The organism is Rhodococcus sp. 077-4 (assembly GCF_047782425.1).
Lineage (GTDB): Bacteria > Actinomycetota > Actinomycetes > Mycobacteriales > Mycobacteriaceae > Rhodococcoides.
The window spans coordinates 114,656-829,609 of sequence record NZ_JAJPWC010000003.1; the positions used below are offsets into that span (position 1 = coordinate 114,656).

Sequence of the window (714,954 nt, forward strand, 5' to 3'; positions counted from 1 at the left end):
GTCGGGGTGGGGTTGATCGCGACGTCGGCGGGCGGGATCACCGACGACGGACTCGGCAGTTGCCTCGCGCATCCGGCCGTAGCGGCGTTCCAAGCAGCTGTTCGACGCGCCCCTCGGCTGATGTCGGGTGCCAAGAGACTCAGTCGCGGCGTGTGCGCACCCATCGTCAGGACGGCGGGATGCGGCTCCCGAAAAGTCAGCCCGCGGGTGGTGACATTGGCGACGGCGATGCTCGGTGAGACGTCCATCGTGACGATGGCCGGATTTCTCGGGGCGTTTCGCGGCCTCGACGAGGTGGCCGGCCTGGCCGCCCTGGCGGCGATTCCTACGTTGGTGCTGTGCGGCTCGGACGATCTGATGACACCGATGCGGCACTCGGAAACCCTTGCCGCTCATCTGCCCGACGCCCGCTTGGTGCGCGTCGCGCAGGCCGGACACATGGTGATCCTCGAACGAGCGCACGAGGTGGCCGAGGCCATCGTCGATCTCGTGGCGACAGCTCGACGCGCACACGTGGCAGATCTGGCATTGGCGCGCTAGCAGCAAGAACCTGCCGACGACTGTGGCCCGCACCGGAAATCCGATGCGGGCCACAGCACTGCTACTGCTGCAAGAAATTACTTCTTGACGGCGGGAGGAGCGTTGAGGAGCTGGACGAAGGGTGCAGCGTTGCTGGCGATGGCACTGAGTCCACCGATGGCCGTGCCTGCGAGCGAAGCGGTCGAGCCGAGGAGCAACGCTCCACCGATGCAGCCCGCAACCGTTCCCGGTCCGAACAGCACAACCGTCGGAGCCGAAACGACGCCCATCGCGAGTGCGCCGAGTACGCAGCCGCCCACGAGACCGGTTGCAGCACCGAGGAATCCGCCGACCGAAGCCGACAGTGCGAGATTGTCCTTGACGCCTGCCACTGCGGCCGGCAGGTCGACCTGCTGGATGCCGGGGAGGGTGGTGGAGAGCGGGGTTGCCGCCGCAGGCGAGACATCGGCGGTCAACGTAGCGCGGTTTCCGTCGATGACAGCGGCGACGGGGTGCGAGAATCCGTCGGCTGCGATAGCCAGCGGCACCGAGTCGACCAGCACGCCGTTGGCGTCGCGGACGACGAGGTGGTTGTCCTCGTTGCTCAGGGTTCCGGCCGTCGTGTCGACCAGGACCTGGTTGCCGGCCTGGGTGACATTCCAGCCGACGGCAGGGGCCGGAGCCGGAGCCGGATCGGCATAGGCGGTGCCCACGGCGGTCGTCATCGCTGCAATGACCAATGCGGACGTTGCCGCGAATCGAGTCAGCTTCATGTTCCTCTGTCTTTCGTCGTGTCCATCGCTCGATGCCGAGCAGCGAAAAGCTATGGGACCGACAAGCTGGTCAGGAGAACCGAAGATGAACGAACAGAGTCGAACCGAACAACGATCGATCGCATCAACCCGAAAGGGACAGAACGGCTTTCAGCGACCGATCGGTTCGTAAAGGGCACACACGGGTTGTCTCTACTTACCGAAAAGACCCGGCTTGTTGCTGCCGCGGTGGCCCACCCCGAAGTCGTAGGCGGACTCGGCGTGCTCGTGCTCGTCGAGGCCGTCGGCCTCGTGCTGCGCGTCGGCGCGCACACCCATGACCGCTCTGATGGCGAACGCGATGCCGGTGGTGACGACTGCGGTGTACGCGAATACCGCCGCCACCGCGATCGCCTGCAGCCACAGCTGATGTACGCCGCCGCCGTAGAACAGTCCGTCGACGCCTGCCGGCATCTGCGCGCTGGCAACGAGCCCGATCATCAGTGTGCCGACGATGCCGCCGACGAGGTGCACGCCGACGACGTCGAGTGAATCGTCGTAGCCGAAGCGATATTTGAGACCGATGGCAAGAGCGCACAATGCACCCGAGACGATGCCGATCGCTGCGGCACCGATGGGGGTCACGGCCGCACACGACGGTGTGATGGCCACCAATCCGGCGACCACGCCCGAGGCCGCGCCGAACGATGTCGCGTGCCCGTCCCGCCACTTCTCGACGAAGAGCCAGGCCGCCATGGACAGGGCTCCAGCGCCCATCGTGTTCACCAGAGCCACCGCGGCGACGCCGTCGGCGGCGAGGGACGACCCGGCATTGAACCCGAACCAACCGAACCACAGCAATCCGGCTCCGAGCATGACGGCCGGAAGGTTGTGCGGGCGCATGGGATCTCGCGGCCATCCGCTTCGTTTGCCCACCACCAGTGCCAGTACCAGGCCTGCGACGCCCGCGTTGATCTCCACCGCGGTGCCACCGGCGAAGTCGATCGCGCCCAGCCGGTTGGTGATCCACCCGCCGAATTCACTGGTGAGCCCGTCGAGCGAGAACACCCAGTGCGCAATCGGGAAATACACCAGGGTGGACCACAATGCCGCGAACACAACCCAGGGGACGAACCGCATACGGTCTGCGACGGCCCCGGAGATCAACGCCACCGTCACCATCGCGAAACCGGCCTGGAACGCCGCGAAGACCAGCGCGGGAACGGTTCCCACCAACGGGATCGACACCGCTCCGCCGGCCGAGGTGTACACCCCACCCAGCAAGCCCTCGAAACCGGCGTACTGCAACGGATTTCCGATCCAACCGCCGATCACGTTGTCGCCGAACACCATCGAGAAACCGAACAGCAACCACAGCAGCCACACCACCGCGATGGCCGACAGACTCATCATCATCATGTTCAGCACGCTCTTCGAACGCACCATGCCGCCGTAGAAGAAGGCCAGGCCTGGCGTCATCAGCAGCACCAACGCGGTACTGGCCAACAGCCATGCGGTGTCGCCCGCGTCGGGCGCGCCGTTGATCACCGGCCCAGAAACTTCGGCTTGCGCTTCTCTGCTCGTGCGCGACGCGCTTCCTTCATGTCCTCGCTGCTCCACGCGGCCTCGAACGCTGCCGACTGCTCCGGCGTCGGATCATCGTGCGTCCCATTGTCGTTGAACACCAGCTTGAGGTGCTTCAACGCCAACGGAGCGAGCTCGGTGATCGACTGCGCCCACTGCGTCGCGACGTCGAGGTCGCCCAGCTTGTTGGCCAACCCGCACGTGAAGGCCTGCTCGGAATACACCCGCTCCCCGCCGAGCAGGATGGTGCGCGCCACTCCCCCACCTGCCAGCGAGGCCAACCGGTTGATCGTCCAGTTGCTCACGGCAATACCGAGTCGGGTCGAGGGAATCTCGAAGAAGGCCTCCGGCGCGACGACCCGCAGATCGCAGGCAATGGCCAATTGCGTACCTGCCCCGACTGCGGGCCCGTTGATCGCGGCCACGACCGGAACGGACGCCCGCTCGATCGATGCGAGCATCCCTTCGAGCGTCTCGCCGAACGCGTCGGGAAAAGCGTCGCCGGTCAGATCGGCACCGGCGCAGAAGCTACTGCCCTGGCCGGTGATGACCACGATCCGCGCGCCGTCGGCATCCGCCTGCTCGACCCCGTTCCGTACCGCTGTGCAGAGCTCTGTGCTCAGCGCGTTGCGTCGATCCGGGCGCTGCAGTTCGAGGATGACGACATCGCCGTCACGTCTGTATCCGATCACGAGAGCAGAGGTTACCGAGCGGTACGAGAGGGTCCGGTCCGGGGCCTGATCTACTGATCACCGTGATCGACACTCGGGTTGCTGTCATCGGTGCGGGCCAGGCGGGCCTCTCGGCCGGCTATCACCTGCACCGAACCGGACTCACCGCCGGTGAAGGCTTCGTGATGCTGGACCGCTCCCCCGGCCCGGGCGGCGCATGGCAGTTCCGCTGGCCCTCGCTGACGCTGAGCACCGTCAACGGCGTGCACGACCTGCCCGGTATGACGTTCGCCGAGACACTGGGCGACGAGCCTGCCGACACCATTGCGGCCGCAGACGCCGTCCCCCGCTACTACCGCGCCTACGAGGAACGCTTCGAACTGCATGTTCGACGCCCCGTCACCGTGACCGTCGTGTGCGACCGTGAACCCCGATTCCGGGTCGAGGCCGGCGAGACCGTCGTGATGGCCGAGGGCCTGATCAACGCGACCGGGACGTGGGAGAAGCCGTTCGTTCCGCACTACGACGGTGCCGAGACGTTCACCGGCAGGCAACTGCACACCAAGGACTACCGGACGGCGGACGAGTTCGCAGGCAAGCACGTCGTCGTGGTCGGTGGCGGAATCTCGGCCGTCCAACTGCTCGACGAGATCTCGCAGGTGACCACCACGACGTGGGTGACGCGCCGACCACCGGTGTTCCGGGACAGCCAGTTCGATCACGATGCCGGACGCAAGGCCGTCGCGATGGTCGAAGAGCGAGTACGGGCCGGCCTGCCACCCGGATCGGTGGTCTCGGTGACCGGACTGCTGTTGACTCCGTCGTTGGCGGCCGCCCAGGAACGCGGTGCCCTCGAGCGCAAGCCGATGTTCTCCTCGATCACCGCCGATTCGGTGGTGTGGCAGGACGGCTCGAGCCAGCACGCCGACGTGATCCTGTGGGCCACCGGTTTCCGCAGCGCCCTCGACCACCTCGCGCCACTGCGCCTGCGCGGGCACGGAGGAGGAATCGTCATGGACGGCCGCCTCACCACCCGAGTGGCCGCGAACCATCGCGTCCACCTGCTCGGTTACGGACCATCCGCCAGCACCATCGGAGCCAACCGCGCCGGACGAGCCGCAGTGTCGGAACTGCTGGAGACCCTCGGTTAGGCGAGCTGCTCGATCACGAATTTCGCCAGCGCGCCCAATCGCGCCCGGCTCGGCATCGAGGTAGGAACACCCAACGCGTCCAACGGCGCCGACGTCACCGGCCCGACGCAGATCGCGGCGACGGGGCCACGAAGCGCGTCGAGGAACGCGTCGAGCAGGCCGTTGTCCTTCGCTGTCGACAGCAGGGACGACACCGCGGGAGCGCTGGTGAAGGTGACCGCGTCGACCCGACGCTCGATGATCTGTGTCAACAGCTCGACGAGCGGAGCCTGATCCACGGGGCGGATCCACCGATACACCGGAACCGGTCGGACATGCGCCCCGAGTTCGGTCAACGCATCCCCGAGATGGATCGTCGGTTCCCACTCGGTGATCACACCATGCAACTGGACCGCTATATCCGCACCGGAAATGCCCTCGGCAGCAAGGTGATCCGCGACTTCCTGCGAGGCCTCGGTGGCAGGCGACCACTCGTCTCGCAGACCGGATCCACGAATTGCGCCGCGCGCCTTGGGTCCTCGCGCAATGATCCGTGAACGGCCGAGCGCAGCAAGGAGTTCGTCGCGAGTGCCCCAGTCGGCGGCCGCGTCGAGCCAACCGCGGAAACCGATGCCGGTACTGATCACCACGATCTGCGGGGGACGCTCGATGATGCCCTCGGTGGTCGACTTCAACTCCGAATCGTCGATCAGGGGCAGAACGTGAATCGCCGCGGCGTGAACGATGTTCGCGCCGCGGCGTTCGAGCATGGTGGCCAATTCGTCTGCCCGCCGCTCGGCAGTGAGAGCAACGGTCTTGCCGTCGAGCGGTTCGGACATGGGTACAGACTAGGCCCCCGATGTGCAGATCGGATCAGCTGCTGAACTTGTCCGGATCAGGACCGGTGCGGCCGTCTGCGGAGTCCAGCGCATTGATCTGCTGAATTTCGTCGTTGCTGAGCTCGAAGCCGAAGACATCGAAGTTGCTCGCAATGCGCTCGGGCGTCACCGACTTGGGGATCACGACGTTGCCGAGCTGGATGTGCCAGCGCAGGATCACCTGGGCCGGGGTGACTCCGTGCGCGTCGCCGATGGTCGCGAAGACCGGCTCGTCGAGGATGGTGCCCGAGCCGAGCGGACTCCAGGCCTCGGTGGCGATGCCCTTCGAGGTGTGGAAGGCGCGCAGCTCTTCCTGGATCAGTCGTGGATGCAGCTCGATCTGGTTGACCGACGGCACCTCGCCCACAGCGTCGATCAGCTTCTCCAGGGTGGGGATGGTGAAGTTGGAGACGCCGATGGAGCCGATGCGGCCGTCTGCCTTGAGCTTCTGGAATGCCTTGAACGTGTCGATGTACTTGTCGCGGTCGAGCTGCTGCCAATGAATGAGGTACAGGTCGAGGTACTCGAGTCCGAGGCGATCCATGCTGGCGTCGAATGCCTTCAGGGTGGAGTCGTAACCCTGGTCGTCGTTCCACAGCTTGGTGGTGACGAACAGCTCGTCACGGGCGATGCCGGACTCTGCGATGGCCCGGCCGGTGCCGGTCTCGTTCTCGTACACCTTGGCGGTGTCGATGCTGCGGTATCCGACCTTCAACGCCTCGGTCACTGCGGCCTGGGCACCGTCGTCAGGAACCTGCCACACACCGAACCCCAACTGGGGAATGGACGTGCCGTCGTTGAGCACGATGGTCGGGACAGTACTGGTCTCGGCTGAATACGTCATACGAATTCCAACGGTGGTTGGGGTGGTGTTGTTCCCGGGCAGGAGTGGAGCCTGCGGAACGACCAGACAGCGCAGGAGTGGAGCCTGCGGAACGACCAGACAGCGCAGGAGTGGAGCCTGCGGAACGACCAGAATGTACGGCATAAGGTTTCGGTGTGACCGCAACGCTTCGTATCGATGATCTCGCCGCTTTTCACGGCGACCGAACTCTGTTCTCGGGCCTCGATCTGACGGTGGCCGAGGGTGATGTGATCGGGCTCGTCGGGGCGAACGGCGCAGGTAAATCGACATTGTTGACGTTGCTCGCGGGAGTGGGGACGGCTGATCACGAAGGTGAGATCTACACCAGCCCGCCCGACGCGACCGTCGGCTATCTGGCGCAGGAGCCCGAGCGAATTGCCGGCGAGACGGTCCTGGACTTTCTCGGTCGGCGCACCGGAGTCACGGCGGCCGAAGCTTCCATGAACGCGGCTGCCGAGGGATTGGGTAGCCGCGACTCCGGTCACTCCGCAGGCTCCGCTCCTGCCGACAAGGACCTGTACACCCCAGCGTTGGAGCGGTGGCTGGCGCTCGGCGGCGCGGATCTGGCGGAGCGAACGGCGAAGGTGTTGGCGGATCTGGGCCTCGAGGTCGACGGCAGCGCGTTCATGACGGATCTGTCGGGTGGGCAGGCTGCCCGCGCCGGCCTCGCCGCGATTCTGCTCGCCCGCTACGACATCCTTCTGCTCGACGAGCCCACCAACGATCTCGACCTTGCTGGCCTCGAACAGCTCGAGCAGTTCGTCGTCGCCACGCGAGCCGCGATAGTCGTCGTCAGTCACGATCGCGAGTTCCTTGCGCGGACGGTGACGGGCGTCGTCGAACTCGATCGAGCGCAGCATCGCATCGATGTGTACGACGGCAGCTACCAGTCGTATCTGGCGGAGCGGGAGATCGCGCGCCAGCATGCACGGGAGAAGTACGACGAGTTCGCAGACACCAAGTCCGCGTTGGAGTCTCGCGCGCAAATGCAGCGGAACTGGATGGAGTCGGGGGTGCGCAATGCACGACGCAAGGCGACCGACAACGACAAGATCGCCCGCAAGACCCGCGCCGAGTCGACCGAGAAGCAGGCCGCTAAAGCTCGTCAGACACAACGGCGCATCGAGCGACTCGAGGTGGTCGAGGAACCCCGCAAGGAGTGGGAACTGCGCATGGAGATCGCGGCGGCTCCCCGTAGCGGCACCGTCGTCTCGGTCCTGAGCGGTGCGCTCGTGCGCCGCTCCGGGTTCACGTTCGGGCCGGTGACGACGCAGATCGAGTGGGGCGATCGCATTCTGATCACTGGGCCCAACGGCTCCGGCAAGACCACGTTGCTCTCGGTACTGCTGGGCCGGCTGGCCCCGGACGAGGGGACGGCGTCGTTGGGTTCGGGCGTGGCGATCGGCGAAATCGACCAGGCACGAGCCTATTTCGTCGGCGACGGAACCGTGTCCTACGCGCTGAGCGCAGCAGTTCCCGAATGGCCGGATGCCGAGGTGCGCACGTTGTTGGCCAAGTTCGGTCTGCGCGGCGATGACGCGCTTCGGCCGGCGTCGTCACTGTCGCCCGGTGAGCGAACCCGTGCCGCGCTCGCGCTGTTACAGGCCCGAGGCGTGAATCTGTTGGTGCTCGACGAGCCGACCAACCACCTCGACCTGCCCGCCATCGAACAACTCGAACGCGCGATGGAGAACTTCGAGGGCACCCTGCTGCTGGTGACGCACGATCGCCGAATGCTCGACACGGTCCGCAGCACGAGACACTGGACAATGGCCGACGGGCAGCTGTCGGAACTGTAAGTCGCAGTGAAATCGGGTGCAGCTGACCGCGGTGAGCGCGGTCAGCTGCACCCGATTCGCTGTTCAGCTCAGCAGAAGCCGGTTCACCTCGGCGGCAGGGTGCATCGGTAATCCGTGGTGCGTGGCATCCGGGAGGATCACCGTCCGCGCTGCCGGTAGAACGGCGTGCACTGCCGATTCGATGCGAGCAGCGTTGTGCACCTTCCCCTTTCCGGCCAGGACCACAGTGGTCGCCACACCGAAGTTCTCGAACGCAGCGGGCTTCGGCCTCTTCGGAACGATGGTCTTCGCCGTCGGAAAATCTGCGGCACCGAGCGCGAGCACGTCGAGCCAGTCGGAATCCAACAGCAGGCCATCGGTCTCCCAGCGGACGAAACGTCGCTGCCGTTCCTCGTTGGGCGAGAGCAAGATCGGAATGGCATGCAGCAAGTAGCGCGGACGCATGGAGCCGAAGCAGGCATTGGGATCGAGGAGCGTGAGCGCGTCGACACGACCTGGCTTTCGAAGCGCATAGGCCAAGGCGATCATCGCGCCGTAGGAGTGTCCGCAGACTGCCGCGGTTGGCAGGTTCAACTCGTCCAGCACGGCCGTCAACCAGTTCAGCAACTCGTCCACCGAATCGATGGACCGTCCACCTCCAACGCTGCGGCCCACGTCGCCCATGAGGTCGACCGCGTACACCCGATAGTGCTGCGAGAGCGACGAAACGTTGGCAAACCACACGGTCGACGTCGCACCAGCTCCAGGCAACAACACCAGCGGTGGGGCATCGACGGGTCCGCAGGCGTTGATGCGCGTCGTACCGTGCACGGTGCGCACGTCGATGCTCTGGGTATCTGCCGGCCACTTCTGCAGCACCCGGTCGTATGCGGAGTAGAACTCGTCCACTGACACGGCAACCCTCCATTCTCTCGATGATCGAGATAGTAGACAATGGAGACACTTCTCGTCCAGCATCGCCCGAGGGATCAGCACATGACCGAACCTGTCTCCACCGAACTCGCTGCCGTGCACCGACTGCGCGCGCTGACCGTCGAGCTCGATCTGCTCGGCGCAGACTTCGCCCAGAAGCACTCACTTCACCCCACCGACATCCGCGCGCTGATCTGCCTGCTGGACGCCGATCGAGCCGGCACACGCGCCACACCTGGCTGGCTCGGGGGGCAGCTGGGCCTGGAATCCGCGTCGGTCACCGCCCTGATAGATCGAATGGTCAAGCGAGAATTGGTTTTACGCGAACCCGACCCCTCCGATCGCCGTCGAGTACTGCTCCGCGTCACCACACGCGCCGCCGAACTCGGCACCACGTTCTTCGGCCCCGTCATCGGTCGAGCCGTCGACGAGCTCGCGCGTTTCACACCCGAGCAGCGCGCCACGATCGATGAATTCCTGAGCGTCATGCATGCGGTGGTCGTGGCGGCTCGCGAACAGCAGAGCTCGTAGGCACACCGACATATTTGTTATTAACGGTTGACACATCGTTGGGTTTATACAACACTTCATTGTCATGAGCCCCGTCAAGCGCGGTACCGCGCTCCCGATCTACAACAGGGTGGGTGTTCTGCGGGCAGAACGAAAGATGAGCCGCGCACAACTGGCCGAACTCGTCGAAGTGAATCCCCAGACGGTGGGCGCCCTCGAACGAGGCGACCACTACCCGAGCCTCGACCTCGCGATGCGTATCTGCGATGTCTTCGATCTGCCGATCGAAGCAGTGTTCTCACGCACCGAACTCGGGCCACTCTCGGCCGAACTCTTCCGAAGGGAGAAGGATCGATGAACAAGCCCGAGCAGAGCATCTTCTCGCGCTACCAAGAGGCTCGAACGAAATCGTTTCTGGAGAACGACACCGAACTGGCACGCAGACTTCCGGCACTGCGCCCTCTGAAACGGCGACGGGCGTTCGTCCTCGCGATGGTGGTGGCACTCGTCGTCGCCACCGCGTTCGCATTGTTGGAGCCCGTAATCGACTGGGCAATTGCGTTGTGGGCACTGTGCTATATCGTCTTCGCCTTTGCTGCGATCACACTCGGCATCATCTCCGATCGTCGCGCCGAAGCACCTGACGAAGCACTGGACGAATTAGAGATCCAGCGCCGTAACGAAGCCCGATCCACAGGACTGAGAGTTACCCAATGGCTGGGCACCGCGGCGGCGGGGTACTTGTTCATCGGATCGGTATTCGTATCGACCAACCTCGGAATCTCCGGCGGCGCGTTGGTGCTTATCGCGCTGCTGGCCGGCAACACAACTCCCGCAATGCTTCTCGCCTGGACCACTCCCGACCCCGACCCCGAGGACGGCTTGAAATGAGCGAGCGACCCGACATCCTCACCCGCTATCAGGCCTATCGCACCCGGCGATTCCTCGAGAACGACGCCAGAACACGTCATTGGCTACCCGCATGGCGGACACAGCATCGGCGCCGAATCCTCGTTGTCGCTGTGGCTGTCATGCTTTTCATGTTGTTCGTCGTCAGTATTTCCAGCCTGTTCACCAAGTGGGCGGCACTGGCCTGGATACCAGCAGTCCTGGTGTTCATTCCGGTGTGGACCGCGCTGCAGACGGTCTCCGGCAGGCACAGTGACGCGCCCGTCGGCGCACTCGACGAATGGGAAGTACAGCAGCGCAACGAGGCTCGCTCCATCGGCCTCACCGTCACGCAGACCCTGGTGATGGCGGCCGCGTTCGCGTCCATCTTCCTGTCGACGGCGAACGAGGACATGCCGCGCCTCGCCTACGCAGGCGGCGGGTGGACGATCGCGGCGCTGATGGCCGGCATCTGCTCCCCCGCAATGATTCTCGCGTGGATCACCCCCGACCCCGAACCTGAAGACACCGAAGATTTCGATCCGAAGTAACGACCGAAAGGGCACCATGAGCACCCTCACGATCGACTCCATCTCCAAAAGATACGGCGACAAGATCGCCCTCGACGACCTCAGTTTCGACGTTCGACCGGGCGAGCTGTTCGGATTCGTCGGCAGCAACGGCGCAGGAAAGACCACCACGATGCGCATCGCATTGGGCGTCCTGTCCGCCGATTCCGGGCAGGTTCTGTTGGGCGGCAAGCCCGTCGACCTCGACGTCCGACGCACCATCGGCTACATGCCCGAGGAACGCGGCCTCTACCCCAAGATGAAGGTGGGCCCGCAGCTGGCGTACATGGCCGAGCTGCACGGGTTGTCGTCGAAGGACGCCAAGGCCGCGGTCGTCCGCTGGACCGAACGCCTCGGGATCGACGAGCGCGTCGACGACACCGTCGACGCACTGAGCCTGGGCAACCAGCAGCGCGTGCAGTTGGCGGCCGCACTGGTGCACGACCCGGCCGTCCTCGTGCTGGACGAACCGTTCTCCGGCCTCGACCCGATCGCCGTCGACGTCATGAGCGAGGTTCTTCGCGAGAAGGCCGCTGCCGGAGTCCCGGTGGTGTTCTCGAGCCACCAACTAGATCTGGTGCAGCGCCTGTGCGACCGCGTGGGAATCATCGCCGCCGGGTCCATGAAGGCCGTCGGCACCGTCGACGAACTGCGCGGCTCGGGAGATTCACAACTGCACGTCCATGCACCGAACGCCGCCCCCGGATGGGCGTCGGGCATCGCCGGAGTGAGCACGCTCGAACACACTGACGGCGTCACCGTGCTGGGCTTGGCACCCGGCACCGACGATCAGGAAATCCTTCGGGCGGCCCTGTCCACCGGACCGGTACACGAATTCTCCATTCAGAAACCTTCCCTGAGCGACCTGTTCCGAGAGGCGGTAGTGGCATGAGCTCCCAGCTGAATTCCATGAAAGCAGTTTCGCTGATAGCCAAGCGCGAGTTCACCGTTCAGGTGATGAAGAAGAGCTTCGTCATCAGCAACGTCATCATCCTGGCCGTCATCGTCGGCGGCATCATCGCCTACTCGATCTTCTCCGGCAGCGGAGACGAGGAACGTGACGTCATCGGCATTTCCGGTGATCAGTCCATTGCGGCGGTCATCGAAGCGACCGGCGACGCCGTCGGGTCTCCGGTCGAGGTTCGCGAGATCGCCGACGCGGCAGCAGCACGTAGCGGCGTCGAATCCGGGGATCTCGATGTGGCGCTGGTTCCCGACGGCACTGCGGGCGCGTACACGGCGGTCACCGAGTCCGAACTGACCGGCACGTTGCGTGCCGTCGTCGAAGGCAGTGTCGCCACGCAGGCAACGAATGCCGCACTGGCGCAACAGGGTATCGACCAGAACGAACTCGCGGCGAGGACGAACGCCGCCACGGTCACCGTCGACGCGATCGATCCGCCGGACCCCGAGGCCGGTCAACGAACTGCTCTTGCGCTGTCCGCGGTGTTCCTGCTCTACGCCCAGATCATCGGCTTCGGCATGTACGTCGCAATGGGCGTCGTCGAAGAAAAGTCCTCGCGTGTGGTCGAACTGCTGCTCTCCACCGTCCGCCCGCTCCAGCTACTGTGGGGCAAGATCCTCGGCATCGGTGCTGTCGGCATCCTGCAGCTCGCGCTCTACGGAATTGCCGGTGTAGGAGCAGGATTGGCTACCGGCGTGCTCACGGTGACCGGTGCAGCGATCAGTGTTTTCGCGGCCACCCTCGCCTGGTTCATCCTCGGCTTCGCCTTCTTCGCAGTGCTCTACGCGGCGGGCGGCTCGATGGTCTCCCGGCAGGAGGACGTCAATTCGACCACCATGCCGCTCCTGATTCTGATCATGGCCATGTTCTTCGCGGCCTTCTACTCCGTCAGCGACCCGGAGAGCACGCTCGCGAACACACTGAGCTGGATCCCGCCGTTCTCCGCGATCATGATGCCGCTGCGCATCGCCGCGGGAGTAACCGGCCCGGTACAGATCATCGGCTCGGCTGTTCTGATGATCATCACCACCGCGATTCTCGCCATGGGCGCGGCGAAGATCTATCAGCGCTCCATTCTTCGGATCGGCAAAACCGTCTCGTGGAAGGAAGCGTTCGCTCGATAGAGTTCAGGCCATGAGCCCACGGACATCCGCCGCCGAGATTCTCGACTCCGTTCTCGACGGCGGATCGTTCGTGTCCTGGGACAGCGCGCCTGTGGATGTTCATCCCAACGACTCCTACTTGCGGGACCTCGCGAAGGCTCGGGAGAAGAGCGGCGTCGACGAGTCGGTGTTGACCGGCGAGGGCACCATCGACGGTCGACGCGTGGCCATCATCGCGTGCGAGTTCGCCTTTCTCGCCGGATCCATCGGGGTCGCGGCGGCCGAGCGCATCACCTCCGCCGTCGAACGCGCGACGAGCGACGGGCTCCCATTGATCGCCTCCCCCACATCCGGTGGAACTCGAATGCAGGAGGGCACACTCGCCTTCGTGCAGATGGTCAAGATCGCCGCCGCCGTCACCGCGCACAAGGCGGCGCACCTGCCGTATCTGGTGTACCTGCGTAATCCGACGACCGGCGGCGTGTTCGCATCCTGGGGATCGTTGGCGCACGTCACCGTGGCCGAACCTGAGGCACTCATCGGCTTCCTCGGTCCTCGCGTCTATCAGGCGTTGTACGACAAGCCATTTCCCGAGGGCGTCCAGACGGCCGAGAACCTCTACCAGCACGGGGTGATCGACGGTGTCGTGCCGGTCGATCAATTGCGCAACTTGCTGATCCGCGCCCTCCGAGTAATCGTCGACGCCACCGAGTGGCCCGAGGATGCCGGCGAGGAACCTACAGAACTCACGGAACACTCGGCCTGGCATTCGGTGCAGTCGTCGCGGCGACCCGACCGACCCGGCATTCGCCAGATAATCGAACACGCTGCCAGCGAACAGGTTCCACTCAGCGGCACCGGTCAGGGCGAGGCCGACACGTCGATTCTGCTGTCGCTGTGCCGAATTCGCGGCATCTCGTGCGTCCTGTTCGGCAACGACCGAAGCAGCATCACCGCCGATGCCACGATGGGACCAGCCGCTCTGCGCGAGGCTCGGCGGGGAATGCGTCTGGCCGAGGAACTTCGCCTCCCACTCGTGCTGGTGATCGACACCTTCGGTGCGGCGCTGTCCAAAGAAGCCGAGGAAGGTGGACTGGCACCGGAGATCGCTCGCTCCATCTCCGACCTCGTTACCGTCGATACGTCGACCGTGTCGATCCTGCTCGGCCAGGGCACCGGCGGCGGAGCGCTCGCGCTTCTTCCTGCCGACCGCGTACTGTGCGCTCAGAATGCCTGGCTCGCACCGCTTCCGCCCGAGGGAGCCAGTGCCATCGTGCATCGCGACACCGCACACGCACCGGACATGGCCGAGGCGCAGGGCATCCGCTCGGTCGACCTACTGCGCGACGGCATCGTCGACGCCATCGTCCCCGAAGTCCCCGACGCCGCCGACGAGCCGGCTGCGTTCTCCGGCCGCGTCGCCGATGCCATCGCCCGAGAACTCCGCGACTTGTCGACCCTCGACTCCGCCACCCGCACGCGGCTCAGACTCGGCCGCTACCGCAATCTCGGATGAGCGGCTTCGCCGCACGTGAGCGAGGTGCCTTCGGGTCAGGCTCCGCCGTGCACCTGCGAGGTCACGAACGCCAGCACATCGCCGGCACGAAGATCGGCGGGTAGCTCCACCGGACTGACGCACCGACGACCCGGACCGTGTACATCCACCTTGAGCACGCGCCCCGTTGAATGTCGGTTGACCACCACGGCTTGGCGCAGATCACCGAATTCGGCGTCGACGCCCACCTCGCCCGCGATCACCGAACGCACCCGCGTCACCAGAATCGTGCCCCACTGCACCGGGGTGCCCTGCGCGTCGGCCACGTCCTCCAACGCGACGCCGTCGACCGTGATCCGGCCGCAGACACAGTGCGTATCGGCCGGCCAGAGCGCTGGATCGCACCGCGGAACATACGCGGCACCGAGGGACGGAAGCATGTCGAGAAGTGTCATGAGAGAAAGTCTTGCGCCGCGCGGTGGCGTCGAACAGGGGTGTTGACGCAATCTTGACGGCTGGGCCGCGAATCTTGACGAAGTGGGTCGGAGTGCGCACTACGACCGCCTCTCGACGGGAATCCGGCCGTACAGCGCAGTAGCGTGCAACCTCACCCGCTGGGGAGGGCTGACGGCCTAGGCTCGGCGACATGAGTGGTGAGTATCGGCAGGCGTTCGAGGACAGTATCGACAACCGCGAGGAATTCTGGCTCGACGCCGCAGCGGGAGTCGATTGGGATACCCCGCCTACCAACGCGTTCGACGGCTCGCGTTGGTTCCCCGGGGCCACACTGAACACCTGCTTCAATGCCCTGGATCGGCACGTCGCCGCCGGAAACGGGACACGAACCGCGCTGATCTACGACTCGGCGATGCTCGGACTCACCCGCAGCTACACCTACGCCGAACTCCTCGATCACGTCTCGCGATTCGCCGGGGTGCTGCGCGATCAGGGCGTGCGCCCGGGCGACCGCGTGGTGATCTACCTGCCGATGATTCCCGAGTCCGTCATAGCGATGCTCGCGTGCGCCCGCCTCGGCGCCGTGCACTCGGTGGTGTTCGGCGGCTTCGCGGCCAAGGAACTCGCGGCACGGATCGACGACGCCGAGCCGGTGCTGCTGATCACTGCCAGCGGCGGGTTCGAGCCGGGTCGAGTCATCGAGTACCTCCCACTCGTCCAGCGGGCTCTGACGCTGACGACGGCGAACGCACCCGCAGTGATCGTCAAGTCGCGCGACGGAATCGACGGCCACCACGATTGGCTGGACTGGGACACCCTCATCGCCGACGCCTCGGCCGCCCAACCGGTTTCGGTGCAGGCCACGGATCCGCTGTACATCCTCTACACCTCGGGCACGACGGGCAAGCCCAAGGGTGTGGTGCGCGACAACGGCGGCCATGCCGTCGCGTTGACGTGGTCGATGCGCAACATCTACGACGTGGGTACCGGGCAGGTGATGTGGACGGCGTCCGATGTCGGCTGGGTGGTGGGGCACTCGTACATCGTCTACGGGCCGCTGTTCGCCGGTGCCACAACGGTTCTCTACGAGGGCAAGCCTGTCGGAACTCCCGACGCGGGTGCGTTCTGGCGGGTGGTCCAGGACCACGGCGTCCGCGCGCTGTTCACCGCGCCGACGGCACTGCGCGCAATTCGCAAGGTGGACCCGCACGCCGCCGAGCTCGAGAAGTACGACATGTCCACTCTCGAAACCCTGTTCGTCGCCGGTGAGCGGCTCGATCCCGATACCTACGAGTGGATTTCGCGCACCCTGAACCGTCCCGTCGTCGATCACTGGTGGCAGACCGAAACCGGCTGGGCCATCTGTGCCAATCTTCGCGGCCTCGAACCACTTCCGATCGAACCCGGGTCGCCGACTGTGCCGGTGCCGGGATTCCAGGTCGAAATACTCGACGCGGCAGGCGGACCCGTGGGCGCAGGTACCGAGGGCAACATCGTCGTCAAGCTGCCACTGCCACCGGGCGCGCTGGTGGGACTGTGGAACGACGAATCACGCTTCGAGCGTTCGTATCTGGACACGTTTCCCGGGTACTACCTCACGGGCGATTCCGGCTACATCGACGCCAACGGCTACGTCTACGTTCTGGGCCGCAGCGACGATGTCATCAACGTTGCCGGGCACCGCCTCTCCACCGGATCGATGGAGGCAGTACTGGCCGGACACCCCGCGGTTGCCGAATGCGCCGTCATCGGAATCCACGACGACCTCAAGGGTCAGCGTCCCAGCGGCTACGTGGTGCTCAAGGCCGGGGAGACCATCACCGAGGAGCAACTGCGCTCGGAGTTGGTGGCCATGGTGCGAGACCAGATCGGCGCGCTCGCCACCTTCCGCGACGTGACGATCGTCGGCGCGCTGCCCAAGACCCGCTCCGGCAAGATCCTGCGGAAAACCATGCGACAGATCGTCGCCGGTGAGGACTACGGCGTGCCGTCGACCATCGAGGATCCGGCGGTACTCGACGCGCTGGAGAAGCTGCTCGGCCGCTGACCCGCCGTGCGCGTTTTGCGTGTGTCCAAGTACGCAAAACGCGCACGACAGGTGGGGATGCCGCCGACGCTAATTCGAGCAACGATGGCCGAAATCCGCGCGCCAGGACGCGCTCGCGCGCGATAGCGTCGTGGCCATGACAGATCTCGACACACGTCCCGCCGTCGATTGGCTCGCCCTGGGCGCAGTCGCCATCACGGTGGTGTCGTGGGCCTCGGCCTTCGTTGCCATCCGCGGCGTCGGCGAATCGTTCGGTGCAGGCCCGCTCGCGTTGGGCCGGTTGCTCATCGGATCGGTCGCACTCGGCATGATCGTGTTGATCAGGAGACAATGGGTCAAGCCGAATCGCACGCAGTGGTTGCAGATAGCGAGCATCGGCGTCTTCTGGTTCGGCATCTACAACGTCGCCCTCAACGCCGCCGAGCAACGCGTCGACGCCGGAACGACGTCCATGATCATTCAGATCGGGCCGATTCTGGTCGCTCTGTTCGCGGGTCTGCTTCTGGGCGAGGGCTTTCCGAGGTGGCTGGTGATCGGTGCAGGCATCGCATTCGCTGGGGCAGTCATGGTCGGTGTCGTCACCGCCGTCACCACGACAGCGACGACCAAGACAGACGCCGATTTCCTCGGTATCGCATTGTGTCTGGTGTCCGCGGTGACCTACGCCATCGGCGTGCTCAGCCAGAAGCCCGTACTACGCACCATCCCCGGCCTTCAGGTCACGTGGATGGCATGCACCATAGGCGCGGTCTGCACGCTTCCCTTCGCACCTGCCCTGCTCGACGACCTCGGGTCCGCATCTGCCGGTGCCACAGGCGGATTGGTCTATCTGGGCCTGGTTCCGACAGCACTGGCGTTCAGCACCTGGGCCTACGCACTGACACGAATGAACGCAGGCAAGCTCGGCATCACCACGTACGCTGTTCCGCCGATCACCATCACCCTGGCCTGGCTGCTACTGGGCGAGGTTCCGCACATTCTCGCCGTGGTCGGCGGAGTGATCTGCCTCGTGGGAGTCGGGTTGTCCCGCAAACGTTAAAGTGCCTTGAAGCGGGCGATCGCCACCTCACGCTCGTGCTTGTGGTCGACGATGGGCCCGGGGTACTCCTTGGGCCGCCCGAACTTCAACGTGTGCACGGCTTTTCCTTCTTCGCCGCGCAGCTCCGGCACCCAGCGTCGGACGTACTCTCCGGTGGGATCGAACTTCTCGCCCTGAGTGATCGGATTGAACACTCGGAAGTACGGAGATGCGTCGGTGCCCGTCCCGGCAGTCCATTGCCAGCCGTGTTGGTTGTTGGCCAGATCGCCGTCGACGAGGTGTTGCATGAAGTATCGCGCTCCCCGCCACCACGGCAGGTGCAGGTCCTTCACCAGGAACGACGCGACGATCATCCGCACCCGATTGTGCATCCACTTCTCCGAGTTCAGCTGCCGCATACCGGCATCGACGATAGGAAAGCCGGTCTCGCCTTTGCACCAGGCGTCGAAGAGTTCGTCGGCATGCTTGCCCGAGTCCAGTTCGATCGCGTCGAACTTCTTGACGTAGTTCTCGCGAGCACTGTCGGGCCGCTGAAAGAGGATGTCGGCGTAGAAGTCCCGCCAGCAGATCTGTCGACGGTACGACGACGCTCCCTCATTGCGTAGTCGACCGAGATCGGCGAGCATCGTCCGCGGATGGATGGTTCCGTATTTCAGGTGTACCGACATCCGGCTCGTCGAGTCGAGGTCGGGACGGTTGCGTTCGTCGTCGTACGCGGAGACTTCCTCGAGAAATTCCTTCCACTGCTCGGACGCGGCCTGCTCGCCGGCTGCGGCGTCGGATGCGTCCTTTTCGGTCGGAATTGTCGCTCGCCGAACGCCTTTCACCTCATTCGGGTCGATCCACTTCACCGTCTTCGCGGACGTGTCCGCAGGAGCGCGCCAGCCGTGTTCCATCCACTGCCGCGAGTACGGAGTGAACACCTTGTACGGCTCGCCGTCGTTCTTTGCGATTCGGCCGGGAGCGACCGCATAGGGGGAGCCGGTGTCCACCAAGGTCACCTTCTCGGCGACCCGTGCGTCTCTCTCGCGCCCGTACGGCCCGTAGTCGGCGCTGATGTGCACTTCCTCGGTGCCGATCGCCTTCGCCAGTTTCGGAACCACCGTCTCGGGGTCGCCGTGCACCACCATCAGCCGTCCATCGAGCTGCTCGTCGAGGGCCGCGAGCGACCGGAACAGAAAGTCCTTGCGCGGACCGCCCGACGGCTTCAGCAGACGGTCGTCGAGCACGAAGAGCCCGAGAACCGACTCTCCCGATTCGGCAGCGGCGGCGAGGGTGGGTAGATCCCCCAGACGGAGATCACGGCGAAACCAGACGATCGACATGAAGGCAGTGTTACCCACCCCGGCCGCGAGCAATCCCGCCTGGGCCCGCCGATTCTCAGAGAATCGCCAACGACGGCTCACCAAGGCCGCAACAACGGCCTCTACCTTGGGAAATACCGAAGAGCAAAGGAGAACATCATGACGAACATTCGACCCTTCCCCGGTGCCCTCTCCCTGATCGACAGCACCTGCACCTTCGAGAAGTACTACGAGCAGCTCTATGCCAAGGCACCCGCGCTCGCCTGGACACTCGATGCCGACACCGGCCGCCGCAGTGCCCTCGAGGACTTCTTCGCCAAGACACCCGAGGAACGCCGCACCACCGTCGACAGCTGGGTTGCCTAGCATTGGACCGGTGACCGAATCGCCGAGCACCCCCGCCACCGTCCTCGTCGTCGACGACGACGCCGATGTGCTGTCGTCGCTGCAACGCGGACTGCGCCTGTCCGGGTTCACCGTCATCACCGCATCCGACGGCGCAGAGGCGCTCGGCGTGGTCTCCAGATCCACGCCCGACGCCATCGTGCTCGACATCAACATGCCGGTGCTCGACGGTGCCAGTGTGGTGACCGCGTTGCGCGCCATGGGAAACGACATTCCGATCTGCGTTCTCAGCGCCCGCAGCTCGGTGGACGATCGCATCGCCGGACTCGAATCCGGTGCCGACGACTACCTCACCAAACCGTTCGTGTTGGCCGAACTCGTGGCTCGCATTCGCGCCATGTTGCGACGACGCGGCACCAGTCCTGTTGCGCCAGTGGCAGATCCAGCCGCACCGAACTCGGCCGTCGCCATCGGAACCCTGGTGGTCGACATCCCCGGCTATCGCGTCCACCGCGGCGGAGCCGACATAGATCTGACGAAGCGTGAATTCGAGTTGTTGGCAATTCTGGCGCGCAACAAGGGCGTCGTCCTGACTCGCGAGCGCCTGCTCGAACTGGTCTGGGGCTACGACTTCGTCGCCGACACCAACGTCGTCGACGTCTTCGTCGGTTATCTGCGACGCAAACTCGAGGCCGACGGGTCGCCGCGCATCCTGCACACGGTCCGCGGCGTCGGCTTCGTCGTTCGGGACGCCGCATGAGCTTCTCGCTACGCGCCCGGGTGGCCGCAGCCACGGCTCTGGGGGCCACCCTCGTGGTCGCCGCCCTCGCGGTGGTCACCTCGGTCGCCATCTCCCGCAACAACGTCAATCAACTCGACGAGCGACTGACGACGGCATCGCAGGTGCTGGTTCCGAACTCGTCGACGTTGGAGGCCTTCATAGACCAACTCTCCGGCGCCTTTGCCGTGACCATTCGCAGTGGCGACATCGTCGTCGCGTCCACGCAGACGCGGCTGCCCGCGTTGGACACCGGATCGCAGACCGTCGACGTGGACGGTCAACGGTTTCGCGTCTACACCGCGACCTCGACCGTGGTGTCGTCCATCTCGATTTCGATCGGTGTGCCCGCCATCGAAGCGCAGCAGGTGACCGACGAGCAGCAGAAGCAGGTGCTCCTGCTGGGACTGGCCGCGATCGCTGTCTCCACCGGCCTCGGCTGGCTCTTCGGCGGCCGAGCCGTCAGGCCGCTGGTGACGCTGACTCGACAGGTCAGCGCGCAACCGCCGACCGCCCCCGAAACCCGCACGGGCGTCACCGAGGCCGATGCCCTCGCAACCGCGATCGGGGGCATGCTCACCAGGCTGAACGAGGCACAGGACCGCACCAATGCCGCACTCGACACCGCACGCGACTTCGCGGCAGTCTCGGCGCACGAACTGCGAACCCCGTTGACTGCCATGCGCACCGACATCGAGGTGCTCAGAACACTCGACCTCGATTTCGCGCAGCAACACGAAATTCTCGGTGACCTCGAACGGACGCAAGGTCGGGTCGAGACGACGCTGACCGCCCTGGAGCGACTGGCGTCGGGCGAATTGTCCAGTGAGGGCGACAGAGTCGACACCGACATCATCGACATCTGCGACGTCGCAGCCCAGGATGCGCAACGATTGCACCCTGGCCTCGACATACGCGTGGAGTCCGCGGCCGAGACGGAGATCTCGATGCGGGCGCTGCCGACCGGCCTGAGACTCGCCGTGGACAATGCGATCGGCAACGCGGTTCGGCACGGCGGGGCCACGTCCATCGTGATCACCGCCCGACGCGAATCCGCGGGGGTGTCAGTACTGGTGGACGACAACGGATCCGGCGTGCCCGAGTCCGAACGCGAGACGGTGTTCGGCCGGTTCGAGCGCGGCACCGGGGCAGCCAAGGGAGGCTCCGGTCTCGGCCTTGCGCTGGTGGCTCAGCAGGCCGAATTACACGGCGGCCGAGCGTATCTCACCGACAGTCCACTCGGCGGCGCACGCCTGGTGCTGGAGCTGCGGGACCGCTGAACGCCGGCCCCGCAGTCTCGTGACCTACTGCTATTTCACATCGAGCAGGTCGATGACGAACACGAGCGTCTTGCCGGACAAGCGGTGCCCTGCACCGGCGGGGCCGTACGCGAGCTCGGGCGGAATGGTGAGCTGGCGCCGTCCGCCGACCTTCATGCCGGGAATGCCGTCCTGCCAGCCCTGAATCAGTCCGCGCAACGGGAACTGGATGGATTCGCCGCGGTTCCACGACGAGTCGAACTCCTCGCCGGAGTCGAATTCGACGCCGACGTAGTGCACCTCGACGTTGCCTCCGGCCACTGCTTCTGCGCCGTCACCCTCGACGAGGTCGACCGTCACCAGATCCACGGGTGGGGGTCCGGCCTGAAATTCGATTACTGGCTTCGTCACTGAAGTCTCCTGCGGTTGCGCCGGCCCACCGACGCCGGCTGTGGTGCTCTGAATGGATATTGTGTGGACGTCGAGCAGTTCGACTCTACGTCGTAGAGGGGTGCCGACGGGCGCTGGCACCCGAAAACGCCGCGTATCCGCTGGTCAGAGACCTATGCAGTCCGGGGCATACGATGTAGGGCATGAGCGACACGATCCGCGTCAGTCTCGCCCAGATCACCAGTGGCGAACACCCCGCCGAGAACCTCGAACTCATCGACACCCACACCCGTGCTGCCGCGCACGCAGGTTCGGACCTCGTGGTGTTTCCCGAGGCGACGATGCGGTGTTTCGGCGGGCCGATCCGCACGTTCGCGCAGCCTCTCGACGGCGAATGGGCCAACTCGGTGCGCGGCATCGCGTCCGACAACGGCATCACCGTCGTCGCCGGAATGTTCACCCCCGCCGCCGAGGACAAGGTGACGAACACACTGCTCGTCACCGGCCCCGGCATCGACGCGAGCTACGACAAGATCCACCTCTTCGACGCGTTCGGATTTGCCGAATCCGACACCGTCGCATCGGGTTCGGATCCACTCGTGGTGGAGATCGCCGGAGTTCGGGTGGGCTTTGCGACCTGCTACGACATTCGTTTCCCTGCGCTGTTCCAGAAACTCGGCGACCTCGGCGCGGAACTCGTCGTGGTTCCGGCGTCCTGGGGATCGGGCGACGGAAAGATCGATCAGTGGACCCTTCTCGCGCGGGCGCGCGCACTGGATTCGACGACGTTCGTGGCGGCGTGCGATCAGGCCGAACCCGCTGACGCCACCGGAAATGCCCCGCTGGGCGTCGGCCACAGTGTCGTCTGCTCACCCACCGGTGTTATCCTCGGTCAACTCGACGCGACGCCTGGCATGTTGACGATCGACATCCACACCGAGCTGGTCGATGCCGTGCGCACGACATTGCCGGTGCTGAAGAACCGCAGGCACTTCGACGCCTGACGCCGGCCTCACAATTCGCTGGTGACGGCGCCGAGGGTCGCGCAGTACGACGCCACCATGTGTCCGGCCGCCTCCACCGGCTCGGTCGAGCGGACTGTTCGTGCCAACACGAAAGAACCTTCCAGCGCCGCAATCATCGCCAGCGTGCACCGACGCGCGGCCTCGGCGCTCAGCCCGTACGCCTGCACGCTGCGCACACCGTGCTCCGTCCAGGACTCGAAGATCTCGGCAAGCACCCGCCTCAATTCGAGTTCACACGACGCCACCTCACCCGCAACAGTGGACACCGGGCACATGTTGAGCCAACCGGATTCCTTCATGTAGGACGCCGCGGCAGCGAAGACCGACTCGACCGCGTCGGCGAGCGATCGGTGGTCGGCGAGCAGTCCGGTCAGCAATTCCTCGTACGCCTGCCCCATTCGGCGCAGTGAGTAGCCGGCGACATCCCGCTTGCCGCCGACGAAATGGTGGTAGAGCGAGCCGTTCGGTGCCCCTGCCTCCGCGAGGACCCCGGTGATACCGGATGCGGAGTAGCCGCGCACCCGCATCGACTCACCCATAGCCGTGGCAATCCGGTCTTTGGTGTGCATCTTCCCATTATAGAGAGATCCCTCTAGAGTGATCACTCCAGAGCCGATTCACGACGAGGAGTCCGATGGAAACCGAGCGAAGCCAGATAGCTCTACCGGCCGGCACCGTCGAATACCTCGACGAAGGGAACGGCCCGGCAGTGGTCCTGCTCCACGGACTGTTCATGGACGACACCTTGTGGGACGACGTGATGACGCATCTTCCTCGCGGGTTCCGCTACATCCGCCCGATCCTCCCCCTCGGCGCGCACCGAATCCCGATGAAGCCCGACGCCGACCTGTCCATGAAAGGAATGGCGGGGCTGGTTGCCGATTTCCTGGCGGCACTCGACCTCGTCGATGTCACTCTCGTGCACACCGATTGGGGCGGCGCCCTCTTCTTGACCGCCATGGGCCGCGACGATCGAGTCGGCTCCCTGATCGTCCTGCCCTGCGAAGCATTCGACAACTTCCCGCCGGGCATTCCAGGGCGGCTCGCGACGATGGCCGCCCGTGTGCCCGGTGGAATCATGCTTGCCGTCCGGCAACTGCGCATTCGCCGGCTTCGGAACCTACCGTTCGTATTCGGTTGGATGACAGTGCGGCCGATCTCCGATTCGCTGGCACGCCGATGGACACAGTCTGCATTCGAGAGCTCCGACATTCGCCGAGACGTCGCCGAGTATGCCTCCACACGTGTGGACTCGACCGAAACGATCGCGGACACACAAGCTTTGGCCGAGTTCAGCGGTCCGTCGATGGTCCTGTGGTCGGCCCACAACCGAATCATGCCCGCCCAACACGGACGACGCCTGGCGGCACTGCTGCCCGATTGCCGGTACGTGGAACTGGCCGACACCGCAGTGCTCGTCACCCTCGACCGTCCCGACGCCGTCGCGCACGAAATCGGCATCTTCCTACGAGAGGTGGCCGAGATGCGGTGATCGAGCACGCACCCAGCACACGTCAGAGGCGACGGCGGCCGGTATCGGTTGCCGCAGCCTTCCAGAACTCCTCGACCACATCGGCCAATTGTTCGGGCTGTTCCAACGCCGGTATCACTCGCGCACCACGAACCCTCGCCTCGCGCGCATCGGCCATCGTGGCCACAACGGCGCGCGCCTCCTCCGGCGTCCACTCGCCTCGGTCGTCGGTGGTGACGAACAGCGTCGGGCACGTCAAAGCCCGTGCAGCCCAATTCAAGTCCGTCCGATTCAGAATCGCCGTCTCGATGGCCGATATCGTCGCTCGTCGACCCGCCCGCCCGATCGCATCGCGCAGCAACTGCACGGCCTCGCGGTCGTGAGCTCGGGTGTGATCGGTGAAGATCGTTTCCTCGATGGCCGATCGCACCGGGCCACGAGGGCCGAAGAGGCGGTACAGCGGAAGCAGCATTCGGACCTTACGACGCACTGCCGCATCGATGGGGTGCGTCGGCGCGCTGATTGCCACCAGGGTCGAGATCAGATCCGGCCGTCGAGCAGCGACGTCCATTCCGACGTGGCCGCCCCAGGCGTTTCCGAGCCAGTCGACGGTGTCGTATCCCCATTGTCGCTGCATGTCTTCGAGTAGGTCGACGGCAGCATCGGCGCACGCCGAGATATCGGTGGCTTCGCGCAGCGGGTCGCTCGAACCACAGGATGGGGCGTCGACCAGATGCAGGGTCCGAGTGGCGGTCAGCATCGGCAGGACGCGATCCCAGCTGGAGGAATCGACGAACATGCTGTGCCACAACACAACCGGTGGTCCGGTGCCCGTCACCCGAACATGCAACCGACCGAGACGCGTGGGAATGTCGCATTCGTTCATAATTGACATTACACAGCGTAATCTCAATTTTGTCTAGACTGCATTCATGGCCAGGACATACTCGTCGGACCTGCGTACCGAGCGTGCGCGACTCAATCGCGCAGCCGTGATCCACGCTGCGCACACGATGTTTCTGAGCCGCGGTTGGGTTGCGACCACTATGGCGGACGTTGCGTCGACGGCGGGACTGACCCGGCAGACCGTCTACCAACAGTTCGACGGAAAGCTCGCACTGTTGGACGGCTGCATCGACAGAGCGCTCTCGGACGGTGCGGACTCCCCCGTCCGAGAGATGCCGGACTACGAGAAGATGGGCACCGGAACCTTCGAGGAACGACTCGCCGCGGGCGCGGCCTGGCTGCGCGGGGCACACGAGCGGTCCGCGGCGATCCAACACGTCCTCGACGAGGCCGCAGTGGTGGATTCCGTTGCCGCGCAGCGACTCGCCGATCGAGAGCGGACTCGCTGGGACGAGAACCGTTGGGCAGCAGGACTCATCCTCGGGAGCCCACCACCCGACACCGTCGTGGACGCCATGTGGTTGCTCACCGCTCGTTCGGTGTGGCTCAGATTGACCCGTGAGCGCGGATGGACCGCCGAGCAATGGGAGCGGTGGTTCATCACGCACGCTCGGACGGAACTGCAGCCGCGAACTCGAAGTTAGGGACGGATCCGAGCCGAAAACCGTCCACAACTTCGAGTTCGCCGGGACACCAGGCCCCGTCACGCACCGAGGTCGCAGTTATGTAGCAAAAAATGGCCGTATCGCCTGCGTAACTGCGAACTCGGCACTCGGCACTCGGCACAGACGACAACGCCGCCGACTCCTGATGGGAGTCGGCGGCGTTGTGTAGAGCAGAGGCTAGCGGGAGCTGACGTCCTGGTAGTCGCGCTCGGTGTAGCCGGTGTAGATCTGGCGCGGACGGCCGATCTTGCCGGTAGTGTCCTCGTTCTGCTCGCGCCAGTGCGCGATCCAGCCCGGGAGGCGACCCATCGCGAAGAGCACCGTGAACATGCGCGGCGGGAAGCCCATCGCGCGGTAGATCAGGCCGGTGTAGAAGTCGACGTTGGGGTACAGCTTGCGCTCGACGAAGTAATCGTCGGTGAGCGCAGTTTCCTCGAGCTTGAGGGCGATCTCGAGGAGTTCGTCGCCGTTGCCCAGCTTGCCGAGGATCGTGTGTGCGGTTTCCTTGACCAGCGTCGCGCGCGGGTCGAAGTTCTTGTACACACGGTGTCCGAAGCCCATGAGCTTGACGCCGTCTTCTTTGTTCTTGACGCGGCGCAGGAACTCCGAGGCGTCGCCGCCCTCTGCCTTGATCTTGTCCAGCATCTCCAGCACTGCCTGGTTGGCACCGCCGTGCAGCGGGCCCCACAGCGCGTTGATGCCGCCGGAGATCGAGGTGAACAGGTTGGCCTGCGAGGATCCGACGAGCCGCACCGTCGAGGTGGAGCAGTTCTGCTCGTGGTCGGCATGGAGGATGAGCAGCATGTCGAGTGCCTTGACGATCTCGGGATCGACCTCGTAGGGCTCGGCCGGGAAGCCGAACGTGAGGCGCAGGAAGTTCTCGACCAGGCTCTTCGAGTTGTCCGGGTACAGGAACGGCTGACCGACGGACTTCTTGTAGGCGTACGCCGCGATGGTCGGCAGCTTGGCCAGCAAACGGATGGTCGACAGTTCGACCTGTGCCGGATCGTTGGGATCCAGCGAATCCTGGTAGTACGCCGACAGCGCATTGACGGCGCTCGAGAGCACCGGCATCGGGTGCGCGTTGCGCGGGAAGCCGTCGAAGAACCGCTTGAGGTCCTCGTGCAGCAGCGTGTGTCGACGGATCTTGTCGGTGAACGTCTCGAGCTGATCCGCGGACGGCAGCTCTCCGTAGATCAGCAGGTAGCTGACCTCGATGAACGACGACTTGCCCGCGAGCTGTTCGATCGGGTACCCGCGGTAGCGCAGGATGCCTGCGTCACCGTCGATGTAGGTGATGGCCGACTTGGTCGATGCGGTGTTGACGAACCCGCCGTCCAATGTCGTGTAGCCGGTGGTGGCCAGCAACTTTCCCAGCTCGATGCCGTTGTTGCCTTCGGTGGCCTCGGCAATCGACATGGAGTATTCGCCACCGGGGTATGTGAGGGTGGCTTTGGCGTCATTCTCAGCGGGCACGAATGGTCCCTCTCGAACTCGTGTAACGGGCACGTACTTAAAACGGACAGTTCTAACGTCGATAGTGAAACTAGCCTCTCGACGCCTCGGACGCCCAGGGAGGGTCGGCACCGGGTCGTGAAACCGTGATCGCCGCTGCCTTCGCAGCGAACTCGAGCGCGTGTTGCCAATCTTGCTCGGTCATCTCTTTCACCGCGTTCGATGTGATAATGCTCTCCTTCTCCAGGAAGCTGAGCAGTGCCCCGTGCACGGTGTCACCAGCGCCGATCGTATCGACGACGTCGACGGCGACACCTGGCACCGAGACCTCGCCGTCCGCTGTGAACACCGAGATTCCGTTGCCACCGCGGGTCATGACCACCGCGGTGACCCCTGCCGCGAGCCAGTCGTCGACGGTGGTTCCCTGCGTTCCGAGCCCCAACCAGTACGAGTCGTCCTCGGACACCTTGAGAATGTCGATGCTGGGCAACCACGAACGGAATCGGTCGCGAAACCCGTCGGCGGTGATGTCTCCGCTCGTGCTGTCGATGGCGGCAGGCCGAATGTTGGGATCGAGCATCGTCAGCTTGCCCGCAGCCCGCGCCCGGTGCAGCAGGCCCGCGTACATCGACGCCCCGGGCTCGTAGAGCAGAGACAACGTGCCGAACGAGAGCACGCTGATCTCGTTCGGCAATTCACCGGGATCGGCCACCAGGCGGTCGGCCGTGCCGTCGGCGTAGAAGGAGTACTCGGCGCTGCCGTCCTCGGCGAGCGTGGTCATCGCCAACGTCGTCGGCTCGTCACCGCGCTGCACCCACGTGACGTCCACTCCCGCGTCGCGCAGACTCGCCAGGATCTGCTCACCGAACGGATCGCGAGAGATTCGCGACAGATACGCGACGGGCGAGCCCAGCCGGCCGATCGCCACGGCGACGTTGAACGGTCCACCGCCCAGTTTCGGCGAGAGCAGCGGCCCCTCGTGTACCGGAACCAGATCGACCAACGCCTCACCGCACACCAGAATCGTCACTTCTCGTACCTCATTCCCCAGGTGCCGGACCAGGTTTGCCCCGTGTCGAGCACGATCAGATCGATGTCGGAATTCAGCGCATCGGGCGGACACGTCATCGGCTCGATCGCCAAGGCACGCCCCCGATCGGGATACGCCTGATCGTTGGCCGGATCGGCGGTGAACACCTGAACCCAACCGAAACTGCTGTCGGTCCACAACACTGTCGCGGTGCCGTCGGGTCCACGCAGAACATGCCTGGCACGGCCGTCGGCCTCGGGCAGCGACGCACTGAACGGGGTGTCCAGCTGCACGCCCTCCAGTGTGCGCGGCTCGCGAAAGTCGTACTCGGTATCGGCCGTCGGCACCGAATTGCCCACGGGCAGATTGCGAACCGGGTCGAGCGGCAACCGCGTTCCGGCCGACAGCTCGAGCGTGCACTCGTCGAGCGGCACGTCGCCCACCCGAACGAACGTGTGAAATCCCATCCCGTACGGCGCAGCCGAGTCACCGGTGTTCTTCGCCGACGCGGTCACCGTCAGACCGTCGGCCGACAACTCGTGCGCCACGGTCACCGTCACCGAGAACGGCCAGCCCTGATGCGTTCCGACCTCCACACTCTGCTCGACGCGAGAGTCGGTGTGCTCGTTCAGCGTCCACCCGACCCGCCGGACGAATCCGTGACTGGCGTTGTTCCGGGCCGGCTCGGTGATCTCCAACCGATGCTCGACGCCTTCGAACGTGAACGTGCCGTCGGCAGTTCGATTGGGCCACGGGGCCAACACCAGTCCCGCCGACAGCGGCGGTTTCGAGCCCGCCTCCCATGTTTCGGTCAGCGGTGCGCCGTCGTACTCCAGTACCCGAAGGCCCGCTCCGACGGCAGCGATCTCTGCCCGATACTTACCGCTCGTCAACGAGTAGGTCTGCGCGTGCGCCATGGGAGTCATTCTCTACCACCTTCTCTGCCGATGACTGCTCCGACTCGGTAGCGGATGAACGCCGGAAGTGCCAACGCGGCGATCGAGACGCCGATGACCACCAGCACCCCGCCACCCGCTGCGGCGGCGGCAGTGCCGACGGACGCGGCCGCTGCGCCGTGCAGCACGTCACCGACTCGAGGTCCTCCGGCGACCACGACGATGAAGACCCCCTGCAGGCGGCCACGCATCTCGTCGGTGGCGACCTGCTGCAGCATCGTGCCGCGGAATGCTGCCGAGATCATGTCGGCTCCGCCGCCGAGGGCCAGGAACGCCAGCGCGAACCACAGCGCGACGGCGGTGGCCCCGTCGGTGGCCATACCGACGGCAACCCCGAATCCGATCATCGCCACGCCCCACACGACGATGCAGATCAGTACCGCCAGGCCTTGCCTGCGCACCCGCAGCAGCCAACCGGAGAACACGCCGCCCACCACGGCGCCCGCGGACATCGCCGCGAACAGCATGCCCAGCACCGGCCCGCCCGATGCCGGATCACCGAAGCTCTCGTGCGCGATCTGTGGGAACAGCGCCCGTGGCATGCCGAACACCATGGCGATGATATCGACGACGAACGAGGCCAGCAGTACCTTCTGCGTGGCGAGGTACGCGAAACCGTCGAACACAGAACGTAATCCGGCACGCTGACCCGACTTCGCCGGCGGAATTCCCGGCAACCGGATCACGGCCCACAGCGTGGCGAACAGGGCGATGGTGTCGATCAGATAGAGGGTCTCGAGCCCGATGTAATAGATCAGGATGCCTGCGCTGAGCGGTCCGGCGATGGCACCGAAGTTCATCACCGTCATGTTCAGGGAGTTCGCGGCCGGCAATTGCTCGGCAGGCAGGATTCGCGGGAGAATCGCGCTGCGAGTGGGCTGATTCACCGCGAAGAAGGCCTGCTGAATCGCCAACAGCACCAGGATGATCCACACGTTGTTCAGCTCGAGGAAGGCCTGCAGCCAGAACAGCGCCGACGTTCCGATCAAGCCGCACGTGGTGATCATCAGCAGGGTGCGGCGGTCCATCACATCGGCGAGCGCCCCGCCCCACAGGCCGAACACGATCAGTGGCACCAGCGCGAAGACACCGGTCAGACCCACGTAGGCCGAGCTGAGGGTGATCTGGAAAACCTGTTGCGGCACAGCGACGATGGACAACTGCGCACCGATGACGGTGACGATGTTCGCAAGCCACAACCGCTGGTAGGCCGGAGTCTTCAGCGGCGTCGTATCGGCAAGAATGCCGCGCAATCCGCTCACGGCTGCAGACGCTCGATCACACCGCTTGCCACCGTCAGGCGAATTCGGTTGTGCAGACGACTCGTTCGGCCCTGCCAGAACTCGACTGTCTCCGGCTCGACGCGGAAGCCACCCCAGTTCGGCGGCACCGGCACCTCGATTCCGTCGAACGTCGCGGTCACCTCGGCCAAGCGCGCAGCCAGATCCTCCCGCGAGCCGATGGGTCGCGACTGATCCGACGCCCACGCCCCCAACCGAGAGCCGCGAGGACGTGTGCGCCAATACGATTCGGTGGTCTCGGCGTCGACCTTGACGACCGGGCCGCGAACGGTGAGCTGGCGAGCGATTCCGATCCACGGGAAGGTGACGGACGCGTACGGCGTCGCGGTGAGCGCACGGCCCTTGTCAGAGTCGTAGTTGGTGTAGAACACCACACCATCGGCGTCGAGGCCCTTGCACAACACGGTGCGCGTGGCCGGTCTCCCCGCCTCGTCGACCGTCCCCAACACCAGGGCATTCGGCTCGGGCAGATCCGCCGCAATCGCGTCGGACAGCCACTGCTGCGCGAGCGGCAGCCAGCCGCCTGCCACCGCGTCGACATCGAGGTCTTCGGGCTCTCCGTAATCCACCCGCATGGTCGCCAAGTGTTGTTCGTCTGCAGACACAAGCCCAGACGCTACCCGCGTGTACAACCCGCTATGGTTCTGACAAGTACGCCCGGATGCGGCGCAGTGCCGGGCGCAATCGCGACGAGGGAGTCCACAGGCCATGGCTGTTCAACACGTTCCCGAGGATTTCGTATCCGGTCTCGAAGGTGTCGTCGCGTTCACCTCCGACATCGCCGAGCCCGACAAGGACGGCGGCGCACTGCGCTACCGGGGCGTCGACATCGAAGAACTCGTTTCACAGAATGTCACCTTCGGCGATGTCTGGGCCCTGCTCGTCGACGGCAAATTCGGCCACGGACTGCCGCCCGCAGAGCCCTTCCCTCTGCCCATCCACACCGGCGACGTTCGCGTCGACGTCCAAGCAGGCCTGGCGATGCTGGCCCCCATCTGGGGCTACCGGCCACTGCTCGACATCGACGACACCACCGCTCGCGACAACCTCGCCCGCGCCTCGGTGATGGCGCTGTCGTACGTCGCGCAGTCCGCCCGCGGTATCTACCAACCCGCCGTCCCGCAGACCCGCATCGACCAGGCCGCCACTGTCACCGAACGGTTCATGGTTCGCTGGAAAGGCGAACCCGACCCCGCCCACGTCGCCGCCATCGACGCCTACTGGGTCTCCGCCGCCGAGCACGGCATGAACGCCTCGACATTCACCGCCCGCGTCATCGCCTCCACCGGAGCAGACGTCGCTGCCAGCCTCTCCGGTGCCATCGGCGCGATGTCGGGTCCCCTGCACGGCGGCGCGCCGGCCCGCGTCCTGCCCATGATCGAAGAGGTCGAGCGGACCGGTGACGCACGCGCCCTGATCACCGGCATCCTCGACCGCAAGGAAAAGCTCATGGGCTTCGGACACCGCGTCTACCGCGCCGAAGATCCCCGCGCCCGCGTGCTGCGCGCAACCGCGAAGAGACTGAACGCGCCGCGTTACGAGGTTGCTGCCGCACTCGAGCAGGCTGCCCTGACCGAACTGCGCGAACGTCGCCCCGACCGGGCCATCGAGACCAACGTCGAGTTCTGGGCCGCGGTGATCCTCGACTTCGCCGAGGTTCCCGCCCACATGATGCCTGCGATGTTCACCTGTGGACGCACCGCAGGCTGGTGCGCGCACATCCTGGAACAGAAACGACTGGGCAAACTCGTCCGACCTGCTGCCCTCTACACCGGCCCCGAACCGCGGACCCCGGAGTCCGTCGAAGGCTGGGATCTGATCCGGTAGCGCACGGCGGCGTCGGCGGCGTCGTGGCACCCGACTACCCTGTGGGTGCCATATTCCATCGACGCTAGGACGCGCTACTCCATGGCCGATTTGCCGATCATTCCCGCCGATCTCCTTCCCGCCGACGGACGCTTCGGTTGCGGCCCGTCCAAGGTTCGCCCCGAGCAGCTGCAATCCCTGGTCGACGTCGGTGCATCGGTGTTCGGCACCAGCCACCGGCAGAAGCCCGTCAAGGACGTCGTCGGGCGCGTACGCAGTGGCCTGAAGGATCTGTTCTCGCTCCCCGAGGGCTACGAGGTCGTGCTCGGCAACGGCGGCACCACCGCATTCTGGGACGCTGCTGCATTCGGCCTGATTCGCGAGAAGTCACTGCACCTGACCAACGGCGAGTTCAGCTCCAAGTTCGCCTCGGTGGCCAAGAACAACCCGTTCATCGGTGATCCGATCGTCGTCAAGGCCGAGCCCGGCAGCGCGCCCGAGCCCACCTCCGACCCGTCCGTCGACCTCATCGGCTGGGCGCACAACGAGACGTCGACGGGCGTGGCCATCCCGGTCAGCCGTCCGGCCGGCTCCGAGAACGCCCTCATCGCAATCGACGCCACCTCGGGTGCAGGCGGTCTGCCGGTGAACGTCGCCGACTCGGACGTCTACTACTTCGCTCCGCAGAAGTGCTTCGCCGCCGACGGTGGCCTGTGGGTGGCGCTGATGAGCCCGGCCGCACTCGAGCGCGTCAGCGAGATCGCTGCCACGGATCGTTGGGTCCCGGACTTCCTGTCGCTGCCGATCGCCGTCGACAACAGCAGCAAGAACCAGACGTACAACACCCCCGCCGTGGCGACGCTGCTGCTGTTCGCCGATCAGATCGAGTGGCTCAACTCGCAGGGTGGCCTCGATTGGGCCACCAAGCGGACCGCCGATTCGTCCTCACGCCTGTACGACTGGGCCGAGAAGAGCGAATTCGCAACGCCGTTCGTGACGAACCCGGATCACCGCAGCCAGGTCGTCGGAACCATCGACTTCGACGAGAAGGTCGACGCGGCCCAGGTTGCGAAGATCCTGCGCGCCAACGGCGTCGTCGACACCGAGCCGTACCGCAAGCTCGGCCGCAACCAGTTGCGAGTCGGTATGTTCCCCGCCATCGAGCCGGACGACATCACCGCACTGACCAAGAGCATCGACTGGGTCGTCTCCACCCTGAGCTGATTCCCAGCAAGCTCGCAGCTATGGCGCTCCCTTCGAGGCCTACACTTGCATTGAAGTACGCAAGCGTAACGACCTCGGAGGGAGCGCTCGTATGTGCAGGCTCCTGAGATTCGCGCTGCGGATCCGCGTGACGCTGGTGTATTGCGCCCTCGCGGCGGCAGGCACGGTAGCGCTCGGCCAGATCGGCGCACGCGATCGCTGGCACGTACTGCACGCGGCGAGCACCAATCTGCACAATCTCACCGACGGCCATCTCGCCACGCTCGTCACGAGCGTCTTTCTCACCGAAGGTCGGGTGAACTGGTTGTGGTTGGCGGCGGTCGCACTCTTGTTCGCTGTCGCCGAATGGATGTCGGGTTGGCGACGCTTTCTCCTGACCTCGAGCGCCGGCCATGTCGGTGCCACGGCACTCGTTGCCGTCGGCCTGCTCATCGGCATCCACAACGACTGGCTCGCCGACTCATTGGCGATGGCCGTCGACGTGGGAGTCAGCTACGCAGCGGCCGCCGTGGCCGGGTCGATGATTCGATTTCTGACGATGCCGTGGCGTGCGGGTTGGGCCGCGGTGTGGATCGGCTTCGTCGCCGTCAGCGGCGTATCGGACCCGTCGTTCACCGCCGTCGGACACGCCATCGCCCTGACCATCGGCCTCGGGCTGGGCGCGCTCTACCTTCGCAGAGACGCATCGGCGTTGTCTCACACAGTAATTGACGCAACATCGACCGAATGGGTGCAGCCGAGCCCGCAGCTGTCTACTCTCTGATGGAGAAACGATCGCCGGCGGAAGCGATGCGTGTCGAACACCCGCCGAATACGGCAGGTGAACTAGGCTCGAACTCGACGGTATCGCGAGCCGGCGCGATGAGGAGGTCAAGGTGCGAGACTTACGTGTGGTGGGTCTCGAGACCGACGGAAAGTTCGTCGTGTGCGCAGATCCCAAGACCGGCGACAGATTCCGGCTTCCAGCCGACGACAAGCTCCGCGCGGCCTCACGCGGTGACATCGCTCGACTAGGACAGATTGAGATCGAAATGGACAGCTTGCTTCGGCCGAAGGAAATCCAGGCTCGTATCCGCAGCGGAGCAACCATCGAACAGGTTGCCGCCGACTCCGGGATGGCCATCAGTCGCGTCGAGGTGTTCGCTCACCCCGTGCTGCTCGAGCGTTCTCAGGCTGCGTCGATGGCTCAGGCCGGTCACCCCCTCCGGCACGACGGCCCGGCCGTGCAGACCCTGCTCGAGATCGTCACGCTCGCCTTCCGCGCCCGCGGCCACAACCTCGACGACGCGGCGTGGGACGCCTGGCGCGACGAGGACAACAAGTGGGTCGCGCAGCTGAAGTGGCAGGCGGGCCGCACCACCAACAAGGCGCACTGGCAGTTCCTGCCCGACGGGCACGGCGGCACCATCGCTCCCCTCGACGACACCGCACACGAATTGATCGATCCCGACTTCGGACGCCAGCTGCGCGGCCTGGCCCCGGTGCGCGCACTCGAGTCTGCCGAGGACTACGACGACGAAGCGTCGCAGCAGAGCTTCGACGAGTACTACGGCACCACCGCAGACAGCGAAATGACCCCCGAGACCATCGAGGTCGAGGTGGACGACGCACCGGCTCCAGAGCCCGAACAGCCGCGCGAACCGGCCGCCAGGGACCCCAGGCCGGCACCCAAGCCTGCCGCCGGTCACACCAGCGGCAAGGACAAGCGCGGCAAGCCGGCCATGCCGTCGTGGGAGGACGTCCTGCTGGGCGTTCGTAGTAGCGGTCACAACTGAGCTCGAACGTGACAGATGTGCCGCGCGGTGACGAACCACCGACGCTCACACCGTAGGCTTCCCAGGAGGTAACGGAGAGAGAGGTGCCGGTAGTGGGGGCCAAAGCATCAACGATCTGGTACGTGGACGCGCCCGATCCCGTTTCTGTACTCCGAGAGGCCACCACCTCGGACTGGAATGCTGCGACCGCTCTCGTCGGACGTCTCTACCCCCACCTGACGGCAGTACCCCTCGGACAGGGCCCGATATCGACCTCGGCAGGCGTGAACGACGATCACGTCTTCATCGGTTGCTACCCCGGCGTCACCGTCGTCTGCGGATCCAATCTCTCGGTGCCCACGCCGTCGACGCTGCCCGAATCCTTCACTCGCCCTCTGGCATCGGAGCACACCTACCTCGTTGCCTCGGATCCGGAGCACGCATGGGGCGCGTTCGCGTACTGGGAGCGCGGTGAATTTCGCCGATCCTTCAGCGCCACTCCGGTGTACATCTACGAGGACACGGGCCTGCCACTGGTGTGGGAGCGGTCGTTCTGGGCCGGCGAGCATCCGCTGGTCTATCCCCCCGGAGTGATGCCGGATCCGCAGTCGTTGCCGTTCCACCCGCAGGAATTCGCCGAGGCCGCCAACGCCGAATGGCTCGGATTTCGCTACACGGGCGCACCGCACGCGGACGAGCTGGATCCGAACACCATTCCGGTCTGCGGCTTCACAATGTACGTTCCGGGTCAGGAGCCACCGCCCCCGAACCAGCAGAATCGAAGCTCGAACGGTGGTGGCGCTCGAGAACCGATGCCCGACGCCACCGCCGAGCAGGCACCACGACCGAAGAAGCGTTGGTTCTCGCGTAAGTAGAGCCGTGCCCGCTCCACAGGGGCACAGGGTGGGCGCCGTTGCACGCAACAACCGCTTGTCTACGGGTTTCCGCCGATTGTCGCCGGTAGTGCGCAACCCTGCCCGTACCGGGTGCCCGGCGAACTACACCAGGGCACAGCCTCAGCCCTCTGCCCTCAGCCGACACCGATCTCAGAACGCCAGCGCTGCCAGTGCTACGAAGCTCAGTACGGCACCGACACCCGCGCCGTACACGGCCCAGCGCCACACCGGAATCACAAGCCACCGCATGACCGTCGGTGCCGCACCGGCGACGACCACCGTGTTCAGCCCCAGGGCGAGCAAGCCGCTGATCCGGGCAAGCTCCAGACCGAACGCCGTCAGCGCCACACTCACCAGTGCCGCCGAGATCACGGCGATGGGTATCCCGGTCCATCGGACGCTCGGGTCGTGGTCGTTCACGTCAAACGCACGCGTTCGTAGAACCCCATGGCCGCAGCCGTCGCCACATTGAGTGAATCGGTGCCGGGAGCCATCGGAATGCGCGCGCGAATGTCCGTGGCGCGCATGGCGTGTTCGGTCAGACCAGGCCCCTCTGCGCCCAGCAACAACGCGACCTTGTCCCCCGTCATCGCCGACGCCAGAGACACTGCCTCGGGATTAGGCGTCAACGAAATCAGTTGAAAGCCATGTGCCCGAACACGATCGAGGCCGCGAGGCCACTCGGGCACTTTCGCGAACGGCACCCGCAGCACATGCCCCATGGACACCCGCACCGAGCGTCGATAGAGCGGATCGGCACACGCGGCACCGAACAGCACTGCGTCCACCCCGAGGCCCGCCGCATTACGGAACATCGACCCGAGATTCTCGTGATCGTTGACGCCCTCGAGAATCGCGACCGTTCTCGCGTCCGCCAGCACCTCGTCGAGATCGAGCGCGGGAGGCCTGTTCGCCGCCGCCAACACCCCGCGGTTGAGGTGGAAGCCGACGACCTCCGCCATCACCTCCGCCGACGTCCGATAGAACGGAACATCCGAATCGGCCAGATCGTCACGCAAGGCGTCGAGCCGTCGATCCACGCCGAGCAGACTGATCATCGGAAAGCGCGAGGTCAGCAGTCGCTGAGCAACCAACACCCCCTCAGCGATCACCAACCCTTTGCCCTCGGGCAGGTCCGGTCGCCGATCGGAGGAGTTCAAGTCGCGGAAATCGTCCAGTCGGGGGTCCGATGGGTCGTCGATATCGATTACATGCACCACGTGCTCATCTTGTCACCTGGCAGTTTTCGGCACTCTGTCGACGAAGCCCCGTGTGAGTGTGGGAAAATCGTGAGCGATGACTACCGACGAATCGATCACCATCCGCACCGCCACCGACGACGACTGGAATGCTGTCGCACTGCTCGACGCCCATGCATTCGGCGAACACCAGAACGCCGAGGACCTCGCCGAGACGCAGATCCTGACCCAGTCCGAGCACGTCTACCTGGCGTGGGACGGCGAGACCCCGGTGGGTGTGGCCATGCACTTCCCGATGTCGGTCACCGTTCCCGGTGGTGCGCAGGTCGAGGCATCGGGAGTTTCCTGGGTGTCGGTTGCCCCGACTCATCGTCGACGCGGCATCCTACGGTCGATGTTCACGCAGCAGCACCGCGCCCTGCACGATGCAGGCGCTCCGCTCTCCCTGCTCACGGCCAGCGAAGCGACGATCTACGGACGCTTCGGATACGGGCCGGTGACCGAGGAGATCAGCGTCTCGATCGACCGACGCTTCGCGCAGTTCCGCAAGGACGCTCCCCCGGCGACCGGTGTGCGCCTCATCGAATCGGCCGAGGCCGCCGAACTGCTCCCCGACATCTACCACCGGTGGCAGCAGCAGACCGCAGGCGCGCAGCCCAAACCTCCGATCCGCTGGGAGAGGTTCTTCGCCGATCGCGAGAACCGACGCGAGGGGCTGACGGCTCTGTTCTTCATCGTCCATGCCGACGGGTACGTCGCCTACCGGCGTGGCCGGAACCCGAGCCGAGTGGTGGTGCAGGAATTCATCGCGGTGACCGACGACGCCTACGCCGCGCTGTGGCAGATCCTCGTCGGCGTCGACCTGGTCGACACCATCGAGGTACAGCAGTCACGCGACGAAGCCCTGCCGTTCCTGCTCACCAACAACCGGCTGCCGAAGGTGACCGGACACCACGACGCCTTGTGGGGCCGCATCATGCATGTCGAGGCAGCGCTCGAGGCACGCACGTACGCCCTCGACACCTCACTGATCATCGCCGTGCGAGACCCCTTCCTCGATGCGGGCGGCACCTATTCGCTGACCGTCACCGACGGACGAGCCACCTGCACCCGGGTGGAATCCGAACCGGACATCGAACTCGACATCGACGTGCTCGCGAGCATCTACTTCGGCACCCACCGGGCTCGTTTGTTCGCCGCGGCCAACCGCCTCACCGCACGCAACGACGCGTCGCTGCACGCACTCGATCTGACCTTCGGTACAGAGCGCCCGGCCGTCATGGGTTGGGGCTTCTAGCGCGACGGCTGCGCCAAGCCGTGAGTGAAGGCGAAGTGCACGGCCTGCGCCCGATCACGCAACTGCGCCTTGGCGAACAGATGGTTGATGTGAGTCTTGACCGTCGCCTCGCTGACGAACATCTGCTGAGCGATCTCTCGGTTCGACAGGCCGGCGGCGACAGCGCGCAACACTTCCACCTCACGTGGCGTCAAACCGGCCGGAATCTCCAGCGTCCGTGGCTTTTCGACGGCACGCAGCAACCTGGCTTGCACCTCCGGGTTCAGCACGGCCTGCCCGGCCGCTGCCGCCCGTAACGCCGCCGCGATCTCGAGTCGTCCGGCATCCTTGGTGAGATAGCCGCGAGCCCCGGCTCCGAGAGCGTCGAGGATGGATCGCTCGTCGGAGAACGTCGTCAACACCACCACGGGCAGATCGGGGAAGCGGCCCTTCAGGATTCGCGTCGCCTCGATCCCGTCGGTGCCCGGCATCCGTAGATCCATGAGCACCACATCGAGGTGATCGTCCTTCATTGCGGTGGTCACTTCTGCAACGGCGCTCTGCCCGTCGGCGGCGGTGGCGACGACGGTGATGTCCTCGATCAGGTCCAACATCGTGGCCAGCGCCTCGCGTACCGACGCCTGATCGTCGGCGATCACCATGCGAATGCTCATGCTCTAGAATCCATCTCTCGTTCAGTGGGGTTGTTGCAGAGGAACTTCGGCGCGCACGGTCCAACCCCGGCCGTCCGGACCGGCCGTGACCGACCCACCGACGAGCGCTGCGCGCTCGCGCATACCGACCAAACCCATTCCGGTGCTCTCGACCGGTTCGGGCGCCGACGAGGCCGGACCGTTGGTTATCGAGAGTTCGACCGATTCGGCACCGAACCGAAGCACCACGTCGACAGCAGCTCCGGGAGCATGATGGCGAGCGTTGGTCATTGCCTCCTGGGCGCAGCGAACCAGGAATTGCGCTTGCGGAGTATCGAGTTCTCGAACCGTGCCGTGCGTTTCGAAGCTCGCCTCGTCTCCCACCAGAGCGTGCAGCGTCGAGACGAGTGGCAGTGCGTCCTGACGGAGAGTCTGCACGGCCCGACGTGTTTCCGTAAGTCCTTCTCGAACGAGACTCTGCGCCTTGCCTACTGCAGCTCGGGCATCGTCGGGACGACCGGCATCGAGCAACGCATCGGCAACCTCGAGTTGCATGTTCACACCCGAGAGCGAATGCGCGAGGACGTCGTGGATGTCTCTGGCGATACGGGCCCGCTCGGCAAGGGCGTGTTCGCGAAGTTCGGCGTCGGTGGCGCGACGCGCATTACGCAGTGCGTCCAACCGACTGCGCCGCGAATATCCGATCAGTACCGGCCAACCAGCGAACAGCCCTGCAGCCCATGGCCATCCGTCGACGCCGTTGCGCTCGGCGATCCACAGCGCGGTTGCGCACGCCACGCTGAGCGAGATCGCGAACGGGAACGAGATCGACGGTTTGAATCGCCACCCTGCATGTCCCGCAACCAGAAAGGGGAACATGGTTGCCACAGTGGAGCCCCCGAGCGGGAGGATTGCCGCACACGCGAACAGGGCGACACCTGCTCCGGCCATGGACAGGCGCGGGCCGATGAACCGCCGCGGAAGTGCCGATGCCGACAACACGACACTGTTGATCACCAGCAGGACGAGCAGAAGCGCATTGTGCAGGTCCGACGTTGCGAACGCTCCCACGATCACGATGGCCGCGACATACGGCCGGCTCGACAGCCTGAGGCTGTCGAGCTTGGGCAACCGTACGTCGGAGTTGGGTGCCGATGTCACCGAATCTTCGACCCTCCGCCGCGAACCCGATTGTGCATGTCGGCCAGCGTAGGCGAGATCGTGTGGTGACCGGACTTGTCGGCGCGCCAGACGATGGTGGCGTCGGAGTGCATGGCGCGGTAGAGAACGGCGATCGACTCGGCGAGGAATCCGATGCCCACGGCGAGCATGGTGGCCTGACCGGCGGCGGATGCAGCCGAGGGATCGATGGCGTTCTCCACCGGAATCAGCAGGATACGGACAGCAATGGCGGCGATCCACAGCCCGATCGACGCAACCGAGTACCGCATCCAGGCCATTCCGTCCCGCTCGGTGATTGCGACGGTGTATCCGCGAATCACTCCGAGGACGATTCCGACAACGCACCCGAGGAGAAGAAAGGCAATCGCCATGGGCGAGAGGTCCGTCGAGCTCAGCGATGCCAACCCGATGAACGCGAGGAGTGCGGGCAGCATCAGCATGCGCCGGGCTTCCATGAGTTGGCCGACCATGCGCCGCACCAGCAGGTATCCGACCAGAAGAATTACGAGAGCAATCATTGCGAGGTTCATGGCAGCAACGCTACGAAGATCGCGATGGTGACGAATCGACCCACGGGTGGAGATCGGGTGGAGAAGGCAGGAGTGCACAACATGACTTTTGTCATGGGTGATCGGTGACGGTGTCACTTCAGGTCATGATGCGCTGCACTGTTTTCGGTGGTTCCGACGCAGCAGGATCGTAGTCATGAAGCAACCAGACGAAGGAAACCTGTTCACCGATCTGATGGAGCTCGGGCCGGCTCCGACGTTGGCACGCGAGATCGTCGTCATCGTCATCAGCATTGCCATTGTCGCCGTGCTGTTCGCGGTTGTCGGCCCGTCGCTTCCCGCGTTCGCCGCACTCGGCGTCATCGTCGCCTTCATGGGCGTGCGATTCGTAATCGGACTCCGCCACTGGGAGAAGCGCTCATGACCATCATCGAAGTCGACGGAATGACGCGCCGCTACGGTTCGGGCAAGAACGCCTTCGAGGCCGTCAAAGCCCTCGATCTGAAGGTTGCCGAGGGTGAGCTGTTCGGATTGCTGGGCACCAACGGAGCGGGCAAGACGTCCACTCTCGAAGTGATTCAGGGGCTTTCGCGACCGAGCCAGGGCACGGTGCGAATCCTCGGTATGGATCCGGTGTCCGATCGACGCAAGGTTCGACCCTCTCTGGGCATCATGCTGCAGAAGGGCGGCTTGCCTCAGGACCTGACCACCGCCGAGAGTCTGCGGATGTGGGCTGGCACCTGCAGCAACCCACTGCCTGCCGCAGAAGTGCTCGAACGCGTCGATCTGGCCGACCGCGCCGAGACCCGGGTGAAGTTCCTCTCGGGCGGCGAGCAGCGCAGGCTCGATCTCGCGTGTGCCATCATCAGCCGTCCGCGAGTTCTCTTCCTGGACGAACCGACCACCGGCCTCGATCCCGAAAGTCGCCGCAACACATGGCGTTTGATCCAGGAGCTGAAGAACTCCGGGGTCACGATCATGCTGACGACGCACTACCTGGACGAGGCCGAGTCACTGTGCGATCGATTGGCGATCATGCACCGCGGCAGGGTCGTTCGTAGCGGAACGGTGGACGAGGTGGTCGCCGACCACCCCGCGAAGATCGAGCTGAAGGCTCCTGGCACTGCGCTTCCGACGCTGCCCGGCACCTCGATGGACGTCTCGGGAGACACCGTCTCGATCGAGACGTCCTCGGTTCAGGAGACGTTGACGGACCTGCTGCTGTGGGCTCGCACCAATGGCGTCACCCTGCACGGACTCGACGCCCGGGCAGCATCGCTGGAGAGCGTATTTCTCTCCATTGCAGACCAATTCGACAATCCAGATCTGAACAACAAGAAGGTGATGAGCGCATGAGCACGATGACCGCCCTGTCGCGAGCAGAGTTCACACTGCTCGGACGCAACCGAGTACTGCTGTTCAACGCGGTCGTCATGCCGTTGATCTTCCCCATCGCGTTGCTGATCGTCGGCAGCCGGGGCGACGAAGGGCTGAAAGACGCAGGCGTCGCCAGTGCGTTGGAGATCTTCGCACTGTTCCTGCTGGTGTTCATGGTCTACTACAACATGCTCTCGGTCTACGCCACGCGTCGAGACGAGTTGGTACTCAAACGACTTCGCACCGGGGAGAGTTCGGACCTTCAGATCCTGCTCGGGCCCGCAATCCCGTCGCTGATCCTCACCGTTGTTCTCGGCGTGATCGTCGGAGCGGTAGTCGTGGCGTTCGGCGGACCCGTTCCCACCAACGTCCTGCTCGTCGCCGTCGCACTCATGGGTGGTGCTGCACTCTTCGCCGCCCTGGCTCTGATCACGTCGGCGTTCACCCGCAACGCAGAGGCAGCGCAGATCACCAGCTTGCCGGTGATCCTGGTCGCGATGGCCGGCTCCTCACTGCTCCGCGACGCCCTTCCGGAATCGTTCAGCAGGGTCGTCGAGCTGACCCCGATGGCCGCGGTGACGGACCTGCTGAACCTGGGTTGGTTCGGCACCACCACTCCTGGCGACGCGTCCATCGGATTCGCTGCCACCTTCGCCGAGGCCGGAATGCCGCTGGTGGTGATGCTCGCTTGGATCGTCGGCAGCCTCCTGATTGCCCGCACGCACTTCCGTTGGGAACCGCGATCCTAGATCGCACCGCCGTCGACCGTCTGCAAGGCTGGAGACCATGAAGTTGTACGAGTACCTCAATCCACTGCACGGCTGGAACGACAGCAGTGCGGTGGAGAAGGTGCGCGTCTACACCCGCCAGTCGTTCCTGCTGATTGCCGTCGGTGTCGCCGTCGCCGCGATGATGACATCACTGCCGTACGACGACTACGTGACAATGGCCGCGGTGGCGGTGTGCGCCGCAGCCGCTTTCGCGATCGTGCAGCGCACTCCCGCTCTCGGTGGTGAGTCGACGGCAAGCCCTCGGGTCCCGCTGGTGATCTTGGCCGTCGCTGCGGTCGTACTCGTTGTCGGCGGAGAAACGAACAACATGCTCTGGGTCGCCCTACTCGTCACGATCGCGGTGGGGGCCCTGATTCCGCTGCGGTGGTGCCTGGTGGCCGCGGTGGCGGCGGCCGGCCTTGCCGCCGCATTCGGATCCCCGGCGCTCGAAGTCGTCGTGCTCGGCCTGTTCATCGGGTTCATGGCCTTCACCGTTCAACTGTCGGCGTGGCTGCTACGCATCGTCACCGAACTCGACGCCACTCGCGACGCCGCCGCTGCGCTCTCGGTCGCCGAGGAGCGCCTGCGGTTCTCCCGAGATCTGCACGACGTCGTCGGCCGCGCACTCTCGGCCATAGCCGTCAAGAGCGAACTCGCCGCCGCACTCGCGCGGAGGGGCGACGATCGTGCGGCGGACCAGATGGACGAGGTTCGCCAACTCGCCCAGGAATCGATGACCGACGCCCGGAAGTTGGTGCGCGGGTATCGATCGGTCGATGTGGCCTCGGAACTCGACGGCGCTCGATCGCTGTTGTCCGCGGCAGGCATCTCCACCGAGCTGGTCGGCGAAACAGCCGACCTGACCGAGCGCGCGGCCGAGGCCGCCGCCTGGGTGGTACGTGAGGGTGTGACGAACATTCTGCGCCACTCCACGGCCACCTACTGCCGGATCGAATTGACTGCCGACAGCATTCGCTTGACCAACGATCACCCGAGCGCACCGACCGGCCGCGACGGCACAGGCCTGAGCGGACTACGGGAACGGTTGGTTGCCGTAGGAGGCACCCTGATTACGGACAGGACCACCGAGGAATTCGTACTCGCGGCCGGGTTACCGATCGAAAATACAAGGGCGGCATCATGATCCGTGTTCTACTGGCCGACGACGAGAATCTCATTCGTACCGCGCTGGCGACCATGCTGGATCTGGAGGACGACATCGAGATCGTCGGTCAGGCCGACTCCGGCGAAAAGGCGTTGACGGTGGCCGCCGCACTCACACCCGATGTGGCAGTGCTGGATCTGCAGATGGGCGGGATGGACGGCATCGAGACAGCTCAGAAGATCGCCGAGTCGCTGCCCGCCTGCGCGTCGATCATCGTCACCAGCCACGGCCGACCTGGCTACCTCAAGAAGGCGCTCGAAGCAGGTGTCCGTGGATTCCTGCCCAAGACCACCTCGGCTGCCACCCTGGCCGAGGTGGTGCGCACCGTGCACGGCGGCGGGCGCTACGTCGACCCGACACTGGCCGCCGAGGCCATCGGAGCCGGGGACTCACCCCTCACCCCACGCGAGGCCGATGTGCTCGAGTTCGCCGCCGACGGTGCGTCGATCGCGGAGATCGCACGGCGAGCACACCTTTCGCCAGGAACCACGCGCAACTACCTGTCCGCGGCGGCCGCGAAACTCGGTGCGGCCAACCGACACGAGGCCTGCGCACTCGCTCGACGCCACGGCTGGATCTGACCTTCGTCACACCTTGGTGGAAGCGGCCACCGTGTCGAGGGTCGGGAGTCGGTGACCGTCCGCCGGTGGCACCAGGGTGATACGTAAGTTGTTGTGGCGCAGAAGGTACACGGCAGCGAAAAGTCCCGTCGCCAGCGAGATGACGCCGCCGAACACGAGCGGTGCGCGCGGATCGAGAGCGTCGGCGAGCCAACCGAGAACCGGGCTACCCAGCGGTGTGCCGCCCAGGAAGCACAGCATGTAGATGCCCATCACGCGTCCGCGCATGTCGGACGGCACCGACATCTGCAGAATGTTCATCGCCGACGTCGTGAAGGTCAGCGTCAAAGCACCCGTGGGTACCAACAGGATTGCCACCAGAACGTAGTTGGGCATCAATCCCACGATCAGCTCGAACAGCCCGAACGCGATGACGGCACCGACGAACAGCCGCAGGCGCGGCGCGCTCGTCCGCCGCGCAGCCAGCGTCGCTCCCGCCAGCGTGCCGACGGCCAGAGTGGTCGACAGCAGACCGTAGGCATCGGCTCCGCTACCGAAGGTGTTGCGCGCCAACACCGACAGACTGAGCGGGAAGTTGAGTCCGAACGTCGAGACCACGACGACCGTTGCGAGCAGCACGCGTAGATCACCGCGCCCCCAGACGTACCGAAAGCCCTCTCGCACCTGTCCTTTGGCCCTCGGTGCCGGCTCGACACGGAAGAGCTGACCGACATTCATCGCCACGAGGGCACCGAACACCGCCGCGAAGGACACGGCATTGATGAGAAACACCCAGCCGGTGCCGACCAGGGTGATGAGAACTCCGGACACCGCAGGCCCGACGATGCGCGCCAGGTTGAACGTCATGGAGTTCAACGCGATCGCATTGGCGAGGGCGTCCTTTCCGACCATCTCGATGGTGAAGGATTGCCGCACCGGCGCGTCGATAGCGGACGAGCAACCGAGGATGAAGGCAATGACGTAGACGTGCCACAGCTCGACCATTCCCCCGACGTCGAGGACACCGAGCACCAGACCGCAGACCGCAGCGAAGACCTGGGTGATCATGAGGAGCTTGCGCTTGTCGTACCGGTCTGCCAGTACTCCGCCCCAGACCGAGAGAAACAGCGTCGGCCCGAATTGCAGGGCCATGACGATGCCGACGGCGAAGCCGTTGCCGCCGGACAGCGTCAGAACGAGCCAGTCCTGGGCAACCCGCTGCATCCAGGTGCCGACCAGCGAGACGATCTGCCCCGAAGCCCACAGTCGGTAGTTGTGAGTCTTCAGGGCAGCGAACATCGACGAGCCGGACGTTCGGGAAGCAGGGGCCACCGTTCAGATAATAAACCTAGGTAACTACTCGGAGTCGCTCACCAGTGCACCGATGATGTTCACGGCATCACGGAGAATATCGAGCTGCTCGGGTGTGAGACCCGCGAGCTGCGCGGTCATCCACGCCTCACGCGCGCTGGCCTCGTCGGCGATCAGCTCACGACCGGCCGGCGAGAGCGAGACGATCACTTGTCGTCCGTCGGTGGGATGCGGCGTGCGCACCACCAGCCCGAGTTCGGCCAAAGAGGCGATCACCCGCGTCATCGACGGCGGCTGCACTCTTTCTCGTGCCGCCAACGCACCGGGTGTCATGTCGCCCTCCCGGCTCAGCGTGGCCAAAGCCGACAGCTGCGTCAGTGACACTTGCGAGTCCACTCGCCTACCCCGAAGGTGGCGGGTCAGCCGCACCACCGCAAGCGACAGATCGCTTGCCAATTCCCGATTGTCTTTCACACTGTTTCCCGACGTCACAGCGCAGAGGATACGCCTTGGTACCGACCACGCGTCATGTAACCGCCTCCGTGATGGGTCCGACAGCGAAATATGCAACGAACAACAACGCGACGATCCACAACAGGGGATGCACCGACTTCGCCCGTCCGGAACCGACAGCGAGTACGACCCAGGTGATGAAACCGACGCCGATCCCGTTGGCGATGGAGTACGTGAAGGGCATCACCACGATGGTCAGGAACGCAGGCAGCGCGTAGTCGAAGCGTCGGAAGTCGATGTCGAGTACCTGCCCGATCATCAGTGCACCCACCACGACCAGCGCCGGAGCAGCAGCTTCGATCGGAACCACCGCCGTGAGCGGAGTGAAGAACATGGCCAGCAGGAAGAGCAATCCGGTGACGACGTTGGCCAGGCCGGTGCGGGCACCCTCGGCGATGCCGGACGCCGATTCCACGAACACGGTGTTCGACGACGCCGACGCACCGCCTCCCGCGATCGCCCCTGCTCCCTCGACGACCAGCGCCTTGCCGATGTTCGGAAGTTTTCCGTCCTTGTCCAGATTCGCTTCCTTACCCAGACCTGTCATCGTGCCCATCGCGTCGAAGAAGTTGGCGAGTACGAGCGTGAACACCAGCAGACTCGCAGCCAGCACACCGATGCGGGTGAACGCTCCGAAGAGATCGACATTGCCCACCAGCGACAGGTCAGGAGACTGAACCAACTCGGTCGGCAGCTGCGGAACCGACAGATTCCAGCCCTTGGGGTCGACACCGTTGGATGGACCCACGTCGGTGACGGCCTCGACGATCGCCGCCAGAATTGTCGTGACCACGATGCCGATCAGCAGACCGCCGCGCACCTTGCGCACCACCAGCACACCCATCAGCAACAACCCGAACACGAAGATCACCGTCGGCCACGACGCGATGGACCCGTCGATGCCGAGCCCGACGGGAACCGTCGTGCCTGCGGCGTCTGGGATGCGCCGCACGAACCCGGAGTCGACCAGTCCGATGAATGCGATGAACGCTCCGATTCCGGCCGCGATCGCGGCCTTGAGCTCGGCCGGGATCGCATTGAACACCGCCGTGCGGAATCCGGTCACCGCCAACAACACGATGATGATGCCGTCGATCACCACCAGGCCCATCGCCTCGGGCCACGTCACCTGCGGGGCAATGGTCACGGCGAGCAGGGTGTTGATGCCGAGTCCTGCCGCGATCCCGAAGGGGTAGTTGGCGATGATGCCGAACGCGATGCTCATGAACCCGGCCACCAGCGCTGTGACGGCGGCAACCTGGGCGACCGGCAGGATGTTGCCGAGCACGTCGGTTTTGGCCGCAGCATCATCGGCAGAGAAGCTGCCCAGGATCAGGGGGTTGAGTACGACGATGTAGGCCATCGCCACGAACGTGACCACGCCTCCCCGTACCTCGGATCCGACGGTCGAGCCACGTTCGGTGATCTTGAAGTAGTTGTCGAGTAACCGCGACGACAAAGGCATGAGCGAACGATAAAGCACACCGAAGCACTTGGGTAACTCCAGTGGCACCCCGGACAGGTTCGGTGGCGTAGCTTGAATTTCGTGGCCGACCTCCCCCAGATTCCGCGCAGCCTCACCGATCCGGTGCCGGTGTTGGCGATGGGCATCCTCGGCTGGATCGTCGCACTGGTCGTGTTGACCGCCACCGGAGACCCCAGCGGCGACGCGCTCGCGACGTGCTGGTGCGGAGTCGCGGTGGGTGCCGTAGGGTTCGGGATCTTCCTGATGCAGAGAGCGGCGTCACGTCGCGGGAGCAAAACCGCCCAGCGCGGGCTCGATTGAGACCAGCATCACGTTAGCGCGATCACCATAGGGCCCCTGACGTGGGCAAACTAACCTCTCAGCCGGTTGAGTAACACAAAGTTAACGTGGACCATGGGTTATGTCAGTCAAACAACCTTTTGATCCACGAAAGCCAGGCCATGAAGCTCGTCTCTCAGTACCGCAACCGTCGCAACCACGTCCGCTCGCTCCGCGCCCTTTACGCACGCGCCAACGCTGTCTCCAGCCCGGCCATGCGCGACGAGCTGCTCGTCATCGCCCAGCGCTCGGACTTCTCCCGCTGATCGCTTTTTCGGCACAGATCCAAGCCAGCCCCCACAGGGCACCGAACACCCAGCCGGCCAGTACGTCCGTGGTCCAATGCGCACCCAGGTAGATCCGAGAGAATCCGATCAGCAGGGCCGCGACCACCGGTAGTACAAGCAGCACCGGCCGATGCAGCCACGGATGCGGCGATCGCACCATCACCGCGATCGCCACCGTGGCAAGCAACATCGACATCATCGCGTGGCCCGACGGAAACGAATGGCTCGAAATCTCCACCAGCCGTTCGGGAATCGGCGGACGCTCCCGCGCGAACGCAAATTTCAGCGCATTCATCACGCCCCACCCGGTCAGCATCGACCCCGCGATCACGAGGGCATCGACCCTCCTCCCGACGCGGAGCAACGCAACGACGGCAACCGCGGACAACAGGAACATCGACACCGTGTTGCCCACCGTCGTGACGATCCAGAACACCGCGGTGAGCCAGTCGACGCGATGCTCGACCATCCAGTCCAGGATCACACTGTCAAACCCCACGCGGCCGCACCCAGCTCTCCTCGCAATGGACGACTCCATCTGCGGTCACCCACCACGGGACTGCTCGATCTCCGCTCACGTCACCGGTCAGCCGCACCATCAACTCGCGATGGACCACCACGCCTCCGGTCGGAAGCGCCGATCCAAGCGCGGCGCAGGCCAGCACGGCTCCCGGTTCGCGATCCCAGGAGCTGACGCGACCGACTCCGAGCACCTCTCCGCTGATCGCCTCGGACGCCGGCCTGATGTCGAGAACGTCGGCGAGCGCTGCGGCCGTGGCGATGTCCGACAGCACGGCAACGTCCAGCGGTACGACACTCGCCAGCCACGGGGCATCGATCACGAGCGCCTCCGATGCATCGACAACTGCGCCGCCGAGCGTGCGGACGCGATCCGGCGGCTCGATGTCCGAGAGGTCGACGCGTCGCTCGGCTACTGCGGTAGCGATGAGCGTGTGGGTACGCGCGATCACCGCGGGGGTCGGATTCCGCCGAGGATCCGACAGTGCCCGCAGCAGTACGCCGGCGGCATCGGCGCTCTCGCAGATCGATGCGCTGAGCACCGCCTGCAGCTCGTCGGCACGCGGGTGATCGAGTGGATCGAGCACACCGGCAAACGTCTCGTCGGACGGGGCGCGGAACGCAACAGGACGCGAACCATGCACTCGCGCATGGCGTCTCAACCACCACGCGGTGTACCCGTCACGATCGGTCAGCGCGGCGTGCGTACTCGAATCGTCGAGCAGAACGGTCAGCGCCTCGGGCCAGGCATCGGCTCGTACGAGGTCGAGATCCCTCACAGCGAGCAGAGTCTCCGGCTCGGCGGACAGGCTCGACCACCACGCCGACTCGTCGTCGAGATCGTGATCCGGCCCGGTCGGCAGTTCGTCGCGCACCACCGAGAACCCCCACCCGGCGCCCACCGCCCTCAGCGCCCGCTCACCGAACCTCGCCACCACCGCAGGCGCGAGAACACCGAACGGCGAATCCCGCACCAGCAGATCGGCCAACGGCGCTGCGGGAAGCAACAATTCGTCGGCGCTGCGCAATTCGCCCTCGTCGTCCTCTAGCGGCAAGCCACCGAGCCAACCCGGTAGCTCGTCCGCCTCCCCCGCCAGCGTCAGTACCGCAGAGACCAGACCGTCGACCGCCTCGTCGTCGTCCCAATCGAGATCGTCCAGCGCAGCCTCGAGCGCCGGATCGGTGAGCAATTGAGTCGCAGTCGCCTCGCGAGCGCCCAACCGTGTCAGCAGGGGACTCACCGCATCCGGATGCACCAACCGGACCCAGGTCACCGCAGCCGACGCGTCGGAGCCGATCACCGTCGTCCGTGGCCCCGTCACCGTACGGCCGTCGGCGAGCGGAACAGGCAGAGCCGCAAGCTCTTCCGCAGCCACACCGTCGACCACCAGCGGTGCCAACGCGTCGAACAGACGCCGCCACCAACTCGGCTCGCGATCGAGCCCACCGACCATCTCCGCCAGCCTTGCCAATCCGATCCGATGCACACCCACTGCCGCGAGCGCCGACGCATGCCGCGCACCCGACAGCGACGCGTCGGCCAGATCGGGTACGACGCCTACCAGTACCGAGGCGAGTTCCTCGGTGGCGTCCGCCACAACGTTCGCCCGCTCGGGCACGAGGTCGCGTCCGTCGGCACCGGGAAGCCACGGCGCACAGGACAATCGACGAAATATCAGCTCTCGTAGCTCGCCGTCCACCGCACTGCGCGCGAACCCGACCTCGGGCACGAACGACACCCTGGACTCCACAGGTAGCGAGGCCACGAAATCGGCATAGCCGTGCGCCACCGCGTCCAACGAGACCCCCGGCAGCACGCGTCGCCGGTCGGGTTGCATCGGTACATCGGCAATGACCAATGCGGGCAACGACAACAGCTCGTCCGAGCGAGTCGGAGCACGCAACACATCGGGCGACGCGGGAACGGGCGCACCGTCGACGACCGGGGCGAGCCACCGCGCAGCCGGGGTGGTGAACTGTCGCCACGTTCGCGAGCCGATGGCGATCTCGGCACCGATATCGAGTTCTGTTCTGATGCACTCGATTACGGTGCCGTCGATTTCGATGGAGTTCAATGCGTCCAGTTCGAGCAACAGGTCGACGGCCTCGTCGGCGAAACCGGCCGCGAATGATTGCGCCGCCACATCGGGTCGCAACGTCAACACGATCTCGGTATCGAACCCGGCAGCGGGCGCAGTGGACGTCGGCCACGCCAACCGCAGCACCGGCACCCCCGATTCGGGTGCGGACATGCCGTTCTCGCGCAATGCATCCACAGTTCGCTGGGCACCGAAGACCACACCACCGTCACGCGAGCGCACCTCGATCTCGTCGGACACCGATCGCACGGCGGTGAAACCGACACCGAATTGCCCCACCCCGGCATCTGCGGCCTTTTTGCCGGACGCCCTCAGCGCGGTCAGTGCATGCACTCCGGAAACATCCAGTGCTGCACCGGTATTGGCGAAATGCACTGCGCCGGCATCATCCGTCCACACCGCCAGCCGACCGGGAACACCCGCGCGGGCAGCGGCATCGGCAGCGTTCTGAGCGAGCTCGGTCAGCAAACGATCGCGATATCCGCCTCGCACCAGATCGGACTCGGACGCCGAATCCTCACGAAGCCGAGTGGGCGAGGAACCCCACGCCGCGAGAATCGACTCCCGCAGCGAACCGGTACCGAACGGATCGATCAGCTCGGAGATGCCGAATCCTCGTGCTGCGCAGCATCATCGGTAGCGCTCGCCGCATCGTCGGTAGCAGGCGCATCGTCGGTAGCAGGCGCATCGTCGGCAACGGGCGCATCGTCGGCAACGGGCGCATCGGCGATCGCCGGTGCATCCTCGTCGACTACGACGACCTCGGGGGCCGTCGCGACCTCGGGGGCGGACGATTCCTGCGGGGCAACCTCGTCCGGCACTGAGGCCTCGTCCACTGCCGCTTCCAACACTGTCGCTTCCAACACTGCCTCGTCCGGAGCAGTCGCCTCGGGTGCTTCAGCGATCTCCACCGGCGGGGTCGGCGATGCGGTGACGTCGAGTGCAGCGTCGTCGTACGGCTCGAACTGCGGTGATCCTGCTCCGGTGGGGAGTTCGGTGTCGGAGTGCGCTCCGCAGCCGTACCCGGCGTGCACCACGCGACCGTCGGCGGCGAATTCGTTGCCGCACACCCCGAATGCGGCGGACAGCGACCCGGCGATAGGCAGGTAGAAACCACACAGCCCGCAGGTCGACGGCGCGGCCTTGGCCATCTCGGTATCCGGGCCGAAATCGCCGTCGTGCCAACGCTGAGCGGCGTCCAGGCGTCCTTCGAGGCTGGTGACCTTGGTTCGGCCCAAACCGATCTCACCGGCGACCTCGTCGATGGCGGGGTCACCGGACTCGACGTATCCCGGCACGAGTCGCGGATCGTCCTGACGCGGAGACAACAGATCTCCCGGTCCCAGATCGCCGGGTCGGATGCGCTCGTCCCACGGAACCCAGGACGGCGCAACGAGAGCATCGGGGCCCGGCAGCAGAACCAACTCACTGACCGTGGCGTGATCCGCGTCGTCGGGAGCGGCGACAACAACAGCCCACTGCCATCCGCGGTACCCCTCGAGATCGCTCGCGAACCGGTGGGTGGCCGCGCTGGCGTCCTCGACGGTGACGCCGAGGTACTCGCCGACTCCCCCCTCTCCCAGGTCGAGCAGAGCCGCTCGCGCGAGGTCCACGGCATCGGCCAAGACGGGGCGGATGGAATCGAGCTCTGGAGAAGATACGAAACTCACACATTCAGTTTGCCGCATCGACTCGGTGACGCCCAGTTCGGGCTGCCATCATGGATGCAATGACCGCCCGCGCTCGCACCTTCGCTGCCCTCCTGACATCGGCTCTGGCGGTCGCCGCCTGCTCGTGCACGTCGGGATCGAGCACCCCAATCCCGGCCACCTCCGATTCGGTCCCGACGCTGACGACCGAGATCGTGCGTGAATACGACCGCGGTGACGACGCCTTCACCCAGGGATTCGAGATCGACGGCGACGTGCTCTACGAGGGCACCGGGCTCGAAGGTTCGTCGTTCGTTCGGCGCACATCGCTGGGGAGCATGACCGAACTCGAACGCGTGGATCTGCCGTCCGACCTGTTCGGCGAAGGCATCACCGTCGACGGCGACACGCTGTGGCAGATCACCTGGCAGAACGGGGTAGCAATCGCCCGCGACCGAGACACCCTCGCCGAGCAGCGTCGAGTGAACTACGACGGCGAAGGCTGGGGACTGTGCTCGCAAGCGCCCGATGACCGCCTCGTCATGAGCGACGGCTCGTCCACCCTCACCTTCCGCGACCCCACATCGTTCGACGCGCAGGGCACCGTGGACGTCACGCTCGACGGCAATCCCGTGGAGCGACTCAACGAGCTCGAATGCGCCGACGACGGATCGGTGTACGCCAACGTGTGGCAAACCTTCGACATCATGAGGATCGCCCCCGAAACCGGCAACGTCACAGCGGTCATCGACGGCACGCCGCTCTGGGATTCGATGCCTGCCTCCGAACGCAGCGGAGCCGACGTGTTCAACGGCATCGCACAGATACCCGGAACCGACCGATTCCTGGTGACCGGCAAATACTGGCCCAAAATCTTCGAGGTGCGATTCACCGATACCGCGCCCGTAGGACAGAATTGACACGTGACCGATCCCCGTCTTCCCCGCACACCACCGGGTCCGGACGACTCCCAGCCGAACGACCCGAACGGTCACCCCGCAGGCTCCGCTCCTGCACCCACGGGTCACTCCGCAGGCTCCGCTCCTGACAGCCTGGAGCACCCCGGCCTGGCGAATTACCCGCCCGCTGCCCCCGTCGGGTCCGCGCATGTTCCCAGTCGGCGTCAGCCGCTGCCTCCGTTGCACCCGGCGCGCACCGAGCAGCTCACTTCCGCGCGCAGCAAGGCCGGTGCCCGCAAGCCACCGCCGATGCCGAAGAAGCTGACCGTCACCCGCGTCGCCGCCATGCGCGGACGCGAACTGACCGGCAAGGGAATCGCATCGTTTCAGCGCGCCGCCAAAGCCGACGGTGCCGACAAGTCCGGCCTGACGGCCCTCACGTACGCGACCATGGCGAACTTCGCGTCCGATGCTGCGCTGGCGATCGCCTTGGCCAACACACTCTTCTTCTCCGCCGCCACCGGCGAGGACAAGACCAAAGTCGCGCTGTATCTCGTCATCACCATCGCCCCGTTCGCGTTGATCGCCCCGCTGATCGGACCGTTGCTGGACCGGCTGCAGCACGGCCGACGTATCGCGCTTGCCACGTCGTTCGGGTTACGCACCGTGCTGGCGATGGTTCTGGTGTTCAACTTCGACAGCTGGGTGTTGTATCCGGCCGCGCTCGGCATGCTCGTCCTCAGCAAATCCTTCGCGGTCCTCAAGAGTGCGGTGACTCCACGCGTACTACCGCCGGAAATCGACCTCGTTCGTGTCAACTCCCGTCTGACGGTGTTCGGTCTGCTCGGCGGCACCATCGCGGCAGGCGCGGTCGCCGGCGGTATCGCGTTCTTCGCGGGCTCGCCGGGAGCGCTGTGGTTCGTCGCCGCGATCACCGTGTTCGGTGCCTACCTGAGCATGCGCATTCCGTCGTGGGTGGAGATCACCGAGGGCGAGGTGCCCGCAACCCTGAGCTACCACGCCGATCAGCACCACTCCGATCGGCACGGTGGCAACGACTACCCGGGCAACGGCGCACCGACGGAGAATCTCAGGCGGACGCCACCGCCGAGCGAAACCACCAAGAACCGCAGACAGCCGTTGGGCCGGGCGGTGATCGTCGGATTGTGGGGCAACGGCACCATCCGAATTCTCACCGGATTCCTGACGCTGTACATCGCCTTCGTTGCCAAATCCCGCACCGAACACGAGCCTCTTCAACAGGCCGCGATGCTCGGACTCGTCGGAGCCGCGGCCGGTCTCGGCAACTTCTCGGGCAACGCACTCGGTGCCAGGATCAAGCTCGGCCGACCATCGCTCGTGGTCCTGCGCTGCACCGTCGCCGTCACGGTGGTCGCCGCCGTGGCCGCGGTCACCGACAGCCTGCTGACCGCAGCCGTGGCCGCGCTCGTCGCGTCGAGCGCCAGCGCGCTCGCCAAGGTCTCCCTCGACGCGTCCCTGCAGGCCGATCTACCGCCGGAATCGATCGCGTCGGGCTTCGGCCGATCGGAAACCGTCATGCAGCTGTGCTGGGTCCTCGGCGGCACGCTCGGCGTCCTGCTGCCCACCGAATACTGGCTCGGTTTCACCGTGGTGTCGGTGTTGCTTACGATCGGCCTCGTGCAGACATTCCTCACCCACCGCGGCAGATCGCTCCTGCCCGGCTTCGGCGGCAACCGCCCCGACCACGTCGGACAAGAAGTGTCCGACGGCTCCTTCGGCGAAAACGTGACCAAGTGAATCTCGCTCCCCGCACCAAGAAGATCGCCGCGATTCTCGCCGCAGGTCTGCTCGTCATCGCCGTCGCGTTCGTCGCGGTACTGGCCATCCTCGTCGGCAATGCGCCGGACAAGGAGCCGACCGTGACCGCGTACACCAACGGCCGAGCCGTCGAGGTGGAGCCGTACTTGTACTGCGCCGTCAGCGATCCACTGTGCACCAATGTGGGCGAGACGACCGAACTACCGGTCGGCAAGTCCCGAACGGTGCAGCTCTCGCTACCCGAGGCCGTCTATTCGGCACCGTGGGTACTGGCCCTCGTCTACGGCGACGACAGCGGAAACGTGGTCGAGACCGGCGAATTCAACGAGCCCGGAACTCGATTCGGTGTGACGGTGCCGACGACGGACGACAGCAACCGCACTCTGCTGGGAATCGAAGTGCGCTTGCCCACCGGCATCATCGACACCGACACCAATCAGGAGGGCTTCGTCAGCCACGCCATCTGGTCGATCGGAACGCGTCCGTAGTTTCGACGCCGAGGTCAGCTGTCGAGTTCGCGAGCGACGGCCCGGACAACCTCGGAGATGCGCTGCGCGATCTTGCGGTCCGGGTACTTGCCCTTGCGGAGCTCGGGCTGCACGGTCGCTTCGAGCAACGTGATCATGTCCTCGACCATCCCGTGCAGCTCGTCGGGGGTGTGCTTGCGTTCGACGGGCTCGCGGCGAGTGCTGCCGGTGTTCTGACGCACCGACGGAGCCGGCTCGAGCACCTTCAAACTCAGCGCCTGCGGTCCACGACGGCCCGCTGCCATACCGAATTCGACGCGCTGACCGGCTTTGAGGCCCTCGACGCCCTCGGGCAACGCGGACGAACGCACGTACACGTCCTCGCCTTCCTCCTGAGAGAGGAATCCGAATCCCTTGTCGACGTCGTACCACTTCACCTTGCCGGTCGGCACTGATCTCACCCGTTCATCTGTTGCTGTTGTCGATTGCTTGTTCGCGAGCCCGGCGTCGGGCCTGCGGTATGCACGAATATCGCGCCCCACGAGAACGTAGGACGCGAATACGTCAGTCTAGCGCGGCGAGCCCGGTCGAAGCATTCGAGTTGTTCCCCACACCGCACTCCTCACAGCACCGCGCTTCGCACTACCGTGGTGCACGTGGACACACCGACCCGTCGGAGCAGCACCGTTCTGCTGCGCATCGCACTGGCCCTGTTCGCGATCGGCCTCGTCGCCGTCGTCGCGATCCTCATGTTTCCCGTCTTTTCCGACGCGAAGCCTCCACTCGAGCTGTACCTGACGGCCATGTTCGCCGCGCCGGCCGGCTTCGTATTGGCGATCGTGTACGCGCTGGCGTCCGGACGACGGGCGCGTTGACCGTGCGACTGATCCTGAACGTCATCTGGCTGGTCTTCGGCGGACTGTGGCTGGCCCTCGGCTACTTCTTTGCCGGGCTTCTGCTGTGCATTCTCATCGTCACCATCCCGTTCGGCATCGCGTCGTTCCGTATCGGCGTCTACGCGCTGTGGCCGTTCGGGTCGACGATCGTCGACAAGCCGGGGGCTGGATCGGGCGCACTGATCGGGAACGTGCTCTGGCTGATCCTCGCCGGTTGGTGGCTGGCACTGACCCACGTGGTCACGGCGTTCGCAATGGCAATCACCATCATCGGCATCCCGCTCGCAATCGCGAACCTGAAGATGATTCCCGTGTCGTTGATGCCCCTCGGCAAAGACATCGTGGCCATTCGGTGATGCTCGGAACCGGTCGCAGCTCATGTGACTTCCATCACATCACGCTTCGATAACGGGAAGGCAACGGACAGGGGTTCAATGCCTCGCACGCCCACTAGCTGGGCAGACTCGCGAGACCCGAATGAGGTACAAAATGTGCTCTCGGCGACGCCCCGAAATCGACAGTTACCAAATAGTGACGTAAGGCGGGAATTTCAGTACGGTCAGCAGCGGCCGGAAAGTTCGGCCGAATTCCGGCCCGCAGCGCCAAACCTCGTCCCGCGGAAACCGGAACACCCTCGACGATCACCCAGGGGACGAGGACGGGGGACCCACGTCCTCCACGGACAACCGGGAAGTTGTAGCGACTCACGAAGCCGCCCCCACTTCCCTTGGGGTGAAGCCCAATTGCCCACTCGCAGGAGTGAGCGAAAGGGCCGGGCTACCTCTCAGCCCGAACCCGACAGCTGACCTCGCAGGCGCGTGTGGAGAGGATTTCAACTCGTATGAGCGGACGTCATCGTAAGCCGAGCACCACAGGCAAGACCGTCGCCAAGGTCGCCGTCACCGGAGCCATCATGGGCACCGCAGGCATCGCCTTCACCGGCACCGCGAACGCGGCGCCGGATTCCGACTGGGATCGCCTGGCACAGTGCGAAGCCGGCGGCAACTGGGGCATCAACACCGGCAACGGCTTCCAGGGCGGGTTGCAGTTCTCCCCCAGCACCTGGAACGCGCACGGCGGCCAGCAGTACGCGGCCACGGCCAACCAGGCCAGCCGCGAAGAGCAGATCGCAGTCGCAGAGAAGGTCCTCGACTCGCAGGGCTGGGGCGCATGGCCCTCCTGCTCCTCGAGCCTCGGCCTGAGCAGCGCACCGACCGAGCGCAGCGTGCCGGTCACGCCCAAGGCACCGGCTGCTCCCTCGCTCCCCGATCTCACGTCGATCCCGTCGGTGGACACCTCCGCCGAGGTCGTCAACGGCATCGTCACCGCCGTCCAGAACATCACCAACGACCCGCAGATCGCTTCGTTCGTGCAGAACGCGGCCCAGGGCATCCAGCTCGATCCGCAGGTCGTCAACTTCTACCAGGCCAACAAGGCGTTCCTGCCCCAGTAGAGGCGCTTCTCATACGAGAAAAGCCCCCGACATCGTTTCGATGTCGGGGGCTTTCTCGTGCTCGAAGGCCGTAGCTAGCGATTGACCACGGTCACCGGGTGGGCGTAGGGCAGGTCTTCGACGGGCAGCGGGAACTCGGTGTCTTCGCCGAAGGGCGACAAGCCACCCGATCGAGCGGACGAGAGTTCGGTCACCGCATGGTCACCGCGAGCGGTTTCCGGCCAGCCTGGATCGACATAGGGCTTCTTCGACTTGTTCACCATGCGCCCATTTTGACACCTGCCCTGCGGCAAGCACCAGCCCAGGTCTCTAATCTGATAGACGATGACCGACACGACTGCGTCCCGACACACCGACACGCCCCCGGATCTGCCCGCGTGGATCGCATCTCGCACCGATGCCGAGCTGATCAGGGCCATGTCGCTGCGTCCGGATCTGACCGCGCCGCCGCCCGCCTCGCTGGCAGTGCTGGCGGGCAGGGCCGAGCAGCGCCGGTCGATTCTGCACACTGCAGACACCCTGGACACCCTCGCTCTGACGGTGCTCGAGATCCTCGCCATCGAGGAGGCATACGAGCGGCCCGTCACCCGCGCAGCACTACTTGCCGTCATCGCCAAGCGCGCACCGGCCAAAAGCGTCGACAAGGCACTGGCCCAGCTGCGCGAACGGTTGCTGGTGTGGGGCGACGCAGCCGGGTTCCGGATCGGTGCAGCCGCGGCGGACGCCGTGCCGTGGCGAATCGGCCGCGCGCTCGACCCCACCGACAATCTCACCGAATCACACATCACCGCAGCGCTCGCCGAACTCGGCGACGGCGAACGCAGCCTCCTCGACACCCTCGCGAGATCGTCGCCGACCGGCCGTACCAGGGACGCCGCACCCGGCACCCCCTCTGATCGGCCCGTCCAGAAGCTGCTCGCCGCGGGACTACTGATCTGGTTGGACGAGCAGACCGTCGAGCTTCCCGTCCAGGTGGGGCAAATTCTGCGCGGCGAGCCGATGTCCGACCCGCGCTCGCTCGCCGAGCCCAAGCTCGCCACCAGCACCTATTCACTCACCGATGTCGATGCCGCAGCCGCAGGCGAGGCGCTCGAACTGGGCCGGCACTGCGTCGCAGTGATCGAGGCACTGTCCGCTTCACCCGCCCCGGCCCTCAAAGCAGGCGGCCTGGGCGTGCGCGAGCTCCGCAAGATCACCAAGGCAACCGGCCTCGACGACGATCGAGTGAGCATCCTCGTCGAGCTGCTGGCCGCAGCCCATCTCATCTCGAGCGGCACACCCGACCCGGTTCCCGCATCCGACAACGGCGACGACTACTGGGCACCCACACCGGCCGTCGACGCCTGGCTCACCGCCGCCCCGGCTGCTCGCTGGCACACCCTCGCCTCCGCCTGGCTCGAAGTGCCGCGGGCACCGTGGGTCATCGGGATGCGTGACCCCAACGACAAACCCATCGCTGCACTGTCCGAGGAAGTCCGCTCCCCGGCCGCACCGCGAGACCGACGCATGATCCTCGAACTGCTCGCCGAGCTCGGCAGCGGACACGCTGCACAGCCCGCCGACCTCGCCCGCACCCTGGCGTGGCGTCGGCCTCGGTGGTCCGGACGCTTCGGTGTCACTCCCGTCGGGCATGTCGTCGCCGAAGCGACGGCGCTCGGCATCATCGCCCGGGGGGCGATGTCGACCCCGGGTCGCTCACTGCTGCACGACGGCAACGCCGAGGCCGACATGCGCGCGGCCCTGCCCGAGCCCATCGACTACGTCCTGGTGCAAGCCGACCTCACACTGGTGGCACCCGGCCCGCTCGAGCCGGAACTACAGGACCGAATCGAACTGGTCGCCGATGTGGAATCCGCCGGCGCGGCCACGATGTACCGCATCAGCGACACGAGCCTGCGCCGCGCCCTCGACGTCGGATTGTCCGCGTCGGAACTGCACGCGTTGTTCGCCACCCATTCGAGAACACCGGTCCCGCAGGCCTTGACCTACCTGATCGACGACGTGGCGCGTCGACACGGCCGGTTGCGAGCGGGCGTCGCCGCATCGTTCGTCCGCTGCGAGGATCCGGCGTTGCTGGCCGAGGTCATGGCGTCCCCCGCAGCCGAATCGTTGGCGCTCCGCGCTTTGGCCCCGACCGTCGCGATCTCGCAGGCCCCCCTCGCCGAGGTGCTCTCGGTCCTGGCCGGAGCGGGCTTCGCGCCTGCAGGTGAGGACTCGTCCGGCACCATCGTCGATCTGCGTGCCCGCGGATCGCGAGTATCGGCGAGGCGACCGCGCCAGGCGTTCCGTACTCCTGCCGTCCCCACCGAAGAGCAGCTGGGTTCGTTGGTGCGCGGGATGCGCGCTGCCGACCGAGCGGCGGGCAACGGCGGCGCGGTGGTGCGCGCCGATGGATCTCGGGCCAGCAGCACCGCGACGATGACGCTGTTGCAGACCGCGGCGAAGGTCAAACGGAGCGTGAGCATCGGCTACGTCGACGCCCAAGGTGTCGCGACTCACCGCATCGTCGATCCGATCAGCATCGGCGGCGGTCAACTCGACGCGTTCGACCCCGCCACCGGCGGTGTGCGGCGCTTCACTCTGCATCGCATCACCTCGGTCGCTCTGGTCGAGTAGACCGCGCTCACGTGCACTCGCGCCCCTACCTGTGGACAATGGAGAAGTTGCGCTCTTTCGGGCGCAGCAGATGTCTCTAGGAGGAACCGTGACCGACGGCCCGCTGATCGTCCAGTCCGACAAAACACTGTTGCTCGAGATCGATCACGAACTCGCGGGCGCAGCGCGGGCGGCCATCGCACCGTTCGCGGAGCTCGAACGTGCCCCCGAGCACGTGCACACCTATCGCATCACCCCGCTGGCACTGTGGAACGCACGTGCGGCAGGCCACGACGCCGAGCAGGTGGTCGATGCGCTGGTGAATTTCTCGCGTTATGCGGTACCCCAGCCGCTGTTGGTCGACATCGTCGACACCATGGCGCGGTACGGCCGACTGCAGTTGGTCAAGAGCCCGGTCCACGGGCTGGTGCTCATCAGCCTCGACCGTGCCGTGCTCACGGAGGTGATGCGGCACAAGAAGATTGCGCCCATGCTCGGCGCGATGGTCGACGAGGACACCGTCGTCGTCCACCCCAGCGAGCGCGGCCACGTGAAGCAGATGTTGCTCAAGATCGGCTGGCCTGCCGAGGACCTCGCCGGCTATGTCGACGGCGAAGCCCACCCCATCGAGCTCGATACCGAGGGCGGCAAGTGGACACTGCGCGATTACCAGGAGATGGCGGCCGATTCGTTCTGGGCCGGCGGCTCCGGCGTCGTCGTCCTGCCGTGTGGCGCGGGCAAGACGATGGTGGGTGCGGCCGCGATGGCCAGAGCCAAGGCGACCACGCTGATTCTGGTCACCAACACTGTCGCCGGTCGGCAGTGGAAGCGCGAACTCATCGCCCGCACTTCGCTCACCGAGGAAGAAATCGGTGAGTATTCGGGAGAGCGCAAAGAGATTCGACCTGTGACAATCGCCACGTACCAGGTGATCACGCGTCGCACCAAGGGTGAGTACAAGCACCTCGAACTCTTCGATTCCCGCGACTGGGGACTGGTGATCTACGACGAGGTGCATCTACTGCCCGCGCCGGTGTTCCGGATGACCGCCGATCTGCAATCGCGTCGACGTCTGGGCCTGACGGCAACGCTCGTGCGCGAGGACGGTCGTGAGGGAGACGTGTTCTCACTGATCGGACCCAAGCGCTACGACGCGCCGTGGAAGGACATCGAGGCGCAGGGCTGGATCGCCCCGGCCGAATGCATCGAAGTGCGGGTAACCCTCACCGACGCCGAGCGCATGTCGTACGCCGTCGCCGAGCCCGAGGAGCGCTACAAGCTGTGCTCGACGGCGCACACCAAGATCGCCGTCGTGAAGTCCATCCTGGCGAAACACCAGGACGCTCCGACGTTGGTCATCGGCGCGTACCTCGATCAGTTGAACGAACTCGGCGAGGCACTGAACGCTCCGGTCATTCAGGGCTCGACCAAGAACAAGGAACGTGAAGTGCTCTTCGACGCGTTCCGCAGGGGCGAGATCAGGACGCTCGTGGTCAGCAAGGTGGCGAACTTCTCGATCGACCTTCCGGAAGCGTCCGTCGCAGTGCAGGTTTCGGGAACGTTCGGATCCAGGCAGGAGGAGGCGCAGCGCCTCGGCCGTCTGCTCCGTCCGAAGCACGACGGCGGTCAGGCGCACTTCTACTCGGTGGTCTCCCGCGACACCCTCGACGCCGAATACGCCGCGCACCGTCAACGTTTCCTCGCCGAGCAGGGCTACGCGTACCGCATCACCGATGCAGACGACTTGCTCGGTCCGGCGATCTGACGCTGTCGCCGGTATCTCCCGTCGTGCTAGGAATAGCGGTGTGCGCCGATTCCAGTTTTCCGTAGACGTAGCCCACGCGAAGTCGGTCAACGAGACGTTCACCGAGCTGCGCAGGCTGCGGGCCTCCGCGGCGCTCACCGCGGTGTTCCTCATCGCTCTCGGTGCATGGTTCATCTGGATCGCGACCCCGTGGTCGTACATCCTCGGCGCGGTGTTCGCGATCGGCGCGGCGACGTCACTGTGGGTGATGCTGTGGGCACCGAAGAAGATGGGATCCATCGAATCGCAGTATGCCGAAGGCGATCTGGTGCCCGCGGTGGTGGCCGAGACGCTGCCTGTCGGAGCATTGCTGCTGGCCCTGGTCGACATCGCGAAGCCGGGGGTGGACGAACCGCACTACGTGTTGACCACCCGCGTCGTGCGGGCACTTCCCGGCCACGCCGTCGAGCGAGGTGCCAAGGTGCCCGCGGTGTCGGTTCTGGCGGACCGTGGCAGAAACACCGGCGGGAGAACGTGGCAGTTGGTCTCGGCGATGCCCATCGCGTGGGGTACCGCCGATCCGGTGGTGATCGCACGCGCCACCGACCAGATCACCGAGGGCGAGTGGGCGTTGCTGCACGCCAACATCGGCTTGTCGGAGAAGGTCCGCAAGGCCAAGAACCAGCAGTTGCTCGTCGACCCGGCGGATCTTCCCGACGACCTACGCTGACGTCAGGGATCTGCAATCGGAATGCGTCGGGCGGCGCACCTCTCAAAGCCTCAGCGTCGAGACAGCGGTGACTGAATACCTGTCGACAACTGACCTCAGGTCGCACAATTCGAAGGCTCCGACGGAATGCCGTGTGATCGTGCGAATTGTGGGCGGTGAGGTCAGTAGTGCCGACCGACCGCGGAGCCGACCGTCGCGATGCTCGCCGAGCTCTACTTCAGTTCGGCTATCACTTCACGTTCGAAGAGTTCGATGGCGGAGCGATCGTAGGCAGCCTCGGGGAAGTAGAAGATGCCGTACGTCATCCCCTGTTCCTGCAGCGCGGTCAGGTTTTCGACGATCTGCTCCGGGGTCCCGACTGCCGGCATGCCTCGGTATGCGTCCAAGGCACCGTGAGCTCTCTCGGCCCCCACGTATTCCGCGAGCCGGCTCTCGAGCGCGCGGAGCTTGTCCTCCACCTCGGACTCGGTCGCAGCGATGACGACGTTGTAGTTCGCCGAGCGGACGATCGCGTCGAAGTCGGTGCCCACGGTCGCGCAGTGCTCGCGTAGCAGGGCCGACTTGTGGGCGAAGGCCGTGGGAGTTCCGTCGAAGTTGGTGTAGTCGGCGTACTTCGCCGCAATCTTCAGCGTCACCTTCTCACCACCGCCTGCGATCCACAGAGGGATGCCGCCCTCCTGCAGCGGCAGAGGCCGAACCACGGCACCGTCGATCTCGTAGTACTTGCCGTCGAGGAACACTTCGCCGGTGGTCCATGCCTGTTTGAAGATCTGTACGCCCTCGTCGAGCCGGCCCAATCGTTCTCCGGCAGAGGGAAACCCGTAACCGTAGGCGCGGAATTCGTGCTCGTGCCAACCGCCACCGATGCCCATCTCGACGCGGCCGCCGGAGATGATGTCCACTGTGGCAGCAACTTTGGCGAGGTAGGCCGGGTTGCGGTACGCCATCGCCGTGCACATCTGGCCGAGCCTGATCCGGGACGTGGTCGCAGCCAACGCGGACATCAGCGACCAGGCCTCGTGCGTCGCCTCGTCGGTCGCGGTGGGAACGGTGTGGAAGTGGTCGTAGACCCACAAAGATTCCCACGGACCGGCCTCGGCGGCGAGCGCGTGGTCACGCATCGCGCCCCAGTGCCGGGCAGGGTCGATACCGACCAGATCGAGACGCCAACCCTGTGGAACGAACAAACCGAATCGCATGACAGGCACAGTACAGACGCAGGGCGAACGACCGCTTTCCGTCTGTGAACTAAGCTGCACGAATGTCCGAGATGTTGCCCTCGCGCACAGTGGCACGGTTGCGCCCGTTCGCATCGACGATCTTCGCCGAGATGACTGCTCTGGCCGTCACCAAGAATGCCGTCAATCTCGGGCAGGGCTTTCCGGACACCGACGGGCCTGCTGCCATGCTCGAGGCTGCGCGCGAGGCCATCGCCAACGGGCTCAATCAATACTCCCCCGGCCCTGGCATGCCGGTACTGCGCACCGCCATCGCCGACGACAGGGCGGCCCGATTCGGTCTGCGCTACGACCCCGACTCGCAGGTACTCGTCACCGTCGGTGCCACCGAGGCGATCTCGGCGGCACTGCTGGGCTTGATCGAGCCGGGCGACGACGTGCTGCTGATCGAACCGTTCTACGACTCCTACGCGGCCGCCATCGCCCTCGCCGGTGCCACCCGCACCGCCGTACCTCTGGTCTCCGAAGGCAACGGGTGGACCGTCGACACCGACGCTCTCGAACGCGCCGTCGGCCCCCGAACACGCATGCTGATCGTCAATTCGCCGCACAACCCCACCGGCACGGTCTTCGACCGCGCCGCCATGATCCGCATCGCCGACATCGCGATCGCCCACGATCTGTTGGTCCTCACCGACGAGGTCTACGAGCACCTGACCTTCGACGGCCGTGTGCACACGCCGATAGCGACACTGCCGGGGATGTTCGAGCGCACCGTGACCGTCTCGAGCGCCGCAAAAACGTTCAATGCCACGGGGTGGAAGACGGGTTGGGCGCTGGGGCCGGCCGAATTGATCGACGCCGTCCGCGCCGCCAAACAGTTCATGAGCTTCGTCGGCGGAACTCCGTTTCAACCGGCGGTCGCCTACGCGTTGGGGCACGAGCAGGCCTGGATCGGGTCCATGCGCGACGGTTTGCAGCGCAAACGGGACATGCTTTCGGCAGCACTCGCCGCCGCCGGAGCGGATGTGAAGTACAGCGCAGGAACATATTTCGTCTGCGCCGACATCGCGCCGATCGGACGCGGGGACGCATACGAATTCTGCCGCTCCCTACCGGACCTGGTAGGCGTCGCCGCGGTTCCGGTCACTGCGTTCGTCGACGAACCTGCGCCATGGAAGTCGTTGGTGCGCTTCGCTTTCTGCAAGCAGGACGAGGTGCTCGCCGACGCGGCCGAGAGGCTACGGAGATTGTGACTCCGCAGCCGACGATTCCGGCGTACTTCGTCAGACAGGCCGTCGACCTCGCGGTGAAGAGCGGGGTGGACTTGACCTACCCGTTGTCGATGGCCGGAATCGGTTCCACCATTCTCGGCAACCCGGCGGAGCGTCTGACCACCCGGCAGGTGACCGCGTTCACCCAGGCGGTCTGGGCGATGACCGGTGACGAACTGTTCGGTCTCGCCGCAGTACCGGTGCGGCGCGGCAGTTTTCGGGTGGTGTGCCAGACTCTGATTCACACCGAGAACCTGTGGGCCGCACTGGTACGGATGTCCGAGACCATGCGGGTGTTGATTCCGGTTCGCCCCATGACGTTGGATCGAAACGACGAATCCACCGTGTTGACGGTGCACGTCACTCCCACCACTCACCTGAGCCCGGAAGCCAACGAACTCGCCGAGCGTCTGCTGACGGACTTCCTGTTGATTCTGCTGCACCGATTCGCGGCGTGGCTCATCGGCAACCGGGTCAAACTTCTGTCGGCGCAGTTGCCCTACGCGCTACCGGGACCCGAAGCAGGCAAGATGTACGACGCCATCTTCGGAACCCACGTCGAATTCGGAACCGACAGGGCCACACTGGAATTCGACAGTGCCGTGATGCGAGCACCGATAGTGCAGACCGAGGCGACTCTGGCCGAGTATCTGGCGGAATCACCCAATCTGCTGTTCTCGTCCCGAGACTACGACAGCACTGCCTCGAGTCAGGTTCGCCGCGCGCTCGAAACCGGATTCAAAGGTGGCGCACCGGGGACCGAGGACATCGCGACGATGCTGAACATCAGCCCTCCGCACCTGCGCCGCATCCTTCGACAGGAGGGCACCTCGATCAACCAACTGCGAGAAGAAGTGCTACGCGATGCGGCGATCTCCGGGCTCAGCCGAGGCGACAGCGTCGACGACATCTCGAGCCGGTTGGGCTTCTCCGAGCCCAGTGCATTTCGCCGAGCCTTCAAACGGTGGACCGGCCAGACCCCCGGCTCGTACCGTCTCGGCTGACCACCGACTCAGCTGACGCAGAACTCGTTGCCCTCGGGATCGGTCATGGTGATCCAGATGCTGCGCCCTTGATTTCCCCGATGAAGCACCGACGCACCCCGTTCCTCGAGCTGCGAGACCACCGTTTCGCGCTCGTCGCCGACCCTGATGTCCAGGTGCAGCCGGTTCTTCACCGACTTGGGTTCGGGCACCGATTGAAACAACACCCGCGGCGTTCCGGGTGACTCGGGATCGACGATGGCCGCACCGGCCTGCCATACGAGTACGCCCTCGAAGGTGGTCGTGTCCTCCTCGCGGGCGTGCCCCGCGGCGACCATCTCACGAATGAAGTCCTCGTTGCTGGGTTCGGTCTGCCAACCCAGCGTGTGCGCCCACCATTTCGCCAGCGCATGAGGGTTGGCACTGTCCACCACGACCTGAAATCGGTATCCCATGACGGCACGATACCGCCGTTCGCTGGATATGGGAACACACGTTCGATACAGTGACGGTCATGTCGCTTGCCACGCAGGGCTCGTTGTTCGGTGACGCCGACGGACGCGTCGGTTCGCTGGAATCCGTCACCCGTCGCGAACTCACACTGGGGGCATGGGTGGACGTACGCCCGGGCTGGTTGTCCGATACCCACCTGTTCGATTCACTGGTGGACGCCGTCGACTGGCGCGCCGAGCGCAGGCAGATGTACGACCGCGTGGTCGATGTGCCGCGCCTGGTTCGGTTCTACGCCGAACGCGAGCGTTGGCCCGACGCAGCACTGTACGACGCGCGCGATGCCCTCGACGATCATTACCGCGCCGAACTCGGCGAATCCTTCGCCACCGCAGGCCTGTGCTACTACCGCGACGGATCCGACAGCGTCGCCTGGCACGGCGACAACATCGGCCGCAGTGCCACCGAAGACACGATGGTCGCGATCGTGTCGCTCGGTGCGTCGAGACAACTCATGCTCCGGCCCCGCGGCGGCGGAACGTCGCTGAAATTCACCCTCGGGCACGGGGACCTGGTGGTGATGGGCGGCTCGTGTCAACGAACATGGGAACATGCCGTCCCCAAGTCCACCCGCGCGACCGGCCCACGTATCAGCGTGCAATTCCGACCGCGCGGGGTCCGTTAACGCGTGGTTCTCGCGCTACGGCGGCCCTCGACTGCTGCAGCCAACACGTCCAATTGCGTTGCCGTGGTGTCCCAATCGAGGCACGCATCCGTGATGGACTGTCCGTACACGAGATCCTCACGGTGGCCGAGTTCGAGATCCTGGCGCCCCGCAACCAGGAAGCTCTCGAGCATCAGTCCGACGATGCCGTGTTCGCCCGCCGCGACTCTGGCTGCCACGTCGGTGACCACGTCGACCTGCTTGTTGTGGTCCTTGCGGCTGTTGCCGTGACTGGCGTCGATGACGACACGCTCGGGCAGACCCGACTTGCGCAGTCGCGCAACGGTATCGGCGACGGACTCGGCGTCGTAGTTCGGCCCGTCGACGCCGCCGCGAAGAATGACGTGGCAGTCGGGGTTTCCGACCGTGCGGATCAGAGCCGCTTGGCCGTCGAGATCGGTACCCGGGAAGACATGGCTCGCGGCGGCGGCACGGGTGCCGTCGACAGCAACCTGGATGTCGCCCTCGGTGGAGTTCTTGATCCCCACCGGCATGGACAACGCACTGCACAGCTGGCGATGCACCTGGCTGGCCGCAGTCCGCGCACCGATGGCACCGTAGGTCACCAGATCTGCGATGTACTGCGGCGTGATCGGGTCGAGGAATTCGCAACCGACCGGTAGACCGAGCGCGGAAATGTCCAGCAGCAGTTGGCGTCCCACTCGCAGGCCGGAATTGATGTCGAAGCTGCCGTCCAGGTGCGGATCGTTGATCAGACCCTTCCAGCCGAGCGTCGTCCGCGGCTTCTCGAAGTAGACGCGCATGACGATGTGCAGGCGATCGCCCAGTTCCGATGCCTTGACTGCGAGACGTCCGGCGTAATCGAGGGCGGCCGCGGTGTCGTGAACCGAACATGGGCCGACGACGACGATCAGGCGATCGTCACGGCCGTCGAGAACATCGACGACGCCGGCCCGTCCGGTACGAACGGTCGACGAGATCGCGTCGTCCACAGCATGTTCGCGGCGCAGCACCGACGGCGCAACCAGCGGACTGATGCTGATGGTGCGCTGATCGTCGAGTGACGGGGTATCGAGGGAGAGCGTCATGAGAGGGTTTCCTGTTCCCAGGCCGACTCTGCATGCTCCACGCGCACTTCGAGCCGGTCTGATTCCGGCTCGTTGGGGTGGGGGTCAGCGCATGGCGTCGCTGGCTGACCCACCCGGGGCCGGCCTGCTAAACCAGAAATACGTGCGCTGCATGAAGAGCACCGTAACAGATACGTGGATCGTGGCAATCAGCTCACCCTGGTTTAGCCTAGGGTTACCTACCTATGCCCGATCTGCGAAAGAGAACGAAGTGAACCGTCTGCTCGTCGCCACTGCCATCGTCGCAGTCGCTGCCCTGACCACCGTCGCGTGCGGCGACAGCGCCGAGCAGACGACGAGCACCTCCACCCCTCCCGCCTCCAGCAGCGCCGACGCGGCATCGGGCGCACCGGGACCCACCGGCATTCCCGACGGAATGGGTTCGGGTGTCGCCGACGGCGAGTTTCCGCGCACCGTCGGCCATTTCGGCGGCTCCACCGACATCCCTGCGGAGCCGAAGAAGGTCGTGGTGATCGCCACCGGTCAGCTCGACGCGGCGCTGACGCTGGGGGTGATCCCCACAGGTGCCGCTTACGGTGACGGTGCCGACCTGGTGCCCGACTACATCGGCTTCTCGTTTCCCCAGTACGCGGACCAGCTGACACAACTGGTGGACGTGGGCAACCGTCAGGAGGTCGACATCGAAGCCATCGCGGCCATACAACCCGACCTCATCCTGGCGAACGAGACCGGCTCGGGCGACATCTACCCGACGCTGTCGGCCATCGCGCCGACCGTACTGACCGAGGGCACCGGAGTGAACTGGAAGCAGGACTTCCTGCTGCTCGCGGACGCACTGGGACGCACCGAGCAGGCGCAGGGATTCCTGGACACATTCACGAACGACGCTGCAGCGCTGGGTGATTCGGTGGCCGGCAGCACTCCGACCGTCTCCTTCGTCCGCTTCACCGCCGATCGGGCACGCGTGTTCGGCGTCGCATCGTTCGCGGGATACATCGCCTGGGACGCGGGGCTCGCTCGGCCGGAAAGTCAGCAGTTCGAGAAGACCTCGCAGGACTTCAGCGAGGAGGAGATTCAGCTGGCGAACGCCGACTGGGTGTTCGTCTCCAGCCAGGACGCCGAAGCCGATTCGAGCGCCGCGTCGTACACCACCAACCCGCTGTGGACCGGCATGAGCGCGGCAACGCAGAACCGTATCGTTCGCGTCGACGACGACCCGTGGTATCTCAACGCGGGTCCGACGGCAGCAACCATCGTGCTCGAGGGCCTGAAGAGCGCTCTGCAGAGCTGACCCCTCGCCGTGCGCGTTTTGCGCGCTCAGGAGTACGCAAAACGCGCACGACGCGGTTATAGGTTGCGCACAACTTAACCGTGCACTACTGTTAATCAGGTGACCAACGAACTCGCCCTCGATCGTCAGGTGTGCTTCGCGCTGTACTCCGCCTCGCGGGCTACCACCGCGGTGTACCGCCCGATGCTCGACAAGCTCGGCGTCACGTACCCGCAGTACCTCGTGCTGCTGGTGCTGTGGGAACAGGACGGGCGCGGCGTCAAGGACATCTGCGCCGAACTCGATCTGGACACCGGCACGCTCTCGCCGTTGCTCAAGCGACTCGAAGGCCTCGGACTCATCGAGCGCCGACGCCTGAGCACCGACGAGCGTCGCGTCGAGATCCACCTCACCGACACCGGAAGTGCCCTGCGCGCACACGCACTCGACATTCCGCGCCAGCTGGCCGAGAAGACCGGCATGAACGTCGACGACCTGGTCAGGCTGAAAGAGTCCCTCGACGCATTGACCAACGCCTTGCATCACACCGATTCGACAACGACAGAAGGAGCATCATGAAGACCATCTACACCGCCGAAGCGCTCGCCACCGGCGAAGGCCGCAACGGCCACGCCCGCACCTCCGACGGACGTCTCGACCTCGATCTCGCTATCCCGGAGGCCATGGGCGGCAGCGGAAACGGCACCAACCCCGAGCAGCTCTTCGCCGCCGGTTACGCCGCATGCTTCCACTCCGCACTGCAGATGGTGGCCCGTCAGGACAAGGCCGACGTCACCGATTCGGCCGTCGGCGCACGTGTCGACATCGGCCCGAACGACGCAGGCGGCTTCCAGCTCGCCGTCACCCTCGAGGTGACGCTGCCGAACCTGAGCCGCGAGAACGCCCAGGCCTTGGCCGACAAGGCCCATCAGGTCTGCCCGTACTCCAACGCCACCCGCGGCAACATCGACGTCACCGTCACTGTCACCGAAGACGAGTAGAGGAAACATCTTGAAGGCACACGAAATTCACCTCGCGTCCCGCCCAGAAGGCTGGCCGACCGAAGACAACTTTCGCGCGGAGGTCGTCGACCTCCCCGAACTCGCAGACGGGCAGATCCTCGTCCGCAACATCGTGATGTCGGTCGATCCGTACATGCGCGGCCGGATGAACGACGTGAAGTCGTACGTCCCGCCGTTCCAGATCGACGCACCGCTCGACGGCGGTGCCGTCGGCGAGATCATCGAATCCAAGGCCGAAGGTTTCTCGGTCGGCGACGCTGTCGTACACGGCAAGGGGTGGCGCGATCTCGCCATCGTCCCCGCGAAGGGTGCCAGCAAGGTCGACCTCGGTGCAGCGGAGGCCTCGGCATACCTCAGCGCGCTCGGAATGACCGGAACCACAGCGTATGCGGGCCTGACCGATGTGGCGTCGTTCAAGGAGGGTGACGTCGTGTTCGTCTCCGGCGCAGCCGGAGCCGTCGGGTCACTCGTCGGCCAGATCGCCAAGGCGCTCGGCGCATCTCGCGTCATCGGCAGCGCGGGTTCCCCCGCCAAGGTGGCCCGCTTGCTCGAGCTCGGCTTCGACGCGGCATTCGACTACCACGACGGGCCTGTCGCCGAGCAGCTGCGACAGGCGGCACCGGACGGCATCGACGTGTACTTCGACAACGTCGGCGGCGACCATCTCGAAGCCGCCATCGGATCGCTGAACAAGCACGGTCGAATTGCCATGTGCGGAGCGATCGCTCAATACAACTCCACCGAGCCGACGCCCGCACCGCGCAATCTCGCTCTCGCCATCGGCAAGGAGCTGACGCTCAAGGGGTTCATCGTCGGTTCGTATGCGCACCTCACCGAGGAATTCCGCACGAAGATGACGCAGTGGCTCGCCAGCGGCGCAATCGAATTCGACGAAACGGTCGTCGACGGACTCGACAACGCTCCCTCGGCTTTCATCGGACTGATGAAGGGCGAGAACACCGGCAAGATGGTCGTCACCATCTAGGTCCGGTCCGAACGGTTTCACCACAGTGCACACCCCGGTCGGGATTCCGACCGGGGTGTTTCCATGCTGGGACCGATTACAGTCGGTGCATGCCTGCCGCCCCGCTCCCGCTGCGCGACGGCCTCGACCCCACCCGGGTGCGGATGCCCGACGTCGCGACCGGAGCTACGGTGCTCGAGTACCTCTGCGCACGCTTCCCTCAGGACTCGGCCAGGTTGATCGAGAAGGTTACCGACGGTGAGATCGTCGACGCGGCAGGCGTACCCGTCGACGCGACTACGGTCGCGTCGGCGCGAGCGGACATCTACCTCTACCGCGACCCGCCGGTGGAGCCGACGGTACCGTTCTCGCTCGATGTGCTTCACCGCGACGAGAACCTGCTCGTGGTGGACAAACCGCATTTTCTCGCCACCACCCCACGGGGCGCGTACGTCGCCCGATCGGCGTTGGTTCTGCTTCGCCGCAGATGCGACCTACCCGAGCTGAGCCCGGCGCATCGCCTCGACCGGCTCACCGCGGGGGTCCTGGTGTTCACCGTCAGACAGCAGGCCCGTCGGCCATACCAAGAGTTGTTCGCTCAACGCGCGATCACCAAGCAGTACGACGCCATCGCCCCACTCGCGCCCGATCTCCTCTTTCCGTTGACAGTGCGCAGCCGAATCATCAAGGAGCGCGGCGTTCTTCAGGCCCGTGAGGTACCGGGCGAGCCCAATGCCGAGACGCGTGTCGAACTGGTCGACACACCGGGAGCCCACGGCCTGTACCGACTGCAACCACGAACCGGAAAGACGCATCAACTGCGAGTTCATCTGTGCTCGTTGGGGATTCCGATCGTCGGAGACAACTTCTACCCGACGTTCCGCGATGTCGCCGACGACGACTACTCCGATCCGCTCCGTCTGCTGGCGCGCTCGATCGAATTTGTCGATCCGCTCAGCGGCCTGGTCCGACGGTTCGAGAGCAATAGGACTCTCGAACCGCCCGCGGACCACGCGCCACATTCCCGACCTTGACAAATTCGCTTGCCGAAACTGCAATGGAGGGATGAAAGCACCGGTCGCCAGCCTGGACGAGGTCATCGCGAGCCTCGGTCCCCGCCTCAAACGCATCAGGATGGAAAAGAACACCACCCTCGCTTCGCTGTCCGAGACGACCGGAATCTCGATCAGTACGCTTTCGCGGCTCGAATCCGGTGATCGCAAACCCAGCCTGGAACTGTTGTGGCCGATTGCGCGGGCCCATCAGATGGCTCTGGACGACCTGGTGACTGCACCTCCGGTCGCCGACCCTCGAGTGCGCACCACGGCCACCGTTCGCGAACACGTGACGATCCTTCCCCTGACGCTGCGTCCGGGCGGCCTCCAGGCGTACAAGCTTCTGGTCCGCCCCGAGGACTCGGAACCGCGCCCGCGAACCCACGAAGGGTACGAGTGGCTCTACGTGTTGGACGGCACGCTACGACTGATTCTCGGCGAGCACGATCTGACGATGAAGCCCGGTGAGGCCGCCGAGTTCGACACCCGGGTACCGCACTGGTTCGGTGCCGTGGGGAACCGACCGGTCGAGCTTTTGAGCTTGTTCGGACCCCAGGGCGAGAGGATGCATGTGCGGGCAAAACCGACGGTATGAAATGTCATGTCCGTATGAGACAGTGAAGCCGCTCGACGCCAGAGTCCGCTTCGGTCATCCGCACCGACCACAACATCTCGAGGAAAAAGATGACCGACAGACTGCCCGATTCGCCTGCATCTCGCACCCATGTGGACATCGCAACCGGAGTGCTCATCGGCATCCACGGCGGATCCGTCACAGACGCAATCGACGAGCTGTTCACGACCGCGAGGAATCACCGGGTCAGTCTGTTCGAGCTCTCGCGCACACTCATCACGGTCGCGGAGGGCCGCGACATCGAGCGATCCTCTGCCACCGATGCCGTGTATCAGGTGTGGGGCTCAGCGCTGGGTCGCCGGGGCGCAGAGGCGACGTTCGGCTTGGTCACCGATTCTGCAGCGCTCTGATCGAGCCGAGTAGCTAGCCGCGCACCGACGGATCGGTGCGCAGCTCCGGGAACCGGGCTGTCATCGCGTCGATATGTCGGTACATCTCGTAGAGCTCGGTCCGCAGCGTCGACGCCTCGGACTCGAACGCCCGCGCACGAGCTTCGGCGCGATCCGCACGAGCTCGAAACGCCTTGGACTGCGCCTGTTCGATGGATGCCGAACACGTCTCGATATGTTCGGCCAGTCCTCTCGCGAACACCCTCGCCTGGGCGAGGTTGACGGCGTAGTTGTCGTCCCGCGGAGCCGGTGACGCTGCGCCGTGTGGTGTGCCCATCAAAACTCGTCACCCTCGATCGTCGACCAGAAATTCTTTCGCGACTCTACGCTCAGCCTCGAGCGGTTCGTCCCGGAACCGGCGTCACCCGAAGACGAGCGCCAGGACCACCGACGCCGAGGTGGCCGCGATGGCGATCACGATGGTCGCCGCGATCGCACGCTGACGCAACGAGCGGTGATTCGGCCCGGAGCGAGCACCCTCGAAGTCGGCTTCGTCCGAATCGGCATCCGAGTGATAGAAGTCGTCGGAGTTCAGCCCGTCCTCGTCGAAGTAGACGACGTCTCGCGGCGGCACCCAGTGCTGCCCGTTGGCTTCGATCGTCGCCACGAGCCGCTCGAGCCGAATCCGAGCGCGGGTGGGGTACCAGTCGGAGGGCGCGCGGATCGGCAGTGCCGCCGCCAGCGTCAACGGCGATCTCGATTGCTTCTCCAGTGCAGCGAATGCAGCGGACGCCGTCGGATCGTCGTCGGACTTGTCGGTGAGGAACCACGCCGCTCCGGCAGCAGCCCGATCGCCGAGTACCAGATGGGTGTACGCGAGCAAGTCGAGGATGCCGGGCGAGGCCGGGTTCCGACGCAATGCGCGAACGAGCCGGTCACGCGCAGCGACGGTGTCTCCGCGCGCCAGATCCTCTTGTGCTCGATCGATCACGTCCACGTCTCCGACCATAACGCGTGAACGAGAAAAGCCCCTCCCGGAGAACCGGAAGGGGCTTTCATCATGTAGGTCGATCCGACGCTTGACGTTCCAACATCGTGGTGGCCAGGGCCGGGATCGAACCGGCGACCTTCCGCTTTTCAGGCGGACGCTCGTACCAACTGAGCTACCTGGCCGGGCGGCACCGGTGAAACAATGCCATCGCAATGTCGGCACTTTCATACCGATGTTGCGACCCTGACGGGACTCGAACCCGCGACCTCCGCCGTGACAGGGCGGCGCGCTAACCAACTGCGCCACAGGGCCTTGCTGTTGTTGCCGCGCTATTTCTAGCGCAGTAACTCTCCGAACTGCAAATCCGCATCTCGCGAAGAGCGAGACGAAGAATGCTGCACTGCAGACCGGATTGTCAATCCGATCTTTTCCTGCGTACCCCCTACGGGATTCGAACCCGCGCTACCGCCTTGAAAGGGCGGCGTCCTAGGCCGCTAGACGAAGGGGGCCCGCCGAACTGCTTCGACGTTACCCTCAACGGCGTTCCGTTGGGAGCTGGGATAGCTTAGGACACTTTGGTTGCAAATCTCAAACCGGCAGCTCAGAGGTGGTTTTTACGCATTTTTCACCGTACTGCTCCCAGCCGTGCAGCTTGAATTCGGCAAGCCACCGATCCGACGCCATCGCCAGCAGCACGACCTCGACGGACTCCGCGAACCGATCCCGCAGATCTGCGTTGTCGGCCACGAGGTCCGACATGTAACGCTGGCCCGCCATCGACGCGGCGAGCACTCGGACGAATTTCGCAGCATCGAACTCCGGCTTGAGGTCACCCATCGCCAACGCACGCTCGGCCTGCGCCATCCCCTGTGCACCCCAGACTCGTCCGCCGCCCGAATGAACTTCCGCATAGAACTCCGGCTCGACGATCAACCGGAATTCGGCACGCACGATCACGTCGTTCTGGAAGTTCTGGGCAATGTCGTCGACGATCCCCCGGATCACGTAGAACGGATGCGCAGTGGTGTCGGCCCATTTCTCCATGATGGCGACGTACCGGTCCAGCCCGGCCCCGAGCACAGCTCGGGCCAGATCTTCCTTGGATTGGAAGTGAAAGTACATCGCCCCCTTGGTGGCATTGGAGCCCTCCAAGATGGTGTTGACGGATGCCGCTGCATATCCGCGCTTGGCGAACTCCGCCGCCGCTGCCTCTACGATCGCCGCCCGGGTCCGCCGTGCGCGCTCTTGTTGTGCCATTTGATCCGTGCCTCCGAGCCCCAAGCGCCCTGCGTATCCGCAGGTAGTACAGAGAGAGAGTACTTCACCCGAACGACACGCGAGTCGACTCACCTACGGTTCGGTTCGACACATGCAGCCGACACAAAAATCGGTTAGGCAAGTGAAACAAGCCGGATGGTATGATCTGCGCGGCTCGAGTGCGCTGCAGGGGGTGCGCACTCGAGCCGTTCTCGTTCGGTCGCCAACCTCGCCCGTGAACAACCCCGACCTCGTCGAAGCCGACGTCGAGCGCATCCGCACCGATCCGCGTCCGCCTCTCCGCCGGGAGCTGTCGAGACTTCCTGCACCGAGCACATCGAATCGCCCGCACTGCATCGATCAGTGCCACTCACATTCGATTGAAAATCGAATTACATTTCGCTGTAACGGATCTCGAGTGCCGGCTACTTCGCCATGCTCGTTAGCTTTTCAAAACTGTTGCTCATCAACTGATTACATTCGATCATGCGCCTGACGCCGGTCAAATCCGTTGCTGGATAAACGATGTGAGACCACCCGCTCGGTAACGTTTTCGACACGTTCCCAGCGTCACCCCGGGTTCGCCTGGGCGATACCCTACTGTGAAATACGCCACATCGGCAGTTCCGCCAATCGGAGACGAGTGAATGCCATGAAGGTAGCGATCCGCGTATGTCGTTCCGTTGCAGCGATGTTCGCGGTGTCGATCCTCACCCTGACGACGGCAGGCACTTCGGCTGCAGACCCCATAGGCAACTTCGTGGACCCCGTCGCCGATCCTGCCCTCTACCTCCCCACCCCACTGGGCGAGCCCTGGTTCGATCCACCCGCCGACTACGAACAACAACCTCCCGGGTCGGTCCTGGCAACCCGGAAAGTGACCGTCGGCCCGCTCATCACGCCGGTCACCTCGACTCAGATCCTGTTCCGCACCAACGATTCCAAAGACCGGCCCGTCGCAGCCGCTACCACCGTGATCGTGCCGATCGCCCCGTGGACCGGGGCCGGCAGCCGGCCCGTCGTGGCCTACAACATGGCCATCAACTCCCTCGGCAACACGTGCGCGCCGTCCTGGATGCTCCCGCGGGGGCTCGCCAGGGAAATCCCGGCGGTGCAGGCGTTCCTGGCCAAGAACTACGCCGTGGTCGTCACCGATCACGAAGGACCACGACAGGCTTACGCCGCCGGACGCATGGCTGCGCACGCAGTGCTGGACGCCCTCCGTGCGATGGTCCGGCTACCCGAGCTCGGCTTACCCGCATCGTCTCCGATCGCGATGACGGGGTATTCGGGTGGGGCAATCGCCACCGGATGGGCGGCGCAGATGGCCCCCACCTATGCGCCCGAGGTCAATCTGGTCGGCGCGGCGTTCGGTGGCCCGCCGACCGACTACCGGATTCTGCTGACGTCGATGAACGGAACCGTCGCATCGACGCTCTTCTTGTCCGCCGCGCTCGGAGTGGCCCGCGAGTACCCCGAACTCTTCACGCTGATGAACGACAACGGACTGCGCCTGGCCACGGTCGCCAGAGACCTGTGCGTGGGCCTGCTCGCCCCGGGCGGAGTGGTGGCCCCGATCCCGGCACAGGCACTTTCGGACATTCCGGGCGTCGATCATACCGCCATCGCCGAGAGCGTCATTGCCGCGACCCGCCTCGGCGGTAACCTCGCACCCACCATCCCGACCATGATCTACCAGGGACAACAGGAGTTCTGGATTCCTCGGCACGGAGCCGAAACCCTGTACGACGAGTGGTGCGCCCAAGGTGCGGACGTCCGACTCGAGGAGTATCTCGGTGAGCACCTGGTGGTCGCGCTGAGCGGGATTCCGGGTGCGTACGCCTGGATCGACGACCGACTGGCCGGCATTCCTGCTCCGAGCGGCTGCAGCAGCTTCGGACGCTGACCGGGCCGAACCACTGCCGGGGGTACATGCCCGTCGGTGCTGCGCGGCCCATTACACTTTCGAGCCGCGCCCCTATAGCTCAGTTGGTAGAGCTACGGACTTTTAATCCGCAGGTCGTAGGTTCGAGTCCTACTGGGGGCACCACACCGATCGAGTAACAGTGATCACAGCTGTTCGGAACGTACACTCGGACGTAACGATCGGTCGATATCGAGCGACGTGCAGGGGGACTGCAGCGGTCGTGAATTCGCTTGGGCCGGCCGGGAGATCGGCGCTCGGGATATTCACGTCGATCGACGTCGAACATCACGACCGCCGGAACAGTAAGTGAACAGGCACGACACGGTTCACACCGAACCTACGGTGCCGTAGGCTGGACCGGTCGTACGCAATCTATGGAGGCGATCTAATGGCGAGGGATCTGACACAGCTCGAGCTTCTGCAAGAGCTGGTGCCCACTGCCGAGGACAATGTGAACCGTCACATATCGATGGCGCGGGAGTGGCATCCACACGACTACGTGCCGTGGGACGAAGGCCGCAACTTCGCCGCACTCGGCGGCAAGGACTACGACCCCGAGCAGTCCAAGCTCTCCGACGTCGCCCAGGCAGCGATGATCACCAACCTGCTCACCGAGGACAACCTGCCGTCCTACCACCGTGAGATCGCCGAGAACTTCTCCCGCGACGGTGCCTGGGGAACCTGGGTCGGCCGCTGGACCGCCGAAGAGAACCGACACGGCATCGTCATGCGCGACTACCTCGTCGTCACCCGCGGCGTCGATCCCGTCGCTCTCGAAGAAGCCCGCATGATCCACATGACGAACGGCTACGCCTCACCCGCCGGCACGCAGGTCGGTCTGCTGCATTCGGTCGCGTACGTGACGTTCCAGGAACTCGCCACCCGCGTCTCGCACCGCAACACCGGCAAGGTCTGCGACGACCCGATCGCCGACCGGATGCTGCAGCGCATCGCCGCCGACGAGAACCTGCACATGATCTTCTACCGCAACATCACCGGCGCGGCGATGGACATCTCCCCCGATCAGACGCTGCAGGCCGTCTCGGACATCGTGACGAACTTCGTCATGCCCGGTGCCGGGATGCCGAACTTCCGACGCAACGGCGTGTTGATGGCCAAGCACGGCATCTACGACCTGCGTCAGCACCTCGAGGACGTCGTCTGGCCGGTACTGCGCAAATGGAACGTCTTCGAGCGCAACGACTTCACCGCACGCGGTGAGAACAAGCGTGAGGAACTCGCCGCGTTCCTCGAAGACCTCGAACGTCAGGCCACCAAGTTCGAGGAAATGCGAGACCGCTCCCTCGCCCGCGAACGCGCCAAGGCCGAAGCCCGCGCGTCGTAAGCACCGAACTGCTGGTGTGCCCGGTACCGACCTTCGGTGCCGGGCACCACTGTTTTCTCCCGCAAGTTCTCCCTCCGTTCCGAAGGCTCTTCTCATGACACTGCAGATCGGCTCACTCGAGTTGCGCAGCCCCGTCGTCCTCGCACCGATGGCAGGCGTCACCAATGTGGCGTTCCGCACCCTCTGCCGCGAGCAGGAGTTGGAGCGGGCCGGCAGCACTTCGGGTCTGTACGTCTGCGAGATGGTCACGGCGCGGGCGCTGGTCGAACGGCAGCCGGCCACGATGCACATGACGACCTTCGGGCCCACCGAAACCCCACGGTCGCTGCAGCTCTACACCGTCGACCCGGATACCACGTACGCCGCAGCGAAGATGATCGTCGACGACGACCTGGCCGACCACATCGACATGAACTTCGGCTGCCCGGTTCCCAAGGTCACCCGAAAGGGCGGCGGCGCTGCGCTGCCCTACAAACGGAACCTGTTCGGCCGCATCGTCGCGGCTGCCGTCAAGGCGACCGAGGGCACCGACATCCCCGTCACCGTCAAGTTCCGTGTCGGTATCGACGAGAACCACCACACTCATCTCGACGCAGGCCGAATCGCCGCCGACGAGGGTGCAGCCGCAGTGGCATTGCACGCCAGAACCGCCTCTCAGCGTTACTCCGGCACCGCGGACTGGAACGAGATCGCTCGACTCAAGGAGCACGTCACCGGTATCCCGGTACTGGGTAACGGCGATATCTTCTCTGCATCCGACGCGGTCCGCATGATGGCGGAGACCGGTTGTGACGGCGTCGTCGTCGGGCGGGGTTGCCTCGGGCGGCCGTGGCTGTTCGCCGAACTCAGCGCTCGTCTGAACGGTCGACCCGAGCCCACGCCTCCCACCCTGGGCGAGGTGGCCACGATCATCGCTCGCCATGCCGAGTTGCTGGCTCAGCACCACGGTGAGAACAAGGGTCTACGCGAGCTCCGCAAGCACGTGTCGTGGTACCTCCGCGGGTTCCCCGCAGGATCGGACCTTCGAGTCTCGATGGCGTTGGTGTCCACGCTCGCCGAACTGGACGATCTTCTGGCCCAACTCGATCCGAAAATTCCGTTTCCCAAGGACGCCGAGGGCCCCCGCGGCCGGCAGGGCTCGCCGGGTGCGGTCTCGCTGCCCGACGGTTGGCTCGACGATCCCGAGGACGTGTGCGTCCCCGCCGGTGCAGACCTGATGCATTCCGGCGGCTGATTCCTCTCCCCACCGGCCCTCACCTCGCACGAAGTGGACCATGCCGCTCGAGTCAGTACTATGGCTTGGATTGCCGAGTAGGCGGCGCGTGCGTGTGATGGAAGGCCAGGTTCGGAATTCGTGGGAGACGATCGAGAGTCGGGCCCGTCTGTGCCCGAGGGTCGCGCCCCATGGGAGCGCCCGATTTCCGCAATCGGACGAACCGGCGCAGACGGACGATCCGGACAACGCCCATCTCGGTCGGAGCGGCCTTCCACACCCGACTCCGAGACGCCTCCGCAGCCTGGTGACAGCGGCAGGCTCGGCAAACGCTCACCCCGCAATGCAGACACTGTCTCGGTTGCCGAGTTGGTGGACAAGATGTCGCGCTCGGGATCGATGCGGAAGGTGCCGGCCGAACGCCCCGATGTCGAGGAGCCGACCGAGGTCATCGCCCCGATCACCGACTCCACTCCCTCTCCGGCCCGAGCAGTACCGTCGCCTCCGCATGCAGCACCGGTTCCGGTCGGCGCGCCCGCCACGGATCGCCCGGCGCTGACGCGGTTGGCAATGAGCCGGGTGCGTCGACGCCGTCGGGTGCGGATGATCGGTCGAAGCCTGGTCTCCCTGATCGCGATACTGTCGGTGGCCCTGACCGGAGTGGTGTGGGGATATCTCCGCAATACCGACCAAGGATTTCTCCAGGTCGCCGCTCTCGATCCCGATTCGACCGACGTCGTCGACGCGGCAGGCCAGTACGGCGACGAGACCTACCTGATCGTGGGCACCGACACCCGCGCCGGGGCCAGCGGTGAGGTGGGCGCGGGTACCGTCGCCGATGCCGAGGGATCTCGCTCGGACACAGTCATGCTGGTCAACATCCCGGCCGATCGCAGTCGCGTCGTCGCCGTCTCGTTTCCCCGGGATCTCGACGTGACGCGTCCGGAGTGCGAGGCGTTCGACAACGTCACCAACACCTACACCGGGGAGATGTTCCCCGAGGCCTACGGCGACAAGCTCAACGCCACCTATGCCCTCGGCGGCCCCAAGTGCCTGGTCAAGACCATCCAGAAGATCTCGGGTCTGCGCATCGGACATTTCGTCGGGATGGACTTCGCCGGGTTCGAATCCATGGTCGACGAGGTCGGCGGTGTCGAGGTCTGTACTCCGCAGCCGCTCGTCGACTACGAACTGGGAGACGTACTTCCCAACGCGGGCACACAGCGCATCGACGGCCGCACCGCTCTGAACTACGTGCGGGCGCGCAACGTCGAATCGGAGGGCAACGGCGACTACGGCCGCATCAAACGGCAGCAGCGTTTCCTTTCCTCGCTGCTGCGGTCTGCACTGTCGAACAAGGTGTTGCTCGATCCGGGCAAACTCAACGGGTTCGTCAATGCATTCACCTCGGACACGTTCGTGGAGAACGTCAAGACTCAGGACCTGGTGACGCTGGGACGCTCACTGCAGAACGTGGATGCGGGTGCGGTCACCTTCCTGACCATCCCCACCACCGGCACCAACGACTACGGCAACGAGATCCCCAACGAGGACGCCATCGGTGCCATCTTCCAGGCGATCATCGACGACGCACCGTTGCCCGGGGAGGAACGCGCAGAGCCGGTGGCACCGGAATCGCCCGCACCGGCCGCCGTTCCCGACGCCCCGCTGTTGGCGGTCGAACCGGGAACCGTGTCCCTGCAGGTGTCCAACGCGTCCGACATTCCAGGGATGGCTCAGACCGCATCCGACGAGCTCGCGGTCTACGGATTCCAGATCCTGACGGTCGGCAACTTCTCGGGTACCGCCGCCCAGACCGTGGTGCGCTACTCCCAGGATCAAGAGGCGGCTGCGGCGACGGTCGCGTCGGCAATCCCCGGTGCCGCCATCGAGCTGGCGCCGAGCCTGAACAATGTCGTCGAGGTCGTGCTGGGCTCGAACTATCCTGGCTCGACCCAGTATCCGACGCCCTTCGGCACCCGAATCGATCCCACTCAGGTGGAAGGCACAACCGAGAGTGCTCCCCTTCCGGCGGATCTTTCGTACACCAATGCCGCCGACGACACGTGCGCCTGACTCCATTCATGCCCCGTTAACCCTCGCGACAGAGAACTGGTCGATGTGACCTACTAAACTTCGCTCATGCGCGTCGCCTACAACGAACAGATGAACGAGCTTGCCGATCTCCTCGGAGAGATGGCGAGCCTGGCTGGTACGGCCATGGAAAAGGCCACTCAGTCCCTCCTTCAAGCAGACCTGGTGCTCGCAGAGCAGGTCATTTCCGAACACGACAGGATCACCGAGCTCAGCGCGGTGTGCGAGGAGAAGGCCTTCACGCTTCTCGCCCTGCAGGCTCCGGTCGCAGGCGATCTCCGTTCGGTGGTGGCCGGCATTCAGATCGTTGCCGACATCGACCGCATGGGTGCACTCGCACTGCACGTCGCCAAGATCACCCGTCGCCGGCACCCGAACCACGCCCTCCCCGAGGTCGTCAACGGTTACTTCGCCGAGATGGGCCGCCTCGCAGTCCAGATCGGTGCTTCGGCACGTGAGGTCCTCGAGACCCGCGATCCCGAGCGCGCCGCGAAGCTGCAGGAGGAGGACGAGGCAATGGACGATCTGCACCGTCACCTCTTCACGGTGCTGATGGACCGCGAGTGGAGCCACGGCGTCGCTGCTGCAGTGGACGTGACCTTGCTGGGTCGCTTCTACGAGCGTTTCGCCGATCACGCCGTCGAGGTCGGACGTCGAGTGATCTTCCTGGTGACGGGTGAGCTGCCCATCGACCTGAGCCACAACAACATCCCCACCTCGTAGGACCTGTCCACCTCGAGGCCGAGTAGCGCTGCCCCGGCAGTCGCTACTCGGTTCTCGCGTCGGAGCAGCGAGCGCAGCCACACACCAACCGAAAGAACCCCCGCCGAGCTTTCGCTCTGCGGGGGTTCTTCGTCGATGTGGGTGTTTATCCGAAGCGGCCGGAGATGTAGTCCTCGGTGGCCTTCTGCGTCGGGTTGGAGAAGATCTTCTCGGTGTCGTCGATCTCGATGAGCTTGCCGGGCTTGCCGGTCGCCTCGAGGTTGAAGAAGCCGGTCTGATCGCTCACACGCGCGGCCTGCTGCATGTTGTGCGTGACGATCACGATGGTGAAGTCCTGCTTGAGTTCCTGGATCAGGTCCTCGATGGCGAGGGTGGAGATCGGGTCGAGGGCCGAGCACGGCTCGTCCATCAGCAGAACGTCGGGCGAGACTGCGATCGCGCGAGCGATGCACAGGCGCTGCTGCTGGCCACCGGAGAGGCCGCCACCGGGCTTGTCGAGGCGGTCCTTGACCTCGTTCCAGAGGTTGGCTCCCTTGAGCGAGCGCTCGGCGATCTCGTCGAGTTCCTTCTTGCCGCGGCCACCCTGCAGCTTCAGCCCCGCAACGACGTTGTCCTTGATCGACATCGTCGGGAAGGGGTTGGGGCGCTGGAAGACCATGCCGATGGTGCGACGCACGCCGACGGGATCGACGCCGCTGCCGTAGATGTCTTCGCCGTCGAGCAGCACCGAACCTTCGACGCGGGCACCCGGGGTGACCTCGTGCATGCGGTTGAGCGAACGCAGGACGGTCGACTTACCGCAGCCGGAGGGTCCGATGAACGCGGTGACGCTGCGCGGCGGCACGGCCAGAGTGACGTCGGAGACGGCGTGGAATTTGCCGTAGTAGATGTTGACGTCTTTGAGATCGAGACGCTTTGCCATGTTCTTCGTTCCTTAGGATTCGCTGGAGTCGGGTGGGTCAGAAGCTCTTGGGCGAGAAGAACTTCGAGACCAACTTCGCGCCGATGTTGAGTATTGCGACGATCAGGATCAGCGTCAGGGCTGCTCCCCACATGCGCTCAGCGGTGAGCACGCCGGTTCCTGCTTTCTGCAGGTCGACCATCATGAGCGGCAGAGACGTCTGCGGCCCCTCGAAGATGTTGAAGTTGATGGCGGTCGCGGATCCCACCAGGATCAGCACCGGTGCCGTCTCTCCCATGACTCGGGCCAGGGCGAGCATGATTCCGGTGACGATGCCGGACAGCGCGGTGGGGATGACGATCTTGGCGATGGTCTTCCACTTCGGCACACCCAGCGCGTAGGACGCCTCGCGCAGGTCCTGGGGGACGATGCGGAGCATCTCCTCGGCGGAGCGCACGATCACGGGGATCATCAGGAGCACGAGTGCGAAAGCGACGGCCACACCGGAGCGCTGGAATCCGAAGGTAGCGATCCAGAGTGCGTAGATGAACAGCGCCGCGACGATCGACGGAACGCCGGTCAGGATGTCGACCATGAAGGTCGTCACTCGTGCCAGTCGTGTGCCGACCCCGTACTCGACGAGGTAGATGGCGACGAAGATGCCGATCGGGATGGAGATGACGGCGCAGAACAGTCCTTGCAGGAGCGTGCCGATGATGGCGTGGTACGCACCGCCACCTGCGATGAACTGGGTGACGCCTGCCTGCGAGTTCTGCCACCAGGTGGGTGAGACCACGGCGGAGAGGCCGCGGGAGATCACCGTGTAGAGAACCCAGATCAGCGGCACGAGTGCGACGAGAACCGAGAGGCTGACGAGGATCGTCGCCGAGAGGTTGGATGCCTTGCGCCGAGCGCTGACGCCCTGGAACGTGGGTTCCTTGACGGGCTTGTCCATGGTTGCGGTCATGGGTCAGTCCTTCTTTCCGGCGATGGCGGCGCGGGCACCGGCGTTGACGACAAAGGTCAGGATGAAGAGCACCAGACCCGCGGCGATGTAGGCACCGGCTTGAAGCGGGTTGTTGAACTCGCCTGCGGCCAGCGCGATCTTCGTTGCAAACGTGGAACCGCCGTCGAACAACGTTCCGCCGAATGTCGCCTGGGTACTGCGAATGATGATGTAGAGGGCGATGGTCTCACCGAGTGCGCGACCGAGGCCGAGCATCGAACCGGAGACGAAGCCGGACTTGCCGAACGGAATGACCGTGGTACGCACGACCTCCCAGCGAGTGGCTCCGAGTGCGAGGGCTGCCTCGACCTGACCCTTCGGCGTCTGGATGAACACCTCGCGGGTGACCGCGGCGATGATCGGCAGGATCATGACCGCGAGCACGATGCCACCGGTGAAGATGGTGCCGCCGCCTGCGATCGAGACCGAGCCGGTGCTGAAGAGCGGGAACCAGCCCAGGGACGAGTTGAGCCACTCTGCGAACGGGCTGATGGCGGGCGCGAGGACGTACAGGCCCCAAAGACCGAAGACGATCGACGGGACTGCGGCCAGCAGGTCGATGACGTAGCCGAGCGGTCCGGCGACACGCTTGGGTGCGTAGTTCGTCAGGTAGATGGCGATGCCGAGTGCGACGGGCATCGCGAGGATCAGCGCGAACAGAGACACGGTGACGGTGACCAGGAAGAGGTCGAGTACACCGAACACCATCGCGGAGGTGTTGGAGGTTTCCCAAGCGCCGTTGTAGGTCAGGAAGTTGACCGTGTTGTTCGACAGTGAGGGGATCGCGCGCCAGAGCAGGAAGAGACCCACGGCTGCGATCAAGGCGATGATGAAAATGCCCGCGCCTGTGGCCAGGCCGGAGAATATCCGGTCACCGGGCCGGGTAACGGTCCCCGATGCTTTCGTGTCTGACAATTGTGGTTCTTCCGGTTTGTGCGCGGCACCCGCGGAGGGCACGGTAGCCGCAGAGGGGACGCCGGTCATCGAGTGGGTGTCGCTCATACCGCTCACTGTCTCGTGTGGAGGTCGAGGACGGTCCTGCTTCGGCTCGCGTTGCCGCGAGCCGAAGCAGGATCACGTCTCATTGGATCAGGCGATCGCTTCGATAGCGGTGACCAGGCGCGACTTGAACGCATCGGGGAGCGGCACGTAACCGGCTTCCTCGAGGCCCTGCTGTCCTTCGTTGGCTGCACTGAGCAGGAACGACTTGACTGCTGCCGTGGTCTCGGCGTCGTAGCCCTTCGAGCACACGATCTCGTAGGTCGCGAGGACCAGCGGGTACGTGTCGGCTTCGGTGCTGGCGTAGAGGCCGTCGATGTCGATGACGAGGTCGTTGCCCTCACCCTTGAACTTCGCGGCGTCGATGGCCTTGCCTGCGGTCTCGCTGCTCAGCTCGACCGGTCCGTTGCCGAAGTCGACGGCTGCCTTGCCGAGGCTCTCCTGATCGGCGAAGCCCTTCTCGACGTAGGTGATCGAGCCGGGGGTAGCGGCAACGGCCTGGGCGACGCCCGAGGATCCGTTGGCACCTTCGCCGACGCCACCGGCCCAGTCGGAGCTGTGATCGAGGGTCCACGCCTCGGGAGCCGAAGCGGCGAGGAAGCGCTGGAAGTTGTCGCTGGTGCCCGAGGAATCGGAGCGGTAGACCGGGGTGACCGGGGTCGACGGCAGCGTTGCGCCCTCGTTGAGTGCGGCGATGGCCGGGTCGTTCCAGGTGGTGATCTTGCCGGTGAAGATCTGTGCGATGACGTCCGGGTTGAGCACCAGGTTGTCGACACCCTCGACGTTGTAGGCCACTGCGACCGGTCCGAAGACGAGCGGCAGGTTCCACGCCGGGTTGTTGGCGCAACGAACGGCGGCCTGAGCAGCCTGGTCGTCCTTGATGGACGAGTCGGAGCCCGCGAAGTCGACGAGACCTGCGACGAACTGTGTGCGGCCGTTGCCCGAGCCGCTGGTGGTGTACTCGACGGCCTTGCCGGCGCACACGCCGGAGTAGATCGAGGTGAAGTTGGACATCGCGTTCTGCTGAGCGGAGGAGCCCTCACCGGTCAGCGGAGACTTGCCTTCGCATGTAGCCGAAGATTCGGATGCGCCGCCCGGGGTCTCGACGTTCGCGTCGCTACCGCATGCGGTCAGCAACATGGCACTGATGGCCACTGCACTCATGAGAGCACCGTTGCGCTTGAGGTTCACCTGTTTCCTCCGAGGAATCTTGGGCCGTGTCCACGGCACGGACCTGATCGGCCGCGCTGTGACTGTGTGGGTGCCGGCTCGTCAAGAGAACCTCGCACCAGGCGGCGTAGGTTGCCGCCCATGGAGAAAGGTAAGGGCAGGTGGTAGACGTTTACCCCCGCGTGGGTGAACGGAAGATGAACACCACAGTGGAAATGTCCGTTTACGCGCTGCGCGCGTACGCGGCGTCCACATGGTAATTCTCGAAGCCGAGCTTGGTGTACGTGTGCACTGCAGCGGTGTTGTCGGCCTCGACGTACAGCATGATCTGGCCCAGTTCGCGGTTGCGGAGGTAATGGAGGCCGGCCAGCGTCAGGACTCGACCCAGACCACGCCCCTGCGACTGCGGATCTATGCCGACCACGTACACCTCGCCGATGGCCGGCTCCGCGCCTGCAGCCGGATGGACCTTGGTCCAGTGGAATCCCAGGAGGCGGTCGCCGCCCTCCTCGAAGGCCAGGAACAGACCTGCCGGGTCGAACCACGATTCGTCTCGACGTGAAGAGATGTCGCGGTCGGTCCAGCCACCCTGTTCGGGATGCCAGGAGAAGGCCGCGTTGTTCACGCGCAGAAGCTCGGCGTCGTCCTGATGTCCACGATAGGTTCGCAGCGAAATACCGTCCGGCACAACGACATCCGGGAGTTCCGGATGCGCGGACGCTCGGCGCATCTGCAACAGCTCTCGAACCACGGTGAGCCCGAGCCGCGCCGCAACGGACTGCGCGGCAGGCAAATTTCCGTGCGCCCACACTCGGGTGTCGGTCCCGATTTCGAGTGCGCGAAAAACCAATTCGCGTCCGACGCCGCGGCCGCGAGACGACGGATCGACGACCGCCTCGGCCATCCCGTCGGCGATACCGACGTACCCGACGACGCGATCACCCTCGGTGGAAACGAAACGAACGACCTTCTCACCCTCGTCGACAGCCTTGACGGCCTGCTCCGACAGTGGCGCTGTGCCGTCCACTTCCGTTGCACGGGAAAGGATCTGGTGGATCTCGTAGGAAACGCGCGAAGACGGTGCGTCGCCGTCGATGGGATGGACGCCGAACGCAGTATCCGAACTCATCTACGAGAGAGTACTCTCTTGCTCGAACTCGCAATCCGCATCGCCCGAGTCGCCGCCGGCAGCATCCACGGTCGCCTGGCCGCCCTTCGCGTTGCGCGAGGGCCGAACGGCCTTGTACCCCACGTTGCGTACCGTTCCGATCAGTGACTCGTATTCGGTACCCAGCTTGGCGCGCAGGCGTCGTACATGGACGTCGACGGTGCGCGTGCCGCCGAAGAAGTCGTAACCCCATACTTCCTGCAGAAGTTGGGCGCGCGTGAACACCCGACCCGCATGCTGAGCCAAGTACTTGAGCAGCTCGAATTCCTTGTAGGTCAGATCGAGTGGACGACCCCGCAACCGTGCGGTGTAGGTGCCCTCGTCGATGACCAGTTCGCCGAGCGTGATCTTGCCCGAGGCCTCCGGGCTGGCAACGCCGCCGCTGCGACCGACCAGCAACCGCAGTCGGGCGTCGAGTTCTGCTGGACCGGTGCCGGGAAGCAGGATGTCGTCGAGGCCCCAATCGGAGTTCACCGCGACGAGCCCGCCTTCGGTGAGGACTGCGACGACGGGGATTGCCGATCCGGTACTTCCCAACAGGCGACACAGACCACGAGCGGCAGCAAGGTCGGTACGAGCATCGACCAGGGCGATGTCCGCCGAACCGGCTTCGAGGAGCGAGGACACCTCGGTGGGGACCGGCCGTATGTTGTGCGCGAGAAGGGCAAGAGACGGCAGAACGCCCTCAGGATTGGGATCCGAGGTCAGTAGTAGGAGCTCCACCGCGTCTCCATTCTTACTGCTTGCCGGTCCAGCCCGGGCTGGATTGGAGTGATCGTCAAGGACACAGACTAGCTTGTCCATACAACTGGCCGAAGAGGGCAGTGCGCGATTCGTCGGTCACAATGGACCCGTGCGCACACTTCTCATCGGACTCGCCAGCCTGCTGGCCCTCGCGCTCGTGGTGGATTTCGGCGCTGCGGCCTACTCGGAATATCGAGTCTCTCGCGCGATTCGCGCCGGTGGCGAGCTCACCTCGGACCCTCAGGTGATCGTGCACGGCTTCCCGTTTCTCACCCAGGCGGCGGACGGCCGCTACCAGAACATCGAGATCCGAGCCCAGGACGTACCGACCGAATACGTCGGCTCGACGACCATCGAGGCCAATCTTCGCGGCGTGCACATCGAGCTGTCCGACTTGATCGACAACAACGTGCGGGCGATCCCGGTCGACGAACTCGACGGCCGCGTCCGTATCGAGGCGACCGACCTCGGCCGGTTCCTCGGCATCGTCGACCTGCAGGTTTCCGCCCCTCCGGCCGACAAGTCCGACGGCACGGGCGGCTCGGGCGGCTCCGGCAAGACCACCACCGGTGGCGTCGTGCTGACCGGAACGGTTCCGGTGGGGCCACTACAGACGACGGTGAGCGTGCAGGCCGACCTACTGCTGCAGGGGGACGGTGTCGCCATCGTGGCGTCGGACTTCTACTTCGGACCGGAGGGTCAGGCCGACTTCACGATTCCCGACTTCGCCAAGCCCACGGTGCTCGGTTTGTTCACCAAGACCATCGAGCGGCAGAGCTTGCCGTTCGGTCTCCTTCCGACCGACGTCTACGCGGAAGGCTCGCAGATCGTCGTCGAGGGTTCGGGCGACAACGTGACGATCGACCTCAACGAGATCGAGAAGCCGTGACAGGGATCACAGTCCTGATCGTCGTGGCGATCCTCGCCGTCGGCACCGGGCTGTTTCTTCGCAGCCGGTCCGGGGCCGTCCGAGCAGTGCGAAACAGCGACTCCGAGACCGACGCTCTGCGTCCGCTCCTGCTCGACGCGGGCGTCACGACCGCCACCGCGACCGTCCTGCACTTCTCCGCGGACTGGTGCGGACCGTGCGCGGCCGTGCGCCGCGTCGTCCAGCAGGTGCTCGACGACCGGAGCGGTGTCCGCGAAGTCGAACTCGACATCGACGAACACCCGATCCTCGCCCGCGAACTCGGAGTGCTGTCTTTGCCCACGACGTTCGTACTCGACACCGAACTGCGTCGACGCTCCAGAATCGCAGGCGTGCCGTCTGCGGCTGCCCTGCGGTCCGCGCTCGACGCCCTGTGACCGGACCCGTTCGCACCAGCGGTAGGACGCCCCGCTGGTAGAGGGTACGATGCTCTTCGTGTTCTCCCGCCGCGAGCTGATGCTCACCAGTCGACGCACAGTTGATCTGTGTCGACTGGGCGGTTGTTGCTGTCGCTGCTGCTGATTTCCTTCTGCCGCCACGCCCATGCGTGATGTACGGCCCGACGATCGAAATCCACGTCCGAGCACTGCCGATGCGGCGTGCCCCGGCCTCGCACAGGAGTACCTCTCGATGTCGACACCCGACACCAGGACCACCAACCCAACCACCACGATCGACCAGGTCGACGTTCGCGGTCCACGCTTCGCAGCATGGATCACCACCGCCGTCCTGGTCGTCGTTCTTCTCCTGACCACGTTCTCGGTCCCCGCGGCGGCAATCCTGCTCGGGCTACAGGCGATCGTGTTCGGGATCGGAGCCGTCCGCGGACCCAAGCGCAGTCCGTACGGCACGATCTACGCGACGTTCGTCGCACCGAGGCTCTCCCCCACCAGCGAACGCGAGCCGGTGGCTCCGCTCAAGTTCGCGCAGCTGGTGGGCTTCGTCTTCGCCGCTGTGGGAGTACTCGGCTTCGCGCTCGGCGCTCCCGTCGTCGGCACCGTAGCGGCCGGCCTCGCCTTGTTCGCAGCGTTTCTCAACGCCGCGTTCGCGGTCTGCCTCGGCTGCATGATCTACCCCCTCGCGGCTCGGCTGCGCGGAACCTCGCACTCAGCTGCGTAACCTTCACCGATCCATCAAGAAAGACCGAAAGGAACACCATGGCTCGCTCCGACGTCCTGGTCTCTGCCGACTGGGCCGAGCAGAACCTGAACGCACCGAAGACCGTCTTCGTCGAGGTCGACGAAGACGCAAGCGCCTACGACGGCGGACACCTCGACGGTGCGGTCAAGCTCGACTGGCGCAAGGACCTGCAGGACCCGGTTCGCCGCGACTTCCTGAACCAGGAGCAGTTCTCGGATCTGTTGTCCGCCAAGGGCATCAGCAACGACGACACCATCGTCCTGTACGGCGGAAACAACAACTGGTTCGCCGCCTACGCCTACTGGTACTTCAAGCTGTACGGACACAAGGACGTCAAGCTGATCGACGGCGGCCGCAAGAAGTGGGAACTCGACGGCCGGGCGCTGTCGAAGGACGTCGTGAGCCGCGAGACCACGCAGTACCGTGCCGAGGCTCCCGACCTGTCGATCCGTGCATTCCGCGACGAGGTCATCGACGCCATCGGCAACAAGAACCTCATCGACGTGCGTTCGCCCGACGAGTTCTCGGGCAAGATTCTCGCTCCGGCGCACCTGCCGCAGGAACAGGCTCAGCAGCGTGGCCACGTGCCGTCCGCGATCAACATCCCGTGGAGCACCACCGCCAACGAGGACGGCACGTTCAAGTCCGACGAAGCCCTCGAAGAGCTGTACAAGACCAAGGGCTACGACGACGACAAGGCCACCATCGCTTACTGCCGCATCGGTGAGCGTTCGAGCCACACTTGGTTCGTCCTCAAGGAGCTCCTCGGCAAGGAAGACGTCAAGAACTACGACGGCAGCTGGGTCGAATACGGCTCCCTCGTCGGAGCACCCATCGAGTTGGAGGTTCACTGATATGTGTGGAGCACCCGTACAAGGTCAGACCATCCCCGCAGGCGTCGACGTCGAGAAGGAAACGGTCATCACCGGCCGTGTCCTCGCGGGCGACGGTGAGCCCGTGGCCGGCGCGTTCGTGCGTCTGCTCGACGGCACCGGCGAGTTCACCGCAGAGGTCGTCGCGTCGGGCACCGGAGACTTCCGGTTCTTCGCAGCTCCCGGACAGTGGACGCTGCGTGCGCTGTCGGCATCGGGCAACGGCGACACCGTCATCACTCCCGAGGGCGCAGGCGTGCACTCGGCGAACGTCACCGTCGGAGTCTGATTCGACCCGCTCGTACAGAACGAAAGAACCCCGCACCTGCGCTCAGGTGCGGGGTTCTTCAGTTCTGCTCGAGGGCCGTCAGCTGGGGACGGGCGCGGCAGTGCTCGGCTGCGGAACCGTCGAGTACTGGGGCGGGAACATCCCTTCCGGTACCGGAATGCCCTGGGACTCGAGGAATGCACCGAGATCGCTGACTCTGGTCTGTGTCCCGGGAACCGGCAGCAGGTGCGGTTCGGGGGCGGGCTCGGTCGGAGCCACCGGTGCGGAGGGTTCCGGCGCGTTGTTCTTTTCGCGTTCGGTGCGGGCGAGATCGGTGACCCAGGCGACGATCTTCTCGCTCTCCCACTCGTAACCGTCGTTGGGGTCGTTGTACCAGTACGACAGATGCTGGAGGAATCCGATCAACAGGTAGGGCCCGAGCACCACGTCGACGATGCCCTTGTTGTTCTCCACCAGCCCCTCGCCCTCGGCGCGCAGCTTGGCCTTCACCGTCTCGGCACCGGGCCCGAGCGCCCAATTGAGATCAGCGAGCAACTGGTCCGGTGTGAGAGCGTCGGCCGCCTGCTTGTCGTCGACCGTGTAGTCCACATCCGCCACCTTCACCAGGACTTGCAGAAGGGTCTCGTCCGACTCGAACCAGGACTTGTTCGTTGCGATGTCGACGATCGCGCGAGTGGCAATGGTCGTCACTGCACGCGCGAAGTCGGCCACGGTCTGCACCGGGTTGAGCAGCGTCATCCGCATCTGCGAAATGATCTCCAGCGCCAGCTGCAGGAACTCGATGTTGTCCGGAGCGTCGCAGGCCAGATCGTACGGTCGGCAGGACCAGGTGACCTTGTCGGTCAGCAATCCGTAATCCCGAGGCGACTGGTCCATGAATCCGCCGAGCGACTGACCCGGCTCGTCCTCGAAGTTCGGCACACCGGCCGGGCGGTAGGGCGAACCGATCATCATCACGCCCGCTATGTCGTCGGCGGTGACCAATGCATTGGGGTCGCGATGACCGACCTCGACGGCGATCCGGTCGAGTACCTCGCCGCCGACGCTGTAGCCGACGAGAACGAACTTGGTCTTGTCCCCGCACTTGAGCTTGTACTCGTCCATCAATCGATTGGTCGACGTGACGCCGTCGACGATGCTCTGCTGATACGTCAGCACGTCGTCCAGCACACCGACGCCATAGGTCGATGCGTAGGGGACGTAGAGCCAACCGACCGTGCCGGGGCTGTCCGCGTTCACCTGGCCGGTCGGAAGCGTGACGTTTCCTACCCAGTTCGAGTCGATCGCGGGTGGCTCCTCGTTCAGGGGATCACGGCCCGCGTCCGAGTCGGTGGCCCCGGACACCGCCAACATCAAGACGTCGGGGCAGTCCTGCGCGTAGTTGTTGGGGTCGATGTTCGGGCCCTGCGAGGACCCGGATCCCGATCCGGTGTCGGCGGACCCGGAATCCGCAGATCCCGAGTCGGGTGCAGCGAGCGCAACTGCGGGAGCGGCGAGAGCCAACGCAAGGGTTACCACCGCCGACCTGACCAGCACGGAGCCGAACGACGTTGTCAGAGCCCGTTTACGACGCAGCATTGTTGCGCAGACCTCCCCAGCCTTCATGAGACAGAACACAGTGAAAAACATCGGAAATGCGCGTTCACGCGCCGACGCCCCCCGAAGAAGGTACCTGTTCGCAGGGATTACTCCAGCAATACGAGTGATCCAGCGCACCGATGGCCCCAAATTTCGGTATATGTCACCAAGGACACAGGCACGATTCGGGCCGCCGTTCTCGGCGCGGATCGACGCGGGTTAAACTCGCTCTCGTGGTCATCTTCTTCGAGTTGTTGCTGGTGCTTGCGGCAATAGCCATCATCGCGTTCTCGCTGTACGTCGTCTACCGACTGGTCAACGACGAGTCGTGACAGAACCGGCAGCGGGGCAACCCGGCAGTGCTGACGACGGACTCGACACCCCCATCACCAGTGGTGACGAAGCGATCGCGGCTGCCGAAGAGAAGTTCGCCGAGGCGTCGGCGCGGAACGTTCCGGTACTGCCGGACATCCCGCACCCCGACGACACGGCCAACCTCCGCCTCGGCCCGGATCTGCACCCATCGATGCTCGCGCTACTGCCGCTGGTCGGTGTGTGGCGCGGCGAAGGCGAAGGACACGACCCCGAGTCGGGTAACGACTACCCCTTCGGTCAGCAGATCGTCGTCACTCACGACGGCGGCAGCTACCTGAGCTGGGAATCGCGCTCCTGGCGACTCGACTCCGACGGCAACTTCGCACACCCCGACCTCCGCGAAACCGGATTCTGGCGCGTGAGCGGGGGCGACGGCGTCAAGGGTTCCGACAACGAAGAAGTCGTCGAATTGCTGCTGACACACAGCACCGGCGTCGTCGAGCTGTATTACGGACACGCGCTCACCCAGTCGTCCTGGGAGCTCGCCACCGACGTCGTCATCCGGAGCACCTCGGGTGCGCTGGTCGGCGGGGCCCGCAGGCTCTACGGCATCGTCGACGGCGGAGATCTCGCGTACGTCGAGGAACGCGTCGTCGCCGACGGCCCGCTCGCACCGCGATTGTCCGCGCGCCTGACGCGCTACATCGGCTGAAACTCTCTCACTACCCACTGCACGCGAACGGCCCCCGAGCCATACCTGCTTTCAGGTCCCGACCGGACAGGTCGGGGGCTCGGGGGCCGGGTAGCTGCCTGGGATTCGCCTGCCGCTCGCGCGGTCTTCACAGTGAATCCGTCAGCGAATGCGGCTAGCTGACAGCCACCTCACGCGTCCTAGAGTTCATCAACTTCAGACCACCTCCTCTCTCGTGTACTTCACAAAGTACGCCCGAGAATCGGAGTCGGCAAAGTGTTTTTTCGCATGTTCTCGGCCCAGGTCGATCACCTGGTCCGCGTCGGTGTTCTCCGGCAGTTGGTGGGTGACGACCACCACGGATCGATCGGATCCGAACAGTCCGCCTTCGGTGGTGAGCAGTGCGCGCAGTATCGATTCGCCGGAGATCCGATCGAGATGTTCGGTCGGCTCGTCCAGCAGCACGATCGGTGCGGTGCTCAGGAGAGCGCGGGCCAGCAGCAGTCTGCGTCGCTCTCCCCCCGATACCGCCTGGGCTCCGCCGACCAGCGTGGTGTGCACGCCCAGCGGTAGCGCATCGAGCCATGGGCCCAGGCCGACCTTTCGCAGCGCCTCCGACGCCTGTTCTTCGTCGACGTCGCCGCGCACCACACGCAGGTTTTCCAGAATCGAAGTGTCGAACAGATGCGCGTCCTCGGCGAACAGTGCTGCGTCGCCGCCGTATTCCTCGGCCAGTGCGCGCAACACAGTGGTCTTGCCCGATCCGCTCGGCCCGATGATTGCGCTCCGCGCAGTGGTGCGGTCGAGTGCCACCTGGGGCACATAACCGCGCCACTGCGGCGGAGCCGCATCCACCATCGCCATGATTCGGGTCGCCGCGATTCGTCCTCGCATCAGCGCGATTGCTGCTCCGGGCAGTGCGGCGGTTGCTTCGAAAGCGGCCAGCGGAACCAGCACGATGATGGCCAGCGCCATCGGCGTCATGCCGCCCGTTTCGCCTCCGGTCGGTCCGTAGAGTCCGATGCCGACGAGCAACGACCCGATCACCGCCGCACCGATCGAGAGCGGCTGTGCTGCATCGGCCAGAGCCGACGGCCGTGCCGCACGATCACGAGCGATCACCGAACTCGTTGCAGCACTGCGTGCTTCACCCAGTATGGAGTCGAGTCGCCCGGCGACTCGCAGTTCTGCGGCATGGTCGAGAGCACGGACGGCTGTTTCGGCGAACCGCGCGTCGGCGTCTGCACCGGCTTCTTCGGCGATCTTCGCCGAGCGGGCGGCCAGTATCGGTGCGCCGACCCCGGCGATCAGCAGCGCCACCGCAAGGATCGACGCGGCGGCCGGAGCGATACCTGCAAGCAGACCGACGGCGGCGAGCATCATCACGACGCTCACGCAGATGGGGACCACTGCCCGTACGACGACGTCGCCGAGCACATCCACGTCCGCCCCGGTGCGCGCCAGCACGTCTCCGCGCCGTAGAGCGATCGCGCCGTGCCCGACGGCCAGGCGCTCGTAGATCCTCGTGCGTGCTGCCGTCGTACCGCGCAGCGCCGCGTCGTGCGTGGTGAGTCGTTCGAGATAGCGAAACACTCCGCGTGAAATACCCAGCGCCCGAACGGCTACCACTGCGACGGTCAGGTCGAGCACCGGAGGCATCTGCCAGGCTCGGGTGATCAACCACGCAGACAGCGCAGCGAGGGCAAGCGCACTGCCCAATGTGGCAACTCCGGCCGCGACGGCCAATGCCACCCTCCGCGGGGACAGTTCCAACAGGGCCAGTGCTCGTCTCAGGTCAGACATGATCGAACTCCCGCGCCACCGACGAACTACTGCGCACCTCGACGACGCGGTCTGCGGCCCGCAGTACCGAACGTCGGTGACCGACCATCAACACGGTGACACCACGATCGGCTGCGTCTCGAATTGCGTGCAGCACAGTCTGTTCACTCGCCGTATCCAAATGCGCAGTCGGCTCGTCCAACACCATCACCGGGGCGTCGGAAACGAATGTTCGCGTCAGGGCCAAGCGCTGCAGTTCGCCCAGAGAGAGCCCTACCCCTCCCTGTCCGACGCGAGTGTTCCAGCCGTCCGGGTGCTGTCGCAGCACAGCGTCGAAACCCGAAGCGCGACAAGCCGCGTCCAACGCATCGGACTCGGGAATCCCGTGCAGGGTGACGTTCTCGTACAGTGTGCCGGGGAGCAACACCGGCCGCTGCGGGAGCCAGGCGACCTGCGCCCACCATCGATCGAGATCGAGATCGGGCACGGCCACACCGCCGACGCGCACGGTGCCGCTCGACGGCGTCGTCAGGCCCAGAACGGCCTGCAGCGCAGTCGATTTGCCGGAGCCGTTGGGACCGGTGAGTACGGTGACGCTGCCCGCGCGGCACAACGCACTCAGTCCTGCCGGCGCGTCGCCGTCTCGGCTCGCGACGGTGAGCCCGTCGAATTCGATGTCCGCAGCCGTGGCGTCGACGGTTCGGCCCCCGCCCGGCTGTGTCGTTCGCCGATCCAGGACGCGGAACGCTCGGTCTGCGGCCTCGACGCCGTCCTCGGCCGCGTGGAACTGGGTACCGACCGCGCGCAACGGGAAGTACACCTCGGGCGCGAGGATCAATGCGATGAGTCCTGCTTCGAGTGTCATCTCCCCGAACACCAGCCGCAGTCCGATGCCGACTGCCACCAAAGCCACGCACAGGGTCGCGAGCAATTCGAGCACCATCGACGAGAGGAAGGCAACCTTCAACGCACGCATCGTCGTTCGTCTGTGGGCGTCGCCCAATGCGCGGATGCGGGCCGCCGGTCCGTGTTCGCGGCGCAACGCGCGCAGGGTCGGCAAGCCGGCCAACAGATCGAGTAACTGCGCGGACAACCGGGTCATCGTGGCGAGTGTCGCTGCGGCGCGACCCTTGGTCAGCAATCCGATCAGAATCATGAAGATCGGAATGAGCGGCAACGTCACCGCGATGACGACCGCCGACGTCACGTCCTGGGTGAAGACGACGACCAGCACCAGCGGGGTGACGATGACGGCCGACACCAGCGCCGGCAGGTAGCCGGTCAGGTACGCCCGCAGTCCCCCGATGGCTCGGGTCACGACGACGGCCGCCTCCTCGCGTTCGGCGTCGAGCTCCCGGGGCTCGAATCGAGTTGCTGTCGTGAGTACTTCGAGTTGCAGCTCGGCCACCACCCGCGAAGCGGACCGGTGCGCGTAGCGAGACTGGGCTGCCGTGGCGAGCACGCGAACCGCAATCACACTCGCCAGAATCGCCAGTTCCGTTGTCCAGACGGACAGCGTTCTGGCCGTCGGGTCGGTGATGACGCCGGCCAGGACGCGTCCGATGATCATCGCGCTCACGATGATGCAAAGGGTGACGATGGTCGACAGCGCAACCGTGACGATCATGTAGCCGCGAGCGGAGCGCGAGTACTTCCACAGTCTGGGATCGACCGGCCCCCGCGAGCGAGCGGGTGCGGTCACGACTTCACCGTCAGTCCGATCGAGTCCGGGATCTGGGCACTCGAAATGCGTTGGCGGAAGACCCAGTACGTCCAGGCCTGGTATCCGATGACGACGGGTGCAGCGAAGGCCGCGGCCCAGGACATGACCTTCAGCGTGTACGGACTGGACGACGCGTTCTCGATGGTCAGTCCGAAGGCGACGTCGGTTGTGGACGGCATGACGTTGGGGAAGAGGGATGCGAAGAGCAGCACCACGACGGCGATCACGGCAATGGTGGTGCACAGGAACGCCCAGCCTTCCCGCGCTCGGGCGGTGAGTGCGACGACGGTCAGCAGAGCTACCGCTGCGGCTCCGACGAGCAACCACGTCCAGGTCTTGCCGTACGCGAGCTGCGTCCACAGGGCGAATGCGCCGCCGACGACGACGGCCGGAACAGACAGTCGTGCAGCGAGTTTCGCGGCATCGACGTGTACGTCGCCGGTGGTCTTGAGAGCCACGAAGACCGCACCGTGCAGGGCGAACACCAGTGCCATCGTGACGCCGCCGAGCAGCGCGTACGGATTGAGCAGGTCGAAGAACCCCGCTGTGACCTTCTTGTTCTCGTCTATCGCGACCCCACGCACGATATTCGCGAACGCCACGCCCCACAGCACCGCCGGAACCCACGACCCGATGCCGATACCGATGTCGCAGCGTCGGCGCCACACCGGGTCGTCGATCTTTCCGCGCCATTCGATGGCGCAGATCCGCAGGATCAGGGCCACCAGGATGAGCAGTAGCGGTAGGTAGAAGCCGGAGAACAGGGTGGCGTACCACTCGGGGAAGGCGGCGAAGAGCGCTCCGCCCGCGGTGATGAGCCACACCTCGTTGCCGTCCCAGACGGGTCCGATGGTGTTGAGCACGGCGCGTCGACGCTTCTCGCCCGTGGCCGGGTCGGGGTGTCGGCCCAGTACGGGCATGAGCATTCCGACGCCGAAATCGAAGCCTTCGAGGACGAAGTATCCGGTGAACAGGAATGCGATGGCTACGAACCAGAATTCGGGTAACGACATTGCCTACCCCCTAGTATGCGAACGAGAGCTGTTTCGGCTCATCGTCTTCCGAGTCCGGTGGGTCGACCTGCGGGTGCGCGTCGTGTTCGAGAGGTCCTTCGATGACGTACCGGCGGAGCAGGTAGAACCACACTGCGCCCAGTACCGCGTAGAGCAGGGTGAACGTCACCAGGGAGGCGAGTACGAGGCCGACCGGGTGATCCGAGACGCCCTGGTCGACGGTGAGCCGAATCCGGTCGACGCCGGACAGGTTGGGTGCGACGACCCATGGCTGCCTGCCCATTTCGGTGAAGATCCAACCGGCACTGTTGGCCAGGAACGGTGTCGGGATCGCCGCGAGGCTCAGCCACGAGAACCACTTCTGGTCGGGTACTCGGCCTCCTCGGGTGACCCACAGTCCGGCCAGGGCCAGCAGGGCCGAGCCTGCGGCGAGTCCGATCATCATCCGGAATGCCCAGTAGGTGACGAAGAGGTTCGGCCTGTAGTTGCCCGGCCCGAACTGCTGCTCGTACTGCTCCTGCAGCTGGTTGACACCCTGCACAGTGGCACCGAAGTCGTTCTCCGCCAGGAACGAGGTGAGGCCGGGAATCGAGATGAGGTGCACCACGGATTCGCAGTTGTTGTGGGTTCCGACGGTCAGCAGCGAGAAGCTGGCTCCGGTTTCCGTGTCGCACAGCGATTCTGCCGAGGCCATCTTCATCGGCTGCTGCTCGAACATGAGCTTGCCCTGGATGTCGCCGGTGATGGCCAGCGCACCGCCTGCGGCGATCATGATGACGAAGGACATGCGGGCCGCAGGACGAAACATGCTGCGCGAGTTCACATCCTTCTTCTTGCGGGCCTCACGAACCATCCACCAACCGGAGATTCCGGCGACGAAGGTGGCGGCGGTGAGGAAGGCTCCGGCCACGGCGTGTGGAAATGCCGCCAGCGCCGTGTTGTTGGTGAGCAGAGCCCAGATGTCGGTCAGTTCGGCGCGTCCGGTCTCTTCGTTGTAGATCGCGCCCACAGGATGCTGCATCCAGGAATTGGCCGCGATGATGAAGTATGCCGAGGCGTTGACGCCGATTGCCACGAGCCAGATCGTGGCCAGGTGAACGAGTTTGGGGAGTCTGCTCCAGCCGAAGATCCACAGGCCGAGGAACGTGGACTCGAGGAAGAAGGCGACGAGACCTTCGAGTGCGAGGGGCGCGCCGAACACGTCGCCGACGAAGCGGGAGTACTCGCTCCAATTCATCCCGAACTGGAACTCCTGGACGATTCCGGTGGCGACGCCGAGGGCGAAGTTGATGAGGAACAGCTTGCCGAAGAACTTGGTCAGGCGATACCAGGAGTCGTTGCCGGTGATCACCCACATCGTCTGCATGGCGGCCACCATCGGAGCGAGACCGATCGTGAGCGGAACGAGTATGAAGTGGTAGACGGTGGTGATGCCGAACTGCCACCTCGAGACATCCAATGCATCCATGGCTTCTCCGAACTGTTCACCCGAGCTGTGACGGGTAACACCGCAGGTCAGGGCTCTGACTGCGACAAGTTCGAGACTACTACTACAAGTAGTAGTAATGGAACGCTTCTACTGGATTCCCCCTGTCGCGACGGCCACATCCACCATCGAGCGAACCTCGTCGCCGACCGTCGGTACACCGAGCGGGACGCCGTTCATCGTGGTCACCCGCGCCGCGAGAGTGACACTGGACACCAGCCAAACACCATCTGCTGCAATGAGATCCGCCGGGTACAACTGTCCGTGTTCGCAGGCCCAACCGGCGGCCTCGGCCACGGTGAACAGCCCGGCGACCGTGGTTCCGGCCAGTATGCCCTGTTCCACCGACGGTGTGACGAGAGTCTTACCGCGTGCGAGCACCACCGTCGAACGCGGACCTTCGAGCACCCGCCCCTCGGTGCTGAGGTAGATCACATCGTCGGCACCCTGCGCGGCGGCGTGCCGTAGCGCGGCCATGTTGGTCGCATACGACAGCGTCTTGGCCCCCGCGAGTTGCCACGGCGCACCCGAGGAGAAGGTCACCGAGTAACCGCGGTCGAGCGTGATCACCGACACTCCGTCCGCGCGCGCAGCCGACACCCGCTCGGGAAGCGGCCCCACCGTCACATACGCCGTCGGGTCCCCACCGCCCTCGCGTCCTCGGCTGAGGACCAACCGAAGTACCGCCTCGTCCTGGGACCCCTGCGCCCACAGTCCGACCGACTGGTCGACGACGGCACGCCACTGGTCGACATCGGGTAGGGGTAGGTCGAGCGCCGTCGCCGACGCCACCAGCCGGGCCAGATGCAGCTCGACCGCACAGGCTGCGCCGCCGCGCACGAGCAGCGTCTCGAACACCCCGTCGCCGCGCACGGCAGCCAGATCGTCGGCGAACAGCAACGGCCGATTCGCGTCGTGAACTCGGCCGTCCAACGTCACCACTACCGACTCCGACATGGCCGTCACTGTAGAGCAGCGGGGTCAGTCGGCCCGATCTGCTCGGTCCATGACCTCGCTGTACTCGTCGAGATCGATCTCCTCGGCGACGACGACCTTGGTGCCGTTGTAGACATCGCGGTCGATCTCGCCGTCGGCGTCGGCTACGAGCATCGCGACGAACGTGTCGCCGTTCACGTTGAGGAAGGTACGGAAGATCCCGGCGAACCAGTCCACGGCGATGAGCAGTCCGACGGCCTCGAAGGGAAGGTCCAGCGAGGTCGCGAGGAACATGGCGACGACCGGGAACCCGCCGGGCACGGTGATGGTGCCCATGTTGAGCAGAACCGCCAGGCCCATGCCCAGCACGATCTGCCCGAGACTCAGGTCGATGTTGCCTGCCTGAGCGAGGAACATGACCACGATCATGTAGTTGAGCACGGCACCGTAGGAGCCCATCGTCAACCCGATCGACAGCGTGAAGTTCGCGACCTTCTGACTGACTCCGACCTTCTCGACGGTGTTGCGTAGCACCGTCGGGAAGGTGACCGCCGAACTCGTGGTCGTCACCGCGACGGCCGTCTGTTCGGTGAGCTTGCTCGGCAGCTTCCACGGGCTCAATCGGGTTCGCATCGTCACGACCACGACGAAGAGCGCGAACAGAATCAACACCCCGAGCAGCGTCGTACCGAGGTAGCTCAGCGCGGTGGACACCACGGAGAAACCGACATCCCCTGCGAGTGCGGCGAGCAGGCAGAACACACCGACCGGGGCGATGACCATCACGAGGCGGATCATCGTCAGGACGATCTGCTGAATCTGGTCCATGAACGAGAGCACCTGGGTGTTCCCGGTCTTGGTGATGTGACTGCGCAGCGCGATGCCGAAGAGCAGCGAGAACACGATGATGGGCACCATCGTCGCGGTCGACATCGCACTGAAGACGTTCGTCGAGACGAAGTTGAGCAGCGTGTCCTGCCAACCGAGTGCCTTGCTCGCCGATTCCTCGAGCGACGGATCGAGCTGCTGGGTGAACACCATGCCCGCGCCCGGCTGGAGGATGCTGCTCAGCACCCAGGCCAACACCGCAGCGACTACCGAGAAGCCGATCATCCACTTGAACGTGCGGAACGCGATCTTGCCGGTGCCCGCACCGGCCATCGACCCGGTGGCCACGATGACCGACGCCATCACCAGCGGCACGATCGACATCTGGATCAAGCGGATGAACAGATCGCCGATGAACTTCAGATCGGCGGCCCACTCGCCGACCACCGACCCGAATACGATGCCGCCGATCGCGGCGAGGCCGATCTGCGCGGCCGGGTGCGCCAGTTTCTTCATGAGTCGAGACGGTAGGTCGGCATCGTCGCAGCGCCGTGTCGTCACCGTTTCGGGAGCGTAAAAGGGACCGGTCATCGCATTGCCGAGCCGACGGGCTCCTACTATGGAAGACGTGTCCGACACAGTCACGATCAGCCCGAGCCCACTTCTGACACTCCCCGGCGCAGTGCCCTCCCCCGACGACAGCGTCGATGCCGGGGTGGCCTGGCACTACGGCAATCCGTTCGGCGAGCAACGCGACGCGGTCAGCGGCGCCGCCGTCATCGATCGGTCCCACCGTTTCGTGCTCGCCATCAGCGGAGACGAGCGGCTGAGCTGGCTGAACACTATTTCGAGCCAATTCGTGACCGACTTGGCCGACGGCAGCTCGGCCGAGAACCTGAGCCTGGACGTCAACGGCCGCATCGAGCATCACTTCGTGCAGACCGACCTCGCAGGCGTCACGTACATCGACACCGAGCGAGCAGCCGGACCGGATCTGCTCTCGTTCCTGAAGAAGATGGTGTTCTGGGCCAAGGCCGAGCCCCGTGAGGCCGACGAACTCGCCGTTCTCACCGTCCTCGGATCCGTCGCGGTCGCCGTACTCGAGAAGGCAGGCCTGCCGGCCCCTGGCGAGATCTACGGGGCGTCGGCGATCGATGGTGGCGGTTTCGTTCGTCGGATGCCGTGGCCGGGCCAGAATTCGTACGACGTGGTGATCCCCCGCGCGAACCTGAGCGACTGGTTCCTGCGACTGCGCGACGCCGGGGCCGCCCCGGCCGGAACCTGGGCGTTCGACGCGTTGCGGGTGGAATCGTTGCGTCCGCGCGTGGGCGTCGACACCGACGAGAAGACCATCCCGCACGAGGTTCGTTGGATCGGCAGCGCCGCGGAGTTCGGCGCGGTGCATCTGGAGAAGGGTTGCTACCGCGGGCAGGAGACGGTCTCGCGCGTCCACAACCTCGGTCGTCCGCCGCGGCATCTGGTGCTGCTGCATCTCGACGGATCCGCCGACGGTCGCCCGAGCACGGGCGATCCGGTCACCGCGGGTGGACGTGCAGTGGGACGCCTGGGCACCGTGATCGATCACTTCGAGCTCGGGCCGATAGCGTTGGCACTTCTCAAGCGGACCATCCCGGTCGACACTGCTCTCGATGCCGGTCCGTGTGCCGCGTCGATCGATCCCGATTCCATTCCGTCCTACGACGACGTCCAGGCCGGCCGCGCTGCCGTCGACCGCCTGCGCGGCCGGTGACCGGGACCCTCCTCGCAGTCTGCGTCGTGCACGCCGATGTTCCGTTCGGACGCCGCACGGTGATCGACAGCGGCATCGACAAGCGGCCCGTCGACGGGCCGGTGGACGTACACGAGCTCGGGATCGGTGGAGACCACTGCCGGGACACCAAGTTCCACGGCGGACTCGATCAGGCCGTCTACGCCTACGACGAGGACGAGGCGAGCTACTGGGCCGATCAGCTCGGGTCGCCCGTTCCTGCGGGACGATTCGGGGAGAACCTCCGCACCACCGGCGTACCGGTGACCGACGCGGTGATCGGTTCGCGGTGGCGGGTCGGCACCGTGACCATGGAAGTGACGATCGCCCGCAAACCCTGTGGGACGTTCGCGCGGTGGATGGGTGAGTCCGGGTGGATCCGCCGATTCACGGCGCGCGGGGATGTGGGTGCCTACCTCCGCGTCCTCGAACCGGGGGTCTTCGGCAGCGGTGACGCGGTGACGGTGGAGTCGGTTCCCGAGCACGGGGTGACGGTGCGGACGCTCTTCGAGGGGAGGGATACAGCCGCGATGCAGACTCTGCTGGACGCGCCGGGATTGGCACCGAAGGTGTACCGCGATGCGGCGGCAGCACTGAAATCTTCTCGGAGGCCATGACGCGCAGCACGTCGGTTGTCGTGTCGCAGGACGAAGTTAGTTTGCCTGTGCACGGATATGTGCAGGTACGGGCAGCGCCGACCCCTTCCCCGGGCGTGTCGCGTTCACGTGACTGCCACCAACACGTGGTGCCGTATGCGCATCGCGGCGATTCGCGCGCTAGAGTGTGTGCCAGGAAGAAATACCAACTCTAACGGGGCCGCCAAATTTCCCCAGGCCGCCCCGCAAGTCCGCGAGGGGGCACCGCCATGGGCCGAGGCAGGGCTAAGGCAAAGCAGACAAAGGTCGCTCGTGAGCTCAAGTACAGCTCGCCGACAACGGACTTGGAGAGTCTGCAGAAGGAACTCTCCGGTGGTTCGTCCAACTCCCATCGTGGCATCCACTCTGACTCGGATGTGCATTCCCGAGTCGAGGAAGACGAGTACGAGGACTGGCGACGCTAGTACTGTGCACTGAACGACTGAGGGGGAGCCGCGATGCGGCTCCCCCTCACTTGTTCGATCACCGCCCGGGCGATCAGAACCCTGCCGTTCAGAACCGCGGGTGGTTACCCAGCAGCAGCGCACGCTCGTCTGCGACGTCCTTGCCGTTGGCCTTCTTGACCGTGCCCAGAGTCCAGCAATCGATGTGGCGTGCGGTCAGCACGGCCAGCGCGCGGTCGACGTCCTCGGGAGCCACGATGGCCACCATGCCGACGCCCATGTTGAACGTCTGCTCCATCTCGGCTCGCTCGACGCGTCCGCGCTGAGCGATCAAGGAGAAGATCGGAGCCGGGCTCCAGGTGGTGCGGTCGAGTTCGGCCACGAGACCCTCGGGCATGACGCGCGAGAGGTTGTTGGCCAGTCCGCCGCCGGTGACGTGGCAGAACGTGCGCACGTCGGTTTCGGCTGCGAGCGCGAGGCAGTCCTTGGCGTAGATCTTGGTCGGTTCGAGCAGTTCCTCGCCGAGAGTGCGGCCGAACTCCTCGACGTGTCCGCCGAGGTCCATGTGGTTGATCTCGAGCAGCACCTTGCGAGCCAGCGAGTAGCCGTTGGAGTGCAGGCCCGACGATCCCATGCCGATGACGACGTCACCGGGACGTACCCGCTCGGGTCCGAGGATCGAATCGGCCTCGACGACGCCGATGCCGGTGGCCGAGAGGTCGTAATCGCCGTCGGCCATCAGGCCCGGGTGTTCTGCCGTCTCGCCACCGAGCAGTGCGCAGCCGGCGATGATGCAGCCTTCTGCGATGCCCTTGACCAGCTCCGCCACCTGTTCGGGGACGACGCGGCCCACGGCGATGTAGTCCTGCAGAAACAGTGGCTCGGCACCGCAGACGACGAGATCGTCGACGACCATCGCGACCAGGTCGAGGCCGAGGGTGTCGTGCTTGCCGAGGGCCTGCGCCACGGCCACCTTGGTGCCGACGCCGTCGGTCGAGGCGGCCAGGACGGGCTCGCGGTAGTCGCCCTTGAGCGCGAAGAGACCGGCGAAACCACCGAGACCGCCCATCACCTCGGGCCTGCTGGCCTTCTTGGCCAGCGGCGCAAACAGTTGCACTGCTCGGTCTCCAGCGGCGATGTCGACTCCGGCCGCCGCGTAGGAGGCACCGGCCGAGTGAGTTGCGCTCGTGGGTTGGGATTCCTCGGTCATTCGGCTCCAGCCTGTGTACTCGTTCATGTCAGCGCCCGTGAGGGACGCAGATAGCGCCCTAACGGTACCGGAGTGCCCGGTCACGAGAAGAACTCACGTGTGCAGCCGCTTGCCGGGAATCGCCGCCAGCAGCTTCTTGGTGTAGTCCGCCTCCGGGGATCGCAGAATCTTCCACGGCGTTCCCTCTTCGACGATTCCCCCGTTGCGCAGCACCACCACACGGTGCGCAACGCGGTCGACCACCGCGAGGTCGTGGCTGATGAACAGGCACGCGAAGCCGAATTCCTGCTGCAGCGCCTCGAACAGGTCCAACACCGCAGCCTGCACCGAGACGTCGAGTGCGCTGGTCGGTTCGTCCGCGACCACCAGATCGGGGCCGAGCACCAGTGCCCGCGCGAGACTCACTCGTTGTCGCTGCCCACCGGAGAGCTCGTGTGGGTAGCGCTTGTCGGTGCCCGACGGCAGTTGCACGGCATCGAGCAGTTCGGTCGTCCGTGCGGCGATGGCGTCCTTGGAGCCGTACTTGTGCACGATCATCGGCTCGGCAACGCACTGCCCGACGGTCAGGCGTGGGTTCAGTGACGCCGACGGGTCCTGGAAGACGAACCCGAATCGCTTGCGCAGTGGCTTGAGCTTGCGTTCGCTCACGCCGGCGATGTTCTGTCCCATCACCGTCACGCTGCCGCTGGTCGGCTTCTGCAGTGCCGCAACACATCTGCCGATCGTCGACTTACCCGAGCCGGATTCGCCCACCAGCCCGAGGGTTTCGCCGCGGTGAATGGTGAGCGAGACGTCGTCGACCGCCCGGAAAGCAGGCGAGCCGACGCCACCGGAGAACTGCACCACCAGATGCGAGACGTCGAGTACCGGTTCACCCGAGGTGTCGACGGTCTTGTCGGACTCCACCGCGGCGAGAGTGGGCACCGCGGCCAACAGCTTCTTGGTGTAGTCGTCCGCGGGTGCATCGAAGAGCTGCGCCACCGGAGCTTCCTCGACGACGCGACCGTTCTGCATCACCACCACGCGGTCGGCCAGATCCGAGACGACGCCCATGCTGTGGGTGATGAGCACGATGGCGCAGCCGAGCCGGTCCTTCAGATCGCGCAGCAGTTCGAGGATTTCGGCCTGCACCGTGACGTCGAGGGCAGTGGTCGGCTCGTCGGCGATGATGACCTTCGCCTCGCACGAGATGGCGATCGCGATCATGACGCGTTGCTTCTGGCCACCCGAGAGCTCGTGCGGAAAGTACGAGAAGCGTTGTTCGGGACTGGGCAAGCCCACCATCGTCAACAATTCGATGGCCCGCGCCTTGGCGTCCTTGGCCGACATCCGTTTACCGTCAGCGCGTGTGTGCGCTCGCAGCGCCTCGACGATCTGATACCCGATGGTGAACAGCGGGTCCAGTGCGCTGCCGGGCTCCTGGAACACCATCGAGATCTTGTTGCCGCGCAACGACGCCCACGCTTTGTTGCTCAGCGTTGTCACATCCTGACCGCCGAGCACCACGTGTCCTTCGACGCGTGCGGTGTCGGGTAGCAGTCCGATGGCGGATCGGACGCTGACGGACTTACCCGATCCGGACTCTCCCACTACGGCGAGCACCTCGCCGGGGAACACCTCGAAGGAGACCTCGGTGACGGCGTCGACTCGGCCGGCGTCGGTGAGAAACGTAACGGACAGCGATTGCACAGACAGCGCAGACGCTTTCGCCGTGTTCTCTCTCGAAAGAGACATACTCGACGTCATACCTTCACCGCTTTCTTGAATTTCTTGCGGGTACGCAGCAGCGGATTGAGTGTCTCGCTTGCACTTTCGCCGACCATGGTCAAGCCGAGCACCACCAGCACGATGCCCAGACCGGGGAACACCGACGTCCACCAGATGCCGTTGGAGATGTCGGGCAGCGCCTTGTTGATGTCGTATCCCCACTCCGAGGCCGAGGTGGGCTCGATGCCGAAGCCGAGGAATCCCAGCCCGGCGAGGGTCAGGATGGCCTCGGCACCGTTGAGGGTGATGATGACCGGAAGCGTCTGCACCACGTTGGCGAGGATGTGGCGGAACAGGATTCGCGGAGTTCCGGCCCCGGTGACCCGGGCGGCATCGACATACGGTTCGGTCTTGACCGCAACCGTGGCGTTGCGTACCACGCGGAAGTACTGCGGCACGAAGATCGCTGTGATGGCGATGGCCGCGGACGCGATACCGCCGAAGCTCGACGACTGTCCACCCGCCACGACGATCGAGATGACCACGGCGAGAAGCAGGGACGGGAATGCGTACATCGCGTCCATGAACAGCACGAGCACGCGGTCGAACCAGCGGCCGATGTAGCCCGAGGCGAGCCCCAGCGGAACACCGATGATCAGCGACAGAATCAGCGACGACGCGATCACCATCAATGCTGTTCTCGCGCCGTAGATCACGCGAGAGAAGACGTCCTCGCCGCGTACGGAGGTACCGAACCAGTGCTCCGCGGACGGAGCTGCCTGGCGCGCGAAATCCGTGCCGGCGTCGCTGGTCTGGGAGAACCCGTACGGCGCGAGGATCGGCGCGAACACTGCGGCGAGGACGAACCCCACCATCAGCGCCAATCCGAGAATCAGCGTCACACGCTGCAGTCCCGAGGTGGACTTCACGAAGGCAACGCCGGGAAATCCTCGACGGTGTGGACGGGTGGGAGGGACGTCGGACAGCACGACTTCGGTGCTCATCAGAACCTCACTCTCGGGTCGATGAGGGCCACGATGGCGTCGGTCACGAAGCTGACGACGGCGACCACCACGGCCAGGAACGTCACGATGCCCTGCACCGCAACGAAATCGCGAGCCTGCAGATAGCGAGCGAGCTCGTAGCCCAGCCCCTGCCACTCGAAGGTCGTCTCGGTCAGTACCGCGCCGCCGAGCAGCACGGCGATCTGCAGGCCGATGACGGTGACGATAGGAATCATCGCGTTGCGGAACGCATGCCGCCGCGTCACCGTGCCCTCGCTCAGACCGCGAGCACGAGCGGCATCGACGAACGGTGCCTGCAGTGTCTGAATCAGGTTGACGCGCACCAGTCTCAGGAACACCCCGGCCGTCAGCAGACCCAGCGCAAGGGCCGGCAGCACAGCATGTTCGAGCACGTCGACTGTGTAGCTCGACTCTCCGTACAGGAACGAATCGACGATCAGAATGTTGGTCTTGGGCGAGACGTTCTGCAGTGCCAGTTCCACATTGGTACTGGCTCGCCCGGCCACCGGTAGCCAGCCGAGCTTGACGGCGAACAGCAACTTGAGCAACATGCCGACGAAGAACACCGGAGCTGCATACGCCAGGATCGCGAAGATCCGCAGCGAGGCGTCACCGAACCGATCACGGTGGGTCGCGGCGAAGAAGCCGAGCGGGATGCCGACCGCGAATGCGACCAGCAGTGCCCAGAACGCCAATTCCAGGGTGGCAGCGCCGTTGACGAGCAATACGTCGCTGATCGCTCGGTTGTCGGTCGCAGAGCGGCCGAAGTCGCCCCGCAACAAGCCGGTCAGGTACTCCCAGTACTGCGTCAGGATCGGCCGGTCGTACCCGGCCTCGGCCTTGCGCTGGGCAATCTGTTCGGCGGGTAGGCGCCCGCCGAGGGCAGCGGTGATCGGATCGCCGATCACGCGCATGAGAAAGAAGACGACGGTGACGAGAATCCAGGCAGTCGGGATGATCAGCAAGAACCTGACCCCGAGATAGCGGGCGAGCGCACCGTACCGTGACGGCGCGCTCGCCTGCTGCGCTGGCTTCTCCCCTACCGGCGTCTGCGCGGTAGCGGACACTGGTCAGCTCTTGGCGAGAGTGACGAAGCGGAACTTGAACGAGGCGTCGAGGGTCTCGTCCACACCGCTGATCGAGTCGGTGGCGACAGCGATCTGCTTGCCTTCCAACAACGGAAGCGTCGGCAGGTAATTCGTCGCGAGCTCGGTCTGGATCTGCTCGATGATCTGCATCCGGGCGCCCTCGTCGGCCGTCGTACGTTCGCGATCGAGAAGCGCCGTGATCTCCGGGCTCTCGAAATGCGACTGCAGGAAATTGTCCGGGGCGAAGAAGGGGGTCAGGTAGTTGTCGGCATCGGGGTAGTCCGGGAACCAACCCAGCTGATACACCGGGTACGCGTCGGCGACACGTTCCTTGGTGTAGGTGCTCCACTCGGTGGACTGCAGGTTCACGTTGAACAGGCCCGTCGCGTCGAGCTGGCTCTTGATCGCGGCGTATTCCTCGCTCGAGCTCGAACCGTAGTGGTCCGGGTTGTACTGCAGGTTCAGCTGCACCGGGGTGGCCATGCCTGCGGCAGAGAGGAATCCGGCTGCCTCGTCCCGGTTCGGCGACTCACCGTAGACATCGGAGAACGCCGTGTTGGAGCCCTCCAGACCGGTGGGGACCACGGAGTACAGCGGGGTGTACGTGCCCTTGTAGACACCGTCGGAGAGCGCCTTGCGATCGACCGAGGCCGCAATTGCCTTGCGTACGGCCAACTTCTGCTCAGGAGTGTTGCCGGGCATCGTGTTCATGTTGAAGACCATGTAGCGCGATTCACCGCCGGGTCCCTCGTGCACCGTCAGACCGTCGACGGTTCCCAACGACTCGACATCGGTCGGCGTCAACGAACGCCAGGCCACGTCGATGGCCTTGTTCTGCACATCGAGCTTGAGGTTGTCCGAGCTGGTGTAGTACTTCACGTTGATCGACGACGTCTTCGGGGTGCCGAGGATGCCGTTGTAGTCACCGTTGGCGGCAAAGCTGACGAGCGAGTTCTTGGCGTAGCTCGAGATGGAGTACGGGCCTGCGAACGGCTTGCCCGCCACCACGGCGTCGTCATCGAGAACCTTGTCCGCCGGGAACACCGTCTGGTCGACGATCGGCCCTGCCGGAGTGGCCAGAATCTGCGGGAACGTCTGATCGTTGGCCGCTTTGAGGGTGAATTCGACCGTCTTCTCGTCCGGTGTCGCGATGCTGTCGAGGTTGGTGAGCAGCGACGCGGGCCCGTTCGGATCGTTGATCGCGACGATGCGATCGAACGAGAACTTGACGCTCTCGCTCGTCAGCGGATTGCCGTTCGCGAACTTCAGGTCGTCCTTCAACGTGCACTTGTAGACGGTCGGCTCGGCGAAATCGCAGCTCTGCGCCGCATCGGGCTCGAGGTCGGAGCTACCGGGTGCGAAGTTCATCAGGAAGGGGTACGTCTGGTTCATCACCATGAACGAGCCGTTGTCGTACGAACCGGCCGGGTCGAGCGAGGTGACCTGGTCGGTGGTGCCGACCGTGATGGTCTCGCCGCCGCCGTCGCCGGATCCTCCGGCGTCGGTGCGTCCCGAGCCGCAGGCCGCGGCGGTCAGCGCGAGTACCGACAGTGCGGCTACTGCGGCGGTCTTCTTACCGTGCTTGCGTACGGCTGTTCTGGATGCGGCGCTGTAGCGCTGCATGCGTCCGTCGTCGGGCGACAGGGTCATCTGAGCCTCTATCCAATTCGGTGTGTCCTATGTAACTAAAGGACAGTACCGACGGACTGTTTCCAATATGTGGCATTCAGAAAACCCTGCTGTTCCCACGAGCAAAAGACCAGGTCAAGGGCGGCTGAGAGCGCTCACATTCGCGTCGTTGTCCACCGGCTGCCCGGCAGCCGACGCCAACAGACCCTCGAGAACGTGCTTACCGAGCGCATTGTCGGCCGGCAGATCGATCGGGTACTTGCCGGTGAAACATGCTGCGCACAAACGTGATTCGGGCTGCTCGGAGGCCGCGATCATGCCGTCGATGGAGATGTACCCCAACGAATCGGCACCGATGGCCTGGCGGACGCCTTCGAGAATCCCGTCCTCCGAGTCGACGCCGTTGGCGATCAGCTCTGCGGGAGAAGCGAAGTCGATGCCGTAGAAGCAGGGCCACCGCACCGGCGGGGAGGCAATGCGCACGTGGATCTCGAGCGCACCGGCCTCGCGCAGCATCCTGATCAGAGCGCGCTGGGTGTTGCCGCGAACGATCGAATCGTCCACCACCACCAGCCTTTTGCCCCGAATGACCTCTTTGAGAGGGTTGAGCTTGAGGCGGATACCTAGCTGACGAATGGTCTGCGACGGCTGAATGAATGTGCGGCCCACGTAGGCGTTCTTCATCAACCCCTGGCCGTAAGGAATACCGGAGCCCTGGGCAAAGCCGATTGCCGCCGGCGTACCGGACTCGGGCACCGGAATCACCAGATCGCCCTCGGCCGGATGCTCCTTCGCGAGGCGTCGTCCGATTTCGACCCGGGTGGAGTTGACCGATCGGCCACCGATCACGCTGTCGGGCCGAGCGAGGTACACGTACTCGAACACGCAGCCCTTGGGCTCGGGGGCGGCGAACCGCGATGACCGAACACCGTCGGCGTCGATCGCGAGCAATTCACCGGGCTCGATGTCGCGGACGAACGCGGCTCCGACGATGTCGAGTGCCGCTGTCTCGCTGGCAACGACCCAACCGCGATCGAGGCGGCCGAGGCACAACGGGCGAACCCCGTGCGGATCGCGCGCCGCGTACAGAGTGTGCTCGTCCATGAAGGTCAGACAGAACGCACCTTTGAGCAACGGCAGCAACTCCATCGCGGCCTGCTCGATGGTGCAGTCGGCAGCTTTGTGGGCCAGCAACGCGGTGACCACGTCGGAGTCGGAAGTGCCGTTGCCCTGCAACCGGTCGCTGATCAGGCCTGCCTCGCGCGCCTTGGTGGCGAGTTCCGCGAAATTCACGAGATTTCCGTTGTGTCCGAGCGCAATCCCGGTTCCGGCGGTGGTGGTGCGGAAGATCGGCTGCGCGTTCTCCCACGTGACCGAACCACTGGTGGAGTAACGGCAGTGCCCGATGGCGACGTGCCCGGGCATCGCGCCGAGCGTCTGCTCGTCGAACACCTGGCTGACGAGACCGAGATCCTTGAACACCAACACCTGGGAGCCGTCGGACACTGCGATGCCCGCGGCCTCCTGCCCTCGGTGCTGCAGCGCATAGAGGCCGTAGTAAGAGAGCTTGGCCACATCCTCGCCCGGTGCCCATACTCCGAACACTCCGCACTCTTCGCGCGGCTCGTTCTCCGGTTCGTCGATGGGCGGTCCTGCTGAAGAACTCGGTCCTAGCAGAAGATTCGGACTGTCGACCGACAAATCGGCGTTGGTCACGGGCATTGCTCCCTTGGGGGTCCGGGGCGGGGGGCCGTACCCAAGTCTACGGGCACATGGCCCCAGTCAACGCATCGTGTGTACGGGAGATTCCCAGCACCTGAACGGGTGCCGGAATACGTACCGGTCACCTGATGGACAACAGCGGTAGCCAGCGGCCCACTTCGGCCGCTCGGCTGCCGGACGCATCGATCGAACCGTCGGCGAGAGCGTCGTCGAAATCGCGGATTCCCGTGACCACCTGCAACCACGTCAACGCATCGGTTTCGACGACGTTGGGCGGAGTTCCCCGAGTGTGGCGTGGCCCCACGATGCACTGCACCGCGACGAACGGCGGCACCCGCACCTCCACCGAGGACCCCGGCGCATTCTGGCCGAGAGTTCTGGCGGTGGTGCGCACCGCTGCGGCGATCTGCGCCCGCGCAGGCTTGTCCGCCTCACCCTTGATCCAGTCCTCGACGGCCAAGACGGCGTCGCGAACCTCGGCGGGGCCGACTTCCTTGTGTGGTGGCACTGCTACCGACTCCTGTCGTCCGCAGCGAGATGCGCCAGCACAGCGCCGCTCGCGTTGAGGAAATAGTGCAGCAGCGCCGGGGCGAGCATACTGCCGCTGCGGGACCGCAGCCACGAGAACACCACGCCTGCCGCGGCTGTCGCGACCACCGTTCCGATCACGGTGTCGCCTGCAGCGCGCGCCGGATTAATGTGCCAGAGCCCGAAGAAGATCGGCGACAGGACGGGCGACGCGGAATCGAGCACACCACGGAAAAGCAGCTCCTCGGTGAGCACCGTCCCCACCGGAATTCGAAACAGCACCCATTCGGCGAGATCGTCCTCGGCAGGCCTGAGGCGTCGACGCAATGTGGGTACGGCAGCAACGACTGCGGACCCGAGGACGGGAAGTGCCGCTGCGGCCGCGCCCCATTTCAGCCCGGCAGCGGCGTTGCGTAGGCCCAGCTGCTCGGCACTTCGTCCCGAGAAAGCAGCGACCCCGGCCGCGAACGACGCATCGACCACCGCCCGGCCGCGGGGATCGAGGCCGAGCGCTGGTAGGAGACAGGTACTCCACGCCGTCGTCGCAAGACCGGTTGTCAGAGCGGTTCTCACTTCTCCGGACCGTCGCGGCCGGCGAACTGTTCCATGACACCGCGAACTCGTTCGGTGTCGCGGTCGGTCCAGCCCTCGGGTGCGGCGACGGCGACCCAGCCGTCGAGCACGAGGGTTCCGTAATTGTGGCCGTGTCCGTCGGGGACGCCCGCGGCGTTGGTCAGGTCGGCAGCCACCTGCCAGAAGGTGACGACCGGGAACCATCGCATACTCGGCAACCGGTCCGGCCCCGGCGGCTCGGACAACCAGTCGGGACGCTCGAAGAGTAGGTCGGGTGACCACCAGACCACCGGATCCGACGCGTGCTGGACGTAGAGGATTCGCGGTGCGTACCACGGTTGATCCTCGGGCGGAATGCCCGACGAGTTGTCGGCGAATCGGACCGTCAGACCCTCCGAGTAGACCGGACGAACCTCGGGACTTCCCGGGTCGCGCCTGCTGACGAACTGACTCCAGATGCGGTTGTTGTTCGGTGGACCCACCCACAGGACGCCGTCGGCGGTGGCCCTGATGTCGGCCAGACCACTGAATGCGCCCTCTCCTGCCTGCGTCCCCAGGCTCTCGCCGTAGACGTAGAACTTGGGCCGGGTGGCCTCCGGTTCCTGCAGCCAGCGGTCGTGCACCTTGTCGATCAGGGCTTTGCCTGCCTGCGCTGCCTTGTCTCCCTCGGCGATGAACGAAATCCAGCTCGGTAGATACGAGTACTGGGATGCGACGGTGGCGACGTCGCCGTCGAACATGAGCTCTTCGGCTTCGATGGCCGTGGGATTGACCCATCCGGTTCCGGTGGTCGGGACGACGACGAGAGCCGAGCGTTGGAATGCGCCGGTGCGTTCGAGTTCGGTGACGACGATGTCCAGTCGCTCGTCCTGGGTCTCTGCAGTTTCCAGGCCCGCGTAGGCCCTGATCGGCTCGAGGCTGGGGCGGCCGGTTGCCCGCTCCATCTCGTCGGCGCTCAGACCGCTGGAGACGAAGTTGCGGCCCTCGAATCCGAGGGTGTCCCACGGTGCCAACGAATCCGGGCTGCCGGATCGCTCGTCGGCGACGGGTTGCTCTGCGCCGTCGCGGGTTTCGTCGTTCTGCAGACTGAACACGGAGTTGGTGACCTCGGAGACCGCGCGCAGCAGCACACCCTGAACCAGCGCGACGACGAGCACGACGAGGACGACGACCCCGAGCGCGTTGGCTACTTCGCGCGGCATCTTGACGATGCGGTTGATCTGGCGGGCGAGCAGGCGAACGAAGTCCCGCAACACGCGCCACACCGAGATGAGCAGTGCCGCAATGGCAAGACTGAGCGCTCCGGTGCGGAAGTACCCGGTGGTGGTGGTGCCCTCCGCGTCCATCAAGGCGGCGAGCTCACGCTGCCATTCCGCCGAAATCGCCAGCATGATCATCGACGCCGCGATCGCTACGACGGGCACAGAGACCTTCAGGGCGAGTTCCACCTTGCGGGGCAACGGCCACCACGATCGTGAGGCCAGCCACCACCGCGTCACCGCCCAGCCGACCGCGACACCGAATGCGTACCCGATGGCCGAGTTGATCCCACCGATGATGCCCTGGAACAGCCATCCGCGAGGGAGCAGAGACGGAGTCAACGACCAGCAGAAGAACAACGCGCTGAACGCGATTCCGGTGAAGTCCAAGCGCAGCAGACCCCAGGCCCACATGACGAAGGGATGCTTCTCCGGTGAGGGGACCGAGAACTCGACCGCCGGCAGGTGGTATCGGTGGTGCTGGTCCTGCTCGAGCGGTGCGTCGGGCTCGAGCAGGCGCTGCCCCGTTGCGTTCTCACCGACGGATGTGTGTCCCCCCACCTCGGTCAGCCGAAGAGTCTGGGAAGGGTGCTCTCGAACGTCTCGCGCAGTTCCGCCATCGGCACGGAGAACTGCCCTTGAATTTCGATCGAATCCGAACCCTCGTCGACGACGCCGACGCGCGCCCATGGCAGGCCGCGGGCGGTGCACATACCGGTGAAGCGAGTTTCTTCGGTGCGCGGCACGGCCACCAACACGCGGCCGGAGGACTCGGAGAACAATGTCACGAACGGATCGGCACCCTCGGGAAGGATGATGCGGCAACCGGTTTCGCCCGCCAGCGCAGCTTCGACGACGGCCTGCGCCAGGCCACCCTCGGACAGGTCGTGCGCCGCCGAGACCAGCCCGTCCCGCGAGGACGAGAGCAAGATGTCTGCCAGCAGTTGTTCGCGGGCGAGATCGACCTTGGGCGGTACACCGCCGAGGTGATCGTGCTCGACCTGCGCCCAGATGGACCCGTCGAACTCGTCGTAGGTGTCGCCGAGCAGGATCAGCGTCTCACCGGGTTCGAGACCGAGGCCGGTGGGGATGCGGCGATGAACGTCGTCGATGACGCCGAGAACGCCCACGACGGGTGTCGGCAAAATGGGTTCGGCGCCGGTCTGGTTGTAGAAGCTGACGTTGCCGCCGGTCACGGGGATGCCGAGGGTGACGCATCCGTCCGCCAGTCCGCGCACGGCCTGCTGGAACTGCCACATGACGCCGGGGTCCTCGGGCGAGCCGAAGTTGAGGCAGTTGGTGACGGCTTTGGGCGTCGAGCCGGTGACGGCGACATTGCGGAACGCCTCGGCCAACGCGAGCTGCGCGCCCCGATACGGGTCGAGTGCGGTGTAGCGACCCGACGCGTCGGTGGCCAAAGCGATTCCGCGACCGGTCTTCTCGTCGATGCGGATCACTCCGGCGTCGGCGTTCTCGGCGAGAACGGTGTTGCCGCGGACGTAGCGGTCGTATTGCTCGGTGATGAATTTGCGGCTGCACAGCTGCGGCGAGCCGATCATCTTCAGCAGAGTCGCCTTCAGCTCGTCCGGGTTTTCCGGACGCTTCAGTGATGCCGTGGTGTTCGCGACCAGATCGTCCTGGGTGGCGGGACGCTGGACGGGACGGTTGTACACCGGCCCCTCGTGCGCGACCGTCTTCGGCGGAACGTCGACGACCGTGTCGCCGTGCCAGGTGATCTGCAGATTGTCGCCGTCGGTGACCTCACCGATGACGGTTGCGAGCACATCCCACTTGCGGCAGACGGCCATGAACGCGTCGACGTTCTCGGGCGTCACCACCGCGCACATGCGCTCCTGGGATTCGCTCGAGAGCACCTCGGCAGGCGTCATGCCGGTGGCACGCATCGGCACCTTCTCGAGCTCGATGTGCATGCCGCCACTGCCCGCAGACGCGAGTTCCGAAGTGGCGCAGGACAACCCGGCACCGCCGAGATCCTGGATGCCGACGACCAGCTTGTTGGAGTAGAGCTCGAGGCAGGCCTCGATGAGCACCTTCTCGGTGAACGGATCGCCCACCTGAACGGCGGGGAGCTTCTTCCTGCCGCCGCCGGTCTCATCACCGTCGAAGGTCTCCGAGGCCAGCACGGAGACGCCGCCGATGCCGTCGAGACCGGTTCGAGCGCCGAACAGAATGATCTTGTTGCCCAGACCCGACGCGAAGGCCAGGTGCATGTCCTCGACCCGCATGAGACCTGCACACAGCGCGTTGAGCAGGGGGTTACCGGCGTAGGAGGCGTCGAACACTGTTTCGCCACCGACGTTCGGCAGGCCGAGGGAGTTTCCGTATCCGCCGACACCCGCGACAATGCCGCTCAGGACACGGCGCGTGTCGGGTGCATCCGCAGCACCGAATCGCAGCTGGTCCATGACGGCGATCGGGCGAGCGCCCATGGCCATGATGTCGCGGACGATGCCGCCGACGCCGGTCGCCGCACCCTGATAGGGCTCGACGTACGACGGGTGATTGTGGCTCTCGACCTTGAACGTGACAGCCCAGCCGTCACCGACGTCGACGACGCCCGCGTTCTCACCGATACCAGCGAGCATCGGCTTGCGCATCTCGTCGGTGGTGGTCTCGCCGAAGTACTTCAGGTGCACCTTCGAGGACTTGTACGAGCAGTGCTCGCTCCACATGACGGAGTACATCGCCAATTCGGCGTCGGTGGGCCGACGGCCGAGGATTTCCTTGATGCGGACGTATTCGTCGTCCTTGAGTCCGAGTTCTTTGTACGGCTGCGCAACGTCGGGGGTGGCGACGGCGTTGGACACGGTGTCTGTGGGTACAGAGCTAGCGGACACGAGGAATAGGTCCCTTCGATGGTGCGAAATGCCAGGGCGAGTCTATCGGGACCCACGGACATGTACGGCATCGGTCGTGCGGGGTCCTCGCTTCGGTCGTGCGAACATCACCTGATGGACATCGCACTGACCGAGGACGATCTGGACGAAACGGGCGTCATCGACCCGTCGATGGTGGCCAAGGGAGTCGACGTCCCGCCGAAAGCCGTCGTCTGCTTCTTCGCCGAGGTCATCGAGAGCATCTGCGCGAAAGGCGATGCCAGAGTCGTCTCGGTGATGCGCTCCGAGCACGGCGAACACCCCGTCTACGAGATCGAGCGGAACGGGGAGAAGCTCGCCGTCTTCCATCCGGGTGTCGGCGCTCCGCTGGCTGCGCTGTTCCTCGAAGAAGCCATCGCCATGGGATGCACGCAGTTCGTGGCCGTCGGCGGCGCGGGAGCATTGTCGGACGACCTGGGTATGGGACACGTCATGGTCGTCGACAGCGCCGTCCGCGACGAGGGCACCTCGTTCCACTACCTACCGCCGGGCCGAGTGGTCGACGCCGATCCGGCAGGTGTGGCCGTGCTGCAGTCGGTGCTCACCGACGCCGGAGTGGACTTCGTCACCGGTCGCTCCTGGACGACTGATGCGCTCTACCGCGAGACCCGTGGCCGCGTTTCCCGCCGCGTCGAAGAAGGCTGCCGAACGGTCGACATGGAAGCCTCTGCCTTCTGCGCCGTGGCCCGATTCCGCGGAGTGCGATTCGCGCAACTGCTGTACGCCGGCGACTCCCTGGCCGCCGACTGGGACCACCGCGGCTGGACCAAGGCAACGACGGTGCGCGAGCAATTGTTCTGGCTCGCAGCCGACGCATGCCTGCAATTGAGCCCGGTCTAGTTCTTCGGGGGGTCGGGTCGCTCGCTCACCCCTGCCCCCCGCAAACGCGCGCGCGTTTGCCAGACGCGCGCGGACTGGTGCCCCGACTCGGCACGAATCCGCGCGCACATGACGAATGCGCGCGCGTTTGCGGCTGCCCACCGGTTCATCTCGCGCGCCGTGGCCCCAGGTTCACCTCGATTCGACGTTCACCCCCGAACCTCGCAAACGCGCGCGCGTTTGCCATACGCGCGCGGAATAGACCCCGAACGGGTCACCAGTCCGCGCGCACCTGACGAATGCGCGCGCGTTTGCCGGTCGCCGATCGAGCTCAGGCAGGGGCGAGGAATGCCGCGAGCGCGTCGGCGTAGGCCTTCACGTCCGCGGCTCCCATCAGCTCTCGCGAGGAGTGCATGGCCAGCTGGGCTGCGCCGACGTCCACCGTCGACAGGCCGGTGCGCGACGCGGTGATGGGTCCGATGGTCGATCCGCACGGCAGATCGGCGCGATGCACGTAGCGCTGCAAGGGGACTCCGGCCTGATCGCAGGCGAGCGCGAAGGCACCCGCACCCGCGGAATCCGTTGCGTAACGCAGGTTCTGGTTGACCTTGAGCACCGGTCCCCCGCCGAGTTCGATGCGGTGCGCGGGCTCGTGTCGATCCGGGTAGTTGGGATGCGTCGCGTGCGCCATATCGCCTGAGGCACAGACAGATCCGGCCATCGTACGCAGGAACTCCTCACGGCCGCCGCCTCGTCCGAGCACGATGCGCTCGAGTACGGTGTTGAGCAGATCCGAGAACGCACCGCGGTCGGACATGCTGCCGACCTCTTCGTGATCGAACAGCGCCAGCACCGGAGTGACGCCGGTCGGATTGTCCACTGCGGCAAGCAAAGCCTGAGTTCCGGCGTAGCAGGTACCTTGATTGTCCAGACGCGGCGCGCTGACCAGCTCGGACTCCACACCGACGACGGCGCTGGGTGCCAGGTCGTGCGTCATCAGTTCCCAGCCGAGAACCGAATGCGGGTCGACGCCTTCTCGTTCGGCAACGTATGCGATGAAAGACTGCGGTGAATTGCCCACGCCCCAAATGGCATTGACGTGTCGCTGCGGATCGAGGGTGACGCCCTTGCGATCCTCGGAGAGGTGGATCGCCAGCTGCGGAACTCGCAGAATGGGCTCGTCCACCTTCACCAGCACCTCGCGTACCGTGCTGCCGTCGCGCACGCTCAGCCGGCCGGAGATGCCCAGATCGCGATCGAGCCACGAGTTCAGCCAGGCACCGCCGTACGGTTCGAGACCCACCATCTGCCAGCCCGCCGATTCGAGATCGGGATGCTGCTTCACGCGGAGGTTCGGGCTGTCGGTGTGTCCACCGACGATACGGAAGGGGCCGTCACTCTCGGTGCTCCACGCGACGAGTGATCCGCCGCGGATCAGGTAGTAGCGGCCCGCTTCCGTCGGCCAGGCGGCGGTTTCGTCGAGACGCACGAAACCGGCTTCCTCGAGTTGCACCGACACCGTCCGGCACACGTGGAACGGGGACGGCGAGACGTCGACGAAGTTGCAGAGACCGGTTGCAGAAGCGTTGGACGGCATGGGAACCATTGTGGCAGCCCCTGCGTCGAACGCACCGAGAGCACACACCGACCCGAGCGAACTTCATGACATTTCAGTCGTCGCTACGCCAACGAGCAGGTCACGCAACCACACTGGCAATCATCCGAATGAAGGTGATCGAGGCGTTGCGGGCATCCCCTGCTCAGTGCGACCCGGACACGCAGAACGAGTTGCCGTCGGGATCGGTCAGGGTCACCCAGCGGAAATCGCCCATGGTGTGTTGCGCGACTTGGGTCGCACCGGCCTCGATCAGACGAGCGACCTCACCGTCGAGATTCTCGGTGGTCATGTCGAGGTGGACGCGATTCTTGCCGGGCGTCGGGTCGTCGATTTTCTGAAAGGCCATTCGATACGGCGCGGCGGCGAGTTCGATGACGTAGAACCAGCCGTCGTTCTCCTCCACGATCGTCCCGTCAGCCTGCGCCGCCCACCAGCGAGCGAGCGGCCCCGGATCGGTGCTGTCGAATGTGATCATGCCCAAGGTCAGTGTCATGACGGCACAGTAACCGCGACCACCGACAGGTTTCGGTCAGGCGTTGACGATTGCGTCCAGTGCCGAATAGAAGATGCCCAAGCCGTCGTCGCTCGGTCCGGTCAGCGGCTCGGTGGCGTGTTCGGGGTGCGGCATCAGACCGACGACCCGACCGTTCGCCGAGGAGATGCCGGCGATCCCGCGCTGCGATCCGTTCGGGTTGGTTCCGCTGTAGCGGAACACCACGCGGCCTTCGCCTTCGAGTTCGTCGAGCACGTTCTCCGAAGCCTGGAACCGGCCCTCGGCGTTCTTGACCGGGATCAGGATCTCGGCACCGGTTTCGTATCGCGACGACCATGCGGTGTCGGAATTCTCCACCTTCAGCCACTGGTCGCGGCAGACGAAGTGCAGACCCTCGTTGCGGGTCAACGCGCCGGGCAACAGGCCCACCTCGCAGAGCACCTGGAAGCCGTTGCAAATACCCAGGATCGGCATGCCACCTTCGGCGGCCTTCACCACGGACTCCATCACGGGGGCGAATCGCGCGATAGCGCCGGCCCGGAGGTAGTCGCCGTACGAGAATCCGCCGGGAACGACGATGGCGTCGACGTTCTTCAGATCGGCGTCGGCATGCCACAGGCTGACGGCCTCGCCACCGGCGAGGGTGACGGCGCGGGAAGCGTCGACGTCGTCGAGAGTTCCGGGGAAGGTGATGACCCCTACGCGTGCAATCATGAGATACGGGTCACTTTCCAGTCCTCGATCACCGTGTTGGCGAGCAGGGATTCTGCGATCTTCTCCAGCTCTGCGTCGTCGACAGAGTCGTCGACCTCGAGCTCGAAACGCTTGCCCTGGCGGACGTCGGACACGCCGGAGATGCCCAGACGGCCGAGCGCTCCTGCGATCGCCTGACCCTGCGGATCGAGAATCTCGGCCTTGGGCATGACATCGACAACGACTCGGGCCACGAAAGCGCTCCTTGAAATACGTACAGCAAGACTGTTACCGGCAGGTGGGAGTCTACGCAGCCCTGGCGGGAGGCGCGAAACCGCGCTTACTGTGGAGTCCATGCGGCTGACTCACTTCGGACATTCCTGCGTTCTCGTCGAACTCAACGGCACCACCGTGTTGTTCGATCCCGGCACGTTCTCCCACGGGTTCGAGGGGATCACCGGACTCGACGCCATCCTCGTCACTCATCAGCACCCCGATCACGTTGATCTGCAACGACTTCCCGCTCTCGTCGAGGCGAATCCGCGAGCGGCACTGCACGCCGATCCGATGACCGCGGGCCAACTCGGCGGCCAGTGGACGGCGGCTCCGGCGGGTAAGGCCTTCGCCGTCGGCGGCATCACGGTCACCGGAGTGGGCGGCACCCATGCCGTCATCCATCCCGAATTGCCGGAGATCGACAACACCGGCTACCTGCTCGGCACTCCGGAGAATCCAGGCCAGCTGTTTCACCCCGGCGACTCGCTGTTCGTCCCAGAACAGCAGGTCGAGGTGCTTGCGCTTCCCGCGGCCGCGCCGTGGTCGAAACTGTCCGAAACCGTCGAATTCTTGCGCGCAGTGGCCCCGAGGATGGCATTCCCCATCCATCAGGCCGTCGTCGCGGAACAGGCCAGGGGCATCTACTACGGCCGCTTCAAAGACATGTCCGACGCCGAAATCCGTGAGCTTCCCGAGGAATCGTCCGTCTCGATCTAGCGTGCCGTATCGAGCGCCGGCGCCTGACGGGCGTCGTACATCTCCCGCGCACGATCGACTTCGTGCACGTGAGCCTCGGCCCACAATCGCAGCACGTTCAGAGGGTCTCGCAGGGTACGTCCCAGCTCGGTGAGCTCGTATTCCACCCGAGGTGGGATCTCGTCGTGGACGTGCCTGGCGACGATTCCGTCACGTTCGAGGTCGCGAAGGGTCTCGGACAGGACCTTGCCGCTGATGCCGCCCACTTCCGACTGCAACTTGCCGAAGCGTAAACGACCGTCTCCCAGCGCAATCACGATCATGGCCGTCCACTTGTTCGCGATTCGCGCCAGCGACTTGCGCGACGGGCACGATTCGATCATGACGTTCCACACCGGTGAAGTCATCGTTCCCCCAGCTCAGCGACAGTTACGTTGAGGTAACAGGTTATCGGGTGCCACTGTCGCCACGTTGATGTTCCCGGCACAGGAGATGACCGACGATGACGAATACCACCCCACTGGATGTAGCCACCCGATACTTCGATGCCCTCGGACGTGGTGATGTACCGACGATGATGGGCATGCTCGACGCCGAGGTGACGTGGTACCAGCCGGGACGCAATCAGTTCTCCGGAACCCATCGAGGTGTCGACGGTGTCGGCCGCCTCCTGGGCGCGATGATGACGGTCAGCGAAGGAACCTTCGGTCTGACCGTGGAGGGCCCGATGATGGTCAACGGAGACCAGGTCGCCGTACCGGTGCGTTTCGCCGGTCGCCGAGACGACGCGACGATGGACATGTCCGGCATCGACCTGCTCAGCATCGTCGAAGGGAAAATTGTTGCTGTACAACTGTTTTCCGCCGACGGTGACGCCGAGGACGTGTTCTGGGGCCCGTCCGAGGATTCTCGCTAGCCCGTGACCTCGGGAGGCAGGGTGCCGATCATGGTCACCTGTGTGCCGTCCCACCGGTAGTCGATGACAACCGGACCGCCGGTGGGGTCGGCGAAGGCATCGTCCCCCACCGGCCAGCGGTACTCGACGGTGACGGTGTCGGCAGTCTGTCCCACCACCGAGGTGAACGCGGTGGGTTCGAGAGTCGCGGTGCCGAGGTAGTCGTAGTTGTGACCTGCGAAGAAGAGGATGTGGGTCGGTGACGACGCAGTGCCCCCGGTGTCGGCTCGTACCCAGGTGAACGGTGCACAATCGTCACCGATCTCGGTAGCGATCCACGGCTCGCCGGGGAAGTACTCCGGCAGCGACGCGACCGCATCGACCACCCTCGTGGAGTCCAGCCCCAGACAGATGGGGTACTCCGAACCAGGCGCATGTTGCTCACCCGCGTCGGGAATGGAGTTGTTCTCGGGAAGCTCCTCGGTGTTCCAGTCGATCGGGCCGTTGGGCTCTGTGGCCTCTGCGTCGACGGTGGGTCGAGCAGCATTCTGTGGCGGTGCTGCCTCGGCCTGGGCGTTCGTGGTGGGCGCAGCAGTGGGCGTGGTTGCCGTCGCTGCGACCGGTTCGTCCGAGTTGCCGCACGCAACGAGGCTGAGCACAGTGATGGTGACGAGAACGAGTCGCTTCATAAGACCACCTGGTTCGATTTGCAGGACGCCAGGTATGTCCGCTCGCAAACATGTTCCGTTACATCACATTTCGATCAAGGGGCCGTTACCTCTGCCGGAACAGGCAATTTTTGCTCCACTGCCCGCCTGCTTCGCGATACCTCAGCGGATGTCGCTGCAAAATGGAGCGCCCGTTGCAACCGTCAGTCGAGCCGAACCAGTTCACGTAGTGCCGACTCGTCCACCGCGTCCAGCCCATCGAGGAACGCAACGGCGAAGGACCCTGGCCGCGACGTCGACCGGGCGGCAATCTCCGACGCGACCGCAACGTGGGCGTGCGCGGCAACGGCACCGACCAGAGCATTCGGAGCGACGGAGCAGTACGCCGCCGTCAGCGCACCCAACGCACACCCGGTAGCCGTAACTCGTTGCAGCAGTGCGCTTCCACCACCGACCTTGATCATGCCGTCCGGGCCGAGAATATGGTCGGTCTCCCCCGACGCGGCCACGATCTCGGCTCGGTCCAGCAACGAACGCGCCGCATCGACCGAATCCGCCGCTTGCGCAGACGAATCGACCCCTCGTGAACCACCTTCGGCGCCCGCCAGTCCCATGACCTCGGACGCGTTCGCGCGAATGACACTGGGGCGGTTGGCAAGTAGCTCGACGGCCACCTGAGTGCGCCACGGTAGCCCGCCCGCTCCCACGGGATCGAGTACCCAGGGCTTGCCCGCGGCTCTCGCGGCCGCCGACGCCAAGCGAGCACTTTCCACCTGCGCGGCCGTCGGGGTTCCGAGATTGACCAGGACCGCGTCGGCGATCTCGGCGAAGCCCGCCGCCTCCTCCGGATTGTCCACCATCGCCGGAGCCGCCCCGGCAGCGAGCAAGGCATTGGCGACGAACTGCACCGACACGGTGTTCGTCAGACACTGGACCAGCGGATGGCCATCGCGCAGAAGACGATGTGCGGCAACAATGTCGTCCAGGGTCACACTCGAAGCGCTCATCGGACCGAGTCTACGACCGCCCTCACCCCGTTCGCGTCAATGGACCACTGCACACGTCTGAACGCTGCAATGCGCCATTCACGCAGCTACGGGACGTGCGTGAATGGCGCATTGCATACGTCTGGGCCGTGCAAGGGTCCATTGACGCGAGAGCGAGCGAAGCGAGCGGACTGCTACGCCACGCGAGCTTTGGTTCGCGGGATCCATTCGTACACGCCGGCCTCGGCTCCGTGGTGCAGGGAGAGGTCGATGGCGTCCAGGATGGCCTGACGCGGTCCTGGCCGTCCGAGTTGCTTGGCGCTGATGGCCAGGCGTACCACTCCCTCGCGTCGGGCGGTGCGTCCTGCGCCGAGTACCAGGGCCTTGAACCACCAGGGTTCGGCTTTGAATCCTTCGCCGATTCCCCACACTCGGGAGCGGATGACGCCGTCGCGGTCGAGGTCGTGAATGCCGTTGAGAGCGGCCAGCATTCGGAATCCGGCGTCGGGCAGGGCTTCGACGGCACCGGGTGAAGCGATCCAGCGCGGAGCGGCGAACACTCGGGTGCGCAGGCCGGTCTGTTCCATGACGCGATCGGCCGCCATCAATCGCAGTCGGGCCTCGTGACGCGGCAGTGCGGCAAATTCGGAGCGTCGACGCTTGGTCGCGGCCTGGTCGTAGCCGTGCAGAACGATGGCATCGCCGCCGTCACGTCGTGCCCGCAGCCATTCCTGGGTTGGGATGTCCGCGGCGAGCCGGTACTTGTCTTTCAGTCGCGGTGCGACGAGCAACGACAGTGGAACGCCTCGCCCGTCGAGGATTCGCGCGAATTCGGCGGCATGTTCGTAGGTGTCGTTCTTGATACCGCTCACCGACACGATCAGGCGTCCAGACATGACTCGAGCCTCGCACACCAGCGTGAACGAGGCTCGAAGTCGATGCAGACAGAAGCTAAACGGCGATCGTTTCCTTCGGCAGGATCTTGTCGATCGCAGCGAGTACTTCCGGTGCGTCCGGCTCGGTGCGCGGGCGGAAGCGGTTGGTGACGACGCCCTCCGGTGAGATCAGGAACTTCTCGAAGTTCCACTGAACGTCTCCGGCCTTGCCGTCGGCGTCCTCGGCCTTGGTGAGCTCGGCGTACAGCGGGTGCCGGTTGTCACCGTTGACGTCGACCTTCTCGGTCATCGCAAAGGTGATGCCGTAGGTGGTGGAGCAGAATGTCTCGATCTCTTCGGCGGTGCCGGGTTCCTGGCCACCGAACTGGTTGCAGGGCACTCCGACGACCGACAGTCCCCGTGACGAGTACTCGTTGGCGAGCTTCTCTAGCTTTTCGTACTGCGGGGTCAGTCCGCATTTGGAGGCGACATTGACCACGAGGACGGCTCTTCCGGCGTACTCGTCGAGCGAGGTGGGCGCACCGCCCAGCGTGTTGATGCCGATGTTCTGCACTTCAGTCATGACCCGAACTTACCTGTGAGTACCCGGAGAACGAGAACCGACGTGGAAAACAAGAACGACCCCGCTGGTGGCGGGGTCGTTCTCGATTTTCTTCCGAACCGGGCGACGGGGGGATGCGCGTCGCCCGGCAGGTCTTACGCCTTGGCGGCGTGCTTTTCGATGATGACCTGCTTGTCGGCGGGTGCGTCGTCTTCGGGGTAATGGTCGTCGACCATGGTCTCCTCGTCGAACGGCAGGTTACCGTCGAGCACCGTGTTGACTCGTTCCTTGTCCAGCGTCTTGGTCCAGGTACCGACCAGCAGGGTGGCAACGGCGTTACCCGAGAAGTTCGTGACTGCGCGGGCTTCGGACATGAAGCGATCGATTCCGACGATGATCGGGACGCCGTCCAGGAGCTGGGGAGCGTGACTTTCCAGGCCGCCGGCCAGCGTGGCGAGGCCTGCACCGGATACGCCGGCTGCGCCCTTGGAAGCGATGATCATGAACAGCAGCAGCGAGAACTGCTCGGGGATCGACAGCGGCAGGTTCATGGCGTCGGCGATGAAGATCGAGGCCATCGTCAGGTAGATCGCGGTGCCGTCGAGGTTGAAGGAGTAGCCGGTGGGGACGACGATTCCGACGGTGGTGCGCTCGACTCCGACGTGCTCCATCTTGGCGATCAGACGCGGTAGGGCCGACTCGGAGGACGACGTGGCGACGATCAGCAGGTACTCCCGGGCCAAGTACTTGACCAGCTTGAAGATCGAGAACCCGGAGACGAACTTCAGGATCAGTCCAAGGAAGAAGAAGACGAAGATGAAGCAGGTGACGTAGAAGGCCAGCATCAGAGTGCCGAGCTGGACGACGGCGTCGAATCCGGTCTTGCCGACGACACCGGCGATGGCACCGAAGGCACCGATCGGGGCGAGCCACAGGATCATGGTCAAGATTCGGAAGACGAGCTTCTGTACCGCACCGATGCCCTTGAGGATTCCTTCGCCGCTCTTGCCCATGGCCTGCAGCGCGAAGCCGACGAGGATGGCGACGAACAACGTCTGCAGTACCGAGCCTTCGGTGAGCGAGGACAACAGCGACGTCGGAATGATGCCGGCGATGAAGTCCATCGTGCCGCCCGCGGCTTCGGCGGTCTTGACGAGGTCATCGGCTCCGCCGCTGGGTGGAATGTCCAGACCGTCACCGGGCTGGATCAAGTTGCCGACGACCATGCCGATACCGAGCGCGATGGTCGACATACTGAGGAAGTAAGCCAGGGCGAGACCGCCGACTCGACCGACACTGGCGGCTGCACGAACCGACCCGATGCCGAGCACAATGGTGCAGAAGATGACCGGGCTGATCATCATCTTGATCAAGCTGACGAACAGGGTGCCGAGCACGGCCAGCGATACGCCGAAGTCCTTCCACATCAATCCGACGATGACGCCGGCGATGACGGCGATGATCACGGCAATGTAGAGCCAGTGCGTCTTGTCGCGCTTCTTCTTGGGCTCGGTGGGCGGGTTGTCGAACCGCTCAGCATCGGTGCTGATAGTCATGAAGGTTCCTTCTTGTTTCTGGTGAAGCGCGAGTGTGGACTGCTGACTTCTGGAGTGGAGTGAGGTGGATCACCCCTGCTGAGAGATGATGTTGCTGGACGTGGTGACTGGAGTCACCTATACGTTCATTTCGTTCACACCGAATGTTCTTGCGCGAAAGGAATGCGTTGTCCTCCAAGCGTCCGCTGAGCGTCGCCGGCCAGGTGCTCGTGCTTCAGCTCGTCGTCATGGCCGTCATCGTGTTCGCCGGCGGGATCCTGACGGTGCTCAACGAACGGTCCAACAGCGACGACGCGACCCGACGCGAAGTCACGGCGATCGCCGTCAGCATCGCCAACGAACCGTCGACGCCTCTTGCGATCGAATCCGACGACCCGACGTCACGATTGCAGCCGGAAACCGAGAAGATTCGTCAGGTCACCGGCGTCGACTTCATCGTCGTCATGGCACCGGATCGCACCCGCTTCACTCACACCACCGTCGACCTGATCGGTAAACCGTTCAGCGGCAACATCGATCGTGCGCTGCAGGGCGAAACGTTCACCGAGACGTACGTGGGTTCACTCGGGCCGTCGATCCGCGCGGTCACTCCGGTCACCGACTCGTCCGGCGAGATCGTCGGTCTCGTCTCGGCGGGAGTCACCAGGGCCAAGATCAGCGACCAGTTCCTGCAGGGCCTCCCGCTGATCATCGGAGTCGTGCTCGCTGCCTTCGTCGTCGCCGCAGCGGGATCGACGTTGCTCAGCCGCCGACTCCGGCGTCAGACACTCGGAATGGCACCTGCGGAACTGCGCACCATGTACGAGCATCACGACGCCGTGCTGCACTCGATCGGTGAGGGACTGTTGGTGTTCGGCCGCGGGGACGAGGCGGAGCTGGTCAACGACGAGGCTCGACGCCTGCTCGATCTGCCGGAAGGGCCGGTCCTGCTCACCTCGTTGCCGGAGTCGATGCAGCAGATGGACACCGGCATCGTGCGCGGTGAGTTGCATCTGACGAAGGACCGCGTGCTCGTCGTCAATCAGGATCCGGTGATGTGGGAGGGCAAGCGCCTGGGCAATGTGCTGACGATTCGCGATCAGACCGAATTACGTTCACTGATGGGTGAATTGGACTCTGTGCGAAGTTTCGCGGAATCGCTGCGATCACAGGCTCACGAGTCGGCGAACAGGCTGCACACCGTCATCACGATGGTCGAGCTCGGGCGGCCGGAGGAAGCCGTCGAGTTCGCGACGGCCGATCTCGAGCTCTCGCAAACTCTCATCGACCGTCTGATGAACGCGGTGGGTGAACCTGCGCTCGCTGCACTGCTACTCGGCAAGGTCAGCCAGGCTGCCGAGCAGGGTGTGGAGCTGACCATCACCGACGACACGGCGATGGAACACGAGGGTGTGCTCACTGCACGTGAATTGGTCACGCTGGTGGGCAATCTGATAGACAATGCCATCGATGCCTCGAAAGAATCCGACCAGCCGTGGGTCGAAGTGACGGTCCGCGACGCCGATGGTGAGCTCGTCGTACGGGTGGCCGACAGCGGTCCCGGGATGCCGCCGGAGACGCTCAAAGCTGCTCTGCGGCGCGGCTACTCGACCAAGTCCGGATCACGTGGCCTCGGTTTGGCCCTGGTAACTCAAGTGATCGGACGCCATCGCGGCACCTTGACCTCCGAAGTGACGTACGGTTCGGTCCTGATTGCCACCATTCCGGGATCGCCGTCGTGATCCGGGTGTTGATCGTCGACGACGAACCCTTGATCGCCGAGGCGCACAAGACCTACGTCGAGCGCACCCCTGGCTTCGAGGTGGCAGGCGTCGCACACACCGGTGCTGCGGCCATGCGGTTCGCCAGCACCGAGGCCGTCGATCTGGTGTTGCTGGACATCGGCCTACCCGACGCGAGCGGCATCGACGTCGCGGCTGCGCTCGGCGGTCTGCGGCCGAGCCCCGACGTCATCGCTATCACCTCCGAACGAGACCTGTCGGTGGTGCGTTCGGCAGTCGCGCACGGCATCGTGCTGTATCTGCTCAAGCCCTTCACGTTCGCCGCGTTCCGCGACAAGCTCGAGCGCTATCGCGAATTCCACGATGCGCTACCCGCCGGGGAGAACGCGTCGAGTCAGCGCGACATCGACCGCGCCATGGCGCATCTGCGCACGGCCGACGAACGCGTGTCCACCCCCAAAGGCATTGCCCCGCAGACAATGGACGGCATCACCGCCAGCGTCAAGGAAGCGGCCGACGGACTCAATGCATCCGAGGCCGCCAAGGTCGTGGGAGTGTCCCGCGTGACGGCGTGGCGTTATCTCGAACGCCTCGCCGACGACGGCCTGGTCACCCGGCACACCGAATACGGTAAGGCCGGGCGACCGCAGGTTCGTTACATGTGGCGCTGACGCTCCAGTGGTGCGGATAAGTGCCCCTCGGGCGCGCCAGGAGTGAAGCCTGCGGAACGACCCGGGGGGTCAGTCACTCCACTGCGGCGCCAGCCGCTCTCACGATCCACGCGTATTCGAAGGCCGCTTCTTTCCATTTCTCGTAGCGACCGCTCACCCCGCCGTGTCCGGCGCTCATTTCTGTCTTGAGCAGCAGATTCGAGTCACCGGTCTTGGTTGCGCGCAGGGCCGCAACCCATTTGGCGGGCTCGACGTACAACACTCGGGTGTCGTTGATCGACGTGATCGCCAGGATCGACGGGTAGTCCTTGGCCTCGACGTTCTCGTAGGGGCTGTACGACTTCATGTACTCGTACACTTCCTTGTCCGCCAACGGGTTTCCCCACTCGTCCCATTCGATGACCGTGAGTGGAAGCGACGGGTCGAGGATGGAGGTGAGCGGATCGACGAAGGGCACGTTTGCCAGGATCCCGTTGAACAGCTCCGGCGCGAGGTTCGCCACCGCGCCCATCAGCAGTCCGCCCGCACTGCCGCCGTCGGCGACCAGATGCTTCGGTGAGGTGCGTCCGGTGTCGATGAGATGCTGCGCCGCAGCGATGAAGTCGGTGAACGTGTTCTTCTTCTTCAGCGTCTTGCCGTTGTCGTACCAGTGCCGACCCATCTCACCGCCACCGCGAACGTGTGCGACGACGAAGACGATGCCGCGGTCGAGCAACGACAGCCTCGCAACGGAGAACGACGGGTCCATCGAGGCCTCGTACGATCCGTAGCCGTAGAGGAGCGTCGGCGCGGGGCCCTCGGGCACGTCCTTGCGTCGGATGACCGACAGCGGAACCTGCGTCCCGTCCGGTGCGGTGGCCCATTCGCGATGCTGCACGTAGTCACCGGCGTCGAACTCACCCAGAACGGGCTGCGATTTGCGGAGCAGCAGTTCGCCGCTGGCGACGTCGAGGTCGTAGACCTGCCCGGGGGTGATGAACGAGGTGTACACCATCCGCAGCAGGGGCTGATCCCACTCGGGGTTCGAGCCCGCGCCGACGGAGTAGAGCTCCTCGTCGAATTCGAGCTCGCGGTACTCGCCGTATCCCTCGTCGGTCAGCGGCCAGATCGCCATGCGGGTCAACGCTTCTCGCCGGTAGGTAAAGATCAAGTGGCCGGCGAAGGCATCGATGTCCTCGACGCGAACGTCGTCGCGATGTGGAACCAGAATGCGCTGATCGAGCGGGTTCGAGACCGGGGCCTCGGCGAGCAGGAAGTTCTCGGCCTTCTCCCCCTCGGTGCCCCAGCCGTTCACCGAGCCGTTGTGGGTGATGAGGAATCGATCCTCACCGGCCACGACGGCATGTTCGATGCTGTATTCGACGCCGTCCGTGCGTGGGAGCACGACGCGGAACTCACCCTCGGGATCGGTGGATTCCAGGACCAGGCACTCGGAGGTGATCTTGGAGCCGACCCAGATCATCAGGTACTTCTCGCTGCGAGTGGAACCGAATCCGACCCAGTAGCTTTCGTCTGGCTCGTGGAAGACCTTGACGTCCTCGGCTTTTCCGAGGGTGTGTCGCCAGACGGTGTCGGGACGCCAGGATTCGTCGACCGTCAGGTAGAAAACGTGGGTGGCGTCGGCGGTCCAGGTGGCTCCGGGGGCGACGTTCTCGATGGTGTCGGCGAGCAACTCGCCGGTGTCGAGGTTCCTGAAGCGCAGTGTGTAGCGCTCGTCGCCCTCGGTGTCGGTGGAGTAGGCCAACAGCGTTCCGTCGAGGCTGATCGAGAACGCTCCGAGGGAGAAGAAGTCGTGACCCTCGGCTTCGACATTTGCGTCGAGCAGGATCTGCTCGCCTGGTACGTCCACGTCGGAAGAGAGCGTGGGAGGAGTCCAGTCGTCGGGAGAGTCGACGGGGCAACGGCATTGGAGGCCGTACGACTTACCCTCGACGGTGCGCGAGTAGTACCACCATTGGCCCATGCGCGTCGGCACGGACAGATCGGTCTCCTGGGTGCGCGACTTGATCTCGTCGAAGATCTTGCCGCGCAACGACTCGAGGCCTGCCGTCTGTTGCTCGGTGTACGCGTTCTCGGATTCGAGGTAGGCGATCACCTCGGGATCTTCCTTGGCGCGCAACCATTCGTAGTTGTCGATGAAGGTGTCGCCGTGGTGGGTGCGCTCGTGCGGCACCTTCTTGGCTACGGGTGGGGTGATCGTCATGGTGTGACCCAATCGTCGAAGTTCAGGCCCGAGATACGCTCGTAGGCCTCGATGTAGCGGCTGCGGGTGGCGGCGACGATGTCGTCGGGCAACGGTGGCGGCGGGGTGTCGGAACTACGGTCCCAGCCCGATTCGCCGGTCAACCAGTCACGAACGAACTGCTTGTCGAAGCTGGGCTGGACGCGACCTTCCTGATACGAATCGGCCGGCCAGTACCGTGAGGAATCGGGGGTGAGAACCTCGTCGGCGAGGACGAGGTTGCCGTCGGCGTCGGTTCCGAACTCAAACTTCGTGTCCGCGAGAATGATTCCGCGCTCGAGCGCGAAGTTGGCTGCGCGTGAGTAGATCTCGATGGTGTCTTCACGCAACTTGAACGCGAGCTCGGCACCGACCAGCTCGACGGCCCGGTCGAAGGTGATGTTCTCGTCGTGGTCGCCGAGTTCGGCCTTGGATGCGGGCGTGAAGATGACCTCGTCGAGCTTGCTGGATTCGATCAATCCGGGCGGCAACTGGACTCCGCAGACGGCTCCGGTCGCGTTGTAGTCCGCCAACCCGGATCCGGTGAGGTAGCCGCGCGCGACGCATTCGATCGGCACCATGTTCAGTTTCTCCACCACCAGGGCGCGGCCGAGCAGTTCGGCGGGGATACGTTCGTCGAGGGGGTCGCCGGCCAGATGGTTGACGCCGCCGAGCTCTTCGAAGAAGAACACACTCATTGCCGTCAACACACGTCCCTTGTCCGGGATCGGGGTGTCGAGAATGTGGTCGTACGCCGAGATTCGGTCGCTCGCGACGAGCAGCAGATGCGCGTCGTCGATGGTGTAGAGATCGCGGACCTTGCCGCCGGCCAGATGCTCGTAGCTACTCAGTGATGGTCGCACGGTGTTCAACACTATCTGGGCCGGTGGCGGTGGGGGTGCCGGTAGGCATCAGACTGGTAGCCGTGGCAACGAAAAACACGACGTCGGATGTCGGATTCCGCTCCGAACGCGGACCGATCCTGGTCGCGCTGATGCTCAGCACGTCTCTGGTCGCGCTCGACTCGACCATCATCGCCACGGCGGTCCTGTCCATCGTCGACGACCTGGGCGGGTTCACCCAGTTCCCGTGGCTGTTCTCCATCTACCTTCTGGCCCAGGCTGTATCGGTTCCGCTGTACGGAAAACTGGCCGACCTGTTCGGCCGCAAGAAGATCATGCTGTTCGGTATAGCGGTGTTTCTGCTCGGCTCGATCCTGTGCGGCCTGGCCTGGAGCATGCCCGCTCTGATCGCATTCCGGGCGGTCCAGGGTCTCGGCGCGGGTGCCGTGCAACCGATGGCCGTCACCATCGCCGGAGATATCTACACCCTGGCCGAGCGCGCCAAGGTGCAGGGCTACCTCGCCAGCGTGTGGGCGATGTCCTCGGTGATCGGCCCGGCGCTCGGCGGCATCTTCTCCGAGTTCCTGACGTGGCGCTGGATTTTCTTCGTCAACATCCCGCTGTGCGCGCTGGCCGCGGTGATGTTGTGGCGCAAGTTCGACGAGGGAGCCGTGGAGCGCACCAAGCCCAAGATCGACTACCTCGGTGCCGCGCTGTTGACGGTCGGCGCGGCCATGGTGCTGCTCGGTCTGCTCGAGGGCGGACAGTCCTGGGCATGGAACTCCCCAGTCAGCATCGCCATCTTCGCCGCCGGCATCTCGATGCTCGCCGCCTTCGCAGTCGTTCAGACCAAGGTCGAGGAGCCGATCCTGCCGCTGTGGGTGTTCACGCGTCGGGTCCTGGTGGTCAGCAGCCTCATCTCGCTGCTCGTCGGTGCGTTGATCCTCGGCCTGACGTCCTACGTGCCGACATTCGTGCAGGGCGTGCTCGGCACCGGTGCCATCGTCGCCGGGTTCGCGCTGTCCACTCTCACGCTCGGATGGCCCATCGCGGCGTCTCTCTCCGGGCGGGTGTATCTGCGATTCGGATTCCGCACCACGGCCCTCATCGGTGCATCCATCGCGGTGGTGGGCGCGGCGTTCGCCACCGGTCTGGGTGCGGGCTCGCACGTGTGGCAGGTGGGCGCGGTGTGCTTCGTGATCGGCCTCGGTATGGGCCTGATCGCCAGCCCCACCCTCATCGCCGCCCAGTCGAGCGTCGACTGGGCCGAGCGCGGCGTCGCCACCTCCACCAACATGTTCGCCCGCTCCATCGGCAGCGCCGTCGGGGTCGCGGTGTTCGGTGCCATCGTCAACTCACGCATCTCCGGTGACCCGAGCCCAGAGCAACTGTCCGACGCCATCCATCCCGTCTTTCTCGGTGTCTTGGCTGCGGCCGTGGTGATGGCCGTCGCGGCACTGTTCATGCCCAAGCGTGCTGCAGAACCGACCCGGTAGCTTTTCTCCATGGCCCTCATTCATCGCGCGACGCTCGTCCCCTCGAAACTCGACGCCATCGCGGCGTGGATTCCGTCTCAACCCTGGTGGGATGGATCGGGGGCCGACGAACTGGACGCTGCGGCTGCGTACCGCTTCGACGATCCCGACGGCGAGGTGGGGATCGAGACACATCTGCTGCGGACGGCGTCGGGCACGGTGTTTCAGGTACCACTCACCTACCGCAGCGCACCGCTGGACGGGGCGGACGCGTATCTCGTTGCCACGATGGATCATTCGGTGCTGGGCCCGCGTTGGGTGTACGACGGCGTCGGCGATCCGGTGTACGTGGCGGTGACCGCCACGGCCATCGCCGAGGGCGCACATCAGGCCGAGTTGGTGGTGCAATCAGAAGACGGTTCCCGTTCGGTCCGCGAATCCACCACGCAGGTGTGGGGTACCGGTGGGCCTGCGCCGACGGCACCGCGCCTGTCGGTCCGTCGGGTGATCGATGCCGCGCCGACCGAGCTGCCGCATCTGATCGGTACCTGGCCGGGCCAGGCCGAGCCAGTCGTGCTGGTGGAGTTGCGGGGTTAGAGCTCCGAGCCCGGAAAGAAGTGCACCGGGGATGCCACCGAGACATCGACGGCGGTGCCGGGCGCGAATCGCTCGGAGATACGGGCGATCGCACGAAGCGGTAGTCCGGTGTCATTGTGCCGCAGCGTGACCGAGGATTCCGGTCCGGTGAACAGCTCGTGTTCGACGACGAATGCGCCGTCCTTGCGTTCGGTGATCATCAGCTGTTCGGGCCGAAGCAACGCTTGCCCGTCGCCGGTCGCGCCGGTGGTGGTGCCCAGGCGGCCGAGCACCGTCTCGACGTACCCTCCGCGGCCGACGCCGTCGACGAGATACGCGTCGCCGACGAAGCGAGCCACAGCGGGTGTGGACGGTCGCTCGTACACCTCTCGCGGCGTATCGACCTGGGCGCAGCGTCCGCCGAGCAGTACGGCCACCCGATCGGCAGTTCCGAGCGCCTCGGCCCGGTCATGGGTGACGAGGATCGATGCAGTCTTGCTGGCCTGCAACAACTCTCGCACGTCCTGCCGAATCGAGGTACGCAGACCGGCATCGAGAGCAGCGAAGGGCTCGTCCATCAACACCACCGACGGAGCCGGAGCGAGCGCGCGCGCCAACGCGATGCGTTGCTGCTGACCACCCGAGAGTTCGCTGGGCCTGACCGCACCGGCATCGGGCAACCCAACGAGCTCGAGCATCTCGTCGACGCGTCGTGCGCGCTCGGCGCGGCCGGCGAGGTACGGCCGCACAAACCCTGCACGCAAACCGAATTCGATGTTCCTCCGCACCGTCAAGTGTGGAAACAGTCCACCTTCCTGCGGCATCAGGCCTATCCCCCGCTTCTCCGGCGGCACCTGTAGCTGCCCCGCCACCGAAATGTCCCGCCCGTCGGTCGTGATCCGGCCTGCATCGATGCGGTGCAGTCCCGCGATGGACCGCAACAGGGTCGTCTTGCCACAGCCCGAAGGGCCGAGAACAGCAAGCATCTCACCGTCGCCGAGATCGAGATCGATCCCGTGCAGCACCGCTGTATTGCCGTACGAGGCAACGAGACCGGCGATCACCATGCTCATGATTGTGCTGCTCGCTTCCGCGTCGTGCGTCCGAGCGCCCGCGTCAGAACGACCGTCGGGACCACGGAGATCAGGATCAGGGCCAGTGCGTACGGCGCGGCCTCGCCGTATCTGAACGCCTCGGTGGTGGACCACAGCGTGGTCGCGAGCGTATCCACTCCACGAGGTCGAAGCATCAGCGTCGCCGGCAGTTCCTTGGCGACGGTGAGAAAGACCAACGCGGACCCGGCAGCGATGCCGGGTAGCGCGATCGGAATCGTCACCCGCAGATCGGTAAGCACTCGGCCCGCACCGAGTGTCCGTGAAACATCCCCGAGGACAACCGGAGTGGCGTCGACGACAGCTCTGGTGCTGCCGACGGCCAAGGGCAGGAACAGCACCACGTACGCCAGCACCAACAACACCGCGGTCTGATAGAACGACGGCAGAAACCGGATTCCGAGAAACACCGTGGCGAGCCCGACGGTGATACCAGGGAGACCGTGCGCGATGTAGGTGGACAACTCGGCAGTGCGGGCGGCCTTCGACGTGGATCGGGCCGCGAACAGCGCGACCGGCAACGCGAGCACCGCCACCACCACCGCAGCGGTCGCGGAATATTGAACCGTCTTGGCGGTGACGGCCAGCACGTCCGCCCAGTCGACGGTGAACCGCAGCGATCGACTCAACCACCGCGCCAGAGCCAGGATCGGTACCAGAACCGAGAGCGTCAGCGCCGCAACGACAACGGCCAGAGCCGGGATACGCCACCGGCCGAGGACGATCGGCTCGGCCGTCCGGTCGGTTCCCGATCCCACCCGCGCCGTGGCCCCGCGTCGGGCACGCCGTTCCAGCAGCGTCAGCACCAACGCACCCACCACCAGGACCAGCCCCAGGACGGCGGCCGCAGTGCGATCGAGTCCCCCGCGGTACGCGCTGTAGATACCCAGTGTGAAGGCGTCGTACCGCATCAGAGCCACCGCCCCGAAGTCACTGATGGTGTACAGCGCGACCAGAAGAGCGCCTGCTGCAGCAGCCGGGACGACGCGGCGGCACTCGACGGTCAGCGCGGTGCGCACAGCCCCTCGGCCCAGAGTTCGAGAGACCTCCGCCAACGATGGATCTGCAGTGGCGAACGCCGCGGATACCGGCAGCATCACCAACGGGAAGCAGGAGAGCGTGAGCACGAGGGCCGCACCGGAAAAGCCTGCCAACGAAGGAAATTCGGCAATCCACAGGTATCCGGACACATAGGACGGGATGGCGAGCGGTGCGGCGAGGATCATCGCGAAGAAGCGTCGGCCGGGCAGATCGGTGCGAACGGTGAGCCACGCCAGCAGAGTCCCGACCACGACCGACGCGACCAGCACGGCGAGAGTCAGTGTTGCCGTGCGAAGTGCGAGATCGAGCGTGCGTTGCCGCAGGAGCAGTCCAAGGACTTTCTCGGTGCCGCCGTCGAACGCTCGCACGAACAGGTACACCAGCGGTGTCAGCGTCAGCGCTCCGACACACAACGCGGCCGCCCCGAGTACGGGACGACCGTCGACGTGGTGCCGCCGACGCGGCCGGAGTGCAGACGCGAGCACCGACTAGATGATTCCGACGTCGGTGAGCAGGGTTTGGGTGGCTTCGAGGGACGAGAGCTTGCCCAGATCGAGGTCGGTCGAACCCAACTCGGACAGTGGCGGCAAATCGTACTCGGACGTGACGCCGTCGATGACGGGGTATTCGGCGGTCTCGTTCGCGAAGTACGTCTGCGATTCGGTCGAGAGCAACTCGCGCACGAAGTCGAAGGCGGCGTCCTGATTGTCGGAGGCGGCCAGCACACCGGCACCGGCGACGTTGATCAGTGCGCCGGGATCACCGGGCTCGAAGTAGTGCAGCTCGACCGGAGCGTCGGCACCGTTCTCGTCCTTGAACGGGTACCAGTAGTAGTGGTTGATCAGGCCGGTGGCCACCTGGCCGTCGTTGACAGCCGTCAGCAGCGGGCCGTTGCCCTCGAATGCGACGGGCTCGTTGGCGACGAATCCTTCGAGCCAGGTGCGGGCACCGTCCTCGCCGCGCTGGACACGCAGAGCGGTGACGAAGGCCTGGAACGACGCGTTGGTCGGTGCGTAGCCGATCTGTCCGCGCCAGCGCGGGTCGAGCAGGCCGTCGATGCCGGTGGGCAGGTCTGCGGCCTGCACCGAGTCGGAGTTGTACGCCAGGACACGGGCCCGTGCGGAGGTGGCGACCCAGGTGCCGTCGGCACCGCGGTACTGCTCGGGGACGAGCGAGAGGATGTCCTCGGGCAGCGGCGCGAGTGCGCCTTGCTCGTCGAGGGCACCGAGTGCGCCTGCGTCCTGACCGTAGAAGACGTCCGCCGGGGTTGCGTCGCCCTCTTCGAGAATCTTCGCGGCCTGGGCGTTGGTGTTGCCCGAGTAGTCGACCTCGATGCCGCCGCCGATGCGCTGGATCAACGGGTCGACGAGTTCTTCACCACGGCCGGAGTACACGACGAGTGCATTCTCCGAAGTGGATGCGCCGTCCTCGGAAGAGCCATCCGAGCTGCAGGCAGCGAGACCGAGGGCAAGGGTTGCGCTGAGCGAGAGCAGCGCCAGACGACGAACGGTGAACACGGTTCTCCTGACGAAAACGGGTCATTCGAGACAATTCGATGAAAGTACACCGCAAAGGTGAGGCTCAGCTATTTCGCTTCCCCATGTGCACGGGACTTCGTAGCAGGGGTCGAAATTCCGCTCACGTCGAGAAGTGATTCGATCCCGCCCGGCCGGGGCACTCCGGTAGCCATGACCTCTCGTGTACTCGTCACCGGTGCCAGCATCGCCGGACCGACCGTGGCGTTCTGGCTCGACAAGGCGGGCTACGAGGTCACCGTTCTCGAACGATCTCCGCAGCTCAGGCTCGGTGGCCAGAACATCGATGTTCGTGGGTCCGGCCGCGAGGTGCTGCGACGGATGGGCCTGGACGCGACCCTCCTCGCCAACGGCACCACCGAGAAGGGCACCCGATTCGTCGACGACGCCGACGCCACCATCGCTGCCTTCCCGGCCGGCGACGGAACCCACGACGGGCCGACAGCGGAGTTGGAAATTCTGCGCGGCGAGTTCGCGCGGATTCTGGTCGACTCGGCTGGTCCGCGAACCGAGTATCGGTACGGCGATCGTGTCGTCGGCGTGGCTCAGGATGCCGACGGCGTCGATGTCTCTTTCGCGTCCGAGCAGAACGAGCGATTCGATCTGGTCCTCTTTGCAGACGGAATCCGCTCCAGCAGCAGGGAACTGGCGTTTCCTGGAGAAGCCGAGACCACACCCGTCGGCCTGTACACGGCCTACGGCGTACTGCCGAAGGGCCCGAGCGACGACGGCTGGTGGCGCTGGTACAACGCCACCGGATCCAGAGTGGCCGGCCTGCGTCCGGACAACCTCGGCACGACGCGATTCAGCCTGTCGTGGGTGTCCGACGCCGGCGGATACGAGGGTGCGTCCAACGAGCAGGTCGTTGCTGCATTGCGGGCGCAGTTCGACGACGTCGGCTGGGAAGTGCCCCGAATCCTGAACTCACTCGGACCGGACTCGGAACTCTACGTCGACTACTTGGCGCAGGTGAAGGCCCCGCGCTGGTCCAACGGCAGGATCGGCATGCTCGGCGATGCCGCCTGGTGCGCAACGCCGTTGAGCGGCATGGGCACCACGTTGTCGGTCACCGGTGCCTACGTTCTCGCCGGCGAACTCGCCCGGGCCGGCGGTCATCGCGCCGGGTTCGAGGCCTTCGAGGCGCGCATGCGTCCGTTCGTCGAGCAGGCTCAGAAACTGCCGCCGGGCGTGCCTCGCGTCGCTCATCCCAAGACCGCGGTGGGGGTCGCGGCCTTCCGCGGCGTCCTACGCCTGGCCGGATCGAAGCCCGTGCAGGCCATGACCAGCAAGTTCCTCGGGCCCGACGCGGCAACGCTCGAATTGCCGAACTACACGTTCCAGGGTTAGAGCCCCACCCGCTCGAGCAAAGCGTCGAACGCCTCGCTGGCTTCCTGCTCGGAGCGGCCCGATTCGATGACGCCGTTGTACACCGCCAGCGCCTCCTGCTGGTACTGCTTGTATTTCTCGAGCCACTTCTCGGAGTCTGCCCGCCAGTACCCGATGATGTCGAAATACGCTATGTCGTAACCCAATTCCTTGCGAAAGTGCTTACGCACCCGGCGCGAGGACGACGCCTCGCCGGCGAACCACACGTAGCCGCGTCCCTCGGGTAGTGGGTAGGCCAGAGCAGCATCGTCGAGAACGCTTGCGCTGTCGCCGTTTCCGGAACCGATACGCCAATCGAACGTGACGTCTGCTGGGGTATCGAAGGATTGGATGTCGCCGCGTTCGAGCACCTCGACGATCGCGTGTGCCCGCATCCCCGCAGGTAGTTGCTCGATCAGTCGGCCGAGCGCAGGCAACCCGGTCATGTCGGCCACCAGCAGCAGCCATTCCACATCGGCGGGCGGTGAATACCAGGATCGCGGACGGGTGAACAGCACGGTCTGCCCAGGGGCGGCCTGCCGCGCCCAGGTGGCCGCGACGCCACCCTCGTGTGCGAAGAAGTCGATGGTCAGCTCACCGCGCTCCGGATCGACGCGACGGATGGTGTAGTTGCGGCCCTCGGGGGCATCGTCGAGACCGTGGAACCACCAGAGCCCGTCGACCTCGGTCATCGGCGGCGGCTTCGTTTCGCCTGCTCGCGGGAAGTAGACGCCGACGCATTCGTCGGGCACACCGAGTGTGCGATATTCGGCAACATGCTCGCCGCCGAACGTCACGCGCACCATATGCACCGTGAGCCGTTCCACCGCAACGACATCGGCGTAGTAGAAGCCTCGCGGTTGTTCACTCATCGTCGTCCTCGTCGGATTCTCGTCGGTTCGCACTGATGTCGGTGTATCTCCAGGCTAACCCGCACCTCGACGCCGCCTGCCCGACGGCTTCACCAGCGGAATCACCAACGGAGTGTGCGATTCGGGATCGTCGATGATGCGGCACGGCAGCCCGAACACTGCCTCGACCAACTCGGCGGTGACGACGTCGGCGGGTGAGCCCTCGGTGACCACCGCGCCGTCCTTCATCGCGATGATGTGGTCGGCGTACCGGCAGGCGTGGTTGAGGTCGTGCAGCACCGCAACGAGCGTTCGGCCGCCCTCGCGATTCAGGGTCGTCAGCAGGTCGAGAAGGTCGATCTGGTGGGCGATGTCCAGGAAGGTCGTCGGCTCGTCCAGCAGTAGCAGCGGTGTCTGCTGCGCCAGAACCATTGCCACCCATACTCGTTGTTGCTGTCCGCCGGACAGTTCGTCCACCGGCCGAGCCGACAGCGAGGTCACTCCGGTGGCCTCCATGGCCTGGACCACCGCGGCCTCGTCCGCAGTCGACCACTGCCGGATCAACTTCTGATGCGGATAGCGCCCTCGCGCAACGAGATCGGCCACCGAGATACCGTCGGGTGCGATGGAGGTCTGCGGGAGCAGGCCGAGGCGTCGGGCAACGTCTTTCGCCGGGTACGACGAGATCGCCTTCCCGTCCAGCACAACGGTTCCGTGCGAGGGCTTCAGCAGCCGCGAGAGTGCTCGCAGCAGAGTCGATTTGCCGCAGGCGTTCGGCCCGACGATGACGGTGAACTTGCCGTCGGGAATCTCGACGGTCAAGTTCTCACTGATGACGCTCCTGTCGTATCCGACCGTGATGTCGTCTGCGTGCAACCGAGGCTTTGTCACTGCTTCCTGCCTTCCCGCGCCAACAACCACACGAAATATGCGCCGCCGACGGATACCGTCACCACACCGACCGGCAGCTGAGTCGGAGCGAACATGCGCTGTGCAGCAACGTCACCGACCACGAGTAGAAGCGCCCCCATGCAGGCGGAGGGCAGCATGGCCACGCCCGAGGTGCCGGTGAGCCGTCGCGCCAATTGCGGCGCGGCGAGCGCGACGAACGAGATGGGTCCTGCGGCCGCAGTGACCAGCGCGATCAGCGCAACTCCCAACAGCACCAGCATCAGACGGGTCGGCTCGGCCCGCACCCCGAGCGCCCGCGCCGCGTCGTCCCCCATCTCCAACATCGGCATCCGCCGCGAGAGCACCGCCAAGCACGGGGCGATGACCACCAGCACCACCAGCACGGGCCCCACCTGCGACCACCCCAGCCCGTTGAGTGTGCCCGCACCCCACACGGCGGCCGCGATCGCGTCGGCGAGGTCGGCTCGGATGACGAGCCAGGTGTTGATCGAGGCCAGCACCGCGCTCACGGCGATACCGACGATGATCAACCGAAAGCCCTGCACTCCGCGTCGGTACGCGAGCAGGTAGACCACGGCGGCCGTCGCCAGTCCGCCGACGAGCGCGCCCACTCCGATCCGGTAGTAGCCACCACCGAGGGTGAGGATGACAACGAGTGCACCGGTGTACGAGCCGGTGGCGAAGCCGATGATGTCCGGACTGCCCAACGGATTTCGCGTCAGGGATTGAAAGACGGCGCCCGAGACGCCGAGAGCGGCTCCGAACAGGAACGCCAGCGCCACTCGGGGGAATCGCCATTCCATCACCACGATCTCGGTCACGCGCGGCGCATCGCCGAGCACCGCCTCGAGTACCTCGTTCGGCGGAATGTAGAGGTCGCCGGTGCCGACCGCCACAACGCAGACCACCATCGTCACGAGAAGCAGTGCCGTGCAGACACCGACCGTCCGGACATCGATTCGAGCGTCGACGCGATCTCGGAATCGGACGATTCGCAGTCTTCGGCCGAAATCGATGCCGCCGCTGGATTGTTCGCGAGTCACAGTCCACTCGCCTTCGTGCGGCGAACCAACACGATCAGCACCGGAGCGCCCAAAAACGCGGTCACGATGCCGACCGGCAGCTCCCCAGGTCTGAGCACGATGCGTCCGACCACATCCGAGAGCAGCAACAAGCCCGGTGCCGCGAACACCGAGTAGAGCAGAATCCAGCGCTGGTCCGGTCCGACGAACCACCGCACCATGTGCGGAATCATCAGTCCGAGAAATCCGATCGGCCCCACTGCCGCGGTGGCCGCACCGGCCAGCACCGTCACCGCTACGACACCGATGATCCGAGTACGCAGAACGTGTGCCCCCAACGACTGGGCGAGATCGTCGCCGAGTGCGATCGCGTTGAGTGGACGTGCGACGAGGGCGGCCAGTAGCAGTCCGAGTGCGATGAACGGGGTGATCTCGGATGCGATGTCCAGGCCACGACCGGCCAACGAACCTGCACTCCAGTACCGCATCCTGTCGAAAGCATCCGGATCGAGCAGCAGCATGCCCGAGGTGACGCCACCGAGCACCGCACCGAGCGCGATACCGGAGAGCGTCAAGCGAATCGGGGTCGCACCCGCTCGCCCCAGCGAGCCCAGCGCGTACACCGCGACCGTGGCCAGCACTGCCCCGGCGAAGGCGAACCAGATGTAGGAGCCGATTGCGGTGAAGCCCAGCACGCCGACGGCGATCGCGACGAAGAACGCGGCACCGGCGTTGACACCGAGAATTCCGGGGTCGGCCAGAGGATTTCGCGTCATCGCCTGAATCAGTGCACCGGCCACCCCCAATGCGATTCCCACGAGCAGGCCGAGAGCGGTTCGCGGAAGCCGTAATTCGCGGACGATCACGGAATCGGTTGAGCCGTCGGGGTGCAGCAGGACGTGCCACACCTCACCGATCGGGATGTACTCGGTTCCCACCGCGATGCTCACCAGGCAGAGCGCGGTAAGGACACCGACGACGACGAACAACCCCGCTGCCCGACGCGCATCGGTGCGAGCGAGACCACCCACGAAGCCCGGAACGTCTCGCTGTTCCGGCTTGTCGCCCGCGCCCGTCCGCACCCGATTCACACCACCGATCGCACCCTCGCGTTCACGGCGGACTTCACGATCTCACCGCTGCGCACAGCGATGTTGGACAGCAACGACGAGGTCAGACCATGCGTGTGCTCGGTGCCGCCCTGCAGATAGATCGATCCAACGCTCGGTTCACGCGTGACGAGCCGGTAGTCCCGCGTCACGCGAGGACCCCGAGAATCGAATTCGACGTCGTCGAGCAACGGACCGAGGATCTCGGGCAGATCGAGGGACGTGAAGCCGGTGGCATAGACGACAGCGTCGCACAGTATGTCCTCGGCCAGCCCGGTCGGGCCGTGCTCGACGGACGCACGAACACCCGACGGCTCCTCGGTTGCCTCGACCAACCGTGATGCTCCGTGGACGAACAAGCGGCGCTGACCGCTCACTCGCTCGGCATACTCGCGCGCGTACAGCTCTTCGATCAGAGGCAGATCGACGGCGGAATAGTTGGTGCCACGGTGATACTGCAACAGCTGATCGCGCAAATTGTGCGAGGACGAATAGAAGTCGTCGACGGCGGTCGGATCGAAGATGCGATTGGCGTACGGGCTGTCGTCCGCCGGGCTGTACCCGTACTTGCGCAGCACCGCGTGTACCGACGCGTCGCGGTAGGTCGAGTGTAGATAGTCGACCACCTCGGCGGCGCTCTGCCCCGCACCGACGACGACGAATGTGCGATGCGTCCGCGACGGCAACCGGTCGAGTTCGTCGAGAAGGCCATGGTTGTGGAACTGCCGCACCGACGCGCTGATCCCGTCGGGCAGGGTGGCGGTCAAGCCGCCGGCGAGCACGATGTTGCGGCCCCGCACTGTCCCGGTCCGCCGGCCCTCGGTGCGGACGCCGTAGCCGTCACCGGTGTCGACGATGTCGACCGCACGGGTGCCGTAGTGCACTCGTGCGTTCACCTTGCCTGCGGCCCAGGCCAGGTAGTCGTGGAACTCGAGCCGGCTCGGGAAGAAGGTCTGCAGGTTGATGAAATGATTGAGCCGACCCTGCTCCGACAGGTAGGCGAGAAATGTGTACTCGCTGCTGGCATTGCGCTGGGTCGCCAGGTCTTTGAGGAACGAGATCTGCATCGACGTGCCCGGCAACAGCATTCCGGGGTGCCAGGCGAATTCGTCCTTGGACTCGACGAAACGTGCCGTCAATCGCTCTGCCGCAGAGCAGGTTCGGTTGTGCTCCTCGATCGCGATGGCCAATCCCAGATTGGACGGCCCGAATCCGACTCCGACGATGTCGTACTCGCCGTCTTCCGAAAGATCGTATTCTCGCGAGTTGTCGACAGTCATCGTGCAAGCGCTCCTGACAGTATGTGGGTCCATGACCGCGTTTCTGCGCGCAGCGAAAGTGCTTGGGCATCCGCGCACGCCTTCGGTAGGCAACGCTAACCTAACCACCTCGGTGGCACAACGGCTTCGACGGTGTCGGGGCACACGTTCGGAGATCGAGCACGGTGATCCCCCAACCGACGAGAGTCGACGCCGTGATCGAAAGGCCGGCATCGGCTGCCACGGAGGCGAACTCGGTCTTCGTACGCACACCACTACCGTGCATGCAGAGCATCAGCAGGTCGAATTCGGACTGATCCTCGTCGAAGAAATCGTCGGCCGGCACTCGCTCGACCACGACCAATCTGCCGTTGTCGGCCAATCCCTTTGCCGCATTGCGCAACAGCAGCGCGAGGTCGTCGTCTCGATAGTGTCCGGTGACCTCGAGCAACAGGTACGCGTCGTATCCGCCCGCAGGGACCTCGTGCGGTTCGGACATCACACTCTGCGGGCACTCCGTGACCCGCCCGTCGATTCCCGACCAGTTGCGTAGGTCGCGTCGAACCAGTTCCAGCTCACTGGGCAACCCGACAACGCCGGCCGACACACCGTCGTAGCGCGCGAGGATGGAACCGAGCACCACCCCGGATGCCGCTCCGGTCACCAACAGGTTCGAGACCCCGTCGAGTGAATAGTCCTGGACCAGAGCAGGACCCAGGAACGCCGCCTCGTCGGCGATGTGGTTGTGGTGCAGTTCGGCCAGCCTGGGTGAGTCGGCGAGGTCCTGGCTCAACGTGTTGCCGGTCGACATGCTGGCGCTGGCAGTTCCGGTCCGCAGACTCTCGACGAGCCCGGTGATCGACAACTCCACCCGCGCCTCGATTCCGTCGAAGTCGAGCCAGTGCGAGATCCAATCGTCACCGAGCATCGCTTCGCCGACATCGGCGAGAATCAATCCGCCGTCGGTATCCTCGGTGAGCACCTCGACGGCACACAGATATCGGACGAATTTCGCCAATGCGCCTCTGTCGGTGCTGGTTACCGACGCCAGTGCGTCGACGGTACGCACCCCGCGAGAGACGTGCAGCGGGATCCGAAGGGTGTTGGCGGCCCTGATTGCGAAGGGCGAGAAAATCTCTGCTTGTTCGACGAGCTTGTCGAAAGGCTCGGAATCGGCGACGCTCAGATCCGGCACCTCAGGATCGTCTGCGCGGGTCGCAACCTCTGCGCGACGCCAATAGCCGGTGACATCGACCATCTCGGGAGGAAGTGCGCGATCCTCGCGCAGATACCGCCGAATACCCTTGAGGGCTGTCGATTCGCCTGCGACCCATGCGAATACCGTTCCGTCCCACCATGCCGATGCGCGGACCGCAGATTCGAGCAGATCACCGTTGCCGGCGGCCGCGCCGTCGCGGTGCACCCAGGTGACCTCCGCGGCGGCGGCCGTCGGCAGAGGGAGTTGCCGCTCGGCATCGGCCACTTCGACGAAGACCCGGATTCGGTCACCGGGGGAAGCCTCGTGGAGGTAGCGGGCGATGGCGGGCAACGCAGTCTCGTCACCGACGAGCAACACCCAGTCCACGCCGGACGGCGCGTGCCCCGATCGCACCGGACCGAGCAGCGCAATGGAATCACCCGGTGCGCAGCGACGCCCCCACGTCGAGGCGATTCCGGTGGCGTGGGTGACGAAATCGACGGTCAGTTGCGCGGTTTCGGAATCGATGCTGCGGACGGTGTAGTTGCGGGTCACCGGACGAGGGTCTTGTGGCCACTTCACCGTGCGTTCGCGTTGGACCGGCAACGCCATCGTGCCGTTGTCGTCGACTGGAAAGAACAGTCGAACGAAGTCGTCGAATCCTTCGCTGCGCAGCGCCGGAAAGTCGAACCCGTCACGCGAGAACTCTCGCAGCTGCGGCCCACCCAGCACGATCCTGCGCATTCCCGAACTCAGTTGCTGCGTGTCGATCACGGTGGCGCTGCGGATGACTTCGGGAAAGACGACCTGACGCCGATGGGACCTCGCCACGATGGATTACGCTCCTGTCGGCGGTCGGATCAGCCCTGGACGTTCTCGGCGGCGGTGTTCAGCGCCGATGCCACGTCGTCGAGGATGTACGGAATGGTCAGCACCGTCAGGCCACCGAACGCGAAGTTCTTGTCGGCACTGAGGCTTTCGGTGGATGCGGTGCGACCCTGCGCCAGCACGGGCTGCGAAGCCACGGCCGGTTCCACGAGGAAGGCACCGAGGGATTCCTTGTCATAGGCGACGACGAACAGCACATCCGACTTCAGCAGCGACGCCTGCTCGAGGCTGAGCTCGAAGTACACGGCATCCGGGTCCCCCGCCGGGTCGGCCTTTTGGATGGTGGGTTCGTTGACCAGACCGAGCTCCTCGAGGAACTCCACACGCACGTCGTTGTCCTTGCTCACAGCAAAGGTGCCGGGAGCGTTGGGGAGAGCGATGGTGACCGTCTTGCTCTGCAGCGCTGGGTATTTCGCGGCCGCGTCGGCGATGGAACCTTCGACACCGGCGACGAGACCTGCGGCCTCCTTCTCCTTACCGAGGGCCTTGCCCGCGATGGTGAGCTGGTCTTCCCACGAGGTCGTCCACGCCTTCTCCGGGAACGCGACGACCGGTGCGATATCGGAGAGCTTGTCGAATTCCTCCTGCGTCAGCCCTGAGTAGGGCGCGAAGATCAGATCCGGTGCGGCAGCGGCGAACTGCTCTACCGGGACCGCTCCGGTTCCGTCACCCGTGAGCAGTGTCGGTGTTTCACCGCCGAGGTCGGCGAGCGCTTCCGCGTCCCACTTCAGGATGCCGCGTTCATCTGCCCCGTACTGGGCGCCGTCGAAGGTCGGCATGGCGACGGGCACGACGCCGAGAGCCAGGATGGCGTCCTGGTTGGACCAGCCCCAGGTGGCGATGCGCTCGGGGGCCTCGGGGATCTTTGCGGATCCGAGAGCGGAGTCGATCGTGACCGGGAACGCCGATTCCTGCGCCGACGTGGTGGATTCGGGTGCCGGTGCCTCCTCGGTGCTGCAACCGGCTGCGAGAGCGACGGTGAGCCCTCCGGCGAGCGCAACCGCCGCGGCGCTCCTCATCCACTTCGTACGAACCTTCATCGTTGCTCGAACCCTCTCTCCCGACGTACCACCCGAACTGGGGTCGCACTGAAGATAGCACCGAAGTAGGTCAGGCTTACCTCAGGTGCCGGGCACGCTGCCCAGCGCATCGGGCTCACATCAGAGCGGCCGCGATCTCCGCAGCTTGCCGATCGAGTTCGTGCCGATGCGGCGACGACGGCCGTGCCCGCAGGCCGAAACCGTCGCCGATCATGCGTGGAATGACGTGTAGGTGCACGTGAAAGATCTCCTGACCCGCGACCGTGCCGTCGGCGAGAAAGAGGTTGATTCCGGCGACACGCGGATTGCTCGCGCGCACTGCGGCTGCCACCTTCTGCCCGACGACGAACAGATGAGCCCCGACCTCCGGCGGCAACTCCGCCAGCGTTCGGAACTGCTGCCGGGGCACCACCAACACATGCCCACTGGTGAGCGGCCTGATGTCCATGAACGCAATCGCAGTCTCGTCCTCGTGGACCCGAGACGCCTCGGCCGTTCCGGCAATGATCTCGGCAAAAATTGTGTAGGGATTCACAGCCACCGAGCCTAGGCGCTGGTCCTCTGAGGCTGCGGGGCCCGGACCCGGCGACTACTGTTTGCCGATGAGCATCGGCGGGGTTCTCTTCGACATCGACGGCGTCCTTGTCACGTCATGGCAGGCGGTACCGGGGGCGGCCGCCACGTTGAAGTACTTGGACAGCAACGACATTGCTCGCGCGTTTCTGACCAACACGACATCGAAGACGCGTGAGCAGATCGCCGCCGCGCTGCGCGACGTCGGACTGGACGTCCATTCCGACGAGATCGTCACGGCCGCGTCGCTCACCGCCGATCATCTGCGCGAGAACTATCCGGATGCGCGGGTGGTGCTGATCAACAACGGTGAGATCGCGGGCGACATGCCGGGCATCGAGTTCGTCGACGAGTCGTCCGAGGATCCCGATGTCGTGGTCGTCGGCGGTGCAGGCCCGGAGTTCACGCACGAGCGCCTCAGCCGCGTCTACGACTGGCTGTGCCGCGGCATACCCGTCGTCGCAATGCATCGATCGTTGATGTGGAGCACCGGAGCCGGACTGCGCATCGACACGGGCATGTACCTCGGAGGGATGGAGCAGGCGTCGGGACATACCGCGAAGGCCATCGGTAAGCCGGCACCACTGGGTTTCCGGACGGCGTCCGAGCGGATGGGCGTCGACCCGGACGACGTCGTGATGGTCGGGGACGACCTCGACAACGACGTCCTCGCCGCCCAGGTCGTCGGAATGACGGGGGTGTTGGTCAGGACCGGGAAGTTTCGTCAGGACGTGCTCGATCGACGCATCACCGACGAATTCGCGATGGAACCCGATCACGTGATCGACTCCGTCGCCGACCTCCCCGGGGTCCTGACCTGAACAGAACCCGGTCTGATCAAAGAATGGGCGACGGCGTGTACGACGCCCCGGCCGGGAACTTCGCGATCAACCGCTCCACTGCTGCGACAACAGCACTGACCTGGGCGTCTGCCGCACCGACGAAGGCCGTCTTGTCGGCCAGCGCAGCGTCGAGGGCGGCGCGATCGAGTGGGAGACGATCGTCGGCGGCCAGGCGGTCGAGCAGGTCGGGCTCGAGTCCCTGCTCGCGCATGGCCAGTGCCACGGCAACAGCATGTTCCTTGATCGCCTCGTGCGCAGTTTCGCGTCCGACGCCCGCGCGCACGGCTGCCATGAGCACCTTGGTCGTCGCGAGGAACGGCAGGTAGCGGTCGAGTTCCTTGGCGATGACGGCCGGGTACGCGCCGAATTCGTCGAGCACGGTCAGGAAGGTCTCGATGAGACCGTCGATGGCGAAGAAGGCGTCGGGCAGCGCGACTCGGCGCACCACGGAACAGAAGACGTCGCCCTCGTTCCACTGCGCGCCGGCGAGCTCGGCGGCCATCGAGCCGTAGCCGCGCAGCACCACCTGCAGGCCGTTGACGCGTTCGCACGAGCGGGTGTTCATCTTGTGCGGCATCGCCGACGAGCCCACCTGGCCGGGCTGGAAGCCCTCGGTGACGAGTTCGTGGCCTGCCATCAGGCGAACGGTGTGCGCAAACGAGGACGGTCCGGCACCGACCTGGACCAGCGCGGACACGACCTCGTGGTCGAGTGAGCGGGGGTAGACCTGGCCGACGCTGGTGAGGGTGTGCCGAAAGCCGAGGTGGTCGGCGACGATGCGTTCGAGGGCGACGAGCTTGGCGGAGTCGCCGCCGAACAGGTCCAGCATGTCCTGGGAGGTGCCCATCGGCCCCTTGATCCCGCGCAGTGGGTAGCGAGCGATCAGTTCCTGCACCCTGGAGAGCGCCAACAGCAGCTCGTCGGCGGCCGACGCGAAGCGCTTGCCCAGCGTGGTGGCCTGAGCTGCGACGTTGTGGCTACGGCCGGCCATGACCAGCGAGGAGTATTCGGCAGCGCGCTCGGCCAACCGCTTCGCGACGGCGACACCGTGCGCGTGGACGTGTTCGAGGGAGCGCAAGATCTGCAGCTGCTCGACGTTCTCGGTGAGGTCGCGGCTGGTGAGGCCCTTGTGAATGTGCTCGTGGCCGGCGAGGGCGTTGAACTCCTCGATCCGGGCCTTGACGTCATGCCGGGTGACGCGTTCACGCTCGGCGATCGACGCGAGGTCCACCTGATCGACGACGGCCTCGTAGTCGGCGATCGCGGCGTTGGGAACGTCGACACCGAGAGAGGACTGCGCGCGCAACACAGCGATCCACAGTTGACGCTCGAGGGAGATCTTGTGCTCCGGAGACCACAGCTCCACCAGTTCGGGACTCGCGTAACGGGTGGCCAGGACATTCGGGATGCTCACGAGCGTCCAGCTTACGTGGCGCAGTTGTCAGTTCGAGAAGACGACTGCACTGTTTCAGAAGTGGCTGCTCACCCGGCCGGCCGCGGCGGCTGCGGCACTGGCGTCGCGGGCTCGTGCTCGGATGCGGAACGACGCGAGTTCGGGCATCGAGACCATGGCCGTCGCGTGGAATAACCGCGGCGCATTCCGATGTTGCAGCCGCCGTGAGCCGAACAGTGAAGGTCGACATCTGGTCCGACATCGCATGCCCGTGGTGCTTCGTCGGAAAGCGCCGTTTCGAGGCAGGCGCTGCGCAGTTCACCGCCGGTGGCGGGACGCTCGAGGTGGAGTTCCACTCGTTCGAGCTGGCACCCGACACACCGGTCGATTTCGACGGCAGCGAGGTCGACTTTCTCGTCTCCCACAAAGGTATGCCGGCCGCCCAGGTCACGCAGATGTTGGCGCAGATGACCGAGCTGGCCGCAGGCGAGGGGCTCGCGTACGACTTCGACGCCTTGCAGCACACCAACACCGTCAAGGCACACGAGCTTCTGCACTTCGCCAAGTCGAAGGGCAAGCAGGTGGAGATGAAGGAACGGCTCCTGGCGGCCTACTTCGAGGAGGGCCGCCACGTCGGCCGCGCCGATGACCTCGCCGACCTGGCCGCGGAGGTCGGCCTCGACCATGACGAGGCGCTCGCGGCGCTGAAGTCCGAGGAGTTCCTGCCAGCAGTGCACGCGGACAAGGAGCAGGCCATCGCCTACGGGATCAGTGGTGTGCCGTTCTTCGTGATCGACGGACGGCTCGGTGTGTCCGGCGCGCAGGAGCCGTCGGTGTTCGCCGACGTTCTGCAGAAGGCCGCAACCGGCTCATGAGCGGTCCATTGGAGATGGTCGGCGACGACCACGGCCCTGTCTGCGAGGACGGTGTGTGCGAGGTGCCAGCGATCCACGACGCGGACTCCGGCGAGACCGACTAGAACGAGTGGGGCCGAACGCCTCGGCCCGGGAGCAGTCAATCGGCCGGCACCTGTTCCGCCGGTGCCACGATGTCGATGACGGCGAGCAGCATGCTTCGCGCCATTTCGCGAGGATCGGGATCCACTTCGCTGAGTGCGCCGACGACGGCCCCGTCGACCACTGCCACGAGTCTGCGAAGCTGCTCCTCCTGCACGGTTCGACCCGATCTGCGTAGGACGTCGGTGAGCAGGTCGTCGATTTGGGCGCGGAGCCGCAGTTGCACCTCCCGCAGTTCCGGATGGCGAGCGGAGGCGATGAACCGCTCGTATCGCGCGATCAACTGCTCGTGCCCGTCCTGTGGCCCGATGAGCAGGTCGACGATGAGGTCCACCGTCGATTCCATTTCGTTGGAGCATGTGCCCTCGACGTCGATGCGCCCCCGCATGACGTCGATCTCGCGGGTCCCGACCACATCGACCGCCGCGGCCACCAGGTCTCCGAGGGACTCGAAATAGTAGGTGGTCGACGCAAGCGGCAACCCGGCTCGTGCAGCCACCGATCGGTGCCGCACCGCGTCGAATCCGCCCTCGACGAGTAGGTCCGCTGCGGCCGACGCCAATGCCTGGCGGCGGCGCACCCCCTTCGGAGTCGCACCCGACACCTTGTGCTGCGACTCGGTCGGACCTGCGGACATTCAAGTCATCGTGCCAGCTCGAGGCCGTTCGTCGGACTGCTTTCGCGCTATGGAATTGTCAGTGTTCGTGGCACATCCAACGATCGACCTACGCTCGGACACCATCACCCGACCCGATTCGGTCATGCGAAAAGCAATGGCGGACGCCGAGGTGGGCGACGACGTCCTCGATCACGACCCGACGATGGCAGCCCTGGAAGAAGCTGTGGCAGGCATGCTCGGATTCGAGTCGGCACTGTGGGTCCCGTCGGGTTCGATGGGCAACATCATCGCGCTCATGCTGCATCTGCAGCGCGGCGATCGATTCCTGGCACCCGAGCATGCACACGTACTGGGATCCGAGCTCGGTACTGCCGCCTGGCTGGCAGGCGGGATGCCCGACGCGCTCCCCCACGACGGCGGCCCCGGCCGTCCCCTCGCGTCGACGGTGCGCGCAAAAGCCGGCGGTGCCGGTCCGTATTTCGCCTTACGGACGACGCTGCTCTCGCTCGAGAACACCCACAACTTCGCCGGCGGTAGCGTGTTCGGTCCGGACGAGTGGTCGGAATTGGTTGCGGCAGGACGTGACTCGGGGTTGAAGATCCATCTCGACGGTGCGCGGTTGTGGAATGCCGCTGTCGCGCTCGGTGTTCCGATCGCTTCGTTGGCCGTCGGTGCCGACACGGTGCAGGTGTGCCTGAGCAAGGGCCTCGGCGCACCCGTCGGTTCGATGCTGGTCTCCGATGCCGCACGAATTCACGAGGCCCGACGTGTCCGAAAGATGTTGGGCGGCGGCGTCCGTCAAGGTGGCGTCCTCGCTGCCGCCGGGCTCGTGGCGTTGGATCGCATCGGTGATCTGGCCGCCGATCACGCCAACGCGTCGACCCTCGCCCGTGGACTGCGTGAGCAGGGCTGGGAGGTCGCAGAACCGCACACGAACATCGTGCTCGCCGCTGTCGCCGATCCCGTACGGACAGTGACCGAGCTGGCCGATCTGGGCATCGCTGCCGTCACCGTCGCCGGCAAGGTGCGCTTCGTGACGCATCGCGACGTGTCCGCCGCCGACATCAACGAGGTACTGGAGCGGCTGCGCCGCACGTGAACGCAGCGCCTTCGTGTCGTTCCGCAGGCTCCACTCCTGCCTCGTAGCCTGCTACGAAGAAACACTCACCTGCGACGTAGTCGCTCCAACGCTTCTTCGACGTCGGACGTGGTGCCCGCGAACGAAAATCGCACGGTGTGATTGCCGCGCACAGTGTCGAAGTCGACACCCGGTGCCAATGCAACTCCGGTCTCGGAAAGCACTCGCGCACACCAACTCCGCGAGTCGTCCGTCAGGTGCGCGATGTCGGCGTACACGTAGAAGGCACCGTCGGCCGGTGCGAGATCGGTGATACCCATGGCCGGCAGACCGTCGAGCAGAATGCGGCGATTGACGGCGTAGCGCTCGACGTGTGAGTCCAGCTCTCGGCGCGATAGTTCGCTGAACGCCGCGATGGCCGCCACCTGCGAAATTGCAGGCGGACAGACGGTCATGTTCGAGGCCAATCGTTCGACGGCTCTGCGCAATCGAGCGGGCAGCAGCATCCAGCCCAACCGCCATCCTGTCATCGAGAAGTACTTCGACACCGATCCGATGGCGACCGATTCCTTCGACGTTTCCCAGGCGCTCGACGTGCGCGCGTCTCCGTAGGCGATGCCGTGGTAGATCTCGTCCGAGATCAGCAGAGTTCCGTGCTCGTCGCACCAGCGCGCAATGGCGGCCAGCTCGTCGGGGTCGATGATCGTTCCGGTGGGGTTGGCGGGGCTCGCGATGATGAGCCCGGCGGGCGGCTCGGGCAGTTCCTCGAGCATGGCAACGGTCGGCTGAAACCGCGTGCTCTCCAGACAATCGAGTTCGACGACGCGGCAGCCCAACGCCGCCAACGTGTTTCGATACGCCGGATATCCAGGCCTCGCCATGACGACGGTATCCCCGGCGTCGAACGCAGCGAGGAACAGCAACGTGAACGCGCCCGACGATCCGGTGGTGATCACCACGTCGTCGGCTCCGACCGTAATGCCGTATCGCGCGCTGTGATACTCGGCAATCGTCTGCCGCAGCGGGAGAATCCCCAACGTCTCGGTGTATCCCAGCAGATGCGCATCCAAGGCCTCGCGGGTTGCACGCAACACGGGCTCGGGCGCACGGGTGGACGGCTGACCGGCAGCGAGAGAAAGCACGTCACCGTGAGTGCGTGCCCGCTCGGCCGCCGCAGCGAACACATCCATCACATGAAACGGCTCGACCTTCGATCGCTGCGATTCACTGTGCATTGGCTCGACACTACTGACCTCACCGCCCACAATTCGCACTACCACACGGCATACCGTCGGAGCCTTCGCAAAGTGTGACCTGAGGTCGGTTATCCACAGGAATCAAGGCTATCCACAATTCGCGAATCTCTCTCCCGCGGCGAATATTTCGACGCAAGGCTGTGCGAATGACCGTATACACGCAACAACAACTACTCGATTCGGGACTGACCAGAGGAGCTATCACCTACCGCACCAAGACCGGAAAGTTGACGCGGATACTGCCTGCCATCTACTGCACCGGCGAGCCCGATTTCCGCGACCGGTGCGCCGCGGTCACGTTGTGGCAACCGAAAGCCGTGCTCAGTCACCTGACGGCTGCGTGGTGGTGGACCCTGCTCGACCACGAACCGGAGCAGGTTCATTTCACGATCGCTCGCTCGACGAAACGGGCTGGCCCGCCGTGGGTTCGCCAATACCGCCGAACCCTGATCGAGTCCAGCTACGTCGATCTGCTTCCCGTTGTGACGATCGAACAGTGCATCATCGACGCTGCAGCCATGTTGCCCAGGACTGCACTGGAGCGATTCTTCGACGCCGCACTCACGCACAAGGTCAGCTGGCGGGCGGTTGCGCTGCAGTGTGAGAAGTCTGCGGGGATGGCCGGGATTGCAGCGGTGAGAAAACAACTACGCGTGTGTTGTCCACGCACCTTGTCCGAGCCGGAGCGAATAGTGGCGCGCGCACTCACGGCGCGGGGCTACCACTTGGAAATCAACGCCGAGGTGGGCCGGTACTTTGCAGACCTGATGGACCGGAGATCACGGGTGATCGTGGAGATCGACGGCCGCGAGTTCCACACAGAGTCCAACGTGTTCACCAACGATCGAGTTCGGCAGAACTCTCTGCAGCTCGACGGTTGGTTGGTTCTGCGTTATTCGGCAGCGATGGTGATGAGCAACCTCGCGTACGTGGTGGACCAGATCATCGATACGGTGCGTCGACGCCGGAAGGCACTGACCTGAGCGCCCACAATTCGCTGCCACAATCGGGAAAAGGTGTTTCAGCACGAATAGTGGGCGCTGAGGTCACCTACAGTGAGATACGACCCTCCACTGCCGCCAAACCGATGTCGGTGCGGAAATGGCTGCCCGGCAATCGGATTCCCGCGATACGGGAGTAGGCGTCGTCGCGGGCGGCGGTGAGGTCGAATCCGGTGCCGACCACGCTCAGTACGCGTCCGCCCGCAGACACGACCACTCCACCCTTGACCGCAGTGCCTGCGTGCAGAACGCCTGCGCCCTCGGAGCCGATGATCTCGTCGCCGGTGCGCGGGCGACCGGGGTAGTTCTCGGCGGCGATGACGACGGTGACCGCCGCGCCGTCCTTCCAGCGCAGCGGCGGCAGTGACGCCAATGTGCCGGTGGCCGTCGCGTTCAGGACCGCACCGATTGGGGTGTCGAGCAGCGCCAGCACCGCCTGGGTCTCGGGATCGCCGAAGCGACAGTTGAATTCGACCACGGCAGGACCGTCTGCACCCATCGCGAGACCGGCGTACAGCAAGCCGGAGAACGGCACGCCGCGCTTCACCATCTCGGCGGCAACGGGTTCCACGACGTCGCGGACGATCTCCTCGACTGCGCCCTCGGGCAGCCACGGCAGCGGGGTGTACGCACCCATGCCGCCGGTGTTGGGTCCGGTGTCTCCGTCGCCGACGCGTTTGTGGTCCTGGGCGGGCAGCAGCGGCACCACGGTCTCGCCGTCGACGAGGCAGAAGAGGGAGACTTCGGGGCCGTCGAGGAATGATTCGAGCAGCACCGGGTGGCCGTTCTCGAGGAGTTCGGCGGCGTGATCGCGGGCGACGAGGCGGTCGGTGGTGACGACGACGCCCTTACCTGCGGCCAGACCGTCGTCCTTGACCACCCAGTTGGGGCCGAAACGGTCGAGGGCTGCGTCGAGCAGGGCGGGCGAGTCGACGATCTCACTGTGCGCGGTCCGCACTCCGGCCGCTGCCATGACGTCCTTGGCGAACGCCTTGGACCCTTCGATACGCGCGGCGTCGGCGGACGGGCCGAACGTGGCGATCCCCGCCTCGCGGAGTGCGTCGGCCACGCCGAGGACCAGCGGCACCTCGGGTCCGATGACGACCAGATCGGCGTCGACCTTCTTCGCGAGCGCGGTCACCGCCTCACCGGAGGCCACGTCGACAGCGTGCTGCTCGGCGATCTTCGCGGTGCCTGCGTTGCCGGGAGCAACGTAGAGCTGCTCGACCGACGGATCGGCATTCAACGCAAGTAGAAGGGCGTGCTCACGAGCACCGGAACCTATGACGAGTACGCGCACAGTGGATCAGACTATCTGCTCGACGCGAAAGCGCCCCGCACCTGTCACGATGCGGGGCTCTTTCGTGGTGGTCGTCTACCGGGTGAGGTCGTAGAACGTCACGTTGTCGACGGTGGTCGCGGTGAAGTTCTCGGCAACCCAGTCCGAAATCTCGGACGAGGTACCCGACTCCCGGCCCGGCATGCCGCCGCCTCCGATGAAGTAGTGGATCTGCCCGTCGGCGACGTACTGCTGGAATTCGGCGAGGGTCGGCGACGGATCGGTGCCGTTGAACCCGCCGATGGGCATGACGGGGTCCTCGGTGGCCAATTGGTAGCCCGCCGCGGTGTTGGCTCCGATGGCCGCTGCCACCCAGGTGTACGAGTCGGCGTTCTGCTCGAGCATCTCGGTGATCGCGGCGGTCGGCGTGCTGCCTTCGAGCAGACCACCCATACCCCCGCCCATCTCGGTGCCGGGAGCCCCGTCCTGACCCGGGAACCCTGCCGGTATCTGCATCCCGGCAGGCATCTGGACACCGGCCGGCAATTGCATCCCACCCGGCATCCCGCCCGGCATCCCGCCTTGACCTCGTCGGCCCTCACCCATGCCGCCGAATCCGCGCATCCCGGTATTGGGCCCGGCCGAGACGATGGATCCGGTGTGCGGGGTATCGATCGTGTCGACCGCGTAGGCCGTCGGGCCGGCCAGTCCGGCGAACATCACCACCAGGATCGACGCTGCCGCCAGCCGACCGCGAGTCAGCGCCGGGATCAGCAGCGCGACGACCGCGAGAACTCCGACGACGAGAATCGCCCACTTCAGCCACGGCACGAAACTCTCACTGCGGCGCAGCAACACCCACGACATCGCCACGGTCGACGCCACCGCGAGAGCCATGGCAATGCGCACCCAGTACCTCTCGCGTCGACGCCACAGCACCACGCTGCCGATCCCGACGAGAGCAGCCACCGCAGGTGAGAGCGCAACGGTGTAGTACGAGTGGAAGATTCCCGCCATGAAGCTGAACGTCAGACCGGTGACGAGCAGCCACAGACCCCACACGATCAACGACGCGCGCTGCACGTCGACCCGAGGAGCCCTGCCGCGCAACACGAGTCCGACCACGAGCAGGATCAGCGCAGCCGGGATGAGCCAGGCGATCTGGCCGCCCTGGGACGCGTCGAACATGCGGAGAATGCCGGTCTCTCCCCAGATGCCGCCGGGCATACCACCCGCGACGTCCCCACCCATACCCCGTCCGGGGGTGACGCTTCCGGTCTCGTCACCGCTGAGCCGGCCCAATCCGTTGTAGCCGAGCGTGAGTTCGAGGATCGAATTGTTCTGCGAACCACCGACCCACGGCCGCGAGGATGCCGGCCAGAATTCGACGATCAGCAGCCACCATCCGGCCGAGACGATCATCGCGCCCAGTGCTCCGAACAGCTGCCATAGTCGGGTGAGAAACTTCGGCGGCCCGGCGATCAGATAGGTCAGCGCCAGGGGCGGTACGACGAGCATCACCTGAAGTTGCTTGGTGAGGAAGCCGAATCCGACGAACATGCCGGTGATCAACAGCCACTTGGTCTTTCCGGTCTCGACGCCTCGCAGCAAAGCCCACACCGATGCGATCATCAGCAGCACGAGCAACGCGTCGGGATTGTTGAACCGGAACATCAGTGCGGCAACGGGAGTCAGAGCCAGTATCAGTCCGGCGAGCAGACCGGCCGCACCACCGAAGCGGCGCTTGACGGTGGCGCGCAGCAGGGCCACCGAGGCCACGCCGAGCAGAGCCTGGGGCACGAGCATCGCCCAGGTATCGAGTCCGAAGATGCGCACCGACAACGACATCAGCCACAGCGACATCGGGGGCTTGTCGACGGTGATCGAGTTGGCGGCATCGGAGGAACCGAAGAAGAAGGCCTTCCACGACACCGAACCCGCCTGTATCGCAGCGGAATAGAACGAGTTGGCCCAGCCGGACGCGCCGAGTCCCCAGATGTAGGCGACGCCGGTGCCGACCAGCAGAACGACCAATCCGATCCACTCCAACCGCGGGGAGGTCTCAGGGGTGGACGGCGCGTCCGCGGCGGGGCGTTCGATCAGGGCGGTCACCGCGCCTGCTCCGCACTACGGAAGACCCACCGCAGTGCGACGAATCGGCACACGGTGGCAACGAGATTGGCGACGATGAGGACGGCCAGCTCGACGTGTCGAGACACGTCGGGCACCCAGGCATGCAGCACGGCAAGAGATCCGCTGGTGACGAGCAGAGCGAAACCGAAGATCGCCAATCCCTGCAGTTGATGCTTGCCCGCTCCCTCCGATCCTCGGACGCCGAAGGTGAAGGCGCGGTTGGCGGCAGTGTTGAGCACTGCGGTGATCAACAGTCCGAAGAAGTTGGCGGCCTGCGCACCGATCAACGAGTGCAGAACGAGGTACAGCAGCGCGTAGGCGACGGTACTGGCGATGCCGATGATGCCGAATCGCACCATCTGGCTGATCATTCCGTGCGGCACACCGGGCACGAGCGGCTCCCGCCCCAAGCTTCGACGCAGTTCGGCGACCGGCAGCACACCGGTGGCCAGGGCCCGGCCGACGCGCCAGCACCCCTGCAGGTCCTTGACGGCGGTATCGACGATGTTGACGCTGCTGTTGGGGTCGTCGACCCAGTCGACGGGTACCTCGTGGATACGCAGGCCGACTTTCTCTGCGATTACGAGCAATTCGGTGTCGAAGAACCATCCGGTGTCCTCGACCAGCGGCAGCAGTTGCCGGGCGACGTCGGTACGCATTGCCTTGAAGCCACACTGTGCATCGGAGAAACGTGCACGCAGTGAGGTACGCAGGATGAGATTGTAACTGCGCGAGATGAATTCACGTTTCGCACCGCGGACCACCCGAGACGATCGGCTCAGTCGAGATCCGATGGCGAGGTCCGAGTGACCGGACATCAGCGGTGCGATCAGCGGCATCAGGGCATTGAGGTCGGTGGAGAGATCGACGTCCATGTAGGCCACCACATCGGCGTCGGACGCGAGCCACACCGCTTTGAGCGCGCGCCCGCGACCCTTCTCGTCCAGGTGATGGACCTGCACTCCGTCGATCTCGTCCGCGAGCCGTTGCGCGACGGCGAGGGTGCCGTCGGTACTGGCGTTGTCGGCGATCGTGATTCGCGACGGAAATGGGATCCGGTGCTCGAGATGCTCGTGGAGACGACGAATGCACTGTTCGAGGTCTGCCTCTTCGTTGTAGACCGGGATGACCACCTCGAGCGTGGCCGTGGCGTTCGAGCCGGGCCGCTGGCCTGCTGCTCGTGCGAGGGAATTCGTTGTCATGGGGACAAGAGTCGGCCCTGGACCTGCGCCCAGCCTGGGACCAGTCTGGCAATGTGCTGGGAGGACAGGAGCGGAGCCTGCGGAGTGACCACGGGGCCGGCCGGTAGGGCATCCTGTTCCCATGGCTTCCATTTTCAGCAAGATCATCGCCGGCGAGATTCCGGGACGGTTCGTCTGGCAGGACGACGACGTGGTCGCATTTCTGACGATCGCACCGGTCACGCAGGGGCACACGCTGGTGGTTCCGCGCGAGGAAATCGACCAGTGGCAGGACGTCGACGGTGCCGCGTTCGGCAAGGTCACGGCCGTCGCGCGCGTGATCGGCCAGGCCGTCCGGACTGCATTCGATGCGCCTCGCGCCGGACTGCTGATTGCCGGGCTCGAGGTGCCGCACCTTCATCTGCACGTGTTCCCGGCCTACGATATGGGCAACTTCGACATCTCCGGTGCCGATCCAAATCCCTCCGCGGAGTCCCAGGACGAGGCCGCGGCGAAGCTGCGGACGGCGTTGCGCAATCTCGGATACGAGGCATACGTGCCGAACTGACGGCGCTCAGCGCAGCGGCGTCAACAGTCGTCGACGCGTTCGCAGGTGCATCGACACCTCGTCGGATCGGGTGTGGGGGTCGTAGCCCGGGCCGATGTCGGTGTCGATGTCGTGCGGCCCTGGCGCAACGCCGCATTCGGGGCACATCCCCAGTGGTCCGAGGTCGGTTCCACAGGGCGCGTGCAGGAATTTTCGACGCTTCCCTGCGGGTTTCGCGGTCTGTTCCTCACCCCAGTAACTCAGGGCGAAGACCGCGGGCCACAGCCCTTCGAGGGCGGCCGTCGGAACATAGTCGTCGTGCCCGCCCTCGAAGGCCCGGGCTCGTCGTTCGAGCAGCCCGGCGTCGACCAGCGCGCCGAGTCGTTGAGCCAAGACCGCTTTGGAGATGTCGAGGTGGACCTGGAAGTCGCCGAATCGCCGGACGCCGAAGAAGCAGTCGCGAACGATGAGCATGGTCCACCGCTCCCCGACGAGTTCGAGGGCACGGGCCAAGGAGCAATCCTGGCGGGCGTAGTCGGTTCCGAGTGCCATGGCGCGATAGTACAGTCTGTTGACCGAACCAAGTTGCGCGTTTACAGTTCGATCACCAGACCACAAGGACGACGATGACCGACACTGCACCCTCGACCACCAGCACCACGAACAGCACCCGCGCATTGACCATCGCAGCGCTCGGCACTCTGCTGACCCTGATGGCGTTCACCGCACCGCTCGCGACGATCAACAGCACCGCGGCCGATCTGATGTCGGATACAGCGGGCCGCACCTGGATTCTCAGCTCGATGAGCATCGGACTCGCCGCAGCCCTGCTCACCACCGGCACCGTGGCCGACGACTTCGGACGCCGCCGCACCTTCGCACTCGGGGCCGCAGTGCTCGCCGTCGGCGCGATCGTCTGCGCTGTCTCCCCGAACACGCTGATCTTCGTGCTGGCGCGCATTCTGCAAGGACTCGGCGGCGCGGCCGTCATCGCATCGAGCCTGGGCATCATCGCGCACACCCACCCGGCCGGCCCTGTGCGCGCCAAGGCCAGCGGAGTCTGGGGTGCGAGCGTGGGAGCCGGCATTGCCCTCGGCCCACTGTTGGCCGCTGCGCTGGATCGCGTGGCGAGTTGGCGTGAGGCGTACGTAGTTCTCGCCGTCGCCACGGTGGCTCTGGCCGTCGCCGCGCACCGGCTCGTCGAAGAATCCAGGTCCGACGCCCCGCGCGGCCTCGATCCGATCGGTGCCCTGCTGTTGGCGACGGGGATCGGCGCACTGCTGGCCGCGTTGGTCGAGGGCAGGCAGGGCTGGACGGCCGTTACCCCGATCGTTCTCTTCGTTCTGGCGGTCCTGTTGTTGGCTGCGTTCGTGATCCTCGAATTGCGCAGTGCAACAGCGATGCTCGATCTCACGCTCTTCCGGCACCCACCGTTTCTCGCCGCCACGGTTGCCGCGCTGGCCACCGGTGGCGGGATCATCGCGTTGATGTCGTACATGCCGGGGTTTGTCGGAACCGTACTCGGAATCGACGCGCTCGGTGCCGCGCTACTGCTGTTCGGGTGGTCCGCCACTTCCGTTGTCACGGCATTGCTGGCACGCCGACTCCCCGCGTCCGTGAGCGGTAGGACGCAACTCGCCATCGGTCTGGTGGGCGTCGCGATCGGCATGTTGATGCTCACGGGATTGTCCGAGACCGCATCCTGGCCGCGCCTGCTGCCCGGGCTGCTCGTGGCAGGAATTGCCAGCGGGGTGCTCAACGCCGCTCTCGGACGCGAGGCCGTGGCCAGCGTGCCCGCCGGTCGCGGCGGCATGGGCAGCGGGGCCAACAACACCGCGCGCTACGTGGGATCCGCAGTGGGTGTCACCGTCGTTGCTGTGGTCGCCGTACCGGCAAGCGATCACGGTGCGACGGCGTTGACGGCGGGTTGGAACACTGCAGCTCTGGTCACCGCGGCGATATCCGTGATCGGAGCCGTTGTCGTGGCCGCCTCACGCTCCCGGCGGTAGCGAGTACTCCTGCTCCGGTCTTCCGGTCGACCCGTAGCGCAGCTGCATACGAAGCCGCCCCTTCGACACCAGGGTTGCCAGGTAGCGCTGCGCCGTCGCTCTCGAAATCCCTATGGCAGCGGCAACTTCACCCGCAGACATCGGCTCGGCCGTGGTGCGCACCGCGTCGAGCACCAGATCGCGGGTGACGGACTGCGAGGACGGCAGCGGTGCCGCAGCGCGCGGGCGCAACGCGTCGAGTCCGCTGTCGATGTCGACCTGGCTCAGCTCGTCCGTACGGTCCAGAGCGCCGCGGTACGTCAGGTATCCGGTGAGCCGGTCGATCAGTGCCGAACGGGGAAACGGCTTGATCAGATACGTCCAGGCACCCGCGGCGATCGCCGAACGCACCGTGTGTTGATCCGCCGCGGCAGAGAGCACCACTGCGTCGCAGTGCAATTCGCGTACCAGGTCGATTCCCGAGCCGTCGGGCAGATAGACATCGACCAGCGCCAGATCGAACGACTGCGTCGACGCCAATTCGCGAGCCTGGGCGATGCTGGTCGCCACGGCGGCAACCTCGTACCGATCGAGCGAATTCACCAGCACCGCATGCAGATCCGCGACCCTGAAGTCGTCGTCCACGACGAGAACCCTCATTGCGTCAACTCCTGAATCAGTAGTGCGTCGGGAATGGAGGCGATGAACACCGCGCCTCCGCGTTCGTTGTCCACCGTGACTTGCCCACCTACATCGGCCAACGTCACGTCACCGCCGTGAGTACGCGCGATCTGCCGACTCAGCGCCAATCCCACTCCTCGTCCTCCGGGCGCGTCTGCCGTCGACTTGGTCGAGACCCCCTCCACGAAGACCTGCTCGGGTGCCAACTCGACGCCGTCGCCCGAATCGACGACCACGATGTGCAAGGTCGAATTCTCCTGCACCAGTTCCACTTCCACCTCGGCGGGTCGGCGCGCCCCGACCCGAGCCGCGTCGATCGCATTGTCTACGAGGTTGCCCAGCACGGTGGTGACGTCCACCGGTCCGGCCAGTTCACCACCGACCCAGGTGTTCTCCCCCAGCACCAGGCGCACGCCACTTTCGCGGGCGTGCGCGGCCTTGGCGGCGAGAAAGGAGCGCAGGTAGGCGTCGGACACTGCGTCCATCCCTTCGACCGATTCCGATCTCGGTCCCACGCCCAGAATTTCGTCGATGTACTGCGACGCTCGATCGGGGTGACCCTCGTGCAGCAATCCGCTGACCAGATGCATTCGGTTGGCGAACTCGTGCCGCTGGGCGCGCAACACCGCAGACATCGATCGAACCGCATCGAGCTGACGGGTCAGTGTCTCCACGTCCGTTCGATCGCGCACGGTCAGCACCGTACCCAGATCGAGATTGTCGCGCAGCACTTTTCGGGCCGACGCGATCACGACGACGTCGTCCACGGTCGCGAGCACCGGATCGGCCGTGGCGGATCGGACGACCTCGAGCAGCCGTGGAGTCAGACCGATGTTCTCCACGCGCATCCCCGGCTTGCCGTCGATCGAGAGCAACGCACGCGCCTCGTCGTTGACGACCGTGACGACGCCGTCCGGGTCGGTGGCGACCACTCCCTCGCCGATACCGTGCAACACGGCCTCCTGCTCACGGACCAGTTCGGCGAGTTCCTCCGGTTCGAGCCCCAGCGTCAGTCGCTTCCACCTGCGCGCCAACAGGGTCGAGCCGGCCAGTCCGAGCAACAACACGGCACCGGTCACCAACCCGCCGTTGACAAGATCCTTCACCAGCTCGCCGCGCACCGCCGTCGTCGAAATGCCGACACTCACTTCGCCGACCACCACATCGGTCGAACCGAGAGCCAGCACAGGCACTTTCGCGCGAACCGAGTCCCCGAGCGTGCCGCGTTCCTGCTCGACCACCTCGTTGCCCGCCAACGCGCCCGACGGATCGGTACTCACTCGCTGCCCCAGCACTGTCGGATCGGGGTGCGCCAGCCGCAGACCCCGATCGTCGGTGATGACGACGAACAACGCATCGGTGCGATCTCGGGCACCCTCACCCGCACGCTGCAGAGCGCCACCCGCCAACACTCCGGCAGGCGCGGCATCGGTGCCCGCGGTGTCTGCTGCGGAGAACTGCTCGACGAGCGAGCGCACCTCCGGATCCGACGCCACCGTCCGCGCGATGGCGAGCGCACGCTCGCCGTACTCCTCGCTGGCCTGCCTGCCACTACTGATCGCGAACACCCCGAACGCCACTGCCAGGGCCACCGCGACCAGCGCTGCCTGCAACAACAGCACCTGGGTCCTCAATCGCATCCAACAAGGCTATGCGCGGGGCAGGCTCGAGCACAATGCGCAAAAGGCTCTTTACGTTGCTTGCGCGGGTAGTGCGCACAACAGCGATCATGTGACGCCGGTTACGTAACTTCAGTCACAACACGTGGTCCAACCGGACCCACCTCACACATTTCGAGAAGGAGTGCACGATGTTGGTGATACTCGGCTTCCTCATGGTAGCCGCCTTCATGTTCTTGATCCTGACCAAGAGAGCCACGCCCGTCGTCGCACTCACCCTCGTACCCGTCATCTTCGGCCTGCTGGCCGGCGCGGGGCTCGGCATCGGTGACATGATCACCGACGGCATCAAGTCGCTGGCCCCCACCGCAGCTCTGCTGTTCTTCGCCATCATCTTCTTCGGAATCATGATCGACGTCGGACTGTTCGATCCACTGGTGCGAGGCATTCTGCGCCTGGTGCGCAACGACCCGATGAAACTGGTTGTCGGAACTGCCATTCTGGCCATGGTCGTTTCACTCGACGGCGACGGCTCGACGACGTTCATCATCGTCACGTCCGCACTGCTGCCGCTCTACCTCAAACTCGGTGTCAGCCCGGTGATTCTGACGGTCGTCGCCGGTCTCGCCAACGGCACGATGAACATCATCCCGTGGGGCGGCCCGACGGTTCGCGCCGCATCTGCTCTCGGAATCTCTCCGTCCGACGTCTTCGTTCCGATGGTTCCCTCGATGATCGTCGGTCTGATCATCGTGCTGCTCTTCGCTGTTCACCTCGGCATCATGGAGCGTCGACGCATCGGCAAGCTGATCTACGAGCCCGAGCTGGTGGCGTCCGGCGGCGGCGGAAGTATCCGTAAGGGCGGCAAGGGTTCCGGCGGATCGGGCACCGGCGGATCGGACGAGGGAGAATCGGGTCAGTTCTTCGACGGCCTGGACCCCAATCGAGACACGCTGCGCCCCAAGCTGCTGTGGTTCAACGCTGCGCTGACGATCGTCCTCCTCGTCATCCTCGTCATGGACATCCTGCCCATCCCGGTGCTGTTCATGATCGCTGCCTCCATCGCACTGACGGTCAACTTCCCCAAGGTCAAGGAGCAGGGCGACGCGATCGCACGGCACTCGTCCTCCATCGTCTCCGTGGTCGCCATGGTGCTCGCCGCTGCAATTCTGACGGGTGTCTTCCAGGGCACCGGCATGGTCGAGGCCATGGCCGAGTGGCTGCTCAACGTCATCCCGCCCGGCATGGGCCCGTACCTGGCCGTCATCACCGGCATCCTGAGCATTCCGCTGACGTTCTTCATGACCAACGACGCGTTCTACTTCGGCATCCTCCCGGTGCTCACCGAGACCGCCGAGAAGTACGGCATCGACCCGGTCGAGATGGCCCGCGCCTCGATCACCGGTCAGCCCGTCCACCTGCAGAGCCCATTGGTTCCGGCCATCCTGCTCTTGGTCACGCTCGCCGGTGTGTCGTTGGCCGATCACCACAAGAAGGTGCTGTGGCGCGCGGTGGTCGTCTCCCTCGCGATGCTGGCCGTCGGCATCGTCCTCGGCCAGATCCCGTTCGGCTGATCCCCCACCCACACCTCGCGTAGGAGTAACTGTCATGACTGTTGGCGTACTGCACAACAATTCACCCGAGGGCCGCGCAGCATTGGCGGCCGCGGTTCGAGAATCTCGCATCCGCGAGACGGATCTCGTCGTCCTGCACGCACTCTCGGGATCGGCCGAGCCCTCCGCCGAAGCAGCCGAGACGCAGGCCGTGTCCACGTCGGTGGACACCGCTCTGGCCGACATCGAGCACGCCGACTCCATCTCCTGGACCGTGGCGGTGGGCAGGCCCGATCCCGATGCCGTCAACACCCTGCTGACGTTGGTCGAGGAGCAGAAGTCCGAGATCCTGGTCGTCGGCTCGCGTCACCGCTCGGCCGTCGGTAAATTCCTGATGGGACAGACCATTCAGCGTTTGCTGCTCGAGATCCCCGTCCCCGTTCTGCTGGTCAAGTCCGGAGCGTGAGAGCTTCGAACCGCATGACCCTGGTGGCGGGGCACAGCCTCCGATGGATCGGCCTCGCGGCCGTATCCGTCGGGGGCTGGGCCCTTTTCGAATCCCTCGGTCTGACGGCACCATCGTTGTTCGCCGCTCTCGTCGTTGCCGTCGTCTTCGCACTGACAGGCCTCGGCCCCGCGGCCGTCCCCCGCCCGGCATCGATGGCGGCGCAGGGAACGCTGGCGGTGACGATCGGGCTGATGCTCGACACCGAAACGCTCGGCGCATTGGGCGAGAATTGGATCCCCGCCGTTCTCGTCGGCGTGGCGACGCTGATCGTCAGCGCCGGCTGCGGCGCACTGCTCGCTCTGCATCGCGACGTCGATCCGGTGACCGGCGCGCTGTCCCTGATTGCCGGCGGTGCAACGGGTCTGGTGTCCATCGCTCGCGAACTCGGCGGTGACGAGCGAATCGTCGCAGTGGTGCAATACCTGCGCGTCGCACTCGTGGTGGTCACGATGCCGTTGATCGTCACCTTCGCCTTCCATACCGACACCGGCGGTGGAGCTGCAACAGAAGAATTGTCGACGACGCCGTGGTTCGTCGGCACCGCATTCCTTCTCGGAGCAATTGTCGCCGGAATCGTGCTCGCTCGCCTGATCAGACTGCCGGCACCGGCCACACTCGGACCACTGATCGTCGCGGGCGCATGCGAGCTGCTCGGCTGGCCCGTCGACATCTCCGTCCCGGAGGTACTGCTGCCGTTGGCGTTCATCGTCATCGGATGGCAAGCGGGACTTGCCTTCACGATTGCCAGCCTCCGGGCCATCGGACGAATCTTCCCATGGGCGGCACTGCTGGTTCTCTCGATCGGACTGATCTGCGCCGGGTTCGGTTGGGCACTCTCGGCCATCACCGGGGTCAGCATGCTCACCGGTTACCTCGCGACCACGCCCGGCGGACTGGCGGCTGTGCTCGCGGTGTCTGCGACGACGGGATCCGACGTCACCTTCGTCGCCTGCGTTCAGGTGATCCGACTGGTGTCGATGCTCGTCGCCGCGCCGCTGGCCGCCGCCGCGTACACCAAGCTCGCCGAACGCAAGAGGATCAGGGCGGAACGCGAATCAACCGTCGGCGCGGGGTAATTCGACTCGAAAGGTTGCGCCCTTCCCCGGCGTACTCCGCACGTCGACGGTTCCCTTGTGAGCGGCCACCAGGGCCGCAACGATCGACAGGCCGAGCCCGCTGCCGCCGCTCTCCCTGGTCCGGGAGGAGTCGGCTCGATAGAAGCGCTCGAAGACGTGCGCCGATTCCTCCACGCTGAGCCCAGGACCGGTGTCCTGCACTTCGAGTAGCACCGAAGACTCTGTCGTCCCGACGCACACGGTGATCGCCGCGGATTCGGGTGTGTGCCGAACCGCGTTTCCGACGAGGTTCGCGAGCACCTGACGCAGCCGAGCGTCGTCACCGTCGACCTCGGGAATTCCCGGTCCTGCCAACACTTTCAGCGAGATGTCGCGCCGGGGTGAGACCGCTTTGGCGTCGTGCACGGCGTCGGCGGCGATGGTGAGCAGGTCGACGCGGCGCACCTCGAGTGGCCGTTGAGCGTCGAGGCGGGCGAGCATGAGCAGATCTTCGACGAGCAGGCCCATGCGCGCCGACTCGCCCTCGATACGGTTCATCAGCAGAGCGATGTCACTCATCGCGCCCTGTCGGTACAGCTCGGCGAACCCGCGGATCGTCGTCAGCGGCGTCCGCAATTCGTGACTGGCGTCGGCGACGAAGCGGCGCATCCGATCCTCGGACGCTCGCGCCGCCTCCTCCGAGGCCGCGGTTGCGGCGAAGGCGCGCTGAATCTGCGAGAGCATTCCGTTGAGGGCCGCCGACAATCGGCCGACTTCGGTCTTCTCACTCCATTCGGGAACCCGGCGGTGCAGATCCCCGGCAGCGATGGCGGCAGCCGTCGTCTCCACCTCGCGTAGTGGACGCAGACTGCGCCGAACCACGAAGTAGGCCATCACGCCCAGAGCCAGCAATACGGCTGCGCCGATGTAGAACTGGAGAACCACGAGCCTGTTGACGGTCTGCTGATTGGGACCGAGCGGCATCCCGACCGTGGTGGATCCTTCACTGTTGGTCACCGTCATCACGCGCCACTGCGTCGCCGGGTCGCCCTCGGAACCGACGGTCTCGGGAATCGCGGACGGTGGACTCGACAGGTCCGGAACGCTCTCGGCCACATCGTTGATCGGGCCACGGACGGTCCCGTCGACGGCGACAGATCGCACGTAGAAGTTGGACGGCGGACGACCGGGATTGGGTTCGTCGATGGGTGGGAACGGTCGATCGCCGCCTGGCTTCGCCCACCCCTGGGATGCTTCGATCAGTTGACTGTCCAGGCGCCGCATCAGCGACGTCTCGAGGGACGAGGTCACTGCCACTCCCGACGCAAACAGGCCGAGCCCGACCAGAAGCAGCAGCGCCGCGACCAGGGTGAAACGCAGTGGCAGACTCCGAAGCCGAGCTCGAACGGCCGTCACCGTGGCTGTCGCATGACGTAACCGACGCCCCGCAGTGTGTGGATCAAGCGCGTGTCACCGGTATCGACCTTGCGCCGCAGATACGACACGTACGACTCCACCACTCCTACTTCTCCGCCGAAGTCGTAGTGCCACACGTGGTCCAAAATTCTCGGCTTGCTCAGTACCGTTCCGGCGTTGACCATGAAGTATCGCAACAGCGTGAACTCGGTGGGCGAGAGCGAGACCGGCTCACCCGCCTTCCATACCTCGTGGGTGTCGTCGTCGAGTTCGATGTCCGCGAACGCAACTCGGGACGGCTGTGTGTCCTCGCTCTTGCCCGACCGGCGCAGGATCACCCGGAGCCGGGCCACCACCTCTTCGAGGGAGAACGGCTTGGTGACGTAGTCGTCGGCACCGAGTGTCAGGCCGGTCACCTTGTCCTCCACCGAATCTCGTGCGGTCAGGAACAGAGCGGGCGCATCGACTCCGTCGGCGCGCAGCCGACGCAGCAGACCGAAACCGTCCATGCCGGGCATCATCACGTCGAGTATCAGAGCCTCGGGTCTGAAGTTGCGCGCTTTGTCGAGCGCCTCCGGGCCGGACGCCGCCGTCGCCACCTCGAATCCCTGAAATCTGAGGCTGACCGACAGCAACTCGACGATCGTCGGTTCGTCGTCGACGATCAGGACTCTGGCCTCGGGTGTGTTGCTCACGGTATTCATCATCGCGCGAACAGCTGCTCGTCCGCTGCGATCTCGCTGTGAGGTTGCTGTGAGCCACCCTGGAAGGGGCATGATGGCAGCGATGCTCGACGCGAAGGCCGATTCCCCGAACAGGACTCGGCCTGCGGTGTCATCCATGCACGTATTCGCAACTCTGCTCGTGTTGGGCATCGGGTTCGGCCCCGAATTGGCCGAGTGGGTCGGCGGCTCTCCCGCGTTGCGGACCGGGGCCACGGTGTTCACCGGAATTTTCGTCCAGGCGACGCCGTTTCTGGTGCTCGGCATGCTCGTGAGCGGGAGCATCGCCGCGTTCGTCTCACCCACGCTGCTGCAGAAGGTGGTGCCGAGAAACGCTACCGCCGCTGTCGGGGTGAGCGGACTCGCGGGCATGGCGCTGCCCGGTTGCGAGTGCGGCGCAGTGCCCGTCTCGCGTCGGCTGATGGATCAGGGGGTGCCGACGTCTGCGGCATTGGCATTTCTGCTGTCGGCACCGGCGATCAACCCCGTCGTCCTCGTCTCCACCGCGGTTGCCTTTCCCGGCGAGCCGGCGATGGTGCTCGCCCGGTTCTTCGGCTCGCTCGGCACGGCCTTGGTGATGGGCTGGTTGTGGACTCGATTCGGCAAGGCCGAATGGATCACCGCGCGACTCACCGATCGTCCACACGACCACGGCACCTCGAGGTGGGAGACGTTCCGCGAGTCGGCGCGTGCCGATCTGCTGCAGGCCGGAGCCTTCCTCGTGTTCGGGGCAGCGGCGGCCGCGATGCTGCACCTGGTGGTTCCCGACTGGGTGTTCGCCCACCTCGCCGGGCAGCTGCTGCTCTCGATCCTGGTGATGGCCGTCCTGGCAGTGATCCTGGCGTTGTGCTCGGAGGCCGACGCATTCGTCGCGGCAAGCATGTCGATGCTGCCCCTGCTGCCGCGTCTGGTCTTCCTGGTGGTGGGGCCCGCCGTCGACGTGAAGTTGATGGCGATGCAGGCGGGCAGCTTCGGGCGCGGATTCGTCGCCCGCTTCGCACCGCTGACGTTCGTCGTGGCGATCGTGTGCGCGTGCGTGAGCGGCTACCTCTTCGTGGGAGCGCGATGAAGCGTGAAGTGCAGAACCTGCTGCTGGTGCTCCTCGGTGGATCGATGGTCAAGATCTCGCTGGACGGTAGCTTCGTCCGCTACGTCAAACCCTCGCTGCATCCATATCTGCTGGCCGCCGGGGTGTTGATCGTTGCCTTGGCGGCGGCGTCGATCGTTGCCGACATCCGTCGCGGTGGGGCGGGCGAGGGCGACGGGCACGCTCACGATTCGCGTCCGTACTGGCTGCTCTTGATCCCGGTCGCGGTCATCCTGTTCATCGCGCCGCCCGCGCTCGGAGTCTCCGCCGTCGGCGATCGACCCGTCACGGCCGTATCCGCCGAGCAGAAGACGGCATTCCCGACGCTTCCCGACGAGCCCGTTCCCGAAGTACCCCTGCTCGACGTCGTGCAACGCGCGGTTCGTGATTCGGAAGGCAGCCTGGACGGCCGGGAGATCAGTGTCACCGGATTCGCTGTTGCCACTGCACACGGAGGCTCGCCGCGCGCCGACGGCTCGACGAGCGGCCTCGATCTCGCCCGCGTTCTGATCATCTGCTGCGCGGCCGACGCGCGGTCCATCCGCATCCACCTCGACGCAGGTAGCGCAGCTCTCGACGAGATTCCGGACGGCACCTGGCTGCGGATATCGGGAACCGTCGACTCTGCAACGGCGACCGAGAAGACCGCGTTCACACCCACGATGACGGTCTCCTCGGTCGAGAGAATCGAGGCGCCGGCGAACACCTACGCCTATTGACGGCGTCCCGCCCGACCGACAATTGGTACGATCGTGCAAGTCACTTCCGACGATCGGACGAGGGGCACCGTACCCGCTTAGAAAAGACGGTGCTGGAGGAGTGATTTCTCATGGCATGGCTCATTCTCGTCGTCTCCGGCGTTCTCGAAGCCGTGTGGGCGACCGCGCTGGGCAAGTCCGAGGGCTTCACCAAACTCGGACCGTCCATCGTCTTCGGCGTTGCGGTGGTGCTCAGCATGATCGGCCTCGCGATTGCGATGCGATCGCTGCCCACCGGCACGGCCTATGCAGTCTGGGTGGGCATCGGCGCGACCCTCACTGTCACCTATGCCATGGTCACCGGGACCGAATCGGCGTCGCTGCTCAAAATTGCCCTGTTGCTCGGGATCGTCGGCTGCGTCGTGGGTCTGAAGTTTCTTCACTGATTTTCCGGGCTACGAGCAGTTACAGTAAAACCATGAACTGGGTGTCAGCGATCACACTGCCCGCGCGTGCCGGAATTGCCATCGCCGAGCAGGCGATCGGCGTCGCGGAGGTCGCGTTGGCAACCACCAGGATGGCACTGGCCACCGGGGCGTCGGGCACCGCGGGAGTCGCCTCGCTCGCCAACCCGCGCGGCGGAACGATGCAACTGCTTGCCCAGCTCGGCCAGCTCACCTCCGACGACCGCGCCCTGGGAAATGCACTCAAGGAAGGCGGACCGCTCGATCGCCTTCTCGCCCAGGGTGGCGTCGTCGATCGCCTCACGTCCGAGGACGGCACCCTCGAACGGCTGCTGTCCCCGGGCGGGCCGGTCGAGCGAATCCTGGCTCCCGGCGGGCCTTTGGACCGGCTGCTCGCCGAGGACGGACCACTCGAACGATTGCTCGCCGAGGGCGGTCTGCTCGATCGGATCACCGCCACCAACGGACCACTCGAACGACTGACGGCCAAGGACGGCCCGCTGGAAGTGCTGACGCGTCAGGACGGCCTCATCGAGCGAGCTATCGCCGAGGAAGGCATCCTCGAGACGCTTCTCGCCGAGGACGGTGCCATCGAGAGACTGACGGCGAAGGGCGGGCCGCTCGATCAACTCGTCAAGCTGTCGGAGACGCTGACCTCGGTGGCCCCGAACATCGAGCGAATGAGTATCTCGATCGACATCCTGCAGGATTCCGTGGAGATTCTCTCGGCCGCCGTGCATCCTCTGGGCGAGTTGGTGGGCCGACTCCCGGGCCGCTGGCTCAAGAGTGGCAAGCAGTCGGTGCACGAGCTGCACTGACCGTCGCACACGACGATCGAGGTACTCCGGCGCGGCGGCATGTTAGCGCTCACACTGCTCAGCGGGCCTGTGGAAAGAAAACTTTGACATTGCCGATGTTATCGCTCACACTTTCGTTTTGATGTGATGCGAAGCACACAGGACCCACCGACCGGCCACCTCCGCGGTCTCATTTCACTACGCAGGGAGAAACGATGAAGTTTCGACACCTATCCATGGCCGCGGCCGCGGTGGCACTCACCCTCACGCTCGGCGCGTGCGGGTCGAGTACCAAGACCGCAGACGAGGCTCCCGCCGAAGGCGGCAGCACGGCCGGCGCTCTGATCGGCGTCACGATGCCGACGAAGTCCTCGGCTCGATGGATCGCCGATGGCGACAACCTCAAGAGCGCGCTCGAAGGCCAGGGCTACAAGGTCGATCTGCAGTACGCAGAGAACGACATCCCCACCCAGGTCAACCAGATCGAGAACCAGATCACCCAGGGCGCAAAGCTTCTCATCGTGGCTTCCGTGGACGGCACTGCCATCACCACGCAGTTGCAGGAAGCCAAGGACAACGGCATCGGCGTCATCGCGTACGACCGCCTCATCCGCAACTCCCCGAACGTCGATTACTACGCGACGTTCGACAACTACAAGGTCGGCGTCGACCAGGCCACGTCGTTGCTCGTCGGCCTCGGACTGAAGAATCAGGACGGCACCGACAAGGCCGACGCTCCAGCGGGCCCGCTCAATATCGAGGTCTTCGGAGGTTCGCCCGACGACAACAACGCCACCTTCTTCTTCGACGGTGCAATGGAGACTCTGAAGCCGTACCTGGACAAGGGAACTCTGAAGATCGGCAGCGGCGAATCGGACTTCGAGACGGCCGCGACCCTGCGTTGGGATCCGGCGACCGCGCAGAAGCGCATGGAGGATCTGCTCACCAAGACCTACTCCTCGGGCCAGAAGGTCCAGGGCGTGCTCTCGCCGTACGACGGCATCTCGATCGGAATCCTCTCCGCACTCAAGAGCAACGGTTACGGAACTGCCGGCCAGCCTTACCCGATCGTCACCGGGCAGGACGCCGAGGTCCCGTCGGTCAAGTCCATCATCGCCGGTGAGCAGTACTCCACCATCTACAAGGACACGCGCCAGCTGGCCGAAGTCACGATCCAGATGGCTCAGGCGATGCTCAACGGTCAGACTCCCGAGACCAACAACACCACCGATTACGACAACGGCGAGAAGGTCGTTCCCGCGTACCTGCTGCAGCCCGCGATCGTCTACAAGGACAACTACGAGAAGCTGCTCGTCGAGGGTGGCTACTACACCGAGGATCAGTTGAAGTGAGTTCGACGATGACGAGCCCGATCTTGGAGATGCGCGGAATCACCAAGACATTCCCCGGCGTCAAGGCGCTACAGGGTGTCAATCTCTGGGTGAACCGCGGCGAAATTCACGCGATCTGCGGCGAGAACGGCGCAGGCAAATCGACGCTCATGAAGGTGTTGTCGGGTGTGTACCCACACGACACCTTCGACGGGGACATCGTGTTCGACGGTCAGTCGTGCAAGTTCTCCGACATCCGGAGCAGCGAATCCAAGGGCATCGTCATCATCCATCAGGAACTCGCGCTGAGTCCGCATCTGTCGATCGCCGAGAACATCTTTCTCGGTAACGAGCGATCCAAGCGCGGGTTCATCGACTGGAACCGAACCAACTCCGAGGCCGCAGCCCTACTGAAGAGAGTAGGGCTGCGGGAAAACCCCGTCAGTGTGGTGAGCGACCTCGGCGTCGGTAAGCAGCAGCTCGTCGAGATCGCCAAGGCATTGTCCAAGGACGTGACCCTGCTGATTCTCGACGAACCCACTGCGGCACTGAACGATTCGGACTCGGCTCATCTTTTGGACCTACTGCGAGGTCTACGGGACGAGGGCATCACGTGTGTGATCATCTCGCACAAGCTCAACGAGATCGAGGCCGTTGCGGATCGGACCACGATCATTCGCGATGGCACGTGCATCCAGACGTTGGACATGCGAGACCCCGATGTCACCGAGGATCGCATCATCTCGCTCATGGTCGGCCGCGATCTCGAGCACCGGTTTCCGCCCCACGAATCCACTGTGGGAGAGAAGGTTTTGCGCATCGAGGACTGGACCGTGCACAGTCCCACCCAGCAGGGACGAACCGTCGTCGACAAGGCGAATCTCACGCTGCGACGCGGTGAGATCGTCGGTCTGGCCGGATTGATGGGTGCCGGACGTACCGAGTTGGCCATGAGCGTCTTCGGCCGCAGCTACGGTATCGACATCTCGGGCCGTCTCTACAAGTACGGCAAGGAAATTCGCGTCAAGTCCGTCAACGATGCCATCCATCACGGCATCGCCTACGCCACCGAGGACCGGAAACGGTACGGGCTGAACCTGATCGACGACATCAAGCGCAACATCTCCGCCGCTGCGCTGGACAAACTGGTGACGGGAGGCTTCGTCGACGAAAACCAGGAATACAAAGTCGCCGAGGGCTTCCGCAAGAGCATGAACATCAAGGCACCGAACGTCTCCGCGGTGGTCGGCAAACTTTCCGGTGGCAATCAGCAGAAGGTCGTGCTGAGCAAATGGATCTTCAGCGATCCCGATGTGCTGATCCTCGACGAACCGACGCGAGGAATCGACGTCGGCGCGAAATTCGAGATCTACTCGATCATCAACCAACTCGCCGACGCCGGAAAGGCCGTGCTGGTGATCTCGTCCGAACTTCCGGAACTTCTCGGTCTGTGCGACCGGATCTACGCGCTGTCCGCCGGCCGGATCACCGGCGAGGTCGACCGCGAGGACGCAACCCAGGAATCTCTCATGCATCTCATGACCCGTGGAACAGGAGTACTTCGATGAACCAGCTGTCGACAGTTCGGGGGCTGCTCACGCGAAACCTCCGACAGAGCGGAATCTTCATCGCCTTCGCGCTGATCATCGTGCTCTTCACCGCGCTGACCGGCGGTCAGCTTCTGGTGCCGCAGAACATCAGCAACATGGTGATACAGAACTCGTACATTCTCATTCTGGCCATCGGCATGGTCGTCATCATCATCGCCGGCCATATCGACCTGTCCGTCGGATCGGTCGTGGCGGCTACCGGAGCCATTGCCGGTGTCCTCATGGTTCAACAGAACGTGCCGTGGCCACTCGCGGTGCTGATCACGCTGATCGTCGGCGGCCTGATCGGTGCCTGGCAGGGCTACTGGGTTGCGTACTTCGGCATTCCGGCGTTCATCGTGACCCTGGCCGGCATGCTCATCTTCCGAGCAGTCACGCTCATCGTCCTCGGCAACCAGGGCATCGGACCGTTCCCCGGGCCCGTACGAACCGTCTCCAACGGGTTCCTCCCGGGCTTCATGGGCAATGTCGCCCTCGGGCCTCTGGGCGGCGCAGATATCTTCACCTTGCTCGTCGCCGTCCTCGCCGTTGCCGCAATCGTGTTCACCCAGTGGCGTTCTCGAACAGGACGGCAGAAGTACGGGCAAGCCGTCGATGCGATGCCACTGTTTCTGATCAAGATGGCGTTCGCCGGTGGACTCCTGCTGGCCATCGCAATCCAGTTGGCTCGCTTCAAGAACCTGCCGTACGTGCTCATCCTGCTGGCCGTACTGGTCATGGGCTACTCCGCACTCGCAGGCAAGACGGTGTTCGGCCGGCACGTCTACGCCATCGGCGGCAACATCCACGCCGCGTCGCTGTCCGGCATCAAGGTCAAGCCCGTCACCTTCTGGATCTTCGTGAACATGGGCGTGCTCTCGGCCCTCGCCGGAATCATCTTCGCCGGCCGACTCAACCAGGCAGGCCCCACCGCGGGCAACGGCTTCGAGCTCGACGCAATCGCGGCGGCCTTCATCGGCGGCGCGGCAGTGCAGGGCGGCGTCGGACGCATCGTCGGTGCCCTCACCGGCGGACTCATCATCGCCGTGATCAACAGCGGAATGTCGCTCATCGGATCACCCAGCGAGAGAGTGCAACTGGTCAAGGGCCTGGTGCTGCTCGCGGCGGTCGCCTTCGATATCTGGACCAAGCGTCGAGCAGCGAGCGGAAAGGGCAGCAAGGGTGACAAAGCGGCATCTCCGAGCAGCTATCTGGGCGTGCCTGTGCCCGCCGAGATGTTCTCCGGTGCCGAGCCGGGTAAGCCTGCGCCCACCACGACCGGATCGGTGACCACACCCACGTGATCGGCTCGGTCACGGGCATCGCAGGCCCGGACATGCTGTGATTGTCCTCGACCACTGGAAGGGAGCGACGCGATGACGCCGACACGCGGACCGGCCATGACCGATGTAGCCCGGCTGGCAGGCGTGTCTCATCAGACAGTCTCCCGCGTCATCAACGGTCATCCCAACGTGACCGAAGCGACGAGAACGAAGGTGGACCAGGCGATCTCGGAACTGGGGTATCGGCCGAACACTGCCGCTCGCGCTCTGGTCACCGGTCGCAGCAAGACCATCGGAATCGTGGGAACCGGTAACGCTCTGTACGGTCCGGTGTCGACGCTCTACAGCGTCGAGTACGCCGCCCGCCAAGCCGGTTACTCCGTCGTGGTCGCCGTCCCCACCTCGTTCGACGAGTTGGCGATCATCACGTGTGTCCGCCGGTTGCAGAAGCAGGGGGTCGACGGTGTCGTCGTCATCGCGCCCCTGCGAACCGACGGCGGCGACATTGCCGATCTGGCCGGGGAGCTCCCGCTCGTCGCCGTCGAGGGATCACCTGCAGGCGATCTGGCCGTGGTCTCGGTCGACCAGATCGCCGGAGCGCGGGCCGCAACCGCGCATCTGCTCTCCCTCGGGCACAGCGCGGTGTGGCACGTTGCAGGGCCCCTCGGGTGGTACGAGGCCGCAGACCGCGTCACCGGGTGGCGGATGGCCCACGAGGATGCCGGCATCGATCCGCCGGCAACACTCAGCGGCGATTGGACCGCGAAATCGGGGTTCCTGGCCGGCAGTGAACTGGCCCGAATCGACGCAGTCACAGCAGTATTCGCGGGTAACGATTCGATGGCACTCGGGGTGCTCCGGGCGCTCGATGTTCACGGCAAACGAGTACCGCAGGACGTCAGCGTGGTCGGTTTCGACGACGTTCCCGACGCGGAGTTCTTCTCCCCGCCCCTGACCACCATTCGCCAGGAATTCACCGACGTCGGCGTCCGAAGCGTCGAAATCCTGCTCGACCAGATCGATACCGGAAACAGAAGCACCAGACGCTCGCTCATCGAACCGAGCCTGGTGATCCGATCCAGCACCGGTCAACCGAATACGTCTCCTGATCAATAGCTTTCGTCGATGCCTGCCTCCGATCGGCGATCTAGACCGAGTGTCGCCAGGAGGTCTTCGTGAAGCTCGAACCAGACCTTGTGGCACGAGTCGATATCGATGCCGTCGACCCAACTATGTTCTCCGGCTCGAGCGAGTTCCGATGCCGCACCGAATCGGGTGTCGTAACCGGCGAACCGCGCGAGAGCTGAACTCAGTTGGTGGACAAGCGGGCTCAGTGCCACGCCTATGGACGCCAACTCGTCGAGAATTCGCTGGTCCCATCCCTGGTCGCTGTGGTCGTTGACGGTCAGCCTGTTCGTGTCGCTCGGCCGCAGTTGCCAATCGGTGCACGCTCGCAGCAGCCGCTTGTTGAGCGGCAGGAATTCCCGATAGACGGTCCACACCGAGTCGGTCCGGCCCGTCGCCTCTCGCTCTTCGCGAAGTTGTCGTTCGTCGACGGTCCGCCCCAATTCCGTGAGCGACCACCCGGAAAGGTCTGCGAATCCGGTGCGTTGGATCCATCCGGACGCCTGAGCATCGAGGAGGATCTCGCCTGCCAGCCGGGTGTCGACGCCGTAACGGCGAGCGATCACAGCGGTGTCGGCAAACCCGAGAATGCGAACAGCGTGAAGGACAACAAGCTCGGGCGAGGAAACGGCGGTCATGATCGAGCGGCGTCATGTGCGGTGAGTCGAGAGTAGTACTGCTGACACGCTTGCTTCGAGTTGAATCCCATCGCTTCTGCGATGTGTGCCCAGGTCAGGTCAGCGCTGCGAGCGGTGAACAGCAGGCCCGATTCGAGACCTTCGACCTCCGCTCGGGCGGCGGGCAGCAGTGTCAGAGCGCTGATGATCGCGTCCGGAGCCAGCTCGGCCGAACGCCAGAGAGCGAATGCCGCCAGGTCGACCGCAGACGGCGGAGCAGGCGCACGGCGCCAAGGGCGAGCGTCGAGATCCCGCGCACCGAGACCCAGAAGATGCTTCGTTGCCTGCTGTTCTCGCTCGGCGTCCAGGTGCGCTCGACCCGTCGATGACCCGACCTCGCCCTTGTGTTCCATCGCCGAAGCCTGCAGTATCGACCCAAAGTTGTCAACATTTTGTTGAAGGGTCGTAGAGATGCTTGTAAATCTCAGGGACGCAGCACTATCGCGTTGCGGAGGGAAAGCGCATGCGCTCGGAATGCTCCTTCGGTCGAATCTTCCTGTGCCGGAGGGCATTGTCGCTCCGTTCGCTACATACTGGGCAGCGAAGAGCGATCGAACCGGTGCGACGGAGGCGTTACGCACCGCAATCGCCGATTGGCTCGAAGCATTCGGTGATACTCCTCTGGCGGTGCGCTCGTCGGCCGACAGCGAGGACGGTTCGGCAGCATCGGCTGCAGGCCAACACGAGAGCATCTTGGGCGTACAGGGCATCGACGCGATCATGAGCGCGATGCAGTCCTGTTGGGCGTCATTGCATTCCGAACGTGCCGTGAGCTACCGCGACAATCTGTCGGGGAATCGGTCCACCTCGCCCCGACACGGCGCAATGGCGGTGATCATCCAGCGTCTCGTCGATGCCGACATCTCGGGGGTCATGTTCACCCCATCGACACCGGGCGACGTCACCGAGATCGAAGCAGCGTGGGGACTCGGGGTTTCAGTGGTCGGCGGAACCGTCACCCCCGACCGGTACCGCATCGGAGACGACGGGACCGCCACCTCGATCATTGCCGACAAGCGGATTCGAACGGATCGCCGCGGGACACAGTTGGTCACCAGCGACGTCGTATCGTCGGATCGCCACAGCGCGACACTCGACGACTCGACTGCGATGCGGCTCGCTCAGCTCGGACGCGAGATCGCCACCTTGTTCGGTGGACCTCGCGACATCGAATGGGCTATCGCCGACGGTCGAATCTCGATCTTGCAAGCCCGGCCGATCACAGCCGCGCTGCCACTTCACAGCAGTACGGCCGATACCGGCACCATCGGCAGACATTTCGATTCCCCCACGATTCTCACCGGTACACCGGGTAGCGCCGGACGTGCGACAGGATCAGCTCGAATCATTCGTGGTCCCAGCGATTTCGCCCGGGTTCGACGTGGCGACATTCTGGTGTGCCCTCATACCGACCCCGCCTGGACTCCTCTGCTGCGCGCAGCACAAGGGGTCGTGACCGAAACCGGAGGCGTACTGTCCCACGCCGCGATTGTCGCCCGCGAGCTGCGAATCCCGGCGGTTCTGGCAGTCGCGAACGCCACGGATCTACTGCGCGACAACGACATCATCGCTATCGACGGTGACGAAGGAACGATCACCACATGACAATTCGATACGCGTACATAGCCCGTCACGGAGACGCCGACGCCTTCGGTGATCTCACCGACGCCGGTCGCGAACAAGTCGGCCTACTCGGTGAACGCCTCGAACACATCCCGCTCGACGTCATCTGGCATTCTCCTCTGCCACGGGCTGTGGACTCAGCACACGAGATCGCCCGTCACCGCCGGTCTCGCACATCCGTCATCGAGTCCGAAGAACTCGTCGACAACGTCCCCTACGTGCCGGCACCGAGCGAGACACCGCCATCCTGGATCCCGTTCTTCGACGGCTGGGACACCGGCGACGCAACGAGCGGTGGCGAAGTGGCGGAAGCAATGATCGAGCGCTTCGCCACGACGCCCGATTCAGCGAAGTCCCCCAACAACACTCACGAACTTCTGATCACCCACGCATATCCGATCGCATGGTTCGTCCGTCACGCCCTCGGCGCACCACCCGTTCGGTGGCTCGGCATCGACAGCGCGAACACCGCGCTCACCGTTATCGAATATCGGACAGGGCTCCCGCCGAGCCTCGTCATGTTCAACGACATGAGCCACCTCCCAAAGCAACTGCAGTGGACTGGATTCCCGGTTTCCATCCGTCCATGAGTCGAACTGGTTGCCTTCGCCCGCCGCGGAACCGGCTGTTCGGTGCCCCTCGGGCGATGAATTCCCACCCCGCTCACATGCGCAGCTGAATCTCCACCAGTAGGCGCGCATCGGAATCGGTCAGATCGAGATCCAGAATCTGTTCGACGCGGCGAATGCGGTAACGCAGGGTGTTCGGGTGAATGTGCAGGCGCTCGGCTGCCGCTCGAACGTCGCCGAAGCACGACAGGTAGGTCACCAGGCTCTCGCGCATTCTGGAGTCGTTGGTCTCGTCGTAGCGGTCGAGGGCAGCGACACGAGGGTCTCGCAACTGGTCGTGATTGGCGATCAGTTCGAGTATTTCCCCCAGCAGCACAGAGGTTCTCGACTGCTCGAGCGTCGTGACACGCACCTCGCCGGTGGTGCCGTCGAGTACCCGATCGACTTCGAATCTGGCCACGGCCACCCCGTCGAGGTCTGCGATCGGTGCGGCGACCGCAGCGCGCAGTGCCAGCGAGGTACGCATCTCGATCCGTGCCACGGCGTCGGCGGTCCACGCCGCAATCCCCGTGCCCGACGCCACCCCGGGAAACAGCGCGTAAATTCTCTCACCGATGGTGGTGACCAGGGAGTCTCGCCGAAAGGCGCTGGCGTGCAATCGGATCGCGGGTGCCTGTGCGGTGATCTCGAACTCTCCGCAGGCAGCGAATCCGACGACCGCCGCCGATCCCGAGGTGGGTATCGACAGCGCCGAGGCCAACGACGGAACGTCCACGCCGCCTCCCCTCGCCCCGAGCAACCGCTGAATCTGCAGGGCCTCGTTGGTCGGTGCGTTCGCGATGCGGGTGATCAGGCGGGCCGCGACGGCGGAGGCACCACGCAGTACCGCATCGGCATCGGCGGCGAGCGGAGCGGCACCCTCCTGCACCCAGATCGTGCCGAGAGTCGTTGAGCTGACCGATACTCGGCGGATTCCAACGGCGAGGCGTCGGCGAATACCCAGTTCGGTGTCGGCCGGTACGTCGATCACGTCTTCGGTGCGGCGGAGTCGCTCGAACACGCCCTGCTCGTGCAGTCTGCGCAGATAGTCGGCAGGCCCCTCTCGGCCGAGGATCGACAGGGTACGTAGTTCGTCGGCAGCGTCGTCGGATGCGGAGTAGGCCAACACATGTGAGCGCTCGTCCTCGATGCTCACCATGCCCTTCGTCAGGGAGGCCACCGTCTGCGCGAGTTCGTACAGGTCGGTGTCGGCTCCGAACGGTGCGTCGTCCGGGCTCTGGGCACGTACCTGGTCGAGGACTCCGCGCATCGTCGACAGCAACAGTTCCCACCGTGTCTGTCGGTGCACGGCGATCAGTGCGATTCCGGTCTCGCGCGCGCCGTGGTTCAGCGCAGCCGACGCGGCGACCTTGGTCAGCACCGCGCGCGGTCGGTCTGCGACCGGACGCAATGCGAGATCGTCGAACCACCGCACCACGTCGGCCTCGGTCACGCCCACCAGCAGCGTCAGATCGGCGGATGTCTCCAGGGGTAGTCGCAGGTCGTCGGCATCGAGCAGCGCCACGGACTCGACGGCCATGTTCGTTCCCGTCGGCGCGAGAACGAGTTCGACGACGGCACTGTGCAGCGATGCCAGCAGCGATCGCAGGGACACAGTATTGGCCATACGGACAAGTAGATCACGAAATCTTTGGCCGATGAGCTGATTGATCGAGCGTGCCGTCGGACTTGAATGAGCACCACACACCGACGACGAGGAGCAGCCATGGACGCCGTCACATCCGTCCCAACACCCATCAACGAGCCGGTCAACAACTACGCCCCCGGTAGCCCGGAACGGGCTCGCCTGCGGACCCGCTTGAGCGAGCTCCGCACATCGCCCGTCGAGATCCGCCAGGTCATCGCCGGAGTACACCGACAGGCCAGCGGTCCGGTGCAGAACGTCGTCGAGCCGCACCGCCACTCGTCGATCATCGGCAGCTTCACCGGGGCCACTCACCAGGATGTGCGCGACGCCATCGACGCCGCGACGGCAGCAGCCCCCACGTGGCGCGATCTTCCCTTCGACGAGCGGGCCGCGGTGTTCCTGCGCGCCGCCGATCTGCTGTGCGGCCCGTGGCGCGAAAGAATCGCTGCTGCAACGATGCTCGGTCAGTCCAAGTCGGCCTACCAGGCGGAGATCGATGCACCCTGCGAGCTGAGCGACTTCTGGCGGTTCAACGTCGCGTTCGCTCGACAGATTCTCGCCGAGCAGCCGGTATCGGCACCGGGAGTGTGGAACCGCGTCGAATATCGTCCGCTCGAGGGATTCGTCTACGCCATAACCCCGTTCAACTTCACCGCCATCGCAGGCAACCTGCCCACCGCGCCTGCGCTGATGGGAAACACCGTGCTGTGGAAGCCGTCACCGACTCAGGCCGTCGCCGCGTATCTGACGTTGCAGTTGCTCGAAGCGGCAGGTCTGCCACCGGGAGTGATCAACCTGGTTCTCGGCGACGGGCCGACGGTCTCCGAAGTGGCCCTGGCCGATCCGCGTCTGGCCGGCATCCACTTCACCGGATCGACCGCGACATTCCAGACGCTGTGGCGCGAGGTGGGCAACAACATCTCGAACTACCACTCGTATCCACGGCTCGTGGGCGAGACCGGCGGCAAGGACTTCATCGTCGCGCACAGCTCCGCCGATCCGGATGTGCTGACCACGGCCATGATTCGCGGCGCATTCGACTTCCAGGGCCAGAAATGCTCGGCAGCGTCCAGGGCCTTCGTACCGAAATCGTTGTGGGCTTCGATGGGCGAGACGTTCATCGAGCAGGTCGCGGCGCTGAAGTACGGCGACGTGACCGACCTGTCCAACTACGGCGGTGCCGTCATCGACCGAAAGGCGTTCGACCGCAACGCAGCTGCCCTCGATCGAGCGAAATCCGTATCCAGCCTGACCATCGCTGCCGGCGGCACCTGCGACGACTCCGAAGGGTATTTCGTCTCCCCCACCGTGCTCCTCGGCGACGACCCCACCGACGAGGCCTTCACCACCGAGTACTTCGGGCCGATCCTGGCCGTGCACGTCTACGACGACAGCAAGCCCGACGCCTACGCCGACACACTGCGCACCGTCGACACCGGATCGACGTACGCCCTGACCGGAGCCGTCATCGCCACCGATCGCACAGCCGTCGAACAAGCCCACACCGCACTACGTTTCGCGGCCGGAAACTTCTACGTCAACGACAAGCCGACCGGCGCGGTGGTGGGACAGCAACCGTTCGGTGGAGCTCGTGCGTCGGGAACCAACGACAAGGCGGGCTCACCGCAGAACCTGTTGCGCTGGACCTCGGCCCGCACCGTGAAGGAGACATTCGTCCCGCCGACCACCCACGGCTACCCGCATCAGGAAGGCGAGGGCACACGATGACCACTCTGCTGAGCAATCCGCTGCGGCCGGCATTGCTGGCGGCAGCGCGTTCACCGAAACTGCAGGCGACGGTGACGCGTCTGCGCGCCACCCGATCGCTCGTCGACCGCTTCGTGGCGGGCGAATCGGAGCCCGCGGTTGTCGGCGCCGTCGACGCCTTGCTGGCATCGGGTCGGTTCGTCTCCGTCGACTACCTCGGCGAGGACACCACCGACCGGAAGCAGGCGCAGGTGACCGTGGACGCGTATCTGTCTCTGATACAACGCTTCTCGCACCGAAGGTCCACGATCGACGCGCTGGAGATCTCGCTCAAGCTGTCCGCGCTCGGCCAAGGAATCGATCGAAGCCTGGCGCTGGAGAATGCACGGACGATTTGCACTGCGGCCACCGCGGCCGGGGTGTGGGTGACGGTGGATGCCGAGGACCACACCACCACCGATTCGACCCTGTCGATCGTCCGCGAACTTCGTGAGGACTTCCCCGATCTGGGCACGGTGCTGCAGGCCTACCTACGGCGCACCGAGGCCGACTGCCACGACCTGTCGAGGCCGAAATCTCGTATCCGACTGTGCAAGGGCGCGTACAACGAGCCGTCGTCCGTGGCGTTTCAGAGTGCGCAGGAGGTATCCGACTCCTATCTCCGGTGCCTGCAGGTGTTGATGAACGGCCGCGGGTATCCCATGGTGGCCTCGCACGACCCGGAGATGATCGAGGCGGCAGATCGGCTCGCGTCGGCTACTGGACGATCGTCCGAGGATTTCGAGTTCCAGATGCTCTACGGAATCCGAGACCTGGAACAGCGGCGTCTCGTGGAGGCCGGTCGGCACGTTCGCGTGTACGTCCCGTACGGGTCGCAGTGGTACGGGTACTTCATGCGCAGACTGGCCGAGCGCCCCGCCAATCTGCTGTTCTTCGCGCGATCGGTGCTTTCGCGCACGTAGCGGGTGCACCACACAACCCGGTCGCCGCAAACGCGCGCGCGTTTGTCATCCGCGCGCAGAATCGCGTCGTTTCCGAGGCGGTTTCGCGCGCATTCGACGAATGCGCGCGCGTTTGCGGATTCCAGGAGTCGACCGCCGCGTTCCCGCGTGGATTAGGTTCTGCGACATCGGGGCACCCTGGCTGCATGGCAAATTACAGAGTTATCGATCCGCATGGAACCGTCGTCGAGACCAAGGACATTTCGAGTTCCGAGGACGCGCATGCGTGGTTCAAGGACAGCCGCGCCGACAACGAAGAGTTGGGCTGGCGACTCGAGGTCGAGCACGACGGGGAGTGGGCGTTCTTCAGCGATTCCGAGGGTACGAAAGACTAGTTCGTTTGCGTCGGAACATTATCGGACGATCCCGCCGGCCGGCTGTACGGCGCGGGATCGTTCGATTCTCCTGTGTACAGGACGAACAGTGGGCAGCCCCTTTACCGGAGCTGCCCACCTCTTGTCGCGGCGATGATCGCCGGAGTTCTACTGGTCGCTGGACGGACGAGTCGTCGGGATGGACGACTCGAGGTCGGCGGCCCTGAGCAATCGTGAGACCGAGCGTCCTGCGACGATCGACCAGGATGCGCCGATGCCGGCCGTGTAGTCACGAACTGCATCGAAGACGGTGAGACCTGCGATGCCGAAGAATTCGACATTGGACAGGTCGAGGGTGACGTGCCGTTTGCTGGACACGCGGCTGCGGACGAAATCGGAGAACATCGGCGCGCTGCGCATGTCGATGTCGCCGTGGACGGCGACGACGAGCGAGCCGTCGGGGCCGTCGTGCGCGGTGAAGATTGCTCCGGTTGCTGCGACGGACACGGACTTCTCCGCGACGGTCACCGGGGTGGTGCGAACTTTGTTGCCTGAAGATTCAACACTCATGGCAGATCCCATCGATCGGTCGAACTGAGGGGGAAACCGATAGACGCAGCGGGAGCAGAATATTTGCCTGACCCGGACGCCGACTTCGCTGCGTTTCCCCGTGACCGGCTGTTAGCTCAACCAGGTGCAACCCTACGGCACCGGCGTGCGTTACGTCCAGCATCGATTCGGAACCATCCCCCCAGCAGCGGGTTCGAACATCCGGCGGCGCACATACGCGCCGGTGCGACTACGCGCGTGGAGTGTTGCCCAGGTCAGCGTGATGTTCGCGCATGGCTCCGATGAGCGCTTCGAACACCCGGTGCGCCGCTGCGAGATCGGCATCGGGCAGCTCTGCCAACGCGGAGCTGGTGCGCGAGCCGAGGGGACCGAAGAACCCCCGAGCGACCTCCATCCCGTGTTCGTCGTAGCGCAGAATGACTTTTCGTCGATCGGATGCGTCGGATTCGCGGCGAATGTGACCGGAGGCGATCATGCGCTCCACGAGGTAGGTCATCGCCGCCGACGACAGTCCCAGCATCGTGCCCAGCTCCCCCGCCGTCAGGGGTGCACCCTCGACGTCGGCAACCATGACATGCAACAGTGCTCGAAAATCGTTGGGACGCAGGCTGTGTAGCGCACCGAACACTTGGCCGATCTGTTCGGAGACCGACGACAGCGCTCGAAGATCCGCGGAAATAGCGGATTCGAGGTGGTTTCGGTCGGCCATGTCGGTGGTAACTCCTTCGCTGCGGTCAACGTCAGACTACTGCCCGCAAAAGATTCAGTTGCTTAATATCTAAGTAAATGAGATTGTTTTGACGTGGACAGCACTCGAACCGAGAACACCGCCGCCTGGGACCGCGTCGCCGCAGCCGTGACGCACCGTCGATCGTGGGCTGTTGCGCTGGCGATCCTCGTTCTGTCCGTCGTCGTGATGGGCCTCGTCGGCAGCAACGACTCCGCCGGTCGATCACCGAATTCACTGCCGACCTCCGCCGAGTCCTACCAGGTGGACCAGCTACTCTCCCAGTTCCCGGACTCCGACACCGCACCCGTGATTCTGGTTCTGAGCCGCGCCGATGGCGGTGACCTCACACCGTCCGACATCGAGGGCGCAGCCGCAGCGCAGGGCCGGCTGATCGCCGTGGCTCGCTCGGTACCGGACGAGCCCGGCCCGCCCCCGATCGTCGCACCCGACGGCAAAGCCGCGATTGCGCTGGTCCAGGTCGATTCCGAACTGTCGGGCTTCACGCTCGACGAACTGATCACCGAACTGCGGTCCGCTGCGACCGACGGCCTGTCGCCCGATCTGACTGCTCAGGTCACCGGCGGACCTGCCTTCGGAGCCGACATCGCGAACTCGTTCTCCGGTGCCAACTTCACCCTTCTCGCCGTCACTGCACTCGTGGTGGCCGTCCTCCTCATCGTTACCTACCGATCACCCATCCTGTGGTTGGTGCCGTTGGCCGTCATCGGTTTCGCCGACCGCTTCGCCACCACCGTCGGCACCGCCCTGGCCGAGGTCACCGGCCTGTCCTTCGACGGCTCGACCTCCGGAATCACCAGCGTGCTGGTCTTCGGAGCAGGCACGAACTACGCGCTGCTGTTGATCTCCCGATACCGCGAGGAACTGCGGCGCGAATCCGACCATCGCCTCGCCCTGCGCCACGCCGTTCGCCACGCCGGGCCGGCCATCCTCGCCAGCAATGCAACCGTCGTACTGGCGTTGCTCACACTGCTGCTCGCGATCCTGCCGAGCACCCGCAGCCTCGGAGCCCTGGCCGCCGCAGGCCTCGTCGTCGCAGCGGTCTTCGTCCTGCTCGTACTGCCTCCGCTACTCGCGTTGTGCGGCCCGAAGTTGTTCTGGCCCTTCGTACCCAAGGCCTCGGACAGGGACACCACAACGGAGGGCGTCTGGCATTCGATCGCCGCAGGCGTTGCCCGACGCCCCATGGCGACCGCCTCGGTCACCATCGTGGCGCTACTGGCCTGCTGTGCCGCACTGTTCGGGACCCAGATCGGACTCTCGCAAACCGAGCAGTTCCGCGTCACCGCCGAGTCCGTCGAAGGCTTCGATACTCTCTCCCAGCATTTCCCGGCCGGATCCGCCGATCCGACGACGGTCCTCGCACCCACCGCGGACATCGATGGGGTCATCAGCACCGTGGAGGGCATCGACGGGGTCGTCTCCGTCGAACGCGTCGCAGATTCCGACACCGGACTCACCCGACTCTCAGTCGTCACCGACGCGGCCCCCGCATCCGACGAATCGTTCACCGTCGTCGAGAAGATCCGCTTCGCACTGAACGACGTAGACCGCGCGCAAGTCGGCGGCAGCGACGCCAAGGCACTCGACACCACCGACGCCGCGGCTCGGGATCGGGTCGTGGTGATTCCCGCGATCCTCGCGGTGGTGCTCGCCGTGCTCCTGGTACTGCTGCGCGCCCTCGTCGCACCCCTGATCTTGGTTGCCACAACGGTATTGAGCGCAGTGGCCGCGATCGGAATCGGCAGCTGGGTAAGCCTGCACGTCTTCGGATTCCCCGCCCTCGACGACAACACTCCACTGTTCGCGTTCCTGTTCCTGGTCGCGCTGGGCGTGGATTACACCATCTTCCTGGTCACTCGCACCCGCGAGGAGACGCCTCGGCACGGCACCAGATCTGCCATCGTGCGAGCCGTGTCGGCCACCGGAGGTGTCATCACGAGCGCGGGAATCGTTCTGGCAGCCGTCTTCTGCGTGCTCGGCGTCCTACCGCTGATCACCCTGACCCAACTCGGAATCATCGTCGGACTCGGCATTCTGCTCGATACCTTCGTGGTACGAACCGTCGTGATTCCCGCCCTGTTCACCCTCATCGGCCCGGGGATCTGGTGGCCGAACAGGATCGACTCGAACACGAGCACAACCGCAACCCAAGGAGCGAATTCATGAAGATCCGCAACGCATTCGGCCGCACCGCACTCGTCGGTGCCCTCGCCGCAGGCGCACTGCTGACCGCGGCCCCGGCTCAGGCGCAGCCGGTCGGCCCCCTGGGATCGGTCGGCCTCGAGCCACTGGCTCCGATCCAGTCACTCGATGTCGAGCGTTACCTGGGCACCTGGAACCAGGTCGCTGCTGTGCCGCAACCGTTCAACCTGATCTGTGCCCGAGACACCCAGGCGAATTACCAGATGATCGACGAATCCAACATTCGAGTCGAGAACACCTGCACCACCTGGACCGGTGGCGAGAACCGCATCGTCGGCAACGCACGGGTCAACGACACCGTCACCAAAGCCCAACTGCACGTGAGCTTCCCGGGAGTTCCCACCCAGGAGAGCCAGGAAGGGCCGACCAACTACATCGTGGCCTACATCGCCGACGACTACTCGTGGGCGTTCGTCGGAAGCCCCACCCGCACGTCCGGTTTCGTGCTCAAGCGCACGCCCGACGTGAGCGTCGATCAGTTCCGCGAGATCCGCCGCGTCGCCGAATCGCTTGGTTACGACTCGAACTTCATCACCACGACACCCACCCCGGGTGGCGCGAATACGATTCAGCAGCTTTCGACGGTGTAAGTGCGGCGGAGCCGCAGTGGTGCGGTTATGTGCCGCAGAGGGCACATAACCACGCCACTGCCGGAGGCACTCAGCTCGCGGACAGAATCGAGATCGCGAAGATCAAACTGTCGCCCGGTTCGATTCCGGCCGCCGGATTTCCGCTCGCGTATCCGTCGGCCGAGGTGACCGCAACGGCAACGGTCGAGCCGACGGTCTGCCCGGCGATGGCCTTCTGGAAGCCTGCGACAACTCGGTCGAGCGGAAACTCGACCGGTCGGCCACGCTCGTAGCTGCTGTCGAACGTCGACCCGTCGCGGCCGTTGACGCCCATGTAGCAGACGGAGACACTGGCATCGGCAGCAACGACCGGGCCGTCACCCGGCTTCAGCGTCTTCACCTGCGTTTCGGCGACGCTGAACGGAGCCCCGACCGTGACCGACGGTGCGGTTGTGTCCGTGGATCCGACGACGGCGATGCTGCCGGTGTCACCGTCGAGCGTCCACTCGGGGGTGGCAGACGCCTCGACCGGTGCCGTGGGGCACGTGCTCGCGCCGGCGGCCGTTGCAGCGGAGGACGTCGAAGCCGAGGAAGAGGTCGTCGCCGGTGACGAGGTGTCCGAATCCGAGCTGCAGGCACCCGTCGACAAGACGAGCGATGCGGAGGCGGCCAGGAACAGAGTGCGGGTGCGGGTGTGATTCACCGCGCCCACGCTACAAGTACCGCCTCCGCCTCCCGTCACACTGCGGCCCGGAGCACCTGTGCAGCAGGAGTGGATGCTCGCCCGATCAGCGCCTGCAGATCGCCGGAGTCGGTGTCGAGCTCGCCTCGCGAGATGCCTGCGTCCGCGCTGGCCAACATGGCGGCCACGAAGTCGGGCAGTCCCGCGCCCTGGAGAATTGCGGCGTACTCGGACTCGGCGAGGTCCTTGTAGACGATCGACTTGCCGGAGATCTCGCTGATGACGTCCGCGAGCTCGCCATAGGTCAGCCGCTCGCTGCCGCCGAGCTCGTAGACCTTTCCGCCTTGGCCATCGAGGGTCAGCACGGCTGCGGCCGCTTCGGCGAAGTCGGCGCGCGAGGCGGCCGCAAGCTTGCCGTTGCCTGCCGCACCGAGCAGCACTCCGCTCTCGATCGTCTGAGCGAGCGAGCCGAGATAGTTCTCCCAGTACCAGCCGTTGCGCAGAAAGACGGCGGGGATCGACGAGGCCGTCAGGCGCTCTTCTGTCGCCTTGTGCTCGGGCGCAAGGCTGATGCCGGAGGTGTCGGCGGCGAGCAGGCTGGTGTACGCGATCAGGCTGACCCCAGCCGCCTCGGCAGCGTCGATCACGTTGTTGTGCTGCGCAATTCGCTGACCGACCTCCGAACCCGAGACCAGTAGCAGCTTGTCGACGCCCGCGAGGGCAGACGTCAGAGCGGCAGTGTCGCTGTAATCGGCAACCCGAATCACAACTCCGCGGTCGGCCAGAGCCGAGGCCTTGTCCGCATTGCGTACAACGGCGACGATCTCGGCGGGTGCGACGCCACGCTCGATGAGTGCGTCGACGACGAGTCCGCCGAGATTGCCCGTTGCTCCGGTCACTGCAGTGGTCATGAAGAACTCCTGGGGTTGAGGTTTCAAGTTCCACACCACTATGCACTTACTTTTCGTGCAGTGCAACCCTCGAAATAATTGCTTACGTCTGCGCACGCGCTAGCATGGAGGTATGCCCGAAATCGCACCGTCACTCGAAGCCTCCGTCTTCGCACGGGATTGCGCGTCGAGGCAGACGTTGCAGAACGCCACCAGCAGGTGGGGCGTGCTGGCACTGGCCGCTCTCACCGAGGGTGACTATCGATTCAATGCACTGCGTCGACGCGTCGACGGCGTCAGCGAACGCATGCTCTCGCAGACGTTGCAGACCCTCGAGCGCGACGGCCTCGTGGTTCGGACCGTACTCGAGACCATCCCACCGAAGGTCGAGTACAGCCTCACTCCGCTGGGCCGGGACGTCGGCACTCGGTTGAGCGATCTCATCGAACTCATCGAGGGCTCCATGCCCGCCGTTCTCGAATCGCGCGCCGAGCACGACGCGCGCTGAGGCTGCCCGTCACGCCGGCGGGGTCACCAGACACCACTCGTTGCCCTCGGGGTCGAGGAGCACCTGAAAAGATCCCGCAGAGTCGGAGTGCCGGTCGCCGTGCACCCTCGCGCCCAGCGCCACGGCCAGGCCGACGGCACGGTCGATATCCGGTACGTCGACGTCGAGATGGAGTCGATTCTTGCCCGACTTTCCTTCCGGGACTCGTTGAAACGCCAGCCGAGAGAAGCCGGGGACGTCGACGTAATGCCATGAGTCGTCGCGCATCATCGGCTCTCCACCGAGCACCCCGGCCCAAAATTTCGCCAGCAACGCCGGCTCCGCGCAATCGAAAACCACTTCGTCCATCCGTCCGATCATCAGGCGATCCTAGGGGCCCCGAGCACCCACCGGTCCGTTACGCCAGCGTGATACTACCGAGATGTTTCCGTGATGATGCCGAACCCGTGCCGCGTTCGGACACGTCGAGACTCGGAGCGGGACGCAAGGGTCGTACACAGCAATGACCCAGCGACCGGACACGCTCGGCACACCGGTGCCGGCGCACTGATCTCGGGAGGCATTCACCATGTTCCACACCAAGAGAATCGTCGGCGGAGCCGCGGCATTCGGATTTGCCTGTGCGTTCGCGGCACTGGTACCCGGCACGGCATCGGCAGCACCGGTCGCCTGCACCACCGGACCCGGAGGAGCAGATCTCGCCGCACTCGTCGGAGGATCGCAGTGCGACAGTTCCGCCGACGTCGCAAGCGCCGCAGCAGGACTGGGCCTCGAGGGCTGGGGCTCGGCCGAGGCGATGAACAACGCAGCTGCCCTGGCACTCGGATTGAACGGCGGAACTGCCGTCAGCAACGGCAGCTTCGGGGGCGCGCCCGCAGCGATCGCCTTCGGTCCGGGTGCCGTCGCACAGAACACCGCAGCAGGCCTCGGGCTCTCCATCGCGGTGGCCGCACCGGGCTCGACCGTCACCCTCACACCGGCAGGCGCGGTGTGCAACGGAACCGGAATCGCAGGCAGCTTCACCACACTGCAGGGCTGCATCGGCTGACATCCGCCACGGCGGGGGGACGCGAGTGAGCCATATGGATGCCCCCGATGACTGCGTGATCTACAGTCTGATTGACCTACAGTCTCGGTCAACCACAGTCTCGGTATGCGAGTCGGCAACGACCCGCTGAACAAGGAGTTCGACGGCAATGATGTCTTACCTGCTCTACGACGTTCTGCTCCCCCAGCTCGGCCACGACGTCGCGTCGTACTGGGCACACCTGCTGGTCATCGCCCCGGTCTGATACACCGGACGCATCGCTCGAACGTTCATCCCCGCTCGGCCACGGTGCCGGGCGGGGATGAACGCGTTCGACATGCGCCGGTATCAGACGGGTTCGGGCAGCAATCGGGTCAGCACATCGGAGAGCGTCACCACGCCGACCGTGCGTGAGCTCTCGCCCACTCCTGCCGACGCATCCACCACCAACGCCAAATGGTGCCGGGTCTCCCGCATCGACGCCAACGCGACGTAGACCGGGGTGCTCGAATCCAACGAGTACGCCGGACGCATGATCTCCGCGAGGCTTTCGGGCTCGGTCAGCGTGTCGCGAACGTGCACAACACCTTTCACCACCTCGTCGTCGCTGACGAGGATTCGTAGATGCCCGCTGGTGCGCGACGCTTCCCGCACGTCGTCGATCGTCGCCGACGACGGTACCGAAACGAGCGTTGCGCTCCGGGCCACCAGATCGCCGACCGTGAGGTCCTGCAACTCCAGGGCACCCGAGATCTGCGCCTGGTAACTCGCATCGAGCGCGCCGACGTTGACCGAGTGCTCCACGAGGTGACGCAAGTCGTCCGCGTTCTGTCCCGAGGCCACCTGATCTGCCGGTTCCACTCCGACCTTGCGCAGGCACCAGTTGGCCATGTTGTTCAGGAGCGCGAGCAGCGGACGCGTGAGGAACATGAACGCTCGCATCGGTAGTGCGAGCATCGTCGCCGACTTCTCCGGATGTGCGATGGCCCAGGACTTCGGAGCCATCTCGCCGACGACCAAGTGCAGGAACGTGACGATCACGAGCGCCAGCACGAATCCGAGCACATCGGCGAACCAGAACGGCAGTCCTGCGCTCTCGAACAACGGTGTGAGCCAGTAGTGCACAGCGGGTTTGGTCGTCGCGCCGAGGGCGAGGGTGCAGACGGTGATGCCGAGCTGCGATCCGGCGAGCAGCACAGTCAACTCCGAGGAGCTGCGCAACGCGGCCCGGGCGGCCCGTGAATTCGGCGCGGCGTCCTCGAGGCGATGCCGTTTTGCAGCAAGCAGAGCGAACTCGACTGCGACGAAGAAGGCGCTCGCTGCGATGAGTCCGATCGTCACGGCCAGGAAGACCCAGAGGTTGCTCATCGGTGTGCTCCTGCAGTGTCGGACTCGGCCGAATTCTCGTCGCGCTCGGTGGGCCGCTCATCGATGGTGAGGGTGAGTAGTGACGGCACGTGACTGTCGATCTCCTGAACCTCGATCCCGACGAAACGGATGGGTGCCTCCTCGTCGTTGGCCAGATCGGCGTTGTCGGGCGGCAGGTCCACTTCGATGCGTGTACCGACCTCCGGCAACGAACCGTGGTGTGCGATGGCGAATCCGGCAATGGTCTCGTAGTCGCCCTCGGGCAGATCGACGCCGATTGCGCGCTCGACCTCGTCGACGTGGACCTCGCCGGCCATCGTCCAGCTGCCGTCGTCGGCGCTCACCGGGCTCGGATCGAGCGCTCCGTCGTCGTGCTCGTCGGTGATTTCACCGACCAGCTCCTCGGCCAGGTCCTCGATGGTGATGACCCCCGTGAGGCCGCCGTATTCGTCTATGACACAGGCCAATTGGTTACGCGTGGCCCGCAGCTCGCGCATCGCGTCGGGCAGGCTCTGCATCTCGGGCAGAATCAGAGCATCGCGGGTGAGACCGGAGATCGGCGTCGAGTCGGGCTCGAAAGAGCCCAAAACGTCCTGCAGATGCACCACACCCACGATGCCGTCGCCCTCGTCGAGCACCGGGTATCGGGAATGTTCCTGGCCCATCAACGCTTTCACCGCACCGAGCGTGTCGGTGTCACGCACCGTGGCAGCCCGCGAACGCGGGATCATGGCGTGTTCGACGTTGCGCGTAGGGAAGTCGAGAATGCGATCGAGCAGGGTCGAGAGCTCGTCGGGCAGATCACCCGTTTCGCGTGAATCCGAGACGATGTGCTCGAGGTCGCGCGGACTGGCCGAATGCTCGACGTCGTGCACGGGCTCGATCTTCAGCGCCCTGAGAAGCAGGTTCGACGACTGATCGAAGATGGTGATCAACCAGCCGAAGAGCCTGAGGTAGATGGTCGTCGAGAGCGACAACCAGCGAGCCACCGGCTCTGGGCGGGCGATGGCGAAGTTCTTGGGGAACAGTTCGCCGAAGAGCATCTGCACGAACGTTGCGAACGTGATTGCCAGAACGGCACCCAGCCCTACGCCGACCGCGGTCGGAACACCGACGCCGCCCAGTATCGCGCTGAACGACCGACCGATCAGTGGTTCGGCGACGTAGCCGACCAGTAGACCAGTGACAGTGATGCCCAATTGCGCACCCGAGAGCATGAACGACGTGCGCTTGGTGACGGTCAAGGTGCGAGCCGCGACGGCGTCACCGGCCTCGGCTCGCGCCTCGAGCCGAGACCGGTCGACGGTCATGTACGCGAATTCCTGAGCTACGAAGTAGCCGGTGGCGACGGTGATGAGAAAAACGACGAGCAGGCCGAGCAGAAGAGTGAGCACTACGCTCATTCGCCGGACACCGCCTCGCACGTAGTAGTCGTAGTGCGGGGAGCCGTGTCCGGCCCGGGTCTATCGCTGTCCATGATTCCTCAGGGTTGGGTGGCGTACGTTTTGTCCGATACTACCGAGTGCGCTCAGCGCAGTGGACTCAGTGCTGCAACGCCGGGTAATCCGTGTAGCCCTTCGCGCCCTCGGAATAGAAGGTGCTCGGATCCGGCTCGTTCAACGGCAGATCCTCACGCCAGCGGTAGGCGAGATCCGGGTTGGCGATTGCCGGACGTCCGACGACAACCGCGTCACCGATGCCGTCGTCCAACAGCGAGATCGCTTCGTCTCGGCTGGTGATCTCACCGAAGCCGCTGTTGACGAGCACTGCGCCACCGAAGGCCTGCCGCAGGTCCTGAACCAGCTCACCCGCCGGTCCTTGTGCAGCACACTGAGATAGGCCAGTCCGAGGGGCGCGATCCGCTCGATCAACGCACGGTAGGTGGCGCGCACGTCGTCGGCGTCGGTTTCGAGCGCGTCCTGGATGTTGTGCTCGGGCGAGATGCGAATGCCCACCTTGCCTGCGCCGAGGGCGGCTACCACCGCTTCGACCAACTCGGCGACGAATCGAGCGCGGTTCTCCGGCGAGCCACCGTACGCGTCCTCCCGCTGATTCGAGGCGGGTGAGAGGAACTCGTGCAACAGGTAGCCGTTGGCCCCGTGAATCTCGACGCCGTCCATCCCCGCCGCGATCGCATTCTTCGACGCCTGCACGAAATCTGCAATCACCGTGGGTAGTTCGTCCTCACGCAGAGCACGCGGGGTGGGGTACGGCTTCTTGCCGTCGTACGTGCGGGTCTCGCCTTCGATCGCGATGGCGCTCGGCCCGACGACCTCGTGCCCACCCGTCGTCGCCTCGTGCGTCACCCGACCGGCATGCATCACCTGCGCGAAGATCAGTCCACCGTCGGCATGCACCGCATCGGCGACATTCCTCCAGCCGGCGATCTGCTCGTCCGTCACCAGGCCGGGCTGGCCGGGAAAGCCCTGACCGGCGTGGCTCGGGTAGGTACCTTCGCTGACGATCAGCCCCAGGGAAGCTCGTTGCTGGTAGTGCTCGACCACCAGCGGGCCCGGAACGCCGTCGCGCCCCGACCGCACGCGCGTCAGCGGTGCCATCACCAACCGGTTGTCCAGCTTCAGGTCACCGAGCGTCAATGGGGAAAACAACTTCATGGATCTCTCCTCACGAGTGCGTGCACAGTCTTTGCTACTGCTCACTCGAAACGAACGAGATCGACGGACCTATTCCGCCTCGAGACAATGCTCACGCAGTGGTGCGCGGAGCCTGCGGGTCGTTCCGCAGGCTCCACTCCTGTGTGCCGCCTGGGGCACTCATCCACACCACTGCTTATCTGGTCGTTCCGCAGGCTCCACTCCTGCGCGCAGGCACTACAGGATGTACAGCATCTCCTGGTACGTCGGCAGCGGCCAGAGATCGTCGGCCACCATGGCCTCGAGGGTGTCCGCTGCAGATCGGGCTGCCGCCATCGCGGGCAGCAGTTCGTCCTTGGCGTGCGTGGCCTCGGCGAGGGCCTCGCCTCCCGGATCTGCTTCGAGGGCGGCCTTCAGAGTCGCCAGTGCTGCCCGTAGATCGGCCAGCGGTGTCGATACCGCCTGCAGCGCAGACATATCCGGCTCCACGCCTGCAGCCTTCAGCGCACTGACGTTCTGGGCCAACTCGGTCTGGTATCGCACCGCGGCAGGCAGGATGGATGTCTGCCCCATTTCGAGCGTCAGGCGCGCTTCGACGAACACCGTCAGTGCGTACTGCTCGAGCCCGATCTCGTAGCGCGAGTGCATCTCTCGGTGGTTGAACACCTTGTACTTCTCGAACAGTTCCATCGCCGAGTCCGAGATCAGCTCCGGCAACGCGTCGAGCGTCGTACGCAAATTCGGTAGGCCGCGTGCCTCCGCCTCGATCTGCCAGTTGTCGGAGTAGCCGTCTCCGTTGAACACCACCGCGCCGTGCTCGGTGATGATCTCGGTCAGCAGATTCTGCACGGCGGTGTCGAAGTCGGTGCCGTCGGCGACGGCCGTTTCGAGGTTGGTCGCCATGTAGTCGAGTGCCTCGGCCATGATCGTGTTGATCGTGACCATCGGGCCGTTGACGGTCTGCATCGAACCGGGAGCGCGGAACTCGAACCTGTTGCCGGTGAACGCAAACGGCGATGTTCGGTTGCGGTCACCGGGATCGGTCGGCAGCACGGGAAGGGTGTCGGCGCCGATCATCATGGTGCCCTTGCCCTTCGAGGACGTGGCCGCACCCTTGGCGATCTGGTCGAACACGTCGGCCAGCTGATCACCGAGGAAGATCGAGATGATCGCAGGCGGAGCCTCGTTCGCTCCGAGGCGGTGATCGTTGGTCGCCGACGCCACCGAGGCGCGCAGCAGTCCGCCGTACTTGTGCACCGCGCGGATGACGGCGGCACAGAAGACGAGGAACTGCGCGTTGTCGTGCGGATTGTCTCCTGGTACCAGCAGCGATCCGAGGTCGGAGTTGCCGAGCGAGAAGTTGACGTGCTTACCGGATCCGTTGACGCCCTCGAACGGCTTCTCGTGGAACAGACACTCCATGCCGTGCTTCTTGGCGATGGTCTTGAATGTCGTCATCAGCAGCTGCTGGTGATCGGCGGCGATGTTGCCGCGCTCGAACATCGGGGCGATCTCGAACTGTCCGGGGGCAACCTCGTTGTGCCTGGTCTTGGCCGGGATGCCGAGTTTGAACAACTCGCGCTCGGTGTCCATCATGAATCCCAGAACCCGCTCGGGGATGGCACCGAAGTAATGGTCGTCGAACTCCTGACCCTTGGGCGGCTTCGAGCCGAACAGGGTGCGACCGGCGTTGAGCAGATCGGGCCGGGCAAGGAAGAAGTGCCGGTCGACCAGGAAGTACTCCTGCTCCGGTCCACAGAACGAGACGATGTTCTCGATGTTCTCGTGGCCGAAGAGCTTCAGGATCCGCTCGGCATGCCCACCCATCGCCTGCTGGCTGCGAAGCAGCGGGGTCTTGTGGTCGAGTGCCTCACCTGTCATCGAGACGAACACCGTCGGGATGCACAGGGTGTTGCCGTTCGGGTTCTCGAGCACGTACGCCGGGCTGGTGACGTCCCAGCCCGTGTAGCCGCGAGCCTCGAACGTGTTGCGTAGGCCGCCGTTGGGGAAGCTCGACGCGTCGGGCTCGCCCTGGATCAGCGTCTTGCCTGCGAACTCCGCGAGCGCGCTGCCGTCACCGACGGGATCGAAGAAGCTGTCGTGTTTCTCTGCCGTCAACCCGGTCAGGGGGTAGAAGACGTGCGCGTAGTGCGTCGCGCCTTTCTCGAGAGCCCAGTCCTTCATCGCCGACGCAACCGCGTCGGCGACCATCGGATCGAGCTTCTTGCCCTTGTCGATCGTTGCCATCACCGACTTGAAAACCGATTTGGGCAGACGCTTCTGCATGACGACCTTGCTGAAGACGTTCTCGCCGAAGATCTCGCCCGGCTTCTCGTCTCCGACGAAGCTCACTGCAGGCGGTACATACGCCTCGACGTCTTTGATCGCCTGCAGGCGGACGGTATTTCCACTCATGGCTACCCCTTGACACGGTGCTGCTCCGCGCCTGGATTGTGCGGAGTCCGACTCGGCGACTGTACGAACGCGAAGTGCCGGTCGTGTTTCGTCGTTGTGTCCACTGCGAGGCAAAAACCGCCGAAGCAGTGTTCTTCACGGGCGACCCGGCTCTGGCTTCGAACACCGTCCACCGGGCATCATCGAAACATGACAACTTCGTACGATGCGTGGCCCCAGCTCGAGGTGGACAGTTGGGTGGATACTCGCGACACGGTGCACCTGTGGACCCAGATGGTCGGTAAGACGCGAATGGCACTATCGCCCTCGGTCAATCACTGGTGGGGCGTCTCGTTGTACGTGGACGCGTCCGGCCTCACGACCTCGCTGATGCCGGTCGGCGATCGGGGGCTCGAGATCCGCTTCGATTTTCTTTCCCACCAGCTGATCCTGGCTACCACCGATGGTGAGCGCCGGACCATGAAGCTCGAACCGCGCACCGTCGCAGATTTCTACACCGAATACCTCGAGCTGCTCTCGCAACTGGGCGTCGACGCGCCCATCATGGGCGTACCCGTCGAACTTCCGCACGCCACGCCGTTCGCCGAGGATGTCGCGCACGCCTCGTACCACGCAGTCGCGATCGAGAAGTTCTGGCGCTCGCTCGTGAGCGCACATCGGGTGTTCTCGGGATTTCGGGCAGACTTTCGCGGGAAGTCCAGTCCGGTGCACTTCTTCTGGGGCGCTTTCGATCTCGCAGTCACCCGTTTCTCCGGCCGACCCGCGCCGCAGCATCCCGGCGGTATTCCCAACTGCCCGGATTGGGTGATGCACGAGGCGTACAGCGACGAGGTCTCCAGTGCAGGCTTCTGGCCCGGTGGGGCCGCAGAGGGCGTGTTCTACGCCTACGCGTATCCCAATCCCGAAGGCTACGACAGCCATTCGGCCGTCACAGCCCCCGCTTACTTCGATCGCGATCTCGGTGAGTACGTCCTGCCCTATCGCTCGGTCCGTACCGCGGAAAATCCCGACGCCATGTTGCGAGCCTTCCTGGAGCAGACCCACAGAGCAGCCGTGGAGACCGCCCACTGGGAGTAGGCCTCCTCCGATCCCCCCATTCGGGGGTATTCGCAGGGTGACTCGGGTCACTACCGTTCGTCGCATTCGGTATCGAACATTCATCCGATACCCGACAAAACGGAGGAACCATGACCACTGTCTCACCCGATGACCCGGGTGTGTCCGCATCGACGTCACCTGCGGTGCAGACCAAGACCAGTGTTCGCCGCGTCGCTGTCGCCAGCGGCATCGGCACGACGATCGAGTTCTACGACTTCTTCATCTACGGCACCGCTGCCGCGTTGGTCTTCCCGAAAATCTTCTTCCCTGCTCTCGGCTCCACGGCCGGCACCGTGGCGTCGTTCGCAACGTTCGCGGTCGCATTCATCGCCAGGCCGGTCGGAGCAGTGCTGTTCGGACACTTCGGCGACCGCATCGGTCGCAAGAAGACCCTGATCTCGACGCTGTTGCTGATGGGGGTGTCCACGTTCGCCATCGGTCTACTCCCCGGCGCAGAAACCATCGGAGTGGCCGCCCCGATCATCCTGGTACTGCTCAGGTTCGGGCAAGGGTTCGCGGTCGGTGGGGAATGGGCGGGCGCGACCCTGCTCACTGCCGAGTACGCCCCTGCCGGCAAACGTGGCTTCTACGCGATGTTCCCGCAACTGGGGCCGTCGGCTGCGTTCATCTTCTCCAGCGCTACGTTCCTTGCGACCGGACTCCTGCTCGGCGATACCAACGAGACGTTCCTGAACTACGGCTGGCGAATCCCGTTCCTGCTCAGCGCCGTTCTGGTACTCATCGGCCTGTACATGCGGTTGGCCATCGAGGAGACACCCGTCTTCCGTGCCAACAAGCTCGCCGAGGAGCAGGCACCGGCGAATGCTGCCCCGACGAAACTGCCGATCTTCGACGCCTGGCGCATCCAGAAGCGGGAAATCATCACCGCTGCAGGCGCATTGGCGTCACTGTTCGCCTTCTTCTACATGGGCACCGCGTATCTGACGAGCTACGGCACCAAGACACTCGGGTTCGAGCGTCCCTTCGTGTTGATCACCGGAATCGGTGCCGCAGTGATCTTCGGAATCGCCATCGCCGTCTCGGCGACCTACTCCGATCGCGTCGGACGGCGCCGAGTGATCATGGGAGCGTGCATCATCGCGATACCCTGGTCGATTGCGCTGTTCCCCATTCTCGACACCGGTTCACCAGCCGCGTTCGTCATCGGCATGTGCGTCACGCTCGCCATCTTCGGAGTTGCCTACGGACCGACCGGAGCTCTGCTCCCCGAGCTGTTCCAGACCCGATTCCGTTACACCGGAGCAGGTTTGGGCTACAACCTCGCCGGAGTTCTCGGCGGCGCGATTCCGCCGATGCTCGCCGCACCGCTCACGGCGGCATTCGGCAGCATCTCGATCGGCGTCATGCTGGCTCTGCTGTCGGTGCTGAGCCTGGTGTGCACCAAGCGATTGATCGAGACCAAGGACGTCGACATGACCTGACTTACGCACAACGAAAAACCGCGGCCACCCATGTACGGGTGGCCGCGGTATTTCTCAGTTGTGTGCGGGGTGAAACTCAGTCGTTGCCGCGGGGCGGCGGCTGGACGTCGACGCCACCGGAGTTGTGCTCCGGTCCAGCCGCAGGGTGCCCGGCGGGAACGCGACCACGCGTCTTGGCGGCCTCGCTGTCCTTGGTGGCACCCTCGGCGAACTTACGACGCCAGCTCTCCTCGGGACGGTAGGGGCCCGGCTTCGGCCGCATCTTGCCGCCGGGGAACGCCAGCCGTGCGATGGTCCGCTGGACCATGCCCCACTGCTGAAAGAACGGTCCGGTGTTGTACGGCAATTCGTAGCGCTCGCAGATGTCCTTGATCTTCGGCGCGACGTCCGAGTACCGAGTGCTGGGCATATCCGGGTACAGGTGATGTTCCACCTGGTAGCTCAGGTTGCCGCTCATAAGGTGGAACAGTGGTCCGCCGTCGATATTGGCGGCACCGACGAGCTGACGGACGTACCAGCCGCCGCGAGTCTCGTTCTCCACCTCTTCCTGACTGAAGGTGTATGCCTGATCCGGGAAGTGGCCGCAGAAGATGATGGCATTCGACCAGACGTTACGAATGATGTTGGCGGTGAAGTTCGCCGCCACCGTCGACAGGAACGTGCTCTCGACACCGCTGAGCCGGCTGTCCAACAGTGCCGCCGTCCTGCGGTTCTTGCCGAACCGCGCGGAGCCCCGCAGCTTGGACGCGAGCCGCGACCGCTTGCTTTCGGGCAACCGGCCACCCGAGGCCAGCTGAGCCAGCGCGAACGCGCCCGCGCTGATGATCGGCCAGCCCACGTAATCCTTGACGAACTGCTTGCGTGCCTTGACGCCGATGCCCTTGAGGTCCTCGACGAGATCCTTGACGGGCTTCTCGCCGCGTCGGATGGCTTCGATGTCGAGGTCGTGCAGTGCCACGCCCCACTCGAAGAACGCCATCAGCAGAACGTTGTAGAACGGCTGGGCCAAGTACGCGGGGTGCCATTTCTGCCGCGGATCGATACGCATGATCTCGTAGCCGAGATCCTTGTCCTTGCCGCGAATGTTGGTGTACGTGTGATGCACGTAGTTGTGCGAGTGCTTCCACGAATTCGCGGTGGAGGCGGTGTCCCAATCCCACACGGACGAGTGGATCTCCGGATCGTTCATCCAGTCCCACTGGCCGTGCATGACGTTGTGGCCGATCTCCATGTTCTCGAGGATCTTCGCGATCCCGAGGCATGCGGTGCCTGCCAGCCACGCCGGCTTGCTGGTGGACCCGAGCAGCAGTACTCGTCCCGCGACCAGCAACTGACGCTGAGCGGCAATGACCGAGGTGATGTACTTGCGGTCCTTGTCACCGAGGCTGGCGTACACCTCGTCATGAATGGCGTCGAACTCCTTGGCGAGTTCGGCAATGGTCTCGTCGCTCAGGTGTGCCAGCGGGTTCACCGGCTCACCGGTGTTCCTAGCGAGCCTGGTGGTTTCGTCGATAGACATACATTCCCCTGTTCGATTTGAAGATCAGAGTTCGATTTCGATGTCGCCCTCAGCAGTGTTGACACAGATCCGAACTGCCTGCCCCGTAGGTTCTGAGATATCCCCGTTACGTAGGTCACGTAAACGCCCCTTCTTCAGGGTACCTACGCAGGTGTGGCAGATGCCGATGCGGCAACCGAATGTCAGATCCAGTCCTGCATCCTCACCTGCGGCGAGAATTGTTGTCCCACCGTCACATTCGACATCCTTCTTGCTGTTGATGAATCGAACGGTACCGCCCTCACCTGCTTCGTCTCCGCCGCCGATGACCGGCTGGAAACTTTCGTGGTGGAACTTGCCGTAGTCGCCCTGGTCCTTCCAGTACGAGCGCAGATCGTCCAGATGTTCACCCGGACCGGAGCAGAATGCTTCCCGGTCACGCCAATCGGGGACCAGTTCGTCCAATTCGGATGCCTTCATCCGGCCTTCGTCACTGGTGATCCGAAGCTTGACGGTCAGCCCGTCGTGCTTGGCTTCGAGTTTTTCGAGCGTCTCGGCGAACATCAACTGCTGTCGATCGTGAACCGAGTGCACCACGACGACGTCGCGCACCTGATCGTGGTGATCGAGCGCGCGCAACATGCTGATGATCGGGGTGATTCCACTGCCGGCGCTGATGAAGACCATCTTGTCCGGGATCGGGCTCGGCAGAGTGAACTCACCCTCCACCTCGCTGAGCCGAACGATGTCACCCGTTCTGATGGTTCCCACCAGGTACGGCGAGACCGTTCCCGACGGCACCAGCTTGGGACTGACGCTGACCAACCCGTCCTCCGGGTCGGGATCGGACGTCAAGGAATACGCCCGCCAGTGATAGCGGCCGTCGATCAGCACCCCGAGCCGCACATACTGCCCCGGTGTGTGGCCCTGCCACTCGAAACCGGGACGAATGTAGACCGAGACGGCCTCCGAACCCTCCGGAGTCACCCGCTCTACCTTCCCCCGAAGCTCGCGGGTGGTCCACAACGGATTGATCATCGACAGGTAGTCGTCAGGCCGGAGCGGATTGAACAACGATCGGACTGCGCGCAGCATCGTCCGTCTTACAAAAGAAACCTGGGGCTTGGCCCCCCGTTCAGCCATACTCAACGGTAACCCCGTGCAGCCTGCTGCGCGTCCGAATCGCTCAGACTCGAATGAGACTGCTACACAAGGTGAACAGAACCGGCCGTAACAGACCGGTCAGCGTGCTCTCGAGACGCGGTCGCCCAGGGCCGCGCTCACTTTTCCGTACCAACCCACCGGCCGCGAGGAGCCGCGCGTCGGCACATCCGCCAGCAACGCCTCGGCCGTTTCCTCCGCGTCGATCTTGTTGTCGCCGATACCGCCCGTGGCGCCTCGCTTGGCCCATCCGACGACGTAGCACCCGGGAACCGCAGTGCCGTCGGCGGTGACGATGCGACCGCCGTGGTTGCGAATGGTGCCGGTGATGTCGTCGAACGGAACTCCCGGTGACGGTGTTCCGCGGTACCCGATCGCGAGCAGCACCAGCTCGGTCTCCACCTCGGTGGCATTGTCGCCGACGCCGACCTCGATGGACTCCACCGACCTGCTGCCGTGCAGGGCGGACGGTGCCCGACCGAACGCGAAAACGATACGACGGCCGTCGTTCGTTCCGGGTCGTTCCGCAGGCCCCACTCCTGCACGGGAGCCCAGCTCGACGCGTGTCGCTCCGGCCAGAGCCGACGCGGGAGCGGACAACGGCAGTCGATCGATAGCGTCGACGATTCCGTCCGGTCCTGCCACGACGACCTCGACGTCCGCGCGATCGACGAGCGCTTTGCATTCGGAGCGAGTGAAGGCCGCGAACTCCGGGCCACGACGGGCGAGAACGACGACCTCGCGCACTCGGTTCCGGCGCAGCTCCGCCAGAGCGTGCGGAGCGATCTCGGTTCCGTCGAGCCGGTCCGGATCAGCGGTGAGGATGCGGGCCGCGTCGAGTGCGACGTTGCCGTTTCCGATGATGGTGACTCGCTCGACGCCGCTGAGGTCGATCGCGTCGGCGGGGACGTCGGGGTGGCCGGTGTACCAGCCCACCAGGGTGCGCGCGCTGACGGAGCCGTCGAGGTCGATGCCGGGGATCTCGAGCGCTCGATCCTTGTCTGCACCGACCGCATAGACGACCGAATCGAACTTCCGGGCCAGTTCGACGTGGTCGACATCCTTACCGACCTCCACGCCGAGCTTCATCGTCACGCGTGGATGAACGAAGATCCCACGGAAGTGCTCGCTGATGCGTCGAGTACCGAGGTGATCGGGAGCGACGCCGTAGCGGGCGAGACCGCCTGCGGTGGGCAGACGGTCGTAGAACGTGACCGTAGTGCCGGGCACGCGCAGCAGCGCCTGGGCCGTGTAGCACGCAGCTGGTCCGGTGCCGACGATGGCGATGCTGATCGGCGGCAGCTCGTTGACCGTCACCACCGGGAACCGTGGCTCGCCCCACTCCGCGACGGCAGGCTTGTCGCGGTAGTACTCGGCGTTGATGTCGGCGTAGATCTGCTGGTCCGGCGTCAATCGCGAAACGCGCGTGATCGCGTCCACCGGGCACGCGTCGGCGCAAGCTCCACAGTCGATGCACGAGCGCGGATCGATGTAGAGCAGTTCGGTCTTGCCGAAATCCGGCTCGTCCGGCGTCGGATGTATGCAGTTGACGGGGCACACCGACAGGCAGGATGCGTCGTTGCAACAGTTCTGCGTGATCGCGAACGGCATTGTTCTCGGATGTCCTTCACGGCCTCGAAAAGAGTGGTCAGAGCATGTGCAGACGACGGTAGATCATCTCGGCCGGCTTGGTGATCAAACCGCAATCGAGAAGAAACGCCATCAGATGTTCGCTCGAGGTGCGCATCATCGTGTGGTGGTGAGCGTTGTTCTTCGCTTCCTTCATCGCGCGGTCGACGTCGAGGCCCGCAGCTGCGTAGACCTCCTTGTTGACCATGTTGGACACGATCAGACGTGCGGCGATGGCGACCACGAGGGCGCTGGCCTTGCGTCGAGCCGGGCTCTTTCCGGCAATGTCCTCACGCATCTGCGCACGGGCGAAGGTCATGTGTCGCGATTCCTCGACGACGTGGATCTTGCTGGTGGTACGCACGAGGGGCAGCACGTTCTCGCCGCGCATCCAGTCGCGCTGCATGACATCGAGTACCTCTTCGGCGACGAGGATGCCGCCGTAGGCCACCTCGGCGGACGCGAGCGCCTTGAACCCGCGGCCGAGTTCGATGCTCGATCGACGCGGCAGGTACGCCTTGATACCCATCTTCTGGCAGGCGCGGGCGAACATGATCGAGTGGCGGCACTCGTCGGCGATCTCGGTGAGCGCGAACTGGAAGTCCGATCCCGAGGAATCCTTGCAGTACTGATCGCGCAGAACCATCTGCTGCAGGATCATCTCGAACCAGATGCCGGTGCTCATGATCGAGCACACCTCGTGGCGAGTGAGCGTGATTCGCTGCTCCTCGGTCATCTCGTCCCACAGCTTGGTGCCGTAGAGGGTGCTCCACTCGGGGTTGAGTCCGTAGAGGGAGGGATCGAGATCGGCTTCCCAGTCGACCTCCTCGGACGGGTCGTACGACAGCTGGGCGGCGGAATCGAGCAAACGAGCGGAAACGTCCTCGGGCTCGAGAACGTCGTTCCTGGAGAGTGTGCTGGTCATCGCCGTGGTTCCTTCCATCGTCGAAAATCTGTAGGTAACTGTTACGGAGATTACCAGGTACTCGGCGACACAGGTAGTCGCTCGGGCAAATCTCCTGGAATCTTTTCTCCGGACCCATAGAGTTCGGGCGAGCAGAGAACGGAGATCACCGGTGATCGCAGCTGTACGGTCCGCCCTCACCCGCACCCCGATGCGCCTCTACGCGGCGGGGATGGTGTCGGCCAACGCCATCGGTGCCGTCATCGTCTTCGCGTTGGCGCGTTTCATCCTGCCGCTACCCGCCGGCTCGGAAGAGATTCTCTCGGACCGCAATTACGTGGCGTTCTTCGTCTACCTACCGGTCGCGATCGGCATCGGCATCGCGCTGGGGCTTCGGGTTGCCGCCCCGCTTGTGCGGTGGCTGTACACCGGCGGCACACCCTCGGACGAGACCGCGATCGCCATCGTCAGACTGCCCCTGCGCCAACTCGGCGTCCACGTTCTGCTCTGGACACTCGGTGTCGCAGTGTTCGTCGCGGTCAATGCGTCCGCCGGAGCGGCGCTGTCGATCATCGTCGCCATCGCCGTCAGCTTCGGCGGCTTGGCCACCTGCTCCCTGGGCTACCTCGTCGCCGAGCGAACTCTGCGACCCATCACCGCAGCGGTGATGGAAGTCAGCGCCGTCACCGACGCGGCAGCACTCGGCGTGAAGCTTCGGGTCGTCCTGATCTGGGTGCTGAGCACTGCCATCCCCATTCTCGGCCTCGGGCTCATCGGACTCGGCAGACTGATCGACACCGTCATCCCACCCGATGCGGACCTGTCCCCCGCGATGGTCTCGCTCTCCGCGATCGCCCTGGTCGTCGGATTCGGCGGCATGTTCCTCGTCGGACGGTCCGTATCCGACCCTCTGCAGCAGGTCAGCTCCGCGATGCAACGCGTCGAGGGCGGGGCGACAGACACCCGAGTCGACGTCTACGACGCGTCCGAGATCGGCCGACTGCAGAACGGGTTCAACAAGATGGTGGTCGGCCTGGACGAGCGCGAGCGTCTCCGATCACTGTTCGGCCGCCACGTCGGGCACGACGTCGCGCAACGGGCGTTGGCCAGCGCGCCCCGCCTCGGCGGCGAGAACCGAACCGTGGCCGTTCTCTTCATCGACCTCGTCGGCTCGACCGCACTGGCCGAACGGGAATCCGCCGAGGCTGTGGTGGACCTGCTCAATCGCTTCTTCGCGGTCGTCGTCGAACACGGTGAACGCAACGGCGGTTTCGTCAACAAGTTCGAGGGCGACGCCGCGCTGCTGATCTTCGGCGCTCCGGTCGATCATCCAGACCCGGCCACCGCGGCACTGCGCACCGCGCGCACCCTCGCCGTCGCACTCGCCGCCGACGTCGAGATAGGTATCGGCGTCACGTACGGACCGGTCATCGCAGGCAACATAGGAGCCGAATCCCGTTTCGAGTACACCGTCATCGGCGACACCGTGAATCAGGCGGCCCGGCTGACCGACCTGGCGAAGGACGACTCGACCACCGATGTTCTCACCTCGTCGATCGTGCTCGATCACGCAACCGCGGACGAGAAGGCGCACTGGGAGACGCGCGAGACGGTCACCCTGCGCGGCCGCTCGGCACCGACAACGCTGGCCGCGCCGGTCCTGCGCAGCTGACATTCGACAGCACCGAAGAAAAAAATATTCGAAGGTTTCCAATTCGGCGCCGATGGGGCATACCCCCCGAACCAACTCACCCATCGCGCATGCACGAGACGTTGACTGGTACAACGTCTCTCGCTCCGAAAGGCAACCATGCCCGCAATTCTGTTCGGTTCCATCAGCACTCTCGTCGACACGTCCGAACTGCAACGCCGCGCGTTCAACGAGGCCTTCGCCGCACACGACCTGAACTGGAACTGGTCGCGGGACGATTACCGAGCGATGCTCGGATCGAACGGCGGTGCCGACCGCATCACCGAGTACGCCTCCGACACGGGCACCGAGGTGGACGCAGCCGCAGTGCACGCCACGAAGTCCGAGATCTTCCAGCGACTGATCGGCGAGTCCGACGTGAAGACGCGACCGGGCGTGGCCGACACCATCGATTCCGCGAAGGCGAACGGACTGAAGGTGGGCTTCGTGACCACGACGTCGAGGGAGAACATCGACGCCCTGTTGGCTGCCCTCACTCCCGAATTGACCGCCGATTCGTTCGACGTCATCGTCGACGCCTCGTCCGTCGATGCCGGCAAGCCCGACCCCGCCTCGTACGAATTCGCCTTGAAGACGTTGGGCGAGAACGCTTCCGACAGCGTTGCCATCGAGGACAACGCGGGCGGAGTCCAGGCGGCGGCTGCCGCAGGCATCACCTGCGTTGCATTCCCCAACGAGAACACCGCGGGCACCGAGTTCGACTCGGCCACCGACACCGTCGACGCGCTCGACCCCGAACGCGTCAGAGCTCTGCTTTCCGCCTGAGCGCAGCCTGCGGAGTGAGCATTCTGCCTGCGCAGCCTGCGGAGTGAGCATTCTGCTTGACCCTTCACCCACCCCAGGAGTAAATGTGAGCAATCTTCAGGCCCAGGTCGTCGCCGGGGACAGGTCGTTTCGCGTCGAGGGATACGAGCGCATCGAATACGACTTGATCTACGTCGACGGAGTCTTCGCCCTCGAGAACACCGAACTGGCCGACAGTTACCGTCCCTACGGACGCGCACTGATGGTCGTCGACGAGTCGGTTCACGAGATCTACGGCGACCGGATCCACGCGTACTTCGATCATCACGACATCGCGTTGACGGTAGTCCCGGTACAGATCAGAGAGACTGCGAAGTCGCTGGAGACGTTCGAGCGCATCGTCGGAGAGTTCGACCGGTTCGGCCTGGTCCGTACCGAGCCCGTGTTGGTGGTGGGTGGTGGATTGACCACCGACGTAGCAGGTTTCGCGTGCGCCAGCTACCGACGCAACACCCCGTACATTCGCATCCCCACCACTCTGATCGGCTTGATCGACGCCAGTGTGTCCATCAAAGTGGCCGTCAACTACGGCAAGCACAAGAACCGACTCGGTGCGTACCATGCGTCGCAGAAGGTGCTGCTGGACTTCTCGTTCCTCGGCACGTTGCCGGAGGACCAGGTGCGCAACGGCATGGCCGAGTTGATCAAGATCTCCGTCGTCGGCAACCTCGAAATCTTCGAGATGCTCGAACAGTACGGTCCGGAACTCTTGCGCACGCGATTCGGACACCTCGACGGCACCGCCGAATTGCGTTCGGTCGCAGACAGACTGACCTACTCGGCCATTGCGACGATGCTCGAGCTCGAGGCCCCCAACCTGCACGAGATCGATCTCGATCGGGTCATCGCCTTCGGACACACGTGGAGCCCGACGCTGGAGCTGACCCCGCCGGCCCCGTTCTTCCACGGTCACGCCATCAACATCGACATGGCCCTGTCGACAACGGTCGCCGAACAACGCGGACACCTGTCCACGGCCGATCGAGACCGCGTGTTGGGCGTCATGTCCAGCATCGGCCTGGCCCTGGACAGTCCCTACCTGACTCCGGAATTGCTTTCCGAGGCAACGGCATCGATCCTCAAGACCCGCGACGGCATCCTGCGCGCGGCGGTGCCCGACCCGATCGGCACGTGCCGCTTCCTCAACGACCTCGACGCAAGCGAGCTCGCGGACGTGCTGACCTTGCACAAGAAGATCTGCCTGGACTTTCCCCGGGCAGGCGAGGGCCTCGACATGTTCACCGCACCGACGCCGTGACGGCAGAACCGCGACCGGTCACCCCGACGACCATCCTGGCGCGCGAGCTGGGCGAGATAGCCGCGCTGCTCGACGCCGACGCCGGGGTGACCGACGAGCTGACCACCCGTGTTCATCGGGCCCGCGATCTCGCCGCGGGACTCGACCCGTACCTCGACACCTGCACCACCTCCGAATCCGCGGCACTGGCCACGTTGGCGTCGCGGACCCGCTCTGCGGACTGGAGATCACGTGACGTGGTCTCCGGTTCCGGGCCCCTGGAGATGGAAATGCTCTCCGGCCATGTGGAGGGACGCTTCCTGGCGTTTCTCGTTCACATGACCGGGGCGACGCGGGTGCTCGAGATCGGCATGTTCACCGGTTATTCGGCGCTGGCGATGGCCGAGGCGCTGCCCGCAGGCGGCGAGGTCGTCGCCTGCGAGGTGGATCCGTACGTGGCCGAGTTCGCGCAGTCCTGCTTCGCGGAATCGGCTGCAGGATCTGCCATCTCGGTGCAGGTGGGGCCCGCCCTCGACACTCTGCGCCGGCTCGACGGAGAGTTCGACCTGGTGTTCATCGACGCCGACAAGACCGGATATCGCGGATACGTGGAGTATCTGCTCGAGAGCGATCTGCTCTCCGACGGTGCCGTGATTGCCGTCGACAACACTCTCTTGCAGGGTCAGCCCTACGCGCCTCAACCGAGCGATAACGGCCGGGCCATCGCCGAATTCAACGACTACGTCGCCAACGAGCCTCGGGTGCAACAGGTTCTGATTCCTCTGCGCGACGGCGTGACGCTGATCCGGCGCACATGATCCGCACCGTCGCAGCTCTCGTCGCACTTGCGGCGACCCTCCCCGTCGACCTCCTGGCGGCGGGGGTGGCTGCCGTACGCGGCAGCCGCCCTGCCACGCGCCGAACCGACTCGCCCAGGACGGTCTTGATCAGCGGCGGGAAGATGACCAAGGCCCTGCAGCTGGCGCGGTCGTTCCACCTCGCCGGCCATCGCGTCGTATTGGTGGAATCGACCAAATACAGGTTCACCGGCCACCGTTTCTCGCGTGCGGTCGACCGCTTTCAGTGCGTACCCGAGCCGACCGAATCCGGCTACGCCGAAGCGCTTCTCGATGTGGTGCAGCGCGAAGGCGTCGACGTCTTCGTCCCGGTCGCCAGCCCCGCTGCCAGCATTCACGACGCCGACGCACGTGCGCTCCTGGATCCGCACTGCGAGGTGATTCACGGCGACGGCGATTCGGTTCGTATGCTCGACGACAAGTCGCGGTTCTCCGAACGCGCTGCAGCACTGGGATTGCGCGTTCCCGATTGGCGGCGAATCACCGACGTACGGCAGATCGAGGAGTTCGATTTCCCACCGGGCCGCGAGTACATCCTCAAGAGGATCTCCTACAACCCGGTCGGACGGATGGACCTGACGCGGTTGACCCGCGACACACCTGTGGAAAATCTGCGATTCGCACGCGGCCTCGGGATCTCCGAGGACGATCCCTGGATCCTGCAACAGTTCATCGCCGGTCGGGAGTACTGCACCCACGGAACCGTCCGCGGCGGGCGGCTGCAGGTGTACGGCTGCTGTGAATCCTCGGCGTTCCAAGTGAACTACGAGATGGTCGACAAGCCCGAGATACGCACCTGGGTCGAGAAATTCGTCGGCCACCTCGGAGTCACCGGACAGCTGTCGTTCGATTTCATCGAGGATGCACACGGTGTCGTGTACGCCATCGAGTGCAACCCGCGGACCCACTCGGCGATCACCATGTTCTACGACCATCCCGACGTAGCGGCGGCATATCTCGACGACGGACACCCCGAGATCGTGCCGCTTTCCTCGGCTCGGCCGACCTACTGGATCTACCACGAACTGTGGCGACTGATCACCGAGGCCGGCCGGGAAGACCGACTGCGCAGCATCTTTCGCGGCACCGATGCGATACTCGCCGGCTGGGATCCACTGCCGTTCCTGCTGGTTCACCATCTCCAGATTCCGTCCCTGCTGGTGCGCAATCTGCTGGCGCGAACCGGATGGTCTCGCATCGACTTCAACATCGGCAAGCTCGTGGAGAACGGAGGCGACTGATGACCCTGTCGGTCCTGGTACTGGTCGGATCCTCGGTGGACGAGTTCCACTGTGATCTTTCCAGGGTGTACGCGGGCGGCTTCCTCGAAGCGCTCGGTGGAGATCCCGCCTACCGATTCGAGGTGGCATTCGTTTCTCCCGGCGGGCTCTGGAGCTTTCCCGGTGGCATCGACGCCGCCAGTGTGGCTGCAGCACAACAAATGTCACTGGCACAGGCCGTGGAGGTCCTGTCGTCGTGGCACTTCGACGTCATGGTGCCCCAGATGTTCTGCCTACCCGGCATGACGACATACCGCAGCCTGTTCGACCTGCTGGGTGTGCCGTATGTGGGCAACGCCCCTGACGTGATGGCGATGACGGCGGACAAAGCTCGCGCGCGAGCCGTCGTTGCGGCCGCCGGGGTCGCAGTCCCTGCGGGTATCGTCGTGCGGTGCGGCGACGACGTCGAAGTCGACCTGCCGGTCGTCGTCAAGCCCGTGGATTCGGACAACTCGATGGGCGTCACACTCGTACACGAACCCGAAGCCCTGGCAACAGCCGTACGCGAGGCTCTCACGTACTCGTCTGCGGCACTGGTGGAGTCGTACGTCCCGCTCGGCCGCGAGGTCCGCTGCGGCGTCATCTCGCGGGGCGGTGAGCTGATCTGCCTTCCCCTCGAGGAGTACGCCGTCGATTCGATTCGCACCAGCGCCGACAAGTTGAATCGCACCGCGGACGGGGACCTGTACCTGGTCGCGAAGGAGCAGACCAAGGCGTGGACGGTGGACGTATCGGACCCGGTCACCGAAAAGGTCTGGGCGGCAGCACGATTGTGCTATCGGTCTCTTGGGTGCCGACACTACGGACTCTTCGACTTTCGTATCGACGCGGACGGCGAACCCTGGTTCCTCGAAGCCGGCCTCTACTGCTCGTACTCACCGTCGAGTGTGCTCGCGGTGATGGCCTCCGCGGCAGGAATCGCCGTCGACGAACTGTTCGCACGCTCGCTCGACGAGCTGTCGGTGAAGGAGTTGTCCTCGTGACGCTGGGAATCGAAGTTCGGGATCTCGACCTGCGCTCATCCGCCGTCGAAGAACTGCGAAAGCTGTTGGCCGAACACGGCGTACTGATTCTGCGGGAGCAACCTCTCGACGACAATCGCTTCCTCGCGTTTCTCCGCCGGTTCGGCGACATGATGTTCACGGAGGGCGAGACGCCGGTGCCGGGCTTCCCGGACTTGAACGTCATCAGCAACGTCGGCCGCACGACGCCGCCCAAGTCCACGTTCCATGTCGACACCACGTACGTGCCGAATCCGCCGGCGTACACCGCGTTACGCGCGGTGGAGGTACCCGAGGCCGGCGGCAGTACGTTGTTCAGCGACCAGTACGCGGCGTACGAGACCTTGCCCGCGGACCGCAGGGCATACCTGGCCGGGCGTACGGTGACGCACCGAGTGACCGGGGTGGCGTCGGACACCGTCTCCTCTGCCGAACATCCCCTCTTCGCAATACATCCCGTATCCGGGCGTACCGCATTGGCGCTGTCTGCACCCGGGCGGTGCATCGCGATCAGTGGAATGTCGTCCGACGAGGCAGACGAGACCGTTCGGTACCTGTTCGAGCACTCCACTCGCGAGGACAACGTGCTGCGACACGCATGGGCACCCGACGATCTGGTGATGTGGGACAACCGATGTGTGATGCATCGAGCCGACCACAGCGGCGTGATCGGAAACAGGGTGATGCATCGCGGAATGGTGGTGGATGTGGAATCGGTGTCGGTTATGTGACCGACAACTCAAAGATTTGCCGGTTCGCGTCAGGCCCGGAGAATCGAGTCATGACTTCCCCCTTGGCGATCAGCCGCGAAACAGCAGTCGGAGCCGAAGCTCGTCTGTCTTGGATTCTGTCGGGACTTGCCGGGATGGTGGGTGCCGTCGCGTTCCTGCATTCTGCTGGTTACTTCGTGACCTTCATGACCGGCAACACCGAACGTGCCGTCGTCGGCCACTTCGGGCATCCCGAGGGCAAGGAGGTCACCCCCGGGGCCTCACCGTTCGCTGCACTGTCGCTCATGGGCTCCTTCTTGGCCGGTGTGGTGGTCTCGTCGATCTGCCGTCGTCGCTACTGGTCGAATCACCCACACGGAGCGACGGTGCTGACCACGATTGCGCTCGCAGGAGCGGGGTTGATCGATATCGCCATCTCGGGATGGTCTTCGGCCAACGTGAACTTCTACCCGATTCTGTTGGTCGCCTTCGCGCTCGGTGCGCTGAACACTGCGTTCACGAAGAAGGAAGAGACCTACATTCCGCTCAGCTACGTCACCGGCACGATGGTCAAGCTCGGCCAAGGAATCGAGCGGCACATGTTCGGCGGTGGGACCTACTACGACTGGCTCTGCTACACAGCCCTTCTCGGATCCTTCGCGTTGGGCGGGGCGATCGGAGCATTCATCGGCGTCGTCATCACCGGCCCCCAGGTACTGCTCCTCACCGCACTGATCAGCTTCGGCGCGACGATCTTCACGTTCACCCACACCGAGCGTCGAACGCTGTTGGGCTGACGGCACCGCCCGCAGTCAGTCTGCGATCAGCGGCGAGGAAACAACGATCTTGCGGAGCATCTTCTCGATGAAGGGCGCGGACAGACGCGAGCCGATCAGCACTTGTCGCTGAACCAGACCTTCGATCATCACCACGAGGGTTTCGGCGTCGGACGGTGGATCATGGGAGTCCAGCGAGGCGACGATCCACTGCGTATAAGTGACGAAGGCACCGCGCTGACTGTCGAAGAGCTCGCGTATTTCGTCGTCGTGCTGTGCCTCGCCGAGCATGATGTGGCGAGCGATCACCCGCTTGACCCCGTCCCCGGTCGTCATTGCCTCGATGAAGTCGATGATCCGGGCCACGACGACGTCGACGGTGAGCGGTTTGACGTCGACGAGACTGCCGAACGTCGCTCCGGCCACCTCGAAATCGCGAACGAACAGTTGACCGAGGGCCAGGTGAAGCAGCCGACTTCGGGTGGGCGCGTGGTAATTCACCGAACCGGGGCCGAGTCCTGCCGCAGCGTCGACTGCACGATGGGTCAAGCCGCGCAGACCCTGGGTGGCGAGCACCTCGATCGCTGCGGTGGCGATCTCGTCGCGCCGACGCACTCTCGATTCTTCGTCCCTGGGGTGTGCCGGACTCATACCGCGCAGTGTAATGCCAGGCCATTGACACCTTCCGCGCACGAGTCCTATCCTCAACAGATGTTGAGTAGGGTGGAGCCATGAGCCGGGGACCGACACGCCGCCAGGTCATGGTGGGAGCGGCGGTGGCGGCGACGGTGGCGGTCGTGGGCCCGGCAACCAAGGCGATAGCGGCTCCCGCGACCGGCTCGGGTGACGAATGCGGTGAGCGCTACCAGGGTTATCGCGATGCCGACCGAGATCGGCCGTATGCCCGGTACATGGCGGACCGAACGAGTCCGACGCCGGTGGTGGTCGCCGACGCCCACGCAGGACCTGCTCTCGCAGTCGACTCGGTGCCCGGATTCGATTCCATCACAACGGATCTCGCGCCCACCGGCTACTCCGCGATCGAGACCGGCTACGGTAGGCGAGCCGACGGGACGACGTTCGTGGCAGTTCGCACCGTGATGCCGCGGGTGACGGCGGCGATGTGGGACTGGTGGTTCGGCTGGCATTCCACCGAGGCTGCGCGCTACAAGCTGTGGCACCCCGATGCCCACCTCTACGCCGACCTCGCCGAGGATCGGACCGCACTCGACATACCCGACAAGGCCAAGTACGTCGGCAACACGACGTTCGTGGACGAATACGTCGGGCCGAAGCTGCAGCAATTGAGCATCGGCTTTCGTGATCCGATCGCGCACGGGTTCGTCGTTCCTCCGGAGCAGACCATCGTCCTCGGCCGAGTCGGCAGCTCCATTGCGCCGGTGGACCTGGGTTGGTTGGCCCACCAGGTTCGGCCCGTCGACGGCGGTGCCGAGATGCGTAGCCGCTTCTACCTGAATCTGCGTGGGCTGCACGTACCGGACGTCAAGCAGGCTGCATGCGCCGTGCGACGCGGGGCGTCGGTGGATCCGACCGATCTCGTACTCGGACTCGATCTCGCCCGAGATCTGATGCTGCACTGCGGGCAGGAGATGAACCACCTCGCCGGTTTCCTACCGGAACTGTACGACGAGTTCGGGAGCTAGTGGCCGAGAAAGACCTTGGCGAGGACGATGAGCGCAGCCACCGCAGCGGTCGCCAGCCCACCCAGAAAGGCGCGAAAAGTCAACGGATTGCCTCGAATTCGCTGCGTGACGATCTGTATTGTGGCGATGCGCACCACGATGACTCCGCCGGCGAGCAGCTCCGACCACTGCGCCGGGAGCACGGACAGCCAGCCGAGGGCAAGCATCAGCGCGGGAATGGTGCCGGAACTGAGGATGGGTACGGCGTCTCGGAGTTCCTCGATGGCCTTGAACTTGCGCTGTTCGTCGGTTGCATCACCGTGCGCTTCGGGAATCTGGCTGCCAGCAACGAAATCCGCGAACACGTGCGCCAGAAATGTCGTCACCGCGGTGGCCAGAACCAGCACCGCTGCCGTTCCGTGTTCGATCGACGCGGGTGTCGACGCCGCGACCGCGGCGAGGATCAGGATGTTTCCGTAGACGTAGGCAGAGAGCCTCGTGGCCGCCCGCGCGGGCTCGAGCGGACCGCCCGAGCGGGTGACCAACCGGCGATAGAGCCGGGTCTTTCGGATGCGGGGCTCTGCGTCGCTCATGCAGAAGATCGTTGCACGGACCGGCCGCTCAGCCCTGCCGGTCCGCGAGCCATTGTCGGATCTCGTCCGTCACCGGCTCGACGATGTCGTCGTACTCCCGATGCTTTCCGACGTACGCCGCGACCAACACACAGATCGGAACGATCCGCTTGGCCTCGGTGCGGGTGGCATCGAGGGCTTGCCGCACCAATATCGTAGCCAGGCCGCGCCCGCCGTAAGCCGCGTCCACCTCGGTGTGAAAGAAGATGCGCCTGCCTTGTTCGTCGTCGACGAACTCGGTGAAACCGACCTGCGCGCCTTCCACCGAGACGGTGAAACGATCCGCCTGCTGCGTGATCTCGACCTCGGCACCGGTTTTGTCGACGGTCATGGGGCTCCTCCCTCGAAAGACGCTCACCCGCACCTACTTGCGGGTGAGCGATGCGATCAGCCTACCCAGCTGTACACCGAAACCCAGTCGAGCAGCAGATGTCCGTTGCTCTTTCCCGTGCCGTTGGTCTCGGTCTGCAGTTCCCAGCGCATCGGGCCCGACGGGACCCACTTGGTGCTGTCCAGCACCACGGTGTTGTCGAGGATGTATCGCACTCGACCAGGGGACCACTCGATCGTGTACGTGTGCCAGTCGGTGAAGTTCGCCCCTATGTTCCGCGCGACGTCCTGACATCCACCGACGCACGACCCGGCACCCGAGTAGTGATGGAACCCGCCGACCTGGCCCGCGAGGCTGCCCTCGGGGAAGTCCATTTCTCCGTCGGTGGGCCATCTTTCGGACTGCGGCCACAGCAGCCACGCCACGTAGTACTCGGCCAACGTCGCCGAGTCGATCTTGAAGCGTGCCGTGTATCGACCGTAGGTCTGATTCTGATTCGACCCGTTGATGACCGGTGACACGCTGGCACCGGCCGGAACTCCGTCCACGTTGTGCAATCCGTAATCGAGTACACCGTCGTGGGTGGAGAGCACCGCATCGGCTCGATACGGCCGTTTCTGATACGTGTCCTTGTAGCACTTGGGATAGGTCCGCCAATTCTGCCCTTGCGCACCGGTATACACGATCTTGGTTGGGTCACAGTCGTTCGCCCACGATCCGACGGCGGACGGTTTGGTGAAATCGTCGACGAAGATCTGCTTCCAACCCGGAAGATTGCCCACCGGTGCGGCCACACCGCTCGGATTCGTACCGGTCGTCGGGGGTGGTGTCGTCGGAGGCGGTGTCGTGGGAGGCGTGGTCGGGAACGGGGTGGTCGCGGTGACCCACTTCTGTGCGGCCGACCCGTTGCAGGTCGCCAATGTAGGCCGGCTTCCGTTCGCTTCCTTCGGATTCTGCATGCACAGGCTGGTCTTCTGCAGCAGCGAGATGGAACCGTCCCCGCGAATGGACCATTGCTGGGCAGGCTTGCCAGTGCAGGTGGACGTGGTCAGTTTGTTGCCGGCACCCATGTACCCCGCCGTCGGCGACAAACACCTGCCCTGCACCCTGATCGTCGCGTCCTCGGTGCCACTCCACGTCTGCGCTCCGGTGCCGTTGCAATCCCAGATCTGAACCGGATTGCCCTCGGTGAGCAAGCCGCCTTTGTTGTCCAGACAGAAACCGGCGGATGTCTTGATGGGACCGACAGTCGCCGCTTCGGCTCTGGGTACGTGAACGACGAATGCCGAAAGTAGTACGGCCGAACCGAGGACGACAAGCGAGCGCCTCAGAACAGAGCGGTACGAAACAGTCATGGGTTCATCCCTCTATGCGACTGAACTTCACGATGGGTGTGTGGCAATTCGCTCGAAACTATTGCCGGCGAATCAGATCATATGTACCGCCATCGGATTTAGGTAGGAAAATCGTTATTGGTCCATTTCGGCTGGTAGCGGCTAGGATTCAAACAAATACGACCGGTACGATAAATTAATTCAAAGTTAAATCAATTGCTAATTTCAATCATTTGAAGCACACATTCGGAATTCGCCCGCTCGAACATTGTAAGAGATTGTTTTCGTGCCGATTGCACTCTTTCGGTATGCAAAGGGCATCGAAACATCCTCGGATGACCTCACGATCCGCCTCGTTCGAGGACTACGACCACCGTCGACCACCTCCGCGAGCGCCGGGCCCGTAAAACGACGGAGGATGCCCTCTGTACGGTGGAACGAAGGACCTCGACCGTGAATCATCAAGGGGAAGGAACTTCATGGCTCAGCCAGAGCGGCTGGAGAAAGACCCGAACAAAGGCTTCGTAGCACTGTTGGGCTGGAGTTTGGCCGCAGTGGAAGCACTGGACAAGTTCGATCGACGGTACGTCGTCGTCGCCCCGGAATGGGCCGAGGCGTACTGCACCGAGCACGACATTCCCTACCTCCCGTGGAACTTCGAGCGACTCAACGATCGGTCGCTCGAGATCGCCGAAACGCTGCAGGACAATGGCGTGGATGTCGCGATACCGCTCTACGAGGAGACGGTCGAATGGGCCGGAGCCATCAATTCGGTACTACTGGGCAACCCACGACTGTTCGGCCAGGCGATGCTGTTGCGCGACAAAGCCTTGATGAAGCGTCGCGCCCAGCTGGGCGGCATTCGCGTCGGCATCTTCGAGGAAGCCCACGACCGCGAGGACGTCATTCGATTCCTGCGTCGGGTCAACCAGACGCTCCTCAAACTCGACGGTGACCCGAACGACCCGATCCACCTCAAGGCGTTCGACAAGGCTGGATGCCTGGGCCATCGCGTCATTCGCACGCCCGACGAAGTCGACTCCATCCCGGACGAGGAGTTTCCGGTGCTGATGGAATCGCACCTCGACGGGTGGGAGTTCGCCGTCGAAGCGTGGATTCACAACGGCAAGATCAAGTTCCTCAACATCTCCGAGTACGTCACGCTCGGATACTCGGTGTTCGTGCCTGCCACACCCGAGCTGGAGAAGTACCGCGAGCAGATCACGGTGCAGATCGAGAAGCTGATCAAGGCCTTCGACATCGAGTTCGGCTTCATCCATCCCGAATACTTCGTCACCAGCGACGGCGAGATGTACTTCGGTGAGGTTGCCTACCGCCCACCAGGTTTCAAGGTGTTCGAGCTGCTCGAGCGGGCCTACGGGTTCAACGCGTACCAGGGCCTCGCATTGGCGTTCGACCCGAAGACCACCGAGGAAGAGATCGACGCCTTCTTCCCGAAGGAAGTGGTGGACGCCACCGGTCACGCCGGATGCTTCGGCGTCTACCCGCGTCGACGCGTCGTCAGCGATCTCGTCATCCCCGAGGTCACCGCGGACGACGACTACTACGAGACCAACGACCTGTCGGCTCCGGTGGAGGAAACCGTCACCAAGAGAACGGCATTCGGTACCCACTGGGGCCTGCTGTACTTCTTCGGCGACGATCCGTACCGGATGCGCGATCTGCTCAAGCAACAGGAAGAACTGGACTTCTACGTGTGAAGCAGCAACTCGGCAACGACCGACAACCCACGACGCAGACGATGAACGACTCGCCACCGGTCGACAAGGCGCTGGTGTCGAGGCTGGCGCAGCTCGACCACGCGACGCAGGCACTGGCCGACGCACCCGAGTTCAGCAAGAGCACCAAGGTGCGACGGGTACTCGACGGTCTGCATCGAGTGTTGTTGCAGCCCGGTGGTTGTGACGCAGTACGCGAACGTGCGGCGCTGCTCGAGGACGCAGGGTTGTTCGCGGGTTCGGACTGGGCCACGCCGGACATTCTCGTCCCGGGCTTCGTGGGACCGAGCCTGCGCAGCGGCAACGACGACACCGTGGTGCTCGAGGCGACCAGCGAGCTCCGCATGGTCGCAATCGTCGCCGGCGAATATCACCACCCCGCCGTGACCGCCGAGGACGCGCGGAGATTCCTCTCGCAGGTGCTCGCGTTGAACCTCGACGTACTGTTCACTCCGCCGTCGGAGTCGGAACGAGTCCGCCTGGGCCGCACCGCACATCTTATCCGCGATCTGTTCGGGTACGTCGCACAGCAGATCGGGTACGACAGCGTGCTCGACGAGTTGGTCGAGGAGATCTGGCGAATTCTGCGTCAGCGCCCGATTCAGGTGGACACCATCAAGTCCATGGTCACGCGAATCGCAATCTATCGCGACGACCCGACCGTCGACCTCGGTACGTCCGGGCAGGGCTTGGATCGCTTGATCACGGCCCTGTTCGGCACCACGGACGCCTGCCGAGAGGACCCGGGCGTCGAGGTGTACCGGTCTCGCCTCGAGGCCATGGACGTCGAGGCTCTGCAGTTCGAGGCTCGCGGATTCGCTCGGGCTATGCACGACACCGGTCTCGTCTCGCCGTACCACGCGACGCTGACTCAGTATCTCGTCGATCACCACTCGTACGTGCTGCCCGAGGCGCTCGGCCTGTCCGATACCGGGCGCACCTGCCTGACGCGGTACCCCGAATTGGTCCATCGTCTCATCGAGGAGACGGTGTATCCCGAAACAGCGCAGTGCCTCTATGGATTGGCGCTGCTGCTCGATCGGGGGATTCTCCATCAACCGCCGATCGTCCCGTCACTCTGGCGGCAGATCTCGCTGAAACTTGCTCCTGCGGTGCGGGAACGACTGATCACCACGTTCGGACCGGTCCCCGCGCCGGAGTCACGGCTGCTCGGCGGACTCTTGGCGATGCTCGGGCAACCCCTCGGGGTCGGCCAGGGCGACAATCCGACATGCCAGTCGGCGCGGGCGCTGTCCATGTGGGCGTACAACGATCCCGACTACCTCCTGCAGATGGTGGTGTGGGCGGCGCGTGACGAGGAGATCGTCATGCACTTCGAAGGCCGACCGCTCTCGTCCACCGAGAGCGAAAGTGGCGTCGCCAGTTCGGATCCGGTGGACCTGGACCCGGTGTCGCTGCTGTTGGTCCCGCACCTCGATCGCATCTACGCCGAGATGGTCCGGCGATGCGCAGACCGTCCTGGCGACCCGCACCGCTGGGTCAATCCCGAGTTCCACGGATGGTGGTCCGCACGCGAATTCCACATCGACGTCGACGTCGCCACCGGGAATCTCGTGGACTTGGACGCATTTCTCCGACAGTTTCATGCGGCGTACCACCCGGAGTACAACGGACATCAACCGCTTATTCACCCTCAGCCCGCTGGTGTTGCCGTAACCGACAGTGCCGCACGCTATGTGGGGTGGCATGCGATCACCATCCTGCGCGTGGCTCCCGACCCGGACGGGATCATGCGTGTGTATTTCTTCAACCCGAACAACGACAGCGGGCAGGACTGGGGCGACGGGGTCGTCGTCGGAACTGCGGGCAACGGCGAACGCGCAGGCGAGGGCTCGCTACCGTTCGACCAGTTCGCTTCGCGGGTCTACATTTTTCATACCGATCCACTCGAGCACGGCGAGCCCGAGAAGATCCCTGCGGACGATATCGAACGGATCGTAGGTTTCATCGAACGAAGTTGGGGCACAGAACGATCGGTTCGGGCGGCGTATCACCCCGTCCAGGAGTAGACGGACACCCAGTCGAGAATCAGATTGCCTTGGCTGTCTCCGTCGCCCTTGGTCTCGGTCTGCAATTCCCAGCGCATGGGCGTCGACGGGACGTGGTCGGTGGAGTCGAGAACAACAGTGTCGTCGAGGATGTAGCGAATTCTGCCGGGCGACCACTCCATGGTGTAGGTGTGCCAGTCGGTGAACTTCGCGCCGATGTCGGTAGCAGGTTCCTTGCACCCGTCCGCGCACGACCCATCGCCCGAGAAGTGGTGGAATCCTCCGACATTGCCCGACAACGATCCCTCCGGAAAATCGAATTCGCCGTCGTACGGCCAATTCTCGGACCGCGGCCAGAGCAACCACGCGGCGTAGTACTCCGAGAGGTCCGGCGAATCGACTCTGAACCGGGCAGTGTATCGACCGTACGTCTGGTACTGACCTTCGCCACCGATCACCGGGGAAATGCTCGCGCCGGCCGGCATCCCGTCGACCTGTCCGAGATGATATTCCAGCGCACCGTTGTCGGTGGACAGAACTGCGTCGGGTCGGTACGGACGCTTGTCGTACGTGTCCGGATAGCACGACGGGTAGGTACGCCATTGCTGGCCTTCGCTCCCGGTGTAGACGATCTTCGCTGGATCACAGCTGTTGGCCCAACTGCCGGTGGCTGACGGTGTGGTGAACTCGTCGACGAAGATCTGCTTCCATCCCGGCAGATCACCGGTGGGCGCAGCGATCCCGCCCGGGTTGTCGGCGTTCGGAACCGCGGCGGCCACCGGTTTCCACGTCTGCGAAGAAGAGCCATCGCACTCTGCGAGCGCCACCGGCGGCGGCTTCTGCGCGCCACCGCCTGCGGTCTTGCTCGCCAGACACAGAGTCGTTCCGGTGAGGGTTATCGATCCCGAATCACCGGCGGTCCACTCTCGAACCGACTCCTCGGCGCAGCTGTCGAGGACAACCCCGGTGTCGGCTGCGGGGTCGGCGTTGTCCGGAGTCAAGCACTGCGACTGTGTACGAACGGTGCCGTCACTTTCGGCAACCCATTGCTGCTCCTGCGTACCGTTGCATGCCGCGAGTTGCACCGACCGACCCTCCTCGGCGGGATCACCTTCGAGGCAGTACCGGTCGGCCGATTCGACCTGACCGGTGAAGGTGGCCACGGACGGCTGGGTCGGGGTTGAGTCGCCGGTGAACAGTCCACATCCGGTCACGAGAGCCATGACGACCGCCGCCGACACGAACCCGGTACGAAGCCGCCTCGTTCGCGATATACCAACTCTCGACCGACGAGCACGCGATCTTCCGCGCCGAATTCGCATCGGGGTCGTCCCCATCTCTGCCTCCAAAAGTGACGATCCGTACTTTCGAGCGTACAGATAGTCGGCAGGCAACCCGTTTACAGCACAGAAACCTGGCTCAGTCCTTCTTTTCCAGCGCGTCGGGCTTGTGCACTGCGTCCTTTCCGGACTTGTCACTCTCCACTCGGTACTGCGGCTCGTCCTTGGACGCCTTCACGGTCCGACCGGCTGCCTCGGTCTCCGAGGTGATCTTCTCCACTACGGTTCCCTCGGTCTTCGTTCCGTGGGTCTTCCATTCGACCTTGTCGCCCTTGTGCAGTTCGTCCTTCGACATGTTCGGGTGGTCCTTTCCAACGGTGCTGCGCGGTTGCATCTCGAACGCGCTTACCCAGGGACCGCTCGACCAACCCCTTCAGCTGGTTCCGAGAGCCGGTGCCAGAGTGGTGTACCAGGCCTCGCGCAGCTGATCCTCGAACAGCGGCCAGGTGTGCGCGCCCTCTTCACGCATGGACACCGTCGCAGGCACGTCGGCGCGGCGTAGAGCGTCGACGAAGATCGATGTGCAGTAGTTCACCATCGCTTCGACCGCCATCCCGCCGAACGGCGGTACGGCGCCTTCGGGGATACGGTCGACCGGTCCGGGGAGCCCGCGGGACGAGCTGACGTACACCGCAGTCCCCCGCAACCGTTCGACGTTGAGCGATGGGTCGTGGTCACGCCAACCCTGACTCCCCGGCAGCCCCCACATGTTGAACGGGTTGTTGAGACCACCGGCGATCATCGCCGAAATACCAGCGGTGGCAAGCGGATTCGACGGAGCGGGGCACCCGCTGAACGACGCGGCCGCGTCGAACACATCCGGAGCCTGGATCGCCAGGTCCAATGCAGGACCGCCACTCATCGACAGCCCTGCCACACCGCGTTTGCCGGTCGATCCGTAGGCGGCATCGACGGCGGCGGGCAGTTCGCGGCTGAGGTAGGTCTGCCACATGTTGCTGCCGAGCACCGGATCCGTTGTCTGCCAATCGGTGTAGAAGCTGAAGCGGCCGCCGATCGGTGCGACGACCGTGACGTTCTTGTCGAGAAAGAAGCGTTCGACTCCCGAGTTGTTGAGCCACCCGACACCGTCCTCGTTGCCGAGGGCTCCGTTGAGCAGAACGAGAGTGGGTGCGGGGCCACCGCCCGGCGAGTGCAGTACCTCGTTGGAGACGACGCGATTCATGGACGGGGAGAACACGTTCAATACAGCGCGGGTCGCAGACACCTGATGAATGCCGACTGCTCCCGCTGCGACGTCGGCCGATCCCGAGCCGGGCAACGCATGCGCTTGCGTTGCGGTCAGCAGCATCGACGCCACCGCGGCAGCCGTCGCGACCACAGCGGACCAAGTTCGGATCCTTCTCTTCTGCCCCACACGTAACTTCAGCACCATACGAGGGTTGCACGGATTCAGCTTTCGATCGCTAACGATCGGATTACGAAACCGATCGGTCCGTTCGCGTGCTCGGACGGGTCTACGTGGCTCGGATCCGCGCGGCCTGCATTGTCAGATGGTGCCGCTCGGGGATCGACGACGCCTTCTCCGCCGCCTCCGCGTACAACTCGGCGGCAACCAGCAGATCACCGGCCCTCTCGTGCAGATACGCGGCCGCCGCAGTGTGTCGCGGAACGGCCGGATCGACCTCGGCCAATGCTGCGAGCCCCGCCACCGGGCCGTCGGCCTCGCCGATCGCCACCGCTCGATTCAGTCGTACGACGGCACTGTCGGTGAGAGCGAGCAGCTCGTCGTACCACTCGACGATCTGCACCCAGTCGGTCTCCTCCACCCGCGTCGCGTCGGCGTGCAGGGCGGCGATGGCCGCCTGAGCTTGGAACTCGCCCAACCGATCTCGGGCAAGTGCGGCCTGCAGAATCCGCACCCCCTCCGCAATCAGCGTTGTGTCCCAACGAGATCGGTCCTGCTCGGCCAGAGGAATCAGCTGCCCGTCGGTTCCCGTTCTCGCCGAGCGACGCGCGTGATGCAGCAGCATCAGCGCCAAGAGTCCGGCCGTTTCCTCGTCGTTCGACAGCGTGGCCAGCTGCCGGGTCAATCGAATCGCCTCGGCCGCCAGATCGACGTCGCCGGTGTACCCCTCGTTGAAGACCAGGTACAACACTCGGCGCACCGTCCGAACATCACCGGGCGCGTCGAAACGCACGTCGCGCACCGTCCGCTTGGCGCGGCTGATGCGTTGCGCCATGGTCTTTTCCGGCACCAGGTACGCCTCCGCGATCTGCCGCGTACTCAATCCCCCGACGGCACGCAGCGTGAGCGCCACCGCTGCCGCCGGACCGAGCGAGGGGTGCGCGCACAGGAAGAACAACTGCAGAGTGTCGTCGACGCCGACGACGGTGTCGGGCTCCGGTTGCGCGGCGAATCGGTCCTCGCGGTCCCGGCGCGCCTTCTCTGCACGGTGCGCGTCGAGAAACTTGCGCCACGCGACGGTGACGAGCCACCCTTTCGGATCGGCAGGCGCACCCTCGGCCCATGTCGTGGCAGCCTGCACCGACGCCTCCTGCACGGCGTCCTCGGCCGACGCGAAATCTGCTCCGCGATGGACGAGGACGCCGATGACTGCCGGCGTCAGTGCCCGCAGCGCCGCAACATCCATGCCGGTTCTCAGTCGGCCGTCGTGTCGGGAGCCTCCATGAACGGACGCAACTCGAGCCACTCGTTGATCGGCTTTCCACCTGCGCCCGGCGCTGCCGACAGCGCTCCGGCGAGCTCGAGCGCGCGCTCGTAGGTGTCGACGTCGATGATCATCCAGCCTGCGATGAGATCCTTGGTCTCGGCGAACGGCCCGTCGGTGACCGGCGGCTTTCCTTCTCCATCCGATCGCACCCACGTGCCCTCGGGAGAAAGTCCCTGGGCGTCGACGAACTCGCCGGACTTCTCGAGCTCGGCGGCGAAGTCCCGCATGAACTGAATATGATCGTGCACTTCACCCGGGGTCCACCGGTCCATCGGGATCCAGTCGGCGGGCTCGGGGGCCCCGCGATAATGCTTGAGCATGAGGTACTTCGCCATGGTGTCTCCTGACGTTCGATGCGGCCATTCTTGCCGCATTCGACCCTGGGACGAAACCGATACGCGAATTTCGACACACTGACGGAAAAACTTCTCAGCGCATCGTGCGTCCGGCCGAACCGAGCATCTGCGTAGCCTCGACGACGCGCGCCGCCATGGCCGTCTCGGCCGGCTTGCCCCACGATCTGGGGTCGTACGCCTTCTTGTTTCCGTACTCACCGTCGACCTTGAGCACCTGGTCGTATTTGCTCAGCATGTGCCCTGCGATGGACCTGGTGAAGGCGTACTGGGTGTCGGTGTCGATGTTCATCTTGATCACCCCGCTGGCGACTGCGGAGGCGATGTCCGCGCCGCTCGATCCCGAGCCGCCGTGGAACACCAGATCGAACGGCTTGTCCTGCCCGATCTCGGCACCGACGACGGACTGGATCTCGTCGAGAATCTCCGGTCGTAGATGCACCGAGTCGGGGTTGTAGACGCCGTGCACATTGCCGAACGTCAACGCCGTCATGTACCGACCGCGCTCCCCCGCACCCAACGCAGCGATGGTGGCGCGGGCATCGTCGACGGTCGAGTACAGCTGTTCGTTGATCTCGTGCGATACCCCGTCTTCCTCACCGCCGATCACGCCGACCTCGATCTCCAGGATCGTGTTCGCCTCCACCGACAGGTCGAGCAGTTCGCGTGCGATACGCAGGTTCTCGTCGAGCGGCACTGCCGATCCGTCCCACATGTGCGACTGATACAGCGGTTCCAAGCCACGGCCGCGTCGTTCGATCGCGTCGTCGAGCAACGGCCGCACCCAATCGTCCAGGTTGTCGGCGGGGCAGTGATCGGTGTGCAGAGCCACCGAGATCGAATAGTGTTGCGCAACTTCGTGGGCATACTGAGCGAGGGCCTTGGATCCGGCGAAACGGTTCTGCACCGCATTGCCGGACAGATAGAGCGCGGTGCCGACCGACACCTGAATGATGCCGTCGCTCTCGGCTTCGGCGAATCCCTGCAACGCCGCGTTGAGCGTCTGCGAGCCGGTGACGTTGATGGACGGGTACGCGAACCCGCCTTCCTTGGCTCGATCCAGCATCGCGGCATACTGGTCCGGACTGGCAATCGGCATGAGCTGTCCTATCTTTCGGGTGCGGTCGGCATGTCGGCTGGTGTTGCAGTGCAGCCGCAGGAATTTCGATGGTTGAAGGTGGTCGGTACTCGAATCGATCGGGGCGCATCCTCGCGCCCCTCGATGCGGCCGAGGAGCAGGTCCGCTGCGGTTCGGCCGATCGTCTGCACGTCCTGCGCCGCCGCTGTGAGCCGGGGCTCGAACAGATCAGACCACTCGAAGTCGTCGTAGCATACGAAGGCGAGGTCCTCGGGGATCGACAAACCAAGGCTACGAACAGCTTTGAGAGAACCGATGGTCATCGAGTTGTTCATCGAGACCAGAGCCGTCGGTCGATCGGGTCCGGCCATGAGCTCACGCACCCGAGACTCCGCCACCTCGACGTTGGACCGACCGTCGAGAACCAGACGGGGGTCGAGCTCGATTCCTCGATCCGCCAGTGCGCGGGCATAGCCGTCGAATCGCTCGGCCGTGGACGAAATTCCCTCGATGCCTCGCACGATTGCGACGCGTCGATGGCCGGCGTCGAGCAGGTGGGTGGTGAGCTCGTACGCCGACGCGTCGTTCTCCGGGCCCACCTGGTCGCAGGGAATATCGAGCATCCGGTCGATCAACACCAGAGGCGTTCCGCTGCGGACGATCTCGGGAATCGTCGAAAACTCCGAGCCCGCTGCAGGCGCGAGAATCATGCCGTCGACCTGACGGTCCAGCAACGAGTCCGTCACCCTGCGCTCGGACCGGGGCTCGTCGTGCGAATCACCGAGAATCAACACGTAGCCGGCTTCGGACAACCGCCGTTCGACGGCGTGGACCAGGCTGCCGAAATACGGGTTGGTCAACGCGGCGATCGACAGTCCCACAGTGTGGGTTCGACCTGCCGCGAGCGACCGAGCGACGACGTTGCGCCGGTAGCCGATCTCGAGTATCGCCGCGTCGACGCGTTGCCGCGTGGCGGGATTGACGTTGCGGGTGCCGTTGAGCACATGCGAGACAGTCGATACCGAGACCCCGGCGATACGCGCGACATCGTCCATCGTGGGCATGTCAGTGGGCCCGGGGCTGTCGTGAACGGGCCTGCGGCACCGTCATGTCAGGCGCACGATTCGATCGGCACGGCCCGCAGTCGATCCGATCAGTTCTGCGTTGCGTTCGTCCGAGCCCAGTGCCCAGAACTCTGCGTCCTCGTGCGACTTACCGTATGCCTCGTGCCTGGCCACGAGCCGCTCGTGCCGAATTCTCGTGTGCGGAGCCAGAAACCAGACCTCGTCGATCCTCGCGCGCGCAGCGGGCCAGGCATCGGACTCCATCAACAGGTAGTTGCCCTCGGTGACCACGAGCGGAACGTTCGAGGGAACAGGAACAGCCGACCCGATCGACTCTTCGATCTCGCGCCGAAACCGCGGCGCATACACGAGGGGATCGCCGGGCTGCTGGTCGTGGATCGCTTGGATCAAACGCGCGTAGCCACCGTCGTCGAAAGTGTCGTGGGCACCCTTGCGATCGAGGCGACCCAGGTCGATCAACACCTCGTTGGCGAGATGAAATCCGTCCATCGGCACCAACACTGCGAGCTCCGGCCCCAAGGCGTCGACCAGTTGTTGCGCCACAGTGGACTTTCCGGCACCGGGCGCACCCGTCAGCCCGAGTATGCGCCGTTCACCGACAACGGCCAGCTTTCGAGCCAGCTCCACCAGTTCGGGGAGGGTGGCTTCGTGTACGTCCTGGTCAGTGCTCACCGTTGTCGCTTTCGAGTCCGTTGGTTGACAGTGCGCGTAACCACGCTCTGGGGCCGATCATCGAGCAACGCAGTGCCGCAACACGAGCCGACCTGTCGATGCGCTCCGGAAGGGAGCATTCCTGCGTCGAGTAGTACGCATACGCGCCGTGGAAGGCATCCCCGGCGCCCACTGTATCGACCACTGCGACCGGCGGGACATCGACCGATCCCGACGAACCCGCGGACCACCATTCGACGGGCTCGCCGCCGTGGGTGGTGACGACGGTGCGTATGCCGGACCCGACGAGGACCGCGGCAGTGGCGGCCGTGTCCGAGGTGCCGGGAGTGCGAAAGTCCGCCGAGCACACCATGTCCGTAGCGCGGGGCATCAGCTCGCTCATCACCGGTTTCCAGCGACCGGCGTCCACGACCAACGTGGTAACCCGCGCCGCCGCATGTTCCGCGGCGGCGCAGGCGATCAGGGGGTGGTGCCCGTCGACGAGAACGACGTCGGCACCGGCAACGACTGCCGCGAGACCTTCCGGCGGCGAGGCTTCGGAGTTCACGGCGTCGGCCGAGACGACCGATCGGTCACCCGTCGACTCGATCACCGTTACCGCCGAGACGGGCACCGACCTGGGGTCACCCTCGGCCGCGTCGATCACGAGCACACCGAACGCAGCCAGGTCGGCCTTCACCAGCGCGGCCACCGGGTCGTCGCCGAGTGCGGTGACGAGCACGGCCGTGCCGCCCAGCGCGGCGAACGTCACGGCCGCGTTGGCAGCAGGACCTCCCGCCGCGACGAACTGTGCACTCGAGGTGATCTTCTGGTTCGCGGCCGGGGCCGCCGACACTCGATGAATGACATCGAGTGTCGCCAGCCCGACGAAAACCCCTACCGGAGGTGCAGTGTCAGAGGCCGGCGCGTTCATCGTCGGTCGGCTCCTCGGCACCGGTCATGAGTGCGACGACCTCGGACATCGTGCGATTCTTCGGGTCCACCACACCCGCGCGCTTACCGAGGCGGTGGATGTGAATCCGATCGGCGACCTCGAAGACGTGCGGCATGTCGTGGCTGATGAGCACCACCGGTATGCCCCGGTCGCGGATCGTGCGGATCAGATCGATCACCATGCCCGATTCGCGCACGCCCAGTGCGGCGGTCGGCTCGTCCATGATGATCACCCCGCGTCCGAATGCCGCTGCTCGCGCAACGGCTACGCCCTGACGCTGCCCACCGGACAGGGTCTCGACGGCCTGATTGACCGACTTGATACCGATCTTCAAGTCCTGCAGATGCTTCGAGGACTCCTCGCGCATCCTCGGCATGTCCAACCGCCGAAAGAGGCTGCCGCTGATGCCTTTGCGCTTGATCTCACGGCCGAGGTAGACGTTCGACGCGATGTCCAGGGCGGGGATGACGGCCAGGTCCTGATAGACCGTCTCGATGCCTGCCGCCCGCGCGTCGCGCGTGTTCTTGAACGACACCGGTGATCCGTTCATCAGGATCTCACCCGAATCCGGAATGACAGCTCCGGCCAAAGCCTTGATGAGACTGGACTTTCCGGCACCGTTGTCGCCGATCACCGCCAGTACCTCACCGGCCCGCAGCTCGAAATCTGCACCGTTGATAGCCGTCACGCTGCCGTAGGTCTTGACCAGACCGCGCGCTTCCAGTGCGAGGGTGGCACTCACTGTGACCTCCTACGAGCGAATTGATCGACGGCCACCGCGACGATGACGAGGATTCCGGTCGCGACGTTCTGATACAGGCTGTCGACGCCGGCCTGGGTGAGCCCGTTGCGCAGCACCCCGACGATCAGAGTTCCGATGAGAGTCCCGATGACGGTGCCGCGGCCACCGAACAGGCTGGTTCCACCGATGACGACCGCGGTGATCGTTTCGAGGTTGGCGTTCTGATACGCATTCGGGTCGGCGTTGGGGATCCGACCGAGCGCTGCCCATGCCGCGATCGCTGCGATCACACCGGTGACGATGTAGACCGAGAACAGCACCCGACCGGATTTGATGCCGGAGCGGTCCGAGGCCTGCGGGCTACCGCCCACCGCGTATATGTGCCTGCCCCAGGATGTTTGGGACAACGCGTACCACATCACGGCGTACACCAGCAGCATCACCACCACGCCGTACGTCGTGGAGAAGCTACCGATCTTGAACGAGGTACCCAGCAGCGTGAGCGGTCCGCTCGGCACCTGGTACGTCTCGGAGCCGGCCAGCAATCTGGTGGCCGCCTGGATGGCGGTGAACGTGCCGAGAGTGACGATGAACGGCGGCAATCGCAGAACCGTCACCAACCCGCCGTTGATCGCGCCGAACGCCACACAGACTGCAAGCGTCGAACCCAGCGCCACCACAGGGCCGTTCGCCCCGGCCGACTGCGCCATCACGATGGTGCCCATCACCGCTACCGCGCCGATGGACAGATCGATACCGGAGGTGAGAATGATCAGGGTCTGGCCGACGGCGAGAATGCCGACGACCACAGACTGCTGCAGAATCAGAGAAACGTTCTGCGGGTTGAGGAACGAGCTCGAAATCGAGCTGAAGACGATGATGGCAATGACGAGCGCGGCCAGGGGCCCGAGCAACGGTTCACGCAGGATGGTCCCCACGTTGAACCGGCTCGATGCTTTGGGAGGCGCGACGGTATCTGTACTCACGAATCAATCCCTCGTGCTCGACGGTGTTTCGCGATCAGCCCCAGCAATTCGCTTCGCCCCATGCGGTGTCCTTGGAATCGATTCCGGCAACGGGCTTGTCGGTGACGAGCTGCGAGCCAGTGTCGTTGAAACCGCTGGGCTTGGTGCCGTCCTTGGCGAATTTGACCACTGCGTCGACGCCCTGCTCGGCCATCTTCGCCGGGAACTGAAGCACCGTCGCGCCGATGATGCCGGACTTGACGTTCGCGATGCCGGTGCAGCTACCGTCGATCGAGCCGATGGTGATCTGATCGGTGCGGCCCGCGGACTGGATCGCCTGGTACGCACCCGCTGCTGCGGGCTCGTTGATCGTGTACAGCGCATTGACGCCCGGTGCACGCTGCAGCAGGTTCTCCATGGCGGTCTGCGCCTTGGTCTGATCGCCGTTGGTGTTCTCCTGGCCGACGATCTCCGACGAGCCGTCGGTCAGGCCCATGCCCTCGAGGAACCCGTCGTGACGGAAGGTGTCGACCGTGCCGCCCGCGGTGCCGTCGAGCATGATGACCTGGGGTGCAGTGGTTCCCAACGTGCCCTTGACCCATTCGCCCTGGCTCACGCCTGCCGCCATGTTGTCGGTGGCGAACGTGGCGTCGACCGCGTCCTCGGGGTCCGTGGCGGTGTCGAGGGCGATGACGACGACGCCGGCGTCACGGGCCTTCTTGATCGCGTCCAGCACGCCGGTGGACGAGTTCGGGGTGATCAGGATGCCCTTGACGCCCTGCCCCACCAGGTTCTCGATGGCTGCGACCTGGCCTTCGTTGTCACCGTCGAACGCACCGGCCAGAGCCACCAGCTCGGCACCGCTGGAGTCCGCCTTCGCCTGCGCTGCCTCGCGCAGCTTCACGAAGTACGGATTGGAATCCGTCTTGGTGATGAGGCCGACCTTGACGCTGTCCGAGTCCGAACTGCTGCAGCCGGTGAGGCCACCGAGTACGAGCGAACCGGCCATGATCGCGGTTCCGATCGTCAGTACGGACTTCCGACGGTGATTGAACATGTGGACTCCCTTGTCCCCTAGCCACGCGGTCGCGTCGCTCGATTGCAGGAGCCTAAAGCGCGTACAAGCGCTTGCGCATGCGCTTTCGCGAAAACAAACCAGGATTCTTTTTCGGCCGACCGGGCAGCCGGTTCGTGACGGGGGTCACTCGATGCCACGGCCCATGCCTCCGCTAGTCTTCGGCGCCCCAGTCCCCGCAAACGCGCGCGCACTTGCCATCCGCGCGCAAAATAGTGACCAGTCCACTGGCGATTTCACGCGCACCTGACGAATGCGCGCGCGTTTGCCCCGCCCCGATCAACCAGCGAACCCACCGGGCCCCAACTCGTCACCTGTTCGATCACCGATTCGCGGCGGACGCACCCCAGCCCTCGCCGCACCGCCAGTCTCCGCAAACGCGCGCGCACTTGCCATCCGCGCGCAAAATAGTGCCCGCCCCACTGGCGATTTCACGCGCACCTGACGAGCGCGCGCGCGTTTGCCCCGCCCCGATAAACCAGCGAACCCACCGAACTCCAGTTCAGGTCACGTACTCGGCGAGCCCTCCCCCGTCACCGAGTCCGGTTCGTCGTACGTGACGGTGATGTCCTGAAACCCCTTGTTGCGCTGCGCTTCTGCCTGGCCGGTGTAGGAATTCTTGTCACCTTCGGTGAGTTCGACGTTGTCGGTGAACGGCGTCAGCAGCGCACGTGGGTGCAGGTGGTCGACTCGGACGGCGTTGATTTCGATGCACAGCACGATCAGAACCGACGAGACGTACAGGAAGCCGAGCAGGCCGAGGACGATAGCGAAGATCCCGTTGCTGGCGCTGGCGTTGCCGACGACGTAGCGAATGTAGATTCCGCCGAACGATTGCAACGCCTGCCAGATCACCGCGGCGATGGCAGCACCGGGTAGAACCTCGCGCACACTCAGAGCGCGCGCGGTCCCGATTCGGAACGCAGCGATGAAGACCACGGCATTCACCACGACCGCCCCGACGAGTGCCAGTGCACCGCCGGCGAAGCCGAACACGCCGGAGGACGCGACTCCGTTGAGGACCGTCAGACCGATGATGGCGGTGCCGACGGTACTGAGCAGCACCAGCCCGCGCAGGCGACCCTTGATCGGATCCGGTTGCTCGTTTCGCGGCACCGACCATGCGGTGTTCATCGCGTACTGCGCGGCCAGCGACACTCCGAGTCCGCCGTACAGCGATCCCACCACGCCGATGACGATGGCGGTCGTTCCGCCGCTGAGGCGGTCAGGCTGGCCGAGTTGATCGCCGATGACGGGAATCTGACTCATCGCCGAATCGATGATGCGGGTCTGCAGTTCCGGGTCGCCTGCCAGCACGATGCCCAGCACCGTGGTGAACAGCAACAGCAGCGGAAACAGCGACAGAAACGAGTAGTACGCGATGAGGGCCGCGAGATACCCACCTCGATCGTCGAGAAACTTGTACAGAACCGCGAGCGGGAAACCCGCCGACGGGTGTCTGCGCTGAAAGCTGTCCACCTTGCCGACCATCATCGATCGAATGTATCCACCGCAGCCCCACCGGAAACGTCACCGGGGCACGCACGATGCGTGACCCAGATCTCACTGACTGCGCGTGCGCTTTTCGGTTCGGGCTTCGACCAACTATCGAACTGACCGAAACGAGAGAGGAACTCACATGAGCTTCATCGACAAGGCCAAGAACGCAGCAGAAGACGCCATCGGCAAGGCCAAGGAAGTTGTCGGCGACGCCACGAACAACAAGGACCTCGAGGCCGAAGGCAAGAAGGACCAGGGTTCGGCCGGTGTGAAGAAGGTCGGCGAGAACATCAAGGACACCTTCAAGTAGTCCACGCCCGCGGGGGCCGTCGATCGCGAGATCGGCGGCCCCCGCGGCGTTCCCAGGCACCACTGCTGGTGCTGAAGGTTCTATGTACAACCTTTCGCCCGATCCGTATAGCATCACCGAAGTCGGCTCAGCCGGCCGATGAGGGGCGTCCAGCAGAAGGCGCATGATCGTGGATCTCTCCGACAACAGGGCGGCAGGGGTCCCATGCGAGAGGACCGTGCATGCCGCACCCTTCTGTCGGAGCCGACACAACCGCATCCGCGGACGTCACCGACCTGGCCGAATTCGCCCGCTCGCTGCGCGACACTCGACGCTCGATGTCGCAGACGCTGCACGAGATTCTGCGCACGGCCACCACCATGATTCCGGGCGCCATCACCGGATGCATCACGACGGTGAACAAGGGCGTGCGGACAGTGGTCGCCTCGACCGATCCGCTCGCAGAGAAGCTGTGCCGCCTGCAGTACGAGATGCAGGAAGGCCCCATTCCTACCGAGGTTCACCACTTCGACGTCGTCGTCGCCGACGATCTGACCGACGAGGATCGCTGGCCTCGGTTCGCTGCCAGCGCCGTCGAAGAGGGGTTCAAGTCTCTCGCCGCGTTTCAGCTCTTCAGTAATGCCGACGACATCGGTGCGCTCGTGCTCTACAGCGCCGCGACCGGTGCCTTCGATGCCGAAGCGGTCACCATCGGCGAAGCGCTCTCGGCCCACGCGGCCATCGCGATGCTCAGCGCCCGCGACAACGAACAGTTCCGAACCGGCCTCGCCAGCCGAGACATCATCGGCCAGGCCAAGGGCATGATCATGGAGCGCTACGACCTCGACGCGGTGCAGGCGTTCGACCTCTTGGCGGAATTGTCCCAACAGCAGAATCTCCCTCTGCACCGCGTGGCAAGAGAACTGGTGGACACCGATCACCCGACGAACTCGACCTTCTGAGCTCGGACGGGTTTCGATTCGCTGCTTTCGAGGAATGGCTGTCGGTGGTACCGCACGAGCAACACGCGTTACCCGCGGGCGGTTATGTCGTTGAGACAACAGCGATCGACCGCTCGTCGCTAGCGCTCCGGTTGGCAGTGCGGACACCACCATGTTCGACGCTTGTCCGGGTCACCGGGGATCTCCGCGACCACCCGGACGGTCGTTCCGCACCGCAGGCACGGTTTCCCGGCTCGGCCGGCGACCCAATGCGTACGGCCCCGTCGAGTGTCCCCGGTCGTCACCTGCATCGCGCCCGGAACTGTGGCCGAATGACGCATCGTTCGCTCGAGCAGCGCCACCAGCTTCTGTGCGTCGACATCACCCGACGGAGTCCACGGCCACAGCCCTCGAAGGAAGCAGAGCTCGTTGGCCCACAGATTTCCCGGGCCCGCGATGACCCGCTGATCGAGCAGCGTCGAGATGATCGGCCGGTCCTTCTGAGCGAGGACGTTGGAAGCTCCGCGATCGGCGTCGAACACCGGATGCAGTGGGTCCGGCCCCAGATGCGAGATCAGCTCGTTCATCTGCCGGGTGTATCCGTAATCGACCACCGGCAGCAGCATCCCGTACGCGGTGGGCCCGTCCACCACGGCCAGCCGGACGCGCACGTCGGGTCGCACGCGCTGCGGAATCGAACGGCCTGCCCGCACCACCGTCCACGAACCGCTCATGCGCAGATGCGTGTGCAGCGTCGTGTCGTCGTCGAAATCGGTGAGCAGATGCTTGCCGTGGGTCCGATGCGCGACGACGGTGCGCCCGGCCAAGTTCTCCACCGCATGGGCGGGCACCTCGAGCCGTCCGGCCCGCAAGGTTGCGCCGTCCAATGCTCGACGCAACCTTGCTGCAAGTGCGTACACGGTGTCGCCTTCGGGCATGGACCTCGTGTATCCCGCTCGAACGAACCGCAATCACGCACGGAACGCGGCGACGACCGTGAACGCTCGGACGCGCCGTCTCGGTCACCCGAACAAGCTCTGCCCCAGATATTTCCCGTCGGCCACCCCTGGCAGTATCGCGAACACAGCGGAGCCGATCGGCGTCGTCCACTCGTTGAGCGCGTCGAACTCGGCGAGGCGCTGCTGAATGGGCAGGAACTGGCCGATCACATCCCGCTGGTAGCTCGCGAACAGCAGACCCGAGTTCGAGAGCGATCCGGGCACCGGTGGATCGTCGTAGTTGTACGCCCGCCTGAAGATTCGCTCACCATCGTGAGTGTGCCGTGCCCGCGCAATGTGCGAGGACGGCGGAATGACCGGTATCCCGAAGCGATCCGTTGCCTCGAAATCTGCGACGTCGAACTCGGATTTCCCGGTCAACGGTGCACCGGTGTCCAACTTTCGCCCTACCGACAACTCTCGGCCCGATCGGTCCAGTTCGTCCCAGGTGTCCATCTCGATTCGGATGCGGCGCAACACCATCGACGTACCGTGCTGCATCCACGGTTGCTCGCTGCCGTCGTCCCAGACCAGTGTGTCGAAGTCCGTGGTTCCGGCCGAGGGATTGACCGTACCGTCGACCTGACCCATCAGGTTTCGCATCGTGGTGCCGGACTCCTCGGTGCCCCTCGATCGACGGAACCCACGCTGGGTCCAGGCCACGGTCACCAGCGAGCGAACGTTCTTGGTGAGCACCCGTACTGCATGGGCAACGGTGACCGGGTCGTCCGAACACACCTGCAGCAGCAGATCTCCGCCGGTGAATCCTGTTTCCAGACGGTCGATTCCGAATGCGGGCAGCGGTGCCAGCCACGACGGCCGCCGATCGGGCAAGTCGATCGCATCGAACGCTCCAGGGCCGAGGCCTACCGTGATCGTCAGACGAGCGGGCCGAAGCGCCAATTCCGGTTCGGTGTCGGCCAGCGCAGGAACACCGACAGTCAACCGACCGATGTCCTCGGTCCAGACCTTCAGGATTCCGATCACCTGGTCTCGCCTGACGCTGTCCTGCAGGTTCAGCCCGACGAACGCCGAATGCGATTGGGGTGGAACGGTATCGACACCCGCCTGATGCAGGCCGTTCCACGGCACCGTGTCGCCGCCGGAAATTGTCGTATCGGTCGGGTTGTCGACCATTCCGTAGCCGCTCACCGCTCCGACGCCCGCGACGCCCAACGCGGCGACGCCTCCACCGAGGAGGCGTCGCCGGTTGATCGCGCGCGATGAGCGGCCTTCGACCTCAGCCACCGTTGGCCGGCGCTGGGGTCGCCGACCCGTTCATCGACATCCCGCCGGGCTGGTAGTTCTCCTGGGCACCGGAGAAGTCGCGGACCTGCGCAGTGAACGTCGTCGTCGACGCATCCTCGAACTCGAGCGTGAACTCCGCGTCGGATCCAGGGGTGAGCGGCGACGTGACGTCCATCAACATCAGGTGATCACCGCCCGCGGCCAGCACGTGCGTGCCACCCGCAGGGATGACGAAACCGCCGTCCTTGGGCCGCATCACCATGGCCCCGTCGGCCCCGGTTGCCATCTCGTGCAGCTCCATTCGGCTCGAGGACGGAGACGATGCCCCGACCACGTGCACGTCGGAGTCGCCGGTGTTCTGCAGTTCGGCAAAGGCCGCGGTCATACCCGAGTCGGCAGCTTTGACCCACTGCTCGCGGACGACGAGAGAGTCGGACTCCGGTGCCGTGGTTGCAGGTTCGTTGCTCGAACAACCGGAGAGGATCAGAGCGGTGGCCGACACTGCGGCCGTCAACGTCGAGGTGCGTCGGGAGAATTTCATGCGAGTTCGCTTTCGTGTCGGGAGGTAACAGGCTCGGAGACAACGGTATTCGCCACTCTGGCTCGTGCTCTGCGCACGAAACCGATGGCGACGTCGACCGCGAGGAAGGCAACGAGGCTCAGGCCGAGGAGCGGGACGAACCAGCCCACTGCGACCGCGACGACGGTCAGTATCGCGACCGAGATCGGTGAGATGCGCCGGATTCCGCCACGCAGGGGCGGTCTCCCGGCGGTGAGACCGGTCGACCGGGTCGGCCGCCGCTTCCACCACATCAGGTAGCCGCGAACGATCACCGACGCCAGCGCGACTGCAAGAGCAAGCAGCGCAAGCTGATTGGCCACGCCGAAGAGCGTTCCCATGTGCAGTTGAATTCCCCAGGCCGCCAGCTTCGCGGCAAGGGGCCAGTCGGAGAAGTACAGCGTGTCGATCACCGCTCCGGTGCTGCCGTCGATCGAGATGGAGTTGTTGGACATCACCCAGGGCTGACGAGTCTGGGCGACGACGAACGCCACTCGGTCCGACGCCGGAACCGATGCCTCCACCGCACCGCCGATACCGTTCGCCCGTGCGATGTCCAGCACCGAGTCGATGCGAGCGACATTGCCGTCGGTGCTCGCGGCGGTGGCGGGCATGTCCATCGAATGACCGCCGTGCCCTGCATGGTCTCCCATGGCCGCCGCGTCGACAGATCCGATGGTCGAGGTGATGGCGGGGGTAGTCCAACTCAGAGCCGTACGCAGATCGGTCACGTTCTCGCCTGCGTAGGTGGACCACGTCAGTCCGGTAGCAGAGAGAAAGATCAGCCCCACTGCGATCCAGATTCCGACCACCCCATGCCAATTCAGTGTCCTGTTGCGCCCCGTGGACTTGCGATCGAATGTCAGTGGTCTGGCTCTCCGTCGAGAGCGCTCGACCCACAGGTAGAGACCACCGAGCGCGATCACCCACAGCCAGGACGCGGCGAGTTCGCTGTAGAGCCGTCCGGGCTCCCCCAGATGCAAGTGCCGATGCAGCTCGGATATCCAGGTGCGTATCGGCAAGGCGCTCGACGACCCGTAGACCGCCAGCTCACCGACGGGCGTTGCGGTGGCGGGGTCGACGAAAACGGCGAGCCGCTCGGATTCTCCCGAGCTCGGGTCGGTGAACAACACCCTCGTGGTGTCGCCGGCCTCGGCGGCGGGGCGGACGGCGGCGACGGTGAGATCCGGGCGCTCGGCCTGAGCCGCCCGAATCTGTTGTGCAACGGGGACGGCCGGTCCGGTCGAATCCACGTGAAGGTAGTCGCGGTAGACCAGTTGTTCGATGGTCGGTGCGACGGCATAGAGGCCGCCGCTGATGGTGGCGATCAGGATGAAGGGTGCAATCAGGATGCCCGCGTAGAAGTGCAACCGCAGGATCAGCGGACGCCAACTGCGGCGACTGTGATGATGGGTGGGCGGGGATGGATCGGCGACGCGTTCCATTTCGGGTGTGGACATGAGGGCTCGTTTCACGAGGGTACGAATGGGCGCGCGAGTAGGCGCGAGACAGCGCGGATCGCGCGAGGTGTGGTCCGTCGACAGGACAGCGACAGCTCGCACCCGATGCCTACGTTGCAGGGCGGGTGAGAGTGAGAGTTGCGGTCAGGCTCGACGCGGAGGCGGTCCGCGGTTTCCGCAGCCCGAGAGGTCCAGCAGTCGCGGCGATCCCGGTGTTCGGTATACCGGGAGCTCAGGAGCGATGCGAGATTCGTCGACCACGACGAGTGCTGCGAGCAGGGGCAGGGTCTTGCGCAGCGAGGTCACCGCGCGTCGGATGCCGCGCTCGGCTCCGCGGATTGCCAGTGCGCCGACCAGTACCGCAACCGCATGGGCAGCGAGCATCTGATGAGTGATGATCGGACCGTGATGGTGACCGTCGACGACCGTGAGCAACAGGTGACCGATCGACTGCGCAGCAGCCAGGACCACCAGCAGCTGTGCGCGCGGCGCGAACAGAATCGGTGCCGCAGCGGTTGCATATCCGATTGCCGCGCATACGAGTGCCAACAGCACCAGGGCCGCCTCGGAGGGAAACATCCCGCCACCGAAAGTGTGGGCTGCGGCAGTGACCACGGCAGACAGGCCGCCCACGGATGCCCCGCGCAGGGGCGCGAATCCATCCGTGGTTGCAGACATGACGGGAAGCCTACTATCGACTACTTCGCGTAGTAGTCGGAAGCTGTGAGCGTCGACGAAAAATCGGCAAGCCGGTCCGACGGTCTTTTTGGTATTGGCTATCCTGATCTTCGGTATTCAAATCATCAATGGCCGAACCTCGAGATCGAGAGTGGACGCACATGGCAGAAAGTTCGGACGCCGCCCAGGCGCGGGTGTTCGCCGACATGTTGACTGCTGAGATCGCAGCCGCGTCGAGTCGCGTCGAGGAGTCCGAAAACCTCGCCCGCAAGGCGTTGCGGGTCGGCGATTCTCGTAGCCATGTATGGCACAGCGACGAAGCTCAGACGCAGAAGCAGGCGCTCTACGAGTTGCATCGACAACTCGACGCCCTGCACAGCCGCTTCCTCCTGACGACGGGGCAACGCCAGAGCGCCAGGTGACGCCGCCCTATCCCCGGGCGTCGGTCGGCCGCATCGGATGCGCGGTCCTCGAATTACGTCGGGCGAGTCGGTCGAATGCGTGAACCAATTCGATGGGGCCGAGGACGTCCACGTCGGTGTCGAATCCGTTGAGCCACGCCGCAAGAGCCGTCCATGACCACGATCCGCCTTCGAGCCTGCACCGATCGGGGCCGATGTCCTCGACAACGCCGTCGCCTGCGAAGGGCACAACCTCTGCCGCAGGCCGGTGCAGGACAACACTTCCGCGGCAGGGCCATCGATCGACCTCGGCGGAACCTTTGAACCGTGCCGATACGAACGCCGCGACATCATCACCGGGGACAATCCGGGGATCGAATCGTGGACCGTGCGGCATTCGAAGAGCCATGCGGTCGACCCTGAATACTCGCCAATCGTGGCTGTCGCGGCTCCACCCGACCAGGTACCACCTCCCGCGGGACGTGACCAGGTGGTGCGGCTCCACCGAGCGCGGGGGCATCGGATCGGGGTCGGAAGCGTTGCGTGAGCCACCCGCGTAGTGGAAGCGAACAGCCGTACGAGACCTGATCGCGGTCGACAACTCCACGAGCACCTCGGCCGACACCGAATTCTTCGGCCCGTCTCCCGAACGGTCGGCAAGCGGCGTGAATTCGAGATCGTCCAGGCGATGCCGCAGCCGGGACGGCAACACCTGACGCACGGTGGTCAGAGCACGCTGTGCCGCTTCGTCCAGGCCTGCATCGACGAGCGCCGCAGACCGTAGCGCGACAGCCAACGCCACAACCTGATCGTCGTCGAACAACAACGGCGGCAATCGATTTCCAGCATCGAGGCGGTATCCCCCGTCGGGCCCCATTGCGGCAGCGATGGTGTAACCGAGCTCGCGCAGGCGGTCGACGTCACGCCGAACCGTTCGTTGACTGACGTCGAGGCGTTCTGCCAACACACTCCCCGGCCAATCCCGACTTGCCTGCAGCAACGACAACAACGTCAGCAGCCGAGAAGTAGTCGCGCTCATGTTCCGATCGTAAGCGCAGTGGAGGACCGAAACTGTCCTATACAGGTGCCACGGTATCCAGAAGCGGGGAACGAGCCCCGTCGACGCACTCAGCAGGAGCAGACGATGACGATCGAAACCACTACGCACTTGAACTTCCGCGGCGACGCTCGGGCGGCACTCGAGTTCTATCGATCGGTGTTCGGGGGCGAGACTGTGATGTCGACCTACGGCGATGTCGGCATGCCCCAGGGCCTTCCGGACTCCGACAATGTCGTGTTCGGTCGGGTGGAAAACGAGAGCGGATTCCGCATCATGGCCTACGACATTCCCGGGCACACTGCGGCGGCTGCCACCGGCGCTACCTATCGAGAAAACGGCACCACTGTCACCGATCAGCCCTTCTTCGTATCGGTCCGCGCCCAGACCATCGAGGAACTGCAGGGCTACTGGGACGCGCTCTCGTCAGGAGGAAAGATCGTCGAGCCCCTCGCCGCGTCGGCATGGAGCCCGGGTTTCGGCATGCTCACCGACCGTTATGGCGTGACCTGGTCTCTCGACGTGGCCACGTCCAACGACGCCGACTGACCGAACCTGCGAACCCGGTACGGAAACGAGCTACTCGCCTCCTCGTCGCACTAGTCTCGACTGATGACGACAGGTGACGACGAGGACCACCTCGAGTGGAACAGCAGGGCGCGCAACGAAACTCCGACTCAACGACTGGACCGAAACTGGTCTGCGCTGCTACAGGAGCTCCGAGTTGTGCAGACCGGGGTGCAGCTGTTGACCGGTTTCTTGCTCACCTTGCCGTTCCAGGCCCGTTTCGACGACTTGTCGACGGCCGGACACCTGGTCTATCTGGTGACGGTGTCGGCATCGATCATTGCGACGATTCTGCTCGTGGCTCCGGTCAGCATGCACCGATTGTTGTTTCGCCAGCGCGCAATCGACGTCATTGTGCGCGTCGGCAACACCTTGGCGATCTGCGGTCTCGCCATGCTGGGTGTGACGCTGGTCGGCGCGGCGGCGTTGACGTTCGAGATAGTGCTCGGGGTCCGCGCCGCTGCGCCCGCAGCGGCCGTCGTGGCCTTGTCTGCGATCGCAGGCTGGCTCGTGCTGCCCCGCATGTACCGCAATCGCTGACAGCAGAACCGCAACGATCACGCGTCGCGAACACGCGTCACTGTCGACGCGCGAGTGTCACGCTCTATCGACGACCGCGACGATCAAGTCCGTCAATTCGCCGGTTGCCTGCGCAGGCGTGAGCACCTCGGACACGGCGGCGTGTGACAACGCTTCTGCAGCACCGAATATGGCGGTGAGGGAGGGCGCAGACAGTCCGGCTCGGCCACTGAACGGCTGCAGGATCTCGCGGCACCGTTCCGAGTATGCATGTTCAGCGGTGCGTTTGACCTGTTCGAGTTCGGGTGAGCCTTCCAATGCCGCAAGCACACCCGTCAGCTCACGCCCCTGCGCCAACGCGCAACCCACATACGAGTCGGCGATGGCGCGTGCACGCCCGTCCAACGTCGCGGGTGCCGCGTCGAGGGATTCCTCGAGCATCGACGCCTGTCGGTCGTCGAATTCGGTGAACAGCGCGGCCAGGAGTTCGGCACGTGAGGCGAAGTGGCTGTACACCACCGGTTTCGCCACGCCGGCATGTTCGGCAAGTCGGCCGAGCGTCAGGGCGTCGGCCCCCTCCGCGCGTACGAGAGCCCAGGAGACCTCGACCAATTGGTCGTATCGGTCGGATCGTGACAGACGCGTTCGTGTCATCGCCAGCCCTCCTTGCGCTATATACGAATAGTAACCTACTCTTGGTACATAGCCGCCTCATCCTACCGAAGGAACCAGCCATGACCGCACTCGTCGTAGTCTCCCACTCCGATCCCGACTCGTTGACCCACCACGTCGCGCGGTCCGTTTCCGACGCGATCCGCGCTGCGGGCGACACCGTCGAGACCGCCGATCTAGCGGCGGAGAACTTCGACCCACGATTCTCCATGGCCGACCTGGATCTGTTCCGTGGCAACGGAACCACGCCCGCGGACGTGATCGCCGAGCAGGTGAGAATCGACCGTGCCGATCATCTGGTTCTCGTCTTCCCGATGTACTGGTGGTCCATGCCCGCACTGCTCAAAGGATGGATCGATCGGGTCTTCGTCAGCGGATGGGCCTACGACATGACTGCGGACACCGGCTTCGTCAAGAAGCTGGATCGACTCACCGTGCACCTGGTCCCCATTGCCGGCGACGACGCCGACAGTTTCGATCGCCACGGGATCGACGCCGCATTCCGAACGCAAATCGAGCGTGGAATCGTCGAATACTGCGGGGCAACAGTAGGATCGACGATGGTAGTTCATGAATCCGACACGAAGAGTCGTGACATTCTCGCCGCGGAAGTGGCAGATCTCGGTAGCGCCATCGCTGCCAGGGTGACCGGCCGACAGCAGGCCCTCACCCACTGACAACCCCGGCACGTCACTGCTCGAAGTTCAGGCCAGGAGTTGCCCGATCAACCAGTCCACGGTCGATTTGCGAACTGCGGCAGCATGATCGGTGAACAACTCGAAGTGCGATTCGGGGTATGACACGTACTCGACATTGTCGACGTCAGCGAGGGCCTTGCGCACTCGCGCGGGCGGAGTGATGGTGTCGGATTCGGCGAGGATCGCTAGAACGGGCACGGTGAGACGGGCCGCGGCCTTGCGCGTCGACCACCGCAACATGGGTGGTAGCGAGGCGACGGTCACCTCGTTGCGGTAGCTCTCCGCTCCGTGGGCCATTTCCTGCGCCCACTCGTAGGCACCGTCCGAATTCATCGCGGCCACCTCGCCGGGCCGTGCTGCCGCGGGGATGGTCAGCCCCGGTCTGTGAAACAGTCGACGCAGTGCGTCCCGAACGATGACCGGTGCGAGCTCGAGATTGCCGAAGGGAGTGAGGCGGATGAACGGGATGATTGCGGCCACCGCCTTTACTCGTGGGTCTGCGGCGGCTACAGCTATTGCGTGTCCTCCGGACATGCTTGTGCCCCACACCGCAATTCGCTCGGAATCGATCCGAGGATCGGCGGCCAATGCGTCCAGAGCGGCATGGAAAGACCGCAACTGCTGAGGCAGATCGATGTGCTGGCGTACGTCACCGCCGCTCGCGCCGAACCCCGGGTAGTCGAATGCCAGTGACGCGACCCCACGGTCGGCGAGCTCACTGCTGTATTCCGGAATCAGCATTTCCTTGACTCCGGCGAACCCCGGAGCAGTGAAGACCGCCGGGTAGGGCACGGCATCCCTGCCCTCGGGCAGAGTCAACACGGCGGACACTTCGATACCGTCCACCGCAAAAGTCATCTGTTCACCGCTCATCGCGCCCCCTCGGTCCCGATCCCCCCGTCCACTTTCTCATGCCAATCGCATCAAGGCTGCTTCGGTCGACTCGAATCCACACGCTGCGGTGTAGAACTCGGTGAGATGCGGCGCGTAGTCGACATGAAGCCACTCGATCCCAGACGCCTTCAGGTCGGACACGATAGTAGATACCAGCGTGGTGCCGACACCGCGGCGCTGCATCCCCGGACCGACTGCCGTATCGAGCAAGAAGGCATGCCGACCGCCATCCCATACCGCGTGAACGAATCCACACAGCACGTCGCCGTCGAATGCGCCCACCCACGATTTGCTGCGCTGCTCCAGTTGCGCTCGCCATGGCCGGAGTTCGTATTTCCCGCCGAAGGCAGCGTGATGGAGCCTCGATACTTCCGCATCCAGCACTGGGAAACGAACCCTGAAGTCGACCTCAGCAGACATGCATGAATTCTAACGAGGCGGCACGTGGTGCAGTCACAGATCGTCAGCACCTTACGACCGTTGCATCAGCTATCTGCTCTGGCCGACTCGATCACGTCGCGTGATTCGAGGTCGGTCGGAGGGATTGATGTGCGCGATACCGTGCCAATCCCAGTAGATTCGGTGTCTGGAGATGAGGGGGCCGTCGAGTTCCACGACCTCGACCAGATCGAGCTTGTCACCGTTCAGTGTCTGGCGAGGGTATTCCCAGGTCAGGCTGTGCCCGTCGAACGTGAAGATGTCCGTGTTCTGCGGCGACGGTGATGCGTTCTCGTCGGATCGCTTGCGCGTCGTTTCCTGCAGGAAGCTGTCGAGTGCAATTCTCCCCTCGACAATTCCGGAGCTCAGATCGAACAGCACTGGAACCAGCGGACTTTCGAGAACTGCGTCCGCCGCATAGAGCTCGGACAACGCAGACGCATCACGTGTCTCGATGCGTCTGCGCCATTCACGGAAGACATAGGAGGCTTGCTCCAGGGTTGCGGCCACGTCGAATCCTTCTGCGCTGCAATGATCCCGAAAGAACCAGATTTCGGGTCGGCCCGATATGTGCGGTGATTTACCGAACAGTGACGATGGTCGACGCCTGTTGCACAGTGTGCGATGTCCAGGGGGTCTGGGCCAAGAAACCCTCGAGACCCTCGTAGTCCGAAATCCACACCGTCGTGGTGTCTCCCTCGGTCAGACCACACGAGGCCAGGACGACGTAGGTGCCTGCCGGCACGTCGGTGACCACCTGGGTGCTGGTGACACCTGCCGGCACCTCCCCGCTCTCGTACAGGGACTGTCCGTTCCCGATCACCTCACCCACCGGGGGCAGTACGCCGTCAGGTGCCGGTGCGAGCGACGTCGTGCAGGTGATCACGTTGCCCGAGTCGTTCGTGATCGTGTTCTCGATGCTCGAACCAACAGCAGTGAAAGAGTAGGTGACGTCCCCGGGTTCGGCGGCCAGTGCGGACGCGGGTGACACCAGGAGCACAAGGGCCGCTGCTGCAGCAACACCGGTGGTTCGCGCAAAGATTCGCATATCTCGTCCCCGTCGTCGAGTAGTGCCGTTCGAGGAGCATTGTGCCCCAACAAATACCGTTTGGCACCTTTCGGTCCGGAGGTCGTGAACCGATATCCGAAACCCACCAAACCACGGTTATCGCGATCGACTCGGGCACTTCCGACGTTGCGCAGCAGCGGATCTGCTCCACGACGGTATGTCGGGCACCGACGTCGCGGACTCCGGCGCCACTCGTATCGGGTTGTTCACCCGAACGTCGACAAGATTTCGGCAACCATAATTGTTCTCCGATCGGAGTGGGTCGAGCAACGGATATTGCTAGAAAGTACGGATCAGGACGCCGATCCGTCTCGTCGACCCGACTCATCGGCAATCAAGAGATGCTCGATACTCGACGGCATCAACGAGTCCGGGCGACTGCAGAAGTACGTCTGTCGCAGATCTTCTGGTGACACATGCTCCACGCTGCCGAAGCCGCACTTTGTGGCCAGTGCTACCAGGTCCTCCGGGCGGTAGGCCGATTGCCACGGCGATCCACCCTGTTGCGCCCCGCGCTTGACCGACTGATGTGTGTGCCTCTCGCTCGGTTCGACCATGTCGGACGGCACTTGAAACGAGACCACGAACGCAGAATTACTTCCCGAGCCGATGTACTCGAAGGTCTTCGAGTTCGCCTGAGCGGTGAGATACATGCTCACGCCCAACGAGACGAATACTGCGCCTCGCCGCGGATCGAAGCCCGACTCTTCGAGTTTCGTCCACCAGTTCTCCCCATGGTCGAAGTCGACGGGCACGAAAGTCTGTTCAGTGGAATCGAGACCGAGTTCGGCCAATCGGCTTCGCTTCCAGCGCTGCGTATCCGGCCTGTCCACCTCGAATACTGTGAGTGTCTTCGTGAGATCCGTGCGACGCTGGGCGAAGGTGTCCAACCCTGCACCGAGAACGACGTACTGTTCGATTCCGTCCCGTGACTTCGCCTCGACGATGTCTTCTGCCAGTCGTGCCCGGGCTACGATCGAAGCCCGGGCACGCGCCGTCGCGGGCCCCATATCACCTCTGTTGCGCCACGTGGGCTCCGGATTTGCCAGCTCGAGCGCGACGTGATCGTCGAAAACCAAAGGTGGCTCGTCTGTTTCGCGGTGCAACGCCCGCCACAGAGCAACCCTCGTCGCAGTTGCATCAGCGGTCGGTGCAGTCGTTGTCACAGCAGAATTCCATTCCGCATCGCACGATCGCATACCATGTCAGCGCGCGCCGTCAGGCTGAGACTGCAGGCTCCAGATGCGACCGTCCGGGTCACGCACGGTCATTTCCCTTGTCCCGTAGTGGGTGTCCTCGAACGGTGCAACGACCTCGACATCGGGACCGATGTCGAGGGCCGCTTCGTCGTCGACTCTCAGAACGAGGACCGTGCGCGGGTCACGATCAGCAGGAATCTCCGCGACGAATACGGGGAGCCCGGCCCCGTTGCGGAGCTGCCCTGATCCGTGTCCAGTCTCGAATTCGAGGGCAAAACCCAAGTTCTGCAAAAACTTTGCAGACTTCCCCCAGTTGCGTGTCTCCAGAATGATCGAGTCGATTCCGTCGGTTGTCACTGCTCTACCCCTGTCCTTGGTCCGATCGATTGTCTTCGTGCCCATCGAGGTACTGACGAAGCGCTTCTGCGGCAATTGCCGACAACGACAGCCCAGAGTCGATCGAGTGAAACTTGACCCGCTTGATCAACCCGAGCGGGAGGTACACGTTGAACTGCTTCACCTCGTCGTCGTTCACGACTAGGAAGCTAGCTTGCTAGCATCAATGAGTCAACAGGTAGCGGCACGGTTCGATGTCGGAACACCGATGTACTCACACCTGACTGTCGTCGTGCTCCAATGCCCACGACGCAAGGAGTCGCAATCGCTCCGCGCTGGGGGAACCCGGCTCGGCGGTGTAGATCATCAGAATCGATCCGGGGTCGGCGGTGACGGCCAGTTCTTCGTAGGCGAGAGTCACCTCGCCCACCACCGGGTGCTGGAATCTCTTGGTTCCCGTGCCATGGGTCCGAACATCGTGCGCTCCCCACAGGGTGCGGAAAGTGTGGCTCCGCGTTGATAATTCGCCGACCAGGTCCTGCAGACCCTTGTCGTGCGGATCGCGGCCCGCCTCGGCTCGCATGATCGACACACACATCTCGGCGAAGCGGTCCCAGTCGGGATAGAACTCCCGTGACGCCGGATCCAGGAATTGGAACCTCGCCAGATTCGGGGTGCGTCCACCATCGCCTATCACCGGCGCGTAGAACGCTCGACCCAAGGCGTTGGTGGCCACGACATCCTGGTGTTGATCACGCACGAACGCAACGCCGTCGGTGATGGTGTTCAGCACCCAGGACAGACTCGGTCGTTGCACGGACGCAGTCGTCGTCCGGCGTCGAGATCGGCCGGAGGTGGGAATTCCATCCGCCGCCCGCGCCAGATCGAACAGATGCGCGCGCTCGGTACCGTCCAACTGCAGGGCGGTGGCAAGAGCATCCAGGACCGAAGCAGACGCTCCGCCGATCGCTCCGCGCTCCAACTTCGCGTAGTACTCCACACTCACACCCGCAAGCATGGCGACCTCACTACGTCGAAGTCCGGCGACCCGGCGACCCGTACCTGCCGGCAGGCCCGCGGCATCCGGGCCGATCTTCGCCCGGCGCGAGGTGAGGAATTGCCGAACCTCGGCGCGATTGTCCATGGAAACCAGCGTAGATCCAGTTGCGACGACGAGCGATGCCCTGGCGGTACACCCCTCGTCAGGGACTCCCCCGACCCCGCGACCGGTGGTTGATTGGCAACACGAGCACTTGCCATTCGATCGAAGGAGAACCCGTGCGCGCAGTCGTGATGAACAAGCCCGGAGACGTTCGCGTCGTGCAGCGACCCGACCCGACAATCATCGAGCCCACCGATGCCGTCATCCGATTGGCCGCGACGTGTGTGTGCGGCTCCGACCTGTGGCCGTACCGCGGTGCCGACCACGCGGACCGCACGCCGATGGGTCACGAGTACGTCGGCACCGTCACCGAAATCGGGAGCGCCGTAACCACGATCGAGGTGGGCGACTTCGTCGTCGGGTCCTTTTTCGCCTCGGACAACACCTGCGAGATCTGCCGGGCCGGATATCAGTCCCGCTGCGTCCACGCGCAGATCATGGGCGAGATCGGCACCCAGGCCGAGTTCGCCCGGATTCCACTCGCGGACGGCACCCTCGTGGCCACCCCCGGCGTCCCCGACGACGACCTGATTCCGTCACTGCTCGCCGCGTCGGACGTGCTGGGAACCGGCTGGTTCGCGGCCGTTGCCGCCGAGGTGGGCCCGGGCAAGACCGTGGCAGTGGTCGGGGACGGCGCGGTGGGACTGCTCGGAGTGCTCGCCGCGAACCGACTCGGTGCCGATCGCATCATCGCAATGAGCCGACACCGCGACCGGCAGAAGCTTGCCCGCGAGTTCGGTGCCACCGACATCGTCGAGGAGCGCGGTGCCGACGGCGTCGCGCGAATCAAGGCACTGACAGGCGGACTCGGCGCACACAGTGTGATCGAGGCCGTGGGCACCCAGGAATCGATGATGCAGGCCATTCGATCGACCCGACCCGGGGGTCACGTCGGATATGTCGGCGTCGCACACGATGTTTCGCTGCCGGGCGACGAGTTGTTCTTCTCCGGCGTTCACCTGCACGGCGGCCCCGCACCCGTACGTCGGTTCCTTCCCGAGCTGATCGACCTGATCTGGAGCCGCTCCATCGACCCCGGCAAAGTTTTCGACCTCATGCTTCCCCTGGACCGCGCAGCCGAAGCCTACGACGCGATGGACCAGCGCCGCGCAACCAAGGTCCTACTCACCCTCTGACGTCGATTCCTCTCGACCACAACAGAATTGGAGCCGAACAAATGGACATCGTTCGTAGCAGCATCAGCACCGTCGAGGGCCCCTCGGCCTGGTTCACCGGTGACGTGTACATCGACGCGGTAGCCGCCGCGCCGGAGCCGTCGCGAGTGTCGGCCAATCTCGTTCATTTCATGCCGGGGGCACGCACACACTGGCATCGTCATCCGCTTTCACAGACCGTGTTCGTCACCGAGGGTGTTGGCCTGTGTCAGCGTCGCGGTGGTCCCGTCGAAGTCATTCGCCCGGGCGACCGAGTGTTGTTCGATGCCGACGAAGAGCATTGGCACGGTGCCGCTCCCGACCGTCTGATGGTGCATCTGGCGATCAACGAAAGCGACGATGCGCACGATGTCGTGCAGTGGCTCGAGCCCGTGACGAACGAAGAATACTCCGAAGCGCCGACAGCAGAACATGACTGACGGGCGGAGCCGGACGATCGCAGGCCTGTCCGCCTCGGTACTGCTCCTCACATCATGCTCTTCGACCACCGAAGAGGCTGCAACACAGACGCTTACGACGGCCGCCGGTCCCGTGACCTCCGCTCCCGAAGCCGGGAACGTTGCCGGCACGGTGGTGCGATTCCGGAACGACCGACACACGGTCGACGTGGTCATCGACAACGACACCGCCGCGACGAGGGATCTGGTGGCCATGCTGCCCCTCACACTGACGGTCGACGACCACGCAGGCAGCGAGAAGATCGCTTACCTGCCCCGAGCGTTGACGCACACCGGGGTGCCCGGATCGGATCCGGACAACGGCGACTTCGTCTACTACGCCCCGTGGGGAAACCTCGTGTTCTACTACGACGCAACGGGAATCGAATTCTCCGACGACACAGTCCACCTGGGCACCTTCGATGCGACGGCCGAACAATTGGCCGGTCTCGAAACCGGCTCCGTCACAGCGGAGGTGACATCGTGAACAAGTCACAGGTGATCCCCGAAAGCCTGACCGAACGCGCACCGACGAGGCCACCGGGCGTCACCTACGTGCTGGCTGCCGGCATCTTTCTGATGGGGACCACCGAGTTCATGATCGCGGGGCTGCTGCCCGATGTAGCTGCCGACCTCGATGTCGACGTCGCCAGGGCAGGCCTGCTGATCACTGCGTTCGCCGTCGGCATGATCGTGGGTCCACCGGTGATGGCGCTGGTGACCATGCGTTTGCCTCCGCGAACCACGTTGGTGGTGTCACTGTTGGTATTCGCGATCGGTCACGTTGTGGGGGCAACGAGCACCTCGTTCCACGTCGTCACCGCCTCGCGTGTCCTCACCGCGCTCGCAACCGGAACGTTCTGGGCCGTCGCGGCAGTCATGGCGCTACGCCTCGCGAGCCCTGGAACCGGCGCGCGGGCGATGGCCGTCTTGTCCTCGGGACTCGGTCTCGCCGTGGTTGCCGGGGTTCCGCTGGGAACTTTCGCCGGTCAGATCACCGGCTGGCGTGGGCCGTTCTGGATTTTGGCGGTGCTGGCAACGATCGCCGCATTCGTCGTGCGCCGGGTGGCACCGAACGATGCGATCCGGACAGACATCTCGGTCGCTGTTGCGGTGTCGACTGTCCGTCGATGGAGGATGTGGGTGGTGTTGGCCGCCATCGTGCTCGCGCAAGCCGGCTTCCTGGGTGCGTACAGCTACATCACTCCGTTGCTCACGGACCGCTCCGGCATCGCCCCGGCCCTGGTGCCCCTGATTCTCGTGGGCTTCGGTATCGGCGGACTGCTCGGGAACGCGGTTGCCGGAAGGACCGGTGGCAGGTATCCGATCGCGACCATCGCGATCGCCGTTGCCGTGACCTCGATAGGGCTTGCAGCCCTTGCTTTTTGGGCCGGCCACCCCACGATCGCCGCAGCGTTGATCGTCGTGCTCGGCGCGTCGGGACTCGGCGCGAATCCCGTGCTCATCGCCGAGACGATGCGTCATGCCGACGGTGATTCGCCTCTGGCCTCGGCGCTGGCCACCGCGGCCTTCAATCTCGGCACGGCCGGCGGATCCGCCGTCGCCGGCCTGACTTTGTCCACATCACTGTCGACGTCGGGTCCAGCCGTGATGGGTGCAGTGGTCACCGTCACGGCACTGGTTCCGATCGCCGTGCTGACCGTCGAGAATCGCCGCGCCAGTGCCCGGCGTGACTCCCCGACCGGATGACCCAGCCCGGAAAACGTCAATCGTCGAACGACATCGAATTTCCGCCCGCCCGCTTGGCGGCATACATCGCAACGTCCGCTCTGCTCCAGGCCTGCCCGAAGTCGCAGGTAACGGAGGTGGCAGGAAGGTGAGCACCACCGACGCTCACGGTGACTCCCACCTCCGAATCGGCTGCCAACCGATTCTGCAGACCGGTGACCTGGTCGGTCGCCGAGACAGTGTCGACGTAGGTGAGGATCACGAATTCCTCGCCTCCGGTACGCGCGGTGATCGCCGGTGCTGGGAAGGCGGCGTCGATCGCGGAGGCCGTCGCGCGGAGCACGACATCGCCGTGCGCGTGGCCGAAACGATCGTTCACCTGCTTGAACCCATCGAGATCCACGACGAGGACCGCAGCGGTGCGGTCGATAACCGGGACGTCACCTCGCTGAGTGATCGCCGCGTCCAATCCCCGCCTGTTCCGCAGGCCGGTCAGTGGATCGTAGAAGGCTGTGGCCGCGTCGCTGCGCAACAGCAACAGCAGTGCCTGGGTCAGGATGGGCGCAGAGAACAAGATCAGTGTCAACAGAATGACGTACCCGCAGGCGAGCACCACATCGGCGTCCGGTTCTGCGACCGCCCGCACCAGCAGAGCGCCGACCACCGCCATGGTCAGACTCTGATGAGCCATGAACAACTTCGGGCTGTGAAACGCAGCGATGTAGCTGCCGATGATTCCCAGCGCTGCCGCGCCGGGGAGCGCCACGAATGGATCGGCCACCAAAAACAACATCGCGACGATCGTGACCTCGATGTAAGCAACGAACAGCCGAGACACCCTCTCCGACGGAAACGGTCCGCGAACCCACGCTGCTCCGACGAGCATGTTCGCCACGGCAATCGCATAGCCGGCTGTCTCGGCGGCACCGGACTCGAAGCCGGCAGGAGTGTGCGCGGCGGCGAGGCACACAACCGCGAAGAACCCGCACCAGACGCCGACCGCGACGTGAACGCGGCTCAGTAGCGGACTCGAGCGATGGTAGGCCGCCGACCAGGCGAAATTCGCAGGAAAAGACCACCATCGTCGAAGCAGATGCATGCGAGTTCGGCCTTAGAGTACGAGGGAAACGCCGCCACGACCCGACGCTCGTGCACCGAGCCGACCCCGAGTCCCGTGGCGACGCCGCCATTCTGCCAGGGCACAACGCTTGTCGAAACCGGAACGACGGGACTGCCCCGTGCGTTACCTCGACCACCCTCGACGCCGGAATGGTTTACCGACCGTGGCCTCGGGGGATGCACCGTCCGGGGCAACAGGAAACGGACACACGTGACGAATACAGGCAGACCCGTCGGGCATTGCATCGGATTTGATCTCCATCGCTAGCGGCGCGATCCATCGCGGCCGTTTCGTTCTCTTCGCCGGGCTCGGAATGATCGGGGTGACGATCATCGGCGGCGGGATCGCGACCGGCCAACTTCCGATGAATCTGGCACTGTCCGGGCAGACGTTCACCGGGACGGTCTCCGCTGTCGGGGCCCAGGGCATCACTGTCTATCCACGCGCGGTGAGCACTGCGGCAGGCGAGATGCCGAGCATCGCCGTGAAGATCGACCAGGCACAACTGTCGGACGTCTGCCTGTCCACGGTGGCACGCGGACTGCCGTTTCTCGGCGACGTCACCTTGTTCGCTCGGGTTCCCGGCGACAGCACCACTGCCGAAAGCCTCGTCGTCGACGTCGCGTCCGTCGGCGGATCGCTCACCGTTGCCGATGTGCGGCTCGGTCTCGACGCCAACGCGTTGGGTGAGGTGACCGGCTCACAGACCTCGGCTGTGCAAGTGGGCGAGTCATGGGCATCGACGACCACGATCGACATCATCTCGCTCACCGCAACGGGGGCATCGCTGCAAGGTCTCGCGGTGACGGTCGAGGGTCGCGACGCGTCGTGTTGACGCCATCGGAAACACCGGGCCGTCGAGCACGATTTCGCTCGTGGCGGTCTTCGCGGCCGTTCCGGGGCGGCGCACTTCTGGCGATATCCGGGTTGTGTCTACTGATACCGACGTTCTCGACGTTTCGCGTCGGCGATCTGCTGATCTCGATCAGCACCATTGCCGGGGTGTCGACGTTGTTGCTCGGTGCGTTGATGCTCGTGTGCGCGTGCACGGTTCTGTTACAGCCTGCAGGACGTGTTCCAGCGGGAGTCGCGGCCATGCTGCTGGCACTGGTGGCGCTTCCTGCGGCCAATTTCGGTGGCTTCGTCGTGGGCACCGTCCTGGGTGTCTTCGGGTCGGCCGCCGCACTTGCGTGGCGTCCAGTCGAGCCTAAGGTGTAGGGCCGCAACACTTTCCGCGATGCACGACGGTCAGGCAGGAGACAGACGGAAAATCGGGAACCGGCGACCCTCGGCCGTCTCGAGGTACTTCGCGAAACCCTCCGAGGCATCGAGGAACTTCTGCCAACTGCCGGCCCACTCTCCATCGGGGACTTCCGAGACGGTCACTGCGATGGTCTGCACCGCGCCGTCCACAGGAACCTCGATGTCGATGGCAGGATGAGCGCGCAGATTGTGCACCCAGGCAGGGTCTTTGGGTGAGCCGGCAGCCGAGCCGACGACCAACCAGCTGCCCTCCTCGGGAATGGCCATGAGCGGATTCAGTCGAATCTCCCCACTCTTGGCACCGATCGTGTGCAGAACGACGAGGGAGTCGCCGAAACCTGCCGTGGACACATGTCCGCCGTTGCTACGGAACTCGTCGATGATCATCTGGTTGAAGTCGGCCACTCGCTGATTATGCCGCGCGAGGCGTCGTGGCGGGCCGGTTCTCCCGGGTAGCCGAACCGGGACGATTTCCATCGCCGCCGGTCAAAGGTTAGCCTGTGCTCACGCGCACCTCGGGTGTGCTGCGCCGTCGGGCAATCCCCGGCGGCTCGTTGCTGCCTGAAACCGAAGGACACCGCTGTGCTCAACGTTCGTCGCCGTGCCGGAACCCTCGCCGCCGCGGTCGCCCTGGTCGGATCACTCGTCGCCTGCGGCGCGTCCGAGGAGGTACCCGATGCCGCAGCAGAGGCCACCGACGGAGGAACGTCCTATCCCCTGACGATCGAGAACTGCGGAGAGTCGGTGACCTTCGCCTCCGCCCCACAGCGAGTGGTATCACTCGACCAGAACTCCACCGAAATTCTGCTCTCGCTCGGCCTGCAGGATCGCATGGTGGGCACCGCCTCCTGGACGGATCCGGTCCGCGAGAACCTCGCCGAGGCCAACGCGACGGTTCCACGTTTGGCCGACAACGCCCCCACCTACGAGGTCGTGGTCGACACCGAACCCGATCTCGTCACCGCGTCGTTCGGACGCCACTTCGAGCAGGGCGGCGTCGCCGAGCGGTCACGTTTCACGGAAACCGGTGCTGCAACCTATCTTTCGCCCACCGACTGCGATGCCGGCCGCAGCGTCAACGGCGGTAACACCAGAACGACACCCCTCACGATGGATTCGCTGTACCAGGAGATCACCGAACTCGCGGCAATTTTCGACGTGAACGCCCGCGGTGCCGAGTTCGTGGACGAGCTGAAGGCCCGTATGGCCGACGCCACCGCGACAACCGCGAAATCGGATGTCTCCGTGGCATTCTGGTTCGCGGACACCAAGAGCCCGTACATCGCAGGCGGGCGCGGCTCGGCCGACCTGCTCGCGAGGACGGTCGGTATGTCGAACGTCTTCGCAGATATCGACGACGACTGGCCTGCCGTCGGCTGGGAGACCATGGTCGAACGCGATCCGACCGTCCTCGTCCTTGGCGACCTGGCGCGCAACCGTTTTCCCGGTGACCTGCTCGCCGACAAGATCGCATTCCTCGAGTCCGACCCCGTCACCAGCACGATGGCCGCCGTCCGGGACAAGCGCTACATCTCGCTGCACGGGGCGGAGATGAACCCGTCGATCAGGGCCGTCGACGGAGTCGAGAAGGTGTCGGCCGGGCTGCGCGACCTGGGGCTGTCGTCCTGACCGCGACCATCGGCACCCGGACCACCGCCCAGCGATCGTCGAACTCCCGCCATCTGTGGCGTTGGGTGTTGGCCCTGGCGGGCGGTGTCGTCCTGTGCCTGGTGTCGATCCTCGTCGCCATCACACTCGGCCCGGCGAACATCTCACTGGTCAACGTCCGTGATGTGGTGCTCAATCATCTCGGCGTCACCGACGTTCCTGTGAAAGTGTCCAAGAACGCGATCGTCTGGGAGGAACGGCTCCCCCGGGCGCTGGTTGCCGCCGCAAGCGGCGTCGGCCTCGGTATCTGCGGCGTCATCATGCAGTCGCTGCTGCGCAATCCACTGGCGGACCCGTTCGTTCTCGGAGTGTCCTCGGGTGCCTCGACGGGAGCCGTCGTGGTCGGAGTGCTCGGTGTCGGCGGTGCCGCACTCGGACTGTCCGGGGGCGCCTTCATCGGTGCGCTCGTCGCATTCGGGCTGGTGCTCTTCCTCGCCCGGATGTCCGGCAGCGGAAACGATCGCGTCATCCTCGCCGGAGTTGCGACCACCCAATTGTTCTCGGCCCTCACCTCTTTCGTGATTTTCGCATTCGCAGACTCCGACGAAACCCGCGGTGTCATGTTCTGGCTACTCGGATCGTTCGAGGGAGTGCGATGGAACGACGTGGTGCTGTGCGTGACGGTGGCGGCTGTCGGCGCGGTGGTGTGTTGCTACTACGCCTACGTGCTCGACGCCTTCGCGTTCGGCAACTCGGTCGCATCCTCGCTGGGCTTCGACGTCAAGAAGGTGCGCCTGGCTCTGCTCGTCGGCACTGCATTGATCACCGCGACGTTGGTCAGCGTCGCCGGTGCCATCGGTTTCGTCGGCCTCATTCTTCCGCATGCCGCGCGATTGCTGGTGGGGCCCAACCACAGCCGTCTCGTGCCGACCACCGCAATCATCGGCGCGATCTTCATGGTGTGGGTCGACGCCGTATCCCGAGTGGCGTTCGCGCCCACCCCACTTCCGGTCGGCGTCGGAACCGCTCTGGTCGGTGTACCTGCCTTCATCGCGATCATGGCTCGCAAGAGAGGAATTCGATGACTCTGCACGCGTCGAACGTCTCCTGGAAGCGGGGCGGGGCTCTGGTGGTCGACGGAGTGACGCTGCACCCCGCACCCGGCCGCATGGTGGGACTGTTGGGGCCCAACGGTTCCGGTAAGTCCTCGCTGCTGCACCTGATGGCCGGGGCTGCGTCACCGACCTCGGGCGTCGTCGAACTCGATGGCGCAGCGCTCGGTTCGCTCAAACGCAAACACGTCGCCCGCGCCGTCGCCGTCGTCGGTCAACACGCCCATACGGACATGGATGTGACAGTTCGGGACGTGGTGAGGCTCGGCCGCATTCCGCACCGCGGAGCCTTCGGCGGCACCGACGCCGACGAGGACGCAGTGGACGACGCCCTCGCGCAGACCGGGCTCACCGACAAGGCGGATCGGTTGTGGCGCATCCTCTCCGGAGGTGAGCAGCAGCGGGCGCACATCGCTCGCGCTCTCGCCCAGCAGCCCCGCGAGATGCTGCTCGACGAACCCACCAACCACCTCGACATCCATCACCAGCTCGAACTGCTGGCCCTCGTCGCCCGCCTGCCGATCACCAGCGTCGTCGCGCTCCACGACCTGAACCTGGCTGCAATGTTCTGCGATGAGGTGCTGATCCTGAAGAACGGATCGGTAGTCGCCGGCGGAACACCCGCGGACGTGCTCACCGAAGAACTCATCGCCGAGGTGTACGAGGTGCGGGCGCGCGTGTCCGTGGACGGCGACAACGGACGAGTGCACATTCGATTCGACGCGGCGGCCGGCTCCGTCGAGGAGAAGCGGGACTCCGGCGTATCGGCACTCTCACGTCCCTGATCGGCCCGGGGAATCGAGTTCTCTACTGACCGACGGATCGCAACGACACGGGCGTACTGGCCAGTTGCGTCAGACGCCGGAAGTTCGACATAGCCGGCGATTCCGATGAATCTGCGCGTCGAACGAACATCGTCTCTGCGCGCGCCTGATCCGGCGGCAGGTGGTACATCCTCAGCCGAGAGGCAGCAGGTGAGGAGGCGACCACGGGGACCGGAAGCAGCGTACTGCCCATTCCCGCCGCGACACAGCCGAGAATGCCTTCCAGACTGCCGAATTCGAGGATCTGGGGGTGCGCGACATCGTTGTCGGCGAATATCTGCTCGAGGCGGGCGCGATAGGCGCACCCGCTGCGAAGTACCAGGATTCTCTGCGGTTCTGCGAAAGCTTCGCGGACGTCGGCCGTCCGTTGAGTCGTGACGAGTGCGAGTTCCTCGACGAACGCAAGTTCGGCGACGAGATCTGGGTGATCGACCGGTCCGCAGACGAACGCGCCATCGAGGTGATGTTCGATCACCATGTCGATGAGATCGGCGGACGTTCCGGTTCGCAACGTGAGGTCGACGTGCGGACACTCCGATGTGTACGACGCCAGGATATCGGGCAACCGCAGCCCCGCCGTGGTCTCCATCGATCCGATGGCCAGTGTGCCGGTGGGGTCGGCCTCGTTGCCGACGACGTGCGCCGCTTCGCGCATCAGGGCGGTGGCACGTTCGGCGAAAGGTAGAAACGCTTGGCCTGCATTGGTCAGCGATACCCCGCGCGCGTGCCGGCGGAAGAGTTCTACGCCGAGTTCTTCTTCCAGTGCGCGGATTCGAGTGCTGATGTTCGACTGAACGGTATGCAACTTCGTCGAGGCGCGGGAGATGCCACCTGATTCTGCTACGGCGAGAAAGAAGTTCAGGTCCGTGATTTCCATTGTGGTAGCTCCACTTCGCGCAACGAAGAGACGTAGCACCGCTGCCTGAACCGGCGGGCGGTGATGGTGCTGGGTGGTCGGCTTCGAGCATGCAACGCTTGATGGAGGCCGGATGCCGAGACCGATCCTACGGCCCGGCACCGGCCTCCCCAGGACTTTCGAGACGAGTGAATCAGCTTCCGGCGCGCGACGGGATTTCGAGCTCGCCGGTGATGTACTGAGCCGCACCGAATCCGAAGGACCAATCCGACGGTGAATTTTCCGAGACAGCGATGAACAGGTCCTCCTCGCCGACTCCGACGTCGACGAGCGCTTCCGACACCGCGATGAACAGGTGTTGCTTGGTCTGCGTGGATCGGCCGGTCTGGGTGAAGATGTGCACGATCACCACCGCGGGGGAACGATCGAAACCGAGGCCTGCATCATCGGCGATGATGTCTTCTGCCTGGTGAGCGGTGATGATCTGGAACCGGTCCTTCATGGGGATGCCCAGCACCTCCACCAACGAACTGTGTATCGCGTCTGCAATTGCACGGCGCTGCTGGGGTGGTCGGTCGGCGGTCAGGTCGATACGTACGAGCGGCATGGCTGATCTCGTTTCGGGTGGTCAGTGCGTGGTGCTGAGGTCGTGGTCGTTCATTGGCACCGGCTTGGCAACGTGGTCCCAGGCCCGACGTACTACGGGACTCGACGTCCCGTGGCGGAGCAGGATCACGAATGCCACTGCCGAGAGTGCAGTGATGGCAATCGGGTAGATGACGCCGGCGAGTTGATTTCCGGTTGCTGTGACCACACCCAGGGCGATCAGCGGAGTGAATCCACCGAACACGCCCGTTCCGACGTGGTAGGCCAGGGATAGGCCGGTGTAGCGGATCTGTGGTGGAAAAAGTTCGGACAGGAAGGCTGCCGTCGGTCCGTACACCATGGCGACGAAGATGACTTGAATGGTGAGCGCCACCACCAGCTGCACGTTCCGACCGCTCACTGCCGCTTCCCGTATCCAGGCGAACAGCGGCAGGTAGCTGACGGCCGAGAGCACGAGACCTCCGACGATGAACCGCGGACGCCCATACGTATCGGAGAGGCGGCCGAAGATGACGAAGAACGGCGTGGCGATGACCAACGCAATACCGATGCAGAGGTTGGCGGTGAGGAAATCGATCTTCAACACCGTCTGCAAGAAATAGAGGGTGTAGAACTGGCTGGTGTACCACGCGACCCCTAGTCCGGCGGTGACCGCAACAAGGACGGTCATCAGCAGAGACAGGCTCGGACGGTTCGTCACTGCGTCCTTGATCGGGGACTTCGACAGACTTCCACTGCGACGCATTTCCTCGAACACGGGCGACTCGTGCATCTTCATCCGGATCTTGAGGGAGAACAACACCAGCACGGCGGAGAGGAGGAATGGGATACGCCAACCCCACGACTCGAATGCGTCGTCGCCGAGAGCAAGACGACACACCACGATGACACCGATCGAGAGCAGCAGTCCGCCGGTGGCGGTGGTCTGAAGCACGCTGGTGAACAGTCCGCGTTTGGCTGCGGGTGAGTTCTCCGCGATGTAGACCACGGCGCCGCCGTATTCTCCACCGATGGCCAGGCCCTGCAACAGACGCAGAACCACCAGGAGGATGGGTGCGGCGATGCCGATGTGGTCGTATGTGGGCATCAAACCGAGCATCGTCGTGGCACCACCCATGAGCAACAGGGTGGTCATGAACGTTTTCTTCCGTCCAACTCGGTCGCCCATCCGACCGAAGACGACGGCACCGATGGGACGGACGACGAAGCCGGTGCCGAAGGCCGCAATGGTAACCAGAAGCGCTGCAGTGGAATTGCCACCGGGGAAGAACATGCCCGAGAACACCACCGCCAAACTGCCGTAAATGTAGAAGTCGTACCACTCGATCAGGGTTCCGACACTCGATGCAGCGATGATCTTACGAATCTTGTTGGGTGGCAATGTTTCCGATAGTGCGTCGGCATCTATCTTGCCGGAAGTGGGTGTGCTCATGAGGTGTCCCGTTCGTTTGCGGATCAATGAATGAGGTGTGCGGGCACGTGGCGCATCACGGCCGCGCGCGGGTGACAACGGTCAGTTGGTCGGGGCAAGAGCCGGAGCACGGCGAGTGAGAATCGCTTCGGCGTCTCCGGACATGTCGGCGATGATCTCGGCCGCGCTCTGCACGCTCGTGATCTGCCCGATGCCCTCCCCGACAATCATGTTGGCGGTGTCGTAGTCTTCGGCGTCGACTGCTGCGTGAAAGCGCTCTCGTGTCTCTGCGATGTTCTCGCGCAGCGCCGATTCGCTACCGTTCCACCGACGGACGAAGTCGTTGTGCAGCACGCGACCGGTGTACTGCGCCGGCCAGTTCTTTCCTCGGACCACGTCGTAGACGCGTTGTCTGATCGTGTGGTCGCCGCTCAGCTCGAGAGCCTTCCGCTGCGCGGCACGCGGAATGGCAGCCTCGTGAGCAGCCCAGAACCGCGTGCCGACGAGAACCCCGTCGGCACCGAGGGCGAGGGCGGCGGCAAGCCCCCGGCCGTCGCTCACACCGCCCGCTGCCAACAGCAAGACCTCGGAAGCCCTCTCGTGCAACAGATCCGCGACTTCGGGAACCAAGGTGAAGGTGGATCGAGTACCCAGACCGTGTCCGCCCGCTTCGCCGCCCTGCGCGGCGACAACGTTTGCGCCGCAGTCGATTGCCCGACGCGCCTGTTCGAGGTTGTGTACTTGGCAGATCAATGGAATGCCGGCGGCTCGAATTGCCGGTGCGTATGGCGCGGGGTCCGCAAAGGACAGGAAAATCGCTGCCGGACGGCGTTCGAGGACTTGGTCGAGAACATGCTCGTTGCCTTTCAGCGTCCAGGTGATGAACCCGCACCCGACGGACTTCGAGGTGACGGCGTCGAACTGCGACCGTATCCATGCTTCGTCGACGTAGCCGCCCCCCAATAGCCCGAGACCGCCGGCAGCGGCGACGGCGCCGGCAAGACGTGCGTCGGAGACGTAGTCCATCGGTGCCAGAACGATGGGATGTTCGATTCCGAAAGTGTGGGTCAACCGGGTTGCCAAGCTCATGAATAACTCCTGCACGGGTGTGATGCGCGACACTGAATTGCCAGAACGATAGGACCGTCCGAGTGCCGCGGTCCAACAGTTTGTAGCGATAGGAGCGTTCTCGAAAACAGAACACTCGAACGCGACACCGTCGATCGGCAGATGGCTCCACCCCACAGGGACAAGCTCGAGATTTCCGGATATCTATACGCGTCGCGTATGGATTTGGGACATCGGCGCATTTCACAGCTGTGCGCCAGACTCCTACCCTCGCAGTATGACTTCGAGCGCGAGTGTGGCGGCAGAACACAATCCGGCAGTCGATGCGCCGCGTCCGATGGTGGCCTCGGCGACGTCGGGCCTTGCGGCAGCGATGGGAATCGGGCGGTTCGTGTACACGCCGATACTGCCGGTGATGGCCGAAGCAGTCGGTGTCAGCGCGGGTGAGAGTGCGCTGGTAGCGACGTCGAACTATGCGGGCTATCTACTGGCGGCGATCGTATTGTCCCTTCGCCCGCGGTGGCGAGGGCGCGCGATGATTCGCACCCTGACAGCCTCGCTGGTGGCAAGCGAAGCAGCAATGGCCGCCACTACCGACGTCGAAATATGGGCCACTCTGCGATTCATCGCAGGCGCGTCCAGCGCTGGTCTGTTCATTTCGTGCGTCGCAACGGTCACCGCGCTGGTCGCATCGAAAACCGTCTCACCCGTCATGGCTTCGGTGGCATTTTCGGGCGTGGGTGTGGGGGTCGGATTGACCGGCCTGTTGGCGTTGGCGACCGAAGACAATGCCACCTGGCAACAAATGTGGCTCGGTTCCTCCGCGCTGACCGCCCTACTTCTACTTCCGCTGTGGTTCTCCGCACAGCCGCGTTCGGTCGAAAAGACATCTCTGGCAACAGGTATCGTCTCGACCACAACAAGTAGGCTCCCTCGATCCAAGATCGCGATCGCTTTGATGGCGACCTACTTTCTCGAAGGGCTCGGCTACATCGTCGTCGGGACTTTCCTCGTGGCTGCAGTAGGAGACGCGAAAAACTCGACCGGCCCGATGGTGTGGGCAATCGTGGGTATCGCTGCCGTCCCGGCCACCCTGTTGTGGGCAGCTCTTGCTCGCCGAGTGGGCTGGCCGATCGCCCTGGCTGTCGCGCTGGGGGTTCAAACTCTGGGAACGATTCTGCCCGTACTCGACGGTTCCAGCACGACCGCGATAGTTACCGCCGCACTGTTCGGCGCCACCTTCATGGGAATCTGCATGCTCACCATGGAATGTGGACGATCACTGATCGGGCCGAACTCCGCGGCACCCCTGACCGCCGTCTACGGCTTGGGGCAGATGCTCGGGCCGCTCATGGTCGCGCCGGTCATCGGTGACGGCTACGGCGTGGCGTTCACCATTGCGTTCGTCGTACTCGCCTGCGCTACAGCAGTATCCGCGCTCATCGCACGGAAAACATCTCGCCGGAGGTGAGACTGCGAGCCTGAAAGGCACCATGCCCTTATTCGAGGCCGCGACATTGCCGTGGTGACCGAGTCATTCCCGTTCGTTCGATACCGCAGCGGATCGAACCTCGGTCGATGAGATACACGAACTGCACGCGCGAGTCGACGATCTCACGCTTCGGGTCGGTCGGTGAAAGCGACATCGAGGAACCACTGAACTGCCCGCGCAGGCACAGGTCGGTCGCGCCACGCCAACCGCACCTGTGTAGGGGGCGCGTCCGGAATCGGTAGAAAACGAACACCGGGGTGAGATATTCGGCGCGCAGCCAATTCCGGAACGATACCGATACCGCCTCCGGCAGCGACGATTTCGAGCCATTCTTCGAAGTTTCGGCAGGTGATCACTGCTCGTGCTTCAGTGTTTTCGGTGGCCGGGATCGAGTCCGCAGCCGTTGAACCGGACAGCGTGTTGACCACCAGTGGGCCGGCAGGTAGAGAACCCCACCGCACCTCGGTTGCATTGCCGAGCGCAGGATTCGACCGGCTGGCCGCGAGAACCCGTCGTTCCACCCCTACCCGTCGAGTCACCATCCCGACAGACAATTGGTGCGGACGGTTCCGATACAGCGCTACGTCCACTTCGCCCGCGTCCAAGGCCGCAAGAGGGTCGTCGACGCGGCGCACGTCCACGTTCACACCGTGCCGACGCGCCAGAGAGGCACGCGTGGCCGCGAACCACTTGTCCGGTAACAGCCACGCAAAGCCCAGCCGCACAACTGGATGCGCGTCGAGATCGGCAATCAGTGCATCGAGTTCCCCCACAATTCGGCGTGCACGCCCCAGCACGACCAATCCATCCTCTGTCAGATCGGCAGTACGGGACTCGATCAATCGACGCCCGCAACGCTCTTCGAGTTGGTGAACCGAACGCGTCAGTGTCGGTTGCGAAACTCGCAGTTCAGCGGCGGCAGCAGTGTGCGTGCCACAGTCTGCAAGAGCGATCAACGCACGCAGGTGTCTCAGCTCGACCTCCATACGTCCAGCGTATATCCAACGGCGCTCCACGTATTGGCGTGCCGCGGCACTGGTCTTCTACCCTCGAACTCGACCGCCCATACCCTTCTCGAGGAGTGTCGATGTTCCGTTACGAGTCGTTGCAGGTGCCTGTCGTCGGTGCGCCGATGGCGGGAGGCCCGTCGACACCAGGGCTGGTTACGGCGGTAGTGAACGCAGGTGGTCTCGGGTTCCTCGCCGCCGGGTACCTCACTCCGGACAAGTTGACCGCGGACATCGCTGCCGTTCGCGGTGCCGGGACGGAAACGTTCGGGGTGAATCTGTTCGTTCCCGAGGACGGACAGGTAATCGACACCGAGGACATCGCGCGGTACCGCGCACTGCTCCAGCCCTACGCCGACGAACTGGGCGTCGAGTTACCCTCCGACAGCGCACTTGTGGAGAACACAGACGACTTCTGGAGCGACAAGCTCGACATTGTTGCGGCCGCGGCAGTCCCCGTCGTCTCGTTCACCTTCGGTTGTCCGGATGCAGAGACCATCGCCCGCCTCCACGACGCCGGCAGCGCTGTCACTGTCACCGTCACAAATGAGGAGGACGCCCGCGCAGCGGTCGATGCCGGTGCCGACTCACTGTGCGTGCAAGGCCCCGATGCAGGCGGGCACCGCTCGACCTTCCGCATCGACGCCGAGAGTTCGGAGATTTCGCTCGACGAGTTGATTCCCTCGATACGACGAGCAGTGTCGGTTCCCATCGTGGCAGCAGGCGGAATCACCACCGCGTCCGACGTCCGTCGAGTCCTCGGCTACGGGGCTGTCGCAGCTCAAGTCGGGACAGCCTTGTTGCGCTCACCGGAAGCCGGAACCAAGCCCGCCCACGCCGCCGCTCTGGTCGATCCTCGATTCACCGAAACAATGGTCACGCGCGCCTTCAGCGGCCGTCCGGCACGAGCCCTGCGCAACAAGTTCGTCGATCGGTTCGACACCGGATCCTCACGCCAGTACCCAGCGATCAACACCCTGACCGGCGGCATCCGCAAAGCCTCGGCAGACGACCCGCACGGCATCAACCTGTGGGCCGGTGCCGGGTACCGCAGCGCCTCTGCCGAACCGGCAGCACGCATCATCGAAGAATTGGCCTCGACGTTGTGACAGGAAAGCCCAGGTGTAAAAACCGCACGAATCGTGGTGTTTGAACCCACGTCCCAAAAACTCGCAGCGTGCCTGCGGGATTAGTACCGTCGTAGACATGCAACTGACTCGCTTCAGCGATCTGGCCCTGCGGGCGATGATGTTGCTGGCTGCCGTCGGCCCCGACGGTCCTCGAATGACGACCGGAGCGATCGCAGCGCGAGTGAACGCGTCCGAACATCATGTGGCCAAAGCGATTACACGCTTGGTCGGCTTGGGCTGCGTCCGTGCCCAGCGCGGCCGCACCGGCGGTCTGTTTCTCACCGACAAGGGCCGCTCGATACCGGTGGGCCACCTGATCCGGCAACTCGAAGGCGATCGTGAAGTCATCGAGTGTGTAGGAGACCGGCCCTGTCCACTTCTTGCGGCCTGCCGACTGCGGCATGCCCTGGCCGTCGCCAAAGAAGCGTTCTATGGCGAACTCGACCGATTCACGATCGACGATCTTGCCGCGTCGCCCACCATCCCCCTCGCGATGGTCGCTTTCCCCTCACCCTGACCTGCCATTTTCGGTTTCGGCAGTCTTCCGAAAGGAACATCTATGTCCACCTTCGGCCCACTCACCGTCGATCACGAGCTCCAACCCGCCCATGCCGAGGTGATCCGAGCGACGCTGCCTCTGGTCGGTGCCAACATCGACACCATCACGCAGACCTTCTATGCGCGCATGTTCGCCGCCCGACCGGAACTTCTGCGAAATCTGTTCAACCGCGGGAACCAGGCACAGGGGGCGCAGCAACGAGCACTGGCCGCGTCGATCGCGACTTATGCCACTCATCTGGTGGACCCAGCGCTACCGCACCCGGACGAGTTGCTGTCCCGGATCGGACACAAGCACGCATCTCTCGGAATCACGGCCGATCAGTACTCGATCGTGTACGAGCACCTCTTCGCAGCCATCGTCGAGGTACTCGGAGCCGAGGCCGTCACGACAGAGGTCGCCGAAGCCTGGGACCGGGTCTACTGGATGATGGCCCACACTCTCATCGATCTCGAGAACCGGCTCTACGAAAGCGCGGGAGTCGTTGCCGGACAGGTCTTTCATCGCGGCATCGTCACCACACGCACCGATGATCCGTCCGGGGCCGTGGTGCTCGGAGTGACCGGTGACTGGCCCGATCTGCGACATCAGCGTCCGGGTGGGTACGTCTCGGTCGGCGTGACTCTGCCCGACGGCGCGCGCCAGATCCGCCAGTACAGCCTCATCTCCCTTACTGACGCAGGCGAAGTGACTTTCGCGGTGAAGCCTGTCGTCGCCAGCGCCGGCTGCCCCGCCGGTGAAGTGTCGAACTGGATCGCAACAAGTCTCCGACTCGGGGATGTCGTCGATATCAGCATCCCGTTCGGTGATCTACCGACAGCCGACATCGCTGCGGGACCCGCCGTGTTGATCTCGGCCGGCATCGGCATCACGCCCATGAACGGGATTCTCGAACACCTGACCCTGTCGGGTGCGCAATCCGAGGTGGTGGTTGTTCACGCAGATCGCAACCCCGCCGGCCATCCACTCCGGGCGCGCCAGCGACAACTGGTCGACGCCTTACCGAATGCCGTCCTGGAACTCTGGTACGAGGAACCCGGCGATTTCGCCGGCGCGCACCGAGGTCGATTGGATCTCACACTTGTCGATCTTCCTGAGGGTGCATCGTTCTACGTCTGCGGAAACAGTGGTTTCGTGCAGGCCGTCAAGTCGCAACTCGTCGACAGTGGGGTGGACCGGTCGCGTGTCCATTGCGAACTCTTCGCCCCGGACGAGTGGTTGCTCGGCTGAAACGTCGGCCGGCAGCCCCGCAGGCGTCCAGGTCGCGGAATCCGAATGGAACGCACATGTCGACTGCGATGACCGATTTCGTCGAGCGAAAGCCCCGCCCCAGCACGTAGCTGGGGCGGGGCTTTTCGGAACCTACCGATCGATACCTCGTCAGCTCAGTCGTTTTCAGGGCTCAGTCGTTTTCAGGGCTCAGTCGTTTTCAGGGCTCAGTTGTTTTCAGGGAAGCCGAGGTTGATGCCACCATGGCTGGGATCGAGCCAACGACTGGTGACGGCCTTACCGCGGGTGAAGAAGTGGACACCATCCATACCGTGGGCATGGGTGTCACCGAACAGGCTGTTCTTCCACCCACCGAAACTGAAGTACGCCATAGGAACCGGGATCGGAACGTTGATACCGACCATCCCGACCTCGACCTCGTTCTGGAACCGCCGCGCCGCACCACCGTCGTTGGTGAAGATCGCAGTGCCGTTCCCGTACTGATTCGAGTTGATCAGATCGAGCGCCTCATCGTAGGTGTCCACACGCACAACCGAGAGGACCGGCCCGAAAATCTCGTCGGTGTAGATGGACATGTCGGTGGTGACGTTGTCGATCAACGTCGGGCCCAACCAGAAACCATCAGCACCCCCGTCGGCCTCGACCGTGCGGCCGTCGACGACGATCGTCGCTCCGGCTGCTTCACCGGCATCGACGTACGAGGCCACCTTGTCGCGGTGCGCCTTGGTGACCAGCGGTCCCATGTCGACACCCTTGGTTCCGTCGCCGGTGACCAGTGGGGTGGTGCGTTCGACGATCTTCGCGACCAGCTCGTCGGCGATGTTCCCGACGGCGACCACTGCGGAGATGGCCATGCATCGCTCACCGGCAGAACCGAACCCGGCGTTGACCATCGCATCGGCCGCCAAGTCCAGATCGGCATCCGGCAGGACGATGGCGTGGTTCTTCGCTCCGCCGAGCGCCTGAACTCGTTTACCGTGCGAGGTGCCGGTGGAGTAGACGTATTGCGCGATCGGGGTCGAACCGACGAAGCTGATCGCCTTGATGGCCTTGTTCTCGAGCAACTCGTCCACGGCGAGCTTGTCGCCCTGCAGAACATTGAACACCCCAGGAGGCAAGCCCGCTTCCTCCCAGAGCTTGGCCATCCACAGCGACGCGGTCGGATCCTTCTCACTGGGCTTGAGAACAACGGTATTACCGGCAGCAATCGCGACGGGGAAGAACCACATCGGCACCATCGCCGGAAAATTGAACGGAGAAATGATACCGACAGGCCCGACCGGCTGACGGATCGAATACACATCGACCTTCGTCGACGCGTTCTCGGTGAACCCACCCTTGAGCAGATGCGGAATGCCGCAGGCGAATTCGACGACCTCCTGGCCACGGGAGATCTCACCGAGCGCATCGGAAAGGACCTTGCCGTGCTCGGCGGTGATGATCTCCGCGAGCTCACCCTTCTTCGCGTTCAACAATTCGCGGAATGCGAACAGCACCGCCGTGCGCTTCGCCAACGACGTATCGCGCCACGCCGGGAACGCCGCGGCCGCGGAATCGATCACCGCGCGCGCATCCTCCACAGTAGCCAGGGCCACCTGCCCGGTCACCTGACCGGTCGCTGGGTTGGTCACTGGCGCAGTGCGGTCGGACGTACCACCGAATGGCTTGCCGTCCAACCAATGTGCAATCACGTTCTCGGTCATGTCGCTACTTTCGCTCGGGAATGTCATCCCAGCATCGACGGCATACTTGCCGTTGTCAAAGCCCAATCGAGCACTGTGGAGTGCATAAATGCACGCCGCGGACTATCTTCGAGCTATGTTCACCGCGGACCACTTACGGTTCTTTCTCGAGGTCTCTCGGCACGGTCGGCTCAATGAGGCGTCCCGCGCTCTCGGCGTCGATCACACGACGGTCGGCCGCCGGATCACAAGCTTGGAAAAGGCTGCAGGACAACGCCTGTTCGATCGCACCCCGGCAGGCTGGCGGCTGACGGAGGCCGGGCGTCGGCTCGTCGCCTACGCCGAAACCGTCGAATCGGCGCTCGTTGCCGCATTCGAGGATCAGAGGTCCGCCGTCGGCTCGTTGACAGGGTCGGTACGCATCGCCGCGCCCGATGGTTTCGGCGCCTTCGTATTGGCACCCAACCTGATCGGTCTGCGCCGAACTCACCCGGATCTCGATGTCGAACTGGTCACCGCCACGGAGCACAATTCGCTCAACACTCGTGAATTCGACGTGGCGGTGACGTTGGAGCAGCCTTCGCCGAGGCTCGTTTCATACCGCAAGCTTGCAACGTACTCGCTGCATCTGTACGCGACGCCCGAGTACTTGAGCCTCGCGCCGGCCATTACGCAGCTCGACGATCTAAGAGAACACACCGTCATCTGGTACGTCAGCGCTCTACTCGACGTTGCGCCTCTGCGGGTCCTCGATACGATCCTCGCCGACGGCCGCGCCCAGATACAAACCAACAACATCACCGGGCATTGGCTCGCGGCCCGGAGCAGCTTGGGAATCGCACCACTGCCCAATTACATCGGCGACCCGGACGACACCCTTGTCCGTGTTGCAGCCGAGCACTTCGCAATCGAACGAACATACTGGGTCGCGATACCACGGGAATTGACCAGCCTCGCGCGGGTGAACGCCGTGAACGACTTCCTCGATGACACCGTCGCGGACAGTCCCCACCTCGAGCAGATTCATACTTGACAACGCCGTCGACGCTTCATCGCCTCGAAAGGATCGAAAGAACGGGACGCCCTCGGCTGGGGCGTTCGACAATAGTCACCCTCACTCCAGATCAGCGAACGAACCTCCGGCCTCTTTCGTACGCGGTGGGCGAGACTGGAGTAGCGGTAGCGCAGCCAGGGATTGGGGACCTGTGATTCGTGGTATCCCTTGACGATGAGCGAATCCACGAGGCCGGCAGTTCCGACCACGAACCTGCCCGCATTCGGGTTCGAGAGGACGTTTGCCGACCAGGTTCCCGGCGTCACATTGCCGTGGCAGGGCACCCACGCTCCCGACCCTCGAGTGCTGACACTGAACGACGCCCTGGCTCGGTCGCTCGCGCTCGACCCAGCGTCTCTGCGCACTGTCGAGGGTGCAGGCGTGCTGTCCGGATCCGTTCCTCCGGCCGATACCGTCACGGTGGCGATGGCTTATGCGGGCCATCAATTCGGCAACTTCCAGCCACTGCTGGGCGACGGCCGCGCACTGCTGCTGGGCGAGCTTCGTGACGATCACGGCCGTCGAGTCGATCTGCATCTCAAAGGGTCCGGCGCTACCCCGTTCTCGCGTGGCGGTGACGGGCGCGCGGTGGTGGCAGCCATGCTGCGCGAGTATCTGATCAGCGAAGCGATGCACGCCCTCGACATCCCCACCACGCGCTCACTCGCCGTCGTCACGACCGGCGAACAGGTTGTACGCGAGGGCGGTCCGCAGCCCGGCGCGGTACTCGCCAGGGTCGCGTCGAGCCATCTGCGGGTGGGCACGTTCGAGTTCGCCGCCCGCAGAGAAGGACTCGTGCAGAGCCTTGCGGACTACGCGATCGCCCGGCACTACCCTGCATTTCTCGAGCTTCCTGCCGGAGATCGCTACCTCGCGTTCTTCGAGGCCGTCGTCGATGCCCAGGCGTCCCTTGTCGCGCAATGGATGTCGGTCGGATTCGTGCACGGAGTCATGAACACCGACAACACGACGATCTCCGGCGAAACCATCGACTACGGTCCGTGTGCCTTCCTGGACGCCTACGATCCCGCAACGGTGTTCAGCTCCATCGACCACGGCGGACGCTATGCCTACGGCAACCAACCCGCAGTGCTCGGTTGGAACCTGGCCCGATTCGGCGAAACACTTCTGCCGCTGGTGAATTCGGTGCCCGACGATGCAATTTCGGCCCTGACTGCGGTTCTCGATACGTACGGGGATCGATACCGCAAGCACTACTCGACGGCGATGGCCGCCAAGCTCGGCCTCGAGGCAGCTGCGGTGGACGCGGAGCTCGTCGACGGCCTGCTTCGACTGCTCACAGACCATCGCGCCGACTGGACCCAGACCTTCCGGGCCCTCGCCGAGAACCTGCGCGGGAACTCGGCACCGATCGACTCCCTCGTCCCGCCCGACGCGTCCACCAGTTGGCTCGAGCGTTGGCGGGTTGCGATATCCGCTCGGGGCCTTGACCTTTCATCGGTCGCCGACGAGATGGATCGCGTCAACCCGGTGTACATCCCCCGCAATCACCTGGTCGACGCCGCATTACAGGCTGCAACCGAGGGCGATCTGGAGCTTTTCGAGCGCCTGCTCGAGGTCGTCACGTCACCGTTCGATCGGCGCGACGAGTGGTCCGACTACGCCCTCCCTGCGCCCGAGAACTTCAGCGCGGGTTTTCAGACGTTCTGCGGTACATGACTTCCCGAGTGAACCGGGCTTCTCGTCACTGTGGAGGCTCCATGAATTCGATGGTCTTGCCATCCGGGCCTACTGCGTACATCACTCGGGTGCCCATCTTGGCACCGCCGGCAATCGTTTGTGGAGTTCCTTGCGCCGTCCAACCGAAGTCCGCGATGCGACTCAGGACCGCATCGATGTTGTCGACTTCGAATGCAAGATGCGCGAAACCTGGATCGTAGGGTCGAGACGACCCCCGCTCTCCATTCACGTTGCGGTATTCCAGCAGCTCGATCGTCTGACCCGCGACGGAAACCACCGCCATCCGGACTGCCGCGCCGTGCGCTCCGGTGACCTCTCCGAGAAACTCTTCACCCATCTCACCGGTGCGTTCCAGGGTCGCGCCGAGACCGTCGATCCAGAACAGAAGGGCGTCATCGAGGGAACTCACGGAGAAGCCCACATGGTCGGAGCGAAGGATTCGGAAGGACATGTCAAGAGAGCCTTTGCCTGATGCGTTCACGAGTTCCGTTTCTGTTCGGCCCTGACAAGGCCACCGCCGACGATCAACCGCTGGATTTCGCTCGTGCCCTCGTACAGCCGGAGCAGTCGCACATCTCGGTAGATGCGTTCGACCGGAACCTCGCGCATGTACCCGGCACCACCATGGATCTGAACGGCCATATCCGCAACCTTACCGACCATTTCGGTGCAGAAGAGTTTCACAGCGGACGGAGCGATGCGCCGATCGGTGTTCTCCACCCATGCCCGAGCCGCCTCACGCACCATCGCTCGACCCGCCATGACACCGACCTGCTGGTCAGCGATCATGGCTTGAACGAGCTGGAAGTTGCCGATCGGCTCCCCGCCCTGAGTGGACGCCGCGGCATACGAGACCGACTCGTCCAACGCACGCTGCGCCTGACCGACGGCCAACGCTGCGATGTGCACCCGCCCCCGCGCCAGCGACGTCATAGCCGCCTTGTACCCGATGTCGAGAATGGGTCGTTCCGCAGGCTCCACTCCGGCGTCGCCGTTCCCGCCGACCAACGCGTCCGCCTCGACCCGCACGCCGGTGAAGTTCACGTCGGCCGTGCCGGAGCCCTGCTGGCCCATCTTGGCGTCCTTGGCACCGACCTCGATCCCCGCGGTGTCGGCTGGGACCAAGAACACTGCGATCCCGTTGCCGCTCTCCGGTTTCGGGTCGAGTTTCGCGAAGACGACGAACATGTTCGCGATCGGAGCATTGGTGATGTATCGCTTGCTGCCGTCGATGATCCAGCCGCTGCCGTCGACCGTCGCGGTGGTCTTCAGCCCCGCCGGGTTCGATCCTGCTCCGTCCTCGGTCAATGCGAAGGAGGCGACGATATCGCCGGTTGCCATGCCCGGCAACCACTTCGCCTTCTGCCCCTCGGTACCGAACCCCACCAGAACCTGCCCGGCGATCCCGTTGTTGGTGCCGAACATCGACCGCAACGCCAGCGAGGTGTAGCCGAGCTCCATCGCGAACTCGACGTCCTGCATCAAGTTCAGGCCGAGACCACCCCACTCCTGCGGAAGCGCGTAACCGAACAGTCCCATCTCCGCAGCCTGCGTACGCAGATCCTCCGGAATCGAATCGGTGTTCATGATCTCGAGTTCACGCGGAACCACCCGTGACCGAACGAAATGCGAGACCTGCTTCAGCACGTCCGCGAAGACGTCGTCGGGTACGTCGGAATTCATGGTGTGCACAACCCCACTATCGTGGCACGGATTGCGGTCGGTCAAATGTCGGATCGGGCTGCCCTCCGCATCGGGCCGAACCATTGCGTCAGCCCGGTGAGTATCTGTGCACGACGCCTACGAGCGGGTCGATTTCCTGACAATTCTCGATACCGAGTCCGGGTCGTCCCAGGTAGGTACATGGCCCAGGTGCCGCTCGTATACGACTGTCGTGGAGTCGGGTAGTAGTCCGAGATCGCTCTCGCGAACGCGGATCAGAGGATCCCGACCACCGAATACCACTGTGACAGGGACTGTGATCTCCAGGCCTCCCTCGAATCGGGCACCGTCGAGAGCAGACATGGTCCGAGCGAAATCACAGGTACGCAAATTCTCCGCATCACCGATCGCTTCGTCTGCGGGAATACGCCACGGACTGCCGAACAATCCGAACAACACCGGGTGCGTAGCGCTGGATTGCGAATCAGCGAACCTGCCATCGGTAGCCGTGTTCCGTTGGTCCACAACGCAAAGAGCGCTTTTCGTCGCAGGTGACCCACACCTCCGGTCGAGCGCCACATACCTGCGGGCATGAGGGCGCACACCGAGCTCGCGCGACCACGACGGGCGAGCTCCAACGAGATCCACGCACCGAGCGAATTTCCTGCGAGATGGGCTGTCTTCCAACCCAACCCGTCGAGCACTGTTTCGAGGTGGTCGGCGAGGCGTTGGGGGGTCGGGGTATCCCCGTCCGGCAGGGGCGGACTGTTTCCGAAGCCCGGAAGGTCGACCGACACCGTGTCGAACTCAGCGCTCAGGCGCGCGACGACGGGGTCCCACATCTGACGCCTGTGTCCGATCCCGTGAATCAAGAGCATCGGGACTCCCGCACCCGTTCTGCGGTAGTCGATTTTCACAGAGCCATTCGATGTGTCATCCCCCATGAGCGGAGCCTATCCGGGCAAGGACCAATGAGGCCAGCGCCCGTCAACGATGCCGTTCTTACCTCGAATCGGGCCCTCGGTTCTGAATCCCGGACTCCGATCTGCGTCTGGCATCCACGAGCGAGGGGCCGATCCGGTGGCTCCGACAATGGACGCACGACCAGTTCGAGTGATTGCCATGGGTGACGGTGTGCGACATGGCGGCGATGGGCTCCCGCATCGCCGCGTCGGGTGAATCCGCGACCGGCTTCACAGGGTTGAACTCGTCACGCATCGTCAGCCGGTGTGAGTCGGGTAATCGGTGTAACCCGTCGCACCGCCCTGGTAGAACGTCGCAGGGTCGGGGGCGTTGAGCGGTGCATCCGCGCGGAGGCGTTCGACAAGATCGGGGTTGGCCAGGGCCAGGCTCCCGACCGAGATGAGATCAGCGGTACCGTTGTCGAGATCTGCTGTCCGAGAGCTGAGTTCGGTACCTGCGCGGTTGAGGATGAGCGTCGCCGGCCACAGTTCGCGGATGGTGGCGAGCAGAGCGTCGTCGCCGAAATGCATGATGTGCAGGTACGCGAGATTCAGCGGGGCCAGTGCGCGAACCAGAGCCGAATACAGCTGGTGGGTGTCGGACTCCGCGATGTCGTTCATCGTGTTTCCTGGCGAGATGCGCAGCCCGGTGCGGTCTGCGCCGATCTCCTCGGCCACGGCGGTCGCGACCTCGACGGCGAAGCGAATCCGGTTGTCGATGGAGCCGCCGTAGCCGTCGGTGCGCTTGTTGGAATTGTCGGACAGGAACTGATGAATCAGGTACCCGTTGGCGGCGTGGATCTCCACTCCGTCGGCTCCGGCAGCGATGGCGGCCGCAGCCGCCGTACGAAAGTCCTCGACCGTCCCTGATATCTCGTCGGTCGAGAGCGCTCGCGGGGTCGGGATCTCCTGCATTCCGGACGCGGTGAACATCGAGGCTTTGGGTTGCACCTCGGACGGGGCGACGGGCCGACGCCCGTGTGGAGTGTTGTCCGGGTGCGAGGCGCGCCCAACGTGCATGAGCTGGATGAAGATTCGGCCACCGGCGGCGTGAACGGCGTCGGTGACCAGCCGCCATCCGGCGATCTGTTCGTCGTTGTGGATGCCCGGCGTCAGCAGGTAGCCCTGCCCATCTTCGGACGGTTGCGTGCCTTCGGTGACGATCAGACCGGTCGACGCGCGCTGGGCGTAGTACTCGGCGTTCAATTCTGTCGGAACGCCCTCAGGTGTGGAGCGGTCTCGGGTCATCGGTGCCATGACGAGTCGGTTGGGAGCAGAAACGGCACCGACAGTGGCCGGTGTGAAAAGTGAGTTCGACATGAGAATCCTTGTGGAAGAGATCGGTGAGTGGAGGTGATCAGGCGACGGTGAGCACGAGCTTGCCGCGCGAATGTCCGGCGTCACTGTCTTGTTGAGCAGCAGCGGCCTGATCCAGCGGGTAGGTGGTCACCGGGATGACGAGAGCGCCCGAGGCGGCGAGTTGTGCCTGCGCAGCCAAGGCCGCGGCCGAGCGTTCTCTGGGACTGGAAGAAAAGGTGACACCGAGCCGGCTTGCGGCGAAGTCGGCGATCGTGACGATGCGGTCGGTCCCGCCGCGGAGAACGATCGAGTCCGGCAGAGCGCCCTTGCCTGCGACGTCGAACACTGCATCGATGCCGTCCGGGGCGAGTGCTCGCACTCGCTCGACCAGGCCGTCGCCGTACGTGGTCGCGGTGGCTCCGAGGGACGAAAGGTAGTCCTGGTTCGCCGAGCCTGCGGTACCGATCACCCGCGCTCCGCGGGCGAGAGCGAGTTGAACCGCGACCGTACCGACAGCTCCGGTCGCGCCGTGGATGAGCACGGTCTCCCCTTCACGGACCTCGAGCAAATCCAACACACGCTCGGCCGTTGCGCCTGCGATCGGAAGCGCGGCCGCGTGCTGCCACGAGAGATCGGCCGGTTTCATCGCGACGGTCGAAGCAAGTGCGTACTGCGCGTACGCGCCCGTATCGGCCCAGCCCACAACCTCATCGCCCGGCTTCACATCGTCGACACCCTCGCCGACGGCGTCGACGACACCCGCGAGCTCGTAACCGGGGACCGAAGGCAGTGCGGTCGAAAATGCCGCCTGCATCGCGCCCGACCGAACCTTCCCATCCAGCGGGTTCACCCCCGCCGCCTCGACCTTGACGCGAACCTGCCCGCGACCGGGTTGCGGAACATCGATCTCGGTCAGGTGCAACACCTCGGGTCCACCGAACCGATCGAACTGAATGGCCTTCATGACTACTCCCTCGTGACGAGCCAACCAATTAGGTGGCTAGCCACATTAATACCAGAATACCCGATACTTGGCTAGCCACTGACTTTTTGAGCCGGTTGGCACCGCCGCCTCGACCGGATTTCGATCGGTGATGCACGAGGGTCGAGAATGTGGATATGCCCGATCCATCAGCACCGACCTCGGCCACCCCCTTCGACGACGGAAAAGTCAGTTACGCCATCTTCGAGCTCGCCCGCGCGCATCGGGGGTTCGCCTCGACTTTGCTTCGGCAGCTGAGCCTTCACCCGGGGCAGGAACTGATTTTGATGCACCTTCACCAGCGGGACGGACAAACCCAATCCGAACTGGTCGAGAGCGTGGGGGTCGATCATTCGACAATGTCGAAAGCACTGCGCCGCATGCAAGTGACCGGTCTTCTCACCCGCGAACCCGCCGCGCACGACCGACGAGTGTCGATCAATCGCCTCACGGCAAAGGGTGACGCCATGCGCGAACCCATCGCCGCGATGTGGCGAGAACTCGAGGAGGTCACCACCCGCAACCTGACGCCCGAAGCGGCGACATCACTGCTGCGTTCGGCGCGGACGATCATCGACTCGATCAACACTCGCGACGAATCGGCCAATTCCTCGGACAGTGACCGGTGAAGGAGGCCGTGCAGCGACATCGGCGTGAACGCGCGCTCATCGGCGATCGGCACGAGTAGCAATAGCGATTTCAGTGGACACACGTACACTGGAAAAAATGGGGAAGACATCGCGGAGCACGCAGGAGTGGGGCGAACTCGGTGAACTCGCACTTCGCGAGTTGGCGTCGGCCACGGGGGGCGTGCGCGCAGTGCACACGGCAATCGCACGACGCACGTTCGCTGCCGTACGACTCGGCGTCGGACCGGCCGCGCTGCCGACACAGCTCATGCACGACGCGATCGCCGGCGGTACCTACGCGAGCATCGTGGCCGCCTGCACCGGCGCAGCCAAGGCGGTCGGTGTTCTGACCGGCGGCGACGAACCCACCGAGGATGACGCTCGACGGTCGCCGTCGCACACGACCCACGGCGCGCAGACCATCGCGATCCTGCACGGTCTCATCGGCGACGACATGGAGCGAACTGCCCGAGTCCTCGCCTATCCGATGGCGATCCGCGTCGACGGCCGCCCTGTACCTCCGAAGTACCAAACCCTGACCGCGGCGTTTCCCAACGCGGGAGCGCACCTCGTGGTGTTCGTTCACGGGCTCGTCGAGACCGAATCGGCGTGGCGGTTGGGCGGACGGCCCACATACGGTGAGCGCCTGGACTCCGAAGCCGACACCACCTCGATCTTCCTGCGCTACAACACCGGACGTCGCATTGCCGCAAACGGTGCCGACCTGTCGACCATGCTCGAACAGCTTGTCGTGGCATGGCCCGTTCGGGTTCACCGAATCACATTGGTCGGCCATTCCATGGGCGGCCTGGTGTCGCGAAGCGCAGCTCACCGAGCCGCCGAGAGCGGCAGTCGGTGGGTTGACCTGTTGACGGACGTGTTCACTCTCGGTACGCCGCACCTCGGCGCGCCGCTTGCGCACGGCGTCCATCTCGCCGTTGCGGCGTTGGCGATGGCACCCGAGACCCGGCCGTTCGCACACCTGCTGGCGCGTCGAAGCGCCGGAATCCGCGACCTGATCCACGGATCCATCACCGAAGAAGACGGCCACGCCCGCTACGCCGACAGCTTCGACGTCGGTGCGGCGATGGATATCTCGGTTCCGGAGGGCGTCCGGCATCATCACGCATCTGCGGTCGTCACCGGAAACCCACGACATCCGATCGGGATATTCGTGGGCGACGGACTGGTCCGCACCGACAGCGCAGGAGGCCGAAACAAGTTGCGCAACATAGGCCTTCGCCCGGATGACGGTCTGGCGATAAACAGCGCGCACCACTTCACCCTCCTCAACGACGAAAGGGTGTACGGCTGGATGCGGCGCGCACTGGTCGGTGACGAAATGACCAACGCCTCGGCTCCGGGCTCCGCAACGGAACGGTCGGTGCCGCCGGCACCCGCGGAACAACCCCCTGCAATCGGGCCGCGCTGACACAAATCACGGCGGAGGCAAGAGAGCTCCGACGATCGCATCTCCCACCGCTGCGGTAGTCGCGTCCCCGCCCATGTCGGGTGTGAGCGAGCCGCTCCCCCTGGCCAGAACGGTTTCCACCGCGCTCAGCACTGCCGCAGCGGCCTCGTTCTCCCCGAGATGTTCGAGCATCATCGATGCACTCCAGATCTGACCGATCGGATTGGCGATGCCGCGTCCGGTGATGTCCGGCGCAGAGCCGTGAACCGGCTCGAACAAACTCGGAAACCGGCGTTCAGGATTGATGTTGCCACTGGGGGCGATACCTATGGTGCCGGTGCAGGCCGGGCCGAGATCGGAGAGGATGTCGCCGAACAGGTTACTGCCGACAACGACATCGAACCAATCAGGATGCAGCACGAAATTCGCTGCGAGAATGTCGATGTGGTACTTGTCGACGCGCACATCGTCGTAACCACCTGCCATGGCCTCTACTCGCTTGTCCCAGTACGGCATCGAGATGGAGATCCCGTTGCTCTTGGTGGCTGAGGTGAGGTGCTTCTTGGGCCGGGACTGGGCAAGATCGAAGGCGTACTTCAGAATTCGGTCCACACCGGTGCGCGTCATGACGGTTTCCTGCAGCACTGTCTCGCGGTCGGTTCCTTCGAATATCATGCCGCCGACGCTGGAGTACTCGCCCTCGGTGTTCTCGCGCACGACGTAGAAGTCGATGTCGCCGGGTTCACGTCCGGCGAGGGGGCTGCTGACGCCGGGCAGAAGTTTCACCGGGCGCAGACTGACGTACTGGTCGAAGTGCCGCCTGAATTGAAGCAAGCTGCCCCACAGGGAGATGTGGTCGGGAACCACGTCCGGCCAGCCGACGGCGCCGAAGAAGATCGAGTCGAAGCCGACGAGCTGGTCGAACCATCCGTCGGGCAGCATCTTGCCGTGCTGCGTGTAGTAGTCGGCGCTGGCGTAGTCGAAGATTTCGAGGTCAAGACCGAAGTCGAAGGCCTTGGCTGCGGCCCCGAGAACTTTGACTCCCTCGGGGACTACTTCCTTACCGATACCGTCGCCGGGGATGACGGCGATGCGATGAGTGGTGCCCATGTGCGGGTGTCTCTTTCAGTTGGGTCGGTGGGGGTCAAGCAGGATCTCGACGCGAAGTGAGCTCATCGCCTTCCAGTGCGTCGATGGCCGCGGCGGTCAGACTGCCTTGGATGTGGCGACGGGTCAGATCTGCGGCTGCGACGTCGTCGCCGGCGACGACGAGCTCGAGAATCTCGAAGTGTTGCTCGAAGTCGGTCGTGCGGGGTTCGGCACCGGGGGGCAATTCGAGTCCAACCCGACGGTAGCGGTCGGATTTGTCCCACAGGTCCTCGAGGAGATGAATCAGGACGTCGTTGTGGGACGCGAGGTAGAGGGTGCGGTGGAACTCCCGGTGCGCGGTCAGCCCCTCCTCACCCCAGTCCTGCGTCACGGGAACCAATGCCTTTGCCGCAGAACGCATCTCGAAGATGTCCCGATCCGTGCGCCGCTGCGCAGCCAACGCCACGGCAGCGGGATCGAGAGAGAGTCGCACCTCGAAGAGTTGGCGAGCCTCGGTTGCCGACATCGATGCGATCCGCACGTTCTTGTGACTGTCGAGTTCCATCAGGCCCTCGCTGCTCAATCGCCGAATGGCCTCGCGTAGCGGGGTGATGCTCATGTCCAGACGTTCGGCCAATTCGTACTGCGCCAGGCGTGAGCCGGCGGGCAAGGTCCCCAACAGGATCCAGTTCCGCAACTGAGCGTAGGCGACGTCTCCCTTGCTGGAGAACACGTTCGGTGCGATGGCCACGGGATCCACCTTTCGATATTGGGGGTTGTGCGCTGGGTCACGATGAGTATACCTTTGATACATCTTATAAGACTTACAAGATACAAGAGAGGACCACATGAAGATCATCTCCGTCCACGAAGGCACCGTCCCGATCAGCTCGTCGATTCGCAACGCCTGGATCGATTTCTCGAAGATGGACTGCTCGATCGTCGCGATCGTCAGCGACGTGATGCGCGACGGCGAACCTGTCGTCGGGTACGGCTTCAACTCCAACGGCCGCTACAGCGCCGGCGAAATCCTGCGCCGCCGAATCATTCCGCGCCTTCTCGACGCGTCGCCGGACTCGATGCTCGACGCCGACGGCGAACTCGACCCCACCCTGGCGTGGAACTTCATGATGAACAACGAGAAGCCCGGCGGCCACGGTGAGCGGTCGGTGGCGGTGGGCGTCGTCGACATGGCGCTGTTCGACCTGGCGTCCAAGATTGCCGAGAAGCCGCTGTATCGGTGGCTCTCGGACAAGCACGGCGACGGACAACCGGACGATTCGGTATTCGTCTACGCCGCCGGCGGCTATTACGCACCCGGGAAAACACTCGGCGACCTCCAGGACGAGATGCGCGGATTCCTCGACCAGGGGTATCACGTGGTGAAGATGAAGATCGGCGGCGCTGATCTCGCCGAGGACCTTCGCCGAATCGAGGCCGTTCTCGAAGTCCTCGACGGCGACGGCTCGCGGCTCGCTGTGGACGTCAACGGTCGCTTCGACCTCGCGACCGCCCTCGAATACGGCAAGGCCATCGAGCAGTACAACCTGTTCTGGTACGAGGAGGTCGGCGATCCACTCGACTATCGCCTCAATGCTGTTCTCTCGGAGAACTATTCGGGGGGAATTGCAACCGGCGAGAATCTGTTCTCACTACAGGACGCCCGAAATCTCATTCGCTACGGCGGGATGCGACCGGACCGCGACATTCTCCAGTTCGATCCGGCGTTGAGTTACGGACTCACCGAGTACCTGCGCATCCAGAAGATGCTGCGAGACCACGGCTGGTCCTCGCGCCAATGCATCCCCCATGGCGGACATCAGTTCTCACTGCACATCGCGGCCGCACTCAAACTCGGCGGCAACGAGTCCTACCCCGGCGAATTCCAACCCACCGGAGGCTTCGCCGACGGCGCCGTCGTCGAACGCAGCCGGGTCGGCCTGACCGAAACCCCCGGCATCGGCTTCGAACAGAAAGCCGCGTTCTACAAGGTGCTGCGCGAACTGCACTGATCTCCCGCTGATCCACTCGTCCACAGGGCTACGCCGGACGCCGCACCTCCGGCGTAGCCCTGTTCGGTGCTGCGCGAAGGAAATCGCCGCGCGGCGCACCCGACGGTCCGACGCGAAGCCGGGCCACCTCATGAGTCGCTTCCTGCCGCACGAAGGAGCACGACCAGCATGGCCAACACCACCGCCGACACCCACGACGACCCTCGCACCCCCGCGCCACAGCGGTCCCGATTCGCTCGCCTCATCCGTGAACTCTGGTTTCAAGTCGTAGTCGGTGCCGTCGCAGGCATCGCCGTCGGAATCTTCCTGCCCGACCTCGGATCCGCCCTGAGCCCACTCAACGACTGGTTCATCTCCCTGGTGAAGATGATCGTCGTCCCGGTGGTGTTCTGCGTCGTCTCGCTCAGCATCGCGTCCATGGACAATCTACGTAAAGCCGGCCGTATCGGCGTCAAGGCGATCGGTTACTTTCTGGTCCTGTCCTTGGTCTCGATGCTGTTCGGACTGCTGGTCGCCAACATCTTTCGGCCCGGTGACGGCATGAACATCGACCCGTCCGCACTCGACCCCTCCGCAGTCCCGGAATCCGCCACCGGTTCCGTTTCCGCAATCGAGTTCGTCGACAACATCATTCCCGAATCCTTGTTCGGCGCACTGACCGGACACACGATCCTCGCCGCATTGCTCGTCTCGATCGTTTTCGGGGCCGCCCTCAACGTCAGCGGTGACGCCGGGCTTCCCATCACCCGCGGCATCAACGCACTCTCGACCGTCGTGTTCAAGATCGTCTCCTGGGTGATGCGATTGGCCCCCATCGGCACCTTCGGCGCACTCGCCTCCGTCGTTGCCAACTACGGCGCTTCCACCCTGCAACAGCTCGGTTACCTCATCCTGCTGTTCACCGGCACCTGCATCGTCTACATCATCGTCATTCTCGGCGGAATCGCACGAGCGTGCGGGCTGAGACTGTGGCCGCTCATGAAATACCTCAAGGCCGAGCTACTCGTCGCACTCAGCACCTGTTCGAGCGAAGCCATCCTGCCGCAGCTGATCGAGAAGCTCGAACACCTCGGCGTCGGCAAACCCGTCGTCGGCATCGTGATCCCCTCCGGATTCTCCTTCAACCTCGACGGATCAGCGGTCTATCTCACCATGGCCTCACTCTTCCTCGCCCAAGCCGTCGGCGTCGACTTGTCCTGGCAGCAGCAATTGATCATGGTCGGCATCATGATGCTGACCAGCAAAGGGACAGCTGGTATAGCCGGCGGGGCGTTCATCGTCCTCGCCAGCACCATCACCGCAGTCGGACACATACCCCTCGCCGCCCTCGCGCTCATCGTGGGAATCGACCGCATCCTCAACGAGGGACGGGTGTTCATCAACGTCCTCGGCAACGCCATGGCCGCCATCGTGATCGGCAAGTGGGAGAACGACTTCGACGGCAACCGGGCGCGGAAAGTACTCGGCGGAGAAGGTGACGTGCCCCCACTCGACTCGGCCGCCTCGGACACCACGCAGAAGGCGGTGTCCCCCGAACGCGCCACCGCCTCCGCCTGAACGTTCCGAACCGCCATCGGTGCTCGACCCTTCGGTCGGGCACCGATGGCCGACCGTCGCTACAACACGAGACCCGACTCGACAGGAGACGAAACAATGGCCACCATCTTGATCACCACCGACTACCTCCACCCGGGGGACGACGTCGACGCCCTGCTTCGCGTGCGGGGCCACACCACTGTGCACTCCCCCGCCTCGGGAACACGACCGGCAGGCGAGATGGCGGCACTGTTGTCCGCCAGCGACGCGGCGATCATTGCAAGCGAACCGGTCACTGCAGAGATGCTGGACGCAGCCCCGTCGCTCCGCGTGATCGCCCGCAGCGGAGTCGGATACGACTCCATCGACGTCGACGCCGCTACCAGGCGAGGCATTCTCGTCTGCAACACCCCCGGAGCCAACCGGCACGCCGTCGCCGAGATGACCATGGCGCTACTCCTGATGTGCGCGAGGCGAATCGAGGAGACCACCGACGGAGTCCGCAACGGACAATGGCCTCGACACGACACCCGCCAACTCCGCGGTGCCACCCTGGGCATCATCGGCCTCGGGCCCAGCGCCCGCGCAGTGATCGACCTCGCACGAGCCTTCGGAATGACCATCCTCGTGACGACCGGGCACCCCGATCCGGGCCTGCCCGTCACCTATGCCGACAAGCACGAGTTACTCCACGACGCCGACTTCGTCAGCCTGCACTCTCGCGCAACCACATCCGGCGCGCCCATCATCGACGCAGACGCACTCTCCGCAATGAAGCCCACCGCCTACCTGGTCAATACCGCACGGGGATCACTCGTCGACGAAAAGGCTCTTGCCGACGCGTTACGCACTGGAGTAATCGCAGGCGCAGCCCTCGACGTGTTCGCCACCGAGCCTCCGAACCCTCGGAACCCGTTGCTGTGCATACCCACCGTCATAGCCACCTCGCACCTCGCGGGCCAGACGCGTGAGGCTCGCAGAGAAGCAAGTGTGGCCGCGGCGAACTCGGTGATTGCCGCACTGGCCGATAAAGCGGCCGGAGGAACGATCAACCCCGAGGCCCTGACGAACAGAGCTCACTGACCGGGTCGGACGTGTCGATGCCTCGGAAACCGCGGCAGACCGCTACCTCGTTTCGGTCGGATCTGCTGTCGGCACATGTGTTTTCGAAGCCTCGGCCTCGGCAGGATCGACATCGGGCGCGGTGGGGTGAGCGGGCAGGTAGATCAAGGTGAGGACTGCAGCAACCGCCGTCACCGCACCGGCGACCATGCAACCGATTGCCAGACCGTCGATGAAACTCGCCTGTGCGGCGTCGGCCAATCGTGCACCCGCCTGGGCCCCCGCGCTGCCGAACAACTCCCCCGCCCTCTGGGCCGCCGTCAACGCTGCACCCAGCGACTCGCGAGCGGGTTCGCGTAGCGGCTCGGGCATGGCATCGAAGTCCAGATGGTCTCGGTAGACCGACAGGGCAACCGACCCGATCACAGCGACACCCAGAGTTCCGCCCAGCTCACGAGTTGCGTCGTTGACGGCCGACCCCATGCCCGCCTTGTCCGGCGACACCACACCCATGATTGCTTCGGTCGCGGGTGTGCTGGTCAGTCCGATGCCTGCACCCAGCAGCACCATCTGACCGGCGATGGTCCAGTAGCTGATGCCGTCGGAGAGAGTGGACGCCCAGCCGAACGCGGCGGTCAGTGACAGCAGTCCCAGTGCGACAACCACTTTCGAGCCGATTGCTACGGCCAGTCGTGCTCCGACGAGGGCAGCCACTGCAATGGAACCTGCAACGGGCAACATTCGTAGCCCGGTCTCCAACGCGCCGTACCCGCGGACAAACTGAAAGTACTGCGTCACAAGGAAGATGAAGCCGAACAGAGCGAAGAATGCACTGGTGACCGCACCACTCGCGGCGGTGAATCGCATGTTGGCAAACAGTCTCACGTCGAGCATCGGGTGCTCGACGCGGATCTCGTGGAGCACGAACAGGGTCATCAGCACCCCGGCGACAGCGAAACTGACCAACGTGGTGCCCGAGCCCCAACCGCGATCGGGTGCCTCGATGATCGAGTAGACGAGAGTGCCGAGCGCGGCAATCGAGAGACCGAGCCCCGGGTAATCGAGTGGCGGGGTCGCGGGATCGCGGGAATTCGGCACGTACCGCGCGGCGAACAAGAAGGCCACCGCAGCGGCTGCCCCGTTGAAGACGAGAATCGAACCCCACCAGAACGATTCGAGCAGTGCCCCACCGACAACCGGGCCGGTGGCCACCGCCACTCCCGTTGCCGCACCCCAGAGCCCCAGCGCCTTCACCCGCTCCGACCGCTCGGTGAACACATTGGCGAGTATCGACAGCGTCACCGGGTAGACCACGGCCGCAGCGACTCCGGCCAGTGCGCGCCAGGCGGTCAGCGAGTTGGGACCGCTGCTGAACGCGCCGCCGACTGAGGCCACGACGAAGATCACCAGACCCAACAGCATCAGGGGCCGGCGCCCGAATCGATCGCTCAGAGAACCGCCTGCGAGAACCAGCGCCGCGAACGCCAGATTGAACGCGTCGACGATCCACAACAGATCCCTCGTCGACGCGCCGAGTTCGGTCACCAGCGTCGGCAGCGCGATGTTCACGATCGTCGTGGACACGTTGACCACGAACACCGCCAAACACAGTGTCGCGAGCACCGCAGCTTTGTTGACGGGGGCATCGAGGACTCGACCAAGACTCGGCATAATGAAGTTATACCACGCGCGCAGAGTATTTCGGTGCTCGCTCGAAGACTTCGTTCGGCTTCCCAGACAGCAACACCCGATGTGGGATCATGGCAAGATGCCGCCTGCACACGCTCCTGACGTCGCCCAGATCGACGACGAGCCGGTGCCGGAGCGACTGATACGTGCCGCCATCGAGCTACTGGCCGAATCCGGGCCGTCGGAACTGAAGGTGCGGCGCATCACCGACGGGGCAGGCGTCTCCACCATCGCCGTCTACCACCACTTCGGCGGATTACAGGAGTTGCTGCAGGCGGTGGTGATCCGGGGATATGCTGCGCTCCGCACGGCTCTGGTGGACGCGTCGGAGGCCGACCTCGATGTGGGCGCTCAGTTGTTCGCGATGGCGCTGTCCACTCGCGAGATGGCGCAGCAGAACGCGCACCTCTACGACATGATGTTCGGTCTGTCGACCCGCGGGACGTATCGCTATGTCGCCTCGGCGGACCGCATCTCGGCCGAAGGCTTCGGACCTGCCTACGCGGTCCTCGCCGCGACCTGCGAGAGGCTCGCGCGCATCAGCGACGGCGCAACACCGCTCACGGGCGAGCAAATTGCCGCCGAATTATGGAGTCTCGTACACGGTTTCGTCACACTGGAAGCAAGTGGACACTTTGTGCAGCTCACCGATCCGGTGTCGGAGGTGCTGCAACCGATGGCGGTCAACCACTTCGTGGGGATGGGGTTTGCACGCGATCTCGCCGAACACAGTGCAGAGCAGGCCAAGCAGTGGTGGGCTCGATCACGTTCGATACAGCACTGATTCGGTGAGGGTGAGCACGTCAGGCGCTTTGCTACCGAACGCCGCGTAGAGACTCGGAGGTTTGATGCCGATACCTGCATACAACTCGCTGACCGACGTCCCCTCGTAGCCATGTTGCCAGAACATGTCCATCGCCGATTCGAGGGCGCGCTGCTTGTCGAAGCTCTGATAACGGTCCCTCGCAGCGCCTTTCGTCACCGATCCAAGCTCCGGCCCAGTACACGCGTTACGGATCAGCGTGGCAGCGCACTCAGCCTCCGCTGCCGGCGGCCCCGATGCACGAAACTGTTGCCGTGTAAGACCATCACATCTGCACGAGGGACGGCACCGACCACAGTCACAGGTCAGGGCCGTCTCGTGGAGCCTCATCACGGGATCGAGCCGTTGATCGCTCGCTTTCACGTACGTTGGGAGACAACCACATACAGCCGACGATCCGCGGGGATACCTTGCACGCCGATCATCGTTCCAGGCCGGACTTCGGCACTGCCGTCGTCTACTTTTCCGCGAGACCTGTTGCCACGGAGAGGTATTCACGCGCGTCTCGAAAGGTCTGCGCCACGCCGCGGCCCGCGATGGCCTTGTACCGACCGAGCTGATCGTCATCGAGAAGGTCGAGCACCGTGCTGGAATCGGCATGCATCCAACCGCCGTCTCGCACCAGGTCGTGAGCCCGTTTGCCCTGCAAGGCTGCAATCCCTTCGACCCTGATTCCGTGTGGATCGGTCGACACTGCGATGTAGTAGGCCTTCTTGCCCGAGTATCCGGCTTTGACCTTCGAGCGCAGCCGCAAAACGGCATCGACCGCGTCGTCGACGGCAGACGAATGCTCGTCCGAGCCCGATTCAGCAGCAGAGACTCGCGCGATCCCAGCATCCAGTCCGGCAAGCAAAGTGGCGAGGTACTCGAGATCACTCATGAGCTCATGATGCCCTACGCCAGCGAACTCGTGAACCAGCACCCGACGGCATTCACAATCGAGCTCCAGCCAGGTCAGCACCTCATCTGTTCGCGGAGGCAAGATCGACCGGGGCGTTCAGGGGGACCACCGCTTCGGCGAGCGGTGTCCCATGCACTGCTCCCCCGAGCAGCAGCCCTACCCGACCGATGTCAGCTGAGGCCGCTTCGCCGTACGACTGTGGCCCGAGGAGCGTCTACGGACTCGGCGAGCCAACCACGGCGCGAGGAACATTCCAGCCCAGGTCAGGTCGGCACGAACTCGCGAGAAGGGGTTCGGGCGCGTCAGCGGTGCCAGGGGGCGATTCCATGCGTCGGTTGCACCGGGTAGACCGAGTGCGTACGCGGCTGCGGCGGCAAGCCGCGCATGTCCTGTCTCGTTGAGATGCAGACGATCCCAGCTCCACAGCCGCGGGTCCGAGGCCACATCATGCTGCTCGAGGTCGATCACTGCGACACCGAATTCCTCTGCGACTCTGCGGATCTCGGCGTTCAGTTCGGTCATACGCCTCGCAATGACCGCCTTACCCGGGACCGGGTGAGCAAGACGGGGAAACGTCATCGTGATGACGGCAGCGTCGGCCGACCGCAACGCAGCGAACATTGCGCCCAGCTCATCGGCCACGGTCCGCGCATCGAAATGCGGACGCAAAATGTCGTTGACGCCGGCAGCGACGGACGCGATCGTCGGCCTCAACGCCAGAGCGGCGGGCAACTGCTCCGCCCTGACCTCCGCGGCCTTGCGACCACGCACCGCGAGATTGGCGTAGACGGCTCCGCCTTCGCCCTCGGCCATGTGCTCGGCGAGCCGATCGGCCCATCCACGAAAGCCTGTTTCCTGGTCACCATCGTTCAGCCCCTCCGTCTGGCTGTCGCCGAGGGCTACGTAACGCACCGGTTCTTTTTGCTTCACCATGTCTACTGCTCCTTCATAAGACGCTGTCAATATACAACAAATTGACTACGGCCAGACATCGAGCAGCGTGGTCGACGGGTACTGTGCCGAATCATGTCGCTACGTGATGCCGTGCTCGCTGCGCTGGTCGACGGGGAGAAGTCGGGTTACGACCTGTCCAAGGCGTTCGATGCCACCGTCGCCAACTTCTGGACCGCCACTCCCCAGCAGCTCTACCGAGAGCTCGATCGAATGGATCGAGACGAAGTGATCTCGGCTCGACTGGTGGAGCAGGACGGCCGACCCAACAAACGGCTGTTCAGCCTGACCGACAAGGGCCGGGCAGCGCTGCGCCAGGTCAGTCACAGACGATCGAAACTTCCTGCGATCCGCGACGAGCATCTGGTCGCAATCCACGCTTTGGAGGCCGGCGACCTCGAGCCGATGACGGCCGCGATCCGAGACCGGATGCAGCTCTCGCGCGACAAGCTGGCCCGGTACGACCGGATGGCGCACCGCCTGCTCGACGGACGCACCGAGACGGACTTCCTGGCGACCGCAGATCGCATCGGCCCGTACCTCACACTGATGCGGGGGCGGATGTTCGAGGAAGAATCGCTACGCTGGGGTGCCCGCGTGCTCGAAGTACTCGACGCTCGCGCCGGTCACACATGAGAGCGGCAGAGCCTTTCGCAAATCCGAGTCCATAGTCGCAAAGTTGTGTAAGGTCCGCGGAGAGAACCCCATCATGGGACCACCCCGGCCCGGCCTCACTCAGGAGATGCCACGTGCAACAGTTCCGACAAGCCGTCGAGGCAAACGACCACGACGCCATGGCTTCGACACTGGCTGAGAACGTTGCCTTCAGCTCACCCGTCGCCTTCAAGCCCTATCGTGGCAAGCAGACGACCGCGGCGATCCTGCGCGCTGTCACACGAGTTTTCAGCGACCTCCACTACGTCCGAACCGTCGAAGACGTCGGCGGCCGCGATCACGTCCTGTTCTTCGAGGCCCGCATCGACGATGTGACCGTCCACGGCTGCGACATCCTCCACCTCGATTCCGATGGCCTGATCGACGACTTCACCGTGATGGTGCGTCCGCTGTCGGCGGCACAGGCACTGTCCACAAGAATGGCCACCGAATTCGCCGTCGAGATGGCCCCGATCGCTCCCCAGGACAAGACCGACTGACGGGCAGCAACTCGACCACATCGATGCCATCCGCGACTTCGCGCCCTCTTCGTGCAACGAAAGCACCAGAAACGTTGCGCAGCAACCAATCAGGCCTTCTCCGACCGGGCGGGCTGCCCCACACGCTCGATTGCAGCCAGCCAGGCGGTAGAAGGTTGTCGCTACCGCACCGCCAACGACGCAGTTGCGGACAGTTTGCGCTAGCTGCGGTTGTTGCGGGCGAGGTAGCGCGGCATCGCGAGGAACAGAATACCCACCACGAGCAGCGCTATAGCGACGCCGACGCTGCCCCCGATCAGGCTCGCCACGGCTGCGATGATGAACAAGACCCCACCGACGATCCACAGTCTCTTGTCATTCATGGGCCGAGTCTAGAACCCAGCCATGGCCCTTGTCGCGTAGTCCCGCCAGCGAACTCGGGCGAAAACCACTCGGATCCACGCCCTTCGCCGTAATCGACGCCCCGCGCACCGGGCGTGAATTCTCGCGGCAAGGGTCGATGTGGCCCACGGCCTCGAATCGGCTCCTCCGCTTCGGATACCCGACCCCGATCGGCGTCGGATCTACGAAATCGAGGAACTGATCCACAGAGGCGCGAGAAAAACTCCGACCCCCAGCAGCGGGATCGGAGCGATGGAGCCTCCTAACGGGATTGAACCGTTGACCGCTCGCTTACAAGGCGAGTGCTCTACCGCTGAGCTAAGGAGGCAGTGAAGCGAGCCCAGCATATCCGTTCATCGGACGCTCAGTGTCAACAGGTACCTTGTCCGTGGATCACCCCAGCAACGTGTAAAGACGGTCATGACTTTCCTGCAAGACCTGACGGCTTCGTTGAGCCGTCTCACCGGTGAGCGTCGGGCCACCATCGATACGCCGACCGCAGCGCCGTCGCCCCTTCGTCCGATCGATCTGACTGACGATGCGTCGGTCGCCGAGGTCCTGGAACTGGCGGTTCGTGTCGGCGAGGTGTTGTTGGCGTCGGGCACCTCTGCTGTGGACACGGCGACGCAGGTGCAGTTCATCGCGGCGACGTACGGCCTCGCGCGATGCGATGTCGATGTCACCTACAACTCGATCACTCTGAGCGCACACCGTGGTCCGACGCGTCCTCCGGCGTCGACGATGCGCATCGTGCATTACCGCTCGATGGACTTCACGCGTCTGTCCGCGGTCGACCGCTTGATCCGCTCGGTGCGCGTCAAGGTGGTGCCGCCGAGCATCGCGCGTGATCGCCTCGACGAGATCACCTCGGCCCCACACCCGTACAACCGGTGGATCGCGACCTTCGCGTGGGCAGGAATGGCGGCAGCGATCGGTGTGCTGCTCGGCGGCGGCGCGTTGGTGGCCGTCGTGAGCTTCCTGACGACGATGGTGATCGACCGAATCGGCCGCATCCTCAACCGCGCCGGCCTGCCGTTCTTCTTTCAGCAGGTGGTGGGCGGATTCGTGGCGGCAACCCCCGCGATCACTCTGTACAACTTCCAAGAGCAACTCAACATCAGCATTTCTCCGTCGGTGATCATCGGTGCCGGGGTGACGGTGCTGTTGTCTGGGCTCTCTCTCGTCGGCTCGGTGCAGGATGCGATCACCGGAGCACCGATCACGGCGTCGGCCAGATTCTTCGAAGTGTTGATGATGACGGGCGGAATCATCGCGGGCGTGGCCACGTCACTACGGCTGGCAGCATTGATCGGAAGCGACCTGCCGCAGATCAGCAACCTGCCTCCCCCCGAACTCATACAGGTGCCCACCAAGGTTCTCGCCGGCGCTGTGGCGTCGCTCTTCTACGCGCTGGCCTGCTACGCCGAACAGCGCGCTCTGACTGCTGCGTTCATGGGCGGTTTCGCGGGCGCGCTGGTCTACCTGATGTCGCAGACGCTGGCCGTGGGCCCGATCATCGCGTCGGCCATCGCGGCCACCGTCGTCGGATTCGCCGGCGGGCTGCTCGCGCGTCGAGCGCTAATTCCGCCGCTCATCGTCGCCGTCGCAGGCATCACGCCGTTGCTCCCCGGACTGTCGCTCTACCGGGGTCTCTACGCGATTCTCAACGACCAGTTGCTGCTCGGCATCAGCTCGCTGTTCGCCGCGTTCGGCATCGGCTGCGGTCTGGCGGCGGGCGTCACACTGGGTGAGTGGGGCGCACGAACACTGCGTCGACCCCGGATCCTGGCGCGCACCGAGGAACTACTGCGCCCGACGCTTCGCCGCAAAGAAGAACCGCGCCGACCGACGGTTCGTCGGCGGCGCGGTACGAGTCCTTCGTAGAAGGCGGAACTCAAGCCTCGGTGCTGGGGGTTCCCTCAGCGGATGCGCGTGCAGCAGCGTCGGCCTCCATGGCCTCACGCAGGCTGCGCGGACGCATGTCGGTCCAGTTCTTCTCGACGTATTCCAAGCACGCGGCGCGGGTGTCTTCACCGAAGACGACACGCCATCCCTGAGGGACCTCGGAGAACGTCGGCCACAGCGAATGCTGGTCTTCGTCGTTGACCAGCACGAAGAAGCGTCCGTCTTCGTCATCGAACGGGTTGGTACTCATCTCGCCTCACTCGTCGCGAACGTTTGGTTGGTAAGTCTGCACCGTGAGGTGCCACACGACCCTAGCAACGCAGGTCGGGCTGTGGTGCCGTCAGGCCTTCAAGAAGTCGAGCAACTGCGCATTGACGGCCTCGGGTCGTTCCAGATATCCGTAGTGCCCAGCGTCCGCGATCTCCACGTACCGAGCCCCCGGAATCGCGTCGGCCAGCTCCTTTCCCAGGTAGGCGGGGATCATCCGATCGTCGGCGAACCCCACCGACAAGCACGGCACGCTCACGCGGCGGTACGCCGCAGTTCGATCGAAATCGTCCTCCATACCCAGCTGAGCGCGCACCCCAGCGGACGGTGACGATGCCGAGAATTCGAACAGGTCGAGCCAGTCGCGCGCTGCGCGGGCATCTCGCAACGTCGCAGGCGACAGGTTCATCACCGCCGTCACCGCGGCCGAGTACGTGCCCGGGAGCTCGACGCGCTTGTCGTACAGGGCTCGTTCCCCGTGCGCGAGGGTCTTCTGAAACTCGTCGACCCGGGCGTGACCGGCGAGGAACACGGCTTTGCGGACCAGGTCGGGCCGGCTCAGAGCAAGTTCCTGCGCGACGCGTGAGCCCATCGACGTCCCGACGACATAAGCCTTCTCGTCGCCGTTGCGGACGAGCTCGATCAGACCGGCGGTGTCGGCGACCATGGCCTCGATGGTGATGCCGTTGGTGCTCTCCGACGACGGAGCGATGCCTCGATTGTCGAACGTGCACACTCGATAGCCCGCTGCTGTGAGAGCGGGCACTTGATGCAGTTCCCACACTCGGCCGGGGCTACCGGTACCCATGATGAGAACTACCAGGTCGCCGATGCCCTTGACCTGGTAGTTCACGTCGATACCGTTGATCTTGGCGATAGGCATACGTCTCCTCACAGCTGATTCGTCCGTCGGCGATCGTATCGTTCGGTGCCGACATGGGGTTACTCGAACGGCCAGTGGGTACCTGGTGTTACATGACTGACGAGAACGTAGCTGGCGAAGCACGCAAGGGATTGCTCGACGGAATCAAGGGCAAGGCCAAAGAGGTCGTGGGTGCTGTGACCGGCAACGACTCGTTGACAGCCGAGGGCCAGTTGCAGGCCGCTCAGGCCCGCGAACACAAGGAAGCCAACGCCACGGAGCGCGTGGCCGAGGCACAAGCCACCGAAGCCGCCGAAGAATTGGCCGATGTGCGCACCGCCGCGGAGAGCCGCCGTGAGGCCGCGGAGGACAATGCCGCAGTCACCGAGGCGCAGGCAGATCGGGTGAGGCAAACGCAGGTAGCCGCGGCCGAGCAGAACAAGCGTGAAGCCGTCGCGCAGGAACGCGCAGCCGCGGAGGTCGACGCGACCGCCGAGCAGATCGAAGCCGCGGAAGAGCGACGCATCGAGCAAGCTGCTGCGGACTCCGACGAGATGGTGGCCGCGCAGAAGCATCAGGAAGCACTTCGTCAGGCCGAAGCCGATCGCAAGAAGGCCGAAGAGCTTCGTAACCAGGCTTGACCCATTACCGCCGATTTAGGAGTTCCGCTTCATGAGTGTTTTGGCCCTACCACTGACCATCCTTCGAATCCAGTACAAGATCGCTCGAATTCCGTTGCAGCTCATCGAGACCAACGTCGTCGAGAAGATGAATGCGGAATCACCCGCGCGTCTGGTGTACGAGCACACGTTCGGATCACTCGACCGCGCAGTCGGAAACCTGTTGGGAGACAAGAACCTCGCCGACCGCGGTGAGACCCTCGTCGACAGCACCGAGAACCGCGCCGAAGCAGCGCGACTCGACGCCGAGGCGCGGGCGAAGAAGGCCGCAGCGAACGACGAGCTGAAGATTGCTCGCGAGACCGCCGAGAAGGATCGCCGCGCAGCCGACGCCGCAGCCCAAGAAGCGGCACGTGACGCCCGCCAGCAGGCGGAGCAGCGCAAGCGCGAGGCCGCTCAGGACGCCGAGCGCAAGGCCGCCGCGGAGAAGAAGAAGGCCGACGAGCAGGCCGCAGCCACCGCAAAGGCCGCCGAGGATCGCAAGAAGGCTCAGCAGGCTCAGGTCGACAAGCAAGAGAAGTTGGCTGCAGCACCGTCCGAGGCCGAATTGGCCGAAGCCGCAGAACGTTCCGAGGAAGCCGCCGCCAAGAAGGACGAGGCGGAGCGCATCGAGAAACTGTTCATCGCGGAGAAGAACAAGGACTGACCGCTCGAATTAGTTCGAGGGACAACCTCCTCCAGCCCCGCACCGTGCTCTCGGTGCGGGGCTGGTGTCGTTTGTGAATGGTGCGGGCCGGTTCAGGCGATGTGGGGGCCTGCTCGGGCGTGCGATGGTCTCGGTTGTCGGTACGGGTCGACGGATGCGGGTGGCACGAACCACGGGTGGTTGTCGGTGCCGATGAACACTTCCCAGTCACTGTGGTGGAGGAGTCGGTGGTGGAATCCGCAGAGCAGGACGAGGTTGTTCATGTCGGTGGGGCCACCATCGGCCCAGTGCCAGATGTGGTGCGCTTCGGTCCAGGATGCGGGTTTGCCGCAGCCGGGGAAGGCGCAGGTGTGATCTCTTGCGATGAGGGCTCTGCGTTGTTTGGCGGTGACGGTGCGGGCGGTGCGGGCGAGGTTGATCGGGGAGCCATTCTCGTCCATGACGATGGCCGTGAGGACACAGTCGCACGCCAACTGCCGAGAGGTGTTGCGGGACAGTGGCCCCATCCAGGGAAGCCGGCCCACGGTGGTGCCGTCACCGAACAGGTCGCGGTACGCGCCACGATCCGCTGCGGCACCGCCGTCACCGTCGCCGTCGCCGTCACCGTCACCGTCACCGTCACCGTCATTGTCGGCGCCCTGCTCCGAAGCATCCGATTCGGCAGGGGTTCTCGAGCTGTCGGAGACGGAACGTCCATCCGCATCGTCGGCCCCGTCGGGGTGGATCGGTTCGCCGGTGTTGATGTCGACCGCGTCCGCGCTGATGTCGGTTTCTGTTGCAGTGCGCGAGTTCTCGTCGTCCGCGATATCGTCGACGTCGTCGTCGGCACTGTCGGCGCTGTCGCGGAGGTCGGTGAGGTCACGCAGGGTGATGTGCAGGTTCACATGCGGTCTCTCGCCGCCTTCGATGGGTCGATCACTCGATGCGAGGTACTGGTCGAGGATGTGCTCGAGGGCGTCGGCGCGGCGTTTGGCGGGGGATCGTTCGTCGGGGGTGCCGTCGGCCGCTGGTTGGTGTTCGGTCAGTGGTGAGAGTGCGGTGAGGAGTTTTTCTCCGGTGACCGCGTCGAAGCCACCTTTCATGACCAGTCGCCCGTTCAAGGTTTTCGAGGCGAAGAGTTCGTTGCGGTCGGTGTCTTCGGCGGGTGGCTTCTTGCTGCCGTAGGTGTCGTGCAGGCGGGTGATCGCCGCGCGGAGCCGGCCGGTCTGGGCTCCCGGCCCGATCGCTGCTTTCACCAAGGCAGCACGTGCGATGTCTTGTCCTGCCTGGGGGAGGTTCTTCGGGGGTGTTTCGGCGAAGGTGAGGATCAGGGCAGCGTGGTCGACGGACATCACGCCGGTGTCGATGGCGTCGGCGATGTCGGGAAAGTCCTTCAACCCGCGGCCGAGGGCGACGATCTTGTTGGCTTTGCTGGGGGACAGCAGGGTAGTGGAGGTCAGCCAGCCTGCAGGGCCGGGGAAGCCGAGTTTCTCCCGGGAGACGCGGGTGTCGATCTCTGCGACGAGAGCAATACGTCGGGCTTCGAGCAGTTGGATCTGGTGGGAGACCACGGCGGCGTCGGCGAGGAGTTCACTCTCGCTCAGTTGCCAGATCGCTGCGGTCATGAGAGCAAGTGTATCGAACAGGCGTTCGACTCGCAACCATAGTCAAATCGAAAACTATTGTCCTACATAAGTATTCGCTGACCGAAACCTGTCGGTGGCTCGTGATAGGTGAGTCAGCCGCCAACCCGGAACGTCGCCCGATACGCACTCGGCGAGACTCCCAGTTCAGCGGCAATCTGGTTCCGCAGCGATGTAGCAGTGCCGAATCCCGTGTCGTGTGCGATGCGCTCGATGGTCAGGTCCGTGTTCTCCAGCATTTCTCGCGCCCGCTGCACACGTTGCGCCACGATCCATCGAGCCGGGGAGACACCGACTTCGGCGACGAACCTGCGTGAGAACGTCCGCACACTCATCGCCTGGTGCCGGGCCAGATCCTCCACGGACAGGGCCGACCCCAGATTGCGCAGCGCCCATTCCTGCGCGTCGGCCGTCGACGTACTGTGCGTCCGCGGCACCGGGGTGTCGATGTACTGCGCCTGCCCACCGCTGCGATGGGGAGGTACGACGGTTCCGCGCGCCACTCGATTGGCCACTGCCGCTCCGAAGTCCTGTCGAATCATGTACAAACACAGATCGATTCCCGAGGCCTCCCCTGCCGCTGTCAACACGTTGCCGTCGTCGGTATAGAGCACGTTGGGGTCGAGCAGCACTTGCGGATACAGCTCGGCGAATCGAGCGGCCGACTTCCAGTGCGTGGTGGCTCTCTTGCCGTCGAGCACGCCCGCCGCAGCCAGCACGAACGACCCAGTACAGATCGACGCCAACCTTTGGGTCGACAACGCATCGAACACGATGGATACAGCGCTGTCGGACGCATAGTCGGCGTCGGAGGCCGGCACGATGACGGTGTCGGCCTCGGCCACCGCGTCGAGTCCTCGCTCGACGAGTATCCGAACGTCGGAGTCGGTACGGACCGCGCCAGGCACATCGGTACAGGTGATCACCTCGTACAACGCCTCACCGGATTCGGACTGCGCCTGCCCGAACAGACGATGCACGATTCCCAGCTCCATGGCGAGGAGACCATCGCGCACGTAGACGGCTATGCGATGTGTCATGTGGAGATCCTCCCGTCGTGCGCGTTTTGCGTATCCCTGGGTACGCAAAACGCGCACGGCGGGAGGTTGGCCGAATTCTTTCACATGTTGTCTTTCATGCCACTGGTTCCGGACAGCGGCGTAGCCCAGGATCGAGAGCATGAACATTCTGTGGGTCTACGCCCATCCCGAACCTCGCTCCCTCAACGGCTCCCTTCGCGACGCGGCGCTCGTACAACTCCGCTCAGACGGCCATACCGTCGAGCAATCGGATCTGTATGCGATGCAGTGGAATCCAGTGGTCCAGCCAGTAGACTACGGCCACGATCCGGCCGAGCGATTCAAGGTGGCGACCGCGTCGAGCAAGGCCCTCGCCGCGGGCATGCAGACCCCGGACATCGTGGCCGAGCAACAGAAGCTGCTGCGTGCCGATGCCGTCGTGCTGCAGTTTCCGCTGTGGTGGTTCTCGATGCCCGCGATCATGAAGGGCTGGGTGGATCGCGTGTTCGTCGAGGGATTCGGCTACGGCATCAGGCGTGCGGACGGCCGCTCGCGGCGCTACGGGGACGGCACGCTCGCCGGAAAGCGTGCGATGGTCGTCGTCAGCATGGGCGGCAGCGAACACACCGTCTCCCCGCGCGGCATCAACGGCGAACTCGACGAGATGCTGTACCCCATCCAGCACGGCATCCTGTTCTACACCGGCATGTCCGTGCTGCCACCGGTACTTGTGGCCAGCGCCGACCGGATGACCGAAACCGATTACCCTGCAGCAGAATCGGAGCTCCTTCAGCGAGTGAAGGGCCTGCCCACCGACGAGCCCATCCCCTACCGCACCCAGAACGGCGGCGACTACGACCGACAGTTCGTGCTGCGTGACGACCTCGCACCCGAGGACACCGGAGTGCGGATACACACCGAACGGTGATCAGTCGAGAACGCGAGCAACGAACGCGTCGATGTTGTCTTTGACTGCTGCGGTGCGGGTCTCGACATCGAAGTCTTCTTTGAACTGACGGCCCAGCGCCGGGGTCTTCTTCTTGCGCGCATACAGCGAACACGCGAGGTCCGAGCAGATGTAGGTGCCCACCGTGTTGCCGCGCCTACCGGATTCCCCGGCCTTCGCAGCAGCCATCAGCGAGACTCCGCCGTTCGCGTGCGTGGTGAGGCAGATGCTGCACATCTGCGCCTTACGGGGCCCACCCGGCTTGTATCGCAACGCAATTCCGCGCAGCCGATCGACCTGCGGTACGACGAGGTAACTGCGTCCGGCCATTTTGGGGTCCGTCCACCCGAGAAAGTCGAGGTCGTCCCACGGCACGGCGTCGAACATCTCGGGCAGGGAAAGCCGACCGGCGTCACCCTTGGACGAATTGACGAACGACGACCTGATGTCGCGTTCTGAGATCGGTTGCATTGTCACTGCCTCCACTGTTTCAACAGAGCATCGATTCCGTCGAGAATACGAACCCAGGAGACCTGCGAATCGGGCGCGCTGTGACCGAACGAGCCCGCCGCATCAAGACTCGCATAGCCGTGAAACACACTGCCCAACAATCGAACAGCGTGCACCTGATCGGCCTCCCCGAGGTCGTAACCTCGGAGAATGGCTTTCATCATCGCCGAGTGACGCACTCCCGCACTCGCACGAGCAGTCTCGTGATCGAGCGGGAACTGCGTCGCGGCGTAACGACCGGGATGCTCACGCGAGTAGTCGAGATACGCGTTGGCGACGGCAACCAACGCGTCCTTGCCTGCTCGGCCCGCCAGCGCTTCCGACACCCGATCGGCCAGTTCTTCCAATGCCAGCAGCGCGATCCCGACGTTCAACTCGTGCGCGTTCTTCAGATGCGAATACAGGCTTGCCACTTTGACATCGAAACGGCGTGCTACTTCGCTTGCGGTGACGCGATCGAAGCCCACCTCATCGGCCAGATCCGCACCCGCACGCACGATGCGTTCGACAGTGAGCCCTGCACGTCCCATAGCGGCCTCCTCGTTCGAGGACACCGTAACCAAAACTAAGACCTATAGGCAAATTACTAATACGATCAGCGGCCCTGCCACGCCTCCCACAACTGCGCGTATCGCCCACCTGCCGCAACCAGCACTTCATGCGGGCCCTGCTCCACGATCTGTCCATGCTCGAGCACCACCACCCGGTCGGCCGCGGCGGCCTGCGTCAGGCGATGCGCGACGATCAACGTGCTGCGTCCCCTCGTCGCGGCCTCCGCGGCAGCTTCTAGCTCTCGCGCACCGGAACTGCCCGCCTCCGCGGTGGCCTCGTCCAACACCGCGACGGCAGGATCCGCGAGGACCAGCCTCGCCAACGCCAACTGCTGAGACTGCGCCGCCGTCAACTGATGCCCACCCTCACCCACCGCGGTGTCCAGGCCCTCCGAGAGCGCCTCGACCCATCCCCACGCTCCGACGGTGCGCAACGCGGATTCGACGTCGGCGCGCCCGGCGTCCGGTGCCGCGAGCAACACATCGTCGATCAGTGGGCCGGCGAAGACGTGTACTTCCTGGCTTACGATCGCGACATGACGCCGTAACCCCTGATGACCCAACGCATCCAGGGACGCGCCGCCCACCCGAACCGTCCCCGACGTCGACGCCATGGAACCGGCCGCGATGGCCGCGATCGTCGATTTGCCTGCACCGGTGGAACCGACCAATGCCACGGTCTCGCCGGCGTCGACCCGCAGATTCACCCCGTGCAGCACCTCGTGGCCGGCCTCGTACGCGTGCCGCAGATCGGTGACCTCGAGGGTGGCGTCGACGGGCACGGAACCGTCGCCGATGGGCCGTTCGTCGGCGATATCGATAACGCCCACAAGTCGGGCCAGAGATGCACCGGCGGACTGGATGTCGTCGAACGTGAACAGCAGCATGCCGATCGGATTGAACAACCGGTGGAACAGCAGCGCTGCAGCCGTGGTCTCGCCGACGGTGACGTAATCGCCTCGTACCAGCAGGAATCCGGCCAACAGGATCACCGACAGTCCGACGCATTCGGCGCGGTTGTTCCGCGAGGCGAACCGCGTGAACAATCGGAAGACGTCGATGCCGATGTCTCGGGCCTTGGCCGACGCTCGGTCGACCTCACCGAGGTGTTCGGCTTCGAGTCCGTAGGCGCGCACCGTCTTTGCGCCTTGCATGCTGCTGACGAAAGACTGTGCCCGCTCACCCATCGCCACTCGCTCGGCCGCGTACAGCGGAGCCGATCTCGGCAGGTACCAGCGCAGAGCGAGTACGTACATCGGCAATGCGACCAGTCCCGCGAGTCCGAGACGCCAGTCGATGCCGAGCATCGTGATCATGCTCAGGGACACGAGCAGAACCGCTCCGACGAGCTGCGGGATCACCTCGCCGATCGATTTGGCCATCACCGCGACGTCGTCGCCCACCCGAGAGAGCAGGTCGCCCTTGCCTACTCGCTCCAGCGTGGCCACCGGAAGGTGCAGCGCGCGACGCACGACGGCCTCGCGCAGCGACGCGAGAATGCCCTCGCCGAGGGTGCTGATCAGGTAACCGCTGAAGCCGGTGACGATTCCGCCGATCACCGCGGCCACCGAGATCACGACGACGACACCGATGATCGTCTCGGTTCCAGCTCCGTCGCGGACGCGGTCGACCAGAATACCGAGCACGTAGACGGGCACCAGCGACATGGCCGCGGCAATCGCGCCGAGCAGCAGCGTCACTGCGGTGCGAACTTTCCGCAGGCGCAGCTGTTCCAAGAGCCACCGACCGGAGCGCGCACCGGAGGCGATCGGAAGCAGTTCGGGGGCGGTCATCGCAGCACCGTGTCCTTGTACTGCGCGTCCGAGGACGCGAGATCGTGGTGCGCTCCCTCGGCGACGACGCGGCCGTCGTCGATCACGAGAACGCGATGGGTCACCGACAGCAGCGCGGGGCTCGTGGTGATGAGAATTGTTGTCTGCGAGGCACGTTCGGTGTGGCGGAGCTCGGCGATGCCGCGGGCGATGGCGTGTTCGGTGACGGCGTCGACGGCCGTGGTCGGGTCGTGCAACACCAGGACCGGGGCGTCGACGGACAGTGCGCGCGCCAGAGCGACTCGCTGGCGTTGGCCGCCGGACAGGCTGGCTCCGCGGTCGGTGACGGCGTGATCGAGACCGGCCTCGTGCAGTTCGACGACGTCGGTGGCTGCCGAGGCCTGCAGAATCCGGTCGAGTTCCGCGTCTGGCCGCTCTCGCCCTGCGGTGACGTTGCTGCGAACGGTTCCGGCGAACAGGTCCGTGATGTGGGGCTCGACGAGGACCGTCTCGCGGGCGCGTCGTAGATCGATCTTTCCGGCCTGGATGCCACCGACTCGCACAGTTCCGGTGTAGTCGGCGTCGGAGATCTGACCCGACAGCACTGCGGCGAGCGCTTCGCCGTCCTGCGGTCGGTAGGCGACCACTCCGAGCATCTCGCCCGGGGCGGCGCGGAGGGAGAGCCCGTCGAGCGAGCGGAAACGAACCTCGTCCACCACGAGTTCGGACCCTGCAGGTATCGCAGACTCCGATTGCGGCAGAACGTGTTCCGCGCCGAGCACGAGGGCGAGCCGGTCGGCCGATCCGCGCACCATCGCAATCACGCCGGGAACTTTCGACAAACCGGTCAGCGGTTCGATGACGAACTGCGAGAGCCCGATGACCGTGATCAACTCACCGACCGAGATACGCCCCTGCAGCGCGAACCAGCCTGCGGTACCGGCAATTCCGACGGCGAGCAACGCGTTGACCGCGGCCGCCAGGCCCTGATAGACGTTGTTCGCACGAGCCAGCTTCAGAGTCGCACCCAATGCCGCGCGACTCGACGTCACGAATCGCTGTGTTGCGGCGTCCTCGGCTCCGATTCCGCGCAGTGGCCGAACTCCGCTGACCAGATCGGTGGCCATGCCCGAGACCCCGGCGATCTCGGCTTGCTGCGCGGTAGCGGCGCGGGTGAGCAACGGAGCGAGGCGTTGCAGCGCAATCAGGATCACCGGAGTTCCGATGATCACGGCGAGGCCGAGCGGAACGTCGACGATGATCAGCGCCACCGCCGACGCAACGACCGCCACGGCCGAGGCGAAGACCCGTGCGATCAGGTCGAGGATCCAGGATTCCTTCTCGGCATCGGACGTCGAGACCGTTAGCAACTCCCCTGCCGACAAATCGGTGCGCAGTCCGCGTGGATCGAGGACGCGTCCGGCGACTTCCACCCGCACCGCATGCGCCTCCCGCTCGATGGCGACGACGATGATGCGGGCACCGATACGCCAGGCGTAGGAGAGGGTGACGAACAGGGCCGCAAGACCGATCAGCGAGAGAATCATCGCCGTCACGTCCCCGGTGTCGATCGCCCGCGAGACGATCAGACCGATCGCGACCGGAACCATCGTTTCGCACAGCTGATGCACTCCGAACAGCAGGGACGAGACGATCAGGCGGGCGCGACGGCGTCGTACGGTGCGACGCAGAATTGCCGAGCCGGTGGCCGGAGAAGGTGCCTCCACCACCGTCCGAGCAAGGCGGAGCGGTACAGAATCGGTCATTTGCTGCAGCCTATGGCATCGGGAACTGGCGATAGGGTGCCACATTTACATAGAGTCGGCATCAGCGAACACCATGTACGCCCAGTAGAGAGTGCGGAGAACACCATGCCTGCCAAGACGTCCACAGACAACGACATCGCCGACGAAGACATCGTCCCACTCGAGTACGAGACGGCCAGCCAGGCTCAGCGCGTCGTTGCCGCCTACGCAACCGATGCCGACGAATGCCGCATGTTGCTGTCGATGTTGGGTATAGATCCTGTTGTGAAGGGCGAAAGCGAGTAGCACACTCGCAGGACTGTTTCCCCAAGGATTTACAAGCGGATTGGACAGTTGTGGCTGACGCCTCGCAGGGTTCGGATTTCGTCGTCGTAGCCAACAGGTTGCCGGTAGATCTGGAGAAGCTCCCCGACGGGAGCACACGATGGAAGCGAAGCCCTGGCGGGTTGGTTACCGCGCTCGAGCCGATTCTGCGGGCCAACAAGGGTGCGTGGGTGGGTTGGGTCGGCGTTTCGGACGTCGATGTCGAGCCGTTCGTCGAGGACGGCCTGCAGCTGCGTCCGGTGACGATCAGCGAGAAGGAGTACACCCAGTACTACGAGGGCTTCTCCAACGCGACGCTATGGCCGCTGTACCACGACGTCATCGTCAAGCCCGAGTACGACCGGGATTGGTGGAACGCCTATGTCGAGGTCAACCGCCGCTTCGCCGAGAAGACCTCCGAGGCCGCGGCCCAGGGTGCGACGGTCTGGATCCAGGACTACCAGCTCCAGCTCGTTCCCAAGATGCTGCGGATGCTGCGCCCCGACCTGACCATCGGTTTCTTTCTGCACATCCCGTTCCCGCCGATCGAGCTGTTCATGCAGATGCCGTGGCGCACCGAGATCGTCGAAGGTCTGCTCGGTGCCGACCTGATCGGTTTCCACCTGTCCGGCGGCGCGCAGAACTTCCTCTACCTTGCCCGACGCCTCGCCGGGGGAACCACGTCCCGCGGAACCGTCGGAGTGCGGTCGAAGTTGGGCGTCGTGCAGGTCGGCTTCCGTACCGTCCGAGTCGGTGCGTTCCCGATCTCCATCGATTCCGGTGACCTCGACACCAAGTCGCGCTCCAAGGCCGTCCGCGATCGTGCGAAGCAACTGCGCAAGGATCTGGGTAACCCCAAGCGCATCATGCTCGGAGTCGATCGCCTCGACTACACCAAGGGAATCGACGTCCGGCTCAACGCATTCCGCGAATTGCTCGAAGAGGGCCGCGTCGACCCGGCCGAGAACGTCATCGTGCAGTTGGCGACGCCCAGCCGTGAACGCGTCGAGAGCTACGTTGCGATGCGCGGCGAAATCGAGCAGCAGGTGGGCCGCATCAACGGTGAGTACGGCCAGGTGGGTCACCCGGTCGTGCACTACCTGCACCGGCCGATTCCCCGCGACGACCTACTGGCTTACTTCGTCGCCGCCGACGTCATGCTCGTCACGCCGCTGCGCGACGGCATGAACCTCGTCGCCAAAGAGTACGTGGCCTGCCGCAGCGATCTGGGCGGCGCGCTGGTGCTCAGCGAATTCACCGGTGCCGCAGCCGAATTGCGCCAGGCGTACCTGTGCAACCCACACGACCTGGACAGCGTGAAGGACGCGATCATCGGAGCCCTCGAGCAGGACGCCGAATCGGGCAAGCGACAGATGCGCGCCATGCGCAGGCAGGTCCTCGCCCACGATGTCGACCGTTGGGCACGCTCCTTCCTGACCGCACTGGCACAACCGGCGGAGGGCACCAACCTCACCCGATAAATCGCTTTCCCCACACCGTCGACGGCTGCTACTTTGCCGTCGACGGTTTCTTTTCATGTATCGAGACAAGCGAGGAGGTGGGCATCGTGGCCACCTGGACGAGCACGCACCCGAGCCCACGTCACTCCTCTCCGAAGGACCCCTCGCATGTCCTCATTGCTCCACTACGGCCTCGATCAGCATTGGTTGGATGAGTTCCAAAAACTTTCTCAGGAAACAACTCTCGCGCGCGTCGTTCGCGTCGACCGGGGCGGATTCGACGCCGCCACAGCGTACGGAATCGCTCGATGCACCGGCGGCGGCACCTGCACAGGCGATTGGGTAGCACTGGACGCGCACTCGACCCGTCTCATCGACATCCTCCCCCGCCGGACGGCCATCGAACGGGCCTCCGCCGGATCCACCTCCGACACACAGGTTCTCGGGGCCAACGTCGACACCGTCGTCGTCACGGTCGCGTCGGACACCACACTCGACCTCGGTCGCGTCGAGCGCTACATCACCCTCGCCTGGGGCAGCGGTGCTGTTCCCGTTCTCGCGATCACCAAGACCGACAGTGGTAGCGTCGCCGAGGAGTTGCTACTGGCCGCCGCTCCTGGGGTCACCGTGTGTAGCACCAGCGCAGTCTCGGACGGCGGAATCGATTCGCTGACACCGCATCTGCGCGGGACGGTTGCACTGATCGGGCCGTCGGGATCCGGTAAATCGACGCTCGGCAACGCGCTACTGGGCGGGGCGGTTCTCGCCACCGGCGCCACCCGCGAGGCCGATAGCAAGGGCAGGCACACGACGGTGCATCGAGAATTGGTGCCGATTCCCGGCTCGAGTCTGGTGCTCTTGGACACTCCGGGACTGCGGTCGGTAGGCGTTCAAGGATCGGAAGACGCTGTGGCGAGCGCATTCTCCGACATCGAAGAACTCGCATCACTGTGCCGATTCGGCGACTGCGCACACGAACACGAACCTGGATGCGCAGTGCTCGCGGCCGTGGACGCGGGTGAGCTCACCGAACGACGGCTGGGCAACTACCGAAAACTGTTGCGAGAGAACGCTTGGGCCACCTCGCGGCACGACGCCCGAGCGCGCAGCGAGAAGCTGCGGGAGTACAAGCAGATCTCGAAATCGCTGCGCCAGAAATACGCCGTCGACGGCAGGAAGTAGTAGGTCAGCTCTCGTCGAACAGTGAGGGGCTCTCGGCCTCCGCCTCGGCCAGCGGGGTCGAACCCTCACTGTGCGACGCCTTCCGCACCACTTGGACGGTGGTGGTACGCACCGACAACCGGTGTCCGTCGTAATGCTCGAGCAACGCCAGACCCTGACGAATCTCGAGCACCTTCCACGGGCCGGCATGACCGGACGCTTGAACCAGGTCGCCCGGTGCAATCTCGGAAGCCACTGTTCGTCTCCATTCGGTAAAGCCAAGTCTGTGACTCACACCCTATCGGGCGCGTCCTACCGGCAGCTCACTTGCTCGCCGAACAATTTAGGAGTACTCATGTAATAGTTGTAGATATACAAGCATTACTGTGGAGGTGGACGTGGCCGAGTTGACTCGAAAGCACCGGTATCTCGTACTCGGCATCTGCTGCCTGAGTCTGTTTCTCGTCAGCACCGACAACACCATCGTCAACGTGGCGCTGCCGTCGATGCGCGCCGATCTGAACGCCTCGGTATCGGGTCTGCAGTGGATCATCGACGCATACACACTGGTGGTGGCGTCACTGCTGATGCTCGGCGGCTCGATGGCCGACAAATTCGGCCGCAAGCGCTTCTTCCTGATCGGCACCGGAACGTTCGTCCTCGGATCCCTGCTGTGCAGCATCGCACCCTCGCTCGGCTGGCTCGTCGCCTTCCGCATGCTGCAGGCCATCGGTGGCTCGATGATGAATCCCGTCGCGATGTCGATCATCACCAACACCTTCACCGATCCGAAAGAACGCGCCGGGGCCATCGGAATGTGGGGTTCCGTCGTCGGGATCTCGATGTCGGCGGGCCCCGCTCTCGGCGGCATCCTCGTCACCGGTGCCGGCTGGCAGTCCATCTTCTGGATCAACGTTCCCGTCGGCATCTTCGCACTGGCGATGACACTGAAGTTCGTGCCGGAATCCAAAGCCGAGCACGCACGCAAGTTCGATCCCGCCGGCCAGTTCCTCATCTTCGCGTTCCTCGCGTCCCTGGTGTTCACCATCATCGAAGGGCCAGCGAAAGGGTGGGGATCTCCGCTCATCGTGCTCACCGGTGCCGTCGCTGTCGGCTCCCTCGTCGGACTGCTGGTGGTCGAATCGCGCATCGAGGAACCGCTGATCCAACTGAGGTTCTTCCGTAGCGCGCCGTTCAGCGGGGCGACGGTGATCGCGGTGTGCGCGTTCGCGTCTCTCGGCGGATTCCTGTTCCTCAACACCCTGTATCTGCAGGACGTGCGCGGATACTCACCGCTGCACGCCGGCCTCTACACTCTGCCGATGGCGTTGATGACACTGATCTTCGCGCCGATCTCCGGTCGCATCGTGGGCACCCTGGGAGCGCGCATTCCGCTCCTCGTGGCCGGAATCGGCTTCGTGGCCTCTGCACTGATGCTCACTCGACTGACGGCGACGACGTCGTTCGCGTGGCTGGCCGTCGCATACGTGATCTTCGGAATATCCTTCGGCATGGTCAACGCCCCGATCACCAACACCGCCGTCTCCGGAATGCCGCGCAGTCAGGCCGGAGTGGCATCGGCCATCGCGTCGACGAGCAGGCAGGTGGGTCAGTCGCTCGGCGTTGCCGTCGTCGGGTCCATCGTCACGGCGAGCATCGTCGGGGAAATTTCCGACGGTTTCATCGCTGCCGCCGTGCCCGCGTGGTTCGTGATCGCCGGTGCAGGCGTGGTGGTGACCGTACTCGCGTTGGTCACCACCGGCCGGTGGGCACGTGCGACCGCCGATCGAATCGACCAGCCGGTGCTCGTATGACCGACGATGCAGCACACGTCTGGCGCGAGATGCGCGCACTGATGCTCGAGAAACACGACACCCGTCGAGCCGTCGCCGACGCCACCGGGATGAGTTTCCTGCGAGCCAAACTGCTCACCAGGTTGCTCGCGGGCGATCGGACCGTCACCGAGCTGGCCGAGATTCTCGCGTCCGATGCGCCGTACATCTCGCTCAACGTCCGCGAGCTCGAGAAACGCGAATTGGTGGTCCGCACCGAGGATTCCACCGATCGTCGACGCCGGATCATCGGACTCACCGACACCGGACGGCAACTCGCCGAGAAGGCCCGCGCGATCGCCGACGCTCCTCCACCGGAATTCACGACGCTACCGCCCGAGGATCTGGCGCATCTTCGCCGGATTCTGCAGCTGCCCTGATCTTGGGGCCTTCAGCGCCTGATGGCGTCGAGGGGGGTGCCGATCTCGACGAGCGCGCGTACGGTCGCCGCCTCCATTCCCGGTGACCCGCAGACCAGGATCTGCCGATCCAGGAAGGGCCCCTGCATGGCGACGACGTCTGCCACACTGCCCTCCCAGCAATGCTCGGGCTCGAAAAAGTTTGTGCTCGAACCGATTTCGGCATGGATGCGGTCGTTCCATCGATCCGACGCCCACGGCTCGTGCAACTGGTCGACGACGGGTACCACCGTCAGCCACGGCAGCTCGGCCGCCATCAACCACAGCATGTCGCCTGCATACAGGTCGCGAGGCGATTTACCGCCGACGAACAGCGTCACGTTCGGCGGCTGCTCCCGGCGCGTGAGATCCAGCAGAATCGCGCGCAGTGGGGCAAGGCCGGTACCGCCTGCAATCATCACGACGTCGCGACCCGAATCGTCGACATGCAGCTCGCCCCGCGGATCACTGATCTGCCACACATCGCCGGGCCGCGTCTCGTTGACGATCGAGCCACTCACCCAGCCCGCCGGAACGGCTCGAACATGGAACTCGAGCTTGCCGTCTCGGGAAGGCGGCAGCGCGGGTGAGTATCGCCGCGTCAGCGAAGCGTTCTGGGGAACCGTGACCGCCACCGACTGGCCTGCCTGGAACGGCACCGCGTCGCCCTCGAGCCTGATCACCGCGAGGTCGTTCCGGAGGCGATGGTACTGAACGACTGTCGAATTCCACGCCTGCATGCGGACCAGAATAGGGGCCGGTGCCAGGTGTCTCGCAAACGCGCGCGAGGTTCGCCCGGCCCGACGCCGCAAACGCGCGCGCGGTTCGCCACCGTGGCCCCGGTCGAGGCCGCAAACGCGCGCGCGTTTGCTGAACGCGCGCGGAACAGTGACCCAATCGCCGGCGAGTCTGCGCGCACCTGACAAATGCGCGCGCGTTTGCGGGAGGTGAGCGGGAGAGACCCGCAGCTGAGCACTGCCGGCCCGACTCGACCCTGGTGGCCCAGCCCGGCGCAGGTTCGCCACCGCAGCGCTACCCGGCGCTGCAAACGCGCGCGCGTTTGCTGAACGCGCGCGGAATAGTGACCGAATGACCGGCGAGAACGCGCGCACCTGACAAATGCGCGCGCGTTTGCGGGAGGTGAGCGGGAGAACCGAGACCTAGCGCTGGTGGCGCGGCTTCCAGACCACCAGGGCATTGCGTTGGATCGGCACCAGGTCGCGGCGATAGCTGGCGTGAACGTTGGCCAAATCCTGAGCCAGCTCTGAAATCCGAGCCTGCAGTGCCTCGACCTGATTGGTGAGTTCGATGATGCGCTTGATGCCCGCGAGGTTGACGCCCTCGTCCTGCGAGAGTCGCTGTACCTCACGAAGCAGCGCAACGTCACGCGCCGAGTAGCGTCGACCGCCTCCGGTGGTGCGAAGCGGGGTGACCAATCCGAGCCGGTCGTAGGTACGCAGCGTCTGCGCGTGCATTCCCGCAAGCTGAGCCGCGACGGAGATCACGAAGACCTGCGCGTCGGGATCAGCTTGTCCGTCACCGGCTTTCGCAGATCCTCCCTCGGGAGGGACCGACATCACACACCTGCCCACCCGGCCCGCGGGTCGAATCCGCTGGCCTTCTCGGCTTCCAGATAGTTCTTCAGAGCGTCGGTAGCAGCATCGTCCAGTTTCTGCGGGACGGCAACTTTGACGGTCACCATCAGATCACCGGTACCGGACTTCTTCGGGATGCCGCGTCCACGCACGCGCAGCACTCGCCCGTCGACGGTCCCGGGCGGAACCTTCACTCCGACGCGGCCTTCGAGTGTGGGTACCGACAGCGTGGCACCGAGCACCAGTTCGCCGTAGCTCACCGGAACGGTCACCGTCAGGTCGTCGCCCGAGCGGCCGAACACCTTGTCGGGCTTGACCCGTACCGTCACGAACAGATCGCCGGACGGTGCTCCGCGCAGTCCGGCTTCACCTTGACCGGCGAGTCGTACCTTCTGACCGTCGCTGATGCCGGCCGGGACGCGCACGGTGATGGTGCGGGTGCGGTTCTGCACTCCGGTTCCGCGGCAGTCGACGCACGGGTCGTCGATGATGGATCCGGTGCCGCGGCAGTCGTCGCACGGCTCGCTGAAGCCGAACGCGCCTTGGTTTCTGTTGACGACGCCTTGGCCGTTGCACTTGGGGCACACGCGCGGGCTGGTTCCTGGCTTCGCGCCGCTGCCGTGGCAGGTGGTGCACGAGGACGGACTGGTCAACTTCAGGGGGACCGTCACGCCCTGCGCCGCTTCACGGAACTGCAGCGAGGTCTCGGTTTCGACGTCGCTGCCGCGTCGGGGCCGGTTGCTCTGCGGACGCTGCTGCGCACCGCCGCGGTTGAACAGGCCACCGAAGAGGTCGCCGATTCCACCGTCGCCGCCGCCCTGACCGAAGATGTCGCCGACGTCGAAAGTCTGTCCACCGCCGCCGAATCCACCTGCGCCGGGCGAGAATCCACCGCCGCCGCGGCTACCGAAGCCGCCCGAGGCGAAGAGCCGTCGGGCCTCGTCGTATTCCTTGCGCTTGGCCGGGTCCGCGAGGACGGCATGCGCCTCACTGACCGCCTTGAACTTGTTCTCGGCCGAGGCGTTACCGGGATTGGCGTCGGGATGGTTGTCCCGCGCCAACTTTCGGTACGCCTTCTTGATCTCTTCTGCAGTCGCGCTGGAGGAAACGCCCAGCTCCTTGTAGAAGTCCTTCTCGATCCACTCCCGCTGGCTCACCGGGCGTTTCCTCCTCTCGCGCTATTTCTGTTTACTGCTCGTCGGACGCAGGTGCATCCGATTCCTGTGCTGCATCATCGACGACACCGACCATCGCGGTACGCAGGACGCGCTCGCCGAGCATGTAGCCCTTGCGCATCAGCGTCCCGACAACGGGGCTGCTGCCGTCTCCCTCATGGGAGACGGCCTCGTGGATGGCCGGGTCGAAGGCGTCGCCCTCGGCTCCGAAAGTGGTCAGGCCGATGTTCGAGAACACCCCTGACAACTTGTCTGCCACAGCCTTGAGCGGGCCGGTTTCGAGGTCGCCGTGCTGGCGAGCTCGCTCGAGATCGTCGAGAACCGGAAGCAGCTGCGAGACGACGGACGCCTTCGCGTTCTCCGCTCCGGTCTGCTTCTCCCGGTCGGTGCGACGCCGGTAGTTGGCGTACTCCGCCGAGACACGCTGCAGATCTGCGGTGAGCTCTGCAACCTGCGTGTCGCGCGGATCCTCCACTACCTCGCCGTCGTCGACGACCGAGTCGGTCCCTTCGTCCACCGAGCCGGGCTGGGGAGCAGTGCCGGTGCCCGCGAGGGGCTCCGGAACTGCGTCACCTTCCCGTACTTCACCGGTCTCGGGATCGATCTTTCGCTTGTCCACGAAAGTGACCGGTTCCTGCTCGGTGTTGTCCGACGTCACTTCTTGTCCGTGTCGTCGGCCGGCTCGTCGACAACCTCTGCGTCGACGACACCGTCGTCAGCGGCCTGCGCGCCACCCTCTGCGCCGCCCTGCTCCTTGGCCTGAGCCTCGTAGATGGCGGTGCCGAGAGCCTGCGACTCGGTCGAGAGCTTCTCCACAGCGGTCTTGACTGCCGAGATGTCGCTGCCCGCGAGAGCCGTCTTGGCGTCGGCGATGGCGGTTTCGACGCGTCCCTTGAGCTCGGCGTCGACCTTGTCCTCGTTGTCCTTGACGAACTTCTCCGTCTGGTGGACGAGGGACTCGGCCTGGTTGCGAACCTCGGCCTCTTCGCGACGAGCCTTGTCCTCGTCTGCGTGAGCTTCCGCGTCGGCGACCATGCGGTCGATCTCTTCCTTGGACAGGCCGGAGCCGTCCTGGATCTTGATCGTGTTCTCCTTGCCGGTGCCCTTGTCCTTGGCCGTGACGTGCACGATGCCGTTGGCGTCGATGTCGAAGGTGACCTCGATCTGCGGGACGCCGCGAGGAGCCGGGGGCAGCTCGGTCAGCTCGAAGGAGCCGAGGAGCTTGTTGTGCGAGGCGATCTCGCGCTCACCCTGGAAGACCTGGATCTGCACCGAGGGCTGATTGTCGTCAGCGGTGGTGAAGGTCTCGGAACGCTTCGTCGGGATGGTGGTGTTGCGCTCGATGAGCTTGGTCATCACGCCACCCTTGGTCTCGATGCCGAGGGACAGCGGCGTGACGTCGAGGAGCAGAACGTCCTTGACCTCACCCTTGAGCACACCGGCCTGCAGTGCGGCACCGACGGCCACGACCTCGTCCGGGTTGACGCCCTTGTTGGGCTCGCGTCCACCGGAGAGTTCCTTGACCAGCTCGGACACGGCAGGCATACGCGTCGAACCACCGACGAGCACGACGTGGTCGATGTCCTTGACGGCGATGCCGGAGTCCTTGACCACTGCCTGGAACGGCGCGCGGGTGCGGTCGAGCAGGTCGGAGGTGATCTTCTGGAACTCCGAGCGGCTGAGCTGCTCGTCAAGAAACAGCGGGTTCTTGTCGCCGTCGACCGTGATGTACGGGAGGTTGATCGAGGTGCTCTGCCCGGAGGACAGTTCGATCTTCGCCTTCTCGGCGGCCTCACGCAGACGCTGCAGCGCCATCTTGTCCTTGGTCAGATCGATGCCGTTCTGAGCCTTGAACTTGTCGACGAGCCAGGTCACGATGCGCTCGTCCCAGTCGTCGCCACCGAGGTGGTTGTCGCCGGACGTGGCGCGGACCTCGACGACGCCGTCGCCGATTTCCAGCAACGAGACGTCGAACGTGCCTCCACCGAGGTCGAACACGAGAATGGTCTGCTCGCTGTCGCCCTTGTCCAGGCCGTATGCGAGAGCTGCCGCGGTGGGCTCGTTGACGATGCGCAGGACGTTGAGGCCGGCGATCTGGCCGGCTTCCTTCGTGGCCTGACGCTGTGCGTCCTCGAAGTACGCGGGAACGGTGATGACCGCGTCGGTGATTTCCTCACCCAGGTAGGCCTCGGCGTCGCGCTTGAGCTTCTGCAGCGTGCGCGCGGAGATCTCCTGAGGCGTGTACTTCTTACCGTCGATCTCCACGGTCCAGTCCGTGCCGACGTGGCGCTTCACGGAACGAATCGTGCGGTCGACGTTGGTGACCGCCTGGTTCTTCGCGGGCTGGCCGACCAGCACTTCACCGTTCTTGGCGAAAGCGACGATCGACGGGGTGGTGCGTGATCCCTCGGAGTTGGCGACGACAACCGGTTCGCCGCCCTCGAGGACGGACACGACCGAGTTGGTGGTCCCGAGGTCGATACCGACCGCACGAGCCATAATGTTTCCTCCTGTTATTGCGTGGACTGCGTCCCTGGGTGAGCGAACTCCGCTCAAGTTTGCACAACGCGATCTGTCGCGTCAACTTCCAACTTGAGCCTCATCCACTCAAGGCTGCTGACCTGCACAACGGAGGGTGTGGCGAATTTGTTCCCGAGCGTGCCTGCGGCAGTGGTGCGGTTAGGTGCCGCCTGGGGCACTCAACCGCACCACTGCGCGGAGCGCACAACGCCGCGACGATCAGCGGGGATCGTCGCGGCGCAGCGGGGAGAAAGCGATAGGAAGGGACTACTCGGCAGGCTCTTCGACGGGCGCGGGGATGCAGCTGTGACTGAGCAGGCCGCCGGTGATGTTGTTCATGAAGTCCGCGTCGAGTGCGCTGGCGAAGGCCGCAGCTCCGGCGGGGCGAGCGGTCCATTCGCGATCGGCGGACGGCACGGTGTAGGTCATTGCCTCGCCTGCCTTGATGGTCTTCTCGGTGTTCTGACCCTGCAGACCCGGCAGTGCGCCGTAGTTCACGTTGACGTTCGACGCGTCGTCGGCACCCTTGTTGTCGACCTTGACCTGCAGCGCGACGACGCCGCCCGCGGGGGCGTCCTTCACGGTGGTGTCGCAGACAGCGGCCATGGTGACCACCAGGTCGGGGCTTTCGAGGACTGCGGAGCCGAGGGGCATGGCGGGCTCGGTCTCGGGTTCGGCCGAGGCCATGGGTACGAGAACGACCGCACCGATGCCGGCGGCCAGGGCGGCCGTCGAGGCCAGGATCGATGTGCGGGCAAGACGTCGCATGGACAACTCCTGTAGCTGAGGGGATGTGACCCATGAGTCTGATGTGACTGAAGGGGCTATTGGTACTCAACTCACTATGTCCTATCCGAATCAGACATTCCACACCAGGCGGTCTCGATTCGATGACGTTCGCGCATCGAAGGAAACGGTCCCTCCCGAATCACATCGGTGTAGTTCGGCGTAGGTTGCACAGGTCGGCGAGCAAGGTTTCACCGCTCGCCGTTCAGGGGAACCACAACCCTGCGGATCGGCCGCGCCCTACGTAGGGTTGAACAAAAGCGAGGCTACGGAGGCACATGGATCCCGAAGTGCAGCACGAACCGAGCGAGATCACCTACGACGAGAAGTTCTATCCGGCTCGGCCGAAACCACTTCGACCTTCCGTGCGTCGCGCCAATCGGAGCAACGGCCCCACGCCCGACAGCGAACCGGTGGCCTCGAATCCCGAGTACGTGGAGTGGCTCACCGAACAGTCCATGCTGCGAGACGCCAAGCTGATCGCCGAGCAACTCTCGGGCAAGGGCAGCATGTGGCAGAACCCCTATGCCGACCCCGATCCGCGTGCCGCCGTCGAGCGCGCGCCGGTGTGGTTCACCGCGTACCCCATCTCGGTGATCAACGCACCGCAGACGAGCTTCCTGAGCACACTCGGCGACGAGAAGCTCTGGCAGGCATTTTCCGAAATCGGTGTCACTGCAGTACATACCGGCCCGGTGAAGGTCGCGGGCGGCATCCACGGTTGGCGTCCTACCCCTTCGGTCGACGGCCACTTCGACCGCATCGGCATGCAGATCGACCCCGCGTTCGGATCGGAAGAAGAGTTCCGACGCCTGTGCGTGGTGGCCTCGGCGTACGACGGCATCGTGATCGACGACATCGTGCCCGGCCACACCGGTAAGGGCGCGGACTTCCGGCTCGCCGAGATGGCCGTGGCCGACTACCCCGGCATCTACCACATGGTGGAGATCGAGCCGCAGGACTGGCATCTGTTGCCACGTGTGCGCGCCGGAGCCGATTCGCAGAACATCGACGCCGAGGCCGAGGCCAATCTCGCCCGCGCCGGTTACATCATCGGTCAGTTGCAGCGCGTGATCTTCTACGAGCTCGGCGTGAAGGAAACCAACTGGAGCGCAACGCCTCCCGTCGTCGGCATCGACGGCGTCGAGCGTCGCTGGGTGTACCTGCACTACTTCAAGGCCGGACAGCCGTCCATCAACTGGCTCGATCCCTCTTTCGCCGGAATGCGGCTGGTGATCGGCGACGCATGTCATTCGATCGCCGATCTGGGTGCAGGTGCATTGAGGTTGGACGCCAACGGTTTTCTCGGCGTCGAACGTCGAGCCGAAGGTCCGGGCTGGTCCGAAGGTCACCCGCTGTCCGAGGCGGCGAACCACCTGATTGCCAGCGTGGTGCGCAAGATGGGCGGGTTCACCTTTCAGGAGTTGAACCTGACCATCGACGACATCAAGGCCATGGGTGCCAACGGTGCCGACCTGTCGTACGACTTCATCAACCGCCCCGCCTATCAGCATGCGCTCGTCATGGGGAACACCGAATTCCTCAGGCTCACCATGACTCTGGCCCGCGATCACGGCGTCGACACGGCGTCTCTCGTGCACGCGTTGCAGAACCACGACGAGATGACGTTCGAGCTCATCCACTTCGCCACCCTGCACGCGGAGGACGAATTCTCCTACGGCGGCGAGGCGGTCAAGGGCAGCGATCTGGGCGATCGCATTCGCGGCGAGCTGACCGATCGACTCACCGGCCGTTGGGCACCGTACAACCGATTGTTCACTACCAACGGAATCGCCTGCACCACAGCAAGTGTCATCACCGCATCACTGGGAATCCGCGATCTCGACCGGATGGACGAGCGGGATATCGAGACGGTCAAGCGGGCGCACCTGCTGCTCGCGATGTACAACGCGTTGCAGCCCGGCGTGTTCGCACTCTCCGGCTGGGACCTGCTCGGAATCCTGCCGATCGCGGCCGACGAGGTCGACGATCTCATCCGCGAGGGCGACACCCGCTGGATCAACCGCGGGGCACACGATTTGATGGGGTACTTCCCCGAGGCCGCGCGCTCCGAATCGGGCATTCCGCGCGGGCGCAGCCTCTACGGCTCGCTCCCGGAGCAGCTGGCGGACCCGCAGTCGTTCGCCCGCCAACTGGCTCGAATCATCGAGCTACGCAAGAAGTTCGGTATCGCCACCGCGCAGCAGATCGACATTCCGACGGTCTCGCACAAGGGCCTGCTGGTGATGGTGCACGAGCTCGGCCAGGGAACCATTCAGGCCACGGTGCTCAACTTCTCGTCCGAGGAGATCCACGCGACCATCCAGTCCAAGCACCTGGTGCCGGGCACCAGTGCCGTCGACGTGTTCGACGACAACGAGATCGCAACCGTGGACGAGCTGAACAGCTTCCCGATGACGCTGCGTCCGTACGAGGGTGTACCGGTGGTGCTGCGCTGACACCGCGGCAGAGCGTCACCGAGCGATAGACTCCTGCATCGTGGCCGAAGAACAGAACGACCCGACATCGCGGAGGCCGATGCCTCCCCGTCCGCAACCACCGCGGCCGGATGTCGCTGTCGAACCGCTTCGGCCACGGCAGGAGGAGCCCACCCCGTCGGTTCTGCCGAAGGTTGCGACTGCTCTGTGGGCACTGACAGCGGCACTGGTCCTCGCGCTGGCAGCCGCCATCGGTCTGAACTGGGAATCTGTACTGACCGGCGTCGAAACTGCCGTGTCCCAGCAGGATTCGACGGCAAGTGCAGCCGATGTTCGCAATACCGCCTCGGCCACGCTGCTGTCCAGCGGTGCCGCTGCTGCGGTACTGATGCTTCTGGGATTCGTGGCACTGAACCTGCTGCGCGGCGCGGCAACGTCGTCGAAGGTCCTGATGGGTGCTGTCGGCATTCTGACCATCGGAGCGGCCGTCACGTTCTCGACCTTCGTGTCCGACGCCTCCGCACTACTCGGCGGCGTCCTGCAATGGGGACCTTTCGTGGTGGCGGGCACGGCGGCAGCCGCGACGGTCGTGGCCCTCCTACCCCGGGTATCTTCACGCCAGTGAGGCGAGTATCCCTTCGGCACTACGCGCGGCCAGCGCACACGAGGACGAGGTGAACCGATCCAGCAGTGGATGCTCGGACAGAGCTCGCCACTTGTGCACGGCCGCAAGCGCGGTGTCGCGCTGCTGGGCACGGCCGGCGTCGGGTGGTAGATCGAGGCGCTCGGTGGGGGCGATGCCGAAACCGCCGATGATGCGCTGGAGGTCGAGCAATGCACCCTCGGGGAGTTTGGGTGTGGTGGAGCGCAATCGGCCGAGCAGACGCAGTTCGGCGAAGCCGTGCACGTCGGCGAGCATTCGACCCGCCTCGGTGCGCAGCGCGTGGGATTCCGGCCTGAACTCCAGAATGCGTTGCAGTGCAACCAGAGCCGAGTGCAACTTCAACTGATCGGCACGCTGACCGAATTGCACGTCGATCACCGATCGCAGCTCGGTCAGACCACTGCGCTCGACCAGATCGGCAGCCAGCGTGGGAGAATCGCGCACCCCGAGCCGAATCAGGGTCACTGCCATCCGGATACCGAACAACCCGAATCGGTCGACGATGCTCGCCCGCAGCGCAGCATCGACGGGCAGCGTGCTCTCCGCACGCACGAACCGATCGGCCGAGAGCATCGCCAACTGCAGATCCTCGGTCGGCACCGTGGCCAACATCTCGAAGGCAGCGAACTCGTTCTGTCGCATCGTTTCCGCACCGAGCGCCAGCAAACCTGCAACCGGGACCACTGCCTGGCACAGGCCGGTGGCCTCGAGTTCGGAGGCGAATCGCGCGGCGACCTCCTTGGCCGACATCATCGCGTCCATCCGGCCCGAACCCACCTCGTCGGCGCGGGAGACGACACCGATCACGCCGAGCGGTCCCGAATCCCCGCCCACGTGCGCGCCGATCTGTCCGAGAAAGGACACGTCGGTCGCATTGAGGGTCCGCAACAGATACACGACGGCGTCGGCCCCGGACGACGAGTTCTCGGGGGTCAGCATCGCCAACGTGCGTGCCGAGACGTCCCGCGAGAGGGACGAGGTACCGGGGGTGTCGATGATCGTCGTCTGCGCCAACGCGCTCGCGGGCCATTCGACGTCCAGTCGGTCGACCTGCGCTGCGGTCAGCGATCCGAGGTCGAAGGTCAATCGCCCGGCCCGCCGCTGCACGGGCACGTTCGCGGCCCGGTCGCCGTCGTACCAGGCCGTGACGGCAGGAGTGACGCCGTTGCGGTACCACGTGACGACCTTGGTGCACTCGGTGGCATCCGTCGGGGCAATATCCTGTCCGACAAGAGAATTGAGCAGCGTGGACTTGCCTGCCTTGAGTGATCCCGCGAGTGCCACCCGCAACGGCTCGTCCAACCGGTACAGGCATTCGTCGAGCATCCACGACGCCTCGACATCACCGGAGTACGTCGATCGCGCCGCCGAGATCAGATCGCGTGCCCGGGCCAGAGCCGCCACACTCATACTGCGACGTCCTTGACGAGAGATACTGCGCGAGAGTTCAATTCGGACACCACGCGCATATCCTTCTCGAGCTGGGCAATGCGAGCAGCACGGTCGGTGTTGTCGGCGGCAGCGGCTTCCTGCGCCGAGCGCAACGATTCGTTCAGCGAACGCAGCGTCTGTTCGGCGATCGAGGTGAAGTGATCGCGCAGCACGCGTTGAATCTGCCGAAGCCGGTCCTTGGATTCCTTGCCCACCTGAAAACTGACGTCGTCGGTGAAACGCCGAATCGCCATCTTGGCCTCGGAGCGACGCGCTTTGACGCGATTCTCCTTGTCCTCCTTGTAGGCCTTGGTACCCAGCAGCACGCCCGCGCCGATCGAGATCGGGTTGAGCAGACTGAGCCCGACGAAGGTGGTGATCAGGCCGAACATCAGTACACCGCCGTAGGATCCGCGCATTCCCACGAGCACCTTCTGTGTGATTCCGGTACGGCCCGATTCCAGATCGGCCAGGGACGAGACGGGGTCGAGGACGTTGTCCAGATCGCCGAGATCGAGATCGGGCAGCGCTGCCGCGCCGGACGAGGCGAAGTGCTCGGCCACCAACTCCGAAAGCCACAGTGCCCGTTCGTGAGCCCACACGAAATTGTCACCCACCGACGCCGCGATCTGTTCCTCGAGCCACTCGCCGAGTTGCGGCCATTCCTTGCCCGGATCCCCTTCGTCGACGGTCTCTTCCGCTTCCCTGGTGACGCGCCGTAGCCGGTCGCGCAGATCGTGATCGATGTCGGACGCGAGATCGGCGATTCCGTCACCGAGCGTCTGCTGCCACTGCGAGGAACGCTTGTGCAGCTCCTCGGCCGCGGACTTGGCGCGCTGCAATCCTGCGACCGCCGCCGCGGCCCGCTCCGGATCCTTCAGTGCCGCAAGCTCGCTGCCGAACGCGAGCGTCAGATGCTCGGTGACCGATCGGACATCGAGGGAGACCGACGATCGAGCCAGCACGTCCGCCCGCGCCACCACGTCGTCACGCAGGAACGCGTAGAGCTGCTGGAAACCGGACTCCGCGTTGAGCTCCTCGTCGTTCAAACGCAGTGCGTGCGAACGCAACAGAGAAGACACCGGCAACATCTGCACGTCGATTCCTGCGCGTTCGAGGTGTCCACGGTTGGCCTCGACGATCTGTCGCCAGTGCGGATACAGATCGATCTTGGTGATCAGCACTGCGACGGCCGGGCACAACCCCTGTACCTGCCGCAGGAACGACAGTTCCGGCTCGGTGAATTCGCGGGAGGCGTCGGACACGACGAGCACTGCGTCGGCCGACGGAACGAGGCCCAATGTGCCTGCAGCGTGCGGATTTCCGTGACCGCCGACTCCGGGGGTGTCGACCAGGACCAGACCGTCGGCGAGCAACGGGCTCGCCACCCCGATGTCCAGACGCAGCACTTCCCGGCCCTGAGCGAGTGGGCTGTCCGGGGTGACCGTCGTGATCTGCTCGGGCGGAACATCCACTCGGATCGGCTCGTTGCCCGGATCCGCGAGTACGAGTTGCGCGGAGAGAGCCTCGGCATTGGAGACCACCGTCGGAATGGCGGTGGTCTCGTCGTCGCCGACCGAGCACACCGTCAGATTGAGCAGCGAATTCACGAACTGGCTCTTGCCCTGCTTGAGCGGTCCCACCACGATGATGCGTCGACGCGGGTCCAGCACCCTCGACCGCGCTGCCTCGACTCGATCCACCAAGTCGGATCTTCCTGCCGATGTCGCCACCGCCGCGGTACGACTCAGCAGCTCGGCCAGCTCCGTAGATTGCCCGTCCATACGCTTGTATTCACAACCCGTTCTCGTAGACAGCCCGCCCAGAAGGAACTCTAGCGACGAGTCGGCCCCGAGTGTCACGAACACTCGGGGCCGCACCGTGTTGTTGCCTGTCCGCAGGCGAATGGATCAGGGCTGCGTCGGGTCGATGTCGTGGTCGACGGTCACGTTGCCCAGCGAGTCGGCTGCCGAATCCACCGAACCGTGCAGGCTGGACTCGCTGAACAGGCTGGACTCGGTCTCACCCTGACCGAAGACGTCCGAGTCGACGCTCGACCAGCCGGTGCCGGTCGCGGTCGCGGTCGCCGTGGAATCGAACGAGCTCGAGTGCTCGAACGTTCCCGAAGCGGCCGAGGAGAGGCTGCCGCCGGCATCTGCCAAGCCCTCGGCCCCGGTCTGCAGGCCGCCGGTGAGGCCACCTGCGGCCTGGCCACCCAGGTCTGCAGTGGAGTCAAATTCGCCGGCCACGGAACCCGCAGCGTCGGCACCAGCATCCAAACCCGCACCCACAGTGGAAGCGAAGTCGCCGCCGACCGAGGCGCCGGTCTCCAGTCCTGCACCGACGTTGGACGCGATCTCGCCGCCCACCGAGGTGCCTGCGTCGACGACGCCGTTGGCTGCACCTTCCAGGCCGCCGGTGACGGTGCCTGCTGCATCCGCGGCTCCGGTGAGGCCCGCACCTGCGGAGGCTGCTGCATCGACTGCGCCTGTGACGGTTCCTTCCAGGCCTGCCCCGGCCTGAGCCGCAGCCTGAGCTGCGGCATCCACGCCGCCGGACACTCCGCCTTCGATACCTCCGCCGAGGCTGCCCAGGCCGGCGAGTCCGCCGGTCAGAGCAGTGCCTGCCTCACCGACGCCGGCCAGGCCACCGGTCACATCGGCACCCACATTCCCGACGGCTGCCAGACCACCGGTCACATCGGCACCCACATTCCCGACGGCTGCCAGACCACCGGTCACATCGGCACCCACATTCCCGACGGCTGCCAGGCCACCGGTCAGATCGGTACCGACGTTTCCGAGTCCGGCGAGTCCTCCGGTGATGCCTGCGCCCAGTCCGCCGAGTCCGGCCACACCGCCCGAGAGATCTGCTCCCACTCCACCGACTCCGGCGAGTGCTGCTTCGACGGTTCCCGAGAGGTCCGCTCCGGCGGCAACTGCAGTGTCGATCGCTCCGACGATGCCTGCGGTGACGTCTGCTCCTGCACCGAGTGCGGCTCCGAGGTCGAGGACTGCACTGGTGTCGAGTACCGATTCGACTGCGGCGCCGAGCTCGGCTCCGGCTGTGCCGCCGACGCCGAATGCCGTTCCGAGGATGCCTTCGAGTCCGCCTGCAACTCCGCCTTCGAGTCCGCCTGCAATTCCGCCGCCGATGCCTGCGGCTGCGCCGACCGTGCCTTCGAGTGCAGCATCGACAGCAGCGGTGAGGCTGCCGATCGCGCTGGTGTCGAGGTCGAGCGCCGTTCCTACAGCGCCAGCGACGACTGCACCGATGCTTCCACCTGCGGCGAGCAGGGCGTCGACGTCGAGGTCTGCGAGGACACCTGCGTCGAGGACGGCTCCGAGTGCGGTTCCGATCGAACCTGCGATGGCACCGTCGGCTGCGAAGAGTCCGCCGAGGCTACCGCCCACTCCACCGGCGATGTCACCGACCAGTGCGGCACCGGCACCGACAGCTCCGTCGAGTGCGGCTCCGATGTCGGTGGTGAGTTCGGCTCCGACGCTTCCGAGTCCGGTGAGTGCGCCGCCGATTCCCGCGGTCAGTTCGGTGCCGAGGCCTCCGACGAGGTCGAGTCCCGCTCCGAGGTCGATTCCGGCTCCGGCGTCGAGCACGGCATCGAAGACTCCGCCGAGGGCCACACCGAGCTCGGCTCCGATGGTTCCACCGACTCCGAAGATCGCGCCGAGTGCGCCGGTGAGGCCACCCTGGATCTCGGCCAGTGCGCCGAGGTCGACGGCACCGGTCGCGCCGATCGCGGCGTCGATGGCTGCCTGCAGCTGCGCGATGATGTCTGCGCCGATCTCTCCACCGATCTCTGCGCCTGCGCCGATGAGGCCCGTCAGTGCGGCACCGAGTCCGACGGTTCCGCCGAGCAGTCCGTCGAGGTCCAGATCGATTCCGCCGCCGACACCTGCTCCGACTCCGATCAATGCGTCGAATGCGCCGCCGAATGCGGTTCCGAGTTCGAGGCCGATCTGGCCTCCGACTGCCAACGCTGCGGCCAATGCGGCCTGCAGTGAAGCAGCGATTTCGCCCGCCACATCGACGCCGCCGGTCAGATTGCCACCCGCGGCGAGTCCGCCACCGGCCACCGCGCCTGCTGCGATGCCGAGTCCGGCCGACAGTCCGCCGCCGATGCCTGCGCCTCCGGCGAGCGCGCCCTCGATGCCTGCAGATCCGCCCGCACCCAGAATCGCCGAGAGCTGGCTGCCCGCTCCGGCGAACAGTCCCGACTCGGCGACCAGGGGTGCCACCGCGACGATGTCGGCGTGGGTGACGTTGCCGAGGCCCGCTGCGGCCAGCGTCGTCTCGGGGTTGGCGCAGTAGGCCGCTGCAGCCTGGTCGTCGCGCAGCAGGCCGAGAATGAAATCGAGTACGGCGTTGGTAGCCATCTTGGGTCTCCTTGACGAGTGGTACTTCGTGGTTGATCACAAAGCTATGCACCGGAGACCCCCGGCCCAACGGGGTCGATCCCCCTACTCCCTCGGGGGTTGCCAGGGGACTTCCGTTAGGGGATCTGGGCGCTTTAGGGGATTTCTCTCGTTGTGCGCTCTAACCTGCTGTGAGACGTAACGAATGGGTAGCTTCAGCCGACAGTGCGGGTAACGGCACCACCACTGACGGCTGGGCGAGAAGAAGGCGGCGACACCAATGAGCGCAGGGCTCGGCATACGTATCGGCTCGGTGACGGCGGTGGCCGCACTGGACACCGATCCTGTCACCTCGGTGGTCAAGCGTTCGGCACTCGACCTACGTCCGGGCGCAGCTCCGTGCCTGGCAGACCTGCGGGACCGTTCGACGCGAAATCTGATCGGCGGGTTCTCCGACCGGGTAGGCGATCCGGTGGAATTGATCGACGACGACGGCCGCAGTCATCGCGCCGAGGACCTGTACGCCACCGCTGCTCGCGCACTCGTTGCCGAGGTCTCCGCCGGAACCGATTCCGCTCCTACCGTCGTCGTCACTCACCCCGCTCGGTGGACGGCGTACACCGCCGAGGTTCTCGGTGAGGCGTTGGACCGCGCGGGCCTCGCCGACGTGACGCTGGTACCCGAGTCCGTCGCCACGATGCGGTGGCTCGAAGTGACGCGCGGCCCACAGTCCGACGGCCTCGCCGTGGTCTACGACCTCGGCGCGAGCGCTCTCGACGTCACGCTGATGCGTACCGGTGCCGATGCAGGCGTCGTCGGCTCCGGCGTCCACTCACAGGAGTTCGGCGGAGCGCAGTTCGATCACGCGATCATGCAGTACGTACTCGACACCGTCTCGGGTAGCCAGTCGTTCGAGTTCGACCCCTTCGACCCCGATACCGTCGGCGCGCTGGTGGAACTGCGGGCCCGCTGCGCCGAGGCGAAGGAACAGCTCTCCTACGACACGTCGACGTCGCTGACCGTCGACCTGCCGGGCCTGCACACCGAGGTTCGCCTCGTGCGCTCCGAGGTCGAAGAACTGGTACGGGCATCGCTGCTGGGGTCGATCGCAGTGGTGCGCGACGCCGTGACGGCCGCGGGCCTCGACGTCACCGACATCGATCAGGTGGTGCTCGTCGGTGGCAGCTCGGCCATACCGCTCGTTGCCGAGCTCATGTCTTCCGAACTGCGGGTACCCGTGGTGGCCGGACCTCGTCCCGAACTGACCATCGCAATCGGCGCCGCGATCCTCGGCAGCGACATCGCCGACGCCACCGCCGCCGACAACGCCGCTGCATTGGCTGCGGTACCCACCATGGCGGTGGCGTCCGCCGCGGCAGCCGCGCCGATGCCTCGGCCCACTCCACGGCCCGCACCGACACCTACCGTCGTCGAATCCGAATCGGGAATGTCCGGCCGCAAGAAGGCAGGCATCGTCGCCGGATCCGTCGTCGTCCTCGCACTTCTCGCCGGCGGAGGCCTGTCGGTGGGGACGGCGTTGACCTCCGACAACACCACTCCGGCCGAATCCAGTTCGCAGACATCGAGTTCCGAGACGGCAGCACCGGGGACCACCACAGCGATCGCGGGCGGTGAGAGCACGGCCCCTCCGACCGGCGAAAACGGCGCTGCCGCAGCCGGATCCGAGGGTTCGGCGACCACGGTGGTCAACGCCGACGGCACGGTGACGCAGATCGACCCCGCCACCGGCGCTCCGGTTGCGGGGGCTCCGGCACCGGCCCCGGCACCCGCGGGTAACGGCGCGGCATCGGTCCCGACCATCCCGCCCGTCGCGGCCCCGACGGTTCCCAACTACCAGCCGCCGGCGGTGCCGGCACCTCAGGCTCCGCAGATACCCAACGTGCAGGTGCCCACCTATCAGGGCCCCACACTCGGCGACGTCGGGCAGGACGTCGGACAGGGTCTCGGCGGTGTGGTCGGCGGTGTGGGTGACGGACTCGGCGGAGTCGTCGGCGGCCTGACGGGTCGATAGGTCGACCGTGGCCAGCACCCGTTCCGGACTCGTCGGCGTCGAGCGCGCCGATCGCTTCGTCCGTGATGTGCTCGACAGCACCGGCTTTCATGTCGTCGTGGGAGTGAACGGCTCCGGACGCTCCGCCGTTCTCGACGCGGTTGCCGCGTCGGTGGATGCATACCAGGGCACCATCGCCGATGCACCGTCCGCCTCGACGGTTCTCGTCGACGACGCGCACCTGCTGCCGGAACAGCGCCTCGACGAGATCGCCGCGGCTGCAACCCGATCCGATATCACCCTGGTGGTCGCCACCGCGCCGCGCAGTTTCGATTCACGCATCGAGAAGTTGATCGCGTCCGCCGGTTCCAACCGGCTGACGTTGGTTCCGCTGGACAAGGCGGCCGTTGCGGCGCGGGCAGCAGCCACCGTTCGGCCCGTCTCGGTGTCGCTCGCCGGTGCCATCGCCAAATCCACCGGCGGAATTCTCGCCGCCGTCGATGCCGCTCTGGGCGGGCTCGGTACCGATCGCTCCGATCCGGCTCCGCTGCGTGCCGTCGCCGAATGCGTTGCCGAACAACACCGCCGGATGTTGATCGAGACCACCGATGACACTCGGGCCCTGCTGCTCGCGGCTCGGTTCGGCGTCACACCCGACCCCGCGTCGGCTGCACAGATCGTGACGCGCGCCGGCGAGGTCGAATCCATCGTCGACATGGCCTGCAGCTCCGGCGTGCTCGACACCACCGGCACATTGATCCCGTCGGCCGAGGCCCCCTTGACCGAGATGATCGGCGAGGGGCGCTGCCGCGTCCTGCTGTCCTCGATCGCCGACGTCGCCACCCGATCCCGCCTGCTCGACGCCTCCGCGGCACGTGCGTTGGCAGAGCGGGGCGTCGTTCATGCCGGGCTCGCCGATTTCCTTGTTCAGCAGGCAGATTCGGCCCCTGTCGATTCTGCAGGTGCTCTGTACGACGCGGCAGTCGACGCGGGCTTCGATTCCGCGGTGCTGGCTGCTCGCAGGTCGGAGGTCGCTGCTGCCACCGGAGATCTGGACGCGGCCGGGCGTTTTGCCGATGTGGTTCTCGACAGCGCCGCCCAGTGCGATTCGGCGGATCTACGGACGGCGGTGCGGGTCTCGGCAGCCATCGCCGCACAACGCGGAATGGTCTCGCGCAGTGCGCAACTGTTCGGCTGGCTCGGCGACGATCGCCTCGGACCCGATGCGGTGTGGGCCGCCCTCGCCGCTGTCGCGGCCGGTGATCGCAGCGCCGCCGACCGATCGGCGACTGCCGTGTCCGCTCTTGCGCCGACGTCGAGTACTGCGTCGGGCACGCTGCTGGTGAACGGGGTGATCGGGTCGATCGATTCGCGGAGCGCTGCGGCGTCGAGTGCAGCAGCGAATTCGTTGATGCGCGCAATGACGTTGACGAGCAACGTGTCCGACCGCTCGTGCACTCCGGATACTCCCGCTGCCATCGCGGCTCTGCACGCCGTGCACTGCGGCGACCTGGCCCGCGTGGATTCGGTACTGGCGAGAGCGCTTCCCGAACTGAGTCCCGGATCCGAGGCGCACACCCGGTCCACCCTCATCGGAGCCTGGGCGTCGATGCTGCGGGGAGATACGGCCGAAGCCGGCTCCACTATCGAGGCGCTGCGGATTCCGGTGTCGCACGTACGCAATCAGCTGTTCCTGCACGGCATTCGGGTGGGCCTGGCCCGCAGGTCCGGTGATGCCGGGTCTCTGATCACGGCATGGACGCAGGCGCAGAACGTCGTCGCCGAGTACTCCACCGACCTGTTCTCGCTGTTACCTCTGGGCGAATTGCTCTTGGCCGCAACCCGACTCGGCCAGGTCGACCGCGTCGAACATCTCGTCGCACAGGCCACCGATCTGCTCGCCGCGCTCGGCGACCCGCCCGTCTGGGCTTCGGCGCTGCACTGGTACCAGGTGCAGGCGGCCATCGTGGCCCAGACACCCGACGCGCTGGTACCGCACGCCAAGGCGCTTGCTGCAGCCGCGCCCACCCACCCGTACAGCGCCGCGCTCGCCGCTGCAGGCCGCGCATGGCTGAGCGTGTTGCAGGGCAGGCCCGACGCGACCGATGTGGAGAATTCGGCGCGCACCCTCACCGCATTCGGACTGCCGTGGGACGGAGCTCGATTGGCGAGTGAGGCCGCGTTGACCGTCACCGATACCGCCACGGCGACCTCGCTGCTGCACATCGCCAGGTCGCTGCGTCAACCCAGCTCTCATCAGACCGGTTCGCCGCAGTCCAGATCGAACCGGCGCGAGAGTTCGGGAACCATGCCGCAGCCGACGGGTTCGCTGAGCGAACGCGAGGCCGAGGTCGCCGAACTGCTCGTACTCGGAGTCACCTACCGCGAGGCCGGCAGCCGTCTCTACATCTCTCCGAAGACCGTCGAACACCACGTGGCTCGCATCCGGCGCAGGCTCGGTGCCGAGTCCAGGTCCGAGCTGATCTCGATGCTGCGCGCCATGGGGTACGGGGCCTGAAACCGGCGCAGCCGTCGGCGCTGTAACTGTGTGAGGATCCGAAGCGACATAACGACCGAGCACCACTCCCCGATCGAGAACAGGTAGCAGCCCCATGACCGAGCAGCCCGGCAGTACGAGTGTCGGCGCACCGGACGTCGGCCTCTACCTGGACGAGGAGCGCGCCGTCGCGGCCGTGTCCCATCCGATTGCGCCCGGGCCGTCGCTGCACCTGGCGTCACTGCACTCGACCGTGCTCAACACTCACCCCGACGGCACCGTCTCGCTCGGCGACGCAACCGACGACGACTCCGAGGCCTACACCCATTTTCTCGACTCCCTCGCCGACGGCGTCGGCGTCACCGGCAGCAAGGGCACCGTCTTCCCCGCCGAGCAACTGACCTCGATGGCCCTGCTGTGCCTGCTCACCGAGGTGGCGTCGTCGATCGGTCTTCTGCCGCGCGATCTCGCCGCGGCCGCGACCTACCCGGCCCGCTGGACGGCCGAGGAAGTGTTCGCGCTGCGCTCGGCGATGAACGCCCACGGCCTCGCGCACGTCTCGCTGGTCGCCGAAGCGGAGGCGCTGGCCGCGTGGAACGCCTCGGTACTTCCGACTCTGCAGAAGCAGGACACCGCCGTCGCCGCCGCACGCGGCGCGGCCGTTCTGGCCGCGCAATTCCCCGTCGACGCCGTCACCGAGCGGTTTGCGCTGACGCGCCCGGCGACATCCGACCGCCGTCCACTGTTCGCCGCAGCAGCGTTCGCCGCCGCGTTGACGGTCGGTGCCGCGCTTGTCGCGCTGCAGCTCGGCACGTCCTCGAACACTGCCGTCCCGACCATCGACAACGCCCAGGTGGTCCCGCCGACCACCTCGGTGCGGTCCGGGTCGGGTGGCCCGATCGACTTCCCCACCGTCGTCGTCGAGCCTGCCGCCGAGATCGTTCCCGCCGCCCCACTGTCGACGGAAGTACCGGCTCCCACCGAAACCTCCGACATCCCCCGCAGCGAGCCGGTCGAGACCGAGATCGACACGCGCCCGGCGATCGAGGTCCCGGAGGACACCGAGCCGGTGACACCGCCGGTCGTCGTCGAACCGGTGGAACCTGACCCGGAGCTGCCTGTCGAGGAGCCCGCCGAGATTCCCGAATCGGATTCGGCCGACGATAAACCTGCACCCGAGCAGAATCAGGGGGCACGCAACGACCGACCCTCCGACCGAGCGCCGAACGACCGATCGACAGGGGAAACTCCATGAGTGGTGCCGGGCATCTCGGAATCACCGTCGGCAACACCAGATCCGTTGCGGCGTATCGCGCACTCCCCGAGGACGAACCGACGATCGTCGTCCTGCCGACCACCCTGCGATTCGACGAGGACGGTCGCGCATACCTCGGTGAACCTGCCGACACGGCTCCGTTCACCAGGTTCGTGGATCTGGTCGGCCAGCAGGAGGACCTAGAGCCCGACGCCGACGCATACCGCGCCGAGGATCTGATGGCCAACGCCGCCAACTGCCTCGTCACCATGATGACGACCGACTCGGACGATCCGCCCGTCACGACCATGACGTATCCGACGCGGTGGCCTCGTGACAGCGTCGCTCTGCTGCGCGACGCGCTGGACCACACCGGGCTCACCGAGGTAGCTCTGGTTCCCGAGGCCAAGGCCGCGAGCACGTGCGCGCACCCGAGTCAGGGTGAGGCGGTCACGGTGATCGACATCGGTGCAACCGGAACCGACATCTCCACCTATCCGGGAGGCGGAACCGTCCGCAGCGCCGCGGTCAGCGGCGACGTCTTCACCGATGCGCTGTTCGATCACGTGGTGACCGATCGCGAGCACATCGATCTGTCCGACGCGGCGGTGCTGGCGGCCCTCGCGGGCGTGGTCGCCTCGTGCGAGGCCGCCGAACACACCCTGAGCACGGCAGACGTCGCCACGATCTCGGTCGAACTTCCCGGGATTTCGCAGTCCACAACGGTGACACGCGCCGAGTTCGCCGACCTGATCGCGCCGTCGTTCGATCGACTCGAGGTGCCGCAGGCCGGAACCGTCGTGCTAACCGGGGGCAGCGCTGCACTCCCGTCGGTGGCGTCCGAAATCGCCGATCGCTCGTCCGGCCGACTCCTCGTCGAGCCGCTCGCCGCTACCCTCGGCGCACTGCTCCTCGCCGAGGCCTACGACGTCGACGGCAACTCCATGGTCACCGGTGCCGCGCCGATCGTCACCCGCAACGACGGCACCGAGTCCCTCGACACCGACGCCATTCCGGTCGTCGTGCCGGAGCCGTCCCTCGCGTTTTCCGAGGCGATTCCAGCGGTCGCTCCGGTGTTCGCACCGTCGGAGCTGCGGTCCGAGCCCATCGTTCCGGTCGACGACACCACCTCCGACACCGGTTACGCCCCCATCGCCTCAGCCGTCGCCGCACCCTCCGTGGGGGCGAAGAAGGAACGCAGCGAACGCTCGCGCACCATCACCACCATCGTGGCCGGTGCCGCAGCGGGCGTGGTCATCGTCCTTGCGATCGCGGCAGTGAGCGGAGTGTTCGGTAGTGCGCCCGCCCCGACGCCCCCCGCCGTCACCGACGCCGGTTCGCCTGTCGTCACCTCGACTCGCGCGCCGTCGACCACCACCCCCGCCGCTTCCGTCGAGCCCGTGCTGGTGCCGGAGGTCGTCGAGGAGCCGACACCCGCCCCGTACATCCCGCCGCGGCCTGCGCCCGCACCGCCGCCGCCCGCACCACTTCCCGCGCCCCTTCCCGTCGCGCCAACCACCGTCCCCATCGCCACCACGCCTCCGGTCACGACCACCCCGGTGGTCACGACCACGACGACGGCCCCCACCACCACGACTGCGACGACGACGGCCGACACCCCGGTGACACCTGCTCCCTGAGCTGCACGAAGACTGATCACGCTCCCGATGCCCTAGGGTAGGTCGCTGATACCAAGCACCCGATGAAGGGATTTCATGCGTAACACCGGGGCGCTGCGTGCCGCAGTGCTGTGTTCGACGGCTTTCGTACTTCTTGCTTCGTTCTCCGGAACAGCAGCCGCCGAACCCGTAGTCCAGTCGACCGCCGATCAGCTTCCCCGCGAGCTCGTCGAGGCCGTGCAGCGAGATCTGAAGATCTCCCCGCAGGAATACCTCGATCGCGCTGCTCGCGCTCAGGAACTCTCCGCGTACGCATCGGACTTCCGGGCCAGCCGTCCAGCGGATTTCGCCGGCGCATGGATCGGACCCGACGGCAATGCTGTCGTCGCGGTCACCTCACCTACCGCGGCACAGGCCGTTGCCAAGGACGGCTATGCCACCGCGCAGTCGCCGGTCTCCGCGGACGGACTGGAGAAGTCGCTGGCCGATCTGAACAGTTGGATCGCCGGTCTCCCCCGTGAGATCTCGGAGCAGATCAACGGAACGGCCATCGACTTCATCGACAACCAGATCGTCATCGACCTGGTGAACAGTCCGATCGGTAGCGCACTGAACCTGCCGACCCTGCTGGCCAACATCAAGGTCATCCTGTCCCCCGGCGGAAACGATCCGGTCGACCCGACTCCGATGGGCGGCGACACCTACGTCACCAGCGCTGGGCCCATAGGTGAGGCTCCGGCCACCGGAATCAGCATCTGCTCGTTCGGTTTCAATGCCCTCGACTCCTCCGGAGCTGACGTCAATCTCACTGCGGGACACTGCAATCCCAACAAAGCGACCGGAGCCGGCGGCGCACCGGTCTACCTCCCCGATCCGGCGGACATTTCGCGCAGCACACAGATCGGGTCGTTCGACAGGTCGAGCCTGGGTGCGGCGGACGGCCTCGACTGGTCGGTCATCGCCCTGAACGAGACCGGCATCGCGTCGGGACTGGACCGTCCTACCGTCCGTGGGGCCAACGGCAGCACCGTCGCCGTCACCGGAACCGCGGCCCCCGTCATCGGGGCACCGGTCTGCAAGTCCGGGCAGTCGTCGTCGTTCACCTGCGGAGTGGTCGCGGCCGATCGCGTCGAGACACAGCTCTACATGGAGGACGGCACGTCACGCACCGTTCGTGGATTCGCCAGCACCGCATGCACTCTCGCCGGTGACAGCGGCGGTGCCATCGTCACCGGAACTCTCGCACTCGGAATCACCAGCGGATCCAACAGCGGCGGAGCACCCGATTGCAACGAGGCGAACCTCGCTCTGGCGCAATACGGGGGCACGGCGAGCTTGGGCATCCCCATCGATCAGGTCACGCGCGCAACCGGGGCAACGCTGCGAACCCAGTAGTCGGTACGCCGGGGGGCGTTCACGGCCTATAGTTCTATGCGAGTGAACGGCATCACATCTGCGGTGCTGGGGGGAGAGGTATCCATGTATCGCCGTGCGTTCCGGCTGTCGCTGATCGGTGTTCCACTTCTGCTGACGATGGCCGTGCTCACGCCCGCCGCCTCGGCCGAGCCGGCGTCCGACGCTGCCGAAGCACTGTTGCCTTCGGCTTTGGCCGATGCCGTCTCGCGCGATCTCGGGCTCGACCCTCAGCAATTTCTCGATCGCGCCGACGCGGCCCGCCGGCTGGCGGAATTCACCGCCACGGTCGGTTCCGAGGTCGTCACCGGTTCCTGGCTCGACGCGAACGGTCACCCTGTCGTCACCCTCGCGAGCGGACCGACCCACGCCGAGGCGGCGGATGCGGCCGTGGCGTCCGGATTCGGAATCGCCGCAGCCGCACTCGATATACCGCCTGTCGTCGTCGGTAGCGTTCAGCCGCTGCTGGATGTGCTGCCGTTCGACCCGGCCCCCATCGCAGGCTCGATACGCGCGAGCTCCTACCTCGGCGGCGACAGCTTTCTCGCCGGAACACCCGCGGGCCTCGGGCAGCGTTGCTCTCTCGGATTCAATGCCCTCGACCAGACCCGCGGAGCCGTCAACATCACTGCAGGACACTGCAATCCGAACGTCACCGATACCGGTTCCGCAGCACTTACGGGTGCATACCCGATGTACGGCAGCCTCGTCGGATCGAAGTTCGGTTCGTTCTACCGAACCAGCCGGTCGAACACCGACTACGCCCTGATCGACATAGACGACGCCAACATCGGCGCTTTCGAGAGCAACGCGGTGCGAGTCCCCGGCGCGGGCCCGCTGCACGTCACCGGAACGGTGGATCCGATCGTGGGCGCTCCGGTCTGCAAATCCGGAACCAGGACCGGATTCAGTTGCGGCACAATACTTTCCACAGGACAGAACCTCGCGATGGGTGACAACGTTCTCGACCGAAGCTTCTCGACGTCCATCTGCGCGTTGCGCGGTGACAGCGGTGGCCCGATCGTCAGCGGCACCCTTGCCGTCGGCATCGCCAACGCGTCGAACGTGGGCGATCAACCCTCGTGCGACATCGCGACCGTCGTCAGCATGTTGCAGGGGCAGCGCCCCGAACTGTTCGCCACTCCCGTCAACGACATCCTCGCCCAGAACCCCGGGTTGACGATCCGCACGATGTGACGTCACCGGGTGGGTTCAGTTCCGATCCACCAGCAGAGTCGATCCCGACGGCACGTCTTGGACGGTCGACGGCGACCCGTCCGATTCGTACACCGTCACCCAGTCGACGTCCACGTTGGCGATATCGGGAGTGCCTGCCCGTCCGCATTCACCCACACCCCAGGCCTCGAGTTTGGTGCAGGCACCCGATTGCGCCTGAATTCCGAGCCACATCGGCGTGTCGGGAATGGACGCGCCCAGAGGTGTTCTGGCCCAGATCTTTCCGTTGACGATGTACCTGATCTGCTCGGGGTCCCATTCGACTCCGACGGTCTGCCACTCGTTGGTGTCCAGTGTGAGATCGGCCTGCGAGAAGTGATGCCCGCTCCCGGTTTCGCCCCAATGCAGAAATGCCGACATCGTCCGACGGGTACCGTCGGCGCTCTCGGCGATGTCGATCTCGGGCGGCCAGACCTCGTTCGCAGGCCACAGCAGAATGTGATAGCTGATCTCGTCGGAACGATCCGCTCGCAATCTCACATCCCACTTGCCGAATTGTTGGGACACAGGAGAGTTCGAGACGCCGCCGGTCACCCACCGACCGTCCTTGCGCTCCGCGCGCAATCGAAGCGCACCGCCGGTCACCGACGCCTGCTCGTAGTCCCACCAGCTGGCCGGGTCACCTCCCGGCATGCCGTAGTAGGCACCCCAGTTGTCGCCGAGCTCGCACCTGTCGAAATCGTCGACGAACGTCTGACGCCAGCCCGGCAGGTCCTCCCGTGGCACTGCCTCCCCGGACATGACGTCGTCGGCCATCGGGTCACACTTCTCGTTGCTGAAGAGTGTGGGCTGGGATCCTGCGGAAGGTGTGCAGGACACCGTCGTTGCCACGACCAACAGCGCCACCCACCACCGGTGTCCGATTCTCACTCCCAAATCGCAATCTGTTGGAATCTGACGATCACCACGGCCCCGGCCAGCAACAGCAGCACGATCAACGCAAGCGAGATCACTACCGCTCGGTTGATTCGACCCGTGCTGCTCCGTCCGATCGCGCCTTCGCTCGGCACCTCGCGCTCGCGGAGCACGGACGCGAGAATCAAGGTCGCGAACAGAGCACCGAACGCCAGGAATCCGAGCCACAGGTCACTCATCGGAGAAGCACCGGCGGGGAGGACGCGTTCTGCAGAATCGTCAGGTCGGCGGTCTCGACCACCACGCGGTACTCGTCCGATCCCACCAGCACGCCGAGTTGTTGGTCGACGACCGATTGCGAGTACCCGTACTGGAGATAGATCTGCGCCGAGGACTGCCGAGTGGTGAACACGAAATCGGGGTTCTCCTTGCGAACGCAACCACTGAGATCGTCGAGGCACTCGAACGATTCCATCGTCGACACTCTGACGTCGTCGAAGTAGCGCGCGGACACCAAACTGGCAGCCGTTCCGATGACCATGATTTCCGAGCCTTCCGGGACCGACCGCATCAGCGCGTCGCCGTATCGAATCTGATCCTCGTCGGTGTGCTCGAACGAGGTGTTCAATCCACGAGTTGCAGTCAGTACCAACGCAACTCCGAGGATTGCTGCGGTCGCCGCAACCGTCCGTGACCAGTGCCGGGGCTCGGCCGCCCGTCTGGTGAACTTTCGCACCACCGCGAACGTGCGTACCAGCGCATCGGCTGCGTACGGGGCGATGAACGGTGACGCGAGCACGAAGCAGCGAATGACGACCTCGCCGCCGTAGCTCTGCACCAGGACGAGCCCGAAGGGCACCATGCAGAGAAGACCACCGATGAGCCAGGTCTTGCGCTGTCGGTAGGTGAGCCACCCGGCGAACGCGAAGACCAGAAGTGCGCCCGACGCCGCCAGTCGCAGATATTGCATTCTCTGATACAGCGGGTCGGCACCGATCCGGTCGCTGACGCCGCCCTGCACGGCACCCGACACCTGCCCCACGTCGCCGAGAACGTAGGCGAGGTGGCCCTTCCAATAGTCGACGGCTCCGTAGCTGAACCACGCGACGAAGATGGCGGCAGCGACCAACCACAGCAGCCGATACCGCGTGGTGCCCGTCAGCGCGAACAGGAACAGCGATGCGATGAGCACGATGGGGGTCAGCTGGTGGGTGATGACGATGGCCGCGATCATGACGACCATCAGGCCCTCTATCGCGAGAGTCCTACCGGCACCGAATCCTCGCACCGTGCCGAGAGTCCGGCGCGGTGCATCGAGGACCCAGCGACGCAGCGACTGGGCGACGGCGGGCAGCGGCGCTGTCTGCAACTGCCACAGCAGCAACGCGCAGATCGTCAGGTAGAGCATCGTCGCGGTCGGCTGAGGCGCAAAATAGTCCTGCTGATACCAGTTGAACGACAGGTAGAGCACAACCGCGATCCACGCGACCCGCCTGCGCCCGGTGAGCGACATCGCGATCGAATACAGCGGGAACATGGTCACGCCGCCGAAGAACAACGGTGCCCACAAGAGCATCGGAGACAGATCCGACAGCCCACCGGCACCCGAGATGTGAGCACCGGCCGAGAAGAAGCCGGCCCAACTGAATCGGGCGTCGGAGGGTGGCGGTAGCCCCTGGAGCGACGCGATGATGTCGATCAGCCCGCGATGGGTGTAGGCAGTCGGTACCGACGTGACGCCGTCGGCAAGCGACACGTACATGGTGGTGAACATGATGAGCGCCAGGCCTGCTGCGCCGAGAACGACCGGGTCGAGTCTGGCTCTGGACAAACCGAATGCGATGACTGCGGCCACGATCAGCAGAGCGATCAGATAACTGGGGCCGACGTGGGTGATGATGCCCAACGCTCCCGACGCCTGAGGTTCGAGCACCGCGGTGGCCCGCCAGAACAGTGCAACGGCGACGACCAGTGCACCGAGCAGGCCGTATCGGGTCAGCGCAGCCGTCCGGTCGGGCCGAGGACGGGGCGTGGCACCCACCAGCGTTCGTGACGCCCACAGGATGAGGGCTGCCGAGATGGCGCAGATGTACAGCTGCACCGTCACCGGCCACAGGTTCCCGCTGACGACCTCTGCCTGCGCGATGATCAGAATGGTCGAGAACGAGATCGACACCGTGACCGACCCGACCAGCGCGGGCCGTCGAAGTCGCAGCAGAATCGCGATCGGAGCGCCGGGGAGCATGGTCACTGCGGCGACGACCACGGCGACTCGGAATCCGTTCGGCAGCATGTCCGCGTGATCGGACCCGGCGAGAATCGCCAGCAGGGTCGACGCGATGGCCACCGCCGCGGCGGCGAAGAGCAAACCCTGCGCGCCCCTCACACTGGGTTCGGGCTGCGTTGCCTCGTCCGTGCTCTCGGTCGGTGTCGCCGTATCGGTGACCGTCACGAATTGACCCCGTCGCCGCGAACGGTGATGCTCTTGACGTAGAGGAAAGGCCCGCAGAGGTAACCGAGCAATTCGGTGATCTTGAGATCTCGGGGCATCGGCGGAGCCCCTTCCGCGAACCGGTTTTCCTCCGGGGCCAGCAACATGCGAAATGCCGTCGGCAGACGCCCCAGCAGCGCGCGTGCCGGTGCGCCGCCGTCGAGAAACAGTTTGGTGACGATGGCGGCCATACCGCTTCCGTACCCGAACATTTGCTCGCGCAGCGCTTCGTGATCTGCCCGATGGTGGTGGCCGACGACGGCAGTCGGGGCGTACACGATCGTGCCGCCGCGCAGCACCGCCCGCCTGAACAGCTCCAGATCCTCGCCGCCCTTGGTGGGCGTACCAGGGCCGATTCGCTCGTCGAACCCTGCGAGCGAGACGAATGCGGACTTTCGAAACGACATGTTGTTGCCGCTGCCCATCTCCCCGGCGGTGTAGGGGAACAGCGCTGCAGTACCTCGCTCGCCCAGAGCGTCCGGCACTGCACCTTCCGGTGCCATGGTCCAGACCGTGCGCCGCGCGCCCTTCTCGAACAATCCGGATTCCTCGAACCAGCGCTGTTGGTCCGTCTCGACGGCGATTCCGACGACGCGACCGGTCACTCCGGCCACGATTGCGTCTGCGTCCGCCGAGTACACCGCCGCCAATTCCGCGAGCCACTCGGAATCCGGTTCTGCGTCGTCGTCGGTGAACGCAACGACCTGGCCGGATGCGTGCCGAACGCCGGTGTTTCTCGCTTTCGATACTCCCCGCCGCGGTTCCCGTACGACGATGCAGCGGGCGTCGTCTATCGATTTCAGCGCCTCGTCCACCCGGCCGGACGTGGGTGCGTTGTCCACCACCACGATCTCGACGGCGGGGTAGGACTGAGCCAGCACAGCCTGGACCGTATCCAGCAGCGACGGCCGTCCCACGGTGCCGACGACGACGGTGATGAGGTCACCGTCCGTGAAGCGATCGCCTGCGGTCAGCGCGGCTGGTGCTTTTCGGGGGGCGAGGACGTAGCCGGCACCGGCCACGGTCGCGGCAAGCGCGGCAAATCCGACGCCCCGCGCAAGACTGCGGCGTGGTTCGTCGGCGAGGGTGTGGTCGAGCATCAAAACTCCGATTCGGTTCTTGCGTATGCGGATGTCCCGGCATCCGAAGTCGACTGCGTCAATTCACGTGATGCGCTTTTCCCCGACCGCTGAACTGTAGATGTCCGCGAATCGCTGTGCCCGATGTTCGGAGTCGAAACGCGTGGTGGCCTGCTCACGCGCCGTCACCGAAAGCCTGTTCGCGAGCTCGTGATCGGTGAGGATTCTCGACAGTTGCGCGGCCAGAGAGTCGGCATCACCGGTTCGAGCGATCAGGCCGGTGCGTTCGTGGGTCACGAAATCCACCAGACCGCCGGTGTCGCTCGCCACGACCGGCACCTGGCAGGACTGCGCCTCGAGTGCGATGAGCCCGAAAGGCTCGTCCTGAGAGGGGCACGCCAGAACGTCGACCGCGCGCAGGGTCGCTGCCACTTCGTCGGTACGTCCCAGAAATCTGTGCGCCCCCGGCAACGCGCGAGCCGCGGAATCGACCAGTCCGGCAAGGTGACTGCCGTCGTCCTCACTGGGCGCGCCGACGATGGCCAGATGCGCATCGATGCCCGAGCTTCGAACCCGAGCCACGGCGTCGATCAGCACATCCAGGTTCTTCTCGGGGTCGATCCGCCCGACGGCCGCAATCAGTGGGGCATCCGGGTCCGCGGTCATGGTCGACCGAACAGCCCGGTCTCCGACTCCCGGCGCAAATCGCGAGGTGTCGATGCCCTGATGCACCACTCTCACTCGGCGGGCAACACGTTCGGGGAGCTGTTTCGCCACGGCACCACTGACCGCAACGGCACGGGTGGATGCGGTGACGATCCCGGCCAGGAGAGTGCGTCCTGGACCTGCGGGAACGATGTCGTGAAATTCGACGACGACCGGCTTTCGCGCCAGCTTCGACGCCACCACCGCGTCGGGATGCAGCAGCAGATGGTTCGAGTGCACCACGTCGAACCCACGGGCGGCCCGACGAAGAATGGACACCGTGCGCGCACTCTTGGGCACCTGCGCGAGAAGCGCACCGATCGGGTGTAGCGATTTTTCGCCCTGGCGGCGAATGCCGATGCGCTGCGGCAGATCCAGCGGCAGGAAGGGCAGGCCGCTCTCGCGCCACCACTGCTCGGTGGCACTACCGCCCGGTGCCCCCAACGTCACCGCCACACCCATCGGGCGCAGCGCGAGCGCGAGGTTTCGAAGGCTGTGGTCGGTTCCGCCCACTGCCGTCGACAGGGACACCGCGAGCACCCGCATCCCGCTCACATCGCCCACCACACGCTTATCCTGTCCAATAGTTGGTTTCACTCGGTTCTATCGTACTCAGGGTTGGCTCGAAAGGCATCTTCGTCCATAATGTTTGTCAGGCTTTCATAAACAAACAGTAAAGCCCGCACCCAGAAGGGGCACCGATGAACGTGGTCTCTCCCACGCACTACACAGTCCACGAGACCGACGTAGCGCTTGCCGGAAACTGGACCGTCGTGGCGCTCGGTCCGATCGATCACGGCGGAGTTGCCGGTATCCGACGAGCCTTGCGCACAGCGATGTCGATCGGCCCAGCCGCTCGACTGGGTCTTCTTCCCGATCGCACGTCCCGACGCTGGCGTTACGACCCCGAACGCCTTCTGCGTGCCGTTCGCCAGGACTCCCCGATCACCGAGGACGAGTACGACTCCGCGATGGCGGACGTTCTCTCCACCCACGACCAGGCAGAACCCATCTCGATCGTGGTTCGCGGTGATCACGTGGTGTTCTATATGGATCACGGCATCGGGGACGGCCAGATGATCATCAACATCTCGCACACGCTCGCCGACGTCACGGCCCGTCACGGGATCGTGCCCCAATGGGCCACAGCAGCCCGCACCGATCGTCCTCTCGCCGTCGCCACGTTGCGCTGCTTCGGGTCCGATCCTCGACGACTACTGCGTCTGCTGCGCTCCCGGCTCCGCCCTCCGGCCCGAGAACTCGATTTACGCACGAAGGGCGCGGCAACCGTCGACGGGTCCACGAACCGATTGGTTGCCTCCCCGTCGATCACCTCGTCCGTCTGCGTGGTGGCGGACGCAGCGACGATCGAGTGCACACACGAACTGACGCGATGGCGCGATGCCCACCGCCCCGGCCAGTCGATCTCGATTCTGTTCTTCGCCGCCCTCGACGCCGCGCTCCGCAGCCAGGGAGTCGTTGTCGACGACGTCGCGAAAGTACTGTTCGACGTCCGGCGATACCTACCGGCCCATCTGAGCACCCTGGCGAATCTGTCCGCCGGCATCGACGTCGCCTTGCCCGACACCACCGATACCGCAATGCTGTCCCGCCGTTGGAAAGGCATCATCGACAGCGGGCATCCGGTCGCGAACCTGGTTCTGGTGAGCCTGCATTCGAAGCTGGGTCGACTCCGATCCTCCAGCACCCCCGAGACACCGCCTCCGGCATCCGACACTGTTCGCCTCGCACTCTCCGACATCGGCCGCCACCCCCGATTGAACGACATCGGCTTCATCGGAGAATCAACCAGCGCGTATCGGGCCATGGTGGCACCTGCAAGCCACGGGCACGTCACGCTCACCACCGCGCGACTGCGAAACTCCATCCGCGTCACAGCGTCGTTCCATGCCGAATTCGTCGACGCAGACACCATCAGGCGGGCGCTGCGCCTCGCGTGCTCGACGCCGATCGAACTCCTCGCACCCGGCTCCGCAGACTCTCCGGAGTCCGACAGAACACCGACCATCGATTCGACTGTGTGACAACCACAACGACGAAGGGCCCACGATCTCGTCGAGATCATGGGCCCTCGTTCGTAAAGACGCTGGTGCTACTTGGCCCAGACAGTGGTGCCCGGTGCTGCGTTCAGCGTGTTGATCAAATCGATGCCAGCAACAACGAGGGTCGGGCCACCCGCGATGATCGTCCCGGCGATGCCTCCGAGTGTCGCACCCAGCGGTACCGACGCCAGACCGACGGGGCCGCCCAGGAATCCAAGTCCACCGACCACAGCGCCGATTGCAGTGCCGGTGAATCCACCGATCGCAGTCGCGATGCCGAGCTGCGACGCGAAGTTCTGCTGCGCCTTGAGGTTTTCCTCGGGCGAGGCGACGGTCGTCGCGCCGATGCTGCGCGAGTTCGCCGATGCCTTGGTGAAGTCGAGGTTCGGGATGAGACGCAGAGTCTTGCCGTCGTTGTCGACGTTCTGCTCGTACGGGAAGTTCAGTCCGCCGAGGTTGAACGACAGCGGAAGAGTCACGAGTGTCTTGTCGGCGGCGTCGAGGACGTCGACCGTCTTGCCGTCGTCGGCGATCTTGAAGACGCCTGCGTCGATGGTGGTGACGATCGTGCGGTCCTCGAGCTCGACGCTGTAGTTCGTATCGGGGACGGTGGCAGAGGGCTCGGCCGGAGCCTGCGCGTACGCGGTACCGCTGGCCAGGCCCATCGCTGCTGCGACGAGGGCCGAGGTGACGACCAGTTTGCTGAGTTTCATGTGGAGTTTTGTTCCGTTTCTGTGCATTGGGGTCTGGCAGTACCACTGTCAAGTAACCGTCGAACGCTGTGTCACCCCGATGACGCGTCTGCGACTTGTGGTGCGTTCAGGATTGTAGCGTACAAAGCGGACCGGTCGTTGTTCTTTTGCAACCGGTCCGTCATCCGTCAGTTACCAACTGTCGCAAACATTTTGAGAAACCGCAGCGCACGCAGCCCGCGGCTAGTCGTCCTGATATCCCTGATGTCGGTCGATCGGACGATACCGACAATTCGTACCCACCGACTCGGTCGAGTCACTGCTACCCCACCAGCCCCGAGCAGCACACGCGGCAGCAAGTAAGGACTGCCTTCTCGACAGTGCGCAAAGGCCCTACGCCTAACGTGATCTTCGAGACAACCTACTGACGAGTTCAGCCCGCCCGTCGGACGGCCTCATATCCGTGTCCACCAGCGTCGCTCCGAAGGATCGATGCTAAGTTACCCGCCAGTACGATCGAAGACCTACCAGCGGGTAACATAGACCGTCACAAGCTCGACGGGCTGAACCCACGGTAGCTCTCCAGCTGCCACCTACAGCGAAAGGCCGCGACATGAACGCCCTGACGATCACGTTGGGCACAGTCGGTGCTCTGCTCAGCCTCGTATGTTGGTACGCCTTCATTCGTGGTGCCCTGCGCATGTTCAACATCGTGCGACTCGGCCAACCGGCACCCGATCGCTGGAGGCCGTTCATCCCGCGGTTCAAGCAGATGGTCGTCGAGTTCCTCGCCCACACCAAGATGGTCAAGTTCCGCACCGTCGGCTGGGCGCACTGGCTGGTCATGATCGGCTTCATGCTGGGCGCATTCGTCTGGTTCGAGGCCTACGGCCAGACATTCAACCCCGAGTTCCACTGGCCCATCGTCGGTGACACCGCGGCCTACCACCTCATCGACGAGCTGCTCGGACTCGGCACCGTCATCGGCATCACCACGCTGATCATCATTCGCCAGCTCAACCACCCACGGAAGCCCGAGCGTCAGTCCCGCTTCGCCGGCTCCGGGTTCAAGGCCGCCTACTTCGTCGAGGCCGTCGTGCTCATCGAGGGTCTGGGCATGGTGTTCGTCAAGGCAGGCAAGATCGCCACGTACGGACACTCGAATCCCTACACCGACTTCTTCACGATGCGTCTGGCCGAGCTGCTGCCCGCCAGCTCCAACATGGTTTCGGTGTTCGCGCTGATCAAGTTGATGTCCGGCATGATCTGGCTCTACATCGTCGGCACCCGCATCAACTGGGGCATCGCGTGGCACCGTTTCACCGCGTTCCCCAACATCTACTTCAAGCGCATGGACGACGGCACCGTCGCCCTCGGCCCGGCCAAGCCGATGATGTCCGGCGGCAAGGTCCTCGAGATGGAAGAGGCCGACCCCGACGTCGACGCCTTCGGCGCAGGCAAGATCGAGGACTTCAGCTGGAAGGGCTGGCTCGACTTCACCACCTGCACCGAATGCGGTCGCTGCCAGTCGCAGTGCCCCGCCTGGAACACCGGCAAGCCCCTCTCCCCCAAGCTGCTGATCATGTCGCTGCGCGACCACAGCCACGCCAAGGCCCCGTACCTGCTCGCCGGTGGCAAGAAGGACATGGCAGGTGACGAGGTCGGTCTCGTCGACTCCGAGGGCAACGTCGACCAGAAGGCGCTCGACGCCATCCCGCAGAATGCCCGCGACGAAGCCGATCGCAAGCTCGTCGCCGACGCCATCGAGGGCGGCATCATCGATCCCGAGGTGCTGTGGAGCTGCACCACCTGTGGTGCCTGCGTCGAGCAGTGCCCGGTGGACATCGAGCACGTCGACCACATCATCGACATGCGCCGCTACCAGGTGCTCATCGAATCCGAGTTCCCGTCCGAGCTCGCCGGTCTGTTCAAGAACCTCGAGAACAAGGGCAACCCCTGGGGCCAGAACTCGAAGGACCGTCTCAACTGGATCAACGAGATGGACTTCGACATCCCGGTCTTCGGCCAGGACGCCGATTCGTTCCAGGACTACGAGTATCTCTTCTGGGTCGGCTGCGCCGGTGCCTACGAGGACCGCGCGAAGAAGACCACCAAGGCCGTTGCCGAGCTGCTCGCCACTGCGGGCGTGAAGTTCATGGTGCTCGGCGCGGACGAGACCTGCACCGGCGACTCCGCTCGCCGCGCGGGCAACGAATTCCTGTTCCAGCAGCTCGCGATGCAGAACATCGAGACGCTGAACAGCGTGTTCGACGGCGTCGAGCAGAGCAAGCGCAAGATCGTCGTCACCTGTGCCCACTGCTTCAATGCACTCGGCAACGAGTACCCGCAGGTCGGCGGCGACTACGAGGTGGTGCACCACACGCAGCTGCTCAACCGCCTCGTGCGGCAGAAGAAGCTGATCCCGGTGGCCTCGGTCAGCCAGGACATCACCTACCACGACCCGTGCTACCTCGGCCGTCACAACAAGGTGTACGACGCTCCGCGTGAGCTCATGGCCGCGTCGGGCTCCAACCTCAAGGAGATGCCGCGCCACGGTGAGCGGTCCATGTGCTGTGGTGCCGGTGGCGCTCGCATGTGGATGGAAGAGAACATCGGCAAGCGCATCAACATCGACCGGGTCGACGAAGCACTTGCCACCAACCCCAAGAAGATCGCCACGGGTTGCCCGTTCTGCCGCGTGATGCTTACCGACGGTGTCACCGCACGGCAGGAAGGCGGCGCGCACGAGGGAGTCGAGGTCGTCGATGTCGCGCAGTTGATGCTCGAGTCGATCACCCGCGTCGAGTCCTCGGTGCTGGCCGAGAACATCAAGGTCATCCCACGCGAGCGCACTCCCCAGGAGGACCTGGCAACCGAGAACGCTGCCGAGGTCGAAGAGGCCGAACGCATCGCACCCGTCGAAGAGCCTGCCGAGGCGAAGTCTGCTCCGGCAGCTCCCGCCCCGAAGGCCGGCGGCGGATTGAAGATGAAGGGTCTGGCCAAGGCACCGGGAGCGAAGGCACCCGGTTCTGCAACCAAGTCCGAAGACACCGCGGATGAGGCGGCACCTGCAGCCAAGCCCAAGGGGCTCGGAATGGCCGGTGGCGCGAAGGCTCCCGGCGGCAAGGGCCTGCAGATGAAGGGCAAGGCTCCCGGAGCGAAGGCTGCTGCACCCGCGGCACCGTCCGCCGAGACCGCCGACGCTCCCGAGACATCTGCCTCGGCCGAGTCGACGCCCACCGTCAAGCCCAAGGGTCTGGCCGTGAAGTCCGGATTCAAGAAGCCAGGTGCGAAGGCACCGGGCAAGCCTGCCGAGGCCGACGTAGCTCCGGCAACTGCCCCGGAGGCTGCGGGCGATTCCGCCGAATCAGGCGCTGCGGCAACCGAATCCAAGCCGACCGTCCAGCCGAAAGGCTTGGCCGTGAAGTCGGGGTTCAAGAAGCCGGGAGCCAAGGCCGCGGCTGCGCCTGCTGCCGAAGCACCAGCTGAGGCGCCCAAGGCCGAGGCACCGAAGGCCGAGGAATCAGCTGAAGAGGCTTCGGTTTCGGAGGCACCCGCCGCCGAGGCTGCAGCAGAATCCAAGCCGACCGTTCAGCCCAAGGGCCTGGCCGTGAAGTCCGGGTTCAAGAAGCCGGGCGCACGCACGCCCGGTGCGGCCGCCGCTGCACCTGCTGAGCCGAAGAACACAGAGCCCGAAAAGGCCGAGCCGACTCCGGAGACTGCTGCACCGGAGGCACCGGAGGCACCGGAGGCACCGGAGGCCGAAGCGCCGGAGGCCGAAGCGCCGGAGGCAGAGGCCCCGAAGGCCGATACGTCGGACACTGCCGGTGAGGCCGCGTCCAGCGGTTCGGATGACCGGACTCCACCCAAGCCGAAGGCCGGTGGGCTCGGATTCGCTCCGGGAGCCAAGGTTCCGGGTCGCCGCAAGTAACCTCACACCCTTTTTACCGACTGCGCGCCCCTTCTCACGTCAGAGCAGGGGCGCGCAGTCGTCAGTAGGGGTGTGAGGTCTCGGCCGCCCCCCCCCCCCGCAGGGGTGGCCGAATCGGACATCGTGAGTATGGTCGGACTCGTACGTGGACCGAGACTAGGGAGCAGGCATGACCGACGACGCGGACAAGCTTTTTCGCCGCTACGACGAGTGGTGGACGGCTTTGTCGCCCGACGACCGAGCGCACGTCGAGCAGTGCTGCGAGTCCGGCCGCACCGACGAGCGTCTCTGCGCACTGGTGATCGAGAACAACGGCCCGTCGAAGGCAGCGTTCGAGGCAGGCAGCAAGTTGTCGGTGGGCAACAGCAAGTACTGCGCTATCCCCAGCGCCCTCCTCGAGTTTCTGGAAGCGAAGCGCGCGCACCCACCACTCAGCTAGAGGGACGCCACAGCTGCAATTCCGGGATTCCGGGCGGCGTGAATCCCATGACCTGCCCGTAGAAGGACAGTTCGGATTCGCGTGCGTTCACCTGCGTTTCGAGTTTGCGGAATCCGTGCGACTCGCCCGCGTAGGCAAGGTATGCGTGCGGAATACCTTTCTGCACCATGGCGTCTCGGAATCGTTCGGCCTGTGACGGCGGCACGATCGGATCGTCGAGACCTTGCAACAGCAGCACTGGGCAGGACAGTCCGTCGACGTTGTTGACCGGCGCGCGGGTGCGGTACAGGTCGATGGCCTCGGGCAGCGGTCCGATCAGCCCGTCGATGTAGCGCGATTCGAAGTCGTGGGTCTCGGCGACGAACAGCTCGAGCTCGGCGACGCCGAAGTACGATGCACCGCAGGCAAATACGTCCGAGGACGTCAACGCGGCCAACACCGTCCAGCCACCGGCCGACCCACCTTCGATGGCCAGTCGGCGCGGGTCGGCAAGGCCACTGTCGGCCAACCCCTGTACTGCGGCGATGGTGTCTTCGACGTCGACCACGCCCCATTGCCCGCGCAGCCGGTTGCGGTATTCGCGGCCGTATCCGCTCGACCCGCCGTAGTTCACATCGACGACGCCGATGCCGCGGCTGGTGAAGTAGGCGAACAACGGGTTCAGAGCGGGTGCCACATGTGCCGTCGGGCCGCCGTGGACGAAGGCGATGTACGGCGGCAGCTCGCCGTCGAGCCCCTCGTAGGACGGGTTGCGCGGCGCGTAGGCGATGGCGTGCACTTCCCGATTCGGTCCCTCGAACGTGATCTGACGCCCCTCCGGTAGGTACGCCTCGTCCGGGACGGATTCGAATCCCGAACGTATCGAGGTCAATTCGCCGGATTCCAGGTCGAGGGCGAACAGTCCTCCTGCCACCTGAGCTCCGCCACCCTTGAGCAGGACGGTCGATCCGGAGCGCCCACCGAGCCCCACCGACGTCACGCCCTCGAGTGCGATGTCTTCCAGTGCCCCGGACGCAAGATCGAGCACCGCCAATGTGTCGGTGCCGACGGTCCGCACGGTGAGCAGCTTCCCGTCGTCGAGCATCGAGTACCAGCTCGATCCCAGTCGCCACAGCGGAGCCCCGAAGTCGGCGTCGAGCGTCAGCAGCGGGGCGACCGAGCCGTCGAGCGTGACCGAATACAGGTTCCACCAACCACTTCGGTCGCTGATGGCGTACAGCGAGTCGTTGTCGATCCATTCCGGCTGCATCACCGATTCCTCGGTAGAGCCGAGCAGCACCGTCCACGCGCCGGGATCGGCAAGGGAGGCAACGCGCAGTTCTGTTCCGTCCCAGGGCATCTGCGGGTGGTTCCACGCGATCCAGGCGATACGGGTGCCGTCGGGCGACAATCTCGGGAACGCAAGGAAGTCCGAGCCCGCCACGAGCGAGCGCACTCCGGCGCCGCCGAGATCGATGGCCACGATGTCTCGTGACACCGTGCCTGCGTCGTGTGTCTCGCGAACTGCGATGACGTCGGTACCGACCACCGAGAGATCTGCGTACCGAATGCTCGACGCCACAGCCGGTTTCGGCGTCAGCGGAACGGGCGCGCCGCCGGGGGTGAGTCGGTAGACGCGTTGATCGGAGAACTCGGCGAACACCAGGTCGCCGTCAGCTGTAGCAGTCCATGCTCCCCCGCCGTACTCGTGGACGCGGGTGCGAGCGTTGAACGGCGCGGGCAGAATAGGCTGCGCTTCGCCGTCGACGTGGCGACAGATCGCCGTTCGGCCCTGTTCGGTGGGGCGCAGTTCGGACCACCAGATGTCGTCGCCGACGAAGAGCCCGCCCTCGACGGGGTGGCCCGCAGACGACAGATCTGCGGCGGTGATGGGCGAAGGCCAGGATCCGTACGCGAGGGCAGTCACGACTCCCACCCTAGTGAACTGACGCGCATGTAACGCGTTGTTCACCGGCTCTTCAACCATGACCCGGATGATGGGTGACAAGCAGCACTAGGGGGACCATCATGCGCCGGACCACTACCAATTCGGTAGACCACGAGATTCTGGCTTTCGGCCGCACCTGGCACGGATACGGCGGAGGCAGCGACGAAGACATCTATGTGGCATTCGGCGTGGATGCCCGCACATACTTCCAGCGGCTGGGCCGCATTCTCGATTCGCCGATCGCGGTGGATCTGACACCCGACGAGCGGACCGCGATACTCGACATCTGCCGGTTGCGGACCGGGTTGACGGCCTAAACGGGCGTCAGCAGCTCGGGGCTGTTGTTCTTCACACTGTTCACCGCAGTACTCACCTCGTAGGGCTCGAGCCTCGGTTCGGGGATCGCTGCCAACAGCTCCTGCACCGCACCGAGATCCGTCAAGCCGGGATCGAGCCAGCTTGCGCGCAGATCCGGTGGAAGTACCACCGGTGAGCGGTCGTGAATATGGCCGAGCGCATCCGCTGCGGGCGAAGTGAGCACAGTGACCGACCAGACCCATCGATCCTCGTCGTCCTCTGCCTTGGTGGGATCTCGCCACAGTTCGTACAACCCGGCCATCGCCAATACGCCCTCCGTATGCAGGAAGTACGGAACTTTGGCGCCGTCGCGCTTCTCCCACTCGTAGTACCCGTCGGCAGGCACGATGCAGCGTCGACGGCTCGCGGCCTTCTTGAACGACGGCTTCTCGGTGATGGTCTCGGACCTGGCGTTGATCAGCCGGGAACCGATTTTCGCGTCCTTGGCCCACGACGGAATCAGGCCCCAGCGAACCGACCGCAACTGCCGTACCGCGTCGGCCTCGGGTTCGTCCTTGGGGGCGCGTTCGAGCACCGTCCGCACCGTCTGCGTGGGAGCCACGTTGTAGGACGGCGGCACCTCCGCACCGACGGTTTCGGCGATGTCGAACACCGCCTGTAGGTCGCTGTCACTCCGGGTACTGGCATACCGTCCGCACATAGAAAGAGATTGTTCCACCCGCCACCGACAACCCGGGCGAAACAACCTTGTGGAAACACGGAGTGCCCGCCTGGCACGATGTGACGGGTGACCACTCCGCAGAGCCACTCCCAGCCGCGTTATCGCACACTGCAGCAGTCGACCAAGCTGCAGAACGTGCTCTACGAGATCCGCGGACCGGTACACGCCCATGCCGCCCGACTCGAAGCCGAGGGGCACCGCATCCTCAAGCTCAACATCGGCAATCCGGCACCGTTCGGGTTCGAGGCCCCCGACGTGATCGTCCGAGACATGATTGCAGCGCTGCCGGTGGCCCAGGGCTACTCGGAGTCGAAGGGCATTCTGTCGGCTCGGCGGGCCATCGTCACTCGCTACGAGCTCGAACCCGGCTTTCCCGAGCTCGACGTCGATGACATCTACCTCGGCAACGGGGTGTCGGAGCTCATCACGATGACGATGCAGGCACTGCTCGACGACGGTGACGAGGTGTTGATCCCGGCCCCGGATTACCCGCTGTGGACGGCGATGACGACGCTGTCCGGCGGCAAGGCCGTGCACTACATCTGCGACGAGGAAAACGGGTGGAATCCGGATCTGGCCGATATCGAATCCAAGATCACCCCGAAAACCGTCGCACTGCTGGTGATCAACCCCAACAATCCGACCGGCGCGGTGTACTCGAAGGAGGTGCTGCAGGGCATCGTCGATCTGGCACGCAAGCACCAGTTGCTGTTGCTCGCGGACGAGATCTACGACCGGATCCTCTACGACGATGCCCAGCACACCTCGCTGGCGAGCCTGGCTCCCGATCTGCTGTGCCTGACGTACAACGGACTGTCCAAGGCGTATCGAGTGGCAGGGTACCGCGCTGGGTGGCTGGCGATCACCGGCCCGAAGAAGCATGCGGCCGGGTTCATCGAGGGCATCGACCTACTCGCATCGACGCGGTTGTGCCCCAATGTGCCTGCGCAACATGCCATTCAGGTGGCCCTCGGGGGGCACCAGAGCATCGAGGACTTGATCCTTCCCGGTGGGCGGCTGCTCGAGCAGCGTGACGTTGCATGGCAGAAGCTCAACGCGATTCACGGCGTCTCGTGCGTCAAGCCGCGGGGTGCGCTGTATGCGTTTCCCCGACTCGACCCGGAAGTGCACGAGATCTACGACGACGAGAAGCTGGTTCAGGATCTGCTGTTGCAGGAGAAGATCCTGGTGGTTCAAGGAACCGGATTCAACTGGCCCGGCCACGATCACGTGCGCATCGTGACGCTGCCCTGGGCCAGGGATCTCGCCGTCGCGATCGAGAGGTTCGGCAACTTCCTCGCGTCGTACAAGCAGTGAGACGCCGAGTTACCGAAAAGTAGTTGAAAGTGATGCAAAAAACATGGGGGCGACCCCGCCTGAACCACGAATGATCTGTACATTGGCGGACGGCACTTCGGTGCCCGCGAGCCCTGGTCGTACCCCTCCCCCCCGGGTCGGTCAGGTGGTGGCGGGGGACGCCCCCCCTGCTCCCCGCCACCGAGCTCCTCGCATCGGCCACCAGCCTGGCCCGTACTAGCCTTGCACCGTGGAACCACACGGCAATCTTCCCGACGGCATTAGGCCCAGCCTCGATTCTCGTGCGGGTCACGGGCACGGGCACGGGCACAGTGACACTCCGGTTCCGCTGGGGCCGGTTGCCGCCAAGGTCGTCGTCGGACTGTTGATCGCCATTGCCGTCGCCGTCATCGCCGGTGCCATCGCGCTGTGGCCGAGTCAGCAGAGCGTCGATATCCCGCTCCCGTTCCAGACCTCCGGCGGAGGAGCGGTCTCCACCGAGGCAGGCACCATCACCTCGCAGAGCATCGGGCCCTGCGGAAGTCCCGACGCAGGCAGGCCGTTCACCGGCAACCCGACTCCCGCCGTCAACGACTCGTACGAATGTCAGCGCAGCATCGTCGACATCACCACCGGCGAGGACGCAGGCAAGCGGACGGTGCTCGAGATCGCGCCTGGGCCAGGGCAACCGACTCTGAGCGCAGGCGAGGACATCCGGTTGGTCGTCCAGACGGACCCCTCGGGTGGGGTCCGCTATTCCTTCAACGACTACTCACGTGGGCTGCCGTTGGCGCTGATCGTCGGAGTGTTCGCCGTGGTCATCTGCATCGTCGCCCGCTGGAGGGGATTTCGGGCACTGGTCGGCCTGCTCATCGCGTTCGCCGTGCTGGTGGTGTTCATGCTGCCCGCCCTGCTCGACGGTGCCCCCGCCATTCCGGTCGCCCTCGTCGCCGGTGCGGTGATCCTCTACGCGGTGCTGTATTTGGCGCACGGGGTGAACCTTCGCACCAGCTCGGCGCTGCTCGGCACCCTCACCTCGATGGCGTTGGCAGCGGTACTGTCCTACGTCGCCATTCGCATGACCCATCTGACCGGGTTGTCCGAGGAACAGAACGCCGCCGTACAGACGTACATCGGCAACGTCAGCGTCACCGGTCTGTTGTTGGCCGGCTTCATCATCGGCTCGCTCGGTGTGCTCAACGACGTGACGATCACGCAGGCATCGGCGGCCTTCGAACTCGCCTCGGTGGACGAGACCGCGTCGCGGCGCGAGATTTTCACTGCGACGATGCGGGTGGGGCGCGATCACATCGCCAGTACCGTCTACACCCTGGTGCTCGCCTACGCCGGTGGCGCGTTGCCACTGCTCTTGCTCTTCAGCGTCGCCGACCGGTCCATCCAGGACGTACTGACCGGCGATTCGGTGGCCATCGAAATCGTCCGCTCCTCCGTGGGCGGCGTGGCGCTGGCGTTGTCGGTACCCCTGACCACCGCAATCGCCGTTCTCCTGGCGCGACCGCTCACCTCGCCGCGAGCCCCGAAGACTGTCAGGCCCCCGAAGCCGTCGAAGCCCACACGGTCGCGAGGCTCGGGTCGCCACAGCGCGTAGAGCGACTCCGCCGCACGTGAGCAGAACTTCGACCTCTGCTACGAATTTCCGCTCACGTGCGGCGGAGCCGCTTCGATCAGGCGAATGCAGCAGCAACGGTCTCCGACAGCAGGGCCCCGTTGTGCGTGCTCAGGCCGGCTTTCAGGCCCGGGTCTGCCTCGCAGGCAGCTTCCCAGCCCTTGTCGGCGAGAGCGAGAACGTACGGCAGGGTGGCGTTGGTGAGTGCATAGGTCGACGTCCGTGGGACGGCACCGGGCATGTTGGCGACGCAGTAGAACACCGACTCGTGCACCTTGTACGTGGGATCGGCGTGGGTGGTCGCGTGCGAATCCTCGAAGCACCCGCCCTGATCGATGGCGATGTCGACCAGAACCGAACCCGGCTTCATGCGCTGAACCAGGCTGTTGGACACCAGCTTCGGCGCTCTGGCTCCTGGCACCAGCACAGCGCCGATGACGAGGTCGGCTGCAAGAACGGCTTGTTCGAGTTCGTATGTGTTCGATACCAGCGTCTTCACAGCACCGCGGTACTGGTCGTCGATGGCGCGGAGCGCTCTCACGTCGAGATCGAGCACGGTGACGTCGGCGTGCATGCCGAAAGCGATTGCCGTGGCGTTCTTTCCGGATACGCCGGCCCCGATGACGACGACGTTGGCGGGGCGCACTCCTGGGACTCCGCCCATCAGGACTCCACGGCCACCTTCGCTGGACATCAGATGGTAGGCACCGGCTTGCGGCGCGAGGCGTCCGGCAACTTCACTCATCGGAGCGAGTAGCGGCAGCGATCCATCTGTGGCAGTGACGGTTTCGTACGCGATGGCGGTGGTGCCCGACTCCAGTAGCGCGTCGGTGCATGCTTTGGATGCGGCGAGATGCAGGTAGGTGAACAGCACCTGCCCCTTGCGCAGACGCGAATACTCCTCTGCGATGGGTTCTTTGACCTTGAGCAGGAGGTCGGCGGTTTCCCAGACCTTGTCGACGTCGGTGAAGATCTGTGCGCCTGCGGCCTTGTAGTCGGTGTCGGTGAACGACGATCCGGCGCCTGCTTCGGTTTCGATGATCACTTCGTGTCCTCGCGAGACCAGTTCGTGCACGCCCGCCGGGGTGATGGCCACCCGGTATTCGTGGTTCTTGATCTCGCGTGGAATTCCGATCTTCATGACGGCCTCCTCGGCGGTGGGTGACATGAAGCAATGGCTTCACGCTGTAGGCCAACTATGAATTATTCACGGAAACCTTGCAGTGGATGTGAAGATAATTCTGTAGAGTCCGGTTATGGCGAGCAATAGTTCATTCGAGACCGCTGGAGCGGGGGCGCTACCGAACGATGTTCGGTCCGTCCCCCTGGACCACATCGACCACATACTGCTCGACGAACTACGCCGTGACGCCCGCACACCCAATACTGCCCTCGCCGCCGCGGCCGGAATCGCACCGTCCACGGCGCTGGGACGGGTTCGCGCCCTCGTCGAGCGTGGCGTCATCCGCGGGTTTCACGCAGACATCGATCCCGAGGCTCTCGGCCAGGGCATCCAGGCGATGATCTCCGTTCGACTACAGGCAGATGCTCGACGCCGAATCAGTGAATTCGGATCGAAGATCGCGTCGCGGAAGGAGACGCTGAACATCTACTTCATCGCTGGAGCCGACGACTTTCTGGTCCATGTGGCAACCGTCGACACGGCCACCCTTCGAGATTTCGTCGTCGAGAATCTCAGTGCCGATCCCGCCGTTGCAGCCACCGAGACCATCCTGATCTTCGAGCACATTCGTCCGCGAAATACCCACGCGGACAACTGAATCGACTCAGGGAGCGGGAGGCACAACCGGCGGGAAGCCCGGCAGAGTGAAGTCCGGGAACCCAGGAATCAGCGGCGGGGGCTGTTGCGGAGCCGGGGGAACGGGCTGGACCGGGGGCGGCGGCGCAGGCTCGACCGTCGTAGTCGGCTCCGTCGTCTCCGGCTCCTGATAGACCTCGGTTTCCTGCGGCTCCGTGGTCGGTTCGACGGTGGTCGTCGGTGCCGGTGCGGGCGGCGGCAGAACCGGAGCCGGAACCACCGATGTGGGCGGAACCGTGGTCACTGCCGGAGCTTCGGTCTGTGTGCGACTGACCGAGGTGTCCACCACCTGCGGAGAGTTCTGGTGGGTGAGCAGAAACCCGGATACGCCCACCACTGCGGCCAGGCCGAGCGCGAGCACGCCGCCGGTGCGAAGCCTGCGCCTCGCGCGGGTGCGGTCGTCCTCACCGTCGTCGTCGTCGTAGTCGGCATCGAGCCAGTAGACGTTCTTCAGCTGGAACGGAACCGGCTTGCCGTCGTCGACCGACGATGCGTCCGCGATCGGCGAAACAGATTCGGCGGCAACGGTTTCGGCAACAACCGTTTCCGTTTCACTGCGCTCGTCGGCAGACTGCTCCCCCGTGCTCATCTCGAAGACCTCCCCGTCGACCTGCGCCCCCTGCGCACGGTCGTCGAGAACATCATCTCCTACCGTCGACGTCGATTTCGTATCAACGACAGAATCTGCGGCCGAATGTTCGGCCGGGTCTGCGAATCGCGAGAACTCGAACCCGCCTGCGTTATCCGCAGTCTCGACCGAAGTATCGGTTGCCGCCGGAATCCACGGACGCGCCGGAACCGGTCGAGTCGGAATCCGAGCAGGCGCAGCCGGAGCCGCATGAAGCGCGTCGGTGCGGGCCGGAACCGGACGAATCGGGGCCGGGGGTTGCGGCGCGCGAGACACCGGGGCGGGCCTTGCGGTTTCGGGCCGCGCCGGCGTGACGGACGTACGCGCTCCGGTCCGCGTGCGTGAATGCGGCCGAGCGGCCAAGGCCGCCCCGCGGGCAGCAACGGTTTCCGGCTCGGTCGGCACTGTCGACGGCAGCTGAAGCAGGGGTCCGACGCGTTCCTGCACGATGGGCATGCGGGCACCGCCACCGATCAGCACGACGGCGTCGATCGGTACATTCGCTCCGATCATGACCTCGCGCGCGAATTCGATCGCTTCGTCGAGCAGGTCGGTGATGAGGAGCTCGAAGTTCTCGCGCGAGAGCAGGATCATGCCGCTCGCATCGGGGAGGCATACCGCGTCCTGGGTGGACAGGCGTTCCTTGGCAATTCGGCAACGCTTCTCGAAGAGAGCGATGTCCGGATCGGTCGTCGGCTTTCCGAGACGTGCGAGCTGGTTGTCGCGGAGGTAAGCGTCGATCAGGTCGCCGCTGTACGCACCCGAACGCTGCGACGCCGTGACGGTGCGCTGCACCAGATCCACCACGCTGACGGTCAGCCCCGAACTCCCGAGGTCGAACAACGCGACCGAGGTGCGGTTGTGTGCTTCACCGGTTGCGGCGAGGTACTCCACCACGGCTTCGACTTCGTGCACCAGGTGGAAGTTGTTCAGGTGGGCACCGGCGAGAGCGGCGCGGAGGGCGTCGGCCTGCCGGAGGTCGCGGTAGGCGACACCGGCGGAGAGTTCGGGCTCGGATTCTGCAGCGGCACGGATCGACTCGGCGGCCAGATGCGGAAGGTCCCCGCCGACACCGTCGATGACTTCGTTGCGGAAGAACAGTGGCCGTTCGATGTCCGTGACCAGGCCGGACGAGTCGGCCGCAGGTGTGTCGAACTGCTCCGGTCGGGGCTGCGCCGTACGCACGGCTCGGGTCCCCATGGACACCCCAAGCAGCACAGTCACGGTTTTCGGCCTCACGTCGATCGGACAGTTACGGCGGACGCCTTACCACGCGTCCACTCGGTCACGGTACCGTCTCGCGGCGATCGGCATGGCGGGTGCCCCGCGGGCTGCGGAATCGACGGAGTCGACGGCGGCGGTCGGTCAGCCGATCTCGGCGGCTGTCGGCTGATACATCTCACCGGAGTAGGTGTACTGCTCGACGTAGAGTTGCTGGTCGGTGAGCGTGACCGGGCCCTGCGCCCCGGAGGCATCCGGGGGAGCGACCGCGCTTGCGGTTGGTTGGACTTCGGCCAGGGTGGTCTCGAATACCGGGTCGGTGTTGATGACCGACCTCGGTGAGTTGTCGAAGTTGCCGAACGTCGCGAACAAGAGTGCGACGACCACCACGCCGACCGACACCGCAACTGCTCCGACTTTGAGGACGGCCTGTCGGGTCCACTCCCGGTTCGTGAGTCCCGCAATGTACTGGCGGGGACGCGCCGCAGCGGAAGGACTGCCGATCGGCCGGACCTCGGGAGATGGTTGGACCGCCGTCGCCGGTTCGTCGAGGTCGGAACTCGGGGGGGTCGGAATATCCTCCGAGGGCTGTTCGATGGCCTGCTCCACCTCGGGCTCCGGCTGCGCCTCAGCCGCCTCCTCAGGTGCCGAATTTTCGAGTGTCGAAATTTCCTCGAGCTCCGGTTCGGTTTCGGAGTCATCGAGAATCGGGCCTTCGTCGAGGGTGGCGGTCGGAGTCGTCTCGGCCCGAATCACCGCGCCCTCGGCCACCGGAGACTGCGAGTCGGGAAGAGTGAGAGGTACCTGCCATTTGAGGCGCGCTCGCCGCTGGACCAACGGACTGTTGGCCACGCCACCGAGTAGCACCACTGCCTGCGGAGCTTCGGGACTCGCCCATTCGAGGATGGCGTCGATCAGCGGCGTGACGGCTTCTTCGAATTCGTCGCGGCCGAGAAGCATCGGCCCGTTGTTCGGTGCGCGCACGCCGGTGGACGTCGTGAGCAGCTCCCGCAGTTCCCGGAAGAATGTCCGGTAGGCCTCGACGCCGTCCGGGCCGTCCGGCTCGGGCAGTATCCCCTTCGTCATCACGAGACTCTCGACCACATCGTCGAGACGTTCCCCGCCGAACGATTCCGACCGGTCGTGCCACAGGACGGTGCCCTCGGCCGGGTTCATCGAGAACGCGGACGTACCGTGCCTGCCGAGGTCGAGCACCAGGACGTCGGTGGACTCGGCGAGCGCATCGAGGGACCGGACGAAGGAGAGCAGGGCCCAGGCTTCTTCCAAGGTCCTCACCGACGGCGGTAGGTCCGCCGAGGCCAAGTCCGTCGAGTGGTAGAGGGCGTCGGCCTTTCGGCCGGTGAAGACGATGTTCTCGAACGGGCCGCGTTCGTCGATTCGATCTATCAGGTCACGACTCATGCGGTCGAGTTCGCTGGGTTCGAGGCCGATGGATTCGACGACGCGACGGTCGCCTTCGGTGTAGGCGATCCGCAGGGCGTCCGACTCCACGGCCACGCCGCAGACTGGTCCCATCGGCTTGATTCCTTCGATTGTTTGCGCGTGAACAGGCGATCGAAACCTATCGTACGCACGCCTGAGGTCGCCGAAACGTGCAAATCGGGCCGAACGAAGACATGCCGGGACGTAGATCACGGAACTTACCCACGGTATGCGGTACCGGGAACAAACAATCTGAGATATTGTTTACACGGGTCTGGGGAGACTGCGGGTCGAGATTTGTTCGGTCGACCCGCGCGACTTGCGAGGCCGACCGGTTTCGTACCCAAGAGATCGGTGGAGGTCCGTAATCATGAAAACGCTCAGCACTCAGTCCGAAGCACGCATTCGCGACGTCTTGGACAAGCTCGGCAAGATGCCGGTTGCCGCAGCCGAGATCGATTCGGCTTCGGATCTGTACGACAGCGGTCTGACATCCCACGCGAGCGTCAACGTCATGATCGGCCTCGAGGACGAGTTCGACATCGAGTTCCCGGACTCGATGCTGCAGAAATCCACCTTCGCGAGCATCGACTCGATCGCTGCCGCTGTTGCACAACTAGCCGGCTGAGCCCATGACGGTCTCCCCCGCCGGCCGCGTCGAGCAGCTGCCTCTCACCGACGTCCTCAAGACCCTCCGCACCTTTGCTGCCGAGGTCGATCGAGAGGGCCGTTTTCCGCGCGAATCCATTGATGCACTCTGCTCGGCAGGCCTTTTCGCCGCAGGCATACCCACTGCCCTCGGTGGTGGCGGCCTCTCGCTCACCGAGCTGGCGCGGATCGCACGGGATCTGGGGGCCGAATGTGCCTCGACCGCAATGATTTTCGTCATGCACCAGTCTCAAATTCTGAGCTTGGTGCGGCACGGCGGCTCCCCCTTCTCCGAGGCGCTGCTCCGTCGTATCGCTGCCGAACAACTGCTCGTCGCGTCGGCGACGACGGAGATCAACATCGGCGGCGACGTCCGTTCGAGCAGTTGCGCCGTCGAGTACGACGGGGAGCGCATCCACCTGGCCAAGACTGCGCCGGTGATCTCGTACGGCGAATACGCCGACATCGTTCTGGCCACGGCGCGGCGCACGGTGGACAGCCCACCGAGCGATCAGGTGCTCGTCGTATGCGAGAAGCCGAACGTCACCCTCGAGCGCACCAGCAACTGGGACACCCTCGGATTCCGCGGCACCTGCAGCCCCGGTTTTCAACTCGATGCCCATTCGGATCGATCGAGCATCCTGCGGGACAGCTACGGCGAGATCTCCTCGCAGACCATGCTTCCGGTAGCGCACGTGCTCTGGGCCTCGGCGTGGCTCGGTATCGCCGACGCAGCGGTGTCCAAGTCGCGAAAGTTCGTCCGCAAAGCCGCCAGCCGGAGTCCGGGTACCACTCCCCCGAGCGCACTGCGGCTGGCCGAAATGTTCGTGGTGCACGAGCAACTCGTCGATACCGTGTTCGGTGCCGCTGCCAAGTTCGAGGCGATCGCCGATTCACCCGAGGAACTGGGTTCCATCGGCTTCGCAGTGAAGATCAACAACGTCAAGGTGACCGCTTCGACCCTCGTTATCGACATCGTCGGCAAGGCCATGCAGATCTGTGGCATCTCGGGGTACCGCGAGGACGGCGACTTCAGCATCGGACGGCATCTGCGGGATGCCCACGGCTCGGCGATCATGGTCAGCAACGAACGAATTCTCGGACACAATTCCCAGCTCGCGCTTCTCTACAAGGGCAAGTGATGACACAGACAAACGACCGGATCTCGGAACTCGACACCGCTCGCAGCGATTTCAGACAGGAACTGGTCGACGCAGGTCTTCTGATTCCGTCCTCGGTGCTAGGGCTGTACGGCCGCTCGGGCGAGTTCGAGGACATCATCGAGCTGATCGACCGACGCGTCGTTGCAGCGCGCACAGCCGAGCACGGAGCCGGTGTTCCGAGGTTTCGGTTCCCCCCGGTGTTTCCCAGGGAAGCATTCGAGAAGACCGACTACATCGCGTCGTTCCCCAACCTCACCGGTGCCATCAGCACGTTCGAGGGCGACAACAAGGCCCACGCGGCCCTGCTCGCCGACCGGTCCGAGGGCAAGGACTGGGATCACCACCTCGAATCCGCAGGCACCATGTTGGTCTCGGCGGCGTGCCACCCGTCGTATTCGATGTTGCCGTCCGTACTTCCGAGCACCGGCGCGCTCTACGACATCCACGGATATTGCTTCCGTCACGAGCCGGCCATCGATCCGGCGCGTATGCAGGCCTTCCGCATGCACGAGATCGTGCGCGTAGGCACTCCCGACGACGCTGTGTCCCACCGTGAGCGCTGGGTGCAACGGGGTCTGGAAGTACTGGACGACCTGGGTTTGGAAGCAGAAGCGGTCATCGCGAACGATCCGTTCTTCGGCCGGGCCGGGCGTATGCTCGCAGCCAATCAGCGCAACGAGAACCTCAAGACCGAACTGGTCGTGCGGCTCTACGGCGACCTGGACGAGGGCACAGCGGTGGTCTCGTGCAACTGCCACCGCGACCATTTCGGGCACACCTTCGGAATCGACACCGAGAACGGCGAGCCGGCCAACAGTGCGTGCGTCGGCTTCGGTATGGAACGAATTGCACTCGCGCTGCTGCGAACCCATGGTCTCGACCGAGGCAAGTGGCCGGATTCGCTTCGATCGTGAGTGAAGTGATCGACGTCCATGTCCCCACCAACGATCGGAGCGCGCGGTGAACACATCGAATGCAGCCACGACCGATGCCGGCGAACATGAGGACGAACTCGAGCAGCTGTTGACCACCGAAACCGGTGCACCCGGTCGGCAATCGACCTGGTTCGGCTCGGCGACGTCGCCCCTCCTCGGTGCAGTACACATTCCCGACGGATCGGCGGCACGCGGTGCCGTCGTGTTGGCTCCTCCGCTCGGCAAGGAGCAGGTCGATTCGTATCGTGGCCTGGCACTGCTGGCGCAAAATCTCTGTGCGGCAGGGCTGTTGGTCCTTCGGTTCGACTATGCGGGGACCGGTGACTCCGCCGGAGCCCAGGACGACGACGGAATCGTCGAACAGTGGCGTCGTAGCGTGGTCTCGGCTGTCGAGTTCGTCCGGCACTGTGGCGTGCAGAACGTTGCGGTCGTCGGTCTGCGTGCCGGCTCACTGCTCGCTGCGTCCGTCGCGGCCGAATGCGGACCACTCACAGCGATGGTGTTCTGGGATCCGGTCGTCAGTGGTCGCTCGTACCTTCGCGAGCAGCGGGCGTTGTACTCGTTGAGCGTGACGCACGACGACGAATCCGACCCGCGTGTATCCATCATCGGCGCAGTACTGCATGCCGACGTCGCCACCGAGTTCGCCACGCTGGACTCATCGAAGTTGCAGCAGTTGAACTGTCCGGTGCTGGTCGCCACTCGCGCTGAACGCGGCGACGCCAAACCTGTTCGTAGACTTGTCGACACACAGCAGGCTGACGAGCGAACCCTGACCGATCATCACAAGTTTCTCGAACCTCCGGGGTGGGACGTGGTGATTCCGCGCGCGGACATCTCCGCGATTGCCGAATGGGTCGAGACCAAGTTCGCACCGGCGGCCTCACCGATCACCGTTCCGATCCGAAAACAGGCCGTCCTCGCGACACCTGGAGGCGAGGTGGTCGAATCGATCGAACAGATCGGTGCCACCGGGCTTTTCGCAATCCGCACCACCGGTGAAACGACGGTCCACAACGGCCCGGCCGTGGTCATGTTCGGCACGGCCTACGAGCACCGCGTCGGACCCGTCCGGCTGTGGGTCGAATTGGCACGCACCCTCGCGACCGCCGGAATTTCCTCACTCCGTTTCGACAGGCGCGGAACGGGAGAGAGCGGCGACGTCGGCACCGACGACGCCCCGAAGCTCTACAGCGAACTCGGCGACGAGGATGCACTCTGCGCCGTCCACGCAGCGAGTACGGCCGGCAGCAACGTTGTCGTCGCCGGTCTGTGCTCGGGAGCGTGGTACGCCTCCTACGCCGCACACGGCGCGAAACTCAATACCGCGATCCTGATCAACATGCGCGAATGGACAACTCGCCGAGTCGATTTCACGAAGAAGTCGACGATCGAGCAGAAGCCACCCGGCCTCACCGCAACTGCGCTCGACCGAGCCCACGACGCAGCCGTCCGTTTCAAGAATTGGTCCCAACCACGAATGCCGTACGGGCTGTGGCTGGCACTGGGTCGTCGGGGATGGATTCAGGTTCCCGAGATCTCGTTGAGCGCTCTCGCGCGCCACGGGGTGAGGGCGTCGGTCGTACTCGCACCGGACGACACTCGGTGGTTCTTCGACAATCGCGGACCGGAGAGCATGCACCGATTGCGCCGACGCCTGCGGTCGGCCGATGTGCCCGAGGTCAGGGCCTACGCCAGCGGTGATCACACTCTGTACGGACGCGACATTCGTGACACGGTGCGCACCGACATGCTCGAGACGATCGGCAACGCCTTCGGCATGGCGATCGAACTCCCTGCACCACCCGTGAAGGTGAGCTGGACTCCGTTGTGAAGCATCGCGCGCCGCGAGTCCCGCCGCCCGAACACGGCCAACTCGAGAAGATGTCCTACTACCCCGTCGAACAGGTTCGGTGGGACATGGGCTTCAACAACCGCACGACACCGTTTCACACGTTGTCATCCGAATCTGCGTCTGCGCTCGATTCTCGGGCGCCTCATGCCGAACCGCCGCCGTCGGACTACCCAATTTCCGACGGCGATCCCCTGTTCACCTCGGCCGAGGCGTCGGGGACTGCCGTCGCCGGCTCCAAGCCGGCCGGACGCAACCTGGCGCTGAACTCCTTCGCGATGATGTTCTCCACCATCGCCACCGGTGGTCTCGGCCTCGCGTTCTGGGCAGTGGCGGGCCGCCTGTTTCCCGTCGAGGAGGTCGGCAGCGCGTCGGCGGTGATCGCGTCGGCAGTGATGATCGCGACGCTGTCCAATCTGAGCCTCGGCTCGATGTACGAGCGATTCCTACCTACGGCCGGGGTGCATGCGAGGTCCTACGTACTTCGCGGTTACGCGGCCGTACTCTCACTGGCCCTCGTTCTCGGTTGCGTGTTCCTGCTGATCGCGCCGTTGGACGAGCTGTTCACCACGACCACCGAGATCGTCACGTTTCCTCTGTTCGTCGGTGTCCTTGCGGTCTTCGCGCTGCAGGATCAAACGGCCTCCGGGCTCGGCTACGCGCGATGGGCGGCGGCGAAGAACGTCTTCCATGCGGTAGTGAAGCTGGCAGTGCTGGCCGTCACGTACGAAACCGGCCGAAGTTTCACCATCATCGCGGCGTGGGCCGTCCCGGCGGCCATCGCGGCGATCGTGCTGTTTCGCGCGTTCGGTAGGAAGCTGAAGACCGATCCGCGCTATCGCTCGGCACCGAACCTGCCACCTCGACGCCAGCTGTGGTCTTACTTCGGATCGGCTTATGGAATCACGGCCCTGGGGACACTCGCGCCACTGATGATTCCGATCATCGTCGTCAGCACGTTGGGAGCAGAACAGAACGCGTACTTCTCCCTCACGTGGTCCATCGTGAGCGCGATCTACGTGTTGATCGGGGTACTGGTCGGGCCGTTCGTCGCAGAGGCGGCGGCTCATCCGGACCAGTTCGCCAAATTGGCCAAGCGATTCATCGGCCTGCTCTGCATCGTCGCCGCCGGAGGTTCGTTCTTCCTTGCGGTCATCGCCCCGTTCGGACTCGGGATCGTCGGTCCCGACTACCGCGAGAACGGCACCATCATCGTCCATCTCGCCGCGATCACCATTCCCCTGGCGGTCGTCGGGGCGTTGTACGACGGCTTGGCGAGGGTCCGACGTCGAATGCGGCTGGCGGTAGTCGTGCAGATCGCTGCGACCATCATCATCGTCACCGGCTCGTTGACGCTGTCGCCGTCGCTGGGTATCGCTGGAATCGGCTGGTCCTATCTGGCTGCCGAGGCCTTCGGCGCGATCGTTCTACTGGTCCCTCTGATCAGATGGATTCGTGACCTCTCCCGAGGCGGTGACGCCGAGCACGCAGGTCACTCGACGGACAAGCTGGACGATCCGAGCGGGCCCGTGCCGAGCCGTGAGCGCGCCGCCCGGGCGTAACCGAAGTCACGTCCAGCAGCTAGCCACGCAAACATTCTTCGAGTACGTTTATACCCAGCTTGACAATCTGAGGGCATCTTTTAAGCTTGCCCACAGGAAACAGAGCGGGTTTCACGAGTGAATTTTACTCGCGAAGTCTTCATGCGAACTCGGCGGGGGTCGTTTCGCATCGGTCCGATACAGCTGCACAGCTCGATCAGCCAGCGCCCACCGAACTCGAGACATCTGGAATGGATATGTTGAATCGTCATAATCCCCGCGTCAGTGTCGTCATCCCGACGCTCAACGAGGCCGCAAACCTTCGTCACGTCCTCCCCCTGCTCTCTCACGACTACGAACTCGTGCTGGTCGACGGCGGATCGACCGACGGAACAATCGATGCTGCTCGCGAGATCCGCGGCGACATCCGAATCATCAAGCAGACCCGCAAGGGCAAGGGCAATGCACTCGCCTGCGGCTTCGAGGCCGCAACCGGCGACATCATCGTCATGTTCGACGCCGATGGTTCCGCCGACGCTGCCGAGATTCCCCGCTTCGTCGACGCACTGCTCGCCGGTGCCGATTTCGCCAAGGGCAGTCGGTTCTGCGAAGGCGGCGGCAGCCACGACATCACCCCGCTGCGTCGCGCCGGCAACGGTGGCCTGCACCTGGTCGCCAACACACTCTTCGGCACCCGCTTCTCGGATCTCTGCTACGGCTACAACGCTTTCTGGCGTGACCTGGTGCCGGTGCTGGATCTGCCCGCTGTCGATCAGCCGGGTGCCGAGGGCATGATGCTGTGGGGTGACGGTTTCGAGATCGAGACCATCATCAACTGCCGATTCGCCGAGGCATCGGTCCGCATCGAAGAGGTGCCGAGTGTCGAACTCGCTCGCATCTACGGTCAGAGCAATCTGCGCACCTTCTCCGACGGGTTCCGCGTCTTGCGGACCCTGATGACCGAGCGCATGCGCGCACACCGAATCTCCCGCAAGTCCATCGCCCGCCCGTCGCGCGCAGCGATCGACGCCCGTACCGACATGGACCTCGAGTTCGAGGTTCTGGAGTCGTACAGCGAAGTTCTGGAGCTCCGCGAGAAGACGGCGTGAGTCTGCCGACTTCATCGGTCGTCATCTGCGCGTACACGTTGGCTCGATGGTCCGAGCTGCGGACCGCCGTTCTGGCCGTTCTCGGTCAGACGGTGCCTGCAGACGAGTTGATACTCGTCATCGATCACAACGTGCAGCTGGCCGAACGTGCGCGCGAGGACTTCCTGCCGCTTCATGCCAGCGTGACCGTCGTGGAGAACAACCACCCACGCGGACTGTCCGGAGCGCGCAACACCGCTCTGGACCTCGCTACCGGTGACATCGTCGTCTTCCTGGACGACGATGCATCACCACGCAGCACAGAGTGGCTCGGATCCATTCTGTCCCATTACTCGGACGATGCCGTGTACGCCGTTGGGGGCTCTGCATACCCGGTATGGCCGGACAAACGTCCGGCTTTCTTACCGGCCGAGGTAGTGGGTGAACCCGGCGAGCTCGATTGGATCGTCGGGTGCACCTACCGCGGGCAGCCAACGGAAACCGCTCAGGTCCGCAATCTCATGGGCGCGAACATGTCGTTCCGCCGTGAGCCCGTCGTCGCACTCGGCGGATTCGTCTCCGGCATCGGCCGGATCGGACGTGTCCCGCTCGGTTGCGAGGAGACGGAACTGTGTATTCGACTGCGACAGAGCCATCCCGATGCTCAGATCGTGTTCGATCCCTCGATCGTCGTCGATCACACGGTCAGCGTCGATCGCACTCGTCCGCGTTATCTCATCACGCGCAGTTACGCCGAGGGCGTGTCAAAAGCAGCCATTGCCCGCCTCATCGGGGCCGAGGACGCACTGTCCTCCGAGCGTGCCTACACCGCCAAGATCCTGCCTCGCGCCGTCGGTCGCGAGACCGGCGCGGCCGCGCGTGGCAATCCGGTACGCGCCTGGGGTGCCGTGGCCGTGGTGGCCAGCGTCGGTGCGGCCGGAATCGGTTATGCACGAGGACGATTGAGCACGAGCCGCTAGCGGTACGTGTATGGAACCTCGTAGCCCACTACGAGGTTCTGCTCACGACCTTCGGTGCCACCGAGACCCGCTCGATGGAATTGAGCGCTCGGACGTGTCCGCGCGGCGCACTCGCGCCACGGCTGCGCAAGGTCAACGTGCGCGGCTCGTTCGGCGCCAGATGAAACCACGAGTCCGAGGCCTCGAATCCGTCGATGTCGACGCAGACGTACTGCGCCGCCCAGTCCGAGCGGACCGTCAGGCTCCATGCGCCGGAATCGGTTTCGACCACCGTCGCGCTCAGCCCCACCGTGTTCTGACGACTCTGCACGCCGACGAGTGCGGTTGTTCGTGTCACCTCCACGTCACTGTCGTCGAGAAACAGGACGGTGACGGCGGAGTAGGTACGGCTACCGAAGCGGTAGGCATGATTGGCGTCGGTGAACGTGCCGATGACGGAGTCCACCGTCAGCTCGATCGAGCTCGAAGAATCGACAGTCACCGCCCGCTCGAACTCGTGCTTGCCACGGGAGGTGTGCAGCACCACTCGGAGTGTTCCGGCACGCGCCGGTCCGTCGTTGACCAGTTCCACGGAATATCCGTCGAGTCCGTTGTCGGACAACAGCAGTGCCACCGGAGCACTCGCCCGCGCCAAAGCGTAGAAGGGCGCTTTGGGCACACCGTCGGTGTCGACGATGCCCCAGCCGGCACCGGGCACGGTGTCTCGTAGTGTCAGCACCAGAGCGCCCGCGCACCCCGAGGATGCTCGACGCCAATGACCGAACGCTTCGGTGAACGCTTCGACGATTGCCGCTCGGCCGTAGTCGAGGTACAGCTCGGCGTCGTCTCGGCGGATCAGGTGTGGGTCGACGCCGAAGATCATGCGGGCGTAATGATCTCGCACGTCCTCGAAATCCCAGGACGAACCGCGATCGCGGGGAACGGCGGCTTTCCATTCCGGGTGGTGGCCGGCGAGAGCTGCCGAGCCGAAGAATTTCTCCACCTGTGCCCGTTCCGGGGGAACAGCGAAGGCAAGGCACTCCGCCGCGAAACGCACACCGGCAGTGCGCACATCGGACAACGGCCGTAGATAGCCACCGACACCGAAGTAGTGCGCGATGCCGTCACCCACATGGGTGTGCAGCTCACCCTGCGTGCTGGACGGGCTCGACGTCACGTAGGGAACCCCAGGCAGACGATCAGCAAGAAACTCGGGAACAGCGCTGTCCAGCAGAGTGATTCGCTGATCCTCGGCTGCCAGTCCCATCATCGTGGGTTGCTGCTGCGTCTCGCTTCCGCCACTGACGACCACCAGGGCCGGGTTTGCCGCGACGGTGTCGGCGAAGGCCTCGAGCTCGCGGTCGACTGCCGCGGTGAACGTCTCATCGGTGGGCGGGTCGACGGTGCCGAACATGACGTCCTGCCACACCATGATGCCCAGTTCTGCACACAGCGACCAGAACTCGGGCTGCTCGTACACCAGGGTGCCGACCACGCGCACCATGTTCAGGCCAGCCACACGGAGTTGCTCGAGCGCGGCCCGTAGATCCTCCTCCGGCGACCACAGCCGCACCGGGTCCAGCGGCGTCCACGTTCCCCCGCGACAGAAGACGGTCTTGCCGTTCACCACGAGTGCTGCGCCGCCTGCCCTGCGGTCCAGGTCCACCGTGCGAAACCCGACGATGCCCATCGGATGGACGATGCCGTCGACCTCGAGCGCGACACGGTACGTTCGCGGCGCGCCGTGGGTGTGCGGCCACCAGAGTTCGACGTCCGGCAACGTCACCGACCGGTCGATGTGCTCGACCGTGCCGAGCTCGACCGTGTGAACCCCAGTCATGTTGTCGTCGATCAGAATCCGAGCCACGCCCGACGCATTCAGGTCGGCGCGCAGTGCCACGATGCCGTCCGTGCCGGACACCGATGTCGACAGTTCGACGCGAACGACGTCGGGGATAGGCGTCATCGACACCGGACGCCACGGCCCGACGGGTATCGGAACCGGGCCGTACACGGGTGCCCGTCCGAGCATGGTCGTGCGCTCGTGTCGTAGCCCCTGCGCGGCGATCAGCGAGGATCGCCATCTCCCACGCGGCCGTCGAGACTTCAGATGTGCAGCAAGCGATTCGACGTGAACGGCGATCGCAACGGTGGTGCCGCAGTCGATCGGATCGACGGTTTCGGGAACGAACATCGACGTCACCGTCCGCCGATGAACACCGTCGATCCAGATCTGAGCGCGAGTCGCGATGCCGCCGAACGTCACTCGCACCCGGCGATGTTCGCCGGTGGGCACGTCGGCGACGAACCACCAGTCGTGGTCGTCGGGGTTCGACGCGGCGGACGAACTTCCGTGCGCGGCGGCCACCGTGCCCGGCACCACGGCGTCGATCCACTCGAGATCGTCCGGTAGGTCGCCGGGATTCAGCACGGAGCCGGCGTCGGTTCGGGCCAGTCGCCACCGAACGCCGTCGAGCAGATCGATCACGTGCTCAACGCACCTGCAACGATGTCCATGGCCGCCATCCAGTTCTTGCTCATCTCGGTCAGCGGCTCGTCGAGCACCACATCCCGGCCACGGGCTGCGCGCGCCATCCGGAATTGAACGGCCTTGGCACCGGAGGCTGCGTCGAGGAAGTGCTGCGCGGCGGCCGCAGCGCCGCTCACGCCTCGGCCTTCGAGGTAGTGCACATAGTTGGCTGCGAGCTCTGCCGTAGCACCGAACTGACGGAGCAGGCCGAACGACCACAGGTGGAAAGCATCGGGCCCCGCGGTCTGCACGAGCGGGATGTCGGCGATGATGCGTCGGGCCAGCGCGTCGACCGGGTTCCCCGGAGCTCGACGAGCCAGGTGCGCGCGAGCCACCTCGAGGTCGCGGTCACCGAAACCGGCGTCGAACACTGCGGAGTCCACTCGGATCTGCTCGACGTAGGGCAGCAATACCTCGACGTGCGCCTCGGGCGCGAGATTGAAGATCCCGTCGAAGTCGGCTCCGGTGAGCTCGAAGTAGCCGCGGTTGTGGAAGTACCCCATCACCTTGTCGTCACGATCGACCAGGTTGGGCACGATGGTGGTCTTGGTGTGCTGGTTGCGGTAGCTGGTACCGGCGGTGTCGGGCAGCCAGAATCCGTCGACCTCGACGGTGACATGAATGCCGTCGTCCAATCCTTCGACGACATGCTCCAGCACCGGACGCCACACGTTCATCTCGGCGACGCCGATGCCGTACAGGGTGCGTAGGTCCTCCGGTGCGATCTTGACGAAGTCCCATTGCCTGCCGTCACATCCGGCGCTCAGCACGAAGGCGAGGGTGGGTGTCGGATCGGCACCGAACGAGTGCAGCACTTCGATCCACAGGTCGACGTAGCAGTTGGTCTCGGTCCAGATGCGGTCGTGATTGTGAATCGGATGCGGTCGGTAGCTGATGGGGTCGAGTTCGAGCACTCGTAGGCTGGTGCCGAGCCTGTCCAGCACTGCATCGTTCGACATGAAGCCTCTCCTACCGGATCGAATGTCGACGGCCCCCGAGCCGTATTTGTCCGAATTGCCTGTATCCAGGAAACCAATTCTAACCAATCGGTTTGTTCTGCGCACTCGATCGAACGGTAGGATTGTTTTTGCCGGACGAACTACCTCCTGGGCCACCACCTCGACAGCAACAGAATCCGCCCCCGGTAACGAGGGCAGTCACAGAGCGAGCAGTCGGTTCCGCGCCGGTAATGCTGGTGCGCAGCCTGTTCGTGATGACACTTACACAATGGCTCTGAGCTGGGCACATGCCGAGTCTAGACAACACCTGACACATTTATGCCCAACTCGGGCACTCGATAGGAGGGACAAGCGCAATGCGCCGTTTCGCATCCAGCGCAGCGCTGGTCGTCGGTTGGATTCTGACTGCCGCCGCCCTGGGAATGTTCCTCGTCCGGCAGATCGGTGTGACAGAGATCACGTTTGTTGCTCTCGTCGTCGGTGCTCCCTACCTCGGCGTCGTCTCGATCATCGCGTTGATCCTGTTCGCCGCTGCTCGCTCCCGCATCGGATCGGCCGTCGCCGTCGTACTCACGGTCGCTGTCGTCGGAGTTCAGGTGCCGATGTTCCTTGCCGACGGACCCGACAACTCCGGATCCGACGTGAAGGTCCTGACGACCAACGTCGCCCACGGAGATGCCGACGCCGCGGCGATCGTCGACGCAGTACGTACCCACGACGTCGACATACTCGCAGTCCAGGAACTGACCCCCGAGGAAGTGACCGACCTGCAGGCCGCGGGTATCGACGAGCTCCTCGCGTTCTCGTTCACCGCTGCGCTCCCGGTCGCCGACGGCACCGGGCTGTGGAGCCGCACCCCACTGACCGAGGGCACCCGCCTGGACAATTTCGGATTCGTGCCGGTCCAGGCGCGAACCACTGTCGACGGGCAGGATCTGACCCTCGTCTCGTTCCACGCGATGTCACCGGCCACGCCGCGGCACACCACCCAGTGGGATGCCGATCTGGCCAGGATGCGGTCGATCATGGAGAGCTACCAGGGAACAGTGATCGTTGCGGGCGATTTCAACGCGACCGACGACCACCGGCAGTTCCGCACCTTGGCGTCGTCCCCGTTCTCCGACGCGGCCGACGCGGCAGGTGCGGGCCTGTTTCGCACGTTCCCGTCGGATCGACCACTGGCGCGGTTGGACCATGTGGTGACGAGCGAGAACGTCCGCGCCGATTCGGTGGAGCCGTTGGCGATTCCGGAGAGCGATCACCTCGCCGTCCTCGCCGAACTGCAGCTGCCCTAGGGCCGCCCCGAAACTCCGACTAGAAGCGCGGCAGCTGAATGACCGGCGCGGGGGGCAGCTGGATCTGCGGCAACTGGATCTGCGGCAGACCGGGGATCAGCGGCGGCGGCGGCGCTGGAGCAGGCGCAGCGGGCGGTACGTATTCCGGCTCGGAATAGGTGCGAGCCGGGGCCTGCGGAGCTTCGGTGGTCGGCACCGCGGTGGTGGTCGGTGCCACTGTGGTGGGTGCCGTCGTCGTTCTCGGCGTCGTGGGTACCGCGGTGATCGGAACAGTCGTCTCGGCCGGCGCACTCGTCGGTTCCGTCGAGCTACCGCCGTAACCGAGCGACAGGCCGAGAGCAGCGACGGCAACGAGGCCACCCGCGACGAGTACCGCACCGCGCACCTTGCGCTTGGAGTCGGCCGGCTTGTCGGGGGCAGGTTCGGGGCTCAACCACTCCGGAGCCCCGGTCAGCGATGCGGGATCGGACGGCGACTGCCGAACGCCCGGCTGGGGTCCCGGTCGACGCGGCGCGTCGGCCACCGGAGTCGCAAGCAGGGCCGCCCCGCGGGCGGCCACCGATTCCGGATCTGCCGGGGTGACGACCGGAAGGCCGATCCAGGCGCTGAGGATTGCTTCCACCAACGGAATGCGTGCTCCACCGCCGATCAGGAAGAGAGCGTCGACGTGCTTGGGCGAACGGCCGATCACATCACGCACCAACCGCGCGGAGTACTCGATCGGCACGGTCACCAGTGTCTCGAATGCTTCGCGCGAGATCAGGATGACGCCGCCGTCGCCGGGCAGGCACACCGCGCCGCTGGTCGAGAGCTGTTCTTTGGCCACACGGCACCGCGCGGTGAACTCGCTCAGTTCCTGGTTGTCGGCAATGTCGACGCCCTGCTTGGCCAGCTGATTGTCCGAGATGAGCCGATCGAAGTCGTCGCCGCTGATGTCGATGGTGCGTTCGGCGAGCAGAACCTGACCGGTACCGCGGTCGATCACGCTGATGGTCAGCCCGGAGCTGCCGAGGTCGTAGAGCGCGATGGTGCCGAAGTGTCCCAGCTCGCCCGATGCCTCGAGGTACTGCAATGCTGCTCGCGCCTCGGGAACCAGTCGATAGTTGTAGAGCCGCTGGCTCGCCATTGCCTGCTGGATTTCGCCGAACTGCTGCTGGTCGCGATACGCGACGCCGGTCGCTTGCACCGGCCCACCGTCGCCCGGCTGCGAGAGCACGACTCCGATCGACTCGGCGGCCAATTCCTCTGCGCGATCCCAATAGGCATCGACGGTGTCGTGATGGAAATCGAGGCGACCCGAATCCTGGGGGCGCGCGTCGGGACGAGCCATGCGTACTGCACTGGCCCCCACCGACACACCGAGAACTTCGGTCATTACCCGCCCTTTGTCGACTTCCCCGTGAACACACGCCGAGACTCTTTGTCACGAACCAGTCTCGATCCCCCTACCGAAGGCTCACTGTAGCGCGTCCCGCGGTGCACAGTGCAGCACCCGACCTCACCACTACAGTTGCGAACATGCGCGTTCTGTTCGTCTGCACCGGTAACATCTGCCGATCGCCCACGGCCGAGCGCCTTGCGGCCGCGTTCGCTCGGGAGGGTGGATTCGAGCTGAGCGCGAGCAGCGCCGGGACGCAGGGTTTGACCGGACACGCGATGGATCCGACGGCCGCGATGGTGCTCACGCAGCTCGGCGGCGATCCGGAGGGTTTCGTTGCCCGACGCCTCACGCCTGCGATCGCTGCCGACGCTGACCTGGTCCTGACGATGACGGCGGCGCATCGGGACGCCGTACTGGCTCTGGCACCGCGACAGATGCGACGTACCTTCACCCTGCTCGAGGCGTCCGGTCTGGCCACCGCGTCGGGTGCCGACTCCCTTGCGGCGCTGGCCGACGCGCGGGCGGTACACCGCGTCGACACCCTCGACATCGGTGATCCGTACCGCCGCGATCCGTCGGTGTACGAGCAGGCCGGGGAGCTGATCGCGGAGACGCTGCCCAACGTTCTGCGGTTGTCGTCGCAGTGAACGTCCACCTCTCGCCGCGTCGCTCGCTGAGGTAACGTTCTCGCATCATTGCCGACCATCCGGGTTCGGCCACGGCGTTAGGGTCTGTGCATGCGCGACAAGGTCATCGCGTTGGCAGCAGTGGCGTGCGCAGGAGTGGCCGTCGCAGTCGGATTGACCATCGGCGCTCTCGGTGGCGCGTTCGACGACACGACTCAGACCGTGCGTCCGCCCGCGCTGAAGTCCGACGATCTGAACTCGGTCCAGGCGACGGCGAGCGGGACGATCGTCACCGTTCCGCCCTCCCCCACCTGGCAGGTCGCTGTACCCACCACCGCGCGCCCCACGACGACGACTCCGAACCGACCCGAGACGACGACCCGAAGCCCTCGCCGCACAACGAGTTCGGACCGGACGACAACCACCTCCGAGGAGGATTCTGGTGAGGAGAGCACCACGACCGAGTCCGATTCCGATTCCGGACGATAGACACCGGATTCAGCTGGGTGCCGTCAGCGAAGTGTTGTCACCGATTCGCAACGCGGCCACCAGTTCTCGGTAGAGCGAGTCGGTGTTCATCAGTTCCTCGTGCGTACCCCTGGCGCGGACAGCTCCGTCTTCCATCACGAGGATCGTGTCGGCGTCGAGCACGGTGGACAACCGGTGCGCGATGGTGACGACAGCAGCGTCGGACGCGATCGATCGGATCACCTCGTGGATGGCCGCCTCGGTGCGGCCGTCGACCTGAGCCGTCGCCTCGTCGAGCAGCAGAATCTCCGGGCGACGAACGATGGCCCTGGCCAATGCAATTCGCTGCCGCTGACCGCCGGACACTGTCGATCCGATCAGGTCGGTGTCCAGTCCCTCGTCCAACGCTCGGATCGCCGAGTCCAGATGCACCGACTCGAGCGCCGCCCAGATGTCGGCCTCGCTGGCCTCGGGGTGGCTGAACAGCAGGTTCTCGCGAATCGATCCAGGAATCACCGGCGTCTCCTGCTCCACGTACGACAACCGGGCTCGCACCTCGTCGATGGTCAGCTCCTCGTACGGGATTCCGCCGAGCCTGATCTCGCCGGCCTCCGGCGTCAGGAAACGCAGGATCAACGAGAACACACTGGTCTTACCTGCTCCCGACGGTCCGACGATCGCCGTGTGTCCACGCGCAGGCACCTGGAAGTCGATACCGTGCAGGGCAGGCTCTCTACCCGGTGCGTATCGGGCTGTGACACTGCGAAATTCGAGAGCGGGGGCAGGCGCTGCGGTGTGCCCCGGCTGAGTCGACCGGGTCTCACCCACTTCGGTGACCAGGTCGTCGATCTGGCGAATGCGGGCAGCCGCAGCCATTCCGGCCTGCAGTGCGGTGATGTTCGTGGCCAGCGTGGACACCGGCCCCATCACTTGGAATGCGTACAGCAGAAAGGCGATCAGACTCGACACGGCCAACTCGCCGGTACTGACGCGATAGCCGCCCAGACCGAGGATTCCGATGATCGCCAATTGCACTCCGCCCCCGGCGAACGTCCATGCCAGTGCCGAGATCTTGACGGCCTGGACGCTGTGCTGAGCGGAGATTCGCGCCTCGGAGATCACTCGGTCCGATTCGCGGGTCTCCGCCCTGCTGGACTTCACGGTGCGAATCGCACGTAGAGTGCCGTCGAGAATTCCGCCGAGCCTGCCCACCGCTTCTTGCGATTGCCGCTGCGCGACGGCAATCGGAGGCATCAGACGCGCGAACAGCACCGCGATCGCAACGATGGCCGAGGCGATCGCGCCGAGCAATACCAGATCGAGAACGGCCATGAGAATCAGCGCGCCGACGAGGCCGACCACACTGTTGACTATGGCCACCAGGGCATTCGACGTCGCCTCACGCAACAGCACGGTGTCGGAGGTGACCCGAGTGACCAGTTCTCCGGTGGGTCGAGTGCCGAGGCTTCCGACCGTGGCCCCGAAGTACTTGCGCACAATGGACTTACGCGCGTCCAGCACCACTCGCTCGGCCAACACTCCCAGTACGATCCACTGCAGATACAGCACCAGCGAACCCACCACGAGCAGACCCACCAACACCAGCACCGGTTGGATCAACGACGCGTCGGTGCCGAGGCCGTCGAGCACTCCCTTCGCAACCATCGGCGTCGCCAGGGCCGTTCCGGTGCCGACGAGGCCGAGTGTCATTCCCAGCAGGAGGGCGCGACGGTGCGGACGAACGAACTGCCACAGCACGCGCAGATTCGGAACCGTTATCTTCTTCTTCTCGGCTGTAGCGAGCTGCACGTCGACCATGCCACCAGTGTGCCGGACAAGAGAGTCGGCCTAGGTCGCGTCCCAGATCATGTGCACGGTCGTACCGTCCTGATCCGACGTCACCGCGGCGCTGTCGGCCAACGCCCGCATCAGCGGCACCCCACGCCCGCGGTTGGGATCGGAGTTGTGCGACGCCCAGTCCCCGCGATCGGTCACCTCGACTTCGATCCGCCCGTTCGCAGCACACGAGACCCGAATATCCAGAGTCCCGCGATCGGTGTGGTCACGATAGGCATGCTCGACGCTGTTCGCTATGGCCTCGTACGTCGCCAGCACCACGTCGTACGCGCGGTCTGCACCGACGCCGACACCGTTCAACCACTCACCGAGTTCACGACGCAGCTCCGACGCTCGGTCGGCATCGGCAGGTTCGCCGGTGAACAGCAGTTCTTCCATTCGCGCACCTGCCGTCGAGATCGAACTGTCGGTACGTGACTCGTCACCTCCGAAGAGAGTCGCCATCATGAATCCCGACTACCCAAAAGTTCAGGATCTACCCGCATGAATTGCAATGATTGCTTCATCGACCGTTGCATAGATTCCGAACACCTCGTCCAGGCCGACGAGAGTGAGGGGACGTCCGGTGGCCGGACCGTCCGCGACCACCGCAAACCCGGCCCGGCCGCCGAGTTGCTGATGCGTCGACGCCAGCAGAGACATGCCGGCGGAGGCGAGAAACCCCACATCGCTGAGGTCGATCACCACAGCCGTCGGCGACTTCTTCAGAACGAGAGCAACCGACTCGGACAGATCGGGAGCAGTGGCCAGATCCAGTTCGCCGGACACGGCCAGAACCACGTCCCGATCACGCCATTCCACATTCACATCGAAGTGCTGGGGCCCGAGGCCCGTGTCGTCCACAGTCACACGGAGACTTTACCCCGCTCCCACCGAACGCCGAAGTCACTCCGCAGGCTCCGCTCCCACCCAGCCGAGTCGTCCCACTCCCACTAGGCTCGTTTCGGTGATCGAGGGACTGCATTCCGCGGACCGTCGCGGATCTCGTCGTCGTCCGATCGGCGAGTACGTCGCGGTCACGATCGGTGGCGCGGTCGGTGCCGCGTTGCGGTACGAGGTCTGGACGTGGCGGTCGACGCCGCGGTGGCTGTTGATGAGCACGTTCGGCGTCAATGTGTTCGGGTGTCTCGTCGTCGGTGCAGCGCTGGGCTACCTGTGGGGCCGTCCGGCTCCGGTTGCCCGGGCAGGAGTATTCGGGTTGGCGTGCGGGTTCACCACGTTCGGCCTGTACGCGTTCCAGGCGGTGACGCATCGCGGGGCGTGGAATTCGGTTGTGTATCTGCTCGCGACGCCGGTGGTTGCGCTGCTCGCGATGGCACTGGGCGCGGCGATCACCAAACCGGGCCGCACTCGATGACGACGATGATTCTGGTGGCCGCCGGAGGTGGCCTGGCGGCGCTCGGGCAGTTCGTGTTCTCGTATGCGATCCGGTCTCGGCGACGGTTGTCGGCGCTCAATCTGGTGGCGTGTGCGGCGTTGGGGTTGGTGTTCGCGCTCGATCCGCCGGATGCGTTTCGTTCGCTCGTCGGCATCGGATTCCTGGCGTCGGTGGCTCCCTTGGCTGCGGTTGCGCTGGCTACGCTCCGGCTCACCCGAGATCGGCAGTACCGAAGTGCTGCAGTGTTCTTCACGGCCAACGTGGTGGGCGGAATCGCTGCGGTGATGTTCGGATTCCTGGCCTGGAAGTCCGGAATCACGCTCTATCACAAGATCTTCTGACCCGGCAGCGATCAATCGGCCGAGCCCTCGCACGGCCCTTGCACGCCGGCCTTGACGTATCCCGCGATCTGATACAGGTACGTGAACTCCCATTCGACGAGGGAGAAGTCGTAGGTGCGCGGCGTCGGACGCATGGTGACGGTGCCGTCGAAGCACTGATCGAAGATGTATCGGGCGCGAGGCAGGTGGTAGCGCCACGTGACGACGATGACGTGGTTCCATCCCCGTTCGCGGGCGAGTTCCTGTGTGAAGATCGCTTCTCCGCGCGTGGTCGACGGAACCGGCGGAATGCACAGCACCTCGTACTTGTCCGAGGACGTCGCGCAGGCCTTTTTCATCGTGGGGTCGGTGGTTCCGTACGGATCGGAGAGCACCACGGTCTTCGCCAGACCCTGCTCGGCGAGCGAGATGCCGTACGACTCGCGGCCGTCGTGTTCGCCACCCAGCACGACGATGGCGTCGGCGGTGGTCAGCGGATCCATACGGGCCTTGGTGAAGGCGATGTACCCGCCCACGCCGATCAGCGACACCAGGACGACGGGGATCGCGAAGGCGAGAAACAGCAACCAGCGTCCGCGGAACACCTCACCAGGTTAGGGAAGGTGCACCGCGGGCGCGCGGTCAGCGACTCAGATCACTCACTCGCTGGGCTGCGGAACGGTGACGTTGCAGTCGGTCACCTCGGGGTTGATGCCGAAGTAGTTGAGTGGTCCTGCCACGACGGTCAGGGCGATGGTGCCCGCGCCTGCGCAGTTCTCGGGCGCGCTCTCGAAGTCTCCACGCTGGTACGACGCGAATGCGCCGATTATCAGCCAGACGAGAACGATCAATGTCACGAACCTCATGGTGCCCCCTTAGGCGGTCAGCCGCCGTTCGGCTGTCGGGAGCCAGGTATGTCCGTTTGTCGCAGTATTCAAACCATGGCTAGTCGGGCTGCCTGGACAGGGTTTGTGACAGGTAGTCGCCAAGGGCTCGTTCCTGGACGCGGTCGAGCGCGCGGGCAAGTTCCGCCTGCGCAGATTTCATCGCCAGGCTGCGCATCTTCTCGAACATCTCGGTCGTCTCGGCCACCTCCCCCGACTTGGGAAGCCAACCCGGACCGTGTTGCGCCAGCAAGTGATCGGTCACGCTCCGTACCATCGACTCCGCGATGGTGTTCATCGTCGACGCGGTTCTCTCGTGCTGGTCGAGCAGTTGTTCCAGGGTGAAGCCGTACTGGCTCAGATCGACGAACACTTCGAGGAGAGTGGGGTCGAGTATCTCGGCCTGATCCCCGTCGATCCTGATCAGCTTCGCTTCGATCAGTCGGGCGACGATGTCGTCGTTGCCCTCACCGAGAAACTGGGCGATCAATTCGACGGGAATGATCGTGGTCTCGGCCGACGACCACTTACGAGTGACGATTTCCTGCAGGCCGAGGATTTCTTCCAAGTCCTTGCCCTGCTCCCAGCCCGCGAGGAAATCGGCGATGTGCGCCGAGGTGAAACCGCGCTGCAGCAGCGAATCGATCACCTTGAGCCGCGTCAGATGGTCGTCACCGTAGATACCGACACGGCCTCGAAGGGTGGGCGGTGGGAGCAGTCCGCGTTCCTGATACGCCCGCACATTGCGGGTGGTCGTCTTGGCCTCTCGGGCCAAGTCGTCGATTCGATACTCCACCGAGCTCCCTACCTCCACCGCGCGTCGACCCACAGGATATACGTCGACCGCGTGGTGGAAGAGGGAGCGGGCTCGGTACGTCATCGCACGGGGCGTTCGCTCTCGTGCAGCGCTTTCACTTGTTCGGCGATGCCCTCCACCAGATCGAGCGCGCCGAGTTTTTCGTCGAGTGTGCTCAGCAGCTCGTGCACCTTGGCCAGAGTCGCCGCCACCTCGTCGAGGGTTCCGTCGACTCGTCCGAGCACCTCGTCGACGTTGCCCAGCGCCTTGTCGGCCCGACCGATCAGGTCGGCCGGATTCTTCGGAAGAAATCCCATCGTCTTCTTCTTTCCGCTGTGTCAGGAGTGGGCGACGACCTGGAGGGGTTCCGGCGGCATATCGACGCGGCGCGGGATGGTGGCGTAGTCGTCCTGCTCGACACCTCTGAGCTGGCCGACGTACTGAGTAGCGAAACCGGGGAACATGGTGGCGTTGAAGCCATCCTCGGTGAGATACCAACTGCTGCAACCGGAATTCCAGGTCGTCTTCGCCAGCTTGCGCTGCAATTCGGCGTTGTACGCATCCTGTACGTCCTGCCGAACGTCGCAGTTGTGCAGATCGCCGTCGAGCACCAGAGAGATAGCCTCGACGATGTAGTCGATCTGCGCCTCCATGTAGACCAGAGCCGAGCTGTGGCCGGGCCCCGAGTTCGGTCCGAAGGTGAAGAACATGTTCGGGTAGCCCGAGACTGCAATGCTCTTGTACGCCTTGGCCCCTGCGCTCCATTCGTCGGCGAGCACGCGAGCGTCGCGGCCGGTGATCGGAATGGGCGTCCCGGTGTTGGACACATCGAATCCGGTGGCGAACACGATGGCGTCGAACTGATGCTCGACACCTTCCACGGTTCGAATTCCGTTGGGCGAGAGCGTCGCGATCGGCCAGGTCACCAGTGTGCAGTTCGGCTTCTGCAGCGCTGGGTAGTAGTCGCTCGTCATCAGCAGGCGCTTGCACCCCGCCCGGAAGCGAGGTGTCAGTTGCCGCCGCAGCCAGGGATCGCGAACCTGAGAACGCAGATGGGCGCGGCCGACCAGTTCGACGATACGGGTCAACGGGGTCTTCCAGACGACACCGAGTGCGACGGATTCGTGACCCCAGAACCACAACGAACGCGCCAGGGTCTGAGTCTGCGGGTACCGCGCGTACCGGCGCTTGGTGCCGGCCTGCGTCTTTCGATTGATCCGGGGCAGCGTCCAGCCCGGGGTGCGTTGGAAAACCTTGACCGTGTCGGCGATCTTCACCAGTTCGGGCACGATCTGCACCGCGCTCGCCCCGGTGCCGACGACGGCGACCTTCTTGCCTGCGAAGTCGTAGTCGTGATCCCACCGGGCACTGTGAATCTTGCGACCCTCGTAGGTGTCGATTCCACGGATGTTCGGCAGACTGGCGTTGGCGAGTGGGCCCGAGGCCATCACCACCGTGCGAGCCCGAACATCGGCGCGGCCGTCGATGCTCAGGTGCCAGTGCCCGGCCGCCTCGTTCCAGATGATGTCGATGACGTTGTGTCCGAATCGAATTCGCGATTCGATGTCGAACTCACCGACCATCGTGTGAATGTAGTCGAGGATCTCTCCGCTACCGGAGTAGGTGTGCGACCAGTTCGGGTTGGGCGCGAAGCTGTACGAGTACAACCTGGACGGGATATCGCAGGCTGCGCCCGGATAGGTGTTGTCTCGCCAGGTCCCACCGACTGCGCTGCCGCGTTCGAGGATGACGAAGTTCTCGATTCCACTGTTACGCAATCGGATGGCCGTCCCGATTCCAGCGAATCCTGCACCGACGATCACTGCGTCGAGTACATCTTCACGCGCATCGAATTCGTTCATGCGACGGGCTCGTAGGTCAGTTCCTTGGACCAGGCGGGCTCGGAGTTGAGAGTCTTGGTGGGGTATCGACGAGTGAGCTTGACCAATCCGTCCGCAAGGCGGTGGTACGGGTGCTTGCGATCGATGACCATGCTGCCGTGCCACTGGACTATTCGGTACATCGGCACGCGGAGCGCCTCGGGGCTACGTTCCCCGACACTCTTGAACCGCTTCATCGCGGTGTACAGCCGCTCCTCGTCGACGCCCATCTCGACGATGTTGTCACGCATCTTGTTGAGCAGCGGGATGTACCGAAGCGTTCCGACGATGAGGGCCGGGTTCATCCAGGCACCGACGGTATCGACCAGGATCTTGCGCATCCGGGAATGCCCCAGCAGTTCGATCACCGCGAAATCGACTGCCAGATGACGCGATTCGTCGGAGTTGATCTTCTTGAACACGGCCTGACACACCGGGTCGTCGATCTCGTCCATGATGAACTTCACGAGCGCACCGTCCAGCGCGACCTCGAGCATCGGTATGACGGTTCCCAGTACGGCCAGTGACAACCCGTCGGAATGCTTGTCGAGCCAGTCGATGACGAGCTTGACGTTGATGTTGGGCTCGGGCATCTGGTCACCGTCGAGCATGCCCCAGCGCCGCATGAGTGCGAGCTCGGCGTTGGCATGTTTCTGCTCTTCGGCATGGAAGTAACGGTAGATCTCGGCCAGCGTCTCGTTGGGTGCCTTCAAGGCCATCGCAGCGAACCCGCGTGCTCCCACGTTCTCGATCCACATCAGGTCGGACATGAAGGGCTTGAGCTTGGCGTGTAGTTCGGGGCTGATGGTGTCGGCTCCCGGTCCGTCCCAGTCGATGTCGGCCAGCGCCCACTGACGGTCCTTGATCTTGGTCAGCATGTCTTCGAAATCCATTGCCATGTCAGGCTCCTGTGGTTGTGGAAGTGAGGGTTTCGGTCTTCGCCGGTTCCTGCTCGGCCGGCATCACCCGGTTCAGCAAACCGAGTACTCGCACGTAGACGGCGGGCAGCAGTCTCTTGAACCGCCAGACGGCTTTGGCGTCGAATTGGGGCACCACGTACAGCCGACCTCGGTCGAATGCGTCGAGGGTTCGGATGGCGATCTTGTCGGGTGAGCGTCCGGTCCAGCGCATCGCGAACTCCGCCAGCCGTGACGAACTCGAGGTGATTCGGCCGTCGACGGCCACGTTGGTCTTGACGAACGTGGGACACAGGACCGATACGCGGACACCGGTTCCCGACAGCTCAGCGGCCATCGTTTCCGACAATGACATCACTGCGGCCTTGCCGACGTTGTAAGGCCCCATCAACGGTGCGGCGGCGAAACCTGCAGCGGAGGCGACGTTGATGATTCCGCCCTCGCCGGCGGCGCGCAGCCCGGGGGTGAACACCTCGCAGCCGTGGATCACGCCCCACAAGTTTATCCCCAATGCCCAGTTCCAGTCCTCGAAACCGATGTCTCCGACGGGCTTTCCGCCGATCCCGACCCCGGCATTGTTGATGACTACTGTGGTCGGTCCGTCGAATTCGATGCCGGCACGAAGCGCCAACTCCTCGACGTTTTCACGAATCGACACGTCGCACTCGACGGCGTATCCCACGGCACCGAGTGCCTCGATCATGGCGACCGTCTCCTGCGCTCTGGGCAGTGAGATGTCGGCGCACATGACGACGCCTCCGCGGCGCGCCAGTTCCAGTGCGAACGCGCGGCCGATGCCGCTGCCCGCACCGGTCACGATGGCTCTGGATCCGTACGAGGGTTTTCCGGCCTTGGTTTTCATCAGCTCACCTGTTCCTTCGAATCATGTTGCACATCAGCGGTATCGAGCGAGTTTTCGACGAACTTCGATGCCCGTTCGAGTGCGTGGGCGGCCTCGGGCACCAACCGTGGGAGGGCCTGGAACACGTGCATCTGATCGGGCCAGATCTCGAGTTCGCAACTGCCGCCCGCCTTCTCGATCATCGAATGCAGGTGCCGCGCATCGCCCCGCAACATTTCGGCACCGCCCACTTGAATCAACGTGGGTGGCAGATCACGTACGAGGGCGAGGTCGAGCCGCAGCCGAGGCAGGTCGGACGCATTGCCGTCGGTGTAGAGCGCGACGAGTGCGCGGGCCGATGCTGCAGAGATCATCGGGTCCTTGCGGGTGCGTTCGGTCTGCGCCGAGAGCTCGAAATCGAGGTCGATCAACGGCGAGAACAACACCAGCGCGCCCGGCTGCGGCGTCCCGGTTCGGTCGTTCTCGATGATCAGGTCGGCGGCGAGGTGTCCACCGGCAGAGTCGCCCGCAATGACGATGTTCCGTGCGGAGTACCCCTGTTCGAGGAGCAGGCGGTAGGCGGATTCGATGTCGTCGGCTGCTGCGGGAAACGGGTGCTCCGGGGCCAACCGGTAGTCGACGGTGAACACCGGCAGCCCGGTCGAACTCGACAGACGGGCGGTCAGTCCGCGATGAGTACGGGCCGAGCAGATGACGTACGCGCTTCCATGGATGTAGAGAAGGACTCGTGGCCCGGATGTCACGCCGGCCGCGCGGACCCATTCGCCCCGGACGGGGCCGTCCACGACGAGGTCGATGGACGTTCCTTTCGGAACGGGACCGAGCAGGTTCATGGACGTGGCGACGATTCGTCGGGAGAACCGGATACCTCTGCGGGTCGTCGGTAGCACGTTCGTGAACGGCCGCAGCGACCATCGAGTGACGAAGGCCGCCAGGCGCGCTCGCGGTGAGCCGACGTCGGAGACGCCGGCCGGATGGAAACCGTGGCGGGAGGTTGAAGTCACCGAGTCAGCTTCATCCGCTACACGCCATTTGTCAATGGCCTATTAAATAGTGGCTCATTATGCAATAGTAAGGCTCGAGCCAAGCGAGCCACAGGAGAGAACGAGTGACGATGTTGTGCAGCTCGGATATGTCCTCACAGTTCGAGCCAAGGAGAATCCCGTCGTGAGCAACGCCCACGGAGCAGTCGAACTCGAGGTCGACCAGATCACCCACGAGACCTCGGATGCGATATCGCTGAGCTTTGTCGTACCCGAACACCGGACGGCGCAGTTCGCTTACCGGCCGGGGCAGTTCCTGACGCTCGAGATCCCCTGCACCGACGGCGGTTCGGTCGCCCGCTGCTATTCGTTCTCGAGCTCCCCGGTCCGTGACCCGCGTCCGACTGTGACCGTCAAGCGGATCGAGGACGGTCTCGCTTCACACTGGTTGCACGACAACGTTGTTCGCGGAATGCGATTGAACGCGCTGCCACCGTCGGGCATGTTCGGACCCGAGAACTGGGACTCCGATTTCGTCCTCATGGCGGCGGGCAGCGGCATCACCCCGATGCTGTCGATCATCAAAACCGCCCTGTTCCGGCACGACAACCGGATGACTCTCGTCTACGCGAACCAGAACCGCGAATCGGTCATCTTCGCGGAACAGCTCTCGGAGTTGCAGGCCCGGTTCCCCGATCGACTCGATGTCCACCACTGGTTCGCGTCGGACTCGGGGCTGCCCACCGCAGCGGGACTGGCCACGATGGACGTGATGGTTCCGGTCGACTACGAGGCCTTCTTGTGTGGCCCAACGCAGTACATGAACGTCGCCGAGGAGTGGCTGGCCCTTACCGGTACGACGGCACGCAGAACACATCGCGAGGTGTTCTCCTCCTTCGACTCCAACCCGTTTCGGATCGACGACGCCGCGCTGCCTCACGAGTCGGACGGGAAGTCCGTCACCGCTCAGGTCGAGATCGATGGGATCGAGACCGAGTTCGCCTGGAATGCAGACACGAAGCTTCTCGACCGTTTGCTCGAACTGGGGCTCGATGCGCCGTACGTGTGCCGCGAAGGAACATGCGGCGGGTGCGCGTACACGCTCACGGAAGGCACTGTGACCATGTTGGCCAACGAGACGCTCGACCAGCACGAGATGGCACACGGGGTCCGGTTGGCGTGCCAGTCCGTACCCGTGTCCGCGACGATTCGCGCGGTGTTCGACCGCTGATACCCAACGCAAGGTTCGGATGGTCTCGCGAAGCAGGAAGACGTAGGTGGTCGAGCCAGTGACGTCGCCGATCCCAGCGCCGGGCAATCGCACCGGCGATGCGTCTTCTTCGGGGCCGTACCGGGACGGTCCGCCTCCCGAAGCCCTTGTCATCGAGTATTCGGACCTCGCACACTTCGGTCTCACAGAATTGGGTCGAGCTGTCTGGATCACCGTCGTTCTCGCGACGGCGGCAGCCATTGCCGTCGTTCGCTGGCCGGTGTCCTGGCTCGGTAAACGGCGGCGCTTCACGGTCGCTCTCGCCGAAGGCATGGTGAAAGGATTCGCAGCGCTGGGGCCGACCTTCGTCAAATTGGGTCAGCTGATGGCGTCGTCACCCGGCGTCTTTCCCCCCGTTCTGGCCGATGCGTGTCTACGGCTGCTCGACGGAGTCCCCTCGGTCCCGGCACACCGAGCTCGCCGTGTGGTCGAACGCGACCTCGGTGGCAGGATCGAGGACCTGTTCGAGTCCTTCGACGACGTGCCGCTCTCGGCTGCGTCCGTAGCGCAGGTTCACGCCTGCGTGCTACCAGACGGGCGCGACGCGGTGGTGAAAGTGCAGCGGCCCCGGATTCGACGGCGCATGCGCGTCGATCTGCGGGTGGCGTTCGTAGGAGCTTCGCTGTTGGAGAGATTTTTCGAGTTCTTCAGGATTGCCAACGCAACGGTCATCGTCCGCGAAATGAACGATCTCACTGCCCTCGAACTGAACAGTGCTGCCGAGGCTCTGCGCCAGCAGAATTTCCGAGACAACCTGCACGTGTTCGGCGACAATGTGGGAGTCATGGTCCCTGAGATCTACTGGTCTCATTGCGGTCCGCGCGTGATATGCATGGAGAGGGTACGAGGAAGTCCGGTGGACCGGATCCGGCAGGGTGCCCACAGTGTTGTGGAACCGGAGTTGCTACTTCGACGCGGCGTGAAGGTGTGGCTGGAAGCTGTTGTGCTGCACGGTCCGTTTCACGGAGACGTTCATGCCGGAAACCTCTGGGCCCTCGACGACGGGCGAGTCGGATTTCTCGATTTCGGGATTGTCGGGGAACTACCCGTCGAGTGGCGCGAGGTACTACAAGCGATGTTCCGCGCGTCTTCGATAGACGGAAACTACACCGACGCCGCCCGAAGGATTCGCACACTCGGCCTGACCTCGGGAACACCCCTGAGCGACAAATTCATAGGTCTGCAACTGCGAGAACTATTCGAACCTGTTCTACGGCGCGGGGCGGCACAGGTGGAGTTGAGCACGCTCATCGCGTCGCTGGTCGACACGGGAAAGCGTTGGGGCATCGGTGCCCCTGAGGAACTGATTCTATTCGGAAAACAGTTGGGGTACTTCGAGAGATATTCTGCTGCGCTTGCACCCGACTGGGTTCTGGGCCGAGACTTGTTTCTGTTCAAGAACATTTTGCCCGATGAGGTCGCCCACGCAGTAATTGCCCAGGACATTGCGCTCCCCGACTGACGACGTATCACATTCCCGGGCGTGCGACGGAAGTCGAGTCCCGACACTTCAGGCACCGAACAACAGAAACAGCCCGAGAAACGTGTAGAGCACCATGACGATCATCAGAGCCAATTCCCCTAGCAGCGCATGCCTTTTCGGAATCAGTCGCAGTGCTGCGTCGTGGGCCAGCGTCACACCGGCGATATGCCCGATGACCACGCTCAGTACGGTGATCGTTGCAACGACCGACGGATGGGACGAGAGCGCATAGTTCACTGATGCGTCCGCGATGCCCAGTGGGTTCCACCCGCGGTCGAATGGATCGAACAACGTGAAGGCGGTCTGCTGACCTTTCTCCACCAGGTAGGTCAGGTAATGGGCGATGAAGTAGCCGACGACGATGGGGATCAGCGAGTGCGCGAGTAGGCCCGGCAATTGCCTGCGCCGCTCCTTGGTCACGCCCCCGGTTGCGCGAGCTGCCAGCGCGAAGATCCCGCCCACGACGGAAACACACGCCACGATCCCGAGCGTCCGCGCCACCACTGGATCACCGGCATCGCGCACCAGGTTCTTCCAGATCGGGGTCTGTGCCAGCGAGTCGAAGGCTGTGGAGCCCAGCAGCATCGCCATGACGGCAACGGTGCCTCGCTGGACGGGCAGCGTCGCAGCACCGTCGAGCGGGTTGCGCAGCATTATCCGACGCGTTTCGGGATCGCGCGCAGACGCCGACAGGCGCGCAACGGTATCGCTGAAGACTTCGAACGGGTCGGCTCGCGCGAACCATTTCTCGCCGAACACGAAGGCACCGGACAGCATGATCACCACGTACAGCAGGCACCACATCTGCACGGCAGCAACGGAACCCGGGTCGCTCGATGCAAGTTCGAGCCACACGAAGGTGAAGAGTCCAAAGACTGCGGGTAGCACACCGATGCCGTGCGGCAGAGTCCGACGAGTGCGCACCGGAAGCACCCGGTAGACGGCGCGGAGCGGGGACACGATGCGCCAGACGGGCCCGAAGATCAACGACGCGGGGACCAGTCCCACCCACACGAGTACGTAGAGCACTCCGAGCAGCACGTTCGACGAGTCCTGCGGTCCGATGACGGACGCGATGCCGACCCAGACCGACACCGCCACCGAGAGGGCACCGACCGTCCGGCGGAACACCGGCGAATCGACCATCCGGGCCAGCGGTGTCGTCGTCCAGTACCGCCTGGGGTTCAGTCGCGGTGTCTTCCACGCCAGCAACAGGAGTGCGAACGATGCTGCCAGCGCCCAGGCACCGCCGATGAGTGCGTAAGTGACGGGGATGGGGAGATCGGACGAGCCGCCCAGTCCGTGCGCGAAAAATGTCTCGCTCACGGCCGAACGAGAACCGTGGCGACGGTGACGTCGATTTCGTGCAGCTCGACGTCGACGGAACCGGGTACGTCGACGGTGAAGCGGAACTGCTGATCGTCGCCCACCGCGACAGGAAAGCTGTACTCCGGAACGGAATGCACGTGGATCTCGTCGACGGCATCGCTGTTCACCGTCAGTACGATCTCCTCGCCGACCTTGCCCTCGACGCGGCGATCGACCGGCGTCACTTCGCCACCGGCGATCGTCACATCGAGAGCCGTGACGCCAGCTGCGGTGGCAGCCGAGGTAGACACGGCCGTCGTTGTGGCGACTCCAGGAGACTCGGGTCCGGGTGACGAGCACCCCGCCGCCACAAGGGCCGCCAGCCCGACCACCAGTGCGCGCTTCACGCCGTGTCCTCCCTCTCGTTGGCATCCTTCAATTCGTTCTCGGCCCGCTCGGCCCGCCGGTCGCGTACGACGACGACGATTACAGCGAGGGCGATCACGAACGCCGGGATGACGGCCGGGAGTGCCAGTACGACAGGGTGATCCGCCAGGTAGATCACATTCGGGGGAGGCGTCATACGCGACTGCGCTCCTTGCTGCCTGTGTTCGCGGTGTTACCCGGAGTCGCGAGACCGATGCGAGCGGCGCCCCAGGACAGCGACCAGATCAAGGCCAACGAGCAAGCGAGCACGACGAGGCATGCTGCGGTGAAGAGCCATGCGGGGTGATCGAAGCTGCGCTCACGCTGAAGCAGCTTGGTCTCGTACTGCAGTTCGCGGGTGAATTGCGACGTGGCCGGAACCTCTTCGGCTCCGATGCCTTCGTCGGCGGCCATGAAGACGGGTGCGCCCGCCAAGGCGCGGCCGTCCTGTACGCGCAGGAACGTCTTCCACGTTCCGTCGACGGGTACCGAACGCGTCGAACGGTATTCGCCGGGGCCGGTGCGCTCGAGGTTGTCGACCACCAATCCGTGCAGCGAGTCGCCTGCGCCCTGCCACGCCAGGATGGACACCCATTCGGGGTCCTCGGAAACCAGTTCACTCGGGTCGATGCGCACGGTCGCGGTGACCATGCGAAATCCGTCGACACGAGGAGCGTCGGTCAGAGCTACGGTAACGGTCGAGCCCTGGGGGACGTCGATCATCAGGCCGTTGGCGACGCTGCCGCTGAGGACCAGCACCATGGCTACGACAACGGTGCGTCGGAGCGCCGGACGCGGAATGCCGTCGCCGGAGAGCGCCTGAGCGAACAGGCCGGCAGCCAACCCGACCACGAGCCCGGCCGGGACAGTGGTGGCCAGAGCTTCCACCCACATGCTGCTCGGCCATGGGTACAGGAAAACTGCGTCGACCCACAAGGACTCCAGGTACAGGCCCACGGTACCCACTGCAATGCCGGTGACGGCACCGAACAGGATTCGGCGCTCGACCAGCGCCGTCAGGCCCAGAATCTCCACCACGACGGCCATGCCGAGGTAGAGGGTGAACACACTGTGTGGCTCGCCGAGAACGGGTCCGACGAGGAGTGCCGTGATCTCCCGAACAACGGCGGCGAAGGCGACGGCGAACAATGCCGAGCCCCGGCCGACCATGAGCCGGGCGGCGACCAAAGCGAACGCTCCGGCCGCGGTCATCAGCAGCGGCTGGAAGACCAGGCGGAACTGCTCGACACCGAAGTCGTACTCGATCTGGAACACGGACAGACCGATGATCAAACCGCCGAACGCCGAGCTGCGCAGGAACCACGTGATTATCGACCGCTTGCGGGAATCCACTGCTTGCGCAGGATCCTGGCGGATCTCACCGTCCGGCGCACCGGCGGTCGCCGCCGTGGTGACTGCAGAGGCTGCCATGGCGACGCGACCTTCGTGTTCGAGCAGCAGGACGCCGACGAGCGAAAGTCCTGCACCACCGATGAGCATGAGGTGCGTCGGTCCCCATAGCGTCACGTCCTGACCGAACATGCGGTGCCAGATATCGTCCAGAGGGAAGCCGATGAGCGCATACAGGCCGGCACCGGCGATGAGAAGTCCGCCGGTGGGGGCGTACCAGGTTCGGGTGATCTTGATGGCTGCCGGACCCGGCTTTTCGTCACGCGGCAAGATGATGGCCAGCGCGCCGGTGATGAACAGGAAGAACAGTCCGACCAGAATGAAGTAGTGCGCCGGGTTGGCCAGCGGCCCCTCGTCGCGACCTCGCCCGATGTGCAAGCTCACATCCCAGATGAACCCGAAGAAGGCGGTGAGAATCGTCGACGTGAACAGGACGAGCGGGAGAGCCACCCACCCGGGTCGGTGCAACTTCTCGCCGGCGAAGTCGGCGAGCCGCTGCAGCCAGGTGATGCGTCCGGTCCGATGCATCACGGCGAGGTACAACAGAAAGAGCGAGATCACGCCTGCTGCCGCGGTCATCCCAAACACTTGATCGAGCGCAGCACCACCGCCGTCTTGAGCTACATAAAAGATGTTACTCGAGGTTACATCTAAATCATCCATGCATCGCATTATGTCTGCAACCGGGCGTCAACACCAGGGGGTGCAAGCAGCGCCTCGCAGACTCAGCGAAAATCCGCGACCGCACGTTCGTCGCCGCATCCCGGGCACCAACGCCCCCAGTTGCTCGAACGGGCAGGCGTGATGACCGACTGTGCGATTACGAATCGCTAGCCCTGGGCGAGCTCCGCGACCGGCTGCCACTCTTCCCACGTCGCGATCCGGCTCTCGTAGTCGGCCTTGGCCAGCTTGATCGGCAGATCGCCGAAGAAGCAACGTAGGGGCGGCTTTTCGGCATCGACGATCTCGAGAATGGCAGCTGCCGACGCAGTGGGATCGCCGGGTGCCGCCGCGCGCTGACTGCGAAGGCGGTCCGCTTCGGCGTGCACCTCCGCGTACGCGGGCAACGGCTCGGCGCGGCGGGACGAAGACCCGGCCCAGTCGGTGGAGTAGCCGGCGGGCTCGATCAGCGTCACGTGGATGCCGAAATCCGCGATCTCCAGAGCAAGCGATTGGGAGAACCCCTCCAACGCCCACTTCGACGCATGGTAGATGCCGGTGTTCCGAAACGCGGTTATACCGCCGATCGACGACACCTGGATGATGTGGCCGCTGCGCTGCTCCCGTAGATAAGGCAACACGGCCTGCGTGATCCACAGCGCACCGAAAACGTTCGTCTCGATCTGGTCGCGGGCGTCCTCTTCGGACAGCTCCTCGATGAAGCCGAACTGACCGTAACCCGCGTTGTTCACGACTACGTCGAGCCGCCCGAAGTGCTCATGGGCCTGCTTCACCGCGGCGAAGTCGGCAGTCCGGTCGGTGACGTCGAGCGCGATCGGTAGCAGCGCGTCGCCGTACTTCGCCGCAAGATCGTCGAGCGTCGAGACGTCGCGCGCCGTCGCCGCCACCTTGTCGCCGCGCTCCAATGCCGCGGCCGTCCACTGGCGACCGAAGCCGCGTGACGTCCCCGTGATGAACCACACCTTCTCGCTCATGCTGAATTCCCTTCATAGTCTGATGTTGGCTTGCGCAATGCCGCAGCGTGCGTGCCTGAGGGCTGATATCGGACCCTTCGGACCTGTGCATCGCCCTCGGCGCAGGTAGCGCGCAGCCCACATCGCGTTCCCTTGTGTGAGATCAGGGCCGAAGTTGGCCGAGCTCAGCTCCATATGTGTGGGCATATTTCGTGAACTCCCGCAGCTTGCGCCTCGCGTCGTCGCCGCCGACCACGACGATCTGGGAGTAGTCCATGGCCTGCCCAGCGAGAAAGCCGAAGACATCATCCGACTCTCCGGAGATCGTCACGTCGGCGGCAACGTCCCGAGAGCAGGGCACAGCGGTGAGGCCCTCGGGCCCGGCTTCCACCAGAATGTGATCGCCCTCCGAGTCGATTCGCAACCGTAGTGGCACAACAGTATCGCCGAAGTTCATCTCATTCGGATACAGCGACAGTATCGCGAAGCCGAGCCATCGACCTCGGCTGTTGTCGCCCCCTTTTCCGGCGGCCATATAGGGCACACCCCAGTGGGCCAACGCGACGAGGACGGGCTGGAGTGACCGGCCGCGTTCGGTGAGCGAGTAGACCTTCGCGGATGTAGGTGGTGGCGCGTCTTCGCTGTTCACCACGCCGGATTCGGCGAGCATGCGGAGCCGATCGGCAAGTAGGTTCGACGCGATCCCGGGCAGTGACCGCAGCAGGTCGGAGTATCGACTGGGGCCGATCAACAGCTCCCTGACGATCAGGAGCGTCCACCGATCGCCGACGACGTCGAGTGACCTCGCCAACGAGCAGAACTGGCCGTAGGACTTCATAACTCGACCTTACGTCGGACGATCACGCTCGACGTGTGTCGGTTCACGAGACGAGACCGGCGATGATGTCCGGGCGCTCGAGTGCGATGAAGTGTCCGGCACCGGCCACCGTCGTCGCCGTGGCCGCGGGAAGAAGCTGTCGATCGGCGATGCGGTCGGACTCACGAGACCAATCCCGCTCGCCGTACACCAGCTCCACGTCCGCGGTCACTGCCGAATATCGTTCTCGCGCTGCGATCATCGACGGTAGATTCCCGTAGACGGCCCGGGCGACTGCCGAATATCCCGGTCGCCGACCGACGTTCAACAATTCGTCGAGGTAATCGTCGGTGAGGGCCGAGGTGTCGACGAGTCCGCCCTGCAAGATCCGCCGCATGATCGGTTTCGGTTCCACGGCAGCTAAAGTGGGCCCGATGACGGGCGCAAGGACACCGGTGATGATCAGGCGTGCGAGGAGGCTCGATCGTTTGAGACCGTCTCGGTAGTCGTAGGGGTTCACCGCCACAACCTTCTTGATGCGACCGGGCATGTCGGCGGCGGTGGACAGTGCCACCACCGCACCGATGGATTCACCGACGAGGACGACATCGGTGAGGTCGCGTTCGATGATCAGTTGCACAACCGCTGCACGCAGCGCAGGTTCGTCGTAACTGGCACCGGGGACGATCTCCGAGTGACCCATGCCGGGAAAGTCGAGCGCGAACACGTGATGCTTGTCGGCGAGTCCCGGGAGGAGACGGTGGAAGTGTTCGGCTTGAGTGCGCACCGTGTGCAGGAGAACGATCGTCGAATCACCCTCTCCCGCTTCGAGATAGCGGAGACGGCCCTTGCCGGGACCACCCGGCGCAGCGAGGTACTTCGTGGTAGCGCCGGCGACCACCATCGTCGGTGTCAGCTTGGTGCTTGCAGTCATCGTTCCCCTTCGACCTCATTCAACTTGACAAAGTCACTCTAACACTTGAAATAATAAAGCGCATGCCACTCACATCCCACCGGCGACCGTCCGCGGTGACCGTCCTCGTCGCCCTCTGCACGGCCACGCTCGCAATCAGTTTGGCCACCACGGCCATCAACGTTGCATTGCCCTCCCTGTCCGTCGATTTCGCCGCCGACAACCGTCAACTGCAGTGGATCGTCGACTCCTACAACCTGGTGTTCGCAACCTTCGTTCTTGCGTTCGGCAGTCTCAGCGACCGATACGGCCGTAAAGGCGCGTTGCTCGCGGGTCTCGCAATCTTCGCCACCGGAGCCATCGGAGCGTCCTTCGCCGACAGCGCAGGCGAACTGATCGCCGGACAGGCCGTGATGGGCCTCGGCGCGGCGTTCGTGTACCCGACCACGTTGTCGATCCTGTCGAACGTGTTCACCGACCGGGCCGCGAAAGCGAAAGCCATCGGCCTCTGGGGTGCAACCACCGGAATCGGAGTCGCCTGCGGCCCCATCCTCGGGGGATGGCTTCTCGAAAACTTCTGGTGGGGCAGCGTTTTCATTGCTCTCGCTGTCGGCGCTGGTATCGCAATGCTCGCCACGGCCCAGATCGTGCCGACCTCGAAGGACCCCGCAACTCCGAGCATCGACTACGGCGGCCTCGTGCTGTCCGTCCTGGCCGTGGGCACCCTTGTCTACACAGTCATCGAAGCACCCGAACACGGTTGGCGGAGCGCAGCGACACTCGGCGGATTCGCTTTGGCCGCACCTCTTTTCGTCGCGCTGGCACTGTGGGAACGCAGCCGCACCGAGCCCATGATCGATGTCCGACTGTTCGCGAACATGCGCTTCACCGCAGCCAGTGCAGCGGTCACCTTCGCCTACTTCGCGCTGTTCGGCTTCATCTTCCTCATCACCCAGTACTTCCAGCTCGTTCGCGATTACGGGCCCCTCGAAACCGGGCTGAAGTTCATCCCGGTCGCGTCCGCCATCGCCCTCGGGTCGGTTCTCGGAACACTCCTTGCCGTGCGAATCGGAAACAAGATCGTCGTCACCACAGGACTGCTGCTGTTCACCGGTGCGTTCATCTGGATTGCGACGCTGAGCCAGTCGACCAGCTACCTCGAGATCGCCGGCCAGATGATCCCCCTCGGTCTCGGTCTGGGATTGACTTCCGCGCCGGCCACCGAAGCGATCATGGGTGCCGTCTCCAAGGACAAGGCCGGTATCGGCTCGGCCATGAACGACGCCACCCGAGAAGTCGGCGGCACCTTGGGGGTTGCGATCATCGGCAGCGTCTACGCGTCTCTGTATGCGAGCTCCCTCGACGGCACCGACAGCCTGAACAGCCTTCCCGGTGAGATCGCCTCCACCGTCAAGGAATCGGTTGGGTCCGCCGTTGTGGCGTCCGGACGGATTGCCGAGGCCGGCAACGCCGAGCTCGCCGGATCCGTCGTCGATGCCGCCAAATCCGCCTTCCTCGACGGACTGACCGCAGGTGCCTACGTCGCGGCCGGTGTCACGTTCGTCGGAGCGATCCTCGTCGCGGTCTTCTTACCGTCCAGGCCCGGCACTGGCGATGACGACGGTGAACAGGACGAACTGTTCGAGGATGTCGACCGCATACTGATGGACAGCCGCGACGTCGAGGACGACCGTGTGTGACTCAATGAGTGAGGCTCCGAAGTGAACGCCGCAGCGGAACCCGCTGCGCGCGCGATCCCCGCAATTCCGCCCCACACCATCATGGTGAGGTAGTCGACGAGTTCCTCGGATGACACGGTGCGGTCGTATATCCACCAATGTGTTGCCAACCGAACCGCGCCGATCATGGCGAAGGCAATCGGTACGGCACCGTCCGTCGAGAAATCTCGAGTTCGCATCCTGTCGGCGGTGACAGTGCTCAGCAATTCCGCGATCGATTGCTCCGACGCCGTGATGATCTCGCGGTTCTGTGCGGCGGCCGTGCTGGCGTGTACGTAGATGTAGACCTCGAGATCGGAGGCCACCGTCGTGACGTATGCCGAGATCACTGCTCGGGTGAGCTGGTACTCGTCGAGGTCCTCCGAGAGTGCGTCGTGGATCCGAGGCACCAACACCGTCTCGATGTACCGCTCCATCGTGGCGTCGGTCAAGCCCTTCTTGTCGGTGAAGTACTTGTACAGAACGGTTTTCGAGACGCCGTTCGCCGAAGCGATCTCGTCGAGTCCGATACCGTGCCCGTGCTGCCGGATCGCTGCCAGCGTGCCGTCGAGCAGGTCCCGCCGCCGCGTGATCCGGTGATCACGCCACCGGTGACTTCGTCCGTCCACCTTCCGCGGTGCGGTCATGCCTGCTGTGGGACCGGCCGCGAACCGTTCAACAGAATGGAGGCGACAAGTTCGGGATCGTCCGTCATCGGCACATGCCCCAACCCCGCATACGTGGTGACCTCTGCCTGCGGAAAGATTCGGCGTACCAGCGGTGCCTGGTACACCGGCAGTACCCAGTCCCGACGGCCCCACGCGACGGTGACGGGAACGCTCTCGTCCACCGGAATGCTGAAGCGTGGCTCGGCATTTCCAGCCGCGTCGATCGCTAGGTTGGTGGTGATGCTCAGCGCGTCGATCGTGGCCGCGGCCACGGGAACTCGCCAGGGCTTCGCGTAGAAGACAGAGTTGGCGATCGTGCGACCGACGACATTCTTCATGACGGCGGGTGCGATCGGAGCGATCAGTCGTGACAACGCCCGCAGCAAACGAAAAACGAGCAGCGCCCGCGTCTGATCCCAGTGTCCGCGAAAGAAACCGGCAGGCGACAGCGCGGTCGCTGAAGCCACCGACCCCCTGGCCGCGAGTTCGAGGGCAAAGTATCCGCCCAACGAATTCCCGGCGACGTGTGGCTTTTCGCCGTCGACGGACACCAGCCGCAGAAAACGCTCCAGTTCGGCGACGATCCACGGACCCAGGTCGAATTCCTCCGTCGGCAGATCAGGTGACGCACCGTGTCCCGGAAGGTCCACGGTCACAACTCGTCGATGGCGCGCCAATGCGTCGACCACGCCGTCCCACGCATGCTGCCGGTGCACGATCCCGTGAATGAGCACCAGCGTTGGGCCCTCACCTCGGATGGTGTGCGCAAGCGCCCGTCCGTCGATATCGGAAGTCACTTCAGGTTCACTCTCTGTCGTCTACGCGGTATGAACGTCTACTGCCTCGGGATCGGCCAGCCGGGTAGGCACGGTCCGCCCGAACGCCATCGATTCGGTGAGGTCGTCGAATCGTGCGTCGATTCGGTCGAGAATATAGTTCTGTCGCACCGACCACGGACGTTCGGTCCCCGACTTCGGCAACTCGTCGAGCGAGCGGGTGACGTATCCGGACGCGAGATCCACGACAGGGCGGGCGGTCGGTGTCTTGCCCTGTCTATTCGGAACAGCGCGGGTGTAGCCGCGGGTCCTCATGTAGTTCAACAGTTTTGCCACGGCCTGCGCCGTCATGTCGGCCTTGAGCGTCCATGATGCGTTGGTGTATCCGATGCACCACGCGACGTTGGGTACGTCTTCGAGCATGTAGCCCTTGTAGACGAACTTGTCGTTCGCTCGGATTCGCTCGCCATCCACGGACAGCTCGATGCCGCCGAAAGCCTGGAGCTTCAATCCCGTTGCGGTGACGATGATGTCGGCTGCGATCTCACCACCCGATTCCAGATGTATCGCGTCCGCCGTCACCTTGCTGATCCTGTCGGTCACCACGTTCGCGCGACCGGATCGAATCGCCCGGAAGAGGTCGCCGTCGGGAACCACGCACAGCCGCTGGTCCCACGGGTTGTAGTTCGGGTTGAAATGCGTGTCGACGTCGTACCCGCGTGGCAGTTGCGCCTTCGTCATCGCGCGAAAAACCTTGCGGGCCGTCTTCGGGGCCCGGCGGCAGAGCTGGTAGGAACCGACCATCAACAGCGCGTTGCGCCAGCGCAGTGCGCTGTGGGCGAGCGTGTCCGGCAGTAGGCGCTTGGTGATCGTGGTGAACGGATCGGTCATCGGTAGCGACGCGATGTAGGTCGGTGAGCGCTGCAGCATCGTGACCGATGCGGCATCGGTAGCCAGCGAAGGAACCAATGTTATTGCGGTAGCGCCACTTCCGATTACGACGACCTTCTTGCCGGAGTGGTCGAGGTCCTCCGGCCACTGTTGCGGGTGCACGACCTGTCCTGCGAAATCGTTCAGACCCGGTATGTCCGGGGAGTATCCGCCGGCGTAGTCGAAGTAGCCGGTGCACAGGAATACGAATCGGCTGCGGTAGGACTTCGGAACTCCGTTCGACACAGCCTCGACGGTCCACAGATCGGTGGACGAGTCCCAGTTCGCAGCAGTGACGGTGGTCGAGAAGTCGGTGTGTTCGTCGATGCCGTTGGATCGGGCGGTGTCGATGATGTACTCGCGAATGTCTTCGCCGTGCGCAAGCAGGGTGTCGCCCTGCCATGGCGTGTGCGGAAACGCGAAGGTGAAGATGTCACTGTCGGAACGAATGCCCGGGTAGCGGAACAGATCCCACGTACCGCCTGCTCGCTCGCGCCCTTCGAGAATTGTGTAGCTCAACCCCGGCACCATCTCCTGCAAGCGGTACGCGGCACCGACACCCGATACACCCGCACCGATGATCAGCACGTCCCTGAAGTCGTCTGCGATCGAACTGTCGAACTCGGGCCACCGACCTGTATTACTCGTCACGCCACGCCTTACTGTCTCGCCGAACGACATCGGGTTCCGCAGACGAACTGCGACACCGCGACCTACATCACACAATGTGCCATTGACGAATGGCGTTGTCAATGCCAGGCTCGAGTGATCGGACTACAGAAGGATCTTCATGAACCGCACTCCGTCCACTGCTTGCACGCCGATTGCCGCCGGAATCGGCATCCGATGACGCCGCTCGTGGTCGGAGCCGCAGCGGTCCTGGCGCTGATCCTGCTCACCTCGAACGGGTCGGGTCTGGACTTCGATCGGCGCTCACTGACCGGCGCGTACCGACCGACACGGAAAATCCGCCGACGCAGCTCCCGCTGACGTCCGTGACGTGCTCCGAAGCGGACTCTTCGGTTCTATGACATCGCCCAACGGCGACGACCGACATCAGTACGCTCCATTTCATGCCCGATCGGAAGTACGCAGGCAGATCACCTCAGCAGCGGTCTTCCGAACGCATTGCGCGCCTGATGGACACTGCAGTCACTCTGTTCGGTACGCACGGGTACGCAGCGACGACGATCGGCATGCTGTGTTCGGAATCGAACGTGTCGACCCGTCACTTCTACCGGGAGGTCGGAAGCCGCTCCGAACTACTCAAGAGGATCGTCACCACCCTGAATCAGGACGGCGAACGCGCCGCGCGGGAGACATTGACCGACGATGGTCGGCAACCGGCGGTGGCGTCGATCGAAGCCGCAATCCGGGCGTACCTCGGCGTCACGTGTAGCACCCGGATGTCGGCTCGGGTCTGCTACGTGGAGGTCGTCGGAGTCAGTACCGATATCGAGCTGTGGCGCATGAACCAACGGGACATCATCGTCGAGATGTTCGGCTCTCTCGCGCATGCCGCCGCAGCACGGGGAGAACTGCCCGACAGGAACTATCGCTTGGTCGTTCTCGCCATCATCGGTGCCGCCAACATATTTGCTCAGGAATGGGCGCTCACCCATCGCCCCGACGACGAACCGACCGATGACACCTTCACGCCGTACGTCGACACCCTCGTCGAATTGGTCACTGCCGCTCTGACGCCGCAGCGCCGCTGATCGGAACTAGGTTCGAACCATGCTCTTCCTCGCGGCGGCACTCGTTCTGATCGCCATGTCGTTCATCCGAATCGGGCGAGATCCACGCCGGCTTTCCAACGGCCCGTTGGTCATTGCGGCTCTCGTGGCGCTGGTCATCGGGTTGCTGAGTCTGCTGCATCGGCTCGATGCCCGGATCGAAGCGATTCTCGTCGTTGCCGTGCTGACGACAATCCTGCTCTCAGCGATCGGACTGGTGGGCGCAGCAGCCGTCAACGGCGTCGTGGTGATGAAGCGCGAGGGGCTTCGACTCTCGACCGCTCTGCCGCTCGCCCTGGCCGTGGCCGTTGTGCTCGGTGTGGGGCTGCTCGTCGCGGTGGCGGCGGTGTTGGAGACGAACACCCTTCCCCTGTGGTTTCTGGCGGCGCTCTGGACCGGGGCATTGTTCTCGGTGTGCCTCGGCGTTCAGCTCGCCGCGTTCTCTGTTCATGCGCTGATCTACGGGCACCTGGAGCCGCCCGAAGGAAGTGCGTCCGTCGTCGTGTTGGGCTGCGGACTGGGCCCAGGGGGAAGCGTGACGCCGCTTCTCGCGAGCCGGCTGGACCGCGCCCTCGACGTCTACAACGCCGAGGTGACGTCCGGGCATCGCCCTGCCCTGGTCGTGTCGGGTGGGCAAGGGACCGACGAGCAGACCGCGGAGGCCACGGCGATGAAGGGATATCTGATCGGCAAGGGTGTGCCCGACGACTCGATACTCACCGAGGCACGCTCCCGAAATACTCGGGAGAACGTGATGATGACGATGGAGCTCCTCGCGTCTTCGGGTCTGAGATCGGAACCGATAATCGTGGTGACCAGCAACTTTCACGTCCTCCGCACGGCTGCGTTCACTCGCGATCTGGGTCTCGACGCACATGTGACGGGATCCGACACGGCACGCTTCTACGCGCCGACCGCGTTCCTGCGCGAGTTCGCGGCGATCCTGCGTCGCTTCTGGAAGCCCAACCTCGCCCTACTGGTCGCCATCGCGTCGATAGTGGTGACGCTGCAGCACGTGAATTGACGGTGCGGGCCCGGAGTCCACACGACCCATCCTCGAACAGTGACCCAGAACACGTCCGTCGGACGTATGTTTCGGAGCGACGAGTTCGACTCATACTTATCGGCGTCGTTTTTTCCGACGCCTTCAGCTCCGGATGTCTGCGCGACGTCCCACACGAAAGAGGTACGCACCGATGGCCGACTTCATCGACAAGGCTCAGCACAAGGCAGAGGAACTGGCCGGAACTGCGAAGGAGAAGGCCGGCGAGGCCACCGGTGACGACAGCCTCCGCGCCGAAGGTGCCACGGATCAGGCGAAGGCCAACACCCATCAGGCGGCCGACAAGGTCTCCGACGCCGCCGAGAATGTCGCCGAATCCGCGGCCGGTGCCGCCAAAGAGGCCAAGCATGCAGCCACCGACGTCGCCGACAAGGCCGCCGACGTGGCCGAGGACGTCAAGGCCACCGTCGAGGACAAGGTCCAGAACATCGATGCCGACGAGGTGAAGGAGAAGGCCTCGCAGGTCGCCGACAAGGCAGCCGACAAGGCCTCTGCCGTCGCCGACGACGTGAAGAACAAGGTTCGCAACATCGACAGCGGTGATGTAGCCGAGGCCGCGAAGGTCGGCACTCCGGTTGTCGCCGCGATCGCAGTTGCAGCGGGTGCCGTCGCGTTCGCGCTGATTCGTCGACGCAACCGTCGCCGCAGCGCCGCTCGCCTGTTCGTTCCGTCGAAGCGCACCACCCGCAAGCTCGCCAAGAAGGCACGCAAGCACAGCTTCTGAAGGTGATTGCACAAGCCCCGCCTCGTATCGCTCGAGGCGGGGCTTTCTGCGTCCCTACAGCGGCTTGAGCGCCCGGCTGGGCACCCAGTGCGTGACGGTTTCGCTTCGGTCCCGCGACATCAACTCGTAGGTGACGCGGCCCAGCCAATCCCCGTCCACAGTGATGGACCATTCGACCAGATCGCCCGGCACCACGCGTCGCACATCGAATCCTTCGGGGTTGAACTTGGACGCGTGGTGCGGCGGTAACGGGTACAGGATGTTGAGGTCGATCCACACCTTCAGCGGCGGCCGGAGCAGTTTGAACGGGCGCACGGCGGACGCCGGTCGAGGTTGTACGCGCCGTGCCATCGTTCGATCATACGTTCGATTACGGCACCGATCTACCGCCCCTGACGACGAAGAACGGCCACTCGCACGCGATGTGCGAGTGGCCGTTCTTCCGGGCTGAGAAGGTCAGATGCCGAGCGATCCTGCCAGGAACGGCCAGGACTTGTGCAGGTCGTCCTGCCAGTAGCCCCACGAGTGGTTTCCGACCGGACGGAAGTCGACGGTGGCCGGGATACCCAGCTGGTCGAGACGCTTGGCCAGGTTCGAGGTGCAGAAGTTGGTGGCAAGCTCGATGCCGCCGCCCACGATGACCTGGTTGGCGAGCGTCGCCGGGTCGTTCTTCAGACGCGGGTTGGCGTAGGTGTCGTTCGGGATGCCCGGCAGTCCGCTGCCGGTGCTCATGTAGATCTGCGTTCCGCGCAGCCTCTCGGCGTTGAGCAGCGGATCGTTTTCGCGCCAGACCGGTCCGTCGAGCGGTCCCCACATGTTCTCGACGTTGCCGCCGCCGTAGGTCTCGACGACGAGCTTGACGAACTGCTGACCGATCGGGTCGGAGGTCTGCGCGCAGCCGCTGTATGCCGCGACGCCGGTGAACTTGCCCGGGTACTTGATCGCGATGTTGAGTACCGAGGTGCCCGTCATGGACAACGCCGCGAGCGACTGGCGGCCGTTGGTGTCGAACTGCGCGTCGATCAGCGGGGGCAGTTCTTCACCGAGGAAGGTGCTCCACTTGTTGCTGCCGAGCTTCGGATCGTCCTGGAGCCAGTCGGTGTAGTAGGACCACTTGCCCTTCTGCGGAGTCACGATGTACGCGTTCTTGTCCGAGAGGAAGGCCTCGGCGTCGGTCTGCGACTGCCACGATGCGGCATCCTCGCCGCCGCCTGCGCCGTTGAGCAGATACAGCACTGGGCGAGACACGCTGTCGTCTGCGGGCTTCTGCACGGTGACGGGGATGGTGCGGTTCATCGATGCAGAGAACACCTGGAGCTGAACCTGCCGGCCGTCGAGGGTGTTCACCGACTCGATCCGCGATCCGTTGCTCGACTGCGTCGTCGCTGCAGGCAGTTCGTCTGCGGACGCGACGGGCGTCATCAGCGCGGTCGGAAGAATCGCCACTGCGAGGGCGACGGCCGTAGCCGAACCGATTCGCCGGAAGCCGTGTCGTCGAGATCGTGGCACGCTGTTTCACCTTTTCGTCGAGTTACACCGGTCGAGTTACTACATCGGCCGAAGATGAGGTGACGTTACCTCGAGCAACCGTCCCGAGCGTTACGGACCGGACCAATCCGAGACTCGATCGTGATGGACTCGGGTGTCGCTGCGGGTGGCGAAGATGCAGGCCACGATGACGATCACCGCGACAACCACACCGACGGGAAGCGGCGAATACAACGCCACGATGGGCCGCACATAGTCGTCGGGCGTGCCGTCCGTCCAACCGAACTCTCGCGGCGGCACCGGGGCCGACACCCAGAACAGCGTCAGGGCGAACGGAACGAGCGGAGCGATGGTCGACGCCACCGTGCGCGTCGATTGCACGGATCCGACGATGAACCCGATGGCGACGGGATACAAGGTGCAATACGCAACGGTTCCAACGACATTGACCGAGCCGTCGCCGATCGGTAGCAGGCCGGTTGCCGTCGCGACAGCCAGCAGCGCACACCCGACAGTGGTGAGATCACGTCGCAAGCCCACTCCTACCGCGCCGACGAACAGTACGGCAGCAACGGCCGACACCCACCACGACGCGTCGGACCAACCGAGCGTGTTGACGCCTGACGCCGCTATTGCCAAGCCCGACATCACATATCGGCCGTCACGGCCGCCGAGGTCGAGCGCGACTCCGTACGTCAGGAAGGCCACGATCGCGACGGCGGACGTCCACGCGGCCGCCGTCGACGTCGTGTTGCCGAGATACGTGTAGACGATCAAGCAGACGAATCCCAGTACGAGAGCGGCAGCCGCATCGGAGGATTCGAATCGGCCCGCGGGTGCACGCCGAACGGCCACCACCAACAGTGCGGTCAGGACGAGAAGAACGACGACGGGGACGGTGGACGCCACGTACTCCGGCCCCAACGTGTCCATCCACCGACCCTCACGCGGTCCGCGGAGCGCAGAGATCGCGCCGTAGAACATCATCGAGCCCAGTAGCCCTACTGCGATGCCTGCTGCGGGAAGCCTGCGTCCACCGGCGATGAATCCGCATACGCCGACCAGAGCGCCGGCGCCGAGGGCATTGGTCGTCACAGCTTGGTTGGCCGCGATCGGCGCGAACGACGGCAGTGCCACCAGCAGCGAGCCGAGAACGGCCGCCACGGCAGCCGACATCCGGGGGCGTCGACGGTGGACCACGGCGAGCACGAGCACCGCGGCCAGGACAGCGAGGGACCCTGCCCACTGCGCGGTGACGAACGCCGCGTACCACTTGTCCGTCGACTCGATGTGGAACACATCTTGGCCGAGGGATTCGCGAATCGAGTAGCCGGCAACGAATCCGCCACCGGCCGTGGCAACTACGGGCCACACGCGATCCGATGCACTCACGCGTTCAATGTAGAGGGCTTCCCTGCCCACGACCATCTGTGGTCTATTGAACGCGAACCCAAAGTCAGGAGTGCGCCAATGTTTCGTCGTATCGCCGTCACGGTCGCTGTCGTCGCGGGTGCCGCTGCTCTCGGAGTCGGTACCGCCCATGCCGACGAGTGGCCCACTCCGCCGCCGTACCCGAGTCCGAGTGCCCCACAGGATGTCACCGGATTCCTCACCCCACAGGACCCGGACTACTGGAATCCCTTCGTCAGCAAGAATCGACTGACATCGCCGTACGACAACAGCACCCGCATCGTCTGCACCGGATTTCACGGTGTGCTGCTCGAGTGCTGGCAGGCCGACTCGAACGGCAACCCGCACAAGCTGATTCCGCTGAACATGAACTACCCGGGTTCGACGGGTCAGCTCTTGCCTGGCGGCGGTCCCGGGCACTTCGTCTACCCCGGATTCATCCCCGGCATCGGCTGATCCCGTCGACTACGACGCGAACTGACCTCAGCGCCCACTATTCGCCCTCGAGAGCGGAATTCCGTGTCCGGGTGGAAATAATGGGCGCTGAGATCAGTTGTACGGCTTGCGCGCCGTTTCCGGGTCGCCGTAGGTGATGGCACGTTCGCGTCGGGTGCCGGTGGCAAGGGTTGCGGCCCAGTTGATCAGCGTCCCGACGCGATTGCGGTTGCCGGCCAGGAACGCGATGTGGATGACGCCCCACGAGACCCAGCCGAGAAAGCCCGACATGCGCAGCGGCCCGGCCTGCACCAGTGCGTGTCCGCGGGCGATGTAGGCCGCGGTGCCGAGGTCCCGGTACTTGAAATCGCTACGCGCAGAACCGGATAGGTCCGCTGCGATGGCCGCGCCCGCCGCTCGGCCGCCCTGCATCGCCACTTCGGCCACTCCCGCGAGGTTGTTCAGCGACATGATGTCTCCCACCACGAAGACGCTGCGATGTCCGGGGATCGAGAGGTCCGGTTGCACGGCGATGCGTCCCGATCGGTCCTGCTCGACGCCCATCGCGTCGGCGAGTTTTGCGACGAACGGAACGGCTTCGACGCCTGCGGTCCACAGCACGGTTCGGGTGTCGTAGCGGGTGACTGTCTTCGGCTCGGCCTTGGCCGTCACCTCCACGTCGGTGGCCGTGACGTCGGTGACGTGAACTCCCAGATGGGTTTCCACGCCGACGGCATCGAGGGTGCGCTGGGCCTTCTTCGTCAGGGAGTCGGGAAACGATTCGAGTACGCGGTCGCCGCCGTGGAAGAGCAGTACCCGCGCTTCCGACGGGTGAATGGCATCGAACTCGCGAGCGAGCGCTCTGGTGGCGAGTTCCCTTATCTGCCCGGCCAATTCGACTCCGGTCGGGCCTCCCCCGGCCACGGCGAAGGTGAGCCAGGGTCGGCGCTCCTCGGCGGTGGGAAGTGATTCGGCCATCTCGAACGCGGAGATCAGCTTCCGCCTGATCGCGAGGGCATCGTCGAGGGTCTTCATGCCCGGTGCCCACTGCACGTATTCGTCGTGGCCGTGATAGGCCTGCTGCATTCCGACGGCAACGACGAGGTAGTCGTAGGGCAGCTCGAACGTCGATCCGTCGAATCGACTCGCCGTCACCACTCCGCCGTCGCCCGCCGAGCCGTCGACATGAGGGGTCACCGACGTCGCTTCACCCAGTGCCACATGCACGTTCTTCTGCTTGCGCAACAGATGTCGAAGCGGACTCGCGATCGAGCCCTCCGACACCAAGCCCGTTGCGCATTGATAGAGCAGCGGTTGGAAGACGTGGGAGGTGCCGCGTTCGAGCACGGTGACGTCGACGTCTTCCCCGCGTAGGCGACGGGCCGCGTGCAGACCACCGAATCCTCCGCCGATGACCAATACCCGTGGACGTGCCATGTGAACGTTCTCCCTCGGACCGACCCGTGGAGATGGACTCTCCGATTGTGCAGCCTACTCGAGGAGGCCTACCTCGGGCCGAGTGCCGCACCCCGATGAGAGGGTGCGGCACTCGGGCTTTCGAACCCTCTCAGCCGACCAATGCCCGCATGGTGTCGATTTCCTGCTGCTGGGTGGCCACGATCGTGCGAGCCATGTCCTGCGCGTCGGGATTCGAGCCGTCCGCGATCTCGGTGTTCGCCATGTCGATCGCGCCCTCGTGATGCGCGATCATCATCGTCGACCACTGGCGGTCGAACTCGGGGCCGGTAGCCGTACTCAACGCATCCATGTCCTGCTGGGTCATCAAGCCCATGTCCGAACTGTGGTCCATTCCGCTCATCTCACCCATGTCGGACGAGGGTGCGGGCTGACCCCATTCGGCAAGCCACGCGGTCATCCGACCCATTTCCGGTTGCTGCGCGGCCTGGATCGCCGACGCCAAAGCCACGACGTCCGGATTGTCGGTGCGGCCCTGGACCATTGCCGCCATCTCGATCGCCTGTGCATGGTGCGGGTACATCATGCGAGCGAACATCACGTCCGCATCGTTAAACTCTGCGGACGCGTCGGCCTGGTTCGACGACGCCGGTGACGATGTTGCGGAGCCCATCGAATGGCCGTCCATCGACGAGTCGGACGTGTCGCTGCTGCAGCCCGCGACGAGGAATGCGCTCACGGTGGCAGCAGCCAGCGAAGCGACAAGTGTTGTACGCATGTGAATCTCCTTGAACGAGTGCGAAATACAGGGATCTGGGTACGTCGATCCGCCGGTCGACGTGTGTCGACCGGACTCCCTGTCACACTCGCAAGGTCACCAATCTGTCCAACTCCCAGAGGGTCCACGGGGGCGCCCGCTCCGAAATGGAGTCGGTGCGTCCGCCGATGCCGTCCTCGGACGAGTACGAAGAACCGACATCGATGCTCGTCGCCGGGACCGACAGAGCAAGCCACGACACCGTGGTTCCCGCACAGGGATGCATCATCTGATGGGTGGACGGGCAGTCGTGCTCACCGACCGCCACCTGAACGAGATCCTCGTGGTGGGCCGTCGACGCCATGGCTGCGTGTTCGTTGCTTGCCGACATCGCCGGTGTCACAGAGTGCATCAGCAGGACCCCGAAGATCGTCAGTACGATCAGCAATCCGGTCGCCGAGGCCTTGCCCGGACGACTGCGTCGGATCACTGACTGCATGTCACCGACGATAGCAACACATACCCCCTAGGGGTAGACGGCAGGCGTTCGAGTGAGCGCTGGCCGTTCCCCCTCCGCCCGACCGATGACCATGTCCGGGTGAATTTTTCACTCGGGCTTGTGTTTCGAGTACCTCTCGATGGGGAATAGAGGTCGTGGAACGATCGGTACGACGCGAAACGGATCACGACGATGACGGATGACCAGGTCTGGCGCCTGAAGGGTGCATGCATCGACGACATGGATGCCTACGACTCGCAGCAGCTTCCTCGCCACGGACGTAAGCGAGCCGAGCGGGCTTGGCGCTTGTGTGCCGATTGCCCGGTGTTGCGGGATTGCGCCGAGCAGACGGCGCGCGATATCGAGTCCGGTCGCATTCCGGTGGGCGTGGTTGTCGCCGGTGCCGCGTATCACGACAATGCGAGCAACGGCCGTCGCACGGATGCCTACCGAACGCTCGAACTTCTCATCGGGCGCCCGTTGTCCAACCCTGCCGCTTGATAACGGTGCAGTAACGGAACGCTACGAATCCGGTCACGGCAGCAACTCTGTTCGACGCGTTTTCGGCGTGTTCTCAAGTGTCTGACCAGCGGCGATCCATCTGGGCCGATACTTGCGCGTATGGATACAGTTCAGGTGCTTCGTGCCGGCGTACCGGACGCTGTGCAGCAGGCTCTCGACAACCGAGCACCCATCGAACAGGCCAAAGGGATCTTGATGGCGGAGCATCGCATCGGCCCGGAGGCTGCGTTCGACATGCTTGCCGAGCAGTCTCAACGCTCCAACCGCAAGCTTCGAGAGGTGGCACTGGACCACATCCGGCAGGTATCGGCCGGGTAGCCACGAGGTTTGACCCCGCACGCTGTTTTTTCAACGTACGGGGCCTGGGCGATCAGGTAGTCCGGACTACACGATCGCTTGAGTGCCGTATGCCCTGACGTGGCTGCCCGAAACATCGCCGGTCGCAGTCATCGGGTCGGCTTCTAGAAGCGCGCCAGAATTGCTCGGGCACAACGAACTACGGTCGCGCGATCGTACGACATCACGTAATCGAACTCGCGATCGGCGTCGACCTCTCCGCGGTGTAGATCTATCGCTGCGAGTACTCCGCAGAAGTGCGGGCCGAGCACCACCACGTTCCACTCCTCGACCAACGGGTCCGTCGGGTCGAGGGGCGCGTGCATGATGCCGCCCTCCTGTACGTATCCCATTCCTACGCCGTAGACGCCGGCGTACGAGATCTGCTCGGTCATCGAGACCCAGCGTGCGCGGGTGGTCGGAGTGAAGTGTTCGGCTCGCTGAAAAGTGCCGAGTATCAACGTTTCCGGGCCCGCGGCCGCGGCCTGCATCTCGAGAGACGTGCTCATCGCTACCAGTAGACGCTTGGTGCTCCGGGTGGCCGTCTTGCCTGCGGACGCGATGGCGTACGGCGATTCGGCGGCAACGGTGGGTGTGCTCCAGGTCGGGAACGGAGGCATCACCTCGGCCGCGTCGGCGGGGAGCTCCTCGGTGGATTCCGCAGCCGGGTAGAGCTCGCCCACTCCGTAGGTGGCGCCGAGTCCCAGTGCGCGACTGCGATGTATTGCGGTGTCGACGCCACTGGCCACGACCACCGCGCCGGTTCTTTCGACCTGAGCCGACACCGCATGTGCGGTGCGCGCAGTCGCCAGATCGGGGCGCCGGGACACCATGGTTCCGGCGAGGATGATCACGTCGGGCTCGATGAGGGGAAGAAGAGTCATCGACTGTGGCCGACGGCCGACATCATCGACGGCCACAACTTTGCCGTCGCGCCGGGCTTTGTCGATTGCGGCGAGTGTGCGGGCCGGGCTGTCGACGAGTGCCGCTTCGGTGACGACGACGATGTCGCGGCGCAGCTGTTCTTCGGTGACGGAATCGATCGCGGCGAGGGAGTCGACATCCATCGAGACCAGCATCGGTAGGCGCACCGACTGGTTCAGTTTGGCCACTCCCCATGCCAAGGCGTCGAGTTCGCGCTTGGCGTCCATTGCTCTGGCGGCGCGCTTGAGCGCATCGGCCGAGGCCAGAGGACCGTTCTCGGGGCCGCGCAATTGAACTTCGATTGCTGCAAGCGCGCCATTGTCCAGCCGACAGACCGGGGCGAAATACGGATGCACCGTCAACTCTCCCGTGTCCGTGTCGACTGCAGATCCTGCTTCGGCCAGCGCGAACGTCACACCACAGTTTGACACGAAAAAAACACCCCCGCCGTGCGGGGGCTTGTCCATTTCCAAACCTGTCGAGCGCCTTACTCTTTTCGCTTCCCCCATCTTCGACGACCGAGATGTCGTCGATACGTGCCAAACTATCTCGTTTGAATAACGACGGATAACGGATCGATAACAGCGCCGCCGAGCTGGTGCGGCATCTATGCGCGCATACCATCGGCCAATTCGAAGACTCGGCCCGCGTAGGTCACTATGAACGCGTCGAGGGCCTGCTGAGACAGTTCGGGGCATCCGACCGTTCGGAAGAAGTGCTCCAGATCCACCAATCGATCCCCCAATCCGACGCGCTGTCTGTCCAGAGCCTCGAGTTCGACGACCAACGCCTTCAATTCTTCGACTTTGCGCAGTACGTCGTCCATCGGATCACCATCCACTTCACTGGGCACCTACAGAACCGGATATCGAGCGGCGGAGCCGGGCTTCCCTCCCAGCCCCGCCGAACTCCACTCTACTCCGAATCGAACACATGTGCGAACCATTTCGGAGGTAACTCCGGTTTGTACCATCACCCAGTGCACAATCCGAGAAAGTGACCTACAGTCTGTGACATGCTCCAGATGAGGGGTCCGAACGGGGTTCGGCCGCCAGGTTCCACCGATCCAATTCAACTGGCGCTGTTAGCAATTCTCACGATTGCTGTGATCGCGCTCGTCATCGTCGCGATCCAACAGGGCCGCCTCTGATCGCGTGCGCGAACCCCCGCACCGGCAAGTCACGGTCGGGCCTTTCGCACGCACAGGGTTCTGCACGGCGGGTCGGACGATGAAGCCGTCGGCATCGTTCGCGCAATAGATTGTGACGGTTCGTCGTCGGGTGCGTGACTTTCCGCTCCGGCCGAAAGAGGGACGACGCTCTTTCACCGCGACACGAAACTCGGGCAGCTGCGCCGGCGTCGTACACCGGCGCAGCCGTGAAACGTCAGGCTCCGAGGACGGCGCTCACTGCGGTGGTGCCGCTCTCGGCGCTTCCGCTGCTGATGAGCGAGATGATGACCTCGGCAATGATCTTGGCGATGAAGACGCCCATAGCTACTCCTGTTGTGAAGTACCCCCGACGGGATACAGACGGACCTGCGAGCGTCGTGTCCGTTTGTGACCGGCCACAACAGATCGCAAGGTAGCAGCTGAATGCGTCCGATCAGCGGCGCTGTGGGCGCTGCCACACACCGTGAGGACGTTTGTACAAATTTGAAGATTTGTCCATCCAGCTGACAAATTCCGTGTATTGTCCAATCCATAGTGATCGGCCTTACACGAGGAGTGACGATGACCGCATCGAATGTCGACAACCAGGCGCAGGTGCCGGTCGACGAATGGCACGACCGCAAGCGATATCTCTGGCTGATGGGCCTGGTCCCGCCGGTGGCGGTGTTCCTGGCGACCGGCTTGGTGTGGGCTTTCGACCAGCTCGGCTGGAACGCAGTGGCCCCGGTCTGGTGGTGGATCGGCCCGTTGTTGGTCTATGGATTGCTGCCGCTACTCGACCGCTTCTTCGGTCCCGACGGAGACAATCCACCCGACGAGGTGATGAAGGCGCTCGAAGAAGACAAGTACTACCGCTACTGCACATACGTCTACATCCCGTTCCAGCTGGCGAGCTTGGTGTTCGCCTGTTACCTCTGGTCGACGGACAACCTGTCGTGGCTCGGGATCGACGGCGGGCTCGGTCTCATCTCGAAGGTCGGTCTGGCAATCAGCATCGGCGTCGTCGGCGGTATCGGCATCAATACCGCGCACGAGCTCGGACACAAGAAGGTCGAGCTGGAGCGCTGGCTGTCGAAAATCACTCTGGCACAGACGTTCTACGGTCACTTCTACATCGAACACAATCGCGGCCACCATGTTCGCGTCGCCACTCCCGAGGATCCGGCGAGCTCGAAGTTCGGCGAGAGCTTCTGGGCTTTCCTCCCCCGCAGCGTATGGGGAAGTCTGCGATCGTCCTGGGAGCTCGAGAAGACTCGAATGGAGCGATTGGGCAAGAGCACGTGGAGCATTCACAACGACGTACTCAACGCCTGGCTGATGTCCGTCGTTCTCTACGTGGTGCTCGTCGCGGTGTTCGGTCCGATCGTGCTGCCGTTCTTGGTAGTTCAGGCAATCTACGGATTCTCACTGCTGGAGACGGTCAACTACCTCGAGCACTACGGTCTGCAGCGCCAGAAGAAGGAGAACGGCCGCTACGAGCGATGCACCCCGGAACACAGCTGGAACTCCGATCACATCGTGACCAACATCTTTCTGTATCACCTTCAGCGACACAGTGATCACCACGCCAATCCCACTCGCCGCTACCAGACTCTACGCAGTATGGACGGGGCGCCGAACCTGCCCAGCGGATACGCCAGCATGATCTCGCTGGCGTATTTCCCACCGGTGTGGCGCAAGGTGATGGACCATCGCGTTCTCGACCACTACGACGGTGACATCACGAAGGTCAACATCGTGCCGTCCAAGCGGGAGAAGATCCTCGCCGAGTACGGAGCCAAGTGATGGCGGCCTTCGAGTGCCCGGTGTGCGAGTTCGTCTACGACGAGACCAACGGTGCTCCGCGCGAGGGATTTTCGGCCGGTACCGCATGGTCCGAGATCCCCGACGACTGGCCGTGCCCCGACTGCGGTGTCCGCGAAAAAATCGACTTCAGGAGTAAGCCATGAAGCTCTACCGCTGCGTTCAGTGTGGTTTCGAGTACGACGAGGAACTCGGCTGGCCCGAGGACGGCATCGAACCCGGAACACGCTGGGACGACATCCCCGACGACTGGTCGTGCCCTGATTGTGGCGCCGCCAAGGCCGATTTCGAGATGGTCGAGGTCGCACGCGGGTGAGCACGTCGACTCCGCGCGCAATCGCGATCATCGGATCGGGCGCCACCGGGTACACCGCGGCCAAAGTGCTACGGGCAGAGGGTTTCACCGGGTCCATCACGATGATCGGCAGTGAACAGGCCGCACCGTATCGCCGACCGACGGTGTCCAAGGAGTTGCTGACCGGCACCAAATCGATCGAGCAAGTTCAGTTGGGCCCGGCCATCGACGGCGTGGACGTCCGCTCGGGCGTCACTGCCGTCGGCGTCACCGATTCGGCCGTGCTGCTCGATGAAGGCGACCCGGTACCGTACGACGCACTGCTCCTCGCAACCGGTTCTCGGGCACGGCAACTCGATCTACCAGGCCACGTGTTCAGCCTTCGCGGAGTCGCCGACGTCGCACCGCTACACGCCGAGATCGTGCGTACCGAATCGCTGTTGGTGATCGGCGGCGGATTGATCGGATGCGAGGTGGCCGCGGCTGCGCGGTCCCTCGGCGCAGAGGTGACCGTCCTCGAAGCAGCATCGGCACCGCTCAACAGGATCGCTCCGGCCTCGATCTCGCAGATGTACGTCGACCTGCATGCAGACAACGGAATCGAGTTCCACACCGACGTCGCCGTCACCGATCTCGACGAGCGCGGTGATGGAACCGTGTCGGTCACCGCCGCGGACGGTCGTTCGTGGTCGGCCGGCACCGTGCTGGTATCCGTCGGCTCGGTCCCCAACATCGAGCTCGCTGCGGACATCGGCCTCGAGATCGGCTCCGGGATTCTGGTGGACGCGGGGATGCGAACCTCGGCACCGAACATCTACGCAGCGGGCGACGTGGCAGAGGTACCCAATCGCATCCTCGGCGGTACGTATCGCAGCGAGCACTGGAACGGCGCGCTGGATCAGGCGACCCGGGCAGCGCGCTCGATGCTTGGCCTCGACCCGGGAGTTCTCGACGTCCCCTGGGGTTGGTCCACCCAGCACGGCGTCAACCTCCAGTTCGCGGGGTGGACCGGACCGGACGACGAGTACGTTCTCGCCCGCGGCAGTATCGAAGACCGGCGCTTCACCGCATGTGCTCTACGTGACGGTCGGCTCGTCGGGGCGATCGGAGTCGGATTCCCGAAAGACATCAGGCAGGTCAGAGCCGCCATCGCAACCGAAACTGCCGTCGACCACCATCAATTGACCGAGGCCTGGTTGGACGGACCCGCCGCGGCGGTTCGATAGAGTCGACGCCATGACCGCAGCCGACCGAACATCGACACCAAGTCGATACCGCGCGGCTGCCTCCACCCTTGCACGCGACACCGCACTCGACGCGCTGCGAGAACTACTGCACGCGCGCACCTGGCGCACCGTCACCATGAGTCACATCGCCAAGGCCGCGGGTCTGAGCAGACAGAGCCTGTACAACGAGTTCGGCTCGCGGCGTGGCGTCGCGCAGGGATACGCAATCAGGCTGACGGACATGTTCGTGGACCTGTGCGGTTCCGCGTTGTACCAGCATCCGAACAATGCTCGTGCGGCACTTCAGCAGGGCTTCTCCGCGTTCTTCGAATTGAGTGTGCTGGATCCACTCGTGAGATCGCTGCACGGAGACGACGCGCCGGAGGATCTGCTGCGGCTCATCACCACCGACAGTGCCGTGCTCATCGACCGCGCGGGCGACCGTCTCGCAGAGACACTCCAACACGGGTGGGTGGGCGCAAGTCCACGACACGCCGACATCGCCAGCAAGGCAATCGTGCGCTTGGCCCTGAGCTACATCCCCGAGCCTCCCGATGACATCGCTTCTGCCGCAGAAGACATCGCGCTCCTGCTGACACCGTTCATCGAGTCGATCGCCGACGGCCACTGACCTCAGCGTCCAAGATTCGCCCGCGCTCCCCCGCTTACCCTTCTTCCGCCCCTGCGCGCCGCTGGTCGCTCCCCCGCTCCCCAATCCCGCAAACGCGCGCGCGTTTGCCAGATGCGCGCGAACTAGGCCCCGAACGGGTGGCGAATCCGAACGCCTTTGACGAATGCGCGCGCGTTTGCCGAGACACAGCCGACTCAGTCCGCGTGGACTCGACTACGCGGAGGGCCGGAAGGCGCGCTTCTTCCTCCCTCGCGCAGTGCGACCACAGTCGACGCTGCCCCGACGATGGACAAGACCAATACAGCTCCAATTGCGATCATTGCCCAAGAATGGACTGCTTTTCGGCCAATTACTGCAGTCCAGTGTGCGAGAGTGGCATGCATGGACATGTTCGACGCCACCGCTATCTCGGCCCCTGATCTGGCCGCGCGTATCGACCCATCGTCGTTGCGGAACAGATCCGGTGGTCCGCTCTACCTCGAGATCGCAGACGAGCTTCGACGGCTGATCGAGAGCGGCGAGGTCTCGGCCCAGACGCGGCTGCCCGCCGAGCGAGCGTTGTCGACGAGCCTCGACGTCAGTCGGGTGACGGTTGCATCTGCCTATCGGCATCTTCGCGAGGGTGGGTGGATCAGTGCTCAGCGAGGTTCGGGTACCTACGTGGCCCCGACGGGATCGATGCCGTCGTGGGGTTCGCTCGCGGGCGACCGGGAGACTGCGAACCTGGAATTCGTCAACGCAGCGCCCTCCGCCTCGCCCCTGCTGTCCGATGCGTACGGAGTTGCGGCAGAGAAGATTCGGGGTCGGTTCGCCTCCGGCGGCTACGCTCCGTCGGGCCTTGTCGAACTCCGCGAATCCGTTGCCGCGTACTACCGATCGCGGGGCATTCCGACCACAGCCGACAACATCCTCGTCACCTCCGGTGCCACCGACGGCATCCATGCGGTATTGGCCACGTTCACCGAACCCGGTGCCCGCGTGTTGGTGGAGCACCCGACGTATCCGGGTGTCGTCGAGCTCGTTCACTCTCTCGGGGGTCGTTGCATTCCGGTGCCCATCGATCCCGACAATGTCGAGGAGTTCGTGACCGCCGCGGACAGGGCAGCGCGGCAAAGCGCTCCGACTCTGGCGTATTTCATGCCCGACTTCTCCAACCCATCAGGTGCGCGACTCCCCCTCCGCACCCGCCGACAGTTGTCCGCAACCATGCACCGCCATGCGGTACTGACCATCGTCGACGAGGTGGCAGCAGATCTGTCCCTCGACGGCTCACCCGACATCGAACCGTTCGGTGCCGCAACTCCGGACGTCGCGACGGTCACGATCGGCTCGACGAGCAAGACGGTGTGGGGAGGGTTGCGGGTCGGATGGGTTCGCGCAGAAGCAGGTCTGTTGGCCAGAGTCGCCGCAACCTATGCGCGACGCCAACTTTCGGTATCCATTCTGGACCAACTTGCCGCGACGGAGTTACTGGGTCGATACGACGAGGTGCGTCGAGTACGCGCGGAGGCGTCGAGAACTGCCCGCGACCACACCGTCGCGTTGATGCGTGAACTCCTGCCGGACTGGCACTTTCGAGTCCCAGACGGCGGTCTGGCGTTGTGGTGCTCCCTACCCGACGGCCTTCGATCCAGCGATCTCGTCGCCGACGCTCAGTCACACGGACTGCTGCTGGCACCCGGACTTCGATTCGGAACGGGATATGCCTTCGACGATCATCAACGCATCCCCTTCACCCGCTCGCTTGCCCAAATAACCTCTGCGGTCGAAATTCTCGCGGGACTGAGATCTGGGGTCACCTCGACGCCCCATGCTGCGGCCGATAACCCTACGGCTGTGGTGTGAGCCCACACCAACAGTGCCCGCAAACGCGCGCGCGTTCGATAGCGCCGGCGCATGATCGGGGTTCTCAGCGAACGGACTTCTTTTCGTAGATCGCCATTGCCCAGGCATACCCTGCCACTGTGATGACGAGGCACCACCCCAGGGCGAGTGCGAGATTCGATTCCATCGGCGATCCCGTCAGTAGCGCACGCAGGGTCTCGACGAAGGGCGTGAACGGTTGATAGTCGGCGAACCATCGCAGTCCTGCCGGCATCGTATCGGTAGGCACGAACCCGCTGCCGAGGAACGGCAACAGCAGCAACAGCATCGGAAGGTTGCTCGCTGTCTCCACCGATTTCGATGCCATTCCCATCGCCACAGCGAGCCAACTGATAGCGAACGCAATGAGAACAACTATCGCCAGCGCCGAGATCCATTGCACCAAGCTTGCATTCGGGCGGAATCCGACAGCAATCCCGACCGCCAGCACGACGACAACGCCGAGGACGGCCTGCACGGTATTGCCGAGCACGTGGCCGGCAAGAACCGCTGCCCGCGAAATCGCCATAGTGCGGAAGCGAGCAGTGATTCCCTCTGTCATGTCCATTGCCACCGTGGTGGCCGTCCCTCCTGCGGTGCCGGCGATGGTCATGGCGAGGATGCCTGGCATCACGTAGGGCAGATATGCAGTCCGTCCACCATCTGGGTCCACACCGGGCAACCCCGCGCCCAGGGTTCCCCCGAACACGAAGACGAACAACATCAGGAACACCACCGGTGCTCCGATGACGAACATCGTCAGGCCCGGATAGCGCACTATGTGCAGAAGATTGCGGCGGAGCATGGTGATCGAGTCGCCGACCGTATAAGTCATTGCGGTAGTCATGACGTCTCCTTGTTGCCGGTCCTGCCGGTCAGTGCCATGAAGACGTCGTCGAGGTCCGGGGTATGAATGCTCAGGTCGTCGGCATCGACACCCGCCGCAGCGAGCCGGCCCAACACGGTCTGCAGCGTGCGGACACTTCCGTCGGTCGGCACCGACAGCGCCAGACCGTCGGCGTCGACGACGACATCGTCGAGTGCCCGGGTTGCGTCGTCGAGCGCCACGGAGTCAGCGAACTGCAATCGGATGTGTCCACCGGGGATGCGCCTCTTCAACTCGTCCGGGGTGCCGTCGGCAACGATCCGTCCGTCGTTCAGCACAGCAATACGGTCTGCGAGTTCGTCTGCCTCGTCGAGGTATTGGGTGGTGAGCAGCACTGTGGTGCCGTCGGCAACCAGCGAGCGCACGATGTCCCACATGGTGCGCCGGCTGCGAGGATCGAGTCCGGTTGTCGGCTCGTCGAGAAAGATGACGCTGGGCGTAGCGACGAGCGTCATCGCAAGATCGAGGCGGCGACGCATACCACCCGAGTACGTGGACAGCGGCTTTCGCGCCGCCTCTACGAGGTCGAACTGTTCGAGCAACTCGGTGACCCGCAGCTTGGAGTGTTTCGAACCGAGATGCCGCAGCCTGGCCATCAGCATCAAATTCTCTTCGCCGGTCAGGAGGTTGTCCACCGCAGAGAACTGACCTGTCAGGCCGATTGCAGCGCGAACGCCGTCGGGATCATCGACGACATCGCAGCCTGCGACTGTTGCCGAACCACCCTGGGGCCGAACAAGAGTAGACAGGATGTGTACGGTCGTGGTCTTGCCTGCCCCGTTGGATCCGAGCAGAGCAGTGACGGTCCCGGCTTCGACCCTGAGGTCGACGCCGTCGAGCACAGTTTTGTTGCCGTAGGCCTTTCGTAGTCCGTGCGCGTGGATCGCAGGTTGCTTCATGAATGAGCCTTCCCGTCAGCTGTGCTTCGTATGTCGGATAGCAATGTCGCCGTATTTCGTTCGGGCTCGAACCGCAACACTCTCTTCGGTCTCCTCAGGCGCACCTTCGGGAGTGAGTTCGTTACGAACGTGCCCGTCCTTCGACGACAGGTCGAGCCACGCGGGCACGCCGCGTCGGACACCGACGGTGATCTGGCCGTACCCGCTCTCGACATCGATTGCCCCAGAATCGACTTGGTGCAGGGTGATGCTCCCGTACGCGGTCTTCGCGGTCACCCCACCGAGCGCTCGCCCGACCTCGAGATCGCCGTACGAGAGCTTGGCATCGAGTTCCGTGCCGGACTCTCGCACCGTAATCGATCCGTGTGACGCTTTGAGCGTCGCATCACCGACGACGGTGCCGACCCTGATTTGTCCGTGATCAGCCGTTATGTCGATATTGCCCAGCGCGGTGTCGACGGTCGCGTTGCCGTGACCTGCTCGCATCCACAGGTCGCCGGTGGTGTCCAGCTCGACCGGTCCGGTCGAGCTCTTGACGCGCACGGCTCCCAAATCGCCGACTGTGCGTAGGCTTCCGGCGGCGACCTCGATGCTCAGACGAGAACCCCGCGGCAGTTCGACTTTCACCTCCACGGACTCGGTCGGGCCGAACAGGCTGATTCGCGGCCTCGGGCCGATGATGGTGAGCCGTTCACCGTCGAAGTCGATCTTCGTGTTGTCTGCCCCTTTGCGGTCGACGGCCTTCGACGCATTGGTTGGTGTGACCGCAACGACTGTGTCCACGCGTTCTGTCGCGACGACTTCGATGCTTCCGACTTGGAGATCGACTGCTAGGTCGATCGGCTTCGGGGTGGCGAATTCGGGCATAGCGATGCCTTCCTGTGGGCATGGTTGTGAAACCCTGCTCGCTGCAGAGTTGGTGAAAAGTGCTGCTATCAGGACGCTTAGCGCGCCCAGCCTGCGAAGTTGTCCCCGGTGCGCACCGTGCGCTGAGTAGCGCGGCGCTGTTTGGGTTGTAGCGCCGACGCGACGGCTCGCACCAACCAGGTGTTCACCGACACCCCTTCAGATGCCGCCGCTTCGTCCACCCGTGACTTGAGCGCATCCGGTAACCGAAGGGTAGTGCGGGATGTGCTCGTGTCATCGAATTCGATTGACGTAGAACGCTGGTCGTCATCACCTGGTTCCGGCATGGACGCCGCGACGACGAAATCGATCTCCCGTCCACGGAGACGGATGTCGACGGATCCCGGCGCAAGGTCGCGGTTGATGTCGCCCACCGCGGCCGACAGCAGGTCGAGCATCACCAAACGGGTCGCGGCGTCCAGGCCATCGACGAGGCGCTCGGCGGCCAGTCGAGTGCTCTCGTCGCCGGTTGCTGCCGATTCGGCGAGCCGACGCTGAAGATCGTTGACGTACTGACCCAGTTCCATGAATCAACAATGACACCATAGTGGTGTCACGTCAAGGTCTAGTGGTGTCACTGCGCCGACGACGGGTTTTTCCGCTCGTCACCGGTGCGCTCAGTGTCCCCACTTTGCGTCGAGAGACGAAATTTCGTCATCGAGGTCGAATAGTGGACACTCAGCGCACCTGGCTCCGGCGTATCGGCGCTGGTCGAAGGGTTGTCCACAGCCGACGGCCTGTCAGTCCTCGGATTCCACGATTCGCTTGATTGCCGCCAGGGTCCTCGGGATACCGTCGAGTGCCGCCCGGCTACGAGTGTCGATTTCCTGCTGGGCCGAGTCACCGAACTTGCGGTGGAAGTGCGCGATACCGTCGGGCAGGAAGGTCCAGTTCTCGGTAAGACGGGTGCCGCCGTCCACCTCATCGAGCGTGTAGCCCCAGCGGACGAAGTTGTCACCCACCACCCATGCGAATTCACGGCCGGGCTCGGCTGCAGCAACCGTCGACACGGTCTCCCAGGTGCGATCGGGGGTGACGTTGCGCCCGGTGAACGTCGATCCGATTTCACCGCCGTTGGGTTCGTTCCACCAGCACTTCTGGCAGATCGGACTCCATTCGCCGGTTCGGGTGATGTCGGAGACGACGGCGTACACGTCGTCGACCGATGCGGCGACGACGACGGATTCCGAGAACTCGAGTGCAGTCATCTCACCATTGTCCCTCAGCGGCCACGAAGCTATGAGCAGAGTCGCTGCCCACAGCAGAACTGATGGCGTGCAGCATCATTGGGCTTCACACTCGAACCATGAGCGAATCTCCACGAATGTTCCCGTCCGAACTTCGCAACCAACTTCTGCGTCATCGGGTTCTTGTGCTCGACGGCGCACTCGACGACGACAACGGCACCGTCCTCACCACTCACCTGCTGACGTTGGCGGCCGAGAATTCCTCCGCCGACATCGCCCTGTGGATTCACTCCCCCGGAGGGTCGGTTCCTGCCATGCTTGCCATCCGCGATGTGATGCAACTCGTACCCTGCGACGTCTCGACGCTGGCACTCGGATTGGCATGCAGTGCAGGTCAATTCCTGCTGTCGTCAGGCACTCGCGGCAAGCGATACGCCCTGCCGCACTCGCGAATTCTGATGCACCAGGGTTCGGCAGGCATCGGTGGTTCTGCGGTGGAAGTGGAGGTGCAGGCCAACGATCTGCGGCACACCCGCGATACAGTTCTCGGTCTCATTGCCGACGACACCGGGCAAACACGTGAGCAGATATTCGACGACTCGCTGCACGATCGCTGGTTCACCGCGGAGGCGGCCCGCGAGTACGGGTTCGTCGACGCGATCGTCGATTCGTTCGATCAGGTCATGCCTGCCCGACGGGTGTCGTTCGGAATGGAGATGGCGCGATGAGCACGTACACGATTCCCAACGTCATCACCCGAGATTCACGCGGCGAACGCGTCGTTGACGTCTATTCGCACTTGCTCAGTGAGCGCATCGTGTACCTCGGCACCGGTATCGACGCAGGTGTTGCGAACGCGATGATTGCACAACTGCTGCACTTGGAAGCCGACTCCCCCGACCAAGAAATATCGATGTACATCAACTGCGAGGGTGGAGACACTGCTGCCATGCTCGCTGTCTACGACACGATGCAGTTCATCGGATCACCTATCGCCACAACATGTGTGGGGCAAGCAGTAGCAGCGGGAGCGGTGTTGCTGGCGGCGGGAGCGCCGGGGCGTCGATCAGCACTGACGCACAGCCGCGTGGTGTTGCATCAACCCGCAGCGCAGGGTCGCGGCACCATTCCGGATCTCATTCTGGCCGCCGACGAGGTGGTTCGGGTGCGAGCCGAGATGGAGGCCATTCTCGCGAAACACACTGGACGCGACGTGGGGAAACTTCGTCACGACACCGACCGCGATCTGGTGCTGACAGCCCCGGCAGCTCGCGAATACGGCGTCGTCGATCGAGTTCTCGAGGGCCGTCAGGCAGCCATCAATGTGGCGTCGCCCCGAGACAGGTCGTGATGCGCCAGCCCTGAGATCTCCGCCATGGACGCACCGAGCGCACCGACGACGGCCGCAAGGATCTCACTCGACGGATCCTTGCGGCCGCGTTCGAGCTCTGAAAGGTACTGCGGTGCAATCCCTGCACGCGCTGCAGTGTCGGCGAGTGTGTCCCCGCGGGCATGTCTGCGCTCGCGCAATCGCCGTCCGATCACCTCACGCCACAGCGGTTCCACTGAGCGTGCTGCTCGACGCTCATCGATTCGTATGACCTCGCCCATGATCGGAGCCTAGGCCTCGATTCAGCGAGGGGCAGCCGGTTCTGCTCAGAGCAGAGCGCTTCACGAACCGACGTGACTGCGGTACTGTCGATTCACACGATCACGAACCACTCACCGGCCCGCCTCCGACATGGCGCACACAATGAGATCTCGTCACGAGAGGGCTATGCCCCTTCTTGCCCGGTGAACCCCCACAGGCCGCGAACCGCGCGGAGCGACGGTTGGGCGATTCAGTATCTGGCGCAGTGGCGTCAGCGAGTCGAATCCGTTGAGAAGCAGGTCAGCGGAAAAAGCCGGGCTGCGCGCGACAACCGGATACCGTTGGCGATCGGCTTGACAGGCTGTCCAGCGTGCGACGGGCATTTCTTCGGCGACGGTCCGCGCGATCGACTCGAGCGCCTGATGCGCCGCGATGGACGTCATGCCCACCGATTGCGCGTCGCCGTAGCCGAATTGGACGATCGATACCGTGACGCCACCGTCGAAGTTTCGTGGTCCAGAACGATGCCATGGTGGGAGCGCCGCGTGCCGTGGATATGAGCGACGTGGCACAGAGTCGAAGATCGTGCACCGTGCGGGGTACGGGAATTCTCGGGCATATCCTCGCCCAAGGCGCTCCATTCATGCGGCTGAGCACCGTATTGTTCGTCCCTCGCTTCTCAGCCCGCGTTCGTCCGCCTCAAGGGCTCAGTACCCAGACCCGGACTCGACGAAGTGCGTGGCAAAGCGCTTCTGCCAGGGCGTTTCGACGGCTCGATGCGAGTAGTTGTTACGAACGTAGTCGACGGCGGCCCGGCCGGGCATTCCGTCGAGAGCGACGAGGCACGCCAACGCTGTTCCCGTTCGCCCGTATCCACCGGTGCAGGCAATTTCAACCCGCTCATTTTCACTGCGTAGCAACAGGTCTCGCAGAGCAGCCATCAGTACGTGGCGATCCGACGGCAGCCAGAAATCGGGCCATCGAACCCACGTGCTGTCCCACTCGAACTTGCTGGGCTCCTTGCCTTGCAGATACACGCCGAAATCCGGCGGCGGGCCTGGTGGCGTCGGCATACGTAGTCCACGGCCACGAACCACCCTGCCCGACGGTAAGCGAATAACACCCGCCCCGTTGAGATCCCACGCGCTACTCGGCATTTTGCTCGCCGCTGGGCTTCGTCCACTCGATCGTGTGTCGGAAGCCGATGCGATGGCGCATCACCGCACCAGGGAGCACCTCGTCGACTATCTTCTTCACCTCGTCGAAGCTCAGTTCCGGATCTTTGACCGGGAACGGCGGCGGCTGCGATCTCGTTGGGCTCGGCCACGGGTGGTGGAGAAAACCGATCAACGGGTTGGTCACGATGGACGCTGCATCCCACAACAAATCACGGGTGGTTCGCGGTGGCGCGAGACCCACGACGAGCAAGCGTCCCTGCGGGGCGAGTATTCGCTCGACGTGGCGGAGTGCATCGTCGACATCGAGGTGATGCAGCACAGCGACCATGGTGATGAGGTCTACGGAATCGTCTGCCCACGAGTCTATTCGACGGTCGGTGATCGACACGTTGGTCAGGTCACCGGAACCGAGCTGTGCGAATCGACGCATATCCGAATCGCGGTCGGCACCGGTGACCTGATCGAAATGAGAAGCAAGGACGCGCACGAGACCGCCTCGTCCACAACCGACGTCGACTGCGCTGCGGCGCTGTGGAGGAAGATTCGCCAGGATCCAACTATGGAAGTAGTCGTTGTGGCTCCATGGGTGACGCGCATTCAGCTCGCGTACCCACTGAGCCCCACGTCCTCCGATCAGGGACGTTCCCATTCGTCTCAACACCACGCAATCCAGTATCCAGCACGAGGCGATAACCCGCTGGATCACGACCTGTGTGGACCTCGACTGTCCAGTTCGACGATCACGTTTCCTCGGTGCACACCGGTCAAGAGTTCGTCCAGCGCCGAGATGGTTCGGCCCAGGGGACCCTCGAGAACGGTGTGCGAAAACGTGATTTTTCCTTGCACAAACCATTCGACGTAGTGACTGATCCACGCCTGGATTTGCTCGGGTGTGTGCATGGTGGTGAACGGCCGTATTCGAATCTCTTTGACGATCGACGTCATGATGTCCAACCTCGGGTGCCCGCCGTTGCCGCCGCCGATCTGGCCGGCAAGTGCTCCGCAGAGCGCGAATCGCGCGCCGAAAGCTGCGTGCTGGATGGCTGTTTCGAACTGCGTGCCGCCGATGGTATCGAAGAAGACAGTGATGCCCTCCGGTGCGAGCTCGCCGAGTCGCGCGTCGAGATCTTCGTTCTTGTAATCTATCGCGGCATCGAAGCCGAGTTCCTCGGTGAGGTAGCGGCATTTGTCAGGCCCTCCCGCGACTCCGATCACGAGCTCTGCTCCACGTGCTTTCGCAATCTGACCGGCCATGGACCCCACGCCACCCGCCGCCCCGCTGACGAGAACCACATCTCCCGCGACCACTTCTGCCACGTCGACTATGCCGTGAAACGCCGTGACGCCTTGGTTCAGCATGTATTCAGGGCCAGGAAACAGCCCGTCGGGAACAGGAAATACGTCGCTCGATGCGACCGCGGTCAGCTCCCTCCACCCTTGGTTGTGCTGTACGACGGTACCCACCGCGATGTTCGAGCGAGACTCCACGACACGGCCGATCGCCGGGCCGTACAGCGGTCGGTCGATCTCGAACGCCGGCAGGGGTAGTCCGGGTTCCGCGAAAAGCAGGTCGGCATTGACGGCGACGATCTGCTGAAACATGTTCTGTACGAGTACGTCTCCTTCATCCAGCGGCCCTCGCATGGTTTGGCGAACTTCCAACAACCCTGATGGCACCTGAGTCACGTCGGTGCGGTGTTGACGCAGCACTACCTCTGAACTCGAAATACTCATGTTGTCCCCTCGACGTCTCGAAACACCTGGCATTCCAGGAGCAAAGTCGACGGTAGGGATCAATGCGGACAGAATCGGTCCGCGTCGCCGCTATCCACGGAAAGTATCGGTCCAACTCGTAGTCGGCGTCACGCTGCGTCCAGCCACGCGTCCAATGCCTTTTCCACGAGCGACGGAGCCTCCAGCGGTGCCAGGTGACCGACTCCGGCGACTGTTGTCACCTCCGGCTCTCCCGGCAGCAACTGTTGAAGCCGAAAGGCCTGTTCGATGGGAATCCAGGGGTCCTGCTCGCCCCACCCGATCGAGGTTTTGCAGCGGACTCGATGAAGACTGTCGACGATGGGCCGCGTGTGTTCGGGGCGCAGTCCAGCGATCTGTCGGTAGAAGGCCGACTGACCACCTCCTGACGTCCATGGTGTTGTCAAGGTTGCCATCGTGGCCGTTGACAACTGCTGATTCGCCGCTCCCGCAATGTATTCGGAGACCAGTGCTGCGTGCAGGGAAGACGGCAACGCGGCGAAAACGTCGCTGTGGTCGGCAACGAGCCGGAAGAACGGAGATCCCCACGGGTCCAGGGTCACCACGTCCCACAAGAACAAACTGCCGTAGTCGCGTCCGTGTATCAGGTGGGCTCCCAGCGCGACCGCCCCGCCGATATCGTGTGCGACAACGAAGGGGCTCTCCAACTTCCAGTGGGCGAGCAACGATGCGAACCGATACATCTGAGTTTTCAGGTCGGTACACACGTGGGATCCGTGTGCGGACCGTCCGTACCCCGGCATATCCCACAGATACACCCGATGCCCGACGGCGAGATGCCTGGCCGCCCGCGCCCACACCTCCGCTGACCACGGGGTCCCATGGCAGAACACGACATCAGCCGAGGAGACGGCCACCGAAGGGATCAGCTCGTAGGTTGCCACCTCGACGCCGTCCACGGATACGAACACGGGCGGCGGTAGAGCGAATGTCGTTGGCATCATTGTTCGGAGCTTAGAACTTCAGGTCGACCTGAAGTCAATGTGAAATAGTCACCCTGATGAAGATCGGTGATGCTGCGCGGGCACTCGACGTGCCCACCCACGTCCTCAGGCATTGGGACGACATCGGTGTCGTGGTACCCAACCGCCTACCGCCAGGCCATCGCGACTACAGCGAGGAACATCTGCGCCGACTCCGGGTGTTGCGCGCATGCCAAGACGTGGGAATCAGCTTGGCTGACATTCGTCTGATTCTGCACAGGGGCGAATTCGAGCGAAATGCCGTCATCGCAGCACAACTCGCCCGTATCAGGCGTCAGAAAACCCAGCTGCAACGTGCCGAACGATTCCTCGAGCACGTGGTCTCCTGCACCCATGATTTGATGACACGATGCGGTCGCTGCAGCGAATATTCGGAACGGGCTTTCGAGGGACATGACGAGGTGACACCGTGATCGATCCCGACGCTTCCTGGACCGTCCCACCGCGGACCCTGGCCTGGGTTCATGAACATTTGGATGTGGGCGAACGGATTTCAGGGATCACGTCGATGGCTGGCGGCATCACCGCGGAGGTTCGAAAGTTGACCGTCGTCGCACCGGGTGGGTCCGTTCGCCACCTGGTGTTGAAGTGCTACGTCGATTCAAAGGTGATGCAGAAAGCTGGAAACTGGCTGAATCGGGAGAGCTGGGCGCTGAGGACCCTTGCACCCTTGGGCTTGTCGGTACCCGAACTGGTGTCGGTCGACCAGGCCGCTGTCCGTTGCGAGTATCCATCGCTCCTCATGACTCAGGTGCGGGGTTCGCCGGTTCTCACCGACGAGGGCGTGGACATGCGGGTTCCTCAACTGGCGCAACAACTCGTGGCCGTTCACAGGATCGAGGCCATCGATCGTCCTCAGGATTACGAGGTGTTGACGACTGCCGACACTGTTGTCGTTCCCACCGGGGCCGAAGCAGAGCTGTGGTCGGCAGCGATAGAGGTGATTCGAGAGCCGGTCCCACCCCACGACGGGGTCGTTGTGCACCGAGACTTCCAACCCGGCAACGTTCTGTTCGACGTGTCGAACACCGGGCCTCATCGACTCACCGGTGTCGTCGATTGGGCGGGAACCGCCTGGGGTCCGGCGGATCTCGACGTAGCGCACTGCTCGACCAATCTTGCTCTGCTGCACGGCCCTCGGTGGGGTACACGTTTCGCGACGGCTTACGAGGAGGCCGGCGGCGTACTGGCCGACACTGCACGTGCACGACGGTACTGGCGTGTGCGCGACGCCTTGGCCTGTTCGGAAGAGCTGCAGGCGTGGGTCCAACCGTGGCGCGAAGCTGGACGTACCGATCTGACGCCACGTGTTGTCGAGGACCGGCTGGACTCGTATGTCTCGTTTCTGATGACTACATCGAACTGACGCCTCTTGAACATGTTCAACAACAAGCGTACCGTTCTTTTGAACATGTTCAGAAATGAGGTAAATCGATGGCCCGCACGTCCGAGACACGCGACAAGGTGGTCGAGGTAGCTCTTCGTCTCTTTCGAGACGAAGGGTTTCAAGCAACCACGATGCGTCGGATTGCCGACGAAGCGGGCGTCTCTCTCGGAAACGCGTACTACTATTTCGCCGGCAAGGACGAACTGGTCAACGAGTTGTACATGGTGATTCAGCGCGACCATCGCGAGCGCGCCCTCGCCGTTCTCGTCGACGGCGGTTCACTCTCCGAAAACCTCGCTGCCGTCCTGCATTCCGGCCTCGACGTGATGGAGCCGTATCACGCGTTCGGTGGATCTTTCCTCCAGTTGGCGTTGCCGACGAACACGAAATCAAGTCCGTTCTCGGAGGAGTCGTCCGACGCCAGGTCCATGGCCATCGACCTCATGAGAATTACCCTGGCCGCATCGAAGCAGAAGGTTCCAGCGTCGCTGAAAGATGCACTGCCACAACTGCTCTGGATGATCTACATGGGCGTCACCCTCCATTGGGTGACCGACAGCTCGGACAACCAGACGCGCACCCACACCTTGGTCGACGGGCTCGTTCCCGTGGTGGCCAAAGCCGTACGCCTCGCCCGCCTCCCGGTGGCGCGCGGGTTGGTCACCGACGTGGCCGGCTTGCTGAAACGAATGACGTCCCCAGAAGGGCTCGAGCAATGAGTGATTCACCGTCGACCGTCGTCCTGAGCGGTTCCTCCGGCTACATCGGCCGCTACCTGCGTCGGTACTACGAAGACCGCGGTATCCGCGTCAGGACCATCGGCCGCGGAACAGCCAGCGACGCAACGTGGTCCGACCATCGCGGCGTCGTCGATGTGCTCGACGGTTCCGATGTGGTCGTCAATCTCGCAGGCCGCTCGGTGAGCTGCCGATACAACAAGACGAACGCGGACGAGATCATGACTTCCCGCGTACAGACCACATCCCAGCTCGGTCGCGCATTGGCCGAGGTCCACCAAGCTCCTACCCTGTGGATCAACGCCAGCACCGGCACCATCTATCGCGATTCGCGTGATCGACCGATGGACGAACGATCCGGCGACATCGGTTCCGGATTCTCCGTCGAGGTTGCACGCGCCTGGGAGCGTGAGCTGTTCGACGCCGACGCGAAAATTCGCAAAGTGGCGCTTCGTATGTCGATCGTGTTGGGCGCGGGCGGCGGGGCCATCAACCCCATCATCGACCTGGCCAGAGTAGGGCTCGGCGGAAAGATGGGCGACGGCGGCCAGAAGTTCAGTTGGGTACATGTCGCCGACGTGGCACGCGTCCTCGATCACCTCTACGACCACCCCGACATCTCCGGACCGGTCAACGTCGCCACACCGTTCCCGGTGACCAACGAAGAACTGATGCAGCAGGTGCGGAATACGCTCGGCCGCAGTCACGGGCTACCGACACCGGCATGGCTGCTCCAGTTCGGCGCACGGGTGATCCGAACGGAAGCAGAACTGGTCTTGAAAAGCCGCTGGGTCGATCCACATGTGTTGAGAGACAGTGGATTCGAGTTTCGATATCCAAAACTGGGCGACGCGCTGGCCGACATCGCTTCCGAGACACCCCGAGGCCTACTCCCCGTCACCCTGGGCTGATGGGGAGTACACGAGACAGGACCCCACTATCGAAGGACGAACCGTGATTTCCATACACCTGCGGTACGAGATCGACCCCGATCGCCTCGACGAGTTCCGCGAATACGGACGGCGTTGGATCCCCTTGGTCGAACGGTTCGGCGGCACGCATCACGGTTACTTCCTGCCCAGCGAAGGAGACAGCGATGAAGCCTTCGCGCTGTTCACGTTCGACTCGCTTGCAGCCTACGAACGCTACCGACAGGAGTCCGCAGTAGACCCGGACTGCATCGAAGCGATCCGATTCGCGCGCGCCACGGGGTGCATCAGGCGATACGAACGCCGCTTCCTGTCGCCGTTGTTCGCGGGTGACTGAAGCGTCACCCGCGAACACCCCGGTGCCGTTGCACTGCGGCCGACCTCGACCACGGCTACACGAGCGACGCCGACAGCCCTCCGTCCAGGATGTAGTGACTTCCGGTGATCCACGACGCCCGGTCGGAGGCGAGGAACAGCGTCACTTCCGCGATGTCTTCGGGTGTTCCCAGTCGTCCCTGCTTGGCTTTGACCAGGTCACCGAACGGAATTTGGGTTGCGGCCTCGAAGTCCGGGACCAGTCGGTCGACCATGGCCGTGTCGGCAAATCCGGGGCACACCGCGTTCACTCGAACGCCGGAGGCTCGCATCTCGATGGCGGCGACGCGGGTGAGCTGAATGACTGCAGCCTTTGTGGCACAATATGACCCGAGCAGCGCAGTGCCGCCGACGCCGGCGAGCGATGCGATGTTGACGATGTTGCCCTTCGATTCGACCAGGGCACCGATCGCGGCCTTCATCACCAGGAACGTGCCCTTGACGTTCACGGAGTAGATCTTGTCGAAGCTCTCCGTCGACTGCTGAAGCAGTGGTGACGACACTTCGATTCCCGCGTTGTTGACGACGATGTCGAGACCACCGAGGATGTCGACGGCCTGCGCCACGGCACTCTGCACCTGACTCTCGTCGGAGACATCGCAGTTCGCGATCCCGGCGGCACCTAGTTCTTCGGCGGTTTTCGCTGCTGCGCCTTCGTCGATGTCACTGACGACGACGCGCGCGCCGCGCTCGATGAACATCCGAGAGATGGCTTTTCCGATGCCGGCTCCGGACCCGGTGACGAATACTCGCTTGCCCTCGAACTCGGTCATGGTGTGCTTCCCTTCGATAGTGAGTGAGACATGGTGCTGCGCACTTCGGTCTTGAGGATCTTTCCCACCTTCGAGCGCGGGAGATCGGTCCAGATCTGAATCTGTTTGGGTGTCTTGATGCTTCCGATTCGCGCCTTCACATGGGCGATCAAATCCGCATCGGATGCATCTCGACCGGGACGCAGAAGAACGGCGGCGGTGACGCGTTCACCCCACTTCTCGTCGGGCAACCCGACGACGGCGCATTCCTTCACCGACGGATGCGACAGCAGGGCCTGTTCCACCTCGGCCGAGTAGACGTTGAACCCACCTGTGATGATCATGTCCTTCGCGCGGTCGACGACGTACAGGTAGCCGTCGTCGTCGAGATACCCGATGTCGCCGGTGTGGTGCCATCCGTGCGCACCAACTTCGGCTGTCGCGTCTGGATTTTGGTGATACCCCTGCATCACGAGTGGACCGCGAACGACGATCTCGCCGCGTTCGCCGCGTTCGACCAGTCCACCTTCGTCGTCCATGATCGCCACCGTCGTCAGAGGCGTCGGTTTACCGGCCGAGCCGAGCCGCTCGACGGCGATCGAACCGTCGTTGCGGAAATGATCGGCCGGAGCGAGCGTGGCGATCATGTTGGGTGCCTCGGTCTGTCCGAAGAGCTGTCCGAGAACAGGCCCGATGCGGGTCAATGCCTCTTCGAGTCGGGTGGGCGACATCGGCGCGGCCCCGTACCAGAGGCACCGCAACGACGACAGATCCGTGACGTCGAGATCCGGATGATCGAGCACGCCGTAGATCACCGTGGGCGGCAGAAATGCATGCGTGATGCTGTGTTGTTCGATGAGAGACAGGAACTTTCCAACATCCGGAGCCGCCATGACGACTACGTGTCCACCGAGACTGAGGATGGGGAACGTCAGCACTCCCGCCGAATGAGTCAGCGGCGCGAGCGCCAGGTACCGAGGCCGATCTCCGAAGGGATAGCTCATGAGTGCTGTTGCGGTGGAGGTCATCATGTTCTCCTCGGTCAGCCTCACTCCCTTCGGTTTTCCTGTCGTACCACCGGTGCCGGCGATCATGCACAACCCGTCGTCCGGGCGTCTGTCGGCCACCGAACCGGATCCGTGTTCGACGAGCCAACGGTCGTAAGAGACTGCGCCCGGCACGTCGCCGTCCAGACAGACGAGCCACTCCAACCGAGGTAGCTGATCACGAATGCGTCCGACCAGATCCGCGAAGGCTTTCTGGAAGAACAGGAATCGACAACCGAACAGGTCGAACAGTTGCCTGTTCTCGTCGGCCTCGTTGCGGGGGTTGATCGGGCACCACACCGCCCCTGCTCGCGAGATCGCGAACACGCAGGTCAGCGCGAGTGGATCGTTGGCGGAGAGCACTGCAACCCGGTCACCGGCCTCGATTCCGTTGTGCTGCAATGCAGCGGCGATCGTCACCGTGTCGTCGTACACCTGGCCGTAGTTTCGGGTGGTGTCGCCGATGGTGAGACAGGGTGCGTCTCGACCCAGTGAGACCCCTTTGTCGAGGTAGTCGGACAGCCGCATCGGCCCTGTCCTCAGCTGCGTGCAGTGACGATGGGTTCGAGCACCAGCCCGAACGCGCGGAGCACGCCGAGCAACTCGCGATGTCCGAATGCCTGGCAGCTGGAGGCGAATCCGACCTTCTTCGGCGGTCCCTGCAGGAGGTGCGCAGCTGCGTACGCATTGAGCAGCGCAGTCTGCTTGTAGTTGCAGTTACCGTGAATCACGGTGTGCACGCGGCCGAGCGGGCCCGACGCGTACACCGAGTCGAGTGAGGTGTTGATGCGCGGGTTCTCCCGTGGGGGTGTCTCGCTGCGCACCGAGGCCGACACCGTGTCGATGATCTGGTACTTCTCGGCGTCCGACTTGCCTTCCATCTGAGCCAGTGCGGCAGAGATGATTTGGGGCACGGCCAGCATCAGTGGCTTGTTGATCACCCCGCCGAGCGCCCGAGCGTTCGCTACGCGAGGATCGTTCTTGAACCACACCGGATGGGATGTCCCACCCCAGGGAAGAGCCAGACCCAGGTCGTGTTGGCCGGGCACCACAACCTGCATGACTCCGTCGTCAGGCCATTCCACGTACTCGTTCTGCTCGAGGTAGTAGGCCTTGGAGAACGCGGCATTCGTGAGAATGGTGTTGGTCGACGCGACCGTCGGATGTCCCTTCCAGAAGACCTCGATGTCGAGTGTGTCCAGCCCCGGCGTTTCGAGGCAGATGTTCGCGGCGATCTCACCGATGCTGTACATCTGCGCCAAACCCGGTGTGAGCACCAGGTTTCGGGCGGCGAACTCCGCTCCGTACTTCGCATCGGCGTCGATGATCCAGTCCTGCTCACCGGTGGTGTCGGTGTAGTGTGCACCGATCTCGATGCACGCCTGAGCGACCTCGTGTCCGAATCGTGAGAACGGTCCGACCGTGTTGAGCACGATCTCGGCACCCCGGAATGCTTCTGCAAGGGCCTCGGCTGCGTGTTCGACCTCTACAACGTCGTGCTCGACGGTCTCGATTCCTGGAACCAGGTCGACGATACCCTTGACGCGGCCCTCGTCGCGTCCGGCGGCCAGGAACGGAATGTTGTACTCGCGCAGGTACTCACAGATGAGTCGGCCGGTGTAGCCCGACGCCCCGTAGACGACGACTCGCTTGTCGGTTGGCATGGAAGGTCCTCTCGTGAACGGCCCGTCCGCACGGCGGGCCGAGGTGGGTCGAGACTTCGAGCACCGGAGGGGACGCGAGATATCCGCCCTCTCTGACGTGTGCTGCGGATCACACTAAGCTAGAATTTGTACAGGCGTCAAGCTTTTTCTTGACAACTGACCAGGAATTGAACTGCCGAGGTTTGCCAAGTGGGCATCAGGCATACACTGGACCAGCACGTACGCGCGGAAAGGACACGGACCATGACCCAGACAGCTGATCCGCGCGCGCGTATCGAGGAGCGCGCCCGTAACAAGTTCGAGTCCAAGCGAACCGAACTGGCCGAGGCGACGCTGCACACGCTCGCCGAATTGGGTTATGCGCGCACGTCACTGCGGGAGATCGCGCAGAATTCCGAGTACTCGCACGGCGTGCTGCATTACTACTTCACCGACAAGCTCGACCTCATCACGCACGCGGTTCGCCAGTACGAGGCCATCTGCGTCACTCGCTACGACGAGGTGGTGGCCAATGCCGTCGACGCCCCCGGTCTGTACGCGGACTTCGAGGAGAAGTACTTCGCCACTCTGGCAGCAGACGCCGGCATTCATCGGCTGTGGTACGACCTTCGCAACCAAGCCCTGTTCGACGGGTCTTTCCGTACTGACGTGCTCGAGATCGAGGAGCGTCGTGAGGACATGATCTGGCGTGTGGTCGCTCGATACTGCGAACTCCGCGGTACTACGCCTGCACTCGACAGGGCCTCCGCCTACATCCTTCTCGACGGCATTTTTCAGCGCACCCTGCTGCATCACCTCGCCGAGAACACAGCCGAGATCACCGCTGCGCACGGCCAACTGCGTGCTGCGTTCGCGATGTTGGATTGCCCGACGCCTCAGTAGGTTCCGGGCCGAGTGCCTGTGTAGATCCCAGGCACCCGAAAGCGCAGAGGTGCTTCGTCGTATTCCTCGAGGGCATGCGCAGTCCATCCGACGATGCGGGCGAGTGCGAACACCGTTTCCGGTGTGTCCGCCCTGAGCCCGTAGGCCAACGCGAACGTAGCGAGAACGAAGTCCGAATTCGGAAAGGTATCGAACCGATTGCTCACCTCTTCGATCACGACATCCGCAGCGGCGATCACTCTGGAGTCTGCACCGTGGGCAGGATCGCGAAGCAGCCGCATCAGCTCCTCGGCACGCGGGTCTCGATCGATGTGAACAACATGACCGAACCCGGGCACTCGCTCCCCTGACCTCAATTGTGCTGCGAGAGAGGAGATTGGGTCGTCGATTGTTGTCTTCAGGAACCGATACACGGGATCGGCGGCAGAGCCGTGCAGGGGACCGTCGATGCAGCCGAGCCCCGCTGAGATGATCGAATACAGATTGGCACGGGTGCTCGCAGCAACCCGAACTCCGAGGGTCGATGCCGCAAGACCGTGGTCGGCCATCAACACCAGCGCGGCCTGCAGAACTACGAGCCCGCCTGGATCAGACGCATCGGACTTCACTGCCTCCCAGACTGATTCGGCTACCGAAAGCTCAGGTGAACCGCTACCGAGTGCCGCCGCCACCGTCGCCAACAGGTACCCTGCCTCGTGAACAACCGAACCGGCCCCGGTATCGAATCGCATGGGGCGGTAGGTGGACGCGATATCGACGGCGATGCGTATCCGATCGAACGAACGGCAACCCGGTGCCAGCAGCGCTATCGCATCTCGGCATCGTTGTACGACAACGGAATCGGAATCGAAGCACACGTCGTCCAACAGTTCGCCGGTCCACACGAAGTGCGCTACCGCCTCGAAGGTTTGCGAGCTGAGCTCGACGGCGTCCTGCCCCCGGTAGTAGAGGTGCCCGTCGTCGATCAGGGTGGTCTGGGTCCGAATTCGTTCCACGGCACCGATATCGGTGCGCCGAGCCGTATCGCGGCCGGCGAGGGATTCCACTTCGTCGACGTCGAACACGCTCCCCCGCACTCCGGGTAGTCGAGTACTGGTCAACAGCCCGCGGCTGACGTAGGCGTACACCGTTTCCGGCTTGACGCCCAGCCGTGCAGCGGCCTGGGCGGTGGTGAGCATGTTCCGACCGTCGGCGTGCGTCATGTACGTCCTTCATATTGATTCGATCAACATTGACAACAATCAACGTTAGCGCGGATCGTAGGGGTTGACCAGCGCAAAGGAGTGCAACCATGACCGTTCTCGACGCCCCACGAGGGCTCCACAACGTCGTCGTCACCACTACATCGATCGGAGATGTACGAGGCGACGAGGGCTTCTATCACTACCGCCAGTACTCGGCGATCGACATTGCGCTACACATGACCTTCGAGGACGCATGGTTCCTGATGGTCGAGAGCCGGCTCCCGAGCGATTCGGAGCGGGCTGATTTTCTTCGGACGGTTGCGCCGTTGCGAGTATTGCCGGACAACGTCGCAGCGGCCGTGAAGGCAGTGGCACTGACAGGGCCCGAGCAACCACTCTTCGCATTGCGGACGGTGTTGTCGGGACTGGCCGGCGCTGCGCCCCTGTACGAATCGCCGGAGTCCGACAAGCGCGCGACGGCACTGCGTCTGTGCGCGATGACGCCCACCATTCTGGCTGCGGTACACCGGCTTCGGTCCGGCAGGGAGCCCATCGATCCACGGGACGATCTGACGACGGCTCAGAACTGGTTGTTCATGATCACCGGAAATGTGCCCGACGCCAACCACGCTCGAGCCATCGACCGCTACCTCACTGCCACGATCGATCACGGTTTCAATGCGTCGACGTTCACCGCGCGAGTGGTGGCGTCGACGGGTTCGGACATCGCGTCCGCGGTGTGTGCCGCGATCGGAGCCTTTGCCGGTCCGCTGCACGGCGGTGCCCCTGATCGCGCGCTCGACGGATTGGACGAGATTGCAGATGTCGCCTCCGCCGATGCGTGGGCGCGATCGAAAATCACTGCAGGCGAACGCATCATGGGTTTCGGGCATCCGGTGTATCGAACGGAGGATCCTCGGTCGGTGATGCTTCGCGACACGGCGCAGGAGATGGGCGGCGACCTGATCGACAAGGCGATGCAGGTCGAGAAGGTCATTGCTACTGTGCTCGCCGATCTCAAGCCGGACCGCAAGCTGTACGCCAATGTCGAGTACTACGCCGGCGTCGTGATGGAACAGTGCGGAATTCCTCGGTCGATGTTCACCCCCACGTTCGCATGCAGCCGGATGGTCGGGTGGTGCGCCAACATCGTCGAGCAGTCTCACGACAGCAAGATCATCCGACCGATTGCTCGATACGACGGCCCAATGCCTACGGCAGTGGTGCGAACAAGTGCCCTGGGCGGCACATAACCGACCTCACATTTCGGCTCCGATACGGCGTTCTAGTACACTGTGCTAGCTTGGCTTTATGCCCGGTACACCACACTCCGCACGACGCGAGTCCATCATCGTCGCGGCGTGTTCGATCGCAGACGCTGAGGGTCTCGAAGCAGTGACCGTCCGCGCTACCGCACACCGTGCCGGAGTCGGAATCGGCACTCTGCGGCACTACTTCCCGACCCAGAAAGATCTGTTCGACGCGATCGTGGAACGTCGGGTCGACGCTGTGATCGACGACTCGACCGTCCTCGACTCATCGGCCACCATCGACGCTCGAATCCACAGCATCGTCCACCAGTTTCTTCCCGCGGACCTCGACGACGGCGGCGCTCTCGGACTGTGGTTCGCCAGCTATTCCACTGCACTGGGTCCAACCCCGTCCCTAGCAGGCCAACAACTACTGACGGCCGCCGCGCGTCGGTCCCATGAACACATGCGTCGATGGCTGCGTTACTTCGCGGACGAAGGCTTCATCGCCCCGGACACGATCGACGATGCAGCCGGGACAGCAATCGCGTTGACCGTCGGCCTGACCCTCGAAGCGTTGACCCCGGGGTCCCCGATGACCATCGAGCGCGGAAGAAGGCTACTCACACAACACTTCGCAGGCTTGTTTGCCGAGTCGGTCCGGTGACAGACAAAGAGGAAAAGCTGCGCGGGCTTGCATCGACAAGTCCCGGGCTTCGTAGGCTCCGCCGCCAGGCGACGGCCGACTGTCCGGAGTTCGATCTCGCGTACACCCGAACCGGTCCGCCGTCGACCCGGCCCGTCGTCGTTCTCCCCGGAGGACCAGGCTTGGCCTCGGTTCTCCCCTACCGACGCTTCCGAGCGCGCGCGGCCAAGCGCGGGGTCGACACCATCATGATCGAACATCGAGGAATCGGGCTGTCCCGTAACGACACTCGCGGACGGGATCTTCCACGCACAGCAGTGACGATTTCGGCCGTCATCGACGATATCGCAGCTGTACTCGACCAGGAGAAAGTCGATGCTGCAGTGGTGTACGGCTCGTCGTACGGTACCTACCTGGCCTGCGGGCTGGGAATCGAACACCCGAATCTGGTAGCCGGAATGGTTCTTGATTCGACGATGCTGTCCGCCCAGGACCACCACGAGGTGCGCTCTCACGCGCGCTCACTCCTTTGGGACGGTCACAATTCCGACACGGCCTCCCTGGCCCGGACGCTTCGCACGTTGATCGACGAAGGTGCCCACGATCAGGCCGAAACGAGCGACGCAGCTCGTATTGTGTACGAATTCGGCGGATCCGCGCTCCTGCAACGATTCCTCGCCCAGTTGCGAAACGGGTGCGCAGATCGCACCTTGTCATTCCTCTCGAATATCGGAGGCCAAGAAATCGGCGAGGCGGTCGCGGTGCCTTACTGGATGGAGTTCGGGCCGGTGGCGGGTATCGCGTTCACCGAACTGAACTACGCGCCGGATCCCGATGGCGGACCATTCGACCCTGCACCCCAATTCAGCTCAGTCGCGTCGAAGTACCCGCCGTTTGCCGGTGAGCCGTTCGACATTCGATCGCGTCTACCCGGTTTTCGATGGCCAACGGCCATCATTTCGGGTTCTCGTGATCTACGCACACCCCGGCCAGTCGCCGAGCTCGCTCACTCGCTCATTCCTGCCTCGATATTGCTCGACATCGAAAACGGCCACAGCGCGCTCGACACCCACCAGCTCATAGCCCTCCACGTCATCGAGCGAATGACACAGAACCGGCCGGACCAATTGGTCACTCCATCCGACGAGAAAATAATTCGACGACTTCCCATTCGTGGATCTTCCACAAGGTTTCTGCCTCACATCATCTCGATTCGACTACGGCTCGACAAAGCCACGGCTTTCGTCCGTCGCCTTACTTACTTACGGGCTCCCGATCACCGGGGAACTCCGTGAGTGTCGACTGCTCGTTCGGCCAACTCCGGATAGTCCAGAATCAACCCCGTTGCGTCGTAGTTGAGTTCAGCTGCGTACTCGAATCGCTGGGCAGTGTAGGAGCACGAGAAGGCACTCCGGTCGAGCACCGGAAGTGAATACGTCTGGTCGAGCACTTCGACGAGCTGCTCGGTGGCGCGGGATGTACACGGCACTGACCTCGTGTACACCTGGTGCCGGCGAAAGGCGATGTATTGGAATTGTATTGGTCACAACGGAGGCTTCCAGATCGATGTCGGTGCATTCTGCGAGATCCGGGCGAACCTGTCCGTCTACCCACCAAGTGCCATCCTCTGCGCGAGCAAGGTCCGTCCTCCACGTCGCGTCACGGGTCCGTGTCTCGATGCTGGCCGCAAGTGTTCTCCAACTTTCGTCGACGCTCACGCTGTAGGTGACGGCGTAGCCTGCCGCACCTTCGACCGCAATGCTGTTCCCCCAGATGCGCGTGGTTCCATTCGAAGCGTCGGTCGCGAAGTGGGCAATCTCGAATCCGTCTCTCAATCCGCGGTGTCGCCACGCTGCGGTCGCAGGAAGGTGGAGGAGGGCATGCGTGTCCTTCGTCATCGTCAGCTCCCTGTCGGTGTTCATTCGGGGATCCAATCCAACCCGATGACATCATTGCCCACCTCGACTGTCCGGGCCCGTCAACCTGCATCCTGATTCACGTTCATTCGCTGACGAACGACCAGCAGCAGTCCGATGAACAGTGCGAGGCCTGCCGCCACTGCAGGTACCGTCAATGCGCGTTGGTAGTCGTCTACCGACGGGGTTCCGTTGCCTCCGCCAACGAGGACTACCGTCGCCATCGAGACACCCAACGCGGCACCGAATTGAAATCCGGTGTACACGATTCCACCTGCTACACCGTGCTTTTCGTCCTTGACGCCTTCCACCGCGGCGGCTGTCAGCGGGCCGTAGATGAATGCAAATGCCACTCCCAGTAGAAGAAGTGACGGCAGCAAGTCGCTGAATCCCGAGTCGCGATCCAACCGGAGGGTCAGTGCGAAGCCGATCGTCACCGCCCCTAGTCCGACAACCATCACTACGACGTTGCCGAATCGTGCCGCCAACCTCGGAGTCAGGAACGGTGCGATGACCAGCTCGATTCCCATGGCCGCGAATGCGATGCCTGTCTGCAGCGGCCTCCACCCGAGCAAGTCTTGGAGATACAGCGTCAGGACGAATTGCCAGGCGAAGAATGCTCCGATGAACAGAAGACCAACCGAGGTTGCCCACGGCAGCAGCCCCGTGGTCAGCACTCCTTCGGGGATCAACGGATCTTCAGCTCGCTTCTCGATCACGATGAAGGCACTTGCCAACGCGATCGCAACACCGAAAGCGATCAGCCCCAGCGTATTCGAGGTGTCCTCCCCGAGCGTGACGATCCCGTAGATCAGGCTCACCATTGCCGCAGTGAGCGTCGCACCTCCGGCAAGATCGAACGATACGCGGGCCTGATCGTGCGGATCCGCTCCGTCCCGCACAATGAAAAACCGCCCGGCGACCAAAAACCCGAACCCCAACAACGCCGGGGCGAAGAAGACCAGCCTCCAGTCCACAGACGTGAACAGGCCTCCCACAACCACTCCGAGCAGAAACCCGGAAGCACCGATGGCTCCGTAGACAGCAAGGGCCTTGTTGCGCCGCGCGCCTTCTGGAAACGTCGTTGTCAGGAGGCTGAAACCAGCGGGTGTCATGAAGCCTGCAGTCGCGCCGGTGATGAACCGGACCAGGATCAACAGCCATGATTCTTGAGCGAACCCGCCGATAGCCGAGAACACCGCAAATACGGCAAGGGCCGACAAGAACACGCGCCTTCTACCGAGAACGTCGGCTGCGCGACCTCCCAGAATCATGAAGCCCGCGTACGCGAGCACATAGGCGCTGATGACCCAATGGGCCGAACCGGTCTCGAGGCCGATGTCGGCCGCGATACTGGGCACAGCCACGTTCAACATCGCAATGTCGATCCCTTCGAGGAACAGCGCGCCGGTCACCACGCTCAGAACGGCCCAGGCACCTTGCGGCTGCCGCGACACCTCGGATTCGACGGCGGCTTCGGATTCGGTCACAGCACTCTCCTCGGTGACGAAACGTGAGTCGGTTACTTCTTGTAACCGATCTCAGCCTGGGCCATCATGGATGCATGGCACAAGAAGGCACTTTGGAGTCAGTCGGTTCCCCACAGGGAAGTAACCAGGTAGCCGACGCATGCTGCCGTGATGGCCGTGACGCGTACCAGTGGGATTCGCGCGAGGACTGCGGCGTCAGGCAGATTCTCGATCGTGTCGCCGACAAGTGGTCACTTCTGGTGATCGCACTGCTGGAGGAGCAGACCTTCCGATTCGGTGAACTCCGACGAGAGATCGACGGAATCAGTACTCGTATGTTGACCGTGACTCTGCGCAACCTCGAGCGCGACGGGCTGATCGATCGCCGCATGTACCCGGAAATACCGCCACGTGTCGAGTACCGGCTGTCGGAATTGGGTCGAACGCTGTTGGGAACAATCCAGGCTCTCGTCGAGTGGACGGAACACAATCAACACCGAATCGCTCATGCTCGTGCGATATTCGACGACGCTTCAGCAGCGCCATCACCCCACGCATGAGCTGGATCGACGAGCCACGAGGACGGCTGTTCCGCCCACAACCACGATGAGCGCATAGGCCATCACGAATCCGTGCGTAATCATGAGGGACAGCACTGCCCCCGTCACCGCGATCAAAGCCGACTGGCTCATCGACTCCGAAGCCTGCAATGCAGAGCTGTTCGTCCCCTGTTCGGCCTTCTCAGAACGGGCCAGGACCCTGGCCGTGATCCTCGGGTACGCCAGCCCCATACCGATTCCCATGACGATGCACCCGCCCGCCAAAGCCGACACCGGCAACGCGCCTGATACGAACAGCAGCGCACTCACCGGCCCGACGAAAACCAACGCGGCCGCTCGTGTCAGCGAAACGGGCCCGACGCCACGAGCGGAAGCCCTACCTTGCAACCAGGCCCCAGCAATCCACCCGACGGCTCCGAGCGCGACGACAATTCCAGATCGTGTCGGGCTGTACTGAAGTCGATCCTGCAGGTAGAGAGGCAAATAGATGTCCGTCGCCGCAACTGTCGCCCCGAGCAGCCCACGCAGCGCGGTCAACCGAGGTACACCCTCCCGAAGCCTGAACGTGCCTCGGGGAACAAGATGCGTTGCCGAAAGTCCCACCAGGGCTGCAGCACAAAGGGTTCCGGCAACCAGGAAGAGTCCACGTTGTTGACCGGCGTAGTGCAGCGCGAGCACACCGACTGCCGCGGCCGAGGCCCAGAGGCCACGAACTCCGAATATTGCTGTGCCGGTACGCAGATGGACCGAACGATGAACCGTGCTCAGCAAGAACATCAGTGATGCCCCGGCCCCGACAAGAACCAGCGCGAATACTGTTCGCCAACCTATGACATCGACAATGATCCCGGTCAACAGCGGGCCAGCAATGCCGGGCAGAAGCCACGCAGCTGTCAGCAGCCCGAACGTTCGCGAATGCAGTTCGGCGGGAAGAAACTGCGCGATGACGACGTACACCACGACGGAGTCGATCCCGCCACCGATCCCCTGCAGGAGACGACCGATCACGAACAGCTCCATCGTGGGTGCCATCACGCACAGCGCAATGCCGATGAGGAACGTGGAGCCACCCACCGCCAGCGGTACCGCGACACCGCGTCGGTCGGCCCAATTTCCTCCGATGGTCATACCAACCAGAGCTGCGGTCAGCGTCGAGGCATAGGCAAACGAGTACCAGCGTTCGGCATCGAGGTCGTCGGCGATCACGGGGAGGGCAGTGGTGATCGCGAAAGATTCGAAGGCAATGAATGTCATCATTCCCAACAGGCCGAGAAGCAACGGCCGATGCTCGCCTGACAGCAGGCCCGGAGATCGATCAGCCCTGTTGCTCATCGACTTTCTTCATCGACGAGCAGGACCACCTTTCCGTGCCCGTGCCCGGTCTCGACATCACGATGCGCATCGACGGACTCGTCGAGCGAGTACGCGGCCCTGACTGTGACTCGTAGATGCCCGGCCGCGCAGAGGTCGGTCAAATCACGCAGACGCGCGGCAGAACGATCGCTTGTAATCCACTGACAATTCAAGTCTCTTGCCAGCGAGATATCGACGATCGTTCCGATGCGGGAACGGTCCGACACCAGATCGACTGCAGTCCGTAGGTTCTCGTGTCCAGCCGCGTCCAGCACAAGATCGACTCCTTGCGGTGCCGCTTCTTTTATCCGTTCGAGCTGGCCATCCCCGTAAGTTACTGCCAAAGCGCCCATTTGCTCGAGGTACGGGTGGTTGCCATGGCTTGCCGTGCCGACCACTCGCAAACCCCGATGACGCGCCAGCTGAACCGCCATCGATCCCACGCCACCAGCTGCCCCGTGTACGAGCAACGTTTCACCTGAACGCGCACCCAACCGTTCCAAGGCGGTGTGGGCGGTCTGGCCCGAGGCGGACAACGCCCCCGCCGTGCGCCAGGAGACTGCGGTTGGTTTGTCCACGATCTGTTCTAGCGGAACACTCGCGTACTCCGCGTAGCAGCCGAGAACACGAAATCCCAGGACATCGTCGCCGATCGCAAAACGATCGACCCCCTCACCGAGCTCGTCGACGGTTCCAGAGAATTCGTTTCCGAGAATTTGCGGAAACTCGATTCTCGCACCAGGCGGTACCCACCCTTCCCGGATTGCTGCATCGGTCACTTGTACCCCGGCTACTCGAATCTTGACCAGTACCTCTCCGGGGGACGGAGTCGGCCGAGCCAGCGTTCTGGTCCTCAGAACAGACGCAGGCCCGTGTTGGTCGATCGCCACAGCGCGCATCGATTGGCTCATCTGCCGGCCTCCTGGCGATCCGCGAGTCGCGGGACGCTCTCACTCAGATCACCTGTGGCTCTTACTGAATCGACGAATACGGCCGGAACCGAGCTGATGCGGCGAGCGGCCGCTTCGCGGATATCGATGTCGACCGCGGCCGAATACTCGTCGGTCTCCTCGAGCATAGTGATGTCATCGTCCGCCAGCCCTGCCCGGAGGCCGATCGAGCGGAGAACGGTCCAGTCCGCGATGTCGTCATTGGACTCGAAATACCTCGCGTACAACGTATCCCAAGCCTCGAACGTGTTCAACTGCCGATCGGAGACCAGCTTCAGCAGGCGGTGAGCACTGCGCGAGTCGGCGATCAACGCGGTATCTATGTTGACGGTGAGATTGGCGGCGCTACCGCCCGCCACGATCTTCCCACTGCGGGTTGCCCATTGTCCCTCGTCGAGGCCCCACGAGGACAGTGCCGCCTCCCGAACTGTGATGCCGGAGCGAGCGGGACCGGCCGGTTCGAGCAGGAAGCTCTTGTGCTCGACCCGCGCGCCGGGCCCGATGCGGCCGAGCCCCCGACCCAGTTGTCGATGTCCGATCCAGCACCACGGGCACCGAATGTCCGCCCAGATCGTGATAGTCGTCGTCAATTACCTCTCCTGTCATCGCTGTTGGCTGCGATGTACAGTGCACTTCATCAAGTGGACTTGACGTCAAGGCGACGAGCAAACCCGGAGGCAAAGGTCATGACACAGCTGGACACCGATGCCGTATGGCTGAAACCGGGTCAGGTTGCCGAACGCGCCGGAGTCGCCGTGTCTGCCCTGCACTACTACGAACAGGTTGGATTGATTTCCAGTCGGCGCACGAGCGGAAATCGCCGAGAGTACCGGCGGGACGTGCTGCGGGTAATTGCGTTCATCAGAACAGCTCAACGTCTCGGGGTGACCTTGGACAAAATCAAGGAGGCACTCGACCAGCTCCCGGAGCAGGAGATACCGGGAAAGCGCGATTGGGCTCGAATCTCACGGCAGTGGCGCGACGACCTCACAGCACGTATCGAAGAGCTGACCGCGCTGCGAGACAACTTCTCGGACTGCATCGGATGTGGGTGCTTGTCTCTGACATCGTGCCCCTACTCGAACCCGAACGACATTCTCGGACAACAAGGTACCGGCGCACGACGGCTCACAGCTCGGACGATGCCATCGACGTCACACACACGGACAGGAACCTCGCTGTTTTCGTAATCGGAGAACAATCGATACGACGGATCGATCATCCGAGGCTCGAAGTCTCGCGAACCGTATCTGACTACTCGAACCATGAGGCAGGGCGGCGACGATCGATTACACGATCAGCAGCTGTTTTTGTCGCCCACCGGCCCGATCTTGCGTTCTTTCTCAGTCCGCCAATCGAAGGCCGATGCGTCACATACTCTCGATCTTCGCGAATGGGTAGCTACCGATGACAACGACGACGAAGACATAGGCCGCCAGGCCGAGCAGCTCCAAAGTTGTTCTGCTGCGTTGGAAGTCGCCGACAATCCAGACCAAGGGAACCAGAAGCAAGATCGCAGCGGCGACGCACCAGTACACGAACGACCTGTTCGCTCTCTTTCGCAGTTGAGGAGTGGTCTTCACCCGGTCCGACACCTCGCAGCCGTAGTAGTCGAGGTGGAGCGCCTTTCCTCGGAAACCGACTGCCGCACCGTAAACGAACGCGACGAACCCCAAGATCAGCAGGAGAGCAAGGGCAACGTTCACGGATCACCGAGCCGCAGTGGCTCGACCAGGCACGATCAGCGACCGATAGATCCGAATAGCGTTGACGCACGACCATCCCGCAACGATGGGGGTGGAGAAGCCAAGTGCGAAGACCTCGCTGGTCAGCGAAAACAGCAGCAGTGCAAAGCCGATCAGAGTCGCTCCGATCGAGTCGATCTTTCGGGCGAGAGTCGAATCGGGAGTGGCCACAATTCCGGGGAACCGCGGAGGGTCTACGAGCATTCGGATTGCCGCAACGCATGCAACCAGTCCTGCAACGGCCATGAACGCGAACACAATGGTCCCGCCCCAACCGATCTCACCCCAATTCAGCTGTGGCTCGAACAGCCCATGGATGAATGCCGCGATCATCGGCGCCGACGCGAGGTATCCCAGGTAGAGCAGCACGATGGGTCCCGCCAGCCCCACACTCGTCCTCCGATTTGCCATACCGGACGGTATCAAACGACTCGATGTCGGCAAGTGACAACAGCGTGGCTGCAACTTCCGTTCAGCGTGATCGCATCCGTCGTAGAACAATCCACATACTCACCACGAATACGACGGCACATGCGCCTCCCGATCCCGTGTTCTCCCAGCTCCCGATAGTCGTTCCCACGGCGACGTCGCTGTCGACATAATTCACGCAGTTTGCCACCGGCACGGGCAACCATGCCCAGTGCGCCTCGTAGAGCGCGCCGGGGATCCGCATACATAGTTTCTCGATACCGCCCATCAGTCCCCACCGCGCAAGAGCTCCGAACGACGCGATCCAGCCGACAAACGAAACGACAGCGATCGCGGCGATGAAGGGTGTCGCGAATCTGCTCATACTGCCTCTCCGTTCGATCTGTTCCAGCAAGACACGAACGGTTCGACTTGCATTGGTGCACAGTCGACGACAATGCGCAGTCGACTACATCCCGCCCCGAACGGTTCGCAGGTGATCCTGCCATCCCGCAAGATAAGGATCGACGTCCTCGATTTCGATCAGATCGATGTCTTCGACCGGGAAGTTCCGACTCTCGATGACGAGCGAGACGCCATCGACCTCGCCTGCGGCCCACCATCGGTTATGTCCGCCCCATGATGTGAAGTCGGTACGCACATCGTCGGCAAGAATCGGTACGGCATCCCGGATCTCCCTGTATCGGTTTCCGTAGTCGGACTCCGACGGAGCGAAGCCGACAGCGCGACCCACGGCTCTCGCCATCTCATCGAAAGGATCTCCGACGACCGAGTTGATCTGGATCGAGACGTCGTCGGAAGGAGTTCCGTGCATGAGACCAGCGCATGACAGTCGATCGTCCGCCCATTCCCAGTCGCCGATCATGGTCGCACCCTTCCACCCCTTCAGTCCGAACAGTCGAATACCGTCAGCGCCCAGCCGTACTCGATCAACGGACCGGTCGATGTGACGCCAGAACTCATCGGGTGACAGGTGGCCTGTGACATCCATTGCGTACCTTCTTCAGCTCGAGAGCAGATCATCTGTCGTGACGACCGTTGCGAATTCTCCATGCAGGTTTGTCGCGGTGATAGCTGACAAGGTCGCAGCGGGCACGGTTGTTCCGTCTGGCCCGACGCGATCGAAGGTGTGCGTGGCGTCGATGACGAAGTACGTGTCGTAGCCGAGGTTTCCGGCCATGCGAGCCGTCGTCTCGCAGCAATGATTGGTCGTGATTCCGCACACGACTACCTGATCGATGCCCTCGCCGCGTAGCCAGGCGTCGAGGTCCGGCGTGCCGTAGAAGCTCGAATTGACTCGTTTGCCGATCAGCAGATCCGGAGTTCCTTCGATGACGTCTTTGAACGCGTGCCCCGATCCGGTCGGCGACAACGGAGACAGTGGATTGTCCGAGTCGTGCCGAACGAACACCATCGGCCATGCCCTCGACCGCCACAACCGTAGGAGCGCAGCGATATTGCTTTCACACGACGGGTTGTCCCGCGGACCCCAGAAGTCGGTGTCGTCGAATCCGACCTGTACATCGACGACCACCAGAGCGGGCCTACGGAGGTCGATCTGTGATGCGCCCATGCACCCAAGGATACGGCGAGGTTCTTACTGTTGAATATCCAGCAACAATCGCTTCAGCAACGTGGCGAGTTGGCGTCGCTCGTCACGAGTCAGTGATGTCAGGAGCGCTTCTTCGTTCGCCACGTGCGCGGGTAGCGCGGCATCCACCGCCGCAACACCTTCCGGCGTCAACTGCACGATGACGACTCGACGGTTCGCCGGGTCGACCTCGCGTTCGATCAATCCTTTTTCGGTCAGCCGGTTCAGTCTGTGCGTGACAGCCCCGGACGTGACCATCGAGTTGTCGAGCAACTGCCCGACGGTGAGGCGATGTGGTGATCCGGTGCGTCGAAGCGTCGCAATCAGATCGAATTCACCTGGCTGCAAACTGAATTCGGCCAACACTGCCTGGATCCGCTTGTCCAGAACTGACGCAGCGCGACCGATTCGACCGATGACCGCCATGGGGCTGACATCGACATCGGGCCGCTCGACCTTCCACTGCTGCACGATTCGATCCACTGCATCTTGCACCTCGTCCGACACCGACAAGCCCCTCACCACCGATCCGTTGACTTCCGGCAAGCGTACACCTACGGTTCAATACTGAATAGTTCAACGTTAAGATGTTCTAGAACCCAGGAGACAAGATGTCGGAATCGCGCACAAGCGCACACCCAACCCATGCTCGACGCCTCCTCGCGCCCCAGGCCGCGTCGTCGACTCTCGGACTGACTGCGGCAGCTGCGCTGGCTCCCATCGTCTGGGGGACAACATATTTGGTGACCACCGAGTTCCTTCCCCCGGACCGACCCATGACGGCCAGCGTCCTTCGTGCTGTTCCAGCGGGCCTACTTCTTCTCCTTCTCGCGCCGGGCATTCCCAAACGCGGTTGGCGGCTGAAGACCGCGTTCCTCGGCGTGCTGAACATCGGCCTGTTCTTTCCGATGTTGTTCGTCGCGGCCTACCGACTGCCGGGAGGCACCGCCGCCGTCGTCGGTGCCGCGCAACCGCTGGTCATCATCGCGATGTCCACAGCATTCGGTTGGGGACGCACGCGTTCCCTACAGGTCGGATGGGCGTTCGTCGCCGTCATCGGGGTCGCGCTGACGACGATGTCGAGCACCGTTCGACTCGATGCCATCGGCCTGCTCGCCGCCGCCATCGGAACCGTCAGCATGGCGACCGGCATCGTCCTCACCAAACGCTGGGGTGTGCCGCCGAACACCAGTCCACTCAATTCCACTGCGTGGCAATTGCTTTTCGGCGGTATCGTCATCGCTCCGCTGATTCCTATCGTCGACGACGGTCCGTGGGCCATCGATGCGCAGGCCGCTCTCGGATACGTCTGGCTCTCCGTGATCGGCGGCGCTGTGGCCTATGCGCTCTGGTTCCGCGGCGCTCGCTCATTGCCCGCCACCAACATCTCGCTTCTCGGCATTCTCAGTCCATTGACTGCGGCCGCGCTCGGATGGATCGCATTGGGCCAGAACATGACAGGGGTGCAATGCGCGGGATTCGGGATCGCACTCCTCGGTTCCATAGCCGGACAGTGGCCCTCCCGACGCTGATTCCCCGGTAGTCGTCGAGTCGCGCACCTCGCTGACAAAACATACCGATCCGTCCGTGTCGAGCTCGTTGTAGCAGGTACAACGAACTATCGTGTAGCCATGACGACGTCCAGCTTCCGGCCGCTCTTTGCGAGTTCCGGCTCGGACGTGCCCGAAGAGAATGACCCCAGGTCTTCACCGCGAACGACACAGCCGGACGTTCGAGCTGCCGGCGTCGGACGCCATCTTCGGCTCGGTTGGCGGTGGTTCATCGCGGCTGCGATCGCAGCATGCGTCGCGATTGCCGCGCACGCGTACTTCTTGGGATGGACGGGTCCTTTCGGTCTGTTCGGCAACGGAATCGACACCATCGTCTACCGGCACGGTGGCGATGTCGTTCTGCACGGGCAGCCGCTGTACGAGTTCGCATTGTTCGACATCGGATTGCCTTTCACCTACCCTCCGTTCGCGGCGTTCGTCTTCGCACCGCTGGCGCTGATCGCCGTGGTGAGTGCTGTGACGCTGGTGCAGGTGATCAATCTGATGTTGGTCTACGCAGCGGTGGTCGCGAGCTGGCGCGCGCTTGGATATCGAAGTGGCGGAATGTATCTGGTCAGCATTGGGCTCGCGGTCGCGTTCACCTGGCTCGAACCGGTTCGTATGACCATCTGGCTCGGTCAGATCAATCTCCTGTTGCTCGTTCTGGTTCTGTTCGATCTCACCCGAGGCGAGGGCAGTCGCCTGCGCGGTGTCGGTGTCGGAGTTGCCGCGGGGCTGAAGCTGACTCCCGCCTTCTTCGTCCTCTACTTACTGGCGCTGAGGCAGTGGCGTGCAGCGCTGGTCGCAAGTGCCACCTTCGCGGTCACCGTTGCATTCGGACTCTTGATCATTCCCTCCGATTCTTGGAAGTTCTGGACCTCGGCGATGACAGACTCCGAACGCATCGGGGCACTTGCCTCACCGGCGAATCAGTCGATCCACGGCGCACTCGCGCGCCTGTGGCCGGGCCACACCCCACCGTTCCTGGTGTGGCTTCTGCTCGCCGCCGCCGTTGCCGCGCTTGCTCTGTGGGCAGCTTCGCGCGCGCATGCAGAGGGTAAAACGCTGCTGGCCTTGGTCATCTGCGGACTTGCGACCCCGATGGTCTCCCCCTTCGCCTGGGGCCACCACTGGGTGTGGTGCATACCGTTGGCCGTCGTCGCCCTCGACCACGCGAATCGCCACCGCACCTGGTGGAGCTGGTTGGCACCATTGGCGGTCACCGCGCCCATGATTGCCTGGTACTTCACGGACTACCGCGGCATCAAGGCAATCGGAATCTTCATGTTCGAGGGATCACGCACCTTCGAGGCCGGAGTCCAATTCACCTATCCCGCAGTCTTTCTGGGGACGCTGGCCGTGGTTCTGATCACCTCCACACCCAGGCGTCGTCCGACTACTGCGTGACGGACGGTGATCACAGTCGCCTCCCCCTCAGGCACGATGGGCAGGTGACTGTCACCATCTCCGTTCTCGCCGATCGTCCTGATCTCGCGGAACCTCTCTGGAACATGACGTCGTCCTGGCCGACATTCATGACCAAGGACCCGATCGGATCGATGTACTTCGACCCGAACATTCTCGAAATCTTCGCCGATCACGTTCTCGTCTACCAAGACGACACCGGTGCCGTTGTCGGGAAGGCGCATTCGATTCCGTTCCATCTGCCCGACGCCACAGCCCTTCCCGCCGATGGCTGGGACGGTGCAATTCGTCGAGGTATCTCCACACGACTCGGCGGACAGGTCGCCAATGCGGTGTCTGCGCTGGAGATTTCGTTCACTGCGGACGCTCGCGGACAAGGCCTGTCGACAGCATTGCTCGTCGCCCTTCGAGACAACGCTCGACGACTGGGTTTCAGTGAACTACTCGCACCTCTTCGCCCCAACGGCAGAACCGATCTCGACGAACCGTTCGATACGTACATCCGTCGAACTCGGCCGGACGGTCTGCCCGTAGACCCGTGGCTGCGGGTTCACGTGCGCGCCGGCGGCCGGATCGACAGCGTCGCCCCACGTTCGATGGTCGTACCGGGGACCGTGGACGAGTGGCGGGAGTGGACGGGGATGCCATTCGACCGGTCCGGACCCGTCCACGTTCCGGGCGGCCTCGTGCCCGTCATCTGCGACGTGAATCGCGGAACCGCCGTGTACACCGAGCCGAATGTGTGGATTCGACACAGGACCGGTGCCCACGATTGACCTATGAGGTCGATGTGCCGGATGCGCTGCCATGCATAGCTTTCGACATCACTGACAGTTCTGAGCTCGGCCGGCACAGACAGAGTGGGGTGACGGAGCGGCACTATCTGCCGCCAACCCGTCGTATCCCCCACTACTGCGCTGGCCATTGCCGGGCTCGGCTACTTCAAATGCCGATCGAAAAACCGGTTCCCCGCGTCGCCCTCGTATGCCGGAACACCGGTATGCCCACCCATGTTGGCGTGCAACGTTTTTTCGGTAGATCCGAAGGCGTCGTACAGATCCAACGCCATTTGTCGGTCGTTTCCTTCGTCGTCCCACTGAAGAAGAACCTGCAGCGGAATGGTGACCTGCCTGGCGTCGTCGAACATGCTGCGCGGTACGAAGCTCCCCGCGAACAGGAGCGCTGCCGCGATGCGTGGTTCGACCAACGCCAGCCGAATTCCGATCGAGATCACTCCACCCGAATACCCGACGGGTCCGCAGATGCCGGGAAGCATCAGGAGCGCATCGAGAGTGGCCTGACATTCCGGCACCGACTTCTCGACCAAGGGCAGAACCAGTCGATCGACAACGTCGTCGGACACCGGCTCGCCTGCCGTGATCGCGTGACGCAGATCGGCCCGGGCGGCCTCTACATCGGCAAATCGTGGGCGCTCACCGCTGCCCGGTAGTTCGACGGTGGCGGCGCAATAGCCTGCGGCAACCGAGCTGCGGGCCCGGGCGGACAGTCGCGAGTACATCATGTCCAGGCCGCCTGGGTGACCCATGAAGATCAGCGGCGTCGGCGCAGTCGAGGATGCGGGTGTCCAGAGAATTCCGGGGATGTCACCGAGGGTGAATCTACGTTCGACGACGTGATCGTCGAGGCGTCGTTCGGAAGTGAAATGCATGGTCGTACCTTTCGGGAGTGCTGCTCAGCGGCGCTCCCGGACGACCTATCGTCCGACCGTATCCCACCAAGGGAGCGCCCATGTCGATACTGCGTTCACGGGTACCACCTCCTCGTTTGTGTACGGCCCACAGAAGCTATCAGTCGTCGGTCATCTCTGCCAGCGGATATACGACGAGGTCGCCACGACTGTTGAAATCGCCATTACCCCGCTACGATGCTCGATACATCAGACCGGCCGGTCTCGAACATGGAGGAAGCGGATGCCGTATCTCGGCTTGCTGGTGATGTTGCTGTGGGTGTTCTGTCTGATCGACGTGATCACGGCCGACGACGGTGGGGTGCGATACCTCCCGAAGATCGTCTGGCTGCTGCTGGTGGTATTCCTTCCGTTCGCCGGCTCGCTGGCCTGGCTGTTCGCAGGACGTCCGATAGGTGGCGGGCTCTGGGGTGGTTCGGGCGGCGGATCGAACTACCGTCGAGCGAGCAATTCCGAATTTCCGGAGTACGAGACGCGGCCCGGTCGTCAAGCTGCGATGAACCCTGAAGCGGATGCCGAATTCTTGCGCCAGTGCCGGGAACGGGCGGAAGAGCAACGACGCATCGAACGCGAACGTCGTAAGCGGGATCTCGGACTCTGATCAGTGTTGCTGAATCGTCGGTGATTCGATGGTGCCCCATCGCGAGGGCGGCAGCACGATCAGGCGTGCTTTGCCGATGATATCGCCGACGGGGACGGTGCCGCCCAGTTCGTCTCGGGCGTGGGCTCTGGAATCGGCTGAGCCGCTTCGGTTGTCGCCCATCATCCAGAGATTTCCTGCCGGAACTGTCACCGGCCCGAAGCAGCGACCGGATCGAGGCATGGTCTCGCAGGTGAGCGTGTTCTCGCTGAACGGGAAGTCCATGACGACGTACGGCTCGTCGAGTGGTTGCCCATCGACCAGGACGCGACCCTGCGCATCGCAACACTGCACGGTCTGTCCGCCGGTGGCGATGACGCGTTTGACGAGGTCGTTCTCGTCCGGTGCGACCAACCCTGCCCATGATCCCGCGTCTTGCAACGCCTTTGCGATCGGGTTGGTCGACCGTGTCGAGCTGTAGCCGACGTTCCACGACGAGGTCGGCGCGCGAAACACCACCACATCACCGGGTCGCGGGTCACTGAAGCGAAACGTTATCTTGTCCACGATGATTCGATCGCCCGTACATCCCGCGCACCCGTGCAGCGTCGGTTCCATCGACTGGGAGGGAATGAAGTAAACGCGGCCGACGAACGCCTGCAACGAGACGCTCAGCACCAGCGCAACGACAACGAGAACGGCCATCTCGCGAAGCCAGGGCGGAATTCTGCGTCGCTGCCGATCGCCTGCCTTTGTCATCCTGGCAGCCTAGAGCCCGATCAATGCGTACCGTACTGAGCATGTTGTTTCTGGGTCTTGTGGTCGCGGCGCTCGGAGCGGCGATGATGACCGACGCCACGTTGCGACTCGCACGAGTCAACGAAGGGCATCGCCTGCCGATGACGTGGGGCAGGTTTGTTGTCGCGTCACCGAGGGACGTGACACGGCGGCGGGTCTGGGCCCAAGCCGTCTCCGCGATCGGCGCGTGGACAGTCTTGTCGTCGATGTGGGACTACCGAGCGGCCACTCCCTCGATGGTCGCCGGAGCGATGACTCTCATTGCTGCAGTTGCACTTCCAGTAGTCGCGATCACCTCGGCCCACAACAGACGCCTGATGAATTCCGGATGATGAGCAATCCCAGAAGCCTGACTGTGCCCCTCGAAGGAGAGAGATCCAAATGAAGCAATCGCCAGTTCGCCCGTGCATCAGCCAGAAGGTTGGTTGTAAATGATGTACTCGACGCCGCCGGGGTCGGTTGTCGAACAGTGGGGCCGAATTGCCCAGTGGCTCGCCGACAACCTCTCGTCCGTCTCGATTGCCGGTGCCACAGACGAACAGATTCAGGACGCAATGCGCGCAACCGGCGGCCTGTGGCCCGAGGAATTGACTTCGTTCTTCGGGCTCGTCAACGGCTTTCCACCCGACAAGTGGTTGGCGCTCTTCCCCATGCATGAGCTGTTCGATCTGGAACGTGTTGTCCACGAGCACAAACTGGAACTCGACGTGTGGGGTGAGATCGACGCCGAGATGGGTGCCGAAGCCCAGACCGGGACGTCCGCCGGAGATTGCGTCGGAACCTATTTGCCTCACTTCATTCCATTCGCCGGTGCGGACGGATATCTGCTGTTCGTCGACGCCCGAAACGGCCCGCTGCACGGTTGTGTCACCGAATTCGAGAAGGTCGATGCCGACGACGCTGGTCCGAAGTGGCTGTCGCTGAGCGCGATGTTGACCGACCTGGCCGACAGCCTGCATACGGGCACTGCCTTCGACGGCCGGCATCCCACCCTCATCGACGGCGCTTTACGTTGGGAATGATGACACCGCGCTACGAACCCGACCGACGTTCGAATCGGGTGCAGCCAGCCGCGCTCAGCGCGGTCTACTGCACCCGATTGCGACGATCAACGGAACTGGCTACCACCCCGACGGGTCGCATCCTGCTGGTTGAGGCCGAGCGACCGTAGACCAATCGTCGATCCGCAGAACCGAGCAAAACCGCCCCGCACGCAAGCCATCTCATTCGGCCGGAACTGGCGTGTTCTGACCACTGACTATGGACCATTGCCCCTGCTTCCTGTGCCAGATGTACGTTGGGCATCCCTTGACCGGCGGAGACATCGGCTGCCCGACGCCATCCAGATACTCCTGGTTGACCCCTGTCAGGGCAACGTCATCGGTGATGAACCGGATGTGCTCGACGTCGTATCGAACGGATCCGTCTGCGAACGCTCCGGGCAGAACCTTGCTCGTGAAATCCGAGATCTGTTGCCACCCGATCAGACGGACTCCTGCCGCACTCACCCACACTGCATCGGCGTCGAACAACGCGAGGAATCCCTCTACATCTTCGGCCCGCTGGGTCCGCTCGAGTTCAGCGACACGGGCTACGAGTTCGTCCGACGAGTGAGCAGGTGCGATCAATTCGTTCATGTCGACACTCCACAACATCAAGTGCGCTCGAGGTCAAGGACATTCCAGGAGCTTGTGTCGCGCAGCATCTGCCGATCGTGTGTGGAGACGACTACTGCCGCGTCGGTCGAGTCGAGTGCCTGTGTCAATTCGTCGACCAGCGCGATGGATAGGTGATTCGTCGGCTCGTCGAGCAACAGAACGCTTGGCCGGCGGGCAAGGGCCAGTGCGAGGTCGAGACGGCGTTGTTGGCCCATCGACAGGTCGCCGATCCGCTTGTTCGTCTCTCGAGGCCGCAGCAGACCGAGGGCAGACAACGAGACCGTCGCATCGGTCTTCGATCGAAAGTACTCTCCCGCTCTGCAGTCAGCCGGCAATGTCGATTCCTGCTGCAGCAGAACGACACGCGCATGGTGCGCTGTGTGCACCTGCCCCGTCGTCGGGGTCTCCCGACCAGCGAGCACGGACAGAAGCGTGGATTTCCCAGATCCGTTGGGCCCGGTTATCACCTGCTTCATCCCTGCCGACAGATTCAGCGACACAGGCCTGTTCAGTCGCCCCCTCACCGTGACACGATCGGCAACCAACAGAATGGCTCCGGACTTGGCAACCAACTCCGGAAACCGAAGGCGCTGAGGTGGTTCGGGAACAGGTAGCAGCTGCGATTCCAACTCCTCCTGCCTGCGGTGCACGTTCCGCACGAGTCCACCCGCACGCGTGGCACGTTGATGCTTGTCCGTGCCTTTGTCTGGTCTCCAACTGCTGACGAGCCGGTTCTGTGCCTTGCTCAGATCCTCGCGCAGCTTAACGGTCACGGCCAGCTGCTGTTCGTATTCCTGCTCCCACTTGATCCGCTCGGCAGCACGACCGGCCCGATAGCTGCCATAGCCGTCACCGTAGACGCGTGGACGCCGGTCCGCGGTCGGGTCGAGATCCAGTATCTGGTGCGCTACATCGGAAATCAGAGCGCGGTCATGGCTGACTACCACGACGCCTCCAACCCGATCTCGAAGCCGTCCGGTCAGGTAGTTCAGGCCGGCTCGGTCGAGATGATTGGTCGGTTCGTCGAGTAGCAGGAAGTCGTGATCCCCGCCGAGCAAACAGGCGAGCCGAACCCGGTAGCGCTGTCCAACAGACAGTTTCGACAGGAGTCGAGATCTGTCGGTCACTGCACCCAACCCGTCGAGCGCAACGTCCAGCCGCCGCTCGGCGTCCCACGCATCGAGAGCCTCGACACGCTCCAAGGCAGCGATATACCGCTGTTCGGCTCCTGCTGTGCCAGAGGTTAATTCGATGGACGCCGAGTCGAGGCATGCCAACGCAGACACTGAGTCGGCGATGGATTCTCGAAGCACCTCTCTTACGGTGCGTTCGCCAGTGGTGAGCATTTCCTGCTCGGCAACACCGACAGTCCCAACACGTGACACGGTTCCCGTATTTGGCATCAATCGTCCCGTCAGGACGTGCAGTAGGGTGGACTTCCCTCGCCCGTTCTCGCCCACAATTGCCCAGCGAGATGTGGGTGTCACCGTGATGTCGACACCAGTCAGAACGGGTGAACCACCGAAGGCGACCGCGATGTCGGAGGCGAGGAGTTGCGCGCCTGCGCGCGCAGGGATGGCTGCATTGTTCGGCATTCGATCTCCAAAGTGTAAGCGCAGCAACACAACTGCGCATGAATGACGGACGGACCAGAAAGGTCCGGAATTGTCGGCACCGCCGAACGCGGTGCTTACCGACGTTCAACTCGGCCGGGGTGACCCGTCACTCGAAGATCAAATGCATGCTGCGACGATAACAACCTGAGCCGTCGGGCTTCCACTGGTTTTGGTCGGCTCGGACGCCATGCTTCGAACTGCTGGCGGTCGCCACAAGCATCGGTTCATACTGTGCCGGTGAGGAGAACCGGATTTGGCGTTGTCGCACTGATGGTGTTGGTGTGTGGTTGTGGGTCCAATGAAGTCGACGAACCCCGACTACCGACTGCATCGGTTCGATCGACGCAGTTCGCTGCTCCCCCGCCGCCGGTCATCGATGCCGTTCCCACCGCCGAACAGTTGACCACGCTGCTGGACGCCAGCCTGAACTACTCGGTACGGGAGGAGGACCGGGCTCGACTGTTCGACGGCCCCAGCGAACGCAATGTATCGCTTGCGCGTGCATGGGGCGCGCAGCCGAATCCGCAACACATCGAATTTACGACACTCGAATTGGTTGGCCCCGACACTGTCCATGCCAGCGGCCAGGGATCTCTCGGCAGTCTCGCCCCCTATACAGTCGGCCCCATCCCCTTCGTGCGCTTCGACAACGAGTGGAAGGTCTCCCGCGCGTTCGCTTGCGGAATGATCGGGGTGCTCGACGGACACGACGCATGCGCGTGAGCCCGTTCAGCCGGTCTGCGTCCGAAGGGAACCAATTAATTTCGAGGCGAACTTGTTTCGTGACGCACTGACAGACCTTCAGAGCTGGGGGCCAGCGAGTATCACCGAGCTGGGCGTCAGGACAAGTTGTCTCCCGTGATCGCGGAAAGCCGTCCGTCGATCACTCCGCCGCATGCCAGGTGATCAGGATGCGGTTGTAGAGGAGTCGTCGTACTCGAGCATCGGGGAGGGCGGCGCGAGTGTTGTCGCGGAGCTGTCGGAGAGTTTCCGGTGGCGGCCAGCTGACGGGCGCAGTGTGTTTCCAATTGCCTCGCACTCGCTTGATCACAGCAGTCGCCACCCACGTGAGTGCCCAGTAAGGGGCCTCGCGCGCAGAGGGTTTCACGAAAGTGACTAGAGCCAGTGTCCCACCCGGCCGTACCAAGGCCGACAGTCGGCGGAGCGCGGCGCGAGTGTCTCCCAGGTGGTGAAGGGTGGCGTTCGAAACCACCGCATCGAATCCACCTTCGGGAAGATCGACTACCGCTACGTCCCCGTTCATCCACTGAACCGGTGCAGCCGGAAATCGCGCTGCTGCGCGTCGCAGCACCGGCGCATCGACGTCCAGCGCAATTACCCGCGTGATGCGTTCGGCCAGGCGAGCGGCCAGGAACCCGTCACCGCATCCGACGTCGAGAACATCGCACGCGTCGGCCGGCACCAGAGAATCGAGCAACCCGTCGTAATGGATGTTGATGTTCCATGGCTGCGCTTCGAGGGTCATGTACCGCGCGTCCTACGAGCAGGCGCAAGAGCGCAAGCGAACGCGTAGCTCACAGATGCGAGACCCGCGAGCACTATCAACGACTCGGGATACAAAGAGGGATTTAAAGAGGCGGCCTCGGCCCACGCGAGCAGGCCTCCCACCGACAAAATCACGGCTGCTGCGGTACACAGCGCAAATCGATGTCTCCACCGACTGTCGGTGCGCGGCGGCCAAAAGGCCGCAGTTCGCACTGCGTAGTGTCCACCGGCGACCGCGACTACGCCGACGATCAGCCCGACCACTCCGCCGATGATGCCAGGGAGGGTCAGGTCCCACCACCTACCGTCGACAGTCGGCCAGATAAGCACAGCAGCCGCACACGCACCGCTCGCCGCTGCCAGACATAGCTCCTTGGCAACCCAATCCATGCGATTCACTCAAACACACAGGGCGTTGTCGTTCGAATCGGGTGCAGCCAGCCGCGCTGAGCGCGGTCCATTGCACCCGATTCGCTCAGTGGAACCGCATTGGCGCAGTGAACGTCCAAGTGGACATGCTCGATCGATGGTTGGCGAAGCACGACGGCGTGATCACCCGCGCTCAGGCCGAGTCCTGCGGCATCAGCGGTGATGCAGTCGATCGGTTGGTGCGCGCGGGGACGTGGATGGCGATTCACCGCGGGGTGTTCTTCGTCGCGGACCGCCCGTTCACCTCCGACGCTCGCATTCGGTGCGCGGTATGGGGCGCGGGAACAGAAGCTGCGCTCAGCGGGGAAGCCGCGGCGTACTGGCACCGAATAGTTTCCGAGGTGCCGAGCATCATCGAGGTGACTGTCCCGCGGAAAGGGCGAAGCCGCGCCGAGGGATGCCGACTTCGCCGCCGGGACATACACAGCAAAGATATTGTCGTGCGCCGCGAGCTCCGGGTCACTTCACTCGACCTGACTGTCCTCGAAGCGTCGATCGGTAAGACGCACATCATGGATCGGGCACTTCAAAGACACACGAGCTTGGAACTTCTACGGCGGGCACATGCGCGGAACCCGGGCCGCACCGGCGCACCGAAGGCAGAGCGGCTGCTCAAAGCCGCAGCGGGTGGTGCTCGCTCGGAGGGTGAGCGCCTCCTGCTTCGCGAATTCGAGGTCCGCAAGATCAGCGGCTGGGTGGTCAACTATCGCTGGGGCGGATACGAACTCGACATCGCGTTCCTGGTGGAGATGGTCGCGATCGAAATCGACGGTTGGGCGTTCCATTCCGATCAAGAAGCATTCCAACGGGACCGGACGAGGCAGAACAGCATCGCCCAGAGCTGGACGATACTTCGCTACACGTGGACTGACTTGACCGAACACATGGATCGGGTCATCGCCGAAATCGTCGCCACCATCGACGGAATCGGGTGCAGGCAGCCGCGCTGAGCGCGGTTGCCTGCACCCGATTCGAGGCGGATCTAAGACCGCACCCGACCACGCATCCGTCGAATCGCCTTCCATCCCGCGGGTGTCACTGCCGTGCTGACGATCGCACCGACCATGATGCCTTGCGACAGAGCTGACCACTGACCGGGACTGTCCCCGAACAGCGGCCAGTTGTACACGATCGCGAGCACAGCAAGGAAAACAAGAGCGCGCATGCCCGAACCCTAACAAAACCGACTATCCGGTACCGTGACGGAACCGGGCAACTCGGACTGCATGAGGAGACCAAGGTGCAGAAGCCTTTTCGTGAGTGGGTCATGACCGGAGCCCTCAGCAAGAAGTGCGGCGCAACCAGGGCCGACTACATCAACGCGCTCGCGCTTGTCCCCGCAGTCGGGGTCGGCTTCGCGATAGTGCATTTCCTGACGAACTCGGGTTCCACCACACTCGACCTCGCAGCAGGATGCCTCGGCGGTACCGTCACCGGATTTCTGTACCTCTACAGCGCCTACAGGGTCGAACATCCGCGGACGTAGAACCTCAGGTCGATGTATGTTTCTGCTCGACGCGGGGCATTTGCCTCGCGGCGGATTTGAGCGCAAGTCGGTGACGGCCGCTCGATGCAGGGGGGGGCACATGTCGGTTCGGTTCACATCCACGTTGTTGGCGGTCGTGGTCGTGGCGACACTGACGTCACCCCTTGCCGGCGCGACCCCAGCCGAGTCCCTCACTCCACTGCCGAGACTGATCGAGGGCGCAGGCACCGGCTTCGCGGTCTCCTATTCGACTGTCGACGAGCACGGTCGCCCGACGGTCGCGAAGGGGCAGATCTACCTTCCCGCAGGCACCGCGCCAGAGGGCGGTTGGCCGGTCGTGTCGTGGGCCAAGGGCACCGTGGGCGTCGGCGACGCCTGCGCGATGAACTCAACACTCGACGCCGGCACCGAAGATCCGATGGCCGTCGAGCTTTCCAAGCCTCTGCTGTCCCAATTGCTCAGGAGCGGATCAGCTGTCGTGTCGTCGGACTACATCGGACTCGGTACCCCCGATGCCCATCACTACCTCAATGCCACATCGGAAGCACGCGCCGTCATCGATATCGTCGGCGCAGCAGCCGATGCGCTCCCCGCGCTGTCGCGCACCTGGGTGGCGGCCGGACACTCTCAAGGCGGCGCGGCGGCACTGACCGCGGCAGCAACCGCGAACTCGTACGGCGCACCGTCCGACTTCCGCGGAGTAGTGGCGTTCGCACCGGCATCGAACATCGAGGACGTGCTTCCCCTTCTCGGTCCTGCACTGCCGCGTATCCCTCAACTCGACGGTGTCACTGCAACACTGATCTATATTCTGTTCGGGCTCAAAGACTCTCGACCGGATCTCGACGTCGACAGCTACCTGAGCGATCTCGGACGTGAGTACGTGGCATCGGCCGAAGACCGCTGCATCGTCGATCTCCGTGAGGCCGTTGACGGTGTCGCTCCGCAGCAACTGCTGAGCCGACCGCTGTCCGACCCCGCGATGGCCGCGGCACTACGCGAGTACATGGCCGTACCGACTACCGGCTACACCGAACCTGTCGTCATCGAAGAGGGCCTGGCCGACACGGTGGTACCGCCGGTGGGTGCCACCGCCCTGGCCGCGCAATTGCTCGCGGGCGGCGCACAGGATGTCACGTACCGGCCCATTCCGGGCGCTACCCACTACGACATCATCGCCGAAACGGTCGACGACGCCGCGCCTCGAATTGCGACCATGCTGCGCTGACCCAACTCCCGAATTCGGGATCGCAGCGTGAGTGCGCACTTGCGCACATATGTGTACATTGAAGCCATGTTGCTTGCCATTCCCACTTTTCGACGCCTGTTCATCGCGCAGGTCGTCGCATTGCTGGGCACGGGTTTGCTGACGGTCGCTCTCGGGCTGTTGGCCTACGACATCGCCGGCAGTTCCGCCGGGGCCGTGCTCGGCACCGCGCTCGCGATCAAGATGATTGCGTATGTGTTTGTCGCTCCGGTAGTTTCGTCTCTGACGAACGCGCTTCCCCGCAAGCTCGTGCTCGTCAGCGCAGACGTCGTGAGAGCGCTCACCGCATTGGCATTGCCCTTCGTCGATCAGGTGTGGCAGGTCTACGTCTTGATCTTCGTTCTGCAGGCAGCGTCGGCCACCTTCACTCCCACCTTTCAGGCCGTCATTCCGTCCGTGGTGCCCGACGCCCAGCAGTACACCCGCGCGCTGACGCTCTCTCGGCTCGCCTACGACCTCGAATCACTGATCAGCCCACTGATCGCCGCCGCTCTGTTGACGGTCATCGGCTTTCACACCCTCTTCGTCGGTACGGCTCTGGGATTCGTCGTGTCCGCGGCGATGGTCATCAACACCACATTGCCGAAACACGTTGCGGCCAAATCTGAACGGCCGACTACATGCATCTCGACGTTCATCAGGAATCCCGAGCTGCAGGGCCTGCTCGCCTTGAACACGGTGGTCGCTGCGGCAACAGCTCTGGTGGTGGTGAACACCGTGGTCTACGTCCGCGACCTCTTCGGAGGATCAAGCAGCCAACTGGCCGTCGCCCTCGGCTTCTACGGTGCCGGGTCGATGCTCGCAGCGCTTTTCATCCCGCGAGCCCTCGGAGCTATCGAGGACCACACCCTCATGCTTGCCGGAGCGGCAACAGCCGTGACAGGAACCGCCGCAGCAACATTCGTATCGACTCTGAACGGCGGATCGACCGCCTGGATCGCCCTCGCAACAACGTGGACGATCCTGGGCGTCGGGACGTCGATGATCAGCACGCCGTCGGCGAGAATTCTGCGTCGCGAATCCGACGAGAGCACCCGAACGTCGATCTTCACGGCGCAGTTTTCGCTGTCGCACGCGGCGTTTCTGCTCACCTATCCGGTCGCGGGATGGGTCGGGGCACAGTTCGGACAGTTCACCGCGGCGACGGTGCTCACAGGCTTGGCTACACTTGCGGCACTGTCCGCAGCACGCCTGTGGAGTCGCTCCCGTCTGTCGGTCGCCGTCTCCGCGTAGGGAGAAGACGTTCGATGCCACCGAAGAAGGAACCGCGCATCAGTCTCGACCATGCCGTCGAACCGGACTCCGCACGCCTGGCCACGGCCAGCGACACATTTCGGATGCTCTCCGATCCCACTCGACTCCACATCCTCTGGCTGCTCGACCGCGGCCCGGCGGACGTCAGCGCACTGACCACGGCGACCGGCACGTCACGCACCGCCGTCAGTCAGCATCTGGCCAAGCTTCGGTTCACCGGACTCGTCGAAACCCGTCGCGACGGGCGCAACGTCATCTACAACCTCGCCGACGGCCACCTCGCTCGGCTGGTGCGTGAAGGCCTGAACTTCGCCGACCACAAGGTCACCGGTGAACCCCCACACGAGTAGGCGCCTGAACCGAGGTCCGCACCACTGGCGACGTGAGACCATGCAGCATGAGTGACGGTGGTGCAGGCCCGAAGTCCGATGGCCGCAAGCGGCGTTGGGAACAGCACAACACCGATCGTCGACGCCACATCATCGACGCCGCCATGACAGTTCTGGCCCGTGATATCACCCCAGGCGAACGGCTCACCACCGCGCAGATCTCCGCCGAAGCGGGCGTTCATCGCACCGGGCTCTACCGTCATTTCCGTGATCGCACCGACCTGGACACCGCCATCCAGCGGGCCATCTGCGCGAAGCTGACGGCCACCTTGGTCACGTCGTTCGCGTTGACCGGTACTCCCCGCGACGTGGTGCATCGGGTGGTCAGCACCTATGTGCGCTGGGTCGCCGAGCATCCCGCGTGGACGCGATTCGTCGAACAGGACGTGAGCGCGGAGTCGCCGACCCCGCTCGAAGAAACCAATGCGCTGCTGGCCGAGCAGCTGGAGGTGAGCGTCGCCGCGTTCCTCTCCCTCGTGCACGCGGACCTGACCACAGACGACTGGTCACTGGTGCGACCGTGGGTGGCGGGCCTCGTCTCGGGTTGCATGGGCGCCGTGCGCAGTTGGAGTGGGCAAACCGAATCACGTACTGGGCTGGATCATTTCGCCACGTTCCTCGCCGACACCATCTGGCTACAGGTCAAGGGACTCGGGGCGTCCCGCGGGATAGCGATCCCGCAGGTGCCACTCGAAAACGTCCTCGACGAGACTCAGCCGAACGACGGCTCACTGCGGTAACGCGACGGTCGTCCGTCTATACCGAGTGCGCGCCATACGCGTCGGGACACGCGGTTCATCAGTCCCAGTTCGCCGGCCAGCATTCGCACGTCACCGAACGTGTCGCGCAATGCCTTTCGTGACGGGTCGCTGTTCCACCACACGGCGTCGACCACCTCGTCCGGGATGTCGAGGTCGCGTCGCATCTGCTTGCTCGGTTTCATGATGACGTCGCACAGCAGTCGCATGATGACAGGCATGAGGACCGAGATGGACGCCTTCTCGAAGGGCCCGAGACGAGGAGCCTTGTACCGCAGATACTGGTGCGCGAAGCCGATGTGGCGCGCTTCCTCGGCGATGTGAATCTGCATCACGCGCATCACCAACGGATGGCCGACCGCTCCGCTGCGCAGAATGCCCTTCTGCATATGGTCGATCGGCTCCTCACCCGCGAGCACGCCGACGAAGAATCCGAACGGCGCGGATCGGCTAGCGAACAGTGCCAGAACGGGCACGATCTTGCGGAACCACGCGGGTCCGCCCGGCACGTCGATGCCGATGCGGTTCACCAACTCCTGGAACATCTGCGTGTGGTGGCACTCTTCGGTGGCCTCGTGCGTCGAGTACCGGAATTCGGGTGAATCGTTCGGCAGTGTGAGGGCGTAGTGCATCAGGCCGCTGATGAGGATCTGCTCGAACTGCAGCCCCACCTTGACCATGCTGGCCTGGCGATACATGCCGATGTGAATCTGCCGGTCCAGGGGAAGCGATTTGTACCAGTCGGTGTGACCGAGCGGGTCCTCGTCGGGGAGTACCCAGCGGGGGTCATCGGGGACTACCGCGTATTCGGGCTCGTCCCAGGGAATGTCGAGGAAGGCGTCGAAGTGCTGATGCACCGATGCTGTCGACAGGGCATGCAGATTGTCTCGGTAGAGCGTTCGTGCGTCGTCGACTGCAGTCATGGTGGTCCTTCCGCCTGCGTCCCGAACAATGTTTACGCTACACAGCGTCACATATAACTTTGGTTAGTGCAACGGTACGTCGCAGATACATTGACACCATCCTTCGAAACGACGAAACCGGCCGACCGCTGTGCGATCGACCGGCCCTTGCTCGGCGCTGTGGTCGTGACCGAAAGTTCGTAGCAGGCTACGAAGTTCCATTCACATGCGGCGAAGCCGCTCTACATCACCATCGCAACGAAGCCCAACCCCACGATGATTCCGACGATGCCGGTGCCGATGGCCAGCGCAGCGTCGCTACGTTCGGCGCGCGGACCCGAGAGGTCGGGGCTGCGATCGGCCCACAACGCGGAGGCGACGGCGATCAGACCTGCCGCGATGCCGAGGCCGACAGCCCAGAACGAGACGATCGACAAGGCACCGAACATCACGGCGTATTCGGTCACCTGAGCGCGGGTACGAATGCGCCGATTCCACCACTTGGGCGGCATGTCGTCGTCCAACTCACGTGCATCGAAGTTGGGAGAGGTGACCGTCACTGTTGACTCCTTTCAAGCAAGAATGTGACTCCATTTTGGCACTCGACAGTCGAGAGTGCCAATCCCCTGGACTAGGCCGATGGGCGCGCCGATCCCCGGTTTCGCAAACGCGCGCGCACTTGCCGAACGCGCCCGGATTCGCCACCGATCCGGGCATAGTTCGCGCGCACCTGGCGAACGCGCGCGCGTTTGCAGAAAATCCAGGCCGACCACCTCAACCCCTGCGGCGCAATGCCTTTCGCCGGTACATGTCGGCGTCGGCGAGGGGGAGCAGCGATTCGAGCACGTCGGTGTTCGGATCGCCGACAGCCGTTCCGTAAGTGACTCCCACCGGGTGTCCTTCGATCAGCTTTCGGGCGAGAGCGTCGACCTGCTCCTCGTCGTGTGCTGATACGAGGACGGCGAATTCGTCGCCGCCGAGCCTGGCCACCACACTTCCGGCGGGGGCATTGGCTGTCAGCAGGTCGGCAACCTCGGTGAGTACGCGGTCGCCTGCGGCGTGGCCCTGCCTGTCGTTGACGGCTTTGAAGTGGTCGACGTCGAATACGATCACGGCGATGTTCTCCCATCGACGGGCCGCGCCGGCAGCGAGATTCTCTGCCGCGTAGGCGATACCGGCACGGTTCCACGTAGCGGTCAGCGGGTCACGCAGAGCGCCGGCGATCAGGTCTGCACCGAGCGCGCCGAACACCTCTGCAGCTCCGAGGATGCACACCACATAGAGGACAGCCCACAGCATCGGCACCGGGGCGGGAGAGAGCAACAGCGCCGTCGACGAGAGCGCAGCCAATGCCAGACACAACACGCGTGCAGGCACGACGCGGTATGTCGCCCGAAGGTAGAGCGCAAGAAACATCGCCGGTATCAGCGCCCACACCTGGCCTTCGACGTATTCGTGGAACACCATCGTCAGGGCCGGTGCCACCGCCGCACACGTGATGGCAATTCCCTGCCGTATCGGGTTGGGTCGCCGCGTTGCCAGCGCCAGCAGGCCGGTCAGAGCCACTGCCGCGGCCCACATTTCACCGACTGCACCCGCACCGTTCGTATCGAACCGCGATACACCGATCGCTACGAGGTAGAACAGCACCAACGCAGCGAGCAACGAAGCAAGAACTCGGCGACGACCGTCGATCACCAACGAGACCGCGCTCGGCATCGCATGCCGTTCTCGCCCGGGGATCACAGACCGTCCATCGCTTTCACACCGTGTAAGCGTTACGCAGGTGACGCACGTCGCACACGCATCGAGGCCGGTCAGCCCCACACGAGTCGTTGTCCCAACGCCGCTTTCGTCGGACCCAGATCGAATGTTCTCGTATCGGGCATCGTGTAAGGAACCAGAATTTGCATCGCGTACTCGCGGTGTTCGAGCAAGATCTCGAGACGTGTGTCCGACGCCCCCTCGACGGTCACGTTCGAAACGATGCCGTACGACCGGACGTCATCGGACGTGGCTCGCAGATCGGCGACGAGCCAGTCGCGGATCGGACTGCGGGACGACGAGTTCCGGTCGGTCTCCGATCGAGGGGCCACTAGGACCCGTTGTCCGCCGGAGGTCGCGTTGACGACGGCGACCGGATCGAGGCCCCAGTTCTCGATGATGCGCTCGGCCGCGATCTCGACGCACACGTCGAACAGGTCGTCGAAATCCTGTTGGCACTCGGCACTCGTCGTTTCTCGCCACTTCGCCATGATTGAAATTCCCCCATCGTCGACCGATTGACCCCACCGTCAGACGAAGGGAAACGGCAGTAAGTTCCCGGAAGTCGTACATTCGTCCCAATTTGCCGAAACAGCAAAGATGCCTGCTGGCCTGACGACATGGGATCCGGGCAAGAGATGGGATCTGGTGGTGACCCTCTACGCGCATCCATCGATTCCGCAGCTGGAGTTCTATCGACGCATTGCATACTGGGTTGCGCCGGGCGGGTCGCTGTTGATCATCGGACATCTACACGATGGGGCGCAGCATCATTCACACCACGGCAGCGATGAGCCGCCCCACGAGGCAACCGTCACCACAACAGACATCACCGACCTGTTCGACGCTTCCTCGTGGCGCATCGACACCGCAACCGAGCGTTCACGAACGGTCGGCAGGCCGGGAGAGCACTCGAAGACATTGCGCGACGCGGTGGTTCGCCTCACGCGTCGGTAGGGTCGCGGCCCACCGGGTCGTTCACAGGAACCTCGGAGCACAGGTTCAGGGTCTTCACTGCATCCACCCAGAGTATTGGCACTACCGAATCATTCAGTGCCACTACGAAGGAGTCCTACGAAGATGACCCGTGTCCCAGAGCCCACCGCCACGCCCGACGGACCCGCATACGAGGGCCGACTGCTCGATCGTCCCACCGAGGAGGTAGTGGACCAAGGTGCAGGGTTCGATCTCACCACTCTCGTCACCCGTCGCCGTGTGCTGAGTATCGTCGGCGCGGGAGCCGGCGCATTGGCCCTGGCTGCCTGCTCGAGCACGTCGAGCTCCGGAAGCGCTACCGCCACAACGGCAACCGCATCTAGCACTGCCACCACCGCCGCGACAAGTGAAATCCCTGACGAAACCAACGGACCCTACCCGGCCGACGGATCGAACGGTGTCAACGTGCTCGAGGAGTCGGGCATCGTCCGACGCGACATCACCTCGAGCCTGGACGGCGGCACCACTGTCAGCGGAGTTCCTCTCTCGATCGGTCTCACGCTCACCGACATGGCGAACGACAATCGCCCGTTCGAGAACGCCGCCGTGTACATCTGGCAATGCGATGCGGCAGGCCTGTATTCGATGTACTCGGAGGGTGTCGAGGACGAGACGTACCTGCGCGGCATCCAGGTCGCCGACGCGAACGGCACCGTCACCTTCGACACCATCGTTCCCGGTTGCTACAGCGGCCGCGGGACTCATATCCACTTCGAGGTCTACCCCGATGCGGCCTCGGCGACCACCGCAGACAATGCCATCGCCACCTCGCAGATCGCATTCCCACAGAACATGCTCGACGCGATCTACCAGCTCGACACCTATCCCGGATCGGCGCAGAACCTCGCGCAACTCGGCAGTCTCGACAACGACAATGTGTTCGGCGACGGCTACGACCTGCAGATGGGGACGTTCTCGGGCGACCCCACCGCCGGATATGTCGGCTCGCTCGCCGTGGCCATCGACACCACCACCGAACCGACGGCCGGCGCAGCTCCATCCGGCGGCGGGCAGTCCCCGATGGGCGGCGGCACTCCCCCGGCCGGTGGCCCACCCGGCGCAGGCTCCACACCCATCAACTGATCACCCATACCTAACACCACCGAAGGAATTACCATGTTGCACAACCTCACTGGATGGCACGCCCTGATCGTCCTCGCCATTCTCCTGCTCGTGTTCGGCTCCACCAAGCTGCCCTCACTCGCCAAGGGCGTCGGCCAGTCGATGCGCATCCTGAAAGACGAAGTGCGCGATGACAAGACAGCGACCGCGCATGACGATGCGGGCGACACGACGGCACCGACCTTCGCCGATACTGCGTCGACCCCGGTCCCGTACCGACACGCGTCGTGACCACGGCCACCGCCACACGAGACGCACCGACAGCGGCTACCGAGTCGCGGGGCGTGATGCCCCTTTCCGGGCATGCGCGCGAGGCACGCCGCCGCGCAGTACGCGCGGCGGTGTCGTTGCTCGTCGGAATTGCGATCGGATTCGCTCTCTCCGATCAGATACTCGACATACTGCGTGCGCCCGTCGAAGAACTCGCCCTCACCAGGCAGGCCAGCCTCAACTTCGAAACCGTCACCGGCGCTTTCGATCTCGAGCTGAAAATTGCGTTGTTCACTGGCGTGATCGTGTCGAGTCCCGTCTGGTTGCGCGAGCTGTTCGCCTACCTCACCCCCGGTTTGACGCGTCGCGAGAAGAAGTACGTGTACGGATTCTCCGCCGCCGCGGCCCCGCTCTTCGTGGCCGGGTGTGTGTTCGGGTTCGCCATCTTCCCCCGCATGGTCAGCGTGCTCGCCGGGTTCTCTTCGGACGAGGACAGCACCATCCTCAACGCGTCGTACTACGTGGACTTCGTCATGAAGATCGTGTTGGCGACCGGTGTTGCCTTCGTCCTACCGGCGCTGTTGGTGATGTTCAACTGCCTCGGCATCCTCTCGGCGCGTCGGCTGCGTAGCAGCTGGAGGCTCAGCGTCGTCACGATCGCCCTGTTCAGTGCGCTCGTCACCCCCGCCGCCGACGTCCTGTCCATGTTCTTGGTCGCGGTTCCGATGGCAACGCTGTTCGGCGCGGCTCTCGCGATCACCGAGATACACGACAGACGAGCGGCTCGACGCTCCCTGACACAACCGAAACCGGAGCTCACATCATGTTCGGCTTGACCTTCGAAAAACTGTTCCTGGTAGCGATCATCGCCGGGTTCGTGCTCGGGCCGTCGCGCCTGCCCGGGTACGCCCATCGACTCGGGCAGGCCGTGCGCACCCTGCGCAGCTTTGTCGACAGCACCCGCACCGCAGCGGAGGAAGAGATGGGCGTTCCATTACGACGCAGTGAATGGGAAACGTTGGACCTGCGCCAGTACGACCCGCGACGAATCGTCACCGACGCATTACGCGAGACCGACGTCGTCCACAGGACCGTATGGCCGGACGAGGTTGTCGCCGAGGCCGACCGAGTGCGGCCCGGTCAGAAGTACGTGATTACCGGTGCAGCGTCGCATCCACGCCGAATCCTCATCGACTCGCTGCTGGAGAACGACCCGCGCCGCATCGCGGCACGAGAACTTCCGCATGTCGCACCTGGCCTCAGAGCACGAAAGAAGGACAACATGTAACACATTCGTGCATCATGTAGCCCATGACTACCAGCGTCTTTGCTGCTTCCGAGTCGGGTGTGTCTGCGATTTCGGTGTGGACCTTGATCGTCGTCGTCGTTGCCGCGCTCGGTGCTGCCTGGGCGGCGGTGAGTGTGCGGCGTGTCGGCGCGAACGAGGATGTGATGTCGCGGGAGTTGGCGGCACTGCACACCTCGGTCGATCGGCAGGTGCGGCAGTCCAGCGACAACGATTCGTGGAATCGCGATCAGGTGACCGCGAGATATCAGGAGTTGCTCTTCGCACTGTCCAACGTCGATCGGGTTGTGGCCGAGGGGATTTCGGAAGCCGTTGTGTCGACGCCGGTCGGCGATCTGAAGGCTGCAACGCGGGCATTGAACAAGGCCTACGACCAGTTGAACCTAGCGCTCACCGCCGCGCTGGTTGTCGCTCGGAGGCGCGTTCACCCGTTGGCTTTGGAGTTGTCGACGGGCATCGATCGTCGGGTGTTCACCCCGCTGGCACCCGAATCCGGAATCCCCGGTCCTGCTCACGAGCGTCTGCAGAGCGAGCATGCGTACATCACCAGGATGCACTCGTTGCTGCTCAAGGCGATGCGTGCGGATCTCGGTCTGCTCGATCCCAGCGCCGAAGCGACACTGATCTTCACGACGAAAGAACTGGAATCGGGCGTGCAGGCGGATCGATCGACGGCGGTCGGCCGCAGTGCCGTGCAGCTGATCGACCTGCTGGAGGATTTCGGTGTGACGCCACTGCTCGGCGCGGAAGACGACTACGTGATGTCCGACGAGCTGGCGGTCCAGTGCGAGGACCTCTACAGCGCGGTGAGCCCGAACTTCCAAGCGGTGCTGCGTCACATCGGCGACGAAATTCACCTCGCGATTCGGCCGGACCTCACTGACGCACGACTCGAGGAAATCTACGACATCGCAGTGCGGCTGGTCGAGGCCGGCTTACGCGGAAACATCCACCGCAGAGACGGATTGGACGGCAGCAGCCTGTTTCTCATCGATCCAACCCACACGGCAGGAATGAATCGGGTGTAGTTCCGACCCAACGGATCATCGTAAGTAGCAGCCCGTGGTGATCATCAGCGCGGTGCGTCCGCCCGCACCGAGCAGAATCTGTCCGCCGTCGGGGTCACGGAGACTCACCGAGCTCCGTTGTGCATCTTGGTGATCGAGATCCACTCCGTCGAATCCGTTGGCCACGGCGATGGAATTGACGGCCTCGAGAACAGCCGGCCACCGGTCGGCCGGAATCGGAGTGTCGGAGCTGAAGGGCACCAGCGTCACGTTGAGGCCCGGGGTGTTGGAATACGGTTCGCTGCAGGGCGACTCGCTGCGCGAGCGGGTGGTCGACCATTCCAGGCCCGGCACCAGCGTCGAGATCGCCGCCTTGATGTCTTCCTGCATCCGCTCGAACTTCGGCTCCACCGTGCTCTGCCTGCCTTCCCGCTGCTTCAATTCCTCGAACAGCGCGGCGGTCTGCTCGGCAACGATTTCCGAGTCGGCCTTCCCACGTGGGCGATGTTCCCCCTCGGTCGGCTCCGGCGTGTTGTTCATGCATCCTCCCAAAAGTACGAGCAATGCCATTGCGCCACAGGCCGTTCCGCGTCGAATCATCGGGCTAACGCCACATCGGGAATGCCCGCGATCACGGCAGCTTGGTTGAACTGGCTCGTGGTGTCGAATTCGTAGTAGTCACTGTGGCTCCCCATCCGGTCGACGATGGGACCGGTGAATCGATCGGTGGACATGAGCGCGACGTCGGTGCCGTCGGGCATCACGATGTCGGCGGCCCGCGTCGACAGATCGTGCACTCCGGCGATCTCGCGTGGGTCACCGTCGAATGCGGCCAGCGCCGCGACTCCATCTCCGCCGGACGCGAGGGTGTATGCGTCACCGCTGATGTGTAGTGCTCCGAGGCTGTCGGTGCCGACCCCAGGCGATCCCATGAATACCGCGTCGTCCACACCGGTACCGTTCTGCAACGCGAATCCTGTTGCGAGAGAACCATAGGAGTGTCCGACGGCCGTCAGGTGCGGGTCATCGGCCCTGGATGCATCAATGCCGTCGAGGAACGACGCGAGCCTGTCGCCCCCGGTCCGAGCCATGTTATCGGACAACACGCCGACGTTCTGTGGTGCCTCGTATCCCATGAAGGCAACCGATGCCACACTCTGTCCGGCGGAATCGGGGCTGTGGTGATCGAGTTGCCATTGCGCGAGTTGACGGATGCCTGCGGCGTCATCCACGAGGTTGCCGAGCCCGCCGTGGACGGTGCTGGTGAAGCCCGGGGTGTGGACGGATACGTGATCGGCGGTATCGACGTCTCCCACCGCGACCACTGCGGTGGCCAGAGTGCGATCCGGCGAGGCATCGAAGGACAGCAATTGCCGATCCGGAACCGTGACGCGCCGACCGTCCGATCCCAGCAGGAAATCCCCGTTCTCGTCCACCTGGAACATCACATGTTCGACGGCATCGAGCGACGCACGTTTGTCGAGTGCGAGTTCCAGTCTTTTCTCGTCCATTGCGCTGCCGGTCTGCTCGACGCGAGCCTGCGCCTCGTTGATCTGCCCGTCGATGGTGCTGCGATCGATCTCGAGCAAGGCAAGATTCGCCGACGACCGCTCGGCGGCGGGGATGCCGTCGAGGGAGCCGATCCAGTAGGGGCGCTCCGTGCGGACGTACTCGCGTTGTTGGTCGGTGAGCGAATTCCACCATTCGTTGTTCCGGGTCGGCTTGCCGTCTTCGGGCGGCATCGGAGCCTTCGTTGCCCCCTCGTCACCACCGATCCCGGCTGCCTCGCGTACGTCGGTGCTGCCGCGATCGGTGATTGCGTTCTGCGCGGCGGCTGTCATGACCCTGGCCGCATTGTCTGCTATTTCGGTTCCGCGACGGACGATTTCGGCAATGCGTTCGAGGAGTTCGGTCTTCATCCGCTGGCGGTCGGCGGCCTGGGCGTCGGTCTGACTCGGCGGCCGCTCGAAAGCCCATCTGTCCCACAGCGTGTTGTCGTCGAGCACTGCGAAATCGTTCTCGAAAGCCAGCGACGAGAGGTCGGCGAGCGCCCGCTTCAGCGCAATGACGGCTTCTTCGGTGTCGTCGGTGAGCCTCTTGACGGCGCCGACCTGCGCCGCGGAGTTCGTCAGATGATCTACGACGGCATCGAACGCGCGCCGGGCTTCCTCGCTGGTCTCCCCTACCCAACCGTCGATGAGTTTCATGCGATCGAGCCGATCACCCAGATCGATCAATGTGTTGGTCCTGCTGGCCAGTGAGCCACTGAGCCGCTCGAGCCCCGCCGCGTCCCAGTCGTTGATTCCCCCGATGTCAACCACGCGGCCAAGCTACCAGTCCCCTGGCCTCGCGAACGGGTGTTACGTTCACCGTGGTGACAGGCACCGACAGCCTCGGGGGAGGAATGCGATGGGGAAACGTCTGGAAGTCAGTGTGCCGGTGCTGCTCGATGCAGCGAGCAGAACCGACCTCGCAATCGACATGGCGTCCGACGATCTCGCCGTGGTGACACGCGATCTGTCGGCCGGCAAGGCCTGCTGGCCAGGATCAGCGGGCGACGCATATTCGGCCTTGCTGACGGCATGGGAAGCGGCCGACGCGGCATTGTCCGCAGAGATTAAGGACCTGGCTCGAAAATTGCAGGCCTCGGCCCGCGAATACGCGGAGGCGGACGCTCGAACAGAGGCGAATGTTCGGGGAATCGGCTGAGGATCCATTACTGGCGGCTGCTCCCACGCGAGCGCACCAGTACCAACGCAACACCGACGAACAACCCCACCGCGGCACCGCACGCCAGATACATCGAAGTGTTCGGACTGATCGGCGCATCAGACACCTCGGCCTGGCGGTAGGTCTTGACCGACACCACGGGAATGCCGCCGTCCTGGGGGGCCTCCAGCTCCAACACGAGAGCGACCAACTCTTCCGCCGTAGCGTTCGCGATATCTCGCGCGAGTTCGGGAGAGCTATCGGTGGCAACGATGTCGAACAAGACGGTCTCCGGTGAGAACGACATGGTCACCTTCTCGGCCAACTCCGCCGGCGTGAGATCGAGCGCGAGATCGGAAACGACCCTCGACGTAAGCACCTCATTGTTCACCAGTTCCGCATACGAGGGCAGGGCTTGATCCGAAACCAAGTTGCCTTCGTACACCTCACTGCCGTAAGCCGGACTGGAGGTGGAGAGAAACATCTGAGCGCGAGATTCGTACACCGGCGTCTGCAGCAACGTAATCCCGAAGGACGTTGCCATCGACAGAGCAATGGACGCGACAACGACGGCCCAGCCCGCCCTCAGCGCCTTCCCCACAGTGTCGACCACGCGGTCAAAGTACCAGCCTCTTGGCCTCCCGAACGGGTCTCACGTTCGCAGGGGCGACCTCTACGAGACTTGTTGCAGAATGCGGCGCATTACGTTTGTCGAGTCACTCTTTCGAGCGGCACATAACGCTCCAAATATGCTGTTACTCAGCTTTTTTCGCAGAATTCGGAGGTGTAGCTTCGGCCTGGTAACCCAATAGTTCACAGGTCAGGAGCCAGGCATGAGCAAGAAGAAGCCGATCGAACCCAGCATCAGCGACAAGGTGACGGCTGTGATTCAGACACTATTCGCGGTTGCGATTGCCGCCCAGTTCCCGAATGTCACGACGCCGGTCATGATCGCGTCGATGACCCTTGCCGGAGTTGTCATCAGCACGAGTGGACGATCGAAACGGGGCTCGGGTCGATCATGATCGACTGGAATCCAGGGCACTCGTCCGGTCCTTTCGTCAGCGCGATGCGGCATGCAGGATGGGCACATGGACATATCTGCGCCCAGTGAGGTGAAGCGCAAGCGGCCGCCCGGCAAGGTGCTGGCCGGTGTCACTCTCATGTTGTGCGCAGTCGCCGTGTGCGGGTGGATGAACCTGTGGCCCGGGTTGGGGCGGATCCACCTCATGCTCAATTTCCTGGTCTGCGTAGTAGCTGCCTTTGCTCTTCTCGTGGTGGGCGTTGCTTGGTGGTACAAGACGGTGACGTTTCTGCGGTCTTCGCAACCGTGGTCCTGGATGATCGCAGTGCCACCAGCCACGGTGGTAGTCGGATTCGTTCTGGCACTGGCACTTCCGCAACCATCGTTCGAGCGATCACAACCGAAATTCGACGCCTTCGTTGCGAGCTTGCCTGCTACCGGCCCGGTGAGCATGAACAATCAGTCGATCGACTCGTTCGACTTCCACATACACCGATACCTCGACGACACCGCCGTCTATTTCGTGGACGACGACACCGTTTTCTTCACCTACGTCGCGGGATGGATCTATTCGCCGGACCACCCACCACAGCAGGAACCCGGCGATGAGCTTTCGTTCACCGGTCTCGGCGGTCCCTGGTACGAGTATTCGCTCGTCTTCGAATTCGATTGAGTGTGTTGCGGCGACGGAAGCGCCGGTCAGTCCTCCGGTCGCTCGAGGACCGCGATGCATGTCAGAAACAGAATCTTGATATCGAGCCAGAGGGACCAGTTCTCGATGTAGTAGTTGTCCCATTCCGCGCGATCCGCGATGGGTGTCTGACCCCGCAAACCGTGTACCTGAGCCCAACCGGTGACCCCTGCTTTGACGCGGTGTCGTTCTCCGTAGCGTCGGATCTGCGCGGCGAACAGGTCGACGTATTCCGGTCGCTCGGGCCGTGGTCCGACCAGGCTCATGTCTCCGCGGAGGACGTTGATGAGCTGTGGAAGTTCGTCGAGCGAGGTCTGCCGCATGATCTTGCCGATCGTGGTGCGCCGGTCCACGCCTTCCACACCACCGGGCGCATCCCCCTCGACCCGAACGAACTCTGCGTCGGAATCGCGCGGTGGGCGCATCGATCGAAATTTCAGGCAGTCGAACGGGACTCCGTCACGGCCGATTCGTTGCTGTGCGAAGAAAATGGGGCCGGGCGAGCTGGACCGCACGAGCACCATGAGCAGAAGGAAGATCGGCGACAGAACGAGCAGACCCAATCCCGCGGCAATCCTGTCCAGTGCACCCTTGAGGATGAACTGCCACCCCCTGGGGTCGACGTGCCGAAGCACCATCAAGGGCAATCCACCGAGATGCTCTATGTGCGCGTGTATTCCGACGGTATCGAACATGCGAGGCACGAGCCAGACGCGAGTACCGGCCTGTTGTGCTGCACGAATCGCTGTTACTACTTGTTCGTGCGGAGCTGACGCAAACGCAATCACAACTTCTTCCACCCGATGCACTCGAATGATTCGAGGCAGGTCGGTGAGTGGTCCCAGATTCGAGAGTTCTTGGTGCCCAGCAGGATCGACGACGGTTACGGAGTCGACCGTCCCGACGGGATTCATCCCGTACTCGGAGAACTGCTTCATTCTGTGCGCCAGTTGATCCGATACGGGTCCGCTTCCGACGATGAGGGTCGGAGCACTCGAATGGCGTTTCGCCCGAAACCAGCGCTGCATCAACACACGGACCAGGCAGGTGATCGTGAGTGCACATGCTGCGCACAGCCACACGCGAATCATGACCGTGCCTGGACGAGAGGGAGTCTCGATGGCCAGAAGCAAGGCAAGCGTGATCAGAGTTGCGAAGGCAACAGCGGATTGAACCGGGCCGATTTCATCGATGAAATTTCGTCGAAGACCACGTCGGTAGAGTTTTCTCGAAGCCAGAAGCACAAGGAGTGTGGGCACGAACAACCACGGGTGCCAACCCAACGCTGTGAGGCTCCCGGACAGCCACTGCACACCTCCGGCTACGCCGATGGCGGCGGCGATCACGTCGACAGCGACGGTGATGATCGTCAGATAAGGGTCGTTACGAACTCGATCGGATAGGTTTCTTCCGAACCGCGCTCCTAGAGACTGCGCAGTTGCCGATCTCGTCATCGTTGATCCGCGGGCGTTCGACACGATACAGGCCTTCCGATTTCATGCCCTCAGAGCGGACAGGTCGTTCGGCATTCGACTTTTCGAACACCAAACAAATATCACCCTTTTCGATACTTCGACGCGCAACGGCAGGATCGTCGGTTCGAGGGTCGCCACAGAATATCTCGAACGAGTCCTGGAAACCGGCTTTCTATCGACGAATTCGCTCGCGAACAAGCCAGGCGATGTCTTCGAGAGTTTTTACATGTCCAGCGGTCCATTTACGCGGACGATAATCCCATACGTCCAATACCCCGACCGTGAAACCTGCTTCGGTCTTGATCGGAGCTCCCATGTAGGCAATCAGATCGGAGGTAGTGGCATCCGCGTGATCCCTCAGTAGGGCAGAGTCCCTGATATCAGGGGCCACCAACGTTTCTCCGGTTTCCACCACCAAACGACACGCCGACCGTTCCACCGCTACAGTCTGCGGCTGCGCTGCTGTTCCCGTGGTTCCGACGCTGGCTTTGACGAATTGCGTTCGATCGTCGACGAACGAGATCGACGCTCCTTGAGCTCCCATCGCGCGCAACGTCATTCGAGCCAGTTTGTCGAATTGCTCATCACGAGGACTGCCGAGCATGCCCGTAGCTCGCGCGGCGGCGACCCGGTCCACATCATCGATCAGCAGGTGCGTCGGCCCGCTCGACTGTCCGGGCAAATACGTGTCGGGATCGGTCAACTCGATGTTCTCGGCCTCGAAGCTACGGGCGTCCGCGAGCACGGCAGCCACTTCCGGCGAAGACTCTCGTTCGAGCTCCGAAACGAGCCGGGTGATAATTGCCCGACGCGCGTAGGTATTGAGAGACTCGCCGGCCTTGTCCGCATTTTGCGTCAAAAGCCTGTTGATTCGATCTCCGAATCCGGTTTTTCCTAAATCCACAGGTCTGACGGTAGTTCACTTTGCGCTCATCGGAGTAGTGAGCGCCAATTCAATTAACCGCACGATCGGTCCGTTATGAAATTATTGGGCACTCGAATTCCGGTGCCCGTCGAAATAATCGGCCACGTATTCCACTCACGACCCGGGCGGTGAGGCGATTCGCCTCGCTGACTCGACGACAAATCGGCGACGCGCTGCCCGTTCTTGCTGGTCGTGGGGTCCGGCGCCGGTGATCATTTCGGCGAGCTGCGGCACGGTCTGCCACCAGGCCGCCAACGCGATCAGTGCGAAGACCAAGTGCGCGGGATCGATTTCGGAATCGAGGAGGCCGTGTCGCTGGGCCTCGGCGAAGCGCGCCACTTTCTCGCGGTAGTGCGTCGTGCGCACCTCGGCGTGAGCCGGCAGGCCCGGCTGTAACCCCTCCCACTGCAGCAGGCGGCCCAGTTCGGGGTGGGACGCGTGATAGTCGTAGGTCGCGCCGGCAAATTCGCCGATGTCGTCCAAATCGACCCCCGCGAGTTCGACGCCGGTGGCAAGGCGCTCCAACTCGGTTGCCAGTACCAGGCCCCAGAGGGCCTTCTTGTCGCCGAAGTAGCTGTAGAGCCTCTCCTTGTTGACGCCTGATCGAGTTGCGATGGCCGCGACGGTCGTGCCCTCGAACCCGCGAGCTGCGAATTCCACCAGTGCGGCATCACGAAGTCGACGCCGTGTCCCGTCCGTGTCCCAGGCCATCCGCCGAGATTACCAACGTCCGAGTTGGAGATCGCAGGAACTCGGACTAATATTCCAACCACATCGTTGGAGTTGGAGAAAATCATGAAAGACATCGCGTTCCTTCCCGTAGAGATTCGTCGACCCGCGCCGGGCTCGGTGGCGCTCGTGACCGGCGGAAACAGTGGCATCGGTCTCGAGACGGCGAAACAACTGCTCGATCTCGGCGTAGAGGTATGGATCGGAGCGCGGGATCTCGACAAGGGGCGACGCGCAGCCGTGGAACTCGGCTCGGCCGCGCGCGTCGTGCAACTCGATGTCACGGATCCACCTTCGGTCGCCGCGGCCGTGCAACAGGTCGGCGAACTGGACATACTCGTGAACAACGCCGGAGTGAATCCGGGTAACGACGCCATCGACGGCACCACGCTCGAGCAGTTGCGTATGGCGTACGAGACCAACGTTTTCGGCCTCATCTCCGTCACGCAGGGATTCCTCCCCGCGTTGCACAGGTCGCCGCATCCACGCATCGTCAACGTATCCAGCGGAACCGGGTCACTCACGTGGAACAGCAGCCCCAACCCACAGTTCGACTGGGAACGAGTGCAGGGCGGCGGCGTGGCCTACCGAAGCTCGAAGACAGCCGTCAACGCCGTCACACTGCTGACAGCTCAGGCCCTCGACGAGAAGTTCAAGGTCAACGCCCTGGCACCAGGTCTGCGCCGCACCAACCTCATCGCTGGCATGTCGGCGGGCGGAGACCCGGCCGAGGCGGCCACGGGAGTGGTCCGTCTCGCCCTGCTGGCCGACGACGGCCCCACGGGAGCCCTGTGGTCTTGGGATGGAACGCGGGCGCCCTGGTAAGTGCAGCAACTCGCCTGTCCCACATTCGGAGTCCTCAGCCCACTAAACTGCACACGGGCCGGGGCGTCGTGTCGACCGAAGCCTGACGAAGGCCTATTTACTCAGGTGGAAGGTTCAGCACATGGCGCATAGCCCGACCGACGTTCGCCCGCAACGGACGAAGAAGAGGCGGCCGGTCCTCATTGCGGTGGGAGTGCTGCTCGTCGTGCTCATCGCCTTCCTCGCGTGGCTCGGGTACGAGGCCTATTCGGCGCAGAAGAGCCTGACCGCGACGCGAGATTCGGCAACACAGGCCAAGGACGCACTACTCGACGGCGATGTCGCCGGTGCCGAGGCCGCAGCGGCCAGTGCCTCGAAGTCCGCGGACGATGCGAAATCCTCCACCAGCTCCATTCCCTTCTCCATCGCTGCTGCCGTTCCCTATCTGGGCAGCCCGCTCGAGACGGTCTCTCAGATCACCGACATCGTTCACGGCCTGGCCGTCGATGTGTTGACGCCGGTCACCGCCGCCGGCCCGTCGCTCAATCCCAGCAGCCTGGTCGAAGGTGGCGGGCGCGTCGACACCGCTGCGCTGCGAGATGCACAACCGGTGTTGCAGCGGACCTCCGCCGCTGCGGAGGAACTGCGCGTGCGCGCCGAGGCCGTCGACGAGCCGGCTTTTCTCGGTGCTGTCGCCGAGGCCAGGACGTCACTGATCGATCAAACACATGATCTGGCAGGGCTTCTCACCAACACGAATATCGCGAGCCAGTTGCTGCCGTCGATGCTCGGCGACAACGGACCGCGTGCGTACTTCCTCGCCTTCCAGACCAACGCAGAGTCCCGCGGCACCGGCGGACTGCTCGGCGGTTACGGAATCATTCGGGCCGAGAACGGGACTGCCAGGGTCGACACGCTCGGCAGCAACAACGAACTCGAATTCGCCGAGCGCCCGATCGACCTCGGCCCCGAGTACAACGCCCTGTGGGGTCCGCGTAATACGACGACCGATTTCCGAAACTCGAACGCCAGCCCGCACTTTCCGTATGCGGGCCAGATCTGGTCGTCGATGTGGACCGAACAAACCGGTGAGGTACTGAACGGCACCATTGCCACCGACCCCATCGCGCTCAGCTACATCCTCGGTGCCACCGGGCCCGTCACTCTGGCCGACGGTGAGCAGATCACCGCCGACAACGTCGTCGAAATCACGCTCAGCACAGCGTATTCCAGGTTCGGTGACGATCAGGCTGCGCGAAAGGCGTATCTGCAGCAGATCTCGGCAGCAGTGGTCCAGAAAATGGTGAACGGCACCGCGCCCAGTAGCAAGCTGCTCGACGCAGTAGGCCGCGCCGGCAGCGAGGGTCGTATCTCTATCTGGAGCGCAGATCCGGCCGAGCAGGCCGTTCTCGCCGGGACGAAGGTCGGCCACACGCTGCCCGACAGCCCTGCTCCGTACGCCGATGTGGTCGTCAACAACGCCGGCGGCAACAAGCTCGATTACTACCTGACGCGCGACATTTCGTACACCGCGACGTCGTGCACCGACGGAACTCGGACGTCGACGGTGACGGCCACGCTCACCAACACCGTCGACCCGAACGGTCTGACGCCCTACGTGGCGAGCACCTTCCAACCCAACGTGCCGTACGGCACCAACGAGGCGATCGTCTACCTCTACGGAACGCAGGGCGCGACCATCACCGCAATGAAAGTCGATGGCGTGACAGGCTTTCCGATCCAGAGTGGTACCGAACTCGGCCGTCCGGTCAAGGCCGCGTACGTCACGATTCCGCCCGGGAAATCCAAGACCGTCACGTGGGAGCTGCAGGAGCCGTCGAGCCCGGGAGCTGCCACGGTTCCGGTTCAGCCCCTGGTGGATCAGCCGACCATCACCGTCGACGTTCCCCAGTGCTGAATCCCCAGAAGATCTAGATCGGCCGGAAACCGGCTCCAGGCCCGCCGGCGGCATCGAGGATATTTTTCGATGCCGTCGCCGAGGCGTACACGGTGGGGCCGATCACGGGTACCGAGTCTGCGTGACTGGCGATTCCGACCAGCGTGGTGCCGCTGACCAATGCACCGCCCGAGTCGGCCCACACCGTGGCCGTGTCGGTGACGATATCGCCGTCGGCGCGTACGTCCAGCACTGTCCCGCACGTGATGCCCGACGCTGCCCCGCTCTTGCACACTCGCTGTCCCGGTGCGGCAGTGCCGATGTCGGTGACAGTGACACCGCCGGCCGAGGACACCGGAATCACCTTGGCGGCGTCCAACACGACGACGCCGTAGTCAGGACCCCAATGCCCCAGCGCGGTGGTTCCGACGGGTCCCGCCTGTGGGTTCCCGATCAGGGTGACCGGCAGACCGGGTGCCAGTACGCAGTGTCCTGCGGTGAGGCCGACGAGCCGACCCGCAGCGTCGTATCCCACTGCCGCGAAGGAACAGGCGGTGAGGTCGTCGACTCCCCCGGTTGTCACGTATCCCGTGCCCGGCCCGACGACCGCTGTCGGTGCCGCGCTCGCCGGAGCGGCCAGTAGTGCAACGTTGACTGCAGCCACCACACCGACAACGGCGAGCGCTTTCGATCCGTGCATGGTCAATTCCTTCGATCGGTTGTGGGTGCCAGCGTGAACTGCACGACGTCGATGCGTGAGCTCCTGAATCGGTCGGAGCTACCGGTGAGGTACTGCACGTACTTGTCGTAGGTCGCCTGCGAAGACAACTCGATGGCTTTCTCGCGGGCCGCGACGAGCTTACCGGCCCATTCGTCGAGCGTCCGTGCGTAATGCGGCCCCAGTGCGTGCTCGCGGAGCAACTCGAATCCGGCCTCGGCCGATTTCGACTTGATCACCTTCACCAGGGTCAACTGTCCGCCGGGGAAGATGTCTCGCAGGATGAAGCGTGAGAAGTGCGCGTCCTCACGCGTCAGGCCGCCCGCAGCGGAGGTCGGATCGGGCGGTGTGATGACGATGGTGTGCAACAACATTCGGCCGTCGTCCGCCAACACCGAGCGGCACTTGTCGAAGAATGCGGAGTAGCGCTGACGCCGAAAATGCTCGAACGCACCGATACTGACGATTCTGTCGACGGGCTCGTCGAATTCCTCCCACCCCTGCAACCGGATGTCGACGACGCGGTCGCCGGGCAGAGCGGCAGCGAGCGTGCGGCCGTGCTCGTACTGATTTCGGCTCAACGTCAAACCGATCACGTTGACGTCGTATTTCTCGACGGCTCGCTTTGCGAGAGCTCCCCACCCGCAACCGATATCGAGCAACGTCATCCCCGGCTGCAGGTCGAGCTTGCCGAGCGCCAGGTCGATCTTGGCGGTCTGCGCTTCCTCGAGCGTCATGTCCTCGCGCTCGAAGTACGCGCAGCTGTACGTCATGCTCGGGTCGAGGAACAGCGCGAAGAAATCGTCCGACAAGTCGTAATGTGCCCGTACGTCATCGACGAACGGCTCCAGTTGGTTGTCCATCACGCCACACCCTTCGCTACAGAATCGATGCCGATCACTCGGCCCAGTGCACGGGCGCCGTGCTCGCCCAGCATGTCTTCGTGTTCCACATCGACCCGGTGAACCGAGATCCGGCCGTCGACGAAGTCTGTCCATTGCTCCGCGCCGTGCGAGCCCCTGGCGGCGAAATAGTGCACCGCGCCCTTGAACACGGCCGGATCGTACGACGCCACCCAGCTGGGGGCGAGCGCAACGGGCCGATACATTCGGCGTAGATGATCGACTGTGAGAAATCCCAATTCGCTTCTCGCCGCGTGCAATCGGTCCACGATGGTCTCGAACGAGGTGCCCTCGACGCCGAGCTGACGAGCAAGATCGCCGATGCCGAACTCCGCGGCACCCTCCGGTGCGGAACGCTGCGCGTCGACGAGCGCGAGCAGCGCCACGTCCTCGCCTTCCGACTGCAACTGCGCGGCCACGGCGTGCGCGATCACTCCGCCGAGGGACCACCCCACCAGGTGATAGGGCCCGTGGGCCTGAACGGTTCTGATCTCACGCACGTATCGCGCGGCGAACTCCTCGATGGACGACGGTGTTGCTTCACCGTTCGCGATACCCGGAACCTGTAGTCCGTACAGCGGGCGGTCGGTCTCGCCGAGCAGCGACAGGTAGCTCCATGCAATTCCGATGGCGGGATGCACGCAGAACAGCGGAGCACCGACGCCCCCGGCTCGCAGCGGAAGCAGCACATCGAACTCGTTGCCGGACAGAACATCACCGGTCTCGAGATAGGCGGCCAGGGTCGCGACCGTCGGGTGCAGGAGCAGCAGACTCACCGGTATCCGGCGGTCGAGTCGGCCTCCGAGCGCGTCCATCATCTGCACCACCGACAGCGAGTGCCCGCCGAGATCGAAGAAGTTGTCGTCGATACCGATGTGTTCGGCCGGGATGTGCAGCACCTCGGAGAACGCGGCGTGTACGAGAATTTCGAGCGGGGACGACGGAGCGCGCCGCTGGCTTGCCATCGGCGACGGAACCGGCAATCTGCTCACATCTACTTTGCCGGACAAGGTCATCGGCAGAGTGTCGACCACTGTCACCGTTTTGGGCACCATGAAGGCGGGCACTGTTCGGCCGAGGAATTCCCGCACCTCCCTCGGTTCGATGGGCCCCACCGCGTAGGCCGCCAGGGAACCCGACCGCCCGATCACGCTCGCCTGCCGGACATCCGGGTGGCGCAGCATCGATGCCTCCACCTCGGACAGCTCGACGCGGTGACCGCGAATCTTGACCTGCGAATCCACCCGTCCCAGATATTCGAGTTCCCGCTCACCGTTGCGCACGACCCAGCGGACGAGATCGCCGGTGCGGTAGAGCCGACCGTCACCGAACGGATCTGCCACGAAGCTGCATGCCGTCAGGCTCCGTCTGCCCAGATACCCCTCGGCCACACTGCCGCCGCCCAGATACAACTCCCCCATCACGTTGTCGGCCACCGGGCGTAGGCGTGCGTCGAGAACGACGGCGTCGACACCGCGGACCGGTCCGCCGATCGTCACCGGCGCTGCCGCGTCGGCCCGCAAATTCCAGTCCCGCTGATCGATGGTGCAGGTGCTCATGATCGTGCCCTCGGTGGGTCCGTAGGCGTTGAATACCGATCGGCCGCGCGACCATCGTTGCAGCAGAGCAGAATTGACGGCTTCTCCGGCCATGACCAGCACCCGCAGGGATGGGGTCGCCTCGGGGTCGGTCACCTGCAGGACGGTCGGTGTGAGGCAGGCGTGGGTCACCGCGTGCCGGTCGACGAGGGCTTCGAGTTCTCGTCCCGCATACACCTCGGCGGGCACGATCACTGCTCCCGCTCCGGCACCGAACGCCAGGAGCAGCTCGAAGATCGAGGCATCGAAACTGGGCGAGGCGAACTGGAGCACCCGCGAATCCGGTGTCACCCCGAAGAGGTCGTGCTGGCTCTGCACCAGGTCCGCGATGCCGCGGTGGGTCACCCGCACTCCCTTGGGCATCCCGGTCGATCCGGAGGTGTGGACGACGTAGGCGACGTCGTCGAGGTGCACCGGCGGAGCGTCGAAGTGGTCGAGCTGTTCGTCTCCCACTGTCAGCCAGTCGCTTCCGGCCGGTTCGAAGCCGGGCGACGCGATACCGATGACCGGCGCTGCATGGTCCAGGATCTCGTGCACGCGCGCCGACGGTTGCGTCGGGTCGATCGGTAGGTAGCCCGCGCCGGCCTTGGCCACGGCCCACACCGCGGTGACGAACGCCGCCGATCGGGGCAGGGCTACCGCGACCAGATCTCCCGGACGAACGCCGGATCGAACAAGCCTGTCCGCCAGCGCGTTCGACTGTCGATCGACCTCGAGATAGGTCGATGTGCGAGGACCGTCGATCACCGCGATGTTCTCCGGCCACTGCCGCGCGGCCCGCTGGAACACGGCACCGAGCGAGCAGCGTTCGACCGGACTGTCCCGATGAGCGAGGACGGCAGAATCGACCTGCCGGAATTCGCTGCTCCCCAGTCGAATGCCGGGCTGCGCTGCTACCAGTGCCAGGATCGACGTCAACCGCTCGGCGAATCCATCGATCACGGCCCGAGAGAACCGGGTGGCGGAGTAGCCGAGGTGCCCGATCAGGCCTGCCTCGGATTCTGCGACAACGACTTCCAGATCGAACTGCGTCGACGCGATGTCGATACGCCGCGGGGTGGCTGTGCTGCCGCCCAGTTCGATTGTCGGCGTTGCACTGTCACCGAATGCGAGCAGAACCTGGAACAGTGGATGGGTATCGACGGCGCGAGCCGGTTGCACTGCGTCGACCACCCACTCGAACGGCACATCCGAGTTGGCGAACGCATCGAGATCGCGGTCGCGTACCTCGGTCACGAACTCCGCGAACGTCTTCGACGGTGCAACCTCCGTCCTGAGGACGACGGTGCCGACGAACATGCCGACGAGGTCGTCGAGCGCTGGATCCGGCCGTCCGGCAACCGGCGTGCCGACGGCGATGTCCTGGGTGCCGCTCGCCTCGGCGAGCACTGCAGCCAGGGCAGCATGGACGAGAACGAAGAGCGTTGCACCCAGACGGTGCGCAAGCGACCGGAGTTCTGCGAGCGTGTCCGCATCGACCGTGAACGACACCGGGCTCGCGTCGAGTGCAGCATCGGGGGTTCCGGTCGGCAGCTCGAGGAAGTCGGGCAATCCAGTGAGGGTGACGCGCCAGAAGTCGAGCTGTTCGGCCGCGACAGCGCCCAGCACATCCTGCTGCCATCGGCGGTAGTCGGCGTAATCGACTGCAAGCGAGGTGAATCCGGGCTCGGTTCCGGCAATCCTCGCCGTGAGGGCGGTCTCGATGTCGCGGGCCAACGGACGCAGCGAGAGACCGTCGAGTGCAATGTGGTGGGCGACGACGGTCAGCACGCGCTCCTCGCCCCTCGTCGCCAACGTCAGTCGAATCGGCGGTTCGATGGTCAGATCGAAACCGTCCAACGCCGACATGCCGACGCGGTCGTCGTCGAGCATCGACACCACGGTCTGTGTAGCGAGAACCGAGGTGACCGGGCCGTCGGCCGTCGACGGGTACACCGTGCGCAGCGGTGTGTGCCGCTGCACCACGTCTGCGATCGCGGCGTGCAGGACGACGAGTTCGAGGCCTGCCGGAAGCGGCACCTCGAAGGCGATGTTGTAGGCGGCCGACGCCGGGTCGTACCTGTTCTGCAACCAGATTCGACGCTCGGCCGGGGCCAGTCCCCGGTACGAGCTCGCGTCCCCCCGGTGCACCAGGGCAGGCAGCGGAACGTATTTCTCGGACATCGTTTCGATCGCCGCATCGAGCAACTGTGCGGTGGGCGACTCGAAAAGGGTCCGCACCGGGACGCGGGTGCCGAGTGCCGCACCGATTCGGGTGGCCGCCCGAGTCGCGATCAGCGAGTCACCGCCGAGGACGAAAAAATTGTCGTCGACGGCAGGATTCTCGATTCCCAACGTGTCTGCGAAGATCCCGAGGATGACCTCCTGCGCCAACGTACGTACGGCCGCAGGGTCGCCGACGATGTGGTCGGGCGCGTCCAACGCCGATGTATCGACCTTGCCGTTGGCGGTCAACGGAATTCGGTCGATGCGAGCGATGGCCGACGGCATCATCGACAGCGGAAGGTGAGCCAGTAACCACTGAGCGGCCTCGGGCTCGTCGATACCGACCACCCACGCGAGTATCCGGTTCTCGCGTACTGCCGCCGCTGCCCCGCGCACGTCGGGATGGGCGAGGAGCGCAGACTCGATGTCTCCCAATTCGATACGAACACCGCGGATCTGCACCTGTGAGTCGCGTCGACCCCGGTAGTCCAGCAGACCCGATACTTCTCGCCGCACCAGATCGCCGGTTCGGTACAGCCGGGTGCCGTCAGGGCTTGCAACAAATCGTTCGGCGGTAGCCGCTGGCTGCGAGCGGTATCCGCGCGCCAAGCCAGCACCTCCGAGATACAGCTCTCCGACGCCCCCCGGCGGCACCGGATGCAGTCGGGCGTCGAGGACATGTGCGGCAACGTGTTCCAGCGGACGCCCGATGGTGACCGGGCCGCCGGCATGGAGCGCGTCGGTGAGGGTGGCCACCACCGTCGCCTCGGTGGGACCGTACGCGTTGAGCATCAGCCGACCGGGCGACCAGCTGTTCACGACGTCGGTGCCCAGAACGTCACCGCCGACGGCGATCGTCTCGATCCCGGGCGTCGGCGGAACCGTGGCGAGTACGGCGGGCGTGGACAGGTAGTGCGTGACGCGGTGCGTGGTGAGGAATTGCGCGACCTCGTCACCGTCGAGAAGATCCTGGGGCGCGATCACCATGGTCGCCCCGGCCCCGAAGGCCAGCACCAGTTCGAGGACAGCAGCGTCGAAACCGACCGAATAGCCGTGCAGCACGCGTGAACTGGACGAGACGCCGTACCGCGGGACCACCTGCTGAGCGAGGGCGTGCACACCGTGATGAGTCACCACGACGGGTTTGGGTGTTCCGGTGGAACCCGAGGTGTGGATGACGTATGCCGGGTGTGTGGGTGTCAGCGCGCCGCGACGGTCGTCGTCGGTGACCGGCCGGTCGCTGAACGTCTGCGCATCGGATTCGGCAATCCACTCGACTCCGGCCTCGCGGTCGATGCCTGCATCGGGTCCACCGAAGCCGATGGCAACGTCCTGCAGCATCTGACGGCGTCGCACAGCGGGGTAGTGCGGATCCACGGGCACGAACGCGCCACCGGACTTGACCACAGCCCACAGCGCCAAAATGTACTCGGCCGAGCGTTCGAGAGAGAGTGCCACGAGCGATTCCGGGCCGACGCCTCGGGCGATCAGTAGCCGAGCGATCCTGTTCGAGCGTCGATCGAGTTCTCCGTACGTGATCCGAACGTCGCCGTCGATGGCGACAGCATCGCCGATAGCCGTTGCCGCACCCTGCAGTACATCGAGAAGCGTTCCGCCTGTACTCACCGCCGGCCGCTGTGACGCGGCGGCAAGAGCAAGGTCGCCGACGACGAACGACGGGTCCGTCACCGCGGCTCGCAGAATCTTCAGCACCACGGCCGCGAACTGTTCGACGGTGTCTCGGCGGTACAGGTCCACCGCGTATTCGATCTGTCCTTCGATTCCGCCCGACTCGAGGTTCCCCGATGTGCCGTCGGCCGTGACGGTTTCGGTGAGAACCAGATTGAGGTCGAACTCCGAGGTGTGGGTGGGTACCGGCAGTACGGAGATCGGCAGATCCTCCACCGAGCGGTGCGGTGCGTTGTCGAAGGCCAGCATCACCTTGAAGATCGGGTGGCGGTCGAGGGATCGATCCGTCGCCAAGGCGTCGACGATGCGCTCGAACGGCAGCTCGGAATGCGCAAACGCAGCGAGATCGGTGGTGCGCACTGCGTCGAGCAGGTTCTCGAAGCTGTCCGAGGGATTCACCGTCACTGCAAGCGGCACGGTACCGACGAACATTCCGACCATCTCGTCGAGGGCCTCGTGGCCTCTGCCTGCCGACGGGGACCCGACGACGGTTCGGTTCGACTCGCCGAATCGGCTCAGCGCGGCAGCCACGGCTGCATGTACGACCATGAACGTGGTCGAGTTGGTGGCGCGGGCAAACCGCCGCACGGCCGAGTGCAGACTGGGATCGATCTCGATGGGAACGTCCGCGGTGACCATGGATTGCACGGCAGGCCTGGGGAAGTCGCGTGGTATACCGGCCAACTCGGTGCCGGTGTCTCGTAGAACGGACGTCCAGTACTCGAGTTGTTCGGCTTCCGTCGAATCCACCACCGCTCGGTTCCACACGGCGTACTGGCTGTACTGGGCGGGCAGTCGCGGCCAGGTGGGTGCATGGCCTGCGCTGCGGGCGGCGTGTGCGACAGCGAAATCGCGTACGAGGGGGTCGATCGACCAACCGTCGATCGCAATGTGGTGCAGCACGATCACCACCACGGTCTCGCCGGACTCCCCGGTGGTGAGTAGCGCCGCGCGGATGGGTACCTCGGTCGCCACGTCGAAACCGATGGATGCGAGTTCCGCTATGGCGGAATGAAGTTCGGCGACCGTGCGCGTCGGAACCTCGGGGAGAACCTGACCGGTGGGCCGGATTACCTGATGTGGCCCTTCGCCGTCGTCGGGGAAGTAGGTGCGCAGCGATTCGTGTCGCTCGAGCACGTCGCGTAGGGCGGTCATCGTCAACGAGGGATCGGTCTCCCGCGGCAGTCGAAGCGCAACCGGCATGATGTACGCCGTGGAGCCGGTATCGAATTGGTTGAGAAACCACATTCTCTGTTGCGCGTACGAGAGCGGAATCCGTTGGGGCAAAACAGTATCGAGCAGTTCGAGCGTAGTGTTGTGCGCGGGTGCGGAGTCGAGGGCGGCAGCTACCGCTCGCACGGTGGGGGTGGCGAACAGTACGGGGAGCGCAATCCCCGAGCCGAGTCGGGCCAGAACCCTGGTGGCGCTGAGCGAATCGCCGCCGAGCTCGAAGAAGGAGTGTTCGCGGCCAACCTGCGCAACACCGAGTACATCGGCGAACACTCCGGCCACCGTACGTTCCGTGTCGGTCTGCGGCGGCACGTAGTCGGTGTGTATCGGCGCGGTGGGGGCCGGTAGTGCACGGCGGTCGACCTTGCCGCCCGCCGTCATCGGCAGTGCGTCCAGGACCACGATGTGGCTGGGAACCATCCACGCGGGCAGGCGGTTCCGAAGATGGCTCTCCAGTCCCTCCGAGGTTCCGGTGACATAGAGGGCCAGCCTGTTGTCGCGAACGACGGCCGCTGCGGCAGTCACTCCCACGAACGTTGTTGCGATGGTTTCGATTTCCCCGAGTTCGAGACGACGCCCTCGCAGTTGGATCTGCTGATCACCCCGGCCGAGATACTCGAGCGAGGTGCCGTCGAACGACCAGCGGACGATGTCGCCCGTGCGATACAGCCGCGCTCCGGTGATGCCCGGGTCTGCGACGAATCGCGTCGATGTGACGCCGGCCTGCCCGCTGTACCCGCGGGCGAGTCCGTCGCCACCGAGATACAGCTCGCCGACGCCCCCGTACGGCGTGGGCCGCAGGTGGGCGTCGAGTACCAGCGCGCGGACTCCCGGGAGCGGAGCCCCGATGGTGACGCGTTCACCGGTCACCATCGGTGATGACAGCGTCGCCAATACCGTTGTCTCGGTTGGTCCGTAGGCGTTGAGCATGACCCGCTCCGGCGTGGCGAATCTGTCGCGTAGCGCCGGCGGGCATTCTTCGCCGCCGACGTCGAACACGTCGATGTCGCGTAGATCCTCGGGGTCGAGGGTGGCCAGGACGGTCGGCGAGGTGATCAGATGCGTGATCTTCTCGCTGCTCAGCAGCTCGGCCAAGGCCGGTCCTGCGTAGACATCGGATGGGGCGATCACCAACGTTGCACCCGCAGCGAATGCGGCCAGAAGTTCCTGGATGGAGGCGTCGAACACCGGGGACGCGAGATGCAGTACACGCGCGATGCTGGTGACGCCGTATCGGTCGACTACATTGGCTGCCAATTGGGCGAGTCCACGGTGACTGATGCTGACGGCCTTGGGTTTTCCGGTGGACCCCGAGGTGTGGATGACGTACGCCTCGTTGTCGATGTGCACGTTCGGCGGCGTGAACGGTAGTGCGTCCGCGTCGAGCAGGTCCTCGATGGCGAGCCATCGGACCGTGGTCGGGAGCCGTTGCAGCACAGCGCGAGTGGTGATGCCGATATCGAGGCGTGCGTCGGCGAGTACTGCGGCCAGCCGCTCGGTGGGCTCGGTGGGGTCGAGTGGAACGAACGATGCGCCCGCAGTCGAGACGGACCACGAAGCCAGTACGGATTCGTAGGAGCGTTCCAGTGCCACCGCAACGCGCCGCTCTGTGCCTGCGCCGATCGAGATCAGCTGCGCAGCAATATGTTCCGCTGCGTTGACGAACTCTGCGCTGGATCGATCGACACCCGCCGCACGCACCACGGCACCGCTCGTCAGCATCGAGACCAGCGGCGCGGGTGTTGCGGTGGCCGCCGGTGGAGCGCCGAGCAGCGCTGCCGTCTCGTCGGCGTCGAGCACATCGAGCTCGGATACGGTGAGCCCGTCGGGTGCATCCACCAGGGCGCGCAGTAGCACCAGGAAACGGCGGTGGTGGGCTGCGAGCTCGTCGGCGGTGTAGAGGGCCGGGTTACCGAGGAAGTCGACGCGGGTACTGGTTCCGGCGACTCCGGGGTAGACGTTGACCATCATGTCGTCGATGGGCCCGCTGGAGAGCACGCGGTATTCGCCGATGACGTCGCCGAGCCGAATTGTGCTGTTGTACATCATGATGTTGACCGTGGGGCCGAACACTCCGCGTCCTGCGGCGGCACTGTGAGTGCCTTCGCCGGTTTCCCGCTGCATGTCCTCGACGCGGAATCGCTGGTGGCGCAGCGCTCCGGTGAGTTCCACCTGAATCCGTCGCAGGAGTTCCTCGACGGTCACTCCCTGTTCGACGCCGATGCGCAGGGGCACGATGTTGGACATCATGCCGGACGAGTCGCGCAGTTTGGTTGTCGCTCGGCCAGATACCGGGAGGCTGAGCATGGCGTCTTCGGTGTCGGTCATCCGCGCGAGATAGAGCGCAAATGTGGCGAGGACGACGGGGACGTCGGAGGAGTTGTACCGGTGCGCTACTGCTGCCACGGCGGCGGTGAGGTCTGCATCCAGGACGGCACCTACGCTCACCGTCACTCCGCTGGGTGCAGCTCGCGCGCTCGGGGCGCCGGCCAGCCTCGGTGCTTCGAGGTGGCCGTCGAGACGTCCGAGCCAGTACTGGCGATCGGTGTCGTAGCGGGAGGAGTTGGGGTACGCGGCCTCGTAGTCGTAGATCTCCCGCACGCCGATGGCGCGGGTCTTCGGGATCTCGGTACCGGTGATCAGCGCGGTGTACACCGCCGCTGTGCGTTCCTGGACGGAGATTGCGCCGAGTCCGTCCATGACGATGTGGTGGGCGCGGCTGTACCAGTAGTAGTGACTGTCGCCGACTTGGATGATTTCGGAGGCGATCAGTTGGTCGCGCACCAGATCGACGGGTCGACGGTACTGCTCGTCCATGTAGCGCTGAGCATCCTCGACGGGAAGTTCGCGGTCTCTGTAGTCGCGATAGATCATCGCGTACGGCACGCGGAGGTCCACCCACTGGTAAGGATGGCCGTCGTCCGACCCGATCCGCACCGCCGGAGATTCGAGCTGTCGGCACGCGATGTCCGTGGCCCGAATCAACATCGATGGATCGATGTCGCCCCGAATCTCGACGTATTGGGCGATGGTGAACGGTACGTCGGGTGCAAGCTGCTGGGCGAGGTAGATATTCATCTGCGCAGCGGAAAGCGGGAAGCGACCATCCTCGTCGGTCGGCCCAGCGATCCGTGACGACACCTGCCACACCCTCCTCAACAGTGACTGCCCGACAGCTGCGCTTCCCTTCTCGCACAAGTCGTTCAGCAAGAGTCACACCGCCGTCGACCCACCCGATTCTCGAGGACCTGTTACCCGCGGGACGGATCGGTCCTGTTCTTCGAGACAGCCGACGAGGGGCCGTGCACCCTCTCTTCGGTTGTGCGCTTACTTTCGCAAACCGGGGTTTTCGTTACCGTTTCTGGGCAGGTCGGTGGACACTTCGGGACGGCGTGCTCGTGCGTAGGGCACTGCGCTGGGAGCCGCGGCGCGTGCGGTTGCGGTGGGTGCCGCTGATGCAGTCTGGACCGAGCCGGGGTGGACCGACGCAGGCTGCGGCGGCGCAGGTGCCGCGGCAGGGGTCGGCGGAGCTGCCGGAGCCGGCGGTGCGACCGGCGTCTGCGGCGCGGGAACCGGCGGTGCCGTTTGCCGCGGCAGACTGGTATCGGCCGAGTAGTTGTACGAGTAGCTGTACATGTCGCCCTTCTTGGACGGCGTCAATGCCAGCACCACACCCAGGACGTTCGCCCCGATGGTTTCGAGATTGCCGATGGCTCTGGACAATTCGTTGGTCTTGGTGTGTCCGTACCGGGTCACCATGAGAGCGCCGTCGCTGTGGGTGGTGAGGACGGCCGAGTCGGTGACGGGCAGCAGCGGGGCACCGTCGACGATGACGTAATCGAACTTGGAGCGAAGCTCGACCATGAGTGCACGAGATGCCTCGGACCCCAACAGTTCGGACGGGTTCGGCGGCAGCGGACCGGAGGCCAACGCCTGCAGGCCCTCGTACTTGGTCGGCTGCAGTACTTCGTCCACGTTGGCCTGCCCCGCGAGGACGGTGCTCAGACCGACGGAACCGATGAGGCCCATGTACTTCGAGATGCGGGGACGACGCAGATCACCCTCGACGAGAACGACGTGGTGGCCGGCTTCGGCAAGCGAGATAGCCAGGTTCACGGCAGTGGTCGTCTTGCCCTCACTCGGAATGGCACTGGTGACGACGATGACGCGTGGTGGATGATCGACTTCGAGGAACTGCAAGTTGGTACGGAGCTCACGGAAGGCTTCGGCGCTGGACGACTGCGAAAGGTCCTGGAAGTCGACGGCCGGATGTGTTTTGCGTTCCTTGTCGAACGGAATGGTGCCGACCAGCGGCTTGCCGGAGATCGCCTCGATTTCGCGGCGGCCCTTGAGCGTGTTGTCCAGACGATCACGCAGTACCGCGAGTGCGATACCGAGCAAAAGGCCGACGGCCGCACCGAGGGCGAGGTTGCGTTTGGTGTTAGGGCTGACCGGCGTCGACGACGCATCGGCCTGTTGGAAAGTCTTCACGCCGGCCGACGGAGTGCCTCCGTCCTCGGGAGTTTCCAGATCGCGTACCTGCGTCGTCAGCTCCGACGCCATGGCGTTGGCGATATCGCGAGCCCGCGCCGGGGAGGGGTCGGTGACGGTGATGTCGAACAGGACGGTGTCGGGAGTCGACGACGCCTTGACCTTGGCAGCCAGTTGCGACGGCGTCAGACCGAGCGGCAGAACATCGAGAACACGGGCGGCGAGCGCCTCGCTGGTCACCAACTCGGAGTACGAGGCCACGCGCTGCTGGGAGAACAAGTTGCCCTGATACGTCTCGCTCACCGACGTTCCACCGGAGGTGGAGACGAACATTCTGGCGCTCGACTCGTACAACGGCGTCGTCAGAAGAGACGCACCCAAGGCCCCCAGGACCGCTACCACCACGGTGACGGCGATGATGATCCACCGCGCCTTCAGGATTTTCAAATAATCCTGTATCTCCATGCTTCGAGCTCCTCGTCCGTTCGTGCTGCTCGCAACGTGTCACTGCGTGGCTCAATCGTTACATAGGTAATTGGTTTCTGTGCACCGGATGAGATGCCGCCACGTTTTCGACAATTCATTCGTTTGATTCACGAGCCCTATCAAGTAAATGTCCCGTTGTGACTAATCACTGGCATGACGCAGCCCGATTTCCGCCCGCGGAGAATACGGACGCCCGCCACTGCTGGCCACTACCAACCCCACTCCCCACCCTTCGGTGCAGCGACGATAGGCACCAACAGGGCGGCTACGAAACCCAGGGTGATTCTCGACACTCCGTCACCGAGGTGCGCTTTCGTGCAGAATTACCACGTTTCCTCTGGGTACAGGGTTCGACCGACCGTCGCGAATCAGCGACGAAGTGAGAAGGTTGTAATAGCCCTTGTACTGCTTTCATTCGTTACGTTTTCGATGTTTGCGTACCCACTCCCAGGGCCGCACTTCGAACTACCCCTCTTTCAACGCCTGCTCCACCGCACGCGCTATGGCGGCGTGACCGCTGTCGCCGACGTGAACTCCGTCCGGGACGAGCATGTTCTCGTCGATGACGTCCGGGTCGGTGAGAGACACGAATTCGCCTCGGACCGCATTCACCGCGTCACGAATCACCCCCTCGTACGCAGTGGCGAACGGCGGCACATCGCCTGCTGACGAGGGGCCGACCGCGATGATGCGAGCAGTGGGAAGACCTGTACGCAGCGTGCCCATGGTGTTGTAGATCGAATTGACGACGCCCGTTGGGTCCCGAACGAACTCCGCGAAGTCGTTGGAGCCGCCGCCGACGACCACGATCGGCGGGCCGAGTGTGACCACGTACCCTGCCATCTCCTCGAAGCTGCCGCATCGCTCGGCTCCGCATCCCGGCGCGGCGAGGGCATATCCGGTGGAACCGATTCCGATGTTCTCCTCGGTCCAGAACTTGTCGGCCGCCACCAACGACGTCCACCGCTTGTCGAGATCGCTTGCGCCTGCACCGGACACATAGGAGTCCCCGAAAAATACCGCGAGCGGCCCACCGTTGGTGATCGGAACCGAAGGCGCAGCCACTGGAGCTGCTCGCTCGACGCGGCTCGCGTCGTAGCGTAGGCCCACGCCGACAGCACCCAGAGCCACGATGATTGCCACCAGCAACAGCAGCAGTCTCCTACCTCGAAACATGCTGTGCCGCCTTTGCGTATCGCTCATCGAGTGTGCGTGCGACGGCATCCGTGCCGAACTCCTCGCGCGCCGCTGTTCGCCCACGCCTGCCCATCTCGGTGCGCGCGTCGACGTCCAGCAGAAGCGAGCGCACTGCGTCGACGAGCGGTTGCAGTTCACCGGCCGGCACCACAAATCCGCAGCCGATACGCAGGATGTCAGGGGCCAGACCACAACTGTCGGTGACGACCACAGGCAGCCCAACCGCCATGGCTTCGAGTACCGACATCGGGTACGGCTCGTCGACTGCAGGCAGCACGTAGATCGCGGCCGCACTCATGCGCTCCGCTGTCTCGTCCGGTGCGCACGGTCCTTCCCAACGAATTCGAGCCCGGACCCGCTGCGCGATACCGGCTGCGGTTCCTCCGTCCGGTCCCACCAGAGCGAAAGTCGTCGAGTGATCCTCCAGTACCAGGATTTCGGCCATGTCCACGAAGAGATCGGCGCGTTTGCGCGGAGCCAGGCGAGCAAGAAAGAGCACTTCGAGAGTCGTGTTCGGAGCTTTCTCCGGCAGTGCGGGAACACCGTTGATCACCTTCGACAATCGCAACGTCGGACCCGCGACGTCTATCAGATCGGATCGTTCGCGCTCGGTGAGGTAGCACACCGCTGCTGCACTGCGGAGCACCGAACGCGTCACCAGGGCATCGAGCGGAGCCGCGAGAAGCTTGTCGCTCGGGTCGATCATCCCGTGTGTCTGGACCACCGACGCGATTCCCAGCAATCGGCACAGTCGGGCCGCGGGAAGCGTCACCAGGTCTCGCGCGAGGTGTACGTGGACTACATCGAATCGGTTGCGATTGTTGATGATCCACCGCAGCATGCCGGGGGCAGACAGCCCGGCGAACCCGCTGCGGGGAATCAGCGTCCGCGGGCGGAACAGTTCGATGTCGAACCCTTCGACTGCCGGCACCGGCCCGATTCCAGCCGCTAGAACCGTTACCTCGTGCCCCATGCCTGCGAGCGCGGCGGATTGATTCAGCGCCACTCGCGTCGGGCCTCCGTAGGCACCATCCGTGGAGATCAGCGTCACCACTTGCAGTATGCGCATCGATCAGTCCTTCGGACGCGCGGCCGGTGCGAGTACCGTCGCACCGTCGCCGACATCCGTGGTGACGAGTGCTGTCGCGCCGATCGTGGCGTCGTCGCCGATGGTCACTCCCCGCAGAATCGTTGCTTGTGCCGCAATCCAGGCACGGTCGCCGACGACTATGGGGGCGTTGTCGAACTCGAATGTCGCAGAACGCCTGTCATGGCTTCCGGTGCACAGAAGCACGGCCTGGGAGATGCAGGTGTCGGTTCCGATCGTCACCGGTTCCAAGTTCAGAATCCAGGCGTCCTCACCGATCCACGTATTGTCGCCAACTGTGAGCTTCCAGGGCCAGTGGATGCGCACACGATGCCGAATCAACACTCCGACGCCGATCTTCGCGCCGAACATTCGGAGGACGCGCAGTCGAATGGCGTTTGGGCACCACCATTGCGAGACCAACAGGCTCGACGCGAGCATCCACATCACCTGGATCGGGAAGGCTCTGCCCTTGCTGTATCCCGCTCCCGTGAAACCTGCAAGCGATCGGCCGGTCACGTCCGTTTCCTGAGTGGTTGCGCGAGCGGCGCAGCCATGACCGTGCCCGGCGGAACGTCCTTCACCACAACTGCATTCGCCCCTATGGTGACTCCGTCTCCGAGCACGATGGGTCCAGCGACAACCGCACCCGCCGCCACCATCACATCGTCGCCGATCGTGGGCCGCCCCTTCGGTGAATAACCGACTGACGCGTGCTGGTTGACCCAGAAATTTCGGCCGATCGACGTGGCCGAAACCATGATTCCGTTACCGTGGTGAAGAAAGATTCCCGGACCGATGGAGTCCGACTCGAGAAGTATGGTCTGGTCCGGCCGGTAGAGCATCTTCATGATCACGCGAACAGGAAGCGGACTCTGGCGCAGGCGAAAGTGGACCACGTTTCGGAATTCGCGCAGAGCACCGGCCAGGTAGGCGAACCGCGAGTACTCGTCCAGTGGCACTAGGGCGTCGTTACCGATGCACTCGATCCACCGCGCCACATCGGCTCGCATCAGATCCGTGTTTCCCGAGGTGGTGACGCCCCACCACAATGGCTTCGCCCAGATGCGAGCCAGGCGAATCAGAACGGACTTCTTCGCGGTGTACGGCGGCATGGGTGCAATCTATGGTCGCGCAGCTGTGGTGTCCACCCGTCATACTTCATCCTGTGATCCCGCAACGCAGATTGGCCTCTCTGGCACTTGTGCTGATCGCTACTGCGTCCTGCTCGACAAGCGTTGAGCACGAACAGAGTCCGGAACCGAGCGGCGCTCCTGTTTCGGTGTGGGATTCGATACGGGTTGCCAGTAACGCCGCCAGCATCGGCATGCCCGGTTCCGACGTCGAGCGAGATATCGACTCCGTCGCCGAGGCAGGCTTCGCAGGCATCAGGTTGCTGGTCAAGTGGTCCGACATCGAAACTGCCGAGGGCACTTTCGACTGGAGTCGCATCGATTCGGAAGTTCGATGGGCCACCGAACGCAACCTCGCGGTCCTTGGAGTACTGACGTGGGCACCGACGTGGGCCGTGCCCACGGAGTACGCGCTCGTCCCCCATCCGGCGCCGGCATCTGCCGAGCGGTTCGCCCAATTCGCCTCTGCCGCAGCGGCTCGTTTTCGAGACAGGGTGACGGCGTGGGAAGTGTGGAACGAGCCGAATATCGCGGCCAGCTACGGCCCGAGCGTGAACCCGGTTCGGTACTGCGAGGTCCTGTCGAACAGTGCAAGGGCAATTCGGGCCGCGGCACCGGGTGCACTGGTTGTCACCGGACCGACCTCTCCCGCCCTCGATTCCGCCAACGATCTGTCCCCCGCGACGTTCGTCGAAGCCCTTTACCGATGCGCAGGCGCAGGCGCATTCGATGCCGTCGCGATGCACCCGTACAGCAGCCCCCAACTCCTGAGCGAACCCACCGAGCCGTACTCCTCGGCCAACGAGATCGCCGCAGTCCACGCAGTCATGGCACGCCACGGTGACTCCGACAAACGGATCTGGTTCACCGAATTCGGTGCTCCCACAAACGAATCCGACGCAGGTGTGGACGAGCGACGGCAGGCGGAGATACTGGTCGACGGGATCACTGCACTGACTCGGATGCCGTTCGCGGGTCCGGTTTTCGTCTTCGACTTCCGTGACTCCATGACCGGCAGCCCCGTGCCGGATTACAACTACGGTCTGGTGCGATCCGACTACACCCCCAAACTCGCGCTAGACGCGGTTCGAGACCTGATCGGATGAGCGTTCGCCAGCGAGCGCACCCACTTCTCGAACCTGTCCAAGGCAACCTCACGAGACATGTTGTGCCGCAGGTACCCGTTCGCCGACTCGACGAATTGCGCGGACTTCGCAGGGTTTGCTGCGAGTCCGACAATCGAATCCACCAGCGCGGACGGATTGGCCGGGTCCACCCGAACGCCGGCACCGGCGGATCGAATCTCCTGGTGGGTCACGCTGCCCTCAGTGGTGGCGGCAACGACGGGGCTGCCGCTGCCGAAGTACGCTGTCAGCTTGCTGGGGACGGCCATTTCGGCAACCTCCGGCCGCTCGTTGACCAACAGGACGTTCGCTGCGTCGAGTGCTGCCCGAAACTCTTTCTCCGGCAACGAGCGAACGAAAGACAGGCTGCTGATGCCCGCGCCCAGTTCCTCGAGCATCTGACGCTGATTGCCGTCTCCCATCAGCACGAAGTGCACAGGACCGCCGCGGCGGTCCGACTCTCGCGCTGCTTCCACCACGTTCTCCAGACCTTGTTTGAGTCCCATGTTGCCGGAATGCAGAGCGATCACCGAGTCACGCGACCACCCCAGCAGATCACGCGCATGCTCACGACTCATCGGTGCCTGATGTGGCATGTGCGTCCAGTTCGGGATGACGGTCACCTTGCTCGCCGCCATGTGCAGACCGGTCACCGCGTGGTCTGCGAAGCGTTGGTGAATCACCGCGACACCGTCTGCCGCGCGGAGGATCCCGGATTCGAGATTGGTTGTCGCACCGGCACTCGGCCCGTGCAAGGTGCCTGTCTCGATCACGCCACGACTGTAGAGATCTTGCACCCACACTCCCAGGGCCGGCCGATGCCGCTGCGCTTTGAGTCTTGTGAACACCAGACCTGTGGACACCAGCGCAGGCGATACGCACACCACCACGTCAGAAGCCGGGATTCGACTGCGGGCCACCCGGCTGCCGAACGACAGCTCCAGGTGCGCTCGCTGCGTGACGGTCATGCTGCCAGGAACGTAATGACGATGCCGGGTGACGTGCACTCCGTCCACCGTCTCTTCGATGGTCGGGCCTGCGTATCGCGGATCGGGAGCCCACTGGGGATAGTGCGGAAAGCCGGTCACGACGTGAATGTCGTACCCCCGCATCGCGAGGCCCTCCGCCACATCGGCTGTGTAGGGGGCGATTCCGGTCACTTCTGGTTTGTAGTTGAGGCCGATCAGGGTGATGCGCATCAGCGCCTCCGTTTCCGTACTTCGAATCCCGACCGCCTTTTGTCCCACAACTCGTCGGTCGTACAGATCCGGCGAGCAGGATTGCCTGCCACCACATCTCCCGGTGCGATCGACTGCGTCACCACGGACCCGGCTCCGATGACGGCGTCGTCGCCGACCACCACCCCGGGCATGATGACCGTTCCCAACCCGACGAATGCACGCGCGCCGATGGAGACCGGCGCTCGGCGATACAACTCTTCGTCGGGAGGAAGTTCTCCCCGCGCTTCTGCCACTCTGTCGAGCGAGAAGTCGTGCGTGAGTATTTTGACGGCATCCGACACCACACAGCGGTCCCCGAAAGTGATGGAGCCCGGGCCGGAGTTGTCGAGAAATACCGAGGACGAAATCCACAGCGGCCGCCCCACGACGGTCACACCCGAGCGTCGTAGAAGTTTCACCACCACACTCATGTACGCGTTCTGATCGATCCGGTTGAGTGTGCGCAGCAGCGGCAGGAACTTCGACACGTCGATCATGAGATCCTCGATGGGTTGCCGAGCACGGGCGGTACGAGAGCGTCGGCCGCGTCCGAATCACGTCGGCGTACCAGGCGCGGGACCCAGACGATGTCCGGGACGAACTGGCACAGCACCACGGCACCGGCGGTGACGAGCACGACGCCTGCCGAGCCGGTTGTCGGTGCAACCGCAACGGCAGCAACCGTGGTGACCACCGCCATGGCAGCAAGGCATCCAGCTTGCCAACGCGCCTCGGTCGGCGTGGTGAGCAACATCCCCGAGGGCAAGTGAACGCATTGGGCGACAAGCAGAATGGCGAACGCACCCGCAAGTGCCGACGAGATCTGGATGGTGTTGCCCGACAGCACGCCTGCAAGCCACGGACTGAGCAGCACCAGGGGGATCGCCGCAGCCATCGCAATCACCCCGAACACCGTCGTCGAGATCAACCACAGGCTGACGGTCTGCTCAGGAGCTGCACGGCGCTTGACGAATATCGGCCAGAACGCGAGCGCCGCCGTGGAGAACACCGACCAACACAACCCGTAGAGCTGGGCCATCAATGCGTATCGGCTGAGTTCGAGTGGAGTGGACAGGTGCGAGAGGACGATCCGTTGGGCTTGCAGACCGAAGGGGATCCCGACGCTGACGACGAACAGCCACAGCGAGCCGGCCAGCAACCCTTTGGTGGGCAGTGCCACGGCCGCACGCTTGAACACGGAAGTACCGAGCCCTGAAACCCGCAGAGCCAGAGCGGTTCCCATCAGATTGCCGAGCAGAGCTCCGATCAGTGGCGGCAACACGTACCAGATTCCGCGAACACCACCGACGTACATTCCCGCGGTGACGAGCAGGGCGAACAGCGAATTACTCACCATCACAACGACGATCAGTTGTGCGCGGTCGACTCCGATGAGGATCCGCAACCCCAGTCCGGCCGGAATGGTCACCCCGAACAACGCAACGGCAAGAGTAATGACGAGTCGGTCGTCCGGGCCGGTGGTGGTGCCGATCAACGCACCCCACCAGTCGAACATCATCACCACCACCGCGACCCCCGCGACGACGCAGGACACTCGCGCCAGGATTCGGTAGGCGCGGCGAATCACCGCCAGGGCATAGGCGTCGTTGATGGGGTCTCGGGACCTCGCGGTAGCGCTCGTCACCACGGCTCCGATACCGAGATCGGCGAAGGGGAGCAGCAGTCCGACGGTGGCAACCAGAGCAACGACACCGTAAGCCGAGGGGCCGGTGGCCCGAATGACGAGGCCGGCGCTGACGAGCCCGGCAACGGCGACGATGGGTGTACCGACGATGCGAAACAGCGTGCTGAGGATTACGGCCTTGCGTTCGACCGTGTCCAACCCTGTGCGCGAGACGAATTCGTCAGCCGAGTCACCCGAGTAGACGGCGTTGTCGGTGACGTCGTCCGGCATCCGGTGGCGTCCGGGCATCATCGATCACCTACCCGAGCTCGGCGTGAGAGCACCGAGCGCGCGATCTGTTTGGATCGTGCCGAGTACTCGACCACGCGCGATGCCACCGCGGTGATGTCTCGACGCCCCCAGGGGTAGTAGCCGGCCAGGTCCCAGGAGCGCCTGATGTCGGCGAAGTGTTCGTGCTGTGGGCGGATGCTTCCGGCTCCCCCGGCATCGAAGTCGCACAGCACCGCGTCGATGACGACGGGAAGTTCCAGTTGCGCTGCCTTCAGCATGTACAGGTGATCTGCAGCGAGTCCGAAGTTCACGTCGTAGGGTCCGACGCGCCGGACCAGGTCCATTCCGAACAACGCCGCCTGATGTGGGATCGGACGGATTCCGAGGGCGAAGTTGCGCATCTCGAAGGGGTTGTACCCCCATTCCAGACCTTCGCGTGTCGGGTCGCCGACAATGCGGACTCGACCGTAACCCCATCGCTCTCGCACGGATCCGGCGGCGTTCAATGCGGACATTGCCACCGTTGCAGAGCCGGATCCGGCGAAGCAATCACCGGAGTGCATCAGCCACACGACATCTCCGGTGGCGCGGTCGATGCCCTGATTCATGGCGTCGTAGCGTCCACCGTCCGGTCGAGACTGCCAGTACGACGGATCGGCCTGGTGGAGTAGCGTCTCGACGTCCGGGCCCGATCCGCCGTCGATCACGATGTGCTCGATGGGCCCGTAGGTCTGTTCGGCGACGCTTCGTAGCGTGCGCGTCAGCCCGGCGGGGTCCTCGAAACTGATGGTGACGACGCTCAATGTGGCGTCACTGGGCATGGGAAGTCACCTGCCTTAGGGCCGTTCTGCCGTACTTGGCAGCGGCGTACACCATCGCCGGCACTCCGGGCCTACCTTCGGAAAACCCGCTGGCGACCGACCGCCGGATACCGCGCAGCGACTGTGCGGACGCTGCCGCGGTCACGGCACTGAACAAGAAGTAGTCACCACGTACGCGGGCCGGCGCGTCGCCGAGGTGTTCACGCCCCCATTCGATGTATTTGTCCGACACGTCGACAGATCGGCGAGACACCGAGTTCTCGCTGACGTTGTAGATGGAATAGCACTGCGGCACATGACGAATGACCAGACCGGGCACTCTCTGCTGTAACTCGATCAGCCAACCTGGTTCGTCGTGAATGGAATCGGGCGCGTAGTTGAGCGGCACCTCGAAAGCGAGCGACCGAGGGAAACACAACGTACTGCTCTGCAGCATCGCGTCGCCCAGGGTGAAGCGGTGGAGGGTGAACAAGTAGTCGGCGACGGATTGCTGCTCACCGATCAGTGTTCTGGGCCAGATCTTTTCGCGGTGTCCAGGCTCCCGGACGGCGCATTTGCACGTCACGACCCAGGCATCACCCTCCACGTCGGATACTTCCGCGAGTTGGCGTTCGAGTTTGTACGGATGCCACAGGTCGTCGTCGTCGAGGAGCGCGATGACGTCACCTGTCGCCTGGGTGATTCCCAGTTGGCGCGCGTTGGCGCCACCCGATCCGGGCCCGGTTCGCACGACGCGGATTCTCGCGTCTTCGGGGAGGTCCAACGGTTCGGTGGTATCGGCCACGACGACGATCTCGAGAACGCCGATCGATTGGGTCAATGCGCTGTGTACAGCACCGGCAAGGCTGGCCCTGCCGATCGTGGGAATCACTACGCTGATGCTGGGACCGAGCGTCATCGCTTCCCCTCCGATGTGTGGCGACGTCGTGATGTGCGGTTGTCTCGAAGCAGACGCATCAGTAGGTGCGTGTCCGCGGCGTCGTCATGATGCCGCCCATCCGAACTCAGTGCGACGCAACAACATGCAAGACATGCGAAGACCGCCGGCAGGTTGTAGGACCACGGTGAGTACAAAATGTCCCAGATGGCCTGCATTCCGAGATACATCATCAGGGGTGTCCACGCACCCGCAGAGTCGGCGACGAATATCAGGCGGTAGCAGGCCCACAGCAGCCACAACGGCAAGAGGACAGCCAGTACCCCGGCCTCGGCCCACGACCCGAGCAGGATCGAATGCAGAGAGATCGACCCATCGCTGAGCTTCCATGCGTACTCGAAGGGGAACGATCTGTCGAAACCGAGCGCCATCGCGACGTGCTGGGCTTGGACGTATGCATCGTGGGAAATGTTGTCCGCTTCACCCCACCCCAGCAACGGTTGTTGCGCGATGGCGGTGAGGGACAGCGGCGGTTCGGTGCGGCCTGCGAGCAGCATGGGTATCGAACCGTCCGATTGCATCAGCACTTTCTCGCGGAGAGACCCACCCAGCAGACCCGCTCGCGCCGAGTACTCGAGCATCCAGGTGAATGCCACCGCAAAGACGCCGAGTGTCACCACACGGGTACCGAGAGACAGGGCGCCGCGGCGGTATTTGGACAGCAGAAGCAGCAGGACCACCGCACAACAGATGACGGCATGTGATCTGAAGTTCAGGACGAGGCTCAATGCGCCGAGGGCCATCAGTGCTGCGACGACGGCAGGCGTGTGCACTCGGCGTACGGCCAGGACGTAGAGCACTGCGATCGTTGCCGAGGGTGCCACACCGTATTTCCAGAGGTCGACGACGCTGCCTGCAGATGTGAGGAAGGTTCCGATCATCGCGTAGAAGAACACCGAACCGAATGCGATGCCCAGGAGCACTGTGGCGATTCGCTCGATATCGTGGGCCAGCACCGTGATTCCGCAGAAGTACAGCGCGAACGAGGCGAAGGCGAACACGTCCGGAGAGAGATAGCTGGTTCCGTTGACCCACGCCGAAGTCAGATACGCCGCAGTACCGACGGCTGCCAACACCAGAGGAAGAGCTGTTCGACGCCGCGGACCCGGCAGCATGTACGCCAGTCCGATCGCGACGCACACGACGGAGAAGCCGGTGACCGTGAAATTCATCAACGGCAGCGCAGACGTTCCGCCCAGCATGAACAGCCAGACACGCTCGGGGAGTCTGAGGATCTTACGGTCGCGCTCTGCGGCCTGAACGGTTCGGGAAGTGTGGCGAAGACGCACAGGTACAACGCGTGCAACGTATTTCGGCACGGTCTCGTTCCTCGAGGGCTCGGCCTCGGGATGCGCTGGCGAATACGAAGGACTGGTACGACTTGCGTGGTGAATCACGCTCAACGGCACACACCCCATTCATTCCCCCGAAGTGCACTATGAGCAGTATTTCGGCAGCCTAGCGCGAGTTTTGATCCAGCGCAGCGCATCGCGAAGAGAAGGCGAGGACGCCCGATATTCATTCACAATCGATTCCCGCTTTCATCGCCCATGACTTTCGATCGAATTCCGAAAATCGGACAAAACCGGCCGGTTGACAGTGACGTCCGCCCGGAAAGCTACCTGCATATTGTTTCAGCGAGGCTGAGGGCCCAATTCGGTTGGGAGGCAGCGTTTGTGCTCGGCCGGTACTCCCGCGTAGAAACCGTTGGCTTCGCAGTCCTTGGTCACAACACTTCCCGAAGCGATGACGCATCCATCACCGATGGTGACACCGGGGAGAACAGTTACGCGCGCGCCGATCCAACACCCCGCACCGATCACTATCGGCGAATTGATCGACCCGCCCGCGCGGTCGAATTCGTCCCCGATTTCGTGTCCACAAGTAACGAACATCGACTCGTACCCGATCCGCGTGTCCTTTCCGATCGTCACATCCGACCCCAGGTCGAAGAAACAGCCGTAGTTGATGAATGCCCTCTCCAGCACAGTCAATCCATGCCATGCGCCGAGAAACACACCCGCGTTGATCAACGCTGTCGAATGAATGTCGTGTCCGGACCTGCGCAACAGACCGTTTCGGAATTTACGCGGTACCGCACCACTCGCCACGAAGCGGTTGAGGACGACGTCTCGAACCACTTGGTCGAGTTCACCCAGCAGAATCTCTCGCTGCAGTTTCATCGCGACAGACTAACCCCGGGTGGTGACTATCGAGATGCGCCAACGCAATAGGACGGAGCAGGTTACGATGCGCCGAATAACCGACCTCTCTGTTCGTTTCGTAACAGCCCCCGTTAGGAACCGTGGATGACCACGACCCAGCCGTCGACACCCCCTCGCCGACGCAGGCGACGGAACGCTGCGCCCATCACACGCTCGGACATCCAGGGGCTTCGGATGGTGGCGGTTCTGCTGGTGATCGTCGACCATCTCTTCGGTTGGCCCAGAGGTGGTTTCATCGGTGTCGACGTGTTCTTCGTCGTATCCGGATTCTTGATCACCGGTCTGCTGTTGCGGGAGTACGACAAGACGGGCACGATTTCGTTCGCGGGGTTCTACCGTCGACGCGTCCGACGCATCGTGCCGATCGCGACGTTGGTACTCGTGTCGACCTCTGCCGCAGGGGCCTTGGTATATGCGTCGTCTCGTGCGGCGTCGATAGGCATCGATGCCGTGTGGGCGTTCTTCTTCGCCTCGAATTGGCGGTTCGCGATCGAGGGAACCGACTACTTCAACGCGGACGCGGCGATCTCCCCGTTGCAGCACTATTGGTCGCTGTCCGTCGAAGAGCAGTTCTACTTCGAATGGCCCGCTTTGATGCTCGCGATCGGGGCACTGGTTACGCGACGTTCCTGGCACAGCAACGTCAAGCGCATCATCTCGGCAGCGGTGATGAGCGTGATCGTCGCGGCATCGTTCGCGTGGGCAATGCATCAAACCGCTACCGATCAGTCCTGGGCGTACTTCTCCACGTTCACGCGGGTGTGGGAACTGGGCGCGGGGGCGCTGCTGGCCATCGGGGCGGGTTGGGTTTCGCAGTTGCCGCGTGCCGCTCGCGCACCGTTGGCCTGGATGGGGCTCGCAAGCATCGCAGTCGGGGCCGTCGTCATCAGCGAGTCCGGCTCGTTCCCTGCGCCTTCCGCGGCACTTCCGGTACTGGGTGCAGCACTGGTGATCGCGGCCGGCATCGGAGGTACCAGTCCCTTCATCGCTCCCCTGACCAATAAGGTGAGCGTGTACATCGGCGACATCTCGTATTCGTTGTACCTGTGGCACTGGCCCATCATCGTGATTCTCGGATCGATCATGGACATGAACGGGTACTACTACGTCACCGTGGTGTTCGCGACCTTCGGTTTGTCCGTTGCCTCGTATCACTTCGTGGAGGATCCGGTTCGTCGATCGAACTTCCTCGCGCCGAGAGCTGCTCGAGCCGAGGCGAAGAGGAAGCGGAAGAATCAACTGAGCAAGAGGGCTTACCCGCCCGCTATGCGATACGCCGGGGTCGGAGCTTTGACACTGGTCACCGTGGCTGTGGCTGCCTTCTCGCTCGAACCACTCGATCCGCCGACAACGCCGCCGGCCAGAACTGCGGCCGACACGGCCACTGCGCCGGACGAGGCCGCGGCACCCCTCGGCCCCGCACAAACCGCCCTCGCTGTCGAGATCGACGCCGCGGTGAACGCCGCCGAGTGGCCCGTGCTGAGTCCCACCATGGACGAAGCGATCACCGGGGCTCAGGCTCCGTCAGGCATTGCCGAGTGCGGGCTGGTCGATCGCCCCGACGCATCGAAATGCACATGGGGTGCCGCCGACGCACCCAAAACCATCATGATTCTCGGCGATTCGATGGCGATGAGCTTTGTTCAACCGATCAAGAATTTCGCCGAGTCGAGCGATGGGCAGTGGAAGGCACGCTCGGAGGCGATGTTCGGATGCACATTCGTCGACATGGACGTGAGCACGCAAGATGCAGACACGTCCGCGGCCTGCCCGGAACGTAAGGCAGCCGCCATCGCAGCAGTGAACGAGGTGAGGCCGGACGTTGTGGTCATCACCAATCTGCATACCGACATTGCAGCTGAGCTGTGGATCCCCGGGGTGAAACGGCTGACAGACCAGTTCGCGGCGAACGCCGGGAAGATCCTGTTTCTCTCCGCTCCCCCGAACGACAAAAAGCCGGCCGACTGTTACACCCGGAACAGCAAGCCTGCAGACTGCCTCAGCAGAGTGACGGATACGTGGAAGGCGCGATCACGGGCGGATCGAAACCTCGCCTACCGGGTGGGCGGGACCTACGTCGACACACGAAGCCTGTTCTGCACCCCAGACAACTACTGCCCCAGCTTCGTCGGAACCACTCCCATAAAATCCGATTCGGCGCACATGACCATCGAATATGGGGCACGGGTTTCAGCGCCGCTTAAAGAAATTCTTGTCGCCACGGGGGTCTGACTTGCAGGCACCTCGGTCGCCGTGTTCCACATAGGCGGTCGGCCGCTGCAACAAACCACATAGGTCGATATCTGTGCATAAGTTGGGCGTAGTAGCCGGAATCGGCCACAAATAACGCTGCACGAAAGAGTACTCCAACCAGACGAACCCGCCCATTACTTCGGCCGCAGCGCGCGAGAAGGAACGACAACGCGCGAGCCTAAAGTAAGCGATCATTGAGAATCGTTGGAAACTGGCGAGCGTCGACAACCCCATGCTCCCGCAGTTCAGCACTAATCGGTATGGCCGCTGTTTACAGCCGTGCCCTCACTCCAACTTTCTTCGCAGGTGCACCTGCCCAAATTTCCCACTCCCCCGTAGACCGCGTCAGGACAGCATTAGCTCCCACGACTGTTCCAGTGGCAACTCGAATGCTGTTGTGATACACGACTTTCGCGCCCGGACACAAAATCACGTCATCCTCAATTACTGCACCCACGAACCCTCGACCAGCGGGTTGCCAAGGGTCCGCACGGCCAATTGTCACTTGCTGGAAGACCTGAACACGATCACCTATTGTCGTGTTGCCGCCGATAACGGTCCCCATGGCCGAGTGCGGTAGCTGAAAGTCGTCTCCGATGACGACGCTCGCCGGTATCTCCAAGTTGTAAGTTGCGCAAAGAACTTGACGAGCCAGCTTGAACCGCCGCAGCTGCACGAGCCGCCCAACTAATGACATGCCGCCAACATACTGGGCCGGGCCCCCATCCGCACACTGCACCAAGAAACCCGCGTTCGACCTCCGCTACGTCTCAACAGGCGTTGCGCAGATCAAACACCGCCCCGCGTACACCACCCGCGCGACGAGGCGGCGGACATCGCTCGGAGCATGGATAGAAGCACACGCAACTTTATCGAATGACGTTCAGATGAATAAACAGCCGACCGGCTCAGCACTTCTAAACGAACTAACGTGACCCCACTGAAACATTACTAGACTGATTCGCCAAAAACCACCCAGGCACTGTCGATTTCGCCCCACATCTGCGTCCCAAACGATCATTGTGGAGGCAAGATTTGGCATCGTCGAATGACAAGCGAAACACCAAGCCACCTTCGCCAACATTCGCAGCCTTCGGGAGCGAAGGTCCCAATTTCGTCAACGCGTGGAACCATCGCGGTCAACAGTTCGTAGCAAACCAAAAATCGAAGCAATCCTCAAGAAGACCAATCGCCCACCATCTCCAAACGCAGAGCACCAGCTGACACCGGCGCAACAGACTGATGACGCAGAGGCCGGCACCGCGTCTCAGATATCCACTGACAAGCAAAGCCCTGCTGTCCAAGACAGGCCGCTATGTGAGGCATACTTCTACCATGGTGAAAAAAGCGAGGGTAAGCGGCCCAGAGGCCAGGAACCGGCCTAGGCCTGGCCATCTTCTAGCCGTTAGCCTAGTGTTGGCCCTGGCCATCTTCGTTGTAATCCTTTCCCTCAATCGCCACGAGGTTGACGAATACGAATCCAGCTACGTGCCCCCACCTGCCCCTGTTTTTGATTACGAACATGTTTCGTTTCTCGGTGATGACTACACAGTCGGGGTTGGCGCGCTTACAGAAGAACTTGGGTATGCATCCGTTCTGAGCAGGCGCCAGTGCTGGGAGAAGAACATTGACGCGGTCTCGGACACCGGCTACGAAAATGGAGGACCGGACGATTCAATGTCATTCATCAACCCAAAGCGGATCGAATCAATTACAAACACCCAGCCGCGACTAATCATTATTCAAGGCGGGACGAATGATAAGCCATCACCCACGCTCTACAACTCCGCGCAGGCTGTATACCGGGCAATTCAGACTGCCGCACCATCCGCGAAAATTATAGTGGTGGGGCCGGCGCAGCCCCCCCAAGCGTCTGAGTCAGACCTTCGGGCAGTCCGAGCTGACATTGAAAAAGCGGCGAGGGACACCGGCATCACCTTCGTCGACCCGACCGTCAACGGTTGGCTTGCTCTAAACGACTATGCGAGTGACGGAGCGCATCCTAACACCGAAGGCCACGCTAAGCTTGCTATGAAACTTCGCGAGGTCATCAGAGCCCTTGAGCTTCCGCGCTTTGATAGCTGTGCGCCTGTCGAACAGACGAGATAGCTCGACCGAACCTCACCTGCCGCGGACTTATCGAACAGAGAGCCAAGGATCCCTCCCTAGGTGCCTCTGAAGGAACGGAGAAACTGCGGTCACTTCAACTGAACATGCTCAGGACCCGCGGGCGACCACTATGGTCGCGTGCGGTCTGTGGAGAACCGTCGAGCTGCACGCCCGACACTCGGGCCCCGACCACCGTCAACCGACCAATGCACGTTAGGGGGCCGAGTTGACATGTGAACAGCGCACCCAGCGCCAGCATGCGGCATGATGCACTCATGACTGCGCAGGGACACCCGGCCGATGATGACGCGGCCGGAAGTATCGGTCCGACTGACCCCAGCCGGGTAAACACAATCTTTGTGGGCAGCGTCCCCTTTGAGGTAACCACCCTACGAAGAGCGTCCCAACTCGTCATCGAGAACGGCATGCAAAAACGCGGCGTGTCGATCCGCCTCGCTAACGCATTTTGTGTAGCCAGGGCGGCGGAGGACGCGGAGTACGACCGACTGCTGAACGGCCCCGGTATAAATTTTCCCGACGGAACACCGGTTGTTTGGGCAATGCGGATTCAATCAGCCAACGGCCCTAAGCCCGAGCGCGTGCGTGGACCATCCTTGTTTGAAGAAGTTATCGATATCGGACGCGCATCCACCAGCCGTCACTTCCTCCTTGGAACAACGGCAGAAACGCTGAACCTACTGGAGTCAAAGATACAGGCTCGATACCCTGGAACAGTGATTGCAGGTAGACACGCACCTGAATTCGGGCCCGTGGACGACAAGTTCGTGACCGAGGCGGCGATCATCATCGAGTCGTCGAAGACGGACATCGTCTGGATTGCGTTGGGGTCCCCCAAGCAAGACTTTGCATCTGTACAGTTGGCGAAAGCCGTGGGCCGGCCGTGTATCGGCGTTGGAGCAGCGTTCGACTTCATGGCTGGCACAGCAAGAGAAGCGCCGCCCTGGATGCAAAGAAACGGTCTTGAGTGGATCTATAGATTCGCAACCGAGCCGAGACGTCTCTGGTCTCGATACACAATAGGAAACGTCCAGTTCGTGCGTAGCATAGCCCGCCACCAATTACTTAGAAAATAACAGAAATCCAACCTCCGGTTGACCATCAACATCAAGCGTACGGGACAGAGGGCGCATTGAGAATACTAGCGGTATCGTTCGTAACGAGGCCAGGTTCCGGTAGCGAGGGTGGAGTAGGCTGGGCAATGTTAAAGGCAGCTGCACAATACACCGCCGCTCGGGGCGGAAAAGTTGATGCCTTGATCGACGCGCGTGACCTCCCAGTTGTCCAGAATGCAGTAGCAGAAGATGAGCTCGCTGCAACAATCAATCTCTTTCCAATACGCCTCCCCACATTGGCGCAAAATAAGTACGGAGACTCGCGGAGCCGTGGAAGCTACCTAGCATGGTTACCTGCGGCACGCAAAACTGCTCAACAGTTATTCGACAAAAACTTTTATGCGGCCGCACACCAATTCACGTTCGCTACGGCTTCTATGCCGTCAACTATTCGCAGCCTACCGACGCGGACGGTATGGGGGCCGCTCGCTATTGCACAACATCCCTCACTGCGCTCCGATGGATCAGCAGGACTTAAAGAGCGCCTGGGAATTGTCGCAACCAGTCAAATATCGAAAAGAACTACAAATAAACACGCACTAATCGTCGCGCAGAACTCTCACACAGGTAGGTTTCTCGACAAACAGGAAGTACCGAATGTAATTGAGCCCAACATCGTGGTCGAACCGCGAGAGAAACGGCAGCCTCACGACCAGAAGATTACGTTCAGTGGTCACCTTATTGAACGCAAGCGGCCTTGGGTGTGCTTGAAAGTAATTCAGAATCCACTCCTGAGAAGCTACCGCCTACACTTCGTCGGAGACGGTCCACTCCGAAGCGCCCTGCAATCATACGTGCGCCAAGAACGACTCGACGCACAGGTGACCTTCGAGGGTAGATTGACTCGAGACGACGCACTTGAATCAGTAGCTACGTCAACACTACTTCTACTGCCATCGAGTCGGGAAGGTGCACCATGGGTCGTCGGCGAAGCTGCAGCTATGGGTGTTCCATCTTTAGTCAGTGACATAAGTGGTGCCGGAACTGTTGTCGAACTATCCGGCAAAATGGGAACGTCGATCGGTGAAGTGGAAAATCCCGACGTGCTAGCTGGCAGGTTCGCTCAGGCCGCCATTGAAGTTGCCCAACACCCAGACTGGACACCAACTAGTCGGTGGAGTGCATCTCGGATGCCATCCCTTTTGGACGAATGGTGGAACGTCGAAAGTCATTGACAGATTTTGCAGCCACGACCCACAGAAATGCGAGCTGACATGAACAGTGCATTGCAGAGAACAAAATCGATAGTGGGCGCAGCGAGAAACGGTGGCAAGTCGATTGTGCTTCAATACATCGGCCGTATACCATCTCGCAAGCTACGCACAAAGCTGTTAGTGTCAGCATTCGGCGCAAACATCGATGCCGGCGTTTGCATATACAGGTGGAAGGAAGTCAGGAACCCAGGAGGATTACGAATCGGACGTGGCTCGATAATCGGCTCGGACGCACTCCTCGATGCGCGTGGCGGATTAAATATCGGTAAAAATGTGAATCTGTCGAGCGAAGTTGCTATATGGACATTGCAACATGACTTTGACAGCCCCACTTTTGCCACCAAAGGTGGCGCGGTCGATATTGGGGATCGTGCGTGGATTAGCTTTCGGGCGACAATTCTTCCTGGAGTCAAAATAGGTGAAGGTGCTGTCGTAGCTGCTGGATCGATTGTCACAAAGGATGTCGAACCATTTGACGTGGTGGCAGGAATACCGGCCAAGAGAATCGCTAGTCGAAATCGCCTATTGACATACTCATGGCCCTTGCAAGACGCCAAGCCCGCGTGGTTTCTTTAAGATGCCCCCACCTAGTCATGGCTCACATACTGGACAAATCATAGGTCTCGGACCCACCGCGCCGGAACACCTGCATAAAGGGAGTTTGCCGTGCACACCCCCGTCACGACACTGCCTGCTGCAACAATGGTTCCGGAGCCGATAACCGACCCGGGCATTAAAATACTACGAGCACCAACCCACGCGCCATCACCGACTACAATGCTCTGCACCGTCGGAGGCCCTGCACGCTGCGACTCACTGCCGATCGCATGACTACAGGTACAGAACATAACTTCGTATCCCACGAAAACGTTTCGCCCAATGATCGTTTCCGCGCCTAGGTCGAAGAAACACCCGTAGTTTATGTACGAATTATCTCCGACTGACATCCCGCTCCAAGATCCAATGAAGCAATTGGGAGCAATTGACGCCGTGCGCGCTATACGGTGACCAAACAGATTGATAAAATAGGGACGCAGCTTTTTAGGCAACATAACCGAAGACGCAATCGCGTTGAAGACTAAATCTCTAAGAATAAGCCGGAATTGTCCGCCGATCCATCCAAACAAGCGTAGAAGGAGAGTCATTTCACCACACCAGCCTTGGGCTCAGTCTGCCGCAGCGCTTCGAGCCATCCTCGGCTAACGATCTGATCATACTCCCGTGCTGCCAGCCTATGAGTGTCGAAAGGTGCCAACCTCCACGTCTCAACGAGATGCCCCAACTCTTCGAAGGATCCAACTGGAACAGTTGAACTGTCAGTAAGAACGTCCGAAATTCCAGGTGAATCAAACCCGAGGACTGGAACGCCGGCTGAGACCGCCAACATGACGGTGCCACTGGCCGTTGCGAGCGGGTAGGGGGCCAGCACAACGTCTGCTTTCACTAGAGCCGACGCAATCTCCAAATCGCTCAACGACTTATCGGAAACCTGCAGTTCCGTGCGAAAACCACGTCTTGACAGAAGTTGATCGACGTCTTTGGGAAGACTGCCCGTGCCCGCAATCGCTACAACACAATGCGCAGGGTCGAGCTCAGCGATCAACCGCGCCATCTCTTTCCAACCCTTGTCTGGGCGTAGCGCCCCGACAAACAGGACTCTGCATGTGTTCTCTTCAGCCGAACCCAACTGGGCCCGCGCTCGCCTTCCCCGAACGTCGAGCATCTCGACCCAGCCCCCATACCGCAAGTGCGGGATCACTGCGGTCCGAGATTCCGCACTGGGTGAATGTACATCGGTTACCAGTGACCGACCGTGAACCACATTGACAGTGGTCGATGCTCTTAGAAATGCCATAACAGATTTACTATTCGAGCCAGAGTTTCTGCCGGCAATCGGATTGTGGTCCAAGAACACTAGCGACTTGATTATCCGTATTCGCCTCGCAGCCGCGAACACACCTGCTTCGTATGATCCGCGAATCCACACCAGCACCACTGCCTCCCGACGAATAGCTGCGATCAACACAAAAATCAGCGGTATTGCGAGACGCCGTATTATGTGCTGGACAGGTCCATCAGTAGAAACCGAGTCTGCGAGCAATCGGTACCCGCGAGCACGTTCTCTAGATACCAACTTCGACTTGGCTGGTAGCCAAAGTGACACACTCTTTCCAGCTCCTGTAAGAAGATCTGCGAGTTCAGACCCGTATGGATTTACGCCGTTTGGATCCCACAACGCTATGCGCTCAACGTCCAGGGTTCGTGACAGCATCTGCATCCTCTTTGTCACCAATCATCATCGTATACAAGAAAGCAACCACAACTAGCGGGAGATTTGAGTCTATTGGTGAAAATACAAGATCCCACAGAGCCGCAAAGATCAAAAAATGGCTAACAGGATTACCTGTTCCGAAGTACATAAATCGGAACGCCTGCCGAATCAAATAACCGATCATCACAACCGCCGCAGCGAGCCCGAACGGTCCGAAGTTAAACCAAAGGTCGGCCGTGACGGAATGCAACCGAGTCCGAACGTTCAGTACGTATCGGTCAACATAGCCGCCCTCCACATTCAAATTGGCGTCCACACGCGACATTGCAAGTTTCGTACTCGCGCGTTCCGCTGACGACAAAGTAACCCCTGGCCCGTAACCTAGCGGATTCGCCTTAAACAAATTCCAAGCGGCGCTTGACTCGGGCCGAGCCGAAGTAAGTAGCCCGAAGGTTCCGGGATTCGCGAGTTGTACAACGGTCCGCTCCCTGACGCGCTCTCCGAGCGCGCCGTCTGCCGCGATTGACGGACCAACCACCAGCCCGACCACCGCGATCGTAGACACCACGCCAAACGACACAACACGGCTTGATGGCACGGCCTTGGCTCGCACCGCGCTGCACCAGCCATACATGAGAAGGGCAACAACGCAGAACAACCCGAATGCCCTCGAATCCAGCACGAACGAGACGCCTGCAAGCATAAGGATTCCGAGCATAACAACGGGAACCGAACGGAAACGGCTCAGCGCGATCAGTAGAATGACGGTGATCGACCAGCCGAGATAGCCCTTCCAAACTAGCCCACTACTCGGACTCGCAATCAATGCCTGCGCAAGTAGTCCCAAACTGAATGAGGTCAGCATGATGGTTGGTCCAGCGAGCCTGGCACACCAGCAAAGCGCCATGATGCTTACGATTCCGCCCACCAGCAGAAGCGTGACGCCAATTCGATTTATCGATTCGGGCCTACGACTGCTATCTCCGAGGCTAAGGGCCGTTAGTAGCGGCGAAGTGACAAGAGCAATCGTGAGCAAAATCAGTACCCGCTTCGCCCACTTTTCTCCTGGAACGCGGATAATTCCCAGCAGAATAAATAACAACCCGCCCAGTACCGCGAGATTCAGACTCGCCGACCCAAGCGGGCTGATCGTCTTGATCGGCAACAGGAAGACAAGAACGATAGCGACCGCACGAGAAAGAGATGTTGGCCCGCTCCCGAACCCGTCAGTCTGCTGACTGTCACCTGCCAGCACCCTTAGCGTAACCATCCACTACCGCCATTCCATAGATAGTTGTACTGTACAGGTCCTCTAGATTGCGTGCCCGCCGAAACAGAGGCCCGTCGCTATTACAACGAAAAACTTCGGTCAGCCAGGACCTCACTCGTCGCCGTCACGTCATAAGTGCTCAATCTGGCCTCTGGATCCGATGCGTTCAACTACAGCGTTCTTGCGCCGGGACAACCGTCGTCGAACCTGCTGCGCGCGAGCCCAAACCCTATCGGCTGCCTCAACTCCGCCTGCGAGATCAAAACAAGATGCCCGAACATCGTGGAGCAGCGCTGGTATTTGGTCGCTCAGATTCTCGCTCAATCCACCACCCTCATAATTTATGAGCAGCTCGTCGATTTCCAATGGGGCAGCGACCGCACCGGCCCGCAAGATGAAGTCGAAATCGCCCACAAACTGAAACTGTTCAGAGTAACCACCGAGACTACTGACTAAGTCTCTTCGAAAGAGACAAGCTTGGTGGCAATGTGGTTGAAGTCCGTAGGCGTGTTTTATCCAATTGTGCGGGATGTTTCGTATGATCGACGGTGCCCTACGTCCGCCGCCCAAGTTCCTGGCTCCAACGATCATCCAGACCGGATTGCTTGCTAACCCGGAATGGACCACCTTTAGTGCCGTCGGCACAGCGAAAGAGTCACCGGAGTTGAGGAATAGATAGAAATCTCCATTACCTCGAGCAATCCCCTTATTCATTGCATCGTAAACTCCGTTGTCCGGCTCACTGAACCACTTTATGCCGTCGTATTCGTCATACTGTCGGGCAACAGCAGCGGATTCGTCGGTGGATCCGCCGTCGATGATCAGCAACTCGATCCCGATAGGGCTAGGTTGCTGACTTACGAAACTGTTCAGTGTTACAGCTAGTCCAGCTGAATTATTGAAATTTATTGTGATTATAGTCAAGGCCGGGCGATTTTCAGCGCACATTATGTGGACCCCTCTCTCGATCTTGGATGAATTTTAAAATCGAGAATCCTGCAGTGAGAATACGATCGATTATTTGCACTCCATTGCCCTCCGACGAAGTACAATCCTTGTCGAGTAAGGAATGACTTGGAACACAAAGATCGATACTCCAGTCGCGACCAGCGGCCCCGCCGCGCCAAGCGAAGGCGTGAGCAGCAGGCATAGTACGAAGGCCGACAAGACAACAGCAACCACGCACACAGATTGGTAACGCAATCCGGAGATATCGGTTAAGTAAATACCTAAAGGCGATTGCAGCGACTGGCAGACCACGAAGAAGGTGAACGCCAGTCCCAGCCCTGGGCTAATGTCAACTTTGTTACCAGAGATTAGCGGCGCAATCATCGGCGCGAGGAGTACGCCGACGGAGCAGAGAATTAGAGAGGCTCCAGCGAAGATCGCCGAGAGCTTTAGCGGATGCGGCGCACGGCTGCCAGTGTCGCGTGCACGGTCCTTGGCGAATTGAGGCCATAGACTTACCGATGCTGCACCGACTACTGCTGCCACCGGTAAGAACATCTGGGCCGCCAAGCTGTACTGTGCGATAGCCTCCGCATCGGACAAATGACTTAGCACCATTCGGTGGGTCTGAAGTACTAAAGGCATTCCAATCATCACCGCCAACATCGGTAGCGCGGTCTGAAATATGCCGATGTTGCGCGCCTTGTCGAACCGAAAGATCAGTCGAGTTGCGCGCACCAGAAGTCCGTCAGTAAGTCTGTTTGCATCAAAGGCAATGAGGAAGGTTGTCAGCAGATAGGCACCGAAGAAGCACAAAATTGCAGTTTTGCCGTCGTTGAAGACGGCGGTAGCAACAAGTACTGCTAAAAATACGAGAGCGGGCTGCAACCCCTGGATAAGGACCTGTCGTTCGTTCTTCCCAGCGCCGATCGCAATGCGTTGCCCGAGTCCAAGCGGCATTGACGCCGCGAAAAATAGCACACCAATCAATGCGTAGAGCCCGGCGGACTCCTCGAATGAGTCGCCCAAAATGACCTTCCAGCCGGAAATCATCGTGATTGCCACTGCCACAATTGAGAGTACCGTGGCTGAAAAGATCAATATTCTGAGAGAAGCCACCGTGACGCTAACAACGCTTTCCTCCCTAAACGAAGACGACTTTGAGACGGCATTTACCGTAGCAGCACCAACACCGAGATCCGCAAAAGGCAATACGGCCGCGATCGAAATCACCAACGTGTACTGCGAGAAACTGTCGGTGCCGAAGTTTCTGAGGATTAGTGCAGACGTAAGTAGTGAGAACACCGCCGATACCGGAAGTGTGATTGCCCGCGCACCGGCCGACCGCAACAGGCTGTCCCGCACTGAAGTAGTCACAGTGGAGTTCCAACCTCCGTCAGCGCTTCACTTAGCATGCTACTCCGCAAGTAGCATAGATCAAATCGAATTTGGATATCCCAGGTCCGGAACATTTGGATATCCCAGGTCCGGAACATAAGCGGCACCGTCTCCTTCTGGAACATTGCTTTAGGCACTTGACAGATTCATCTTCAGCGCTGCTCGAATACCATCAGCGAAGTTCTTGGCCATGTTTTCAATTGAATAGTTCCCTCGCTTATCAATGCAGTTCTGTTGCATTCTCGATAATAATTCACGGTCGGAAAGTAGTTCGGTCACGCCCCGAGCGTAACTTTCGTCATCGCCGGAGAAAACAGCACATGTGAGCCCGGGGTCGAGATAAGCATATTCAGGTGCATGTAATCCATAGTCAGTTGTAGCAATCGGGACACCTGCAGTAAGAGAGTCCAAGGCGATCAGCCCGATTCTCCCGGGGTTCAGAATCAATTGCGATTTCGCCAGGACTTCGGCTTTTTCCTTGCCCGTCGAATGGCCCCTATAGCTGGCCCACTCTCGAACGGAGCAGTACTCTTCGACGTCGCCGCTTGCTTCTCCGTCTCCGAGGATCGTCAGGCGAACTTGCGGATTTCCGCGGTGAACTAGTTCCGCGCAACTGAGTACCATGGGGATATTCTTTGACGAATCGAGCGCGCCGATGTAGCAGAGATTTGTAGTGACCGTGTCCTGAGATGAACGATGCGGTGCTCGCTGCAAATCCGCCAGTAGGTTCTTGGTGTCGATTGAGTTTTCTACGGTCGTTGTCCTGCTTCTTTCAAACCCCTGGCTTACCACGTGCTCGACAGAATCCTGTGTATATCCAAAAAACCAATCCACCTGATTGGTAATTTGCGCCATTAGCAATCTCGTTACTGTGCCGCTTTTTGTTGCATAGTCGCGCCCGTGTCCCCAAAGACCTAAGACTTGGCGCGGCCGAGAATTTGATCTGCGAATTAGACCCCGCCTTGCCAATATTCGATACAAAGCCAGGTTTCGCCTTGCTTGCTCGAAGATGACCATGTCGAATTCGGCCAACTCGTCTAAAACATCACTAACTACTACGCGCTTACCGAACACCCGATATTCGCGTTGATTCACCTTTCGAATGAAGGTCGACTCGAACCCGTCGTTGCGTTTGGCCTGGACTTTGTTCGGGTTTCCCGCGAACACCCGGCATTCGATACCATGAAGATCGAGTAGTTGAATTAGCTGTTCGAAGAATGGCTGCCTGTACATCGGTACGTATTCCTGAACGATAGCGATCTTTACCATAGCCATTTACCCCGAATCTCGTTCATTTCGTCGGCGGTTGTCATCTGTGCTATTTTTCGCAAATCGCAGAGTTGTAAACACCCTGCATCTTGTCGGTCCACTTTTGGGCGCTGAATTCTGATTCGAAGCGGTGTAGCGCACGTTCTGAAAAATGGTCCCATTCTGCGTCAACTCTATCCATAGCGGATTGCAGATCAGTCCATTCCGCGAAGACGGATCCAGTGTCATGAGCGACGACGTCGTCTGCTGCCCCATTACCTTGTAGGGCGACCACCGGGAGCGCGACTGATAGGGCATCCAAATAGCTCATCGGGTATGCCGACTCTGGCCAAATGCTCGGGAAAACCAATCCCCTGGCTTTCGCCAGCCTCGATTGGACATGCTCGCTGGGAATAACTCCATGGAACTTCACGGAAGAACCAGCCATCCCTTCAAGGGTACTCCTTAGGGGGCCATCTCCATAGATGTCAAGTTTTCTGCCTTTCGGCCAGACCTTCAACAGGTGCTGTATCCCTTTCTCGGGGCTCAGCCGACCGACGTACGCCCAGCGGGAGCTTTGCGGATCGGCCCTCTCAAGCGATGGCTTCACAAAGTTCGGTACCAGACAAATCTTTTGCTTGTTAACCCCTGCACGAACATGGATTTCTTCGGCTCGCGCGGATAGCGCCACAATCTTTCGGCTGGCCAAAATTAGGGGGCTGCCCTCAGGCCCCTTACTCACACCTGTGTACATAGGAATAGTAGCAATGCGGGAATTCCTATAACATCCATGTATTACAGAGTTAATCTTGCGATGGTCAATGCACAGGGCGCAAGGCTTGCCATCTCTGAATAAAGTTCCCGATGCGCACGTATACCTGAAGTTGTGCAGCGTAGCCACCACAGGTGGTTGCAATTCGAGCGGCCACCTCGATGAAAAGTTCGGAAACGTATTGTGAACGTGCACCAGATCGGGGTCAAATTTTTCGATCCTGCTCGTAGGATCGATTCCTGCGCCAACAGACACCTTCACCGCTGCTAACACGGGATTAAGTATGTTGTCGCTGTCCGCGTATACCTCAAGAACCTGATGCCCGGCCACTCGGAGTTGAGCCACCTGCGCCTGAACGGCAATGTTTTCGCCGCTCGGCTGGTCGCTTCGGTACATGCTATGAACGATGGCGATTTTCATATTTCACAGCCTTCATTTGCAAAACCATTCATATGCAAGTAACTCGGGTGTTGACCCTGCTCTATTTAGATCGACGACTTCGACAGCGCGTTTCACGGGATTGCTTAGGACATTTTTAGGTGATTTCTTGGATGGGCTACTGTCGGCCTTTTGGGGCGAGTTCTTTGGAGTCCTTGTACTTGTTAGGGACATAGCAAGAGGTCCTTCCCCTACAACTCGTGACAGGGGTCCGGAAATGAGTTGACTCATCGGTTGACCCTATGTCCGCAAGGAGTGCGCATGCTGGCGGTACCACGCTACCGTCGAAGCAATCCCCGCTTGCAAGTCAATTTTCGGCTTCCATCCCGCTTCCCTCAGTTTGTTCACGTCGAGCAGCTTCTGAGGTGTGCCGTCTGGCTTAGTGGTGTCCCACTCGGTCTTACCCTCGAACCCGACTGCGGATGCCACGATACCGGCGATCTCCTTGATCGTCGCGTCCTCGCCGGTGCCCACGTTCACCTGATCAGGTCCGTCGTAGTTCTCGAGCAAGTGAATGCACGCAGCTGCCATGTCGTCGACGTGCAAGAACTCACGTCGGGGAGAACCGCTACCCCAATTGGTCACCGTGTCGATACCGTCGCGGCGAGCCTCGTCGTAACGACGAATCAGCGCTGGCAAGACGTGCGAACCCTTCGGTGAGAAATTGTCACCCGGGCCGTACAGATTGGTCGGCATCGCCGATATCCACGGCAGTCCGTACTGCTTACGTACCGACTGAATCTGCAAAATCCCAGCGATCTTCGCGATGGCGTAAGCATCGTTGGTCGGCTCGAGGTGGCCGGTGAGGAGGTACTCCTCCTTGATCGGCTGAGGAGCCAGCTTCGGGTAGATGCACGACGACCCGAGGAACAACACGCGCTGCACGTTCTGGGCCAACGCCGCATCCAGCACGTTGACCTGGATGCGCAGGTTGTCCGAGAGGAAATCGACCGGGTACGTGCTGTTGGCGAGAATGCCACCGACCTTGGCCGCCGCCAACACCACGGTGGCCGGCTTGGTCTCCTCGAAGAACGCGAACACGGCGTCACGGTCCTTGAGATCCAGCTCGGCTGACGAGCGGCCGATCAAATCACTGAATCCCGATGCCTCGAGCTGCCGCCAGATGGCGGATCCGACCAAACCGCGATGCCCTGCCACGTAGAACGGCGCGTCACGATCGAGCGGACCTGGCGTGTAGTCGGATGCAGGCGACCCATTCGTCGCCACGGTGCTCATGCCCAATCCGGCAGTGACGGCCGGTCGATCCACGGACGACCCTCGTGCTCGAGAGCCGCGATGTCGGCGTCGACCATGATCTTCGCGAGTTCCGGCGTGTGCACCGTCGCCTTCCACCCGAGCTTTGCTTCGGCCTTGCTGGCATCACCGATGAGAGCATCGACCTCGGTGGGGCGCAGGTAGCGCTCGTCGAATTTGACGTGCTTCTCCCAATCCAACCCGGCCCGCTCGAATGCCACGACGAGAAAGTCCTTCACCGAGAAGTTCCCGCCGGTAGCCAATACGAAGTCATCCGGCTCGTCGGCCTGCAGCATCCGCCACATGCCCTCGACATACTCCGGCGCGTAGCCCCAGTCGCGGATGGCGTCCAAGTTGCCCATGTACACGTTCTGTTCCAGGCCGGCCTTGATGCGTGCGACCGCACGGGTGATCTTGCGGGTGACGAAAGTTTCGCCACGGCGCGGAGATTCATGGTTGAACAGAATCCCGTTGACGGCGAAGATGCCGTACGCCTCGCGGTAATTCTTGGTAACCCAGTACGCGTAGACCTTTGCCGCGCCGTACGGCGAGCGCGGGTAGAACGGAGTGTCCTCGTTCTGCGGGGGCGGCGTCGCGCCGAACATCTCGGAGCTTGAGGCCTGGTAGAAACGGCACTGGAGGCCTGCCAGTCGAACCGCCTCGAGCAGTCGAATCGACCCGACGCCGGTGGTGTTTCCGGTGTGCTCGGGCTCGTCGAAGCTCACGCGCACATGCGATTGTGCACCGAGGTTGTAGACCTCGTCCGGCTGGATCTCGGTAAGCAGGGTTACGAGTCGTGCGCCGTCACTGAGGTCGCCGTAGTGCAGAAACAGCTTGGCGTCCTTCTCGTGCGGATCCTGGTACAGGTGATCGATGCGCGATGTGTTGAAAGTGGACGACCGTCGAATGAGGCCGTGCACCTCGTACCCCTTGCTCAACAGAAGTTCGGCCAGATAGGACCCGTCCTGCCCGGTAATTCCGGTGATCAAAGCACGCTTCATAGTTTCCACTCCCTCGAGAACCAGCACTGATGCGGCTGGCGTTCAATTGGCCGTATCGGGTCTAATCGGTATTTGGACTAACGGGAGCAGTACCGGCCTCCCCGAAACTTGGTTCGCGCGCTGATGTGCGCATCTAATACGCCCCGTCGCTTCCAGCTACGGCCTTCAAGGTCTTGGCAATGATCAGCAGATCCCCCACCATCGACCAGTTCTCCACATACGAGAGGTCCAGCCGCACAGTCTCTTCCCACGACAGGTCGGATCTTCCGCTGACCTGCCACAGACCCGTGACTCCTGGCTTCACCAATAGTCGCCGACGAACCTCGCCGTTGTAGGTCTCGACCTCGCGACGCAGCGGAGGCCTCGGCCCCACCACACTCATCTCGCGCTTGAGCACGTTCACGAACTGTGGCAGCTCATCGAGACTGAAGCGCCGCAGGACCTTGCCGACGGGCGTCACCCGCGGATCGTCACGCATCTTGAACAGAACCCCGCCTGCGCCCTCGTTCTGGTTCAGGAGATTCGCGACTTGCTTGTCAGCATCGACGGTCATGCTGCGGAACTTGATCATCGAGAACGGCTTGCCGTCGATGCCCATCCGCTCTGACTTGTAGAACACCGGGCCGCGGCTCGTGGCCTTCACTGCGATGGCGACTGCCACCAGAATGGGTGAGATCAACACCAGGACAAACGCCGCGAACGTCAGATCGAATGCCGTCTTACTGAAGCGCGTCGCGCCGTTGTATTGGGGCTTCTCGACGTGGATCAGAGGGAAACCGGCGACGGGCCGCATCACCAGTCGCGGGCCTGCAACATCGACAACGCCTGGCGCGACGACAAGATCGACGTCCTTCTTCTCCAGATCCCAGATCATCTTCCGGATGCCTTTGTGGCCGAGATGCTCGGTCGCGGTCACCGCGACAGTGTCGGCACCGCACTCCTCGATCGCGTCGAGTACATCGTGCTCATCCCCCAGCACTGGTATCTCAGCACCTTCGACGTGGACCAGACCATCGCGAGGAACCTCGTATCCAGGCATGCAGATTCCGACCACCGCATAACCCGATGCAGGGGACTTCTCGAAGGACTGCGCCATGGACACCGCGGCTGCGCGGCTACCCACGATCAGCACCGAAGTCTTGTACTCACCCTTGTCGCGAAGCTTCGTGACCATCTTGCGCCAAATCCACCGACTGAACAGCAAGGCAAGCAACCCGACCGGCAGCGCGATCGCCAGGTAGAGACGAGCAATGTCGACACGGAACAACAGGGACGCGATAGCGATGACTCCGAACAGCCGGAACGTCGCCGACACGATGCGCCGGTACTCCTCGGCACCGTTGCCGATCACCCGTGCGGAACGGGTTCGAAAAATCGCGAGGAACGTGAGCCAGAGGCCGACCAGGACTAGGGAGACCCCGGTGTATGTCACTGCCGAAAGCAGGCCAGTGGTCTCGACTGCCCCGAATCGCACGATCTGAGCCAGCGCGACCGACAAAGTCACAACCACGACATCGGTCACCCGGAGGCGCGCGATGTACTGGCCCTCCCACACGTGCCGCGAGGTGAGCTTGCGCGTCGGCATGGCACCCGATGGACGCGGAGATCCCCACAGAGAGCGTTGTGCAGCCCCGACAGATGCCACGTGCTCCCCTCCTCTGCACTCGAGCTCCCGCCACAGGGGAAGCGCGTGAATCCGATCCGAACCAATCCGAATTTCAACCGGTCTCGAATTGAAATAGTCCCACGTCGTTTACCGGTCCACCACGCGAGCGGCGCAGATCACAAACCAATAACAGTGTTCAAGTTGTTTACCACACAGAAGCTAACGAGGCGATCCGAGGCGCAGGATCGAATCGGCGCATACCTTCATTTCGCCCAAATATGTTATGCACGAGTACAATCGACTCGGCTTTGCAACTCTTCACAATCCCATGTGCTGTTTTTGGGGAAGAACGAATGCAGAGCTGGACGGCCGACCGAGAAACCGAACTTCAGCGCTGATCAGGACTACAAAGCGAGGATGGTACCGACAACCGCGCCAGAATCTGCGGCAAACCCTGATACAAGCAGCTAATGACACACGGAATTCAGAATTCATTCAATCGAATGAACCCAGAGCGCGATTTATCAGCCCGATCAGGGACGTCCCAAACCGCGGTAGTTCCATCCTGCGGAACGCCATTGCTCCGGGTCCAGGCAGTTGCGGCCGTCGATGAGCTTCTTGCTGCGTACGACGTCGTTCAGGTCCGAAGGAACGAGGGCCTTGAACTCTTTCCACTCCGTCAGCACCAACACCACGTCAGCGCCCTCGCACGCCTCCAACGCAGAGTTGTTGTACGTGAGGGTGGGGAACAGCGCGCGTGAGTTCTCCATGGCCTTGGGGTCGTACACATTGACCGCGGCACCCTGAAGCTGGATCTGTCCTGCCACGTTAAGGGCCGGTGAATCACGGACGTCGTCCGAATCGGGCTTGAAGGCCGCGCCCAACACTGCAACCCGAGCACCGAGGAGAGATCCGCAGGCCTCACGCGCCAGTTCCACCATGCGAGTACGGCGTCGCATGTTGATGTTGTCGACCTCGCGCAGGAACGTCAGTGCCTGGTCAGCGCCCAGTTCACCGGCCCTGGCCATGAACGCCCGGATGTCCTTGGGCAGGCAGCCACCACCGAAGCCGATGCCGGCATTGAGGAACTTGCGGCCGATGCGCTCGTCGTGGCCGATGGCGTCTGCAAGCACGGTGACGTCCGCTCCCGCCGCCTCACACACCTCCGCGATGGCGTTGATGAACGAGATCTTGGTGGCGAGAAATGCATTGGCGGATGCCTTGACCAACTCGGCTGTGGCCAGATCGGTGACCAAGAACGGGATCTTCTCGTCGAGCAGCTGTGCATAGACCTGGCGGGCCAGCTCCTCGGCGCGACCCGGACGGGCACGATCGACACCCAACACGAGGCGGTCGGGGTGCAGGGTGTCTTTGACGGCGAAGCCTTCGCGCAGGAACTCGGGGTTCCAGGCGACCTCGACACCGTCGCCTGCGGGGGCGAGTTCGCGGGCGATGCGGCCGAGTCGCTCGGCCGTACCCACCGGGACGGTCGACTTACCGAAAATCACGGCCGGCTTGGTCAGCAGGGGTGCCAGTGTCTCGATCACGGAATCGACGTACTTCATGTCGGCCGCGAACTCCCCCTTCTTCTGGGGAGTTCCTACGCCGAGGAAGTGCACCTCTGCGAAGTCCGCGGCTTCCTGGTAGGACGCGGTGAAGCGCAGTCGTCCGGCAGCGATGTTGCGTTGCAGCACCTCTTCGAGACCGGGCTCCCAGAACGGAACCTCGCCGGCTTCGAGCTTGGCGAGCTTGGCCGGGTCCACATCGACGCCGAGAACCTCGTGGCCGAGCTCGGCCATGCACGCCGCATGAGTGGCACCGAGATAGCCGGTACCGAAAACTGTGATTCGCATGCTGTCCGTTCCCCGTCGGTTGGGCTGCTGTGCCGTGTGTTCGGTCGAGACAGTGCCCGACAATTGCAGGGCTCTCCATGTCGGTTACGCCCGCGTCTGCGAATAGTAAACGCAGTCCAGACATCTTCGATACCCGAGGGACAGCGGTCGCTGCACAGTGAACGGAGGGTATCGCTGCGGAAAATTCTCAGCGGCGAACGGGAAACTGCGGATTCTCGGGTTCCTCGACGGCCTCGGCGCATCGGTGGATGAAATCGCTCAGCTCAGCACGAACCTCGGGGGCGAGTAGATCCAAGGGCGCCTCGGTGCCGTGATACTCCGCGAACGCCGACGTGTAGGCATCGACGCTGTCGGATATGACACCGTGCAAGGAAGTAGACCTGTTCAGATGAACGCGCGCGATCTGATCGATGCGATCCGCCAAGAAGTCGTGAAATGTCTTCTGCGCCATGGTTGCGTCACGTCCACTCTCGGAGACAGTTGTCATCACGCAATGATACGAACAATACCGACCGACCGCACGGTGAACGCACACACCGCTAGTACGCGCCCTCGCTCTTGAGCACGGCTACAGCAGTCTTGGCGATGATGAGCAGATCACCTGTCATGGACCAGTTTTCGACGTACGAAAGATCGAGCCGCACGCTTTCCTCCCACGACAGATCCGATCGGCCACTCACTTGCCAGAGCCCGGTGATTCCTGGCTTGACGAGTAAACGGCGACGCACTTCACCGTCGTACGTCTCCACTTCACTACGCAGCGGTGGACGCGGGCCCACCACGCTCATCTCACGCTTGAGTACGTTGACGAACTGCGGCAGCTCGTCGAGGCTGAACTTGCGCATCACTTTGCCCACCCGGGTCACCCGTGGGTCGTCGCGCATCTTGAACAGCACGCCGCCCGCACCTTCGTTGAGGGCGGCCAGTTCCTGGACGCGCTTGTCTGCGTCCTGAACCATGCTGCGGAACTTGATCATTTGGAAAGGCTTGCCGTCGATGCCCATTCGCTCGGACTTGTAGAAGATCGAGCCCTTACTGGTGAGCTTGATGATGGCGGCGAGGGTGATCAGGACCGGGGAGATCATCAGCAGAACCGACGCTGCGAAGAGGAAATCGAAGGCAGTCTTGCCGAATCGCTTCGCGCCGTTGTACTGCGGCTTCTCGACGTGGATGAGTGGAAAGTTCGCCACCGGGCGCATCACCAGACGCGGACCTGCAACGTCCACCACACCGGGCGAGACGACGAGATCCACCTTTTTCTTCTCCAAGTCCCACACCATCTTTCGCAGTCCACGATGGCCGATGTGCTCGGTGGCCGTCACCGCGACAGTATCTGCGCCGGAGGTCTCGATGGCCTCCACGACGCTGTGCTCGTCTCCGAGGACAGGAATCTCGACGCCGTCGATGTTGAACGATGCGTCGTTGCCGGGCTCGTAGTTGGGCAAGCAGATGCCGACCACGCTGTAGCCGGCCTCGGGGGAACGCTCGAAGGACTTGGCCATCGCCAGAGCCGAACTACGACTACCGACGATGAGCACCGCAGTCTGATAGCCGCCACGAGCACGTCTGCGCGACACGACTTTTCGCCAGACCCACCGACTCAAGAGCAAACCGAGCAGGCCGACAGGCAGTGCGATGGCGAGATAGAGACGGGCGATGTCCAAGCGGAACAACAGGGAGAGGATCGCAATGGTTCCGAAGAGTCGGAACGTGGCCGAGACGATACGACGGTATTCCTCCGAACCGTTACCGATCACGCGTGGCGATCGAGTGCGGAAGATGGCGAGGAACGTCAACCACAGCACAAAGAGGACACCAGAGAACCCGATGTAGCTCGCCACCGACCACGGTTCACGAAAGTCGATCTGCCCGAAGCGGATTACCTGAGCAACCGTCACTGCACCGAGAACGACCAACGTATCGGTGACACGAAGCCCCTCGGTGTAATGCGACTCCCATTCGCGACGAGACGTCGCCGCGCGCAACCGTCGTGCATCACGCCGCGACACAACCGATTTCTGTGTTTCCAGATCGCTGACTGACACTGATTTTCCCCTCGGTACGTACGCGTTGCCGAACCTCTGCGTGATCGACACTGCACCGTGCCACCCGTCGTGCAGATTATCTCGTTCTGGTTATTGTGTCACTTGGTAACAGTATGTTGATCGATAAGAACCCGCAGGTCGTTACATGTTTCTAAAGCATTAACCGCACGCGTCCGCAGCATTGCCGATGCCTCCGGGAGCACCCTATTCGGTGACTCTCGACCACCTATTAGTGCCAGAACCGCGTCGTGTGTCAAGCACTGTCGGTCGAACGTTGGACCGATACCGACGTGTTAACGTTCGGCGTCTTCGGGGGGAGTGTTGTGAGTCTGAGATTGCGGTTGCTGCGTGTTGCGGCGTTGCTGGGATTGTTCATGGCGGTGGGCTACCTGCTGCCCGAACTCGGCCCACAAGCACCGGACTCGTACCAGGGCGTCGCGAGACCCGTCACGACAACAACCACCGCGCTACTGCCGAGGGGATCGACCGCACCGACGTCCACGCGCGTGGGACCGCCGCCGGGCTTCCCCTCCATGGAATTCCCGCCACCCGAGAACCAAGTGCCCGAGGGCGACCCGATCCCCATCGACACCAAATACGGCATCCGCTACACCGTGCCGGGAGACTGGCGGTTCCAGCGCGGAGGCGTCACGGGGTGGAGCAGCGGTGACCAGTCGTTGCGGTTCGGTGACATCGCAGACTACGGATACGACTACTGTCCCGAGTTTCATGACGGAGCAACCAAAGCAAGAACGGGGATAACAGGTCGCCACGGAGTCGACATACCGTCCGCCGCGTTCGCCGTCAGCCGCGAAGCCGAGTTGATCTTCCGTGACACTCCCGATGACGAAGTTGTTATCGACTTTTCGGAGCCGACGGACTTGCAGGTCGAGGGCATACCTGCAGTCCGGTACACCGTCACCGCATCCAACCTTCCGCGGAAATACGATTGCGATCCGCCGGCTGCGTCCATCGATATCGTTGCGATGCAGGGATATTCGAATGCGACCGTCGCCGTGTTCATGGTCCTCGCGGAGAAAGAGACCGACGGAGCGCTCTCACGAGACACGATCGACGGCATAGTTTCGAGTCTTCGCAAGTCACCCTGAGGATCGGAGCGCACGGCGTCAGGAAACGTCTGGACGGTGTGTTAGCGTCTGCTGACTTCCGGGGGAAACGATATGAGCCTGAAAATGCGACTCGTACGTGTCGCGGCACTACTGGGGTTGTTCCTGGCGGTGGGTTTTCTGCTGCCCAAGCTAGGGCCGCAAGCTCCGGACTCGTACCAAGGAGTCGCGAGACCCACCACGACCGCCACCGCGCTACAGCCGACGGGATCGACCGCACCGACGTCCACGCGCGTGGGACCGCCGCCGGGCTTCCCCTCCATGGAATTCCCGCCACCCGAGAACCAAGTGACCGCCGGTGACCCGATCCCGATCGACACCAAATACAAGATCAGCTACACGGTGCCCGGCGACTGGCAGAACTCGTCCGGAGCCATCGCTGGCTGGGAGGGCGACATGGGATCGGTGACCTACGGTGCCATTGCTATGTACGGCTACGACTACTGCCCGGAGGATCGCGACGGGGCACGTAAGGCCATCACCGGGATGACCGGCCGCAATGGCATCGACGTCGCCACAGCGGCATTTGAGGCGAGCCGCCAGGCCGAAATCATCTTTCGGGATCAACCGAACGACGATGTGCAGATCCAGTACTCGGAACCCACCCAATTTCAGATCGGCGGTGCCGAGGCTGTGCGCTACTCGGTACGCGCGAGCAATCTAACCAAGAAATTCGACTGCGATCCAACCGAAGGAACCTTCGACGTCGTTGCGACCCAGGGGTACTCGAACGCCACCATCGCTGTCTTCATGGTGAAGACCGATCAACAAATCGAGGGCGCACTTCCGCATACCGAGGTCGACCAGATCGTGTCGACCCTCCGCCGACAGAACTGACGATCGGGGAATTACATGGGTGAAGTCTTCCTTGCCGATCCGAGACATGTTTCTGGCCTCGGACGTCTGGTGTCCGACATCGGCAGTCAAACGATGAGTTCGTATCGGTACTTCAATGAGAATGCCGTTCCCGACGCCGCCGATGCGGGAGCACTCTTCGGGACGCTCGTTGCGCCCCTGGAGGGCATGAAGGACATCTGGCTCGGCAGGCACGTTCACCTCGCAGCAAACTGCGCAAGGCTCGGCGACAAGCTGAACACGGCAGCATGGCTGTACTCGGACCAAGAGCGTGAGAACTACGAGGCGCTGAACGCGCACACCCACGGTCTTCCCGTCGGTATGCCCGGATTCGATGCCGGGGACGCGAATCGCGCCGCAACCGGCAGCGTGGACAACTACTCCGACGTCGTGGATTACGGCCGGCCTGAAGGAATCGACTACCCGGCCCCCGACACCTTCCCCGACGATTTGGCGGCCGTCATCGCCGATGCCGCCGGATGGCTCGGCGATATCGACGACGCCATCCAGCAACTGATCGGGCACAGCCCATTCCAAGAATTGGTCAAACCAATGGGCGGAAACTGGAACGACCTCCGACGACTGGGTGGTGCCTACCGCATCGCCGGCGAGGCAATGGAACACGGCGGCGACGCGCTGGCCAGTGGAACCTCACGAGTGGATCCAAAATGGGACGGACTGGCCGCCGTCGCCTACAAGGATTACGCCGCGAAGCAGGTCGAAGCGATGAAGTGGGAGGGTGCCTGCGGGCGCGTACTCGAAGCCGTCGCAGAGCGCGCGTCCAAGGAGATCAGAGAGTCGGCTCACGGACTGGTGACGACACTACGAAAGATGGTCGAGAAAGAACTGGATCTGTCCTCCGGCGAGAAGGTCGGAGAATTCTTGGTGAAGAAAGCTGGAATCGCCGGGATCACGTATCAGCTCTACCGCGTCTACGAGATTCTCCGCACCGGATACGAATTGGGCATGAAACTCTACGAGTCGATCCGGATGGGCGTCGAAGCTCTGAAGGAGTTTCTCGCACTGGTTGCCAGCCCGAGTGGCTACATGAACGAGCAGTTCAAGCAGAAGCTCGAGCCGGTTACGAAATGGCTCGATCGGAAGGACCTCGCGGTGGACATCTACACCACCGCCGATGCGAGCCCGATGTACGACGCCCCGCAGGACCCGTATTCGTTGGGCACCGACAAGCAACCCTGGGCAGATGCGTGATGGAACCCGACGATCCCGTTCTGCGGCAGGCACTTCGGAAGATGACCGATATCTTCGATCGGATGGCCGAGCACCGCGCCCAGGTGCAGCGCACCCCACTGCCCTCGTTCGACCAACCGCGCGTCGTCGACAGTTCGCTGTTGTACGACATGGCATCCCTCCCCGGGGCGTCACCTGAACTACAGGCCTACGCCTTGCGCGTCGGAGCCGGTGAGTGCCGATGGGACGAGGTAGAGGCGCTGTCCCGGCCGGTCCCGCCGGAGGTAGCCGAAATGAAGCGCGACCCGACGCTGATCTGGTTCCCGCACGCGCGCCAACCGCCGCCCGAGGACGACACGCCGTACCGCATTCCGTGGCAGTAGCCTCTACTACTCGGGTGGCGGTGACATGCTTGCAAACGCCTCCCACATACGTCGACCCAATTCCCGTTGCCCTGCCGCGTTGTAGTGGATCTTCTCGGTCTCGCTGTTGTACATGCCCTCCGGGCCCGGTACGAAGACGACACCTTTCCGGCGCCGGGGCGTATCGGCATGAACCGCGTCGATGACGACGTAGTTCGGATCCCCCGATTCGATCTCCTCGGGCACCATCTGCCCGATGACGAACGGCACGTCGCCGAACTCGGTACGCACGGTGTCGATCACCGAGTCGAGCTTCTCGGCATACACCGGCCCCGGCGTCAACGGCACATCACTCTCACCCTGATGCCACAGCACCGCCGCGAGCTCGTTACCAGGCTTGGTCGCCAGCCCGGTTCGGATGCGCTGCATCGCATTCCAGAACAGGTTGACTCGGGCCCCGGTGTCGGCCGGGTCCCAGGAGATGCCGTTGACCCGCGCGAACGCCGAGTCACCTCGCGCATACGGAACGAGCAACACCGGCCTGCCCGTCGTATCGGCGAGGTGCGCCGCAAAGGTGGGGCCGAATCCGACTGCTTTGGAGGGTACTTCATGGAACAGTGGATTGCCTCCCGCCACGATCGTGTTCTTCGACCGACCCGACGCCGCCCACTGATGTACCCGTGGATGCGGAGCATCGAGCCCCAATCGATCCAGACCACGGCCCCCACCGTGCGCATTCGACTGCCCCAGCACCGCAACCACCAGATACGGCTCGTCGATCGCATCCACCGGAATGCCGCGTCCCAGACGTCTTTTCACGACATCCTTGGCGCGCACAGTCAGATCCTGTCGAACCCCCATGAAGCTCCCCCTCAATTGCAATCGTTCTGCGCAGGTGCCCCGGCGAAACGATCCCCTATCCACTGATTGACGGCGTCGCCGTTCACATCGCCGTGCCCTCGCCCGGCCTGCCGATCGATGGTGATAACGTCCCCCAACGCACAGGCCTGCTCGAGTGCCGCGTCGGTCCACGAGGCATCGATGAAGGTGTCGGCATCGCCGTAGGCCACCAACATCGGTGCCGAGGCCGGTCCCTTCGGCACAGCCATCGCCGTCAGAGCTTCTCGTAGTGCTTCTGCGGCAGCATCGGACTTCGGCGCAAAGTCTCTCTCTCCCAGCCGTTTCACCGCATCATCACGCGCACCGGCCTTGTCCGGCGTGCATCCGGTGAGGTCATCCCAGTCCTGCGCGGCGTTACCACTGCGGTAGTCGTCGAGATTCAGAGCCGGATCGCGTCGCGCCAACGACTCGAGAACCCACTGCAGTAGCGGGCCTTGATCGACGGTCAACGTCCCCACGATGGCCTTGTCCACCAACCCGACCATGTTCGCCGCCGGAGCAAGCGCCACCGCACCGACCAGATCCAATTCCGGCGCGTACGAAGCTGCGAGTTCGTTTGCAGCCCAGGCCGCCCCGCCTCCCTGTGAACCACCGAATGCAGCCCACTCGGTGCCCACGTCGGGAAAGACGGTGCGCAGTGCCCGCACGGCATCGATGACGTCGTACCCGGCGGTGATGTTGTCCAGGTAAGCATGGTTGCCCTCATGGCCGAGACCCTCGTAATCGGTGATCGCAACCGCGAATCCGGCTGTGGTGAAACCCTGCACCAGGGCCGACGCGCCCAGAAGCGACGCAGACCTCGACGGCGCGCATGCCTGCTCGATGCCGGTCGTGCCGTGGGCGAAGGCGATCACGGGCCACCCGCCGTCCGGTGCATCGCCGGACGGGGTGAACACCGTGCCGGATACCTCGCGCTCCCCGACGCCCGGTTGCACCGAGCGATACACCACCTTCGCGGCATCGACACCCGACATCCGCACCGAGAGCGACAGATTGGGCATCGTCTCGGCACTCACGATGGAACCGCTGCCGGTACCGGGATCGGCAACGACCAACGGCTCCGGGTCGCCACCACGCACCACCGATGCCACTGCCCCCTGTACCTGCGCACCGATCGGCACCACCACAGCGCATCCCGCGAGCAGAGGAAGGAGCACCAGCGGCGCGATGAGCCTACGGACGTTGCGCATCGATCTATTTGCTCGCCTTGAATCTGCGCGCATACGTCAACGACGGCTTCTCGATGAATCGGTACGTCACCGCTCCGAACGCGATGCTCACCGCACTCACCACCGCGAAGTTCCGCAGAAGCCCCAGCGGGCTGTCACCCGCCATCCACCCGAAGCGGCCCAGCATGATCAGGATGGGAAAGTGCCACAGGTACACGCTGAGCGAAATCATGCCCACGTAACGGAGTGGTGCCCAATCGGCCCGTTCGGCGAACACCGACCGCTCACCGCGTGCGAGCGGCACGATGATGAACAGAATCAGCAGTGCCGAACCGAAAGACACGGTGGACGTCTGCCAGCGCGAGTTGTCGTCGATCAGCTTCAGTGAGATTGCCGCAGTGGGAATCATCGCGATCCCCGTCCACCACCGCATTCTGGTGACGAACGCACCCTTCAGGATTCCGTTGTCGATGGCGACGAACACCACGGCTGCGAGCATCCCGTACGTGAAATTGTCTGCCAGCGACCAGAAGCTACGGCTCAACACCGCGATCTCGTTGGGACCCCACTCCAGCAGCTTCGGATCGGTGATGCCCGACGACTCCACGCGCGAGGCGGTGTACAACTTTCCGGTGATTCCGATGACGAACATGATCACCACTGGGATCAACGCAAGCACCGGTGCCGAGATTGACGTGCGCTTGCGCAGGAAGAACGCGATACCCGTCAGCATTGGCAGTGCGATGTAGAACGCGAACTCCAACGACAGCGACCAGGACGGGTTGATACCGGTCTGGATCATGCTCGGAATGTAGGTATGCACCAGAGTCAGATTGGCCAGCAGCGTCAACGGATCGGTGAGGATGCCCAGGCCGTTGTCGGTGAAATGTTGTTCGGCCACAGCGGCGTTCTCGACGAACACCGCGCGCATCACGAAATTCGCGAACAAGAAGATGAACAGGTATGCCGGAAACACCCGCAGCAACCGATGCATCGCGTAGCTGACATTGTTCGGCATCGGTTTGCCTGCGAACAGCTTTCGTACCATCGGCAGGAAGATCAGAAAGCCGGACAGGGCGAAGAAGAAGATCAACCCCTGCCCCAGCACTCCGAGTTTGTAGCTCAGCACCGTCTGCGGCGAGTAGTGGCCACCGACGTGTACGGCGAGTACGCACAGGCACGCAAACCCGCGGGGACCATCGAGGCCGACGATGCGGGCAGGACGCTTGATTCCGGTATCGGCGACCGCGGTTGCTGCGGTCGCGGTGCTGTCGGGTGTGGCGGTCATGGGTACCTTCTGGAGGTCATGGCACAAGAATCGGGCAGAAGCTGATGGCCTCGGTGCCGGCGAACCGGTCGGTGAGCCATCCGAACGCAGCAGCACCGTCGATGTCTGCGTGACCGGAATTCGGTTGGAGCACAGATTGAATCGTGTCTCCGTTGGCACAACCTGCCGCGATGGCGGCATCGGTCCACGGCTGCGAGATCAACGTGTCCTTGCCGCCGTAGACAACCAACATCGGTGCGGCCGCCGCAGACTTCGGCAAACTCATCTCCTGCAGGTATCCCGCCAGCTTCGCCGTCGCCTCGGGGGTGGCCGGACGAAGGTCGTCGTCGCTGATCTGCGCCGCCAAGGACGTACGGTCTGCAGCGAGAACGCCGCCACAGGCCGAGAGCTCGTCCCACTTGTCGGCAACGATGCCCCTGCGGTAATCGTCCAGGTTCAACTCCGGATGAGACTTGGCCAGGCCCACCAGAACCCACTGCAGCAGCGGCTTCTGATCGTCGGTGAGCGTGCCGCTTGCAGCCGCGGCCGCAAGTCCTGTGATGTCTGCCGCGGGAACCAGGCTGACCGAACCGACCATCTCGAGTCCCGCGCCGTAGGTGCCCGCCAGTTCGTTTGCAGCCCAGGCCGCCTGACCGCCTTGGGAGCCGCCGAACGCAGCCCACTTCGTGGACGCCTCGGGTATGAGCTTGCGCGCAGCACGCACCGAGTCGATCAGGTTGTTGCCGACGGTCCGAGAGTCGAGATACGGATGATAGGTACCCTCCAGGCCCAGTCCCTGATAGTCCGACACCGTGACCACATGCCCGGACCGCACCAGTGCCGCGACGATCTGCGAGCTGCCGAGCAACTCGGGATCGGTCGACGGTGCACAGTCCTCGAGCACACCGGTGGTGCCGTGCCCGTACGCGATGATCGGCCAACCGCCCTCGGGCGGAGTGCCTTCCGGCGCGAAGATCGTGCCCGAGACGCGCTGTGGCGAACCGTCGACCCCGGAGGTGGACGAGTAGACCACCCGCGCCGCGACCGACGAGACACCACTGACTCGGCGATCGATGGTCAGCAGTTGCTGCGCACTTTCGAGCGAGCCGGGGCCGCCTTCGCCGTAATCTGCATCGAGGCTCGCGCCGAACGCTGCGGACTGCGAGTCCGATCGCGATTCTACGGACGGTTCGTCGGAGGAACACCCCGACGTCACCAGGATCAAGGCCAGTGCACAGGCACCGCTCGCTCGGCTTACTCGCTGCGTTCGCGATGTTGTCATCGGACCCCCTCTGCGGCGGGCGACCACCGCGGTGCGGTCGCCTGCTTCACGATGTTCTCGACTTGATCGCGATGGTCGATCGAGTCGCGTGCAATTCCGAATGCCAGTACCAGCACACTGCTCATGATCGCTCCCATCACTCCCCCCAGAATCAGATTGCTCGTGAGCTTCGGCCCGGTGGCTGCATCCGGAGTGGTGGCCGCATCGACGAGCGTCACCTCCGACACCGCTCCGTCGGCACCCAGGTCGATCTCGCCGACGAGCTTGATGAGCTGCACTGCAACGGCATTGGCAATATCGCGTGCCTGCTCGGCATCGGAGTTCACCACCGAGATCTCGATCAACGCCGAGCCCGGTGTCGGCACCACCGTGATGTCCTTCTTCAGTACCTCCGGTTCGACCGGCAGATCCTCCGAGGCGATGACGCGTCGCAGCACCTGCTCCCCGGTGGCCAGCTGAACGTACGTCTCGACGCGAACCAACGACCCACGATTGCCGTCGAGCGAGTTCTTGGGCGACGTGGGCCCAGGAGCGGTGACGAAGACGCGGGATGCCGCGGTGTACGACGGCTCGACGAACTGCGTCGCCAACCACGCGACACCCGCCGACAGTACGGCGGCGGCCAGGATCGACGCCCAGGCGGACAACAGGATACGGCCGTAGTCCTTGAGAGTCGGAACACCGGTCGGAGCAATCACTTGTTCAGCTCGCACGTGTTGACCGGTCGCTGGCCGGCGAACATACCCTTGACCCACGGCAACGACCGACTGCTGTCCAGATCGCCGTGGCCTTCGCCCTCGTGCAACTCGTACTCGACGACGTCTCCGGAATCACATGCGCGCTCGAGCGCCTTCTCGGTCCACGGCGCAAGGATCAAATCGTCCTCACTGCCGTACATGACCAACAGGGGAGTCGACGAACGCTGCTGCGGCAGAGCCATGTCCGACAGGTAGCCGCGAAGACGATCCGTCGCTTCGACGCTGACCGGCTTCAGGTCTGCTGCTTGCAGGCCCGCCAAGAGCCCAGGCACGGCGTCGGACTTCGGTGGCACGCACTCCATGAAGTCGTCCCACCGTTCCCGAGCCAACCCGGACCGGTAGTCGTCGAGATTCATCTCGGGATGACTGATCGCCAAACTGTTCAGCGCGTACATCAGCAGGGGGTACTGGGCCCGAGTCAGAGTCTGATTCGCGGCGGCATCGGCCAGCCCGGCCATGTCCGACACCGGAACCATGGCCGCAGTACCCACCAGCTCCAACCCGCCCCCGTACTCGGCATTGCGGTCGCTCGCTGCCCAGGCCGCCATGCCGCCGAGCGAGACACCATAGGCACCCCAACGGGTGCTGAGTGTGGGCATGAAGTTCCTGGCCGCGCGGACGGCGTCGATCATGTTGTAGCCGAACGTCTTCGAGTCCAAGTAGGGATGATACGAACCGCCGAGCCCCAACCCCTGGTAGTCGGTCATTGCGACAGCGAAGCCGTTGAGGACGAGCGCCGCCACGATGGGCGCGCTTCCGAGCAGGTTGGCGTACTTGGACGGCCCACACGCCTCGAGGACACCCGTCGTGCCGTGCCCGTAGGACACCACCGGCCAACCACCCTCGGGCGCAGCGCCACCGGGGACGACAACGGTGCCCGAGACCTCCGTCGGCTCACCGGTGACTCCCGACGTCGATCGATAGACCACGCGAGTGGCAGTGGCACCCAACTCGGTGATGTCCACTGCGATGTCCCGGATCGGCTCGGCCGAGATCAACGAACCCGGCGCTGTTCCACCGAAATTCGCCGGTGGTGGCGGCTCGGCCGTCAACGGTGCGGCCGTGACGGGAGCCGTCTGGACTCCGGGCGGCAGGACGATCCGAGCTTCCTGCGAGCACGAGATCGACACCGCGGCTGCGGTCAACAGAACGCCGACTCGGATCGCGAACCTACCTGGCATCGAGGCTATCCTCTGCTCGCCGAGGGGGTTGCGGTGCCATTGGTCGCAGTGTCATTGGTCGCCGGCGTCGGACGCACTGCCGTCGAAGGAGCAGGTGCAAACGGAGCCGCCGTGGAAGGACCGGCGGACTCCCCTGCGGCCGAGGGCGTTTCGCCGGACCTTCCGGAAACATCGGAGTTGCCACCGAGGAGGCGTCGGGCCGAGGGTTCGAAGGTGGTCACGACGCCCAACACGGTTCCGCCGACACCGTCGAGCACCTTGATCGCACGTCGCAACTTCTCACGCGTCGTGCGGCCGGTACGCGCGAGAACCACTGTGCCGTCGGCCAATGCGGTGAGAATGGCTCCGTCGGTGACCTCGAGCAGCGGCGGGGTGTCGACGACGACGTAGCGGTAATCGCCGCGCAGCGTCTCGAGCAGGTCCTGCGCGCGGTCCGATCCCAACAACTCGCTCGGATTCGGCGGCACCGGACCCGAGGGCAGCACCGACACACCGTCGAACACATCCTTCTGGATGGCGTCCTGGACGCTGTGCTCACCGGAGAGCACCGTCGACAGACCGCTGTTCTGCTCGATGCCCAAGCGGGAGCCCAAAGTTGCGCTGCGCAAGTCGCCGCCGACCAGCAACACCTCGTGTCCTGCCTCGGCCAGAACTGCAGCGAGATCGATGGCCGTGGTGGTACGTCCTTCGCCCGTGGCCGCACTCGTGATGGTGATGACACGCGGCGGCGAGCCACCACCGAGGAACCGAATATTGGTGCGCAGCGCACGCAGCGGCTCGCCCATCTTCTTCGTCATCGACGCCACCGCCACGGTGGGACGCGTCGCATCGACCGGAAGGCCACCGAGCACGACGCGGCCCGAGACATCCTCGGCGCGCGAGCGATCGCGAATCGAGCGATCCACGAGACCACGCAGCAGCGCGAGTGCGAGACCGATCACCAAGCCGACAACGCCGCCGAGCCCGAGCATGACGTACAGACCCGTGCCGATCGGTGCCGAAGGGACGTCACCCTGATCGACGATGGTGGCACCGGCCGCAGGGTTGCCGCCACGCTGAGACGTTTCGAGTTCCTGCACCACCTGCGTCAGCTGTCCGGCAACCGCGTTGGTCAATGCCTGAGCCACTTCGGGATCGGCATCGGTGGCGCACAGATCGAGCAACACCGTCTTCTCGATCGGCGTCGCGGTGATCCGGGAACGCAGATCTGCCGCGGACATCTCCAGCTGCAACTGATTCACGGCTCGCTGTGCAACCTGAGTGCTGGTCGCCAATCCTGCGTACGAGGAAACGCGCTCCTGCGAGAACAGATTGTTCTGGTACGCCTCACCGACCGAGCTGCCGCCTTCGGTGGTGACGAACAACCGGGCACACGCTTGGTACTGCGGCGTCGTGAAGAACGTGTAGGCGTAACCCCCGGCGACGCCGATGACCGTCGCGAGCGCAACGATCCACCACCCCGCGCGAAGGATCCGCCAATACTCTCGAATCTCCACGAATGCTCCTATCGGATGAACCGTCGGTCAAGGGGAAAGAATAAAGCGCAGCGAAGGATTCGGCACGGCGTACATGTTGCGAGCGGGTGAAAGCGTGACAACATCAGAACCCATGAGCATCACGCAGCGGGTCGGATGGGTCGCCATCGTGGCAATCCCCGTTCTCGTTACATTCGCCATGATCGTCGGCGGAACACCAGCAAAACTGGGGGCGTTCGCCCTCGTTGCACTGACCGTGGGAGCGTACATCGGCCTACGTCACCCGCTGTATTTGACTCGCGCTCTTGCTTTTTCATTGGGCGCACTCCCCTTCGGCTACGTACCGGGCACACCCGTTCCGTTGATCTTCACGTTGAGTGTCGCGACAATTCTCGCCACTGTGATTCACCGCACAGCGGTGAGCCGCATCACATGGCCCGAAACGACCGTCGTTGCACTGATCGTTCTGTCCGCACTGTCGGTCGTCGTCACCGCCACCGGCCTCGGTGATTTCTTCGAATTCGGTAAATGGCTGATCTCGACACTCGTGGTGGTGTGCCTACTGCGTATGCCGCGCGACGAAATGGCGACATTCGGCAAGATCTACGTCTACGCCGCCTCGGCCGCAGCAGCTTTCGCAGTGCTGATCTTCGTCGGCGATCCCGCGGGCAAACTCATTCGCTATCTGTCGATCCTCGGGTACGGCACCGAAGCGGAGAGCACCCGATTCGTCTACAGCCCCACTGGAGCAACCTCGGTTCGCCTGGCCGGGACGTACATCGACCCCAACGCAGCCGGAATCGGCTTCGTCCTCGCACTCATGCTGTGCATCCTGCTTCTGCGCGGGTACCTGCGCACAGCCCTCGCATCTCTGTTGTTCTTGTCGATCGTGCTCACACTCTCGCGTGCGGCCCTGTTCTCCGTCGTGGTCGGGGTACTGCTGATGTTCGCGTTCCAACAACTGCGGACCAGGGAGCGTCTCGCCATCGTCGGCGCGTTCGCGGCGGCCTTCGTCGGAGCCCTCGCCGTGCCCAGTGTGCGGAGCCGAGTCTTCTCGTCCTTCGGAAACGAGGACGCAGGCTCGAGCGCCCGCGGTGATGCTCTCGCCGAGTTCCCCGGCCACCTGCAGGGACACTGGTTGTTCGGCCTGGGTTGGGGCCGACCCGAATTCGTCGATCCCGCGACCGCGTTCGAGGTGAATTTCGTCGCCAACTCGCCACTGCTCACCGTCTACCGCGGCGGCATCTTCACCGGTCTCGCCTTCACCGCAATCCTCGTGGCCGGTGCCGTCGTGGGCTACCGAATGTTGCGATCGGGCCATTGGGAACTGGGCTTCTACGGCGGTACATTCATCGGTTTCTCCGTGGTCGCCCTACAGCTCGACTTTCCTGTCGTCAGCACGCCTGCCACCACCACAGCATTTTCTGTGATGCTCGCATTCGTCGTCTACGCGTGGGAAAAGGCGACCGAAACCAATCTCGACGGCGACAACGCCGAGGGTAGAAAAACGAAAAACTTGCTTTCGGTCGAGGGTACTCGACCAGCAGTTTCATAATTATCGGTCGGCTTTTTGTGATTTGTACAAAAACGCTCCTGGGGTGCAATGATTCACCGCATCGGTCCGTCGAATGTCGGTATGGACCCCCTGGTGGAGAGAATTGAAGATGGTTCACTTTCGCGGTGGCTTTCGCACAGTAATGTCAGCGACAACCGTTTTGATCGTCGCTGCGGGGCTCGCTTTCGGAGTCTCGTCCGTCCTCACTTCACCCGACCACCTCGTCGGTGCATCACGCGCCGAGGCGGCCCCCAACCCACCCGGCGTCGGCATTTCCGACGGCGGTGGACTTCTCTGGGCGTCCGACGCAGAGTTGGACACCACCGTGCAATTCATGACGGGAATGGGCGTCAAGTCGATGCGCATCGCAATTCCGTGGTCGAACGTCGAATACACCCAGAATCAGCTGGACTGGGCGCCCGTCGATCGCGTCGTGAACAAGCTCCGCGCAGCGAACATCTCGATGCTCGGCATCATCGCGTACACCCCGCCCTGGGCGACCTCACCCGTCAATCAGCCCCTGAACACGCGTCCGGCATCACCGGCGGCGTTCGGAGACTTCGCAGGCAAGGTCGCCGCCCGCTACAAGGGCAAGGTTGCCGATTACGAAATCTGGAACGAACCCAACGGGTCGATGTTCTACGGGCCGCAGCCCGACGCTGCCGGCTACACCGCCCTGCTCAAGGCTGCATACCCCAAGATCAAGGCCGCCGACTCCGCTGCGACCGTCGTCGGCGGCGTACTCGGCGCAGCCGAACAGGGTTGGGGCATCGTCAATCCCGTCGACTTCACCAATCAGATGTATGCGGCAGGTGCCGCAGGCTCCTTCGACGCACTCTCCTACCATCCGTACCAGTACTCACTCAAGTTCTCCGAGGGTCCCTACGTCGACCATTCACCGGCCCGGCAGCTCATGGACATGCGCGCGGCCATGGTCGCCAACGGCGACGGCAGCAAGAAGATCTGGGCCACCGAATACGGCGTTCCCACCTCGGTTGTGTCGGGAGATCAACAGAATGCGATGATCACCGACTTCGTCCAGAAATGGCGAGAGCTCCCTTACACCGGGCCGATCTTCCTGTACACGATGCGTGACAAGGCAACCGGGAGCAACGACCCGGAGGACACGTTCGGCCTCCTCGAAAGCAACTGGGGAGCCAAACCTGCCCTGTGGGGACTGATGGGCCTGCTGCAGAACAACATCCCACGCACTGCCGAGTACAACCGGTTTGCTGCCGCTCCCAACAACTCCGGTGCGGTCCTGAGCCCGGTGTTCCCCGTTCGCGACACATGGGCGCAGTACCGCCAGGACGCGGTCCTCTACGAGATGTCGAACGGTTTCGTCGCCGTTCCTCGCGCGGTGGCCGAGTCGATCCGGGCCACCGGATTTCTCCCCACCACGCCGTTCAACGGCACCTACCAGGACTTCGACAGCCCCTTCGGCCTCCGTGTGTTCTCCACCGCCATCGGTGGTACCCACAACATCGGTGGCGGTATCTACACCGCCTGGGATCCCACCCTCGGGCCTGCAACGAGCGACGAGATGCCGCAGTACGGCGGCGGCGTGCGGGTGACCTTCCAGTACGGCGCCATCACCTGGACACCGTATGTGGGAGCGACTGTCACCCGGTGAATTCTTCGGCCTGAGGTTGAACATTCACAAACCGCATGCCCCTTTATGGCGGCCGAACTGTGCCCTTTATCGGCGGTATCATTGCGCCCGCGTTAAATCTTCGCGAAGGTGCGGTTTCTTCGCGGCAATGATCTATTTCGCTTTGTGAACCACCTCACTTAACGCTATCTATTTCTGCTCGAAACGGATATTCATATACCGCGAACGAATGACTCTTCGTGGCAGGAATTTGTCGATTCGTTCGTAGGTCTCGTCGGGGGACACCAGTTACTTCAGCGCTCGCTGTGCACCGAAGCACGCGAGGGCTCTACGTGGTGTGCGAGATGCCCTGGATCCATACGAGTACGGATAGACACGACGGGTTGCTCACATGACGAATATCGCTGTGTCACAGCTAGTTCCGCCCCACCCCTGCCGGGTCGAAGCATGACGGACAGCATCCGCGTCGCGATCGCTCACGACTACCTCACCCAACGGGGCGGAGCCGAGAAGGTCGTGCTCGCGATGGCGCGTGCCTTCCCCGACGCACCCATCTACACCACACTGTTCGAGCCGTCGACGACCTTCCCCGAGTTCTCCGAACTCGACGTACGACCCTCGAAGTTGAACCGGATCGGGTTTCTGCGCAAGAACCACCGCGCAGCACTCCCTCTGCTCCCCTTCGCATCCTCGTCCATCGAGATCGATGCCGACGTGGTGCTCACCAGCACCAGCGGCTGGGCACACGGCTTCCATACCTCCGGGCGCAAACTGGTGTACTGCTACTCACCGGCGCGATGGCTGTACGAATCCCAGATGTACCTGGGCGAATTTCCGAGTCCTCTCAAGCGTGTTGCCCTCGAGGGACTTTCGTGGCCGCTGCGTCGTTGGGATCGCCAGGCCGCTCTGTCGGCAGACCGCTACCTCGCCATTTCCACTGTGGTGCAGCAGCGCATCACCGACGCGTACGGCATCCCCTCGACGGTGGTGCCCGCGCCGTTCACCGTCGAAACCGCCCCCGCGGAAGCGATACCCGAGGCCACCGCCTGGCTCGACGGTGCCGGCTACTACCTGTGCATCTCGCGGTTGTTGCCGTACAAGAACGTCGACAAGGTGATGGCCGCATTTGCCGGAACCGAACGTAGGCTGATCGTCGTCGGTCGCGGGCCGGAAGCCGATCGTTTGCGAAAGCTCAAGTCCGACAACGTACTCATGCTCAGCGACCTGACCTCGGGCCAGATGACCTGGCTCTACCAGGGCTGTAACGGTTTGATCGCCGCGAGCTATGAAGACTACGGATTGACCCCCATCGAAGCGGGTTACCACGGCAAGCCCAGTGCAGTGCTCCGCTGGGGCGGATTCTTGGACACCGTCGAGGAAGGCATCTCGGGGGTGTACTTCGATCGACCACAACCGGATTCGATTCGTGAGGCGGTCACCGCTCTCGAACGGACGACCTGGGAACCACTGAAGATCCAGGCACACATGGAGCAGTTCAGCGAAGAACGCTTCGCCGCCGAACTCATTTCCGCAGTATCCGACATTCGTGCAGAACAAATCGAGAGGACGGCGTCGCGATGAGCAAGCGCGCATTGATCACCGGCATCACCGGGCAGGACGGCCTCTATCTCGCAGAGCTGCTGCTGAGCAAGGGCTACAAAGTGTTCGGTCTGCTTCGCGGACAGAACAATCCGAAGGCACCGATGCTGGAGCGAGTGCTACCCCAGGTCGAGATTCTGCACGGCGATCTCCTCGATCTCTCGGCTCTGATGCGAGCGTTCGCCGTGGCCGATCCCGACGAGGTGTACAACCTCGGAGCCGTCTCGTTCGTGGCGTACTCCTGGGAGAACGCGCGACTGACCACCGACGTCACCGGCGGCGGAGTGCTGAACATGCTCGAGTCCACGCGGCTCTACGAGCAGGTCGCGGGCAAGCAGGTGCGCTTCTACCAAGCATCGAGCTCGGAGATGTTCGGCAAGGTCCAGCAAGTGCCGCAGCGTGAGGACACTCTGCTCTGGCCACGCTCGCCGTACGGTGTCGCCAAGGTCTACGGCCACTACATGACGATCAACTACCGCGAGTCCTACGACATGCACGCCAGCTCCGGAATCTTGTTCAACCACGAATCCCCCCGTCGTGGACCCGAATTCGTGACACGTAAGGTCTCGCAGGCCGTCGCACGAATCGCACTCGGACTGCAGACCGAACTTTCGCTGGGCAACCTCGACGCCAAGCGAGACTGGGGTTTCGCAGGCGACTACGTCGAGGCCATGTACCTGATGCTGCAGCAGGACCAGGCCGACGACTACGTCATCTCCACCGGCGAGACCCACTCGATCCGCGAGCTCCTCGACCATGCCTTCGCTGCCGTCGACATCGACGACTGGGAGCCCTACGTCAAGATCGATCCGCGCTACTTCCGGCCCGCCGAGGTCGACCTACTGGTCGGCGATTCCTCGAAAGCGCAAGCCACCCTTGGCTGGAAGCCCAAGGTGGCCTTCCCCGAACTGGTGACCATGATGGTGCGCAACGACCTCGCCGAACAATCCCCCGACACCGTCAAGATCGCGTGAGCACCGGGGCCCACCCGACCGCTCTGATCACCGGAGTGGCGGGCCAGGACGGCAGCTACCTCGCCGAACTTCTGCTCGACCGCGGCTGGGCAGTGCACGGCGTCGCCAGGCCCGGCGGTACCCATCGCACGGTCGATCCACTCGTCGAACAGCACCACGTCGAGCTGAGCGACCACAGGGCCACAACGACGTTGATCGCCGAGACCGATCCCGATTACGTATTCCACCTCGCCGGCATCTCGTCTGTGTGGCGGTCGTGGAACGACCCGGTACTCACCACCCGAGTCAACGGGGTCTCCGCCGCCGCGTTGCTCGACGCCTGCTTCAGCCATCAGGAGGCGTCGGGAAAGCGGATCGTGATGATCAACGCGTCAAGTGCCGAGATCTTCGCCGGATCCGGCGTCTCGCTGCAGAGCGAGGCGACCCGGATCGCACCCACATCCCCCTACGGGGCATCGAAGGCGCTCAGTCACCACATGGTCGACGTCTACCGAGCACGGGGACTCGAGGCGACCAATGCCATTCTCTACAACCACGAGTCACCGCGACGCCCGGAATCCTTTGTCACACGCAAGATCAGCAAGGCCGCCGTCGCCATCTCGCGTGGACACCAGACGACACTCGAACTCGGCAATCTGAGCTCGGTGCGCGATTGGGGTTGGGCTCCCGACTACGTGAACGCGATGGCGGCGATGGCCGAATACGGCAAGGGTGACGACTTCGTCGTCGCCACCGGCCAGGCCCACAGCGTCGCAGACTTCGTGTCCACCGCCTTCGAGGCAGTGGGCATCGACAATTGGCGTGACTACGTGCGCAGCGACTCCGAGATGCTCAGGCCCACCGATTCGGCAAGAATGGTCGGCGACGCCTCCAAGGCCCGCACCTTGCTGGGCTGGGAACCGACGAAGACCTTCGATCAGGTCGTCCAAGCAATGATCGAGTTCGACATGACGGAGGAGATGGCAGCATGACAGCGGTCGAAAAGCCCGAGAACGAGATCTACGACGTGTCGAACTACAAGATGCAGGACATCACGTTCAAGCGGAAGCTCCGCAACCGCATCGGCACGCTCGGCTTCAACATGTTCGTCACACACATTCCCTCACACTGGATTCGGCAGAACTTCCTGCGTGCATTCGGTGCGACGATCGGCAAGGACGTCTCGATCTTCCGCGGCACCACGATCCTCGATCCAGAGGGGCTGACCATCGGCGACGCGTGCTCCATCGGGTTCCGGTGCATGCTCGACGCCCGCGGCGGAATCACCATCGGCAGCAATGTCGTCATCGCCAGCGACACTCACATCATCGGCGGCTACCACGATCACAACTCCCCGGAGTTCACACCGATTCTCGAACCCTGCGTGATCGGCGACTACGTGTGGATCGCCAGCCGCAGCACCCTTCTCAGTGGCGTCACCCTCGGCCGCGGCGCCGTCGTCGGTGGTTGCTCGATGGTGCGCCAAGACGTCGGCGAACTCGAAGTGGTTGCCGGCGTGCCCGCGAAAGTGCGCGCGATGCGTGACCCGAAGGCACTCGCCTACCGCCCCAAGTATCGGCCGTTGTTCTACTGATGATCCTGCGTGACTGCCGACTCGTCTACGTCGCCCCCCGATCCGGGGTGGGCGGCGTGGGCGACTACGCCGACGACTTCGCCGACGCCGTGCGGCCACATTTCGGCGAGGTGATCGAGTATCGCCACGACGGGCCCGGATCTCACTCGGTGCGCGATATCCTGCGACACCGCAGAGCAATTCAAGAGCTGGTCGACGCAGATCCGGGCCGAGTGATCGTGCACTGCGAACTCAGCGGTGGCTCGGTGATGCCGTTCTGGGCAACTGCTCGGCTCACCGGCAACCCGATGGTGACCGCGACGGTGCACGACCCGCCCGGTCTGGTCTGGTGGCCCGCCCGCACCAAGTTCCTCGCCGGCAAGAAGGTGCTCAATCACGGCCTGCACTACCCGTTTCGAGCGGGGTGGCGTGCACTCGAACGCCGAGTAGCCGGTAGCCGAACGCTGTTTGCGCTCACCCGCTCCGGGGCCGATTCACTCGCTCGCGAATATCCTGCTGTGACAGCCGAAGCCAGCGCGCTGTTCGTTCCCGCGCGCCCCGACATCACCCCCGCCGAGGAACGCCCGCGTGCGGTCGGTCTCTTCGGATTGGTCTATCGAGGCAAGGGCTTCGACCAGATTCAGCAGCTCAGAGACCGCCTACCCCGCGACATTGCGATCCGCATCGCCGGCCGTGGAACCGAACTGCTCGACCCCGTCGACGGCGTCGACATCCTCGGCGAGGTCAACGGACCGGACGAGGACGCCTTCTTCGCATCCATCCGCGCACTCGTCTTGCCTTACGGCAAGAGGAGTGTGTACGGAGATGCATTCCCTGCGTCGTCCGTCGTGACCCGAGCAATTGCCTATCAGACCCCGGTGGTCTGCCTGAAGGTCGGCGCTCTCGCCGAGTCCGACAGCGGAGCGCTGGTGGTCGACGGGGGTGTCGACGAGTTGGCGGACGCCACCGCAGACTTCATCGCCGATCCCATTGCGCTGGGCAAACTTCGACGCGAGGTCGAAGCGCTCCGTATCTCCCACACCGCAGATCTCGTCGTCGAGGACTTTGTCACGGTATGGGCCGAGCAGTGAACGGCAACCTGGTGAAGGCAGGAATTGCTGCCCTGTGGACCTACGGTGGTCGCGGTATCGGCCTGCTGTGGACCATCGCGCTGATCGCCCAATTGGGGATCGCCGACTACGGCCAGTACGCAATGGCCTTCGCCCTCGCCGCGATCATCGCCGCTCCGCTGGATCACCCGTTCACGGTGCGTTCGATTCGAGTCGGTGAACGAGAGTTTCTGGGCGAGCGGACAACTCGCGTGCTTGCCGGTGCTGCCCTTATAACCGGCGGACTGTGCCTGATTCAAGTCAACTACATCGCGTGGTTCGCCCTCGTCATCGGTGGCGGCGAGCTGGTCTTCAACGCATACAAGAGCAGGGCACTGCGCGACGGCCGTCCTGATCTCACCCAGCGACTGGACACCACACGACAGGCCACGTCCATCGCACTCGCGACGGCGTACCTCTTCGCGGTGCCCGACGCAACGCTGACGACGGCCAGCCTGCTCTATGCCGCACCGTATTTCGTCATTGCCGTGCTGGCCGCACTGCGAACCCGCGTGGCTGCACCACTGCTGCCCGGTTCGTGGCGCGAGATGTCGATGTTGTTCTCGGAGAACCTCGCCAATGCCGTCTACATCCAGGGTGACGTCCTGTTGCTCGGCTTCCTCACCGACTCCACCATCGCGGGCTATTACTCCGTCGCCGCGGTGACGGCCTGGGCAGTGGCCTTCATCGGCCAGGCCTTCGGCAACACCTTCCACGAAAAGCTGCGTGCAGCAGACGGACTGGTCAGCGCAGGCCCGGCCTTGAAGCACACCGCGATACTCGGCGGTGCCGCTGGATCTCTGCTACTGGCAGCGGGTCTCGTCCTCTTCTTCACGCCCGCCTCCCCGCAGATCGCGGGTGCACTCGTGGTGATGTCGCTGTTCGTGGTGATGCGGGTGATGAATCACGTGTTCACCACCGTGCTGTATCTGCAGCACCGCGACCGGACCCGAGTGCTGGCGGCGGCCACGCTGGCACCGCTGAAAATGGTTCTCGTCCTGTGCCTGTTCCCCTTCGGAGCCGTCGGTGCGGCCGTGGCCTCGGTGGTCACCGACGCCGTACTGCTCGTCTGGTTCATGCGCGCCCTGTACCGCGCTGCGCCAACACAAGATGTGGTGAAAGGAAAGGTGCCGCAATGAGACGCGCGACATTCCTGCTGTCCAAAGACCCCGTCACCGAGCACGGCGGCGATATCGCGCTGTCCCGTTTGATGATGCAGCTCGCCCGCGAGGCGTTCGAGGTGCGCTCGATCTGCCTGTCCAAGGAGACCGACGTCGTCCCCGACGTGGTGCGCGTCCCCAAGCCGACCGTCGACGTAGGGCTACTGCTGAAGTCGGTTAGGCCGACGCGCTCGGTGGTACACGGACGCTACGACGTCGACGCTTTCCGCGACGCCATCGATGCGTCACAGTCCGATGTGTATGTGGCAGAACACAGTTACATGGCCGAGTCGTTCCTCCGCTCGGCCAAGCTCGGGTCGCCGTTCGCGATCAACACCGTCAACACCGAGTCCCAGGTATGGAAAGTCACTCGTGGGTTGGTCGGCCGCATCGAGGCACCGCGCATCCTACGTGACGAGATTCGCGTTGCCCGGGCCGCGGACGCCGTCGGGACCTACGATGCCGACGAGGCCCAGATGTACCGCAACAAGGGCGTGCGCGACGCTCGGTGGATCGACCTCACGCTCGAACCCGCGCCGCAGTTGGATCTGTCAGAAACCACGAAACGTCTGGTGTTCATGGGAACTCGCGACTGGCCGCCCAACCAGGAAGCCTTCAAGATCGCGCTCGAGTACTGGCCGGCGATTTCCGCGGGCATCGACGGGGCCGAACTGTGCATCATCGGCGCAAAGGCCCCGGGTGCCAAAGATCCCGTCTACCCTGCCGGGGTTCGCGATCTCGGGTTCGTCGACGATCTGCAGGAGTTCCTCGGCACCTGCCGCGCACTGATTGCGCCCGTCGCCACCGGCGGCGGTGTACGCGTGAAGATCCTCGACGCCGCCAGCAAGGGACTCCCCGTCGTCGGGACCTCGGCAGCCGTCGGATCGCTCGACTCGATCTTCGAGCTTCCCACGTTCGACGACACCGAGCAGTTCGTGGCGGAATGCCGTCGTTACCTGCTCGACCGCACCGCCGCCGTCAAGGCAGGTGAGCGCATCTACGAGTTGAACACCGCACGATGGAACGACCGCGTGCCCCATTCCACCGTCGAAGCACTGATCAGCGCACCACTGACGAGGACCCTAGGATGATCGCCATGACCCTCCGCTCACGTCTGCTCACCGTTGCCGCAGCCGCCGCGATCGCCGTCGGCCTCTCGGCACCTGTCGCACACGCGGCTCCGCCTGCGGGACTGGGGTTCACCGGCGGAGCGCCGTTCCTGACGCTCGACGACGCCACGCTGAACAACGAACTCGGTGCCGGACGCGATATCGGTGCCTCGTGGGTACGGGTGGTCGTGAACTGGGCGGCCATCGAAACGGCACCGGGAGTGTTCGACTGGGGCAACACCGACCGCGTGATCAACGCCGCGACGGCGCAGGGCTATTCGGTACTGGCCGTACTGGGCGGCACCCCCGGCTGGGCTCAAGGCGGCATCGCTTCACCACTACCCGGCGCAGTTCCATTGGATCCCAATGCCTTCGGCGCATTCGCCGGCGCAGCGGCCGCCCACTTGGGCAATCGCGTCGACAGCTACGAGGTGTGGAACGAGCCCAACATCCCCACCTTCTTCGCACCCGTGGACGCTGCCCGCTACACGAGCATGCTGCGAGCGGCCTACCCCGCGATCCACAACGCCGACGCCGGGGCAACCGTTCTGAGCGCCGGCCTGGCGACCACCATCAACGCCGGAGCCTGGACCATCGCGCCGGTGACCTTCCTCCAGCAGATGTACGCAGCCGGAGCAGGCGGGTTCATGGACGCTGTCGCCCTGCATCCATATACCTTCCCCTTCACCGCCGAGAACGATCCCAACGGCCAATGGGCACAGGTGGATCAGGCCTACGGCACGATGGCGGCCAACGGCGACGGCGGCAAGAAGATCTGGATCACCGAGCTCGGCGCACCCACCGGAAACGGTCCGGGTGCCGTACCCGAGGATCTGCAAGCCTCCATCATCGGCTCGAGCCTGGCCAAGGCGTCGTCGCTCCCGTACGTGGGTCCGGTTTTCGTGCACTCCCTGCGTGACGCGGGAACCAATCTCGCTGACACCGAACAGAACTACGGACTACTGCGTTCGGACTTCAGCGCCAAGCCGGCATTCGACGTGGTGCGGGGATCGTAAGCTCTGCAATTTCTACTCCACTCTGGGCTTGCGTCGCGGTAGCCCGCCGGCTGAGGCGTCGAGTGGAGCGTTCTGTGCGGCTACTCTTTCGACATGCGCCGCGTCGGATCGTGTCTGCTTCTGATGAGTGTCGTTGTCGCGACCACATGGGCGTGTACCAATCTGAACCCGTTTGCCGACAGCGTCTCCTATCGGCCCGAGACAGCGAAGGTTGTCTCCTCCCCTGATTGTCTGGCCCAGAACATCTACACAGCATTGACGGGCTCGGGGCCGTGGGATCCGGCGTTGACGGCCGATGCCCCCGATCCGGGGTATCCGCCGGCGAATTTCCAGCCGGTTGCGGTGCTGCGATGCGAGCGAGGTGTCGACGAGTCCGGGGCAACGACGGTGGATTCGGTACGACTCGAAGGCAACATCGACGCCGTGGACGCTGCGTTCTCGGCGGATTCGGAGCGCTTCCCCGACAATGTGGTGGCATCGTGCGTGTATGCAATGGACCCACCAGTTGGCCTGTGGTTCGTCGACGAGGACGGTGAGGCGTTCCGACCGGCTTGGCCGGCAAGCCCGTGCGGACTCCAGAACGCGCCGATCGATGCACTTGCCGACCTCACCGAGGTTTCCCGGTCGTCTCACTCGACAGGCTACGACGGTCGCTACATCACGATGTGCGAATCCAGTCCTTACGTAGGCGGATTCGAGAACACAACACCGGAGGAGGTGGCCGCCGACGAGGAACGCAGGCATCCTCTCGACAGCACGGCGGTTCCGTCCTTGGTGATGCCGATAGACGATGTGGACCGCTTGCAATTGTGCACAGTCTCCACAGCGGCCGCGGAACCGCCGCCGGACGCCGGCGTCTCTGTTTCCGGGTCCCTGACGACCATGAACCGAGCGGACAGCGCCTCACTCGTCAGATCGGTGGCGAACGCACCTATCGCACGCGCGTGCAGTCAGCGCAGTACCCGCATTGCTTCCACCGAACTGCGCCGCCCGGACGGCTCGGGCCGATCCTTCGTGTCGTTCGAGCTGGACGGTTGCCAGCGTGCAGAGGGTTTCGGTCACTACCGCGAAATTCCAGCCGACGTGCTGACAACCCTGACGGCCCTGACAAGACCCGGCTAGACGTTCCTCGATCCACCGACCGTTCGCACTTCCTTACGGCGTGAGCACAGTTCGGCCCATGCGCGCGTGGCCGACCACCGAGACCCTGCCTCACGTGCGACCGAGCAATCTGGTCATGACTTGACACGGTTGGCTAATCCGATTAGCTTTTAGCTACATCAGTTAGCCACATCGATCCCGGAGCCCATCATGACCGAAATATTCGCCATCGGCGACCACACCCTCGCTTACGACCTGATCGGCGAGGGCCCACTCGTCGTCCTCGCCCACGGCATCGCAGACAGTCGACACTCGTACCGGTTCCTTGCGCCGGCACTGGCCGAGGCCGGCTACCGGGTTGCGAATGTCGACATTCGTGGTTGCGGCGAGTCCAGCCTCGGCTGGGAGGGCTACAGCCGGACAGACATCGCCGGTGACCTCGTTGCCCTCGTCCGCCACCTGGGCGGACCGGCCGTGATCATCGGCCAGTCGATCAGCGGTGGTGCCGCAACCATTGCCGCGGCGACCGCCCCCGACGTCATCGCCGGCGTCGTCGAGCTCGCACCGTTCACTCGCGCCGTCACCTATTCCTTCGGTGCACTGCTGACGAACAAGCGATACCGCAGCGCCACCATGCTGCTCGGCCGGACCATACTGACCGGCAGCCTCACTGCCTGGGAGAAGTACCTGGACCTCGCGTACCCGACCAAGCCCGTCGACTGGGACGGCGAGCTGGCCCGCATCGACACCGCTCTTCGTGAGCCCAGCCGGATGAAAGTTGTTCAGGCCATGTGCAAGTCCGCGCCCACCGATGCCGGTGCGCAACTGGGCAACGTCCACTGCCCGGTGCTCATCATCGAGGGCAGCGCCGATCCCGATTTCGCCGACCCCCGCGCCGAAGGCGACCGAATTATCGCCGACCTCCCCGCCGGTGTCGGCGAACTGGTCGTCCTCGACGGCGTCGGCCACTACCCGCACGCCCAGGCACCCAATGAGCTTCTCGCCGTTACGCTTCCATTCCTCGAAAGGGCACTGAACCATGCCTAGGGCCGGACTCGCTCCCGCGTCGGTCACCGAAGCCGGTGCCGAACTGGCCGACGAGGTCGGTTATGCCCAGATGTCGATGGGATTGCTTGCCGAACGACTCGGCGTCAAGACGCCCTCGCTCTACAAGCACGTCGACAATCTGGCCGATCTGGTGCATCGAGTTGCGGTGTTGGCCATGAACGAACTCGCCGACGCCATCCGCGACGCCACCCAGGGCCGCTCCGGCCGCGACGCCCTCGTCGCCGGAACCCACGCCATGCGCAACTACGCCAAAACCCACCCCGGCCGCTACGCCGCAGGCAATGCCGCCCAGATCACCGGACCCGACGACCCGATCATCGCAGCAGCCAACCGCGTCATGGACTCCTGGTCGGCGATGCTGCACGGATACCGAATCGATCCCGGCCAGCAAACTCACGCCATGCGCATGCTGCGCAGCCTGCTGCACGGTTTCGCCACCCTCGAAACTGCAGGCAGCTTTCAACTCGGCACCGACCTGGACAACAGCTTCGACTGGATGATCGACTTCGTCGATCAATCCCTCAGCCGCACTGGGTTTTCCGAGGCAGACTGAAGGGCATGCCGTTCGTTCGATCGGACAGCGGACCCGCGGTCGCATCGAACGATCGTTTCTCGCGGGCCGGATGCAGACATGGAACGTCGTTCCAGTTGTGGGAGGATCTGCGCGTGACCAAGACGAAGCCGGCATCTGCTCGACGTTCCGATGCACTCTCGAAAGAGCGCATCGTGCAGGCAGCGATCGAGATGCTCGACGAGGGTGGTACCGAGGCTTTGACTTTTCGCACCCTCGCCGCACACCTGTCGACCGGACCAGGAGCGCTGTATCACCATGTCGGCAACAGGGACGATCTGCTCGCGGCAGCGGCGGAAGCTGTCACGGCATCGGTCTTCGAGCCCTCGCCCGAAAACGCAGAATCGGGTGTTCGCGGCTTGATGATGCGAGTGTTCGACGTGATCACCACACGACCATGGGTGGCGACGCAACTCGCCGCCGCTCCGTGGCAGCCGGCCGTCTTGCAGCTGTTCGACCGCATCGGAACCGAACTCGACGCACGCGGAGTTCCGCTGAATGCGCAGTTCGACGCCGCGTCCGTGCTGCTGTACCACGCTATCGGGGTCGCGAGTCAGCGCGATGCCGGGATGGAACTGGCCGCCACGGTGACGGATCGGGTCGCATTTCTCGAATCCACGCGCACGGCGGTGACGGACACCGGCGACTATCCGTTCCTGGCCCGAATCGCGCCGCAATTCACAGGCCACGACGACCGAGAGCAGTTCAAGGCCGGTGTCGACATCATCCTGGCCGGCATCGACCGCGATTGAACCGGCCGTATCGCCCCTTACATTCCCTGCCCCGCTTGACAGTATTGGAACGCTGTTCCATTCTTGTATGGAACAGCGTTCCAAACAACGGCAGGAGACATCCATGAATTCATCCATCACCATCATCGGTGCAGGACTCGGCGGCCTTGTGCTCGCACGCGTACTGCATGTTCACGGAATTGCCGCCACGGTGTACGAGGCCGACGCCACGGCCGACGCCCGCACCCAAGGAGGGCAGCTCGATATCCACGAGAACGACGGGCAAGTCGCCCTCGCCGCAGCCGGACTCACCGCGCAGTTCCGCGCCATCATTCACGAGGGCGGCGAAGCGAGTCGCGTCCTACGCCCCAACGGCGAGGCTCTACTCGACGAACCCGACGACGGCACCGGTGGTCGACCAGAAGTACTGCGGGGCGACCTGCGACGCATTCTGCTCGACTCACTGCCGGCCGACACAGTGCAGTGGGGGCACAAGCTCACCTCCCTGCGCCCACTGGGCAATGGACAACACGAGATCGAGTTCGAGAACGGAACCACCACGGTCAGCGATCTGCTCGTCGGTGCCGACGGCGCGTGGTCACGAGTCCGATCCCTGCTCTCCGCCGCAACACCCGAGTACGTGGGCACCGTCTTCATCGAGACCTACCTCCACGACGTCGACGCACGTCACCCCGCCGCGGCCCGTGCAGTCGGTGGTGGCGCGATGTACGCCCTGACACCGGGTAAAGGCATCTCTGCGCATCGCGAGGCAGGCAATATCCTGCACACGTACGTTCAGCTCAACCGCAGCGCCGACTGGATCGACGCGATCGACTTCACCGACGCCGCCTCGGCCAAAACAACCGTCGCAGCCGAGTTCGATGGGTGGGCAACGGATTTGACGGCGTTGATCACCGACGGGGACACCGCACTGGTCCCCCGCAGAATATTCACGCTGCCCAACGACCACCGTTGGGATCACACCCCGGGAGTAACACTCTTGGGCGACGCCGCACACCTGATGCCTCCATCCGGAGACGGCGCAAATCTGGCGATGTTCGACGGTGCCGAACTCGGTCGCGCCATCTCCGATCACCGCGGCAACATCGACGCAGCCCTGCCCATCTACGAGCAGGCCATGTTCACGCGAAGTGAAGAGATGGCCGTCCAGGCACACGAAACGCTCGACCGATGCCTCGGGGAACGATCCCCGTTCGGATTGATCGACCTGATCACCGGCGTCACCAACGCGGCGTGATCACTTGTCGCCGAGTGCATTCCTACGCTGTCGATAGTTGGCGACGGCCCGTTGCGGACCGGTGACGGCGGCGGTCACCGATGCCCAGGTCGCCGTCACCGACCTCGGTGCCACGACGGGGCCACGTCGAAAGTCGGTGGCGGTCACACCCGAAGAAGGACGTCGCGTGTGAGCTCGAGCTGGCCGAGATGCTGGGCCAGCTCGCGCACCAGGTGTGTCAACACCCACTCCGGGGTGGCTGTTGCGAGCTCCGGGCGTGTGGAACCCATGACGGTCCGATCGCGAATCCCTTCGCGTAGTGCGACATCCACCCACTCGGGTAGACGCGCACTGACATCGTCGACCCGTGTGATCAGATCATCGACCCGACCTTCGGCCGTGAACTCGGCGGCGCGGTCCCGCGGGATTCTCAGGCCGGCGATCACCGAGCCTCCCCAGTGCTCGATCACGGCGACGCAGTGGAACACGATTGCGTACGGACTGTTGGCCCCCGGCAGTTCCGGTCTCGTGTTGGCGAGCTCGTCGCCCAGGCCCTTGAGGATGTCCGACATCGACGACAGGCTCTGGCCGGTGATCGCCAGAGTGGCGTCAGCGACGCGCCTTTCGACGTCGTCTTGCCGCGACGTCACCACGGGCACGGCTCGAAGTCTTCGAGCAAACAGCCGTACAAATCGATACCTGCTTCGTCCTGCACCACTGGACCGTACACCCGGGCCCCGCTGCCGCCCAGGGCCTATGGCCGAATGTGCTGTTCAGATGGTCTGCGCCGGACCGAGCTCACGGTCAAGTGCACAACGTAGAGCAACACAATCGGGTGAGAGTGGTTTAGATTAGGGCATCCAAACTCAGCTCGAGGAGGCTCGATGAATCCAGTGGTGAATCGGCGAACCGCGTTGTCGATGACGTTCGTGTCGGTCGCCGGTCTCGTCGTTGCCGGCTGCACCAACGGCTCGACGGAGAGCGTGGAGAATTCGGGCTCCGGTTCACATGCGGAGAACGGCGCGTTCCCCGTGACGATCGAGCACAAGCTCGGTTCGACGACCATCCAGACCGCTCCCACCCGTATCGCCGCCGTGGGCATCGGCGACTCCGACGTGCTGCTCTCGTTGGGTTTGACGCCCGTGCTGGTGCCGGTATGGAAGGGCTCGACCGACGACGGCATCGGTATCTGGGCCGAGCCGACCGTGCAGGGCGACGAACCGGTAGCACTGGCGAACGCCACGACCGAGTTCGACGTCGAGACGATCGCCGCCGCCGCACCCGACCTGATCATCGCCGTCAACAATGCGATCGACGAGGACGTCTATGCGCAGCTCAGTGCGATTGCGCCGACGGTGCTGCACGCTGCGGGTCAGACCGACTGGGTGCTGCCGTGGCAAGAAGTGACCACCAGAATCGGGCGCGCGGTGGGCTTGCCGAGCGCCGCTGAGGCCGAGGTCGATCGCGTCGAAGCCCTTGTAACGCAGGCTCGCACCGACAATCCACAGTTCGTCGGCAAGACGGCGGCGCTGGTGATCAGGTGGAGCGACGGTAAGTTACGCGCTTTCAGTCCGGACTCGGCGCGGGCGCAACTGTTGACTGCCCTCGGCTTCGAGCCTCCTGCCGCGTTGGCCTCCCGGTTCGAAGGCAAGCTCAACACCGAACTGTCTGCCGAGACCTACAGCCTTCTCGAATGTGATTACCTCTTCTTCGACAATTACGAACTGGCTCGCGAGTCGATGGAGTCGCAGGAGACTTTCACCAATCTTTCGGTCGTGCGTAGCGGTGGATTGATTGCACTGGATCCGATTGTCTCCGATGCAGTTTCGATGCCCAACCCGTTGACCATCCCGTTCGTGTTGTCGGCGTTCATCGACGACATCAAGGCAGTCGACGCGGCCAGATAGCGTCCGAGACGGAAGACCACACCCCGAGCACAAGCGCAGGCGCGGCGATGCAGCCGGCGACCACCAACCAAGGGGTCGCCGCTGCAACGCTACCGTCGTCCAGGCGATCGTAGAGATATCCGACGCCGATGGTGCCGATCAGCGACAGGCATCCGCCGATCGTGTTGAGCAGCCCGAAATGCGCACCGAGATAGCGCTCCCCGGCAATCCGGGCCAGGGTGTCTCGCATCGATGGCACCATCAACATCTGCCCCAGATGCAGTAGCGCGATCCACCCTGCAATCTGCACATACGGCCATACCGAATCGGTGACCTGCCCCGACCCGAGGGCTGGAACAACGAATGACGCTGCCATCACGGCCAATCCGACGGTCGTTGCAGCCCGCGATCCTATTTGCGTAGCAACCGCCACCATCGGCCGTTGACCGACGATCACCAAGACCGCTGCACCCACGTAGAACCATCCCAGCAGATCCTGCGAGCCGATGCGCAGCGAAAGTTGCTCGGGCAACATCAAATACAACTGAGCGAGCGCAACGAACTGCGCACTGCACAGGGTGGCCAGGACGACGTAGCGTCGGTTGCTCAACACCACACGCCAGACCCGGTTGATGGACGTGCCGACGACGCTGTCGGTTTCGACTGGCTTGGGGAACAGGAAGTAGAAGCCGATCCACATTCCGGCGAACAGAATCGCGGCCACTGCGGCAGATGCCGAGAACGGAAATACCAGGAGTACCGCTCCCAATGCGGGCCCCAGGACGGTTCCGAGTCGACTGCTCATCTGCTCGTAACCGAACAATTCGGTTCGCCTGATGACGCCCGCGTCTTCGAGCTGTCGTCCCATATCGGCGTTGGCCGACTCCACCGCCGGTGCGAACAGTGCTGCGGCGAAACCGATGAGCAGAATTCCGAAGATGACCGCGGCGAGACTGCTCGCAACCGCCAGCACAACGAACCCGAGGATTCGTATTGCTATGCCCCACAGAATGACCGGGCGTCTGCCGAATCGATCGGCGATGCTGCCGCCGAGAAAGAACATGCCTTGTTGACTGAACGTACGCAGACCCAACACGAGCCCGACGATCCAACTCGCGAAGCCGAGCTCCTCGGACAGATGCACCGCGAGAAACGGAACCACCAGATAGAAACCGACATTGAACAACACCATCGATGCCAGGACAAGCTTGACCACCGACGGAAGGTCTCGTAGACGACCTGACGCCGACGCACCACCGAGTCCAGGGTTGATCGTCACGAACGTCGACACTACTGGCGCGTCGTTCCGCACGGTCTCCTCAGCTTAGGAGGGCTTCGCACGCTGGTACTGCCCACTTCGTCAGGCGTGCGACAGACGCACGTTGCCTCCCACCTATGCGCGCCCAGGACACGGCGGGTCACGTTCCCCGCTGCGAGTAGGTCATCCAACCGGGCGCTACCTGAACCAATGGGCCGTAGTGGCGAGGGTCCGGTGTGCACCGAGCGGTGTAGAGCCAGCCGGATCGCGACAACGTGTTGCTGCGTTTGCTGTCTGTGAAAGACACGCAGTTGTCAGATTCGACGCGTACAGGAGACAAAGAAACGTCGCTGATTCGGATCGAGCCGATGCGCTGTATGTGCCTGTTTAGCATGGATTCCGCGAGGCTTTCCATGTGAGTTCTGGCGCGATCGAAGTCTTGGTCTACCGGCCTGTCGATTGCAACGAATGCCACAGCAGCGGCCACGATCAACAGCGGCGCAATCACACTCGGCCACGGCCAATGCCGATTCGACGTGAGATAGCGGTGAAGACGATAAGCCCACACCACGCCGACAACGATGAGGCCTGCAACCGCCAGCCACACGATCACCAAGTCGAGGAACAGATTCCACGGTGGGCGATAGTCCCACCACTCGAATCGATTCCCTGCGAGAAGTGCGAGAAATACAACCGTCGCCGAGGCGGTGCCGATCCCCGGCCGACGCCGCGTCACCCGGGTGGTGCCTTCTGCCATGACTTCACCTTCCTGGTTCAACTCGGCGAAAAACCGCCCACATCCATGGAGATCCACAAGAGGCCCACTAACCCGTAGACCGCGGTGAAAGATCCGACGGCACACACGCTCACCCAAATCGACGGGCGTGCAGCCCACACGATCAGTCCGTAGCAGCCGTACACGGCGATCGGCGGAAGCAACCAGGTCAGCCAATACGTAAGAGGTACGTCAGGCGCGCTCGCGCCCCGATCCCTGACCGGCACGGAGGAGATCGACGGAAGATCCGGTGCCACTCTCAGTGCCCACACGGCACCCACAACACCCAGAGCACCGCCGACGACAAGGGCGACCACCGTCAGGAGCAACTCCAGAAGTTCACGGTTGGTTTCGCCCCGATCTTTATTGTGCACGTGGCCAGACTAGGACCTGACCGTCCGCACTCGGTCATGATGGACCGGTGCCGACTACCGATCCGTTCCACGCCCTCGTACTGATGAACGCAGTATTCGCCTCTGCAGCATGGTGTCTGGCCAGGCCCTCGTGGCCCGCCGCCACGTCGCTGAGTGTTGCCTCGATTTTGTGGCTGTTCTTCAACACCCCCATCGAAGGCGCAGTGTTGTATGTGGTCGACGCCGACACAGGCGTGACCGAGTCGGACTTCATCACGGTTGCGGGGTTGGTCCTCGCTGCGGTCACGATCGCCAGGGTCCGGCGCGGCCAGCGCGGCTCGTCGCCGACAATGTAGTCCTCCAGATGGATGCGCTGCCGTGCACTCGATGATTGACTCTCACCCGGAAGGGAGCAGTCCAATGAGTGGGTCCATCAACCGAAGTCGCAGCTCGATCGTTGTGTTGGCCTGTGCAGGAGCGGCATTGGTGGCCGCATTCGTTCTCGGGCCAGCCGCGCTGCTGCGCGGACGCTATCCACAGTTCCAGGATCAATCGACCATGAGCGACCTACTCGGCCGCGGCTTGGTCGAGTACTGGGCCAGCGGAGTCCGCACCTTTCCTCCTGGCTTGGCGGAGATGGTGGACTACTGGTTCGAGTGGCACGCCATCAAGATCGTCATCTCGGTGTTGCTGACGGTAGTTCTGGGTTTGCTCGCGGCCGCCCTGTGGAGGCGATCCCTGACGGCCGGTACGGGATATGTCATCGCAGCGGCCAGTACCACTGTGCTGTCACTGTTTTCGGTGTTTCTGGCGGTGCTCAACACGCAGTCGACTGCCGCACCCGTCGTTGCCCTCCTACCGATGCTTTCGGATGACAATGCGGACGGACAGACAGCGCAGTCGATGATCGAGAATGGTGTGCGGAACGGGGAGGACGGGCCGCCGCTGATCACGTTGCTCGAACAGGTCGAGCACTACAACTGGTCGATGCTCGTCTCGACTGTCGTGGTGATCGCAGTCGTCGGTGGCGCAACCGCTCTCGCATTCCGTCGCTACACATCGACCAACAGCGCCAACCGCTCGCACCGTCGCATGTTCGTCGTGCTCGGGTCGCTCGGCACGGTGATGACAATTGTGATGACGCTGATGTTGGTTGCCGCCATCGTGGCGGTGATCGATCCGGGAGAAGCCCTGCTCGGCGCTGTCGGCCTCTGACTCTACTGCCGGCTGCGATCGCGGGCACGCGTACGGAATTGGCCGATTGCGAGGACGATCAGCGCAACCCCCAAAACGGTGAGAGGGACTTGGGCGCGGAGCGCGTGGATATCGAGTAAGAGAATCTGCCACACCACCCACCCGATGGTCACCAACCCCACGCACGCGACATACACCGCAGCTTCGGAGGCGTCGACCAGCACGGCAGCCACGCAGATCAATGGTCCGAGACCGAGGAAAATCAGCACGAACAACCCGGAGATGCGGTAGTCCCACGTATGCCACGCAGGGAGCATTCCGACATTCAAGCCCAAGGACCGCCCCGTGGGATCGGAGGTCAACGACAGTCCGTTGAACGTCCCGGCTGCACCCAGCAGGATCAGCAGTGCCACCGTCGAGAGTTTGTTCACGGTGACATCATGTGTTCGTCGTCCTCCGGTTGTGGCCGAGACCCAGCGCATCTCCGTCGATTCTGCCAGAACGAGGCCACTCGGTCTTGTTCTATTCGAGCAGAAGGGGAATGTCGTGCGTTGGTTGACTCACGGGCGGTGGGGATACGTCGTTTCTTCCGGACTTCCGCTGGCCGCAGTACTCCTGATCATCTACGGCTGGGCCGCGGCCCTCATCCTCACCGTGTTCACCATCGTCAGCGCAGCGTTGTATGCCCTGTTCATCGACCGACCTCGCGAACAGCGAGACCGATAGGCGTCTGATCGTTCCGGCCCGTGTCATCCACCGACATGCGGCGGTCGCCTATCACTCCCGAGTGCGTCGTGCAGTTCCCCGAGAAGCCGTCGCAGTAACGATTCCAGTTGATCCCTCTCTCGTTCAGAGAGGTTTTCGAGCAATTCGGCTTCCCGCCCGAGAACCTCGTCCACGAGACGTTCGACCGCGCGATGACCCGACTCGGTGAGTTCGACGTCCACCTGGCGCGTTCGATCCGCACGCGAATGCCGAACGACCAAGCCCTGCTGTTCCGCGCGATCGACGCGCTGGGTGATCGCGCCGGCCGTGACGAGAGCTGCGTCGGCAAGTTCCCGGGTGCTGAGCCGGTAGGGAGGGCCGCTCCGACGGAGCGTCGACAACAGGTCGAGGATGGCGGAATCGGCACCGGACTGCCGCAGAAGACGAGTTCGGTCGTCACCGAACAGCTTGGCGGCGTGCGTAATTCGAGTGACGATCGGAATCGAATCGACGGGGGTGTCGGGGCGCTCACGCGTCCACGCGAGGGCGATCGCGTCGATGGGGTCGTCCGGGTCGAGATTGGGCATCTGTCGCTCCCCTGATGTCGTGGCATGTAGTCTCGTTTAGGTCTAAACAAGACTACAACGTCGAGGAGATCGAAATGACACGAACAGTAGTGGTAACCGGAGGCGGCACCGGTATCGGACAAGCGATAGCAGCCCGGTTCGCAGGAAACGGTGCCCGCGTGATCATTACAGGCCGGCGGCAATCCGTGCTCGAACACGCAGCCGGAGAAATTACCGGAAACGTCGAGGTGGCACGCTTCGACGCAACGGACGCAGACGCCGTGACGGCATTCGCAGCAGGCGTCGGACCCGTCGACGTACTGGTCAACAACGCCGGTGGCAACACCGACTTCGACCGGACGGCACCTAACAGCCTCGGCGAGGTCGCCGATTCATGGCGCGCGAACTACGAATCCAACGTGATCACCGCCGTACTGATGACCACCGGCCTGCTTTCGCACATGAACGACGGCGGCGCTGTCGTCACCATCGGCTCGATAGCCGCCGACAAAGGCTCGGGCTCCTACGGCGCAGCCAAAGCTGCCATCGCGTCGTGGAACATCGACCTGGCGCGTCAACTCGGTGCCCGATCCATCACCGCGAATGTCGTTGCGCCCGGGTACATCGCAGACACCGAATTCTTCAGAGATGTGCTGACACATGAGGCCAAGGACGGCCTCGCCTCACCGGCCATGACCGGCCGCGCCGGAGCACCGCGAGACATAGCCGAGATGGTGGAATTCTTGGCCTCGGATCGCGCCCGTCAGATCACCGCCCAAACCATCGCCGTCAACGGCGGCGAGTGGCCGACTCGATAGAAGACCGGATCGGGGAGTTGGCGGGCGTTGCCACTACCGCTTCTCGTCGAGCGCAAAGTGCGGGAGCTATTGTGCCGCGACCAATTCCCCGATCAGGCGGGTGACGGCCTCGGGTCGCTCCAGTGTGGAGCTGTGACCACAATTGTCCAGGAGCACGAATCGCGCATTCGAGATCTGCGCAGCGATGGCACGCCCTCGCTTGGGCGGCGTCGGCTTGTCGTCGGCACCGGACACCACCAGGGTTGGTGCCGTGATTGCACGGAGCTCGGCGGCAACGGACTGACGCACCACCACCGCGTGAATCGCCGACGCCAAAGCGGCTCTGTCACACTGCGATAGCTGCGTCATCCAGTCCTCGATCAGGTCCGCACTGCGCGGGGACGAGCGGAACGCGGACCCGAACATCGTGTTGACCACTGCGCCACGGACCGGCGCAATACCCGCGAGACGCACGACCATGGCCAGCGCTTCGTCCTCAACCATCGCACGCAGTACCTCACCGTCCGCCGAGGTGTTCAGCAGGGTCAGCGACGCCACCAGGTCCGGACGCCTCGCCGCCAGACGCATACCGACGAACCCACCCATCGACAGGCCGACCCAGTGGACGGCACCGACTCCGAGATGTTCGACGACTGCCACGGCATCCCCGTAGAGGGCATCCATCGAGTAGCCGCTGGGGGCAGCAGGCGAGCGCCCCTGACCGCGCCAGTCGATGGCAACGCAGCGATACCGATGACGAAGCACCTCGATTTGCGCGTCGAACATCCAGCCGCTGAACAACAATCCGTGCCCGAACACGATGGTCGGAGCCGCGGGGTCTGCGCTGGGCGCACCGGTGTCGGTGAAGGCAATAGTTGCCCCGTCGCGGCAGATGGTCGTCATGGTTTCTCACCCTACGGTGCGGGCTCTGTTCAGCAGTTATGCTCTGCCCGAACCTCACTGGACCGAGTCGACGAACGGACCCGCCCATGACCGAAGCCCCGCAGAAGCACAACGCCGGAATGTACGTGCTCTACGGAGTGGTCGCCGGTCTACTGGCCGGCGTCATCATCGGCACGCTGATCGACAACGTCGCAATAGGCATCGGGGTCGGCATCTTTCTCGGTGCCCTGGCGTCGTCGATCGTCATCGCTCGACTCGACCACAAGAAGGGCTCCCAGTAAGCACAATCGAGTGCAGCTGACCGCGGTGAGCGCGGTCAGCTGCACCCGATCCTCTGCGTTCCACGTTCTTGCCTGAGCATCGAATCTCGGGCCGCATCTGTCGGTTCACACAGGGCTGAGTCTTGCTCGCAGCAAACAGAATTCGTTGCCCTCCGGATCGGCGAGCACGTCCCACGACTCCTGGCCGGTCTGACCGACATCGACTTTCCGCGCGCCGAGTGCGAGAAGTCGTTCGAGTTCCGCGTCCTGATCGCGGTCCGTTGCACTCACGTCGATGTGCAACCGGGGCTTCGCCTTCTCGGGGTTCTCGCTGGGACTGAGGATGATGGTCGGCTGCGTGCCACCGAAACCGTCGCGCGCGCCGATCTCCACCGAACCGTCACCCTCCCTGTCCAGCACTACGAAGTCCAACACCTCGCACCAGAACGTCGCCAATGCCTCCGGATCGCGACAATCGAGGACGAGCTCACTGATTCGACATGCCATTCGCGCGAATCTACACGGGCGAACAATTGTCTTTCGCAGCAACGAATGGACGCAGCTGTGCGCTATGCCGCGGGGTACGGCGTCCACTCCAGCTGACTTCGCTCGGAATCGGGTGCAGCTGACCGCGGTGAGCGCGGTCAGCTGCACCCGATTGCGACGTTCTGCTGCGACACCGAGCGACTACCGTGAGCAAATGGACGGCTATACGCCGCTTCGGGCCTCGGCTGCCCTGCTGGCGTCGTTCTCGTAGCGCACGGCTCACGAGAGATTCTCCACTCCCGGCTCCACCAGCGGGATCCCCCTGCGCATGTCTGCGCACCGAACGTAGAGCCCTTGCGTTATATGCACTCGCTATGCAATATTTGCAACACCGCTCCGCATCCGCCGAGCTCACCGTTGAGGAGGCCCCATGATCACAGTGACCAGTGCCGCGGGTGGTGTCGGTCGCTTGCTCGTCCGACAGCTCGCCATGCAAGACGTGCCAGTTCGGGCGGTGGTCAAGAACGCCACGCAAGCTCAGACCACCCGCAAGGACGGGGCCGTCGAGGTCGTCGTAGGTGATCTCAGATTGGAAGACACGCTTCGCGCAGCCTTGGCCGGGGCCGATGTCCTCTACCACGCCGCGCCGACCCAGATCATCGACGAGAAGCCCATCATCGATCACCTGATCGAGCTGGGACCAGCAAACGGGTTGCAGCACATAGTTTTCCATTCCGTGATTCATCCGAACCTGCATCAGCTGACGCACCATCACCAGAAAGACATCGCCGAAGGAATACTGCAGAAGAGTGGAATCCCCACCACGGTACTCAGACCGTCGCACTACATGCAGAACTACCTGGAAGTGTGGGAATTCCTGCAGGCCGGAGTGATGCCGTACCCGGTCTCACCGGACAGCGTCATGGGCGTGGTCGATGTCGCCGACGTCGCCGAAGCGGCCGCGAACATCCTCGTCGACCCATCACCGCATACCGGGCGCGTCTACGACCTGTCCACAGTGGAACTTACCCGACACGAGATGGCGTGGATCTGGTCCGACGTACTCGGCCACCGGGTCACCGCCATTCGAATCCCCCCATCGTCGTTGACGAACTCACTCAGCGTGCTGCCCGCACTGGCGTCGGTCGTCGGGCATGCAGTGCAATCGACGAAACTGAACTCCATCGGCCACCTCGTTCGCGGTGCCAAGGCCGCGTCGAACCCTCGTGACATGAAGAATTGGCCGGCCGATGCGCGCGAGGCGTACCGCACGATGATGACCCACTACGACGGCCACGGCCTACCGGCCGGAGACCTGAAGGTTCTTCCGACTCTGCTCGGTCACACACCGACGTCGTACGAGGAATTCGCACGCCGCTCGGCCGCCGAGCTCGGGCGCACGCCCGCCGGCTCGGGCCGATGAACCTCCGAGGTTCTCGCTACCGACCTGGACGCTCCTTGGTGACCGGGGCAAGCTCGGGAATCGGTGCCGAGTTCGCTCGAGCACTGGCCGCACGAGGCTCCGATCTCGTACTGGTCGCACGACGACAAGACCGTCTGACCACCCTGGCGCAGGAGCTCGAGCGAAGTCACGGAATCCATTGCCGCACAGTGGCCTGGGACCTGTCGGAGGAATCGAGCGGACGACGACTGCGCGAAGTCGTCCCCGAGCAGATCGACCTCGTGGTCAACAATGCAGGGTTCGCCGTACAGGGACCGTTTGCCGACGGCGATGCCGACGACTTCGAGCGCCTCATCGCCGTCGACATTCGCGCTGTCGTGGATATCTGCTCGGCGTTCCTTCCCGATATGATCGATCGCTCGACCGGCACCATCGTCAACGTCGCCAGCACGACTGCGTTCCAACCTGTTCCGTCGCTCGCGGTGTACGCGGCCGCCAAAGCATTCGTCCTGAGATTCAGCCAGTCCCTCTGGTACGAAGCAGCACAACACGGAGTCAGAGTGTTCGCGCTCAATCCGGGCCCGACCCGCACGGAATTCTTCGACGTCATCGGAGATTCGGCAACCGCGACCGGCAGCTACCAGACCGCCGCCGACGTCGTGGCCACCGCGATGCGCACACTCGATGCCAGACGGTCGCGCCCGCAGGTGATCTCGGGCCGGCAAAACACCGTTCAGGCCATCGCGGCGGGTCTCGTCCCCGCACGGGTTCTACTGCCCACCCTCGCCCGGATGCTCCACTAGGTTCGGGCCGGACTCGGCACCTGACGAGGAATGTAGTGTCACGAACATGGCCAGGGTCTCCAGATTCACACTCGCCGATCGGCAGGACGCGGTCGCCCGTGCTTTCGGCGGTTCCGAGAGCCCGGCGACCGTGGCCACCTCACTGGGCATTCACACCACGACGCTCTATCGATGGGCCGGATCTTCGGCTACCGACGAACCCGGGCCCGCAACGGCCCGATTGATCGAGGCCACCCAGGAACTGTTGCGGGACGCTGACTACGCGGACATCACGATCGAAAGTGTCGCTCTCCGCTGCGGTCTCGCGCCGAGAACCGCGTTTCACCACTTCCCCACCAAACGTGAACTATTCCAGGCCGCCGTCGACGACGCCGCCACCGTCCTGATCGGGCGCATTCACGAGAAATCGGCAGCCGCCACTTGGCCCGGCACCCCACTCGAGCAGCTGCGGACATTTCTGAGCATCGCGGCAGCGAGCATCTACGACACCCCGCGCACTCACGTACTGTTCCGCAATCTCGGAGTACCGAAATCCGAGGGTTCGGCAGAACGCTGGCACGACAGTTTCGTCGACGCGATCGCCCAACTGCTCCGCTCTGCCGCAGAAGCAGAGCAAATCGACAGTCACACAGATGTATTGGCAGCAGCACACCTGCTCACCGGTGCCATGCGGGGAATACACACTGCGGTATTCGAAGGCGTTGATGCCGCCACCGCGCTCGGCCTGGTCGAGAGAGTTCACCTCCTGATCCCACCTCGATGACAGTCGGTGTGAGGTGAACACCGTCCGGGATACCTGCAGCTCGGCCGTCGAACTGCAGCACACCTTCGTCTTCGGTCGGCACAACAGGGTGGCCCGGATATCGAACCCGGACCACCCTGCACGACGCGATCTCAGACGAGGACGACTCCCGCGAACACTGCGACACCGACGAGCACGGCACCCGTGAATGCCTGCACACGACGGTCGAGAACACACATGAGCGACAGGAAACCGGGCATCGACCCGCCCCGACGGGTGTGCGCGATTGCCAATGCGCTCGGCATGCAGCGGCCGAGTGAGACGGTCACGAACAACGCCGCACCCAGTGCGGGCGAGCCGATTGCCGCCACACCCAGCGCCATGAGGTAGTACGCGCTCGACCGGATGTAGATCAGAAATCCGGGCCCGACGATGGCACCGAAGAGCAGCGACACCTTCCACGGTTCCATGCTTCGACGCAGATGCCGCGGCAACTGCCTGCGCCGCATGGGAGTCGGCATCGAGACCAGTCCCAGTTCGTGCAGCCCGTAGGCGAGTGCCAGGGCCGCCAACACCCCGAGCATCGCGGCAACCGGAACAGCACCCGAGACGATTCCGCCGACAGCACCGATCGCGGCACCCGTCACGGAGCCGGTGACGACGGAACCCAGTGCGTGCCAGCCGAGTCGGCGGACGGGCGTCGACGAACCCTTACGACCGGGTTGCTTGGGTGCTACGACAACCCCGGCGACGGACATTCCGCACGTCGACCAGTTCGCCGCGAGTGCGGTGACGGCTCCCGCTGCGACGACGACGGCGGCCAGACCGGACGCGGCCGTCGGTGTGAACGCGAGCGCTGCGCCTGCTCCGACCGCAGCGGCGGCGGAAATCAGAACGGTGCGAGCGCCGAGCCGAACCGAACTCTGCAGAGTCGGCCTGATCTGGGGCATATCCTGTTGCAGCGCAGTGTGATCGATGATCGTGGTCATGGATACCTCCTCGATTTCTGTGGCGGTGCACATCAGCCGACGTGAACCGTTCCGGACATGTACGGGTGAATCGAGCAGTGATACTCCACGTCACCCGGCGTGTCGAACGTGAACCGAAACGTGCTGTCTCCGTTGACACCACTGTCGAACACGCCGTCGGCGTGAACTTCGTGGAGGAGACCACCATCGTCGAACTGCCACTCGACGGTGCCCCCGACGGGGATGCTCACCTCCTGCGGGTCGAACCGGACGTTACTGATGAGCACACTGGCGTCGATGTCGGGTGTCGACGAGCATCCGGTGGCCAACACCAGGATCGACACCGCGACGGATCCTCTCACCCCTCGACGATGACCGTGCCGAGCATCATCGGGTGCGGTGTGCAGTGATAGTCGAATGTGCCTGCCTCCTCGAAGGTGTAGGAGTAGCTGCCTTCTGTCAGCAGTTCGCTCTTGAAGGTCTCGTCACCGGATTCGACGACGTCGTGGGGCAGACCGTTGTCGTCGAAAATCCACTCGACGGTCTCGCCCTTCTCGATGGTCACCGATGCCGGGCTGTAGCTCATGTTCTCGACACGGACGGTCGCTGCCGGAGCATCGCTTCCCGAGTCGCCGCTGCATGCTGTCAGGCCCAGCAGCGCAACCAGTGCCGCGACCAGAACAAGTATCTTCTTCATGGGTTACCTCTCATCTGATGTACATCAAGTTCGCCGTCATACCGGCCTCGAAGTGATAGGCATTGTGGCAGTGGAACATCCACTCGCCGGGATTGTCTGCATCGAACTCGATCGCCAACGAGGATCCCGGCAGGACGTTGACGGTGTCTCGGCGCAGCCCGCCGTAGTCCGGAACGGAAAACGTGTGTCCGTGCGTGTGCATCGGATGCCACATCGACGACGTGTTGTTCATCGTGATGCGGATCCGCTCACCCTGCTTCATGACGAGTTTGCCCGCATCTGCTCCTGCCATGGCCCACACGTAGCGGTCGCCCGCCTGCAGGAGATCGACAGAGAATTCACGATCGGGTCGTCTGTCGGTCAGCTTGGACTTCTCGGCCGGCCGGAGCTCACTCTCCAGAACGAGCTCGCGCTTCAACTCCGAAATCGAGCCGCCCACATCGGGATTCGTCAAGGGCGCAGCGTCCGTGCTGCGCAGTACCGTCGAAGCGTAGCCGGGCCGACCCTCGACGGCGGCCACCATCGGCCATGCACCGGAGGACACGGTCAGCACCACGTCGTACCGCTGCGCCATCCCGATGAGAATCGCATCGGTCTCGACCGGCACCACGTCGAAGCCGTCGACCGCAACGATCGTCATGCGATGCCCGGCCACGGCGAACCGATACGGTGTTTCCGCTCCCGCGTTGATGATTCGGAGTCGCAGTCGAGAACCGGGTGCGGCCTCGACAACGGCTGGATCGTTCGGAGGTCGACCGTTGATCAGATGCAGCGGATAGGCGATGTGCTGCGTCATCCCACCGAGCACCTCGGAGTCACCGTGCCCACTCGCGGTCAACGACGCTGCGACCGTGGCTTCGTCGGCACCGATCGGAGCTGGAGCAGCTGCTCCGCCGTGACCGGCATGCCCGCCGCCGTGCAGGTCCGGATTCAGCGCGGCCATGACAGCCTCGGGTGTGGTTCCCAGGCCGTCGACCCAGTCGTCGAGTACGAGCACCGCATCGGCGTCTGCGCCGGTGCCGTCGTTCGGATCCTCCACGATAAGCGCCCCGAACAATCCGCGATCGGCTTGGAGACCGGAATGCGAGTGGTACCAATATGTTCCAGGATCAGGCGCGACGAAGGCGTAATCGAACGTGCTGCCCGGCACTATCGGCTGCTGCGTCACCGGTGGCACGCCGTCCATGTCGTTGCGAATCCGGATGCCGTGCCAGTGGATACTCGTGTCGTTCGACAAGGAGTTGGTGACCGATGCGCGCATCGTGTCGCCTGCGGTGAGTCGCAACTCCGGCGCCACAGCACCGGTTCCGTACGTCCAGGTGTTCACCAGCCGCCCGCCCAGGTCCACTGCTGCCGGACCGGCCGCCAGGGCGTAGGTAGCCGTCCTGCCCGAGGCTGCGCGTGCAGCCTCGGCCGCAGCGACCTCGGGGTCGGTGGGCTTGATGTAGTCGAGCTTGTCGGTGGATCCGGACGCAGTATCGGACGACGTGCTGCATCCGGCGGCTCCGAGCGCCCCGATTCCCGCCAAGCCGACGCCCGCTGTCGCAAGCGACAGGAAACGGCGTCGGCCCAGCATCGACCGAGTGTCCGGTGAAGTCACTCGATTTCCTCTGGCGTGATCAGATTCGTGATCGGGTTGACTGCGCCGTCGATGTCGACGGAACTGACCTGCTGCCCGGTCGCGGCATCGAATCCGACAAGCTTCTGCGGCGCTTCGCCGTCGACCTCGGCACCGTCACCCAGCACGTAGAACGTCTTGCCGTCCACACTGAACGCCATCGAGGAGAAGCTCTCGATGCCGATGTCCGCCAACGTCAACGAGCGAACGGGGGCAAGATTCGCAGCATCGGACAGTACTATCTTCGCCACCGAGCCACCGCGTGCAGAGTCCGGATGGACGATGCTGTCGGTGTAGGTGACGGCCATTCGGGTGGCGTCGGCGTTGATGACGTTCTCCGCGAAACGCCCGGACGGGTCCCCGGCGTTTCCGATCGGCTTCACTGCCTCGGTGGGAAGCCCGTTCGAGAAGTCGAAGACGAACACGTCGCCGTTCTCACTGACGAGCAGTGCCTTCTTCGCGTCCTCGGCGAACGTCGTCTTGCGGGTACTGACGAAGTCGTCTGGGAGAACCTTCTCGCGGCCCACTTCGGTTGGGACGCCGTCGTCACCTATGTTGACGTGCAACAGCTCCCGGCTGTCCTCGCACACGCTGTACAGGTCGTGGCCGACCATCCACGTGAACGGCCCGCAACCGACGATGCGAAGTGCGCCCGATTCCTTGCCTGCTTCGAGGTCCACGACGCGGATACCGTAGAGGCCGTCGTCCCAGCTGACGAAGTACTTGCCGTCGGAGGTGACCGCGTTCGACCCTTCGCGCGAGTGCACGCGTGCTACATCGGGTAGTTCGGCCTCTTTCGGCTCGAGCAGGTTGCCCGAATAGGTGCTGATTGTGAAGTCCGCGGCTCCGCGCGATCCGCGTGGCCGCCACACCTCGGCTGCGATGATGGCCGGGTCGCTGCTGGTCTCGCCGACGAAGCCGTGCACCACCGGATCCCAGATTCCCGCTCCGACGGTCACTCGGGTGGTGACCTTGCCGGTCGCGGGATCGAGTGCGTTGACGGTCATTTCGAGCTTGCCGAAGCCGCCCTCGATGCCCAGGATCTGGTTGGCACCGATGGGGGTGATCTCACCGACGTGCAGCGGTTCGGGAATCTGGCCGGTGATCTCCTGATCCTCCTCACCGAGACCGATCCCTTCACCGGGCGCGGTGAATTCGACGGTCGGATAGGTGACCTCGGTCGAGGAGGCCGAGTCCTCGGTGTCCTCGCTCGACGAGCTGCACGAGGTGATGGCCAGCAGCGCCGCCAGTGGTGCGGCGGTGAGGGCTGTAGCGCGACGCAGACGACTCACGAGCCCGCACCCACCTTCGGGCGCGCTGCGGGACGGGCCTGGCAATCCGCGCCGACGATCGGAGCCATGGTGCAGGTGTAGGCCTGCGACTCGTCGGAGACGCACCAGATGATCTCCTGGTCGTAGCTGCCGCTGACCGGGTTGTACATCGAAGCCTGCATGTCCGGTTCGCCGCAGAATGCATTGGAACAGCTCGGCGCACCGCAGCAGTCGTAGTAGGCGATGAGGTAGGTCTTGCCGTCGGCGGGGTTGGTGCAGCACCCGACCCAGAATTCGGCTCCGGGCTTGGACCCCGGCGCACAGGTGGTCAATCCACCGCCTTCGCATGCGGCGCAGGAGGTTCCGTCCATGCTGCACCACCGCCAGTAGTCGCATTCGGCGGGATTGCTGCCGTCGTATTCCGGGACCTGCGGTTCGGGTGCCGTCGCGGCGGGCGTCTCCTGCGCATACGCCCGGGACACGGGAAGTGCACTGACGACGGCGACTCCCGAGGCCCCGAGGGTCCATCGGCCGATTTTCGAGATCATGGAGCGGCGTGAAACCCGTTCGGACAGTTTACGTCCCGACCTGCTCGCGAAGCTGCCTCCGCGCCCCGCCATCCACTCGGCCTGCTCGGCCACCGTGTTCTCGTCCACTGGATACCGCTGCTCGGTGCCACCCGCGTGGGGTTCGTGGGGATGTTCGTGATTGTCCATGTGCGCTCCGATGTGAGAAGGGGTCCGGATGGGGCTAGGCAGCGCCTGCGTGATTCCTGGCGGCCTGGGTGTGCAGATGTTGCAGAGAGGGTGTGCCGGATTCGAGTGCGTTGAGCAGACTTTCGACCTGAGCCATGTGATTGCACAGACCCTTCGCCTTGATCTTGCCGTGTTCGTCGAGAATGACCCCGAACGGAGTTGTGCCGATCTGGTACGCGATACCCACGTCACGGCCGTCGACGTAGCTCAGCTCGGAACCGAGGCCTGCGCCCTCGAGGAATTCGGCGTGCTCGGCCGGAGTGCCGTCGGAAATCATGACGATGTCGAGACCGGCCTCGCCCTTGGCCATCGACTTCATCCCCGGCAGAAGCGATTTGCACGTCGAGCAGCCCGGGGCGGTGAAGAGCAGCAACTGCGGCCGCTCACGATGGCCGCCGACGCTGACGGTGCGCCCGACGTGGTCGGTCAGACCGTGGAAGCTGGGTCCTGCCTGCTCGATCTTCGGACCGGTGTCCATCATGCGCGCGCCGAGCGGTCCCAAACGTACTTGCACTCGGCCGATTTCGCGGGCGAGGCCGAGAATCATGAGCAGAAGGCCTGCTACGGCCACGGTGAGGACGAGAACCATGGTCACGAGAAATACTGTCATCGAGTTGCCTTTCGGGGTGAGAGGAATCAGTAGCGGCTGATGGACGAGATCGCACGGAGCTCGATTGCAGCGTTGGTGAGGTAGTCGTCGATCGGACGGCGACCGAACGACATCACCGAGCGGGCGTAGACCCCGACGCACACGATCGCAACGACGAAGAGCCCGACCCCGGTACCGACGATGCGATCGAACACGCCGATGTCGGGGGTCAGGGTCACTACTGCGGCGAGGATCGCGAACGACGCTGCGCGTGCGGAGTGCCACCACCCGATGTGCGCAATTTCCTCACCACCCGCCGAGAACGCGAAGCATCCGCAGTCGAGGTCGCGGCGTCCGCGCAACAGATTGATCGTCAAGCCGGCGAAGAAGGCGACGAACATCGCCGACGCCACCGTGCCTGTCACCACCGGCGCGACACCGAGAATCAGGCCGGTTCCAAGGGCGATTTCCACCCAGGGAAGCGTCCTTCCGACGACCACGGACACTCCATCCGGAAGCAGTCGGTACCCGCGCACGGCACGGACCATTCTCTGGCTGTCCGTGACTTTCGGAATGCCCGCCACCAACAGCACTGCGCCGACAACGCACGATAGGGCTGCCCAGAGCATCGCCAACTCCCTCACCTCGTTCGCTTCACGCCGTCCGTGGCTCGGTCGGCTGCTACGAATCATGAGAGGTGGTTGCGTCGCGGACACTTCTGCCGAGTTACATACGCGACGACGTCATGTGGTGCGTCGAATGCGCGATCGGCGCAGGTCAGCGGCTCGGAATGATCGAAGTTGTGTCACAGACCACTCACACCAGAGCTTTCGGCTCAACTTTGGGTGGCCGATTCTCACTTGAAGTACCAACCGTTGAAATGGTTGAAACACGGAAGAAATCACCGAGTCGTACCTTGTGTTCTCGACCTTCTCCATTCCGAGCCAGGACACCGCTCTCAGGACAATGATGAACACCAGCGCACTGCGTGCCGCACTCGAACAAGCCGCATTGACCGAGCGGCCCGTCAATCCTGTGTACTCGCCGTTGAGCGCGCTCGGACGCAGACAGTTGGCACCCATCGATCTACTCGGCCAATCGATGTCGACGATGGCACCGGCGACGTGCATGGTGTTCATCGCTCTGTGGATGGCAACGTTCACTGTCGGCGGTGCTGGGCTGCTTGCCATCGTCGGTGCCACTGTCGTCATGACACTCGTCGCCTTCTGCGTACGTCAGTTCACGCTCCGCCTCGCGGCATCGGGTTCGCTCTACAGCTTCGTGGCGCACGGACTCGGCAAACGCGCCACCTTGACCGCCGCCGCTGTACTGCTCGTCGGCTATATGGGCGTGTCCATTTCGGTGCTCTCGAATGCCGGCGCGAATCTCGTCAAGGTCGCCGACGTATCGGGGCTGCACCTCGGTGGCGAGTCCACGATCCTCGCCGGCGTCGCCGTCGCGATCGTCGTCGTATCCATCGCTGTTCGGGGCGTGCGCTTTGCGAGCCGGACGATCCTCGTCATCGAAATCTGCACTCTGTGCCTCATCACGACGCTGCTGATGTCCGCACCGGTCGAGGTGAATGTGGAGAACACCTCTACCGATGCGCCGATCGGTTTCGTTCTCTTTCTTGCGATGCAGACCGTGCTCAGCTTGGCCGGTTTCGAGAGTGCCGCGTTCTTCGGCCCGGAGGCCCGTACGCCTCTGCGATCGGTGTCACGGACGGTGCTGGTGTCTCCGCTTCTGGTCGGCGCGCTCTATGTGTTCGCCGGGTGGGCCGGAATGACCGGTCACGCAGGAACACTCCTCAACGCCTATTTCGGGGGCGTCGATTCGGGCGCGAGCCTCGTTCTCGTTATTGCGGTGAACATCGGCGTCTGCTCGTCCTGGATCGCTTCGACTCTGGGTTTCGCACAGGCCGGTTCGCGATTGCTGTTCTCGATGAGCATCGAGAAGATCGTGCCGAGCTTTCTCGATCGGGTGCACCCCCGTTTCCGGACGCCATGGGCGGGAGTCGTGCTCTTCGTCGGTGTGTCCCTACTCGGTTCGATGTGGCACGACCCCGATCACGCGCCGGACAACTACGACGTCGTCGTCGAAATAGCACTCGTCCTCGGCTACACGATGGTCTCGATTGCCGCATTGCGATTTCTCGGCCGAATATCCGAGCACACCGCGTGGACGCGAGCGTGCGGATTGTGTGCCGCTGCCGCCGGTTCTGGCCTGTTGGTCTTCGCCGTACTCGACACGGGCAGGTCGGGAGCCTGGGGTTACATCGCGTGGTTCGTCGCGCTCGGCGCGTCCGGCACGATCTGGTACTGGCTCCTGAAGCGATGTCGCCCCGAAAGCCTCGACGCGATCGGAGTGTTCGACAGTGTCGAAACCGCCGATCTGTTGCCGGGGTCGGCCGACCTGCAGATGAGTGCGGCAGGCAAACCGGTTCTGACTCGTTCCCGTCACGGGAGATAGCCGTGGTGACCGAACGACACGATGCGCGCGGGGGTGGATCGGGAACGGGGTTCGGGGGACAACAGCCCAAGGCCGTACAGAAGGCTCTGGCCATGCTGGAAGCGGTGGCGTACCTGGGTGCCGGCGCGACTGCGAAACAGATTGCGGCGCATACGCACGTACCACCAGCCACCGCCTACCGCATGCTCAACTTCTTGGTGGCCGACGGCTTTCTGGTGCGGGTGCCGGATCTGTCGGGGTTCGCACTCGGGCGGCGCACATCCGAACTGGCCTACGCAGCAACGGGATCGGAACCCGTCCGCACGGTCAAGAACGTCCTCGATGCCATGCGCGAGCAGACACGTCACGGCCTCTACGTCGCCACCATCCGCGGCGGCACCGTGCGCATGGTCGATGTGGATCCCGATCACGAGGTCGTCTCCGCACCCACCGTGATGCGGAATCCCCACGCACACGCCGTCGGCAAACTCATGCTCGCGTACACCCCGCGAGCAGTCGACGACCTCGAACTACGTGCGGTCACCGCGCACACCCTCGTCGACGGGCGTTCGCTGCACGACGATCTGACCCACATCCTCGCCACGGGAATGTCGTTCGAGAACGAGGAATCACGTATCGGCCGCGCCGCTTTGGCCGTACCGGTACGAACCCGCGGCTCCGACGTCGTCGGCGCTCTGTGCCTGCAAGGAGTCGCGGGCAGAGTTGCGCCTACCAATTCCGACTTGATCGACTTCCTCGTGCAGGGGGCCAGGGAGTTGGAAGGGTTGCTCTGACTCGCCAGTGTGCGGTGCGAGGCTCGATGAATCCGGGCCGTGCAACTCCTTCTGGCAGAGGAACAAGCCATCGCCTAATTTGCGCCTAACATCGCCCAAATTAGGCGGAAGGAATGCCTGCTCCAATCCCGAGATCCATCCGCGGGATCCCCGTCGAGCACCCGTCGAGTGGAGCAAAACGTGCTCAGGGCCGACTCCGCGGGTGCGAGGCCGCGACGATCGATCCCCCGAGCACCAGTGCATTACCGAGCAAAATGCCCGTCACCCCGAAGGGCCCGGCAATCGCGCCGACCGTCAGCGGGATGAGAATCTGCGCAGATCTGTTGGCCGACATGCGCAATCCCAACGCCTCGCCCTGCGTGGATCTCGGCACGATCGAGACCACCCACGACATGGTCAATGGCTGCGGAATTCCGAGTGCGATACCGAGGGCGATCATGACGCCGACAGCTCCGACTGCCTGCACGAACGGCAGCACGGCGAGGGCTATTGCTCCCGCTGCCAGCGAAACATTGAGCAGCACAGTGCGGCCGAATTTCGCGTCGAGTCTGCCGAGGCCGACTCTGCTGACCACCGACACCCCGGCACGCAGTGCCAACAGCCACCCCACCGTCGTCACCGACACCCCACGTTCGACGGCCCACGCCGGGACGAAGGCGTAGAGCAGATCGACCGTCACCAACACCGCGCCGCTGACCGTCAACGACTGCCACATACCCGGCAGCTTCAGCAATCTCAGTCCCGACGCCTCACCCTCTGCGGGCTTCTGGGCACGAATGTGATTGCGGCCGAACGTCAGAAACAATGCCGTCGGCAATGCGACGGCGGTGAAGGCACCGGCAGTGAGGATTCCTGCGGTGGTGTTGGGACTCTCGACACTGGCTCCGCCGAGCCTCGACGCGATGGCCGTGACGGCGAGCGGCCCGACCAGCTGTCCCATCGAGGCTGCGGCCGTCAGGGCACCGAACGCACTTTCGTTCTTGCCGTCGACGTGGACGTGCGCGACGAACGCCTGCTGGCCGATCATGATGAGCAAATTTCCCAGACCGAACGCTGCAGTGCACATTAGCAGAGCCCACATGGCCGAAAAGGTAACGAGTACAGCGGTCGCGATCGAGCACAACACAATTCCCGACACGATCACCACCGGCCCACCGAACCGATCGGCGATCCTCCCGATCGGCAGGGCCGCCAGAACTGCGGGTGCAGCGAACAGCGCAGCGATCACCGCCAACGTTCGGGTGTCGGCCCCCTCAGCGATGGCCCGATAGCCGATCATCAGCCGGACCCCCACCCACCCGGCCTGCGCCGTCGTCGCCTGAACCGTCAGAGCGATCGACTCACGAGACACCATCAGCGCAAGGGAATCTCGTCGGTTCCGCCGACGAGTCTCGACACGTCGTTGATGTCGTCGCGCACGGCCCCGTATCGAACCGGATCGAGATGGAAGATCGCCAACTGCAACGCATACGCAATGGCGATGGGGATGATCAGAGTGTTGTACTCCGAATCGTCGCCGCGCTGCGCCACGAGCAGATGCGTCGGCGCAGGCCGGAAATGGTATCCCGGCGCATCGCTGATGAGAATCGACGTGCCGCCGCGTCGTTCTGCTTCGCGAACCAACGCGGGCAGCTGAATCGGAGCCTCCCGGAGCGCGAAGGCAATGAGGATCGAGTCCTCCGTGAAGCTGACGAACCGCTCCGACAGGTCCTTGCCACCGAGACCCAGCTCGACGACCACGAGCCCGAGCCTGCGCAGCCGACGCGCCAGCATGTCGAGCGCAGGACGCTCGTCGGCCTTGGAGAACAGATAGACCACCCGCGAGCGGTGAATGGAGGACGCCACCTCCACCAACTGATCCTGCGGGATGAAGCTCGACAGTCGTTCCAGCGCGCGCGCCTCGTCACGAGCGAACACGGCCAATTCGTGGCCGGTATCGCTGCGCATCAGGGCGGAGGCCGTGGCCGGCTCGGGGTTGTCGCGCTCGAGATCGGCGCGCAAATCGGGGAAGCCGCTGTAGCCGAGCTTCTGGGCCAGGCGCACTACCGTCGACTCGTGAGTCTGTGCGCGGGCCGCCACGGGGGCCGCGCGCAAGCTCGACGGCTCAGGCTCTCCGAGAAGCACTGCGATGACTCGTTTTTCGGACGCACTGAGCGACTTCCCGCTGCTCGCAACCACTGTTCGGAAGCTCATACCCTCCACTTTCCCCTGTGTCTGTTGACACACTCAACCACAATCCTGTAAACCTGTGCAAGATTGCAAGTGACTCACAACACAGCAATCCGGCCGACCGTACAGGCCACATCAGAACCTATCGTCAGAAAGGCGGCCGGCCGTGAAGGTACAGCTCGGCACACAACACACGATCGAATGGATCGTGCTCGGCGCGACACTGGTCGTCGGCTTGGCGACGGTCACCATGGCCACCGGCTACGGCATCGCCGCCGACCCGGGCGTCGGCGCGGGGTTCCTGCCCATGGTCGGCGGACTCGGCATGATCCTCGGCGGCATGATGTGGGCGATCCAGCTCGTCCGCACCCCGAGCGCCACGATCGCCGAGCCGGAAACCGAGCTCGAACCCGCGACATCGGCAGCAGTGGCCTTCCTGTCCAGCGACAACGAAGAGGATGCCGACGAGGCCGAGCTTCCCGACCGCTCGGGTTGGATCAGGATCGGCGTGGTGGTGGCGGCGATCGCCGGTGCGGCGCTGGTTCTGCCCACTCTCGGCTACACCCTGTCCATGGCCCTGATGCTCGCCGTCGTCCTGACGTTCGTGGGCAAGCGAACTCCACTGGTCGCTATCGGCGTCGCAGTGGCGACCACGCTGGCCACCCGGCTGGTGTTCGACGTCTGGCTCGGCACGGCCCTGCCTGCCTCGTCCATTCCGTTTCTCGCCGATTGGGGGTTGTGAGCCATGGGCTTTCCCGATCTGATCGCGGGCTTCGTCAACGTCCTCACTCCAACGCACCTACTGTTCGCCCTCCTCGGCTGCGTCCTGGGCATGCTCGTCGGAGTTCTCCCCGGCTTCGGCCCCGCCGCCGCGGTGTCGCTGCTCATCCCCATCACCTTCGGGCTCGACGCCACCACCGCACTGATCATGCTCGCCGCCATTCTGTACGGAGCCGCATTCGGCGGTACCGTCACCGCAGTGCTGCTTCGCATTCCGGGTGAGGCGTCGTCGATCGCCACCACACTCGACGGCTACGAGATGGCCAAGAGCGGACGCGGTGGGCCCGCCCTCGTCGTCGCCGCATTGGCATCGTTCGTCGGCGGACTGGTCGGTGTCATCGGCTTTGTCGTCGTCGCCCCGTTCAGCCGCTTCGCCCTCGAATTCGGTGCCCCCGAACTGTTTCTCGTCGCACTGCTCGGCATGGCGCTCATCACCAGCTTCTCGGGCAACAACCCTGCGAAGGCCCTCATCAGCGTCGGCCTCGGCCTCGCCATCGCGTCGGTGGGTATCGACTCCGGCCAAGGCATACAGCGATTCACATTCGGCATGCCGGAACTGTTCGACGGCGTCGCACTGGTTGCGGTGGTCATGGGCTGCTTCGGTCTGACCGAGATCCTCATCCAGGCTCGCTCGGCCGGCGGCGCGGGCCGTCGACCACTCGCCGTCGGAAAGCTGCTGCCCACCAAGACCGACCTCACCCGGTCGGCCGGCCCCACGATGCGCGGCTCGGTGATCGGCTTCTTCATGGGCCTGCTGCCCGGATCACCCGGTGCTGCAACGTCACTGGCCTCCTACGCCATGGAGAAGAAGCTCACCAAGCGGCCGGGGCAATTCGGCAAGGGCGCCGTCGAGGGTGTGGCCGGACCGGAATCGGCCAACAACGCACTCGCGCTGTCTTCGATGATTCCACTGTTCACACTCGGCATCCCGACCTCGGCCACGGTAGCCATCATGGCCAGTGCGTTCACCATCAACGGCCTGATCCCCGGACCGCTGCTCTTCCGCGACAACCCAGAGGTGGCATGGACCATCATCGCCAGCTTCCTCGTCGGCAACATCATCCTGCTGATCCTCAACGTGCCGCTGGTACGCCTGTGGATCGCGGTGCTGAAGATCCCGTTCCACTACCTGATGGCGATGATCCTGGCCTTCATGTTCCTGGGCGTCTACAGCATCAACGGCAGCGTCTTCGACATCTTCATCATGCTCGGCGCGGGCGTCATCGGCTACCTGTTCCACCTCACCAAGATTCCACTCACGCCTCTCGTCCTTGCCTTGATCCTCGGACCATTGCTGGAAGAGAACTTCCAACGCTCACTGTCGCTGTCGCGCGGTGACTACGGAGTCTTCGTCGAAGGTCCCATCAACAAGGCTCTCCTGCTCGTCTTCATCGCAGCCGTTCTGTTCGGAATGCTGCGCCCCGTCCTGGCTCGCATCCTCTCCCGCCGCGCCACCGCGAACCACCCCATCAAGGAGCACGTCTCATGAGAAAACTGCCCATCCTCGTCGCGGCCATCTCTACCGCCGCGCTGATCGCCGGATGCAGCTCAGCCGCAACCGATTCGGGGGCACCGTTCCCACGCGACGGCGCCACTGTCGAATGGGTCGTCCCGTCCGCCGCAGGCGCAGGCAACGATATCCTCGCCCGCATCATGGCCCCGGCCATGGAAGCCGAACTGGGCGTTCCAGTGAAGGTGGTGAACAAGGAAGGCGGCAGCCAGGTCGTCGGACTGAACTACCTGGCAAACTCGAAGCCGGACGGCGAGACCATCGGATTCACAAACATTCCCTCGATCCTGGGCCGGTATCTGGACCCGAGCAAGAAGGCCGGGTTCGACCGCGAAAGCTTCTCGCCCATAGGCTCTTTCGCGTCCAACGACATCGTGATCGGCGTCAACAAGTCCAGCCCTTACGCGAACATCGGCGAACTGTTCGATGCGGTGAAGGCGAAGCCCGGCACCATCACTGTCGGAACCGATTCCCGGGCAGGCGACGATCACGTCAACCTCCGCACACTCGAAGACACCCTCGGCTTGGACTTCAACATCGTTCACTACAACAGTGGTGCAGACAAGATCTCGGCACTGGTCTCCGGTGAAACCGACTTCGCGCTCGGCGGAGTGTCCAGCTTCTACGGCCAGTTCGCATCCGGAGAGGTGAACATCCTGTCGGTACTCACCGAGGAACGCAACAAGCTCATCCCCGACGTCCCGACGTTGGCAAGCGAGGGATACGACGCCCCGTTCATGACCAACAACTTCGCCATCTCCGCTCCTGCCGGCACTCCGGACGCAACGATGACCACGCTCCAGAACGCCCTTGAGACCGCGCTCGCCGACCCAGCTGTCGCCGAGAAGCTCACCGGCGCAGCGACACAACCGGACTGGGTATCCGGTGCCGACGTCGCAACACTGTGGGAGAAGCGCGAAACCGAGATCGAGCCGATCATCGCCGAACTGCTCGCCGACCAGCAATAAGTCACCCGAAAGGCATTGATCTCATGAGCACCGAAACATATTCCGCCACTGCCGTATCCGACGACATGATCGAACGCTTCTCCCGGGTGCCCGCCGCCAACGTCGGTGACGCCCAGGAGCGGTTCGGCATCATCGCCGGGCTACGTCCCATCTGGGCCGGGGCAGCAGTCACCGGCCGGGCGTACACGGTTTGGACGCGATCGGGCGACAACCTCTACATCCACAAGGCCCTCGACGCCGCTCGTCCCGGTGACGTCATCGTTGTGAACGGCTCGGGCGACGACACCCGTGCGCTGATCGGCGATCTCATCGGAATCCGCGCCAAATCACTCGGCATCGCGGGCTTCGTCATCGACGGAGCCGTCCGCGACGCCGACGCGCTGGCCGAGCTGGGGCTGCCCGTCTTCGCCCGCGGTGTCACCCCGGCCGGACCGTACAAGAACGGACCGGGCCGACTGAACGAACCCGTTGCACTCGGAGGCGTCGTCGTCTCCCCCGGTGACGTCATCGTCGCCGACGCCGACGGAGTCGTCGTCGTGAAGAGCGCCGACGTGGACAACGTCATCGTTGCCGCCGAGGACGTGGTGGCACGCGAGGCCTCCAAGCGAGAAAGTTTCTCGGCCGTCAACCACTGAACCAGGCCGTCAGACAAGCAGATCCACCGCTGCAGGGCGACCGATTCGGTAGCCCTGCAGCAGATCGGCTCCGATCAGCGTGGCTGCATCGAGATCGTCGTCGGTCTCGATGCCCTCGAACACGCATCGGGCTCCGGTCTTTCGAGCGAACTCGAGCACCAGTTCGGCCAACGCCGACTTCGCTCGATTGGCCCTCATATCGTGGACGACGAAGGCATCGACCTTGACGATCTCCGGTTCGAGCACGACGAGCTGCCGCATACCCGCGTATCCCGATCCCACGTCGTCGATCGCTATCCCCACGCCGCCCCGTCTGAGTTCGGCCAGCACGGCCACCACTGCGTCCTCATCGTCGATGGCGGCATGCTCGGTGATCTCGACGATCAACGGCCGTCGTCGCCCGAAGTCGAGCAACACCTCGACCAGAGCACCATCGACCAGTAGCGTTGCAGCGCTGAGGTTCACCGCAATGAATGGCCCGTGCGGCAGCCGAGCCGATTCCTCCAAGGCCTTGACGGCCGCCGATCTGTCGAGGGCAGGGCCCAGGCCGCACTGCGCAGCATCGGCAAACCACGCCTCGGGGTCACCGCCTCTGGGTGGAAAGCGGGACAGGGCCTCGTATCCCTCGATCGCACCGTCGCACGCGCGGACGATCGGCTGGAAGACGATGTTCGGTCCACCGCCGGCGATCACCGCCTCCACCCGACGCCTCGCACGCAACAGTGTCGAGCGCAGCGGTGTCGAGGCACCCCTACTCGACGGCACGAGTCCACACCCGAACCAGCGGGCGAAGTCGAAGTGGAGCGACAACCGGGTCCATCGAGGCACGGACGGCGTCGGGATCAGGATCCCCGAAACCGATGAGCAGCGCATCGATGCGCCGTGGGTCACCGGGCCAGACGAGTCCGAATGCCTCGGCTACAGCGACGTAATCGTCGGCGCGTTCTTCGGCGCTGAGCGCCGGCGGAAAGCGATTGCGAACCAAGAAGTCTCGCACCACCCGCCAGCGCCAGCGATCGAGAATCAATCGAAGGTGCATGCTGCCATGGGGACGTCGGCGAACCGGTCCATCAAGAATGTCGCGGCTTCACCGCCGTAACCGTCGATCAACTGCGGCCCGAAGTGGTTGGGCAACACCGCACCCTGCAGGATCGGGGGCAGAGGATTGGTTCGGAATTCCACCGATGCACCCTGTCCGCACCAGTCCTGCGCCAGCTGCCTGGCCTGCCCGTACGGCACGGTGTCGTCGTTGAGTCCGCTGGTGATCATCACCGGCGCGTTCGGAGTGCTACGGCCGATCCGCTGCTCGTCGAGGATGCGGCCTGCCTCGGGAATGGTGCTCAGGTTCTCGAGCATCGACTTACCGTCCACAGTCAGCGATTCGGTCCGCAGGAACGGGTACTTCAGGATGGTGTCGCCGATGCACTGCGTCGACAGATCGCTCAGCACCGCCTTGCCGTGATCGGTCAACCGTTCCTCGACGAGGGGCAGCAAACTCGGATCTCGCTCGACGAAACCGTTGAGCGCATAACCGATCACGCCGCCGATGAGGGTCCCGTCCACCGTCTTCAATACCTCGAGCAGATCAGCGGTCGGGGCTCCGGCCCAGGTTCCCTTCACGTTCAACCCCGGCGCATACTCCGACGCGAGTTCGGCCGCTGCGGCGGCGGCTCCACCGCCCTGGGAATAGCCCCAGATGCCGACGGGCGCACCCGCGTCACCCGAGAGTTCCAGCGCGGCGCGGGCTCCGTCGAGAACCGCATGCGCCTGCTCCACTCGGTTCACGTAGGTGTGCAGCCCTGGTGTTCCCAAGCCGATGTAGTCGGTGACGAACACGTTCGCGCCCATCGACCCCCACAGGGTCGACGACAACAACTCCTGATTGAACGAGATCGACAGTGGTTGCGTCACAGCGTTGATCGAGGTCGGGAAGGCCCGCGACGGTGCGCACGCATCACCCTGGCCCACTGTGCCCGGAGCGACGACGATCGTCGGACGCGGGCCGGCTCCCCGCCACGGCACCTCGGTCTCGATGAATGTGCCGGACACTCCGACGGGAGCGTCGTCCTGCGTCCGCGAGGTGTACAGGACTCGCTGCGCCTGCACCGGGTAGCCGCCGTCCGCGCCGGGCAGAGCCGCGAACAACGACATCGGCTGCGTCCGCAGAACAGCACCGGGATCGTCGACGAGCTGAGCCGGCGAGACGTAGAAATCATCGACCGGATCGGCTTGTGCTGTCGCGGTCCCGACGACCGTCACGGACGAGGCCAGGATCGCGGCTCCGACGAGAACACGAATCATGCTGCGATAGCGGTGCATTGGTCTCTTTCTGCGAGTGATCAGATAACAGTGCCGACGTCGCGGGCGACGATGTTGTCCAGTGCACGCTCGGCCAGCGCAGCAATGGTCATGGACGGGTTACAGGCTGCGGTGTTGCCGGGCATCAGAGCGCCGTCGAGGACGTACAGTCCGCGTTGGCCGTGTACACGGCCGTCGAGGTCGCACACCGTACCCATGTTGGCCCCGCCCAACGGATGCCAGGTGGACGGGAACAGCGCGTTGGTGTCGGTGAGGATGCTGCCCGACCCGGCGATGCGACGCACCGTCGGGTCGATGGATCCGTCCTGAATGACGGAGTCGCCGTTGGCCGGCCAGTGCAACTGGGCCTGATCACGCGCGGAGTCGTAACCGAAATGTCCTCGACCGCTGCTGACTCCGTATCCGACGAGCATCGTGCTGCTTGCATCGAACGAGAGCGGCGGTATCGATGCCTGGATGACGGTGTGCGCGGTACGCGGGTCGTCCCAGTTGAGGCTGCCGAACACCACCGGACCGCCCTGCGGCGCACCGAATTTCTGCTCGATGCTCGACCACACGTAGATGCGATCGGCGTTGGTACCCCAGCCCTGCCCGAGTTCGTCCGGCAGATCGGTGATGGACCCGGTGGCACCGGCGCGAACCAACATCTTGGTGGTGTTCAGACTTCCCGCCGCCATGATCAGAGCGCCGGTGGTGAGGATCTTGTTCTCCAACACCGTTCCGTCGGAATCGATTCTGTCCACGTGGACTGTCCAGCGACCGTCCCCGGCACGCTCGACATGCGTGACGTTGTGCTGCGTCGCCACGGTCGCCAGACCGGTGGCCTCAGCGGCCGCGATGTAGGTGACGTCGACGGAATGCTTACCACCGTTGTTGACTCCGAATGCGCCGGAGCCATTGGTGTACGACGGCGTCATCAACCCGCGCGTCTCGTCGAGGGCGTAGTTCCAGTCGATCGGCATCGGAATCTTCGACACCGGTAGGCCCGCCCGGCGCGCTCGGTCCGCAAACACCCGCGCTGCTTGGTAATTGGGAGTTGCGATCAATTCGTCGGGCGCCTGTTCGAGCTGCAGCATCCGCGCGACGCGCGGGTAGTGGACTGCGTTCAAGGTTGGCCAGTCGAGCTCGACCGGAAAGTGCGTCTCGAACACGGCCTGCGACGGCTGCAGCGTCATCCCCTGGTAGATCAGGGATCCGCCGCCCACACCCGCCGCGCACAGCGCGGTCATGTTGTCGCCGGGGACAGCCTCGAGCAGGCCGACGTACGGATCGAACGGAACAGGCGTACCGAACAGGTTGGGACTCGAGCCGTACCACAGCATTCGCTTGTCCGGCGCGGTCGCGTTGGGGAACGTGTCGGAGTTCGGCCCTGTGACCCAACGCCTTCCACGCTCGAGGACCAGCACGGGAATGCCTGCCTCGGCCAGACGCAGCGCCGCGACGCCACCGCCGAACCCCGATCCGATCACGACCACGCGATGGTCCTCGCGCGTGAGCGGAACCTGGGTACGCCGTCCGCCTGCTGCGCGAGCTACCCCGGCCCCCGATACTGCGGCCAGCCCTGCCAGCGCAGTTGCGCCCAGAAACGACCGACGGTTCAGATTCGACACGATCCCCCCAATGGTGTGCAGCAGCGCCCATCGAGACCTGTGTCACGTGCACGTGCCGTGCAAAACTAGACAGAAAGGTGTCGAGGTGTCAAGTTTTCGTGCGCTAAGCAAAAGGCAGGACGGGGATCAGCCAGCGCTCGAGGTAGCGACGCAGACCGTCGTCGTCGTGAATGGACGGGTCGTCGAACAGAATGACCGACAGCCCCACCCGGACGAGGACGCCGTCGATACCGTCGAATTGCCTGGTATCGAAGCCTGGATTGCGCTCGACGTACCCATCGAGAAACTGGCGCACCACCGGCTCGGCACGATCCATCATGTCCGAGTCGAACAGTGGGTTCGCATTTCCCGAGCGCAGCAACGAATTCAGAACCGGTTCGCGCCGAATGAGATTGCGACTGGCGACAATCGTCTCGACGACGAACTCCGCCGGAGACTCGGCCTGATCGGCCTTCTCCCGAATACCGCCGATGACATCGACTATCAGTCCCACCATCGCCTCGGAGATCATGTCCTCCCGCGTGGTGAAGATCGAATACACCGTCTGACGCGTGACGCCGGCCGCACGGGCCACCGCTGCGATCGTGACGCCCTCGAAGCCGGACCCGGCGATCAACCCGAGCGTGGCATCGAGAATCTTCTGCTTCGACCGCATGGTCCGATTATGACGCCACCGCGGCCCGTCGCCCCGCACCCGGCCTGCGTTCTCACCGATTGCCGAGCCGGCCGGAAGGTATGCTCACGCTGTTCGACACAGGGGGGGTTCTCGAATTGAACGACGAGATAACGGAAATCACGACGCAGCGCACAATCACCGGCACCACCAGCGGAGATCTGATCGCAGTCGAAGCGGACGGCCTGATCCACGCGCGGGGAATTCCCTACGCCACTGCTACGCGCTTTCGTAGGCCCGAACCGATCGATACCCCGGAGTGGACGCGAGTCGCCACCCGCCGCGGTCCGGTATGCGTTCAATTGCCCTCCCAGCTCGACTACGTCACCGGTCCGATGGTCGATCGGCTCGAACAAAGCGAGGACTGTCTCGTGTTGTCGGTGACCGCTCCGTCGGTGGCGGAGGAGCTTCCGGTCATGGTGTGGCTGCACGGCGGCGGATACGTCTCCGGTGGCGGGGAGGCAGAGAAGTACGACGCCGACGAACTCGTCCGGGAAGGCGTTGTGGTCGTCAGCGTCACTTTCCGGCTCGGCGGGTTCGGCTATCTGACCCCGAAAGGTTCGGGAGAGAGCAACATCGGTGTTCAGGATCAGATCGAGGCACTGCGATGGGTGGCGGTCAACATTGCTCGATTCGGCGGCGACCCGAACAATGTGACGCTGTTCGGTCAGTCCGCGGGCGGCGATGCCATCCTCTCGCTGATGGCCTGCGAATCGGCCGCGGGGTTGTTCTCGCGCGCAATCGTGCAAAGCGCGCCCCTCGGATTGCGATCGGGCCGTTCCGCCCTGTACGGCGCAGCGCGAAAGGCTTTCGCAGCTCACTTCTCCACGGACCCGGCCACCGCTCCCGCGTCGGACGTGCTCGATGCAGAGCGCGCCGTGACACGGGCTGTGCGCAGATTCGGTGCCGCAGGCGGAATGCCGTTCGGGCCGGTTGCTCACCTCGCGCCTCTCTCGGGCGACCTCGACACCGCCCTACGCCGAATTGCACCGCACGTCGAACTTCTGATCGGCCACACCCGAGACGACGCTGCCCCGTTCGTCGACATCGTGTCGAACATGCTGTGGCTCAACAAGTTCGGTCCGGTGAGTTCGCTGCTCACCGCACCGGTCGTTCGGCTCGTCACCAACGTACTGTTCGGCGTGGACGGGATGGTGAACATGTGGCATCGGGCCGGTGGTCAGGTTGCGTCGTACCGCGTCGATTGGGCACCGAAAGGTGCCCCGTTAGGGGCGTGCCACTGCATCGAGTTGCCCCTGCTGTTCGGTAACGCGTGGTCGGACGCGCCCATGCTGGCCGGTCAGGAACCGCCGACGGCGTTGGCCGGCAGGGTTCGTCGGACGTGGGCTGCGTTCGCCAGAGAGGGAGTGGCCGGACTGCCTGCACGCCCACTCGTGTTCTGACGGCACCTACTTCAGCTCGATCTGGTTGCCTCTCATCGCCGGCGCTCCCAATGTTGTTGTCCAGGAGGGTATATCGCCCGGAGAGACCCCCTGCCTGTTAGCGTAGACGACTTCGAGGGTGCTGCGTTCCACATCGGATCCGGCGTATGCGGCCGGAGTCGCAGGAAACACCCGGTTCTGCGCGGTGGCGCCGTCCGAACCCTGCGGCCCGGGATTACGCGAGGGCACCTGATACGCCCCGTCGTTGTAGGAACCGCCGGCGTATTGCGGCATGTTCTCCCCTACCGCGGCGCTCGGCAGGCACCTCGGCGGTCGGTTGTCCAGGAACCGCGGCTCGTCCTGATTCGGCAGAAAGCGGCCCTTCGGATTGACGAATTCGGCTGTTCCCTGAATTCCGGGGAACTCGCTGTCCGTCTCGAGTACCTCGGGAATCTGGGGCGTCACGGCGACGATCTGATCGAGGAAGCACTCGACGGTCGGGATGTACTCCTCGAGGGTTTCGAGAAGTTCCCGAGAATCGGCCGCCAAGCTGATGATGTTCTCGGAGTTGGCCGCGAGGAAGTCCGCGGTGGTCGAGGAACTCGACGTCAGTGACGAGATCAGGGTATCGATCGCGGGCCGACGTTCGACGACGGTGTTTCCCGTAACGCGAAGGTTGTCGAGAGCGTCGACCAACGATGGGAGGGAGTCGGAGTAGGTGTCGGCCAGGACGGCGACGCCGCGAATGTCCTCCTGCAGAGCAGGCATATCGGCATTCACCTGAGAAAATATGTTCTCGAGCCGGTCGATCGTGGAACCCAACTGCTCGCCTCGTCCCGAGAGTCCTTGCGCCAGCGCACCGAGAGTACTGGCCAGATCCTGAGGAGGGACGGCCGCGAGCAAGGGTTGCAATCCGTCCAGCAGCACTCCCACCTCCACTGCGTTACCGCTGACGTCCTGCTCGAGCACCGATCCGTCCACGATCGGTTCCACGGGGCCGGCAGGAGAGATGAGAGCGACGTAGCGCTCGCCGAACAGCGTCTTCGGAAGTAGGCGCGCGGTGGCCTGATTGGAAACCGCCGAGGCGAACGACGGCGTGATGGCCAGATGCGCAACGACGACTCCGTCACGCGCAGTGGTCGAATCGACATGCCCGACGACAACGCCACGAAATTTGACGTCCGCGCGTTGTGGCAGCGCGTTGCCCGCGGAGTCCAGGACCAGGTCGACGCGGACTGCATCGTCGAACGTTCCGTCGTACTCGGTGACGCTCCATCCGACGAAGAGCGCCAACGCCACGAAGAACGCAGCACCGAGCGGGATGGTGGTCGAACGTCGGTGCGCCGCGATCACGCCGAGTCCTTGCAGCCTGAGTGATTCATGCCATACTCCTTTGGGAATGACGGTATCGTCACGCATGGCGGCATCGTCAGTCAAGTCCCTGTCGACTCCGCGCCCCGCGCTCTCGCCTACTTCGAGGAACAACATGACCAGCAGCAACGACGCAGCCACCCAACCAGTCGATGTGGACGTCGTCATCATCGGACTGGGCCCCACCGGGGCCACTGCGGCCAACTTGCTGGGCCAACGAGGCATCCGGACTGCAGTTGTGGAGCGCGATATCTCCATCTATCCGCGCCAACGCGCCATTGCCTCCGACGAGGATGCGCACCGGGTGTGGCAGGGACTGGGCCTGTTCGACGAGATGCTGGCCACGATGTCGTCGGACGTCCGAGTGCACTTCAAGAACGGTGATCGAACGTTTCTGTCGATGACGTCCTCGGAAAGCCAGGGCCAGGGAGTTCCCGGGATGTGCTACTACCATCAGCCCGAGCTCGAACGCGTACTGCGACAGGGCATCGACCGCTTCCCGACCGTGTCGCTCATGCCCGGATACGACGCAGTGAATCTGGTGCAGGACGAGGATTCCGTGACGGTCTCACTTCGGCCGGCCGATGGCGGCCCGGATCGAACGCTCACCGCCCGCTACCTGATCGCATGCGACGGCGGCTCGAGTTCGATCCGCAAGCTCCTCGGAATCGCGTTGCCGGGCAAGCACATCGAAGAACCGTGGTTCGACATCCAACTACGAGCGTGGTACGACCTGCCCGTCGACGCCCCGCTCGACTTCACCTTCATTTCCGATCCACGACGCCCGGGCGTCGACTGCCCGTGCCCCATGGGATACCACCGGGTCGAATTCAGGGTCAACAAGGGCGAGACCGTCGAGCAGCTGCAAACCGAGGAAGGACTGCGCGGGCTGCTGGCCGAGCGCGGAATCGACTTCGACCAGGTCGAGATCTACCGGAGCTGGGGATACACCTTCCACATCCGCCAGGCTGAACAGTGGAGCAAGGGGCGAGCGTTTCTCGCCGGCGACGCCGCGCACATCATGCCGCCCTTTGCCGGGCAGGGCGTCTCGTCCGGGGTACGCGACGTGGCCAACCTGTGCTGGAAGCTCGACGCCGTCCTCAACGCCTCCGCCGACCCGAGCCTGTTGGACACCTACGAGCCCGAGCGCCGACCGAACGTGAAGCAACTGACCGACTTCTCGCTGCGCATCGGCAAGCTGGTGATGCTGGGAAATCCCACTGCGGTATGGCTGCGCGACAGGGTGATTCGTGGCGCGATGCGGGTACCTGCTCTCGGTCGGGCCATAAGAAGCAACGGACTCAAGCCCCGCTACGAGCTCGGCACCCAAGGCGGATTCTTCGGTCTCGGCAATGGACGGCGGAGCCCCCGAGGGACGTTCATCTGCCAGCCGTGGGTGGTGGGATCCGATCTCGCCCCGGTCAGGTTGGACACGGTGTTGGACAACAAGTGGACCTGGGTGGGGTTCCCGTCGGCCCCCATCCCGCGCGCCCTCGCCGAGGCCGGAGTGAACGAGGTGAAGCTCGAACGATCCTCTGCCATAGCGACTCACGCCGTCGCGCCCGGACACTACGTCGACAGCGAGGGCGACGTGGAGCGTCAGATGCGTCGATCACGCGCACAGGGCTTCCTGGTCCGACCCGACCGGTTCATCTACTGCAGCGATCGTGAGATGACGGCCGAGGATTGCGCCAGGGTGGCCGCGGTGGTCGACGGAGAACGATGTGCCGTGCGTCAGCTCACGAAACCAGCACTGTGAGTCAGAATCGCTGCACGAACAGATACCAGTCGCCGTCGAACTCCTGGTAACCGATATCGCCGTCATGCCGGGGGTCGCCGAGGGGCGGGGCGACCTCCGGGAAATAGCCCAGACCGATCGAGTCGATCAGGCCACCCTCGATGAAGAACAGGCAACCGTTGTCCACAGGTTGGACATATCGCACGCTGTACAGCCCGATTCGGCTGCCCTCGAACGTCTTCGGACAATCGACGGCGGTGGCGGCGAGGGCGTCTTCCGAGACTGCGAATGCGAATTTCGATGGTACCGACAGAAGAACGAGTCCGACGGTCAGCACAACGAAGATCGGTGCAACGCCACTCCACCGCAGGGCTCGGTATCTGAACCAGCCGATCAAGGCGAGGACCAGCCATATCGCCCCGAGAAAAAGCAGTATCCAGGCAGCGAAGGCGAAGAAGGGGAAGATCACAACCGGTGGCAGGAACGTCCACAGGATCACCCCGCACACGAGAAATACGAGCAGCGCCGTGATGGCGGTCAACCAGACCCACCACGGCGCGGGGTGTCTTGTGTCGGCCATGCGGCAACTGTTGCACACAGTTGCCGCACCGGCCTGACGATCGATCGCCTTCTATCTACCCAGTTGCACGTCGGCCAAGGCACCGGCAATGACGAACCCGCCGGCGATGGCGCATCCGGCCACTCGCGTTCTCTGCGGCAAGTGTGCGGTGAGCGCAAAGGCAGCGGTATCCCACACATCGACAGCCACGCCCGCGCGAAGCAGGGTGCGCACTGCCTTGGGTGCGTATCGGGTTGCCGCGTAGAGCCCACCACCGATGTAGATCTCGCGAATGCCGAAGGTGCGGGCGGCAGCTCGCGTGGTGGCGACTGCGGCGTCGGGTCCGGCGAGCAGCTCGTTGGCGCGGGTGGGCGCGATCATGTGAGCGATCCCGATCGCTGCGCGGGCGAGCCCCACGGCTTCGGGGAGTCGACGAGCGAGATCGGACGGAGAGCCGAGTTTCATGAACTGTTTCCTTACGTGGTGGGGACAGCGGTCTCGCGGGCGAGCCGTCGGAGTAGGCCGACGGGTTTCTTGATGCCGTAGGCAACGATGGTGGCGCGGCCGTCGTCGTGACTCCACTTCAACAGCGCGGATCCGTTTTCGACGGAACCTTCGACGACGGTCGGCTCTCCACGCAGTGGGAGAGGGCCGACGACCTTGATGGACAGTCCCATGATCTCGGTCCAGAAATAGTCGTCGGTGGGTGCGCACGTCGGCTCCACACCGAGCGCGGATGCAGCAGCCACTTTGCCCTGCGCGACGGCATTGGACCAGAACGGGGATCTGCTAGAGGCCGTCCCGAAGTAGGTGACATCGCCGGCAGCAAAGACATCGGGAACCGTTGTTGCGCAGCGCTCGTCGACGCGAACGCCGTGTCGATCCGCAATTCCGCTTCCCTCCAGCCACCCCGTCTCGGGCACGTCCCCAGCGCAGGTGACGACCAGATCCGCCCGCAGAGTTCGGTCCGCGAGCTCGACGCCGACCACGGGATCACCGATCAACGTCACCGGACGCTCTACACGAACGAAGTCGACCGACGCCGATTCGGCTCGGGCCGAAATCGCCTCGGACAGAAACGGTCCGAGAAGCCGCTCGAGCGGAGGATCGACATCGACGACGATGGCGGCGATATCGCGAGCAGCGCAGGCACTGGCGACTTCCATGCCCAGAAAACCGGCACCGACGACGATGGCAGTTCTTGCCTCGTCCAACCGTGGCCGAAGTGCACGCACGTCGGCGAAAGTCCGCAACACGATCTCGCCCGATTGATCAGGATCGGCAATGCGACGTGCGGCGGCTCCGGTGGCCACGATCAAGGCATCGTAGGGAATGTCGGCGCCCGCAGCGGTGCTGACGGTGCGGGCGTCGGTATCCACCGACACCGCCCGGTCACCGACAGAGGTGATGTCGAGGTCCGAGAGATCCCATGTTTCTGCCTCGGCCACTTGATCTTTGAGCACATGCTTCGACAGCGGCGGCCTGGCGTAGCAACCGTCGGGATCGGCTCCGATCATGGTGATCGCACCCTCGTGGCCGCGGGCGCGAAGTTCACGAACTGCGGTACATCCTGCGACGGAGTCTCCGACGACGACGATCCTGCGATCAGCCGAGCTCACGCCTGTTCTCGCAGTGCCGCAACCGGACACACGCCGATGGCCGATCTCGCCGATGCCGCGAGGTCGTCGGGAACGTCGTTGCCGTCGAAGGCGTAGTGCAGTTCGCCCTCGTCGTCCAGACTGAATACCTTCGGAGCTTGTTCGGCGCAGATTCCGTGGCCCTCGCACCGGTCCCAGTCGACGTCGATTCTCATAGCCCTGTCCCTTCTGCGGCCACCAATTTCAATGGCAGCTGTTCGTATCGGTGAATGACGTTGTTGACGGCCCGTTTCGGTGTTCCCGAAGGCACGAAGCGTTCGACCCGACGCGCGAGCACTCGGAGCATGGTCTGTGCTTCGAGGCGCGCCAATCCTTGGCCTGCGCAGCCGTGTGTGCCCGATCCGAAGCCGAGCTGGCGAGCCGCATCGCGGGTGATGTCGAACGCGTCGGGGTTGTCCCATTCCCTCTCGTCGCGGTTTGCCGATGCGTAGATCACCAGTACGCGTGCGCCTCTCGGGATTCGCGATCCGTCGATCTCGACGTCACGCACAGCTCGGCGGGAGAAGGCCCTGATGGGCGACTCGAACCGAACAACCTCGTTGACGGCGTTGGGAATCAGATCCGGGTCCTGCCGGATCGCCTGCCACTGCTCGGGGTGCCGAGCGAACAGGTCGAGTGCACCGGAGATCGCTCCGATGGTGGTATCGAGCGAGGGGCCGAGGTAGTCGATCATCAGCGCCGGGCACGCAGACTTCTCGATCTTGTTCTCGTCGGCCGCTTTCAGAACGTCGTCGCCCATACTTCCGGGGATCACCGATCGTTCTCGCACGACCCGGCGGGAGAAGGCCAGCATCTCGGTTGCACCCTTCACCGCGGTGACCGAGTGCCTGTTGACGGGACCCAGGGAGTCGAATGTCGCTCCCGCCCAACGAAGAAGCTCCTCACGTCCGTCCTCGGGCCAGCCCACGAGATCGGGCACGATCGACATCGGCAGTGCCGTCGCGAGATCGTCGACACCGTCGACGAACTGCTTGCTCAATGCGGCGTCGACGATGCTCTCCGCCTTCTCCTCCACCGCGGTCTTCATCTTTCGGACTGCTTTGGGAGTCAGGCGGTGAGCGAGTACCGAACGCTTCGTTGCATGCTCGTCGCCGTCGCTGTTGAGCGTCGTGCCGCGGCCCAGCCTGTTGGCCACGGGATTGAGCGCGACGCCGTCCCCCGAGATAAAGGTCTCGTCGTCGAGCAGCACCGCCTTGCAGTCGGCATACCGCGAGATCGCGAATACCTGCTGGTGCGGCAGCCACACCACCGGCCCGAGCTCTCGCAACCTGGCGTAGTGCGGATACGGATCGAGAATGGCCTCGGTGGAGTACAGGTCGGTGCGGTACTGCGAGATCGAAACGTTCGTTGTCATCAAGTCCTCGATGCAGCCGTGGAGGGGTTCACTGCCGCTCACCCACTCAGTTAATGACGATATCGTCACCCATGAGGACGTCGCCAGTCAAGTATTTTGACGAAATCGTCATATCAGGCAGCAGATAGGCTGTCCTCACAAACCCGTCGAGTAGGAGCAGACCGTGGCCGAAGGCAACCGTGTCGAGCGCCGAAAGGCGCGCACCAGAGCCGCCCTCGTCAAGGCCGCGCAGGGATTCCTGGCGAGCGGCAACACCAACGCACCCGTTCTCGAGATCACGCAGGCCGCCGACGTCAGCAACGGATCGTTCTACAACTACTTCGAGACCAAGGAAGAGTTGTGGCAGGCGGCCATCGACTCGGCCCTCGAATCTGCCGGTGACTACCTCGACTCGCTCACTGTCGGCCTGAACGACCCGGTCGAGAAATTCACCCAGTCGTTTCGGTTGTCCGGACGCCTCTTCCGCCTCGAGCCGCAACTCAGTCGCGTCCTGCTGAACTCCGAGGCTGCGGCCTTCGCCGCAGCGGGGGGCCTGGCACCGCGTTCACGCCGCGATATCGAATCAGCCGCTGCCGAAGGACGGTTCGATGTGAACGACGCAGATGTCGCACTCGCAATCGTCGCCGGTTCCCTGCTGTCCCTGGGACGCCTGTTGCTCGCCCAACCCGAGCGAGACGAGGCGGCCACCGTGGACGATACGACGCAACGCGTCCTACGGGCACTCGGAATCTCCGCCGAGGAAGCCGAAACACTGTGCAGCCGAGCACTTCCGACGTCCTACAGCGGCGGAGTACACGCAGCTATCGACCCCACCTCCATCGGGAGCAACCCGGATCACTGACGTTCCGCGTCAGGCGGGATCTATTGACATTCGATAGATAGCTACCGATACTCGTTCCATGTCCATTGGAATTCGAGCGGTCGTGATACCGCTGCGCCTCTTTCTCGCCGTCCTGTTCGCTGTCCTGGTGCTGTTCCAGGTGATGTCGTTGCCGGGCCAGTTCGCGCACATGGCCCAGGAATCACCCGAATCCGCGTACCTACGATGGCCACTGACCATCGTGTCGATCTTCTGGGTGCTGTGCATACAAGCAGTCGTCGTAGCCACGTGGAAGCTGCTGACGATGGTCGCCCGCAACGCTATTTTCACCAGAGCGTCACTGATCTGGGTCGACGTCATCACCTGGTCGATCGTGGCCGCGTGGGTCGTCCTCGTCGGTGTTTTCCTCTACGTCGGATTCGGAGCCGACGACCCCGGCCTTCCACTGCTCCTGTTCCTGCTGGTGGTCATAGTCGCCGTGGCAGGACTGCTGATGATCGTCATGAGAACGCTGCTCGGCCAGGCCACCGAACTGCGAACCGACATGGACGCGGTCATCTGATGGCCATCGTCGTTCGGATAGACGTCGAGTTGGCCAAGCAGAAGATGAGCGTCGGCGAGTTCGCAGAACGCGTCGGCCTGACTCCCGCCAACGTCGCGGTGCTCAAGAACGGGCGGGCCAAGGCAGTACGACTGAGCACCCTCGACGCCATGTGCCGAGTCCTGATCTGCCAACCGGGCGACCTACTGGAATGGGTGGACGAATGAGTGAACCGAAATCGAAGCGCCGCAACAACATCGAAGCGCTCTTTGCCGTCGCGATCGCGACGCTCGGGGGTGCGGCGTTCGTCCTCGGCGGGGCCGACGATTCCCCCGGCCTGCAGTTGATCGGAGTCCTGCTCGTGCTCTCGGCCGGCTGGATCTCGATCCGACGCTGAGGCTGCTCAGCCGATCACCGGCCAACGATCCTTGGTCAGGTCGTCGAGCTCTGCTTGCATGGCCGAGTGAACGCGGTGCGCGAAATCCTCGGCCGACTCGTCCGGCTCGGGACGCATGGGCGCGAGGACCGACGTCTGGAGCTTGGTCGGAAGTGGAATGTACGGAAGCAACCCGACCACGCCCAGATTCACGCCCCAGGGAATGGACACCGACAGCGGAACAGTCTTGACCCGAAACGCCGATTTGTGCAATCGGAGTGCTTTGGCGATACGTTTCCCGCTGCTGAGAACCAGGAGAGATTCACCCGCGCCGGCAGTGACCACCGGGACGATCGGGACCCCTGCCTCCATCGCCAGACGGGCGTAGCCACTGCGCCCGGCGAAGACGATCTCGTTGCGTTGCCGCCACGACTTCAATGCATCGAGGTCACCGCCGGGGAAGACCAGAACGTTGTGGCCCTCCTCGAATGCATCGAGAGCGGTCTGCTTGTCGGCGGGCCGAGCACCGAAGGGCTCGAGCAATTTTCCTGCACGTAGTGTCCACGCGATCTGGTGCGTCAACGCGATCAGTTCCCTGGACAGCTTCAGATCGTCGTACGCCGCCGAGAAGGCGAACACGTTCAGATCGATCACGCCACCGAACCCGTGATTGCACACGAACAACACGGGCTCGTCGGGAACCGGTTGCGCGACCGACACTTCGAGCCGATTGTAGAGACGGACGGCATTGATTCCCAGGGCCCGAATCGCGCGAGGTACTTTGTGCATGCGCGCACTCTAACCGGACGCACCCGCATTCATACCGGGTTCGATCACCGCCTTGTGACTTCGACCCAACCAGTCCCTCGTCGTATGGCGTCACACCGAATCGGTATAGCGAAAGCCGTTGTGTATCGGGGTGCAGTGGTGAAGATTCGTCAGTGTTGTCGTTCACTCGAGCGACCGAACGGAGAGGTCGTAGATGCCAGCCCATCCCATTCGGCACATCGCCGTCATGGGCGTGTCTGGATGTGGTAAATCCACTGTTTCACAACTTCTTTCGGTGGAATTAGGTGCCGCCTTCTCCGATGCCGACGACCATCATCCCGAGGTGAACATCGACAAGATGAGACGTGGGATTGCGCTCGACGACGCCGATCGCGCACCCTGGCTTCACACCCTCGGCACATGGGTCGCGCACCACGATCGTCTCGGAAGTCGCACGGTGCTGGCCTGTTCGGCCCTCCGACGTAGCTACCGCGAGCAGCTTCGGTCCGCGGTCCCCACAGTGGTGTTCGTTCATCTCAGCGGAACCCGCGACGCGATCTCGGCCAGGCTTCGGGCTCGCACAGGCCACTTCATGCCGCCCGAACTCCTCGATTCCCAGCTGTCGAGCCTCGAACCACTCGGTCCCGACGAAGCCGGCGTGACGATCGACATCGATCACACTCCGACCGAGCTCGTTCACCGAATCCTCGACGCACTCGCACTCCCACGAAAGGTATCGCCGTGACCGGCCACCACATATTCGACGTCGACGGCAAGATCGCACTCGTCACCGGCTCGAGCCGCGGGATCGGTCTCGCACTGTCCACCGGGCTCGTCGAGGCAGGCGCGGTGGTCGTACTCAACGGCAGAGATGCCGAAGCCCTCGAGAACACCCGCGCCCGCCTGGCCGAGCACACCGGTGCAGCCGTCCACGCGTACGCATTCGACGTCACCGACTCGGCTGCAGTCGCGCAGGCCGCCCGAAACATCGAGAACGAGGTAGGGCCGGTCGAGATCGTCGTCAACAACACCGGGGTGCAACATCGCGCGCCGTTGCTCGAGTTCACCGATGACCACTTCCGGCGAGTCCTCGAGACCAACCTCAGCAGCGCCTTCTACGTCGGGCGTGAGTTCGCGCGAGCCATGGTTGCTCGCGGGCACGGCAAGATCGTCAATATCTGCTCGGTCCAGAGCGAGCTGGGCCGCCCCGGAATCACACCGTACGCGGCGAGCAAGGGCGGCTTGAAGATGCTGACCCGCGGCATGTGTGCCGATCTCGCGCCCTACGGTCTCCAGGTCAACGCGCTCGCACCCGGCTACTTCGACACCGAGCTCACAAAGCCCTCGTCGACGACGCGGACTTCACGGCATGGCTGGCGAAACGGACGCCCGCAGGGCGGTGGGGACGTACCGAGGAACTGGTGGGCTCGCTGCTGTTCCTGGCTTCGCCCGCCTCCGACTTCGTCAACGGGCAGATCCTGTACGTCGACGGCGGCATGACTGCCGTCGTCTGAGAGAAACGAGAAGTCGATGACAGTTCCCCGCATCCACCTGGGACCCCAGGACAACGCCGATGTCGCTGCGGCAATTACGGCCGCCGGCGGCATTCTGGGCCCGTTGGACACCGCCGACGCCTTGGTCTGGACGGCCGGACCCGACCACTTTCCCTCCGACCTTCCCGATTCGATTCGTTGGGTTCAACTCTCCTCGGCTGGAGTCGAGGCCTGGATCGAGAGCGGAATCGTCGACGACTGTCGGGTATGGACCTCGGCCGCAGGTGCCTACGCGCGAACGGTGGCCTCGCACACGATCATGCTGCTGTTGGCCGGAGTTCGAGGTCTACCGGAGCAGCTCGCCGCAACCTCCTGGCGAAAGGACGAATTCGACCCGCGGGTAGGCACTCTCGACGGAACAACGGTCGCGATCGTCGGCTGCGGCGGCATCGGCCGCGCCCTCATCCCGTTCCTGCACGCGGCAGGCGCAGATGTACTTGCTGTGACGCGATCAGGAGTCCCCGTAGCCGGTGCGATCGACACGCTGCCTGCCGAGCGAACCGGCGAGGTGTGGACTCGCGCAGACCATGTCGTCATCGCAGCTCCGGCCACGAGTGCCACCGCCCACCTCGTCGATGCCGCCGCCCTCGACGAGCTCGGACCGAAGTCATGGGTCGTCAACGTCGCCCGCGGATCGCTGATAGACACCGAGGCAGCAACAAAAGCACTACAGGACAACAGAATAGGTGGACTCGCCCTCGACGTCACCGATCCCGAACCACTCCCCGCCGGACACCCACTGTGGTCCTTGCCGAACGCCATCATCACCCCGCACATCGCCAACCCGGCGTCGGGACTGTCGTCGGCGCTGGCGAAGCACATCGGCCGGAACGTCGAGAAGTTCGCCGTCGGTGACGAATTGGCTGCCCGGATCGATCTGTCCCGCGGGTACTGACGCTCAGTCAGCAGGCTTGGAGTGCACTGTCACGTAATCGGCGAGCACGGTCCGTAGCACTTCGCGGACCGCCTCGGCCGGTTTCGAGAGCGGTTGGTTCGCCGGTGTGCCGAGCGATACCTGAACCTGGATGGACGGTTCGATACGACGAAGCTCCAGGCCTTGTACGTTCATCATTCGGCGGGCGACCGACAACGGCAGAATCGTTGCGCCCAAACCGCTTCGGACCGCCTGCGCCATCAGGGTGACCGATTCGACTTCTCCGACGATCTTCGGCTGCGTCAGAGTGGTCTCGAACGCCAACTCGACCATCTTGCGGATGGTGTGCATGCGTCCGGGAAGCAGAAGTGGCACGTCGGCGAGCTCGAACAGAGAAACGGCACTTCCTGTCTCCCCAGGCAAACCCGTGCCCGACGGTGCCACGACCATCAGCTCTTCGGTGAGCAACCGTTCGAACGTGACTCCTTTGATCGGACCAGCGTCGTAGAGCAACGCCATGTCCATCCGTCCGGTCATCATCGCCTCGCTGAGCACACCACCGAAGTTCTCGTTGATATGCAACAAAATGCTCGGATAACGTGCCCGCACGGCAGTCAACAGTGGCAGCGCAATGGCCGTGACCGTACTGTACGGCGCGAGCCCCACGGACACCCCGCCTGCCAATTCCCTTCCCACGACGCTGACTTCGGCTTGAGCGCTCTCGACCTGACGCAGAATCACCTGTGCGTGGCGGTACAGCGCACGACCGGCATCGGTCGGCTCCACACCCTGCTTGCTTCGTATCAGAAGTTGCTGCCCGAAATGCGATTCGAGTGCCGTCATCTGCTGACTCAATGCCGGTTGCGCAATATGTAGAAGGTCGGCCGCGCGGGTGATGCTGCCGGCGTCGACGATTCGAATGAAAGAGAACAGACGTCGGGTATCCATGGGCTACAGGGCCTCCCGTCGGTCTCGATCATCGGCATTCACGAACATGTTTCCTCACCGTTTCAGACGAACGACAGCAATGTACCGATTTGCGGCACAGCGGCCGGTGCGGGACACGAAACCCCACGTCAAGGAGCATATGCCTTTCCTATTACATCACTACGAACGGGTATTAACGCGGAATCGTCGTTCCTGCGTAGCGTCCACAACACGAACACGACAGTGAGCGTTCGACCTTCCGACGCTTCCGGTTCACCTTCCGAAAGGCACCGCAGAAATGGCCATCAGTATCGATCTCGTCGCAGATCTGGGCGAAAGCTTCGGCGCGTGGACAATGGGCGACGACGAGGCGCTTCTCGATGTGCTCACCTCTGCCAATATCGCGTGCGGATTCCACGCAGGCGATCCCCGCACGATGGACACCACTGTCCGTCGCTGTGTCGAGCGCGGTATCGGTATCGGTGCCCACCCCAGCTTCCCCGATCTCGCCGGGTTCGGCCGCCGAGCAATGGACCTCACGGCGGACGAAGTTCGCACCGACATGCTGTACCAGATCGGCGCTCTCCAAGCCTTCGCCTCGGCACACGGAACCACCGTCTCGCACGTCGCTCCCCATGGACGACTCGGCAACCTGGTCGCCACCCGCCGCGACTACGCGACCGCTGTCGTCGACGCCGTGCTCTCGGTGGATCCGGCACTGATCGTGCTGGCCCAGGACGGTTGCCTCGCCGACGAAGCGCGAGCACGAGAGATCACCGTGGGCATCGTCGGCATCGCCGATCGGGCGTACCGGTCCGACGGCACCCTGGTACCTCGTAGCGAAACCGGCGCGGTCATCGACGATCTCGATCAACTCGTCCGGCGCACAGTCCGAATGGTGAAGGACGGCATCATCGACGCGGTCGACGGCACCCCGATCCCGATCTCGGCAGACACTGTGTTGCTGCACGGTGACAGCCCGGGCGCTGTGGATGCTGCGGTGGCGATCCGTGCCGGCCTCCTCGCCGCAGGTATCGAGATCGCCCCCCTGGGTCGGGTACTCGAAACCAGGCGGACGGCATGACTGCCCTCGCTATCGCCGACTGCGGCGACTCCGCACTGCGCATCACCTCTGCGGCAAGCACACCGGACGAGCAATGGCGAGAAGTTCATCGCATTGCTGCTGCGGTGGATGCCGCGGGCATCACCGGAGTCCTGGGCACCATCGCCACCTACGACGCAGTACTCATCGAATTCGATTGCGCAACAGTCTCTCACCACGATCTTCGTGCAGTCGTATCCGAGCTCGACACGATGACCTTCGGCGCAGCCCGGCCGCCGCGTCGATTCGAGGTTCCCGTCGTGTACGGCGGGGAACACGGACCCGACCTGGCCGCTGTGGCCACGCTGCTCGACGTGAGCGAAGCCGACGTGATCGACCGGCATTGCGCGCGCCCACTCACCATGCGCTGCTACGGATCCCCCGGGGGTGCGCCGATGCTCGACGGGCCCCAATTCGGACTACCCATCCCGCGTCGCGCCAGCCCACGCGCCAGCGTTCCCGCCGGAGCCGTCGCGGTAGCCGGTCGACAGGCCGTCGTCTCTGCGCGACCGGCACCGGGCGGATGGCAGGTCATCGGCCGCACACCGGTGACGTTGGTCGATATCGCGCGTGATCCGATTTCCGTGTACGCACCCGGCGACACGTTTCAATTCTTTCCGATTTCCATCGCCGAGTGGGGCGATCACCATGAACTGTGAACGCTTCTCCCGACGCGGAACCATCACCGTCCGCACACCGGGCTTGTCGGTCCTTCAGGATCTGGGACGCCGCAGTGGCAGCCGCATCGGACAGATGACCGGCGGCGCTCTCGATCAATACAGCGCGCGGGCCGCCAACACTCTCGTCGCGAGCGATCCCGACGCGCCACTGATCGAGGTGACCGCACTCGACTTCGCGGCCACCACAGACACCCACATGCTCATCGCCGTCACCGGCGCGCCCGCAGACATCCGCGTGGACGGTGTGGCAGCACAGCAGTGGGAACCGCTGGTGTGGCCCGCGGGCAGCACACTCACCGTGACCAACATTCGCCGTGGCCTACGCAGTTACATCGCGGTGCACGGCTCGGTTCACGTCGACCGCCTCCACGGCAGCTGCGCGCCCGATACCGTTCTCGGATTCGGACACCCCTTCGCCGGTGCCGACCGCATCGAGGTCGATGTGGACAGCGCACCGATCCGTCACCCGCACTTCGACATTCCGCTGTTCCGCGTGGGCGCGACGCAACCGGAATTCGGCGACACCTGGACGATCCCGGTCACCGACGGTCCCGACATCGGGGACTTCGGCGACACTGCCGATCGTCTGTTCGCGGCCGAATACACCATCGGCAACGCGAGCAACCACATCGGCCTCCGTCTCGAGCCCTCCTCCGATCAGCCTCTACCGCAGCGTGTTACCGCGTCGGAGATGCTCTCTCGCGGCGTACCCATCGGGGCCGTCGAAGTTCCGACCGGCGACGAGCTCCTCATCCTCCACAGGGGGCGCGGAGTCACCGCCGGTTACCCGGTCCTGGCCGTCGTCACCACGATCGGCCTCGACCGGCTCGGCCAGGCTCGTCCTGGAAACAAGGTCACTTTCACCCGGGTGGGCATCGCCGGCGCAGTCGAAGCCCACCGAGCCCGGCAGCGCAGTCTCGATCAACTCCGCAGCCGCGTTCGCACTGTGTTCGATGCTCTGTCGATCCCGAATCACATCAGCCATTCACAAGACCCGCGCACTGCCCTCACACTGGAGTCAGCATGACCAACTCACTCATCCCGGACAACACCGACACAGCACCCGCACCCCCGGATCCCCAGAAGATCCGCAAGGTCGTCGCCGCCGGCTGCGTCGGCATCTTCGTCGAGCTCTACGACAACGGCATCTTCGCCTTCATGGCCACCGCGCTCGCAATCGTCTTCTTCGACGTCTCCAAATCCTCCGACGCCCTCATGCTGGTGTTTGCCGGCTACGCGATCTCGTTCTTCGTCCGCCCCCTCGGTGCCGTCGTCTGCGGCATCCTGGGAGACCGCATCGGCAGGCAGAAGATGCTGGTGTTCGTCATCCTGCTCATCTCCGTCGCCACCGCGGGCATCGGGTTGCTTCCCACCTACGAGGCCATCGGCATCGCAGCTCCGGCACTGCTGATCTTCCTGCGCATTCTGCAGGGCTTCTCCGTCGGTGGAGAGGCCGCGGGTGCGATGACGTTCCTGGCCGAGCATGCCCCGGCGAACAAGCGCGGTCAGATCACCAGCTATGCCCAGATCGCGTCGTTCCTCGCACTTCTCACCGGCACCATGGTTGCCTTCGCGATGTCGCCGTGGCTCAACGAAGCGGCCATCAACGGCGGCGGGATCGCAAGCTGGGCCTGGCGTGTTCCGTTCCTCGTCGCAATCCCGATGGGCGTCATCGGTTGGTACATCCGCAAGGCGATCAGCGACACCCCCAACTTCGAGAAGCTCAAAGCCGAAGGCGGACTGTCCCGAAACCCGCTCAAGGAAGCGTTCTCCTCACCCGAACACCGCCGCGCCATGATCCTCGCTCTGTTCATTCCTCTGATGAACGGCTCGGGCTACTACGTCCTGTTCTCGTACATGCCCACCTTCCTCAAGGGCGACAAGATCGGATTCCCCACCAGCACCGCCCTTTTGGTCACCGCGGTCTCTCTGGTCGCGATCTGCATCGCGATTCCCTTCATGGGCGCATTGTCCGACCGCATCGGCAGGAAGAAGGTCATCGCCGGTGCCGCCGCGGCCATGGCAGTGGCGGGCATCCCGTGCTACGCCTTGATCGCAACAGGAAGCCTCCCGCTGGCCATCCTCGGAGCCTGCATCATGGCGGTCATCTTCGCCGGTCACACGGCCGTCATCCACATCCTCATCGTCGAACTCTTTCCCACTCGAGTTCGCTATTCCGCCTACGGCCTCGGCTACAACATCTCGTCGGCGCTCTTCGGCGGCACTGCTCCACTGCTGATGACCTGGCTGATTCCGCACTTCGGGATCTACGTTCCTGCGTTCTACGCGGTGATCACCGCCCTCGGCACCCTCCTCGCCGTCAGCACCATCACCGACCGCGCCCACCAGCCACTGCGCGACACTCTCTGAGGAAGCAGCATGACTTTCAGCGACTACCAGACCGCACTCGTCACCGGAGCCAACACCGGAATGGGCGCTACTACAACCGAACTGCTCACCAAGCGCGGCCTGACCGTCTACGGCGTAGCGCGCAACAAAGAAAAGCTCGACGACATCGCCGACCGCACCGGAATGATCCCCCTTGCCGTCGACATCAGTGATACCGCGGCCCTCGCCGAGGCCGTCGCGGGCCTCGAGATCGACATCCTGATCAACAACGCGGGCGTCTCGGCCACCGGCAACATTCTCGACGCGTCCGAAGAGTCGATCGACGCCATGGTCGACGTGAACCTGCGCGCGGTGTTGCACCTGTGCCGGTTACTCCTACCCGGCATGGTCGAGCGCGATCTGGGCCACGTCGTCAACATCAGCTCGATCGCAGGCCTGTACAACTTCTACGGTCACACCGCGTACCACGCCACCAAAGCAGCGGTGCATCAAATTTCTCGGCAGCTGCGAAACGACACCAAGGGCAAAAGGATTCGGGTGACGGAGATCTGCCCCGGACGCGTCGAGACCGAGATCTTCGGACGCAACCTCGGCGGGACACCCGAGGCGATGCAACAAGCCTGGGACACCTTCTACGAGGGATTCGAGTCCATCACCACCAAGGACATCGCCGACGCCATCGAGTTCGCAATCGACGCACCCCGACACGTCAACATGGGCATGATGGAAATAATGCCGACATTCCAGGTGCCCGGCGGTCTCGACTTCGTCCGACGCAATGACTGACTCGACCACCATCCCGGTCACGACCCTGGGGGTAGTAGCGCACGCCGCGAACGACCTACGCGTCGAGCAGATTTCGGTACGTGCGCCTCGAGCTGACGAGGCCGTCGTCGAGGTGGCGTTCGGTGGCGTGTGCGGTTCCGATCTGCACTACTGGACCCACGGCGCGGCCGGGGAGTCGATTCTGCGGGCCCCGATGTTGCTCGGGCACGAAGTCGTCGGCACCGTGGTCACCGCCGCCCCGGACGGCTCGGGCCCGAGCTCGGGTACGCGCGTCGCCGTGCACCCGGCCACCCCGGCACCGGGAGCATCCCGTTACCCGCAGGATCGCCCCAACCTGTCGCCCGGGTGCACCTACCTGGGCAGCGCGGCACACTTTCCGCACACCGAGGGAGCGTTCGCGAAGTACTCGGTACTTCCGACCCGCATGCTCCGACCGCTTCCGATCGGCCTCGACTTCCGCACCGCCGCGGTTGCGGAGCCGGCCGCGGTGGCCTGGCATGCCGTCGACAGGGCCGGCGAGGTGGCGGGCAGGAGAGCACTGGTCATCGGCTGCGGACCGATCGGCGCACTGGTGGTAGCAGTGTTGAAGCGAGCGGGGGCGTCGTCGATCACCGCGGTCGACGTACACGAGTTTCCTCGCAGGATCGCCGCCGAGCTCGGAGCGACCGCCACCCTGGATGCGGCCGACTCCGACGCCATTGCCGCAGCAGACGCGGATGTGGTGATCGAGTGCTCCGGCAACCGATTCGGGCTGGAGTCCGCCATCCGCGGCGCAACTCGCGGTGGCCGGATAGTGATGCTCGGCCTGCTTCCCACCGGGATGCAACCGGCTCCCCTGTCGCTGGTGATCACCCGTGAACTCGAATTGGTCGGATCCTTCAGATTCAACGGCGAAATCGACGAGGTGCTCGGCGCACTGGCCGACGGCTCGCTCGATGTGGGAGCCGTCGTCACCCACGTCTTTCCCGCCGATGATGCTCTGAAAGCCTTTGCCGTCGCAAAAGATTCGGCTGCATCAGGCAAAGTACTTCTCGAATTCTGACTCGACCTCGCCTCTTCACAGGAGATTGCCATGTCCTCCCAGACCCTCGCCTCCCGCGTCACTCGCATGCGCGAGTCACCCAGTGTTGCTGCTGCCCAACGTGTCCGAGAACTCAAAGCGCAGGGCCGCGCCATCCTCGACCTGACTGTCGGCGAACCGGACTTCGACACGCCCGAGCACATCAAACGTGCGGCAGTGGCCGCAATGAACGACGGCCTGACCAAGTACACGCCTGTCAACGGAATCCCTGCCTTGCGAGAGGCGATCTCCAATCGACTGCACCTCAAGACGGGACTGGACTACGACTCCAGCCGCATCACGATCGGCGGCGGAGCCAAGCAGGTGATCTTCCTGGCGCTCATGGCAACCGTCGAGGCAGGCGTAGAAGTCATCGTTCCGTCACCGTACTGGGTCTCCTATCCGGACATGGTCGCCGCTCACGACGGCACACCGGTTGTCGTGGACTGCCCCGAGTCGGAGCAGTTCCTGCTCACCCCCGAACGACTCGACGCGGCCATCACCCCGGCCACACGTTGGGTCATCCTGAACACTCCGTCCAATCCCACCGGGGCGATCTACACCGCTGAGCAGCTGGCAGAGCTGGCCCGGGTGCTCGATCGGCATCCGCACGTCCATATCCTGTCCGACGAAATCTACGACGAGATCACGTATCTCGATGCACCCGTTCCCACTTTGTTGGCCGTCGCCCCACATCTGCGCGACCGAGTGTTCCTCACGAACGGTGTCTCGAAGTCCTACGCGATGACCGGGTGGCGTCTGGGCTACGGCGTCGGGAATCCCGAGTTGGTCGGTGCCATCAACAAACTGCAGTCACAGTCCTCGTCCTGCCCCTCGTCGATCAGCCAGGCGGCAGCGGCCGAAGCTCTGGCCGGCGATCAGAGTTTCGTCACCGAATCCGTTGCCAGCTACCGTCATCGCCGCGACGTCACCTTCGAGTTGCTCGATCGGATCGACGGCCTGAAACCTGTTCTCCCGCAGGGTGCATTCTATCTGTTCGTGGGTTGCACGGGCCTCATCGGTGCCACCACCCCCGGCGGCACGGTTCTGAAAAGCGATCAGGATGTCGTGCTGTACCTGCTCGATCATGCGTCCGTCGCCACCATCCAGGGCTCGGCATACGGAGCGGAAGGCTACTTCCGCGTCTCGTTCGCCACGTCCGAAGCCACGCTGCGTGCAGCATCCTCGGCCATCTCCGAAGCTGTTTCCGCCCTCACTCGATAGGAAAACTCATGGTTCACGTCACCACCAAGATCGATCGCGCCGACCGGCAGCTCATCGACGAGCTCGGTAGGTTCTCGGCCGCCACCATCCACGAGGCACAGGGTCGCTCCGGTGCACTCGACGACGCGATCAAGCCACTCGATCGGGACATGTCGTTCTGCGGCTCCGCCTTCACAGTGGTCTGCCATCCGCGTGACAACATCATGCTTCAAGTGGCCATCAGCTACGCCCAGCCCGGAGACGTCCTCATCGTTTCCTCCGGTGATCAACCCGCCGGACAGTTCGGCGACGTGCTCGCCAATGCTTGCGTAGCCCGTGGAATTACCGCACTGGTCACCGACGGCGGCGTCCGCGATTCGCGAGAAATCCGTGAACTCGGATTTCCCGTGTTCAGCAAGTACTTGTGCATCCAGGGCACGGTCAAGGAATCCTTGGGCCCGATCAATCGGCCGCTGGTCTTCGGTGGTCAGTTGATCAACCCCGGCGATGTCATCAAGGGCGACTGCGACGGCGTGGTGCTGACGCGACGTACCGAAGTCCGCTCGGCCATCGACGCGTGCCGCGCACGCGACGCCGACGAAGCCGAATACATCGAGCGCTACAAGCGCGGCGAGACGCCGATCCAGGTGAGCAACCTCGGTGCCGTGCTCGAGAGCAAGGGGCTCACCGTCGACATCTAGGCGCGCGGCCTGGCAGTGAAGTAACGGCCCCAATGCGAGTTCAGAAAGTCGGCCAGCGACGCCCTTCCATCGGGTGCCGACCTTTCGGTACGCCAGGCAACATGGCCGTCGGGGCGCACGAGCACTGCCCCGACATCGCCGACCTCGTAGAGGGCGACCAACTGATCCCGGTCGGCACCCGCAGGCGTTTCGGCCGCAACCGTCACCACTCCGGGTCCATCGCCTGCGAGCTTCGAAACCACGGGTGCCCACTCGTCACCGGCAAACGTCAACAGCGTCAACTTGTTCGGATCGAGGGTTTCGTGCGCGCCGACGAGCGTGCCGTCCACCGACAGCACCGCGTGTGGAAGCCGGGCCCCCGGGTACGTCGTCGGGACGTAATCGACCACATCCTCGGCGGGCTCGACGGACGGATCCTGCGCTATCAACGGGCTTCGATAGAGGTAGCCGAACTGCAACCCGGTGGACACGAAATGCTCTACCTGGAGCGGTATCGCGTCGGCAATCTGCTGCCGTAAGCGCGCTGATCCCCCGGCCTTCGGGCTGAGCCGGCGTGAGCGGCTCATCTGCTTCCGCGTGCCCGCAGCCGCGAGCGGGGCGACGAATCGACCGGGGATCTTGTTGAGCGGCGAGCGGCCCATCGCCTGCGTGGCCTTGGCGAGCATGACGTTGGTAATACCCACCTTCTTGCCGATGGCATCCATCCTGAAGTGGTTGTCCACGCTCTGTTTCGCGAATTTCTCCACCACCGGGCGGCGTTCGGTGTCATAGGTGTCCAGCAGCGAATCCGACGCAGCGCCGGACAGGACGGCGTCGAGCTTCCAGGCAACATTGTGCGCGTCCTGGACTCCCGAGTTGAGCCCGAAACCGCCGGTGTGGGGGAACCGATGTGCGGCATCTCCGAGCAACAGCAACCGACCCCGCCGAAAACGGTCGGCGGTCTGCGACGTCATCACCCAGGTCCCCGTCGATTCCAACTCGAAATCGTTGCCGTTCAACACCTTCGGCAGTGTCTCGAGCCAGAATTGCTTGCCGTTGCGGGCGATCTCCTGGTCGGGATGCAGGTATGCCGTCATCAGGATGTATCGGTGTTCGGCGTGGGCGATGAGTACCCCGCACAGCTCGGGCGTGTAGATCCAGCTGAGCAGCGGCCGCGCATCGTCGGGGAACAACGTCTCGGAAGTGAAGAAGGCACTACCCATGTTCGCCAGAACCGGCCCGGACAAGGCGATTCCGGCCGCATCACGGGTTGGGCTGTTCGCGCCGTCGCACGCGAGCACGTACTGCGCCTGTATCTCCGTAGAATTCCCCGTCACCGTGACGCGGGCACCGTCCACGGCCGAGTCGACCGACCGCACGTCGACGCCGCGACGAAATTCGATCAACGGCTCGGCCTCGATCGCATCCCACAGCACCGGCATCAGAATGTGCTGGCCGATGTGCGAGACCATGAACGGACTCTGGCTCTCGACAATGGCTTTGCGCTCGGGGTCCGAGAGCAGGTCGATCGAACCGACCGCGCCGTCGGCCAGAGCGCCGTACCAGCTGATCAGGTTGACGGTCTCGTGCGGTGGGGACATCGCAGCGATCGACTTCGCCAACTCCGGGCTGTACTCGTGCCAAATTTCGAGCGTTCTGGCATTGATGACGTGGGCGGCCGGATGGAACAGAGGCTTCTCACGACGCTCGAGAACGACACTGCGAATCCCTCTGCGAGCCAACAGGAGTGCGGCCGTGGAACCCGCGGGCCCCGCCCCGATGATGACGACGGGCGCGGTCACCGGACCACGGTCCTCTGCGTCCCCAGATCGATGGCACCGTCGGCGGTTCGAATGCCGGCAGTGACGACGTCGTCCACCGACAGGTACTTCGGATTCTTGGCCTGGCGGGCGAAGAAGAACTTCCACTTCAGGGCAGGCGGAATCAGCTCGCCGACCTTCTGCACGAACTTGGGCGGAGCGGAAATGGCGGTGCCGATGGGTGTGCCGGTCAGCAACACATCGCCGGCCGTCATGTTCTGGAAACGAGCCAACCGGGTGAGAGCTTCGGCGGGCGGAGTGATCAGGTCGTTGCCGATCGTCTGATCCTGACGCGACTCTCCGTTGACGGCCAGGCTCATGTGCAACTCGGGAATGCGTCGCAGCTCGTCGTTGTCGAGCAGTACCAACCGCGGCCCGAGTGGAGTGAACGTGGGATACGACTTGCTCTCGTACACCTGCACTTTGGTCAGCTGGATCTCCCGCGCGGACACATCGTTGGCCACAACCAATCCTGCGACGTACTTCGACAGAGTGTCGTCGGTGACGGTGGTTCCGATGGGGATGTCCGCTCCGATGACGATCCCCAGTTCGATCTCGTAATCGAGCAGAGCGACCTCGGGTGGCTGCCTGATGGGATCGTTCGGCCCGCTGATGGAGGCCGACGACTTACGGAAGAATGTGGGCTGCAGGGTCTTCGGATCGGATCCGGCGTCGATGGCGTGCGACCGATAGTTGAGCAACTGCGCCACCACACGGCACGGGGCCGTGACGGGCGAGACGAGTTCGAGCTCGGCGACGCCGACTCCGGGACCCGACGCGGCGGTGATGGCACCGCGCTCGGCGAGCAACTGCCCGGTGGTCTCGGCCTCGGTGTCGATCTCGATTGCACGGTCGCCATCGAGACGCCACCAACCGTCGACGGTTCTGATGATGTTGACAGGCATGTCTTTCTCGATCCCCCTATAGCGTTTTCGGTGTGATGGTCTTCTTGTTGGCGATCACCGGATGACCGGGCCGGGTTCCTGCTTCCCGCCGACGCAGTTGCTCGTGGGGCACACCGTTACGCAGCTGACTGAGCAGGTAGTCGGGGTCGATGTTGACGCCGATCGGGTTCTTCGCGAACTCCTCGGTGAAGAAGAACGCGGCCGTGTTCTCGGGGTCGAAGTTCTCGACCTGGAACTCGAGGCGGACCCCGTCCGGATCCTCGTAGTACAGCGAGATCGTGGGGCCGTGATTGATGGCCCACACGGGGAGAATGCCCAGACGCTTGAGCCGGACATAGTTCTCCAGCAGTCGTTCGAGTGAGACGAAAGTCAACGCGATGTGGTCGATTCCGTACGCCTTGCGCCGGAACTTGGCCAAAGGAAAGAGAAACCTCACCGGCTTGGGCACGGCGATGATCGCCAGGCGATGCGACTCGTCGTCCCAGGTCAAAAAGGTTATGCCCTCGTCCTGGTAGGCGATCTCGGCACCGAACACCGTGCCGTACCACCGCACCATCTCCTCGGTCCGAGCGGATTTCACCACCCAGTGCGCGATGTAGTCGGGTCCGACCCGTGTCCGGCCCTGCTTTTCCTGCGTCGTGCTCATCGAACGACCTCTCTTCGGCAACGCTGATGTGACCTACGCTACGACCAGTTTGACTGTTGGTCAATATCTTGATTGCTGGTCAAACAGGCCTGCCATGCGTGGACTACAGTCGGATCGGTGCCGACCAACGCGTCCCCCGGATCCGAGCGGTCCCGTCGCGCCCGCCCTCGGATAGACCGTCGCCAGGCCCTGATCGACGCGGCGATCGAACTACTGGCCGAGGGCAACAGCGTCGACATCAGCGCAGCGGCGATATCGCGTCGCGCGGGGGTGGCCCACGGCCTGCTGTTCTACTACTTCACCGACAAGCAGGGCCTCGTGGCGGCAGCGCTGGCCGACGTCCTGTCCAAGCTGGCCGAGTTCCAGGAACCGGAGTCAGGTGAAGACTCCGTCCGGGCTCGCGTAGAAGGTTTCGTACGTCGGCACATCGAGTTCCTCGAGCGTCACCGCGCCCTCTACGTCCGCGTGGTTCGCGAAGGCGAACTGGGCGATTCCGTCGTAGAGGATGCCGTTCGGGGGGCTCGCGCGGAGGGTGCTCGGCAAGTAGCCGCCCTCGCCGAACTCGCGGAACCGTTGTCTCCGTTGCAAAGTGCTGCAATCGCTGGCTGGACCGGTTTCCTCGATCGCACAGCGGATGCCTATTTCGATACTCCCGATCTCGCACTCGATGCGGTGGTGGAGTTGGTGGTCGACACCTTCGAGGCCGTGGTGGGCGCAACACAGTCCGGCACCGACGCGAGTTAGACCGACCTCCTTGGTCACGCGCACTCACGACGACGCGCCGTCGCACATCTGCCGTTTTGACCTCAAATCAATATTGACTTGAAGTCAAATCTTGCATAGCTTCGTGTGACACCCGCCGGCCCAGGAACAGAACACTCACGTGCACAGGAGAATTCAGCCAATGGACCTACACACGTTCAAGGACGCCATGGCGCGCGTCACCGGGCCCGTAGCGATCGTCACCGCGTACGAGGACGGCGTACCGCACGGCACCACCGTGAGCTCGCTCGCGTCTCTGAGCCTCGAGCCGGCGATGGTGTCGGTGGCTCTGGACAATGCTTCGGCGATGTTGGCCATCGTGCGGCGTACGGGACATTTCGGAGTGAACATCCTCGCCGTCGACCAACACGAGTGCGCCTCGCGTTTCGCGGGACCTCGAGACAAGCGCTTCTTCGGCTCCCACTGGGAGCTCAGCAGTGGTGTACCCCGACTGCCCGGCACGTCTGCGTGGTTGCACTGCACTGTCGCCGCAGAAGCGGCGGGCGGCGACCACACACTCCTCCTGGGACAGGTAGCGGATTGTTGGACCGGCGTAAACGTTCCTCTCGCCTACAACCTGCGAACCTTGGGATCCCTCACCCCGGTCCCGTGATCTGTCGGCGTCTCCGTCGACGCGGGCGGTAGAGGTCAATACGACCAAGATTCACCTCGGTCGAAGACCCGAAACTGTGCAATCTGCACTATTTCAACGGCAACACTTGCACAACAAGGCAAGCGGCTGGTGCACTGTCCCCCATCGCAGCACAGTTGCACCCTCGGCGGTTCGTAACCCGAACGCCCGTCCGGACCACAGGACCGCACTCGGTCCCACGTCGTCCGCTCTTCTCGCGAGCCCTCCGGCCCCGGCCGGCTTCAGGACGTTCTTCATCGTCGATTCAGGAGCATCTGTCATGACCAGCATCAGCCCCGCCGACCGCCGTTCACTCGCCGGAGGCAGCGGAGAACTACACGACATCGCCCAGCGGGTGCTCTGGTTGTCGACCTCGATGATCCACCACGCCAATCGAATTCGACCCAATCCGACCGGGCTCAAGGTCGGTGGCCACCAGGCATCCTGCGCGTCCATGGTCTCCATCATGACGTCACTGTGGTTCGAGCAGCTGCAGCCGGGAGACCGCGTATCGGTCAAACCGCACGCCTCCCCGGTACTGCACGCCATCAACTACCTTCTCGGCGAACTCGACGAGAAATACCTGACCACGCTCCGGGCATACGGCGGTCTCCAGTCCTACCCGTCGCGCTCGAAGGATCCCGACACCGTCGACTACTCGACCGGTTCGGTGGGAATCGGTGCCACTGCGCCCATCTGGGGTGCGATGTCGCGACGCTTCGTCGAAGACCGGTTCGGCACCGACTCCGCACCGGCCGGCTTCAGTGGGCGCCAGTATTCGTTGGTCGGTGATGCCGAGCTCGACGAAGGTGCCGTCTGGGAAGCGATCATCGACCCGGGTATCGCCGAACTCGGCGAGATCGTCTGGATCGTGGACCTCAATCGCCAGTCCCTCGATCGCGTCGTGCCCAACATCGCTGCGCGTCGCCTCGAGAAGATGTTCGAGGCCGCGGGTTGGCAGGTCATCACCGTCAAGTTCGGCCGACTGCTCGAAGACCTGTTCGCTCGACCCGGCGGCGACGCCCTCCGCACCCGCATCCTGGACATGCCGAACCCCGAGTACCAGCGTCTGCTGCGATGCACGGCCGACGAGGTGCGTACTCGGCTGCCCGGTTCCGGCCCGGACGCGGGCACGATCACAGACCTGATCGCAGACCTCGACGACACCGTGCTGACCGAATCGATTCGCAACTTGGGCGGACACGACCTGGATGCGTTGCGCGAGGCCTACTCTCGTATCGACGACACCCGTCCCACCGTGATCGTCGCCTATACGGTCAAGGGCTTCGGCCTGCCTACTCAGGGACACCCCCAGAATCATTCCTCCCTGCTGACCGTCGAGGAGTACGCGGAGCTCGCACGCACCCTCGGCACTGACCCCGCCGCCCCCTGGGGTCGCTTCGACCAGGACAGCGCGCCTGGACGACAGTGCGCCGCAGTCGCCGAACGCCTACGCCGCGAACCTGTTCCGGCCTCGACTCCTCCCGCCGTGCCCACCGACATCGGCCGCACCCCCAAGGGAACTGCCACCACGCAGGCGGCACTGGGCCGCACCCTGATCGATCTCACCCGTGAGGCCCCCGAGGCAGCGAAAAGGGTTGTCACAGTGAGCCCCGACGTCAGCTCCACCACCAACCTCGGCGGGTGGGTCAACAAGGTCGGCGTGTGGTCCTCGTCCGAACGCCACGACTGGTTCGGCGACGACGCCGAGACGATCATGCACTGGCGCGAAGGACCGAGCGGTCAGCACATGGAACTCGGGATCGCCGAGACCAACCTCGTCGGGCTGATGGGCGAACTCGGTGCGACCTGGAGCCGGTGGGGGCAGCCCCTGTTCCCGATCGGAGTCATGTACGACCCGTTCGTCGAGCGCGCGCTCGAACCGTGGTCCTACGGCATCTACGCCGGCGGGCAGTCGATCCTCGTCGGCACCCCGTCGGGCGTCACACTCGCCGCGGAAGGTGGTGCGCACCAATCGATCAAGACACCGTCCATCGGGCTCGAACAGCCCGGCTGCATCAGCTACGAGCCTGCTTTCGCGATCGACGTCGAGTGGACCCTTCTCGCCAGCATCGCGCGACTCGGCCGACCCGACGGCACATCCGCGTACCTACGTCTGTCGACGCGACCCGTCGACCAATCGAAGGCCGACGTCCCCACCGACCCGGCAGCCCGGGAACGTCGACGCCGCCAGGTCGTGGCAGGCGGCTACCCGCTGGTGCGTCGAGAAGGCGCAACGGTGACCATCGCGGCGATGGGAGCGGTGATGACCGAAGCACTCGATGCCGCAGAACGATTGGAGAAGGTCGGCGTGTTCGCAGACGTCCTGTGCATCACCAGTCCGGGCGAGCTCTACCGAGCACTCCAAGCCAGGCAGGGACGCGGCGTCGGTGAGTCGTGGATTCTGGATCAACTTCTACCCGCCGATCGGGCGACGCCGATGGTGACCGTGCTCGACGGCCACCCGCACACCCTCGCCTTCCTCGCGACCGTCAACCGAGTGGCCTCGACGTCGTTGGGAGTGAGCAACTTCGGGCAGGTCGGATCACTCGACGAGGTGTACAAGCACCACAAGATCGATACCGACTCCATCATCGGTGCCGCACTCGATGTCACCGATCACTGACCTCGCCCCACCGAGAACTCGTAAGACAGCTGTGATCTCGACTGTCGCGCCTACATCTGTTTCGATGCCGTCGGGACTACCGGGGAGCGGCGAGCGCCGTGGCCGAGGCGGTCGCGTCCGAATTTCGTTGTGCTGTAATCTCGGTCGAGAACCGGTGTACCACTGCTGTTCGTCGCGGTGAAGTGTGCAGGTACCGTCGAACGCAAGCGCCGCGGCACGACATCATGACATCCAAGGCTCTCCTGAGCCCACATGGGAATCTGCGGTCCTCGGGCGTGATGGATTCGACCAATGGACACCTGAGCTCCTACACCGATTCTGCATCCAGAACACGATTCTCTCCAAGATCGCGTGTGTGCGGCTGGGCCTGGTCTTTCTAGTAGTGGGTGCCCATGGCCCTGCGTACTTCGCGAAGTGTCTGCTCGGCTGTCTCGTTTGCAAGTTCGTTCCCTCTACGCACTATCGACTGGACGTAACCTGGTTGGGCGGCGAGCTCTGCGCGGCGGCGGCGATGTTCTGCGAGGAACGAGTTGACTGACTCTGTCACAAGGGTTTTCAATGCCCCTGCCCCGGCCGAACCTATCTCGTCGGCTATCGATTCCGGCTTCTTGCCGGTGCACAGGCCAGCGACGGTGAGCAGTGCCGACACTCCCGGCCGTGTGTCCGGATCATAAGAGATGTAGCGATCCGAATCCGTCGGCGTTCGGCGTATCACCTGGGCCGTCTCCTCCGGTGTCATCGACAGCGTGATCGCGTTGCCGAAGCTCTTGGACATCTTGCGCCCGTCGAGTCCTGGAACGTCAGGGCTCGACGTCAACAGTGCTTGTGGTTCTTGAAATATCGCGGCGTATCGGTCGTTGAATCGCCGAGCAATCACCCTCGACATCTCGATGTGCGGGAGTTGGTCCTTGCCCACTGGCACCACGTTGGCTTTGCAGAACAGGATGTCCGCCGCCTGATGTACCGGGTAGGTCAGCAGCAGGCCGCTCAGGGCTCGTCCGCTGGCAGCAAGTTCGGCTTTCACGGTCGGGTTTCGGTGAAGTTCGGCCTCGGTCACCAAGCTGAGGAAAGGCAATAGAAGTTGATTGAGGGCGGGTACTGCCGAGTGCGTGAAGATCGTCGACTTGTCTGGGTCGATCCCCGCTGCGATGTTGTCCAGTGCCGCGTCGTAGACGTGCCGTTGCACCTGCCCGATTGCGTCGCGGTCTGTGATCACCTGATAGTCGGCCAGGACGACGACCGTCTCGACGCCGAGATCTTGTAGTCGAACTCGCTCTCGGATCGTCCCGAACAGGTGACCGAGATGCAGTGGGCCGGTTGGCCGCTCCCCGGTCAGCGTGCGGTACATGCCCGGATCGGCCGCTATATCGGTGGCCAGCACGTTGCTGCGCTCGACGCTGGAAGTGTAGGTGTCGGTGCTCATTGAAGACCTCTCTGAAAAGAACCGGGGCGGGCCATCTCAGCCGCGCGTCGTATCCGTTCGAGAGATCGGCGGGCTGAAGTACAGCCCGAAGGACATGCCGGATCGGGGCTGCTAGCGCAGCCACCACCAAGCTTGACGAGTGTCGATCACCACCACAGGCTAGCAAGGTCGACCGACAAGGGGCCATCGCTCACAATTCGCAGTGATGGATGTGGATCATGCTCGATCACCACTCGTGCACGGACGCCGGGCGAACCCAGCCCGCTCACTTACGCGCGTCTACGTCCTGAGGTGACCCAGAACGTCAGCCCGACGAACAACGCCATGAACTTCGTGAGCGCGGCAACACGGGCGCGGCGAGCATGACGGTCGACGTCGTGTCCGCGGAGGACGGCCAAGAGTTCCGCACCTTCTCGCGCGTCGCAGCCAACTGCAATGATCGGTGCCAGCTGCAGAATGCGACTCAACCTGCGGGGAGGGCCGGGTTTCTGCCGCCGCCTGGCCTTCTCGGTCAACAGCGCGAGGAACAGCCCGTAGGACGTCATGTAACCGAAGTCGAGGTGTAGAGAGGTCCTCGCCGCGGATACCCCGGCAGGACCCCATGCTTCGATAATTGCTTCGGCCCGGTCCCCGCTGCCTGCCAGCTCGAAATCGATGATTCCGCTGCCGCCGGCGCGGTGCATGATCGTTTCGTATCGCGCCATGACGACGGTGTACATCACGAACACCACCCCTGCGATACGGGTCCACCCGAGGAGTCGATGATCTGCCGTGTGCGTCATATCGGATCGTTCCTCCACCCATTCGAGCTCCCGATCGATCTTCCAATGTAGTCGTAGAAATTGCCGAAGGATGGGTTGTGTCGGCACGTTCACCATCACCGACACCAAAAGCCGCGGTGCCCTGTTCGAACCCCGACCATCGATCAGCCGCAATCGGCGATATTGGGGACCGGCACGGTCGTCGAACGAATGGTCGAGGTGCGAGACGCCCGCGACCTCGACGACGTCAGGCGTCGTCTCGAACGTTGTTACGCACCAGCACTTCTGGACTGACCGGCGAGGTAGCCGGCCAGTCCGGTCAGTGTGGCCGTGAGCTTCTTCTTGAACGTGCCTTGCAGCGCCTTGCCCACCACACCGAACAACAGCGGACTCGTCACCTGCAACTCGAGGGTGACGGTGGAACCGGTACCGCGTGCGCTGCAGTGCATCGTCAACCGAATCTTCGATCCGGTGGAACCGGCACCGACCAGAACCAATTCCTCAGGTGCACGCAAGCTTTCGACCTGAAACTCGATGGTGTCCGTGATACTGGCGATCTTGATCTTCTCGACCATCGTCGACCCCACTTCGAGGTCCCTCGGGGGCGTCTCCACCCAATCCTCGTGCAGAGCATGCCAATTCTCGAACGTACTGACGTCGGACAGCGTTGCCCACACCTCGTCCTGCGAGGCGGGGAGCTCTTGCGTCATCGTGATGTTCAGCATCTCGGTTCCTTCGTTCGACGGCATCGTTCCCACAACTACGCCACACGGTTGACTGGAAGTCAAGATTGACATCAAGTCAATGCAGGCTTAGTTTCGTGAGACACGCCTCACAGGTGGGGCCAGAACCGAAAGAGAAGCCATGACGACAACCGAAGCGCTGCCCATTGCAACCGCGACCGATGTGCTCGCCAATCTCCGCGCTCTCGTACCCGCGCTGAAGGCCGGTGCCGCCGAGAACGAGAAAGCGAGAAGGCTTTCCGAGGACACCGTCGACGCCCTTCGACGTGCGGGCGCATTCCGAGTAGCGGCACCGGCAAAGTTCGGCGGTCTGGAAACCGATCTGCGCACCATGCTCGACGTCTCGGCGATCATCGCCGAAGGCGACGCCGGCGCATCCTGGGTCACCACACTGTCCAACGTCAACGACTGGGCGGTCGGCCTCTACAGCGATCAGGCCCTGTCCGAGGTCTATGCGGACGGACCGGACGCGATCATCGCCGGCGTCGTCACCCCCGGCGGCACCGCCCGCAAGGTAGAGGGCGGCTACCAACTGTCGGGCACCTGGCCCTACGCCTCGGCGAGCCTGCACTCGGAGTGGTTCACCGGCGGCATCATCATCAACGACGAAGACGGCGACATGCTCGACCAGGGAATGGCGCTGCTGCCTCGCGCGGACTACCGGGTCGACGACACCTGGTACGTGGCCGGCATGCGCGCATCCGGCAGCAACACCGTCGTTGCAGAGGACGTCTTCGTCCCCGAACACCGCATGCTGTCGATGATTCCGGCGTTCAGCGGTGCCAACGTGACCGAGCGCCCCGACTCCGCGTTCGCCCGTTCGGCTTTCGGCCCCATGTTGGTGATGGTGCTCGTCGGCCCGCAGCTCGGAATGGGCCGCGCGGCAGTCGAACTCGTTCGCACCAAGGCTGCCGAAAAAGCGCTCGCCTACACGGTGTTCGACCGTCAGGCCGACTCCGTGGCATTTCAGCTACTCCTCGCCGAAGCCGCATTGAAGGTCGACACCGCGCACCTACACGCCTACCGCGCAGCGGAGGACGTGAAGCGCTGGGCCGAAGCCGGTGAGTACCCGGATCTGCTCTCCCGCGCTCGTGTCCGCGGCGACGCGGCCGTGGCACTGCGCAGCATCAACGAGGCACTCAACATGCTCGTCGACGCCACGGGTGCCGGCGCTTTCGCCGAAGTCAATGCCCTGCAGCGCATTTGGCGCGATTCCAATGTCGGTGCCCGCCACGCAGTCATGCTCCCCCGAGTGTCTATCGAAACCTACGGCAAAGCCCTGCTCGGATTCGACCTCCATGACCACATCACTCCGATCATCTGATGACGACCTAGGCTGGCACGGAACCCTCGGCAACAGCCGAGCGGTGAAACCGAGGCAGATTGGACGCGCGGTGCCAAGTCGTTCCAGCAAGCCGGTGGCCCGGGCCAACCGGGCCACCGCTCGTGCCGCCGAAACCCGTCAGCGATTGATCGACTCGGCAGTCGCCCTGTTCGCGGAGGCCGACTACGACAAGGTCGGCGTCGCGGACATCGTCGAATCGGCGGATGTCGCCCACGGCTTGCTTTTTCACTACTTCGGCAACAAGCGAGGCATCTACCTCGAGGCCATGCAAGCCACTGCCGCAGCAATGTCGGAGGCGTTCACGGAGATTCCCGATTCGACACCCGACGTGCAAATTCGAGCTGCCTTGACCAGCCATCTGAACTACCTGAAACTGCATCGCGGACTGGCCCTCCGATTGGTGCTCGGTGGCAGAGGCTCCGATCCCGAAGCCTGGGAGGTCTTCGAGAACGCCCGAACCGCGGTGCTCACAGCGGCCGCCGGACTGCTCGGATTGAATCCGGCGAACGCAGGCGTCAGGCTCGTCGGACGCAGCATTGTCGCAGCTATCGACGGCGCAACGGCGCGATGGCTCGAAGACGAATCCGGCGAAGACCTGGAGATCGACCACATGGTCGAGTGGTTGGTGCACCTCATCATCGCCTGCCTGAACACGGTGCCGGTCCTCGACCCGACACTGGACGTCGACGATGCTGTCGCACTACTTCGAGGGCCCTCCTAGAGGTCTACTTCACCGACGAGCGATTGCCGGCCATCGTGCGCCCACCGACCCTGATTCCCACGGTGGCAACCGCGACGACCGCAGCGGAGAGAACGGCTGTCCAGCCGACGGTCGTATCCACCACCGCACCGGAGAAGCGGCCCTGCGCCAACCATCCCAGCCCCCAGACGATCGCCAGCATCGGTGCGATCGCTCCACCGGAGTACCGAGCCAAGAACACGCCGACGGCAGCAGCCACGACGAGCACGACGATCGCCCATACCGTTGCGCCTCCGGTGAATCCGAGACTCACCAGCCACGCGGAGATGTTCGCGATCGTCGCCACGCACACCCACCCGAGATAGATGCCCATGGTGCCGTCGGTGATCACCGCATCGGCGACGCCTTCCGGTCGGTGCTGCTGCATCAGCACGAACACTCGGGCGAGAACCACGAGCAGCGCGACGATGACGACCACGCTCAGCCACACCTGCCCGATCTGAATCGCGAGAATCCACGCCGGATTGAGCAACATCGATGCGACGATCGGGCCGCGCAAGGCGTCGTGCCGTGCAGTGCGGTTGGGAAGGAACTGCCAGACGGCGTAGGCGATGAGCCCGGTGTAGATCACCGACCAGATCGAGAACGCAGGACCGGCGGGTGCAACCAGAGTCGACGTGGCACTCAACGCCCCACCTGCAGCCTCGGCAATCGGGGTACCGATCCACGCACCCGACCCGAGAAACGACACCACGACGGCCGAAACCGCACTGACGACCACCGCGATTTTCATAGCGCGTTAGTGCCCCGAATGCAGACGAGGCAAACTCTGAGCTGCGTTGTCTCTACATTGGGTAGATGAGATGGCGATGGACGGTCGGGGTGATGCTCGTTGCAATCACTGCGGTCACCTGCGGCTCGCCCACCTCGCTAGGCCCAGCTCGGCCGGTCGCGGAAATCGGCTCGGCGGAGGCATTCCAGTGCCAGGTTCCCCAACAAGTCGACAGACCGACCCCGGCTGTCGATCGACCGACCCCGGGAACGGTACCCCTCGACTTCGTTCCCGCAGCAGCGGTCACCTGCGAAGTCGGTGACGCAATCATGCCCGTCGCAGGCGTCGCGTACAGCGAACACCGATGGGAAGGCGACTTCTCCACTTTGATCAGCCTGCTGAACGCGCCGAGCAGACGCGTTCTGACGCCGGGCATGTGTCCGACCTACAGTGTGGTGGAAACCCCGCAACTGTGGCTCGTTGATGCCCGAGGCCGCGCTGTGGAACCGACTCTGCCCGTCGATGAATGCGGTTTGCCGGATGTCAGCGCGATTGCCGAGATCCGAAACCTGAACCTTGTGACCGAGTTCGACCATCGCGTACCGATCATCAACCCGCAGCGACTTCGAGTGTCGAGTTGCTCCCCGCATTTCAGCCCACCGGACGAGGGCACCGAGTCTGCCGTCGGCCTCACGGTCGGCTACGTCTTCTGCCTATTCGACGGCACAGTCAACGTCGGCGTCACCGACGAGATCGGGATATCGATCGAGGACCTGCCACCTGCCGGGCCCTGCTCGATCTCGGCAACGCAAACGGCGACGACGACATACGTGGATGCCTGGCCGTCGAACATCCGCAACGTGACCGTCGAACTCGACGGATGTCGCCGCGTCGTTCCCGACGGTTACGCGCCACTGCAGGCGTCGGAGGAGTTGTTGGCGCAATTCTGGTAGACACGCGGTGTGCTTCCCTACTCCCGCCCGATCCGCGCTGCTGCGGTGTGTTGCCTCGCCGCGTCCGTGGTGGTCGGGTGCAGTTCGACGACCGAGCCCAGGACCGCGTCTCCCACATCGACGACGACCACACCTGCATCGCAGTACGACCTCACGGGCGTACCGGGAACTGTGCTCGAATACGAGGACTTCGGTGATCGTTCTTCGGAGCTCGCAAACACCGGGGCCACGCTCTACCGATTCGTCTACGAGTCGTCGTCGGGTGTCGACAATTCCCCGACTGCGGTCTCCGGAGTAGCAGCGGTTCCGCCGGGCACTCCCCCTGAGGGCGGCTGGCCCATCGTCGTCTTCGGACACGGCACCACCGGAGTTCAGGCCGACTGCGGGCCCAGCCTGTATCCCGATCTCCTCGGCTACCACTATGCAGTCAAGGACTACACCGAACTCGGTGCCGTCACCGTCCTGCCCGATTACCAGGGCCTCGGCACCGGCGGCGGGACTCATCCGTACCTCGAGCCGCGCACCTCCGGCAAGAATATGATCGACGCGGCCCGCGCCGCTCACAGTGCAATTCCCGCGACGTCCGCGCGCTGGGCTGCGGTCGGCCTGTCCCAGGGTGGCCAAGCCGCCTGGGCTGCAAACGAACTCGCGGCCACCTATGGTCAGGGACTCGATTTGGTGGGATCGCTGTCGTTGTCTCCGCCGACGGATCTGACGCCCCTAATCAGTGCCGAAACGAACGGAACCCTGACCACCCCACAGAAGGGGCTGGTGCCGTACCTGCTCTACGGCGCACAGCAAGTGGACCCCGCAATCGACCCGAAGGACCACAGCGGCAGCGTCGCCCAGGCCAACAGTGAGCTCCTCCTCAGCTGCCAGGGCGGAGACACCGAGGGCAAGGCGCGGGCAATCCAGGCCATGGCACCGGACGAGTTCGCTGCCGACTCGGCCGAATCCGAGCAAAAGCTGCTCGACGTGATCGATCGCTACACCCTCCCTCAGGTACGGACCGACGTGCCGATGTTCGTGGCCTACGGAGGGAAGGACGACGTCGTACTGCCCCAGTGGACCGCCGACGGAATCCAGAAAGCATGTGCCCTGGGCGATGTCGTCGTCGCGCAGCCGCAGCCCGACAACGGCCACGATGTCGGCGACGAAGCCGGTATCGAATTCATCGCTGATCGATTCGCCGGCAAACCAGTGACCAGTACTTGCTGACCACAGCGGGCCGATGACATCTGGAACGTTGACGACCGACGAATCCGAGGACAGTTGGCTACGATCCGAGTGTGATCAACCGCCGCACAGGCCTCACTACGTTCGTGTTGATCCTCTTCGCCCTGGTCGCGGCCGGCGTATTCAGCGAACCACGCGCGCGTCCCGTGGCCGAGATCGGCCTGGCAGATGCCTTCGAGTGCGCACCCCCCTACGGCGAGTACGTCGAACCGCGTCCGCTGGCAGAACTCGAGACTGGGCCCAGACCCTCACCCGGCACGGTTCCCAGTAGCTTCACCCCGGTGACGGTAGTGGTGTGCGACAACGCAATCACCGGACCCGCGGCTGCCGACGGAACTGCTCACTTCATCGAAACCCATTATGGGGCAGAACCGCTCGCTTTGACTGATGCACTGAACGCACCGTCGGCGCGTCGATCCCTGTTTCCTGGTGCTTGCGATACCAGTACATACAGCATGCCCGCGCTTCTCGACACCTGGCTCGTCGACGCCGACGGGCGAGCGATGGAACCGTCGTATCCGTTGAGCGACTGCGGTTTCGCGAGGGTTGGCGTCTTGTGGGATGCCCTCCCTCAGGTGGAAGCAACATTCGTCGAACACAAGGTTCACCTGACTGACGAGGATATTCGGCTTCTGTATTCCTGCTCACCGGTCCCGACTTCGCAGAGCCCGCAGCCCGGCCCTCTGTGTTGGCCGAACTGAGTGCGACGGCTTCGCACCCCTCGCGGCCTCCGAAAAATTGCTCACCGTAGCGGCCGGCTAGGCCCGCGGCCCTGCTCCGAGTGCGATACGTTCGTGGTGCGGAAATTAAGGTTCTACCGGAGGGGGCGGCATGGACGATCCGTTGGCAAACATCGGGATGACAGCCAAAGATGCCCGACAACACCACATCATCTCAATCCTCGTACCGTCGATGATGGTAGTCATACTGGTGGCGAGCCGCGCATGGAATTGGGTGCCCTGGTGGTTGATGATTTTCACCGTCGTGGTGATCGTCGGCAGTGTGTGGCAATCGTTCACGAGTGCGGCCGAGCGGACCGCTGTATACGCGGACCGGCTGGAAACTCGTCGTCGAACCGGAGTGGTTGCGGTTGTTCCACGTGAGTCGGTGAAGTCATTTCGCTGGAAACGCGGCGGTGATGACGGGCCGTACATCTCGGTCGTGGATTACGGCGAACGCAAGACGAAACTTCTCGGAACCAATCGCATCGGCATATTTGGGTGGAAAAACCTTCTCAATTCCCGACGCACGAAGAACGAACTGCTGGTTCGGCTCGAGCACTGGAAAGAACATGGCAGCTGGTCGGAGTGATTCGGTGAACGAAAGGATCACGAACTACGCCCACGACGGATTCGTATTCGACGTCCTCGACCAAGGACCGCTCGACGGCCCGGTCGTGTTGCTACTTCACGGATTTCCCGAGCGAGCATCGTCGTGGTCGGCGGTGATGGCGATACTCAACGACGCCGGGATGCGCACGATTGCACCTGATCAGCGCGGCTACTCGCCGAACGCCCGCCCGAAACGGCGACGTGACTATCGCTTCGGAGCGTTGGTGGGCGATGTGGTCGCATTGATCGAGCGCATCGGGAGGCCCGTTCACCTGGTCGGACACGATTGGGGAGCGAACGTCGCCTGGGTCACCGCAGGCCGACACCCGGAGCTCGTCGCATCGCTGACGGCGTTCTCGGTGCCGCACCCCGGCGCGTTCATGACTGCACTGCTCAGCTCCGAGCAGATTCGCCACTCGTGGTACTTCGGATTCTTCCAGTTGCCGATCCTGCCCGAGCGTTGGATGACGCAGCCGGGCAAGAGAGCCGAAAAGTGGTACGAGAGAAGCGGTGCGAGCGATTCCGACCTGGCCGTCATCAAGCGGGAAGTGGTCGACTACGGGGCGCTGCACTATGCGATCACGTGGTACCGCGGACTGCCGTTCTCGAACCCCGGCATCGGCCGCCTGCGAATCGCCGTGCCGACGTCGATGGTGTGGAGTGACGGCGACACGTTCATCGGACGTTCCGCCGTCGACGGTGCCCAACGCTACGTCGACGCGCACTACACACTGACGGTGCTGCCTGGTGTGTCGCATTGGATTCCGACCCACGCCCCCGCCGACGCTGCCGACGCCGTCAAGGACAACGTCGAACTCGCAGTTACGCAGGGCTTCGGAACCAATTCGCCTGCATAACTGCGAGTTCGGCGACGTTGATTCAGCTGGTCTGGGTCTCGATGGTTCGCTGCGTGTTGTCGTGAGCGATCTCGATCTTGCGAGGCTTCGCGCGCGCCGCAAGGGGAATGGTGACCGTCAGGACGCCGTTGTCGTAGGACGCCGAGATATTTTCCGCGTCGACGCCGTCACCGAGCGAGAGCTGACGACGGTACGTTCCGGCGAACCGCTCCGACGAAAGCCACTGCACGCCATCACTGGTGGGCGCGGTGCGATGCGCGGTCAACGTGAGGGTGCCGCGATCGACATCGACATCGATCGAGCCCGGGTCGACACCGGGGAGGTCTGCGTTGAGGACGTAGTGGTCGTCGAGTTTGCAGAGGTCCATCGGCATGAACCTGGGTGCACGGTCCGAACCACTGGTCGCGCCCAGCATCCCGGCAGCAATCGAGTCGAGGTCACGGAACGGATCGAAGCGAAGCACAGCAACCACCTCCTGTACGACGATGCGTCCGCCCCTGCGGCGGGCCGCCCTTCACTGTGCGAAACCCAAATTAGCACTCTCCACTGGAGAGTGCCAAGAGGGTCGAGTGAAATTTTTCGCTCAATGTTGCTGCGTTGCAGCGATGGTCAGGCCGCGTCGTTGAGCCGCACCAGATCGCGTCCCTTGGTTTCGGGCGCCAGGAACGCCGACACCAACGTGATCGCGGAGTAGATCACGAGCATCGCTGCGATGGGCCACCAGCTACCGGTCCACGCGGTGAGGCTGGCTGCGAGCAACGGCCCGATCGCCGTGGCGAGGATGCCGCCGATTTCCTTGGCGAGTGCGAGCTGCGTGAACCGTGTGCGGGCTCCGAAGAGCTCTGCCATCGTCACGCTTTCGAGCGAGAAGAGCCCGAGCACACCGAGATTGAGCGCGAGCACCATCGCAACCACCAGCGCGACGGTGTTGCCGCTGGTGACCATCAGCATCAAGGGGAACGCCAGAATCATCGTCAGCGCGCTGAGCACCATGTAGATCGGACGACGGCCGAACCGGTCGCCCAGGATGCCGATGATCGGAATGGTGGCGAAGCCGATGAGTGAACCGTAGACGATGGCACTGGTGGCGATCGATCGGTCGATCAGCAGGGTGGACGCGATGTAACCGACCAGGAAGGTCTGAATCAGACCGGAGTTACCGGCCTGACCGAAGCGGAGGCCGAGCGCGATGAAGAACGCGCGCCCCTTCTTCTGCTTGAGACCGGACTCGAGAACGCTGACCTTCAATTCCTCGTCGGTCTTCTCGATCTCGTCGCGTGAGAGAGCCACACCGTCGACCACATCGGCACGTTCCTCGAATACCGGGCTTTCCCTCAGGTTCGAGCGCAGCCACACCGCGAAGATCATCAGGAAGAAGCTCGCGAGGAACGGAACGCGCCAGCCCCAGCTGAGCAACTGATCCTCCGACAGCACGGCGAGCAATACCGCCCAGATAGCCGACGCAGCAAGGGTTCCGGAGTTGGTACCCAGCGAGACCAGTGACGCGATGAGACCGCGCCGCTTGTCGGGTGCGTACTCGACCAACATCACGGTGGCACCCGCGATCTCGGCTCCGGCACCGAATCCCTGGATCAAGCGCAGGGCGACGAGCAGGATCGGAGCCATGATGCCGATCGCGTCGTACGTCGGCAACGCGCCGATGAGGGTGGTGGAGGCACCCATCATCGCAATGGTGATGAACAGGACCTTCTTTCGGCCGATCCGGTCGCCCATCCGCCCGAAGTAGATCGCACCGACGAGTCGCGCGACGTAGCCGACGCCGTACGTGGCCATAGCGGCGATCAAGCCGATGGCCGGGCTGACGTCAGGGAAGAAGATGCGGTTGAAGACGATTGCGGCGGCCAGCGAGTACAGCTGGAAGTCCATGAATTCCATGGCCGTACCGAGCCAACCGGACACCGCAGCCTTGGTGAGGTCCTTCGTGCTGCGAGTCGCGACCGCGGTATCGCCGTGGCCGTCCGTCGATTCGTTGGTGTCCTGTGACATCCGATGCTCCGTTGCTGATGATGATCGATGAGTTCATGATGCGAGTTCGCCGAGCTGCCGTGAGACCTGCACCTCGTGACGAGGGATCAGTGGCGCTCGCCACACTGATATACAAGCACTGTTATACCAATCCGTCAATGCCTGCCCGGGGACCGGTCAGGCCGGAGACAGATTCCGGGCCGCGCGGGCCAATTCCTCTATGGCAGCCCAATTGCCGGCCTGCACGAGCGATCGCGGGGTGAGCCAACTACCGCCGACGCAGACGACGTTCGGCAGCGCCAGGTAGTCGCCGGCATTGGCAGCAGTGATTCCACCGGTAGGGCAGAAAGTCAGGTGCGGCAACGGCCCTGCCAATGCCGCGAGTGCCGGTGCACCCCCGGAAAACTCCGCCGGAAAGAACTTCATCTCCGTAGAGCCCGCCTCGGCGACGGTCATTGCTTCGGTCGCGGTGGACACTCCTGCGAGCAAGGGGACGGGCAGCGTGTGTGCTGCGTCGAGCAGACCTGTCGGAGACCCGGGTGACACCAGAAACCGCGAACCCGCATCGATGGACCGCACTGCGTCTTCCCGCGTGAGCACAGTGCCCGCCCCGATGACGACCTCCGGCACCTCGCGCGCGATCGCCTCGATGCACCCAGGGCGGCCTCCGACCGCATTGTCATTTCGATGACGCCGATACCGCCTGCATACAGGGCCCGCGCGAGCGGAACAGCATCCTCGACGCGGTCGATGACGACCACCGGGATCACCGGACTCAGATGCAGGACGTCGAGGGTGGTGATGTCGTTGGAGGTCATGTCAGTACTCGTTCCCACTCGCTCGGCGAGTTCGTCTGCACCACATCGGTCCACGCGATCACGCGCGCGCCGAACGGTGAATGAGGACCCAGATCGGGCCCGAAGATGGAGTCGATATCGAGCAGATCCGCTGCGGAGTCGGCCTTCGACAGCTGCTCTGCGAGCGGATCGTCCAGCGGGCGGCCGGCTTTCGTCTCGTCGAGAACGAATGCACACCACGCCGCAACGGCAAGCGCGAGCATGTCGCTCGATCCACCTGCCGCAATCGCGTCGCGCACCGTCCCGAGCAGGCGAGGACCGAGTTTCTGCGATCCGTCCATCGCCACCTGCCTCGTGGTGTGCCTCAGCGCCGGATTGAGGAATCGGGAACGCACCTGCTCGCCGTACGCGACGACGTCCATGCCACCCGGGACGGTCGGTGCAATGTCCCGCAGAACCATGGTGCGGCAGATCTTTTCGAGATCCTGATCGCTCATCGCCTCGGCAATGGTCGTGTACCCGCGCAGGGCACCGAGGTAGGCCAACACCGAATGCGTGGCATTGAGCACCCGCAGTTTCATCGTCTCCCAGGGCTCCACATCGTCGACGAACTGCACACCGACCTGATCCCAACCGGGCCGCGGACCTGCGAAGTCGTCCTCGATCACCCACTGCCGAAACGGCTCGCACACCACCAGAGCGTCGTCGCGCAGACCGGTTCGTCGTTCGTTCGCTGCGAGATCGTCCTCGGTGGTGGCAGGCACGATGCGATCGACCATGCTGCTGGGGAACGTGACTCGGCGTGCGACCCATGCGGCCAGATCGTCGTCGGTCGCCCGCGCTGCGATGAACTCGGCAACCGCAGCGGACAGGATTCGGCCGTTCGACGGCAGGTTGTCGCAGCAGAGAACCGTCAGCGGCGAGTCGCGCACCATCCTGCGTGCCAATCCCGCCGCCAACTGCCCGATGACGGTGCGCGGCGGCCTACCGGTGAGATCGGCGGCGATCTCGGGGTCGTCGAGACGTATCCGGCCCGATGACGGGTCCAGTCGATACCCTTTCTCGGTGACCGTCAGGGTGACGATGTGGGTGGACGGAGCGGCGATCGCCTCGACCACAGCGGCTGGATCCGCAGCTGCGTTCCTGACGCCGAGCACCGACCCCACAACCGTGGCCGACGTCGTGTCGACGCCCTTGCTCACCAGCGTGAACAAGCCGTCCTGTGGTGCCAACTGTTCGACGACAGTATTGCTGCGCTGCGTGAAACCGATTATCCCCCATTGTGTCTCACCCGTCATTCGGGCGGCTTCGTCGGTGTAGGCCGCCTGATGCGCCCGAAAGAATGCACCGACCCCGAGATGCACGATGCCGCACGACCTCGGACGCACGACCTCGGCGGTCGCGTCGGACAGTCGGGGCGATGCCGTCACAGTGCCACTCGCTGACCGTGCCGTCGAATCTCGTCCAGTGGCGCAATGAGTCCGGTGCCGCCTCTGCCACCGACACTGAGGGAAGCTGCGCTCGCCGCCAGTGCAACGGCCGCGTGCAGATCGTCGCCGAGTGCGAGCCGAGCAGTCAGTGTGCCCGCGAAGACGTCCCCGGCACCGGTCTGATCCACCACCGCGGGCGCAGGGATCACCGGCTGATGGGCGCTCCCTTCCCCGGTGAAGATGCTCGACCCCTGCGAACCCTGCGTGACGACGACCGAGCGGGCACCCCACTCCATCAGGGACGCCGCCGCTACTACCGGGTCCTCTGTGCCGAGCAGCAATTCGATCTCGCTCGGTGCCGACGGAACCACTACCTCGCAATACGGCGCAATGTCCTGTAGGAATGCGCGGGCCTGTTGTGCAGTGGTCAGTCGTGGACGAAAGTTCGGGTCGTAGACGAATCTGCGGGCACGCTGGGCGACGTGCAGCATGGTTCGAGCGAGAGACGGCGACAGCGCAGCAGCGATTCCGCCACCCAGCACCGCACCGGCGTGCTCGATCACACCGTCGGGTAGGTCGGCCACGTCGAGTTGACTGGCCACCGATCCCGCTCGCGCATAGGAGAACTGGCGATTTCCTTCCGGATCGATATGGAGGAAATACACGCCCTGTTGCCCGGATACGCGTCGGACATGGGTGTCGTCGATGCCGAGCTCACGGATCCGTCGACACACGGCATCACCGAGTTCGTCGTCGGAAACCCTTGCGATCAATGCAACCGAGGCACCCGCCGCGGCCGCCGCCGCACCGGCATTGACGACGTCTCCCGACACTCCGAGCACAGCACCGACACCATGCCGGAATGCCTCGGTGGTCGACACCTCGACGAGCGGCTCGCCGAGCAGTACTACGTCGAACTGCGTTGTGGTCATGTGGCGCTTCACCAATCGTGCATACTGCCGTCGAGACGGCGATTGACGGGAAGGTACTTGGGGTCGTAGGGGTACTTGGCAGCAGCCTCTTCGTTCACCTCGACGCCGATACCCGGTTTGTCGCCCGGATGCATGAAGCCGTCGGTGAACGTGTAGCTCGTCTGGAACACATCGCCCGTCGGATCGACGTGCCCCATGTATTCCTGAACACCGAAATTCGGTATCGACAGGTCGACGTGCAGCGCAGCGGCCAAGGAGACCGGTGAAAGATCGCCCGCACCATGAGATCCCGATCGAACGCCGTACAGATCGGCGAGCGAGAAGATCCGGCGCAGGTGGGTGATACCGCCTGCGTGCGAGACGGAGGCTCGGATGTAGTCGATCCACCGGTTGGTGATCAAATCCTGGCAGTCCCAGATGGAATTGAAGATTTCGCCGACGGCGACGGGGGTCGTCGTGTGCTGGCGAATGGTGGCGAAGGCACTCTGATCCTCGGCCGGAGTGGGATCCTCGATCCAGAACATCCGCATCTCTTCGAGGTCGCGGCCGAGCCGTCCCGCCTCGATCGGAGACAGGCGGTGATGCACGTCGTGCAGGAGATGGAAGTCGAACCCGTGCCGCTCGCGCACGGCTCCCAGCATCTGCGGCGCGAACCGCATGTAGGGCGCGGTATCCCACGAATCCTCCTGCGGCGCAGCACCCGATGCCGGTTCGTAGAAGCCGTCGACCGGAATCCCGTAGGTCTTCTTCAGACCGGGGATGGCCGACTGGGCACGAATTGCTTTGTAACCCTTGTCCAGATGAGCCTGGACGTCGTCGAGCATCTCTTCGACGCTCCCACCGCTGGCGTGTCCGTAGACCATGATGCCGTCCCGTGCAGCGCCGCCGAGCAGTTGGTAGACCGGCATGTCGGCGGCCTTGCCCTTGATGTCCCACAGCGCAACATCGACTGCGGCGATGGCCGTCATCGTCACCGGGCCACGACGCCAGTAGGCACCCTTGTACAGGTACTGCCAGATGTCCTCGATCCTGTGCGGATCGCGGCCGATCAGCAGCGGAGCGATGTGGTCTTTCAAGTACGACTCGACCGCGAGTTCGCGGCCGTTCAGTGTCGCATCACCCCACCCGACGATGCCCTCGTCGGTGGTGATCTTGAGCGTGACGTAGTTGCGGCCCGGAGCCGTCACGATGACGGTTGCATCGATGATTTTCATTGCGGTCCTTGCGAAGTGGTGTCGATGACGATCTTGAGCTGGGTGGGGTCGGTGAGTGCGGCCTCGAGTGCGGCGGCGGCTTCGCTCAACGGATAGCTCGACGTGACGAGGGCGGCCAGATCGACACGACCGGATCCTGCGAGCGCCAAAGCGTCGACGAAAGCCGAAGGCCCATAACGGAAACAGCCGCGGATATCGAGTTCCCACCGTTGCACGGCCCCGATCGGGAAGTCGGCGACTGCGCGTCCCGGCACGCCGACGAGCGCCAGGATGCCGGCAGGCCCGAGCGAGCGGGCCGCGTCGGCGATGGCACCGGGGTGGCCGGAGCAATCGAAGGCGATGTCGAACGCGGCCTCGGGTAGCGCATCTTCTCCTGAACGTAGGGTGTGGGTTGCACCGAGCGCCGACGCGACGGCCAGCCGTGACGGCGCGACATCGGTGATCGTCGTCGTCGATGCGCCGAGTGCGACGACCGTCTGCAACACCAGCAAGCCGATCGGACCGGCACCGGTGATGGCGATGCGCTTTCCGAGCACCGAACCGACTCTGGCCACTGCCCATGCCGCGACGGCCAGCGGCTCGATGAGTGCAGCAACATCGTCGCCGACGGAATCCGGGAGCGGGTGGGCGAAAGGGGCTGCGAGAACGACTGATCCACGCAGCAGACCGTGGTTGGGCGGCGAACCGAAACACAAGACGCTGGGACAGACGTTGTAATGACCGCTCAACGACAGCGGAGTGTTCCCGTCGGGGATGGCCGGTTCGATGGCCACGCGCTCGCCGAGACGATCGCTGGACACACCGGAGCCCACCTCGGTGATGACTCCGAATCCCTCGTGTCCCAGCACGGTGGGTTGGGTCAGTGAGTTGGTGCCGTTGCGGCCGTCGGCGTAATAGTGCAGATCGGACCCGCACAGGCTCACACCGTGAATGTCGACTCTGACCTGGCCCGGTCCCACCGTAGCGCGTTCGATCTGCTCGATACGCAGGTCGCGTGGACCGTGCAGGACGGCCGCCTCGTCGTTTCCGCTGATCACTGCCATCGCTGTAGAGCCTCCGCCGTAGTGCCTTGAATATCAGTACTACCATACTAGTGACGGGCAGCACTTCGTCAAGGCTTCGGCCCTGTGGGTCACCCACGACGCCACGTTAGTCTTGACCGGTGAGCACACAGAGCAGCAGGAAAGTCACCGCACGAGAGCGGGCGTACCGAGAATTGCGCCTTCGCATCGTGTCGCTGACGCTCCCCCCGGGTAGCCCGCTGTCGGAGAACGACCTTGCCGAGCAGATGTCCGTGAGCCGCACACCCGTCCGCGAGAGTTTGATCCTGCTGGCCGAAGAGGGTCTGGTTCAGGTCTTTCCACAACTCGGCACCTTCGTATCGCGAGTCGATACCGAACGTGTTGCCGACGCCCAATTCGTCCGGGAGGCAATCGAAACCGCCTCTTTGAGTGACGCGGTCACGTCTCGCTCGGACGAGGACCTCGCCGCGTTGCGGGCAAATCTTTCGGCGCAGGCCGAGCCCGGAATCGACATGGACCAATTCTTCGAACTGGACGAGCAATTCCATCAACTGCTCCTCGCAGCCGGAGGACATTCTGCCGCATGGCGATCCGTCGAATCCGCGAAAGCTCATCTGGACCGGGCACGACGACTGGGTCTCCGTGATACCCGTCCCATCCCCGACCTCATCGCACAACACACCGCAATAGTCGACGGCCTCGAAGCACGAGACTTCGAGGCCGCCGCCCAGTCGATGCGCGAGCACCTGCGGGCCGTGTTCGCCGATGTCGAATACATCAAGAGCAAAAGCCCACACCTGTTCTCCAACAGCAACGAACGCCCGACGCGCAAGGTCGTCTCCAGCTGGGAATGAGTGCGGCTGCGCCGCAGTGACTACAGACGCTCGATTATGGTCGCGTTCGAGAGTCCTCCCGCCTCACACATCACCTGCAGTCCGAAGCGTTGCTCACGCTCGGCCAAGGCGTGCACCAGCGTCGTCATGATGCGCGCACCGCTGCCGCCGAGGGGATGACCGATCGCGATCGCACCTCCGTTGACATTGACCTTGCTCAGGTCCGCGCCGGTCTCCCTCGCCCACGCGAGCACCACCGACGCGAATGCCTCGTTGACCTCGAACAGATCGATGTCGTCCATCGTCAGCCCCGCTTTGGCGAGCACCTTGCGCGTGGCCGGAATGACGGCAGTGAGCATCATCAGCGGATCGTCACCGACGACCGCGAAGCTGTGCAGCCTGGCCATCGGAGTGAGGCCCAATTCCTTCGCCTTCTCGCTCGTGGTGATCATGAGCGCGGCACTTCCGTCGTTGATCTGACTCGCGTTGCCCGCGGTGATGTTCCAGCCGATCTGAGGGAATCGCGCCGACATCGCCTCGTCGTAGTACGCGGGCCGCAATCCGGCCAAGGCGTCCAGCGTCGACCCGGTGCGAATCCCCTCGTCTCGGTCGAGCCCGCGGATGGCGCTGATCTCTCGTTTGAAGCGTCCTTCTTCGGTTGCCGCGGCTGCTTTGGCGTGAGACGACAGCGCGAACTCGTCCATCTCGGTGCGGCTGACACCCCACTTCGCGGCGATCAATTCAGCGCTGATGCCCTGCGGCACCAGGCCTTCGGGATACCGCTCGGTGAAACCGACACCTGCCGGATCCTCGGTTCCGACCAGGTTCGAACCCATCGGAATGCGGCTCATCGACTCCGATCCGGTAGCCACGGCCAGATCGTAGGCACCGGAGATGACGCCCTGAGCGGCGAAATGGATTGCCTGCTGGCTACTTCCACACTGTCGATCCACGGTGGTAGCGGGTACCGATTCGGGATAGCCCGCAGCGAGCGCTGCGCGTCGGGTCATATTCGACGCCTGGTCACCCACCGCGGTGACGACGCCGCCAATCACGTCGTCGATTTGGGTCGGGTCTATCCCACTGCGCTGCACTACTTCCCGCAGACTATGGGCCATCAGGTCGACGGGATGCTCGGGATGCAAAGTGCCGTTCGCTTTACCCCGCCCGACTGGGGTTCTGACTGCCTCGACGATGACTGCGTCTCTCATTGCGGCTCCTTGTCCGATCGATCCGTTCCGAATCGGATCGCTGACTCCACCGTACGAGCTGGCTATAGTTTTGTAAAGCCAGTAGTATTCGATGCATGCCCCTCAACATGGACGGTCCATTGTCCGACCTCGCCGCGTGGACAGCCGGCGACCGCTGCTCCATCGCACGCGCGCTGTCGGTGGTCGGAACCCGATCGACCATGCTGATCCTGCGCGAGGCTTTCTACGGAACCACCCGCTTCGACGACTTCAGCCGACGCGTCGGCATCACCGACGCCAGCAGCGCGGCCCGCCTCAAGGAACTGGTGGACGTCGGAATCTTCGTCAAACAGCCCTACCGACCGGACAAGGGCAGAACGCGCTACGAATACGTCCTGACGAAAATGGGCGAGGATCTGTTGCCCGTCGTACTCGGCCTCATGCAATGGGGCGATGAATACCTACAGGACGACGACGGGCCACTGAATGTGGTTGATCCTGAGGGCAATTCAGTGCACGTTCGCATCACCGACCACAACGGCACAGAAGTTCCGATGAACGAGCTGCGGGTGCGGATCGCGTAGTCACACCGCCATCCAAACCCGGACGCACGACGCACAGCACGGTAGCGTCCGTTCATGGGCAATGATCGGAACGAGACACCGGAGGCGGACCCGCGGGCCAAATGGCGGAAGTTGCCGGACCCTGTCGAACCGACCGAGGAAGGCCAGGCGCTGGAATCGGACGCGTCGCTGTGGGATCGCAAACCCAAATACGATCCGAACATCGGGATCGTTCGCTGACGCAAGTCAGGGCTCGACCGACGTCGCTCGGTATCGAAATCCGTCCTGCGTCGCGTCGGGTCCGTACATCGCAACCAAGTCTGCGTACTGGAGACTCACCGGCTGACGGCGCGGAGTAACCGTTTACCCGAAGCTACATCGCATTACCGACGAGCGCGACACCGATGCCGATGAACAGCACTCCGACCGCGCGGTTCCATGATGTCGAGTTCGCCGAACGACCTGCCACGCGACTCACAGCCGCGGAAACTGCGGCCCAAACCCCGAGTCCGATTGCCACATCGACGATTCCGAGGAGGCCTATCTGCAGAGGCATCGGACCATCCGGATCGACGAACTGCGGCAGGATGGCAACGAAGAACAGAATCGCTTTGGGGTTCAACAAATTCGTGGTCAGACCCATGCGAAACCAGCGCTCGTCCGTGGATACAGCCTCAGATGCCATCGATTTCCGCAACGCCTCGATTCCCAGCCACACCAGATAGAGCCCGCCCAGAATTTGAATAGCACTGAGCGCCAGCAGAAATCGAGAGATCAGCAGCGACACCCCGATCACAGCCGCAATCATGTGCACGCACAGTCCGACCTGCGCCCCGAGACCGGCTCGCCATCCGGCCGACTTACTGTGCGCCGCGCCACGAACGACCACCGCGAAGTCCGGCCCGGGTATCGCGTAGGCCAGGAGCACCACGCCCAGGAACGGCAACCACTGAATTCCGGTCATCGTCTCGACGGTATCTAATGCTTTTGATCTTGTAAACCGTTAGAGTTGGACCGTGGACTGGAACTGGCTGGGCGACCACCTCGCACTCGACGTCGTCAACACCGTGCAACTGCAGCGCGGCATCTACGTCGAACTACTGAACTCGGCCCACGACCTGCAGGAGTGGACACAGCTACAAGGCCCGCGCGTACCCGAGAAAATTCGTTCCGACGCGGATATCGAGAAGTTCCGCACCACCCGAGATCATGCGCTCGCACTGTTGCGCGCGACGGCGTCGAACGTGGATCTCCCGCAGGAAAGCGTCGAACACATCGACGCCATTGCCCGACGCCACCCGGTGACCCGAGCGATCGACCTCGGGGGCCGCGAGGGCATCGGACATGTTGTGGGAGCCACAAATTCGCTCGACGCCGTGATCGCGCGCGCGGCGTCGGCCGTCATCGACCTGCTGAACGGACCGGATCGCGTCCGCGTCGCATTGTGCGACGCCCCGCGATGCGGCCAACTGTTTCTACACGATCGACCCAACCAACAGTGGTGCAGCAGCACATGCGGCAATCGAGCGCGAGCCGCGCGGCACCATGCCAACAAGAAGGGCAGATCATGAACATTTCGATACACCAAATAGTCCTCGACTGCACCGACGCCCGCGAGTCCTCCGAGTTCTATCGACAGTTGCTGGGATTCGAGTACGTCCCCGGTTACGCCGAACCTGCCGACCCGGACTGGCTGGCCATCACCGCACCCGACGGCTCGTGGCGCATCGCGTTCCAGCAGATCGACGCGCTACCGGCCGCAACGTGGCCGGACGGCGAGCACCCGCAAATGTTGCATCTGGACTTCCGCGTCGACACCGTCGAGCAGCTCGACGAAGAGCATTTGCGCGCAATGGAATTGGGTGCCACGCTGCTCCGCGATCTACGAGACGATCCAGAGGAGCCGATCCGAATCTACGCCGACCCGGCCGGCTGACCGGCACACATCTACGCCCCTCGTTGGAATCCGCACCTCCCCCACTGGGTGCGGATTCCAACGAGGAGCGTATTTGCAACCCGCCACTACGGTCTACGAGTGGTGTGGTTGAGTGCCGCCTGGGGCACTCAACCACACCACTGCCGCAGGCACTCAGCCCAATTGCACTGTTGCCGTTGCGCGGTGACCGAAGATTCGCTTGCCCTCGAATGTCGCGCCGATGGACACCACAGCCGTCCGCGTCGCCTCGTCCTTCGATTTGATTTTGCCGCTGAAGACGATTTCGGCGGCCTTGTGGGTGTCGACAGGAATAGGAGTGGTGAAACGAACGGTGTAATCCTTCACAGCGCCCGGGTCGCCCAGCCACTCGGTGATGTAGCCGCCGCCGACGCCCATCGTGAGCATTCCGTGCGCCAGCACGTTCTCGAGATCGATCATCTTGGCGAACTGCTCACTCCAGTGAATCGGGTTCGCATCGCCGGCAACGCCTGCGTAGTTGACCAGATCACCGCGGGTCAGGCGCACAGTGCGGGTCGGCAACTCGTCTCCGACGTTGACCTCGTCGAACTTCTGCGTAGGCCGACCCCGGTACTCCTCGATGATCAGCGGTTCGTGCTGCTGTGGGGTGGACAGTGTGTCGCTTCTGCCGGAATCGGCACCGCTGACATCAGTGGTCGCACCGAACATCACCAGGTTCTGCGCCGACTCGGCGATGGCAGGATCGATCTCTCCGGACCGTCCGACGAGCAGGGTGGTGTAGGTGGTCTGCACCAGTTCGTTCTTCTGGTTGGACACCACGTTCTTGGTGACCATCATGTCGCGACCCATGACGGTCTTGAACGAGTCGAGCGAGACATCGCACGTCAATTGGTCGCCGGCCAGGATCGGCTTCTGGAACACCAGGACCTGATCGGTCTGCAGAATCTGACTCAGGTCGTAGCCCTCGGCGATGGACTGGAGAAGGTGCTTCTGCGCGAGAGTGCCGACCAGCGACATGAACGTCAGGGGTGCGACGAGGGCACTGTGGCCCAGCGCCGCAGCGGCATCACCATCCCAGTGGGCGGGGTGGAAATCCTGGACGGCACGGGCATATTCACGGACCTTCTCGCGGCCCACCTCGTAGTAGTCCTCGGTGCGGTAGTGATAACCGACCATGCTGCGAGCATGTTCCGCCGGATCGAAAGCTTCCGCGTCGGTTGCTGCCGTACCGGATTCCGCTACCTGCTCTGCCACTGTTGTCCCACCGTCTCGTCCCCTGCTGTTCATCATTACCCGAGCAACCTACCCAACAACGGCGTTCGTTGGCCAGGCCGGCAGGTTCACGCAGAGCGGTGACGCGGAGAGTCGTGGTATCCCACCATGCCCACCATCGAGGCCTGTCGGGGCGGCGCGGCGTCGGCACCGCGCGGGCGAGGTCGGCGTGAGGCAGCAGCGTCGACTGCCATCAGCGCGGCACCGTGCGCGGTGAGCGACTCAGGATTGGCGGGCGCGATGACCGGCAGCAGCAGATCGCGACGGAACAGGCGTCGAAGAGATGGGATGTTGGCGCAGCCGCCGACCAGCACCAGGGCATTCACGGCACAGGGCGCGTCGACGATGATGCTGGCCACCCAGTCCTCCAACGAACGAATACTGCGCTCGAGCACATCGTCGAAGGTGTTGCGCCACAGCCTGACCGGACCACCGATGAACGGTCCGGCGACCTCGGCCACCCGCAGGCGCGAGAGCTGTTCGCGTGTCGTGCGGATCGACACCATCAATTCCGCTCGGGCGCGATCGGACGCCAACTCGTCCGCCCCGTAGGTCGAGAGCAAGTAGCGCGCGATCTGCTCGTCGCAGCTGTTGCCACCGAACAACGTGGTGCGCACCGATGTGAAGACCGTGCCGCGGGCCGGATCTGCGATGGACACTGTTGTGCCGGATGCCCCGACATCACACACCGCGACCGTACGAGCGCCCACGAGCTGGCCCGTGCCCCGCAGATACCGGAGTTGAGCACCGAGTTCGGAGGCGACCAGGAGGCGGTCCGCCTCGTAGGTGGAGTAAGCGGATGTGCGGGCGCGAGCACCGGGGTCGTCGGGCACGGCCAACACGATGTCGGGTCTGTCCACCATCTGATCGCGTGACATGGATTCCAGCAACTCGAGGGCGACCTGCAGGTGGTCGTCGGGATCGAACGAGTGAACGATGTGGGCCGACCGCACCGACTCCTCGATCGCATCGACTGCGACCCCTCGGGCAGTGGCAGAACCCACCGACACACCAAGGACTGTTCTCATGTTTCCTCGACTCGACTAGCTACTCCGACCTGCCGATAGTAGCTGCCGAACCGTCATTCGGACAGCATTCGCGGCAATTAAATGAACTCGAGGTTTGTTTTGGGAAATGCCACAAAGACCGTGCGCAATCACGCGACGTGATCGAAAGGATCCCGGCGGTCGGCCAACAACGGACCCCACTCCTCCTGCGCCGACGTCATCGCCGAGCAGGCGACACCGTTGGCCGAGTCCATCCCGCGCGCGGCGGCAACGATGGAACGAGCCGACTGCACCAGCGACACATCGAAACGAAAACTGTGCGCCGCAAGCTCCGCGAACGCGTCCTCCGGACTACAACCACGCAGCGCGATGAGAACACCCACTGCTCTGTCGATAGTCGTGCGGGTCACCGGTTCTACTGCGGAATGGTCGGTCATCGGATACTCACCGTCTACTGGTCGATCACTCGATGGTAGCGACGCGCGATCAGAAGTTCAGGTGCCGGAGTCGAATTCACACACCCGTCACGAGAAGGACTTGTCCGAGTATCAAAACCGCTCGCTCACAATGGAATAGACGGTTCCGAGGTCACTCCACCGGATCCTCCGACGGTTCCGGGTCGGTGGTGGGCTCGGTGGTGACAGGAACCTCGGTGGTCGACACAGGCGGTGTCGTCGTCGGTACCTCGGTCTCGGGTTCCGGATCGCCAGTCGGCGTTTCCTCACCACCCGAACCGCCGCCCGAACCACCACCGTCCGCATCACCGTCGGAGTCGTCGCCGCCCGAACCACCTCCGCCTGCGACCACGCCCGGTCTCGGGCCGGCCGGATTTCCCCCGCCCGAGCCACCGCCACCCGACGACGCCTCGCTGCCCGAACCGGGAACCGGTCCGGCGGGGAGGACGTCACTCCAGGTATCTACCGGTACCGGACCATACGAGGGTGCCTCCGGCATTGCCGTCTCGATGGACGGATCGATCGACGGGCCGGCAGGTGCACCGGCAGAATCAGCGATCAATGCCGCCGACGAGCCGGTTGCGCCATCCCCGCTCGACGGTATCTGGGCGACATCTGCAGTGCCGACCACAGGATTCTGCGTCGGATCGGACGCTGCGAGCGCCCAGACCGTGGCTCCGCTCAACGCCGCGAGAACTGCGATACCCAAACCGATCATCGTCAGCCGCGCGCTACGCGGCGAACCCATCCCATCGCTCCTGGGACTGACCGATACCTCGTCGCCCGGCGCAGCACCGGCGGCCACCGCCTCGTTCGTCCACACCGCGGGGGCGGACCCGGTGCCGATCAATGCGGCCGCGATGTCCAGCGAGTAGTCGTCGCCCAACCGCGAATCGCCGACGTGGACCACCTCGACATCGCGGACGTCATGGTTGGCCAGGGCCGCGAGAACGGTCTCGCACTGCGCGAGGGTGTCGCACACGATCGCCGAGCCGGCGATTCGCAGGTCGTTCTGCGCGGCCTGCACACGCATTATTCCGAGCACGGTCGTGACCGCGTCGCCGATACCACCTGGGACAGCCGCGATCGACACCGTGCGGGCAGCAATGGGCCCGAGTTCGGGCAGATCGTCCTCGATCAGCGCGGCAGCTATGTCGTCGACACCTACGTGTACCCCGAGCGCTATGACCATGATCGTCGACTCCCCCGAATTCGATTCCGACTGGAGAGTACCTTTCGAGGCCGAAAACGGGGAAACAAACGGTTTCAGGACATCAGAACTCCAACTTGCCGGCCTCGTCCCTGGCCACCTCGGCCGCGTGGCGCTCGCGCTCGAAGAGCAGTCCGAAGGTGAATCCGTTCTCCCCGGCCGTCGTCCCTGCCTTCGCGCCCAATCTCCGCAGAATTTCCGCTGCGATCACAGCGTCCTGATGCTCGCCCAGCACTTCCTGAATCGTCTTGAAATGCTTGATGCTCGCCTTCGACACCTTCTTGTCCACCACCGGCGCAACCAACTCGGCCGCATACCGTGCTCGCTTCGAGGCCTTCCGAGCGCGGTGCAACGCCTCGTCGTCGGTGCCGCGCACGGCGGTCTTCGTGCGATCGATCGCCTTCTTACCGGCCTTGCGTGCGAGCTTGACCAGCAGACGGTCGCTGACCTCGCCGTCGATCGGCAATCCACGAGACCATTCGGAGAGTGTCGTGAGCAGTGCGCGATAGCGCTCGCCGTCGAGTTCGGTCATCGCCGCCTCGCGGTACCGAATCTGCTCGGCCAGCAAATCGTTCTCGATCCGCGATGCCACCGGGCCGAGAACCAACTCGGGCGGCAGTTCGTGCAGCGCTGCCGCGAACCGAGCGCGCTGCACCTGACGATCTCGGACTTCACCGAGAATGCTTGCATACCAGGACAGTTCGGCCTCGAGCTGCGCGGCGGGTTCGTCCTCGAACAGACTCCCGAACACGCGAAGAGTACTGCGGTATCGACGGATCGCCACCCTCGTGGAGTGGATCGGATCCAACCCCCGGCGCAGGTACACATCTCCTGCGACGATCGCCTGGGCCTGATCGTCGAGATAGTCGGTCAGCAGTTGCACTCCCGGTTCGGCCGACACCTGGCGCACCACCGACAGCGCTCGATCCAACTTCGACGGATGCGCCGACGGACGAGCACCGGCAGCGCGCAGCGCCTTGCCCGCCTTCTTCAGGAACGACTCCGAGCCTGCGGGTCCGAGCTCCACCTCGACCTCGCGCCACTGTGGTCCGGTCGCACCGCCGATCAGCACGACCGACACCTCGTCGTCGGCGATTTCCGCGACGACTGCCCCTTCTGCGTCGGACACGGTGTGAATCGTGCGACGAGTGGTCAGTGTCGCGACTGCCGACAAGTCCGCGCCCATCACCGCGCCGCGAAGCACGTCGGTCAGCTCGTCCGGCACCACATTCCGGTCGCCGCTACCGAGCGGGAGTCGAATCTCCGTCCGCGCCTTCTCGGCCGGGACCTTCGCGTGCCAACCGTTGTCGGAATCACCGGTACGACGCCGCACCGTGATTCCGCGTCGCAGCAAGTCGTGGCCAGGAGTATCGAAATACTCACTGCTCAAGTCGGTCTCGCTCGCTACCACGGCACCGCCGGTCGGTACCAGTGAGTCGAGAGTGGGCAACTGGAAATCTGCGTCGACGTCGAACTTGTCTTCGCGTTCTGTCTGAATCGACTCCATACCGACCATCCTGCCTCGAGCACCTGGGCCGGTGGTGTCGGAAACCGCAGACCGGTCAGCGCCGCGGCAGACCGAAGTCCGGGACCGGAAAATCGAACGTCCGAGACGACCTGGTCGTGGTCGGAGCCGGCCTGGTGGTCGTCGTTGTCGGACGCGTGGTTGTCGGACGCGTGGTTGTCGGATGGGTCGTGGTGGTGGCGGGTGGGGCCGTCATCGTCGGGGCTGCGGTCGACGGATCGCGGGTAGGTCTCTCGGAAGTCGTCGACTTCTCGGTCGTCGACGTGGGATCGGTCGTGTCCCCGCTTCGCCGGGTCGTCGTTGTCGCCGTGTCCGTTGTCGTCGGTGTCACGCCCGAGGACGACGTTGCCGACGCGTCTGCCGCCGGTAAGGCCGACGCCGTCGTGGTCGCGGGTGGCAGTGACGACCGATCGGGATCGGCAGGTGAACCGTCGGCGGCAGGCACCACCGACTGCGAACGAGCGGTCCGCGGGGAGTCCTGCGAGGTATCGACCGACGGCGGCGGCTCGTCGCCCCCGGTCCGAGCCGCCGCGGTCACCACGGTGCCGGCCGCGCACACCGCCACCAGTGCCGCGAGCGCGCCACCGAGATGGCGAGATTTGTTTGCCCTGGTCATTCGCTTGGAGGAGGTACCACTGTGCCGTGGGCGCTTCGAGACCACCGCACCCACCGGGGCGACGGCGGCCACCGTCAGCTCGGAAGCATCATGGTCGACGGCATCGAACCGATCGGTGAGCGCGTCGTGAGGCGTCGGCGCGGGCCGCAGACCTACGGTCCGAGCGATTCCCGCGGCACCGTGCGCCGCCAACAGTTCAGGCTGCTCGGGGACGTAGACGGGCATCGACACCGCGTCGAACAGAACCTGCCGAATGATCTGCATGTTGGCACCGCCGCCGACTGCGACGATGGCATCGACGTGAATGCCCTGCGCGCCGACGGCGTCGAGCACGTCCACTGCCATCGACACGGCTCGGTGCACGGAATCGCGGATGAGCTCGTCGAGATTGCCACGCCACAGCGAAGCACGTCCGCCGACGAACGGTCCGTGGACCGACACGCTACGGAGCACCGACAGTTCGTGCTTGCCCGCGCGGACGTCGTCGACGAGCCGCCGGCGAGCCTCGACCGTCAGTGCCTCCGCTGCCCCGAACGTGACGATGAGGTGGTCGCACAGCACTCGATCGCAGTCGTCGCCACTCAATTCGTCCGTTCGACGAGCCGCGAGGACCTGACCGCTGTCGATGTCGACGACGGTCACCGAAGTTCCGGATGCGCCGACGTCGAACAGCGCGACGTAGCGCTCGCCTGCCAGCACACCGGTCTCGCGGAGCGCACCCAACTGGGCACCCAATTCGGAGACCAGCACGACGCCGTCGGAGAAGTCCTGGTCGTACGCCGTCCTTGGGTCGCTTTCACGCAGCGCGAGCACCGGATAGAAGTCTGCGGACGCGTATTCCGCCGCCAGATTGTGCACCGAGGTGATGACGGCGTCCCAGGGATCGGGGGCGAGGCCATTGGGTGCCGGCTGCGATGCGACGGGCTCGTGCACTTCGAGGACAGAACCTGGGCGCGAGTTGTCGCTGATCACGCTGCGGACACCACTCGAACCCAACGAAGCGCCGAGTACGGACACACCGGAAACCGCGGACACTAGAAACCTCGCTCTGGTAGGCCCCAACCCACGTGAGGTCACCAGAATAGCGCTACAGCCGTCGTATCACCAGGTTTTGTAGCCGAAAACAAACCTTGCGATCGTTTACTCGACGTTCGATCGGACGAAATTCAGGTAGGCCTTCGATGGTGTGGGCCCGCGCTGGCCCTGATACTTCGATCCCACGGCGGCGCTTCCGTAGGGGTTCTCGGACGGCGAGGACAACCGGAAGAGGCACAGTTGGCCGATCTTCATGCCCGGCCACAGGGTGATCGGCAAGTTGGCGACGTTGGACAACTCCAACGTGATGTGGCCACTGAAGCCCGGATCGATGAAGCCGGCCGTCGAGTGCGTGAGCAGACCCAACCGTCCGAGTGAGCTCTTCCCTTCGAGCCGACCCGCGAGGTAATCCGGCAGCGTCGTCAGTTCCAGCGTGGAGCCGAGCACGAACTCACCCGGATGGAGAACGAACGGCTCACCGGCCGCCGGCTCGACCAGCGTCGTCAACTCGTCCTGCTGCAGCGACGGATCGATATGGGTGTAGCGGGTGTTGTTGAACACCCGGAAAAGCTTGTCGAGGCGTACGTCGACACTCGACGGCTGGACCATCGACGGGTCGAACGGTTCGATCGCCAGGTTTCCCAAGGTCACTTCGGCACGGATATCACGGTCGGAGAGCAGCACCACTGCAGGCTACTTGCCCCGAACCTTCCCTCGCGACACACCCGAGCCCCGATCTCGACGAACAGCACCGCACAGGAAAAGCCGGACAATCGAGCGGCACCACGTTTCACATTCGGGCAACTCCTATCAGGAAGAGTGAAATGACCTTTCCGTTCGACGCCCCCTCATATCGCGATCACCGATCCCAATGCCACGTTCTTGCCACCACTCCCGCACGACATCCGGCATTGTGGGAACAATTCCTCGACGGCGCAGAGGAAAGCTATGAGCGCCACGGTGTGGCCGCCGCGCTCGAAATGTCGGAAATTCGTGACGGCAATACCACTGCACTGTTCTTCGCCGCACTCGATCGATCCGGACAAATGGTCGGCGGTGTGCGGGCGCAAGGGCCGTATTCCTCGGTCGAGCAATCGCACGCACTCGTCGAATTCGCCGAATACCCCGAAGGCCGACGCCACGTGCTCACCATGCTCGACGACCGCATCGGACACGGAGTCGTCGAACTCAAGTCGGCGTGGGTCGCACACGACGCACCCCGTGGTCGCGCCGTCACGGCGATGATCGCGGAATCACCCGCCTACAGCACGGCACTGCTCGGTGCCCGATACGCGCTGGCCACCGCCGCCTCCCACGTCCGCGCCGCATGGCTGGGCACCGGCGCAGTCGTCGCCACCCAGATCGAACCCATCCCCTATCCCGACGAGCGATACCGAACCGAAGTGTTCTGGTGGGACAGAACAACTCTCGCATTCGATGCCGACCTGACCACCTGGCGACGGATGCGGCACAACACGGTCACCCTGCTCGCACACCGCCGCGCAGCCGTCGAACTCCCGGAAGCAGTCGCATCATGAGCGATCGAACGACACCCGACCACAGCTGGACCCCTGTGATATTCGACGAGACCTGCACCACACAGCGCGACGCACTCGAAGAACTCAGGCGCGACCCAACCCTGACATTCCTCGACGAGCGAGCGACGCAGCGAGAAGGCCTGCGGTCGCTGCTACCCAGCCCTGAGCAGAGCCTTCTCACCGAAAGCGACAGATGGGTTTATTTTCCGTGGCGAAAAACCGTCGTTGCACTACTCGGACCGAACTCGTTTCGACACCTGAGGCTCGACAGAAACAGGAACAAGATAACTCTGGCGGAACAGAATTCCTTGGGAAATCTCACGATAGGAATCATCGGTCTCAGCGTCGGGCACGCCATCGCCCACACCCTCGCACTCGAAGGAATCTGTGGAACGCTTCGGCTCGCAGATTTCGACGAGATAGAACTGTCCAACCTCAACAGAATTCCGGCGTCCGTCCTCGATCTCGGCGTCAACAAAGCAGTCGTCGCGGCCCGGCGCATTGCTGAAATCGACCCCTACCTACGCGTCGAAATCACCGAAGACGGAATCACCGAGAACACCATCGACGGGTTCTTCGACGGACTCGACCTACTCGTCGAAGAATGCGACTCCCTCGACGTCAAGGTTCGGGCCCGCGAGGCAGCCAGGGCACGAGGCATCCCAGTACTGATGGAGACCTCGGACCGTGGGCTGCTCGACGTCGAACGCTTCGACCTCGAACCCGAGCGCCCGGTGTTCCACGGTGTCCTCGGCGACATCGACTCGACGAGCCTGCAGGGGCTCGGCACCCGCGACAAGATCCCGATCGTGCTCGATCAGCTCGACGCCTCGCTGCTCTCGGCCCGAATGGCCGCCTCCATGGTGGAAGTGAGCGAAACGATAGAGACCTGGCCGCAATTGGGCGGCGACGTTCAACTCGGCGGTGCCACCATCGCCGCCGCTGTTCGACGCTTCGGCACCGGAGCGCACCTGCCGTCCGGGCGAATCCGCATCGATCTCGAGACCCATCTCGACGCGCTCGCACCACCGCGTCCGACGCGGAGGGCAGAACTGCCCCCGGTCGATACCGCTGTCCGTGCTCGAATCGATTCCATCGATCCCGACGAACTGATTCTCGACGCGGCCCGCCGGGCTCCGTCCGGCGGAAACAGTCAGCCGTGGACGCTGGCTCGAGAAGGACGCACCGTGAAGATCGGCGTGGATCGTTCGCGAACCTCCACTCTCGACGTCGCCTTCCGCGGCAGCTATGTGGCAGTGGGTGCGGCGGCCTTCAACGCGCGAGTCGTGGCCACCGCGCAGGGCAGGCTCGACCGCATCGACGTCACCGAGCGCGGAGTCGAGATCACGCTCGGTGACGCAGACCCACAACCCGTCGCCGACCGACGCCTGCTGGACGGCGTTCTCGAACGGTGCACCAATCGGGAGTTCGGCACCGGCGCACCGCTGGACGCGGATGTCGCCGCCGACATCGTCGCTGCTGCCGCCGCAGAAGGTGGGCGGGCAGTACTGCTGACGGCGCCCGAATCGATTGCCGACGTAGCGGATATCCTCGCCGCTGCCGACCGAATCCGGTATCTCACACCGCACCTGCACCGAGACATGTTCTCCGAGTTGCGCTGGCCGGGAGATCTCGATCCCGATCGAGGGATCGAGGTGTCCACTCTGGGAATCGACGACGCCGACCTGTCCAAACTCGAGATCGTCAAACGACCGGACGTCATGGCACTCGTGGACGAATGGAACGGCGGCGGGGCGCTGGGCACCGATATGCGCGATCGGGTGCTGTCGAGTTCGGCACTTGCCGTGGTCGTAATGCCCGAATCGAGCGCCGAACATTACATCCGAGGAGGATGTGCAATGGAGAACGTATGGGTAACTGCACATTTGCGCGGAATAGCGGTGCAACCGGTTTCCCCCGCGTTCCTGTACGCGCGGACCGTCGAGGAGCATCGACAACTGTCGATTCACCACGCAGAAGCCTTGCAGCAGTTGAATTTCAGGTTTCGAGCGATACTCGGGCTCGTGAACACCGACTCCGTTGCACTGGTGTTGCGGCTGAGTTGCGCCCCGAAAACCGCGATACATAGTCGCAGACTTCCTGTTTCAGCGTCTGTATCGGGGTAGAGTTCCGGCGAAGACCAGGGGGAACAGTCCTGCGCTGCGTCTACGAGAGGCAGGAGTGGGATCCTGGACAGCACCCGGACGCTCGAGGTCCTCGTCACCGGCGTCGCAACCGAACTCATGGGAGTCGATGCGGCGACGGTGCGCGAGGCCTACGATTCCGTTCTGCGGCAACTCGTGGATCATCTCGGAATCGACTTCAGCTTCCTCAGGCACAACGACTTCGAGGCCAGGGCCACCAGACTCAGCGCCGAATGGCCACCGAGATTGAGCGTGCCCGATCCGGATCCGCTGGCTGTGGTGTATTTCGACGACGCCGACTCGGTGTTCCGACTGGCCGAAACGCTGACCGAACCGGCAGTGTTTCGGCCGGATCCGGACCAGGAGGACTATCGCCGACGCGTCGAGCAGGGGTCGGGATTCTCCGCGACCTCGATGGCCGTCGTTCCGCTGCTGCATTCCGGCCGCACCACCGGCATTCTGGGGTTCATCAAGGTCGGTGACCGCAGCTGGTCCGAAGCAGAACTCAACGCGCTCAAAGCAATCGCGGCGTTGCTCTCCCAACTGCAGGCCCGGGTGGTCGCCGAGGAGCAACTGCGATTCTCGGCGCTGCACGACCACTTGACCAAGCTGCCGAACCGCACGGCCTTCGCGCAGCACCTTCGCGAGCGACTCGATCCGTCGATGCCGGGCCCGGTGGCAGTGATGCACATCGACCTCGATCGACTCAAAGCACTCAACGACTTTCTCGGTCACCTCGCCGGCGACCGATATCTCGAGACCATCGCCGATCGGCTGCAGAGCTTCGTCGGTGAGTCGGCCGGCCTCGTCGCCCGACTGGGCGGCGACGAATTCGTCGTCGTACTCGCCGGGCCGTGCTCGGCCCGCGTTGCGATCCACCACGCCGAGGTGATCGCCGATGCCATGAACGCACCCGTCACCCTCGGGGTCGAACGCATCAGCCGCAGCGCGAGCATCGGTATCGCGTTCGGCACACCGGGCGTGCACACCGCCGAATCGCTTCTGCGGCAGGCAGATCAGGCCGCCCTGGTGGCCAAGCGCGCAGGCGGCCACGACATCGCCCTGTTCACCGAAGAGATGCACGCCGAAGCCGAGCTTCGCAACGACGTCGAGATCCATCTACGCGACGCCATCGCAGGCGACTCGCTGACCCTGCACTTCCAACCCGAGGTCGACCTCGTCACCGGACGCATCACCGCAGTCGAGGCACTGGTCCGGTGGCAACACCCCACCCGCGGACTACTGCCTCCGTCCGCCTTCATCCCGGTGGCAGAGGAGACGAACCTCGCAGGCGAACTGGGTCGCTGGGTTCTCGACTGCGCCTGCCGAACGCTGGCCGACTGGCAACGCCGGATTCCCGGACTCGACATCGCAATGCGCGTCAACATATCCCCCGTCCAGCTGGTCACCAACGGCTTCGTCGGTACCGTCGCCAGAGCGCTCACCGAGTTCTCGATAGCCGGGCCGAACCTCTGCCTCGAGATCACCGAAGTTGCGGTGGTGCAGGACCTCTCGCGTACCAGAGTGACGCTCCGCAAACTCCGAGAACTCGGCGTGCAGGTGGCCATAGACGATTTCGGCACCGGATACAGCTCCCTGTCGCACCTCAAGGAACTACCCGTCGACGCTCTCAAGATCGACCGCGCCTTCGTCACCGACCTGGGCAACGAGGACACCGGCGACCTCGCCATCGTCCAATCCATCATCGGACTCGCCAGGGCCTTCGGCCTGAACATCATCGCCGAAGGCGTCGAAACACAGAGCGCCAGGAACACTCTGATCGAACTGGGCTGCACCCGTGCACAGGGATATCTGTTCTCGAAGCCGATTGCAGCAGACGACGCCCTCTCGCTGCTGCACGGCGTGCGAATCGACATCCGATCGCCCTGGTAACCTTCGAACCCGCACCACACGCCGGTGTAGTTCATTGGTAGAACGCGACCTTCCCAAGGTTGAGAGGCGGGTTCGATTCCCGTCACCGGCTCCACCCACCGCTTCACCTCCGAGACCGTCTCCACAGTTGATTGAATCCTCAACGGGTGCACACAATTCGGAGAAGTCCGACATGATCGGTCCGTGAAAACTACCTCGATATTCTGCGCCATGCTCATGGCCTCGGCAGTCGTCGTTGCTGTGCCCGCACACGCGGCACCGGCCCGAACCCAAGCCTCCGGCACCGTCCTGTGGGAGGACCAATTCAACATCAACGGGGCTCCCGATTCCACGAAGTGGGGATTTCAGACCGGCCGCTGGGGAGCAGCGGCCGGAGAACAGCAGTACTACACCTCGGCAGCGTCGAACGTTGCCGTCTCCGGCGGATCACTGAACATCACCGCGCGACGCGAGAATCCGCCGGACGCGAAGCCTGCTCCGAACAATTTCACCAGCGCCCGCGTGGTCAGCATGTACAAGCAGACCGCCAAGGCCCCGGTGCGGATAGAGGCGTCGATCAAGATGCCGAGCGCGCAAGGACTCCTTCCCGCATTCTGGACCCTGGGAATGGAACCGGGCAACGAATACTCCTGGCCGCGACAGGGCGAAATCGACATCGTCGAGATTCCGGGGCTCAACGGCCCGTCCTTCAATGTCCACGGACCGGCCCAGAACAACCCCAACCAGGACATCAAAGGCGGCAGCGGAATCGGACCTGTCTCCAGCGGATACCACACGTACCGAATCGATTGGCTGCCCGACAAGATCACCTGGTACGTCGACGGAATTGCGCGTTTCACCGGAACCAAAGCCCAGTACGAGGGCATCGGCGGCAACTGGAACCCGTTCTCGGGCGCATGGCCGCACTACCTCTTGTTCAACGTTGCGGTGGGCAACGACTGGGTGGGCAAAACACCGACTTCGCAGCCGTATCCGCAGACCATGAACGTCGACTGGGTTCGCGTCAGCACCATCTGACCGCTTTCGGGTCACCCGAGGCCCAGCCATGACGGCTGGGCCTCGCGTGTGCGTAACCGACACGCTTTCACGACGAGAACAATTCCTGTGACTTTTATGAGCGCATGTCCTTTTTCGTAGGGACAGTTCACAAGTTCAGGAATACCGTCATGCCATGCGCGGAACCCGGCGGAGCCTCATCACCCTCGTTGTCGCCGCGTCCGCACTACTGCTCGCACCGCCGGCTCACGCCGGGCCGGTGATGCCGATCGCCGCCGCACCCGAGCAACCCGATCACGCCGACGCCATCCGCTATGCGGCCTCGAACCGCGACGCAGCCCCTCCTGGAGCAAACGACATGAGCTGCAGGCCCACCGCCGCTCACCCGAATCCGGTCGTGCTCGTGCACGGCACGGACGCCACCGCGTATTCGGACTGGGCCGGTTTCGCACCGATCCTCAAAGCTGCCGGATTCTGCGTCTTCGCCATCAACTACGGCACGTCGCCGGACGGTGAATCCAACGGCTTCGGCGTCATCGAAGACAGTGCGGCACAGCTGAAGTCGATGACGGTGTCGATACTCCAGGCAACCGGCGCGGCCAGAGTGGACCTGGTGGGCTACTCGCAGGGTGCCGCGGTTGCCCGATACTTCGTCAACAGGCTCGGCGGCGCATACGTCGTCGACCGATGGGTCGGCATCGCGTCACCCACCTACGGCGGCACCATGTACGGCGTCGCACCTGTCGTGCAGGCGGTGCCCGGCGCAACCGGGTTGCTGGCGGACGAATTCGGCCCGGGACTGGCCCAGTTGATGGCCGGATCGGACTTTCTCGACCGCCTCAATGCCGGCGGGGACACCGTACCTGGAGTCGAGTACACGTCCATCGCGACCGAGGTCGACGAGGTGATTCAGCCGTACACCAATGCACTGCTCCGAGATCCGGGTGCGCACAACATCGTGGTGCAGGACGTGTGCCCGGACACCGAGGTCGCGCACTTCACGTTCACCTACGATCCGACTGCGCTACGACTGGCTCTCAATGCTCTGGATCCGGCGAACGCGCGGCCTCCGACGTGCGTTCCGGTACCACTCGGAGCCGGGATCCTCGACGTCGTCCTCGCCAGCCACTGACCTGTCAGGTCAGCAGCTGGTGAGCCCTGAGCCCGACGTAGAGTTCTGCAGCCTGAATCGGATCGCGGAAGTCGCGGCCGGTGAGCTCGGCGACTCGCCGCAGCCGATACAACACTGTATTGCGATGGTAGTGAAGCGATTCCGCGGCATCGCGGGTGGAACCACCGCACGAGAACCACGCGTCCAGAGTGGCCAACAGGCTCTCCCGTTCGGCCCGCGGCAATGCCAACAGATTGCCGAGTATCTGCCGAGAGGCGATACGACCCGATTTCGGATCGCGGACCAGCAGTATCGGCACGGGTACGGAGTCGTAACGCACCGGTGCCGACGGTGCGGTCTCGGCCGAGGTGCACGAGCGCGCCAGCCGGGCCTGCCCCACCGCGTCACCGATCCCCGACGGGGAGCGGAACACCGAACTCACCCCAACCCGTCCAGGGCACAGCGCACCGATCGCGACGAGCGCGCCATCGATCTCCGATTCCGTTGCGGCACAGATGAGCCCGATGCTGCCGTCCACCTCGGCATCCCACACCGACTCGACTCCCGCCGTCCGCAGGCGGGCAATCAGCCCGTCGATCCCCACCGCTGCGGTCAACGGCTCCTGCGAGATCACCGCGAAGTAGCCGTGGTCGGGAATGCGGAACGTTCGCAACGCATCCGCTGCCGCAGTCGGATTCGCCGCGTGATCGGCGAACAGCACGCGAATGAGACGTCCACGAGCTTCGGCATTTTCACGCGCGCGCATGTCGGCGCTCTCTCGATAGGCCTCCGCAGCCTCGTCGGAGTACACGTCCACCAGCGCCCAGACCTGAGCGGCCATGTCGAGCAGAGCATGACTCGCCCGGCCGTCCGAGCGCTCCATCAGCTCGTCCCATACCAACCTGCCGCCGAGGCGAAATGCGTGCAGTAGGGCTGCCAGTGGTACTCCCTGCTCGGCCTTGAGCCGGCCCGCATCCCGAGCCGCCTCGAGCCGCATGGGTGCCAGACCGGACAACTTGCCCAGCATCGACGCCAGATTGCTCCGCGATGCGTCGTAGAGCTGATCGGTGGTGAGCAACGTCGATTCGAGGTAGGCGTGTTCCGCGCTCAGGATTCGCCGTACCAACTCGGTCGCCAGATCGTCGACGCCGTCGAGCATGGTCGCGGCCAGATCGGTCGGTGACGGGTGCAGGTCGAACTCGGTCGCGGACATGCCAGAACTCTAGCGGCACCGATGTAACCCATGCCACAGCGATTTTGTGCAGCGGCACAAACCGCCGCCCGCGATTGAGAGCCGTGGCCCATAGCCTCCCACGCCCGAGTGCGACGACAATCACACTGACCAGCCGTGTACCCGTACGACGAGTGGAGCCGAGAAGTTGACCAGCGATGTTTCCCCACACCTGCAGCCCGTACCGACGACGGATCCGAGCCCACATGAGGCAGTCGACTCCGCGCTCGCCGATCTGGCCCTGGGCGAGAAGAACTGGGGACGACTCACCCTGGCCGAGCGAAGGGCCCTCCTCGAACGCACCCATGCGCTGACCACCGCACACGCCCAGGAATGGGTGACGGCGGCCGCGTCGATCAAAGGCCTCGACGCCTCGTCCAGCCTCCTCGGAGAGGAATGGCTGTCCGGTCCCTACTCGTTCCTTAACGGACTGGGCACCGTCGCGCACACGCTTGCCGCACTCGAGGCCGACAACAGCCCGCTGGCGGATGCGAAATTCGGGACGGCACCGGGCGGACGCACGACAGTATCCGTGCTGCCTCTCAACATCTTCGAGCGTCTGCTGCTCAACGGATTCAGCGCCGAGGTGTGGCTGAAGCCCGGAATCGACCGTGCCACCGCACAGCGGACCGCGGGCCTGGCCCAGCTCGATCCCACCCGCACCGCCGGAATCGGAGTGGTACTCGGCGCAGGCAACATCACCTCGATCGCACCGCTGGACGCACTGTACGAGCTGATCGCGTTCAACCGGGTGGTCGCACTCAAACTCAACCCCATCATGGACCCACTGCTGCCGGTCTTCGAGAAGGTGCTCGCACCGCTCGTCGACATCGGTGCGCTGCGGTTGCTCACCGGAGGAGCCGACGTGGGCACCTACCTGGTCCGGCACTTGTCCGTCGACCACGTCCACATGACCGGTAGCTCCATCACGCACGACGCGATCGTGTTCGGGCCGGGCACCGACGGAGCGGCCCGCAAGGCCGCCAACGACCCGATCCTCACCAAGGAAATCTCCAGCGAACTCGGTGGTGTCTCGCCCACGATCGTTCTGCCCGGCGAGTGGAGCCGTGCCGACATCGAATTCCAAGCCGAACACATCGCCACCCAACGCCTGCACAACAGTGGGTACAACTGTGTCGCGTCACAGGTCGTCGTGCTGTCCTCGGAATGGAAGCAGCGTGACGAGTTCGTCGCAGCCCTGCGCGCCGCCCTCGACCGCGCACCGTCCCGAGCGCCCTACTACCCCGGCAGCGACAAGCGAGTATCCGACGCCACCGCCACCTACCCGTCCGCCGAACGACTCGGCGAACGCGGCGGCCGCGTTCTCATCACCGATCTGAACCCCGGCGAGTACGCACCGCTGCTGCAGACCGAGTACTTCGCGCCGGTCATGGGCGTGATCGAATTGCCTTACAGCGGAGCAGCATTCGCCGCCAAAGCGGTTCAGGCGGCAAACGAGGACTTCACCGGCACGCTCGGCATCAACATCATCGGCACTCCGAGCACCATCAAGGGACTCGGGGAGAAGTTCGACACGATGCTGGCCGACCTGCGCTACGGCACCATCGCCGTCAACGCCTGGACGGCCCTCGGATTCCTCACCGCAGCCGCCACCTGGGGAGCATTCCCCGGCCACACAGTCGACGACGTGCAGAGCGGAATCGGCATCGTGCACAACGCTCTACTGATCGACGGGGCCGAGCGAACCGTGGTGCGCGGGCCCTTCCGGCCGCTGTCACGTTCGCTCGTCAACGGTGAACTCTCCATCTCCCCCAAGCCGCCGTGGTTCGTCACCAACAAGACCGCAGCATCGACCGGCAAGTTGCTCACCGCATTCGCAGGTGCGCCGTCCTGGTCGAAACTCCCGGCAATCTTCGCTTCCGCCCTGCGCGGCTGACACCCACGTCGACGACGACCGATAGGACGATCATGAGCTCACAGGGCAAAACCGCCGACTACATCGTGGTGGGTGCAGGTTCGGCAGGCGCGGTGGTGGCCAATCGCCTCAGCGCAGACCCTCGCAACGAGGTGATCCTGCTCGAAGCCGGCCCCGAGGACAAGAACAAGTTCGCCCACATTCCCGCTGCATTCTCCAAACTCTTTCGCAGCGAGGTGGATTGGGATTACCTCACCGAACCGCAGCCGGAACTGCGCGACCGCAGCATCTACTGGCCGCGCGGCAAGATGCTCGGCGGCTCGTCGTCGATGAACGCCATGATGTGGGTGCGCGGGTTCGCTGCCGACTACGACGAGTGGGCGTCGGCGTCCGACGACTCGTGGTCGTTCCGAAACCTCGTCGGGTACTTCCGCAAGATCGAGAACATCGAGGGCACAACAGCACTCGACGCGGGAACCGACGGCCCACTCATCGTCTCTCACCAGCGCAGCCCCCGCGACCTGACGTCCTCGTTCCTCGACGCCGTCGAAGAAGCAGGCTATCCGCTGGAAACCGCCAACCTGCCCGAGCCCAAGGGCTTCACCCGCACGATGGTCAACCAGAAGCGCGGCGCACGGTGGAGCACCGCGGATGCTTACCTGCGACCGGCGAAGAAGCGCAAGAACCTCACCATACTGACCGAGGCACATGCCACCCGTGTGCTCTTCGAGGGCAGCGCCGCGGTGGGGGTCGAATATACCTCCGGTGGCTCTGTACACACCGTGCGTGCGAGCAAAGAAGTGATCCTGTCCGGCGGAGCCATCAACACTCCGCAGCTGCTGATGCTCTCGGGCATCGGCGACCAGGAACAGCTCAAATCCCACGGCATCGCCGTCCAACACCATGCGCCCGGCGTTGGGCAGAATCTCCTCGACCACCTGGCCGCCCTCATCGGCTGGAAGACCGAAAGAGACTCCCTCTTCCACGCCGAGAAGATCCCCGAGTTGGTCAACTACCTCACGCGCCGACGCGGCATGCTGACCTCCAACGTCGCCGAAGCGTACGGATTCATCAAGAGCCGAGAAGATCTTGCCCTGCCCGACGTCGAACTCATCTTCGGACCGGCACCGTTCTTCGACGAGGGACTCGTCGGCCAGGATTCGCACGCCGCCGTCATCGGCGCGGTACTCGTCAAACCCGAGAGCCGAGGCGAGATCACCCTCCGCTCGGCCGACCCCATGGCCAAGCCCATTGTGCAGCCGCGCTACCTCAGCGACCCCGGCGGACTCGACCGCCGCGCCATGATCGAAGGGCTACGGGCCTGCGTTGCAATCTCCGAAACCCCATCCATGAAGGGCGAGCTGGGCGACATCGTCCGGCCCAGGGTGGCGTCGAACATCTCCCCGGCGGACATGCTCACCGAAGCCCTCGAACAGAACGCCCACACTCTGTATCACCCCGTCGGCACCGCCCGTATGGGCAACGACGCCGACAGCGTCGTCGATTCCGAACTGCGGGTGCGGGGCGTCGACCGCCTTCGCGTCGCCGACGCGTCGATCATGCCCAGCATCATTCGCGGGCACACCCACGCGCCGTCGGTGGTGATCGGCGAACGCGCCGCGGACTTGATTCTGCGTTGATTTCCAGGTGAGCAGAACTTCGTAGCCAGAGTCGAATTTCTGCTCACCTGTGGTTTGCCCGTCCGAATTGTCGGGTAGTAGGTCGTCAGCCGCCAACCGGGGGATCGAGATGCTCACCCATCCGATCGGCAAGCAGCGCCGAATGACCAACAACGCTCGAGAGACGAGCACGGAAGGTAGACCGACATGTTCACTGTTCGTAAAGCTCTGGCCGCCACCGCAATCGGTGCACTGACCATCGTTCCGCTCGCCGCATGCTCCAGCGAGGAAGCATCCAGCACGGTCGATTCGGCCACCTCCTCCGCAGCAGAAGCAATGGAGAGCACACCCGAGCCCGCAGCCGAGGTCGCCGACCTCAGCAACGGCGTGGACACCGCGGTTGCACTCGACCCCGGCTTCCTGGGCGCGCTGACCACCCTGGGTCTCACCCCCGGCGTCGTCGGAACCGCCACTCTGGCAGACGGTTCCATCCGCTTCCCCATCACCGGCGGAGACGTCAAGTACTGGGAGCCCGGCACGGTCGACCCCTACGTCCAGGGTGAGATCAACCACGACGGCAGCGGCCTGTCGCTGACCGCAGGCGATACCGTCGTCGAGCTCACCAACTTCGACATCGACCCGGGCACTTCGCTTCTCACCGGTGACGTCTCGGTCAACGGCGCAGAAGCAGCCGCAGACGCAGTGTTGTTCGACCTCGACGGCCGCACCCTGCAGCCGCTGGCCACCGGACCCGACAACACCGCAATTCTGCAGGGCACCCAGGTGAAGATCTCGGAGACCGCTGCCGGACTGCTCAACGACACGTTCAAGACCGACGCTGTCACCCCGGGCCTGCTCGTGGGCGTTGCGACCATCACGGTCAAGACCTCCGCATAACAGTTTCCTGAGCCCGTGCGCGGGAGTTCGCCGTAAAATTACGGCGGCTCCCGCGCACGGGCGTTTGCATCGGACGATCAGGAGCCCACAGATGAGAGCGTTCACGAAGATGTACGGCGGACACCCGCTGCATGCAGTCGGTTTGCTGCTTTCGTTCGCACTGGTCGGGTACGTCGTTTCGATCGCGGGTCCGAAGACACTCTGGAACCACGATGTGTGGTGGCAGTCCATCATCGTGTGGTTCTTCGGTTCGGTCTTGCTGCACGATGCGGTGCTGTACCCGCTCTACTCCCTCGCCGACCGACTGATCAGCCAGCTGGCGGATCGACCATGGGCGCTGTCGCCGGTGAACTACATCCGAGTTCCCGCGCTCGGAACCGCGCTGACGTTTGTCATGTTCTTCCCCGGGATACTCTCCCAGGGTGCGGAGTCCTACCGAGCCGCAACAGGGTTGACACAAGACCCCTTCCTCGGACGCTGGCTCGTGTTGACCGCAGCGTTGTTCACCGTGAGCGCAGCCGCTTACGTCATTCGATCGATCTCCGTACGGGGCCGAGCATGAGCGTCACCGCCGACACACTCTTTCACCGCGCAGCAGCCGGACTACCCTGCTGGATAGGCGATTCCGACGGCAGCAGAGCGAAGCTCCCCACGGCCCGCTGGATGGGTGGCACCGCCTCGTCGGCGGAGGATCGTCGCGCGGATCACGCCATGCTCAGCCGATGTACCGGCCCCACCCTCGATCTGGGCTGTGGGCCCGGCCGTCTCACCGAAGCGCTCGCCCGCCGTGGAGTCTCGGCCCTCGGTGTCGACACCTCCCGAGCAGCTGTGGATCTGACCATCGGTCGCGGCGGCAACGCAGTTCTGCGCGACCTCTTCGAGCCGCTCCCCGATACCGGCAACTGGTCGTGTGTTCTGCTCGCGGACGGGAACATCGGCATCGGCGGCGATCCAGTGCGACTGCTCCGCCGAGCGGCAGACCTGCTGGCACCGCACGGAGCCGTCATCGCGGAAGTGGATGCGCCCAGCGACAAGGGAATTCGTCACCGCACCGTTCGGTGGGAAACCGAGACCATGGTCGGCGACTGGTTCGCCTGGTCCAGCGTCAGCGCCGACGCCACCGCAGATCTCGCCGGTGCGGCCGGCCTCCGGGTGGTCGACGTGGCTCCGATCGACGGGCGCTGGTTTGCTCAGATGACGCCGGCCACGCTCACCAATTCGTGAACAGTAGATGATTGATCGCCAACGCCCCGGTCACCTGAAGCGCCAACCAGACGCGATGCGTCCGGATCGGCAGCACAGCGGGCGCGATCAGCATCCACATCGCGAAGGGCAACCAGATTCGTTCGGTCTCGGCTTTGCTCAGTTGACTCAGGTCGGCCATCACCACGGCCGCCACGCCGCCGATCACCAGCAGGTTGATCGGCTCGATCCGGGTGAGGATGCGCGGAAATGCTGCGGGCACAGCGACACCGAGCGCGCAGAACAACGCCGCGAAGTTCGCCCAGCCCCAGTACTCGAACGGGCGGTCGGTCGCGATGCCCTGGTAGTAACGCTCTTGCACCAGCACATAGCCGTCGTACCACCAGAATCCGTACGCGGTGAAGATTCCCGCAACTGCCAGTGCACCGATCACCGCGCCGACGAACGGCAGAATTTTCCGGCCTGCGATCAGTACCGCTACAGCGGGCAGGCCCATCAGCACCAGCCCGTAGTTGAGATAGATGCCGAACCCGAGCAGCACTCCCGCACCGATGGACGCGGGCCACAGCCAGCGCTTCGTGGACATCGCCAGCAATGCGATACCCCACGCGGCCACGCCCGCATAGAACGCATCGGCCGAGACGGCGATCCAGATCGCCGCGGGAGCGACGGCCACGAACGGCGCTGCGCGCCTGGCCATGTCCTCGTCACCCAGAACGCGCAGCGTGAGCACCACCGCCACAGCCGCACTCGTACCGACCAGCACACACAGCGTTGCCGCCCAGGCTCCGCCCCCGAGACCGAGGCGGTCGAGCCAGACGAATGTCAGCAATGCGCCGGGCGGATGACCTGAGACATGCGTGGTCCACGAATCGGCCTGGTAATCCAGGATGCGCTCGGAGAACCCGCGCAGTGTGCCGGGGATGTCGGTGACGCCGGGGACCTCGTACAGGTACTCGTCCGTCGAAGCCAGCCGGTTCACGAAGCCGCGCTCCCAACCGTCGACCATCGCCAACGACATCGTCCAGGCCGCCGCGGAACCCCACACGACGAGCAACAGCCGCGACCACGACAGTCGGCGCGCCACCGTAGGCCCCCACAGGACGGTCGCGAAGGCGATCAGGACCGCAACGGGAGTTCCCCACCCCACGTGGAACTCACGGAAGCCGAACAACGGTGCCGCATCGGCGAAGTCGCGCACCTGCTGCGCGGTCTTGTTGATGATGGGCGTGACGAGTTCGTTGCCGAGGTACGGAACGACGAACGCGACCACGACCAGCACGACGGCCGACGCGGCGGCGACGGCTTCTCTCCAGTAACGGATAGTGTTTCTCCCTGCGGACTTTCACGACGAACACGACTGCGGACCAGCATATCGACCCGCGGTGATGGAGGATGAGCAGATGAACAACGACGCGAAAGGACGGGCCGAGATCGCCGTCATCGGCGGCAGCGGCTTCTACTCGTTCTTTTCCGACGACGCCCAGGAGATAGTGCTCGACACTCCCTACGGCGCTCCGAGTGCCCCGATCACGTTGGGTGAGGTGGAAGGTCGGCGGGTCGCGTTCCTCCCCAGACACGGCCGGAACCACGAGTACTCCCCGCACACGCTGCCGTATCGCGCCAACATGTGGGCGCTGCGGATGCTCGGGGTCAGTCGAGTGTTCGCCCCGTGCGCGGTCGGATCCCTGGTGTCCGAGTACGGCCCCGGCACCGTCGTGATTCCCGATCAACTCGTCGATCGAACCTCGGGACGTACACAGACCTACTTCGACGAGGGTGGGATTCACGTCGAGTTCGCAGACCCGTACTGCCCCGCATTGCGGAAGTCCGCGGTCCAGGACTCCGCTGTCGACGGCGGAGTCATGGTCGTCGTCGAAGGCCCGAGGTTCTCCACTCGCGCCGAAAGTCAGTGGTTCGCCCGGCAGGGCTGGACACTGGTGAACATGACCGGCCACCCCGAAGCAGTTCTCGCTCGCGAGCTGGAACTCTGCTACGCACCGATAGCTCTCGTGACCGACCTCGACGCAGGCATCGAGTCCGGTCAGGGCGTCAAGGCGGTCGATGTGTTCGCCGAATTCCAGAAGAACATCGAGCCACTCAAAGCACTGGTGCGCTCGGCCATCTCCGACGCTCCCACCGGCGACTGCCCCACGTGTCGTGTGCACACCGGGCTCACCCTGCCGATCGAGCTGCCATGACGCGGATACTGCTCACCGGCGCAGCCGGATTCATCGGCGGCCACATTCTGGACGCGGCCCGCAACTCCGGCCACGAGGTCGTTGCCGTCGACGCCATGCTGGAATCGGCGCACGGCCCAGGGGCCCGAGCGGACGGGATCATCGATCTCGATGTGCGAGACAAGGACTCGCTCGTCGACGCATTGCGCGGGGTCGATGTCGTGTGTCACCAAGCGGCAGTCGTCGGAGCAGGCGTCGATGCCGCAGATGCTCCGGCCTACGCCAGTCACAACGACTACGGGACTGCGGTTCTGCTCGCCGCGATGTACGAGGCGGGCTGCTCCCGCTTGGTTCTCGCCTCGTCGATGGTGGTCTACGGCGAGGGCCGGTATCTCAATTCGTCCGGCGAGACCGTCGTTCCCCGGCCCCGCACTCGCGCCGACCTCGACGCGGGGTTGTTCGACAACCGCGACCCCAGGTCCGGCGAGCCTCTCGATTGGCTTCTGGTGGAGGAAGATTCGACGCTGGAACCCAGGAGCATCTACGCAGCGAGCAAACTGGCACAGGAGAACTACGCCTCCGCATGGGCCGTTTCCACGGGCGGATCGGTGATCGCACTGCGCTATCACAACGTCTACGGTCCCCACATGCCGCGGAACACACCGTATTCCGGTGTGGCAGCGATGTTCCGATCGTCTCTCGAACTGGGACAGGCTCCCACGGTGTACGAGGACGGCAAGCAGGCCCGCGATTTCGTACACGTGCACGACGTTGCGGCCGCCAACATCGCCTCGATCGACGCAGAGTTGGACGGCTTCACCGCCCTCAACGTCTGCTCGGGACAGCCCATCACCATCGGTGAGGTCGCCACCATCCTCGCCGACGCGAGCGGTGGCCCCACGCCCGAGATCACGGGACGCTACCGAGCGGGCGACGTACGGCACATCGTCGCGAGTTCCCGACTGGCCGAACAGACATTGGGATTCCGCGCGAAGATCATGCCGAGGGACGGTCTCACCGCATTCGCCGACGCCCCGTTGCGCGACGCCGAGGGCACGGGACCGCCCCGTGTCTGAACCGCCATCGGTCACCGTGGTGATCCCCTGCATGAACGAGGCCGAATCACTTCCTGCAGTGCTGAATTCCATCCCTGCGGGCTACCGGACGATCGTGGTGGACAACAACTCGACCGACGGTACCGCCGCTGTGGCTGCGACCCACGGAGCCACGGTCGTAGCCGAATCGGTGCCCGGCTACGGTGCGGCCGTCCACGCAGGGGTTCTCGCGGCCGACACCGACGTCGTCTGCGTTCTCGACGGGGACGGCTCGATGGATCCGCGTGATCTGCCTGCACTCGTGGCAGCCCTCGAGCACGCGGACCTCGCCGTCGGCCGCCGACGACCGGTGAAGGGGAGCTCTCCACTGCACGCCCGGATCGGCAATGCCGTTCTGTCACTGCGACTCCGAACGAAATACAAGCTCCCGGTACACGACCTCGGAGCCATCCGCGCGGTCCGCCGTCAGGCACTGCTCGATCTGGACGTCACCGACCGCCGCTCGGGCTACCCACTGCAGCTGCTCGTACTGGCGGCCGAAGCAGGATGGACCGTCGTCGAAAAGGACGTCGTCTACCGACCGCGGACGGCCGGTACGTCCAAGGTCTCGGGCTCGGTGAAAGGGACGATCGTTGCCGTGCGAGATTTCTGGAAGGTGCTCTCGTGATCGTCACCGCGCTGATCGTCGCCAAAGCCCCTGTCCCCGGGCTGGCCAAGACGCGCCTCGCCGCCACGATCGGTGATGCAGCGGCGGCCGAACTCGCCGCGGCATCGTTGTTGGACACCCTCGATGCAGTGTCGGGCGCCGACGTCGATCGGCGCGTCGTCGCCCTCACCGGCACCCTCGCAGCCGCAGCCCGCGCCGACGAACTGACCCGAGCTCTGGCGTCGTTCACGGTGATCGCACAGCGCGGCGACGCGTTGGGCGAGCGACTGGCGAACGCTCATGCCGACGCGGCGACCACCGGAGCCGTGCTGCAGATCGGCATGGACACCCCTCAGGTCACGGCGACACTGTTGACCGACGCGGCCGCGAAACTCCGAAGCAGCGACGTGCTCGGATTTGCCGAGGACGGAGGTTGGTGGGCGCTGGGTCTGCGCAACCCCGGCCTGGCACGGGCATTGCTCGACGTCCCCATGTCCACTCCGTCGACCGGCGTCGACACGCTCGCTGCATTGACCGCCGCAGGGGCATCGGTCACGATGCTGACCCGACTACGAGACGTCGATTTCGAATCCGACCTGCAACCGGTATCGCAATTGTGTTCACCGATGAGCCGATTTCGTACAGCCGTAGAAAAGAACCGAAAAGAACAGCGCATTTAGTCCGTTCCCCACGGTCTGTTACCGGATCCCTGCGGCGATTGCGGAATCTCCACAGCTGTTGTGGAACAAGCAGCTTCGAGTTGTCCGAATTGCCGGACCGATAGGGACCAATATCGAATCGCAACAAAGCCGATCCACCGTTTCACGGCGATTTCACAGACACAGGTGCTACAAAGTGTGTCATGACCGGGTTGTTGATTGGCGTCGCCGTGTGGATGGTGTGCGCGACAGTTGTCGCCACAGTCCTCGGTCGCGTCGCGCACCGGGGTGATTCCGAGGAATTGGGATCGACTCTGGAGTGGAATGTCGACAGTCTCGATCGGGAACTGCACCACGAGAACTGACGGCGTTCAATCGACCCGTTCGACGATCTGGGTCAGAATGCTCGCAGCAGCGGCCAATGTCTCCCGCTGCTGTGAGGACAACCCGTCCAATTGCTCCGCGAGCGCAATCTCGCGAGCTGCAACCTCGTCGCGCGCGATGGCCGTTCCGGCGTCCGTCAATCGCAGAACCACCTGTCTGCCGTCCGTCGGGTGCGGCACTCGGCTCAGCAGACCCGATTCCTCCAGCGCATGTGAAGACCTGGACACCGACGGTGGCTTGATGCGCTCCCGGGCGGCCAACTCTCCCGTCGTCATCGAACCCTCGCGCAGCAGCGTCGTCAGAATCGACAGTTGAGCAACAGGCAATCTGTCGCTCGAGTGCCGCAGACGCAGCCTCCGATTCAATCGCATCGCACTGACGGACAAATCCCTCGCCAGCTGGGAATCGGGTAGATCACTCACACTGTCCAGATTACGACACCGAGGTGCATTCGCCCGATTTCCACGAAACAGCGGACAGCTCGAGGTACAACGTTTGCACCGATCGTCGTGTGCACCGATCGTCGACGGCGTCGGCGAAGTCTCCGCCGCACACAACGCCGCCCTCGGTCAGCACCTCTGCGCACGACGTCGTAGGAACCCCCACTACGCTTTCGCGGGTGGACGCCGCAGACTGGGATCGCAAATACGAAGGCCGGGAACTCGTGTACGGCGAGGCACCGAACGCAACGCTGGTCGAAGTCGTGACGACCTCGAAACATGGTCGGGCACTTGATCTTGCGTGCGGCCAGGGACGAAACGCCATCTGGCTGGCCACCCGCGGCTGGACCGTCGACGCCGTCGATTTCTCCTCGGTTGCGCTGACCGCGGCGAGTCGTGTTGCCTCCTCCGCACCCCGGTCGGTGCGCGAGCGCCTGACCTGGGTCCATGCCGATGTGACGCAATTGTCAACGGAGCCGAACTATGACCTGGTTCTCATGTTCTACCTCCACTTACCCCCGGATGCGCGTCGCGCGGCAATCACCGCGGCAGTTTCGGCGCTGAAACCTGATGGAATCCTCATGATTCTGGGACACCACTCCGCGAACATCGAGTCCGGAGTCGGCGGTCCACAGGAGCCCGAAATCCTCTATACACCTGAGGATTTGGCGTCGGACATAGGCCATCGACTGACGGTCCTCACCGCCGAGAACCGCCATCGAGACGTGAGCGGCGGCACAGCCGTCGATGCACTGCTACTGGCGAGTAGGTCCGCCCTTGGCAGCGAACCGGATCGGGGGTAATATCCCTTAAGTTACCGACGAGTAGCTAACTTGGGCGGTACTCACGAGACCGCACCACCGACTGGAGAGCGAACGAGCAATGGGCCATTACAAGAGCAACCTTCGGGACCTCGAGTTCAACCTCTTCGAGCTTTTCGGACTCGACGAGACACTCGAAGGCGACAACTTCGGCGACATGGACGGCGAGGTCGCCCGCGACATGCTGCGCGAGGTCGTGCGCCTGGCCGAGGGACCGCTCGCCGAGTCCTTCGCGGACGCGGACCGCAACCCGCCCGTTTTCGATCCCGAAACTCACAGCCTCAAGCTGCCCGACTCCTTCAAGAAGTCGTTCAAGGCGCTCTACAGCGGTGAGTGGTGGCGCGTGGGCCTCGACGAGGAAATCGGCGGCATGGCAGCCCCGCGCAACCTCCTCTGGGGCATCAACGAGATGCTCCTCGGTTCACAGCCGGCCGCGTTCATGTACTCCGCAGGCCCCGGTTTCGCAAACATCCTATACCACAACGGAACCGACGAGCAGAAGGAATGGGCGAAGGTCATCGTCGAGCGCCAGTGGGGTGCCACGATGGTCCTCACCGAGCCCGACGCCGGATCCGACGTCGGCGCAGGCCGCACCAAGGCGATCAAGCAGGACGACGGATCCTGGCACATCGAGGGCGTCAAGCGCTTCATCACCTCGGCCGTCTCCGACGACCTGTTCGAGAACATCTTCCACCTCGTGCTCGCTCGTCCCGAAGGTGCCGGACCGGGCACCAAGGGCCTGAGCCTGTTCTTCGTACCGTCCGTCCTCTTCGACTTCGAGAAGGGTGAACTGGGCGAGCGCAACGGTGCATTCGTCACCGGCGTCGAGCACAAGATGGGCCTCAAGGCCTCCGCCACCTGTGAGCTCACCTTCGGTGGCCACGGCGTCCCGGCCAAGGGCTGGCTCGTCGGCGAGGTCCACAAGGGCATCGCGCAGATGTTCGACGTCATCGAGCACGCTCGAATGATGGTCGGCACCAAGGCAATCGGAACCCTCTCCACCGGCTACCTCAACGCACTCGAGTACGCCAAGGAGCGCGTCCAGGGCGCAGACCTGACGCAGATGACCGACAAGACAGCTCCCCGCGTCACCATCACCCACCACCCCGACGTTCGCCGCAGCCTCATGCTGCAGAAGGCGTACTCGGAGGGCCTGCGCGCGGTGTACCTCTACACCGCCGCACACCAGGACCCGATCACCGCAAAGCAGGTCTCGGACGCAGACGCCGACATCGCATACCGCGTCAACGACCTCCTGCTGCCCATCGTCAAGGGTGTCGGCTCCGAAATCGCCTACCAGGTACTCGCAGAATCCCTGCAGACCCTCGGCGGCTCCGGATTCCTGCAGGACTACCCCCTCGAGCAGTACATCCGCGACGCCAAGATCGACTCGCTGTACGAGGGAACCACCGCCATCCAGGCACAGGACTTCTTCTTCCGCAAGATCGCCCGCGACCGCGGCGTAGCACTCGCTCACGTTGCCGGACAGATCAAGTCGTTCATCGACAGCGAAGCAGGCAACGGCCGCCTCAAGGCCGAGCGCGCACTGCTCGCCACCGCACTCGAAGACGTGCAGGCCATCGTCACCTCGATGACCCAGCACCTCATGGGCGCACAGGACCAGCCCACCGAGCTGTACAAGGTCGGCCTGGCATCGGTGCGATTCCTGATGGGCTTCGGCGACCTGCTCATCGGCTGGCTGCTGCTGCGTCAGTCCGAAATCGCCATCGCCGCACTCGACAACGGCGCAGAGGGCAAGGACAAGGCGTTCTACGAGGGCAAGATCGCCGTGGCCTCGTTCTTCGCCAAGAACATCCTCCCGCAGCTCACCTCCACCCGAGCAATCCTCACCAACATCGACAACGACATCATGGAACTCGACGAAGCAGCATTCTGATTCCCTGACATCACCAGCGGCCGCACCTGTTCACAGGTGCGGCCGTTGTTCGTTGTGCGCGGTCGGTCTCGACTCGGTTGATGGCCTGGGTAACGCCGCAAACGCGCGCGCGTTTGTCAGGGGGTGGGCGATGCGAGGCCTCGTCCGCCGCAAACGCGCGCGCGTTTGTCAAGGGGTGGGCGATGCGAGGCCTCGTCCGCCGCAAACGCGCGCGCGTTTGTCAGGTGCGCGCAGATTCTCGTCGGATCTCAGGCGATTTCGCGCGCGTTCGGCAAATGCGCGCGCGTTTGCGGGCCACTCGATGTACTCCGTACGCTCCCTATCGGTGGCGTCAGAGCAGCTGCCCGTTCTACAGCTCGGGCGACGCGCGCCACCAATTCTGCCGGATTCGCCAGATCCGCCCAGGTCCAGCGCACCACCGGATAGCCGAGATCGCGCACCGCATCCTCCCTTACCTTCTCCTTAAACACCACGTCGCCGGGGTTCTCACCCGGCCGTAAGTACTTGGTGTACTTGGCTTTACCGTCGAACTCGCACACGACGAGGCTATTGACCAGCCAATCGATCCGCGCCACCGATCGCCCGCTTGCATCCAGAATCTCCACTTGCGATTCGACGTCGAATCCACTCTCGCGCAGAATAATTCGACTCTGGGATTCGCCGGGATTTTCGCTACGCCCGTCCATCAGGCTCACGGCTCGTCGCGCCTGCGCCACACCTTTCCATCCCCGAGCCCGCTGCAACTCCGCGTCGAGCTCCCGCGGATCGCAGCGCTGCAGAGCGACGTCACCTGCGATAACTGCAGACAGCAGCGTCTCGGTCCGAGCAAGGTCGACCACCGTCCTGGCCAGTGAGGTCACGGCGATACCGTCGATCGTCATGCTCGGCACCCATGGAGCACAGTGCACGATCACCGCCGCGCTCTTTCGACCACCGCCGCGGCGGTGACGCGTGACGTGAACCTTCTCGAAACCTCCCTTCGGCAAGGGCAACTCGTGTAGCACCGCGGCAGAGCGATGGCTCACCGTGCTGGACGCACCGATAGTCGGAAGTATCGCGTCGATCAGAAGTCGATGCCGTTCCTGCTCGGTAAGACCGGCCAGTCTCGAGGACGGAACGTAGACGCCGTTCACCAGACGGTCCCAGCCCCCGCGTTCGTAGAGCGCGCGCAACTCGTGGTCGGCGTGGCCAGCGGCAAGCGCTTCCGAGCGTCGCACCATTCGTTCATCCTTCATTCTCCGAGTGTCGACTACTCCCGTGGCTGGTCGAGGGAGAAAGTAGCCGCCTGTGCACAACTCCGGGTCTGTGGATGAATATGGGTACGGGGGTACCAGTTCGCTGGGCCGTCGGTGGCGCAAACGCGCGCGCGTTTGCAAGATGCGCGCAGAATCGCCCCCGCTCAGGCCACGATTCTGCGCGCGTTCAGCAAGTGCGCGCGCGTTTGCGAATACCCAAGGCCGACAACAGGGCAGACGGGCGAAAGCTGAACACCGCACTTCGCGCTGATCGACGCCCCACCGCAAGGCGGACCGAACCATCGACGGTCGAATCACCTACACCGGTCCCGACAGACGCGCGCGCGTTTGCCAGTTGCGCGCAGAATCGCCCCCGCTCAGGCCACGATTCTGCGCGCGTTCAGCAAGTGCGCGCGCGTTTGCGAATACCCAAGGCCAACAGACCGAACCGGGCGAACAGGCGAGACCCGAACCGCCATTACTGCTGCAGTTTGCGAAACTTGCTGCCGTGGAACACGATTGGGTTCACTTCGCTCTGCACGTCCAGGGAATGGATGCGCAGCAACACTATTGCGTGGTCGCCTGCGGGGATTTGCTGCTCGATGGTAGTGTCCAACCATGCGGTGGCACCGACGATGAAGGCGGCACCCCCGTCGGTGACGGTGAGATCGAGGCCGGCGAAACGGTCACCGGTCTTCGCCGCAAGGGTGCGGACTGCGTCGTTGTGTGCCTCACCGAGAACGCTGACACCGATGTTCGGTGCCACTTCGAGTTTCGGCCAGGTGGTCGAGGTGTTCTGGATACACACCGCGACGAGGGGCGGATCGATCGACACCGAGACGAAGCTGCTGGCCGCAAGACCCACCAGGACGCCGTCGATCTTGGCGGCAATCGCAACGACGCCGCTGGGGAACTGTGCGTACGCCTCGCGAAGCGTCTGCTGATCGAGGACGGTACGTGTGAGCGTCATGCAGGAAGCTCCCTTTCGATCTTTCGGTGCCGATCGCACCTGTGTTGTGCAACCTCGTCGCTGCGGCGTTCGTTCCCGGGCATACGTCTACGTTCAGCAAACACCCGATCGAGCGTCGACGCCACAGTCCGAATCCGCGTGATTCGAAGTGCGGCGTCGAGCATGGTTGTTCACCGAGTCCGCGGACGCGGCGTCACTCGTCGGCGTCCGGTGCCGGGGCGGGGTCTGCTGCGGGTGCCGGAGGAGGTGCAGGGCGATCCGGTTGGACGCATTTCACTATCGGGATCGGGTCGTACTTGACCGTTCTGGTGTTCCTCGAAATTTCCCTGCCCGACGCGGCATCGCTGATCACCCTGGTATCGCTGGCGGTGAATCCTTGGCCTCCGCCGGACGCGACGCAGCCTGCCCCGGCGGGCAGCGTCACCGTGTTCGGCGAGGTGTAATTGCTTCGCGATCCGGTGATCGATTCGACGTCGACCGTTTTCGTTCCCCACAACCGGACGGTGACGCTGGACGAATCGGCGAACGATTCGATGACCACACCGGTGTCGTTCGGATTGGTGAACTTCAGATCGATCGCACCTTCGAAGACGGTGGCTTCGCGCGCTTCGGGATATCGGCTGATGTAGTAGCTGTGCTCGGTGTGGTCGGTGTCTTCCATTCCGGCGAAGTACGACGCGTTGTACAGCGTGGTCGCGAACTGGCTGATGCCGCCGCCGACGGCGCGATCGGGTCGACCGTTGTCGATGATCCCCGACTCGACGAAGCCCTGTGCGGTACCTCGCGGACCGGTGTAACCGTTGAGCGAGAACGTTTCCTTCGGCTTCACCAGCGCACCGTTGACGATCTGCGCGGTGAGCCCGATATTGACTCCCGACGCATACTCGAACCCGCCGGTCGTGTACTCGGCTATCACTTCTCGCACACCGAGATTCTGCGCAGCCTCGGTGGTGAGAGCGGGCGGTGCCGGTTGGTAGATAGCCTCGGTGGTGCGGGGTCCGTCCGCAGCGAGCAGGGCCGGTAGCTGCTCGAGCGTCTTGCGCCACTCCACCAGTTCGCCCATCACGCCGGGAACGACGGTCGGTGCGCCGCCGGAGAAGGTGAACGACGCGTCCTTCGGCGGTACCTCGGTGCGTACGAGTTGCGGCGCGAGAATGCCCGTGGCGACGTCGGTGTCGTAGATCGGAGTCAGTCCGCCCTGTCCGTCGGGGTCGAAGCGCAGCACCTCACCCACTCGATCCGCAGGCAGGGTCGCGTCGACGTTCTGCCGCCCTGCGACGATCACCGGGGCCTCGACGGCAGGAACGGCGATGTCGGCGAGAGTGCGATCCACGGCGTCCTGCGTCACTGTGACAGGTGTGGACTCGTAGACCACTTGCGTTGCACCCGAGGCCCATTCGGTCTGCAGGTTTCGCCGCGTCCCGTCGGCGTCGAGTACTCGGCCGGATAGCGGCGCGACGGCAACAGCGGTGGCACCGTCGAAGACGACGTCACCTTCGACGGGAGCGCGATCGGTCTCGGCTCTGAGTCCGTCCACGGCGGCAGTGAGTGCTTGCTCGTCCGTGGTCGACACGACGCCGATCTCGCGGCTGCCGAAGAACGACGTGAGCCGAGTGATGGGGTTGAGCGGCTGCGATCCCGCACGGTCGAGCGTCGCGTCCCAGTCCACGCCGAGGCCGGCTACGGCCGGGAATACCTCGACCTGTCGATCGCCGACGTCGACCGACACGGGCTGCTCGGCGCGGGCACCGAGATCGGAGCGCAGCAGGGCTTCGGCGTCGGAGTGACTCTTGCCGCCGACCTCTATACCAGCGACGGTGACGCCTCGGGGCACCCGGTCGCTCGAGGTGATCCAATCCGCCGCGTACAACAGTGCGAGAACAGCAACCACCGCACCGGTACCTACGGCAATCTTCTTCCACGGTGGCACGGATCCGGAAGCCTCGGCAGGCGGAAGCACCGGCGGCTGGGGCTGGGGCTGGGGAGAAACATCGGGAACAACCGGCTGCACGACGGTCGGCGATTCGTCCGCGACGGGCGGCTGCTGCAGGCCAGAATCGGTATCGACCTCGGCTGCTTCGGTTTTCGCGTCCTCCGGCACTACGGCGGCTGCGCCCAACTCGGGGGCGTCGACGACAGCGGAATCGGAGGCAATCGGATCAGCAGGCTTGCCTGCGTCGGAATCGACACGATCGGTTTCCGGTGCCGGCTCCGCCTCGGATGCGTGTCGGGGACCGTCGGCCTCACCGCGGATGGCGCCGAAGACCTCGGTGGGAGCGTCGTACGACGGTACGTCGGGGTTCGCCTCGGCACCGTTGGGCACCTCACCCGACCTACTGTTGCCCTCGCTCACGTTCGACCCTTCCAGGACCACCGTTGGTTGTCGTTCCGCTCCGCGCGGCGTACCCCGCGCACGAGCTTACGCAAACCGAACGATCACGCTCACTCGGAGACCGTCCGCATCAGGACGAGAAAGGCTCCGTGCTGCTGCCGGGTCGGGGGTCAGGCAGCAGCACGGAGCCACTGGGAATATAGGCAGACTCCCGCCCGGCGTTACACCGACTCCGAAATTGTCTCGTCAATTCATTCGGTTGAATGATCCACGGGGCGTCGAACTGTCGCCCTGCCCCACTGCCCGAGTCCAATGCCCGGTCCTGACCAGCGCGAGAGTGAGCAGAAGCCGGTCGCGCGGATCGGTCAGATCGTGGCCGGTCAACTCCTCGATCCGGTGCACTCGGTAGATCACGGTGTTCCGGTGGCAGTACAGCGCCTTGGCCGCGTTCGTCGGCGAACCGTCGGACGCGAGCATGTGGGCCAGAGTGTCGAGCAGCGTTCCTCGATGCGGTTCCGGGTGCGTCCACAAGTTGCCGAGAGCGTGGCGCACGAGCAACTCCGACGATTGATCGTCGGCGGCCATGATCACTCGGGGCAGTCGGTCCGTCGCCAGTGCGACGCCGCTGTCCTCGGTGATGGTCTCGGCCGTCAACGCCGCGAGACGATATGCCGCGGCGAACGACGACACACCCTCCGGCGAATGCGCGACACCGACTGGCCCGACGGCACGGGCGGCGAGGGCGTCTACGACGGAGTTCCACGATCCCGTTCCGAGCGCGACGAGCGCGAACTGATGGCCGTCCCTGGTGTTCCAGTGCGAGACCGCGCCGATCTGATCCAATGCGTCCTCGGGTGCCGGGAGCGGCGGTGACCCCTGATCGTCGAGCGGCCCGACCACACACGCGATCTGTTGCGAGGCCGAAAGACCAAGCATCGCACGAGCTTCGATGACGAACGCCGGATCACCTCCGCGGCCCGACCGAAGGCCGTCGAGAATCACCAGAACGTTGGCGAGATCGCGCTGCTGCATCCGAGCGCTTTCCTGCCGGTACGCCTCGACGAGAGTTTCGTACTGACTGTCGAGCGCACGCCACAGCTGCTGGCCCGCCACGAGCAGCAGATGCTCGTCGATTCTGGATCGACACTGCTCGCGCTCGAGCATCAACTCCTCCCACAGGGTCCGACTCCCCAGCGTGTATGCCTTGAGCACCAGCTCCATGGGAATCCCCTGGCGTGCGCGCTCCCTGCCGGTACGACGCCACACCTCGCGGGCGTTGTCGCCTGCGGCCGGCAGCCCCGACAGGGTGCGAAGACCTTGATTGATGTGCGCGCGAGTACTGCGGCGAATTTCGCCTGCGATGTCAGGAGCGGAGCTGGCCAGGTACGCGGGTTCCTGCTCGATCAGCGCCAGCGTGATGGAGTCGGCGATCGAATCCGCCCGTGGTGTGAGGGCAGCCCAGGCGTCTCGGATCTTCTCCTGATCGGCGTCCGTCACCACTCCGCGGGCAGCGGAATGCGTCGATGCGCGTCGACCAGCGGAAGCATCCACCTGCACAGTTTTGCGCACTGAGCCCACATCACAGGGCGATTTGACCGGTACTGGTGCCCAGGGACCCAAACATTCTGTGCGCAGCGCCCATATCGCCCGTTGTGCGAAACGCACCATAGTGAACGCAACAGATTGTGAGGTGGATCACTTGAACTCTATCGACACCGAGGACCCGGTCCTCACCATGACGGACGTCGAGGTGTCCTTCGGCGGAATCGTCGCGCTGTCCGGAGTCAGCCTCGACGTGCGACCCGGCGAGGTTCTCGGCGTCATCGGGCCCAACGGAGCGGGCAAGACGACGCTGTTCAACGTCGCCTGCGGACTCGTTCGTCCTCGGTCGGGAACGCTCGGCCGACACGGCGAGACGTTGACCGGTCTGCGACCGCACGACCTGCCCCGACTCGGTATGAGCCGAACGCTGCAGGGACTCGGACTGTTCGATCGGATGACCGTTCTGGACAACGTCATGGTCGGTGCCGACCGCACCGCGCGAACCGGAATCCTCGCCGGTCTCCTCGGCCTACCGTCGAGTGCCTCCGACGATGCCGCGGTCCGCGCCACCGCGATGGCCACCCTCCAACGATTGCGGATCGACGACTACGCGCATCGATTGCCACCGAGCCTGCCGTACGCGGTGCGCAAACGCGTCGCGCTCGCACGCGCTCTGGTCAGCGAACCGACGCTGCTCCTGCTCGACGAACCCGCCTCGGGTCTGTCCAGCGACGAGATGAGCGAACTCGGCGACGAGATTCGCTCTCTCGCAGCACCTGCCACCGATTCCGAGCCGGACAGACCTGCAACATCGATCATGCTCGTCGAACATCACATGGATCTCGTGATGAGTGTGTGCGACCGAATCTACGTGCTGGATTTCGGCAAGGTCATCGCGCAGGGGACCCCCGATCAGATTCGCGAGAACCCAGCCGTGCTGGCGGCCTACCTCGGAAACGAAGTGGCACATGAAGACTGACGCCGCTCACCTGACCATCACCGACCTCACCGTTCGATACGGACCGGTCACCGCCCTCGACTCGGTGTCGATGACCGTCGCGGCCGGAGCGATCACCGCCGTACTCGGAGCGAACGGAGCAGGAAAGACCACCCTGCTGCGCACCATCTCTGGCCTACTGAAACCGGTATCGGGACGCATCGAACTCGCAGGCGTCGACATCGTCGGCGTCTCACCGGATCGCATGTCCCGCAAAGGACTTGCACACGTTCCCGAGGGCCGAGGCGTGATCGCCGAGTTGACCGTCGACGAGAATCTCCGACTCGGCGCGATGGGACGCAACCGAAGTCACGACGCCGTGACCCTCGACCGGATCTACGACATGTTCCCGCCCCTGACCGGGCGTCGAGCATCCTCGGCACACACCCTGTCCGGCGGCGAGCGGCAGATGCTCGTGATCGGCCGAGCACTGATGGCGACACCGTCGGTGCTCCTGCTCGACGAGCCGTCTCTCGGGCTCGCGCCGAAAGTCGCCGCGCAGATCTTCGAGACAGTGCGCGGGCTCGTCGATTCCGAGTCGATGACCGTCGTGCTCGTCGAACAGAACGCGCGCAGCGCACTGTCGATCGCCGAACACGCCGTCGTCCTGGATCTGGGCAAGGTCGCGGTCGAAGGTCCCGCCGACACCTTGGCCGGGGACGACGCCCTCCGACACGCCTATCTCGGGTTCTAGAGCAAGCCGAAAGGACGCCAGCCACAGTGCAACAACTGCTCACCATCCTCATCAACGGCGTGACCACAGGCATGATCTACGCCGCATTCGCGCTCGCCCTCGTACTCATCTGGCGATCGACCCGCATCGTCAACTTCGCACAGGCCCCGATGGCCATGATCACCACGTACGTCGCACTGGTCGTCATCGACGCCGGGTACTCGTACTGGATCGGATTCGCAGTCGCGCTCCTGAGCGGTCTACTGCTGGGAGCATTGACCGAGCGACTCGTCATCCGCTTCGTCGACAGCTCCTCGCACATCAACCCGGTCATCCTCACGCTCGGGTTGTTCATCATCATCCACGCGGTCGCCGCAATCGTCTTCGGCAACCAATTCCGTTCTTTCCCCGCCCCGTTCGGCCTCACCGGCCAACGGATAGGTGAGATCAACGTGGCGCTGACCGGGTACGACATCTTCAAGATCATCGCTGTCCTCGTGGTCCTGGGATTGCTGATCCTGCTGTTCCGGTTCACCGATCTGGGGCTGAAGATGCGCGCGAGCGCCTTCGAGCAGGAGGTCGCCAAGCTCCTCGGCGTCCGCGTGAGTCGAATGCTCACCCTCGGTTGGGCATTGGCCGCAGTGGTCGGATCACTGGCCGGACTGCTCATCGCGGGCGGCTCGCTGGTACATCCGGGCTACATGGACTCGATCGTCGTGTTCGGTTTCGTCGCAGCTGTTCTCGGCGGCCTCGACAGCCCCGCAGGCGCGGTGGTCGGCGGCCTGTCGATGGGCGTCGGACTCAGTTTCGTCAGTGGTTATCTCGGTCAGGATCTCGTCTCCAGCGCCGCTCTGGTGATTCTGATCGTCGTGCTTCTGGTGCGCCCGAGCGGGTTGTTCGCCAGCGCAGCGGCCAGGAGGGTGTGACATGAACGCAACTCTCACCCGCCTCACAGCAACACCGGTCAGGCGCCACTTCCTCTGCGCCGTGATCGGACTCGTCGTCATCGTGCTCGCTCTCGAATCACTGAGCACCTTCCGCCAGAGTCAACTCACCTCGGTCGCCTATCTGGCCATCGCGGCGGGCGGGTTGACGGTGCTGACCGGGTTGAGCGGCCAACTCTCGCTCGGACACGGTGCGTTCATGGCCGTGGGTGCGTACACCGCGGCGTTGATGTTGCGCGCCAATGATTCCGGATGGTCGGTATCCCTCGTTCTGCTCGCCGCCACCGTGGTCTCGGCCGTGGTCGGCATCGTGGTGGGAGTGGCTGCCGCCCGCCTGCACGGGCCGTACCTGGCCGGTGCGACGCTCGCGCTCGCCGTCGCCGTACCGGGCCTGGCCCTGTACTTCTCGGACTACCTCGGCGGCGAACAAGGACTCGTCGTCCCGGCTCCGAAAGTGCCGGCGCTGATCGACGACGTCATGTACTTCGTCACCGGAAACGAGCTCAGCGGAACGAAATTCGTCGCATACGTCAGCTGGATACTGCTGGTGCTCGTGTTCTTCCTGCTGGCGAACGTCTCGTCGAGCCGAATAGGACGTCGCTGGCGGGCCGTTCGCGACGACGAGGTTGCCGCCGAGTTGTCCGGTATCGATCTCGGGCGTGCCCGCATACTCGCGTTCGTCGTCAGTGCGGCCTGCGCGGGCGCGGGTGGTGCGGTCCTCGCGATGTCGGCACGAATCGCGGCACCGAGCGGATTCACGCTGACACTGTCGCTGACACTGCTCTCCGCCGTCGTCATCGGTGGTCTCGGAACCCTCTCCGGAGCTTTGATCGGGGCACTCCTGCTGACCTACATCCCGCCGGTGGTCACCAACCTCGGGCTCGATCTGGGACTGAGCAGTTTGCAATCGGCCGAACTCGCACCACTGGTCACCGGAATCTTCACCGTCCTGGTAATCCTCTTCGCCCCACTGGGTTTGGTGGGCACGTATCGCAGGTTGCGTACAACCAGAAAAGGAATGAAATGAAAAAGTTCGGATCGGTGGCATTGAGAACGACCGCGCTCGTCGCCGTCGTCTCGTTGGCGGCGGCGTGCGGTGCGGGTGGCCGAGACGAGGCGACGGAGTCCTCGGAAGGGTCGACGGTCGGAATCACCGACACCTCGGTGAAGATCGGTGCCCACTTCCCGCTGACCGGAGTCGCAGCGCCCGGGTACAGCGAAATCCCCACAGGTGCCAAGGCGTACTTCGATTACGTCAACGCTGCGGGAGGCATCAACGGCAGGCAGATCGAGTACGTGGTGCGAGACGACTCGTACGATCCGACGACCACCACCCAGGTGGTCAACGAACTCGTGCTTCAGGACGAAGTGTTCGCAGTCGTCGGCGGACTCGGCACGGCGACCCACAGCGCTGTCATCGACTTCCTCAACGAGGAGGGTGTGCCGGACCTGTTCGTCTCCTCCGGCGCGATCATGTGGGGCAACGATCCCGAGAAGTACCCCAACACCTTCGGCTGGCAGCCCGACTACCAGGTCGAGGGCAAGATCATCGGTGACTGGGTGACGAAGAACCGGCCCGACGCCAAGGTCGGGCTGTTCCTGCAGGACGACGACCTCGGCCGAGACAGCGAAGAGGCGGTACGCCAATACCTCGACGACCAGATCGTCGAGGTCGTGCGCTACACCTCGGGCAACACCGACGTCGCACCCCAGATCGCCGCCTTGCAAGGTGCCGGAGCCGATCTGATCCTCGGCTTCAACGTTCCCTCGTACACCGCACTGAGCCAGCTGACGGCGATGCGCCTCAACTACGACCCCGAGTGGTTCTACAGCTCGATCGGATCCGATGTCGATCTCGTCGGCTCGCTGCTCGGACGCTTCTCTCAGGGTGCCGTCACCGACGGCGCGCAGTCGTTGGAAGGGATGATCTCGCTCGAGTACATCCCTGGCGTCGACTCTCCGGAAAATCCGTGGACCCAACTGTGGCAGAAGGTCTGGGCGCAGAACGGGACAGGTGAACCGCTCACCAACTACCGCATCTACGGTTTGAGTCAGGCGTACGCATTCGTGCAAGCCCTCCAGGCGGCAGGCGAGAATCCCACGCGCGAGGGCATCGTCGCGGCCATCGCGGACGGCGGACAGGACTTCGAGGGACCGCAGCTCGCCCCGTTCCGATACTCGGAAGAAAGTCACCTCGGAATCTCGGGTGCCAGTGTCTTCCAGATCCGCGGCGGAGTACCCGAGTACCTGACTCCGGTGCTGCAAACGGACATCGGCGACTCAGCAGTCGAGGAATACAGCGGGGAGGAATCGACACCGCCGGAAAGCGGAATCCCCGGCTGATCACACGAAAAAGGGGCACGCAGCGCATGCGTGCCCCTTTTTCACGTAGTGGTCGGCAGATCCGAAAACCCCTCGATTACCGGATCCGCCGACCCCTTGCGTCCCCCGGACTGTGTCCCCCGGATCGTGAGCAGCCGAAGCTGCGGTGATCAGCGCTCGATGATGGCGGTGACGCCCTGGCCGCCGGCCGCGCAGATCGAGATCAGGCCACGGCCCGAGCCCTTCTCGGCCAGCATCTTCGCCAGCGACGCCACGATGCGTCCACCGGTCGCAGCGAACGGGTGGCCTGCGGCGAGCGAGGATCCGTTGACATTGAGCTTGCTGCGATCGATGGAACCGAGCGCACCGTCGAGGCCCAAGCGCTCCTTGCAGTACTCGTCGCTCTCGAAGGCCTGCAGAGTGGCGAGCACCACCGAGGCGAACGCCTCGTGGATCTCGTAGTAGTCGAAGTCCTGCAGCGTCAGGCCATTACGAGCGAGCAGACGCGGGATCGCGTAGGTCGGAGCCATCAGCAGGCCGTCCTTGAACGACGCATTGCCGTGCACGTAATCGACCGCAGCGGTCTCGGAATCCACCAGGTGCGCCAGCACCGGCAGGTTGCGCTCGGCAGCCCACTCGTCACTCGAGAGCAGTGCAGCCGACGCGCCGTCGGTCAGCGGCGTCGAGTTACCGGCCGTCATGGTGGCGTCGCCCAGCTTGGTTCCGAAGACCGGCTTGAGCGTCGCCAGCTTCTCGACGGTCGATCCCGGACGCAGGTTGTCGTCGCGAGTGAGGCCGAGGAACGGCGTCACCAGATCGTCGAAGAATCCGCGATCGTATGCCGCCGCCATGTTGTGGTGGCTCGCTGCGGCCAGTTCGTCCTGGTCCTCGCGGCGGATGCCGAATTCCTTGGCCGTGATGGCAGCATGGTCGCCCATCGACAGGCCGGTGCGCGGCTCGCCGTTGCGCGGGATCTCGATGCCGAGCATGCCCGGACGCACGTTGCCGAGAAGCTTGATGCGGTCGGTGGTGCTCTTGGCCCGGTTCAGGGAGAGCAGGAACTCGCGCAGTTCGTCGTTGACGCCGATCGGCGCGTCGGACGTGGTGTCGACACCGCCACCGATGCCGGCGTCGATACGGCCCGATGCGATGGCGTCGCCGACAGCGATGATCGACTGCAGGCCGGTGCCGCAGGCCTGCTGAATGTCGAAGGCCGGGGTGTAGGGGCTCAACGCGCTACCGAGAACGACCTCGCGAGTGAGGTTGAAATCGCGTGAATGCTTCAGTACCGCGCCGGCAGCGACGAGGCCGAGGCGCTCGCCCTGCAGACCGAATCGCGAGACGAGCCCGTCGATGGTCGCGGTGAGCATGTCCTGGTTGGACGCCAGCGCGTACTTCTTGTCCGAACGCGCGAAAGGAATGCGATTGCCACCGACGATTGCGACCGGTCGTAGCTGCTTGCTTGTCACTGACGTCTCCAAACATCGTCCGAAAAAGGCCCTGGTGGATTTACATCTTACTGGCGAGTAAGTTGGTTGTCGACACCCGGTCGTGCGCCTCGCTCCTCGAGCGAGCAGCGCTGAATGAAAGGTACGACAGTGGCAGCCTCCAAGGGAGCCCCAGATCTCTACTCAACGTTCCTCGCGTCCGCGCCGGGAGCCTTCATCGCCAAGCAGGCAGGCCTGCCGCAGCCCGAGAAGCTGCGTCGCTACAAGGCAGGCGAGCCGCCACTGGCCGGACCGGTCCTGATCGGCGGCAGCGGCCGCCTCGTCGAGCCTCTGCGTGAGCTCCTCTCGGACTACCCGCAGTCGCAGCCCCACGACGACAAGCACGGCGGACTGGTGTTCGACGCCACCGGCATCGGCAACGTCGCCGAGCTCGAGCAGCTGTTCAAGTTCTTCCAGCCGGTCATCCGCAACCTGGCACCGTCCGCTCGCGTCGTCGTCATCGGCACCACCCCCGAGGAGACCTCCAGCGTCGACGAGCACATCGCTCAGCGCGCCCTCGAAGGCTTCACGCGCAGCGTCGGCAAAGAGGTCAAGCGCGGAGCCACGGCGCAGCTCGTCTACATCTCCCCCAACGCATCGACCGGCCTGTCCGGTCTCGAATCCACCCTTCGCTTCCTGCTCTCGGCCAAGTCCGCGTTCGTCGACGGCCAGGTCATCGTCGTCGGTGACGCCGACTCGCAGGCACCGGCATCGTGGGACAAGCCGCTCGCCGGCAAGGTTGCCGTGGTCACCGGCGCTGCCCGCGGTATCGGTGCCACCATCGCCGAGGTCCTCGCCCGCGACGGGGCCACCGTCATCGCAGCCGACATTCCCGCTGCCGGAGAAGCACTTTCGCAGACGGCCAACAAGGTCGGCGGCACCTCGCTCGCACTCGACGTCACCTCGCCCGACGCCGGAGAGGTCCTGAGCAAGCACCTCCTCGAGCGTCACGGGGGCGCCGACATCATCGTGCACAACGCAGGCATCACCCGCGACAAGACGCTCGCCAACATGGACGACGCTCGCTGGAACTCGGTCATCGGCGTCAATCTTGCTGCCCCGCAGCGCATCACCGACGAGCTCATCGCGTCCGGCGCGCTCAAGGAGGGCGGCCGCGTCGTCGACGTCTCCTCCATCGCAGGCATCGCGGGCAACCGCGGCCAGACCAATTACGGCACGTCCAAGGCCGGCGTCATCGGTCTGGTGCACGCCTCGGCTCCCGTGCTGGCGAAGAAGAACATCACCATCAACGCCGTCGCCCCCGGCTTCATCGAGACCGCGATGACGGCTGCCATCCCCTTCGCCACCCGCGAGGCCGGACGACGCATGAGCTCGCTGCTGCAGGGCGGCGAGACCGTCGACGTCGCAGAGTTGGTCTCGTACTTCGCATCTCCGGCATCCAACGCCGTCACCGGCCAGGTCGTGCGCGTGTGCGGCCAGAGCCTCCTCGGCGCATGAGCACCGTCACGCTCACCGAGCAGCCGAAGACGTCCGACATCTACACCTCGGCTGCGCTCGGTGCCTTACCGTTCTTCGGCTCCAAGTCGTCCACCGTGCCCACCACGGTGTACGAACTCAAGGGTCTTCGGGTGGACCAGGGCAACCTGGCCGGGTACTGCCGCGCAACGGGTCTGCGATTCGGTGATCGACTGCCGATCACCTACCCGTTCACCCTCGTCTTCCCGACGGTGATGAAACTGATGGTGTCCAAGGGCTTTCCGTTCGCCGCCATCGGTTCGGTGCACGCCGAGAACGTCATCGAGCAGTTCCGTGGCATCTCGGCCTCCGAACCGCTGGACGTGCGAGTGCACGCGGAGAACCTGCGCGAGCACCGCAAGGGATTACTCGTCGACCTGATCAGTGAAGTCAAGGTAGGACGTGAATTGGTCTGGAAGCAGACCTCGAGCTTCCTGAGCCTGCAGAAGACGTCACTGTCCGGTGGACCCCGCGACACTCCTCCCGCCGACGAGGTTCCGCCGCCCCCGACCCGCACCCTGCGCGTCGACCAGCGGATCATCAGCCGGTACGCGGCCATCTCCGGAGACCGCAACCCGATCCACGTATCTTCGCTGGGCGCAAAGGCATTCGGATTTCCGAAAACCATCGCGCACGGGATGTGGAGTGCCGCAGCAGTACTGCAGACCGTCGAGGGTCGAATCCCGGAAGCCGTGAACTACAGCATCCGCTTCGGCAAGCCGATCTTCCTGCCCGCGACGGTGAACGCCTACGCCGAATCCGTCGGTACCGGCTGGGACCTGTCGCTGAAGAACCCCAAGAAGGGTTACCCGCATCTGACGGGAACCCTGCGCTAGAGCTCGAACTCGAAGTTGTGGACGGATCTCCCCGGATTTTCGTCCACAACTTCGAGTTCGGCGGGGGCCGCTAGGTGGTGGCGGTCTTCTTGCCTGCCAGTCCGCGCCACGCCAGATTCTCCAGCAGGTCCGCTGCCGCGTCGACCTCGATTTCGCCGCCTGCCACTCGGTCCGCGACGGCCTCGCCCGCCCCGACCAACGCGACGGCCATCAGCCCGAAATTCTGCGACTGCTCCGGGTCCCTCGTGCTCATGGCGAGCAAGCCGGCCGTCAGTTCGATCAGTCGATCCCGGCTGCTCTGCACCTGTGACGCGAACGCCTGCTGACCGATGGCCTGACGGTAGAGCACCATCCACGATTTCCGGTTCTCGCCGACGAATCCGAGGAAACCGATGAGGGCCTTGCGCAGCTGCTCGCGCGGCGTCAGCGTCGGATCTGCAGCGGGCGTCAGGGCTTCGACGAACTTGACGCCCTCGCGGTGAATGCACGCGGCGAACAGCTCGTCCTTCGACCCGTAGTACAGATAGAGCATCGGCTTGGAGATGGCCGCCTTCTTGGCGATCGAATCCATCGATGTCTCGTGGAAACCGTTGTCGGAGAACACATCCACCGCCGCGTCGAGCATCTGCTGCTCGCGGACGGCGCGGGGCAATCTCTTGGTGCCGCCAGCCATGGACCCTCCAATACGTACGAAGTACTAGACGTTACTCCACGGTAAGGTCCGGTGCCGCCCAATCAGGCCCCGCACGCACCCTTGAACCGAGCAACCGTCGCCGCGGCCTCGTCCACCTGGGCGGCTGCGAGGCGTCCCGTCGCCACCGCGTCTTCGAGATTGTCCAACACCGCGGGCACCTGATCGGTGGTGAGCCACAGCGCCACATCGGCGCCCGCGACCAACGCCGCCTCGACCGCGTCGACGATCCCGAGTCGCGCCGTGATCGCTGCCATGCCGCTGAGGTCGTCGGTGAAGATCGGACCGTCGAACGGCGCCGCCCCGTAGCCGACGCCATCGCGCAACAACGCCATCGCCGCCGGGCTGATGCTCGCCGGTACACCCGGCTCGGTCAGTCCGGGCACGTCGAGGTGTCCCACCATGACGCCGACTCCGGTGTTGTTCAGCGCCGCGAAGGGCAGCAGATCCTTGGTCTTCAGCTCGTCGAGCGAGGGAGTGGTGACGGCTCCGGTGTGCGAGTCGCCCGAGCCCGAGCCATGCCCGGGAAAGTGCTTGATGACGGGCTTGACTCCCGCATCGCTGAGACCGCGCGCGTACGCCCCCGCGTACTCGATGACGGTCTGCGGATCGTCGGAGAACGACCGATCGCCGATGACGGAATCATCGGGCTGCGCGCTCACGTCGACCACCGGTGCGAAGTCGACGGTGACACCGAGATCCTTCAGACCCCTGCCCCGCGTCAGCGCTTCCTGGTACGCCTCGTCCACCGACATCGTCTGCGCCAACACTCGCGCCGACGGTGCCTCCCCCAGCAGATCCGCCACCCGCGAGACGCGGCCGCCCTCCTCGTCGATCGTGACCATCGGAGCCACCGCGGACGCGTCGAGCACCTGCGGTACTTCCCGATTACCGAGCATCGACTCGTCGGTCCAGCTGCCGACGAAGATGCCGCCCACCTGCTCGGTGGACATGATCTGGACCGCGTCCGCGGTGCCGGTGACCCCGACCGTGAGCAGCTGAGCCAAACGCTGCCGCTCCGACAGACCGCCGACGAACGCAGCGCAGTCGTCGACGGGCGGCAGCGGTTGCGGGACCGTCGTTTCGGCGGCCGCGGTGGTCGTCGAGGCAGGAGCGACCGACTGCGTCGACGCGACCTGCGTCGACTCGCTCGAGCACGAGACCAACAAGCCCACACCGACCGTCATCACTGCAGCGGACCGAACCGAATAACGAAGTCGCATGGAATACGACGGTAGCCGAGATCGTCGGTGTCGCTGCCGACCCGGGGGTTGGGATCAATGCGCCTTTGTTGCACTCTGACCGACTGAAACCCACATCGATCCATCGAGGGGTGGGGGTAATCTGGACGAACGCGACATGAGGAGGAGCTCGACCATGACCGCTGACCTCATTCTGATTGCCTACGACGGCTCCGACAACGCCAAACGCGCCATCGACTACGCCGGCCGGTTTCTCACCACCTCACGCGCGATCGTCGTCACGGCCTGGGAACCGATGGTGCGTCAGGCAGCTCGGATGTCCGGCCTGTCCGGCGTCATGCAGCCCGAGTGGGTACCCGACGATGAGTCCGAGGACGTCGCGCTCACCGATGCGAAAGTGACCAACAGTGAAGGCGTCGCCCTGGCGGAGGCCGCCGGACTGAAGGTCGAGGGGCAGTGCACCGAATGCACCACCGCCATCTGGAGCGCGATCGTGGAGAAGGCCGACGAGATGAACGTCGACATCATCGTCACCGGCACCCGCGGCACCACCGGTCTGCGTGCACTGCTGCAGAGTTCGGTGGCCGAGCACGTTCTGCGACACAGCCATCGACCCGTTCTGATCGTTCCGCCCGGCAAGTAGAGCGTCCAACGGCGGTTTCTCCTGACGCGAGTGATAGCGTGATGCCCGCGTGGGGGTCCACCTCACTGGCTCGAAGCCGTTCCGACTGACTGGAGAACCGAGATGAAGTTCGCTGTCCCGGGTGTCATTGCCGCCGTCGTCGGAGCCGTGTTGGGTGCGGGCGTCGTGTTCGGAGTCACCGCTGCCGCAGCCGACAACTCTCGTCCGGATATCGATCGCTCCGGAAACGCCGACTCGTCCTTGCTGAACCAGGTCGAGTACGGCAGCCGCTGACGCTGGTCGCTTTCGTGGTTCGATGATCTCGGCCGAGCCGCTCGGCCGTAAATGGCTCCTCGGTGTCTCCGCACTGGCGCTCCTTCTCACTTTTCTGCAGGTCCCCGGCTTCACCGTCGCCGACACCAAATACGACCTGGCGCAGAATCCCCTCGGCTTTCTCGAACGTGCCTCGCACCAGTGGAACAGCGCGGCCCCGCTCGGGCAGGTGCAGAACCAGGCCTACGGCTACTTCTTCCCGCACGGCACATTTTTCGCCGGCGGTGACCTGCTGTCGATCCCGCCGTGGATCACCCAGCGAATCTGGTGGGCGCTACTGCTCATCGCCGGATTCTGGGGAATCGTTCGGCTCGCCGAAGCCCTCGGTATCGGCAGCCGCAGCTCCCGCCTGATCGCAGCGACGGCGTTCGTTCTGTCTCCGCGCGTGATCACCACCCTCGCGTCGATCTCCTCGGAAACGATGCCGATGATGTTGGCCCCGTGGGTGCTCATTCCGATGGTGCGCTATCTGGGAGTGCAGCCTGCGGAACGACCCCAAACGGTTACCGGGGACGATGCAAGACAGACGGTTCGGCGCGCGGCTGCCCAGTCCGCACTGGCGGTGGCGCTCATGGGCGCGGTCAATGCCGTCGCGACGGCCGCCGCGGTGTCGGTGGCCGTGATCTGGATGCTGACGCATCGGCCGAACCGGCGTTGGGTCGTGTTCGGCGCCTGGTGGACGGGCTTTCTGGCGCTGGCCACGCTGTGGTGGATCGTTCCACTGTTGTTGCTGGGCAAGGTCTCTCCGCCGTTTCTCGACTACATCGAATCGTCCGGCACCACCACACAGTGGACGTCGTTGACGGAGGTGCTGCGGGGCACCGGCAGTTGGACGCCGTTCGTCTCTCCCGAGCGGGTGGCCGGTGCCGTGCTGGTGACTCAGCCCGCCGCCGTCATCGCAACAGGTTTGATCGCGGCCGCCGGAATCGCGGGCCTGGCGATGCGGTCGATGCCCGCCCGTGGCCGGTTGACGATCATGCTGTTCGTCGGACTCGTCGGTCTCGGTGCGGGATTCGTCGGCGAGTTGGACGGTCCGTTCGCGGCGGCTGTTCGAGTGTTCCTCGATTCCACGGGCGCGCCGCTACGCAACATCCACAAACTCGAACCCGTCATTCGAATTCCTTTGGTGCTGGGCCTGGCTCACCTGTTGGCTCGGGTTCCGCTACCGGGTTCCGCGCCGCGGACGCAGTGGCGATCGGCCGTCGCGCATCCCGAGAAGCATCCGATGATGGCGGTGACGGCGTTGGTCCTCGTGGCCTTGACGCTGTCCACGTCGTTGGCCTGGACGGGCAAGCTCGCGCCCCGCGGTGCCTACGAGGCCGTTCCGCAGTACTGGCACGACGCTGCGGACTGGCTCACCGCGCATGCGTCGGGATCGAGCCCCGACGGTTCCGACGCGCAACGGGCGCTGATCGTGCCCGGCGCACCCTTCGCCCTGCAGACCTGGGGACTGACCCGAGACGAACCACTGCAGGCCCTCGCCACCACGCCCTGGGCCGTCCGCGACGCCGTGCCGCTCACACCTCCGGGTGCCATCCGAGCACTGGATTCCGTACAACGACTCTTCGCCGACGGTCAGCCGTCCGCCGGGTTGGCCGACACCCTTGCGGGACAGGGCATCAGCTACGTCGTCGTGCGCAACGACCTCGATCCCGAGAACTCCCGCTCCACCCGTCCGGCATCGGTACACCAGGTGCTCGACGGTTCGCCGGGGCTCGAGAAGGTGGCCCAATTCGGTGAGGACGTGGCTCCCGGCCAGGTCGACGGGGTGGTTCTGGACGGCGATCTCAGGCCCGCGTATCCGGCCGTCGAGATCTATGCCGTCGACGCGGTGTCGGACGTTCCGGCCTCCGGTCCCTACACGGTGGATGTGGATCGGGTGCCGGTGGTCCAGGGCGGTCCGGAGTCGATTCTGCGCTCGAACGAGTTGCGAAACAACGGAATTCGCAAGCCCGTTCCATCGGGCCCGACTCTACTGGCCTCGGATGCGGCTGCAGCAAGTCTTCCCGTCGACTCGGTGACGGTGACCGACACTCCGATGAATCGCGAGACCGACTTCGGTCAGGTCGACAATCACAACTCCGCTCTGCGGGCCGCCGACGAGCCCCGCCGTTCGCTCAACGAAGTTCCGGACTATCCGGTGTACGGGGCGCAAACCGTCGACGCCGAGTGGGAGGGTGCGACCCTGACGGCGTCGAGCTCGGCGTCGGACGCCACGCAGATCGGCGGCAGTGCCCCCGGCAGCGGTGTCGCGGCGGCAGTGGACGGCGATCTGGCCACCGGCTGGATCAGCAACGGGATCGAACGTGCTGTGGGGCAATGGCTTCAACTGGATTTCGATACACCGGTACGCGGTGGACTGTTGCACATGCGCACCAGTCCGGGAACGATCGGCGATCCGGTGAAGTGGGTGGAGATCACCACCCCGAACGGCTCCACGGCGGCGCGCGTCGACAAGCCCGGTGAGCCGATGACGGTCTCGCTGCCGGGCGGCGAGACTCCGTGGTTGCGTATCACCGCGAAGTCCACGGTCGACGGAACTCGGGGCAGCCAGTTCGGCATCAGCGAGGTGTCGGTGGACGACTACTCCGATCGGGACAACCCGAAGCCGGTGTCCATCGTCCATCGCGCGGTGCTGCCACCCACTCCGGCCGGGGCGAGCGTGGACGCATGGGAACTGGGCCAGGAATTCCCTGGCCGTTCCGGTTGCCTCGACACCGAAGATCGAATTCGTTGCAGCAGTGGACTGTCCAAGTCACCGGAGGAACTCGGCCGCTTCTCGCGCACGATCGAGGTGCCGATGGGTACCGCAGTCATCCCCGATCTGACGGTTCGCACGCGTCAGTCTCCCGAACTCGAAGCGCTGTTGGCGCAGCCGGGACGACCTCTCGCCAGCGGGGCGTCGGACGTCGCGGACCTGCACGGCTCGGCGTTCGCCGCCACCGACGGCGATCCGCGTACATCCTGGACCGCGCCGGAGAAATCGATCACCGACCGCGCCGGGACCTACCCGACCCTGACCATCGAATTGCCCACTCCCACACTGGTGGACGGGCTCGAACTCAGCCCGAGCCTGGGCGCACTTCCAGCACACCCCACCCGAGTGGCCGTCAACCTCGGTAACGGTCCGATGGTGCGCGATGTCGACGCCGACGGTTCGACGACCCTGCAGCTGGCACCACAGGTCACCGACAGAATCGTCCTGTCGATCGTGGACTGGGACGGGGTACTGGACCGAAACTCGTTGGGATTCATCCAGTCTCAGCCCCCTGGTTTCGCCGAAGTGACACCGCTGTCCGGAGGTGAGCCGATCGGCGCACCGTACGACGGTGACCGCGAGATCACCGTGGACTGCTTCGACGGCCCCCTCGTGTCCATCGCCGGGCAGACCGTACGTACGTCGGTGACGGCCACCGCGGACCGATTCCGTTCCGGCGAGCCACTGAAGGCGTCGGTGTGCGATGCCGACAGGCCGATGAACGAGAACTTCGTCAACCCGGTGTCGCTGCCCGAAGGACGCCAGGACGTGGTGATCGAACCGGGTGCGTCGTTCTTCGTCGACGGAATCAGGTTGCGCACCATGCCCATTCCGGCGCAGTGGCCGACGAGCTCGGCACCGCAGGCCGCTCGAACCACCGCGTGGAGCCCCGATCACCGCGAGGTGACGCTCACCTCCACCACCGAGGACCGCTTGCTGGTGATACCGGAGAGCAACAACAGTGGTTGGCGCGCAACCACTCCCGGCGGCGTCGAACTGTCCGCGGTCGTGGTCGACGGGTGGCAACAGGCCTGGATCGTTCCGGCCGGGGCGTCGGGCACGATCTCGTTGGATTTCGTCAGCGATCGCTGGTACCGACTCGGCATCTTCGGTGGACTGTTGCTGTTGATCCCCTTGCTGTTCGCGGCGTTGCGTCGACCGCGGAGCGTCGCGGAGCTCGGCCTGCCGCCGCGTCCATGGCGAAGCATCCCGGCTGCACTCGTGGCATTGCTCGGGGCGGCGATCGTGTTGGCGGGCATTGCCGGTGCGGTCACCGTCGTCGTGATCGGCGTCGGCGCGGTGTACCTCGACCGCCGCTACGGTCGTGTGCTCTCGTCGCGCATATTGATCGGTGCAGCAGGCGGATTCGCCCTGCTGGGCGCGGCGCTGCTCTCACTCGGCCCGTGGCGCTCGACCGAGGGATACGTGGGCGGATCGTACGGAGTACAACTGGCGGCGTTGATCGGCATCGTCGCGTTGGCGATCAGTGCGATGCGGAAGCCGTGATCGATTTCTTCTTCGGCGCGAAACGGCGTCGAGCCGGTTCTTCGATCAGCGCATAGCTGGCCGCGGCCACCGGGATCGAGAGCGCAAGGGTCACGGGCAACACGAACCACATTCCGCCCGAGAACGGAATGATGCCGAACACCGGGAACACCACGGCCAGCACCGCCAAGTGCCAGATGAAGATTCCGTAGGACCAGCGCCCGAGCGTGAGCATCACCGGATGCTCGAGAACTCTGTGCCGGCGGCCGGTGTCGGCCAGGACGAGCGGCGCAAGCATCGCGAACGCGAGCACGGCACCGAACACGATCTTGAGCTCGAACTGCCACGGCTCGGGTCGCACCAATCCCTGCGGGCCCGCCAACGGGGTCGCCGACAACACGAATGCCGTCAGGGCGATCGACGGCATCACCCCTCTACGCCTGGCCCACCGATGCACCCAGGTCTGCGGGCCAACCGATACCTCGGCCAACACCATCCCGGCCGCGAACCACGGGAAGTACCCGGGCAGCCAATTGTCGTGGTGGATGGCGTCGGCCGTGGTGATCGGGAGGAACGACCACGACAACGTCAGCACCGACGCCGCGAGAAGCATCGGAATTCGCAGTCGGGCCGACGAACCGCGCAGCCGCACCATCAGCCAGGCAATGACGGGCAGCAGCAGATAGAACGCCACTTCCACCGACAGCGACCACATCTGGGTCATGCCCTCGGTCAACGTCAGCGGCACGAACACCTGAGTCAGAGTCAGATTGGCCAACCACACCCGGTAGTCCCCGCCTGCGTTCGGCAGAAACAACAGCACCAGCACGACGACGACCCAGTAGGCGGGCAGGATGCGCACGGCCCGCGACCAGAAGTAGCGCAGAGCCGGCTGGGCCGGTGCGATCCCGCGGGCCTGCGCGGCGTGGGGACGCCAGAGCAGGAATCCCGACAGCGCGAAGAAAATGGCCACCGTGAGATCGAACCTGCCCCAGATACGCCCCGTCAGCGGTGAATTGGCAGCTCCGGTCTGGAAGGCGACGTGAGTGACGACGATGCCGATCGCGGCCAGCGCGCGCATTCCCTCGAGCGCAGGCACGAACGCGCGCAGGGGTACGACGGATGCCGAGTGGACTCGTGTGCTCATGGTGGCATCAGTGTGCCGTGTCGAACCGGCATGGACGAGACCGGTGCCACCGTCGACTGTTACTGTCACCTGCGACGTGTCGTAATAATTCGGACATCGCGTCGGGGGCGAATCTGCTTCCCGCCTGCGGTGTCTTCCATGAAGCGGTCAACTAAGGAGATTCAGCATGGCGGAGCGCTCAGGGCCGAGCCGGATACTTGCCCTCGTACTCATCGGCTTGGGCGCGTTTCTGGTGGTCGCCGCCATCCTCATCCCCACCTACACCGTCTCGGCACTCGAGAAGACTCCCCTCGATCTCGAGGTCACCACCGTCTCCACCGGTACCGGAAGCGTCCTCGACGCACGGTCACTGGCAGCAGGGCGCGCCGTCGTCGACCAGAACGTTCCGCTGACTTCGCAGCGTTTCGTCACCGTCGAGGATCCCGCCGATGCCGACATCATGACGCTGCAGGCCGGTCAGACTCTGCGTCGCACCGACAAGCAGGCCGACACCGGACTGCTGACCGCAACCGTCGACCGCGTCACCATCGACCGCAAGACCTCGATGCCCGTCGAGAACCCGATCGGCACCATCCAGGTGGCAGGCGACAAGCCCGCCGAGGAAGTCGCTCACGTCGGTCTGCAGTACAAATTCCCGTTCAACGCCGAGCAGAAGAGCTACCCGTACTTCGACGTCAACGCGCGCGCCTCGAAGGACATCGACTTCGTCGAGGAAACCGAGATCAACGGCACGCCGGTGTACCAGTACCAGCAGACCGTCGGCCCGGTCGATCTGTCGACCGTGGTGAACCTGCCGACCAACAAGGTGACCCTGCCCGCCGACACCTGGGGCGTCGAGGGTGGAACCGCGCCGGTCACGATGACCCGCTGGTACGAGAACACCCGCACCGTGTGGGTCGAGCCCGAAACCGGCGTTGTCGTCAAGGGCGAGGAGCAGATTCACCAGTACTACGGACGCGAGGCAGGCAAGCCCGAGGTCGACGTACTGAAGGCCCCGATCACGTTCGACGAGAACACCGTCGAGTACCAGATCCAGCAGGCCAAGGACGGCCAGGACAAGCTCTCCCTCTTCGGCCGCACCGTCCCGATCGTCGCCGGCATCCTCGGTGTCATCTCACTGATCGCCGGAGCCTTCCTGCTCCTGCGCAGCGGCGGAAACGGTGGACACCGTCAGCCGTCCCGGGTGGACAACACTCCGCGACCGATCCCCAGTGACGGAACTGCATCGAACCGCGACTGGACGACGGATCGCACGGAAGAAATTCCGCGGACGAACCTCGCCAAGGAGTAACAGGCAGTAGCCGGTGGCGTGGTCATGTGACAGCACATGACCACGCCATTCGTGTTTTCTGGGGCGTTCTCAGCGCGGTGCGTCGCGGGCGAACAACACCAGTCCGCACACCACCACCATCGTCACCGCGGCTGTGACCGCAGCAACGGTGACGAACTGCGCCAGCGTCGACGCCACGAAGACCAACAGCAGTATTTCGACGGCGAGGGCGAACCAGGCGACGAACGCCAGGTGGGTGCGCTCGCCTGCGATGGCCCACAGCAGCGCGCTCTGCAGCACGGCCAGGCATGCCCCCTGCAACACGAACAGCCAAACATATTCCTGCACACCGGAATACGTATCACCCACGACCAGCGGTAGCAGCGGTGACGCCACTGCTCCGCCGATCACCAGAACCGTCCCGAGCCCGGCGACGACGGCCAGCGCCGATCGCACCGCGGAGTCGGAGTGCAACGGGTTCGCCATTCGCGGATACAGCACCACCCCGACGGCCTGCGGCAACCAGAACGCCGCCTTGGACGCGACGGCCCCGACGGCGTACAGCCCGGCCTCGTTGGTGCTCAGCAGCGTGCGCGCCAGCACCAGATCCAGCGCCGACATCGCGATAAGAACCAGTTGCACCTGCGACGCCTGCAGCACGGCCAGAACGGTGACTTTGGTTTCCGACACCGAGTTCACCGGCACCCCGGCCGTCCACCGCGCACCGAGTGCCACCACGCCGATGCCCGCGGCCGTGGCAAGAAGAATCGAACCGGGACCACCGCCGAGCAGCAACACCACCACGGCCGGGGCCACCTTGCCGAAACCGGCTGCGGCCAGCACCACACTCAAAGCGCCGAAGCGCCCACGCCCCTGCAGCAATCCCTGTTCGGCAGCCAGCAGCACCAGCACCGGTGCAGCGATGACCGCCGACACGGTCGCTCCCACCGAGATGTCCATGGCCGCCGACAGTGCGGGTGCCAGCGCCAGAGCGAGCACCCCCACCACCGCCGCACACCGGTATCCCACTGTTCGCAGTTCGCGAGAACTGCGCCCGCGCACCACTTCACGCGCAACAACGGATTGCAACGCCAACGCCGGAACCGCCAGAACCAATTGCGCAGCAAGCAGACTCGCGAATTCGCCGTAACCCTCGACACCGAGCATCCGGCTGGCGAGGACCTGCAGCAGGTACGCCGCAACGTTCGCGAACATCGAACCCGCCGTCACCATCCCCATCCCGGCGACCGACGCACCCGCCGTGTGGTCTGCCTCGGACGAGGCGCGGAAAGACATGAGCCCACGGTATAGGGTGCCGAACATGGCGTGGTCGAGGTCGAGGTGGACGCCGCCGCTCTACAGCCTGCTGCTCTCGGTGGTGATTCTCGGCCCACTGCTCGCCCCCGGCTATCTCCTGCTGCGCGACGCCGTCAGCACTCCCCGGTCCTATTTCACCGACTCCGCCTGGGGAATCGCCGACGCGGCCGCGCGGGCAGTGCCGCAGGACGCCGCGATCGCCGCGCTGTCGACGGTGTTCGACGGTGGCCTGGTGGTCAAGACCATTCTGCTGCTGGCACTGTGGCTGGCCGGTTGGGGTGCGGCGGTCATGGCGCGGACGGTGCTGCCGACGGCTCCAATGCCCGCTCTGCTCGTCGCGTCGACGGTGGCCGTGTGGAACCCGTACGTCGCCGAACGACTGTTGCAGGGCCACTGGAGCCTGCTCGTCGGATACGCCGCCCTTCCCTGGACCGTGGTCGCTTCTCTCGCGGTCAGAAGGGGCCGCTCCTGGTGGGCGCTGGCGGTCTGCCTCGCCGCCGCTGGGCTCACCCCCACCGGCGCACTACTTGCCGCAACCATCGCACTGGTTGTCCTGGCCGCCCCCGGGGGTGCCCGACGCGGCCTGCGCGTGGTCGGCCTACTTGTTCTGGCGGCGGTGGCGTCGGCGCCGTGGCTGGTGGCGACGGTGGTGTCCGGCAGTGGCGTCGAGCAGGCGGATCCGGCGGGTTGGGCGGCGTTCGCGGCGCGGGCCGAGCCGGGTCTCGGCACGATCGGGAGCGTGGCCGGCCTGGGCGGCATATGGAACTCCGACGCCGTACCCGGTTCTCGGACAAGCATTTTCGCGTTCGCGGGCACTGCTGTGTTGCTCACGGTGGTCGCGCTCGGTGTGCGACCACTGTTCCGGCGGCGAAGGAATCCCGTGATCGTCGGCCTCGGCGTTCTTGCACTCGTTGCCGTTGCCGCCCCTGCACTCGCAGCGACGGGACCGGGTCTGGAGTTGGCTCGCGCACTGGGCGAGACCGTTCCCGGTGCAGGTCTGCTTCGCGACTCCCAGAAGTGGGTTGCGCTGGCCATGCCGTTCTACGCACTGGCCGCTGCTGCCGGGGCCAGTAGTCGACCGAATCGGGTGCAGCCGGCCGCGCTGAGCGCGGTCCAGTGCACCCGATTGCGTAGTGCAGGGCTGATCGTGGCCCTGCTGATTGCCCTACCCGACCTGGTCTGGGGCGTCGGGAACTCGATGCGGCCGGTGGCGTATCCGGCGTCGTGGCAGGCGGTCGCTTCCGAACTGGACGGCAGCGAGGGCGATGTCGCAGTGCTTCCGGCCGGAATGTTTCGCCGCTTTGCCTACAGCGGCACTGCTCCCGTTCTCGATCCCGCTCCGCGCCTGCTGCCATTGGACGTGCTGCAGACCGGCGAACTCCTCGTCGCGGGCGGCACGGTGCGGGGCGAGGGGACGCGGGCCACCGAAGTCCAGAATGCTCTGCTGGCAGGCGAATCCGCAGAAACCCTGGCTGCATCGGGCGTCGGCTGGGTGCTGGTGGAGAACACGACCCCCGGTGAACTCGGTGACTCCGAACGGACGCTGAAGGAACTCGACACCGTGTACTCCGACGATCAGCTCACGCTGTACCGCGTACCGAATCCGGTGCTCGTCGAAAGCCGTCCGGCAACGGCCGTCATCCTCGCCCACCTGGCGTGGGCATTGCTACTTCTCGGGGGTCTAGCGGTAGGACTGCTGGGCCGATTCCGAGTGCGTCGCACCGACCAGACCTGACGACCACGTTCCACGCGTCGTCGCGTCGAGCACCGAGTAGACGCCCTCTGCGCACTGCTCCCAGGAGAATTCGCCGGCTCGCACGCGCGCCTTCTCGCCCAGGCGTGTGCGAGCTTCGGCGTCCTGCAGCAGTTCCGAAACGGCAGCGATCAGACCGGAGACGTCCCGGTCCTGTTCGTCAGCCGAGAGCCCGCCCACCAGAACACCGGTCACCCCGTCGATGATCGAATCGGTGAGGCCCTTGGAACTGCGATAGCCGACCGTCGGCACACCGTGCTGAGCCGCCTCGACGACCGCGAGACCCCAGCCCTCCTTGCGAGAGGGCATGACGTGGACCCACGACCGACCGAGCAGCGCGTGCTTACGGTCCTCGTCGACATGGCCGTGGAAGGTGACGTACTGCCCGATGCCCAGGTCGGCGACGTAGTCGCGGAGGTTCTGCTCCCACCAGCCGCCGCCGATCACGTCGAGGTGGATATCGGGAATCCGGCCGCGCAGCGCAGCGACGACGTCGAGGGCGTCCTCGATCTGCTTGTGCGGAACCAACCGGGACAGCACGGTCAGAGACGGGTGAGCGGTGCGCGTGCTCTCGCCACCCTCGGGCACCGACTGCGGGATCTCGTCGGCTCCGTTACGCACGACGGCGATGCGCTCGCGATCGACGCCGAGTGCAACCAGCTCGTCCGCGGAGGGCAACGACACCGTCAGGTACTGATTGCGGCGATGCACTCTGGGAGACACCGTCGACTCGAGCCACCAGCCGAGCTTGGCCATCATCGGTCCGGCGACCGGCCACTGCTCACGGTGGCAGTGGTGCACCAGCAGCGTCACCGGCACGCCGAGCGCGGCACGGGAGAAGAAGGGAATGCCGTTCTGGGTGTCGATCACCGCATCGGGTGCGATGCCCTTGAGCGGTCCGAAACCGAGCCGACCGGCCGCGATGGCGGCCAGGGCGCGGGGATACACCGACAGGCGTCCACCACCGCGACTGATGCGAATGCCGTCGACGATCTCCTCGGCGGGTGCTCCGGGGTACGACGCCGTCCTCAGCGTGACGCGCACGCCGCGTCGAGCCAGACCTGCGCCGACTTGCTCGAGGTAACGCTCGCTGCCGCCGCCCTGCGGGTGCCCGGTATCGCGCCAGCACAGCAACAGAACCTCGCGCACAGCTCGCTTCACCCAATTTCCGCATACTCGTTTCTCGACCGCAGTCGATTACCGCTGCCACACTAACCGCTAGGGTTCGTTTTCGTGACTTCCGCCGTGACACGTCTGTTCGCCTCTCGCGCGACACTGCGCCGCTCGGTGAAGCTGCTGAAAGACTTCGGGCACGAACAGAGCTCTCCGGACATCTTCTACGGCGCACTGGCTCGCGATTCGGTGGAGCTGATCGGCGATCTGTATCGGGGCCTGACCGGCGCAGACATGTCCGCGGCGACGGTAATGGACGTGGGCGGCGGCCCTGGATACTTCGCGGAAGTCTTCGGGGCGAGTTGCGCGCGCTATCTGCCCGTCGAGCCCGATGCGTCGGAGATGCACGCGGCGGGCCTGCAGATTCCCGGTTCGGTGCGCGGCTCCGGGATGGCGCTGCCGTTCCGTGACGACAGCGTCGACATCTGCTTCTCCTCCAACGTCGCCGAGCACGTCCGCGAGCCGTGGACCATGGCCGAGGAGATGCTCCGCGTCACCAAACCCGGCGGATTGACGGTGCTCTCGTACACCATCTGGTTCGGTCCGTTCGGCGGTCACGAGACCCGGCCCTGGCACTACCTCGGCGGCGAATACGCAGCTCGTCGCTACGTCCGCACCACCGGTCACGAACCGAAGAACCGATTCGGCGAATCGTTGTTCGACATCAGCGCCGCTGACGGATTACGTTGGGCGCGAAGCACTCCCAACGCAACCCTGCTGGCAGCCTTCCCGCGCTACCACCCCCGCTGGGCCTGGTGGATGATGCGCGTGCCCGTGCTCCGCGAATTCCTGGGAAGCAACCTCGTCCTCGTTCTGAAACCGAGCGCATAATCTGGATCGATGACGGCACTCGCGCTCGACATCGGCGGCACCAAGATGACAGCGGCACTCGTCGGCGACGACGGGCGTCCGCAGAACCCTCGAACAGTGCCGACGCCCGAGTCCGACGTCTGGGACGCCTGTGCGGATCTCCTGAGGAACACGACCGAACCCGCCACTGTCACCCAGATCGGCGTCGCCTGCTCCGGTCCGGTGAATCTCGAGACCGGGTCGGTCGCACCGATCAACATCGACGAATGGAAGAACGGCTTCGGCCTGCGTGACCACATCGCCGAGCTCTTTCCCGACGCCGAGATCCGCCTCGCGATGGACGGCAGTGCTGCGGCACTCGGTGAATACCGTTTCGGTGCAGCCATTGGGGTGCCGGACGTGCTGAGTCTGGTGGTGTCCACCGGTATCGGCGGTGGGTTGGTGCTCGGCGGGAGAATTGTGGCCGGTGCCAGCGGAAACGCGGGACACATCGGCCACATCGTCGTTCCCGGCTCGACGACGCCCTGTGCGTGCGGCGGAATCGGATGCGTCGAAACCGTGTCGAGTGGGCCGTCAGCGGTGCGGTGGGCACGCGAGCAGGGCTGGACCGGCAACACCGGCACCGCACTGGCCGCCGATGCCGCCGCTGGGGAGCCGGTTGCCATCACCTCGTTGCAGCGAGCCGGAGTGGCTCTGGGGCAAGCGATCGCCTCGGCCGTCGCTCTGGTGGACGTGCGCATGGTGGTGGTCGGGGGCGGTTTCGCTCAGGCCGGCCCACCGCTGTGGGATCCGATTCAGGAGTCGATCGCGTTGCACGCGCGCCTGAAGTTCCTCGACGGCCTACAGGTGGTGCCCGCCGCGCTGGGCGGACTCGGCACCCTGGCCGGGGCCGCTGCACTCACGGCCTGACCGTCGCACTTCGAAAGCCAGAACGGGGCCCACCCCTCGGTGAACCCCGTTCTGTGTGGTGAATACTACGCGCCCAGGCGCTGCTTGAGGGCGTCGAATTCGTCCTGAATTCCGGTGGGCAGTTTCTCGCCGACGAAGTCGAACCACTCCTGGATCAACGGAATTTCTGCCTGCCACTCGTCGGTGTTCACCGCGAGTGCCTCGGCCACGTCCTCGACGGTGGTGTCGAGTCCGTCGATATCGAGTGCCTCGGCGGTGGGGACAACACCGATCGGCGTCTCGATGCCTGCGGCCTTGTGCTCGATGCGCTCGACGATCCACTTGAGCACGCGCGAGTTCTCACCGAATCCGGGCCACAGGAAGCGCTTGTCGTCGCCGCGACGGAACCAGTTGACGTAGAACACCTTCGGCAGCTTCGACTCGTCGGCATTCTTGCCGAGGTCGATCCAGTGCTGGAAGTAGTCGCCCACGTTGTAGCCGAGGAACGGCAGCATGGCCATCGGGTCGCGTCGGACGGTTCCGACGGTGCCCTCGGCAGCGGCAGTCTGCTCGGAGCCGACGGTGGCTCCCATGAACACCCCGTGCTGCCAGTCGCGAGCCTCGGTCACCAGCGGAACGGTGGTCTTGCGACGTCCACCGAACAGGATCGCCGAGATCGGTACACCCTTCGGGTCGTCCCACTCGGGAGCCATCGACGGGCACTGGGCCATCGGCACGCAGTAACGCGAGTTCGGATGCGCTGCATCGGTTCCGGACTCGGGCGTCCAGTCGTTGCCCTTCCAGTCGATCAGGTGATCGGGCTTGCCTTCGAGGCCCTCCCACCAGACGTCGCCGTCGTCGGTCATGCCGACGTTGGTGAACACCGAGTTGCCCTGATCGATGGTCTTCATCGCGTTGGGGTTCGAGTCCCAGTTGGTGCCCGGTGCGACGCCGAAGAAGCCGTACTCCGGGTTCACGGCGTAGAGACGGCCGTCCTCACCGAAACGCATCCACGCGATGTCGTCACCGATGGTCTCGGCACGCCAGCCCGGAATGGTCGGCTGAATCATCGCGAGGTTGGTCTTGCCGCACGCGGACGGGAAGGCCGCGGCGATGTAGTAGGCCTTGTCCTCCGGCGAGATCAGCTTGAGGATCAGCATGTGCTCGGCGAGCCAGCCCTCGTCGTGGGCCATCGCCGATGCGATACGCAGCGAGTAGCACTTCTTGCCGAGCAGTGCGTTGCCGCCGTAACCGGATCCGTAGCTCCAGATCTCGCGGTCCTCGGGGAAGTGCGTGATGTATTTGGTGTCGTTGCACGGCCACGGCACATCGGCCTGACCCTCGGCGAGCGGAGCGCCGAGCGAGTGCAGTGCCTTGACGTAGAACCCGTCGTCGCCGATCTTGTCCAGTGCTGCCTGGCCCATGCGGGTCATCACGCGCATCGAGACGACGACGTACTCGGAGTCGGTGAGCTCGACGCCCAACTTGGGGTCTGCCGCGTCGAGCGGTCCCATGCAGAACGGCACCACGTACATCGTGCGTCCGCGCATGCAGCCGCGGTAGAGATCGGTCATCAGCGACCGCATCTCGGACGGTTCCATCCAATTGTTGGTGGGACCGGCGTCGATTTCTTCCTTGGAACAGATGTACGTCCGCGACTCGACGCGAGCGACGTCCGACGGGTCGGAGTTGCCGAGGAACGAGTTGGGCTTCTTCTCGTCGTTGAGACGAGTGAAGGTGCCCGCTTCGACCAGCTTGCCGGTCAGGCGCTCCCATTCGGCGTCGGATCCGTCAGCGAACACCACGGAATCCGGTTCGGTCAGTTCGGCTACCTGAGCAACCCAGGCAAGCAGTTCTTTGTGTCGAGTCGGCACATTGTCTGTGCCGCTCAAACCGGGAATGGTGGCTGAGGTCATCTAACTCTCCTGGGGTGAGCCGGAACCGGGAAGTACTCGCACGATCACTGTGGGCAAACATCGCGAGCAGATCTCGGTTTTCCCCTCTCGGCGGGGTGCTGCTCGACCGTTCGAGCCGCAGTACACCATCTTACTGGGTACAGCAAGCCGAGGATCAAGCGCCGGGTGTCCTGTTGTTCAGGTTAACGCCGAGCGACGTGATTCCGGAAACAGGGTGTTGTCCGATTGGTCACAGGACCGATTCAGATAGGGAAAGATCCCCGCAAGAAGGCGTCTACCAGCGGCGACGCCCGGTCGGAACATTCGGTCTACAGCTCGCCGGATTCGGTCATTTCGCCCCGGCCGATACCGTTCGCTTCTCGAAAAATTTCCCAGGAACGGTACTGCCCATCACGTCCGAACGCTGTGAACTTGTCCGTCACACCGTCCCCGTCGATGTCGGTCGCCACCGTCATCCCGGCATCGGTGTGTCGGACGGTCGTCTCGTAGTAGCTGTCGCCGTCGAGATCGAAGAAATCCGTCGAATCCGAGGGCACACCCGTGTCGTCGACGTCCTGCGGTTCCATCGCTTCCGTGAGGAAGCCCCCTACTGCGAAGCCGTCCACCGCGATCATCGACTCTCCTCACTCCCGACCGAAACGAACCCCTGCCGAACGAACCGACACTGCACCTACTGACTCCGACGCATTGACTCGCCGAACGGTTCCACCTGTGCGTGAGAGACGTGGACAGGTTCTCGGGGCAGAAACGCACCGCGGTCGGGTCCACGGAATCGCTCCAGTCCCCGCTCCAGGGCAGACAGATCGCGGTCGCACGCGGACAGCAGTGCCGATCGGTGGTCGGCGAGCCTACGCAACTCGGCGTCCACCTCGGCAAGCGCGTTGTCGATGCGGGCCGCGGCATCCCGGTCCGCAGTCGCCAGGGCGGACGCCAAGACCGACTCGGCATCGAGAATTCGTGAGAGCAACCGTTGCTCCACCGCCGATCGCACCCTGGCCAGACTTTCCTGCGTCCAGCCGCGCAGGTGTGCGCGATCGGCCATCAAGGCCCGCGAGCGCGTCAGCCACCACGCGAGCGCGCCGCCGAGAACGAGGGCGATGACCGTGTTGGCAACGGCCCAGGCCGGCACCAGCGCCATCGGCGACACCACCAGCCGCGCGAGACCTACCCCCGCCGACGCACCGACCACGATCATGACGGCGTCCTCGATTCCCCGGCGCCGGGACGGTTCCCCGATGTCTAGTGGTGCGTCCGTCGCATTCGACTCGACGTGGACCGCAGTGAGCCCGAGATCGGTCTCCAGGGCCCGCAATCCGGACGTCAGTGCCGCGTCCGCTCGGCTTCGAGCGCTGCGCGCGGACTCGGCGAAATGCGCGGGGAGGTGCTTCAGTTCCGCGCGCCTGGCCCCGTCGATCGTCTGCTTGACCTCGACGCCCAGTGCGCGCAGGTCCTCGGCGGCACCGTGGAGGGCTTCGACACGGACGCGCTGAATTCGATTGTGCAGCAACGCCCGTCGATCACCGCCGAGCTCCTCACGTTCGCTTACGAGTTCGGCTCGACGCGCACGCAGTGGGGCCGAGTCACTGCCGCCGGTCACCGCCCGTGCCCTCGCCACGATCGACGCGCGCGCCCTGGAGGTGCAATCCTGCACTGCCGCAGCGTATTTGCGCTGCGCCCCGAGAGCTGCGGCTTGCAGCAGCAGTGCGGCGAGACGGGCCACCACAGCGCCGAGACCCGACTCGGCGGACATCGCCGCGTCACCGGTCTCCCGCCCCGTCCGCGCCAACCGAACAGAGACGGGATGAAAGGTGCAATCGACCGCCCGCGGTACGCAGTCGGCAACCACATCACCGTCGGCTGCGACCACATCACGCCAGTGCCGATGCACGTCGATCTTGTTCACCACGAACACGACCGGCGTGGATTCGAGGGCGTTTCGCCATTGCTCGATCTCGGCGCGTTCGATGGGCGCGGATGCGTCGACGACGATCATCACGACAGCTGCATCGACCACCGAATCCGTGAATTCGACGGCGGCACCGCCGAGGCGGGACAGCTCACGCCGCAGTTCGGACTTGCCCGATCCGGCAGTCCCGGTCAGATGAACCCCTGTGGGCCGGGCATGCCTTGCCCGCTCGATCTCGTCGAGTGCGTCCGAATTCCAGCGTCGTAGAACGCTTTTCATGTCCTCCGACAGTGGAGTCATCGACGCAGCATCCGCACGTAGCCTCGACACAGTGCGAGTGCCGAGCGCCGCACATCGGAGTCGATGGACGTGGCCGCGCGCTGCTTCCACAGCGCCAGTTGCTCCAAAGCCACCTGCTCCGAGGCCACCTGCTCCGAATCGGTCTCGATCGGCACTCCCAGGTGCACAGCTGCGCAGCGCATCTCGGCCGCCACCGCCTCGTCCGAGGCCAGGTAGGCCTCGACAGCGCTCCGAACCCGACGATGCCCAGCGGAGATCTGCTGCAAGCTGCGATGCAACTCGGCGTCACGTGCTGCCGCGGCCGACGACACGGCCGACGAGAGCGCCGCGATCATCGCATCGGCGCCGGTCGCGTCGGCCAACACGCGCAACACATCACCGTCCGACGCCGCGGTTCGACGCCGCAGCACGTCGACGAGCAAGGCGAGACCGCGCAGTTCGATGCACTCGATCAGTGCTTCTCGGCGACGCGTAGAGACCGCGATGTCAGCGGCACGAAATCGATCCACCGTCATCAGGTCGGCGGGGCGAACATCGGCTGCCGCGACCGCTCGCACGTCGGCCATGTCCAGCGACGTACCGGCCCGGCCGACGCCCCGCAGTCCGGCCGCGGTGGTTCCCATCACCGGCAGCACCGTCCGCCCGAGCTGCTCCGTGGCAGCCGCGGCGGCCGCCGCTGGATCGTCGAGTGTGTCCGCCTTCGTCAGCACGACGACGGTCCGGTCCGCGGCACCCACCGGTCGAGAAGCCAGGAAGTCACTGTCCATCGGCGACACCGCGCCCGCGATCACGTAGACGATGACGTCGCCCTCGCTGCTCTTCGTCCCACCCTCGTGCACGCGGACGTCGAGGCCGTCCGCGTCGAGCCGCACCGACTCGAGAACGGCGTGTATCGCGGATTTTCCGACGCCGGTCCGGCCGGTCACCTGCACGATCATCGGCCGAAGCCGGTGGTGAACGGCCGTCTCGATCGCCTGACGGGCGGCGAGACCCCCTGTTGCTCCGTCGCCGGACGCAGCGTTTTCACACAATCGGCCCAAACCGGCCTCGGCGACGTCCATCTTCGATTCCCCCAGAACGACCCGTCGCCCACTTCTCGGACGCGGCACAGCCCCCTGCTGCGGTCCCGATTCTGGCACACATGAGTGCCGTCGAGCCGTGGGAAGGAAATTGCACCGTTGTAATTCGTCGGGCTTGCCCTGCCCCTGATCAGCGGCAGGACAGCAAGTCTCAACTTCAACTCGAGACCCACCTGTCACACGCCTCGCCGATGCGCGACAATGGACCGGTGAACGAGCCCCAAGACCCCTCTGCCGACACCGCAGACAACTCGGTACAGACCCAGGAACGGGGCTCACGGCTGTACCCGAGAGTGACCAGTTTCCGTTCCCGGCGCGGGGCTCTGACCGAGGCTCAGCAGAGCACCTGGGACAGCCTGTGGCCACGCATCGGTCGGGATGTCGCCGACGAGAAGATCGACGTCGACGCCTGGTTCGGCCGTAGCGGTCCGGCGATTCTCGAGATCGGTTCGGGCACCGGCACGGCCACCACGGCGATGGCCTCGGCGGAACCGCACGTCAACCTCATGGCCGTCGAGGTCTACCGTCCCGGCCTGGCGCAGACCCTGCAGCAGATCGAACGCGAAGGCATCGAGAACATTCGGTTGCTGCGCGGTGACGCGATGGACGTGCTCGAGAACATGCTGACCTCGGAGTCGTTGACGGGCGTTCGTGTCTTCTTCCCCGACCCGTGGCCCAAGGTGCGCCACCACAAGCGTCGCCTGCTCCAGGGGCCGACGTTCGCGATGATCGCGGATCGACTGAAGCCCGGTGGCGTTCTGCACGTGGCCACCGATCACGCCGAATACGCTGAGTGGATTGCCGAGGCCGGGAACGCCGAGCCCGGTTTGACCGTTCTCGATTGGGAATCGCCCATGACACACGAGCGACCGGTGACCAAGTTCGAGGGCAAGGCACAGTTGGTCGGTAGCTCGGTGACGGAATTGATCTGGGGAAAGAAGACAGCATGAGCGTCAGTACGGACATGCCGGACACCGTGGTCGACCCCTCAGAACTCGGTGCGATCGGTGAATCGCGCCACAACAAACGCGTCCTGTTGGTCTGGGACGCACCCAACCTGGACATGGGACTCGGCGCAATTCTGGGTGGACGACCCACCGCCGCCTACCGCCCACGCTTCGATGCACTGGGCCGATGGCTGCTCAGCCGCACCGCCGAACTCTCCACCTCCGGCACCGCGACGCTCGAACCGGAGGCGACGGTGTTCACCAACATCGCTCCCGGCAGCGCCGATGTCGTCCGCCCCTGGGTCGAAGCATTGCGTAACGTGGGTTTCGCGGTGTTCGCCAAGCCCAAGGTCGACGAGGACAGTGACGTCGACGCGGACATGCTCGACCACATCGACTTCCGCAACCGTGACGGCGGCCTCGCCGGGGTCATGGTCGCGTCCGCCGACGGTCAGGCGTTCAAGGGGCCGCTGGAGGCCATCGCAGCGACCGGAGTGCCCGTACAGGTGCTGGGATTCCGGGAGCACGCAAGCTGGGCTGTCACGTCGGACATCCTGGAGTTCCTCGACCTGGAGGACATTCCGGGCGTCTTCCGTGAGCCACTGCCTCGGGTGAGTCTGGATTCGCTTCCCGACGAGGGCGCGTGGCTCCAGCCCTTCCGACCGCTGTCCGCCCTGCTCGTCGGGCGCCAAGGAGTTTCTTAAGTGTTCGCCAGATGGGGAGACCTCGTCTACCGCCTGCGGTACACCGTTATCGGTGTCATGGTGGCCGGACTGTTGGGCTTCGCCGCCTACGGCCTCGATCTCAACAGCCATCTCAGTCAGAGTGGCTGGGACGATCCGACCTCCGAATCGGCCCAGGCTGCCCGCCTGGCGGACACCACGTTCGGTCGCGACAAGCAGGGTGACGTCATCGTCCTGTACACCGCGCCCGAGGGATCCTCCATCGACGACCCGGCGTTCCAGTCCAAGGTCGTCGCGAATCTCGAATCACTGCCCGTCGATCACCCGGATCAGATCGAGAAGGTCAACGGCACCTACTTCAAGACGGCCGGCGCACCCAACCTCGCTGCTCTCGGTACCGACGACAAGCAACACGCCATCGCCAGCATCGCCATCAAAGGTGCCAACGACACCGAACTGACCAACAACTTCCAGGCCGTCAAGGACGCGTTCTACATCGACGGCGTCGACGTGCAGGTGACCGGACTCCAGGCCGTCGCAGGAGCGTTGCAGTCCACGATGGCCGGCGACATCCATCGCATGGAACTCCTCGCCATCCCTGCCGTCGCGGTGCTGCTGTTCTTCATCTTCGGTGGCGTCGTCGCGGCCGCACTGCCGTTGATCATCGGCGGCCTGACCGTCGTGGGTGCCAACGGCATCGTGAAGGTGTTCACCAACTTCACCGAGGTCAACTCGTTCGTCGCACCGGTGGTCTCTCTCGTCGGCCTCGGCTTGGCCATCGACTACGGGTTGTTCATCGTCTCGAGATTCCGAGAAGAACTGGGCGACGGCTACTCGACGCCTCAGGCCGTGCGCCGAACCGTCATGACGGCCGGTCGCACCGTGGTGTTCTCCGCGACGATGATCGTCGCGTCCCTCGGTGGCCTGCTGCTGTTCCCGCAGGGCTTCTTGAAATCCGTCGCGTACGGCTCGATCGCCACCGTCGCACTCGCTGCCCTGACGGCCATCACGATCCTGCCCGCGATGCTCGCCATCCTCGGCCCCCGCGTCGACGCCCTCGGTCTCAAGTTCATGCGCAAGACCAAGTCGAGCGAGGAGATCGAGAACGGCATGTGGGGCAAGCTCACCCGCTGGGTGATGCGCAACCCCGTCAAGGTCACTGTCCCGATCGTGCTCGGGCTCGTGCTCCTGACACTTCCCGTCGGCAACATCAAGTTCGGTGGCATCAACGAGACCTACCTGCCTCCCGACAACGTCACCCGCGTCGCGCAGGGCGAATTCGATTCACTCTTTCCCGGGCAGCGCACCGAGCCGATCAAGTTGGTCATCGAGAACGCTCAGGGTCCCACGCTCGCAGCGATCACCAACCAGGCGAACAACGCCCCCGGCCTGATCGAGAAGTTCACTCCCGTCGGTGCCAGCAAAGACAACACCATCGTCTTCAAGGCCGGACTGGCCGATCGCAACAATTCCAAGCCCGCCATCGACTTCCTGCGCAGTATCGACGTGCCCGAGGGAGCGACCGTCCTCGTCGGCGGCACCCCGGCCATCGAGCAGGACTCCATCAGTGCACTCATAGACAAACTGCCGCTGATGGCCGTCCTGGTGGTGTTCATCGTGACGCTGCTGATGTTCCTGACGTTCGGATCGTTGGTGCTGCCGATCAAGGCGGTGCTCATGACCGTCCTCGGCCTCGGTGCCACCATGGGCATCCTGACGTGGATATTCATCGACGGCAACGGTGCGGGGCTGATGAACTTCACCCCCGGGCCGATCATGGCTCCGGTATTGGTGCTGATCATCTCGATTGTGTTCGGCTTGTCCACGGACTACGAGGTGTTCCTGCTCTCTCGTATGGTCGAAGCGCGCGAAAAGGGCGCGAGCACAAGCGAAGCCATCCGCATCGGAACCTCGCATACCGGACGCATCATCACCGCCGCGGCACTGATCCTCATCGTCGTCACCGGAGCATTCGCGTTCTCCGATCTGGTGATGATGAAGTACATCGCCTACGGCATGATCGCCGCCCTCATCATCGACGCCACCCTGATCCGCATGTTCCTCGTGCCTGCCACGATGAAGCTGCTCGGCGACGATTGCTGGTGGGCCCCGCAGTGGATGAAGCGTATTCAGCAGAAGCTGGGGCTCGGCGAGACCATTCTCGAGGACGAACTGCTCCCCATCGCCGATGTGCCCGAGCTCGCGCTCGCGGGCGGTGCACCGTCCACCACGGTCGCGCCGCCGCTACGCCCGGCACCGCGCCGCAGCGAACCGCTCACCGAACCCATTCCTGTTGTCGCACCGCATGGTTCGGGCCCGATTCGGGCGACCCACGCCGCGAAGGAGGAGGCACGACGCAGTGTCACCGGCCGGCCGGCGACTCCGCCGGAGCCGACTCGTGCGGCACCGGCCCCTCTCCCTGCCGCTCGGTCCGCCCCTCGGCCCGCCCCGAATCAGCCGGTGACGCCGACTCCGCGTCCGATCGTCGAACCGGAACCGACCCAAGCAGCCGACATCGTCCGGCCTGCACCCCCGGTCAACCCGGTAGCGGCTCCCCCCACGGCCCAGCCGCCCCGCGCACCGAGTGCACCGCGTCCGTCGGTAGCTCCACCGAGCCGAACCCGCGCCGCCCGAGCACCGCGCGCCGAGGGACCGGATTCGCGTTCGATCGAAAGCTGGCTCGCAGACCTGCGAGCACCGAGCGCATCACCGCCCCCGAGCACACCGCGCAACGGTTCGACCGCCAACGGCTCGAATCACAACGGTCACGACGAGAACAGCTCGCCGCCGAACGAATCTGCCCAGAACGGCCACAGCAGCAACGGATCCGAGCACAACGCCACCGAACGTAACGGCAGCAACGGATCTGCGCCGACCGAGTCTCGGCCCGAGAAGCCTTCGGGCCGCCGGGCCGCACCGTCCCCCGAGGGCGGCGACAGCGGCCGTCATCGCGGCGGCGAAAACGGGCACGTGCTCAGTGTCAGCGAATTGCTCGCGCGCGAGCGCAACCGTTGAGAGCGCTGACGCGCATGTGAGCGGTAATCGGTAGTGGGGGTCGAAGTTTCATTCACGAGGCGGTGACGCGGCGTGCACCGAGGGGGAGTTACACACACGTGTTCGTTCGATGGGGAAATTTCGTCCACCGTCTCCGATATGCCGTTCTCGGTGTCATGGTTGCCGGTCTGTCGATCCTGGCCGCATACGGCTGGGATCTTCCGGACCACCTGAGCCAGAGCGGTTTCGACGATCCGACGTCTCAGTCTGCGGTCGCGAGCAACCTCGCCGAAGACACGTTCGGACGTGACGCCCAGGGCGACGTCATCGTTCTCTACGCCGCCCCCGAGGGCTCGACCATCGACGATCCGGCGTTCGACGCAGCGATCACGCAGAACCTGAATTCGCTGGTCGCCGACCATCCGGATCGCATCGCGAAAATCAACGGCAGCTACTTCAAGACCGAAGGGGCCCCGGTTCTCGCGGCTCTCGGCACCACCGACAAGCAACACGCCATTGCCAGCATCGCGATCGTGGGTGCCGACGACACCGAACTGACGGAGAACTTCGAGGCGATCGAGGACGTTTTCTACATCGACGGCGTCGACGTGCAGGTCACCGGCCAGCAGGCCGTTGCCGCCGCCCTCCAATCGACGATGACCGACGACATCCATCGCATGGAGATCCTCGCTATCCCGGCCGTGGCAGTGCTGTTGTTCTTCGTCTTCGGCGGGATAGTCGCCGCCGCACTGCCGCTCATCGTCGGTGGCCTGACGGTGGTGGGGGCCAACGGAATCGTGAAGCTGTTCACCCACGTCACCGAAGTAAACAGCTTCGTCGCACCGGTGGTGTCGATGGTGGGACTCGGCCTGGCGATCGACTACGGGCTGTTCATCGTCTCCCGTTTTCGAGAGGAACTGGGCGACGGCAGATCGACGCCGGATGCCGTTCGTCGATCCGTCATGACGGCCGGTCGCACGGTGGCGTTCTCGGCGACGATGATCGTCGCGTGTCTCGGTGGCCTGCTGCTCTTTCCGCATGGGTTTCTGCGGTCGGTGGCGCTGGGTTCGATCGCGACGGTTGCCCTCGCAGCGCTGACCGCGATCACCGTTCTACCCGCGATTCTGTCGATCCTCGGCCCTCGCGTCGATGCACTCGGTTTCGCGTTCATGCGCAAGACCAAGTCCTCCGAGGATATAGAGAACGGCAGGTGGGGCAAGCTCACCACCTGGGTGATGGCCAATCCCATCAAGGTCGTCGTCACCATCGTGCTCGGGCTGCTGGCGTTGACGCTGCCGATCGGCAACATCGCGTTCGGCGGAATCAACGAAACCTATCTGCCGCCGGACAATCCGACACGGGTGGCGCAGGAGCAGTTCGACGAGCTGTTCCCCGGGCAGCGCACCGAGCCGATCAAATTGGTCATCGAGAATGCGCAGGGGCAGAACCTCGCCGCCATCACCAACCAGGCGAACAACGCGCCCGGACTGATCGAGCAGTTCTCCCCGGTCGGTGGCAGCAAAGACGGCATCATCGTCTTCAAGGCCGGGTTGATCGATCGCAACGACGCCGCGCCCGCAATCGAATTCCTGCGCGGCATCGACACCCCCGACGGCACCTCGATGCAGGTCACGGGAACGCCTGCGATAGAACGGGATTCGATCGACGCCCTGGTCGACCGCTTACCGCTGATGGCGGTACTGGTCGTGCTCATCGTGACAGTGCTGATGTTCCTGACATTCGGATCGCTGGTGCTGCCGATCAAGGCGGTGCTCATGACGACACTCGGCCTCGGGGCAACGATGGGCATCCTGACGTGGATCTTCATCGACGGTCACGGGGCCGGTTGGATGAACTTCACGCCTGGGCCGATCATGGCGATGATTCTCGTGTTGATCGCAGCCATCGTGTTCGGACTGTCCACCGACTACGAGGTGTTCCTACTCTCCCGCATGGTCGAGGCACGCGAAAACGGTTCCAGCACAACAGAAGCCATTCACATCGGCACCTCCCATACCGGACGCATCATCACCGCTGCGGCCTTGATCCTCATCGTCGTCACCGGAGCATTCGCGTTCTCCGATCTGGTGATGATGAAGTACATCGCCTACGGCATGATCGCCGCCCTCATCATCGACGCGACCGTCATTCGCATGTTCCTGGTACCCGCGACGATGAAGCTCTTGGGCGACGCCAGCTGGTGGGCGCCGGCAGGCCTGAAGCGGATGCAACGCAAACTCGGATTGGGCGAGACGGCTCCCGAGGACGCCTGACCCGCTCGCCCCCGCCGCCCCCACAACGCGTGAATGGACCATTGCACAGTCGAGGGTAGTTTCAAGCGGTCGTTGCAACGACTAGCTCGTTGATCACTTTTGCTGGTGAGTTCCAGCCTAGCGTTCGGCGGGGGCGGTCGTTGAGTTCGTCGGCGACCGCTTGAAGCCGCTCTGCGGTGT

At 64.1% G+C, this 714,954-nt stretch carries 703 protein-coding genes, 6 tRNA genes, 6 pseudogenes and 2 riboswitches (1 of these 717 running past the window's edge); of the genes and pseudogenes, 340 read left to right on the forward strand and 375 right to left on the reverse strand.

What is annotated here, in order from left to right; genetic code table 11:
• A protein-coding gene (locus tag ACNEOT_RS16800) for an alpha/beta fold hydrolase (RefSeq protein WP_415975365.1) crosses the window boundary here: on the forward strand, positions 1-540 show its 3' portion. The gene continues 408 nt to the left of window position 1, outside the view; 540 of the gene's 948 nt are visible here — the last part of the coding sequence; its start codon lies off the left edge, out of view; the stop codon is at positions 538-540.
• 77 nt (positions 541-617) lie between these two features.
• Here the strand turns inward: ACNEOT_RS16800 and ACNEOT_RS16805 are convergent, their stop codons facing one another.
• The 3 genes from ACNEOT_RS16805 to ACNEOT_RS16815 all read right to left on the reverse strand — a co-directional run bounded on the left by ACNEOT_RS16805 (position 618) and on the right by ACNEOT_RS16815 (position 3,547).
• Complete coding sequence (locus ACNEOT_RS16805; RefSeq protein WP_415975366.1) at positions 618-1,292, reverse strand: hypothetical protein; 675 nt, start codon at positions 1,290-1,292, stop codon at positions 618-620.
• A gap of 192 nt (positions 1,293-1,484) precedes the next feature.
• Positions 1,485-2,819 (reverse strand): ammonium transporter, encoded by a 1,335-nt coding sequence (locus ACNEOT_RS16810; RefSeq protein WP_415975367.1) that lies wholly within the window; start codon positions 2,817-2,819, stop codon positions 1,485-1,487.
• A complete protein-coding gene (locus tag ACNEOT_RS16815) occupies positions 2,816-3,547 on the reverse strand; it encodes an enoyl-CoA hydratase (RefSeq protein ID WP_415975368.1) in 732 nt (243 codons plus the stop codon). Before ACNEOT_RS16815 ends, ACNEOT_RS16810 begins: the two co-directional genes overlap by 4 nt.
• Before the next feature lie 56 nt (positions 3,548-3,603).
• Here ACNEOT_RS16815 and ACNEOT_RS16820 point away from each other — a divergent pair, with 56 nt between their 5' ends.
• Positions 3,604-4,677 (forward strand): NAD(P)-binding domain-containing protein, encoded by a 1,074-nt coding sequence (locus tag ACNEOT_RS16820; protein ID WP_415976331.1) that lies wholly within the window; start codon positions 3,604-3,606, stop codon positions 4,675-4,677.
• Here the strand turns inward: ACNEOT_RS16820 and ACNEOT_RS16825 are convergent.
• Together ACNEOT_RS16825 and ACNEOT_RS16830 are read right to left on the reverse strand one after the other, a co-directional pair.
• Entirely contained in the window at positions 4,674-5,495 is an 822-nt protein-coding gene (locus ACNEOT_RS16825) for a uroporphyrinogen-III synthase (RefSeq protein ID WP_415975369.1), read from the reverse strand. The genes ACNEOT_RS16820 and ACNEOT_RS16825 overlap by 4 nt on opposite strands.
• Before the next feature lie 34 nt (positions 5,496-5,529).
• On the reverse strand, positions 5,530-6,378 hold the full coding sequence (locus tag ACNEOT_RS16830) for an aldo/keto reductase (protein WP_415975370.1): 849 nt from the start codon (positions 6,376-6,378) through the stop codon (positions 5,530-5,532).
• Between the two features lie 155 nt (positions 6,379-6,533).
• On the opposite strand from ACNEOT_RS16830, the gene ACNEOT_RS16835 reads away from it, so the two are divergent.
• A complete protein-coding gene (locus ACNEOT_RS16835; RefSeq protein ID WP_415975372.1) occupies positions 6,534-8,198 on the forward strand; it encodes an ABC-F family ATP-binding cassette domain-containing protein in 1,665 nt (554 codons plus the stop codon).
• Between the two features lie 63 nt (positions 8,199-8,261).
• Here ACNEOT_RS16835 and ACNEOT_RS16840 read toward each other — a convergent pair whose 3' ends face one another.
• The gene (locus ACNEOT_RS16840; RefSeq protein ID WP_415975374.1) at positions 8,262-9,092 is read right to left on the reverse strand and encodes an alpha/beta fold hydrolase; all 831 of its coding nucleotides are present in this window, start codon (positions 9,090-9,092) and stop codon (positions 8,262-8,264) included.
• Between the two features lie 81 nt (positions 9,093-9,173).
• Between ACNEOT_RS16840 and ACNEOT_RS16845 the strand changes: the two genes are divergently transcribed.
• From ACNEOT_RS16845 to ACNEOT_RS16875, 7 genes are all read left to right on the forward strand, one after another.
• On the forward strand, positions 9,174-9,641 hold the full coding sequence (locus tag ACNEOT_RS16845; RefSeq protein WP_415975375.1) for a MarR family winged helix-turn-helix transcriptional regulator: 468 nt from the start codon (positions 9,174-9,176) through the stop codon (positions 9,639-9,641).
• A gap of 64 nt (positions 9,642-9,705) precedes the next feature.
• Complete coding sequence (locus ACNEOT_RS16850; protein ID WP_032404377.1) at positions 9,706-9,978, forward strand: helix-turn-helix transcriptional regulator; 273 nt, start codon at positions 9,706-9,708, stop codon at positions 9,976-9,978.
• Positions 9,975-10,511, forward strand: coding sequence for a hypothetical protein (locus tag ACNEOT_RS16855; protein ID WP_415975377.1), 537 nt, complete (start codon positions 9,975-9,977; stop codon positions 10,509-10,511). The genes ACNEOT_RS16850 and ACNEOT_RS16855 overlap by 4 nt, the downstream gene beginning before the upstream one ends.
• Entirely contained in the window at positions 10,508-11,059 is a 552-nt protein-coding gene (locus ACNEOT_RS16860; RefSeq protein ID WP_415975378.1) for a hypothetical protein, read from the forward strand. Before ACNEOT_RS16855 ends, ACNEOT_RS16860 begins: the two co-directional genes overlap by 4 nt.
• Before the next feature lie 16 nt (positions 11,060-11,075).
• The gene (locus ACNEOT_RS16865; RefSeq protein ID WP_415975379.1) at positions 11,076-11,969 is read left to right on the forward strand and encodes an ABC transporter ATP-binding protein; all 894 of its coding nucleotides are present in this window, start codon (positions 11,076-11,078) and stop codon (positions 11,967-11,969) included.
• Positions 11,966-13,165: an ABC transporter permease gene (locus tag ACNEOT_RS16870; RefSeq protein WP_415975381.1), complete on the forward strand. Its 1,200-nt coding sequence runs from the start codon at positions 11,966-11,968 to the stop codon at positions 13,163-13,165. The genes ACNEOT_RS16865 and ACNEOT_RS16870 overlap by 4 nt, the downstream gene beginning before the upstream one ends.
• Before the next feature lie 10 nt (positions 13,166-13,175).
• A complete protein-coding gene (locus ACNEOT_RS16875) occupies positions 13,176-14,660 on the forward strand; it encodes a carboxyl transferase domain-containing protein (RefSeq protein ID WP_415975383.1) in 1,485 nt (494 codons plus the stop codon).
• A gap of 35 nt (positions 14,661-14,695) precedes the next feature.
• On the opposite strand, the gene ACNEOT_RS16880 is transcribed toward ACNEOT_RS16875, so the two are convergent.
• A complete protein-coding gene (locus ACNEOT_RS16880) occupies positions 14,696-15,094 on the reverse strand; it encodes a hypothetical protein (protein ID WP_415975385.1) in 399 nt (132 codons plus the stop codon).
• A 191-nt stretch (positions 15,095-15,285) separates the two neighbouring features.
• Here ACNEOT_RS16880 and ACNEOT_RS16885 point away from each other — a divergent pair, with 191 nt between their 5' ends.
• Both ACNEOT_RS16885 and ACNEOT_RS16890 read left to right on the forward strand, forming a co-directional pair.
• Positions 15,286-17,142, forward strand: coding sequence for a propionyl-CoA synthetase (locus ACNEOT_RS16885; RefSeq protein WP_415975386.1), 1,857 nt, complete (start codon positions 15,286-15,288; stop codon positions 17,140-17,142).
• Between the two features lie 136 nt (positions 17,143-17,278).
• On the forward strand, positions 17,279-18,181 hold the full coding sequence (locus tag ACNEOT_RS16890) for a DMT family transporter (protein WP_415975388.1): 903 nt from the start codon (positions 17,279-17,281) through the stop codon (positions 18,179-18,181).
• Here ACNEOT_RS16890 and ACNEOT_RS16895 read toward each other — a convergent pair.
• Positions 18,178-19,506 (reverse strand): cryptochrome/photolyase family protein, encoded by a 1,329-nt coding sequence (locus tag ACNEOT_RS16895; protein WP_415975389.1) that lies wholly within the window; start codon positions 19,504-19,506, stop codon positions 18,178-18,180. The genes ACNEOT_RS16890 and ACNEOT_RS16895 overlap by 4 nt on opposite strands.
• A 138-nt stretch (positions 19,507-19,644) precedes the next feature.
• On the opposite strand from ACNEOT_RS16895, the gene ACNEOT_RS16900 reads away from it, so the two are divergent.
• Genes ACNEOT_RS16900 through ACNEOT_RS16910 form a run of 3 tightly spaced genes read left to right on the forward strand, consistent with a single transcriptional unit; the run spans position 19,645 to position 21,888 of the window.
• Positions 19,645-19,851, forward strand: a complete 207-nt coding sequence (locus ACNEOT_RS16900; RefSeq protein WP_415975391.1) for a hypothetical protein — start codon at positions 19,645-19,647, stop codon at positions 19,849-19,851.
• A gap of 10 nt (positions 19,852-19,861) precedes the next feature.
• Complete coding sequence (locus tag ACNEOT_RS16905; protein WP_415975393.1) at positions 19,862-20,590, forward strand: response regulator transcription factor; 729 nt, start codon at positions 19,862-19,864, stop codon at positions 20,588-20,590.
• A complete protein-coding gene (locus ACNEOT_RS16910; protein WP_415975394.1) occupies positions 20,587-21,888 on the forward strand; it encodes a sensor histidine kinase in 1,302 nt (433 codons plus the stop codon). Before ACNEOT_RS16905 ends, ACNEOT_RS16910 begins: the two co-directional genes overlap by 4 nt.
• 30 nt (positions 21,889-21,918) lie before the next feature.
• Here ACNEOT_RS16910 and ACNEOT_RS16915 read toward each other — a convergent pair whose 3' ends face one another.
• On the reverse strand, positions 21,919-22,278 hold the full coding sequence (locus ACNEOT_RS16915) for an FKBP-type peptidyl-prolyl cis-trans isomerase (protein ID WP_094612261.1): 360 nt from the start codon (positions 22,276-22,278) through the stop codon (positions 21,919-21,921).
• 182 nt (positions 22,279-22,460) lie between these two features.
• Here ACNEOT_RS16915 and ACNEOT_RS16920 point away from each other — a divergent pair, with 182 nt between their 5' ends.
• Positions 22,461-23,261 carry a carbon-nitrogen hydrolase family protein gene (locus ACNEOT_RS16920; RefSeq protein WP_415975396.1) on the forward strand — a complete coding sequence of 267 codons (801 nt, stop codon included), beginning with the start codon at positions 22,461-22,463 and terminating at the stop codon, positions 23,259-23,261.
• A gap of 8 nt (positions 23,262-23,269) precedes the next feature.
• On the opposite strand, the gene ACNEOT_RS16925 is transcribed toward ACNEOT_RS16920, so the two are convergent.
• Positions 23,270-23,851: a TetR/AcrR family transcriptional regulator gene (locus ACNEOT_RS16925; protein ID WP_415975398.1), complete on the reverse strand. Its 582-nt coding sequence runs from the start codon at positions 23,849-23,851 to the stop codon at positions 23,270-23,272.
• A gap of 65 nt (positions 23,852-23,916) precedes the next feature.
• Between ACNEOT_RS16925 and ACNEOT_RS16930 the strand changes: the two genes are divergently transcribed.
• A complete protein-coding gene (locus ACNEOT_RS16930; protein WP_415975399.1) occupies positions 23,917-24,774 on the forward strand; it encodes an alpha/beta fold hydrolase in 858 nt (285 codons plus the stop codon).
• Positions 24,775-24,796: 22 nt separating this feature from the next.
• Here the strand turns inward: ACNEOT_RS16930 and ACNEOT_RS16935 are convergent, their stop codons facing one another.
• Positions 24,797-25,639, reverse strand: a complete 843-nt coding sequence (locus ACNEOT_RS16935; protein WP_415975401.1) for an alpha/beta fold hydrolase — start codon at positions 25,637-25,639, stop codon at positions 24,797-24,799.
• 46 nt (positions 25,640-25,685) lie between these two features.
• Here ACNEOT_RS16935 and ACNEOT_RS16940 point away from each other — a divergent pair, with 46 nt between their 5' ends.
• Positions 25,686-26,303, forward strand: a complete 618-nt coding sequence (locus ACNEOT_RS16940; RefSeq protein ID WP_415975403.1) for a TetR/AcrR family transcriptional regulator — start codon at positions 25,686-25,688, stop codon at positions 26,301-26,303.
• Between the two features lie 198 nt (positions 26,304-26,501).
• Here the strand turns inward: ACNEOT_RS16940 and ACNEOT_RS16945 are convergent, their stop codons facing one another.
• The 5 genes from ACNEOT_RS16945 to pdxH form a co-directional block, all read right to left on the reverse strand.
• The gene (locus ACNEOT_RS16945; protein WP_415975404.1) at positions 26,502-27,800 is read right to left on the reverse strand and encodes a citrate synthase; all 1,299 of its coding nucleotides are present in this window, start codon (positions 27,798-27,800) and stop codon (positions 26,502-26,504) included.
• Between the two features lie 70 nt (positions 27,801-27,870).
• Entirely contained in the window at positions 27,871-28,809 is a 939-nt protein-coding gene (locus ACNEOT_RS16950; protein WP_415975406.1) for a carbohydrate kinase family protein, read from the reverse strand.
• The gene (locus ACNEOT_RS16955) at positions 28,806-29,726 is read right to left on the reverse strand and encodes an aldose 1-epimerase family protein (protein WP_415976332.1); all 921 of its coding nucleotides are present in this window, start codon (positions 29,724-29,726) and stop codon (positions 28,806-28,808) included. Before ACNEOT_RS16955 ends, ACNEOT_RS16950 begins: the two co-directional genes overlap by 4 nt.
• Before the next feature lie 5 nt (positions 29,727-29,731).
• Complete coding sequence (locus ACNEOT_RS16960; protein ID WP_415975408.1) at positions 29,732-31,027, reverse strand: MFS transporter; 1,296 nt, start codon at positions 31,025-31,027, stop codon at positions 29,732-29,734.
• Complete coding sequence (gene pdxH, locus ACNEOT_RS16965) at positions 31,024-31,641, reverse strand: pyridoxamine 5'-phosphate oxidase (RefSeq protein WP_415976334.1); 618 nt, start codon at positions 31,639-31,641, stop codon at positions 31,024-31,026. Before pdxH ends, ACNEOT_RS16960 begins: the two co-directional genes overlap by 4 nt.
• A 133-nt stretch (positions 31,642-31,774) precedes the next feature.
• Between pdxH and ACNEOT_RS16970 the strand changes: the two genes are divergently transcribed.
• The 5 genes from ACNEOT_RS16970 to ACNEOT_RS16990 all read left to right on the forward strand — a co-directional run bounded on the left by ACNEOT_RS16970 (position 31,775) and on the right by ACNEOT_RS16990 (position 36,725).
• Positions 31,775-32,893: a citrate synthase 2 gene (locus tag ACNEOT_RS16970; RefSeq protein WP_415975410.1), complete on the forward strand. Its 1,119-nt coding sequence runs from the start codon at positions 31,775-31,777 to the stop codon at positions 32,891-32,893.
• Between the two features lie 81 nt (positions 32,894-32,974).
• Positions 32,975-34,096, forward strand: coding sequence for a phosphoserine transaminase (gene serC, locus ACNEOT_RS16975; protein WP_415975412.1), 1,122 nt, complete (start codon positions 32,975-32,977; stop codon positions 34,094-34,096).
• Positions 34,097-34,187: 91 nt separating this feature from the next.
• Complete coding sequence (locus ACNEOT_RS16980) at positions 34,188-34,859, forward strand: rhomboid-like protein (protein WP_415975413.1); 672 nt, start codon at positions 34,188-34,190, stop codon at positions 34,857-34,859.
• 112 nt (positions 34,860-34,971) lie between these two features.
• Positions 34,972-35,871 (forward strand): septation protein SepH, encoded by a 900-nt coding sequence (gene sepH, locus ACNEOT_RS16985; protein WP_415975415.1) that lies wholly within the window; start codon positions 34,972-34,974, stop codon positions 35,869-35,871.
• Between the two features lie 83 nt (positions 35,872-35,954).
• Complete coding sequence (locus ACNEOT_RS16990; RefSeq protein WP_415975417.1) at positions 35,955-36,725, forward strand: DUF6928 family protein; 771 nt, start codon at positions 35,955-35,957, stop codon at positions 36,723-36,725.
• A 171-nt stretch (positions 36,726-36,896) separates the two neighbouring features.
• Here the strand turns inward: ACNEOT_RS16990 and ACNEOT_RS16995 are convergent, their stop codons facing one another.
• Together ACNEOT_RS16995 and ACNEOT_RS17000 are read right to left on the reverse strand one after the other, a co-directional pair.
• Positions 36,897-37,166: a DUF2537 domain-containing protein gene (locus tag ACNEOT_RS16995; RefSeq protein WP_415975419.1), complete on the reverse strand. Its 270-nt coding sequence runs from the start codon at positions 37,164-37,166 to the stop codon at positions 36,897-36,899.
• Complete coding sequence (locus ACNEOT_RS17000) at positions 37,163-37,966, reverse strand: TrmH family RNA methyltransferase (RefSeq protein ID WP_415975420.1); 804 nt, start codon at positions 37,964-37,966, stop codon at positions 37,163-37,165. The genes ACNEOT_RS16995 and ACNEOT_RS17000 overlap by 4 nt, the downstream gene beginning before the upstream one ends.
• 76 nt (positions 37,967-38,042) lie before the next feature.
• Between ACNEOT_RS17000 and ACNEOT_RS17005 the strand changes: the two genes are divergently transcribed.
• Positions 38,043-39,242, forward strand: a complete 1,200-nt coding sequence (locus ACNEOT_RS17005; protein WP_415975421.1) for a GNAT family N-acetyltransferase — start codon at positions 38,043-38,045, stop codon at positions 39,240-39,242.
• Here ACNEOT_RS17005 and ACNEOT_RS17010 read toward each other — a convergent pair.
• From ACNEOT_RS17010 to ACNEOT_RS17020, 3 genes are read right to left on the reverse strand one after another with little or no spacing between them, the layout of a single operon-like run.
• The gene (locus ACNEOT_RS17010) at positions 39,239-39,895 is read right to left on the reverse strand and encodes a response regulator (protein WP_415975423.1); all 657 of its coding nucleotides are present in this window, start codon (positions 39,893-39,895) and stop codon (positions 39,239-39,241) included. The genes ACNEOT_RS17005 and ACNEOT_RS17010 overlap by 4 nt on opposite strands.
• Positions 39,896-39,916: 21 nt before the next feature.
• Positions 39,917-41,035 (reverse strand): sensor histidine kinase, encoded by a 1,119-nt coding sequence (locus ACNEOT_RS17015; RefSeq protein ID WP_415975424.1) that lies wholly within the window; start codon positions 41,033-41,035, stop codon positions 39,917-39,919.
• Positions 41,032-41,586, reverse strand: a complete 555-nt coding sequence (locus ACNEOT_RS17020) for a hypothetical protein (protein WP_415975425.1) — start codon at positions 41,584-41,586, stop codon at positions 41,032-41,034. The genes ACNEOT_RS17015 and ACNEOT_RS17020 overlap by 4 nt, the downstream gene beginning before the upstream one ends.
• Positions 41,587-41,761: 175 nt before the next feature.
• Between ACNEOT_RS17020 and ACNEOT_RS17025 the strand changes: the two genes are divergently transcribed.
• Genes ACNEOT_RS17025 through ACNEOT_RS17045 form a run of 5 tightly spaced genes read left to right on the forward strand, consistent with a single transcriptional unit; the run spans position 41,762 to position 45,458 of the window.
• Positions 41,762-41,989 carry a hypothetical protein gene (locus ACNEOT_RS17025; RefSeq protein ID WP_415975426.1) on the forward strand — a complete coding sequence of 76 codons (228 nt, stop codon included), beginning with the start codon at positions 41,762-41,764 and terminating at the stop codon, positions 41,987-41,989.
• Positions 41,986-42,921: an ABC transporter ATP-binding protein gene (locus ACNEOT_RS17030; RefSeq protein ID WP_415975428.1), complete on the forward strand. Its 936-nt coding sequence runs from the start codon at positions 41,986-41,988 to the stop codon at positions 42,919-42,921. The genes ACNEOT_RS17025 and ACNEOT_RS17030 overlap by 4 nt, the downstream gene beginning before the upstream one ends.
• Positions 42,918-43,691, forward strand: coding sequence for an ABC transporter permease (locus tag ACNEOT_RS17035; protein ID WP_415975429.1), 774 nt, complete (start codon positions 42,918-42,920; stop codon positions 43,689-43,691). The genes ACNEOT_RS17030 and ACNEOT_RS17035 overlap by 4 nt, the downstream gene beginning before the upstream one ends.
• Before the next feature lie 37 nt (positions 43,692-43,728).
• A complete protein-coding gene (locus tag ACNEOT_RS17040) occupies positions 43,729-44,856 on the forward strand; it encodes a sensor histidine kinase (RefSeq protein WP_415975430.1) in 1,128 nt (375 codons plus the stop codon).
• A complete protein-coding gene (locus tag ACNEOT_RS17045; RefSeq protein WP_415975431.1) occupies positions 44,853-45,458 on the forward strand; it encodes a response regulator in 606 nt (201 codons plus the stop codon). The genes ACNEOT_RS17040 and ACNEOT_RS17045 overlap by 4 nt, the downstream gene beginning before the upstream one ends.
• 6 nt (positions 45,459-45,464) lie before the next feature.
• Here the strand turns inward: ACNEOT_RS17045 and ACNEOT_RS17050 are convergent, their stop codons facing one another.
• From ACNEOT_RS17050 to ACNEOT_RS17060, 3 genes are read right to left on the reverse strand one after another with little or no spacing between them, the layout of a single operon-like run.
• Positions 45,465-46,736, reverse strand: a complete 1,272-nt coding sequence (locus ACNEOT_RS17050; RefSeq protein ID WP_415976336.1) for an MFS transporter — start codon at positions 46,734-46,736, stop codon at positions 45,465-45,467.
• A gap of 57 nt (positions 46,737-46,793) precedes the next feature.
• Positions 46,794-47,222, reverse strand: a complete 429-nt coding sequence (locus tag ACNEOT_RS17055; protein WP_415976337.1) for a MarR family winged helix-turn-helix transcriptional regulator — start codon at positions 47,220-47,222, stop codon at positions 46,794-46,796.
• 52 nt (positions 47,223-47,274) lie between these two features.
• On the reverse strand, positions 47,275-48,726 hold the full coding sequence (locus tag ACNEOT_RS17060; protein ID WP_415975433.1) for an NCS2 family permease: 1,452 nt from the start codon (positions 48,724-48,726) through the stop codon (positions 47,275-47,277).
• Between the two features lie 81 nt (positions 48,727-48,807).
• Between ACNEOT_RS17060 and ACNEOT_RS17065 the strand changes: the two genes are divergently transcribed.
• Together ACNEOT_RS17065 and ACNEOT_RS17070 are read left to right on the forward strand one after the other, a co-directional pair.
• Complete coding sequence (locus ACNEOT_RS17065) at positions 48,808-49,047, forward strand: DUF2530 domain-containing protein (RefSeq protein WP_415975434.1); 240 nt, start codon at positions 48,808-48,810, stop codon at positions 49,045-49,047.
• Between the two features lie 140 nt (positions 49,048-49,187).
• The gene (locus ACNEOT_RS17070) at positions 49,188-49,331 is read left to right on the forward strand and encodes a hypothetical protein (RefSeq protein ID WP_155289340.1); all 144 of its coding nucleotides are present in this window, start codon (positions 49,188-49,190) and stop codon (positions 49,329-49,331) included.
• Here the strand turns inward: ACNEOT_RS17070 and ACNEOT_RS17075 are convergent.
• Genes ACNEOT_RS17075 through ACNEOT_RS17085 form a run of 3 tightly spaced genes read right to left on the reverse strand, consistent with a single transcriptional unit; the run spans position 49,300 to position 53,658 of the window.
• Entirely contained in the window at positions 49,300-49,851 is a 552-nt protein-coding gene (locus ACNEOT_RS17075) for a phosphatase PAP2 family protein (RefSeq protein ID WP_415975436.1), read from the reverse strand. The two genes, ACNEOT_RS17070 and ACNEOT_RS17075, sit on opposite strands and share 32 nt — an antisense overlap.
• Complete coding sequence (locus ACNEOT_RS17080; RefSeq protein WP_415976338.1) at positions 49,841-52,567, reverse strand: sacsin N-terminal ATP-binding-like domain-containing protein; 2,727 nt, start codon at positions 52,565-52,567, stop codon at positions 49,841-49,843. The genes ACNEOT_RS17075 and ACNEOT_RS17080 overlap by 11 nt, the downstream gene beginning before the upstream one ends.
• Entirely contained in the window at positions 52,564-53,658 is a 1,095-nt protein-coding gene (locus ACNEOT_RS17085) for a DUF3027 domain-containing protein (RefSeq protein WP_415975438.1), read from the reverse strand. The genes ACNEOT_RS17080 and ACNEOT_RS17085 overlap by 4 nt, the downstream gene beginning before the upstream one ends.
• Before the next feature lie 41 nt (positions 53,659-53,699).
• On the opposite strand from ACNEOT_RS17085, the gene ACNEOT_RS17090 reads away from it, so the two are divergent.
• The 3 genes from ACNEOT_RS17090 to ACNEOT_RS17100 all read left to right on the forward strand — a co-directional run bounded on the left by ACNEOT_RS17090 (position 53,700) and on the right by ACNEOT_RS17100 (position 56,806).
• Positions 53,700-54,539: a glutaminyl-peptide cyclotransferase gene (locus ACNEOT_RS17090; protein WP_415975440.1), complete on the forward strand. Its 840-nt coding sequence runs from the start codon at positions 53,700-53,702 to the stop codon at positions 54,537-54,539.
• A gap of 132 nt (positions 54,540-54,671) precedes the next feature.
• The gene (locus ACNEOT_RS17095; protein ID WP_415976339.1) at positions 54,672-56,297 is read left to right on the forward strand and encodes an MFS transporter; all 1,626 of its coding nucleotides are present in this window, start codon (positions 54,672-54,674) and stop codon (positions 56,295-56,297) included.
• Positions 56,294-56,806: a DUF2771 domain-containing protein gene (locus ACNEOT_RS17100; protein WP_415975441.1), complete on the forward strand. Its 513-nt coding sequence runs from the start codon at positions 56,294-56,296 to the stop codon at positions 56,804-56,806. Before ACNEOT_RS17095 ends, ACNEOT_RS17100 begins: the two co-directional genes overlap by 4 nt.
• A 14-nt stretch (positions 56,807-56,820) precedes the next feature.
• Here ACNEOT_RS17100 and ACNEOT_RS17105 read toward each other — a convergent pair whose 3' ends face one another.
• The gene (locus tag ACNEOT_RS17105; protein WP_008719325.1) at positions 56,821-57,237 is read right to left on the reverse strand and encodes a cold-shock protein; all 417 of its coding nucleotides are present in this window, start codon (positions 57,235-57,237) and stop codon (positions 56,821-56,823) included.
• Between the two features lie 204 nt (positions 57,238-57,441).
• Between ACNEOT_RS17105 and ACNEOT_RS17110 the strand changes: the two genes are divergently transcribed.
• The 3 genes from ACNEOT_RS17110 to ACNEOT_RS17120 all read left to right on the forward strand — a co-directional run bounded on the left by ACNEOT_RS17110 (position 57,442) and on the right by ACNEOT_RS17120 (position 59,134).
• Entirely contained in the window at positions 57,442-57,660 is a 219-nt protein-coding gene (locus ACNEOT_RS17110; protein WP_415975442.1) for a hypothetical protein, read from the forward strand.
• Between the two features lie 2 nt (positions 57,661-57,662).
• Positions 57,663-58,037, forward strand: a complete 375-nt coding sequence (locus ACNEOT_RS17115; RefSeq protein WP_415976340.1) for a YccF domain-containing protein — start codon at positions 57,663-57,665, stop codon at positions 58,035-58,037.
• 269 nt (positions 58,038-58,306) lie between these two features.
• Positions 58,307-58,514: riboswitch (cyclic di-AMP (ydaO/yuaA leader) on the forward strand.
• An 8-nt stretch (positions 58,515-58,522) separates the two neighbouring features.
• Positions 58,523-59,134, forward strand: a complete 612-nt coding sequence (locus ACNEOT_RS17120) for a transglycosylase family protein (protein WP_415975444.1) — start codon at positions 58,523-58,525, stop codon at positions 59,132-59,134.
• A gap of 74 nt (positions 59,135-59,208) precedes the next feature.
• On the opposite strand, the gene ACNEOT_RS17125 is transcribed toward ACNEOT_RS17120, so the two are convergent.
• A complete protein-coding gene (locus ACNEOT_RS17125; protein ID WP_008719333.1) occupies positions 59,209-59,397 on the reverse strand; it encodes a hypothetical protein in 189 nt (62 codons plus the stop codon).
• 61 nt (positions 59,398-59,458) lie between these two features.
• On the opposite strand from ACNEOT_RS17125, the gene ACNEOT_RS17130 reads away from it, so the two are divergent.
• From ACNEOT_RS17130 to ACNEOT_RS17140, 3 genes are all read left to right on the forward strand, one after another.
• Positions 59,459-61,750 carry a helicase-associated domain-containing protein gene (locus ACNEOT_RS17130; protein ID WP_415975446.1) on the forward strand — a complete coding sequence of 764 codons (2,292 nt, stop codon included), beginning with the start codon at positions 59,459-59,461 and terminating at the stop codon, positions 61,748-61,750.
• Positions 61,751-61,838: 88 nt separating this feature from the next.
• A complete protein-coding gene (locus tag ACNEOT_RS17135) occupies positions 61,839-63,494 on the forward strand; it encodes a DNA repair helicase XPB (protein ID WP_415975448.1) in 1,656 nt (551 codons plus the stop codon).
• Between the two features lie 40 nt (positions 63,495-63,534).
• The gene (locus ACNEOT_RS17140; RefSeq protein ID WP_415975449.1) at positions 63,535-64,203 is read left to right on the forward strand and encodes a DUF3239 domain-containing protein; all 669 of its coding nucleotides are present in this window, start codon (positions 63,535-63,537) and stop codon (positions 64,201-64,203) included.
• 212 nt (positions 64,204-64,415) lie between these two features.
• Here the strand turns inward: ACNEOT_RS17140 and ACNEOT_RS17145 are convergent, their stop codons facing one another.
• Positions 64,416-65,402, reverse strand: coding sequence for an LLM class F420-dependent oxidoreductase (locus ACNEOT_RS17145; RefSeq protein WP_415975450.1), 987 nt, complete (start codon positions 65,400-65,402; stop codon positions 64,416-64,418).
• A 62-nt stretch (positions 65,403-65,464) separates the two neighbouring features.
• On the opposite strand from ACNEOT_RS17145, the gene ACNEOT_RS17150 reads away from it, so the two are divergent.
• Positions 65,465-66,637, forward strand: a complete 1,173-nt coding sequence (locus ACNEOT_RS17150) for a pyridoxal phosphate-dependent aminotransferase (RefSeq protein WP_415975452.1) — start codon at positions 65,465-65,467, stop codon at positions 66,635-66,637.
• Positions 66,634-67,659: an AraC family transcriptional regulator ligand-binding domain-containing protein gene (locus ACNEOT_RS17155; RefSeq protein WP_415975454.1), complete on the forward strand. Its 1,026-nt coding sequence runs from the start codon at positions 66,634-66,636 to the stop codon at positions 67,657-67,659. The genes ACNEOT_RS17150 and ACNEOT_RS17155 overlap by 4 nt, the downstream gene beginning before the upstream one ends.
• A gap of 8 nt (positions 67,660-67,667) precedes the next feature.
• Here the strand turns inward: ACNEOT_RS17155 and ACNEOT_RS17160 are convergent, their stop codons facing one another.
• A complete protein-coding gene (locus tag ACNEOT_RS17160; protein WP_415975455.1) occupies positions 67,668-68,093 on the reverse strand; it encodes a VOC family protein in 426 nt (141 codons plus the stop codon).
• A 59-nt stretch (positions 68,094-68,152) separates the two neighbouring features.
• Here ACNEOT_RS17160 and ACNEOT_RS17165 point away from each other — a divergent pair, with 59 nt between their 5' ends.
• Positions 68,153-68,773 (forward strand): alpha-ketoglutarate-dependent dioxygenase AlkB, encoded by a 621-nt coding sequence (locus ACNEOT_RS17165; RefSeq protein WP_415975456.1) that lies wholly within the window; start codon positions 68,153-68,155, stop codon positions 68,771-68,773.
• Here the strand turns inward: ACNEOT_RS17165 and ACNEOT_RS17170 are convergent.
• Entirely contained in the window at positions 68,770-69,861 is a 1,092-nt protein-coding gene (locus tag ACNEOT_RS17170) for a 3-deoxy-7-phosphoheptulonate synthase (RefSeq protein ID WP_415975458.1), read from the reverse strand. The two genes, ACNEOT_RS17165 and ACNEOT_RS17170, sit on opposite strands and share 4 nt — an antisense overlap.
• Before the next feature lie 250 nt (positions 69,862-70,111).
• On the opposite strand from ACNEOT_RS17170, the gene ACNEOT_RS17175 reads away from it, so the two are divergent.
• The 7 genes from ACNEOT_RS17175 to ACNEOT_RS17205 all read left to right on the forward strand — a co-directional run bounded on the left by ACNEOT_RS17175 (position 70,112) and on the right by ACNEOT_RS17205 (position 75,156).
• The gene (locus ACNEOT_RS17175) at positions 70,112-71,152 is read left to right on the forward strand and encodes an ABC transporter substrate-binding protein (RefSeq protein WP_415975460.1); all 1,041 of its coding nucleotides are present in this window, start codon (positions 70,112-70,114) and stop codon (positions 71,150-71,152) included.
• A 99-nt stretch (positions 71,153-71,251) separates the two neighbouring features.
• The gene (locus ACNEOT_RS17180) at positions 71,252-71,710 is read left to right on the forward strand and encodes a MarR family winged helix-turn-helix transcriptional regulator (RefSeq protein WP_415975462.1); all 459 of its coding nucleotides are present in this window, start codon (positions 71,252-71,254) and stop codon (positions 71,708-71,710) included.
• Positions 71,707-72,132 carry an organic hydroperoxide resistance protein gene (locus tag ACNEOT_RS17185; protein WP_027495882.1) on the forward strand — a complete coding sequence of 142 codons (426 nt, stop codon included), beginning with the start codon at positions 71,707-71,709 and terminating at the stop codon, positions 72,130-72,132. Before ACNEOT_RS17180 ends, ACNEOT_RS17185 begins: the two co-directional genes overlap by 4 nt.
• The gene (locus ACNEOT_RS17190) at positions 72,113-73,138 is read left to right on the forward strand and encodes an NADP-dependent oxidoreductase (protein ID WP_415976341.1); all 1,026 of its coding nucleotides are present in this window, start codon (positions 72,113-72,115) and stop codon (positions 73,136-73,138) included. Before ACNEOT_RS17185 ends, ACNEOT_RS17190 begins: the two co-directional genes overlap by 20 nt.
• An 89-nt stretch (positions 73,139-73,227) precedes the next feature.
• Complete coding sequence (locus ACNEOT_RS17195) at positions 73,228-74,151, forward strand: pseudouridine synthase (protein ID WP_415975464.1); 924 nt, start codon at positions 73,228-73,230, stop codon at positions 74,149-74,151.
• 31 nt (positions 74,152-74,182) lie between these two features.
• Positions 74,183-74,767 carry a helix-turn-helix domain-containing protein gene (locus ACNEOT_RS17200; protein WP_415975465.1) on the forward strand — a complete coding sequence of 195 codons (585 nt, stop codon included), beginning with the start codon at positions 74,183-74,185 and terminating at the stop codon, positions 74,765-74,767.
• 89 nt (positions 74,768-74,856) lie between these two features.
• On the forward strand, positions 74,857-75,156 hold the full coding sequence (locus ACNEOT_RS17205) for an ANTAR domain-containing protein (protein WP_415975466.1): 300 nt from the start codon (positions 74,857-74,859) through the stop codon (positions 75,154-75,156).
• 13 nt (positions 75,157-75,169) lie between these two features.
• Here the strand turns inward: ACNEOT_RS17205 and ACNEOT_RS17210 are convergent, their stop codons facing one another.
• The 6 genes from ACNEOT_RS17210 to ACNEOT_RS17235 all read right to left on the reverse strand — a co-directional run bounded on the left by ACNEOT_RS17210 (position 75,170) and on the right by ACNEOT_RS17235 (position 77,383).
• A complete protein-coding gene (locus ACNEOT_RS17210; protein ID WP_415975468.1) occupies positions 75,170-75,472 on the reverse strand; it encodes a hypothetical protein in 303 nt (100 codons plus the stop codon).
• An 84-nt stretch (positions 75,473-75,556) separates the two neighbouring features.
• Positions 75,557-76,132 (reverse strand): DUF6584 family protein, encoded by a 576-nt coding sequence (locus ACNEOT_RS17215; protein ID WP_415975470.1) that lies wholly within the window; start codon positions 76,130-76,132, stop codon positions 75,557-75,559.
• Positions 76,133-76,231: 99 nt separating this feature from the next.
• Positions 76,232-76,308: transfer RNA gene (locus ACNEOT_RS17220), tRNA-Phe, on the reverse strand.
• A gap of 56 nt (positions 76,309-76,364) precedes the next feature.
• Positions 76,365-76,438, reverse strand: a tRNA-Asp gene (locus ACNEOT_RS17225).
• Positions 76,439-76,562: 124 nt separating this feature from the next.
• Positions 76,563-76,635 (reverse strand) — tRNA-Glu (locus ACNEOT_RS17230).
• A 79-nt stretch (positions 76,636-76,714) separates the two neighbouring features.
• Entirely contained in the window at positions 76,715-77,383 is a 669-nt protein-coding gene (locus tag ACNEOT_RS17235; RefSeq protein WP_415975472.1) for a TetR family transcriptional regulator, read from the reverse strand.
• A gap of 652 nt (positions 77,384-78,035) precedes the next feature.
• Between ACNEOT_RS17235 and ACNEOT_RS17240 the strand changes: the two genes are divergently transcribed.
• The 6 genes from ACNEOT_RS17240 (at position 78,036) to phoU (ending at position 84,685) form a co-directional block, all read left to right on the forward strand.
• Positions 78,036-79,289, forward strand: a complete 1,254-nt coding sequence (locus ACNEOT_RS17240) for a lipase family protein (RefSeq protein WP_415975473.1) — start codon at positions 78,036-78,038, stop codon at positions 79,287-79,289.
• Positions 79,290-79,357: 68 nt separating this feature from the next.
• Positions 79,358-79,433: transfer RNA gene (locus tag ACNEOT_RS17245), tRNA-Lys, on the forward strand.
• 265 nt (positions 79,434-79,698) lie between these two features.
• Entirely contained in the window at positions 79,699-80,655 is a 957-nt protein-coding gene (locus ACNEOT_RS17250) for an acyl-ACP desaturase (RefSeq protein WP_415975475.1), read from the forward strand.
• Positions 80,656-80,749: 94 nt separating this feature from the next.
• Positions 80,750-81,889, forward strand: coding sequence for a tRNA dihydrouridine synthase DusB (gene dusB, locus ACNEOT_RS17255; RefSeq protein WP_415975477.1), 1,140 nt, complete (start codon positions 80,750-80,752; stop codon positions 81,887-81,889).
• 120 nt (positions 81,890-82,009) lie between these two features.
• Positions 82,010-83,944: an LCP family protein gene (locus ACNEOT_RS17260; protein WP_415975478.1), complete on the forward strand. Its 1,935-nt coding sequence runs from the start codon at positions 82,010-82,012 to the stop codon at positions 83,942-83,944.
• A gap of 66 nt (positions 83,945-84,010) precedes the next feature.
• Positions 84,011-84,685 carry a phosphate signaling complex protein PhoU gene (gene phoU, locus ACNEOT_RS17265; RefSeq protein ID WP_415975479.1) on the forward strand — a complete coding sequence of 225 codons (675 nt, stop codon included), beginning with the start codon at positions 84,011-84,013 and terminating at the stop codon, positions 84,683-84,685.
• A gap of 145 nt (positions 84,686-84,830) precedes the next feature.
• Here phoU and pstB read toward each other — a convergent pair whose 3' ends face one another.
• From pstB to ACNEOT_RS17295, 6 genes are all read right to left on the reverse strand, one after another.
• Positions 84,831-85,607, reverse strand: a complete 777-nt coding sequence (gene pstB, locus ACNEOT_RS17270; protein ID WP_094679883.1) for a phosphate ABC transporter ATP-binding protein PstB — start codon at positions 85,605-85,607, stop codon at positions 84,831-84,833.
• A gap of 37 nt (positions 85,608-85,644) precedes the next feature.
• Complete coding sequence (pstA, locus tag ACNEOT_RS17275; RefSeq protein ID WP_415975480.1) at positions 85,645-86,553, reverse strand: phosphate ABC transporter permease PstA; 909 nt, start codon at positions 86,551-86,553, stop codon at positions 85,645-85,647.
• A gap of 3 nt (positions 86,554-86,556) precedes the next feature.
• Positions 86,557-87,594, reverse strand: coding sequence for a phosphate ABC transporter permease subunit PstC (gene pstC, locus ACNEOT_RS17280; protein WP_415975482.1), 1,038 nt, complete (start codon positions 87,592-87,594; stop codon positions 86,557-86,559).
• 87 nt (positions 87,595-87,681) lie between these two features.
• Positions 87,682-88,782, reverse strand: coding sequence for a phosphate ABC transporter substrate-binding protein PstS (pstS, locus tag ACNEOT_RS17285; RefSeq protein ID WP_415975484.1), 1,101 nt, complete (start codon positions 88,780-88,782; stop codon positions 87,682-87,684).
• 202 nt (positions 88,783-88,984) lie between these two features.
• Positions 88,985-89,890, reverse strand: a complete 906-nt coding sequence (gene mshD, locus ACNEOT_RS17290; RefSeq protein ID WP_415975486.1) for a mycothiol synthase — start codon at positions 89,888-89,890, stop codon at positions 88,985-88,987.
• Positions 89,891-90,652 (reverse strand): winged helix-turn-helix transcriptional regulator, encoded by a 762-nt coding sequence (locus ACNEOT_RS17295; RefSeq protein ID WP_415975488.1) that lies wholly within the window; start codon positions 90,650-90,652, stop codon positions 89,891-89,893.
• A 130-nt stretch (positions 90,653-90,782) separates the two neighbouring features.
• Here ACNEOT_RS17295 and ACNEOT_RS17300 point away from each other — a divergent pair, with 130 nt between their 5' ends.
• The 5 genes from ACNEOT_RS17300 (at position 90,783) to ACNEOT_RS17320 (ending at position 93,902) form a co-directional block, all read left to right on the forward strand.
• Complete coding sequence (locus ACNEOT_RS17300; RefSeq protein WP_415975490.1) at positions 90,783-91,562, forward strand: LmeA family phospholipid-binding protein; 780 nt, start codon at positions 90,783-90,785, stop codon at positions 91,560-91,562.
• A complete protein-coding gene (locus ACNEOT_RS17305) occupies positions 91,559-91,978 on the forward strand; it encodes a thioredoxin family protein (protein WP_415975492.1) in 420 nt (139 codons plus the stop codon). The genes ACNEOT_RS17300 and ACNEOT_RS17305 overlap by 4 nt, the downstream gene beginning before the upstream one ends.
• A 253-nt stretch (positions 91,979-92,231) precedes the next feature.
• On the forward strand, positions 92,232-92,720 hold the full coding sequence (locus ACNEOT_RS17310) for a DUF4395 domain-containing protein (protein ID WP_415975494.1): 489 nt from the start codon (positions 92,232-92,234) through the stop codon (positions 92,718-92,720).
• Between the two features lie 38 nt (positions 92,721-92,758).
• Positions 92,759-93,595: a sulfurtransferase gene (locus tag ACNEOT_RS17315; protein WP_415975496.1), complete on the forward strand. Its 837-nt coding sequence runs from the start codon at positions 92,759-92,761 to the stop codon at positions 93,593-93,595.
• A 1-nt stretch (position 93,596) separates the two neighbouring features.
• The gene (locus tag ACNEOT_RS17320; RefSeq protein ID WP_415975498.1) at positions 93,597-93,902 is read left to right on the forward strand and encodes a DUF1416 domain-containing protein; all 306 of its coding nucleotides are present in this window, start codon (positions 93,597-93,599) and stop codon (positions 93,900-93,902) included.
• Positions 93,903-93,980: 78 nt separating this feature from the next.
• On the opposite strand, the gene ACNEOT_RS17325 is transcribed toward ACNEOT_RS17320, so the two are convergent.
• On the reverse strand, positions 93,981-95,480 hold the full coding sequence (locus tag ACNEOT_RS17325; RefSeq protein WP_415975500.1) for a cutinase family protein: 1,500 nt from the start codon (positions 95,478-95,480) through the stop codon (positions 93,981-93,983).
• A gap of 385 nt (positions 95,481-95,865) precedes the next feature.
• Here ACNEOT_RS17325 and ACNEOT_RS17330 point away from each other — a divergent pair, with 385 nt between their 5' ends.
• The gene (locus tag ACNEOT_RS17330; protein ID WP_415976342.1) at positions 95,866-96,507 is read left to right on the forward strand and encodes an FABP family protein; all 642 of its coding nucleotides are present in this window, start codon (positions 95,866-95,868) and stop codon (positions 96,505-96,507) included.
• Positions 96,508-96,702: 195 nt separating this feature from the next.
• On the opposite strand, the gene ACNEOT_RS17335 is transcribed toward ACNEOT_RS17330, so the two are convergent.
• The 6 genes from ACNEOT_RS17335 to ACNEOT_RS17360 all read right to left on the reverse strand — a co-directional run bounded on the left by ACNEOT_RS17335 (position 96,703) and on the right by ACNEOT_RS17360 (position 104,770).
• A complete protein-coding gene (locus tag ACNEOT_RS17335; RefSeq protein ID WP_415975502.1) occupies positions 96,703-98,289 on the reverse strand; it encodes an ATP-binding cassette domain-containing protein in 1,587 nt (528 codons plus the stop codon).
• Positions 98,282-99,970, reverse strand: a complete 1,689-nt coding sequence (gene cydD, locus ACNEOT_RS17340) for a thiol reductant ABC exporter subunit CydD (RefSeq protein WP_415975504.1) — start codon at positions 99,968-99,970, stop codon at positions 98,282-98,284. Before cydD ends, ACNEOT_RS17335 begins: the two co-directional genes overlap by 8 nt.
• Entirely contained in the window at positions 99,967-101,004 is a 1,038-nt protein-coding gene (cydB, locus tag ACNEOT_RS17345; RefSeq protein ID WP_415975506.1) for a cytochrome d ubiquinol oxidase subunit II, read from the reverse strand. Before cydB ends, cydD begins: the two co-directional genes overlap by 4 nt.
• Positions 101,005-101,014: 10 nt before the next feature.
• On the reverse strand, positions 101,015-102,472 hold the full coding sequence (locus ACNEOT_RS17350) for a cytochrome ubiquinol oxidase subunit I (protein WP_415975508.1): 1,458 nt from the start codon (positions 102,470-102,472) through the stop codon (positions 101,015-101,017).
• A gap of 108 nt (positions 102,473-102,580) precedes the next feature.
• Positions 102,581-103,447, reverse strand: coding sequence for an aminodeoxychorismate lyase (locus ACNEOT_RS17355; RefSeq protein WP_415975509.1), 867 nt, complete (start codon positions 103,445-103,447; stop codon positions 102,581-102,583).
• A 24-nt stretch (positions 103,448-103,471) separates the two neighbouring features.
• Positions 103,472-104,770, reverse strand: coding sequence for a dicarboxylate/amino acid:cation symporter (locus ACNEOT_RS17360; RefSeq protein ID WP_415975511.1), 1,299 nt, complete (start codon positions 104,768-104,770; stop codon positions 103,472-103,474).
• Between the two features lie 103 nt (positions 104,771-104,873).
• On the opposite strand from ACNEOT_RS17360, the gene ACNEOT_RS17365 reads away from it, so the two are divergent.
• From ACNEOT_RS17365 to ACNEOT_RS17375, 3 genes are all read left to right on the forward strand, one after another.
• Positions 104,874-106,004, forward strand: coding sequence for a YgfZ/GcvT domain-containing protein (locus ACNEOT_RS17365; RefSeq protein ID WP_415975513.1), 1,131 nt, complete (start codon positions 104,874-104,876; stop codon positions 106,002-106,004).
• Positions 106,001-106,639: an MOSC domain-containing protein gene (locus ACNEOT_RS17370; RefSeq protein ID WP_415975515.1), complete on the forward strand. Its 639-nt coding sequence runs from the start codon at positions 106,001-106,003 to the stop codon at positions 106,637-106,639. Before ACNEOT_RS17365 ends, ACNEOT_RS17370 begins: the two co-directional genes overlap by 4 nt.
• Positions 106,640-106,887: 248 nt before the next feature.
• Entirely contained in the window at positions 106,888-107,082 is a 195-nt protein-coding gene (locus tag ACNEOT_RS17375) for a DUF3073 domain-containing protein (protein WP_008719426.1), read from the forward strand.
• Between the two features lie 88 nt (positions 107,083-107,170).
• Here ACNEOT_RS17375 and purM read toward each other — a convergent pair whose 3' ends face one another.
• From purM to purL, 10 genes are all read right to left on the reverse strand, one after another.
• The gene (gene purM / locus ACNEOT_RS17380) at positions 107,171-108,271 is read right to left on the reverse strand and encodes a phosphoribosylformylglycinamidine cyclo-ligase (RefSeq protein WP_415976343.1); all 1,101 of its coding nucleotides are present in this window, start codon (positions 108,269-108,271) and stop codon (positions 107,171-107,173) included.
• A 93-nt stretch (positions 108,272-108,364) separates the two neighbouring features.
• Positions 108,365-110,005 carry an ABC transporter ATP-binding protein gene (locus tag ACNEOT_RS17385; protein WP_415975517.1) on the reverse strand — a complete coding sequence of 547 codons (1,641 nt, stop codon included), beginning with the start codon at positions 110,003-110,005 and terminating at the stop codon, positions 108,365-108,367.
• A gap of 8 nt (positions 110,006-110,013) precedes the next feature.
• Positions 110,014-110,982 carry an ABC transporter permease gene (locus ACNEOT_RS17390; protein ID WP_415975519.1) on the reverse strand — a complete coding sequence of 323 codons (969 nt, stop codon included), beginning with the start codon at positions 110,980-110,982 and terminating at the stop codon, positions 110,014-110,016.
• Positions 110,982-111,968: an ABC transporter permease gene (locus tag ACNEOT_RS17395; RefSeq protein ID WP_371833921.1), complete on the reverse strand. Its 987-nt coding sequence runs from the start codon at positions 111,966-111,968 to the stop codon at positions 110,982-110,984. The genes ACNEOT_RS17390 and ACNEOT_RS17395 overlap by 1 nt, the downstream gene beginning before the upstream one ends.
• A 105-nt stretch (positions 111,969-112,073) precedes the next feature.
• Positions 112,074-113,714 (reverse strand): ABC transporter substrate-binding protein, encoded by a 1,641-nt coding sequence (locus ACNEOT_RS17400; RefSeq protein WP_415976344.1) that lies wholly within the window; start codon positions 113,712-113,714, stop codon positions 112,074-112,076.
• 141 nt (positions 113,715-113,855) lie between these two features.
• On the reverse strand, positions 113,856-115,436 hold the full coding sequence (gene purF / locus ACNEOT_RS17405; RefSeq protein WP_415975521.1) for an amidophosphoribosyltransferase: 1,581 nt from the start codon (positions 115,434-115,436) through the stop codon (positions 113,856-113,858).
• A 127-nt stretch (positions 115,437-115,563) separates the two neighbouring features.
• Positions 115,564-115,950, reverse strand: coding sequence for a sterol carrier family protein (locus ACNEOT_RS17410; RefSeq protein WP_415975523.1), 387 nt, complete (start codon positions 115,948-115,950; stop codon positions 115,564-115,566).
• A gap of 2 nt (positions 115,951-115,952) precedes the next feature.
• Complete coding sequence (locus ACNEOT_RS17415; RefSeq protein WP_415975525.1) at positions 115,953-116,543, reverse strand: CPBP family intramembrane glutamic endopeptidase; 591 nt, start codon at positions 116,541-116,543, stop codon at positions 115,953-115,955.
• Positions 116,540-118,267 (reverse strand): alpha/beta hydrolase, encoded by a 1,728-nt coding sequence (locus ACNEOT_RS17420; protein WP_415976346.1) that lies wholly within the window; start codon positions 118,265-118,267, stop codon positions 116,540-116,542. Before ACNEOT_RS17420 ends, ACNEOT_RS17415 begins: the two co-directional genes overlap by 4 nt.
• Before the next feature lie 101 nt (positions 118,268-118,368).
• Positions 118,369-120,660, reverse strand: coding sequence for a phosphoribosylformylglycinamidine synthase subunit PurL (purL, locus tag ACNEOT_RS17425; RefSeq protein WP_415975527.1), 2,292 nt, complete (start codon positions 120,658-120,660; stop codon positions 118,369-118,371).
• Between the two features lie 114 nt (positions 120,661-120,774).
• Between purL and ACNEOT_RS17430 the strand changes: the two genes are divergently transcribed.
• Positions 120,775-121,539 (forward strand): nucleoside phosphorylase, encoded by a 765-nt coding sequence (locus ACNEOT_RS17430; RefSeq protein ID WP_415975529.1) that lies wholly within the window; start codon positions 120,775-120,777, stop codon positions 121,537-121,539.
• A gap of 310 nt (positions 121,540-121,849) precedes the next feature.
• Here ACNEOT_RS17430 and ACNEOT_RS17435 read toward each other — a convergent pair whose 3' ends face one another.
• The 4 genes from ACNEOT_RS17435 to purS form a co-directional block, all read right to left on the reverse strand.
• Complete coding sequence (locus ACNEOT_RS17435; protein WP_415975531.1) at positions 121,850-123,115, reverse strand: M18 family aminopeptidase; 1,266 nt, start codon at positions 123,113-123,115, stop codon at positions 121,850-121,852.
• Positions 123,116-123,278: 163 nt separating this feature from the next.
• Complete coding sequence (locus ACNEOT_RS17440) at positions 123,279-123,629, reverse strand: VOC family protein (RefSeq protein ID WP_415975532.1); 351 nt, start codon at positions 123,627-123,629, stop codon at positions 123,279-123,281.
• Between the two features lie 36 nt (positions 123,630-123,665).
• On the reverse strand, positions 123,666-124,343 hold the full coding sequence (purQ, locus tag ACNEOT_RS17445) for a phosphoribosylformylglycinamidine synthase subunit PurQ (protein WP_415975534.1): 678 nt from the start codon (positions 124,341-124,343) through the stop codon (positions 123,666-123,668).
• Complete coding sequence (gene purS / locus ACNEOT_RS17450; protein ID WP_415975535.1) at positions 124,340-124,576, reverse strand: phosphoribosylformylglycinamidine synthase subunit PurS; 237 nt, start codon at positions 124,574-124,576, stop codon at positions 124,340-124,342. Before purS ends, purQ begins: the two co-directional genes overlap by 4 nt.
• Before the next feature lie 100 nt (positions 124,577-124,676).
• Between purS and ACNEOT_RS17455 the strand changes: the two genes are divergently transcribed.
• Positions 124,677-125,315, forward strand: a complete 639-nt coding sequence (locus ACNEOT_RS17455; protein ID WP_415975536.1) for an MBL fold metallo-hydrolase — start codon at positions 124,677-124,679, stop codon at positions 125,313-125,315.
• On the opposite strand, the gene ACNEOT_RS17460 is transcribed toward ACNEOT_RS17455, so the two are convergent.
• A complete protein-coding gene (locus ACNEOT_RS17460) occupies positions 125,312-125,701 on the reverse strand; it encodes a winged helix-turn-helix transcriptional regulator (RefSeq protein WP_415975538.1) in 390 nt (129 codons plus the stop codon). The genes ACNEOT_RS17455 and ACNEOT_RS17460 overlap by 4 nt on opposite strands.
• 95 nt (positions 125,702-125,796) lie before the next feature.
• Here ACNEOT_RS17460 and ACNEOT_RS17465 point away from each other — a divergent pair, with 95 nt between their 5' ends.
• The gene (locus ACNEOT_RS17465) at positions 125,797-126,210 is read left to right on the forward strand and encodes a nuclear transport factor 2 family protein (RefSeq protein WP_415975539.1); all 414 of its coding nucleotides are present in this window, start codon (positions 125,797-125,799) and stop codon (positions 126,208-126,210) included.
• On the opposite strand, the gene ACNEOT_RS17470 is transcribed toward ACNEOT_RS17465, so the two are convergent.
• The 5 genes from ACNEOT_RS17470 to ACNEOT_RS17490 form a co-directional block, all read right to left on the reverse strand.
• On the reverse strand, positions 126,207-126,878 hold the full coding sequence (locus tag ACNEOT_RS17470; protein WP_415975541.1) for an LppP/LprE family lipoprotein: 672 nt from the start codon (positions 126,876-126,878) through the stop codon (positions 126,207-126,209). The genes ACNEOT_RS17465 and ACNEOT_RS17470 overlap by 4 nt on opposite strands.
• A 182-nt stretch (positions 126,879-127,060) precedes the next feature.
• Positions 127,061-127,864 (reverse strand): hydroxyethylthiazole kinase, encoded by an 804-nt coding sequence (gene thiM, locus ACNEOT_RS17475; protein WP_415975542.1) that lies wholly within the window; start codon positions 127,862-127,864, stop codon positions 127,061-127,063.
• Between the two features lie 173 nt (positions 127,865-128,037).
• Entirely contained in the window at positions 128,038-128,739 is a 702-nt protein-coding gene (locus ACNEOT_RS17480) for a DUF2334 domain-containing protein (protein WP_415975543.1), read from the reverse strand.
• A 55-nt stretch (positions 128,740-128,794) separates the two neighbouring features.
• Positions 128,795-129,301: a glutathione peroxidase gene (locus ACNEOT_RS17485; RefSeq protein ID WP_415975544.1), complete on the reverse strand. Its 507-nt coding sequence runs from the start codon at positions 129,299-129,301 to the stop codon at positions 128,795-128,797.
• Between the two features lie 134 nt (positions 129,302-129,435).
• Complete coding sequence (locus tag ACNEOT_RS17490; protein ID WP_415975546.1) at positions 129,436-130,836, reverse strand: cation:dicarboxylate symporter family transporter; 1,401 nt, start codon at positions 130,834-130,836, stop codon at positions 129,436-129,438.
• A 227-nt stretch (positions 130,837-131,063) separates the two neighbouring features.
• Here ACNEOT_RS17490 and ACNEOT_RS17495 point away from each other — a divergent pair, with 227 nt between their 5' ends.
• Together ACNEOT_RS17495 and ACNEOT_RS17500 are read left to right on the forward strand one after the other, a co-directional pair.
• On the forward strand, positions 131,064-132,557 hold the full coding sequence (locus ACNEOT_RS17495; RefSeq protein ID WP_415976347.1) for an ATP-binding protein: 1,494 nt from the start codon (positions 131,064-131,066) through the stop codon (positions 132,555-132,557).
• Positions 132,554-133,228, forward strand: a complete 675-nt coding sequence (locus tag ACNEOT_RS17500; RefSeq protein ID WP_415975547.1) for a response regulator — start codon at positions 132,554-132,556, stop codon at positions 133,226-133,228. Before ACNEOT_RS17495 ends, ACNEOT_RS17500 begins: the two co-directional genes overlap by 4 nt.
• Positions 133,229-133,301: 73 nt before the next feature.
• Here the strand turns inward: ACNEOT_RS17500 and ACNEOT_RS17505 are convergent, their stop codons facing one another.
• The gene (locus tag ACNEOT_RS17505; RefSeq protein WP_415975548.1) at positions 133,302-135,431 is read right to left on the reverse strand and encodes a S9 family peptidase; all 2,130 of its coding nucleotides are present in this window, start codon (positions 135,429-135,431) and stop codon (positions 133,302-133,304) included.
• A complete protein-coding gene (locus tag ACNEOT_RS17510; protein WP_415975550.1) occupies positions 135,428-136,312 on the reverse strand; it encodes a phosphoribosylaminoimidazolesuccinocarboxamide synthase in 885 nt (294 codons plus the stop codon). Before ACNEOT_RS17510 ends, ACNEOT_RS17505 begins: the two co-directional genes overlap by 4 nt.
• 62 nt (positions 136,313-136,374) lie before the next feature.
• Here ACNEOT_RS17510 and ACNEOT_RS17515 point away from each other — a divergent pair, with 62 nt between their 5' ends.
• On the forward strand, positions 136,375-137,787 hold the full coding sequence (locus tag ACNEOT_RS17515) for an MDR family MFS transporter (RefSeq protein ID WP_415975552.1): 1,413 nt from the start codon (positions 136,375-136,377) through the stop codon (positions 137,785-137,787).
• Positions 137,788-137,796: 9 nt separating this feature from the next.
• A complete protein-coding gene (locus ACNEOT_RS17520) occupies positions 137,797-138,363 on the forward strand; it encodes a CG0192-related protein (protein ID WP_415975553.1) in 567 nt (188 codons plus the stop codon).
• Here ACNEOT_RS17520 and ACNEOT_RS17525 read toward each other — a convergent pair.
• The 3 genes from ACNEOT_RS17525 to ACNEOT_RS17535 are packed head-to-tail and all read right to left on the reverse strand — an operon-like array spanning position 138,360 to position 142,012.
• Positions 138,360-139,415 (reverse strand): ABC transporter ATP-binding protein, encoded by a 1,056-nt coding sequence (locus tag ACNEOT_RS17525; protein ID WP_415975555.1) that lies wholly within the window; start codon positions 139,413-139,415, stop codon positions 138,360-138,362. The two genes, ACNEOT_RS17520 and ACNEOT_RS17525, sit on opposite strands and share 4 nt — an antisense overlap.
• Complete coding sequence (locus ACNEOT_RS17530; protein WP_415975557.1) at positions 139,412-140,980, reverse strand: ABC transporter permease; 1,569 nt, start codon at positions 140,978-140,980, stop codon at positions 139,412-139,414. Before ACNEOT_RS17530 ends, ACNEOT_RS17525 begins: the two co-directional genes overlap by 4 nt.
• 3 nt (positions 140,981-140,983) lie before the next feature.
• The gene (locus ACNEOT_RS17535; protein ID WP_415975559.1) at positions 140,984-142,012 is read right to left on the reverse strand and encodes an iron ABC transporter substrate-binding protein; all 1,029 of its coding nucleotides are present in this window, start codon (positions 142,010-142,012) and stop codon (positions 140,984-140,986) included.
• Between the two features lie 171 nt (positions 142,013-142,183).
• On the opposite strand from ACNEOT_RS17535, the gene ACNEOT_RS17540 reads away from it, so the two are divergent.
• A complete protein-coding gene (locus tag ACNEOT_RS17540; RefSeq protein WP_415975561.1) occupies positions 142,184-143,377 on the forward strand; it encodes an FAD-dependent monooxygenase in 1,194 nt (397 codons plus the stop codon).
• On the opposite strand, the gene ACNEOT_RS17545 is transcribed toward ACNEOT_RS17540, so the two are convergent.
• From ACNEOT_RS17545 to ACNEOT_RS17580, 8 genes are all read right to left on the reverse strand, one after another.
• The gene (locus ACNEOT_RS17545) at positions 143,374-144,267 is read right to left on the reverse strand and encodes a siderophore-interacting protein (protein ID WP_415975563.1); all 894 of its coding nucleotides are present in this window, start codon (positions 144,265-144,267) and stop codon (positions 143,374-143,376) included. The genes ACNEOT_RS17540 and ACNEOT_RS17545 overlap by 4 nt on opposite strands.
• A 54-nt stretch (positions 144,268-144,321) precedes the next feature.
• Complete coding sequence (locus ACNEOT_RS17550; protein WP_415975564.1) at positions 144,322-145,137, reverse strand: ABC transporter ATP-binding protein; 816 nt, start codon at positions 145,135-145,137, stop codon at positions 144,322-144,324.
• On the reverse strand, positions 145,134-146,201 hold the full coding sequence (locus ACNEOT_RS17555; RefSeq protein WP_415975565.1) for a FecCD family ABC transporter permease: 1,068 nt from the start codon (positions 146,199-146,201) through the stop codon (positions 145,134-145,136). The genes ACNEOT_RS17550 and ACNEOT_RS17555 overlap by 4 nt, the downstream gene beginning before the upstream one ends.
• Positions 146,198-147,262, reverse strand: a complete 1,065-nt coding sequence (locus tag ACNEOT_RS17560; RefSeq protein ID WP_415976348.1) for a FecCD family ABC transporter permease — start codon at positions 147,260-147,262, stop codon at positions 146,198-146,200. Before ACNEOT_RS17560 ends, ACNEOT_RS17555 begins: the two co-directional genes overlap by 4 nt.
• A gap of 5 nt (positions 147,263-147,267) precedes the next feature.
• Positions 147,268-148,569 carry a lysine N(6)-hydroxylase/L-ornithine N(5)-oxygenase family protein gene (locus ACNEOT_RS17565; RefSeq protein WP_415975566.1) on the reverse strand — a complete coding sequence of 434 codons (1,302 nt, stop codon included), beginning with the start codon at positions 148,567-148,569 and terminating at the stop codon, positions 147,268-147,270.
• A 100-nt stretch (positions 148,570-148,669) separates the two neighbouring features.
• Positions 148,670-150,577 carry an SIP domain-containing protein gene (locus tag ACNEOT_RS17570; RefSeq protein ID WP_415975568.1) on the reverse strand — a complete coding sequence of 636 codons (1,908 nt, stop codon included), beginning with the start codon at positions 150,575-150,577 and terminating at the stop codon, positions 148,670-148,672.
• Positions 150,578-150,606: 29 nt separating this feature from the next.
• Positions 150,607-151,674 (reverse strand): ABC transporter substrate-binding protein, encoded by a 1,068-nt coding sequence (locus tag ACNEOT_RS17575; protein ID WP_415975570.1) that lies wholly within the window; start codon positions 151,672-151,674, stop codon positions 150,607-150,609.
• Between the two features lie 115 nt (positions 151,675-151,789).
• The gene (locus tag ACNEOT_RS17580) at positions 151,790-152,209 is read right to left on the reverse strand and encodes an HIT family protein (protein ID WP_415975573.1); all 420 of its coding nucleotides are present in this window, start codon (positions 152,207-152,209) and stop codon (positions 151,790-151,792) included.
• Positions 152,210-152,276: 67 nt separating this feature from the next.
• Here ACNEOT_RS17580 and ACNEOT_RS17585 point away from each other — a divergent pair, with 67 nt between their 5' ends.
• The gene (locus tag ACNEOT_RS17585) at positions 152,277-153,068 is read left to right on the forward strand and encodes an HAD-IIA family hydrolase (RefSeq protein WP_415975575.1); all 792 of its coding nucleotides are present in this window, start codon (positions 152,277-152,279) and stop codon (positions 153,066-153,068) included.
• 16 nt (positions 153,069-153,084) lie between these two features.
• Here ACNEOT_RS17585 and purB read toward each other — a convergent pair whose 3' ends face one another.
• Positions 153,085-154,503: an adenylosuccinate lyase gene (gene purB, locus ACNEOT_RS17590; protein ID WP_415975578.1), complete on the reverse strand. Its 1,419-nt coding sequence runs from the start codon at positions 154,501-154,503 to the stop codon at positions 153,085-153,087.
• 203 nt (positions 154,504-154,706) lie between these two features.
• Here purB and ACNEOT_RS17595 point away from each other — a divergent pair, with 203 nt between their 5' ends.
• Positions 154,707-155,357, forward strand: a complete 651-nt coding sequence (locus ACNEOT_RS17595) for a DsbA family oxidoreductase (RefSeq protein ID WP_415975579.1) — start codon at positions 154,707-154,709, stop codon at positions 155,355-155,357.
• A gap of 139 nt (positions 155,358-155,496) precedes the next feature.
• On the opposite strand, the gene ACNEOT_RS17600 is transcribed toward ACNEOT_RS17595, so the two are convergent.
• Complete coding sequence (locus ACNEOT_RS17600) at positions 155,497-156,135, reverse strand: TetR/AcrR family transcriptional regulator (protein ID WP_415975580.1); 639 nt, start codon at positions 156,133-156,135, stop codon at positions 155,497-155,499.
• A 49-nt stretch (positions 156,136-156,184) separates the two neighbouring features.
• Between ACNEOT_RS17600 and ACNEOT_RS17605 the strand changes: the two genes are divergently transcribed.
• Complete coding sequence (locus ACNEOT_RS17605) at positions 156,185-157,216, forward strand: threonine aldolase family protein (protein WP_415975581.1); 1,032 nt, start codon at positions 156,185-156,187, stop codon at positions 157,214-157,216.
• Positions 157,217-157,281: 65 nt separating this feature from the next.
• On the opposite strand, the gene ACNEOT_RS17610 is transcribed toward ACNEOT_RS17605, so the two are convergent.
• A complete protein-coding gene (locus ACNEOT_RS17610) occupies positions 157,282-158,430 on the reverse strand; it encodes a pyridoxal phosphate-dependent aminotransferase (protein WP_415975582.1) in 1,149 nt (382 codons plus the stop codon).
• Positions 158,431-158,597: 167 nt separating this feature from the next.
• On the opposite strand from ACNEOT_RS17610, the gene ACNEOT_RS17615 reads away from it, so the two are divergent.
• Positions 158,598-159,434 carry a DUF559 domain-containing protein gene (locus tag ACNEOT_RS17615; RefSeq protein ID WP_415975583.1) on the forward strand — a complete coding sequence of 279 codons (837 nt, stop codon included), beginning with the start codon at positions 158,598-158,600 and terminating at the stop codon, positions 159,432-159,434.
• A 67-nt stretch (positions 159,435-159,501) separates the two neighbouring features.
• Here ACNEOT_RS17615 and purD read toward each other — a convergent pair whose 3' ends face one another.
• From purD to ACNEOT_RS17630, 3 genes are all read right to left on the reverse strand, one after another.
• On the reverse strand, positions 159,502-160,752 hold the full coding sequence (gene purD / locus ACNEOT_RS17620) for a phosphoribosylamine--glycine ligase (protein WP_415975585.1): 1,251 nt from the start codon (positions 160,750-160,752) through the stop codon (positions 159,502-159,504).
• A gap of 75 nt (positions 160,753-160,827) precedes the next feature.
• Positions 160,828-162,843, reverse strand: a complete 2,016-nt coding sequence (locus ACNEOT_RS17625; protein WP_415975586.1) for an ArnT family glycosyltransferase — start codon at positions 162,841-162,843, stop codon at positions 160,828-160,830.
• Positions 162,840-164,066: a glycosyltransferase gene (locus ACNEOT_RS17630; protein ID WP_415975587.1), complete on the reverse strand. Its 1,227-nt coding sequence runs from the start codon at positions 164,064-164,066 to the stop codon at positions 162,840-162,842. The genes ACNEOT_RS17625 and ACNEOT_RS17630 overlap by 4 nt, the downstream gene beginning before the upstream one ends.
• A gap of 121 nt (positions 164,067-164,187) precedes the next feature.
• Here ACNEOT_RS17630 and ACNEOT_RS17635 point away from each other — a divergent pair, with 121 nt between their 5' ends.
• Positions 164,188-164,613: an HIT family protein gene (locus ACNEOT_RS17635; protein WP_415975589.1), complete on the forward strand. Its 426-nt coding sequence runs from the start codon at positions 164,188-164,190 to the stop codon at positions 164,611-164,613.
• 6 nt (positions 164,614-164,619) lie between these two features.
• Here ACNEOT_RS17635 and ACNEOT_RS17640 read toward each other — a convergent pair whose 3' ends face one another.
• Positions 164,620-165,144 carry a winged helix-turn-helix transcriptional regulator gene (locus tag ACNEOT_RS17640; RefSeq protein ID WP_415975591.1) on the reverse strand — a complete coding sequence of 175 codons (525 nt, stop codon included), beginning with the start codon at positions 165,142-165,144 and terminating at the stop codon, positions 164,620-164,622.
• Between the two features lie 74 nt (positions 165,145-165,218).
• Here ACNEOT_RS17640 and ACNEOT_RS17645 point away from each other — a divergent pair, with 74 nt between their 5' ends.
• Positions 165,219-166,601: an MFS transporter gene (locus tag ACNEOT_RS17645; protein ID WP_415975592.1), complete on the forward strand. Its 1,383-nt coding sequence runs from the start codon at positions 165,219-165,221 to the stop codon at positions 166,599-166,601.
• Here ACNEOT_RS17645 and ACNEOT_RS17650 read toward each other — a convergent pair.
• Together ACNEOT_RS17650 and ACNEOT_RS17655 are read right to left on the reverse strand one after the other, a co-directional pair.
• Positions 166,584-167,240, reverse strand: a complete 657-nt coding sequence (locus tag ACNEOT_RS17650) for a response regulator (protein WP_415975593.1) — start codon at positions 167,238-167,240, stop codon at positions 166,584-166,586. The genes ACNEOT_RS17645 and ACNEOT_RS17650 overlap by 18 nt on opposite strands.
• Positions 167,237-168,901, reverse strand: coding sequence for an ATP-binding protein (locus ACNEOT_RS17655; protein WP_415975594.1), 1,665 nt, complete (start codon positions 168,899-168,901; stop codon positions 167,237-167,239). The genes ACNEOT_RS17650 and ACNEOT_RS17655 overlap by 4 nt, the downstream gene beginning before the upstream one ends.
• Before the next feature lie 170 nt (positions 168,902-169,071).
• Here ACNEOT_RS17655 and ACNEOT_RS17660 point away from each other — a divergent pair, with 170 nt between their 5' ends.
• Genes ACNEOT_RS17660 through ACNEOT_RS17670 form a run of 3 tightly spaced genes read left to right on the forward strand, consistent with a single transcriptional unit; the run spans position 169,072 to position 172,017 of the window.
• Complete coding sequence (locus tag ACNEOT_RS17660; RefSeq protein ID WP_415975596.1) at positions 169,072-170,454, forward strand: CitMHS family transporter; 1,383 nt, start codon at positions 169,072-169,074, stop codon at positions 170,452-170,454.
• A 34-nt stretch (positions 170,455-170,488) separates the two neighbouring features.
• Positions 170,489-170,899 (forward strand): universal stress protein, encoded by a 411-nt coding sequence (locus tag ACNEOT_RS17665; protein WP_415975597.1) that lies wholly within the window; start codon positions 170,489-170,491, stop codon positions 170,897-170,899.
• The gene (locus tag ACNEOT_RS17670) at positions 170,896-172,017 is read left to right on the forward strand and encodes an AbrB family transcriptional regulator (RefSeq protein WP_415975598.1); all 1,122 of its coding nucleotides are present in this window, start codon (positions 170,896-170,898) and stop codon (positions 172,015-172,017) included. The genes ACNEOT_RS17665 and ACNEOT_RS17670 overlap by 4 nt, the downstream gene beginning before the upstream one ends.
• On the opposite strand, the gene ACNEOT_RS17675 is transcribed toward ACNEOT_RS17670, so the two are convergent.
• Together ACNEOT_RS17675 and ACNEOT_RS17680 are read right to left on the reverse strand one after the other, a co-directional pair.
• Positions 171,997-173,412, reverse strand: coding sequence for an ATP-binding protein (locus ACNEOT_RS17675; protein WP_415975600.1), 1,416 nt, complete (start codon positions 173,410-173,412; stop codon positions 171,997-171,999). The genes ACNEOT_RS17670 and ACNEOT_RS17675 overlap by 21 nt on opposite strands.
• Positions 173,409-174,116: a response regulator transcription factor gene (locus ACNEOT_RS17680; RefSeq protein ID WP_415976349.1), complete on the reverse strand. Its 708-nt coding sequence runs from the start codon at positions 174,114-174,116 to the stop codon at positions 173,409-173,411. Before ACNEOT_RS17680 ends, ACNEOT_RS17675 begins: the two co-directional genes overlap by 4 nt.
• 82 nt (positions 174,117-174,198) lie before the next feature.
• Between ACNEOT_RS17680 and ACNEOT_RS17685 the strand changes: the two genes are divergently transcribed.
• From ACNEOT_RS17685 to ACNEOT_RS17720, 8 genes are all read left to right on the forward strand, one after another.
• Positions 174,199-175,203, forward strand: coding sequence for a permease (locus ACNEOT_RS17685; protein ID WP_415976350.1), 1,005 nt, complete (start codon positions 174,199-174,201; stop codon positions 175,201-175,203).
• Entirely contained in the window at positions 175,200-175,940 is a 741-nt protein-coding gene (locus ACNEOT_RS17690) for a TIGR03943 family putative permease subunit (RefSeq protein ID WP_415975601.1), read from the forward strand. The genes ACNEOT_RS17685 and ACNEOT_RS17690 overlap by 4 nt, the downstream gene beginning before the upstream one ends.
• A gap of 34 nt (positions 175,941-175,974) precedes the next feature.
• Positions 175,975-176,036, forward strand: a riboswitch (guanidine-III (ykkC-III) riboswitch).
• 14 nt (positions 176,037-176,050) lie between these two features.
• Positions 176,051-176,365 (forward strand): DMT family transporter, encoded by a 315-nt coding sequence (locus tag ACNEOT_RS17695; protein WP_415975602.1) that lies wholly within the window; start codon positions 176,051-176,053, stop codon positions 176,363-176,365.
• Between the two features lie 32 nt (positions 176,366-176,397).
• Entirely contained in the window at positions 176,398-177,201 is an 804-nt protein-coding gene (locus ACNEOT_RS17700; RefSeq protein WP_415975603.1) for an ABC transporter, read from the forward strand.
• Between the two features lie 194 nt (positions 177,202-177,395).
• Positions 177,396-178,532 carry a multiple monosaccharide ABC transporter substrate-binding protein gene (gene chvE, locus ACNEOT_RS17705; RefSeq protein WP_415975604.1) on the forward strand — a complete coding sequence of 379 codons (1,137 nt, stop codon included), beginning with the start codon at positions 177,396-177,398 and terminating at the stop codon, positions 178,530-178,532.
• Between the two features lie 8 nt (positions 178,533-178,540).
• A complete protein-coding gene (gene mmsA, locus ACNEOT_RS17710) occupies positions 178,541-180,079 on the forward strand; it encodes a multiple monosaccharide ABC transporter ATP-binding protein (RefSeq protein ID WP_415975605.1) in 1,539 nt (512 codons plus the stop codon).
• Positions 180,076-181,404, forward strand: a complete 1,329-nt coding sequence (mmsB, locus tag ACNEOT_RS17715; protein WP_415975606.1) for a multiple monosaccharide ABC transporter permease — start codon at positions 180,076-180,078, stop codon at positions 181,402-181,404. Before mmsA ends, mmsB begins: the two co-directional genes overlap by 4 nt.
• Positions 181,405-181,476: 72 nt before the next feature.
• A complete protein-coding gene (locus ACNEOT_RS17720; RefSeq protein WP_415975607.1) occupies positions 181,477-182,499 on the forward strand; it encodes a LacI family DNA-binding transcriptional regulator in 1,023 nt (340 codons plus the stop codon).
• Here the strand turns inward: ACNEOT_RS17720 and ACNEOT_RS17725 are convergent.
• Together ACNEOT_RS17725 and ACNEOT_RS17730 are read right to left on the reverse strand one after the other, a co-directional pair.
• Positions 182,493-183,146, reverse strand: coding sequence for a hypothetical protein (locus ACNEOT_RS17725; RefSeq protein WP_415975608.1), 654 nt, complete (start codon positions 183,144-183,146; stop codon positions 182,493-182,495). The two genes, ACNEOT_RS17720 and ACNEOT_RS17725, sit on opposite strands and share 7 nt — an antisense overlap.
• Positions 183,143-183,538 carry a hypothetical protein gene (locus ACNEOT_RS17730; protein WP_415975609.1) on the reverse strand — a complete coding sequence of 132 codons (396 nt, stop codon included), beginning with the start codon at positions 183,536-183,538 and terminating at the stop codon, positions 183,143-183,145. Before ACNEOT_RS17730 ends, ACNEOT_RS17725 begins: the two co-directional genes overlap by 4 nt.
• Before the next feature lie 145 nt (positions 183,539-183,683).
• Between ACNEOT_RS17730 and ACNEOT_RS17735 the strand changes: the two genes are divergently transcribed.
• Complete coding sequence (locus ACNEOT_RS17735; RefSeq protein ID WP_415975610.1) at positions 183,684-184,790, forward strand: PEP/pyruvate-binding domain-containing protein; 1,107 nt, start codon at positions 183,684-183,686, stop codon at positions 184,788-184,790.
• Positions 184,787-185,398 carry a histidine phosphatase family protein gene (locus ACNEOT_RS17740; protein WP_415975611.1) on the forward strand — a complete coding sequence of 204 codons (612 nt, stop codon included), beginning with the start codon at positions 184,787-184,789 and terminating at the stop codon, positions 185,396-185,398. The genes ACNEOT_RS17735 and ACNEOT_RS17740 overlap by 4 nt, the downstream gene beginning before the upstream one ends.
• A 73-nt stretch (positions 185,399-185,471) precedes the next feature.
• On the opposite strand, the gene ACNEOT_RS17745 is transcribed toward ACNEOT_RS17740, so the two are convergent.
• Entirely contained in the window at positions 185,472-187,043 is a 1,572-nt protein-coding gene (locus tag ACNEOT_RS17745) for a PucR family transcriptional regulator (protein WP_415975613.1), read from the reverse strand.
• A gap of 99 nt (positions 187,044-187,142) precedes the next feature.
• Between ACNEOT_RS17745 and pruA the strand changes: the two genes are divergently transcribed.
• The 3 genes from pruA (at position 187,143) to ACNEOT_RS17760 (ending at position 190,107) form a co-directional block, all read left to right on the forward strand.
• Entirely contained in the window at positions 187,143-188,792 is a 1,650-nt protein-coding gene (pruA, locus tag ACNEOT_RS17750; protein ID WP_415975614.1) for an L-glutamate gamma-semialdehyde dehydrogenase, read from the forward strand.
• Positions 188,789-189,733 carry a proline dehydrogenase family protein gene (locus tag ACNEOT_RS17755; RefSeq protein ID WP_415975615.1) on the forward strand — a complete coding sequence of 315 codons (945 nt, stop codon included), beginning with the start codon at positions 188,789-188,791 and terminating at the stop codon, positions 189,731-189,733. Before pruA ends, ACNEOT_RS17755 begins: the two co-directional genes overlap by 4 nt.
• Positions 189,734-189,918: 185 nt before the next feature.
• Positions 189,919-190,107 carry a hypothetical protein gene (locus ACNEOT_RS17760; RefSeq protein ID WP_037194480.1) on the forward strand — a complete coding sequence of 63 codons (189 nt, stop codon included), beginning with the start codon at positions 189,919-189,921 and terminating at the stop codon, positions 190,105-190,107.
• Positions 190,108-190,254: 147 nt separating this feature from the next.
• Here the strand turns inward: ACNEOT_RS17760 and ACNEOT_RS17765 are convergent, their stop codons facing one another.
• Together ACNEOT_RS17765 and ACNEOT_RS17770 are read right to left on the reverse strand one after the other, a co-directional pair.
• Positions 190,255-190,656: an STAS domain-containing protein gene (locus ACNEOT_RS17765; RefSeq protein WP_415975617.1), complete on the reverse strand. Its 402-nt coding sequence runs from the start codon at positions 190,654-190,656 to the stop codon at positions 190,255-190,257.
• A gap of 229 nt (positions 190,657-190,885) precedes the next feature.
• Complete coding sequence (locus tag ACNEOT_RS17770) at positions 190,886-191,365, reverse strand: MarR family winged helix-turn-helix transcriptional regulator (protein ID WP_415975618.1); 480 nt, start codon at positions 191,363-191,365, stop codon at positions 190,886-190,888.
• 207 nt (positions 191,366-191,572) lie between these two features.
• Between ACNEOT_RS17770 and ACNEOT_RS17775 the strand changes: the two genes are divergently transcribed.
• Together ACNEOT_RS17775 and ACNEOT_RS17780 are read left to right on the forward strand one after the other, a co-directional pair.
• Complete coding sequence (locus ACNEOT_RS17775) at positions 191,573-193,573, forward strand: MMPL family transporter (protein WP_415976351.1); 2,001 nt, start codon at positions 191,573-191,575, stop codon at positions 193,571-193,573.
• A complete protein-coding gene (locus ACNEOT_RS17780; protein WP_415975619.1) occupies positions 193,570-194,199 on the forward strand; it encodes a lipocalin family protein in 630 nt (209 codons plus the stop codon). Before ACNEOT_RS17775 ends, ACNEOT_RS17780 begins: the two co-directional genes overlap by 4 nt.
• 70 nt (positions 194,200-194,269) lie before the next feature.
• Here ACNEOT_RS17780 and ACNEOT_RS17785 read toward each other — a convergent pair whose 3' ends face one another.
• On the reverse strand, positions 194,270-194,890 hold the full coding sequence (locus tag ACNEOT_RS17785; RefSeq protein ID WP_415975620.1) for an FKBP-type peptidyl-prolyl cis-trans isomerase: 621 nt from the start codon (positions 194,888-194,890) through the stop codon (positions 194,270-194,272).
• A 26-nt stretch (positions 194,891-194,916) separates the two neighbouring features.
• Positions 194,917-195,771 carry an SDR family oxidoreductase gene (locus ACNEOT_RS17790; protein ID WP_415975621.1) on the reverse strand — a complete coding sequence of 285 codons (855 nt, stop codon included), beginning with the start codon at positions 195,769-195,771 and terminating at the stop codon, positions 194,917-194,919.
• A 112-nt stretch (positions 195,772-195,883) separates the two neighbouring features.
• Here ACNEOT_RS17790 and ACNEOT_RS17795 point away from each other — a divergent pair, with 112 nt between their 5' ends.
• Positions 195,884-196,258 carry a winged helix-turn-helix transcriptional regulator gene (locus ACNEOT_RS17795; RefSeq protein WP_415975623.1) on the forward strand — a complete coding sequence of 125 codons (375 nt, stop codon included), beginning with the start codon at positions 195,884-195,886 and terminating at the stop codon, positions 196,256-196,258.
• Positions 196,259-196,267: 9 nt separating this feature from the next.
• On the opposite strand, the gene ACNEOT_RS17800 is transcribed toward ACNEOT_RS17795, so the two are convergent.
• Complete coding sequence (locus ACNEOT_RS17800) at positions 196,268-196,618, reverse strand: VOC family protein (RefSeq protein ID WP_415975625.1); 351 nt, start codon at positions 196,616-196,618, stop codon at positions 196,268-196,270.
• A 208-nt stretch (positions 196,619-196,826) separates the two neighbouring features.
• On the opposite strand from ACNEOT_RS17800, the gene ACNEOT_RS17805 reads away from it, so the two are divergent.
• A complete protein-coding gene (locus tag ACNEOT_RS17805; protein ID WP_415975627.1) occupies positions 196,827-197,306 on the forward strand; it encodes a DUF6764 family protein in 480 nt (159 codons plus the stop codon).
• Between the two features lie 327 nt (positions 197,307-197,633).
• Here ACNEOT_RS17805 and ACNEOT_RS17810 read toward each other — a convergent pair whose 3' ends face one another.
• The 4 genes and pseudogenes from ACNEOT_RS17810 to ACNEOT_RS17825 all read right to left on the reverse strand — a co-directional run bounded on the left by ACNEOT_RS17810 (position 197,634) and on the right by ACNEOT_RS17825 (position 203,662).
• Entirely contained in the window at positions 197,634-198,653 is a 1,020-nt protein-coding gene (locus tag ACNEOT_RS17810; protein WP_415975628.1) for a hemolysin family protein, read from the reverse strand.
• A complete protein-coding gene (locus ACNEOT_RS17815; protein ID WP_415975629.1) occupies positions 198,650-200,056 on the reverse strand; it encodes a hemolysin family protein in 1,407 nt (468 codons plus the stop codon). The genes ACNEOT_RS17810 and ACNEOT_RS17815 overlap by 4 nt, the downstream gene beginning before the upstream one ends.
• A gap of 139 nt (positions 200,057-200,195) precedes the next feature.
• Positions 200,196-201,268: pseudogene (locus ACNEOT_RS17820) on the reverse strand (alkene reductase).
• Positions 201,269-201,484: 216 nt separating this feature from the next.
• Positions 201,485-203,662 (reverse strand): glutamine synthetase III, encoded by a 2,178-nt coding sequence (locus ACNEOT_RS17825; RefSeq protein ID WP_415975630.1) that lies wholly within the window; start codon positions 203,660-203,662, stop codon positions 201,485-201,487.
• A 189-nt stretch (positions 203,663-203,851) separates the two neighbouring features.
• On the opposite strand from ACNEOT_RS17825, the gene ACNEOT_RS17830 reads away from it, so the two are divergent.
• Together ACNEOT_RS17830 and ACNEOT_RS17835 are read left to right on the forward strand one after the other, a co-directional pair.
• On the forward strand, positions 203,852-204,739 hold the full coding sequence (locus ACNEOT_RS17830; RefSeq protein ID WP_415975632.1) for a DUF5996 family protein: 888 nt from the start codon (positions 203,852-203,854) through the stop codon (positions 204,737-204,739).
• 110 nt (positions 204,740-204,849) lie between these two features.
• A complete protein-coding gene (locus tag ACNEOT_RS17835; RefSeq protein WP_415975634.1) occupies positions 204,850-206,202 on the forward strand; it encodes an MFS transporter in 1,353 nt (450 codons plus the stop codon).
• A gap of 76 nt (positions 206,203-206,278) precedes the next feature.
• Here ACNEOT_RS17835 and ACNEOT_RS17840 read toward each other — a convergent pair whose 3' ends face one another.
• From ACNEOT_RS17840 to ACNEOT_RS17855, 4 genes are all read right to left on the reverse strand, one after another.
• Positions 206,279-207,721, reverse strand: coding sequence for a fatty acid desaturase family protein (locus tag ACNEOT_RS17840; RefSeq protein ID WP_415975635.1), 1,443 nt, complete (start codon positions 207,719-207,721; stop codon positions 206,279-206,281).
• Between the two features lie 24 nt (positions 207,722-207,745).
• Positions 207,746-208,843: a ferredoxin reductase gene (locus ACNEOT_RS17845; RefSeq protein WP_415975636.1), complete on the reverse strand. Its 1,098-nt coding sequence runs from the start codon at positions 208,841-208,843 to the stop codon at positions 207,746-207,748.
• Between the two features lie 99 nt (positions 208,844-208,942).
• Positions 208,943-210,472 (reverse strand): FAD-dependent oxidoreductase, encoded by a 1,530-nt coding sequence (locus ACNEOT_RS17850; RefSeq protein WP_415975638.1) that lies wholly within the window; start codon positions 210,470-210,472, stop codon positions 208,943-208,945.
• Positions 210,473-210,509: 37 nt separating this feature from the next.
• Positions 210,510-211,415 carry an AurF N-oxygenase family protein gene (locus tag ACNEOT_RS17855; RefSeq protein WP_415975639.1) on the reverse strand — a complete coding sequence of 302 codons (906 nt, stop codon included), beginning with the start codon at positions 211,413-211,415 and terminating at the stop codon, positions 210,510-210,512.
• A gap of 151 nt (positions 211,416-211,566) precedes the next feature.
• Between ACNEOT_RS17855 and ACNEOT_RS17860 the strand changes: the two genes are divergently transcribed.
• The 8 genes from ACNEOT_RS17860 to ACNEOT_RS17895 all read left to right on the forward strand — a co-directional run bounded on the left by ACNEOT_RS17860 (position 211,567) and on the right by ACNEOT_RS17895 (position 219,791).
• A complete protein-coding gene (locus tag ACNEOT_RS17860; RefSeq protein WP_415975641.1) occupies positions 211,567-213,066 on the forward strand; it encodes an adenylate/guanylate cyclase domain-containing protein in 1,500 nt (499 codons plus the stop codon).
• Positions 213,067-213,204: 138 nt separating this feature from the next.
• On the forward strand, positions 213,205-213,870 hold the full coding sequence (locus ACNEOT_RS17865) for an HAD-IA family hydrolase (protein WP_415975642.1): 666 nt from the start codon (positions 213,205-213,207) through the stop codon (positions 213,868-213,870).
• 85 nt (positions 213,871-213,955) lie between these two features.
• Positions 213,956-215,167, forward strand: a complete 1,212-nt coding sequence (locus ACNEOT_RS17870; RefSeq protein ID WP_415975643.1) for a sedoheptulose 7-phosphate cyclase — start codon at positions 213,956-213,958, stop codon at positions 215,165-215,167.
• Positions 215,164-215,964: an O-methyltransferase gene (locus ACNEOT_RS17875; RefSeq protein WP_415975645.1), complete on the forward strand. Its 801-nt coding sequence runs from the start codon at positions 215,164-215,166 to the stop codon at positions 215,962-215,964. Before ACNEOT_RS17870 ends, ACNEOT_RS17875 begins: the two co-directional genes overlap by 4 nt.
• The gene (locus ACNEOT_RS17880) at positions 215,961-217,244 is read left to right on the forward strand and encodes an ATP-grasp enzyme (protein ID WP_415975647.1); all 1,284 of its coding nucleotides are present in this window, start codon (positions 215,961-215,963) and stop codon (positions 217,242-217,244) included. The genes ACNEOT_RS17875 and ACNEOT_RS17880 overlap by 4 nt, the downstream gene beginning before the upstream one ends.
• A complete protein-coding gene (locus tag ACNEOT_RS17885; RefSeq protein ID WP_415975649.1) occupies positions 217,244-218,266 on the forward strand; it encodes a D-alanine--D-alanine ligase family protein in 1,023 nt (340 codons plus the stop codon). The genes ACNEOT_RS17880 and ACNEOT_RS17885 overlap by 1 nt, the downstream gene beginning before the upstream one ends.
• Positions 218,263-219,015, forward strand: a complete 753-nt coding sequence (locus ACNEOT_RS17890; RefSeq protein WP_415975651.1) for a TauD/TfdA dioxygenase family protein — start codon at positions 218,263-218,265, stop codon at positions 219,013-219,015. The genes ACNEOT_RS17885 and ACNEOT_RS17890 overlap by 4 nt, the downstream gene beginning before the upstream one ends.
• A gap of 50 nt (positions 219,016-219,065) precedes the next feature.
• On the forward strand, positions 219,066-219,791 hold the full coding sequence (locus tag ACNEOT_RS17895) for a YoaK family protein (protein ID WP_415975653.1): 726 nt from the start codon (positions 219,066-219,068) through the stop codon (positions 219,789-219,791).
• A 15-nt stretch (positions 219,792-219,806) separates the two neighbouring features.
• Here ACNEOT_RS17895 and ACNEOT_RS17900 read toward each other — a convergent pair whose 3' ends face one another.
• Positions 219,807-220,421, reverse strand: coding sequence for a TetR/AcrR family transcriptional regulator (locus tag ACNEOT_RS17900; RefSeq protein WP_415975655.1), 615 nt, complete (start codon positions 220,419-220,421; stop codon positions 219,807-219,809).
• Between the two features lie 80 nt (positions 220,422-220,501).
• On the opposite strand from ACNEOT_RS17900, the gene ACNEOT_RS17905 reads away from it, so the two are divergent.
• On the forward strand, positions 220,502-221,434 hold the full coding sequence (locus ACNEOT_RS17905) for a DAPG hydrolase family protein (protein WP_415975657.1): 933 nt from the start codon (positions 220,502-220,504) through the stop codon (positions 221,432-221,434).
• Here the strand turns inward: ACNEOT_RS17905 and ACNEOT_RS17910 are convergent.
• The 3 genes from ACNEOT_RS17910 to ACNEOT_RS17920 are packed head-to-tail and all read right to left on the reverse strand — an operon-like array spanning position 221,431 to position 223,731.
• Entirely contained in the window at positions 221,431-222,006 is a 576-nt protein-coding gene (locus ACNEOT_RS17910; RefSeq protein ID WP_415975659.1) for a hypothetical protein, read from the reverse strand. The genes ACNEOT_RS17905 and ACNEOT_RS17910 overlap by 4 nt on opposite strands.
• Positions 222,007-222,034: 28 nt before the next feature.
• Positions 222,035-222,376 (reverse strand): GNAT family N-acetyltransferase, encoded by a 342-nt coding sequence (locus tag ACNEOT_RS17915; RefSeq protein WP_415975661.1) that lies wholly within the window; start codon positions 222,374-222,376, stop codon positions 222,035-222,037.
• A 56-nt stretch (positions 222,377-222,432) separates the two neighbouring features.
• Positions 222,433-223,731: a ricin-type beta-trefoil lectin domain protein gene (locus tag ACNEOT_RS17920; RefSeq protein ID WP_415975663.1), complete on the reverse strand. Its 1,299-nt coding sequence runs from the start codon at positions 223,729-223,731 to the stop codon at positions 222,433-222,435.
• A gap of 458 nt (positions 223,732-224,189) precedes the next feature.
• Here ACNEOT_RS17920 and ACNEOT_RS17925 point away from each other — a divergent pair, with 458 nt between their 5' ends.
• Entirely contained in the window at positions 224,190-225,431 is a 1,242-nt protein-coding gene (locus ACNEOT_RS17925; protein ID WP_415975665.1) for an ATP-grasp domain-containing protein, read from the forward strand.
• Between the two features lie 41 nt (positions 225,432-225,472).
• Positions 225,473-227,479 carry a hypothetical protein gene (locus ACNEOT_RS17930; RefSeq protein WP_415976353.1) on the forward strand — a complete coding sequence of 669 codons (2,007 nt, stop codon included), beginning with the start codon at positions 225,473-225,475 and terminating at the stop codon, positions 227,477-227,479.
• Here ACNEOT_RS17930 and ACNEOT_RS17935 read toward each other — a convergent pair.
• From ACNEOT_RS17935 to ACNEOT_RS17995, 13 genes are all read right to left on the reverse strand, one after another.
• Positions 227,461-228,681: a ricin-type beta-trefoil lectin domain protein gene (locus tag ACNEOT_RS17935; protein WP_415975667.1), complete on the reverse strand. Its 1,221-nt coding sequence runs from the start codon at positions 228,679-228,681 to the stop codon at positions 227,461-227,463. The two genes, ACNEOT_RS17930 and ACNEOT_RS17935, sit on opposite strands and share 19 nt — an antisense overlap.
• A 196-nt stretch (positions 228,682-228,877) precedes the next feature.
• Positions 228,878-229,093, reverse strand: coding sequence for a DUF2945 domain-containing protein (locus ACNEOT_RS17940; RefSeq protein WP_415975669.1), 216 nt, complete (start codon positions 229,091-229,093; stop codon positions 228,878-228,880).
• A gap of 78 nt (positions 229,094-229,171) precedes the next feature.
• Positions 229,172-230,137 (reverse strand): alpha/beta hydrolase, encoded by a 966-nt coding sequence (locus ACNEOT_RS17945; RefSeq protein WP_415975671.1) that lies wholly within the window; start codon positions 230,135-230,137, stop codon positions 229,172-229,174.
• Positions 230,138-230,273: 136 nt separating this feature from the next.
• A complete protein-coding gene (locus ACNEOT_RS17950; protein ID WP_415975673.1) occupies positions 230,274-231,410 on the reverse strand; it encodes an RNA polymerase sigma factor in 1,137 nt (378 codons plus the stop codon).
• An 8-nt stretch (positions 231,411-231,418) separates the two neighbouring features.
• Positions 231,419-231,826 carry a YciI family protein gene (locus ACNEOT_RS17955; RefSeq protein WP_415975675.1) on the reverse strand — a complete coding sequence of 136 codons (408 nt, stop codon included), beginning with the start codon at positions 231,824-231,826 and terminating at the stop codon, positions 231,419-231,421.
• Positions 231,827-231,920: 94 nt separating this feature from the next.
• Positions 231,921-232,943, reverse strand: coding sequence for a class II fructose-bisphosphate aldolase (gene fbaA, locus ACNEOT_RS17960; RefSeq protein WP_415975677.1), 1,023 nt, complete (start codon positions 232,941-232,943; stop codon positions 231,921-231,923).
• A gap of 8 nt (positions 232,944-232,951) precedes the next feature.
• Positions 232,952-233,986: a LacI family DNA-binding transcriptional regulator gene (locus ACNEOT_RS17965; RefSeq protein WP_415975679.1), complete on the reverse strand. Its 1,035-nt coding sequence runs from the start codon at positions 233,984-233,986 to the stop codon at positions 232,952-232,954.
• A gap of 42 nt (positions 233,987-234,028) precedes the next feature.
• Positions 234,029-234,679, reverse strand: coding sequence for a nucleoside/nucleotide kinase family protein (locus ACNEOT_RS17970; protein ID WP_415975681.1), 651 nt, complete (start codon positions 234,677-234,679; stop codon positions 234,029-234,031).
• Entirely contained in the window at positions 234,669-235,592 is a 924-nt protein-coding gene (locus ACNEOT_RS17975; protein ID WP_415975683.1) for a PfkB family carbohydrate kinase, read from the reverse strand. Before ACNEOT_RS17975 ends, ACNEOT_RS17970 begins: the two co-directional genes overlap by 11 nt.
• Complete coding sequence (locus ACNEOT_RS17980) at positions 235,573-236,355, reverse strand: ATP-binding cassette domain-containing protein (RefSeq protein ID WP_037194425.1); 783 nt, start codon at positions 236,353-236,355, stop codon at positions 235,573-235,575. Before ACNEOT_RS17980 ends, ACNEOT_RS17975 begins: the two co-directional genes overlap by 20 nt.
• Positions 236,352-237,341: an ABC transporter permease gene (locus tag ACNEOT_RS17985; RefSeq protein ID WP_415975685.1), complete on the reverse strand. Its 990-nt coding sequence runs from the start codon at positions 237,339-237,341 to the stop codon at positions 236,352-236,354. The genes ACNEOT_RS17980 and ACNEOT_RS17985 overlap by 4 nt, the downstream gene beginning before the upstream one ends.
• A gap of 34 nt (positions 237,342-237,375) precedes the next feature.
• The gene (locus ACNEOT_RS17990) at positions 237,376-238,377 is read right to left on the reverse strand and encodes a substrate-binding domain-containing protein (protein ID WP_415975686.1); all 1,002 of its coding nucleotides are present in this window, start codon (positions 238,375-238,377) and stop codon (positions 237,376-237,378) included.
• A 525-nt stretch (positions 238,378-238,902) separates the two neighbouring features.
• Positions 238,903-239,886, reverse strand: a complete 984-nt coding sequence (locus ACNEOT_RS17995; RefSeq protein WP_415976354.1) for a YihY/virulence factor BrkB family protein — start codon at positions 239,884-239,886, stop codon at positions 238,903-238,905.
• 148 nt (positions 239,887-240,034) lie between these two features.
• Here ACNEOT_RS17995 and ACNEOT_RS18000 point away from each other — a divergent pair, with 148 nt between their 5' ends.
• Together ACNEOT_RS18000 and ACNEOT_RS18005 are read left to right on the forward strand one after the other, a co-directional pair.
• A complete protein-coding gene (locus ACNEOT_RS18000; RefSeq protein ID WP_027495724.1) occupies positions 240,035-240,205 on the forward strand; it encodes a CsbD family protein in 171 nt (56 codons plus the stop codon).
• 221 nt (positions 240,206-240,426) lie between these two features.
• The gene (locus ACNEOT_RS18005) at positions 240,427-241,146 is read left to right on the forward strand and encodes an ANTAR domain-containing protein (RefSeq protein ID WP_415975687.1); all 720 of its coding nucleotides are present in this window, start codon (positions 240,427-240,429) and stop codon (positions 241,144-241,146) included.
• A 119-nt stretch (positions 241,147-241,265) separates the two neighbouring features.
• Here the strand turns inward: ACNEOT_RS18005 and ACNEOT_RS18010 are convergent, their stop codons facing one another.
• From ACNEOT_RS18010 to ACNEOT_RS18030, 5 genes are all read right to left on the reverse strand, one after another.
• Positions 241,266-242,063, reverse strand: coding sequence for a DNA-formamidopyrimidine glycosylase family protein (locus tag ACNEOT_RS18010; RefSeq protein ID WP_415975688.1), 798 nt, complete (start codon positions 242,061-242,063; stop codon positions 241,266-241,268).
• 84 nt (positions 242,064-242,147) lie between these two features.
• Positions 242,148-243,371 (reverse strand): Dyp-type peroxidase, encoded by a 1,224-nt coding sequence (locus ACNEOT_RS18015; RefSeq protein WP_415975689.1) that lies wholly within the window; start codon positions 243,369-243,371, stop codon positions 242,148-242,150.
• Positions 243,364-243,912, reverse strand: a complete 549-nt coding sequence (locus ACNEOT_RS18020) for a copper chaperone PCu(A)C (protein ID WP_415975690.1) — start codon at positions 243,910-243,912, stop codon at positions 243,364-243,366. The genes ACNEOT_RS18015 and ACNEOT_RS18020 overlap by 8 nt, the downstream gene beginning before the upstream one ends.
• Positions 243,909-245,390, reverse strand: coding sequence for a PepSY-associated TM helix domain-containing protein (locus ACNEOT_RS18025; RefSeq protein ID WP_415975692.1), 1,482 nt, complete (start codon positions 245,388-245,390; stop codon positions 243,909-243,911). Before ACNEOT_RS18025 ends, ACNEOT_RS18020 begins: the two co-directional genes overlap by 4 nt.
• A gap of 144 nt (positions 245,391-245,534) precedes the next feature.
• Positions 245,535-246,068: a hypothetical protein gene (locus ACNEOT_RS18030; RefSeq protein ID WP_415975694.1), complete on the reverse strand. Its 534-nt coding sequence runs from the start codon at positions 246,066-246,068 to the stop codon at positions 245,535-245,537.
• Positions 246,069-246,229: 161 nt separating this feature from the next.
• Here ACNEOT_RS18030 and ACNEOT_RS18035 point away from each other — a divergent pair, with 161 nt between their 5' ends.
• A complete protein-coding gene (locus ACNEOT_RS18035; protein ID WP_415975696.1) occupies positions 246,230-246,490 on the forward strand; it encodes a hypothetical protein in 261 nt (86 codons plus the stop codon).
• A gap of 7 nt (positions 246,491-246,497) precedes the next feature.
• On the opposite strand, the gene ACNEOT_RS18040 is transcribed toward ACNEOT_RS18035, so the two are convergent.
• The gene (locus tag ACNEOT_RS18040; RefSeq protein WP_415975698.1) at positions 246,498-247,508 is read right to left on the reverse strand and encodes a helix-turn-helix transcriptional regulator; all 1,011 of its coding nucleotides are present in this window, start codon (positions 247,506-247,508) and stop codon (positions 246,498-246,500) included.
• A 105-nt stretch (positions 247,509-247,613) separates the two neighbouring features.
• Here ACNEOT_RS18040 and ACNEOT_RS18045 point away from each other — a divergent pair, with 105 nt between their 5' ends.
• Both ACNEOT_RS18045 and ACNEOT_RS18050 read left to right on the forward strand, forming a co-directional pair.
• Complete coding sequence (locus ACNEOT_RS18045; RefSeq protein WP_415975700.1) at positions 247,614-248,075, forward strand: VOC family protein; 462 nt, start codon at positions 247,614-247,616, stop codon at positions 248,073-248,075.
• 63 nt (positions 248,076-248,138) lie between these two features.
• Complete coding sequence (locus tag ACNEOT_RS18050; protein ID WP_415975702.1) at positions 248,139-248,633, forward strand: DUF6328 family protein; 495 nt, start codon at positions 248,139-248,141, stop codon at positions 248,631-248,633.
• Between the two features lie 57 nt (positions 248,634-248,690).
• On the opposite strand, the gene ACNEOT_RS18055 is transcribed toward ACNEOT_RS18050, so the two are convergent.
• A complete protein-coding gene (locus ACNEOT_RS18055; protein ID WP_415975704.1) occupies positions 248,691-249,266 on the reverse strand; it encodes a TetR/AcrR family transcriptional regulator in 576 nt (191 codons plus the stop codon).
• Positions 249,267-249,346: 80 nt separating this feature from the next.
• On the opposite strand from ACNEOT_RS18055, the gene ACNEOT_RS18060 reads away from it, so the two are divergent.
• Entirely contained in the window at positions 249,347-249,961 is a 615-nt protein-coding gene (locus ACNEOT_RS18060; protein WP_415975706.1) for an NAD(P)H-dependent oxidoreductase, read from the forward strand.
• A 27-nt stretch (positions 249,962-249,988) separates the two neighbouring features.
• On the opposite strand, the gene ACNEOT_RS18065 is transcribed toward ACNEOT_RS18060, so the two are convergent.
• The 8 genes from ACNEOT_RS18065 to ACNEOT_RS18100 form a co-directional block, all read right to left on the reverse strand.
• Positions 249,989-250,855, reverse strand: coding sequence for an alpha/beta hydrolase (locus ACNEOT_RS18065; RefSeq protein WP_415975708.1), 867 nt, complete (start codon positions 250,853-250,855; stop codon positions 249,989-249,991).
• A 36-nt stretch (positions 250,856-250,891) separates the two neighbouring features.
• Positions 250,892-251,296, reverse strand: coding sequence for a GNAT family N-acetyltransferase (locus ACNEOT_RS18070; RefSeq protein WP_415975710.1), 405 nt, complete (start codon positions 251,294-251,296; stop codon positions 250,892-250,894).
• Between the two features lie 69 nt (positions 251,297-251,365).
• Positions 251,366-251,824 (reverse strand): nuclear transport factor 2 family protein, encoded by a 459-nt coding sequence (locus ACNEOT_RS18075; RefSeq protein ID WP_415975712.1) that lies wholly within the window; start codon positions 251,822-251,824, stop codon positions 251,366-251,368.
• 70 nt (positions 251,825-251,894) lie between these two features.
• Entirely contained in the window at positions 251,895-252,362 is a 468-nt protein-coding gene (locus tag ACNEOT_RS18080) for a hypothetical protein (RefSeq protein ID WP_415975714.1), read from the reverse strand.
• 314 nt (positions 252,363-252,676) lie between these two features.
• Positions 252,677-253,549, reverse strand: a complete 873-nt coding sequence (locus ACNEOT_RS18085) for a class I SAM-dependent methyltransferase (RefSeq protein WP_415975716.1) — start codon at positions 253,547-253,549, stop codon at positions 252,677-252,679.
• Between the two features lie 39 nt (positions 253,550-253,588).
• Entirely contained in the window at positions 253,589-253,939 is a 351-nt protein-coding gene (locus ACNEOT_RS18090) for a VOC family protein (protein WP_415975717.1), read from the reverse strand.
• Positions 253,940-253,943: 4 nt separating this feature from the next.
• Positions 253,944-254,117, reverse strand: a complete 174-nt coding sequence (locus ACNEOT_RS18095) for a CopG family transcriptional regulator (protein ID WP_415975719.1) — start codon at positions 254,115-254,117, stop codon at positions 253,944-253,946.
• A gap of 75 nt (positions 254,118-254,192) precedes the next feature.
• Positions 254,193-255,062 (reverse strand): helix-turn-helix transcriptional regulator, encoded by an 870-nt coding sequence (locus tag ACNEOT_RS18100; RefSeq protein WP_415975720.1) that lies wholly within the window; start codon positions 255,060-255,062, stop codon positions 254,193-254,195.
• Positions 255,063-255,211: 149 nt separating this feature from the next.
• Between ACNEOT_RS18100 and ACNEOT_RS18105 the strand changes: the two genes are divergently transcribed.
• From ACNEOT_RS18105 to ACNEOT_RS18120, 4 genes are read left to right on the forward strand one after another with little or no spacing between them, the layout of a single operon-like run.
• Positions 255,212-256,216: a zinc-dependent alcohol dehydrogenase family protein gene (locus ACNEOT_RS18105; RefSeq protein WP_415976356.1), complete on the forward strand. Its 1,005-nt coding sequence runs from the start codon at positions 255,212-255,214 to the stop codon at positions 256,214-256,216.
• Positions 256,217-256,257: 41 nt separating this feature from the next.
• Positions 256,258-256,674: a cupin domain-containing protein gene (locus ACNEOT_RS18110; RefSeq protein ID WP_415975722.1), complete on the forward strand. Its 417-nt coding sequence runs from the start codon at positions 256,258-256,260 to the stop codon at positions 256,672-256,674.
• Positions 256,667-257,179, forward strand: a complete 513-nt coding sequence (locus tag ACNEOT_RS18115; RefSeq protein WP_415975724.1) for a cyclophilin-like fold protein — start codon at positions 256,667-256,669, stop codon at positions 257,177-257,179. The genes ACNEOT_RS18110 and ACNEOT_RS18115 overlap by 8 nt, the downstream gene beginning before the upstream one ends.
• Positions 257,176-258,402, forward strand: a complete 1,227-nt coding sequence (locus tag ACNEOT_RS18120) for an MFS transporter (RefSeq protein ID WP_415975725.1) — start codon at positions 257,176-257,178, stop codon at positions 258,400-258,402. The genes ACNEOT_RS18115 and ACNEOT_RS18120 overlap by 4 nt, the downstream gene beginning before the upstream one ends.
• Positions 258,403-258,418: 16 nt before the next feature.
• Here ACNEOT_RS18120 and ACNEOT_RS18125 read toward each other — a convergent pair whose 3' ends face one another.
• Positions 258,419-259,480, reverse strand: coding sequence for a diguanylate cyclase (locus ACNEOT_RS18125; protein ID WP_415975726.1), 1,062 nt, complete (start codon positions 259,478-259,480; stop codon positions 258,419-258,421).
• A 271-nt stretch (positions 259,481-259,751) separates the two neighbouring features.
• Here ACNEOT_RS18125 and ACNEOT_RS18130 point away from each other — a divergent pair, with 271 nt between their 5' ends.
• Positions 259,752-260,336, forward strand: a complete 585-nt coding sequence (locus tag ACNEOT_RS18130; protein WP_415975728.1) for a DUF6230 family protein — start codon at positions 259,752-259,754, stop codon at positions 260,334-260,336.
• Positions 260,330-260,719 (forward strand): DUF6114 domain-containing protein, encoded by a 390-nt coding sequence (locus ACNEOT_RS18135; RefSeq protein ID WP_415975729.1) that lies wholly within the window; start codon positions 260,330-260,332, stop codon positions 260,717-260,719. The genes ACNEOT_RS18130 and ACNEOT_RS18135 overlap by 7 nt, the downstream gene beginning before the upstream one ends.
• Positions 260,720-260,749: 30 nt before the next feature.
• Here the strand turns inward: ACNEOT_RS18135 and ACNEOT_RS18140 are convergent, their stop codons facing one another.
• Positions 260,750-261,169: a nitroreductase/quinone reductase family protein gene (locus ACNEOT_RS18140; protein WP_415975731.1), complete on the reverse strand. Its 420-nt coding sequence runs from the start codon at positions 261,167-261,169 to the stop codon at positions 260,750-260,752.
• Positions 261,170-261,346: 177 nt separating this feature from the next.
• On the opposite strand from ACNEOT_RS18140, the gene ACNEOT_RS18145 reads away from it, so the two are divergent.
• The 3 genes from ACNEOT_RS18145 (at position 261,347) to ACNEOT_RS18155 (ending at position 264,269) form a co-directional block, all read left to right on the forward strand.
• Positions 261,347-262,393: an ABC transporter substrate-binding protein gene (locus ACNEOT_RS18145; protein ID WP_415975733.1), complete on the forward strand. Its 1,047-nt coding sequence runs from the start codon at positions 261,347-261,349 to the stop codon at positions 262,391-262,393.
• Positions 262,394-262,491: 98 nt separating this feature from the next.
• On the forward strand, positions 262,492-263,457 hold the full coding sequence (locus ACNEOT_RS18150) for a FecCD family ABC transporter permease (protein ID WP_415976357.1): 966 nt from the start codon (positions 262,492-262,494) through the stop codon (positions 263,455-263,457).
• Complete coding sequence (locus ACNEOT_RS18155) at positions 263,454-264,269, forward strand: ABC transporter ATP-binding protein (protein WP_415975734.1); 816 nt, start codon at positions 263,454-263,456, stop codon at positions 264,267-264,269. The genes ACNEOT_RS18150 and ACNEOT_RS18155 overlap by 4 nt, the downstream gene beginning before the upstream one ends.
• A gap of 22 nt (positions 264,270-264,291) precedes the next feature.
• Here ACNEOT_RS18155 and ACNEOT_RS18160 read toward each other — a convergent pair whose 3' ends face one another.
• From ACNEOT_RS18160 to ACNEOT_RS18175, 4 genes are all read right to left on the reverse strand, one after another.
• Positions 264,292-265,185 (reverse strand): LysR substrate-binding domain-containing protein, encoded by an 894-nt coding sequence (locus ACNEOT_RS18160; protein ID WP_415975736.1) that lies wholly within the window; start codon positions 265,183-265,185, stop codon positions 264,292-264,294.
• Between the two features lie 172 nt (positions 265,186-265,357).
• The gene (locus ACNEOT_RS18165) at positions 265,358-265,771 is read right to left on the reverse strand and encodes a tautomerase family protein (protein WP_415975737.1); all 414 of its coding nucleotides are present in this window, start codon (positions 265,769-265,771) and stop codon (positions 265,358-265,360) included.
• 21 nt (positions 265,772-265,792) lie between these two features.
• Positions 265,793-267,202 carry an MFS transporter gene (locus ACNEOT_RS18170; protein WP_415975739.1) on the reverse strand — a complete coding sequence of 470 codons (1,410 nt, stop codon included), beginning with the start codon at positions 267,200-267,202 and terminating at the stop codon, positions 265,793-265,795.
• Between the two features lie 81 nt (positions 267,203-267,283).
• Positions 267,284-268,270: an NAD(P)H-dependent flavin oxidoreductase gene (locus ACNEOT_RS18175; RefSeq protein WP_415975741.1), complete on the reverse strand. Its 987-nt coding sequence runs from the start codon at positions 268,268-268,270 to the stop codon at positions 267,284-267,286.
• Positions 268,271-268,526: 256 nt separating this feature from the next.
• Between ACNEOT_RS18175 and ACNEOT_RS18180 the strand changes: the two genes are divergently transcribed.
• Positions 268,527-269,720 (forward strand): YbfB/YjiJ family MFS transporter, encoded by a 1,194-nt coding sequence (locus tag ACNEOT_RS18180; RefSeq protein ID WP_415975742.1) that lies wholly within the window; start codon positions 268,527-268,529, stop codon positions 269,718-269,720.
• A 143-nt stretch (positions 269,721-269,863) separates the two neighbouring features.
• On the opposite strand, the gene ACNEOT_RS18185 is transcribed toward ACNEOT_RS18180, so the two are convergent.
• Positions 269,864-270,727, reverse strand: a complete 864-nt coding sequence (locus ACNEOT_RS18185) for a LysR family transcriptional regulator (RefSeq protein WP_415975743.1) — start codon at positions 270,725-270,727, stop codon at positions 269,864-269,866.
• Between the two features lie 101 nt (positions 270,728-270,828).
• Between ACNEOT_RS18185 and ACNEOT_RS18190 the strand changes: the two genes are divergently transcribed.
• The 3 genes from ACNEOT_RS18190 (at position 270,829) to ACNEOT_RS18200 (ending at position 273,667) form a co-directional block, all read left to right on the forward strand.
• A complete protein-coding gene (locus ACNEOT_RS18190; protein ID WP_415975745.1) occupies positions 270,829-271,857 on the forward strand; it encodes a nitronate monooxygenase in 1,029 nt (342 codons plus the stop codon).
• 97 nt (positions 271,858-271,954) lie between these two features.
• Positions 271,955-272,395: an RrF2 family transcriptional regulator gene (locus ACNEOT_RS18195; protein WP_415975746.1), complete on the forward strand. Its 441-nt coding sequence runs from the start codon at positions 271,955-271,957 to the stop codon at positions 272,393-272,395.
• Positions 272,396-272,437: 42 nt separating this feature from the next.
• Positions 272,438-273,667 carry a globin domain-containing protein gene (locus ACNEOT_RS18200; RefSeq protein ID WP_415975747.1) on the forward strand — a complete coding sequence of 410 codons (1,230 nt, stop codon included), beginning with the start codon at positions 272,438-272,440 and terminating at the stop codon, positions 273,665-273,667.
• A 206-nt stretch (positions 273,668-273,873) separates the two neighbouring features.
• Here the strand turns inward: ACNEOT_RS18200 and ACNEOT_RS18205 are convergent, their stop codons facing one another.
• On the reverse strand, positions 273,874-275,370 hold the full coding sequence (locus tag ACNEOT_RS18205) for a CoA-acylating methylmalonate-semialdehyde dehydrogenase (RefSeq protein WP_415975748.1): 1,497 nt from the start codon (positions 275,368-275,370) through the stop codon (positions 273,874-273,876).
• Between the two features lie 115 nt (positions 275,371-275,485).
• Here ACNEOT_RS18205 and ACNEOT_RS18210 point away from each other — a divergent pair, with 115 nt between their 5' ends.
• Together ACNEOT_RS18210 and ACNEOT_RS18215 are read left to right on the forward strand one after the other, a co-directional pair.
• Positions 275,486-276,382, forward strand: a complete 897-nt coding sequence (locus ACNEOT_RS18210) for a LysR family transcriptional regulator (RefSeq protein ID WP_415975750.1) — start codon at positions 275,486-275,488, stop codon at positions 276,380-276,382.
• Positions 276,383-276,577: 195 nt separating this feature from the next.
• Positions 276,578-278,083: a protein adenylyltransferase SelO gene (locus tag ACNEOT_RS18215; RefSeq protein WP_415975751.1), complete on the forward strand. Its 1,506-nt coding sequence runs from the start codon at positions 276,578-276,580 to the stop codon at positions 278,081-278,083.
• A 25-nt stretch (positions 278,084-278,108) separates the two neighbouring features.
• Here the strand turns inward: ACNEOT_RS18215 and ACNEOT_RS18220 are convergent, their stop codons facing one another.
• The 5 genes from ACNEOT_RS18220 to ACNEOT_RS18240 form a co-directional block, all read right to left on the reverse strand.
• Positions 278,109-278,555: a VOC family protein gene (locus tag ACNEOT_RS18220; protein WP_415975752.1), complete on the reverse strand. Its 447-nt coding sequence runs from the start codon at positions 278,553-278,555 to the stop codon at positions 278,109-278,111.
• 26 nt (positions 278,556-278,581) lie between these two features.
• On the reverse strand, positions 278,582-279,787 hold the full coding sequence (locus tag ACNEOT_RS18225; protein WP_415976358.1) for an acyl-CoA dehydrogenase family protein: 1,206 nt from the start codon (positions 279,785-279,787) through the stop codon (positions 278,582-278,584).
• Positions 279,788-280,041: 254 nt separating this feature from the next.
• Entirely contained in the window at positions 280,042-280,710 is a 669-nt protein-coding gene (locus ACNEOT_RS18230; protein ID WP_415975754.1) for an alpha/beta fold hydrolase, read from the reverse strand.
• 276 nt (positions 280,711-280,986) lie between these two features.
• Positions 280,987-282,048 (reverse strand): alkene reductase, encoded by a 1,062-nt coding sequence (locus tag ACNEOT_RS18235; protein ID WP_415975755.1) that lies wholly within the window; start codon positions 282,046-282,048, stop codon positions 280,987-280,989.
• A 37-nt stretch (positions 282,049-282,085) separates the two neighbouring features.
• Positions 282,086-282,991, reverse strand: a complete 906-nt coding sequence (locus tag ACNEOT_RS18240; RefSeq protein ID WP_415975756.1) for an NADP-dependent oxidoreductase — start codon at positions 282,989-282,991, stop codon at positions 282,086-282,088.
• A gap of 155 nt (positions 282,992-283,146) precedes the next feature.
• Between ACNEOT_RS18240 and ACNEOT_RS18245 the strand changes: the two genes are divergently transcribed.
• Complete coding sequence (locus ACNEOT_RS18245) at positions 283,147-283,638, forward strand: MarR family winged helix-turn-helix transcriptional regulator (RefSeq protein ID WP_415975757.1); 492 nt, start codon at positions 283,147-283,149, stop codon at positions 283,636-283,638.
• 97 nt (positions 283,639-283,735) lie between these two features.
• Positions 283,736-285,070, forward strand: a complete 1,335-nt coding sequence (locus tag ACNEOT_RS18250; protein ID WP_415975759.1) for an esterase/lipase family protein — start codon at positions 283,736-283,738, stop codon at positions 285,068-285,070.
• A gap of 6 nt (positions 285,071-285,076) precedes the next feature.
• On the opposite strand, the gene ACNEOT_RS18255 is transcribed toward ACNEOT_RS18250, so the two are convergent.
• Complete coding sequence (locus ACNEOT_RS18255; RefSeq protein WP_415975760.1) at positions 285,077-286,159, reverse strand: tartrate dehydrogenase; 1,083 nt, start codon at positions 286,157-286,159, stop codon at positions 285,077-285,079.
• A gap of 34 nt (positions 286,160-286,193) precedes the next feature.
• Positions 286,194-286,889: a GntR family transcriptional regulator gene (locus ACNEOT_RS18260; protein ID WP_415975762.1), complete on the reverse strand. Its 696-nt coding sequence runs from the start codon at positions 286,887-286,889 to the stop codon at positions 286,194-286,196.
• Between the two features lie 97 nt (positions 286,890-286,986).
• Between ACNEOT_RS18260 and ACNEOT_RS18265 the strand changes: the two genes are divergently transcribed.
• From ACNEOT_RS18265 to ACNEOT_RS18275, 3 genes are all read left to right on the forward strand, one after another.
• Positions 286,987-288,150, forward strand: a complete 1,164-nt coding sequence (locus ACNEOT_RS18265; RefSeq protein ID WP_415975763.1) for a mandelate racemase/muconate lactonizing enzyme family protein — start codon at positions 286,987-286,989, stop codon at positions 288,148-288,150.
• A gap of 168 nt (positions 288,151-288,318) precedes the next feature.
• On the forward strand, positions 288,319-289,707 hold the full coding sequence (locus tag ACNEOT_RS18270; protein ID WP_415975765.1) for a cation:dicarboxylate symporter family transporter: 1,389 nt from the start codon (positions 288,319-288,321) through the stop codon (positions 289,705-289,707).
• A 96-nt stretch (positions 289,708-289,803) separates the two neighbouring features.
• A complete protein-coding gene (locus tag ACNEOT_RS18275; protein ID WP_415975766.1) occupies positions 289,804-290,769 on the forward strand; it encodes a phosphoglycerate dehydrogenase in 966 nt (321 codons plus the stop codon).
• 42 nt (positions 290,770-290,811) lie between these two features.
• Here ACNEOT_RS18275 and ACNEOT_RS18280 read toward each other — a convergent pair whose 3' ends face one another.
• Positions 290,812-292,419 (reverse strand): MFS transporter, encoded by a 1,608-nt coding sequence (locus ACNEOT_RS18280; protein WP_415975768.1) that lies wholly within the window; start codon positions 292,417-292,419, stop codon positions 290,812-290,814.
• Between the two features lie 97 nt (positions 292,420-292,516).
• On the opposite strand from ACNEOT_RS18280, the gene ACNEOT_RS18285 reads away from it, so the two are divergent.
• On the forward strand, positions 292,517-293,221 hold the full coding sequence (locus ACNEOT_RS18285; RefSeq protein ID WP_415975769.1) for a TetR/AcrR family transcriptional regulator: 705 nt from the start codon (positions 292,517-292,519) through the stop codon (positions 293,219-293,221).
• Here ACNEOT_RS18285 and ACNEOT_RS18290 read toward each other — a convergent pair.
• The 3 genes from ACNEOT_RS18290 to ACNEOT_RS18300 all read right to left on the reverse strand — a co-directional run bounded on the left by ACNEOT_RS18290 (position 293,201) and on the right by ACNEOT_RS18300 (position 295,094).
• The gene (locus ACNEOT_RS18290) at positions 293,201-293,419 is read right to left on the reverse strand and encodes a TetR/AcrR family transcriptional regulator (RefSeq protein WP_415975771.1); all 219 of its coding nucleotides are present in this window, start codon (positions 293,417-293,419) and stop codon (positions 293,201-293,203) included. The genes ACNEOT_RS18285 and ACNEOT_RS18290 overlap by 21 nt on opposite strands.
• Positions 293,420-293,717: 298 nt before the next feature.
• Positions 293,718-294,140 carry a phosphate acetyltransferase gene (locus ACNEOT_RS18295; RefSeq protein ID WP_415975772.1) on the reverse strand — a complete coding sequence of 141 codons (423 nt, stop codon included), beginning with the start codon at positions 294,138-294,140 and terminating at the stop codon, positions 293,718-293,720.
• 177 nt (positions 294,141-294,317) lie between these two features.
• A complete protein-coding gene (locus ACNEOT_RS18300; protein WP_415975773.1) occupies positions 294,318-295,094 on the reverse strand; it encodes an SGNH/GDSL hydrolase family protein in 777 nt (258 codons plus the stop codon).
• Between the two features lie 93 nt (positions 295,095-295,187).
• Here ACNEOT_RS18300 and ACNEOT_RS18305 point away from each other — a divergent pair, with 93 nt between their 5' ends.
• Complete coding sequence (locus ACNEOT_RS18305; protein ID WP_415975775.1) at positions 295,188-295,748, forward strand: PadR family transcriptional regulator; 561 nt, start codon at positions 295,188-295,190, stop codon at positions 295,746-295,748.
• 113 nt (positions 295,749-295,861) lie between these two features.
• Complete coding sequence (locus ACNEOT_RS18310; protein WP_415975777.1) at positions 295,862-296,266, forward strand: nuclear transport factor 2 family protein; 405 nt, start codon at positions 295,862-295,864, stop codon at positions 296,264-296,266.
• A 200-nt stretch (positions 296,267-296,466) separates the two neighbouring features.
• Here the strand turns inward: ACNEOT_RS18310 and ACNEOT_RS18315 are convergent, their stop codons facing one another.
• Both ACNEOT_RS18315 and ACNEOT_RS18320 read right to left on the reverse strand, forming a co-directional pair.
• Positions 296,467-296,628, reverse strand: a complete 162-nt coding sequence (locus tag ACNEOT_RS18315; protein WP_415975778.1) for a hypothetical protein — start codon at positions 296,626-296,628, stop codon at positions 296,467-296,469.
• Between the two features lie 272 nt (positions 296,629-296,900).
• A tRNA-Thr gene (locus tag ACNEOT_RS18320) sits at positions 296,901-296,975 on the reverse strand.
• 92 nt (positions 296,976-297,067) lie between these two features.
• On the opposite strand from ACNEOT_RS18320, the gene ACNEOT_RS18325 reads away from it, so the two are divergent.
• Positions 297,068-298,531, forward strand: coding sequence for a threonine/serine ThrE exporter family protein (locus ACNEOT_RS18325; protein ID WP_415975781.1), 1,464 nt, complete (start codon positions 297,068-297,070; stop codon positions 298,529-298,531).
• A 10-nt stretch (positions 298,532-298,541) separates the two neighbouring features.
• Here the strand turns inward: ACNEOT_RS18325 and ACNEOT_RS18330 are convergent, their stop codons facing one another.
• Entirely contained in the window at positions 298,542-298,802 is a 261-nt protein-coding gene (locus tag ACNEOT_RS18330; RefSeq protein WP_008710007.1) for an MbtH family protein, read from the reverse strand.
• A 90-nt stretch (positions 298,803-298,892) separates the two neighbouring features.
• Positions 298,893-299,702: an alpha/beta fold hydrolase gene (locus ACNEOT_RS18335; RefSeq protein ID WP_415975782.1), complete on the reverse strand. Its 810-nt coding sequence runs from the start codon at positions 299,700-299,702 to the stop codon at positions 298,893-298,895.
• A gap of 92 nt (positions 299,703-299,794) precedes the next feature.
• Here ACNEOT_RS18335 and ACNEOT_RS18340 point away from each other — a divergent pair, with 92 nt between their 5' ends.
• Together ACNEOT_RS18340 and ACNEOT_RS18345 are read left to right on the forward strand one after the other, a co-directional pair.
• Complete coding sequence (locus ACNEOT_RS18340; protein WP_415975783.1) at positions 299,795-300,322, forward strand: general stress protein CsbD; 528 nt, start codon at positions 299,795-299,797, stop codon at positions 300,320-300,322.
• Between the two features lie 31 nt (positions 300,323-300,353).
• A complete protein-coding gene (locus ACNEOT_RS18345) occupies positions 300,354-301,007 on the forward strand; it encodes a hypothetical protein (RefSeq protein WP_415975784.1) in 654 nt (217 codons plus the stop codon).
• A gap of 92 nt (positions 301,008-301,099) precedes the next feature.
• Here the strand turns inward: ACNEOT_RS18345 and ACNEOT_RS18350 are convergent, their stop codons facing one another.
• Both ACNEOT_RS18350 and ACNEOT_RS18355 read right to left on the reverse strand, forming a co-directional pair.
• Positions 301,100-302,611: a DUF222 domain-containing protein gene (locus ACNEOT_RS18350; protein ID WP_415975785.1), complete on the reverse strand. Its 1,512-nt coding sequence runs from the start codon at positions 302,609-302,611 to the stop codon at positions 301,100-301,102.
• A gap of 113 nt (positions 302,612-302,724) precedes the next feature.
• On the reverse strand, positions 302,725-303,669 hold the full coding sequence (locus ACNEOT_RS18355; RefSeq protein ID WP_415975786.1) for a GlxA family transcriptional regulator: 945 nt from the start codon (positions 303,667-303,669) through the stop codon (positions 302,725-302,727).
• A gap of 139 nt (positions 303,670-303,808) precedes the next feature.
• On the opposite strand from ACNEOT_RS18355, the gene ACNEOT_RS18360 reads away from it, so the two are divergent.
• Positions 303,809-304,576 carry an NAD(P)H-dependent oxidoreductase gene (locus tag ACNEOT_RS18360; RefSeq protein ID WP_415975788.1) on the forward strand — a complete coding sequence of 256 codons (768 nt, stop codon included), beginning with the start codon at positions 303,809-303,811 and terminating at the stop codon, positions 304,574-304,576.
• Here ACNEOT_RS18360 and ACNEOT_RS18365 read toward each other — a convergent pair whose 3' ends face one another.
• From ACNEOT_RS18365 to ACNEOT_RS18380, 4 genes are all read right to left on the reverse strand, one after another.
• Positions 304,577-305,065: an FBP domain-containing protein gene (locus tag ACNEOT_RS18365; protein ID WP_415976360.1), complete on the reverse strand. Its 489-nt coding sequence runs from the start codon at positions 305,063-305,065 to the stop codon at positions 304,577-304,579. It lies immediately after the preceding gene.
• 2 nt (positions 305,066-305,067) lie between these two features.
• Positions 305,068-305,634, reverse strand: a complete 567-nt coding sequence (locus ACNEOT_RS18370; protein ID WP_415975789.1) for a TetR/AcrR family transcriptional regulator — start codon at positions 305,632-305,634, stop codon at positions 305,068-305,070.
• A gap of 65 nt (positions 305,635-305,699) precedes the next feature.
• On the reverse strand, positions 305,700-307,448 hold the full coding sequence (locus ACNEOT_RS18375) for an ABC transporter ATP-binding protein (protein ID WP_415975790.1): 1,749 nt from the start codon (positions 307,446-307,448) through the stop codon (positions 305,700-305,702).
• On the reverse strand, positions 307,445-309,193 hold the full coding sequence (locus ACNEOT_RS18380; RefSeq protein ID WP_415975791.1) for an ABC transporter ATP-binding protein: 1,749 nt from the start codon (positions 309,191-309,193) through the stop codon (positions 307,445-307,447). The genes ACNEOT_RS18375 and ACNEOT_RS18380 overlap by 4 nt, the downstream gene beginning before the upstream one ends.
• 105 nt (positions 309,194-309,298) lie before the next feature.
• Between ACNEOT_RS18380 and ACNEOT_RS18385 the strand changes: the two genes are divergently transcribed.
• From ACNEOT_RS18385 to rsgA, 3 genes are all read left to right on the forward strand, one after another.
• Positions 309,299-309,478, forward strand: coding sequence for a hypothetical protein (locus ACNEOT_RS18385; RefSeq protein WP_068055931.1), 180 nt, complete (start codon positions 309,299-309,301; stop codon positions 309,476-309,478).
• Positions 309,479-309,528: 50 nt separating this feature from the next.
• Entirely contained in the window at positions 309,529-310,977 is a 1,449-nt protein-coding gene (locus ACNEOT_RS18390) for an alpha,alpha-trehalose-phosphate synthase (UDP-forming) (protein ID WP_415975793.1), read from the forward strand.
• A gap of 147 nt (positions 310,978-311,124) precedes the next feature.
• Positions 311,125-312,138 (forward strand): ribosome small subunit-dependent GTPase A, encoded by a 1,014-nt coding sequence (gene rsgA / locus ACNEOT_RS18395; protein ID WP_415975794.1) that lies wholly within the window; start codon positions 311,125-311,127, stop codon positions 312,136-312,138.
• A 4-nt stretch (positions 312,139-312,142) separates the two neighbouring features.
• Here the strand turns inward: rsgA and ACNEOT_RS18400 are convergent, their stop codons facing one another.
• Positions 312,143-312,373, reverse strand: coding sequence for a hypothetical protein (locus ACNEOT_RS18400; RefSeq protein WP_415975796.1), 231 nt, complete (start codon positions 312,371-312,373; stop codon positions 312,143-312,145).
• A gap of 142 nt (positions 312,374-312,515) precedes the next feature.
• Between ACNEOT_RS18400 and ACNEOT_RS18405 the strand changes: the two genes are divergently transcribed.
• Positions 312,516-313,931 (forward strand): MFS transporter, encoded by a 1,416-nt coding sequence (locus ACNEOT_RS18405; protein ID WP_415975797.1) that lies wholly within the window; start codon positions 312,516-312,518, stop codon positions 313,929-313,931.
• A complete protein-coding gene (locus tag ACNEOT_RS18410) occupies positions 313,928-314,329 on the forward strand; it encodes a MarR family winged helix-turn-helix transcriptional regulator (protein ID WP_415975799.1) in 402 nt (133 codons plus the stop codon). Before ACNEOT_RS18405 ends, ACNEOT_RS18410 begins: the two co-directional genes overlap by 4 nt.
• Before the next feature lie 11 nt (positions 314,330-314,340).
• Here ACNEOT_RS18410 and ACNEOT_RS18415 read toward each other — a convergent pair whose 3' ends face one another.
• The 6 genes from ACNEOT_RS18415 to ACNEOT_RS18440 form a co-directional block, all read right to left on the reverse strand.
• Positions 314,341-315,087 carry an FAD-binding oxidoreductase gene (locus ACNEOT_RS18415; protein ID WP_415975800.1) on the reverse strand — a complete coding sequence of 249 codons (747 nt, stop codon included), beginning with the start codon at positions 315,085-315,087 and terminating at the stop codon, positions 314,341-314,343.
• Between the two features lie 420 nt (positions 315,088-315,507).
• The gene (locus ACNEOT_RS18420) at positions 315,508-315,924 is read right to left on the reverse strand and encodes a heat shock protein transcriptional repressor HspR (protein ID WP_415975802.1); all 417 of its coding nucleotides are present in this window, start codon (positions 315,922-315,924) and stop codon (positions 315,508-315,510) included.
• The gene (dnaJ, locus tag ACNEOT_RS18425) at positions 315,924-317,099 is read right to left on the reverse strand and encodes a molecular chaperone DnaJ (RefSeq protein ID WP_415975803.1); all 1,176 of its coding nucleotides are present in this window, start codon (positions 317,097-317,099) and stop codon (positions 315,924-315,926) included. Before dnaJ ends, ACNEOT_RS18420 begins: the two co-directional genes overlap by 1 nt.
• A 31-nt stretch (positions 317,100-317,130) precedes the next feature.
• Complete coding sequence (gene grpE / locus ACNEOT_RS18430; protein ID WP_415975805.1) at positions 317,131-317,775, reverse strand: nucleotide exchange factor GrpE; 645 nt, start codon at positions 317,773-317,775, stop codon at positions 317,131-317,133.
• Complete coding sequence (dnaK, locus tag ACNEOT_RS18435; RefSeq protein WP_032376212.1) at positions 317,772-319,616, reverse strand: molecular chaperone DnaK; 1,845 nt, start codon at positions 319,614-319,616, stop codon at positions 317,772-317,774. Before dnaK ends, grpE begins: the two co-directional genes overlap by 4 nt.
• 288 nt (positions 319,617-319,904) lie before the next feature.
• Positions 319,905-320,405 (reverse strand): Pro-kumamolisin, activation domain family protein, encoded by a 501-nt coding sequence (locus ACNEOT_RS18440; RefSeq protein WP_415975806.1) that lies wholly within the window; start codon positions 320,403-320,405, stop codon positions 319,905-319,907.
• A gap of 296 nt (positions 320,406-320,701) precedes the next feature.
• On the opposite strand from ACNEOT_RS18440, the gene treS reads away from it, so the two are divergent.
• Together treS and ACNEOT_RS18450 are read left to right on the forward strand one after the other, a co-directional pair.
• Positions 320,702-322,882: a maltose alpha-D-glucosyltransferase gene (gene treS, locus ACNEOT_RS18445; protein ID WP_415975808.1), complete on the forward strand. Its 2,181-nt coding sequence runs from the start codon at positions 320,702-320,704 to the stop codon at positions 322,880-322,882.
• 40 nt (positions 322,883-322,922) lie between these two features.
• Entirely contained in the window at positions 322,923-323,486 is a 564-nt protein-coding gene (locus ACNEOT_RS18450; protein WP_415975809.1) for a hypothetical protein, read from the forward strand.
• Here the strand turns inward: ACNEOT_RS18450 and ACNEOT_RS18455 are convergent.
• The 3 genes from ACNEOT_RS18455 to ACNEOT_RS18465 all read right to left on the reverse strand — a co-directional run bounded on the left by ACNEOT_RS18455 (position 323,475) and on the right by ACNEOT_RS18465 (position 329,350).
• A complete protein-coding gene (locus ACNEOT_RS18455; protein ID WP_415975810.1) occupies positions 323,475-324,935 on the reverse strand; it encodes a dynamin family protein in 1,461 nt (486 codons plus the stop codon). The genes ACNEOT_RS18450 and ACNEOT_RS18455 overlap by 12 nt on opposite strands.
• On the reverse strand, positions 324,932-326,740 hold the full coding sequence (locus tag ACNEOT_RS18460) for a dynamin family protein (RefSeq protein ID WP_415975811.1): 1,809 nt from the start codon (positions 326,738-326,740) through the stop codon (positions 324,932-324,934). Before ACNEOT_RS18460 ends, ACNEOT_RS18455 begins: the two co-directional genes overlap by 4 nt.
• A gap of 126 nt (positions 326,741-326,866) precedes the next feature.
• Positions 326,867-329,350 (reverse strand): IniB N-terminal domain-containing protein, encoded by a 2,484-nt coding sequence (locus tag ACNEOT_RS18465; RefSeq protein ID WP_415975812.1) that lies wholly within the window; start codon positions 329,348-329,350, stop codon positions 326,867-326,869.
• Between the two features lie 259 nt (positions 329,351-329,609).
• Here ACNEOT_RS18465 and ACNEOT_RS18470 point away from each other — a divergent pair, with 259 nt between their 5' ends.
• The 6 genes from ACNEOT_RS18470 to ACNEOT_RS18495 all read left to right on the forward strand — a co-directional run bounded on the left by ACNEOT_RS18470 (position 329,610) and on the right by ACNEOT_RS18495 (position 339,321).
• Entirely contained in the window at positions 329,610-331,361 is a 1,752-nt protein-coding gene (locus tag ACNEOT_RS18470) for an Hsp70 family protein (RefSeq protein WP_415975813.1), read from the forward strand.
• Positions 331,362-331,368: 7 nt separating this feature from the next.
• Positions 331,369-333,858, forward strand: a complete 2,490-nt coding sequence (locus ACNEOT_RS18475; protein ID WP_415975814.1) for a helix-turn-helix transcriptional regulator — start codon at positions 331,369-331,371, stop codon at positions 333,856-333,858.
• Positions 333,859-333,952: 94 nt separating this feature from the next.
• Positions 333,953-335,092 (forward strand): hypothetical protein, encoded by a 1,140-nt coding sequence (locus ACNEOT_RS18480; RefSeq protein ID WP_415975815.1) that lies wholly within the window; start codon positions 333,953-333,955, stop codon positions 335,090-335,092.
• Positions 335,089-336,732, forward strand: a complete 1,644-nt coding sequence (locus tag ACNEOT_RS18485; protein WP_415975816.1) for an Hsp70 family protein — start codon at positions 335,089-335,091, stop codon at positions 336,730-336,732. Before ACNEOT_RS18480 ends, ACNEOT_RS18485 begins: the two co-directional genes overlap by 4 nt.
• Before the next feature lie 75 nt (positions 336,733-336,807).
• Positions 336,808-338,106, forward strand: a complete 1,299-nt coding sequence (locus ACNEOT_RS18490; RefSeq protein ID WP_415975818.1) for a S1 family peptidase — start codon at positions 336,808-336,810, stop codon at positions 338,104-338,106.
• Between the two features lie 42 nt (positions 338,107-338,148).
• The gene (locus ACNEOT_RS18495; RefSeq protein ID WP_415975819.1) at positions 338,149-339,321 is read left to right on the forward strand and encodes a S1 family peptidase; all 1,173 of its coding nucleotides are present in this window, start codon (positions 338,149-338,151) and stop codon (positions 339,319-339,321) included.
• Positions 339,322-339,336: 15 nt separating this feature from the next.
• On the opposite strand, the gene ACNEOT_RS18500 is transcribed toward ACNEOT_RS18495, so the two are convergent.
• From ACNEOT_RS18500 to ACNEOT_RS18520, 5 genes are all read right to left on the reverse strand, one after another.
• Positions 339,337-340,116 carry a glycoside hydrolase family 16 protein gene (locus ACNEOT_RS18500; protein ID WP_415975820.1) on the reverse strand — a complete coding sequence of 260 codons (780 nt, stop codon included), beginning with the start codon at positions 340,114-340,116 and terminating at the stop codon, positions 339,337-339,339.
• Between the two features lie 110 nt (positions 340,117-340,226).
• Entirely contained in the window at positions 340,227-340,454 is a 228-nt protein-coding gene (locus ACNEOT_RS18505; RefSeq protein ID WP_415975821.1) for a hypothetical protein, read from the reverse strand.
• Positions 340,451-342,667 (reverse strand): serine/threonine protein kinase, encoded by a 2,217-nt coding sequence (locus tag ACNEOT_RS18510; protein WP_415975823.1) that lies wholly within the window; start codon positions 342,665-342,667, stop codon positions 340,451-340,453. Before ACNEOT_RS18510 ends, ACNEOT_RS18505 begins: the two co-directional genes overlap by 4 nt.
• Positions 342,664-343,806 (reverse strand): glycosyltransferase family 2 protein, encoded by a 1,143-nt coding sequence (locus tag ACNEOT_RS18515; protein ID WP_415975824.1) that lies wholly within the window; start codon positions 343,804-343,806, stop codon positions 342,664-342,666. Before ACNEOT_RS18515 ends, ACNEOT_RS18510 begins: the two co-directional genes overlap by 4 nt.
• A gap of 63 nt (positions 343,807-343,869) precedes the next feature.
• Positions 343,870-345,057 carry a glycosyltransferase family 4 protein gene (locus ACNEOT_RS18520; RefSeq protein WP_415975826.1) on the reverse strand — a complete coding sequence of 396 codons (1,188 nt, stop codon included), beginning with the start codon at positions 345,055-345,057 and terminating at the stop codon, positions 343,870-343,872.
• Positions 345,058-345,191: 134 nt separating this feature from the next.
• Between ACNEOT_RS18520 and ACNEOT_RS18525 the strand changes: the two genes are divergently transcribed.
• The gene (locus ACNEOT_RS18525) at positions 345,192-346,535 is read left to right on the forward strand and encodes a hypothetical protein (protein ID WP_415975827.1); all 1,344 of its coding nucleotides are present in this window, start codon (positions 345,192-345,194) and stop codon (positions 346,533-346,535) included.
• 68 nt (positions 346,536-346,603) lie between these two features.
• Here the strand turns inward: ACNEOT_RS18525 and ACNEOT_RS18530 are convergent, their stop codons facing one another.
• Positions 346,604-347,266 carry an ammonium transporter gene (locus tag ACNEOT_RS18530; RefSeq protein WP_415975828.1) on the reverse strand — a complete coding sequence of 221 codons (663 nt, stop codon included), beginning with the start codon at positions 347,264-347,266 and terminating at the stop codon, positions 346,604-346,606.
• 592 nt (positions 347,267-347,858) lie between these two features.
• On the opposite strand from ACNEOT_RS18530, the gene ACNEOT_RS18535 reads away from it, so the two are divergent.
• The gene (locus tag ACNEOT_RS18535; RefSeq protein WP_415975829.1) at positions 347,859-351,176 is read left to right on the forward strand and encodes a heterodisulfide reductase-related iron-sulfur binding cluster; all 3,318 of its coding nucleotides are present in this window, start codon (positions 347,859-347,861) and stop codon (positions 351,174-351,176) included.
• A 169-nt stretch (positions 351,177-351,345) separates the two neighbouring features.
• Positions 351,346-351,615 carry a hypothetical protein gene (locus tag ACNEOT_RS18540; protein WP_415975830.1) on the forward strand — a complete coding sequence of 90 codons (270 nt, stop codon included), beginning with the start codon at positions 351,346-351,348 and terminating at the stop codon, positions 351,613-351,615.
• Here ACNEOT_RS18540 and ACNEOT_RS18545 read toward each other — a convergent pair.
• Positions 351,608-353,521 (reverse strand): prolyl oligopeptidase family serine peptidase, encoded by a 1,914-nt coding sequence (locus ACNEOT_RS18545; protein ID WP_415975832.1) that lies wholly within the window; start codon positions 353,519-353,521, stop codon positions 351,608-351,610. The genes ACNEOT_RS18540 and ACNEOT_RS18545 overlap by 8 nt on opposite strands.
• 101 nt (positions 353,522-353,622) lie before the next feature.
• Between ACNEOT_RS18545 and ACNEOT_RS18550 the strand changes: the two genes are divergently transcribed.
• On the forward strand, positions 353,623-353,859 hold the full coding sequence (locus tag ACNEOT_RS18550; protein WP_415975833.1) for a DUF3263 domain-containing protein: 237 nt from the start codon (positions 353,623-353,625) through the stop codon (positions 353,857-353,859).
• On the opposite strand, the gene ACNEOT_RS18555 is transcribed toward ACNEOT_RS18550, so the two are convergent.
• A complete protein-coding gene (locus tag ACNEOT_RS18555) occupies positions 353,856-354,560 on the reverse strand; it encodes an SOS response-associated peptidase (RefSeq protein ID WP_415975835.1) in 705 nt (234 codons plus the stop codon). The two genes, ACNEOT_RS18550 and ACNEOT_RS18555, sit on opposite strands and share 4 nt — an antisense overlap.
• 87 nt (positions 354,561-354,647) lie before the next feature.
• Here ACNEOT_RS18555 and ACNEOT_RS18560 point away from each other — a divergent pair, with 87 nt between their 5' ends.
• Positions 354,648-355,898, forward strand: coding sequence for a pyridoxal phosphate-dependent aminotransferase (locus tag ACNEOT_RS18560; RefSeq protein ID WP_415975837.1), 1,251 nt, complete (start codon positions 354,648-354,650; stop codon positions 355,896-355,898).
• A 229-nt stretch (positions 355,899-356,127) separates the two neighbouring features.
• Entirely contained in the window at positions 356,128-357,486 is a 1,359-nt protein-coding gene (locus tag ACNEOT_RS18565; RefSeq protein ID WP_415975838.1) for a YibE/F family protein, read from the forward strand.
• Positions 357,487-357,562: 76 nt separating this feature from the next.
• Here ACNEOT_RS18565 and ald read toward each other — a convergent pair whose 3' ends face one another.
• Positions 357,563-358,645, reverse strand: coding sequence for an alanine dehydrogenase (ald, locus tag ACNEOT_RS18570; protein ID WP_415975839.1), 1,083 nt, complete (start codon positions 358,643-358,645; stop codon positions 357,563-357,565).
• A gap of 115 nt (positions 358,646-358,760) precedes the next feature.
• On the opposite strand from ald, the gene ACNEOT_RS18575 reads away from it, so the two are divergent.
• Entirely contained in the window at positions 358,761-359,285 is a 525-nt protein-coding gene (locus tag ACNEOT_RS18575) for an Lrp/AsnC family transcriptional regulator (protein ID WP_415975840.1), read from the forward strand.
• A 6-nt stretch (positions 359,286-359,291) separates the two neighbouring features.
• Here ACNEOT_RS18575 and ACNEOT_RS18580 read toward each other — a convergent pair whose 3' ends face one another.
• Together ACNEOT_RS18580 and ACNEOT_RS18585 are read right to left on the reverse strand one after the other, a co-directional pair.
• The gene (locus ACNEOT_RS18580) at positions 359,292-361,175 is read right to left on the reverse strand and encodes an Hsp70 family protein (RefSeq protein ID WP_415975842.1); all 1,884 of its coding nucleotides are present in this window, start codon (positions 361,173-361,175) and stop codon (positions 359,292-359,294) included.
• Positions 361,176-361,316: 141 nt separating this feature from the next.
• Complete coding sequence (locus ACNEOT_RS18585; RefSeq protein WP_415975844.1) at positions 361,317-362,708, reverse strand: hypothetical protein; 1,392 nt, start codon at positions 362,706-362,708, stop codon at positions 361,317-361,319.
• A 277-nt stretch (positions 362,709-362,985) separates the two neighbouring features.
• On the opposite strand from ACNEOT_RS18585, the gene ACNEOT_RS18590 reads away from it, so the two are divergent.
• From ACNEOT_RS18590 to ACNEOT_RS18620, 7 genes are all read left to right on the forward strand, one after another.
• On the forward strand, positions 362,986-363,243 hold the full coding sequence (locus tag ACNEOT_RS18590; RefSeq protein WP_415975845.1) for an acyl carrier protein: 258 nt from the start codon (positions 362,986-362,988) through the stop codon (positions 363,241-363,243).
• A gap of 4 nt (positions 363,244-363,247) precedes the next feature.
• A complete protein-coding gene (locus ACNEOT_RS18595; RefSeq protein ID WP_415975846.1) occupies positions 363,248-364,405 on the forward strand; it encodes an acyl-CoA dehydrogenase family protein in 1,158 nt (385 codons plus the stop codon).
• Positions 364,405-365,340: an amino acid--[acyl-carrier-protein] ligase gene (locus ACNEOT_RS18600; RefSeq protein WP_415975847.1), complete on the forward strand. Its 936-nt coding sequence runs from the start codon at positions 364,405-364,407 to the stop codon at positions 365,338-365,340. Before ACNEOT_RS18595 ends, ACNEOT_RS18600 begins: the two co-directional genes overlap by 1 nt.
• 46 nt (positions 365,341-365,386) lie before the next feature.
• Positions 365,387-367,195: a hypothetical protein gene (locus ACNEOT_RS18605; protein ID WP_415975848.1), complete on the forward strand. Its 1,809-nt coding sequence runs from the start codon at positions 365,387-365,389 to the stop codon at positions 367,193-367,195.
• A complete protein-coding gene (locus ACNEOT_RS18610) occupies positions 367,192-368,775 on the forward strand; it encodes a lipopolysaccharide biosynthesis protein (RefSeq protein ID WP_415975849.1) in 1,584 nt (527 codons plus the stop codon). The genes ACNEOT_RS18605 and ACNEOT_RS18610 overlap by 4 nt, the downstream gene beginning before the upstream one ends.
• A 230-nt stretch (positions 368,776-369,005) precedes the next feature.
• Positions 369,006-369,863, forward strand: a complete 858-nt coding sequence (locus ACNEOT_RS18615; RefSeq protein WP_415975850.1) for a glycosyltransferase family 2 protein — start codon at positions 369,006-369,008, stop codon at positions 369,861-369,863.
• A complete protein-coding gene (locus ACNEOT_RS18620) occupies positions 369,860-370,822 on the forward strand; it encodes a glycosyltransferase family 2 protein (protein ID WP_415975852.1) in 963 nt (320 codons plus the stop codon). The genes ACNEOT_RS18615 and ACNEOT_RS18620 overlap by 4 nt, the downstream gene beginning before the upstream one ends.
• 28 nt (positions 370,823-370,850) lie before the next feature.
• On the opposite strand, the gene ACNEOT_RS18625 is transcribed toward ACNEOT_RS18620, so the two are convergent.
• Together ACNEOT_RS18625 and ACNEOT_RS18630 are read right to left on the reverse strand one after the other, a co-directional pair.
• Positions 370,851-373,289 carry a glycoside hydrolase family 2 protein gene (locus ACNEOT_RS18625; protein ID WP_415975853.1) on the reverse strand — a complete coding sequence of 813 codons (2,439 nt, stop codon included), beginning with the start codon at positions 373,287-373,289 and terminating at the stop codon, positions 370,851-370,853.
• A complete protein-coding gene (locus ACNEOT_RS18630) occupies positions 373,286-374,290 on the reverse strand; it encodes a DUF1839 family protein (RefSeq protein WP_415975854.1) in 1,005 nt (334 codons plus the stop codon). The genes ACNEOT_RS18625 and ACNEOT_RS18630 overlap by 4 nt, the downstream gene beginning before the upstream one ends.
• A 356-nt stretch (positions 374,291-374,646) precedes the next feature.
• Here ACNEOT_RS18630 and ACNEOT_RS18635 point away from each other — a divergent pair, with 356 nt between their 5' ends.
• Positions 374,647-375,585 (forward strand): endonuclease/exonuclease/phosphatase family protein, encoded by a 939-nt coding sequence (locus ACNEOT_RS18635; RefSeq protein ID WP_415975855.1) that lies wholly within the window; start codon positions 374,647-374,649, stop codon positions 375,583-375,585.
• Positions 375,586-375,604: 19 nt separating this feature from the next.
• Here ACNEOT_RS18635 and ACNEOT_RS18640 read toward each other — a convergent pair whose 3' ends face one another.
• Entirely contained in the window at positions 375,605-376,960 is a 1,356-nt protein-coding gene (locus tag ACNEOT_RS18640; RefSeq protein ID WP_415975857.1) for an Hsp70 family protein, read from the reverse strand.
• A 143-nt stretch (positions 376,961-377,103) separates the two neighbouring features.
• On the opposite strand from ACNEOT_RS18640, the gene ACNEOT_RS18645 reads away from it, so the two are divergent.
• Both ACNEOT_RS18645 and ACNEOT_RS18650 read left to right on the forward strand, forming a co-directional pair.
• Positions 377,104-377,613: a low molecular weight phosphatase family protein gene (locus ACNEOT_RS18645; RefSeq protein ID WP_415975858.1), complete on the forward strand. Its 510-nt coding sequence runs from the start codon at positions 377,104-377,106 to the stop codon at positions 377,611-377,613.
• Between the two features lie 90 nt (positions 377,614-377,703).
• The gene (locus ACNEOT_RS18650) at positions 377,704-378,081 is read left to right on the forward strand and encodes a hypothetical protein (RefSeq protein ID WP_415975859.1); all 378 of its coding nucleotides are present in this window, start codon (positions 377,704-377,706) and stop codon (positions 378,079-378,081) included.
• 9 nt (positions 378,082-378,090) lie between these two features.
• On the opposite strand, the gene ACNEOT_RS18655 is transcribed toward ACNEOT_RS18650, so the two are convergent.
• From ACNEOT_RS18655 to ACNEOT_RS18665, 3 genes are read right to left on the reverse strand one after another with little or no spacing between them, the layout of a single operon-like run.
• Positions 378,091-379,878, reverse strand: coding sequence for an ABC transporter ATP-binding protein (locus ACNEOT_RS18655; protein WP_415975860.1), 1,788 nt, complete (start codon positions 379,876-379,878; stop codon positions 378,091-378,093).
• A 30-nt stretch (positions 379,879-379,908) separates the two neighbouring features.
• Positions 379,909-380,364 carry an ATP-binding protein gene (locus tag ACNEOT_RS18660; RefSeq protein ID WP_415975862.1) on the reverse strand — a complete coding sequence of 152 codons (456 nt, stop codon included), beginning with the start codon at positions 380,362-380,364 and terminating at the stop codon, positions 379,909-379,911.
• 21 nt (positions 380,365-380,385) lie between these two features.
• Positions 380,386-380,766 carry an STAS domain-containing protein gene (locus ACNEOT_RS18665; RefSeq protein WP_415975864.1) on the reverse strand — a complete coding sequence of 127 codons (381 nt, stop codon included), beginning with the start codon at positions 380,764-380,766 and terminating at the stop codon, positions 380,386-380,388.
• Between the two features lie 97 nt (positions 380,767-380,863).
• Between ACNEOT_RS18665 and ACNEOT_RS18670 the strand changes: the two genes are divergently transcribed.
• Positions 380,864-381,274 carry a fluoride efflux transporter FluC gene (locus tag ACNEOT_RS18670; RefSeq protein WP_415975866.1) on the forward strand — a complete coding sequence of 137 codons (411 nt, stop codon included), beginning with the start codon at positions 380,864-380,866 and terminating at the stop codon, positions 381,272-381,274.
• Entirely contained in the window at positions 381,271-381,636 is a 366-nt protein-coding gene (locus ACNEOT_RS18675; protein WP_415975868.1) for a CrcB family protein, read from the forward strand. Before ACNEOT_RS18670 ends, ACNEOT_RS18675 begins: the two co-directional genes overlap by 4 nt.
• Positions 381,637-381,647: 11 nt before the next feature.
• Here the strand turns inward: ACNEOT_RS18675 and ACNEOT_RS18680 are convergent, their stop codons facing one another.
• From ACNEOT_RS18680 to ACNEOT_RS18715, 8 genes are all read right to left on the reverse strand, one after another.
• Positions 381,648-382,220: a YdcF family protein gene (locus tag ACNEOT_RS18680; protein WP_415975870.1), complete on the reverse strand. Its 573-nt coding sequence runs from the start codon at positions 382,218-382,220 to the stop codon at positions 381,648-381,650.
• A 54-nt stretch (positions 382,221-382,274) separates the two neighbouring features.
• Positions 382,275-382,481 (reverse strand): hypothetical protein, encoded by a 207-nt coding sequence (locus ACNEOT_RS18685; RefSeq protein WP_032396107.1) that lies wholly within the window; start codon positions 382,479-382,481, stop codon positions 382,275-382,277.
• Positions 382,482-382,560: 79 nt separating this feature from the next.
• Positions 382,561-383,295 carry a MerR family transcriptional regulator gene (locus tag ACNEOT_RS18690; RefSeq protein ID WP_415975872.1) on the reverse strand — a complete coding sequence of 245 codons (735 nt, stop codon included), beginning with the start codon at positions 383,293-383,295 and terminating at the stop codon, positions 382,561-382,563.
• Between the two features lie 80 nt (positions 383,296-383,375).
• Entirely contained in the window at positions 383,376-383,612 is a 237-nt protein-coding gene (locus ACNEOT_RS18695; RefSeq protein ID WP_415975874.1) for a hypothetical protein, read from the reverse strand.
• Between the two features lie 21 nt (positions 383,613-383,633).
• Entirely contained in the window at positions 383,634-385,157 is a 1,524-nt protein-coding gene (locus tag ACNEOT_RS18700; protein ID WP_415975875.1) for a flavin-containing monooxygenase, read from the reverse strand.
• On the reverse strand, positions 385,154-386,074 hold the full coding sequence (locus tag ACNEOT_RS18705; RefSeq protein WP_415975876.1) for a ferritin-like domain-containing protein: 921 nt from the start codon (positions 386,072-386,074) through the stop codon (positions 385,154-385,156). The genes ACNEOT_RS18700 and ACNEOT_RS18705 overlap by 4 nt, the downstream gene beginning before the upstream one ends.
• A gap of 1 nt (position 386,075) precedes the next feature.
• Positions 386,076-386,954, reverse strand: coding sequence for an SDR family NAD(P)-dependent oxidoreductase (locus ACNEOT_RS18710; protein ID WP_415975878.1), 879 nt, complete (start codon positions 386,952-386,954; stop codon positions 386,076-386,078).
• Positions 386,954-387,958 (reverse strand): alpha/beta hydrolase, encoded by a 1,005-nt coding sequence (locus ACNEOT_RS18715; RefSeq protein ID WP_415975880.1) that lies wholly within the window; start codon positions 387,956-387,958, stop codon positions 386,954-386,956. Before ACNEOT_RS18715 ends, ACNEOT_RS18710 begins: the two co-directional genes overlap by 1 nt.
• Positions 387,959-388,121: 163 nt before the next feature.
• On the opposite strand from ACNEOT_RS18715, the gene ACNEOT_RS18720 reads away from it, so the two are divergent.
• Both ACNEOT_RS18720 and ACNEOT_RS18725 read left to right on the forward strand, forming a co-directional pair.
• A complete protein-coding gene (locus ACNEOT_RS18720; protein WP_415975882.1) occupies positions 388,122-389,168 on the forward strand; it encodes a 2Fe-2S iron-sulfur cluster-binding protein in 1,047 nt (348 codons plus the stop codon).
• A gap of 151 nt (positions 389,169-389,319) precedes the next feature.
• Complete coding sequence (locus tag ACNEOT_RS18725) at positions 389,320-390,669, forward strand: ABC1 kinase family protein (protein WP_415976361.1); 1,350 nt, start codon at positions 389,320-389,322, stop codon at positions 390,667-390,669.
• 48 nt (positions 390,670-390,717) lie between these two features.
• On the opposite strand, the gene ACNEOT_RS18730 is transcribed toward ACNEOT_RS18725, so the two are convergent.
• From ACNEOT_RS18730 to ACNEOT_RS18760, 7 genes are all read right to left on the reverse strand, one after another.
• Positions 390,718-392,016, reverse strand: a complete 1,299-nt coding sequence (locus tag ACNEOT_RS18730) for a hypothetical protein (protein ID WP_415975884.1) — start codon at positions 392,014-392,016, stop codon at positions 390,718-390,720.
• Positions 392,013-392,405 (reverse strand): hypothetical protein, encoded by a 393-nt coding sequence (locus tag ACNEOT_RS18735; RefSeq protein WP_415975886.1) that lies wholly within the window; start codon positions 392,403-392,405, stop codon positions 392,013-392,015. Before ACNEOT_RS18735 ends, ACNEOT_RS18730 begins: the two co-directional genes overlap by 4 nt.
• Positions 392,402-392,581, reverse strand: a complete 180-nt coding sequence (locus tag ACNEOT_RS18740) for a hypothetical protein (protein ID WP_415975888.1) — start codon at positions 392,579-392,581, stop codon at positions 392,402-392,404. The genes ACNEOT_RS18735 and ACNEOT_RS18740 overlap by 4 nt, the downstream gene beginning before the upstream one ends.
• Entirely contained in the window at positions 392,578-394,497 is a 1,920-nt protein-coding gene (locus tag ACNEOT_RS18745; RefSeq protein ID WP_415975889.1) for a hypothetical protein, read from the reverse strand. The genes ACNEOT_RS18740 and ACNEOT_RS18745 overlap by 4 nt, the downstream gene beginning before the upstream one ends.
• A 167-nt stretch (positions 394,498-394,664) precedes the next feature.
• A complete protein-coding gene (locus ACNEOT_RS18750) occupies positions 394,665-395,489 on the reverse strand; it encodes an SDR family oxidoreductase (RefSeq protein WP_415975891.1) in 825 nt (274 codons plus the stop codon).
• A 142-nt stretch (positions 395,490-395,631) separates the two neighbouring features.
• A complete protein-coding gene (locus ACNEOT_RS18755; protein ID WP_415975893.1) occupies positions 395,632-396,306 on the reverse strand; it encodes a winged helix-turn-helix transcriptional regulator in 675 nt (224 codons plus the stop codon).
• A 43-nt stretch (positions 396,307-396,349) separates the two neighbouring features.
• Positions 396,350-397,219 carry an alpha/beta fold hydrolase gene (locus ACNEOT_RS18760; RefSeq protein WP_415975894.1) on the reverse strand — a complete coding sequence of 290 codons (870 nt, stop codon included), beginning with the start codon at positions 397,217-397,219 and terminating at the stop codon, positions 396,350-396,352.
• Positions 397,220-397,281: 62 nt separating this feature from the next.
• Between ACNEOT_RS18760 and ACNEOT_RS18765 the strand changes: the two genes are divergently transcribed.
• Entirely contained in the window at positions 397,282-398,898 is a 1,617-nt protein-coding gene (locus ACNEOT_RS18765) for a DHA2 family efflux MFS transporter permease subunit (RefSeq protein WP_415975896.1), read from the forward strand.
• Positions 398,899-398,948: 50 nt separating this feature from the next.
• On the opposite strand, the pseudogene ACNEOT_RS18770 reads toward ACNEOT_RS18765, so the two are convergent.
• The 3 genes and pseudogenes from ACNEOT_RS18770 to ACNEOT_RS18780 form a co-directional block, all read right to left on the reverse strand.
• Positions 398,949-399,563, reverse strand: a pseudogene (locus ACNEOT_RS18770) (TetR/AcrR family transcriptional regulator); the annotation flags it as partial.
• Positions 399,560-400,381, reverse strand: a complete 822-nt coding sequence (locus ACNEOT_RS18775; protein WP_415975897.1) for an alpha/beta fold hydrolase — start codon at positions 400,379-400,381, stop codon at positions 399,560-399,562. The pseudogene ACNEOT_RS18770 and the gene ACNEOT_RS18775, both read right to left, overlap by 4 nt.
• Positions 400,382-400,402: 21 nt before the next feature.
• A complete protein-coding gene (locus ACNEOT_RS18780; RefSeq protein WP_415975898.1) occupies positions 400,403-401,941 on the reverse strand; it encodes a flavin-containing monooxygenase in 1,539 nt (512 codons plus the stop codon).
• 195 nt (positions 401,942-402,136) lie between these two features.
• Between ACNEOT_RS18780 and ACNEOT_RS18785 the strand changes: the two genes are divergently transcribed.
• From ACNEOT_RS18785 to ACNEOT_RS18800, 4 genes are all read left to right on the forward strand, one after another.
• On the forward strand, positions 402,137-402,280 hold the full coding sequence (locus tag ACNEOT_RS18785) for a hypothetical protein (protein WP_415975900.1): 144 nt from the start codon (positions 402,137-402,139) through the stop codon (positions 402,278-402,280).
• Between the two features lie 83 nt (positions 402,281-402,363).
• Complete coding sequence (locus ACNEOT_RS18790) at positions 402,364-403,008, forward strand: TetR/AcrR family transcriptional regulator (RefSeq protein ID WP_415975902.1); 645 nt, start codon at positions 402,364-402,366, stop codon at positions 403,006-403,008.
• Positions 403,009-403,027: 19 nt separating this feature from the next.
• Positions 403,028-404,050: a YdcF family protein gene (locus tag ACNEOT_RS18795; protein WP_415975903.1), complete on the forward strand. Its 1,023-nt coding sequence runs from the start codon at positions 403,028-403,030 to the stop codon at positions 404,048-404,050.
• 172 nt (positions 404,051-404,222) lie between these two features.
• Positions 404,223-404,813 carry a CsbD family protein gene (locus ACNEOT_RS18800; RefSeq protein WP_415975905.1) on the forward strand — a complete coding sequence of 197 codons (591 nt, stop codon included), beginning with the start codon at positions 404,223-404,225 and terminating at the stop codon, positions 404,811-404,813.
• A gap of 54 nt (positions 404,814-404,867) precedes the next feature.
• On the opposite strand, the gene ACNEOT_RS18805 is transcribed toward ACNEOT_RS18800, so the two are convergent.
• From ACNEOT_RS18805 to ACNEOT_RS18815, 3 genes are all read right to left on the reverse strand, one after another.
• Entirely contained in the window at positions 404,868-405,164 is a 297-nt protein-coding gene (locus ACNEOT_RS18805) for a hypothetical protein (protein WP_300515471.1), read from the reverse strand.
• A gap of 105 nt (positions 405,165-405,269) precedes the next feature.
• Positions 405,270-406,235, reverse strand: a complete 966-nt coding sequence (locus ACNEOT_RS18810; protein ID WP_415976363.1) for an alpha/beta hydrolase — start codon at positions 406,233-406,235, stop codon at positions 405,270-405,272.
• 177 nt (positions 406,236-406,412) lie between these two features.
• Positions 406,413-407,693, reverse strand: coding sequence for a hypothetical protein (locus ACNEOT_RS18815; RefSeq protein WP_415975907.1), 1,281 nt, complete (start codon positions 407,691-407,693; stop codon positions 406,413-406,415).
• A 78-nt stretch (positions 407,694-407,771) separates the two neighbouring features.
• Here ACNEOT_RS18815 and ACNEOT_RS18820 point away from each other — a divergent pair, with 78 nt between their 5' ends.
• Positions 407,772-408,167 carry a hypothetical protein gene (locus tag ACNEOT_RS18820; RefSeq protein ID WP_415975908.1) on the forward strand — a complete coding sequence of 132 codons (396 nt, stop codon included), beginning with the start codon at positions 407,772-407,774 and terminating at the stop codon, positions 408,165-408,167.
• A 93-nt stretch (positions 408,168-408,260) separates the two neighbouring features.
• Here ACNEOT_RS18820 and ACNEOT_RS18825 read toward each other — a convergent pair whose 3' ends face one another.
• The 3 genes from ACNEOT_RS18825 to ACNEOT_RS18835 all read right to left on the reverse strand — a co-directional run bounded on the left by ACNEOT_RS18825 (position 408,261) and on the right by ACNEOT_RS18835 (position 410,818).
• Positions 408,261-409,583: an NAD(P)/FAD-dependent oxidoreductase gene (locus ACNEOT_RS18825; RefSeq protein WP_415975909.1), complete on the reverse strand. Its 1,323-nt coding sequence runs from the start codon at positions 409,581-409,583 to the stop codon at positions 408,261-408,263.
• Positions 409,584-409,713: 130 nt separating this feature from the next.
• Entirely contained in the window at positions 409,714-410,340 is a 627-nt protein-coding gene (locus tag ACNEOT_RS18830) for a DUF305 domain-containing protein (RefSeq protein ID WP_415975911.1), read from the reverse strand.
• 82 nt (positions 410,341-410,422) lie between these two features.
• Positions 410,423-410,818, reverse strand: coding sequence for a DUF6153 family protein (locus ACNEOT_RS18835; protein WP_415975913.1), 396 nt, complete (start codon positions 410,816-410,818; stop codon positions 410,423-410,425).
• A 192-nt stretch (positions 410,819-411,010) separates the two neighbouring features.
• Here ACNEOT_RS18835 and ACNEOT_RS18840 point away from each other — a divergent pair, with 192 nt between their 5' ends.
• The gene (locus tag ACNEOT_RS18840) at positions 411,011-411,319 is read left to right on the forward strand and encodes a WhiB family transcriptional regulator (RefSeq protein WP_415975914.1); all 309 of its coding nucleotides are present in this window, start codon (positions 411,011-411,013) and stop codon (positions 411,317-411,319) included.
• A gap of 120 nt (positions 411,320-411,439) precedes the next feature.
• Positions 411,440-411,658 carry an ANTAR domain-containing protein gene (locus ACNEOT_RS18845; protein WP_415975915.1) on the forward strand — a complete coding sequence of 73 codons (219 nt, stop codon included), beginning with the start codon at positions 411,440-411,442 and terminating at the stop codon, positions 411,656-411,658.
• Positions 411,659-411,801: 143 nt separating this feature from the next.
• Here ACNEOT_RS18845 and ACNEOT_RS18850 read toward each other — a convergent pair whose 3' ends face one another.
• The gene (locus tag ACNEOT_RS18850) at positions 411,802-413,031 is read right to left on the reverse strand and encodes an EAL domain-containing protein (RefSeq protein WP_415975917.1); all 1,230 of its coding nucleotides are present in this window, start codon (positions 413,029-413,031) and stop codon (positions 411,802-411,804) included.
• 176 nt (positions 413,032-413,207) lie between these two features.
• Positions 413,208-413,426 carry a hypothetical protein gene (locus ACNEOT_RS18855; protein ID WP_415975918.1) on the reverse strand — a complete coding sequence of 73 codons (219 nt, stop codon included), beginning with the start codon at positions 413,424-413,426 and terminating at the stop codon, positions 413,208-413,210.
• A gap of 189 nt (positions 413,427-413,615) precedes the next feature.
• Here ACNEOT_RS18855 and ACNEOT_RS18860 point away from each other — a divergent pair, with 189 nt between their 5' ends.
• The 7 genes from ACNEOT_RS18860 to ACNEOT_RS18890 all read left to right on the forward strand — a co-directional run bounded on the left by ACNEOT_RS18860 (position 413,616) and on the right by ACNEOT_RS18890 (position 419,571).
• A complete protein-coding gene (locus ACNEOT_RS18860; RefSeq protein WP_415975919.1) occupies positions 413,616-413,750 on the forward strand; it encodes a hypothetical protein in 135 nt (44 codons plus the stop codon).
• Positions 413,751-414,332: 582 nt separating this feature from the next.
• Complete coding sequence (locus tag ACNEOT_RS18865) at positions 414,333-415,556, forward strand: alkane 1-monooxygenase (protein WP_415975921.1); 1,224 nt, start codon at positions 414,333-414,335, stop codon at positions 415,554-415,556.
• The gene (locus ACNEOT_RS18870) at positions 415,556-415,720 is read left to right on the forward strand and encodes a rubredoxin (protein WP_415975923.1); all 165 of its coding nucleotides are present in this window, start codon (positions 415,556-415,558) and stop codon (positions 415,718-415,720) included. The genes ACNEOT_RS18865 and ACNEOT_RS18870 overlap by 1 nt, the downstream gene beginning before the upstream one ends.
• A complete protein-coding gene (locus tag ACNEOT_RS18875) occupies positions 415,717-415,890 on the forward strand; it encodes a rubredoxin (RefSeq protein ID WP_415975925.1) in 174 nt (57 codons plus the stop codon). Before ACNEOT_RS18870 ends, ACNEOT_RS18875 begins: the two co-directional genes overlap by 4 nt.
• Complete coding sequence (locus ACNEOT_RS18880) at positions 415,887-417,095, forward strand: NAD(P)/FAD-dependent oxidoreductase (RefSeq protein ID WP_415975926.1); 1,209 nt, start codon at positions 415,887-415,889, stop codon at positions 417,093-417,095. Before ACNEOT_RS18875 ends, ACNEOT_RS18880 begins: the two co-directional genes overlap by 4 nt.
• Positions 417,096-417,105: 10 nt before the next feature.
• Positions 417,106-417,726: a TetR/AcrR family transcriptional regulator gene (locus ACNEOT_RS18885; protein WP_415975927.1), complete on the forward strand. Its 621-nt coding sequence runs from the start codon at positions 417,106-417,108 to the stop codon at positions 417,724-417,726.
• 381 nt (positions 417,727-418,107) lie between these two features.
• Positions 418,108-419,571, forward strand: a complete 1,464-nt coding sequence (locus tag ACNEOT_RS18890; protein ID WP_415975928.1) for a PLP-dependent aminotransferase family protein — start codon at positions 418,108-418,110, stop codon at positions 419,569-419,571.
• Positions 419,572-419,635: 64 nt separating this feature from the next.
• On the opposite strand, the gene ACNEOT_RS18895 is transcribed toward ACNEOT_RS18890, so the two are convergent.
• From ACNEOT_RS18895 to ACNEOT_RS18915, 5 genes are all read right to left on the reverse strand, one after another.
• The gene (locus ACNEOT_RS18895; RefSeq protein ID WP_415975930.1) at positions 419,636-420,436 is read right to left on the reverse strand and encodes an ABC transporter permease; all 801 of its coding nucleotides are present in this window, start codon (positions 420,434-420,436) and stop codon (positions 419,636-419,638) included.
• Positions 420,433-421,374: an ATP-binding cassette domain-containing protein gene (locus ACNEOT_RS18900; protein WP_415975931.1), complete on the reverse strand. Its 942-nt coding sequence runs from the start codon at positions 421,372-421,374 to the stop codon at positions 420,433-420,435. Before ACNEOT_RS18900 ends, ACNEOT_RS18895 begins: the two co-directional genes overlap by 4 nt.
• 15 nt (positions 421,375-421,389) lie before the next feature.
• Positions 421,390-422,241 carry a DUF4097 family beta strand repeat-containing protein gene (locus ACNEOT_RS18905; protein ID WP_415975932.1) on the reverse strand — a complete coding sequence of 284 codons (852 nt, stop codon included), beginning with the start codon at positions 422,239-422,241 and terminating at the stop codon, positions 421,390-421,392.
• Positions 422,242-422,318: 77 nt separating this feature from the next.
• Entirely contained in the window at positions 422,319-422,807 is a 489-nt protein-coding gene (locus ACNEOT_RS18910; protein ID WP_415975933.1) for a toxin-antitoxin system HicB family antitoxin, read from the reverse strand.
• 213 nt (positions 422,808-423,020) lie between these two features.
• Complete coding sequence (locus tag ACNEOT_RS18915) at positions 423,021-423,488, reverse strand: SRPBCC family protein (RefSeq protein ID WP_415975934.1); 468 nt, start codon at positions 423,486-423,488, stop codon at positions 423,021-423,023.
• A gap of 98 nt (positions 423,489-423,586) precedes the next feature.
• Between ACNEOT_RS18915 and ACNEOT_RS18920 the strand changes: the two genes are divergently transcribed.
• Positions 423,587-424,195 (forward strand): ClpP family protease, encoded by a 609-nt coding sequence (locus ACNEOT_RS18920; protein WP_415975935.1) that lies wholly within the window; start codon positions 423,587-423,589, stop codon positions 424,193-424,195.
• Positions 424,192-424,818 (forward strand): ClpP family protease, encoded by a 627-nt coding sequence (locus ACNEOT_RS18925; RefSeq protein WP_415975936.1) that lies wholly within the window; start codon positions 424,192-424,194, stop codon positions 424,816-424,818. The genes ACNEOT_RS18920 and ACNEOT_RS18925 overlap by 4 nt, the downstream gene beginning before the upstream one ends.
• On the opposite strand, the gene ACNEOT_RS18930 is transcribed toward ACNEOT_RS18925, so the two are convergent.
• Positions 424,776-425,078: a helix-turn-helix domain-containing protein gene (locus ACNEOT_RS18930; RefSeq protein ID WP_415975937.1), complete on the reverse strand. Its 303-nt coding sequence runs from the start codon at positions 425,076-425,078 to the stop codon at positions 424,776-424,778. The two genes, ACNEOT_RS18925 and ACNEOT_RS18930, sit on opposite strands and share 43 nt — an antisense overlap.
• Positions 425,079-425,261: 183 nt before the next feature.
• On the opposite strand from ACNEOT_RS18930, the gene ACNEOT_RS18935 reads away from it, so the two are divergent.
• Positions 425,262-425,618 carry a hypothetical protein gene (locus tag ACNEOT_RS18935; RefSeq protein ID WP_415975938.1) on the forward strand — a complete coding sequence of 119 codons (357 nt, stop codon included), beginning with the start codon at positions 425,262-425,264 and terminating at the stop codon, positions 425,616-425,618.
• 147 nt (positions 425,619-425,765) lie between these two features.
• Here ACNEOT_RS18935 and ACNEOT_RS18940 read toward each other — a convergent pair whose 3' ends face one another.
• The 4 genes from ACNEOT_RS18940 to ACNEOT_RS18955 form a co-directional block, all read right to left on the reverse strand.
• Complete coding sequence (locus ACNEOT_RS18940; RefSeq protein WP_415975939.1) at positions 425,766-426,215, reverse strand: protein-tyrosine phosphatase family protein; 450 nt, start codon at positions 426,213-426,215, stop codon at positions 425,766-425,768.
• Positions 426,205-426,900 carry a class I SAM-dependent methyltransferase gene (locus ACNEOT_RS18945; RefSeq protein WP_415975941.1) on the reverse strand — a complete coding sequence of 232 codons (696 nt, stop codon included), beginning with the start codon at positions 426,898-426,900 and terminating at the stop codon, positions 426,205-426,207. The genes ACNEOT_RS18940 and ACNEOT_RS18945 overlap by 11 nt, the downstream gene beginning before the upstream one ends.
• A gap of 38 nt (positions 426,901-426,938) precedes the next feature.
• Positions 426,939-427,970, reverse strand: coding sequence for a zinc-binding dehydrogenase (locus ACNEOT_RS18950; RefSeq protein WP_415975942.1), 1,032 nt, complete (start codon positions 427,968-427,970; stop codon positions 426,939-426,941).
• A gap of 128 nt (positions 427,971-428,098) precedes the next feature.
• Complete coding sequence (locus ACNEOT_RS18955; RefSeq protein WP_415975944.1) at positions 428,099-428,953, reverse strand: alpha/beta fold hydrolase; 855 nt, start codon at positions 428,951-428,953, stop codon at positions 428,099-428,101.
• 56 nt (positions 428,954-429,009) lie between these two features.
• On the opposite strand from ACNEOT_RS18955, the gene ACNEOT_RS18960 reads away from it, so the two are divergent.
• The 5 genes from ACNEOT_RS18960 (at position 429,010) to ACNEOT_RS18980 (ending at position 432,382) form a co-directional block, all read left to right on the forward strand.
• Positions 429,010-429,405: a MerR family transcriptional regulator gene (locus ACNEOT_RS18960; protein WP_415975946.1), complete on the forward strand. Its 396-nt coding sequence runs from the start codon at positions 429,010-429,012 to the stop codon at positions 429,403-429,405.
• 95 nt (positions 429,406-429,500) lie between these two features.
• Complete coding sequence (locus ACNEOT_RS18965) at positions 429,501-430,358, forward strand: phosphotransferase family protein (protein ID WP_415975948.1); 858 nt, start codon at positions 429,501-429,503, stop codon at positions 430,356-430,358.
• Positions 430,359-430,426: 68 nt separating this feature from the next.
• Positions 430,427-431,098, forward strand: a complete 672-nt coding sequence (locus ACNEOT_RS18970; protein ID WP_415975949.1) for a TetR family transcriptional regulator — start codon at positions 430,427-430,429, stop codon at positions 431,096-431,098.
• Entirely contained in the window at positions 431,095-432,027 is a 933-nt protein-coding gene (locus ACNEOT_RS18975) for a TIGR01777 family oxidoreductase (RefSeq protein WP_415975951.1), read from the forward strand. Before ACNEOT_RS18970 ends, ACNEOT_RS18975 begins: the two co-directional genes overlap by 4 nt.
• A gap of 43 nt (positions 432,028-432,070) precedes the next feature.
• Positions 432,071-432,382 carry an NIPSNAP family protein gene (locus tag ACNEOT_RS18980; protein ID WP_415975952.1) on the forward strand — a complete coding sequence of 104 codons (312 nt, stop codon included), beginning with the start codon at positions 432,071-432,073 and terminating at the stop codon, positions 432,380-432,382.
• A gap of 55 nt (positions 432,383-432,437) precedes the next feature.
• Here the strand turns inward: ACNEOT_RS18980 and ACNEOT_RS18985 are convergent, their stop codons facing one another.
• Genes ACNEOT_RS18985 through ACNEOT_RS18995 form a run of 3 tightly spaced genes read right to left on the reverse strand, consistent with a single transcriptional unit; the run spans position 432,438 to position 435,882 of the window.
• Positions 432,438-433,193: an SDR family NAD(P)-dependent oxidoreductase gene (locus tag ACNEOT_RS18985; RefSeq protein ID WP_415975954.1), complete on the reverse strand. Its 756-nt coding sequence runs from the start codon at positions 433,191-433,193 to the stop codon at positions 432,438-432,440.
• On the reverse strand, positions 433,190-434,746 hold the full coding sequence (locus ACNEOT_RS18990) for an acyl-CoA synthetase (RefSeq protein WP_415975956.1): 1,557 nt from the start codon (positions 434,744-434,746) through the stop codon (positions 433,190-433,192). The genes ACNEOT_RS18985 and ACNEOT_RS18990 overlap by 4 nt, the downstream gene beginning before the upstream one ends.
• 11 nt (positions 434,747-434,757) lie before the next feature.
• The gene (locus tag ACNEOT_RS18995) at positions 434,758-435,882 is read right to left on the reverse strand and encodes a DUF5938 domain-containing protein (RefSeq protein ID WP_415975958.1); all 1,125 of its coding nucleotides are present in this window, start codon (positions 435,880-435,882) and stop codon (positions 434,758-434,760) included.
• A gap of 243 nt (positions 435,883-436,125) precedes the next feature.
• Between ACNEOT_RS18995 and ACNEOT_RS19000 the strand changes: the two genes are divergently transcribed.
• A complete protein-coding gene (locus ACNEOT_RS19000; protein WP_415975959.1) occupies positions 436,126-436,764 on the forward strand; it encodes a TetR/AcrR family transcriptional regulator in 639 nt (212 codons plus the stop codon).
• Here ACNEOT_RS19000 and ACNEOT_RS19005 read toward each other — a convergent pair.
• A complete protein-coding gene (locus ACNEOT_RS19005; RefSeq protein ID WP_415975960.1) occupies positions 436,758-437,966 on the reverse strand; it encodes a citrate/2-methylcitrate synthase in 1,209 nt (402 codons plus the stop codon). The two genes, ACNEOT_RS19000 and ACNEOT_RS19005, sit on opposite strands and share 7 nt — an antisense overlap.
• A gap of 89 nt (positions 437,967-438,055) precedes the next feature.
• On the opposite strand from ACNEOT_RS19005, the gene ACNEOT_RS19010 reads away from it, so the two are divergent.
• From ACNEOT_RS19010 to ACNEOT_RS19020, 3 genes are read left to right on the forward strand one after another with little or no spacing between them, the layout of a single operon-like run.
• The gene (locus ACNEOT_RS19010) at positions 438,056-439,201 is read left to right on the forward strand and encodes a citrate/2-methylcitrate synthase (RefSeq protein ID WP_415975961.1); all 1,146 of its coding nucleotides are present in this window, start codon (positions 438,056-438,058) and stop codon (positions 439,199-439,201) included.
• Between the two features lie 58 nt (positions 439,202-439,259).
• On the forward strand, positions 439,260-439,865 hold the full coding sequence (locus ACNEOT_RS19015) for a TetR/AcrR family transcriptional regulator (protein WP_415975963.1): 606 nt from the start codon (positions 439,260-439,262) through the stop codon (positions 439,863-439,865).
• Complete coding sequence (locus ACNEOT_RS19020) at positions 439,862-441,139, forward strand: alpha/beta fold hydrolase (protein WP_415975964.1); 1,278 nt, start codon at positions 439,862-439,864, stop codon at positions 441,137-441,139. The genes ACNEOT_RS19015 and ACNEOT_RS19020 overlap by 4 nt, the downstream gene beginning before the upstream one ends.
• On the opposite strand, the gene ACNEOT_RS19025 is transcribed toward ACNEOT_RS19020, so the two are convergent.
• The 3 genes and pseudogenes from ACNEOT_RS19025 to ACNEOT_RS19035 form a co-directional block, all read right to left on the reverse strand.
• Entirely contained in the window at positions 441,121-441,333 is a 213-nt protein-coding gene (locus ACNEOT_RS19025) for a hypothetical protein (RefSeq protein ID WP_415976385.1), read from the reverse strand. The genes ACNEOT_RS19020 and ACNEOT_RS19025 overlap by 19 nt on opposite strands.
• 43 nt (positions 441,334-441,376) lie before the next feature.
• Positions 441,377-441,766, reverse strand: a pseudogene (locus ACNEOT_RS19030) (putative glycolipid-binding domain-containing protein); the annotation flags it as partial.
• A gap of 56 nt (positions 441,767-441,822) precedes the next feature.
• Positions 441,823-443,250, reverse strand: a complete 1,428-nt coding sequence (locus ACNEOT_RS19035; protein WP_415975965.1) for an MFS transporter — start codon at positions 443,248-443,250, stop codon at positions 441,823-441,825.
• A gap of 74 nt (positions 443,251-443,324) precedes the next feature.
• Here ACNEOT_RS19035 and ACNEOT_RS19040 point away from each other — a divergent pair, with 74 nt between their 5' ends.
• The gene (locus ACNEOT_RS19040; RefSeq protein ID WP_415975966.1) at positions 443,325-443,789 is read left to right on the forward strand and encodes a winged helix-turn-helix transcriptional regulator; all 465 of its coding nucleotides are present in this window, start codon (positions 443,325-443,327) and stop codon (positions 443,787-443,789) included.
• Here the strand turns inward: ACNEOT_RS19040 and ACNEOT_RS19045 are convergent.
• The 3 genes from ACNEOT_RS19045 to ACNEOT_RS19055 are packed head-to-tail and all read right to left on the reverse strand — an operon-like array spanning position 443,775 to position 446,682.
• Positions 443,775-445,121 (reverse strand): MFS transporter, encoded by a 1,347-nt coding sequence (locus tag ACNEOT_RS19045; protein WP_415975967.1) that lies wholly within the window; start codon positions 445,119-445,121, stop codon positions 443,775-443,777. The genes ACNEOT_RS19040 and ACNEOT_RS19045 overlap by 15 nt on opposite strands.
• Positions 445,118-446,053 carry an NADP-dependent oxidoreductase gene (locus tag ACNEOT_RS19050; protein WP_415975969.1) on the reverse strand — a complete coding sequence of 312 codons (936 nt, stop codon included), beginning with the start codon at positions 446,051-446,053 and terminating at the stop codon, positions 445,118-445,120. The genes ACNEOT_RS19045 and ACNEOT_RS19050 overlap by 4 nt, the downstream gene beginning before the upstream one ends.
• Entirely contained in the window at positions 446,050-446,682 is a 633-nt protein-coding gene (locus ACNEOT_RS19055; RefSeq protein WP_415975970.1) for a DsbA family oxidoreductase, read from the reverse strand. Before ACNEOT_RS19055 ends, ACNEOT_RS19050 begins: the two co-directional genes overlap by 4 nt.
• Positions 446,683-446,778: 96 nt before the next feature.
• On the opposite strand from ACNEOT_RS19055, the gene soxR reads away from it, so the two are divergent.
• The gene (gene soxR / locus ACNEOT_RS19060; protein ID WP_415975971.1) at positions 446,779-447,282 is read left to right on the forward strand and encodes a redox-sensitive transcriptional activator SoxR; all 504 of its coding nucleotides are present in this window, start codon (positions 446,779-446,781) and stop codon (positions 447,280-447,282) included.
• 180 nt (positions 447,283-447,462) lie between these two features.
• Here soxR and ACNEOT_RS19065 read toward each other — a convergent pair whose 3' ends face one another.
• The 6 genes from ACNEOT_RS19065 to ACNEOT_RS19090 form a co-directional block, all read right to left on the reverse strand.
• Complete coding sequence (locus ACNEOT_RS19065; RefSeq protein WP_415975972.1) at positions 447,463-447,798, reverse strand: hypothetical protein; 336 nt, start codon at positions 447,796-447,798, stop codon at positions 447,463-447,465.
• Positions 447,799-447,801: 3 nt separating this feature from the next.
• On the reverse strand, positions 447,802-448,248 hold the full coding sequence (locus ACNEOT_RS19070) for a hypothetical protein (RefSeq protein ID WP_415975973.1): 447 nt from the start codon (positions 448,246-448,248) through the stop codon (positions 447,802-447,804).
• A gap of 61 nt (positions 448,249-448,309) precedes the next feature.
• Complete coding sequence (locus ACNEOT_RS19075; protein WP_415975975.1) at positions 448,310-448,630, reverse strand: hypothetical protein; 321 nt, start codon at positions 448,628-448,630, stop codon at positions 448,310-448,312.
• Between the two features lie 84 nt (positions 448,631-448,714).
• Positions 448,715-449,257 (reverse strand): hypothetical protein, encoded by a 543-nt coding sequence (locus tag ACNEOT_RS19080; protein ID WP_415975976.1) that lies wholly within the window; start codon positions 449,255-449,257, stop codon positions 448,715-448,717.
• 12 nt (positions 449,258-449,269) lie between these two features.
• Complete coding sequence (locus ACNEOT_RS19085; RefSeq protein ID WP_415975978.1) at positions 449,270-449,839, reverse strand: cysteine hydrolase family protein; 570 nt, start codon at positions 449,837-449,839, stop codon at positions 449,270-449,272.
• A 24-nt stretch (positions 449,840-449,863) separates the two neighbouring features.
• Positions 449,864-450,403, reverse strand: coding sequence for a MarR family winged helix-turn-helix transcriptional regulator (locus ACNEOT_RS19090; RefSeq protein ID WP_415975979.1), 540 nt, complete (start codon positions 450,401-450,403; stop codon positions 449,864-449,866).
• A 65-nt stretch (positions 450,404-450,468) separates the two neighbouring features.
• Between ACNEOT_RS19090 and ACNEOT_RS19095 the strand changes: the two genes are divergently transcribed.
• The 3 genes from ACNEOT_RS19095 to ACNEOT_RS19105 all read left to right on the forward strand — a co-directional run bounded on the left by ACNEOT_RS19095 (position 450,469) and on the right by ACNEOT_RS19105 (position 453,608).
• Positions 450,469-451,389: an EamA family transporter gene (locus ACNEOT_RS19095; protein WP_415975980.1), complete on the forward strand. Its 921-nt coding sequence runs from the start codon at positions 450,469-450,471 to the stop codon at positions 451,387-451,389.
• A gap of 99 nt (positions 451,390-451,488) precedes the next feature.
• Positions 451,489-452,814 (forward strand): glycosyltransferase 87 family protein, encoded by a 1,326-nt coding sequence (locus ACNEOT_RS19100; RefSeq protein WP_415975982.1) that lies wholly within the window; start codon positions 451,489-451,491, stop codon positions 452,812-452,814.
• 44 nt (positions 452,815-452,858) lie between these two features.
• Positions 452,859-453,608 (forward strand): hypothetical protein, encoded by a 750-nt coding sequence (locus tag ACNEOT_RS19105; RefSeq protein WP_415975983.1) that lies wholly within the window; start codon positions 452,859-452,861, stop codon positions 453,606-453,608.
• Between the two features lie 161 nt (positions 453,609-453,769).
• Here ACNEOT_RS19105 and ACNEOT_RS19110 read toward each other — a convergent pair whose 3' ends face one another.
• Positions 453,770-454,501: an alpha/beta hydrolase gene (locus ACNEOT_RS19110; protein ID WP_415975984.1), complete on the reverse strand. Its 732-nt coding sequence runs from the start codon at positions 454,499-454,501 to the stop codon at positions 453,770-453,772.
• A gap of 262 nt (positions 454,502-454,763) precedes the next feature.
• Here ACNEOT_RS19110 and ACNEOT_RS19115 point away from each other — a divergent pair, with 262 nt between their 5' ends.
• Positions 454,764-455,141 carry a PLD nuclease N-terminal domain-containing protein gene (locus tag ACNEOT_RS19115; protein ID WP_415975986.1) on the forward strand — a complete coding sequence of 126 codons (378 nt, stop codon included), beginning with the start codon at positions 454,764-454,766 and terminating at the stop codon, positions 455,139-455,141.
• Here ACNEOT_RS19115 and lepB read toward each other — a convergent pair whose 3' ends face one another.
• Positions 455,142-455,879, reverse strand: a complete 738-nt coding sequence (gene lepB / locus ACNEOT_RS19120; protein WP_415975987.1) for a signal peptidase I — start codon at positions 455,877-455,879, stop codon at positions 455,142-455,144.
• Between the two features lie 41 nt (positions 455,880-455,920).
• Between lepB and ACNEOT_RS19125 the strand changes: the two genes are divergently transcribed.
• Positions 455,921-456,250 carry a hypothetical protein gene (locus tag ACNEOT_RS19125; protein ID WP_415975988.1) on the forward strand — a complete coding sequence of 110 codons (330 nt, stop codon included), beginning with the start codon at positions 455,921-455,923 and terminating at the stop codon, positions 456,248-456,250.
• A 99-nt stretch (positions 456,251-456,349) separates the two neighbouring features.
• Complete coding sequence (locus ACNEOT_RS19130; RefSeq protein WP_415975990.1) at positions 456,350-456,940, forward strand: hypothetical protein; 591 nt, start codon at positions 456,350-456,352, stop codon at positions 456,938-456,940.
• A gap of 201 nt (positions 456,941-457,141) precedes the next feature.
• On the opposite strand, the gene ACNEOT_RS19135 is transcribed toward ACNEOT_RS19130, so the two are convergent.
• Both ACNEOT_RS19135 and ACNEOT_RS19140 read right to left on the reverse strand, forming a co-directional pair.
• On the reverse strand, positions 457,142-457,555 hold the full coding sequence (locus tag ACNEOT_RS19135) for an SgcJ/EcaC family oxidoreductase (RefSeq protein WP_415975991.1): 414 nt from the start codon (positions 457,553-457,555) through the stop codon (positions 457,142-457,144).
• Positions 457,556-457,572: 17 nt separating this feature from the next.
• A complete protein-coding gene (locus ACNEOT_RS19140; RefSeq protein WP_415975992.1) occupies positions 457,573-459,171 on the reverse strand; it encodes an ABC-F family ATP-binding cassette domain-containing protein in 1,599 nt (532 codons plus the stop codon).
• 258 nt (positions 459,172-459,429) lie between these two features.
• Between ACNEOT_RS19140 and ACNEOT_RS19145 the strand changes: the two genes are divergently transcribed.
• Positions 459,430-459,915: a hypothetical protein gene (locus ACNEOT_RS19145; RefSeq protein ID WP_415975993.1), complete on the forward strand. Its 486-nt coding sequence runs from the start codon at positions 459,430-459,432 to the stop codon at positions 459,913-459,915.
• Between the two features lie 160 nt (positions 459,916-460,075).
• On the opposite strand, the gene ACNEOT_RS19150 is transcribed toward ACNEOT_RS19145, so the two are convergent.
• Complete coding sequence (locus tag ACNEOT_RS19150; RefSeq protein WP_415975994.1) at positions 460,076-460,678, reverse strand: class I SAM-dependent methyltransferase; 603 nt, start codon at positions 460,676-460,678, stop codon at positions 460,076-460,078.
• Between the two features lie 517 nt (positions 460,679-461,195).
• On the opposite strand from ACNEOT_RS19150, the gene ACNEOT_RS19155 reads away from it, so the two are divergent.
• Entirely contained in the window at positions 461,196-462,077 is an 882-nt protein-coding gene (locus ACNEOT_RS19155; RefSeq protein ID WP_415975995.1) for a type IV toxin-antitoxin system AbiEi family antitoxin domain-containing protein, read from the forward strand.
• A gap of 32 nt (positions 462,078-462,109) precedes the next feature.
• Here the strand turns inward: ACNEOT_RS19155 and ACNEOT_RS19160 are convergent, their stop codons facing one another.
• Entirely contained in the window at positions 462,110-462,292 is a 183-nt protein-coding gene (locus ACNEOT_RS19160; RefSeq protein WP_415975996.1) for a hypothetical protein, read from the reverse strand.
• Between the two features lie 75 nt (positions 462,293-462,367).
• On the opposite strand from ACNEOT_RS19160, the gene ACNEOT_RS19165 reads away from it, so the two are divergent.
• The 5 genes from ACNEOT_RS19165 to ACNEOT_RS19185 all read left to right on the forward strand — a co-directional run bounded on the left by ACNEOT_RS19165 (position 462,368) and on the right by ACNEOT_RS19185 (position 466,263).
• A complete protein-coding gene (locus tag ACNEOT_RS19165) occupies positions 462,368-462,613 on the forward strand; it encodes a hypothetical protein (protein WP_415975997.1) in 246 nt (81 codons plus the stop codon).
• 100 nt (positions 462,614-462,713) lie between these two features.
• The gene (locus ACNEOT_RS19170) at positions 462,714-463,841 is read left to right on the forward strand and encodes an alpha/beta fold hydrolase (protein ID WP_415975998.1); all 1,128 of its coding nucleotides are present in this window, start codon (positions 462,714-462,716) and stop codon (positions 463,839-463,841) included.
• Between the two features lie 66 nt (positions 463,842-463,907).
• Positions 463,908-465,113 (forward strand): MFS transporter, encoded by a 1,206-nt coding sequence (locus ACNEOT_RS19175; protein WP_415976000.1) that lies wholly within the window; start codon positions 463,908-463,910, stop codon positions 465,111-465,113.
• A 14-nt stretch (positions 465,114-465,127) separates the two neighbouring features.
• Positions 465,128-465,484: an ArsR/SmtB family transcription factor gene (locus tag ACNEOT_RS19180; RefSeq protein WP_415976002.1), complete on the forward strand. Its 357-nt coding sequence runs from the start codon at positions 465,128-465,130 to the stop codon at positions 465,482-465,484.
• A gap of 47 nt (positions 465,485-465,531) precedes the next feature.
• Positions 465,532-466,263 (forward strand): TetR/AcrR family transcriptional regulator, encoded by a 732-nt coding sequence (locus tag ACNEOT_RS19185; RefSeq protein ID WP_415976003.1) that lies wholly within the window; start codon positions 465,532-465,534, stop codon positions 466,261-466,263.
• Here the strand turns inward: ACNEOT_RS19185 and ACNEOT_RS19190 are convergent.
• From ACNEOT_RS19190 to ACNEOT_RS19205, 4 genes are all read right to left on the reverse strand, one after another.
• A complete protein-coding gene (locus ACNEOT_RS19190) occupies positions 466,236-467,204 on the reverse strand; it encodes an AurF N-oxygenase family protein (protein WP_415976004.1) in 969 nt (322 codons plus the stop codon). The two genes, ACNEOT_RS19185 and ACNEOT_RS19190, sit on opposite strands and share 28 nt — an antisense overlap.
• Before the next feature lie 221 nt (positions 467,205-467,425).
• Positions 467,426-467,743, reverse strand: coding sequence for a hypothetical protein (locus tag ACNEOT_RS19195; RefSeq protein WP_415976005.1), 318 nt, complete (start codon positions 467,741-467,743; stop codon positions 467,426-467,428).
• 214 nt (positions 467,744-467,957) lie between these two features.
• Complete coding sequence (locus ACNEOT_RS19200; RefSeq protein WP_415976007.1) at positions 467,958-468,929, reverse strand: diguanylate cyclase; 972 nt, start codon at positions 468,927-468,929, stop codon at positions 467,958-467,960.
• 71 nt (positions 468,930-469,000) lie between these two features.
• Positions 469,001-469,438 (reverse strand): hypothetical protein, encoded by a 438-nt coding sequence (locus tag ACNEOT_RS19205; RefSeq protein WP_415976009.1) that lies wholly within the window; start codon positions 469,436-469,438, stop codon positions 469,001-469,003.
• Positions 469,439-469,547: 109 nt separating this feature from the next.
• Between ACNEOT_RS19205 and ACNEOT_RS19210 the strand changes: the two genes are divergently transcribed.
• The 6 genes from ACNEOT_RS19210 to ACNEOT_RS19235 all read left to right on the forward strand — a co-directional run bounded on the left by ACNEOT_RS19210 (position 469,548) and on the right by ACNEOT_RS19235 (position 473,609).
• Entirely contained in the window at positions 469,548-469,904 is a 357-nt protein-coding gene (locus tag ACNEOT_RS19210; protein WP_415976010.1) for a hypothetical protein, read from the forward strand.
• A gap of 123 nt (positions 469,905-470,027) precedes the next feature.
• Positions 470,028-471,026 (forward strand): intradiol ring-cleavage dioxygenase, encoded by a 999-nt coding sequence (locus ACNEOT_RS19215; RefSeq protein WP_415976011.1) that lies wholly within the window; start codon positions 470,028-470,030, stop codon positions 471,024-471,026.
• Positions 471,027-471,059: 33 nt separating this feature from the next.
• Positions 471,060-471,296 carry a twin-arginine translocase TatA/TatE family subunit gene (locus ACNEOT_RS19220; RefSeq protein WP_415976013.1) on the forward strand — a complete coding sequence of 79 codons (237 nt, stop codon included), beginning with the start codon at positions 471,060-471,062 and terminating at the stop codon, positions 471,294-471,296.
• Positions 471,293-472,111 carry a twin-arginine translocase subunit TatC gene (tatC, locus tag ACNEOT_RS19225; protein ID WP_415976015.1) on the forward strand — a complete coding sequence of 273 codons (819 nt, stop codon included), beginning with the start codon at positions 471,293-471,295 and terminating at the stop codon, positions 472,109-472,111. The genes ACNEOT_RS19220 and tatC overlap by 4 nt, the downstream gene beginning before the upstream one ends.
• A complete protein-coding gene (locus ACNEOT_RS19230; protein WP_415976017.1) occupies positions 472,099-472,563 on the forward strand; it encodes a twin-arginine translocase TatA/TatE family subunit in 465 nt (154 codons plus the stop codon). Before tatC ends, ACNEOT_RS19230 begins: the two co-directional genes overlap by 13 nt.
• Before the next feature lie 23 nt (positions 472,564-472,586).
• The gene (locus ACNEOT_RS19235) at positions 472,587-473,609 is read left to right on the forward strand and encodes a hypothetical protein (RefSeq protein ID WP_415976018.1); all 1,023 of its coding nucleotides are present in this window, start codon (positions 472,587-472,589) and stop codon (positions 473,607-473,609) included.
• A 15-nt stretch (positions 473,610-473,624) separates the two neighbouring features.
• On the opposite strand, the gene ACNEOT_RS19240 is transcribed toward ACNEOT_RS19235, so the two are convergent.
• Complete coding sequence (locus ACNEOT_RS19240) at positions 473,625-474,128, reverse strand: LppA family lipoprotein (protein ID WP_415976019.1); 504 nt, start codon at positions 474,126-474,128, stop codon at positions 473,625-473,627.
• Between the two features lie 56 nt (positions 474,129-474,184).
• A complete protein-coding gene (locus ACNEOT_RS19245; RefSeq protein ID WP_415976020.1) occupies positions 474,185-475,909 on the reverse strand; it encodes an alpha/beta hydrolase in 1,725 nt (574 codons plus the stop codon).
• Positions 475,910-475,997: 88 nt separating this feature from the next.
• Between ACNEOT_RS19245 and ACNEOT_RS19250 the strand changes: the two genes are divergently transcribed.
• Positions 475,998-476,297, forward strand: coding sequence for a WXG100 family type VII secretion target (locus ACNEOT_RS19250; protein ID WP_415976021.1), 300 nt, complete (start codon positions 475,998-476,000; stop codon positions 476,295-476,297).
• Positions 476,298-476,304: 7 nt separating this feature from the next.
• On the opposite strand, the gene ACNEOT_RS19255 is transcribed toward ACNEOT_RS19250, so the two are convergent.
• Positions 476,305-476,910, reverse strand: coding sequence for a YveK family protein (locus ACNEOT_RS19255; RefSeq protein WP_415976022.1), 606 nt, complete (start codon positions 476,908-476,910; stop codon positions 476,305-476,307).
• 220 nt (positions 476,911-477,130) lie between these two features.
• Here ACNEOT_RS19255 and ACNEOT_RS19260 point away from each other — a divergent pair, with 220 nt between their 5' ends.
• Together ACNEOT_RS19260 and ACNEOT_RS19265 are read left to right on the forward strand one after the other, a co-directional pair.
• Entirely contained in the window at positions 477,131-477,322 is a 192-nt protein-coding gene (locus ACNEOT_RS19260; RefSeq protein WP_415976023.1) for a hypothetical protein, read from the forward strand.
• 66 nt (positions 477,323-477,388) lie between these two features.
• Positions 477,389-477,994, forward strand: coding sequence for a hypothetical protein (locus tag ACNEOT_RS19265; protein ID WP_415976025.1), 606 nt, complete (start codon positions 477,389-477,391; stop codon positions 477,992-477,994).
• Positions 477,995-478,020: 26 nt separating this feature from the next.
• On the opposite strand, the gene ACNEOT_RS19270 is transcribed toward ACNEOT_RS19265, so the two are convergent.
• From ACNEOT_RS19270 to ACNEOT_RS19280, 3 genes are all read right to left on the reverse strand, one after another.
• Positions 478,021-479,466 carry a sugar transferase gene (locus tag ACNEOT_RS19270; protein ID WP_415976026.1) on the reverse strand — a complete coding sequence of 482 codons (1,446 nt, stop codon included), beginning with the start codon at positions 479,464-479,466 and terminating at the stop codon, positions 478,021-478,023.
• A gap of 193 nt (positions 479,467-479,659) precedes the next feature.
• Positions 479,660-480,391: a GAF domain-containing protein gene (locus tag ACNEOT_RS19275; protein ID WP_415976027.1), complete on the reverse strand. Its 732-nt coding sequence runs from the start codon at positions 480,389-480,391 to the stop codon at positions 479,660-479,662.
• Between the two features lie 135 nt (positions 480,392-480,526).
• On the reverse strand, positions 480,527-481,123 hold the full coding sequence (locus ACNEOT_RS19280) for a TetR family transcriptional regulator (RefSeq protein WP_415976029.1): 597 nt from the start codon (positions 481,121-481,123) through the stop codon (positions 480,527-480,529).
• Between the two features lie 84 nt (positions 481,124-481,207).
• On the opposite strand from ACNEOT_RS19280, the gene ACNEOT_RS19285 reads away from it, so the two are divergent.
• Positions 481,208-481,966, forward strand: coding sequence for an SDR family NAD(P)-dependent oxidoreductase (locus ACNEOT_RS19285; protein ID WP_415976031.1), 759 nt, complete (start codon positions 481,208-481,210; stop codon positions 481,964-481,966).
• A gap of 121 nt (positions 481,967-482,087) precedes the next feature.
• A complete protein-coding gene (locus tag ACNEOT_RS19290; protein WP_415976032.1) occupies positions 482,088-483,863 on the forward strand; it encodes a DUF4012 domain-containing protein in 1,776 nt (591 codons plus the stop codon).
• A gap of 13 nt (positions 483,864-483,876) precedes the next feature.
• Here the strand turns inward: ACNEOT_RS19290 and ACNEOT_RS19295 are convergent, their stop codons facing one another.
• The 8 genes from ACNEOT_RS19295 to ACNEOT_RS19330 all read right to left on the reverse strand — a co-directional run bounded on the left by ACNEOT_RS19295 (position 483,877) and on the right by ACNEOT_RS19330 (position 500,560).
• Entirely contained in the window at positions 483,877-484,542 is a 666-nt protein-coding gene (locus tag ACNEOT_RS19295; protein ID WP_415976033.1) for a hypothetical protein, read from the reverse strand.
• Positions 484,543-484,544: 2 nt separating this feature from the next.
• Positions 484,545-485,423, reverse strand: coding sequence for a cyclopropane mycolic acid synthase family methyltransferase (locus ACNEOT_RS19300; protein WP_415976035.1), 879 nt, complete (start codon positions 485,421-485,423; stop codon positions 484,545-484,547).
• Positions 485,423-495,325 carry an amino acid adenylation domain-containing protein gene (locus tag ACNEOT_RS19305; RefSeq protein ID WP_415976037.1) on the reverse strand — a complete coding sequence of 3,301 codons (9,903 nt, stop codon included), beginning with the start codon at positions 495,323-495,325 and terminating at the stop codon, positions 485,423-485,425. Before ACNEOT_RS19305 ends, ACNEOT_RS19300 begins: the two co-directional genes overlap by 1 nt.
• Before the next feature lie 186 nt (positions 495,326-495,511).
• Complete coding sequence (locus ACNEOT_RS19310; protein WP_415976039.1) at positions 495,512-497,140, reverse strand: polysaccharide biosynthesis tyrosine autokinase; 1,629 nt, start codon at positions 497,138-497,140, stop codon at positions 495,512-495,514.
• A 486-nt stretch (positions 497,141-497,626) separates the two neighbouring features.
• Positions 497,627-498,337, reverse strand: a complete 711-nt coding sequence (locus tag ACNEOT_RS19315; RefSeq protein WP_415976041.1) for an SGNH/GDSL hydrolase family protein — start codon at positions 498,335-498,337, stop codon at positions 497,627-497,629.
• Complete coding sequence (locus tag ACNEOT_RS19320; RefSeq protein WP_415976043.1) at positions 498,324-499,427, reverse strand: glycosyltransferase; 1,104 nt, start codon at positions 499,425-499,427, stop codon at positions 498,324-498,326. The genes ACNEOT_RS19315 and ACNEOT_RS19320 overlap by 14 nt, the downstream gene beginning before the upstream one ends.
• 3 nt (positions 499,428-499,430) lie before the next feature.
• The gene (locus ACNEOT_RS19325; RefSeq protein WP_415976045.1) at positions 499,431-499,964 is read right to left on the reverse strand and encodes a DapH/DapD/GlmU-related protein; all 534 of its coding nucleotides are present in this window, start codon (positions 499,962-499,964) and stop codon (positions 499,431-499,433) included.
• On the reverse strand, positions 499,961-500,560 hold the full coding sequence (locus ACNEOT_RS19330) for a serine acetyltransferase (RefSeq protein ID WP_415976046.1): 600 nt from the start codon (positions 500,558-500,560) through the stop codon (positions 499,961-499,963). The genes ACNEOT_RS19325 and ACNEOT_RS19330 overlap by 4 nt, the downstream gene beginning before the upstream one ends.
• A 167-nt stretch (positions 500,561-500,727) precedes the next feature.
• Here ACNEOT_RS19330 and ACNEOT_RS19335 point away from each other — a divergent pair, with 167 nt between their 5' ends.
• Positions 500,728-501,684 (forward strand): endo-1,4-beta-xylanase, encoded by a 957-nt coding sequence (locus ACNEOT_RS19335; protein WP_415976048.1) that lies wholly within the window; start codon positions 500,728-500,730, stop codon positions 501,682-501,684.
• On the opposite strand, the gene ACNEOT_RS19340 is transcribed toward ACNEOT_RS19335, so the two are convergent.
• The 7 genes from ACNEOT_RS19340 to ACNEOT_RS19370 all read right to left on the reverse strand — a co-directional run bounded on the left by ACNEOT_RS19340 (position 501,636) and on the right by ACNEOT_RS19370 (position 508,778).
• On the reverse strand, positions 501,636-502,901 hold the full coding sequence (locus ACNEOT_RS19340; RefSeq protein ID WP_415976049.1) for a glycosyltransferase: 1,266 nt from the start codon (positions 502,899-502,901) through the stop codon (positions 501,636-501,638). The two genes, ACNEOT_RS19335 and ACNEOT_RS19340, sit on opposite strands and share 49 nt — an antisense overlap.
• Complete coding sequence (locus ACNEOT_RS19345; RefSeq protein WP_415976050.1) at positions 502,901-503,419, reverse strand: acyltransferase; 519 nt, start codon at positions 503,417-503,419, stop codon at positions 502,901-502,903. Before ACNEOT_RS19345 ends, ACNEOT_RS19340 begins: the two co-directional genes overlap by 1 nt.
• A complete protein-coding gene (locus tag ACNEOT_RS19350; protein WP_415976051.1) occupies positions 503,416-504,858 on the reverse strand; it encodes a lipopolysaccharide biosynthesis protein in 1,443 nt (480 codons plus the stop codon). Before ACNEOT_RS19350 ends, ACNEOT_RS19345 begins: the two co-directional genes overlap by 4 nt.
• Positions 504,855-505,658, reverse strand: a complete 804-nt coding sequence (locus tag ACNEOT_RS19355; protein WP_415976052.1) for a glycosyltransferase — start codon at positions 505,656-505,658, stop codon at positions 504,855-504,857. The genes ACNEOT_RS19350 and ACNEOT_RS19355 overlap by 4 nt, the downstream gene beginning before the upstream one ends.
• Entirely contained in the window at positions 505,648-506,556 is a 909-nt protein-coding gene (locus ACNEOT_RS19360; protein WP_415976053.1) for a glycosyltransferase family 2 protein, read from the reverse strand. The genes ACNEOT_RS19355 and ACNEOT_RS19360 overlap by 11 nt, the downstream gene beginning before the upstream one ends.
• Complete coding sequence (locus tag ACNEOT_RS19365; protein ID WP_415976054.1) at positions 506,553-507,914, reverse strand: hypothetical protein; 1,362 nt, start codon at positions 507,912-507,914, stop codon at positions 506,553-506,555. Before ACNEOT_RS19365 ends, ACNEOT_RS19360 begins: the two co-directional genes overlap by 4 nt.
• Positions 507,915-508,229: 315 nt before the next feature.
• Positions 508,230-508,778 carry an acyltransferase gene (locus ACNEOT_RS19370; protein WP_415976055.1) on the reverse strand — a complete coding sequence of 183 codons (549 nt, stop codon included), beginning with the start codon at positions 508,776-508,778 and terminating at the stop codon, positions 508,230-508,232.
• 126 nt (positions 508,779-508,904) lie between these two features.
• Between ACNEOT_RS19370 and ACNEOT_RS19375 the strand changes: the two genes are divergently transcribed.
• The 5 genes from ACNEOT_RS19375 to ACNEOT_RS19395 all read left to right on the forward strand — a co-directional run bounded on the left by ACNEOT_RS19375 (position 508,905) and on the right by ACNEOT_RS19395 (position 516,105).
• Positions 508,905-511,052: an acyltransferase family protein gene (locus ACNEOT_RS19375; protein ID WP_415976056.1), complete on the forward strand. Its 2,148-nt coding sequence runs from the start codon at positions 508,905-508,907 to the stop codon at positions 511,050-511,052.
• A gap of 1,356 nt (positions 511,053-512,408) precedes the next feature.
• Positions 512,409-513,182, forward strand: coding sequence for an SGNH/GDSL hydrolase family protein (locus tag ACNEOT_RS19380; RefSeq protein ID WP_415976058.1), 774 nt, complete (start codon positions 512,409-512,411; stop codon positions 513,180-513,182).
• A gap of 275 nt (positions 513,183-513,457) precedes the next feature.
• Positions 513,458-514,276 carry a WecB/TagA/CpsF family glycosyltransferase gene (locus ACNEOT_RS19385; RefSeq protein ID WP_415976060.1) on the forward strand — a complete coding sequence of 273 codons (819 nt, stop codon included), beginning with the start codon at positions 513,458-513,460 and terminating at the stop codon, positions 514,274-514,276.
• Positions 514,277-514,692: 416 nt separating this feature from the next.
• A complete protein-coding gene (locus tag ACNEOT_RS19390; protein ID WP_415976365.1) occupies positions 514,693-515,490 on the forward strand; it encodes a glycosyltransferase in 798 nt (265 codons plus the stop codon).
• Between the two features lie 39 nt (positions 515,491-515,529).
• Positions 515,530-516,105 carry an acyltransferase gene (locus ACNEOT_RS19395; RefSeq protein ID WP_415976061.1) on the forward strand — a complete coding sequence of 192 codons (576 nt, stop codon included), beginning with the start codon at positions 515,530-515,532 and terminating at the stop codon, positions 516,103-516,105.
• A 38-nt stretch (positions 516,106-516,143) separates the two neighbouring features.
• Here the strand turns inward: ACNEOT_RS19395 and ACNEOT_RS19400 are convergent, their stop codons facing one another.
• The 13 genes from ACNEOT_RS19400 to ACNEOT_RS19460 form a co-directional block, all read right to left on the reverse strand.
• Entirely contained in the window at positions 516,144-516,674 is a 531-nt protein-coding gene (locus tag ACNEOT_RS19400; protein ID WP_415976062.1) for an acyltransferase, read from the reverse strand.
• Positions 516,671-517,807: a glycosyltransferase gene (locus tag ACNEOT_RS19405; protein ID WP_415976367.1), complete on the reverse strand. Its 1,137-nt coding sequence runs from the start codon at positions 517,805-517,807 to the stop codon at positions 516,671-516,673. Before ACNEOT_RS19405 ends, ACNEOT_RS19400 begins: the two co-directional genes overlap by 4 nt.
• Positions 517,776-519,056, reverse strand: a complete 1,281-nt coding sequence (locus ACNEOT_RS19410; protein WP_415976063.1) for a hypothetical protein — start codon at positions 519,054-519,056, stop codon at positions 517,776-517,778. Before ACNEOT_RS19410 ends, ACNEOT_RS19405 begins: the two co-directional genes overlap by 32 nt.
• Before the next feature lie 144 nt (positions 519,057-519,200).
• Positions 519,201-520,019 (reverse strand): glycosyltransferase family 2 protein, encoded by an 819-nt coding sequence (locus tag ACNEOT_RS19415; protein ID WP_415976064.1) that lies wholly within the window; start codon positions 520,017-520,019, stop codon positions 519,201-519,203.
• A gap of 69 nt (positions 520,020-520,088) precedes the next feature.
• Entirely contained in the window at positions 520,089-521,396 is a 1,308-nt protein-coding gene (locus ACNEOT_RS19420; RefSeq protein ID WP_415976065.1) for a lipopolysaccharide biosynthesis protein, read from the reverse strand.
• 150 nt (positions 521,397-521,546) lie between these two features.
• Positions 521,547-522,692, reverse strand: a complete 1,146-nt coding sequence (locus tag ACNEOT_RS19425; protein ID WP_415976067.1) for a glycosyltransferase family 4 protein — start codon at positions 522,690-522,692, stop codon at positions 521,547-521,549.
• A gap of 43 nt (positions 522,693-522,735) precedes the next feature.
• Complete coding sequence (locus tag ACNEOT_RS19430) at positions 522,736-523,857, reverse strand: glycosyltransferase family 4 protein (protein WP_415976068.1); 1,122 nt, start codon at positions 523,855-523,857, stop codon at positions 522,736-522,738.
• Between the two features lie 258 nt (positions 523,858-524,115).
• Complete coding sequence (locus ACNEOT_RS19435) at positions 524,116-525,111, reverse strand: GDP-L-fucose synthase family protein (RefSeq protein ID WP_415976070.1); 996 nt, start codon at positions 525,109-525,111, stop codon at positions 524,116-524,118.
• The gene (gene gmd, locus ACNEOT_RS19440) at positions 525,108-526,130 is read right to left on the reverse strand and encodes a GDP-mannose 4,6-dehydratase (protein WP_415976072.1); all 1,023 of its coding nucleotides are present in this window, start codon (positions 526,128-526,130) and stop codon (positions 525,108-525,110) included. The genes ACNEOT_RS19435 and gmd overlap by 4 nt, the downstream gene beginning before the upstream one ends.
• 133 nt (positions 526,131-526,263) lie before the next feature.
• On the reverse strand, positions 526,264-527,715 hold the full coding sequence (locus tag ACNEOT_RS19445; protein ID WP_415976368.1) for a sugar transferase: 1,452 nt from the start codon (positions 527,713-527,715) through the stop codon (positions 526,264-526,266).
• A 554-nt stretch (positions 527,716-528,269) separates the two neighbouring features.
• Positions 528,270-529,589 (reverse strand): UDP-glucose dehydrogenase family protein, encoded by a 1,320-nt coding sequence (locus tag ACNEOT_RS19450; RefSeq protein ID WP_415976073.1) that lies wholly within the window; start codon positions 529,587-529,589, stop codon positions 528,270-528,272.
• 187 nt (positions 529,590-529,776) lie between these two features.
• Complete coding sequence (locus tag ACNEOT_RS19455) at positions 529,777-530,076, reverse strand: hypothetical protein (RefSeq protein WP_415976074.1); 300 nt, start codon at positions 530,074-530,076, stop codon at positions 529,777-529,779.
• Positions 530,077-530,128: 52 nt separating this feature from the next.
• Positions 530,129-531,619 (reverse strand): sugar transferase, encoded by a 1,491-nt coding sequence (locus ACNEOT_RS19460; protein WP_415976370.1) that lies wholly within the window; start codon positions 531,617-531,619, stop codon positions 530,129-530,131.
• A gap of 338 nt (positions 531,620-531,957) precedes the next feature.
• Here ACNEOT_RS19460 and ACNEOT_RS19465 point away from each other — a divergent pair, with 338 nt between their 5' ends.
• The 4 genes from ACNEOT_RS19465 to ACNEOT_RS19480 all read left to right on the forward strand — a co-directional run bounded on the left by ACNEOT_RS19465 (position 531,958) and on the right by ACNEOT_RS19480 (position 535,190).
• Positions 531,958-532,743: a hypothetical protein gene (locus ACNEOT_RS19465; protein ID WP_415976076.1), complete on the forward strand. Its 786-nt coding sequence runs from the start codon at positions 531,958-531,960 to the stop codon at positions 532,741-532,743.
• Positions 532,744-532,815: 72 nt separating this feature from the next.
• On the forward strand, positions 532,816-533,598 hold the full coding sequence (locus ACNEOT_RS19470; protein ID WP_415976077.1) for a hypothetical protein: 783 nt from the start codon (positions 532,816-532,818) through the stop codon (positions 533,596-533,598).
• Between the two features lie 15 nt (positions 533,599-533,613).
• Positions 533,614-534,828, forward strand: a complete 1,215-nt coding sequence (locus tag ACNEOT_RS19475; protein WP_415976079.1) for a hypothetical protein — start codon at positions 533,614-533,616, stop codon at positions 534,826-534,828.
• 41 nt (positions 534,829-534,869) lie between these two features.
• Positions 534,870-535,190, forward strand: a complete 321-nt coding sequence (locus ACNEOT_RS19480) for a hypothetical protein (protein WP_415976080.1) — start codon at positions 534,870-534,872, stop codon at positions 535,188-535,190.
• Between the two features lie 6 nt (positions 535,191-535,196).
• Here ACNEOT_RS19480 and ACNEOT_RS19485 read toward each other — a convergent pair whose 3' ends face one another.
• From ACNEOT_RS19485 to ACNEOT_RS19515, 7 genes are read right to left on the reverse strand one after another with little or no spacing between them, the layout of a single operon-like run.
• Complete coding sequence (locus ACNEOT_RS19485; protein ID WP_415976082.1) at positions 535,197-536,030, reverse strand: sialate O-acetylesterase; 834 nt, start codon at positions 536,028-536,030, stop codon at positions 535,197-535,199.
• 11 nt (positions 536,031-536,041) lie between these two features.
• Positions 536,042-537,259, reverse strand: coding sequence for a lipase family protein (locus ACNEOT_RS19490; protein ID WP_415976083.1), 1,218 nt, complete (start codon positions 537,257-537,259; stop codon positions 536,042-536,044).
• A gap of 4 nt (positions 537,260-537,263) precedes the next feature.
• Positions 537,264-538,526 carry an acyltransferase family protein gene (locus ACNEOT_RS19495; protein WP_415976084.1) on the reverse strand — a complete coding sequence of 421 codons (1,263 nt, stop codon included), beginning with the start codon at positions 538,524-538,526 and terminating at the stop codon, positions 537,264-537,266.
• A 16-nt stretch (positions 538,527-538,542) separates the two neighbouring features.
• The gene (locus tag ACNEOT_RS19500) at positions 538,543-539,787 is read right to left on the reverse strand and encodes a lipase family protein (protein ID WP_415976085.1); all 1,245 of its coding nucleotides are present in this window, start codon (positions 539,785-539,787) and stop codon (positions 538,543-538,545) included.
• Positions 539,784-540,485 (reverse strand): YveK family protein, encoded by a 702-nt coding sequence (locus tag ACNEOT_RS19505; protein ID WP_415976086.1) that lies wholly within the window; start codon positions 540,483-540,485, stop codon positions 539,784-539,786. Before ACNEOT_RS19505 ends, ACNEOT_RS19500 begins: the two co-directional genes overlap by 4 nt.
• Positions 540,482-541,726 (reverse strand): alpha/beta hydrolase family protein, encoded by a 1,245-nt coding sequence (locus tag ACNEOT_RS19510; RefSeq protein ID WP_415976087.1) that lies wholly within the window; start codon positions 541,724-541,726, stop codon positions 540,482-540,484. The genes ACNEOT_RS19505 and ACNEOT_RS19510 overlap by 4 nt, the downstream gene beginning before the upstream one ends.
• Before the next feature lie 5 nt (positions 541,727-541,731).
• Positions 541,732-543,222, reverse strand: coding sequence for a polysaccharide biosynthesis tyrosine autokinase (locus tag ACNEOT_RS19515; protein WP_415976088.1), 1,491 nt, complete (start codon positions 543,220-543,222; stop codon positions 541,732-541,734).
• Positions 543,223-543,334: 112 nt separating this feature from the next.
• On the opposite strand from ACNEOT_RS19515, the gene ACNEOT_RS19520 reads away from it, so the two are divergent.
• The 15 genes from ACNEOT_RS19520 (at position 543,335) to ACNEOT_RS19590 (ending at position 559,616) form a co-directional block, all read left to right on the forward strand.
• On the forward strand, positions 543,335-544,756 hold the full coding sequence (locus ACNEOT_RS19520; protein WP_415976089.1) for an O-antigen ligase family protein: 1,422 nt from the start codon (positions 543,335-543,337) through the stop codon (positions 544,754-544,756).
• Positions 544,757-544,898: 142 nt separating this feature from the next.
• On the forward strand, positions 544,899-546,389 hold the full coding sequence (locus ACNEOT_RS19525; protein WP_415976090.1) for a cellulase family glycosylhydrolase: 1,491 nt from the start codon (positions 544,899-544,901) through the stop codon (positions 546,387-546,389).
• A gap of 426 nt (positions 546,390-546,815) precedes the next feature.
• Positions 546,816-547,949, forward strand: a complete 1,134-nt coding sequence (locus ACNEOT_RS19530; protein WP_415976092.1) for a glycosyltransferase — start codon at positions 546,816-546,818, stop codon at positions 547,947-547,949.
• Entirely contained in the window at positions 547,946-548,941 is a 996-nt protein-coding gene (locus ACNEOT_RS19535) for a GDP-mannose 4,6-dehydratase (protein WP_415976094.1), read from the forward strand. The genes ACNEOT_RS19530 and ACNEOT_RS19535 overlap by 4 nt, the downstream gene beginning before the upstream one ends.
• A complete protein-coding gene (locus ACNEOT_RS19540; protein WP_415976095.1) occupies positions 548,938-549,912 on the forward strand; it encodes a GDP-mannose 4,6-dehydratase in 975 nt (324 codons plus the stop codon). The genes ACNEOT_RS19535 and ACNEOT_RS19540 overlap by 4 nt, the downstream gene beginning before the upstream one ends.
• Complete coding sequence (locus ACNEOT_RS19545; RefSeq protein ID WP_415976097.1) at positions 549,909-550,514, forward strand: acyltransferase; 606 nt, start codon at positions 549,909-549,911, stop codon at positions 550,512-550,514. Before ACNEOT_RS19540 ends, ACNEOT_RS19545 begins: the two co-directional genes overlap by 4 nt.
• The gene (locus tag ACNEOT_RS19550) at positions 550,514-551,584 is read left to right on the forward strand and encodes a glycosyltransferase (protein ID WP_415976098.1); all 1,071 of its coding nucleotides are present in this window, start codon (positions 550,514-550,516) and stop codon (positions 551,582-551,584) included. Before ACNEOT_RS19545 ends, ACNEOT_RS19550 begins: the two co-directional genes overlap by 1 nt.
• On the forward strand, positions 551,569-552,741 hold the full coding sequence (locus ACNEOT_RS19555) for a polysaccharide biosynthesis C-terminal domain-containing protein (RefSeq protein WP_415976100.1): 1,173 nt from the start codon (positions 551,569-551,571) through the stop codon (positions 552,739-552,741). The genes ACNEOT_RS19550 and ACNEOT_RS19555 overlap by 16 nt, the downstream gene beginning before the upstream one ends.
• Positions 552,738-553,853, forward strand: a complete 1,116-nt coding sequence (locus tag ACNEOT_RS19560; RefSeq protein ID WP_415976101.1) for a glycosyltransferase — start codon at positions 552,738-552,740, stop codon at positions 553,851-553,853. Before ACNEOT_RS19555 ends, ACNEOT_RS19560 begins: the two co-directional genes overlap by 4 nt.
• Positions 553,854-553,858: 5 nt before the next feature.
• Positions 553,859-554,887 carry a hypothetical protein gene (locus tag ACNEOT_RS19565; protein ID WP_415976102.1) on the forward strand — a complete coding sequence of 343 codons (1,029 nt, stop codon included), beginning with the start codon at positions 553,859-553,861 and terminating at the stop codon, positions 554,885-554,887.
• A 93-nt stretch (positions 554,888-554,980) separates the two neighbouring features.
• Complete coding sequence (locus tag ACNEOT_RS19570) at positions 554,981-556,009, forward strand: hypothetical protein (protein ID WP_415976103.1); 1,029 nt, start codon at positions 554,981-554,983, stop codon at positions 556,007-556,009.
• 189 nt (positions 556,010-556,198) lie between these two features.
• A complete protein-coding gene (locus ACNEOT_RS19575; protein WP_415976105.1) occupies positions 556,199-557,035 on the forward strand; it encodes an alpha/beta fold hydrolase in 837 nt (278 codons plus the stop codon).
• Positions 557,028-557,609, forward strand: a complete 582-nt coding sequence (locus ACNEOT_RS19580) for a TetR/AcrR family transcriptional regulator (protein WP_415976107.1) — start codon at positions 557,028-557,030, stop codon at positions 557,607-557,609. The genes ACNEOT_RS19575 and ACNEOT_RS19580 overlap by 8 nt, the downstream gene beginning before the upstream one ends.
• A gap of 113 nt (positions 557,610-557,722) precedes the next feature.
• Entirely contained in the window at positions 557,723-558,379 is a 657-nt protein-coding gene (locus tag ACNEOT_RS19585) for a TetR/AcrR family transcriptional regulator (protein ID WP_415976109.1), read from the forward strand.
• A gap of 103 nt (positions 558,380-558,482) precedes the next feature.
• Positions 558,483-559,616: an FAD-dependent oxidoreductase gene (locus tag ACNEOT_RS19590; RefSeq protein WP_415976112.1), complete on the forward strand. Its 1,134-nt coding sequence runs from the start codon at positions 558,483-558,485 to the stop codon at positions 559,614-559,616.
• On the opposite strand, the gene ACNEOT_RS19595 is transcribed toward ACNEOT_RS19590, so the two are convergent.
• Both ACNEOT_RS19595 and ACNEOT_RS19600 read right to left on the reverse strand, forming a co-directional pair.
• A complete protein-coding gene (locus ACNEOT_RS19595; RefSeq protein WP_415976114.1) occupies positions 559,617-559,763 on the reverse strand; it encodes a hypothetical protein in 147 nt (48 codons plus the stop codon).
• Entirely contained in the window at positions 559,760-560,254 is a 495-nt protein-coding gene (locus ACNEOT_RS19600) for a DinB family protein (RefSeq protein ID WP_415976115.1), read from the reverse strand. The genes ACNEOT_RS19595 and ACNEOT_RS19600 overlap by 4 nt, the downstream gene beginning before the upstream one ends.
• Positions 560,255-560,479: 225 nt before the next feature.
• Between ACNEOT_RS19600 and ACNEOT_RS19605 the strand changes: the two genes are divergently transcribed.
• Complete coding sequence (locus tag ACNEOT_RS19605) at positions 560,480-561,502, forward strand: ABC transporter substrate-binding protein (protein ID WP_415976116.1); 1,023 nt, start codon at positions 560,480-560,482, stop codon at positions 561,500-561,502.
• On the opposite strand, the gene ACNEOT_RS19610 is transcribed toward ACNEOT_RS19605, so the two are convergent.
• The 3 genes from ACNEOT_RS19610 to ACNEOT_RS19620 form a co-directional block, all read right to left on the reverse strand.
• Positions 561,477-562,760, reverse strand: coding sequence for an MFS transporter (locus tag ACNEOT_RS19610; protein ID WP_415976118.1), 1,284 nt, complete (start codon positions 562,758-562,760; stop codon positions 561,477-561,479). The genes ACNEOT_RS19605 and ACNEOT_RS19610 overlap by 26 nt on opposite strands.
• Before the next feature lie 139 nt (positions 562,761-562,899).
• The gene (locus ACNEOT_RS19615) at positions 562,900-563,496 is read right to left on the reverse strand and encodes a hypothetical protein (RefSeq protein ID WP_415976120.1); all 597 of its coding nucleotides are present in this window, start codon (positions 563,494-563,496) and stop codon (positions 562,900-562,902) included.
• Between the two features lie 17 nt (positions 563,497-563,513).
• Entirely contained in the window at positions 563,514-563,888 is a 375-nt protein-coding gene (locus ACNEOT_RS19620; RefSeq protein WP_415976121.1) for a hypothetical protein, read from the reverse strand.
• A 47-nt stretch (positions 563,889-563,935) separates the two neighbouring features.
• Here ACNEOT_RS19620 and ACNEOT_RS19625 point away from each other — a divergent pair, with 47 nt between their 5' ends.
• Positions 563,936-564,223: a hypothetical protein gene (locus ACNEOT_RS19625; protein ID WP_415976122.1), complete on the forward strand. Its 288-nt coding sequence runs from the start codon at positions 563,936-563,938 to the stop codon at positions 564,221-564,223.
• Between the two features lie 64 nt (positions 564,224-564,287).
• The gene (locus tag ACNEOT_RS19630) at positions 564,288-565,082 is read left to right on the forward strand and encodes a hypothetical protein (RefSeq protein WP_415976123.1); all 795 of its coding nucleotides are present in this window, start codon (positions 564,288-564,290) and stop codon (positions 565,080-565,082) included.
• A gap of 2 nt (positions 565,083-565,084) precedes the next feature.
• Here the strand turns inward: ACNEOT_RS19630 and ACNEOT_RS19635 are convergent, their stop codons facing one another.
• Complete coding sequence (locus tag ACNEOT_RS19635; RefSeq protein ID WP_415976124.1) at positions 565,085-565,492, reverse strand: hypothetical protein; 408 nt, start codon at positions 565,490-565,492, stop codon at positions 565,085-565,087.
• 31 nt (positions 565,493-565,523) lie between these two features.
• Here ACNEOT_RS19635 and ACNEOT_RS19640 point away from each other — a divergent pair, with 31 nt between their 5' ends.
• A complete protein-coding gene (locus ACNEOT_RS19640) occupies positions 565,524-565,787 on the forward strand; it encodes a hypothetical protein (protein ID WP_415976125.1) in 264 nt (87 codons plus the stop codon).
• 23 nt (positions 565,788-565,810) lie between these two features.
• Here ACNEOT_RS19640 and ACNEOT_RS19645 read toward each other — a convergent pair whose 3' ends face one another.
• Entirely contained in the window at positions 565,811-566,353 is a 543-nt protein-coding gene (locus ACNEOT_RS19645) for a MarR family winged helix-turn-helix transcriptional regulator (protein WP_415976126.1), read from the reverse strand.
• 74 nt (positions 566,354-566,427) lie between these two features.
• Between ACNEOT_RS19645 and ACNEOT_RS19650 the strand changes: the two genes are divergently transcribed.
• Entirely contained in the window at positions 566,428-567,150 is a 723-nt protein-coding gene (locus ACNEOT_RS19650; RefSeq protein WP_415976128.1) for an SDR family NAD(P)-dependent oxidoreductase, read from the forward strand.
• 66 nt (positions 567,151-567,216) lie between these two features.
• Here ACNEOT_RS19650 and ACNEOT_RS19655 read toward each other — a convergent pair whose 3' ends face one another.
• Positions 567,217-568,032 carry an alpha/beta fold hydrolase gene (locus tag ACNEOT_RS19655; RefSeq protein ID WP_415976130.1) on the reverse strand — a complete coding sequence of 272 codons (816 nt, stop codon included), beginning with the start codon at positions 568,030-568,032 and terminating at the stop codon, positions 567,217-567,219.
• Positions 568,033-568,118: 86 nt separating this feature from the next.
• Here ACNEOT_RS19655 and ACNEOT_RS19660 point away from each other — a divergent pair, with 86 nt between their 5' ends.
• The gene (locus ACNEOT_RS19660; RefSeq protein WP_415976131.1) at positions 568,119-568,313 is read left to right on the forward strand and encodes a hypothetical protein; all 195 of its coding nucleotides are present in this window, start codon (positions 568,119-568,121) and stop codon (positions 568,311-568,313) included.
• A 105-nt stretch (positions 568,314-568,418) separates the two neighbouring features.
• Here the strand turns inward: ACNEOT_RS19660 and ACNEOT_RS19665 are convergent, their stop codons facing one another.
• Entirely contained in the window at positions 568,419-568,799 is a 381-nt protein-coding gene (locus tag ACNEOT_RS19665; protein WP_415976132.1) for a VOC family protein, read from the reverse strand.
• A gap of 409 nt (positions 568,800-569,208) precedes the next feature.
• Between ACNEOT_RS19665 and ACNEOT_RS19670 the strand changes: the two genes are divergently transcribed.
• The 3 genes from ACNEOT_RS19670 to ACNEOT_RS19680 are packed head-to-tail and all read left to right on the forward strand — an operon-like array spanning position 569,209 to position 571,746.
• Positions 569,209-570,201 (forward strand): SDR family oxidoreductase, encoded by a 993-nt coding sequence (locus ACNEOT_RS19670; protein WP_415976134.1) that lies wholly within the window; start codon positions 569,209-569,211, stop codon positions 570,199-570,201.
• Positions 570,202-570,239: 38 nt separating this feature from the next.
• Positions 570,240-570,983, forward strand: a complete 744-nt coding sequence (locus ACNEOT_RS19675) for an SDR family NAD(P)-dependent oxidoreductase (RefSeq protein WP_415976136.1) — start codon at positions 570,240-570,242, stop codon at positions 570,981-570,983.
• Positions 570,984-571,029: 46 nt separating this feature from the next.
• Positions 571,030-571,746, forward strand: coding sequence for a TetR family transcriptional regulator (locus ACNEOT_RS19680; RefSeq protein ID WP_415976138.1), 717 nt, complete (start codon positions 571,030-571,032; stop codon positions 571,744-571,746).
• 131 nt (positions 571,747-571,877) lie between these two features.
• Here ACNEOT_RS19680 and ACNEOT_RS19685 read toward each other — a convergent pair whose 3' ends face one another.
• From ACNEOT_RS19685 to ACNEOT_RS19720, 8 genes are read right to left on the reverse strand one after another with little or no spacing between them, the layout of a single operon-like run.
• A complete protein-coding gene (locus ACNEOT_RS19685; protein ID WP_415976139.1) occupies positions 571,878-572,714 on the reverse strand; it encodes a methylamine utilization protein in 837 nt (278 codons plus the stop codon).
• A 32-nt stretch (positions 572,715-572,746) separates the two neighbouring features.
• Positions 572,747-573,055, reverse strand: coding sequence for a biphenyl 2,3-dioxygenase (locus ACNEOT_RS19690; RefSeq protein WP_415976141.1), 309 nt, complete (start codon positions 573,053-573,055; stop codon positions 572,747-572,749).
• Positions 573,052-573,390 carry a plastocyanin/azurin family copper-binding protein gene (locus ACNEOT_RS19695; protein WP_415976142.1) on the reverse strand — a complete coding sequence of 113 codons (339 nt, stop codon included), beginning with the start codon at positions 573,388-573,390 and terminating at the stop codon, positions 573,052-573,054. Before ACNEOT_RS19695 ends, ACNEOT_RS19690 begins: the two co-directional genes overlap by 4 nt.
• A gap of 10 nt (positions 573,391-573,400) precedes the next feature.
• Entirely contained in the window at positions 573,401-574,966 is a 1,566-nt protein-coding gene (locus ACNEOT_RS19700) for a multicopper oxidase family protein (RefSeq protein ID WP_415976372.1), read from the reverse strand.
• A gap of 20 nt (positions 574,967-574,986) precedes the next feature.
• Positions 574,987-576,300, reverse strand: a complete 1,314-nt coding sequence (locus ACNEOT_RS19705) for a hypothetical protein (protein WP_415976144.1) — start codon at positions 576,298-576,300, stop codon at positions 574,987-574,989.
• Positions 576,297-576,995 carry a methylamine dehydrogenase light chain gene (locus tag ACNEOT_RS19710; RefSeq protein WP_415976145.1) on the reverse strand — a complete coding sequence of 233 codons (699 nt, stop codon included), beginning with the start codon at positions 576,993-576,995 and terminating at the stop codon, positions 576,297-576,299. Before ACNEOT_RS19710 ends, ACNEOT_RS19705 begins: the two co-directional genes overlap by 4 nt.
• Before the next feature lie 34 nt (positions 576,996-577,029).
• Positions 577,030-577,644: a redoxin domain-containing protein gene (locus tag ACNEOT_RS19715; RefSeq protein WP_415976147.1), complete on the reverse strand. Its 615-nt coding sequence runs from the start codon at positions 577,642-577,644 to the stop codon at positions 577,030-577,032.
• 26 nt (positions 577,645-577,670) lie between these two features.
• Complete coding sequence (locus tag ACNEOT_RS19720; protein ID WP_415976149.1) at positions 577,671-578,252, reverse strand: MauE/DoxX family redox-associated membrane protein; 582 nt, start codon at positions 578,250-578,252, stop codon at positions 577,671-577,673.
• Between the two features lie 340 nt (positions 578,253-578,592).
• Between ACNEOT_RS19720 and ACNEOT_RS19725 the strand changes: the two genes are divergently transcribed.
• On the forward strand, positions 578,593-580,092 hold the full coding sequence (locus ACNEOT_RS19725) for an APC family permease (RefSeq protein WP_415976373.1): 1,500 nt from the start codon (positions 578,593-578,595) through the stop codon (positions 580,090-580,092).
• Positions 580,089-580,865, forward strand: coding sequence for an IclR family transcriptional regulator (locus ACNEOT_RS19730; protein ID WP_415976374.1), 777 nt, complete (start codon positions 580,089-580,091; stop codon positions 580,863-580,865). The genes ACNEOT_RS19725 and ACNEOT_RS19730 overlap by 4 nt, the downstream gene beginning before the upstream one ends.
• Before the next feature lie 184 nt (positions 580,866-581,049).
• Here ACNEOT_RS19730 and ACNEOT_RS19735 read toward each other — a convergent pair whose 3' ends face one another.
• The gene (locus ACNEOT_RS19735; protein WP_415976150.1) at positions 581,050-582,219 is read right to left on the reverse strand and encodes an MFS transporter; all 1,170 of its coding nucleotides are present in this window, start codon (positions 582,217-582,219) and stop codon (positions 581,050-581,052) included.
• Complete coding sequence (locus ACNEOT_RS19740) at positions 582,219-583,058, reverse strand: MurR/RpiR family transcriptional regulator (protein WP_415976152.1); 840 nt, start codon at positions 583,056-583,058, stop codon at positions 582,219-582,221. The genes ACNEOT_RS19735 and ACNEOT_RS19740 overlap by 1 nt, the downstream gene beginning before the upstream one ends.
• Before the next feature lie 142 nt (positions 583,059-583,200).
• Here ACNEOT_RS19740 and ACNEOT_RS19745 point away from each other — a divergent pair, with 142 nt between their 5' ends.
• The 4 genes from ACNEOT_RS19745 to ACNEOT_RS19760 are packed head-to-tail and all read left to right on the forward strand — an operon-like array spanning position 583,201 to position 586,927.
• Entirely contained in the window at positions 583,201-583,776 is a 576-nt protein-coding gene (locus ACNEOT_RS19745; RefSeq protein ID WP_415976153.1) for a tripartite tricarboxylate transporter TctB family protein, read from the forward strand.
• A 3-nt stretch (positions 583,777-583,779) separates the two neighbouring features.
• Entirely contained in the window at positions 583,780-585,303 is a 1,524-nt protein-coding gene (locus ACNEOT_RS19750; protein WP_415976155.1) for a tripartite tricarboxylate transporter permease, read from the forward strand.
• A complete protein-coding gene (locus tag ACNEOT_RS19755) occupies positions 585,300-586,292 on the forward strand; it encodes a Bug family tripartite tricarboxylate transporter substrate binding protein (RefSeq protein ID WP_415976156.1) in 993 nt (330 codons plus the stop codon). The genes ACNEOT_RS19750 and ACNEOT_RS19755 overlap by 4 nt, the downstream gene beginning before the upstream one ends.
• Positions 586,293-586,315: 23 nt before the next feature.
• The gene (locus ACNEOT_RS19760) at positions 586,316-586,927 is read left to right on the forward strand and encodes a methyltransferase (RefSeq protein WP_415976158.1); all 612 of its coding nucleotides are present in this window, start codon (positions 586,316-586,318) and stop codon (positions 586,925-586,927) included.
• Positions 586,928-586,936: 9 nt separating this feature from the next.
• Here ACNEOT_RS19760 and ACNEOT_RS19765 read toward each other — a convergent pair whose 3' ends face one another.
• The 5 genes from ACNEOT_RS19765 to ACNEOT_RS19785 form a co-directional block, all read right to left on the reverse strand.
• Positions 586,937-587,692 carry an EAL domain-containing protein gene (locus ACNEOT_RS19765; RefSeq protein WP_415976159.1) on the reverse strand — a complete coding sequence of 252 codons (756 nt, stop codon included), beginning with the start codon at positions 587,690-587,692 and terminating at the stop codon, positions 586,937-586,939.
• On the reverse strand, positions 587,679-587,966 hold the full coding sequence (locus tag ACNEOT_RS19770; RefSeq protein WP_415976160.1) for a hypothetical protein: 288 nt from the start codon (positions 587,964-587,966) through the stop codon (positions 587,679-587,681). The genes ACNEOT_RS19765 and ACNEOT_RS19770 overlap by 14 nt, the downstream gene beginning before the upstream one ends.
• Positions 587,951-589,228, reverse strand: a complete 1,278-nt coding sequence (locus ACNEOT_RS19775; RefSeq protein WP_415976162.1) for a lipase family protein — start codon at positions 589,226-589,228, stop codon at positions 587,951-587,953. The genes ACNEOT_RS19770 and ACNEOT_RS19775 overlap by 16 nt, the downstream gene beginning before the upstream one ends.
• 38 nt (positions 589,229-589,266) lie before the next feature.
• A complete protein-coding gene (locus ACNEOT_RS19780) occupies positions 589,267-590,856 on the reverse strand; it encodes a GMC oxidoreductase (RefSeq protein ID WP_415976163.1) in 1,590 nt (529 codons plus the stop codon).
• Positions 590,857-590,959: 103 nt separating this feature from the next.
• A complete protein-coding gene (locus tag ACNEOT_RS19785; protein WP_415976164.1) occupies positions 590,960-591,511 on the reverse strand; it encodes a TetR/AcrR family transcriptional regulator in 552 nt (183 codons plus the stop codon).
• 116 nt (positions 591,512-591,627) lie between these two features.
• Here ACNEOT_RS19785 and ACNEOT_RS19790 point away from each other — a divergent pair, with 116 nt between their 5' ends.
• Positions 591,628-592,932 (forward strand): carboxylesterase family protein, encoded by a 1,305-nt coding sequence (locus ACNEOT_RS19790; protein ID WP_415976166.1) that lies wholly within the window; start codon positions 591,628-591,630, stop codon positions 592,930-592,932.
• Positions 592,933-592,938: 6 nt separating this feature from the next.
• Here ACNEOT_RS19790 and ACNEOT_RS19795 read toward each other — a convergent pair whose 3' ends face one another.
• Positions 592,939-594,264 carry an MCE family protein gene (locus ACNEOT_RS19795; protein WP_415976375.1) on the reverse strand — a complete coding sequence of 442 codons (1,326 nt, stop codon included), beginning with the start codon at positions 594,262-594,264 and terminating at the stop codon, positions 592,939-592,941.
• A 133-nt stretch (positions 594,265-594,397) separates the two neighbouring features.
• Here ACNEOT_RS19795 and ACNEOT_RS19800 point away from each other — a divergent pair, with 133 nt between their 5' ends.
• On the forward strand, positions 594,398-596,041 hold the full coding sequence (locus ACNEOT_RS19800) for an FAD-dependent monooxygenase (protein ID WP_415976167.1): 1,644 nt from the start codon (positions 594,398-594,400) through the stop codon (positions 596,039-596,041).
• A 1-nt stretch (position 596,042) separates the two neighbouring features.
• On the opposite strand, the gene ACNEOT_RS19805 is transcribed toward ACNEOT_RS19800, so the two are convergent.
• From ACNEOT_RS19805 to ACNEOT_RS19825, 5 genes are read right to left on the reverse strand one after another with little or no spacing between them, the layout of a single operon-like run.
• A complete protein-coding gene (locus ACNEOT_RS19805) occupies positions 596,043-596,600 on the reverse strand; it encodes a hypothetical protein (protein ID WP_415976168.1) in 558 nt (185 codons plus the stop codon).
• A gap of 51 nt (positions 596,601-596,651) precedes the next feature.
• Positions 596,652-597,044 carry a hypothetical protein gene (locus ACNEOT_RS19810; protein WP_415976170.1) on the reverse strand — a complete coding sequence of 131 codons (393 nt, stop codon included), beginning with the start codon at positions 597,042-597,044 and terminating at the stop codon, positions 596,652-596,654.
• A gap of 11 nt (positions 597,045-597,055) precedes the next feature.
• Positions 597,056-598,198 (reverse strand): NAD(P)/FAD-dependent oxidoreductase, encoded by a 1,143-nt coding sequence (locus ACNEOT_RS19815; protein WP_415976171.1) that lies wholly within the window; start codon positions 598,196-598,198, stop codon positions 597,056-597,058.
• Positions 598,195-598,392 (reverse strand): ferredoxin, encoded by a 198-nt coding sequence (locus tag ACNEOT_RS19820; protein ID WP_415976172.1) that lies wholly within the window; start codon positions 598,390-598,392, stop codon positions 598,195-598,197. Before ACNEOT_RS19820 ends, ACNEOT_RS19815 begins: the two co-directional genes overlap by 4 nt.
• Positions 598,389-599,591: a cytochrome P450 gene (locus ACNEOT_RS19825; RefSeq protein ID WP_415976174.1), complete on the reverse strand. Its 1,203-nt coding sequence runs from the start codon at positions 599,589-599,591 to the stop codon at positions 598,389-598,391. The genes ACNEOT_RS19820 and ACNEOT_RS19825 overlap by 4 nt, the downstream gene beginning before the upstream one ends.
• Positions 599,592-599,754: 163 nt before the next feature.
• On the opposite strand from ACNEOT_RS19825, the gene ACNEOT_RS19830 reads away from it, so the two are divergent.
• From ACNEOT_RS19830 to ACNEOT_RS19845, 4 genes are read left to right on the forward strand one after another with little or no spacing between them, the layout of a single operon-like run.
• Complete coding sequence (locus ACNEOT_RS19830; protein ID WP_415976175.1) at positions 599,755-600,432, forward strand: TetR/AcrR family transcriptional regulator; 678 nt, start codon at positions 599,755-599,757, stop codon at positions 600,430-600,432.
• 58 nt (positions 600,433-600,490) lie between these two features.
• Positions 600,491-600,973, forward strand: a complete 483-nt coding sequence (locus tag ACNEOT_RS19835; RefSeq protein WP_415976177.1) for a DUF2975 domain-containing protein — start codon at positions 600,491-600,493, stop codon at positions 600,971-600,973.
• Positions 600,973-601,179 (forward strand): helix-turn-helix domain-containing protein, encoded by a 207-nt coding sequence (locus ACNEOT_RS19840; RefSeq protein ID WP_415976179.1) that lies wholly within the window; start codon positions 600,973-600,975, stop codon positions 601,177-601,179. Before ACNEOT_RS19835 ends, ACNEOT_RS19840 begins: the two co-directional genes overlap by 1 nt.
• Complete coding sequence (locus ACNEOT_RS19845) at positions 601,176-601,349, forward strand: hypothetical protein (RefSeq protein ID WP_415976180.1); 174 nt, start codon at positions 601,176-601,178, stop codon at positions 601,347-601,349. The genes ACNEOT_RS19840 and ACNEOT_RS19845 overlap by 4 nt, the downstream gene beginning before the upstream one ends.
• Positions 601,350-601,355: 6 nt before the next feature.
• Here the strand turns inward: ACNEOT_RS19845 and ACNEOT_RS19850 are convergent, their stop codons facing one another.
• Positions 601,356-602,117, reverse strand: coding sequence for a 1-acyl-sn-glycerol-3-phosphate acyltransferase (locus ACNEOT_RS19850; protein ID WP_415976181.1), 762 nt, complete (start codon positions 602,115-602,117; stop codon positions 601,356-601,358).
• A 226-nt stretch (positions 602,118-602,343) separates the two neighbouring features.
• Here ACNEOT_RS19850 and ACNEOT_RS19855 point away from each other — a divergent pair, with 226 nt between their 5' ends.
• The 3 genes and pseudogenes from ACNEOT_RS19855 to ACNEOT_RS19865 all read left to right on the forward strand — a co-directional run bounded on the left by ACNEOT_RS19855 (position 602,344) and on the right by ACNEOT_RS19865 (position 604,544).
• Positions 602,344-602,841 (forward strand): gluconokinase, encoded by a 498-nt coding sequence (locus ACNEOT_RS19855; protein ID WP_415976376.1) that lies wholly within the window; start codon positions 602,344-602,346, stop codon positions 602,839-602,841.
• Positions 602,838-603,610 (forward strand): annotated as a pseudogene (locus ACNEOT_RS19860) (SDR family oxidoreductase). The gene ACNEOT_RS19855 and the pseudogene ACNEOT_RS19860 overlap by 4 nt, the downstream one beginning before the upstream one ends.
• A gap of 16 nt (positions 603,611-603,626) precedes the next feature.
• Positions 603,627-604,544, forward strand: a complete 918-nt coding sequence (locus tag ACNEOT_RS19865; protein WP_415976182.1) for a D-isomer specific 2-hydroxyacid dehydrogenase family protein — start codon at positions 603,627-603,629, stop codon at positions 604,542-604,544.
• Positions 604,545-604,547: 3 nt separating this feature from the next.
• Here ACNEOT_RS19865 and nac read toward each other — a convergent pair whose 3' ends face one another.
• Complete coding sequence (nac, locus tag ACNEOT_RS19870) at positions 604,548-605,471, reverse strand: nitrogen assimilation transcriptional regulator NAC (RefSeq protein WP_415976183.1); 924 nt, start codon at positions 605,469-605,471, stop codon at positions 604,548-604,550.
• Between the two features lie 277 nt (positions 605,472-605,748).
• On the opposite strand from nac, the gene ACNEOT_RS19875 reads away from it, so the two are divergent.
• Genes ACNEOT_RS19875 through ACNEOT_RS19910 form a run of 8 tightly spaced genes read left to right on the forward strand, consistent with a single transcriptional unit; the run spans position 605,749 to position 613,331 of the window.
• Positions 605,749-606,534, forward strand: coding sequence for a LamB/YcsF family protein (locus ACNEOT_RS19875; protein ID WP_415976184.1), 786 nt, complete (start codon positions 605,749-605,751; stop codon positions 606,532-606,534).
• The gene (locus tag ACNEOT_RS19880; RefSeq protein ID WP_415976186.1) at positions 606,531-607,211 is read left to right on the forward strand and encodes a 5-oxoprolinase subunit B family protein; all 681 of its coding nucleotides are present in this window, start codon (positions 606,531-606,533) and stop codon (positions 607,209-607,211) included. The genes ACNEOT_RS19875 and ACNEOT_RS19880 overlap by 4 nt, the downstream gene beginning before the upstream one ends.
• Complete coding sequence (locus tag ACNEOT_RS19885; protein WP_415976187.1) at positions 607,201-608,259, forward strand: biotin-dependent carboxyltransferase family protein; 1,059 nt, start codon at positions 607,201-607,203, stop codon at positions 608,257-608,259. Before ACNEOT_RS19880 ends, ACNEOT_RS19885 begins: the two co-directional genes overlap by 11 nt.
• On the forward strand, positions 608,256-609,602 hold the full coding sequence (locus ACNEOT_RS19890; protein ID WP_415976189.1) for an MFS transporter: 1,347 nt from the start codon (positions 608,256-608,258) through the stop codon (positions 609,600-609,602). Before ACNEOT_RS19885 ends, ACNEOT_RS19890 begins: the two co-directional genes overlap by 4 nt.
• Positions 609,603-609,611: 9 nt before the next feature.
• Positions 609,612-610,367, forward strand: a complete 756-nt coding sequence (locus ACNEOT_RS19895) for an SDR family oxidoreductase (protein ID WP_415976191.1) — start codon at positions 609,612-609,614, stop codon at positions 610,365-610,367.
• On the forward strand, positions 610,360-611,409 hold the full coding sequence (locus tag ACNEOT_RS19900) for an L-idonate 5-dehydrogenase (protein ID WP_415976193.1): 1,050 nt from the start codon (positions 610,360-610,362) through the stop codon (positions 611,407-611,409). Before ACNEOT_RS19895 ends, ACNEOT_RS19900 begins: the two co-directional genes overlap by 8 nt.
• 30 nt (positions 611,410-611,439) lie before the next feature.
• Complete coding sequence (locus tag ACNEOT_RS19905; protein ID WP_415976195.1) at positions 611,440-612,651, forward strand: aspartate transaminase; 1,212 nt, start codon at positions 611,440-611,442, stop codon at positions 612,649-612,651.
• A gap of 8 nt (positions 612,652-612,659) precedes the next feature.
• The gene (locus ACNEOT_RS19910; protein ID WP_415976196.1) at positions 612,660-613,331 is read left to right on the forward strand and encodes a 4-carboxy-4-hydroxy-2-oxoadipate aldolase/oxaloacetate decarboxylase; all 672 of its coding nucleotides are present in this window, start codon (positions 612,660-612,662) and stop codon (positions 613,329-613,331) included.
• Here the strand turns inward: ACNEOT_RS19910 and ACNEOT_RS19915 are convergent.
• Genes ACNEOT_RS19915 through ACNEOT_RS19925 form a run of 3 tightly spaced genes read right to left on the reverse strand, consistent with a single transcriptional unit; the run spans position 613,328 to position 616,681 of the window.
• Entirely contained in the window at positions 613,328-615,112 is a 1,785-nt protein-coding gene (locus ACNEOT_RS19915) for an FAD-dependent monooxygenase (protein WP_415976198.1), read from the reverse strand. The genes ACNEOT_RS19910 and ACNEOT_RS19915 overlap by 4 nt on opposite strands.
• Positions 615,109-616,035: a fumarylacetoacetate hydrolase family protein gene (locus ACNEOT_RS19920; protein WP_415976199.1), complete on the reverse strand. Its 927-nt coding sequence runs from the start codon at positions 616,033-616,035 to the stop codon at positions 615,109-615,111. Before ACNEOT_RS19920 ends, ACNEOT_RS19915 begins: the two co-directional genes overlap by 4 nt.
• Before the next feature lie 16 nt (positions 616,036-616,051).
• Complete coding sequence (locus ACNEOT_RS19925) at positions 616,052-616,681, reverse strand: VOC family protein (protein WP_415976200.1); 630 nt, start codon at positions 616,679-616,681, stop codon at positions 616,052-616,054.
• Between the two features lie 117 nt (positions 616,682-616,798).
• Between ACNEOT_RS19925 and ACNEOT_RS19930 the strand changes: the two genes are divergently transcribed.
• The 3 genes from ACNEOT_RS19930 to ACNEOT_RS19940 all read left to right on the forward strand — a co-directional run bounded on the left by ACNEOT_RS19930 (position 616,799) and on the right by ACNEOT_RS19940 (position 620,700).
• Positions 616,799-617,425, forward strand: coding sequence for a TetR/AcrR family transcriptional regulator (locus ACNEOT_RS19930; RefSeq protein ID WP_415976202.1), 627 nt, complete (start codon positions 616,799-616,801; stop codon positions 617,423-617,425).
• A gap of 160 nt (positions 617,426-617,585) precedes the next feature.
• Positions 617,586-618,056 (forward strand): flavin reductase family protein, encoded by a 471-nt coding sequence (locus tag ACNEOT_RS19935; protein WP_415976204.1) that lies wholly within the window; start codon positions 617,586-617,588, stop codon positions 618,054-618,056.
• 298 nt (positions 618,057-618,354) lie between these two features.
• Complete coding sequence (locus ACNEOT_RS19940) at positions 618,355-620,700, forward strand: transketolase-like TK C-terminal-containing protein (protein WP_415976206.1); 2,346 nt, start codon at positions 618,355-618,357, stop codon at positions 620,698-620,700.
• Between the two features lie 376 nt (positions 620,701-621,076).
• Here the strand turns inward: ACNEOT_RS19940 and trpS are convergent, their stop codons facing one another.
• The 3 genes from trpS to ACNEOT_RS19955 form a co-directional block, all read right to left on the reverse strand.
• A complete protein-coding gene (trpS, locus tag ACNEOT_RS19945) occupies positions 621,077-622,123 on the reverse strand; it encodes a tryptophan--tRNA ligase (RefSeq protein WP_415976208.1) in 1,047 nt (348 codons plus the stop codon).
• A gap of 269 nt (positions 622,124-622,392) precedes the next feature.
• Positions 622,393-622,905: a hypothetical protein gene (locus ACNEOT_RS19950; protein WP_415976210.1), complete on the reverse strand. Its 513-nt coding sequence runs from the start codon at positions 622,903-622,905 to the stop codon at positions 622,393-622,395.
• A gap of 248 nt (positions 622,906-623,153) precedes the next feature.
• Complete coding sequence (locus ACNEOT_RS19955) at positions 623,154-623,609, reverse strand: SRPBCC family protein (RefSeq protein WP_415976211.1); 456 nt, start codon at positions 623,607-623,609, stop codon at positions 623,154-623,156.
• A 139-nt stretch (positions 623,610-623,748) separates the two neighbouring features.
• Between ACNEOT_RS19955 and ACNEOT_RS19960 the strand changes: the two genes are divergently transcribed.
• On the forward strand, positions 623,749-624,951 hold the full coding sequence (locus ACNEOT_RS19960; RefSeq protein ID WP_415976212.1) for an oxidoreductase: 1,203 nt from the start codon (positions 623,749-623,751) through the stop codon (positions 624,949-624,951).
• A 70-nt stretch (positions 624,952-625,021) separates the two neighbouring features.
• Positions 625,022-625,693: a TetR/AcrR family transcriptional regulator gene (locus ACNEOT_RS19965; RefSeq protein WP_415976213.1), complete on the forward strand. Its 672-nt coding sequence runs from the start codon at positions 625,022-625,024 to the stop codon at positions 625,691-625,693.
• A 4-nt stretch (positions 625,694-625,697) separates the two neighbouring features.
• On the opposite strand, the gene ACNEOT_RS19970 is transcribed toward ACNEOT_RS19965, so the two are convergent.
• Entirely contained in the window at positions 625,698-626,465 is a 768-nt protein-coding gene (locus ACNEOT_RS19970) for a tryptophan-rich sensory protein (RefSeq protein ID WP_415976214.1), read from the reverse strand.
• 65 nt (positions 626,466-626,530) lie between these two features.
• Here ACNEOT_RS19970 and ACNEOT_RS19975 point away from each other — a divergent pair, with 65 nt between their 5' ends.
• From ACNEOT_RS19975 to ACNEOT_RS19995, 5 genes are all read left to right on the forward strand, one after another.
• Positions 626,531-627,397, forward strand: a complete 867-nt coding sequence (locus ACNEOT_RS19975) for a hypothetical protein (protein ID WP_415976216.1) — start codon at positions 626,531-626,533, stop codon at positions 627,395-627,397.
• 9 nt (positions 627,398-627,406) lie between these two features.
• Complete coding sequence (locus tag ACNEOT_RS19980; protein WP_415976217.1) at positions 627,407-628,615, forward strand: alpha/beta hydrolase; 1,209 nt, start codon at positions 627,407-627,409, stop codon at positions 628,613-628,615.
• 71 nt (positions 628,616-628,686) lie between these two features.
• Positions 628,687-629,334 carry a hypothetical protein gene (locus ACNEOT_RS19985; protein WP_415976218.1) on the forward strand — a complete coding sequence of 216 codons (648 nt, stop codon included), beginning with the start codon at positions 628,687-628,689 and terminating at the stop codon, positions 629,332-629,334.
• Positions 629,335-629,464: 130 nt separating this feature from the next.
• Positions 629,465-629,944, forward strand: coding sequence for a hypothetical protein (locus ACNEOT_RS19990; RefSeq protein ID WP_415976219.1), 480 nt, complete (start codon positions 629,465-629,467; stop codon positions 629,942-629,944).
• A gap of 4 nt (positions 629,945-629,948) precedes the next feature.
• Complete coding sequence (locus tag ACNEOT_RS19995; protein WP_415976220.1) at positions 629,949-630,821, forward strand: alpha/beta fold hydrolase; 873 nt, start codon at positions 629,949-629,951, stop codon at positions 630,819-630,821.
• A 22-nt stretch (positions 630,822-630,843) separates the two neighbouring features.
• Here the strand turns inward: ACNEOT_RS19995 and ACNEOT_RS20000 are convergent, their stop codons facing one another.
• The 7 genes and pseudogenes from ACNEOT_RS20000 to ACNEOT_RS20030 all read right to left on the reverse strand — a co-directional run bounded on the left by ACNEOT_RS20000 (position 630,844) and on the right by ACNEOT_RS20030 (position 638,223).
• A complete protein-coding gene (locus ACNEOT_RS20000) occupies positions 630,844-631,284 on the reverse strand; it encodes an Hsp20/alpha crystallin family protein (RefSeq protein ID WP_415976221.1) in 441 nt (146 codons plus the stop codon).
• A gap of 146 nt (positions 631,285-631,430) precedes the next feature.
• Complete coding sequence (locus tag ACNEOT_RS20005) at positions 631,431-632,828, reverse strand: MFS transporter (RefSeq protein ID WP_415976222.1); 1,398 nt, start codon at positions 632,826-632,828, stop codon at positions 631,431-631,433.
• Positions 632,829-632,984: 156 nt separating this feature from the next.
• Positions 632,985-633,625: pseudogene (gene eda, locus ACNEOT_RS20010) on the reverse strand (bifunctional 4-hydroxy-2-oxoglutarate aldolase/2-dehydro-3-deoxy-phosphogluconate aldolase).
• A complete protein-coding gene (locus ACNEOT_RS20015) occupies positions 633,622-635,034 on the reverse strand; it encodes a mannitol dehydrogenase family protein (protein ID WP_415976223.1) in 1,413 nt (470 codons plus the stop codon). The pseudogene eda and the gene ACNEOT_RS20015 overlap by 4 nt, the downstream one beginning before the upstream one ends.
• Complete coding sequence (locus ACNEOT_RS20020) at positions 635,031-635,966, reverse strand: sugar kinase (RefSeq protein ID WP_415976225.1); 936 nt, start codon at positions 635,964-635,966, stop codon at positions 635,031-635,033. Before ACNEOT_RS20020 ends, ACNEOT_RS20015 begins: the two co-directional genes overlap by 4 nt.
• Before the next feature lie 8 nt (positions 635,967-635,974).
• The gene (gene manD / locus ACNEOT_RS20025; RefSeq protein WP_415976227.1) at positions 635,975-637,180 is read right to left on the reverse strand and encodes a D-mannonate dehydratase ManD; all 1,206 of its coding nucleotides are present in this window, start codon (positions 637,178-637,180) and stop codon (positions 635,975-635,977) included.
• Positions 637,177-638,223: an alcohol dehydrogenase catalytic domain-containing protein gene (locus tag ACNEOT_RS20030; RefSeq protein ID WP_415976229.1), complete on the reverse strand. Its 1,047-nt coding sequence runs from the start codon at positions 638,221-638,223 to the stop codon at positions 637,177-637,179. The genes manD and ACNEOT_RS20030 overlap by 4 nt, the downstream gene beginning before the upstream one ends.
• Before the next feature lie 119 nt (positions 638,224-638,342).
• Between ACNEOT_RS20030 and ACNEOT_RS20035 the strand changes: the two genes are divergently transcribed.
• Entirely contained in the window at positions 638,343-639,056 is a 714-nt protein-coding gene (locus ACNEOT_RS20035; protein ID WP_415976231.1) for a GntR family transcriptional regulator, read from the forward strand.
• 20 nt (positions 639,057-639,076) lie between these two features.
• On the opposite strand, the gene ACNEOT_RS20040 is transcribed toward ACNEOT_RS20035, so the two are convergent.
• The gene (locus ACNEOT_RS20040; protein ID WP_415976232.1) at positions 639,077-640,246 is read right to left on the reverse strand and encodes a thiolase family protein; all 1,170 of its coding nucleotides are present in this window, start codon (positions 640,244-640,246) and stop codon (positions 639,077-639,079) included.
• A 95-nt stretch (positions 640,247-640,341) separates the two neighbouring features.
• Between ACNEOT_RS20040 and ACNEOT_RS20045 the strand changes: the two genes are divergently transcribed.
• Positions 640,342-640,809: a winged helix-turn-helix transcriptional regulator gene (locus tag ACNEOT_RS20045; protein ID WP_415976233.1), complete on the forward strand. Its 468-nt coding sequence runs from the start codon at positions 640,342-640,344 to the stop codon at positions 640,807-640,809.
• Between the two features lie 54 nt (positions 640,810-640,863).
• Positions 640,864-641,028 (forward strand): hypothetical protein, encoded by a 165-nt coding sequence (locus ACNEOT_RS20050; protein WP_415976235.1) that lies wholly within the window; start codon positions 640,864-640,866, stop codon positions 641,026-641,028.
• 133 nt (positions 641,029-641,161) lie between these two features.
• Here ACNEOT_RS20050 and ACNEOT_RS20055 read toward each other — a convergent pair whose 3' ends face one another.
• Positions 641,162-641,752, reverse strand: coding sequence for a LysE family translocator (locus ACNEOT_RS20055; RefSeq protein ID WP_415976237.1), 591 nt, complete (start codon positions 641,750-641,752; stop codon positions 641,162-641,164).
• A 52-nt stretch (positions 641,753-641,804) separates the two neighbouring features.
• On the opposite strand from ACNEOT_RS20055, the gene ACNEOT_RS20060 reads away from it, so the two are divergent.
• Entirely contained in the window at positions 641,805-642,359 is a 555-nt protein-coding gene (locus ACNEOT_RS20060) for a CGNR zinc finger domain-containing protein (protein ID WP_415976239.1), read from the forward strand.
• Complete coding sequence (locus ACNEOT_RS20065) at positions 642,356-642,724, forward strand: VOC family protein (protein ID WP_415976240.1); 369 nt, start codon at positions 642,356-642,358, stop codon at positions 642,722-642,724. The genes ACNEOT_RS20060 and ACNEOT_RS20065 overlap by 4 nt, the downstream gene beginning before the upstream one ends.
• Before the next feature lie 153 nt (positions 642,725-642,877).
• Here the strand turns inward: ACNEOT_RS20065 and ACNEOT_RS20070 are convergent, their stop codons facing one another.
• The 7 genes from ACNEOT_RS20070 to dcd form a co-directional block, all read right to left on the reverse strand.
• Positions 642,878-643,993 carry a fused (3R)-hydroxyacyl-ACP dehydratase subunits HadA/HadB gene (locus ACNEOT_RS20070; RefSeq protein WP_415976242.1) on the reverse strand — a complete coding sequence of 372 codons (1,116 nt, stop codon included), beginning with the start codon at positions 643,991-643,993 and terminating at the stop codon, positions 642,878-642,880.
• 50 nt (positions 643,994-644,043) lie between these two features.
• Positions 644,044-645,003, reverse strand: a complete 960-nt coding sequence (locus ACNEOT_RS20075; RefSeq protein WP_415976243.1) for an Hsp70 family protein — start codon at positions 645,001-645,003, stop codon at positions 644,044-644,046.
• A 128-nt stretch (positions 645,004-645,131) separates the two neighbouring features.
• Positions 645,132-645,419: an ANTAR domain-containing protein gene (locus ACNEOT_RS20080; protein ID WP_415976244.1), complete on the reverse strand. Its 288-nt coding sequence runs from the start codon at positions 645,417-645,419 to the stop codon at positions 645,132-645,134.
• Positions 645,420-645,570: 151 nt separating this feature from the next.
• The gene (locus ACNEOT_RS20085; protein ID WP_415976245.1) at positions 645,571-646,629 is read right to left on the reverse strand and encodes a hypothetical protein; all 1,059 of its coding nucleotides are present in this window, start codon (positions 646,627-646,629) and stop codon (positions 645,571-645,573) included.
• Positions 646,630-646,711: 82 nt separating this feature from the next.
• The gene (locus ACNEOT_RS20090) at positions 646,712-648,154 is read right to left on the reverse strand and encodes a CHAD domain-containing protein (RefSeq protein ID WP_415976246.1); all 1,443 of its coding nucleotides are present in this window, start codon (positions 648,152-648,154) and stop codon (positions 646,712-646,714) included.
• A 55-nt stretch (positions 648,155-648,209) separates the two neighbouring features.
• Positions 648,210-649,760 carry an Hsp70 family protein gene (locus ACNEOT_RS20095; protein WP_415976248.1) on the reverse strand — a complete coding sequence of 517 codons (1,551 nt, stop codon included), beginning with the start codon at positions 649,758-649,760 and terminating at the stop codon, positions 648,210-648,212.
• Between the two features lie 168 nt (positions 649,761-649,928).
• A complete protein-coding gene (gene dcd / locus ACNEOT_RS20100; protein WP_415976249.1) occupies positions 649,929-650,507 on the reverse strand; it encodes a dCTP deaminase in 579 nt (192 codons plus the stop codon).
• Positions 650,508-650,647: 140 nt separating this feature from the next.
• Here dcd and ACNEOT_RS20105 point away from each other — a divergent pair, with 140 nt between their 5' ends.
• From ACNEOT_RS20105 to ACNEOT_RS20130, 6 genes are all read left to right on the forward strand, one after another.
• A complete protein-coding gene (locus tag ACNEOT_RS20105) occupies positions 650,648-651,361 on the forward strand; it encodes a hypothetical protein (protein WP_415976251.1) in 714 nt (237 codons plus the stop codon).
• The gene (locus tag ACNEOT_RS20110; RefSeq protein WP_415976253.1) at positions 651,358-653,487 is read left to right on the forward strand and encodes an Rv1355c family protein; all 2,130 of its coding nucleotides are present in this window, start codon (positions 651,358-651,360) and stop codon (positions 653,485-653,487) included. The genes ACNEOT_RS20105 and ACNEOT_RS20110 overlap by 4 nt, the downstream gene beginning before the upstream one ends.
• Before the next feature lie 117 nt (positions 653,488-653,604).
• Positions 653,605-655,398, forward strand: a complete 1,794-nt coding sequence (locus tag ACNEOT_RS20115) for a putative bifunctional diguanylate cyclase/phosphodiesterase (protein WP_415976255.1) — start codon at positions 653,605-653,607, stop codon at positions 655,396-655,398.
• 20 nt (positions 655,399-655,418) lie between these two features.
• Positions 655,419-655,492: transfer RNA gene (locus tag ACNEOT_RS20120), tRNA-Gly, on the forward strand.
• Between the two features lie 89 nt (positions 655,493-655,581).
• On the forward strand, positions 655,582-656,415 hold the full coding sequence (locus tag ACNEOT_RS20125; RefSeq protein WP_415976257.1) for a glycoside hydrolase family 16 protein: 834 nt from the start codon (positions 655,582-655,584) through the stop codon (positions 656,413-656,415).
• A gap of 154 nt (positions 656,416-656,569) precedes the next feature.
• Positions 656,570-657,526, forward strand: a complete 957-nt coding sequence (locus ACNEOT_RS20130) for an esterase/lipase family protein (RefSeq protein ID WP_415976259.1) — start codon at positions 656,570-656,572, stop codon at positions 657,524-657,526.
• A gap of 4 nt (positions 657,527-657,530) precedes the next feature.
• Here ACNEOT_RS20130 and ACNEOT_RS20135 read toward each other — a convergent pair whose 3' ends face one another.
• Positions 657,531-658,718, reverse strand: a complete 1,188-nt coding sequence (locus tag ACNEOT_RS20135; RefSeq protein ID WP_415976260.1) for a PucR family transcriptional regulator — start codon at positions 658,716-658,718, stop codon at positions 657,531-657,533.
• 190 nt (positions 658,719-658,908) lie between these two features.
• On the opposite strand from ACNEOT_RS20135, the gene ACNEOT_RS20140 reads away from it, so the two are divergent.
• From ACNEOT_RS20140 to ACNEOT_RS20160, 5 genes are all read left to right on the forward strand, one after another.
• Positions 658,909-660,633 carry an aldehyde dehydrogenase family protein gene (locus tag ACNEOT_RS20140; RefSeq protein WP_415976377.1) on the forward strand — a complete coding sequence of 575 codons (1,725 nt, stop codon included), beginning with the start codon at positions 658,909-658,911 and terminating at the stop codon, positions 660,631-660,633.
• Positions 660,634-660,665: 32 nt separating this feature from the next.
• Positions 660,666-662,252, forward strand: a complete 1,587-nt coding sequence (locus ACNEOT_RS20145) for a GMC family oxidoreductase (protein ID WP_415976261.1) — start codon at positions 660,666-660,668, stop codon at positions 662,250-662,252.
• A gap of 186 nt (positions 662,253-662,438) precedes the next feature.
• The gene (locus ACNEOT_RS20150) at positions 662,439-663,128 is read left to right on the forward strand and encodes a hypothetical protein (protein WP_415976262.1); all 690 of its coding nucleotides are present in this window, start codon (positions 662,439-662,441) and stop codon (positions 663,126-663,128) included.
• 91 nt (positions 663,129-663,219) lie between these two features.
• A complete protein-coding gene (locus ACNEOT_RS20155) occupies positions 663,220-663,690 on the forward strand; it encodes a hypothetical protein (protein ID WP_415976263.1) in 471 nt (156 codons plus the stop codon).
• Entirely contained in the window at positions 663,687-664,352 is a 666-nt protein-coding gene (locus ACNEOT_RS20160) for a methyltransferase domain-containing protein (protein ID WP_415976265.1), read from the forward strand. Before ACNEOT_RS20155 ends, ACNEOT_RS20160 begins: the two co-directional genes overlap by 4 nt.
• Here ACNEOT_RS20160 and ACNEOT_RS20165 read toward each other — a convergent pair.
• Positions 664,339-665,655, reverse strand: coding sequence for a hypothetical protein (locus ACNEOT_RS20165; RefSeq protein ID WP_415976378.1), 1,317 nt, complete (start codon positions 665,653-665,655; stop codon positions 664,339-664,341). The two genes, ACNEOT_RS20160 and ACNEOT_RS20165, sit on opposite strands and share 14 nt — an antisense overlap.
• A 79-nt stretch (positions 665,656-665,734) precedes the next feature.
• Between ACNEOT_RS20165 and ACNEOT_RS20170 the strand changes: the two genes are divergently transcribed.
• From ACNEOT_RS20170 to ACNEOT_RS20190, 5 genes are all read left to right on the forward strand, one after another.
• The gene (locus ACNEOT_RS20170; RefSeq protein WP_415976266.1) at positions 665,735-666,532 is read left to right on the forward strand and encodes an S-methyl-5'-thioadenosine phosphorylase; all 798 of its coding nucleotides are present in this window, start codon (positions 665,735-665,737) and stop codon (positions 666,530-666,532) included.
• A complete protein-coding gene (locus ACNEOT_RS20175) occupies positions 666,529-667,587 on the forward strand; it encodes an NAD-dependent epimerase/dehydratase family protein (protein WP_415976267.1) in 1,059 nt (352 codons plus the stop codon). The genes ACNEOT_RS20170 and ACNEOT_RS20175 overlap by 4 nt, the downstream gene beginning before the upstream one ends.
• Entirely contained in the window at positions 667,580-668,233 is a 654-nt protein-coding gene (locus ACNEOT_RS20180; RefSeq protein WP_415976268.1) for a glycosyltransferase family 2 protein, read from the forward strand. Before ACNEOT_RS20175 ends, ACNEOT_RS20180 begins: the two co-directional genes overlap by 8 nt.
• Entirely contained in the window at positions 668,230-668,892 is a 663-nt protein-coding gene (locus ACNEOT_RS20185; RefSeq protein WP_415976270.1) for a TIGR04282 family arsenosugar biosynthesis glycosyltransferase, read from the forward strand. The genes ACNEOT_RS20180 and ACNEOT_RS20185 overlap by 4 nt, the downstream gene beginning before the upstream one ends.
• A 182-nt stretch (positions 668,893-669,074) precedes the next feature.
• The gene (locus ACNEOT_RS20190) at positions 669,075-669,236 is read left to right on the forward strand and encodes a hypothetical protein (protein ID WP_415976271.1); all 162 of its coding nucleotides are present in this window, start codon (positions 669,075-669,077) and stop codon (positions 669,234-669,236) included.
• Positions 669,237-669,242: 6 nt separating this feature from the next.
• Here the strand turns inward: ACNEOT_RS20190 and ACNEOT_RS20195 are convergent, their stop codons facing one another.
• A complete protein-coding gene (locus ACNEOT_RS20195; RefSeq protein ID WP_415976272.1) occupies positions 669,243-669,677 on the reverse strand; it encodes a MarR family winged helix-turn-helix transcriptional regulator in 435 nt (144 codons plus the stop codon).
• A gap of 197 nt (positions 669,678-669,874) precedes the next feature.
• Between ACNEOT_RS20195 and ACNEOT_RS20200 the strand changes: the two genes are divergently transcribed.
• Positions 669,875-670,498, forward strand: coding sequence for a class I SAM-dependent methyltransferase (locus ACNEOT_RS20200; RefSeq protein ID WP_415976274.1), 624 nt, complete (start codon positions 669,875-669,877; stop codon positions 670,496-670,498).
• Positions 670,499-670,577: 79 nt separating this feature from the next.
• Complete coding sequence (locus tag ACNEOT_RS20205; RefSeq protein ID WP_415976275.1) at positions 670,578-672,413, forward strand: acyl-CoA dehydrogenase; 1,836 nt, start codon at positions 670,578-670,580, stop codon at positions 672,411-672,413.
• A 248-nt stretch (positions 672,414-672,661) separates the two neighbouring features.
• Here ACNEOT_RS20205 and ACNEOT_RS20210 read toward each other — a convergent pair whose 3' ends face one another.
• The 4 genes from ACNEOT_RS20210 to ACNEOT_RS20225 form a co-directional block, all read right to left on the reverse strand.
• Entirely contained in the window at positions 672,662-673,648 is a 987-nt protein-coding gene (locus ACNEOT_RS20210) for a hypothetical protein (RefSeq protein ID WP_415976277.1), read from the reverse strand.
• Between the two features lie 478 nt (positions 673,649-674,126).
• Complete coding sequence (locus ACNEOT_RS20215; RefSeq protein ID WP_415976279.1) at positions 674,127-674,618, reverse strand: flavin reductase family protein; 492 nt, start codon at positions 674,616-674,618, stop codon at positions 674,127-674,129.
• Between the two features lie 193 nt (positions 674,619-674,811).
• Positions 674,812-676,971, reverse strand: a complete 2,160-nt coding sequence (locus ACNEOT_RS20220) for a VanW family protein (RefSeq protein ID WP_415976280.1) — start codon at positions 676,969-676,971, stop codon at positions 674,812-674,814.
• A gap of 225 nt (positions 676,972-677,196) precedes the next feature.
• Positions 677,197-678,501 (reverse strand): PucR family transcriptional regulator, encoded by a 1,305-nt coding sequence (locus ACNEOT_RS20225; protein WP_415976281.1) that lies wholly within the window; start codon positions 678,499-678,501, stop codon positions 677,197-677,199.
• A 148-nt stretch (positions 678,502-678,649) separates the two neighbouring features.
• Here ACNEOT_RS20225 and ACNEOT_RS20230 point away from each other — a divergent pair, with 148 nt between their 5' ends.
• From ACNEOT_RS20230 to ACNEOT_RS20250, 5 genes are read left to right on the forward strand one after another with little or no spacing between them, the layout of a single operon-like run.
• Positions 678,650-679,471: an ABC transporter ATP-binding protein gene (locus tag ACNEOT_RS20230; protein ID WP_415976282.1), complete on the forward strand. Its 822-nt coding sequence runs from the start codon at positions 678,650-678,652 to the stop codon at positions 679,469-679,471.
• Complete coding sequence (locus tag ACNEOT_RS20235; protein ID WP_415976283.1) at positions 679,461-680,183, forward strand: ABC transporter ATP-binding protein; 723 nt, start codon at positions 679,461-679,463, stop codon at positions 680,181-680,183. The genes ACNEOT_RS20230 and ACNEOT_RS20235 overlap by 11 nt, the downstream gene beginning before the upstream one ends.
• A 26-nt stretch (positions 680,184-680,209) precedes the next feature.
• The gene (locus ACNEOT_RS20240; RefSeq protein WP_415976285.1) at positions 680,210-681,088 is read left to right on the forward strand and encodes a branched-chain amino acid ABC transporter permease; all 879 of its coding nucleotides are present in this window, start codon (positions 680,210-680,212) and stop codon (positions 681,086-681,088) included.
• Between the two features lies 1 nt (position 681,089).
• Entirely contained in the window at positions 681,090-682,133 is a 1,044-nt protein-coding gene (locus ACNEOT_RS20245) for a branched-chain amino acid ABC transporter permease (RefSeq protein WP_415976287.1), read from the forward strand.
• Positions 682,130-683,449, forward strand: coding sequence for an ABC transporter substrate-binding protein (locus ACNEOT_RS20250; protein ID WP_415976289.1), 1,320 nt, complete (start codon positions 682,130-682,132; stop codon positions 683,447-683,449). Before ACNEOT_RS20245 ends, ACNEOT_RS20250 begins: the two co-directional genes overlap by 4 nt.
• Positions 683,450-683,598: 149 nt before the next feature.
• Here ACNEOT_RS20250 and ACNEOT_RS20255 read toward each other — a convergent pair whose 3' ends face one another.
• Positions 683,599-684,897 (reverse strand): acetyl-CoA C-acetyltransferase, encoded by a 1,299-nt coding sequence (locus ACNEOT_RS20255; protein WP_415976290.1) that lies wholly within the window; start codon positions 684,895-684,897, stop codon positions 683,599-683,601.
• Between the two features lie 129 nt (positions 684,898-685,026).
• Between ACNEOT_RS20255 and ACNEOT_RS20260 the strand changes: the two genes are divergently transcribed.
• Complete coding sequence (locus ACNEOT_RS20260) at positions 685,027-686,373, forward strand: 3-oxoacyl-ACP reductase (RefSeq protein WP_415976291.1); 1,347 nt, start codon at positions 685,027-685,029, stop codon at positions 686,371-686,373.
• Positions 686,370-687,227 carry a MaoC/PaaZ C-terminal domain-containing protein gene (locus ACNEOT_RS20265; protein ID WP_415976292.1) on the forward strand — a complete coding sequence of 286 codons (858 nt, stop codon included), beginning with the start codon at positions 686,370-686,372 and terminating at the stop codon, positions 687,225-687,227. The genes ACNEOT_RS20260 and ACNEOT_RS20265 overlap by 4 nt, the downstream gene beginning before the upstream one ends.
• Before the next feature lie 70 nt (positions 687,228-687,297).
• Here ACNEOT_RS20265 and ACNEOT_RS20270 read toward each other — a convergent pair whose 3' ends face one another.
• Both ACNEOT_RS20270 and ACNEOT_RS20275 read right to left on the reverse strand, forming a co-directional pair.
• Positions 687,298-687,900 (reverse strand): TetR/AcrR family transcriptional regulator, encoded by a 603-nt coding sequence (locus ACNEOT_RS20270; RefSeq protein WP_032396646.1) that lies wholly within the window; start codon positions 687,898-687,900, stop codon positions 687,298-687,300.
• A gap of 62 nt (positions 687,901-687,962) precedes the next feature.
• Positions 687,963-689,141 carry a glycoside hydrolase family 3 N-terminal domain-containing protein gene (locus ACNEOT_RS20275; RefSeq protein WP_415976294.1) on the reverse strand — a complete coding sequence of 393 codons (1,179 nt, stop codon included), beginning with the start codon at positions 689,139-689,141 and terminating at the stop codon, positions 687,963-687,965.
• Positions 689,142-689,295: 154 nt separating this feature from the next.
• Here ACNEOT_RS20275 and ACNEOT_RS20280 point away from each other — a divergent pair, with 154 nt between their 5' ends.
• The 3 genes from ACNEOT_RS20280 (at position 689,296) to ACNEOT_RS20290 (ending at position 694,339) form a co-directional block, all read left to right on the forward strand.
• The gene (locus ACNEOT_RS20280) at positions 689,296-689,763 is read left to right on the forward strand and encodes a universal stress protein (protein ID WP_415976295.1); all 468 of its coding nucleotides are present in this window, start codon (positions 689,296-689,298) and stop codon (positions 689,761-689,763) included.
• 102 nt (positions 689,764-689,865) lie between these two features.
• Positions 689,866-690,036, forward strand: coding sequence for a DUF2613 domain-containing protein (locus ACNEOT_RS20285; RefSeq protein WP_082073827.1), 171 nt, complete (start codon positions 689,866-689,868; stop codon positions 690,034-690,036).
• 22 nt (positions 690,037-690,058) lie between these two features.
• A complete protein-coding gene (locus ACNEOT_RS20290; protein ID WP_415976296.1) occupies positions 690,059-694,339 on the forward strand; it encodes an alpha-(1->3)-arabinofuranosyltransferase in 4,281 nt (1,426 codons plus the stop codon).
• Here ACNEOT_RS20290 and ACNEOT_RS20295 read toward each other — a convergent pair.
• Positions 694,317-695,465, reverse strand: a complete 1,149-nt coding sequence (locus ACNEOT_RS20295) for an acyltransferase family protein (RefSeq protein ID WP_415976297.1) — start codon at positions 695,463-695,465, stop codon at positions 694,317-694,319. The two genes, ACNEOT_RS20290 and ACNEOT_RS20295, sit on opposite strands and share 23 nt — an antisense overlap.
• Positions 695,466-695,631: 166 nt before the next feature.
• Here ACNEOT_RS20295 and ACNEOT_RS20300 point away from each other — a divergent pair, with 166 nt between their 5' ends.
• Entirely contained in the window at positions 695,632-696,756 is a 1,125-nt protein-coding gene (locus ACNEOT_RS20300) for a DUF3068 domain-containing protein (protein WP_415976298.1), read from the forward strand.
• A 69-nt stretch (positions 696,757-696,825) separates the two neighbouring features.
• Here ACNEOT_RS20300 and ACNEOT_RS20305 read toward each other — a convergent pair whose 3' ends face one another.
• On the reverse strand, positions 696,826-698,031 hold the full coding sequence (locus ACNEOT_RS20305) for a polysaccharide biosynthesis protein (protein WP_415976299.1): 1,206 nt from the start codon (positions 698,029-698,031) through the stop codon (positions 696,826-696,828).
• Between the two features lie 25 nt (positions 698,032-698,056).
• Between ACNEOT_RS20305 and ACNEOT_RS20310 the strand changes: the two genes are divergently transcribed.
• Positions 698,057-699,787, forward strand: coding sequence for a hypothetical protein (locus ACNEOT_RS20310; protein ID WP_415976300.1), 1,731 nt, complete (start codon positions 698,057-698,059; stop codon positions 699,785-699,787).
• Here ACNEOT_RS20310 and ACNEOT_RS20315 read toward each other — a convergent pair.
• Entirely contained in the window at positions 699,734-700,954 is a 1,221-nt protein-coding gene (locus tag ACNEOT_RS20315) for a glycosyltransferase family 4 protein (protein ID WP_415976379.1), read from the reverse strand. The genes ACNEOT_RS20310 and ACNEOT_RS20315 overlap by 54 nt on opposite strands.
• An 84-nt stretch (positions 700,955-701,038) precedes the next feature.
• Here ACNEOT_RS20315 and ACNEOT_RS20320 point away from each other — a divergent pair, with 84 nt between their 5' ends.
• The gene (locus ACNEOT_RS20320) at positions 701,039-701,809 is read left to right on the forward strand and encodes a class I SAM-dependent methyltransferase (protein ID WP_415976302.1); all 771 of its coding nucleotides are present in this window, start codon (positions 701,039-701,041) and stop codon (positions 701,807-701,809) included.
• A gap of 9 nt (positions 701,810-701,818) precedes the next feature.
• Positions 701,819-702,697: an ROK family protein gene (locus ACNEOT_RS20325; RefSeq protein WP_415976304.1), complete on the forward strand. Its 879-nt coding sequence runs from the start codon at positions 701,819-701,821 to the stop codon at positions 702,695-702,697.
• 65 nt (positions 702,698-702,762) lie between these two features.
• On the opposite strand, the gene ACNEOT_RS20330 is transcribed toward ACNEOT_RS20325, so the two are convergent.
• The 4 genes from ACNEOT_RS20330 to ACNEOT_RS20345 form a co-directional block, all read right to left on the reverse strand.
• On the reverse strand, positions 702,763-704,592 hold the full coding sequence (locus ACNEOT_RS20330; RefSeq protein ID WP_415976305.1) for a phosphoenolpyruvate carboxykinase (GTP): 1,830 nt from the start codon (positions 704,590-704,592) through the stop codon (positions 702,763-702,765).
• Between the two features lie 308 nt (positions 704,593-704,900).
• On the reverse strand, positions 704,901-705,206 hold the full coding sequence (locus ACNEOT_RS20335; RefSeq protein ID WP_415976307.1) for a DUF6802 family protein: 306 nt from the start codon (positions 705,204-705,206) through the stop codon (positions 704,901-704,903).
• A 56-nt stretch (positions 705,207-705,262) separates the two neighbouring features.
• A complete protein-coding gene (locus ACNEOT_RS20340) occupies positions 705,263-706,798 on the reverse strand; it encodes a hypothetical protein (protein WP_415976309.1) in 1,536 nt (511 codons plus the stop codon).
• Entirely contained in the window at positions 706,795-707,859 is a 1,065-nt protein-coding gene (locus tag ACNEOT_RS20345; RefSeq protein WP_415976311.1) for a hypothetical protein, read from the reverse strand. Before ACNEOT_RS20345 ends, ACNEOT_RS20340 begins: the two co-directional genes overlap by 4 nt.
• Positions 707,860-708,068: 209 nt before the next feature.
• Here ACNEOT_RS20345 and trmB point away from each other — a divergent pair, with 209 nt between their 5' ends.
• The 4 genes from trmB to ACNEOT_RS20365 all read left to right on the forward strand — a co-directional run bounded on the left by trmB (position 708,069) and on the right by ACNEOT_RS20365 (position 714,774).
• Positions 708,069-708,827 carry a tRNA (guanosine(46)-N7)-methyltransferase TrmB gene (gene trmB, locus ACNEOT_RS20350; RefSeq protein ID WP_415976313.1) on the forward strand — a complete coding sequence of 253 codons (759 nt, stop codon included), beginning with the start codon at positions 708,069-708,071 and terminating at the stop codon, positions 708,825-708,827.
• Between the two features lie 14 nt (positions 708,828-708,841).
• Positions 708,842-709,528 (forward strand): NYN domain-containing protein, encoded by a 687-nt coding sequence (locus tag ACNEOT_RS20355; protein ID WP_415976381.1) that lies wholly within the window; start codon positions 708,842-708,844, stop codon positions 709,526-709,528.
• Positions 709,529-712,522, forward strand: a complete 2,994-nt coding sequence (locus ACNEOT_RS20360) for an MMPL family transporter (RefSeq protein ID WP_415976315.1) — start codon at positions 709,529-709,531, stop codon at positions 712,520-712,522.
• Between the two features lie 98 nt (positions 712,523-712,620).
• Positions 712,621-714,774 carry an MMPL family transporter gene (locus ACNEOT_RS20365; protein WP_415976317.1) on the forward strand — a complete coding sequence of 718 codons (2,154 nt, stop codon included), beginning with the start codon at positions 712,621-712,623 and terminating at the stop codon, positions 714,772-714,774.
• A 61-nt stretch (positions 714,775-714,835) separates the two neighbouring features.
• On the opposite strand, the pseudogene ACNEOT_RS20370 reads toward ACNEOT_RS20365, so the two are convergent.
• A pseudogene (locus ACNEOT_RS20370) lies at positions 714,836-714,954 on the reverse strand (IS30 family transposase); the annotation flags it as partial.

Bases quoted from the DNA above. Each gene is read 5' to 3' on its own strand.
- ACNEOT_RS20290 (WP_415976296.1), top strand. From the start codon at position 690,059: ATGATCTCGGCCGAGCCGCTCGGCCGTAAATGGCTCCTCGGTGTCTCC.
- ACNEOT_RS18550 (WP_415975833.1), top strand. From the start codon at position 353,623: ATGCGCCGGACCACTACCAATTCGGTAGACCACGAGATTCTGGCTTTC.
- ACNEOT_RS18785 (WP_415975900.1), top strand. From the start codon at position 402,137: ATGACGCCGCTCGTGGTCGGAGCCGCAGCGGTCCTGGCGCTGATCCTG.
- ACNEOT_RS18695 (WP_415975874.1), bottom strand. From the start codon at position 383,612: ATGGGATTTCTTCCGAAGAATCCGGCCGACCTGATCGGTCGGGCCGAC.
- mmsB (WP_415975606.1), top strand. From the start codon at position 180,076: ATGAACCAGCTGTCGACAGTTCGGGGGCTGCTCACGCGAAACCTCCGA.
- ACNEOT_RS20270 (WP_032396646.1), bottom strand. From the start codon at position 687,900: ATGGCTGGCGGCACCAAGAGATTGCCCCGCGCCGTCCGCGAGCAGCAG.
- ACNEOT_RS18685 (WP_032396107.1), bottom strand. From the start codon at position 382,481: ATGAGGTTCGTGACATTGATCGTTCTCGTCTGGCTGATAATCGGCGCA.
- ACNEOT_RS19900 (WP_415976193.1), top strand. From the start codon at position 610,360: ATGACTGACTCGACCACCATCCCGGTCACGACCCTGGGGGTAGTAGCG.
- ACNEOT_RS19015 (WP_415975963.1), top strand. From the start codon at position 439,260: ATGCCCGGTACACCACACTCCGCACGACGCGAGTCCATCATCGTCGCG.
- ACNEOT_RS20070 (WP_415976242.1), bottom strand. From the start codon at position 643,993: ATGATGAACAGCAGGGGACGAGACGGTGGGACAACAGTGGCAGAGCAG.
- ACNEOT_RS18365 (WP_415976360.1), bottom strand. From the start codon at position 305,065: ATGCAACCGATCTCAGAACGCGACATCAGGTCGTCGTTCGTCAATTCG.
- ACNEOT_RS18190 (WP_415975745.1), top strand. From the start codon at position 270,829: ATGTTCCGTTACGAGTCGTTGCAGGTGCCTGTCGTCGGTGCGCCGATG.
- ACNEOT_RS19725 (WP_415976373.1), top strand. From the start codon at position 578,593: ATGAACACCAGCGCACTGCGTGCCGCACTCGAACAAGCCGCATTGACC.
- ACNEOT_RS18890 (WP_415975928.1), top strand. From the start codon at position 418,108: ATGGACATGTTCGACGCCACCGCTATCTCGGCCCCTGATCTGGCCGCG.
- ACNEOT_RS20250 (WP_415976289.1), top strand. From the start codon at position 682,130: ATGAAAAAGTTCGGATCGGTGGCATTGAGAACGACCGCGCTCGTCGCC.
- ACNEOT_RS17825 (WP_415975630.1), bottom strand. From the start codon at position 203,662: ATGAGTGGAAATACCGTCCGCCTGCAGGCGATCAAAGACGTCGAGGCG.
- ACNEOT_RS18205 (WP_415975748.1), bottom strand. From the start codon at position 275,370: ATGACCGAGAACGTGATTGCACATTGGTTGGACGGCAAGCCATTCGGT.
- ACNEOT_RS19010 (WP_415975961.1), top strand. From the start codon at position 438,056: ATGACCGTTCTCGACGCCCCACGAGGGCTCCACAACGTCGTCGTCACC.
- nac (WP_415976183.1), bottom strand. From the start codon at position 605,471: ATGGATACCCGACGTCTGTTCTCTTTCATTCGAATCGTCGACGCCGGC.
- ACNEOT_RS17400 (WP_415976344.1), bottom strand. From the start codon at position 113,714: ATGCAGCGCTACAGCGCCGCATCCAGAACAGCCGTACGCAAGCACGGT.
- ACNEOT_RS19800 (WP_415976167.1), top strand. From the start codon at position 594,398: ATGACCAGCAGCAACGACGCAGCCACCCAACCAGTCGATGTGGACGTC.
- ACNEOT_RS18460 (WP_415975811.1), bottom strand. From the start codon at position 326,740: ATGGACGGGCAATCTACGGAGCTGGCCGAGCTGCTGAGTCGTACCGCG.
- ACNEOT_RS19630 (WP_415976123.1), top strand. From the start codon at position 564,288: ATGAGTGGGTCCATCAACCGAAGTCGCAGCTCGATCGTTGTGTTGGCC.
- ACNEOT_RS16855 (WP_415975377.1), top strand. From the start codon at position 9,975: ATGAACAAGCCCGAGCAGAGCATCTTCTCGCGCTACCAAGAGGCTCGA.
- ACNEOT_RS19645 (WP_415976126.1), bottom strand. From the start codon at position 566,353: ATGCCCAATCTCGACCCGGACGACCCCATCGACGCGATCGCCCTCGCG.
- ACNEOT_RS19430 (WP_415976068.1), bottom strand. From the start codon at position 523,857: ATGAAAATCGCCATCGTTCATAGCATGTACCGAAGCGACCAGCCGAGC.
- ACNEOT_RS20080 (WP_415976244.1), bottom strand. From the start codon at position 645,419: ATGACCGACCATTCCGCAGTAGAACCGGTGACCCGCACGACTATCGAC.
- ACNEOT_RS18995 (WP_415975958.1), bottom strand. From the start codon at position 435,882: ATGCCAACCGACAAGCGAGTCGTCGTCTACGGGGCGTCGGGCTACACC.
- ACNEOT_RS17455 (WP_415975536.1), top strand. From the start codon at position 124,677: ATGCGGCTGACTCACTTCGGACATTCCTGCGTTCTCGTCGAACTCAAC.
- ACNEOT_RS18865 (WP_415975921.1), top strand. From the start codon at position 414,333: ATGACCGCATCGAATGTCGACAACCAGGCGCAGGTGCCGGTCGACGAA.
- ACNEOT_RS18000 (WP_027495724.1), top strand. From the start codon at position 240,035: ATGAGCTTCATCGACAAGGCCAAGAACGCAGCAGAAGACGCCATCGGC.
- ACNEOT_RS20020 (WP_415976225.1), bottom strand. From the start codon at position 635,966: ATGACCACAACGCAGTTCGACGTAGTACTGCTCGGCGAGCCGCTCGTC.
- ACNEOT_RS20145 (WP_415976261.1), top strand. From the start codon at position 660,666: ATGAGCTCACAGGGCAAAACCGCCGACTACATCGTGGTGGGTGCAGGT.
- ACNEOT_RS18525 (WP_415975827.1), top strand. From the start codon at position 345,192: ATGAACGTGGTCTCTCCCACGCACTACACAGTCCACGAGACCGACGTA.
- pdxH (WP_415976334.1), bottom strand. From the start codon at position 31,641: ATGCGGGTGGATTACGGAGAGCCCGAAGACCTCGATGTCGACGCGGTG.
- ACNEOT_RS18655 (WP_415975860.1), bottom strand. From the start codon at position 379,878: ATGGTCGACGTGCAGCTCGCTACAGCCGAGAAGAAGAAGATAACGGTT.
- ACNEOT_RS18910 (WP_415975933.1), bottom strand. From the start codon at position 422,807: ATGGAACTGGGTCAGTACGTCAACGATCTTCAGCGTCGGCTCGCCGAA.
- ACNEOT_RS18840 (WP_415975914.1), top strand. From the start codon at position 411,011: ATGACGGATGACCAGGTCTGGCGCCTGAAGGGTGCATGCATCGACGAC.
- ACNEOT_RS16845 (WP_415975375.1), top strand. From the start codon at position 9,174: ATGACCGAACCTGTCTCCACCGAACTCGCTGCCGTGCACCGACTGCGC.
- ACNEOT_RS18955 (WP_415975944.1), bottom strand. From the start codon at position 428,953: ATGATGCCAACGACATTCGCTCTACCGCCGCCCGTGTTCGTATCCGTG.
- ACNEOT_RS18345 (WP_415975784.1), top strand. From the start codon at position 300,354: ATGAGTGTTTTGGCCCTACCACTGACCATCCTTCGAATCCAGTACAAG.
- ACNEOT_RS17815 (WP_415975629.1), bottom strand. From the start codon at position 200,056: ATGAGCGTAGTGCTCACTCTTCTGCTCGGCCTGCTCGTCGTTTTTCTC.
- ACNEOT_RS17490 (WP_415975546.1), bottom strand. From the start codon at position 130,836: ATGACTATCAGCACCGATGCTGAGCGGTTCGACAACCCGCCCACCGAG.
- pruA (WP_415975614.1), top strand. From the start codon at position 187,143: ATGGACGCCGTCACATCCGTCCCAACACCCATCAACGAGCCGGTCAAC.
- ACNEOT_RS17695 (WP_415975602.1), top strand. From the start codon at position 176,051: ATGGCATGGCTCATTCTCGTCGTCTCCGGCGTTCTCGAAGCCGTGTGG.
- pstB (WP_094679883.1), bottom strand. From the start codon at position 85,607: ATGGCAAAGCGTCTCGATCTCAAAGACGTCAACATCTACTACGGCAAA.
- ACNEOT_RS17355 (WP_415975509.1), bottom strand. From the start codon at position 103,447: ATGTCGGAGTCGGTAGTGGTGACGTTGGACGGCCGAGTTCACGACGCG.
- ACNEOT_RS17320 (WP_415975498.1), top strand. From the start codon at position 93,597: ATGTGTGGAGCACCCGTACAAGGTCAGACCATCCCCGCAGGCGTCGAC.
- ACNEOT_RS19880 (WP_415976186.1), top strand. From the start codon at position 606,531: ATGACTGCCCTCGCTATCGCCGACTGCGGCGACTCCGCACTGCGCATC.
- ACNEOT_RS18455 (WP_415975810.1), bottom strand. From the start codon at position 324,935: ATGAGTGTGGCGGCTCTGGCCCGGGCACGCGATCTGATCTCGGCGGCG.
- ACNEOT_RS17810 (WP_415975628.1), bottom strand. From the start codon at position 198,653: ATGAGCAACCTCTGGGTCTTCCTGGCCGTGACGATCGGACTCATCGCA.
- ACNEOT_RS18245 (WP_415975757.1), top strand. From the start codon at position 283,147: ATGCCCGATCCATCAGCACCGACCTCGGCCACCCCCTTCGACGACGGA.
- dnaK (WP_032376212.1), bottom strand. From the start codon at position 319,616: ATGGCTCGTGCGGTCGGTATCGACCTCGGGACCACCAACTCGGTCGTG.
- ACNEOT_RS18180 (WP_415975742.1), top strand. From the start codon at position 268,527: ATGACTTCGAGCGCGAGTGTGGCGGCAGAACACAATCCGGCAGTCGAT.
- ACNEOT_RS19445 (WP_415976368.1), bottom strand. From the start codon at position 527,715: ATGCCGACGCGCAAGCTCACCTCGCGGCACGTGTGGGAGGGCCAGTAC.
- ACNEOT_RS20340 (WP_415976309.1), bottom strand. From the start codon at position 706,798: ATGACTCCACTGTCGGAGGACATGAAAAGCGTTCTACGACGCTGGAAT.
- ACNEOT_RS17435 (WP_415975531.1), bottom strand. From the start codon at position 123,115: ATGCCGTCCAACGCTTCTGCAACCGGTCTCTGCAACTTCGTCGACGTC.
- ACNEOT_RS19520 (WP_415976089.1), top strand. From the start codon at position 543,335: ATGAGCATCACGCAGCGGGTCGGATGGGTCGCCATCGTGGCAATCCCC.
- ACNEOT_RS17840 (WP_415975635.1), bottom strand. From the start codon at position 207,721: ATGTCTATCGACGAAACCACCAGGCTCGCTAGGAACACCGGTGAGCCG.
- ACNEOT_RS18220 (WP_415975752.1), bottom strand. From the start codon at position 278,555: ATGTCCTTCCGAATCCTTCGCTCCGACCATGTGGGCTTCTCCGTGAGT.
- ACNEOT_RS19180 (WP_415976002.1), top strand. From the start codon at position 465,128: ATGCCACCGAAGAAGGAACCGCGCATCAGTCTCGACCATGCCGTCGAA.
- ACNEOT_RS18615 (WP_415975850.1), top strand. From the start codon at position 369,006: ATGGATATGTTGAATCGTCATAATCCCCGCGTCAGTGTCGTCATCCCG.
- ACNEOT_RS19545 (WP_415976097.1), top strand. From the start codon at position 549,909: ATGACAGCGGTCGAAAAGCCCGAGAACGAGATCTACGACGTGTCGAAC.
- ACNEOT_RS18315 (WP_415975778.1), bottom strand. From the start codon at position 296,628: ATGAATGACAAGAGACTGTGGATCGTCGGTGGGGTCTTGTTCATCATC.
- ACNEOT_RS20130 (WP_415976259.1), top strand. From the start codon at position 656,570: ATGCGCGGAACCCGGCGGAGCCTCATCACCCTCGTTGTCGCCGCGTCC.
- ACNEOT_RS17030 (WP_415975428.1), top strand. From the start codon at position 41,986: ATGACCATCATCGAAGTCGACGGAATGACGCGCCGCTACGGTTCGGGC.
- ACNEOT_RS18240 (WP_415975756.1), bottom strand. From the start codon at position 282,991: ATGAAGGCCATTCAGTTCGATCGGTTCGGTGGACCCGAGGTGTTGCAC.
- ACNEOT_RS19310 (WP_415976039.1), bottom strand. From the start codon at position 497,140: ATGGAGATACAGGATTATTTGAAAATCCTGAAGGCGCGGTGGATCATC.
- ACNEOT_RS17210 (WP_415975468.1), bottom strand. From the start codon at position 75,472: ATGGGCACACCACACGGCGCAGCGTCACCGGCTCCGCGGGACGACAAC.
- ACNEOT_RS17390 (WP_415975519.1), bottom strand. From the start codon at position 110,982: ATGAGCACCGAAGTCGTGCTGTCCGACGTCCCTCCCACCCGTCCACAC.
- ACNEOT_RS18255 (WP_415975760.1), bottom strand. From the start codon at position 286,159: ATGGGCACCACTCATCGCATCGCCGTCATCCCCGGCGACGGTATCGGT.
- ACNEOT_RS19295 (WP_415976033.1), bottom strand. From the start codon at position 484,542: ATGCACGGATCGAAAGCGCTCGCCGTTGTCGGTGTGGTGGCTGCAGTC.
- ACNEOT_RS17060 (WP_415975433.1), bottom strand. From the start codon at position 48,726: ATGCCTTTGTCGTCGCGGTTACTCGACAACTACTTCAAGATCACCGAA.
- ACNEOT_RS19395 (WP_415976061.1), top strand. From the start codon at position 515,530: ATGAACAGTGCATTGCAGAGAACAAAATCGATAGTGGGCGCAGCGAGA.
- ACNEOT_RS19805 (WP_415976168.1), bottom strand. From the start codon at position 596,600: ATGGCCGACACAAGACACCCCGCGCCGTGGTGGGTCTGGTTGACCGCC.
- ACNEOT_RS16860 (WP_415975378.1), top strand. From the start codon at position 10,508: ATGAGCGAGCGACCCGACATCCTCACCCGCTATCAGGCCTATCGCACC.
- ACNEOT_RS17690 (WP_415975601.1), top strand. From the start codon at position 175,200: ATGAAGCGTGAAGTGCAGAACCTGCTGCTGGTGCTCCTCGGTGGATCG.
- ACNEOT_RS19700 (WP_415976372.1), bottom strand. From the start codon at position 574,966: ATGCTGGGCCGACGCCGTTTCCTGTCGCTTGCGACAGCGGGCGTCGGC.
- ACNEOT_RS19160 (WP_415975996.1), bottom strand. From the start codon at position 462,292: ATGCGCGCTCTTGTTTTCCTTGCTGTGCTCGCGATCGTGTACAACTGG.
- ACNEOT_RS17505 (WP_415975548.1), bottom strand. From the start codon at position 135,431: ATGACGATCACCCCACCCGTAGCCAAGAAGGTGCCGCACGAGCGCACC.
- ACNEOT_RS18160 (WP_415975736.1), bottom strand. From the start codon at position 265,185: ATGGAAATCACGGACCTGAACTTCTTTCTCGCCGTAGCAGAATCAGGT.
- ACNEOT_RS19735 (WP_415976150.1), bottom strand. From the start codon at position 582,219: ATGGTGTCTCGTGAGTCGATCGCTCTGACGGTTCAGGCGACGACGGCG.
- ACNEOT_RS17730 (WP_415975609.1), bottom strand. From the start codon at position 183,538: ATGGAACACAAGGGCGAGGTCGGGTCATCGACGGGTCGAGCGCACCTG.
- ACNEOT_RS17430 (WP_415975529.1), top strand. From the start codon at position 120,775: ATGGACATCGCACTGACCGAGGACGATCTGGACGAAACGGGCGTCATC.
- ACNEOT_RS18500 (WP_415975820.1), bottom strand. From the start codon at position 340,116: ATGGCCGACGACGTCATGTCCGGGGAGGCAGTGCCACGGGAGGACCTG.
- ACNEOT_RS17120 (WP_415975444.1), top strand. From the start codon at position 58,523: ATGAGCGGACGTCATCGTAAGCCGAGCACCACAGGCAAGACCGTCGCC.
- ACNEOT_RS20300 (WP_415976298.1), top strand. From the start codon at position 695,632: ATGGCGGAGCGCTCAGGGCCGAGCCGGATACTTGCCCTCGTACTCATC.
- ACNEOT_RS17495 (WP_415976347.1), top strand. From the start codon at position 131,064: ATGGCCGTCATCGTGTTCGCCGGCGGGATCCTGACGGTGCTCAACGAA.
- ACNEOT_RS20135 (WP_415976260.1), bottom strand. From the start codon at position 658,718: ATGTCCGCGACCGAGTTCGACCTGCACCCGTCACCGACCGATCTGGCC.
- ACNEOT_RS17240 (WP_415975473.1), top strand. From the start codon at position 78,036: ATGAAGGTAGCGATCCGCGTATGTCGTTCCGTTGCAGCGATGTTCGCG.
- ACNEOT_RS18645 (WP_415975858.1), top strand. From the start codon at position 377,104: ATGCGCGTTCTGTTCGTCTGCACCGGTAACATCTGCCGATCGCCCACG.
- ACNEOT_RS18165 (WP_415975737.1), bottom strand. From the start codon at position 265,771: ATGCCGCTCGTACGTATCGACCTGACCGCCGACCGACCACCCCAGCAG.
- ACNEOT_RS17885 (WP_415975649.1), top strand. From the start codon at position 217,244: ATGACCCTGTCGGTCCTGGTACTGGTCGGATCCTCGGTGGACGAGTTC.
- ACNEOT_RS17040 (WP_415975430.1), top strand. From the start codon at position 43,729: ATGAAGTTGTACGAGTACCTCAATCCACTGCACGGCTGGAACGACAGC.
- ACNEOT_RS19080 (WP_415975976.1), bottom strand. From the start codon at position 449,257: ATGGATGTCACAGGCCACCTGTCACCCGATGAGTTCTGGCGTCACATC.
- ACNEOT_RS18825 (WP_415975909.1), bottom strand. From the start codon at position 409,583: ATGGCACGTCCACGGGTATTGGTCATCGGCGGAGGATTCGGTGGTCTG.
- ACNEOT_RS18225 (WP_415976358.1), bottom strand. From the start codon at position 279,787: ATGAATTCCGACGTACCCGACGACGTCTTCGCGGACGTGCTGAAGCAG.
- ACNEOT_RS17125 (WP_008719333.1), bottom strand. From the start codon at position 59,397: ATGGTGAACAAGTCGAAGAAGCCCTATGTCGATCCAGGCTGGCCGGAA.
- ACNEOT_RS17375 (WP_008719426.1), top strand. From the start codon at position 106,888: ATGGGCCGAGGCAGGGCTAAGGCAAAGCAGACAAAGGTCGCTCGTGAG.
- ACNEOT_RS18515 (WP_415975824.1), bottom strand. From the start codon at position 343,806: ATGCTCGACCACACCCTCGCCGACGAACCACGCCGCAGTCTTGCGCGG.
- gmd (WP_415976072.1), bottom strand. From the start codon at position 526,130: ATGAAGCGTGCTTTGATCACCGGAATTACCGGGCAGGACGGGTCCTAT.
- ACNEOT_RS17150 (WP_415975452.1), top strand. From the start codon at position 65,465: ATGTCCGAGATGTTGCCCTCGCGCACAGTGGCACGGTTGCGCCCGTTC.
- trpS (WP_415976208.1), bottom strand. From the start codon at position 622,123: ATGAGCACCGACACCTACACTTCCAGCGTCGAGCGCAGCAACGTGCTG.
- ACNEOT_RS17145 (WP_415975450.1), bottom strand. From the start codon at position 65,402: ATGCGATTCGGTTTGTTCGTTCCACAGGGTTGGCGTCTCGATCTGGTC.
- ACNEOT_RS18465 (WP_415975812.1), bottom strand. From the start codon at position 329,350: ATGGCTACCAACGCCGTACTCGATTTCATTCTCGGCCTGCTGCGCGAC.
- ACNEOT_RS17470 (WP_415975541.1), bottom strand. From the start codon at position 126,878: ATGAAGCGACTCGTTCTCGTCACCATCACTGTGCTCAGCCTCGTTGCG.
- ACNEOT_RS17205 (WP_415975466.1), top strand. From the start codon at position 74,857: ATGACCGACAGACTGCCCGATTCGCCTGCATCTCGCACCCATGTGGAC.
- ACNEOT_RS19270 (WP_415976026.1), bottom strand. From the start codon at position 479,466: ATGACGAGATCGGCAACTGCGCAGTCTCTAGGAGCGCGGTTCGGAAGA.
- ACNEOT_RS20215 (WP_415976279.1), bottom strand. From the start codon at position 674,618: ATGACGCTCACACGTACCGTCCTCGATCAGCAGACGCTTCGCGAGGCG.
- ACNEOT_RS20325 (WP_415976304.1), top strand. From the start codon at position 701,819: ATGACGGCACTCGCGCTCGACATCGGCGGCACCAAGATGACAGCGGCA.
- ACNEOT_RS18600 (WP_415975847.1), top strand. From the start codon at position 364,405: ATGACACAGACAAACGACCGGATCTCGGAACTCGACACCGCTCGCAGC.
- ACNEOT_RS19340 (WP_415976049.1), bottom strand. From the start codon at position 502,901: ATGCGCATCACCCTGATCGGCCTCAACTACAAACCAGAAGTGACCGGA.
- ACNEOT_RS19315 (WP_415976041.1), bottom strand. From the start codon at position 498,337: ATGTTTCGAGGTAGGAGACTGCTGCTGTTGCTGGTGGCAATCATCGTG.
- ACNEOT_RS18710 (WP_415975878.1), bottom strand. From the start codon at position 386,954: ATGAAAACCAAGGCCGGAAAACCCTCGTACGGATCCAGAGCCATCGTG.
- ACNEOT_RS19240 (WP_415976019.1), bottom strand. From the start codon at position 474,128: ATGAACAACACGCCGGAGCCGACCGAGGGGGAACATCGCCCACGTGGG.
- ACNEOT_RS19940 (WP_415976206.1), top strand. From the start codon at position 618,355: ATGACCAGCATCAGCCCCGCCGACCGCCGTTCACTCGCCGGAGGCAGC.
- ACNEOT_RS17835 (WP_415975634.1), top strand. From the start codon at position 204,850: ATGACCACTGTCTCACCCGATGACCCGGGTGTGTCCGCATCGACGTCA.
- ACNEOT_RS19185 (WP_415976003.1), top strand. From the start codon at position 465,532: ATGAGTGACGGTGGTGCAGGCCCGAAGTCCGATGGCCGCAAGCGGCGT.
- ACNEOT_RS17525 (WP_415975555.1), bottom strand. From the start codon at position 139,415: ATGAGCATGGTGATCGCCGGTCTCGTTGCCTCGTACGGCAATACAGCG.
- serC (WP_415975412.1), top strand. From the start codon at position 32,975: ATGGCCGATTTGCCGATCATTCCCGCCGATCTCCTTCCCGCCGACGGA.
- ACNEOT_RS17865 (WP_415975642.1), top strand. From the start codon at position 213,205: ATGCCCGCAATTCTGTTCGGTTCCATCAGCACTCTCGTCGACACGTCC.
- ACNEOT_RS19890 (WP_415976189.1), top strand. From the start codon at position 608,256: ATGACCAACTCACTCATCCCGGACAACACCGACACAGCACCCGCACCC.
- phoU (WP_415975479.1), top strand. From the start codon at position 84,011: ATGCGCGTCGCCTACAACGAACAGATGAACGAGCTTGCCGATCTCCTC.
- ACNEOT_RS20075 (WP_415976243.1), bottom strand. From the start codon at position 645,003: ATGAGAACAGTCCTTGGTGTGTCGGTGGGTTCTGCCACTGCCCGAGGG.
- ACNEOT_RS17130 (WP_415975446.1), top strand. From the start codon at position 59,459: ATGACCGACACGACTGCGTCCCGACACACCGACACGCCCCCGGATCTG.
- ACNEOT_RS18870 (WP_415975923.1), top strand. From the start codon at position 415,556: ATGGCGGCCTTCGAGTGCCCGGTGTGCGAGTTCGTCTACGACGAGACC.
- ACNEOT_RS18025 (WP_415975692.1), bottom strand. From the start codon at position 245,390: ATGTCCACACCCGAAATGGAACGCGTCGCCGATCCATCCCCGCCCACC.
- ACNEOT_RS18385 (WP_068055931.1), top strand. From the start codon at position 309,299: ATGCCTGCCAAGACGTCCACAGACAACGACATCGCCGACGAAGACATC.
- ACNEOT_RS19845 (WP_415976180.1), top strand. From the start codon at position 601,176: ATGAGTGAACCGAAATCGAAGCGCCGCAACAACATCGAAGCGCTCTTT.
- ACNEOT_RS16930 (WP_415975399.1), top strand. From the start codon at position 23,917: ATGGAAACCGAGCGAAGCCAGATAGCTCTACCGGCCGGCACCGTCGAA.
- ACNEOT_RS18300 (WP_415975773.1), bottom strand. From the start codon at position 295,094: ATGGTGAAGCAAAAAGAACCGGTGCGTTACGTAGCCCTCGGCGACAGC.
- ACNEOT_RS18635 (WP_415975855.1), top strand. From the start codon at position 374,647: ATGCGCCGTTTCGCATCCAGCGCAGCGCTGGTCGTCGGTTGGATTCTG.
- ACNEOT_RS20110 (WP_415976253.1), top strand. From the start codon at position 651,358: ATGAGCGATCGAACGACACCCGACCACAGCTGGACCCCTGTGATATTC.
- ACNEOT_RS19695 (WP_415976142.1), bottom strand. From the start codon at position 573,390: ATGAAGAAGATACTTGTTCTGGTCGCGGCACTGGTTGCGCTGCTGGGC.
- ACNEOT_RS18200 (WP_415975747.1), top strand. From the start codon at position 272,438: ATGTCCACCTTCGGCCCACTCACCGTCGATCACGAGCTCCAACCCGCC.
- ACNEOT_RS19415 (WP_415976064.1), bottom strand. From the start codon at position 520,019: ATGTGCGCTGAAAATCGCCCGGCCTTGACTATAATCACAATAAATTTC.
- ald (WP_415975839.1), bottom strand. From the start codon at position 358,645: ATGAAGATCGGAATTCCACGCGAGATCAAGAACCACGAATACCGGGTG.
- ACNEOT_RS19840 (WP_415976179.1), top strand. From the start codon at position 600,973: ATGGCCATCGTCGTTCGGATAGACGTCGAGTTGGCCAAGCAGAAGATG.
- ACNEOT_RS18650 (WP_415975859.1), top strand. From the start codon at position 377,704: ATGCGCGACAAGGTCATCGCGTTGGCAGCAGTGGCGTGCGCAGGAGTG.
- ACNEOT_RS19975 (WP_415976216.1), top strand. From the start codon at position 626,531: ATGAGATGGCGATGGACGGTCGGGGTGATGCTCGTTGCAATCACTGCG.
- ACNEOT_RS17485 (WP_415975544.1), bottom strand. From the start codon at position 129,301: ATGACTGAAGTGCAGAACATCGGCATCAACACGCTGGGCGGTGCGCCC.
- ACNEOT_RS19320 (WP_415976043.1), bottom strand. From the start codon at position 499,427: ATGCGCATACTGCAAGTGGTGACGCTGATCTCCACGGATGGTGCCTAC.
- ACNEOT_RS17805 (WP_415975627.1), top strand. From the start codon at position 196,827: ATGTTCCACACCAAGAGAATCGTCGGCGGAGCCGCGGCATTCGGATTT.
- ACNEOT_RS19555 (WP_415976100.1), top strand. From the start codon at position 551,569: ATGGGCCGAGCAGTGAACGGCAACCTGGTGAAGGCAGGAATTGCTGCC.
- ACNEOT_RS18800 (WP_415975905.1), top strand. From the start codon at position 404,223: ATGGCCGACTTCATCGACAAGGCTCAGCACAAGGCAGAGGAACTGGCC.
- ACNEOT_RS18040 (WP_415975698.1), bottom strand. From the start codon at position 247,508: ATGAGCGCGACTACTTCTCGGCTGCTGACGTTGTTGTCGTTGCTGCAG.
- dusB (WP_415975477.1), top strand. From the start codon at position 80,750: ATGACACTGCAGATCGGCTCACTCGAGTTGCGCAGCCCCGTCGTCCTC.
- ACNEOT_RS18835 (WP_415975913.1), bottom strand. From the start codon at position 410,818: ATGCAGTCAGTGATCCGACGCAGTCGTCCGGGCAAGGCCTCGGCGACC.
- ACNEOT_RS18630 (WP_415975854.1), bottom strand. From the start codon at position 374,290: ATGTCGAACGATGCAGTGCTGGACAGGCTCGGCACCAGCCTACGAGTG.
- ACNEOT_RS18470 (WP_415975813.1), top strand. From the start codon at position 329,610: ATGAGCGCAGGGCTCGGCATACGTATCGGCTCGGTGACGGCGGTGGCC.
- ACNEOT_RS18920 (WP_415975935.1), top strand. From the start codon at position 423,587: ATGAGCGAATCTCCACGAATGTTCCCGTCCGAACTTCGCAACCAACTT.
- ACNEOT_RS19605 (WP_415976116.1), top strand. From the start codon at position 560,480: ATGAATCCAGTGGTGAATCGGCGAACCGCGTTGTCGATGACGTTCGTG.
- ACNEOT_RS18900 (WP_415975931.1), bottom strand. From the start codon at position 421,374: ATGAAGCAACCTGCGATCCACGCGCACGGACTACGAAAGGCCTACGGC.
- ACNEOT_RS19850 (WP_415976181.1), bottom strand. From the start codon at position 602,117: ATGCACAAAGTACCTCGCGCGATTCGGGCCCTGGGAATCAATGCCGTC.
- ACNEOT_RS18360 (WP_415975788.1), top strand. From the start codon at position 303,809: ATGAACATTCTGTGGGTCTACGCCCATCCCGAACCTCGCTCCCTCAAC.
- ACNEOT_RS19485 (WP_415976082.1), bottom strand. From the start codon at position 536,030: ATGGGGGTTCGACAGGATCTGACTGTGCGCGCCAAGGATGTCGTGAAA.
- ACNEOT_RS19490 (WP_415976083.1), bottom strand. From the start codon at position 537,259: ATGCGCAACGTCCGTAGGCTCATCGCGCCGCTGGTGCTCCTTCCTCTG.
- ACNEOT_RS17545 (WP_415975563.1), bottom strand. From the start codon at position 144,267: ATGAGTGAACAACCGCGAGGCTTCTACTACGCCGATGTCGTTGCGGTG.
- ACNEOT_RS20105 (WP_415976251.1), top strand. From the start codon at position 650,648: ATGACCTTTCCGTTCGACGCCCCCTCATATCGCGATCACCGATCCCAA.
- ACNEOT_RS19360 (WP_415976053.1), bottom strand. From the start codon at position 506,556: ATGACGCTCGGTCCCAGCATCAGCGTAGTGATTCCCACGATCGGCAGG.
- mshD (WP_415975486.1), bottom strand. From the start codon at position 89,890: ATGAGTTCGGATACTGCGTTCGGCGTCCATCCCATCGACGGCGACGCA.
- ACNEOT_RS19355 (WP_415976052.1), bottom strand. From the start codon at position 505,658: ATGCCCAGTGACGCCACATTGAGCGTCGTCACCATCAGTTTCGAGGAC.
- ACNEOT_RS17575 (WP_415975570.1), bottom strand. From the start codon at position 151,674: ATGAAGGTTCGTACGAAGTGGATGAGGAGCGCCGCGGCGGTTGCGCTC.
- ACNEOT_RS19650 (WP_415976128.1), top strand. From the start codon at position 566,428: ATGACACGAACAGTAGTGGTAACCGGAGGCGGCACCGGTATCGGACAA.
- ACNEOT_RS18415 (WP_415975800.1), bottom strand. From the start codon at position 315,087: ATGCAGGCGTGGAATTCGACAGTCGTTCAGTACCATCGCCTCCGGAAC.
- ACNEOT_RS17160 (WP_415975455.1), bottom strand. From the start codon at position 68,093: ATGGGATACCGATTTCAGGTCGTGGTGGACAGTGCCAACCCTCATGCG.
- ACNEOT_RS19375 (WP_415976056.1), top strand. From the start codon at position 508,905: ATGACCACGACCCAGCCGTCGACACCCCCTCGCCGACGCAGGCGACGG.
- ACNEOT_RS17090 (WP_415975440.1), top strand. From the start codon at position 53,700: ATGACCGCCCGCGCTCGCACCTTCGCTGCCCTCCTGACATCGGCTCTG.
- ACNEOT_RS19570 (WP_415976103.1), top strand. From the start codon at position 554,981: ATGCGCCGCGTCGGATCGTGTCTGCTTCTGATGAGTGTCGTTGTCGCG.
- ACNEOT_RS18575 (WP_415975840.1), top strand. From the start codon at position 358,761: ATGGCGAGCAATAGTTCATTCGAGACCGCTGGAGCGGGGGCGCTACCG.
- ACNEOT_RS18065 (WP_415975708.1), bottom strand. From the start codon at position 250,855: ATGAGCGGTGAACAGATGACTTTTGCGGTGGACGGTATCGAAGTGTCC.
- lepB (WP_415975987.1), bottom strand. From the start codon at position 455,879: ATGACAAAGGCAGGCGATCGGCAGCGACGCAGAATTCCGCCCTGGCTT.
- ACNEOT_RS19115 (WP_415975986.1), top strand. From the start codon at position 454,764: ATGCCGTATCTCGGCTTGCTGGTGATGTTGCTGTGGGTGTTCTGTCTG.
- ACNEOT_RS20210 (WP_415976277.1), bottom strand. From the start codon at position 673,648: ATGAAGGATGAACGAATGGTGCGACGCTCGGAAGCGCTTGCCGCTGGC.
- ACNEOT_RS17790 (WP_415975621.1), bottom strand. From the start codon at position 195,771: ATGACCACTGCAGTGACCGGAGCAACGGGCAATCTCGGCGGACTCGTC.
- ACNEOT_RS19495 (WP_415976084.1), bottom strand. From the start codon at position 538,526: ATGACCGCCACACCCGACAGCACCGCGACCGCAGCAACCGCGGTCGCC.
- ACNEOT_RS17740 (WP_415975611.1), top strand. From the start codon at position 184,787: ATGACAATTCGATACGCGTACATAGCCCGTCACGGAGACGCCGACGCC.
- ACNEOT_RS19380 (WP_415976058.1), top strand. From the start codon at position 512,409: ATGGTGAAAAAAGCGAGGGTAAGCGGCCCAGAGGCCAGGAACCGGCCT.
- ACNEOT_RS20295 (WP_415976297.1), bottom strand. From the start codon at position 695,465: ATGAGCACACGAGTCCACTCGGCATCCGTCGTACCCCTGCGCGCGTTC.
- ACNEOT_RS19785 (WP_415976164.1), bottom strand. From the start codon at position 591,511: ATGCGGTCGAAGCAGAAGATTCTCGATGCCACGCTCGGGTTGATCGCC.
- ACNEOT_RS18005 (WP_415975687.1), top strand. From the start codon at position 240,427: ATGCCGCACCCTTCTGTCGGAGCCGACACAACCGCATCCGCGGACGTC.
- ACNEOT_RS18115 (WP_415975724.1), top strand. From the start codon at position 256,667: ATGACTGACGGGCGGAGCCGGACGATCGCAGGCCTGTCCGCCTCGGTA.
- ACNEOT_RS20275 (WP_415976294.1), bottom strand. From the start codon at position 689,141: ATGCGACTTCGTTATTCGGTTCGGTCCGCTGCAGTGATGACGGTCGGT.
- ACNEOT_RS19005 (WP_415975960.1), bottom strand. From the start codon at position 437,966: ATGACGCACGCCGACGGTCGGAACATGCTCACCACCGCCCAGGCCGCT.
- ACNEOT_RS20245 (WP_415976287.1), top strand. From the start codon at position 681,090: ATGAACGCAACTCTCACCCGCCTCACAGCAACACCGGTCAGGCGCCAC.
- ACNEOT_RS19175 (WP_415976000.1), top strand. From the start codon at position 463,908: ATGTTGCTTGCCATTCCCACTTTTCGACGCCTGTTCATCGCGCAGGTC.
- ACNEOT_RS18895 (WP_415975930.1), bottom strand. From the start codon at position 420,436: ATGACTACCGCAATGACTTATACGGTCGGCGACTCGATCACCATGCTC.
- ACNEOT_RS20065 (WP_415976240.1), top strand. From the start codon at position 642,356: ATGAACATTTCGATACACCAAATAGTCCTCGACTGCACCGACGCCCGC.
- ACNEOT_RS19855 (WP_415976376.1), top strand. From the start codon at position 602,344: ATGGGCGTGTCTGGATGTGGTAAATCCACTGTTTCACAACTTCTTTCG.
- ACNEOT_RS20160 (WP_415976265.1), top strand. From the start codon at position 663,687: ATGAGCGTCACCGCCGACACACTCTTTCACCGCGCAGCAGCCGGACTA.
- ACNEOT_RS17635 (WP_415975589.1), top strand. From the start codon at position 164,188: ATGGCTTCCATTTTCAGCAAGATCATCGCCGGCGAGATTCCGGGACGG.
- ACNEOT_RS18975 (WP_415975951.1), top strand. From the start codon at position 431,095: ATGAGTGATTCACCGTCGACCGTCGTCCTGAGCGGTTCCTCCGGCTAC.
- ACNEOT_RS19950 (WP_415976210.1), bottom strand. From the start codon at position 622,905: ATGACGCACACGGCAGATCATCGACTCCTCGGGTGGACCCGTATCGCA.
- ACNEOT_RS18795 (WP_415975903.1), top strand. From the start codon at position 403,028: ATGCTCTTCCTCGCGGCGGCACTCGTTCTGATCGCCATGTCGTTCATC.
- ACNEOT_RS19530 (WP_415976092.1), top strand. From the start codon at position 546,816: ATGACGGACAGCATCCGCGTCGCGATCGCTCACGACTACCTCACCCAA.
- ACNEOT_RS20355 (WP_415976381.1), top strand. From the start codon at position 708,842: ATGCCGGACACCGTGGTCGACCCCTCAGAACTCGGTGCGATCGGTGAA.
- ACNEOT_RS16830 (WP_415975370.1), bottom strand. From the start codon at position 6,378: ATGACGTATTCAGCCGAGACCAGTACTGTCCCGACCATCGTGCTCAAC.
- ACNEOT_RS18930 (WP_415975937.1), bottom strand. From the start codon at position 425,078: ATGGGCGAGGTCATACGAATCGATGAGCGTCGAGCAGCACGCTCAGTG.
- ACNEOT_RS17070 (WP_155289340.1), top strand. From the start codon at position 49,188: ATGAAGCTCGTCTCTCAGTACCGCAACCGTCGCAACCACGTCCGCTCG.
- ACNEOT_RS18355 (WP_415975786.1), bottom strand. From the start codon at position 303,669: ATGACACATCGCATAGCCGTCTACGTGCGCGATGGTCTCCTCGCCATG.
- ACNEOT_RS17025 (WP_415975426.1), top strand. From the start codon at position 41,762: ATGAAGCAACCAGACGAAGGAAACCTGTTCACCGATCTGATGGAGCTC.
- ACNEOT_RS17745 (WP_415975613.1), bottom strand. From the start codon at position 187,043: ATGGCCAATACTGTGTCCCTGCGATCGCTGCTGGCATCGCTGCACAGT.
- ACNEOT_RS19095 (WP_415975980.1), top strand. From the start codon at position 450,469: ATGTCGGAATCGCGCACAAGCGCACACCCAACCCATGCTCGACGCCTC.
- ACNEOT_RS18125 (WP_415975726.1), bottom strand. From the start codon at position 259,480: ATGCATCTGCTTCGACGATGGTGGTCTTTTCCTGCGAATTTCGCCTGG.
- ACNEOT_RS19205 (WP_415976009.1), bottom strand. From the start codon at position 469,438: ATGGCGAAGTGGCGAGAAACGACGAGTGCCGAGTGCCAACAGGATTTC.
- ACNEOT_RS19560 (WP_415976101.1), top strand. From the start codon at position 552,738: ATGAGACGCGCGACATTCCTGCTGTCCAAAGACCCCGTCACCGAGCAC.
- ACNEOT_RS18370 (WP_415975789.1), bottom strand. From the start codon at position 305,634: ATGGGACGTGCAGGGCTCACTGTCGAACGCATCGTGCGTGCGGGTGCG.
- pstC (WP_415975482.1), bottom strand. From the start codon at position 87,594: ATGAGCGACACCCACTCGATGACCGGCGTCCCCTCTGCGGCTACCGTG.
- ACNEOT_RS19050 (WP_415975969.1), bottom strand. From the start codon at position 446,053: ATGAGCCAATCGATGCGCGCTGTGGCGATCGACCAACACGGGCCTGCG.
- trmB (WP_415976313.1), top strand. From the start codon at position 708,069: ATGCGCGACAATGGACCGGTGAACGAGCCCCAAGACCCCTCTGCCGAC.
- ACNEOT_RS19110 (WP_415975984.1), bottom strand. From the start codon at position 454,501: ATGCATTTCACTTCCGAACGACGCCTCGACGATCACGTCGTCGAACGT.
- ACNEOT_RS19750 (WP_415976155.1), top strand. From the start codon at position 583,780: ATGGGCTTTCCCGATCTGATCGCGGGCTTCGTCAACGTCCTCACTCCA.
- ACNEOT_RS18070 (WP_415975710.1), bottom strand. From the start codon at position 251,296: ATGTCTGCTGAGGTCGACTTCAGGGTTCGTTTCCCAGTGCTGGATGCG.
- ACNEOT_RS20150 (WP_415976262.1), top strand. From the start codon at position 662,439: ATGTTCACTGTTCGTAAAGCTCTGGCCGCCACCGCAATCGGTGCACTG.
- ACNEOT_RS18060 (WP_415975706.1), top strand. From the start codon at position 249,347: ATGACCGCACTCGTCGTAGTCTCCCACTCCGATCCCGACTCGTTGACC.
- ACNEOT_RS17895 (WP_415975653.1), top strand. From the start codon at position 219,066: ATGACTTCCCCCTTGGCGATCAGCCGCGAAACAGCAGTCGGAGCCGAA.
- ACNEOT_RS17605 (WP_415975581.1), top strand. From the start codon at position 156,185: ATGGAATTGTCAGTGTTCGTGGCACATCCAACGATCGACCTACGCTCG.
- ACNEOT_RS18540 (WP_415975830.1), top strand. From the start codon at position 351,346: ATGACCGACGACGCGGACAAGCTTTTTCGCCGCTACGACGAGTGGTGG.
- ACNEOT_RS17010 (WP_415975423.1), bottom strand. From the start codon at position 39,895: ATGAGCATTCGCATGGTGATCGCCGACGATCAGGCGTCGGTACGCGAG.
- ACNEOT_RS20085 (WP_415976245.1), bottom strand. From the start codon at position 646,629: ATGGTCATAGCGCTCGGGGTACACGTAGGTGTCGACGACATAGCTGCC.
- ACNEOT_RS17200 (WP_415975465.1), top strand. From the start codon at position 74,183: ATGAAAGCACCGGTCGCCAGCCTGGACGAGGTCATCGCGAGCCTCGGT.
- ACNEOT_RS17600 (WP_415975580.1), bottom strand. From the start codon at position 156,135: ATGTCCGCAGGTCCGACCGAGTCGCAGCACAAGGTGTCGGGTGCGACT.
- ACNEOT_RS18830 (WP_415975911.1), bottom strand. From the start codon at position 410,340: ATGCGTACAACACTTGTCGCTTCGCTGGCTGCTGCCACCGTGAGCGCA.
- ACNEOT_RS19685 (WP_415976139.1), bottom strand. From the start codon at position 572,714: ATGACCACGATCATCGATCACACTGCGCTGCAACAGGATATGCCCCAG.
- ACNEOT_RS17955 (WP_415975675.1), bottom strand. From the start codon at position 231,826: ATGGCGAAGTACCTCATGCTCAAGCATTATCGCGGGGCCCCCGAGCCC.
- ACNEOT_RS20280 (WP_415976295.1), top strand. From the start codon at position 689,296: ATGACCGCTGACCTCATTCTGATTGCCTACGACGGCTCCGACAACGCC.
- ACNEOT_RS16955 (WP_415976332.1), bottom strand. From the start codon at position 29,726: ATGGCGCACGCGCAGACCTACTCGTTGACGAGCGGTAAGTATCGGGCA.
- ACNEOT_RS16825 (WP_415975369.1), bottom strand. From the start codon at position 5,495: ATGTCCGAACCGCTCGACGGCAAGACCGTTGCTCTCACTGCCGAGCGG.
- ACNEOT_RS19660 (WP_415976131.1), top strand. From the start codon at position 568,119: ATGACCGAAGCCCCGCAGAAGCACAACGCCGGAATGTACGTGCTCTAC.
- ACNEOT_RS17990 (WP_415975686.1), bottom strand. From the start codon at position 238,377: ATGTTCAATCACCGTCGGAAGTCCGTACTGACGATCGGAACCGCGATC.
- ACNEOT_RS19960 (WP_415976212.1), top strand. From the start codon at position 623,749: ATGACGACAACCGAAGCGCTGCCCATTGCAACCGCGACCGATGTGCTC.
- ACNEOT_RS19100 (WP_415975982.1), top strand. From the start codon at position 451,489: ATGACGACGTCCAGCTTCCGGCCGCTCTTTGCGAGTTCCGGCTCGGAC.
- ACNEOT_RS19210 (WP_415976010.1), top strand. From the start codon at position 469,548: ATGCCTGCTGGCCTGACGACATGGGATCCGGGCAAGAGATGGGATCTG.
- ACNEOT_RS19350 (WP_415976051.1), bottom strand. From the start codon at position 504,858: ATGATGCCCGGACGCCACCGGATGCCGGACGACGTCACCGACAACGCC.
- ACNEOT_RS19475 (WP_415976079.1), top strand. From the start codon at position 533,614: ATGGGTGAAGTCTTCCTTGCCGATCCGAGACATGTTTCTGGCCTCGGA.
- ACNEOT_RS18210 (WP_415975750.1), top strand. From the start codon at position 275,486: ATGTTCACCGCGGACCACTTACGGTTCTTTCTCGAGGTCTCTCGGCAC.
- ACNEOT_RS18230 (WP_415975754.1), bottom strand. From the start codon at position 280,710: ATGGGGGATGACACATCGAATGGCTCTGTGAAAATCGACTACCGCAGA.
- ACNEOT_RS17170 (WP_415975458.1), bottom strand. From the start codon at position 69,861: ATGACGCTCTCCCTCGATACCCCGTCACTCGACGATCAGCGCACCATC.
- ACNEOT_RS18490 (WP_415975818.1), top strand. From the start codon at position 336,808: ATGCGTAACACCGGGGCGCTGCGTGCCGCAGTGCTGTGTTCGACGGCT.
- ACNEOT_RS18765 (WP_415975896.1), top strand. From the start codon at position 397,282: ATGCCACTCACATCCCACCGGCGACCGTCCGCGGTGACCGTCCTCGTC.
- ACNEOT_RS16880 (WP_415975385.1), bottom strand. From the start codon at position 15,094: ATGACACTTCTCGACATGCTTCCGTCCCTCGGTGCCGCGTATGTTCCG.
- rsgA (WP_415975794.1), top strand. From the start codon at position 311,125: ATGTCCTCATTGCTCCACTACGGCCTCGATCAGCATTGGTTGGATGAG.
- ACNEOT_RS19250 (WP_415976021.1), top strand. From the start codon at position 475,998: ATGGGGAAACGTCTGGAAGTCAGTGTGCCGGTGCTGCTCGATGCAGCG.
- ACNEOT_RS18250 (WP_415975759.1), top strand. From the start codon at position 283,736: ATGGGGAAGACATCGCGGAGCACGCAGGAGTGGGGCGAACTCGGTGAA.
- ACNEOT_RS17680 (WP_415976349.1), bottom strand. From the start codon at position 174,116: ATGAATACCGTGAGCAACACACCCGAGGCCAGAGTCCTGATCGTCGAC.
- ACNEOT_RS18235 (WP_415975755.1), bottom strand. From the start codon at position 282,048: ATGTCGAACTCACTTTTCACACCGGCCACTGTCGGTGCCGTTTCTGCT.
- ACNEOT_RS16895 (WP_415975389.1), bottom strand. From the start codon at position 19,506: ATGTCGATCGTCTGGTTTCGCCGTGATCTCCGTCTGGGGGATCTACCC.
- ACNEOT_RS19970 (WP_415976214.1), bottom strand. From the start codon at position 626,465: ATGAAAATCGCGGTGGTCGTCAGTGCGGTTTCGGCCGTCGTGGTGTCG.
- ACNEOT_RS20155 (WP_415976263.1), top strand. From the start codon at position 663,220: ATGAGAGCGTTCACGAAGATGTACGGCGGACACCCGCTGCATGCAGTC.
- ACNEOT_RS17950 (WP_415975673.1), bottom strand. From the start codon at position 231,410: ATGGATGTTGCGGCGCTGCGGGCACTGACGCCGGCAGTCATCGGCGTC.
- ACNEOT_RS18885 (WP_415975927.1), top strand. From the start codon at position 417,106: ATGACCGCAGCCGACCGAACATCGACACCAAGTCGATACCGCGCGGCT.
- ACNEOT_RS18375 (WP_415975790.1), bottom strand. From the start codon at position 307,448: ATGACCGCCCCCGAACTGCTTCCGATCGCCTCCGGTGCGCGCTCCGGT.
- ACNEOT_RS18045 (WP_415975700.1), top strand. From the start codon at position 247,614: ATGACGATCGAAACCACTACGCACTTGAACTTCCGCGGCGACGCTCGG.
- ACNEOT_RS18700 (WP_415975875.1), bottom strand. From the start codon at position 385,157: ATGAACGAATTCGATGCGCGTGAAGATGTACTCGACGCAGTGATCGTC.
- ACNEOT_RS16980 (WP_415975413.1), top strand. From the start codon at position 34,188: ATGTGCAGGCTCCTGAGATTCGCGCTGCGGATCCGCGTGACGCTGGTG.
- purQ (WP_415975534.1), bottom strand. From the start codon at position 124,343: ATGATTGCACGCGTAGGGGTCATCACCTTCCCCGGAACTCTCGACGAC.
- ACNEOT_RS17045 (WP_415975431.1), top strand. From the start codon at position 44,853: ATGATCCGTGTTCTACTGGCCGACGACGAGAATCTCATTCGTACCGCG.
- ACNEOT_RS17795 (WP_415975623.1), top strand. From the start codon at position 195,884: ATGCCCGAAATCGCACCGTCACTCGAAGCCTCCGTCTTCGCACGGGAT.
- ACNEOT_RS19835 (WP_415976177.1), top strand. From the start codon at position 600,491: ATGTCCATTGGAATTCGAGCGGTCGTGATACCGCTGCGCCTCTTTCTC.
- ACNEOT_RS17830 (WP_415975632.1), top strand. From the start codon at position 203,852: ATGACAACTTCGTACGATGCGTGGCCCCAGCTCGAGGTGGACAGTTGG.
- ACNEOT_RS19235 (WP_415976018.1), top strand. From the start codon at position 472,587: ATGACTACCAGCGTCTTTGCTGCTTCCGAGTCGGGTGTGTCTGCGATT.
- fbaA (WP_415975677.1), bottom strand. From the start codon at position 232,943: ATGCCGATTGCCAGTCCGGACCAGTATGCCGCGATGCTGGATCGAGCC.
- ACNEOT_RS18195 (WP_415975746.1), top strand. From the start codon at position 271,955: ATGCAACTGACTCGCTTCAGCGATCTGGCCCTGCGGGCGATGATGTTG.
- ACNEOT_RS18505 (WP_415975821.1), bottom strand. From the start codon at position 340,454: ATGAGTGACCTGTGGCTCGGATTCCTGGCGTTCGGTGCTCTGTTCGCG.
- ACNEOT_RS17005 (WP_415975421.1), top strand. From the start codon at position 38,043: ATGACTACCGACGAATCGATCACCATCCGCACCGCCACCGACGACGAC.
- ACNEOT_RS17770 (WP_415975618.1), bottom strand. From the start codon at position 191,365: ATGGCCGACCGAAACCACCTCGAATCCGCTATTTCCGCGGATCTTCGA.
- cydB (WP_415975506.1), bottom strand. From the start codon at position 101,004: ATGTCGTTACCCGAATTCTGGTTCGTAGCCATCGCATTCCTGTTCACC.
- ACNEOT_RS17700 (WP_415975603.1), top strand. From the start codon at position 176,398: ATGAACTGGGTGTCAGCGATCACACTGCCCGCGCGTGCCGGAATTGCC.
- ACNEOT_RS18805 (WP_300515471.1), bottom strand. From the start codon at position 405,164: ATGGCACGGCGCGTACAACCTCGACCGGCGTCCGCCGTGCGCCCGTTC.
- ACNEOT_RS17905 (WP_415975657.1), top strand. From the start codon at position 220,502: ATGAGCCGGGGACCGACACGCCGCCAGGTCATGGTGGGAGCGGCGGTG.
- ACNEOT_RS19935 (WP_415976204.1), top strand. From the start codon at position 617,586: ATGGACCTACACACGTTCAAGGACGCCATGGCGCGCGTCACCGGGCCC.
- ACNEOT_RS19775 (WP_415976162.1), bottom strand. From the start codon at position 589,228: ATGATTCGTGTTCTCGTCGGAGCCGCGATCCTGGCCTCGTCCGTGACG.
- ACNEOT_RS18970 (WP_415975949.1), top strand. From the start codon at position 430,427: ATGGCCCGCACGTCCGAGACACGCGACAAGGTGGTCGAGGTAGCTCTT.
- ACNEOT_RS17610 (WP_415975582.1), bottom strand. From the start codon at position 158,430: ATGCACAGTGAATCGCAGCGATCGAAGGTCGAGCCGTTTCATGTGATG.
- ACNEOT_RS17050 (WP_415976336.1), bottom strand. From the start codon at position 46,736: ATGTTCGCTGCCCTGAAGACTCACAACTACCGACTGTGGGCTTCGGGG.
- ACNEOT_RS18905 (WP_415975932.1), bottom strand. From the start codon at position 422,241: ATGCCCGAATTCGCCACCCCGAAGCCGATCGACCTAGCAGTCGATCTC.
- ACNEOT_RS18330 (WP_008710007.1), bottom strand. From the start codon at position 298,802: ATGAGTACCAACCCGTTCGATGACGAAGACGGACGCTTCTTCGTGCTG.
- ACNEOT_RS17665 (WP_415975597.1), top strand. From the start codon at position 170,489: ATGACTGTTGGCGTACTGCACAACAATTCACCCGAGGGCCGCGCAGCA.
- ACNEOT_RS18860 (WP_415975919.1), top strand. From the start codon at position 413,616: ATGCTCCAGATGAGGGGTCCGAACGGGGTTCGGCCGCCAGGTTCCACC.
- ACNEOT_RS17725 (WP_415975608.1), bottom strand. From the start codon at position 183,146: ATGACCGCCGTTTCCTCGCCCGAGCTTGTTGTCCTTCACGCTGTTCGC.
- ACNEOT_RS20005 (WP_415976222.1), bottom strand. From the start codon at position 632,828: ATGTCACAGGACACCAACGAATCGACGGACGGCCACGGCGATACCGCG.
- ACNEOT_RS17760 (WP_037194480.1), top strand. From the start codon at position 189,919: ATGGCAAATTACAGAGTTATCGATCCGCATGGAACCGTCGTCGAGACC.
- pstA (WP_415975480.1), bottom strand. From the start codon at position 86,553: ATGACCGCAACCATGGACAAGCCCGTCAAGGAACCCACGTTCCAGGGC.
- ACNEOT_RS18285 (WP_415975769.1), top strand. From the start codon at position 292,517: ATGCCGCCTGCACACGCTCCTGACGTCGCCCAGATCGACGACGAGCCG.
- ACNEOT_RS17440 (WP_415975532.1), bottom strand. From the start codon at position 123,629: ATGACACTGACCTTGGGCATGATCACATTCGACAGCACCGATCCGGGG.
- ACNEOT_RS19220 (WP_415976013.1), top strand. From the start codon at position 471,060: ATGTTGCACAACCTCACTGGATGGCACGCCCTGATCGTCCTCGCCATT.
- ACNEOT_RS17655 (WP_415975594.1), bottom strand. From the start codon at position 168,901: ATGCGATTGAGGACCCAGGTGCTGTTGTTGCAGGCAGCGCTGGTCGCG.
- ACNEOT_RS18325 (WP_415975781.1), top strand. From the start codon at position 297,068: ATGACTTTCCTGCAAGACCTGACGGCTTCGTTGAGCCGTCTCACCGGT.
- ACNEOT_RS16885 (WP_415975386.1), top strand. From the start codon at position 15,286: ATGAGTGGTGAGTATCGGCAGGCGTTCGAGGACAGTATCGACAACCGC.
- ACNEOT_RS16920 (WP_415975396.1), top strand. From the start codon at position 22,461: ATGAGCGACACGATCCGCGTCAGTCTCGCCCAGATCACCAGTGGCGAA.
- ACNEOT_RS20175 (WP_415976267.1), top strand. From the start codon at position 666,529: ATGACGCGGATACTGCTCACCGGCGCAGCCGGATTCATCGGCGGCCAC.
- ACNEOT_RS18105 (WP_415976356.1), top strand. From the start codon at position 255,212: ATGAACAAGCCCGGAGACGTTCGCGTCGTGCAGCGACCCGACCCGACA.
- ACNEOT_RS18420 (WP_415975802.1), bottom strand. From the start codon at position 315,924: ATGTCGGTCCCTCCCGAGGGAGGATCTGCGAAAGCCGGTGACGGACAA.
- ACNEOT_RS17915 (WP_415975661.1), bottom strand. From the start codon at position 222,376: ATGACCGTCGACAAAACCGGTGCCGAGGTCGAGATCACGCAGCAGGCG.
- ACNEOT_RS16805 (WP_415975366.1), bottom strand. From the start codon at position 1,292: ATGAAGCTGACTCGATTCGCGGCAACGTCCGCATTGGTCATTGCAGCG.
- ACNEOT_RS17585 (WP_415975575.1), top strand. From the start codon at position 152,277: ATGAGCATCGGCGGGGTTCTCTTCGACATCGACGGCGTCCTTGTCACG.
- ACNEOT_RS18960 (WP_415975946.1), top strand. From the start codon at position 429,010: ATGAAGATCGGTGATGCTGCGCGGGCACTCGACGTGCCCACCCACGTC.
- ACNEOT_RS19865 (WP_415976182.1), top strand. From the start codon at position 603,627: ATGACAGTTCCCCGCATCCACCTGGGACCCCAGGACAACGCCGATGTC.
- ACNEOT_RS19045 (WP_415975967.1), bottom strand. From the start codon at position 445,121: ATGAGCAACAGGGCTGATCGATCTCCGGGCCTGCTGTCAGGCGAGCAT.
- ACNEOT_RS18820 (WP_415975908.1), top strand. From the start codon at position 407,772: ATGTTTCGTCGTATCGCCGTCACGGTCGCTGTCGTCGCGGGTGCCGCT.
- ACNEOT_RS19330 (WP_415976046.1), bottom strand. From the start codon at position 500,560: ATGCCGCCGTACACCGCGAAGAAGTCCGTTCTGATTCGCCTGGCTCGC.
- ACNEOT_RS16925 (WP_415975398.1), bottom strand. From the start codon at position 23,851: ATGCACACCAAAGACCGGATTGCCACGGCTATGGGTGAGTCGATGCGG.
- ACNEOT_RS19370 (WP_415976055.1), bottom strand. From the start codon at position 508,778: ATGAAACTGCAGCGAGAGATTCTGCTGGGTGAACTCGACCAAGTGGTT.
- ACNEOT_RS16890 (WP_415975388.1), top strand. From the start codon at position 17,279: ATGACAGATCTCGACACACGTCCCGCCGTCGATTGGCTCGCCCTGGGC.
- ACNEOT_RS19895 (WP_415976191.1), top strand. From the start codon at position 609,612: ATGACTTTCAGCGACTACCAGACCGCACTCGTCACCGGAGCCAACACC.
- ACNEOT_RS18950 (WP_415975942.1), bottom strand. From the start codon at position 427,970: ATGAGTATTTCGAGTTCAGAGGTAGTGCTGCGTCAACACCGCACCGAC.
- ACNEOT_RS19230 (WP_415976017.1), top strand. From the start codon at position 472,099: ATGTTCGGCTTGACCTTCGAAAAACTGTTCCTGGTAGCGATCATCGCC.
- ACNEOT_RS19755 (WP_415976156.1), top strand. From the start codon at position 585,300: ATGAGAAAACTGCCCATCCTCGTCGCGGCCATCTCTACCGCCGCGCTG.
- ACNEOT_RS17920 (WP_415975663.1), bottom strand. From the start codon at position 223,731: ATGACTGTTTCGTACCGCTCTGTTCTGAGGCGCTCGCTTGTCGTCCTC.
- ACNEOT_RS16870 (WP_415975381.1), top strand. From the start codon at position 11,966: ATGAGCTCCCAGCTGAATTCCATGAAAGCAGTTTCGCTGATAGCCAAG.
- ACNEOT_RS17930 (WP_415976353.1), top strand. From the start codon at position 225,473: ATGAACGACTCGCCACCGGTCGACAAGGCGCTGGTGTCGAGGCTGGCG.
- ACNEOT_RS20205 (WP_415976275.1), top strand. From the start codon at position 670,578: ATGGGCCATTACAAGAGCAACCTTCGGGACCTCGAGTTCAACCTCTTC.
- ACNEOT_RS19580 (WP_415976107.1), top strand. From the start codon at position 557,028: ATGCCTAGGGCCGGACTCGCTCCCGCGTCGGTCACCGAAGCCGGTGCC.
- ACNEOT_RS19190 (WP_415976004.1), bottom strand. From the start codon at position 467,204: ATGACTGCAGTCGACGACGCACGAACGCTCTACCGAGACAATCTGCAT.
- ACNEOT_RS18215 (WP_415975751.1), top strand. From the start codon at position 276,578: ATGAGCGAATCCACGAGGCCGGCAGTTCCGACCACGAACCTGCCCGCA.
- ACNEOT_RS16865 (WP_415975379.1), top strand. From the start codon at position 11,076: ATGAGCACCCTCACGATCGACTCCATCTCCAAAAGATACGGCGACAAG.
- ACNEOT_RS18740 (WP_415975888.1), bottom strand. From the start codon at position 392,581: ATGACGCCTCCCCCGAATGTGATCTACCTGGCGGATCACCCTGTCGTA.
- ACNEOT_RS18965 (WP_415975948.1), top strand. From the start codon at position 429,501: ATGGCTGGCGGCATCACCGCGGAGGTTCGAAAGTTGACCGTCGTCGCA.
- ACNEOT_RS17165 (WP_415975456.1), top strand. From the start codon at position 68,153: ATGTCGCTTGCCACGCAGGGCTCGTTGTTCGGTGACGCCGACGGACGC.
- ACNEOT_RS17925 (WP_415975665.1), top strand. From the start codon at position 224,190: ATGGCTCAGCCAGAGCGGCTGGAGAAAGACCCGAACAAAGGCTTCGTA.
- ACNEOT_RS17845 (WP_415975636.1), bottom strand. From the start codon at position 208,843: ATGGCTGAACGGGGGGCCAAGCCCCAGGTTTCTTTTGTAAGACGGACG.
- ACNEOT_RS17965 (WP_415975679.1), bottom strand. From the start codon at position 233,986: ATGCCCACGATGGACGATGTCGCGCGTATCGCCGGGGTCTCGGTATCG.
- ACNEOT_RS18640 (WP_415975857.1), bottom strand. From the start codon at position 376,960: ATGACCGAAGTTCTCGGTGTGTCGGTGGGGGCCAGTGCAGTACGCATG.
- ACNEOT_RS19075 (WP_415975975.1), bottom strand. From the start codon at position 448,630: ATGAGCAGATTCGCGACACCCTTCATCGCCGCGATCGCTGTCGTTTCG.
- ACNEOT_RS17235 (WP_415975472.1), bottom strand. From the start codon at position 77,383: ATGGCACAACAAGAGCGCGCACGGCGGACCCGGGCGGCGATCGTAGAG.
- chvE (WP_415975604.1), top strand. From the start codon at position 177,396: ATGAAGTTTCGACACCTATCCATGGCCGCGGCCGCGGTGGCACTCACC.
- ACNEOT_RS18585 (WP_415975844.1), bottom strand. From the start codon at position 362,708: ATGGGACCAGTCTGCGGCGTGGCCGTGGAGTCGGACGCCCTGCGGATC.
- ACNEOT_RS19575 (WP_415976105.1), top strand. From the start codon at position 556,199: ATGACCGAAATATTCGCCATCGGCGACCACACCCTCGCTTACGACCTG.
- ACNEOT_RS19525 (WP_415976090.1), top strand. From the start codon at position 544,899: ATGTCAGCGACAACCGTTTTGATCGTCGCTGCGGGGCTCGCTTTCGGA.
- ACNEOT_RS19955 (WP_415976211.1), bottom strand. From the start codon at position 623,609: ATGCTGAACATCACGATGACGCAAGAGCTCCCCGCCTCGCAGGACGAG.
- ACNEOT_RS19455 (WP_415976074.1), bottom strand. From the start codon at position 530,076: ATGACAACTGTCTCCGAGAGTGGACGTGACGCAACCATGGCGCAGAAG.
- ACNEOT_RS19480 (WP_415976080.1), top strand. From the start codon at position 534,870: ATGACCGATATCTTCGATCGGATGGCCGAGCACCGCGCCCAGGTGCAG.
- ACNEOT_RS18050 (WP_415975702.1), top strand. From the start codon at position 248,139: ATGACGACAGGTGACGACGAGGACCACCTCGAGTGGAACAGCAGGGCG.
- treS (WP_415975808.1), top strand. From the start codon at position 320,702: ATGGATCCCGAAGTGCAGCACGAACCGAGCGAGATCACCTACGACGAG.
- ACNEOT_RS18170 (WP_415975739.1), bottom strand. From the start codon at position 267,202: ATGAGCACACCCACTTCCGGCAAGATAGATGCCGACGCACTATCGGAA.
- ACNEOT_RS18030 (WP_415975694.1), bottom strand. From the start codon at position 246,068: ATGTCTGCAACCACGGATGGATTCGCGCCCCTGCGCGGGGCATCCGTG.
- ACNEOT_RS17520 (WP_415975553.1), top strand. From the start codon at position 137,797: ATGGCCCTCATTCATCGCGCGACGCTCGTCCCCTCGAAACTCGACGCC.
- ACNEOT_RS17975 (WP_415975683.1), bottom strand. From the start codon at position 235,592: ATGAACGCGCCGGCCTCTGACACTGCACCTCCGGTAGGGGTTTTCGTC.
- ACNEOT_RS18985 (WP_415975954.1), bottom strand. From the start codon at position 433,193: ATGACCGAGTTCGAGGGCAAGCGAGTATTCGTCACCGGGTCCGGAGCC.
- ACNEOT_RS19285 (WP_415976031.1), top strand. From the start codon at position 481,208: ATGAAAGACATCGCGTTCCTTCCCGTAGAGATTCGTCGACCCGCGCCG.
- ACNEOT_RS17800 (WP_415975625.1), bottom strand. From the start codon at position 196,618: ATGATCGGACGGATGGACGAAGTGGTTTTCGATTGCGCGGAGCCGGCG.
- ACNEOT_RS18440 (WP_415975806.1), bottom strand. From the start codon at position 320,405: ATGCGACGTCTTGCCCGCACATCGATCCTGGCCTCGACGGCCGCCCTG.
- ACNEOT_RS19665 (WP_415976132.1), bottom strand. From the start codon at position 568,799: ATGGCATGTCGAATCAGTGAGCTCGTCCTCGATTGTCGCGATCCGGAG.
- ACNEOT_RS20030 (WP_415976229.1), bottom strand. From the start codon at position 638,223: ATGGCAGTGATCAGCGGAAACGACGAGGCGGCCGTCCTGCACGGTCCA.
- ACNEOT_RS18750 (WP_415975891.1), bottom strand. From the start codon at position 395,489: ATGAGCGAGAAGGTGTGGTTCATCACGGGGACGTCACGCGGCTTCGGT.
- ACNEOT_RS17755 (WP_415975615.1), top strand. From the start codon at position 188,789: ATGACCACTCTGCTGAGCAATCCGCTGCGGCCGGCATTGCTGGCGGCA.
- ACNEOT_RS19265 (WP_415976025.1), top strand. From the start codon at position 477,389: ATGGACATATCTGCGCCCAGTGAGGTGAAGCGCAAGCGGCCGCCCGGC.
- ACNEOT_RS18705 (WP_415975876.1), bottom strand. From the start codon at position 386,074: ATGGCAATGGATTTCGAAGACATGCTGACCAAGATCAAGGACCGTCAG.
- ACNEOT_RS19715 (WP_415976147.1), bottom strand. From the start codon at position 577,644: ATGACAGTATTTCTCGTGACCATGGTTCTCGTCCTCACCGTGGCCGTA.
- ACNEOT_RS19400 (WP_415976062.1), bottom strand. From the start codon at position 516,674: ATGACTCTCCTTCTACGCTTGTTTGGATGGATCGGCGGACAATTCCGG.
- ACNEOT_RS17765 (WP_415975617.1), bottom strand. From the start codon at position 190,656: ATGAGTGTTGAATCTTCAGGCAACAAAGTTCGCACCACCCCGGTGACC.
- ACNEOT_RS19125 (WP_415975988.1), top strand. From the start codon at position 455,921: ATGTTGTTTCTGGGTCTTGTGGTCGCGGCGCTCGGAGCGGCGATGATG.
- ACNEOT_RS17325 (WP_415975500.1), bottom strand. From the start codon at position 95,480: ATGCTGCGTCGTAAACGGGCTCTGACAACGTCGTTCGGCTCCGTGCTG.
- ACNEOT_RS18675 (WP_415975868.1), top strand. From the start codon at position 381,271: ATGACGACGATGATTCTGGTGGCCGCCGGAGGTGGCCTGGCGGCGCTC.
- ACNEOT_RS19510 (WP_415976087.1), bottom strand. From the start codon at position 541,726: ATGCCAGGTAGGTTCGCGATCCGAGTCGGCGTTCTGTTGACCGCAGCC.
- ACNEOT_RS19760 (WP_415976158.1), top strand. From the start codon at position 586,316: ATGAGCACCGAAACATATTCCGCCACTGCCGTATCCGACGACATGATC.
- ACNEOT_RS19300 (WP_415976035.1), bottom strand. From the start codon at position 485,423: ATGGACAACCAACTGGAGCCGTTCGTCGATGACGTACGGGCACATTAC.
- ACNEOT_RS18185 (WP_415975743.1), bottom strand. From the start codon at position 270,727: ATGGAGGTCGAGCTGAGACACCTGCGTGCGTTGATCGCTCTTGCAGAC.
- ACNEOT_RS19720 (WP_415976149.1), bottom strand. From the start codon at position 578,252: ATGCTCTGGGCAGCCCTATCGTGCGTTGTCGGCGCAGTGCTGTTGGTG.
- ACNEOT_RS19170 (WP_415975998.1), top strand. From the start codon at position 462,714: ATGTCGGTTCGGTTCACATCCACGTTGTTGGCGGTCGTGGTCGTGGCG.
- ACNEOT_RS17360 (WP_415975511.1), bottom strand. From the start codon at position 104,770: ATGAAGAAACTGGCGCACCCGGCCGCGCAGATCGGCCTCGCCGCGATC.
- ACNEOT_RS18595 (WP_415975846.1), top strand. From the start codon at position 363,248: ATGACGGTCTCCCCCGCCGGCCGCGTCGAGCAGCTGCCTCTCACCGAC.
- ACNEOT_RS20345 (WP_415976311.1), bottom strand. From the start codon at position 707,859: ATGGACGTCGCCGAGGCCGGTTTGGGCCGATTGTGTGAAAACGCTGCG.
- ACNEOT_RS18340 (WP_415975783.1), top strand. From the start codon at position 299,795: ATGACTGACGAGAACGTAGCTGGCGAAGCACGCAAGGGATTGCTCGAC.
- ACNEOT_RS19435 (WP_415976070.1), bottom strand. From the start codon at position 525,111: ATGAGCACCGTGGCGACGAATGGGTCGCCTGCATCCGACTACACGCCA.
- ACNEOT_RS18010 (WP_415975688.1), bottom strand. From the start codon at position 242,063: ATGCCCGAAGGCGACACCGTGTACGCACTTGCAGCAAGGTTGCGTCGA.
- purM (WP_415976343.1), bottom strand. From the start codon at position 108,271: ATGACCGAGGAATCCCAACCCACGAGCGCAACTCACTCGGCCGGTGCC.
- ACNEOT_RS19770 (WP_415976160.1), bottom strand. From the start codon at position 587,966: ATGCACCTTCGATTGATTCTCGATCGCTGGCGCTGGCGGGTGGTGCGA.
- ACNEOT_RS18915 (WP_415975934.1), bottom strand. From the start codon at position 423,488: ATGACTGCACTCGAGTTCTCGGAATCCGTCGTCGTCGCCGCATCGGTC.
- ACNEOT_RS18280 (WP_415975768.1), bottom strand. From the start codon at position 292,419: ATGCCGAGTCTTGGTCGAGTCCTCGATGCCCCCGTCAACAAAGCTGCG.
- ACNEOT_RS17310 (WP_415975494.1), top strand. From the start codon at position 92,232: ATGTCGACACCCGACACCAGGACCACCAACCCAACCACCACGATCGAC.
- ACNEOT_RS18660 (WP_415975862.1), bottom strand. From the start codon at position 380,364: ATGATGGCGACTCTCTTCGGAGGTGACGAGTCACGTACCGACAGTTCG.
- ACNEOT_RS20170 (WP_415976266.1), top strand. From the start codon at position 665,735: ATGAACAACGACGCGAAAGGACGGGCCGAGATCGCCGTCATCGGCGGC.
- ACNEOT_RS19680 (WP_415976138.1), top strand. From the start codon at position 571,030: ATGGCCAGGGTCTCCAGATTCACACTCGCCGATCGGCAGGACGCGGTC.
- ACNEOT_RS17085 (WP_415975438.1), bottom strand. From the start codon at position 53,658: ATGCGGCAAACTGAATGTGTGAGTTTCGTATCTTCTCCAGAGCTCGAT.
- ACNEOT_RS20330 (WP_415976305.1), bottom strand. From the start codon at position 704,592: ATGACCTCAGCCACCATTCCCGGTTTGAGCGGCACAGACAATGTGCCG.
- ACNEOT_RS17335 (WP_415975502.1), bottom strand. From the start codon at position 98,289: ATGTCTGACCTGAGACGAGCACTGGCCCTGTTGGAACTGTCCCCGCGG.
- ACNEOT_RS18990 (WP_415975956.1), bottom strand. From the start codon at position 434,746: ATGCGGCTGTCCGACTACCTCGACAAAGGGGTCTCACTGGGTCGAGAC.
- ACNEOT_RS19135 (WP_415975991.1), bottom strand. From the start codon at position 457,555: ATGAACGAATTGATCGCACCTGCTCACTCGTCGGACGAACTCGTAGCC.
- ACNEOT_RS18305 (WP_415975775.1), top strand. From the start codon at position 295,188: ATGTCGCTACGTGATGCCGTGCTCGCTGCGCTGGTCGACGGGGAGAAG.
- ACNEOT_RS19450 (WP_415976073.1), bottom strand. From the start codon at position 529,589: ATGCGAATCACAGTTTTCGGTACCGGCTATCTCGGTGCCACTCATGCG.
- ACNEOT_RS20050 (WP_415976235.1), top strand. From the start codon at position 640,864: ATGGGCAATGATCGGAACGAGACACCGGAGGCGGACCCGCGGGCCAAA.
- ACNEOT_RS17315 (WP_415975496.1), top strand. From the start codon at position 92,759: ATGGCTCGCTCCGACGTCCTGGTCTCTGCCGACTGGGCCGAGCAGAAC.
- ACNEOT_RS17935 (WP_415975667.1), bottom strand. From the start codon at position 228,681: ATGGCTCTCGTGACCGGATGTGGACTGTTCACCGGCGACTCAACCCCG.
- ACNEOT_RS18155 (WP_415975734.1), top strand. From the start codon at position 263,454: ATGACTCTGCACGCGTCGAACGTCTCCTGGAAGCGGGGCGGGGCTCTG.
- ACNEOT_RS19215 (WP_415976011.1), top strand. From the start codon at position 470,028: ATGACCCGTGTCCCAGAGCCCACCGCCACGCCCGACGGACCCGCATAC.
- ACNEOT_RS19910 (WP_415976196.1), top strand. From the start codon at position 612,660: ATGGTTCACGTCACCACCAAGATCGATCGCGCCGACCGGCAGCTCATC.
- ACNEOT_RS20235 (WP_415976283.1), top strand. From the start codon at position 679,461: ATGAAGACTGACGCCGCTCACCTGACCATCACCGACCTCACCGTTCGA.
- ACNEOT_RS19825 (WP_415976174.1), bottom strand. From the start codon at position 599,591: ATGACAACGAACGTTTCGATCTCGCAGTACCGCACCGACCTGTACTCC.
- ACNEOT_RS18535 (WP_415975829.1), top strand. From the start codon at position 347,859: ATGAACGCCCTGACGATCACGTTGGGCACAGTCGGTGCTCTGCTCAGC.
- ACNEOT_RS16910 (WP_415975394.1), top strand. From the start codon at position 20,587: ATGAGCTTCTCGCTACGCGCCCGGGTGGCCGCAGCCACGGCTCTGGGG.
- ACNEOT_RS20305 (WP_415976299.1), bottom strand. From the start codon at position 698,031: ATGTCTTTCCGCGCCTCGTCCGAGGCAGACCACACGGCGGGTGCGTCG.
- ACNEOT_RS17565 (WP_415975566.1), bottom strand. From the start codon at position 148,569: ATGACTGTCGACAACTCGCGAGAATACGATCTTTCGGAAGACGGCGAG.
- ACNEOT_RS16970 (WP_415975410.1), top strand. From the start codon at position 31,775: ATGGCTGTTCAACACGTTCCCGAGGATTTCGTATCCGGTCTCGAAGGT.
- ACNEOT_RS17540 (WP_415975561.1), top strand. From the start codon at position 142,184: ATGACCTCTCGTGTACTCGTCACCGGTGCCAGCATCGCCGGACCGACC.
- ACNEOT_RS20045 (WP_415976233.1), top strand. From the start codon at position 640,342: ATGCCCCTCAACATGGACGGTCCATTGTCCGACCTCGCCGCGTGGACA.
- ACNEOT_RS18760 (WP_415975894.1), bottom strand. From the start codon at position 397,219: ATGACTGCAAGCACCAAGCTGACACCGACGATGGTGGTCGCCGGCGCT.
- ACNEOT_RS17995 (WP_415976354.1), bottom strand. From the start codon at position 239,886: ATGGTCGGCAAGGTGGACAGCTTTCAGCGCAGACACCCGTCGGCGGGT.
- ACNEOT_RS19550 (WP_415976098.1), top strand. From the start codon at position 550,514: ATGATCCTGCGTGACTGCCGACTCGTCTACGTCGCCCCCCGATCCGGG.
- ACNEOT_RS17185 (WP_027495882.1), top strand. From the start codon at position 71,707: ATGAAGACCATCTACACCGCCGAAGCGCTCGCCACCGGCGAAGGCCGC.
- ACNEOT_RS18480 (WP_415975815.1), top strand. From the start codon at position 333,953: ATGACCGAGCAGCCCGGCAGTACGAGTGTCGGCGCACCGGACGTCGGC.
- ACNEOT_RS19385 (WP_415976060.1), top strand. From the start codon at position 513,458: ATGACTGCGCAGGGACACCCGGCCGATGATGACGCGGCCGGAAGTATC.
- ACNEOT_RS19140 (WP_415975992.1), bottom strand. From the start codon at position 459,171: ATGCCGAACAATGCAGCCATCCCTGCGCGCGCAGGCGCGCAACTCCTC.
- ACNEOT_RS18745 (WP_415975889.1), bottom strand. From the start codon at position 394,497: ATGGATGATTTAGATGTAACCTCGAGTAACATCTTTTATGTAGCTCAA.
- ACNEOT_RS20040 (WP_415976232.1), bottom strand. From the start codon at position 640,246: ATGAGAGACGCAGTCATCGTCGAGGCAGTCAGAACCCCAGTCGGGCGG.
- ACNEOT_RS20265 (WP_415976292.1), top strand. From the start codon at position 686,370: ATGAGCACCGTCACGCTCACCGAGCAGCCGAAGACGTCCGACATCTAC.
- ACNEOT_RS16875 (WP_415975383.1), top strand. From the start codon at position 13,176: ATGAGCCCACGGACATCCGCCGCCGAGATTCTCGACTCCGTTCTCGAC.
- ACNEOT_RS18380 (WP_415975791.1), bottom strand. From the start codon at position 309,193: ATGACCGATTCTGTACCGCTCCGCCTTGCTCGGACGGTGGTGGAGGCA.
- ACNEOT_RS19615 (WP_415976120.1), bottom strand. From the start codon at position 563,496: ATGGCAGAAGGCACCACCCGGGTGACGCGGCGTCGGCCGGGGATCGGC.
- ACNEOT_RS19875 (WP_415976184.1), top strand. From the start codon at position 605,749: ATGGCCATCAGTATCGATCTCGTCGCAGATCTGGGCGAAAGCTTCGGC.
- ACNEOT_RS19150 (WP_415975994.1), bottom strand. From the start codon at position 460,678: ATGACCCTCGAAGCGCAGCCATGGAACATCAACATCCATTACGACGGG.
- ACNEOT_RS19290 (WP_415976032.1), top strand. From the start codon at position 482,088: ATGGCGCATAGCCCGACCGACGTTCGCCCGCAACGGACGAAGAAGAGG.
- mmsA (WP_415975605.1), top strand. From the start codon at position 178,541: ATGACGAGCCCGATCTTGGAGATGCGCGGAATCACCAAGACATTCCCC.
- ACNEOT_RS17365 (WP_415975513.1), top strand. From the start codon at position 104,874: ATGGAAGACGTGTCCGACACAGTCACGATCAGCCCGAGCCCACTTCTG.
- ACNEOT_RS17720 (WP_415975607.1), top strand. From the start codon at position 181,477: ATGACGCCGACACGCGGACCGGCCATGACCGATGTAGCCCGGCTGGCA.
- ACNEOT_RS17780 (WP_415975619.1), top strand. From the start codon at position 193,570: ATGAAGATCCGCAACGCATTCGGCCGCACCGCACTCGTCGGTGCCCTC.
- ACNEOT_RS17850 (WP_415975638.1), bottom strand. From the start codon at position 210,472: ATGCCGTTCGCGATCACGCAGAACTGTTGCAACGACGCATCCTGCCTG.
- ACNEOT_RS17195 (WP_415975464.1), top strand. From the start codon at position 73,228: ATGCCTGCCGCCCCGCTCCCGCTGCGCGACGGCCTCGACCCCACCCGG.
- ACNEOT_RS16940 (WP_415975403.1), top strand. From the start codon at position 25,686: ATGGCCAGGACATACTCGTCGGACCTGCGTACCGAGCGTGCGCGACTC.
- ACNEOT_RS17660 (WP_415975596.1), top strand. From the start codon at position 169,072: ATGTTGGTGATACTCGGCTTCCTCATGGTAGCCGCCTTCATGTTCTTG.
- ACNEOT_RS17020 (WP_415975425.1), bottom strand. From the start codon at position 41,586: ATGAACCTCGCAATGATTGCTCTCGTAATTCTTCTGGTCGGATACCTG.
- ACNEOT_RS19655 (WP_415976130.1), bottom strand. From the start codon at position 568,032: ATGACGACCATCTGCCGCGACGGGGCAACTATTGCCTTCACCGACACC.
- ACNEOT_RS18845 (WP_415975915.1), top strand. From the start codon at position 411,440: ATGGATACAGTTCAGGTGCTTCGTGCCGGCGTACCGGACGCTGTGCAG.
- ACNEOT_RS18020 (WP_415975690.1), bottom strand. From the start codon at position 243,912: ATGAAATTCTCCCGACGCACCTCGACGTTGACGGCCGCAGTGTCGGCC.
- ACNEOT_RS18485 (WP_415975816.1), top strand. From the start codon at position 335,089: ATGAGTGGTGCCGGGCATCTCGGAATCACCGTCGGCAACACCAGATCC.
- ACNEOT_RS19670 (WP_415976134.1), top strand. From the start codon at position 569,209: ATGATCACAGTGACCAGTGCCGCGGGTGGTGTCGGTCGCTTGCTCGTC.
- ACNEOT_RS20190 (WP_415976271.1), top strand. From the start codon at position 669,075: ATGACCGGGTTGTTGATTGGCGTCGCCGTGTGGATGGTGTGCGCGACA.
- ACNEOT_RS18810 (WP_415976363.1), bottom strand. From the start codon at position 406,235: ATGACGCCCGTCGCGTCCGCAGACGAACTGCCTGCAGCGACGACGCAG.
- ACNEOT_RS18275 (WP_415975766.1), top strand. From the start codon at position 289,804: ATGGCCACCATCTTGATCACCACCGACTACCTCCACCCGGGGGACGAC.
- ACNEOT_RS19390 (WP_415976365.1), top strand. From the start codon at position 514,693: ATGCCGTCAACTATTCGCAGCCTACCGACGCGGACGGTATGGGGGCCG.
- ACNEOT_RS19130 (WP_415975990.1), top strand. From the start codon at position 456,350: ATGATGTACTCGACGCCGCCGGGGTCGGTTGTCGAACAGTGGGGCCGA.
- ACNEOT_RS19905 (WP_415976195.1), top strand. From the start codon at position 611,440: ATGTCCTCCCAGACCCTCGCCTCCCGCGTCACTCGCATGCGCGAGTCA.
- ACNEOT_RS19425 (WP_415976067.1), bottom strand. From the start codon at position 522,692: ATGGCTATGGTAAAGATCGCTATCGTTCAGGAATACGTACCGATGTAC.
- ACNEOT_RS19260 (WP_415976023.1), top strand. From the start codon at position 477,131: ATGAGCAAGAAGAAGCCGATCGAACCCAGCATCAGCGACAAGGTGACG.
- soxR (WP_415975971.1), top strand. From the start codon at position 446,779: ATGACACAGCTGGACACCGATGCCGTATGGCTGAAACCGGGTCAGGTT.
- ACNEOT_RS20115 (WP_415976255.1), top strand. From the start codon at position 653,605: ATGGGAGTCGATGCGGCGACGGTGCGCGAGGCCTACGATTCCGTTCTG.
- ACNEOT_RS18175 (WP_415975741.1), bottom strand. From the start codon at position 268,270: ATGAGCTTGGCAACCCGGTTGACCCACACTTTCGGAATCGAACATCCC.
- ACNEOT_RS16935 (WP_415975401.1), bottom strand. From the start codon at position 25,639: ATGAACGAATGCGACATTCCCACGCGTCTCGGTCGGTTGCATGTTCGG.
- ACNEOT_RS19040 (WP_415975966.1), top strand. From the start codon at position 443,325: ATGGCACAAGAAGGCACTTTGGAGTCAGTCGGTTCCCCACAGGGAAGT.
- ACNEOT_RS18755 (WP_415975893.1), bottom strand. From the start codon at position 396,306: ATGAAGTCCTACGGCCAGTTCTGCTCGTTGGCGAGGTCACTCGACGTC.
- ACNEOT_RS18925 (WP_415975936.1), top strand. From the start codon at position 424,192: ATGAGCACGTACACGATTCCCAACGTCATCACCCGAGATTCACGCGGC.
- ACNEOT_RS19470 (WP_415976077.1), top strand. From the start codon at position 532,816: ATGAGCCTGAAAATGCGACTCGTACGTGTCGCGGCACTACTGGGGTTG.
- ACNEOT_RS19085 (WP_415975978.1), bottom strand. From the start codon at position 449,839: ATGGGCGCATCACAGATCGACCTCCGTAGGCCCGCTCTGGTGGTCGTC.
- ACNEOT_RS19345 (WP_415976050.1), bottom strand. From the start codon at position 503,419: ATGATCGACGTGTCGAAGTTCCTGCCGCTGCTGCGCACACTCAACCGG.
- ACNEOT_RS18410 (WP_415975799.1), top strand. From the start codon at position 313,928: ATGACCGACGATGCAGCACACGTCTGGCGCGAGATGCGCGCACTGATG.
- ACNEOT_RS18055 (WP_415975704.1), bottom strand. From the start codon at position 249,266: ATGACACGAACGCGTCTGTCACGATCCGACCGATACGACCAATTGGTC.
- ACNEOT_RS19710 (WP_415976145.1), bottom strand. From the start codon at position 576,995: ATGGACAATCACGAACATCCCCACGAACCCCACGCGGGTGGCACCGAG.
- ACNEOT_RS19000 (WP_415975959.1), top strand. From the start codon at position 436,126: ATGACCCAGACAGCTGATCCGCGCGCGCGTATCGAGGAGCGCGCCCGT.
- ACNEOT_RS17880 (WP_415975647.1), top strand. From the start codon at position 215,961: ATGATCCGCACCGTCGCAGCTCTCGTCGCACTTGCGGCGACCCTCCCC.
- manD (WP_415976227.1), bottom strand. From the start codon at position 637,180: ATGAAAATCATCGATGCAACCGTCATCGTGACGGCTCCGGGCCGCAAC.
- ACNEOT_RS17035 (WP_415975429.1), top strand. From the start codon at position 42,918: ATGAGCACGATGACCGCCCTGTCGCGAGCAGAGTTCACACTGCTCGGA.
- ACNEOT_RS18350 (WP_415975785.1), bottom strand. From the start codon at position 302,611: ATGACCGCAGCGATCTGGCAACTGAGCGAGAGTGAACTCCTCGCCGAC.
- ACNEOT_RS17650 (WP_415975593.1), bottom strand. From the start codon at position 167,240: ATGAGGGTTCTCGTCGTGGACGACGACTTCAGGGTCGCGGATCTGCAT.
- ACNEOT_RS18555 (WP_415975835.1), bottom strand. From the start codon at position 354,560: ATGTGCGGACGGTATGCCAGTACCCGGAGTGACAGCGACCTACAGGCG.
- ACNEOT_RS20285 (WP_082073827.1), top strand. From the start codon at position 689,866: ATGAAGTTCGCTGTCCCGGGTGTCATTGCCGCCGTCGTCGGAGCCGTG.
- ACNEOT_RS19070 (WP_415975973.1), bottom strand. From the start codon at position 448,248: ATGGCAAATCGGAGGACGAGTGTGGGGCTGGCGGGACCCATCGTGCTG.
- ACNEOT_RS18335 (WP_415975782.1), bottom strand. From the start codon at position 299,702: ATGCCTATCGCCAAGATCAACGGTATCGACGTGAACTACCAGGTCAAG.
- ACNEOT_RS20335 (WP_415976307.1), bottom strand. From the start codon at position 705,206: ATGATCGCGGTGGACGGCTTCGCAGTAGGGGGCTTCCTCACGGAAGCG.
- ACNEOT_RS19280 (WP_415976029.1), bottom strand. From the start codon at position 481,123: ATGGCCTGGGACACGGACGGGACACGGCGTCGACTTCGTGATGCCGCA.
- ACNEOT_RS19885 (WP_415976187.1), top strand. From the start codon at position 607,201: ATGAACTGTGAACGCTTCTCCCGACGCGGAACCATCACCGTCCGCACA.
- ACNEOT_RS19740 (WP_415976152.1), bottom strand. From the start codon at position 583,058: ATGAGCTTCCGAACAGTGGTTGCGAGCAGCGGGAAGTCGCTCAGTGCG.
- ACNEOT_RS19535 (WP_415976094.1), top strand. From the start codon at position 547,946: ATGAGCAAGCGCGCATTGATCACCGGCATCACCGGGCAGGACGGCCTC.
- ACNEOT_RS18080 (WP_415975714.1), bottom strand. From the start codon at position 252,362: ATGCGAATCTTTGCGCGAACCACCGGTGTTGCTGCAGCAGCGGCCCTT.
- ACNEOT_RS18875 (WP_415975925.1), top strand. From the start codon at position 415,717: ATGAAGCTCTACCGCTGCGTTCAGTGTGGTTTCGAGTACGACGAGGAA.
- ACNEOT_RS18110 (WP_415975722.1), top strand. From the start codon at position 256,258: ATGGACATCGTTCGTAGCAGCATCAGCACCGTCGAGGGCCCCTCGGCC.
- ACNEOT_RS19500 (WP_415976085.1), bottom strand. From the start codon at position 539,787: ATGACAACATCGCGAACGCAGCGAGTAAGCCGAGCGAGCGGTGCCTGT.
- ACNEOT_RS20055 (WP_415976237.1), bottom strand. From the start codon at position 641,752: ATGACCGGAATTCAGTGGTTGCCGTTCCTGGGCGTGGTGCTCCTGGCC.
- ACNEOT_RS17385 (WP_415975517.1), bottom strand. From the start codon at position 110,005: ATGTCTCTTTCGAGAGAGAACACGGCGAAAGCGTCTGCGCTGTCTGTG.
- ACNEOT_RS18790 (WP_415975902.1), top strand. From the start codon at position 402,364: ATGCCCGATCGGAAGTACGCAGGCAGATCACCTCAGCAGCGGTCTTCC.
- ACNEOT_RS18855 (WP_415975918.1), bottom strand. From the start codon at position 413,426: ATGGACGACGTACTGCGCAAAGTCGAAGAATTGAAGGCGTTGGTCGTC.
- ACNEOT_RS19990 (WP_415976219.1), top strand. From the start codon at position 629,465: ATGGACGATCCGTTGGCAAACATCGGGATGACAGCCAAAGATGCCCGA.
- ACNEOT_RS19810 (WP_415976170.1), bottom strand. From the start codon at position 597,044: ATGAAACTCGGCTCTCCGTCCGATCTCGCTCGTCGACTCCCCGAAGCC.
- ACNEOT_RS17350 (WP_415975508.1), bottom strand. From the start codon at position 102,472: ATGGATGCATTGGATGTCTCGAGGTGGCAGTTCGGCATCACCACCGTC.
- ACNEOT_RS19590 (WP_415976112.1), top strand. From the start codon at position 558,483: ATGAATTCATCCATCACCATCATCGGTGCAGGACTCGGCGGCCTTGTG.
- ACNEOT_RS17685 (WP_415976350.1), top strand. From the start codon at position 174,199: ATGCTCGACGCGAAGGCCGATTCCCCGAACAGGACTCGGCCTGCGGTG.
- ACNEOT_RS18940 (WP_415975939.1), bottom strand. From the start codon at position 426,215: ATGCCGAGTAGCGCGTGGGATCTCAACGGGGCGGGTGTTATTCGCTTA.
- ACNEOT_RS18100 (WP_415975720.1), bottom strand. From the start codon at position 255,062: ATGGACAATCGCGCCGAGGTTCGGCAATTCCTCACCTCGCGCCGGGCG.
- ACNEOT_RS17900 (WP_415975655.1), bottom strand. From the start codon at position 220,421: ATGAGTCCGGCACACCCCAGGGACGAAGAATCGAGAGTGCGTCGGCGC.
- ACNEOT_RS17775 (WP_415976351.1), top strand. From the start codon at position 191,573: ATGGGCCTCGTCGGCAGCAACGACTCCGCCGGTCGATCACCGAATTCA.
- ACNEOT_RS18590 (WP_415975845.1), top strand. From the start codon at position 362,986: ATGAAAACGCTCAGCACTCAGTCCGAAGCACGCATTCGCGACGTCTTG.
- ACNEOT_RS17630 (WP_415975587.1), bottom strand. From the start codon at position 164,066: ATGACAACGAATTCCCTCGCACGAGCAGCAGGCCAGCGGCCCGGCTCG.
- ACNEOT_RS18270 (WP_415975765.1), top strand. From the start codon at position 288,319: ATGGCCAACACCACCGCCGACACCCACGACGACCCTCGCACCCCCGCG.
- ACNEOT_RS17460 (WP_415975538.1), bottom strand. From the start codon at position 125,701: ATGACTTCACCGGTGTGGAACGTCATGATCGAATCGTGCCCGTCGCGC.
- ACNEOT_RS17910 (WP_415975659.1), bottom strand. From the start codon at position 222,006: ATGAGCGACGCAGAGCCCCGCATCCGAAAGACCCGGCTCTATCGCCGG.
- ACNEOT_RS17480 (WP_415975543.1), bottom strand. From the start codon at position 128,739: ATGTCTGGACGCCTGATCGTGTCGGTGAGCGGTATCAAGAACGACACC.
- ACNEOT_RS19820 (WP_415976172.1), bottom strand. From the start codon at position 598,392: ATGAGAATCGACGTCGACTGGGACCGGTGCGAGGGCCACGGAATCTGC.
- ACNEOT_RS20090 (WP_415976246.1), bottom strand. From the start codon at position 648,154: ATGGAGTCGATTCAGACAGAACGCGAAGACAAGTTCGACGTCGACGCA.
- ACNEOT_RS16900 (WP_415975391.1), top strand. From the start codon at position 19,645: ATGACGAACATTCGACCCTTCCCCGGTGCCCTCTCCCTGATCGACAGC.
- ACNEOT_RS19565 (WP_415976102.1), top strand. From the start codon at position 553,859: ATGACCCTCCGCTCACGTCTGCTCACCGTTGCCGCAGCCGCCGCGATC.
- ACNEOT_RS19925 (WP_415976200.1), bottom strand. From the start codon at position 616,681: ATGAGCACGACGCAGGAAAAGCAGGGCCGGACACGGGTCGGACCCGAC.
- ACNEOT_RS18035 (WP_415975696.1), top strand. From the start codon at position 246,230: ATGGCAGAAAGTTCGGACGCCGCCCAGGCGCGGGTGTTCGCCGACATG.
- ACNEOT_RS17855 (WP_415975639.1), bottom strand. From the start codon at position 211,415: ATGACCAGCACACTCTCCAGGAACGACGTTCTCGAGCCCGAGGACGTT.
- ACNEOT_RS17250 (WP_415975475.1), top strand. From the start codon at position 79,699: ATGGCGAGGGATCTGACACAGCTCGAGCTTCTGCAAGAGCTGGTGCCC.
- ACNEOT_RS18530 (WP_415975828.1), bottom strand. From the start codon at position 347,266: ATGAAACTCAGCAAACTGGTCGTCACCTCGGCCCTCGTCGCAGCAGCG.
- ACNEOT_RS17465 (WP_415975539.1), top strand. From the start codon at position 125,797: ATGACGAATACCACCCCACTGGATGTAGCCACCCGATACTTCGATGCC.
- ACNEOT_RS16850 (WP_032404377.1), top strand. From the start codon at position 9,706: ATGAGCCCCGTCAAGCGCGGTACCGCGCTCCCGATCTACAACAGGGTG.
- thiM (WP_415975542.1), bottom strand. From the start codon at position 127,864: ATGAGCGCTTCGAGTGTGACCCTGGACGACATTGTTGCCGCACATCGT.
- ACNEOT_RS18265 (WP_415975763.1), top strand. From the start codon at position 286,987: ATGAAGATCATCTCCGTCCACGAAGGCACCGTCCCGATCAGCTCGTCG.
- ACNEOT_RS17615 (WP_415975583.1), top strand. From the start codon at position 158,598: ATGACCGTATACACGCAACAACAACTACTCGATTCGGGACTGACCAGA.
- ACNEOT_RS17645 (WP_415975592.1), top strand. From the start codon at position 165,219: ATGACCGACACTGCACCCTCGACCACCAGCACCACGAACAGCACCCGC.
- ACNEOT_RS18295 (WP_415975772.1), bottom strand. From the start codon at position 294,140: ATGAGTGATCTCGAGTACCTCGCCACTTTGCTTGCCGGACTGGATGCT.
- ACNEOT_RS17640 (WP_415975591.1), bottom strand. From the start codon at position 165,144: ATGGCACTCGGAACCGACTACGCCCGCCAGGATTGCTCCTTGGCCCGT.
- ACNEOT_RS19920 (WP_415976199.1), bottom strand. From the start codon at position 616,035: ATGCCTGTCAACATCATCAGAACCGTCGACGGTTGGTGGCGTCTCGAT.
- ACNEOT_RS17940 (WP_415975669.1), bottom strand. From the start codon at position 229,093: ATGTCGAAGGACGAACTGCACAAGGGCGACAAGGTCGAATGGAAGACC.
- ACNEOT_RS19405 (WP_415976367.1), bottom strand. From the start codon at position 517,807: ATGCAGATGCTGTCACGAACCCTGGACGTTGAGCGCATAGCGTTGTGG.
- ACNEOT_RS20310 (WP_415976300.1), top strand. From the start codon at position 698,057: ATGGCGTGGTCGAGGTCGAGGTGGACGCCGCCGCTCTACAGCCTGCTG.